This is a genomic window from Labrenzia sp. THAF35 (assembly GCF_009363595.1).
In the GTDB taxonomy this organism is placed as follows: Bacteria; Pseudomonadota; Alphaproteobacteria; order Rhizobiales; family Stappiaceae; genus Roseibium; species Roseibium algicola.
Window position 1 is genome coordinate 55,947 of record NZ_CP045380.1, and the last position, 913,226, is coordinate 969,172.

Genomic DNA, 913,226 nt, shown 5'->3' on the forward strand with positions numbered 1-913,226 from the left:
CAGCGTGACTTCGGTGACTGATTAAATCAGCCGCGACTGTCGTCCCCTGCTCACCCTCATCTGAGCGTGCGCGCAGCGCTGTTTCGAAGGATGGCAGACAGGGCAGAACACCGAACGGGTAGCCGGTAAAGAGATCTCAGCCGATCTCGATATCCAGACCCAGATCCAGAACCGGAGCCGAATGGGTGATCCAGCCTGAGGAGATCAGGTCAACCCCGGCTTCGGCGACGGCCTTGACCGTATCGAGCTCTATTCCACCGGATGCTTCCAGCAGAACCTTGCCTCCGGCCTTTGCAACGGCCTGCTTCAGGACTTCAGGCGGCATGTTGTCGAGCATGACCACGTCAGGACCGGCGGCAAGTGCCTCGTCCAGCTGTTCCAGCGTGTCGACTTCCACCTCGATCTTCACCAGATGACCGGCGAAAGCCTTGGCGGCTTCGATGGCTTGCGTCACACCGCCGGCGACCGCGATGTGGTTGTCCTTGATCAGGATCGCATCATCGAGACCGAAGCGATGGTTGGAACCGCCGCCACATTTGACCGCATATTTCTCGAACGCACGCAGACCAGGTGTCGTCTTGCGGGTGCAGACGATGTCCGCCTTGGTGTGTGCGATCAGATCGGCGAATTTCGACGTAGCCGTCGCAATGCCTGACAAGTGACCCAGGAAGTTCAGCGCCACCCGTTCAGCGGCCAGAAGCGCGCGGGCCGGACCTTCGATCCGGGCGACGACCGCCTTGGGCGACAACCGGTCACCATCTGCCAGAACGGCCTCGAAATGCAAACCGGCATCCGTCTGACGAAAGGCGCTTTCGGCGAAGGCTAATCCGGCGAGAACCCCCGGTTTGCGCGCGGCAATCACGGCGGAGGCTTTTGCATCGGGTGGCAGCGTTGCCTGGCTGGTGACGTCACCCGCCCGGCCCCAGTCTTCCAGAAGAGCGGCCTTGACGGCTTCATCCACCATCAGGCGTGGCAGCTCGGGCAAAAATCTACGGGTCATGCGCCTCTCCGGTCAGGCAGTTTCCAGGGCCTCGGCGGTGATGGCTTCGACTTCCTTCAAGGTGGTGTAGGAGCGGCTTGCCATGTCAGGGTTTTCCTGCGGGAAATCCTTGCGGAAATGCCCGCCACGGCTTTCCTCGCGCTTCAGCGCCGCCGCGGTGATGATACGCCCGGCGACCATCATGTTGAGGATCGACTGGCGCACGCAATTCTGTTCAACCTGCGCAATATCGGCCAGGGCCGTCTTGAGGCCGGCCGCGTCGCGCAGCACGCCGACATTGCGCGCCAGTGTCTTGCGCAGAACGGTAATCGCTTCCCGCTCCTCGACGTTGCGCTGGCTCGGCAAGCCCGGAGCATCGTCCATCTCGTTCCAGTAGGCACTGCGCGGGGTCGGCATCAGGCCCTGGATATCTTCCGCGATGCGCGCGGCAAAAACGACCGCCTCCAGCAGCGAATTGGATGCCAGGCGGTTGGCGCCGTGGGCACCGGTTGAAGCCACTTCACCCGCGGCCCACAGACCGTCAAGCGACGTCCGGCCGTTGGCATCGGTCAGGACCCCGCCCATGTGGTAATGCTCCGCGGGCGCCACGGGCAGCAGATCCTTTGCCGGATCGATGCCCGCTGCGGAGGCTGCCGCGAAGACGGTCGGAAAATCGTCCTTGAACCTTTCGCCGATCGCTGTCCGGCAGTCGAGGAATGCCCCCCGGCCTTCGGATACTTCCCGGTGAATGGCCCGGGCAACGATGTCGCGCGGCGCCAGTTCCAATTCCGGGTGAACACCTTCCATGAAGCGTTCGCCGGCCTTGTTGACGAGGGTAGCTCCCTCGCCGCGCAGGGCTTCGGTTGCCAGCGGTGCCGGATCCTTGCCGAGATCAAGCGCGGTCGGGTGAAACTGCACGAATTCGGCATCGGCAATCACCGCACCGGCGCGGGCCGCCATGGCAAGACCATGACCGTTGGCTTCGTGCGGGTTGGTCGTCAGTTCGTAGAGGTGGCCGATGCCGCCGGAAGCAAGCACCACAGCCTTTGCCGGGAAAATCAGCCGTTCCAGGCCGCCGCGCCGGCGCGCCAGGACCCCGGTTACATACCGTCCCTCGCCAATGAAGCTTTCGCCGATGTAGCCTTCCAGAATGCGGATCGACGGCGTCTTGCGAACAGCGGCGATCAGGGCATCCATGATCGCCCGGCCTGCCATGTCGCCGCGCACACGTACGACCCGGCTCTGGGAATGAGCGGCTTCGCGCGAAAACTTCAGCCGGCCTTCGAGATCCTGATCGAACGGAACGCCATAGGACAAGAGGTCATGAACCCGGGCACTGCCTTCGCGGGTCATCTCTTCGACGATCTTTTCCTCGCAGATGCCGCAGCCGGCGGCCAGCGTATCGTCGCGGTGTTTTTCCACCGAGTCCTGCTCGGAGATCGCAGCGGCAATACCGCCCTGCGCCCAGGCAGACGACGCCCCCTGCCCGATCGGTGCGTTGGTGATGACGGTGACCGGACGCGGGCTGAGCTTCAGCGCGCAGAAAAGGCCTGCCAGACCTCCCCCCAGAATGACGACATCATCCACATCCTTGCCTATATAGGCAGGTGCAAAATCCTCAACCGACACGGCCATGGGAAACTTCCTGGAACAGACGGGGCATGAGCCCCAAAGAAACTCCCGGGCCGGCAGGCCCGGAAGCAATCGCATAGATGCGGTTTAGACCGAAGCCGGTCAGATTTTCAAGTTGATCATCCGCTCGACCGCGGTGCGGGCCCTGTCGGCCACCGCCGGGTCGACGACCACTTCCTCTTTCATCTCCAGAAGAGTGTCGAGGATCTTGTTCAGCGTGATCCGCTTCATGTGCGGGCAAAGGTTGCAAGGGCGGATGTAGTCGACACCCGGCGTTTCGCTGGCAACATTGTCCGCCATGGAGCACTCGGTGATCATCATCACCTTTTCCGGACGCTTTGTCTTGACCCAGTCGATCATGTGCGCGGTGGAACCGGCGAAGTCGGCTTCCGCGACCACTTCGGGCGGGCACTCCGGATGGGCAATGATCTTCACATTCGGTTCGATCTTGCGATAGTCACGCAGCTCTTCCGCGGTGAAGCGCTCATGCACTTCGCAGGCACCGTCCCAGACCAGAACCTCGACGTCGGTCTTGTTGCCGACATTTGCAGCCAGATACTTGTCCGGGATCAGGAACACCTTGTCGACGCCGAAGCTTTCCACGACCTGCAGCGCGTTGGAAGACGTGCAGCAGATGTCGCATTCCGCCTTCACGTCGGCAGACGTGTTCACGTAGGTGATGATCGGGATGCCGGGGTTCCGCTCGCGCAGGGCCCGCACATCGGCACCGGTAATGGATTCAGCCAGCGAACAGCCTGCACGCATGTCCGGGATCAGCACGGTCTTTTCCGGGCTCAGGATCTTCGAGGTCTCGGCCATGAAGTGCACGCCGCACTGGACGATGACTTCCGCATCGGTGCGGGTCGCCTCGATGGCCAGCTGCAGGCTGTCGCCAACGATATCGGCAACACCATGGTAGATATCCGGCGTCATGTAGTTGTGCGCCAGGATAACCGCGTTGCGCTGCTTCTTCAGCTTGTTGATCGCATGGATGGTCGGCGCCAGAGCAGGCCATTCGATGGCCGGGATGATGTGCTTGACCTTCTCGTAGATCGGCGCAGTCGCCTCTGCGACCTCCGGCGTATAACGCAGGTCCGGGCGCTCCAGCTTGCCGAAACGCTCCAGTGCCGTCAGTCCGGCGGCAATCGGTGCTCCAACCGGTGCTTTGGTCTGGGCAATGGTCATGGCGACCTCCCTTTTTTGCGCGGCGCGAGGGGTATTTTGTGCCGCTATTTAATTATACTCAACTTGAGCATATCAGGGGCAAAAGAAAACGGGCGGTGATGCCCATACTTTTGCTCTTTCGGAGTTTATATAGTCATCAGCAAATCGAAAATCTACAAAAATCCGAAAAATTCTCGCGGGAAATCCGATTTGCCTTTGTTTTCCTGAGCTTAAGGCGCAACTTTTCCATTTCCGGAAAGCCGGCTAACAATTATCGCCTTCACACACGAGATGCAAACGGCAAAACCAACCGGGCTCTGACAGCATCTGTTGCTGCGTTTGCACCGCGAACGCGCGACGCACTGGCGTGATCCAAGTTTTGCCGTTCCATTTGCAACGTTGATCAATCCATCAAAATTACGCGTTTTGCGATTGGATGGCTTCAGACTATACCTATCGTAATTTCACGATCAGAGACTCATCCATGACAACAGCTTCTTCCACCGGCCGGGTCGGCCCGAATATACCGCTGGTGATTTCCTGCGGCTGTTTGATCGCCCTCATTTCGTTCGGGCCGCGTTCTGCCATGGGCCTGTTCTTTCAGCCCATGACCGAGGCCAGGGACTGGAGCCGCGAGATCTTCGCACTGGCACTGGCGATCCAGAACCTTATGTGGGGCATCGGACAGCCGATCGCCGGCATGATGGCCGACCGGTTCGGAACCTGGAAGACCATGACACTTGGCGCAGTCCTCTACTGTGCCGGCCTTTTGCTGATGATCGACGCGGAAAGCACCGTCGCCCTGCACATTTCCGCAGGTGTGCTCATCGGGCTCGGCATTGCGTGTTCGTCCTTCTCGCTGGTTCTGGCGGCTTTCGGCCGTGCCGTCTCGCCTTCACAAAGAACGCTGGCCTTTGGTATCGGCACAGCCTCCGGATCTCTCGGCCAGTTCCTGTTTGCCCCACTTGGCGGCACGCTGATTGCCAGCATCGGCTGGCAGCAGACCCTCATCGTCTTCGCCGGCCTTGTGGCAATTGTTCCGCTTCTGGCGATCGCGCTCAGGGGCAAGTCGGAGATGCCGAAAGACAGCAATCCGGCGAACGACCAGAAGCTGACCTCCGCCATTTCCGAAGCCTTCGGAACACGCGGATTTATCCTGCTCACCTTCGGCTTTTTCGTCTGCGGCTTTCACGTCGCCTTCATCACGGTGCACCTGCCGCCCTATATCGCCGACCTTGGCCTTGACCCCGCCTGGGGTGCTACGGCCATCGCCCTCATCGGTCTTTGCAACATCGCGGGTTCGCTGCTGTCAGGATATATTTCCGGCCGATATTCCAAGCCGATCTTCCTGTCGCTGATCTACCTTGGCCGCGCCGTCGCGATTTTCGCCTTCATCATGCTGCCGGTCACGCCTGCTTCGGTGCTCGTGTTCTCCGGAGTGATGGGTCTCCTGTGGCTGTCGACCGTGCCGCCGACATCGGGCCTCGTCGCCGTCATGTTCGGGCCGCGCTACATGGCAACCCTGTTCGGCTTCGTCTTCCTGTCGCACCAGGTTGGCTCGTTCCTGGGTGTGTGGCTCGGCGGCAAGATCTACGACGAAACAGGCTCCTATGACGCCATCTGGTGGCTGGGCATCGCCCTCGGCATCTTCGCCGCCATCGTGCACTGGCCGATCCAGGAAAGACCCGTTGACCGGCTCGCTGCTGCACCTGCCGAGTAAGAGACGCCGGATCTTCAAACTTGAACGTTGAGGCACAGAACGAAAAAGGCGGGCTCAAGGCCCGCCTTTTTGTTTGTCAGTTCTGTTTCGCTTAACCGGCCAATTCCGGTTACCCAGCCACTTTCGAGAAGTCCGCCACCACGTGGGTCGCATCGCGGATTTCAGCAAGGAGCTGCAGGCGGTTCATGCGCAGCGTGGCGTCCTCGGCATTGACCAGGATATCGTCGAAGAAACGGTCGACCGGAGCACGCAATTTCGACAGCGCTTCCATTGCCCCTTCGAAGTTCTCGCTTGCCACGGCGTCGGCCGCTTCAGCCCGGGCCACATCGATGGCAGCGGCCAGATCGATTTCGGCCTGCTCCTGGAAGTGGTCCGCGTGCGGCTTGCCGGAAACAGGGCTGCCGTCCTTCTTTTCCTCGGCCTTCAGAATATTGACCGCACGCTTGTAACCAGCCAGCAGGTTGGTGCCGTCGTCGGACGATACGAACTTGCCAAGCGCCTCGACACGGCGAACCACCATCAGGAGATCGTCCTGGCCTTCCAATGCAAAGACCGCGTCGATCAGATCGTGGCGCGCGCCTTCATCCTTCAGGTGGACTTTCAGGCGATCGCCGAAGAAGGACAGCAGATCGGCAACAAGAGCCGCGGGATCGCTCGCTTCAACACCTTGAAGGTCCAGAGAGGAACGAATGGCATCGCCCAGCCTGATCCTGAGGTTGTTTTCCAGGATGATCCGGATCACGCCCAGAGCCGCGCGGCGCAGCGCATAGGGGTCCTTGGAGCCGGTCGGCTTTTCGTCGATCGCCCAGAAACCTGCAAGAAGGTCCAGCTTTTCGGCAAGGGCCACGGCAACGGCGACCGGGTCGGTCGGCACGCTGTCACTTGGTCCCTGCGGCTTGTAATGCTCTTCGATAGCCGTTGCCACCGACGCATCCTCGCCCTGGGCTGTTGCGTAGTAGCGGCCCATCAGGCCCTGCAGTTCCGGGAATTCGAACACCATGTTGGAGACAAGGTCCGCCTTGGCGAGTTCCGCCGCGCGTTTGGCCCTGGTCTCGTCCGCCCCGGCGACCGTGGCCAGTTCGGCCGAAAGCGCGATCAGGCGCTTCACCCGTTCGCCAACGCTGCCGAGCTTTTCGTGAAACTTGACTTCATCCAGCTTGGGCAGGTTGTCCGACAGTTTCGACTTCAGGTCGGTTTCCCAGAAGAAGCGGGCATCGGACAGGCGTGCGCGGATAACCTTTTCGTTGCCGGCCACGATCAGCTTGCCGCCATCGTCGGCAATGATGTTGGAAATCAGCACGAACTTGTTGGCAAGGCGCCCGGTGACCGGGTTCTTCAGCACGAAGCACTTCTGGTTGACCTTGATGGTCAGCTGAATGCACTCGTCCGGGATCGTCAGGAAATCCTCGTCGAAGCTGCCCGTCAGCACCACAGGCCATTCAACCAGCCCGGCAACTTCTTCCAGAAGGCCCGGATCCTCCACCAGATCGAGGCCTAGCGCCAGCGCACAATCCTTGGCGTCATTCTGGATGATGTCTTTGCGGCGGTCGGCATCCAGCACGACCTTGTGCTTCTCAAGCGAAGGCGCATAGTCGTCGAAACGGCGCACGTCGAAGGCCTCGTCCGCCAGGAAGCGGTGCCCGCGTGTGGTCTTGCCGGCCTTTATGCCATCGAATTCGAACGGAACCACGTCCGGTTCTTCCGTTTCCGGACCGAAGGTCGCGACGATTGAGTGCAGCGGCCGCACCCAGCGTGTGGATCCGGTGCCCCAGCGCATGGCTTTCGGCCAGGGGAAGTTGCGCAGGATGCCCGGCATGAACTCGGCAATGACGTCGATCGCCGAACGGCCCGGCTTTTCGATCACCGCAACGTAGAAATCGCCCTTCTTCGGGTCCGTCTGGATGGTTGCCTGATCGATCGACGTCAGCCCGGCGCCTCTCAGGAAGCCTTCCAGTGCCTTTTCGGGAGACCCGACGCGCGGTCCCTTGCGTTCTTCACGCGTGGCGGCAGAGCCGGCGGGAACACCGGCAACATGCAGGGCCAGACGCCGCGGTGTCGCGAAGGCCTTGGCACCCTCATATGGCAAACCGGCATCCACCAGGGCATTGGTCACGAGAGATTTCAGGTCTTCGGCCGCCTTGCGCTGCATGCGGGCCGGAATCTCTTCGCTGAAAAGTTCAAGCAGAAGATCGGGCATGGATATCTGGACCTTTGGTCTGGTGGAATAACACCGGAAACGGTTTGCGCCGTCCGTTACCAAGACAACGGAGACTTGTCACCCCCTTTCGCGGAACCGGACAACGGGCGACCTGCCCATTTTGACGCCAGTCCGTCTGCTTTGTTTCACTCTTCTTCAAGGATTGCATGTGAAACTGCGCGACTTGTTAGCAGTTGTATGTATTGGGACCGACCTTGTGGCGAACCGGGAAGTTGCAGACAACAGATATATGACACGATCTATAGTTGCGTTACTTGCGATAGTTCTTGTCATTTTTACTGGGGTTAAGGTCCTTCCAGTACTTTTCCCGACCTACCAAATCCATAATTCGCAAATGACGTTCGACGTGGTCACCAGCCTCCTTCTGGGCATCGCCATCTTCAGTCTGGGATATGGCACGTGGGCAACGCGCCGTTTGCGCAAGGAGCTGAAGGCAAGATCCTCGGCTCATTCCGAAGCCCTGGCCCTTGCCCAGCACGACCCGCTGACCGGGTTGCCAAATCGCCGCCGGCTGCTGGAGGCCTTTGCCGATCTGACCCGTGAAGTGAAGCCCGACTGCTTTCGTGCCGTAATGATGCTCGACCTCGACGGGTTCAAACCGATCAACGACGTCTATGGTCATGCCTTTGGCGACAATCTGCTGCGAAGCTTTGCCGACCGTCTGGCCGAAACTCTCGGCAAGGAAGGCATTGTCGCCCGTCTCGGCGGGGACGAATTTGCCATCGTCTCCCCGGTGTTCAAGGACAAATCCGAGGCAGCCGGCTTCGCCAGGCGACTGTTGACGCGGATCAACGACCGTTTCGAGTTCGGCGACCGCCAGATTTCCATCGGCACCGGTATCGGCATCGCGCTTTATCCCCATGACGGCCACGCGGTCACCGAGCTATTGCGCCGGGCCGATATTGCCCTTTACCGGGCCAAATCCTCGGGGCGCTCGACCTACCGGTTCTTCGAGGTCGACATGGATGCCTCGATCCTGCACCGCACGCTACTTGAACAGCGTCTGCGCCGCGCAATTTCGGAACATGAGGTGAAGGCCTATTACCAGCCAATCCTGGACATGGACTCCGGTCGCATCGCAGGGTTCGAGGCCCTTGCGCGATGGACAGATGCCGATTTTGGCAAGGTGCCGCCGCTGCAGTTCATCCCGATTGCCGAAGACTGCGGCATCATCTCCGAGCTGACCCAGCATCTGCTGGAGGATGCCTGCAAGGTCGCCGCCACCTGGCCGGACGATCTCTACCTGTCCTTCAATCTGTCGCCGGTGCAGTTGCAGGATCCGGCTTTGCCGACCCAGATCAATGCCATCTTGAAGAAATTCGAATTTCCGCCCAGACGGCTGGTGCTGGAGATCACCGAAACGTCGCTGGTGAAGAACCCGGAATCGGCCAAACGCATCCTGACCGAGCTGACGGAAGCCGGCATTTCCATTGCGCTCGACGATTTCGGCGCGGGCCATTCCAGCCTGAGCTATCTGCGCGATTTCCCGATCAAGAAGGTCAAGATCGACAAGTCCTTCACCGAACGCATGCTGGAAGACAAGCAGTGCGCCGCCATCGTCGAGGCCATACTGGTCCTGTCCAAGGGTCTCGACATCGACGCTGTCGCGGAAGGGATCGAGGAAAGCGCGGTCCATGACGCGTTGAATTCCAACGGCTGTCACTACGGTCAGGGCTTCCTTTACGCCGCGGCCGTTACTTCAGACGAAGCCTGCAGCCTGCTGGAATCCCAGGTCGACGGACGGTTTCCCTTCAGCGAGAAGACTGACGCCGCCTGACCGCGCTCCCTCATCCTCCGAGGAACAGAAGGATGATGACCGCATTGGCCAGATCCACGAAGAACGCGGACACAAGCGGCAAGATCAGGAATGCCTGGGTTGCCGGGCCGAAGTGTTTGGTGATTGCGGTCATGTTGGCAATCGCCGTCGGTGTCGCGCCCAGTGCAAACCCCGCAAAGCCCGCCCCCAGCACCGCCGCGTTGTAGTTACGGCCCATCAGCGGATAAAGCGCCAGGATGATGAAGGCGGCCGCAACGACGACCTGCGTGAAAAGAATGAGCAGCATCGGCCCCGCCAGTCCCGCAATGGTCCAGAGCTGCAGGCTCATGAGTGACATCGTCAGAAAGATGCCAAGTGCAAGGTCCGACAAGACCGCCAGGGACTTGGACCGGGCCGGCCAGGTCATTTTCGGAAAGACCAGCGGCACGGTGTTCGACAGCACGATGCCACAGAAGAGACAGCAGACGAAGACCGGCAGATCGAGGCCTATTCCCGCGCTCAAGGCTTCCTGAAGCGCGACGCCGAGGCCAATGGCGATGTTGAGAACCAGCAGCGAGCGCATCAGCCCGGTGTGGGTCACGCTCGTGTCTGCCTCTCGTTCCATCTCAAGGCCGATCATGGGGGCTTCTTCCGGGCGGTTCGGATCCGGTTTGCCACCCCGTTTTTCGATCAGGAACTTGCCCACTGGACCGCCAAGAAGGCTGGCGGCGATCAAGCCGAGCGTTGCCGTTGCAGCACCGATCTCGATCGCCCCTGGGACGCCATAGTCGGTGGCCAGCTTCGGCCCCCACGCAATTGCCGTGCCGTGGCCGCCAACCAGCGAAATGGTGCCTCCAAGAAGGCCGAACCCTGTGGGCAGACCCAGCGCCACCGCAATGCCCGAGCCGACCGCATTCTGCAGCAGCATGTAACAGACGGTGAGCATCAGCAGGATCAGGAGCGGCTTGCCGCCCTTGGCCAGGTCCGTGAAGCGGGCGTTCAAGCCGATTGCCGTGAAGAAGCAATACAGCAGGTAATCACGCGACTGCAGGGAGAACCCGATTTCCGTTCCAAGGCCGAGATAGACCACGAGGGACAGGAACGCGACAAGCAGGCCGCCTGAGACCGGTTCCGGAATGTTGAACCTGTCCAGAACCAGTATCTTCTTGTTCAGCCGCACGCCCAGGAAGTAGACGAGGATTGCCAGATTGAAGCTGACAAATTCCGTTAGCGTGATCGTTTCGCCGGCCATCCGCACCCCCGCTCCTGCTTGATGCTTCCACTATGCCGTTCGAAGCAGCTTGCGCAAGGCGGAGCTGACGATCCTCAGCTCGTTACCAGCCGCCGCCACCGCCACCGCCGCCACCGCCGCCGGAAAAGCCACCGGAGGAACCCGACGAACCGGAGCTGGACGATTTGGGAGCTGGCAGAGACGACTGGAACGACCCGGCCATGGAACTTGCCGTCCGGCCGAGGCTGTCGGACACGTGCCGGGCATCGAAGTGATTGCCGGAGTACCAGCCCGGATGGTAGCTGGCGGCCGCGGCCGCCCCGGCAGCGGTTGTCAGCCAGGCCTCAAAGGCCTTGGCCCAGGGCTTTTCGACGCCAAGCGCAACGGCGTAGGGCAAAAGTTCCTCGAAATGATCCGTGCTCATATCCGGAAGCTTTTCCATGTTGAGCCGCTCCTTTTCCGCCACGCTCAGATACATCCGAAGACCCTCGATTTCATCGAGGGCCTGGCGGCCAATTGCCGTCGGCGCGCCGATCAGGAAGAAGAACAGGATGTTGAGGGCAACCAGCGCCACCGCGATGAACGGCAGAACAGGCAAGGAATCCACACCACCATTCACATGGAAGGCACCGAAGGCTGCCCCTGATATTGCGAGACCAAAGACTATAAAGATCAGCGCCATACGCAGTTTCATGCTGGCGAAGCGGAAGATGGCTCTCCCCAGATTGACCGAAATGACGGTCGCAAAAACGGAAAAGACCAGAAAGACAATGACGAACCCTTCCTGACCCGGCTGCAGTCCACCGAAAGCCAGCAGCGCGACAATGGTAACCAGGCTCAGTATGAACCCGGGAATGAGATAGCCCCTGTTCGCCCTGAAAAAGACGTTTCGGCTCTCCCGCTCGATAGCCGTCCGGAATTTTTTCCCCAGCGCCTGGATAGAAGTGCCGTTGTCCTTGTTGAGGGTCAATGGACTCCCCCGTCCGCTTAGCCAGTCCTCAAGCGCAGCTTCGCCCTTGGGCAGCCCGAAGCCCGGGATCTGACCTTCCCGTCCCTTCCGGTTCAGAAGCAGAGTTGTATCGCCATCCGTCTCTTCAAGTCGCAAGCGTTTCTTGACCGCGAGGTTGAGGCAGGCTGCAGACAGGGCCACCCAGCCACCATCCCCGAACCCTCGGTTGACAATGTATTTGGCAAGAGCAGGCGAGATGCCGGAAGGCGGTGAAAACCTCGGGAAAACAACACCTTCAGAAGGATCCCGGCCAACCATCCACCAGGCTGCGAAATAATAAAGCAGCACCAGCAGCACCCCGGCTCCGCCGATCAGCTCCGATCTGTAGTCCTCGACGAAATACTCCAGCTGTTCGGCTTCCGTAGGCGCTGCAATTGCGCCTTTCGGAAGGCTGACGTTGACTGACAAGCCTTCGTAGGCACCCAGAACCTCGGTTGTCCGGAAGATAATCTCAGAACCACCCTGGGCGCTTTGTGCCTCAAAGGCATTGCCGGTTTCGCCATAGCCGCCCGTATAGGCCGTCCATGCGCTGGCTTTCACCCCTTCCGGCAAAACAACCCGCGCGATGGCCTCATCAACGGGGAAGATCCATTCATTGCCTGTCACGTTCCAATAGACCTCGTCATGGCCTTCAAAGAAACGGATTTGCCGGTTGGTTTCATAGGTGAAGCTGTAGGTGTAATTGCCTGGAGACAGGAAGGTGTATTCATCCCCAACATAGATCCGCACACCCCGACTGTTCTCGTTGGTGTGGTAGGAGGCCGGGGCGCCGTCCTGCAGCACCGAGAGCAGCTTGAAGCCGGCCTTGTAGATGCGCCCGTTTGCACCTTCCACCGCAAGCGGAATATCGCGGAAAATGCCCCGCTTGATCTGATCGCCTTCCGCACGAACGGTAATCGTCTCCGTGACCGTCAGCGTGCCATTGCTCGCAACGTCAATGTCGGAAACGAACTTCAAGATGCGTTCGTCAGCTTGCGCGCAAAGTCCGGCAGTCAGCAGGACGAAGACGGCCAGGATGCCCGCGGAGATCCGGTTCAGCATCGCGCGCACCTCAGAACTGGACCTTGGGAACCGCGCGGTCAGCCTCGTCTTCGATTTCGAAGTACTCGGCCTTTTCGAACTTGAACTGGTTGGCAATCAGATTGGATGGGAAGCTCTCGACCGCAACATTCAGGTTCCGGACCGCGCCATTGTAATAACGACGCGCCATCTGGATGGCGTTTTCGATCTCGTCCAGCGAATTGTGAAGGTCGGAAAAGTTCTGACTTGCCTTCAGGTCTGGATAGGCTTCCGCAACTGCAAACAGGCGACCGAGAGCATGACTGAGTTCTCCTTCTGCCTTCGCACGGCCAGCAACGTCATCCTTCGGCACTGCCGAAACTTGCGCGCGCATGCTGGTCACGGCCTCGAGCGCTTCCTTTTCGTGCGAGGCGTAGCCTTTCACGGTCTCGACAAGGTTGGGAATGAGATTTGCCCGCCGCTTGAGCTGGACATCGATGCCGCTCCAGCCCTCCTCGACCATCTGCCGTTTCTTGACAAGTCCGTTGTAAAGAACGATCGCAAAAACAGATAGCGCAATCAGCGCTGCAAGAAAGAACCAGGACAAGACAATCACCTCCAGAAAATGTGTTCTGGAAGCTAACCGGGAGGTGCTGACTTGTCATCTTCTTCAAGCGACCGACGCCTGAATTGAGTCATTCTGTAATCTTCGACACAGGATTGCAGATAAGCTTGGGCGAGCTTGCCCGAAACGCCCGAACGAAAGGTCGGCCACCAATGTGCGTCTTGCAACTTTGCAGAATGATCCCGGCACTTGCGGTGCTGCCGTTGGTGCTGGCAACGCAAGAGGCCCATGCCTCGCTTGCTGACCAATATCGCTGTTCGAATGGCGATCTGGTCTTTCACGTCATCTTCTCCCCACAGGAACCAGGGCCCGCGACGCTTTCCGGACCTGTCGGCGGAAAGGCACATACGCAAGTCCTGCTTGACCCGGTTCCGGGCGCTTCGGGAGAAAGTTTCGAGCGGGGAAACACCCGGTTTTCCGGCAATCGACAGGCAAGCCACCTGGACATCGGCGACATGCGCCTCGCCTGTGAACTGGAGCCCGAGCCGGGCTCGGAACCCGAGTGAGCCTTCACAGGTTGCTGGTAGCGGGCAAATGAACCGCCTGGATATTGCCTGACGAAAACGGGGCCAACCTGGCCCCGCATTCGATTGATCAAGAAGATCCGCCTCAAGGCGGAATGCGTTATTCCGCAGCCTGGTTGTGATAGCCGACACCGCCGGCTTCCGTTTCCAGGAAGGCAGCGCCGCAGGCCTTGGCCAGTTCGCGGACACGCAGGATATAGCTCTGGCGCTCGGTCACGGAGATGACGCCGCGCGCGTCGAGCAGGTTGAAGGCATGGCTGGCTTTGATGCACTGGTCATAGGCCGGCAGCACCACCTGATGGACATTGGCACCGGCAGCTTCACGCGCTTTCGCACCGGCTTCCAGCAGTGAACGGCATTCGGCTTCGGCATCCTTGAAATGGCGGAACAGCATTTCGGTGTCCGCGTGCTCGAAATTGTGCCGCGAGTATTCCTGCTCGGCCTGCAGGAAAACATCGCCATAGGTGACCTTGGCATCGCCTTCCATGCCGTTGTAGTTGAGGTCATAGACGTTATCGACGCCCTGTATGTACATCGCCAGGCGCTCAAGGCCGTAGGTTAGCTCGCCGGAAACGGGCGAGCATTCAAAGCCTGCCACCTGCTGGAAATAGGTGAACTGCGAGACTTCCATGCCATCGCACCAGCATTCCCAGCCGAGGCCCCAGGCCCCCAGGGTCGGGCTTTCCCAGTCGTCTTCCACAAAGCGGATATCGTGCAGCTTCGGGTCAAGGCCGATCGCGTAGAGCGAATTCAGATAGAGCTCCTGAAGGTTTGCCGGTGACGGCTTCAGGATCACCTGGAACTGGTAGTAGTGCTGCAGACGGTTCGGGTTCTCACCATAACGGCCGTCGGTCGGGCGGCGCGACGGCTGCACATAGGCAGCCCGCCACGGACGCGGGCCGAGTGAACGCAGCGTGGTCGCCGGGTGGAACGTACCGGCGCCGACTTCCATGTCGTAAGGCTGAAGCACAACACAGCCCTGGTCGGCCCAGTAGCGCTGCAGGGTCAGAATCAGGCCTTGAAAGGAGTTTTCCGGCCGCATGTGCGCCGGCAGGGTTTCAGTCGACATGAAGATGTTCCGCGAATATGGCTGTGCCCGGCGTGCACGTATCGCCGGTTTGGGCGACAGGTGCCACGATGTCGGGGCAAGGTCAAGGCGAAGCGGGCGTGGCTGTTTCAGATTGACGGAGCGCCGGCACCAAGGTATCCCTCGCACCGGCTTCAGAATGCCTGCCGCTCGCGGACGACAGTCACGGTGAAATTCTGGTCTTCAAGACTTTCTGTTCCCCACGCATTTCGCGCTGGTGGCAATGCGAGCCCCTCCTTCCCGATCGAAATGCCCATAGATGGAGAACGGAATGTCTTCCGACATATCCCGGCCCAACGCCTATACGCATGGGCCAATCCTTCCGACCCTGGCCAGAACCGCCTTGCCCATCATCCTGGTGATGAGCATGAACGGGTTGCTGACCGTGGTCGATGCCATATTCCTCGGTCTTTACGTCGGGCCGGATGCCCTCAGCGCCGTCACGCTGATGTTTCCTGCCTATATGCTGCTTGCGGCGCTGGCGACACTTGTTGCCAGCGGCATGTCCAGCGTGCTTGCCCGCAAACTCGGAGCCGGCCTTCATGCCGATGCCGAAGCGGTTTTTGCCGGCGCCCACGGCCTGGCACTTGCCATCGCTGGCATCGTGATCGCCCTCTTCCTGGGTGTAGGTGACGGCCTCACCCGGGCCGCCGCTGACGGTTCGGTGGAGATTGCCGGTATGAGCCATACCTACATGGCCATCACGGTTGCCTTCACACCACTGATGTTCGTGCTGTCGGTAAATGCTGACGCGCTGCGCAACGAAGGCCTCGCGGTTGTAATGGCGGGCTTCAGCCTGCTTGTTTCGCTGGCCAACATCGCCTTCGATTATCTGCTGATCGCGGTCTACGATTACGGGGTTGCCGGAAGTGCGGCCGGAACCGTGCTGGCACAGGCGATGGCGCTTGCAATCATGCTGGGTCTGAGACTGAGCGGGAAAACGGAATTGTCACCGTCCGCGCTCCTGCGATATCCGCTGACATCTTTCTGGCGCGATATCCTGATGCTTGGTGCACCTCAGAGCCTGAGCTTCATCGGCATCGCCCTGGGGTCCGCTGCAACCATTGCCGCACTGCAGACGGCCGGTGCCAGCGGATATGAGGCAACGGTCGCCGCATTCGGGATCGTTACCCGGGTCATGACCTTCTGCTATCTGCCTCTCCTGGGCCTTGCCCAGGCGCTACAGTCCATGATCGGAAACAATTTCGGGGCAGGTCTGTGGCATCGCTCGGACAGCACCTTGCGGGCTGGCCTGGTTGTGGCCCTTGTCTACTGCGGCCTTGCGGAACTCGTGCTCACGCTGTTCTCACACCAGGTTGGCTTCGCATTTGTGAACGATCCAGACGTGGCGGCGGAAGTCGGCCGGATCCTTCCGGTGATAATGGCGCTCTACTTTGTCGCGGGGCCGCTGTTCATGGTTGCGACCTACTTTCAGGCGCTCGGAGATGCGGCTCGGGCAGCTCTGCTGAGCCTCGCCAAACCCTATGCGTTCTTTCTGCCGCTGGTGTTCCTGATGCCGGTCTATTTCGGAGAGGGCGGCATCTGGCTGTCCAGTCCGCTGGCGGAACTGATGCTGCTGGTGGTGACGCTGGTCCTGCTCGGGATTACCGCGCGCACCGGGACAGCGCGCTGGGGGCTTTTCCGGGCGGTACCGGCAAATTGAAGCCGCTGAAACAAAGCACCTGACGGCGGGCGGGCAAACTGCCCGCCGTTGCGTCAGGCTTGCGGACGGTACTTGCCGCTCACCGGGTCAAGCACAAGCTTGGCACCGCGGCCATTGGGATCGGCTTTTGCAGCTGCCCTGGAAATCTGGTTTTCAACTTCGGCCATCTTGCGCTTCACGCGCTGCACGATCCAGTAACCTCCCACGGCCAATGCGGCGACGCCTATCAATTCGGTCATGTTTTTTCCCCTTGCTCACCCGATTTTCACACAGGCATTGTGCCTTTTTAAAGGCCGTAGCGCATCCACATTGCCCGTTCCTCGACAGAAGAGATCAACTCCTCGCCGACCCCCTCCAGCAGTCGGCCCTTTGCCAGGCCGACACCAAGCCCGGCCTTGCGGCCGAAAAGGCCACGCGGTGCCGAAATCAATTTCGGCTCGGCCTTGTCACCGTACCGGTCCTTGATCACTTCGCGCAGGTCGCCGATCGCGTCGACCAACCCAAGCTGTACACCGGTGCGCCCGGTCCAGAACTTGCCTGTGAAAAGATCCGGATCATCTGCAAGCACGTCACCGCGACGCGATTTCACCATGTCGATGAAGGTCTCGTGGATCTCGAGCTGCAGGCTCTTGATGTATTCGATGTCTTCCGGCACTTCCGGCTGGAAGGGATCGAGCGTCACCTTCTTTTCACCTGCGGTATAAACGCGCCGGTCAACGCCGATTTTCTTGATCATCTCCGTGAAGCCGAACCCGGCTGCAACCACACCGATGGAGCCGACGATGGACGACGGATCGACAAAGATCTCGTCCCCTGCGAGCGCAATCATGTAACCGCCGCTGGCAGCCACATCCTCAACGAAAACCAGAACGTCCTTCTCGTTCTCCTTGGCCAGATCCCTGATCCGCTTGAAGATGAGCCTCGACTGAACAGGCGAGCCACCCGGCGAATTGACCACCAGGGCCACCGCCGGTGCTTTCTTCATCGAGAAGGCTTTTTCCAGGGGGATGGACGCGGTCGCCAGGGACAATCCGGACTTCAGCGGCCCACCGCCACCGATTGCCCCATGCAGGCGCACGACCGGAATGACAGGCTTATCGTTTCGAAAGGGTTTGGGAAGAAACCGGCGAAGGGATGAAATCACGCGCAATAGGCCCTGAAAGAGTTCACAAACTCCATCCGATATATGTACGCAAAGCCCGCTTGCAAAGACTCCAGGCCGTCAAAACCTTGTCGCACGGTTTAACGCGCCCAAGCGCTGTTCAACCACCGAAGGCGCTGATCTTCTTTTTGCGCTTGCGTTTCGGCTTTTCGTCTTCTTCTTTCATGCGCTCCAGAACGTCTTCCGGTTTGGGTTTGGGCGACGCTTCGAACGGCCAGGTGAGCCTGACACCGGCCTGGTTGTTCTTGCGCCAGACAATTTCTGCACTGATTGGCAGATCGAGACCGGGAATGGAGACCTCAATGTCATCGGGAAGTCGATCCAGCTTGTCGCCTTCCAGCCGGCATCCGGACCTGCTGGCATCAACGATTCGACATCTCATTGTTGCCGAATTGGTCTTGCCGCAAACGATTGCCGTGATCCAGACTTGCCGCCGGATCTCGCGGCGTTTTTCGCCTGACGCCTCTCGTTTGGTCTGAAAAGAAATTTGCGCTTGCTGATCGCCAAAGGCAATCACGGTCCCGCGGACCAGTTTGTCGAACCCGGCAAGGCGCAAGCCCACCTCCTCCTTCAGGAGGTCAACCCTGTCGGACGCAATCCAACAGCCGTTCTCTGTCAGATCATAGGCCGTTGCTTCGAAACAAGACATGTCCGCCAAGTCGACGACGAGCGCCGAAATGCATTTGTCTGCATCCATCGTCATGACCGGTTGTTAAAATCACCCAGAGCGTTACACACTCAATGTTACAACCTGTAGTCTGAAATCCAAGTTAACGCAAGGTCACTTTTGATCTGAAAAAGAAGGATTTCCCTGAACGTTTCGAACAACCTGCCCGGCGAGGTCGAGAAAACGAAGAAACGTCTGGATGATTGCAGGAAACCATGCAGTCCGAAGGCTATTGCGCTGCTTTTTCTTCCAGCTTCTGCTTGATCGCCAGAAAGTCGCGCCAGGACAACCGCTTCTCAAGCGGACTGCGCAAAAGATACGCCGGATGATAAGTGGCGATAGCCGAGATTTCCCTGCCCTTGCAGGGATAGGTCATCCAGCGCCCGCGCATCTTGCGGATGCCGTCCTGTACCCCGAGCAGGGTCTTGGCGGATGCTGCGCCGAGAAAGACGAGCACGTCCGGGTTGACCAGTTCGATCTGGCGCAGAATGAACGGCTTGCAGATCTCGGTTTCCTGCGGTGTCGGTGTCCGGTTGCCAGGTGGCCGCCAGGGAACCACGTTGGCGATATAGGCCGACGAGCGATCCAGATCGATCGCACCCAGCATTCTGTCCAGCAATTGGCCGGAACGGCCAACAAAAGGCAGGCCTTGAAGATCCTCATCGCGGCCCGGCGCCTCGCCGACAAACATCAGCTTTGCCTGCGGGTTGCCGTCGGCAAACACAAGCTTCTTGGCGGTCAGCTTGAGGTTACAGCCGTCGAAACCGCCCAGGCAATTGCGCAGTTCCTCGAGCGTCGGGGCAGATGCCGCCAGATCCCGGGCTGCGGCGATTATCTCCCTGTCGGGCAAGACCGGCGCTTGCCCCGCAACTGCGGGCGGCACGGAAATCGCCTGGGGAGCGACGGGAGCTGCTGGAACCGGAGAGCCTGTCTGCCCCTGGAAATTGCCTGCCGGGGCCTGTTGCCGGGACTGCTGAGTAGGCGTTGGGGCTGCTGCCTGCTGACCGGCCAGCGCACGCTGCGCTGCCTGCGCACGCGTCAGCGCCACCCAATCGACGGGTTCGTCCTGAAGAAAACAATCGACACCCGCACCGGCATAAAAATCCAGCAGGGCTTCAAGGTGTCTCGGGTCGTTCGGGATCTGTTGCAAGAGGCTGCCTCCGGCGCTGAGTTTAACCGCCCCGATCATTTCTACAAGCATGCAGCGCCAGACCACCTTCAATCCGGCCGGTTTTCCAAAGCCTGTGCACATTTTCGAAACTGTCGGGAATACACTCGAATTACGTTTACGTAAACGTTAACTAAGCACTTGACGCCCTGCGCCTGCTTTGGTCTATCTGATGCCCAACTGAAGGAATAGCGGCGAAATTTCGCAATTGCCGATGAAAAATGTCGTGTTTTGCGCTGCAAAATGGGGCAAATAGGCGGTAAGGGCTAATAGGCGCTGCTTCCGAACGGACGCAGGTAAGTTGCTCTAACAATTGGGCATCAGCCGTTATCCATACGCTGGTTCACTTGATTTGAGCACCTGGCGGCGCAGAAGTTGCCCTTTGGGCGGAGGGAGAGAAAGATGAGCGAACAAGAAGCGCTTGGCGAACGCGAAAGCATGGATGTGGATGTTGTGATCGTAGGCGCAGGGCCTGCCGGTCTTGCAGCTGCAATCCGGCTGAAACAGATCGCCAACGACAAGGGCGACGAGCTGAGCGTTGTCGTACTGGAAAAAGGATCCGAGGTCGGCGCGCATATTCTCTCCGGCGCCGTGATTGACCCGATCGCTCTCGACAAGCTGCTTCCGGAATGGCGCGAAGAAGACACCCCGATCAAGACGGCGGTTACCGACGACCACTTCCTCGTGCTGGGGCCGGCAGGTTCCATGCGTTTGCCGAACATGTTCATGCCGAAACTCATGAACAACCACGGCAATTACATCGTCTCGCTTGGCAATGTCTGCCGCTGGCTGGCCGAAAAGGCTGAAGCGCTCGGCGTCGAAATCTACCCGGGCTTTGCAGCTGCCGAGATCCTCTATGACGACAATGGCAACGTGGTTGGTGTTGCGACGGGCGACATGGGCATCGGCCGGGATGGCAAACCCAATGCCATGTTCACGCGCGGCATGGAGCTGCGCGGCAAATACACCCTGATCGGTGAAGGCGCACGCGGCTCTCTGGCCAAGCAGCTGATCGAGAAATTCGACCTCGACAAGGACAGCGACGTGCCGAAATTCGGCATCGGCATCAAGGAGCTGTGGCAGATCGACCCGGAGAAGCACCGGCTTGGCCTGGTACAGCATTCCTTCGGCTGGCCGCTTGACGGCACGACCGGTGGCGGCTCGTTCCTCTATCACCTGGAAGACAACCAGGTCGCTGTCGGCTTCGTGGTTCACCTCAACTACGAGAATCCCTGGCTGTCGCCCTTTGACGAGTTCCAGCGTTTCAAGACGCACCCGGCGATCCGTGACACCTTCGAAGGCGGCAAGCGCATTTCCTATGGAGCCCGTGCCATTACCGAAGGCGGTTTCCAGTCCGTGCCGAAACTCTCGTTTCCCGGCGGTCTGCTGATGGGTTGTTCCGCAGGCTTCGTCAACGTGCCGCGGATCAAGGGCTCCCACAATGCCATGCTGTCCGGCATGCTGGCGGCAGAAGAAGTGATGGCCGCAATCGGCCGTGGCGAAGCGCACAACGAGCTGGCCAATTACGACACAGCCTGGCGCGAAAGCCCGATCGGCAAGGATCTCTGGCGTGTGCGCAACGCAAAGCCGCTGTGGTCCAAATTCGGCACCGCTATCGGTGTTGCCCTCGGCGGTCTCGACATGTGGACCAACGAGCTGTTCGGCTTCTCCTTCTTCGGCACCATGAAACACGGCAAGAAGGACGCCGACACCCTGAAACCGGCCAAGGACTGCAAGAAGATCGACTATCCGAAGCCGGATGGTGTCGTTTCCTTCGACAAGCTGTCTTCGGTGTTCCTCTCCAACACCAACCATGAAGAGGATCAGCCGATCCATCTGAAGGTGAAGGACGAGGCACTGCAGAAGCGCTCGGAACACGATGTCTTCGCCGGTCCGTCCAACCGCTATTGCCCGGCTGGCGTATACGAGTGGATCGAGGAAGGCGAAGATGCGCCGCGGTTCCAGATCAATGCGCAGAACTGCGTCCACTGCAAGACCTGCGACATCAAGGACCCGAACGGCAACATCAACTGGACCGTTCCGGAAGGCTCCGGTGGACCGAACTATCCGAACATGTAAGGTTCGCTGCCAAACTGGAAAACATTGAAGGCCACGGGGAAACCCGTGGTTTTTTTGTGCCTTGAAAAAACGAACAGCACCGGAAAGAAAACCTTCCCGGTGCTGCAGTCTTGCGGCCGATGGGTCGTAATCAGGCTGGCGTATGTGGGGGTCCAGCCTGTTGCGGTTGTCAAACACACGGACAAGGCCGAGTGGACATGCCACTCCGCTTGCTGCCGCGTGGTTGCCCGCGCCACAAGTTCGTACCCGTATTAACAACGGGCAATTCTTATGAGGTCGTTGGTCCCGATGGAGCCAGCGTGCACATTTATCCCAGAGATGATCTGGATTTTTTTTCGGGTTTCGATTTGTTTAATTCTGTTAACCAAAACCGTGATGGCGCCGGAATAAACTCCCCCTACGGCAAGGTCAAATAAATAATGAGACGAATAAAAACTTGTTATGACTCCAAAAGACAAAATTATACCAACTGGTCAAAAAAATGCCAGGAACACGCCTCAACTGAAAACACGGAGCCTGGAAAATAAGGGTTGTCCGAAAATACCGATCAATACATCGCGATATTTGACAGTATAACTATTGCCGGTTTTTTCCGTTTACAAACAAGGCGATAAGGAACTTATCGACCTTCAGAGGGTCTATAAATTTTTTCTATATAACAATAAATTAAGAAAATGAATTGGCCAATTCTTTGAAATCTAAGCGTTTATTTCAACCACTCAACCATCAACTCCATCTGAGGTTGTTCGTCAAATCCATCGCTATTTCACCAAAAGCAAACTAACTAGCTGAAATTACTGATAAATCTATTTATCCACATACCAAATAGCGACCAGCTGGTTGTGATTGCAGTCTCTCGTTGGTTAATTTACTTTTACTTTCACGGGGCAAATTTGTAGCAAATCACCAAGATCTTGGTGACTTTCTACAAGTTCTTCGCGGAGTTCCCGCGGTTTTCCCGAAAGCTTAACGAGATCGAGCCGCGCAAGCGGTTGGATACCTTGTGGACAGGAAGACAGCAGGGTCATAACCAGCCGGCGGCGGTTCTGGTTCGGATCAGGCGGTTCATCCACCAAATTCATTCAGCACTGTTTCAACAGTTCTGAAACCCATCGACCACAAGGTTCGGCACCGGGAAGGCCACTTCCCGGTGCAATTTTTTCCACATCACAATGAACTGCGACGTAACCCGTCAGTCGTCAGGCTGCATCTCTGCGTGTGTTCTGACGACGGCGACGCGGAGGACGACGGTTTTCGGACGCGTTGTCGTTGGCGCCGGAGGACGACTGCTTGCGGAACGGCTTCTTGCCGCCCGGCTTGCTGTTGCCATTCCGGTTTCCGCCGCGCTTTGCGCGCCCGGCAGCCGCGGACATCGGCGGAATTTCACCACCGGCGACCGTGATGTCGATTCCGATCAGCTTCTCGATCTGGCGGAAGAGACCGATTTCCTCCGGAGCACACAGGGCAATCGCCTCACCTTCCGCACCGGCGCGGGCCGTACGGCCGATTCGGTGAACGTAGGCTTCTGCAACTTCCGGCAGCTCGAAGTTATAAACGTGGCTGACACCCGGAATATCAATGCCGCGAGCGGCAACATCGGTTGCCACAAGCACGTTGATGGTGCCTTCCCGCAGGTCCTTGATCGCGCGGTCACGTTGGTTCTGGCTCTTGTTGCCATGGATCGAGCCAGCGGAAATTCCGGAATGCGCCAGCTTGCGCATCAGCCGTTCCGCACCGTGCTTTGTGCGGCAGAACACCAGCGACAGCCCGTCCGGCTTGTCACGAAGCTGATCGACCAGGAAGTCGCCCTTGTCGTTCTTGTCCATGAAATGAACCGACTGGGTAACCTTGTCAGCGGTCTTGCCGGCCGGAGCAACTTCGACCCTCTCCGGGTTGCGCAGATAGGACTGTGCCAGCTCGTTGATCTGCTTCGGCATGGTCGCGGAAAACAGCAAGGTCTGGCGTTTGTCGGCCACCAGGCCTGCGATCCGACGCAGGGCATGAATGAAGCCCAGATCGAGCATCTGGTCGGCTTCGTCGAGCACCAGGTAGGAAGCGGTGCGCAGGTCGATCGCTTCACGATCTACCAGGTCCAGCAGCCGGCCCGGTGTTGCCACCAGAATGTCGGTGCCCTTTGAGAGCCGCTTGATCTGGCCGTTGATGGACACACCACCGACAACGGAGGAAACCCGCAGCGGTGTATGCTTCAGGAAGGAAATCAGGTTCTTAGCGATCTGGTTCACCAGTTCGCGGGTCGGGGCCAGAATAAGCGCCCGTGTGCCCTTGGGAACGGCTCTTTTCTTCTCCAGGAGAAGCCGGTCGATCAACGGCAGGCCGAAAGCAGCCGTCTTGCCCGTACCCGTCTGTGCCAGACCCATGAGGTCCCGGCCTTCCAGGATCAACGGGATGGCTTTTTGCTGGATCGGTGTCGGAGCGTCATAGCCGTTTTCGGTAACGGCAGTCACAAGGCCATTGGAGAGTCCCAGGCTTTGAAAGTCGGTCAATATAAAATCCTTGGTTCAAGCGAAACAAACGCTTGTTAAGCCGCACGTCATTGACGGTGCGACTTGAAGTTGGAATGCGGCACAGCCGGCAGCCATCGCTACCCGGTCTCTCTGCCGCCAGACCCTCGCGTGAAATGGGAACTGGTTGAACCCCTCATTGGGTTCTTGAAGTGGCAACCCTCTTGCGACTGCCCGCCAAGAAACTTCTCTTGTCCGGGGCGCACTCTCTGCTCACGCGGCAGCGGTTGCAGTGCGGTATATCGTCGGGAACGGCCCTAATGTCAAGCAGAGAAGCCGCAAAAGCGCTTACAGCTCAAAAAGTTCGGCCTGCCTCAGGGTTGCAGCCGCAGCAACCGGCCATCGTCGCTGTCTGTCAGAACATAGACGTAGCCATCGGGGCCCTGCCGGACATCGCGTATCCGCTCGCCCAGATCCGTCAGCAGCTTTTCCTCGCCGACAACCGTTCCGCCGTCGAGGTCAACACGGGCAAGGTGCTGTCCGGCCAGCGCACCGACCAGCATGTCGCCCTTCCAGTCGGGATATCGGTCGCTGGTTACAAAGGCCATGCCGGACGGCGCGATGGAGGGATCCCAATAGTGAACCGGCTGTTCCATGCCTTCCTTCGACGTGCCTTGACCGATGGTTGCCCCGGAGTAATGGCGTCCGTAGGAAATCACCGGCCAGCCATAGTTCTTTCCGGCTTCGGGAATATTGATTTCGTCGCCGCCACGTGCCCCGTGCTCAACTGTCCACAATACGCCGGTTTCAGGATGGATCGCAGCCGACTGCGGATTGCGATGACCATAGGACCAGATTTCCGGCTTGTAGCCTTCCTGCCCGATAAAGGGATTGTCCGGAGCAGGTTGACCGTCCCTCGTCAGACGCAACACGGACCCGGCGTGGTCCGAGGTATCCTGAGCTCGCTCACCGTCTCCCCGCTCACCGACGGTCATGAACAAGGTGCCATCGGGCGCAAAAACGAGGCGTGATCCGAAGTGGCGGCCTCCGTAGGCCTTGTTGTTGCCGGAAAAGATCGTCTCGCCATCTTCCAGCGCGAAGCCTCCCTCAAAGGCACCGGTAAGCTTCGCCCGGAACAGGGATGTGCCGGCGCCCTCCGCCGATCCCTGGGAATAGGACAGAAAGACCGTCCGGTCGGTGGCAAAGTCCGGGCTGAGCGCCACGTCCAGCAGACCACCTTGTCCTTGGGCAAAGACTTCCGGAACGCCGGTAACTTCGCTCTGCCTGCCGGATGCATCAATGTGCTTCACAGTCCCGTCGCGTTCCGTCACCAGGTAGCCCTCCTCCGGAAGGAAAGCGACGCTCCATGGGTAGGATAATCCCGCGGCAACGGTTTCCAGCTGAACCGCGGACTGGGCCATAGCGGCAGGGACAATCGGCAGGACGAGCGCTGCGGCCATTGCGGCCACGCCTGGAAGAAGATGCGAATTCAGGGTCATTGGGGCTCCACGGACGATCCATACTCCCTGATAGGTAGGAGCCCGAACGGTCTGGAAAACCCGGCACGGTGCTAAAAATCGGAGCCCGGTTTCGTCGGCTCGTCCTGCAGCCCCTCGAGCCGTGCGGCGATCGTTCGCTTCTCGAAGGCCACGTTCCAGTCGATCAGCGTCCGCCAGACCGCTTCCGCCTGCGCGCCTTCCAGCCCCAATTCTTCCGCCCGGTCTTTCAGAGCAGCCACCATTGTTTCAATCCTCTGGTGATCAAAGGCCTCATCAGGATGCTGTTTCAGGTCCGCCATCCGCCGGACGTAGCCCTGGCGACGGGCAAAGAGCTGCAGGAGTTCTTCGTCAAGCGCATCAATTGCGTTGCGGATATCCGTTTTGCTGACGCAGTCGGCTGGCTGTTTCACAAGGGTCATGGCAGGCCGTTTGAAAAATGGAAAAGCGGACCGGTTGTACCGGTCCGCCTTGTTCAACAGAAGGCGCGATTTGAAGCAGGACTAGCCGGCGGACCGGGTCTGTGCCTCGACGCTGGCAAGTGCCGACATGTTCACCACGCCGCGCGACGTGACAGACGGTGTCAGGATATGCGCGGGCTTGGCCGTGCCCAGAAGGATCGGTCCGACATGAAGCGCCTGGGTCGAAACTTTCAGAAGGTTATGGGCAATGTTGGCCGCATCCAGGTTCGGGAACAGAAGCAGGTTGGCCTCTCCCTTCAACTTGCTGCCCGGCATCACCCGTTCGCGCAGCTCCACGCTGAGCGCGCTGTCGCCGTGCATTTCGCCATCGACTTCCAGTTCCGGGTAACGCTTCCAGATCATCTCCAGCGCTTCGCGCATCTTGCGCGAGGACGCCGTGTCGCGAGAACCAAAGTTGGAAAGCGACAGCAGGGCGATCTTTGGTTCAATACCGAAGCGCCGGATTTCCTCAGCCGCGAGGTTTGCCATTTCGGAGATCTCTTCGGCGGTCGGGTCTTCCGTCACAAAGGTATCCGACAGGAATATCGCCCCTTGCGAGTTGATCAGCAGCGACATGGCCGAAAGGTCCCTGGCCGTCTCGCAAACGCCGATCACCTGCTTGATGTCCCGCAGATGGCGGATGAACCGGCCTTCCAGACCGCAAATGACCGCATCGGCATCGCCGCGGCGCACCGCAAGGGCGGAAATCACCGTGGTGTTGGTGCGCACGACCGTCCGCGCCGCGTTGGGCGGCATGCCCTTGCGGCCGACACACTCGAAATATTCGTCGACATATTCACGGTAGCGCGGATCGTCCTGCGGGTTGACGAACTCGAAATCGACATCGGGACGAATGCGCAGGCCAAAGCGTTCGCAGCGTTGCTGCAGGACGTCCGGACGGCCAACCAGGATCGGCTTGGCGATATTGTCTTCGATCAGCACCTGAGCGGCACGAAGAACACGTTCGTCCTCGCCTTCGGCATAAATGATCCGCTGCGGGTCCTTGCTGGCGTTCTGGATGATCGGCTTCATGATGAGGCCGGACCGGAAGACGAAACGGTTCAGCCGGTCCAGATAGGCCGTGAAATCCTCGATCGGGCGCGTGGCGACACCTGTTGCCATGGCCGCCTTGGCAACAGCCGGTGCAATGCGCAGGATCAGGCGCTGATCGAACGGCGAAGGGATCAGGTAGTTCGGGCCGAATGTTTCGGTCTTGCCGCCGTAGGCACGGGCGGCAACGTCGGACGGTTCCTCGCGCGCAAGGCCGGCAATTGCCTCCACGGCGGCCCGCTTCATTTCCTCATTGATGGTGGTCGCCCCAACATCGAGCGCGCCCCGGAAGATGTAGGGGAAGCACAGGACGTTGTTGACCTGGTTCGGGTAGTCGGACCGTCCGGTACACATGACCACGTCGTCACGGACAGCTTTGGCGTCCTCCGGCATGATTTCCGGGTTGGGGTTGGCGAGCGCCAGGATCAGCGGGCCCTTGCCCATCTTTTCCACCATGCCCGGCTTCAGCACGCCGGCAGCGGACAGCCCCAGGAAGACATCGGCGCCGTCGATTACCTGATCGAGCGACCTCAAATCCGTCTTCTGGGCAAAGACCGCCTTCCATTCGTCCATCAGCGCCTCGCGGCCTTCATAGACGACGCCTTCAATGTCGGTAACCCAGATGTTCTCCCGCTTCGCCCCCAGCGAGACGAGCATGTTGAGGCAGGCAAGCGCAGCCGCGCCCGCGCCGGACGCCACAATCTTGGCTTCCTCGATCTTCTTGCCGGCAAGGTCCAGACCGTTGCGAACCGCGGCACCGACGATGATCGCCGTGCCATGCTGATCGTCGTGAAAGACCGGGATCTTCATACGTTCCCGGAGCTTCGATTCAATCATGAAGCATTCGGGCGCCTTGATGTCTTCCAGGTTGATACCGCCAAAGGTCGGCTCCAGAACCGAAACCGCATCGACGAATTTTTCAACGTCGGTCTGGGCCACCTCGATATCGAAGACGTCGATGCCGGCGAACTTCTTGAAGAGAACCGCCTTGCCTTCCATCACCGGCTTGGATGCCAGCGGACCGATGTTGCCGAGGCCGAGCACTGCCGTGCCGTTTGAGATGACAGCGACCAGATTGCCGCGCGAGGTGTAATTGGCTGCCAGTGCCGGATTGTCGGCAATCGCAAGGCACGGCGCGGCCACGCCGGGTGAATAGGCCAGCGCCAGGTCGCGCTGGTTGCCCAGCGGCTTGATTGCCTGGATCTCCAGTTTTCCCGGGCGCGGATGCTCGTGATAGAACAGGGCCGCTTCGGTCAGATCACTTCCGGTCTTGCTGCTGTCGCTCATGACGGTCCCTGTCTCCTGCCTCTTCCCTAAGGTCATATTGTTTTTCTGCAAAGCTCTGCGGCCTGTCCGCGACGATGATCTGCAATTTTGTGAATACTCTGTGTGATTTAACCGGCGCGCTGCCTGATGAGAACCCGTAATAGCAAAAACAGTACGACCCCGTTCAGGATATGCCACAGGAAATGCGTGCCAATGGCAAGTTGATCGCAAACCGGGCCGTCCAGCGTCCGGAATGTCAGTGAAACGGCAAAGACGACACCTGTCAGCAACACCTCACGCCCGAGCCGCACATTCTTGCGAAGAAACAGTGCCCCCACCACGAAGATCGCCAGCAGCGCAGGCACATAGCCTGCAGATGAGCCGACCAGCGGTGCGACCGCGCGCCCGGCAAAGGGCGTGACTGCGAAAAACACGATAACGATGCCTAGCGCCGCCCACCAGAACAGACCCAGAAACCGGTTCAGCGCCGCAAAGAGATAGACATGGATAAACAGCGCGATCGGGATGACATCGGCAAGGCTCGCCCAACGTGTCGCGAAGGTGTGAAACAGGAACGATCCCAGGCCGGTCACGAAGACGATGCCGATCAGGACAAGGGCAAAGAGATCGTCCGGTGTCTTGCGGCGCCAGAGCATGTATCCGGCAATGGCCGCAATCAGGAAAGCCGCATTGGTGAGCGCATTGAGCGGCTCGGACCAGAACTCCGGCCCGATCCGCTCACAATAATTGTCCAGCTTGTCGGTCAGCGCCATCGGCTCCAACACCCGCCCCTGCTTCTTCCCTCGAAGGACTTACAACTTGGACGTGACAGTTTCGGTAATCAAGCGGCCAAGCCTTGAAATACCTTCTTCGATTTTCTGATAGTCGTTGCAGGAGAAGCTGAGCCGGAGGGTGTTCGCCCCGGTGCCATCCGGATGGAACGCACGGCCGGGAACGAAGGCGACGCGCACCGTTTCAATGGAGGTTTCCAGCAGAGTTGCCGCGTCCATCCCTTTGGGCAGGGTCATCCAAATGAACATGCCCCCTTCCGGGCGGGTCCAGCTGACGCCAGCCGGCATGTGCCGCTCAAGCGCGGCCAGCATTGCATCGCGCCGGGACTTGTAGACCGCATTCGTCTTTGCCGTATGCGCTTCAAAGACATTTTCGGCGACCCGGGCCATGGCTTCCTGGTTGAGCACCGGCGAATTCAGGTCACTCGCCTGCTTGATCAGAACCAGCCTGGAGATGACTTCAGCCGACGCACAGATCCAGCCGAGGCGCAATCCCGGTGAGAGCGACTTGGAAAAGCTGCCGCAGTAAAGTGTGCGGGCGTTGTTGATGCCTCCCGAGACTTCGCAATCAAGCGCCAGCATCGGTGGCAACGGTTCGCCGTCATAGCGCAGCGCCTCGTAGGGCGAATCCTCAATGACTGCACAGGAGAGTTCTCCGGCCAGTGCCAGCAGGCGTTGTCGCTCGGCCAGATCCACCGTCAGGCCCGTGGGGTTGGCGAAATCGGGGGAAAGGTAAGCGAACTTGATCCGTCCGCCCTTTTCGCGCGCGGTTGCCGCATAATCTTCCGCAGGGCGGTTGGCTCCAGGGTCAAGCCGGTCGTAACCGGGCTCATAGGCATTGAAAGCCTGCAACGCGCCCAGATAGGTCGGCCACTGCACCAGCGCGGTATCGCCTTCCGTCAGGAACAGTTTGCCGATGTAATCGAGCCCCTGTTGAGACCCGGAGGTGACGAGAATATTTTCTGGCCCGCACTCGACGCCAAGGCGGCGCATGTGGTTGACGATCCAGTTGCGCAGGCGGGCGCTGCCTTCGCTCATGCCGTATTGCAGTGCGCGGCCCGCGTCCGGACCTGCCAGAATTTCCTGATAGGCTGCCTTGAACGCTTCGGCGGGGAACAGAGCCTGGTCGGGAATACCGCCGGCGAAGTTGATCACATCCGGCTGATCCAGCAGTTTCAGGAGTTCACGGATTTCCGAGGCGCGCATGCGGCTGGCGCGTCGGGCGTATAGGCTTTCCCAGGTTGTCATTGTTGGCTCGTTGCATTTTTGGATTGGTTATTTAAGTCAATAATACTGACCTAACTTTTTTGCAAGTGTCTCAATCTTGTTATTTTTTGTAATTTTATTTCAATATCAAAATGCCGCGACAGTTTGCTTGCTGCCTCTGGAAGCCATTGCGGCTATTGCCTATGTCTGGAGAGCAAAGGAGTTCGCCATGTCCCGTCTCGATGAAACCCGTCCGTTCATTCCGCTCAACATTGCTGTGCTGACGGTATCGGATACGCGCAAGCTGGAAGAAGACCGCTCCGGCAATACGCTGGTGGACCGGATCGAAAAGGCAGGACATATGCTTGCGGACAGGCAGATCGTCACCGATGACGTTCCGGCCATTCAGGCGGTCGTCAAGAGCTGGATCAATGACAAGGGCGTGGATGTGATCGTCTCGACCGGCGGCACCGGCTTTACCGGCCGTGACGTGACGCCGGAGGCTATGGAGCCTCTGTTCGAAAAACGCATGGACGGCTTTTCAGAGGTCTTTCACCGAATCTCCTACGACAAGATCGGCACCTCCACGATCCAGTCCCGTGCGACCGGCGGCGTCGCCGGGGCGACTTATATTTTCGTACTGCCCGGTTCCCCGGGCGCCTGCAAGGACGCCTGGGACGGTATCCTGAAATGGCAGCTGGACTATCGTCACATGCCCTGCAATTTCGTGGAGATCATGCCCAGGCTGGACGAGCACCTGAAGCGCGGCAAGCTTCGGGAGGCCTGATCGCCACCATACCGAAGAAGAGCGTGTCCGCCCAGAACCGTGCAGTGCCTTGTTCAGCCGTGCAGCTTGACGGCAACACTCGCTGGAATGCGCAGGGTACCGACGCAAAAGCGTGCGAAAGCCTGGCGGAACCTGGAAAACAGCCCTTCCCGCTCGGGTTCACCCGAAGAGACCGCGGCAGCCCGCAGGAACACCATCCGCCCACGTCCGATACGCTTGGCGATATCGAGATCTTCCAGCTCCGGCAACGGCCGATGGCCGCCGAGCTTCTGATAAAACTGTCTGGAGATCAGCAGGCCCTGGTTGCCGTAAGGCATGCCAAGCAGTTGGGACCGCAAGGCTGCAAAAGACTCGCTTACCCGCGCACTGAGCCCGAAAGCCTCATAGCGAAGGCGGAAGCTTGCGGCGGTCCGTGGACCGTTGGAGGCACGGGCTGCCCGCTCAATGAAGGCCTGGGCCTCATGATGCCAGCCGCTTTCCAGAAGCGTTTCCGGCCGCAGGAACAATAGCCAGTCGCCCCGGCTCGCCATGGAGGCGCCATAGGCAAGGCGTTCGCTGCGGGAAGCATTGCCCCGGCTGATCCAGACACACCCGGCCGCGTCGGCAACCTTCTCGGTATTGTCCGACGAACCACCATCGACCACGATAACTTCGCGGATAACGCCCTCTGCAGCTGCCGGCACCAGGGCCGAAAGCGCGTGAACGAGCTCGGTTTCGGAATTTCTTGTCGCAATGATGACGCTGATCATGATCTCAAGTTTTACATGATTTTTTTCAAAGTGCGAGTGTCGGTGACGAAGCGGGAGCTGTTTTTTGTTGGGGTTCTTAACAAACTCCAATAATCGGTCACCAACCTTCGCGATATATATCGCCAGGTAATGTCTACTTTGGTTGCATGAAAAGAAAAGATCGGGCGAAAGCTGTAGCAGTACCTCTTTCACATTTGTCATAGGGCCGTGAAAAGTTGCTCCAGTGTGAAACCGATCGGTATCCATTTGACGGTTTTCAGGAAAATAGCCCCTCTCCGGCAAATGGAAGTGCCGGATTTCATGTTATCTTAAGAGTGCATACCAAAGCTGAAAGCTCTTACTTCGACCAGAACCCAAGCGATCGCGCCATGACGACACCCGATCAAAAGCCAACTTCAGGCGCAGGATACCTGACGCAGACGCTCGGCCGGATTTTCGTGGGGCTCGCCGGGTTTGTTCTGTCCCTGGCTTTGCTGGCCGGGACAGCATCGGCCCGAGACCTCGTGGTGCTGGCAACCCCGGAAGAGCCATACAAGTTTGTCGAAGACGGGGTCTACAAGGGTATCGACGTCGAAGTTCTCGATGAAGTCATGCGCCGTCTCGGCCTTTCCTATTCGCTGGAACTGATCGATTCCGGAACTCGCATCCAACAGGAAGCGCGCGCCGGACGGGCGGACATGCTGCTATTGTTTTCCAAGAAGCCGGACCGGATGGAGTACCTGAACTATCCGGACGAAAGCTACATCGACATCAGCTGGAGCTTCTTCATCCGCGCCGAAGATGCCGGAACAATCCGTTTCGAAGGCTACGACGACCTGAAGGGGTTGCAGATCGGTATCACGCAGGATTTCGCCTATACCCCGGAGTTCCTCAACGCCGGCCTCGATTTTCAGACGGTCGCCAGCAACAATCTCCAGATCGGCATGCTGCTGGCAAAGCGTGTGGATGCCGTTCCCATGAACACCATCAGCACGCTCTACGAGGAAAAGAAGGCCGGGAGGCTGGACCAGTTGGCGACGTTACCGCTGCCGCTGATAACGAAGCCCTACTACAACGTCTTTGCCAAAGCTTCGACCTACCCGGATATCGAAAGCCTTCCCGGACGCTACGACGAAACCATTCGCGAGATGCAGTCCGACGGGACGCTGGATGCGATCCTGATCAAATACCTTGGTCGCCGGCCAGGTCACGATGACCGTGGCGGTTCCTGAATTCCGGCCTGGTCTGCAGTCCACCATCTTTTGAAGGTCAAAACCCACAAGGTGTAAACAGCATCTTGCGTCGCGTTGGCGTCGTGATAATGTTCTTGTTATGTTCCATTTCATAACCTGGACGTTCTCGCGTGCCTTTCAGTCCCCCCGATGAGATTTCACTACCAGCCGACGCAGCCGGCCTTGTACCCGATGTCCGCTCCGTTTCCGAGCACAGGCGGCGGGGACGCGCGGCTGCGCTCAATGCCTCCGGCCGCTTCGAGAAATTAACTCGTGAATGTTTCGACGATGGCTGGGAAACGCTTGAAGACCTGCCGCCGCTGAAAACCCAGGTTCAGGAAGAGCGTGCGCGCACAATCATCACCCGAAACGAGTCGCCGGATATTTCCTTCGACCGCTCGATCAATCCCTACCGGGGCTGCGAACATGGATGCATCTACTGTTTCGCCAGACCGAGCCACGCGTTCATGGGGCTGTCTCCGGGCCTGGATTTCGAAACCAGGCTGTTTGCCAAACCCAATGCCGCACAGTTGCTTGAACGTGAACTTTCCCGCCCCGGTTATCAGCCGCGCGTGATCGCCATCGGCACGAACACTGATCCCTACCAGCCTATGGAACGCGGCTACAAGCTGATGCGTGAGATCCTGGAAGTGCTGGACAATTGCTCCCACCCGGTTGCGATCGTCACCAAGTCAGCCCTGGTCACGCGAGATATCGACATTCTGTCGAGGCTGGCAGAACGAAATCTGGTGAAGGTTGCCTTGTCGGTCACGACGCTCGACAAGAAACTCTGCCGGGCCATGGAGCCGCGTGCGTCTGCACCCCACAAAAGGCTTGAGGCCGTCCGGGCTCTCTCCGACGCGGGCATTCCCACGTCCGTAATGATGGCGCCTGTGATCCCAGCCCTGACAGACAGCGAAATTGAAAACGTTCTGGAAGCGGCAGCCGAGCATGGCGCGACGGAGGTTGCCTACATCCTTTTACGGCTTCCCCTGGAAGTGTCGGAACTCTTTCGGGACTGGCTGCTGCGAGAGCGTCCGGACCGTTACCGCCATGTGATGAACCTGATCCGCGCCATGCGCGGCGGCAAGGACTATGACGCCAAATGGGGCGAGCGCATGCGCGGGAGAGGTCCTTATGCCGACCAGATTGCCAAACGGTTCTCGCTGGGAGCGAAACGCCTTGGCCTCAATCTGCGTCGCCGAAAGCTCAACACCGAGGCCTTCGTCCAGCCGCAAAAAGGCGGTGTGCAATTGGACCTGTTTTGACGCAAGATCTTGAGAAACTTGCTGCCGGACGGCAGGGTGCTGTTCATGACGTTCAGCCCTTCCCTCTTTGACCTTGCCTTTCCCGATAGCCCGGACCTTGTGATTGAGCGCAAGCACGCGAAATCCCTTGACGGTCGGCTCTGCGGCGTAGACGAAGCCGGTCGTGGCCCCTGGGCCGGGCCCGTGGTCACGGCCGCGGTTATCCTAGATTACGACCGTGTGCCTGTTGGCCTCAATGATTCCAAGAAACTGACCGAAGCCCGGCGCGAAGAGCTTTTCGAGCAGATTGTAGCTACAGCCCATGTCTCGCTCGCCAGCGCTTCACCGGCAACGATCGATGCTGTCAATATTCGCACCGCAACCCTTTCGGCCATGGTGCGGGCCGTCAATCACCTGCCTCTGGTTCCCGACTACGTTCTTGTCGACGGCCGCGATGTGCCGCATGGACTGAAACAGGCCGGACAGGCATTGATCAAGGGAGATGGTCGCTGCCTGTGCGTTGCAGCCGCCTCTATCGTCGCGAAAGTAACAAGGGACCGGATGATGGTTCACCTCGACGCCCGTTTTCCGGACTACGGGTTTGCCCAGCACAAGGGGTATGGCGTGCCGCAACACCAGGCAGCCCTGGAACGCCATGGGCCGACCGTTCATCATCGCCTCAGCTTCAAGCCGGTCAGGCTGGCTGCAGGGTCTTGAGATTCCGGACATAACGAACTGGGTTTAGACGGCAGGAAATACGCTGCAAGTCAGCGACACTTCTCTGCTTTCAGGCATCTCAAGACCAACCGGCAATGGAGATCGCTGCCGATTAGTGCCAAGTAGCGTGCGAATTGCCTGCCGCAACAAAAAAGCGGCCCCGAAAGGCCGCTTCTTCAATTCGTCAGCAGAGTGGACCGAACTTAGTTCAGCCGCTCCTTCACCTGCTCAATGCTCTTGGCGAGGATGTCGTCGGCGACTTTATCCTTCACCTTCGCTGCAAGGATTTCCTCGGCAGCGGCAACGGCAATGTCAGCGGCCTTGGCACGGACTTCAGCGACTGCCTGGCTTTCGGCCTGTGCAATCTTGTCTTCCGCAGCCTTGGTACGGCGAGCAATCATTTCTTCCAGAGCCTGGCTGGTTTCGAGCGTCAGGCGCTCGGCTTCCGAGTTGGCTTCTGCGATGATGGCTTCCGCTTCGCTTTCGGCTTCATGACGCTTGCGCTGATACTCGGACAAGAGAGCCTGGGCTTCTTCACGCATCTTGCGTGCGTCTTCCAGTTCCTTGCGGATGGTTTCTGCGCGTTCGTCCAGTGAACCGTTGATCTTGGCCGGAACCTTGACGTAGAAAATCACGACGAAGAACAGGATAAGACCGATCAGGGCCCAAAATGTAGCATCCATGACGGTCTCCTCAGTTCATCGCCGACTTGAGCGCCTTGGTCAGGTCGGTCTTGGTCGGAGCTTTGCCCATCAGCTGCTCAACGAGCGCTGAAGCGGTTTCTCCGGCAATATCCCCGATCTGAGAAAGGGCATCGGTCTTGGTTGCAGCGATCTGTGCTTCAGCCGCCTTCAGCTTCCCGTTCAGCTCGGCTTCCGCCTTTTCGCGGCGAGCTTCATGATCTGCCTTGAGCTTAGTCCGCGTCTCGTGGGCAATGCCATGAGCCTTGTTGCGGGCCTCGGCCAGCGCCTGCTCGTAAGCTGCGATCGCAGCGTCGGTTTCTTCCTGCAGCCGGTTGGCTTCGGAAATGTCACCGGCAATACGGTCCCTGCGGTCTTCCAGAATGCCTGCGATCCGCGGAACGGCCACATTCTTCATGATCCAGTAGAACACGCCGAACGTGATCGCGAGCCACAAGAGCTGGGAGGCGAATGTGGTGCTGTCAAAAGGCGGGAAACCCGCGCCATGCTCTGCGGCCGGCACTTCTATGGCTTCGTGCATGCCTTCTGTGGTCGAGTGAGTTTGGCCTGCCATTTCCAGTCTCCTAAATCCGGCTGGGCGGCGCTAGAGAGCGCCGCCACCGGAGTCGCATCGATAGTCGCTAAGGTTTAGCGATTAAGCGAACAGGAGGATCAGAGCCACCAGCAGGGAGAAGATGCCCAGAGCTTCCGTCACGGCGAAGCCGAAGATCAGACGGCCGAACTGGCCATCAGCAGCGGACGGGTTGCGCAGAGCGCCTGCGAGGTAGTTACCGAAAATGTTGCCAAGGCCGATGCCTGCGCCGCCCATGCCCAGGCATGCGATACCGGCACCGATGTATTTTGCTGCTTCTGCTTCCATGACACGTGCTCCTAAATGGTGTTTGCAGATTGCTCACTCGCGGCGCAATGGCCGTGTGATTGGGTTACCCTCAGTGTGAAGGATGAATGGCGTCGTTCAGGTACATGCAGGTCAGAACGGTGAAGACGTATGCCTGCAGGAACGCGACCAGGAATTCCAGAGCCGTCAGGGCAACCGTCATTCCGAGAGGGAGAATGGATCCGAAGATACCGACCGCACCCATCGCGCTAAGGCTGACGATGAATCCGGAGAACACTTTCAGCGTGATGTGACCGGCGAGCATGTTCGCGAAAAGACGAACGGACAGGCTGATCGGGCGCGAAAGGAACGAGATCACCTCGATCAGCGTCACGAGCGGGATCAGTGCACCGGGCACGCCGCTGGGGACGAAGAGCTTGAGGAACTTCATGCCGTTTTTCATGAAGCCGTAAATGATCACGGTAAGGATCACCAGCATCGCCAGGGCGAAGGTCACGATGATGTGGCTGGTGATGGTAAAGAAGTACGGGAACATCCCGAACAGATTGGCAACCAGAACGAACATGAAGAGCGAGAACACGAGAGGGAAGAAACGCATCCCTTCCGTTCCTGCTGAACTTCGCAATGTTCCGGCAACAAACTCATACGCCATTTCCGAAATCGACTGCAGGCGGGTCGGAACGAGTCCGCGGCCGCTGGTCGAGAAAATCAGGAATGCAGACGTCGCCGCCACGGTCAAAACCATGAACAACGAAGAGTTGGTAAAAGAGAAATCCATGCCCCCGACTTCAATCGGGAATAGCGTCTGGATATGGAACTGATGGATCGGATCGTTCGCCACCGGCCAGCCTTCTTCGTTCGTTCATATCAATGCGCCAGAAGGCGCGACAAATTCTATTTCGATCTGTCGTTCTGAACGTCTTTTTCGCGCTGGACCTTGGCATCCGGCTGCTCGACGACACCGGCCGCGCGCAGAACGTTCAAGACCCCGGCCACGAAACCCAGCAACAGAAAGACAATCAGCCCGAAAGGCGACGTCCCAAGCCACTGGTCGGCAACCCAACCAATCCCGGCCCCCACCAGCACGCCGGCGATAAACTCCGAAGAGAGTTTCATTGCCTGCGCGTATCCGGATGAGCTGCTTTGAGACTTCCGAGCGGTCTTTTCTTCAACCACCCTTATGTCATCAAGCTTCCGGTTCAATTGAGCCCGCCGTTCCGACAGACCTGCTTCCGGGGAACCAACCGCCCGATCCTTGTTATCGCCGTTTTGCGAAGACATGTTCTTAAGTCCTCAGCTTGCGCCGACATGCTTGATCCGACAACTGGGGAGCCCCCTAAGCCGCGCGCACCATAGTCGGCACCTCATGCCGTGTCAAGAAGCCTGCACTAAACTCTATCCATTTGAAAAATAAAGATCTTTTCTGTTTTCACAGAATCAGCCAGACCTAAGTTGCATAAGGTTTTCGCGGCAGTGCCGCACCAGACGCAATCTTAGCCAGTTTCGCGGAATCGCTCTGCCGTCTCCAGATCGACCGAAACAAGCTGGGAAACCCCGCGCTCGGCCATCGTCACGCCGAAGAGACGGTTCATGCGCGCCATGGTGATCGGATTGTGCGTGATCACCACAAATCTGGTTTCCGTGCTCTTGGCCATCTCGTCCAGGAGATCGCAGTAACGCTCCACGTTCGCGTCATCCAGCGGCGCATCGACCTCGTCGAGCACGCAGATCGGCGCAGGGTTGGTCAGGAACACCGCGAAAATCAGGGACATGGCCGTGAGCGCCTGCTCACCACCCGACAGCAGAGTCATGGTCTGTGGCTTCTTGCCGGGAGGGCGCGCGATGATTTCCAGCCCCGCATCCAGCGGATCATCGGAATCGACCAGCTGGAGTTCGGCCGTGCCCCCGCCGAAAAGATGAGTGAACAAGCGCTGGAAATGACCGTTGACGATCTCGAAGGAGGCGAGCAGACGTTCGCGCGCCTCGCGGTTGAGATTCGAAATCCCTGTTCGCAGACGGCGAATCGCCTCGATCAGGTCATCACGCTCCGAGGTCAGCGTGGTCTTCTGATCGTCGATTTCGCGCAGCTCTTCTTCCGCGCGCAGGTTAACGCCGCCAAGCCGTTCGCGCTCCGCCTTCAGCCGTTCCAGCTTGCGCTCCATGGAATCGGGATCCGGCAGCGGTGCGCCTTCCTTAAGACCCGCCATTTCCGGCAATGCCGTCACCGGAACCTCCAGGTCCTCGTCGATCCGCCGTTCCAGGTTCTGCTTGCGGTCGCGGGCGGCTTCCAGGCGTTCCTCGGCGCGAATCTTCTCTTCTCGTGCGCCCGCCATCGCTTCCATCGCGGCCTTGGCTGCACGGTCGACGTCGGCAAGATCCAGTTCCGCCTGCTGAAGCTGATCGTCGCGCGCCTTCTTTTCTTCTTCTGCCTTGGCAATGGCGGAAAACACGTCGCGGCGCTTGATTTCGATGTCTTCGGGCGCCTCGATCAGCTCGGCCCGCTCTTCTTCAGCTTCTTCACGCCGTTCCTGCAAAATGGAAATCTGCTGGGCGGCATTGGCAGCACGGGTCTTCCAGCCGTCATATTCCCGGGCGATGGCTTCAAGCCGCCGGTCGCGCATCTGCTGTTCGCGGGCAAGCCCCTCTGCAACGGCCCTTGCTTCGGCCAGGGCGCCGCGTGCGGCCGCGACCTGCCCCTGCAATTCTTCGATGCTTTCGCGATAGCTGGTTCCGTCTGGCGCTTCTTCCAGGCGTTCTTCGGCCTCTGCCAGCTGTTCACGTGCCAGCTCGGCCTCTTCACCAAGACGCTGTGCCCGGTCCTGCGCAGCTTCCAGCTTGGCGGCGAACTGGGAAACGGCCCTTTCCGCCGCAGCCAGGGCTTCGCGCGCCGCGGCTGCCTGACGCTGGCCGTCACGAACCTTGCCTCTGGCCATCTGTTCAAGTTCGACGGCCTGCCGAACCCTCGTTGCGGCACCTTCCAGTGCCTGCTGACGATCCTCAAGCTCGCGCCGGGCCTGCTCGATTTCATCTCCGAGTTCAGCAAGGCGGTTCTTCTGCGCCAGGCGCTGTGCCGCCGGTGTCGGTGCATTGGCCGCGATTACGAATCCATCCCAGCGCCACAGGTCGCCTTCCACGGAAACCAGACATTGCCCCGGTTTCAGGGTCGTGCGCAGACCTGGCCCGTCGGTCTGGTCGACAAGGCCGATCTGGCGCAGGCGGCGGCTCAGCTCGACAGGGGCTTCAACCACCTCGGCCAGACTGCGGGTTCCTGCCGGCAAGGCTGGATCGCCATCATGAGAGAGGACACCCCCCCAGCGAACAGCAGCAGCTTCTTCAAGTGAGGCATCAAGGTCTTCACCAAGTGCCGCCCCCAGAGCCGTTTCGAAGCCTTGCTCCACCTGGATCTGCTCGACAACCGGCGTGTGATCCTGTTCGGAGTGAACATTCAGCACCTGCTCCAGCGTCCTTGCCTCTGTCTCGAGGCCCTGCAACATCTGGCGGGCATCACCAACGGGTCCACGTGCGGACTGTTCCTGTTCGCGCGCTTCGCGGGTCGCGGTTTCGGCTTCTTCCGCGGCAGCTTCCGCCTCCAGAAGAGATTCCTCGGCCATCTCCAGCGCTTCCCGGTTTTCGGAAACGCCGTCCTGTTCGGCCATGCGTTCGTTGATTTCCTGAAGAGCCTTCTGAGCGTCCTGAGCCTGAGCTAACAACCGGTCCGAGCGCTGGCGGCTTTCCGCGACTGCCCGCTCCAACTGGCGGCGTTCGGCGGTTGCACGCGCTTCGGCCGCGGTCAGGTCGGACAACTGGTTCTCCAGCGTTCCCACGGTCTCTTCGGCCTCGGCCACCTTTTCACGAGCGCTTTCGGTGCGCTCCTGCACCATCTCGTTTTCTTCCAGAAGCTCTGCGCGTTCTTCCGACAAGCGTTCCAGAACCTCGTCGTTCTCGGACACCATGGACTGTTCGCGCCGGATGTCTTCCGCCAGCTGCACCAGGCGGCGCTCCAGATCCTGAAGCTTTTCCTTTACCCGCCGTTCTTCCGCGTCCAGTTCGTTGCGGGCGATCACCAGCCGCTGCAAGGCGGCGCCCGCCCTGGCCGCATCCTCGCGCAGTTCCGGCAGCTTGTGGGCGGCGATCGCCTGGATGCGGGCGCTTTCCGCCTGCAAACCCGTGGCTTCGTTCACCTGCTTCTGGGCTTCGGCAAAATGGCTTTCGGCTGTTCCCAGCGCATCGCGCGCCTCGGTCCAGCGAATGTAAAGGATCGAGGCTTCAGCCCCGCGGATTTCAGACGACAGGTTACGATAGCGCGAGGCCTGGCGCGACTGGCGGCGCAGATTGTCGAGCTGGCTGTCGATCTGAACGAGGACATCCTCCAGTCGTTCCAGGTTCTGCTCTGCGGCGCGAAGGCGAATTTCCGCCTCATGCCGGCGCGAATGCAGACCGGAGATACCGGCGGCTTCTTCCAGGATCTGCCTGCGGGAGGTCGGTTTGGCGGCAATCAGCTCGCCAATCTGCCCCTGGCGCACCATGGCAGGTGACCTGGCGCCTGTGGATGCGTCGGCAAAAAGAAGCTGCACGTCACGCGCACGCACATCCTTGGCGTTGATCTTGTAGTTGGAGCCCTGCTCGCGTTCGATACGGCGGCTGACTTCAAGCGCATCGGCATCATTGAAAGCGGCAGGCGCCGTACGGTCCTGGTTTTCAAGGTAGAGCGTCACTTCCGCGGTGTTGCGCGCCGGGCGGTTCAGGCTGCCGGAAAAGATGACGTCGTCCATGCCGGACGCACGCATGTTCTTGTAGGAGTTTTCGCCCATCACCCAGCGAAGGGCCTCGACAAGATTGGACTTGCCGCAGCCATTCGGCCCGACCACACCGGTCAGGCCGTTGCCGATGATGAACTCCATCGGTTCGACGAAGGATTTGAAACCGACAATGCGGAGCTTGGAAAATTTCATTGGCGCCCGTGCCTCCTGGACACGGACACCTGAAGATCATGGGCTTGATCGGCGCATACCGAACAGACCGGCGGACAGACCGCCAGTCTAGAGGTTTGCGTCAATAAGTTTGCCCATCTCTTCAATCGAAAGCGCCCCCGAGTGCTTTTCGCCATTGATGAAGAACGTCGGGGTGGAGTTCACGCCAAACTCGTTTGCACCGCGGTTTTTCACCGCATCGATGGCGTCGAGCAGACCCTGGTTCCCCAAGCATTCCTCAAAGGACTCTTTTGTAAAACCTATCTGCTTGGAAAAGTCGAGCATGGATTGGTACGGATTGTCGGTAAACGCCCAGGTCCGCTGCTGTTCGAACATGATGTCCACAATCTCGAAATATTTGTCGGCAGGAGCGCAGCGGGCGAGCATGAACGCGCCGGCCGCAACCGGATCCAGCGGGAATTCCCGGAAAATGAAGCGAACCTTGCCGGTATCGATGTAGTCGGCCTTCAGGGCCGGATAGGTACGCTCATGGAAATTGGCGCAATGTCCGCAGGTCATGGATGCGTATTCCACAATCGTGACCGGCGCCTTTTCGTCGCCAAGGATCTTGTCGCCCAACGGGCCGGGTTTGACCAGCTCGTCCTGGTCGACGGCCTGCGCAAGAGCCAAGCTCGAACCGGCAAGGCAGAATGCGGCCGTCGCCAGGGCAGTGGTTTTGAGAAACTGTCTACGGGTCTGGGTCACGAAGATCGTCCTGTCACATTAATCAAGCGCTGCACCGGCCGGTGCGTGGATCGAAGCACATCCTGTCGGATATCCTGGCCGATCGGGTTAATTGATACCGGGCCACCCTATTTGCGTTCAGCTGAATGCAGGATGAACCAGCTTGCCGCTTTCTGTGCCCTCTCGGGCAGGCGGCGTCAACAAAGCTTATCAAATGTGGCAGGAGCGAGGACGGTCAAAGGCTATTAAATACTGGCATCTACCCTTGACCCGCCGACACCAACACAAGGGAAATCCTGAGTTCTTCGATATCATGCCAAAGTCGGCGGCACGTTTGCCAATGCCGGTTTCACAGAGTTGTTATTGGAATAAGTAATGTGGACCGTCAGGCCGCATCTTCTGCGCTGCGGGCGATAACCTGGGCGCCAAGCTTCCTGAGCGCCTGCCGCAGGCGGTCGTTCTCCACCCCCTCCAGTCGCGCTTCGAGCTGCTGTTCCTCGGTTTGCGTCAAGTCGCGCAAGGGCTTCTTGCGCACGGGCTGCTTCACCAGAACCGGCTTCTGCAGGATCTTGATGCGGCCGATGGCCCGCCAGCCATAGAAAGTATTGATACGCTCGATCACCTGGGCACTGTCATGAGACAGGATCAAGGCTGTCGCCCCGTCCGTGTGCACCACCAGTGTCGCCGGTTCCGGCGGGTTTTCCGGGTCGCCGCGTTCAGGCTGCCGCGGCCAGATCAGCCTGTCCGGCTGCACGCGCGTGCCGTAACGCTCGCCGACAATATCGGACCAGGAGGCAATGATATCGACGGACGCAAATCCACGCTTCCGGCAAACAGGCGTCATCGCCTTGCCGACAAGATCGGCCAGCGATTTCACCCCCTTCGAGGCGTGCACGGGATTTGCCTTTGTAGCGCTAATAGCCTACCTCCTCATCCAGATGTAAGGTGCGGCGATTTGCCGACCATTGTCCGGATTGGGGTGTTGTGTCTCAATAGAATACGACAAAATGACGACGAATACTTTCCCCAACCTCACCGCACTGCCTTTATCAGCCAAGTTGTCCCCAGGCTATCCAAGGCTTGCTGCTTCATATCAACACCACTTGTTCTGCTGATCTCATGGCGTCTGCTTCCCCTTCCCGACTGCTTCTCGACTGGTACGACCGTCATGCCCGGCGCCTGCCCTGGCGGGTTTCCCCGGAAGACCGCCTACTGGGCGAAGTCCCCGATCCCTACCGGATCTGGCTGTCCGAAGTCATGCTTCAGCAAACGACCGTTGCCGCCGTCAAAGACTATTTCACGAAGTTTACGCGAAGCTGGCCAACCGTAACCGATCTTGCCGCCGCGGCTGAAGAAGACGTCATGAAAGCCTGGGCGGGCCTTGGCTATTACTCGCGGGCGCGCAATTTGAAAAAATGCGCAGAAACCGTTGCCCGTGATCACGACGGCCGCTTTCCGGAAGACGAAGACGCATTGCTGAAGCTTCCGGGCATCGGCCCCTATACGGCTGCCGCCATCGCAACCATCGCGTTTGACCGGCACGCGGCAGTGGTCGACGGCAACGTGGAGCGGGTGCTGACACGACTTTTCCAGATCGAAACACCGCTTCCGGACGCCAAACAAGAAATAAAGGCGAAAATGGCTGGCCTGACACCGGACCAACGGCCCGGTGACTTCGCGCAGGCGGTCATGGACCTTGGCGCAACCATCTGTACGCCCAGACGTCCGGCCTGCGCGCTCTGCCCGTGGCGCTCTATCTGCAAGGTGCAATCCTCAAGCCTTGCCGAAACACTGCCGCGCAAAGCACCCAAGAAGGAAAAACCCACCCGTTTTGGAGCTGCATTCGTGGCTGTCGATACGGCGACGGGGGCCGTGCTGTTGCGCCGCCGCCCACCAAGAGGCCTTCTTGGCGGGATGAGCGAAGTGCCGGGGACCGAATGGGCAGAGGATTTCTCCCCAGAAGCAGCTCCAGACTTCGCACCGTTTCCAGCGGATTGGCGGCAGCGCCCGGTGGAAGTGAAACACACCTTCACCCATTTCCATTTGCGGCTCACCGTCTATCGGGCCGACCTCACGGCAGACACCACTCCACTGCTTGACGGTGGCTGGTGGTCGGCCCCGGAAGTCATTGAAACCGAAGCACTTCCCACGGTTATGAAGAAGGCTCTTGCCGCTGCGTTCGAAAGCCCCCGGAAATAGTTCTTTCCCGGCTCAAGAAAACAGTTGCAGTTTGTCCGGTTTGGATGTTGAACAGCGCACCCAATCCTTGGATCTGAGCCTCGATGTTCACCTATTCCTATGACGCACTCTTCTCTCAAAAGGACTGCGATGAAATCATCCGCCTGAGCCGGGCCGAAGCTCAGGATACGGGCGGCCTCGTCGGGGGCAAGCAGCAGGGTGACATCCGCCGGGCCAGAATCAGCTGGCTTGATGACGAAGGCGATGCGGGATGGGTTTTGAACCGCGTGATGACCGCCGTTGCAAAGGCCAACCGCGAGGCTTTCGATTTCGACATCACCGAGTTTCGCGAGAAACTGCAGGTCGCCATCTACGACGAAAGTGAAGAAGGCCATTACGACTGGCATTCCGATGTCGGCGAAGGCCCGATCGCGCAGTTCCGCAAGGCAACCATCGTCACCCAGCTTTCCCCTTCGCAGGACTATGAAGGTGGTGCGCTGGAAATCAGCCTTGGGCACAAGGTGATGGCCGCATCGCGTGAACAGGGCTGCGCAACTCTGTTTGCCAGTTTCATGCTGCACAGGGTCGTACCCGTGACCAAGGGCACCCGCTACTCCCTGACCTGCTGGAGCCACGGTCCCCGCTTTCGGTGAGATCTGAGCGAGGACAGGCGTCCACGGCTCCGAAGCTTGCTCTCCACTCCCGGAAAAACGTCAAAGCGCACGTGATCGGTTTCAATTCGCTGTTTCGGGGTGTAACCAGTGGAAGTTACACTTCCGTGCGCAATGGACCCTTGCGCCTGCCGTGAATTACTCTAGAATAATTCTAAACAAAGACCGGTTTGCAATAAGGAGGCTCTGCCGTGAAAGGGAATGAAAAAGTCATTGAGTGCCTGAACGAAGCTCTGTTTCTGGAGCTCGGCGCCATCAATCAGTACTGGCTTCACTACCGCCTCCTGAGCGACTGGGGCTTTGCGCGCCTTGCCAAGAAGGAACGTGAAGAATCCATCGAGGAAATGCAGCATGCTGACAAGCTGGTCGACCGCATCATCTTCCTGGAAGGCCATCCGAACATGCAGAAGGTCGCACCGCTGCGCATCGGCCAGAACATCAAGGAAGTGCTGGAATCAGACCTTGCCGGCGAATATGACGCCCGCACGGCCTATGCCAAGTCCCGCGATGTCTGCCGCGAAGAAGGCGACTATGTTTCCATGCAGCTTTTCGAAGAGCTGCTGTCCGACGAGGAAGGCCATATCGACTTCCTGGAAACCCAGATCGACCTTCTGGAAAAGATCGGTGTCGAGCGCTACGGCATGTTGAATGCCGCACCAGCCGACGAAGCCGAGTAGTCGCAAGCGGCCATTTCATTGGTTATGTTGAAGCCGGTGCAGGTCTGCACCGGCTTTTTCATTGCAATTGGAGGTGCGAAACCATGACGGAAATCCGGATCGGGCTGATCGGAACAGGCTACATGGGCAAGGCCCATGCTGTTGCCCTGAAATCAGTGGCATCGGTTTTCGACACAGGCCTGCGCCCGATTTGCGAGACGATTTGTGCAACGACGCTGGAAGGCGCCCGGGAAAAGGCCCGTGCTTTCGGGTTCAACCGGGCGACGGACGACTGGCGCACTGTCGTTGCCGATCCGGCGATCGATGCGGTTGTAATTGCCTCGCCCCAGTCGACCCACATGGATATCGCAATTGCCGCCTTTGAAAACGGCAAGGCTGTCTTTTGCGAAAAGCCGCTTGCCAGCCACGCCGAAGATTGTCGCAGGATGATGGCGACCGCAGAAGCCTCCGGCCTGCCGAACATGACCGGCTTCAATTACATTCGCACTCCTGCAAGCCAATTTGCCCATGACCTTGTCCAGTCAGGCCGGATTGGTCAGATCCACTATATTCGCGCTGAACACACCGAGGATTTTCTGTCAGATCCGCAAACGCCGTCGCACTGGCGTACAAATGACATAAGCAATGGATGCATGGGCGATCTCGCCCCTCACATCATCAACGCCGCCCTGCGCCTTGCCGGGCCTATCTCCAGCGTTAGTGCGGATATTCAGACCGTCCATTCCGAACGCCCCGGCGCAAACGGGCCGGAGGCGGTCACCAATGACGACCAGGCCCATCTCATGTGCCGCTTTCAAAACGGTGCGATGGGTCATCTCTTCATCAGCCGTGTCGCCACCGGCCGGAAGATGGGTTACGCCTACGAGATATACGGTGACAAAGGTTCGATCCGCTTCGACCAGGAAGACCAGAATGCACTCTGGCTTTACCTTGCCGAAGGGCCGGAGGCGGAACGCGGCTTCCGCAAGATCCTGACCGGTCCTGCACATCCCGATTACCTGCCCTTCTGTCAGGGCCCCGGTCACGGAACCGGTTATCAGGACCAGATCATTATCGAGATGCGGGACTTCCTGAAGGCCATCGAAACCGGAACACCTGTCTGGCCGAGCTTCCGGGACGGGCTGGAGGTGCAACTGGTCACGGAAGCTGCCTGGAAATCGTCGAAGACCGGTACGTGGGCAACGGTTTGACGGACGGGGCGGCTGGGGGCGAGCATTGTTCTCCAGGCTGTTTCCCCGGGCAAGCGCAGCCTAGATCCGGGGCCTACTCGCGAGTCAGCTTGCCAAAGCAGGAGGTTCTGCCAACCCCTCGCCACGCCAGGTCATTTCTCTGGAAATGACTTGGCCCCGGGTCTCGCTTTGCTCGCCCGGGGCGACAGTCATAAATCGGGAAACTTCCTGCCTGCACAGGAAACTTTACTGGAACGCCGTCTCGGCAAAGCTGCGGAGCTTGCGTGAATGCAGGCGTTCTGCCGTCATGTCTCGCATCTTCTCCATTGCCCTGATGCCGATCTGGAGATGCTGGGCGACCTGGCGCTTGTAGAAGTCGGTCGCCATGCCCGGCAGTTTCAATTCGCCATGGAGCGGCTTGTCCGAGATACACAGCAGCGTGCCGTAAGGCACCCGGAAGCGGAAGCCGTTGGCTGCGATGGTTGCCGATTCCATATCGAGCGCGATGGCACGGGACTGGGAGAACCGCTTGACCAGTTCCGGCTGGTCCCAGAGTTCCCAGTTTCGGTTGTCGAGCGATACGACGGTTCCCGTGCGCATGACACGTTTCAGTTCATACCCATCGATGCCGGTGATTTCGGCAACCGCGTCTTCCAGTGCAACCTGCACCTCGGCGAGCGGCGGGATCGGCACCCAGATCGGCAGGTCCTGGTCGAGCACATTGTCCTCTCGCACATACCCATGGGCCAGCACATAATCACCGAGCGTCTGGCTGTTCCTGAGGCCCGCGCAGTGACCGAGCATCAGCCAGACATGCGGGCGCAGCACCGCGATATGGTCGGTGATGGTTTTGGCGTTGGACGGCCCGACGCCGATGTTGACCATGGTGATGCCGCTGCCGTCAGCCCGCTTCAGGTGATACGCCGGCATCTGGGGCAGTTTTGTCAGCTCTTCGCCATCCGGCTGGGTCTGTCCTGCCTCCAGCACCACGTTGCCGGGGGAAACAAACGCCTCGTAACCACTGTCCGGCTGCAACAGCAGCGCCTTGGACATGCGGCAGAACTCGTCGATGTAGAACTGGTAGTTCGTGAAAAGCACGTAGTTCTGGAAATGCTCGGCCTTTGTCGCGGTATAGTGCTGCAGGCGGTGCAGGGAATAGTCCACGCGCGGCGCCGTGAAGGATGCCAGCGGCATCACACCGTCGGCCGGATCGTAGGTGCCGTTGGCGATGGAATCGTCCATCACCGTCAGGTCAGGAAGATCGAACATGTCAGCGAGGGGACGGTCGAGATTTGCAGCTGCAGCGCCGCCTTCCACATGCGTTCCGTCATAGAAAGCGAAGTGCAGCGGGATCGGCATGTCGCTGTCGCCGACCTGGATCGGCACGTCGTGGTTCTTCATCAGCAGCGAAAGCTGCGACACCAGATAGTTACGGAACAGATCCGGGCGGGTAATCGTGGAGGCGTGGGTGCCAGGGCGGGAGACGAACCCATAAGACAGGCGGCTGTCGAGGCGGACGTGGCTGTCGGTCACGATACGGACCTGCGGATAGAACGCGCGCACGCGGCCGTCGATTTCCTTGCCATCCAGAAGGTCCTGAAAATGCTGGCGCAGAAAGGCGGTGTTGGATTCAAAAATTTCGATCAAACGGTCGACTGCCTTGTTGGCGTCGGTAAAGACCTCAAGCGGATGCGATGGCGCATGCCGAACCCTGCGGGCGGCTTGATGAAAAACGTTTTTGGTTGAGTTGGACATAAACCGTCTCCTTATTGTTGTTATGGGCTCACAGTCCCGCTAACGCTTGCCTTGGTCAATAGATCTAGCATCGGATTTTGAATTTTTTTTCGCAGAGAGAAAATTTCTGCACAAGCGCCTCAACGATGCATTTGAGCAGGCTTTCCCAAACCGTGGCAAGCGGCTAAAGTCCGGCTAACTTTTGACCAGGAGTTTCCCATGAAAAAAACCGTTCTGACCCTCGCGGTCGCCGTTTCCTCCCTGATTGGCGCAGGCGTCTCAGCCCTTGCCGACAATCTGCCGGATCTCGGTGGCCGGGACATTGTCATTGCTTCGGAAAACACCTACCCACCGCTGCAGTTCGTGGACCCCAAGTCAGGCGAGGCAATCGGCTGGGAATATGATGCGGTTGCAGAAATCGCCAAGCGGCTGAACCTGAACGTCACCTTTCAGAACACCAGCTGGGATGCGATGATCCCTGCCATCTCCGCCGGCGAATACGACATGGCGATGAACGGCATCACCATTCGCGCCGACAGGGCCGAGCAGGTCGACTTTTCGGAGCCCTACATGCGGTCCGAAATGTTCATGCTGGTGCGCGCCGATGAAGACCGGTTTACCGATGCAAAGGGCTTTGCTTCCAACACGGACTTCCTGGCCGGTGCTCAACCGGGCACCACCCCCTTCTACGTCACTGTTTATGAAGTGCTGGATGGCGATGAAGCCAACCCGCGCATCAAGCTGTTCGAAACCTTTGGTGCCGCTGTCCAGGCGCTCAAGGCCGGCGACGTCGATCTGGTCCTGACAGACAGCACCGGCGGCCAGGGGTATGTCGCGACCAATCCGGACACCTTCAAGCTGATCGGCGATCCGATGGGCTCGGAAGACTTCGGCTTCATTTTCCCGAAAGGCTCCGACCTGATCGAACCGATCAATGCGGCTGTCGCCAGCATGCGCACAGACGGCACGCTGGATGCACTGAACAAGAAGTGGTTCTTCGACTATAAAGTCGCCCAGTAAGGCCATCCTCCGCCCCTGCGCGGCTGGACTTTCCACTCCATGGCCGGTATCCGGGCTTTTGGCCCCGATGCCGGCCATTTTCGTTTGAACTGCCGTTAACAAAGCTGGAGCCGAGACCAACCCATGTTCCGCAACAAGACACCGTCCGGCGCCCCCAAGGAAGACTTTCCCTATTGGCTTGTTGCTGCCGCCGGCATTGCGGTTTTCCTGTTGTTCCAGATTGCGACCGACGACATCTATTCGCAGGTCATGTCGACGGTCTCGCGTGGTATCGGACTGACGGTCTTCGTCACGCTTGTCGCCTTCTTCTGCGCGTCCCTGATCGGGCTCCTGCTGGCGCTTGCCTCCCTGTCCGGATCAATCGTCTTGCGGCAGATGGCCCGGTTCTACGTCGAGATCGTGCGCGGCATGCCGATCATCGTGCTTCTGCTCTATATCGCCTTCGTCGCGACGCCGCTGTTCATTGCCGGGGTCAACGCCATTGTGGAACCTCTGGGTCTGGATCCGTTGCGCACGCGGGATTTCCCTCTGCTCTGGCGCGCCGTTCTCGCGCTGACCATCGGCTATTCGGCCTTCATCGCCGAGGTGTTTCGGGCAGGCATCCAGGCGGTCGACCAGGGACAGATCGAGGCCGCCGAAGCACTCGGCATGAACGGTTGGCTTCGCTTCCGCCTGATCATCTTCCCGCAGGCCCTGAAGACCATCCTGCCGCCCCTCGGCAATGATTTCGTCGCCCTGATCAAGGACAGCTCGCTCGTCTCGGTTCTGGGTGTCGCGGATATCACCCAGCTGGGCAAGGTCTACGCTGCCGGCTCCTTCCGGTACTTCGAGACCTACAATGTCGTCGCGCTGATCTACCTGATGATGACGATCACGCTTTCGCTGGCCCTGCGCAAATTTGAACGGGCAAAGCAGATCCAGGAGCGCTAAGGTTTTCGCCTGACCACGCCTTTCCTCCTCCCTCATCCTGAGGAGGGGGGGCAGGGGGAACGGCGTCTGCAGCGAGACGGAGACCCGCATGCGTTCCTTTGAAGAAATAGAAGCACTGGCCGCGGAGAAGAAAGGCGGACCGGCAGCACTCAATGCTCTTTTGACAGAGCATAATGCGCCCAGGACTGCGGAAGAACTGGAGAAGGTCGGTGACGATCGCTGGCTGGCCATGTTCACCAAGTGCGTGTTCCAGGCCGGTTTCAGCTGGAAGGTGATCGACCAGAAGTGGCCGGGTTTCGAGGAAGCCTTCGAGGGGTTCGACGTTCCCCGCCTCGCCTTTCTCCCTGACGAGGCGTTTGAAGCGCTGCTCGGCGACAAACGCATCGTCCGCAATGGTGCCAAGATCCGATCTGTTCAGGAAAACGCGATTTTCCTCAAGGACCTAGCGACCGAACACGGCAGTGCAGCCGGTTTTTTCGCGCATTATCCCGTCGACGACCAGATCGGCCTGATGGAGCTGCTCAAGAAGCGCGGCAGCCGGCTTGGTGGCAACACAGGGCAAATCGCCTTGCGCTTCATGGGCAAGGAAAGTTTCGTCCTCTCCGGCGATGTGGTTAACGCCCTGATCCGCGAAAATGTCATCGAGAAGGACGCGATGTCGAAAAAAAATCTCACCGCGATTCAAGCCGCCTTTAACGAATGGAAAGCAACTTCCGGTCGTCCCCTGAACGAAATCAGCAGAATTCTGGCCTTTTCGGTCGGGACAAGTCATTAACTTCTCATTCAGCTTTTACGATTGTAAACAAAGCCTTGATTCAAAGGGAATTTTTGTTCCATCAGCTTAACTGCTGATTTACCAAACCCGGTAACCATGACACTCGAAATTGCGTGAGGTATTGCGTCGCAATGAGTGTACTGCGTACCGGGGTGTCCTTCGCGGCACCCCGCCTATCAAATGAACCGGAAGCTGGTGCTTCCTGGCTGAACACGATCCTGAAGGGCGACTGCGTTGCCGCCCTTGAGAAACTGCCGTCCCGGTCTGTTGACCTGGTCTTCGCGGATCCGCCCTACAACCTTCAGTTGGGTGGCGATCTGCACAGGCCGGATCAGTCAAAGGTGGATGCCTGTGACGACCATTGGGACCAGTTCGAAAGTTTCGAAGCCTATGACGCTTTCACCCGGGCCTGGCTTCTGGCCGTCCGGCGGGTGATGAAGGCGGATGGCTCGCTGTATGTGATCGGCTCCTATCACAACATCTTCCGGGTTGGCGCGATCCTGCAGGATCTCGGCTTCTGGATCATGAATGACATCGTCTGGCTGAAGTCCAACCCGATGCCGAACTTCCGCGGCAAAAGGTTCACCAATGCCCACGAGACCATGATCTGGGCGGTGAAGTCGAAAGATGCGAAGCCGACCTTCAACTACGATGCGCTGAAGACCTTTAACGAGGATCTTCAGATGCGCTCCGACTGGCACCTGCCGCTGTGTACCGGCACCGAGAGGCTGAAGGGCAAGGACGGGCAGAAGGTGCATCCGACCCAGAAACCGGAGGCCCTGCTCTACCGTGTTCTGACGGCCTCCTCCAAGCCGGGAGATGTCGTGCTCGACCCGTTCTTCGGGACCGGCACCACCGGGGCTGTCGCCAAGAAGCTTGGCCGCCACTATGTCGGTGTGGAGCGTGAGCAGGACTATATCGACGCGGCCACGGCTCGTATCGAGGCCATCGAGCCGGGCGATGCCGCATCGCTGGAAATGCAGCAGGGCAAGCGGGCGCTGAAGCGCATCCCGTTCGGCACACTTCTGGAAAGCGGTCTGCTACAGCCGGGAACGGAACTCAGCTGCCCGAAGGGCAAGCATCTTGCCATCGTGCGCGCCGACGGCTCGCTCAAGTCCGGCGATCATACCGGCTCGATCCACAAGGTCGGTGCTCTGGTACAAGGTCAGGAAGCCTGCAACGGCTGGACCTTCTGGCACATCAACGAGGGCGGCAAGACCTCGCCCATCGACGATCTCCGCAAGGAAATCAGATCCCGCCTGCAGGCATAAGCAGGCACTCCAAAGAGAGACTTCGCGTTCCCCGCGAGATCGACTTAGCCCCGTTTCCCAGAAAAGGAGACGGGGTTTTCTTTATGGAATACGGGAACGGTACCTCGATCAGGCGCTTTTGTATTTCACGTCCGGCGCCCAGACATCCAGCCATTGCAGGATCTCGTCGGCACCGATTGGCGGCGAAAAGTAGAAACCCTGGAATAGACGGCAGCCACAGTTTTTCAGAAACTCCAGCTCCTCGCGGGTTTCAACGCCTTCCGCCAGAACGTCCAGCCCCATGTTCTTGGCCATTGCCAGCATGGCGCCGGCAATTCTCTGCATCTTCGGGTTCCTGTCGAGCCCGGAAACGAACGAGCGGTCGATCTTCAGCGTCGCGACCGGTGTTTCGATCAAGGTTGCGATGGAGGAATGTCCGGTGCCGAAGTCATCAAGGGCCAGGGCGAAACCTGCCTGTTCCAGGTTACGGCACTGGGCAATCAGCTCCTGATCCGACTGGTCGAAGAGGATCGATTCCAGCAGCTCCAGCTGAATGTCCCCGGGCTTCAGGCCGGCCGCGGCAAGTTCGGCATGCAAGATCGCGACAAATTCCACCGACCTGAGGTTCGATGCCGTCACGTTCAACGAGAGCTTGCCTATGTCCCTGCCGGCGGATTTCCAGGCAGCAAAATGGGTGAACGCCTTACAACGCACCTGCCGGTCGATTTCGGACATGATGTTTGCCCTGGTCGCCGTTTCCAGGAAACGGGCCGGTGGCAAAACCCCTTGTTCTGCCGTCTCCCAGCGCGCGACCACCTCCAGGCCGCACACCCGACCCGTGACGATATCGATCTGCGGCTGAAAATAGGGAACGAACTGGCTGCGTTTCAGACCTTCTTCGATCTGTGAGACCAACCTGCTCGTCACCTCGTGCCGCCGGATCATCTCCTTTGACAGCAATTTGACGGACGACCGGGTGACCTTGGCATCGTAAAGCGCGATATCGGAATTCGCGATCAGCCTGTCGGCGTTCTGCACTTCGCCGGGATGAAACAGGACCACGCCTATACTCGCGCTGACCTGGCAGCTGTGCCCGTTGTAGCGGATTGGCATGGCGATCGCATTCAAGAGGCGCAGCGCCATGGCATAGAGGCTTTCCTTGTCCGGAGGCTCAGCCAGAAACAGGGCAAATTCATCACCGCCAAGCCGCGCAGGAAGATCGTTCGGACCGCATATTGCCGACAACGCCTCGGCCGTCTGCATCAGGATCATGTCGCCCGCGGTATGGCCGAAGTTGTCGTTGACCGACTTGAATTCGTCGAGGTCGATGTGAAGGAGCGCAAACACGTGCCCGGTGTCGGCCAGCTGCAACGCCTTTTCCAGACGTCGGTGCAGTGCCCCTCTGTTGGCAATCTCCGTCAGCGGATCCTGTGAGGCCTTCTTTTCCGCTTCGATCTTCGCCGCCTTCAATGCGGTTGCCATCTTCTGGCTGTCCTCCAGAAGCGTGCGCTGCGCTTCGAAGGAGTAGAAGAGATCGATGGAGAAGTCGTTCGGTTTGAAGTCGGTTTCCGTCAACCTGAAACGCTCGACGACCTGTGAAAGGTGAAGACCGAAGGACAGGTCCAGAAACACCGTGTCCTCGTCCGCAGCAGCAAGGGCGAAACCGCGAAACTGTATAGGCTCACCATCCTGCGGACATGCGGAAAGGACCAGTTTCGTGCCGAGCCTTTCGCGAACACAGGCCATGGATCTGACGTTACGCGGCCGCTCAACCGTGAAGATGTCGAACAAGTTTGCTCCCGACGCTTCCGGCCCGAGGATCCGTTCAAGGGTCGGGCCCAGTCCACTGATCCGGCCGCAATTGTCCAGAACAACATGCATGGGAAAAAGCATGTCGATGGCCTTGCAGGTCAGATCGAGTTTGGATGCTGTCAAATTCCGGCCTCGGTTCTCATGGGCTTGAGTGCAGTGTCGAGGATCCGGATTTCAAAGATGTCGTGATCCGCCTGTTCCGATTTCACCGCGACCTGGTTGACCTCGATGCTTTCACCGGTCTCCTTGGCGAGACCATGCAGAAGTCCGATGACCATCGGCGCCAGTCCGTCACGATCGGAATAGTAGTGCAGAATGCAGGATCCATCTTCCTTCTGGTCGACCTCGAAGGACGGCGGCTTCAGATGTGGCATCGACAGCAGGATCCGGTCGTGCATGTCATCGAGCCCCTTCAACTGCTCGATGAAGGAATTGCCGGCAAGGCGCATCAAATTGCCGAAATGCGAGGCGCCTGCGTATTCGACCCAGTATTTTCCGAAGATGCTCAGGACGTCCGATGCAGGCAGGCCGGTAAAGCTGCAGATGGCACCGACGAGCTTGTAGGTGATGGCATCGTCATAACTCGACATTCTTTCGAATTCGAGTTCCTCCAGGCCCGCGGTTTCGCAAATGCTTTGCCAGGCCTCGGGTCCGTGGTTGTCCAGAATGAACGTGCGAATGCCTTCGTTCACCATTCCATACATGCAGACTCCTCCAGAGTTAGCATTGTGAGTATAAGAATTTTCTTACGTCAGCATTAATCAGTTCCAGACATATGTCTGTTTTTAACTGCCATTACTGATAAACAATCACTACTTCCGCGCGAAATTTTCGAATTAATTACCCAACGTTTCTTTTTCTCCAAATAACCCATTGAGAAAAACAACAATGAATACCTGAAACTCTTGCCGGAAGAAGGCGCATCGTTTGAGGTACCGGAAAGGCGATGCAAACCTTCGTGTCCAGCCCGCCCGCGTCTTCGGTTCGGCCCCCTGCCGGACAGACGGCTTGCAATCGCCATGCAATCCCTCCATCCTCCGCGATCAATCGAGCGTTCATGGGAGGAACGATCCGACGGTTTGAAACCGGCGCAAACGGCTGGAGGACCCGAGGTCGGCGGTCGCATTTATGAAGGACCATGTCGAGACAGTTCTGCGAACCGTGCAATCGGGATCTGCGCCTGCGCTGTCCCGGATTGCCGCCTCGTGGCGCAGATCGATCGACAAGCACGGCCTAGACCCTGCCGCCCACAAGGCGCCCCAGCGCATGGGGGACGACCAGCTTTACCAGCGACGGGAAGAGACAGGTGCCTTCCTGAAAATCGCCACGCCGAAACTGGACCAATTATTCGGCCTGGTCGGTCAGTCCGGCTGCACGGTTCTGCTGACCGACGCGGAAGGCGTCGTGCTCGACCAGCGTTGCATGAGCGCCGATGCGGACATCTTTCAGGACTGGGGTCTCAGCCAGGGCACCGACTGGAGCGAAGCCGCCGTCGGCACAAACGGCATCGGCACCTGCCTTGCCGAGGAACGCAATCTGATCGTCCACCGGCAGGAACATTTCCTGGCTCGCAATGTCGGCATGAGCTGCATGGACGCGCCGATCTATGGTCCGGACGGCAGGCTGGCCGGTGCACTCGATGTGTCTTCTGCCCGTTCCGACCAGACGGAAACCTTCAACCGGCTGATCGCAGCGATGGTCTCGCAGACTGCAAGACAGATCGAGATCGAAACCTTCCGCGCCGCTTTTCCTGCCGCCCGTATCATCGTCGCCGACGGGGAAACTACCGATACTGCAATGCTGCTTGCCGTCGACGCCGACGACATCGTTCTCGGGGCGACGCGCGCCGCCAGGAAGGCCTTCGGGCTTGGTGCAAGCGGCCCTCTGAAGCCCCTGCCCGCTTCCGATCTGCTTGGCCGCGAGGATGGCCCGAGTGGCTTTGAGAAGGCCGAAAGGGCTGCCGTCATTCGTGCACTGGCGCGGGCCGGCGGCAACGTTTCCGAAGCCGCGCGCGCGCTCGGCATCGGCCGGGCAACCCTTTACCGGCGAATGAAACGGCTGAACATAGACTGATATCCCGGCTGACCTGTCTCAGAACTGAGACACATGCCGGGCACAGGCATCTGCCCCCTCCTACCACTGCGCAAGTTCCTCCGGCACAGTCCGCCCATTCCCGGTGGAGGACCGGGACCTTCGGCCCGTCGCAGCTTCGGTTGCCTGACCGCCGATCTTGTGGAGGAACCCAGATGAATCAGATGCCCAGTTTTTCCGTCGACACGACGTCTCCGTTCAAGTCCCGCTATGACAACTATATCGGCGGCAAATTCGTTGCGCCTGTGAACGGCCGGTATTTCAACAACATCACGCCGATTTCCGGCGCCACCGTTTGCGAAGTCGCCCGTTCCGATGCCGCAGACGTTGACCTGGCGCTTGATGCGGCCCATGCGGCCAAGGAAGCCTGGGGCCGAACCCCGGCAGCAGGGCGTGCCAATATTCTGCTGAAAATCGCCGATGTGATGGAGCAGAATCTCGACATTCTGGCCAAGGCAGAAACCTGGGACAACGGCAAGCCGATCCGCGAAACCACGGCAGCCGATATTCCGCTTTCCGTCGACCACTTCCGCTATTTCGCAGGCGTTCTGCGCGGCCAGGAAGGCTCCATGTCGGAGATCGATGCCGACACCATTGCTTACCACTTCCATGAGCCGCTCGGCGTTGTCGGGCAGATCATTCCCTGGAACTTCTCCATCCTGATGGCTGCCTGGAAACTGGCTCCGGCGCTTGCCGCCGGCAACTGCGTCGTTCTGAAACCGGCCGAGCAGACCCCGGCGGCAATCATGGTGCTGGCGGAGCTCATCGGCGGCCTGTTGCCGGATGGCGTTCTCAACATCGTCAATGGCTTTGGTGCAGAGGTTGGCGCCCCGCTCGCCAAGTCAAATCGCATCGCCAAGATCGCCTTTACCGGGTCGACCGAAACCGGCCGGATGATCATGCAGTACGCAACCGAGAACCTCATTCCGGTGACGCTGGAACTGGGCGGCAAGTCGCCGAACATCTTCTTTTCCGACGTCATGAGCGAAGACGATGCGTTCCTCGACAAGGCCATCGAGGGCTTTGTTCTGTTCGCCTTCAACCAGGGTGAAGTCTGCACCTGTCCGAGCCGGGCCCTGATCCAGGAAGACATCTACGAAGCCTTCATCGAACGGGCGATCGCCCGTGTGAAAGCTATCAAGCAGGGTGACCCGCGCGCCATCGAGACCATGGTCGGTGCCCAGGCCAGCCGCGAGCAGCAGGACAAGATCCTGTCCTATCTGACCATCGGGGTCGAGGAAGGTGCACAAGTGCTGTGCGGCGGCGCGGAAGCGAAGTTCGACGGCGACCTTTCCGGCGGCTTCTACGTTCAGCCGACCATCCTGAAAGGCCACAACAAGATGCGGGTCTTCCAGGAGGAAATCTTCGGCCCGGTGGTGTCCGTCACCACGTTCAAGACCGAAGAAGAAGCCCTGGCGATTGCAAACGACACCATGTACGGCCTCGGCGCCGGCGTGTGGTCGCGTGATGCCAACCGCTGCTACCGGTTCGGCCGCGCCATCGAGGCAGGCCGCGTATGGGTGAACAACTATCACGCCTACCCGGCCCATGCGGCCTTTGGTGGCTACAAGCAGTCCGGCATCGGCCGTGAGACCCACAAGATGATGCTGGATCACTATCAGCAGACCAAGAACATGCTGGTCAGCTACAACCCGAACAAACTCGGGTTCTTCTAAAGACTGCCGGCGTTACCCGATCTTGTCCTGGCAGTGATGCGGGGCAGTCTTCGAAAGAAGGCTGCCCCGTTTTCCGTTGAAGCTCCGGGAACGGCAGCCTGTTCATCGTCAAAGTTCTTCTGCAATCTCTTCCAGCAGATCCGCAAGCGCCTCAGGCTCGCTCACCATGGCATCGTGGCCTGTCGCGATCCGTGAGACCGGCCATCCCTTGGCCTGTGCCCGGGCCAGTGCGACTTTTGCCGGCGGATATGGCGGGTCAGTGCATTCGATGTAATGGGCTGGAAGACCGTTTCCGACCGGGTGCTTCAGGTCCAGTGCCGTGGTGAAGGTTCGGAACGGGTGCGGTGTCAGGCGCGGTTTCAAAAAGGCAACGTCGTCCGGCTTCGTGATGCCAAAACTTTCCGGCGGGGCTGGCGGCAGCGACAGGCCGCCGCTGCTGATTTCCGCCAGCTTCCTGCGGTCTTCGGCAAGATCTTGCGGCAGAAGATCGAACCAGGTCTCTCCGCTTTCCAGCATGATCGCGTCGAGATAGATCAGACCGGCAATCCGCTCCGGCACGAGGTCTGCAACCCCGGTGATCGGAATGCCGCCAAAGCTGTGGCCGACTAGAACGACGTCCGCCAGGTCCTCGAACTGAAGATGGCGCACGATATCTTCCACGAACGTCCGGATCGTGATGTCCGGTGAAAGCAGATGCGAGCGCTCGCCAAGGCCCGTCTGCGTTGGTGCGGTCACGCGATGCCCACGTGCCCGCAGGATGTTTGCCAGACGCGACCAGCACCAGCCGCCATGCCAGACACCATGGACGCAAACGAAAGTCTGCTGTTTCAAGAGCCCCTCCCCGCTTCAACGCCTATTCGGCGGCTTCGGCCGCCATCTGGAAATCGCGCCGTACCTTCAGTTTGTGCCCGACTTCGACAATGGCTTCCAGTGCCGGAATCAGATCCTGGCCCAGATCCGTCAGCTCATATTCAACGGAAGGTGGCGATGTCGGGCGGACATGGCGCAACAGCACACCGCGGCCTTCCAACTCTGAAAGGCGCTGTGACAGCACCTTGCCGGACACAGGGGGAATATCCGCCTTCAGCTCGTTGAAGCGGCGGGGACCTGCCCGCAGGCTCCAGATGACGTTGGGTGCCCAGGCTCCGGAAATCACCTGCATGCACTGGGTCAGACTGCAAGGGGTCGGCGGTTTCGGGCTCAGATTCTTGCGCATTTTCAAGGCCATGGGCACCACACGATCTTCAAGGGTCCAAGGTCACGCGGGAACCATCAGGTTTCTGCCCGGTAACTCGATAATGCAAGTTACCAATAGAAACCTACTTGTCAATGGTGACTTCAAAAGACACCTTCCGGGCATCGATACGAACCAAGGAGCCAATCGATGAAACTGTTCTACAAACCCGGTGCCTGTTCCATGGCTGCTCATCTCCTGCTCAACGAAGCCGGAGCCACCTACAGTCTCGAAAAAGTCGATACGACCGCGGGTCTGACGGAGACCGGCGCAGCATACGCGCTGACCAATCCGCGCGGCTACGTGCCGGCACTTCGGTTTGAGAACGGTGACGTTCTGACGGAAAACGTTGCCATCCTGCATTGGCTTGGCGAGCAGTACCCGGACTTTGCGACGGATACAGCTGGCAAGCCGCTCGACCGGTTCCGCGTGCTGGAATTGCTCAGCTTCCTGTCCTCAGAGCTGCACAAAGGCTTCAGTCCGTTCTTTTCCGGCAAGGAATTTTCTGAAGCAGAAGCAGCTGAAAACCAGGCAAAGCTGAATACCAAGCTCGGCCAGTTCGACGCCTTGCTGGCAAAGGGCGGCGATTATCTTTTGGGAGATACCTTCTCCGTTGCCGACGCCTATGCCTTTGTCATCTTGAACTGGACAAACTTCATCGGCGTGTCTCTTGGCGACTGGCCGAAGACGGCAGCCTATGTCGAGCGCATCCGTGCTCGCCCGGCCACCCTGAAGACCCTTCAGGAAGAAGGTCTGGCGGCATGAGCAGTGCCTTGGCTGCGCTGGAAAAGGTCATATCCAACTATTTCGACGCGCTTTATCACTGCGATACCGACCTGCTGCAGCAGGTGTTTCACGAGAAGGCAATCTACGCCACGGCGGACGAGACACCCCTGCTCTATCGCACGATGGCCGAATATGTACCGGTCGTCGCCGCCCGCCAGTCGCCGGCGTCCCGGGGTGAGGAGCGCCGCGATGTCATCGACGAGATCCAGTTCGCCGGTGAGAACACAGCCTTTGCCAGAGTTCGCTGTTCGATCGGCAACAACGATTTCACCGATTTCCTGACCTTCGTGCGGGACGAAGGCCGCTGGCAAATCATGGCGAAGATATTCGAAATCCGACCACGCAACGAAGGAGTGGCCTGACATGCCTTACGTGAATATCCAGGTGACCCGTGAAGGGGTGACGGCGGAGCAGAAAGCCAAGCTTATCAAAGGCGCGACGGACCTACTGGTTGACGTTCTCGACAAGAACCCTGCAACCACCTTCGTGGTGATCGAGGAAGTGGACCTTGAGAACTGGGGCGTCGGCGGCCTGCTGGTGGAAGAATACCGGGCAAGGCAGCTGGAAAAACAGAGCTGAACGGTCAAATGGAAGCCGGGGCAATCCCGGCTTCTTTCTTTGCCGCGTTGCGCTTCCCTCTTTCAGTTCCTCGCCACTGTCCGGAAAACCCTGGACTATTTCGTTCGTCCCAAACATTCGTCATCGCAGGGCTCGACCCTGCAATCCACGCCGTGACCGTGTTTCAACCAGTAGCCTCAATTGGCGGATGGGGAACGGCATGGATGCCATGGCCAGGCCATGGCATGACGGAGGAAGTGGAGAGGGATGATGAGGAGGCTGAATGGTGCTCACCTGGGCGTCACCAAACAAGTGCAAAGAGTTTTTGCTGTTGTCCAATCAACGCGAGAATGGTCTGTCTGAGAAGACACTTCGACATCAAAGCAGATCTCACATGCCCCGCACGCTTTATCAAACCATCCTCGGCCCCGAGTTCGACAAGGTACCGGCAGAAATCCGGCGGATGCACAGCTTTGCGCGGGTGGCGCGGGGCACCGCGGATGTCAGCCGGGGAAGCTCGTGGGGCGCAAAGCTGATCTGCAGGCTGGCGAAGTTGCCGGAAGCACGGATGGGTGTTCCGGTCGAGACCAGCTTTGAACCTATCGTGGGTGGAGAGCGCTGGACCCGGCGGTTTGACGGGCAGCCGTTCCAGACCGACATGATGGACGGTACTGGCGAAGCGTATCCCTGCATGCTCGAGCGCCTTGGACCTTTCCTGTTCAAGATGCGGGTAACGGCAAGTGACAAGGGCATCGACATTACCCCGGCAGAGGTTTCGCTTGGACCGCTTCCGCTGTCGCTGCGCCTTGCTCCGAGAGCGGTCGGGCGCGAGCGTGTTGTCGATGGAAGGTACAGTTTCACCGTAGAGGTGACCTTCCCGCTGATCGGGAAGGTCTTCGGCTACAACGGCCGGCTGGAGCCGGCCGTACTGATCGATGATGCAAAAGCCGTCTGACCGGCCTCACTCGAAGCCGACCAGGGCCTTGCGGCGTTTGCCGACAGAAATCGACAAACGGTCGTTGGCCTGAAGATCGCCGGTGGCAATGCGGCGGCGCGCGTCGTCGACGATCTGATTGTTGAGGCGAACGCCTCCACCTTCTACCAGCCGCCGTGCCTCGCCGTTGGATGCTGCGAAGCCGACCGCGACCACAAGCTCCAGAAGACCGAGACCGTCTGCCAGAATTTTCAGCGGCAGACTGTGGGTCGGTTCCAGGATCTCGCCTTCGCCCGAAAACAGGGCATCGCCTTGCTGCAAGGCGCCGCGCGCTTCTTCCGGGCCATGAACGATTGCCGTCACCTGGGTTGCCAGGATCTTCTTGGCTTCGTTCAGCTCCGCCCCTTCCAGCGCCGCAAGTCGTTCGATTTCGCTCATCGGCAGCTCGGTAAAAAGGCGCAGGCACTTGGCGACATCTGCATCGGCGGTGTTGCGCCAGAACTGCCAGAAGCCGAAGGGCGACAGGTGTTCGGGATGCAGCCACACGGCACCCGCAGCCGTCTTGCCCATCTTCGCACCGCTGGCGGTGGTCAGCAGAGGAACAGTGAGGCCGTGCAACTTGCGGCCATCACGGCGGCCGAGTTCCACACCATTGACGATGTTGCCCCATTGATCGGATCCACCGACCTGTAGCGCACAGTCATGACGCTTTGCCAACTCCAGAAAATCAACGGCCTGCAGCATCATGTAGCAGAACTCCAGAACCGTCAGCGGCATCTGAGCATCGAGGCGCGACTTGACGCTGTCGAAGGTCATCATGCGGTTAACGGTGAACTGGGAGCCATAGTCGCGGAGGAATTCCAGGAAGCGGAATTCATTGAGCCATTCCGCATTGTCGACCAGCAAAGCCCCATCTTCGCCGTTCATATCCACGAGACGCTCAACGGATCGTCGTATGCTCGCGATGTTGGCTGCGATCTGGCGTTCTTCCAGCATCGGCCGGGCATCCTTGCGGAAACTCGGATCGCCGATCTGACTTGTGCCACCGCCAAGCACGACGATGGGACGATGGCCGAGCTTCTGCAGCCAACGCATGGTCATCAACGGCATCAGGTGGCCGACATGAAGACTTGCCGCCGTGGCATCGAACCCGGCGTATGCGGTGATCGGCCCTTGTGACAGCGTCTGGTCGAGCGCCTCGATATCCGTGCATTGGTGCACAAGACCACGCTCCAGAAGCACGGCGAGTGCTTCCGATTTGAGTTTTGTCGCCGGTTTTCCGGCTTCGATCATATGTCTGGTCATTTTTCGCTTCCTGGTTCCCCCGCCAGGAAGCTCGGGTCTCTAGAAACCAAAAAGCCGCCTGACGCGGCGGCTTTTGAGGTGTCTATGGGGTGAACAAGATCCTACGCAGCCGCCGGTATGTCGGTGACGTAATAAAAATACACGAAGGATGCGCTCATCTTGGTCATGCCAGCTTAAATGCGTTAGGGCGGGAAAAGAGTCAAGCCTGTTGTGTTCGTGACGTTCCAGACCCCGGCAAGTGTAACCGGAATGCCTCAAGGCTGCGCGCGGTCAAGAAATCCCACCTAACCCAGGGCGACAGGCGTGCGCTTCCGCACATCTGGCCGCGTTACGACAACCCGAGTTTCCGTTCGCCGCGATCCAGGATAACCGGAACGATCAGGTCTTCCTCGTCATCCAGATGGCGCATCAGGCCGGAGATCAAGGTGTCGCTGACACCGGCGAAACTGTCGGCCGCGCGGCGGATGGCATCGCGGTCTTTCGTCTGCAATTGCCCGAACAGCTTGTTGGCGCTCTTGATCACCGCCTCAATGCGATGGTGGATCAGTTCGTGGTCGCCCTCCAGTAGCTCAAAGCCATCCACCAGGCGCTTTTCGGCTTCCATGAACACCGGGAAATAGTGCTCATCCTCGATCATGTGGTGGTGATGCAGCTCACTGAGAAACTGTTGCAGACGCGGGGCAAAGAGGTTGCCGAAACGGTTTACCGGGAGCCGTTGTTCGCGGAAGTCGGTCAGGATCGTATCCAGGTCAGCACCGAGCTGACGGAAGCCGTTATGCCGTGCGAGCCAGAATTCGGTCAGTGGGCCGAGGTTCCGGTGACCCGGCCAGTCTTCGCGCGGATGTTCTTTCAGAAGGAACAGCCACTCCTGCGGAAGTCCGGTCCGTTCATCCAGATTGGTGGTGTTGGTCATGGGTTTCAGGTCCGGTCAGAGAGAAGGTTTGCCGACCTTATACGCATGTTTTGGCCTGTCATGCGGAAACAGTGTGTTCACTCCCCGGGAACAGACGTCACTGCACCAGTTTGCCCAGCACCTTCCAGAGCGCTTCGGTGTCCCCCGGCTCCAGATGCCTTGTGAATTCGGTTTCCACCGCTGCCCGGTAACACGGCCACATGGCCTTCAAGAGCGTCTCCCCTTCCTGGGTCAGACGCACCGAGACACCTCTGCCGTCTTCCGGGCTCTTCAGCTTTTCGATGTAGCCCGCAGCGGCCAGCCGGTCGAGCAGGCGCGAAACATTGTACTGGGCCAGCAGCATCCGCTTTTCGATTTCGACCGGTCGCAAAGTTTTGTCCTCTGCCCGGCTTAATTCCAGCAGCACATCGTACCAGCCAAGAGGTGGGAATCCGGCCGCCTTCAGGCGTGCCTCGACCCGTGCCAGCACGTTGCCGCTTGCACGCTGCAGACGGGCCCAGGCGTCGATGGCCTGGGGGACGGTTTCGGCGGAATTGCTCATAGCCAAGAAATAGAAAATTTATGCAATTGCATCAATCTTGATTTTTCATGCATATGCATCCATCTTGATGCAGATGCATGAAAAGGAGTTTCCAGATGCCCGACACACTTACCCTGATCAGCCATGCGCTTTGCCCTTACGTGCAGCGCGCGGCGATCGTCCTTCATGAAAAGAATGTCCCGTTTGACCGGGTTACCATCGACCTTGCCGACAAACCGGACTGGTTCCGCGCGGCCTCACCACTCGGCAAGGTGCCGCTGCTGAAACTGGGTGGTGATCGCTATCTCTTCGAATCCGCCCCGATCGTCGAATTCCTGGACGAGACAGAAGGGAGCCGGCTGCACCCGGAGGACCCTGCCGAACGCGCGCGGCACCGGGCCTATATCGAATTCGCTTCGCAGATCCTGAACGGCATCGGCGCGCTCTACAACGCCAGGGACGACACCGGGTTTTATGCTGCGGGTGAAGCACTTCGTGCAAAGTTCAGTCATCTGGAAGGTGAACTTGATCCGGACGGTCCCTTCTTCGCCGGCAGAGCCTTTTCGCTCGTCGATGCGGCTTTCGCCCCGGTGTTCCGCTATTTCGATGTCTTTGAGACGTTCTTGACGCTTGAAATGTTTGACGACCTCGACCGGGTTCTTGCGTGGCGTAGCAAGCTTGCGGCCCGCACATCGGTTCAAGAAGCAGTTACTGCGGACTATCCAGCGCTTTTGACCGCCTTTCTGCAAAACCGAAATAGCTGGATCTCCCAACTTCTCGACTTGCGCAGCCGGGAGCGATCACTCCTGGTCGCACACTGAGGCCTTCAAGCGCAGCCGGACATGGCTCCGACTGCGCCCGCTTCAGGCGAAGGCTGCGCCGAGTTTGCCCAACTCGCCTTTGAGGTCCGTCCATCTGTCCGGCGTCGTGGTTAGTGTCGCAGGATCCCTGATTTCGACGTCATAGCCCCGGTTCAACGCACCTTTTGCGGTCAGCTGAACGCAGTGACAGGCATCAAGCCCAACCAGGACCAGCCGCCCGATCCGCTTTTCCTCAAGCCAGGCTTCCAATTGCGGACTGGAGAAACTGTCACCGATCGACTTCTCAAAGACCGGAGCATTGCCGACAGCAAGTGTTCGGTCGAGCTTCAAACCGTCTCGCCCCGGTGTGCCGATACCGCCCGCCGACATCTTCATGGCCACGATCACCGGCCAGTCGCGGAAGACATTCTTGACGAAAGCGACCTGGTGGCCTGCCATCCGGTGCGCTTCCACCTGACGCCCTATTTCGGCAAGCACAGCGTCTCTCTGGCCTGGGTCAAAAGCGTGTTTGCCGGTGTTCCTGGTGAAGTCCTCCTGCACGTCGATCACCACCAGAGCTGTGCCCGGCCGCATTGACCTGTCGATACTTGCGCCCTTTGTCGGCGTTCCCAGCCGCCGCAGGCAATAAACGATATAGGCGACAACGCCTGCGGCACAGAGCCCGGCCGCAATCCAGATACCGGTCATGTGACCTCTCCTGTTCGTGAAATTATTCCAGTGCCTTGGGCCGATCCGGGTCGTCCTCGAACGCGGCAAAATGATCAAGCATGGTGCAGAGCACCCGCTGCGTGGAACGCAGATCGTCGTCCGAGAAGAGCTCGCAGACTGTCTCGATTTCGTCAGTCTCCCGTGCCCGGATTTCGCCGAACCGGTCGTGCCCCGCTTCGTTCAAGGCAAACAGTGGTGATCGCTTGTGCGCCGGATTGGCCCGGCGCTCGACCAGTCCCTGCTCTTCCAGAGCGTTCATCACGAGCTGGATCTGCTGGCGGGCAAGAAACAGCGCCCGGCCGATCTCGGGTACCGCCATCGGCCCGGCTTCCTCCAGCACTTCCATGACCGCTCGCATACCGACGGTCACGCCGGTTCCCTCCAGCTTGGCCTCCACCGCCCGCGCAAGCCGGCGGTGCACGGGGCGTATCAGGCGGATGATTTCATAAAGCTCGACGGATTTCTTCATGGGCACCTCATTTGACAATTTATATGTCATTTTGACATTTATATTGTCAATAAGATTTTTGAACGTCCCTGTGTGTCATCACCCTGGAACCGAAGGCTCCAAGCCAGACGTTTCGATCCCGGTGAAAACCAGGTTCCGTGCCTTGGCGAGGGTTTGGAGCTATACTGCCGGTCCCGTTCGTAGTCTGGAGCGAACCATGAGCAATCAGGAAGGCGTCCCCCGAAACGGAACATTTGCCGAGCGATACGACAGTGTCATGGTGCCGGTGATCTTTCAGCCTTGGGCACAAGAGCTGCTCCAACGGCAACCACCCCAAAACGGAGACCGGATCCTGGACCTTGCGTGCGGCACCGGTGCGGTAATCCGTGAAGTCGCGAGCCTTGGGAACGGATTTGCGAGGCTGACCGGCGTGGACATGAGTGCGGGAATGCTGGCCGTTGCGGCCGAAAAGGCCAGCGTAAACGGGATAGACGCAGAATGGTTCGAGGCAACCGCAGGCGATCTGCCATTCCCTGATGGTGGCTTTGACCTCGCTTACTGTCAGCAGGCTTTGCAGTTCTTCCCCGATCGTGTCGGAGCCCTGCGCGAACTTCACCGCGTTCTGGCACGCGGGGGCCGCGTCGCCTTCTGCGTTTCCCGCGGTCTGTCCGAAAACCCTCTGCTGATGGCGCAGGCAATCGCATTGGAAAAACACGTCGACGCAGAGGCGGGGGCAGCCGTTCGTGCGATCTGCCAACTCTCCGACCCTGAAGAAATACGATCGAACTTTGAAGAAGCCGGGTTTCTGGATATCCAACTGGAGACAGTTTCACTGACGCTTCATCACCCGGATGGCCGTGCGTATGCCGCCGGAGCCATGGGCGGCATGCATACCGGAGACAAGCTCTCCAGGCTATCCGAAGACGACAGAAACGCCTGCTTCAATGATTTCCTGAAAGAACTGGGCCCCTGTTTTGACGGCAAGGCAATCCGGTTTCCTCACGTCTCCAACGTAGTGACAGCGCACACCTGAGCGACAGGAAACAAAAAACCCCGGCCGAAGCCGGGGTTTTCATCCTTGAAAATTCGTCCACGTGCTACTCGGCAGCAGCCGGGGTCACTTCGGCCGGAGCCGGCTCGGTCCATTTCAGGACCGGCTTGCGAGCTGCACCCGTTTCGTCCAGACGGCGTCGCGGGGCAAGGTACGGTGCACCGGAGAAGCGTTCCGTTTCGCCGCGCTTTGCGCTCATCACGAGATCGCGCATGGTGGCGACAAAAAGATCGAGCGCAGCCCGGCTTTCCGATTCCGTCGGCTCGATCAGCATCGCGCCATGGACAACCAACGGGAAGTACATGGTCATCGGATGATAGCCTTCGTCGATCATCGCCTTGGCGAAGTCGAGCGTGGTCACGCCGGTGTCCTTCAGGAAGCTGTCGTCGAACAGCACTTCGTGCATGCACGGACGCTCGCCAAATGGCAGGCTCATCAGGTCCTGCAGGCCGACGCGAATATAGTTCGCATTCAGCACCGCATCTTCAGACGCCTGCCGCAGACCGTCGGAGCCGTGGCTCATCATGTAGGACAGAGCCCGCACGTACATGCCCATCTGGCCGTGGAACGCGGTCATGCGGCCGAACGGCTGCTCGCCGTCCTTGGTGGCGGCTTCGGTTTCGACCAGTTCGACACCTTTTTCCGTCTTGCGGATGAACGGCAGCGGCGCGAAAGGAGCCAGTCTCTGGGACAGGACGACCGGACCGGAACCCGGGCCACCGCCGCCGTGAGGCGTCGAGAAGGTCTTGTGCAGGTTGATATGCATGGCGTCGACGCCAAGATCCCCCGGGCGGGCCTTGCCGACGATAGCGTTGAAGTTGGCGCCATCGCAGTAGAAATAGGCATCCGCCTTGTGAATCAGATCGGCGATCTGTTTCACTTCCCGTTCGAACAGCCCACAGGTGTTCGGGTTGGTCAGCATGATGCCGGCGATGTTGCCTTCGTGTTCGGCAATGGTCTTCTTCAGTGCCTCCAGATCGACGGTCCCGTCGTCCTTGGCATCGATGTTGACGACCTTGTAACCCAAGAGCGCTGCCGTTGCCGGGTTGGTGCCATGAGCGCTTTCCGGCACCAGAACGATCTTCGGATCACGGCCGGCAGCAGTGTGGGCTGCCTTGATCGCCATCATGCCGCACAATTCGCCATGGGCACCGGCTTTCGGGCTCATCGCGACAGCGGAGGTGTTGGTGGACACCATCAGCCAGTGGGCAAGCGCATCGATCAGTTCCAGTGCGCCGGGCACCGAGGACACCGGCTGAAGCGGATGGATGTCCGCGAAGCCCGGCAGACGGGCCATCTTCTCGTTGAGGCGCGGATTGTGCTTCATGGTGCACGAGCCGAGCGGATAGAGACCGCTGTCGATGGCATAGTTGTTCCGCGACAGGCGCACATAGTGACGCATGGCTTCCGGTTCGGCGAGGCCGGGCAGACCGATCTCGGCCTTGCGCTTGAAGCTGCCAAGCTCGAACTCGGCGCTTTCGTTCTCGTCGAGATCGACACCGGTGGTTTCCAGCGAGCCGAATTCGAAAATCAGCGGCTCTTCCATATCGAGACCACGGTTGCCGGTGAAAGTCTTCGGGCGGAAAGCATCCCCGGCATCACCTGCTGCGGTCGGGCGGCCTTGCGTGTTCATGCTCATGCCAGCACCTCCTTCAGCGCGTCCGCAAAGGCCGCGCGGTCTTCATCCGTATTGACTTCGGTCGACGCGACGACCAACAGGTTCGCGAGATCCTTGTTGCCCGGCTCCAGTCGAGAAACCGGCAGGCCTGCGAGAACGCCCCGTTCGGCCAGTTGCTCGACCACGTCCTCGGCCACCTTCGGCAGCGCAATCGTGAACTCGTTGAAATAGGCCGAGTTCAGAACCTCGACACCGGACACGCCGGCAAGAAGCTTCCTCAGCTTGACCGCGTTGCCGTGGTTGATGCGGGCGAGTTTGGTCAACCCGGCCTGCCCCAGCAGCGACATGTGAATGGTGAAGGCAAGGCAGCAGAGACCGGAGTTGGTGCAGATGTTGGACGTTGCCTTGTCGCGGCGGATATGCTGTTCGCGGGTGGACAGCGTCAGCACGAAACCGCGCTTGCCTTCCGCATCCACCGTCTCACCGCAGAGCCGGCCCGGCATCTGGCGGACATATTGCTGGCGGGTGGCGAAGAGACCGACATAAGGACCACCGAAGTTGAGGCCGTTGCCGATAGACTGGCCTTCACCGACCACGATATCCGCGCCTTGTGTTCCCGGCGGTTCGATCAGGCCGAGCGACACCACTTCGGTGAAGACCGCGATCAGCAGCGCCTTGTGCTGGTGCGCCTTTTCGGCAATCGGCTTCAGGTCGATCAGCTGGCCGTAGAACGACGGCGACTGGACGACAACGCAAGACGTCTCGTCATCGATCTGTGACAGGATGTCTTCGGTGCCCGTCGGGTCTGCCGGGAGGCTGACGACCCGATCGCCGGCCATGTTGGACAGGCCTTCGACGACTTCCCGGTACTGCGGATGCAGCCCGCCGGAAAGCACGGCCTTGTTGCGCTTGGTCACCCGGTGCGCCATCAGCACGGCTTCACCGGTGCCGGTGGAGCCGTCATACATGGACGCGTTGGCGACATCCATTGCGGTAAGGCGCGCTACCTGGGTCTGGAACTCGAACAGGTACTGAAGCGTACCTTGCGTGATTTCCGGCTGATAGGGCGTATAGGAGGTCAGGAACTCCGACCGCTGGATCAGGTGGTCGACCGTTGCCGGCACATGGTGCTTGTAGGCACCTGCGCCGACGAAGAACGGAACGGAGCCGGCCGCAGTGTTCTTCGATGCCATGGCCGAGAGCTTGCGCTCCACTTCCATTTCGCTGGCTCGTTTGGGAAGGTCGAGCAGACCCTTCATGCGAACGTCTTCAGGGATATCCGCAAAGAGTTCATCGACGGATTTGACGCCGACCCGCGCGAGCATGTCGCTGCGGTCGGTATCGTTCAAAGGCAGGTAGCGCATCAGGCAGCTCCCAAGGGTTTGATCAAAAATCGGACCGGCGAAAACCACGCTCTCGCTTCATCGGCCCGGAACCGGAGAACTGACAAGCTTCCGGATACGGGCTCCCCGTTTCCTGCTCGGCGCGGTGGCGCCGTGCAGACGCACAGAGAAGAGAACTGGTCACCATCCAGAACAGGGAACCGGCTGCGACTTCGTGCGGCCGGTTCCGGAAAGTCACGGTGCGACAAGGCGGAGCGGTTCGGGCTCCACAACGATCTCGCACTTCACGGAGTTGGCTATGAAACAGACGTCATGCGCCTTTTCATGCAGATCGGTCAGCCAGGTCGGATCCGGGTCCTCGGCCGCAACCAGCGTGATAACCGGCCGCAGCACCACTTTCGTGATTGCCATCTTGCCCCGCGCCACCCGGCTCATTTCGCCCTGGGCACGGTCGCTGTAACTGGCGACAACGAAATTCGCCCGCCGGGCAAGATCCAGGAAGGACATCATGTGGCAGGACGAGATAGCGGCGACGAAAGCCTCTTCCGGATCGACGGCGGCCTCAATGGAATATGGCAGGGGTACCACCGTGGGCGAAGCGCTTGCCGGGATCTCCAGACCACCGTCAAAACGCCAGATGTGCCCTCTGGAATAGGCGTTTGCGGCATAGTCGCCGTCGCATGCCCATTCCACCTGTGCCGTGTAGTAGTGCCCTGCCATGAATTACAACGTCTCCACGTATGCCTTGTAGGCTGCCGCGTCCATCAGGTCGGACAGCTGATCCGCATTGCCGACGGTCATCTTGATGAACCATGCAGCGCCTTCGGGATCTTCGTTCACCTTGGCCGGCTCGTCCACCAGCGCATCGTTGGCTTCAACGACTTCACCGTCGATCGGAGCGTAGACTTCACTGGCGGCCTTGACGGATTCAACGACGGCGGCTTCATCGCCCTGTGACAGCGCCTTGCCGGCTTCCGGCAGTTCGACGTAAACGACGTCGCCGAGCTGCTCCTGCGCGTAAGTCGTGATGCCGATAGTGGCTTTGTCGCCATCTACGGCGATCCACTCGTGGTCCTTGGAGTAATAGGTGGTCATATTGTGCGTCCGTTATCTGGAAAGATTTATGCTTTGGGTTTGCGGTAATACCGGTTCGGAACAAACGGCATGTCCGCGACGGTAGCGGGCAAGCGCTTGCCTCTGACGATCAATTCAAGTGGCGTGCCAGTTTCGGAGTGCTCCACCGGGACATAGCCCATGGCGATCGGGGCACCCACGGTCGGTGCGAAACCGCCGGATGTCACGGTGCCGATCACCGGCCCGTCGGGCAGTGCGATCTCGGCTCCTTCCCGCGCAGGTGCCTTGCCATCGAGGCGCAGGCCGACGCGGACACGGCCCGGTCCCTTTTCGAGTTCGCCCTGAATGCGTTCGGCGCCCGGAAAGCCGCCTTCTTCTCGGCGGCGCTTCTGCATGCAGAAGGTGATGGCGCCTTCGACGGGAGACGTCATCTCGTCAATGTCGTGTCCGTAGAGGCACAGCCCTGCCTCAAGACGCAGGCTGTCGCGGGCCCCGAGCCCAATCGGTTCGACCCTGTCGTCGGCGAGCAGTGCACGGGCAATCGCTTCAGCAGCACCGGCAGGCACGGACATCTCCACGCCGTCCTCGCCGGTATAGCCGGCACGGGCAACGTGGCAGTCGATCCCGTCAAACTCCATCGGTTCGGCGGCCATGAAGCCAAGTTCGGCTGCCCTGGGCGCATGTGCTGCGACCGCAGCCACGGCTTCCGGTCCCTGAACCGCGATCAGCGCACGATCGTCGATCACTTCAAGGGTCACGTTTTCAGGCAGTCTGTCGCGGAAATGGGCGTAGTCGACATCCTTGCGGGAGGCATTGACCACCAGCATCAGCTTGCCGTCTTCTGCTTCGGACAGCGGCCGGGTGACCATCAGATCGTCGATGATGCCGCCTTCGTCGTTGAGCAGCACCGTGTAGCGCTGACGGCCGTGGCCAAGTTCGACGAAATTGGACGGGGTCAGCGCTTCCAGAGCCCGGGCCGTCGTTTCGTGATCGGGACCGATCAACAGGGCCTGGCCCATGTGAGAGACGTCGAAAAGGCCGGCCTTCGTGCGGGTCTGCTGGTGCTCGGCCATGATGCCGGCCTTGTACTGCACGGGCATGGAATAGCCGGCAAACGGCACCATGCGTGCACCCAGTTCCACATGAAGGTCGTGAAGAGGCGTTTGTTTCAGATCTTCGTCTGCAACGGTTTCCGCCATGAACGGTCCTCGTATTCGGGGTTGCGCAGTCCCGAACCGGCCCACATGGGTCCTGATCCGTCTGCACCCCCTCTGTCCGAGTACCTGAGAGATTTCCCGACCGGCGCCGATGACGCCTTTCGGTTACTCCTTCGGTGAGCAGTCCGCAAACCCACTTGCGGAGCACTGCTTTCCAGAGCGTTGCAGTTCATGCGGTCCTTCTGCCTGAGAGTTTCCGGGGCGGTTGCTCCTTCGGCGCCAGGATCCTTTCACCCGGCCTCTCCCGCATAAACATTGACGTGTTTCCACGCCAACCGGGGGACGACCCCGATTGGGGCCGGATTGTGCGAGGCAGACATAGTCTTGTCAATATGCGACATGCAGCCCCCGCAATTTTGCCGGTGCACAATTTTAGGCATCGTCTTGCAGAGTGTGCACGATCAATGGCCGGCCGGTTTCCATCTTCCCGGCCAGGCCTCAAATCCAGTCGAACCTGATGTGCTACGTGCGTGGCCGGGCCTTAGCGGCGACGGCCTTCGTCAAAGCCGAAGACAACCTTGGCGTCCGCACCTGCCGGGATCGTGAATTTCTCTTCGATCAGCGTCCAGGTTTCGCTTGGCGAGTTCGCTCCAAGCGTGACCGGAATTTTCACGATCTCGGAGCTGAGCGGCTTGGCTCCGCTGCCCCCGGGCACAATGGCGACGCGCATCGGCAGAACCACTTCGCCGCCCTTCCAGGCAGGACCGGAGGTGACATCGCCGGACAGGCCCAGCTTCATGCGGCGGCTACCGTCCGGTTGCTGCGTGCAGGTGTTGGCCCAATCCTTGACGGTGGCCTGGTAAAGCAGACCCTGCGGGTCATCGTCCTTGCCGCGCACATACTTGCGGATCAGGAATGTGTTGGACTGAAGCTGCAGCGCGGGACAGGGAACCGGCGGCGCAAAGGTTTCGGGAGAAATCTCGATCGGCTGCTGGCCACCGGAAATAACCTTGCCCGCAACACCGTCAGCGGCACTCATACACCCCGCAAGAGCCGCGGCGGAAAGGCCCACGGCCATAATTGTCTTCAGGGTCTTGCCGGAGACGGCGGGAATCGCACTGATCATCTTCATTCCATAAAAATGCAACAATTGTCGGCGGAGCTTCATAGCAGGTGAAGAATTGCTTGGCGAGGCTTGTCAAACGCAAACCTTCAAGCAGCTCATTGTGGCTGAATTGGTTCAGCTTGCCGCACATCCCTTGACACAGCGTGGCTGCGAGCCCTTATTGCGCGCAGAAACGTTCCTCGAAAGAGCATGATGACCGAGAGCAAACAGGAAAAAACACCGCTTGCCATTCACCTTTGCGCGCCCCGAGGGTTCTGCGCCGGTGTCGATCGCGCGATCCAGATCGTGGAACTCGCCCTGGAAAAATACGGCAGTCCGGTCTACGTCCGTCACGAGATCGTGCACAACAAGTTCGTGGTGGACGGGCTGAAGGCCAAGGGCGCTGTGTTCGTGGAAGAGCTGGAAGAAATACCGGCCGGGCACACCGACAGACCGGTGATCTTCTCTGCGCACGGCGTACCGAAATCCGTGCCGGAAGACGCCCAGAGCCGCAAGATGTTCTATCTCGACGCCACCTGTCCCTTGGTCTCGAAGGTCCACAAGGAAGCGGAAATCCATTTTCGCCGGGACCGCGAGATTCTGCTGATCGGTCATGCGGGGCATCCTGAAGTGATCGGCACCATGGGCCAGTTGCCCGAGGGCACCGTCAGCCTGATCGAGACTGAAGACGACGCGCGCGCCTTCACGCCGAAGACCGACCGCCCCCTCGCCTATATTACCCAGACCACCTTGTCCGTGGACGACACGGCCGGGATCGTGGCTGTGCTGCAGGACCGGTTCCCGCAGATTGTCGCTCCGCACAAGGAGGACATCTGCTACGCAACCACCAACCGTCAGGAAGCGGTCAAGCATGTGGCGCCAAAGGTCGACGCAATGATCGTTGTCGGCGCCCCGAACTCCTCCAACTCGCAGCGCCTGCGTGAAGTTGCTGAACGGGCCGGGTGCAGGACTGCAGTGCTGATCCAGCGCGCAAGCGACATCGACTGGCACGATTTCGAAGGTATCACGTCGTTGGGTCTGACAGCAGGTGCATCGGCCCCCGAGACCCTGGTAGAGGAAATCATCGCGGCATTTGCCGATCGGTTCGACGTCAACGTCGAGACGGTGCGTACTGCCGAAGAAACGATTTCCTTCAACCTGCCGCGGGAGCTGCGCGAGATGATCGCCTCCTCCCAGGCCGCTGCCGGATAACCCCATGGCTGTTTATACCGAAGTAACCGATGAGGAACTGAACGACTTCATCGGCAGCTACGATGTCGGACGTCTGTTGTCATTCAAGGGCATTGCCGAAGGTGTCGAGAACAGCAACTTCCTGGTCCACACGGACAAGGCGTCCTACATCCTGACGCTATACGAAAAGCGCGTGAACCCGGACGATCTGCCTTATTTTCTGAACCTACTGCAGCATCTGGCCGCAAAGGGCCTGTCCTGTCCGACGCCGGTCCCTTCGAGGGACGGCAAACTTCTGGGCACACTCGCCGGCCGACCGGCCGCGCTGGTCACCTTTCTGGACGGCATGTGGGTCAAGCGGCCCAAAGTGGATCATTGCGCCGAGCTGGGCCGGGCCATGGCAGAGTTGCACCTGGACGGCGCCGATTACGACGGGTTCCGCAAGAACGCGCTCGACGTCAGCGGCTGGCGGCCCCTGTTCGATCAATGCGGGGAGCGCAGCGATACGGTTCATCCCGGTCTCGGTGCAGAGATCGCCAGCGAGCTGGACCACGTGGAAAAGGTCTGGCCCAGGGACCTTCCGGGTGGGGTGATCCATGCGGATCTGTTTCCCGACAACGTGTTCTTTCTGGGCAACGAGCTTTCCGGGCTGATCGATTTCTATTTTGCCTGCAACGACGCCTTTGCCTATGACATTGCCATCTGTCTCAACGCATGGTGCTTCGAGCAGGACATGTCGTTCAACGTGACCAAGGCAAAGGCCCTGCTCAAGGGCTATGCCGCCGTGCGACCGTTGAGCGAGGCTGAATACGATGCCTTGCCGACCCTTTGCCGGGGCGCGGCCCTGCGTTTCCTGCTGACACGGCTCTATGACTGGCTAAGCGTGCCGGAAGGTGCGCTGGTTACGCCGAAGGATCCGCTGGAATATCTAAAGAAGCTCCGCTTCCATCAGAGCATTTCCTCCACGCAGGCCTACGGGTTGGAGCGATGACGGAGAACAACAACCGGGTCACGATCTATACGGACGGCGCTTGTTCCGGCAATCCTGGCCCGGGCGGCTGGGGTGTCATCCTGCGGTTCGGGGAGCATGAGAAAGAGCTTTCCGGCGGCGAGTCGGAAACCACCAACAACCGTATGGAGCTGATGGCCGCCATTGAGGCGCTGAATGCCCTCAAGCGCCCTTGTGCGGTCGACCTTTATACCGACAGCACATACGTGCGCAGCGGCATCAAGGAATGGATGTATGGCTGGAAGCGCAAGAATTGGCGCACGGCTGCCAACAAGCCGGTAAAGAATGCGGATCTCTGGCAAGCTCTTGACGCCGCAAGGGAACGTCATGACGTTACCTGGCACTGGGTCAAGGGACATGCCGGCCATCCGGACAATGAACGTGCAGACGAACTGGCGCGCGGCGGAATGGCCCCGTATAAGAGCGGCGAAAAAACGAATCCTGTCTGATGAGCAGAGGATTTTGAGTGAGACTTTTCTGGTGGTCCGGCGCAGCAGCAGTGCGCACAATGGTTCCGGATATGGCCGGAAAGGTTCTGATCGTGGCCAACCCGACCTCGGGTGGCTATAGCGCCGAATTTCTGGATGACGTGCGCAATCGCCTGGAAGATCTCGGCTGCAAGACCGAGATCCGGTTGACGAGACGCGCAGGCGAGATCGGCGACATCTGCGCGGATCCCTCGCTGCCTGTGCAGACGCTGGTGGTTGCCGGCGGAGACGGCTCCGTCAACGAGGCCCTGACCGGATTTCAGAACCACCCCGCCCCGCCGCAACTGGGCATCATTCCCTTCGGCACCGCCAATGTGCTTGCCCTTGAACTTGGCCTCCCGCGCAATGCGAAGGCAATTGCCGAACTGATCCGACGCGGCAAGACCAGGCAGTTGCACTATGGCCTTGCCAACGGCAGGCCATTTGTACTGATGGCCTCTGCCGGGTTCGATGCCGAAGTCGTTCACGCCGTGCCGCTTTCCCTGAAGCGGCGCCTTGGCAAGCTCGCCTATGTCATCACGGCGCTGCGGACCGGTTTCAAACGCAAGAGCGCCTCGCTGAAGGTGATCCTGGACGGTGAAGAGCTGACCGGCAAACTCGCCGTAGCCAGCAACGCCCGCCACTATGGCGGCCCCTTTGTCATTTGCCCCGGCGGGGCGACCGATCCCGGCTTGCATATGCTGGTTCTGGAAAGGGACGACCCCTGGTCGTCCTTCTGCTACGGCGTCGCGCTCTTGATGGGCCGCATCCACAAGGCCAAGGGCGCTTTGGTGCGCCCGTTCAAAACGGCTTCCATTCTGGCAACAGGTGCCGTGGCTGCACAGGTGGACGGCGATCCCTTCGGTGCAACGCCGCTGGAAATCCGGCAAACGGACAAGACCGTGCCCATCCTGGCACCTTGACGCGGAAACGGCGCGGCATCTCCTCCTCGCCTTCCAACCCCAACTACATCAACTCCCTCTGTCATTGCAGGGCTTGCCCCTGCAATCCAATTCATGACCTCGACGACCCCGCAGCCCTTGCGGCTGGATGGCGCACGGCATGGATGCCATGGTCGAGCCATGGCATGACGGAGAGTGTGGGAAACTGCTGTCAGAGCCCCTGACGCAAGATCAGCCGGCACGATAGGTGCCGGCCAATATCAGGCCGTTTCGGCTTCCGCCGGCATCTTGCGCAGGATCTTGGTGGCTTCCGCTGCCGTGACGGCCTCGCCGAAGTAGAAGCCTTGAGCGTATTCGCAGCCGAGCTGGTAGAGCTCCAACGCATCGTTCTCGCTCTCCGCTCCTTCGGCAACGACCGACATGCCAAGGTCATGCCCCATGGCGACGATTGTCCTCAGCAGGACCGGCCGGGCGGAAGACCCGTTGGGTTTGACGAAGGACTGGTCGATCTTGATCGTGTCGAACGGAAACCGCTGAAGATAGGACAACGAGGAATGACCGGTGCCGAAGTCGTCGAGGGACAGGCCTGCCCCCAGCCCGCGAAGGCGCTCGAGCACCTTGGCGGAATATTCCGGGTTGGACATGACGAGTGATTCCGTCAGTTCCAGCTTCAGGGTTCCTGGTGCCAGCGATGTTCTCGACAGAACGGCCTTCACATCGTTGATCAGGTCCTGTTTCAACAGCTGACGCGACGAGAGATTCACCGAAGCGAACAGAGGCTGCTGCATCGGGAACTCGCGTTGCCAGAACGCCAGCTGCTGTGCGCCCTTGTCGAGCATATAGATGCCCAGTTCGTTGATGAGACCGGACTGCTCTGCGACGGGAATGAATTCCGAAGGTGAAATCTTGCCGCGCTTGGCGTGGTTCCAGCGTGCCAGCACTTCGAAGCCGGCAACCGCCTGGTCTTCCAACCGGATGATCGGCTGGAAGTAGACACCCAGCGTTTCTTTCTTGATCGCTTCGCGCAGGTCGGCTTCCAGGTCGACGATGTTCTTGTCGAGTGGACGCAAGATCGGACGGAACACTTCCTGGCGATCGCCACCCAGGCGCTTGGCGTGATTGAGGGCGATCTCCGCATTGGTGACCATGTCCTCGACCGCCTGTTTGCCACCTTCGAAGAAGGCAATGCCGACGGAGCAGGTCAGAAAGATCTCCCGGTCGCCGAAGGTGATCGGTGCGCGGACCGCCTTGCGCAGCGAATCCGCCAGCGCAACAATCCGGTCCGGCTCCTGTTCGGACAGGAGAACAAGGCCGTACTGGTCGCCGGAAAGACGTCCCAGCGTATCCTGCTGGCCGATCAGTCGACCGAGACGACGCGCCACCGTCAAGAGAATGCTGTCGCCGGCAGACAGACCAATGCTGTCGTTGACCTGTTTGAAACGGTCAAGATTGAGCACGAGCAAGGTCGGCTTGGAGGTTTCTTCCGCACGCGACCGGATGACGCTGGTGCGCAAGCGGTCGACGAAGAGTTCGCGGTTCGGCAGACCGGTCAGATTGTCGTGGACGGCATCGTGCAGAAGGCGTTCTTCCGCCGTGCGCTCCTCGGTCACGTCCAGGAGCGTGCCCACGCAGCGGATCACCTCGCCGTCCGATCCGATGATCGGCCGGGCCCGCAGGCGGAACCAGCGGAAGTGACCGTCTTCTGAGCGCAGACGGAAGGTCTGGGTTACCTTGCCGCGACGCTGATCGATGACCGCGTCGAGCGTCGCCCGGAACCGGTCACGGTCCTGGGGATGCAGGATGTCCAGCCAGTCGCGCGCAGGCCCTTCCAGGGTGCCACGCTTCAGGTTGAGCAGATCTTCAACCTCATTGCCCGTGTAGATGCGGTCGCGGTCGATGTCCCAGTCCCAGATGATGTCGCCGGCACCCGTCAGGGCCAGTGCCTTGCGTTCGACATCGGAGATAAGCCCCTGCGCGATCGCGCCGCCGGCAAAAGCGTGCTGCATCACCGTGAAGCCGATCAGCAGCACGATGAGAACCAGACCACCGCCGAGCGCGGGCTGGACGATGTCGTTGGACAGATAGCCGGTTACGGTCATCGCCGCCCCGACCAGCCAGGCCATCAGCAGGCACCAGGTCGGGATCAGCAGGATGGCGCGGTCATAGTGCTGGAAGGCCAGCACCGCGATGGTGACGAACCCGAGCAAGCCAATGATGGCCAGCGCAAGACGGGCGATGCCGGCTGCAATCGAGGGATCCCAAACGGCAACGCCAAGCAGACCCAGGATCAGGATCAGCGTCGTCAGCGCCAGATGGGAATAATGAATGTTCCAGCGGTTGAGGTTCAGGTAGGCGTACAGGAAGATGATCAAGCTGGCCGCGAGCATGACCTCGGCGCAGGCGCGCGCAAGCTGGCTGCCGCCACCCTCCAGATTGAACACCATGCCCCAGAAGCCGAAATCGATGCACAGATAGGCCAGCACCGACCAGGCAAGTGCCGCGGTGGCCGGAAACATGACCGTGCCCTTGACCACGAACAAGATGGTGAGGAACAGGGCCAGCAGGCCGGAGATGCCCAGAATGATGCCACGGTAGAGCGTGTAGGCGTTGACGGTTTCCTCGTAGACGTCCGGTTCCCAGATCCGGATTTCCGGCAGGTTCGGCGTCGTCATTTCCGCGACGAAGGTGACGATCGACCCCGGGTCGAGCGTGACCAGGAAGACGTCTGCCTCAAGGCTTTTCTGACGTTCGGGAGCGATGCCCTGGCTTGGTGTGATCGCCAGAATGCGCGAGGAACCGAGATCCGGCCAGAACAGGTCGGAGCCGACCAGCTTGTAATTTGGTGCAACGATCAGGCGGTCGATCTGTTCATCGCTGGTGTTGGCCAGCGCAAACACCGCCCAGTTGGTGTTGGTACCATCGCGGGAGGGAACCTCGATACGGCGCACGATGCCGTCCGCACCCGGTGCGGTCGACACCTGCAGCCGGGTTCCGGCTTCGCGATGCAGGTCGACGGAATTGGTGATGTCCAGAGCTTCGACGTCGATCGGAACCGGGATCGGCTCCAGCGCCCGCGCAGGCAGGGTGGCAAGCAACGTTGCAAACAACGTCAGAGCAATGACAAGGTTTCTGATCACGCTTGTTTTCGGATCCGGTATCACAATCGACATGGGGCGAAGAAGTACCGGGTTGTGGCGCATGTCACAAGAATTCTTTCAAGATTCCCTCGACGCTCGGTGCCACCTTTTCAGGTCGCGACGCATGGTCTTCCGCCAAACAGGCAAACAGAAGATGATCCTGCCAGGTCCCGTTAATTAACAGATAGTTGCGTGCGTAGCCTTCCCGGTGGAACCCGGCATTTTCGAGCAGACGGATGGACGGCATGTTCGTTGGCAGACATGCCGCTTCAATACGATGAAGGTTCAACACGTCGAAACAAAACGGCAAGATCATGGCGACAGCCGAGGACATATGTCCTTTTCCGGCGTGCCGCTCGCCCATCCAGTAGCCAAGTGTCGCAGTCTGGCTGACACCCCTGCGGATATTACTGAGTGTCAGTCCGCCGAGGATCTCGTTGCTGCGCGCGCGAAACAGCAGGAACGACAGGCTGCGCCCTTCCTTGCGGTCCTTCGAATAGCGGCGCAAGCGGCGGCGAAAGCCGGTTCGGGTGAGGTCATCGGAGGGCCAGAGCGGTTCCCAGGGCTTCAGGAAGGCCCGGCTTTCGCCGCGAAGTTCCGCCCAGGGCTTGAAGTCGTACATGATCGGCGGGCGAAGATAATAACCGCCGGCCTCGATCAGGAGTTCGGCGTCAGGTGTTGCTCCCGGCCGTAACAGCGCCATGCCCCACTCTCCGCCTTGTTCTGTCCGACTTACATGGATGCGGCCCGCAGGACCGGGCTTTGCTGAAGCCGTCCTGCGAGTTCGTCCGCAGTCATGATACCGTCAACCGGGCCGATCGCAGTCAGGGTCGGCACCGTGCCCACGAAAGTCTCGTGCGCGACCCTGCGGATGTCGGCAGCCGTCACCGCTTCGATCTTCGAGGAAATCTCGTCCGGATCGAGCACGCGGTTGTGCACGAGGATCTGACGGGCAATCTGTCCGGCGCGGGCTGCCGGGCTTTCCAGCGCCATCATCAGTCCCGCGCGGATCTGCGCCCTGGAGCGGGCGACTTCCTCGTCGGTGATCGTCTGGGTGGCGGCGATCAGTTCGTCCACGATCATCGGCATCAGCGCAGCCAGGTCTTCCTGGCTGGTGGCCGCATGCAGGCCGAACAGTCCGGTATCGGAAAACGCCCAGTGGAAGCTGTAGATGGCGTAGCAAAGGCCGTGCTTCTCGCGGATTTCCTGGAACAGGCGCGAGGACATGCCACCGCCCAGGACCGATGCCAGGATCTGGATGGCGTAATAGTCCTTGGACTTGTAGGGCCGGCCTTCGAAACCGATCAGAACCTGTGCTTCCATAAGTTCCTTCGGCCGAAGGGTTTCGCCGCCGCGGTAGCGTGCTTCGGATTCCGGAGCTGCAGGCTCGGAGTTGAAACCACCGAACTTCTCGCGGGCAAGAGCGACAAGCTCTTCATGATCAACCGCGCCGGCAGCGGCCAGCACCATGTCCGGTGCCCGGTAGCGATCAGCGAGATAGGCGTTGAGTGCGTCGCGGTTGAACCCCTGCACCGTTTCCGGCGTTCCGAGGATCGGCCGTCCGATGGCCTGGTCCGGCCAGGCGGTTTCCTGGAACAGGTCAAAGGCCTGATCGTCGGGGGAGTCGTTTGCCGCGCCGATTTCCTGAAGGATCACATGTTGTTCGCGCGTCAGCTCCTGAGCATCGAATGTGGAATTCTGCAGGATGTCAGCGAGAATATCGACCGCAAGCGGCGTGTCCTCAGCCAGGATACGCGCGTAGTAATTGGTGTGTTCGATGCTTGTGGAAGCGTTCAGCTCACCACCGACGGCCTCGATCTCTTCTGCGATGCCACGCGCCGTGCGGGTCTTGGTGCCCTTGAAGGCCATATGCTCCAGAAGATGGGTTATCCCGTTCTGGTGCACATTCTCCGCGCGGGATCCGGTTCGCACCCACACGCCAAGAGCCGCCGTTTTCAGATGAGGCATCTGGTCGGTGACGACCGTCATCCCGTTATCGAGGATTGTTGTTTGTACTTTCATATGCTCACACCCCAGCAGTAACGGCCCGGGCGTGATCTTCGATGTATCGCTCCACCACGCCCTGATCCGCCGCCAGAACCTGCTGGCGCTCCTCCGCAGTCATCATATCCTTCAGGTTTTCCGGCAGCTCCGGCCGGTTTCCTGAAGCCCTTTCCACCGCATCCGGGAATTTGGCCGGATGCGCCGTGCCCAACACCACCATCGGTGTCTCACCGTTATCATGGTCTTTCGCCACATGGACACCGATTGCCGTGTGCGGGTCCAGCAAATAGCCTGCCTCGTTCCACAGTTCGGCAATGGTCGATGCCGTTTCGTCCTCGTTGCAGCGGCCTGCTCCGAAGACCGCGCGCATGGCGCGGAGCGGACCTTCCTCGATCTCGAAACTGCCGGACTGGCTCAACTGGTTCATCATGCGCCGGACTGCCGCGCCATCGCGTCCGCAGACCTCCGCCAGAAGCCGCTCGAAATTGGAAGACACCTGGATGTCCATGGACGGAGAAATGGTCGGCGTCACGCCGCGCTTTTCATAACGCCCGGTCTTGAGTGTCCGCGCCAGGATGTCGTTGACATTGGTCGCCACCACCAGCTTCTCGACGGGAAGCCCCATCTGCATGGCGGCATAGCCGGCAAAAATATCACCGAAGTTGCCGGTCGGCACCGTGAAGGAGATCTTGCGATGCGGCGCGCCAAGGGCAGCGCCTGCGACGAAATAATAGACGATCTGCGCCAGGATCCGCGCCCAGTTGATCGAATTGACGCCGGAAAGGGCAACCCTGTCGCGGAAGGAGAAATGGTTGAACATGCCTTTGACGATGGCCTGGCAATCATCAAAGTCGCCGTTTAGTGCCAGGGCATGAACGTTCTTTTCCGCCGGGGTCGTCATCTGGCGGCGCTGCACGCTGGAAACGCGTCCGTCGGGAAACAATATGAAGATATCGGTGCGCTCGCGCCCGCGGAAGGCCTCAATGGCGGCGCCGCCTGTGTCTCCGGATGTTGCGCCGACAATGGTCGCGCGCAGGCCGCGCTCGGTCAGGACATAGTCCATCATCCGGCCAAGCAGCTGCATCGCGACGTCCTTGAACGCCAGCGTCGGGCCGTGGAAGAGTTCGAGGATGAAAGTATTCGGTCCGGTCTGGACAAGCGGCGTCACGGCCGGGTGGCGGAAGCCGTCATAGGCTTCTGCAATCATGGACTTCAGATCGTCTTCGGGAATGGCGCCGGCCACGAAGGGCGAAATAACCTCGAAGGCAACATCCTGATAGGGTTTACCGGCGAAAGACGCGATGGTGTCGGCATCAAATTGCGGCCAGGTTTCAGGTAAATAAAGTCCGCCGTCGCGTGCGAGCCCCTGTAGCAGGACATCGGAAAATTCCAGAACTGGTGCTTCACCACGCGTACTGATGTATTTCACCGCGCAACGTTCCTCTTGCTTTGTTTGTCGCGGGACGCCCGCGTCCCCTGCCTGTTTGCCAGACCTCTGATGCGAGAAGGATCAGCCTACTTGAATTCCGGCAGATTTGAAACAAACCATGCCATTGATGCGACTTACGCGCCATAACATTCAAGCGCAAGTCGCTTTTGGCTAAAATGATGACCGTGGAGAGACAAGTTTTGCGAAACCGGCCGTGACGTCAGCGCCGTCAGGCGTGCCCTGCATCGGCATAGAGCATGGCGGGGTCGATACCCATGCTGGCGAGCGCGCGATGCCATTTCTTGTCGGAGGCCTGATCGAACAGGATGTCCGGATCGGCCGGAGCCGTCAGCCACCCATTGGCCTGGATTTCGTTTTCAAGCTGCCCCGGAGCCCAGCCTGCATACCCGAGGGCCAGCATGGCCTGGGTGGGGCCGGTCCCTTGCGCAAGCGCCCGCAGGATCTCCAGTGTTGCCGTCAGGCAGATGCCGTTATCAATGGCAAGGGTCGACTGGTTCAGCATGAAATCGTCGCTATGCAGCACGAAGCCGCGCTCGACCTCCACTGGACCGCCCTTGTGGACGCTCATGTCGCGGACTTTCGACGGCAGGCGAATGGCACCATCGTCGTTGACGATATCGAGTTGGATCAGAAGCTCTTCCAGTGACAGATGGCGGGCCACCTGGTTCACGACGAGGCCCATTGCGCCCTGGTCCGAATGAGAGCACAGATAAATCACAGAATGTTCGAACCGGCTGTCTGACATGCCCGGCATCGCAATCAGAAACTGACCTTCAAGGGAATCTGTTGCTGCGGATCCGGCCATGCGTACCTCGTTTTCTGTTGACGCTCTCTGCCCAAGGGAAAGCATAGCCCCTTTGCCAGGCTTTGTTAATGTCTGTTTGTGCTCGCCGAATGGCAACCGGCTCACTTCAGCGTCACAAGGATATGACCTGGATTGCCCAGTCTGGCCGATGACGCTTGCCTGAAACTCGTGTAGCAAAGAAGGCATGAAACGCTCTGCCCTTGCCCTTGCGCTCACCCTTTTTGTTTTTGCTCCACCCGCCCATGCCGCCATGACCCGCTGGACGGAAGTTCAGGGAGGCGCCGTCAGGCTGATCGCCTCGGGCCCCATGAAGGACGGCCATTATGAAGCCGGTCTGGAGTTCCTTCTGGAACCGGGCTGGCACACCTATTGGCGCTATCCTGGCGAAGCCGGAATTCCGCCCCAGATCGATACGACCGGAAGCGCAAACATCAAGACCACCGAGGTGCTCTATCCTGCGCCGGAGCGCTATGACGACGGCTTTTCTGAATCAATCGTCTATCACAATGGCATTGTTCTGCCGCTGCGGGTCGAACCTGAAAATCCGGGTCAAGCCGTGACGCTTTCCCTGGACGTTTTCTTTGGTATCTGCAACGAGATCTGCGTTCCCGGAGAGGCCTCCCTGACGCTTGATCTGACCCCGGATGACCAGACCGACAGCCTTGCCCAGACACTGATCCTACGAGACCTCGAGGCCGTGCCTGCCAAGCAGCCGTCCGCGGATCTGAAGATAAGTGCGATAGCCCTGTCGGCAACGGGCGATGCAGTGGAGATCGGGGTCCAGGCGCCTGAAGACACCACGCCGGATCTTTTTGCAGCAGCTCCCGAAGGCTCCTATATAGGCCTGCCTAAACCTGCCGGCCAAGGCGGTGAAAAGACACTCTGGCGCTTGCCACTCAAAGGCATGAAAACAACTGAGACCGACGCCGATCTGCGCCTTGTGCTGACTGCGGGCGGTCGGGCGGTCGAGCGGCTGTTTCCCATTGATCCGGCCTGGGTGAAATAGAAACTGCCTCCTGCCGGTCTGTCTATCGAACCGCTTTTGCCTCAACTTCCCTCGACGGATGGCCAACAAAGCCCTATCTGTGACGCGGGGCTGCCGTTTCGCCGCAGCCGGTCAATCAAGGGATATTCACTATGACACTTTCTGTTGGGGATCGTCTTCCTGAGGCAACATTCAACACCATGACCGCGGACGGCCCCGGCGAAATATCGACCGGCGAGCTGACATCCGGCAAAACCGTTGTGCTGTTCGGCGTGCCGGGTGCCTTCACCCCGACCTGCCACATGAACCACCTGCCGGGCTTCATCGAGCATGCGGAAACGCTGAAGAACAAGGGTGTCGACACTATTGCTGTCCTGTCCGTGAACGATGTCTTCGTCATGGACGCCTGGAAGAAAGCCTCCAGCGCCGGCGACAGCATCACATTCCTGTCCGACACGGCTGCCGGATTTGTCGAAGCCGCAGGCCTCGGCCTCGGGCCGGCACCGATCTTCGGTCACCTGCGCTCACAGCGTTTCGCGCTGATTGCCAAGGATGGCGTGATCACCTTCCTGGCGATTGAAGACGCTCCGGGCGAAGCCGTAAAGTCCGGTGCCGCCGCAATTCTGGAAGCACTCGGCTAAGCTGTTTGCAAGCTTGCAAGAGAATTGAAGAAGGGCCCTGCGGGGCCCTTTTTTGATCGCCCCCTCTCAGCAGATTGTCCCGGACGCAGCAACGCGGAGATCGGTGACTGGAGAGCCGAGGGCTTTTCAACCAACCTGCCGACAAAAGTGAAGCAGTGGCTTCCCGATCGCGGCTCGCGCTTCGCTTGGCCGCGACGACGACCGAGAGCCTGGGTTCTCCTGCCCCTCCGGGGCCACGTTCCTTCGTGTCACGAGGCCACAAGCACTACCTACTTGGTCGACCTTTCACCCGCCTGCCGGTTGCGCGGCCAAAGGATACTTGCCGCGTAAGTCAGGTAGACACCGATCAGCGTTGCCGCCAGACCGAACCAGGTCAGCGCATAGCCGAGGTGGTCGTTCTTGAAATGAACGATGGTCTCCCCCGCCTGCGGCAGACCGGACGGCGGCGTGAAGGAAGCGTCAAGATCTATGCTGAAGGGAGCCAGCCTGGCGGGATCGAGACCCAGTTCTGCTGCCATGGCATCCGTATCACGTGCGAACCAGATACGATCATCCCGACCGGGTTCCGGCGTTGTCCAGTTCGGTTTTTCACTCAGCCGCAAAAGTCCGGTCAGCTCCCAGGCACCATCAGGCGGCATGATTGCCTTTTCGCGCGAAGCCTTGTCGAGCCCTTGTGGCAGGAAGCCGCGGTTGACCAGAACGACCCACTGCTGATCCGTTTCGAAAGGTGCATAAACCATCACCCCGGGCCCACTTACTGGCCCGACCGGATCAGTCAGCGCGGTGTAATAGAAGACCGCCCCTTCCAGGAAACGTCCGGTGAGCCTGACATGGCTATAATCGTCGGAAGGTCCAAGGTCGCCCCAGGCTGCTAGTTCGGGTGCTGTTTCCGGCGGGGTCGAAACACCGGCTTCCACCTGTTCGATGAGGTTTTCTTTCCAGGCCAGGCGGTCGAGTTGCCAGAAACCGAGATTGAGCAGAACCACCAGAGCCGCGATGGCGGCGAGTGTCGGAATAACGAGTTTACGCATGGGATTGTCTTCCCGGGACCCGCCCGGTCAATTGTCGTCCTTGCCGGTGTCCAGTTGGCCTTCGGCGGCCTTGTGCCGGAACTGAAGTGCGATCATGAGGCCTTTCAGCGGTCGAAGCACTCCACCGGCCAGCAGGATCGTCAGCGGCAGCCAGAGGACCAGGTGTACCCAGATCGGCGGCTGGTAGGAGAGTTCGACGAAGAGCACCAGACCGACCACGATAAACCCGACGATCATGATGACGAAAACCGCCGGGCCATCACCACTGTCGGCGAAGGAGTAGTCGAGCCCGCAGGCCATGCAGGATTTCTTGACGCTCAGGAAGCCGTCGAAGAGCTTCCCCTGGCCGCAGCGCGGACACTTGCCCGACAGGCCTGCGGAAACCGGATTGACCGGTGGAAAATGCGCCTTGTCTTCCATGATGTGCCTCAAGCCTCAACTGAAATGAAAACGCCCGATCCGGTGGCCGGATCGGGCGTTGCTCGTGCCGGTTTGGCGCGATCCTAGTGAGCGGCCGGTGTGCCTGCGCCCCAAATGTAGATGGAGACGAACAGGAACAGCCAGACGACGTCAACGAAGTGCCAGTACCATGCAGCGGCTTCGAAACCGAAGTGCTTCTCGACGGTGAACTGACCAGCCAGTGCCCGGAACAGACAGACGGCCAGGAAGATGGTGCCGACGATAACGTGGAAACCGTGGAAACCGGTCGCCATGAAGAAGGTCGCGCCGTAGATGTTGCCGCCGAAATCGAACGCAGCGTGCATGTATTCGTAGACCTGGCAGACGGTGAAGAGAACACCCAGCAGAACCGTAAGGGTCAGGCCCCACTTCAGGCCATCGCGGTCATTATGCAGCAGCGCATGGTGTGCCCAGGTGACCGTGGTGCCGGAGCACAGCAGGATCAGGGTGTTGAGCAGCGGCAGGTGCCAGGGATCGAATGTTTCGATGCCGGCAGGCGGCCAGTGACCGCCAGTTGCCTCGACACGGGCAAACTGGATGGCTTCGCTGGTGAACAGCGATGCATCGAAGTAGGCCCAGAACCATGCAACGAAGAACATCACTTCAGAAGCGATGAACAGCAGCATGCCGTAGCGAAGATGCAGCGAGACCACCCTGGTGTGGTGACCCTGAGCGGATTCGCGAACGGTGTCGCGCCACCAGCCGAACATCACATAAAGGACGATCAGCAGCCCGATAGCGAACAGGCCCCAGCCGGTGAGATCCAGGCCAAGCAGCACGAACTCCGTGCCCTGTGCATATTTCATGAAGCCGATGGCACCCAGTGCCATGACGAATGCACCGACGGATGCGATGAACGGCCACGGACTCGGATCGACCAAGTGGTAATCGTGGTTTTTGGTATGTGCCTCAGCCATCGGCAAGCTCCCCAAAGACAGTCATTTCAAGCGCGGATGCGCCAATCACTCGAATTTTGTTTCAGCTGCGGCCTTCTCGGCCTTTGCTGCAACAGGACGTTCCGGTTCTTCTACCGGGAAGAAGGTGTAGGACAAAGTGATTTCCTTCACGTGTTTCAGCTCAGGATCCTTGTCCATTTCCGGGTCGACGAAGAAAACGACCGGCATCTGAACAGTCTCGCCGCTTTCCAGCGCCTGCTCGGTGAAGCAGAAGCATTGCAGCTTGTTGAAATAGGCTCCGGCCGTCGGCGGCGACACGTTGAAGGTCGACGTGCCGACGGTCCTGGCGGAACCCGTGTTGGTTGCCACATATTCCAGTTGAGCGGTTTCGCCCATCTGGAGCGTGACCGAACGCTGCACCGGTTTGAATTTCCAGGGCAGTTCGTGATTGACGTTGCCGTCGAAGCGCACGGTGATCTTGCGGTCGATGATCACGTCGCTTTCAGCCGTGGCAACCTGCGTGGTGCCACCAAACCCGGTGACACGGCAGAAAAGATTGTAGAGCGGCACGGCGGCATAGGCCGCCCCGACCATGAACATGAACACGCCAGCGCAAACCACCGCGACCTTGCGGTTGCTGCGTGACAGGTTTGAAGTGTCTTGTCCGTTGCTCACACGATCTCCCTCAAAGCGCCCGGTCCAGGATACCGGGGCCCAGTTTGACGATGGTCACGACATAGAACAGCACGACGAGGCCGCCGAGCACGCAGGCGATTGCAATCGACCGCGACCGGCGCTTCTTCTTCTGCTCTTCGGTGAGCGCAATGCCCTGCTCTTCCTTGGCCATCACGTCACACTCCTGCAATCAGGCTCTCGCCCAGAAGCAGGGCAAACAGCATGAACAGGTAAAAGATCGAAAACTTGAACAGACGCCAGCACGCGGCCTTCGCCGGATCACCCTCGCGCTTGCGCCAGACGTCAAAGGAAAGGCCGACGAAAATGGCACTCAGAAGAGCGGATGCAATGCCGTAGACGGGGCTTGCAAAGCCAAGCAGGTAAGGCGCGACACCGATGGGTGCGAGCAGGATGGCATAAGCAAGAATATGATGCCGTGTCACGGTCTCGCCGGCAACAACTGGCAGCATCGGGATCTTGGCGGCCTGATAGTCGCCGTTCTTGACCAGTGCCAGCGCCCAGAAGTGCGGCGGTGTCCACATGAAGATGATCAGGAAGAGCACGAAGCTTTCCAGGCTGACGCTTCCGGTAACGGCTGCCCAGCCGATCATCGGAGGAAACGCCCCGGCTGCGCCGCCGATAACGATGTTCTGCGGCGTCGAACGCTTCAGCCACATCGTATAGACGATCACGTAAAAGAAGATGGTGAAGGCCAGGAACGCACCAGCAAACCAGTTGACCAGAAGGCCGAGCAGCACAACCGAACCGATGGACAGCGTCACACCGAAGGCAAGCGCTTCCTCACGCGTGACCTTGCCGGCCGGGATCGGCCGCTTGCGGGTGCGCGTCATGACTTCGTCGATGTCGGCGTCGTACCACATGTTGAGCGCGCCGGAAGCGCCCGCTCCGATGGCAATGCACAGGATCGCGACAACGCCCAGCACCGGGTGCACGGAGCCTGGTGCCAGCATCAGGCCGACAAAAGCGGTGAAGATGACCAGAGACATCACACGCGGCTTCAGGAGCGCCACATAGTCGCTCACCGATCCCATGCCGCCGTCCCAGACAGCGGTTTCCTGGCTCATCATATCCTGGCGCTCAACGAGCGACATAGGCGCGTCCTTTGAATTCTTGTTTTCTTCCGCGATCCAGGGATCGCGCATCCGGGTGCACATGGCCCGGCAGTTTTCTTGAAAGGGAGCACCGCGCCGGCAACCGGCGCGGTGCTGATCTTGACCGGGAGGCGAACCTCCCTCCGCGAATTACTTGATGCGCGGCAGGGTCTCGAACTGGTGGAACGGCGGAGGAGAAGACAGGGTCCACTCCAGGGTCGTTGCACCTTCGCCCCACGGGTTGTTGCCGACAACGCGCTTCTTGGAGAACGCTTCGACGATGCCGAAGAGGAACACCAGAACCGCGAAGGCCGAGATGTAGGAGCCGATGGAGGAAACGAAGTTCCAGCCGGCAAACGCATCCGGATAGTCGACGTAGCGGCGCGGCATGCCGTTCAGACCCAGGAAGTGCTGCGGGAAGAACACCAGGTTCACGCCCACGAAGGTGATCCAGAAATGGGCCTTGCCGATCGTCTCGTTGTACATGTAGCCGAACATTTTCGGGAACCAGTAGTACCAGGCCGCGAAGATTGCGAACACGGCACCCAGCGACAGCACGTAGTGGAAGTGAGCAACCACGTAGTAGGTGTCGTGGAACGAACGGTCGAGACCGGCGTTGGCGAGCTGCACACCCGTCACACCACCAACGGTGAACAGGAAGATGAAGCCGATTGCCCAGACCATTGGCGTGCGGAACTCGATGGAGCCGCCCCACATGGTGGCGATCCAGGAGAAGATCTTCACGCCGGTGGGAACCGCGATCACCATGGTGGCAGCCACGAAGTAGGCCTGCGTCTCGGAAGACATGCCGACGGTGTACATGTGGTGCGCCCACACGATGAAGCCGACGACGCCGATGGCGACCATGGCGTAGGCCATGCCCAGGTAACCGAAGATCGGCTTGCGCGAGAAGGTGGAAATGATGTGGCTGATGATGCCGAAGCCCGGCAGGATCAGGATATACACTTCCGGATGACCGAAGAACCAGAACAGGTGCTGGAACAGGATCGGGTCACCACCACCGGCAGGCGCAAAGAACGTGGTACCGAAGTTACGGTCGGTCAGCAGCATGGTGATGGCACCAGCCAGAACCGGCAGGGACAGCAGCAGCAGGAATGCGGTGATCAGCACGGACCAGGCAAACAGCGGCATCTTGTGCAGGGTCATGCCCGGCGCGCGCATGTTGAAGATGGTCGTGATGAAGTTGATGGCACCGAGGATCGAGGATGCACCTGCGATGTGCAGGGCCAGGATCGCCAGATCCATCGCCGGTCCGGGCTGACCGGACGTGGACAGCGGCGGATAGATGGTCCAGCCACCACCGACACCGTTGGAGCCCGGAGGACCTTCAACGAAGAGGGAGAGAAGCAGCAGCAGGAAGGCCGGCGGAAGCAGCCAGAAGGAGATGTTGTTCATCCGCGGGAACGCCATGTCCGGCGCACCGATCATGATCGGCACGAAGTAGTTGGCGTAGCCGCCGATCATGGCCGGCATCACCATGAAGAAGATCATGATCAGGCCGTGAGCGGTGGTGAACACGTTGAACAGGTGCGGATCGCCGAAGAACTGCATCCCCGGTTCCTGAAGCTCCATCCGCATGCCGACGCTGAGCGCGCCGCCAACGATACCTGCCATGATAGCGAACATCAGGTACATGATACCGATGTCCTTGTGGTTGGTCGAATAGACCCAGCGGCGCCATCCGGTCGGATGGCCATGTGCCGCATGTGCTTCGGTCGCAGCCATTTTGGGCTCCCTCTTTCAGACTTTCTCAGCGGCGCTGCATGACATCGCGCGCATCGCCAAACAGGATCGCCGCCGCATTATTTCGCGGCGACAGAGATCTCTTCCAGCTTGCCTGCGGCAGCCAGCTTCTTGGTATCGGCGATCGATGCCAGGAGCTGCTGGTTTGCAGTGTCCAGATCGTCCTGAGCGGCAGTTGCCCAGGTCTGGAACTGATCCTTGGAAACCACCCGGACCGCGATCGGCATGAAAGCGTGAGCCTTGCCGCACAGTTCTGAACACTGACCGTAGTAGACGCCTTCCTCGCGAGCGTGGAACCAGGTCTCGTTCAGACGGCCCGGAATGGCGTCGACCTTGACGCCGAAGGACGGCATCGCGAAGGAGTGGATCACATCCTCAGAGGTCACTTGCATACGGACCGTGGTGTCGACCGGAATGACAAGATCATAGTCAACGGACAGAAGGCGCGGAACTTCGTTCAAGGAGACACCGCGAGCGTCGGCAACTTCCTGGCGTGCCGCCAGATCTTTCGCAGGATCGCTAGGGTCACCGATCATAAGCGAATCGAACGCCAGTTCACCCATGTTTTCATCGGTGTACTCGTAACCCCAATACCACTGGTAGCCGATCGCCTTGACGGTCATCTCGTATTCGGGAATGTCGAGCTGCTTGTAGAGCAGGCGGAAAGACGGGATCGCGATCACGACCAGGATCAAGATCGGCGCAACCGTCCAGACCACTTCGATCATGGTGTTGTGCGATGTCCTGGACGGAACCGGGTTCTTTTTCGCGCTGAAGCGGGTCATGCAGACGATCAGCAGCGCCAGCACGAACAGGGTGATCACGGTAATGATCACCAGGGTGAACCCGTTGAACCAGGTAATGTCGTCCATCACATCGGTGACAGAGGCCTGAAAGCCCAGCTGCCATTCCTTGATGCCGGATTCCGCTGCCAGGGCCGCCGTCGACACTCCAGCAAAAGTTGCCGCCGCACCGGCCATAGTCATGAGACGCTTGAAGACTGCCTTCACGTCCGCGCTCCCTTCCCTCATCCGCCTGAAATGGCGGAAAATGCTAAATTTCCGGACTCAGATCCGGTCCAATCCGGTGCGGCAGTAGCGGGCTTGGCGGCGCTGCGCAAGCCAAATCTGCTGCGTCCTGGCGTTGGACAAGGTCATGAGTTTGACCGGACTATAACCACAAACTCATATAAAGGGCGATGGCTACCATCGGGCATAGCGGCGATGTGCCGCATCATTCCACCGACACCTTTGAGCCGCACAAAAACCACAAGAAACGCCGAGCTGCAACGGAATTTCCAACTTTTCACAGCCACCTGAAGCTCTCTGTCATTTGACACGGGTCAAGGACATGCGAATTTTCGACAAGAATTGCGGCTAATCCTTCGGTTCCTGAACTGCCGGACTGGAAACGTGCGCCGTCATGCGGCAATGTCTGGCCTAGAATTACACCTTGATTCGCCAAGCAGGCCGCATCTCTTTTGGCAGGCCGACCAAAAGCGAACCGGACAACGATTGACTGGAGGATTTCTTGTCAACCCAATTGCCGCAGTCACTGGCTGCCCGCCCTAATGGACGTTCCAGACTGTCTTTTTCCAAACTCGCGGCCGTTGCCGGGATCGTCTTCAGTTCGTTGACTTACGGAAATATGCCCGCCGCGGCACAAGGCGAGGTCCGCTCGACTCACGGCGACTGGCAAATGCGCTGCGACACGCCTCCCGGTTCCACCGGTGACCAGTGCGCGCTGATCCAGAACGTCACTGCGGCCGACCGGGAAAACGTCGGGCTTTCCGTGATCATTCTGAAAACCGCCGACAAGCAGGCCCGCATTCTCAGGGTTCTCGCACCGCTCGGCGTGTTGCTGCCGTCTGGTCTTGGCCTCAGGGTCGACAACGCCGATATCGGCCGGGCCGGTTTCGTCCGCTGTCTTCCGAACGGCTGCATTGCCGAGGTCATTCTCGAAGAAGATCTGCTGAGCAAATTGCAGGCCGGCTCTCAGGCGACCTTCATCATCTTCCAGACCCCGGAAGAAGGGATCGGCATCCCGATTTCGCTGAACGGGTTCTCCGCAGGCTTCGACGCCCTGCCCTGACACGGAAACGCAAGCAACCAAACGAAAGGCGCCCATTCGGCGCCTTTTTTGTTTCCGAAATCCTGGTGATGAGCCTTGCCGCCTATTCCGCGGCTGGTGCGTCAGGAGCGTTCGCCTCCATCGACCGGCGCGGCGTTACCTTGTGCAGCTTGTCGGCGCCGGCAAACATGCCCTCGCGCAACTGCTGGGCAAGCCGCTCCTCGTCCCGGTCGCGAACGTCTTCCTCGATCTGGTCGATCCGGTCGAGGGGAGTTCCCAGTGCCTCGAGTGCCGCCCGGCCGAAGACGACGCTTGATTCGAAGGTTTCACGAATCTGGAAATCGACGCCCCGTTTGGTGAGGTCCAGCATATGCGCGCGGTCCGTCGCCCGGCAGAAGATCAGCGCCTCGGGGAAGCCTTCTCGAACGAGGTCGATGGCCTTGCCCATCACCTTGTCGTTCTCGATACACATGGCAACCAATGTTGCCTTGCCCGCCCCAGCCGCCGCCAAAACGTCTGCCCGTGTCGCATCGCCGTAATAGACCTTGTAGCCCTGCTTGCGGGCGTAGGCGATACGGTCCGGCCGGTTGTCGATGGCGGTGATCTCAAGACCTTCGGATGTCAGGAACTGGGCCACCACCATGCCGAAGCGGCCGAAGCCGATCACCAGCACGGTCGGAGTTGCCTCCTCGAATGTTTCGATCGACGGGTTTTCAACACCCCGTGCCTTGACCCTGGCCGCCAGCCGGTCCAGCCCGAGGCAGGCAACCGGCGTCAGCAACATGGTCAAGACCACAATCGCGTTCAGCTGGTTGACGGCCTGATAGCTCAACAGGCGTTCGCCGACAGCGGCGGTGAACAGGACAAAGGCGAATTCACCACCTTGAGGCAGCGTGACGGCAATGCGCAATGCATCGGAATTCGGCGAGCCGGTGCCCCGTGACAGAGCCCAAAGGAATATGCCCTTCACGCCCATCACACAGATGACGCCGATTGCGAGGATTTCCCAGTGGGTCATCACCAGGTAGACATCCAGCGACATGCCGACGGCGACAAAGAACAGGCCCATGAGCAAAGACCGGAAGGGCTCGATGTCGGCTTCAAGCGTATGGCGGAAACTCGATTCGGCCAGCAGAACACCTGCCAGGAACGCCCCGAGCGCCATCGACAGGCCGACCGCATGCATGATGCCGGCACTGCCAAGAGCGACGAGGAGAGCAGCTGTCAGCATGACCTCGCGCGCGCGGCTTGCCGCCAGCAGCAGGAAAATCGGCGACACCAGATATCGACCAGTCAGGATAACGGCAGCCACCGCCGCCAGAACGATCAGGATCTCGCTCGCGATCTGGGTGTAGGTGGACGGGCCTTCCCCCGGCGCCAGGATGGCGACCATCGCAAGCAGTGGCACGATGGCGATATCCTGAAGCAACAGGATGCCGAACGCCCGCTGGCCGTAGGCTGAGGAAAGTTGTCCGCGTTCCTGCAGGATCTGCAGCGCGAACGCGGTGGAAGAAAGTGCCAGGCCGAAGCCAGCAACCAGAGAGGTGGTGAAGGAATAACCGAACAGCCGCCCTATGGCGTAGAAGGTCACACCGGTCAGAAGCACCTGGGCCGTTCCGAGGCCGAAGATGTCACGCTTCATCCGCCAGAGTTTTCGCGGGTCCAGCTCCAGACCGATGACAAACAGCAGCAGGACGACGCCAAGTTCGGCGACATGGAGCACGTCCTCGCCCGAGCCGAGAAGCTTTAGGCCGTGCGGGCCTATAACGGCTCCGGCAGCGAGATATCCGACCACCGATCCAAGCCCCAGCCTTTTGGCGATCGGTACGGCGACGACCGTCGCGGCCAGAAACACGATCGATTCGGCAAAAAACGGAGGGGCTCCTTCTGCTGCCATTCCTTCTCCTTAACCGCATGGTCCCGACGCGTCGCCTTCTTGTTTCAGGCGACTTCGGCTCACTTCAACGATATCAGAGAATACGCCCTATCCTTTAATCAAATCCAGCGACTGCAGCAAAAAAGTGCTTTATTTTCAATCAAAGGACAGCCCCACGCGCCGAGAACCGCACAAGCTGATTGCACGTTGGATATTTGCTGCGTAGCGTTGCAGATGTCCGGTGAAAAAGTCTGGCAGGCAACGTCCAGTCCAAAGGCTGGCTATCTATCCCTGTACTCCAAGACGGAGCTCTTGCACCGCATGTCCGATCTGTTTGCCTCAATCGATGCCGCACGCCTTGCCAGCGGGTTTCTGCCGCTGTCTCAGATGATGGAAATCCTGGACGGAAATCATGTTCTGGATCCCTTTTCCACGCTGGTTTCCGCAGGCGTATCGGCGGGCAGGAACAACATCTTTTATCCGGGCGTCACGCTGAAGGCCTCATCCGGAGCAAAGATCCGGCTGGGCGACGACAACATTGTGCACTCCGGCAGCCATTTCGAAGCGTCGAACGGCAATATTCTGATTGGTAGCAAGAACCAGTTCGGCGAAGGCGGATTTACCGCCAAGGCCAACAGGCCCGGCGCGGAAATCCGGATAGGAAGCCATGGCCGGTTCCTCAACAACCCGGCCCTGTTCGGCAAATGCATGCTGGGAGACGGCAGTCAGATCCTCGGCAATATCACGGTCGACAGCTGCATACTGTCGGACGGAGGCTCCTTTCAGGAAGATGATCCGGACATGAGAGGCGGTCTGCTGAAAGGAAGCGGCGTTGCCAGGAACCTGAGCGTGGCACGCGGCATGGTGATAGCCGGAAACGGGACTTTCAGTTCGGAAGACCTGCTGCCTCAAAGGCACTTTCACCCAAAGCCCTGACTGAAACACCCCGATCGCGCAAACCTGCGTTCCGGATCAGATCAGCCGACAAGCCCTCAGGAACGTTTCCAGGCCATCCGCAGTCACGTAGTGATGGCCCTTAAGCCCGACGCTCTGCGCCCCTTCTATGTTTTCCGCGCGGTCATCGACAAACGCACTTTCCTCGGGACCGTAGCCGTAGCGGCCGCAGATGCGCTCAAAGACCAGCGGATCAGGCTTGCGGGCTCCAAACTCAGCCGAGACATGGGCTTTCTCACCGAAAATTTCGACCGTTTCCGGCGCGCAGACGGGCAAGGCATCCTTCAAGAGCATGCCGTTGTTGGTCAGCAGCGCAATGTCTGCGGTCGTTTTCAGGCGGCGGACAAGCGACAAGACATTCCGGCGCGGGCGCATCATCTGCCGGCGCACATCCGCCCAGGTTTCGAAGTCGATCGGAAACTCGAGCAGTCTTGCAAATTGCTCCAGATAGGCTTCGGCCGTTGCAGGATCTCCCGCCTCGGCTGCATTCTCGTGAGGACCGCCCCAGACCGAGCGATCAATATCGGCCGCAGGCCTTCCTGTCAGCTCTTCAAGCAGCTTCAAGCGGATCTGGTGGTCATAGTCATAGAGCACCAGATCCATATCGAAGATGACGAATTTTATGTCCGGCATAGGTCCTTCCAGGCGGCTTTGTCAGACCGCCGTCCCGCCTATGGTCATGGCATTGATGCGCATGGACGGTTGGCCGACGCCAACCGGCACGCCCTGCCCCTGCTTGCCGCAGGTGCCCATTCCGGGATCGAGCTTCATGTCGTTCCCGATCATGGAAACGCGGGTCAGCGCGTCCGGTCCGTTACCGATCAGCATTGCGCCTTTCAGCGGCGCGCCAACCTTGCCGTTCTCCACGCGGTAGGCTTCGGTGCAGGAGAACACGAATTTGCCGGAGGTGATGTCGACCTGGCCACCACCGAAAGACACGGCGTAAATACCGTCCTTGACCGATGCCAGGATCTCGTCCGGATCCTTGTCACCGGCCATCATTACCGTATTGGTCATGCGCGGCATCGGGATGTGGGCGTAGGACTGCCTGCGGCCATTACCTGTCGGCTCCATGCCCATCAGGCGCGCATTCTGGCGGTCCTGCATGTAGCCCTTCAGGATACCGTCCTCAATCAGTACCGTTCGGCTGGAAGGCGTGCCTTCGTCGTCCACAGTCAGCGAGCCCCGACGATCGGCAATCGTTCCGTCGTCAACGATGGTCACGCCAGGCGAAGCGACGCGCTGGCCCATGAGACCGGCGAACGCGGACGTTTTCTTGCGGTTGAAGTCGCCTTCCAGTCCGTGGCCGACGGCTTCGTGCAGAAGAATGCCCGGCCAGCCCGGCCCCAGCACGACATCGAAGGTGCCGGCCGGTGCCGGAACCGCTTCCAGATTGACCAGAGCCTGACGCAGCGCCTCGTCGACACCGCCCTGCCAGTTTTCCGTGGTGATGAATCGCTCGAAGCCTTCCCGGCCACCGCAACCGAAAGAGCCGCTTTCCTGGCGTTCGTCATTGCCGGCGACGACGGAAATGCTGAGCCGCACCATCGGACGCACATCGCGCACCAGATGACCGTCCGCACGCAGGATCTCGACCACCTGCCAGGACCCCGCCAGAGACGCGGACACCTGCCGTACGCGTGGATCCTTTGCCCGCGCGTAGGCATCGATTTCCTGCAGCAGCTTGACCTTGTCCTCGAAGCTCGGCCCGCCAAGCGGGTTTGCATCGGTGTAAAGCGTCTGGTTGGTGCGCGCAGGTGCTGCCGCGTAGCTACCCGAATACCCCTTCTTGACGGCGCTGACCGCATCGGCCGCCCGTTTCAATGCACCTTCGGAGATATCTCCGGCATGGGCGTAACCGGCAGCTTCACCGGCAACGGCTCTCAGGCCGAAACCTTGTGCGGTGTCGTAATTGGCCCCTTTCAGGCGCCCGTTGTCGAAGACAAGGCCCTCGCTTTGCCGATATTCGACAAAAAGCTCGCCATCATCCGCTCCATCAAGTGCGTCCTGAGTGATCCGCCTTGCCGTTTCGAGGCCCAGGCCTGAAGATTCGATAAGATCGGTGGTGGAAAGGGTCATCTGTCTGTCCTGATTTCGCCCGGAGTGTCTGCCGATGCAGATTGCATTGCCAGACCGGGCAATTTGGTTGTTTCTCTCAACATAGGCGTTTTGGCGCGCAATTCATCCCATGAGCGGAGAATTCCACTTGCCAGTCATACGGTACCGCACGCCGGAATGCAGTCGGGGCCGGGTTACCCTGCGCGGTTTTGAAGCCGACTGTCCCACAACGGGGAAAAGGCCCGCTGGCAAAGCTTTAACTTGCCCTCTCCTGCCAGTCTGCCATAAATGCTATCAAGACTTCCCGATAGACCGACAGCCAAACTGCAGATCATGAACCGCTACGAAAATCCGCGCATCCCCAATGAAGCCCGCGTCCGCTACCTGGACGGCGACTATCAGGTGGAAACACCGGGGACATTCGTGCGCTGTGCGGTCACCGGAACGGCGATCCCGCTGGACGAGCTGAAATACTGGTCTGTCGAACGGCAGGAAGCCTATGTCGATGCCAATGCGTCCATGAAGCGGTATCTGGAAACGCGCTGAGCCGCATCAGGCGAACTCAAGCAGCCTCATTTTCCGAACTGACGCCGACGTAGCCGCTCCTTGATGAGTGACGCCAGCCTGTCTTCGTCATCGATCTCCATTCGCACTTCCAGGACGGCCGCACTGGATGCGATCCAGTGGAACAGTTCTCCCGTCGACGTTTCCAGCCTGGCCATGTCCTTGGACGTCGTCACCAGCTTGAACCCGGCTTCCTCGGCTTCGGTCAGCAGCGCACGCACGTCGGCTTGCGTGTATTGATGGTGATCGGGGAATTCCCGCGTTTTCTTCACGTCGTAGCCAAGCGTTTTCAGCGTATCGAAGAATTTCTGTGGTCTGCCGATGCCCGCAAATGCAAAGAGCCTGCTTCCCGCCAGTTCATCGTTCGGCTGTGGCCGCACATGCGCGTGAAGGATCGGCAGCCCCTTGCGTCCAGCCAGATGCACAGCTTCCTCTGCCGCATCCCCCTCGCCTACCAGGACCAGGCAATCGGCCTTCACGATCTGCTTGGCCGCAGGTGCCCGCAAGGGCCCGGCAGGCAGACACTTGCCATTGCCGAACCCCACGCTGCAATCGACCAGCACCAGGCTGAGATCCTTGGCCAGCGCCGGGTTCTGAAATCCGTCATCCATCAAAAGGACATCAATGGGTTGCTGTTCGGCAAGCCGTGCCCCCGACGGCCTGTCGGCCGCAATCACGGTTGGACCGTACCGGGCCAGCAACAAGGCCTCGTCACCGACAACATCGGCGTCATGCATGCCGGCATCGACGAGGAGCGGCCCTTTGGCCTTGCCGCCGTAACCGCGCAGCAGGAAACCGGGCCGCAAGCCTTCTTCCTGCAATCTGTAGGACAATTCGATGGCAAAGGGTGTCTTTCCGGTCCCGCCGACGACGAAATTGCCGACGCAGATTACAGGCAACCGGCTATTCGCTTTCGGCTTCTTCAACATGCGGCGGCCTGAGACCAGTCCGTAAATCCAGCCTGCCGGCGACAGCAGCCAACTTGCCAGTGTCTGTCCCGGCTTCCACCAGAAGTCGGGCGCCGACTTCATGCGCGGCCCCGCGGCAGCGGATCGTCAGTCGCCGGACCTGCTTTTCCCAATATGGGTTGCAACACTTTCAGGGTTTCGGCCAAGGCACCGCGCCCGGCCTCGACCAGGGCTCTTGCTCTTTCCGCCTGCGCCCGGGCAGCGTCAGCATCGCGCAAAAGACTGCCGACACAATCTGCCAGGTTCTCCGGCAACTCCGCTTTCAGTGAAGCCCGCCGGCTCCAGAAGTCCTTGTAGACGGCGCGGGCGTTCGCAACACGCGGGCCAGTTACCAGCGCGGAGCCCGACAATGCAGCTTCCACCGGGTTATGACCGCCTGCATCGTTGAATGAACCACCCAAAAACGTCACCGGTGCCAATCTGTAAAAAAGTCCCATCTCGCCCAGTGTATCACCGAGATAGACATCTGTGTCCGTTTCAATTGCCTGATCCAGACTTCGACGCGCCGCACGCAGGCCACGGCTATCGATCATGGCCGCAATATCATCTGTCCGAACGGGATGTCGCGGCACCAGGACCAGCAGGAGACCGGGAAATTCCTCGGTGAGACGGCCAAAGGCCTCGAGCACGATTTCGTCCTCGCCCGGATGCGTCAGGGCGGCCAGCCAGACCGGACGCGCTCCTGTCTGCGCCAGCAAGGCGGTTGCCTGGCCTTCGTCCACGGCCGGGTCCGGTGCATCGAATTTCAGATTGCCGGGCGTTGAAACATTGCGGCAGCCCAACAGGCGGAACCGCTCGCCATCGGCGGCGCTTTGCGCCAGAGCCATGTCCAGACACCGAAACAGATATCGGGAAATACGCGGAAAGCGCGCCCAGCTTCGATAGGATCGGTCCGACAGGCGGCCGTTGAGAAGCACGAAGGGCGTTTGCCGCGAACGCATTTCATCGAAAAGGCACGGCCAGATTTCGGATTCGACCACCATCGCCAGGTCCGGGGACCAGTGGTCGAGAAATCGGCTGATCGGTCCGGGTGCATCGAATGGCATGAACTGGTGGATCGCCCCTTCCGGCAAGCGGCCCTGTGCCAGCTGTGCCGCCGTCACGGTGACTGTGGTCAGGAGCACCTTGTTGCCAGACCCCGTCAGTTCATCAACCAGCGGCAGCACGGATACGGTTTCACCGACACTGGCCGCATGGATCCAGACAAGCTTGCCGGCAGGCCGGCTTGTTGCGCTCCGTCCGAAACGCTCCCCCTTGCGGGCCGGCAATTCCTTGCCGGAGCGGCTGCGCAGCCAGAAAAGCAGATTGAACAGAGGCGTCAGGGCCCGTGCAAGGCCCCTGTAGAGACTGAAGACAAGGGGTCGCCGGTCAGCCATCCGCCCTTCCGACGAGCTCGTAAGCACGTTTCGTTGCGGCGTTCAGCCCCTCTTCCACCTTGAGGCGGTATTCCTCAAGCGTGTCGTCGTCCGCATCGGCGGGAACCCAGATGAGATCACTCACCGCGATGCTGCCCCGACCGAATGGCAGGTTGACGCTGGCCTTGTCCCAACTGTTCAGCTCGATGCTGCGGCTGGTCGCCACCGCCACAGGCAGGACGGGACGGCCCGAATGCTTGGCAAGCTGAACGATACCAACGCCGGACTTGCGGGCCGGACCTTTGGGCACATCCGCCGTCATGGCGATGGAATAGCCTTCCTTGAGCGCACGAAGCGCCTCGATGAAACCACGCATACCGCCGCGCTTTTTTATCTGGCGTGCGTTCTTGCCGCCGGAGGCACGGATCAGGCCGAGGCCGAGCTTGCGGGCCGCGATCGCGTTGACCTCGCCATCGGCAGACCGGGAAATCATCACCTTGGCGGGCCAGTGAGCCGGCTTGGCGAAGGGCACCATGAAGTGCTGGCCGTGCCACATGGCCACGATAACCGGGAGATCCTGTTCGGAACGTTCGTGCACGCCCTCCGGATCGATCACGAACCGGTTGGTACAGTAGACCAGTTTCAGGTAAACGGCCATCAAAGTGCCGATGCTGGCCAGAACCCAGGGCTGACGGCCGAGGCGTTTTATCATTTGGTGTTGTCGCCTGAGAGAGCTGCGCTGCCTTAAGAAGCCGTTTCCGGATCGAGCAAGCGGTGCATGTGGACGATGAAGTAACGCATATGAGCGTTGTCGACCGTCGCCTGCGCCTTGGACTTCCAGGCTTTGTAGGCTTCGGCATAATTCGGGTAGATTCCGACGATATCCAGTTCGTCCAGATCGCGGAACGTCAGCCCTTCCGGTGATTCCAGCTCGCCGCCGAACACAAGATGAAGGAGCTGCTTCGGAGTATCGGTATTACTCATCAATATCCTCGCTTTCGTCGCTGCAACCGGTCTGTTACCTGATCAGGTCGTCGAGCGCGTCGCGCACAGGCCCGATCAGCGCAACAGGAGCTGCGATCAGGGCCGGGTGGCCGGTCTTGGCGCGGTTGTAGATCAGGTTCCGACCCGACAGGTCGGTCAATACACCGCCCGCTTCCTGCACCAAAAGATCCGCCGCCGCAAGATCCCAATCGCTCGGCCCGCCTCGTGCGGCCCCGACATCGACCCGTCCTGCTGCAACGATCGCCAGCCGATAAGCCAGGGAGCGCAGGATTTCCGTGCCGACAAAACCTGCAGCGACAACGTCCTGATTGGCAACAATGGAATGAGGCCCGGTCAAGGTTGCGCCGGAAAGGCCGGTGCGATCTGACACCGCCAGTCGTGCTCCATTGAGCCAGGCTCCGCCGCCTGTACGGGCCAGAAACATCTCGTCCCGGCGCGGGCAAAAGACCGAAGCTGCAACGGGCCGACCGGCCTCGACCACGGCAATCGCCACCGTCCATTCGTCCCCACCCGCCAGAAAAGCCCGCGTGCCGTCAATCGGATCGACAATGAAGACACGCTCGTGGTTGAGACGGCTGCGGTCGTCGGCGGTTTCCTCCGAAAGCCAGCCGTAGTCCGGCCGCGCAGACCGCAGGTAGTCCGCAAGAAAACGGTCTACCGCGAGATCTGCCTCGGAAACCGGCGACATGCCCGCCTTGCCCTTGTACCAGGTCTCCGGATCCTGACCGAAGAAACCCAGCGCAATATCGCCCGCCTGGCGCGCAGCCAACTCCAGCAGGCGCAGGTCCGCGTCCCTTCCGGCTTCATCCAGCCCGATTTCGCTTCGTCCGGTGTCGTTCAGGCCCTTGTCAGCTTCCGGCAAGGGCCATTCCTTCAATCATGACCGAGGGAGTGGCTGCCGAATAACGGTTGTCGAGGTCGCTGCCGGGCACGAGCCGTGCAAACATGTCCTTCAGATTGCCTGCAATGGTGATTTCACTGACGGCTTCTACGATCTGGCCGTTTTCGAACCAGAACCCGGCTGCCCCGCGCGAATAGTCACCGGTAAGGCCGTTTACGCCGTGACCGATCAGGTCGGTCACCAGCAGGCCCTGCCCGGCTTCCGCCATCAATTCTTCCAGCGATTTTTCGCCCGGCATCAATGTGACGTTCGTTGCGCCAGGCGACGTGCCGCTGCCACTGCGGTGCGCCCGGCCATTGGGCGTCAGACCCAGTTCGCGTGCGGAAGCACCGTCCAGAAACCAGTGTCGCAGGACACCGTCTTCAATGACATCGAGACGCTCCGCCCGGGTCCCTTCCCCGTCGAAGGGGCGTGTTGCGGCACCCCGGCGTTTGAACGGGTCGTCAACCACCTGGATGCCAGGTGCGAACACGGCCTCGCCCATCCGGTCTTTCAGGAAGCTGGTCTTGCGCGCAATTGCGGCCCCGTTGATCGCCCCGACAAGGTGCCCGAGAATGCTGCGGGCAGCGCGCGATTCATAAATGACGTTCGCGGTGCGGGTCGAAAGCTTGTTCGGGTTGAGACGGCGCACAGCTCTTTCACCGGCCCTGCGTCCGATCTCCGCCGGTGCTTCCAGGTCTTCGTAATAGGTACGACTGTCGAAATCGTAATCCCGCTCCATGCCGGTCCCTTCCCCTGCGACGGCTGTCATGGACATGCCATAGCGGGACGACATATAGGACCCCTGGAACCCATGGCTGGTCGCCAGAACGACACCGGCAAGACGCCAGGAGGCTCCCGCACCGCCGGATTTGGTGACGCCTTCGACTTCCAGACCGGCAGCTTCCGCTTCCAGCGCAATCTGCGTCAGATCCTCGGCAGTCATTTCCTTTGTGTCCAGAAGCTCGAGTTCCGGAAACTCCTTCACGAGAAGATCCTGATCGGCAAGACCGGCATAGGGATCTTCCGGCGCGACCTTGGCCATGGCGACGGCACGTTCAGCCAGGCTTGCCGGATCATCGAGACGGTTGGCTGAGACAGCAGCAGTGCGCTTGCCGACAAACACCCTCAAGGTGACGTCGTCGCCTTCGGCGCGCTCGGTCTCTTCCACCTTGCCTTCGCGAACATCGACCGAAAGCGAGACACCGGTAACCGCAATCGCGTCGCAGGCGTCAGCTCCGGCCTTGCGGGCTGCTTCCACCAGACGGGCTGCCCGGGATTGCAATTCGCTTTGATCAATCAGTTCCGACATCGTGTCCGCTCTTTCGTCTTCTGGTTCGGCAGTTGTTTACGCCCCGCACGGCTGCGCTGCAACTGTCGGGGCCTTTTGCGGGCAATCCGGTCGTGCCGGGCGCCTTCCAGAGCCATGGTTTTCCCCTGATAGGTGGGAAATGGGATTTTGAGCCGGTTCCGGCAAGAGGTTGCAATGCCGCAGCGCCTCATCCGATTTTCGTAATGATGACCGCAAGATAGGCGGGATCGGGACAGGGTGGAAAATTCATTCAAAGGTTGTACCAAGTCGAATCTGCCACATGACTGAACAAGGTGTTACCTGTCTGATTACATTCCAGTAACCCTCTTATAAATCAGACTTTTTTAACTCTGTATCTTAAGTGGTTCACGACTTTTCTTCAGTAGATTGAATGCATCGAGAGACCAAAAATGGTCCGACCTAAAGGTCCGGTGGAGAGTCATTTGAGACGTCAAACAGAAATACAGGAAATGGTAGCAACCGGGGTCGGCGCCCAAACGATGCCGCATCCCGGTTGCCTGCCGGCCCACTTCGAGCAACGCCTTGAAAACCGGCCGGGTACCCCTTCCCTGCCAGCCGAAATTTTCCTGGATCGCGACAGGGCGGTCATCAAGCGGCGGGTTGCCGGTGTTCCGGTGACGGTGGTGGTGCCCGCTCAAGGTTTCGATGGTGTCATGGTCCGGATCGTTCCGGGCGCGGTGCCGGGCGAAATCGTGGCAGCACTGATCCTGAAACATCCCGATAGCGCGCTGTCGATCACCCTGGCCGAAACCGAGAAATCCGACGACCTCGCGGTCCTGTGGAGCCGGTGGGCCCAGGTGTTCAACCTGCCTATGCTGGTGTGTGACCTCGGCGGCAAGGTAAAGCCGATCGAAGCCTACAGCGCCGTTCCGGCTTCAAAACCTGCGCCCCGGCGCAAGCTGCGCCTATTAACGGGCCGCCGTCCGCGCTTCCTGAACCGCCGTCTTCCCGGCCGGCAGGAACCTTCGGCAACCGTCCACGCCAATGAGCGTGAGATCATTGCCCGCACCTGAGCGTGCACACGACAGTTTTCAAAAAAAGCCCCGCTGAGCGGGGCTTTTTTCGTTAGAGCGCACCGATAAGGGCATCGGCGAAGAAACCGAAGAACAGGATCCAGCCATAGGTCCCGTTGGATCGGAACAGTTGCAGGCACTGATCGCCGTCATCGATATCCAGAACGACGATCTGCCACCCCAGGTGAATGACGCCCGCAAGGATGCCGACAAAAGCGGCCGGACCGGCATCGGCAAAGATCGCAGCCAGAAAGAACAGCGCGGTTGCGCAGCTGTAGAGCAGGATGAGAGCCGGCTTGGTGTGCTCATCGAAGAGGCGGGCCGTCGACTTCACACCGACAAGCGCATCGTCCTCCTTGTCCTGATGGGCGTAGATCGTGTCGTAGCCGATCGTCCAGCAGATGCCGCCGATATAGAGAAACACCGGTGACCAGGACAGGGACCCAAAGGCGGCCGCCCAGCCCATGAGCGCCCCCCAGGAAAAGGCGAACCCCAGAAACAGCTGCGGCCAGTTGGTGATGCGCTTCATGAACGGATAGACCGCAACCGGCAGCAGCGAGGCGATGCCCAGCCAGATCGTGTAGGTGTTGAACTGAAGCAGCACCGCAAGGCCGATGAGGGCCTGGACCACCAGAAAGACCTTTGCCTGAAGTCTGGACACCTGCCCCGCCGGGATGGGCCGGGAGCGGGTCCGCTCGACCTTGGAATCGATGTCGACGTCGACAAGGTCGTTGTAGGTGCAGCCGGCACCGCGCATGGCAACCGCGCCGATGAAAAACAGAACCATGTGCCAGGGGTCCGGCCAGGCCTTGCCACCGGCGACCGCCGCCAATGCCGCCGACCAGAAACAGGGCCACAGCAACAGCCACCAACCGATCGGACGTTCCCAGCGGGCAAGGCGCGCATAGGGGCGCAGGCCAGCCGGCAGCCGCGTGTCCACCCAGTGCTGCTTGACCGCATCTGCAACCGGCCCCGTGTCGTTCGTGGAAAACACTTTCGATCCGTCCATTTCTCGATTATCCGGCGGAAACGCTCCTGCTTTCCGCCCTTCTCAGGTTCTTTTAGCGATTTTCAGCAGGAAATTCATCCCGCAAGAGGTCACAGGGGCGCTATCGTGAAACTCAGAGTTGGGCAAGGTGTCATGGTCTGACGACCCAAACCCCGGTCAGCCCTTGGTTTCCTCTTCGCGCTTGCCACACTTGGCTGGCAAGCGTTCCGGCCTTTTGCTGGTCGCGGAAACCACCTCTCCCGCCGCGTCACAAGTTGGGCGGAGACCGGCAGAAATGCGCCGTTGCATGCGCCGCCAATTGCGGTATGCCGCCCTCCGTGTTAGGGGACGGCCCTCTTGCTTCAACCTTCACGAAGAGACTGCCCGTTTATGAAACTTCTCCTGATCGGATCCGGTGGCCGCGAACACGCGCTCGCCTGGGCGCTGGCAAAATCTCCCAAGCTGACCAAGCTCTATGCGGCGCCCGGCAATGCCGGGATTGCCGAGGTGGCCGAGCTTTGCAATCTGGACACCGCGGATCATCAGGCAGTCATCGGTTTCTGTCGCGAATATGCCATCGATCTTGTTGTCGTCGGCCCCGAGGCACCGCTTGTGGCCGGCATTGTCGATGATCTGGAAGCGGCCGGGATCAAGGCTTTCGGTCCGTCCAGAGCAGCGGCCCAACTGGAGGGCTCCAAGGCCTTCACCAAAGGCGTGTGCGACGAAGCAGATATTCCGACCGCCGGATACGGCCGCTTTGATACGGCAGATGCCGCGCTCGCCTATGTCCGGGAAAAAGGTGCACCGATTGTCGTGAAGGCGGACGGGCTTGCAGCCGGCAAGGGTGTCGTGGTCGCCATGACCCTGAAAGACGCCGAAGAGGCGGTAACGGCCTGTTTCGAAGGCTCGTTCGGGGCTGCAGGTGCGGAAGTCGTCATCGAGGAATTCCTGGAAGGCGAGGAAGCGAGCTTCTTCGTGTTGTCCGACGGCACCAACGCACTGCCGCTTGCCACCGCCCAGGACCACAAACGCGCCTATGATGGTGACGAAGGCCCGAATACCGGCGGCATGGGCGCTTACTCGCCCGCTCCCGTCCTTACAGATGCACTGATTGCCGAGGTGATGCGTACCATCATCGAGCCGACCATCGCGACACTGGCCAAACGTGGCACCCCTTTCAAGGGCGTTCTCTATGCGGGTCTGATGATCGGCAAGAACGGCCCGAAGCTGATCGAATACAATACCCGCTTCGGTGATCCGGAATGCCAGGTCCTGATGATGCGCCTCAAGAGCGACCTGCTGGAGCTGCTGCTTGCAAGCGTCGAAGGTCGGCTGGACCAGACAACGGCAGACTGGCGCGACGAAGCCGCACTGACGGTCGTCATGGCCGCCGAGGGTTACCCGGGCAGCTACGACAAGGGCACGGAAATCCGTGGTCTCGATACACCAGCAACGGATGACGTTGCCGTCTTTCACGCAGGCACCAAACGCGATGGCACGCAGATCCTGGCAAATGGCGGACGCGTTTTGAACGTGACGGCGGTCGGCACCACCGTTCGCGAGGCACAGCAACGGGCCTACGAGCGGATCCGCGACATCGACTGGCCGGAAGGCTTTTGCCGAACCGACATCGGCTGGCGGGCCATCGCCCGGGAAAGCTGAGGCCGAGCCAAGCGAAAAACCGGCAATCGTGGCATTTCCGGTTTCCGGGACTTGGCAGGCGCTTGAAAGCAAAGGTAATCTTCTCCCCGGTGCGGGCTGGGGAGACAGACGTGAAAAACGACCTGCCGGATCTGTTTCCGGGGTTTGACAGCATCACTGTGGAAGCCAACGACGTGCGGCTTTTCTGCCGGACCGGCGGGTCCGGCCCACCGTTGCTTTTGCTGCACGGCTACCCGCAATCTCATGTCTGCTGGCACAAGGTGGCCCCGCAGCTTGCCGAACACTTCACGCTCGTCCTGCCCGACCTGCCGGGGTATGGCCGTTCGTCCGTGCCGCCGCTATCACACGATCACGCGGCCTATTCCAAACGAAGCATGGCCTCGGCCATGGTCGAGCTCATGAAGGTGCTCGGCCACTCGACGTTCTTTCTGGCTGGCCATGACCGTGGCGGCAGGGTGGCTTACCGCCTTGCCCTCGATCACCCGCAAGCCCTTCTGAAGGTCGCCGTTCTCGACATCCTTCCGACATGTGACTACTGGGACCGGATGGACAGGCTGTTCGGCCTCAAGATCTATCACTGGATGTTTCTGGCCCAGGCTGCGCCTTTCCCGGAAAAAACTATTTCTGCCGCACCGATACGATTTCTCGATCACACGCTGGCCAGCTGGACTGCGGCCAAGACCCTGTCGTGCTTTTCCAAGGAAGCCATGGCGCATAACCGTGACTGGTTTTGCGAACCAGACCGGGTATCGGCAACCTGTGAGGACTACCGCGCAGGTGCAACGATCGACTACGACCACGACCGGGCGGATCTGGATGCGGGAAGAAAGATCCTTGTTCCCCTTCTTGCACTTTGGGGAAGCAAAGGTATCGCCACCAGCGTGGACGATCCGCTTGAAGTCTGGCGGGGCTGGTCAAGGACCGCTGTCGGCGCCGCGCTTCCCGGTGGGCACTTCCTGCCCGAAGAAGCCCCGGAAGAGACGGTCACTGCCCTCCTCGAGTTCTTCGCAAGCACGTCAGGCAGTTGATGGCACCGCGCCATACGACTTGTTTGCCAAGTCGAGGCTGGCTCGCGTCAATCGGCTGGGTCGAACACAGACGCTTGGGCGGCGACATCACCTCAACTGGTGACGCTCAAAGGTGATCGTCTGATTTAGATCAAACTATTTTGCTGCATCGCCAATCATCAGGCTCAGCGCAAATACATTTGATCTTGAGACTGGAAGATTTCCTCTCGGATGAATTCTATTCTTAATAAGCCTTAAGGAACACATTCAATACAATTTAACCAATACAGCCTATTGAGAAAATTGGCAGTGATGGTTTGCATAACTTCGCCGTGCCCGGTGACAATAACAAAAAGCGGACTGTCCTTGCCGATCAAAGAGGAGCTACGGCTGCTCGGGGGAACGGGTGCAACGCGTGGGCAAGCAAGAGTTTTGGCAAGACAAGGACTTGCGCGACGAGAAATCGCGCACAATTGCGCGCGCGCGAAGTCCGAGTGCCATTCTTGACCAGATCCTGGCGCGGTGGTGCAAGGACGAAACCCGTTTCGAAAAACCCCTTCGCGTCGTTTTTCTGTCGTTTCTCTGCCTGACAGTTGCCGTCCTGACGCTCCAGAACGTGGTGACGGAATATCGTACGCTGAGCGAGCCGCAGGACCTGATCGTCCGGACGACTGAACGTCTTTTGATGCATCAAAGAGCGTTGGGGGAACAAACGCTCGATCAGGCAGTCAGTGTCGTCAGCGCCGACACCGATCTGCAGACAGCCATCCGCAAGAAAGACACCGCCAACATCAAGGCCGTTGCCGACAGGGTCTTTGCCGGAAAAGCTGCCGATCTCAATATTGCGGAATTGACCATCTATTCCGCCGACCAGCAGATCGTCTATCGCGCGCAAAGCAATGCCACCCCGGCACAGGATTCCGCCAGCTTCGAGACCGAACTGAATTCCAATCGTTTTCGCGAAGTCGATGCTATCGAACTCGGCCGCAACAACGAATTCATCGTCAGCGTGCTGAAACCCTGGCTCGTTGAGGGAACCCGGATCGGGTATCTGAAACTCGCGATCAATATCGAACAATCGCTCGCGCTGGCCAGTTCCGCGGTCAATGCCCAGATCGTCAAGGCCTGCGAAGTCGCCAAAGCAGGTGATTCCAGCACGGTTCACTACAAGGTTCTGGGCAATCTGACGCCGACCGGCTTCGACTTCAGCAAGATCGCCTCCAACGGCCACTTCGCCGGCTTCAACAGCTTCTTCCTCCAGAACAGCAAGGTGTTCATGGTTCGCGATCTGCCAATTATGGTCGTAACCCCGAACAACGACGTGAAGCTTCTGCTGGTAAAGGACATCACGGACAACATCTGGGACTTTGCCAAGGGGACATTGCTTTCTCTGATGGCAGGCATCGGTCTGGCGCTGCTCGCCTGGACGGTGGTCTTTCGTCTCCTGTCCCGTCTTCAGTCCTCCGTGCAGCTGACGCGTTCGCGCCTCGAGGCAGAAGTTCTGGACAACACCCTGAAGCTGGAAAGCAGCACGCTTCAACTTATCGAAGCCCAGCGGATTGCGCATGTGGGCAGCTGGGAACGCGATATCGCTTCAAACGAAATCCTGGGCTCGGAAGAATACTACCGGGTCATGAAGATCCCGCCGGACCTTCCGGCAAACGAGATCCAAGCCTATCTCTTTGATCGTATTCCCGGTGACGACCGGAAGAAAACCCTGGACGCGGTCAACGCAGCAGTGAAATCCTGCGGTGAATTCGACACCGAACACCCGCTGGTGCATGACGACGGCACCATCCAGTACCTGCACGTTCGCGGGTATGTGCTTGCCGGTCGGGACGGTAAGGCATCCAAGGTGATCGGGACCGTTCACGACATCACCGACCGGTGCCTGGCAGAACGCAGGAACCATCTGCTGGCCAATATCCTGGAGTCCTCGCTAAACGAGATCTACATCCTCGACGCGGAAACCTTCCAGATCGAATATGCCAACCGCTGTGCCCTGGCCAATCTCGGCTACACGATCGAAGAGCTGAAATCCCAGAAAATCGGCGATATCGATCCCGTTTACGACCCGAACACGGTCCGGCGCCACGTCGCGCCCCTCCTGAAAGGACATCGGGACAACCTGTCGGTCGAAAGCGTTCACCGGCGCAAGGACGGCACGGAATATCCGGTCGATCTCAGGGTACAGCTTCTCCGCGATCAGGACCGCGACCTGTTCGTGGCCATTGCCAATGATGTTTCCGAACGGGTGCAGCGGGAAAACGAAACCCGCGAGGCCAAGGTCCGGGCGGAGCGCCTGGCCTATTTCGACCCCCTGACCAAACTGTCCAACCGCGCCGGCTGCCAGCGCGATGCCAAGGAGCGTTTCGCCCGGAGCGAGAAGCCGGCGTTCCTGGTTCACGTCGACATGGACGGTTTCAAGCGGGTCAACGATACGCTCGGCCATCTTGCCGGCGATCATTGCCTGGAAGAGACCGGCCGCCGGCTGCGCGAAGTCTGCCGTGGGCTGGGCACGGCCTATCGCTGGGGAGGCGACGAATTCGTCATTCTGGCGGAAAGCGGAACGTCGGATCCCAACGAGTTGTGCGAACGGGCGCGCCGGATCATGCGGATGCCGATGGAGTTCAACGGCAACAGGTTCTGGCCGACCGTCAGCATGGGACTGGCACTGTGCCCGGAGGACAGTGACAACTTCGACACGCTTCTGGTCAATGCCGATCTCGCGCTTTACCAGTCCAAGGAAAACGGCAAGGACCGCTATACTTTCTTCCGTCCGGACATGCGCACAGACAGCGAAACGGAAGCACAGATCGAGCTGGAACTGAAGGACGCGGTCAAGAACGACCAGTTCTTCCTCGTGTTCCAGCCGCAGGTCAACCTGCGCACTCAGGCCGTTACCGGCATCGAAGCGCTGGTACGCTGGCGACACCCCGAACGCGGCACGGTTTCGCCCGGAGACTTTCTGCCGGTCGTGGAAAAATCCGGTCTGGCGCCGATCCTGGGTGAGATTGTCATCGACAAGGCTTTTGCCGCTGCCCGGCACTGGATCGACCAGGGCCTCGATTTTGGCCGCATCTCCGTGAACATCTCGCCATCGCACCTGTCGTCCGGGTTGCTGCTCGAGCACTTCAAGGCCGCGATGGAAAAGCACAATGTCGGACCGGAGCGGATCACTGCCGAAGTTCTGGAATCGGTGTTCCTGAACGACAATCGGTCGGGTCACCTGGCTGCGCTGCGGCAACTCTTCGAGCTGGGCGTTCATATCGAGCTGGATGATTTCGGCACCGGCTATGCGTCCCTCTCCCATGTCTCGGACTTGCCGATAAACGGGCTCAAGATCGACCGCTCCTTCACGCGCCAGATGCTTCAGGACCCGAAAAAGGAAGTGATCGTCAACCAGCTCATCCATCTGGCCCGGTCGCTCAACATCGGCATCGTCTGCGAAGGCGTTGAAACCGAAGAACAATACGACCGGCTTCGGATGATGGGCGATTTCTCGATCCAGGGTTACCTGATTGCCCGGCCGATGCCGTTTGATCATGCAACGGACTGGATGTCGGAATCCGCGGACGATCTATACTTCGTGATCTGAGTTTTTCCGGCACTGAGAGGGTTTTCCTGTTCGCAACTGTCGTTGCAGGCAGTTGCAAGGTTGGCAAGGCGCGCGTCAGCCCCCATGTGCAGGGAGTAACGCTCTCAATGCCGGACCCGCGCCATGCCCTCTACCTCTTCCCCCAGAATCGGTCTTGCCCTTGGCGGCGGTGGTGCGCGCGGCCTCGCCCACATCCCCGTTCTGGAAGCGCTGGATGACCTGGGCATAAAACCTGTCCGGATCAACGGCACGTCCATCGGTGCCCTGATGGGGGCGGCCTATGCCAGTGGTCGCAGTGGCCAGGAAATCCGCGACATTGCGCTGGAGATTTTTGCCGATCGCAACAGTGTGTTGTCGCGCCTGTGGCAGTTGAGACCACGCAAGTTCGCAGATGTGTTCCGTGGCGGCCCGGTGCAGTTCGACCCGCTTCGCGTGCTGGAAGTGTTTGTCTCGGACTATCTGTCCGAAACGTTCGAAGACCTGGACATTCCGCTGCGTATGCTGGCAACGGACTTCTATCGCTGCGAGGAAGTGGATTTTGAAAGTGGCCCCTTGCTGCCTGCCCTGGCCGCCTCGATTGCGATTCCCGCGGTTTTCAGACCCGTGCGCTATGGCGACCGGTTTCTGATCGACGGCGGCGTCGTCAATCCACTGCCTTTCGACGGGCTCAGGGCGAGTTGCGACATCGTCATTGCCGTTGATGTCGTTGGCGCGCCGGTGCCGCGAGACAACAAGGATGACATCAGCATGCTGGATTCCCTGTTCGGCTCTTCCCAGATCCTGATGCAGACCATCACAAAGCAAAAACTGAAATCAGATCAACCGGATATCCTGGTCAGCCCGCCCCATGACTCCATCCGCGTTCTGGACTTCATGAAAGCCGAGAGCATACTGGATAACGCGGAATCCTTGCGTACAGTTACCAGGGCAAAACTGGAGGAACTGATAAAAGAAACAATGGAAGTTACTTGATGGCAACATCAGCAGATTTATCCGTATAATTCCTTTTTATTGGACCCGACTTTGCGTTTAACAAATCATTAATCTTACTCCTAAATACTTTTCTCAATCTATTAGGAGAAGGTCAATGCGGCCATCGGGATCAACAGATTTGGAAGCCTGTCCGGTATCGGACGATTTGCTGAAACGGTTGCTGGATGCAACGTTGAACGCGGTTACTGATGTCGGATGCCAGCTGCCGGAACAGCAGCGCGCGGCACTTGCCGTCTACTGCTATCGCCGTGCGCATTTCCGCCGTCTGGGCCTGTCGCTGGCCTCGCTTTGCAGCCAGCAGGCGCTGGTCATGGAGGCCGGGCACGCGGGCGATCTTATCTACCGCCAGGCAAGCAGCGCCGGATTCATGAGCGAAGGCGACGCGGCCAACCGGACGGCAAAGTCCGGGAAACCGCCGGTCAGTCTTTACGTGGTCTGAAAGTCAATTCCGGGGCTGGTTCTTCCTCCCACCCGCCCCCACCTCAGGCAACCGCCTTTGCAGCTACAAGCGCAGGCCGGTTGCCTTTTCTTTTGGCATCCCCTTCCAAAACGTCTGAAGTTTCAGGCAAACGGGCAGCGCACACCTCGACATGCCTTGCCCTTGGCGGTCTGCCCCCTAGTATTTTGCTCAGGTGTGGTTTTCGGGATGGACTGACATGGCGATGTGCTTTTTCCCAATTCACGGACGGCGACAGAAGGCCGGCGGATTGTACCGGCTGGTTCCGGTGATGCTCGGCCTTCTGGTTACAGCTGTTGTTGCAGGACCCGCATTCGCGGTCTGTCAACTGGTTGCAGACGCCCCCTACCGAGCGCCCGGGCCGGACGAAATGCGCATCTGGCGGGCGTCTCTTCAGGCAAATGAAGTCCAGATCCGCTACATCGGCCATTCCACCTTTGAACTTGAAACGCCCAAGGGCGTGCGGATCGCAACCGACTACAACGACAGTGTCCGCCCGCTTCTGCCGCCGGATGTAGCCACGATGAACGGGGCCCACAGCACGCATTACTCCATCAGCCCGGATCCGAACATCGAACATCTTCTGTATGGCTGGAATCCAAAGGGCGGGCCGCTGGACCATGACGTCACTGTTGAGGATGTCCGCATCCGCAATATCCAGACCAACATCCGCGGCTGGGACGGGGAAGAACGCCGGCTCGGCAATTCGATCTTCATCTTCGAGGTCGCCGACATGTGCATTGCGCATCTCGGCCACCTGCATCACCGGCTTACGCAGGAAGATCTCGTCCGCCTTGGTCAGATCGACGTCGTATTTGCGGCCATAGACAATTCCTCGACGCTTCGGCTGGACAGCCTGATGGACGTTCTGGAAAGCATCGGCCCTGCGATGGTCGTGCCGATGCACTTCCATTTTTCCGGAGCACTTCAGGCCTTTGTCGGGCGAGCACAGGAGGCAGGGTATGACATCGTGCGGGCGCAAACGCCGGCCCTGATCGTCAGCCGTTCCAGCCTGCCAACGCGGAAAACCGCCTACATCATGATGCCGGGCGGCGCCTGACGGACGAAGGAAATCCCATAGCGAGACGAGAGGGTTGATGGCGGGCCGAAAGAGACTTCAGCCGCCATATCGCAGGAACACGACCTGACTATCGCCTGCCTGGCGGCGGTCGAGTTCCTCGAAGCCTTCGGGAACATCGATGTGAGCTGAAGATCTCTCTTCAAGCACGCACAAGGCGCCCTGTTTCAGCCAGTCTCCGCCCGCTGCCGAAGCAAGGGCCTTTTCACCCAGCTTCTTGTCATAGGGAGGGTCGGCAAACACCAGATCGAAAGGCTCGATGGTGCCTGCACTGCCAAGGCGGGTGGCATCGCGCCGGAAGATCTTGGCAGCGCCATTGAGGCCCAGGGCCTCCATGTTCCGGCGAATGATGCCGCGCGCTTCCGTCCCTTCTTCGATGAAAGTGCAATGGCGGGCGCCCCGGCTGATCGCCTCGAAGCCCAGCGCGCCCGTGCCGGCAAAAAGATCCAGGACCCTTGCATCTTCAAGATCAACATCCAGGCCATGAGCCAGGATGTTGAAAATGGTTTCACGCAATCGGTCGCTGGTCGGCCGTGTGTCGTGCGATTTCGGCGCGGCCAGAGCCGCGCCCTTGAAACGCCCGGCGACTATTCTCACGAACGATCCCCGCGACGCGGCGGACGTCCACCTTTCGGAGGCCCGCGCCGGTCGTCCTTGTCACGGCTGGAACGGCGTTCCTGCTGCTTGTCTTCGACCACGCCTTCCTCGCCCCAGATGCGGCGCGGCGGCGGTGTGAAACGCTCTTCACCGAAATCCTTGCGCGGTTTCGGTTCGGACGTCAGGCGGAAACGGGAGCGCGGCGAGACTTTTACTTTTTCCTGGCGCGGCCCGGCATTCTTGCGCGGCCCCTGGCCGGATGCCTTCTTGCGATCTTCACGCTTTTCGTTGCGTTCAGTCTTGGCTGCGCGCTTGCGATCGGTCTCACTACGGCCTTCGCGCGCGGTCATCCAGCGACCCTGGCTGGCTTCACGCTTGCCGCCGTCCCTGCCGCTACTTTCCCGGCCGCCACCTTCCCGGCCACCGCCACGCTTGGCGCCTGCGGACTTCTTTTCCGCTTCCGGCTTGGGGGCATGAAAGATCGGAGCGTCAAAATCCGCACCGGCTTCCTCGGCCAGCGTATCGCCCAACTGGTCACGCAAAACGCGGCCCCGGATTTCACGGACGTCGCCTTCCGGCAGATCCATCAGCTGGAACGGGCCGTAGGACAGGCGGATCAGGCGGTTCACGGCAAGGCCGAGATGTTCCAGAACACGCTTGACCTCACGGTTCTTGCCTTCGCGCAGGCCGACCGTCATCCAGACGTTGTTGCCCTGTTCCTTGTCGAGCGTCGCCTCGATCGCGCCGTAGAGCACGCCATCGATCGCGATACCGTCCTTCAATGTGTCGAGATCCGCCTGGGTCACCTTGCCGAAGGCGCGCACGCGGTAGCGGCGCAACCAGCCGGTGGCCGGCAATTCCAGAACGCGCGCCAGGCCGCCATCATTGGTCAGGAGCAGCAAGCCTTCAGTGTTGATGTCCAGCCGGCCCACGGTCAAAACGCGCGGGAGATCATCGGGCAAGCGCTGGAACACCGTCGGACGGCCTTCCGGATCCTTGTTGGTCGTCACCAGACCCCGTGGCTTGTGGTAGAGCCAGAGCCGGGTGCGCTCGCGCATCGGCAACGGTTCCCCGTCCACCAGCACCTTGTCGTCTGCTGTCACTGTTACCGCAGGCGTGGTCAACAGCTTGCCGTTGAGCTCAACCCTGCCGTTTTCGATCCACACTTCCGCCTCTCGGCGAGAACACAGGCCGACGCGCGCCATGACCTTGGCAATGCGTTCGCCACGATCATTGGCTTCGTCTGCCAGCGGTGCAGTCGCCGGTCTCGGCGCCCGTTTTTCGAAGTCGCCCTTTTTGGGGCCGGCTTTCGATTTGTCGTTCGGTGCGGACCGGCGCTTTTCCGGTGCACGTTTATCGCGTCCCCGGCCTTTTGCGGGACCCGGGCGCTCGGAAGAGAATTTTCTTGTCGTCATGCGCGCGTCATAGCAGAGCTTGAGCCTTTCGGGAATCGCTTGTTTTCTGCATAAACCGCAGAGGCGCCGTGCTCCGGATGCATGGCAGCGGCCTGACGCCTCCGCGAAGCTCCTGTCCGGGGCTGACGACCGGCATAATAACGGGTAAACAGAACAAAGCCGACAGCCTCTCAAATCGAGGCTGAACCCTACACTTACACTCCGACTCACCCTGCTCGATGCTTACCACTTCCGCCAATCAGACATCGTTCATGGATCTTGCGCTCGAAGAGGCCGAGAAAGCGGCGGCACGCGGTGAAGTGCCGGTCGGTGCGGTGCTCGTTCGCGATGGTGAAGTGATCGCTCGAGACGGGAACCGGACGCTGGAGCTCAGCGATCCGACAGCTCACGCAGAAATTCTCGTGATCCGCTCCGCATGCGAACGGGCAGCTTCGCAACGCCTTCCGGACTGCGATCTCTACGTGACGCTCGAACCGTGTCCCATGTGTGCGGGAGCGATCTCCTTCGCGCGTGTCCGCCGGCTTTACTATGGCGCGGGAGATGAAAAAGGCGGCGCGGTCGATCATGGCACCCGCTTTTTCTGCCAGCCGACGTGTCATCACGCACCGGATGTCTATTCCGGCATAGGCGCGACACGCGCGGCGGGGTTGCTCAGATCGTTCTTTCAGGCAAAGCGCTAAACGGTTTTCAAGTTAAATTGACCGGATTGCCCGTTGCTCAAAAGCAACAACATCAACCAATCGCTCATATCTGCTGATTTCACCTCTCCGAGAGGCTGAAACTGACATCTACGAACGGCATAATGTGCGTGGGGGTATTTCCGCACTTCATCGGAGTATCAAATGACTCGTAATGTTGTTCTCGGGGCAATTGCCGGTTTCTTCGCGGCCGCAAGTCCGGCGCTTTCGGCCGACCTGCCAGTGGCTCCGGAACCTGTCGACTATGTCCGGATCTGTGACGCCTACGGCGCACGCTTCTATTACATTCCCGGCACAGAAACCTGCCTGCGCGTAGGTGGTCGTGTCCGGACCGAATTCCGCGTCCGCAACTTCGGCGAGGCCGAAAACGCCTGGGGCGACCGGGACACCGATGGTTACCAGTGGCGTTCGCGCGGGTATCTCTACCTCGATGCGCGTACCGCGACCGAATTCGGCACACTGCGTGCCTTTATCGAATCCTACATCACGCTGACCAACGCCTCGACTTCGACCACCCTGGACAAGGCCTATATCCAGTGGGGCGGCCTGCTGGCCGGTCACAACGGTTCGAACTTCGACTTCTTCACCGGATATGCCTTCAACGCGCAGATCGAAAGCTATTCCGATCGCAAGCTGAATCAGGTCGCCTATACGATGGCCTTCGGCAACGGCTTCAATGCGACTGTCGCGCTGGAAGACCGTTCGGGCCGCGAAGAGAATATCGCGTTCAACGGCACCAACCAGAGCTATGGCGGCACCCGCGCTCCGGACTTCGTCGCGGCTCTGGGCGTCAACCAGGGCTGGGGCCAGGCCCAGATCATGGGTGCTCTTCACCAGGTCTATCCGAGCGCTGCCTACAACGGTCTTGCAGGCCGGACGGAAGACGAACTCGGCTGGGCAGCTGGTGCCGGCGTGACCGTGAACTTCGGTGGCTTTGCCAAGGGCGGTGCGGTCTCCCTGCAGGCCGTCTACACCGATGGCGCCAGCGGATACGGGTCCACGGGCTGGAACAGCCGCATCACCGATGCGGTCTGGAATGGCAGCAGCACCGAGACCACCAAGACGCTGAACATCTTCGGCGGCGTGACGCTCGGCGTAACCGACACCGTTCAGGTGAATGTCGAAGGCGGCTACCATGATGTCGATGGCGGCACCAGCGCCTATGACTTCACCCAGTGGGACGCGACCGCAAACGTGGTCTGGGAACCGGTCTCCGGCTTCCTGATGGGCCCGGAATTCCAGTATCGTGATGTCGACTACAGCCGCTCCTCCGGCCTGAACGACACCTACGAGCTCTACGGGACCTTCCGCCTGCAGCGCACATTCTGATGCCGTAACCCCGGCAAAGGAAAACCCCGGGCACTTCGCCCGGGGTTTTCTGTTTCAGGCGTAACACGGCGGATGGTTCAAGAGCCTTTGTGCCATTTCACCCAGGCGGCGAGAACGAAGTCCCACATCCCGTTTGACCACAGATTGCTGTGACCGCCACCTTCGACGATCACAAGCTGCCTGGGGTCTCTCGCAAATTCATAAAGTCGCCTGCCGTGTTCCACCGGGATGACCCGGTCTTCCGTCCCATGCACGATCAGGACCGGCGCGGCGATCTTGCCGACGCGATCCCGTGTCGCCATCGGGTCGCTCATCATGAGGCCCACCGGCAACCAGGGATACCTGTCCCAGGCCATGTCGATCAGCGCGGTATAGGGCGCTTCCAGCACCACAAGGTCCGTTTGCGAACGCTCTGCCGCCACTGCGGCGGCAACACCCGAGCCAAGACTTTCTCCATGGACGATGACCGGCGTGCCCGAAGCTGCCATCCGGTCGAAATGTTCAAGGCCGTCCGAAATCAACGCCTCTTCCGACGGGCTCCCCTCACTTCCGGCATATCCCCGGTAGCTGGGCGCATAGAGACCGAAACCGCTGTCCAGGATCTGCTTGAACCGCTTCCAGCGGGAGGAGACATTGGCTGAATTGCCGTGAAAATAGAGTACCGTGGGAGCGCCTTCAGCAGCAGGTGGCGCGTGCCAGACGGTCACCTTTGTACCGTCAGCCATCGCCGCTGTTTCAACGGTGACATCTGAGAGCCCCTTTTCATCCGGCGTACTCAATTCTCCGGTTGGAACGAAGATGAAGCTGCGCTGGTTGAAATACATGTAACCGGCCGCCATGGCGTAGGCGATGCCGGCAATGACAGCCACACGCGAGACGGACTTCCAAAGCATGCGCCCAGGTCTGCCGGTCTTGTTCGATGCCTGTTCCGCGCTGCCGGAGCCGGTTTGTGTCATCTGACTGTCTCCCATTGCTCCGACGTCTACGATCCGCATCGGGAGGTCGATCAGATTGCCAGCTTATTTGCGGCCGAAGAGCTTCTCGATATCGCCGAGTTTCAGCTCCACCCAGGTTGGCCGGCCGTGATTGCACTGTCCGGATAGCGGCGTGGCTTCCATGTCGCGCAAGAGCGCATCCATTTCCTCGGGACGCATGCGCCTGCCTGCACGCACCGAACCGTGGCAGGCCATCGTGGCGGCAACATGGTCCAGCTTTTCCTTGAGACCTTCGGCAGTGTCCCATTCGGCAAGCTCGTCGGCCAGGTTCCGGACCATGCCCTGGATGTCCATGTCGCCGAGGATAGCGGGGGTCTCCCTGACGGCGATGGCACCCGGGCCGAAGGCTTCCAGGGACAGGCCGACCTTTTCGAGATCCTCCGCGCGATCAGCCAGCCGGATTGTATCTTCTTCCGGCAACTCGACGATCTCGGGGATGAGCAGCATCTGGCGGGCGACATCCTTCTTGGCCAGCGCTTCCTTCAGACGTTCGTAGACAAGGCGCTCGTGCGCGGCGTGCTGGTCAACGATGACGACACCGTCCTCGGTCTGGGCGATGATATAGGTTTCATGAACCTGCGCACGAGCGGCCCCCAGCGGAAGGCGGGTCTTTTCGGTTTCGACCGGGACGTCATTCGCGCGGGCATCCGCCGACGGTCTGGCAAAGTCGGCAAAACCGTTCTGCCGTTCGAAGGCCGGCTGTGCTGCTTCGGCAAAGCCTGTTGCGTGCGTTTCTTCCATCTGGAGCGGGCGAAACGCTTCCGGCGCCCAATGGGGCGCAGCAGACGTGCGGGTGTAGGAACCACCGCCATACCCCCCGGAACCTGTTGGAGAAGACGGTGTGTGACCCGGTTGAGAGAACCCCGCCGACTGTGCCCTGATGGCGTCCAGTGCAACGGCCGCGTTCGAGGTCGATGACCGGTGTCCGGACTGGACCAGTGCATGCTTGATGGCACCCACCAGAAGCCCGCGCACAAGCTGGCTGTCCCGGAAGCGCACATCGGCCTTGGCCGGGTGCACATTGACATCGACCAGTGTCGGGTCGAGATCGATGAACAGAACCACAACCGGATGCCGGTCACGGGCCAGCACATCGGCATAGGCTCCGCGTAATCCGGATAGCAGCAGCTTGTCCTTCACCGGGCGGCCGTTGACGAAGAAGAACTGGTTCTGCGCATTGCCACGGTGGTGTGTCGGCAAGCCTGCAAAACCGGTGAGACGCACGCCTTCCCGGGCTGCGTCGATTTCCATGGCGTTGTCGACAAAATCCTGGCCGAGAATCTGCGCGATCCGAGCAAGATGCGGTTCACTGCCGCGTGCTGCTGGCCAGCTCTGCGACTGCCGGTCGGCGCCGCCGAGGGAAAAGCCGATCTCCGGATAGGCGAGCGCGATCCGCTTGACGATTTCGGTGATGGCGGCCGCTTCCGCACGATCCGATTTCAGGAATTTCAGCCGGGCCGGTGTCGCGAAGAAAAGGTCTCGCACTTCAACCTGGGTGCCTTTTGTGCGGGCTGCGGGCACAAGCGGCTGCTCCCTGCCGCCCTCGACGGCGATGGCCCAGGCGTGGTCCTCGTCCTTGTGACGGGTCTGGATCGCCAGCCGGGCGACGGAGCCGATGGACGGCAGCGCTTCACCGCGAAACCCGAGCGTGCGAATGTCGAACAGGTCGTCGTCGGAAATCTTGGAGGTGCAGTGCCGGCGGATTGCCAGTTGCAGATCCTCCTGGCGCATGCCCTCGCCGTCGTCGGCAACGCGCATGAGCGTCTTGCCACCGGCGGCGGTAACGATCTCGACCTGTTTTGCCCCGGCGTCGACGGCGTTTTCCACCAACTCCTTGATCACGCTGGCGGGTCTTTCGATGACCTCGCCGGCCGCAATCTGGTTGATCACCTGCTCGCCAAGTTGCCTGACCTTCATGAAACTCCCTCTACTCGGTTTCGCACCGCGCCATGTTCCTATATGGTCCGCGCCGAGTTTGCGTCGATTCTTCAGCAAAGCTTATCAGACCTACCCAGATCCGAGTGACCCGCCATGACAGTTTCTGCACCGCTTCTTGTTGAGGGGCTCCGCACCCTCGCCCCGTCCTACAAGGGCATCCTGTGTGACGTGTGGGGCGTGCTGCACAACGGTGTATCGGCTTTTGAAGGCGCGCACAAAGCCCTCAAGGCCTTTCGCGAGGAAGCCGGTGGCAAGGTGGTCCTCATCACCAATGCCCCGCGCCCTGCAAAGCAGGTTGGCGAAATGCTGGCCGCTCTTGGTGTGCCGGAGGGAACCTACGACGACATCGTCACTTCCGGCGACGTGACCCGCGAGGTCCTTGTGGCTCAGGGCAAAAAGACGCTCCTGCACATCGGTCCACACCGGGACCAGCCGCTGTATCACGGCCTTGAAGCTACCTTCACCACCAATGACGAGGAAGCGGAAGGCATCAGCTGCACCGGGCTGGAAGACGACGAGGTCGAAACGCCCGACGATTACCGCGACCGGCTGCAGAAGCTGGCCGAACGCGGCCTGCCGATGATCTGCGCCAACCCCGACATCGTGGTGGAGCGCGGCGAACGCCTGATCTGGTGCGCCGGCGCCCTTGCCCGTCTTTATGAAGATCTCGGCGGCGAAGTGGCCATTCTCGGCAAACCGCATGCCCCCATCTACGACGCGGCGATGAAGCGCCTCGCGACGCTGGCGGGCGAAGAGGTCGCCAAGGAAGACGTCCTGGCCATAGGCGACGGTCTGCCGACCGATATCCGCGGTGCGGTGTCTCAGGATCTCGACGTTCTGTTCATCACCGCCGGCATCCATGCCTCCGACTTCGGTCCGAGCGACGCGCCGGACGAACATCTGATCCGCCGCCGTCTGGCCGAAGAAGGCCTGCGCGCACGTGCTGCCCTGCCGCGTCTTTGGTGGTAAGCGCGCGCAGTATTGCCAGCGGGCTCATTTAACGTCCCGTATCGGGACCATGCCCCTGCAAATAGGTCTGGACGTAATTTTCCACGTCCAGGCCTTCGTGGCCTGTCCCCAGGCCCATCTCCTTCATGAAGCCCATGACGGCCAGCGGCGCGATGAGCGCAACGGCGAAGCTGACCGGATCGCCCGGCTTGAGCCGCCCGCTGCTCTGATGCTTTGCCAATGTGCGGGCTACGCCCTGCAGGTTTTTCAGCAGAAAGGGCGTCACCGCTCGCAGTTCAGGATGCTGGGGCACCTGCGCAAACAGCGTCAGGGCAAGCCCGCTATGCTTGCGGTAGGTCTCCAGATAATTGCGCACGATTTCCAGAAGATCGGCCTTTACGTCTTCCCCCGGCAACATCTTGCCGAACGAGACGTCGGATAGCGTGTCGCCGATGGCGGCCTCGATCAAACCTGCCTTCGACCCGAAACGGCGAAACAGCGTGACTTCGTTCACCCCTGCCCTGTCCGCTATTTCCTTGGTCGTGGTTCCGCTGAACCCGCGCTCGCAAAACAGTGCGACTGTTGCGGAATAGATTTCTGAAACATCTACATTTCTAGGCACTTGGCCGCCAAACGCGCCGGGCGCGCCCTCAATTTTCCGGAAGACATTCCGTCGCACCTAATGCCAAACAGGATGCAAATGCAAGCAATCGCTTGCAATAAAATTGGATCATCACTATTTGCAAGTTTGGACTTGCATTAAAAGAATTGTGGTCGGCGGAGGTCTGCAGCCCGCCGAGCGAACTTTGCCAGGAGAGCCGCCGTGTCGCTGTTGCGAAAAGCCCTGATCCTTCCCCCCGTGATCGCCGGTGCGGCAGTGCTGGTTTATGCGGTGAGCGGGCGCGAAGCACCCAAGCGTACCGACATCGGGGAAACGACGACGCTCGTGCGTGTCGTCACGGTCGAGCCTCAGGACTTCGTGCCGCGCGTAACCGGGTACGGCACGGTCGATCCGGCCCATACACTTGATGCCATCGCGCAGGTGTCCGGCCGGGTCACCTACATCAATCCGGATTTCAAACGCGGTGAATTCATCCCGGAAGGCAAGATTCTGGTGACACTGGCACCGGAAGACTACGAGCTGGAGATTGCCGAGGCGCAGAGCGATATCGCCAGTGCCGAGGTGGATATTGAAGAGCTGGCCGTTACCCTGGATACACAGAAACAATCCCTGGCGATTGCCAAATCGGTCCTCGACCTGGAACAGCGTGAGCTGGCCCGGCTGAAAACGCTTCAGGAGCGCAAGGTCGCGTCCGATCAGCTGGTCGAAAACCAGGAAGGCACAGTGCTTCAGCAAAAGTCGCGGGTTCAGGACCTTGAGAACGAGATTGCGCTCAACCCGGTGAAGCGCAAGGCACTGGAGCAGGTAAAGGCCAAGAACGAGGTTCGTCTGGAAACCGCAAAGCTGAACCTTGCCCGCACCACGATCCGTGTTCCCTTCGATGCCAGGGTTTCGAAGGTCAATGTAGAGATCGACCAGTATGTCGGTGCCGGCAGCTCCATCGGTGAACTTGACGGCATAGACGCAGCCGACATCGACGTTCAGATCAGTCCTGGCAACATGGCCGGATTTGCCAATCTGGCCTTTCCCGGACAATTGGAAACGGAAGAAGGTGTCATCCGGGCACGACATTCGCTTGACCGGCTGAAGGCCAAGGTAAGGGTCGGATCCGTCGGAGAGACCGCCGTCTGGGATGCGCACGTCAAGCGGGTCAGCGACACGGTGGATCCGGACACCCGCTCCATCGGACTGATCGTAAGCGTGGACAAGCCCTATGACACTATCCGGCCGGGTATAAAGCCGCCATTGGTCAAAGGCATGTTTACCGAGGTTGAGCTGTCCGCACCGCCGGTGGCCGATCAGATCGTGTTGCCGCGCAACGCGGTCCACAGTGGCAGGATCATGACTGTCTCGCCCGACAGCCGACTGGTTACGGTGCCGGTCGAAATCGCCTTCCGCTTCGATGATATCGTCGTTCTGGGAACGGATCTGCCAGCTGGAAGCAAGGTCATCGTCAGCGATGTGTCCCCGGTGATCGAAGGCATGTTGCTGAAGCCTGTCGAAGACGAAGCCGTGAAGGCAGGTTTGAAGCGAATGGCGAGCACGGATGCTCTCAACGGTGAGGACCAGCCATGATCCGCTACTTCGCCCAGCACCCAACCGCCGCCAATCTGTTGATGGCCGGTTTCATCATTCTCGGACTGCTCAACCTTCCGGGTCTTCTGCTGGAAACCTTTCCGCAGATCCCGATAAAACGGATTACCGTGACAGTCGCCTATCCCGGAGCAACCTCAGCCGATGTCGAACGCACCGTTTGCCGGCGCATTGAGGACGCGCTCGACGGGATCGAGAACATCGACGAACTCAAATGCGATTCCCGGGAAAACCTCGCACTTGCGACTGTCAAGATCATGGAAGGCAAGGACATCGACCAGCTGATGCTGGATATCGACCGCGAGATCAACGCGATCGATGATTTTCCCGAGGGCGTTGAAGACCCGATCATCGAAGAGGCGGGCCGCCTGAGCGAGGCGACCTCCGTCGTCATCACCGGAATTGACGACAAGCCGCAGCTGAAGAACTACGCCGAAGCGGTGAAGGACCGCATGCTGAAGTTCGGCGGCATACCCCAGGTCGAGATTTCCGGCTTCTCTGACCGGCAGTTCCGCATCGAGGTGCGCGACGCCGCCGCGCGTGAAGTTGGGCTAACCCTCTCGGAAATCGCAAATACCCTCACCAGGCAGAATGTCAGTGCTCCCTCTGGAGAAATCACGACTGTAGGCGGCTCGATCCTGCTGCGTTTCGCCGACGAGCGCCTTGCGGCGGATGCCTATGCGTCGGTGATTGTCGCCTCTTCCCCGCAAGGCGGCCAGATCAAGCTGGGCGACATTGCCACGATCAGTGATCTCTTCGAGGACGAAGAGGTCGAAACCCGGCTGAACGGCAGGTTGGCCGCTGTTCTCGACATTTCCATGACCCGCAGTGACGACCTGATCAAGGTGGTGGAGCGGGTGCAGGAATTCGTCGACGAGGAACAGGCCCGTACTGCCCCAGGCATCGCCCTGACCATCATCAACGACGGCTCGATCATCCTGAAGGACCGCCTGTGGATGCTGGTCAACAATTCTCTCCAGGGACTGGCGCTTGTCGTTGCGGCCATGTGGATCTTCTTCGGCGGGAGACAGGCATTCTGGATCGGCATGGGCCTGCCGGTGTCCTTTCTGGGCGCGCTCGCCGCAATGTCCATTCTGGGGCTGACGATCAACATGCTGTCGATGGTGGCCATGCTGATCGTGGTCGGCATCATGATGGACGACGCCATCGTGATTTCAGAAAACATCGCGACACGGCGTCAGAAAGGGCTCGGTCCCCTGGAGGCCGCCGTGCAGGGAACGCGGCAGGTCGCCCCGGGTGTGCTGTCTTCGTTTGCCACGACCACCGCCATTTTCGGTGCACTTGCCTTTATCGAGGGCGACCTTGGCGACCTGTTGCGCGTGATCCCGATGGTCATGTTGCTGGTTCTGGCCGTGTCGCTGGTCGAAGCATTCCTGATCCTGCCCAACCACCTGTCCCATGGCGCTACGCGCGACACCCCGAACTGGGTAACCCGCAAGGCGGAAAGCGGTGTCGGATGGGCGCGGGAGCATGTGATCGGTCCTTGTGCCACATGGTCTGTGCGGAACCGCTATTTCGTCATCGGCGCCTGCTTCATGCTTTTCCTCGCTTCGGTCTCGCTGCTGGCCGGCGGCGTCGTTAAATTCCAGGCGTTTCCGAACGTGGAAGGCGACCAGATCGAAGCGCGGATCGAATTGCCGGCAAGTGCGACGCTCGCCGACACGCGCAAGGTCGTGACAGAGGCAATCAGTGCGCTGGAACGCACGGATGCGGCGCTGTCGCCGCGCAATCCGGATGGAACATCCCTCCTCAAGAACATACTGGTGCGGTTCAACGAAAACAGCGATGCCGGCACCAGCGGAGCACATCTGGCGACCATCGACATTGATTTGCTGGACGGGCCCCTTCGTGACGCAGGCAACCAGGAGATCCTGAAAGTCTGGCGACAGGAACTGCCAGAAACGCTCGACGTCCGGCGCATCATTCTCACCGAATCCAGCATCGGTCCGGCGGGACGCGCCATCGAATTGCGCCTGGCCCACAATGACCTGCAATTGCTCGATCAGGCTTCTGAAGAGCTTCAGGCCTGGCTCAAGGGCTATGACGGCGTCTACAACATTTCCGACGATCTCAGCCTCGGAAAACCGGAACTGGCCCTGTCTCTCAAGGACGGAGCCGGGGCGGTCGGCCTTGATGCCAAGGCGATCGCCGACCAGCTGAGAGGGGCCTACAACGGCATTACCGCCGATGAGGTGCAAGTCGGTTCGGAAAGCTTCGAGGTCGATGTCCGCCTTGCCGGCAGCGACCGCAACAGCCTTGGCGATTTCGAACTCTTCACCGTGGAGACCCCTTCTGGTCACCGGGTCCCGCTCGGCTCCGTCGCCGACATCCGATCCGACCGCAGCTTCACGCGGATCAATCGTATTGACCGGGTACCGACGGTGACGGTCACCGGCGACGTTCTTCTCGGTGTTGCCAATGCCAACGAAGTCGTCAAGGACACGGAAACGAGATACCTGCCGCAACTCCTGGAAAAATACCCCGGATTGAGCACTTCGACCGAGGGGCAGAATGCGGAAGGCGCCAAGACGCAGGCGTCCATGGTCAAGGCACTCGGCACCGGCCTGATCTTCGTGTTCATCCTGCTGAGTTTTCAGTTCCGCAGCTACAGCGAACCGGTCGTGGTGATGACGCTCATCCCCATGGCGTTGATTGGCGCGGTCTGGGGGCACTTCCTGATGGGCATCGACTTTGCGATGCCAAGCATGCTGGGCTTCATTTCGCTAGCCGGGATCGTGGTCAACGATTCAATCCTGCTGGTCCAGTTCATCAAGGACGAGCACGACCCATCGCTGGAAAGCGTTGCAGAGATCGCTCCACTGGGTGCCAAGGCCAGGTTCCGTGCGATCCTGCTGACGTCGGTGACCACAATCGTCGGTCTGCTGCCGCTGCTGTTCGAAACAAGCCCCCAGGCACAGGTATTGATCCCGCTGGTGACTTCGATCTCCTTCGGACTGATCGGCACGACACTCATGATCGTCTTCGTGGTTCCGGCGTTCTATACCATCCTCGACGATTTCGACCTGACCTCGCTCGCCCGGGAACGCAAGGCGCATCGGGAGAAGCTGGTGGCCGCCGAATAGATGCACCTCTCCGACTTCGTCCCTGCAGGGCTTGCCCTGCAGTCCAAGCCGTTGCCTTGTCCCGAACAAGGCCAATCCGACTGGAGACCAAACGGCATGGATCCCATGGTCAAGCCGTGGGATGACGATGGAGAGAAAGTTCAGAACCAAAAAAGGGCCCTCCGATGGAGAGCCCTTCGAAATCGTTTTTTTTCAGTCCGGATCAGTCGAACAGCTTGTCGATATCCGCCTGTGCGCCGCCCAGAAGAGCATCGATATCGTCCTGCGAAACACCTTCGCCTGAATGCTGCGGACCATGGAGGATCAGCTCGCGCTTGCGGCGCTCCGACTCTGTCTCGACGAGTGTCGCATCGAGATCTTCCGGAATACGCAGTTGTTCGATGAAGGAAGTCACACGCTCGTCGATGTAACGAAGCGTTGCGACCACCTTGGAAATTCTCTGGCCGGTAATGTCCTGGAAGGTGCAAGCCTCGAAGATGCTGATCATCTTGTTGCTGACCAGTTCCTGATAGGCTTCCTGGTCGCTGGCATCGGCGCCCATGATCTCTTCGGCCGCTTCCATGATGGTGTTGGTGGCTTCTTCCGTCGCCTCAACGATGGCGTCCAGTTCCCGTCCGGCGTCCGGGATCTTGCTGCCAGTCATGTCATTGGCGCGCAGTTGGGAGATTTCCTCCTTCATGCGCCTGATTTCCTTGGCGATGACGGTCAGTTCTTCCGTGACGGCCGGTTGTACGGTCGACAGAAAGTCGTGCATCGAACCCGACATGACTTCTGCAAGATGCATCACGTCGGTCAGGGAAACTTCACCTTGCCTGTTCTTGTTTTCCTGCAGGAAGTCTATGACTCGGGCAATGTTTTCCTGTTTCATACTGGCCACCAGGTCGAGCCTTTCCATTTTGAAAGCATCCTCCGAAGCGCGGATCCGGAAGTCTCAGGAACCGCTATAACTTTTCGGATGCAGCAAAGCTGACCCGGCCTGCCTGCCCAGCAAGACCGCGCCGATCCTGTACATCCGTCTGGCACTGGCGGAGGTGCGCCCCAACGCAGCTCCCCGCCAAGTGCAAGAAATCAATCGGAGAAGACCGCCTCGATCTTGCCTTTCAGCGTCTGAGCATTGAAAGGCTTCACGATGTAGTTGTTCACGCCGGCTTTCTTGGCGGCGATGACGTTTTCCGTCTTGGATTCAGCAGTCACCATGATGAAAGGCGTCTTGCTGAGGCTGCCGTCGGCACGAACCTGCTTCAGCAGCTCGTATCCGGTCATCGGCTCCATGTTCCAGTCGGAAATCACCAGGCCATAACGGCGCTGTTTCATTTTTTCCAAAGCTTCGGTGCCGTCCGCAGCATCGTCGATGTCTTCGAAACCGAGTTGCTTGAGCAGGTTCCGAATGATGCGAATCATCGTTTTGTAGTCATCGACCACGAGGACCGGCATCTGAAGATCAAGGGCCATTGTCTACTCCATACTGTCAATTTGCGCGGCCCCTGGCCGTGGGCCGGTGGAAACGCGTTATGACTTCGAAGGAGAGCGACACATTATTGTGTCCTCACCTCCCCACACTCAACGCAATCTACCCGCCGCCCCTGAAAAGACCGTTAATAACAGGCGCTTTTTTCTTCGCCCAAAGCACAATTGCCAGAAAACCTTGCACCGCCTAGCGTCCGCCTACTTCAAATCAAGACAAATCAGGGCGGAAACCGTAATGTTGGAACTGCAAAAACTCTGCTTCGAAGATCTTTCCGTGGGTATGAGCGAAGTACTCGTGAAGCATGTAAGTTCTTCCGACGTGGTCGGCTTTGCGGAAGTATCCGGTGACCGGAACCCGATTCATCTGTCCGAACATTTTGCCGCCCGCACGCCCTTCAAGACGAGAATCGCCCATGGCCTCTATACGGCCAGCCTGATCTCGGCCGTGCTCGGCACCCGCCTTCCCGGCCCCGGCGCGATCTATCTGTCGCAAACGCTCAATTTCAAGGCCCCGGTCAGGATCGGCGATGACGTCAAGGTGACTGTCACCGTCGAGGAACTGATGGAGCGCGGCAACCGTGCCCGCCTTTCCTGTATCTGCAGTGTCGACGACACCGTGGTTCTGGAAGGCGAGGCACTGGTGAAGGTTCCCGGCCGGGACGAGGATCAATCCGGTCTTTGACGGGCAGCGACCGCAAAGGCAAGTCTTCGGCACATCCCCATCTTGACCTTTGCTTTGCTTGACGGCAGGTTCCACGCCAAAGTCGGCAGGGCTGCTCCACCCGGAGCGCCTTGTTTGACGTGTTCCTGCAGGACGGGCCGGCACACCGGACCGTTGTGACGTATCGTTGCGCGAAGGTTTGCCGCATGAGCTCCACTGATCCCTCCAGCTTTCCGATCATCGAAAGCCTGGATGCCTTTCCGGCGGACCTGAAAGGCGGCATCGTTGCCATCGGCAACTTCGACGGCGTTCACAGGGGCCACCGTGCCGTGCTCGACGCCGCGCTCGGTCTTGGCCACGGCACGCATCATCCCGTCTATGCCATGAGCTTCGAGCCGCATCCGCGCACGGTCTTCAACCCGTCCAAACCCGTTTTCCGTCTGACCCCGCCACAGCAGAAGCTCGACCTGCTGCGCCTGTGCGGTCTCGATGGCGCGCTCATCCTTCCCTTCACCCGGGAGTTTGCCGGCATCGAGGCGAATGCCTTCGTTCAGGACATTCTCATCGACACGCTCGGCATCTCCCACGCGGTCACCGGTTATGACTTCCACTTCGGCCGGGCCAGACAGGGCACCCCAGACTATTTGCGTTCCGCCGGCGCCGACCACGGCTTCGGCGTGACCATCGTCCAGCGCGAGGAAGACGAAAGCGCCGAAGTCATTTCTTCCACTCGAATCCGCGACAGCCTCTCACGGGGGGATATCGCCCAGGCAAACGGTCTCCTTGGCTACCGCTGGTTCTTCGAGGCGGACGTGCGCCACGGAGACAAGCGCGGCCGCGACCTCGGCTATCCGACCGCCAACATGAGCCTTACCGAAGACTGCCCGCTGAAGCAGGGCATCTATGCGGTCAAGGTCCGTGTCGACGGGGCCTGGCATGACGGCGTCGCCAGCTATGGTCGCCGCCCGACCTTCGACAATGGCGCCGCACTGTTTGAAGTGTTCCTGTTCGACTTTGCTGGCGATCTCTACGGCAAGACGCTGCGCGTGCACCTGGTGTCCTATCTGCGCGGCGAGGAAAAATTCGACTCGGTCGAGTCACTGATCGCCCAGATGGACCGGGACAGCGAAGAAGCCCGCGCCGCGCTCGGCTCGCTACAGCCGCTTTCCGAACTCGACATGAAACTGCTCGATCTTTCCGCCTGAGCAGCCTTCGAAATATTTTCTCTTTTCTGACGAACTTGGCGTTTGCCGGCTTGCTCCGGGAGACGTTCAACTTCAAAAGGAATATGGATCGGCAATCCTGCTGCGGTCAGCGACCACAGAGATTTTTGCCCGGCCCTTTCCTTGTTGCCGGTCCTTCTCCCAAGCGATTGCCAATCGCCGGAAAGTCGGCGAAATCCCTGTTCGCGTGTGGTTTTCAGTGATGAAGACGCTCCGGAGGTTGCAGCACGATGAAGCGTCAGTCCATTTCCTCGCGTTCCGGGGATGTCGAGCAGAACCCGCTCATGGCAATTTTCCTGATGACGTCGGCCATGCTGCTGCTGCCAGTGATGGATATCACCGCAAAATATCTCTCCGCGGAGCTGCCGACGCTTGAGGTCACATTCGGCCGCTTTTTCTTTCAGCTTCTGATCAGCCTTGCCATTGCATTGGTCACCGGCCGCCTCATGCACCTGAGGGGCAAGCAACCGGTCGTGAACTACCTGCGCGGCATTCTTCTGGGCACGGCATCGCTCTGTTTCTTCACTGCGGTGAAGTATATGTCGGTGGCGACCGCGATCTCGATCTTCTTTGTTGAGCCCATGGTCCTTACCATCCTGGCGGCAGTGCTTTTGAAGGAACAGGTCGGCCCGCGGCGGATCGGCGCCATTCTCGTTGGCCTGCTGGGGGCCATAATCGTGTTGCGACCGACGCTGGCGGAAATTGGCCTCGTCAGCCTGCTGCCGGTCGCAACCGCCGTTCTGTTTTCCTTCTACCTGCTGCTCAACAGGCTCTACCCCGTTCGCGACGATCTTCTGACCATCCAGTTCAGCGCGGGCCTGTCCGGTTCACTGCTGCTCGGGACAGGTCTCGTAATCGGATATCTGACCGGAATCGAAGGCATGGAATTCGTCATGCCGGACGCACCCCAGTCCGGCTTGCTGGCCTTGATCGGGCTGATTTCCTTCGCCGGCCACGGTCTTGTCGTTTCCGCGTTTCAACGCGGCAGCGCCAGTATGCTGGCACCGCTGCAATATATCGAAATCGTCAGCGCCACCCTGTTCGGGTATCTGGTCTTTTCCAATTTTCCGGACGGCCCGACCTGGCTGGGGATTGCCCTGATCATCTCGAGCGGGCTCTACATCACCCATCGCGAGCGCAAGCTGCGGCAGGCGGCCTCAAACTGATCCGGCAACCGCGCCGTCGAGGTGCTCTCGTCCCGGATGTGCGGCGTGCAACTGCAGTCTGCGCAGCCCCAGCCAGACGAGCATCACCGGCAGGACGGGTGCGATCGGCATGCCGAGCCAGATCGCAAACGGGCTGGTGGATGCAGACAGGCCGATGATGATGAAGAGCGCTATTTTCTCGTAAGGCAAGAAGCCGTTTCTAAGGCCCTCGCGGATCAGGAAGGCGCAAGGGATGATGATCAGCGTCAGGTCGTAGGAAAGGGCAAAGGGCGTGACCAGCAAGGTGCCGCCGACCAGGACCGGAGCCCGTACCGACATGGCGTCCGTCCGCCGCCAGACACGCCACACGCAAACGGCAGCGGCAAGGGCAAAGACCGCCTGCACCATCATCGCCGGCAGATGACCTAGCCCCAGCACCCTGCCTGCACCGTAAACCGAAATCATCTTGACCCATTCCACGCCGCCCAGCTCCATCATGGCGGAGGCAACCGGCGCCTGGATCCAGAAGGCCTGCCAGGTGCCAAAGCCGAGTACCGCAACGCCGAGCGCAGCGAACACCAGCGTCGAGACGGATGCACTCAGGAAGGTCCGCCAATTGAAGCTGGCAACAAGGGCCAGAGGAACCAGGATGCCCAACTGCGGTTTGATGGTCAGAAGCCCCAGCGCGATGCCCGCCCACACCATCTGCCGCCGTTCGATCCCGACGAGAAAGAAACCGTAGAGCGCTGCGGTCAACGCTGCATTCTGGCCATGGAAAGCGTTGTTCGCGCAGGCCGGAACGAGGATCAGACAGGCGGCCAGCAGCCAGTTGCCCGCAATCAGGCGGCAGGCCAGACACAACAGACCCGTGGTGATCCCGATAAAGACGGCAAACGCGATCTTGTAGGGCAGAAGCGCAAACGGCATCTGCAACATCTGGAACGTGGGCGGATAGAAGAAACCGAAGACGGTGTCTGTTCCGGTGTACTGCTGCTGGAGGGCGGAAAACGCAGCGGGACTGTATGCCACTTCCGGCGTTCCGTTGAGAGCCTGGCCCCCTGCCATCCAGAAGCTGAGGTAATCCATCAGCAACGTGCCGTTGGGCGCGCCATAAGTGTTGGGCACCACCAGCATCCACAACAGGCCCAGCGTGAAACCGATCGCCGAGCACAGACATGCAAAGCCGATCCGGTCCCAGCTCAGCCATTCGCCTGTCACGACACCGCGAGACCAGAGACTTGCCTTGTCTACGCCCGCCTGCGACCCATTTGCCGCCTGTTTCACCTGATTGGCCATTTTCTGCCGGTCTGTCCGTCGCTCACCCGTCTCAATCCGGGCCTATCCATGACCGAAAGACATTCATATTCGGTTACCCGAAGCCGATTTTCGGAAGTTGTACGTTTGCCGGACAGACAAACAACACAGGATTTGCCGGAACATCTTTATTCATCGCCGAAGTGCTGCTATGTCCCTTGCCATGCAACACAAGGCTCTCATAGTCGTCGCCAGACCGACGATCGCGATTACGCGAATTACTTGCCCGGCCTTCGGCTGACGCGGCAATGCGGCGCCAGGGACCGGGACTTCCTGATTTCATGTTGCTGCCCGAAACGGGCCGGCAATCATCCTGACATATGACGCGGGCCCAGGGCCCGAACGACCGGATCGACGTGACGATGACCGAGACAGATAAACGCGACTATTCCGAAACGCTGAACCTGCCGCAGACCGAATTCCCGATGCGCGCCGGCCTTCCCAAGAAAGAGCCGGAAATCCTCGCTCGCTGGGAGCAGATGAACGTCTACAAAAAGCTGCGCGAACAGGGCAAGGGCCGCAACAAGTTCGTGCTGCATGACGGACCTCCCTATGCCAACGGCAACATCCATATCGGCCATGCCCTGAACAAGACACTGAAAGACATCGTCACGCGCTCCATGCAGATGACGGGCTTCGAGAGCAACTACGTTCCGGGCTGGGACTGCCACGGCCTGCCGATCGAATGGAAGATCGAGGAGCAGTACCGCGCCAATGGCAAGAACAAGGACGAGGTGCCGATCAACGAATTCCGCCGCGAGTGCCGCGAATTCGCCGAGCACTGGATCGACGTCCAGCGCAAGGAGTTCAAGCGCCTCGGCATCGAGGGCGACTGGGACAACCCTTACCTGACGATGCGCTTCGAGAGCGAAGCCGTGATTGCCCGGGAACTGATGAAGTTCGCAACCTCCGGCCAGCTTTACCGCGGATCCAAGCCGGTGATGTGGTCGGTGGTCGAAAAGACCGCGCTTGCCGAAGCCGAGATCGAGTATCAGGACTACCAGTCCGACATGATCTGGGTGAAGTTCCCGGTCGAAAGTGCCGGCGGACGCGATGAAGCGGCTGTCGAGGAATTGCTGGACGCTTCGGTCGTGATCTGGACGACCACGCCCTGGACCATCCCGGGCAACCGCGCCATCAGCTATTCCTCGCGCATCGACTACAGCCTCTACGAGGTTACGCAGGACGGACTGCCGGACGACAACTGGGTGCAGAAGGGCGACAAGCTGATCCTGGCGGATGCCCTTGCCGACGAAGTGTTCAAGAACGCCCGTATCACCAATTTTGCGCGTGTCCGGTCCGTCAGCAACGACGAGCTGGAAACACTGACCTGTGCTCATCCGCTGGCAGGGCTCGATCTCGGCGGTTACGAATTCGACGTGCCGCTGCTGGACGGTGACCATGTCACCGACGATGCCGGTACAGGCTTCGTGCACACGGCACCCGGCCACGGCACGGACGACTTTGAAATCTGGATGACCAAACGGGCCGATCTGGAAGCGCGCGGCATCAACACCGCGATCCCCTTCACTGTTGCCGATGACGGCTTCTATACCAAGGATGCCCCTGGCTTCGAAGGTTGCGAAGTCATCACGCACAAGGGCGAGAAGGGCAAGGCCAACAAGGCCGTGATCGAAAAGCTGAAGGAAAGCGGCAACCTGATCGGCCTCGGCCGGTTGAAGCATTCCTATCCGCATTCCTGGCGTTCCAAGAAGCCGGTGATCTTCCGCAACACGCCGCAGTGGTTCGTCTACATGGACAAGCAGCTGTCCGGCGAAGGCGACACGCTGCGTACGCGGGCACTGAACGCCATCGACGAGACACGCTTCGTGCCGGGTGCCGGCCAGAACCGTCTGCGCTCGATGATCGAGAACCGGCCGGACTGGGTCCTGTCGCGCCAGCGCGCCTGGGGTGTGCCGATCACCGTGTTCATCCACAAGGAAACTTCTGAAGTCCTGAAGGACGAAAACGTCAACAAGCGCATCTTCGATGCCTTCGTGGCGGAGGGTGCCGACGCCTGGTTTGCGGACGGCGCCAAGGAGCGTTTCCTGGGCAACGACTACAAGGCAGACGAGTGGGACATGGTCCGTGACATCCTGGATGTCTGGTTCGACAGTGGGTCCACACATGCCTTCGTTCTGGAACAGCGCGAAGATCTCGCCCCCAAGCGCAAGACCGACGGCGGCAAGGACTATGTCCTTTACCTTGAAGGCTCCGACCAGCATCGCGGCTGGTTCCATTCCTCGCTGCTGGAAAGCTGCGGTACACGCGGTCATGCACCTTACGACGCCGTTCTGACCCATGGCTTCACCATGGCAGAAGACGGCCGCAAGATGTCAAAGTCTCTCGGCAACCAGGTGTTCCCGCAGGACGTCATCAAGCAGTATGGCGCCGACATCCTGCGCCTGTGGGTGGCCTCCACCGACTATTGGGAAGACCAGCGCCTCGGGCCGGAGATCATCAAGACCAGCGTCGACAGCTACCGCAAGCTGCGCAACACGCTGCGCTGGATGCTGGGCTCGCTTGGCCATGCCACCGGTGAAGAAGTCGCGCTGGCCGACATGCCTGAGCTGGAGCGGCTGATGCTGCACAGGCTGGTCGAACTCGACAAGATGATCCGTGAAGCCTACTGGGAGTTCGACTACAAGAAGGTCTTCCACCAGCTGTTCACTTTCATGACAGTGGAACTGTCGGCCTTCTATTTCGACATCCGCAAGGACGCGCTTTATTGCGATGCGGCTTCGTCCGTGCGCCGCAAGTCGTCGCTTTTCGTGATCGAGAAGCTGTTCGATTGCCTGGTGACCTGGCTCGCACCGATGATGCCGTTCACCATGGACGAAACCTGGACCTCCCGTTACGGCGAGGATGCCTGCGTTCACCTGGAGCAGTTCCCGACCGTTCCGGCCGAATGGCGTGACGATGCACTGGCCGCCAAGTGGGCGAAGATCAAGACGGTTCGCCGCGTGATCACCGGCGCGCTGGAAATCGAGCGTCGTGAAAAGCGGATCGGTTCCTCGCTGGAAGCTCACCCGGTCGTGCATGTCACCGATGCGGAACTGATGGACGCGCTCAAGGGCAAGGACATGGCGGACATCGCCATCACCAGCCAGTTGACGCTCAGCAGCGAACCGGCACCGGAAGGCGCGTTCACGCTCGGCGACACCAAGGGTGTGGCTGTCGTGCCCGGCCTTGCCGAGGGTACCAAATGCGCCCGTTCCTGGAAGATCCTGCCGGAAGTAGGCTCCGATCCGGATTATCCGGATGTGACCCTGCGCGATGCTGCCGCCCTGCGTGAATGGGACGCTGCCCATGCCGCAGCCTGAGCGGCAGGGTTCCCGGACACGATGACGCAACAGGATTCATCTTCCAACAATACGAAACGGCCCCTTCTCTGGGGCCGTTTCAGCACCTTTGTGCTTCTGATCGCACTTGTCGGTGTTGTCATCGACCAGGGCAGCAAGCTCTGGCTGGTTTACGGCTTTGATCTTGCCCGCAACGGACCGGTCGACCTTTTGCCGGTTCTCGAGATCGTTCTGGTCTGGAACCGGGGTATTTCCTATGGCCTGTTCCAGCAGAACAGCGACCTGGGCCGCTGGCTTCTGGCCGGCGTGACGATTGCAGTCACGATTGGCCTGTGGGTCTGGTCGGCGCGTTGCCAGTCACGCCTGGTGGCCCTGGCCCTGGCGCTGGTCATTGGCGGGGCGATCGGAAACGGGATCGACAGACTGACCTATGGCGCCGTCGTCGACTTCGTCCATTTCCACGTCGGCACGTTCTCCTGGTACGTGTTCAACCTGGCAGATGTATGGATCGTTGCGGGCGTCGTCGGTCTCCTGTATGACAGTTTCCGAGATGGTCCTAATTCAGCCGCAAAATAATGGTTTAGGCTGGACAACGACTGATCGCGGGCGGAGTGCTGCCGGCTGTTTTTTATGAGAAATCGAGGGGTCTGCGCAGTGCGGACGTTAGTTGGGTTTGTAAAGAATTCTGCAGTGCTGGTGCTTTTGGCCGGTTTGGCCGCATGCCAGGCAGCGGATGGCACGAGCCAGGCACCGGATGTCGCCCTTGTCGACACCGTGATGAAAGGCCTTGGCGCCGTCGATCCGAATGAAAAGCAGATCGAGTACAAACCTCGCGGACCGCTGGCCATGCCCGCAGAGCCGACGAACCTTCCCGAACCGGAAACCAATGTTGCCGGTGTAAACGATCAGAACTGGCCGAAGCAGCGTGAAAACGAACAGCTGACCGAGCTGAAGCAACTTTATGCCAGCTCCGGCAAGACCGGCAGCATGAACAGCGAAGCGCTGACCCCGGAACAGATGCGCGGCTTCAAGATTACCGGTGTTACCGGTCAGAACCGCGATCTCGACGCAGAGCGCCGCTTCAACGAGATCACCGAAGGCGGCAAGCTGACCCGCGAAGAGCAGCGGGCCGAATGGGAGCGCCTGCAGCAGTTGCGGTCCCAGCAGGCAGGTATCGAGCAGAACGGCCTGTCCGCACGCCGCTACCTGACCGATCCGCCCACCGGCTACAGCACGCCTTCTCCGGATGCACCGATGCCGGAAGTGGTGAAGAAAAAGCGCAAGCCGACGAATTACGACGAGTACGACTCCAAGCCGCTCGATCCGCGCTGCCTGGAAGGCGACCAGAACTTCTGTAACTGATCTCTTCAGTGACCGGGCTTCAGGGTCCGAAAGACAGATGACAAAATTGTAACGGGACCTCCGGACCGCACCTCCTATATGGAGGATAGGTCCGGAGGTCTTTTTTGTTGGCCACCATGAAATTGCCCGGCTTTGCGCTTTTCCCGCAACTGGTTGAAGCGCATGCTGTTCGAACGACAAAGAACGGGAGTTGCACGTGAACCCATCGTCCTCGAAGCACGACAAGACATCCCCCGTGCGGCGGTTGAAGCGCTCCATCGGCCTTGTGCTGATGCCTGCGCTCCTGCTGGGCGGCGGCATGGCCCTTGTGCCGGGAAGTGCCTTTTCCGCGCCGGCAACGGCAGGAAACCTGATGATTGCGCCGAACCTTGAAAGCTTCACGCTGGATAACGGTTTGCAGGTAGTGGTCATCCCGGACCGCCGGGCACCGGTTGTCACCCACATGATCTGGTACAAGGTCGGTTCCGCCGATGAACCGGAAGGTCAGTCTGGTGTTGCGCATTTTCTCGAACATTTGATGTTCAAGGGTACTCACGACCATCCCAACGGAGAATTCTCCAAGATGGTTGCCGATCGTGGTGGCCAGGAGAACGCCTTCACCAGCACCGACTACACTGCCTATTTCCAGAAAGTCGCCAAGCAGCATCTGCCGCTCATGATGAAGCTGGAAGCCGACCGGATGGAGAACCTGGTTCTGAGCGACGAAGTCGTGACGCCAGAACGGGACGTGGTTCTGGAAGAGCGGCGCATGCGGGTCGACAGTGAACCCGGTTCCCGGCTGCAGGAGGCGCTGAATTCCATCACCTTCGTCAACCACCCCTACGGCTCACCCGTCATCGGCTGGCAGAGCGAAATCGAAGCGCTCAACAAGGAAGCAGCGATTGCCTTCTACGACCGGTTCTACACGCCCAACAACGCGGTGGTGGTAATTGCCGGAGATGTGGACGTTGATGCGGTTCGCAAGCTTGCGCAGGAAACCTACGGCAAGGTTGCCCGGCGCGCAGAGCCTGGAGAACGCCTCCGGCCGGCCGAACCGCCGCTTGCGGGTGAAAGACGCATTGCCGTTTCCGATCCGCGGGTGCGCCAGGAGTCCCTGTCGCAAATATGGATCGTGCCGAGCCAGACCACCGGGGAAGGCCGCACGCCCGAAGCGCTGGACATTCTATCGTATATTCTGGGCGAAGGGCCCTCCAGCCGCCTGCACAAGGCACTGGTTCTCGACCAGGAAGTCGCCCTCAGCGCCGGCGCCTATTATCAGGGCAGCGCCCTTGATAACGGCCGCTTCGGTCTCTACGCCGTGCCGCGCCCCGGTTACACGCTGGAAGACATGGAACGGCTGATAGCGACCGAACTTCAGAAACTGCTCGAGACCGGCGTCACGGAAGAAGAAGTCGAACGCGCCCGAAACAGCATGGTCGCCAGCGCGATCTACGCCCAGGACAGCCAATCCGGCCTGGCACGCCTTTTCGGCGGTGCCCTGACCACTGGGCAAACGATCGAAAACGTCCAGACCTGGCCTTCGCAGGTGCAGGCTGTCACCCCTGAAGATGTCCTGGATGCGGCCCGCACCTATCTCGCCGGCCTCCCCGTGGTCGGAGAGTTGCGCATGGAACCGCCCGTCGTGCCCGATGCCGCCCAATCCGATGCGCCCCAGACGAAGGACAAGTCCTGATCATGGCACACACCCTCTTCTCCCTGCGCGGTCCGGTCTCCGCCCTCGCTTTGTCGCTTGTCGCCCTGCTTGGCCTGATGAGGCTGGCGCAGGCCGTCGAGATCCAGGAAGTCACCAGCCCCAAAGGCATCACAGCCTGGCTGGTAGAAGACCATACCGTGCCTATCGTTGCGCTCGATTTTTCCTTCGACGGCGGCTCCGCGCAGGACCCTGTCGGAAAGGAAGGCCTGACGCGACTGCTCGCCGCAACGCTGGACGAAGGCGCGGGTGAAATGGATTCCGAAACCTTCCAGGCCAAGCTGGAAGAACTTGCCATCAGCATCAACTTCAGCACCGGCAAGGACCGGTTCTACGGCAGCTTGCGGACCCTGACGCCAACCCTTGACGACGCCAGTGACCTTCTGGCCCTCGCCGTGAACGAGCCGCGCTTCGACGAAGCCCCGGTGGAGCGGATGAAGGCCCAGCTGTCGCAAAGGGCGAGACGCAACGAAAGCGATCCGGATGCGATTGCCGGAAGAGCCCTTGCCGAAGCTATGTTCGGTGATCACCCCTACGCCCGGCCAACGCTTGGCACCGCCGAAACACTGGCCGGCCTGAACGCGGATGACCTTGCAAACCAGAAGGGCAAGCTTCTCGCCCGCAAGGGGCTGATCATCGGTGTCGTCGGTGCGGTCGATGCTGAAACCCTCGCCGGAATTCTCGACAAGGTCTTTGCCCCTCTGCAGGAGGAAGGACAGCTGGTGCAGATTGCCGATTTCGAACCGGAGTTCGGAACCGGAGTAAACCAGCAGCTGGCGGTACCGCAAACCACGATCCTGCTCGGTCTTCCCGGACTGACACGTGACGATCCGGACTATCAGGCCGCCTTTGTGATGAACCACATTCTGGGTGGCGGCACCTTCACCTCCTGGATGTATGAAGAAGTGCGGGAAAAGCGCGGGCTTTCCTACGGCGCCGGCACATCTCTTTCTCCTTACGCACACACGGGTCTTCTGATCGCCAATGCCGCGACCAAGGCGGACCGGGCGGACGAGACTGTGAAGATCATGTTGGAACAGATCAGTCGCATGGCCGAAACCGGACCGAGCGAAGACGAATTACAGTCTGCCAAACAGTATCTGACCGGCTCTTACCCTCTGCGCTTCGACAGTTCCGGCAAGATTGCCCGGCAGTTGGTCGCTCTGCAGAATGCAGAACTGGGGATCGATTATTTCGACCGCCGCAACAGCGAGATCGAGGCTATTTCACTGGACGACGTCAAACGGGTGGCCAAACGCCTGCTGGCCGACAAGGCTCCGACAGTGGTGACCGTAGGCCCGAAGCAGGGGTAGCCCCAAACCACCAACGACACTGCCTCAATGACAAACGCCCCGGCTCAAACCGGGGCGTTTTTGATTTTGCCTGCCAGACTGAAGTGCGACCATCACTGCTCGAACCTGGGAACAGCCTTCAAGGCAGAAAACGTGCATTCGAGATACGCATCGCGATCCGCTTGTCCGGGGTGACACAGGGGGCTCCAGGTCGGCACTTTAAAAAAGGCCGAGCGGAAAAAGCCCTCAAGCCGCCAGCTTTTGCCATATGGCGGCAGACCACTGTCATGGGCTGCTCCGTCGGTTAGGAGCAGCTGAAATGTCGAAGCAGATTATCGTTTCGGGAACGCGGAAGCGCCTTGCGCGGATCAACCGGCGGCGGAGCGTCTCGGGCCGGGTGCAGGTGCGCCCTGCAGCACTTCCGCACGCACCGGGCGCGGCGGCGAGAACAGGTTGCCTTGAGCAAGCTTGACGTCGTAGTCGAGCAACTCCAGCACCTGGGATTCCGTTTCCACATGATCAGTGATCAGCTGCATGCCATAGCGATGAAGCAGGTCGCCGAAATCGGACGGATGGATGTGGCCGTGTTTGGCTTCGCGGCGCCCGATGAGATAGTCGGCGTGCAGCTTGCCGTATTTGAAACCCCGGCCCGCCAGGGAGTTGAAGTCCATCTTCATGTCCGCGATCTGGTCGACGGAGAAGCGGAACCCGGCTTCGAACAGCGAACTCAGACTTTCCAGCTCCATCCCGCCCATCTGGGCGACATCGTCCTGGGAGAATTCGAACACAAGTACATCGGCCAGATCCTGGTTCGCCTTCACGAATTCCAGGAAGCCGGGGAAGAAAGTTTCGTCAACCAGCGACTGCGACGAGATATTGCAGAACAGGATGGCATTGCGATTGCGCGAGGTCAGGCGGCGCACGACCTGGATGGAGCGGAACAGCAGCAGATTGTCGATCCGGGCTATCTGGCCCGAGAGAACCGCTTCCGGAATGAAGGCCGATGCTTCGATCAGGTTGCCGCCGTTATCACGCAGGCGGGTGAAGGCTTCATAGTACTTCACCTGGCGCTGCGGCAGTGTCACGATCGGCTGCAGGTGGAGCTCCACCCTGTTGGCATTGAGTGCCGACGTGATCAGTTCACGCATGGCCATGTTCGGCTTCGGCTTTTCGGCCGGCATCGCGGTACGTGCGGCAAGGCGCTGGTCGGGTTCATTCGGCAGTTCGAATGCGTAATCCTGCTGCTGGTGGTTCGGCTGTTCCTTGACCGGAACATGACCCAGCTTATCCTCGAGACGCGGTGCGTGCACACCATAGCGTCGATCGAAATCGTTCATGTCCCGGCGCGGTGCAGCCGCTGGCGCATAGGGCTCCTGCATGCCGTTGTCCGCTTCATGAGAAAAGGACGCCGGGGCGTGCTGCTGGCGCTGCGGGGCCTGCGCAGGCTGCTGAACCGGAGGCCAGTTCTGCGGCGCCTGATAGGTGGACCGGCGTTCTTCCTGGTAGGTCTCCTGCGGCTGCTGATAACGTGGCAAGCTTGGCATCTGCGGCGGCGGTGCGATGGCCTGCTGGTCCTCGACCCTCGCTTCAAGGTCGGACATGGCCTCGGCCATCTGCTTGACCAAGGTGCCCAGTACTTCAACTTCAGCAAACAGAGGGTCGATTTCAGCGCGGGTACGGCGCGGCATGGTGTGTTCCATGCCCGTGAGCCTGCCTTCGAGATTGCCGACATCCTCGTCCAGATCCGCCATGCGCTCTTCAAGACGGTCGACCGCCTCACTCACCGCGCCGCGGTCGCGTGCACGACCGATCAGCAGGTGGATCAGGATCATGGTGCACATGAGCGCAAGCGACAGGGAAACAGCTTCGCCGAACGGCCGTCCGAACTGGAAGACCAGAACTGTCGCAGACGACAGCGCGATCACGGCCATGCAAATTGCTACGAATATGGTCCCTGTCCGCCCCATGGTATTCGAAAGTTCCAACGCGAATCAAAAGTTACTGGTTAATCATGCCTTAAGAACCATGCGTGGCCGAATCTACAACCGCCTTGCGGTATGGAATCCGTGACTTGTCCCCGACTATGGTTGATGCGTCACGGTATTTCGGCGTTTTTCGCTCCTCACGCAGCGTTCACAGTGTCTCAAACAGCTCACAACCACAAGTCTCCCACTCACCCGCTGGACGCACCGGGCAATGACGTCCCCATGACTTTTTGACCGTTGCATTCGGTAGTACTTCGTCTAAATTTACGTAAGGGAAGCTACTTCACGGCGGATCAGTCAACAGGTCTAGCAGGGGGCTGATATGCATGCAGCCGAACAAACGACATATCGGGCACCGCGCGACAATGCGCCGGATGCGAAGATAGACCAGCCTGCCAAGGACCGCCCCGCACCCGAGGCCTCAACTTCTCTCAAGTCAGGTGAAGCGACGGCCCCGAACACAGTGCAGGAGCAGCTTCCCTGCGAGGAGCAGATCAAGGCCGCGCTCATCAACACCCTGAAAAGCTCCGAATTCCAGTCCGCGCCCCAACTGCGTGCCTTCCTGGGGTTTGTCGTGCATGCCACGTTGAACAGACAACAGGAAAAGATCAAAGGCTATACGATCGCGGTTGAAGCGCTCGGGCGGCCGGAAGACTTCAATCCGGTGACGGACCCTATCGTACGTGTCGAGGCCGCCCGGCTGCGGCGCAGGTTAGAGAAGTACTATGCCGGGTCCGGTGCAAACGACCCGGTGCGCATCACCATTCCCAAAGGCAGCTACGCGCCGGAGTTTCAACCGGCGCACGCCGGGTCGTTTCCGGATTGTGCAGCAGACCTTGCCGCCAAAGATGCACCAGACGGGGACTCGGCCGGTAAACATTTCGCGCCGGGAACGAAGGCTCTTCCACACCTTGAAACAGGTGGGGTGTCGGGAACCGTGGACGAGCATGATGCCTTCCGGCCGCCCGCGCACGCCTTGCGCACCGGAACCAACGCACCGGGTGGAACCGGCCTTCCGGAAGTCTTCCGAAAGCTGCAACGCGCATTGGTACATCCTGTTGACCTTTGGCTGGTGTTCGCCCTCTGCCTTGCCAGTTTCCTGGCAGGATACCTGTCGGCCGGCCTTTGATTTCTCAGGTCTGACCGGTCTTCGGCATATCCACCACACCCCGCCTGAGCTGGAATATTTTGCTCACTTCGGCCCTTTTCTGTGCCGAAAGCGAAGATCGCCTGCAATTTGCGTCATCTGACAACGCTTTGTTTACCCTGTTCGGAGAATTATCAAATTGACGAATCTTTCGATATTCGAATGACCCGTATCCAGCGATGGGAGTTACCCAGCAATGGGGAGTAATGAGGGCAAAGAGCTGCCTGTTATAGTACGCGTACTTGACGCAACGGCCTCCGAGGCTGCCCGCACCTCTGCGGTCTGCGCCAAGCTGTCTCATGCCTGTACGGACCCCATCCTGTACACGGAATCCTCGTCCTGCCTGCAGGACCTTGCAGACAAGACCACCGACATTCTGATCATTGATCTGGAAACCATCGGTGGCGACGAAGCCCTGGAAGCCTATGCGGTCCGCTGTCCCAAGGCAGTCATCATCGCGGTTTCGGCCAAGGGGTCTGTCTCGCGGGCCGTCAGCGCGATGCGCGCCGGAGCCCATGATTTCCTGACCAAGCCCTTCTCGCTCGATGCGCTTGCGTCCAAGATTTCCTTCCAGCTGAAACAAAGAAGGCCCGTTCAACCGGTTGCTCCCGCAGCACCGCAGAGTGTCCAGCCTGTCGTTTCAATGCCGGAGCTTTCAGCACCTCCGCTTCGCGCGGCACACATCAGGACCGAAAGCTCCGGAACGAACCGCCTGGTGGGCACCTCCGCCCAGATGCGCGACATCCACGACCAGATCGGTCGCATGGCGCCGTCGCAGGCTCCGGTCTTCATTACCGGAGAGTCCGGAACGGGCAAGGAACTGTGCGCTGCTGCGGTTCACGAATTATCCGAGCGCCGGTCCAACCGTTTCGTCACCTTGAACTGCGCTGCCATTCCGCGAGACCTCATTGAAAGCGAGATCTTCGGATATGTGCGCGGCGCCTTTACCGGAGCTGCAGACAACCGTGCGGGCGCGGCCGAACAGGCCGATGGCGGCACGCTGTTCCTGGACGAGATCGGCGAGATGGACCTTCTCCTGCAGAGCAAGCTGTTGCGCTTCCTGCAGACAGGGACGTTCCAGCGCCTCGGCGACACACATACCCGCAAGGTGGACGCGCGCATCATCTGCGCCACAAACCGGAACCCGGTTCAGGAAATATCCGCCGGCCGCTTCCGCGAAGACCTTTACTACCGGCTGCACGTGCTGCCGATCCACATGCCGCCTCTCAGAGAGCGCCGCGACGATATCCTGCCGCTCGCCGAAACCTTCCTTGAACGCTATTCGGCGGAAGAACGGCGCGGGTTCAGAGGATTTGATGCGGACGCGGAAGCGCGGATCATTTCCTATCCCTGGCCGGGCAACGTCCGCCAGCTTGAGAACACCATCCGGCAGATCGTTGTCATGAATGACGGTGCCGCTGTCACATACGACATGCTGCCGCTGATCATTCGTGACCAGAGCAGCCGGCCGGGCACCTTGATCGACCTGTCCCGCGAGCGATCGCGCGTGGCACCGCCAAGCCGACCGTTCGGAACCATCGAGCCGCTTTGGGCCCAGGAGCGGCGCATCATCGAAGACGCTCTTGATGCCTTTGACGGCAACATCGCCATGGCGGCAGCAGCTCTTGAGATCAGCCCTTCCACTATCTACCGAAAGCGCCAGTCCTGGACAGCCCGCAGCATGTAAATGCCCGGACCGGAGACACGTTAACCGCAATCGGGTTTTCTACTTTCGCGGATAACGAGTAGAGTACAGCTAAATCCGGCGTTTACCGCGCCGCACACATTGCCTTGTTTAATCGGACAAGTCGGTTTATATCGGCAAAATCGCTGAAAACGACAAGATTTAAAGGCGTGCGGGGATATAGATGATGCTGGTGGGAAAATGTGCTTTTCGGCAGACGCTGTCTGCTGTTCTGATTGCAACCGGACTGTCTGCTGGACAGCTGTCCGCGCAGGCCCAATCCCCCGCCAGCCCTCCAGAAGCTTTCCAGAACGCACTTGCCGCATATGACCAGGCATGGGCGGCTGCCGGTCTTTCGTTCACGGCCGCAACCTTCGCTTCCAGCCCGAGCACCGGATATGGCGAGTACACGCCGCGCGCTGATGCGACGTTCGCCGATGGTGAAGCGCTGTCTGTCTACGCGGAACCGGTCGGTTACGACTTTCAGGAAACCGAAGGCGGTTATGCCTATGAGCTGACCGCGGACTACAGACTGCTGACCAAATCCGGCCAGGTTCTGGCCGAACAGGAGAACTTCGCGACCTTTTCCGGCAGCGGCCGGTCCAAGCAGCGTGAGCTTTCCGCGGCCCTCACGTTTCAGTTCAGCGGCCTGCCGGCCGGCGACTACCAGCTGGAAACGAGCTTCACCGACGAGATCGGCGGCAAAACGAGCGCCTTTACACTGCCTTTCAGCGTTTCCGGCGCGAATTGAGCCGGGCTCGCTGACGCAGTAGCAGCGACGCCATAATTCCGCCTCCCCGGTCTGTTGACTACCCCATAGGCGCAACGCGACCGATTGCGATTAAATTCTCGTCACAAAGCATTGACAAGCTGAGCACAGCTACATAAATCCATGGCGCTGTTAGCACTCGCTGTTAAGGAGTGCTAATTGGTGACGGGAGGCAATTTCCTTCCGTGCAACGCAACCCAATGTTCATGTCTCGCGCGCTGCCTATTGCGTGGGGCGCGCTCATGAGAGGAAACAGTGTTATGGCATTTCGTCCACTGCACGACCGTGTCGTCGTTCGCCGCGTAGATTCTGAAGCAAAGACTGCTGGCGGCATCATCATTCCGGACACCGCTAAGGAAAAGCCGCAGGAAGGCGAAATCATCGCCATCGGCACCGGCGCCCGCAAGGACAACGGCGAGATCGTTCCGCTCGACGTCAAGGCTGGTGACCGCGTTCTGTTCGGCAAGTGGTCCGGCACCGAAGTCAAGATCGACGGTGAAGACCTCCTGATCATGAAGGAATCCGACATCATGGGCGTGATCGCGTAACCAGCCGCGAACCGCTTCTGATTTCAACCTGTTCCAAAAGAGTGAGACGATCACATGTCTGCTAAAGAAGTAAAATTCTCCTCCGACGCACGTGAGCGCATGCTGCGTGGTGTCGACACCCTCGCAAACGCCGTCAAGGTGACCCTCGGCCCGAAAGGCCGTAACGTCGTTCTCGACAAGGCTTTCGGCGCACCGCGCATCACCAAGGACGGTGTGTCTGTTGCCAAGGAAATCGAACTGGAAGACAAGTTCGAAAACATGGGCGCCCAGATGGTGCGCGAAGTGGCTTCCAAGACCAACGACATCGCTGGCGACGGCACCACCACCGCGACCGTTCTGGCTCAGGCCATCGTCAAGGAAGGCGCCAAGGCTGTTGCAGCCGGCATGAACCCGATGGACCTGAAGCGCGGCGTTGATCTTGCTGCTGCTGAAGCCGTCAAGGCTCTGACCGCTGCTTCCAAGACCATCACCACCTCTGGTGAAGTTGCACAGGTCGGCACGATCTCCGCTAACGGCGACGAGCAGGTCGGCAAGGACATTGCCGAAGCCATGCAGAAAGTCGGCAACGAAGGCGTGATCACCGTCGAGGAAGCAAAGTCCCTCGAAACCGAACTCGAAGTCGTTGAAGGCATGCAGTTCGACCGCGGCTACCTGTCTCCTTACTTCGTCACCAACGCTGACAAGATGATGGCTGACCTGGAAAAGCCGTACATCCTGCTGCACGAGAAGAAGCTTTCCAACCTGCAGGCCATGCTGCCGATCCTGGAAGCTGTTGTTCAGTCTTCCCGTCCGCTGCTGATCATTGCTGAAGACGTTGAAGGCGAAGCACTTGCCACCCTCGTCGTCAACAAGCTGCGTGGCGGCCTGAAGATTGCTGCTGTCAAGGCTCCGGGCTTCGGCGACCGCCGCAAGGCCATGCTGGAAGACATCGCGATCCTGACCGGCGGCACCGTTATCTCCGAAGATCTCGGCATCAAGCTGGAAAACGTGACCCTCGACATGCTCGGCACCGCCGAGAAGGTGTCCATCACCAAGGAAAACACCACCATCGTTGACGGTGCTGGCTCCAAGGACGACATCAACGGCCGCGTTTCCCAGATCAAGGCTCAGATCGAAGAAACCACTTCCGATTACGACCGTGAGAAGCTCCAGGAGCGTCTTGCAAAGCTCGCAGGCGGCGTTGCCGTTATCCGCGTTGGCGGTGCGACCGAAATCGAAGTGAAAGAGAAAAAAGACCGCGTCGACGACGCTCTGAACGCAACCCGCGCTGCCGTTGAAGAAGGCATCGTCCCGGGTGGCGGTACCGCTCTGCTGCGCGCCAAGAAGGCAGTCGAAGGCCTGGCCTCCGACAACGCCGACATCGCAGCTGGTATCAAGATCGTCCTGCGCGCTCTGGAAGCTCCGATCCGTCAGATCGCTGAAAACGCTGGTGTCGAAGGCTCCATCGTTGTTGGCAAGATCCAGGAAAACGACGATCCGTCCTTCGGCTTCAACGCTCAGACCGAACAGTTCGTCAACATGATCGAAGCTGGCATCATCGACCCGACCAAGGTTGTCCGTACTGCTCTGCAGGACGCAGCTTCCGTCGCTGGTCTGCTGATCACCACCGAAGCCATGGTTGCTGAACTGCCGAAGAAAGACGCTCCGGCAATGCCGGGCGGCGACATGGGCGGCATGGGCGGCATGGGCTTCTAAGAAGCCCAAAGCTCACAAGCTTTACAGAAAGGGCGGTCTTCGGACCGCCCTTTTTCTTGGCCACCCATCATCTCGCGCTTGTGCCACCTTGCGGCACGGGAGGCGGCAGTGGTTTTCAGAAAACTGAACAGCAGCTCAACCAAGCGGCGCACTTGCCCTTCTTGCTACCTCTGTGTTTTCATATCGGTCCAAGATAACCCTGCTCTTCGCGCATCCTTCAAATGTCCAGCCCAGCCAATGTCTTTCGAGAACTGCACGAGACCGGGTGCTTTATCGTGCCCAATCCGTGGGATGCCGTATCCGCCAGGCTGTTGGCGCACTGCGGCTTCAAGGCTCTGGCCACCACGTCGTCGGGATATGCCTTCACGACAGGCCGGCGCGATAGTTCCCGGCAAATTTCCAGGCAGGAAGCGATCGACCACGCATCGGCATTGTCCCGTACGACTGGCCTTCCCGTAACGCTGGACGGCGAAGACTGTTTTGCAGACACACCGGAAGGTGTCGCGGAGACGGTCGCACGTGCCGCGAAAGCCGGGCTTGCCGGCATCTCGATAGAAGATCGCGACACGTCCAACCCTGGTCGTATAAGACCATATTCCGAAGCTCTCGAGCGCGTTGACGCCGCTGTCTTGGAGGCCCGGAAATCCGGGATCGTCCTGACGGCTCGCGCCGATGGTCTCGGCAAGGGAGCCTATGACCTCGATGAGGTTCTTCGCCGTCTGTCCGCTTTTGCCGAAGCAGGGGCAGACGTCGTCTACGCCCCGGGCCTACCTGATCTTGAAGCCATACGGACGGTCTGCGCGTCGGTACCTGTTCCGGTCAACCATGTCATCGGGCAAGGTGCATCGGGCCTGTCCTTCGACCAACTCGCAGACGCTGGCGTTCGGCGGATCAGTCTTGGCGGATCATTTACCCGCGCGGCTCTCAGTGCGATCAATACACTGGGTCAAACCATCGCCGCGGGAGATTTTACCAGCCTTGATGCTGCTCCCACCTGGTCAAGGCTTTGTTAGATGCCAAAGCCCAACACCCGCCTCGCCCGGCGACAGATCAGGGCCGCAAGATTGACAACATACCAACTGGTCGGTATCTTTTGATTGCCTGGTGGCCGATCGGCAAGACCACTGGCTATGGCCACAGGCAAATCAGCCACGGCTGCACCTGAAATCGGCCTGAACACACCGCTGTTTCCAACTTCCGGTCAATAGAGGAACCACTATGCCACTGTCCCCGGGACTTCGTTTTCTGTCTGTACTTTGCGGTGTCGCAGCGGTGCTGTTGCCATCACTTGCTGCAAATGCAGGTGACGCCGCGACGGCTCTACCGGCAGGCAGTTACAAGATCGACAAATTCCATTCGACGCTCATATTCCGGGCAAATCACCTCGGCTTTTCGTACTACAGCGCGTCCTTTGCTGACTTTGACGCCGCGCTGGAACTCGATCCCGCTGATCCGGCTAACGCCAGCTTGAGCGTCGACATAAACGTCGCATCCCTGCATCTGACCGCAACGCCACCCGATGGCTTTCGCGACATGCTGCTTGGCCCGGACTGGCTGAATGCAGGAGATCACCCGAAGATCACCTATCGCTCGACCAGCATTGAACTGACCGGCGCTGAAACTGCCGTCGTGACAGGCGACCTGTCATTCAGGGGAGAAACGCGACCAGTTGAGCTCGACGTGCGTTTCAACGGCGGTTATCCGGGCCTGGCGGTTTACGACCCACAGGCTCGGATCGGATTTTCCGCAACAGGTACGCTGAGAAGGTCCGATTTCGGCATGTCCTACGGACTTCCGCCAGAAGGCTCCAACCTCGGGGTGGGGGATGATGTTGAGTTCGTGATCGAAACGGAGTTCAGCGGCCCACCACTGAAAGAGGCTGAAGCGCAGTAGTCCGGTCAGCATCCGTTCTTCATGCGTGACCGTTTCACACGGTTTTCGGAACCTTAGCCGCCTCTGACGGTTTTCTTCCTAGAATTGAACCATGGAGAGACCGATGGCACAGAGTATGCGACAGACTGCGTCAGACCAGTATGAGAATGCCGATCAACTCAACAGGACGATCGCCCAGGATGCCCAGACCGATCAGGAACTGGAATCCCAGGTTCCCCCGGTTTCCAGATATGGCACCATCTGGCGGGTCGCAGCGGTGATCATCCTGCTACTGGCATTGCTGACTTCGGTCGTCTTCCTGGCCTGATCGACACCGTTTCACGTTAGTCGCGCGAGGGAATGTTGACCGCCTTCTGGCTTGCCGGACGGCTCATGCAGGTGTCGACCCAGCGAACCACATTGGTGTGGGACGCGAAGTCGGTCACCTCGCCGGCCTCGTAGAAGCCGTTGAGATTTCGCGCCCAGGGCCAGCAGGCCATGTCTGCGATGGTATAGTCGCTCCCCATGATGAAATCGCGCCCATCCAGCTGCCGATCCAGAACGCCAAGCAGGCGTTTCGTCTCGTCCCGGTATCGCTCGAAAGGCCGACGGTCTTCATAGTCCCGGCCCGCGAACTTGTGGAAGAAGCCCAACTGACCCGCCATCGGGCCAAAGCCACCCATCTGCCACATCAGCCACTGCAGCGTTTCGGCGCGCCTTGCCGGCTCCTGCGGCAGGAACTTGCCCGACTTTTCCGCCAGATAAATCAGGATCGCGCCGGATTCCCACAAGGGCAGCGGCTCGCCGCCTGGGCCGTGCGGATCGATGATTGCCGGGATCTTGTTGTTGGGATTGAGCGACAGGAATTCCGGGCTCACCTGGTCATTGCTGCCGAAATCGACCACATGCGGCTCATATGGCAGACCCGTTTCTTCCAGCATCGCCGAAACCTTGATGCCGTTGGGCGTCGGCAGCGAATAGAGCTGAATACGATCGGCGTGTTTGGCAGGCCATTTGCGGGAGATCTCGAAGTCAGACAGATCGGTCATGGAGCCCTCTTTAGGGATTGCAGGTCCCGACCCCTGTCAGGATTACGCATAGATATAACGCAGCATCGCCCGGCGCAAACTCACAGTCCGCCGACAATGAGAGTTGGTGTTTCGCCGCCGCCGCAATATACCTGCCTCGACAGACATCGGGCGGGTGCCGAAAGAAGCCACATTGCCCCAGGACGACGCAGGAGACACCCATGGCGGACGACAAAGAAGCCCGAATCGAGAAGCTCGAGATCGATCTCGCTCATGCGCTCAACACCATTGATGAACTGAATACGGTCGTCTTCGATCAGGGACGCCAGCTGGACAGGCTCAACCGGCTCGTCACCAACATGACGGATCAGGTCACGGAACTGATGGAGAACGTTCTGCCCGGCCACCAGATCGAAAAGCCGCCGCATTACTGATCTTCGACGAAGGGCGCTACCTGATCGCGCTCTTGAGGCACACGTCCAGCCAGCCTTTGCGCGCAGGCATCCTCATTTGATCCAGGCCATGGCGTTCCTCGCTCGAAACGTTATTGTGGCGGCAGATCCGGCAAGGGTGTGCCATGCGCTTTTTAAAACTTTTGATATTTGTTCTGCTGATCGCGGGAGCCATCGCGGGCTCACTTTGGTGGTTCAAGAAACCGCCGGAAGTGCAGACAGTGATGCCGACGACCGGGCGGGCGGCCGAAGTGGTCTATGCCACCGCAGTCGTTGAACCCGTCCGATGGGCGAAGGTTACCAGCATCATCCGCGAGCGGATCGTCTCGCTGTGCGGCTGCGAGGGTGACCAGGTACAGAAAGGCGACCAGCTGGCGGAACTGGACAGCGGCGATGCCCGTGCGACGCTTGCCGAACTGGAAGCCCGCCAGGAGCTGGCACAATCCGACAAGGAACGTGCGCTGCAACTGCTGGAACGCCGCGTCGTCAGCCAGCAGGTTTACGACAAGGCCCAGAACGAACTGATCCGCATCAACGCCATCACCGCGGCCCAGAAGGAACGGCTGCGCGACTATGTCATCGTGGCCCCCATGGACGGCATGGTTCTGAGGGCGGACGGGTCGGTGGGGGAAGTTGCCGAACCCGGTGAAATTCTCTTCTGGATCGGTCAGCCTTCTCCCCTTCAACTGGTGGCGGAAGTCAACGAGGAGGATATTCCCAAGGTCGCCAAGGGTCACAAGGCCCTGATCCGTGCAGATGCCTTTCCAGGCAAGGAACTGACAGCGGAAGTTGCCAGCATCACTCCGAAAGGCGATCCGGTGCTGAAGAACTACCGGGTCTATCTCGATCTCCCGGAGGACACTCCGTTGCGCATCGGCATGACAGCCGAGATCAATATCGTCACCTCGGAGAAGGACGACGCGCTGCTTCTGCCGACCGCTGCCTTCGACGGCTCGAAACTGCTGACGCTGGATGGGGATAACAAAATCGTTCTGCTGGAGGTCGAAACCGGGATCAAGGGCACCCGCGCCACGGAAGTGCTGAAGGGGATCACCGGAGATAACCGGATCGTTTTTCCCTATAACCCGGATCTGGCAGAAGGACAGAAGGTCAGGCCGGTTCCCGGAGACGGCACATAATGCTTCTCCTGCGCATCGCCTCCACCCACATTCGCAACCGCTTGCGCCAGACCATCGTCTCGACGCTTGGCGTCGCACTCGGTGTCGGATTTTCGGTGGCGATGGCGAGCCTCATGGAAGGGTCTCAGCGGGATTTTACCGCAACACTGATCGACGCCATTCCCCATGTGGAGATCCTGGACGAGCAACGCGCACCGGCGGAACAACCGGCCAGTGCAGTCTATGACGCTGTCACCTATCATGGTCTCAGACCAAAGGAAGACCTTCGCGGTATCCGCAACCCGACCGAAGCGCTTGCCTCGTTACGCGACTGGGTGAACGGATCGATGGCGCAGCGCCTGAGCGGACAGGCGGTGCTACGGTATGCCGGACAGGACATCGGCATGACCCTGGTCGGTGTGGAACCAAAGCGCGAACTGACCGTCTCCATGATCGGCGAGGATATGCGCCAGGGCTCCTTCGAGGACCTGGATACGACGTCAAATGGCCTCGTTATCGGCGACAAGGCCGCGGAACGGCTGGGGGCGGACCTTGGCGATACCGTGACCCTGACATCCGCAAACGGTGTCGCCAAGCGCTTCAAGATCGTCGGCCTGTTCCACAGCGGCATCACCACCAGCGACGAGGGGCTTGCCTATGCGCCGCTGAAGGCCGTGCAGATCCTCCTGGAAAAACCGGATGTCATCAATTCGATCGCAATCCACCTCAATTCCATCGCCGAAGCCAACGCGGTTGCCGCACGGGCCGAGCAGCAGCTCGGCTACAAGGCGGTTTCCTGGGAAGAGGCCAACGAGGGGCTGATGGAAGCCTTCTTCGTGCGCAACGTGATCATGTACACGGTTGTCGGGGCCATTCTGGTGGTAGCCGGCTTCGGCATCTTCAACATCGTCTCGACGATCGTGCACGAAAAGGCGCGTGATATCGCGATCCTGAAGTCACTCGGATTTCCGGAAGTCGATATTCAGCAGATCTTCGTGCTTGAAGGGCTGGTGATCGGCATCCTGGGCGCTATTGCAGGTTCAGCGCTCGGCTTCGGACTGTCGAGCTATCTCGCGTCTGTCAAATTCGAATTCACCCAGGACGTGGAGATGACCCACCTGCCGATCTATTTTTCCGCCCTGCACTACATCATAGCCTGCCTGTTGGCGCTGTTTTCATCCGGGATCGCCGGCTACATTCCCGCCAGGAAAGCCGCCCGGCTCAATCCTGTCGACATAATCCGAGGGGCGACATGACCCCTTCCGCGGAAAAACAGACGGCTCCCGGCCACGTTCTGCTGGAAGCGAGCAACCTCACCCGCATCTTGCCAGCCATCGTGCCGGTGACACTGGTACAGGACGTCAGCTTTCAGGTTGGCGAGGCGGAGTTCGTTGCGATTACCGGTCCGTCCGGTTCCGGGAAATCATCGCTTTTGTATCTGCTTGGCCTTCTGGACAGGCCGACGTCCGGCGAGGTCCGGATAGACGGCCTTCCCACCCATGCGCTGACATCTGCCGAAATGGCGCATCTTCGCCTGGAAAAACTCGGCTTCGTCTTCCAGTTTCATTTCCTGCTGCCGGAATTTACCGCGCTGGAAAACGTGATGATCCCGATGCAGCGGCTCGGCAAACGCAGCCCCAAGGCTCAACTCGACCATGCGACGGAGCTTCTGGCGGCGCTGGGTCTGGAAGAGTTTCTTCACCGCCGCCCGGAGCAATTGTCCGGCGGGCAGCGACAGCGCGTCGCTGTCGCCCGGGCACTTGCCAATTCACCGCAGTTGATCCTTGCTGATGAGCCGACCGGCAGTCTCGACAGTGTATCGACGGAACAGGTGTTCGAAAGTCTTCAGGCCATTGTGAAGACCGAAAGGACCACCGTCGTCGCCGTTACCCATGATATCGATCTCGCCGACAGGATGGACCGGCGTATCCACCTGGTCGACGGCCGCATCGATTACGACCGGCACCACCAAAGGGAAGAAGCACCCAGCTTGGGCTCATAATTTTCGGCATGAGTAGCTGGCACCGGTTTCAGGCGACTTGAGGCTCATGCACCGGCTGGACTATCGCCAGCAGCATCAGGAGCGCAACAGGTATCGCAAGCGCCCAGAACCCCATGACGGTCATCAGGAAACTCGCCAGGAGGCCTCCGGCCGCGAAGGCCATCAGGACGAAGGCCTGGTGACGGATCCGGGAGCGGCTGTCGGGCCGCGTTTCGGGATGCGTGAAATAGTCGGCGATGCCGAGCACAAGCTTCAGCGTATTGCCGGTCATGATGGTCGTGGGAACATGCCTGTTGAGCAGGGTCAGCATGATGACGTTCTGCAACGACATGGCCACGGTGGAGAAGCCGACAGCCGTCAGAGTGACGGCGGACAACGGCCCTCCGGCTGACGGATCTCCAAGACCGGCGACAAACATGAAGCCCGCCACCAGCAAAGCTTCGAGCGCGAACAGATGCCGGACGGCAATCCTGTTTTTGCGCACCAGCGCAGTGACCGAAACGAACCAGAAGAGAGTTGAACCGAAGAATACCGCGAGCACGAAGACCTTCAGGGCCGCGTTTTGCCCCTGGTGAAACACCTCCGTGCACAAGACGACAAGCGTTCCGGTAATGAATGCCGTGAAGGTGTGAAACAGGCCGAGAATACAGACCACATCGATGAAGCAGGCACAAAAGGCGAGCAGGATCGGCACCAACGGCCGACTGTGATGCAACATGGATCGGTCCAATTGTGGAGCTCCCGAGCTAGTCCTTTGAGGAAGATGTGCCATGCACTGACTGACTTGCCAAGCCGGATTGGACATGGCATAAGCGCGCCATCATCAAGAGAAGGGCTGGCGCCCTCGCCAACCTGCCATTCCGGGCAAGGTGGTTTCCGCAACAGGGATGCGGCTGGTCAGACCCTCAACCGAGGCTTTCCGGCAACTAAGCGGTTAATTTGCATGCGCCAGTCCTCCTCGGGCAACCGATGGAGGATTTTTTGTCTCAGGACCCTTTTGCCGGACGTGCGGCAGATCTGATCGAGAACCATGTGGCGGCGAGCTCCAAGCTTGCCGGAACGGATATCTGGTGCCAGGCCGCTGAAGACTGCGTGCTGGCGCGGATCAAATCCCTGCGCATCCTGGGTGGCCTACCGCGGCACAAGGCGCCGCTGAGCCAGACCGCCCGCACCGAGCGTTTGAAAACACTGCTTCAACTGTGGGCGAACGGCTGCACCTGCGCTGTCGATGAAGACCTCTTTGCCGATATTCTCAACCGGCACGGACCCGTCAGGCACTGACAGGGCGTGCCCCCGTGTGGTGCACAACGTCTGCACTCTGCCAATTTGTTTGATACAGGCGTGCTGCAACAACTCGCCTCATCCTGAGGAAGGTCGAAGGCCTTTCTGGAAGGATGGGCCGCTTGCTCATCAGTATACCGCCCATCCTTCGAGGCAGCGCTGACGCGCTTCCCCAGGATGAGGTTTGTTATGAGTTTTTTTGGGGAACCAAGCCGGATGAGATCGCGACGCTCAGTCTCGCTTGGGGACCGGGCGCGGCTTGCCGCCGTCATCGACGGCCACCATGGTGAAGACCGCTTCGGTCACCTTTTCACGGTGGCCGTAGCGATGGCGCAGGGCCCAGGATTCAAGCTTGATTTCCATCGACGAATTGCCGACACGAAGGACTTCGGCATAAACGCACAGCACGTCGCCCACATGCACAGGCCGGATGAATTTCATCTTGTCGACCGCGATGGTCACGACACGTCCCTCGGCCCGTTGACCGGCTGCGATACCGCCTGCCAGGTCCATCTGCGACAACACCCAGCCCCCGAAAATATCTCCCGAGGCATTGGTATCGGCAGGCATTGCCATGGTGCGCAATGTCAGATCGCCTGTCGGCTTTTCGTCGTACACGCCTGAGCCCCTCCGCTGATTCTCGCAAGAAGACTAGGTCATCACCTGCAAGAATAGAAGTGGTTGATCGGAGGGCCTCAGAAGGAACTGCGGATCAAGTCCACCGTCAAAGGACAAACATCAGGATTGCCATGATCCACAACGGCATGGGGGCAGCGACCCAGATCAGCAGGATCGGCAGGCCGCGATGCAGAAGGTTGGAGGTATTCATTTCGGTTGCTTTCTAGCTGAAGGCCTGGATTTCAAGGACTGTCATCGCCGAAAGGGCGACGATGCCGGTGATGAAGGCCAGTTTCGCACTGCCGATGAGTGTGCGGCCGGCGACATCCAGTTTCGGCAGCGGCATGCCGCGCGAATCCAGATACATGGACAGAAGCATCAGCGAAAAGACGGTGAACCAGACGAACACCAGCACTTCCGCTATCAGGACAATCGTTACCAGCATGATCCGCTCCATTCAGAGGGTTGCGATGTCAGTTCGGCAGGCGGATTGGCTCCGGGGGTTCCGAAGGTGGCCAGCCACAGGCTCTGTGCGATGCGTTCGGCAATGGCCACAATCTCGTCTGCAAGGTCCGGCACGAACAATTCACGGATCACGGGCCGGAAGACACTGAGCCATTCGCCATAATCCGTGCTTACCAGCTCCTTCTGCTTCAGGTGAGCCGGCACGGGCTTGCCCTTGTAGGCGCCGTTCTTCATCAGGACGGATTGCCAGAAGGCTTCCATTTTCGGCAGGTGCTCTTCCCACCGGCCAGCCAGACGGCGCTCGAAGATGCCTCCGAGCCGTGGATGCTGGCGAATGCAGCCATAGAAGGTATGCACCATCACATGGATCGCCTGTTCATCGACCTTCTCGTAACGGCGGAGCCGGTCGCCCTGGACCGGCGTTTCGCGTCTCTTCAGCTTGTATCTGTTGGTACTGGAGTTAGGGGCTTCCATAGCCGCCTCCATAACATTCATTTAAGATGCATCTTTTAAATGGCACAGCAACCCGCTAAAATCAACATATAAGATGAATGTTTAAAGAGACCCAGCCATGCGCCTCAGTCAGGCCAGCGATTTTGCCTTGAGAATTCTGATGGCGACCGGCCAATCCGACGACCCGCAGACCGTCGACAAGCTTTCGCGGCAGCTTGGCCTTGCCAAATCACATGTCATGAAAATTGTCGCTCATCTCGCCAAGGGTGGCTATCTGGAGACGACGCGCGGGCGTGGCGGCGGGATACGGCTGGCGAAAACGCCGGACATGATCCGCCTGGGGGATGTCGTGCGGCTGATCGAGCCGGACCTTGGCGTCGTCGCCTGCCTGAAGCCCGAGCCCACAGTCTGCGCCTTCCTGCCCCGGTGTGCCCTGAAAGGCGCAATGGCGCGAGCCTCGGAAGCCTTTCTGGAAAGCCTCAATACCGAAACGCTGGCATCCATTCTGGCCGGAACACAGATGGCATTGCCGGTCGAAACCAGCGCCTGAGGCAACCCCGGCTGCAACGAGGCAGACGGGGACCATCCGTTTCGATCCTGGTTTTCCTAGAGCGTCGAAGCCTTTTCCAGGAAGTCCATCTGCTCCAGGCAGTAGTAGCCGGAAATCCGGCTGATGGTGCCTGCCCTCTTCCAGTCGTTGAGGACACGGCTGACGTTTTCGCGCGCGGCACCCGCCATGTTGGCGATATCTGCCTGGCTGAGTTTGTAGTGGATCAGCAACCGGCCATCGTCGAGCGGCTTGCCGAAGGTTTCCGCCAACTGCAGGAGAGTCTGGGCTACCCTTCCCGGCAAGGGCAGGAACGAGCGTGCCGCCAGCACATCATTGGCATGGCGCAGCCGCTTGCCGACGATCGACAGCATATGCCGGTAGACGGCCGGGTTCTCGTCGGCAAACCGCTGGAAGGCGGCCTTGTCGATGAAGGCAAGCTGGGCTTCCTTCAGGGAGATGACCGTTGCCGACCGCGGACGGCCATCAAGCAGCGCCAGTTCGCCGACAAGATCGCCAGGGCCGAGCACTGCAAGCAGTTGCTCATCGCCTTCAACGGACAGAAGCGATACCTTGAGCGAGCCCTCCAGAACCGCGTAACAGCCGTTTCCGGGATCGCCATTTTCGAAGAGAATGGTGCCAGCCGATATTTTCATCGGCCTTGCAAGGCGCGACAGGCCGACAGCCAGTTCCGGGTCAAGCCCTTCAAGCGAAAAGCTATTTTTTAAAAAATCCTTGATTTCAGCCACACCTTACCCCTGCCAAAAGCGCTGCTGCCCGCGAAATTACAAGATCAAACGCCATCTTGTGATGCCCATCACGTGCATTCCAGCAAAATAACCCTATATCTAAGGACATGGAAGCGGGGCCGCCCCTCCCCTCTTCCGGACCTCCACGAAAAACGGCCCTGTACCCCGCAGGGCCGTTTTTTCGTTTCACCACTTCGTTAGACTCACCAGCCGATCCGAATTCGCAAGTCCGAAACAAACCTCACAAAAGCCTGACTGCCAGCACCTTAAGCGAAAGTTCGGTGTCAGTTCAGAAAAACGTCCTTCTTCTCCAGCGTCTGAAAGAACCTCTGGCTGGAAAGAACCTCAAACTGGCATTCGCGTATCGCAATCTTCCGGCGCGGTTCGTCCCGCCGCAGGCGATCATCCGAACGGCCGGGAATAGCAGCCACGAAACTGAGATCGCTCATGCCGTCAAAATGGTTATGCAAAAGAGCGTGCAGCGCTTCCTGATCCTCGGTCTCCGGCAAGGGATCCGCCTTGGGAAGCAGCTTCAGGCCGTGCGCCTTGGCAAGCCGTGCCAGGCGGACAGCCTTGAGACCTGATTGCACCGGCGAAATCAGCAGTGGCGGTTCGGGATAATCGGCATGCTCGATCGCCTTCAGAACGATCCGCGCAAGGGACGTGCGCTCCAACAGACCTTCACGCACCGCCACGAAATCCGGCTGACGTTTCATCAACACGCTGTAACGGGCAAGCTGAGCCTGGGCTTCCTCCTGCAGAAGCTGGTCCGGCAGTAGCCGCAGCAAGGCACGGCGCTGCAGTTGTTCGCGCGTGAACATCCGGTCGCCATAGATTTCCTGCATGCGGGCGCTGACAGGCGAAACACGATCACCGCTGAAGGCCAAGGTCACCCCGAAGAGTGCCCGTTTGCCGACCTTCTCCGCGGTTTCCTGCAACGGACGGAATTCGCGTGGCCACAGCTCGGTGGCAACCATGGCTCCAAGAGCGCTCAGGCGCCCCCGTTCCACAAGTTCACGCAATGCGCGATCGACCCCGAAGGCAAGGCCGTAGTCCAACGCTCCAAGTGTAATTCGCTTCATGAAATTCCGCAGGCGGACCGGACAATGTGAATATTAAGCCACATCCCTGCGTCATTCAGCCAAGCAAATCAAGTCGGATGTTGGGTGGAGCCGACATCTCCTGCCGGTTCAATTTGGGTCAACCGGCTCGAACACCGGGCCGATACGCCCCTCAACCTTGTAGACGACAAGCTTTTCCAGAGGCACATCTTTAACCTTGCGCGTCAGCTCGGCAACTTCCTCGACGTTGGCAAAGGACTGCCGCAGGTCGCCCTCCCGGTTCCGGCGCTTTTCAGCAACATAGAGCCCCGGCCTGTCGAACAGCGACATGTCAGGTGCAGGCTGCATGACATAGCGGATACGCTCGGTCAGCTGGAACACCGGCAGGTCGTCTTTCATCAGGAAATCGAGCTGGCCATTGAGGCCGTAGCTGGTCGTTGCCACGAAGCCGGCCCCCTCCCTTTCTGCCAGTTCCTTCACTTCCTGTCCGATCTCCGGCCAACCGCGTAACTGGAAGGTCGGGTCCTTGCGGGCAAAGGTACCCGTCAGCGGCCAGACTGCGTGCAATTGCACCACGACGGCAACTGCAAGGCCAAGGACGACACCGGCTTGCGCCAGACGCTGCCACAGGGCTGGGCTGGCAGGCCGGCTGGTGACAAAGACCGCAGCCATCATGGCAAAAGCGGGAAAAAGCGGTGCCGGCCAATTGGCCTGCACGCGCGAATGCAAGGAGTGATACCCGAGATAAAGCAGGAACGGCAAAACAGTCAGGAGCAGGAGAGAGGCCGCGTTTTCCCGCGCCCGAAGCCCCTTGAAAAGCCTGGCGGCACCAGCAAACGCCAAAACAGCGATCAGCGGGTTCATCAGCCCGACCAGCGCGCCCAAGAACTCTGGAATATATCTTGCCGTGTACCCGCCGGTGCCAGCCCGGCCGAACTGCTTGTAGAAGCTGACCCATTCGTGGACGTGGTTCCAGTAAAGCACCGGCGAAAAGCAGAGCAGCGCGATCAGTCCACCGGTCCAGAGTTGCCAGCAGCGCCACCAGCGGCGGGCATCCGGCACCCAGATCAGCCACAGGACGATGCCCGCGCCCAGAAACAGGACCGAATATTTGGCAACCAGGCCGCAACCGGCCATCAGCCCGACCACGAACCACCAGTTGGCGTTTCTGGACGTTGACAGTTCTGTCAGCGCCCACAGGCTGAGACCCCAGAACAGCACTGACGGTGCGTCGGGCGTTGCCAGAATGCCGCCGATGCCCACCAGCAGGCTGGCGTTGAGGAACAGGACGGACCAGGCCGCGGCAGTGCGTCCGAACAAAAGGGAGGCTGTGCGCCACAGGGCCAGGGAACCGATCACGCCTGAGGCGATGACAAGGGCGCGAACTGCGAAGACCGTGTCACCGAACAGTGACTGACCGATACCGATCCACCAGCCGATCATCGGCGGATGGTCGTAATAGCTGAGCGCCGGCGAAAGCCCCCAGAGGCGGTAATAGGCTTCGTCCTCGACAAAATGCGAGTGGCTGGCGGCAAAGATTTTCAATGCCGTCAACAGGCCGACAATCAGGATCAGGCCTGCGGGCCGCAGGTAGAAAGGCAAGGATCCGGTCTGAGCTTCAGCGGTCACAACGGGCCTTTACGACTTGCGCCAGGTCAGGGCGGAGCTGGCCGCATAGTTCCAGACAGCCCCCATGATCGCCCCCGCCGTACCGGCGAACCACCAGTAGGATGGATCGGCGTAGATCAGGTTGGCGACACCGACGTTGGCCAGCACGCCGACCGAACAGACCGCGTAGAAGGTCAGGAGGCCGACCAGCGCCCTCATGCCGTTCAAGCGGCGGTCGCGATAGGTCAGCTGGTTGTTGAGAAAGAAGTTCGAAGTCATTGCGACGAAGGACGCCGCCGTCTGGGCGAGGTTGAATTCCATGTCGCTCAGCAGGAACACGCGCAGCGCCGCCAGATGGACGAAGAGGCCGCTTGCCCCCACGAGGCCGAACATCAGGAAACGGACCGAAACGATGTTGCCGAAATATTTCGCGAGCAGCAGACCGAAATAGTCGAGCGTGACCAGCGTATCCAGCTTGCTTTCGCCGTGCTGGCGCTCGCGGAAGGTGAACGGCAGTTCCTTGATCTTCAAGGTACCACCCGCACTGGAGACCAGGTCGAGCAGGATCTTGAAGCCCTGGGGCGAGAGTTTCGGTGCGAGAGCTTCAGCCTTGTCCCGGCGGATCATGAAGAACCCGCTCATCGGATCCTTGAGGGTGACGTTCAGCAGCTTCTGAGCGAGGCCGTTGGCGAGATTGGAGCCCCAGGCGCGAAAGGACGACAGGCCTTCGCCAATGGTGCCGCCATCGACCTTGCGGCTGGCGACGACCAGGTCTGTCTCGTCTGCCTTCAGGGCGGCCAGCATCTTCGGCAGCATGGTCTCGTCGTGCTGCAGGTCCGCATCCATGACGGCGACAAAGGGGGCGGAGGACGCCAGGATGCCCTCAATACAGGCCCCCGACAGGCCCCGGCGGCCAATACGGCGGATGACCCGGACGCGCGCATCGGTCCGGGCAATCTCGCGGGCAACCTCGGTGGTTCCATCGGGCGAATTGTCGTCAACGACGATCGCTTCCCAGGCGATCCCGGCGAGCGCCTCGTCCAGGAGGCCGATCAGGATTGGAATGTTCGCAGCTTCGTTGAAACTCGGCAGGATGACACTGAGTTCAGCGGCCTTCGGCCCTTTCAGAGCCTCGGCCCCAACTTCGCCGGCATTCCCGTCCGCCATGCGCACCGCACTGTCCATACTGAGCCCTGTCCGCCGGTCCCGTGCCTTCCTTGCAGCACCGGGACGGCCCTTTTCACCCGATCCGCGCGGACCATAGCCCGGCAGAGATTAAATACAAGAAAAGACAATGGATGCCCGCACTGCTCGGCCGATTTACCGGCCCATTGTGCTTCACCTGTCTTTCGCAGCTGCACTTCCACTGTTCCTGAAGCGCCCTTTTACCGCGAACTGTGATGCAAACAAGGCACGGACTGCAGAATTGCTTCCCTGTCGCTGGTCCCGCACGACATTCATTGGTTCGCGGCCAGAACCACCAGCTTCGATCGAACGAACTGGCAGGATGTTGCACCGCCTTGCCCTTGCGCCTTGTTTCGTCTACGACAGCCGCAATATCAGACAGCCGGATGCGAGAGGTTTCCTTGGGCGCGTCCGGCCGGGAACTCGCCAGGATTCAAGACCTTTATGGCCAAAAAACCGAACAAGCTGAAAGCCCGCCTGCCGCGCGGCTTCGTTGACCGCTCTGCCGAGGACATCCGCGCCACCGACGAGATGCTGGCGAAGATCCGCGCTGTCTATGAGCGTTACGGTTTCGATCCCGTCGAAACCCCTGCCTTTGAATATACCGATTGCCTCGGCAAGTTCCTGCCGGACACCGACCGGCCCAATGCCGGCGTTTTTTCCGTACAGGACGAAGACGAGCAGTGGATGAGCCTGCGCTACGACCTGACCGCACCGCTGGCCCGCCATGTTTCGGAAAACATCAACGAGATCCAGCTGCCCTATCGCACCTACCGTGCCGGCTGGGTGTTCCGGAACGAAAAGCCCGGACCGGGCCGCTTCCGCCAGTTCATGCAGTTTGACGCCGACACCGTCGGCGCACCCGGTGTCCAGGCGGATGCCGAAATGTGCATGATGATGTCCGACACGATGGAAGCGCTCGGCATCGCGCGCGGGCAGTATGTGATCCGCGTCAACAACCGAAAGGTTCTGGACGGCGTGCTGGAAAGCATCGGCCTTGGCGGTGAAGAGCACGAAGAACGCCGGCTGACGGTTCTGCGAGCGATCGACAAGCTCGACAAGTTCGGGATTGAAGGCGTTCGCCTGCTGCTGGGCAACGGTCGCAAGGACGAGAGCGGCGACTTCACCAAGGGTGCGGAACTCGACCCGGCTGCCATCGACAGCATCGTTGCCTTCGTCTCCGGAACCGGCACGCTTGAGAATGAAGGCATCACCGAGCTCAACACCATGGCGGAAATCTTCTCGGCCTGTGGATATGGCGAAGACCGGATCAAGATCGACCCGTCCGTCGTGCGCGGTCTGGAATATTACACCGGTACGGTGTTCGAAGCCGAACTCCTGTTCGACGTGACCAACGAGAAGGGCGAAATCGTCCAGTTCGGGTCTGTCGGCGGTGGTGGCCGTTATGACGGGCTGGTCAAGCGCTTCACCGGACGTGACGTGCCCGCGACGGGTTTTTCCATCGGCGTTTCCCGCCTGATGACAGCGCTGAAGAACCTCGGCAAGCTCGGCACGTCCGACGTTGTCGCGCCGGTGCTGGTCACCGTGATGGACGGCGACGTTGCCGCGCTCGGACGCTACCAGAAGATGGTACAGGACCTGCGCGAGGCCGGTATTCGCGCAGAGATGTACCAGGGCAACTGGAAGAAGTTCGGCAACCAGCTGAAATATGCCGACCGGCGTAACTGCCCGATCGCCATCATCCAAGGCTCTGACGAGCGGGAAGCCGGCGAAATCCAGGTCAAGGACCTGATCGAGGGCAAGCGTCTTTCCGAAGAGATAACCGACAACATTACCTGGCGTGAAAGCCGTCCGGCGCAGGTCACCGTCAAGGAGACGGAACTCCTTGCGACCGTGCACGGCATCCTGGACGGGCAGGCGGAAGACCGCCAGCGCCAGAACGAGGGTTGATCATGAGTGGGGCGGCACAGGTGACCGGACTGGCTCCGGAGAAGATCGAAACGGTTCTTGGCCTCTTCAAGGCCGCGGGCCATGAGGAGGTCAGCCCGCCGATCCTGCAACCGGCGGACGTCTTTCTGGATCTCACCGGCGAGGACATCCGACGCCGGCTCTATCTGACCAGCGGTACCGACGGGCTGGACCTGTGCCTGCGCCCCGACTTCACCATTCCGGTCTGCCGTCATCATCTGGCGCAGGACGCCGTCAAGCTTCCGGCCGCCTATTGCTACAACGGCCCGGTGTTCCGCCAGCGACCGGACGGCCTGGGCGAAATCCCGCAGCTCGGCGCGGAAAGCCTCGGCCGTACGGACACGGCCGAAGCGGATGCGGACCTGCTTGCGCTTTCCGTAAAGGCCCTGGAGGAATTTGGCCTGTCGGACATCGTCATCCGAATTGGCGACGAGACCCTGTTTGCCGCCGTGCTGGAAGGGCTTGACCTGCCGACCGTCTGGCGCCGCCGGCTACGTGATCTCTTTGGCGAGACCGACCGTCTGACCGCCGCGATCACCCGCATGGCCGGAGCCTCCTCCTCCGACGATGACAGCCGCGACGTCCGCCTCGGTTTCCTGTCTGCGCTGGAAGGGGCTGATCCGGAGGCTGCCCATGCGGTCGTCGAGGATCTTCTGTCGATTGCCGGAATTTCCGCCGTGGGCGGACGCACGCCCAGCGAAATCGCAGACAGGTTCCTGGAACAGGCCGCCCTTGCCAGCGGTGCCCGCGGCCATGACAAGGCGGCGGAAACACTTTCCGCCTATCTGGCCCTGAAGGCGGATGGCGCCAGCGCCGCCGGAATGCTGCGCGATTTCTCCCGCGATTTCGGCCTTGGCCTGGATACGCCCATCGCCGCCTTCGAACAGCGCCTTGCGGCCCTTGAAGCCAAGGGCATCGATCCCGCCCGGCTGACATTCTCAGCCGAGTTCGGTCGGCGTCTTGATTACTATTCCGGCTTTGTCTTCGAGATCCACGCAGTCAGTCCACCAGTAGAAGGACCGCTGGTCGGCGGCGGGCGCTACGACAAGCTGGTGACCCTTCTTGGGGCCGAAGACGACGTACCGGCCATCGGCTTTTCCATGTGGCTCGACCGGATTGCAGCGAGTGTTAGGTCATGAGCAAACTGATTATCGCCATTCCCTCCAAGGGCCGTCTGCAGGAAAACACGCACGAATTCTTCGGCCGCGCAGGACTGAAGGTGGTGCAGCCCGGCGGCGCGCGGAACTATCGCGGCGCCATCAAGGGTCTGCCGAACGTCGAGATCGCGTTCCTGTCGGCTTCCGAAATCGCACGGGAACTTTCCGACGGCACGGTCCATTTCGGGATTACGGGTCTGGATCTGGTGCATGAAAACATCGCCAACCCGGAAAGCACCGTTCACATCGTCACGCCGCTTGGCTTTGGTCCGGCGGACGTGGTGGTTGCCGTGCCAAAAGCCTGGATCGACGTTGAAACGATGGCGGATCTTTCCGATGTCGCTTCCGATTTCCGCAATCGCCATGGCCGCCGCCTGCGCGTTGCGACCAAATACGTCAATCTCACGCGCTCGTTCTTCGCCGGTCACGGCATTGCCGACTACCGCATCGTGGAAAGCGCGGGGGCGACTGAGGGCGCTCCGGCAGCCGGATCCGCGGAACTTATCGTGGACATCACCACGACCGGCTCGACGCTGCAGGCCAACAACCTGAAAATCCTTTCAGATGGTGTGATGCTGAAAAGCCAGGCCAATCTGGTAGCCTCCCTCAACGCCGACTGGTCCGCCACCGCCCTTGGCGCTGCCCGGGCGATCCTCGACCGCGTGGCCGCGGAAGAAGCAGCCCGCAACGTCAAGCTGGTCAAGGCCGTGGTTGCCGACCGCACACAGGCCCTTCGATCTGTCAGCAAGGTTGGCGCTCTTCAGCGTTTTTCCGAAGTCGACGACCTGCACCACGTCAGCGTCTTGTGCCCCAGGGATGCGGTTGCCGACTGTGCCCAGCTGTTGATCGAAGAAGGCGCGGAAACGGTTACCGTCGAAACGCTCGACTATGTGTTCTCCAAGGAAAACCGCCTGTTTTCGCCGCTGAAGGCGAAGGTGAACGGGTAAGCACACAGCAGCGTTTCCGAGCCGCGTGACATGATTGCGGAGGTTGCTTGCGGACGTTGTTTTTCGGCTTCGCCGAATACCCCCTTCCCTAACCCTTCCCCACAAGGGGGAAGGGAATCCAGCCGAGTAACTCGTCAGGACCCAGTCACCTTCAGCGCCTCACAGGACGCTTGAATGCCGTGCGTGCGGCTTCAACGCTTTCCCGGCAGCAGCAGCCTTCCAGGTGGTCGTTGACCATGCCCATGGATTGCATGAAGGCATATACGGTGGTCGGGCCGACAAAGCTCCAGCCGCGTTTCTTGAGATCCTTGGAGAGTTCGGTGCTTTCGGCCGTCTTGCCCAGGGTCTTTGCCGTGGCGAAGTCCAGCTTCTCAGGCCGGTTTTCCGGTTTCGGCTCGAATGACCAGAAGTATGCGGCAAGCGTGCCGAACTCCTGCCTCAGCTCCAGTGCCCGCCGGGCGTTGTTGATGGTGGATTCGATCTTGCGGCGGTGACGGACAATGCCGCTGTCCTGCAGACAGCGTTCGACATCCGCCTCGGTAAACTCTGCCACCCGTTCAAATTCGAAATTGGCGAAAGCTGCCCGGAAGGCGTCGCGCTTGCGCAGGATGGTCAGCCAGGACAGACCCGACTGAAATCCTTCCAGGCAGATTTTCTCAAAAAGACGCCTGTCCTCGTCAACCGGCCAGCCCCACTCCGTATCGTGATAGCGCTGGTAGTCCTCCAGACCGCCATGCCACCAGCAGCGGTTCCTGTCGTCCTCGCCCAGCAGCAGACCTGTTACCGGATCGCGTTCCGTTTTTGCCGTTTCCGCCGGTTTCTGCTCTGCCATACGCCACCTTGATATTCACTGTTTGTTCCCATCTTGGTACCCTCCTCGATACCTTGAAGCAACCCGAAATGCGAGCCCGGCTTCAAAAACAAAAAACCCGGCCAGGCCGGCCGGGTTTCGAATTTTAAATGCTAGAGACTTTTCTCAGGCAAACAGGGCGTCGATATCGTCCTGGGTCGCCACATCGACGTCGCTTTCCAGCGCGGGACCGTTGAGAAGGGCAGCGTCGCCCTCCTTCAGTTCGCGCTGTTCGACTTCGATATCCTTGAAGGTTTCGATGCCACCCCAGATATCCATCATCTGCATGATGCGGTCTTCGACGAACCGCAGCGTCGATACCACCTTGGTGATGCGCTGGCCGGTCAGGTCCTGGAAGTTACAGGCTTCGAAGATCTGGATGACCTTGTCCTGGATATCGTTCGCCAGTTCGGCGTCTTCCTTGCCAAGGCGCGCGGACAGCGTGTTGGCGGTCTCGTCGATGAACTCGGCAGATGCCAGGATCGTTTCGGTCGCCCCTTCCGTTCCGATCACCACGGCGTCAAGCTCGTTGGTGACCCGAGTCATCTCCTCGCCCTTGGAACCGGTGGTGTGATGCAGCGTCGCGATCTCGCGCTTTGTCTGGGCGATTGCCTCGTAAATGGCGTCGAGTTCAACCTTCAGCTTGGCGGCCTCGGACAGTTCCTTGCGGAATTCGGCCATGAACTTTGCGCTCATGGCTTCCGGATCAAGCGGTGCCTGTTGGTCAGGTCCACTTTTCAGCATGGATTTGAGGCTGGCGATCTCTGCCAGGACTTCCTGGTGACGACGTTCTTCGGCATAGGCGGGGTTCTCGTTCGCCCCGGAATTCATGCGTATCAAGCTTTCCGCTCGAAAGGATCTTTTCACCGCGGCCATGCCTACTCCCGTTCCCCGCCCCTGCAGGCTTTCTTAAATCGCAATACCGCCCCTTATAGCGCGGGAAGTTTAAAGAATTGTTTTTTCAATGCTTGGCGCGCCTTACGGCATAATTTGGTGTTTGGTAACGGTTTCTTGGCTTTCCTCGCGGCGGCGCTTTGGTTATCCTCGCGCAGATTGACAACGAACTGCTGCGCGCATGATCAGGCATGATCCTCAGGCCAATGTGGCTGCAAACGGTGCTTTGACCTAGATGAATTTCATGCGCATCCTATTGACCTGCCTGCTCTTTCTTACGGGCTCCGTCACGCTGAGTTCCCCTTCGGCCGCAAACGATTCCTTTTCAACGGAAGAGCTGCTGGAAGGGTTCGAGAAGACCGTATTCGGGCTTGAGTACCGCAGCTGGAGCTGGCGTCCCTATCTGGTCAAGAAGTTCACCACCCCGGTCCTGTTCTACGTCCATAACCTGTCCGCGCGAGACAGGACACAGACGGTCTATCGCTTCATAAAGGAAATCGACAACCGCATCGGTGGATTGACGACCGGTGTTACGAACGATCCGGCCAAGGCGAATTTCGAGATCTATGTGGTCGACCGGGCTCAGTATGAACCGGTGGTGAAAAAGGACATCTACAAGAACGAACATGCCCGGGTTCCTGGCCGGTGTCTTGTACGTGTCGTTTCCGGCCGCAAGGGCATCAAGCGCTCGGCGGCAGTCATCGTTTCCGACGAAGGCGAATTTCTTTTCAAGCGTTGTCTTGTCGAGGAACTTCTGCAGGGGCTGGGGCCGATGAACGACGACGAGCAACTCACCCATTCGGTGTTTAACGATTCCTCGCGCCACAGCCGCTTTACGGTGTTCGACCAGATCATTTTGAACATGCTTTACGATCCGCGTATCAAACCGGGCATGTCGATGCAGCAGACCCGGCCGATCCTGCCGCTGGTAGCGCGCGATGCCAGAAGGCGCGTGCGTTAACCAAGGAATCGCGGAAAGCATTGTCTTTTCAAACCACCTTCAAAGGTTAATCCGGCGACGACCGAAGCGCCTAGGATTTTATTAAGCCTGTTCCTCAACCAACAACTAACCATAAGAAAAGATTACCTGATTTCCGTGCACCGGATTCATCTTTGCAACAGCCTGAGCTGCTTATCATCCTTGCCAATCCGTTAACCGGCGGCTGTAAAAGGCCGCTGAACGTGGTCGATGACAAGTTGATGAGTACTGCCATGTTCCTGATGCGAAATATGTTTCCCAAGGCTCTCGCGTTTGCCGGTGTCCTGGTTCTTTCCACCGGCCTTTCCGGCACTCCGGCAACCGCGGGCCAGGTCTCGCCACCGCCGCTCGTGCTCAGCCCGAACCTGACAGAGCCCTGGATGCTGCAACTGCAGCCCCAGGTCCAGCGGCGTTCGACGGCGCAGCGCTACCAGTTCAAGCAGCAACGTGTGCAACGGCCACGTGTCCAGCAGCAACAGCCGCAAGTGCGCCGCGCCAACTGGTGGTCACCCCGCCAGCAGCCGGTCCGTCAGCAGCCGCAACGCCAGGCACGAGCCCCGCAATCGCGGCAGATTGCACCGCAGTTCCTGCCGACCATCGTGAACTATGACGGCCCGCACAAGGCCGGTACGATCGTGATCGATACCAACGAACGCTTCCTCTACCTGGTTCAGAGCGACGGCACCGCGCGGCGCTATGGTGTCGGCGTCGGCAAGCCCGGTTTCGAATGGGCCGGCACCCACAAGGTCACCCGCAAGGCGGAGTGGCCGGACTGGCGCCCGCCGGCGGAAATGCGCAAGCGTCGTCCCGACCTGCCGACCTTCATGGCCGGCGGACCGGACAACCCGCTCGGCGCACGCGCCATGTATCTCGGGTCCACCCTTTACCGCATCCACGGCTCCAACCAGCCGTGGACCATCGGCCACGCGGTCTCCTCCGGCTGCATCCGCATGCGCAACGAAGACGTCATGGATCTCTACGAACGGGTCAAGGTCGGCACCACGGTGCACGTGATCTGACGAAGTTTTCCGCTTTCCGGCAAACGGAACACAGACGCGCGGCTCTGCCGCGCGTTTTTGTTGCCGGCACCTGCTTTTCTTTGCAGTCTGACGTCACGACAGGTCGAATCGCCGGCCTAGAGCAGTCTCCTTAAAGCCTCTTTCAGGACCGCGGCATGAAAGCCCCCCACATCTCCTTTTCGGTTCGATCGGATGCCGCCTATTTTCTCAAGGCGACGCTGGTCGGTATTCTGGTTGGCGGTCTGGCAACCGGATTTCACACCGGACTCGATTTCCTTTTCTCCCGTTATGCGGCACTGCGGCTGGCTCTTGGCCCGGGATACATGCCTTATGTCGTATCCATGGCCATTTCGGCAGCCTGCGTCACGGGAGCCTTTCTGCTCATCAGGCGAGTTGCCCCGGAAGCGGCAGGCAGCGGTATCCAGGAAATCGAAGGGGCCATGGAAGACAAGCGGCCGCTGCATTGGCCGCGCGTCCTGTTCGCCAAGTTTTTCGGCGGTCTGCTGGCGCTTGGGTCAGGGCTTGTGCTCGGCCGGGAAGGCCCCACCATCCACATGGGTGCGATGACCGCCGAGGCCCTGTCGCGGTCGCAGGACCTTTCGCCCGATGATCACAAGGGTCTGCTGGCGGCCGGCGCAGCCGCGGGACTGGCCGCCGCGTTCAATGCCCCCCTGGCCGCGATCCTGTTCATTGTCGAGGAAACCCGCCGACAGTTTCCCTTCGGCTATCGCACCTACATGGCCGTCATCATCGCATCGATCCTGAGTGCGGCCATCACCGAACAGCTGACCCATATCGGCCCGCCCCTGCAGGTGGATGTCGGCTATGTTCCGGTCTGGAGCTTCGCGCTGCTGGCGGTTCTGGGGGTTTTCCTCGGCGCGCTTGGCGTTTTCTTCAACCGGGCGCTGATCACGGTCATGGATCTCTTCCTGAAGATCCCCTCCGGCTTGCGCTGGGTCCCGGCGCTTGTCATCGGTGCGGTAACAGGCCTGCTGCTCAACGCCCTTCCCGCGGCGACCGGCGGCGGCGAAGAACTGGTCCACAACCTCATTCTGTCGAACTATGGCGTGATCACGTTGCTGGTGCTGACGCTCCTGCGTTTCGGCGGGGTGCTGTTTTCCTACGCGTCCGGTGTTCCCGGCGGCATCTTTGCGCCGATGCTGTCCATCGCGACCTGTGCCGGCCTCGCCTTCGGTGTCGCGTCGGCCGAATTCCTGCCGGTGGAAGACGATTTCCGCAGCGCCTGTGCCGTTGCCGCCATGGGCGGCTTCTTCGCAGCCTCCGTACGCGCACCACTTGTCGGTGTGGTGCTGGTCATGGAACTGACCGGCGCCTATTCGCTGATCATGCCGGTATTGATCACCTGTACGACGGCATCATTGACGGCACACCACATGGGTGGTCGACCCATCTACGAGGAATTGCTGGAACGCACGTTGCGGCTGGCCGGACAGCCTGTAGACGGCCCTCCGGACGGAGACAAGACACCGGTTCAGCTGGGCACACGGGAGAGCTGACGGGCTGCAAACAAGCCCGCGAGCCAAGTTGTCACGTTGTCCGGCTATTCCGCTGCCTGGCGCTGCTGAAGTACCGGCGTCAAGCTGTCGGGCTGAGGGCCGCCATAGACCCAGTCGAGCAGTTCCGCCGTGTGCAGGATCGGAATTTCCGTGCCAAGACCGATTTGCGTCATGCAACCGATGTTGCCGGTTGCGATCACGTCCGGCCGGGTCTTTTCGATATTGGCAACCTTGCGGTCTCGCAGGCGGCGCGCGATCTCCGGCTGGAGAATGTTGTAGGTGCCGGCAGAGCCGCAACAAAGGTGGCCTTCGGGAACGTCCTTGACGGCAAAGCCTGCAGCCTTCAGGAGATCCTTCGGCTGCCGGGTGATCTTCTGGCCGTGCTGCATGGAACAGGCGGAGTGATAGGCAACCGTCAGGCCGGGCTTCATCAGCGGCTCACCCAGATCGACACCGGTCAGGAACTCGGTCACGTCCTTTGCAAGGGCTGACACCCGGGCCGCCTTTTCGGCATAGGCCGGATCGTCCTTCAGCATGAAGCCGTAGTCCTTGATTGTGGTGCCGCAACCAGATGCCGTGATCAGGACAGCATCCAGCCCTTCGCCCTCGGCTTCCTCCATCCACACATCGACGTTGCGACGGGCGTTTTCCAGCGACGCTTCTTCCTTGCCCATGTGATGAACAAGCGCGCCGCAGCAGACCTCCCCTTTCGGCATCACGATCTCGTACCCGGCCCTGCGCAAGAGCCGGATGGTCGCATCGTTGATGCCTGGGTTGAGCACAGGCTGGGCGCAGCCGCTGAGGAGTGCAACACGCCCCTTGCGTTTGGGGCTTTCGGCCGCAAAGACCCCCGGTCCTTCCAGCTGGCCGCGACCCGGCGCCTTTGCCGGGGTCAGTTCCAGCATGGCGCCCATCCGGGCAAGCGGGCCGCCCATCATCTTCAGCAGCCCGGCGAAGGGTCGGCCGAAATAGGCGCCGATCAGCGCCAGCCGGAACCGTTTCGGATAGGGCAAGACAAACGCAAGGACCGAGCGCATCAGGCGGTCGGCGAACGGTCGCTTGTAGGTCTTCTCGATGTGGATGCGTGCGTGATCGACCAGATGCATGTAGTGCACGCCGGACGGACAGGTGGTCATGCAGGCAAGGCAGGACAGGCATCTGTCGATATGCTTGACGATGGTTTTGTCTGCTGGACGGTCGTTTTCCAGCATGTCCTTGATCAGGTAAATCCGGCCTCGAGGGCTGTCGAGCTCATCTCCAAGCAGTGTGAAGGTCGGGCACGTGGCCGTACAGAAACCGCAGTGCACGCATTTGCGCAGGATCTTCTCCGACGCTGCAACGTGACTGTCCTTGAGCTGCTCTGCGGTGAAATTTGTCTGCATTGCTCCCCGTATCCCTCAATGACCCGTCGTTTCGGGTTTCTCCTTCCGAGCGAGGCGGATCGTACGGTCAGAAGGAAAGCGGCACAAGGCACCTTTGTGGCACAACGGTTTTGCCGGCACGGACTTTCTGCTTCACCACCTCCCCCTTCCCTGAACGGATAGATGGAACATGAACCCGGGATAAACAGTGCACTCAGAACCGGTTCAACCAGGTCTGCCTAAGTTCCGAAGCGTGGGCGAAAGAAATGCCAACCAAGGAATTGATTTGATGATTAAGACGATTTCAAAAACTGCCGTTCTGACCGCTGTTCTCGCCAGTGTCGCAACCGGTGCCATGGCCAAGGACTGGATCGAGAAAGTGGAAGTCAAGCGCGACGGCATCGACGTCATTCCCGTCGAGGTGAAGGCCAACGCCTACAATTACACCAAGATCAAGTCCGGCAATCACCGGTTCCTGCTGCGCCTGTCGGCAAAGGCGACGAATGGCGAGCGGATTGTTGCCATGAAGGTGGGTTCCTTCAAGAACGTGCTTTACTTCGAAGGGGACGGCAACCTTTGGAGCAAGAGCTTCCAGAACCGCGACGTCGGCGCGGGCACGAAGCGCTCGGTTTCCATTTCCCACACGCCGGTTATCCCGATGGCCAAGGTCAAGTGGCAGGGCTGGGATCCGGTTCAGGCCTGCTCGCTCAACCTGGACAAGGTTCTTAAGAGCGGCATGAAGAAGTCGGTCGCGCTCAGCAAGACCTGGACGGTGTCCGCCAAGGCCTATTTCGAGCTGGACGCTGTGGCCGCGAAGAAGAACAAGGCCGAAAAGAACAAGTGGTCGTTCAAGAACACCACGCATCAGCGCGATGGTTATGGTTACGACGTGACGGTGAAGTGCCTGCCGGCGCATTGACGTTCGCCGCACCGGCAGCCTGGTAAAGGTTCATGGCCCGTGCCGCGCCTTGCGGACGGGCCTTGCCCTCTTGTCAGAACATCCAGGTTTCCGGGTTGGGCACAGGCTCGTTACGGCCTGCGAGCTGAAGCCCCTTGATGCAGCGGACGATCATCCAGATCAGTACGGCAATCAGCATCAGGAAGCCGATCAGGATCAGGGTCAAAAGACCACTGACGATGCCGAACAGCAGCCCGATCCAGAAAGTGCGGATCTGATAGGTGTAGTGACTATCAACCCAGGCCGAGCCCTTGCCCCGATTGAGATAGGCAAAAATGACACCGACAATGGCGGTGAACGGCACGATGATATTTGCCAGATAAAGAATATAGATGAGCGTGGCGTTCTTGCCGCCTGGCTCCATGTAGCCTGAAACGTCGGACTGTTGATCCATGAAGGCACTCCGTTGGAAATACGTGTGACAATTATGGCCTCACACTACACACCACTGACCATTTTTCCAGGATTTAGAATGCCTTTCGGGTCGAACTGTTCCTTCAGGCGGCGAGACAGTGCCGCGAGCGGAGCAGGCTGCGGGTGAAACACCGGCACATTGGACCGCTGGGACGCATCGGCCCGCACAAGTGTCGCGTGACCGCCGCCGACGGCATCGACCGCAGCCCTGATTTCCGCCTCATGCAGGCTGCCATCCAGACACGAGAGCCAGACAAGGCCGCCGCTCCAGTCGTAATAGGCCTGAAGCTCGAACGTCTCCCTCAGGCTGGCAACCAGTTGCGGCCCTGCGGTCGGGGCAACGGAAAGCCGCCAGACCGGGGTTTCACCACCGGCGTAGGGTTTGACATCCCGGATCGTCTGCCAGAGAGCGCCAGTTTCCGCCGCCTCCAGTCTCGACGGCGTGCCATAGGTGCCAAGCAACGCCTGCAGGGTCTTGAAGCGGTAATCCACCGAGGTCGAGAACCCCTCAAGACGCAATACGGTTGAGCTGCTGCCGCCATTCACCCCCGCAGGCAAATGGGCCGCACCGGACACTTCCGCCGACGATCCCATGGCCTGGCACAATGCCTTGATGCCATCGTCGTCATCGAGCCCGGAAAGCACGAATGTTGCAGAGGTCTCCGGCTTGGGATTGACCTTCAGCGTCACGGTCGTTGCAACGGCAAGCGTGCCATATGCGCCGCACAGAGCCCGCGGCAGGTCATATCCGGTGACGTTCTTGACCACCTTGCCGCCGGAATTGAAGATCTCGCCGCGCCCGGACACCGCCTCCATGCCAAGCACATGATCGCGAGCGGCCCCGGCCTTGATCCGGCGGGGGCCGGAAAGATTGGCTGCAAGCACGCCGCCGATTGTCCCCTGTGCCGGCGTGACGCCCAGGAGCGGGCCGAAGTCCATCGGCTCGAACGAAAGCTCCTGACCGTTGTCGTCGACCAGCTTTTCCACTTCGGCAATTGGCGTACCCGCCTTGACCGTCAGCACCAGTTCCGCAGGTTCATAGCTCTCGACCCCGGTCAAACCCGACAGGTCCAGCACATGAGCGGCCTGCACAGGGCGTCCGAGCGTCCGCTTCGAGCCTTGACCGATGATCTCCAGCGGCTGGTCTTCGGCAGCGGCCCAGGCCACCACCTTTTCCACGTCGCCCGTGTTTCGCGGTTTCATTGTCGCGTCCATGCCCCTACCCTCAGAACCGCGGAATATCTGGAAAGGGCAACTGGCCCTTGTGTACATGCATCTTGCCAAGCTCGGCGCAGCGGTGCAGCACCGGAAAAACCTTGCCCGGATTGAGAAGATGCTTCTGATCGAAAGCGCATTTGACCCGTTGCTGCTGCTTCAGGTCCGCTTCGGAGAACATGTCTGTCATCAGATCGCGTTTTTCGATGCCGACACCGTGTTCGCCGGTCAGAACGCCGCCGACCTCAACGCAAAGCCGAAGAATATCGGCTCCAAAGGCCTCCGCCGCATCGAGTTCACCCGGCTTGTTGGCGTCGTAAAGGATGAGCGGGTGCAGGTTGCCATCACCGGCGTGAAAGACATTGGCAACGCCCAACCCGTGTTTTTCGGCCAGCTCCCGCATGCGGGCCAGCACCTTCGGCAGTTCGCGGCGCGGGATGGTACCGTCCATGCACAGGTAATCCGGGGAAATGCGGCCCACCGCCGGGAACGCGGCCTTGCGGCCGGCCCAGAAGGTCATGCGCTCTTCCTCGCTTTCGGAAATGCGCACGTGGCTTGCCTGGTTGGCCCTGGCGATTTCCTCGACACGGCCGATCAGGTAATCGACCTCGCGCTCCGGCCCATCCAGTTCCACGATCAGCAAGGCCTCGACATCACGCGGATAACCTGCGTTGACGAAATCCTCCGCCGCGTGGATAGCGGGCTTGTCCATCATCTCCATTCCGCCTGGAATGATGCCGGCGGCGATAATATCGGCCACACAGCGCCCCCCGTCCTCGCTGGTCGGAAAGCCGATCAGGAGCGCCCGCGCCGTTTCAGGCTTTTGCAGGATCCGCACGGTGACTTCGGTGACGACGCCGAGCAGGCCTTCCGAACCGGTCATCAGCGCCAGCAGGTCATATCCCTCGCTGTCCAGATGCTTGCCGCCGAGGCGAATGATCTCGCCGGTGACAAGCACCATTTCAAGGCCGAGAACGTTGTTGGTGGTCAGGCCGTATTTCAGGCAGTGCACACCACCGGAGTTCTCCGCGATGTTGCCACCGATGGAACAGGCGATTTGCGACGAGGGATCCGGCGCGTAGTAGAAGCCCTCGTGCTCGACCGCACGTGTAATGCCCAGATTGGTGACACCCGGCTGAACGACCACGGCCCGGTTGTCATAGTCGATATCGAGCACGCGGTTGAACTTCATCATCGACAGCAGAACGCCGTCTTCCAGAGGCAGCGCGCCGCCGGAAAGCGACGTGCCCGCTCCGCGTGGCACGACCTTCACGTCATTGTCATGACAGTATTTCAGAACCTTCGATACCTGCTCGACCGTTTCCGGCAGGACGACGATCAGTGGCAACTGGCGATAAGCCGTCAGCGCATCGGTCTCATAGGCGCGCATCTCGCGTTCGTCATGGATTACCCCTTCTCCGGGCACAATCGCCTGAAGCGCGCTCAGGATTTCCTGGCGGCGGGCCAATACGGCCTGATCTGGCGCGGGCATCGCAATGGCGGTCACGAAATGAACTCCTTCTACTTTTTAATACGTTGATCCAGTTGAATTGGTCCTACGTAACATGAGATGGCAGTGAATTACCCTTGCTTAAGTGTGGCAAGGTTCGCGCCCGAGGAAAACGACCGGCAAATACTAATTGTCTTTCTGAGAGATTGAAAATGAGCAATCTGACCGACATGGAGATTTTCGCAAGGGTGGTAAGCGCCGGCAGCATGTCGGCAGCCGGCCGCGAAATGAGCCTGTCGCCCGCAGTCGTCTCCAAACGCATCCGGCGTCTGGAAGAAAAACTCGGTACCAGACTGCTGCAACGGACCACTCGCCAGATCGCCATGACCGAGGCCGGACAGGGCTTTTACGAGCGCGTTGTGGCCATTCTTGCCTCCGTGGAAGAAGCCGAATCATTTGTCTCGCGCGGCTCGGCCAAGGCACGCGGCAACCTGAAGGTGGCCGTTCCGACGTCCTTCGGCCGGCTTCATATTGCCCCGCACCTTGGCAAGTTCCTGGCTGAAAACACCGATCTTTCGGTCAATCTCGATCTTTCCGACGATTTTGTCGACATCGTCGGTGACGGCTATGACCTTGCCATCCGCATTGCGGAGCTCTCCGATTCCAGTCTCGTCGCGCGGCGCCTGGCGCCGGTGCACCGCGTCCTGTGTGCAAGCCCGACCTATCTCGAAAAATACGGCACTCCGCAAAGCATCGAGGATCTCGTCGCAAACCATGTGACCATTGCCGCAACCAACCAGGACCCGTGGCGGCTCGCCGGTCCGGACGGGATCGAGACCGTCCGCACGCAGGCGCCGGTCAAGACCAACTCAAACGAGGTCGTGCGCGAATGCCTGTTGGCCGGCGTCGGCGTTGCGCTTCGATCGACCTGGGACGTCGGTCCGGAGTTGCGTGAAGGCAAACTGCAAATTCTCCTGCCCGAGTACCGGGCCTCGAAGGATGTCGGACTTTATGCCGTTTACCCCAGCCGCCAGTTTCTGCCGGCCAAGGTGCGTGTTTTTATCGACTTCCTTGCCGGGCTCTATGGCTCGTCGCCCTATTGGGACCATGGGCTTGAGGACTGGTTACGCCTGCCGAGCAACGCCCGCGCGGGCTGACCTCCTACCCGGACGCCAAACGATCCCAGTCGGCGATCGCGGCTTGGCATGCGGGATGCGACGGTCCGTCACTTGCATCAAGGCCCGACATCCTGTTCTGTTGACGGGGGTTTTAAACACCCAAACCGAGGGAGATATACATGCAGCGACTGCTGATGATCGCCGGAACCGCGCTTCTGGCCCTGACCGTTCAGGCAAGCGCCGAAGGCGACCCTGCCAAGGGTGAGAAAGTATTCAAGAAATGCGCCGCTTGCCATGCGGTTGGACCCGAAGCCAAAAACAAGGTCGGTCCGGAACTGAACGGCATTGTCGGCCGGGCCTGGGGCGCGGTTGACGGCTACAAGTATTCCGCCAACCTGCTCGAATTGGCCGATGGCAAAGTGTGGGACGAGGAGACGCTTGACGTTTACCTGACCAAGCCGAAGGATCTGATCCCGAAAGGCAAGATGGCCTTCGCAGGTCTCAAGAAGGAAGACGACCGCGCCAACGTGATCGCCTATTTGAACCAGTACAACGAAGACGGTTCCAGCAAGTAAGCACTGCTTGCGCGTCACATTGACGGCCGCCACTGGCTGCCAGACCAACCAATTGGCCCGCCGGGGAACCCTGGCGGGCCAATTGGCTTTTCAGCATCTGTTGGCAATCGTTTCCAAGGTGGCGTCTGACAATCGGCCCGTGCTCAGAAGATGCGTTGTTGCAGCTCCGCAGGATCGGCGACATCCACGTGCCAGTACTCCCTAGCCGCAAGGGGCAAAGTTTCAAGAACCCGGTCGAGATCCCGTTGATCGACATGCCGCCTTAGAGCCCATGCGGTTGCTTCAATCGCATTGTCTGGCGTGAGGTTATGGTGCTTTCGAACCTGCTGCGCCTCCCTGGACATTACTTCTCTGCTTGAGAATGGCACAGGCTTTCGGGTCACGTCCCATTCCCTAATGAAGATCGCGCAAAGAACAGAAGGCAGAGCGCCGGCGAAAGCCAAACCTTGTTCAACCGTGAGCCGCCGCCTGAATACCTGAAAGACTGCATCGACCGCCGTGTAGGTGGAATTGTCGGATACAAGATCCATTCGCTGCTTTGCGTCCGACAAAAAGGAGCCGAAGTCTCTGGAAGCGTATCGATAAGTCCATGGGATCATTGTGTTGGGTCCTGAGAAAGTCTTTTCAGGGGAAAGCAAGCGTCCACTGGTCTTACGTCCTGCCGGCAGGCCTGAGCCAGAAAGACGTCAATACCGGTCCCGCTGCAAGCAAGATCAGTAGCGGGAAGGCCAGTGCACCGTTCTGTGTTGTTCCACCCAGTTCGATCACCAGCACCATGGCAGTCGCTCCCAAGGCGCCGCCAACGCGTTGCACCACGTTAACCAGCGTTGCGGCATCTCCGGTTTCCATTTCCTGCACCACGGTGAACGCCGCTGTCATCGCAGGCATTTGAGCTAATGCAAGACCGATACCTCGCAGGCACAACAAGGCCGCAATCGGACTTGCTGCCCCTATCGGCCAGACGCCGAAAGGCAACGTGCCAAGCAACAGGAGCACGGCCCCCGAACCGGAGACCGCGGCAGGTCCGTATCGGTCCGTCAGGTATCCGGCGAACGGCAGTGCAATCGCGGCTCCGAGCCCCATCACCAGCAACATCCCGCCTGTTTCGATATCTCCAAAGTTCAGCTCTACCTGCAGATAGATTGGAAACAGCAGGAGTCCGGAATACATTGCAGCTCCCGTAAGTCCTGCCGTGGCGGCGGCTCCGGCAAAACCGGGACGACTGAACAGTGCAAGATTGATGAGAGGCGCGTCCACATGGCGAAAGTGCCGTAGTGCCCAGTTCAGAAATACGCCGCCAAGAAAAACGTTGACCAGTGCCTGCCAATTGATATTGGCGGTGCTGATTTCGGCAAGCCCGAACAGCACCAGCGGAAAACCCACGGCACACAGAAGCAACCCCTTGGCGTCCAGCCTGCTTGACGGCTTTCCATCACCAGCCGGGACAAGATATCTACCGGCGACAATTGCCACGGCCCCGATCGGTACGTTCATCCAGAACAAACCGCGCCACGAAACCGTTTCGATCAGAACACCGCCTACCCCAGGCCCAAGGGCTGGTCCCAAGGCCACCGCAAATCCGACGGTCCCCATCAGACGGCCCAATTGCCGGCGCTCTGAAACACTTGCCAGCACCGCTTGGCCTGAAGGCACCATTATCCCGGCGGCAAGCCCTTGCAGTCCGCGCGCGAGGCTCAGCATCAAAGACGTTTCGGAAAGTGCGCACAGCGCAGATGCCGCAACAAATCCTGTCATGCTCATTTGCCAAACGCGGCCGTGCCCAAACCGCCTGCACAGCCAACCCGTCATCGGCATCGAAACGGCCAGAGCGATCAGATAGCCGGTCACCACCCACTGCACGTCCCCCAAAGACGTTCTGAAATTTTCCTGAAGCGGGAGAAGCGCAAGGTTTGCCACGGAGGTATCGAGCATGGCCATGAAAGCTCCAGCCCCGGTCACAGTTGCAACGGCCCAAAGTCTTGGTGGTATGCGCAATATTTCGGGTTTCATGACGATAACAATGGACCCTTCCGAATTTTTTATGGTACACTTGTATCATAAAAAATTTCATCGCTCCAGAGACAGCGCCCATGCCGCGAACCGTTGACCATGACGAACGCAAATCGATGATCTTGACGGCCTTTGTCGAAGTTGCTCTGGCGAAAGGACTGCATGCCGTCTCGCTTCGCGATGTCGCGTCAGCCGCAGGCGTTTCCTTGCGGCTGGTGCAGTATTATTTCGAAACCAAATCCGGCTTGATGCAGGCTGGGCTCAGCTTTCTGGAGGCGCAAAGCAATATTCGCTGGACTGCGCGGCTCGACGGCTGCTCGGACCAGACTTCGCCACGCGCGGCATTGCTGACACTGTTTGAAGAAGCGATGCCAACAGACCGGAAAAGCCGTGAATTCCATCTTCTATGGATGTCTTACACAGTCCTTGCGCTGACCAGTGACGAAATTTCCGGTCGTGCGTTCATCGACAGTCCGAACAAGCTGAAGGGGCGCATTTCAGAAATAGTGAAACAGGGGATTGGAACCGGTGACTTTCGTTCCGAATTGGATGCAGAAGCCGAAGCGGCAATCCTTATCGGGCTGTTACACGGCTTGGGAACAGCTGTCCTGATTGGCCAACAGTCCGGGGAGACAGCCTTGTCCCACTTGTCACACTATCTCGATCGGCTCGCCCAAATGGGAGATAGTCCAGGGAAACGGTCCTCGCCTCGAAATTAATCGGGTCGATCTTTCCGCACCGGCTTCCTGGTACATTGTCTTGACGGCTTCAATGCTCTCCGTGTTGCTGACGGATGCGCTTGACGGTCCACCAGATCACCAGCACGACCAGCGGCACGGATATGCCGGTCATCAGGTTGGAGTCAGGCAGAGGCAAGCCGGTTTCCTTGGCGGCTTTCGCCAGATAGGAAATCAGGCCGACGACGTAGTAGCTCACCGCGGCAACGGACAGGCCTTCGACGGTCTGCTGCAGGCGGAGTTGCAGATGGGCACGCCGGTTCATGGATTCCAGCAGCGAACGGTTCTGCTCTTCCAGTTCGACGTCGACCCGCGTGCGCAAGAGCGTGGTTGCCCGCGCCAGTTTGCGCGAGAGCATCGCCTGACGGTCTTCGATCGCCTGGCAGGTGCGCATGGCCGGGGCAAGCCGGCGGACGAGGAAGGACGCCATTGAAAGTTCGCCGGGGGCAGCCTCTTCACGCAAGGTTTCCAGCCGTGCCCGGACGATCTGGTCATATGCGCGGCTCGCGCCGAACCGGAACGTGCTGGCGGTTGCACCTGCTTCCAGAGCAGCGGCAAGGCCGCTCAGTTTGTCCAGAAGCTCCTGGTTGGCGCCGAGCGCGGAGGTCTCCTGCATCTGGCCGGTCAGTTCCGCAAGCTCGATCTCGAAACGCCTGATATCCGGCTGAAGTCTGGTTGCCTCGAACAGGCCCAGCATGGCCAGCGTTCGATAGGTTTCGACCTCGAGAAGCCGCTGGACAACGGCGCCGGACTGAACGTCGCTCAAGGTCCGGTTGCAGACCAGGAGCCGTGTAAGACCATCGCCATCCTGCCGGAAGTCGGTCGCGACCATGGCAGCGCCGTCTTCAAGGTTGGAAACCGTCAGGCTGGCTTCATCGAACTGGCTTCGCCATTCCTTGCCTTCATCACCGCCGCGCAATTCCAACCGGACGGCGACCAGCAGATCGCCGGGCGCCCGAAACGCAGCGCCAAAGGGGTGCTTGATCGGCACCTGCCCGAAAATCGTTTGTTCGTGGGCGCCACCATCCCAGGTGTAGGTGGTGAATTCCGCGTGCTGTTCCCAGCTCAAGGTGCCGCCGCCGAAATTGACGGTGTGATGACGGGCTCCGGGCGCAGGACCGTGGCCACCGCGGGAAATGCAGAACTCTGACAGCCAGGCATGATCTCTGGCGGCTTCCTCAGCATCTGTCAGGAAAGCGTAGTGGAGCACCGTCCGCGGACAGGGCAGCGGACGAAACGGCCGCGCATGAACCTCCCCCAACACCTTTTCCCGCAAGGGAGATGTGCGAAAGGCAGGAAAGGTGGACCCGTTTTCTGATCCCTGATCCAAGGAGCAACCCCGACTTTGGAAATGTTCTGTCAATTCTACATTCCGCTAAGGCACCGCCGAAACCAATCCGCATTTTTGCCGCAGCAGACAATTGGGTTTCCGGAGAGACATTTCAGCAACAAATAATTGGACAAAAAAATTGACCAATTTTGAAAGCGGCGCTATTTTCCGCGCCAACAATTGGAGCGGGAGCGGCATGTTTCAGCCGGTCGATCATCAGAAAACGGCAAATGCCGTGGTGGAGCAGATCGAAGATCTGATCCTGAAGGGCGTGCTGCAGTCCGGCGACAGGCTGCCAGCCGAGCGCGACCTTGCCGACCAGATGAATGTCTCCCGTCCTGTGCTTCGCGATGCCTTGAAGACGCTTGAGGACCGCGAGCTGATTTCGTCGCGCCGGGGTGGCGGCACCTATGTTGCCGAGCTGATCGGCCCGATCTTTTCCGAAGCAGTGGTGCAGCTGATTGCCCGGCACCCTGGCGCGGTAAACGACTATTTCGAATTCCGACGGGGCATCGAGAGCCAGGCGGCAGCCCTTGCAGCCGCACGGGCCGCCCCATCCGACCTTGCCCGGCTGCAGGACATTGTCCGCCAGATGCAGGAAGCGCATGACAGCGAGGACCTGCCTGCCGAAAGCCGGCTGGACGTTGCCTTTCATCACGCGGTCGGTGAAGCGGCCCACAATGTGGTGATGCTGCACACTCTCAGGTCCTGTTACCGGCTTCTGGAAAACGGCGTCTTCTACAATCGCGGGCGCCTTTACCACCACCCGTCGGCACGGATCGAGCTGCTGCAGCAGCACAAGGCCATTGCCGACGCCATTCAGACCGGGGATGCCGACCGCGCGAGGCAGGCCTCGGAAAACCATATCGACTATGTGCGCGGCACCCTTGCCGAAACGAAGGATCTGGACCGGCGCGAGCAGCTGGCCGGCCTGAGACGGACCCGAAAACCGGCTCGCGCGTGAGCCTCAGGAGGAATTCGATGACTGTTGTGACCGATGTTGCCGACATGCAGGCCCTGGCCCGGCGCCGGGTACCGAAGATGTTTTACGACTATGCAGATACCGGTTCCTGGACGCAGAGCACCTACCGCGAGAACGAAGCGGCGCTGCAGCGCCAGAAGCTGCGCCAGCGCGTGGCCTGCAACATAGACAACCGCTCGGTCAAGACCACCATGATCGGCCAGGACGTAACGATGCCGGTTGCCCTTGCCCCTGTCGGCCTGACCGGGATGCAGCGCGCCGACGGTGAAATTCTCGCGGCCCAGGCCGCAGAAGAATTCGGTGTCCCTTTCACCCTGTCCACCATGAGCGTCTGCTCGATCGAGGATGTCGCCGAGAACACCAAGAACCCGTTCTGGTTCCAGCTCTATGTCATGCGCGACAGGGGCTTTTCGGAAAACCTGATGCAGCGTGCAACGGCTGCCGGCTGTTCGGCACTCGTTCTGACGCTTGATCTTCAGGTTCTGGGCCAGCGGCACAAGGATCTGAAAAACGGCCTGTCCACGCCGCCGAAGCCCAAACCGCACGTTCTGCTGGATCTTGCGTTCAAGCCGCGCTGGTGCTGGCACATGCTGCAGACCAAGCGGCGCCAGTTCGGCAACATCCATGGCCACGTGTCCGGTGTTGGCGACATGACCTCGCTTGCCGAATGGACCAACAGCCAGTTCGACCCGACCCTCGACTGGTCCTCGGTGGAATGGGTGAAGTCCCACTGGAAGCGCAAACTCATTCTGAAGGGCATCAACGATGTGGAGGATGCGAAGATCGCGGCGGACGTTGGGGCCGATGCGATCGTCGTCTCCAACCATGGCGGCCGTCAGCTTGACGGAGCTCTTGCGTCCTATGAGGTGCTTCAGGACATCGTCGATGCGGTCGGCGACAAGATCGAAGTGCATTTCGACAGCGGCATCCGGTCCGGCCAGGATGTCTTCAAGGCCGTCGCAATGGGAGCCAAGAGCACCTACATCGGCCGCGCCTTCATCTATGGTCTCGGCGCCATGGGCAAGGAAGGGGTCTCGAAGGTGCTGCAAATGATGCACAAGGAACTGGACGTCACCATGGGCCTTTGCGGTGAAACCGACATCAAAAAGGTCGGCCGCCACAACCTGGTGCTCTGACGGGTCACCGATCCGGGCGCGCGAACTTGGAGGGACTGACCCCGAGGCGCGTCCGGAAACTCGCCGTCATGTGGCTTTGCGAGGAAAAGCCCGACCTGAGAGCGATTTCAGAAAGCGGCTTGCCGGTGGAAACGATGAGCGCCCGGGCGCGCTGCAGCCGCCGGCTGACGATATAGTCGTAGGGCGACTGCCCACAGTAAGCCGAGAAGGCACGGCTCAGGAAACTGGCCGAAACGCCGATTTCCTGCGCCAGAACGGCAACGGACAAATTTGACCCGAGATCGGCCTCGATCCTGTCCGCCACTTTCCGAAACCGATTGCCTGTCATCCATCGTGCAGCCTTGCCAGGGCGCTGCGGCTTCAGCCCCGCCTCTGCAAGTGCGTTGATGCAGGCTTCGGTTTCCAGATGATCCAGAGGCGTATCCGACAACAGCCACTTGCGCAGTCTGCCTGCGGCCATGGAAGCAGATTTCGACAGGATGTTGGTGCGGTAACACCCCTCAGTCAGACGGATTTCGCGACCGCTGACCAGAAGATATTCGCCGCCCATGTCTGACCGGGAGCGGATGTCGCAACCGCTGGGTGTCAAAGCCAGCGTGTTGGGCAAGCGAACGAAATCTTCCCGCCTGTCCGAAGCGATGGCATGGCTGCCCGATTGACAGTCAAACGCAAAGCCGATGGAGCCCATATCTGCCACGAAACCGACATCGTAACCGGCGGCCGGCAAAAGGCGGAGCCCATATCCGGCCATCTCCCGATGGATGGGCACAGATCCAGGCTGGGTATGAACAGTGTCCGTTTGCATGGCGCGCAAACCTGACGCAGGAACAGGGGCCGCGCAAGTCCGAATAGGTTCAGGATCCTGAAAGACAGTGCGGACCACGCGGATATACTCGCGGCCGACCAACACCAGAAACCGGACCTGACCACGCCCATAACCGCTCTCTTCACCCTGGACGACCTTGAAGCCGCTTTTCCGATCGTGCGCCAGCTTGTGCCGGAAACGCCAAGCTATGCCTGGCCACTCCTGAAGGAGCGGTTCGGCCTGGAAATCGCGGTCAAACACGAGAACCACACCCCGATCGGCGCCTTCAAGGCGCGCAGCTCCATCGTCTACATCCAGAAACATATCGAAGAACACGGCCGCCCCAGCGGCGTCGTTACGGCCACCCGCGGAAACCACGGCCAGTCCATGGCGCTGGCCGCCCGAACGCTTGGCCTGCCCGCCACCATCGTGGTGCCGGAAGGAAATGCGGAGGGCAAGAACCGGGCGATGAAGGCCTTTGGTGCTGATCTCGTGATCGACGGTCGCGACTTCGACATTTCCCGGCGCACTGCCGAGCGACTGGCCCGTGAAAGCGGTTTCCTGATGGTGCCGAGCTTTCACAGGAACATTGTCCTTGGCGTTGCGACCTACGCGCTGGAATTTTTCAGGGCGCATGACGATCTCGACGTGGTTTATGTCCCCGTTGGCATGGGTTCCGGCGCCTGCGGACTGATCACGGTGCGCAACCTTCTGGGGCTTAAAACCGAGATCGTTCCCGTCGTCACGGAAAACGCCCCCGCCTACCGCCTGTCCGTCGAGGCGGGAAAAATCGTGACCACGGAAACCGCAGCCACTTTCGCCGACGGCATGGCCTGCCGGGAGCCGGTACAGGCGGCGCTTGATATCCTGCAGAACGGCTCCAACCGGATCGCAACGGTTACGGATGACGAGATCGCTGCCGCCATCCGCGTCCTGTTTGCAGATACGCATAATCTCGCCGAAGGTGCCGGTGCTGCCGCCCTCGCCGCATTGATGCAGGATGCGCCGAAGCTTCAAGGCAGGAAGGCCGGTATCATTCTGTCAGGAGGCAACCTGGACGAAACGGCAATGCAGACAGTTCTGACCGGTGGAACACCGGTGGTCTGAATACCGGAATGATAAAACTCCGGAACCAGAAATGCGATAAGTCTCAAAGCAACGACAGCCAGGCCTTTGCAATTGCGGCTCCGGTCTCGTCGGCCTTTGCTGCATGGCGGGACGCTTCGGTGTCGAAACGGCTGTGCCAGTCCGGCGTATGCGCACGAATGTCGTCACTGAAGGCTTCGCTCCAGTTACGTACTTCCGGAAGGCCGGTTTCGAAATGAAACTGGATTGCGTAGGTCAAATCGCCCATGCGGAAGGCCTGGACCGGTGTCATGGCGCTGCTCGCCAGAAGCACCGCCCCATCCGGCAGCGTTACGGTGTCGGAATGCCAGTGGAACTGAGGAGCACCGGCCCCGAGCTTGCCGACCACGGGGTCTTCCAGCCCTGCGTCGGTCGGTGTCACGTCGCGCCAACCGAATTCAACCGGCAAGCCCAGAAGGTTCTCTCCACCAAAGGTGCGGGCGATCAGCTGCGAGCCCAGACAAATGCCGAGGACGGGCTTGCCGGCATCGTCAAAGGCGCGGATCAGGTCGCAGACCTTCGGCAGATGCGGATAGGCTTCGTCCGCCAGCGCATCCTGGGCTCCGCCCAGCACGACCAATCCGGCAAACGCATCGGTGGCTTGAGGAAGTGGCTCGCCTTCAAATGCCTTGACGGTGTGCCAGCTGTGACCTTCCTGCGTAGCGACACGGCCGAGAATGCCAAGTTCCGTATGCTGATAGTTCTCAACGACGAGAAAATGCATGTTGTCCTCTAACCTGCTCACGAGCCTTACCGCTTCAATTCCGGCAGGACTTTATCCATGCGCAACCTTGATGAAAACATCAAAAACAATCATTTGCATTGAAGTGTCCTGACCGCCAATCTTAGGAACGACATCCCCATAAAGATCGGTTCATTCATGAGCGTTGCATCCCCCAGCCTCCGGCCCGGCTCTGCCGGTTTCAGTGCAACCGACTATGGTCTTTACGCGGCGACGGTTCTTGCCTGGGGCTTCAGCTGGATTGCGATGAAGGGCCAGGTGGCAACGGTCGCGCCTGAAGTGTCTGTGTTCTGGCGCTTTGTGCTGGCAGCGTCGATCATGATGGCGTGGGCACGCTTTCGCGGACACCATCTTGCCTTTGGCCTTCAGGATCACCTGCGGTTTGCCGGACTTGGCGTGTTTCTGTTTTCCACCAACTTCACGCTGTTCTACTACGGCGCGGCCATTTTGCCGTCCGGTTTGCTGGCGGTGATCTTCTCGACCGCCTCGATCTTCAACCTGTTTCTGGGACTGATCCTGTTCGGACAACGACCAAGCCCGATCGCTCTCGGTGCCGGGCTGCTCGGCTTTCTGGGTATAGGCCTGATGTTCTGGCCGAAGCTGGCCGGGGCAGAGTTCAACGACGAAGCTGCCATTGGCCTCGCCATGTGCGTCGGCGGCACGTTGTCCTTCTGCCTGGGCAACATGCTGTCGGCTGACACCCAGCGGCGCGGCATCGGCGTTACACCGGCCACTGCCTGGGGCATGGTCTACGGCATGCTTTTCCTGGGGATCTTCTCGGCCCTGCGCGGCCAGAGCTTTTCCGTCGAATGGTCCGTGAACTATTTCGGAAGCCTGATCTATCTGGCTGTTGTTGCCTCGGTCATCGCCTTTGCTTCCTACCTGACCCTGCTCGGCCGCATCGGCTCAGCACGGGCAGGCTATGCCACCGTGATGTTCCCGGTGGTCGCTCTCACTCTGTCGACCATTTTCGAAGGCTATCAGTGGACGCCAGTGGCCGCCGCCGGTCTGGCCTGTGTCATCGGTGGCAACCTGATGATGCTGCGCGCCCGATAGGTCCATCCCTGACACGAGAAGAAACCGGACGGCGGAGGTTTATTCCGCCGCCAGTTGCGTTGTGCCGCTGCCAACGTTGCCGATCGCTGCCACCAGGTGGTTGCACAACGTATCGTGCATGGTTTCGCGTGCCGTATCCGAGCGCAGCAGGGCGATGTCGCAATAGGGCAGCGTCGGAAAGCCGTCCTTCTCGTCCAGAATACGCATGCCGTCTCGAATTGCGCTTTCAGGAAACACCGTCACGGCGAGTCCGGCCTGAACCGCACCGACGAGAGCCGCCGCGCTGGAGCTTGTGTAGGAGACCCGGTAGGGGCGTCCCGCCCGGTCGAGCGCATCCATCGAAATCCGGCGCCAACCACAGGTCACCGGTCCGAGTGCCAACCGGACAACGTCCTGTGTGTGGGCGCAATGTTGGTTAGACGTAACCCAGTAGAGCGGTTCACGGCGAATGATTTCACCGCGCAGGTCCATCGTATCCTGGGAGGTCGTGATGGCAACGTCGAGCGTTCCTTCCCGGATCGCATCCGTCAGCCGGGCACTGGACAGACATTCCACCTGCACTTCAATGGAAGGATTGAGCCGATTGAAGGCCGCCAGCACCTGCGGCAGCAGCCGGTCGGCATAATCGTCCGGCACGCCCAGCTTCACATGGCCGACTTCCTTCTGGCCATTGAAGGCAGACAGGGTCTCGTCGTTCAACATAATCATCCGGCGGGCGAACTCGACCAGCCGCAGGCCGTTTTCCGTCAGCCGGGACTGGCGCCCGTCCTTGATGAAGATCGGCTGACCAACACGCTCTTCCAGCCGCCGCATCTGCATGGAGACTGCCGACTGCGTCTTGTGCACAGCCTCACCAGCCTTGGTGAAGCTTCCCAACTCCGCGATCGCCAAAAACGTTCGAAGTTGGTCGATGTCCAGTGCGTGATGCATGCAAGGACCCTATGAAATGAGCCACAAACCGGTGGTGAAATTTGAGATTCGAATTGATTTACTAAAGATACATCACAACTTCTTACACTTCAAACGATATTTGGCCAGCAGGACAAATCAATACTCTAGGTAAGATTTTGAAATCGTTCCGGGAATTCCGTTCGCCTGCAACTATTCGGCCGCGAGTGGAACCGAAAGGTTGTCGAGCGATGAAACAATGTGCTCGACCAGGGCATCCGTGACCCGGGAATTGTTATGCCAGGACCGCATGATACCGATTTCGCAATCGGGCAATTTAGGGAAACCCTCGGCTTCCGTCAGGACCCGCATGCCGGACCGAAGCGCAGATTCCGGCAGAACGGAAATGGCAAGCCCGGCAAGGACCGCGGCGCCGACTGCCGTAGAGTTCCAGCTTGAATAAAGCAGGCGATGTTCGCGCATCTGATCGCTGAGCGCATTGATCGCAGCCCGGCGCCAGTCGCAGGTAGCGCGCCCCAGCGCCAGAGGCAGGGGGGACTCGTTTTCCACCGCGTGGCGGGCCGAGACAACCCAGAGCAAAGGTTCACGCCGTACCAGATCAACGTTCTTGCGACCACGCTTCTGTACGTGGGTGATGATGGCGACATCCAGCTCACCCTCGGCGATCATGTCGGCCAGATTGGGTGTCGGGGCGCAGACGACGCTAACCTCCGCCTTGGGGTTGGACCTGGAAAAGCGTGCCAGAATTTCCGGCAGGAACCGATCTGCGTAGTCGTCCGGTGTGCCCAGACGCACGAGCCCGGCAAGTTCCGTGTCATCGAAAGCGGCAAGCGTCTCGTCGTTCAATTGCACGAGCCGGCGCGCGTAGTGAAGCAGACGCTCGCCATGTTCGGTCAGGCGGGACTGCCGGCCAACCCGGACAAAGAGCGGTTTGCCGATCCGCTCCTCCAGACGGCGCATCTGCATCGACACCGCCGACTGTGTCTTGTGCACATTGTCCGCCGCCTTGGTGAAGCTGCCGCTTTCGGCAATGGCCACAAAGGTCCGGAGCTGATCCAGGTCGAGCATGAGCGCCTCACTGATAAAGGATGCTCATATTTAACATGGCATCCATTTAAAGGGGAAATGATTTCGCGAAGCGGCCGCCTTGCTTGAATCGAAGCGCTTTGGGGGTTTTGACTTCACAGAAAGTGATAATTTCAATCACAAACATTCGTTGGATTAATAGCAGAAAACAGTCCACATAGGAGATGTTCCACAACAAGCGACGCCAAATCAGGCTCGGAACAGGCAGTCGGAATCCCTCCGTCCGCCAACAGGAGAATTTTGCCATGACACATACAGCAAGCACCCCGTTCTTCGCTCTCTTCGGGCAGATGGTTGCCCGTGTATGGCGTGTGTCCAAAAACCGTCGTCAGTTCGCGGAACTGAATGACTGGTCCGACGAGCAGTTGAAGGACATCGGCCTGACGCGGAGCGACGTTCGACGCGCATTGGCCCAACCGTTCTATACCGATCCGACATCCCTGGTGAACGGATCTTCAGCGCTCCGCGAGACCATCGGCTATAGCGCCGCCAATTCGGCGCAGGACAAGCCGATGATGACACTCGTGACCGAAAGCAAGACCCGCCAGCTGGCGGCCTGACCTTTCGGCTGACCTCCCCTCATTTGCAGCCCCTGTCGGCAAGCCTTGCTGACGAACCTGACCCGCCTCACCGGCGGGTCTTTTTTTTGAAAAAAAGTGTTAAGGGCGGCCCAAACCTGAAGACGTCTCAAACGTCGCGGAAATCCTTGGCGGCCTTTTCGAAGAAACTGTCGAAAGCCTTGAACTGGTTGGACTGGAAATCACGGCCGGCGGACATCCAGCTCGACACCATTTCCTCAAACTCGGACGCATTGCCCTCAGGGCCTTCCGGCTCGTCGTCCGGGGGCAATTCTTCTTCCTGCGGCTCGGGCTCAGGCTCTGGCGAGGCGGATTTCGTAACGATGCTGGCCGGTTGCAGGAACGCGCCCCAGAAGGATTGCATCGCCTCGGCATAGCCTTGCAGGTAGTCGACCGGGGTCGGCTGCGGTTTCGGCCGGCCTCTGGCAAAGCCGCGCAGATAGGCGTCAAGCAGGTTACGAGCTTCACCGTGGACAAAGGGCCTGGCAATCTGCCCCATGGCAAGCGTCGCCGCCACGGGCATCATTTCCTGGATGGCATCGCGCTGAAGGCCTGTGAGGCCGGAAATCTGGCTGGCAAGCGCCTTTTGAACAGCTTCAGGCCCGAAAAAGGGTGTCAGGGCCGCATCGGACGGACTCTGGAACAGACCTGCGTAGCCGGCAAAGGGGTTTTGCGCGACTGAGCCAAGCGGCGACGTCTGCCCGAGGAACTCCGAAAAGCCCGGTACCGTGCTGCCGAAGTAGCGGAAACCGTTGAGCGCGGCAGGCAGGAGCTGCTCCATCACCCGGCTAAGGTCTTCATTCGACCAGCCGAAGCGGTTGCGCACATCTTCCGACAAGGAAAAGATGTCGAAGGGAGGAGCTCCCGTCTCGCTGCCAGTCATTTGCGTCGCTCCGCTCACGCTGTTGCAAGGCCTTGAGAAAAAAGACCGATCACAGACAGAGTGACGCTTCGCGGGCCTCAGGTCAATTCAGGCCTTTTGCGGACAGCGCCGGTCGCCCACAACTTGATGCTGCGGGCGAAGCTTGTTCAGTAGGCGTAGTCGCGGAAGACCTGGCTGATATCGCCCTTCCAGGAACCGTTATAGCGCTGCAGCAGAACGTCTGCCGGGCACATGCCGGAGGCGAGGCCTTCCTCGATCGGAGCCAGATGCACGCGCTCGTCCAGATCGCCATCGCTCAGGCGATTGCGACGCTTGAGACCGTCCTGGGACAGGGCAAGCACCTGTTTGGCGACATCCAGAACGGTGCCTGAGCGGAAAGGTGTCTGCAGGGCGGTTTTGGGAACGCCTGCACGAAGAGCCGCGCGTTCTTCCTGGGTCCAGTCCTTGACCAGTTCCCAGGCCTGATCGAGCACGCCCTTGTCGTAAAGCAGGCCGACCCAGAGTGCCGGCAGAGCGCAGATGCGCCGCCACGGGCCACCGTCAGCGCCGCGCATCTCGATGTATTTCTTCAACCGGACATCGGGGAAAAGCGTGGACAGGTGGTTGTTCCAGTCACCGATATTTGGCGTTGCGTCCGGAACCTTGCCTTCCAGCGCGCCGTTCATGAACTGGCGGAAAGTGGTGCCCGTAACGTCGTAGTAGGTCGAGCCGCGCTTGACGAAATACATCGGCACATCAATTGCCCATTCCACATAACGCTCGAAGCCGAAGCCTTCCTCGAAAGCGAAGGGCATGTCGCCGGTGCGGTCGTGGTCGGTGTCGGTCCAGATCTGGGCGCGGAAGGACTTGAAGCCGTTCGGCTTGCCTTCGGTGAAGGGCGAATTGGCGAAAATGGCGGTCGCGATCGGCTGCAGAGCCAGGCCGACGCGCATCTTGAGGGCCATATCCGCTTCGGACGAGAAATCGAGGTTCACCTGGATGGTGGAGGTCCGGTACATCATGTCGAGACCAAGCGAGCCGACCTTCGGCATGTAGTTGGTCATGATGTCATAGCGGGATTTGGGCATACGCGGCATGTCGGCACGAGACCATGTCGGGGTCATGCCGATGCCAAGGAAGCCGATGCCGAGCGGTTCGGCCACGCGGCGCACATCGGCAAGGTGCTGGTTGGCTTCGCGGCAGGTCAGGTGCAGGTTGTCGAGCGGCGCGCCAGAAAGTTCGAACTGACCGCCCGGCTCGATGGAAATCGCGCCGCCGCCGCGGTCGTCGGCCAGACCGATGATCTTGCCTGCGTCCTCGATCCGCTCCCAGTTGATCAGCTTTTCCATGCCGGTCAGGATGGCCTCGACGCCCTTTTCACCTCCATAGGGAATTGGCGTCAGTTCGTTCAGGCAGAAGCCGAATTTTTCGTGCTCGGTGCCGATGAGAAACTTCTCTTCCGGCTTACAGCCCTCCTCGAGCGTCGCGGCAAGGTCCGCAACCGTTTCAATCGGGGTGGAGTCGACCGTATCGCGGGCCATGAAAGCGTCCTAAAAACTGCGCGGCCCGTCAGGCTGCCCCCTACAAACCGCAGTGATCCGGCGCGTTCCGGGAGGAACGCTTTTGAGCCTCGGTGATTTAGGTTTCTTGAAACAAGAATGCAAGCAAGGAAACGACACCGAAGTGTGCGTGGTGATCATGCCGGTCCGTTTCAGGAACGCAAGCCGTTCGTCGGGGAATGTGCAACCGGCTTCTGCAACGGTGCCGATCCCAGCTTTGCCCTGACCTTGGAGAGGAGCAATACCAGATCAAGCAAGGTCCCCTCCCCCAACGCTGTCACGTGATCCTGAACATGAATAACGGTTCCGTGCAGCCGGACAGCCGCCTACCTCCAGTCGCCCACCGTTGCCTGCAGAACCGCCAGGGCTGCGACAGCTGCCGTGTCGGCGCGCAGGATACGTGGGCCCAGGGGAATTGGCGTGACAAAATCGAGACTGCGCAGAAGAGACCGCTCCTCATCGGAAAAACCGCCTTCCGGCCCGATCAGTATGGCGAGCGGCTTCGGACCGCTTTCCTTCATCTGGGCCAGGGTCAAAAGCGGATTGTTTGTCCCTTCCGCTTCATCGCAGAACAGCAACCTGCGGCCGGGCTGTGCTTCGTTCCAGACCGCAAGCACATCCGTCAGCGGCTGGGGCGCAAGAACTTCCGGCACGGCCAGCACACCGCATTGCTCGGCCGCTTCGATCACGTTTGCTTCCATCCGCTCAAGATTGATTCGGCTGGCCTGGGTATGCTGGGTCAGCACCGGCTTCAGGCTGCCAGCTCCCATCTCCACGGCCTTTTGCACCATATAGTCCAGCCGGGCGTGCTTGAGCGGCGCGAACATATACATCAGGTCATTTGCCGAGGTTTGCTCGCGAGTGCGTTCCATCAGCTGCAAAGTGCAGTCGCGCCGGCCATTGCTGACGATCTTCGCCAGCCATTCACCATCATTGCCGTTGAAGACAAGCACGTAGTCGCCATCCTTGAGGCGCAGAACGTTCAGCAGATAGTTCGCCTGGCTGCGGTCCGCATCTATGCGTGCGCCATCGGCAAGGATATGTCGCAGGAACAGTCGTTGCATATTGAACTCGTATTTGGCCATGGTGCTTAGGTATGCGCTCGATTGTGAGGGTTTCAAGGCGGTTCGGATGGCTGTGGAAGCTTCCACAGCCTATTCGATTCTTACGCGCCTGCTTAAGCCGTATCTTCTTTTCCCAAGCCTTGGGCAAAGGCGGTCCGCACGGTCCTTGACCCTGCCTCCCCGAACGGCCACTTTCGGGGCAGAAGAGGAATCACCTGCGTGAGCGAAACCCAGTCCAACGTCGCCGAATTCTCCGTCTCCGAAATTTCCTTCTCCATCAAGCGTACGATGGAGGATGCTTTCGGTTACGTGCGTGTGCGCGGCGAGCTGGGCCGGATCTCCCGGCCGGGGTCCGGTCACATTTATCTGGACCTGAAAGACGACCGCTCGGTCCTGTCCGGCGTTATCTGGCGCGGGGCAGCCTCCAAGCTGAAGATCCAGCCTGAACAGGGGTTGGAGGTGATCGCCACCGGCAAGATCACCACGTTCCCGGGCCAGTCGAAATACCAGATGGTGATCGACTCCCTGGAACCGGCGGGAGCTGGCGCCCTGATGGCGCTGCTGGAAGAGCGCAAGAAGAAACTTGCCGCGGAAGGCCTCTTTGCCGAGGAGCGCAAGCGCCCGCTGCCGCCCTTGCCGAGTGTCATCGGCGTGGTCACTTCGCCGACCGGTGCCGTCATCCGCGATATCCTGCACCGGATCGCCGACCGCTTTCCGCTGCATGTGCTGGTCTGGCCGGTCCGCGTCCAGGGCGAGACCTCGGGTGCGGAAGTCGCCAACGGCATTCGCGGCTTCAACGCCCTGCAACCCGGCGGACCGATCCCGCGGCCGGACGTCCTGATCGTAGCCCGCGGAGGCGGCAGTATCGAGGACCTGTGGGGCTTCAACGAGGAAGCCGTCGTCCGTGCAGCCGCAGACAGCCAGATCCCGCTGATCTCGGCCGTCGGCCATGAAACGGACTGGACGCTGATCGACCTTGCCGCCGACCTGCGTGCCCCGACGCCGACGGGCGCTGCCGAATTTGCCGTGCCGGTGAAGGCCGAGCTTATGGCCATGGTCGACGACCGTTCCCGCAGGCTCAATTCGGGCCTGGTGCGGTTCGTGACCTCCCGGCGAACAGAACTGCGTGCCGCCAGCGCCGCCCTGCCCGCGCCGCAAGACCTTCTCGCCCTGCCGCGCCAGAAATTCGACACACTGGCCAGCAGCCTGGAACGCGCACTGATCGTGAGCACCAGAACGCACCGGACCCATTACCAGAATTTTGCCGGGCGCCTGTCACCGTTGCTCCTGTCCCGCTTGAGCACGAAAGCCCGTCAGGATCTTGTCCAGGCGAGCGAGCGGAAGCAGCGCGCGCTGCAAGTCGCGGTCTCGCAAAAGCGGCATGCCTTCGAGGCCCTGGCCGTGCGACTGACACCGGCCCGGCTCGCCCAGCAGACGACGCTCGGGACCGAGCGCCTGTCCGGTCTGGGGGACCGGCTTGACCGGGCCTATCTTGCCCGCCTGTCGCAGGAAAAGGCGCGCCTTGACGGTTTGCAGAAACTGCTGAAGTCGCTTTCCTACAAGGATGTGCTTGCACGCGGGTATGCCGTGGTGCGCGACGACAGCGGCCAGCCGGTGCGCTCGGCGGCAGCGATCGCGTCTGGTGCAGCCCTTTCCATCGAACTGGCGGACGGTACGGTTGACGCCGTCGCGCTCAGCGACAGTGCCGGCCCGAAGCCTGCCAAAGTGAAAAAACCGGCGACCGGCAAGGGACCGGCAACCAGCCAGGGCAGCCTGTTCTGAACGGGTAGAAAACCCTCCGCAATTTCACCAAGATTTAACCACGTCCCTTACGTCAATCTTAAACCGGCTCGCGTAAGGTTACCTTCGTTCTGACAAGTAATTTTCGAACGGGGGATACTCATGCCTGTGCAGCGCAAGCAATTTGGAAAACGTGGACTGGACCCGCAAGGTCAGGGCCAGTGGGGCCCGAGCCAGAACGGCTATTCGGGCAACAATGCCTATGCTTCGAGCGCCGGCGGGTATGCGCGCGCCGGAGGCGCCGCCGTTCAGGTTGCCGGCGACAGCAGTCTTTCCATCATCGATGCGGTGATGCAGTTCCTCGGTTTCTTTTTCAGCTTCAACGGCCGCATCGGCAGGCTCGGTTACTGGGGCATCGGCACATTCAACCTGATCATGATGGTCGCGGTCATCTTTGCCTATTTCACCGCGATCGAGAACGAGATTCAATACTACGCAAACGCGGACGAACTACTGGCAAGCGGAAGTGGACTGACCATGTGGTTGCTGATCCTGCCGTTCTCCATTTCGAACCTCTCCGTTCAGGTTCGCCGGTTCCACGACAGGGATGTGTCGGGCTATTGGCTGCTCGTCTGGTTCATCCCGATTGTCGGCAGTCTCTTCGCCCTCTGTCAGGGGTTCGCCAACATGTTCTTCTCCGGCACACAGGGACCCAACCGGTTCGATACTCCGCAGAGCCAGGCTCACATCTTCGATTAACCCGAACCCGGGGCAATTCCCCGGCCAGCAACAAAAAACGCCGCCGGAAAAACCTTCCGGCGGCGTTTTGTTTTCTTCATCTCGGCTTTCCCGTCAGGCCATCAGCTCGGGCAGGATGGTGATGATCGAAGGGAATGCCAAAAGGCCTGCGATGGTCAGGACGTCTGCAACGAAGAACGGTACGCAGCCGCGGAAGACTTCCTGCACCGGAATATCCGGCCGCACTCCCGAGACAACGAAACAGTTCAACCCGATCGGTGGTGTGATCAGACAGAGTTCCGCCATCTTCACCACCAGAATGCCGAACCAGATCGAGCAGGCCTCACCCGACATGCCGAACGCACTGTCGGCAGCTGACACGCCTTCACCGCCGTTCAGCGCCATCACCGCAGGATAGACCACCGGCAGCGTGAGGATGAGCATGCCGATCGCATCCATGAACATGCCGAGAACGGCGTAAGCCAGGAGGATGCAGACCATCACCACCCAGGGCGAATAATCCAGGGCGACGATGAAGTCCTTGAAGGCGTCCGGCAGGCCGGCAAAACCCAGGAACCGCACGTAGACAAGCACGCCCCAGATCAGGGTGAAGATCATCACCGTCAGTTTCGCGGTCTCGTGCAAGGCCTGGCCGAGCTGCTTGGTGCGCATGCCTTTCATGAACGCAACGACCAGCACCACGAAGGCTCCGAGCGAACCGGCTTCGGTCGGGGTGGCCAGACCGAAGAAGAACGAACAGAAGATGATCGCGACGACGGCGATGATCGGCAGAGTTCCGGGCACGCTTTCGAAGCGCTCTTTCCACGTAAAGCCGCCGACCGGTGGTGCATCGCCACGCCAGGCGGCAACGGCCACGATGATGCCGACGTAGATCAATGCCGAGAACACGCCCGGCAGGAAACCGGCGATCAAGAGCTTGCCGACCGACTGTTCCACCAGAATGGCGTAGATCACCAGGATTGCGGACGGCGGGATGAGCGAGGCCAGCGTGCCACCGGCGGCAACGACGGCAGCCGACAGTCGTTTGGAATAACCGGCGGCCAGCATTTCGGGAATGGCGACACGCGCAAAGACCGCGGCTGTTGCCACCGATGCGCCTGATACAGCTGCGAAACCGGCAGTGGAGAACACCGTGCCTACGGCCATGCCGCCCGGCAGCCAGCCCAGCCAGCGCTTTGCCGCTTCGAAAAGCTGCTTGGTAAACCCGGCGTAGAAAGCCAGGAAGCCGATCAGAATGAATGTCGGCAGCACCGACAGGGCATAGGTGACCGACTTGGAATGCGGGATCGTGCCGGCCATCTGCAAGGCCACGAAGAAGCCTTTGGAGAACCCCATTTTCAGGGAGAACAGCACGATAAGGCCGACCAGTCCCGTAAAGGCCGCGGCAAAAGCCACACGCACACCCAGGACGACGAGGACCAGCAGGACGCCGGTCATCAGGAGGCCAACTTCAAACGGCGTCATCGCGCGCCTCCTTCTTCCACGTCATCGCCAAAGGCTTCTTCGATCTCGTGTTTGGCGTGTTCCTCGACACCCTCGATCATCGGCACGCAATAGGCTTCACGAGACGGGTTCACGACCAGACGGGCGTACCCGTAGATCTGCAAGCACAGGCGCAGGAACAGGAGACTGAGCGCGATCGGAACCATCAGCTTGGACGGCCAGGTCGGCAGGCGGATATCCATGGTGCTGTCGCCGATCGTCCAGGACCGGTCGAAATGGTACCAGGAGCCCCAGATCAGGAGCGCGACCGTGAAGGCGATCAGGATGACACCCAGCATTTCGCAGATGTAAAGCGTTCGGCCGCTTAGCCGGCCGAGCACGATTTCCATGCGGATATGGCCGCCGACGCGTTGGCAATAGGCAATACCGGCGAAGGCGAAGATAGCCATTGCCTGTTCGGTGATGTCGATGAAGCCGGGTACCGGGGTATTGAAGCCCAGGCGGCCGACAACCTGAAGGACGGCCAGCAGCATCAAGGCCAGGATGGCTCCTGCGGCAAACAGGTTGAAGGCATTCTCGACGTGAGCGAGCCAGCCGTCAAAGCGGATATAGGTGACCGGGCGCTCCGAAACGGAACGTCCTCCGGGATCGATTGTGTTCATGAGTTAAGCCCCGAGCATTGGCTTCCCGGCGCAGGTCGCGCCGGGAAGAGTGTGAAACAGTCCAGGCTTGCCGGGCTTATTCCGCGAGGGTCGACTTGACCATGTCCAGGATGTCCTGCGCCGGCAGACCGTTGGCGGACTGCTCTTCCACCCAGGCGGCCTGGATCGGACCGGCCTTTTCGGCAAAGGCAGCCAGTTCGGCATCGGAGAACTCAATCTGCGTCACACCACGGCTTTCCAGTTCCGGCCACCACTTTTCGTAGACCTTGTCATAGGTCTCCAGGTAATGCGCCAGGGCCGGCTCAACCGAGCTGTCGAGAGCTGCCTTGAAGTCGTCCGGAAGAGCGTTGTAAGCGTCGATGTTCACGATCACCGGGCACTGCACGGTTCCCGGGTTCAGGTTCTTGGTCCACCAGTTGGCGACTTCAACCACCTTGAACGACAGATGCGCATGCGGTGCGAAGCTGGCAGCCGCCACCGTGCCGGAATCAATCGCCTGATAGGTTTCCGAAGCGGTCACGGAGGTCGGCACCGCGCCGACAGATTCCATCAACTGGCCGATGCCGCCAAGGGCACGCACGCGCATGCCGTCAAAGTCGGAAATCGAGCTCGGCACATCGCCCTTGCCAGCAAAGTTGTACTGCGGCATCGGCGAAGGCATCAGAGCCTGAGCGTTCCAGCGGCCAAGGTCTTCCTTCACGGCGGGATGCTCATAGAGCTTCATCGATACCTTGATTTCCTGGTCAAGGTCCTTCACGCCCAGGAACGGCAGTTCCAGAACCGTCAAGCTCGGGTTCTTGTCCGGGTGATAGGAGGCGCAGATCTGCGCCATTTCGAACGCACCGAAGGAAATGCCGTCGAGATTCTCGCGAGACTTCGACAGGGCTTCACCGTACTGCAGTTTGATTTCGAACTTGCCGTCGGTCTTTGCGGCCACTTCTTCGGCCAGCTTTTCGACATGCTCGGTAAACGCGCGGCGCTTGCCCCAGAGCGACACGTTCCAGGTTACGTCGGCGGCGAAGGTTTCGGTGGCGAATACCAGAGACAGCGCAGCCGCGGATACAGCGGTTGCGGATTTCAGTGAAAAGAGCATGCAATCCTCCCAAGACGTTTGCTCATTTCCTTGACAGCTCGGCCTGAACACCTCCGCGCACAAGCCCGTGCCAAGTCGATGAGCCTGTAGCATGACCCGTGCCAGTTCTTGCTGGCAACACTTTCCGGCAGGAAATCGATGCTTCTTTCCGCCCCACCCTCCATTTGCTGCAGTGCACCTCGGCAAGATCTTGCCGATAGCCCGATACCCTCGGCGGATTTCCGCCGGTTCGGGTTGATGTGGGGAGCTTGTCTGCCAGCTTCGAACCGCCGTCTCATTTCCCGATTACCTCCATCCTGAGGCGGACCATCAGGTCCCTCTCATAGGATGCGCAGCACACTCGGGAGCCAGCGGCCCGTCCTTCGAAACAGCGCTCACGCGCTTCCTCAGGATTTGGCTTGATGTTGGGGCATCGCTCGGGTGAATGCTCTCAGGAATGCCTATCCCTCGACAGTCTCGGCATTCGCCTGATCGCGGCTGAGGCCGAGGCGGGTCATTTTTTCGTTGAGCGTTCGCCGCGGCAGGTTGAGTTCCTGCATCACGTCGGCCATCCGCCCACCATGACGACGCAAGGCACCTTCGATCAGGTTGCGCTCATAGGCGTCCATCAGCTCCTTCAGGCCACCTCCAACGGGAACCGGTCCCGTTTCCCGCTGCCCGGTCACCAGTTCTTCCAGCGGCTGCGGCGTGACCGGTGCGTTGAGCACGAAGCGCTCGGCGGCATTGCGCAGCTCCCGGACGTTTCCCGGCCAGCCATAGGTCTGCAGGAAAGCCTCGTCGCGGGCGCTTGTGGCCGGGGCATCCAGACCATACTGGGCGGCAAAGCGGTTCAGGAACGTGTCGAACAGCAGGAGCGCATCACGGCCTCGCTCGCGCAGTGGCGGCACCCGCAGTTCAATCGTATTCAGCCGAAAGAGCAGGTCCTCCCGCAGCCGTCCGCTGCGCACAGCTTCCCTGGGGTCGACATTGGCGGCGCTGACCAGACGGATATCGACATCGACGGGTCTTGTGCCGCCGATACGGTCTACCTTTTTCTCCTGCAGCACGCGCAACAGCTTCGGCTGCAACGCCAGCGGCATGGAGACGATCTCGTCCAGAAACAGGACGCCGCCACTTGCCGCCTCGATCCTTCCTGTCCTTTGCTTGTCTGCACCGGTGAAAGCGCCGACCTCATGGCCGAACAGTTCCGCTTCCACCATGGCCTCCGGCAGGGCTGCCGCGTTGATCGCCATGAAAGGCCCGTCCTTGCGCGGGCTGAAATCATGCAGAGCCTGGGCAATCACTTCCTTGCCTGTGCCGGTTTCACCGGTAATGAGAACCGCCGCATCCGTTGCAGCAAAATGCAGGATCTGCTGGCGCAGGGCCTGCATGGCGGGGCTATTGCCAATCAGGCGGCTTTCCAGCCCCGCGCTATCGAGCAATTGCGTGCGCAGCGAACGGTTCTCCAGAACAAGTGCACGCCTGTCGCATGCCCGGCGAACCACGTCGGCAATCAGATCTGGATCGAACGGCTTTTCGACAAAGTCATAAGCCCCGGCCCGCATCGCCTCGACCGCCATCGGCACATCGCCGTGACCGGTAATCAGCACCACTGGAAGATCCGCGTCGAGCGCCCCGATCTTGCGCAGAAGCGAGACGCCGTCTTCCCCGTCCAGCATCACATCCGAAACGACGCAACCCCGGAATTCGGCGGACAATCTGGCAAGCGCCTGACCTGCCGTTGCAACTTCATGGGTTTCAAAACCTGCAAGTCTTATCCATTGCCGCAGGGCCGCGCGCATGGACGGATCGTCGTCGACGATGAGAACTGGAATCTTCTGGGAAAGGTCGGTCATTCTGCGGCTTCTGGTTCCCGTTCGGTCCTGGTGCCGGAGGCGCTGTCACCGGCGCTGTTACTGGCTCTTTCACTGGCTTTCTCGCCGGACAAGGCAGGCAGACGCAATTCAAACACAGCACCCTTGGGGGTATTTGCGCGCACCGACAAGCTGCCGCCAAGGTCCTCCGCGAGCCGCATCGATATGGCAAGGCCGAGCCCCATACCCCCGCTGCTGGTCTTGGTGGAAAAGAACGGGTCGAAGATCCGTTCCTTCAGGTCCTCCGGGATGCCGGGGCCGTTATCGGAAATTGCCAGCACCAGCTCTGTCCCTTGTCGATCCGCGTGCAGTTTGACTTCACCGGCTTCTTCGCCCGCCGTTGCATCGGCACCGTTGCGCAAGAGATTGACCAGGATCTGCTCTATCCTGAGCGGAGCGGTTTCCGCCTCCAGCGGATCGGGCGGAAGGTCCAGTTTCAAAAGGCAGCCGGTCTCTTCAAACCGGGGCCGTACGATCTTTTCAGCGGTCCGGACACTTTCTGTCAGGTCAATCTTCTCGATACGGCTTTCACCGGGCCGCGCAAAGCGCTTCAGTTCCTGCGTGAGGCTGGCCATGCGCATCTGCAGGGAATCGATTTCGTCAAGGTTTTCCGAGGCGGTTTCCGTGTCGCCCTTTTCCAGAAACTTGCGTGTTCCGGCAACGAACATGCGCAAGGCCGCAAGCGGCTGGCTGAGTTCGTGGACCACTGCCGCAGACATCTCGCCCACAGCCGCCAGACGGCTCGAGCGGGCAAGGCCGCGCTGTGCTTCCAGAAGCTCTTTTTCAACGCGCCGCCGTTCCTGAATCTCCTCCACCAGACGGGTGTTCAGCTCTTTCAGTCCGGCCGATTCCTGACGCAGCAACGCAGAGGCCTTACGCAGACGCCGACCGCGCAGCACAAGGACAATGACCACATAGACAAGGCAGAGCGAAATGGTTGCCGCCCAGATCGGCAGCACGCTCTTGCGGGTCTCTTCCACCGGGACCAGGAAATGCAGGGTCCAGCCAAGCAGGCCGACATCCGCCGAATTGTGCCGGTAGTTCTTGCCGTCGATGACGAGCTGCTGTCTTTCCTGATCCAGACTATCGCTGACCGGGGACAATTCCCGACCGGCATACTGGCGCGTTGCCTCGATCATCTGACGCACCTCCTGCGGCAGCGTTGTCAACGTCCGGTAGCGCCAATCGGGCTGGCTCGACAGAAAAATCACGCCATTGTCGTCAGAGGCAAAGACGGTCTCACCGCCTTCGGCCCAGGCTTCTTCCAGGGGGCCCATGTCCACCTTGACGACAGCCACACCAACCGGCTTGCCGCTGACCGGCGTCGGCCGTGCCAGGAACAGGCCCGGCTCGTCCGAGGTCGCGCCGATTGCAAAGAACCGGCCTTCCTCGCCTTCAATGGCGGCTGAAAAATAAGGCCGGAAACCGTAGTTACGGCCGACCAGCGACAAGTCTTCCTGCCAGTTGCTTGACGCCAGGGTCGTGCCTTCGGCATTCATGACATAGAGCAGATCCACGCCTGAATTTTCGGCCATTTCCTGCAGGAACCGATTGGCGCTTTCCGATGGCTGGCCAAGGCCCAGCGCTGACGTTGCGCGGGGATCCCGTGCAATCATGTAAGGCAGATAGCGGTACTTCTGGTATTCGCCCAAAATCGTCTGGCGATAAAGCGTCAGCCGCTCGGCGGCCTTCCTGTCAACGCTGTCCTCATCCAGCTCCATGAAGAGCTGAACCAGCATGAAGGCGACAGCCACGAGCAGGAACGGTGGCAGCGCCAGATAGAACCAACGGTTTGACATGGCTCCATATTGCGCATTTTTTTCATTCCCGCCACCCGACCGGCTATCAGAACAAGTTGGTGACATTGATGCGCGTCAAGGACTCACCACATTCAGACCTATAGATTTTTAACGAGGCTGGTTCGATGACATGATACCGGCCGCAGGAGGGATATATGCCTATCAAAGATATTTTGACCGTTCTGGATCTCGCAGGTGACCAGCCGGCCGCCAAATACGCCCTGGAATTCGGCCGAAACTACGATGCCCATGTCACCGGACTGGCGGTGTCGTTCGAGCCGGTCGTTCCCGCATTCGCGGCCGCGCCGATGCCGGTCGACTATTTGCAGGCAGCGCACGAACAGGCAGTTGCCGCAGCCACCGAGGCCAAGAAGGAATTCGACGAGCTGGCCCGTCTGGCAGGTGTGAAGAGCGAAAGCAGGCTCGCGGAAATCCTCACCGGCGGCCCCCTGGAAAACGTGCTGGTTCATTGCCGCCCGACAGACCTGGTAGTCATCGGTCAGGCCAATCCGGACAAGCCGGAGCCGATGCGTGAGCTCTTGATCGAGACCGTCCTGTTTGAAAGCGGCGTACCGGTTCTGCTTGTACCCTATATCGGCAGCAAATCCTTCCAGCCGAAGAATGTGCTGGTTGGCTGGGACGGCAGCTCCACCGCGACACGGGCCATCCATGCGGCTCTGCCCGTTCTGGAAAAGGCGGAGAAAATCACGGTCCTGGTCGTCGAGAAGAAAGCCACGAAAGCAACCGGCCAACCGGGTGCCGACGTCGCCAACTATCTGGCGCGCCACAACATGGATGTCACCGTCGAGGTTGTCACCAACCCGCAAGCCGGCATTGCCGACACGGTGCTCAACCATGTCTCCGACAACAGCAACGATCTGGTCGTGATGGGCGGTTACGGCCACAGCCGCATGCGTGAATTCCTGTTCGGCGGGGCAACCCGGGAAATCCTGGAAGCCATGACCGTACCGGTTCTGATGGCCCATTAAGCCACCGGCGCACACTCGATCGCCGAGATTTTGCGATGCATGAAGCCCGCGAACCTGACACACTCCGGTCCGCGGGCTTTTTTTGACCGGAAAACATGATGAAACTGCAGGGTCGAAACACCGGCAAGGCCGGACGCTCGTCTGCAACCACCCTGTTGTTTTTCGCTTCTTGTTCGTGAATTTTATGACGCGCGACCTAGGTTCGTTTCAGACGCCTTGTTCCTTGCGGAGCTTTTCAAAGGATCGATCTCATGACCATTCGCAACCTCGACGGTTTCTTTGCGCCAGGATCGATAGCCATTATCGGCCCTTGCAGGCATCCGGGCGTCCTGACCAGCAAGTTGATTTCCTGCCTGCAGGATATTGAGGCCGGCCATCCGGTAACGCTCGTCGGGATCGATGAGGATGTCCCTTTCAAGGGACGAAAGGTCGCTCGGCTGGCCGATCTGGAGAAAATGCCGGATCTGGCAATTTATCTCGCCAAAGCGGAAGCGCTGCCGGAAAAGATCCGGATCCTTGCTGCTGGTGGGACGAAGGCCGTGCTTATCCCTTCGCCCGGCTTTGAAACCTGGCCTGAAGAGTTGCTTCAGGAGTGCCGCGAAGCCGCGCAGGCGACCAACTTGCGACTTATCGGACCAGGCACGCTTGGCCTTGCCGTTCCCGCCAGGGGACTTAACGCACTCCTCAGCGCGGAGCGCCCCGAAAAGGGGGAAGTCGCGTTTTTCGCTCGTTCCGGTGCCGTGCTCAATGCAACGCTTTCCTGGGCGAAGACCCACAATACCGGATTTTCCGCTGTCGTTTCTCTCGGCGCGCGGATGGATGTCGATATCAGCGACCTGATCGACTATTTCGCGCAGGACTATCATACCCGTGCGATCGTGCTTCACCTGGAAGGCATCGCGGTCCCGCGAAAATTCATTTCCGCCGCCAGGGCAGCAGCCCGCAGCAAGCCGGTGATCGTGATCCGCTCCGGCAAGAGCCGGGATACAGGCGGCTCAGGCAGAACCCACGCCGGGCGACTCGCACGGACTGACCGGGTCTATGAGACCGTGTTCCGCCGCACCGGCCTTTTGCGGGTGCATGATCTTGACGAGATGTTCGAGGCACTGGAAACCCTCTCCCACATTCGCGTTCCCCGCTGCGACAAGCTTGCCGTCATTGCGAACGGTCGCAGTCTTGCCAGTCTTGCCGTCGACAGGCTGATGGATCTGGGTGGATCCTTCGCCGAGCTTGGCACCGAAACTCGAACAGCTCTTGAAGACACCAGCCGGAGCCATGCCGGCCTGTCGGTGACACCTGCTGCCGATGGTTCGGTAATCCTGAAGGAGAACGTGACACCGGAACAGATTACCGAGGCAATCGTCACGGTGTTGAAAGACCCGAATGTGGATGGTGCCGTCGTGCTTCAGGCTGCCAGTGCCTTCCAGCCCTTGTCGGCCATCGCAAAGGCAATTGCCGATGCGGCGGCGCTGGACAGGCGGCGCACCGGGCGGCGCAAGGCCCTTGTCGCCGGTCTTATCGGTGGTGATGGGGCAACGCGGGCAGCCCTTTCCGAAGCGCGCATCCCGAACTATGCCAGCCCGGCCGAAGCTGCCCGCAGCCTGATGCATCTGGCGCATGATGCGCAGGCGCGCGAATTCCTTATGGCGGCCCCGGCCAGCCTGCCCAGCACGTTTTCACCCGATGTTGCGCGGGCACGCGGCATTGTCACAGCGGCGCTTCAGGAAGACCGCACCTGGCTCAGCCCGCCGGAAGTGGTCTCCGTTCTGGAAGCATATGATCTGCCGATCATGGCAACCGCCATGGCGACAACGCCAGAGGAAGCCGGCAAACTGTCGGAGCCTTTCTTCAAGACCGCGGCTCATTGCGTTGCCAAGCTGATTTCGCCGGATCTGCCGTTCAAGTCGCGCATCGATGGTGTGCGGCTGGGGCTGGAAAGCCCTGAAGCCGTCCGTCACGCGGCAGAAGAACTGATCGAAAAGACCAGACGGGACTACCCGGACGCCCGGATCGCCGGGCTCTCCATTCATCCGATGCTGGAAGACCGGCACGGGCTGGAACTTTATATGGGAGTTGCCGAAACACAGGACTTCGGCCCGGTCCTGGTGTTCGGTCATGGAGGTACCGCAATCGAGGAAAGCGAAGACGTCGCGCTGGAATTGCCGCCGCTGGATCTCAATCTGGCAGAAGCACTGATTTCCCGCACACGAATTGCCAGGCTTCTGGATGGCGGACCGGCGCGCCCGGCCCTCGACAAGGCAGCCCTTGCCCAGGCGCTGGTGAAACTCTCCCAGATCACCATCGATATTCCCGAAATACAGGAGCTCGACATCAATCCGCTGGTTGCCCTGCCGAGCGGGCTTATCGGGCTCGATGCCCGCATGACGTTGTGCCATCCGGAAAAGCGACCGGGCCGCGCCGGCAGTTCCCGCCTGGCCATCGCCCCCTATCCCCAGGAATGGGAGCAGACACTTGAGTTGAAGGATGGGCACGAGATCTTCATCCGGCCCGTGCGCCCGGAGGACGAGGACCTTTTCAAGACGTTTTTCGAGCAAGTGACGCCCGAAGACCTGCGCTTGCGGTTCTTTGCACCTGTGCGCGATTTCAGCCACAGGTTCCTGTCCCGGCTGACGCAGCTCGACTATGCCCGCGCAATCGCCTTTGCTGCCATCGAGCCCAAAGACGGCAGCTTGCTCGGCGTCGTCCGCCTGCACGCGGATCCCGACCATCAAACCGGCGAATACGCGATCATGGTCCGCTCCGACCTGAAGGGACAGGGCCTCGGCTGGACCTTGATGAAACTGCTCATTCGCTACGCCAGGGAAGACGGCATCGAGGTCATCAAGGGCGAGGTTCTGAAAGAAAACACCTCGATGATCTCCATGTGCCAGTCGCTCGGCTTTTCCGTCGGCACTTCTCCGGACGATCCCGGCATAGCCCTCGTGACGCTGCCTGTGGCGGAAGTGCCGGAACAGATCTGAACGCGTTGCGCAGTCCGCAACGCATCTGATTGCCGTTTGCCTGTCAGCACGCCCACATGGGCGTTGCCCCAAACAAAAAACGCTCCCCGCAAGGAGGAGCGTCCCGGGTGGTTCATCTGCAGATGCTCAGTGCGTTGCTGCCATACCGAAAGGCAGTTGTTCGCGGGCGTTCTTGTACCATTCGATGATCTTCTTGCGCTCGTCTTCTTCCATGAAGGAGACGTTGGCGGGCGGCATGGCGTTGGTAACGCCTGCCTGGAGGTAGATCTGCTTTGCGGCGCGCACGACGTCTGCCTTGGTTTCCAGATGCAGGCCCTTGGGTGCCCAGTGGATGCCTTCGTAGAAGGGTTCGCGGGCGTGGCACATGCCGCAGCGGCCGGGAATGATGTTCATGACATCATCGATGCCTTCCGCATTGGCGAATACCTGTTCGGTCTGCGTCAACGGACGGGCCTCCGACGCTTCCCAGGTATCCTGCTGGAGCGGTGCCATGGACAGCTGGATAATGGCGACGAACAGGATCGCCGTTGCCAGCCAGGTCCAGGTCGGCGCCGGAGCACCCGTGTGCTTGGTGTTGAAGTAATGCCGGATGGTGACCCCCATCAGGAAGACAAGGGCAGCAATCAGCCAGTTGTATTCCGAGGCGAACGCGAGCGGATAGTGGTTGCTCAGCATCAGGAACACGACCGGCAGGGTCAGGTAGTTGTTGTGGGTGGAGCGCAGCTTGGCGATCTTGCCGTATTTTGCGTCCGGGGTCCGCCCTGCCTTCAGGTCCGCCACCACGATCTTCTGGTTCGGAATGATGATGAAGAACACGTTCGCGGTCATGATCGTCGCGGTGAAGGCACCGAGATGCAGCATGGTGGCACGGCCGGTGAAGATCTCGTTGTACCCGTATCCCATGGCCACCAGCAGCGCGAACAGCAGCAGCATCAGCAGCGTCGGGCTTTCGCCGAGCTTCGACTTGCACAACCGGTCATAGACCAGCCAGCCGATGGTCAGAGACCCGGCGGAAATCAGGATACCCTGCCACAGGGCAAGATCGGCCTTTGCCGGATCGATCAGGTAAAGCTCGCCGCCGACCCAGTAGACGACCATCAGGAGAGCCGCGCCGGACAGCCATGTGGAATAGCTTTCCCATTTGAACCAGACCAGATGTTCCGGCATGTTTTCCGGGGCCACAAGGAACTTGCGGATATGATAGAAGCCGCCGCCGTGGACTTGCCACTCCTCGCCATGGGCCCCCTTGGGCAGGTCCGGGGCTTTCTTCAGGCCAAGGTCCAGCGCGACGAAATAGAACGACGAGCCGATCCAGGCCATCGCCGTAATCACGTGCAGCCAGCGAACCGCAAAGGCGATCCAGTCCCAAATGATGGCAATGTCCAGCATTGCTTCCCCTCCAAATTCGTTTGACCCAAGCTAGCTCATGCAAGAATTTTCTGGTATCTCGGGATAATTCCGAGCAGTTTCAAAAAAATCGGAACAATAAACCGGCCCGGTTGGACATCCTCATGGCGTATCTGGAAAACATCCGAACCTTTCTGCGCGTTTACGAGCTGGGCAACATGTCCGCCGCCGCACGCGATCTGCGGATTTCCTCCGCCGTCGCGTCGTCGCGGGTGTCCCAACTGGAAGAGCACCTGAACGTCCGCCTGTTCCAGCGAACCACCCGAGCCCTCAGCCCGACAGAGCATGGCAACTTGTTCTATCGCGGTGCAACAAAAATAATCGAGGCGGTGGAAGAAGCAGAAGCGGAGATCAGCAATGTCACCCGTTCACCGCGCGGCACGCTGTTTGTTGCCGCCCCCATCGGCATGGGCCAGCGGCTGATCGCCCCGGCGATCCCGAAATTCAAGGAAGCCAATCCGCTGATCGACATTCGCCTGCGCCTGTCCGACCGCAAGGTCGACCTGACGGGCGAAGGTCTCGATGCTGCTTTCTTCCTTGGGCTGCCGGAAGATTCCAATCTCAAGATCCGCAAGATCGCCGATTGCGACCGGCTGCTTTGCGCCTCTCCGGAGTATCTCGCCCGCAAGGGCAACCCGAAAACAAGCGACGAGCTTGCCGCCGGCCGCCATGACTGCCTCAACATGCGTTATCCTGGTGCACCGGAATTCCAGTGGCCGCTGCAGACGGAAAATGGCGTCAAGCGCGTCGCGGTGTCCGGCCCGTTCGAATCCGACCATGGCGATGTCCTGACCGGCTGGGCGCTGGAAGGCCACGGCATCGTGCTGAAACCGGCGTTTGAAGTTGCCGACTATCTGGCTTCGGGCAAACTGGTGCCGGTGCTGGAAAACGAACCGCCGATCCCGGTGCAGATGGCCTGCCTTTACACGCACCGCCGCCGCCAGGACCCGAAAGTACGCCTGTTCCTGGATTTCATGGTGGCGCATATCCAGAAGTCACTTGCGGAGTTGGCGAATGCCCACTGAGGGTTCACTCTCTCACCTCTTCACCAAGACCTCATGGAAGATCGCGGAGACCGGCGGCCCTCTCCAAGAGTGCCTTGATCTCGGCACGCAAAACCTCAGCAAAGCTTTCCACCAGAAGGGAAAGCGGCCGGTTGGCCGGAGTAAGCAGCGACATGTTGAGAAAGCACTCCGGCTTGAAAGGCCGGAAGATCAGGCTGTTCTGGTCGCCGCCCAGATGTGCCGGGCAGATACGCTATACTGGCTCTGTTGGAAACACAGACATTCGCCAACAGGCAGGCATCGCTGCGGCATTTGACCGGAGCGCTGCGCGGCGGGCGGCTGCTTGCCAAGAGGTTGGGACTACTCGCAGAAATCCGCAAGGCGGGCATTCCCCGCTACACCGGCGCATCGGCAATTGCCGTTGAGGGCAGGACGCAGGCCGAAACCATAAGCTTCACATTCGGAGGCAGAAGCCACAGGCTGGAGTGTGCAATGGTGCTGCTGCCGTCGCTTGGCGTTACTTGAGTGCTTGCCAGCAAGACCTCAGACGCAAACATACGCCGGTGTTAATCCCTTTGAAGTCCCCCCGGGCGAGCAACGCGAGACCCGGGGTCTGCTCATTTCCAGAATTCAGGCGTGGTTCTGAATGCGCCCGCTTCAGCGAGCCGCCTCTTCGAGTAGACCCCGGATCTGCGCTGCGCTTGTCCGGGGTGACGGCCTTGGGGGGCGGGGCTTGAACGAAAACGGCGCTGCCGGCTATGGCAAACGAAACGTCTGCACGGTTGGCAAGGTATCCTAAAACCTGTCCGGCAACAGAGACGATCTTCCAGCCCCCAGCCCCCTCATCCTGAGGAAGCGCGCAGCGCTGTCTCGAAGGATGGGCCGCTTGCTCCGGATTTGCCGCCAATAGTTCGAGGCATCGGCCAACCTCGGGATGAGCGATCCTCTCTGGCAAATTCACGGACAGAGTGTTGCTCGCCAGACACCCCTTGATCAAAATCCGTCGCAAGTTCAAGCCAATGTCCGGTGCAGTCCCCTCGCTTTGCTTCAGGTGTCTTGCACCTGTCACCGATCCTTGAAATGAACACCCCATGATCGGCTACTCGTCCTACATCCTGTGCACCTCCCCCCGTAGCGGCAGCACGCTGCTCTGCAAGCTTCTGGCGGCGACCGGTGTTTCCGGGCATCCGGGCTCCTATTTTCACAAGCCGTCCCAAGAGGATTGGCTTAAGGACCTGAATGTCGATGTTGTGCCGGGGGAAAACGAGCAGGCAACGCTGCGCCGCATCTTTGCGGCAGCTATCGAAAAGGGCACGCGGGGCAAAGGTCTTTTTGGCCTGCGGCTGCAGAGGCACAGCTTCGATTTCTTCATGAAACAGCTGGCCATCCTGCAACCGGCTCATGAAAGCGATTTAACGCGTCTTGAAGCAGCCTTCGGCAAGACGCTGTTCATTCACCTGACCCGTGCTGACAAGGTCGACCAGGCGGTTTCCTTCGTTCGCGCCGAGCAATCCGGCCTCTGGCACAGGGCTCCGGACGGCACCGAGCTCGAGCGTTTGTCGGAACCGCGCGATTTGCAATATGACGCCGCTGAAATCCGCGCCTGTCACGATCGCTTCACCCGGTTTGACCGCGACTGGCAAGCCTGGTTCGATATCCAGGGCATTTCCCCACTTCGGATTACCTATGACGCGCTTTCGGCAGATCCGCAGGCCACGCTGAGACTGGTACTTCAACGGCTCGGCCTGGAAGTGTCAGCAGCGGAGGGTGTCGTGCCCGGCGTTGCCAAACTGGCAGATGCCACCAATGCCGACTGGGTGTCCCGTTTCCGCGCTGAGCTTGAGATCGACAGCGCCAGCTAAAGCCGCCTGTGTGAACCACCTACGCGGCCGCGCCGTATCCTTCTCGAAGAAGCACGCGTTTTGCAGCCGCCTTGGCCGCGGGCCAGGAATGCTGTTAAGCTGTTGATGCTTCGACGGGAAACAGACGGACGGGTGGTTTGATGAACCTCGAAAGTTTCGTTGCCGAACTTCAATCCTGGGCCACGCTGGCTCTCAGCTACCTGACTGCGCCCTGGTTTGCCTATCAGCTCGCCATCATCGTAGTTCTGTTCGGCCTGGCCAAGCTGCTGAGCCTTCGCGTCGAGCCGAGGCTTGAAGCCCGTGCACGTGAAATCAGGGGCCATCCGGGCCTGCTTCGTGTGGTGGTGGCCCTGCTCCGGCGGATCGAGTGGATCTTCTTCAGCCTGTTCCTGTTCATTGCGCTTACGGTGATGCGCAGCGTCACCTGGCCGAGCCGGAGCCATTTCATTGCGATCGCCCTGTCGCTGTCGCTCGCCTGGCTGTTTGTCTCGGTTCTGTCGAGGGTTATCCGCAACCGGCTGGTGGCAAGAACGCTCAGCTGGCTCGCCTGGATCTATGTTGCGCTGGTCATTCTGGGCTTTGACGACGAGGCCGGCACCTTCCTCGACAGTCTGGCATTGCCACTCGGCGAGATGCGGTTGTCCTTGCTGCTGATCCTGAAGGCGGTTCTCTTGCTGTTTGCAACCGTCTGGGTCGCGGTGGTCCTCGGGCGCTATTTCGATGAGCAGGTACAAAAGTCGGATGAGCTGACCCCGTCGATCCGCGTGTTGATCGGCAAGGTCGCCAAGTTCGGGCTGATCCTGGTGGCCGGAACGGTTGCGCTTTCCTCGGTCGGTATCGATCTCTCCGCCTTCACCGTCTTTACCGGGGCGGTCGGCCTCGGTCTCGGGTTCGGCCTGCAGAAGGTCATTTCCAACTTCATTTCCGGCATCATCATCCTGCTCGACAAGTCGATCAAACCCGGCGACACCATCTCGCTCGAAGGCACCTTCGGCTGGATCCGCGAGTTGCGCGCCCGCTTCGTTTCCGTGGTAACGCGGGACGGACGCGAATATCTGATCCCGAACGAGGACTTCATCACCCACCGTGTGATCAACTGGTCCTTCAGCGACGAACTTGTCCGCCTTGACGTCAATTTCGGCGTCTCCTACGACGCCGACCCGCATGAAGTTTCGAAGCTTGCCATCGAAGCGGCGATGACGGTCGGCCGAGTGGAAGGCTCCCGCCGTCCGGTCTGCTGGCTTATGGGCTTCGGCGACAGTTCGCTCGACTTCGTCCTGCGTTTCTGGATCCGCGATCCGCAACAGGGCCTCACCAACGTGCGCGGCAAGGTGTTGCTGGCGCTTTGGGACACCTTCAAGGAAAACAACGTCGGCATCCCGTATCCGCATCGGGAAATCATCATGAAGAAGGAGACGGGCAATGGATTGCCTGCCGAGGCGTTCCAAGAAGTCCGCGGAAAGCAGAATGAAATCGATTAGGCGGTAGCGCTTCAACCTTGTCCGGACGGGTGATCACCGATCGAAGCTGTCGATACCCCAGCACAGCAAAAAACCTCATCCTGAGGAGGACCTTAGGTCCGTCTCGAAGGATGGGCCGCTTGTTTCGAGCAAGGGTCCCATCCTTCGAGACGCGAGCAGGCTCGCTCCTCAGGATGAGGCTGAAACTTTGGAAAGACACTCGAAACAGCGACTTTCCTCAACTCCCCCGATAGGTCGAATAGCTGAATGGCGAGACCAGAAGCGGCACGTGGTAGTGGGCTTCTTCCGACATGCCGAACCGCAGCGGCACCGTGTCGAGAAACTTCGGGTCCGGCAAAGCGATTCCTGCGGCGTCGAAATAGGCACCGACATGGAACACCAGCTCGTAGGTTCCGGTCTTGAATTCGTCTTTCGGCAGGATCGGGCTGTTGGTGCGGCCGTCGTCGTTGGTTTCCAGGCTGCGGACGTAGGTCCTGTTGTCTCCATCAATTGCATAAAGATCGATCTTGATGCCTTTTCCAGGGCAACCCTGGGCGGTGTCGAGCACGTGAGTCGTCAGGTAACCGGCCATCTTGGCCTCCTCCAAATGTCAGTTTGCGCGCATGATGCTGTGGGCCTCAATCGAAGGGCACCCGTGGTTCACAGGAAGCACTTTCTAAAAAGACGAGAAAGTCATGTCCATTATTCTGTTTTATAAGAAGACAACATGCCAGCCCTTGAATGAGGCATAGTCTTTGCTTGGTTCAAAACACGTTGGTATCACGAGGAGGTCCGTCTTGAATCGCTATTCCCGGAACATGCGTGGCTATGGTCAGAACCCGCCGGATCCAAAGTGGCCAGGCGGGGCCAGGGTCGCTGTCCAGTTCGTGTTGAATTACGAGGAAGGCGGCGAGAATTGCGTGCTGCATGGCGATGCGGCGTCCGAGGCGTTCCTGTCCGATATTCCGGGTGCCGCCCAATGGCAGGGCAAACGCCACTGGAACATGGAATCCATCTATGAATACGGCGCCCGCGCCGGTTTCTGGCGCCTGCACCGGCTGTTCACGCGGGCCGATATTCCGCTGACCATCTATGGTGTCGCTTCCGCTTTGGCCCGCAGCCCGGAACAGGTGCAGGCCATGAAGGACGCCGGTTGGGAAATCGCCAGCCATGGCCTGAAGTGGGTCGAACACAAGGATATGCCCGAGGCCGAGGAACGTGCGGCCATTGCCGAGGCGATCCGCCTGCACACGGAAGTGGTCGGCAGTCGCCCGCTCGGCTGGTACACGGGCCGCTGCTCGGAAAACACCGTTCGCCTCGTCGCCGAGGAAGGCGGTTTTGCCTATATTTCAGACACCTATGATGATGATCTGCCCTATTGGCTGGATGCCGATGGCCGTGATCAGCTGATCATTCCCTATACGCTGGAAGCCAACGACATGCGCTTCGCGACGGCACCGGGATGGACGGATGGAGAGGATTTCTTCCTCTATCTGAAGAACGCCTTCGACATGCTTTATGACGAAGGCACGACGGACACGCCGAAGATGATGTCCATCGGCCTGCATTGCCGCCTCGTCGGCCGTCCGGGCAAGATCATGGCACTGAAGAAGTTCATCGATCATATCCAGGCTCATGAAGGCGTCTGGTGCCCACGCCGCATCGAGATTGCGGACCATTGGGCCAAGACGCACCCGCCGCAGAAGGGTCTTCGCCCCAGCCGTATGGAAAAAGCCGAGTTCGTCAAAACCTTCGGCAGCATCTTCGAGCACTCCCCCTGGATCGCCGAACGTGCCTTCGAGCTGGAACTCGGCCCGGCTCATGACTGTGCCGCCGGTGTTCACAACGCGCTGTGCCGCATGTTCCGCTCCGCAAGCGAGGATGAGCGCCTCGGCGTTCTGACTGCCCACCCGGATCTGGCCGGAAAGCTGGCACAGGCAGGCCGCCTCACAGCGGAAAGCACCAACGAGCAGGCCAGCGCCGGTCTCGACATGCTGACCGACGAGGAACGCGAGACCTTTACCCGGCTGAACAATACCTACGTCGAAAAACACGGCTTCCCGTTCATCATCGCGGTGCGCGATCACGACAAGGCCTCGATCATGGCTGCCTTCCAGCGCCGGATCGACAACGACCGGGCGACTGAATTCGAGGAAGCCTGCCGCCAGGTGGAACGGATTGCCCAGTTCCGGCTCAAGGACCTGCTGCCGTGAGCCGTCTCATTGCCCCATCGATCCTGACCGCAGAGGCCTTCGCCCCCTATGGCGATGTTCTCGAGGTGGCGGGCGCACCCGACAAAATCATAAATCAGGGCATGTGCGGCCGCCATCATGACCGGGCGAAGCTCGACTTCGGCGAAGGCCGGGCAGGCATCAGCCTGTTCGATGCCAAGGCCCGGTCGTTTCCCTATGTCGTCGACATGGTCGAGCGACACCCGGAAGGCAGTCAGGCCTTCATACCGCTGGACGGTGTGCCGATGCTGGTTGTCGTCGCTGACGACGAGAATGGCCAGCCGGTCAACCTGAAGGCATTCATCAGCCAGCCCGGACAGGCGATCAACCTGTATCGCGGCACCTGGCACGGTGTTTTGGCCCCGCTTTGGCAAGCGGGCCGCTACGCGGTCGTGGACCGCATCGGGGAAGGAACCAACCTGGAGGAACACTGGTTTCCCGACCCTTGGACAGTGGAGGCCGACAACAAGGAATAAGCCTCCCTTTCAGAACGATCCCTGCCCGCTCAACGAGGCGGAGACGTTCACACGACCTTCAGAGGAGCAGAAATGTCTAATTCATCGATCGGATCTCCGGAGCAGCTCCGGGATCCCAATTACACGCCACCGCTTTACAAGGCGATCCCGCTCGGCATCCAGCATGTCCTGGCCATGTTCGTCTCCAACGTCACACCTGCCATCATCGTGGCCGGTGCAGCCGGGTTCGGCTTCGGGTCCAATTCTCCCGACTTTCCCGAACTGCTTTATCTCATCCAGATGTCGATGGTCTTTGCCGGGGTCGCGACCCTGTTGCAAACGATCACCCTCGGCCCGGTCGGTGCGGCATTGCCGATCGTTCAAGGCACATCCTTTGCCTTCCTGCCGATCATGATCCCGCTTGTTGCCGGCAAGGGGGTCGACGGTCTCGCGGCTCTGTTCGGGGGCGTGATCATCGGCGGTTTCTTCCATGCGTGCCTTGGCCTCGTCATCGGCAAGATCCGCTTCGCCCTGCCTCCCCTGGTGACAGGACTTGTGGTGACGATGATCGGTCTCGCGCTGGTTCAGGTGGGCATCCAGTATGCCGCCGGCGGTGTCCCCGCCATCGGCACGCCGGAATACGGCTCGCTGCTCAACTGGGCGGCCGCTCTGGTGGTGATCGTGGTGACACTCGGGCTGAAGTTCTTCGGCAGGGGCATGATGTCGGTCTCCGCGGTTCTGCTCGGTCTGATCGCCGGTTACATCTTCGCCCTTGCCACCGGCATGCTGACCTTTGAAGCCGTCTCCACGTCCTGGGACCGTGCGGCTGTCTTTGCCCTGCCGCAGCCGTTCAAATACGGCTTCGAATTCTCGTTCGCGGCCGTGCTCGGCTTCTGCCTGATGGCCTTCGTTTCCGCGGTGGAAACCGTGGGCGATGTATCCGGCATCACCAAGGGTGGCGCCGGCCGGGAAGCGACCGACAAGGAAATCGCCGGTGCGACCTTTGCCGACGGTCTCGGCACGGCTGTCGCCGGTTTCTTCGGCGGTTTCCCGAACACCTCGTTCAGCCAGAACGTCGGCCTCATCGCCATGACCGGCGTCATGAGCCGCCATGTGGTGACCATCGGCGCGATCTTCCTGATCGTCTGCGGCCTGATCCCGAAGGTTGGCGCGGTCATCCGCACCGTTCCGATCGAGGTTCTCGGCGGGGGTGTCATCGTGATGTTCGGCATGGTTGTTGCCGCCGGTATCTCGATGCTGTCGGATGTGAACTGGAACCGGCGCAACATGGTGATTTTCGCCATTTCGCTTTCCATCGGTCTCGGTCTGCAACTGGAACCGGGCGCCCTGCAGCACATGCCGGACACCGCACGTATCCTTCTGACCAGCGGCCTGCTGCCGGCAGCCCTGATCGCCATCGTCCTCAACCTGGTGCTGCCGGAAGAACTCTCCGACGAATCCACCGAAGAGGTTTCCGGCGGTCTCTCCGGCCACGGACGCGGCTCCCTGCCGAAGGAAGAAACCGCGTAAGGACAAGCCACACCTGTATGAGAAAGGGCCGCGTGAGCGGCCCTTTTTTATGACTTCTTGCACGTCGTCCCGGACGCAGCGCAGCGGAGATCCCGGGTTTGTCGATATGCAACGTAAAAGACCTCGGTCCTGTGGGGCCCCGATCCCGGCTCGCACTTCGTTCGGCCGGGATGACGATGGAGGAGAAACTGTGTCCCTACCGAGCCGCCATCAGCCGGGCCATGTCGATCATGCGGGCGGAGAAGCCCCATTCATTGTCATACCAGCCGAAGATGCGCACCTGATGGTCGTTGGCCTCGAGCGTTTCGGGCAGGTGTATGACGAGGGATTCAGGCCGCGCACGCATGTCCGTGGACACCACATGGTCCTGCACGAAGCCGATTACCGGATTGCCGGAAAAGATCTCGAGCAGCCTGGTGTTGAAGGGGGCCTTCACGGGCTGTGCCAGTGTCACCGTCAGGTCGACGGCGGACACGCTGATCGCGGGCACACGGACGGCGGCACCGCTGATCTTGCCCTCAAGCTGCGGCAGAACCTTGCCGACAAGCTTGGTGGCGCTGGTGGTGGTTGGCACCATGGAGACGCCGCCGGCACGACTGCGCTCCAGCGGCCCCCTCGGGGCGTCCACCATCGGCTGACTGCCGGTGTAGCAGTGGATGGTGGTCATGTGCCCGCTCTTGATGCCGATAGCATCATCAAGACCGCGTAGCAGCGGAGCGAGGGCATTGGTGGTGCAGGAACCGTTGGAGACGATGCGGTGGTCGCCGAGCTGGTCTTCGTTGGCACCAAGCACCAGGGTGATATCGGCTGCCCTGGAGGGGCCTGAAATCAACACGTTGGCAGCGCCGGCTTTCAGGCCACGTTCCGCAATCTCACGCGTGTCGGCCTTGCCGGTGCATTCCAGCACCACGTCCACCTGGGAAAGATCAAGGAAAGACAGATCGGGTTCGGCGGAGAAGACGATCTCACGTCCGTCCACCGTCAAGGTGCCCTCGCCCGCTGTTACTTCGCCCGGCCACGGACCGAAGACGCTGTCATACTTGAAGAGATAGGCACAGGTCTCAAGCGGTGCGATATCGTTGATCCGCACCACCTCGATGCGTTCCGTTTCCGGAAGCTTCAGCACTTGACGCAAGAGGGTCCGGCCGATCCGGCCGAACCCGTTGATCACAATCCGCATTTTCCACGGTCCGTCTAGAAATCCACTTCGATCGCGACGCCCTTCTGGATTGCCAGATCGACCGCGGCGGATGCCACGGCAAGGTCCTGAAGGCCGACGCCGGTCCCGTCGAAAAGCGTAATATCGCTCTGCGAGGTCCTGCCCGGATGATTACCATTAATGACGGCGCCGATCTCAATTATATTGTCCTCAGAGACAATTCCGCTGGCCACTGCATGCTGGCATTCACCGATCGTCGCTGACTGAGCGACTTCATCCGTGAAGAGCTTTGCCTTGGCAACAAGCGCAACATCGACTTCCTGTTTGCCCTTGGTATCGGTGCCCATGCACGCGATATGCGTGCCCGGCGAAACATGCTCTTCCATCAGGATCGGATCGAAGCTGGAAGTGATCGAGATGATCACGTCGGCTTCCGCACCCAGCCTGGCCAGATCGACAGATTCGTAGGGCAGACCGAGTTCGTTCGCCGTTTCCTCCAGACGCACCAGCATCTCCGGATGAAGGTTCCAGCCCAGGACCTTCTCGAAATCGCGCTGTTCGGCGGCGGCCCGCATCTGGAATGCGGACTGGTGGCCGGCTCCGATCATGCCAAGCACCTTCGCGTCCTTGCGTGCCAGATGCTTGATGGAAACCGCAGAAGCTGCCGCTGTTCTGAGGGCGGTCAGCAGGTTGCCGCCGACGACGGCCTTCGCCTTGCCGGTATCGGCATCGAACAGGAACACGGTCGACTGGTGGTTGGTCAGGCCCTTTGCCATGTTGCCCGGCCAGTAGCCACCGGATTTCAGGCCGAGTGCCAGCGAGGACCGGTCGAAGCCCGACTTGAACCCGTATAGCGCATCGGCATGGCCGATTGCCTCGCGAATAACCGGAAAATTATAGGCCGCCCCGCCCGCCATGGCGGCAAAGACGCTTTCGACAGCGTCAAAGGATTCCTGGCGGCCGATCAGGCCGGCGATTTCCTTTTCAGGAACGATGATCATGTGTGTCTCCAGCAAAACATCGTCTTCCCCCCCGACCTCATCCTGAGGAGTCGCAACGCACCATCTCGAAGGATGGGTGGCTCGCTCGGAGTGTTTGGCCCATCCTTCGAGACAGACCTGTGGTCTTCCTCAGGATGAGGGGGATGGTGGTTATTTACGTGGCAAACCCCACCGTCGTCATGCCATGGCTTCACCATGGCATCCATGCCGCTCCCCATCCGTTCGAAAAGCTTCGATGTGTGGAAAGGTCACGGCATGGATTGCCAGGACGAGCCCGGCAATGACGAACAGTTGGGAGCTCGTAGTATTCAGTAAGCCTTGCCGCGGGCCGAGACCGGCCAGACCGTCTCGACCTTGCCGCCCCGCACGCCGACATACCAGTCGTGGACGTTGGCGGTCGGGTCGCAGTGGCCGGGTACCAGCTTCAGCTTCTCGCCCACCTGCAGAACACCCTTCGGGTCGGCAATGACACCGTGCTCGTCCGAGCACTTGATGTATTCGACATCGTTGCGGCCGTAGATGAACGGCAGACCGCTGTCGACGGACTGGGCTTTGAGGCCCGCATCACAGATCGCCTTGTCGGCTTTCGCGTGGCTCATCACCTGGGTCAGGATGAAGAAGGCATTTTCCCATTCCCCCTGGTCGATGCGCTTGCCGTCCTTATCGAGAATGCGGCCGTAGTCTGCATCCATGAAGGCATAGGAACCGCATTGCAGCTCGTTGTAGACGCCCGAATTGGATTCAAAATAGTAGGAGCCCGTGCCGCCACCTGAAACGAGTTCCGGCTCCAGGCCTTCCTTCTTCAACGCCTCGACAGCGTCCTTGACCATCGCAATGGCAATGTCGAGCTTGTCCTTACGGGCTTCATAGCTGTCGATATGCTGCATGGCGCCCTGATAGGCCTGGATGCCGCTGAACTTCAGGTTCCTTGCCGCGTCCACTGCCTTGGCGATTTCGACGACTGCCTCGCTGGTGGTAACGCCGCAACGACCGGCACCGCAATCGATCTCGATGAAGACTTCCAGCGTGGTGCCGTGCTTGGCAGCGGATTCAGACAGATCGGCAACATTGGCAAGATCATCGACACAGACGATCGTGCGGCAGCCAAATTTGGGCAGCCGGGCCAGACGATCGATCTTGGCCTTGTCGCGAACCTGGTTCGACACCAGGATGTCCTTGATACCGCCACGGGCAAAGACCTCGGCTTCCGAAACCTTCTGGCAGCAGACCCCGACAGCACCGCCGAGCCGTTCCTGCAGTTTTGCGACATCGACCGACTTGTGCATCTTGCCATGCACCCGGTGACGCATGCCGTGGGCCTTGGCGTAGTCGCCCATCTTCTTGATGTTGCGCTCCAGTGCATCGAGATCGAGCACCAGGCAAGGCGTCTGGATATCGGCCTCGTCCATGCCCGGAAGGGCCGGAATGTCGAAGCCGACTTCGAGTTTTTCAAATCCGGTTTGTGCGTTCATTTTTCTTCTCCAAATGGCTCAGGCATTCCAGATCAACCAGCTTTCGGAATTCATCCGAAAGCTGAAAAGTTGATCGTTTTTAGAGCGATGGAGCATCTTAGCTGCGGTCCTCGGAACGCAGGATGCTCCAGGGCAGCTTGCCGAGATCGACATTGCCGCCGGTGATGATGATGCCGACACGTTTGCGGGCAAAGATGTCCCTGTTCTTCAGGATGGTTGCCAGCGGCACGGCGGAAGACGGTTCCATGACGATCTTCATCCGCGCCCAGATCAGGCGCATGGCGTCGACGATTTCCTGTTCCGACGCAGTCAGGATGTCGGTGACGTGGTTCGAGACGAAGTGCCAGGTCAGCTCCTTGAGCGGCACCTTCAGCCCGTCGGCAACAGTTTCCGGAGCGTCGTCGGCAATGATGTGACCCGCCTTGAAACTGCGGGCAGCATCATCTGCCTGCTCCGGTTCGGCAGCAAAGATCTTCACTTCGGGCGCCAGGTTCGACAGGGTCAGGCAGGTACCTGAGACCATGCCGCCACCGCCGATCGGTGCGACAACCGCATCAAGACCATCTGTCTGCTCCATCAATTCCTTGGAACAGGTGCCCTGACCGGCGATGACACGCGGGTCATTGTAGGGATGAACGAATTCCGCTCCGGTCCGGGCCTCGACCTCGGCAAAGACCGCTTCACGGCTGGAGGTGGACGGTTCACACTCGGTGATGATGCCGCCGTACCCACGAACGGCATCCTTCTTGGCCTGTGGCGCCGTTCTCGGCATGACCACGTGGCACGGAATGCCCCGCCGGCCTGCCGCATAGGACAGGCTGAGCGCGTGGTTGCCGGACGAATGGGTCGCCACACCGGCCTTGGCGGTTTCCTCGTCCAGACCGAAGACGGCGTTGGATGCACCGCGCACCTTGAAGGCACCTGCCTTCTGGAAGTTCTCGCATTTGAAGAACAGTTCCGCACCGGTCAGCTCGTTCAGGAACGAGGAGGTCAGAACCGGCGTCCGGTGGATATGCGGCTTGATGCGCTCATGAGCGACGAGCATGTCCTCGAGAGTCGGGATGTACTGGGTCAAGGCGTCGGTTTTCATGCGGCTTCCTTCGAGGCAATGGCGCTGTCACTGCGATAGACTTCCTGGGCGGCCGCAACACCGGAGCCCAGTTGGATGTCGAGGCCGAGATCGGCCATGACCATTTCGGCAGTCGCCAGCCCCGACAGCATCATGACGTCGGTCAGGCTACCCAGGTGGCCGATACGGAACACCTTGCCTGCGACCTCTCCGAGGCCGACACCGAAGGCGACGCCGTATTTCGCGGCGGCGTGGGTAACGATGCCGGTGGCGTTGAAACCTTCAGGCGTACGGATCGCGCTGACCGAATCCGAATAGACGTCCGGTGTCTGCGCGCAAAGCTCCAGGCCCCAGGCCCGGACCGCGGCGCGCACGCCTTCTGCAATGCGGTGGTGCCGGGCAAAGACATTGTCGAGGCCCTCTGCCAGCAGCATGTCGCAGCTCTGCTTCAACCCGTTCATCAGACCGACGGCCGGCGTATAGGGATAGGCGTTGTTGGCGTAGGCTTTCATCATGTCGCGAACATCGAAGAAGGTGCGCGGCAACCGGGCGCTTTCAACGGCGGCCTGTGCCTTTGGCGACAGGGCGATGATGGCGAGCCCCGGTGGCAACATGAAGCCTTTCTGGGAGCCCGTGACCGCTGCATCGACACCCCATTCATCCATGCGGAAATCCATCGAGGCAATCGAGCTGACGCCATCGACAAAGAGCAGCGCCGGGTGCTTCGCGGCATTCAGCGCGCGGCGCACCGCGGCAATGTCGGATTTGACGCCGGTCGCGGTTTCGTTGTGGGTTGCCAGCACCGCCTTGATCTCGTGGTTTGTGTCCGCGGCGAGTATTTCCTCGTAGCGGTCCGCCGGCAACCCCGTGCCCCAGGCTGCCTCGACAACCTCAACCTTCAGGCCGTGGCGCTGGCACATGTCGATCCAGCGATGGCTGAACATGCCGTTGCGGGCAGCCAGGATCTTGTCGCCGGGGCTCAAGCAGTTGGTGATCGCGGTTTCCCAGCCGCCGGTTCCGGTCGACGGAAACAGGAACACCTCGGCGGTTTCCGTCTTCAGCACCTTTTTGACGCCTGCAAGCGCGGGCTGCAGGATCTGTCCGAACAGCGGCGAGCGATGGTCCAGGGTCGGCATGTCGCACGCTCTGCGGAGCGCTTCCGGCATGTTGGTGGGGCCGGGAATGAAAACAGGATTTTGGAAGCTCATGGCCGTTTCCTCTTATGGATTTTGAGAAACGGTACCGTGCAGGGGCGGAGCTCCGCAATTTTTTTAAAATATTTTTTCAAAAATAGATTTTGTAGAAATTGCCAATCTTGTCAGTGTGTTATATTTTTCATATGGTGAATTGATTTTTCAAATTCCGAAAAAATGAGCTGATGACAGATCTCAAATCCGATAGTTCCGCCACCAGACGCGCCCGTGGGCGACCACGTGCCTGGGACGACAAGACCGAACAGAACACCATCAAGTCGCTCGACCGGGCGATGGCGGTGTTCGAGCATCTAAGCACCCAGTCCGGCGTCTCTCTTTCAGCCCTGTCGGATCAGCTTGGAGAATCCACGGCAACGCTCTATCGCATCCTGTTCACGCTGGAGACACGTGGCCTGGTGGAATTCGACCAGGCGCAGCAGCTCTGGCACATAGGTCCGGGCGCCTTCATCATCGGCGCACGATTTTTAAGGCGCACCAGTCTGGTGGAACGGGCGCGTCCTGTCCTGCGCTCCCTGATGGAGCAGACAGGGGAAACGGCCAATCTTGGTGTGGCACAGGCGGACCAGGTGCTGTTTGTCAGCCAGGTCGAAACCCACGAAAGCATTCGCGCCTTTTTCCCGCCCGGCACCTTGTCACCGCTGCATGCCTCCGGCATCGGCAAGGCGCTTCTGGCTTTCATGGACGAGGATCAATGCAAGCGTATCCTGAAGCAGACCGACCGGGAACGCTTCACCGAGCACACATTGTGTGACGCGGGCCTGCTGGCCGCGGACCTGGAAGCGATCCGTGCACGCGGGTTCTCGATCGACGGGGAAGAAAAGAACCTCGGAATGCGCTGCATCGCGGCACCCGTGTTCAATCACTATGGCGAAGCTGTCGCCGGTCTGTCCGTCTCGGGCCCGACCAGCCGGGTCAGCCCGGACAGGATCGCGCCCTTCGCAGAAGCGGTGAAGGCGGCGGCCGCAGCACTGACCGCCGCCCTCGGCGGCGAAATCGCTCCGCCGCAAACGAAGACCGTGGGATGAGGGCGCTTGCTTCACTCCCGACCCGATCCAGAGGAGTTCGTTACACCCACACCCTGAAGCGGCCAATCCCACCCTCTCCCTCATCCTGAGGAGAACCGTCAGGTCCGTCTCGAAGGATGGGCCGCTTATTCCGGAGTGTGCCGCCCATCCTTCGAGACGCCGCTGAAGCGGCTCCTCAGGATGAGGGTGCAAGGAGGAAGGGGCTTTTCTCTTTACTCCGCGGCGCTGCGGAAGCTCTGCCGGGCACCGGCCTCGAAACGGCCTGCCGCCTGTAGCTTCATGTGGCGGTTGACGTCCTTGTAAAGGAGGTAGCGGAACGGGCCCGGGCCACCGGCATAGCAGGCCTGCGGGCAGAAGGCGCGTAGCCACATGTAGTCGCCGGCTTCCACCTCGACCCAGTCCTGGTTGAGGCGATAGACCGCCTTGCCTTCCAGGACATAAAGCCCGTGCTCCATCACATGGGTTTCCGCAAACGGGATGACGGCACCCGGCTGGAAGGTGACGATGTTGACGTGCATGTCGTGGCGCACGTCTTCCGGATCGACGAAGCGGGTCGTCGCCCATTTACCGTCTGTGCCGGGCATTGCCCGCGGTTCGATGTCGTTTTCGTGGGTGACGAAAAGTGTCGGTCGCTCCAGGCCCTCAACAGGCTCGAACGCCTTGCGAACCCAGTGGAACCGCACCGGTTCACTGCCTGTGTTCTTCAGGCTCCAGTCGGTTTGCGGCGGCAGGAAGGCGTAGCTTCCGGGCCTCAGGTCGTATCGCTGTCCTTCAGCTGTCAGAACAGCTTCGCCTTCGACAACGAACAGCACGCCTTCGGCGGAAGGGTCTGTCTCCGGCCGGTCAGAGCCGCCACCCGGCGACACCTCAACGATGTATTGAGAGAAGGTTTCGGCAAAACCTGACAATGGGCGCGACAGCACCCACAGGCGGGTCTTGTCCCAGAACGGCAGATAGCTGGTGACGATGTCACGCATGGTGCCTTTCGGGATGACCGCATAGGCATCGGTAAAGACAGCCCGGTCTGTCAGGAGTGTTTCCTGACCGGGATGACCGCCGGTCGGCGCGTAATAGGATCTTGGGGGCATGGACTGGGACACGGCCAACCTTCTTCTTCAACAAAACCAGTTACCGGGAACTATGACCTGCCTTTCGAGGCCGGACCACGGGGCATGTCCGAAGAGCTCCTTTCGGAAAAACAAGATAATCGTCCCTTGATTTTCTTATTCTTCCGATCAATTGAACCCGCGCCTCAAGCCCGCGCGATGGCGATGTTGAGCAGAACTTGCCGCTTTTCCTCCGTCGCCACCTTGATGGCACGTTCCAGCGCTGCCGGCAGCGCGTCGCCTTCCGTCACCGTTTCGGTGTAGGCGCGGCTGGCCTCCGCGGTTCTGGTGAAATCCGGGCTTGGCCGAAGGGACGTCAGCGGCACATCGTTGGCCTTGCTGGCAAGACCATCCTTGTAAGTGCCCACCACCGAGTGACGCACCGCGCCCCACTCTTCGTTGTTCAGCACAAGCGTGATCACCGGCAACTCATGCGCCTCGGCAACCATGTGGCAGGCCGTCGGGTTGGCGAACATGTAGCTGCCGTCGCCGATGGTTGCGAAAACCAGACGGTCGCGGTCGGCAAGCTGTGCGCCAAGCGCCGCCGCGAGACCCCATCCTAGCCCCCCGGAATGCGGTTCCTGGAAGTAGCTGTTCGGCTGCTCCAGGTCGAGCGGCTCGAGCGGACAACCAAGCTCATGGAAGATCGTGGCCTTCCGCCCCTTGATGGCGCGGCCAAGGCAAAGACTGACCCAGTCCTTGCTCATCGGGCCGGCATTGCCGCGCTTGGCCCGGGCGACAACCTCCGCACGATTGGCGGACGACAGTTCGGCAATACGATGTCTGCGGGCGTTCAAAACGGCTTCGTCACGCGGACGGCTCTGCATTTCGGCAATCAGGGCCAGCAGCGTTTGCGCGGTTTCTCCTGCCAGGGTCACATCCGCCTGGAAGTTCCGGATCGGCGTGCGGGTGAACAGGGGATCCGGCCCCAGCTGGATCACGGTGACATCATCGCGAAGGGCGACCTTGTCCGGCCACCAGGGTGCCAGAGAGTTCATCACCAGCACCACGTCCGCCTCGGCAAGCAGGGCTTCCGGCGACGCACCGACCTGCATCGGATGCGACAGGGGCACGGAAAGCTGGTTTGCCCAATAATGCGACAGCGGCAGGGCCCAGTCCGTCAGGAACCGTCCGAGGGCCGCAAAGGCCTCTTCCGATCCGGCTCCTCGCTGACTGATGATCAGCGGGCTTTTGGCCTGCGCCAGCAGGTCTGCTGCCCGTTTCAGGGACGAGGGATCCGGCGCTGCGATGACCGGTGCCTGTTTCGACGGGGTATCAAGGCCGTCCGGCGGAGTTTGCTCGCACAGAACTTCACGCGGCAGGCTGAGATAGACGGGGCCCTTGGGCGTGGAATTGGCAATCGCCCAGCCCCGGTCGAAGAGATCCGCGATCTGCTCGGGAAAACGCAACTCGTAGTCCCACTTGGTGACTTCGCGGATCAGCGCGGTCTGGTCGAACATTTCCTGTCCCCAGCCGATCGGCACCGTGCGCGCGCCAAAGCGGCCGGCTTCCATCACCGGCGTGCGACCGGACATCATCAGTACGGGGATTTGATCGCACCAGGCGTTGATGGCGCCGGTAATGCCGTTGGAGAGCCCCACGTTGGTGTGCAGCATGACGGACTGGATCCTGCCGGAGATCTGGTAAAAGCCGTGCGCCATACCCACGGCAACATGTTCGTGCGGCACCGTGATCGGCACCGGAAGGTCGAGCCCGTTCTGCGTTGCCTCGATCAGTCCCTCGATGATCGGTGGAAAATCTGTGCCGGAATTTGCGAAGACATAGTCGACACCGAGCGCCTTCAACTTGCCGAACACCGCTCCACCCGCGGTAATCGCGGTGCTGTCCATCCTGTCGGCCATGCCGTCCTCCCATGTTCCTTTTGGATGCAGAATGCAGAAATTGCGAGGCAATTCAGGCTCTTGCGGGAGAGGAGCCCCTCCGCGAACCGCCGCCTTCGCATCTGCTTTGACGCGCACCCTAGACGATAAAAAACGGCTATGGGAACAAGGAATTTTCTTTCCAAAATTGGAAAGTATAATGGCTATTATCTCATTTTACATTACCAAACTAATTAGTGAAGATGATCGCGGAGCTACGTTCCCTGCTGGCCGCAAATCTGCAAGAGGTGTGCCCGAAAGGTCTTCCGACTTCGTTGAAGGGCGTTCCACGATCGCACACATTGAAGGTTGGCCAGCAAGTTACAGACCGGGAGTCGACAAGAGCTTCCGATGGGAGGAGACAACATGAGCATTCTCAAGAACGCGTTTCTGGCCGCTGCCATGATCGCCGCCGGCGCATCGTCCGCAGCCGCGGCCGATTACGAATTCAAGCTGCACCACTTTCTGGGCGAGAAAGCCCCTGCGCACACGCAGATGCTGGTGCCGTGGGCCAAGCAGGTGGAAGAAAATTCCGGTGGCAAGGTCCATATCGAAATCTATCCGGCCATGACGCTTGGCGGCCGTCCGCCCGAACTGATCAACCAGGTGCGTGACGGCGTGGTCGATCTGGTCTGGACCGTGAACGGCTATACGCCTGGCCTCTTCCCGCGCACCGAGGTGTTCGAACTTCCGGGCATTCACACCAACGATCCGGCGGCCACAAACCAGGCGCTGATGGATTTGTACGAAACGGACCTGAAGGACGAGTACAAGGGCGTTGAAGTAATGTTCCTGCATGTGCATGCCGGCCAGGCCATTCACATGCGCGACACAGAAGTTCACTCCCCGGCAGACCTCGCCGGCAAGAAGATCCGCATCCCGACCCGAACAGGTGCCTGGGTGATCGAGGCGCTCGGCGCTTCGCCGGTCGCCATGCCGGTTCCGGAACTGCCGCCTGCGCTGCAGAAGGGTGTTATCGACGGCGCGTTCATTCCGTGGGAAATCATTCCGCCGCTGAAGATCCAGGAGCAGACCGAATACCAGATCGAAGGCGTCGACAAGGAGCGTTTCGGCACCACCACCTTCCAGGTTTCCATGAACCAGGAACGCTGGAATGGTCTGCCGGAAGACATTCAGAAGGCCTTTCGTGATGCTTCCGGTCCCGAGTGGATCGTGAAGGTTGGCGAAATCTGGGCTGCATCGGATGATTTCGGGATCGGTCTGGCCACCAAGGCGGGCAACACGCACATCACCTTGACCGAGGAAGAGACCGAAGCTTTCCGTCAGGCGCTGGCCCCCGTCGCCGACCGCTGGGTCGAGGAAGTCTCCGCAAAGGGTATCGACGGTGCCGCGCTGGTTGAAAAGGCCCGCGCAGCGGTGGCCAGCCACTCGGCCAACTGATGTCGAACACTCTCAAAGCCAGCAGCTCCGGGTTCACCGGGGCTGCCAGCCGCCTGATAACGCTCTGGGCCCTCCTTGGCGGCGGCGTGCTGTTGCTGGTCGTCGCTGTCAACATGCTGTCGATCATCGGCTCGGTTTTCGGCACACCTTTTCCGGGCGATTTCGAGCTGACCGAAATGGGCGTGGCCATCGCGGTCTTCGCGTTCCTGCCCTATTGCCAGCTTGTCGGTGCAAACGTCTCGGCGGACATCTTCACCGCCGGCGCGTCCAGACGGGTGATTGCCTTCTTCACCCTGCTCGGGTCACTGGTTGCCCTTGTGTTCGCGCTGCTGCTGATCTGGCGCATGTATTACGGCATGCTGGACCAGAAGGACTACGACTACACAACCACCATCCTGCAGATCCCGCACTGGATGGCCTTCGTGCCGATCCTGATATCGCTTGCGCTGCTGGCACTGGCCGCGCTGGTCACGCTGCTGCAGGACATGACCGCGCTGTCGAGAGGACACCACTAGAATGACGGACGCACTTGTCCTCGGGCTTGGCGCTCTCGTGGTGCTGATCGCCCTGATCGCGATCCGCATGCCCATTGCCTATGCGATGATCCTTGTAGGCGGTGTCGGCACCATGATGCTGAACGGCCCCGCCCTTGTCCTCAGCCAGCTGAAGACCCTCGCCTACGGCCAGTTCTCCATCTACGACCTTTCCGTCGTGCCGATGTTCGTCCTGATGGGGGCGATCGCCTCGAAGACCGGCCTGAGCCAGGCTCTGTTCCGGGGGGCGAATGCCTGGCTCGGCTGGCTGCGCGGCGGCACGGCCATGGCGGCCATCGCCGGCTGCGCCGGGTTCGGTGCGGTCTGCGGCTCGTCGCTTGCAACCGCTTCCACCATGGGCAAGGTCGCCCTGCCGGAACTCAAGCGCTACAATTATTCCGGTGCGCTGGCGACGGGAACGCTCGCCGCGGGCGGCGTGCTCGGCATCCTGATCCCGCCCTCGGTCGTCCTGATCATCTATGCCATCATCGTGGAAGCAAACATCGTCACCATGTTCATGGCAGCATTTCTGCCAGGCCTGCTGGCAGTGGTTCTCTTCCTTCTGACCATCGCCCTCTATGTCACCATCAAGCCGGAAGCCGGGCCCAAGGGAGGTGTTGCCGACCGCAAGGAATTCCTGGAGGCGACTGCCGGCATGATCCCGGTGCTGATCATCTTCGGGCTGGTCATCGGCGGCATCTACTTCGGGTTCTTCAACCCGACACCGGCAGCCGCCGTCGGCGTTTTTCTGGTCCTGCTGTTCGGGCTGTTGCAGCGCAAGCTGTCCGGCCACGACTTCATTCAGGCGCTCAAGGAAACCGCGTCCACTTCAGGCATGATCTATCTGATCATCCTTGGGGCGGAACTCCTCAAGATCTTCATGTCCCGCGTTGGCCTGCCTCAGGAAACCGCTTCCTGGATCGCCAATTCCGGACTCGAACCGATGACGGTGCTGATCCTGCTGCTGATCGCGCTCATCCTGCTCGGCTGCCTGATGGACAGCCTGTCGATGATCCTTCTGGTGATCCCGTTCTTCTGGCCGGTTCTGGTCGAGATCAACGGCGGCATCTACCAGGGAGCGGAAGGGGCAGGCTTCGGCATGAGCACGGAGGACCTGAAGATCTGGTTCGGCGTACTCGCCCTGATCGTGGTCGAACTCGGCCTGATCACGCCACCGGTCGGCATGAATGTCTTCGTCATCTCCTCGCTCGACCGGGAAACGCCGATGATCGAGACCTTCAAGGGCGTTGCGCCGTTCTTCTGTGCCGAGATCCTGCGCGTAATCCTGCTGGTCTGTTTTCCGATCATCACCCTGTGGCTGCCGCAGGTGCTGAGGTAGGCATCGAAAACACCCTATAAATGAAAAAGCACGCCCGGGTAACGGGCGTGCTTTTTTCGTTCAAGGCTGAGCTGTTACTTTCCCTGCGCCGCCGCGCGGATCTGGCTGAGGCTTGCGGCCGGGGTGATGGCCTCCGGGTCCAGCTTCAGATGCAGGATTGCGGGTGTGCCGGCGGCACGGGCACGTTCGTATGCAGGACCGAAAGCGTCTGTCGTCTCGACCGTCTCACCGAAGGCACCATAGCTGCGGGCAAGCGCTGCGAAATCCGGATTGACCAGCTTGGTTGCCGACGGGCGGCCGGGATAGGTGCGTTCCTGATGCATGCGGATGGTGCCGTACATGCCGTTGTCGATCACAAGCACGATGATGTTGGCGCCGTCCTGACAGGCGGTGCCAAACTCCTGCATGGTCATCTGCAGGCAGCCATCGCCTGCAAAACAGACCACTTCGCGCTCCGGAAAGGCAAGCTTGGCGGCAACGGCTGCCGGCAGGCCATACCCCATGGAGCCGCTCGTCGGCGCTGCCTGGGTGGCGTAGCGACGGAACCGGTGGAAGCGGTGCAGCCAGGTGGCGTAGTTGCCGGCCCCATTGGTGCAGACCGCATCTTCCGGCAGGTTGGCTTCCAGCCATTCCATGACGCCGGCCATCTGGAGGTTGCCGGGCACCTGTGGCCGGGCACCGGACCAGTCCAGATAATCCTGATGGGCCTTGGCCGCTTCGCCTGCGCCCTTCAGTTCGGACGGCGGCTGAAGGCCTTCGGCCGCCTTGCAGAAGGCAGTCGGGCTGGCATGAATTGCCTGCGCCGGCCGGTAGACCCGGCCGAGTTCCTCGGCGTCCGGATGGACATGAACCAGTTGCTGCGTGGGAGAGGGAATGTCGAGCAGCGAATAGGACTGGCTCGGCATTTCCGACAAGCGGCCACCGACAAGCAGGATCAGATCGGAGGACTTGACCCGTGCCAACAGCTTCGGATTGATGCCGATGCCGACATCGCCGGCATAGTTCGGATGCAGGTTGTCGAACAGCATCTGGCGGCGGAACGAGCAGGCAACCGGCAGGTCGAAACGCTCGGCAAAGCGGGTAAAGCCGGCGACGGCCTCTTCCGACCAGCGGCTGCCGCCCAGAATGGCGATCGGCCGCTCAGCCGCCCAAAGGCGCTTCTGCAGGTCCGCCATCTGGGTGAGGCCCGGATGCGTTTCGACCTGGGTCCACGCAGGCGGCTGCGGGGCATCCGCCTTTTCGACCAGCATGTCTTCCGGTAGCGCCAGAACCACCGGTCCCGGACGGCCGGACGTGGCAACATGGTAGGCGCGCGAAATGAACTCCGGTACGCGATCCGCGTGATCGATCTCCGCAACCCATTTGGCGATGCCACCGAACATTTGGCGGTAGTCGATTTCCTGGAACGCTTCACGCTCGCGCATGCCACGCTCGATCTGTCCGATGAACAGGATCATCGGCGTGGAATCCTGCGCAGCCACGTGAACACCGGCAGAAGCGTTGGTGGCCCCCGGACCGCGGGTCACCATGCAGATGCCCGGCTTGCCGGTGAGCTTGCCCCAGGCATCGGCCATCATTGCAGCCCCGCCTTCCTGGCGGCAGACCGTGACCGGGATCGACGCATCGTAAAGCGCATCAAGCACGGCAAGGTAACTTTCGCCGGGCACACAGAACACGCGCTCTGCCCCGTTGCGCTCCAGCGCCTCCACCAACAATTCACCGCCGGTCTTCTGGTCCATGTTCCGGGTCCTTACGAGAAAGATGATCTGTTCATTCTATAGCGTATGAAAATCCCGCCTGTTAGAGGCGAAAATCAGATTAATTGGCAATAGGGTCATTCCGATTTAGAATAATATATCTCCGACAACGGACTTGCAGCCCATCCTTCGAGACACGCACAAACGCGCTCCTCAGGATGAGGTTGAATGTGTTGTAAGGCCGCCTGATTGTGCCACACACAGTCCTCATCCTGAGGAAGCGCGAAGTGCTGTCTCGAAGGATGGGCCTCATGTCATGGCCAGCCTTGCCGGTAAGCATCGGCGCTGCAAACAAAAAGGGGCACCGGTTTCCCGGCACCCCTGCCCCCATTCGTTGTTATGTCTTGTTATGGGAAGCTGATCTCAGATCGACTGAACCGTCACCACCTGGAAGGTGTGCATCTCGCCATCCTCGTCCTTGATGGAGACGTATTCACCCGGGTTGAAGGCATGAGCGCCGAAACGGTAGCCCGCCTCGTCGTCGTCCTCGCCGTCGATATCGTAATGGAAAGCCCAGGAGCCACCCGGACGGTGGATGAGGTGGCCGACTTCCTCTTCCTCGGCGCCCCAGAATCGCCGCACACGGCAATGGTCGCGCTGCTTCTTCCAAAGACCGGCGTCGATATGGCCGGTTTCGTCAAGCGGAGCGGTGAATTCATAACCGTGGTTCGCCGAACCTTGCGGGAAATCCTTGGTTCTGGCCAGGTTCAACCTGATCTTCTTCAAAGCCGGATAGTCGCTCATGGGGCCCTCCTTTACTGACAATCCGGTTTATTTGTGCCACATCCGGGGCACCTCACATTGAGAAGGATCAAACCGGGTGGTTTGCATGTGAGGCATGTATTGCCATGTGTCAGCAAAAGGGACGGAAGATGGATCAGGCCGAAACCCAGAACCAGGCGCTCGAGTTCCTCGGCAGCCTGCCGTCCGACGATCCGGCGCGGCCCGAGGTGAAGCGGATCGACACCCATGCCAATATCGTCTTTCTGGTGGGCAGCAAGGCCTACAAGGTCAAACGGTCGGTCAAGTTTCCCTTTCTCGACTATTCGACGTTGCCCTTGCGCGAAGAAGCCTGCAAGGCGGAAATAACCTACAACCAGCCGAACGCACCTCAGATCTACCGGCAGGCCTTGCCTGTGACGCGGGAGGCAGATGGCACGCTGGATCTTGGCGGCACTGGAGAGCCCATCGAATGGGCAGTTGAAATGAACCGGTTCGAGCGACAGCACGAACTGGACTCCGTCGCAGGAACCAGCCCGCTTCCGGACACTCTGACGGACAGGCTGGCGGACATGATGGTGACTGCTCATGACGTCGCGCCTCTGCGGCAGGGCAACGGCTTCTACGCGGAGCTTGCAAGCTATGTGGAGCAGAACGACGCCGCCTTTCGCGAGCACCCCGATCTGTTCGAAGCCGAGGTGGTCCGGCATCTGACCGAGACTTCCCGCACTGTCTTGTCTGCTCTGCACGAGCTGATCCTGCGCCGGGGCGAACAGGGCCTTGTCCGTCGTTGCCACGGAGACGCCCACCTTCGCAACATCGTCATGGTTGATGACACCCCGGTCCTGTTCGATGCGGTTGAATTTTCAGATGCGATTGCTACCGGCGATGTTCTCTACGATCTCGCCTTCCTGCTGATGGACCTGTGGGACCGGGGTCAACAGCGTGCGGCCAACCGGGTGTTCAACCGCTACATGGACAAGAGCCGCCTGGACACGCATTCGGAGGGCCTGGCAGCCCTGCCCTTCTACCTGATGATGCGCGCGGCGATCCGCTCCAAGATCGCGGCCAGCTCCGCTCTCAACCAATCGGACCCGAACCAGAAACAACGTGAGCGCGACCAGGCCCAGGCCTATTTCCGCCACGCAGTGGACTTTCTGGATCCCTCACGCCCACAACTGGTTGCCATCGGCGGCCTTTCCGGCACCGGCAAGACCACGCTTGCCTACGAAATTGCCCCCGGCATCGGCCGGGCACCCGGCGCGCGCGTGCTGCGCACGGACGTGATGCGAAAGCGCCTGCTGGGCATTGAAGAAACGGAAAAGGCGCCGGCGGAAGCCTATACGCTGGAGGCGTCCCAGAAGGTCTACCACGCGCTGGACGACACCATTCAGACCGTCCTCGCAGCGGGTCACTCGGCAATCTTCGATGCCGTTTTTGCCGCCGAGAGCGAACGGGACCGTATCGAGGCCATCGCGAATAATGTTGAATGCGGTTTCTGCGGCCTGTGGCTGACTGCGCCGGCAAACATCCTGAAAGCCCGGGTCTCCGCGCGCGGGGACGATGCCTCGGACGCAAACGCTGACGTTGTCGATACCCAGCTTGGCTACGACCTCGGCCAGATGAACTGGGTGGAAATCGACGCGGGCAGCAATGTCGACGAAACCGCCGGACAGGTTCGGAAAATCCTGAACCGCCAGTAGACTACAGTCCGGCAGCCCTGAGGGCTGCCGCGGCTCCGGCTGCACAGAAGACGGCGACATATTCCTTGCGCAGGGTCACCTGAGCCGCTGCAGCAACGACAAGGCACAGCGCCACGGCCAGCCCGCCCTTCAACACGATAGGCAGGATGGTGGAAACGATGATCGCGCCCGGCAAGGCTTCCAGCCCCCGGCGCACCCGCGGCGTGATGGGCAGCCGGCCCATGACCCAGTATCCACCCGCCCTCAGGGCATAAGTGACCGCCGTCATGCCAAGCACGGCCAGGACGAAGATCGGGTCGGCGGTGAATGCTCCCTCAGTCATCGAGATAGGCCCCCGCGAAAGCACCGGCGATGGCACCGGTGAAAATGCTCCAGTAGCCACCGACCAGATACCAGGTCAGCGCGGCGATACCGCCGGCGAACAGCCAGCTGACTGTCTGGCGCTTGCCCTTCCAGAGCGGCACCAGAAGTGCGGCGAAGAAAGCCGGCAGAACCACATCGAGGCCATAGACCTTCGGGTCCGACACGAGACTGCCTGCGAAATAGCCCGGAACGACGGAAAGCGACCAGACCGACCAGGTGAAAAGACCGCTGCCGAGATAGATCCCCCAGTCGCGCGTGCCCTTGTCGTATTCCGACAAGGCCAGCAACCAGTTGAGGTCCGTCAGCAGAAACAGGGAAGGATAGGTCTGCCAGGCCGGCACCTGGCCAAGCCAGGGCCGCAGGCTCGCGCCGATCAGCAGCATGCGCATGTTGACGGCAGCGGTAACCCCGATCATGGCCACGACGAGAGCATAATTGAGCGGATCGCTGTAGACTTCCATCGCGACGAACTGGCTGGCGCCGGCGAAAACCAGCGAGTTGATCATGATCGTTTCGAGGAAGGTCAGCCCCTTTTGCGCGGCGACCGTTCCGAAGACCAGTCCAAGCGCGATGATGCCCGGGGATACCGGAATGCACATCGTGGCGCCCCGCACGCAGCCTTGCAGGCTGAGGGTCACATTTTTGTTCAACATGTCTGTCCAAGAGTGTCAGGCGGCGGGCACCCCCCGCAAAGAAAGGTCAGTATTGCTGATAAATCGACTCAGAACCAATGAAACCTTTTGATTTACCCATCAGCGATCCTGTAGCCGGGACCAGGCCACCGGTCAGAACACGACGCCGTAGATCATGCGCAGGCCGGTAAAACCGAGGAACAGCGCGAACACGAGCTTCAGCTTCGATGGATCGATGGCATGGGCGATCTTCGCGCCCCAGGGTGCAGCAAGGGTGCTGGCCGGAATGATCAGGAAGAAGCCGATCAGGTTGACATACCCGAGCGAGAACGGCGGGCGCCCCTCCTCGCCCCAGCCGAAGAAGATCGACAGCAGGGTGCCCGGAACGGCAATGATGAGGCCGATGGCCGCCGCGGTGCCAACCGCCTTGCGGATCGGATAATTGAAAAGGGTCAATGTCGGAACGCCGAGCGTTCCACCGCCAATGCCCATCATCACCGAGATCCCGCCAATCAGGAAACCCAGTGTTTCCTTGATCGGAGACCCGGGAAGCTTGTCGGCCAGATGAGAGCCATCCTTGCGGAACATCATGTTGGCCGACACGGCCAGAGCGACAATCCCGAAGACCAGCGTCAGCGCGCCACCCGAAATGTTCCCCGCGAGCGTTCCCCCGGCGATGACGCCAAGAGCAATCGCCCACCACCAGCGTTTCAGGAGATCCATGTCGACGCTGCCACGATTGTAGTGGGCGCGCGCCGACGACGTGCCGGTCGCCAGAATGGTAGCGAGCGACGTTCCCACGGCCACATGCATCAGAACCGACGGGTCGATCTTCAGGGCGGTGAACATGTAATAGAGCACCGGCACGATGACGATGCCGCCACCGACACCGAGCAGGCCTGCAATGATCCCGGCCACAAGCCCGGTTGCCAGCAGCGCAACAGCCAGAAGGCCAAGGGAGAAAAGGCTGAGATCTTCCACGCGATTATCCTCGTTGCCGGTGCCGGGCTCATGCCGGCCACCAAAGTCTTCTTCCAGCGCTTAGACCAGCTGCGCGAATTTTTCCAGCTGCATGCGTGGACTATCTGTTTTGCGACGCTTGCAACCACTTGCGACACGGGTGAATTGCAGCCAGTCTCTGCCGGGTGTCATTCAGCGGCGAGGAAGCATGAACGGTCACTGGCTTGCGCTCTATACATTCGGCCAATTCCGTACGCGGGCGGACCACCCGGTTGTGGAACCCTTTCACCAGGCCGAGCCGCTTGTTTGGGCTGCGATGGAGCGAGCCGAGGGTTTCGTCGCCCGCTCCGGCTATGAAGACGAACCGGGACCGGACTGCTGGGGCGAGCAGGTTTTTCCCAGGTACTGGCAGGACAATGGCGACGGCTGGGCACCCTCCACCATCTCGCTTTGGCAAGACCTGGAATCAGCGCTTGCCGCCGTCTACCGAGGGCCGCACGCCGAGATCCTGAAAAAGGGCCCGGACTTCATGCGCGAAGACCATGCCTACCCCGCCTATGCCCTGTGGTGGGTGCCGGAAGGCCACCAACCGGATTGGGTGGAAGCGATCGACCGTTTCGAACGCCTGGGCGACGCGGGCCCCACGCCCGCGGCCTTCACATTCAAGTCCGCTTTCGATCCTTCCGGAAAGCCCACAACAGTGAACGGCGGCGTATCGAAACAGATCGCGGAACGAAACCGGACCCGGACCGAAGTTCCCAAGGCTGTTCAATAGGGATTGTTCAAAAATCGATGACTAATTGTCCAGATTTGGCAGAATTGTAAAACAATCCCCCAATGGCAATCTTAGGTCCAACAGCGCACGGACATTCCCGTGCCAGAGATTGGGAAAGGATTGAACCATGAACCAGATACTCCGTCCTTCGGATGCTCGCGGCGATGCCGATTTCGGCTGGTTGAAGAGCAAGCACACGTTCTCCTTCGGGTCCTATTTTGACCCGAACCACATCGGTTTCGGTGCCCTGCGGGTGATTAACGAGGACCGTGTCGCCCCCAGCGCCGGCTTCCCGACCCACCCGCACCAGAACATGGAGATCATCTCCTATGTCGTTTCCGGTGGTCTGGAACACAAGGATTCGCTCGGTACGGGCTCAGTCATCCGGCCGGGAGAACTGCAGCGCATGAGCGCCGGCACCGGTGTCCGTCACAGCGAGTACAATCACTCGGACACGGATCCGGTCCACTTCCTGCAGATCTGGATCGTTCCGGAAGCTGACGGAATCTCGCCAAGCTACGAGCAGAAGGCCTTTCCGGAAGACGGCCGCCGCGATGCGCTGCGCCTGATCGGATCGCGCGACGGGCGGGACGGATCCGTTACCATTCATCAGGATGTCGATCTCTACGCGTCGCTTCTGTCCGCGGATCGCAGCCTGGCCTTCGACATCCGTCCCGGCAGGAAGGTCTGGCTGCAACTGGTGAAAGGCAAGATCAGCGTCAACGACCAGCCGCTTTCCGCAGGCGACGGTCTTGGCCTGCTTCAGACAGGCGCGATCTCGCTGACAGCCAGTGAGAATGCCGAATTCCTGCTGTTCGACCTGGCAGCCTGACACGAATTGGGGCGGGATTGTTCCCGCCCCATCCCCATGTACTTCCCTGGAAACGAACAGCCAGATTGAACACAGGATCAGAGCAATTGCTTTCATCCACATCAGGAGAGCGACAATGGTAGAGACAACTTCCCCCGACATCACCCTGGAACAGGATGGCAGCAAAGGCCGCTATTTGGCGAAGGTAGGCGGGATCACCGAGCCGGCCGAACTGACCTTCTCCATTGTCAACGAACACCTGATCATTGCCGATCACACCGGCGTGCCGGACAGCATGCGTGGCATGGGGGTTGGCAAGGCACTGGTGGAAAGGCTTGTTGATGACGCCCGTCGCAAGCAGGTGAAGATCGTGCCGCTGTGTCCTTATGTGAATGCGCAGCGGCGCAAGCACCCCGAATGGGCGGACGTGTTTCAGGCCTAGGCGAAAAGAAACATGCTCAGCTCGAAGGCTCGTTGTCCTCTACGGCCATCTCGCACCCCCGCAATGTGTAGAGCGCACCGGTCAGCATGTCGCCGGCCTGTTCGAAAGCGGTGTCGGTGATTTCCGGACCGGCTGCGCTCAGACCAACTGCCGCCAGCCTGATGTCGGCAAGGTTCCGATTGAGCTCCTTCAGTTGCTGCGCCACTTCCCAATGATCCTTGAGATCGGGATCAGAGAGTTGCGCAGCAAGCGTGGTGATCTTGCCGTCGAGCGCTTCTATCCGGGCCTTGAATTCACCCGGAGAGACCTGCAACCGGGCGAGCGCGGCTTCTGTCAGATTGCCGGCGATACGTTCGCCCGCTGTATCGACCCTGTTCAACACAAGGAGCGACAGCACGCAGGCTACAATGACAAGCAGCGCCGTCGCATTCACGAGCGCCAGAAGCAACTGGCCGGGCAAACGGACCAGACGGCGGCCAAGGCCGGGGGCATCGTGATAGGACATTGCATGCTCCTTAGAGATCAGGTGCTCTCATTCAGACAGAGTCCCGCATGACACACAACGGCCCCCCGGGCCGTGAACCGTCAGAAAAACCTGATTTCTTGGGAGAACCAAACGACCTTCCGTTCACCGTATCAGAGCTCCTGGCATCTTCTGCCTGTAGCCCAGCCTACACTTAATCCGAGAAACGACACTTACCTTTAACGGAAAAAGGGTTACTCCGTTCCCATTCAAAACACCGATAGGGCACGGATGAACTACGGCCGCCTGATCACAGCAATACTGTTCCTCTGGATGACGTCCGCCCTCTTCAAGTACGGCAACCAGAATTACGAGGCGCTCAAGGCGGACTTTGGCCTGCTGGCTCCATTGATGTGTTTCATCGCCGGCGTCCTTCTCGGCTGCAGCGCCATTATCCTGCTCATCAAGTCTTTCAGGAAGTCATGATCGCACTTCGGCAGCTATCAACCTGCTGCCAGGTACCATCAAACTTCAAGACGGCTCGCCAAGCACGGAGCAGGTGTCTATTTCGCGTCGTGGAAGATGATCCCTGCGGTGTGTCTCGTGCCGGAGCGCACGCGGCTTACGCCGTGGCGCAGGTTCACGCGGTAATTACCTCTCGTTCCCTGGACAGGCCGGTTGTGAACGGCAAAGGCCACGGCATCCCCCTGGCGCAGGCTGACAACCTCAATGCGGCTCTGCATGCGCGGGCGTTGTTCGGTCATGCAGAATTCGCCACCCGAGAAATCCTTGCCCGGTTCCGATAGCAAAATCGCGACCTGAATCGGAAACACCAGATCGCCGTAAAGATCCTGATGAAGGCAGTTGAAGTCGCCTGCGCCATACTGCAGCAACAAAGGGGTCGGCCGGACCTGGTCCGCTTTGTGGCATTGCTCCAGATACGCGTCATGGGTGACCGGAAATCGTTGATCGAAGCCCATGGCCTCGTTCCACGTGTTGGCAAGACCGGCGAAGCGGGGATAAAGGGCGGTCCGCAATCCACCCAGAATATCCGGCAGCGGATATTTGAAATAACGGTATTCCCCCTTGCCGAAGCCGTGCCGCGCCATGACGACATGGCTTCGGAAATGCTCTTCCTCGGCATAAAGCGACGAAAGGGCACGACATTCCCCGGGCGACAAGAGCTGAGGCAGCGTGGCACAGCCGAAACCGTTCAGCTCTTGGTGGATAGCAGCCCAATCATAACCGGCAACCCGAGCCTCTAAAGAGGTCGCCAAAGCATCCGGACGATCCTCGTTGGCGGTAAGCTTTCTCATGCCCGTTTCTCCCTCTCGATGAGATCGCGCTTGCGCTCCACACCCCATGCGTAGCCGGAAAGTGCACCGCTGGTTCGAACCACACGGTGGCAGGGAATTGCCACTGCGAGCTTGTTGGCAGCACAAGCCCGGGCAACAGCCCGTGATGCCTTGGGTGCCTTGATACGCCGGGCAATCTCGGCATAGGAGACCGTTTCTCCGGCAGGGATTTCCTGAAGAGCTTGCCATACCCGTTGTTGAAAGACGGTTCCGCGGACATCCAAAGGCAGGTCCAGACCGATCTTTGGACATTCGACGTAGCCCACCACCCGGGCCACCAGACCTTCATAGTCGCGATCCGCCCCAAGCAGTGTTGCCTTCGGAAACCGGTCCTGCAGATCTCGGACCAAATCCCCCGGGTCACTTCCGAGAAGAATCGATACAACGCCTTTCTTGCTGGACGCGACCAGAATGGCACCAAGCGTCGTCTGGCCAACAGCGAACCTGATCTCCTCGTCGGCTCCGCCGGCACGGTATTGCGTGGGTGTCATACCCAGCATCCCGGTGGATTTTTCATAGAACCGTCCGCTGGAATTGAAGCCTGCGTCATAGATTGCCTCGGTCACCGTTATGCCGGAACCAAGTCCATCACGGACCTTGTTGGCCCGATGCGCTGACGCATAGTCTTTTGGCGTAAGCCCGGTCGCCGCCTTGAACACCCGGTGAAAGTAGCTGGGGCTACGACCGACGGAGCGAGCAAGATCATCCAGTGACGGCTCTTCTTCGCTGCCTTCAATGATGCGGCAGGCCTTTGCGACAATTGCTGCATTCTCGGCACCGGCAGGCAAGCCTTCCGGCTTGCAGCGCTTGCACGCCCTGAAACCGGTCGCCCGGGCACTTTCGAGCGTGGTGTGAAGCTGTACGTTTTTCGGATTGGCCAGGCGCGAAGGGCACGACGGGCGACAATAGACACCGGTCGTCGACACCGAATACCAGAACTGGCCGTCTGCGGTCTTGTCACGGGCTGCTATGCGCGCCCATCGAGGGTCCTCTGCCAGGGGCAGCTTGGTCAGATTGTCGTTCAAGGCTTCCATTGGTGCGTCTTCCCGAAATTGTTGTCGTCAACTTCGCCAATCCTGTCACCGGCTTCACGACAGTGCACTCCGGTCCTTACCTTCAAATCGGGACCTTCAGCGACCCGTTTTCCGAGCTGCTGGCATATTTGAATTTCAAGGCAAGGGACGGAGCGGAGGCTTCGTTCAAGTCTGTTGAAAAGGCGCTATTGCCTGAAACAGGCGGTCCGGGATTTGCCACAAGGCGGCGCTCCGCCTTGTGGCAAATCGTCCGGTCAGGTCAGCCGAATGGACATGCCGCCATCGACAATCGTCGGGCTGCCCGTCATGAAACTTGCGCGGTCGGACAGCAGGAAAAGCGCTGCCTGTGCGATCTCCCTTGCGTCGGCCATGCGTTTCATGGGGTGCAAACCTGCAATGAACGCCAAGACGTCCGGATTCCCTTCGCCGCCGGCCGGTGTAATTGTGCCACCCGGCATCAAGGCATGAGCCCGAATACCCTCAGCGGCGTGGTCGGAGGCAAGTGATTGCACCAAGCCGTTGAGACCGGCCTTGGAAGCCGCGTAAGCGCCCATGCCGGGCATGCCCGCGTTGCTGAAACCAACAAATGACGATGTGAAGACGATCGAGCCACCGCCGGTTTCCTTCATGACCGGTATCTGCGCTTTTGCTGCCAGAAACGCCGCTGTCAAATTGACAGTCAGGACCTCGTTCCAGTTGCCGATACCCATGTCCGGGACCGGCTCCATGGCCCCGACAATGCCTGCATTGTTGAAGGCACCGTCCAGTCGCCCGAACTCCTTCAGGGCGAGGTCGACCAGTGCCGCGGCATAACCTTCGTCCTTGACGTCGCCCTCCAGAAAAACGGCCGTGCCGCCGGCTTCACGGATTTTGGACGCAACAGCCTCAAGTTCCGCGGAGCGCCTGGCACCGAGGATGACATTCGCTCCTTCGGCCGCAAAAAGGGTCGCTGCGGCAGCCCCGATCCCGCTGCTTGCCCCGGTAATGATGATCGACTTGTTTTCGAGTTCCATGACGTTTTCTCCTGTCTGTCATTGGACCCGGCATAAGCCAGGGTTCGAGCGACAGGTGTCATGATCGGGCCGAGCCGAACTATCCGTTTCTTGTTGTCAAATCCGAGAACCCGTCCCTGTAGGTCAAGGACAGCCTGTGTGCTCCATTGGAGATCGGCTTGCAGACAACAGAGATTGCTGCCCGGTTACAGTCTACCTGCCGGCGGTTCTGAATTTGATGGTGAAGGATTAGGTCTCAACAGCTTCGGACAATCCGGCTGCAGCATACCCAATACAGAAAATCATGTCGCCGGCCGCAAGAGAGCCCTGCGCGGGACCAAATTCTGTTTCAAAACGAATGAAGAGGGAAATGGTACAGACGAGTGGATTCACCTAGTCAGAATATATTTTTCTTGAATTTCAACACCTTACATCACCAACTGCAAACGCAATGTAGCACTTCTCTGTAGCAGTTTTCAAGCTCGCCTCACCTCGAAACTAACGATGGATCTGGATGTTGTCGTAGATGATCGCAGCCCCGAGGTTCATCCTAGTGCCCCACGTAGGGTTCTTGATCAGGAACTCAGCAGCTTCCGCCACGGTGTCGAATGTCAATGCATCGGCAGCTAGATTTGAGCCGGAGGGAAAGCATTTGTAGGCAGAACCACCGACTGGGTAAGCCACCCGCATCACACCATTGGTCAGAGCGCAGATCTTCATAGGTTGTTTCCTGATACAGATGGTCTGGGAAGTTCGTTATTTGGTTGCGAGGCACCCAGGCACTGCTCTATCGGCACCCATCGCGGGAAGCCAGAGAATGGCTCAAGCAGTACTTCGGCTCCCTCAACTGACACCACTCCCTTGATGAACACGCAACCGGGTGCTGTCGCTAGAGGATCTGGCTCAACAGCGTGATCCCCCCTGAGAAGTCGCAGGATGACCGGTTTCCTTGACCAACTGTTCTTAGGGCCGCGAGATCTGCTTGATGCGATATAGGCCCAACTCGTCGCGCCTCGCCAAGTGGTATCAAAGAATACTCCTTCACCAACGGTGCTCCTATCTACATCTGTGTCCCGCCAGACACGCTTGGCTTCTGGATCTAATCCAGTGTTGAAGATCTTCGCGAGGCGACCACGCACAGTGCCGTGATATAAGCACCCGGACCCCGTCATGTGTGCACGAAGGCTTTGTACGAGCTGAAGTCGAAGGTCTCGATTTTCATCAATCGCAAACCACATGGGATCACGTTGACTGTCTTCGATCAGTTGCTTGCGTACCGTCAACAACAGGCCGTGAAGGTTTGAAGAGGTAGAGCTCAACACTGAGTCAATCTGGTCTATATGCTCAAACCGATCACAATTGTCCAAGGACGGCACCAGGAGTGCGTCACTTAGTTCAGCTAGCAGTTCATCCAACTCGGAAAGTTCACTCATTCAGCAGCACCTCAGCCATCCCATCGAGCCGCCGCTTGTATTCCTGCCAGCGGGGCATGTGGCGGTCTAGAAGGGTGTAGAAGCGGGGGCTGTGGTTGTGTTCGGCGTGGTGGACCAGTTCGTGCAGGACCACATAGTCGATGCATTCACGCGGGGCCTTGATGAGGAAAGGGTTCAGGCGAACGGTGCCATCGGTGGAACAGCTGCCCCAGCGCTTGTCGGTCTCGATCAGGTGGAACGGGGGGCTGCTTTCTATCCATTGCAGGGCCTCAGAGACAGCGCTGAGGCGGGTCTTGAGGTAGGCCTGGGCCCTGACCTTGTACCAGCCTCTCAGACGCCCCCTGATGGCCTGCGGGTCCGTGTTCTCGGTCTTGACCTCCATGGTGCCACGATAGAGCCTGACGGACCTCTCGGGCTTCGCGACGGGGATGACCTTCAGGACATGCCGGCGGCCGAGATAGTGCACCTGCTCGCCGCTGACATAGGACCGGGGGAGGACATGGGTGAACCGCTCACGGGCTTCCTGAACGTTCCGATAGATCCAACCGGCCCGCTTGCCGACCGCTTCCCGAATGCGCTGGGCTTCGGTTCCCTCGGGGGCATCAACGACGACCGATCCGTCCTGTTCGACATGGATGGCGACCTTGCCCGAGCGCCCGGCCTTGGGTCGCACTTCATAGGGGATGCGCTCGTCCCCATAGGCAAGAACCCAGTCGCTCACGTCAGCTGTCTTCCCGCCCAGCGCCGCGTCTGACGATTTCGAGGACACGCGAGAGTATTCCTTCTGCCAGCTCCATGCCGCCGCCATAGGCGCTGAAATAGCGCGGCAGCAGCTTCTGCCGTATCTCCTTCATGGCATTCTCCGGGTCAAGGGAGTGGGACGCAATCGCCGACTGGACGATGCTATCGATGTGGACAGCCTCGTCGATCAGATGGTCCTCACCCTTCTCCTTGGCCGTTCCCTCAGGCAGAGCCTGTAGGAGAGCCCCATAGTAAGCCCTGTGGTGGCGGTTGTCGGCGATTCTGTCGGGAATGCCCGGAGCCTGCCCCGTCTTGACCTGCTCCTCCAGATCCTTCAGCAGGACATACTGCTTGTGCGGATGGTCGAAGAGATCTGCCGCTTCCCGAATGGCCTTCTTGAGCAATTCGGAGAAGGCTGCCTGCGCATAGGGGTCCTCTGCGAGATCCTGCTCAATCGTCCGGGTCAGTCGGGACTTGATGAGATCGGCTTCCGTCCGGGTCTTCTCGTCGCTCCAGCTTTCCGGATCGTCGAGCGAGTAGCTTGCCTGCCCCTCTTCAGCGAACCCCGTGATATCGATGACACCCTCGCAGCCTTTGACGCCGATGCCGATCACCTGCTTGTCGATCAGGTCGCGGATCTGCTTCTCATAGGCCGAGAAGTCTACCGTCTCCTGGCTTGCCTGCTTGGCCCAGATGCGCAGCTCGGTGAACCACCTGAGGTCGCTCTTGTAGGTTGCGATCTTCTTCTCGCCGACGGCGTTATCCTCAAAGAAGCTGCGGGTGGAAAGAGCCAGCTTCAGGCACATGCCGAACTCAGAAAGGGCCGCGTAGAACTCGTCACGGACCTTCTGGTGCCTGTCGAAGCTCTCTCCCGCCTCGTCGATCTCGACCTTGGGCACGAGGACACGGCGGAACTGCTCCATGTCCTGCCTGTTCTTCACATCCTTGAAGATCGCCCAGAGATCGCGATAGAGCACGGGCAAGCGTTTATACTCGCTGGAGACGTTCTCGTAGAGGCCGACAAGGTCGTCGATCTCGTAGCCGCCCTGGGTGCGCTCGGCGAGGTCCTGATAGGCGGTCAGGGACGTGTCAAGCTCCTTCAGGATGCCGCGATAGTCGATCAGGTAGCCGTATTTCTTGTCCTCGTGCAGGCGGTTCACACGGGCAATGGCTTGCAGCAGATTGTGTTCCCTCAGGTACTTGTCGATATAGAGGACCGTGTTGCGTGGCTCGTCGAAGCCCGTCAACAGCTTGTCGACCACAATTAGAATGTGCGGCCCACCATCGGTTCCGAAGTCCCTCAGGACGTCCTTCTCGTAACCTTCGGCACCTGCCGGATGCTTGGCCACCGTCTCGGCCCACCACTTCTGGACTTCCGGCGAGTTGGCCGCGCTGGTGTCCTCATGGCCTTCCCGCGTGTCGGGCGGGGAGATGATAACGGCACTCTCGACAAGGCCCAGCGCATCGAGAGCCGCCTTGTAGCGGATCGCCGAGAGCTTGCTGTCGGTGGCGAGCTGCGCCTTGAGGCCAAGGTCTTTCCAGTTGCGGGAGAAGTCTTCTGCGATGTCGAGCGCGATGCAGGTGATGCGCTGGTCGGCCCCATAGATCGTACCCTTGGTGGAAAACTTCTTCTTGAGGTCCGCTCGCTGGTCGTCACTGAGATTGGTGGTCCTTGCGTCGAACCACGCATCGACGGCCCTGTCGTTGATCTCCAGCTCCGGCTGCCGCTCCTCGTAGAGTAGAGGCGTCACCGTCTTGTCTTCGACCGCTCGCTGCATGGTGTAGGCGTGGAGGATCGGGCCGAACTTGTTCTGGGTCTTGTCGTCCTTCAGAAGCGGCGTACCTGTGAAGGCGATGAAGGCGGCATTGGGCAGGGCATTGCGCATCCGTTCATGGCTTTCCCCGCCATGGCTCCTGTGGCCCTCGTCCACCAGCACGATCAGGTCGGAGGAAACGTTGTGGCACTCCGGATAGGACGCCGCAGAGGTGAACTTCTGCAGCAGGGTGAACATGATACGTTCGGTGCCGGAACCGATCCGCTTGGCGAGATCCCGCCCGGACTGCGCCTTTGCCTTCGCGCCTTCCTTCTTGGTGGCCATGGCCGACCCGAAGGCTCCCCCGGACATGAAGGTGTTGGCGAGTTGCCGCTCGAGGTCCGTCCTGTCGGTGATGACGATGGTGCGGCAGTTGGCAAGCTCGGAGCGGAGCAGCAGGGCCTTCAGCAGGAAGACCATGGTGTAGGACTTGCCGGAGCCTGTCGTGTGCCAGATGACACCGCCTTCACGGCCACCGGTCTTGTTCCGCCGTTCTACCTGGCTGAGCATCGATTTGACGCCGAACACCTGTTGGTACCGGGCTGCGATCTTGCCGACCTTCTGGTCGAACAGCAGGAAGTAGCGGATGAACTCCAGCAGCCTGTCGGGCCGAAGCAGACTGTTGATCAGCGTGTCCTGTTCCGTTGCCAGGATCGGCCGCGACCAGAGCTGCTCGAAGTAGTCTCGAATGTACTTGGGGCGCTGGGCGAAGAGCGTGTCCTTGGCTGCAGGAGAGAGAGGCGTATTGACGAGACCAGTCACGTCCTTCTCCGGGATCTCTTCCTCCCGCCACGCCGCCCAGAATTTCTTCGGGGTTCCTGTCGTGGCATAGCGCCCGGTTTCTCCCGAGATGGAGACCAGCAGCTGGGCATAGGCATAGAGCAGGGGGATGCCGCCGGTCTTCTGGTTGCGCAGGTGCTGGGAGATGCCTTCGTCGACCGTGGGCTTGCCGGTCTTGCTGCTGACAGGCCGCTTGGCTTCGATGACCACCAGAGGAAGGCCATTGACGTAGAGCACGATGTCGGGCCGATAGGTGCCCTGGGCTCCGTCCCGTTCGACACTCAGTTCTTCTGTCACCTCCAGCCGGTTGGCGGATGGGGTGTCGAAGTCGAGCAGGGGAATGGTGAAGGACTGGCGCTGGCCATCCGGCATATGCTCGGTGACCGTGACACCATAGACCAGCAGCTTGTACAGCTTCTCGTTGGCAGCCCTCAGGCCCTCGTTCAGGCCGGTATTGGAGATAGCCTTCAGGACCTGCTGAATGCCGCCTGAGGAGAGACTATGGCTCGTGCCACGGTAGCTGTAGCGATAGGCCTCCAGCCAGCTCCTGAGGGCATTCTCAAGCAGGACCGAGCGCTCACCACCGCGCCGCTGAAGGCAGACTTCTGGAGAGACGTAGGACCAGCCGAGCTTCATCAGCAGTGCCAGAGCCGGGATCTTGGCTTGTGCCTCTTCGCTGGAGTTTGGGCGGTTGTGCTTGTTCATGGATTGGCATCGCACAATGATGTCTACTTGTTCAGTAGTAGAAGTGATTGAATAGCAATTCATCTTCGGCTGCTGTTCTCACGAGGACTTTAGCCGCGGCTTCGACGAGCCGAATATCACGGTCCTGCTCTCCTTCTAAAAGGATGCGGAATTTGTTCCCGTGAAGCAGATTGTTGCGTATTTGTTTGACTGCTTTGAACAGGCTCCGCTTATCAGTAATTGGTTGCGCATCGACCCAACCGTTTTCCACTGTCCGCCGTCTCGGAGGTTCTTGTATCAAGTACCCTACGTCGGGAAGGTCTTTCACTCTGTCGAAGAAGTCGTCCGCGACAATTTCATTCACGTAATCCCCGTAGAGAATTACCAGTTGGTTTCCTTGATCTTTGGAAAACGTCGGACTTTGTCCATTCGGACGTTCACGTTTCATCAAGGCATACTCAAGCCGGGCGTAGATCGCCATGAGGCGCGAGGCCTCAGTAGGCAGGCCCAACAAGATGTCATCGACTGATTGCGCCAGTTCCTGATATCGCTGCTCAGCATAGGCGACAGTATCTGCCTCGCTCATAAGTCTCCCTCCCTGAATAAGCGCTTTCGGAAGGTACCATTAGGAGTTGAACAAACAAACGCATTCCTTCAAGCCACGCGAACCCGCCGCTTGCCTGTCAGCAGTTGCTGCATCAAGCCTCGTTTCTCAGATCTCAGCTTCTCGCATGTTCTTCTAGCGTTTCGTATTTCAAAATCGCAATGATCCAAGACTTCAGCGATTGCTTCTTGCTCTGAGAAAGTTGGGATCAACGCGGGTACTTCTGCGAACTGTCGATACTTTAGGTTCCACGTGTCTGATGTGAGGCCCTGAGAAAACCGCCGAAACTTGTGAACCTGTGAGGGAAGTCTGAAAAGGTGTGCGGCAAACCGCGCATGTATAGATGCACTTGGCACAACAATTGTGTAGGCAGGGCTTACCAGACCATCGAGTCTGGAAAGAGCAGAAACCCCCTGCCACATGCGCATAGTATTGTAGCCGATATCACCCTCACGAATTCTCTTGTAGCTTGATTTGTCTTCTCTCGAAGTGTCTCTGCGATCAGTTTCCGACTGGTAGATCACCCCGCGTCCGGACGTGATTGAGAGGAGCGGTAAGTCATCACCGCCTCGTTCAGCTCGCTCAGAAAAGACTTGACCTAGTCGAAACTCTCGCCACTCCCCTTGGAACCCCTTCAGTCGACGTTTGCCGGTCAGCAGTTGCTGCATGAGGGCTTTCTTTTGGGCTTCGGCGTTGGCGAGCAGCTTCTCGGTCGTCTCGATGGCCTTGTCCCATGTCGAGAGGATCTCGGAGATCTTCTTCTGTTCGGGGAGTGGGGGAAGGTTCACCGGATAAGGATTGATGTGCTTGTTGTTGATCTGCGGTATAGTAGACGTGTCGGCTATACGGTATAGACCTTCATCTAATATCTTGTAGTAGAGGAATTCATAGTCCGCTTTGTCGCCGTCGACTTCCAGAGCCATCATGTTGGAGTCGATGATGTTTGGAACTTCGGCTATTCGAACTTTGTTTCCTGAAATAGCCGCTCCACGTTTCGGGAAAAGGATGGCATTGGCTGCTACTGGCTTAGACGCTTGTTCAACATAGTTTCTGCTTCGAGACTGGTATTTGGTCGAGTTGTTGAGGTCTTCGACTTTCAAGTATGGAATTGGCCCGTAATCCCGTGTGTCGAGACTCGCAGGAGCTTTCCCGCCGCGAATGCGCACAAGCTCGCCAAGTGTCGTCGCTACCCATCCCTCAGGAACCATATCCAAGCTCCTTCAGGTAACCGTCCATCTTGGCTTCCAGATCCGCCATCTCGGACTTCAAGGCTTCCCGCTCCTGACGAACGGCCATGAGGTCGATCTCGTCCTCCTCCTCGAAGGTGTCCACGTAGCGCGGGATATTGAGATTGAAGTCGTTCTCCTTGATCTCCTCAAGGCTGGCGAGCTTGGCGTACTTGTTGAGACTCTCCCGGTCATCGAAGGCGGAGAAGATCCTGTCGAGCTGCTCGTCCCCCAGCCGGTTCTGGTTGGTGCCCTCGATATACTCTCGTGAGGCATCGATGAAGAGCACCTTGTCGTCGGCCTTCTTCTTCCTGAGAACGAGGATCGCAGCCGGAATGCCGGTGCCGAAGAACAGCTTCTCGGGCAGGCCGATCACGGTATCCAGCAAGTTCTCCTCAACAAGCTGCTGACGGATCTTGCCCTCGGAGGAGCCCCGGAACAGCACCCCGTGGGGTACGACGACAGCCATGCGCCCACTAGTCGGCTTCAGCGTCTCCACCATGTGGGAAATGAAGGCATAGTCCCCCTTGGTCTTGGGCGGCAGGCCTCGGTCGAACCTGCCGAAGGGATCGTTCGCCGCCTTGTCGTAGCCCCACTTGTCGAGACTGAAGGGCGGATTGGCGACGACCACGTCGAACAGCCTCAGCGTATCATCCTGCGTTCTGAGCTTCGGGTTGGAGATCGTGTCGCCCCATTCGATCTGATGGTTGGTCTCGCCATGCAGGAACATGTTCATCTTGGCGAGCGCCCAGGTGGACCCGATGGCTTCCTGACCGAAGAGCGCATAGGGGGCCTTACCGTTGGTCGACTTGATCTCACGGGCACACTTCAAGAGCAGCGAGCCGGAGCCGCAGGTCGGATCACAGATCTCGTCGCCTTCCTGAGGTTCCACCAGCCGCGCCATGAGCATGGAGACCTCCGCAGGGGTATAGAACTCCCCGGCCTTCTTGCCAGCCGTTGCGGCAAAGCGGGAGATCAGGAACTCGTAGGCCCCGCCGATGATATCCAGGGTGCCCACCCGCGAGGGCCGCATGTCCAGCGTCGGCTTGGCGAAGTCCTCCATCAGGTGGCGCAGGATGTCGTTCTTCTGCTCCTCGTCGCCCAGCTTATTGGCGTTGAAGGAGATGTCCTGAAAGACATCCCTCAGTTTCGCCCCGTTGGCTTCCTCAATGGCATGAAGAGCCCGGTCGATCCGCTCCCCGTTCCCGGCCTTGTGGCGCTGGGCATGAAGGGCATCGAAGCTGGCCCCTTCAGGCAGCACGAACTGCTCGTCCTTCATCATCGCCGCGATCAGCTCGGGGTGGTCGCCATGCTCCCGCTTGTAGCTCTCATAATGGTCCTTCCAGACATCCGAGATGTACTTCAGGAAGAGCATGGTCAGGACATAGTCCTTGTAGATCGACGGATCGACCACGCCCCGAAAGGTGTCACACGCCGCCCAAGCGGCCTTGTTGATCTGATCCTGAGAAACTCTTTCGGCGGACATATGATTCCCGGTGGTTGTCAGAAATTGGGGTGACGTTAGCCGGGGGGGAGCACGAGGGGAAGAGGCAGGCGGATTACTTAACAAGGCTGATGATGCCCAGTACCAGGCCGATCACACCAAGACCAAGCGATACCATTGCCAAAACCGCACTGACACGAACCTGAGGGTCTCTGACGGTTGCATACCAGATGAGAGTTCCCAGAATGCCCACCCTGTCAATTTCCAATGTGAGGTTTTCTGATGGCACGACACCGAGTAGTGCTCTGAGATCGTAGTCCAATTGAATGACATTGTCGGCTTTGTAGTGGCCAATAACTGTTGCTAGTACAGACCGGCCATCACTTCTTGAAATGCGGACAATATCGAACCTGTCTGCATTATCACGACGTTCATGGTTGATCGCAGCTCGTCCTTGCCCAGTATGCTTCAAAGGGAGTTCCGCGATTTCAAATTCTCCTCGATATCCCATGCCACTGCCCCCTGAGTGTGTGCTTTTAATCAAACCCGAACGGCAACACTAGATTGTATGCGTGTGATCTTCTAGCTTTCCTTTGCTAAGGGCGTAGGGACGAAAGCAGGTGCGTACCCCGGGAATGAGTGACAATCTGCGAGTGGTGTCAAAGGAGAAAAGGGGGGAAGAATATGAAGCAGCCAGGCTCCGTGCCAGCGCTTGAAGAACTCGGACGTATGCACTTGTCGGAGAACTTCTTCATGCGTGACTTTCTGTATTCGGAGATCTCCAACTTCTTCGGCATACCCAACATCCCGCATTATCCCGACATCGCCATCGAAGCAGGGACGCAGCTCTGTGAGCAGCTTTTGGAACCGCTCAGATCGGCTTTCGGACATGTTGCTATACGCTCGGCCTACCGCTCGCCGGAGGTCAACGCTTACGGCAACAAACACGGCCACAATTGCGCGAGCAACGAGGCCAACTTTGCCGATCACATCTGGGATTATCGGGACACGGAGGGACGTCTGGGGGCAACGGCCTGTATCGTGATTCCGTGGTTCTGGGACCGCTATAAGGACAAAGGCGACTGGCAAAGGCTCGCCTGGTGGATCCACGACCACCTGCCTTACAACACGCTCTGCTTCTTTCCCAAACGCTGGGCGGTAAATGTCAATTGGCGAGAGCACCCCGAACGCCGGATCGACAGCTACGCCGCACCCAGGGGTGTGCTGACGAAGCCCGGTATGGCCAATCACGGTGGACTGCATCGAGAATTTTTCGAAGGACTACCAGCAGCGCCAAGCGGCAACTCGGGAGGAACCCGGTGAAATCGTTAGATGAGTGGACCGACTTCGAGCTGCAGACCCTCATCGGCAACTACCGTCGACTTGAGAAAACCGATGATCCAGTCTTTCCCGACCTGCTCGAGGAATGGAGCCGCAGAAAGGGGCAGGGTCTCGATTTCAAGAAGACAATGAAAGCGGTAACTAAGGTCGCCAAAGAGGGCCGGTTCCTTGCGTACAAGCAGCTTGCTGACGAAAGCGGCGCTGACTGGGCGAAGGTACACTATGCGATGAATACGCATCTGAGAGATCTTATTGAATTTGCCCACCATCGAGGATGGCCCTTGTTGAGTGCCATCGTCGTCAACCAGAAGAACTTAATGACTGGAGACATGGAACCTCAAACCTTGAAAGGCTTCGTGTCTGCCGCAAAGGAGCTGGGATACGTCGTGACGGATGAGAAGGTCTTCCTGCGGGAACAGCAGGAGCAGGTTTTTCTCTGGGCTAAAGGGCAGGTGGCAGCTGATGACCAGTCTCTTTGAAGTCACTGCAGGCAGGCTCAAGCCTGTCTCAAGGGCGTCACTCGCCACCGAGGAGCAGATCGAAACCTGGGTCGCCGAAAACCCCGCTATTCTCGGATTGGATGTCTTGATCATCGGTCGACAAGTCATTGTCGAGAACCGTGGCCGCCTCGATCTGCTTGGGCTCGATGCTTCGGGCAATCTTGCGATCCTGGAGCTGAAGCGAGACCGGACGCCGCGAGAGATTGTTGCGCAGGTCCTGGACTACGCCAGCTGGGCAGTAGGGTTGACCACGCGGGATGTGCACGACCTCGCCAATAGGTATCTGAGCAAGCCGCTTCCTGCAGCCTTTCAGGAACGTTTCGACAGGGGGCTTCCGGAGACGCTCAACGGGGACCACCGAATGGTGATCATCGCGAGTGAGCTTGACGCCACCACCAACCGGATCGTGGAGTATCTCGCCGAGAGGCATGACCTTTCCATCAACGTTGCCCTGTTCCGCATATTTCAGGACGGCGACCGGCAGCTTCTTGCTACAGACTGGCAGATGGACCCGGATGAGGTCGAGGAGCGATCAGCCTCGAAAGTCCGAGCTCCGTGGACGGGCTACTGGTACATCAATGTCGGCGAGAGCGAGGACAGGTCCTGGGAAGACATGCGCCGTTATGGATTCATTTCAGCAGGCAACGGCCGCTTCTACTCAGGGCGTCTTGAGCAACTATCTATCGGAGACAAGATATTCGCCTACCAGAAGGGACGAGGCTATGTCGGCTACGGTGAAGTGACGGCTCCGGCAGTCATGGTGAGGGACTTCGCCACTGCGTCCGGGAACCTTCTTTCCGTTCAACTGGTCCAACCCAATCTCGCTCACGATAGGGACGACGAGGAGCTGGCCGAATACGCCGTCGGCGTAAACTGGATCAGGACTTATCCAATGGCTGAAGCGAAGACATTCCGGGGGGTCTTTGCCAATCAGAACGTTGTCTGCAAGCTTCGGGACGCCGCCACGCTGGAATTCTTGTCGAGCGCCTTCGGTGTGTCTGCAGGGATAACCTAGACGGGCGCTGAAGCCGGAATGTTTGGTGCAAATTTCTGAGCGGCCAATCGGAGTACTGGCTGAGCTGGCTTCCCCCTGTGGGGTGTTCAAGCCTCCCCGCGAGCCTTCAACGTCTTGATGATGTCGGCACCCAGTTGTCGCGTGTTCTTCTTGCCGCCGCTGCCATTCAGGATGTCCACGCCAAGAACAGCTGCGATCTTCCTGAGGTGGGGCTTGGCAACAGACTGAACTTCCCCGCCAATCAGCACAACGATAGTGCCGTTTTCGTATTGCCGGAGAGTGTAACCTTCGAAGGTGATTTCGTTGTCCACCTTCAGATGGTCGAGTGGTTTCGCGGGTTTCTGAATCAGCAAAGTCGAGAGCCTGAAGGTGTCAGCATAGGGAGCGACTTTTTGCTTCAGTTCATTGATGGAGCAATCGAGAAGTTCTTCAACTGAGACGCCTTCTTCCGGGTCCACATTCACGCGGAGGATCATCACCCGATCACACAGTTCAAGGGTATTTGGATTGAAGGACACATGGTTGGCCGTGGTTACGGTCTTGACGGAGATCCGTTCATTCTCGGCACTGATGACGTCATAGCCACGCTGGTTGGTGTCCAGAGCCATCTGACCCCGTGTGATCATTGCGGCATAGAGTTCACCGATCCGCCCTGTCAGGTGTCTTAGCTCACCCGGTGCAACACCCCAGTCCAGCTCCCGCTCGTACCATGTCAGTGCTTCACCGAGCGACTGGATAACCTGAACCTGCGTAAGCGCCACGATACATCCTCCATTTGGGAAGCTGATAGCCTGATAGATCGCCACTCACAATCTAAAGGTTCTCAGGTTGACCCTGACACGATCCGCTCCATGCGGACGGTGCGCGAGCAGGAGGGCTTTACCGTGCCTCAGATCATATCCGAGACGGGATTGTCGAAGGCAATTGTCTGCAACGTACTTCCCCTCTCGGCCTTCAGTCGAATTAGGTGACACCATCGACGAGCAAAACCGCCAGCGGGCTAGATACGTCGCTCGTCGAGCAGCTTTTCGCGGTTTAGAAATTCGAGTTCAATCCAAAGGGCGGCGCTACGCTAGAGTTCTTTTCCAGCGCCAATCAAGTGCCACCATTCCTAGATGCGCCAGTCGCGACTTTGTCAGCCGGATTTCTCGATGTTTTCTCGAGATCAAAGCTCCCGAGAACAAATAAAGTTGCACCATCGCCCCCTCCAAAAAACCTCGCAGGGCTCGCCTGCATAATTCTCTGCAATCCGGAGGATCGTATCCATGCATCTCTCCGCCTAGCTGTTCTGCCGGTTGCCAAAGCAATCATGGCATCTCCAAACACAAGGAAAACCAATGACCATCTCAAATCAGACCGACCAATCCTGGGATCCTGCACCAACCCTCTCAATGGTGAGCTACTGTAAAGAAATGGCACCCAACATGGACTTGGCTAAGGTTGCGGTGCTGCTTCATCTCGCAAATGAACCCGGCTGTACGAGCCGCTACCTCACCGAAAAAATGGACGTTAACCAGAGCACTATTTCCAGAATAGTTGGCTATCTCGGAAGGGGGGACGCACGAAGCAAATATGGCGGTCTAGGCTGGGTCAGTTCTCACCCGGACCCCGAAGACCCACGTAAGCATCGCCATGATCTAACGTCTGCAGGCAAGGCTGTTGTTATCCAGTTGTTAGCACAGCCCCACCTCTGAGTTCGAGAGCTCCGGGGTCTCCAGCCGCTCCCTCGAGACCTCCGGTAACTTGATACTGAGAAGAGCCCTATTCGCTCCTACATAGAAATAAGTAGCACCATCAGGAGCACACCGACCGATGGAAGGCCCGTAGCTCTCCTCGTCGCTTTTCGTTTCCACCTCCCACCCTTCAAGAAAACCATGAAACACCAACCAACACTGGCTGGGGTATCGTCCCAGGCTATCGACTGCTGCCTGCCCGCTCCCGTATCGGGGGGCAATTTTTCCCATAGCTATAATGAAGTTTTGACCCCACCCACCTCGTTAACGTCGGAGATCAAAGACCGCGTTCTCGCTAAGCTGAAGCTTCAACTGCAGAGTTATGGTCAGTCTCCTTCCCCTTCTCAGTGGGCGGGTCTGTCCGACGTCGTCGACACCCTAACCGCCATGCTCAGCGGAACCTGTCCACCGAAGGTTCACCTCTCCAGTCTTGATCCCGGCATGGGGAAGACCACTGCCTTGACTCAATTCCTGAAGGAAGTTGTACGCTCTTCCGATCATGCAGATGTTGGCGTTGTCGTCTTCCTGTCCCGCAAGGCAGAGATCGAACGACTGGTCGAGGAGGCCAATCTTCGTCCGGATGACTTTGCAGTCTACACCGCTGATGATGAGTGCAACGCCATATCCCCCACACCGGTCAATGATGCCCAAGTCCTCTTCACGACACAGCAGATGCTAACGAGCAGGTGCAAAGGCGGGAGCTTTGAACAGTGTTCGGCTTTCTATTATCTACATCGTGTCCGTGATGTCCGTGTCTGGGATGAGACGCTGGAGCCCGGCGAAGTCGTGACGCTCAGCAGCGACGACTTGGGCGAGCTTCTCCCCTATCTGCGTCGAATGGCTGTCACCACTGCGGATCAAGTCCAGGACCTTCTCGGGAAAACGGTGAGCGCACCATCGGGCTCGGTCATCACCATACCTGCCTTCGAAGGACTGACGGGCCTCCGTGTCTCGTCAGATCATGGCGGGTCTCTGCGTCGCAATCTGGACGCGCTGGCCGCGATGTCAGGACGACCAGTCCGGATCTTGCCGGGTCAAGGCAAGCAGAAGGTTGCGCTCTACACCCGAGACGCATTACCGACAGACATGGCCCCGCTTCTGGTCCTCGACGCTTCCGGACGTGTCCGCGAGACCTACAACTGTTGGAATCGTCACCGCACAGGCCTAGTGCGCCTGAGGTCTGCCCCTAAGGACTATTCTGCCCTGACCGTGCATGTTCTCGACCAGGGCTCAGGCAAAGACAGCTGGACGAAGAACGATGACCGACTGGCGGTTGAGATCGCGACGGTGATCGACAGCAAACCGGATGAACCTTGGCTTGTGGTCTGTCACAAGGACTTCGTCTCCATCTCAATTCCGAAGCTGATCCTTGAGCAAGTAACGACCGCCAGAGACCGGGTCCAGTTCGTCACCTGGGGCCAACACACCGCGACCAACGCCTTCGCTGACATACCCAATGTAGTCATAGCCAGCACATATTGCTTGCCCGATTGGCAGTACTCCGGTCTTGCATATGCCTGCAGCGGGAGACCGGTAAACCAGGAGCTGGCACACTCGGCGGTGGGTGCAATCCGTCTCGGAGAACATGGCCATAACATCTACCAGGCTCTGTGTCGGGCTTCGGTTCGAGGCAATGATGGGGGACGGTGCAAACCCTGTAAGGCCTACTTCATCGCAGCCAAGGCAAGCGGAATACGTGACAAGCTGGCTGACTGGTTCTCTGGCTGTCAGGTCACCACATGGTCGCCGTCGCGTCGGAGGCTTCAAGGACAGAAGAAGAGAGCGGTCCTCGACTACATCGCAACTCGTCGGGCTGAAGACCCGGATGCGGTTATCCTCTTCAAAGAAGTGCAGGAGGCTGTTGGTATCTCGGATCGAAAACAACTGACCAAGATACGCAAGTGCGAGCACTTTCGTGCTGAGTTGACCGAATTAGGGCTTCAGGAGCACATGATCGGCAACCGTAAAGGAGCGAATGCGTTCATCCGCTTCTTCCATCCCATCCTGGGCGGTGACTGACCCAGAAATGTTGTGTGGGTCAAAAATCTGAGCGACTTATCAATAGTGGGGGGAGATGCGTTTCCCCCCATACCTCACCTTGCGATCAATAACCCCTGTTGCTTCTATCCAAATTTGGGGTGTCTTCATTTTTGTAACAGTCACAACGTTCCTTGACGTTTGATACAACACTTCGTTAGACTCCCATTCAACGTTGAGATGGGGTGGCTAAGGCTATGAAGAAATACGTGATCTACAAACGTGTGAGTACAGCTGAACAGGGACGCAGCGGGTTGGGACTGGAGGCGCAGGAGCGCGACATCCAACTCTTTCTCGATGGGTTTTCTGATGTTCCCTTCGAGATTGTGTCTTCATTTGTTGATATTCTGAGCGGCGGCAACAACGACCGCCCCGAGCTTAAGAAGGCTATAGAGCTGGCCAAGAAGGAGGATGCCGAGCTACTGGTTGCCAAGCTCGACAGGCTGTCGCGCAAGGTCTCCTTCATCGCCAGCCTAATGGATGATCCGAAGCTCTCCATCCGTGTGGCCCAGATGCCCTATGCGGACAAATTCCAGCTGCACATCTACGCGGCCCTGGCTGAGCAGGAGCGGGATTTCATCAGTGCCCGCACCAAGGCAGCTCTTGCAGAGGCCAAACGCCGTGGCAAGCAACTCGGCGGTCTCCGCGACAAGACGATGAAGAGGAATAAGGTCGTCAAAGCGGATGCCCAGCGCCGCGCCGAGAAACTCAAAGGTGCCATCTTGCCGATGAAAAAGGCGGGCATGTCATTGAGAGCTATAGCTGGTGAGCTGAACACACTCGACATTCCGACTGCACGGAATGGGAAGTGGACCGCCATGCAGGTCAAGCGGACGCTCGATCGGCTTGGCAACTCTTAACTGCACCGTTAAAACAATGCACCGGCTCTAAAGTGATAGCTATTAGCAGCCGAAAGCCACTGCACCTTCAGCCAATATAACGCATGGCTGACTTAGCCTAGTTTCGTTTGGAACACGACAGGTAGACTAATTTGCAGACACTTCTAATTCGATATAGAGAAACTAGGAAAGTATGGGGTTAAACGTTGAAGGTACAAGAGCTAAGGGGGGCAACCGCCCACCTTATTGGACTAAATAACATCAACGTTATTATGGGTCGTAACGGCGCTGGTAAGAGCCGATTGCTTCGAGACATCGAGGAAAGTTCAAGCCGGCAAGAACAAGATTTTTATGCTCATTACGTAAGTCCTGAACGGGCTGGAACTTTCAAACGCGACGGCAATGTCCTCACACAAATAAATAACAGCCCAGGTTGGCTGCGACAAGTTCGATCAGCCAATCAGGCAAATAACTTCAAAGCTGCCTCAGCAACGCTGTTTCGCGAAGCCGAAACCCTTTATCTGCGTCGACTTGCCGGAACTCCTGAAATTCGAATGGATCCTACGAGAAACTTTGAAGCAGATCGGCTGAGTAAAATTAATCGACTACTTACAAATATTTCTCTGGAGATGGGAAGCACAGATTTCGAGTTTCGCTCACTTTTTGATGGAAAAATACTAAATTCAGACCAGATTAGCAGCGGAGAATCAGAAGCAGTCGCACTAGCCTCAGAGATTCTTTATTTCTTTGACACGATTGACCCTGCGAAATTTAATGTCCTACTTCTTGATGAACCTGACGTTCATCTTCACCCTGACCTCCAGGGGCGACTAGGAAAACTGATCATTTCTATGCTTGATGAGTTCAAGGAGCACGCAGATAGCATTGCGATTTGTATCGCTACGCATAGCAGCCCCTTGATATGTTCACTTGCGGACTCAAAATACGTATCAATCGGCACGAAGAATTTCACTGTCGATTCCATCAAGCTCGCACCGGCCAGTGAGGAACTGCGCAAGGTTGCACCGTTTTTCGGCCACCCCTTGTCACTTTCGTTGAACCAAGATGCCGCGCTTATCCTTGAAGGCGAGGACGACGAACGAGTCTGGCAGCAAGCTGCACGTACTTCGCGGGGGAGAATTAAGGTATTTCCAGTATTAGCGTGTAGCGTCGATCAGCAGACCGAGCTTGAAAAGTTCTGCCTCGGCATTCTCAATACGCTTTACGATGAACCTGTCGCATTCTCGTTGCGCGACGGCGACGGCGTAGTTAATGAACCGCTTGAACACAATCTACCGCTCAAGCGATACCGACTACACTGCTATGCTATCGAGAACACGCTACTAAGCGACCCATGCCTCTCAGTTATGAAAACGACCTGGGATGAGTTTGTAGCAGCAGCCAAGGTTTGGGCCAAAAACGATCCAAATCATCGAGATGTTGACCTCATAAAAGAACTAATTGTCGACAAAGATCGATTTCGCCACAAGAAGATCAAAAAAATACGCCAACTTGTCTGCTCAATCTCCAACTGCAAAAAGCCTTGGGAAGTTGTTGTCGGTCAAGCGATTGGAAACCTGAATAAAGAAGACCTTTCCAATAACAACATGCTAGTATATTTCCTCGGAAATGATATGGTTGAAGATATAATCTTCAGAAATTCAGAATAATAATTCATTTCAATTATACGGAAACTTAACGTGCATACATGGTTACGCGCCGGTTAGCGACAAGCCTATGGATTAGGTCGGTTGACAAACTATCAATCCGGTCAAAACCTACAGTCGAGAAACTCTGCATCAGATTACAGCTGATTCGTCCTCCGTTTTCGCTCGTCTTCAATCCAGTCCCGCCACGGAAGTAAATCACCCATTCTCTCCTTAAATGGGAACGCCTTGGATGCAACGTTTTCAGGTCGAACTTCATCGAGACTACTTGAGAGCTTCCAACCCTGGCGTTCTTCCGCGACAGCCAGATCAATTGCAGCTTCAAAGGTTTCGGCGTCAGCGGTTGCAAGCGTTTCCTCTAGATCAGTCATAGCGCAAAAGAGTATCGGCTTACGATCTTCCGGAGTGATGTCCGGATCCTTGTCCGCAGCCATTGCGATAGCTTTTTCCATTAAGTCATCGATAAGGCTACTACCCATAAGCAACCAACTATCGAGCGTTAAGACAACTCCTGTGGCCTTTTCATGAGCCTCGTAACCGGTCAACCCACGCCTGCAGTGCGAAAAATAGCGCCAGAGTTGGAAAACGGCCTTTACGATATCATTATAGCCACGCTCACTCAGCGGATCATCAGCGAAACGTGCATCAATCGACATTCGCGTCGCCTTACATTCAAACGCAATTCTGGCTTGCTGTCCCGCTATCCAAAGAATGTCCGGGCTTTTCGTTTCAGCTTTACGCCACCGATAGCCGTACTCCTCCCGCCACGGAATACTTGGCAGCATCGCGCACAGATAATGGAACGCATATTGCTCAAAGCGGCGGCCATATTCGTCACGCACGTCTCCAGGGCCATCTACAATATCGTAAAAAATCCCTGAGGTTACGCGCTCCAAAATAAGCTGAGGTAAAGGGGATCGAATACGAAAACTCTCGCCTCCGAATATGAGGCAAGGAAAACGCCTTAAGACGCTTGGTTGGTATGCTATAGGCCAGTGCCGTCGTCTAATGCTCCTCGCCAGCAATTGCGCTTCGCTCTTTGGAAGGGCAAGAAGGCGAAGCGCTGCATGGTATTTCTCTTGACTAAGCGGCAGATTGCCAAAGTCCATTGTGCGATTGGCAACCGGCTGTTTGTTCAATAGTGCGTATAGAGCAAAGCCGATCAACGAGAATTCATTCACCGTCAATCCATGTGTCGACTCAAAGTATTCAGCAGAGCGCCCCTGCCCGTAAATGAAAGTCGAGCGGTAGAATTGCGGAATATTGGCCCAGCCACGCTGCCAATCGAACTGTCGAGCAGCAATACGCGGCATTTCTTTGAAAACATCCATATGTCGAAGTTTTATCCCGGCCTCTGAATTTTCGAGATCGCGCAACGTATTCAGAATATCAATAAGCGCGTTGTATTTCCGGCAGTCCAAATGACGCCACTGACCGCGAATAGGCTTCGTTCTTTTCGGGACGACCAATAGCTCGTTAACAAGCGTCTCTAATTCCCATTTATGAATATGATGTGGGCTTGCTAGATCCTCTGTAATCGCATTGGTGTGAACGTTCAGTAGAAAGCGTAATCCAACAGTAGAATGTCCGGACTGCAAGAGGTTAGCGGCCCAAACTAGTTGGACAAACGCCTCATCTGACGCGAGTTCTAGGTAGCGCCGTAATCTTTTTCGATATCTATCGCGCAATCCCGCTCCTACTTTACCATTGGGTAATCGCATTTCCAGGCTTTGCCAGTACAGAAACCTGCTCACTCAAACTTCACGGCTGAATTCATTCGAATCGCGGACAAATCCACCCCATCAAACTTCAGCGACTGCATAGCGTTATTCAACTCGCGATAGAAGACCTCGCCGTAACCATAGCGGCTGCGCATTCCGACCTGCATGTGGCCTTGGAGGAAGTCGGCGAAGTCCATGTTCATCCCGGCAGCTCGGCAGAAGTCCTCGAAGTTGTGCCGGAAGCTATGGAAGCTGACGCCCTTACGCTCGATACCTGCCTCCAGCATGAAACGCTTGAAGTGCTTTGAGAAAGGCCCGGAGTAGCTCCCATTGGGGCCGACCTGGGTCTCGGGGAACAGGCGCTTCGAACCCTCGTCTTTCCGATTCTGGACGAACTTGAGGAAGTCCAGCGACTCGAGTTCGGCATGGACCGGGATGTCGCGCTTGGAGGACTTGGTCTTCAGCTTCTTGTCCTCCCCGTCATCATTGATCGAGATGCAGGTCACGCCGTGCTTTTCCACCACGTCGGCGACGTAAAGCTGCAGGATCTCGTTCAACCTGGCTCCTGTGAACAGGCTGATCACCGGCACCCAGTATTTCGCATCCGTCATGAGGACGACATCTCCAGGCTTCTTCCACTCCCGCGCCGACTTGCAGCCAGTGTAGATCGTCGAGGTGAAGAGGCTGGAGAGTTCGGCAAGAGTGAAAGGATGCCGCTCTTCCTTCGCCTGAACGCGTCGCGTCGACAGGCTGAGACCATCAAACAGGTTGCCGGGTATGTCGTCGTAGTGACTCTGTGCCCAGCGCCAGAAGGAACCGACGAAGCGCAGGATCTTGTTGACGCTGGTTGTCGACATGGATGGTATATCGAGCGACACAGCCGTCTCTGCAGCCCGCTCAATAGACATCTCCCGGAGCACCGCCTTCTTCTTCCAGTTGGACGGCAGACGCAGCAGCACCTGCTTGAAACGGCGGGCATCGTCTTTGCCGTATTCGTTGATAGGCCGATCTCCACACAACAGCATGAACTGCTCGGCCCAGACCCTATGCTCCTTGGCTGTCGCCTCTGTCCAATCCTCTTTTGACTTCTCCTTGATCCAGTCTTCCAAAACGACAGAAAGCTTGGGGCATACTCGCGTCAATTCGATCTTGGGATCAGGAGTCGCCACATAGTTCCCCTCATTCCGGCTCTGCATGTCCGCGAAAGCCTGGAGGGTCGCGTCCTGCAGCGCTGCAGCAAACTGCTTGAACGCCTTGGTGCCAGGAGACACCTTCAGGTTCACCTCCGGCCATTCCGACACCTCGTTGACTTCAAACTCGTAGTGTGGCTCTACCCTGAACCGACCCCGTAGCTGTCGAACATGTTTCTCAAGCTCATCAGTGGTCGCTTCCCAGTCGTTAAACGACGGTGTCGGCAGTTCGGGCTGGACTTCATGGTCTTCCCGGAAACCGTCCAATCGGACAGCTTCGTCCTCTTCCAGCAGATGCGCATGATAGATGGCCTTGATGGCCTGGATCTGGTCAGGAGAAAGCTCATCAACAATAGGCACCGTGTCACGTGCTCGTAGCGAGCGCCGATGCTCGTCGAACCGGTTGTCGATCTCCACGGCCTTGATACGTACCTTGCGGAGAGCCTCGGCGCGGTCCTTGGTCCGAAGAGAGATCAGCTCCTCTCGTTTGCCATAGGTATCCACGATGTCGGCAGGCACGACGGCACGGTGATAATAGACCGCTCCACGGCGGTACAAACGGGTATGGCCAGACACCTTTTTTAGACCCTCGCTGTAGCAGTTTCCTGTAGCAGTGGTCGCAAGAGTGTCTTGCATATCAATAAGTTATTGAATCCAAGAAGATAGAAAGAGAAATGGTACAGACGAGTGGATTCGAACCACCGACCTTCGGAGCCACAATCCGACGCTCTAACCAACTGAGCTACGTCTGCTTAAAGGCGTGAGGTGACGCGGACCATACTGACCCGTGCCGCCATTTGCAAGGGCGTCTTCTAAACTCGTTTTTTCCAACCCGCAAGCGGGAATTTGCGGAAATTTTCGAGCTGTTGAAAAGCAAATGCCCGGAGCGTTGCCCCGGGCATAACAACCGTTTGCCGATGTCATCGGCATGGCTCTGCCGAACCGCAATCAGGTGACTGCGGACGGCAGGATGCCGGATTAGTTGACCTTGATGTCCTTGAAGGACTTCTCGAACGCTTCCTTGACCGGTGCGGAAACGTCGGTACCGAGCTTGGTAGCCAGTTCGTGCATTTCCTTGGACTGGGCGCTCAGAGCGTCAAACTGCTGGCGAGCAAACGTGGACTGCAGCTCGATAGCTTCAGCCAGGCTCTTCGCAGACATGATGTCCTTCACGAAAGTGAAAGTTGCGTCGGCGTTGGCTTTGGCAGCATCAACGGCCTTGTGGTTGAATTCGACAACGCCCTGGCGGGAAGTCTCGAAAGTGTCTTCCATCAGGTCGGTTGCGTCTTCAGCAGCGTTTTTCACTTTTGCATAGGCTTCGCGAGCGTTCTCGATGCCTTTTTCGGTTGCTTCACGGAACATGGCCGGAACTTCCATTTTCGGCATAGCAAAAGCCTCGAAGTCAGGGAAAGCTACACCAGCAGCAGCGGTTTTGGCTTTGGTGGTGCGAGCTTTCGGCGCCGGCTTTGCCGGAGCAGTGGTTGTGGTGTCAGTCATGATCTCATCTCCTTGAGTCCGGATGCGATCATTGGTGCAAGTTCATTCCGCCGATACGTGTGCCGGCGGACCCTGTCGTCATCCGCAAACACTACATAGTGCATGCCGTGCTGCATTGCAACATTTTTTTGCACTGCACAACAAACTTGCCGTCGGGGATTTCTGGTGTTTCGTCTGTTCCGTTCTGCAAAAAGCGGAGCGGACTGCAGCCCTTTGTCGGTAAGCCATTGGCTGGACAAGGGAAGACGAAAACAGGCAATCAGGACCGGAAAAACATTACAACCAAAGCAGGAAATATTCAATGAAACACTTGTGACACCTTGCGCGGGGCTCTGGCGCCCTGCGCAAGGAAAAATGCCGGCCGGATTATTTTTTCTGGGTGGCCTTGGCCGCGTCCTGAACGGCCTTCGTTGCCGAGTTGGAAAACTCGCGCGCCTGTTCGCCGAGGGATTCCATCTGCCGGCGCAGATAGTCCTGCTGCAGCTTCATCATGTCCTCGACATTTTGCGCCTTGACCAGTTCCTGCGCAAACTTGAAAGCCGCGTCGACATGCTCTTCGGCATAGTTCAGCGCCTTCTTGTTCACATCCGCAGCACCGGCCTGAACCGCATTCGCGCTGTCTTCCGCATTGCTGACAGCCTTGTGGGTCGCGCCCATGAAGTCGTCAAAGGCCTTGCGGGCCTGGTCGACGCTCTTTTCCGCGAAATCGCGCATCTGGTCGGGAATTTCAAAACCGGTCTTGTCTGTGCTCATGTCGGCGCTCCTCAGGTCGACGAAAGATGTCAGGCGGGTATCCTGAAATCCTTCCATGCCAAAAATTCGTAACACGACGATGGCATTCCGGCAAACTTGTCCGGTCGGATTAACCACGCCTTCATGTAACCCCTTTAGCAACCTTGCTTTACGTGGACTGTGTTGGAGATTGCTTGTATTAACGGAGTGTTTACCACTTTGGGCAAATCCGGCCGCCACGCACCCGTCAACCGGTGTTGCAGACCAGTTTGGAGCAGAGCCATGGACGAACAAACCCTATCATTCCTGGAACTGACTGCCATGGATGATCTGGTTCAGCTTGTCGCCGACAAAAGGGCAGCCTGGCTCTGGTCGGCCGACGGGGCACGTATTCTATGGGCGAATGCTGCCGGTGCTTCCTTTTTCTCCGCACAGTCCGTAGCCGACCTGGCCAACCTGACGTCGCTCGAGCGCTCACCCGCCCGTCCGCATATCGCCCGCATTGCCGAATCCGGCCCTACAGACAAGTTCAGCATCGACCGGCTGCGGTTTTACCGGGGTCTCAGGGTCATGCTGCTGACCTGTCAGTGCATGCGTATCGAGCTGGAAAACGGTGAAGCCGCTGCCCTGATTGTGTGCGGTGACAAGGGGCTTTCCATGACGAAGGACCCGGTGCCGGCTTTTGCACAGATGTTGCGTGCCGATGATGCCACCGTGTTCGTGACGGATGCCGGTGCGGTGGAAGGCTGCTTTGGCGAACTGAAGGGAACGCCGGAAGACCTTGACCTGCCGGACGGGCAGACGGCGCTTTTCGGTCCTCTGGAACTCGATGGTGACTTCCATGAGGGCGTTGTACTGAAGGTGACGGACCGCCAGAAGCTGGTGGTCCTGGAAAACCTGCCTCTGGCGGATCCCGGCACTGAAGCCGGGGAAGACAGCTCTGAAAGCGCGCAAGAAGCGGACGCCTCAGCAATTGAAGCCGGGCTGCTGGCCGCAGGCGTTGCCGCCGGAGCTGCAGTTGCCGCTGACACTTCGTCCGCGGACGAGGAAACAGTTTCCCAGACCGGTGAGGACGACGCCGGTTGGGTACGGGCCGACGAAGACGAGTTTGAAACCGCTGACGATATGGCCGCAACGCAGGCCGCCCCTGCCCCACCCGTTGAAGCAACTGTTGAGGAAGACCTCGACGACCTGGATGCCAGTGAGCAATCCATTGCCGCTGGTGTTGTCACCTCAGACGACATCTCCCCGATGGATGCCGGAGAGGCAGACCTTGAAGCCGCGTTGTCCGACCTGGAAGAGATTGAAGACGACGATGGCGAGACGGCAGAAGACGTCTCGGCCGATGCTGAAGAGGACGACGGCCTCGAAGAACTCGACCTCGAGGAAAGTGTCCTTGAGGAGACGACCGCCAAAGTCGTGGCCGAAGACACCTCTGACGACGCTGCGACGGAAGGTGGGGACGGCTTTGTCTTTCAGCCACGGCGCAGACCTGTGCGCTTTGCCTGGAAGATGGACATCGACCAGCGCTTCACCTTTCTGTCCGACGAGTTTGCCGAAGTTCTTGGCCCTTCCTCGACCGACATTATCGGTCTGACCTGGAAGGAAGTGTCCGACGCCTTCGATCTCGATCCCCGTGGCCATATTGCGCGGGCACTCGACCGACGCGACACCTGGAGCGGAAAGACAATCGACTGGCCGGTTTCCGGTGCGGACTTGCGCGTACCTGTCGACATGGCCGCCCTGCCCGCCTTTGACCGGAACCGGAAATTCGAAGGCTATCGCGGCTTCGGAGTTTGCCGGACCGCGGATGCCGTGCCGGAGCATGGCAGCCAGCCCTCCGGCCCGACGCTGGCCGTTGTCGGGGCATCCGACACTGACATTGACACTGACAGAGACGAAACCGGACGCGACACACTTGCGGAAGACGAAGCCACCCACGCCGCAAAAACGCTGCAGGAAGACGCACCCGGTGCCAAAGCTGCCGACGTGCCCGTGGCGCCAGAGGTGGAAGACGACATTGTCACCGTGGGCGATGACAACGGACATGAAAATGTCCTCTCTGAAACAGGTGATAAAACGACAGATACATCGACTGGTGAGGTTGGTACCGATGAAGCTGGTTCACCAGACGCAGCAGAGCAGCAGGCAACCGCGGAGGCAGCAGCCAAGCTTGCGGAATTGAAGCCGGCAAAACCGGATTCTTTCGCGGGCAAGACCTTTCTTGGCGCAAGTGCGGCTGCTCTCGTCGGCTCCCTGGCAAAGTTCACCGGCAAGGCCCCGCAGCGCCCGGCAGACCCACCAGTAAAGGCAGACGAGCCCGCCAAGGCGGATACCCGACACCTTGAAACCGACACGTCTCCGGAGGACGTTGCCCCGGATGCCGACAAGGATTTCGACGATCTGCCCGGCGCAGCTCTCGACAGCAAGTTCAAGGCCCTGGAATCCGGTCTGCAAGATGCACCGGAAGACGAAGCTCTTCCAGAGGAAAGCGACGTCCCGGAGACTGCCGAAGACCAGCCCGTCTCCGGCAGTGATGAAACCGTTCCTGAAGACGGCGCAAGCACTGAGGACACCGGAACTGCAACCGACGAAACGGGCGATGCGCCGGAAACAGTCGTCGATGACGCCGATGCAGTAGCTGATGACGAAGACCCTGAAGACGAGGTCAGCGACACGTCGAGCGAAGACACCGCTATCGATGATGACGACACTGAGCTGGCAGAAGAAAACGAAGCGGACGCCGACAGCGAAACCGATGCTGCGAGCGACGAGCTGACCGGTGAAGAGACAGGGGACACCACCACAGCCGTTGCAGTGCCCACTCCAGCGAGTGCCGAACCAACCGGTATCTCCGGGCCAGCGGCGCTGAAACCGGCTGAAATCGAAAGCGCGGTCAAGTCGCTCGCCAAGGCTTACAAAGAAGCGGAAAAGAAGTCTCGCGACCTCTTTGAGGAAGAAGAAGACCCCACGGCCCCGGAAGACGACGACATGTCGTCCACAGCCGTCGCAACTGCCGAAAGTGACGAGGACCAGCAAACGGGAACCGATGAGGCTTCGGCTGGCGACGAAGATCTGTTCGAGCCCGAGCCTGCCTTTGAAGACACCCATTTCGATCTTGTTGAGGAGGAAGACCGCGAGATCGAAGCCGTGGCTGCGTCATTGGAAACGGACGATGCGGCTGAAGAGCGCGAGTTCTTCGAAGAAACCGCTGCCTTCGAGAGCGAGGACAAGGCTGCCGAAACCGCCGACGCCGACGAGCCGGCCGAACCGAAACCGACAGGCCAGGTCATCCCGCTCGCAACGGTGAAACCGCGCGTTGTTCCGGTGGATACCTCCGGTCTTTCCCGGCCCGAACGTCAGGCCTTCCGCAAGATCGCCGAAGCCCTTGGAGCACGGCTGGAGGGCGACCTTGAAGATTTCGATGCGCCCGATCCGGTGGAACCGGTCGAAGAGCTGCCGCCCGAAGTTCCGGAAGCCGGCCCTATCGACCCGAGCCTCCTGGACCGCCTGCCCATCGGCATCGCCATTGCCCATGACCGGGAAGTTCTCTATGCCAACAAGGCGCTGCTGAGCATGCTTGGCTACAAGTCGATCACCGCGCTCTCCGAGGCTGGCGGCCTGGAAGCACTCTTCATCGACGATGCGGAAGAGCTGCCGGACGCCGAAGGCATGGATGGTGAAGTCGACGAGACCATGAAGATGCGCCTGTCGGATGGCGGTGTCCTCAACGTCGATGCTCATATGCATTCCGTTCCGTGGAACGGCACGCGCGGTCTGATGATTTCCATCACCGAACGCAAGGCCAAGCCGACACCTGCGACCGCTGCTCCGTCTTCGCCGAACTTCTTTGCGGAAGTCCGCTCGGAACTTGATAGCGCGCGAAACCAGATCGCCGAGATGGACACCATTCTGGAAACGGCGACCGACGGCGTTCTCGTGCTTGATCAGAACGGCACGATCCTGAAAGTGAACGGCTCCGCGGAGGCGCTTTTCAGCGCCAACCGGTCCGACATGATCGGAGCGCCCTTCACGGATTTCCTGGCACCCGAAAGCCACCGGGCGGCGGCCGACTACCTGGACGGATTGTCGCGCAACGGCGTTGCCTCGATCCTGAACGATGGCCGCGAAGTGCTCGGCAAGGTTCCGACCGGCGGGCTCATCCCGCTGTTCATGACCATCGGCCGGATCAGCGGCAACAAGGACGACGTCAAATACTGTGCGGTGCTGCGCGACATCACCCAATGGAAGACGGCAGAAGAAGAGCTGACCCAGGCCAAGCGCCAGGCTGAAAACGCCAGCTCTCAGAAGTCCGATTTCCTGGCGAAGATCAGCCACGAAATCCGCACCCCGCTGAACGCGATCATCGGCTTTTCGGAAGTCATGATGGAAGAGCGCTTCGGCCCGATCGGCAATGACCGCTACAAGGACTATCTCAAGGATATCCGCACATCCGGCTCGCACATCATGAGCCTGATCAACGATCTCCTGGACCTGTCCAAGATCGAGGCGGGCAAGCTGGATTTGAAGTTCTCCGCCGTCTCGACCAACGACGTCATCAACGAATGCGTTGCCCTGATGCAGCCACAGGCCAACCGGGAGCGTGTCATCATCCGTGCCAGCCTGCCGGAATCCGTGCCGGATGTCGTGGCAGATCCGCGCTCGCTGCGCCAGATCGTGCTGAACCTTCTGTCCAATGCGATCAAATACAACAAGTCCGGTGGGCAGGTGATCCTGTCGACAGCGCTGGAAAGCAACGGCGAAGTCGCGCTGCGGGTTCGCGATACCGGCACCGGCATGACAGCCAAGCAGCTGGCAGCGGCGCTTGAACCGTTCCGGCAGCTGCATACCTCCAGCCGCGGCGGTGGAACCGGGCTTGGCCTGCCGCTGACCAAGGCACTGGTGGAAGCCAACCGGGCCAGCTTCCATATCGATTCCACGCCGGATCAGGGCACCCTGGTGGAAATCATCTTCCCGACACAGCGGGTGCTTTCGGAGTAATGCCGGGCTCCGGACAGGAGAGCGCCTTGGTTGAAGTCGACAGCAATATCTGGATCCTTGAAGGGGACACTGTCTCCTTCTACGGATTTTGTTACCCGACCCGATGTGTGATCATTCGCCTGCCGTCCGGCAAGCTGTGGGTCTGGTCACCCATCGCCTTGACGCCGGCGGTCCGGCAGCAGATCGATGCCCTGGGAACCCCGACACATCTCGTCAGTCCCAACAAGATCCACCATCTCTTTCTGCAGGACTGGAAGGCGGCCTGGCCGGAGGCCAGGCTCTGGGGACCTCAGAGCACCATTGCCAAGCGTACGGACCTCGCCTTCGAACCGGCGCTGGACGAGGCGGTGCCAGATGCATTCGAAGGCGTCATCGACATGGTGCGCTTTTCCGGTTCTCCGGTGATGGACGAGTTGGTGTTTCTGCACCGGCCCTCGGCAACCGTCATCCTGGCAGATCTCAGCGAGCATTTCTCGGAAGGTTTTTTGCACCGGCACTGGAAACCCTGGCAGCGCTGGATTGCCGGTCTATGGGGTATTGTCGAAGGCAAGGGCTATGCGCCCCTGGAATGGCGGCTGAGCTTTTTCGACCGCCGAAAGGCTCGAAGCTGCCGGGACAGGATCCTTGCCTGGTCACCGGAAAGGGTGATCATGGCGCATGGCGTCTGGCAGCCAGGCAATGGCACAGCCTTCCTGCGGCAGGCGCTTGCCTGGGTGTGACAGTTTTTCACGCCAGCCGATAACGCGTTCGTGATCAGCCTTTCAAAGCAAGCTTCAATGACCATCAGACCTAAAGTCGAGTCTTAAACTCCTGTATTCTCACCGGTTTTCGGCAAAATAGTGGAATGCAATCCTCCAGTTAGTTTTGAACCATTCTAAAGTATTGATTTTGCTAGATTTATTGACTTGAAGCCCTGCTAACGACATATTCCCGGCAAGCTTCGGACCCTGCGTCCGAGCAACAAGAACCATATCAACGGGAGAGTTACATGAATTCCACTTTCCGCATCCTGGCAGGCGCTGCCCTGCTGTCTTCGGCAACCCTTACCGCTGTACCCGCATTTGCCGACGGGGAAGTGAACATCTACTCCTATCGTCAGCCTTACCTCATCGAGCCGCTGCTCGACGCATTCACCAAGGAAACCGGCATCAAGACCAACGTGGTCTTTGCGGCTGAAGGCCTGGGCGAGCGTATTGCGGCTGAAGGCGCCAACTCTCCGGCCGACGTTCTCTTGACCGTCGACATCGGGCGCCTGGACGGTGCCAAGCAGCTCGGCATTTCACAGCCGGTTGTTTCTGAAATCGTCAATGCAAACGTTCCGGCAGAATTCCGCGACCCGGAAGGCCACTGGATCGGCCTGACCAACCGTGCCCGCGTGATCTACGCTTCCAAGGAACGCGTCGACCAGGACAGCATCACCTATGAGGAACTTGCCGATCCGAAGTGGAAGGGCCGCCTGTGCACCCGCTCCGGTCAGCATGTGTACACCGTCGGACTGGTTGCCTCGATGGTCGCCCACCATGGTGCGGAAGAAACCGAAAAGTGGCTTGAAGGCGTTCGCGACAACCTTGCCCGCAAGCCTGCCGGCAACGACCGCGCCCAGGTCAAGGCCATCTTCGCCGGCGAATGCGACATCGCACTCGGCAACACCTATTACATGGGCCTGATGCAGACCAACGAGAAGGAACCGGAACAGCAGACCTGGGCCGACAGCGTCCGCATCCTGTTCCCGAACACCGACGACCGTGGCAGCCACGTGAACGTTGCCGGCGTCATCCTGACGAAGAACGCACCGAACCAGGACAATGCGGTCAAGCTGATCGAGTTCCTGTCTTCCGATGAAGCGCAGCAGATCTACGCCGAAACCAACCATGAATATCCGGTCAAGCCGGGCGTCGCGGTTTCCGAGCGCGTTGCAAGCTGGGGCGAGTTCAAGAAAGACACCCTGTCACTTGCCGACATTGCCAAGAACCGCAAGACCGCCAGCGAGCTGATCGACGAAGTCGGCTTTGATGACGGCCCGGCCTCCTGAGGTCATATCGACAAAAAAGACGGGCGCCGCATTTTGCGGCGCTTTTCTGTTGAGAGCAAGGAAGGCGGACTTTCAAACTATTCTGGGGCCCGTCATTGCCGGACTTGATCCGGCAATCCAAGCCGTTCCCTGTCGACGAAATTCAGAGGTGACGTCGATCCGATCCTCAACGGCATGGATGCCATGGTCGGGCCATGGCATGACGAAAAGAAAACCACCGCAAAAATTCAGGTCACGCCTCGGGATCTCTTGGCTTTTGCATTTTCCGGGTTTTGCCTATAGAGCTTCCTGCGAACCATTCTCAAAGAAATGACAGGCCTTGCTGCGCACGCCCACCCTCACTTTTGCTGACCGTTTCTGGCAAATTGCATCGCTGGCGATTGCCACGCTGGTGCTGTTGCCACTGGCGGCGATCGTGTGGATCGCGCTGACGCCGACGGGCGAAGTCTGGGGCCATCTTCTGACAACGGTTCTGCCCGGCTCCCTGCAGACGACGGTTTTGCTGATGCTCGGGGTCGGCCTGACCACAGGCATCACCGGCGTTGCCACGGCCTGGCTCGTGACGATGTGCAATTTCCCGGGAAGAAAGGTCCTCGACTGGGCTCTTCTGGTGCCCCTTGCGGTGCCGACCTATATCGTCGCCTTCGCCTATGTCGAAGTGCTCGATTATACCGGGCCGGTCCAGAGCCTGATCCGCACGCTTTTCGGTTTCAAGACGTCCAGAGACTACTGGTTTCCCGAAATTCGCTCACTGGGCGGCGCCATATTCGTCATGGGGGCGGTGCTTTACCCTTATGTCTATCTGACGACCCGGGCGAGCTTTCTGATCCAGTCCGCCTCGACGCTGGATGTCTCGCGTACCCTTGGCGCTTCGCCTTACGGGCTGTTCTTTCGTGTCGCCCTGCCATTGGCACGCCCTGCCATCGTCATCGGCATTTCGCTTGCCTTGATGGAGTGCCTCAACGATATCGGCGCGGTGACATTCTTCGGCGTGAAGACCCTGACCTTTTCCGTCTATGACACCTGGCTGCACCGTTCCAGCCTCGGTGGCGCAGCCCAGCTCGCGCTTGCCATGCTGGTTATGGTGTTCCTGCTATTGTGGCTGGAACGGTTCGGGCGGCGCAAACAGCGCTTCGACAGCGGCGGTGGCTCCAAGCACCGGCCACCGACACGCTTCGAACTTGGACGCTGGCAGGCTGCGCTTGCGTTGCTGTTATGCCTGACGCCGGTCTTTGTCGGCTTTGTGGTTCCTGGCCTGCTGCTTGCAGACCTGGCCAGCCGGCGCCTGGAAGGTTTTTGGGACAGCGGTTTTCTGGATGCTGTCTGGAACAGCCTCAGCCTCGCTGCCATTGCAGCGCTGATCACCGTGCTCATTTCCGTTGCCCTGGCCTATGCTCTGCGTCTCAACCCCAGGGGTCCATTGAAGTTTGCCGTCCGGCTTGCCTCGATCGGTTACGCCATTCCGGGCACCGTTCTCGCCATCGGCATTCTGGTGCCGTTGGCCGGCTTCGACAATTTCCTGGATGCCCGCATGGAAGCCTGGTTCGGTATCAACACCGGCCTGCTATTGCTGGGGAGCGGCACCGGCCTGGTGTTTGCCTATGTGGTTCGCTTCCTTGCAGTTTCTTACGGCCAGGTCGAAGGTGGCTTCGGCCGGATCACACCTCATCTCGACATGGCGGCGCGCACGCTTGGCCGCAACAGCGGTCAGACCCTGACGCAGATCCACCTGCCGATCCTGAAGCCGGTGCTGTTGTCCGCAGCCCTGCTCAGCTTCGTCGATTGCATGAAAGAGCTGCCGGCAACGGTTCTCCTGCGTCCGTTCAATTTCGAAACCCTGGCAACGACCGTGTTCGAGGCCGCCTCGCGCGAAGCCTTTGGCGAAGCGGCCCTGCCCTCGCTTGCCATCGTTCTGGTCGGCCTCATCCCGGTCATCTACCTCGCCCGTTCCAGCGCCTCGTCCTTCCGCACGCAAACGTCCAAGCGGCAACTCGAGCCGGTCGTCTGAACCAGGGCAGCCATGCCACCTCGTGCCTTGACAGCCTCCGGGCGAACCGCGTCAATGGCGGCATAGTTCAGACGATTGCCGGGACAGTTTCACGATGGAAAAGAAACACCAGATAAACCTTTGGTACGCCTTCATTGCCATGATGCTGGTGCTGATGTTCCAAAGCTGGTGGACCACCTACAAGACCGTCGAGCAGATCCCCTACAGCCAGTTCGAGCAGTACCTCAAGGACGGAAAGATCGAGGAGATCGCCGTCAAGGAGAACTTCATCGAAGGCAAGTTCAAGGCGGAACTGAAGGACGGCAAGCAGTATTTCGTCACTACGCGCGTCGAGGTTCCGCTCGCCGACGAACTCAGCAAGTACGACGTCAAATACACCGGCGTCGTCCAGAACACCTTCATTCGCGACATCCTCTCCTGGGTGCTGCCGGTCCTGCTGCTGTTCGGCCTCTGGATGTTCTTCATCCGCCGGTTTGCCGAAAAACAGGGTCTTGGCGGCATGATGACGGTCGGCAAGTCAAAGGCGAAGGTATTTGTCGAAAAGGACGTGAAAGTCACTTTTCAGAATGTCGCCGGAGTGGATGAAGCCAAACGGGAACTGAAGGAGATTGTCGATTTCCTGAAGGAACCAGCTTCCTATGGCCGTCTGGGGGCGCATGTGCCCAAGGGCATCCTGCTGGTTGGCCCTCCGGGCACAGGCAAGACGCTTCTGGCGCGCGCCGTGGCCGGTGAAGCCGGTGTGCCGTTCTTCTCGATCTCCGGCTCCGAATTCGTGGAGATGTTCGTCGGCGTCGGCGCCGCGCGGGTTCGAGACCTCTTCGAGCAGGCCCGAAAGGCCGCTCCTGCCATCATCTTCATCGACGAGCTGGACGCACTGGGCCGGGCGCGTGCAGCCGGCCCGATGGGCACCAACGACGAGAAAGAACAGACGCTCAACCAGCTTTTGACCGAGCTCGACGGGTTTGATCCGTCCAGCGGCATCATCCTGCTGGCAGCGACGAACCGGCCGGAGATCCTCGATCCAGCCCTCCTGCGCGCCGGGCGCTTCGACCGGCAGGTTCTGGTCGACCGGCCGGACAAGATCGGCCGGCGGGCGATCCTCGATGTCCACGTGAAGAAGATCAAGCTGGCCGCAGATATCGACCTCGATCAGGTGGCCCAGCTGACAGCAGGGTTTTCCGGCGCCGACCTTGCGACGCTGGTCAACGAGGCGGCCCTCCTGGCAACACGTCGGCAGGCGGATGCCGTTACCCTGCTGGACTTCAACGAGGCAGTGGAGAGGGTGATTGCGGGACTGGAAAAGCGCAGCCGGATCCTGTCGGACAAGGAACGAAAAACCGTCGCTTTCCACGAAATGGGCCATGCCCTGGTTGCCGCCAACCTAGAAGGCTGTGATCCGGTGCACAAGATCTCGATCATCCCGCGCGGCATCGGCGCGCTCGGCTACACGATGCAGCGGCCGACCGAGGATCGTTTCCTGTTGTCCTCTCTCGACCTGGAAAACCGCATGGCTGTCCTGATGGGCGGCCGGGCGGCTGAGGAGATTGTCTTCAACGAGATCTCTACCGGCGCTTCCGACGACCTGCAGAAAGTGACCGAAGTCGCCCGCGACATGGTCATGCGATACGGCATGGATCCCGACCTTGGCAATCGCGCCTATTCCACCCAGCGCCAGAACTTTCTCGGCCAGCCTGCCGGAGACGTTGCCGAGGTTTCAGAACAGACCCAGCGGGAGATCGACCTTGCCATCAAGCAAAGGGTGGAAACTGCCTTCCAGCGTGCCAAGGCGCTCCTGAACAGCCATCGCGGCGAACTGGACGAAGGGGCTTCATTGCTGCTTGCAAAGGAAACGCTGACCGATCAGGACTTCCCCGCAATCCGCCCCCTTGCCGAACGCCGGAAGACCGAGGCGGCGGAGTAAGGCCGATTCGTGTCAACGTCGAATTGCCTCACGCGGCGAACGTGCTGCCATCTTTCGGCTGTGCTCCGGCGGCCAGGCGCGGATGGTTGCCATCCATCAGAAATGCCTTCGACCAGGCTTCGAAATGTTCTACCGGCATCGGCCGCGCGAACAGGAAGCCTTGCGCAGTCGTGCAGCCGTTCTCAGCCAGGAAAACGTGTTGTTCTTCCGTTTCGACGCCTTCGGCGACAACCTCATAATTGAGGCTTTTCGCCATTGCCAGAATGGTCTGAACGATCGAGCGGCTGTGATGGTCATCGGCGAGACCACTGATGAAGCTTCGGTCGATCTTGAAGGTGTTGAACGGCAGACGCTGAAGATGCGCCAGACTTGAATAGCCAGTGCCGAAATCGTCTATCGCAAAGGTAATGCCGGCTTCCAGAAGCGGCATTGCCGCCTCCGAGATTCGCTCCGGATCCCCCATGGCAACAGTCTCCGTCACCTCGAGTTGCAGCAGCTCGGCCGGAAAGCCCGTGATTTCCAGAATATCGAGGACGCGGGCGGTGAAACCCGGCTTTTCAAGCTGGCGAATGGAAACATTCACCGCCAGCGGCAGACGTTGGCCATGATCGAGCCAGACCCGCCCCTGTCGGCAGGCCAGTTCCAGCACCCTGTCACCCAGGCGCGTGATCAGATCGCTTTCTTCTGCAACATCGATGAAACATCCCGGTGCCAACAGGCCACGTTCGGGATGGTCCCACCTGGCCAGCACTTCGGCACCAACCACCCTCAACGTGGCGCAGTCGATCTTGGGCTGAAAGGCGATGGTGATCTCGTCCGCCAGAAGGGCCCGTTTCAGTTCCGCTTCCAGACGGATGCGTTCGTGAGAGCGGGAATCGCGCTCGATCTCGTTGAAGAAGCATGCACGGTTGCCGCCGGTTCGCTTGGCCGCATACATGGCAATGTCCGCGTTCTTCAGGATAGCGGTGTAGTCCTCGCCGTCATCCGGATAGGTCGAGACGCCGATGCTGGCCCCAACGGCCATTGTCAGACCGTTGATTTCCAGCGGTTGCTCGACGCATTGCACCAGTTGATCCGCGAGTGTGTAGACGTTGGACATGGGCTTTTCAGCCGGCAGGACGATGGCAAACTCATCGCCGCCAAGCCTGGCGACAAGTGGTGAAAAAGCCGCCTTGCCTGCCGCTACCTTGTCCGAGGTGCTCAGCAAGCGCTGCAGCCGCGCCGCCACTTCCTTCAACAGTGCGTCGCCATGATCGTGTCCGTAGCTGTCATTCACCCGTTTGAAGCGATCAAGGTCAATAAACAGAACGGCCATCCGGACCGGCGTGCCGTCCGCAAGCTGCATGTTTGAATTGAAATGCTGACGGAAGCTTTCCCGGTTCGGCAACCGCGTGACCGGATCCACATAGGCAAGCTCGTGAATGCGGGCCATGTTGTTCCGAATGGTTCCGACCATATCGCGATAGGCGCGGGCGAGAACACCGATCTCATCGGTTCGTTCGACTGGGAAAGGCGCGTCGAAATTGCCGGCACTGACCGTGTGGGCAGTCTGGGTCAGCGCCTTGATCGGCCGGACGAAATTTTCCGCAAAATGAAACGTCACCGGAACACAGAATATCAGGAGCACCAGGGTAATGACGATGTTCCGTCCCCAGATGGCGAACAGCATGCCGTTGGCCTGAAGCCGTTTGACCGACACCAGCGCGACCCCGAGAACCGGACTGTCCGCCGTCTCGCGCACCGGCAAGGCTATTTCGATCCTGTCTCCGGTCTGGCGGATCTGATCGAGCCCGGTTTGCAGCGAAAGCGTGATCAGCGGATGCAGGTCCATTTCGTCGAAGTAGCTCGTGTCCGGATCGCTGTCGATAGTGACCGCACGCGCGGGATCGTGAACTTGCGCCAGGTCGACCACGCCGCTGCCTGCAATGCTTTCCAGTTCCTGTTCAAGGATCAGATAGTGGTGGTTGGTCAGATGCGGTACGGCCAGTCGGCTGACGGTCGCCCCGATGGCTCGCGCGTCCGAGACCACCCTTTGCTCCTCGTCCCGCAGGTCCAGGTAGCTCGCCACCATGATCATCACGACCGAGAGCGCCAGAAACAGGCCGGCCACCAGCAAGACAAAGCGGGTGCGCAGGCTGGGCAGCCAGGTCGACAGGACTTTTATCAGCTTTGAGACAGCCCCATGCGTTCCAGGCACGCCAAACACCCCTTGCGAATACCTGAACACCATACAGAACAAGTCTTGAAGGTGGATTGAAGAAGGTAAATGCGGGTGACCAGATCGCGTAAACACTGATCTGTTCTTTAGCCGGGAAATCGACTTTCCCGGCTTTTAAAGGATAACGGGTTATCTATGCTTGATTTATGCGGGTTATTCGCAATTCGATCTATTAACGAATTTGGAAATTTCCTCGGCAATTCTACGAATTGGTTCCAATTCGGGACAAATTGCGCCTGCGACACGTTCAAACAGTCTGTTTTTATTGAAAAAATCGACGAGCTGGCTGGATCGACCACGAAAAAAGGTGCCTGCGGGACCGCAGGCACCTTGATTTAAAACGACGCCGAAGCGCGCATCTTGCCTTATGACTGAAGCGTTGCCTGGGTCTTTTCCTTGACCTCATCCAGCGTTACGCCGTCAGCGAGTTCAACCACCTTCAGGCCGCCTTCGACAACATCGAAGACACCGAAATTGGTGATCACGCGATCAACGCATTTCACGCCGGTAAGCGGTAGCGAGCATTCTTTCAGAAGCTTGGGATCGCCAGCCTTGGAGGTGTGATCCATGATCACCACCACGCGCTTGACGCCGGCGACGAGATCCATCGCGCCGCCCATGCCCTTGACCATCTTGCCAGGGATCATCCAGTTGGCGAGATCGCCGCCCTCGGACACTTCCATAGCGCCCAGGATCGACAGGTCGATATGACCGCCGCGGATCATGCCGAAGCTGTCGGCAGACGAGAAGTAGCTGGTCTGCGGCAATTCGGTGATGGTCTGCTTGCCTGCGTTGATGAGGTCTGCATCAACCTCGTCGTCAGTCGGGAACGGGCCCATGCCGAGCATGCCGTTTTCCGACTGGAGGGTCACATGGACACCTTCCGGAATGTAGTTGGATACCAGCGTCGGAATGCCGATGCCCAGGTTCACATAGAAGCCGTCTTCCAGTTCCTGCGCGGCACGCTTTGCCATGTCATCACGAGTCCAGGCCATGATGTTTTCTCCCTCAGGCTGCGCGCGTGGTGCGCTTTTCGATACGTTTTTCGTGGCTGCCGACGATGATACGGTCGACGAAGATACCGGCGGTGTGGATGTTGTCCGGATCGAGTTCACCGATCTCGACAATCTCCTCGACTTCCACGACACAGGTCTTGCCGGCGGTTGCCATCATCGGATTGAAGTTACGCGCGGTCTTGCGGTAGATCAGGTTGCCTTCCTTGTCGGCCTTCCAGGCCTTGACCAGCGACACATCGGCCACGAGGCCGGTTTCCATGATGTATGTCTCGCCGTTGAAGTCCTTGTGCTCCTTGCCTTCGGCAATCAGCGTACCGACTCCGGTCTTGGTGTAGAAGCCCGGAATGCCCGCGCCACCTGCGCGAATGCGTTCGGCCAGCGTGCCCTGAGGGTTGAATTCAAGCTCAAGCTCGCCGTTCAGGTACTGCTTTTCAAAGGTCGCGTTTTCACCCACGTAGGACGAAACCATCTTCTTGATCTGGCGGGTCTGCAGCAGAAGACCGAGGCCAAAGTCATCGACACCGGCATTGTTGGAAATGGCCGTAATGTCCTTGGCTCCGGAATCCCGGAGCGCCACGATCAGATTTTCCGGAATGCCGCAGAGGCCGAACCCGCCGGCCATCACCGTCATGCCGTCAAAGGTCAGCCCCTCGAGGGCGGCCTTTGCGTCCGGATAAATTTTGTTCATGTTTCACTCCCGTTTAAGACCGCTACATGCGTGAGGCGCACATTCGCCGCTTGGTTCGACCGGGTCAAGAGCTCTTTCCCGCGTTGCAGCGAAAAACATGAATGGCCCGTCACTTAATCGATTTGCGTCGCGTTGCCCGACGCCAAACTGCCGTTGCAGCGCGGTTTTGGGCGGTTTCCGGCAAGTTGTTTATGGTTTGTAAATCCTTAATGGCAAGAATTGGGCACCGTTCGCGGAGCGTTACCGCCACTCTCCAGCGCACCGGATACCTTGAGCCTACTGAGAGACACTACGCACCGTGTTCCCGTTTCTGTCGACATTCTTCAAGATCGCGGTCATCTCGCTGCTCGTCGGCGCGGGTCTTTCCTTCGTGAACATCACCGCGCAGGACATTCTGGGCTCCGTCGGCATGAGTCCTCTGGAGCTCTGGATCTATCTGCTGGAGTTTCGGGACTGGGCCATTCCCAACATGATCCTGGGCGCCTTCATCGTCGTGCCGATCTGGCTGGTCATCTACCTGATCCGGCCACCGCGAGCGGGATAACATTTCCCGATCAGGCTGTCTGAGCGGTTTTCCGATGTTTCCAGCGATCAACGGTTTCCTGGAAACTCCGTTTTGCCTTCAGGGCAGTGATCGCCGCGTGGCCTTTGACCGTAAGCGGCAAAAGCATGCGTCGTGTCGGCTGTTCCGTGGCGCCGAACCTGCTTTTGTAACCCTGGTGACCCGTACCGAAACCATAGACCCGAATGTTATTGTCCCGCGCCCAGTAGATCGATTGGACCAGTGCCACCATGCCAGGTGAAAACCGGTGCCATTGCTCCGCCCCGATCGAAATCAGAATAAGGGTGGCGTAGCCATTTTCCACCAACATCGCTACCACGGCGATGGCGTCGTGACCGGACCTCAACGCCAGAACCTTCAGGGGATTTTCCTGCCCCGCTTGGGCCGCCAGGGCGCGATAGAAGTTTTCCCGGTTGTCCTGTTTCATGGAATTGGCGCGGCCGAGAGCTTTGAAACGCTCCTCCTTGGAGACGATCAGAGCTTCGAGAATTTTCACACGCTCTTCAGGGGTCGTTGCTTCGACCAACTGAACGTCTTCGCTTTGGAGCTTGCGAAAGTTGACCCTTGCCTTCTTGTAAATACTTATCCCGGATTTGGCCCCGGCGGCGAGCAGGGCGTCAGTTTCCAGAAAGAGGCTGCTGCTTTCCGGGCTCGCATTTGGATGCACAAAGAAGGGATTATCAGCGCTGCCTATCGATACGTGCAATTTCTTGATGTCCACCACATCGGCACCCGGGATGGCCTCGATCATGACGGACATGACCGCCTGCACCGTTTCAGCGCCTTCGCTTGCGAGCGCTTCGCTCAATACCGGGCCGTTCTGGTCTGCCACGCCAAGGTCGGGAGTGGATGCGATGCGAACCGGACCTTTCCTGAAACGGATCAACGGCAGCAATGCAAGCGGGTCATGCAAACCGGCGCGATAAGCGGCAAGCACTCCGAAAGTGTCGCAGGCAGCAGGTGCCATTTCCTGAAAAAAGCACTCGACGAACCGCGGTGCCTGAAACGCCGAACATATGGCTCCGCCGGGTAGTGACGCCCAAAGCGAGCGCAAAAGGTCCGCGCCGGGCTTCTCATGCCAGACAACATGAAGGTTCTGCCCAGCCACCTGCCCGCGGAAGGTCTCCTTTCCTGCCACGTCCGACATCTCCGTCACGTATCCACCCCATTCCTGCGCAACGCGATCTGAAGCATATCCTGAGCGGCACGATGCGCTTCACGGGCACCGACAAAGAGCCGTCCACGCGTGCTGAGTGGCATAAGAAGACGTCGGGAAGGTTGCTCAACCCCACCGAACCGTTGCTTGTATTCCTGTTGTCCTGTGCCGAAGCTGAACCAGCGAACACCGGTTTGCCCAGCGTGCTGTATCGCCTTGGCGAACAACACCATGCCCGGCGAAAAGGCGTGCCACCGCCGATCCCCGATGGACACCAGCACGGCGGTCGCCTGGGAACCAGACATCATCAACACCATGGCCGCGACGGTCTCTTCTCCGCACTTCAGCGCGATGGCCCTGAAAGGCGAGGATGAAGCTTCCATCTGCGCAAGGCGGATGTAGAAGTCAGCACGGTCTTCACGTTCCAGACTGTCTTTCCGCCCGAGCTGTCGGAACCTGTCGCTGCGCTGCGCCGCAAGTGTCTTGAACAATTCAGTTCGCTCTTCAGGCGTTTCAGCCTCAACCAGGCTGACACCTTCCTTCACGAGCCTGCGAAATTTGGATCTGGTCTTCTTGTAGATGGACTTGCCGCACCAATTGTCCGATCCCTCTCCATCGCGAAGATCGAGGAGAAGGGAACTGTTCTGGGAAATGGTTTCCGGCATGAAGTTCAATGGGTTTTCCCGGGCGTCGATCCGGCCATGCAGTTTATGTATGTCGACGATATCCGCATCGTGGAGACGCTCAAAAAATGCCCGGATCATTGCAACCCGGCACTCTCTGGAGGCCGGGCATCCTGCACCAAGAACCGGCGCATTCTGATCGGCGAGACCAAAATCCGGCATGCCAACGACCCGGATTGGGCCACGCTGGAACCGCACCAGCGGCAACAGCATACAGGGAGAGGCTTCCTCGCCTTGCTCCGCGAAAACGCCCACTGAAAATCGATAATCACCTGTCTTCAGTTTGGTTTCCTGCAAAGCTGCAAGAAACTCCGGCGTCTGAAACGGCGTCGATACAACGCCGCCCTTCAACGAAGACCAAAGACCGCTTATATCCGAAAGCGTTGGAGCTTCGAGTTCACGAACCTTTATCCGGGAAATAGCGCTGCTTTCCAGAGCCAGTAGATGCTCTGTTTCCCGCAATGCCATCACTCGCAATACCCCAATAAAAACCATCGGCCCGGACACACCAATGAAGTGTACCGCCTGGCCGTAAAATAGGCATGGTTTTGTTAAAATTCAGTATTGTCTACAGAATATCACCGACTTCTGGAAGCTTCGGAAATCATCACCCTTCCGCGCCAAAGGCCGCCCTTTCGTCTCGTTCTTTTTGCGCCTGTTGCCGCTTGGTCGCAATGGAGGCGGCAATCACGCCCATGGTGACCAGAGCAACGAGAATGGTACAGACCGCATTGATTTCCGGTGTCACGCCAAGACGCACCTGTGAGTAGATCTTCATTGGCAGCGTGGTGGCGCCTGGTCCCGTGGTGAAGCTGGCGATCACCAGATCGTCCAGAGACAAGGTGAAGGCCAGCATCCAGCCGGCGATGACCCCTGGAAGGATGATCGGCAAGGTGATCAGGAAGAAGGTTTTCACCGGCGGGCAGCCAAGGTCTTCTGCGGCTTCCTCGATCGACTTGTCGAAGCCGACCAGACGCGACTGGACGACAACGGCCACATAACAGCTGGCGAAGGTGGTATGCGCCAGCATCACGGTCCAGAATCCGCGCGTATAGTCCATGGCCACGAACAGCAGCAGCAGCGACAGGCCGAGGATCACTTCCGGCATCACAAGCGGCGCGAAGATCATGCCGGAAAACAGAGACCGGCCGACGAAGCGTCCGGACCGCACCAGCACAAGTGCAGCAATGGTGCCGATGATCGTTGCCAAGGTGGCCGACGCAAAGGCAACCCGCAGGGTCACCCAGGCCGCATCGAGCAACTGATCATTCTGCAGCAGCGACGCGTACCACTTGGTGGAGAAGCCGCCCCAGACCGTCACCAGACGGCTCTCGTTGAAAGAGTAGATCACCAGCAGCACGATGGGCAGGTAAAGGAACGAAAAGCCTACCACCAGCGAGGTGATGTTGAACCAGGTCGGGCCGCGCGTCATCCGTCTCTCTCCGACATTTTCTGCTGCTGGTTCTGGAAGAGCACGATCGGAACCACCAGGATCATCAGAAGGATCACGGCAACCGCAGAAGACACCGGCCAGTCGCGGTTGTTGAAGAACTCGACCCAGAGCGTCTTGCCGATCATCAGGGTGTTGGACCCGCCAAGAAGATCGGGGATGACGAATTCACCGACGGCGGGAATGAACACCAGGAAACACCCCGCGATAACGCCGGGCAGCGACAACGGCACGGTGATTTTCCAGAAGGCCTTCCAGGGTGGACATCCAAGGTCTTCAGCGGCTTCCAAAAGGCTGCCGTCCAGCCGCTCCAGGCTGGCATAGAGCGGCAGAACCAGGAACGGCAGGTAGGAATAGACGATGCCGATAAAGACCGCGATGTTGGTATTCATGATCACCAGCGGTTCGTCGATGATGCCGAGCATCAGGAGAAGCTGGTTGAGCAGGCCTTCGTTTTTCAGGATGCCGATCCAGGCGTAGACGCGGATCAGGAAGCTGGTCCAGAACGGCAGGATCACCAGCATCAGCAGCGTCGGACGCAAGGATTGCGGACTACGTGCCATGCCATAGGCAATCGGGTAGCCAATGATGAGCGTCAGAAGCGTTGAAATAGCCGCGATGACAACCGACGACAGATAGGATTTCCAGTAGAGATCGTCTTCCGTCAGCCAGACATAATTCTCGAAGGAGAATTCCGAGACGCTTTCCCAGATACCGTTCCAGCCTTCTGCCAGATCGAAGGTCGGCACATAGGGCGGAATGGCGACGGCCACCTGCGAAAGGGAAATCTTGAAGACGATCAGGAACGGCGCCAGAAAAAAGATCAGCAGCCAGATGTATGGCACCGAAATCAGCAGCCAGCCGCCGAGCGTCCGTTTGGGTTGAGCGGGAACGTGTACGTCGGACATCGTTTCCTCCTACCCTTTTAGAATGACGCCGGCGTCCCGGTCGAAGGACATGACGACCTCGTCATCCCAGGTGATCGGGTTTTCGACCATGCGCGAGACATTGGCGAAGGTCGCCCGCAACGTATCGCCGTCGTCGTCGCCGACTTTCGAATGGATGATCGACATGTCCCCCAGGTAGGCGATGTCCCAGACAACGCCGTCAATCCTGTTGGGGACGCCCTTTTCGCGGCGCCCCTGGGCAATGCGGACCTTTTCCGGACGAATGGCATACCAGACCCGGTCGCCGACGGCGGCATCGGTCACCTGATCACTTTCGATGGAGAAGTTGTCCGCGACCGAACGCAGCTTCGTACCGGCGTCCGATTTCTCGACGACGTTGGCTTCGATCAGGTTGATGTCGCCGATGAAGTCGGCAACGAATTTGGAATTGGGCGCTTCGTAGATTTCGGCCGGGGTCGCAACCTGCACAAGTTCGCCCTTGTCCATGACGGCAATACGATCGGCCACTGTCATGGCTTCTTCCTGGTCGTGGGTCACGATCAGGAAGGTCATTTTCAGTTCTTCCTGAATGTTCATCAGCTCGAACTGGGTTTCCTCACGCAGCTTGCGGTCAAGCGCGCCGAGCGGTTCATCCAGCAGCAGCACCTTGGGGCGCTTGGCGAGCGAGCGAGCCAACGCGACGCGCTGGCGTTGACCGCCGGAAAGCTGGTGCGGACGACGTTTGGCGAATTGTTCCAGCTTGGTCAGCCGCAGCATTTCGGACACGCGCGCTTCAACTTCCGAGGCCGGCAACTTGTCCTGCTTCAGACCGAAGGCAATGTTCTTCTCGACGCTCATGTGCGGAAACAGCGCGTAGGACTGGAACATCATGTTGGAGGGACGCTTGAAGGGCGGAATTCCGGCCAGGTCCTGGCCATCCAGAAAGATCTGCCCTGAAGTCGGCGTCTCGAAACCCGCCAGCATGCGCATCAAGGTGGTCTTGCCACAGCCCGAGCCACCAAGCAGCGCGAAAAACTCGCGCTCGTAGATTTTCAGGGACAGGTCTTTGACCGCGGTGAAATCACCGAACTTCTTTGTGACATTCCGGAATTCGATAAACGGTGTCTTGTCCGGATCGTCCCACGGGCTGTAGGCCCGACGCACCGGTCCAATCGATTTCTTCGCCAAAACAATCTCCCACCCCTAAGAGACCTTCCCAAGACTAAATCGCCGGACCCTTGGAAAGGGCCCGGCGGTGTTCGTGTTCGCTTACTGGCCGCTCTTGACCGAGGTCCAGGTGCGGGTCACGACCCGGTTCACCTTCGGAGGATAGGGGGTGACGGTGTAGAGGTTCTTCACCGCTTCCTCGGTCGGGTAGATCGCCGGATCCCCGATCACGTCCTCGTTGAGGAATTCCTGCGACGCCTTGTTGCCGTTGGCGTAGTAGACGACGTTGGAAGCCTTCGCCATCACTTCAGGACGCATGATGTAGTTCAGGAACTCGTGCGCCTCTTCCTTGTGCGGAGCATCGGCCGGGATCGCCATCTGGTCGAACCACATCAGCGCGCCCTCTTTCGGGATCGAATATTCGACGGTCACACCGTTGTCGGCTTCCGCCGCACGGTCGCGCGCCTGCAGAACGTCACCGGACCAGCCGACCGCAAGGCAGATATCGCCATTGGCAAGAGCGTTGATGTATTCGGAAGAATGGAACTTCTGGATGTACGGGCGAACCGACATCAGGAGCTCACCGGCCTTTTCGATTTCCGCCGGATCCTTGCTGTCCGGATCGAGACCCAGATAGTTGAGGGCAGCCGGGATCAGTTCGGTCGGAGCGTCCAGGATGAACACGCCACAATCCTTCAGCTTCTCGATGTTCTCCTTCTTGAACAGGAGATCCCAGCTGTCCACCGGCGGGTTGTCGCCGAGCGCGGCCTTCACCTTGTCGACATTGTAGCCGAAGCCGGTGGTGCCCCACATGTAGTTTATCGAGTGCTTGTTGCCCGGATCATACTTGTCGACGCGTGCCTCGATGTCCTTCCACATGTTGGACAGGTTGGTCAGCTTGGACTTGTCGAGTTCAGAGAAAACACCGGCTTGAATCTGGCGGGCCAGGAAGGTTCCGGTCGGGACGACGACATCGTAGCCGGTACCGCCTGCCAGCAGCTTGGTTTCCAGCACTTCGTTGCTGTCGAACACGTCGTAGACAACCTTGATGCCGGTTTCCTTGGTGAAGTCTTCCAGGATGGTCTCGTCGATGTAGTCGGACCAGTTGTAGACATTCACGACCTTGTCCTGGGCGAATGCAGCACCGCTCATCAGGCTGAGAACGGCGACCCCGGTCAACATGGATTTAAACGTCATTTGAGAACTCCCCTCAGAGTTTTGTCAGTGGCCCTTTGATGGCCTAGTGCCTGAATGCAAATGGACATTTGCGCTGTTTGCGTCTTGTCTGTCCCGCAGATTGGCTATGGCGCCGGTTTTTGTCCAGCGTCGATTTTGGGCAGCAGCCGATCACAAATACGTCTGTCGCTCAAGCGACGAGATCTCCCGCCCAAATTCGTTCAGTTCCTCCCGTTTGATCTCGGTAAGTACCTTGTGCATTTCCTTTCCGACCGCCTGTTTCATCAGCTTGGAGGCTTCAAAAGCGTCAATGGCTTCGTCCATCCAGGGGGTCAGTCGCTTCTTGCGTTTCTCATACGCATTGCCGGTCACGGGCGCAGGCGGATCCTTTTTCAGCCTGAGGCCTTCCATCATGCCGGCGAGAATGCCCGTCAGCACAAGATAGGGGTTGGCGTCGGCGCCTGCGATCCGGTGTTCGACACGGGCAGCTTCCGGTGTAGAGGCAGGAACGCGCAACGCCACGGAGCGGTTGTCGTAGCCCCAGCAGATAGAGGCCGGGGCATAGGAGCCAGGCTGCATCCGGCGGAAACCGTTGAAGGTTGAGATGAACAGCAACAGAGCTTCCGGCATGGTCTTCAAAAGACCGTTGATGGCATATCCCAGCCGGTCTGCGCCGGTTTCCGGATCCGCGAACAAATTGCCGTTATCGTCTTCCATGGACACGTGCACATGCATGCCGTTGCCGGGCCATTCCACGAAAGGCTTGGCCATGAAGGACGCCTTGAGTTCGTGCTTGCGGGCGACACCTGCCACCAGGCGGCGCAGCATGACAACGTCATCGGCCGCCAGGAGCGGGTTGCGACGATGGTGCAGATTGAGTTCGAACTGGCCGGGCGCGGCTTCGGAAACCGCAGCGTCCGCCGGAATGCCCTGAACCTCGCAGGCCTTCCGCAGATCGTCCACCACCGGCAGCAAGGCCTCGAGGTCGGACAGCGCGTACATGTTCTGGCGGGCAGGGCCGAGATGGGTGGAGAACAACGGCTTGGGCTGCTCCGTCCAGTCGCCGTCACTTTCCTCGAACAGATAGAATTCCAACTCGAAGGCGCAGGTGGCGGTCACGCCGAATTCGTCCTTCAGCCGGTCGACCATGTTTTCCAGAACGTGACGCGGGTCTGCCAGGAACGGATCGCCGTCCCGATCGTACATGGACAAAAGCACCTGGGCGGTCTTGCGGTCGGTCCAGGGAACAAGCTTCAGCGTTTCGGGGATCGGCCAGCAGACACCGTCCTTGTCACCCGTTTCCAGATGCATGCCGGTGGCCTCGACCTCACGCCCCCAGACATCAAGCCCGTAAAGCGAATAGGGAAAGGCCACGCCGCCCTCGAATACCTTTTCGAGCGCCTTGCCCGGCAACCACTTGCCGCGCAGCACGCCGTTGGTATCGGGCAGAATGACCTCGAGCGTATCAAGATCGGGATGGGCGGCCATGAAGGCCTCGAAGTCCGTCTTCCAGCCGGGCAGCGCCGGATGCTCGAGGATCTGGTGGGGAAGCTCGTTCATTTAGAGTTTTTACGCCCCTGCGTCTTGCTGGACTAAGCCGTCCGCACTCCTGCGGCAGCCGGCAGCTTTTGTTTGCGTCCTTTTCAAAAATGTGATCACTTTCGGAAAACCCTGTCAAGCGGGATCGCATAAATTGACTGTTTGACTTTTTCGGGAGGACGTCTTTGGCCCTTCGGCAATCCGCTTTGCAATCCGGCCCCGTGAAGGAGGCCAGCGGCCCTTCCACGTCCCGTGGTGCAACCCGTGGGCAGGTCGACAATGCCGTCCGGTCCGGGCTGCTTACAGGCCGGTTCATACCTGGAAAAGCCGTGACAATCCGGGGGCTTGCCGCAGAACTTGGCGTCAGCCCGATGCCAGTGCGCGAAGTGTTGCAACGGCTTGCGGCAGAAAACGCTCTCGAGGTGAAACCGAACGGCCGGGTACAGATACCCGACATGACCCCGGCCCGCTTCGACGAGGTGCTGAAAGCAAGACTTCTTCTGGAACCGGAATTGGCCGAATTGGCCCTGCCGCACCTGACATCCAAGGATGCAAAGGACCTTCAATCGATCGATGACGACATCGACGAGCGGCTCACAAGTGGCGATGCAGAAGCCTACATGCGGCTCAACCACGCCTTTCACTTCCGCATTTACAGGGCGTCCGGATCCAAGGTTCTGCTGCCGCTGATCGACAGTCTCTGGCTGCAGTTCGCGCCATTCATGCGTACGGTTTACGGACGGGTCGGCACTGCCAGTCTTGAGGACCGTCACAAGGAAGCCATCCGCGCGATCGAAGATCAGGACGGCGCTGCACTGCGGGCTGCGATCGCGGCCGATATTGCCGACGGCATGGGGCTTCTCGGCAAGGAAATCCTGTCAAATGCATCAGGCGGTTGATCCTTTTTGAAAGCCATGTCATTTTGTGATCACAAAATGATTTCTCCGACCCGGGACAGCCCCATGCAGACAGGCACTTGATAACGCCCCTGTTTGCCGTCCAAATGGCCTTCCCTGCCCCGGCCAAAGTGCCAAAACCATTGGAGCTTCTTGTGACTGCTGAAACGCCTGCCAGCGAAAGCGAAAATCCGATCGACAGCCTGCGCGGTGTTCCCGATGTCGATGCGGCCCGTGACTGGCTCAACGCGCGCAACATCCAGGATATCGAATGCATCGTTCCGGACCTTGCCGGTGTTGCCCGCGGCAAGATGATGCCGACTGGCAAGTTTTTCTCCGGCCCGGTGATGACGATGCCTGCTTCGATCTTCGCGCAGACGATCTCGGGCGATTATCCGGACGACGACGACTGGTTTCAGCACAACCCCATCGACGGCGATCTCTATTTCAAGCCCGACTACAGCACCCTTACCACCGTGCCCTGGGAAAGCGACCCGACCGCGCAGCTGATCCACGACGCCGTCACCCGGCAGGGTGCACCGGTCGAGACCGCCCCGCGCAATGTCTTGAAGCGTGTTCTCAAACTCTACGAGGACAAGGGCTGGGAGCCTGTCGTGGCGCCGGAAATCGAGTTTTACCTCGTCCGTCCGAACACGGATCCTGACTATCCGCTTGAGCCGCCGCGGGGCCGGTCCGGCCGTCCGGAAGTCGGCCGACAGTCCTATTCGATTTCCGCGCTGAACGAATTCGACGACCTGATCGACGACATCTACGACCTGTCGGAACAGCAGGGCCTCGAGATCGACACGATGATCCACGAGGAAGGCGCAGCGCAGATGGAAATCAACCTGCGCCATGGCCAACCGCTGGCCCTGGCCGACCAGGTGTTCCTGTTCAAGCGCACCATCCGTGAGGCCGCGCTGCGTCACGAAATGTATGCCACCTTCATGTCGAAGCCGATGTCGAACCAGCCCGGTTCGGCGATGCATATTCACCAGTCGGTGGTCGACAAGGAAACCGGCCTCAACATCTTCGCGGATGAAAACGGCGAGGAAACACAGGCGTTCCTGTCATTCATCGCCGGGCACCAGCGGTTCCTTCCGCGGGTCACCTGCATCATGGCGCCTTTCGTCAATTCCTATCGCCGGTTCTCCAAGACCTCGACCGCACCGGTGAATGTCTACTGGGGCTACGACAACCGCACGGTGGGTCTGCGTGTGCCTTATTCCAACGCCCAGGCACGTCGTCTGGAAAACCGGGTACCGGGGTCCGACGTCAACCCGTATCTCGCGATCGCCGCAAGCCTTGCCTGCGGGTACCTGGGAATGGTCCACGGGCTCAAGCCAGATTCGCCGAAATCCGACGACTGCTCGGAACGGTCCAAGTCCCTGCCGCGAGGTCTGCCAGAGGCGCTGGCCAAGTTCGAAAAATCCGACGAGATGATCGAGGTATTCGGCGAACAGTTCGTCGCCACCTACCGCGCGATCAAATACGAGGAATTTGAAACCTTCATGTCCGTGATCAGCCCCTGGGAGCGGGAATACCTGCTGCTCAACGTCTGATCCCGTCTGTCACTATCCGGAGCGTTCGCCAATGACGGCCCATTCCAACATCTATCCGACCAAGGCCCTTCAGGAACTCGATGCCGCCCATCACTGGCATCCTTTTTCCGACATGAAGTCGCTGAACCAGGAAGGCAGCCGGGTGATCACCCATGCCGACGGTATCTGGCTGACGGATTCGGAAGGCAACCGGATCCTCGACGGCATGGCCGGTCTGTGGTGCGTGCAGGTTGGCCATGGCCGCAAGGAGATTGCGGATGCGGTCTACAAGCAGATGAACGAACTGTCCTATTACAACACGTTCTTCAAGACGACCCATCCGCCCGCAATTGCCTTGTCTGAAAAGCTGGCGAAACTGGCACCCGATCACATCAACAGGGTGTTCTACTGTTCGTCCGGGTCCGAGGCCAACGACACCGTGTTCCGCATGGTCCGCACCTATTGGGACAAGATGGGCAAGCCGGACAAGAAGGTGATTATCGGCCGCTGGAACGGCTATCACGGCTCTACGCTCGCCGGCACCAGCCTCGGCGGCATGAAGGGCATGCACCAGCAGGGCGGCCTTCCGGTTCCGGGCGTGCATCACATCGACCAGCCCTACTGGTTCGGTGAAGGCCATGAAATGAGCCCGGAAGAGTTCGGCGTCTTTGCCGCGCGCAAACTGGAAGAAGCCATTGACGAGATCGGCGAGGACAAGGTTGCGGCCTTCATCGCCGAACCGATCCAGGGCGCTGGTGGTGTCATCATTCCGCCGGAGACCTATTGGCCGGAAATCCGCCGTATCCTCGACGAACGGGATATCCTCTTTGTTTCCGACGAGGTCATCTGCGGTTTCGGCCGTCTCGGCGAATGGTTCGGTTCGACCCACTACGGCATGAAGCCGGACCTGATGCCCATCGCCAAGGGCCTGACGTCCGGCTATCTGCCGATGGGCGGTGTCATGGTGTCCGATCGCGTGGCCGAAGGCCTGATGCTTTCGGGTGAAGAGTTCTACCACGGCTACACCTATTCCGGTCACCCTGCCTGCGCCGCGGCTGCACTCGCCAACCTGGAAATCATCGAGCGCGAAGGCCTGGTCGAGCGCGTCAAGACCGATATCGGTCCCTATCTCAAGGAACGCTGGCTGAAGCTGGGCGATCACCCTCTGATCGGCGAAGCCCGCATGACCGGCCTTGTCGGTGCGCTGGAACTGGTGCCGGACAAGAAAAACCCGCATCGACCGTTCAAGGATGTCGGCACGGCCGGCACCATCTGCCGCGACATTTCCTTCGGCAACGGCATGGTCATGCGCGCGGTGCGCGACAGCCTGATCATTTCGCCGCCGCTGGTCCTGACCCACGAGGAGGCAGATATTCTGGTGAAGACCGCCGAGAAAACCCTCGATGAGACCTATCAGGTCCTGAAGCGTGACGGCTGGATAGGCTGACACCGACAGCCGAACCGGTTGCGGGGACGATGAAACATGCGTCATCTTGGCATCGGTTCGGCTTCTCTTAATTTGCTAACATCCGAATATAACCTGATCGGTGATTGAACCGGCTCGGGGCCGGCGTGCTGCCTGCCTGACGGCGGTCCACCTGCAAAATGGTAATCCTGGGTGAGAGACATTGATGTTCGGACGTGTTTTCAGACTGGGAAAGCGGGATTTCTCATCCCTTTCCGAACAGGAAATCCTGGCGCTTGCGATTTCCTCCGAGGAGGACGATGCCCGCATCTACAAGGCTTATGCCGATGGTCTGCGTGACCAGTATCCGCAATCGGCCAAGGTCTTCGACGACATGGCCGCAGAGGAAAACCAGCACCGGCGGAGACTGATCGAACAGCACCGGGCTCGGTTCGGCGAAACGATCCCTCTCATACGCCGGGAACATGTGCGCGGCTATTACGACCGCAAGCCCGACTGGCTGGTGCGCCCTCTCGGACTGGAGAAGGTCCGTGCCATGGCCGAGGAAATGGAGGCGCAGGCCTATCGCTTCTACACCGAAGCTGCCAAGCGCACCTCGGATGCAGGAACCCGCAAGCTTCTGGGCGATCTTGCGATTGCCGAGAAAGGCCACGAGAGTCTCGCCCAGCGCCTTGGAGCCAAACACACGCCCGACGACGTGCAGGAACAGGAGCGCCAGACCGAACGCCGGCAATTCATCCTGACCTACGTCCAGCCGGGCCTTGCGGGTTTGATGGACGGCTCGGTATCAACGCTGGCTCCGATCTTTGCTGCCGCCTTCGCGACGCAGGATACCTGGCAGACCTTCCTGGTCGGCCTGTCGGCCTCCGTCGGGGCGGGCATTTCCATGGGCTTTACCGAAGCGGCCCATGACGACGGCGTGCTCTCGGGACGCGGATCACCACTGAAGCGCGGCCTCGCTTCGGGCATCATGACCGCCCTCGGCGGCCTTGGTCACGCGCTCCCCTATCTCATTCCCGAATTCTGGACAGCGACAACTGTCGCCGCATTCATCGTTTTCATCGAATTGTGGGCGATCGCATGGATCCAGAACCGCTACATGGAAACACCGTTTCTGCGGGCGGCCTTCCAGGTTGTCCTCGGTGGTTCGCTGGTCTTTGCGGCAGGCGTTCTCATCGGCAACGCCTAGAAGATCACACGGATCGGAGTTGCCCGGCTTAACGGCCGGCAACTCTCCCTTTCGGCCAGGTCATGCCCTGATCGCAGGCAAGTTTTCACTTTTTTTCGGTCGGCTGTCGGATAAGCTCGCGCCTGCACGTTCCTTGGGTATCAATCCAAGCAACCGGAGGGACCCACATGCTTTTTTCCGTTTTGATTTACGCCAGCGAAGATTTCATTGACGCTCTGCCACCGGAAGAGCTCGCCACCGTTTATCAGAAACACGGCGCCTTTCACGAACACACAAAGACAAACAACTCCTTCGCCGTTGCAACCAAGTTGATGTCGACGGGAACGTCGGTCACGATCAACAAGGACAAGGACGACTTTATTGTCACCGACGGGCCTTTTGCCGAAACGAAAGAGCAGTTCATGGGCTTCTACGTGATCGACTGCCCGACACTGGAGGACGCCATCGAGGCGGTGAAGATCCTGCCGCTGGATCATGGTCGCATCGAAATTCGTCCGGTGGAATTCTTCGAGGGAGCCGATTTCAAGAATGCCGAGCGCCTGGTTATCAGCGCATCTTAGGGCTGCCCGCCCGCGCGTCCTGGCAGCGCTCAACCGCGTCTTCGGCGACATTGACCTTGCCGAGGATGCGTTTCAGGACGCCTCGTTGAAGGCGCTCAAGGCGTGGTCGCCCGACCGGATGCCGGCGGATCCGGTTGCCTGGCTGATCATAGCCGGACGCAATGCCGGCATCGATACGCTGCGGAAACGAAAAAAGGAAACCCTCACCGCACCGGATGATCTCGAGCCTCTTCCCGAAGGCCCGCACCCGGAAGACGAGCTGACCCAATCGCTGGATCATGCCGTCTACCGGGACGACATCCTGCGTCTTCTGTTTACCTGCTGCCACCCGGTGCTGCGCCGGGACCAGCAGATTGCCCTTTCCCTGAAAATTGTCGCTGGTCTTGCTGTGGAGGAGATTGCCCGTGCATTTCTGGTACAGGCGAAGACCATGGAACAGCGCATCACGCGTGCGAAGAAACGGCTGCAGGCGGCCAAACTGAGCTATGAGGAACCGGACAGAACCGCCCGTGCCGAGCGACTTTCCGCTGTAGCCAATGCCATCTATCTGATCTTCAACGAAGGCTATGCGGCTTCGCAGGGTGAAGAACTGATCCGCGAGCCCCTGTGTGAGGAAGCGATCCGCCTGGCCCGCCTGATCGTTCGGCTGTTTCCCGAAGAACCGGAACTGCGCGGCTTTCTGGCCCTTTGCCTGATCCAGCATTCCCGCCGCAAGGCCCGGCTGAGCCGGAGCGGCGCTGCCGTAACGCTGGAAGACCAGGACCGTTCGCTTTGGGACCGGAAACTGATCGCCGAAGGCAACATTCTGCTTGAGGCCGCCTTGCGCAAGGCGCGGCCCGGCCCCTTTCAGATCGAGGCAGCCATTGCCTCGACACACACCCAGGCTGCGACCTACGCGACCACCGACTGGGTCGAGATCGACCGGCTCTACCGTGCTCTGGAACATATCCGGCCTTCACCGGTTGTGGCGCTCAACCGCGCCGTGGTCCAGGCAAAGCTGAACGGGGCCCAGGCCGGCTTGTGCCGCCTGGAGCAACTGGCTGGCTCTCTGGAGCGCTACCCGAACTTTCACGTTGTCCGCGCTACCTTTATGGAAGAACTGGGCCTGATCGAAGAGGCTCAAGCTGCTTACCGCAAAGCGCTGGAATTTGCGGGAACCGATGTCGACCGCGACCATATCCGCCGGAAGATGAAGGTTTCTGGCGGACAATAAGCCTGTTTCGAACCTCGTTTTGTTCAGATCCTGCCAGACCAAAATATTTTTGGTCCCCCCTGTCGGTTCTGCCTGTCGCCTGCCGTCCTCTGATCACCTGGTACTGCCAGGCAATTGTTTTCAACACAGAGGATAAAAGACATGAGCACTCCGTCGCAAACACATGGCGCGTTCAGCTGGATGGAACTTCATTGCGCTGACGGTGCCAAGGCGCAGGCCTTCTATTCCGACCTGCTCGGCTGGGGCACAAAAACCGTGGATGTGGGCGTAGGCCCCTACACCATGATCATGAACAATGAAAACATGATCGGCGGCTTCCCATCCATGGAAACTGAAAGTCCCCGTTGGCTGCCCTATGTGACTGTCGACAGTGTCGATGCGCGTGTCGAAAAGGCCCGTGCGCTTGGCGCGACGATTGCGATGGAACCGATGAGCATTCCAAACGTCGGCCGCATGGCAACGATTGTCGACCCGCTCGGAGGCGTGATCGCGATGATCACATACGAAGAGCCGACAGACGCGTGATTGCGCCTGCCGCTTGAACCTTCAGCAGCCCCGGCCTTGTGCCGGGGCACGCTTGGTGGAATGCGGCCCGCGATAATCTTTCAAGAATTCTGGCTGACGGAGCCACTGATGCAACCGATGACCGTTCTGGCGCTGGTGCGCTGCGTGGTTTTCCCGGGAAAGGTTCCGGCACAGTTTTTCCGCGTCAGAACAGCTTTTCGTGCAGACCGCCGATCAGAACTTGTACCAGAGAAACAGACCGCCATGGCCGTTGAGCGCCTCTCCCCGGTCTTCAACGATCGGGCTATCTGCCATGCCGCCCAGAAGCACCGACCCGCCGACGAGGCCACCGACGCCCCAGTTTTCGGTTACGGCAAATCTTGACGAAACATCCACGCTCACGTCCCTGAAGCCTGCGTCGGCCTTGTATTCCTTGAGACCGCTTGCGGCCGCGCCTTTTGCGGTCACGGAATAGTAGGCGTCAGCATAGCTGCCGTCCACAAAGGTCGTGGAGACATCAAGGCCGAAAGCCAGACGCTGGGTCGCGTTGATTTCGTAACCCAGGCTGAATGTGGCCGTTGTGCCGCTTTCGCCGATGACGTCATGGGCAATCTCGACACTGGCACCAAGCGAATCGCGATCAAGCAGCAAACCGGCGTAGCCACCGCCTGCCGTGGCACCAACCCAGAGCTCCTCGTCAACATCGGGAAGCTTGTCGACAACATTGTCGGACACATCCTTGCGGCCCGTGCCGTAGCCAATAAGCGGCCCGGCGTAAAAGCTGTCGAAAGGCAGCACGTTGGCGGTCGCCGTCAATCCGTTGAACTTGACGAAATAAGGCCCCTTCTGCACAGACGCGATGATGCCGGGAACGAAACCGTAGTCCTTGGAGCCCAGATATTCCGGACCGAAGAAGGGACCAGCGCCAACCAGTACGCTCCAGTCCTTCTGTTCCTCCCCCATGGCAGGACATGCGACAAGCGCGAGACTTGCAAGGACGCTAGCCCGCACATAACACTTAGACGACATAAGACAACCCTTCTGCATTGCGACCCCAGCAATGTTGTCACTGTCTATATGCGGAATTTTCGGCCGTCAACGAAAATGTTGACAGTGTCTACTTATGGAGGAAACAGGCCTGAGCGACCTGAAATATCACCACGGCAATCTGAAAGAGGCCCTGATCCAGGCAGGGCTGGACATTCTGCGCGAAGATGGACTTGAGGCCCTGTCGCTGCGGGCGTGCGCCGCCCGTGCCGGCGTTTCCCATGGAGCGCCGAAGAACCACTTTGCCAATCTTGCCGTCCTGCAGGCAGCCATCGCGACGGAAGGCTTCCGGCAGTTTGCGGGCACGATGCGCCGGCATATGGCGGATGCGTCCAACGACGCCCGTGAACAGATACTCGCAAGCGCCCGCGGTTACATCGCCTTCGTTGAAGAGAACCCGCATCTGTTCCGGCTGATGTTCTCCATGGAACGACAGATCGACATCTATCCGGAGCTTCAGCCGGCCAGCCGCGAAGCCTATGCGGTTCTAAGGGAGGTCTCCGAAGGACTTTCACCGGAGAATTGCGAGAACCCCGTTCACCGGACTTCCGTTGAAACCATGCTGTGGGCGTTCATTCACGGGTATGCCAATCTGAAGGCAAATCGGCAGTTTTATACGGCCAATGCGGAAACCGGACGAGACCCGGCGCTGGAGGAAATATTCCCGCAACTGCTTTACCTGACCAGAAATAAGGAAGTCTGACGGCCGCCTGTCCGAAAACCCTATGCCGCTCCGCAATGCTCCACGCGGTTCCGGCCGCGTTCCTTCGCCTGGTAGCAAAGCCGGTCGGCTTCGGCCAACAGGGTATCAAGACAGGCTGCATTGTCGTGTTCGACAGCGACGACGCCAAGGCTTGCCGTCACGCGAACCAGTTTTCCGTCTCCTGCGGCAACCGGCTCACTGCAGACGCTTTGCCGAATTTTCTCGGCTTCCGCCACTGCGTCCATGATCTGGCTGTTCGGAATCATGATGGCGAATTCCTCGCCGCCCATACGACCCAGAAGACTGCCTGGCCGCAACGTGCCTTGCACACGCCGCACGAAGCTGACCAGTACGGTATCACCGGCGGCGTGTCCGTAGGTGTCGTTGACCGACTTGAAATGATCGAGGTCGACCATCAGCAGGGCAAAGCCGTTCATGCCAAGGGAGAGACTGCGGGAGACCTCCTCGCGGAAGGCGTTGCGGTTGAGAACGTCAGTCAGCTGGTCGTGCGTGGCAAGATATTGCAGACGGACCAGCAATGCATTCCGGCTCTGCGTGACGCAGGACAACATGATAGGCGCCAGTGCAACAAGGGAAATGCCGAGCCGGATGGAAATGAGCGTCATCACGTCGAGTTGCAGGGAGCTGCTGTCGCCAAGCCCGTTTGACAGGATGACGAGACCCCACACGCCAATGCACAGCGTCAGTATCGCTGTCGGAAAGACCGGATAGACGACACCACACCACAAGAGCGCCGGAACCGGAAACGCAATGGCGCCAGGCCCTCCGACGACTGCTCCAGCAATACAGGAGATCAGCAGCAGGATCAGCGGTGCGCGTTTTTCCTGCCTCAACCGGGCCAGCAGACCGGAAAAGTCCGGCAACGTTCCTTCCAGCTTCGGTGCCGACAGGATAACCGGCAGAAAGGAGATGTAGTTGACCAGCTCGGTCGTCGACCAGAATATCCAGCCGGGAATGACACCCCCGCCGAAGAGGATCGGATTTGCGATGCCCCCGACAACCCCTGCCAGGGAAGCGGCGATAGCCGAAGCCACCGCGAGATGGAGAAGGGCCAAGGGTTGTTGCAGCCGAACAGAGGAAGCAGGCAAGTACTTATAGACCTGATACCCGGCAGCCACCCCAACCATGTTGGCCGCATTCAGCAGCACGGCCTTTTCGAGTGTCGCTCCTGTCAGAAAATCCGCTGCCAGATAGCCTACGGCAGCAGCAACCCAGCTCTGCCAACAAGCCGACTTCGGCACACGGACCAGCAGTCCGAGGAGAATTGCGTTGGCCGGCCAGACTGCTGCCAGGAACCCAGTCGGCCGGGTAAGAATGCCGAAGATGCAAGCCAGGAACACCACCAGACCCAGCAAGAACGGTACGCGCATTTCAGGCCTTGCGACCCGGTCCAGGACACCACCCTTTCCGTATAAATTTGCGACCAATTTTCTCTCCATCTGCGACAGCTCGAATTAAGATAATTCAGGCATTCGCCGTCGGACGTTCCGCAATTTCCCGAAGTGCGTCCCTGGTTTCGGAAGGTTTCGGCAACTGAATCCGTTGATCCCTCTGAGGCATGGTGAGGGTGTTTATCTAACGAACCAATAAAAACACAAGCACAAAGTATGCATTAACTTCCGGAGCACGGATGTTTTGCATTAAGTTCACGTGGAGCGTTGACTTGGATTAGGCTGAACGACGTGCGGCATCACGAAAAGACCACGACGCCGAACCAGCCACCGGCTTAGAGAACCGTGTGCCGCAGACCGCCGTTGACTTGCAGGATCTCACCCGTCATTCCGCCGGAAAGATCACTGAGCAAATAGGCAGCAGCTCCAGCAACTTCCTCTGCAGTGACACCGCGGCGCAGGAACGACTGCCGCGAGAGAACTTCATGAACCTTGCGGAAGTCGGGCAGGACGCGCGATGACGTGGTCGGGACCGCGCCGGCGGAAACACCGTTCACACGGACATTCTCATGGCCAAGTTCCGCCGCAAGCGCCCGCACGGAGTGTTCCAGGGCAGCCTTTGCGACACCCAGGACCTCGTAGCCGGGCACCACGCGCTCACCGCCCAGAAAAGTCAGGGCAACAACGGATCTGAGGTTCGGGTTGCGCCGCTGCACCTCCCGCACCAGGGCTATGAAGGCATAACAGCTGGTGCTGATCGTCTTCAGAAAGTTCTCTTCGCTCGTCCCCAGCAGACCGTTCTGTCCGGCTTCGCCGATGTCGGTCTTGGCCAGGCAGAACACCATGCCGGTCAAGTCGGTCAGATCGTCAATCGCGTCGATGGACTGCGGATAGTCCAGGAAGCGGATGTCGTGATGTGGCGTTTTGGCAGACAGCTTTTCCGGCCGGCGCGACGTCAGCACGGTTTCCCAACCGTTCTGATACATGTGCTCGCCGATTGCCAGGCCGAGCGATCGCTTTGAACTGACCCCGACCACAAGCACCTTGTTGGTCTTTACTGCGGGCTTCCTCAGATCGAAGAGCGTTTCGAGGGTGCGAGTGACGGCCATTGAGCGACATTCCTACTGAGGACCGGAACCGGCCTGCGGTATTGGATTTCGGGAAACAATTGGCAATGCCCCGGTATCCCCGTTTCGACGCCACATTGCCTCGTGCGCCAGTGCCGGTTCGCCGGCAAATCACTTTGCCGCCAGACCATATGACGTATAATAAGTCAGTCTTGTGACAATGCGATTCACAGCCTGTAACCGGATGTTTCAATCCACTGACGAACTGCATTCCGGTTGCTGACACAAACTGGACGGGCAAAACACTTGCCGTGGTTCGGTTTCACCTTTTCCTTCGACAGCAAATGACCTTGGACGAGCACCTGTAGTCTTCGGCGATGCCGACGGCCTCTTGCAAGGATCGACGCTCGCAAACAAATAGGGACCCCGCCTTGCGAGGCCCCCTGAAACGCTCGTTCGAATTTTGTGCCGCCCGTCCTATGACCATTGTCGCAAGACGGGCAGACCTGTTCGGCTTACTCCGCGGCGACCGCCAGGTCCCGGTGGGAGCGGCGCGCCCACGGGCGTGTTCCTTCCGGGATTTCATCGACCGTGCCGACCGGCTGCAGATATTTGGTTACTTCGGGCCATTCACCGGCCTTCAGAGCTTTCAGCACTTCCGGCTTGGAGATCTCGAACGTCGACACACCGCAGCGGCGTGCCAGCGGCACCTGGTCGAGAATGTATTTCCCGAGCGCGCGGATATCACCCTTGTAGCCGATCTGCTCACGCAGGATGCGGGCTGCGGAAAAGCCGCGGCCATCGGAAAAGCTCGGAAAGTCGACGGCAACCAGTGCCAGCCGGTCGAGATAATTTTCGATCAGCTCGACATCGTCACCAGCCTCGACGATGACGGCGGTTTTGCCGTCTCGTGCCAGATATGCATCCGGGTCGATGAGAAACACGGTCATCGGTACAAGCGCATCGCCTTCGACAGCAGTGCCGGTTTCGGCATCTGTCCGCGCCCAGCTTTCCTCGACGAAATCGCCGTCCTTGAAAATCGTTGCCATTCTTTGCGTCCTCAAAATCCTCTATCGACAGCGGTCAGATACCGCTGCCGTCAACTTCCTTGCCATGGGTCGGCCAGTGAATGCCGCATTCCGTCTTGTCCTGGCCACGCCAACGTCCAGCCCGGGGGTCCTCGCCGGGGGCAACCTTGCTGGTGCAGGGCAGGCAGCCGATGGAGGGGTAGCCTTGCGCCACCAGCGGATGCGGCGGCAGATCATGGGTCTTGGCATAATCCAGAATTTCGGCAGCCGTCCAGTCCGCCAGCGGATTGACCTTCACCCGGCCTTCGTCGATTTCGAAGAACTCCAGGCTGGAGCGACTTGCGCTCTGGAACCGCTTGCGGCCGGAAATCCAGGCTTCGAAACCGTTCAAGGCCTCGGCCAGCGGCACCACCTTGCGGATATGACAGCAGGCGTCGGTATCGCTCATCCAGAGCATGCCCGCGGGATCTTCCCTGGAGAGATCGTCCTTGTTCGGCTTCTGGGTGCGGACATCGGTCAGGCCGAGCTTCTCGATCAGCTCATCACGATAGAGCAGCGTGGCCGGAAACAGTTTGACCGTGTCCACGAAAACGACCGGCGTCGACGGGTCGATCTGGGCAACCATATGCAGGAGCACTGCGGAATCGGCCCCGAAGCTGGAGACCATGGCAATGCCACCGGCGAACTGGTGGCGGATGGCCGCCCTCAGGACGTCGTCCGCGGTTGCATCCTCGAACTGGGCGTTGAGTGCGGCGACTTCCGCCTGCAAGCCCAGCTCCGGATCAACACCTAGGCTGAATGTCTCATGCAGCGCCATAAAGGGCCTCCTTGAAGGGATCCTCCCCAACCCGGCGATAGGCTTCCAGGAAGGTCTCTTCTTTGCCGTTCCGCAGGCCGAGATAGGTATCGACCAGCTTCTCGATGGCATCGACCACTTCTTCAGACGAGAAGCCGCGGCCGACGATTTCACCAATGGACGCGTTTTCGTTGGCGGAGCCGCCAAGCGTCACCTGATAGAATTCCTCGCCCTTCTTCTCCAGGCCGAGAATGCCGATGTGGCCGACATGGTGGTGACCACAGGCGTTGATGCAGCCGGAGATCTTGATCTTCAGCTCACCGATCTCGGCCTGCCGTTCCGCAGCACCGAAGCGTTCGGAGATCCGCTGCGCAACCGGAATGGAGCGGGCGGTTGCCAGGGCGCAATAGTCCATGCCCGGGCAGGCGATGATATCGGTGATCAGACCGGCATTGCCTTCCGCGATACGCGCGGCCACCAACTCGTCGAACAGCGCCGGCAGGTCGTCCAGCTTCACATGCGGCAGGATCACGTTCTGCTCGTGACTGATGCGGATCTCGTCATGACCGTATTTCTCGGCAAGGTTCGCGATCACGTCCATCTGCTCATCCGACGCATCACCCGGGATGCCGCCGATCGGCTTCATGGACAATGTGACGGAGGTATAGCCAGGGACCCGGTGCGGGTTGAGGTTATGCGCCGTGAACTGGGCAAAGGCTGCATCCGCCGCCTTGCGTGTTTCAACGGCAGCCGAGGTCGCATTGCCCACTTCCAGTGGAGGCGGAGCAAAATAAGCTTCGATGCGGCGCACTTCCTCGTCCGGCAGGCGCAGGACCCCGAAGCGGATCTTTTCGAATTCGGCCTCGATATCCGCCTTCAGTTCGTCCAGCCCGGTTTCATGAACCAGGATCTTGATGCGGGCCTTGTACTTGTTGTCGCGGCGGCCGTAGCGGTTATAGACGCGCAGGATCGCTTCCGAGTAGGCAAGCAGATCTTCCTCGGGAAGGAAGTCGCGCACTTTGCGGCCGATCATCGGCGTACGGCCAAGTCCGCCACCAACGAAGACCACGAACCCGATCTCACCGGCATCGTTGCGTGCGAGCTGCAGCCCGATATCGTGAACCTGGACGGCAGCACGGTCGTTCGGTGCGCCTGTGATGGCGATCTTGAACTTGCGCGGCAGGAACGAGAATTCCGGATGCAGCGATGACCACTGGCGCAGGATTTCCGCATAGGGGCGCGGGTCGGCGATCTCGTCGGCGGCAGCACCGGCGAAGTGATCCGCGGTCACGTTTCGAATGCAGTTGCCCGACGTCTGGATGGCATGCATCTCGACTTCTGCCAGCTCTTCCAGGATCTTCGGCGTATCTTCCAGTTTCGGCCAGTTGAACTGGATGTTCTGGCGCGTGGTGAAGTGGCCGTAGCTCTGGTCGTACGTGCGGGCGATATGGGCAAGCTTGCGCATCTGCCGGCCGTTGAGCGTGCCATAGGGAATGGCAACGCGCAGCATGTAGGCATGGAGCTGCAGATAGAGACCGTTCATCAGGCGCAGCGGCTTGAACTCGTCCTCGGAAAGTTCGCCAGCCAGACGGCGGCGGACTTGGTCCTTGAACTGCTCGGTACGCTGGTTCACGAAGCTCGCGTCAAATTCGTCGTAACGGTACATGTCTCAATCTCTCCTCAGCGGGCGCTGCCATGGAAGGCGCTGCCCTGCCCTTCATTGTTGTTTCAGGCGGAAACCGCCTGGGCCTGCTTGCCCAGTTCCGGGTGGGTGGTCGGGCCGGCTGCCCGGATCTTTTCGCGCAGGCGCACCGGTACGATGACGCCCTCTTCCACGGTCACGTCCATCTCGTAGACACCAACGACTTTCTGGTTCTTCTCGGCCTCAAGACCTTCGGCCAGGGCTGCCGCGACCGCTTCCTTGCCGTCATAAACCTTAGCCAGCGTAATGCGCTCGACCCAGGAACCGTTTTCCGCGAGCCAGACAACATCGCCGTTCAAAAGGCGGTTGGCGGTGATGACTTTCATGTGCGTCCACTCTCTTCAAGTTCAGGCGGCTACAACCCGGGCGGCGAGCTGCGGCGCCAGGGGTTCGGCCTTGTCCATTGCGGCATGGCCCACGGCCTCGCCGATCACGATCAGAACCGGTCCGTCGATCTCAGCGCGGTTCGACAGCACCGCGAGTTCGGACAGGGTTCCGGCAAATTGGCGTTCGTCCGGGTGTGCCGCATTCTCGATAACGGCAACCGGTGTTTCAGGTTTCAGGCCCGCGCCGATCATCTTCTCGGCAACCGCAGCCGCCACGGTTCGGCCCATGTAGACAGCCACCGTCGCGCCCTTGAGTGCCAGCCCAGCCCAATCCGGCAGGGTTTCGGACTTGGCATTGTGGCCGGTAGCGAAAACCAGGTTGGAGGCGACACCGCGCAACGTGAGCGGGATCTGGGCTGACGCTGCCGCGGCGAAGGCTGCCGTGACGCCTGGAACAATTTCAAAGCCGATACCACCTTCGCGAAGCGCTTCCATTTCTTCTGCCGCACGGCCAAAGATCATCGGATCTCCAGCTTTCAGACGCACGACTTTCAAGCCCTTGCGGCCAAGCTCGACCAGGAGCTCGGAAATTTCGGACTGCGGCACGGAATGAGCGCCCTTGCGCTTGCCCACTGAAATGCGCTCCGCATCGCGGCGGCCCATGGCAACGACATTTGCCGGCACCAGCGCATCGTGAACGATGACGTCGGCTTCCTGCAGCAGGCGCTGCGCGCGCAGGGTCAACAGGTCTTCCGCGCCCGGCCCGGCACCGACAAGCCAGACAAAACCGGGCTCGTCCGCCATCGAATTCAACAACCGCTGTGCCTCTGAACGGGCGACATCAGCCTTGCCTGCATAGAGATTGGTTGCGACCGAACCGGAGAAGAAGCGCGCCCAGAAACTGCGGCGCAGCCCACCGTCGCGGATCACCTTGGTTGCGGCATCGCGGAAACTTTCGGCAAGACGCGCCAGCTCGCCGGTCGAACGCGGCAGCATGGCTTCAATGCGCGCGCGGATGTGGCGCGACAGGACAGGACCGACACCGGTCGAGGTTATCGCAACGGCGATCGGTGCGCGATTGACCAGGGCTCCGGTGTAGAAGTCGCACAGTTCCGGCTTGTCGACCGCATTGACCGGAACGCCCTGCGCCCGTGCCGCATCGACAACAGCCTTGTCGAGGTCCCAGTCTTCGCGCGCGGAAAAGACCAGAGCGGCGTCCTTCAGATGACCAGGCTGGAAATCCTCGGCAAGATGCTCGGTCTCGAAGAGGTCAATAGCCTCCTGCAGATCCGGTTCGACAATTTTGGATACGACGACGATCCGGGCGTTGGTTTCCCCCAGGAGACGAACCTTTGCAGCAGCTTCACCGCCGTGCCCGACAACGAGCACACGCCGGCCGGCAACCTTCATGAAGGCCGGAAACACGTCGAGCCGGTCTTCCGGCTTTTTCAGTGTTTTCAGAGTGTCGCCACCACGGCTAGTCATCGTCAGGGTCTCCAGTCCCAGTTTGATGGGTCTAATGTAATCGGCAGCCCATGCCTGCGCCGGGCACCGGATTTCAAAGCTGGAAACAGAAGCGGAATAGTTTTTTGCAATCCTCTGATTTGGCCAATTTCAATTCCCGGCGGCCGGTCAGAGTGATTTTTGCGAGGAAAAACTTCCAACGGGCCCGGTCCGATTGAAAGAGTTTTTCTCCTGTTCCAACGGGCAGTGAACACCCCGTTCAGCCGTCGTTTGCGACGGCATTCAAGCTTCCGGGCAAGCGTGCGTCATTCTTGATGCCGCAAAGGAAATCACTTAGCCTTTCCAGACGGCTGGGACACGGCCGCAGTGGCATCTGAGGGGGTATGATGCGTCTTGTTTATTCATTGGTTGCCGCCGGGGTTTCCGCAGGTCTTTTGCTCTTCGGTAGCTTCGGAACTAGCCATGCAGCCGTTGTTGAAAACTTCCAAAGCGGCGGCTGGAACGGCAGTGCCTTCACTGATGATCAGACCGGCGCATTTTCGACCTGTGTCGCGTCCGTGAGCTACCACAGCGGCATCACGCTATATGTCCAGCTCGACACCAACTACAACTGGGCCATCGGCTTTTCGGCGCTTCAGTGGAACATGAAGGTCGGCGCGGATATTGCGCTTCAGTATCGCATCGACCGGGGCGCCTGGCAGAGCGGCGTTGCCAAGGCGACGTCGAAGAATCTGGCGCGCATGCAAATGCCCAGAGGCGGCTACATCATCACCCGATTTCGCCGCGGACGGACACTTTACGTTCGAGATGGCACGTACAATTACGAATTCCGCCTCACAGGCACCTCTCGCCTGATGGCACGTCTTGCCAAATGCGTGGAGCAGAACATCGCACGGTACGGTGCGGCACCCGTTGCCGGCGCTGCAGGCGCCAGCTCTCAAGGTGGCCTCGGACATTCCGCCCCGACCAAGGACGAAGCGGCGGCGTCCAGTTCGGCGACCGACCCGCAACTTGCCATCGAAGCGACCCAGGCCCTGTTCAACCTGATGGGCAGCGCTGGCCTGTCCGGGCTAAAGCTTGTTCCCGACGGACAGCGCGAAGAAGATCTGAACGGCCTTCATGCCGTTGCCACCAACGACGCACGCACGATTGTGGCGCACATTTTTCCGGCGGGTAGCTACCAGTCGGAAGAAGAACTGATGTCGCTTATTGTTGCCGACAGCCAGAAGAAATGCGCGGAAGGCAAATTCACCTCAGGTTCCGAACGGATCAACGAGAACGGCAAACCGATCTATACAAGTTACGCCAACTGCGAAACGGGCGACTTCCAGTTGATCGAGCGGGTCGCCATCGCAAAGCGCAAGGCGGGCGGGGTCTTCATTTACGGCGTGGCGGATACTTACGTCGGCGAAGGCGGTGGCGCACCGGTTTCTCCGCCTGAACTGACGGATCCGGATCTCTACTCGGCAATCGCAAACGCTGCGGAGTAAGGCAAAACGAGCAGCCCAGATCACTGACCACAAGTCGGCTGTTCACCTGAGGCGCAGGTCGGCGTTTTTCCGTTCGCCGCCTCATCGTCACTTGGAGGATTGTCAAAACCGGGAAACAAAAAAGCCGGCGGAAACCGCCGGCTTTTCGTAACTGGTCTCGGTTGACATCAGGCCGCAAAGGACTTGATGAAGTCCTCGATCTGGTGGGTCAGCGTCTGGGTGCGTTCTGCAACCAGGTTGACCGCCTGGCGGACTTCACCTGCCGCATCCTTGGAGCGGACCGCGTTTTCCTTCATGCCGGACACGCTGTCGCTTGCCGTCTGGGTGCTGGTGGAGGCCTCGTTGACGCCACGGGCAATTTCGCCAGTCGCTGCGCTCTGTTCAGTAACCGCCGATGCGATTGCCGTTGTTTCCGCCGTTACATTGCCCATGATGTCGGTGATCTGCTGGATCGAGTGGGCTGCATCGGTGGTCGCTTCCTGAATGGCGATGATCTGCTGGGTGATGCTTTCCGTGGCTTTCGCTGTCTGATTGGCCAACTCCTTGACTTCCGCAGCAACGACAGCAAATCCCTTGCCGGCTTCACCAGCACGAGCAGCCTCGATAGTTGCGTTGAGTGCCAGAAGATTGGTCTGTTCGGCGATGGTCTGGATCAGCTGGACGACTTCACCGATTTCCTGGGCCGCAGACGAAAGGGTTGCGACCTTTTCATTGGTCAGGCTGGTGGTTTCGGCAGCTTCCGAGACAACTGCGGAGGTGGAAGCCACACGCTGGTTGATTTCCTCGATGGAAACCGAAAGCTCTTCAGCGGCAGAAGCGACGGCCTCGACATTACCCAGAGCCGAATTGGATGAATAGGCCGCTCCTTCAGCGTGTGTCGTGGTGTCGTCTGCAACACCGATCAGCACAGTTGCTGTGTCTTCCAGCTGCGACATGGTGCCGGTCACATCCACGATGAGGGACGATACGCTGCTGCGGAACGAAGCAGTCAGCTCTTCGCGCTGCCGCATGCGCCGAATACGCGCCTCGTCTTCGGCCTTTTGCGCCTTGACCAACTCCTCTCGCTCCGAAGCGCCGTCGCGCAGGACATTGATCGCATTTGCAAGCTGTCCGATTTCGTCAGCCCGTTCACATTCGGCAAGGTGAATGCCATAGTCGCCCTTCGAAAGCCGGGCGACTGCCTCGGCAAAGGACCCGAGCGGCAGAATGACCGCACGCATGATGAAGAAACCGGCCATTGCCAGGGCAAGGACGACGAGCCCGAGGTTAGCGTAGGTCATGACGTCAGCGTTCCGGGCAGCACTCTGATAGCTCGCCACCTCAACGGCCAACTCGGCGCGTTCCGTTTCCAGATGCTGGTGATGAAGATCAAGGGCTGCTTCCAGCGCCGTCGTCAGGCTTTCAGCTTCGCCGTCGAATGCCCCCATGAGCTTGTTGCCCTGCTCCGGTCCACCGGCAACATAGGCCTCCGCCATGGCTTTTCCCGTGTCGTAGTATGACGGGAATTTCGCCTGAACGTTCCTGATCTTGTCAACAAGATCCGCATAACCGAGCTTTTCGGCGAGATCGATTGCCGCGGTGCTCTCGCTCTTGAAATTGTCGGAGAAGGAAACCGCAAGATCAAAACCGTCGTTCAGTCCATCAAGACCTCTTGTTGCGGAAATGTCTGTCAGCCATTGCTGCACCTGAACGATGTCGAACTGCATTTTCTGCAGTGAAATGGCCAGGCTCACGCCGTCGGTGGCAAAGGTTTCCGCCCCTTCGCGGAGATGCCCCGCGTTTTCTTCGAGCACGCCAAGATTGCGTATCGTGCCAAGGCTCAGCGCTGTCGCAACAACGAACAGTACAGCCAGCATGGCGATCATTTTGGATTTCAGACTTTGAAAGACGGACATGGTTAACCCAGCTTATGTCGCACCTGCCCCCTGCCGATGCGTTACTCTGGGCAACAATCTGATTTCATAAGATTTTTAAAAAATTAATTTAGGTGAACACTTAGGAACTTTTCACTAGTATGTATTTAGACAAAAACTACTTTTATCTTCAACAAAAACGAAAAGAGGACGATTTCTCGTCCTCCTTTAAATCTTACTTAAAGGCAGTTGTTGCCGATTACTTCATCGCCTGCATCACGGACACGAAGTTGGCCACCGCGGCACCACCCATGTTGAAGATGCCGCCGATCTCGGCGTTCTTCACCTGGATTTCACCCGCAGTGCCTGTCAGTTGCATGGCGGTGAGCACGTGCATGGAAACACCGGTGGCGCCAATCGGATGGCCTTTGGCCTTCAGGCCGCCAGACGGGTTCACCGGAAGTTTGCCGCCCATTTCCGTCCAGCCTTCCAACACGGCGCGGGCACCTTCGCCTTCCTTGGTCAGGCCCATGGCTTCATATTCGATCAGCTCGGCAATGGTGAAACAGTCGTGGGTCTCGACGAAGGAGAGGTCGTCCAGCGCCAGATTGGCATCGCCGAGTGCCTGACCCCAGGCCTTGGAACAACCTTCAAACTTCAGGATGTCGCGCTTCGACATCGGCAGGAAATCCTGCACATGGGCAAGCGCGCGGAAGGCAACCGCCTTCTTCATGCCGAGCGCCGTTGCAGGATCGGTCAGGACGAGTGCAGCAGCACCGTCGGACACCAGCGAACAGTCGGTGCGCTTCAGCGGACCGGCGACAAACGGGTTCTTTTCCGATTCCGCGCGGCAGAAGTCGAAACCGAGGTCCTTGCGCATCTGGGCGTAGGGGTTGCCGACACCGTTCTTGTGGTTCTTCGACGCAATCTTGGCCAGGGCATCGGACTGGTCGCCGTATTTCTGGAAGTAGGCGTCGGCGATCTTGCCGAAGACGCCGGCGAAGCCTGCCGGGATATCGCCTTCTTCCTTCAGGTAGGAGGCCTTGAGCAGGTTCTTGCCGATTTCCGGACCGAGCGTCGTGGTCATCTGCTCGACGCCGACAACAAGCACGAAGCGGGCGTCGCCCGAAGCAATGGCGCGCACACCCTGATGCACGGCGGCAGAGCCGGTGGCGCAGGCGTTTTCGACACGGGTTGCCGGTTTGAAACGCAGCGCCGGATCGGCCTGCAGCACCAGCGAAGCGGTGAAGTCCTGTGCCGAGAAACCGGCATTGAAATGACCGAGCAGGATCTCGTCGACATCTCCCGGCTCGATACCCGCGTCCTTGATGGCATTGACCGCCACCTTGACGATCATGCTTTCAACCGTCTCTTCCGAATGCTTGCCGAAGGGCATGTGTGCCCAACCCACCATGGCTGCCGTCATGACACTTCCTCCAGGTTTTTTGCCCGCAAGATGAAACCCGATTTCCGCCGGATCTCTTGTCCGTGCGGGGGGCTCCATCTTACGTAAGTTCTGTGTGCGGGGACAGTTCCAGCTTCCATGTTGCTTTGCAAGAAGAAACTGACCTAAACGTCATAACAATATTTTTCCATGTTTTATTTCAGTTACTTAAATAAGATAATCCAAAGAGATAACACGCATTGGCCACGCAGGCGCAGCATGTCGGAGGCTTCCGTCTTCGGCGAGGTCCGCGGCAGGCAAACCGATTGAGATGGTCACACCCCTGTCACTTAAGCCATGTAGGAAAAGCGCGTTCCGGACAAAATCGTGTTTCGTTCCTTTTCAGTAGCTCCACCGGTCCTGCCTCGCAGGGCCGGTTTTTGCATGTGCTCATCCTCCCCGTTCCACATGTGCGACGCAATTCACACATCGCTTACCGAAAGCAATTGCCGAACGACTTTTTCAACACTGTTCACTTGACCTGACAAGGCGCTGGATATAGCCATTCAAAGCGCTTTGAAACCCATTAAGACCGCCTCAGAAGCGGAACGGAGACAACCGGCAATGTTCGAAGAAGCCGAAACGGGCCTGGAGGCTGATGTGCCGTCAGACATGAAGAATGACCCGGATTGGTGGCGTGGAGCGGTGATCTACCAGATCTATCCGCGCTCCTTCAACGACACCAATGGTGATGGCATAGGCGACCTCAACGGCGTCAGCGAACGCATGGACTACATTGCCTCGCTGGGCGTCGATGCCATCTGGCTGTCGCCCTTCTTCACCTCGCCGATGGATGATTTCGGTTACGATGTCTCCGACTATGAAGATGTCGACCCGATGTTCGGCACGCTTGCCGATTTCGACCGCATGCTGGCTGCCGCTCATGCGCGCGGCCTGAAGGTGATCATCGACCTGGTGATTTCGCACACCTCCGACCAACATCCCTGGTTTGTCGAAAGCCGTTCGTCACGCGACAATGCCAAGGCCGACTGGTTCGTTTGGGCCGACGCCAAGCCGGACGGCACGGTGCCGACCAACTGGCTTTCGATCTTCGGCGGCCCGGCCTGGGAATGGGACAGCCGCCGGCGCCAGTATTACATGCACAATTTCCTGACCAGCCAGCCGGATCTGAACTTCCATAACCCGGAGGTTCAGGACGCGGTTCTGGGTGCCGCCAGGTTCTGGCTCGACCGCGGTGTCGACGGGTTCCGTCTCGACACGGTGAATTTCTATTTCCACGACAAGCAGCTCCGGGACAACCCCCCTCTGAGCGCGACTGAAATGCCGTCCACCGTCGATCCGACCAACCCCTACGGCTATCAGGATCACCTTTACGACAAGACCCAGCCGGAAAACCTGTTGTTTCTTGAGAAGCTGCGCGCGCTCCTGGACAAATATCCGGGCACGACGTCCGTCGGTGAAATCGGCGCGGACGGACAGGCTGTGGAACTGACGGCGTCCTATACGGAAGCCGGCAAGCGCATTCACATGGCCTACAGCTTCGACCTGCTGACGCCTCAACATTCGGCGCCCTACATCCGAAAGATCGTGGAAGAGATGAACGCCGGCATCGGCTCCGGCTGGGCCTCCTGGGCGCTGTCGAACCACGATGTGAAGCGGGTCGCAAGCCGCTGGGGCGAGGATCTGGACATTGCCCGCTTTGCACCGCTTGAAACCGCCCTCTGCGCCTCGCTTCGCGGCACCCCTTGCCTTTACCAGGGCGAAGAACTCGGCCTGCCGCAGGCTGAAGTTCCTTTTGAAAAGCTGCAGGATCCCTATGGCATTCGCTTCTGGCCGGAATACAAGGGCCGCGACGGCTGCCGGACACCAATGCCGTGGGTGAAAGACAACAGCAACGCCGGTTTCTCCGAAGCCGAGCCCTGGCTTCCGGTCGCGCAGGATCATCTGGCGCTTGCCGCCTTCGAACAGGACAAGGACGAAAGCTCCATCCTGAACCAGAACCGGGCCTTCTATGCCTGGCGGCAGGCTCAGGAGCCCCTGAAGAAGGGCGACATGGTGTTTCTGGACAGCCAGGACAACACGTTGGTCTTCACCCGCAGCCATCAGGGTGAGACCGTGCTGTGCGCCTTCAACCTCGGCACCGAACCAGCCACCGTCACCTTGAACGGACTTGAGCTGGAAAACCTCAATGCACCCGGCTTCAACGGCACGCTGGAGGGCGCCACGATTGCGCTTCATGGCCTCGATGCTCTGTTTGCACGCGTGAAATCCTGATTTCGCGCCTTCAATTCGGGCTCCGGCACGGCTAAATAGTCGCGCCGGAGCATTTCCGGCCTAGCAAACCAACGCCGGACCTTTCATGACCGACCGCCTGCCCCTTTCCGTTTTCATCATCGCCCGTGACGAGGCCGACCGGATCGCCCGACCGATCGAAAGTGTCATTGGCTGGGTGGACGAGGTCATCGTCATCGACAGCGGATCAACGGACGAGACTGTCGCCGTGGCCGAACAACTTGGCGCGCGGGTCATCCGCAACGACTGGCCTGGCTACGGTCCGCAAAAGCGTTTCGGCGAAGACCAGTGCCGCAACGACTGGCTGCTCAATCTGGATGCCGACGAAGAGGTGACGCCGGGCCTCGCCGCGGAAATCAAAGCCAAATTCGCAGACGGCAGTTACGCGGATGCTGATGGCTGGCGCATCATGATCCGCGATCTTTATGCCCATGAAACCGCCCCTGCCCCCTGGGCCTACGGGTATCATCAGATCCGCCTCTATGACCGGCGCAAGGGCCGGTTCTCTGCCTCGACGGTTCATGACACGGTCCGGCCCGAGGAAGGCGCGCGCATCTCGAACCTTTCCGGCATCATGGCGCACCGGTCCATCCGGTCACTGGATTTTCAGGTTGGCAAATACAATCGCTACTCGGGCATGCAGGTGGACGACATGCGCGCCCGCGGCCGCAAGCTGCCGAAAAGCCGCCTTCTGACCGAATTCCCGGTGAGCTTCTTCAAGGCCTATTTCGTGCGCAAGTACCGCAAGTACGGCTGGTGGGGCTTTATCCTGGCCATGAATTACGCCCACGCCCGCTTCCTGCGCGTCGCGAAGGCCTATGAGGCCGAGTTGCTGGACAGGACCAAAACGGACTGAGGCACGAGCTGCGCGTTACTGTTGTCGCAGCCCCCTCACCGGACCTGCACCGGTTTTGCTGAGCCGTTCCATACTAGGCCGCAAAAATGGCAACCGGTTTGCCGACGCCGCGCAGGGCATGTTCGCCCATGGCATTGAGACCGGTCTGGAGGTCGCCGGAAAGAGCAGCGCGTACCGGTTCTGTCAGGAGCAAGGCGCGGCCGAGAGGTTTGCACAGGGATTCCACCCGGCTGGTCTCATTGACGGCGCGTCCGATCACCGTGAAGTCGAGCCGTTCCTCACCACCGACATTGCCGAAGAAGACTTCACCCCGGTGAAGGCCGATACCGATCTTCAGGGGGTGCCAGTGGATCGGGTCGGGAAGATCCTCGGGCGGATTGCGGTTCAGCTCGTCAATGGCCTCCAGCGCAGCCTTGGCGGCCTTCACGGCGGCGTTCGCCGCCGCTGTTTCACCAAATGTCTTCTGATCGAACACGGCCAGAATGCCGTCGCCCATGAACTTCAGGATATCGCCGCCGTGGTTGAGCACAGCGTCCGAGATCCTGTCGAAATAGGCGTTGAGGATAGCCGTCACTTCCGGTCCGCTCAACCGGTCGGCGAGTTGAGTGAAGCCGCGCATGTCGGCCATGAAGACCACTGCCTTGATGGCCTCGCCATCACCGCGCTTGATCTCGCCGTCCAGCACGCGCTGTCCGGCGATCGGCCCGAGATAGGTGTCGGCAACGTTGCGGGCAATCCGCTGAACGATGTGGCGCTCGATGTGCAGCGCCAAAAGGTCGATCAGATTGCGGATCAGGTCTTTTTCCGCCGGAGGGAACCCACCGGGTTTGCGGGTTGCCAAGGTCATGGCATTCCGCTTTTCGTGCGAGGAACTGAGCGGCAGGGCGACGTAGGTCGTGTATCCCTGATCGGCAAGTTCGCGCATCAGCGGAGCGGAATTGGCTCCTTCCTCGCTTTCCAGATCGACCTTGATGGTCTGGCCTTCGTTGATGACGTGGAAAAGCGGATTGCGGGTAAAGGCTTCCGATTTGGTCGCGTTGGCATCTGCGGCAACCTCGTCGCAGAAATAGTCCTGACTGTTCCAGACCCAGGAAAAACCGATGACGCGCGGATGCAGGGTACCGATATGCAGCGTTGCCCGGTCGATGGCGAGGCCGGCAGCCTTGCAGCGCCACATGAACTCCTCGAACATCAGCATGACATCATCGATCCGCGTCGCTTCATGCAAGAGCCACGAATTCAGCTGGTCGATACTGAGTGACTCCGGCGCACAGGAAGGGCCTCTGCTGGAACGGGCAAGCAGATAGACATGAGGCGCGTATGTGCGCGGGGCTGGGTCAAGAAAGGCTTTGTTCATCGGGGCTCCGTGAAACGCTCTGGCTAATATCTCGGGCGCCGGAGATCAAACTTCAATCGGGAAAAAACCGAATGGCGGGAAATGCTCTCGATTGGTCCAAGGAAATATCGACCCAAGGGCAACTGGGCATCGAGGACAACCGGCCCAACCCTCGAGACGCCGCTTGCGCGGCTTCTCAGGATAAAGACGCATGGAGTGACAGGCAGCTTGAACGTACCACACACGCCAGCCTGTCCTGAAGAAGCAGGAAACGCCGCTTCGAAGGTTGGTCAACCTGTTCTAGGTGGAACGAGAAGCAGCGCCTTAAAACGCCGCCTCTACACCGCCCATTTCCACGTAAACGCTTTTGGTCTGGCTATAATACTCGATCGCGGCATGGCCGTTCTCGCGGCCGATACCCGACTTCTTGTAGCCGCCGAAAGGCATTTCGATCGGAGTCAGATTGTAGGTGTTGATCCAGCAGGTGCCTGCCTGCAACTGGTCGATCACCCGGTGCGCCCGCTGAATGTCCCTGGTGAAAACGCCCGCGGCAAGGCCGAAGTCGGTGTCGTTGGCTCGGGCGATGACGTCGTCCTCATCGGTGAAGTCGAGCACGCTCAGCACCGGGCCGAAGATTTCCTCGCGGGCAATGCGCATGTCGTCCTTCACGTCGGCAAAGACGGTCGGCTGCACGAAATAGCCGTCCGGGAAGCTGGCGACAGAGGCTGAACCACCGCCGCACACCAGCCGGGCGCCCTCCTCCTGACCGATCTGCATGTAGTGGAGCACCTTGTCGAGCTGCTGTTTGGACACAAGCGGACCAATATTGGTTGCCTCGTCCAGCGGATCGCCGAGAACGGCCTTGGCGGTGCGTTCGGCGAGCCTTGCCACAAAGGCTTCCTTGATCGCTTCATGAACGAACACGCGCGTCCCGTTGGAGCAGATCTGCCCGGTGGAATAGAAGTTGGCGTTGATCGCGGCGGACACCGCGTTTTCAATGTCAGCGTCCTCGAACACGATCAGCGGGGACTTGCCGCCGAGTTCCAGCGTTGTCTTCTTCAGATGCTCACCCGCAAGGGCCGCCACTTTGGCGCCGGTCGGGACAGAGCCGGTCAGCGAAACCTTGGCAATGGCCGGATGAGCGACCAGCTTTGCACCGACATCACCAAAGCCCTGAAGCACGTTGAAGACACCAGCGGGTAGACCGGCCTCGGTAAAGGCCTCCGCCAGTTTCAAGGCGCTCAGCGGGGTGACTTCCGAGGGTTTGAAGATCATGGCATTGCCGCAAACGAGTGCGGGAGCAGACTTCCAGCAGGCGATCTGGATCGGATAGTTCCAGGCGCCGATGCCGAAACAGATGCCGAGCGGTTCGCGCTTGGTGTAGGCGAAGGAGCCGCCCAGATCGATATGTTCGCCGGTAAGCGTTGCGGCCAGACCACCGAAGTATTCCAGGCAGTCGGCGCCGGACGCAGCATCGGCAATCAGGGTTTCCTGCAAGGGCTTGCCGGTGTCGAGCGTTTCCAGAATGGAGAGTTCCCGGTTCTTTTCACGCAGGATCTCGGCCGCCCGGCGCAGCACGCGGCCGCGTTCGGCTGCTGGTGTTGCCGCCCAGACCTTCTGGCCTTCCTGGGCAGAGCGGATTGCCGCCTCGATCACGGCATCGTCGGCCGCGCGGATCTGCGCGATGACTTCACCGGTTGCGGGATACAGCGAGTCAAAGGGAGTGCCGCTCTGGCTCTCGACATATGAGCCGCCGACATAGTGGGACGCTTGCGGTTGGGCGCGCATGGGTTGGCTCCTTGGTCTGTGTGTCTGCCGTTGGTCTGCCGGGGATCATCGCTGGCTGGATTGCCAGTCCGGGTGGATCCACGGTTCCTGGTTGGCCGCGGGCAGCGGGGTCTTGCCGAGAATATGGTCCGATGCCTTCTCCCCGACCATAATCGAGGGCGCATTCAGATTGCCATTGGTGATTTGCGGAAAGATGGAACTGTCGGCAACACGAAGCCCGTCAACGCCGATTACCCGGCATTCAGGGTCGACCACGGCCATGGCATCATCCTTCGCCCCCATCCGGCAAGTGCCGCATGGGTGATAGGCGCTTTCCACGTGTTCGCGGATGAAGCCGTTCAGGTCCTCGTCGCTCTGCACACTGTCTCCCGGCTGGATCTCCTTGCCGCGATAGGGGGCAAACGCCTCCTGGCCGAAGATCTCGCGGGTCAGGCGGATACAGGTGCGGAAGTCTTCCCAGTCGTCTTCGTGGGACATGTAGTTGAACAGGATCGACGGCTTGGCCTTCGGGTCGCTGGAGGTCAGCTTGATACGGCCGCGCGATTTGGAGCGCATCGGTCCGACATGGGCCTGGAAGCCATGGCCTTCGGCTGCTGCCTGTCCGTCGTAACGCACGGCGAAGGGCAGGAAGTGATACTGGATATCAGGATATTTCACGCCCGCCCTGGAGCGAATGAAAGCGCAGCTTTCGAACTGGTTCGATGCACCGAGACCCTGCTTCAGGAACAGCCACTGGGCCCCGATCACCGCCTTGGAGAACAGGTTCCAGTGCTTGTAGAGCGTGATCGGCTGGGTGCAGGCCTGCTGAAGATAAAGCTCCAGATGATCCTGCAGGTTGGCACCGACGCCCGGCCGGTCGGCCACGACGTCGATCCCCATTTCGGCAAGATGCGCCGCCGGGCCGATGCCGGACTGCATCAGGATCTTCGGCGAATTGATGGAAGACGCCGACAGGATCACTTCGCGGGCAGCTTTTGCCTCGCGGACCTCGCCGCCGGTTTCGAATTCCACACCGACCGCGCGCTTGTCCTCGATCAGAATCCGGCGCACGAGAGCCCCCTTGATCAGGGTCAGGTTACCGCGCTTCAGTGCCGGCTTCAGATAGGCGTTTGCGGCAGACCAGCGCCGGCCCCGATGGACCGTCATTTCCATGTCGCCGAAGCCTTCCTGACGCTCGCCATTGTAGTCGGCGGTCACGCCATAGCCCGCCTGCTCGCCGGCTGTCTTGAAGGCGTCGAACAGCGGGTTCCACTTTGTTCCGCGCTGGACATGCAGCGGACCGTTGGTGCCGCGCCAGCCGTCCTGGCCGCCATGGCTGTGCTCCTGGCGCTTGTAGTACGGCAGCACATGGCGATACCCCCAGCCGCTCGCACCCATCTCTTCCCAGGTGTCGAAATCACAGGCATGGCCACGCACATAAACCATGCCGTTGATGGAGGACGACCCACCGATCACCTTGCCACGCGGTGTGGCCAGGCGCCGGCCCTCCAGATGTGGTTCCGGTTCGCTGGTGTACCCCCAGTCATACAGCGGCATGTTCATTGGGTAGGACAGGGCAGCCGGCATCTGGATCAGCGGACCGACATCGGTGCCGCCGAATTCCAGCACAAGCACCCTGTTGCTCGGGTCTTCCGACAGGCGGTAGGCCATCGCACAGCCGGCGGATCCGGCTCCGACGATGATGAAGTCGAACTGGTCGCTCATGTTGATCCTAGCTGCTCAATTCTTGGTGTTGCGCGCCAGGTGGACGGCAATCTGGGTTTCCACATAGTCCTCGACCAGCTCGATCGCGGCCGGCCGGTCGGTCTTGCCGTCGCGCAGGGCTTGCCGGATCCAGACGCCGTCAATCATCGACGCCGTGCCTTCGGCAATCCGGCGTGCTTCGTCCTGAGGCATGAAGGCCCTCAGATTGTGGGTCAGGTTCGAGGCAAGCCTTGCCGAATAGATATTCAGAAGACGATTGTTGCTGTCGGTGGTACGCGACTGAACGTAGAAGGCGAGCCAGGCCGCGATCACGGCGGGCTGAAACTGGTCGACCGCAAAGTTGCCGGCAATGATTGCCGAAATACGCTCGCGCGGGGTCTCCGCCTTTTCCAGGCTCTCGCGGATCGCCCGGCCGAGTTCGGTCAGGAGATGGCGCATGGTTGCGGCAAGCAATTGGTCCTTGGAGCCGAAATAGTGATGCACGAGACCGCCGGAAACGCCTGCGCGCTTTGCGATCTGCGCCATGGTCACGTCGCTGTAGCCGCGTTCGTGTATGGCATCGACCGTTGCGTCAATCAGACTGCGCCGCCGTTCCGCTTCCATTCCGACCTTGGGCATTTCAACCTCCGACACAGGGCGAGAGAAGAATTCGGTTCAGCGTTTCTGGCGATGATCAGACGGCGGCACAGCCGGACAAGAACAAGTCCGGTTACCGATCGTCACGATCATGGTGCAGTAGCGTCAAGGAGAAGGAAAAGCCTTCCCAAGAGCCTCTGAATGCGCCTTGCCGCGTTCGTCTCACATCCAAGTTTTATTTTTAATTGATCAGTCAATCAATGAAAACTTGCAATTTTTTCCCGTGGATGTTTGGATCTAGGTTAGGCAGGCTGTGGGCAGAGGAAACTGAGGGCGTTAGAACCACACTGACACCCCATGCCCTGCAGAAAAACAAGAAAACAGACTTTCCATAGGAGGTATACATATGAAAGTAGCAGCGAAACTCGCTGGAGGCCTGGCGCTCGGGCTGATGCTCACGGGAACCGCCCTGGCAAACGATCCGGAAAGCTGCCAGACGGTTCGCTTCTCCGACGTCGGCTGGACTGACATCACGGCAACCACCGCCGCAACCTCGGTCGTCCTGGAAGCGCTCGGCTACAAGCCGGAAGTTAAAATCCTGTCCGTTCCGGTGACCTATGCGTCGCTGAAGAACAAGGACATCGACATCTTCCTCGGCAACTGGATGCCGACCATGGAAGGTGACATCAAGGCCTATCGCGAAGACGGCTCCGTGGAAACGGTCCGGGCCAATCTGGAAGGCGCGAAGTACACGCTTGCCGTTCCGGAATACACCTACGAAAAAGGCCTGAAGAGCTTCCAGGACATCGCCAAGTTCAAGGACGATCTCGACGGCAAGATCTACGGCATCGAGCCGGGCAATGACGGCAACCGCCTGATCATCGGCATGATCGATGAAAACCTCTTCGAACTGGAAGGCTTCGAAGTGGTGGAATCCTCCGAGCAGGGCATGCTTGCGCAGGTCGCCCGTGCAAACCGCCGCGAGGCGGACATCGTCTTCCTCGGCTGGGAACCGCACCCGATGAACGCCAATTTCAAGATGAAGTATCTTGAAGGCGGCGACGACATTTTCGGCCCGAACTATGGCGGAGCCACCGTCTACACCAACGTGCGTGCCGGCTATGTCAAGGAATGCCCGAACGTCGGCAAGCTGCTTGAAAACCTGGAATTCTCGCTGCCCATGGAAAACGAGATCATGGGTGCCATCCTGATCGAGGGTGAGGATCCCAACAAGGCGGCAGCCGCCTGGTTGAAGGAGCATCCGGCAACCTTCGAAAACTGGCTCGTCGGCGTGAAGACTTTTGATGGCGGCGACAGTTTCGCGGCCGTCAAAGGGGCTCTCGGTCTCTGATCGCTGACCAAAATCTGGCGCCGGTGCGGGTCTCCTGCCCGGCGCCACTGGTTTTCCAAGAACAATAATACCGGAGCAGTGGCGTGGACTGGCTCACAGAACACAAGCTGCCGATCGGGCCGTGGGCGCGCACCTTGGTCGATTGGCTCACCGACAACGCCTATTGGGTGTTTGACGGAATCTCGGCAATTCTCGAAACGCTGATAGACGGAATCCTCTGGTTGCTGCAGACGCCGCATCCATTGGTCATCGTTGTTGTCGCCGTCGCCATCGGCTACCTGGTCCACAGGACCATATCCTTTGCGGCTTTCGTGGCAATTTCCCTGCTGCTGATTATCAACCAGGGCTACTGGGAAGAAACGACGGAAACCCTGGCGCTGGTGGTTGCCGCGTCCGTGGTCTGTATGGTGGTCGGCGTGCCTGTCGGCGTGCTGGCCGCGCATCGCCCCCGCTTTTACGCCGCACTTCGTCCCGTGCTGGATCTGATGCAAACCATCCCGACCTTCGTTTACCTGATCCCGGCACTGATCCTATTCGGTCTCGGTATGGTGCCCGGTCTCATCGCGACCGTCATCTTTGCCATTCCCGCACCGATCCGCCTGACGCAGCTCGGCGTCTCCTCGACGCCGACCGCGCTGATCGAAGCCGGAAAGGCCTTTGGAGCCACCAAATCGCAGCTGCTCTGGAAAATCGAGCTGCCCTACGCCCTGCCGCAGATCATGGCTGGCCTGACGCAGACGATCATGCTGTCGCTATCGATGGTCGTGATTGCCGCCCTTGTCGGTGCGGACGGCCTCGGCGTGCCGACGTTGCGCGCCCTGAACACGGTGAATATCGCCCAAGGTTTCGAAGTTGGTGTCTGTATCGTCCTGATCGCCATCGTGCTTGACCGCTTCTTCCGCGCCGAAGAGGGAGGCAAACGATGAGCGAGACCAACAAATCGGCCGTCGTTTCCTTCAAGGACGTCGACATCGTTTTCGGCGAAAAGCCTCACACGGCTCTGCCCATGATCGATGCCGGCAAGACCCGGCAGGAAATCCAGGCAGAAACCGGCCAGATCCTCGGCGTTGCCGGTGCGACCTTCGACATCTACGAAGGCGAAGTCATCGTGCTGATGGGGCTGTCCGGCTCCGGCAAGTCGACGCTGCTCCGGGCCGTCAACGGTCTTAACCCGGTCATCCGGGGTGAAGTGCAGGTTCATGACGGCAAGCGTTACGTCAATCCGGAAACCTGCTCTGAAAACGATCTGATGGAATTGCGCCGGCACCGGATCGGCATGGTGTTCCAGCAGTTCGGTCTTCTGCCCTGGCGTACGGTGGCCGAAAACGTCGGCTTTGGCCTGGAGCTTGCCGGCATGCCCGCAAAGGAGCGAGCCGCAAAGGTCGAGGCGCAGCTCAAGCTGGTTGGCCTGAACGGCTGGGGCGAAAAGCACGTACACGAGCTATCGGGCGGCATGCAGCAGCGCGTTGGCCTCGCTCGCGCCTTTGCGACCGACGCGCCGCTACTGCTGATGGACGAACCGTTCTCGGCTCTCGACCCGCTCATCCGCGACAAGCTGCAGGACGAGTTGCTCGACCTGCAGAAGGAACTCAACCGGACCATCATCTTCGTCAGCCACGATCTCGATGAAGCCGCCAAGATCGGCTCGCGCATCGCAATCATGGAAGGAGGACGGGTGATCCAGCTGGGTACGTCGCAGGAAATCGTCAAGTCGCCGGCAACCGACTATGTGGCTGAATTCGTCAGCCACATGAACCCGCTGAACGTGCTGCGCGCGCGCGACATCATGGTGCCTCCGGGCAGCTTGCCGGGCTCGCTCGCCAGCGGCCTGACCTGCGATGCCGACGCTTCGGTGCGTGAAGTCGCCCAGCTGAAAAAATCCAGCAAGGATCCGGTCGTCGTGAAAGCAAGCGGCTCAATCGTCGGTGTCATTGGCGAGAAGGAACTGCTGGACTGCATGGCGTAAGGCGTGCGGTGTTTTGGAGTTTTTCTGCACATTGAGCCTCATCCTGAGGAGGACCGCCAGGTCCGTTTCGAAGGATGGGCCACTTGTTCAGGAGGTTGCCGCCCATCCCTCGAGACAGCGCTCTCGCGCTTCCTCAGGACGAGGATGAACAAATCGGCCGCGCTGAGTGGGTGAAGATACGAGGCTTGGTTTCATCCTCAAAAACAAACAAAAAACGGGACCTTTCGGTCCCGTTTTTCGTTGTTCAATTCGCGCCAGCCGTCCCCGGACGGAGGCTGCAGCCTGAAACCTTAGAGCAGCTCGAGCTGAGCAGCCTGCTTGCCGCGGCCGCGACGGTCGTCTTCAGCAACGAAGGAGATCTTCGCGCCTTCGACGGGCGTTCCGATACCGGCCTGCTCGAATGCGGTGATGTGGACGAAAACGTCCTTGGAACCGTTTTCCGGAGTGATGAAGCCAAAGCCACGGTCATGGTTGAAGAATTTAATGGTGCCGTTCTCGCGCATGGAGAAACCTTTCCGCTGGTTGGATGCGCCATCCCGTTTCCGGCAGGCGCGGATAAACGAGAAGTCAACAAGAAACGGAAAGCTTGGAAATTCAGAGCAGCGCTTGATGGAGCCCTGCCGAAGTCAGTCTCACCGGGTCTTTCGTCAGTCCCGTACGGCACAACGCGTACCGATGGAGAATAATGTAGGTCCAGGTGGCGCTTACGGCAAGCGAAAGATTTTTGCAGTGGTCAAACCGAGGCCACAAAGCCGATAAATCCTGTTCCGGTGACAAAGTGACAGCTTGTGACACCAGTCACAGAGCCCGACCGGGGGGCGGGTTAGTTTCGTCTCATGAGTTGAGGCGGACAGCAGGGCCTCACGACACTGGAAGGGACACCGTCATGTTCAAGAAGTTTGCAGTTACCGCCTCTGCGCTGGCTCTTGTTGCCGGCGTCACACTGACCTCTCAGGCCACACCCGCACATGCCGCCAAGGGCTGGCAGGTCGGTGTCGGCGTCGCCAGCGGCCTTGCCGCCGGCGCGATCCTCGGGTCAGCACTTTCCCAGCCGCGTTATGTCGCTCCGCCCCCGGCCTACTATCCGGCCCCGCCGGCCTACTATCCGGCACCGGCTCCGGCCCCGGTCATCTACCGTCCGGCTCCGTGGAGCCCGGCCTGGTACAATTACTGCAGCCGCAAGTATCGTTCGTTCAATCCGAACACCGGCTACTTCCTGTCCTATTCCGGACAGTACCGCTTCTGCCAGTAAGGCAGTTTCCAACTTCGCCGGGCCATAACCGGCCTGAAAAGGCCACCGGCCACTCCCTGCAAGGGTTTCCTCCCCTCCTTGCAGGGAGTTTTTTGTTGGAACACCGATGTCGCCAGGAAGGATTTAAGTGTCTGCCCCTAGGGGGATATACGTTTCGCCGCGCGCATGGTGGTCTCAAGCTGGTTGAGAAAGCGCGATCTGTCGGCCTTCGTGAAGCCAGGCCCGCTTTCGCGGATCTCCCCGATTTCACGAAGATGCGTGTTAAGATCCCGCATGGCAAGGCGCATGCCGATGGCATCCTCGCGAAACGGCTTGCCTGTCGGACCGATGACAAGAGCGCCCGCCTTCACACAGCGTGCCGCAAGCGGCACATCGGCCGTCACGACCACATCACCCGCCACCGCACGTTCCGCGATCCAGTTGTCGGCTTCGTCCGGCCCTTCAGGAACGACAACCCGCTCGATCAGATCGCCTTCGGGAAGCCGCATCCAGCTGTTGGAAACGAACTTGATCTCAACATTGTGGCGCTCGCCCACGCGAACGGCTTCGTCCTTGACCGGACAGGCATCGGCGTCGATGTAGAGCACGGTCATGTTGTTTGCTCTCCTTTCGAGCTTTGGAGAAAGGCCGCGATGCCGGTTGCTGCCCGGGCACCTGTCGCAAAACACGCCTGCAGCAAATAGCCGCCTGTCGGCGCTTCCCAGTCCAGCATTTCACCCGCGGCAAAGATGCCCGGCATCTTCTTGAGCATCATGCCTTCGTCCAGTTCGTCCAGCGCGATGCCTCCGGCGGAAGAGATCGCCCGGTCGATGGAATAGGGCGCGTCCAGAACAACGGGAACGGCCTTGATGCAGCGCGCGAGGCTTTCCGGATCGGAAGGGACATCGCCGGCTTCGCGCAGCAGCGCCATTTCAACGGGGCTCAGCCGAAGGACCTTCTTGAGAAACGTGGCTGCAGACTGCTTGCCTCGGGGTCTTGAGAGTTTCGCTGCCAGCTCGTCAACTCCGGCCTGCGGCCGCAGATCGATGTGCAGTGTCGCCGAACCGGTTTCGTTGATTGTTTCGCGCAGTTCGGCGGACAAGGCGTAGACGGCACCACCTTCAAGGCCCTGAGCCGTCAAGACCGCCTCCCCCTGCACCCTTTTCCCGCCATGGGACAGGGCTATACGTTTGAGCGGCGTACCGGCAAACCGCTCTTTCAGGAAATCGCTCCAGCCGGTCTGAAAGCCGCAATTTGCCGGCTGGAACCGGTTGATGCGAACACCGCGTTCTTCCAGCATCGGCACCCACGCGGCGTTGGAACCGAGCTTCGGCCAGCTTGCACCACCCATGGTCAGAAGGCAGGCACGTGCAGTGAGGGATTGCAGGGCGCCTTCACCTGCAGTGTCTTCGGCGGCAGTTTCATCCCGTGTCCTGAGTTGAAGCGGTCCGTCTCCTTCAATGGCACAAAGTGCATGCCGGGTCAGCAGGCGGACGCCATTGGCATCCAGCCGGCGCAGCCAGGCGCGCAGCAAGGGGGAGGCCTTCATGGATTTCGGGAAGACCCGTCCGCTACTGCCGACAAAAGTTTCTTCGCCAAGGTCTTCGCACCAGCGCCGCAGCGTTTCGGGCGGAAATTCCTGGATCAAAGGCGCCAAAAAAGGTTCGGCCTGCCGGTAGCGCGCGAGGAACGCGGTCAGGTCTTCGCTGTGGGTCAGGTTCAGGCCGCCGCGGCCAGCCATCAGGAACTTGCGCGCGGGCGAGGGCATGCGGTCGATAACCACAACGCTATACCCGTTTTCGGACAGGCGCTCCGCAGCAAAGAGACCGGCCGGACCGGCACCGGCAATCAGGACGTCGAACATGCGGCCTTATAGTTCATGGCGGGCTGCAAAGACCACCATCGATTTTCATCAGAGCCGGTGTTGGTATGTCGAGAATTATTGCAAGTATTTGTTATCAGTCTCATGAGAATATCATCCAGGGGGTGTACCTGCGGAAGTTTTCCCGGCGGGTCTGCTTCCTGTGAAAGGAGCCGTGAATGGAAAAAGGCACGGACCTGGTAGTCGTTGCCGATCCGGACAAGGACGTTCAGGCAGGCTTTGAACGCCTGTTCGGCAGTCACATGAGGGTTGCCTGCTTTTCCGAAACGGAAGCTGCATTGCAGTTTCTGAAGCAGAACCATGGCACAGCCGTCATTTTTTCCTGTTTCAATCTGCCGGGCCGCGGCGGAACGGCCTTTCTGCGAGCAGCGGAGACCATTGCGCCTCAATCCGCGCGGGTCATGCTGACCCGGGAAACCTCGGCAGATGCGATCAAGAAGACGCTCAATGAGGCCCATGCCTTCATGTATCTGGAAAAGCCCTGTCAATCGACAGATCTGGCCAGCGCCATGGAAACAGCTCTTTCCCATCATTTTCAGCTCGCCAAGGACAGGGCGCTGCTGGAGCGGACACTTGCCGGATCCGTCAAGTTGTTGATCGACATGCTGGCGCTCTTCCACCCGGAAGCGTTCCGGCGCACGAGCACGGTTCGCAAACAGGCCCTGCGGCTGGCCAAACGCCTGGGGATGAAGAAAACCTGGGAACTGGAAATGTCGGTGATGTTGTCACCGCTTGGCGAGGCGTTGCTGCCGAAACAGATCCTTGCCCGCTACCGGGCCGCACGCGGCCTGACCGAGCAGGAGCGTAATATTCTGGATCGGGCACCGGACCAGACCCGGGATCTTTTGAAGAACATACCGCAACTGGAGAAAGTCTCCGAATACCTGTTTCTATCCGGCCGCGGTTTCGACGGCTCGGGTTTCCCAAAGGACGGGCCGACGGGCAAGGAAATCCCGATGATTGCCCGCATCCTCAAGCTCTTGACGGATCTGTGGTACGCAAGCCCGGAAAGCGGACCGGATGCAGCGGCCTTCGAGGCGCTTACCATCAACAAGCGCAAATATGATCCGATGCTGCTGGAGCTGGCCAAGGAAACGCTGATGGACGACGTGCCGGAGGAGCGCAAAAGACTCGTTGCCGAATGCTACATCCGCTCTCTGCGGCCGGGTGATGTGCTGATCGACGACGCCTTGACCGAAACCGGTCACGAACTGGTTCTGTCCCGCGGCCATATGCTGACGCCCACCACCATCCGCCGGCTGGAACATTTCCACCAGGCCGCAGGCGTGCGCCAACCCATCCGCGTCGAACGCCATTCGGCACCCGAAGAAGCTCTGATCGATACGGCTTGAAGGTGGAGAACGAAAGGCTGTGGTGAGAGCGCCGGGCATATCGCAGTCTATAGAGAGGGCGCTCCCTCTGCCGCACCCCTTCCCCGCAAAAGGGAAGGGATATCAGCCCGGCAAAATCATTTCGTCAGGATCAGCTTGCCCTGCTTGGTGATCGACAGACGGTAGGTTTCGTCGTTGTGGCGGATCTGGATCTGGCGCTGGCCGCTGAAAAGGTCGCGCGTGTCGAGTTCCGATTTCTGCTCACGCGGCGGTGTTGCCGCAAAGGCGCGCGTGGCGCGGCTGCTGGAACCCAGGGAGAGGCGGTGCTTCTGGCTGTTGGCGGTCGGTGTCATTGCGCGCAATCGGTCCTTGGCCTTTGTGTTGCTCCTGAAACTGTTCAAAAAATCAGCTTCTTAGCGGAGCGGTGGGACATCGGAATCAAAAGATGAGTTTCAAACTCAACTTTATACTTGACACTCATACTCAAGTTTTCCTATCAAGGCAATGCCTGATCGAAACGGAACCGGAAATCGCGTCCTCTGGTTTCGGATTAGACAGGACCTCCGGGCAACCGGAGTGACAAATGCCAGGCCAGCCAACCGCCCTCTCCTCTCCCTCAGCGGCAAGCCAGCCCGGCCTTTTCTTTGAGAGCGCCCGCGCAAGACGCGTGGCATGCCTTTCCTTTTCCCGACCAATCGTCACATGTTCGAGACATACGAAACGAAAAAGGCGCCGACCGGATGGTGGCGCCTTCGAAACTTTTTACGTCGATAAAACCTTACGCGTTGGCCGCGATCGGAGCCTTGGTCATTTCGATCTTCAGGAGATCCCGCATGCCGAAGCGGTCTTCCGAAAGGTCGGCAATCGACTTGCCGTCCAGAACTTCCATGAATGCTTCCAGCGCTTCATGCAGCAGGCCATTGAAGCCGCAGGACATGATGAGCGGGCAATCCTTGCGGCCACTGTCGAAACATTCGGCAAGAAGGAAGCTTTCCTCGGCGGCGCGGACAACTTCGCCAACCGAAATATTCTCTGCCGGACGAGCCAGCATGACCCCGCCGTTCCGGCCACGAATGGTCTTGATCAGATTTGCATCGACCAGAACCTTCATGATCTTGAACAGATGGGTTTCGGACATGTCGAAGCTGGCCGCGATATCAGCGACCTTGCTTGGTTTGTCCGGGTTGACGGCGCAGTACATCAGCGCGCGCACGGCATAGTTTGTCTGTTGTGTCAAACGCATGCCATAGATATGAGGTGCGCGATCTGAAAGGTCAATTCAAAATTTGAGTGTGAGAGGCGACTTTTTGGCAGGAATGCCGGAAAGACGCCCAGTTGCCGGGATCAGACAGGTCGTTCGGCGGTGTCTGATGGCTCCAGATCCCCGGGCAGATTGTCCTTCAGGAATACATCGATGCCGATACGCTCCTGCCCTTCGATGATCGGCACACCATCACAAAGCGCTTTCAGGACGCGGATGGCGCTGCGGATCTCGTGACCCGGGTCCTGCGCGATCACCGCATCCAGCACGTCGTCCTGAAGCGCTTCGCGCGTGTAGGGCGTCAGTTCGTGTCCGACAAAGACGATGCCCTGGCTGCGGCCGCTTTCCTTCAAGGCCGCAATCGTGCCGCGGTTGCCCGCGCCGATATTGTAGAGCCCGGCAAGATCGGGATGTTCCGCAAGAAGCTTTCGCATCAGGTCCGCATTGCGGGCGTTGTCGTCCCTCCCCTCACGCACCTTCAGTAAGTCCAGATGGGGATAGTCCTGCTCGATGACCGCCCGGCAGCCCTGATAGCGCTCCGCATGATCGCGAAGGCCGAGCGATCCGGCAATGATGGCGACTTTGGCCGGGGATCTGGGCAGGAAGCGACCGAGCAACCGTCCGGCGGTGCGCCCGGCGGCGACGTTGTCGATGCCGACAAAATGCTGGCGGCTGGAGGAAGGATGATCGGAGACCAGCGTCACGACGGGCACTCCCCTGTCCTGCAGCCGGTCGATGGCTGCCTGAACCTCCGGGAACGCGGGCGCGACCACCGCGACACCGTCGCACTGCGAGCGGTCGAGGATCGCAAGCGTACCGGCCACCCTGTGCCCGTCGAAGGCGTCGATGGGCTCGACATGCACATGCATGCGGTCACCGCTCATGGTTTCGGCGTGGGACAGAGCTTCGCGGGTCAGGTCTTCCATGAAGGCGTTCGGGCCATTTGGAATGAGGAAGTGCAGGCGGTAGACCCGTTTCTTGGCAAGGCCGGCGGCAAAGACATCCGGTTTGTAGTTCAGCGCCTCGACGGCCTGCTTGACCTTTTCGATGGTGACCTTCCGGACACCCGGCCGCCCGTTGAGGACACGATCAACCGTTGCCAGGCTGACACCCGCTGTTTCGGCCACATCGTGGATCGTTACGCGCTTCATTCATCCCCCCGGACGTCAGCCATTTGCCGTTACTTCGCACCGGCACAGACCTTTTCCGCGGGAAGAGGACACTCAAGGCAACGGTGAAAGAGCGGCTTGGTTCCAAGCCTTCTTTCAAGCCACTATAACCAGCTTTGAGGGGCGATCATCAAAAAATGCTGCGCCGCGCAAAGTCTTCTACCAATTGATGATTACGAAACTCAGGCCACCTGCCCGGCGGCATGACCGGACGACCAGGCCCACTGGAAATTGAAGCCGCCGAGATGGCCGGTGACATCGACCACCTCACCGATGAAATAGAGGCCCGGCACCTTCGTGCTTTCCATGGTCTTGGAGGAGAGTTCCTTCGTGTCCACGCCACCAAGCGTGACTTCCGCCGTGCGGTAGCCTTCGGTGCCAACCGGCGTCAGCTGCCAGCGGTTCAACTGTTCTGCCGCCCGGCGCAGGACCTTGTCCGACTGGTCGGCCAGACGGCCTTTCAGGGCAAACGCCTGCGAAAGTTCGTCAGCCAGCCGGTTGGGCAGCAGTCCCCCCAGCGCGGTCTTCAGGTCCTGTTTCGGGTTGTCCTGGCGGGCTTGCCGCAGGGCTTCGAAGACGTCGGCCTCGGGAGACAGGTTCACCGAGATGGGCTTGCCTTCCTGCCAGTAGGACGAAATCTGCAGCACCGACGGACCGGACAGACCCCTATGCGTGAAGAGCAGGCCTTCGCGAAACGACGTCTTCTGGAACGAAACGATCGCATCCACCGAGACACCGGCAAGCCGGCCGCACAGTTCCTTGTTGGTATCGGAAAAGGTCAGCGGCACCAGCGCCGCGCGCGGGGCAATCACGTTGTGGCCGAAGCGCTTGGCCAGATCATAGCCGAAGCCGGTCGCGCCCATCTTGGGGATCGAAGGCCCGCCTGTCGCCACAACAAGCGATACCGCCCGCAACGGCCCCTTTGACGTTGACACGGAAAACCGGTCGTCGGGTTTTTCAATCGCCTTGATGTCCGTTTCCAGCTGCAACGTGCCGCCGGCCGCTTCCAGCTCGGACAGCAGCATCCGGATGATGTCCTTGGCGCTGTTGTCGCAAAAGAGCTGGCCGAGTGTCTTCTCGTGCCAAGAAATGCGGTGCTTTTCGACCAGTTTCAGGAAGTCCTGCTGGGTATAGCGCTTCAGCGCCGACACGCGGAACCTCGGGTTCTGCGAGAGAAAATTAGCCGGCGAACAATGAATATTCGTGAAGTTGCAGCGCCCCCCACCGGAAATGCGAATTTTCTCCGCCGGGTTTCTGGCATGGTCGATCACGAGCACCTTGCGCCCGCGCTTTGCCGCCTCAATCGCACACATCAGCCCCGCGGCACCGCCACCAAGCACAAGAACATCCAGATCACGCATGGCGGGGTGTATAGCGGGAATTTCGGGAGGGGGTAAGGGAGATGTGAGCTTGTTTTCTCTGCCCCTCTGTCTTTCCGGACAAGCGCAGCCAATGCTGCGCGCCGATCCGGAACCCAGTGCGTAAGCGTGAACATGAGCGAACACTTGTTTGACAGAAAAGGAAGCAGCCGCGCGTGCGCGCGAAATAAGTCTGGTTTCCGGATCTGCGTTCGGCTTTGCCTCACTTGTCCGGAATGACGGGGAACCGAAGCGATCGAAACAGAAAAACCGGCGGCCCTTTCAGGTCGCCGGTCTCTTAATAACGCTTCTTGCGAAGTCGCTTATTTCATTTCGGTCAGGACTTCGAAGCCATTCGCACCGACTTCCCAAAGGGCGTAGGTGCCCGGAACGTCGCCCTTTTCATCGAAGTTGTGGTCGCCGGCAGCGCCCTTGTAATCGATGGCCGTGCCGGCTGCGATCAGTTCCTTGGCCTTCTTCCACTCGCCCGGACGGATTGCTTCACCTTCGCCGTTGGAGACTTCGGCCATTGCCGCTGCAACGTCTTCCTTCTTGCCGCCGGCCTTTTCGACCGCCAGTGCCAGCAGGAACGCCGCGTCGTAGGACGTGGTGGCAAAGATCGCATCCGGATCGCCGCCGATGCCCTTGAAGGCTTCGTTGAAGATGTCGAGGGATTCGGACTGTTCGCCAACCGGCGAGGACGAAACAAAGGTGGCCAGGTTTTCGGCACCCAGCTCGTTGATGACTGCTTCGGACTTCATGCCGTCGCCGCCGACGAACTTGTCGAAGAAGCCGTTTTCGAGAGCCTGACGCAGGATGGTGAGGCCGGTGCCGTCGCCGTAGTCGAAGATCACCAGCGTGTCCGCGCCGCCCTTGGCGAGTTCGGCAAGGTTGGAACGGTAGGAGGCCTTGCCTTCCTCATGCGCTGCGAACTGGGTGATTTCACCGCTGAGTTCATCGACGAATTCCGCCTTGAACGCATTGGCAAGACCGGTGCCGTAGTCGTTGTTGAGGTAAGCGACGGCGACCTTCTCGTAACCCTGCTCCTTCAGGGTACGTGCCAGTGCACGGCCCTGATAGTCGTCGGACGGCACGGTGCGGAACACGGTGCCCTTGTCGTCGAGGGTGGAGATTTCCGGCGAGGTGCCGGACGGCGTGATCATGGTGATACCAGCCGGAATGGTGACGGAACCGGCTGCAGCCAGAACCGCACCCGAGCAATGCGGACCGACGACGCCGATGACGCCTTCGATGTTCACGGCCTTGGTTGCGGCGTCAGTGCCGTTCTGCGGATTGCAGGCGCTGTCGCCGACAACACCGACCAGCTTTTCGCCGTCGCCGATACCGCCCTGCTCGTTGACCTGCTGAAAGGCCAGCTGCGCGGCGTCGATCATGGCCGGAGCCATGGCTGCGATCGGGCCGGAGATGCCACCGAGCAAGCCGATCTTGACATCGGCCTTTGCCGGCACGGATGCCAGCGCGGTTGCGGTCATCAGACCGGCTGCAAGCGCGAGAATCTTGGTTTTCATCAAAGTACCTCCTCATTATTCCGGTCTTCGCCGGGACTTTGGATTTTCGAGGCTCCGCCTCCCGATACCGGGAAGCTAGCCTGAGGAACGGACCTAAGTGTGATCCGCACCGGATCTTGTTGCACGCCGGTCGCCTCTCAACGGTTCCGGCAGCAGGCCTTCCGGCCGGAAGCGCAGCACCAGCTGCAGCATCAGGCCGATCAGGAACAGGCGAATATATTTGGCCTGGATCGCATATTCCGTCGGCAGGCGGTCAGTTGCAATTTCCGACATCGACCAGATGATCCAGACCACCGCAGCTCCCAGAATGGCGCCGCGGTTGTTGCCGGAGCCTCCAAGGATCAGCATGATCCAGACCAGGAAGGTCGCGACCATCGGGTCGATGGCTTCCGGGGTGATCGAGCGGTTGAAATGCGCGAACAGCGCGCCGCCCAACCCCATCAGGGCCGAGCCGAAAATGAAGGCCTGCAGGCGGCGGAACTCGACATCCTTGCCCATGGCCTTGGCGGCGCCTTCATTGTCGCGGATGGCGCGCATCATGCGACCCCAGGGCGCGTTGAACTGCCTCTCGACCAGCAGGTAAGCCGCAATCAGAACGACAATGACAATGGCAAGATAGGCAGCCTGAGACGCCATGTAGGCGCTTTCCTGCGCCAGTGACGGAAACTCCGCCGCCGGGCGCGGAATACCGGAAATGCCGCGGGCACCATTGGTCAGCACCGGTTCGGACTTGACCACAAGGCGAATGATTTCCGCAATCCCGATGGAGGCAATCGCCAGATAGTCGGAGCGGAACCGCAGACAGATCTTGCCGATAGGCCAGGCCACCAGAGCTGCGGCAAGCATTGCCCCGATCCAGCCGACGAAGAACGGCATGTCAAAGCCGCCGATACGGCCGTCGGCATGTTCTGTCGTCAGGATCGCGGAGGTATAGGCGCCAACTGCGAAGAACCCGGCAATGCCGGCGTTGAACAGACCGGCAAAGCCCCACTGAATGTTGAGCCCCAGCGCCAGCAGTGCGTAGATGCCAATGAAGATCGCCATGAAGAGGGCGTAGTTGAGAAGACCGAGATATTCCATTTTCTCTCCCTCCCCTTATAGCACTTTGCCCTTGAGCAGCCCGGTCGGGCGCACAAGCAGCATGACCAACAGGATGGCGAAGGCCATTGCGGCCTTGTATTCGCTCGGGATCACCAGAACCGACAACTCCTCGGCAATGCCGACGATCAACCCGCCAAGCACGGCCCCCTCGATCCGGCCGACCCCACCCAGGATGGCGGCAGCGAACATCGGCAGCAGCATCTGCCAGCCCATCAGCGACTTCAGTTCCGTGTTGAGGCCGAGGAAGACACCGGAAGCGGCACACAGACCACCTGCGATCACCCAGGTCAGCATCACGACCTTCTTGTTGTCGATGCCAGAGAGCAAAGCCAGATTGGGGTTGTCCGACATGGCGCGCATGGCCTTGCCCCACTTGGAGCGGGTCAGGAACAGCTGCAGTCCGCCGACAAGCGCTAACATGGCAATGACCGTCAGGATTTCGCGGTCACGGATGCGCAGGCCGAAATAATTTTCCGGACGGACGATGCCGCGGGAATAGGTTTCCGTATCGACACCCCAGACCACCTGCACCACGGCGCGGATCATAAGCGCTATGCCGAGCGAGGCCATCACGGTGACGATCTTCGGCCGCTCGCGCAGATGTTCATAGAACACCTTGTCGATGCCGACGGCAACGGCGGCGGTCGCGATGATGGCGATCGGCAGGGCCAGCAGTGGCGAGACGCCAAGACCGGTGACAACCGCCAGCGCAATGAAGGCACCAAGCGTCGCCAGATCACCATGCGCCAGATGCGCGTAGCGCAGGATGGCGAAGATCAGCGTGATGCCAACGGCGCCAAGTGCATAGATCGAGCCGAGCACGATGCCCGGAATGACGTAGAAATTGATGAGCTCAAGAAAATCCATACCGCTCAGCCCCCCAGGAACATTTCAGCGACTTCACGGTCGGCCAAGAGGTCGGCACCGCTGCCTTCGTGGCGGTTCTTGCCGGCGGCCAGGACATAGCCCCGGTCGGCAAAGGCAAGCGCCTGCTTGGCGTGCTGCTCCACCAGGAGAATGGCGACACCGGTGTCGCGCACGTCCCGGCAGATCTGGAAGATCTGTTCCATGTATTTGGGCGAAAGCCCGGCGGTCGGTTCGTCGAGAAGCAGAAGCTTCGGATCGAGCATCAGCGCCCGGCCCATCGCCACCATCTGCCGCTGCCCGCCCGACAGGGACCCTGCAAGCGTCTTGCGGCGTTCCTTCAGGTCCGGGAACAGGGTGTAGACCCGGTCATAGGCAGCGCTGAGGTCACCCTTCTTCAGGAAGCCGCCCATCTCCAGGTTCTCGTGGATCGACATCTCGCGGAAAATGTTGTCGACCTGCGGGACATAGCAGATGCCGCGCTGGACGATGCGGTTGGGAGCCCAACTGGTGATGTCGTCGCCGTCGAACAGCATGCGACCGCCGCGGATGGTCAGGAGACCGAAAACGGATTTCATGGCTGTGGACTTGCCGGCACCATTCGGGCCGACGATGACGACGATCTCGTCCGCATTCACATGCATGGAGACGTCCTGAAGGATGTCGGCGTCACCATAGCCTCCGGTGATGCCGTCCATGGAAAGAAGCGCTGTCATGCGGCATCTCCCGTGGTTTCGCCCAAATAGGCTTCCAGCACCTGAGGATTGGACCGCACGGTCTGGAAATCGCCCTGGATCAACACCCTGCCCTCGGCCATGCACACAACGGGATCGCAGAGTTTCTCGATCATTTCCATGTCATGCTCGATCAGGATGAACGTGTAGCCGCGCTCCTTGTTCAGGATCTCGATCTTGGTCTCGAGCTTGCGAAGCAGGGTGCGATTGACGCCTGCCGCCGGTTCGTCGAGCAGCACAAGTCTGGCATCGGTCATCATGGTGCGGCCCAGTTCCAGAAGCTTCTTCTGGCCACCGGAAAGGTTGCCGGCCGGCTCGTGCGCCACGTGGGTCAGCTCCAGGAACGCCAGGGTCTCATAGGCCTTTTTCTCGACCTCGGCCTCGGCAGCCTTCACCCGCCCCCAGGCGAGCCAATTGGAAAACAGGCTTTCGCCCGGCTGAGACGGCGGCACCATCATCAGGTTTTCCAGCGCCGTCAGCTTGTGAAATTCATGCGGGATCTGGAATGTCCGCACCAGTCCCTTGTGAAACAGCTCATGGCTGGCCAGGCTGGTGACGTCCTCGCCCAGAAACCGGATGCGTCCGCTTGTCGGTTGCAGTGCCCCTGCGATCAGGTTGAAAAGCGTCGTCTTGCCAGCCCCGTTCGGGCCGATCAATCCGGTGATACTGCCTTCCTCGACGCGGAACGAGCAGCCATTCACCGCCCGGAATCCGCTGAAATCCATAACGAGCTGATCAAGCTCCAGCATTCACGCTCCTTGCCGCTCCCAACGGTCAGTCTTTTTCTTATTCCGGCCGCGCTTTCCCGTTTCCCGGAATTAGCGGAGCGGGCGCAAAATGGCCCGAACCGGCGCGGCGTCCAGCCCTTCTAACTTCATTGGCAGCGCAATCAACTCATAATCACCGGGTTCCACCGCAGAAAGAGCAAGATTTTCCAGAATCAGCATGTCACGGGAACGGGCGATCCCGTGACTGGGCAGGGTTTCGGAAGGATCCGGGTCGACGGAGGGTACATCCACGCCGATCAACTTGACACCGGCGTCCGCCAGCAGGCTCATGGTTTCCGGTGCCAGAGCCCTGTAGCCTGCCGGCCAGACCGTAACGTCTCGTTCTTCGGCAAGCCGCACAAGCACTCGGGGCGGGCAGCCTTCAAGGAACGCTTCCAGCTCTTCGGGCTGGCAAAGCGGACCGGTACCGCGTGCATCGATCAGCCGGGCCGGTCCGACGAAATCATGCAGATCAAGCTGATCGATCGTCAGACCGTCCGGGTCGTAGTGCAGGGGTGCATCGGCATGGGCTCCGCAATGGCTCGACATGGAAAACTCGCCGACATTCACCGGGCAGTCCTCTGAGATCGTCGCCGTCCAGGAGCTGCGATAAGGCGCGTCGCCGGGATAGACCGCTATACCTGGTCGAACGGGCGGCGTGATGTCGAACAGATCCGTCATCTTGAAATATCCTGCTGAAGGGCAATTGCCGCGTTTCAGACAGTTTGAAACAACCATGGCTGGCAAGTGTTGTAAAGCTGAGCGGACACGCCGGCGACAGGCAGTCAGTTGGCGCAAAACCAGCGCGATACGGCCTTTTGCAATCGGGGAAAGCTCAAATCCGGCATCCAAGGTGTCGCACAACAATCTGTTGGCGTTTGATGCAAGTTTTATCTAACGGCTCTATTCTAAATTCAGAAACTGAAAGTATCACCAGATCTCGTTAAGTTTGTCAGCGGTTTTCCCGATTTTAAATTGAATGATATATTCACGTTCCTTACACTTCTGCAAAGTTGCAAATTTGCGTTGCCAGACACGAACTGGCGGCTTCGTCCGTCATGATTTTTGATTTCGAATGCGTTCATCCCGGAGAACGACCCTGTCACACATGTCCGATCTTTCCCAGACGCAGCGGGCAACCGAAAAAAGGAAAGCGTCCCTGCCTTTTACACTCGATGACGGCAGGGTGGATCAGGAGCTGATCTTTTCGATTTACGATCGTCTCGACACCGGTATCTGGATTTTCGATTTCGACGAAAAATGTATTGTGTGGGCCAATCGCAAGGCGCTTGAGATTACCGATGCCGAATCGCTGGAAGAGCTGCGGGCACGCGACATGGGCTCGGACATGTCCCATTCGGTGGAACAGCGCCTGCGGCAGTACCAGCAGGATTTCACCAAGCATGACGTGAGCTTTTCGGAGATCTGGACACTCTATCCGAATGGCAAGGCTCAGGTCCTGCAGGTTGTCATGAGCGGCATCCGGCTGAATGACGGTCGTATGGCGCTGCTGTGCGAAGGCCGTCCGCATCACGAGCAACAGCCGGAAACGCTTCGAAGCGCCGAAGCGCTGATGCACACCACGGTGATGATCTCGCTGTTCTCCGAAGACGGGCAACCTCTTTACCGCAACACGGCCGCGAGGGCAGCCTGCACCGATCTTGCGTGCACCTTGTGGGATCATTTCATCGATCAGGTGCTCGCCAAGAACGTGATGGGCGTCCTCACGGAAAAAGCCACGACCAAGTTCGTGGCGGAGGTCCGGACGAGCGACGGCCTGCGCTGGCACGAAATCACCATCCGCCGCTGCCATGACGCCGTAACAGGAAAGCCTGCCTTTCTGCTGAGCGAGATCGATGTCACGGAGCTTCACCAGACCAAGGAACGCGCCCAGTATCTTGCGAGCCATGATGCGCTGACAGGGCTCTCGAACCGGACCTATCTGAAGGAACGCCTGTCGCATGTGAGGCAGACTGCGAAGGACAACAACCTGATCGCAACGCTTTATCTCGTGGATCTGGACGACTTCAAGATGGTCAACGACACGCTTGGCCATGCTGCAGGCGACCATCTTCTGCAGCTTGTTGCATCCAAACTGAAAGATCTGGCCGGAAACAACGACATTGTCGCGCGTCTTGGCGGCGACGAATTTCTGATCTGCCACCTGTCCTCGCCCGAAAGCCCGCGACCGGACTGGTTCGGACAGGCGCTGCTGCAGGCCTTTACCAGCCCGCATCTGATTGAGGGCAAGCCTCGTCATGTCGGGCTGAGCATCGGTTATGCCCATTATCCGGCCGACGGTACGGACATCGACCAGCTCATGCGTCATGCGGACCTTGCGCTTTACCAGGCCAAGTCGGAGCGGAAGAACAAATGCGTCCGCTACAAGGAATTCATGCGCAAACTCCGGGACAAGCACATGTCCCTGAAGAAGGATCTCGAACGGGCAATCCGCGAGAATGAATTCCTGCTGTATTACCAGCCGATTGCCTGCACCCGCACCCAACGTGTTGTCGGCGCCGAGGCCCTGTTGCGCTGGCAGCACCCCGAAAAAGGCCTGGTCAGTCCCGATGACTTCGTGCCGGTTGCCGAGGAAACGGGCCTCATCAACGAGATCGGCACCTGGGTCAGCCGGAATGTTGCCTACATGCAGTCCGGGCTCAAGTTGCTGAACGTTTCCGTACCGCTGTCGATGAACGTCTCACCCAAGCAGCTTTCGGACCCCACCTTTGTTGCACGCATGCAGAGCCTGCCGAAGGAAACCGGCTGCAATGCGAACGACATCTCGCTGGAAATCACCGAAAGCGTTCTGCTTGGCGATATTCCGCATGCCTACGAATCCCTGACGAAGCTGAAAGCCGCCGGCTACCGGATCGTTATCGACGATTTCGGCACCGGCTATTCCAACCTGGCCTATCTGCACAACTATCCGATCGACGGTATCAAGATCGACCGGATGTTCATGAACGACATTGCCACCGGCGGCGCCATCGTGAAGCTGATCCTGTCGCTGGCATCAGCGCTTGATGCCAGCGTTGTCGCCGAAGGGGTGGAAACCGTTGAACAGCGGGCCTGGCTGTCTGAAAACGGCTGCAACCGTTTCCAGGGCTTCCTCTATTCCAAACCGGTGCCCGAACAGCAATTTATCGACATGCTGCAGGCTCAGGTTCGCGTCGCGGCTATGTGACCTTTGCGCGGGTCTTGAACTCCGGCCGGTTCCAGCTTTCCGTATCCAGAATATCCTTCAGGATCTCAACCGCATCGACAATGTCCTGATGCGACAGGTACAGCGGCGTGAAGCCGAAGCGCATCACGTCGGGTGCCCGGAAATCACCGATCACGCCGCGGTCGATCAGCGCCTGCATGACGGCGTAACCTTCCTTGAAACGGAACGAGACCTGGCTGCCCCGGGCATTCGGATCCCGCGGGCTGGCCAGTTCCAGTTGCGGGCACTTGGCCTCGACTTCAGCGATGAACAACTCGCTGAGTGAAACGGACTTGCGGCGGATGTCCGCCATGTCGACATCCTCGAAGACATCAAGGGCCGCATGAAGGCTCGAAAGCGCAAGAATGGCGGGCGTGCCGACCGTCATCCGGCTGATGCCGGAAACCGGCCTGTAGTCGAGATCGAACGCGAAGGGGGCCTCATGCCCCATCCAGCCGGTCAGCGGCGAGGTGACCTTGTCCTGGTGCTCGGGGGCGACATACAGAAATGCCGGAGCACCCGGGCCTCCATTCAGATACTTGTATCCGCAACCAACGGCAAAATCCGCTCCAGCCCCGTGAAGATCGACCGGGATCGCACCGGCAGAGTGGGCAAGGTCCCACATCGCCAGGGCACCTGCTTCATGGGCCGCGCGGGTGATATCCGCCATGTCATGAACCCGGCCGGTGCGGTAGTCGACCTGCGTCAGCATCACCACCGCCACGTCTTCATCAATGGCGTCCTTCACCGCTTCCGGATCGACAACCTTCAGTTCATGTCCCTTGTCGAGCAATTGCTTCAGGCCGGAGGCGACATAAAGATCGGTCGGGAAATTGCCGTTGTCGGAAAGAATGACCTTGCGCTCCGGCCGCAGCGCCAGGGCTGCGGAAAGGACCTTGAACACATTGACAGAAGTGCTGTCGCAGGCGACGACCGTCCCGGCCGGTGCGCCGATCAACTTGCCGATGCGGTCACCTGTGCGGGCTGGAAGGTCGATCCAGCTGTGGGTGTTCCAGGCCCGGATCAGGCTGTTGCCCCATTCCTCGTTGATTACCTGCGCAATGCGGGCGGGCACGTGTTTCGGCAGCACACCAAGCGAATTGCCATCCAGATAGATGACCCCGTCCGGGATCTGAAACGCCTGTTTTTTGGAAGCCAGAACATCTGCCGTGTCGGCCGGGTGCTGCGAGGTCATGAGTAGCTCTTGTGTCGGATAGTTGCATTTGAAAGGAAGCGGCACGCTATCAAAGGGGCATTTCGCAAACAACTGTTTCCGCGAACCGTTTGATCCGGTTCCAACCCGCACGGGAAAACGTCTGTTTCAGCCGCATGTCGCAAATAACACAAAAATGCCCGTTTGAATGGAGGACATCCGGGCGCTATCTGTTAGCGTGACCTCAAAGCGCCGGCAGGGCCGGTGCATCTGACATATGCGGTTCAAGAGATGTTCATCAGCGTCTTCGACATTTTCAAAATCGGCATCGGGCCGTCCAGTTCTCATACGGTTGGCCCGATGGTTGCCGTTCACCGTTACCTTGACCGGGTGCGGGGCCTGTCCGGCGCGGAAAACCGTGCGACACGGCTGACCGTCACCCTGCATGGCTCACTTGCCTTCACCGGCAAGGGCCACGCCACGGACAAGGCCGTGTGTCTCGGCCTGCTGGGAGCCAGGCCCGATTCCATCGATCCGGACAAGGTCGACCCGATGCTGGAAGAGCTGGAGCAGACCAAGACGCTGAAAATAGAAGGCCTGCCGGAGCTGCATTTCGAACCGTCCCGGGATGTCATCTTCGACTATGGCCCTCCACTGGCGCTGCACGCCAATGGCATGACCTTCCATCTGCTGGATGCTGCCGGCGCCGTCATCGACACCTTTGTCTATTATTCCATCGGCGGCGGTTTCGTGGTCAGCGAATCCGAATTGCGCAAGACCAGCAACGAACCGGTCAACGAGCTTGCCAAGCAGGATGTGCCATTTCCCTTTGCCAACGCCAAACAGATGCTGGAGATGGGCCGGGAAGCCGAGCTTTCCATTGCCGAGATGAAGCTGCGCAACGAATGCAGCGACAAGCCTCAGGCTGAAGTGGAAGAAGGCATCGACCGTCTTTGGTCGGCCATGGATTCGTGCATCAACCGCGGCATTTCCCAGACCGGCATTCTGCCCGGCGGCCTGAAAGTGAAACGCCGCGCCGCAGATATCTACCAAAAGCTCATTCGCGAAGGCCGCACGAACCCGCCTTTCGAGCACAACGTGGTCGACTGGCTCGGCGTTTACGCCATGGCCGTCAACGAGGAAAACGCTGCCGGAGGCCGTGTCGTGACGGCCCCGACCAATGGTGCTGCCGGGGTCATTCCGGCCGTGACCCGCTATTACCTCGATCACTGCCCCGGCGCGGACCAGGCCGGCATCAGGACATTCCTGCTGACGGCCGCAGCCGTCGGCGGCATCATCAAGGCAAACGCCTCGATCTCAGGTGCCGAAGTTGGCTGTCAGGGCGAAGTCGGCTCGGCCTCTGCCATGGCGGCTGCCGGTTTGTGCGCAGCGCTTGGCGGCACCAACGAGCAGATCGAGAATGCGGCGGAAATCGCCCTGGAACACCATCTCGGCATGACCTGCGATCCGATTGCAGGCCTGGTGCAGGTCCCTTGCATCGAGCGTAATGCTCTTGGTGCGGTCAAGGCTGTTACTGCTGCCTCTCTGGCGCTTCGTGGCGACGGTTCGCATTTCGTGCCGCTGGACGGCTGCATCGAGACCATGCGCCAGACCGGAATGGACATGATGGAGCAGTACAAGGAAACCTCGAAGGGCGGGCTGGCCGTCAATATCGTGGAATGCTGATCCGCCTTTTCCCGCCCGTCGTAAGCTGATCATCCCCGGCGGCCAGAACCTGCGCCGCCGGCTCTCTCTTTCAAGGGGCCGACATGGCGCTTTACATCACCCCGCTTTTCGCGGGCCTGCTGACGCTGCTTTACATTTTCCTGAGTGTTCGGGTGATCGGCGTGCGCAAGAGCGAACGCATCGGCCTCGGCGATGGCGGCCATGGCGGTTTGCAAAGACGCATGCGCGCCCACGGCAACTTTGCAGAATACACCCCGCTGGGGCTGATACTCATGCTGCTTCTGGAGCTGACGGGCGCCACACCCTGGCTGCTCTGGGCTCTTGGGGTGGGTCTTTTCACCGGCAGGGCCCTGCACGCCTACAGCGTCAGCCAGGAACCGGAGCCGCTCAGGTTCCGGATTGCAGGCATGGCTCTCACATTCACCGTTCTGGTTGTCGCGGCACTGATGTTGTTAACGCGCTCGGCAAACGGTCTGCTGACCGGCTGATCAGATCTGCTGCAGCCGGGTCTTGTGCGCATGCGCAATGTGAAGCCGGGCAGCGGCTTCTGCTGCGGCACAGTCGCCCCGTGAAATAGCGTCAACGATTGCGGCATGTTCCTCGACCGCCGTTTCGCGCCTTTCCGGCGTATCCAGCGTCGTGCCCGCCATCAGGATGAGCGACAGGCGCAGGTGGTCGATCTGGTCGACCAGATAGCGATTGTGCGAGGCCAGGCACAGGCGACGGTGAAACTCCCGGTTCGAGCGCACCAGGCTGTCCTTGTCGGCAATGCGCTTGCGATCGGCGCTGACCAGATCCTGCAGGATCTCCACTTCCGGCTTTGACGCATGCTTGGCGGCAAGTCCGGCGGCCGTTCCTTCCAGAACTTCCCGCATGAAGTAGACTTCGTTGATCTGGCCATGATCAAGGGTCGGCACCACCATGCCACGGTTGGGCTCGTGCACGGCGAGGCCCTGGGCCTCAAGCCGTTTCAGGCCTTCGCGGATCGGCGTTCTGGAGACGCCGAATTCTTCCGCCAGGTCTGCCTCGCGCAATCGGTCGCCGGGTTTCAAGACCCGCTCTTCAATGAGGCCGATCAGCCGGTGGTAGATTTCAGATCCGTTCATGATGTCTGGTTAGCGGCAAGCTGGGGTTCGCGCAAGCAATTGCAGCTTTCGCGTCGCTTGACCTTCCGAACCACTGACTTCCGGAAGAGAAGCGTTTTTGCGATTACCGGGAGAAGCACCTGTCCACGCACGCTCAGGTGCCGGGCGTAAACAGTTTGCCGCCGACAACCGGCTTGCTGACACCAGTCGTGCCTGGAAAGGTGGTAGGCAGACCGGCCTTCAAACGCGCGCCCAGGAAAGCCATTGCCTGGGCTTCCAGGGCATCGCCGTCGATCCGGTAGTCGTCCGCCGACACGACATCTCCCGCAAGAAGCTTCGCCAAGGCTTTCATCAGAACCGGATTGTGCCGACCGCCGCCGCAGACCAGCCAAAGCCGAGGAACGCGCGGCAAAAGCTTTTCCGCGCTGGCAATGGCGGCTGCCGTGAAAGCGAGCAAGGTGGCAGCGCCATCCTCCAGGCCAAGACCTTCAGCAAATTCGCCGGAGAAACTGTAGCGGTCGAGGGACTTCGGACCCGGCTCGGTCAGGAACGGATGGGTGAGCGCTGCCTGAAGACGACCTTCATCGACCGTGCCCTTTGCCGCTATCGCCCCGCCCGCGTCATAGTCGCCGGCACCGTGCTTGCGGACCCAGTCGTCCAGGAAGGCATTGCCCGGTCCGATATCGAACGCCAGCAGCTTGTCGCCTTCAATATAGGTAAGATTGGAAACCCCACCGATATTGAGGAAACACAAGGGCTCCTTGTCTTCGCCAACCAGTGTCTTGGCGAGCGCCTGATGATAGACAGGCACCAAAGGGGCTCCCTGCCCGCCTGCCACCATATCTGCCAGGCGAACGTCGCCGATCACCGGAACATTGAGATCCGTTGCAAGAGACTGCGGATCACCCAGCTGAACCGTTTCGCCCTTGGCCGGATCGTGCCAGACCGTTTGGCCGTGAAAAACCACGGCATCCGGCGCAAGACCGTGCGTTGCCAGAAACCCCAGGATCGCCTCGGCATGGTCGCGCGTTACCGCAGCGGCGATTTCCGGCCAGTCGTCGCGTCCGGTTCCCTTGCGCGCAGCAGCTTCCAGCACCCGGCGCTTTGTCTCTGGCCGGTAGCTCGCCGTTTCCGCAGGGCCGAACCGGGCAACCGTCCGGCCGTCGGTTTCGATCCACGCCAGATCGATACCGTCGGCCGAGGTGCCCGAGATTGTTCCAAGGATGGAGTAGAGATCGCTCACAGGCTTTCCTGAACTGCCTTGAGACCGGCTTCTGCGATGTCGAACAACTCGTTCACCTGGGCTTCGGTAATGATCAGCGGCGGACAGAAGGCCATTGCGTCCAGCATGTTGCGCGAAATCAGGCCCTTTTCATGGAACATTGCATTGGTTTTCGCGCCGAGCGCACCGGGCGTTGCCGCAAGCGCCTCATGCGACAGTTCCGCGGCACCGATCAGCCCGATGCCGCGCGTCTCGATTACCAACGGATTTTCCGCAAGGCCGGCAAGTCGTTTCTGGAAGGTCGGTGCGATGGCTCTGACATGGCCAACCAGATCGCGCTCCTCGATGATCTTCAGGTTTTCAAGCGCAACAGCTGCTGCAACCGGGTGCCCGCTGCCGGTGTAACCATGACCAAGCACGCCGATCTTGTGGCTTTCGTCCGCGATCGGCTGATAGACCGTGTCGTTGATCAGCAGCGCGGAAATCGGCTGGTAGGACGACGACAAAGCCTTGGAGAGCGTCATCATGTCCGGCTGCAGATTGTAGGTTTCCGTGCCGAACATGTTGCCGGTCCGGCCAAATCCGCAGATCACCTCATCGGCGACGAAGAGAATGTCATATTTCTTCAGAACCGGCTGAACTGCTTCCCAGTATCCGTCCGGCGGCACGACCACGCCGCCGGCGCCCATCACCGGCTCGGCAAAGAAGGCCGCGATCGTTTCCGGGCCTTCGGCCAGGATCAGCTCTTCCAGGTCCTGCGCACAGCGCTTGGCGAAATCCGCCTCGCTTTCACCGTCCTTTTTCATGGTCCGGTAGTGCGGGCAGGTGGTGTGCAGGATCTGCGGCAGCGGCAGGTCGAACGAGCGGTGGTTGTTGGGCAGGCCCGTGAGACTGGCCGAGGCGATGGTGACACCGTGGTAGCCGCGCACGCGCGAAATGATCTTCTTGCGCTCCGGCTGGCCAAGCGCATTCGACCGGTACCAGATCAGCTTGATTGCCGTGTCGTTGGCCTCAGACCCGGAGTTGGTGAAATAGGCCTTCGACATCGGCACGGGTGCCATCTCGACCAGCTTTTCCGCCAGCTCGATCGACGGTCCATGGCTCTTGTAGGTGAATGTGTGGTAGTAGGGCAGCTTCTCCATTTGCCGGGCGGCCGCATCGACCAGGCGCTTTTCACCGAAGCCGACAGCAACGCTCCAGAGACCGGCCATGCCTTCGATGTAACGCTTGCCGTTGATATCCTCCACATAGATGCCCTCGCCCTTCTCGATCACCAATGCGCCTGTCTCTTCCTGACGGCGGGCGTCGGCGTAGGAATGGAGCTGGAATGCCGTGTCGCGGGCTTCAAGGGAATTCGGCAGCTGTGCCATGAAGGGTCTCGTCTCAAATGCGGTTGGAAAGATCCGGCCGCAGGCGACTCAAAGGTTCCTGCGCGCTGGAGCACACGGTAGGCCATAGCCTGACAAAATTGAAGAGATTGCTTGGGACGATTTTTCCTGCAAACGAACCTCGAAAGGCCGGAGCCACGTGCGAGGTATCGCAAGTCACGATCTTTGTCTGAAGACCGTTTGCCTGTGAGGGCCGTCACATGTCTCCGGGGCTCAGTCGGGCTACTTACATCTTGTCCGCAGAAACGGACACACCACTGGCAGGAGCAACCCTCAAGCAGATGGCCGGTGGAGCAAACGGGCGGAGGCAGAAAGCTTCCGCCCGTCCGCTTTTCGGCCAACCCGGGATCGCCTACCGCACATTCAATTTGTCGCAGAAAGCGCGCGCCGCTCCGGCATGGCTTCGTCCGCTGTCCAGAGCGCAACTTCGAGCTCCTGCACGCGCCCCCTGATTGCGACGGCTTCCCTGCGTGGCGGCATTCCCAACATCTCACCACCTGCCTCGGCGGCTTTCGTCAGGGCGGTGGAAAGGACGATCGAAGCGCCACGTGACTTGCCGACTTCCATCAGCCTGCTGGCCACATTCACGCAGTCGCCGGTTGCCGCGATCTGCTGCTGGTTCTCATGCCCCAGACGCGACAGCACCACCGGTCCGAAATGGCCGCCAAGGCGTACGTCGCGAATTTCGGCGTCGAGCCCGGAGGCAAGGATCCAGCCACGCACGGCAACGACGAGATCAAAGGCACAGCGACAGGCGTCAGCAGCATCCTTTGGTCCGGCGTCCGGAATGCCGAATCCGATCATCGCCCCGTCTCCCATGAAATCCAGTACCAGCCCCTTGTTGCGCGCGGCCTCATTGACGACCAGCGTATGAAAGGCCTTCAGAACATCCCGGGTTCGCGCAGGACCCAGTTTTTCCGAAAGGGCGGTGTATCCGGCCAGATCAATGAACAGGATCGCAACCGGCTGCTCCCGCGGGACCAGCAGAAAGCCGGGATCATCGGCAATACGCCGGGCAAGATCCGGCGCCTGAAACCGGCTGAGAGCCTCACGGGCCGCCACCAGCCGGCGTACCCGGAACCACTCGAAACCTTCCCTCAGCACAGCAAGCGAGACAACAGGCGGCACGCTTGCCGCAATCGGCAATGCCGCGTTGAGCCAGATGCCCTGGTTGAAGCAGATGACGACGACGGTCAGCCAGCCCAGCAAAAGCAGCAGATAAACGATGGTTGCGCTGGCCAGCGGCAGAAACACCACAACGGCCATGCCCAGTAGCGTAATGGAAACGGCAGCGAGTGCATCGAAACTGCGGACCCGGCTGTCGCGTAGCAGAACCGATCCGTCCAGCAGGTTGGCAATCCCCGTCGACAGGACTTCCACCCCAGGCAGGATAGGGTCGAACGGAGACGAAAACCGGTCGCCGACAGCCGAAGCGGTGACACCAAGAAGCACCAGACGACCGCCAAGAGCTGCCTTGGCGGCTGCGGCGTCCTGAAGAAGCGATTGCGCGCTGACGGTTCTGATGGTGCCGCCCTTGCCATAATAGTTCAGCGGTTGCTGCCACTGCAGATCCAACGACTGCACTCGCCCGGAAATCCGGATACCTTCTGCGGTCACCGATGGAGGTGCACCCAGGAACCCGGCAACAGCCAGCATGCCAAACGAGGGAGCCAGTCCCTGGTCGGTCTTGAAAATGAGAGGGATATGGCGCGGTGTGCCGCCGGCATCGGTCGAGACATTGACGAGGCCGACGCTGGCTGCTTCCGCGAAGGCTTCAAACGGGCGCAACTCGGTTTCGGGAGCCGGCACCAGTACCGCCGCAGCCCTTTCAAGCGGGAACTGGCCACCGGCCGCAATCACCGTAGGCAGAGAAGCAAGCGCCGTCGCAAGGCCGGTGTCTGCTGCCTCGTTCGATTTTCCCATCAGCAGAATATCGATGGCCAGGGCCTTGGCGCCTGCGTCCCGGATCCGGTCAACCAGCTCGGTCAGAAACACCCTGTCGACCGGATAGTGACCGGCTGCGGCCACCGTCTGATCGTCAATGGCCACGATCACCACATCCTGCGGCGCTTCGCGCGGTCCCTTGATATGGATACGAAGATCGAGAAGCACCGTTTCCAGCCGGTCAAGCACGCTTGCCCGTCCGGCAACATGGCCCAACGCCAGGGTGCCTGCCCAGACGGCCCCGAAGATCATCGCCAGGACCACGAGACAGACGTAGAGTTTCAGTTTCATTGACCGAAACGGGACATAAGCCCTGCGGCCCTTTCCGCTGACCATGTGGCCGGTGCGAAGGGAAGACCCGGGGCGACGTCCGCTCCTTCACCGGCTGCGAGGAGCACCGTATCGCTACCGTCCGGCCGGGACACCGACACGTGACCGCGCAAAACGAAGACAGACGTGCGCTCCGGTCCGACATCGACCGCATAGATCGTGCCGCGAACGGCGGCAATGGCGTGAGGGGTTCGCACCTGGAACGGGCCACTGCCCGGCTCGACCTCGATCAGCATCGCATCGGTTTCGAGATCGACGTCTTCCGGGCGCGTGGCGCCTGCGGCGGTGTCGATGTTGAAAGCACTGGCTGCTTCTGCTTCGATCACGAGACCGTTCGCGCACTGAAACACAGTCCTGGGTGGATCCTGGACCTGTGTGCGTTCGCAGCCGTTCACATTTTGCGCCATGGCCGTGGAGGAAGCTGCGAGCATCAACCCGATCAGGGTTCCGGCCAATTTCAATCGTCTTGTTGACATTGCAATCCCGATAGGCTTGTCAATTTTAGGTAAGGCATCGCCGTGAGATACCACCATGGTATGACACAACAACCGTTGTAACCACCGTTGTACTGGTGCTCGCATCACACGAGAAAGAGAGAATATGGCTACCGAAGAGAGTTTGAATAAGGAAAAGCTCCTGGGACAGAGCTTTATTTTCGAAGCGCTGGATGACGAGAGCCGCAAGGATCTGGCCGCTTTCGCACATGTCAAACGCTACACCGCAGGCGATATCATTTTCGACATGGGAACGCCGGGGCAAAGCATGATGGCAATCGCGGAAGGCTCGGTGCGCGTCAGTATGCCGACGCCCAGCGCCCGCGATGTCACCTTGTCGGAACTGCATCCCGGCGACATCTTCGGCGAAATTGCCCTGCTCGATGGCGGCGAGAGGTCAGCAAACGTGCGCGCCTTGACCAACTGCAAGCTGGTCGTGGTCGAACGGAGGTCTCTGCTTGAAGTGCTCAATCGCGATCCGGCTCTTTCCATCCGGCTGATCGAACTGCTTTGCCAGCGCGTTCGCCGGTCGGACGAACGGATGATGGAAATCGGTTTTCTCGGTCTGCCGGAACGTCTCGCCCGCCTGCTGCTCCGCATCACCGTGACCGCTCCCGGCACTGAAGAGAAGCCACTGACCAAACTGTCGCTCTCCCAGTCGGAAATCGCAGAGATGATCGGCAATACGCGAGAGACAGTGAACCGGTGCCTGCGCAAGTTCCAGAAAGCAGACCTGATCGACCTCAAGGAAGGCTGGCTGATCATCCGGAACCGGGAAGGCCTGGAGGACGTCGCGGACTTCGTGTGAGGAACACGAGAGCCGTTTTGGCCAGAACTCGGGACGCGCTGGCTGTCATCAGACAGCCGATGTCGGGGCAGTGTCGCGCGTCACAGGCCCCGGCGAATGATCTCTCCTAGGTAAGAGGGACAGGCGAACACCATTTCGCCTTCACCAAGCCAAAGGAAGATCCAGATGTTCAGGAAAACCATCTTCACCGCCGTTGCCGCCGCAGCCCTGGCAACCACGACCTTCGCCCCTGCCGCCTTTGCCGGGGGCTATGGAAAAAGCAACCACAAGGGCTATCAGCACCAATGGGCTTTTGGCGCTCGTGATGCGGTTGTGACACGGCATATCGACTGGTGCTTTGGCCGCTACAACTCCTATCGTGTTTCCGACAACACGTTCCAGTCCGGGCAAGGCTCGCGCCTGCAGTGCTCCTCTCCGTTCATTAGCCGCTGACCATTCGCCTGACGGGAGACATTTGCCGGCAAAGCGGGCAGAGCACGGAGATCATATCCCGGTTCTGCCCCGCCGGAATGCGCTTCCGACAAGAGCCAAAATCAGATGCCGTTCTCTTCAAGAAAGCGATGGATGGCACCAAGGCACACCTGCCAGGCAGGTTCCTGATCGACCAGAATGTGATTTCGGCTTTCCAGCGCCACGAATTGCGCGCCCGGGATGCCTGCCGCAACAGCCTGGCCGAGTTCCAGCGGAATGCGCTGATCGTATCTGGAGTGCAAAACGATTGTCGGCGCCTTTACCTGACCAAGACGGTGGCGGACATCGATACGGCCGAAGGCTTCCTGAAACCGCGCCGCGTTTTTCGGCGAGGTTGTCTGACGCTGAAAATCATCGAACCAGTCCAGGGTTTCCGCGCTGGCATCCGGCATGAAGGTTTGCGTGAAAATATGCCGGTAGGCCGGATTATCCGTTCCCCAGCCAAGTTCCGTCAGCGTGATCACCGCTTCGCGCCGGGCCTGTTCTTCCGGTGAGGCGAGATATCGCCAGCCGGCAGCGTACCCACTGATCAGGATCAGTCCGGAAACGCGCTCGGGATGACGCACGGCGTATTCAACCGACACGGCACAGCCCTGAGAAATACCCACCAGCGGAAACCGCTCCAGCCCCAGGGTATCGGCAACGACCTCAAGATCCTCGACAAAGGCGTCGAACCCGAGATCGTCCACGTCCCAATCTGACAGACCGCAGCCTCTCTCGTCGTAGCGGATCAACGTGCGGCCGCGGGAGAGCTCTGCAAAGCTTCTGCCCCAGATCGGGCTCGACCAGTCGAACTCCAGGTGGTTCAGCCAATTGGCCGCCTTCAGAATAGGTGGGCCGGACCCGATGCTGGCATAGGCGATCCTGGTGCCGTCTGCCACGTCGCAAAATCCGATATTCTGCGCCCTGAGCGCATGGGCACGGGCCTTGCGAACCCTGTCTGCCGGGTCGGCCGAACTCGTCTCGGCAAGCACGACGTGGTCAGACAAAAGACCTGGGGATGATGTGCCCCGCTGAAGGCCTGCCGGTGACGGATCACTTCGCATCCGCTGGTGCGTCTCTGCGCCTTCCGGGTCGGCTTCCAGCCACAGTCGCTGCCACTTCCGACTGGCAGCCGGGCCAATATCCCTGTGAGTCGCCAGACGCCTGTAAACTTCCACCTGTGCCAGATGGACGTCTTCACGTTCAGCCGTCAGCCAGGCATCGAAAGCCTCGTCCCCGGCACCGTCCAGGCCGTCCAGCAACATGTTCCCGAGCCGCGTGGCCATGTCCTCAAGCTCGATGACACCAAGCATCCCTGCCTGGTTCCGAAGCCTTGCGTGAATATCGAGAATGTCGATACCGATGCCTTCAGCATCGAACTGGACGCGTTCGCGGTCGGCGATGATGCGCAACCGGTCCGGCGTATCGACCGCCCGCCGCAGCTTGCTGAGTGCCCAGCGCAGCGCCGCTTTCGGATCGTCCGGAAGGTCCCAGAACAGCTCACACAACCGCTCACGCCGATGCGGCCGCCCCGTCGCAACCAGAAACGCCAGAAGCGCCCGTGCCTTCTTGGAGGCCGGCAGAACAATTTCCTGCCCCATGGCCCTGACGCGCAGTTCCCCAAGGAGCGAAATTTCCAGCGCCTGGGACATGTATGTCTCTGAACTCACTTTGGAAAAACACTTCGCGTCTTTGTAGCACCTAAAAGAAGGCTGGTAAAACGAACCTGTCAGAATTACCGCCTGCGCCTTCGCCCATTGCCAGACGCCATGACCATTAACCGGAATTCTGTTATTACCCCACGGGGTGCACCCAGCCGAGATGCCCGACCATCGGCCAAAACGATCCTGAAATCGGATCAAAACGAATTATTATTGCTAAGTTTCATCGCCGCAAAAATTCTTTTCAAAGAAACAGGAAATGCGCCTTGTTTTGGACACGGTTTCAACTTAGGTAACGGGCATCGATATTGTTTGTCGAACTTTGTGACTGCGCGGTTTTCCGTGTTCTGAACGATCTTCCCATCAACGTCGACCTAACCGCGCCGCCCCGCATACCGTGAGGCGCGCAAACTACCATGACCGATTGAAAGGAAATCGTTATGCCAGTAGGTACCGTAAAATTCTTCAACACCACCAAAGGCTTTGGCTTCATTCAGCCGGAAGATGGCGCTGCCGACGTGTTCGTGCACATCTCCGCTGTAGAGCGCGCAGGCATGCGCAGCCTGGTCGAAGGCCAGAAGGTCAGCTTTGAAGTTGTGCAGGACCGCCGTTCCGGCAAGTCCGCTGCTGACAACCTTCAGGAAGTCTAATTCTGCATCCAACTCTGTTCGGTGACCACGGATGTACTGGCACCGGGCAGCAGGATGAATGGAAAAGGCCGGGGTAACTCCCGGCCTTTTTTGCAATTACCACCAGTGAACGGTTGGAGACGTGCAGATGACTTCGTCCAAGGATAATGAAAGCCCGCTTCGCACACGACGGGAAACTGCGGAAAGCAAGGCGGAAACAACCCGTCGGGTCGCGCGTGAAATCAATGAGGCCGAGACATCTGCCCGCGATGCCAAGACGGCCCGGCTGAAAGCTGCAAGACTGGCGAACCAGGACAAGCAGGCAGCCGCCGCCACGAATACCGCCAAAGGCAAGTCAGCCCCGGCAAAACCCCGCAAACGCATTTTGCCCAAGGCCTGACGCCAGGTTTCATTTCTCTTTTTCCCAGGGCTTCTTGCGGGCACTGTCGGCAAGGCGAGTGAAACGGGCATTCAATATGGACCGCCCCTAATTGCCGTTCGGCGATCGCTTCTGCTTCTCCGGCCAAAGCTTCGGAACCATGGCACACCGTCAGGCAGTCGCCAGTTCCATGACCTGCGCCGGCTCCCTGCAACCAGGAAAGAGCTCGTATTCTACGCGTTCCACAACTGCAAATCCCAAAGATCCGTAAAAGGCGACTGCACCCGCGCTGGCGCATAGCACCGTGACCTGAAGCCGCCTTGCGCTCGAACCTTGACGCTGAACATGCTGGATCAATCTGCGTCCGGTCCCCGATCTCTGGAACGCCTGGCTGATGTAACAGCCCCAGACATAGACAGTTTCCCCGCGAGCTGCGTAGACGCAGCTTCCGACGATCCGATCGTCATGAAACGCGAGGATCACCCGCTCATCCGTCGCAGGCAGAATGCCACCCAGATCGTCTCCCGCAAGGGATTCGACCATCGCAGTGGCAGTGTCGCTACCCAATTGCTCCTGGTAGGTTTCGCGCCAGCACGTTACAAGAAAAGCCCTGAGACGGGATCTGGGCAGGCCGTCTGATAGATCGCCATCAGACGCAAATTCGACCAGTTCCACCACGTTTCCTGTTCCTGGTTCATCAGGCAATCACAGATGAGGAACACCTCTTCTCACTGACGGGCGGAACAGGTTCTCCAGCAACCTAACGGTGGCTTGAACCGAATGTTTTTTCAAGCAGCGTCGAGTTGGAACCAGAAGCAGCTTCGCCAACCGCTTCAAGTTGATCCTGCGTGGTCATGCGCTCGTACGCTTCCCCATCGGACTGTATGCGATACTGCGGCATGCCATCGCGAGCAGGCAACCTGCCTGTCACGCGGTACGTCAGACCTGACGTGCTCTTGCCGCCGAATACATTTTTCAGACGTACGGCCTGACCTATCCTGAAACTGTGGTCCGAAGAGCCGCCCGAGGCTCTGCCCTGGCTGGTATTTGTGACCGTTTTCCTGGTCATGATAACTGGGTATCCTTTGATTTGAAGAATTCGCCGGCTGAGATCCGCCAAGTGACGCTATGCTATCGACAGATACGTGTATCGGCCTGTTCAACCGGCATACGGTGGCCGCTTCCGTGAACTGCTCTTGATCCAACGAGGCAAAATGCATGACGGAAAGCGGTAAACCTCTGCGCCGCCGAACGTGTCATGACCGGTTTCGCGGGCACACTTATCCAGGGAGGGCGCAGGCTTAAGCAGCACCCTGACAAGGAAAAAATACTCTTATGTACTTTGAATTTTCATGACAAAACAGGCGGTAAGATTAATTTTTATTTTGTTTCGCGCTTATTTTTCTAATTTTCAGCATACACATTTTACAATAATAATCAAACATCAAAATATTTTGAGATTTTATTTCTTCCAATTCTTTTGGAATGACCCGAAACGCCCCCTTCTTATAGGGAAGATCCAAGCCGGGCGACCGTAATCACCTGCCCAAGAGAACATGCGGCATGTGTCTTCGGAAACAAGATCCGATTTCCCGGATCAGGCACGTTGGGATTCGGCAAATCACCCGCTGACAACCTGGCCTTCAAACGAGATTGGCGCCCCCGATAACCTGTCCGGTCCATCGCATGGAAAGCAGGAATCCAAAGCAAGAATGTAGCTATTGCGGAAACGGCAAATGCTGAAGTTGCTTCTTAGAAACTGTCCGGACAGGCCGACAACGCTTCAGCGCAATGCACACAGGTGCAAACGGATCAAATACTGATGGTGCAGGAAAAGTGGCGCACCGGGGAGGATTCGAACCCCCGACCCCCAGATTCGTAGTCTGGTGCTCTATCCAGCTGAGCTACCGGTGCGTATTTGCGAAGATCTTGTCATCTCGGTTGAACCTGCCGATGACCGGTCTTGGCGATGCGGGGCGTGTCGTGTGCCCCGGACAGGGCGCTTACCTACTGCGGTCCGATGGGGATTGCAAGAACCTTTTTGAACTTTTTTTCAAAGAACTGTCACACAGTTCGGAAAGCCGCAGAACTCCTCGAGACTTAGCGGTGAATAAGATCGCCCTTCCCGCTCATGGCTTGCGGTCGGGAACCTCGAAACAGAAACACGTGCCGGTCCGGTTGTCTTCCAGCCGCACCGATCCGCCATGCGCCTTGAGCAATTCGGCGACAATCGCCAGCCCGAGACCGACGCCGCCGTTTTTTGAGCCGCTGTGGAAAGCCCTGAACAGTGCCTTGCGGATATTCTCCGGAATGCCCGGCCCCGTGTCGGAAACCCGGACGCGGACGCAAGTGCCCTCACGCTCGGCCTCGATGGTGATCCGGCGGACCAGCGTTTCGTCCTTTTCCGCCTCCAGTGCCTGAAAGGCATTGCGGACGAGATTGAGCATCACACGGAAGATCTGTTCCGGATCGGCGTCGATCTCGATTTCCACCGGGACCTTATTGTCGAAACGCACCGTGGCATGATCCACGAGACCCAGCACGTCCGCCACGTCGTCACCGACACGCTTCAGCGCCAACAGACGGCGTTGTGGTGCCCGTTCCTGGGCCTTGCCGTAGGACATCACCGCCTGCGTGTAACCAACCGCCCTGTCGAGCGTTGCCAGGATCTTGGGGGCAAGGCGCTTGACCGTCGGGTCCGGCACATGCTCCAGGCGCTCCAGAAACAGCTGTGCAGAGGCCAGCAGGTTGCGGAGGTCGTGATTGATCTTGGAAACGGCCAGACCGAGGTCAGCAAGCCTCTGCTTTTGATGAAGCGCCCTTGATAGAGCCTCCTCCATGCCTGCCAGACGGATTTCGGCGTCGCCGAGCTCGTCGCGGCGGCCGGAAATCGACATGATACGCGAGGTATCTTCCGGGCTTTCGGCAAACCGCTCCATGGAGCGGGTCAGGCGGCGCAGCGGCCGGATGAACAATGCCCTGAGGGTGATGTAGACAAGGCTGGCGGTGATGATCGAGATCACCAGCGACAGTGCAAGAATGCGACCGGAGAAGGCCAGCATGTCCTGTTGCAGAAGGCGTACGGGCAGGACGACATCGACATGCTCGGTATGGCCCATCTGGCCGACACCGATGATGCGCATGGCGCCGTCGCCGCGATAGGTGAGGATCTCGAAACTGTGCAGGATGGCCGACCAGGGGGTGACTTCGGCCATGTCGACAACGAAATCCATCTCGCCAGGCACATTGCTCATGGCGATCAGGCTGCGCCGCGAGCCTTCGTCGAGGGAAATCGCGAGCGCACCAGTCGTGCGCAGCAATTCTTCCTGAAGACGCGGGGCGATGGTGTTGGTTTCCGCAAGCACAGAAGCCGCGACACCTGCCGTGGTCAGCCGGTCGGTAAGCCAGGTGTTTCGAAAGTTGGCGATCGAGGGCACATAGATGAGGATTTCCGCGAGCATCACGAAAAGCACCGTCATCAACAGCAGTTTGCCAGACAGGCCGCCAAATCGATAATGCCCGAAGCCATCGCCGGGAGAAGCGGGCGTGGCGGCGGGTTCTTGCGGGACAGCCGATCCTTGCGGCGCGCCCTCATGTTTCATGTCACGTCTTTCCAAATCCCAAGGCCCCGGCCCCGCATCAGCGATGGTACCACAGCTTCTCTAAAACAGACGGCACCAGCGGTCACCCGAACAGACGCAGGAAACCGATCACTTTGCGCAGCCAAGCATTTTTGGGCGCTTCCGCATAGTAAGAAATTGCCGCACGACGCACGAGTTCACCCAGTGTCGGATAGGGCGCGATGAACCCGGCAAGGTCCTTCATGGTCATCTTCTTCGACAGGGCGAGCGACAGAAGATTGATGACCTCCCCGGCCTGGGCACCCGCGATATCCGCGCCAAGCAGCCTGCCGCGCGGCCCGGCAATCAGCTTCAGGCGGCCCTTCGTGAGGCCTTCTGCCTGCGCCCTGTCATTGCCGGAATAGTCCGCCGTCAGCACCTTGACCTTGTGGCCATAGCGCGAGCGGGCCTCGGCTTCGCTCAGGCCGACATGACCAAGTTCCGGCGATGTGTAGGTAACCCAGGGCACAATGTCGCTGGTCATGGAGACCGGCAGCCGGAACAGGATGGAGCGAATCGCAAGACCTGCCTGATAGCCGGCGACATGCGTAAACTGCAGACCGCCGGCAACGTCGCCAATGGCATAGACGCGCCGGTTGCTCGTTCGCAAACCCTTGTCGACCGCAATGCCTTTGCGGTCATGATCGATGCCGGCTTCTTTCAGGTCGAGCCCGTCGACGTTGGGCGCACGGCCGGTCGCCACCAGTAGATGAGAGGCCTCCACCGTGACCGGCTTTCCGTTCGCCCCCTTCGCACTGATCACAAGCCCCGCACCGGATCGCCCGACCTTTTCGACCGCCGTCTGTTCCAGAATGTCTATGCCTTCGGCACGCAGGGTATCCAGCACCAAAGCCGCCAGTTCCGGATCGTCCTTGCCAAGAGCCTTCTGGGCTTCGAACACGGTGACTTTCGAACCGAGACGCCGGTGGGCCTGCGCCATTTCAAGACCGATTGGTCCGCCGCCGATAATCGCCAGATGCTCCGGTCGATCGCGTAGCTGGAACAGGGTTTCGTTGGTCAGATAGGGAACGTCCTCGAGGCCCGGAATAGGCGGAACGAAAGCGGAGGACCCCGTTGCGATGACAAAACGCCGGGCCTTGATACGGACTGCACCGGCCAACACCTCATCGGGTCCGGTGAACTTTGCCGTCTCGCGCAGGACGGTGACGCCGAGGCCTTCGAAGCGTTCCTGGGAATCATGTGGCTCGATGGCGGCGATGACCTTGCGGACATGATCGTTCGCTTCGGCAAAATCGACTTTCGGCTTGTCGCCATGCACTCCGAACCGGCTCGCAGCTTCCTGCGTATGCGCGGCCTTGGCGGCAGCCAGAAGCGCCTTGGAGGGCACACAGCCGTAGTTGAGGCAATCGCCGCCCATAAGCCCCTTTTCGATCAGCACCACCTCGACGCCAAAGGCCGCCGCGGCCGCGGCAACGGACAGGCCGGCGGAGCCGGCGCCAATCACGCAAATGTCCGGGGTCAGCAAATTGGCCATGACGGGCTCCGATTCGGCAGGAAACTGGCGGAAAGTTTAACGATTGCGGACTTTTTTCAAGATCACCGGAATGAGGCTGGCGATTCCGAGCGCAAAAAACGCTGCCAGCAGCTGTGGTGTTACCAGGGCAGCAACGTCGATCTGGCAGGTTCCGGACGCCGCGCAGCCGGGGTTGGCGGCTTCCTGTGCCGCGATGACACTGTCGAGGCCGGAACCGATGAAGGTGAAGGCAAAGGTGCCCGGAATGATGCCGACAAACGTTGCAAGCGTGTAGGAGGGCAACGGCATCTTGAAGATTGCCGGGGCGATGTTGACCAGCCAGAAAGGGAATACCGGCGTCAGCCGCAGAAACAGGAGGTAGTGAAACGCATCCTTGCGAAACCCTTCGGCCAGACGGGCAAGGAAGGGGCCGGCCCGATTGGTGAGCACCTCACCGAAGGAGGATCTTGCGACAAGAAAGACGGCGCAGGCGCCGATCGTCGCGCCCAGAACCGTTGCGACACCGCCAATTACCCAGCCAAACAGAAAACCGCCCGCGATGGTCAGCAAGGATGCCCCGGGAAACGACAGAGCGACCGCCACGGTATAGATGGCCACATAGGCGAGAATGGCGAGCACCAGGTTCTGCTCGACATAACCGGCAAGGTCCTGCCGCTGCATGATGAGGTTCGACAAGGTCAGCTGCTTGTGCAGGCCAAGCGCGAATCCGAGCACCATCAGTCCTGCGAGAACCGCCAGTGGAAGCCACTTTCTGAGCCTTTCGGCTGCCGTGCGTTCCTGCGTCTTTCCGCCGGTCTGCCCCGTGTCCTTCGGCGGCGTCATCCTGTTGGCCTCGTCACCCAGCATCCACTCTTCCATCAGCTCGCTTCTTGTCGCAGGGGCGCCCTGCTTTTTTGTTCTGATAGGCAGATGTACCTTAAACCTCGTAAAAAGAACTGTGCTTCACTGATAAGTGACGCTTGCCCGTTTCAGGTTCACCTGTGCGTGATCGAAAGGAAAACGCAGAATCTTAGGCGTGCAAAGTTGACTTGAGGCGGCATGGCCCTTATAAGCGCGCTCGACCGGGACATGCATTCGGACCCAAGGCTGGAAAAGCCGCGCTCTTCATGGCGCTTCGGGTGCTTCCTCCAAAGAATTTAAAAAATGAACAAGGGCCGCGCTCTTAGCCGCGCGGGGAAGAACAATGAAGCGTACGTATCAACCGAGCCGTCTTGTCCGCAAGCGTCGCCACGGCTTCCGCGCACGTATGGCCACCAAGAATGGCCGTCAGGTGCTTGCTCGTCGCCGCGCGAAGGGTCGCAAGAGCCTCAGCGCCTAATCGGCGACCAGCCCGCAGTGCGCCGGGTTGGCGGCGACTGCCAACACCAATCCGCCGCTATGGACACTTTGAAAAAGCGCTCCGAATTCCTGGCGGTCGCCAAAGGCGGCCGGCTGGGCCGGCGCGCTTTTGTCGTTCAGGGCTTGAACCGCGACAGCGACGACGCGTCGCGGGTTGGCTACACGGTTACCAAGAAAACCGGCAATTCGGTTATGCGCAGCCGCATAAAGCGGAGGCTTCGAGCCGCCGTGGCCGAACTTGCGCCCGAAGATATCCCGCAAAAGGCGGATTTCGTGCTTGTCGCTCGCGACAGCGCACTCACTCTTCCCTTTGAAAAAATCGTTGCAGACCTTAAGTCTGGCCTGAGCCAGGTGCTGGATCCGCAAACGCCGCGCGGACGGGGAAAACCGCGCCGGCAGGGCTCGCAGCCCAATCGAAACAGCGCAGGAAACAGGGGTAAATCCAGTTGATTTCTGAAAACCGCAACACGATTCTCGCGATCGTTCTGTCCCTGATTGTTCTGCTCGGCTGGCAATATTTCGTTGCCGCGCCTCAGTTGGAACGCCAGCAGGCCGAACTTCAGGCCCAGCAGGAGGCCGCTCAAAAGGCCGCGACCGGCACAACAAACCCGGATGCACCGCAACCAACCGGTTCGCAGGGCGCCAACACCGCGGCACCGGCGGCCGGGCAACAGGCCGCCTTTGCCAACCGGGATACTGCGCTTGCCGCTTCCCAGCGCGTGACCATCGATACGCCCAGCCTTGAAGGGTCGCTCAATCTGAAAGGCGGCCGCCTCGACGATATCCGGCTGAAGGACTATCACGAGACCGTCGACAAGAGCAGCCCGACCATCGTGCTGTTCTCACCGTCCGGCAGCCCCAAGCCCTACTACGCTGATTACGGCTGGGTCGGCGATCCGGGTTCGAACATCGCGCTGCCCGGCCCGGATACCATCTGGTCCATCGACGGCGAGACGACACTGACCCCGTCGACACCCGTGACACTGTCCTGGGACAATGGTGCGGGCCTCACTTTCAAGCGCACCTTCTCTGTCGACGACAACTACATGTTCACCGTCAATCAGGCGGTCGAAAACACTGGCGCCGACGCGGTAACGCTCTATCCCTACGGCCTGATCGCTCGAAAGGGCATGCCGGAAACCAAGGGTATCTACATTCTCCATGAAGGTCTGCTCGGCGTCTTCGGCGCGGAAGGCCTCAAGGAAGTCGATTACGACGATCTGATGGAAGAAAGCTCCATCCGGCCGGCCAAGGTCGACCAGGGCTGGCTCGGCATCACCGACAAGTACTGGGCCGCGACGCTCATCCCGACCCCGGGTCAGGAATTCCAGCCGGGCTTCAGCCACTCCGCCACCACCGACGTCTTCCAGGCCGACTATCTCGGCAACGGTGTGACCATTGCAGGCGGTTCGACCGGCGAAAGCAGCTCGTATCTGTTTGCCGGCGCCAAGGAAACCAAGGTTCTCGACGGTTACGAGGAAGCGCTCGGCATCGAACGGTTCGAACTTCTCATCGACTGGGGCTGGTTCTACTTCCTCACCAAACCGATGTTCTTCGCGATCGACTGGTTCTTCCACCTGTTCGGCAACTTCGGTGTCGCCATCCTGGTCGTCACCGTTATCGTCAAGCTGATCTTCTTCCCGCTGGCCAACAAGTCCTACGTCTCCATGAGCAAGATGAAGCTCGTGCAGCCGCAAATGACGGAAATTCGGGAGAAATATTCCGACGACCGGCAGAAGCAGCAACAGGCGTTGATGGAGCTCTACAAGAAAGAGAAGATCAACCCCCTGGCCGGCTGTCTGCCGATCCTGGTGCAGATCCCGGTGTTCTTCGCACTCTACAAAGTGCTGTACGTCACCATCGAAATGCGCCACGCACCGTTCTTCGGCTGGATCCAGGATCTTTCGGCACCGGACCCGACCACCATCTTCAACCTGTTCGGCCTGATCCCCTGGGATCCGCCGCAGATGCTGATGCTGGGCGTCTGGCCGCTGATCATGGGGATCACCATGTTCATCCAGATGAAGATGAACCCGGCTCCGCCCGATCCGACCCAGCAGATGATCTTCACCTGGATGCCCGTGATCTTCACCTTCATGCTGGCCTCTTTCCCGGCCGGTCTGGTGATCTACTGGGCATGGAACAACACCCTGTCCGTGACGCAGCAGTATGTGATCATGCGCCGTCAGGGAGCCAAGGTGGAGCTCTGGGACAATCTGGGGGCGCTCTTCAAACGCAAGAAGCCAGCTCCCGACGACAAGAGTTAGTCCTCTGGCAGTTGCCTGAAAACAATAAGCCCCGCCAACCGGTGGGGCTTATTCATTGAGAGGCCGGTCATCGAACCTTTTGATGTTCTTATGACGCCCCCTGGCTTCCGTCGGCAGGACATTGCCGACTTTGTCCCGCTCCGCCTGTCGAGTGAATGTTCGGTATGGAAATGACCGGCAAGAGTTCGCCATTTCTCGACAAGACCCAGCGTTGACCACTTCAAGGCCCATGCGAGCGCAGTGACGGGCGTCACTGGCCATTTGGCCCTTCTTTCATCAAATTGTCTGCCAGAGACGCAACAGCTTGTGCGGCCGGGTGCTCGCAGCCGAAAGCGCCTGCTCAATACCCGGTGACACAAGCAAGCCAGCCAACACCTGAAACAGAAACCGGCACACAGCAAAGCGTGCGCCTGATCCCTTTTGTGCGGCCGCAAGCATGGCCACATCGTGGAGAACGTTAACATGTACGCAGACTACGACGCCTTCAAAGCAGCGGTTGAACCTCACTGGCAGCGTTACTGGGACGACAACGCGTGGGTTCAAAACTGGTCCAACTGGCAGGATCGGGACAAAATGGACCAGTTTTGCCGGGCTGCTTACAATCTGTACAGGGCTGCCGCAAATAACCGAATGCCATATACCTTGCTTGGCGGCACCGGTATCCGGATGTGCAAAAACCTGATCGCAAACTTCGGTGTGACGGCTGCCAGCGGCATCCAGGAAGACGTAACCAGGAAGCATGTCCGGACGGAACAAAGAGCCCGCAACGATGGCAAAGGCACGCACACGGACGCGGACAACAATATCATCCCTCCCGTGCCCGTCACAGGAGGCGCCATCCTGAGTGAAAAGAAGTGGACGCCTCTTCTCAACGATGCACTCATCATCGGTGCGATCACTGCCCACAAGACCTTCAGTCTGACGCTGGAAACCGCTGAGGCCGGCCTTTTTCGCCAATGCGGCGAGGATTTGCTGGACGAAGAGGTCCCGAAACTGCAGAAGATTCTGCCGCATGTGACCAACCGGAGAAATGCAGAGCACCTTGTGAAGGGAACCGTGGACTATCAAAAGAACCACTGGAAGGAGTTCATGAACCGGAACGCCGGCATGTTCTGGACCTTCGGACAGTACACGGACAGACAAACCAACAGGAAAGCATCATTCCAGAACCCGCGTGTGCTGGCGCGCGAACTGCTTGGCCTGGCGTTTTTCGGCTATCAGCCTGCGTTCGGACAAGGTGAGCTCTATTTCAAGCCACCGCAGGACAACGCCCCGGACCCGACATTCCAAGCCTATGTGAGAGGGCTTAATGATATCGGATTTCACGAAGGCAACAGACACACACGTATCAGGTTGATGTCGAGAATCTCCGAATTCCTGTTCAACGACCCGAGGGCAGTCCAAATGCCGCAGGACAGGGCTTATGGTGAAAGGCGTGTCGAAGCCCGGGTTCGCATTCCCACCTGAACACGACTCCAGAAACCAGCACCACCTGTCCGGTCCACTTTCGACGGGGTTCTTGACCGACCCGAAGAACCCCACTCACGCAGGTTTTTTCGAGTCTTCGCCTACCACACATCTCCGCAGCCCTCGATGTGAAAAACGCAGGCAAGTGCCGTCTTTAGGCCTCGTTTCCATCATGACAGTGCCCGCTTTGCCCGACACGGTTCGAGATATATTTCCGGAGGTGTCCCTTGCGCGTGCTCAAAATCCTTTCCGCCCTCGTCCTGCTTCTGACTGCCGCCGCCTTTGTTTACGGATTTGCCGGTTATCTCGATGCCCGAGCCGATGCCTTTCGCCTGTCCGCGCGCGCCGACAGGCTGATTGCCGGCGGCCGAGGCGGTGTCGATCTTGGGCCAAGGCAACTTGCGAAATTGCTGCAGGTCGAGGATCCCGGCTTTGTGGACCATTCCGGTGTTGATCTATCCAGTGCCGGAGGTGGTCTCACCACAATTACCCAATCGCTTGCCAAACGCGTCGGTTTCGAAACATTCCAGCCCGGTATCGCCAAGATCCGGCAGACTGGTTATGCAATCGGGCTGGAACATGAGCTTACCAAGCAGGAAATTCTGGCTCTCTGGCTCGACACCCTGGAAATGGGCCATGGGCCCGACGGTTGGATGACCGGTTTCTTCAGGGCAAGCAATGCCATTTACGGGAAAGCTCCGGCAGAGCTTTCCGAGAGGGAATTTCTCTTCCTTGTCGCGGTCCTTATCGCTCCGTCCACATACCATCTTGGAAAAGACGATCCGAAACTTGAAGACCGAGTTGCGCGGATCGAACGCCTGGTTGCCGGCAGTTGCACACCGCTGGACAATGGCGACGTCTGGCTGGAAGGCTGCAGGGACAAATAGACAAGCCCTAAAAGGTTCCACCTTGACCGGCGCCGGAACCTCGTGTTTTTATCCGGCACCTTGACGCGAGGCTCTCGCGTCTTTCAACCGATCCCGTTTGGAGTGCCTGGACCAATGATCCGATAAAGCAAGACCTGATCCGCAAGGCGAAGCCGCTCACCGGCAGGTCAACCGCGTCCAACACGCGTTTTCCAATTTCCCTTGTTTTCTTGCTTTTAAGGAGGCCCCATGCACGGCCCGTCCCCCGACACGCTCTATCCCTTCAATGGCGAACCGCACACGGTTTACCTGAAAAACGTGATCACCCGCCCTACCATCGAAGTGGGCGACTTCACCTATTACAACGATGAAAACCACGCGGCGGAGTTTGAAAGCCGCAATGTGCGCTATCACTTCGACTTTGTCGGCGACCGGCTGAAGATCGGGAAGTTCTGCGCGCTGGCGCAAGGAACGACGTTCATCATGAGTGGTGCCAACCATGCCATGACGGGTTTTTCGACCTACCCTTTCAACATCTTCCAAAACGGTTGGGAACAGGGCTTCGATCCTGCGACCATTTTCGACCACCTGAAGGGAGATACCGTTGTCGGTCATGATGTCTGGTTCGGAACCAATGCAACGGTGATGCCCGGTGTCACCATCTGCTCCGGGGCAATCATCGGCGCGCACGCGGTGGTCGCGTCCGACGTCCCGCCCTATGCGGTGGTGGTCGGCAATCCTGCCCGGGTGGTAAAACTCCGGTTTGATGAAGCCACTATCGAACGGCTGCTTGAAATCGCCTGGTGGGATTGGCCGGCCGAGACGATCTCCCGGAACCTCGATGCGATCCGCGGCGCGGATATCGAGGCCCTTGAGGCCGTCGCGACAGGGTTGGGCGGTGAGTGTGATGCCAAACGAAACCGCGCCTGATCCGAACGGACCGGCCGTGCGGACCAAAAGACCTGCAAGGCATCCCTTTCAAGAGGGTGCGCCTTGCGGGGTTGCAGGCTTGAACCGGCACGCCAAAACTAGTGACGGTTGCTTTCAGGCAGGGTAGAAGGCGCTTATGAGCGAAGAACAAAAATATTCCGATGAAGACCTCGAAGCCGGCCGGCTGATGTTCTGCCGTCCGTGGGATTTTCTCACCAGCGTCACCGACATGGCCAACCTGCCGGAAGCGGCCGGAGCGGAGATCGCCTTTGCGGGGCGGTCGAACGTCGGCAAGTCCAGCCTGATCAACGCGCTGACCGGACGCAAGGACCTTGCCCGGACTTCGGCAACCCCGGGCCGGACACAGATGCTGAACTTCTTCATTGCTCCCGAGACGCCGCTGACGATCGTTGACATGCCGGGATATGGCTATGCGCAGGCGCCCAAGGAACTGGTGGAAGCCTGGACCCAGCTGGTGTTTTCCTATCTGCGCGGTCGGCCGAACCTGCGCCGCGTGATCCTTCTGATCGACAGCCGTCACGGCATCAAGAAGAACGATCTCGAAGCGATGGAACTGCTCGACAAGGCAGCCGTCGTCTATCAGGTCGTGCTGACCAAAGCCGACAAGATCAAACCGCCGCAACTCGTTCGCCTCATCGAGGACACCAAGGCAATCCTGCGCAAACGGGTCGCCGCCCATCCGGAGATTCTGGCCACGTCCTCGGAAAAGAACCGCGGTGTCGACGAACTGCGGGCGGAGCTGTTTCTTCTGGCCACCCAGTGACCCGTCACTCCTGCGCCGATTGTGAAGCCACTTCAAACCGGCTATAGCAGGGGACTTTCGCGAGACGTTTTCCCAGCCACGGTGAGTATTTCCGTTCCATGACCACGCCTGACACCGCCACACGCGCCAACATCATTGCCCATGCCCTGCCTTACATGCAGCGCTACGACAACAAGACCGTTGTCGTGAAATACGGCGGCCATGCCATGGGTGATCCGGAACTCGGCCAGGCCTTCGCGCGCGACATCACGCTGCTGCGCCAGTCCGGGGTCAATCCGGTGGTGGTTCATGGCGGTGGGCCGCAGATCGGCAAGATGCTGCAGCGGCTGAACATCGTCAGCGAGTTCAAGGGCGGTCTGCGCGTGACCGACAGGGCCACCGTCGAGGTGGTCGAGATGGTTCTTGCCGGTTCGATCAACAAGGAAATCGTCCAGCTGATCAATGCCGAAGGCGGCCGCGCGGTCGGACTGTGCGGCAAGGACGGCAACCTGGTGACCGCCCGCAAGCTGACCCGGACCGTGGTTGATCCGGACAGCAACATCGAAAGCGTTCTCGATCTCGGCTTCGTCGGCGAACCGGACAAGGTCGACCCGACCGTTTTGAAGCTGGTGCTCAAGGAAGACATCATTCCGGTTGTCGCCCCGGTCGCCCCGGGCGAAGACGGCGAGACCTACAACATCAACGCCGACACCGCTGCCGGCGCCATTGCAGGCTCGCTCAACGCCAAACGGCTGCTGTTCCTGACGGACGTGCCCGGCGTTCTGGACAAGGACGGCAACCTGATCAAGCAGCTCACCGTTGCCAAGGCGCATGAGCTGATTGCCGACGGCACCATTTCCGGCGGCATGATCCCCAAGGTCGAAACCTGTATCGAAGCTTTGGACCGCGGCGTTGAAGGCGTTGTCATCCTGAACGGCAAGGTACCGCACGCGGTGCTGCTGGAACTGTTCACCGACGGCGGCGCAGGGACGTTGATCCGCCCGTGACAGGAAAACGCCCCCTGCCCCACGAGGGCCCGCAGGCTCATCGCCGCGACCTGAGGATCTTCAAAGGCGTCGAAGCCTGGGTCTTCGATCTGGACAATACGCTCTACCCGCACGAGAGTGACCTGTTCCCGCAAATCAACGAGCAGATCTCGCGCTATGTGCAGAAGATCCTGAACCTGCCGCCCGATGAGGCGATGGCGCATCAGAAGGAACTCTATCACGAGTTCGGCACGACCCTGCGCGGGCTGATGACCAACCACGCCATCGACCCGGACGATTACCTGCGTTTCGTCCATGATATCGACTACTCGACCCTGAAACCCGATCCGGACCTTGCAGCCGCGATCGAGGCCTTGCCGGGCCGGAAGTTCATCTTCACCAACGGCGACCGCCCACATGCGGAACGCACGGCGGCTGCGCTCGGCATCGCGGATCATTTCGAGGATATCTTCGACATCGTCTCGGCGGATCTTGTGCCCAAGCCCAACAAGGTCACCTACGAACGTTTCCTGGCACATACCGGCGTCGCGCCGGCACGTGCTGCCATGTTTGAAGACCTGGCCAAGAACCTGAGCGTGCCGCATGCGCTTGGCATGTGCACGACGTTGATCCTGCCGACCGGCACCCGGGACGTGTTCCAGGAAACCTGGGACATGGAAGGCGAACCCTATCCGCATGTGGATTTCGTCACCGACGAACTGACCGGGTTCCTGAAGGCGGTTCTTGGCGCCATCAGCTAGCGCCCGACCGCAGGTCAGCCCGCAATATTGCAGAAAACTGTGAAGGCACTGCACAGTTCCTGCACATCGCCAGATGCATAGAAGACCTGCCGGCCGCTTGCGGACCGGCCGGTATCTTCAGCTGAGGCGTTACATGTTACCCACCGGGATCGTCCAACCGCTACAAGCCCCCTCCCGTCCAGGCTCCGGAACGGAAAGGCTCATAAATCAACTCCTGCACAGGCTGCGTCCGGTCTTCGGCAAGGGCCTGTTCGGTCTGGCGGCGACGGAGTTTCTCGCCTTCGGCCTGAAGCAGGCCTATGCCTGTATCTTTGGCGGACTACTGCTCGCAATCATCCTTCTGACGCGGTTCGTCTATCCGGAAGACGCCGCACTCAGTCGCTACGACTTCCTGTTTCTCGCGGCCCTCGGTCTTCAGATAGCAATGCTGGCCACGCGTCTGGAAACGCTGGACGAAGCCAGGATCATCCTGATCTTTCACGTGGTTGGCACGGTCATGGAGATTTTCAAGACCTCCGCCGGGTCCTGGGTCTATCCGGAGGAAAGTCTGTTCCGCATCGGTGACGTGCCCCTGTTCACCGGGTTCATGTATGCCTCCGTCGGCAGCTATCTCGCCCGCGTTTCCCGGATCTTCCACTTCGCCTATAGCGGTTATCCGCCGTTGTGGACCACATGGCTGTTCGCGCTCGCGATCTATGTGAATTTCTTCAGCCACCATTTCATCATCGACCTGCGGCTTGGCCTTTTCGTCTTCTTGTTTTTGCTCTTTGGACGAACCTGGGTCCATTATTCGGTGTTCCGCTACAGGCACAAGATGCCGCTGGTGCTGGGCTTTTTTCTGGTCGCCCTGTTCATCTGGATTGCGGAGAATATCGGCACTTTCGCCCGCGCCTGGCAGTATCCGGACCAGGCCGATGCTTGGACACTGGTTTCAATCGCAAAGTTGAATGCATGGGTGCTTCTGATGATCATTTCCTTTGTACTGGTCACCCTTGTGAACAGGCCGAAAAGGGAAAGTTCCGCCGAAAAAGCCTGACCGATCTCGACAGGGTCTCCGGGGTTCATTATTGAAGTATATTCAACTTTCCGGAGATCGACCATGGCGTCCCTGCGTGCGCTACATGCCTTTTCCCTGCTGGCCCGCCACGGGCGTGCGTCGCTTGCGGCCGAAAAGCTCGGGGTTTCGCCTTCGGCGCTGTCCCACCTGATGCGCAAGCTGGAAAACGAGCTTGGTGCGACGCTGGTCAACCGGGATGGTCGCGGGCTCACCCTGACAGAAGAAGGACAGCGCCTGGCCCTGAGTATGGGCGATGCCTTCGACCGCATCGAAGAGGCTGTCGACAGCTTCCGCCGGCGCGGCCGGACGGAGCTGAGGATCAGCACCGTCTCGACCTTTGCCACCCGCTGGCTGATCCCCCGCTTGCCGGATTTCCAGGCGAGCCAGCCGGATGTGGAACTGCTGTTGTCCGCCTCCACTCGCATGGTTGATCTCGATCGCGAAAACTACGATTGCGCCATACGGCTGGGCACCGGCAACTGGCCGAGTGTCGAGAGCCACCTCTTGTGGAAGGAACACTTGGCGGTGGCCATGGCACCCGGCCTGCTGCGTGGCAAGGATGCCACCGTCACATCCGTTCTGAGCGGCCTCAGGCTTCTGCACAGCGCCTCGCGGCGTGGCGACTGGGTGCGCTGGCTGGAGGAGGCCGGGCTCAGCCATTCCGACACGAAATCGGGAACCGTGCTGCAGAGCCGGGACCTTGCCATCCAGGCTGCCATAGCAGGGATGGGCGCGATCGTGATCGACAGACGCTTCGTCTCCCAGGAACTGGAGGCAGGGCACCTGATCATGCCGGACTGGAAACTGGTTGAACTGGAGACCGGATACTGGTTTGTGCGCTCGCCCGCCCGCACCTTGACCCGCCCCGTGGCCGCCTTTCGGGACTGGCTGCAAACCACTGTCTGAACACTGCAATTGGCAACACCTGCTTGCCATCTTCTTCAAAAAGGCCCCATTATTTGCGCGAGCTGCCAGATATCCATTCAGCACAATGGTCTGACGCAGCTTTTCATGGGGATACTTTGGGGGAAGTATTATGCGTAAGGGGCTTTTGAGCACCGTTTTGTTGGCGTTCTCATTTGTTTATTTTGCCGCCGCCGCCTTGCCGGCATCAGCGGAAACACTGCACTGGCGGTTCGAAAGCAAACATCCGAACATTGTCGATGTAGAACTCTATTCCGATACCCGCCGCGGACACGTCTGGCCGGGCAACAAGAAGATCTACGTACTCGACGACTTTTCGACGAAGACGATCAACATATCCTGCCAGCGCGGCGAAAAGGTCTGCTATGGCGCCTGGGTGCGAAATCGCAACAATCTCTACTGGGGCGTGGGCTACAAGAACCGCAATCGCTGTTCCAACTGCTGCTACACCTGCAATGGCGGTCAGACCAAGGTGATTGTCCTCAATCCTTGAGGAGCAGATAGCAAAAGGCCGGGCGTGATGCCCGGCCGTTCCACCTGACAGTTGCCGACCGACGATCAGACGCCTTCGAGCGCGATCGCGATACCCTGTCCGACACCGATGCACATCGTTGCAAGGGCGCGCTTTGCGCCATGCTGCTGCAGCTCCAGAGCAGCCGTGCCTGCAATGCGTGCGCCCGACATGCCGAGCGGGTGCCCGAGTGCGATGGCACCGCCATTCGGATTGACGTGGGGTGCATCCTCGGCAATTCCAAGCTGGCGCAGGACGGCAATACCCTGGCTTGCGAAGGCTTCGTTGAGTTCGACAACATCGAAATCAGTCGGCTTGATGCCAAGCCGTTCGCACAGCTTTTTGGTTGCCGGTGCCGGGCCGATTCCCATGATGCGCGGTTCGACACCTGCAGTCGCACCGCCGGAAATGCGGGCGATCGGCGTCAGACCGTACTTGCGGATCGCTGCCTCGGACGCAACGATCAGGGCTGCCGCACCGTCGTTGACGCCGGACGCGTTGCCCGCGGTGACGCTGCCGCCTTCGCGGAAGGGTGCCCGCAGCTTCGCCAGAGCCTCCAGCGAGGTTGCGCGCGGATGTTCGTCCCTGTCGACGACAATCGGATCGCCCTTGCGCTGGGGAATGGTCACCGGCGTGATTTCCCGTGCCAGACGTCCGTTTTCCTGTGCTGCCGCCGCCTTTTCTTGCGAGCGCAGGGCAAAGGCGTCCTGGTCTTCGCGGGAGACGGCATAATCTTCGGCAACATTCTCGCCGGTTTCAGGCATGGAATCGATGCCGTATTGCTTCTTCATCAGCGGGTTGACGAAACGCCAGCCGATGGTGGTGTCGAAAATCTCGTTCTGACGTGAAAACGCTGTTTCCGCCTTGGGCATGACGAAGGGAGCGCGGGACATGGATTCCACGCCGCCGGCAATCGCCAGCTCCATTTCACCCGCCTTGATGGCCCGAGCCGCACTGATGACCGCATCCATGCCCGAACCGCACAGGCGGTTCAACGTGGTGCCCGGCACGGTTTCCGGCAGCCCGGCAAGCAGCAGGCTCATGCGCGCCACGTTGCGGTTGTCTTCACCTGCCTGGTTGGCGCAGCCGAAAAAGACTTCCTCGACCGCCGCCCAGTCCATGTCCTGATTACGCTCCATCAGCGCTTTCAGCGGAATGGCGCCAAGGTCATCGGCGCGGACGGAGGACAGCGCCCCGCCGAAGCGGCCGATGGGCGTACGGATATAGTCGCAGATAAAGGCTTCAGCCATTTCACACCTCGGGAACAACAAGATCGGCGACAGCGCCGGGAACAAGAAGCTCAGCACCGGTCACCGCCTGAAGATCTTCAAGCGACAGGCCGGGCAGTTTTTCACGCAGCACGAAGCGGCCGTTCTCGATATCGATCACCGCAAGGCTGGTATAGACGCGTGTCACGCAGCCGACACCGGTGAGCGGCAGCGAACAGCGCTTGACCAGTTTTGGCTGGCCGTTCTTGGTGACGTGGTCGGTGATGACGGCAACCCGCTTGGCACCATGCACGAGATCCATCGCCCCGCCGACGGCAGGCACGCCCTTGGGGCCGGTCGACCAGTTGGCGAGGTCGCCGTTTTCGGCAATTTCATAAGCGCCCAGAATGGCCACATCCAGATGACCGCCGCGCACCATCGCGAAGCTGTCTGCATGGTGGAAAAAGGCCGCGCCTGGCTTCAACGTGACGGCTTTCTTGCCGGCGTTGATCAGGTCCCAGTCCTCCGAACCCGGCTCCGGGGCCTGGCCGAAGCCCAGAAGTCCGTTCTCGGTGTGAAAGATCGCCTCGCGTCCCTCTGGCTGAAACTGGGCGACCTTTTCCGGGAAGCCGATGCCGAGGTTCACATAGGCGCCGTCGGCAATATCCTGTGCCGCGCGCCAGGCAATCTGGTTGTTTGAAAGCTTTTCCATCTCAGGCCTCCAGCGGATAGGCGGCATTGGCGCGGTTGAGGTCTTCTTCCTGCAGCGGATTGGCCACCTCAACGATCTTTTGTACGAAGATACCCGGCGTGACGACGACCTCGGGGTCGATCCCGCCCGCTTCGACGATCCGGCTTGCCTGCACGATGGCCTCCGCGGCAGCCATACACATCAGCGGATTGAAGTTACGGGCTGCCATACGGTAGGTCAGGTTGCCGAAGGTATCCGCTGTTTCGGCCTTCACCAGCGCAACATCCGCTTTCAGCCAGCGTTCCTGCACGTACATGCGGCCGTCGAATTCGCCGACGGGCTTGTCCTTTGCCAGATCCGTTCCGTAGGACGACGGTGTGTAGAAGGCGGGAATACCCGCACCGCCCGCACGGATCCGCTCCGCGAGCGTGCCCTGGGGCACCAGCTCCAGCTCGATGCCGCCCGCAAGATACATCTCGGTAAAGACCACCGGATCGGCAGAGCGCGGGAAAGAGCAGATCAACTTGCGGACCATGCCCGCCTCGATGAGCGCAGCCAGGCCGACATGGCCGTTGCCGGCATTGTTGTTGATGATGACGAGGCCCTTCGGATGCCCCGTTTCGCGATAGCGGTCGATCAGCGCGTGGATCAGCTCGATGGGAGATCCGGAACCGCCGAAGCCGCCGATCATCACCGTCATGCCGTCCTCGATCCCCGCCACGGCGGTGGCAAGGTCGGAAACCGTCTTGTCCATCTTTGTCTCCTTTTCGGGCAACGCCCGGAGCTTCCTGCGTGCGCCTTGAGTGAGCAAGGTTCCAACACCTCAAGGCCGACCAGATTTCGCCCCTTGTCGTGTCCATGGAGATAGCGACGGCGGGTGTCTTTCGTCCAATTGATTTGTGCGATATGCTTCATTTGTTTACATATCGCACAAATCAAAATCAGCAAGAGACCGGCGAATGATTGCAGAGCGGGACATCATGGGGGGCCTGGCCAAGGGCTTGCAGGTTATCGAAACCTTCACCGCAGACCGTCCTCGCCAGTCGATCTCCGAAGTCTCGAACGCATCCGGTCTCGACCGGGCAACCTCCCGCCGGTGCCTACTGACATTGGCCCATCTCGGGTATGCAAACTGGGACGGCAAGTATTTCACCCTGACGCCGCAGGTGCTGCGGCTGGGAACTGCCTGCCTTGCCACCATGCCCTTGCCACGTGTTGTGCAACCCCTGCTCGACCGCCTGTCGGAACAGATCGGGGAAAGCTCGTCGGTGTCGATCCTCGACGGTGACGAGATCGTCTATGTGGCACGGGCCGCCCGAACGAAAGTCATGTCGATCGCGCTGATGCCGGGCTCGCGGTTGCCGGCTCATTGCTCCTCCATGGGCCGCGTCATGCTGGCCGCCCTGCCGGAGAGCGAGGCGCGGGCAAGGCTGGAAGCCATGACCCTGACAGCACTGACGCCAAAGACCCTCACCCGGGTGGACGCCATTCTGGCCGAACTTGCCAGTATCCGCAGCCAGGGGTTCGCGACGATCGATCAGGAAGTCGAACCAGGACTGTGTTCCATCGCGGTTCCGGTTCAAAATTCCCACGGCCACACGATTGCCGCGCTCAATGTCGGTTACGCCAGCACGTCAGCCGCACCGGAAACGGCAAAAACAAAGTTCCTCCCTGCCCTGCGGAACATCCAGTCGGAATTGCGTCCGCTTCTGACGTGAGGTGTATTTGAGTGCAGGACATGGGAGTGTGTCTGCGAAACCTCTCCCTTCCTGTCGGACTGTCCCCGAGCTTGGCACTTACCCCTCACCCTCTCCGTCGTCATCCCGGCCAAGTGAAGCGCGAGCCGGGATGACGACGGAGAGGGAATCCTGAGCTGAGGAAGCCGACGTCTGCCGGCACCCCCTTTTTGATCGCAGCGCATGACCACTTTGTCATTTCAGCCCCATTCAAGCCAATGACCGGGCCTCTTGTTCTTCTCCCCGCGCTGCGCCTTCCCTTGCACCCGTGATCTTCTGCAGCATCGGGGTAAGTTCCGGGTGGCGAAACCTGAAACCTGCGGCGACCAGTTTCGCCGGCACCACACGCTGGCCAGCCAGCATCGTCTCCCGGCCCATGTCGCCGAGCGCCGTCGACAATAACCAGGCAGGCAGGCGCAGGAATGCGGGGCGGTGAAGCGCCCTGGCCAGAGCGTCGGTGAATTCCGCATTCCGGACCGGCACGGGTGCAGTGGCGTTAACGGGGCCGGACAGGGTTTCATCTGTCACCGTGCGGGCAATGATACGGATAAGATCGTCCCGTTCGATCCAGGACATCCACTGGCGGCCGGAGCCCATCGCGCCACCGCCACCGAATTCGAACGGCGTCAGCAGCTTTGCCAGAATGCCGCCCTCAACACCGAGAACGAGACCGATCCGCAAGAGCACGACACGCACTCGGTCCCGCTCCAGCTTTTGTGCCGCCCGTTCCCAGCGCTCGCAGACTTCGTGGACGAAGGCAGGTTCGAAGGATGCCTCTTCGGTCAGCGTTTCATCGCCGCGCAGACCGTACCAGCCGATGGCAGACCCGTTGATCAGGCAGGCTGGTTTCGTGTCGAGGCGCTCGATCAGCGCCCGCAATGCTTCGGTCATTTCAACGCGGGAGCCGATGATCCTTGCGCGCTTGCGGCTCGTCCACAAGCCACTCGCGATCGGGTCTCCTGCCAGGTTGACGATGGCATCGAAGCGCTCGGCATTGTGGATCCGGTCAAGACTGGTGATCACACGGACAGGGTGTTCCAGGTCATCCGCCTTGCGCAGGTCTCGCGTGAGAACCGTGACGAAATGGCCGCCTCTCACCAGCGCTTCCACCAGTCGCCGACCTATGAACCCGGTGCCGCCCGTCACAAGGATATGCCGGCGCGGTGGCAGGGCTGCAACCAGTCCCGCCGGATCTGGACCACCAAGCCTGTCGCTGCGCGCGGCCGCAAGCAGATCCCGCGCGCTGAAGAGCCCGACACCAAGTGCCGAAACCGTGGAAAGCACACTCCACCAGCCGTAGCTGACGGGCACCAGCGCGCTGGGGAGAAACGACCATTGCCACAGAACCGGTGCGGCCAGGACCAGGATCGCACCATAGTTCAAGGCCAGCAGCGTGTGGTTGATCCTCTCGGTCCATGGCAGCTTTCGGGTCATGTCTTCCTCGACAAAATCCCAAAGCGTGATCAGCACCTCGGCGACAAGAATTGCCGTCAACAGCATGGTGAAGGCCCCATGCGGTTCCAGCCAGCCGAAGCAGAGAAAGATCACCGCGTAGAAGAAATTGCGCACACCGTGCAACCGCAGTTCGGTTTTCTGCGACGGACGCCAAGCCAGGCGCTCGCTGCCTTCATGGTGCACAAGCGTATCGAATGCGCCCATGAAAATCTGGATGGAGATCAACGTCCAGAGAACGGGATTATCCATGATCAAGTCTCCATGTCATGAAAGAGTGCGTCCTGGTGAACCAGTTCACCGAAGACGCGGCTCTTGAGGGAAAGGGTGAACAGGAAACGGTCCTTGCCGAGATCCCGGTGTGTGATCGTCAAAGCTCCGGGCCGGAGCCAGGCGGGCAGCCGCAACCGCCACTGTCCGGCCTGCAGAAAATAGTGGTCGCTTTCGAAACTGAGGCCGTCTGTCAGGGCATTCACCCGCAGTGCCATGCCAATCCCCGCACCGATATATTCCTCAATGCCGGTTGGGCCTTCGAACCGCTTGGAACTGTGGATCACCTGAGGAAAGCCAGAGCTACGCCCGTATTGGCGGATCCAGAACTGGCCATCGCTCGCAATATCTTCTGTGACGGTGACAACGGCAGGCTGGTTGAAAGAGGATCTGTCAAAGGGGAGTGGACCGCCGACAAGCCGCGCGAGCTGCGCCAGAATGCTTCCGGCAAAGTTCATCCGCATGGTCACGACCAGGCCTTGATAGACGACACTTGCCCCGCCGCTCAGACGTTTGCCGAACCGGCGGCGGACGGCCGCTGGCAGGCCATGCCAGGCGGCTTCTCCCAGAAGATCGCGAAAACGGCGATCGCCAGCTTCGGGCCGCTCCAGAGTGGCGCTTGCGTTTCGCATTTCCAATCCCTCCTGTTATGTCGGTTATTTCTGTATAAAGAGAAATTACTTGGCAAAAAATTTTGAGCCTGAAATCGGGTGGCAAGTCTACTGGCCTCTCACCCGATCTTATCTCGCTGTCCGGCACTTCCATGGGAGCTTCCAGGTAAGGCGAAGACCTGACTCGCCCCAGCTGTCAGCCCTTCTTGCCGCCGATCTTGAGCAGCGAGAGAACCTTGTCGCCCATCTTCATCAAGCTGGCGAGTTTCGACTTCGGCACGCTCAGCATCTGCTCCGACCAGCGATCGGCAGTGGTCAGAAACTGGTGCATCTCCTGCATCCGCTCCAGAGCAACGGGGTCAAGCGTCTTTTCCTTTTCCGCCTGGCGCACACAGACATCGATGGCGCGGATCGCCGGATCGATCTCCCGTTCCTTGCGGCCTTTCGCAATCAGCAGTGCCATTTCCCAGACGTCGGTCTCGGCCACGAAGTGCTCCCGGCGATCCCCCGCGACAGGCACTCTCTGGATCAGCCGCCATCCGACAAGTTCCTTCAGGGAGTTGGAGACATTGGACCGGGCAATGCCCAGTTCCTCGGAAATCTGCTCCGCATTCATCGGCACCGGGCTCAGGAACAGCAATGCATGGATCTGCGCTACCGAACGGTTGACGCTCCACTGGCTGCCCATGTCCCCCCAATAAAGGATGAACTTCTCTTTTGCCGAAGGATCGGCTTTGTCGGTAATTTCTGTCATGACAGAAATCTGTGACGAAAATCGATTGATGTCAATGGCGAAGTTCGCCAGGGGATGCGGCGCGTGTCAAAAACTCAGCAAGACTGCCCGTCAGCGCCCGCTTGCGTGAGGCTCCAGATCGACACGGGCTCTGCCGGGCGTGCCAGAACCCCGGCCTGGAACAGGGGTGGTCATCCCGGATCCGGTGCCATCTTTCTCGTCTGCGCTCACCGAGAGAGCTTCTTCCAACACGGCCAGGCGGTCGAGAATGGCTTCGCGTTTCGCTTCAAGATCGGCGCTGAGCCGGTCGATGTGCTCAAGCTTTTTCAGAAGCTGCGGAATACCGCCTTCGCAAGGCCCGGACCCTTCGTCCGACAGGCAGGCGGCCATCGCACGAACTTCGCGCGTCGAAAAACCCGTGGCAATGAAATCGCGGATCCGGGCGGCACGGCGCAAGTCCGCGGCACTATAGCTGCGATAGCCGTTTTCCGAACGGCGAGCTTCCATCAGGCCCGACTTTTCATAGTGGCGCAGCATCCGTTCCGTAATGCCAAGCCGTTCGGCTGCTTCCTTGATCTGCATGTCGACCCCTTTCAACACCGGCCTAGGGTGTGGACCCTAGCACCTTGACACTAGTGTCAGGGTCAAGCCCTGTTTTCCCGGAAGTGCTCGCTTCAGGCCTTCAAGTGGCGAGGGGCCCCCTCCCCATCAAGGGGAGGATGCCCATATTTGCCCTTGGTCGCAAATGCTCAGCCTGCCTAGCTCCGAAGCGACCAGCCACCGTCAATCGTGATCACCTGTGCGGTGAGCCACTCGTTGGCGGAACTGCCGAGCTGCAAGATCCACGGCACAAGATCGGAGGTCAGTCCGCGCCGTCCCATCGGAACCTGAGCTGCTTCAGTTTCTTCGATGGTTTGCGCGACTTCCGGCGGCAGGCCCATCATGCCTGTGAGAGCACCGCTCTTGACGGGACCGGGAGAGACGGCGTTCACCCGTACTCCGTCGCCTGCAAGCTCGATGGCCCAGGACCGTGTCAGATGCTCAAGCGCCGCCTTTGTGGCCGCGTAATGCGCCAGGCCCGGCGCCGCATTCTGGGAGACGGCCGTACCGATGTTGACGACAGCCCCCTTGCTGTCCCGCAAGGCCGACTGGGCCTCCTTCAACAGAAGGGACGGCGCAACGATATTCACCGCACAGATTTCCGAAAGCGTTTCGGCATCATAGGCCTCGATGGGCAGCGGTTTGCCCGCGCCCGCATTGTTGACGACAAGATCCAGGCGGCCCCATCGCCCCAGTGCCGCCTCGACAGCACGCCGGCTGCCTGCCGGGTCGGCACTGTCGGCTTGCACGGCCTCGATTGCCTCGCTCTTGCCAGCAACACCGGCAAGCTTTGACGCATCACGTCCGGTGATGACAACATTCGCCCCCTGCCCGGTCAACGCCAGCGCGGTGGCCTCTCCAATTCCGGAGCTTCCGCCTGTTACGATGGCAACCTTGCCCTGCCAGTTTGTCCGTTCATTCATCTTGGCTTGCTTTCCTGAATTAACACCTGCGCATTGCGCGCCAAGCCGGTGTTAGCCGGTTGACGTTAGTGTCAGGGTCAAGCCCGATTTATTGAAAAAATACTCGCGTCAGGCTGGGTGTTGCTGGACGCTGAGGCCGCCATCGACAGTCAGGCAGGCGGCGTTCATGAAGGGGCATTCGTCGGAAATCATGAAGACAGCCGCCCTGGCGATTTCTTCCGGCGTGGCGATACGCCCACCCGGATGCAGTCGCAAGGTCTCCTGCCGGGCCGCCTCGGGATCGGGAAAACTGTTCCAGTACTCGACCACCTTCTGGGTCTGGACATAGCCCGGCGCCAAGGCATTCACCCGGACATTCTGTGCGGCATATTCCAGCGCAAGGGACTTGGTAAGCCCCAGCAGGGCGTGTTTGGCAAGCGGGTATGGAAAGGTGTGCGGGATGATCGTGAAAGCGTGCGTGGAGGCAATGTTGAGAATGACGCCGCCCCCCTGCTCAAGCAGACCCGGCAACACGGCACGCGCACAGTTCCACGCCCCCTTCAGGTTGACGTCGAAGCAGCGGTTCCAGTCTTCATCGCTCAGGGACAAAGGCTCGTCGAAGACATTTATCCCGGCATTGTTGATGAGCGCGTTCAACGGACCGATGGTCTGCTGCGCGCGAGCGACCACAGCGGCAACGTCATCCGTGTTCGTGATGTCCCCGGCGAGAGCCGTCAGATACTCTCCTTCCCCACCCAGATCCGCGACACTGCGGGCAAGAAATGCTGCGTCCAGGTCCATCAGAACCACGGCAGCGCCCTCGCCGAGACAGGCTCGGACGATGGCAAGACCAATGCCCTGTGCGGCACCAGTGATCAGGATACGCTTTCCTGAAAGCCGATCAGCCATCGTTTTTCTCCCTGGTCTCCGACACATGCAGAAATGTCATCTTTATCGTTCCCGCCAGTTCCTCCCCCGGCTCCAGAACGCTCAACCCACCGAGATCCGGCAGATTGTGACCGTTCGGCAGATGGCTCATGGGTTCCAGACAGACAAAGTCTGCAGGTGCCTGCGGGGCAAAGATCATCATCACGTCGAACATCGGATCGCAGCTGAGATCAAGAGCGAGCTCAATATCCGGCCAGTGTAGCCGGGCCTTGCCGGAAAAACCGCCGAAGGCATTGTTGATCCAGCGTGGCGGCACGATACGCGGCATCGAAAAATCGAGTTCGGAAGAAATGTGCTGCAGACCGTCCGGAAGATGTCCCTCGCCTTCACGCCACATGTCTTGCACCCTCGTCTGCAGGGTCATGTCTGGCGTTCGGCGGAAAAACGGATGAAACCCGATGCCGAACGGCAGGGCCTTATTGCCAAGGTTCGTCACGCGAAGGCTCAGGGACAGGCAGTCCTCATCCAGATGAACCTTCTGGTGCGCCTTGAAGGCGTAGGGACTATGGGAGGGTTGCTCCCTGACCAGGTCCAGCTCAAGCGAATTGCCGGTCTTTTCCCTGAGGTTCCAGGTATCCAGCCAGCCGTCACCATGCAGAACAAGCGGTTCGTCGGTGTTGGGCTGAAGTGTGAAGCTCTCCCTCCGGAAGGTGAAGCGATTGCCGGCGATCCGATTTCCGAAGGGCACCAGGGGAAAACAGGCTGCCTTCCCCTCCGGTCCACCGGCAGCTTGCAGGATCGGCGTGCCTCGCCACGCGGCCTGGACAATTGAACCTCCCTCCGGGCTGGCGGTGACCACCAGATCCCCTTGCGCGAGCGTCCAGTCCTGCCCGGCCCCGACGGACATCAGCGGCTTGCTGTAGAGCGCAGGTTGTCGAGAAGAACCGCGATGAGCAGGATCAGGCCACGCACGACATACTGGTAGAAGGCCTGAATGTTCAGGAGGTTCATGACATTTTCGGCAATGCCCATGATCATGACGCCGACAATGACACCCGTCATGGCGGCGCGGCCACCGGCCAGGGAGACTCCGCCGAGGACACAGGCGGAAATCACCGAGAGTTCAAGGCCGGTGGCTGCATTCGGTTGGCCGGATGTGATGCGCGAGGCAAGCATGATGCCTGCGACAGCGCAGATCAGGCCCTGCAAGGCAAAGATCCAGATCCGCATGGACACCACATTCACCCCGGCAAGACGGGCCGCTTCCGGATTGCCGCCAATCGCCAGCGTGTTCTTGCCGAAGACCGTGCGGTTCAGCAGAAAACCGAAAGCGATGAAAAGCGCCCCCATGACCCAGATCGGCGTGGGGATGCCCAGGAAGCGGGACAGGGCGAGCTGGTAGAACCCGGGGTCGTTGATGCCGACGGCCCGGCCGTCGGACACAATCAGCGCCAGTCCCCGGACGATCTGCATGGTGGCCAGGGTCGTGATCAGCGCGTTGATGCGGAAACAGGCGATGACGAAGCCGTTGACCGCACCCACCAATGCGCCGCTAAGCAAAGCTATGATGAGCCCCATAACGATGGAGCCGGTCATGTTGGAAGCAATGACGGCGATCATGCCGGTGAATGCGACCGTCGATCCGACCGAAAGGTCGAAATCGCGCGAAGCGAGGCAGAACATCATGGTGCAGGCGACAATGCCGATTGTCACCACCGACTGCAGCAGGCCGAGGATGTTGCGCTCGGTGAGAAAGTTGGGAACGGTCAGGGAAACGATTGCGAAGGCCACCGCGAAGATGACGACAAGGCCCTGGTCTCCGAGCAATATTTTCTTGAGAGAATTCATCTGAAACGGCCCCGTTCACACCGTGTGGGCAGCATTTCTGTCCGGCAAGGCCAGGGTCAGAATGTTGCGCTCTTCAAAGGTTTCCCGCGCGAATTGGCCGACCATGCGGCCTTCGCACATGACGATGATGCGGTCGGAAATACCCATCACTTCGGGCAGCTCGCTGGAAACGACCACGATGGCCATACCGCCTTCCGCAAGCTCGTAGAGGATGTCGTAGATCTCCGACTTGGCACCGACGTCGATGCCGCGTGTCGGCTCGTCGACAATCAGCACCTTCACACCCTGTTCCGACAGCCAGCGGCCCAGAATGACCTTCTGCTGATTGCCGCCGGAGAGATTGACGATGTCCTGCTTCCGCGATGGCGTGCGCACCTTGAGCCGGGCGATGAAGCGATCCGCAAGAGCTGCTTCCTTGCCAAGCTGGAGAATGCCGAAGGAGGACATGTGCCTGCGTGAGGAAATGGCTATGTTTTCCTCGATCGACCGCCCCTGGATAATGCCGTCGTGTTTCCGGTCTTCCGGACACAACACGAGTCCTGCATTGATGGCACCGCGCGGATTGTCCGCAGGCACTTCCTTGCCGTCGATGGAGACCGTGCCGCCGCGCCGCGTGTCCGCACCATAGACAAGGCGCATCAACTCGCTGCGTCCGGCGCCAATCAGGCCGAAGAAGCCCAGGATTTCTCCTTGCCGAACCGAGAATTCGGCCGGTCCGGGAAGCTTTTCGCCGCACATGCCGGACACTTCCAGCCGCACCGGCCCGAACGACCGCTCACGCCAGCCCCAGATGTTGCCGATTTCACGCCCGACCATCTCGGCGATGATCTGGTCGCGGGTCACATTGGCAATGTCGGGGTGATGGGCTGCAAGACGGCCATCCCGCAAAACCGTCAGGCTGTCGCAGAGGTGGAAGATTTCCTCCAGCCGGTGAGACACGTAGAGGATCACCGTGCCCTTGGCCTTCAACCGGGCGATCAGCTTGAACAGGATCTCGCTTTCCCTGGAGGACAGGGATGACGTCGGCTCGTCCAGTGCGATGACCCGGGCCTCCATCATCACGGCCTTGGCGATTTCCACCATCTGGCGCGCACCGATGGACAGCGAAGCGACCTTGGCATTGGGATCGACATCGACGCCGATCTCCTCAAGCCGGTTGCGCACGGTCTCGACCAATCGCCGGCCTTCGAGGACGCCACCCCGGTTGGGAAACCGGCCCAGCCAGAGATTTTCCGCCACCGTCAGCTCCGGCACCAGCTGAAGTTCCTGGTGGATCACGATCACTCCGGCCTCGAAGGCATCGCGCACAGACCCGTAGTTCTGCTCGATCCCGTCGATGGAGATGGATCCGCTGTCCGCAGACTGGTCGCCCGAAAGCACCCGGATCAGGGTGGACTTGCCGGCACCGTTCTCGCCCATCAACCCATGTACGGCTCCCTTCTCCACCGAGAAGGAGATGTCCGACAGGGCCTGAACGCCCGGGTAGCTCTTGGATATGTTTTGTACTGACAGATAAGACATGACGCTCGCGCAACAGTTCCCCGGCGACCGCAAGACCGGTCGCCGGATCAGGTGTCAGTCGGGACGGATCACTCGATGCCCAGGTCCTTGCGCACGTCCACATAGGTGTCGCGCAGGGCCAGCGAGCCGGACGTCAGGATGAGTGGCTCCGGTGCCTTGTTGTTGGCAATCCACTCGTACATGTTGAGTGCGGTTTCATAACCGTGGCGCTTCGGCGAGATAATGACCGTACCGTAGAAACCGGTCGCGCTCGGTTTCTTGAACTCGTTGATGGCCGATTCAGCACCGCCGATGCCAACGCCAATGACGTTCTCAGCCGGAATGCCGACCGATTCCGTGGCCCGGACCGCGCCGAGAACCGCTTCGTCGTTCAGGCCGAAGGCAATCCACTTCTTCACGTCCGCGTGCTGGTTGAGCACGGTGGTGGCAGCGTTCAGGGCCGCTTCGGTATCGGTCTTGGCCTGGGGCGCGTCATAGATGTTTTCCGCGGGGAAGCCGGCAGCCGTCAGAGCTGCGATAGCACCTTCGACCCGATCGACGGCCGTCGGAAGCTGGTCGTAGGAAACGCGGATCGCGCCCACTTCGGACATGTCCCAGCCGCGCGCCTCGATCTCGGCCGCAATGGACTGACCAACGGTCTCGCCGATCTTTACCGCGGAAATGCCCATGTGCGGCACGCTTTCGATGGGTTCGCCATCGGCGCCGACAAGTCGGTCATCCACGGTCATCAGCTTCAGGTCGTTGGCGGCTGCCTTGGCCACGATCCCCGGTCCGAGCTTCACATCCGGCACGCAGATGATGAAGCCCTGCGCGCCCTGCGCACCCAGGTTATCGATCGCTGCCTGAACCTTCTCTCCATCCGGTGCACCGATTTCAACAAGGGTAAACCCTTTTTCCTCGGCAGCCTTCTGGGCGAACTTCCACTCGTCCTGGAACCAGGGCTCCTCCGGCTGCTTGACGACGAAACCGATTTTCACGTCAGCGGCATGGGCAGAACCGACGAGGGCAAGGGCCATCACTCCGGTCAGAACGGCTTTCTTCAACACACGCATTGCAGAACCTCCCAATTCATTTCGAGGCGCCCAGCCTCCCGGGGCGCTTCAACAGACCTACTGTGAATCATCATACCAGTCAATTGCCTTTGTATGATGTATCGGATAAGGTTGCCCGACATTCGAAGACGGACAGTGAAACGCGCAGTTCGCGCAGAGCAAAAAATCCGCTAAAAATGCGGGATCTCATTCCGCCACAAACAGGGAGCAGGCCATTGGAAACGTTGAGGGAGGAGACGGCGACCGCTGATCAGAACAGTGGCAAGCGCCCTCGCGTGCGAAAGAATGTGACGGCTGCTCTGGCGGAAGACATCTGCTCTGAAAAATATCCGGTCGGCGCTCAGCTCCCGCGGGAAAACGACCTGTGCGAAATCTATGGCGTCAGCCGCACGGTCATTCGCGAATCCATCAAGGTTCTGGAATCCAAAGGCATGCTGCGGGTGAAGCCTCGCGTGGGAACCGTGGTGACCGACCGGGAGGACTGGAACATACTGGATGGGGAAGTGCTCGATTGGATCGGCCCCTTCATCCATGAGTTCGACTTGCTTGGATGCATACTGGAAGCCCGGCGCACGATTGAGCCGGCAGCAGCAGAATTTGCGGCCAAACGCGCCACCTTGCAGGAAATTGCGGCGCTGGAAGCGGCCTGGATGCGGATGCGCGACTCAAATTCCGACCCTGAAGCCTTCACCGAGGCGGACGTCGATTTCCATAGCGTGCTTATGGCCGCCAGCCACAATCAGGTGTTTCGGCGTCTTTCCAGTGCCATTCATACGGCCCTGCATTATACGCTGCATGCGTCCAACACCGCGGTGGAGAGCCGGGACCTTGCCATCGAACTGCATGGCGAACTTGTGGATGCCCTGCGTCTGCGCGATGCGCCGCGAGCCCGGGAAGCCTCGAACCGGATGCTTGACCTGGCCGAGCATGACCTGACTGCGGCCCAGGCTGCTGCAGGGCGTGTCGATCTCTGACCACCCCTTCGCCTGCCGCCCGATGACGTCGCCTTTGCCGGAAACTTAAAGAATGAAGATCACCAAACTCACGACCTATATCGTGCCGCCGCGCTGGCTTTTCCTGAAGATCGAAACCGATGAAGGCGTCACCGGCTGGGGTGAACCCGTGGTCGAAGGCCGTGCCCTGACCACGGAAGCGGCAGTCCATGAACTTGCCGACTATCTCATCGGCAAGGATCCCTTTTTGATCGAAGACCATTGGACGGTGCTTTATCGAGGCGGATTTTACCGGGGCGGCGCGATACACATGAGCGCCCTTGCGGGCATCGACCAGGCCTTGTGGGACATCAAGGGGAAGGCTCTCGGCCAGCCGGTTCACTCGCTGCTTGGCGGCCAGGTACGGGACAGGATCAAGGTGTATTCCTGGATCGGTGGCGACAGGCCATCGGAGCTAGCAGACAACGCCAGGCAGGTGGTCGAGCGCGGCTTCAAGGCGCTCAAAATGAACGGTTGCGCCGAACTCCAGATCGTCGACAGCAACTCACGGCTGGACAAGGCTGTGGAGGCGATCGCGAGTGTGCGCGAGGCCGTTGGTCCGGACATCGGCATTGCTGTGGACTTCCACGGGCGGGTGCACAAGCCCATGGCCAAGGTCCTGGCGCGGGAACTTGATCCCTACAAGCTGATGTTCATTGAAGAACCGGTGCTTTCAGAAAACAAGGAAGCCCTGCGCGATATCGTCAATCACACCTCGACGCCGATTGCCCTTGGCGAAAGGCTTTATTCCCGCTGGGACTTCAAGTCTGTTTTGTCCGACGGCTATGTGGACATCATCCAGCCGGATCTGTCACACGCGGGCGGGATCACGGAATGCCGGAAGATCGCCGCGATGGCCGAAGCTTACGATGTTGCGCTCGCGCCTCATTGCCCGCTTGGCCCCATCGCCCTTGCCGCCTGCCTCCAGGTCGATGCGGTGTCCTACAATGCCTTTATTCAGGAACAGAGCCTCGGCATCCATTACAACAAGTCCAACGACCTGCTGGACTACATCACCAATGCCGGTGTCTTCGCCTATGCGGACGGCTTTGCCGCCATCCCGCAGGGACCAGGCCTCGGCATCGAGGTGAACGAGGATTATGTCGTCGAGCGCGCCAAGGAAGGTCACCGCTGGCGCAATCCCATTTGGCGTCATGAAGACGGCAGTCTCGCCGAGTGGTGACTTGAACGGATGTGAATAAACCTGACGGGCGTCTCAGGACGCCTCGCGCCAGCGCTCCTCGCGAACGAATTCGATCAGCCTGTCCGAGGGCATCGCCGGTGCAAAGGCATAGCCCTGCAGAGCATCGCAGCCAAGGTCGCGCAGGATCCTGGCATGCTCCATGGTTTCCACGCCTTCGGCGACAACCTTGATGCCGAGCGACTGCCCGATTTCGATGATCGATGCCACCAGGCGGCGCTGGCCTTCCGAATGGGTGATCGGGATGACCAGCTGACGATCGATCTTCAGCCGTTTCGGACGCAGGTGAATGAGGCTGACGATGGAGGCATAGCCCGTGCCGAAATCATCGATCTCGATGTCGATGCCCATGTCCCGCAGGTGTTCGAAATTGGCGGCGATAAGATCGTTCTTGTCGTCCAAAAAGATGGATTCCAGAAGTTCGAAGGACAGTGACCCGGGTTCGAAGGCAAGACCGTCGAGGCTCTGCATCAGGTTTGCGTCGTTGAGCCTGCCAGCCGACACGTTGACCGACATTTTCGGAATATGGATCCCGGCTGCCTTCCAGCGCGCGGACTGCCACAGGGTCTGTTCCAGAATAATCCGGTCGATCAGCGGCACCACATTGAGCTCGTCGGCCGTTTTCAGGAATACGTCCGGTGTCAGAATGCCTTCGGTGGGATGGTTCCAGCGCGCCAGTGCCTCGACACCGGTGATCGCCAGCGTTCTCGCATCGAACTGCGGCTGGAAGTACGGCAGGAATTCCTGACGCTCCAATGCACACAGGATGTCGTCGGCAACCTGCTTGTTGCGGACGATTTCCGACTTCAGCGTGTCGGAGAAGAATTCGAACCGGTTGCGGCCGTTGCTCTTGGCCCGGTAGAGGGCGATGTCGGCATCGACCAGCAGGTGCCGGCCGTAGTCGCTCAAGGTCGTGTCGGCCATGGCAATGCCGATGGACACGCCGAAGCGGCATTGATGATTTTCGAAAGTCACCGGCTGACGCATCTGCTCGATGATCTTTTCAGCAAGGGCGGCCAGGCTTTTCTCGTCGGTCGGCTCGGTGATGGCAATGACGAACTCGTCACCGCCGATGCGGGCGACGAACTCGCTGGAACTGACGTTTTCCATCAGCACCGACGCGGCATGGGTAAGCATTGAGTCGCCGGCAGCGTGGCCAAGTGTGTCGTTGATATGCTTGAAGCGATCGAGATCGATATGCAGCAGCGCCGTCGGCTTGTGCGGGGCCTGCTCGTCCAACAGCTGCCGGTCCAGGAACCGGCGGTTCGGGAGACCGGTCAGACTATCGTGCAGCGAATGATGCTCCATCAGCGCACGGGCATCCTCCAGTTCGCGGTTCCGGTCTTCGGCATTCTGCTTGGCGTTGAGCAAACGGGTCTTGAGCTGGAAGTCCCGGGAAACATCCCAGTTGACGCCCAGAATGTAACGTTGGCCGCGAGTGTTGGTGTGAACTGCGCCGATGGCCCGGATCCAGCGGGTGGAACCGTCCTGAAGGATCACACGGAAGTCGGAATGATAAGTTCCGCCGGTGTCGATCGCGTCCCAATATTCCTTTTCGGCGCGCTTCAGATCCTCCGGGTGCAGGCACTCGGACCAGACATCGTATTGCGACGTGTCGCGCCACTCCGGGATATCGTAAAGCTCCCGCATCCGGCTGTCCCAGGTCAACACACCAGTGTCCAGGTTCAGTTCCCAGATGCCTATCTTGGAGGTATCGAGGGCCAGCTTCAGGCGCTGAGACAGACCTTCCATCTGCACCTGGCGGCGTCTCAGTTCGCGGATATGCCCGCGCCGCTGATCGTACAGCTGTCCGGCGATGAAGATCGGCAACAGGACCAGCAGCCCTCCGGCCAGCATCAACAGCCGGACTTTCCAGGCGTTGTCCGGCATTGCCGACCAACCGCCACGCGGGATCGCCGCAATCCGCCAACGCCCGGTCGGCAGAACCACCTCGGACAACACCGGGTTCTGGGACAGAATGTTCTCGTCCCCGAAGAAAACCGACTTGTCCGCCATGGTCGCATCTCGGCCCATGATCGCGATTTCCACCGGGAGCGCGGCGTCCAGCAAGCCGCTGTCCGCATAAAGCCTGTCGGCGTCGACGACGGCAGCAACCAGCCCCCAAAGGCGCCTTGTGCCATCATCATTTTCGGTAAAGACAGGGAAGCGTCCGACGAACCCCTTGCCCCCCTGCAAGAGATCGACGGGACCGGCGAGCACCATCTCGCCCGAATTCACCGCCCGAAGGGCCGCATCACGCTGCTGCTCGTTTTTCCGGTAATCGAGCCCGATGGCCTTTTCGTTGCCGGTCATGGGATACATCAGCCTGACGACAAGATCCGGTGCGCCGGCGACATTGCGAAGCTGCGAGTGATTGCCGATGAGACCGCTGGATATCCGGCCGAACTGGTCCTGATCAATATCAGGCTGTGTCGCAATCAGCGCAACAAGCCCCCGGACAAGCTGCAGGTTGCTGTTGATGTTGCCTTCCAGCCGGGCACGGACAATGCCGAGTTGCTCGGCGACATTCGCGCGCGCACTTTGCAGATGCACGGACCGGTTCTGAACTTCCGCGAATATTCCGGCAGCAATTGTCACGGCAAGGGCAATGCCGATCGCCGCAACGCTGGCCAGGCTGGGCCGTGTCAGAATATGACTGGCTCCAATTCGGGAAAAAAATGTCTTCGGCATCTCATCTCGTTAGGTCGAGAAATCTCCAATGGCCAACGATCAGGACACCGCAGTCTTGGAGCTTATCTCAGAATAACCTTAAAAACGAAACAAATGCCTAAAGGTCACTTTACAGTTTGACTGAAGGGATTGAGCGATATTGCTTCAGAGCTTTTGTGCTGTTCTAACGCAGCAGGATAACCCCCACGACCGCCGCAACGATGAGCATGCAGCCGAAAATCTCGGACCGGGCGATCGCTTCCTTGAACACCAGCCATGACACCAGAAAGGTGAACACGAGTTCGACCTGGGCAAGTGCGCGCACATAGGCAACGTTTTGCAGCGTCATTGCCGTGAACCAGCCGACAGACCCGGCCACGCCGGAAGCGCCAACCCAGACGGCTGCTCGCCAGGCGCGAAGGCTGGCGCGCAACTGGTCGGGTTCACGCAGCACCATCCAGCTTGCCATGACGATTGTCTGAAAAGCCGTTGCATAAACCAGCGCGTAGGCGGCCTGCATCGGTACCCCGGTGCCTTCCAGCGACAGTGAAGCCGTGCGGTAGGCGACGGCGGACGCTCCGAAAAAGGCAGCCGAGGCAAGGCCGATCAATGCAGGACGTCCGACCAGTGAGGTGCGGATGGCAGCCAGTGTCAACGGAACCCGTGCCAGGGAGATGACGACCACACCGATGACGCCGACCAGAATGCACAGTCCAGCCGCCAGGGAAATGTGTTCGCCGAGAACGACGAAGCCGAAGAGCGCCGCCTGGATCGGTTCTGTCTTGGAATAGGCGGTCCCGACGGCAAAGTTGCGGAAGGAGAACAGGTGGATCAGCAGAAACGTGCCGAGGATCTGCGCCAGACCGCCCAGCGCCCCGGCAATCAAAAGCGTTGGTGTCGGTTCCGGCAGCGGGAACTTGAACACGACGTGCAGCACGGCAGCATAGGCGATCGCGAAAGGCACGCCGTAGCCGAACCGCACAAATGTCGCCCCGGTGGTACCAAGCTGACCTTTCAGGTGTTTCTGGAGGGCCGTGCGCAGGTTCTGGCAGAATGCTGCTGCAATGGTGATCGGGATCCATAATTCCACGGAAAGTACTCTTGTCGATTTTGTTGAATTGATTTCACCCTAACGATTTGGCCGCCGCTTTAAACTGCCGTGATCGCAACCAACATTTTATTTTTTCTCAACTCATCGAACTGGACGACGGGTGTAATCCAGCCAGCATTCCCCCGAGAATGGCGGCTTGTTTGACGGCTACAGGACATCTGCCGACCCTCCCGTGCTTGACAGCACCTTGCCGGGCGGCTTAGGTCCGCGCCAGAAATATTAACGCCCGGAGACCATCTGCCTGATGACCCACGATCTCGCTTCCCTGTCCAAGATCATCGACGCCGCCTTCGAAGACCGTGCCGCCATCGACACCACGACCACCGGTGAAGTCCGGGACGCGGTCGAGGAAACTTTGAACCTGCTCGACCGTGGCAAGCTGCGCGTTGCGGAGAAGAAGGATGGCGACTGGGCGGTCAACCAGTGGGCCAAGAAGGCTGTTCTGCTGTCGTTCCGCCTGAACCCGATGGACATCATCAAGGGCGGCCCCGGCGACGCCACCTGGTGGGACAAGGTGCCGTCCAAGTTCGACGGCTGGCGCGGCATGGATTTTGAAAACGCCGGTTTCCGCGCCGTGCCGAACTGCATCGTTCGCCGCTCTGCCTTTATCGGCAAGGGTGTGGTCCTGATGCCGTCCTTCGTCAATCTCGGTGCTTTTGTCGACGAAGGCACAATGGTCGACACATGGGCGACCGTCGGCTCCTGCGCCCAGATCGGCAAGAACGTCCACCTGTCCGGCGGCGTCGGCATCGGCGGCGTTCTGGAACCGCTCCAGGCCGGTCCGGTGATCATCGAAGACAATTGCTTTATCGGCGCACGCTCCGAAGTGGTCGAAGGCTGCATCGTGCGTGAAGGTTCCGTGCTCGGCATGGGTGTCTTCATTGGCCAGTCCACCCGCATCGTCAACCGCATGACCGGCGAGATCACCTACGGCGAAGTACCGCCCTACTCCGTGGTTGTCGCAGGTTCCATGCCGACGTCCAGCGTGATGGGCAACGGCGAAGCCGCTCCGAACCTTTACTGCGCCGTAATCGTGAAGACGGTTGACGAAAAGACCCGCTCCAAGACCGGCATCAACGAACTTCTGCGCGACTGACGCAGACCAGGGAGCGCAACGAGCGCCTTGATATCTGGAAATCCGGAAAGCCCCGCCCTAACCCGGCGGGGTTTTTCATGCGCCCCACAAAAGCCCGACCACCTGGGAAATCACGAGCGTGAGCAACACATCCAGGACGACGACGCCGATGGTCAGGCTCACGGTTGTCTGAAGCGCGATGCGGGCGACCTGGTAGCGATACCAGATCACGACAAAGAGGCAGGTCAGCGACAACAAGACAACGATGCCAGGCGAGATAACGTCCAGAAGAAACAGGATGTAGGTAAAGAGATACGGCACCGACGCGAGCAGGCTTGTCCAGTTGCGTACGACAATGAAAGACACGTAGCGGTTCGAAATGCCTATCGGCGCTGCCAGCAACGCCAGCAACAACGGTAGTGCCAGCCAGTCGACGCCCATTCCCAGGAACTGGGCAAACCAGTAGCTACCGTTCGGAAAGGCATCGGGATGGTAGAGGTTCTCGGCGAAAAAGAGCCGCTTTTCCGCAAGGCAACTGACCACATAAACCGGCACCAGCAGAAAGATGACGGAGAACGAACGCCAGAACCCCTGAATGGACTGGTCGAAAAACGCCATTCCTTCCGGACGGTTGCGCAGAAGCAACCAGGACCCGTCCAATGCCGCGCGAATTTCGACCTTGCTGATCAATTCCCGTCTGCTCCGGAAAAATAGCTGAAGAGGAATTTTTTGTAGATTGCTGCCAGCCGGTCAAGGTCCCCAACCGCGACACATTCGTCCACCTTGTGCATCGTCTGGCCGACAAGGCCAAATTCCACGACAGGGCAGTAGTTCTTTATGAAGCGGGCGTCTGATGTTCCTCCGCCCGTTGAAAGCTCCGGAACCCGGCCGGTTTCCGCTTCCACAGCCTTGCTCAGGGCTTCGATCAGGACTTCGTCCCGCGTCAGGAAGGATTCGCTGGCATCGCGCTTGAACTCCAGCCCAAGCGCTAGTTTTCCAAGGTCTACCGCTTCAAGCGTCTCGGTGATGCGGGCCTTGAGGCTCTCCAGCGTCCATTCGTCATTGTAGCGAATGTTGAAACGGGCTTCTGCCCGCGCCGGAATGACGTTGAAGGCCGGATTACCGACATCGGCGGAGACAATCTCCAGATTGGACGGCTGAAAGCGTTCGTTGCCCTTGTCCAGTTCCAGCGCGTCAAGCGCGGCCAGAAGGCGAACCAGGCCCGGGATCGGGTTGTCAGCCAGATGCGGATAGGCGGCATGGCCCTGGACACCCCGGACCGTGATGGTGCCGGACAGCGATCCGCGCCGCCCGACCTTGATGGCATCGCCGAGCACATCCGGATTGGTCGGCTCACCGACGATGCAGGCATCGAACACATGCCCTTGTTCCCTGGCCCACTGAAGCAGCTTGACGGTGCCGTTGACTGCCGGGCCTTCCTCGTCGCCGGTGATGAGAAAGGAAATCGTGCCGCCAAAATCCGGGCCCTTTTCGGCAACGTAAGCAAGCGCCGCTGCTGCAAAGGCCGCGATGCCGCCTTTCATGTCGACTGCGCCCCGGCCAAACAGCATGCCGTTGTCGATGGTCCCCTCAAACGGGCCGTGCCGCCAGTCGCTCTCGGCACCGGCCGGAACCACATCCGTGTGGCCTGCAAAGACGAAATGCGGTGCACCGCTGCCGATGGAGGCAAACAGGTTCTCCACGTCCGGCGTGTCCTCGTCCTGGAACGTGACGCGGGACACGGCAAACCCGGCCTTGCCGAGCAACGCTTCCAGCGATGCCAGCGCGCCGCCTTCGGCAGGGGTCACGGACGGGCAACGGATCAGGTCCTGTGCGATTGCGACGGCGGAAGTGGGCATGAAACAGTCTCTTTGGTTAGTCGTATGCAAGGTTCACGCGCGTTCAGCGCTTGCGCCAGTAGCTGTTTGGCATCGGGCCATGGCGGTTCGGCTGGCCCTGGCTCGGCACAACGCCGAGAAAGATCAGCATGATCACATTCAGGATCGGAACGAAGATCAAAAGTGCGAGGAACCCGCTCTGACCGATGTCCTGCAACCGCTTGACGACCAGTGCCAGTTCCACCCACTGCAGAACGAAAAACAGAACCGGAAACAGCGGATTCGTGCCGATGTAGTCGCCGGAAATCATGGATTCAGGCGTCGGCGTTTCAGCGGAGGAAAGCCACCATATCCGCAGCGCAATGCCGAAGATGATCCAGCTGACAAGGAAACACAGCCAATAGGGTTCCCGGCCCATACGACCGATAGGGCTCAAAAGGGCCCAGATCGGCCCCGGGGCAGTATTCGCGCTCTGTGGGGGCGTTGTCATTCCATCCAGCTCAGGTTCGATTGATCTGGCAAGGAGGTAGACGCATACGCGGGCCGGATCAAGGTCTGTTACACAGTCGCACCGGCCTTGGCCAGTGCGTAATCATGCGAATTGTGCCAGTCGTATAGTTTGCACCCCTATTACCTTGGGTAATTTTAATGGATTTTGCACGTTCGGCGTGCCAATCCTAATTTTGAAGGTTCACTGCCGACGAGGGGGCTCGCTGATGACCGGTGCCTGGAAGACTAGACTAACTGCCTGTGCATTCTCAGTATTTCTGGCGTTCTTGTCCACTATGGCACTGCCGGCCAACGCACAGGACACCGGAAAAAACCTTCCGTCGCAACTTCAGCCCGAAGCCATGGAAAAGCTTGTCTCCGATCTCGATCCGGAACAGGTGAAGGCGCTGACCGACCTGATGACCCTGCTGCAGCAAGGTGCCGCAGCCAAGGGCGCGCAGACCCCGCCTCCGTCAGAAGAAGTTGAACTGATCGAGAAGGTACAGACCGCAGCCGATCAGTTCGGCGCGCTGATTGCCAACAATTTCAGAACTTTGCCGGAGCTCTTCAGCAGCCTTTTCTCCAGTATCGGCGCACTGTTTGCGGGAACGGTCGCAGGACCGGTGCATATCTTCATTGGTGCCATCGCCCTCATCCTGGCAGCCGGGTTTGCCGCCGAATTCCTGGTCAACCGGCTTTTCGCTTCCCGCCGGGAAAAGATCCAGAGCCATGCGCCCCACAGCCTCTTTGAGACTGTCAAACTGGTCTCCACACGTGCCGCGCTTGATCTTGGCGGGCTGATTGTTTTTGCAATCGTCGCCTTCGCTGTCGGCAAGATCGCGATCTTCGATCCTGTCGCCAGAGCCTTTGCCTTTCAGGCGGTATACTGGATCGTTTTCCTGCCACGCATCGTCGCAGCCCTGCTGCGCTTTGCCCTGGCCCCGCATCGGAGCGAGCTGCGCCTCGTCACCGCGGACGACACCACCGCCAAGTCGCTTTACCGCAGCTTCACGAGCCTCTTCGCCTTTGTTGGCGTCACGTTCTTCCTGCGTAACATCATGATCGAGGCCGGCGACGGAGATGTTGCCGAAACCTTCCGCTTCTTCATCGGCTTTGGCGTCAATCTCTGGATCGCCATGGTCATCTGGAACGCCCGTCATGGCCTGACGAGCATCATTCTGGGTGATGAGCACCAGCCAACCAGCGGCCTGGAACGCATGGCCCGGTTCTGGCCCTATTTCTCGATTGCCTTCATCGCCTTCAACTGGCTGCTGGTTCAGATAACAACCAGCATGGGCATCGAAGCGCTGACCGCGGGACGCTCTCTCGCCGTGATCGCGTTGGTCGTGTTCGCGCCGTTTCTCGACACGATGGTACGCGGCATCGTCTCCCACATCGTTCCGCCCATGCGCGGGGAAGGTCCGGTTGCGGAAGCTGCCCATATGCAGACCCGGCACAGCTACGTGCGCATTGCCCGCGTGGCCCTGCTTGCCTTCCTGGTGCTGATGGTCGGCAGGATCTATGGTCTCAATCTGCTCGCGCTCGGCGCGGAAGACGGGTCCTCGGTCGCCCGGCATACGGTTATCTTCCTGCTTATTCTGGCCGCCGGTTACCTTGCCTGGGAAATCACCAATCTCTGGGTTGCCCACCAGCTCGCCAAGGATTCGCCGCCGCCTTCCAACGAAGATGAAGACGCGGAGATGGGTGGGGCCGGCAAGTCGCGCCTGGCAACGATCCTGCCGCTGATCCGCGTCGTCGTGCAGATCACGATCCTGACCCTGACCACGCTGCTCGCCCTCAGCCAGCTGGGCATCAACATCACGCCGCTTCTGGCCGGTGCCGGTGTCGTTGGCCTGGCAGTCGGCTTCGGGGCGCAGACCCTGGTGCGCGACGTGGTCTCAGGCATCTTCTTCCTGATGGACGACGCCTTCCGTCTGGGTGAATTCATCGATGCGGGCGGTACACAGGGCACTATCGAGAAAATCTCGATAAGGTCCTTGCAGCTGCGCGGCACGCGTGGTGCCGTTCATATCGTCCCCTATGGCGAAATCCCGAAGCTCACCAACCTGTCCCGAGACTGGGTGATCATGAAGCTGAAGTTCACCGTTCCATTCGACACGGATGTCGAGAAGGTTCGCAAGCTCTTCAAGCGGATCGGCCAGGAAATCATGGAGATGGAAGAGTTCAAGGACGACATTCTGGCCCCGTTCAAGGGACAGGGCGTTGCCGATGTCGACGACGTCGGCATCGTGGTGCGCGGCAAGTATACCACCAAACCCGGCAAGCAGTTCGGCATCCGCAAGGAAATCTACAAGCGCGTTCAACAGGCGTTCGAGGAAAACGGCATCCAGTTCGCGCGCAAGGAGGTGCGGGTCAACATTCCCGACACCGCGAAGCTGGACGACAAGCAAAAGGAAGCCGTCACAGCAGCTGCGGCTGCCGCAGCCGCCGACATGGACAAGAAGCCGGCGACCGAGTGAGGCCCGCCTTGCTTCGCCTGCAACAGACCTGCCTGCCGCTTTGCCTGTGTGAGCGGTGGGAACAGCGTTTTTTGCCCATCCTTCGAGACGCCGCTATCACGGCTCCTCAGAATGAGGCGATACGGGGAGGAAAGGCTTCAGCAAACCGCAGCCTCATGCTGAGGAGGCCGCCAGGCCGTCTCGAAGGATGGGCCCAAAGCCCTGCTCCCCATTTTCACGACTGGATAACATGGCACGCAGGTCTGCCCGCGCTTCACGTCGGATTTAACCGGCGCATAAGCCCTTCTCCCGATTGAGCCGGACACCGTTCCGTGCCTAAGATTGCCTGTCCGCGGGAGGCGGGCAGGCAATATGCTTTTGGGAGGAAGCCGCCTGATGAGTGACAACACGTCAACCCCGCACGGTACCGGGGCATCCGCAACAACTGGATTGCGGCCCATGCCAAAGGTCAACAAGATTACCGTCAACGACGTGATCGACGCGTTCGCTGCGGGTCTGGCCGATTTCCGCAGGGCGCCGGTCTACGGCCTGGCGATCGGCGCGTTTTTCGCTCTTGGGGGCCTGTTCGTTGTTTTGAGCGCGGCCGCCCTCAACATGAGTTACCTGTCCTATCCGGCAGCGGCCGGTTTCGTCTTGATCGGGCCGTTCGCTGCGGTTGGTCTCTACGAGGTCAGCCGGCGCCTCCAAAATGGCGAGGAGCTTTCCTGGTCACGCATCTTCGGCACCATGTGGGCCCAAAAGGGGCGGGAACTTTCCTGGATGGCCTTCGTGGTTCTGTTCATCCAGATCATGTGGATGTATCAGGTGCGCCTGCTACTCGCGCTGTTCCTCGGCTTCCGGTCGTTTGCTTCCTTCGACGAGTTTCTGACCCAGGTCATCTCCACCCCGGAAGGCCTGATGTTCCTGGCTGTCGGTCACGTGGTGGGTGCAATCCTGTCACTGATCCTGTTCTCGCTGACCGTGGTGTCCTTCCCGTTGCTGATGGAGGAGGACCGGGACTTCATCACAGCCATGATCACCAGCGTGCGGGCCGTGTTCACATCGCCCGTCCCGATGATCGGCTGGGCCTTTGTCGTAACCGCGGTTCTGATCGTCTCGATGGCACCGGCGTTCCTGGGTCTGGTCGTGTCCCTGCCGATCCTCGGTCATACGACCTGGCATCTCTACAAGAAGTGCGTGGAGATACCCGAGGAGACGTTGTGACGGGCTAACGGGGGTCCTCTCACGCGTCGCCGTCTTCTCCGCCTTCTCCGGCAGCCAACACGGCTCTGCGGGACTGCCAGTCCTTCTTGAGTTCGATGTCCATTTCCGCGGAACGGTAGTCGACACGGGTCAGGTAAAGGCCGTCTGCCGGCGCCACCGGGCCGCAGGCGTTCCGGTCGCGGGCTTGCAGGGCCCTGGTGACATCACCCGGGCCCCATTTGCCCTCACCGACCAGGCGCAGGGAGCCGACCATCGAGCGCACCTGATTGTGGAGGAAGGACCGTGAGGCGCATTCGGCAATGAGAAACTCGCCCTCGCGGTAGACCCGGAATTCCTCCAGTGTCTTTTCCGGGCTTTTTGCCTGGCAGCGCGTGTGACGGAAGGTGGTGAAGTCGTGATGACCGACGAATTCCTGCGCAGCCGCGTGCATGGCGTCCGCATCGAGATGCACCTTCACATGCCAGGCAAGACCAAGTTGGTGGGTGAGTGGCGGCAGTCGGTTTTGAATGCGATAGCGGTAGGAGCGGCGGATCGCGGAAAAGCGCGCGTCGAAGCCCTCGTGCATTTCCGCGGCATCCAGGATCACCACCGGATGGGGCTGGCAATGGAAATTCAACGCCCCCATGACCGTTCTTGCGTCCCAGTCCTTCGAAAGATCCACATGGCAGACCTGCCCGGTGGCGTGGACGCCGGTGTCTGTGCGACCGGCGCCGCCGATGGTCACCTCCTCACCGGAGAATGCCTTGACGGCACGTTCGATCACCGCCTGGACGGACGGCGCGTTCGCCTGGCGCTGCCAGCCGCTGAACGGCCTGCCGTCATATTCCACCGTCAGTTTGTAGCGGGGCATTACTCGAATTCTTCAAAGGGTGTGGCGAAGGCCACCTCGATTGGCAGGTCCCGCGATCCGGCTTCCGTCAGCGCAAGCGCCATGAAGGCATCGCCCGCATAAGGTCCCTGCACCTTGCGTGCCAGCACGGGATCAAAACCGAAGCGCGGATAATAGGACGGCGGGCCGAGCACCAGAACAAGGTCCTCTCCCAGATCCTTCAGGCTTTCCAGAGAGGCCTTGATCAGCGCCGAACCGATGCCGGTCTTCTGCAGGTCCGGCCAGACGGAAACAGGCGCAAGGCAGACAACCTGCATGCCCTGCCCCGGACCGATGGCAGCCGGGGTGACACGGCTGTAGGCGATATGTCCGACGATCCGGCCGTCGGCATCGACCGCGACCTGTTCCAGCACCAGAGCGCCGCAATGACGCAGCGTGTGCACGAGGCGGGCTTCCATGTCGGATGGAAAGGCAGCGGTGACCAGCTCTCTGACGGAAGCTTCATCGTCAGAAGTCACGTTTCTGATGGCAAGGCCGGCAGCTTCGGCAGCTTGGGTCATGTCGGTCTCCTCGAACCTCAGATTAGTCCAGAACCGTGCCGTCAGAAAGCGATGCGCCGCGCAGGAATTCCGCGCCGCTCATCGGCTTCTTGCCGGCCCGCTGAACCTGTTCCAGACGTACGGCACCCGCACCGCAGGAAATCACCGGCACATCCCCGCCGGTCTGGAAGGCTCCCGGCGTGCCGGAGCCTTCGCCAAGCGTGCTGCGCAGAACCTTGACCCGTTCCATCTTGCCGCCGAGCGGCATTTCGCACCAGGCACCGGGAAAGGGTGACAGGCCGCGAATGTGGTTGTGAACCTCCGCAGCCGGTTTCGACCAGTCGATCCGGGTTTCCTGCTTGGAGAGCTTGGCCGCGTAGGTGACACCTTCCTCGGCCTGGGTCTGGTCTCCAAGCGCCCCGCGCGACAAGGCCGCCAGCGCCCGAACCATCAGATCCCCGCCGAGCGAAGACAGCTTGTCGTGAAGGTCACCGGCCGTCATGTTCTCGCCGATGGCAACGGTTTCCGACATGCAGACGGGGCCGGTATCGAGCCCCTCTTCCATGCGCATCACCTGAACGGCTGTTTCCGTGTCACCGGCCATGATCGCCCTGTTGATGGGCGCCGCGCCGCGCCAGCGCGGCAACATGGAAGCATGAAGGTTGAGACAACCGTATTCCGGCGCTTCCAGGATCGGTTTCGGCAGGAGAAGGCCGTAGGCAACCACCACCGCGACATCTGCATTCAAGGCCGCAAAGGCCTCCTGCTCTTCTGCCCCTTTGAGGCTCTGCGGCGTGAACACCGGAATACCGAAAGATTCAGCTGCCTCATGAACCGGCGATTTCTTCAGGTCCATGCCCCGGCCCGCAGGACGCGGCGGCTGCGAATAGCAGGCGACCACGTCGTGGCCCTGGCCGACGATTTCCATAAGGGTCGGCACCGAGAAATCCGGGGTGCCCATGAAGATGACGCGTAAGGACATGAGGCTCCTGAGGGGTTTAGAAGAACTGCGCCCTTATTGCGTCTCGCGGCGGGTGTTGCAAGGGGGCAGCGTGCGTTGTTTGGCGCCCCTGCACCCAGGGCTACTCCTTCCTGGAAGTGCGAAATCGATCAGGCCTGCCGCGTGGCGTCAGCTCGCTTCAAGCCAGGCCAGGTAGCAGGACCTTTAGGCTTCCGACCATCATTTCCATCGCAATGGCCGCCAGGATCATCCCCATCAGGCGGCTCATGACGCTGGTTGCGGTCTGGCCGAGGAACTTCGACAGGAACGGAGCGGCGAAGAACGTGCCTACGAGAACGGCGATGGAGGCGGCGATGGCAGCGATATACGCAATTTCGTGGGAAAGATCCGTGACCTGGCCACGGTAGATAATCATGGTCGAGATCGTTCCCGGTCCGAGCAGGATCGGTACGGTCAGCGGATAGATTGCAGGATTGTCCTGTTCGGAATGATGTTCCTGTTCCTCGTCCGTCCCATGATGCGCCTTGCTCTTCTCACCGGAGATGAGGTTGAGCGCGATCAGGAGAATGAGGAAACCACCGGCAAGCCGAAACGCATCCAGACTGATGCCGAAGACCTTGAGAATGGCATCGCCCGTGAGGCCGATGAATGCGGAGCCAAGGGCAAGGCCAATCAGCACCGTCAGGGCAACCTTGCGCTCAAACCCCGGCCCTTTGTCGGCGGTGAGCGACAAGAACACCGGCAGGTTTGCAATCGGGTTCATGATTGCAAAGAGCGCAGCGAAGAGTTTCAGGAACAGGACCTGATCCATTTATGCCGCCCCCCGGTTTCAGCCAGGCAGCAGCGGATCAGAGTTTTCCGGCCAGCTTTGCCTGCTTGGTGAATTTCTTGACAACGCGTTCGCGCTTCAGCTTCGACAGGTAGTCAATGAACAGCTTCCCGTTGAGATGGTCAAGCTCGTGCTGAATACAGGTTGCCAGTAGCCCGTCGGCCTTGATCTCCTGTTCGGCGCCTTCCCGGTTGAGAAACTGGACCGTTACTTCGGCAGGCCGCTCGACCTCCTCGTAGTAATCGGGGATCGACAGGCAACCTTCCTGATAGACGGACAGGTCCTCGCTCGACCAGACGATCTTCGGATTGATGAACACCATCGGCTCTTTCGGCGCGTCTTCCTTGGCGACGTCCAGCACGAAGATGCGTTGCAGCAGCCCGATCTGGCTGGCGGCAAGTCCGATACCGGGGGCATCGTACATGGTTTCCAGCATATCGTCGGCCAGTTTGCGGACGTCGTCGTCGACGGTCACGATAGGTGCACACACCTCGCGCAGGACCGGATCGGGAATGGTGATGATCGGGCGTATTGTCATGCGCCTGACATAAGAAATCGGAGCGCTCCGGTCAACGCGGAAATAGCGCGGCAGCCTCCCGTTTTCAACGCCTTCGGCCGGACCGGCTACCTGGTAGAAGACCACAGCTCTCTCCTGCCGCGCGGATGGGCCTTCGCCCCGAATCGTTCTATGTTTGTTTCATGAATGAGATCCTGTTCGATTTGAGTGGCCGTCCGGTGACGGTTCTGGAAGCTGCCATCGCCGGCGGCCTGTTTCTTCTGGCGCTGATTGTCTGGCTGGTCCTGAAGACCATGCGGGAGATCCGTTTGCGTGCCGAATCGGACGCAGTGGCCGGCGAGCGCATTCACGAGCTGGAAAGCCATCTCTCGCAACTTCTGAAATCTCAGGGGGAAATGACCGGCCGCATGCAGACCATGGCGGAAGTGTTCGGCTCGCGGCAGTCCGACATGATGCGCGCCGTCAACGAGCGTCTGGACGGCATGGGTCACAAGCTGAACCTTTCGATGGCCGATACCAGCAAGCGCACGCAGGACGGCCTCCGGCACCTGCACGAGCGGCTGGCGGTGATCGACCGGGCGCAGCGCACGATTACCGATCTCTCCGGCCAGGTTGGCCAGTTGCAGGCTATCCTGTCCAACAAGCAGACCCGCGGCGCTTTCGGTCAGGGCCGGATGGAAGCGATTGTCCAGGACCAGATGGCGCCCAGCACCTATTCCTTCCAGGCAACGCTGTCGAACAACAGCCGCCCGGACTGCCTGATCCACATGCCGAACGGTGCGCCGCCCCTGGCCATCGACGCCAAGTTTCCGCTGGAAGCCTTCAACCTGCTGCGCAATGCGGAAACCGACGACCAGCTGAAATATGCCCAGGCCCAGTTTCGCCGCGACTTCACCAAACACATTCAGGACATCGGCGAGAAATACCTTCTGCCCGGCGAGACGCAGGATACCGCGTTCCTGTTCGTGCCATCGGAAAGCGTGTTTGCAGAACTCAACGAGAGCTTCGAGGACCTTATCCAGAAGGCGCACCGCACTCGGGTGGTGATCGTCTCGCCCTCGCTGCTGATGTTGTCGATCCAGGTGATCCAGTCGGTGCTGCGCGATGCCAAGATGCGCGAGCAGGCCCATCTGATCCAGGCGGAAGTCGGCCACCTGGTTGCCGATGTCAGCCGGTTGAACGACCGCGTCGGCAAGCTTCAGGCCCATTTCGCCCAGGCGAACAAGGATATCGACCAGATCCTGATTTCCTCCGACAAGATCTCCAAGCGCAGCCGCCGGATCGAGGATCTCGAGCTGGGAGAACTCGAAAGCGTGGCAAAGGACACTTCCAGTGCCGAACCCCAGCTGGCGATGACACCGAAGGGGTGACGCAGCAAATCTGTTGCTGCTGTTCTACCTCGGGTCTACAGTCCGGCCGGCTCGATCCGAGTCGATTTGGAGGCAGGTATGTCGTTCCGGAATTTCCTTTTTTCCAAGACACTTAACATCGCGATCACCGGCGTGGTGCTTGGGGGGCTCGCGCTCCCGCTGAGCCAGAATGCAGCGGCGGAAGAATGCTCGCAGTCCGTCGAAGCGGTCTGGCTGGACACCTATTCGGTTGAAGCCGATGCACAGGGCGAATGCGGGTCTGCGGAAGTCTCGCTCGCGGTCTTCAATCAGTCCGGTGGCATTGAATATCAGGCTACCTTTGATCAGAACGACCTGTTCGGTTTTTACGGCATCGAAACCCTCACCGACATGCAGGCAGCCCTGCTGGACTGGATCAGCGGCTATACCGATGTCGCGACATCCGCCAAGCTGCCGGTCTGGCCGGAAGGCGCTGAAGGCCCGCAGGCCGGCGAATTTCCGTTTTATGCAGAAGAAGGCGTGACACGGGAGATCTATGAGCGGGCCCGCCAGGAAGAGCGTCCCATGGTCTGCTTCATTCAGGGAACTGAAAGCCAGCTTTGCCTGGTCAAGAACCCGAAGTCCGGCGCACTTGAATCCATTGGCGTCCAGACGTTCCCCGGCTGAGAAATTCGCGTAGATTAGACAAACACAAGACCACAGCCGACAAGACCCCGGGCGAGCACTTGAATGCCCGGGGCCCTGCTACTTCTTGTCCACTTACAACTCCGGCAGGCGCCGCGCCTTCGTGATCGCGCCCCATTCCGTTGCCGCGATGCGATCAATTGCCTTGTCCAGTGGCTCATAGGCGACGGTCATCGTGAAGCCGTTGGCGTGCAAAAGGCGGTTCTCGCCCGCGATGATGCCGACATGGCCTTTCCAGAACAGCAGATCACCCCGTTTCAATGCGGCCGGATCATCATGCGGAACGGCTTCGCCGGCTTCCGCTTCCTGCATGTCGCTGTCGCGCGGCAGGTCGTGTCCGCCTGTCTGCGCCGCAAGTTGCACCAACGCTGAGCAATCGAGACCCAGGCTCGAGCGTCCACCCCAGCGGTAGGGCGTGCCGATCAGCTCTTCGGCGACAGCCACCCAGTCATCCTCAACGGCGTCCAGCGGCACAAGATGTTTGGCAACAACCGCCGAACCATCGCTGAGGAGCGCATAGGCCAGCCCACGCGTTTCGGTTTCACCGATAACCGTGACCAGCGAGCCAATGGACAGGAGCCCGAGTGGCGGAAACTTGAGGTCGGCAACCGGGTAACGGTAGGTCCGAAGGGCGCGCACCCGGTGGGTTGCCGGCTTCACAGGCCCAAGGTCGTCGAAGGAGAACCAGCCGACGTAGCCGTCCGTGTCGAGCTGTCCCCAGGCCCAGCCTTCCGGTGTCTGTTCGTAAACGGTCACCCACTCGCCGCTGAGGGCTTCGGTGTCGATCGGCCGGTCCGGACGCGGTTCAGGCCGGATCGGCAGCTGGTCGGCAATGACCTGAAACACTTCGCCCTCGGCGAAACGGCTAGCGGCTACCCGGCCTTCATAGTCGATGGCGGCAAGGTCGGCACGGACCGGATGGCGGCGGCGGTCGAAGGTCTCGGTCATGGTCGATAGTCGATCCCGAATTGGATTGGACTGTCAGCGCGGTAATTCCCGGGCCTTTTCCACCACGAGATCGCCAAGCTGCTCCAGATAAAGCGCGCCCTCCACCGTGCGAGTGATGATCACATTGCGTTTGTCGGCTTCGTCGCGCTTGCGCGACAAAAGCCGCATACCGCCCAGAGTGTCAAGCGCCCGGGTGATGGCAGGTTTGGTGACATTCAACTTGGCAGCCAACCCGCGCACCGTATGCGGCGGTGGCTCCAGATAGACTGTCATCAGGATCGTCAACTGGCGCGCGGAAAGATCCTGTTCGCTATCGCGAACAAGCGCCAGATTGACCTCGTGCATCAGTTTCAGCGCCTGCGAGGCGCGCAATTCGACGGCCATGAGTTACAGGGTCCCATCCTTTTCCCCCATCCATCTCCATGACCATCGAAGCACGAAAACGTTTCGGAGCCGTTATTGTGCGCCCGCAAAACGCTCCGAGAGGACATCGAACAGACCACGAATGCCCTGGGCTTCCCCACCCATCGGTTTTCCGGGCTTTTCCATCGGGGTCCAGCCGAAAATATCGAAGTGAACCCAGCTGCTGGTGTTCTCGACAAAGCGGGACAGGAACAGCGCCGCCGTGATCGACCCAGCGAATCCGGCACCGGATGTATTGATGTGATTGATATCGGCAACCTTGCTGTCGAGATATTTCAGATAGGGCTGCCACAGCGGCATGCGCCACAGCGGGTCGGCGGCAGCCTCGGCCATGACCGCGATATCCTCGGCAAGTTCCTCGTCGTCCGTATAGTAAGGCGGCAGATCCGGTCCCAGAGCAACGCGGGCAGCACCGGTGAGCGTTGCCATATCGATCAGGATTTCCGGGCTCTCCTCGTCTGCAAGCGCCAGGGCATCGGCCAGGATCAACCGGCCTTCGGCATCTGTGTTGCCGATTTCGACGGTCAGCCCCTTGCGGCTCGGCAGGATGTCTCCCGGCCGGAAGGCGTTTCCGGCAACAGCGTTTTCGACACAGGGAACGATGACCCGCAGGCGAACAGGAAGCTTTGACGCCATGATCATGGACGCAAGGCCCAGCACATTGGCCGCCCCACCCATGTCCTTTTTCATCAGCGCCATGGAGGAGCCCGGTTTCAGGTTGAGACCGCCGGTATCGAAGATGACGCCCTTGCCCACCAAAGTGACCTTGGGCGCGGCTTCGTCACCCCAGGTGAAGTCTGCCAGGCGCGGCGCCCGGCTGCTGGCCTTGCCGACTGCGTGCACCATTGGGAAGTTTTCTTCCAGAAGGTCTTCCCCGATGACGATACGCCCGGTGCCGCCATGCTGCTTGAACAGGGCGACAACGGCCTGGGACAGTTCCCCCGGTCCAAGATCGTTCGCGGGCGTATTGATGAGATCACGCGCCAGCTGAACCCCGTCGAGAATCGTTCCGAGTCGATCCAGGTCGACGGTCTCGTCAACGGCAAGACGGCGGGTCTTGCCTTCGTTTTTCAGGTAGCGGGTAAAGGAATAGGTGGAGAGGGCAAAGCCGAGCGCTGCCTGTTCGGGATCCGGAAACCCCTCGGCAAGATGGTAATCGCCTTCCGGCAGTCCCGCGACCAGGCCGCCTAGTGCCAGCGGATGCGACAGACCGCCATCCTCTACGCCGAACAGCACCGCGGCACCGTCTGCTCCCGGGACAAGCAGGGATGTTGCGGGCTTGCCTGCAAAATCGTTGACCTTGCACCAGTTCAATGCTGCTGATCCGAGCCCGTCCAGAACTTGGGGCAGGCTTGCCTCGGTGACGGCGTGGATGGGCGTGGAGCTGGAAACATCGCTCTTGCGGACTAGGCTTTCGCGCACGGGAGGACCTCCGTTGGAGATTGGATTCGATCTTCAAGACCTAGGATGCCCGGCGTTCGGACGCAATATGGTGCGCGTCGATGCGCACCGCTTCTCGCATTTCGCAACGGTGCTTAACCAAGCATTAGGGTTAATTATCTATTTCTCATAAGGAAACCTGAAAGCCGCCGACAACAAGGATGTTGGAAATGCAATCGCCCAGAACCGGTTCCGTTCGCCGTCGCACTCGTCTCGCTACGACGCTGCTGGCCATGTCGGCGCTTGTCGTTGTCACTGGCTGTGCTTCCAACCGCGCCAACACCGGCACGCACTCCCCTGCCTCCGGCTACACTTCGCCGGGCTCCTCGCAGGCACTGGCACAGGTGTCCAAATGGTCCAAGGCCTATGAGCGTGATCGCAAGGACCGCAGTGCCATTCTTGGCTATTCCAGCGCTCTCAGCCAGAACGGACAAATACCGCAGGCCATGGCCGTTCTTCGGTCCGGCGTGATCGCACATCCCAAGGACCGGGAAATCTCTTCCGCCTATGGCAAGGTTCTGGCGATGAACGGTCGTTTCGACGAAGCGCTGAACGTCATTCGTGGTGCCCAGAGGCCGGACACGCCGGACTGGAGGCTGATGTCCGCTGAAGCGGCGATTTACGATCAGACCGGCAACCACGACAAGGCCCGCAGCCTCTACAAGCAGGCACTGATCATCGCGCCAAACGATCCCAGTCTTCTGAACAACCTGGGCCTGTCATATCTGCTGTCCAATGATCTGCCCGACGCGGAATATACCCTGCGCAAGGCAGCCACCCTGCCCGGCGCAGACAGCCGCGTTCGCCAGAACCTGGCCCTGGTGCTTGGCATCCAGGGCAAGTTTGACGAAGCCATCCAGGTGGCCCAGTCCGAGATCGATCCGCAGCAGGCCCAGGCCAACATCGCCTATCTGCGCACCATGATGCAGAAGCGCCAACAGGGCTGAGGCGAATTTCTCAAGCCCAGGCTAAAGCTCGCGCAATGTATGCGGGCCCAATATAGTATCGAACGAAAGGCGGTATCCGGACAGCATCCGGATACCGCCTTTTCCCATTGCACAGTTCTGCTTCACAAGCTCATTTTGACCGGATTGTAGACGAGAACCCTCAGAGAATTCCTGACTTTATAGCTGTGCCATTACCTGAATGACAGCTGGTCCCATGATGATAAAAAACAGAACCGGCAGAAAGAACAGAATCATCGGCACCGTCAGCTTCGGCGGCAGAGATGCCGCCTTCTGTTCGGCCATCTGCATGCGCTGTTCGCGGGTGTCGTCCGCCATCGTGCGCAAGGCCGTGCCGACAGGCGTACCGTAACGCTCGGCCTGGATAAGCGCCATCATCACGTTCTTCACACCTTCGACACCAGTGCGTTTCGACAGGTTTTCATAGGCGATACGGCGGTCACTCAGGTAAGAAAGTTCGGCCGTCGTGAGCGATAATTCTTCTGCCAGTTCAACCGACTGAACACCGACTTCTTCCGCAACGCGCTTGAAGCCTTCTTCGATGGACATGCCCGATTCCACGCAGATCAGCATGAGATCCAGTGCATCCGGCCAGGCCCGTTGGATGGTCAGCTTGCGCTTGGCTATCTTGTTCTTCAGATAGAGGTTCGGCATGAAAGCGCCGAGGCCGGCAAGACCCAGACAGAAACAGAGCTTAGACAATGCCGGGAGGTCATCGGGCAACACGAGAAACGCGTAAGCCACCGTGAAGGCGAAGACACCGCCAGGTAACGCTATGCGCGCGACCAGGAAGTAGTAAAGCGGTGCGGAGCCGCGGTAGCCGGCCATTCTGAGATTTTCGACGGTGCTCTCATCGGAAAGCGCTTCCTTCAGATTCAGCCGGTCGACGAGGCTTTTCATCTGCGCCTTGGGCTGGTTGCGCAGGGATGCCTTGGCGTCTGCCTGGGCTGCCTGAAGACGGGCCCTCTCCTTGGCACGCAGCTTGTTGCGCTCGATCGCGACCGATTTCATCCGCGATTTCAACGTGTCACGGGACAGAAGTGGCATCACCAGGGAAAAGATAGTTCCCGTGACCGCCACCATGGCCAGAACAGCTGCCAGAAACTGACTGGATGCGATGGTATCGATATCCATGTCGTCTCCTAGAAATCGAAGTTGATCATCGCGCGCATCACCATGATGCCGCAGAACATCCAGAACAGGCAGCCTGCGATGATGATGTTTCCGGCTGTGGTCTCGAACAGTGTCAGAATGTAGTTTGGAGCGATCACATACATGATGCCGCCAACGAAGAACGGCAGTGAACCGATAATGGCTGCTGAAGATTTCGCCTCTGCACTAAGAGCCTTGATCTTGCGTTTCATGGCCTTGCGGCCGCGCAGCACCTTGGACAGGTTGTTCAATGCCTCGGCCAGGCCCCCACCTGCCTTCTGCTGAATGGCAACCACGATGGCAAAGAAGTTGGCTTCGGCCAGAGGAACACGTTCGGGCAACTTGCCAACCGCTTCGGCAAGCGAAATCCCCATAATCTGGGTCTCGGTGATCTTGCGAAACTCGGTCGCGACAGGTTCGCGGGATTCACGGGCAACCACCTTGATGCAGTCGCTGAGTGGCAGACCGGACTTGACGCCGCGCACGATGATGTCGACGCCGTTCGGCAACTCCTCGAGAAATGCGTTGAAGCGGCGCTTGCGCTTGCTGGAAACGTACCAGCGGGGGAAGCCCAGAGTGCCAGCAAAACCGAAGGCTGCCGCAATGAGCAGATTTCCGCTGAAGATCAATCCAAGGATCAGAAAGACCAGACCGGCAACGATACTGAAGATGACGAAATGACGGGTCTCCCAGTCCAGACCGGCCTGCTCGATCTTGACCTTCAGCGAGACCTTCTGCTGCTTGTCCTGCTTGGCTTTCTGCCGTACCTCGAATTCCTTCAGCTGATCCTGGATCGACCGCTTGCGCCGATCGACATCGCGAAGGGCCTTGCGCTGATTTTCGCTCTGGGGCCGCGCTGCGACCGCGTTCACGCGCTGATCACGCCGCTTCGAGCCGGACAGAGCAGGCTGAAACAGGCTGAAGATGATGCCGCCAACGGCAAGCATCACCAGGGCGGCGACGGCCAGGCCGGTGATTTCAGGCGTGAGAAACTCTTCAAGTCCGGACATGGGGTCCTCAATCAGCTACATATTCAGGCATCTCGGCAGCATCCAATGCCTGTGCCAGACGGGCTTCTTCGCCGAAGTATCTCGCCCGCTCCCAGAATTTCGGACGACCGATTCCGGTGGAGCGGTGGCGGCCGATGATCTTGCCGTTCGGGTCTTCGCCGACAATGTCGTAGAGGAAGACATCCTGGGTGGTGATGATGTCGCCTTCCATGCCCATTACTTCCGTCACATGGGTGATGCGGCGGGAACCGTCGCGAAGACGCGCCGCCTGAACCACCACGTCGATGGACGAAACGATCATCTCGCGCAGGGTTCTGGACGGAAGGGAGAAACCGCCCATGGTGATCATGGATTCCAGACGGGACAGGGCTTCACGCGGGGAGTTGGCGTGCAGGGTTCCCATGGAGCCGTCGTGACCTGTGTTCATGGCCTGCAGGAGGTCGAATGCCTCCGGGCCACGCACTTCGCCCACGATGATCCGCTCAGGACGCATACGCAGACAGTTCTTGACGAGATCGCGCATGGTGATCTCGCCTTCCCCTTCCAGGTTGGGCGGACGCGTCTCCAGGCGCACCACATGCGGCTGCTGCAGCTGCAGTTCGGCCGAATCTTCGCAGGTAATGATGCGTTCGGTGCTCTCGATATAGGCAGTCAGACAGTTGAGCAGTGTCGTCTTGCCCGAACCGGTACCGCCGGAAATCAGCACGTTACAGCGTGAACGGCCGATGATCTGCAGGATCGTCGCCCCTTCCGGCGTGATCGAGCCGAACTTGGTCAACTGGTCAAGAGTCAGCTTGTCGCGTTTGAACTTACGAATGGTGAGGGCCGGGCCATCGATGGCGAGCGGTGGCGCGATAACGTTGACACGGGAACCGTCGGGAAGACGGGCGTCACAGATCGGGCTGCTGTCATCAACGCGGCGGCCGACCTGGCTCACGATGCGCTGGCAGATGTTCATCAACTGCGCGTTGTCGCGGAATGTCACACCGGTCTGCTCAACCTTGCCGGAGGTTTCGATATAGACCGTGTGCGCGCCATTGACCATGATGTCGGCGATGTCGTCACGAGCCAGCAGAGGCTCAAGCGGACCATAACCAAGTACGTCGTTGCAGATGTCTTCCAGCAGGTCTTCCTGCTCTGAAATGGACATCACCACGTTCTTAAGCGCGATGATGTCATTCACGACATCGCGGATCTCGTCACGAGCATCTTCGGCATCGAGACGAGCCAGCTGTGACAGGTCGATCGCCTCGACCAGCGCATTGAAGATCTGGGCCTTGGTCTCGTAATATTCGCTGTTTTTCTTGCGCGCTACAGGGGCAGCCGGCTGGGGCTCGGACGGCGGAGGCGGTGGCGGAGGTGTCGGTGCGGTCGCCGGCTGGGAAGGCTCGGTCTGGATCTTCTGCGGCGCCGGTTGTTCCGGCTGTTTAGCCTGTTCCGCCGGCGCAGGTGTGTCCTGCAACCCGGGTATGCCACCTGGCCGAAGGGTCTGGGGTCCAGACGATGAGCTGCCACGTCTACCAAACATAACGAACTATCTGCTCCGCTCTCAGGCCGGCCTAGCCGGCCTTCCGCTTCAGTTTCGAAAGCAAACCACCGAGGCTCGACCTGGACGCCCTGACGGGCTGGGCCTTACCGGAGACGGCGTGTGCCAGATCATCAAACGCGCGCGCAATTGCGTGTTTGCCGTCAATCTCACCAATCATCTGTCCGTTGTTGGCTGCCGTTCCAAACAGTTGCGGCTCAAACGGGATTATCGCGTGAACCGACAGGCCGAGTGCTCCGGCAAATTCTTCCGGCTTGATTTCGGGGCGTTTGGGAACGTTGACCTTGTTCATGATGAGATGCGGCGGGCGGTCGTTCGGCCGCAGCTGCTTCAACATGTCTACAACGTTCTTGGCATTGCGCAGGTTGGCAAGGTCCGGCTCCGCGACAAGCACGATCTCGTCGACGCCAAGCAACGTGTTCTTGACCCAGGCATTCCAGGAATGCGGCACGTCCAGAACAACACTTGGGACCCCAGCGCGCAATGTGTCAACCAGCAGGTCGAAGGACTTCTCGCTGTAGTCGTAGGTGCGTTCGAGCGTTGCCGGTGCGGCCAGCAAACTCAGATGCTCATTGCACTTGGACAGGATGCGATCGAGATACGTTTCGTCCAGCCGCTCCGGAGAAGACACGGCCTCGAAAACGCCCTGGAGTGGATCCTGATTGTAATCCAGCCCGGCAGTGCCGAATGGCAGATCCAGATCTGCCACCACGACCTCACTTTGGAACACGCGGCCAAGTGCCCAGGCCCCGTTGTGAGCGATTGTCGAAGCACCGCAGCCCCCCTTTACGCCAAAGAACGCGATGGTCCGGCCAAGCGGCTCAGCCTCGGGATCGGCATAAAGGTTGGCAATTGAGCCGATCAGCTGGAACACGCTGACAGGCGTGATCAAATACTCGCTGACGCCGCGGGAAATCAGATCGCGATACAGCATGACATCGTTGACATCGCCGATGACGATCACCTTTGTACCGGCGTCGCAATATTCGGCCAAATGATCGAGGCTCGACAGAAGGTCTTCCCGCCTGCCGGACGTCTCAACGATGATCAGGTTCGGTGTCGGAGCCTGTTCGAAGGTTTCGATCGCCGCCGGGATACCGCCCATATCCAGCTTCAGGTGGGCCTTTGCCATGCGCCGGTCTTCCATGGCTGCCTCCGCCACCCGCATGGTGGCGTCGGTCAGGCAGAAGCCGTGCACCGTGATGCGTGGGATGGAGCCGATATGGAGACCATCATCGCTGCCCGCATAGTTGTGATCCGCAGGCTCGGAAATGGGATCCATGTAGCCGGACATATCTTTCAAGTCTGGGTTGGCACTCATAGCTATCCCCTAGTCCTCGGCAACTTCGGCGCCGACACCTTCGGTGAAGTCACCCGCGGTGACTTCACCCTTCCGGTATTTTTCTATGACCACAGCTCGCCGGCCCTGATCAGACGGGTCGGATGCTCTCGGCGTGATCAGGTCGGACGGATTGTCGACCATTGCCGCCAGGTTCGCCTGGCTGGCACATCCGAAGTTCTCGTAGTTGAAGTTTTCGCCGAAGCCGCCGCCGATGTTTTTCGGCCAGGCCCCACACTCGCCCGCAGTTGCCTGCATGCGCGCATAGGACAGGCGGATCGGTGCATCCGCGCCGGGATCACCCACCGAGTAGGTTCTGGTGCTGATCCTGTTCCTTGAAACGCCCCCGCGCTGCAATGCCTGACGGATCTTCGGCGTGATGGAATGAACCGCAGCCTCGTTGGCCCCACCAGACGGCACCAGGATCTCGACGGATCCGTCGCCCTTTTGCCGGGACTGCTGGCCAAAGGCGGCAATGGTGCTTTCGATCGGCCCGTTGATGTTACGCGTGTTGCGTCCAACAGGGAGATCCAGCGTTTCCGGCTCTTCGGTGATCACGATCGGGTGCATCAGCCTGTAGTCGTGAGATGCCAGAAGCTGGCTCTGCGATTGGTTCTGGCAGCCAGCTGCGATCAGGCACCCAAAGACCACAAGTGCGGTTTGCGAGAGCGTCTTGCTGCGGACCGTGTTTGACATGTTCATCCGTCCGTTCTCACTTGTAGATAAAGCCAACCTGACCGTGATAGATGCCTTCGGCGGCGGCTCCGGTCGGGTTGTAGATCTTGTTAAGCCGGTTCAGGAAAATCGTCTCGGCATCCGACGGCGCCATCAGGTTCTTGTCCGGGCGCTGCAGCTTGCTGACTGCAACCGGTTGAACCACGTAGGGCGTCACGAAGACCGCCAGTTCCGTCTGCTCACGCAGGAAGTCGCGGCTCTTGAACAGCGCGCCCAGGATCGGGATCTGCATCAGCCCCGGAACACCTTCGATCGCCTGCTGATAGGATTCCTGCAGAAGGCCGGCCATCACCAGCGTGCCGCCGGACGGCAGTTCCATGGTTGATTCCGCACGGCGTACTTTCAGGGCGGAAATGGTGATCCCACCTGCGGAGACCGCGCCATCGTTGCTCAGTTCGCTGACTTCGGTCTTCACGCGCAGACTGATCCGACCTTCGGACAGAACCACGGGCGTAAAGTCGAGACCGACACCGAACTTCTTGAACTCGACGCTGATCTCGCCGTCCTGCTGGGAAATCGGGATCGGGAATTCGCCACCTGCGAGGAAACTTGCGTTTTCGCCGGAAATCGCGGTCAGGGTCGGCTCAGCCAGTGTGCGGATGACCCCCTCACGCTGCAGGGCCTCCACCTGTGCGGTGATGCTCGTCGCTCCCGCAGACAGCTGCGTACCGCCAACTGCCTGGTTCACGATGGAAGGGTTCACGGTGAAGTTCGGCAGGCTGGACATGAAGGGCGTGAAATTGCCAACGCCGATGGTGCCCTGGAACTGGACGCCGAGCTGCTTGATGATCGAGCGCTCGACTTCCGCGACCGTGACCTTCAGGTGAACCTGATCCTTGCCGGCGACGGAAATCAGGTTGATGACTTCGCTTGCGCCCTTGGCACCTTGAAACTTCGCCGCGATATCCGCTGCCTGCTGGGCTTCCAGCGTGCTTTTGGTCGTCCCGCTGAGCACAACACTGCCGTTGATCGATTCTGCGGAAATGTTGGAACCGGGAATAAGCTTCCGGATGATCCGGGTAATATCGGATGTATCCTTTTCGACACGGACGTCGAAGCTGGCCAGCTCCCGGCCGCTGCGACTGAAAAGAACCAGTCGAGACTGACCCGCGGTATTGCCGATCACGAAGATGCGGCGCGGTGTTCTGAGGACGGCATCAGCGATTTCCGGGTTGGACACCAGCACATCGGCTGCGTCTTCCGCGAGATTGACCACCACCGACCGGCCGACGCCGACGTTCAGGATGCGGCCCGTTGCCCGTTCACCGGCGGCGATATGGACCTGGCTCGGGAAGTTGCCTTCCGCCTGCGCTGCCGGAGCCGACACTCCCATCAGTCCTCCGAGCAAAACAGCCGTGGCAGCCAGCTTGTGAAGATAGTTTTTCATCGCGCCCCTCTTGCTGGACGTTCTGTTTTCAACCGGGCTCATTGCGCACCTGCCTGGCTTGTCACGCCATATTTCACGTAGCTGACACCTCGGCGGCGACCGCCCTCATCGTCCGCGTCATCGGCGGAATCCTGGGCACTGCGCAAGGCAAGCGCGATCGTGCCGATCTGCTGCGACTGAGCGACCACCTCGGACTGAGGCAGGGTCAGTTCCAGCGTGGCCGTGCGCTTTGGTGACAGGTTCTTCTGGTCCTGCTCGCCTGCGGTCGTGCTGTCGATTGCCAGGACGCGGATGTTTTCCAGGATCGTTTCGCTGAGAGCGCCCGTATCCGACTTGCGGGTCAGTATCAGGTCGACCTTGTCGCCCGGCAGAATGAAACCGCCTGCCGTTGTTTCTGCTTCCACGCTGACGGCGATTGCGCGTTTGCCTTTGGGCAGGATCGCCGCCATGAATCCCTTGTCGGTATTAATAAGACGCTCGGGGCGAACGGGCTCACCTGCAAAAATCGGTGCCCGGGCGATTCGGCCTTCATATTCCTCGTTGGCCAGAGGCGAGGCTTCTTTCGTCACGGCTCCGAAGGGAACGGCATCTTCAGGCCATTTCGCCCAGCTCATGTCGTCCGCCGTGAGTTTGGCACCGAGCGGAATATCCCTTTGGGCAACCAAAACCTGCGTTTTGGTCTGCTCGGCGGCAGGTGCCTGTACGATCTGAGGCTCTGCTGGCTTGTTGCCCGACATCATGACCATACGGAAAGCGATGATGCCTGCCGCTACAGCAATTGCCAGGACGAAAATTCGCGCGATTTTCATGACCAAAACCCAATATTCCAATGCGCACATGCGCTGTTCCCGACTAGGATGAGGGGTAATTGGTCAAAACATGGTTAATCAGATATGGATGTTTTCGGTTAATATTCGTTAACTTTACTGAACACTTTCTTAAATTGATGCATTCTGCAACGAATACTGGGCCACAACACCGTCTCACAGCTTCAAAGACCGTGTTTTTGCTTGTCTGAAACACCTGCAGACAAATTGGATTGCGGCGGCCTGAAGCAGAAAAATCCGTTCGCCGGCTAGCGTTTGCCAACCAGGGGCAAATGGCTCACTTCAAAGTGATGACCCATAACGGTAGTCGAAGACCAACAGGTCTTCGGCCAGGCGCGATTCGACCCGGCAGCCAAAGCCCATCAGGACCAGACCTCAACGAATGAGGTCGAACCAATAAGTAGAGGAATAGACCTGAAGACCGGCAATCGCGATTGCGATGCCATAGGGAATGCCGCTTTTGCTGTCGTGCAGACGAGCGAACCATTCCTGGCGATAGAGCACGGACGGCACCACCGCATTCTGCCGTAAGGCCAAAAGCCCCAGTGTCAGAAACATGCCGTAGACAGCAACAAAGAGAACGAACATCAGCAGTTCTTGCGAAAAACCAATCCAGAGCGCGATGGCACTGATGAACTTGACATCGCCTCCGCCCATCCATCCGAAGGCGAAGAACAGGAAACAGGGGGCAAAAACGACCGCAAAGGCGAGTGCATGCATTCCCCAGGCTTGCAATGGCAAGCCTGTCGCGACTGCCAGGATGGCAAACCCTGCGATCAGCAGCAGGGAAACCCGGTTCTGGATAGTCATTGTCAGCAGATCAGATGCGCCGCCAAAGGCGACCAGCATCGGAAAAATGACAAGAATTGCGGCCTCTATCATTGGACCCTCAATCAAACTCAAACACAGAGCATTTCATTACCAGTAGAGAGTTAACACTTCGCAGCTAACTGACGAAAAACGAAAAAACGGGCAGTAAACTGCCCGTTTTCTCATTCAGGTCATCAACCTGGCGAATTGCTTAAGCGCGTTAGATTAGCTGCCAGCAGCAGAAGTCAGGCGCGTCTGAATGTTGGTGAACACCGCAGTCAACGAAGTACCGGTTGCAGCGAGTGCGCCGATGATGACGATGGACAGCAGGCCAGCGATGAGGCCGTATTCGATTGCAGTTGCGCCAGATTCGTCTTTTACGAAACGGTTGATAAGAGATTTCATGTCTTTTGCTCCAAGTACCACTGAATTGACAGCTTCAAGTCCGTCGGATCTTTTGTGTCCGATTGGACATAGGCTCACCCTAGGACAGAGAGCTTTCCAAGCAGTTAAATTTACCATCCCAACCAAAAAGAATGCTGGCAATTATTACTATAGTTAACAAGACGTATAGATAAAAATCCGTTAATACGATCAAAAAACTTTAATATAAACGCGCATAATTCAATAAAATACAGAATTATATATATACTCACGCGATTTATCCAGTTTGTTTCTTAGATTTTATTTTGGGACTGATCGGCCTTATACGCTAATTCCCCGAACTTCTATTTTTCTTCCCGCCTCTGAAATTTTACCGAGGGAGAAGAATATCCACGCATCCACGAATAAAGACAAAACAAACGTAGAATCGTTCCTGAAAAAGCAAAAGAACATCCATTTACACTTCCTTCGCCGGGTCGTTAGCAGATCGTTCACCACGTTTGACGCATGATCTTCTATGGAAATGCACAATTGGAGTATCCATAGGCATGTTTGCGCAGCTAATCAGATGGACAAGCCTTTTCGCCGTTGCCTTTGGCGCGACCGTTGCGGTCGCACAGGATGGTCCTGTGCTTGTTACGGTCGATCGCGCCAAGGTCTTTCGGATCGAGGACGGCGCCGCAGCGGTTATTGTCGGCAATCCCTTTATCGCGGATGTCGCAATGTTCGATCAGAACACCGTTGTCATTACCGGCAAGAGCTACGGCACAACGAACCTCGTGATCCTTGATGGCGACAACAAGCCGATCGTTGATGAAGTCATCACGGTGAAGGCTTCGGATGATGACGTCGTCTCCGTTTACAGGAAGGCCTCGCGGGAATCGCTGTCCTGCAATCCGGCATGCGAACCGGTATTGCGACTCGGAGACTCGATTGAAGCCTTCAAGGAAACCGCAGATCAGGCAAGCGCACGCAACGATTTGGCGACTAAAGCAGCCGGCGGGCTGTAGTATCGCATTCCCAACGGAGTAATCACCGAATGCGCTTGTTGAAACGGCTGGTCGTCTCGCGACGGAGAAGAGGTTTTACCTCGTTTGGCAAGGACAACAGCGGGGCGACAGCCGTCGAATTCGCAATGATTGCATTGCCATTCTTTACCGTTATTTTCGGGATCATTGAAGTCGGACTGTCCCATTTCGCGAACCGAATGGTTGACAATGCTGTAATCACGGCTGCACGTGAAATCCGTACGGGTCAGGCCCACGAAGGCGGATATGACTCAAATACGTTCAAGACGCGAATCTGCAGCAACCTGCCAGACTTTCTCTGTTCACTAGATCGTCTGGTAGTCGACGTCGACAAGGTAGAAAGCTTTGCCTTGGCCAAATCCGCCGGCGAAAGTCTCTACGATGAAGACGGCAACCTGAAGGAAGAGTCCAACTACGAAGACGCCGGTGCGGGCGAGATCGTCGTGGTCAACGTCATCTACAGGTGGCCGATGATCACGTCGCTTCTGTCGCTCAACCTCGCCGATCATGGCAGCGAACGCTATCTCACCTCTACATTGGTGTTTCGAAATGAACCCTGGAGCTAAGATGCGTCTTCATTTCAAAAAGGTCAGGCACCGGCTAGGCAGATTCAGAGCTTTCAGCGCTGACAAACGGGCCATCTCCACCATAGAATTTGCTATGATCCTCCCGTTCTTGCTGGTGCTTTTGATCGGCATGGAGGAAGTCTCTGGCACCCTGAACCATGACCGTAAGGTCAGCCGTATTGCCAACTCGGTCGCCGATCTTGTGGCCCAGGCGCAGACAATTACCCCTGCCGACCTGAGCGCCATGATGGCTCTGGGCGGCAAGATCCTGGATCCTTATCCGGACACCAACCTGGAAACGATCGTCGCCAGTGTAACCTTTGACGAAGACGGTGATCCTGCTGTCGACTGGAGCTACTCGTCCAAAGGCGGCAGCCCGTGGGCGGAAGGGTCCACACCACCGATTGAACTACCAGAAACAGTGGCCGTCCCGAACTCCTCCATCGTCGTGACGCAGACCAACCTAAACTATGTGCCGACGTTCTCCGGTCTTTTTACCGAGTATTTTTCCCGGGCATCCTCGATCGACCTGAGCGATACCTATTATCTGCGCCCGCGATTGACCGATACCGTCAAGTGTCCGGCCTGCTGAAGATAAACGCCGAACGTCTTGGAAACGGGCATTGCAGCGCCAGAACGTGTCTGTTTCGCGTTACGTGATCCCGTTTCAATCGGCCGGACACGCGCCTACGCTAACTCCCGTATTTGTAACGTCGCACATTCCGGCTAATCTGCTCCGGAATGCTGCGTCGCAATATGCACTTTTAAGTATGGGATTTTTGAACCGATGGCGACAAACAAGACTTACGATCAGATCAAGGTCGGCGATACCGCAGAAATCGTCCGCGAATGCTCCTCCAACGACCTTCTGGTTTTCGCGCACGCTTCCGGCAATCACAATCCGATACATCTTCCCGACACGGACTGGACCGGCGATGGCCTGGTCGACAAACCGGTAGCACCGGCCATGTGGGTCGGGGGGCTTGCCTCCGCGGTGCTCGGCAACATTCTTCCCGGACCCGGCACGATCTACAAGGCGCAGTCGTTCCGCTTTCTGAGCGGAGCTGCGGTCGGCGACAAACTGCATGTCAGGGTCACGGCAACCGAAAAACGTCCGGACAACATTGTCCTGTTCGACATGTCGGTAACACGGGGAGACGGTACCCGCCTTGTTGAAGGCGTTGCCGAAGTCGCCGCGCCGACAGAGCTTATCGAATTCGATTCCAGCGACATTCCGGCGATCCTGGTGCAGCGCCACCGGCACTTCAACCGGATGATCGAACTGGCAAAGACACTGCCTGCCTTGCCGACCGCGGTGGCAGCGCCAGACGATCCCAACTCGCTGGAAGGTGCCTTGATGGCCGCCCGCGAGGGGTTGATCATGCCGATTCTGATTGGCGCGAAGAGCCGGATTGAAGCTGCAGCCAAAGAACTCGACGAAGATCTCGGTCCGTATGAGCTGATCGATATCGAAGATGAAATGGAAGCGGCCGGCCGTGCCGTTGCGCTGGTCCATGAAGGCCGGGTCAAGGCCGTGATGAAGGGCCACCTTCACACCGACCATCTTCTGCACCACGTGGTCAAACGCGATGGCGGGCTCAGAACCAAACGGCGTATCAGCCATGTCTTCGTGATGGACATCCCGGGCCGCAAGACCCCGGTCCTGATTTCGGATGCTGCAATCAACATCACGCCCGACCTCAACACCAAGGTCGACATCACCCAGAACGCCATTGATGCCGCCCTGTCTCTCGGCCTGGAAATGCCGCGCGTCGGGGTCCTGTCCGCCATCGAAACCGTAAACCCGGCGATCCCGTCCAGTCTCGATGCGGCGGTTCTTTCCAAGATGGCCGAACGTGGACAGATCACCGGTGCGATCGTCGACGGTCCCCTGGCAATGGACAATGCGGTCGATGTGCAGGCAGCCCGGACCAAGGGCATCACCTCGCTGGTTGCCGGACATGCAGAGGTCCTGATCGTACCGAACCTGGAATCGGGCAACATGCTCGCGAAGGAATTGACCTTTATCGCCCACGCGGAAGCGGCCGGGCTTGTGATCGGAGCGAAGGTCCCCATCATGCTGACGAGCAGAGCCGACGACAGCCGCGCCCGCCTCGCCTCCTGTGCCCTCGCCCTGCTCTACATGCACTGGCAGGCAACCGGCAATCCGGCAGGTATCCTCGACCGGGACGGCGAGTAACCATGGATCCGGTCATTCTTGTCCTCAATTCGGGCTCATCCTCGATCAAGTTCACCCTTTATTCGGGTGACACCGTTCAACTCAAGGGGCAGATTTCCGGACTGGGTGCCCAGCCGCATATCTCCCTTGCCTCACGGGTTTCCGACACAAGGGTGGACCGGCAACTGTCCGCGGACGAAGGCAGAAGCCACGGGGCTTCGCTCGCAGCGCTCCTGCCGGTTCTGGAACAGGAACTTGGTGGACGCAGTGTCGATGCAGTAGGTCATCGGGTCGTCCACGGCGGTGTCACCCACACCGAACCGGTTCGCCTGACGGCTGAGATCCTTGAGGACCTAAAGGCGCTCGAACCGCTTGCGCCCCTGCATCAGCCGCATAATCTGGCAGGGATTACCGCAGCCAGGGAAGCCTTTCCTGAGGCCATGCAGGTCGCCTGTTTCGATACCGCCTTCCATCGCAGCCACCCTTGGGTCAACGATACCTTCGCCCTGCCCCGGCCTCTCTATGACGAAGGTGTACGCCGCTACGGCTTTCACGGCCTGTCCTACGAGTACATATGCTCCTATCTGAAGCAGGCTCATCCTGAAATCTATAAAGGCCGGTTAGTCGTCGCCCACCTCGGCAACGGCGCCTCCATGTGCGCTATTCGAGAAGGCCAGAGCATCGGGTCGACGATGGGCTTCACCGCGCTTGATGGCTTGCCGATGGGCACGCGCTGCGGCCAGCTCGATCCGGGCGTGGTGCTGTATCTGCTGACGACAAAGGGCATGAGCCCAGATGCGGTCTCCGACCTGCTGTACAAGCAGTCCGGGCTCAAGGGGCTTTCCGGCATCAGCCAGGACATGCGCACCTTGACGCAGAGCGACGATCCGAAAGCCGCCGAAGCCATCGATTATTTCGTCTTCCGCATCCGGCGGGAACTCGGAGGCATGGCCGCCGTTCTGAGCGGTCTCGACACAGTGGTCTTTACCGGTGGGATCGGCGAGAACGCTGCCCTGGTCCGTGAGAAGGTCTGTGCCGGTCAGGAATGGCTCGGTCTTGAAATCGACCCGGTCCAGAACGAGGCTGGAGCGGAGATGATCTCCACCGACACCTCCAGCATCAATGTACTGGTCATTCCGACCGACGAAGAAGCAATGATCCGGCGCCACACCGAACGGCTTCTGGGCAGCGCCGCCGCTGGTGCCTGACGATCGTTCAACCGCTGCAGGGTTCCTTCAGCGGCCTGCTGGATCCAGCAGCGTGGCGTAATCGTCCTCGTAAGTGCGCAGCACCGGCCGGTAGTCGGCATGCACCACAGGCTCGAAACCGCCCGGCAGGTCTGGTTCGATAGCCAGATAGGCGTCGGGTGCTTCCCGGCGCATGTCCATCAACCCGGCCCTGAGACGCCGTTTCAACGCGTCAGGCAAATCCTTGCGCACACTGTGAGCGGAATAGGGGATCGGCGGCGAGCGCCAGACGATTTCCAGATCCTTGAAACCGCGCTCTCCCGAAACATAAAAATCATTGAGTGTTCCGGCCGTATAGCCATTCTTTGCCTCCCCCGCCAATGACGACCAGCCAAGGGTCGCATCGACACGGCCGTCCAGAACGGCGCGGAGGCCCTCAACAGGGTCCTTCACCTCAACAAGCGCGGTGAAATGCGCGCGCGCGTCAACACCGTCAGCCGCCAGATTGGCGAGCGGAACACGATAACCGGTCACGGAGTCGGTACCACCGACAGCAAGGCGCTTCCCCTTGAGGTCTGCCAGGGTTCCCTGCTCTGCGCCGCGCTTCGCGATCAGAATGGCGTAAAAGCGCGCTGGAAAATCATCCGGAGCGGCGGTGACCAACGGCTCTACGCAACTGCAGAGCTGATGCACGGCAGCATAAGCAGATGGTGAAAGGCGAGCATAGTCGATCTTTCCGGAAGCAAGCGCCTCAACAGCATCGGCCATGGTATCCATCAGAAAGAGGTCAACCGGCAGGTCGGCAATTTCCTCAAGCGCGAGGCGGAAAGGCTCCACCCGGTCCCGGGCCCCTTCATCTGCCGCCACGACAACACCGAGGCGCAGCCGATCGGGCATGGTCTCCGGATCCTGTGCACTGGCGGTGGCAGCGGTGAGAAAGACTGCCGCGAGAATGGGGGCCAGCCAGCGGAACAGGAGATTTACAAGTGCCATATTGCCGACATAACCTTCTGATGAAACTTGCAAAATTTTATCTCGCCTTTTGAACAACTTCCGCCAGAAAACCGGATCGACCACATGAACGATGCTATCACGACCGTCGTCTTCGATATAGGGAATGTCCTGATCGAATGGAATCCCGAATATCTCTATCGCGAGCTCATTCCCGATGACGATGTACGCGAAGACTTCCTGACGACAGTCTGCACAATGGAGTGGAACCTGCAGCAGGATCTTGGCCGACCCTGGGCGGAAGCCGTCGATGTTCTGTCCCGCCAGCATCCGGACAAGGCCGAGCTTATTGCCGCCTACAGCGATCGTTGGCACGACATGGTGCCCGGCGAAATTCCCGGCACGCCTGACATGCTTGCAGAGCTCAAGGCCCAGGGGACGCCCCTTTATGCAATTACCAATTTTTCAGAAGACAAGTTTGTCCAGGCCCAGGAACGGTTTCCGTTTCTGAAGACCAGCTTCCGCGACATCGTCGTCTCCGGCGCTGAAAAGGAGATCAAGCCCGGCCTTCGCATCTACGAAATCCTGCTGGAGCGAAACGGACTGACCGCCGCGCAATGCCTTTTCATCGATGACAGCGAGCGCAATGTCGAGGCTGCCAGAGAAGCCGGCATGTCAGCCCATCACTTCAAGGGGGCTGAGGGTCTGCGCGCGGAACTGAAACAGCTTGGTCTGCTGAACGGGTAATTGCCACGAGGAAGAGACCAATATTAGGGAGGCGGCAAGGCCGCCTCTCAGAATTCGTCGCACTCAAGTCCCGGCGAAGAGGTCTTATCCCTCGAAGCCTTCAAGCACATTGACGCAATTGGTCCCCAGTGCGTCGACCGCATAGCCGCCCTCCATCAGGAAGATGGTCGGAACGCCGACCTTGGCGAGCCTCTGGCCAAGCCGGATGTAGTCTTCACTCTTGAACTTGAAGCCCGAGATCGGATCGTTCTCGTAGCAATCCATGCCAAGCGAGACGATCAACGCTTCTGGCTTGTAAACCAGCAGCCAACGGCAGGCTTCCTCGAGTGCCGGTATGTAGCTGTCCCAATCGGTGCCGAGCGGCAAAGGCCAGTTACGGGTGAACCCGGTACCGGCATGTTCACCGGTCTCGTCGGCAAACCCGAGAAAATAGGGATATTCGTGTTTAGGGTCGGCATGGATCGACAGGAACAGGATGTCCGGCCGGTCATAGAACAGCGCCTGGGTGCCATTGCCATGATGGTAGTCGACATCCAGGATTGCGATGCGATGCAGTCCGTAGTCCCGAAGATACTGCGCCGCGACAGCAGCGTTGTTGAAAAAGCAGTATCCACCGAAGAAGTCATAGCCCGCGTGGTGTCCCGGTGGCCGGCAAAGCGCGAAAGCCGATTTCTCGCCATCGAGAAGCAGGCGGGCCGCAGTCAGGGCCGTGTCGGCTGACGCCCGAGCCGCCTTGTAGGTGTTTTCGCCGAGCGGCGTACCGGCATCCATCGAGTACCGTCCGAGCAGGCCGTCGATATGTTCGACCTGAACATCCTGACGCAGGCTGCGGATAGGCCAGACGAAGGGAAAGGCTTCCCGCGACCGCCCTGCGGCTGTCCATTTTTCCCAAAAGCTCTCCAGAAACGAAACGTATTCGGGGGCGTGCACCCGGTGCAGAGGACGGACGGGAAATTCCTCCGGCGCAACGATTTCACCGACATTGCGCTCCCGCACGGTCTTGAGCACGATTTCAGCGCGGCTCGGGATCTCGACAGCAGGCTTCAGTTCGCCGTCTGATATTTCCTGCGCCGGTGCATGCGCGAGCTGGGTGTTTGAAAAAACCGTCTTCACGAGTTGCCCCCAAGTCCCCTGTTGTCTCACACAGCAGCGCTAATGTAACCCATTTCAGGAAAAACGGAATTCCGTAACATGAGTATAAGTCTCTGAGGGCTGTAACAAAACCGGTGTGAACCCGTCGTGATTGACGCTGTCCGGCCATCGCTGCGCTTCAAGGCAAAGCCCGGCATGGGCCCCATAGTGCCTGCCGTCCAGCCCGGGAACCGTCACCGAGATCCGCTGCGCATCATAAAGCTGCAGGCCGGGTTCACTCGTCCAGACTTCCATGCGGCGATTGCCGGAACTGTCTTCAAGGGCAGCAGCGAATTCCACGCCCTCGCGTGGTGCATCCGCAAGGCAGAAGTTGTGATCGAAGACCACGTTCTCCTCACCCGCCTTGCGCCGCAGTTTGCGCCCGTCGCGGAAGTCGTATGGCGTCCAGGCCACGTTGCGGATCTCGCCGGTCGGGATCAGCGCCTCGTCCACGGGCAGATAGGTCTCGGCAGCGATTTCCAACGTATGGTCCAGAATATTGCTGCTGCCATCCAGATTGAAATAGGCGTGCTGGGTGAGATTGACCGGCGTCGTCTTGTCGGTGGTTGCGGTGATTTTCAGACGCAGCGCACCGGTGCCGGTCAACGTATAGCGGGCAAGCACTTCCACCCGGCCCGGATACCCCATGTCGCCGTCTTCGGAGACAAGCTTCAGCAGGACACTGGCCTTGTCGTGCTGCTCTACCTGCCAGACCCTGCTGGAGAAGCCGAGCGAGCCACCGTGAAGGTGGTTGATACCGCGTTCGTTCTGGTCGAGTTGATAGGTGACCCCGTCTATCGTCATCCGGCCACCGCCGATCCGGTTGGCGCAGCGCCCGGCAATCACGCCGAAATAGGGCGAATGATCCAGATAGCTCTGGAGATCGTCAAAGCCCAGCACCACCGTCTCACCATCGACCTTGAGGTCGCGGATGATGCCTCCCAGGGTGAGAATGGAGGCAGCCAGAGACCCTTTTGCCAGCGTAATTTCCTGGACAACGGTCCCGTCTGGCAGAACCCCAAATTCCTTGATCATGAAAGTCTCCGGCGAGAAGGCGGCAGGATGCGCAAAAGGCGGCGGAACTATCCGCCGCCTTTCGTCAATCGGTCAAGTGGTCAGAGCGTCTGGTTGTAGTCGCCCACTTCCGAGTTTTCGCGCAGAACGCCGTCGACAGCCTTGAACATGGCGTGGAGCCGGTCTTCCGAAACCGGGCTCTCGACCACGACCACCAGCTCCGGCTTGTTGGAGGAGGCACGCACAAGACCCCAGGTTCCGTCTTCACTGACGACGCGAACGCCGTTGACGGTGATCAGGTCGGTGATCGACTGTCCGGCAACCGTTTCGCCCTTGGCTTTCATATCCTGGAAACGGGCGACAACCCGGTCGACGACGTCGTACTTGATTTCGTCGTCGCACTTGGGAGCCATGGTTGGCGACCCCCAGGTCTTGGGAAGATCCCGGCGCAGGTCTGCCATCGTCTTGTCCGGGTTACGGTCAAGCATGTCGAGGATGGCAATGGCCGAAACGAGCCCGTCATCATAACCGCGGCCAATCGGTTTGTTGAAGAAATAGTGGCCGGATTTCTCGAACCCGACCATGGCATTCAGCTCGGTGACACGGCGCTTGATGTAGGAGTGGCCGGTCTTGAAGTAGTCGGTCTTGGCACCGTTGGCTTTCAGCACCGGATCCGTGTGGAAGAGACCGGTGGATTTCACATCGACCACGAACTGGGCACCGGGATGAAGCGCGGAGATATCGCGCGCCAGCATCACGCCGACCTTGTCGGCGAAGATCTCTTCACCTTCGTTGTCGACGACACCGCAACGGTCGCCGTCGCCATCGAAACCAAGTCCGACGTCCGCACCGACTTCCAGAACCTTGTCACGAAGCGCGTGGAGCATCTTCATGTCTTCCGGGTTCGGATTATAGCGCGGGAAGGTGTGGTCCAGCTCGGCGTCGAGCGGAATGACTTCGGCGCCGAGCGCTTCCAGGATCTTCGGCGCGAAGGCACCGGCAGTGCCGTTGCCGCATGCCGCAACCACCTTGATCGGGCGCTTCAGCTTGGCTCGGTCGGTGAGATCCTTGAAATAGACATCCGGGAAACCGTCGACGAAGCGGTAGCTGCCGCCGCCCTTCAGGTCGAAGGCCGCTTCCAGAACGATGTCCTTCAGCCGGCCCATTTCATCGGGACCAAAGGTCAGCGGACGGTCGATGCCCATCTTGACGCCGGTCCAGCCGTTGTCGTTGTGCGACGCCGTAATCATGGCGACCGCCGGAACATCGAGCGCGAACTGCGCGAAATAGGCCATCGGCGACAAGGCCAGGCCAATGTCGTGCACGTTGATGCCGGCTGCCAGAAGGCCGTTGATCACCGCCATCTTGATGGAGGAGGAATAACCCCGGAAATCATGACCCACCACGATGTCCGGGCGCACGCCACGTTCGTGAATGAGCGTGCCGATGCCCATACCGAGCGCCTGCATGCCCATCAGATTGATTTCCTTTTCGAAAAGCCAACGCGCATCGTATTCACGGAAACCCGTGGGCTTCACCATTGGAAAGGATTCATATTCAAAAGTGTTCGGAACCAATTTCGGACGCGGTTTCGGAAACATCAATGCCTCTCAAAGCAAGGAAGAAGAACGGAACTGGGTAATTACCTAAACACGGTATGACAATTCACTGCACCAGTACAAGCGTGCCATCGGAGATGTCAAACCGCTTCATTTGGTTGAGAACGGACATGCCGAGCAGGGGTTCCCCGAGGCTTTGATCTTTCAACACAAGTGTGTCGACATTGCGTAGCCGGATCTTTCCAATGCGCAAATTGTCAATGGTCGCCCTGGCGCCACGAACTGTGCCGTTTGCCGTCTGGATTGCGTATTTGTAGTCGGCCGAATTCAGGAAGATGCCGATGCTCTCGGCAAGCGATTCCGGCAAAACGGTGACGGTTGCACCGGTGTCGACCAGCATGTCCACCGCACGGCCGTTCAGATAGGCATCCGCCACGAAATGCCCCTGCCTGTTGGCTGATATTCGGTGGCTTCGCTCGCCGGCCTCGTCCACGTCCTGATCTTCGGCAACCGGGTCGTTGCTCACCAGCACCTCAAGCCTGCTTTCCAGCAGATACGCCGCAAGCGGGACGATTGCCATGCAGGCCAGAAAGATGATGACAAAGCGCGACATGCAGGGTCTCGACGTTGCGTGAGCCCCCTGATTATCACGGTTTCCTTAGCGGCCTGTAAAACAGCATCAGGCAATCGTGTCGGCCAGCCGGGCAATATCCTCCAGATGCGGTGCACTGGACTGGGCCCCTGTCACGGTGCAGGCAAGCGCACCGGCGGCGGCACCTTCCTTCAAGGCACGTTCGAAGGACGTTTTGCGATCGAGAGCGGCAGCCAGGGCGCCGCAAAAGGCATCGCCCGCACCGGTCGTATCCACCGCGTTGACAGCAGGAGAAGCGAAGCGATAGCGCGCAGTTGGCGTGCGTGCGAGAACACCGTCCGCACCAAGGGTGACGATGACGTTCCGGCCACCTTCCGCCAACTTCAGCGCGAATGTTTCCGTGTCACCGGCAATGCCGAGACGCCCCCCGATCTCTGCCGCCTCGCTCACGTTGACCACAATCGTACCGGCAACATCCAGACAGGCACTCAGGTCGCCCTCAGGCACAGGAGCCGGGTTCCAGATGACCGTGCCTGCCGCACCCCGGGCAAGCCTGGCACCTTCGATCACCTCAACCAGAGGCACCTCTCCCTGAACGAGCAGTGTCTGACCAGGTTCAAAACCGCCTTCCAGCCAGGAGGCTTCGACACGCGCATTGGTGCCGCTGGCAACGATGATCTGGTTTTCCCCTGCCGGATCGATACCGATCAGGGCAAGGCCAGTCGACCCGGCCATGGTGCGAACGCCTGAAAGATCGACGCCGGCTTCGCGCAGATTAAGCAGCGCGAGTTCGGCAAAGCTGTCCTGTCCAACCGCGCCGATGAAACGAACGTCGGCCCCTGCCCGCCTGGCAGCCAATGCCTGGTTGGCGCCTTTCCCACCTGGAAATGTCTGGTGATCGCGACCGCTCACCGTTTCGCCGGCAGTCGGCAAGCGGGGCACGGCAACGACCAGATCCAGATTGATGGAACCAAAGACCGTAATCATGTCGCCTCCCCTTTTTTTACAAAAGGTTAGACACCGCACGCCCAAGCGCAACAAAAAAGCGCGGAAGTTTCCCTCCGCGCTTTCAGCCGTCTGTTCCGTCGGCCAGTTACTTCGTGCCGTACATGCGGTCGCCGGCGTCGCCAAGGCCCGGAACGATATAGCCCTTCTCGTTCAGCTTCTCGTCGATGGAAGCGGTGTAGACCGGCACGTCCGGGTGGTTCTCGGTGAAATTCTTGACGCCCTCAGGTGCCGCGAGCAGGCAGAGGAAGCGGATGTTGTTGGCTCCGCGCTCCTTGAGCTTCTGAACCGCTGCAATCGCCGAGTTGGCGGTGGCCAGCATCGGATCGACCACGATCACCAGACGCTCGTTCAGGTCTTCCGGAGCTTTGAAGTAATACTCAACCGGCTGCAGCGTCTGCGGATCGCGGTAAAGGCCGATGTGCGCCACGCGCGCCGACGGAACCAGATCCAGCATGCCTTCCAGAAGTCCGTTGCCCGCACGCAGAACGGAAGCGAATACCAGCTTCTTGCCGGCCAGGGTCGGCGCCTGCATTTCGGCAAGCGGCGTCTCGATGGTCTGGTAGACGAGCGGCAGGTCGCGGGTGACCTCATAGCAGAGCAGCGTGGAGATTTCCCGCAGCAGACGCCGGAACCCCTGGGTGGACGTTCCCTTGTCGCGCATGATGCTCAGTTTGTGCTGAACCAGCGGGTGGCTGATGACAGTGGCTCCGGACATATCTGCCTCTCTTCTCAATGGGGCCATAACACCGGCCCGGTCTCATGATTTTTTATGTTCGGGACCTATGCCCCGAACGGCAACCAAAAAACAGACCCCGGGTTCATGAAGTGCCCGAGTTTTTTCGCTTCCTGCGGGTGTCCTTGCAAATAAATGCCGCCAGCCCGGCTGGTTCCACCTTCCAGGATGCAGGTGAGCGGCAACTGATCCTGATGAACCTTGAGCTCGTGCCGCAGCAGTTCGGCCAGCCTGTCGGTCAGGGCAAGCGCCACAGCGCGGATTTCGATCATCCGGTCGCGTTCGGCCTCTGCCGACAGCACCGTGTCCGGTTCAACAATTTTCAGGACACCGGCGTCGAGGAACAGGGCCGCGTGGGCAGGATCGGCCGGTGGCGTCAGTGCCTCCAGTCCGGAGACTTCAAACCCGGCCCAGGCAAGAGGTTCGATCAGTGAATAGACCATCTCCTGGGCAGCCAGATGGAACGGCACAACAGTTCTCTCGGAAACCGCACCCCGCTGGTAATGCTCGAAGCTGTCGCCATAGACCATGTTGCCGTCGCCAGCGCCGCCGTCCCAGAGCGGACAAAGCGATTCCAGCACGCGGTCGAGCAGATCCCTTGCCGAAACCACGCCATCACTTTCCTTTGCCATCCGGACTGCAAGACGGCCGGGACGGGTCTCGTCCCCTTCCCCGAAAAGATCCGGCCGCAGGGCAAGCGCTTCACCGAAGCGTTTCAGATGGCGCTGCATCGCCTCGAGCAGGTCGTCATCTTCCCTTGCGTCCCACTGCAGGCCTTCTGCGAGTTCCATCCGGTCCATCTGCACGAGCGTCTGCGCATCGACGCGATAGGGATCGGTCATTTCACCGGAAAAGGAACCTGCCGCGAACATGTGAAAGGCGGCCAGTGCCGAAGCCTCCTGACCGGTCGCCTTGGTGTCCGTCATCCGGTCTTCAAAGACCCAGCCCTCGGGGTGACGGGTTTTCATGTAGGTACCCAGGATGGCAAGGTCGGCTGCAGCGGCAAGCATTTCTTCGGCGGTTTCAAATTCGCGCGCATTTGCCAGCGCACCCCAGCGGTCGATGCCGCCGGCCTCGTAATTCCGCCAGATGCCATAGGGTGGAATGTGAAAATCCGGATAGTTTTCCCGAGTTGTTTCAAGCACCTTGGCCAGGGCTGTCTCAAGCAGGTCCGGAACCGCTTCGACATGGGCGAGTTTGCCATCTGTGGCGAGCTTCAAAAGCTCATAGGCCTTTTCCCGAACATGTTGCGGCCGGAACAGGGACAAGGCTGGTTGGGTATCGGTCATGGAGATCGCCGGATCTGGAAAGGATTGTGTGAAAAGACGCTGCCCTCGCCTATCTGCCCACCATAACCTTGTCAAACCGGTTCGTCATTGGTCATCATCTGTGTGATTTGAACCCAAGCCTTTCAACCACTCCACACCGGAAGTTTCATGTCTGCCGTTGTCTCAATCGCCGCCCTTCTCGTCGGATCCGGACTGCTTTTGCTCGCCGGCGGCCTTCACGGCCTCCTGTTGCCGCTCGCCGGTCTCGCCAACGGCTTTTCCGATGCCTCGCTCGGTCTGCTCGGCACCGGCTGGGCAGTCGGATATGTCAGCGGCTGTCTGGCCGTGCCGGTCATCGTGAAGCGTGTGGGCCATGTGCGGGCCTTCGGGGCGCTTGCCTCGCTGGCGGGCATCTCGGTTCTCCTGAACCTCCTGTTCATGGATGCCGCTGTCTGGATCGTGCTGCGGGCGATCACCGGCTTCTGCTTTTCCGGCGCTGCCATGATCGTGGAAAGCTGGCTGAACGAACGTTCGACCAGCGAAACGCGCGGGCGGATCTTCGGCATCTACACGATGATCAACCTGGGGGCGACGACCGCCGGACAGATGTTGCTGACGCTTGGCGATCCGACCGGCTTCTTCTTCTTCGTTCTCGGTTCGATCATCTACTCGCTGTCGCTGCTGCCGACAGCGTTGTCCACCGCCGCATCGCCCCAGCCCCTGACACAGGCGCGGCTGGATCCGAAAAAACTCTGGCGCAATTCACCGATCGCAGTGGTCGCGGTTTTCATGGTCGGCATTTCAAACGGGTCCTTCGGCACCTTGGGTGCGGTATATGGACTTCGCATCGGACTGGACGTACCGGAGATTGCCATCATGATGAGTTTGGCGCTTTTGGCCGGCGCAGTGGTGCAGATCCCGGTCGGCATGCTGTCCGACAGGCTTGACCGGCGCCTCGTGCTGGTCGGTCTCGCCGTAACCGCCATGAGTTTCGGGTCCAGCCTGTCGTTCTTCGGCGGCACCGATCCGACCCTCACGGTTCTTCTGATCGCAGGTTTCGGCGGCGTGGTCTATTCAATGTATCCGGTGATCGTCGCCCACGCGAGCGACCACGCAGAGCCGGGTGACTTTCTCAGGATCAGCGGCGGTCTTCTGCTTATCTTCGGGGCTGGTACAATGCTTGGACCGTTGCTCGCTTCGGGCTTGATGACCTTCACTTATCCGGGAGCACTCTTCCAGGTGACGGCGGCAGCGCATCTTTCCATGATGCTTTTTGCCCTCTGGCGCATGCGTCAGCGTGCTTCGCTGCCACAGGAAGACAAGTCCGATTTCGTGATGGCAGTCTCGACCGCGCAGATTACGACCCCGGAAACGGTAAGCCTCGATCCGCGCACGGAAGTGGACGAGACCGGCGGGGAAATCTGAGGGGGCTTGACGCCATTACCTTCGGCATTCATCGCTCTTCTCCCCTCATCCTGAGGAGCCGCTTCAGCGGCATCTCAGGATGAGGTTTTGGGGAGGAGAGCGCGAGAGGCGAGAAAGCTCACTAGAATTCTCGCTGAACCAAGCCAATGCGAAGCGACCTCGCCTGAAAAAAATCTGGCGTGCATTCAGCGTGCGGCGCATCCGGCATGTTGCAGAAGACCTGCCTTAACCCGTCGGCGCCTGCTTTGCGCTTTCCAGTCGTACAAGGAGCCTTTTGCGTGTGGGCTCATCACAGAAGGCGGCTTCGATGGCCGTGCGGGTGACTTCCATCTGATCATCGAAACTCCATCCGAAGGTTTCGGTGACCGATGAATATTCCTTGCCGAGCGTGGTGCCGAAAAAGGGCGGGTCGTCGGAGTTGAGCGTGATCTTCACGCCCTCCTTGCGCAGCATGTTGACCGGGTGGAAGCGCAGGTGAGTGTAGACGCCCAGAGCGATGTTCGACCCGGGGCAGACCTCCAGCACGATCTCCTCGTCGACAAGGCGCTTGACCAGATCCTTGTCCTCGATCGCCCGCACGCCGTGGCCGAGACGTTTCACACGCAGGAATTCGAGTGCCGCGGTCACACTGTCCGGACCGCCGAACTCGCCCGCATGGGCCGTCGTGCCCAGTCCGGCATCCGCCGCCATGCGGAAGGCCTTCGCGAAATTGGCCGGGTGGCCGGAGCGTTCATCCCCGGCCAGACCGAAGCCCGTGACCAGAGGATGCGGATTGCCGATCACTTCCTTGATGACCCGTTCGACGGAGGCCGAACCGAAATGGCGGACGCCGATCGCGATCATCCGGCCTTCGATGGCAGTGTCTGTCTTGGCGCGCTCGATCCCGGCGGCCAGTCCCTCGACATAGGAGCGGTAGGACAGGCCGGCGGCCTGAGCGTGGTCTGGCGAGATGAAAATCTCGCCGTAAATTGCCCCTTCCGCCGCCAGCATGCGGAAATAGGTTTCTGCAAGCAGGGCATAGTCCGCCGGTGTCCTGAACACCGAACTTGCAACGTCATAGGCTTTCAGGAAGGTGGTGAAGTCGGACCAGATGTATTTGCCGTTACCGTCGAGGACGGCCGAAACATCCTCGCCGCGCTTGTCGGCAAGGCGCTTGACCAGGGTCGGTGGCGCGGCGCCTTCGATATGACAATGCAATTCCGCCTTCGGTACCGTGATGGCGTCGCTCATGTCCCGCGGGTCCTCATTCGAGTGTGTGGCGGGCCGGTTTTCCGTCTTTCCGCAGAAAGGACGGACGAATGGCCCGCGGTTATTGTGCCCGATTCACCGGATTGCCGGAATGCGGATGCGGTTACAGAAAACTCGTGCCGTTCGGCCCCACCGCAATGCCCAGATGATCGGCGATACTTTCACCGATATCGGCATAGGTCTTGCGACCACCGACGCTTCTGCCTTCGAGACCCGGACCGGTTGCGATCACCGGAACATGTTCGCGGGTGTGGTCCGTGCCACGCCAGGTCGGATCGCAGCCGTGATCGGCCGTCAGGATCAGGAGATCACCGTCCTTCATCCTGGCAATCATTTCCGGCAAGCGGCGGTCGAAATGCTCCAGTGCGGCTGCATATCCCGGAACATCCCGGCGGTGACCGTAGAGGGAGTCGAAATCGATGAAATTGGCGAAGATCAGGTCGCCATCGGCAGCCTGGTCCATGGCCTCCAGCGTCTTGTCGAACAGCTGGTCATTGCCTGCGCCCTTCAGCACCCTGGCAACGCCCTGATGCGCGAAGATGTCGGATATCTTGCCGACGCCATAGACCGTGCGTCCTGCCTCTGTCAGCCGGTCGAGCAAGGTCGGTTCCGGCGGCAGTACCGAATAGTCACGCCGGTTGGCGGTGCGCTGGAAAGTGTCCGAAGTTTCGCCGACGAAGGGCCGCGCGATCACCCGGCCGATGTTGTAGGGATCGGCAAATTCACGCGCGATCTCGCAAAGTTCGTACAGCTTCTCCAAACCATAGTGTTCTTCGTGGGCGGCGATCTGGATGACGGAATCCGCCGACGTATAGAAAATCGGCTTGCCCGTGCGAATGTGCTCTTCGCCAAGTTCGGCAATGATCACCGTGCCGGAAGCGTGTTTGTCACCCAGGATGCCGTTGAGGCCTGCCTTCTCGCTGATCTTTGCAATCAGCTCTTCCGGGAAGGTCGGGATCGTTTCCGGAAAATAGCCCCAGTCGAAGCGCACGGGCACACCGGCGATTTCCCAATGGCCGGACGGCGTGTCCTTGCCGTTGGAAACTTCAGCAGCATAGCCCCACAGGCCTTCCGGCTCGCCATCGAAATCCAGGCCCGGCACGTCCTGGCCGGTGGACAGGCGCCCTGCCGCGCCCAAGCCGAGCCGGTCCATGTTGGGAACGTTCAAGGGGCCGGAGCGCAGACCGTCCTTGTCGCCCTCACCGACTGCACAACGCGCCGCGATGTGGCCCAAAGTGTCGGCCCCGGCATCGCCAAAGGCTTCCGCATCCGCGGCACCGCCGATACCGAAACTGTCCAGAACGCACAGAATTGCACGAGGCATGGACATCTCCTCAAATTTATCATTGCCGGCCGGTTCGGCCGGAGAGGTTCCGGGCGACCATTCGCCCGGCACGCATTTTCCCGGTCAGGGCGCGATGCGCTCGACGACGCTTGGCCTGTCGATGACATCGGCTGCGGAGCCGATGGTGTAGGCTTTGCGCACCGCGACGGCTGCTTCTTCGGCCTCTGCCTCGGTTCTGGCATGGACAATCGCCAAGGGCGCATCCGCGTCGACCGTGTTGCCGACACCGGCAAGGCTGGTCAGGCCGACGGACGGATCGATCACGTCTGCCGCCGCCCGGCGTCCACCGCCAAGCGCGACGACCGCAACGCCCAGTGCCCGGGCATCCACACCCGTAACGACGCCGTCATGTTCGGCATAGACCGGCGCTTCCACCGGCGCCTTGGCGAGATAAAGTTCCGCCTTTTCCATGAAGTCGGCAGGTCCGCCAAGCGCATGAACCATCTGGGCGAACTTCTCAGCCGCCTTGCCGCTCTGAAACGCTTCACGCATCATGCCGGCACCGGCCTCTGCATCAGCGGCAATGCCACCCGAGGCAAGCAGTTCGCCGCCTTGTGCCACGGTGACATCCCAAAGGCGGTTGTCGATTGCCGTGCCTTTCAGGAAGTCGACAGCGTTCTGCATTTCAACCGCGTTGCCGGCGGCAGACGCAAGCGGCTCGTTCATGTCGGTCAGGAGAGCCGTCGTTTTCAAACCCGCCCCGTTCGCGACCAGCACCAGGCTTTCGGCAAGCGCACGAGCATCTTCAAGTGTTGCCATGAAAGCGCCCGTGCCCCACTTCACGTCCAGCACCAGTCCCTGCAGACCGGCTGCCAGCTTCTTGGACAGGATCGACGCGGTAATCAGGTCGATGCTCTCCACCGTGCCGGTCACATCGCGGATGGCATAAAAGCGCTTGTCGGCCGGAGCAAGGTTGCCGGTCTGGCCGATGACGGCACACCCGATTTCCTTGACCACCTTCTTGAACAGCAGATTGTCTGGTTGCGTCTGATAGCCCGGGATGCTGTCGAACTTGTCCAGCGTGCCGCCCGTATGACCCAGGCCACGACCGGAGATCATCGGTACTGCAGCGCCACAGGCGGCAAGCGCCGGCGCCAGCATCAAGGAGACGTTGTCGCCAACGCCGCCGGTGGAATGCTTGTCCAGGATCGGCGCGTCGATGCCCGACCAGTCCATGACATCGCCACTGTCGCGCATGGCGAGCGTCAGAGCCACACGTTCGTCGACGGTCAGCCCCTTGAAGAAGACAGCCATGGCGAGCGCAGCCACTTGGCCTTCCGTGACCGAGCCGTCTGCCAGGCCCTTGACGAAGAACTGGATCTCCGCCGCGTCCAGCGTTCCACCGTCGCGCTTCTTTCTGATGAGTTCTTGCGGCAGCATTTGTTGTCCTTCTTGAAGCCGTCTCAATAGCCGTGGTGGGAGTGGTCCACGATTTCCTGGCCCTCAATCGTCGAGATCAGGGCATCCAGAAGACCACTGGCACCAAAGCGGAACGTGTGTGCCGATACCCAGTTCTGGCCCATGATCTTGTCGGCAAGCGCCAGGTAGGCAGCCGCGTCCTCGGCGGTGCGGATACCACCGGCCGGCTTGAAGCCGATCACACGCTCGGCGTTGTCGCGCCGGGCCTCCTCGATCGCGGTCAGCATGATTTCGGCTGCTTCCAGCGTTGCGTTGACGGCAACTTTGCCGGTCGAAGTCTTGATGAAATCCGCACCTGCCCCAATGGCAATGTTGGAGGCTGCGTGGATCAGCAACGGATCCTTGATTTCACCCGTTTCCAGGATGACCTTGAGCAGTGCCGGTTCCGGAATGGCAGCCTTCACGCGGATGATCTGCTCTTCCGCAAAACCCTTGCGGCCGGCGCAGAAAGCCTTGTAGGGCATCACCAGATCGATCTCGTCGGCTCCATCGGCAAGTGCCTGCTTCGTCTCGGCCAGGACAGCTTCCGTATCTTCGCCACCTTCAGGGAAGTTGACCACGGTCGCCACCTTCACGCCCGTGCCGGTCAGTTCCTGCGCGGCCTGCGCCACGAACCGCGGCCAGACACAGACAGCCGCAACCGACCCGTGATCCGTCACGGTCCGTCCGGTCAGCTTGGAAATATCCGCCGCCGTGCAGTCATCGTTGAGGTTGGTCAGGTCGACGAGCCCGAGGGCCCGTTTGGCGTGTTCGATCATGTCAGTCATTGGCCGATCTCCTTCACGAATGCCCGCACCAGCTGTTTCATGCGTTCCATGCCCTGCAAGGCGACGGACTTGGTTTCGTCGTGAGACAGCGCGTGCGTCTGCATGCCTGCGCCGTAATTGGTGATAATCGACATGGCCGCGACGCGCATACCCAGGAACCTGGCCATGATGACTTCCGGCACGGTTGACATGCCAACCGCATCCGCACCCAGTGTCTTGGCCATGCGGATTTCGGCAGGCGTCTCGAAAGACGGGCCGGAGAACCACATGTAAACGCCCTCGGCGACCGGATCGCCGGTTTCCTCGGCGACTTTCTTCATCGCCGCACGCAAATCCGCATCGTAGGCGGTGCTCATGTCGAGGAAGCGCTTTTCGTCCTCTTCACCGATCAGCGGGTTCATGCCCGACCAGTTGATGTGGTCGGAAATCAGCATGGGCGAGCCGGGAGCAACTTCCTGGCGCAGGGAACCAGCCGCATTGGTTGCCAGCAGGATCTCGCAGCCGAGCTCCTTCAGCGTTTCCACCGGCGTGCGCATGACCGTCGGATCGCCGCCCTCGTAATAATGGGCCCGGCCCGACAGGATCACCACCGGCACCCCGGACAGCGTGCCGGCAACCAGCTCGCTGGAATGGGACGTGACGGTGGAGACCGGAAATTCGGTCAGGTGCGAATAGGGAATGCGAACAGCGTCCTCGACTTCCTCGGCGAGCGCGCCGAGGCCGGAGCCGAGGATCATGCCAATCTTGTACGAGCCCTCCCGGGCTGCGCGGACGATCTCCGCGCATTCACGGCCGAAACCACTCATTGTGGGTCAGTCCTTCTTATTTTGACGTGTATTCCAGTTCGAAGGCGGCAGGCAGCAGCTCATCCATCGTGAAGCTGCGCCGGATACCGTCGAGATCCGCGACATGGACAACCAGATCGTCCGTGCCGAATTCCTTCAGACGCTGGCGGCACATGCCGCACGGCGTGCACAGGGCCGCATCGCCAATGACGACGGCTTCCGCAATTTCGCGGTAACCGGCGGCAATCATGGCGCTGACCGCCCCACCTTCTGCACAAACGCTCACCGGGTAGGAAGCGTTCTCCACATTGCAGCCGATGAAAACAGTGCCGTCCGGTGCACGCAAGGCCGCGCCGACCAGGAAGTTTGAATAGGGTGCATATGCGTTTTCACGAACCGCTTTTGCGGCCTCGAACAACGCGTCCAGATCGCTCATGAACGCTCCTTGAGATACGGAATGCCAGCCGCCTTTGGCGGGATTGCCTTGCCGATGAAACCTGCAAGCAGGATCACGGTCAGAATATAGGGCAGTGCCTGGAAGAACTGCACCGGAATTTCGCCGATACCGGGTAATTTCTGACCCTGCATCCGGATGGCGACAGCATCGAGGAAGCCGAACAACAGGCAGGCCAACATGGCGTTGGCCGGTTTCCACTTGGCGAAAATCAGGGCCGCCAGCGCGATGAAGCCCTTGCCCGCCGTCATGTCCTTGATGAAGCCGGAGGACTGGGCGATGGAAAGATATGCTCCGGCCACACCGCACAGGGCACCGCAGGCGATAACCGCCCGGTAGCGCAGCCAGGTGACAGAGATGCCGGCCGTATCAACGGCCGCCGGGTTTTCCCCGACCGCACGCAGGCGCAGCCCGAAACGGGTGCGGAACAGCACCCACCAGGTCAGCGGCACGGCCACGAAAGCCGCGTAGACCAGGATGTTGTGGCCTGACAGCAGTTCGCTGTAGATGCCGCCAATGATCGGAACATCGCGCAGTTCTTCCGCGTAGGGCCAGACGATGTCCCTAAACCGTCCGCCTTCCGGCAGTGAGGGCGTACGACCGCCCTGGCGGAACCATGTCTGCCCGAGGAGCGCGGTCAGGCCCGCTGCCAGGAAATTGATGGCGACGCCGGAAACGATCTGGTTGCCACGGTTGGTAATGGAGGCAAAGCCGTGGATCAGCGCCAGGCCGATCGAAACCGCCATGCCCGCCAGAAGGCCGATCCAGGCGTTTCCGGTCATATAGGCGACCGCACCCGCCCCAAAGGCTGCGCCGAGCATCTTTCCTTCCAGGCCGATATCGACCACGCCGGAGCGTTCAGAGTAAAGCCCCGCCAGACAGGCCAGCAGAAGCGGTGTCGACAGGCGGACTGTGGAATCAAGTGTCAGGATCACGATCTCGAACATGATCACGCCTCCTTCTCGGCAAGAGCCCGGGAGGGCGTGAACAGCTTGATGATGGTCGGGCGGAACATGTGCTCAAGCGCACCGGCAAACAGGATCACAAGGCCCTGGATGACGATGATCATGTCTCGCGTGATGTTGGGCATTTCGAACGAAAGTTCCGCGCCACCCTGATAGAGCATGCCGAACAGGATCGATGCCAGAACGATGCCGACCGGATGCGCCCGCCCCATGAGGGCAACCGCGATACCGACGAAGCCGTAGCCGGTCACGAAATCGATCAGCAGACGGTGCTGTGACCCCATGATCTCGTTGATCGCCATCATGCCTGCAAGACCACCGGATATGAGCATGGTGATGACGATGGTGCGCACCGGCGAGATGCCGGCATAGACCGCGGCTGTGGCGTTGGCACCGAAGGACCGGATCTCGAAACCGAGCTTTGTGCGCCAGATCAGGACCCAGACCAGGACACAAGCCGCCAGCGCCACGAAGAGCGACAGGTTGACCGGCGCATAGCCGAAGCCGAAGGACGGGAATATATCGTTCAGGAACGGCAGACGGCCGCCGTCCTCGAAGGTTCGCGTTTCCGGCTGCATCGACCCTGGCTTCTTCAACGCGTTGTTGAGCAGATAGACCATCAGCGACGAGGCGATGAAGTTGAACATGATCGTGGTGATCACCACGTGGCTGCCGCGGGTGGCCTGCAGCCAGGCCGGAATGAACGCCCAGGCGGCCCCCATCAGCGCCGAGCCGATGATGGCAAACGGCAAGGTGATGTACCACGGCACGATGTGGTCCAGCGCCAGACAGGCTATGGCGACCCCGAGACCACCGATATAGGCCTGGCCCTCACCGCCGATGTTGAACAACCCGGCATGAAAGGCAACGGCCACGGCCAGGCCGGTGAAGATGAAGTTGGTGGCATAGAACAGCGTGAAGCCGATGCCTTCGCCATAGCCAATGGAGCCCCAGACCAGGAGCTGCACCGCGTCCAGCGGGTTTTCCCCGATCAGGACAACGACGAGGCCGGACACCAGGAAGGCGGCGGCCAGGTTCAGGAACGGGATCAGGCCGTAATCGACCCAGCGCGGGAGCTGACCGGCACTCATCGGGCGCCTCCTTCAACAGCCATCTTGTTGTTATCTTCCACACCGGCCATCAGCAGGCCAAGTTCGCCTTCTTCCGCATCGCCGCCGCGTTCACCGACGATCTTGCCGTCGAACATCACCAGCACCCGGTCGGACAGCGCCCGGATTTCGTCGAGTTCCACCGACACCAGCAAAATGCCCTTGCCGGCATCGCGCATTTCCACGATCCGGCGGTGGATGAACTCGATGGCGCCGATATCGACGCCGCGCGTCGGCTGACCGACCAGAAGCACTTCCGGATCGCGCTCGATCTCGCGCGCCAGCACGATCTTCTGCTGGTTGCCGCCCGAGAAATTGGCGGTCTTCAGCATCGGGTTGGGCGGGCGGATGTCGTATTTCTCGATTTCGGCCACGGCGTTCTTCTTGATGGCGGCAAGATCCATCAGAAGGCCCCGGGAGTAGGCCGGGTCGCGGTGGTAGCCAAGGATCGAATTCTCGTATTCGGAGAAGGAATTGATCAGGCCCATCCGGTGCCGGTCTTCCGGCACGTGGCCCATGTTCTTGGCGCGCATGTCGGCAGCGTCGAGCGTGCTCGTTCCCAGATCGATCGTCTCGCCGTTGATCTTCAGCGTACCTCTGGTGGCGCGGCGAATGCCCGCAAGCGTTTCCAGCAGTTCCGACTGGCCGTTGCCGGAGACACCGGCGATGCCGACAATCTCTCCCGCACGCACATTGAAGGAAACGTCCTTGACCACCTGCACGCCGCGGCTGTCTGTCACCGTGAGGTTCTCGACCTCCATCACCGGAGCCTTGGGTTGCGCCGGTTTCTTGTCGACACGCAGCAGCACGCTGCGGCCGACCATAAGCTCGGCGAGTTCTTCCATCGAGGTGTTCGCGGTTTCGCGCGTCGCCACCATCTCGCCGCGGCGCATCACGGAAACAGTATCGGTCGCGGCCATGATCTCGCGCAGCTTGTGCGTGATCAGGAGAACCGTCTTGCCTTCGTTCTTCAGAACTTCGAGGATCTTGAACAGGTGATCGGCTTCGGCCGGCGTCAGGACACCGGTCGGTTCGTCAAGGATCAGAACCTCCGCGCTGCGGTAGAGCGCCTTCAGGATCTCCACCCGCTGCTGCAGACCAACCGGCAGATCCTGGATCAGGGCGTCCGGATCGACCCGCAGTTCGTATTCTTCTTCCAGCCGCTTGAGTTCTGTCTTGGCGCGATTGATGCCGCCGGAAAGGAGCGCGCTGTCCTCGGCCCCCAGAACCACGTTTTCCAGGACCGAGAAATTGTCGACCAGCATGAAATGCTGATGCACCATGCCGATGCCCATGCCGATGGCGGTTTTCGAGTCCGAAATCGTGACCTTCTTGCCGTCCACCAGGATGTCGCCGTCATCGGCCTGGTAGAAACCGTAGAGAATGGACATGAGCGTCGACTTGCCCGCCCCGTTCTCTCCGATGATACCGTGGATGGATCCCTTCTTCACCACAAGGTCAATGTCCTTGTTGGCGTGAACCGGGCCAAAGCGCTTGTTGATCTTGCGCAGTTCGATTGCCGGCGTATCGCTCATGCGTTCCCCCAGGCCTGACTGTTTTTCTTTGTCATTGTTATTGCCCCTCGCCGCTGCCTCGCGGTGTCCCGATCAGAAAAGACATGCTCCGTCGGTGACGACGTCATGAACCTTGACGGTGCCGTCGGAGATGGCCGCAACGGCGGCATCCGCCGCCGCTTTCATGTCCGGCGTGATCAGGTCCTTGTTGTTTTCGTCCAGCACCCAGTCCATGCCGCCATCCGCGACGCCCAGCACCTTGATGCCGGGTTCGAAGGTGCCGTCCTTCGCCGCCTGAAAGCTGTCGTAGACGGCGTTGTCCACGCGCTTGCGGATGGACGTCAGGACCTTGCCCGGATGCAGGCCGTTCTGGTTGCTGTCGGTGCCCATGCCGAGAACGCCCTTGTCGGCAGCTGCCTGCAGCACACCAATGCCGGTTCCGCCCGCTGCCTGAATGATCACATCGGCGCCCTGATTGATCTGGCCGATGGCAAGTTCTCCGCCGCGAACAGGATCCGCGAAAGCGGCCGGCGTATCGCCCGTCATGTTGGACAGAACCCTGATATCCGCCCTTGCGGCCTGGCCGCCCTGCTTGTAGCCGCACAGAAACCGCTGGATGATCGGGATATCCATGCCGCCGACAAAACCGATGGTGCCGCTCTTGGAGGCCATGCCGGCCAGCAGACCGCCGATATAGGCACCCTCATGTTCCTTGAACACATAGGAGCGCACGTTCGGCTGATCGACCACCATGTCGACGATGGCAAAATCCGTCTTGGGAAAATTGGGAGCCACCTGGCCAAGCGCGTTGGCCTGGTTGAAACCGATTGCGACAACGGGGGACGCGCCCCGGCTGGCAAAGTTCCGCAGTGCCTGCAGGCTTTGCGCATCACGCTCCAACTCGAATTCTCTGACGTCGCCGCCCTGGTCCTGAAACCGTTTCACGCCGGCAAAGGCGCTTTCGTTGAAAGACCCGTCGAACTTGCCGCCGACGGAATAAACGATGGCCGGTTCGGCCAGAGTTGCGGTTGTTGTCATGAAGACAGCGCAGGCCGCAGCAATGACGCCTGATGTGAGACGGAGCATCCTGTCCTCCGAAAAAACGGGTTGGGCACGCTAGAAATACAGGTAGACCTCCGCACGCTATCGCGCGGAGGTCCAAAACGACTGCCTTACATCGGGCAGGACTGATCGGCCATGTAGTCGTGAACTTCGATCTCGCCGGAGATGATCTTCTGGGTCGCTTCTTCGACCTTTGCTTTCATCTCGTCGTTGACGAGTTCGGCGTTGTTGTCGTCCAGCGCCCAGTCGACGCCACCTTCCTTGAGGCCGAGGACTTCGAAGCCGGAGGACCAGCTGTCGTTGGCCGCATCTTCGAACGCCTGGTAGACGGCAATGTCGACGCGCTTCAGCATGGAGGTCAGGACGGAACCCGGATGCAGGTTGTTCTGGTTGCTGTCGACGCCGATGCCGAGCTTGCCGGCGTCAGCAGCGGCCTGCAGAACACCGATGCCGGTGCCGCCGGCAGCGTGATAGACAACGTCAGCGCCACGGTCGAACTGGGACTTGGCGAGTTCGCCACCCTTGACCGGATCGTTCCAGGCCGCACCGGTGGTGCCGGTCATGTTCTCGAAGACTTCCGCCTTCGGGTTTGCAGCCATTACGCCCTGCTTGTAACCACAGGAGAACTTGCGGATAAGCGGAATGTCCATGCCGCCGACAAAGCCGACCTTGCCGGTTTCGGACGCCATCGCAGCCAGCATGCCGACGATGTAGGAGCCTTCCTGCTCCTTGAACAGGATGGAACGCACGTTCGGCAGGTCGACGACCATGTCAACGATCGCGAACTGCGTATCCGGGAATTCCTTGGCAACCTTTTCCACGGCGTTTGCCTGGGAGAAGCCGATGGCAACGATCGGGTTCATGCCGCGCTTGGCAAAGTTGCGCAGAGCCTGCTCGCGCTGGCTGTCGTTCTGGATTTCGAAATCGCGGTATTCGACGCCGGTGTCTTCCTTGAACTTTTCAGCACCGTTGTATGCGCCTTCGTTGAACGACTTGTCGAAACGGCCGCCCAGATCGTAAAGCACTGCCGGCTTGATATCGGCTGCCAATGCGCCCACGGCGGTAAAGGCCAGGCCGGCAAGCGCGGTGCCGATGGTAAGAAGCTTTTTCACTTATATGTCCTCCGACATGCGGGGGCCTGCCTTTTGGCCGGCCCGTTTCCCCTCGTGACCCAGCCGCATCATGCGGACTGTGCCAGCTGCAATCCGGCCCGTGCCGTCAGAGCCCTCGCAAGGGTCTCGTCTGCCACAAGGTCGGTAATGACACCGGTACGCAGGGCCGCGAGCGTGGCATCCACCTTGCTCTCCCCACCTACCAGCGCAATCACGCGGCGCCCGCGCACTTCGTCGAAATGCAGACCCACGGCACAATCGCCGAGCGGATCCGGGGCCAATTTTCCCTCGATCGTCAGAAAGCGCCCCATCAAATCACAGACGGCGCCGCCCGACAGCAAATCTTCCTGTTCTTTTTTGGAAATCATGCCGCGCTGGACAAGATGGCCCTCGTTCTCGACCGAACCGATGCCGATGAGAAAGGCATCCGACTGGCGCGCGCGATCCATCAGGTCCTGCACGCTGCGCTGGGTCAGGAACATCGCCTTTTCGTCCTGGTTTTCGGCAAAATAGGGAACCGGCAGATAATAGCCGATGCCGCCTGTGCGTTCCTGCATCTTCTGGACGATGTCGTAGGGGTTGGCAGCAAGCGTGCGCGTCAGCGATCCGCAGATCGACATGATTTCGAGATCGGTTCTCGCCACTTTCGGCAACGCTTCAACAGCCGCGGTCAGCGTGCGGCCCATGCCAACGCCCAGACGCGTGACGTTGGACCCACCGAGCATTCCAGACAGGAACTGTGCCGCGGACACGGCGACGGCCCTGAGGGCGCTGTCGTCGTCGCCGCCACCAAGATCGGGAGCAATGATGCAGTTCGTCAGGCCGAAATGCTCCGTCAGCTCCTTTTCAAGCTGGAGGCATTCCATCGGGCGACCATCGACCTGGAATTTGACGAAACCGGCTTTCTGCGCATGAGCGATCAGGCGATGCACCTTGGCAGGCGAAACGCCGAGCTGCGAGGCGATTTCACCCTGCGTACGGCCTCCAACAAAGGACAGCCAGGCCGCCCGGATGGCCATATATGATGTCCAGTCGTCGTCGCGTGTCTGCATTCCGCGTCGAAACCTTCCCCTCCAGAGCCCTTGCGCACGCCTTCCGGCGGACAGGATACTCAACCACTCTCAAAACGCCCGGCTTGATGGAATTGCATCCCGCAAGATGAAACACCCGCCTGTCCAGCCATGCGAAGCGGTTGACCGCAACGGTCCGGCTATGCCCTGCTCTCTTCGGAGCTTTTGTTTTCCGGGGCCGCGAGGGCCGCCCGAAAAATTCTTCACCAAGTGAGAATTTCTTCAGATCATGACCAGCCTTGCCTTTGCCGTCAACAAAAAAAACTGCCAATTTTCTGGCTGATTGCTGCATTTCTGGGCAGCAATCAGCACCGAGTACCACTTCTGAACGGCGGCAAATTCTGCCCAAAGCTGCCGATTTTCAGAAACAACCCGGCAAAATTTGCCTAGCTGCACGGCAATAATTGCCGGTGGATTTGTCCCCCACTTTGAAAACCTGCGTCTTTCCGACCGAAAAACAGCTAATCGGAACGCGCATGTCAGGCGCTTCAGAAGTTGCTGAAACGTCGGCTGTTTTGGGTCTCAACCAGGTTCTCTCGCCCGAGTTTCTCACAGTTTCGCGCAAAAATGTGACCGACAAGGCGGATTGAAATAACTCAAGAAATACCCACCTTACCTATACGTAAATCTTAACGCGTATCCACGGATGAAAAATTTGCCTAGCAAATCCGGAAGATATCCCGCGCCTGTGGATAGAACATGCACTCCGTGCACATTACTTTTGCCAGCCAAGGAATATTACGCTACGTTTGGCATGTAGCTTGCTAAGTAAATTTCCAAGCTCATCCAAGGCATTCAGCCAATGCCTTGTTAGGAATCACGAGAAACGGAAAGATAAGGAATTCAACGACAAAATAAACAGGGGAGACGTGGCCACCCAGCCGCAAGGCTGAAGTAAGGAGAAAAACCATGCGTCTCGACATAACCAAAACAGACTGTGCACTGACGGTTACAAGTTTACTGTCACTTATTTGTGCGGCACTTCTTTTCGCCGCCCCAGCCGCAGCCCGAGACTACCGTCCGGCTCTGATGGCTTCTTCACAATACAGCTATGATCCGGCCAACGAAGTGGACGTCGAACTTGTCCTGGCCGTCGACATCTCCCAATCCATGGATACAGAAGAACAGGAAGTGCAGCGCGCCGGGTATGTTGCCGCTCTCACCTCCAGGGAATTTCTTGACGCCATTCAGGTCGGTCCGATCGGCCGCGTTGCCGTGACCTACATGGAATGGGGCGGGGTTGATGAGCATTTCATCGTCGCCGACTGGACGGTGATCCAGGATGCAAGCTCGGCAGCACACTTCGCTTCCAAGATTGCCGAGGCCCCGCTTCGGCAGGTCCAGCGCACCTCCATCGCCTCGGCGCTCGAAAAGTCCGTCTTTCTGGTTCAGAACAACCAGTATGAAGGCCTGCGCCGCGTAATCGACATTTCCGGTGACGGCCCGAACAACCAGGGTGGCTCCGTAACTGCCATGCGTGATCGCATGGTTGCCTCTGGCGTGACCATCAACGGCTTGCCTCTGATGATGAAGTCGAACAAGAACACCTGGCAGGCGATGCTCAACCTCGACCACTATTACGAGGATTGTGTGATCGGCGGCCCGGGCTCGTTCGCCATCCCCGTTCGCAGTCAGGAAGGCTTTGCAGACGCGATCCGGATGAAGCTGGTGATGGAGATCGCCGGGCTGCATCTGCCGGAACCCGATCCCTACTTCCAGCGCGTTGCCGGCCGCGAACCGATCCGCTGCAATCTGTTCGACTGACCGCCACGTCTCCATTCTCCTTATTGCCTGCCGCGTTCCGGGCCGGGACGCGGCATTTTCTTTTGCTCCCTGCCAATGATCTGCCCACGGCGAACAGGTTCTGCGCCCGCCCGTTCATCTTCCTTTGCCTAAAGCGCTTTGAACGGCTAAACACTTCCCCGCCGCTGTCGCTTCCTGCCAGGGTGCCTTTTCGTCCGGTTTCCTCCGGGGACGAACTGGTCTCCCGGGACTTTGGTTTCGATCAGCTTTCGGCTATTCAATCGATCCGGATTGCATAGACCCCAGAGGACCGCTGATGCCTGCCACGCCCACTCTTGCGCTTGTCGCGCATGACGCCAAAAAAGACGCCATGGTCGAGTTCGCCAGACGGCACCAGGACAAACTCGCGGTTTTCGAACTTGTCAGCACAGGCACCACGGGCGGCCGCATTCTGGAAGCCTGTCCGGATCTCAAGGTCACAAGGCTGAAAAGCGGCCCGCTGGGCGGCGACCAGCAGATCGGCGCGATGATTGCCGAAGGCAAGCTCCAGGGCCTGTTCTTCTTCGTCGATCCGCTGTCGCCCATGCCGCATGATGTTGATGTGAAAGCCCTGATGCGCCTTGCAGTGGTCTATGACATGCCGATGGCGCTCAATCCGTCGACTGCGGATATCCTGCTGCGCTCCGCCCGCCTGCAGGGCCTCAAGACCACATCCGCGACACCTGAAGTTGGCTCCTTGTCCTCATGAGTTTTTCCAAGAACACCAAATCCTTTGCCTATCCGGTTCTGGTTGCCGATATCGGCGGCACCAACGCCCGTTTCGCTCTGGTTGACGACGCTGAGGCGCCCACCCGCATGTGCGGCAAGACGGCGACCGCGGATCATCCCGACATTTCTTCCGCGATCCGCGAAGTGGTGCTGCCGGAAACCGATCCGAAACCGCGCACGGCAATCATCGCGGTTGCCGGTCCCGTCACCGGTGACAGGATCCCCCTCACCAACGCGGCCTGGGTAATCGAGCCGCTGAAGATGATCGCCGACCTCGGTCTGGACGAAGTCATCGTGCTCAACGATTTCGAAGCGCAGGCCCTGGCCTTGCCAGGATATAGCGGCAGCGATATCGAACAGGTCGGCTCCGGCACGATCCGCGAAGAGAGCGCCAAGTTCGTCCTCGGTCCGGGCACGGGCCTCGGCGCCGCCGCGATGATCTATGCCGCCCAGACCTGGGTTCCCGTTCCGGGCGAAGGTGGCCATGTGGAACTCGGGCCGGTAACCCCGGAAGACGTTGCCATCTGGCCGCATATCGAACTCGTCGGTGGACGGCTTGGCGCCGAACAGATCCTTAGCGGCACCGGCTTGCCCCGCCTTGCCCGCGGTGTTGCCGCCTATATGGGCGCGGACCGCGACTTCACAACGGCGGCAAGCATCACAACGGCCGCAGAGGAAAACGATCCGGTAGCGGTGAAGACGCTGGAGGTCTTTGCCAGGGCCCTTGGCCGTGTGGCCGGTGATTTTGCCCTCGCGGTTCTGGCACGGGGCGGCGTCTATCTGACTGGCGGTGTCACATCGCGGATCACACGCTTCCTCACGGACGGCGGCTTCCGCGCCGCCTTTGAGGCCAAGGCGCCCCACGAGGCCCTGATGGCCAAGATACCGACCTTCATCGTCCGGCATCCCGATCCGGCCCTGGAAGGCCTTGCCTCCTTCGCACGCGCGCCGGAAGCCTTTGCCGTCGACATGCAAGGACGGCAATGGACTGCAGGCGCCGCATCGGGCGCGAGCTGACCCGGGCCCGTCATGTCCTCTGCCCCAGCCTTCGCGGCACCACTGCCGATCGACGGTGTCCTGCCGGAGCTTCTGGCAACGCTTGATACAGGGCTGAACGCGGTTCTCGTTGCCGAACCGGGCGCGGGCAAGACGACCCGCGTGCCGCTGGCTCTTCTGAACGCGACCTGGCGCGGCGACGGCAAGATCCTGGTGCTGGAACCGAGGCGTCTAGCTGCCCGTGCCGCTGCACGCCGGATGGCAGCCGAACTGGGCGAAAAGCCAGGCGAGACCGTCGGCTACCGTGTGCGCATGGAAACGAAAGTCAGCGCCCGTACCCGGATAGAGGTCATCACGGAAGGTGTATTCACCCGGCTGATCCTGGACGATCCGGAACTGACGGGCGTTGCCGCCATTCTCTTTGACGAATTTCACGAACGCTCGCTTGACGGCGATTTCGGGCTGGCGCTGGCGCTGGATGTGCAGGCTGCACTGCGCGACGACCTGCGTCTGCTGCCCATGTCCGCAACGCTCGATGCTGCCGGCATTTCACGCCTGCTTGGCGACGCGCCGGTCATCGAAAGCACGGGGCGCAGCTACCCGGTCGAAACGCGTTACCTGGGGCGAACACCCAACGAGCGCGTGGAGCCGCAGATGGTGAGGGCGATCCGGCAAGCCCTCGTGGAAGAAACAGGTTCCATTCTGGTGTTTCTGCCAGGCCAGGGCGAAATCCGCCGCACCGCTGAGATGCTGGAGGGCAAGCTCCCGGCAGGCTGCCAGGTGGCACCACTTTACGGCGGACTGGACGCCAAAGCGCAGGACGCAGCCATCCGGCCGGCCGATGCCGGTTGCCGCAAGATCGTGCTGGCCAGTGCCATCGCCCAGACCTCGCTGACCATCGAAGGTGTGCGTGTCGTTATCGACAGCGGTCTGGCACGGGTGCCGAAATATGAACCGCAGACCGGACTGACCCGGCTGGAAACCGTGCGCGTCTCCCGCGCTTCCGCTGATCAACGGCGAGGCCGCGCCGGACGTACCGAGCCCGGTGTCTGCTACAGGCTCTGGGACGAAGCCCAGACCGTGGCCCTGCCACAGGCAGAGGCTCCGGAAATCCTGGAAGCGGATCTCACCGGCCTGGTGCTGGACCTGGCGGCCTGGGGGACACTCGATCCGGCAGCCCTCGCCTTTGCCGACCAGCCCCCACTTGCGGCCTGGAGCGAAGCGAAGGTTCTGCTTCAGGATCTGCACGCTCTGGATGACCACGGACGTCTGACCAATGACGGCAAGGCACTGGCGAAGCTCCCGCTGCATCCGCGCCTCGCGCATATGGTGATCGAAGGCGTTGCCCGCGATCTCGGCTTTACCGCCGCGATGATCGCGCTGGTGCTGTCCGAACCGGGTCTTGGCGGCCGGGATCCCGACCTGCGTGCGCGTTTGCAGGCTTTGCGCCACGACAAGAGCCAACGTGTAAAAGACGGCCGCCAACTTGCCGAGCGCTGGCTGAAGCAGGCAGGCGGCACAGGCAGGGAGATAGATCCGGAAAGCGCCGGACTTCTGCTCGCCCTTGCCTATCCTGACCGGGTGGCCCAGCAGCGCGGGCAGACAGGACGCTTCCGCCTTGCGAACGGCCGTGGCGCTGAACTGGAGGCGGAACATGCCCTTTCCCGGCAAGCCTTCCTGACTGTTGCCGATATTCAGGGCAAGGCGGCAAGCGGGCGTATCCAGCTCTGCGCGCCAATTTCCAAATCCGATATCGAAGACCTGTTTGCTGCAGACATCGTCGAGCAGGATGAAGTCCAGTTGACAGGAGATGGTGCGCTGAAGGCGCGGCGTGTCACCCGCTACAAGGCGGTTGAACTGAAGTCCGTCCAGATCCAGTCAGCAGATCCGGCAGCTGTCGAACGGGCCCTGATTGCCGAGATCCGCCGGCGCGGCGTCTCCCGCCTGCCCTGGAGCAAGGAACAGGAACGGCTGAAGAAACGTGTCGCCTATGCCCGGGAGAACGGCGCGCAGGATCTGCCGGACCTTTCCGATGGCACCTTGACGGAAACCCTGGAAACCTGGCTGCAGCCCTATCTTGCCGGCTGCACGAGCCTGGGGGTAATCGACACCGCGCTTCTCGGCAATGCGCTTGCAGTGCTCCTGCCCTATGATGCGGCTGCGCGGCTGGACAGCCTTGCCCCCTCGCACTTCACCGCCCCGACAGGCAGCAAGGTGCCGATCGACTATGGTGCGGCCGCAGGTCCGACGCTTTCCATTCGCGTGCAGGAACTCTTCGGCCTCAAGGATCATCCGAGCGTCTGCGACGGCAGATTGCCGCTGATCCTGGAACTTCTTTCCCCTGCCCAGCGCCCGATCCAGATCACAAAGGACCTCCCCGGCTTCTGGCAAGGCTCCTGGGCGGATGTGAAAGCCGACATGAAAGGCCGCTACCCCAGGCACCCCTGGCCGGACGACCCGACCGCAGCCGAGGCAACGCGCAGGGCGAAGCCGCGGGGAACCTAGCTCCGCATTTCAGCCTCGCACGGCCTTCCCTTCAGGAGAGAAAACGGCATGAATCCCGTGGTCGAACTATGGGAAGACACAGGAGGGACTGACGCTTCAGAAGTCCCCTGTCCCGCGACCTGCCGCAGCCGAGTCCTCCTCCCCCTTGTGGGGAGGGGTTAGGGGTGGGGGTATGAAGCCCCGGCCCTAACCCCTCCCCACAAGGGGGAAGGGAACCGGTCCGTATATGGGCGAAATCCAGGTTGCAAATCGGACTATGCTTAGCTCCGAGAAGGCCTTGGCCCTCAATCGTCCGAGGCTGCCACCAGGCTGGCGTTACCGCCAGCGGCGGCCGTGTTGATGGAGACCACCTGTTCCAGTGCAAACCGGTAGAGGTAGGCCGGGCCGCCTGCCTTGGGGCCGGTGCCGGAGAGGCCGGAGCCGCCGAAGGGCTGGGTGCCGACGACTGCACCGATGGTGTTGCGGTTGACATAGACGTTGCCGACGGACAACCGGTCGACAACCTTCTTCACCGTTGCATCGATACGGCTGTGAACACCGAGCGTCAGGCCGTAGCCGGTGCCTGCGATCTGGTCCAGCACCTTGTCGAGGTCGCCAGCCTTGTAGCGGACCACGTGCAGCACCGGTCCGAAGACTTCCCGCGTCAGGGCCTCAGCCTTGTCCAACTCGATGATGTGCGGGGCCACCCAGGAGCCGTTGGCCAGCTTGCCGTGCGGTGTCTTGCCGGCATAGCGCAGTTTCTGACTCTCCTCCATGTCATCGACATGGGAGAGAATGTTGTCGCGCGCTTCCTCATCGATAACCGGCCCGATATCGGTGGACGGCAGGCGCGGGTCGCCCAAACTGAGTTCTTTCGCTGCGCCTTCCAGCATGTCCAGCAGATGATCGGCGACATCCTCCTGCACATAAAGCAAACGCAGTGCCGAGCAGCGCTGACCGGCGGAGCGGAAGGCGGACATCATGACGTCATCGCAGACCTGTTCCGGCAGGGCCGTCGCATCTACGATCATCGCGTTGATCCCGCCCGTTTCGGCAACGAGCGGAACGATCGGGCCGCGTTTTGCGGCCAGCGTGCCGTTGATCAGCCAGGCGGTTTCGGTCGATCCGGTAAAGGCCACCCCGGCAACAGCCGGATGGGAGGTCAGTGCGGCACCTACATCACCTTCGCCCGGGAGCAGGTAGAAGACATCTTCCGGGACACCGGCCTGATACATCAGCTTGGCCGTTTCATAAGCGATCAGCGGTGTCTGTTCCGCGGGCTTGGCGACGACGGCGTTGCCCGCCATCAAAGCTGCGCTGACCTGACCGAGGAAGATCGCCAGCGGGAAGTTCCAGGGAGAAATGCAGACGAAGACGCCGCGACCACGATAGCGGTAGCGGTTTTCCTCGCCTGTCGGTCCGGGCATCAGCTTGCCTTCACCGAAAAGGTTTCTGGCTTCGGCCGCGTAGTATCGGCAGAAGTCGACTGCCTCGCGGATTTCGGCAATGCCATCGGTCAGGCACTTGCCGGCTTCCAATGAGAGGATCGTCATCAGACGGTCCCGGTTGGCCTCCAGCAGATCGCCAACCTTGTCGATGGCAGCCGCCCGCTCTTCAACCGGTCTGCGCGACCATTTCTCGAACCCCTTCTGGGCATTTTCGACAGCAAGGCGTGCCGTTTCGCTGTCCGCGAAGCGCACCGTACCGACCTTGGTCGTGCCGTCCATCGGGGCAAACACCGGATTGGCGTCGCCCGACGGTTTCAGCCCCGCTCCAAGCGGGGCGGCTTCGGTGAACGGTGCTGTGGTTTTCGCCATGCCGGACGTCAGCAAATTGCGCTCCGCCGCACAGCCGAATTCCACGCCCTCGGAATTTTGCCGGCTGTCGCCGTAAAGGTCCTTCGGCAGCGGGATCGACCGGTTGATGGAATGGTGACCGCTATCCAGCAGTTCCTTCGGCCGCTTGAGCATCTTTTCAACCGGCACGGAGGCATCGCCCACGATGGTGACGAAGGAGGAGTTGGCACCGTTTTCCAGAAGGCGGCGGACGAGATAGGCCAAGAGGTCCTTGTGACCACCGACCGGGGCATAGATCCGGCACGGGAAGCCGTCGCGTTCGACAACGGATTTGTAAAGGCTTTCGCCCATGCCGTGCAGGCGCTGGAACTCGTACCCTTCCGCCTTGCCACCGGAGAGTTCGATGATCTGGGCAACTGTCAGTGCGTTGTGGGTGGCGAATTGCGGGTAAAGCACATCCCGTGCCGCCAGCATCCGCTTGGCGCAGCACAGATAGGACAGATCCGTCGCCGCCTTGCGCGAGAACACCGGATAGCCTTCCGCACCGCCTTCCTGGGCGTGCTTGATTTCCGTATCCCAATAGGCACCCTTTACGAGGCGGACCATCAGTTTGCGATTGGTCTTGCGGGCCGCGTTGACCAGCCAGTCGATCACGTGAATGCCGCGCTTCTGATAGGCCTGAACCGCCAGTCCAAAGCCATCCCAGCCCTCGGTGACCGGATCGGTTAGCATGGCCGCGATGATATCCAGAGAGATCTCCAGCCGGTCGGCTTCTTCAGCGTCGACGGTGAAGTTGAGGTTGTGGTCCTTGGCCATCTGCGCCAGTTCGCGCAACTTCGGCAGGAGTTCGTCGCGCACACGTTCGCCGTTGACGGCCTGATAGCGCGGATGCAGCGCGGAAAGCTTCACCGAAATACCCGGACGGTCCGGCAGCTTCTTGTCACCGGCGGCCTTGCCGATGGCGGCAATCGCCTTGGCATAGGACTGGAAGTAACGCTCCGCATCCTTCTGGGTGCGCGCGCCCTCGCCCAGCATGTCATAGGAATAGCGATAGCCCTTCGCTTCCTGGGTCCTGGCGCGTTCCAGAGCCTTCTGGATGGTTTCACCAAGCACGAACTGATGACCGAGCAGGCGCATTGCCTTGCGGGTTGCCATGCGCACGGTCGGCATGCCCATGCGCTTGACGAGGCTCGACAGGATCGACTGGGGCGTGTCGCCCGGATGCAGCAGACGAGAGGTGACGCCCAGCGCCCAGGAAGAGGCGGAGACAAGCCATGTGTCGGATTTCGGGCCTGAGGGATCGTCGAAGCGGGCTGCCGCCAGCTTGTCCTCTATCAGCTTGTCCGCGGTCTTTGCGTCCGGAACGCGCAGCAGAGCTTCCGCCAGCACCATCATGGCCAGGCCTTCACGGGTGGTCAGACCAAATTCGCGCATGAAGTCTTCCACGCCGCCGAGACCGACCTGGACCGAGCGCATGTCCTGAATATAACCGCGGGCGCGCTGGTCGATCAGTTTCTCCACCACGGGGTCGGTGTTGGCTTCCTTCAGAAGCGCTTCGACAAGCGTCTTGTCATCGGGGGCGTACGCCGGGCGAAACGGCTCGAGTTCGGTCGAATTGATTGTCTTCATGGCTGCAACAGTTGCGGTCATGAGAACCTCCCAAAGGGGCCCCGCGGGGCCAGGTCACTAGATGTCTCCAAAATATCTTGAATCGAAGTCCGCTTTTCGCTGTTTTTGAAGCCAATCTCCGTGTATTTCTTTGCAAATTTCTTTTTTCTAGGGAAATTCGCCATGCTTGATGCAACAGACCGGAGGATTCTGAAGGTTCTCCAACAGGACGGCCGCATTACCAATACGGACCTTGCCGAACGGGTGCATCTTTCGGCAACCGCGACCGCCGAACGCATGAAGCGGCTGGTGCGCGAAGGGTACATCGAGCACTTTTCCGCCAGCCTCAATCCGAAGATGGTGGACCGGGGTTTGCTGGTCTTCGTCGAAATCCGGCTTGACCGCACCTCACCGGAAATTTTCGACGCCTTCAAGATTGCCGTCGAACGCTCGACCGACATCATGGAATGTCACATGGTGGCAGGCGGCTTCGACTACCTCATGAAAAGCCGCGTCAAGGACATGGAAGCCTATCGGGCCTTCCTGTCTGATGTGGTTTTGGCGCTGCCGGGCGTGCGTGAAACACATACTTACGCCGTCATGGAAGAGATCAAGGACACCCATATCCTGCCGGTCTGATTTGCGCTGAAATCAAACGAGCACGAACACTCATCGTTCACAAAGCCTTGTCTTGACCGTGCCATGCGCCTTGCGCGAGGGAACGAGGAACGGACACGATCCGCAACAGGGGAAATTCTGATGAAACGCATGCTTGCCGCAACGCTTGGTCTTCTCGGATCACTGATGGCACCGGTGGCTGCTTCTGCACAGGAAGCGGCCAATGATCCGGCGTGGCAGGCAGTGCTGGATGAGGCCAGAGGCGAGACCGTTTATTTCCACGCCTGGGGCGGCGAGCCGCGCATCAACGCCTATATCGCTTGGGCTGCCCGGGAAGTGGCAAATGAATTTGACGTTCGCGTCCTTCAGGTGAAGGTCAGTGACACCGCATCTGTGGTCTCACAGGTGCTTGCCGAAAAATCGGTTGGCAAGGTCTCTGGCGGCGCGGTCGATCTGGTCTGGATCAACGGCGAAAATTTCGCGGCCATGAAGGAACAGGGCCTGCTGGCAGCACCTGGATGGGCGCAGACGTTGCCGAACTGGGAATATGTCGACGTGGAAAACAAGCCGACGGTCGCCCAGGATTTCACCGTGCCTACGGATGGCCAGGAAAGCCCGTGGGGGATGGCCAAGCTCGTGTTCATGTATGACAGTGCCCGCCTGGACACCCCACCCGCGACGCTCGATGCGCTGCTGAGCTACGCCAAGGCGAACCCGGGCCGATTTGCCTATCCGCAACCGCCCAATTTCTATGGCACGACCTTTCTGAAACAGGTTCTCGTCAGCACGGTTCCGGACAAGGCCGCTCTGACGAAACCGGTGGATGAAGCCCGCTTCGAAGAAATGACCGCACCGTTGTTTGCCTATCTGGACGCATTGAACGGCTCGCTCTGGCGCCAGGGCCGCGCTTTCCCGAAGGATGCAGCGCATATGCGCCAGCTGCTTGCCGACGGAGAACTGGATATTGCATTTTCCTTCAATCCGTCCGATGCCTCGAGCGCAATTGCCAACGGCGAACTGCCGCCCAGCGTGCGCACCTTCGTTCTGGATGGCGGCACCATCGGCAACACCCACTTCGTTGCAATTCCGTTCAACAGTTCCAGCCAGGCAGGCGCCAAGGTCTTCGCCAACTTCCTGTTGTCACCCGCTGCACAGGCTCGCAAGCAGGATCCCGGTATCTGGGGCGACCCGACGGTTCTGAACGTTGCCGGACTGCCTGAAACCGAAAAGGTTCTCTTCGATACGCTCGACCTTGGGCCTGCGACCTTGACGCCCGAACAGCTCGGCCCGGTCCTGCCGGAACCGCATCCGAGCTGGGTCAGTGCGCTTGAAGAGGCCTGGACCACCCGCTACGGCGCCGAGTGAGCCGGAGTACGTGGCAAACCAGCCGAAAGCCGTCCCGGCCATACCGATCATCCTTGTGTCGGTTCTTCTGGCCGGGCCGGTTCTTGCCGGCCTGGCGGGTACGATCCTGCCTGCCTTCGGTTATCTGCCCGCGCTGGGCCACAACAGCTTCTCCCTTGAACCTGTCCGGCACCTGTTCCAACAACCCGGTCTGCTGACTTCCGTTTGGCTCAGTATTGCCACCGGCCTGACGGCCTCGGTCGCGTCGCTGGCGATCGTGCTCCTGTTCGTGGCAGGCTGGTCCGGAACGGCGGCGTTCCGGCGCCTGACCCGGTTTCTGTCGCCACTGCTTTCGGTACCACACGCGGCGGCGGCCATCGGTCTTGCTTTTCTGATTGCGCCATCGGGCTTTCTGGTTCGCCTCGTTTCGCCCTGGGCGACTGGCTGGACCAGGCCACCCGACGTTCTGATCCTCAACGATCCGTTCGGCATCGCCATGACGGTTGGTCTTGTCGCCAAGGAAGTGCCTTTTCTGTTCCTGATGACGCTCGCCGCGCTAAACCGCCCTCACGTTCAGGAGTATTTCAAGGCAGGTGCCAGCCTTGGCTATGGCCGTGTCGCAACCTTCTTCAAGATCGTTCTGCCGCAGATCTACCCGCTCATCCGCCTACCGGTGCTGGCAGTGGTCGCCTATGCCACATCCGTCGTTGATGTCGCCGCTATCCTTGGGCCGACGACACCGGCTCCCCTCGCCCCGCGTCTCGTCAGCTGGATGAACGACCCGGATCTGACCAAACGTCTGATGGCATCTGCCGGGGCGTTGCTGCAACTTGCCGTCAGCACGACTGCTCTTGCCACCTATCTGGCAGGCGAACGGCTGGTCGCCTCGGCCTCCAGGCGCCGTCTCGTCACCGGGCATCGTCACTTGCGCGAGCGTGCGGCAAGATATGGCGGACTTCTGGTGATGGTAATCATCATCGTGGCCATGATCCTCTCGCTGCTTCTGCTCGGGATCTGGTCTGCCGCCCGCTCGTGGTGGTTTCCCTCTGTTTTGCCGCAGGCCTGGAATGTCATGCAAATGACCGACACCCTCGGCATGAGCCTCGGGCTTCTCGGTACGACTGTCGCTCTGGCCTGTGCCTCCGCGTTTGTTGCAACAGCACTGACACTTTGGGTTCTGGAAGCGCGCGATCACCGCAAGTCAACCTCTTCGCGCCGTCTCAAGACACTCGTCTTCCTGCCGCTGCTGCTGCCGCAGATCAGCTTTCTGTTCGGTCTGCAGCTGCTTTTCCTGTCAGCGGATGTCAGCGGCACATTCTCCGCTGTTTTGCTGGCCCATCTGGTTTTCGTCCTGCCCTACGCCTTCCTGGCCTTGAGCGATCCCTGGGCCCGGCTCGATCCGCGCTTTGTCAAGGCCGCAGCCTCCATCGGCGCGTCGCGTGCCCGCATCTTCTGGCAGATCCGTTTGCCATTGCTGCTGCGGCCAGTTCTGGTAACGCTTGCCGTGGCAGCCGCGGTTTCCGTCGGCCAGTATCTGCCGACCTTGATGATCGGTGCCGGACGGATCGCCACGGTCACGACCGAGAGTGTCGCCTTGGCCAGCGGAGGCAGCCGGCAGGCAACTGCGCTGTTGGCCCTGTTGCAACTTGGCATACCACTGGCCGGATTTACGCTGGCCGCACTGTTACCGGCGTTGCTTCATCGCAACCGGGCCGCCATGCGGCTGGAAAGGTGAGGCAAGCAATGCAAATCCCAAACGAGCCATTGGGCCTGGTTCTTCAGGACGTCACCCTCCACCTGGACGGAGTGCCCCTGCTTGGGATCGACTGCCGGATAGAACCGGGAACAGTACTCACCGTGATGGGCGAAAGCGGCAGCGGCAAATCCAGCCTGCTCGACTTCATTGCCGGTTTCCTCCGGCCGGATTTCAAGGCGAGCGGCACGGTGATGCTTGATGGCAAGGATCTCACACCTCTGCCCGCACAGGAGCGCCATATCGGCCTGATGTTCCAGACGCCGCTGTTGTTCCCGCATATGTCCGTGCTGCAGAACCTGATGTTCGCCATTCCCGCTGCAATCCGCAAAAGATCCCTCCGGCGGGACATGGCTCAACAGGCCCTCGCCGATGTCGGGCTTTCCGGCTTCGGCAGCCGGGACCCTGCGACGCTGTCCGGTGGTCAGCAGACCCGCGTCGCCTTGATGCGAACGCTTCTTGCCGAGCCGCATGCGCTGCTACTGGACGAACCTTTCTCAAGTCTCGACAAGGCCCGGCGAGCTGACATCCGGGCATTGGTCTTCGACGCAGCCAGACAAAAGGGCTTGCCCGTCCTGCTTGTCACGCACGACGAGGAAGACGCTGACGCAGCCGGTGGCAAGGTACATTTTCTTGATGAAAGCGGATCAGGCAACGGCTGCGCCTGAGAAGGAGGTCACATAGGTGCGTTCGTCGGCGAACAGGACGCACGGCCAAAACGCGCGGAAGAACTGAGCCGCCTAAATAGTCTTCTGATGGCAGACAGAAGATGTCTGCCGTTGCCAGGATCGCTCCGACGACGGCAGACGGAAATCAGGTTTGTGAACCCTGGTGCTTATTCGGCGGTGTCCGCAGACTTGGCCTGCAGCAGGGAGTAGTTGTCGATGCCGATCCGTTCGATCAGTTCAAGCTGCGTTTCGAGGAAATCGATGTGGCTTTCCTCGTCGCTCAGAAGCTGTTCAAACAGCGCCATGGAAACATAGTCGCCGAGTTCGCGGCAGACTTCGCGGGCTTCGTGGTAAAGGGCCCGCGCGACGTATTCCGCTGCAAGGTCGCCTTCCAGGCATTCCTTGACCGACTGGCCGATCCGCAGCGGGTCCAGGGTCTGAAGATTGGGCAGACCTTCCAGGAAGATGATCCGGTCCATCAGATCCTGTGCGTGCTGACGCTCTTCTTCAGCTTCCGCCAGTTCCTTGTCGGCCAGCTTGCCGAAGCCCCAGTCGGCCAGCAGCCGGGCATGGACCCAATATTGGTTCACTGCCGTCAACTCGTGCCGCAGGGCCTTGTTGAGATACTCGATTACGCGCGCTTCGCCCTTCATGACCCTCTCCCTGCGAGATCCCCCCGGGGTGCTCTGTCACTTGGACATGTGCCCGGAAGTTGATCGAAATCCATGTTCCGGACCAAGCCATTTCTCTGGCAGGGGCCGGTAAGTCCTAGCGGTTTGAAGCCTGCTTCAATTCTGCAGGCGACTCTTCCGACTTTGGTTGCTCTTCAGAACTTTTTTCGTGAATGATGTCAATGACCGACGGAAAACAGCTTCCGCAACGCGGCCTGCACCCCAGATGACGGAACACCGCTCCGGGCGTTGGCACCTTGCCATTCGGGTCTGCACGCATTTCTTCCGCGGCTTCGCGAAGTTGCTTGTCAGACAGTACGTTACAGGAGCAAATGATCATTGTAGGATCCGGCGCGCGTCCTCATATGCGAACATATTGGCATTGACGAATTCCAGCGCAATAACGAAACTCGACTGCAAGAGTCAACTTTTTCCACGACTTTTGCACGCCAGCAGGGAAATAACATGACCGGCCAGGGTATCCCCGACGAGCGTCCGACACTCGTGCTGACAGGCGCGAGCCGCGGCATCGGACATGCCACCGTCAAGCGGTTTTCCGCGGAAGGCTGGCGGGTGATCACCTGCTCCCGGCAGGCGTTTTCGGACAAGTGTCCATGGCCGATGGGGCCTGAGGACCATATCCAGGTGGATCTTTCCGATCCGGAAAACCTCGGGTTTGCTACCCAGGAAATCCGCAAGCGTCTGGAGCCCAACGGTTCGCGCCTTCATGCGCTGGTCAACAATGCGGGGATCAGCCCCAAGGGCCCCGACGGAGAACGACTGGATTCGCTGACAACGGCCATGCACGAATGGCGAACCGTTTTTCAGGTCAACTTCTTTGCCCCCATCCTTCTTGGCCGGGGCCTTTTCAAAGAACTGAAGAATGCCAAGGGGTCGGTCGTCAACGTGACGTCGATCGCCGGCATGAAGGTGCATCCCTTCGCCGGCACCGCCTATTCCACCTCGAAGGCGGCCCTCGCATCGCTTACGCGGGAGATGGCGGCCGACTTCGGTCCGCACGGCATTCGCGTCAATGCAATCGCACCGGGCGAAATCGATACATCCATCCTGTCACCTGGCACCGAAAAGATGATCGAAGACATTCCGCTCCGCCGCCTTGGCCTGCCGAATGAAGTTGCCGACACGATCTATTACTTGTGCTCCGAGAAGTCTTCCTACGTCAGTGGAGCAGAAATTCACATCAACGGCGGTCAGCATGTATAAATCCTTTATACAACCCGACCCTCTTCTAGCTTGCCGATATATTTGCGGCACCTGAACCTGACTTTAAAAATGACGCATTTATTCTTCAGCTAAATATTACCTGAAGCTAAAAATGCGTGATTTACCTAATGTTCATTGCGCTCCGCAATACTGACAGAACGACAATGCAGTTGTTCCGGCTGTGCGGGGATAAAATGAAACGAATATTGAAAGTTCTGACCGACTTGAAATTTGGCTTCAAGGTCGGCGGCGGTTTTCTGGCTGTCTTGCTGCTGACGGCAGTCGTAGGTGGCGTGGGATTTCTGGCCATCCATGGTCTGTCCGCGCGGTTCGTCGTTGCCGATCAGGCGGCCAAGGTTGCCGGACAGGTCCAGGCAACGTCCCTGCTTCGTGAAGACTATCTCAACAATCCTTCGGCAGACCTTCGCAATTCCGTGCTTGAAGGTGTGGCGACGCTGCAAGGCGAACTGGACCTCCTGACCAACGAGATTGCGGGCGACACCGCCTCTGAAGCTCAGGTCGCCGGGGCCAAGGACGCGGTCTCCAGTTTCTCGACCACTTTCGATCAGGTCGCCGAGCAGACGGTGCAGCAGGCCGAGCGTATCGCGACACTTCAGAAAAGCACCAATGATCTGGAAGCACTGGCGACCAACATCAGTGACGCCGTTCTGACGGAAGAAAAACGCATCAGCGCCGAAGCTTTCGCGGCGAACAGCCAGCTTGACGATGCCAACCAGCTTCAGAGAACCGTGTTCGAACTGAAAGACGAAGTCGTCAAGGTTCACATGCTTTACCTGAAAGGCAGCGGCAACATTGACGGTGAAGATCTTACCTCAGCCATCGACACCGCACGCAACCTCGTCTCTTCCACGAAGCAGATGAAGTACAAGCAGATCGACGGTATCGACCGCAAGACCGTGAGCAAGCTGGCCTCGCAGGCGAACAAGCTCAACGCGGCTCTGGAGAACCTCACCAAGGATCTCGGCTTTTCCGAAGCCTATGAAGCACGCCAGGCCGTCGGCAATGCAATCGACGGGATGAACGGCTTTACAGAAGAAATTCTCGGGCAAGTCCACCCGGTCGTTTCCAAGGCAAAGACCGACGCGCTGACCGCCTCCACCCGCCTTGCAACGGTACGCTCCATTGCCGAGAAAGCTACCAGCCTGAATGAGATGGCACTGGCCGCCCGCGCGGAAACACTCTACCTCTTCGGCGCCTTTGGTGTCAGCGACCAGTCGGCCGTGGAAGAACAGATCGCCAATCTGCAGGGCCTGGAAAAGGACATGGTCAAATACGCCATGATCCTTCCCTCCGCCGCAGACGCAATCAACGCCATCCCTGAATCCGTTGCAACGCTCGACAAGTCTTTCCGCGAGATGCTTGTCACCAAGGCTGATCTGGCCGCCAAACGAGTGGAACTTGACGACCTGACCCGAAAGGTCAGCGCCGACATCACGTCCATCTCCGCTGCCCAGTCGCAGGCCGCCAATTCCGCCGCCACGGCTGCAAAGGTTCAGATTGCCGTCACGATCCTGCTCGCCATCCTGGGCGGCATCGGTCTTGCCTTCATTCTCAACCTGGCCATCACGCGTCCGATCCGCACGATCACCGGCGTCATGGACCGCCTGGCAAACGGCAACAATGAAGTTGTGATCCCGGGCATCGATCGTGGCGACGAGATCGGCGACATGAGCCGCACGGTGCAGGTGTTCCGCGACAACGCTGTCGAACGCGCTCAGCTGCAGGAGCAGAATGCCCGCGAGGAAGCCTCCCGCCAGGAACGCCAGGCCCGTATCGACAGTCTGATCCATTCATTCCGCACCAAGGCGGAAGAAGCGCTCGGCTCCGTGGAAACCACCGCGGGCGGCCTCGACAACACCGCACAGGCCCTGACGGAAATCGCCCGGGACAGCGCCGGTTACGCCAGCGAAACCCAGGCATCGTCCAACGAGACCACCAACAACGTTCAGACCGTGGCAAGCGCCGCCGAAGAACTGGCGGCTTCGATCGGCGAGATCTCCCGCCAGGTTGCCCAGACGACAGAAATCGTCGACCGGGCCACCACCGGAACACGGATCACCAACCAGAAGGTCGAAGGGCTGGCGGAAGCCGCCACAAAGATCGGCGAAGTGGTGACCCTCATCCAGGCGATTGCCGAACAGACCAACCTTCTGGCCCTCAACGCCACCATCGAAGCGGCACGCGCCGGTGAAGCCGGAAGAGGTTTCGCGGTTGTTGCTGCCGAGGTGAAGGAGCTGGCCACCCAGACCTCCAAGGCAACGGAGGAGATCTCCAGCCAGATCACCGAGATCCAGAACGCGACCAAGGAATCCGTCGTTGCCATTGGCGAGATCGCGGAGACCATGACCGAGGTGAACACCTACACCACGGCCATCGCATCGGCTGTCGAACAGCAGGGCGCCGCCACCGCGGAAATTTCGCAGAACGTGCAGCGCGCGGCGGAAGGAACCGGTGCCGTGTCCTCTTCCATGTCGCAGCTTTCGCAGGCCGTTGACCAGACCTCCTCGTCTGCGGACATGGTGCTGTCGGCTTCCGGAGAACTGACCCAGAAGACCCACGAACTGAAGCGAGAAGTCGAGCAGTTCCTCTCCGAGGTTGCCGCAGCCTGATCGCACACATCTGACCGAAGAGGGCGGGTGAGCTTCGGCTCCCCGCCCTTTTCTTTTGCGCTCGACAGGATCGCCGACGGCAGCGGGAAATTGCCTTTGCGGTGCTGTTGTGGCCGGTCACGAAACCTTTGGACCGGACGGGTTCAAAAGCCGGCCAGGAAACCTTTTCGACCACACAGGAACGTCTAATCTACTTTCAAATGAAGGCAGGATGTTCTATGGCGGAACAACTTCAAACCTGACAGAAAACGAGTGAGACCCGTGGCGGATCAGACCAGTGCCTCCACCTATGCCCCGTCCGGCGAGCCTGCACACCAGAGCTGGCCGGTGATCCTGGAAACCAAGGGCTGGAAGGACTATCGGCTTCTGGACATGGGCCAGGGCGAGAAGCTGGAGCGTTATGGCCGTTTCACCATCGTGCGTCCGGAACCGCAGGCCATGGGGGCCCGGCGGCAGAAGGAAAGTGTCTGGAACCGTGCCGATGCCGTCTTTTCCGGCGACACGGAAGAAGAAGGCCCGGGCCGCTGGAAGTTTTCCGGAAGCGTGCCGGAAACCTGGCCGATGTCATACGGTCCTGTTCGCTACAACGGTCGCTTCATGTCGTTCCGCCACGTCGGCGTCTTCCCCGAACAGGCCGCCCATTGGGACTGGGTCAACGGCAAGATCCGCGCTGAACGCGAGCGCGCACCGGAAAAGCCGCTGAAGATCCTGAACCTTTTCGGCTACACCGGCCTTGCCTCGTTGCTGCCGGCGACGGAAGGGGCGCAGGTGACCCATGTGGACGCCTCCAAGAAGGCGATCGGTTTTGCCCGCGAGAACCAGGAGATGTCAGGTCTCGAAGATCTGCCGATCCGATGGATCTGCGAGGACGCTTCGAAATTTGTTGCCCGCGAAGTGCGGCGCGGCAACACCTATGACGGCATCATTCTCGACCCACCGAAATACGGCCGCGGCCCGAAGGGGGAGGTCTGGGACATCTACACCAGCCTGCCCGGCATGCTCGCGGATCTGAAGCAGCTTCTGGACAAGGACGCATTGTTCATGATCCTGACCGCCTATGCGATCCGCTCCAGTTTCGTGTCCATTCACGAACTCATGGCCGAAACCCTGGACACCGAAGGCGGCCTGCTGGAATCCGGCGAACTGGTCATCCGCGAGGAGGACGGCAAGCGCGCGCTGTCCACGTCGCTCTTTTCGCGCTGGAGCAGCAGATGATCGAAAAACGCCAGGGGGCGGTGAAACAGATCACCAGCCATTCCAACCCAATCGTCAAGGAAATCAAGGGGCTCGTCGCGCAGCGCAAGCACCGCAGCCAGTCGGGCCTGTTCGTGGCCGAAGGCCTGAAGCTGGCCACCGATGCGCTGGAAGCCGGCTGGGGCGTGCGTTATCTCGCGCTCGGGCCTGAAGCGCGGGACAATCCTGTCGCGCAGAAGGCTGCTGCTGCCGCGAAGGCGCGCGGCGCCCTGATCCTGGAAGCATCGACCGCCGTCATGTCCGCGATGACGCGCAAGGACAATCCGCAGATGGTTGTCGGTGTTTACGAGCAGAAGCTTCTGGGAGCCCGCGACATTGATCCCGCCGGTACCACGCTCTGGGTCGCTCTCGACCGGGTGCGCGATCCGGGCAACCTTGGCACGATCATCCGCACGGTCGATGCGGTCGGTGGTGCGGGTGTCATGCTGGTCGGTGATTGCACGGATCCCTTCGCGGTTGAAGCGGTGCGCGCCACCATGGGCTCGCTGTTTCATGTGCCGCTGGCCAAACTCGGCAAGGACGAATTCAAGTCACTGGCCGAAAAGTGGCCCGGCACCGTCGCGGCCACCCACCTGAAGGGATCGGTCGACTATCGCACGCCCGACTATGCCGAGCCGGTTCTGCTGGTCATGGGCAACGAGCAGAAGGGCCTGGAAGACGACATGGCAGCCGCCTGCCGTACCTTGATCCGCATTCCGCAAGTCGGACAGGCCGACAGCCTGAACCTGGCCGTTGCCACGGGCGTTGCGCTTTATGAAATCCGCCGCAAGCATCTGGAGCTTTAGAACCTATGCGTCTGTTTATCTTTGGCACCGGGTTTTCCTCCAAGGCGTTCGTGGAAGAAGTGCGTGACCAGTTCGACTGGATCGGCGGCACAACGCGTTCTTCGGACAAAATGGAGGCGCTCCGGACACTGGGTGTCGAACCGTTTCTCTTCGACGGCAATTCTCAAGGCGACGGCGTTGCCGAAGCACTGAAGCAAGCGACGCATATACTGGTCTCGATTGCTCCGAATGAGGCCGGCGACCCGGTGCTGAACCAGTACGCCAATGAGATTGTCGGTGCGAAACCGCGCTGGATAGGATACCTCTCCACAGTCGGTGTCTACGGCAATCACGACGGTGCCTGGGTCGATGAGGAAACTCCGCTCAACCCCGTTTCCAAACGCTCCGTCCAGCGTGTCGCAGCAGAAGAGGCCTGGTTGGCATTTGCCGAACAGAATGACCTGCCGGTGCAGATTTTCCGCCTTTCGGGCATTTATGGCCCGGGCCGGAATGCATTCGAGAATTTCAGGAAGGGCACGGCGCGGCGGCTGGTGAAGCCGGGTCAGGTCTTCAACCGCATTCACGTTGCCGATATTGCGGGCGCATTGAAGGCTGCCATGGCAAAGCCGTCGACGCGGGTTTTCAACGTCACGGACGATGAACCGGCCCCGCCGCAGGATGTGGTGGCCTTTGCCGCAGAGCTGCTCGGCGTCGAAGCCCCGCCCGAGATCCCGTTCGAAACCGCGGATCTCACACCGATGGCCAGGTCCTTCTACGGCGAAAACAAGCGGGTTTCCAACCAGCGCGTCAAGGACGAGCTTGGGTTTACATTCCGCTATCCGGACTACCGTGTTGCCCTGAAGGCCTTGTTGGAGACGGTGTGATCCCGTCGCAGGTCCCTGCCCTGACCAGCCCCTGACACGGCGGCGCCTTTTTTCATGCGCCGCCAGCCGTTTCATCCATTCATTTCAGCCGTTATTTGGGCTGCGGCACGACGCGCAGATAAGGCTTCAGGGTCTTCCAGCCTTCAGGGAATTTCTCCTTCGCCTCTTCATCACTCACCGCCGGGACGATGATGACATCCTCACCGGACACCCAGTTGGCCGGGGTGGCGACCTTGTGGGCGGAGGTGAGCTGCAGACTGTCGATCACGCGGATGACTTCATCGAAGTTTCTGCCCGTGGAGGCCGGGTATTCGATCTTGAGCTTGATCTTCTTGTCCGGGCCGATAACGAACAGCGACCGCACGGTCAGCGTATCGTTGGCATTGGGATGGATCATGCCGTATGCGGTGGCCACTTTACGATCCGGATCGGCAATCAGCGGGAAGTTCAGGGCAACGCCTTGCGTATCGGCGATGTCACCAACCCAGGCATGGTGATCCTCGATGGGATCGACCGAAATGCCGAAAACCTTGACGCCACGGGCTGCGAACTTGTCCTTGAGCTTGGCGGTCATTCCCAGTTCCGTGGTGCAGACCGGCGTGAAATCCTTGGGGTGGGAAAACAGAACCGCCCAGGACCCTTCGATCGCCTCATGAAAACGGATCGGACCATCCGTGCTGTCGGCTTCGAAATCCGGTGCCTCGTCTCCGAGCAAAAGTGCAGACATGAATGAGCTCCTTAAAATTACGGACCGCAATCTCAGTTTTGCGGCGGTTTACCCTTCAGTTTTTGCGCAGACTTGTCGAGTCTCCCGGCCCATTCCACCGAGGGGCAAATGAACGCAGGGGTTGACGTTGCCTGGTTCAGCCCCCAGTTTCGGGTCACAACAAGGCGGGGATTTTCGCCACATAATTCAAAAGCTTGCATGGGAGAACCTTATGACCACCTGGCGCGTCTACTTATCCGGCGAAATCCATACCGACTGGCGTGACAGGATCATGGAAGGCACATCCGCACTCAAGCTTCCGGTGGAATTTTCCTCTCCCGTAACGGATCACGATGCCAGTGACGATTGCGGCGCGACCATCCTGGGTGGTGAGGACAACAAGTTCTGGTACGACCACAAGGGCGCAAAGGTGAACGCGATCCGCACGCGGACGCTGCTGGAAAAAGCCGACATCGTCGTGGTCCGCTTCGGCGATAAATACAAGCAATGGAACGCAGCCTTCGATGCCGGCTATGCCGCTGCGCTCGGAAAGTCACTGATTGTCGTTCACGACCCGTCGCTGACCCACCCGCTCAAGGAAGTTGACGCAGCTGCTCTTGCGGTCGCCGAGACCTCCGAACAAGTCGTCGATATCCTCAAATATGTTATACTTGGGAAGCTCGATCGGTGAGCAGGTCTTGAAATTAACAATTTCATTACCATACTAAAAGACACTATGGAAAAGCCCGGGTGTTTTTACCGGGCAACCAGACCTCCGCCAAATGGAACGGCTTCTTGAAGTGAGGCAGTCGCGAAAAGACTGCGCACGTCGATGTCCAGTTCCGAGCAGGGTCTGAAAAGTACTTTAGTATTATCATCAACACTGTCATCAAGGCGTTGAAAAAGGCAGCTATGGAAGCCGTCGTATGCCAAGATGCCAAGAATTGGAAAGAAGACTCCATGCTACATGGAAACGTGAAATGGTTTGATCAGCGCCGAGGTATCGGCACGATCGAACCGCAGGACGGCGAGGACATCCTTGTCGACATCTCGGCCCTGCGCCGGTCCGGTATTGACACTCTGAAGGAAGGCCAGCTTGTGGCATTCGACCTGGAGTGGCGCCGCGGTCAAATGGTGGCTGAAGACCTGAAAGTCCTGTAAGGTCACTTACAGGTCATTACCGGGTACAAGGGCGGTTCGACCGCCCTTTTTTATTGGATTTTTTTCAGATGCAAATTGACGAGAGATTACAACAGGGCATCTCCGCCCACCGCAGCGGCAATCTGGAAGCCGCCCTCAGCGCCTACAAGGATGTGCTATCGGAAGATCCCGACCATGCGGACGGCCTGCATTTCCTGGGGCTGCTCCATTTCGATGCCGGCAAGGCGGACAATGCGGTTGCGCTTATCCATGCCTCCCTGGAAAGGAACCCGCGCAATTTCTCCGCCTGGAACAACCTCGGCAACATCCTGAAGCTTTCGGGCGACAAGGACGAAGCCTTGAAGGCCTATTTGCGCGCAGTAGAAATTGAAGTTCGCCACGAGGAAGCCTGGAAGAACATCTCGATGATGCTGCAGGAAGCCAGCAACAACGACGAGCTTCTGCCCATGCTGCGAGAAGTCGTGCGCCTCGACCCGAACAATCACAGCGGCTGGCACAACTTCGGCATATCGCTGATGCTTGCCGGCAAAAGAGAGGAAGCGGCAGACGCTTTCGAACGGTGTCTGCAGTTCCCGCCAGACGTCTGGAGCGACAAGGGCTGGCATCCGCGCGTACTGTGCGCGCTTGGACGGGCCGAAGTCGCCACACGGCATATGGAGATGCTTGTCGCAACCTTCCCGGACGACCCGGTCATCCGCTATCAGTTTGCTGCGATCCGCGGAGAAGACCTGTCGCTTGCCCCTGCGGACTATGTCCGGGATCATTTCGACAGCTTTTCGGAAAGCTTTGACGACGTCCTGAACGGGCTCGGCTACCAGGCGCCGAAGCTTGTTGCCGAGGAAGTCGCGGAGCTGGCCAGGGAGCGCGACTTGCCGTTTGCCCATGTGGTCGACCTTGGCTGCGGCACCGGCCTTTGCGGACCACTGATCCGCGACCACTGTGCCCGGCTCACCGGCATCGACCTGTCACCGGGCATGCTGCGCAAGGCCGCTGCGCTGAAGGTCTACGACTTCCTGGTCGAGGGAGAGCTCGTTGGATTTCTTTCCTCCGACCTGCCGGCCCAATTCGATCTGGCAGTCTGTGTCGACACGCTGTGTTATCTCGGCGATCTGGAGCCTTTCATGCGGGCGCTTGCAGAAGCCCTTGCCCCGGGCGGTATGCTCGTCGCGAGCGTCGAGCATCTCGATACGTCGGACGGGCCGGACTACCGCGTGGATGCTACGGGGCGCTACGCCCACCGGCCAGAATATCTGAGGCGCTGCGCGGAGGCCGCGGGCCTTCTCTATGCGCGGGAGAAACGGGATATTCTGCGCAAGGAACTCGGCAAGGATGTGCAAGGGCTCGTTTTTCACATCCGCAAGCCAGGCGCCAGCCAGACGTGACAGTCTGTCCGCGCGGACGGCAAGTGAATTCGTGCAAGGACATTCAAAGCGGTTGTGCCGGGGCGTAAAGTTGTTACGGTGTCGCCGTTGGGAACGAGTGTCCGTTTGGAGGGACCGTTAATGTCGGAATGCAATGTTCTGCTGGTGTATCCGCGCTTCAATGCCGGGTCATTCTGGAACTATGGTGCGACCTGCGAAATGGTCGGCGCCAAATATCCCGCTCCTCCTCTCGGCCTGATCACAGTTGCGGCAATGCTGCCGGAGAACTGGAATGTCCGCCTGATCGACCGCAACACCGGCGCCCTGACGAACGACGATCTCGCCTGGGCCGACATGGTGATGACCGGCGGCATGCTGCCCCAGCAGGCCGATTGCCTCGCCGTCATCCGCCGTTCGCAGGAAAAGAATGTTCCCGTCGTGGTCGGCGGTCCGGACGCAACCTCTTCTCCGGAAGTTTATGAAGCGGCCGACTTCCTGGTCCTTGGGGAAGCCGAAGGCATTCTCACCACCTTTGTCGACGCCTGGAAGGAAGGGGTCCGCAACGGCCGTTTTTCGGCCGAGAAATTCAAGGCAGACGTTTCCTCCAGTCCCGTACCGCGCTTTGACCTTCTGAGATTCGACGATTATGTCCAGATCGGCGTGCAATATTCGCGCGGCTGCCCGTTTACTTGCGAATTCTGCGACATCATCGAGCTGTATGGCCGCGTGCCGCGCACCAAGACCAACGACCAGATGCTGGCCGAACTCGACCGGCTGTACGAACTTGGCTACCGGGGTCACGTCGACTTCGTCGATGACAACCTCATCGGCAACAAGAAGGCCGTGAAGGGCTTCCTTCCCGAACTGGCGAAATGGCAGAAGGAACGCAGCTACCCGTTCGAAATGTCGACCGAGGCTTCCCTCAACCTGGCGGACGACGAAGCCTTGTTGAAGATGATGCAGCAGGCCGGATATTTCTCGGTCTTCATCGGCATCGAAAGCCCGGACCCGGACGTTCTGGTCGCGACACGCAAGAAACAGAACACACGCCGCGACATCGCCAAGAGCGTGCACAAGATCTACGATGCCGGCATCTTCGTGCTGGCCGGCTTCATTGTCGGCTTCGACGAGGAAAGCGACAAGGTGGCGGACGAGATCTCGGCACTGATCGAGGAAGCCGCGATCCCTGTCGCGATGACCGGGCTGCTCTATGCCCTGCCGAACACTCAGCTGACGCGCCGGCTCGCCAAGGAAGGCCGTCTGCATGCGGATTTCGCCACCGATGATCCGGATACGGAACATGGCGATCAGTGCACCGCCGGGCTCAACTTCACCACAGTGCGCCCGCGGGCGCAGATTCTGGAAGACTTCAAGCAGGTCATCGACCGGGTCTATGGTCCGGAAGCCTACTTCGGCCGCGTTCAGAAGGTGGCTTCCATGCTCGACATGAGCGGCGCAAACGGCTCAATCTTCGGCGCCGGGTTCTTCCACGACATCAAGCTGTTCGGCCGTCTTATCCTGGCGATGACCTTCAAGGAAACCACCTATCGCGGGCCCTTCTGGAAAACCCTGATCAAGACCGCCTTCACCAATTTCAGGGCGATCAAGCCGGTCATGATGATGCTTGCGCTCTATGTGCACCTGGGGCCGTTCTCCCGGTTCGTGGTTGCCCAGATCGACAAGCAGATTGCCGATATCGAAAAGGGCAACTGGGAACAGCCGGCGCTGGTGGCCGCCGAGTAATCGGGTAAGGTCTCCTTCCTTCAGCTGACGGGATTGGCGGGAAAAGAGTTGCGGTCCGGTATCTCCAAACGCAGCGCGCTGGGGTTCATCCTGGTCACGCTGGTTCTCAATTCCATGGGCATCGGCCTGATGATGCCGGTCATGCCCTCGCTCCTGACCGAACTCACCTCGCTGCCTGTGAGCGAAGCCGCCCGCTGGGGCGGTGCACTGAGCGTCGTCTACGCCTTGATGCAGTTCGCCTTCGGTCCGACGCTCGGCAATCTGTCCGACCGCTTTGGCCGCCGTCCGGTGCTGCTGGTGTCCATGTTCGCCATGGCCGTCGACTACCTGATCATGGCCTTCTCCTGGCATCTGGCCGTGCTGTTCATCGGCAGAACCCTGTCGGGTGTTGCCGGAGCAACCTTCTCGGCCGCATCAGCCTTCATTGCCGACGTGTCGTCCAAGGAGGAAAGGGCGAAGAACTTCGGCCTTGTCGGGGCCGGATTTGGTGTCGGCTTCGTACTCGGGCCGATGATCGGCGGTTATCTCGGCGAATACGGACCGCGTGCGCCCTTTTATGCCGCCGCAGGCCTTTCCTTCGTCAATTTCCTCTTCGGCTATTTCATGCTGCCGGAAACGCTGAAGGACGAAAACAGAAGAGATTTTGACTGGAAACGGGCCAATCCATTCGGGGCCTTCAAGCAGATCGCCGCCTATCCGGCGGTGCGCACGCTGCTTCTGGCCATCTTCCTGTTCGACATCGCCCATTACGTCTACCCGTCCGTCTGGAGCTACTATGCGGAGGAGGTCTTCGCCTGGAGCCCTGGAGACATCGGTCTGTCACTTGCGGCCGTCGGTGTCGGGTTTGCCTTCGTTCAGGGATACCTGATCCGTGTCCTGGAACCGAAGCTCGGGCCCGGCCGGACCCTCTTCATCGGGCTGGCCGCCAATCTCGTGGCCTTTGCCGGCCTCGCCGTCGCCGATACCGGCTGGATGGCCTATCTGCTGATCTCGTTCGCGGCGCTTGGTGCGATGGCGACGCCTGCCTTCACCGGTCTGATGTCGGTCCGTGTCCCTGACAATGCGCAAGGCGAATTGCAGGGTCTGATTGCCAGTGCCGCCGGCCTTTCCATGGTGGTGAGCCCGCTGGTGATGACCCAGGTCTTTGCCACGTTTTCAGGTCCTGAGGCGGCGATTTCCTTTCCCGGCGCGCCGTTTGCCCTGGCAGGCGTGCTGATCCTCGCCGCCATGCTGATCGCCCTTCCCTTCATGCGTCTTCAGGAAAGACTGCCGTCACCTTCCGATGCGGCAGACCGGAAGACACCAGCCGAATAATCAGGTTCCCCCAAAAGTGACAGGCACCTTTCCTCCCCTTCTCGACGGTCCACGTCTTGCACCGGCCTCCGGCAAACCCGCTCGTCAGCTGGTTGTGATCCTGCATGGCTACGGCGCGGATGGTCTTGACCTGATCGACCTCGGGCGCGCCTGGCAGGGACAGCTTCCCGATGCGGCTTTCGTTGCGCCGAACGCTCCTGAACACCTTCCCATCGAAGCGCTCGGCGGACGGCAATGGTTTGCGCTCGAAGAGCGCGATCCCAATGAATACCGCCTCGGCGCGCAGGCCGCCCAACCGGTGCTCGACCGGTTTCTGGACGACGAACTGGCCCGCCATTCGCTGGACGGCAGCGCGTTGGCATTGGTCGGCTTCAGTCAGGGAGCCATGATGACCTTTCAATGCGGCCTGCGCCGCCCGTCTCCGCCAGCGGCCCTGATCGGTTTTTCCGGACTGTTGCCGGGAGCCGGCCAGCTGGGTCCGGTCAACACGCAAAGCCCGGTGCTGATTGTTCATGGCGAGGAAGACGATGTCGTTGCCAGCTATCATGCCCAGGCAGCACAAAAGGCGCTTGACGATGCCGGGGTTTCCTCAAGCCTGCACCTTTTGGCCGGCCTCGGCCATTCGATTGACGAGCGCGGCATGGTGCTGGGCGGGCGGTTTCTGGAAAAGGCATTTGGCCCGGCAATGCCGGTCTGAAGACGGCCTTGCATTGGTTAATAGCCTGTTAACGGTTTTGCAGGATGCTTTCTGCAACTGTGCCGGACCAGAAAGGGCCGGACAAGCCGGGATCCGAAGCCATGCAGATTTCCATCGAAACCACCACGCAAAGCGCGAGCCTTTTTACGGCTTCCTTTTCGAATGGCGGCGCTGAAGGCCAGAAGAACGATCCCAAGGGCAACGCCTACGGCCACGAGATCGGCCAGCGGAATGGCCACGACAAGTCCCCCGCCGTCAATGCTCTGGAAGCAGCCAGCAAACAGGCCGAGGAAGACGCGGTCGTGATCGCCGCCCTTCAGGATGCGGTCGAAAAAGGCAAAGGCAAGGACGACGACAAGGAAAAGGACGGCGCGCTGGCGACCGTCGAGGACTATCAGAAGACCGCCGGCAAACTGAAGGTGGCTCTTGGTGAAGAGGAAAGCGGCGCTTCGGCGAATGTCGCCTATGAAAGCGCGACGATTTCAACGACCACTATTGAAGCCGAAATCGGTGGTGAAACCGTTTCCGCGCAGTTCGTATCCTTCGAGCGGGTGTCCTACGACAGCGAAACCGGGCTGTCCGTCCGCTCCGCAAACGCCTCTTCCATCGAAGGCAACTTCGACAACGGCTCCTTCAGCTACCAGAGCGCTGCCGTCAGCGAGCTTTATGCAGGCACCGGCGACCAGGTTTCGAACCTCCTCGGCCTGGTAGCCTGAGCAGGAAGCCCTTCCGCGTACGCTCCGGTTGGGACGTGGGCTGGACCGGACTGCCGGATCAAGTCCGGCAATGAAGCAGGTAGAAAAAGCCAGATCTGACACCTGACTTAAAAAAGGGGAGCCGAAGCTCCCCTTTTCCATGCCTTACGCCTTTTTCAGGTAGGCGACGATGATGTCCAGAGCCGCCTGAAGGTCACCCTTGTCGATCATTTCAGTGACCGTGTGGATGTAGCGGGTGCCGACGACGATGCCGATTGCCTTGGCACCGGCAGCCGCCTGCTGGGCAGCCGCGCCGTCCTGGCCACCAGCCGCCAGCATGGTGCGCTGGAACGGGATCTTTTCCTTGACCGCAATGGCTTCGATTTCCTTCACCAGATCGCGGTCCGCGATGAAGCTGGAATCCTTGACGTGCAGACCGAAGCCTTCGCCCTGCACCGTGGTGCGGTCCTGCTCGGGAACGCCCGGCGTGTCGCAGGCAAGCGTGGTATCGATGCCAAGCCCGATGTCCGGCGCAATGGCGAAGGACGCGGTGCGCGCGCCGCGCAGGCCGACTTCTTCCTGGCAGGTGAAGGCGACATGAATTTCGCAATCATGCTTGGCCTTGCCCAGACCTCTGATCGCCTCGATGCCGAGCCAGCAGGCGATGCGGTTGTCGAGCGCCTTGGAGACGACCTTGTCGCCGACCTCGATCAGCGGCTCGTCCATGGTCACCATGTCGCCGACCTTCACGATCTCCTTGGTCTTTTCGCCAAGGCCCATGTCGATGACGAATTCCTTGGGCTCCGGCACCTTCTTGCGCTCTTCCGGAGAAGAGATGTGGATCGGCTTGCCGCCCGGGTTCATCACCCCCTTGAAGTCGCCTTCATCGGTAGACACCAGCACGCGGCGGGAGAACAGGTTGCGGGCATCGAAGCCACCAACGGGCTGCACGTGAACGAAGCCCTTGTCCGTGACATGTGAGACCAGAAAGCCGATCTCATCCATGTGGCACAGAAGCATGACCTTCTTCGGGGTTCCCTTCTTGGAAGCCTTGCGGCTGTCGCGGCGGCAAAGCAGCGAACCCATCGGGTCGACGGTAACCTCGTCGAACAAGCCCTTGATTTCCGCCTGAATCAGGTCGCGGACCCGGTGTTCGTGACCCGGTACACCCGGCGTTTCGCAAAGTCGGCGAAGCAGATCGATATTCATGGAACTTCCTGTGAAGGTTGGAAAATCGGCACGATCCTAGTCCGAAAGACCGCGCGGGATAAAGAGCCAAGACAGATTAGTTCGAAAAGAGAGGCTTGTTGCAGGTGCATGGCCTGCGATAAGCCTCGGCAGGAAACCGCATCCCCCATGCGAATCCTGACAGACCGTTCCGCCGTTTCCCGGCACAGCCCTTCAATGCGAATGGAAAGGTTTTCTTCTTTGACCACTCTTTTGTCCGGCACCGTCCATGTCGAAACGCGCGCCGTCACGGTCGGCAACTCCACCGTTCACGTTCGCTGCTGGACACCTGAAGATCGTTTGCCCGGCAAGGTGCCGGTGCTTCTGTTTCACGATTCTCTTGGCTGTATCGCCCTCTGGCGTGATTTTCCCGAACGCCTTGCCGTGGCCAGCGGACGGGTCGTGATTGCCTATGACAGGCCCGGCTTCGGCCAGTCGTCGGTGCGCGAAGACATCCTGCCCGCAAGCTTCATTGCGGATGAAGGCAGAACGGTTGTGCCCGCGCTGTGCGAGCAGCTGGACCTCACGCGATTTGTTGCCTGTGGGCACAGCGTCGGTGGTGGCATGGCGGTGCATACGGCCGCACAGCATCCCGAGAAGGTCACGGCCCTGGTCACGATTGCCGCTCAGGCGCTTATCGAGGACCGCACCCTGGAAGGTGTGCGCGAAGCACGCACCGCATTTGCCGATCCCGGCGCGTTCGACAGACTTGCGCTCTATCACGGCGACAAGGCGCGCTGGGTGCTGGATGCCTGGACGGAGTCATGGCTTTCGCCCGCCTTCGCCCATTGGTCCCTTGACGATGCGCTTGCCGGTGTCCGCTGCAGCACCCTTGCGATCCACGGCGCACTGGACGAATACGGATCAACCTGCCACCCGGAACACATCGCCAATAGCACCGGCGGACAGAAGGTCATCCTGGAAGGAAGAGGGCACACGCCTCACAGGGAATGCCCGGACCTGCTGGTTGAAACCATTTCCAGTTTCCTGGTGAATATTTCGTGATCCAGCACCCGGGCAGGCAGCTTGCCGTCGCAAGAAAAGGAAAACTGCGGTCGGTCTTCGCAGATTAGCGAAGTCGGTTTAACTTCTTGCTCGCCAATTTCAAAAAATCGTCCGCCTGTTTTTCGCTTTGCCATTGCAGTGTCGCAATTGATGACAACATTCTAAAGGTAAGCAAAAAGCGTCTCCCGTCTTCTCGGAGAGATGTAGCGCCTTCCATTGCGACGATCCCGGGGAATCCCATGACCCAGAAAAAACGTTTTATTCTTTCCATTGACGGCGGCGGCATTCGTGGCCTCATTCCGCTTCGGCTGCTTGAGACACTTGAAAGCCGATTGAGCCAGCGCGGCGTTAGCGAGCCGCTGCACCAGGTTTTCGATCTGATGGCCGGTTCTTCTACCGGCGGCCTGATTGCTGCAGGCCTATCCGCCCCGCGCCCAGGCGGCACCGCTGGCGCACCTGCCGCGACCATTGATGAGCTGCGCAGCTTCTTCGAACGCGACGCGCGGGAAATCTTCAAATCATCAATCTCGGCACGACTGGCCAGAACCGTCACCAGTTCGCTTGGCCTGTTCGACGAGACCTACGATCCGCGGCCGCTGGAAAAGCTGCTGAAGGAACGCTTCGGCTGGACCTCCATGGCCAGTGGCCTGACCCATCTTGTCCTGACCGCCTACGATCTGGAACAGCGCAAACCCGTATTCCTGACAAACGGCCTTGAAGCCAGCAGCGGCCGGCCGGATGACTATTACTTCTGGCAAGCTGTGCGTGCGACCACCGCCACCCCCTCGTATTTCGAACCGGCACGCGTTGAAAATCTCAGCCGCCGGCGCGAGGAAGCCCTGATCGATGGAACGGTCTTCATGAAAGACCCGACAGTGGCAGCGTATCTGGAAGCCCGCAATCTTGGCTGGGGCGACGACGAGATCGTCATCCTGTCGCTTGGCACCGGCCGGGCACCGGCACGGTCGTTCCTTTACAAGGACGCCGTTGGCTGGGGTGCCCTCGGCTGGCTGCAGCCCTCCAAGGGCGCGCCGCTGATGTCGATCCTGGCCGACGCGCAAAGCCAGACGACCTCCGATCAGGCACGGCAGCTCTTTGCAGAACTGCCGAACGTGACCTATCACAGGCTCGACGCCGATCTTCCACCGGAAGCCGAAGACATCGACAATGCCCGTCCCGGCAACATCATCACGCTGAATGGTGCTGCAGACAGGGTGATCCGCGACAACACGGTATTCCTCGACGCGTTCGCCGACATGATCGCGGCGCATGTGGATAATAGCGAATCGGATGCGGAAGCACCCGATTTGGTGCATGCTGCCTGACGAGTGAGGTGATCGTCGCGGCGGGAGCAACGACGGCGGAACACCCAGACTGACGCACGAGGTTTCGACGTGAGAACGGGGAAAACAGGCAAGCGAAATCGCTGGGCACCTTCGGTGTCCGGCTTCATGGCATTTGCAGCCGCGTTCCAGGTATCCTGTCTCGTTGCGTCAGCCGCGCCGGTACCGACAGCCAAACCGGCCGATCCTTTCTCCGAGGACTATTCGCCGACCGTCGAACTGGTGGCCGGTGTGCCTGTCCCGGTAAAGAAACGCGATGTGCCGGAAGGCTATGTCGCGAACAAGCCCAAGCTGGTGCTTTATGGGGACCAGCCAGCACGAGACTATTTCGGCGCCGCCACCGGACCAGCTCAACTGAAGGCCCGCTCGATCGGATCCTATGCCAAGGGTTGCCTTGCAGGCGGAGCGGAACTGCCGACGGATGGCCCGACCTGGCAGGCAATGCGCCTGTCGCGCAATCGCAATTGGGGCCACCCTGTCCTGATCGATTATCTCAAGGATCTGGCGAGCGATGCCCCCAAGGTCGGCTGGAACGGTTTGCTTGTCGGCGATATCGCGCAGCCGCGCGGCGGGCCGATGACATCCGGCCATGCCAGCCACCAGATTGGCCTCGACGCCGATATCTGGCTGACGGAAATGCCGAACCGGCGCCTGACCGCTCAGGAACGCGAAGACATCTCCGCTATTTCGATGCTGATCGGTCCGATGGACGTCAAGGGTGCAGACCGGCGTGTCGACCCCAGGAAATGGTCAGATGACCATGCTCGGCTGATCCGGCGCGCCGCATCCGACCAGCGTGTTGCACGCATCTTCGTCAGCCCGACGATCAAGAAGGCTCTGTGCGATTTCGAGAAGGGCGGCAACCGCGCCTGGTTGCGCAAGGTACGACCGTGGTGGGGACATCACTATCACTTCCACGTACGCCTTTCCTGCCCTGCAGGCAGTGCCGGCTGCAAGAACCAGAACCCGCCGCCCCCGGGCGATGGCTGTGGCGCGGACCTTGCCTATTGGCTGTCCGACGAACCCTGGGTTCCCAAAAATCCCCCCAAGCCTGGAGAACCTCCGAAGGTGGTCAAGAAACGGCCCATGGCCCTGGCAGCCCTGCCGAATGACTGCCGGTCGGTGCTGACGGCCAATTGAGACCGGCTGGGTGACGCCTAGGCGTTCGGCGATTGCATCGGCCCCAGAACCCTGGCAACGAAGACCAGATCCAGCCAGCGGCCGAACTTGGTGCCGGCTTCCGGCAGACGGCCGGCAACATGAAAACCAAGTTTCTCGTGAAGGGCGATGGAGGCAGAATTGTCCCCGTCGATGACGCCGACCAGCACATGTAATTTCATGTCGGCGGCAATGTCGACCAACCGCTCCAGAAGCGCCTTCCCAATGCCGCGCCGCTGTGCCGCCGGGTCGACATAGACGGAATGTTCCGCCGTCAGACGGTACCCTTCGCGAGGCCGGAACGGCCCGAAGCTGGCGAACCCGAGAACGGTATCTGCATCGTCCACGGCCACCAGAACCGGCAGGCCCTGCTTCACCCTTCCTTCGTACCAGGTCAGCCTGTCGTCCAGCGTTTCCTCACGATTTGTCCAGGCAGCCGTCGTCTCGCGCACAGCCTGGTTATAAAGCGCCAGGATCGACGGGACATCCTTCGGTTCTGCATTGCGGATCAACATCATGCTCTCTTGTCAGGCTGCTCGACACATCAGTGCCGATGCAATCTAGATCACACTTTGAGGTTGATTTGCCACGACAAATGTCACCTGCGGGCTACGTCATTTGCCGGAGGCGCCATATCCCTGCCGGAGCGGCGAAACCCGGCATTCGCCCGAGGGTGCAAAAAAGCACCGGAATTCAACGCCCGAAGGCTTCAATCTACTAGGCGAAATCGAATTGCAATGGTAAAGGGGCGGCCATGACGACGAAGAAGCTTTCCAACATCCGCAACTTTTCCATCGTGGCTCATATCGATCACGGCAAGTCGACGCTGGCCGACCGCCTGATCCAGATGACCGGCACGCTGACCGACCGCGAAATGACCGAGCAGGTGCTCGATTCGATGGACATCGAACGCGAGCGCGGCATCACGATCAAGGCGCAAACAGTGCGACTGATCTACAATGCCAAGGACGGCGAACAATATACGCTGAACCTGATCGACACGCCGGGCCACGTGGACTTTGCCTATGAAGTGTCCCGCTCGCTGGCAGCCTGTGAAGGCTCACTGCTGGTGGTCGACGCCTCTCAGGGTGTGGAAGCCCAGACGCTCGCCAACGTCTATCAGGCCATCGACAACGATCATGAGATCGTCACCGTTCTCAACAAGATCGACCTGCCTGCGGCCGAACCGGACCGCATCAAGGAACAGATCGAGGACGTGATCGGCATCGATGCATCCGAAGCCTGCATGATCTCCGCCAAGACCGGTCTTGGTGTCGACGACGTGCTGGAAGCGATCGTTTCCAAGCTGCCGCCTCCGGAAGGTGACCCGGAAGCGACACTGAAGGCGATGCTGGTCGACAGCTGGTACGACACCTATCTCGGCGTGATGGTGCTCGTCCGTGTCATCGACGGCTCCCTGAAGCGGGGCCAGAAGATCAAGATGATGGGTACGGGCGCTGCCTATGATGTCGACCGCGTCGGCGTCATGACCCCGAAATTTCTGCAAGTGGACGAGCTGAAGGCCGGCGAGATCGGCGTCATCACCGGGTCCATCAAGGAAGTGGCCGACACCCGTGTCGGTGATACCATCACCCTGGAAAAGAAACCCTGCACGGAAGCCCTTCCGGGCTTCAAGCCGGCTCAGCCGGTCGTGTTCTGCGGTCTCTTCCCGGTCGACGCGAACGACTTCGAGGATCTGCGCGCTGCCATGGGCAAGCTGCGCCTCAACGATGCCTCGTTCTCGTTTGAAATGGAAACATCCGCAGCTCTCGGCTTCGGCTTCCGCTGCGGCTTCCTCGGCCTGCTGCACCTGGAAATCATCCAGGAACGTCTCTACCGCGAATTCGACCTCGACCTGATCGCGACCGCGCCGTCGGTGGTCTACCAGATGTCCCTGACGGACGGTGCGGAAGTCGAACTTCACAACCCGGCCGACATGCCGGATGTGGTGAAGATTTCCGAAATCCGCGAGCCCTGGATCCGCGCAACCATCATGACGCCGGACGAATATCTGGGCGGTATCCTGAAACTGTGCCAGGAACGGCGCGGTCTTCAGATCGACCTGTCCTATGTCGGCTCCCGCGCGATGGTAACCTACGACCTGCCGCTCAACGAAGTCGTGTTCGACTTCTACGATCGCCTGAAGTCGATCTCCAAGGGCTACGCGTCGTTCGACTATCAGATTTCGGACTACCGGGCCGGCGATCTGGTCAGGATGTCGATCCTGGTCAACGAAGAGCCGGTGGATGCGCTTTCCGTGCTCGTGCACCGCAGCCAGGCGGAACGCCGTGGCCGTGCCATGTGCGAAAAGCTGAAAGAGCTAATCCCGCGGCACATGTTCAAGATTCCGATCCAGGCAGCCATCGGCGGCCGCGTGATCGCCCGCGAGACCATCTCCGCCCTGCGCAAGGACGTGACCGCCAAGTGTTATGGCGGCGACGCCACCCGTAAGCGCAAGCTGCTTGAGAAGCAGAAGGCCGGCAAGAAGAAGATGCGTCAGTTCGGCAAGGTCGAGATCCCGCAGGAAGCCTTTATCCAGGCTCTGAAGATGGACGAGTGAGAAACCGATTGGCGCGCCGCGCCAATCCCAGCAAGGCCTTGCCATGAGTATTGAACAGACCCTTTCCGACCGCGCCGGCAACGTTTGCGAGTTCTGCGGCGCTACCGAGGCGCTGCGGCCGCTGGATGTCGGCCCCGATACGGATGGCACGGCCGAAATGGCGGTTCTGGCTTGCAACACATGTGCCGACCAGATTTCAGGTGCCGCCGATATCGACCCGAAGCATTGGCTCTGTCTCAACGAAGCCGCCTGGAGCCAGGTTCCCCCGGTTCAGGTTGTCGCCTACCGCATGCTTTCCAGAATGCGGGACGAGAGCTGGGCGCGTGATCTTCTGGACATGCTGTATCTGGACGACGAAACGCTTGCCTGGGCCAAGGCCGGCCTTGGCGGCAGCGCGGGCGAAGGTGACGACGGCGTGGTCCACAAGGATACGCACGGCGCTGTTCTTGCCGCGGGCGACACGGTGACATTGATCAAGGATCTCAAGGTCAAGGGCGCCAACTTCACCGCCAAGCGCGGCACTGCAGTGCGCAACATCTCCCTTGTTGCGGACAATGCCTCCCAGATCGAAGGCCGCGTAAACGACCAGCGGATCGTCATCCTGACAGAGTTCGTGAAGAAGGCCTGATCAGCTCGTTTCTGAGCTGATCAACGCGCCCGGAAGAGCGCTTACGCCGCATCCCGGAAGACCTGAAGGATAGCCGAAACAATTGTCGGGTCTTCCCGGCAGAAGAGCGTCATCCTTGTTTTCGGCAATTCTGGCAGCCGATAGAGTTCCCCGACTTCGCGGCATCCCTCCGGAATATTTCGCCGGTCGAGACAGGCAATGCCGAGCCCTGCGCTGACCGCCCCCTGTATGGCGCCGACACCGGTGCCGGTGAAGGCGTCTTCAAATGCGATCCCCGCATCCTTGAGCGTGCCAGTTGCCAGGCGACGGAGGGCGCAGGTTTCCGAAAGCGCCACCAAGGGGAACGGGGTACCGGTTTCCCAGGTGAAATCCCTGGCGGCTGTCCAGACGAGATTTTCCTCGAAAGCCACGTGACCCGTGCCCTCGACGTCCTCGGAGCGCACCATGATCGCGCTGAACAGACCTGCCTTGAAGTCGTTGTACAGCGTATCGGAATAACCGACCGCAACATGGAGACGATGTTCCGGCAAGGCCTTGCTGAGGGAGGCGATAATCTCCGGGAGGCGGCCACCCGCTGCGTGATCGCTGATACCGCACCGCAGCCGCTTTTGAACGGAAGGACCTGAAACGCGGGCAGTTACCCTGTCATGCAGGTCGATCAGACTGCGGGCGTCACTTAAAAAACGAGCACCGAAGCTCGTCAACCGGACGGACCGGGGCGATCGGCTGAGCAAGGTGCTGCCGAGACGGTCTTCCAGTTTCTTGATCTTGACGCTGACAGCAGACTGGCTTGCCCCCGTCATCTGCCCTGCCCGGGTAAAGCTGCCTGTTTCGGCAACTCGAACAAAAGCGCGCAAGAGATCCATGTCGAGATCGGTCATGCAATCATTCTAATTTATCATTTTTGAAATATCAAAGATTTGTTTCTGTTATCTTTGATGCGGCAATAAGGTTGGCAGCATCATCGAATGACGGAGGAAAAGATGCCGCTTACCAATGTTTCCCTGCTGAAAGGCTCCAGGACCGCTGCGCAGAAATCAGCAATCCTGGACGAGATCTATCAGGCAATGCGCGAGACCTTCGGCGTGCCGCAGGACGACAAGTTCATGATGATCACCGAACATCCACGCGAAGATTTCCTGTTCGGCCGCCACTTCATGAATATCGACCGGTCGGATGATCTGATCATCATCCAGCTGACCGTCAGCGATACGCGCAGCGTCGACCAGAAGAAAGCGCTGTTTGCCCGGATCGCAAAGGGCCTGGCCCGCGAAGTCGGCATCCGTTCCGAAGACATCTTCATCAACCTGGTCGAGACAAGGCTTGAGAACTGGTCGTTCGGCCATGGTGTCGCGCAATATGCCGACAGGCAACCGGTCGCCGTTTGATCCGAACCGGACAGGAAGCCAGTCGACCTGATCACCAGGCAAGATAGCGAACGCACTAAAATGCGGGATTGCCTCCCAAAGACAGAAACGGCGCCGGGCTTGCCGCCCAGGCGCCGTTTTCTGGTTTGGAAGTCTTGTCCAACCGGCCTGTCCTTGCGGAGGGTCGATCGGAAGGTTTGGGGACCGGCCTTTCAGCCGGTCTTCAGCCTTAGCGCCGGTTGAGCGGAAGGTCGGCCAGTTCACGCTGGGACATGCGCACGATTGCCGGATGGGACATCGGGTCGGTGCGGTCATATGCGGAAGCCGGACGAGCCGTCAGGTGTCGGCGCATAAACAGTTTCATCATGAGTTTCATTCTCCTTATTATTGTTTTTTGCATGGCCAAATTCCTTCTTTGAATTTAGCTATGCTCCTTATATAGACGCCACTACTCGCTAAAAAAATCGACTTATTCTGATTTTCAGTTTAGCTTTTCTAAAATGAAAAACCTCAATCGCATTCACCTCTCCGGTCTTCGCGCCGTGGAAGCCGTCGCCCGGTTGGGCTCTGTCAAGGCGGCCGCGGACGAACTTGGCGTTACCGTGGGCGCCGTCAGCCAGCAGGTTCACAAGACCGAGGCCCAGCTTGGCGTGCAGCTGTTCGAGCGGCAGAACCGTATGCTGTTGCCAACCGCTCATGTGCTTGCAATGCAGCCACATCTGACCAGCGCCATGTCCTCGCTCTCGACCGCGATCGCCACCACCCAGCGCGGGCGGGAAGATGCGCTGACGATTTCGGTTGCCCCGGTCTTCGCCGGAAAATGGCTGGTTTGGCATCTCAAGAACTTCAACAAGATGCATCCGGGGATCCGGGTTCGGGTGGAAGCGACGGTGGACCTGGTCGATCCGGACATGAGCGATGTCGATCTGTGTATCCGTGTCGGCAAGGGACCCTATCCGGGCGTCAAGGCAGAGCAGTTGCTGCACCAGCGGGTGTTTCCCGTCTGCAGCCCGGCGCTAGCCAGACAGATCAAGGAGCCGAAGGACATCGGCAAGCTGCCGATCATCCGTGACCCCGGACAAATGTTTACCTGGAAAACCTGGCTTGATCTCTTCGGCCTCGATGAGAGCATCCTGCAGGACGGACCGACCTTTTCAGACGGTTCACTGTGCCTGGATGCGGCAATCGCCGGCCACGGGGTGTTTCTGGCCTGGGAAACGCTTGCGGTTTATGCAGTGAAGTCCGGCCAGGTGATTGCCCCCTTCCCCGAGCGCCCCGCCACGGGCAGCGCCTACTGGCTGGTCAGCGGTAAAAACGCCCCTCAGACAAAGGCCAAGAAGGCTTTCGGCGACTGGCTGCGGGAAGAGCTGCAAGGCTCCATCGGCAGACCGAAAGGAGCCGATATGGTAGAGGCGTGAGCGTTTTTCGCTCATAGCGCACCTCTACTCGGCACCTGCAATGGATTTGCCCAGTATGTCGGCCTTCACGGCACCACGTGTGCCCATTGGCCGGTCCGGACCAACGGTGCTGTCGCGGCGGGTCTGCGCTTCCATCTCGCCATTCAATTCGGCCCCGAGCAAGATGATATACGCCGAAATCCAGAGCCACATCAGCAGGATGATGACGCCGGCAAGGCTGCCGAACGTTTTGTTGTAGCTGGCAAAGTTCGCCACATAGACCGAGAACCCGTAGGACGCGGCAAGCCACAAGAGGCAGGCGATGACTGCCCCGGGCGTGATCCATTTCCATTTGGCATCGGTTCGAGACGGCCCGAACCTGTAAACGAAGGAAAGACCGGTGACGGTCAGAAATCCCAGAATGATCCAGCGGGCCGATGACAGGACCTTCTCCAACCAGTCCGGCAAGGCGAGATAACTGAAGACAACCGGCAGGAGAAGGGCGGACACCAACCCCAGCACCAGAGCGAAAACAAGCAGGATCGTCATCACGAAGGTTCGGGCTTTCAGCGCAATGAAACCCCGCTTCTCAACCTCGTCATAGGCGATGTTAAGCCCTTCCATGAGGCTGGCCATGCCCTTGGAGGTGGAATAGAGCGCGATGCCCAGACCGATGACGAAGGCGAAGCCGAGCCCCGCATTCTCGCTGCCTGCTACATCTGCGGCCTGCGCCAGAATGATTTGCGACGCCTCCTTCGGCAGAAAGTTCTCGATCATTTCAAGCTGACGGCTGACCTCGACAGGTTCAACCACAAGCCCTGACAGCGCCGTGAACGCAGTTATGGTCGGGAAGATCGCAAGAAGACCGTAGAAGGCAACGCCGGCGGCAATCAGGTCGATGTGGTCGCGCTGGACCGCGTTCCACACCCGGTAGCTGATATCCAGCCAGCCCATTGGCGGGATCTTTTCCGGACTGCCCGCATCTCTTCCACGTGCCATGTTACCCCCTCAGTTGCCTGCCCACGCCCTTCTGTCCACGGACGTTGGCAAACAGCAGGGAGTTCAAAGGTAAACGCCCGGGAGGGGATTGAGTTCCGGTGCCTGGGGCTCGCCGCTACGCATTGGCCAGATTGAGGCGCAAGGCTGCCTCTCCTTTTCCGCTTGCCAACTCCTCGCCTTTCGCTACATTGACGCCCCATGAGCGACCTTACCGCACATATCCGCCGTTCCGGCCTTTGCAGTGGCTCTCAGCCTCTTTCCGGGATCGACGTGCGCCTCATCGAGCTGCAGGGCCCCGCCTGCGGTCGATTTACGCGCTAACGCGCTTTAATTCCGGCGCTTTTCTTCTCTTCGGGAACTCACGCAATAATGCGCATGAGGCCGTGGCAATCACCGCCATTATTCGCTAAAAGACCCCGACTTTCTGTTTCGACACCTCCGCGCGCACCGCGCGAACCGACGACCGAGTACGCATGTCCAACCTCGACACACTTGAATCCGATCTTCTGGCCGCCATCGAAGGCGCCGGGACCGAAGCCGCCCTGGAAGACATCCGCGTTGCCGCCCTTGGCAAGAAGGGCTCAATTTCCGAGCAGATGAAAACGCTCGGCAAGATGACGCCTGAAGAGCGCCAGGTGATGGGCCCTGCCCTCAACGGCCTCAAGGCGAAGGTCACCGACGCCATCGCCGCCCGCAAGGATGTGCTGTCGGAAGCGGCCCTGGAAGCACGGCTGGCCAGCGAGAAGGTCGATATCACCCTGCCGCTGCGCGCAACACCGGCGGAGACCGGCCGTATTCACCCGGTCAGCCAGGTCATCGACGAACTGACGGCGATTTTCGCCGACATGGGCTTTTCCATTGCGGAAGGCCCGGACATCGAGACCGACGAGCTGAACTTCACCGCGCTGAACTTTCCAGAAGGCCACCCGGCGCGCGAGATGCACGACACGTTCTTCTTCAATCCGAAGGAAGACGGCGAACGGCTGCTGCTGCGCACGCACACCTCGCCGGTGCAGATCCGGACCATGCGCAATCAGGAACCACCGATCCGCGTCATCATTCCGGGCCGGACCTATCGCTGCGACAGTGACCAGACCCACACGCCGATGTTCCACCAGGTGGAAGGCCTCGTGATCGACAAGGATAGCCATTTCGGTCATCTGAAATGGGTGCTGCGGGAATTCTGCAAGGCCTTCTTCGAAGTCGACGACATCAAGATGCGCTTCCGTCCGAGCTTCTTCCCGTTCACCGAACCGTCCATGGAAGTCGACATCCAGTGTGACCGGTCCGGCGGCGAAGTGAAGATCGGCCAGGGCGAAGACTGGCTGGAAATTCTCGGCTGCGGCATGGTTCATCCGAACGTCATCCGCAACTGCGGCCTCGACCCGGATGTCTACCAGGGTTTTGCCTGGGGCATGGGGATCGATCGCATCGCGATGCTGAAATACGGCATGCCGGACCTGCGCGCCTTCTTCGACGCCGACGTCCGCTGGATCCAGCATTACGGCTTCCGCCCACTCGACCTGCCGACACTGTTCGGCGGTCTGTCCAGTTAACCGCCTGAATTTGGGGGCGCCATCATGTCATTGCTGATCCGCATCGTTCTTGCCGCCATGCTGACCGTTGCCGCCCTGTTGCCGGCAGCCGCGCAGACCAGCGACCAGGAAACACGCGTCGCGACACCGACCTCGTTCCTCGAGGCCTGCGCGGACAAGATCGAGAACCGGGGCCGGCTGCGGTTCTGCGACACCTACTTCCGGGAGAAGCTGGGCACCGAAGCCGATGCGCTGCTTTATCTCCGTGACCGGATCACGCGTCTACGTGCCGGCCACGAGGCAAGCTCGGCCGAAAAGTACCAGAGCTTCCTGCAGGCAATCTATATCGTGGCGTTCCTGACCATTGCTTCGATCGTTCTGATCGCCAGCGACCGGCGGATCGGCGGTACCGCCAAGTGGGCCGGCCTGACCAGCACCGCGGCCCTCCTGGTGATGGTGTTGATTGTCGCCATGGGCTGGCTCGGCAAGTACCGGGCCGAATATGCGGCCCAGGTCGAACTCGGCATCCTGCGGGACCGGATCGAGACGGAAGCTGCCCAGGCGATTGCCACCAAACAGCAGATCACGCCGGAGATCGTGCGCGGCTGGACCCGCGACTTTTCCGACATCGGCCGCCGCTTTGCCGAAAACTACGGCGCTGCGACCATCATTCCCGAAGTGGACCGGCTCGGCAACTGAGGCCTCCACGTCCCGTTTCGCGGTCCTGAGACCGCACCAAGTTTGAAGAGATCGAAAGATGAAATTCACCCTTTCCTGGCTCAAGGAGCATCTGGAAACCGACGCCAGCCTGGAAGAGATCGTTGAACGTCTCACCCTGATCGGACTGGAAGTCGAGGAAGTCACCAACCGCGCCGACCGCCTGAAGCCGTTCAGAATCGCAAAGGTTCTGGAAGCCGAACAGCACCCGAATGCCGACCGGCTGCGCGTCCTGAAGGTTGACACCGGCGAGGGCGACCCGGTGCAGGTTGTGTGCGGTGCGCCGAATGCCCGCGCCGGCCTTGTCGGCGTGCTCGGCAAGCCGGGCGACTATGTTCCCGGCCTTGATGTCACGCTTTCCGTCGGCAAGATCCGCGACGTGGAAAGCTTCGGCATGATGTGCTCGGAGCGCGAGCTGGAACTTTCCAACGAACATGACGGCATCATTGACCTGCCGGCGGATGCGCCGGTCGGCATGGCCTATGCCGAATGGGCCGGCCTGGATGAGCCGGTCATCGAAATCGGCCTGACGCCGAACCGCCCGGACTGTACCGGCGTATATGGCATTGCTCGTGATCTTGCCGCAGCCGGCCTCGGCAAGCTGAAGGAACGCAGCAACGAACAGGTTCGCGGCAGTTTCCCCTGCCCGGTCAACGTGACGCTCGATTTCGGCGACACCAAGCCGATGTGCAAGGCCTTCGGCCTGCGCCTGGTCAAGGGTGTGAAGAACGGTCCCTCGCCGAAATGGCTGCAAGACCGCCTGACCGCCATCGGCTTGCGCCCGATCAACGCCCTCGTCGATATGACCAACTACATCACCTTCGATCAGGGCCGGCCGCTGCACGTGTTCGACGCCGACAAGGTTCACGGAAATCTGGTTGTCCGCCGCGGCAAGCAGGGCGAGAAGATCGACGGCCTCAACGGCAAGAGCTACGAGCTCGATGACACGATCTGCGTCATTTCCGACGACAACGGCGTTGAAAGTCTCGGTGGCATCCTGGGTGGCGAGCCTTCCGGCTGCACGGAAGAGACTGTCAACGTGCTGATCGAATCCGCCCTTTGGGACGAGGACGACATTGCCGCCACCGGGCGCAAGCTCGGCGTCAATACGGACGCACGCTATCGCTTCGAACGTGGTGTCGATCCCAACTACATGATGCCGGGTCTGGAATATGCCACGCGCATGGTCATGGACCTGTGCGGCGGCGAGCCGTCCGAAACGGTGCAGGCCGGTTCCGTGCCGGATACCAGCAACATCATCGATTTCCCCTATTCGGAAATCAGGCGCCTGTCCGGCGTCGATGTTCTGCCTGCTGAAGCAAACGTCACCCTGAAGTCGCTCGGATTCTGGATCTCAGGCGCCGGTGACACGGTCAAGGTGGCCGCGCCCAGCTGGCGACCGGACATTGAAGGCAAGACCGACCTCGTGGAAGAGGTTGTGCGCATCATCGGTCTGGAGCGTGTTCCGTTCACACCACTGCCGCGCACCGGTACCGTCGGCCAGAAGGTGCTGACCACCGGACAGATCCGCCGCAACAAGGCGCGCCGGGCACTGGCCGCCCGTGGCTTCAATGAAGCGGTTACCTGGTCGTTCATTGCCAAGGATCACGCTGAACTCTTCGGTGGCGGCAGCGCTGCGCTTGCGCTGGCCAATCCGATTTCCAGCGAGATGTCCGACATGCGCCCGAGCCTGCTTCCGGGCCTTTTGTTGGCGGCACAGCGCAATGCCGACCGGGGCTATGGAAACGTCGCCCTGTTCGAAGTCGGTCAGGTGTTCGAGAACGATACTCCGGAAGGCCAGAAGATGGTCGCAACCGGCGTGCGCCGCGGGTCTGCCAAGCTTCAGGGTTCCGGCCGGCACTGGTCGGGTGTTTCCCAGGCCGTCGACGTGTTCGACGCCAAGGCGGACGCCGAAGCAGCGCTGGCGGCCATTGGCGCACCGGTAGACAAACTGATGGTGTCTGCAGATGCCCCGGCAACGTTCCACCCGGGCCGGTCCGGCTGTCTCAAGCTTGGCCCGAAAAACGTTCTGGCGGTGTTCGGTGAAGTTCATCCGCGCACGCTGCAGCTGCTCGACATCGAAGGACCGCTGGTCGCATTCGAGATCTTCCTTGATGCGCTGCCCGAACCCAAGGGCAAGGGTGGCCGTTCCAAGGGTGCCCTCAATGTCAGTGGCCTCATGCCGGTTCAACGCGACTTCGCGTTCCTTGTCGGCAAGGACATTTCGGCCGAGGCATTGCTCAAAGCGGCTCGTGGCGCGGAAAAGACGCTGATCAGCGATGTCACGCTATTCGACATTTACGAAGGTCAGGGTGTGCCGGAAGGCCAGAAGTCAGTCGCCATCGACGTGACACTGCAGCCGCGTCAGAAGACCCTTACGGACGAGGAAATCGACGCCGTGGCAAAGAAGATCATTGCCAATGTCGAGAAGGCAACCGGTGGCACGCTGAGAGGCTGAGCCGGCGTTTCACAAGACGGGAAAAAAAGGCTGCGCGAACACCATCGCGCGGCCTTTTTACTGGCGGGCCTGCCCCATCTCTGCACAGACAAGGACGGAACATTTCGGGTTGTCCTTGGTCGGCACGAATGTCGGGCGCACCGTCTGGCCCGAGAAACACTGGTTCCGGCCGACGACGAACCGGTCGAACTTGTAAGGGCCTGATTTCAGATTGATGCCCCCGAATCTCTTGATCAGGTCCTGCGTCTGGTCACAGGTCAGTTGCGTGGTATCGGGCTGACGCCGGGTTTGCGCTTCCGCCTGCAGCACAGGGACAAGAGCCGCACACATAAACAGGCCTGCCTGAAGTGCGGACTTCGCAATTAACAGTTGTTTTCTTGTATTATTCTCGTTCATCGCAAGGCCTTTCCTGAGTATTCAGGCGAAGTCATGTATTAAATGGCTATGATTTCCAGCAGTAGGTAATCCGTATTTCATATTTGTGAAACGGTTTCCAAATGCAACACAGCGCTGCCCCGTCCGCGCATGAAATAGCAAGAAAAGCCTGCAAGGCGGTTAAGACTTGTGCCTCTTTATCCTGTTTTTGCAGAAGGATCCCGTTTACCGCTGCGTCCGGTTCTGGAAACACCTGTAGCCGACGGAGCACTGCGGGTTGTCTCGCGTGGGAGCAAATTTCGCACGGACCTGCCCCGTTTGCGGCCGGCAATAACTACCGTTTGCAACGAAGCGGTCAAAGGTCGACTGGCCGGTCGTCAGGACGATGCTGCCGCTTTTCCTGACCAGTTCCTGAGCCTGGGCACATGTCATTGAACGCGTGTCCGGACGCCCGGCCTGGGCCATGGCCGGTTCTACGGCGGCAGTGCCCCCGAGCCAGGTAAACGCCAGGAAGCCGAAACATGCGTTTCTGGAAAGTCGGGTCACATGACGTCTCCTGTTGAGGTCCGGGAGGGCAACCGCCCCGGATACGGCTCAGTCATACCGCCAGGGTTGGGGATTGATACAGCGAAGCACGTAGCATTTCGCATTGTCCCTCGTTGGAATGTAGTCCCGGCGCGTGACCTCGCCATGCTGGCAGTAGCTCCGGTTGGCCACATACCGGTCGAACGTATAGCGCCCGGTGCTGAGCACGACGGCCCCACGCTGATTGATCATGGACTGGACCTGCCCGCAGGACATGGCGGTGGAATTCGGCCGTCCGGATTGGGCCGCGGATGGCAGAGCGGTGACAAGCACCGCCCCGCAAGCGGCCAGTGCGGCGATCATTTGTGTGCGTGGCAAGAGGTACATCGGCAATTCCTGAAAAAACCAAACGTCTCCGAAGGAGATGGCGCCTACCTGCTTCATGTCAAGTCGGTGCCCCTCATCCGGTAGCGCGCGTATCTGCGGAGGACACATTCGCATGCATGGTCCTCATCATGCACGGCGCGCGATACCTTGAGAATCGGATAGGTTGCCCCTTCGCGAAAAGAGGATCCGGAAATGACCGCCGATTTGCAGATGGATGTACGCGACGCAAGGCTGGGCGATCCCTATGCGGCCAGCGAGGAGACGCGGTTGGCAGGTCTTGAGCAGATCCTCAGGACCGTGCCTCATGTGATGGAAATCCTGACCACCGTCCGCAACCTTGCCCTTCCTGATGCCTGGCTGGTGTCGGGCGGTATCTACCAGACTGTCTGGAACGTCCTCACCAACCGCCCCCTGGTGCACGGCATCAAGGATTTCGACATCATCTATTTCGACGGAACCGATCTATCCTATGAGGCTGAGGACGCTGTTATCGGCAAGGTCAACCAGGCCCTGCCCGACTTGGCGAGCCTTCTGGAAGTGAGAAATCAGGCTCGTGTCCACCTGTGGTACGAGAGCCGTTTCGGCAGGCCATACCGCCCTCTCGACTGTGCCATGGATTCGCTGACGACCTATGCCTCGCGCACCCATTCGGTGGCGGCACGGCTCGAAGAGGACGGGCGCATGGTGTTGCATGCGCCTTTCGGCCTTGCCAACCTGTTCGGCATGCGGCTGGTGCCCAATTACACACAGCCGAACCCGGAAACCTATGTGGAAAAGGCGGCCCGGATGAAGGCCCTCTGGCCGGAGCTGACAGTCATTCCCTGGGACAATGCCTGAGATGTCAGCGCTGCTCTCTTAGCGTACCGGTTATCACCCTGCCTTGCGGGTGGCTTCATTGTGTTGCCCGGCTTCCATGTGCCACGAACCACTCGCTTGTTCCGAAAGCAGGCGAGCGCGTATCAGACCGCGCACGGAATTGCCGACGTAGACTTCCTCGGCCTCTTGCAGATCCTGAAGCGTAAGGTCTGCCTCGCTTGCCAGACCACGTTCCAGAAGCCCCGCCCGGAAGGTGCCGGGGAGAAGCCCGTGACGAAGCGCAGGCGTCAGCAAGCTGCCGTTCCGCTTCAAGAAAAGAGTGGTGTAGCTGCCCTCGGTGAGATAGCCGTTCTCGTTCAGGAACAGCACCTCCTGGCAACCGGTTTCCGCCTGATACCGCTGGCGCGTGTCATCGTAGAAGGCCCGGTTGGTGGTCTTGTGGAACAGGAACCTGTCGGTTGACCAAGTGGTTTCTTGCGCAATCACCAGATTGAAAACGGCGTCCTGAGCGGCCGGCGGAAGATCCGTCGACGTGACCGAAATGCCGCCATCCGCCGACAGCAACAGCCGCACACGCCTGGAACCGGCAAAGGTGCGAACATGCTGCAGAAGCTCCTCACGCACGTCTTCTTCGCGGTAAGGAAAGCCGAAATAGGCCGCTGAGGCCTGCAGGCGCTGCATGTGCCGTTCCAGAAGCAAATAGCCGTCGCCCGGGTGATAAGCCAGCGTCTCGATCAGATCGAAGCCGGGCGTATCTTCACTCATGAACCTCAGTTTCAAGACGCATTCGTCGTATTCGGGAGACGCGCCACTGTCGAAGATCACACCGGACCCGCTTCCGGCTTCTCCGCTGCCGTCGTTTCGCAGCACCAGCGTCCGGATGGCGACATTCAGCCGGAAATCGCCTCCAGGCGCGAGATAGCCGATCGAACCGGTGTAGACGCCACGCGGGCCGGTTTCCAGATCCTGGGCAATCTGCATGGCGCTGAGTTTCGGCGCTCCCGTGATCGAACCGCAGGGGAAGAGATGTTCGGCGATGCGTGCAAAGCCGACGTCATCGGGAACTTCAGCTTCGACCGTCGAGGTCATCTGGTGAAGGCTTTGGTAGCGCTCCACCTCGCACAGTTTGGTCACCTTGACCGTGCCAGTGTCGGCGATGCGTGAAAGGTCGTTGCGCATCAGGTCGACGATCATGGTGTTTTCGGACCGCTGCTTGGGATCGCTTGAGAGCGTGCGCGCAATCGTGGCGTCCTCGGAAGCGTAACGCCCTCGGGGCGCGGTGCCCTTCATGGGTTTAGTCCGCAGGCAGGTGCCCCGGCGCTCCAGGAAGAGTTCCGGCGAGAGAGACAGGATCGTCCGGTCTTCAAGACGCAGGAAAGCGGCAAATTCCACCGGCTGGCGACGCAGAAGGGTCTGGAAGATCCGTTCCGGAGCCCCCTGGTGCCGGAACCGTGCGCGCATGGTCAGGTTGACCTGATAGATGTCGCCCTTCGCCAGATGGTCGCGGACGCGGGCAAAGGCCGTATCGTAAGCGGCCCTGTCCATATCGAACTCCAGCTTGCCGATGGCAGCCTCGCCGTCGCCAGCCACGCTTTCCAGCATAGCTTTGGCTTCGTTCAGACCCAGTTCCGCCGGCGCACCATACAGCCCGAACCAGAGCAACGGCTCTTCTGTTTGATGAAACCGTTGCCGCAGCTTTTCCTCGAAGGCAAAACCCAGTTCATAGGCAAGGTAGCCTGCCGCATGGCGCCCGTCCGTCTGGGCGGCCTCAAGCTGTTCGAGGCAGCCCTGAACCTCCTCAAGCCGGGAGCAAGTGATCACCTCATCCGGCGCCTGAAACAACAGCGCAGACCGCTGCTTCAACAGGTCCAGCAGCAGGACCGTTCCGGGCGCGAAGGAGGATGCAGGCATCGTTTGGCGTCAGTGTCCGCAAGGGTGAAGAATGCTGCCAGCGTGGCACGTTTTCATTCGCTACGCTGGTTCGTTAGGGGCGGCTCATGGCATTCAAGCGACATCAGGTCAAGCATGCAGGACAGGAGAGCACCCCAAGAACGAAAAAACCGGCGGACTGGCCGCCGGTTTCAGAAGATCACGATCTGTTGCGGCCGTACTCTCAGGCCGCGACATCCTTCAGGAAGGCGGTGATTGCCCGGCGCATGTCCTGGGTCTCCAGATCGAGGGTTTCGGCCGCCTCGACCATGGAGCCGACCGAGTGGCTGGTGCGTTCGACAGATTCCCGCACACCGTCGATGTTGTTGGCAACCCGGCCCGTGCCGTCCGCGGCTTCCGCCACATTGCGCGAGATTTCCTGGGTCGCCGCGCCTTGTTCACCAACGGCGGCAGCAATGGCGGCCGTATAGCTGTTGACCTCGTCCATCGTCGTCGCAATCACTCCGATGGATTCCACCGCGTCCTTGGTTTCCGCCTGGATCGCCGCGATCTGGGCGCCAATTTCTTCCGTTGCCTTGGACGTCTGTGTCGCCAGATCCTTCACTTCGGCAGCAACAACCGCAAAGCCCCTGCCAGCTTCGCCCGCGCGGGCCGCCTCTATGGTGGCGTTGAGAGCCAGAAGGTTGGTCTGTTCGGCAATCGCCTGGATCAGCGTGACGACCTCGCCGATCCGATTGGCCGCATTCGCAAGGCCCGCGACCTTGCTGTTGCTGGTTTGCGCATTTTCCGTCGCCCGGTTGACGATGCCGGTGGTCTGTTCGACCTGGCGCGAAATCTCCGCGATCGAGGACGACAGCTCTTCTGCGGCGGAAGCAACCATCTGCACGTTTGAGGACGCCGTTTCGGACGCATCCGATACGGAGCCTGCACGCGACGAGGTGTTTTCGGCAACGGTGCCCAGCTCGGTTGCGGCATCCCGCATTTCGCGCACCTTCAGGCCGACACCGTCCAGCTTGGCAGCGATGTCACTTTCAAACGCCATGATGCGTTCGTTGATGACCTTCTGCTTGGCGCGCTCCATTTCGTCATTTTCAGCGGTCCGGTGCTGCAGCACCATTGCCTGGGCGCGAGCGGCCTCGGCCTCCTCGCGTGCCTTGTCGGAAGCGGCAAACGCTCGTGCCAGGCTGTCGGTCATCCACCAGAGTGCACCGACTTCCGCAACCACGACAAGCGCATGAAAGACCACGCGGCTGAAATCCGCCCCACCAGGAAACACGGCCCAGGGCATGGCAAAATTCAGGACAAGGTGGTGCACGGCGACGACGGCTGCATAGGCAACCAGCGCCCGCCAGTCGACCCAGCTGGCCAGGATCGCCAGAACGGCGAAGAAATACATATGTGCGTCGAGCTGATAGGTGATCTGACCATCCGGTGTCGCCAGAGCGGCCACGAACAGGGCAACCAGCCCGGCAAGGGACATGGAGGTGGCAAGGCGCGTTTCGACGCCGGCTCCGAACTTGATCCATGTACCGGTGGCCGCAACGCCCAGGAGCAAGGCTGCCCCGCAAACCGCCACGAGCGAAACATAGCCAACCCACCAGGCCGTTCCCATGACCAGGAAGACATTCACCCAGATAAAATGGATCAGCATCCGCGCAAACTTCTGCCGAAACTGGTCCAGACCGGAAAGCTGACCCGACATCTGATCCGCTTGAGACATTTCCACACCGTTCATTTCAACTGCTCCAGGGAGACACCGCTCAATCGCGCACAGGCTTGCGCGATGAAGGAAGACGCCACAAAACCGGCGCCTGACCGGTAAAGATTTGCGATGGACTGTTGTTCACCGGCTTCGGTGAGCGCCACCCAGCTTCTGTCCCCGACGAACAGTACCGGGCCACCCGATCTGGCGATGACACTGACCGCGCTTTCACCCCAGGGCCATGCGAATACCGCGACCGGCCCTTCGCGCGCTGGCATCAACGAGCCGACGAGCATCAACAGGCAGCTGGCCAGGAAGTATCCGGTTGCAAAAATTTTTGCCGAACGGCTCACGAAGTCGATCCTTAAACGCCCATGCGTCAGGTCAATCCTCGCAGCGCAAATTTAAAAAAGCCTGAAACTTCCCTAGAGTATTGAAAGATATAAGCTATCTACGAAATTGTACTTATATAGATTCTGACTTTTTTGACCCGCGACAGCTGGCTTTCAATATGGGCGACCCTGGCAAGGAAACGACTGAGACACTGCCGGCCTCAAGAGCCGAAGAATTCAAAAAGACGGGGCAGCGCCGTCACTGGCACTGCCCCGTCTTGAACTCAACCGGAACCAAGCTCGCGATCGGACAGCCGTCAGGCGGTCTGGCCCAGCCCGACCGGGCACGAAATGCCCGTGCCGCCGATCCCGCAATAGCCGGCCGGGTTCTTGGCCAGATACTGCTGATGGTAATCCTCGGCGAAATAGAAGGTATCCAGCTCCCGGATTTCCGTCGTGATGGTGCTTGCCACGCCACCGGCCTTCAGGGCGGCCTGATAGGCTTGCCTCGACTGTTCGGCTCCGGCAAGGTCGTCGCCTTCGCTCACGTAGACGGCCGAGCGATACTGGGTACCGGTATCATTGCCCTGGCGCATGCCCTGGGTCGGATCGTGATTTTCCCAGAAGACCTTCAGAAGATCTCCGAGGGAAATCTCCGCCGGGTCATAAACGACCAGGACCACTTCCGTGTGGCCCGTGCGCCCGGTGCAGGTTTCATGGTAGGTCGGGTTGGGCGTATATCCGCCCGCGTAGCCGACCGCGGTGACATAGACACCGGGCAGCTGCCAAAACAGGCGTTCAGCGCCCCAGAAGCAGCCCATTCCGACCACAAGGGTTTTCATGTTGTCCGGATAGGGGCCTGCGAGCGGTCGCCCGTTGACGAAATGCGGCTCAGCCGGCCGGATCGCCTCGGAACGCCCCGGCAGGGCCTCGTCCTTGGCCGGCAGCGAAAATTTCTTGGTCAGCATCGTCATGAACGACATGGCTTTCTCCCACACATGCCGACATGGCCTCTCGAGGATCCCGGGAAGCAGTCGGCTTATTTCAGGAGCTAATGTGGCGCAGCTGCGCCCGCTTTCCAAGAGGCCCGTCACGCAACGGTGTTCGCGTGTGAGCGGAAACTGCCGTTTTGCGACACCTCGTCTGATGCTGCAAGAAGCCGCGTCAGGCGTAAAGCGCACGCTGGCTGCGGCGCTTGGCTCCCAGCCAAAGCAGCGCCAGGCCGATCGGAGCGAAGACCGCCCAGACCGGCCAGGTCAGGACAGTCTCTTTCAGGGTCTGCCAGACCGTCGGGTCAAAAGACGCCACGATGTGGGCTTCCGCCATTTCGAGAGAGGCAGGCGACAGGTTCTGCCAGACCTGGCCAAGCTGGGCCAGGCGGATTTCGGACAGGGCAATGGAAGAACTTGCATCGGAAATGCCGGCAATAATGGCGACGGCGACAAAGCCGTAGCCGAGGATGCGGAATAAAAACTTCAAAACACTGATCATCGCTTTGCTTTCAGCTTTGCCAAAATATTAAACGGAGCGCTCGCACCAGTCAGGCCTTCAAATAGTAGCCGCCGGATGTTGAGCATTCCTTTAGGGTAATATCACCCCGCGCAGGAACAAGATTTGATATTCAACACATTCTTGTGACTTTGGTTCCCTGCTTTCGCAAGTGCTTTCGTTTCAAATGCTTCGAAATAAATTCAGGTAGCGCGTTAGTTGCAGTGCAGCATTTCCCCAATACGCAGGCACAAAGCCGCCTGCTCAGACCTGTGTCACACTGTGGCCGCCTCGTTTCCCCGACCTATCGCAACGCCGAACCCCAAGCGAGGTTATCTTCCCGCACAGAGACTAAGCCGTGCCATGATCTTGCCGGCGAGACGTCTCTCGACCCTCGAAAACACCAGACGCTGATTCTGCGCGGCCACACATGCGCCCGGCCAGCCTCCAGCCGCAGACAAACCGCCTTGGTACTGCCACGACAGGAAAGATTTTTTCGGCCCAGGCATTGCCGGCTGCATGGCACGTTACAGCCGTTTTTTGCAGCTCGCCCGAGCCCCGCAACCCCTCGACAATCCACAGCGGCGAGGCACCGAAAAAAAAACTTGTTCAAGTGCTTGCACTTGATCGCGCCATGGGTATATTGCGCCCCACTCAAGCGGGTGACGCTTGCGACGGACAGGTGGCCGAGTGGTTGAAGGCGCACGCCTGGAACGCGTGTATACGGGCAACCGTATCGAGGGTTCGAATCCCTCTCTGTCCGCCATTTCTCTTTCCAAGACATTGAAATTTTTTGTTTTTAAGGTTGGCCTATCGCTCAACCCATCATTCTGGCCATGGCAGGCCCGGTCATTCCACAATCTGTCCAAATTATGCTCATGCCTCGCTATTTCCGCTGCAACCTGAAGCATCGCTGCTTATCGCCTGAGGCGTAGGTGGCAACCAAGACGCACGCAGCGTGCCGGAGGCCAGGCCCGCGTTGTATGTCAGCGTCTGGCGAGCGAAGAGAACGTCGACTGGAATAAACGTGCTGGCAGCAATCGAGCTCGCCAAAGAACTCGGACCGACCGCGACCGTCGTTACAGTCGCTTGTGACAGCGGCCTCAAATACACGAACGGCGTATTGTTCAATGGTTCGAGGTACAACACTTCCTAAGTGGCTTACCTCTTAAAAGACATCGAATGTTAGCTGCTGGAATTCAAATCAATTCCCGACAGGAGTTGCGCTGCCTATGTCTGCTTCAGGGAAACTTGCATACGGAACTAAACGACCTATGTGGGGCCGCGAAGCCGCCATTGAACCAATCGAAGGTGAATGTCCGGATTCGGCCGTTTGTGTCGACCAGCACCACGAGGTAGGGATAGGCGCGTCACGACGGCGAAAGGCTGCCTGGAGCCCGCTTTGACCAATGCTGCATTTTGCAGCAAAGTCAGCTTTGTAAGAGACTTTTCTTAAACGCACCCATCCAAAATTCGCGTTGGAGAACCCGTGCCCACCATCACCGCATTCAAATCATCTCCCGACAAAGGTGTCGGCCTTGCGCGTGATATGCGTGTCCGTTGGGCGCTTGAGGAAGCCGGCCAGTCCTATGATGTGCGACTGGTGACTTTCAAAGAATTGAAGCAGCCAGCGCACCTCGCCCTCCAGCCCTTCGGTCAGATACCAACCTATGAAGACGGTGACGTGGCTTTGTTCGAATCTGGGGCCATCGTGTTCCACATCGCGGAGCGTCACGCTGGCCTGCTGCCCGGCGATGGAGCAGGACGCGCACGGGCGATAAGCTGGATGTTCGCTGCCCTGAACACGGTTGAGCCTCCGATCATCGAGCGCGACTACGTCAAGTATTTCGAGGCCGATAAGAGTTGGCAAGCGGAACGGTTCGCCATGGTCGATGACCGCATCCGAACACGGCTGGATCAACTCGCCGCCGCCTTGGGAGAGCCGACCTGGTTGGCCGGACCTTTCAGCGCAGCCGATATCCTTATGGTTCACGCGATCCGCAGGTTAGAGGGATCGGGCATACTGGAAGAGTATCCAATCTTTATGGATTACATCGCGCGTGCGGCAGAGCGACCCGCCTACAAGCGAGCATTCGACGCGCAGTACGAGGTGTTCCAGCAAGCCTCGTCGAAGTGAGAAAGCAGACGTTGCCCGCGACAATGTAGATGGCAGCCAAGTCCCCTAAGTGGGCCTTGGAAGTGAGGTAGATAACGCAGCAGTGGATGGGTGGTGTGGCGGGCCGGCGCGCAGCATGCAGTTCCACCGATGAACGGCAGCGGACCGTCGGGTAATGGCCGCAGCGATAAGCGAAGCGGACATTGGTGCGCCACGCAGCCAAGGTCCGGATCGTGTCAGAGAATAGGTTGTCGGGAATTGCGCGCCTTCTCACTGCAACAGAGATGACCCCAGCCAACGGAAAGTCAATTCAGTCCGCTCAAATAACCTGACGCAGAACCGCTTCCGGACATGGAGAAAAAGACGCCATTATCACGCTCAGCGCTGTTTGGCTTCTGCCGAACCCTGTTCCTCAGGGCTTCCGCTGTAATGGATACCCCAACCTCAAGATTTGAATGGTGTTCACCAAGGCTCGGATCAATGAGGCCGTGCTGGTACCGGTCGACAAGCGTTTCTGGGAGGTCAACCAGCCAGAAGTTTTCGTCAGAATGGAAGGACAGAAGGATCGTATAAGGGGCAATCCCATGTTCTTTGATCATCGCCTCAATCAGAAGCATGCCGCCATCAAGCGATAGGCCCACCTCCTCGCGAATGGCCTGGGGTGCTTCTGTGTATCTGTAGGCGGGTGCTGCCCTGCGCGGCATTCGAAAAAACAATGGTGGCTTTTCAAGCAGGCTGGGGCAGAAAGTGCCAATTTTTTCGATGAAGACCTTTCCTATGCCGAACTCATCGCCATGAAAGGCAATCATGTGTTCAACCGACTTGTAGGCAATGTGTTCGTGCCCAACGAATTCGGCTGAATTCGCATCACCAACCAAAACGTCGTTCTGGTAATCGACGTCCAAAAGCGTGAATTCACATCCGGTGATCCCAATACTGAAATTCCATTGGTGCTCAAAAAGACGATTTACGTCTCCGGGATTGCGCACCAGGATCTTGATCCCAATGACACCAAATGGCGCTTCGCGTGAGATCATCTTTTGAACGGCGCCGTCTTGAATATCAAAGACTGTGGAGGTGTTCCGCAAGTCGATGAGATGAGACTGAAATTCAGCGCCTATCCTGTCAATCAGTCTTTCAACGCGGCCCTTACTTGGTGACACATCAGTCTCCGGTCTCTTTCTGGTCGCTCATGCTTCAGACCAATATATGTGATCCGCGCATTGTCGGTAACTCCCTGCCTTTGAAAATAGCGCACCTGGTAAGGTTTAGAAGGTCCTACCCATAGCACCTTCACCCGACGCGAAATGAACGGTCAATCCGTATGCGATGAATGATGGCTTTTGGGAGCAAACGGAAAGCCGACGAACGACCAAAATGGGGACGCATTCCGGACCACCAGCTTCCATAAATACCGACACCGCGTTTCTGGGCGATTCTGGGCGGTGCTGTGGTCCGGAGAGCGCTCAAGGGAGTTTCAGAGACGGTCCCAACACCCGCTGTTAGTAAGAGGCTTGCAGCATCCTGAGATAGTCGTCGGCGGTTGCGTCAATGGGGTTGGTCTTGTGGCTGTGGTCGGCCAACGCCCCCTGAATGATGCGGTCGAAGAGATCTTCGGAAACACCCAGCTCCGACAGGCTGACGGGCAACCCGATGGCCGCCGTCATCTCCTTGATTGCCGCGCCGATATCCGTTCCGGTAGCCAGCCCCATGGCATCGGCCAACCGGGCATACTTGTTCTCGCTGACGGATGTCGGGGCCGCCTTGTTGAATTCCAGAACCGCAGGCATGAACACCGCGTTCAAGGTCCCGTGGTGCAGTTTCGGATTGAGCCCGCCGAGCGCATGACTGAGGCTGTGCACACAGCCCAGCCCTTTTTGGAAGGCCATCGCGCCCATGGTTGCGGCGATTGCCATGTTGGCGCGGGCGTTCTTGTCATCCGGTGTTTCCGTCGCCTTGCGGATATTCGCCCAGGCGCGGCGCAGTCCTTCAAGTGCGATGCCGTCTGCCGGCGGATTGAAGGGCGGGGCAAGATAGGTCTCGATGCAGTGCGAGATCGCGTCCATTCCAGTGGCTGCAGTCAAAACGGGCGGCTGCGTCATGGTCAATTCCGGATCGACAATCGCGGCTTTCGGAACAAGGAATGGAGACAGCAAGCCGACTTTTCGGCCATCATCCAGTATCACAATCGCCCCGCGTCCAACTTCGCTACCGGTGCCTGACGTTGTCGGAATGGCGATGGTCGGCCAGGTTTTGGCCGTGATTTTTTGCAGGCCCCCCTCGATGACCGCATAGGTCTTCAGGGCGCCACCATGTGCGGCGAGGATGGCAACCGCCTTTGCAAGATCGATCGCCGATCCGCCACCAATGGCGATAATTCCGTCGGCTTCAACCTCTTTGAACAAGTCAGTCGCGACACGAACGGCCGCCTCATTCGGGTTGCCGGGGGTCTCGTCGTAAACGCCTGCCAGCTCCTTGCCGAGGACGGCTTCAATCTTGTCGAGAAATCCGAGCCCGCGCACGCCCTTGTCCGTCACTACGAGCGGGCGAGAAATTCCGGCGAGCGCCAGTTCCTCCTTCAACGTGGCAAGCTCGCCAAAACCGAACTGGACCCGGGTTACGTAATTGATCAGAGGCATGCCGCTCCCTTTGCTGATATGCCCAATGGAAACCGATCCGGATTGAAGGCTAGCCATTTGGGCGAATATTTTTGGTTCGCCGCAAGATAAACTCTAAATGTGACCTGTAAATCCACTCTCTTTCAATTCGGGTATAACGAGAAGAGAATTGACGCTTCCCGCAATGCCGTTTCTCTCGAGAGAGACAGACTTGGTTTGCTTACTGTCATTTCGGCGATCGATGGCAACGGATGACTGGCAACGGACGACTGGCAACGGCTCATCCGCCAAGGGTCAGCAGCGAACTGGCGGCTTGCGTGCTTCCATCGGGTTTAACTGCGCCCACAAGCGCTTTCCATTCCACCGACCTTCATCTGCCAGTCTTCTGACGAGTGCTCTGAAAGGTACTTCAGGACGGCAAGTCTGCGGCCTGCGGGCTCGCCTGGCAGGCGCTGAAACGGTCTGTGTCCCGGCATCGCCTGCGACCCGTTTAAATTCTGAACTAAAAATTCAACTTTTTTAATCCGGACCGGTTCCCTCACCCGCTGCTTTCGGTGTAAAGATCGATTAGCCAGGGCAGCGACGGTCTTGATGATGATCGCGCAGACCGCCTCAGCCTTCAAAAATCTCCAGCAGTTCTGAAAGCCAATCGTGCGTTTCGTGCGTCCCGACGGGACAGCCCTTTTCGCGGATTGATACCCCCATCCGGCTTCGCCGATGCCACCCACGTGCTGCCCTGGAGACAAGTCTTTAACTCGAATGGCGCGCGGTCGGAGTTCTTTTCCGGAGCCAGGCCGCGAGCCGCAACGGGAGAGCGAAGGGATGAAGAGATCTTTGGTTTCGGCGCCGGTTCGGGCGGTTGCGCTCGCCTTGATGCTGAGCAGTCAGTTTGCTGCCGCAGCCAACGCGCAATCGGCGTCTCAAGCAGCGTCCCAAACCGCCTCCAAGACAAGCGAAGCGATCTCCGTCCAGTTGAACGATGCGGAGACGGTCAACGGGTCCTGCCGGTTGACCTTCGTCATCCGCAACACCTTGCCAACACCCGTAGACGCCCTTGGCCTCGACCTGGTGATGTTCGACACGTCTGACGGCGTTTCCGGCTATGCGGCGATCGACTTCGGCGATCTCCCCACCGGCAAGACGCGTGTCCGGCAATATGACGTTGCCAAGGGAGACTGTACCGGCATCTCTCGCGTCCTTGTGAACGAGGTGCGCGCCTGTGACCTTCAGGACACCGCCCAACAGGACTGCCTGCCGCTGCTGCGGATCGACTCGCGGTCGGAAATCGACCTGATCCTCTGATAAAAACCCAAGCGTGATCAAAATGCCTGATGTCCCTACCGCGGCCCTGCCGCACTTCCTGTCTCCGTTGACCGGCCTCGTCGATCAGGGCGGCCCGGTGGTGTTGTTCCTGCTTGCCCTTTCCCTGGTGGCGGCAGCGCTGATTGCCGCCAAGCTGCTGCAGTTCTTGTATCTGGGTGTCGGCCGTTTCGGTATCGCCCGCAAGGCGCTGGACCTTTGGCTGGACGGCCGGCCTCAGGAAGCGAAAACGATGGCGGCCGGTGGAAAATCAGTCGTTGCCGACATCATGCTGAAGCTCGTGCAGGGCAGCGCTCGCGGCAACATCAGGACCGAGATTCTGAAAGAGGACGTCGAGCGGATCTGCATTCAACGGATCAACACGCTGAGGGCATACCTTCGCCCGCTCGACATGATCGCGCAGACAGCACCGCTGATCGGCCTTCTGGGGACCGTACTCGGCATGATCGAGGCCTTTCAGGCCATGCAGGGCGCCGGCGCGGCGGTGGACCCTTCCGTTCTCGCCGGTGGAATCTGGGTAGCCTTGCTGACGACCGCCGTCGGTCTTTCGGTCGCAATACCCGTGTCGGCCATTGTCGGCTGGTTTGACAGCCGTATCGAGGCGGAGCAATCCGAGATGGAAGCGCTGGTCACGGCGTTCTTCACCGGGGCGATCGCCGAACGCGGTGCGGCCCGGATCGTGGCCCTGGAGGCTTCGGAGACGAGGCATGCAGTTTAAAGCAAGAGTGCGGCGCAAGCCCGTCGGCCTGACCTCGCTGATCGACGTCATCTTCCTGCTGCTGCTGTTCTTCATGCTGGCGTCCAGCTTCACACGGTACCAGTCGCTGGACATTTCCAGCGGTGCTGAAGGTGGCGGCGCGGCGCAAAGGCCCGCCTACCTGCGTATTCACACCTCGGAAAAGCTGGACCTGAATGGCCGCCCCCTGATGAAGGCGGACATGGCGGAACTGTTTTCCGCGCTCAAGGAAAACAGTGTCGTCGCGATCTGGTCCGGCCCGGATGCAAACGTCCAGGACGTGGTTGATGTCATGTCCGAGGTTCGCAGAAGCGGGCTGAAGAGCGTTCTGGTGACGGGACAATAGGTGACCTCATGCGCATGAAATCCCCACAGCGCCGCGAACCGCCGGAAAACACCATTCCGCTGATCAACGTCGTTTTCCTGATGCTGATCTTCTTCCTGTTTGCAGGGTCGGTTGCCCGGGACGATGCCAGGAAAATCGAACCGCCGCTGAACATACTGGAAGACGAGACCATCCGGTCCACCGGCGCACTCATTGTTGACCCGCAAGGCCGCACCTTTGCCGGAGAGGCCGAAGTCGGCGTTGCCGACTGGCTTGCGCAGCAAGAAGAGCCAGGCGGTACAGACGGCCCGATCAAGGTGGCTGCGGACGGCACGCTGAAGGCGGACGCCCTGGAAAAGGTGTTGCGCGAGCTGAAGGATGCCGGACGCACCGACATCGTGCTCATAACAAGAAGAGGCTCGAAGTGAGTTTCGCGCGTTTCCTGGCTGCCGGGGCCATCCTTTCTCTGGTGCTGCACGGCACCGGCGCCGCCTTTTTCGCGAAAGATCCGAATGAGATCTCCATTGCAGCTTCTGAAGGCGGCAGCGTTTCGGTGATCGGGTCCATCGAGGATCTTGTAGCCGGAGCACAAGTGGATGCCGTAGCCGATCCTCAGCCTGTCGAGGACGTGAAGCCGGACGTAGAGCCAATCGAAGAAGTACAGGTGGACACCGCAAAGCCCGAGGTGCGGTCCGGCACACCGGTAAAACCGGTAGAGGTCCAGCCAAGCCCGGCCGTTGCCGAGGCAGTGCCTGACACGCCAGCTTCAGAACCTGTTCCGTCCGTTCCGATGGTCGCAGGCGTTACTTCATTGGCACCGGTGAAAGCGCCGGCGACAACGCCGGAGGTGGCGACGGTGTCCGAAACGTTGCAGGGCAGTGTCACACCGGAACCGGTCAAGCCGGTCGACCCAGTCGAGCCGGCACCGGAGCAAAAACCTGTCGAAGTTGCACGGATGGAGCCAGCCGCACCGGTTGAGACAGTTCAGCCGGTGGACCCGCAAACCGAAGTGCAACAGCCAGTTGCCGATCCGCTGGCCGAGGTCACGCAGACACCGAACCGCAAGCCCAAGCCGCCAGTGCGAAATGCGGAAGCCCCCAAGACCGAAAAGCGGGAAAAACCCAAGAAGGTTGTGAAAGCGCAGAGGAAGGGTGCGGAAACCAGCGCCCGAAAGGGTGGTGAACGCGTCACCAGCCAGAGCGCGAAATCCAACACCAATGGCCGGGCGGATGCCCGCACCAAGGATGGCGGCACCAAAGCAACGTCCAATTATCAGGGCAAGGTGGTGGCCAAACTGCGCCGCGCAAAACGTTATCCCCGTGAAGCGAAACGTCAGAGACTGGAGGGAACGGTGAGTGTCGGCTTCACGATTTCATCCAACGGCGCTGTTTCCGGCATTCGCGTGACCCGGTCCTCCGGGCACCCGGTGCTGGACCAGGCCGCGCTCGACATGGTGCGCAGGGCTTCGCCCATGCCCAAGTTTCCGGGTGATATTCGTGTTGCGCGCATGAACATGCAGGTGCCAGTCCGCTTCGATCGCTAACACGCCGAACCAAAACGAGGGCAAGGCAAGCACCGTCAAGCAGCAGGGGTCTGCCGGTAGCTCTGCTCCAGTTCGATCAGGCGTTGCTTGCGCCAGAGCCCCCCACCATACCCGGTGAGGGAGCCGTCCGCGCCGATGACCCGGTGGCACGGCACGACGAGAGCCAGTTGGTTGGCGCCATTGGCCCGGGCAACCGCCCGCACGGCTTCCGGCCTCCCCAGCGCCCTTGCCAGTTCGGAATAGCTGCGTGTCTCGCCAGGCGGAATGGTCAGCAGTTCGCGCCAGACATCCCGCGTGAAGGCAGAACCGTGTAGAGCAAGCCTTGTCTGGAATTGACCGCCGGTTCCGGCAAAGAAACGATCGAGTTCTCCCTGGATCTGGTCGGTGACCTCCGTTCGCCCAAAGCCGATCTCACCCTTGGCGTAGGTCTGCAGCTTCCTGAATTCTGTCGGAAAGGCCTTTCGGTCGAGAAATTCCAACAGATGCAACTGGGTCCTGTCGGTGACGGCAATCAGCGGACCGAGCGGCGATGCCACCCAGTCGGCGAAAAGCAGGGGCTTGGCGGAAAAGACCCCGGGAGACTGGCCAAGAATCCTGGCGAAGGCTTCGCGAAACGCGCTCGGCGAGTCGAACCCGGCGGTGATCTGCGCATCGATCACCTTGCCGCCGTCGGCAAGTGTCGAGAACCCTTCCTGCAGGCGCCGCTGGCGTGCCATTTCCAGAAAGGTCATGCCGAAATGCCGCTTGAAGGCCCGGCGCACCGTTGAAGGGTCGAACCCCATGCGCACGAGATCCGGTTCGCCCCAGCGGTAGGATGGACGCTTTTCCAGTGCCTCGATCAACGGCTTCACCACCGGGTCGGCAGTGGCCTCCGGCGTGGTCGGACGGCAGCGCTTGCAAGGGCGGAAGCCGGCGTCAAAACATTCGGACACGGTGTCATGGAAGGTGCAGTTCTCCCGCTTCGGCTTGCGCGCCGGACAGGTCAGCCGGCAGAAAATTCCGGTAGAAGCTACACAGACAAAAACGCGTCCGTCGTACGAGGGATCACGGTTCAGAAGCGCTTCGTAGAGCGTGTCGAAACTGGGTCGGGTCATAAGCATGACCCGACCTTACGCCTGGCGAGAATTCATTGCAGCCGGAAATCGGGCGTTAATTTCATTCCATCGGTTAGCGCCGGAAAACCAACCTTTCCGTCGTCATCCCGGCCAAGCGCAGCGCGAGCCGGGATCGGAGAGCCACCGGAGAACGACGCGGGCACGCGTTCAAAAGGCAAAGCACGGGCGCACCGATCCCGGATCTCCGTTTCACTGCGTCCGGGATGACCAACCGAGAGGTGAGAAACTGGCCTCTACCGGTAAACCTCGCTCTCACCGGGGAAGCTGCGGTCCTTGACCTCTTCCGAATAGGCTTTCACCGCTGCCTCGATCTGGCCGCCAAGATTGCCATAGACCTTGACGAATTTCGGCGGCGTCGGATTAAGGCCGAGCATGTCCTCCAGCACCAGGATCTGACCGTCGCACTCCGCGGACGCTCCGATGCCGATGGTCGGTATCGCGATCTGTTTGGTGATCCTCGCCGCCAGCGGCTCGACCATGCCTTCCAGAACCAGCGCGAAAGCACCGGCCTCGGCAACGGCTCTTGCGTCTTCTTCGTGGCTGGCCCAGCTGTCCTCGTCGCGCCCTTGTGTCTTGAAACCGCCCATGACGTTGACCGATTGCGGTGTCAGGCCGATGTGGGCCATCACCGGAATGCCTCGCTCGCTCAGGAAGCGGATGGTTTCGGCCATGCGGGCGCCACCTTCAAGCTTTACGGCCCCGCACTGGGTTTCCTTCATCACGCGGGCAGCGTTGCGGAAGGCGACCGAAGGGCTTTCCTCATAGGTGCCGAAGGGCATGTCGACCACCACCAGCGCCCGGCTGGTGCCGCGTACCACGGCCTTGCCGTGCATGATCATCAGTTCCAGCGAGACACCGACGGTGGATTCCATGCCGTGCATGACCATGCCGAGGCTGTCACCCACCAGGATGAAATCAGCGTATTTGTCGACGATGGCCGCCGTATGCGCGTGATAGGAGGTCAGCGAGACGATGGGGTCTCCGCCCTTGCGGCGGGTGATCTGCGGGGCCGTGATGCGGCGAACGGATTTCTGGGTGCTCATGCGGCGTCCTTTCGATAAGGGGCTTGAGACGGATTATCAGGTGGCGGGTGCAATCACCCGCTGGTCGATCAGGAGAACAGTGCCGAAGCGCACGGCCAGCAGCACCACGGCCGGGCGGTCAAGCATGCCGGAAAGCTCTTCAAGGGTTTCCGCATCGCGAATGTCGACGCTTTCCACCTTTCCCGAGGGCGCTTCGGCAAGGCTTTTTCGGACAGCAGCCTCCAGAGCCGAAATTGCCGGGGCCGATTTCGCGAGTTCTTCCGCAGCGCTGAGCGACCGGCTGAGCTGGACAGCCGCGGCCCGGTGCGCCGCAGTCAGGCGAACGTTGCGTGACGACATCGCGAGCCCGTCTGCCTCACGCACCGTCTTGTGCGGCACGATTTCCAGCGGCATATCGAGATCGCGAACCATCTGCCGGATCAAGGTGAGCTGCTGATAATCCTTCTCGCCGAAGACAGCGAAATCCGGCGTGACAATGTTGAAGAGCTTGGTAACGACCGTAGAGACACCCCGGAAATGACCGGGCCTGAGAGCGCCCTGCAAAATGGCGGAGAGGCCCGGAACCTCGACGTAGGTATCTCCGCCAGCGCCGTACATTTCCTCAACGCTCGGCAGAAACACGGCGTCGGTGCCTTCCGCCTCCAGAAGCGCCAGATCACGCGCTTCATCACGCGGATAGGTCGACAGATCCTCATTGGCGCCAAACTGGGTGGGGTTGACGAAAATGGTGGCAACCACGCGGTCTGCCTTTTGCCGCGCCATGCGCACAAGGCCGAGATGGCCCTCATGCAAATAGCCCATTGTCGGCACCACCCCGACGGTTTCACCCGCGCGTTTCCAGCCTCGCACGGCTTCGCGCATCTCCGCCTTCGTCCGGCAGATGATCATCTGTTTCATCCTCCCGCGACCCCGTTTCCCGCCCGGGGTTTCTTTTCGCAGGTGCAGCATAGTGACGGCGAAACGAAAGTCCAGTGGGCAAAGAGGGGAACAGACCTTGCCAGGTGCCGCCTCCATGTCGTTTGGTGCATGCTGGACCCGCAGGCTGGGGAAGTCGATGGAGCCTGTCCGAACAAGAATAATAGCCGGCTCGCAAAGACCGGCTAAACGAGCAGTATTGTCAGGAGAGAAAAATAAAGAACCGCCTGAACCGACTGGTGATCTATTTTCCTGGCTATGATTTGCGTCCGGCCCGTTACTGCTTCCCGTTGCTCCGCAAGGAGTTCGACACCTTCCTGAAGATTCGGAAGGTGAACGGTGCCCTTTCCCAGCTCAGCGAAGGTCTTGATCCTGGCGGCACCACGACCAGTTGGAGCGGGCATGTCGACTGGCCGGACAGCCGTGTCGAGACAACGTTTGTGCAGCTTGGCTGGCGGGACGTCATCAAGGCCGATTTTCGGCGCTCCTGGCCGCGCACGATTGCGGATGCCATCCGGTCCTTCATGATGATCGCCCAAGCGGGCGGATATCGGGCTGCACTGAAAAGCAACTGGGCGCATGGGGTCTTCTGTCTTTATCCCCCCGTAGGACTGCTTCTCTATTTCCTGGCCAGCCTGCTGCCACCCATTCTTCTGGCACCGGTCATTCTGCGCAATGTGGGCGCGGCGGTACGCCAAGGCCATGCCGAAGAAATCGCCTGGTCCGTGTTGCTGGGAGGCAGCGCGGCGTGGATGCTCGCGGTTTACCTCCTCATGACCTGGCTGGAACCCAAGTCCTACTTCCGGTACCTGGTCAACAGTTGGCACTTCATGGCCCGGCTTGCCCGGAACAACCACCCCGAAATGCTCGCCCGTATCGAAGAAAGCGCCGACCTCATCGTTGCCGCGGCCGCGGAAGCGGACGAAGATACCGACCTGGTGTTCGTGTCGCACAGCTGCGGCACGTTCGTGGCGATCTACATTCTTGCAGCTGTCCTGCGCCGGCAGCCGGACATCGTACGGCGCCCAGGCGGCTTCTCTTTTGTCACGATGGGACCGGCGTTCGATTGCCTCGGCGGGTTCGGGGCGCAAGACGGCTTTGGCGATGCCATGACGGCGGTGGCACGGTCCGGTGTCGACTGGACGGATCTTTACGGTCCGCATGACCCGCTCTGCGGTGGCCGCACCACGCCCGTGGCGCGTTATGCGCACCAGAACAAATCGGGCGAGACGTTGCCGGAACCCAGACGGTACAGCGTGTGCATTCCGGACCGAATGACCGCAAAGAGGTTCCGCTACCTGCGCTTTCGCTTCTTTGCGCTTCACTTCAATTACTTTTTCGCCTCGGTGCGTCCGGGTCTTTTCGACTTCTACCGCCTGACCCTTGGCCCCAAACAGGCCGTAGACCAGCTCAAGGCCTGGGACAAGGGGCGGGATTAACGGGCCTCGACGCGCGCTCCTAGCCCGGGACCCAGGTTCCGTGCAGGCCCTGCGGCACCCGTTGCGGCAGACGCAGTCGGACGACCGGTTCATCGCCGACCCCTTCAGCGTCCAGGAGCACGAATTCGCTCGTCTGCGTTTCGGGATCATAGAGATATGTTGCCAGCCAGCCGGCGGTTTCGGCCTCACCACGCGGAATGAACACAGCTTCACCGGCGATGCGGTTGCCGAAGTCATGAGCGCTGACATCCCCGGTTTCCGTATCGATCCGCAACAGGCAGTTGAATGTCGCCGATGCGCCGTTTCCACCGGTCAACGTGTCGGTCAGGGTCGGGGAATAGACATAGCGTGCCGCAAGCGCATTCCTGCGGTCATCGATCCTCGGGAACTCCGCCACCTTGTCGAACCAGGCCTGCTCACGCACCCGGCCCGTTCCCGTGTCCAGCAACAGGCGCTGAAGTGTCGGCGGCTGGGTGTTGGGTTCGCCATACCCAAGATAGAGTTTCTGGTGACGCACATAGTCGATGACGATGTCGCTGCCGCGCTCGAAACCGTTGGCAAAGTGGAAGACGAAAAACGGCTCGGCCTCGTACCAGGTCACAGCACCGCTATCCAGCGGCTGCACGGCAATGCGCGTTCCCATCTCCGGCTTCCATTGCAGCATGGATCCGCCGGACATCATCGCTTCCATGTCGAAAACCAGCGGGCCGATCAGCAGCACCAGGTGGCGCTCGGTCAGCACGAAGTCGTGGATCATGCTCGGCGCTGCCAGGGTGATATCGAAGCTTCGGCGCAGCTTGCCGTCGCGGCCAACGTGATGAAGCGTGACCGTGGGCGAGGCGAAGTCGTAACTGAGGGCATAGAGATCGCCGGTAACCGGATGAACCCTGTTGTGTGCCCCCATCAGGATCGGCGCATTGGTGCCTGCCGTCCAGGGGCCGCGCGTTTCCAGATCCGGGCCGATCTCCCAGGCCGGTTCGCACTCGCCAAGGGCGAGCAACTGGCCGCCGTGCTGCATCACGCCAATGAAGGCGGACGCCTTGAAAGGATTGTCCGGATCGTCCTCCGGCCCCAGCAAGGCAGGATCAACAGGGCGCGGCGTCATCACGCCGCCGAAGACCGCGTGACCTGCCTGATGCTCGATCTCGAAACCGCGGGTGCGCACATAGCGATTGCGGTAGCTCGCCTTTCCGCCTTCAAAGCGGATCGCGTGCAACATGCCGTCGCCTTCCAGCGGATAATTGTAGGAGACGGGCTCATAGCGAGGGTTGGGGCCGTTGCGGATATATGTTCCCAGCAGATCTTCTGGAATGCGCCCGGAGATCACTTCCAGTCCCTCCGCATCGATCTCGCTGCCGATTGGCGCAAAATTGCCGGTCAGATGCGGATCGGCCGACTGCCAGGCGATTGTTTCCGTGATGCGTTCCCGGCTCATGCACATCTCCCCCTCACCGCAGCGAAAATCCCCGCGTCAGGATGAAGGATTGCCGGAACCATCATGGGGGTCAACTGCGGCGGACCCGCTGTCCACACGCGTGGGGCAAAATGCTGTCGTTGAAATTTCTGATTTTCCCTAGGCCGGCTGGTCGCCAGGGAAGCGGACCGGCTGCAAGAGTTCGATGATCTCGCCGGCCGGCCCTTCAAAGATTGCGTTGCGAACCCGCACTTCGGGTTGGCCTAGTGTCAGTGCTTCCGGGCCGTGCAGATGCCTTGCACCGGCTTCGACAATCCGCACGCAAGCCTGATCAAGATCCGTCACGCTCAAGCAGAGGTGTGCGAGCGCACCTGTCGAAACCTTTTGCCCCTGCTGCGCACCAACACCTTGCATCGGGATCTCGGCCCTCAGGTCGAACAATTCGATCCAGCTTTTCCTGTCGGGTGCCTGCATCATTATCGCGCGATCGATGCCATAGCTCGGCAGTCTCCAGTCGTGCACCTGGTGGAAACCGATTTCCTCATAAAAGGAAACGGAACGCTGAAGGTCCGGGGAGCGGATCGCAGAGTGATGAAATCCGGTGAAAACTTGTACTGACATCGCGTGGTCTCCATGTTCCGGGAGACACCTATCGGAGTTTCCCGCGCATGGACCAGTCTGACAATTTTGACACAGCCCGCCGGACCTGGTCGACGATCCAGGAGCGAAACCGAGGGAACCTCCACGGATGGTGTGATCTTGCAGCCGGCCTCCAGACCGTGAGCGGACAGTGGAAAGCGTCGATCCTGATTGTGCTGTCCGAGAAGGATAGCGGCCTACCGGACATTCAGCGCCGCCTAGAATTTGCAAGCCGTCGAGTGCTCGTTCGAGCAATGCGCGAACTTGAAAAAGATGGGTTGGTGTCCCGATCGGCACATGTTGCAACCGGTTATTCATTGACACGCGATGGCCTCGCCCTGGTGCCAATCCTGCGGCACCTTGCGGATTGGAACGCCGCACGGGCGGGCTGATTACAAGAAGTCGATACTCAATGAATTGACGCTTGAATTGCCTTGCGTCTTAAACCGCTGCAATTGCCAGAAAACCTGTGAAGTCAGGTCGGCTTGAAGGATCTGCAAAACTGTCCTTCGGGATCAGGACGTGCCTCGCTCATGCGCCACGGGATGCAGGAATGCTTCGATTTCCCTCCCTCTACAACCTTTGATCGAATTCGCCGAAGCCTCCTTGTCGCTTGAATAGATTGGTATTCTTTCCACAGGCCCGGGATATTAACTAATGCAAAGAAGCTCCCTTTACACGCTTCACGCGATGCGGGAGTTTGCGCTGGGGGCATTCATTCTCGACAGACTCATTTGAGAGGTCAGATGCGGATTCTGAGATTGTTGCTTGCAGGCCTGGTCATCGTCGCCGCGGGGTTTGTGATTGCAGGGGAGCAGTTGTCAGGCACCAGCGCAGATGCGGTTATCAATGCAAGGCTCACAACGGTACGGGCGCCGACAGCCGGACAACTGACGCTGGAGCACCGGCTGCTCGGATCGTCTGTAGCAGAGGGTGAACAACTGGGGTCGATCGATGATCCCCTTGTCGACAACATCTACCTCAACGACATGATCCGCGAAAAGGCGTTTGCGACAGCCGAGGTTGACCGGCTGTCGACCGTGATAGCCGCGATTGAACAGTCCGTCAGTGATTTGCAGGCGAGATCGGAGCGCTATCAGCAGCAGCGGATCCTGCAGCTTCAAGCGGAGCTGCGTGCCTTGACCTTCGAAATCGGTGCCGCCGAAGCCAGGGGGGATGAGGCGGAGGCAGCTTTCCAGCGCTCTAAACAGCTGACAGATCGCGGCCTGGAGGCTTCAGCCTCCTTCGAGCGGATCAGAGCGACGCAAAGGGTTGCAGCGCAGGATCTGGAAAGTGCACGCCAACGGGCGGCCGTTGTCGAGATCGAACTGCAGGCGGCTCAAGACGGAACGTTTCTGGGCGATGGTTACAATGATGCTCCCTACTCCGAACAACGCATTTCGGAACTGACACTGGACCAGTCCGAAAACCAGGCCTTGCTCAATGCGGAAATGGAAAAGGCAAAGGCCTTGGACAATCGCATCAATGTCGAGCGGCTGAGAGTGAACCGGCTGGCCTCCTCGAAACTCATTTCGAACGTCGACGGAACCGTTTGGGAAGTGCTGACGGCAAACGGCGAGACGGTTGAACGAGGCGAACCATTGATGCGCCTTGTGAATTGCACCTCCACGATCATCACCTTGAGTGTCGCTGAATCCGTCTATAACCGCCTCAAGATCGGAGACCTTGCCAAGTTTCGCGTGAGCAACGACCAGAAGGTTCTGGAGGGTACAATCACGCGTCTGGCAGGTTCCGGGGCAGAGACGATTTACCGAAACCTTGCCGTTGCGCCCAGCGAAAGACACCTGCAGCGCTTCGACGTGACGCTTGTCGTACCCGCAATCCGCGAAGATCCGGCACTCGCCTGTGCGATCGGAAGGACGGGCCGGGTTTTCTTCGAAGCAAGACCTCTCGATTTCCTGCGCACCCTCTGGCTCTGAGATGTTCCCGGTCCTTTACCTAAGCGACACCGTTTCCAGCATCGTGCAGCTCAACCTTGTGCTGGCGCTTGGAATGCTTGTTCCTTTGCTTCTGTCCCGGGAAAAAACCTGGCACAGGGCCCTGCTCTTTGCAGTCTGCGCCGTGCTGACAGCGCGATATCTGTATTGGCGCGCCGCCTACACGCTCGCACCGCTGGACCTGACCTTCGACTGCCTCGCAAGCTGGTCCTTCTTCGCGATCGAATGCGCAGCGTGCCTGTCCTCGCTCAGTGCATTTCTTATCCTGTCGAGGCACCGCGACCGCAAGCAGGAGGCAGACCGGCAGCAAGACTGGTGGGAACCGGAGCCCGCTCCAAAGGTGGCCGTTCTCATTCCCACCTACAACGAAGAGCGGGACGTTCTGGAACGGACGATCGTTGGAGCACTTGCCCTCGATTATCCGGATTTCAGCGTCCATGTGCTTGATGACAGCAGGCGTGACTGGCTGAAGGACTATTGTGTTGCGCAAGGGGTTACCTACGTCAGCCGGCCTGAAAACACAGGGGCCAAGGCAGGCAACATGAACCATGCGCTTCGCCAAATGGCCGAAGAAGATACAGCGCCCAGTTACATTGCCGTCCTCGATGCAGACTTCGTTCCACACAGCAATTTTCTGAAAAGAACGGTCGCTCTTCTCAAGGATGAAAAGGTTGGACTGGTTCAAACGCCGCAACATTTCTTCAACTCGGATCCGATCCAGCACAATCTCGGCCTCAGCCGGTCCTATCCGGACGAACAGCGCTTTTTCTTCGACTACCTGCAGCCGTCGCGTGATGCCTGGGGCATTGCCTTTTGTTGCGGAACTTCTTCCGTCATCCGCTGGAACGCGCTTCAGAAGATCGGATGGTTTTCGACGGAAAGCATTACAGAGGATTTCCTTCTGACGCTTTGCCTGAAGGACGCCGGTTACAACACGGTCTACCTGAATGAAGCCCTTTCCGAGGGCCTCGCACCGGAAGGTCTCAAGGAATACATCAGCCAGCGCGCCAGATGGTGTCTCGGCATGATGCAGATCGCCCGCAGCCGGTTCGGCCCCTTTTCCGACAATCGCTTGGGGCTTGCCGACCGATGGAGCGTGATCGACAGCGTGCTTTACTGGACGACGAACTTTCCGTTCCGGATCGCAATCCTCGTCTACCCGCTGCTCTACTGGTACTTCAACATCATGGTCGTCGATGCGACCTTGCAGGAAGTGCTGCGCTATTTCGGCACCTATTACCTCTGGATCCTGATCACCTTGAACTTTGTGTCCGGAGGCCTGGTCGTTCCGATCGTCAACGACATCAGCCAGCTGCTCGGCGCAGTGCCGATTACCAGGGCCGCCTTTACGGGACTGTTCTTTCCGAAGGGACATCCCTTCTCGGTGACCGCAAAAGGCGGCGACAGAAGCCGGGTGGTCGTTCAGTGGCGCTTGATTGGCCTCTTCGGCACGTTCTTCCTGCTGACCATTATCGGCTTGCTGCTCGGCATCATCTCCGACCACTTTGCGTATAATGACGCAGGCGATGGCAAGCTCGTGATCATGTTCTGGACGTTCTACAACCTAATTGTCCTTGGCGTGACGATGATTGTCTGCGTGGAGCTTCCCAGGCGCGAGATCCATTTCCAGGACAAACCCGAACGGGCCATTCTTCATTCAGACACTGGCAGAACCCGGGTCTGGATCGTGGGATTGACGCAGAACTCCGTCAGGATCCGAGGTGCGGCCATACACGACGATACCCCGGTCCGGATCGAAATCGACGGCGTTGGCATCGTCAATGCCATCGTGACGATGCCGGACGACGACGGCGCCCGCCTTCTGCTGGAGCCGCAACCGGAACAGCATGAAGCCCTGCTACGCCGCTTCTACACAACGGGAGAAGCCCCTGGCGTAACCAAAACCCGTTACCGCGCGTTGCTTGGCGACCTTGCGCAAAGACTGTCAGCGCCACAACGCTGACAGCACAAGATCTTACGGCTGCATCTTGTTTTGTAACCGCGCGACAGCAGCACTCAGCACGCTCGCTTCCGCCGTGGTCCTTGCTTCATAGGGGTAGATGTCCTCACCGCGCATGACAGCCCTGGCGGTTTTTGCAAGTTTGCGAAAAGGCCGAACGAAAATCAGGATGAACAAGGCCGTAAGAGCGGCAAGGACGATGCCGAGGGTCACGAAGTAGACGATGAAAAGGCTCGTAAATTCGCCGATGGGGTGCGCAGTGTTATTGATGCGCGCGATCATGCTCCAGCCGAATGCGGGCAGATCCGCATAGCCGAGCACCGGGATCACTGTCGTGAAGTAAGTTGCACCGTCCGGCCATTTCTCCACCCCGGTTTGCCGGGCACCGGTCATTGCGGACCGAAAACTCTGCAGCTTGTCGATCGGTTCGGATAGGCCATCTGTTCGTGCAACAATGTTCCCTGTCCGGTCGATCACATAGACATCCAGCCCCATGGAATGGGCGGTTTCAGTCAGATACTGCTCGACCCAGTGGTGATTGATATGGAAGGCCAACACCCCTTCGACCGACCCGAATTCATCCGTTACAGGCGTTGCCATATCGAGAAAGCGGCGAGGCTCGTTTCCAATGGGTGGCAGCAGCTCCGCCAGAAGAACGGCCGGATGAACATCCCCGGCGAAATCTCCTCCAAGTCCATTCGTGAACCACGGACGAGAAGAAACATCGGCGCCTTCCAGCATGCCGGACGAGGCCGTCAGGACCTTTCCATCGACCGACGCAAGACCGGCCCAGGAGATACGCTCCTTTTCGGCGACGATCAGATCCAATGCTGTTCTGACGGCAGGCTCGCCGCGCCCTGTCATCTCAACCGCAACAAGCCGAAGATTGCGCCAATCCTGGTGGAGTTCCCGGGCAAAATCCAGCCCTACACCCCTGGCCCTGACCGAGACGGCTTCCGCAAGTGCAGCGTCGCGGCTTTCCTTCAGCCGCTGGCCGACGAACGACCAGGCACTGAGCACCGCGATCACACCTCCAAGTGCAACAAAACCACATATGGCCACCACCAAAGAGGGGTAGCCAGTTCTGGCACGCTTCTCCGTCATCAATCACTCCTCATCCCGCAGAAAGTGAATCAGACACAGCGAATAGGGGAAATTGTGTGACACCCACGACCACCGATAGTGGGTAACAATGCTTGGGAGGCGGTTTCAGGCTCGATGGTTAAGGGTTTCTTACCAGGCTGATTAAAATTCGCCCCGTCGTGGAGGCTGGCGAACTAGGTAATAATGGCAGCGTCGCTACACATGGATGCATCAGGCAGTCACTCCGCCAATGCCCTCCACCACAAGACGCACAATCTTGCGAATGTCTGCCTCTGGAACCACGCCAGCCTGCAAACCGTTCAGCATGGCCTGTCCATAGACACCCAGTACGATCAGGGCCATGAATTCCGGTCCTTCATCCTTGCGGATCAGCCCCTGGGCCTGGCCGAGAGCCAGGATGTCCCGCACGAGCCCCTGAAACGAGGGGCGGTCTGACGGTGGCTCGAGGGAAGGTCTTTGAACCGGCACCAGTGCAAGCCGCGCCACTGCGGGGTTGGCCATGCACCAATGGGCACTGTCTATCAGCACCGCTTCGAGCAACGTTACCGCATGCTGCCCCTCGGCCATGCGGTCACGATAGTCTGTGTCCCGGGCTTCCACCCGCGCTATGAGGCTGAGAGCAATGTCTTCCTTCGACCCGAAGAGATTATAGACGGTCTTGCGCGTCAGCCCTGCGCGCTCGGCAATCACATGAACCGTAGCCCCTTCGAACCCAAGTTCGCGAAACGCGATTTCCGCAGCATCGAGGATGAGTGCGCGCGAGCGCTCGGTGCGTTTCAGACTTGTCATTTTTATACTCTAGTGTAATTTTATACTCGTGTAAATAATGGAGCCAGGCGATGCTCAAGGAATTCGGACCGGAAATCTGGATTGCGGAAGGCCCGACAGTGAGGGCCGCTGCCGGATTTCACTATCCCACGCGCATGGCGATCATCCGCCTTTCCAACGAAGGGTTAGTCGTCTGGTCGCCCGTTGCCTTTTCTCCGGAGTTCGGTTCTGCCGTCGATGCGCTCGGCACGGTCCGCTATATCGTTCCGCCGAACAGTCTGCATGACACCTTCCTTGCCGAATGGCAGCAGGCCTATCCCGACGCCGAAATTCTCGCACCACCGGGTCTTCGAAAAAAGCGACCTGACCTTGTCTTCGCTGGCGAACTCGCTGGCATCACGGTGCCCGGCTGGCAGGCAGAGATTGATGTCGTGGTGGTTCAAGGAAACCGGATTACCAGCGAAGCCGTATTGTTCCACCGGGCCAGCGGCACGGCTATCTTCGCGGATCTGCTGCAACAGTTTTCACCGGGCTGGTTCAAGGGATGGCGTGCCCTGGTTGCCCGCCTCGACCTGATGACAAGGCAAACGCCTTCCGTTCCACGGAAATTCCGGCTCGCTTTCACGAACCGGGATGCCGCCCGGTTTGCCGTGCGGCAAATCTTGGACTGGCCCAGCAAGAGGGTTCTGATCGCGCACGGCACCCCGGTGTCCGAAAACGGCCAGGCCTTTCTCAAGGATGCCTTCCGCTGGCTGATCAAATCGTGACGTCCAGAGACATTGCGCAAAACTCAGCTGGGTCTAGCCCTCTCTAAAACGTCCCATCATATGCCCGCCGCTCAATCCGGCAGGCCAGCAGGGTGAAACCTTCGCGGGCGAGCGCGTCCTCGGCCTCACGGTGCAAGGTCTTTGCGTCCTCCACCCACACACCGTGGCCGCCATAGGCTCTGGCGACGGCCGGGAAATCCGTTTCGCCGAAATCCACACCCACATTCGGGCGCTGGCTGGAGCGCTGTTTCAACTCGATCAGCGACAGGCTTGTGTCGACCAGCACACAGATGATGACGGGGATCTTGAGGTCACGCAGGGTGGAAAGTTCACCGAGGCACATTTCCAGACCTGCGTCGCCAACAAAGGCAATCACAGGGGACGCCCCTTCAACCACGCGATGGCCCATGGCCAGCGGCACGGCGCAGCCCATGGTGCAGAGCGCGGAAGACTGCAGCATCTGACGAGGCATCGGACAGCGCCAGATCTGGCTGACAAGAATGCGGTGAGCACCGCTGTCGGCAGTTGCCACCGTGTCGGCCGGCAAGGCCGCGCGCAGCGTGTGGAAGACCGTGCCCGGGCCCCAGCCGGACGCTTCTGGTGCGAAGGCCTTGTCCAGCTCGGCCCGGACGGCGGCGGGTTCGCCTTCCGGCCAGGAGGACTTTGCCGGCTGGCGCGCGGCGCCCAATAGATCAAGCGCCGGCTGCACTGCGCTGCGCAGCGTTGACCGTACACTGTGCATGCCATGGGTGCGCAGCACCGGGGTGATGTCGACCACAGGCGCGTCGGCATCCCACGGATTGCGCCAGTTGATGCGCATCTCGATGGGATCGTAACCGAGCAGCAGAATGCAATCGCTCTTGTTGATGAGCGGCAGCAGCAGGCCATCGGCCTTGGGTGAGAGGCCGGCTCCGCCAAGGGCAAGCGGATTGTTTTCGTCAAGCAGGCCCTTGCCCTTGTAGCTGGTGACAAGGGGGATTTGAAACGCTTCGCAGAATTCGGAAATTGCAGCCGAAGCTGCCTCGTTGACGGCATCGACACCGGCGATCGCAATCGGCCGTTCGGCCTTTCTGAAAAGGTCCAGTGCAGTGTCGAGATCCGGGCCGGGCACCGGCGCGGTTGCGGCCGGTGAAGACTGGAACACACGGCTCCAGGCTTCCTGTGTGTCCCCCTCGGCAACACGGATCGGTACGTCGATGTGCACCGGGCCAGGCTGGCCGTCGAGCGCAATGGCCAGCGCCTTTTCCATCATCACGTCCAGAGCGCCCAGGCGAGCAGAGAAGCTGGCCTTGACGATGGGCCGCAGCAACTGTTGATGATCGAACACCTGGTGGGTGTAGCTTTCGGCCTCTCCCTGGTCGACACACCCGGTGAGGAAGATCAGCGGTACCCGGTCCTGCCAGGCATTGGCAACCACGTTGACCGCATTGGCCGCTCCCGGCCCAAGCGTTGCCAGAAGCACGCCTGGCGCGCCGTCGGCATGCCAGCCGCCTTCGGCCATGAAGCCACCCGCATTCTCGTGCTTCACCAGCACGAAGTTGAGGCCCGCCTCGTCCAGCGCCTGCATGAGGGCTAGCACCTCGCCGCCCGGAATGCCGAAGGCGTGACGGCAGCCTGCCGCGTGAAGTTTGCCTGCGATGATATCCGCACCGGTGGTCATTTGCTGCTGTGTCCTTCAGTCGCCGTGTCTGGCGGGGTTGGGCCGAGGTCGAGAATGCCTCTGCCGGCAAGATCGGAAAGGGCGTCTGCACCAAGTCCGAGCAGACGGGTCAGAACATCCGCAGTATCCGCTCCCACAAGCGGTGGCGCGCTGCGGTAGGCAACCGGCGTCTTTTCCAGGTTGATGGGCGAGCCTATCAGGTCGACTTCGCCGCCAAGCGGATGCGGCAGGGTGATCCGCATCTGGCGCGCCAGCACCTGCGGATCGGCAAAAACCTGTTCCAGATCGTTCACCGGGCCGCAGGGAACGCCTTCAGCTTCAAGCTCGGCAATCCACTCTGCCGCGGCCTTCTCGATTGTCAGACGGCGGATCTTCGGGACCAGCTCCGCACGGTTGCGCACCCGGTCGGCATTTTTGGCATAACGCGGATCTTCGGCCAGTTCCGGCGCACCGGCAACCTTGCAGAACTTGCCGAACTGGCTGTCATTGCCAACCGCCAGAATGAAGGACTGGTCGCTTGCCGGAAACGTCTCGTAGGGCACGATGGTGGGATGGCCGTTGCCGAGGCGGCCCGGCACCTTGCCGGAGGTAAGATAGGCCACACCCTGGTTGATCAGCCAGGAGACCTGGGCATCCAGCAGCGAGATGTCGATGGACTGACCTTCTCCGGTGCTGTTGCGGTGGTTGAGTGCAGCGAGGATGGAGACGGTCGCATACATCCCGCACATGACGTCGGCGATGCCGACGCCGCATTTGGTTTCCGTACCGCCGTCCTCATCCGCAAAGCCCGTCAGCGACATGATCCCGCCCATGCCCTGGATCAGGAAATCATATCCTGCCCGCTGCGCGTAGGGGCCGGTTTGTCCGAAGCCGGTTATGGAACAGTATATCAGGCGCGGGTTGCGGACCTTCAGCGTGTCATAGTCAAGCCCACGTCGCTTCAGGTCACCGACCTTGAAGTTCTCCACCAGGATGTCGGCCTTTGCCGCCAGATCGGCAATCAACCGCTGCCCTTCGGGGCTGGCGAGATCAATGGCGACGGACGCCTTGTTGCGATTGGAGGAAAGGTAGTAGGCGCTTTCGCCGGTCTCCCTGCCCTCACCATCTTTCAGGAAGGGCGGTCCCCAACCGCGCGTGTCGTCCCCCCGGCCCGGCCGTTCGATCTTGATCACCTCCGCACCGAGATCGCCCAGGATCTGGGTGCAGGTCGGTCCGGCGAGAATGCGGGAAAGGTCGAGGACAACAAGGCCGGACAAGGCGCCGGATGCGGCAGGAGGGGGCTGGGACAAGGCTCACCTTCAAAATGACGTTTCCCGGTAAAGGCCACAGGCTGATGGGCGCCGTCAACAAGCCAGCATCAGCCCCCCGGACAAGCCGGCTCACTTTCTCGTTAGAAAACGGGAAGGAAGGGCGTTCGGAAAAGAACGTCTGGCAGGCAGAGGAATGGCCCAGACCGGGCAAAGGGAGTGTCAGGATCAACACACCTAAGTGCCAGGAGAAGCGGTTGCGAGACAATTGATGCACTGGAAACGAGCAGACCCCGGGTCTCGCGGTGCTCGCCCGGGAGGACGACGGAGAGGGTTTTCTTGCGGCAGGTCAGTTTCCAACCCTATGAATATCCAACCATCTTTGGTGCCCCCATCCAGATCGTCATGCCTTGAAATCCAACTGGGCTCAGCGCACGCCTCGTTCTTGCCTAGGTCGTCCAGCCCTTCATCTCGGCAAGCTCGTTCCAGGCGCGTTTGATCCAGCTGGCGCTCACGCTGTGGCCACCGTCGTGGAGGCAAAGCTCCAGGAAGCCGTGTTTCGGCTGCCAGGTTTCACAGGTGAGGTTGCCTTCGGTATGGGTCTTCGGCGCGGTTTCAGAGAGACCGTCCTTGCGGCGCCAGACGTCGAAACTCTTGAATACGTCCCCCTGTTTCCACTTGCCCCCGCCAAGCCAGCGTCCCTCGAGCGGCACAACCGTGTCCGACGTGCCATGCACGTGGAAGAGATAGGGGGTCTCCGTCACGCAGGACTGCGGCAAAGGTTCCCAGAAGGCGCCCGCGATCGGTGCATATCCTGCAAACATGCCGGAATCCTCGCAGGCCATGTACCAGGTCATGAAACCGCCGGAGGAAAAGCCGGACAGCATGGTGCGGCTTCGGTCGATGCCGAAGCGGTCGGACAGATCCTGAAGGACGCTGTCGAAGAACGCCGGTTCGTTCCGTAGGTTGCGCGGCGCTGTCGGGAAAGACCAGGTGCCGTTCATGCCCTGAACCGCAACGAAGGCAACACCCAGATCGTCCGCCATCTTGCGGAAGCTCTGGTTGCGGATCTCGTTGATCGCCTTGCCGCGATGGCCATGCAGGAAGAAGATTGCACCCAGAGGCTTGTCGACCGGCCGGTTCTCCGGCAGGTGGATGAAATATTCGCCGTTCGTGACGTCGCAGGGTTTTTCCTCGCCGCAGGCTGCGGTGCCTGCCGCGTGCGATGGTGCGCCGAATGCGCCCAGAGCCAGAACCACGGCGCCCGCCAGCAGGCCGAGGCGTCTGGAAAAACCGGTAACTGTCGCCAATGACATGAAGTGCTCCTTGCACGGTAAAAACCATTGCCCCGCTCCGCCGGTAAGGATGGCTCCCGGACGGCGTTTGTCCAGCGGTTCGTCTTCACAAATCGGCGAGAGGGCTTAAAGCCTGCAAGGTGGCTAGTCCCACGTGCCTTCAGTCGGAATATTGAGAATTCGGCCACAATGCTTGCAGTGCACCGCATCCGGATCGTGCCTGTTGAGACCGCAATCGGGGCACGACAGATTGACCTTTGCCGGGCGGAAGATCGTCTGCACCAGTCGCAGGAACAGGGCGACGCCGAAGATCATGATCACCACCGTCATCAGCCGGCCGACGCTGTCGGTCATGGTGATGTCGCCGAAACCGGTTGTCGTCAGCGTGGTTACGGTGAAATAGAGCGCGTCGAGATAGTTGTTGATGTTGGCGTTGCGGTCGTTCTCGACCACGAAGACGAGGGCCGTGACGACAAAAATGAAGACGATCAGGTTGATGCCCGACTGAAAAATCTCCTCGTTGCGGCGGAACCACTTCGACGCCTGGCGCAGCTCCTTCAGCAGGTGATAGGAGCGCATCAGCCGCAACATGCGCACAACGCGCAAGAAGGCGAAATTCTCGAAGAAGGCCGGAGCGACCAGAGAGACGATCACCACAAGATCAGCAAGCGATGTGAAGCTGAAGACGTATTTGGTCCGCCGTCTTTCGGCGATCAGACGTGCAACATAGTCGAGCGCAAGAACCGCGGCGATCGCATAATCCAGCTCATGATGGATGCGGTCCTTGTCGATCATCGACGAGACGATGAAATAGCCGATGGTGACCAGGTCGAACAGCAAAAGCGCATACCGGAAGGCCCGCGACCCGACCGTGTCGCCAAAATAGAGCTGGCGCAGGATCGTCTGCAAACTCCGCTTCGTGTCCGCCATCGGCTTCCCCTGTTTCCTTGCGAACTGACCGGCATACGCTGTGTGCGCTGGCTGGATCATTCGTGCAGATGCCGCACGATGCTGTTGCAAACAAGCTGTTTATTCTCACGGCCGACCGCACTAATGTCCGCTGTCGATCAACCAGAGCCTCCTGAATTCCGCTGAATGCAGGACGCTCGAACCTTTGTCAGAACCCGCCCGCATTCCGGCGTTTGTGCAAACGTCCGCGAATACCGGCAGGTCCAGAGGCCGTAAAGGCCCATCCAGAACGGGAACGTTACATGTTTGATTTGTCGGGACAAGTTGCCCTGGTGACAGGCGCGAGCCGAGGCATTGGAGAAGCTGCCGCCCGCAGCTTGGCGAAATATGGTGCCAAGGTCCTTCTGGCGGCACGCTCCGGCACGGATATCGAACGCATCGCCGGCGAAATCCGCGCGGAAGGCCGCGATGCGACGGCAGTCGTTTGCGACGTCGCGGATTATGACGAGGTGGTCAAGGCAGTACAGACGGCCATCGACACCTATGGTGGCCTCGACATCCTGGTGAACAATGCCGGCGTGATCGAACCGATCTCCCGGATCGAGGACAGTGATCCGGCGGAGTGGGGCAAGGTCATCGATATCAATGTGAAGGGCGTCTACTACGGCCTGCGTGCCGTGGCGCCGCATATGCTGGCCAAGGGCGCCGGTACCGTTGTCAACATCAGCTCGGGAGCTGCGGTCAGTGCGCTGGAAGGCTGGAGCCATTACTGTGCTTCCAAGGCGGCTGCGCTTTCCCTCACCCGCTGTGCGGACAAGGAATTCGGTGACAAGGGCCTGCGTATCGTCGGCCTCAGCCCGGGCACGGTCGCAACGCAGATGCAGGTCGATATCAAGGCCTCCGGACTGAACCCGGTCAGCCAGCTGGATCCGTCGGTGCATATTCCGGCCAGTTGGGTCGGTGAAGCCATCTGCTGGCTATGCACGCCCGCGGGCGATGCCTACCGTGGTGTGGATTGCTCGCTGCGCGACGAGGATGTACGCAAGTCTGTCGGCCTGATCTGAGTTCCGTCAGCACTCTGGTCGGCTGTCCAGCCCCCAAGATCCCGGATCTCCGCTGCGCTGCGTCCGGGATGACCGTCTGAAATATGGAACGAGGTAGGCCCTCAACAGGCCAACGAGGCTTCAAAAACAAAAGAGGGCCGCGCTAGCGGCCCTCCCATGAGATCGACGTGACACAAGTCCCGGATCAGATCCCAGCGAAATCTCTCACTACCAGAGGCTGCTCCAGCACCGTTCGATTCCGCCCAGACACTTGGGCCACGCACCGATACTCATTAGACATGGGCACACCTCCTTTCAGTTGTTGAACACACTAAGAGTGTGGGGTCGCCCAGACAGTTTCACAAGCCCAAAAACAAGGCGTGGTTGCCAATCGATTACGCAATTCACAGGACTGTCACTGTGCGGCAACAGCCTTGTCGGCGATAGAGGTGAAGACCTGATCGAGTTCCCTTGCAAGTTCTTGCAGGGCCGGGCCGCCCTCGTCCATGTAGGGTGCGAAGACAAAACCGGGCGTTTTCCAGGAAAGCGTTGCGGTGCCATCGGTGTTTTCGGTGACATAGAACCGGATCGGTGCTTCGATACCCGCGGCAACGGAGGCTTCCAGCATCCGGACGGCATAATCATTGCGATAGACGCCAATGATGCGGTTGCCGGGAATGGTAATTCCCCTGCCCTTCGCACCGTCCGAGGCACTGGCCTGGGTTACCAGCAACATGCCTTCTCCCTCGATCGCGCTTTTGAGATCATCAAACAGCGCAGGGTAACTTTTGGTCGTGGGCAGGACCTGCCAGCCTTCGCGATCGGTCAGGCTGTCCGCTCTGGCCAATCCGACGGCAAACAGGCTTGTGACGACAACCAGGGCAAACAGACGCATCTTCTTTCTCCCGCAGGCGATGTTGCAATGCCGCGCACTCTAGCGGGGCCTGCCTCACGAACGCGTCACAATGCGGTGTGCTTCAGGACGTCTTCAGTCCATGCCAAGCCGCAAGCGCACGCGGGTTCCGGCAAGACTGCCGAGGAAGCCAAAGACCAGCCACAGCCAGCCGTGCAGCGAGCCCGACGCCAGACCGCCCAGGTAAGCACCGATATTGCAGCCATACGCCAGGCGGGCGCCGTAGCCCATCATCAACCCGCCCACGATTGCCGTCAGCACGTCGCGGCGGTTCAGACGCCAGACCGGAGCAAAGCGTCCGGCGAGGCCCGCTGCCGCCATTGCACCCAGAATGATGCCGAAGTCCATGACGGAGGTCGTGTCGCGCAGCACGGGGTTTTCCAAAGCTCCGCGCTGCCAGGTCCAGTAGGGCCAGCTGTCCACCGGCACGCCTGCCGCGTGAAAGAGCTTGCCGCCCCAAAGCGCAAAGGCAGAGGTGATGCCCCAGGGGCGTCCAATCACCACGAATGTGGCAATGCCGACGATCGCCAGCATCACTGCACCCAGCATGGGGGACCAGGGACCGCTGAGAAACGAAACTGTCGGCTTCGGTTGGGCAATCGAGCCATGAGCGCGCCGCTCTATGATGATGGTTGCAATTGCCAACAGGCCGAGGATGAGCGCGGTCAGAAGAAAAGCGCCATGCGGACCGAATTCCCGGATGAGGGACATCGGCGGCAATTTGGGCAAGCGGCCCCAGAGATGCAGATGCGCGGTGGCAGCCACTGACCCGAGGACAAAGCACGCCAGGGTGATCATCATGCGGGTGGAACCGCCACCGGCGGTAAACAGCGTGCCGGATCCACAGCCGCCGCCGAGTTGCATGCCGAGACCGAACAGGAAGGCACCGAAGGCAGCCGCCACCCCGAAGGGAAAGACGAAGCCGCCCGTGGGCCAGCCAAGCACATGCCCCCAGGCAATCAGGGGAAAGGAAACCGCACTGGTCAGAAGAATGAGAACGAATTGCGCCCTGAGCCCCCCGCCGCGTTTTTCGGTCACGATCCGTCGCCATGCGGCCGTGAAGCCAAAGCTTGCATGATAGAGCGACAGGCCTGCGAGACCGCCGATCAGGACCGCCACTGCCTGGCGCGGACCCGCTTCGCCATAGGCCCCCAGTGCGACCATGGCCAGAAGGCCGCCCGCAATGGCGACAACGGCTGCTTGAGTTTTCCCGATGGCCAAGGCCATGTGTTCCTGCTCCCGCGCAGATCCGACTTCAAAACCCCGATACGAAGACTTGCACTTCCCGCCTTAATTTCGCAACGAAGGTATCTTTTCTTCACCTACACATTGCCAACACCTTTTTGTGTTTTGCAGTTCAAGTGCCGCCTGCGGATTTTGGATAGGAATATTCAGCCATCCGGCCATTTACAGCCGCAGTTGGCGGGACCCGGTTTCAGAGGACCGGAATGAGAAACAAAAAGGCCTGTTATGCGTCTAACTGATCAATTCGGATATGAGCTTACCCTGTCGGACAAGGAAGCCTTGACCGCCTGGAACGAGACCGTGAAAGCCTTTCTGGCGCATGGCAGGACTACTCCCCAACATCTCGAGACATGCCTCGCCCTGGCGCCGGACTTCGCGCTTGGGCATGCAGCACGCGGGATTTTCTGCCTGCTGCTTGGGCGAAAGGAACTGACCGCGACGGCACAGGAATGCCTGGCGATTGCCAGAACCTCGGTCCAGCATACGCCGGTCACGGCACGCGAACTTGCCGTTGTCGACGCCCTCGGGTCCTGGTTGCAGGGATATCCCACAAGATCTGCCGACCTTCTGGATACCGTGCTGGTAACGGTTCCCGAAGATGCCCTGATCATGAAACTGGTTCACGCGATCCGCTTCGTGCTGGGCGATGCCACGGGCATGCGCCAGTCGATCGAGCGGGTGCATGCGGCCTATGGCGAAACCCACCCGGCCTATGGCTACATGCTTGGCTGCCGGGCGTTTTCTCTGGAAGAAACCGGCGACTACCGCCTGGCAGAAGCTGCCGGCCGCAAGGGACTGGAATTTGCCCGCGATGATGCCTGGGGCCTTCACGCCGTCGCCCATGTGCACGACATGACCGGTCGCTCCGAAGAAGGGGCCGGCTGGCTGGAAACACAGCCGGAAGGCTGGGCCCACTGCAACAACTTCGGCTATCACGTTTGGTGGCACCTGGCGTTGATGTATCTGGACCAGGGCCAGGCCGACAAGGCACTTGCGCTCTATGACACCGACATCCGCAAGGACAAGACCGACGACTACCGGGACATTTCCAATGCGGCCTCGCTGCTTGTTCGCCTGGAGCTTGAAGGGGTCGATACCGGCCCTCGCTGGGACGAGCTGGCGCTTTTGTCCGACAAGCGCGCCGAAGACGGCTGCAATGTCTTCGCCGACCTGCATTACCTGCTGGCCCTATTGAACGGTGGCCGCCGCATGGGTGCCGAGCGGTTGCTGACCGGACTGAAAGAACGGGCGCAAACCGAAACGGATCTTGGCCGGATCACCGCGGAAACCGGACTGCCGACCGGCCTCGGCCTGGAACAGTACCGGAAAGGCAATTATGCCTCCGCCTTTGCCCTGCTGGACTCGGCGAGAGACAATCTATACATGGTCGGCGGCTCGCACGCTCAGCGCGATGTCTTCGAGCGAATCACAATCGATGCAGCCCTGCGGGCAGGCATGCCGGAAGATGCGGAACGTCTGCTCAACAGCCGGACGCACAAACGCGGTGCACTGGACAGATTCGCCGAACAACGTCTTGAAATATGCGACAAAATGCACCGCGCCCACCGAGTGATGGAAGACCAAAAACTCAGGGCTACCGGCTCGGTCTGACCCACTGCCGGCTCTCGACTGACCAATTATCTCTGGACCCAACGTGAACGCTCACACACAAACGAAACGCCCACGCGATCCGAGGCTAGATTTCTTCCGCGGCCTTGGAATGTTCATTATCTACGTTGCCCACCTGCCCTGGAACTGGTGGACGCTCTGGATTCCCGCCCGGTTCGGGTTTTCCGATGCCACCGAAATCTTCGTCTTCTGTTCGGGCATGGCCTCCGCGCTCGCCTTCGGCAAGATCTTCGACGTTCATGGCTGGGGCATGGGGGCAGCACGCATCCTGCACCGCATGTGGCAGGTATACTGGGCGCATATCGGCCAGTTCCTGGTCCTCGCCGTCGGCCTTGTCATGCTTCAGAACAGCGGTTACCTGGCTGAGTGCTGCGGCCTGGAAGAAAATTATGTCGCCTCGCTCAACCTCCTGCATCTCTATGACAACGCCGAAATGGCCCTGCCCGGCTTGCTGACGATGACCTGGGTGCCAAACTACTTCGACATTCTGCCGATGTATGTGGTGATCCTGTCGCTGATCCCGGCGATCATGCTTGTCGCCCGCTATTCCGTGCCGGGCGCTTTCGCATTGTCGATCGGCCTGTGGCTGGCTGCCCAGTTCGACCTTCTGAGCCTGCCGGCCGAGCCCTGGTCGGACCGGGAATGGTTCTTCAATCCCTTCGCCTGGCAAATGCTGTTCTTCACCGGCTTTGCGTTCATGCGCGGTTGGATACCGGCACCTCCCGTCAGCAAGACGTTGATCGTGCTTTGCGCGGTGGTGCTTGTCGCCACGGTTCCCTTCGCCTACTTCCGCGCCTATCAGGAAAATCACCTGAACCTGGTCTGGGCCCGCGAAATCCGCGAGATCATCAAGCCGCTCTGGATCAAGACGGAATTCGGCCTGTTCCGCTACCTGCACTTCCTTGCCCTTGCCTATCTGGCCTGGGTTGCCGCAGGTGAGCACGGCAGACGCCTGCTCGGCCATGGCGAGATCTGGGGCCGCTTCGTGCGTGTTGTCCAGAAGGTCGGACAGCAGTCACTGCCCGTGTTCATGGCAAGCCTGGTCATTGCCCAGGCTGCGGGCATCCTGCGCGACATGGTCTGGGGCCGCGGCGAATGGCTTCCGCAGATCCTGTCGAACCTGCTCGGTTTCCTGGCGCTGATTGCCGTTGCCTATGTGGCTGGCTGGTACAAGAGCCAGCCCTGGCGCAAACCGCCTGCGACCACCTCCACCGGACCGTCCGAACGACCGAAGACACCTCCGGCAGATGGCGGTGAACCTGCTGCCAAGGCAAAGGCCGAAACCCGGGAACCGGCCCTCACCTGATCTGGCGCCGGCCTCCTGCCCGACACAAGAGCGCCCGCAGAAGTCCTGCTTCTGCGGGCGTTTCGTTTGTGGGGAATACCTTCATTCGATAACCAAAGGCCCCGAGCTTCACCATTTGGAAGCACTCACCTGTGAAGCAATGAGACCCGGCCCAGCTCAATACAGGGCCGCAAAAACAAAAACACCGGCCAGATGGCCGGTGTCGCATTCGTTTTGCAGTCTTGTCAGTTGACGTCAGTGCAGTGACGCCATTTCCAGTTCTGCTTCAAAGGCATTGGCAACGGCAGCTTCGCGGCTGTCTGCCAGCAGGATCGGCGTACCGTCCGCATTGAGAAGCGCGTAAAGCGTCATGTTGTCGTGCAGCGGCGGGACATCCGGAAACATTTCCTTCAGATCCCGAGCCTTGATCGGCTTGATATAGGCGACATCTCCGGTGCCCAGTTCGGTCAGTTCATCGACCGACATGAATTCGGAAAGTAGCGTGCGGTCTGCCCATGACGGGCTATTGGGGTTTTGCATCAGTCATTCTCCATATGTTGGCCGACGAGCGTTCATTCGCCGCTGGAGATTTCTATTTTTCTGATGACACGCTCCGGTTCCGGGCGTGCCAGGTCGATGGACAGGAGCCCATCTTTCAAGTCGGCTCCGAGGATCTCGATCCCCTCGGCCAGGACAAAGGCCCGCTGGAACTGACGGGCGGCAATGCCGCGATGCAGATACTGCCGGGTCTTGTCGTCTACCTGACGACCCCGGATGACCAGCTGACTCTCTTCTACCGAGACTTCAAGCTGCTCTCGTGTGAACCCTGCCACCGCCAGGGTGATCCGAATGACATCGCCTTGATCTTCTGTTTTCGGAAGTCTCTCGATGTTATAGGGCGGATAACCGTCGTTGGCGGCCTTGGAGACGCGATCGAGCACACGCTCGATATCGTCGAACCCGAGCATGAACGGGCTAGAAAACGCTGACATGCGTGACATCCTCAAAGTCCTTGTCGAAGCGACCTTGCGCCCGGACCCTTTCAAGGCATCCGGACCGGAACCAACCGGTTCCTTTCATGATTAAATATGGAGCTTCGTTAAAATTGATTCAAGGAGCCAGGCTTTCACCCATTTTTGCTTTCACTGTTCTGTGAATTATTCAGGAGAACGAAGACAAAATCGGGTTCTGTTTCAAGAACTTCGTCAGAGCGGATACGGCCTGGCGAACTGTTGGTTCATGACGCTCGTCCTGATGCATGACCAGCCACCGCTCGGTTTCCATGGTGTCGAACGGGCCTTCGATGCGCATCAGATCGGGATAGGCATCGCCGACAAAGGTCGGCAACAGCATGCTGGCATTGCCCTTGCGAACGAGTGAAAGAGCAAGCGAGGCCTTGTTGACGGTGATTACCGCATCAGTGCCATGGTTCTCCTTCAACCAGAGGCCCGTCGGCGAATGGGCATCGTCTTCCACCAGCCCGACCCAACCAAGCTCTGCACCCTTTGCAACCTTTGCAGCCTGATAGGCGGCATATTGGACCTTTCCAACCTTCTGTCCTGCCAACCAGGCCTGTTTGGGCCGGCTGTTGCGGATACCGATATCGATCTGCCGGCGGGCTATGTCCCGGTTTCTGAGATCCGCAAGGATTTCCGGCAGCCAGCCGGCGTCAGGGGTCCAGAAGGACGACAGGTTGTCGATGAGCAGCCGCGCGGTCCAGTCACCCGCCGATATCCGGATCCTCCGGCGCAGGCCTTCTCCTTCTTTCCACGCATCGATGCTGCGGGCAGTCTGGTCCATGTCTTCCAGGTAGCGCAGGAGATCATGTGCGGCAGCGGTCAGCTGGTAACCTCGCGCCTCGCGCTCCACAAGTCGAACGTCGAGGCTTTTCTCCAGAGCGGCAACCCGGCGACCGAGCGTTGCGGAACTGACGCCGGTCTTGTCAGCCGCTCCGGCAAGGCCGCCTGCTTTCGCGACAGCCAGGAACAGTCGAAGATCTTCCCAATCGATATTTCGTTTCATTTTTGAAATCTCGTTTTCAATTAGAAAACATGGGAATAGGCGCGTCTCGTGAGACTATCTGCAAATACCTCTTCAACAAAATCAAAATTGAAGGGAGCAGCATATGCTCATTCCCTATTCCTTGCCATTGCGAAAAAAACACTGTGTCAGCCGCCTGCCCGCCTGGGACGATCCTGTCAGATCGCTCTATCCGCATCATGCGGAATTCTGGCCGCAGCAGATCCCGGAACATGTCCGGCTGCTCAAACTCGGAAAGAGGCTGGCCCGTAAACGTCGTCGGCTGGCCGTGATGAGATTCCTGAGGATGTGCTTTGGTCACCCCCACAGACGGAAGAGGCCCCGGAGTATCTCCGAGGCCCCTTGCGGCGACCCGCCTGGCAAGCGCGCAACAGATCGCGGTTGCGCCGGCCAGGCCCGTGTCACCGTTTCTCCGGCAGTACCGGCTACCTGACGCGGCTCAGTTCGCGACCGGGATCAGGCGGCTGCCATAAGGATTGTCGATCACCATCTTCCAGCTGCCATCGGGCTGCCGCCGCAACACGGCGATGGAAAGGCCTTCGCCGGCCACCGGTTTTCCTTCCGGATCGGTGCCGGTCATCGTCCAGGGTGCGATGTGGACAGCAAGATCGCCTTCCACGATCACTTCGTGGCCGGAATAGGTGAATTTCGGCGAAACGGAGCGGAACTGGTGAAACAGTTCGCGCGCCAGGGTGCTGTCGGACACCGGGTTTCCGGGTTCGAACGAAATGCTCTGGCTTGGTTCATAGGTCTGCATCACCGTATCGATGTCTCCCTTTTCAAAGGAGGTCGTCATTTTTTCGATAAGGGTGATGACGTTCTGTTGTTCCGGGCTCATGTCTTTCGTTCCTTCTGCGAGGCTGGGTTGGGAAAAGGTGACGACGGCAACGGTGGCCGCCATGGCTGCGAGGTGTTTCAACTGGGTCACGAAGGTCTTCCTTTCGATCGGCAAGGCGGTGCCAGTCCCGCCCGTTGCCGGGCTGGTTGATGCATTGTGCGATTACTGGCGGGTCTGGTTGCGTCAGTGACCGGGGGACAGGATCTCGGTCAGCTGAACGCGGATGTCTTCAGGGCAACGTTGCCGGGGAACCGCATTCTGAAGTTCAAAGGCCTTCAGACCGTCGATCACCGATGCGACCTGCCGCCGGGCGTCGTGATAGGTTTGCGCCCCTCCGGCGGAATTGGGATAGGATCCGGGTTGAATTCTGCCGGAAGCGACGGCTGCAGGAAGCCGCTTCGGACAAATGCATTTCGCCTTTGCCGAAACGATGCCGCAGTGGCGCGAGGTAAACGCCATCACTTCTTCCCGTGCCCGCGACAACCGCTTGCGGTAGGCCGCAGGAGCAATTTCCAGAATGCTGGAAGCTTCGCCGTGTTCCAGTTCCAGGATATCGCCCAGCACATAGGCCAGTCTCAGGTCCATGGTCAGACAAAGCAGCATGGCCATGGTGCAGGAAATCCTGAGTTCATTCAGCAGAAGCACATCGTCCGGCGCCTTGGGCGGTTCCGACACCAGGCCGTCTTCCAGATCGGCGGCAAAGGCATCGAATGTCAGTCCGAGATCCCGGTCGCGAACCTTCTTGGCGCTCACCAGATAGCGAACGGCCACGCGGTAAACCCAGGTCGAAAACCGGCTCTCGCCCTTGAAGGTTGAAAGTTTGGTCAGGATCAGGATGAGAATTTCCTGCGTCGCCTCGCGTGCATCTTCCGGATTGACCAGAATGCGGCGGGCCAGATGATGGATCTGGTCCTGTACGCCCTCCAGAACCCGTTCCAGAGCAATCCTGTCACCTTCCTGGGCTGCCTGGACCGTTTCCGTTTTTACGCTGATTGCCGTCATGTCGTGTTCCGTCTCTTGGTGACTCGTAATGTTAGAGAGCGCGGGGCTGGAATGTGTGACACGTTTTTTTCATTGCGATGCAGCTTGCGTGATTCAGCTGGAAAAGCCACTCTGCCGCTCCTGCCGACGGACCCCGTTTCCGGTCCCACGACTTTACGAGCACGCCAATGACCCGCGACGAGTTTGACGCCTTCTGCAAAAAGCTTCCGGCAACCACGCATGTGATCCAATGGGGCAATGCATCGGTCTGGAAGGTTGGCGGCAAGATCTTCGCCATCTGTTCTGGTTGGGGCGAAGGCGATTTTCCGCGGTTCAGCTTCAAATGCTCCGATATTTCCTATTCCCTGCTCACCCAGCAGGAAGGAATGATCCCCGCGCCTTATCTTGCCCGTGCCAAATGGGTGCAGATGGAAGAAGAAGGCGCGCTGTCCGATGCGGACCTGAAGGCCTATATCGAAGCCGCGCACAAGATCATCGCGGCCAAGCTGACCAGGAAGCAGCAGAAGGAACTGGGTCTTGCCGGGTGAGATGGCGGGCAAATGGCGATCACTCGGCCTGCTGATGCTGGCCGAGATCGCCGCCATGAGCCTGTGGTTCATGTCCGCAGCGATCCTGCCCGATCTGACCCGTGAATTTCCCATATCCGACTTTGCCCAGGCCGCTCTCTCCAGCGCCGTCCAGATCGGCTTCGTGTTCGGCGCCGTCGCGTCGGCCTTTCTTGGCCTCGCCGACAGGATCGACCCTCGGCGGTTCTTCGCCTTCAGCGCGATCACCGCTGCCCTGTTCAACGCAAGCCTGCTGGTGGTCGAGCCGGGTGGCCTGGCCTCTATCCTTGCGCGTTTTGCAACCGGCGTCCTGCTGGCTGGCGTCTATCCGGTCGGCATGAAGATCGCCGTCGGCTGGGGCCAGAAGGATCGCGGGTTTCTGGTCGGCACGCTTGTCGGCGCGCTCACCTTCGGGTCCGCCGCCCCTCATCTTCTGGCCTTGCTTGGAGGCACCGACTGGCGCTGGAGCCTGAGCGTTGCCTCTCTTGCGTCAGCTGCAGGAGGCGTGCTGTGCCTTTTTGCCGGCCTCGGGCCGTTCCATGCCAAGGCGCCCCGCATGAAGATGAAGGCCATTTTCACCGCGTGGACAAACCCAAAGATCCGCTACGCCTATGCAGGCTATCTCGGCCACATGTGGGAGCTTTACGCCATGTGGGCCTGGATCGGCGTTGCCCTTGCCGTTTCCTTCTCCGCCCATATGCCCGCAGAAACCGCGATCCCGCTGTCTCGCCTGATCGCGTTTCTGACCATTGCAGCGGGTGGTGCTGCCTGCGTTGTCGCGGGGATCATGGCCGACCGCATCGGCAAGGCGAACATCGCGATTGCCGCCATGGTCATCAGTGGCACCGCCGCGCTCGCCTCGGCCCTCACCTTCGGCGGTCCCGTCTGGCTGACAATCCTGTGCGTCCTCATCTGGGGCGCCTCCATCCTGCCGGATTCGGCCCAGTTTTCGGCCCTTGTCGCCGACTACGCTCCGCCCGACCAGGCCGGCAGCCTGATGAGCTTCCAGACCGCCCTCGGCTTCGCGCTGACCTTCTTTACGGTCCAACTGACGCCGCTTGGCGCTGAGCTGATCGGCTGGCCCGGCGTGTTTGTGCTGATGGCCATAGGCCCTGCATTCGGGATTTTGGGGATGCTTAGGCTTAAGCGGCTTTCCTGAACCGCGATCAGTTCATTGCCGTCGGCATTTCCAGCTCAAACTCTGAAAATCCGAAATCCTTCCCGTTAATCCGGAGGCTGACCGCCTGCGTGCCACCGTAGTAGACACGTGTTGTGATCGGCCGGATGGCGTGGCTGCGGGACAAGGTCAGCCGTTCCCCCGGAGCCAGTGTCAGCTTGGTCCATTTGAACACCTTGGGCGCCAGCGTGCCGTTGGCCTTCTTGAAATGGATCAGGTAGTCGATCACCAGATCCTGCGTTTTACTACTGGTCGAAACCAGCTCGATGTTGAAGCCGACGGCGTCTCCATAAGCAACCTCGGCCGTCAGGACCTGCGGGCCTTCGACCCGGATCTCCGGCGGATTGAGCCCGAAGGCTTCCAGCGTTGCCGTGTGGCCCTGCTTGATCAGCGACCGGCAGGCGTGACGTACGAATTTTTCACGGTTCCTGTCCGCCCCCTTCAGCCAACGTTTCGCGATATCGGCCACCAGTTCAGGATGGTCCTTGGCAATATCGTTGAGGTGATTGGCGACCGACCGGCGAACATAGTCCTCCGGGTCGTCCTTCAGGGCTTCCAGAAGCGGCAGAGTGGGTGCGGGGTCTGCCACCAGAGCCTGGAGCCGCATGCCCCACGGCAGGCGCGGCCGGGTTCCTTCGGAAACCAGCCGGCGGACATGGACGCTCTCGTCCTTCACCCAGGGCGCCATGATGGCGAGTGCCTGGTCCTGGTCCCTTGCCAGGAAGTGGCGCACGTCGAATTCGGCCGTCGCCCGCTTGGTCATTTCCTTCAACAGCACGAACGAAGCCTCGAAATCCTCCAGGCCACTTGCCGCGACGACCATGCCGAGCGGCATCATGCCCCATCCTCGGATACCCTGCTCGTCGCTGCCCCTGTCGAAGGCGACTTCCGTCATCGGATGCAGCATGGCCTGCATGATGGCAAAGCGGGCAGACAGTTCCCGTGGCAGATGATGATCCAGATGCCTTGCGATCAGGGCGGCACGCTGCTTGAGTTCCAGGCTGTCCAGCTCTTCCAGGATGTCCGCTTCAAAGCCCAACCGGTCGAAGCCGGCATGATGTTGCGCGACATGGCTGCCGATGCAGCGCACCAGATCCGGTGAGATGTTGTTCTTGAAGGGTTCCAAAGGTTTCTCCCTGAAGCGGTTTCGAGGTGTTTGCCAGAGCTTCGGAAGGAGTTCCAGACACCTCCTGCCGCTCTCCTGACAAGCACCGTCAGGAGGATGTTCGAATGGCCAAAAACAAAAAGCCACCCCGGTTGCCCGGGGTGGCTCTGTCCTGGTCCGGCGGCCCTCGTTAAACCGCCTCGCCTGACGTTTCCTGATCAGTCGATCCGTCGTCCGGTTTCAGCGTCGAAGTAGTGAACGTTTTCCGGAGCCGCCCGCAGATAAAGCTTCTCGCCCGGCTCATGACGGGCATGGCTCGACACGCGAACCAGGATCTCGTCGCCGCCATCGGCAAAGCTGGAATAGAGATAGCTTTCCGCGCCGACCGGCTCGAGCACGTTGACGCTGGCTTCCAGATGAAGGCCTTCGCCTTCACCGGGTGCGGTCACCACTTCGAGATGCTCCGGCCGAATACCGATGGTGTAGGCATCACGCCCCTTTGCATTGGCGCCCTTGAGGCCGGTGCCGGTTGCAAGAGCAAGACCGTTCCCATCCGCATTGACCTTCAGCAAATTCATGGCCGGCGAACCGATGAAGCTGGCCACAAAGGTGGAGGCCGGCTTGTCGTAGACATCGATCGGCGCGCCGATCTGCTCGATGTTGCCGCCGTTCAGAACCACGAGACGGTCTGCCAGTGTCATCGCTTCCAGCTGGTCGTGGGTGACGTAGACGCTGGTGGTGCCGAGCGAGCGTTGCAGGCGCTTGATTTCGACACGCATCTGCACACGCAGCTTGGCATCAAGGTTGGACAGCGGTTCGTCGAAGAGAAAGGCCGCCGGTTCGCGCACGATGGCGCGGCCCATGGCAACGCGCTGGCGCTGGCCGCCGGAAAGTGCCCGCGGCTTGCGCTCCAGGTAGTCGCCGATTTCCAGGATGCGCGCGGCTTCCTTGACCCGGCGGTCGATCTCGTCCTTGGCCATGCCGCGGTTTTTGAGGCCGTAGGCAAGGTTGTTGTAGACCGACATGTGCGGATAGAGCGCGTAGTTCTGGAACACCATCGCGATATCGCGATCCGCCGGATCGACGTTGTTGACGACGCGGTCGCCGATCTTGATGTCGCCGGTGGTGATTTCCTCAAGGCCTGCCATCATGCGCAGCAGTGTGGACTTGCCGCAGCCGGACGGACCGACCAGGACGATGAATTCACCGTCCGCGATATCGATGGAAACGCCTTTGACCGCTTCCACACTGCCGCCGTAGACCTTGCGGACCTTGTCGAGAGTTATCGTTGCCATTTATCTAAAAACCTCACTTGTCGCTCTCGACGAGCCCTTTGACGAACCAGCTCTGGAAAATCACCACGATGAGCACCGGCGGCACGATGGCGAGGATCGCCAATGCCATGGCCTCGTTGAAGTCCGGGATCTGGGCTCCGACCCAGACCTGCAGGATCTGCTTGATGCCGCGAACCAGGGTAAACAGGCTCTCGTCGGTGGTGATCAGCGTCGGCCAGAGGTACTGGTTCCAGCCATAGACGAACATGATGATGAAGATTGCCGCGATCATGGTCTGCGACAGCGGTACCAGGATGTCCTTGAAGAACTTCCAGGGACCGGCCCCGTCGATGCGGGCGGCTTCCAGCAGTTCGTCCGGTACCGACATGAAGAACTGCCGGAAGAAGAAGGTGCCGGTTGCCGAAGCGATGAGCGGCACGATCAAGCCGGAATAGGTGTTCACCATGCCGAGGGACTGGACGATTTCGTAAGACGGCAAAATGCGCACTTCCAGCGGCAGCAGGAGCGTTGCGAAGATCACCCAGAAGCAGAGGGTTGCCATCGGAAAGCGGAAATAGACGATGGCATAGGCCGCAAGCATGGAGATGACGATCTTGCCGATGGCAAAGCCAAGGCCGAGGATCATCGAGTTCTTGAGCATGACGAAGCCATCGACTTCCTTGGTGAAGCCACCGGCCTCGAACAGGACCGTCTGATAGTTCTCGAAGAACTTGCCACCCGGCGTGAACTGGATGCCTTCCTTGTAGATGGTGATCGCATCGTGCGTGCTGGTCAGAAACGCCAGCACGACCGGAGTGACCATGAAGAAGACGCCGAGAAGAAGAATGACGTGATCCGAGATCTGCAGTTTTTTCATCGTCGCCTCCCTTACGTGTAGTGCACGCGCCGCTCGATCAGGCGGAACTGGATGATTGTCAGGATGAACACCATCAGCATCAGGATCACGGACTGGGCCGAGGACCCGCCGAGGTCGTTGCCGCGGAAGCCGTCCAGGTAGACCTTGTAAACCAGGGTCACCGGGTTGTTGCCGGGCTCGTTCTTCACGATGACGTCGATGATGCCGAACGTGTCGAAGAAGGCGTAGGTGATGTTGATGATCAGCAGGAAGAAGCCGGTGGGAGCCAGCAGCGGGAAGGTAACGGTCCAGAAACGCCGGAAGCCGGACCGGCAGTCGATGCTGGCGGCTTCCTGAACGGATTTGGAAATGCCCTGCAGACCGGACAGGAAGAAGATGAAGTTCACCGGGATCTGCTTCCAGACGGCGGTGACGATCATGGCAAAGCTGGTGTCGAAATAGCTTACGCCGATCTGCATCTTCCAGCCGAACAGGGCGAACAAGTCAACGATGGGGCCGACATGCTGGTCGAACAGAAGCACGCCGATCAGGCCGGCGACGGGCGGCGCAACCGCATAGACCCACATCAGCAGGGTCTTGTAGGAAGACGCACCGCGCAGAACCTTGTCTGCCTTGACTGCCAGCAGAAGGGCAAGCCCGAGCGACAGGAACGTCACGAAGAAGGTGAAGACCGCCGTGAACCGCGCCACCCGGCCGTAGTCGGTCGAGGTGATCATGTCCTTGAAATTATCGAGCCCGACGTAGGTCGAGCCGAAACCGAACGGATCTTCGAGATAGAAGGAGGACTGGATCGCTTGCGCGGCCGGCCACAGGAAGAAAACCGTCACGATGCCGAGCTGCGGCAGAAGCAGCAGGTAAGGCAGCCACGGAGACTGAAACTGGACTTTTTTCATTATTTCGTTTCTCGACCACCGGGAACGATTGGCGCCGGCCTCCCCTTGTGGGACGACCTGCCCGAAACATCAGGCATTGGATCTAATGCCGGAGGCTTCATTCATTTCGCTGCGGATCGACATCCGACCACCCAGACCCCTCTGGCTGAATGTCGGTCGATCCGGGCCATAAACGCATGATATTCGACTGAATTGGTATGCGTATACAGCCACGCTCAAAGGTCGATAGGGGCGCAAGGCGCCCCTATCGGTCTGGCGACTAAGTCGAGCTTAGTTGCTGGTGGTCTTGGCGAAACGCTCAAGGAGCTTGTCGCCGTCCGCCTTGATGGTCGCGAATGCGTCGTCAACGCTGGTCTCACCGGAGAAGACCTTGCCGAGTTCGCGGTTCATGACGTCGCGGATCTGGACGTAGAAGCCCATGCGGTAGCCCTTGGTCCACTCGCCGCCTTCCAGGGAAAGCTGCTGGATGCCGACTTCAGCTGCCGGAGTGCGCTCGTAGTGGCCGTCCTTCTTGGCCAGCTCATAGGCAGCTTCGGTGACCGGCACGTAACCGGTTTCCTTGTGCCACATGTACTGGACTTCCGGAGAGGTCAGATATTCGAAGAACGATGCAACGCAGTTGTTTTCTTCAGCCGGCTTGCCGGACATTGCAAACAGAGCCGCGCCACCGATGAAGGAAGCCTTGTTGGCGCCTTCAACTGCTTCCCAGTAAGGCAGGTAGGTTGCGGAGAACGGGAAGTCGACCGTGTCGGCGATGCCGCCGAAGGACCCGGAAGAACCGATCCACAGAGCCACTTTGCCTTCGTTGAACGGGGTCTGGTTGTCACCCCAGCCGGTGCCGTAGTAGCCGAACAGACCTTCGTCGAGCCACTTCTTGGCAGCCTTGAAGTGGTTCTTGATCGGCTCGCCGAAGACCAGCTCGGTGCCTTCTGCGCCGTCGTAACCGTTGTTGTTGGTTGCGAACTGCAGGTTATGACGGGACTTGAAGTTCTCGACGAATTCCCACGGCAGGTGCGACTGAACGAGCGGCACGTAACCGGCTTCCTTCAGCTTCGGAGCGATTGCTTCGAACTCTTCGTAGGTCTTCGGAGCTTCGACACCGGCCTTCTTCATCGCATCGTCGTTGATGTAGAGGATCGGAGCGGAGGAGTTGAACGGCATGCCGATCATCTTGCCGTTGCTGTCGGCATAGAAATAACGGACACCGGCGATGTAATCTTCGATGTTGAACTCAGCACCGCTCTCGTTGAGCAGGTCTTCAACCGGAACGACAGCACCCTTGGCACCGATGATGGTGGCGGCGCCAGCGTCGAACACCTGCAGGATGTTCGGCTGTTCGCCAGCGCGGAACGCTGCGATGCCGGCGGTCAGGGTTTCTTCGTAGGTGCCCTTGAATACCGGCGTGATCTGGCAGGCGTCCTGGGATCCGTTGTAGCCGTTGGAAATTTCGACAACCACTTCGCCGAGCTTGCCGCCCATGGCGTGCCACCAGGTGATGTCAGTGGCCGCATAAGAAGCGGAGGACGTGCCCAGGAGGGCGGCCGCAGCCACGAGGCTGGCGACGGTCTTGCGATAAGCCATGTTCATTTGCTCCCATCTAGCAGGGCGTCTTTGCCCCGGTCAGCAGTTGGTTCTCTCTCGGTGCCGAAATGGCTTCATCGGCACCCGAAACGATAACGCCTGCGTTTCGTATTGTTTTCATATGAACGTTATATGACGCTCATATGAACATTAAAAGACGCCTTGACCGCGTCCGCAAGAGGGAACGCAGGAAATTTGAAGAATCCCGACCCTTGATGGGATCCAGGGCTGCATTTCCGGCGGAAGCCAAGTTCTCGTCCGACGGTAAAAGCGGGCCCCCGGACACGGCTCCACCCTTGCCGCAATCCCGGCTAATGCTGGACTTTTTGCAGAATTTAGTTGGCTCATATGAAACTGTTCAGTCGTTCATATGAACTCTTGGTGACATTCACCGGCCTGTGGAAAGTGCAGATTTTTTCAATCGCTTGCAGGCCCGAAGCAGGAACTGCGGACACGGCAAGGCACTTTGCGGGTGCTTGTCAGATACCTTGATGATGCTTTTGGCGCCTCAGGCGTCCTGTCCGAAGATCCGGCGTTTCGTGCTTTCGGAAGAATGCAGGATCTTGTTGTGGAGATAATGCTTGGCCCGCTTCTCCAGAAACCGGAAGGCGTATTCCAGCTTGCCCTTGAGGCTCCGCCGGGGCTTCGGCCCTGGCGTCAGGTGTTTGTGGATCCGCCCCTCGTCGCAGAGCTGCTGGACCCACTGCTTTTCCGCATCCCAGTCGTGGGTGTGCTGCTTGCCCTGATGGGTGAAGCCGAAGAGGTGAATTTCGGCGTCCGGCAGAACATCCAGGAATTCGGCGATGATGGACGCGCCCGATGTCGGGTTGCTGCGGTCGAACGGATCGAATCTCTTCAGGTGTTCCCGCGCCTTGTTCGTCGGGCCGAAGCCGAGATAGTGCGGCTTGCATTCGCGCGCGAACAGCCAGTCGACCTCGCCGTTCTCCTTTATGTCGTTCACCCAGACTTCCGGCGCGCGTTCCAGGGCAAGCGGGTTGATCCGTTTCGACATATAGACCCTGGCCCGGTTGAGCATCAGAACGTCGACCCGCTGGCCCGCAACCCCGAGGGCCGGCGCACTGTTGAAGCGCAGCACCAGGTCCGCCTTGTCGATTTCCGGCGCATCGGCCTCGGAAATCGGTCCGTTGCCGACGATGGAAATCGTCCTGATCTTCCGGCCGTCAAGAAGGCTGCTGGTCATTGGTGCTTTCCTGCCTGTTGTGCCGGGCGTATAGCAACCCGGCTCGTGCCCGGCAACGGCTGTTTGGAATGGATACTGACCGTATCCGGTTCCGCAAACAGCTTCCATGAGTTAGGCTTTGCTCAACCGATTGCTACAGACGATCCTTGCATGTCCTTGAAATTTTCTTCCGTCTTTCCGTTGAAACACGCCCGCGCGCACGAAGTGTGCGGCGACAGCGCGTTGAGCTTTGCCGCGATCACCGCCGGAATGGCCAAGGGGGCCGTCGTGTGGATTTCGGAAGACTGGCGCCCGACGGTGAACCCGGAAGGCCTTGCCGCCTACTGCGATCCGGGCCGGCTGCTTCTGACCCGCGCCGGCAACCAGCTGACTGCTCTGGCAAGTGCGGAAACCGCGCTCAGGTCCGGCGCCGCCGGGCTGGTGGTGGCTGAACTTTCCGGCACCGTCGGACTGACGGAGGGCCGCCGGCTGCAGCTGGCGGCCGAGGCCGGACGCACCACGGCCATCCTGCTGATCCCGGAAGGCGCGGGCAGCAATGCCGCCGAAACCCGCTGGCGCAGCACCTGTCTTCCGGCCCAATCCGCCCCCTCTTCCGGTCTTGCACCGGAGCCTCGTCAAAATGGTCACGACTCGACTCATTGGCGCTGGTCGCTTATAAAGAACAAAATAGGAACATTGTCGGAATGGGTAGTACGTTGGGATGCAGCGGCGCATCGTGTCATTGTGGTTTCCGAGGCTGGCGGCTGAGCGCTCCCTGCGTGCCCGGCCCGTCGACGCCCCCTTTGCGCTGAGCCTCTTCGACCGCAATTCCGAACGCCTTTACGACCTGTGCCCGCGTGCCGAAAGTTTCGGTCTCAACCGCGGCATGACGCTGGTTCACGCGCGCAGCTTCTGCCCCGGTCTGCTGACCCGCCCGGCGGACCCGGCCGCCGACCAGCGTTTCCTGAGGCTGCTGGCCCGGTGGGCAACCCGCTACTGCCCATGGGTGGGCCTTGACGGGCGCAACGGCCTCTTTCTCGACATCACCGGCTCGGCCCATCTGCTTGGCGGCGAGGAACCGCTGCTGGACGATATCCGCGCCCGGCTGGCCCGGGCGGGGCTGACCGCCCGGCTCGGCCTTGCCGATACCCCGGGAACGGCCTGGGCGCTGTCCCGGTTTGCGGAAGGCATTGCCGGGACCGGCGAAACCCTTGCCCGCATCGGCCCGCTGCCCTTGTCGGCCCTGCGGCTGTCCGACCAGACCTGCACCAGTCTGGAACGGCTCGGCATCGCCACGGTTTCGCAGCTCTACAATCTGCCGCGCGCCACTGTTGCCCGGCGATACGAGCCCGATGTCCTGCGCCGCCTCGACCAGGCGCTGGGGGCGCTGCCCGAACAGATTTCTCCCCTTGGCGAGGAGCCGGGCTTTGCCGTGCGCATGACCCTGCCCGACCCGATCGGCCTTCTGGACGATGTCATGGCCGCCGCGCGCCGGCTGACCGCGCATCTGTGCCAACGGCTCGACACCGCGCAGAAGGGCGCACGCAGCCTGAAGCTGACCTTTCGCCGGGTCGATCAGGAAAACCAGGCGGTGGAACTGAAACTCGCCCGGCCGATGCGCGACCCGGAACGGATCCTGGCCCTTTTCGAGCGCGGGGTCAGCGCGGTTGATGCGGGCTATGGCATCGACATGATCCGCCTGGAGGCAACCGAGGTGGAACCTCTCGGCATGCGCCAGCTGGACCGCACCGAGGGCCTCGAGAAGGACGGGTTAGATGATCTCATCACCCAGCTCGGCAACCGGGTGGGCCTCGACAACATCCTGCGGTTCCAGCCGGTCGACAGCCACATTCCCGAGCGCAGCTTCAAGCTGGTGCCCGCCGCCTACAGCCGCCCGGCGCAAGCCTGGCCCGCCAACCGGCCGCGGCCGATCCGCCTGTTCGCGCCCGAGCCGATTTCCGGCACCGGCTTCGAACCGCCCCGGCGCTTCCGCTGGCGCGGCCGGGCCCTGACCGTGTTCGAGGCCGAGGGGCCGGAACGGATCACACCCGCCTGGTGGGACCTGGACGACAGCTGGGCCAAGGGCCTGCGCGACTACTGGCGCATCGCCACCCATCAGGGCCAGCGCCTGTGGCTGTTCCACACGCCCCAGCACCCGGCCTGGTTCGTGCAAGGGGAGTTCGGCTGATGGGCTTCCGCAGTTTGCGCCTTGCCTCTATCGCCTTTCCGGTCCTGGGCTCCCCGATCCTGGGCTCGCAGATCCTGGGCTCCCCGGTCCCGGATCTCCGCTGCGCTGCGTCCGGGATGACGATGGAGAGGACGGTTGTTGTTGCTACCCTCCCCGCCCCTTGCTCGGTGTCACCCCGGACGAGCATCGCGAGATCCGGGGCCTACTCGTTTGCAGAGCCGTGCCGTCAGGGTGTTTCGGTGCCTGAAGGGCAAGCGGACCGGCGGTTGGGACCGGGCTTTGCGTTTTTGCTTTGCCAGGACGGCACGCGGGGACACGGGGATCCCGCGCATCTGTCCTGCAAGGACAGCACTGGAAAGAACAGGGAGGTCTGCCGGTGAGCGTGCTTCCGTCGCCTGACGATTTCCGGCCCGAGCCGGTCCGCTATGCGGAGCTGGCCGTGACGTCGAATTTTTCGTTCCTGCGGGGCGCCTCCCATCCGGAGGAGCTGGTGACCCGTGCCGCCATGCTCAATCTCGATGCGGTTGCCATTACCGACCGCAACTCGCTGGCCGGGGTTGTCCGGGCTTATTCGGCGCTGAAGGAGATCAAGCGGGCGGCGGCCGAGGAAGGCGTTCAGATCCGCTCGCATTCGCAGATCGACACCTCCTCCCGCAAGGAGACGAACACGAGCCCGCCCCTGCCTGCCCCGCAGACGCTGAAGCTGCCGCGGCTGATCGTCGGCGCGCGGCTTTGCCTGCAGGACAGCCCGCTGCACTGGGTGGCGCTGCCGACCGACCGCGCCGCCTATGAGCGGCTGAGCCAGTTGCTTACCCTTGGCAAGCGGCGTGCGGAAAAGGGCGAGTGTCACCTGAATTTCTCCGACCTGATGAACGCCTGCAAGGGCATGATCCTGATTGCCCTGCCGCAGCCGGAGATGGCGCGCGAGACAATTTGTGAGACGGCTAAGGATCACATTCGCCGCCTGCGCCAGGAAGCGCCGGGGCATGTGTTTCTGGGCGCGGCGCCCCGCTATGACGGCACCGACCAGGCCTGGTTCCGCACCTGCGCCCGCGCGGCGCATTCGCTTGCCGCGCCGATGGTCGCCGTCGGCGACGTGATGATGCACCATGCCGGCCGGCGCCGCCTGGCCGATGTGCTGACGTGCCTGCGCGAAGGCTGCACCATCGACGATATCGGCACACGGGCCCTGCCCAATGGCGAACGCCGGCTGAAGGCGCCGGAGGACATGGCCAGGCTGTTCCGCCACCATCCGGCAGCCCTGCGCCGGACGCTTGAGATCGCCACCCGCTGCAGCTTCGATCTGTCCGAACTTTCCTACCAATATCCGGACGAGATCACGGGCAACGAACCGCCCCAGGAGCGACTGGAACGGCTGACCTACGAGGGGCTGGAGAGGCGGTATCCCGCAGGCGTGCCGGACCATGCGCTGGCGCTGGCGGAAAAGGAACTGAAACTGATCCGCAAACTTGCCTTCGCCGCCTATTTCCTGACCGTGCATGACATCATCCGCTTTGCCCGCAGCAAGAACATCCTGTGCCAGGGGCGCGGCTCGGCGGCCAATTCCATCATCTGCTATGCGCTCGGCATCACCGATGTGGGGCCGGAAACCATCACCATGGTGTCGGAACGCTTCATCTCCGAGCACCGGGGCGAGCCGCCGGACATCGACGTCGATTTCGAGCATGAGCGCCGCGAGGAGGTGATCCAGTATGTCTATGAAAAATACGGCCGCCACCGCGCCGGGCTCTGCGCCACGGTGATCCACTTCCGCACCCGCGCGGCGATCCGCGAGGTCGGCAAGGTGATGGGGCTGAATGCGGATGTGACCGCCGCGCTGGCCGGACAGATCTGGGGCAGTTCCAGCAAGGGGCCGGAAGAAACGCGGATGAAGGAGATCGGGCTCGATCTCGACAATCCGCGCGTTCGCCAGACCATCGAGCTGATCCGCGAAATCATCGGCTTCCCGCGTCATCTCAGCCAGCATGTGGGCGGCTTCGTGATCACCCAGGGGCGGCTTGATGCCCTCTGTCCGATCGAGAACGCGGCCATGGAAAACCGCACGGTGATCGAATGGGACAAGGACGATATCGACGCGCTCGGCATCCTGAAGGTGGATCTGCTGAGCCTCGGCATGCTGACCTGCATCCGCAAGTGCTTCGAGCTGATCGACACCCACCATGGCCAGGAACTGACCCTCGGCACCGTGCCCCAGGCCGACAAAAAAACCTATGACATGCTGTGCGTGGCCGATGCCATCGGCGTCTTCCAGGTGGAAAGCCGGGCGCAGATGAACTTCCTGCCGCGCATGCGCCCGCGCCAGTTCTACGACCTTGTCATCGAGGTGGCGATCGTGCGCCCCGGCCCGATCCAGGGCGGCATGGTGCACCCTTACATCAACCGCCGCCAGGGCCGGGAGAAGGTCACCTTCCCCTCCAAGGCGCTGGAGGAGGTGCTGGGCAAGACGCTTGGCGTGCCGCTGTTCCAGGAACAGGCGATGCAGATTGCCGTGGTCGCCGCCGGGTTCACACCGTCGGAAGCCGACAAGCTGCGCCGCTCCATGGCCACCTTCCGGCGCATGGGCACCATCGGGCAGCTGAAGGACAAGTTCATCTCCGGCATGCTGGAGCGCGGCTACGAGCTGGAATTCGCGCAGAACTGCTTCGGCCAGATCGAGGGGTTCGGCGAATACGGCTTTCCGGAAAGCCATGCCGCCGCCTTTGCCATGCTGGCCTATGTCTCGGCCTATCTGAAATGCCACTTCCCGGCCGAATTCGCCTGCGCGCTGCTGAACGCCCAGCCGATGGGCTTTTATGCCCCGGCGCAGATCGTGCGCGATGCCCGCGAGCACCAGGTGGAGGTGCGCCCCGTGTGCGTCAACACCAGCCTGTGGGACAACACCCTGGAGCGGCGCAGCGACGGCGCGCTGGCGCTGCGCCTGGGGTTTCGCCAGATCAAGGGCCTGCGCGAGGAGGACGCGGCCTGGATCGTCGCGGCCCGTGGCAACGGCTATCCGGATACGGAAACCCTGTGGCTGCGCACCGGCGTCATGCCGGCCACGCTGGAGAGGCTGGCCGAAGCCGATGCCTTTGCCGGCATGGGGCTCAGCCGCCGGGCCGCGCTCTGGCAGGTGAAGACCATCCGCAGCCCCAAACCGCTGCCGCTCTTCAACGACCCCATCGACGGCGAGGCGATCTTCGAGCCGGATGTCCTCCTGCCCACCATGCATCTGGGGCAGGAAGTGGTGGAGGATTACCTGTCCACCCGGCTGACCTTGCGCGCCCACCCGATGGAGCTGCTGCGCCCGCATATCCCGCACCTGACCCCGCATGACCGGCTGGCGGCGCTGACCCCGCGCGAGGCGCGCCGCGTTTCCGTCTGCGGGCTGGTGATCACCCGCCAGCGCCCGGGCACGGCCTCGGGCGTGATCTTCCTGACGCTGGAGGACGAGACCGGCGTTTCCAACGTGGTCGTCTGGCCGAAGATGTACGAGAAGTTCCGGCCCGCCGTTCTCGGCGGACGGCTCCTCAAGGTCACCGGCCGGCTGGAGCGCGAAGGCATGGTCGTTCACCTGATCGCCGACCACATCGAGGACCGCTCCCGCGACCTGTCTCTTCTGGGCCACCCCAACGACGACGTTCTGGGGCAGACGACCACCAAGACCGACGACGTGCCGGTGCATCTGAAATCGGACGCACAACGCACCCGCGCCATGCACCCGCGCGAACAGGCCAAACGGCTGTTCCCGAGCCGGGATTTTCATTGAGGGGTGGTGCGTGAAAGGGGGGGAAGGTGGAAGATCGCTGCGAGCGTGAATAGACAACCTGACATTCCAGACGGTTGGCTAACACAGACCTCCAGCGAGAGTACCCCACTGCTCTTAGGGTGGTTTCAACTAACTCGAAGATAGCTTTGGACTTTGAGGTCTAAACATGGATAGGTTGCAATGAATAAAACTACGAGTTTATTTATGCCTATCCCAGAATTTGCTGATCACGGTGGTTTGCCGCCGTTCGTAAACGGTCACCCTACATTGCCCGACGCTCGCTCGCCCTTTTTAGCGACCATGCAGGAAGTCGTGGAACGATTTTGCACAACTGAACATCGCGCTAAGCTATTAAAGGGATTAAACGAATACAGAAAGCACCTCTACTCTGGCGGCTTTGTGAGCGGATCCCAGTGGATTGATGGCAGCTTCGTCGAAAATGTCGAGAAAACGCAAGATCGAAGCCCTAACGATATAGATCTAGTGACTCTATACCATAGGCCCATCCAGTATCAGACTAACCCGCAGTCATGGATTGTGGACTACGCAAGTCACATTCGTAACCTTTTTTTTGATACAATCATTATCAAACCAGTCTATCTCTGTGACACGTACGATATCGACCTCGACGCCGGATCGAGGGCGATTGTGAGAAACACAACGTACTGGTTTGGGCTGTTTACCGATATGCGTGGAAACGGCTCGAAGAAAGGAATTATCGAAGTGCCGCTTGCGGTTGATCCAATGGAGTTTGCAGCGGTCGACCAAGCAATAGGGAGTCGGTTCAGTGTCTGATTTCCAGTCCATGGCATCGTTGGAGAGGCAAAAAGCCGAACTGGAGGCTTTGGTAAGCGAGGCCGACGCCGATGGCGATGTGGTTGGGCGCATGAACTTCCAAACGCGGCTTAGTGTTGTCTCTAAAGAAATGGAGGCGCTCAGAAGTGTGGATGATCAAGTCGCTGAGGTTGCGTTGCTATTCGATGGTGCGCCAGTAGATGGCACACGAACAATTGATGCAAATTTCGCCGCTCAGGCGCTGCGCTATTTTCAGTCGATAGTCACAACCTTATTTGCTTCAAATCTTAGGGGAGAACTCGCTCAGCGGGGTAAGATCAAAGGCTCGGAATTGGCTGCCCTGAATATTCGCAGCATTGCCACCGGCTCCTTTGGGTTTGTCTTGGAGGAAAAGAATGCGCGCCAGTCGAGCGCGGTAAAAACGACGGTTAGAGAATCTTTAGAAGAGGCCACCTCGTTATTCGAGGAACTTACGCAGCTTGAAGAAGACGATTTTCTCATTGATGTTGATGATATGAATCCGCGTGTATTCAACGCGTTGGGCAAGTTCTTCAGTCATTTGGAAAAAAATGGGGCGTCTCTTAAGGCGAATTTACCAGACCGGCAAATGGTGTTTGATCGGGCTGGGATCGAACGTGCCTATCGGCGAATATCTGAGACCAATGTCAAAATTGACCCCGTCGAATGGATCGGGACTCTGGTTGGGCTTTCACCGATAAAGCGAACTTTCGATTTCAAACGTGATGGCACCGACGAAATCATAACAGGAAAGTTCAGCTATCAAGTCAGCCAAGACTATTTGGAACGAATTGAAAGCCAAGAGGGAATCAAGTTAGGCGCTCAGTTCCGTGCTAGCATTGAGATCGGTACGATCCGAAAGCCAGACGGAACCATTAGTGTCAGCTACACGGTTACAGACTTGCAAGAAGTGCCGTCGGATTAAGCTACTAGCATTCTTCACTTCCGCTTAAAATCTGTTCGTTAGTGTGCCATTCCTCCGTTTTGCGCGCGCAACCAATGTCTCCTTTGACGCGCTGAGCGGCCGCATCCGAAAACTTCGATGCCTTCATCAATTCCGCTCTTTTCCAGCCAGGGAAATCGTCGCGGAAAACTCTAACTCAAAACGGGGGCATTTCGCGGGGGCACATCAATCGTCGTGAGAAGCACTGAATCGAGATTGGGTGCTGGCCTCTAGTCTTATGCGCTGCAACACTACAGCAGCTCATTTTTGGAGCTTGCCTTTGTTTTCGATAATCCGGCGTGCCTTTTCTGCCAGCTTGGCGCGGCGTTCTTCAAGCAATTCAATCATCGCATCTTCTAATAACTCGAAACAATCCAGCAACTCTTCTAACTCCATGTGGCCCTCATGGCTGCCAACGTTACCGACATACCGCAAGGCGTTTAGTGAATCCTCATGACCCGGCCTTGCCTCTTCTAGCAACGCAATGCGGTCTGCAAGGTCAAGTCGGGTGTTCGTTCGGCTGCCTTTGGGGCCTTTTCGGGGAATATCGAGCTGATCTAGCAAATATTCCGCTACGATGCGCAGACGATTGGCGCAGGAAGCATTATCTACCCAAAATAGGTCGTACGCGCGTTCGATATGCTTTTTAGCCTCTTTACAGAGTGTTTTTGGCACCTCGATCATAAAGGGCGCAGGGCGCATAAAAAAGGGCGTGAACTGAGTATCCTCGAAAAGGGTATCCTCTCCGGTATCATAGTCAAATTGGTGTTGATAGTACTCTTGATAGTCTCCGGCGACTGCCACGGCTTCACCGCAAAATGTATTCGAGCACACCAGAAACCCGCTAAATCGCCCCGAAGACACTTCCCCTAGGATGCCATCAGCCACAAGTTGATTATGGATGTATCTTGGTTCTTTCTGGTGAAAGCTGTCTTGTTGCTTTCTGAGCGTTCCCTTGCCACACCGCGGACAGGTAAAGTGCGGAAATGAACGGTACTGTTTCTTCCAAAGCTTCCTGTCCACTTTGCCTCCTAATAATCAAGCTCTCGACGTCATCAAAATATTCAAGGTGCAGTGTTGGAAGCGCCCATCGGCTTTTCCCCTTTCGAAGGTAGGCCAATTATCCTCTATCAGCTACTCCATCCGCAACGCGAGATTGCTTAAAAGAGTAATGCATATGTTCGCCGTGGATCAGAACCGGACATCTAATTTAGTGCAGGTGAACGACAGTTCTGGCCCACATCCACCAATCCGCATCCACACTCAACCGAAGTTCCGGTTGATTTGTACCCTCGGAGCGGCTCACATGGTCTCCCCGGCAAACCCCAAGGTCACCAGCCGCAGGAACAGCGGCTGACTGGAGCCACCATGCGCCTGCTTGCTCTCATCCTTGCCCTGTTTCTGCTTTGCGGGCCGGCACTGGCCGGTGTGGAAGACAAGGTCGCGGCCGCGGCGCCGTCGGGTGTCGTGCTTGTGCTGGATGAAAAGGGCAAGGAACTGGTGGCGCAAAACGCCGGCCGGTCCTTTGTTCCGGCGTCCGTCGCCAAACTCGTCACCGCATGGCTGGCCATGGAGGTTCTGGGGGGCGATTACCGGTTCAAGACAAGCTTTTACCTGGACAGGAACAGGGTGCTCTATGTGCGCGGCGGCGGTGATCCCTTCCTCGTCTCCGAGGAACTCGCGCTGCTCGCACCCGAGCTTCTTGCCGTGACCGGCAAGGCGCCGTTCGTGGGCCTCGTTCTTGACGCAAGCTATTACCCGGCAAGTCTTCGTATCCCGGGTATCGAAGACACCGGCGAGGCCTATGACGCCCTGAACGCCGCCCTTGCGGTCAACTTCAACACGATCCATGCCGTCAGAAAGGGAAACACCGTCAACTCCGCGGAGGAGCAGACCCCGATCACCCCATTGGCGGTGAGCCAGTTCCGTGCGCGCGGCCCCAAGGGACGCGGCCGCATCAGCCTGGCCCAGGAAGACCCTTCTGTGGGCGTGCGTTATGCCGGCGAGCTTCTCGCCGCCTTTATCGAGCGGGCCGGAGGAAGCGTTGAGGGCGACACATCAACTGGATCCGTGCCCGCGGACCTGCAGCCTGTCCATGTGCACGAGCAGTCCCGCCCCCTATCGGAGATCCTGACCCAGTTGCTGCTGGGGTCGAACAACTATATCGCCAACCAGATCTTTCTGGAGATCGGCGCACACCGTCTCGGCGGGCCGGTCAGCCTTGAAAAGTCGCAGCAGATCGCCAGGGAGATCCTGGCAGCACACGGCATCACCGAGGGCATAGAGCTCAAGGAAGGCTCGGGCATCAGCCCCGACAACCGGTTCTCCCCCCAAAGCCTTGCCAGGGTGCTGCAGCAGTTTGCGCCGCATGCCGACCTGCTCCCCAAGACCCGGGCGGGATCGCGTTACAAGACAGGCACGATCCCGGGCGTGAAGACACTGGCGGGATACGTGAACACCTCAAAACACGGCCTGGTGCCCTTCGTGATCTCGCTGCCAGGCAACACGGGAAAGACCCGGTTCCGCCTGCTCCGGACGCTTGAGCTCGGTCTTTAACAGCAGTCGGGCGTTGCCACGTCCAGCCAACCAGCCGACGCAGCCAGTGCTGCCACTTCCGCCCTTTCAGCGCCCGGGACAATGGCTTAAGAAAAGAACTCTTCAGCTTTTCCATCGCATAGAGGGGACACATGGAACAACGCAGATTGGGCGCCAACGGGCCGGAAGTGGGTGCCATCGGCTATGGGGCGATGTCCTTCTCCGACATGTACGGACCGACGAACGAAGCGGAAAGCCACGCCATTTTGAATGCCTGCCGCGATCTGGGTGTCACGCATCTGGATACGGCCAATGTCTATGGCATGGGCAAATCGGAAAGCGCCCTCGGCACCTATCTGAAAGCCAATCCGGGTGCGCGGGACGAATTCGTGATCGCGACCAAGGCGACGATCACCACCGATGCGGACGGCAACCGCAGCTTCGACAATTCGGCGGAGCACCTTGAAGCCGAGCTGGACAAGTCTTTGCAGCGGCTTGGCGTGGAGTGCGTGGACCTGTTCTACGCCCATCGGCGCGACCCGCGCTTCACGCCCGAAGAAACGGCGGCCAATCTCGGCCGGCTCGTTGAAAAGGGCAAGACCCGCGCCATCGGCCTGTCGGAAATCGCGCCGTCTACCCTGCGGCGCGCCATGAAGGTGTTTCCTGTCGCGGCCGTTCAATCGGAATATTCGCTTTCCACGCGCGCGCCCGATCTCGGGCTGGTGCAGGCCTGCGCCGAGCTTGGTGTTGCCATGGTGGCGTTCTCGCCCGTGGGCCGCTCGCTGCTGACGGACCATCCGATCCCGCGCGAGCGGATCGCCGAGCTGCCGTTCCTCAGCACCAACCCGCGGTTCATGGAGCCGAACCTGACGGAGAACCTGCGCATCATGGAAGGCTTCCGCAAGCTTGCAGCGGAGATGGGGACGACGGCGGCGGGGCTGGCGAATGCCTGGCTGCTGACCCGCGGGCCGCATGTGATCCCGATCCCCGGAACGCGCTCCGTGGAGCACCTGCGGGAATGCATCTCGGGCGCGGCGCTGAACCTGACGGCGACGGATCTGGAGCGTATCGAGGCCGTGCTGCCCGTCGGCTGGGCCCACGGCGACCGCTACTCGGACGTGCAAAGCATCGGGCCGGAGCGCTATTGCTGAGATGAGCAAGCTGTTTGAAGAACTGGACTACGCGCCGACACCGATCGGCGCGATTTCCCTGCGCCGCCGGCATATCCTGGCGCTGAAGACCGACGTCTTCGAAATCCTCCTTGGCGAGGAACACCTGATGTCGAGCCTTTTTACCGCGTCGGAAATCGCGCTGGCGGACAAGGGGCTTGCGGCCCTCAGCGGCGACACGCTGGACGTGCTGGTGGGCGGACTTGGGCTTGGTTATACCGCGCAGGCCGTTCTGGCCCATGAGAGCGTTGCCGACCTTACCGTGGTCGACCTGCTGGAGCCTGTCATCCGCTGGCATGAGGAAGGTCTCGTGCCGATGAAAACCGAACTTGCCGACAGCCCGCGCTGCCGGCTGGTGAAGGGCGATTTCTTCGCCATGGCAGCCTCGGAAGACGGTTTTGATAGAGACCAGCCCGGCCGCCAGTATGACGCTCTGCTGATCGATATCGACCACACGCCGGAACGGCTGTTGCATGGCGGGTCAAAAGGCTTTTACACGCCCGAGGGCCTGCGCGCCGTGCAACGTTTCGTGAAGCCGGGCGGGATCGTCGGGCTGTGGTCGGATGAAGCCCCGGACGAGGCCATCACGGCCTTGCTTGGCCAGGCGTTTGACGCGGCCTGGGCCGAGCCGGTGGTGTTTCCAAATCCCCTGCAGGACGGGCGCGAGGTGACACAGGCTGTCTATCTGGGGCGCAAGGGGTGAGTGGCTTGCGCGAACTTGGAACACAGAAACGCTGCACAACCGCGATAACAAGATATCGATGATCGCCAACACCGGGCAAAAGATCTGTCGCTTGAACCTCAACTGCCCAATAAGCTCAATGAAATGCTACAGAGAATTTTTATCGCACTGTTTTTTCTAACGAGCCTGCCTGCCTTCGCTCAGCCTGAGGATGCCCTTAGCTATTGCCGCGAAAAAATCCACCTGGAACAAGAGGCTGTTCACACGGCGCTGGAGAAACACCAGCAGGCCCTGGATCGCTACCTCGCATTCGTCAAAAAGCAGGAAGACAGTGGATGGGCGGGATCCAGCTCCCAGCGCAAGCAGCAGATCCTGGGCGACATCGCCTTTTTTCGGCAGCCGATCGAAGACCTCAAAAAGACGGAATTCACCCAGGAGGCCGGTTGCCTTGAATCAGTCTTAGCCCAACGGTGGGCGACACGAGTCTTTATCGTCAATCAGGCCGGCTACTCACTAGGACACGTTTCTTTGCAGCAAGTCATGTCCAACTGGGAAAGCGACGCCTTTGCCGAGCTCCGGTCCGCTGTCGAAGCAACGGAGAAGCATACCGAAAACAGCTGCGTCTACGTCACCTTCGACCGCCAGGCAGTTGCGGCCTCATGTTCATCGCGTCTCTATGTTTTTTCGCAATCAAAAGAAGGAAGAGATCTCTCGAAATCGATCGTTCGGGAATTAAGTCATCTTTTCCCAAAGGGCACCCTGACCGAACAAAAACTATCGACGTGCCATGGCATGGTAGAGTGCTATCTCCCTGCCGAATACATTTTATATCAATCAAAGTTTCGACCCGAGAACTGAACGACATCGTCTTTTTCCGGCAGCCGATCGAAGACCTGAAAAAGACGAAGTTTACGCGTCAGGAAGGGAGCAATCAGGAGCGCGGGATATAGCTTTCCCGCTCGGCATCCATGGCTTTCCGCCAGCGGTCCTTTAAAGAGCCGCGGCTTTCCGGATAGCGTTGATCCAGCGCCTCGGCAAAGGTCATGCGGTCGGTGCGGAAATAGCGGAAGCCCTGGCGCAGCTCGCACCAGGCCGCAAGGATGCGGCCTTCGTCCCGGTAGCCCAGCAACACGGGCCAGACCACGCGCTTACTCTCCTTGCCATCACCGTCGCGGTACCCCAGCGACACCTTCCTGCCTTCCAGAATGGCCTGCCGCAGCATGGCCGCATCGACCTTGTCCTCTGATGCCGGGCTGACAGGCCGCACGCTCATCGCGGCTGCCGCGATGTGGCGGCGCAAGGGCCCGGGCGTGATGGCCTCTATCTTGGCGATCAGGTTTTCCGCTGCCCTGGCGAGCTCCGGCTCGGCGCGGGTGGAAACCCACAAGGCCCCCAGAACCGCCGCATCGATTTCCTCGGCCGTCAGCATCAGGGGCGGCATGTCGAAGCCCTCTTCCAGAACATAGCCGATACCGGCCTCCCCCCGGATCGGCACGCGCTGCGCGGTCAAGGTGGCGATGTCGCGATAGACCGAGCGCTTGGAAACCTCCAGTTCGTCCGCGATCGCCTGCGCCGACACCGGCTGGCGCACCCGGCGCAGGATCTGGATGATTTCAAACAGTCTGTCCGCGCGCCGCATGGCCCGTCTCCCCGGCACGATGCTGCCAACACGGTGTCAGCAGGGGGCCTTTATAGGACCCGGACACCAGAGTTGAAAAGCGTCCGGAAGACCATGACCCGAAACCTGACAAAACACCTTTTGTGGATCCTCGCGATCCTTTTTCTGACCAGCGGAACCACGCTTCACGCGCAGGAGACAGACATGACAAATTCACAAGCAGCAGCCGTTCAAAGACTTGGCGTCTATGTGCTGTCCAGCGATTTGAGCCGTTCACGTGAGTTCTACCAGGACCTCTTCAGTGCCCCCCCCACGGTGGAGACGGACGTCTTCATCGGCTTCGATGTGGCCGGTGGGCTGTTTGCCGTCATTTCAAAACAGGCCTTCGCGCCGGATGCGAAGCTCGGCGGCAACACAGTGCCCTATCTGAAGGTCGACGATATTCAGGCGGCCTTGCAGCATGTCGAGACAATCGCCCCCGATGCGCTGAGGGCCCCCGGCCTGATCAGCGAAGGGCCGATCAGCCTGTTCAAGGTCACCGATCCGGATGGCAACATCCTCGAATATTATGCGCTCAACATGCTGATCGACGGGCTTTAGAACAGCTATCCGGCAGCTTCATCCGGCGTGCCCAGAGACGCCAGTCCCTTGGGCGTCAGGGCATAGATGCCTCTTTCCACCCGCTCGAACCAGCCGTAGTGATCGTCGGCCATCATGCGGGTTGCGGTGGCAACGCCGGTTGCCCTGGCCACATCCGCGCCGCGGCTGGGGCCGTTGGTGGAAAGATGTTCCGCGCAGCGGATCGCGTCCTGGCGATAGGCTGTCACGAGCGTGGTGCGCGTCGAACCGCCGGTGTTCGGGTCACCGACCCGGCGGGCAAACTCCCGCAGGAGCCGATCCTTGCGCGCCTTGGACTTGCGCGGGGTGAAAGGTGCCGGGTCCAGGTGCACCTCGACAACGCCATCCGGCAGCCTGACGGTGATCACGCCAAGGCCCAGCCTTCGGGCAAGCTGCAGGTTCTTCTTCAGGGACTGGAGAAACTGCCGCCCCTTGCCCCGGACGACCGCGACATAGACTGCGTCGGTCACCGACTGGCGCACGACCGCCTGATGAAACAGGCTCAAGGTGAACCCGGTCTTGAGTTCGACAATCACCGGATCCGCACCCTCGCGGCACGCGACGATATCGGCCGAACCGACTTCGGCCTTCACCTCGTATCCCTGCTCAACAAGAAAAGCTTTGACCGGCGGATAGAGCTCGGTTTCCAGAATGCGCCCCATGGCGGCATCCTACGTGCGAAGCCATGGGCGGGCAATCTTCCGGCCGGGGCAGCCGCGCGAAATCCAACGAAAGGATCCGCCGTGGCGCTTCAGGGACGGAGCCGGAAGCTGACACTTTCAAAAAAGACCGGACCACATTGCGTGACCCGGTCCGATCCGTCCTTGCGCGTTCCAGATGAGAACGCAGGCGGCCATGGTTACTGCGCCGTCTGAGGTTCCCCCACTGCGGGGGCATTCAGCTGCTCGGCCTCCTGCCGTGCCTTTGCAGCTTCTTCCGCCTGGCGTATCTGCAGAGACGTCAGAAACGCAGGAGCTGCATCAACCTCGTCCAGAGAGGCCTTGATCACCAGCTTCTGGTCACCCGGCTCCACCTTGCTGTGCTCGACCGCATCATAGGGAACGCCGATCAGCTTGGTGCCGAGACCCAGAAAGCCTCCTGCCTCGATCACGACACCAACGACCTTGCCTTCGCCATCGATTTCAAGCGCGGCCACCTCGCCAATCGTGTCACCAGCCGGATTGGTGACTTCCTGCCCGATCAGGTTGCTGGAAAGCCAATGGCCGGATTCCTGCTGGGCAAGAAACGGGGTCACACCTTCGAACGTGATCTCAGGCGCATCGCCCTCGGGCATTGTTTCCTGGATCATCGGGTCTGCTTCGCGGGGCTGAGAGGTCTCCTGCGCCAGCGCGGGACTGAGCGACAGCGCCAGGGCGGCGATTGTGGCCGGAACGATGTTGCGTTTCATGATTCACTCCCTTGTTGCCGCGCCGGCAGAGCAGACAACCCGTTCGCCCTCACCGATGCGTAGACAAACAGATAGGAAGCAAAATTGGCCTTTTCGGGCAAAGGCCTGATAAAATTAGCTATTAAATATCAGCAGGTTACCCATTGACGCGTGACGGGACATACCCGCAAAACGTGTCAATTTGATGATCGATTCAATCTATACGGGCACCGTACAGCCACCGCACTCCCTCGATATCGCTCGGCTGCAGACCCTCGAAGGTTTCCCGGTACTTGAAGTGCATGATCGAGCTCTTGCGAAGGTAATGATCGAGGCCGATCGCATGACCGATTTCATGGGCAAAGGTGTACTGCAAATCGTAGGTCTTCAAATCGCCGTCGAAGCCGATTTTCCATTTGTGAACCGGATTGAGACAAACGGCAGACCGGGTGATGCGGGCAAGCTTGGCCGCCGCCGTGGCACCTGACCGTGCTTCCGGTTGCCGGCCGGGTTTTCCGAGACCCCGGTCCGAAACGTCGGTCACATTCGACTTCGGACGATCTGCAAAGTCGGACTGGAACCTGACGTTGGTGAACGCAAATCCCCTTGGAATGGACTGCACGCCCAGCAGAATATCTGCCGCGTTCACGTCCGCGATCTCTTCGAAGGTGAGCCCGCTGACGTTTTGCCAAAGCTGGAAAGCAAGCGACGCCTGGCGCCGCACGTCCTCAAGGCCCAGGGAACTCAAGCGCGCAAGGCGCGCCAGACTGTCCATCGCCCCGCAATTTCGTGCTTTCTCCTGCACGATGGGCTGCTGCACGAAGGCATAGGTGACGTGAGCCGGCGTGCCGAGCTCCGCCTTTCCCCATTTCACGAGATGTCCTTCCAGCTTGAGCGGGGCAAAACCTGCGGCGTTGCCTGCCAGCGAAGGAACCAATGAACAAAAAGTCACAATTGCAGCGATGAGGAAAATGAAGCCGGTCTTCAATGTCTCACTCTTTGGTCGTTCAAGGGTCGGGTAAGACTGCTGACCGTAACGCCAAGGCCGCGTCCTGGATCAGTTTACAATGCGGCAGCTTTACCGCGCCTTGCGAAGGCCCTCAGGCCTGCATCCAAGAGCCAACACCAAGGCAACTCCCGGCTTCTTGCATCTGCGCCGAACGTTACGTCACATTGCCGGCGAAGAAAATCCGGAAAAATCCCATGCAGACGCGAAATCCCGAGAAAATTTCAAGCGATTGAAAAATTGCAACAGTCCAACCACCCGAAAGCGATGCTGTTTGCTCACGCAGGTGTGAGCACGATCCGCTGAATGAAACGCCCCGATGCCTCGGAAATGCCCGGAAACACCCTATACTTGAACATCGGACGCGCCCGGTGCCCGCAAGGAGCCGGGCCCAAACGCCCGACAGGAGATTACTCATGACATCCGGTCTCATTACCCGCCGAAACCTGCTTGTCACCGGAACCGCCCTGCTGGTGTCGGGTGCATCCGGGTTGAGTGTTCCCGCACAGGCCAAAGGCGTGGCGCCGACAGCGTCGATGCGGGGCGGGTCCAACAACTATCGGCCCGGTGCGCCCATTGTCGACAGGATCGGCGGGGGCGGTTTCTGGATGAGCGGAACCGTGCGGCGCGCAGGTGACGGTGCCCCTCTGGCAGGCCAGCGCATTCAGATCTGGGCACATACGACCGAAGGGAACGAACGCGACCAGCGCAGCCATGGCGCGACGCTCACCGATGCCAATGGCGTCTTCCGCCTGGAAATGCCGCAGATCGTTCCGGCCTTCGGCCAGCCCCACGGGCATCTGGCCTATGACAGCGGAGAGTTCGAAACCGTCTTTCTGCGGCCGGTGATGAGAAGCTCGGCCGATACCAGCCTGGAAGCACATTTCGTGCTGCAGCCTGCTTGACCCGGACTTGCCCGACGGCATGAACCGCCTTCGTGCTCTTCTGATATGGGCCATCCTGGCAACGATCCTTGCTGTGCCCCTGCTCGCGGCGGCGGCAAGCCCGCTGCTGCAATGGCGCCAGCCGGTCTATATCGCGGCAGGCTTTGCAGGCATCACATCGATGGCACTGCTCTTGTTGCAGCCCTTGCTGGCTGGAGGTTATCTCCCTGGTGCTGAAGGCCTGAAGGGCAGGCGCCTGCACCGCTGGACCGGCTCGTTGCTGGTGCTGGCAATCATCCTGCATGTCGGCGGGCTCTGGATCACCAGTCCGCCGGATGTCATCGACGCCCTTCTCTTCAGATCACCGACACCCTTTTCCGTCTGGGGTGTCATCGCCATGTGGGCGGTCTTTGCCGCAGCCTTTCTTGCCGCGTTCCGGCGAAGCCTTGCTCTTTCTCCCCGCCTCTGGCGCCGGCTGCACACCCTACTGGCCATGGTGATCGTCGCCGGCAGCGTGGTTCATGCGCTGTTGATCGAAGGCACCATGGAGACTTACTCCAAAGCCGCACTTTGCGCGCTGGCCGTGGCCGCGACGGTGAAGGTGATTGTTGACCTGAAGATCTGGGCGAGGCGTTCACGCGGGGAAAGCTGAAACTCCCTCGCGCAGCGGGCCAGGCATCAATTCATCAGCTCATGAACCCTAGAACTGGGATGCCCAGTAGCCGAAGGTTATGTTTTTCGGATCCTGTGGCAATTTCTTAATCAACGCTGTTTGCGGGTTCTTCAAGGGCCCGCTGTTCTTTCCGTCGATGTAATGGCGCCGAAAATTCTGCCTGCACGCACCGAATTCCGCCGTGCGGATAATCTGTTCGCAAAGATACAGAACCGTTCTGGTGCTTGGAGTTTTTAAATCCACGTTTTCCATCAGGAGCGGATAGATTTTTAAATAGTCTTCACGCGCTAGTACGCGACCGCAAATGACATCAACGGCATACTCCGCAAAGGGAACTTCGGAGATAGCAGCTCCGAGGCCTTTGCACGACAAATCAAACAAAGACACGCTGTTTGGGTCGTCAACTGAATTCAGGTTACCGGCCATTTTACCCCCCAACAAAAAGTATCAAATACAACCATCGAAAAAACTTCTCGTTGAAGAAAATAGTCCCGAAGTCTTTCGCAAATCAACACGTAAAAGTTCGTTGACGACCACACCGGAAGGGCCTCTGGCGAAGAGAGGATACGTCGAGGTTCATCATTTCACGTTGCGTAAGTACTCAGTTCGAAATGGCAGCGCCGCACGTCGCTTGTCTGCCTTTTTCCGCGATTTCTAATGTAAATTTTGCGCCGGAGCGCCGCGTCTCAAGCTGTGTGTGAACGGCCGTTCCCGTGCTATGTTTTTGCGGAATTCTGTTGCAAATGAAAGAGCAGCCCACCTGTTGTCTCGCCTGAGGAATTTCGTCCTGAGAAACAGTGCAGCTGCTGCGCCCTTTTCGAAAGCCTGATTTGCCATGCCCTTCCGTTTTCCTGCCCGCACCTTTTTCTTTCTTGCCACGCTACTGCTGTGCGCCCAGAGCGCCTCATCCGCTGAGTTGACGCTTGTCTCCTTCCGATACAGCGACGATGCACCGGTGGTGCATCTGCGGCTGGAAGGGGAAATACGGGCGGAGGATGGCGAGCGCGTGGAGGTGGCCTTCGCGCAACTGGCGCGCTGCTCAGGTGCGGCCTGCAACAACGATTTTGGCGGGCCGCGTGCCGTCGTCTCGCTGTCGAGCCCCGGTGGTTCCTATTCAGCCGGCGTAAAGCTGGCGGACTTCTTCAGAAACAACACCATCGCAACAGTGGTCGAAGCCGGAGACAGCTGCGTTTCGGCCTGTGCCATGGCGTTTCTGGGCGGCTCGTCCTTCTGGCCGACCGGCGGCATCGGCACCTTCATCGACCGCACCATCGAACCGGGTGCGAGGGTCGGTTTCCACTCGCCCTATTTTACCGAAGAGACTGCGGTTGCCGCCGTCCGCAGCGGTCAATTGGGTCAGTTGCTCGAGCTTACCCGGCTTGCCATTGCCGACATCGTCAAGAACCTGACGCGATACTCGGTCAGTCAGCATGTGCTGGACCGGATCATCAGCATGGGCCCGGAAGGATTTTATGAAGTCGATACGCCCGCCGCGCTCTTTGCGATCAGGGCGCAACTGCCCAGCTTCGACCCGGCCCTACTGAACATCCCGTTCGAGAACCAGATCCTGAACGTGTGCAGCCGCCTGGCCGCGCTGCACTACGAGCAACCCCTGGGCCTGCTCGATGCGTCGCTGCTGGAAGATACCAACGACGGCCGCACACCGGAGGGCGACAGGATCAGGCTCTACGACCTTGCCGACCGGCCGCTCAACGTTGCTGGCTGCGGCGTTCCGCGTAACAAGCAGTCCGGCACCATCGATACCATGTCTCTCTACCGGCTGGTCAGCGACGGCGAAATCTTCGAGCCGCTATTGTCGTTTCACAATTCGAAGGACGGCGGCTGGTCGTCGCTTGGTTATCGGGGAGGACGGGCAACGGACGCTTTCATCAAGCTGGGGCCGCTCAACCATGTGCTGATGGCTCCGGACGAAAAGCTGGACGACCTGCCACGCGCGGTTTGGGAAGAAATAGAAGCCGCCAAAGGCCGGGTCGCCAACCCGCACCTGCCGAGCCACAGCCGCCCCTGGCCCGTGGAAACCCTGGCTGCCACACAATGGTCGCGCAGCTACCTTGGCGAAGGACTGACGATTGTCGAACAGACCGGCCCGGCAAGGCTCTTTGAAGAGCTGGCCGAGCAGGCGGAAGGAACCAGCATTCTCTATAGCCAGGACAAGCCGGACACTCTGGTACGGTCCGGCGAGGACACCGAAACCGGCACCTCCTACTACTGGCTCGCCCTTCGCGCCGGCAACCGGGCCGCCACCATTCGCGTTGAAGCGCCCGTTCCGGCAGCAGGCCTCACCAACGCCCAGAAATCCCTCATGAGCCTGGTGGCCTGCTCAAGCGATTTCGAAGGCGTTCATCTGGGGTGTTTCAAGTGAGGAACTAATTGGCGTGACGGGTTTAACAGGTTCATTGATCCGTTCTGGTTTCTACAGTCCAAGCAAAGCCAAAATCATTTGACAACTCGCCATTACTGTCCGCTTCACTCACCCGAAACTGGCCTGAAAACTCGTGGCGGTCAGCGCCACGTGCGCCTCTAAAGGCGGCCGGATCTCAAAAGCTTTGGGAGCCCTTGCAAAATCATAGAGGCGGAAAAGGTACCAGTCATCGCGACGGGCATTGGCAACCTCCAACTCGTTCCGGGAAATATGAAACGGCGTGCGTTCCCAGCCATTTGTGGTTTTTACCTCAATGAGGCGCTCTCCTCCATCTGGCAAAAAACTGAGGATGTCGTATCCTGCGCCGTCTCCGTCTTCTTGCGATGTCCAGCGGACTCGTCTTGCCAAGTCGTGAAGGCCAAGTTCTTTCAGCTGAGCACGCTCTCGGTGAAAAACAACCTCTTCACCGGCACGACCCAGTTTCCGGTTACGTTCGTCGCGCCCAGCGATATCAAAGCGCATAGCGACTGCACGCAATTTTTCCGTTTCTTCTGGAGGCGGAGTGTTTCTAAGCGTGGGCGCCACTTCGACAAACAGTGTTGTTGCTTCAGCGAATTCAGAGTGAAGAGGATTATGAAGCGCTGTTTCCCACTCTGGATGTTTTGCCAACCATCGTGAAATCGCCTCGGCCAGCGTCATCTGAAAATTGAAGCGTGGTTGGTATCCCTTGATGATTGGGAGCCCGAATCCCTTGGCTGCCGCTGACACGTTGCAATACTTAAACTCGATCGAACCGCGAGTACGGCCAATTTGCTCTTGCAGCAGGCGATTGTGGGAAGCTTTGACATAAGATTGGCCAGCAAGCTCATCGCTAAGCATTGCAAAATACGACGCCACAACGGCGTCATTCTCCGTGTCTGACCAGTCATCGAAACTCATATTTGGCAGATTAGTCTACCAGGGCAGTTGTGTCATTCTTGAAACTTCAAGGACTTACGGGCTGCCTCCCATAGGTGTTTCATCTTGCTGACTTTCGCGAAAACGCACCTCAGTATCGTCGCCGTTTCTCAATCACGGCCGCACAAATGCAATTGTGACCACTAGGACACGGCGCCATGTTCAGCGAGAAAATTCAGCAGCACGCGGACACGTGCCGGCAAAGGGCCGCCCTGGCCGGTGTAGACCGCGTGGAAGGCTTCGCTGTCGTCTGCATAACACTTTTCAAGAACCGGCTTCAGACGTCCCGCGGCGATGTCAGCACGTACGGTAAAGGCGGCCAGACGCGCCAGCCCAAGGCCGTTGATCGCCAACCGGCGGATGGCCTCGCCGTCGCTGGCGTGAACGCGCCCGGGCGGGCAGACTGCTATCGGTTCGTCGTCGCGCAGAAAGCGCCAGGTATCGACGTCCCGCGGATAGTTGAACCCGATTTTTCTGTGCCCCTCCAGATCCGCGACGCAGGCAGGTTCCCCGACACGTTGAAGATAGTCAGGCGAGGTGACGATCAGCATCGGTGTTTCGCCGAGCTTGCGTGCTACCAGGCTGGAGTCCTTGAGCGGTCCTGCCCGCACCACAACATCCGTCCGCTCCGCGAGAAGGTCGATCAGGGCGTCGGTCAGAACGATTTCGAGAGAGATGTCGGGGTACTGCTCGAGGAACACAGGCAGGACAGGCTCAAGAATGTGGGTCGCATAGGAGGCGCTGGTGTTCAGCCGGATGCGGCCGACCGGCTGCTCGCCCAACCCTGCCTGCCGTTCCGCTTCATCGATGCTTGAGAGAATTTCTCGCGCACGCTCGTAAAAGACGCATCCTTCGGCCGTCAGATCCAGACGCCGGGTGGATCGGTTGAAGAGCCGTGCACCAAGCCGTGTCTCGAGCCGGGAAATAAGCTTGCTGACTGCAGACTGGGTCATCCCCAGGTGCCTGGCTGCGTGGGAAAAGCCGCCCAGTTCAACAACCTGAACAAAGACCTCCATCTCACCGCTGCGGTTTATGCTGGCGCGCGACATATGACTTCAATTCACTTATTATATTCATTTCGGGCGTATAGTTCATGATATGAGCACTGCCTAGGTTCCGTCCATCGAAATTTCATGGACCGGATCCAAAATGCCCCTTGCTCTTTATGCACTGGCGGCCGGAGCCTTTGGCATCGGCGTCACAGAATTCGTCATCATGGGCCTTCTGCTAGAGGTCAGCCGCGATCTTGGTGTCTCGGTCGCTGCAGCAGGAATGCTCATCTCCGGCTACGCCCTCGGGGTCGTGGTCGGTGCGCCCATCCTGACCGTCTTCACCGCGACATGGAACAAGAAGCGCGTGTTGATCGGCCTGATGGTGATCTTCATCATCGGGAACGCCGCCTGCGCGCTTGCGCCCAGCTACGACCTGCTGATGGCAGCCCGTATCCTCACGGCCCTCGCCCACGGAACCTACTTCGGTGTCGGCTCGGTCTTTGCCGCCTCCATGGTCGGCAAGGACAAGCAGGCGTCCGCAATTGCCATCATGTTCACAGGGCTGACGCTTGCCAACATCCTCGGCGTGCCTGCCGGAACCTGGCTTGGCCAGCAATTCAGCTGGCGCATGACCTTCTGGGCCGTGACGCTGATCGGCCTGGCCGCACTGGCCGTGCTCATTCTGCTCGTGCCGACGGATCGTTCGCGCGCCGCACAATCCGGCTGGCGGGCCGATCTGAAGGCCGTGTCGCGCGCCTCCGTCCTTCTCGGTTTCCTGACGACGGTCCTGGGGTTTGCAGGCGTCTTCACCCTGTTCACCTACATCGCCCCGTTGCTGACGCAGGTCAGTGGATTTGCCGACACGGCGGTATCCCCGATCCTGTTGATCTTCGGTGGGGGGCTGGTCGCCGGAAATCTCCTGGGCGGAAAACTTGCCGACATCAGACTGAAGACCGCGCTCATCGGCAGCATGGCAGCCCTTGCACTCGTGCTGGCGGTCATGTCCGCCGCCTTTGGAAACCAGACCGCCGCCGTGGTGCTGACGGGACTGCTCGGCGTGGCGGGTTTCGCAACGGTTCCGCCGCTTCAGTCCTGGGTTCTGTCGAAGGCCGTTGGCGCCGGAGAAAGCCTTGCGTCCAGCCTGAACATTGCCGCCTTCAATCTCGGCAACGCACTTGGGGCCTGGGCCGGCGGCCTGGCCATCTCCCGTGGGCCAGGACTTGAAAACCTGCCTCTGGTCGCCGCGGGTTTCCCCTTCCTCGCAATCGTGGTCGCGCTTGCCTCCTTCGCGATTGAGCGGCGGCGCGTGCCCTCCCCGATCTCCACTCACCAGACTGCCAGCTAGAAAGGATATCACCGACATGGACTATCGCTATCTTGGAAACTCCGGGCTCAAGGTTCCCGCCCTCAGCTTCGGCGCCGGCACATTCGGCGGCTCCGGCCCACTCTTCAGTCATTGGGGCACAACGGACGTCGCAGAAGCGCGCCGCCTTGTCGACATCTGCCTCGAGGCCGGCGTCAACCTGTTCGACACCGCGGATAACTACTCCGAAGGCGCTTCGGAAGAAGTGCTCGGTGAAGCAATCAAGGGCCGCCGTGACGCGGTGCTGCTCTCCACGAAAATGAGCCTTCCGCTGGGGGATGGCCCCAATGAGGCAGGGTCTTCACGCTTCAGGCTGATCAGGGGTGTCGAGGCTGCACTCAAGCGCCTTGGAACGGACTATATCGATCTTCTGCAACTGCACGCATTCGACGCCTTCACCCCGGTGGAAGAGGTGCTGTCGACGCTCGACCAGCTCGTCCGCGACGGGAAAATCCGCTATATCGGCGTTTCCAACTTCTCCGGATGGCAGATCATGAAATCACTGGCCGTTGCGGAGAAACACGGCTGGCCGCGCTATGTCGCAAACCAGGTCTATTATTCTCTCGTCGGACGGGACTACGAGTGGGACCTGATGCCTCTCGGCGCAGACCAGGGCCTGGGCGCCATGGTATGGAGCCCGCTTGGCTGGGGTCGGCTGACCGGCAAGATCCGCAGGAACAATCCGATCCCCGAGGGCAGCCGACTGCATGAGACCGCAAGTTTCGGACCTCCCGTGGAGGACGATCTGCTCTATTCGGTCGTCGACGTTCTGGATGCGATTGCAGAAGAAACCGGCAAGACGGTCCCGCAAGTGGCGATCAAATGGCTGCTTCAACGCCCCACTGTCGCGTCGGTCATCATCGGGGCGCGCAACGAAGCGCAACTTCGCGACAATCTGGGAGCAACGGGTTGGGCACTGACGGACGAGCAGATTGCCCGTCTTGATGCTTCGAGCGCGCGGACTGCTCCCTATCCGCATTTTCCCTATCAGAGGCAGGAGGCTTTCGCACAGCTCAACCCATCCCTGGTCTGACGGGCAAGCCTGAACGGCGCGGCAGGTGACAGCATTAACCTGTCGCGCCAATGGACCTTGGTGCTCAATACCAGAACCCTTCCCGCCGCCAGATGGTGAAATGGCCACGCACAGGTGGGGCCGGGGTGCCGCCGTCGATCGTGAATTCGCAACCGCCCTTGAGACCCTTGCCACCGGTACGGCGCAGGATCACGTATTCGTTGCATTGCGGACCACCGCTGGAGCTCTGGCACATGTCGATGCGCGCGCGTTTCTCGTCCAGAACTTCCCAGACCCAGTCGATCATCGCCACATGTCCGTTCCAGACCATGAAATCGAGTGGCTTGACCTCGTTGATGTCGTCGATGTTGGTCTTGGCAACATGATCCGGATACCGCCGGGGTGAAACACCGTAATACTTGTCCCACTCACCAGTGAATATGAGGAAATTGGCGATAAAGCCTATGCAGTCCATACCGAAAAAGCGGTCTTGCACCATCTGTTGCAGTGCCGCCTGATCGGACATCTTGTCGAAGTAGAGTTTCTTGATCTTGCCGGTCTGCTCGACATCCTTGGAGCCGTCCTTGTTCGCACGGCCGCAGACCTCAACCTTGTACTTGTCCAAAAGATCCTTGTTCTTCAGCATGAAGTTCCAGATCTTGACGAATGTCTTGTCGTTTCCCTGGCCTTTCAGCGCCAGGTCGATCTCGCGGCCGCCGACATGCTGGTTCAGCGTGATGCCGTGGGGATCCTTGATCCAACGGAAATTCTTGAAAAAACTGGTTGCGCTGTCGTTGCCGCCGTTACCACGGTCCTTGCAAAGATACTGCGTAAGCTTGACCCGGCCGGCGCTGGTCTGCAGGCCAGGATTTGTCAGAACGTCGACGTATTCGTAAGGCAGAAAAAAAGACTCGGCCACATTCACTCTCCCTTGGTTAGGCCCCCTCAATGGCCCCTGAAGCTGTATGCGTAATCGGCGTCTTTCGTAGGCTTGCCGGTGCAGCCAAATAGCCACGTCCCCGGCGAATGCGTCTGTCTTCCACGTCACATTATTTGTCATTGTTGCAATGCGCGGCATCACACCTTTTGAGGGATCTCGGCCAGCAAGATGCGATCAAGGCGATGCGCCCTGTGCGAGGCGACTGAAGCCCCGCCATCCCCGAGACCCCGCACATGAGCTGTTCGACAGGGACAACACCTGAAAAGGCGTCTTTCCCTCACGCGATTTCGTCGATAGACAAGCCGCGTCATCACCCTTATGATCAAGTCATCTGATGATTTGGTGACTTCAAATGCAATCTCTGGCAAAAACGAGCCTGGTTGACAGCGCAGCCGCGGCGATCCGGGCGGAAATCGTGGGCAATCGCTGGTCCGTGGGGGAAAAGCTACCCAACGAGGCTCAGCTATCGGCGCAGCTTTCCATCAGCCGTGGCACCGTGCGCGAAGCCGTGCGCGTGCTTGTTTCGCAAGGTTACCTGGAAACCCGGCAAGGCTCGGGCACCTATGTGCTGTCCGTCGTTGATGCCATCGGGCCATTGACCATGGCGCGTCGCGCTACCCTGCGTGACCAGTTCGAGGCCAGACTGGCGCTGGATGCGGAGGCCGCCAGGCTGGCTGCTCATCGCCAGACACCAGAGGTGATTTCGGAGCTGCGCCGCTTGCTCACGGAGCGCGGAAACTACGATGGTCACGACAAGACCGGTTTCGTGGAGCGCGACCTTGCCTTTCACCGGGCTGTTGTCGCGGCCTCGCAAAACTCCGTTCTGGTCAACATGTACGAATTCTTCTCCAGTCTGATCGGCGAGACCATCGAGGCTACGCTTGGAAAAGACCTGCAGGAACCCGATATGGCGGCCCACGCGGCCATTGTCGACGCCATCGAGACAGGCGACCCGGAACTGGCCGAGGCCGCTGTCCGCCGGTTCATGGCCCCTGTCCTGAGAGACCTGGAGCGACTGCTCGGCTCATGACACAGGCATCTGAAATCGATCCCGGCTCGATCGAACTGATCGATGCCGAAGACATTGACGTTTCCGCTGAGCAATCCCAGCCGGCGACGCAGAGCGGACTGGTACGGTTTCTGCTGGGCGCAAGTCTGGTACTGATCGCCTTCAACCTGCGTCCGGTCTTTTCCAGCGCGTCGGCGCTGCTTCTGGAAATCCGCGAAAATTTTGGCCTGTCGCCAACGGGCGCAAGCCTTCTGACGACACTGCCCGTTGTGTGTCTCGGCCTGTTCTCGCCGCTGGCTCCACGCCTTGCCCGCCGCATCGGCACGGAACGCACATTGCTTGCAGTCGTGGTTTTGCTGGCCATTGGAACGGCAGCACGAGGAACGTCCTCCGTGCCGTTGCTGTTTCTTGGAACAGCGTTGGCGGGTGCCTGTATCGCGGTTGGCAACGTACTGCTGCCCGGGCTCGTCAAGCGCGATTTCCCCGACAAGGCCGCACTGGTGACCGGGTGGTACACCATGGCACTTTGCGCGGGCGCTGCCGCCGGTGCAGGATTGACCATTCCGTTTGAAGCGGCCCTCGGTGGTTCGATCGAGGGCGCACTTGCGATCTGGGCCGTGCCGGCTCTTGTGGTGGCCGTCCTGTGGTTTCCGCAAGTCATGGCGACGCGCAAGCGCCCCAAGGGCCCGACTTATGTGGTGAAGGGCATGTGGGGTGACAGGCTGGCCTGGCACGTGACCCTGTTCATGGGTCTGCAATCCGCACTTGCCTATTGCGTCTTCGGCTGGCTGGTACCGATCCTCCGCGCCCGCGGGCTGGACGGTGTCACTGCCGGCGCAATCGTGTCGGTGTCGGTGATGGTGCAGGCTGCCGCCTGCCTGATAGCGCCGCATCTTGCCGTTCGCGGCAAGGACCAGCGGCTGATCAACGTCGCACTTTGCGCCATAGCGGTTATAGCCCTGCTCGGCCTGCAATTCGCGCCACTGTCCACCGTCTGGATCTGGGCGGTGCTGCAGGGCATCGGCCAGGGCGGACTGATTGCGGTGGCGCTTACGGTCATCGTGTTGCGGACACAGGATTCCCATTCCGCTGCGCAGCTTTCGGGCATGGCCCAATGCGTCGGCTATACGCTTGCCGCCATCGGCCCACTGATCGTCGGGCTCATCCGAAGCTGGACGGGAAGCTTTGCCTGGAGTGCGGTGCTGTTCGTGGCGCTTGGCCTTGGCGCCGCCATCAACGGCTGGTTCGCCGGAAAGGCAAGTCACGTCAATGTGGAGACGGTCAAGCTGTCCGGCTGACCGCGCCAACGGGGCCTGATGTTTCCAGGCGGTATTTCAGGAAACGCGTGCCGTCATAATCGGTCTCGCCGATGAAACGCGCCCCCATCCGACGCAGTGCACCGAGGTTCCGTCGGGACGGCGGCAGCAGGAAGGTGACGAATGGAATGCGCGGGTCTTCACTGGCAAAGGCCAGCGCCTTTCTGGTGATCGGCATGCCGAGGCCAAAGGCTGCCGGGTGCAGCACCAGCCCGAAATCCCACTCCTCGCCTTCTTTCTGAAAACCACCCCAGCCGACATAGCGGCCGTCTGCCAGAAAGGCCCAGTGACCAAGTCCGTCGCGTTGCCAGCAGGCTTCCTTGGCCGCTACGAACTTCGCAGCCATCTCGAGATCCCATGAGAAGGTCAGAAGCGGCATATGCGTGCCGACACGCGGGTCGGACATATGCGCGACAAGCTCTTCCAGCGGGATGTCCGGCAGGCGCACAAACTCGATTATCGGCTGACTTGATCTGGGCATGGGCTGGCATCTCCTGAAACTGGCCAGCGCTTCTTGCACCCAAAATGGCCGGCCCGATCAAGACAACTCCTTTGCCCGATGATCAACACTGCGTGTTCAGGCGGTGGTGCCGTTTTCCAGGCTGACGGAGACATTCAGCTTGTTACCGTCGAGATCACGCACATAAGCGCCGAAATAATCCGGGTGATAGGAACGAGGGCCGGGTGCGCCTTCATCACGTCCACCACACCGCAGTGCGGCAGCATGAAACGCCCTGACGGCCTCGGCATCCGGCGCATAGAACATGACCTGCGTACCATTGCCCGATGTGGCTGCCCGCCCGTCAAACGGCAACAAGACAAACAACGATATTCGGCCATCGGCACCTGCATAGCCAAGCTCGCGGGGCTCGGAAAAAACCCGCTTCATGCCAATTGTCGCAAGCACTTCGTCGTAAAACCGGCCGGCAGCCGAAAGATCGTTGGCGCCGATACAAACCCCTGACAACATTTTTGAAAATTAACCCGCGCTGAAGGTGTGGCCCGTCTCGACCAGGCCGTCTGGCCCGCTCATATCACAGTTCCTCCCTCTTGCCAGAGCCGCAACGCAACAGGCGACCCGAAAGCCGCCTGTACGTATGTCATCACCTGGTTAGGGCTCAAGCTGGGGCGGAGGCCTCATCCTTCGGATTCATCCTCTTGTACAGGAAAAAATAGAGCCGGATGTATTGACCAACGAAGATCGCGTTGAGGATCGTTCCCTCGCGGATGAACTTGACTTCCCCCAGGAACGCCAATCCGACGAGCGCGGAAGTCAGCAGTAATGTCAGGTCAAAAGCGGTCTTGATGTTACCCCACTTCCATCCAGTGCGCTGGAAGATCGTGTTGACGAACATATCGACCGGCATCAGCACCAGATTGGCGCGGATCATCAGAAATAGTCCGAAGGCAAGAGCGGCATCGCCGAACGCCAGCAGAGCGACCTTCAGGGCATAGTCATCAAGCTGAATGAAGCCGGTCAGCTTTAGATTGAGATCCAGGCACACAGCCAACACGAAGGCAGGAATGAGCGACGCGAAGTTCCTGAGCTTGAATTCCTTGGGCAACACCAGAAACGTCAAGAAAAGCATGACCAGTTCGAGAATGAAGTTGTAGGTGCCCTGGCTGAGTGGTGGAAACACCAAGGTCATCGTGCGTGTCAGGCTGCTCTGCGGTGAGATCCCGATGCCCGCCCGAATTGCCAGGCTGACCCCGAAGGTCAGGATGTAAATTCCGGCTATGTACATGATCCAGCGCCGGACAAGGCTACCGGTATCGATGATCTCCGCTTCGGCTGCGTTATGCGCCATGCTTTCCTCCAGAAGTGTCGCGCGGGGCCTGGCCTTAACCGGCCTTGCAGCCAACCGCGCTGTCGCATGTGTTCTGCATGGATGTAAAGCCGCTTCCCAACGTCTCTGGTCCATGCCCTCCCCTTGCCGGCAGACATTCACGCCTGCCGGGTCGTCTTCGTCGTGAAGCTTCAGGCCATGAAGCGGAAGCGGTGCAGCGAGATGAACAGGCTCAGCAGCTTGTTCACCACCGGCTCACCTTCGTTGCGGTTGCCAAGATCCTCCAGCGCGGCATCGATTGCACCGGCTGCAGCCGTCAACTCAGCAACGCTCATGTTCGCCATAACGCCATAGATCTCGAGCGGCATTGCAGCCTTTTCCGCACCATTCTCCGTAACGATACAGGCCCCGGCATGGGCATCGACCCGTTTGAGGCAGCCACACATTTCGACGCTGTCCTGGCCGACAGCGACGAAATAGGGTTTTGGTGCTGGCCAGAAGGTCGCAACCGCGCCTCTTTCCAAGTGAACGCCAGTGAACAGGCCGTTGACGATGTGCCGCTCGCCGTTGGCGTAGCGCTGCACAACCGAAAGCCGGCTAAGCCTCTCGCCATCCAGCTCCGGAACAACCTTGCCGTCTTTCAACGGTACCCAGACCTCGCGGTAGAATTTCGCGTGACCCCGGCCGTAAACGTCGAACAGATAGACCTTGGCTTTGGTACCATCTTCGGACACTTCCAGCGGTTCGATGTCGAGTTGATCCGCCGTCAGGTCGTCCAGGCCCGGAACGCCTTTCTTGCACATGAGCGAATAGTCGTTGTCCGCGTTGGTCAGCAACTTGCCTCGCTCGGCCACCAGCGCGCCGTCCTTGAAAACGTAAAGTGGTTCGATGGCTGACAGGCTTGGTGTCAGAACGATGTCGGCAAACCGCCCCGGAGCAAGAGAACCGATGCGATCTTCCATATGAAAGGAACGCGCGGTGTTGAGCGTCGCCATCTTGATTGCATGGATCGGGTTGATGCCCATCTCCGCACACAGCGAGATGATCCAGTCCATATGGCCCTGGTGCAGCAGACGCTCCACCGAGATGTTGTCGGTACACAGCATGAAATTGTCCGTCGGCCATTTCCGGTCGACGATGGCGCGCAGAAGCACCTTGATGACCTCGGCGCTGCCGACACCGAACTTGATATGGGTCGGAAAGCCGTAGCGGATGCTTTTTTCGATATCCTGTTCGTTCCAGACATCGTGGTTGTTCGACACTCCAATTGCCGGAAGATAGTTCAGGATCATGTCTGAAAGAGCGGTCACGCCCCAATGGCCGTTCATGAAACCACCACGAGCACGCACCCAGGCAGCCTTTCGGAAATCGTCGTCGTTGCCGGAGCTGTAGGTGAAATGTTCGAACTCACCGAGGCCGATGACGGGATCCATTTTCAGAACCGCTTCGGTGACACGCGCATCCGTCTTCTTGCCTGGCGCGAAAGCGAACAGACGGTAAGGCAACTTGTCGTGGCCTCGGAAAAGGTTCTCCGCCGCCTCGACACCTTCCGCACCGGCCGCACTCAGCAGATCGAGACATTCGGAAAAAATCGTCGTGGTGCCGCAAGGAACCATTGCCTCGCCAAGGGCAACGGGATGTGCGAGCTGGGATTCGAAATGGATGTGGGCATCAATGAGGCCGGGAATCGCATAAAGCCCCTGGCCGTCAAACACCTCCCGGACCTTCAGCACCTCCTCGTCCGGATTGAGTGCGACGATGCGCTTGTCATAGACGAGAATGGAACCCTGGTAGACGGTCTCGCCATGCACATCGAGGATGTTGAGGTTCTTCAGAAGAAGATCGGCCTCGCGCCGGCCTTCCAGAATATCAAATATCGCACGCACCTTGTCATAATGCGCTGCTTCCGAAGCGTTCAAGTCGTTCCTCCTCATCATGATTGGCATTTCGCTGGCGGTCCGCGATGGGGCCTGCGCCAGTGCCGTGGAAGATAAAAAGGGATTGAACCGCTTCCGAAAAGCAGTATTTTCTGCGCGGAGCGTGCACTTTTCGAGAACGCAAAAAGGGGTATTGATGCTGCATTCGCGGGTCTTGCGGTATATCGACGAGGTCGCCCGTCGCGGTTCGATCCGTGCCGCCGGCGACCGGCTGAACGTTGCCCCGTCCGCCATCAACAAGCACATCCTGCAACTCGAGGAAGACATCGGCGAACCTTTGTTCGAACGCCTACCACGAGGCCTTCGGCTGACGCCGGCTGGAGAGGTGCTGGTTGCGCATGTGCGAAAGACGATCCGCGAATACAGCCAGGTCGAGGCAGACATTCGCGGCATGAAGGCCCTGCAGAGCGGCGAGGTCATCATTGCGACCATGAGCGGCCTTGCCGGGGGTATCGTTCCCAAAACAGCCGCAAGCCTCGGCGCCCGTCACCCGCGCCTCAAGATCACAGTCCGGGTGATGTTTGCCCATGACATCGCCAACGCCGTGCTGGACGGTCAGGCAGACATCGGACTTGCCTTCAACCTGCCGCCGGTGGCGCAACTTGAAACGCTTTGGACGATGAACACGCGTCTGGGAGCCGTGCTCTCACCGGAGCACCCCCTGGCCCGGCAGGACAGCATTTCATTGACCGCTTGCCAGCCCTATCCGCTGATCTTCGCAGACCGCTCGATGCTCATTCACGGGATTGTTGCGGATGCCTTCGTCGCAGCAGGCCTGGAAGTGGAACCTGCCTACCTCGCCAATTCCATAGAGGCCATGAAATGCCTGGCCGGATCCGGTGACGGCATCGCGTTTCTGAGCCGGTTCGACATTGCCGAGGAGCAGCGCAATGGGTCACTGACCTTCGTGCCCATTCGTGAGCAGACCTTCGGCAAGAACGTGCTGTCGCTGGTTCAGCGCGACAAACCCAGCCACAGCCTGGCAGCAACGATGCTCGCCGAAGACCTGGTGCGAGCGTTGCAGGCATGCAGCAAAAGCGGCTGACAAACGAACGCTACTTGACGTCGCGCAAGGAACGCCGTTACCGGCGGTAGGTCGCGGCGATGCGGGATATCTCTTCGTAGATGCCCGCCAGGATATTGAGGCTTTGCCCTGCCTCTTTCAGGCGCTTGTCAAATTCCGGCAGACTTGAGATCTGCTCAATCAGCAGCCGTTTGCGCACAGCGCCGTAATCATCGGTGATCTTCTTGCCTTCCGGTGTCGCCTGATAGGTCACGCCTGTGCGGCCCGAGCCCTGCTTTTCAATCAGCCCCGCCGCCACGAGTTTTCGCATCGAATACTGGATGTTCGGAATGTCGTCGCGGTTGGTAAGCCGGGCCAGTTCCTTGATGCTTTTTGCCCGGTCGTTCATGCGCACGATATGCAGCAGTGCGTTTTCCGGGCCGGTCGCCCCAACGTCGCTGACAGACGCCAGGCATTCTGTCTGCCATCGCCCGAACGCCTCGAAACAGCGCATCAACGCGAATTCCAGCTCGGTGCAGACGACCTCCGCATCGTTCTCCGAAAGGTGCCAGTGATAGTTGAGCTTCTGATCGTCCGACTTGCCGGTCATCGGTCCCTCTTTGTTTTTTCAGATCGAATATAGCTGCGATTCAGTTTGACGTAAGGGCGTTTTTGCACATAGTTTTAAATAAAAAATACAATTGAAAATCTATCCTAAATGGAGGGGATCCATGCCTACCAACATGATGAAAGACAAGAACGGCTTCAAACTCGGGACGTTTTCGTCCAATTGCTCGTCCGGGATGACGGTCACCAAATCGCCGTCCAGATGGGTCAATAGCTGGGAAAACAACCTGAAACTCGGCCAGATGCTGGACGATGCCGGCATCGACTTCATGCTGCCGATCGCCCGCTGGATCGGTTACGGCGGCGAGACCGACTTTCACGGCAGCGTGCTGGAAACGGTCACCTGGGCAACCGCGCTGCTGGCCTCAACGAAAAACATCTCTGTGTTCGCCACGGTGCATACTGCTGCAAACAATCCGGTGGTCGTGGCCAAGCAGATTGCCACGATGGATCAGGTGGGCAATGGCCGCGCGGGTCTGAACATTGTCGCGGGCTGGAACAAGCCGGAATACGAAGCCCTGGGCCTGACCCTGCCCGACGATCATGAAACCCGTTACGGCTACGCCCAGGAATGGTTCGATGTGGTCGAGAAGCTCTGGACCTCGAAGGAGTATTTCGACTGGGAGGGCAAATACTTCAACCTGAAGCACGTTGCTGGCGACCCCAAGCCCGTCAATGGCCGGCCACCGATCCTGAACGCGGCAGGTTCGGCAACCGGACGGACCTTTGCCACCGACAACGCGGACTACCTGTTCACGCCGGCCATCGATCTCAACCGGTCCGTCGACGAAATCAAGGAACTGAAAGCACAGGCGGCGGAGAAGGGGCGCGATGTGGGTGTTCTGACCTTCAGCCACGTCATCTGCCGGGAAACTGAGGAAGAGGCGACCGCCCTCCGAGACCGGCTGATGGGCGATCTGGCAGACTGGGAAGCGGTGGACAATCTGGTCAATCTGCAGTTCGCGCATGCGCAGTCGTTTCCGCACGACCTGCTGGCCCAGATCAAGAACCTGTTCGCCATGGGCCACGGCGGGTTCCCGCTGGTTGGAACTCCGCGGCAGGTGGCCGACGGCATCCTCAAACTGCACGAAACAGGCTTTGCCGGAACGACGCTCTCCTTTGTCGACTATGTCGAGGAGTTCCCGTATTTCCGTGACAATGTTCTGCCGCTGCTTGCGGAAGCCGGTATCCGTTGATGGACCCCGTGCCGTCCAGAGAATTCACCAACGCCATGCGGGCGTTGGTGGGCAATTGTTCCATCATCACGGTCGGTGAGGGAGAGGACATTTCAGGCCTCCTCGTCACATCGGCAATGTCTCTCAGCGCCGATCCGCCGCTGGTGCTTGCCTGCGTCAACAAGGCTTCCTCCAGTTGGCCCTTGCTGAAGAAGTATCCGAAATTCGGCTGGTCTTCGCTTGGGCCCGAGCACCGCAAGGTTGCCGAAAACTTTTCGGGGTTCGGCGGCGTCAAGGGAGCGGAACGTTATGCCGGAGCCACATGGCGCACGGCGGAAACCGGGGCTCTTCTGCTGGAAGATGCTCCGGCCGCTTTCGATTGCGAGGTCGAGGAGATGATCGACCGGGCGACCCATTCGATTGTCATCGGCAAGGTGCGTGCAATCCGCCAAAGCCAGTCATCGGGCGCGCTGGTTTACTGGAACGGAGCGTTCCAACCGTTGTAAACGGCCTCTTACCGAGAGACGCAGCTTCTTGAGGAGCTGCGTCTCTCCATCCCGCGACTTAAATTTTCCGCAAAAAAATTGCCTGGAACATGAACCGTCCAGACAGCCCGCTTTTTCGCGATTTACAGAGTTTCTGTACGTCCAGAAATCCGTTCCGCCGCTCCCCTCTCCGGGCTGGAGAAGGAACCATCCTGTGTGCGCTCCGTTTATTCCATGGACCCATAACCAACACAGGAGGACCAGATGGACCTTTCCATGAACGACCTCAGCCCGAAGCTTCGCAAGGAAGCCGAACAGGAGGCAGAAAAGATCAAGCGGGTCGCTGACAAGTCCAACGCCGGCGGACAGCTTGGTGGAACGTTTTTCGGACAGGAACAGGATGACGGCATGGCACCGCCGAGATCAGTTGCCGCCGGCCGGTCCTGATACCGGGTTTCACTTCAGGGCGGGCTGACACAGCCTGCCTGTGAACCGACCGGCGGCCGTGAGGCGCACGAAAACAAGAACGACCCATAAAAAACGGTCGCGCCCGGCCGCCAGGTCGGTTTCACATCCAACCATACCCCGTCCACCAGCGCGTTTTCGGCAATCAGCTTTCCAGAATGACATGCGGCACAAACCGCGACAGGTCTTGCGTCACCGGTGCCTTGTCCTCGCGCAGGCAGATGCCCGATGCCTGGCCGCCAATAATCCATGAACCGATCATGACGTAGTCGTCGCCAAATTTCGGCGGTTCCGCATAGGCCTGCAGGATGTGGCCTTCCGCGCCATACCCGCCGGGTGTGCTGAGTTCTTCAGATCCGAGACCGCGCACCGTGATGTTGGCACCCTCCCGACTGAAGAAAGGTTTGCGCACATGCGGGCCCTTCAGGAATGCCTCATCCGCCTCCCCCTCGAAGTAGGACGGCAGCAGGTTCGGATGGTCCGGAAACATCTGCCAGAGCAGCGGCAGGATTGCCTTGTTCGACAGCACGGCCTTCCAGGGTGGCTCAAGCAACTGTATCGGCGCATCGGGTAGATAGGGGCCGTAATCCTCGCGCAGCATGTCTTCGTAGGGATACAGCTTGAACAGGGCGTCGATCACGAAACTGTCGGCGTCGGCAAACCGGCCCTCGCCGTCGAACCCGATCTCTTCCACAGCAACAAAATGCGGTATCAGCCCCGCCTGTCGCGCGCAGTCTTCCAGATAGCGCACGGTTGCACGATCTTCGTCGTGATCCTTCGATGAGGCGAAGTGAATGTGATAGCCGGGCGCGAACATGGCAGCGAACCGCTCGATCAGGCGATCCTGAACGGAGTTGAACTGATCGCTGTCGGTCGGCAGAACGCCAGCCGCCATCTGCTGCTCCAGCCAGATCCACTGAAAGAAGCCGGTTTCGAAAAGCGCCGTTGGCGTGTCGGCATTGAATTCGAGAAGCTTCGCAGGCCCGCTGCCGTCGTAGAAGAAATCGAAGCGACCATAAAGCGACGGCTGTTGCTGCTCCCAGGAATTGCGGATCCAGGAGCGGTACTTTTCCGGGATCGCCATCTGGTCCATGAGACTGTCGTCACGGACAGCCCGATCAACCAGATCGAGGCACATGCCGTAGAGCTCCTGCGAGGGATCCTCGAGGTCGTCCTCGATCTCGCGCAGAGTGAACTGATAGGCGTGGGTCTCGTCCCAGTACGGTGCGCCGTACATGGTGTGAAAGCCGAAGCCGAGGCGCTCGGCTTCTTCCTTCCACCCCGGTCTTTCAGGAACTGCGATCCGCTTCATGGTGCAGGCGGGGCGTCAGAGTTTCGCCAGAAGAGCCTGCACGTCGTTGCGGGCCGGATTTTCCAGGGCCTTGATCTTGGCTTCCAGATCGGCGCCGCTTTCCAGGCGAGCGTCTTCTTCAGCCGCTTCCAGCATGGCCTGCTGTTCCGCCTGGCGCTGTTCCAGACGTGCGAGGCTGTCGACCGCACTGGCCAGCCGGCCGTCGGAAGCCGTGGTGTTGGTGGACGCCGCCTTCTGGGCCTTGATCAACGCTTCGTTGGCCTTTGCGCTTTCCATCTTGCGCTGCAGGGTCTCGATCTTGTTCATCGACTGGCGAATGGTGCTGTCCATGCGCTCTTCGGTGGACTTGTACTGATCGAACAGAGCCTGGTCGGCTTCCGCCTTGTCCCGCAGTTTCAGCACGCTCTCGATGATCTCGATGGCCAGCGGTTCGTCGCCCTGTGCCTTGGCACTGCGGGCTGCTTCCGTGCGCCGCTCGATTTCGGTCATCAGTTCGGCGACGGATTTTTCCTTCAGCTTGCGGTTGGCCGCCATGCGCGCCTTTTCGTCCTTGGCTGCACCGATCGCCTGTTTTGCTTCGCGGATTTCCTGTTCCAGGATCGTCATCAGGTTGGCGTCCTGAACGGATTCCGCGGCATTGTGGGCGTGGCCCTTGAACGCCGTAATCAATTTGCCCCAAACACTCATTTTCAAATGTCCTTCTTCAAATTGGCGGCGGGATCAGGCAGCGGCCTTGGGACCGACGTCGGCGGCCAGCTCCAGAGCGCTGTTGGCGATGGTGCGCAATTCCGTCTCGACCGAATCCAGTGTCGAGCGCACGGACATGGCGCCGAAGAGCTCGTAATATTCGCGTCCGTCGATCATATCGATGGACAGGGCGCAGAGCGGCAGCAGCTTCTTGTGATTGCGCAGCATCATCGCCTCGAAGGAGGCCGGGTCCTCCTGGGCATCGCAAGGCCACAGAACCGTGGACGTCAGGATCTGGGTTTCGCCGACAACCATGAACAGGGTGATTTCACCGGCCGAGTGAAGCTGGACTTCCAGCACGCCGGCCTGATCGGAACTCACCGTGCAGCTGATTTCACCTGCCGCGAAGGAATCCGATTGCTCCAGAGCTTCCTTCAGCTCCGCAAGTGTCCAGGGAGATTGCCGCGTACTCATCCAAAGCCCTCCATTTCAAATCCGGTGCCGGGATCCGGCCTCGAACAAGTAGAAGCCCCGTCTAGCCGTTTCAAGCGATTATTCGGAAAGCTATGCCGAATTGACAATAGGGCGGGCTCTGGTCAGAGTAGCCGGCGACCGAAACAGGGGGCAAATTTCAGCGGTGCCAATCCTGCAACTCATCATTTCTCGGCTCTACCAACACGTCCTCGAGCTCAAGCTCTGGCTGCTTGCGACGCTGATATGCGCCTATATGGTGATCTCGTGGATCCTGTTTTTCCTGGCTGGTGAAACAGGCCTGACGGGCAATCCGCTGACCTTCATCTATTTTGCCGCGACAACCGCCTCGACGGTCGGTTACGGCGACCTGTCTCCGTCGACGGAAGCAGGCCGGATGGTGGCCGCCTTCTGGTTCTTTCCGGGTGCGTTGCTGATTTTCTCGGCCGTCCTGGGCCGGTTGACGGGTGTCCTTGTGGAAGGAGTGAGGCGTATGGCTGACGGCAACGGAAACTATGAGCGCGTGCAGAACGCCACGGTGATTGTCGGCTATCACCGGGACAAGACACCCTTGATGGTGGAGAACCTGGTTGCCGGCCAGGACGGAGACGACAAGATCATTCTGCTTGCGGACTCCAAGAACGTGGAAGTGCCGGAGGGCGTGCGGCTGATCCGGGCCGAACGCATGGACGCCCTGCAGTCGCTGCGCCGTGCGGCCATTCCAGGCGCGCAGAAAGTGCTGGTCTACGCCGGCTCGGATGCAGAAACCTTCAACACCTGCCTTGCCATTCGCGAACTTAACGAGACCGTTCACATTGCGGCCTATTTCGAGGACCGCGACACCGCCCGGCGCGCAGGCAACCTTGCGCGAATCGAACCGGTGGTGTCGAACGCCTGCGAAGCACTGGTACGCGCTGCGCAGGACCCCGGCGCGGGTCAGATCCTGATGGCCCTGTCCACAGCGGGCCTCGGCGCGACCATTTATTCGGCCATCGTCCAAAGCGGTGGCGGCACCGAAACCGACAAACTGGAACAGGCCCTTTCAGGCGCCGAAGGTACGCTGATTGCGGTTTCCCAGCCGGACGATCCGGATTTCCTGTTCAGACCTTTCCCCAAGACGTTGAAGACTGGCGGCTCGATCTATTATCTCGCCAACAAACGTCTCGCGGCGGGCGAGATCACGGCCGGTCTGGGGGGAGCTGATGTTCGGATCACTGTTTAACAAGAAGGACAAAGGCTGGCAGCCGCCGGAAGTTCTCGGTCTGACCATCGGCAGAGGCATTTCCTTCGATCCGATCGCGCTTCGCCTGCTGCCTGCCGACAGTCTGATCGAACGTCCCGACACCACGCTGATGATCACCGCCCAGGGGCATTGCGACCTTGGCGAACAATCGCACATGCATCGTTTCTATCCTGACGACGACCGCTTCCTGATCCAGTTTCAGGGCGGCGACGGCAAGAACGACGAGCGGGTCGACGAGATCATGCTGTGGTACTTCTATGACGTGCAGTACCCGACCGGCGACACCGAGTGGAACCGGGTGAAATCCGCGATCCGTCAGACGAGCTTTTCACTGCCGGGCGAAGATCGCGACTACCGTTTCGAGCGGGCCTGGTTCGATACGTCGACTGCGCCGGAAGATCCGATGACCTACTGGGAGGAAGTGTGCGACGACCGCGAAGGCCGCGGAAGGCGCAAGATCTTCCAGACCGCCATGCTTTTTGCCCGCCCCCTGCAGGACGGCCGGGACGAAATGCTGCTCGTCAACATGGAAGAGCCGGAAAATGCGGAACGCAGCGTCGCGTTCATGCTAGGCTTCCCGCTTGAGCGGCACAATTTTTCTGTCTGAACTGAATAGTGGAGACCAATATGGCAGACCTTCAGGCGTCCCTTTCAGGCATCGTTCCTTTTATTGCCTATTTCATTACAGCCATCGTCATGCTGCTGATTTTCATGAAAATCTATACCGTCATGACCCCGCATGACGAAATGGCGTTGATCAAGGAAAACAACGTTGCCGCTTCGGTGGTCTTCAGCGCAGCCTTCCTCGGCTTTTCGCTGCCTCTGGCCAGCGCCGCGGCGAATTCCGTGAGCATCATCGACTTCATCATCTGGGGCATCATCGCCTGTGCCGCACAGCTTGTGGTCTACCAGGTCTTCCGCCGGTTCTTCCCGAAGGTCACGGACCGGATCAAGGGTGGTGAAATGGCGATCAGCACCAATCTTGCTGCCATTTCGCTGACAGTCGGCCTGCTGAACGCCGCCTGCATCACCTACTGACCGAGGCGGTACGGGCCGCCCTGCGCTGATGCCCCGAACCGTATCACGCAAAGCATTTCATCAGACCGTTTGAAGGTCGGGAGAAAATTCATGAAACGCTCCAAGTCGATCAAGCTGGTGGTCATGGCAACGACGACCGTGACCATTGCAGGCTGCTCGGACGAACCGACGCTGGATGGCCGGGTCTACAAGACCGAGGCGGAATGTGTCGCCGACAGCTACGTCCCGGACGAGGTTTGTGTCGAGGCAATTACCGCCGGCAAGTCAATCCACAAGGCCTCCGGACCACGCTATGACACCGTCAACCTGTGTAACGAGCAACACGGCAACAACGTTTGCGCCTACGACAGTGCCACCGACGGATCTTCCTACTACACGCCGTTTCCGGCAGGTTATTTCCTGGCAGGGGCATTGACCGGCGCCGTTACCAACCAACTGATCCAGAGCAACGTGCGCCCGGTCTATCCGGAACGCGGCAGCAAACGCTACTACACATCCGGCGGCTATTACGTCGGCAGTTATGGCGGCGGCAGCTGGCGTACCTATGACGATGCGGTGAAGACACCGCCCAAGCCGGCAAAAGTCCAGACAAGGACTTCCGTCGCTTCACGTGGCGGGTTCGGCAGCCGGTCGAGTTCCGGGTTCCGCGGCGGGTAACGGCCGACAGAAGGTAACCGGCATTCAGGTACTGCGGCACACACGCGGTGATCTGTTGCCAGCCCCGGCGCGTATCATTGCCAAAGCGTGAGGGTGTTGAAATGTACCGGCTTCTTTCTTTCGTCTGGTGTCTGGCGGCAACGTGCCTTTGTGCCGTTGCTCAAGCCAAGGATCTCGAGGGCGAAAGCGAAGCAGCTCAGTTGGCCCATGCCTTCACCTTCGAAATGCCCTATGGCGAACCGATTGCGCTCAAGGATTATGCCGGCAAGGCCATTCTGATCGTCAACACGGCAACAGAATGCGGCTTCAGTGGGCAACTGGCCGGCTTGCAGAAGCTGCATGAAACCTATTCGGACCGCGGCTTGCTTGTGCTCGGGGTTCCGTCCAACGATTTCGGCGGCCAGGAACCACGCGCCGACGGCGACATCGCAAAATTCTGCGAAGCCAAGTACGGTGCCGAATTTCCACTTGCCGCCAAGACGGTCGTGAAAGGCGAAAAGGCCCATCCTTTTTATCGATGGGCCGCAAGCGAGCTTGGCCCCACGGCACGCCCCTACTGGAACTTCCACAAGTATCTCGTCGGGCCAGACGGCAGCATCCTTGCCTGGTTCCCGACGCCTGTGCCGCCGACTTCATCGGACGTGACCGCCGCGATCGAGAAGGCCCTGCCCGGATCCTGATCCCCGGAAGCGATCTACAGCCCCTTTTCAAACGAAGCGAACAACTCGCTATCAGGCGTGTACGCCCTGTTGCGGACGGCTGTCCTTCAGAAGGCGCGTCTTCCCAAGAAGAACACCCCGCTCTTTCCCCCTTCTGATTATCTCACACTCCGCGGCGTGGCTGCTTGTCTGGCTGGCTGGCTGGCTGGAAATTGTAACTTTGACATTGCCTGGCCACGTGGGTTGCGTTAGGCAGTTTTAGTAATGTAATAACATTACGAATCAATTTGATACTTTCCCTCCCCCAATCAGCAGAGGATCAGATCCATGCAATCTCGGTTTGGCAGACTGGCGGGCGCATGTGCGCTCATAGCGTCGTTTCTCGTGGCCGCTCCCATCCAGGCGCAGGAAGCCAAGGACAACTCGGCTAAACACGACCATTCGCACAAGCATTCACACGATCACTCGAGTGATGCCGAGCGGCAGATTTACAAGGGTTACTTCGAGGACAGCCAGATTCAGCCGCGTCAGCTCACCGATTGGCAAGGCGAATGGCAATCCGTTTATCCATACCTTCAGGATGGAACACTCGATCCTGTCATGGCGCACAAGGCCGAACATGGCAGCAAGTCGGCTGAAGAGTACAAAGCCTACTACGAGACGGGCTATCGCACCGATGTCGACCGGATCGTGATCGGCGCGGACAGCGTGACCTTCCAGACCGAAGCCGGCGCCTTCGAAGGGCAGTACATTGCCGATGGCTTCGAGATCCTGAACTACAAAAAAGGCAATCGCGGCGTCCGCTTCATTTTCAGGAAAACCGCAGGTGATGACAGTGCCCCGGCCTTCATCCAGTTCAGCGATCACCGGATCGCACCGTCGAAGTCCGATCACTATCATCTTTACTGGGGTGAAGACCGGCAGGAAATCCTCAAGGAACTGACCAACTGGCCGACCTATTACCCGGCGGCGTTGAACGGAGAGGAGATCGTCCATGAAATGACGGCTCACTGAGACTGCGCATGAGCTGAAATTGACGATGGGCGCCGTCTGGTCACCAACATCGGCTCCGCGCCCATTGCTTTGTCCCGGTTTCAGGCGGCGTTTGCTGCCCGGGCTCAAAAGTCATCCTCTCCCAACCAAAGCTTGAGCCACATCAACGCCTGTATTGCGGTCCGCGCCTAGGCTGCCTGACGTGATTTCCGGCAACATGGAGATGATGTATGGCCGTTTCCGACTGGAACGAATTCGTTGCACAAACCGATGAACGCATGGCCGCCGTGCGCAAAGGCATTCCGGAGGTTGCAAAAGGCTTCGGATCCCTGGCGAAAGCCGCGACTGCTCCCGGCGCGCTCGACGCAAAAACCAAGGAACTGATCGCGCTGGCCATCGGCATTACCGCGCGCTGCGACGGCTGCCTTGCCTACCACGCTCGTGCCGCAGCACGCCTCGGCGCGAACAGGGACGAGATCCTCGAAGTAATCGGCGTCTCTGTCTATATGGGCGGAGGTCCGTCCATGATCTACGGCGCTGAAGCGTTGGCAGCTTTTGACGGGCTGAAGGACGACGATTGATCGATGCCTGTCCTGTACTTTCAGGACATCCGTTCATCTCGTTTTCACCTCCCCTTCCAGGAGGGCTGTTGCCAGGGCTTCACATGCTCTGGATTCAGCCCGTTTGCTGCGTACCAGGATGATGTCCAGAGGCTCCAGTGGCGGCAGACCTCGGTCCTGATCGACATGTTCCACTGTTGGGGGAACCGCCATCTGCACGACGGCGGCAACGGCAAGGCCCGCCTCGACAAGCGTGACCAGCGCGGAATGGCTGAAACTGGAATAGGCGGAGCGGTATCGCAGGCCGCTGCGGCCCAGCGCCGCCAGGGTCACTGTCCGAGCCTGGCTGCCAGGCTCGTAAAGGGCTACGGGAAGCGGGTCTCGCTCCAGCGCCTGACCATCGCGAGAGCTGATCCAGACCATCGGCTCCCGGCGGATCAGACGCCCTTCCGTGCCGCCCGTACGCGTAACGATCGCCAGGTCGATCTTGCCGTCATCGACCTGCGGCAGCAGTGCCGTCGACTGGGCACAGACGACATTCAGCTCTACACGTGGAAACAAGCTTGCGAACCGTCGCAAAACATCCGGCAGCATGGCGGCAATGTAATCGTCCGGCGCACCGATGGTGACCGTGCCTTCCATGTCGGGCCTGCGAAAGGCTTCCACCGCCTCATCATGCAGGCGCAGGATCCGTCTGGCGTAACCTTCCAGCTCCTCTCCAGCACGCGTGAGCGCTAGGTTGCGTGTATCGCGCACAAACAGCAGCTTGCCGATACGGTCTTCCAGTCGCTGGATCTGCATGGACACGGTCGCAGGTGACTTGTGCACGCGCGTTGCCGCGCGAGAGAAGCTCATCGCGTCGACACAGGCGAGAAAGGTTCGCAGAAGAGCGTGATCGAGCTGCATTATTCTTCAATATTTTCAACAAGTATATTCAGATTATATCGTTTGACCAAACAATGAAAGAGGCCTCAATTTACAGACCAGCGGCGGAAATGCGTCGATGTTGTATCAGTTTGCGGTGTGCAATCGCCGCCAGTCAGGACACGTCCCATGACCAGACAGATGGAAGGCATGATCGGTCTTATCGCGGCGCAGACCCTGCTTGGTACAATCGGATTGTGTGTTCTGGAAAGTGGTGCGGCCCCCGTTACCGTTGCCTTCTATCGATGTGCGATCGGAGGCCTGGCCCTGGCTTTCTACTGCTGGTATCGGGGTGATCTTGCCCGGCTTGCCAGACTATCGCCACGCATCCTGGCCATGGCTGTTGCCAGCGGCGTTCTGATGGCAGGCAATTGGGTGTTGTTCTTCGAAGGTATTCAGAGAACCGGCATTGCCGTTGCCACCATCACGTTCCACATCCAGCCGTTTCTCGTGGTGGTTCTGGGCGCCTTCGTCTTTCGGGAAAGGCTACAGGCGGTCACTCTCCTGTGGATCGGTCTCGCTCTGGTCGGCCTTGCACTGGCCACCGGGCTGAGCGGAATGGAACTGACGGCAGACCGGTCCTATTTCCTTGGCCTCGCCGCGACACTGGCGGCCGCATTTCTTTATGCCGGCGTGACAATCATCGCCAAGGGACTGACGGGAATTTCCGCTCCACAACTTGCCACCGTTCAGTTTGCCACCGGCACCTTGATGCTGGCAGCCTTCAGCCCGGCCGGTCCACTGACCCTATCGGCAGACCAATGGGGATGGCTGGCGATCATCGGCCTCGTTCATACAGGCGGTGTTTATGTCGTACTCTACAAGGCCTTGCCGAAACTGACGACGCCTGTCATTGCCGTGCTGCTGTTCCTTTATCCGGCCAGTGCGGTGCTGGTGGATGCTCTTGCCTACGGCCATCTGATCAGCGCACTGCAACTTGTCGGCCTGGGGCTCATCATCCTGTCCAGCCTTGCGGTTACGCTGCGGTGGGGCGTCCGGAGACTGACCACAGCCGCCGATGCACAGCTTGTGCCGCCCGCCTCCCGCTAGCGCTCGCGCATCTGTCCCGTCACGGCTCGTATTTCACATAGGCAAAGCGCCTGCTGTCCGGGGCCCAGGAGGGAACATTGAGCGTTCCCTGCCCGCCGAAGAGTGACCGCAGGATACGCGGAGTACCACCGTCGGCAGACATCAGGCGAAGTTCAACCGGCCGATTGGCCGGGTGTCCCGTCGTGCCAGCCTCATAGGCAAGATAGGCAACAAACCTGCCGTCGGGCGAAGGATGCGGAAACCAGTTGACCCGCTCGTCGCTTGTCATCTGCTGCAAGTCGCTGCCGTCCGGCCTGATGCGCCAGAGCTGAACAGATCCCGATCTTTCACCGTTGAACCAGATCCAATTGCCGTCAGGTGTATAGTCCGGTCCGTCACAATGGCCGAAGTCACGGGTGACCTGTTTTTCCGCGCCACCGTCCAGGCCAATGGTGAAAACCTGGAAGGTGTCGCCGGTTTCCGGCCTTTTGCCGACGTAAGCAAGTGTCGCTCCGTCCGGTGACCAGCCATGCCAGTAGGATGGTGTCTGCGAAGTAATCCGCCGTGGCACGCCACCCGTTACAGGTAACGTGTAGATGCAGCTTTCCCCTGTCTCTGTCCCGTCACTGACCGCCAGCATCGTTCCATCCAGTGATAGGCCGTGGTCATTGTTGAGGGCTTTGGCAAAGCCTGTGTCGATCTCGATCAACGCCGGATTGTCGAGCGGGAAGCGGTAGAGCCGGCCACCACCGTTCACAATCAGTGCGGCCCCGTCAGGCGTCCAGTTGGGCGCTTCCAGATGGCGATCCGTTTCGTACAAAACGGTTTCCGTCCCGGTTTCAATATCGATCGTTGCAAGAATGCTTTTCATCATCTGCTCCAGATTTCTCCGGAGCTTGGCACGGGACAGCCCTTCGGAGAAAGGCCGGATATGGTGCCCAACAGCTGACCGGCGCTGCTAATCCAACATGCTGTTGAGCAGCAGCAGTTCGATTGGTGCCCCTGCACCAGCACCTCGCTCAATCGCCGGCTAGCCCCCGGGTGGTTGCCCGCTGAACGAGATGTACGTCGCATACCCTGACCTGCTGCGGCAGATCCGGGTTTTCCAGACGTTGCATCAGCAGATCGAGCGTCGCCTCACACAGGTCATGACGGCTCTGGGAGAAGGTGGTCAGGTCGTAAGCCTTCCACGCGGCTTGGGGAATGTCGTCGTAGCCGACCACCTGAATGTCCTGTGGCACGCGCAGCCCGTGGATGTGGCGCAGGCCATCAAGTACCCCAAGCGCCAGGTAGTCAGCTGTACAAAAGACGCCGTCGACCTCGCTGCGCACCCGGTGAACGAATTCCGCGGCCGCCAGTCCGCCGTCATAGGTCTGTGCGCCCCAGGCGATCCGTATCACCGGCACACCACCGTCATTGGCCGCCTGTTCGAATGCGAGCGCGCGGCCGTTGATGGAGAAGGACGAGCGTTCCGGCGTGACGACCGCCAGCTTTCGGCACCCGCTTGCGATCAGGTGTTCATACGCTTTCCGGCCACCGTCCTCGAAGGCGGTCACGACCCGGTCGACCGGGGCTCCCGGGTCACGCTTGTTGACCACCACCAGAGGCACACCGTTTTCAAGACATTCGATGCAGATCTCTTCCGGCGGGGTATCGGACGTGACGATGACCCCGGCGACACTGTATTGCAGCAGGGACCCGATCAGGTCGGCAACATCCGTCGATTTTTCTCCCCGCAGCAGGATCGGCCTGAACCCGCATTCCAGCAGCCCCTTGGACAGAAGGTCTATCTGCTCCGAGCGGAACGGATTGTCGAGATCGGCCGCGACGACGCCCACCAGGTCGGACTTCTGCTTGTGCAGCGAGCGGGCCAGCACGTTGACCCGATAACCGAGTTGACGCGCGGCTGCGATCACCTTGTCCCGGGTTTCCTTGGAGACGCTGGCACCGTCGGTGAAGGTTCTGGAAACAGCCGAACGTGACACGCCCGCCAGGCGAGCGACGTCGAAGGAATTGACTGTTTTCTTGTGACCAGGAACGTCAGGCATGTTTCTTCCGTTTATATGCTTTTACCGAGCATCCGGGCGACGAGAAAGGGCTCATTCACGTTGAAGAGATCCGGCTTCAAGGCCAGCAGGCGTTTGATCTCGGAAGGGTCGTTGCCCATGTAGGCGATCATCGCCTTGCGCCCGGCCGCCCTCACCGCGTCAAAGGCTGCCGGACCGGCATTCGTCGCATTGAATTCGACAATCCCGGAACGGAAGGTGGAGAGGCACGTGTCGAGGGACTCGAAATCCTCCGCCCGCACCATCAGTTTCGCTTGCGGAAAGGCATCGTGAATGGCCCGCAGTCTCCCGACATCATGAGCCCAGAAGAACACGTCCTCGGCCGCCATCATTCGCAGTACCTTGGACACTGTTTGATGCGGATCCGCCTGTTTCAGCTCGACATAGAGCTTGCCGCCCATTCGCAGTGCCGTTTCCAGAACCGCACACACGGGCGGGATGCTTTCTCCTTCGAAAAACGGATCGAACTTGCGGCCGGCATCCAGCAATGCCAACTCCGCACCCGTCTTTTCCGTGATTGCACCACTGCCACTGGTGGTTCGGTCCAGCGTGGCGTCATGATGGACGACAAGCTGTCCGTCCGCCGTTTCCTGGACATCGATCTCGACATAGTCGAAACCTGCTGCCCAGGCAGCCTTTGCCGAAGCCAGCGTGTTTTCCGGAGCCACCTTGCAGGCCCCGCGGTGGCAGACAATTTCCGGGCTTGTGACAGTCGAGCGGGCGAACCTTGCGACCATTTCCGGCTGATCCGAACAGATACCGAGGATCGGCATCTTCACCAGAGCTTCGACCACATCGACACGCTCTTCATGCCAGGTCACGACCGGCAGGCCGCGGTCTCTTGCCCTGGCAAAGAACGCTTCATCCAGCAAACGGTCCGGCCGTTGCCCCGCACGCTCCCAGCAGGGATGGACGATTTCGGCGCCGCACTGATCGGCAATCGGAAAAGGATCCTTGCCCACCCCGACCAGGATGGACACGGGATAGGGACAGCCGCCAGCGATCAGTTCGGATGCATAGTCAGACGTGTTTGCGCCAACGATCACCCGCTCGATCCGGTGGGCCAGAAGCTCCGCGATGGCCAGCGAGGCCGCTTCGCCTTCCTTGGCATCCAGATAGATGCCCGCGCCAAGACGGGCTGCAAGCCCGGCAATCTGCGAGAACAGGGGGGCTTCACGGCCAGACTCGGCGGTCAGAGCCTGCAGCCGGGCGGCGGTCACGTCGGCAACCTTGAGGTCAAGTCCGCAGATTGCCTTGAGGTCTTCATCGTGAAAGGCAACCGGGACCCTGTCCACGGTCAGCCGAACATCGACCTCCCACATGTCCGCCCCAAGCTCATGGGCGATTTCATATGCCCGCAAGGTGTTGTCGAAGGCATAGGCGCTGGCACCACGGTGGGCGATGGAAAGCGGAACGGATCTCGGTTCGCCGAGCCAGGCGCGGCCCGGCCTGAAAGCTTGCAATGCCGTTTCCATCAGAGCCTGCCGCCGTCCGGACCAAAGGCAAGAATGCGGTCTTCCGCAATGCCCCAGGTGACCTCGTCACCCAGCTTGTAATTGCCGCCATGCGGCTGGATCGACCGCAGCACGGCACCGTTTTCCAGGGTGACGTCGTAAAGCTCTTCCCGGCCCTGGATCTCGACGAAGCTGACCTTTCCGGTCACCTTCAGCGGGTGGTCCGGCTGAAAGAACTCCGGACGAATGCCGAGACGCATCGGTGCGCCGTGACCGGGGGCTGCAATGCCGGACGGGATCGGCAGTTTGACCTTCGAGTTTGCCAGGCGGAAACCACCATCTTCCGTGGCTCCGTCCAGAAACGCGATCGGCGGATTGCCGAGGAAGCCTGCGACGAAGTCCGACGAGGGGTTGTCATACATTTCCGAGGGGCTGGACAGTTGGACGATCTCGCCCTTCTTCATGATCGCGATCCGGTCGCACATGGACATGGCTTCGACCTGATCGTGGGTAACAAGCACCGCGGTAATGCCGGTTTCCTGCTGAATGCGCCGGATCTCCGAGCGCATTTCCAGACGCAGTTTCGCATCGAGGTTTGCCAGAGGCTCGTCGAGCAACAGAATGTCGGGCTCACGGACCAGTGCCCGTGCCAGGGCCACGCGCTGCTGCTGTCCACCGGACAGCTGCACGGGGCGGCGCGCCATCAACTCTCCGATCTGGACGAGACTGGCGATCTCCTGGACCTTGCGGTCAATATCGGCCTTGTTCTCCCGGCGCACCTTCAGCGGAAACGCGATATTCTCGTGGACGGTCATGTGCGGGTAGAGCGCATAGTTCTGGAATACGACGCCGACGTTGCGTTGCTGCGAGGGAACGGTCGTGACCTCCCTTTCGCCAAACAGAAGACGGCCACTGTCCATGCGGTGAATGCCGCACACGGCAAACAGCGTCGTGGATTTGCCGCAGCCGGAAGGCCCGAGCAGGGCCAGCATCTCACCGCTGTCGATCGTCAGGGACATGTTGTCGATGACGGTGGTCTCACCAAATTTCTTGGTGAAGTTTTCAAGTGCGATACGCATCAGCCTTTCGTGCCTCCGCCGTAGATGTTCATGAGTTTGCGGTTGAAAACCACGTAGATGAAAATGACCGGAAGGGCGTAGAACAGCCCGATGGACTTGAAGAGGTTGAAGTCCGGCTTGCGGTCGTCCGCGATGATGTTCTGGAGATAGGTCGCCAGCACCTGCGACGCACCACTGGGGGCGAGAACCTGCGGCAGGATGAATTCCTTCCAGGCTTCCAGGAAGGAGAACAGCGCCAGAGCAGCGATGCCGGGCTGCACCTGGGGCAGAACCAGTTTCCACCACACGGTGAAGCGGCTGGCGCCGTCGGTGATGCCCGCCATTTCGATTTCCCATGGCACGGTGTCGTAAAAGCCCTTCATGATCCAGATGCCAAGCGGCAGCTCCAGAGCCGTCTTCACCAGGATCACGCCGATCAGCGTGTTGTAGAGGCCGCTCATCTGCAGCATCAGGAAGATGGCGATGATCAGGGTTACTGTCGGGAAGGCGTGCAGGGTCAGGACGCCGCCAAGGAAGAACTTGCGGAACGGCATGTTCAATCGGGACAGAGCGTAGCCTGCCGTCAGCGACACCATCACCACGATCAGGCTGGTGGAACCGGCAAACAGGAAGGTGTTGGCCGTGACCGGCCAGATGCTTGCCCGTCCGGTTTCAGGCGTTTCGAACAGGAATTTCCAGTGTTCGAGGGTGAAGCTGTCCGGCAGGAGTGAACCTGCCGTGGTGTCGGTGAATGTGTCCACCACCAGGTAGAAATACATTAGCACCAGTGGCAGCGACAGGATGCTGAGCAGCACCAGGACAGGCCAGACGCGGAAGTTGGGTCTCATGTCCGTCTCTCCCCTATTGCTCGATACGCGGCTTGGCCACGAGTTCGTTGAAATTGAAGAGGCGCAGATAGATCAGCGATGCGGCAATGCCGATGACCACCAGGACCATCGCCAGCGCAGCCCCGAGACCGTATTGCAGAACGCCGCCATAGTTGTTCAGCGCGGTGTGGAAGGTGTAGAGCGCCCACACTTCGGTTGCCTTGCCCGGTCCTCCGTCCGTCGACAGGTAGATGTAGTCGAAGGACGTCAGCAAGGAGAGCGTCTGATAGGCGGTGGTGAACAGGATCGGCCATCTGAGCTGCGGCAGGATGATGTAGCGGATCTGCTGGAGGCGATTGGCGCCATCCACCTCGCTTGCATGCAGCATGGTTTCGGGGATCGCCTTGATGGCACTGGAAAACAGGATCATGCCGAGCGACGCCCCGACGAAACCGTTGATGAGGATGACAACCACCCAGGCATTGATGTCCGAATGCAGCATCCAGTTTCGCGGCGGCACGCCGAAATTGGCCAGAAAGCTGGACAGGAAACCGGTGTCCCAGGCCATCCATTTCCACATCATCACGTAGATGACGGGCGGCAGGATGCGCGGTAGGAACCAGATCGTCCGGAATGTGGTTGCGGCCGCGGCCGGCAGATAGAAGGTCGTCACAGCCAGGAAGAGACCAAATCCGATGTTGAAGGACAGCGTCAGCGAAACGTAGATCAGCGTGTTGCCGGCCGCCCGGAGCGAAGACGGCAGCGAGGCGATCAGGCTGTAGTTTTCCGTCGTCCAGACCCAGCCGGTGTAGGCGGTCCTGGCAAGCTGGTCGGTTTCGCTTTCCGGAAGGCCGAGCCCCAGCTCGCCAATGCCCGTCATAAAAGCTTCTTCCGTTTCAAAGCGCGTGTTGAGGATCGAGCGCTTGAAGAGATCGGCGGCTTTCTTCAGATCGCGTGTCGAGCGCGGGCGTTCCTTCAGGCGCTTCAGTTCGCGCTCCAGGTCACGCCGGCCGGCAAAACTCTTGCCGGACAAACTGGCTTCGATCTCCTGCGCGAAGGCCTTGCCGTATTCGGCTTCGACGGCTGCGATACCGGCCGCGTCGATCTTGTAGGTGTCCTCGGCCAGACGATCTGCCGTGGCTTCCGGAAACCCCTGGTCCTTGAGCATCCGGATCGTGCGTTCCGTAACCTCATAGGCACCGCCGGAGGAAATGCCGGTACCGGAACTCATGCTGGTGAAGGAAAACATCATTGTCAGCGCCACCGGCGCCAGAAACAGAAACACAATGATGAAGAGCGCAGGGGCCATGAACCCCAGCCCGAGCAGGTGCGCGCGTCGCATCTTGTCCCCTTGAAATGTGAGCCGGGCGGCGGACCGCCCGGCAAGGCAGATGGAGGATGGATGGCTTAGCGGACGATCAGGTCGTCGCCGAGCACGGCGGTCATTTCCGCTTCCACTTCGGCAACTGCGTCAGCCGGAGACTTCGTGCCGGTCCAGGCTGTTTCCAGCCCCTTGAACATGATCTCCGAGAACTTGCCGTAGTTCGGGTTGTTCGGCTGTGCATTGGCGTGCGGCAGCAGGCGGCGGGTCGCTTCGGCCGCCCAACGGTCGTTGGCGTAAAGCTCGATGTTGGACTGCTCCCGGGCAATGCCCAGGTGTGCAGACTTGATCGCGTGCAGCGTGTTGATGCGCGGTTCGGACGCGATCTTGATCAGCTGTGCGGCGATCTCGATATCGTCTTCGTCATCCTGCTTGGTGAGCAGATAGGCCAGCGGATGGGTGATGGTGTTGGCCTGGCCGTTTTCATTGCCTGCCGGAATGAGCGAGAACTGGATGTTGCCGAAGAAATCGTCCAGGCCTTCCTTACCGGTATAGCGGGCATAGTGCCAGGTGCCGCCGTGCCACAGGGCCGCCTTGCCGGACGCCACTTCCGCATACCACTGGTCCCACTCGGTGCCGATGTGGTTCTTGCGGGTCACCTTCGCTTCGACAGCATCCACGAAGAACTGGTAGAAATCGGTCATCGCCTGTTTGTCGAGGATCAGTTTACCGGTTTCGCTGTCCATCAGTTCGCCGCCGAAGGACTGGTAGAACTGGGCATAATCCGGCCCGTTGGAAACGCGCGGATAAAAGCCGTAGCCTTCTTCGACGATTTCCATGTCGACGGCTTTCTTGGCGTCTTCCAGTACGTTCTGGAGCGTATATTCGCCGGCTTCGACCTTGGCCGGAAGCGCGTCGATCTCTTCATCCGTGTAACCGATCTTCTTCATGGTTTCGCGCCAGAAGAAGAACGGGCGGCTTTCGGCATCCTGCGGCAGACCGTAGACGACGCCATTGTAGGTCGTGATATCGAGCAGGTTTTCGTAGATGTTGTTGATCGGCCAGGTGTCCATGTCGACATAATCCTCGACAGGAACGATCAGGCCGGACTGGCTCCAGGGAGCGATATCCAGGTGGCTGGTCACAACAATATTCGGGGCGCTGCCGGCTTCAGCGGCCAGGGTCACGGCCTGCTTGAATTCCTCCCAACCGGCAAAGTCACGCTTCTTTTCGACAGTGATGTTCAGGTCTTCACCGGCAATCGCATATTCGCGGGACAGGATGTCTGCCGCCATCTCGATAGCATCGAGACGGTAGACGTCGCTGTCATTGGAACCGCCTGCCCAGACGGTGATGGTGAGGTCTTTTGCCAGGGCGTCTCCGGCAAAAGCCGCGGTGGTGAGAGCCAGGACGGCAGCCGCTGTGGACTGGCGCAGTTTGGAAACGAGAATGCTCATCGTATTTCGCCTGCTGTCTGTGTTGCGACACCTCCCTCCCGGAAGTGCCATGTGGAAAGAATAAACATGTTTTGCACACGTGTGCAAAGCGGGTTCTAACGGGCGGGTATTACGGGCATGTGACAGCGTTGCGAATTTCAGGTGCCGGACAATGCGACGACCCTGGCTTCATCTTGATCATAAAAGCCGATCACGACGGCGAGACGACAGACGGAGGGGCGCTTTACTCGGCCTTGATGATTTTTGGATATAGCAACACCCCGAACAACAATTTTCATGACCTTCCGGCTTCTGAGAAGCCGGACCAGCGGGGAGTTGAACCCATAAAGCGCCTTGTTATCGATTTGGACGGAACCCTGACCCTGGCAGACACGTCCGACTACAGGAACGTCTCACCGAACCTGCCCCTCATCGAGAAGCTGCGGGAGTACAAGGAACAGGGCTTCGAGATCGTGATCCAGACCGCACGCAACATGCGAACTCATGAGAACAATGTCGGCAAGATCACGGCGCACACGGTGCCGATCATCATCGAGTGGCTGCAAAAGCACGACATTCCCTATGACGAGATCTTCGTCGGCAAGCCCTGGTGCGGACATGAAGGATTTTATGTAGACGACCGCGCCATCCGGCCGGACGAGTTCGTCCGCATGTCAAAATCGGAGATCGACACCCTGCTCGACAACGCACCGAAAAACTGACGTCAAAACAGGCTTCGCAGCCGGCTGACCGCGAAGCCTGTCTAGCTGTGAGCCGGCCGATTTATCGGTGTTACAGGTTCTGACCGTCCTGACCTTTCTTTCGGTAGACGGTCCAGGAAGGGCTGCTGGCAGCTTCTTCGTAGTGCTCCTGCACATACGGCCGGTAGATTTCCCAAAGCGCTTCTCCGGACGGGTCGCCATGACCCAGGATCACGAATTCCGCATCGGAGAAGAACTCTTCTTCCGGCTGGTGGATCTCATTGGAGAAGGTTCTGCCATTGTGGAACCAGATCGGCACCCTGGCGGGTGAAGGCTTGTTGAGAAGGGCCGGAAACGGATTGGCGAAGTTGAGTGCCAGTACCGGCCCGGCATCCGGATCTGCAGCCCCGACTTCCTGCAGCAGGCTGAAACCATCCAGCATCCTGTTGTAGTCGACGGTTACTTCCTCATCAGGCTGTTCCAGCCAGCGCGGATGCAGCACGAAGCCTGCCTGCCCGGTGTTGGCCAGCCGTTCGTCTGCCGGATACTGCCGGCTTTGCAGGAATTGCGCGACCATGGCACCGCCATCACGGGCCGGATAGATGAGGGCGATCGCAATGGTGAGGACCGACAGGATCTTCAGCGTCAGGGCCTTCGACTGCCTTTCGACGGAGACCGCCGCTGTATCCCCCTTGCGGAAAAGACCGGCCCACTGTGCGGCGATGATCGGAAGCATGGCATAGACCGGGCTTTCCGACAGCCAATGGTTCTGCATGAGAATGACGCAGGCCATGGCAGCGGCGACCAGGATCAGGACGACGGGTGTGAAGCGTTTGGGTTCAGCACTGTTTTCGCACAGCAGGAGATAAAGCACAGCGCTGCCGATGGCCCAGACCGCAGCCTCCCCAAGCTGGGTAATCAGCTTGATGATGCGCCAGGTTTCCTTGGCAAATCCGGAGACGGTCTTGATGTCCGCGAGGTTAGCGGTGACCTGGCCCGTCACCAGCTCTGCGGCCGCAAGCGACGCCGCAAGGCCGATCAAGACCACAACAGCATGCTTGATCGAGACGTTCCGGAACACCGTTGCCGCGACCAGCAAGCCTACGAGGGCAGCGCCGAATGTAACCTTGATCAGAAAGACGACGGCAATTGAAAAGCCCAGCAGAAAAGCCTCCGGCACGCCCCTGCGTCCCGAAGGACAGCAAAACGCCACTGTTACAACAGCTGCAAGGGCCGCCGCCCAACGGTTATAGGGAGCAAGCCAGCTCATGCTGGTCTGGGCAAAGATCATGTCCGGTTCGCGCGGTGTCACGACTGTCGCGACCGCCACCAGCAGAACGAGGCCAAGCGTGCCGAAACTCACCTGTCGCGTCAGAGTGAGAACCGCCAGAACGAAGGTTCCCAGCCCGAATATGGCACTTGCCAGGGGAACCGAAGTCGCATCCTGCGGGCGCAGCTCGACCGCTATCCGGAAAACCCAGTCATAGACCGGTCCGATCGGACTGAAATAATCGACGCTGGAGGCCTGACCATAGGCAGATTTGTTTGCCGTATCGAAGGCGGTCCAAAGGTCGTGCAGGTAACGCTCGTGATCAAAGAACAGGTGCGGCAGCGTCGCGCTGACGGCAATCAGCACACCCGCGGCCAACAGGCCAAGCAAGCCGATAAAGCCGGAGGCATAGTCCTTTCGCAAATACCAGACTGCGACAAGTACCGGAAACAGCAAGATGGCAAAGGCATAAGTCGAAAGGGCAATCATTTGGCAATCGTCCACTTTGCTGCGGAAGGCGGCGGAGAGGCGATGAACGCCTCCAGTTGCTCCGGCGTACCGAGCATTCCGACATCCTCGAACGCCAGCTGACTGATGGAGACAGCCGCCCCGTCCGCGATGATCTGGTTGTACATCGGCGCGATGTAGCGCTCGCCCTTCTCCTCGCCGCTGTTGCGGAAGAAGCGGGCATAGACGTCCCGGTAGCGGGCGACGCTGTCGAACCAGTAGAGGCCGACGGTCGCATGATCGGAAATGCGTTCCTTTTCGCGAAGCTCCACCACACGTCCATCCGCATCGGTGCGTGCGAAGGACCAGCCGTTACCCGGTCCGGGAAAACACGGCACATGCCCGGCACAAACCGCCGGGTCTGCCGGCTTCATCGCACCCGGCGCCACATAAGTGTCGATGTTGAAGATGGCGAGTGGCTGGTTTTCCGAAGCCGTGGCAACAAGTTCCAGAGCTGTTGTCGCCTGGCCGTCGGTGAGTTCGTCAAGCTCGACGATGCCGTCAACCTGAATGCCGAGCGCCTTGCAGCGGGCTATCAGGAAATCGGGTGCGTTCAATCCGCTGCGCACGGCAAAGCAGAACGACCAGCCCGCCTCGCGGTAGGCCTCCATCGAGAGCATGGACCAGTCGAACAGGGGTCGGCCGAGCGCCTCGATTTCATACTTCGGACGGTCGTAGCCCGCCTTGGTGAAACGGCTGCCCATCCCGGCCATCGTAATCGCTACTACGCCGCTCATCAGCTGGCCTTTCTCTGCCGTTTCTGTCCGCTTTCAAGCTGATCGAGGATCGAGGCCGCGATCAGCGCAAAGCCGACAAGTTTGTCGGGGTGGTCGGTGTGAAGCGGCAGCATCGACAGGAACAGTGACAGTTCGACCGCACGCACATGGGCGCTGTCGAAGCCTTCCGCCTCCAGCCTGTCGCAGAAGTGCCGCTCGGCCCAATCCGCGGGAGGCGCGATCGTCCAGTCGAGTTCCAACCGCAGTTCCTTGTTCAGATAGACGCGGAACAAGCCGTTGTTGACGTAGTCATAGCAGCCCAGAATGGAGTGACTGATCTTGGCGACATCATAAAGCGGATGCATCATCGCATCATCCGCGGACAACGCTCCACGCGGATCGATCAGCCGCATCAACCCGATCCGCCTGTCGAACAGGACGTTGGAAAAGCACGGATCGCCATGGGAAAACACCAGCTGATCCGTCGTGCCGACCGCCTTTCGAATGAAGGGGCGTGCCTGCTCCAGCATGTCGGGCAAACCACCGCGCGGGCCGGCTTTTTCCAGAATCTGGTTGGTCTGTCTGCCGCGCTCCGTCTCCAGGAACCCCGCTAGCCGCTTGTCCAGTTTTTCCAGGATCTGGGTTTCGGCCCGCGCCCGGTCTTTCTTTCCCGGCGTTCTTGCGTTCAGGTAGGTGAAGATCTGATCGAGCAGGACCTTGAAATCACCTTCCGTGAACGAGTGATGCACCCATTGCAACGCCGCATCCGGGATCGCCAGATGCTCCATCTGGTAGCCGGCCGTCTTGCCGTCTTCCCAGAACCCGAACGTGGGCAGCAGGAAACGTTGCAGTTCAGGCGGTGCGGCATGGAAGAAGCCGTGCTCGGCACGCATTTTTGCAATGTCGGTGGACTGCTTGTGAAAGACGCTGTCTTCCGAACGGGCGGAATTAAAATGCCGAAGTTCCGTCGCACCGGACAGAAACAGCATCAGGTTGCGCGGCTCGCGGATATCGATGAAGCGGGCGTGGTCCGTGATGATCTCGGTACGATCGCGCAACGACAGCAGCAGGAGACGGCGGGCCTCAGGCGTTTCCGCACATAGAAGCGACGCGGCTTCGGCGTGGAACAGAACGGCGACGGCCTCATCATCGATGACCGGGCTGGCGAGCATGGTCTTCAAGGCGTATCCGGCCTTGCGCACCAGCACCGAAAAGCCTTCCGGATCGAGCGGCGGCAGACAGAGCGGCACGCGCAGATAGATTGCGGCGTCGCCCCGGTCGCGGATGCGGTCTGCAAGCTCGACACCGCTTTCAGGCGACATCAGGTGTTCCACCGTTTCCGCACCGGCCTCCAGGGACATGGCCGTCAGTTCTTTCGCCAGTGTCTGGCGGCGGCGCATGATGTCGGAGAACCGGACTTCGCCAAGCGCGGCCCGCACGCTTTCTGCCGGCGGATCCCGGTCGTCTAGGATTACGGAAAGTGCTTTCGTCATAAGGCACCGGTCCTGTTCTGGGCACGTAGCGGTTCGTTGCGCACTCGCGGAAGGTAGATCCACATGGCGAGCGGCCAGACCAGCGCAAGGGACAGAAGACACAGGCTGCTCCAGGCGCCGATGGCGCCCTGGAAACTGGCAACTGGCCCCTCGAACACCCGCTCGGCCAGAAGCACGATCCCGCTGGTTTCGACAAAATTGGCGGAGGTGTATGCCAGCACAGTCGCCGCCAGGGCTTCCAGGCCCCAGATGACCATGGACATGACCAGCAGCACCGGTCCCTGTACGCGGAAAAGATCGGCCCCACGTGTCGTGATCTGACGCAATCCGTCCAGCTGACCCAGGTGCCGCAGGGAATTCGGGTTCCGGTGGTTCAGAACCACATAATGTTGCACGGCCCGCAGGATGCCGGGGCCAAGCACGAAGACGACAAGGCCCGCCAGCACTGCAAGGCCGGTGACGGCCAGAAGGACCATAGGCCCGGTGGCCAGCGGACCGTGGTAGGCATAAACGACGACGAGCAGGACGAGGATCATCAATCCGTCGAAAAACCGCTCCAGAAGGATGATGATCAGCGCACCGGGAAAGCTTTTGCCCAGATACCAGAGCTGGTGCAGCCTCAGGATCTCGCCAAGCTTGAAGGGAATGACGAGGGCACCCGGGCTGGTCACCAGATGCAGCAGCGCGCTGGAGCGCCCGGAAATGCCGAGCAGCCGCGAGGCCATGATTGCAAGACGAACAGCCCGCACACAATGCGAGCCGAGATAGATGCCGCCTGCAACAAAGAGCGCCTGCCACGGCTTGCCCGCAAGCTCACCCAGCCCCTGCTCGGCCAGCCACCAGACCGCGAGACCAAACGGCAGGAACAGGACCGCGTAATGCAGGGCAAGGCCGGCCGGCAACCTGGCCTGCCGCAAGTGTGAGGATGTCCGCACAGACCTCACCTCAGGCAATCCGTGTCGAGGGATAGGCGGCGCGCGGTGTCTGCCGGTGATCGGTCGCAAAGAAAGCGGCCGGCTTGAACAAACGGAAGCTGACAATGCGCAGAAGCTGAAAGCCCATCTTGCTCAGCTTGGCATTGGATATCTGGTCGTCTTCACGCCAGGTGAGCGGAAAGAACCCCAGCCGGAACCGGTTCCGGACAACACCCAGGATCAGGTAATAGTTGAACGTCAGGTCGTCGGCGTATTTCAGGTGAAAGCCGGACTTGAAGGCCTCAACCTTGAACAAGTTCAGTCCGGAGCCGAGGTCGAAAAGGCGCTGGCCGCTGATTGCCGAAAAGATCAGGTTGAAGGTGTGGTTGGCCGCCGTGCGCAGCAAGGAATAACCCTCCAGCTTGGAGCCTTTCATGAAGCGCGCGCCCATCAGGAAATCGAGATCCTTGTGACGGCCGGCCGCGATATGCGGCACGAGATCGGCAATCGCGCCCTGATCGTCACCATGCAGCACCACAAGATAGTCGTAGCCGTTCACCATCGCGAAATTGATCGCGACCTTGTGCGAACCGCCGAGACCGTAATTGTCGTCGTTGTGCAGCAGGGCCGTTTCGGCATATCCGAGTTTCGCCAACCCAGCCTGCGCCGCCTCGCGCGTGCCGTCCGTCGACCGGTTGTCGACACACAGGACACCATCAACGACAGCCTGAACTTCCGGTGCCTCCAGTTGCTTCAGCACACGCGGGATCTGCGCTTCGCAATTGTAGCAGGGAATGAAAACGAGAACCCGGCCGGTCATGAAGGCCACCTCAATCTGACTTGCGGTGTTCGAGCAGAAACCGCATGAAAAAGAAATTCGCGACAAGGGTGAAAGGCGTGACCAGCATCTTGGCCGTGACCCCGCACAAGGTCACTGGCTTCAGTCCCAAACCGGTAACGAAGGCAGTGCCGTCAACTGTGACCAGCAACGACATCAAAGCCCAGCTCAACCCGGCCGTCAGAGCCGAGGCAGCGGTTACCGCGACAACCTGCCAGATCCAGTAGAGCGCCAGGAGCACTGTCGTCGACCTGTTGCCCGCCTTCTCGAAGATGTGCTTGCCGGCAACGAAGAAAACGAAGGTCACGCCGCAGAAGGCACCGATGAAGTTTGCCCAGAACACGGGCAGGCCACTTTGCGTGAGCGTTGCCATGGTCAGGAAATCCAGGCACCAGCCTATGCCGGAGATCAGGGCAAATCCCGAGAAGCGCTTTGCGATCGCATTGAAACGGTTCAAGGAAGACGACCCTGACTTTTGTTTGCCGTCGCGTTCCACGACAGTAGATGCGCTCCCGGCGTCCTTCATGAAACCACCGTCAGCAACCGCTGGAAAGACGGTCGATCCATATGCTGAAATTGCGCTCGGCCGGCATCGGGAAAACCTGTTCACATCCTGAAAACAAAGAAGCCGTTTCCGTCGAACTGTCTGACCGAAACGACCTTATCTCATGCCGGGAAACACTAGCGGTGAATTGTTTCAATGCCGTTAATCGGCGAATCTGACAATGGGTCTGGATATGTGGAAGGTGTCCGTGCCAACGCCCGCTGGGACGCGATGCAAGGATTCAGGAACAGCTTCCCGGTGGCGGCAGAACAGTCAATCGGCGATCGCTCGCGGCAAAGACAAACCGCACACGGCCCACTGCCTGGTCGGCTCAAAATGCAAATTTTTCGAAGAAAGACTGGAATGGTGGAGCCAAGGGGAATCGAACCCCTGACCTCTACAATGCCATTGTAGCGCTCTCCCAACTGAGCTATGGCCCCATGTTCCATATGAGAGCCGGTTTGGGTGCCGGCGTCGATGGAGGCGGGTTATAGTCACACCTCCACACAAGATCAAGCAGAAAATATCAGGATCTTTTCTGCCGCTTGTGGAAAAGCCCGGACAGACTGAAAAGCCTGTCCGGACAATAGCTTAGCGATCCGTATCTTCGTCGATTTCGACGCGGATGCCCGGGACGGATTCTTCGTCTTCATCTTCATCGTCGATAAAGACGTCGTCGTCGTCACTATTTTCGTCGTCGTCGAGATCGACGTCCGTATCTTCCAGATCCGGCACATCGTCGTCGCCGCCTTCCGCTTCCGCATCGGCCTCTTCCAAGGTCACGATTTCCGGAGCTGCGACGTCGTCTTCTTCTTCATCGTCTTCCGGCGTCTCTTCGACCTTCGCAGCCTTCGCGGCACGGGAGGTCATGACCGCCTCGAACACCGTGCCGCATTTCGGGCAGGTGACCGGGTTCCGGTTGAGATCGTAGTATTTGGCGCCGCAGCTCGGGCAGAGCCGCTTTGTGCCAAGTTCAGGTTTTGCCACTGTGCTCACCCTTCTTCGTTATGCAATCGACTTGAATTCGTGGGCCGCCCCATAGCCTCAAGCCGTTCCGGTGTCAAAGGCAAATCAATCGAAAAACATTCTTCGGATTATTGTTCTGCACGTTGTGACTCAAATTTCAAGCGCCTGACCGCGTTACCCACACGCCCTGCAGACCGGCACACGTTTGAATCTGCTTGTCGTTCTGCCAATGCCGGGAAATTTTGCGAAGTTCGGATTCGGGTGGTCTGAACGGATGACGCAGGCGCATCCACATGATAGGACGTGTCACCTTTTGACAACCGATCCAATTTGCGGACATTGAAAATGTCACACGATTCTGCGCCCAAGCCTCTGACTTCCAGCCTGGGCAGCCCCTTGACCGGCACGATCCGCGTGCCCGGCGACAAGTCCATCTCCCACAGATCCCTGATGTTCGGCGCGCTTGCCGTTGGACGCACCACCGTGAAGGGACTGCTTGAATCGGAAGACGTGCTGGCCACGGCTGACGCCATGCGTGCTGTCGGCGCAACCATCACCAAGCTCGAGGACGGCAGCTATACCGTCGACGGGATCGGCCTCGGCAGCCTGCTTGAGCCGGAGCATGTCATCGACTTCGGCAACGCCGGCACCGGCGTGCGCCTGACGATGGGCATCTTCGGAAGCCACAACATCGCCGCTACATTTGTCGGCGACGCTTCCCTGTCCAAACGACCGATGGGCCGTGTGCTCAATCCGCTGCGCGACATGGGTACCAACGTGATTGCCCGCGACGGCGACCGTCTGCCGGCGTCCATCCGCGGCCCGGAGCAGGCACTGCCGATCACCTATCGGGTGCCCATGCCTTCGGCGCAGGTCAAATCGGCCGTTCTGCTGGCCGGCCTCAATGCCGCTGGCGAAACCACCGTCATCGAACCGATCCCGACACGCGACCACACGGAAAAGATGCTGAAGGGTTTCGGCGCCGACATTTCCGTAACCGTAAACGAGGCCGGCGAGCGCGTGATCAAGCTGCAGGGCCAGCCTGAACTGAAGCCGCAGGATATTGACGTGCCTGGTGATCCCTCCTCGGCGGGCTTCCCCCTGGTGGCGGCATTGATCGTGCCGGGTTCCGACGTCGTCATCGAAAACGTTCTCCTGAACGAGCACCGCACCGGTCTCATCACCACCCTGATTGAAATGGGCGGCGATATTTCCATCGTCAATCGCCGCGAGACGGGCGGCGAGGAAGTGGGCGATCTGCACGTGAAGGCCAGCAAGCTGAAGGGCATCACTGTTCCGGCCGACCGGGCGCCGTCGATGATCGACGAATATCCGGTGCTGGCCATTGCTGCCGCATTTGCCGAAGGCGATACGTTCATGCCGGGGCTCGAGGAGCTGCGCGTGAAGGAATCCGACCGCCTGGCCGCTGTTGCCCGCGGGCTGGAAGCCAACGGCATCCCTTGTGTTGAAACCGACGACACGCTGACCGTGACCGGTGGTGCCGATGCGATCGGTGGCGGCACGGTGGTGACCCATCTCGACCACCGCATCGCCATGTCCTTCCTGGTGCTGGGCATGGCTGCCCACAAGCCGGTGACGGTTGACGACGGCGCTGTGATCGCGACCAGCTTTCCGACCTTCACCGGTCTCTTCGACGGCCTTGGCGCTAAGATTTCCGCAAACACCAGCGAGGCCGCATGATCATCGCAATCGACGGACCGGCGGCTTCCGGCAAGGGGACCCTCTCCCGCCGGCTGGCAGATCATTTCGGACTGCGGCACCTGGACACCGGGCTGACCTATCGCGCGGTTGCGGCCGCGCTTCTGGCCAATGGCCTGCCGCTTGGCGACGAAGGTGTTGCCATCGAGATTGCCCATAACCTCGATCTGGCCCAGATGGACAAGTCCGTCCTGTCGGCTCACGAGATCGGCGAAGCGGCGTCACGCATCGCGGTTCTCGGCGGCCTTCGCGACGAATTGGTGAAGCTGCAGCGGCGTTTCGCCCAGACGCCTCCCGGCGCCGTTCTCGACGGTCGCGACATCGGCACGGTGGTGTGCCCCGATGCAACAGTGAAGCTGTTCGTAACCGCCTCTCCCGAGGCCCGCGCAAAGCGCCGGACGGACGAGATGGTCTCCAAGGGGCAGGACGCGCAATATGCCGCCGTTCTGGAGGATCTCAAGCGCCGGGACGAGCGCGATTCCAAGCGAACCGTGGCTCCAATGCGCCAGGCGGACGATGCGGTCTTGCTTGATACGACAGAAATGGATATAGAGACCGCGTTCCAGGCGGCTGTGGATATCATCTCCCGCGCCAGGGGTGCCTGATAAGGACAAGGGGTTCACCACCGGTGCGCCCCTGTTTGTGCATCCGGAACGCATGTGGCCTCAGGCCATCAGTTCTTTACGGAACGACCAGAGAATTTCGGCAGGGCGCCTTTTCCGGCGACCTGTGACGAGACCGGATTTTCCGCCTCTCGCCCCGCCGGCCCGCTTTCGATAGCGGCAGGATCAGCGGAAACCGCGATCCCGGGAGAAGGACAGATCCGGAGTGCAACACCAACCCGCCGGCGGCGCGCCTGAAGGCGCCAGGAGCATATATGTCTGATTACAATCCCTCCATGGAGGATTTCTCCGCTCTTCTCGAAGAGTCCTTCGTTCAGAACGACCTGTATGAAGGTGCCGTCGTAAAGGGCACCGTCGTCGCGATCGAAAAAGACCTGGCAGTCATCGACGTCGGTCTGAAGGTCGAAGGCCGCGTGCCGCTGAAGGAATTCGGCGCAAAAGGCCGTGACGGCGAAATGAAGGTCGGCGACGAAGTCGAGGTTTACCTGGAGCGCGTTGAAAACGCTCTTGGCGAAGCTGTTCTGTCGCGCGAAAAAGCTCGCCGCGAAGAAAGCTGGGTCCGCCTGGAAGTTGCTTTCGAAGCAAACGAAAAGGTCAACGGCCAGATCTTCAACCAGGTCAAGGGTGGTTTCACCGTCGATCTGGATGGCGCAGTTGCCTTCCTGCCGCGTTCGCAGGTCGATATCCGTCCGGTTCGCGACGTGACCCCGCTGATGCACACCCCACAGCCGTTCCAGATCCTGAAGATGGACAAGCGCCGCGGCAACATCGTCGTGTCTCGCCGTGTCGTTCTGGAAGAAACCCGCGCCGAACAGCGTTCGGAACTGGTCCAGAGCCTGGAAGAAGGTCATACCGTGGAAGGTGTGGTCAAGAACATCACCGATTACGGTGCGTTCGTCGACCTCGGCGGTATCGATGGCCTGCTGCACGTCACCGACATCGCGTGGCGCCGCATCAATCATCCGTCGGAAGTTCTCACCATCGGCCAGACCGTCAAGGTGCAGATCATCCGCGTCAACCAGGACACGCATCGCATCAGCCTCGGCATGAAGCAGCTTGAAACCGATCCGTGGGATGGCATCGAAGCCAAGTACCCGATCGAAGCCAAGTTCACTGGCCGCGTGACCAACATCACCGACTACGGCGCATTCGTGGAACTGGAACCGGGCATCGAAGGCCTGATCCACGTTTCCGAAATGTCCTGGACCAAGAAGAACGTCCATCCGGGCAAGATCGTTTCCACTTCTCAGGAAGTCGAAGTGATGATCCTGGAAGTCGACCCGGTCAAGCGCCGCATCTCCCTGGGCCTCAAGCAGACCCTGCAGAACCCGTGGGATGCATTTGCCGAGCAGTTCCCGATCGGCACCGAAGTCGAAGGCGAAGTCAAGAACAAGACCGAATTCGGCCTGTTCATCGGCCTCGACGGCGACGTGGACGGCATGGTTCACCTCTCCGACCTCGACTGGAACCGCCCGGGCGAGCAGGTTATCGAAGAGTTCAAGAAGGGCGACATGGTCAAGGCCGTCGTTCTGGATGTTGACGTCGACAAGGAGCGTATCTCCCTCGGCATCAAGCAGCTTTCCGGCGATCCGATGGAATCGGGTGCAGCTGGCGAACTGCGCAAGAACTCCGTCGTGACCTGTGAAGTCATCGAAATCAAAGACGGCGGCCTGGACGTCAAGATCGCAGACAGCGACCTGACTGCCTTCATCCGTCGCGCCGACCTGTCCCGCGATCGCGAGGAACAGCGTCCGGAGCGTTACTCCGTTGGCGACAAGTTCGATGCCCGCATCACCCAGTTCGACAAGAAGACCCGTCGGGTCACCGTGTCGATCAAGGCTCTCGAGATCGCAGAAGAGAAGGAAGCTGTCGCTCAGTACGGCTCTTCCGACAGCGGTGCGTCCCTCGGCGACATCCTCGGTGCAGCTCTGAAGCAGCAGTCCGAAGACTAAGATTTTCGTCTCTCTCACGAGAGTTGAAAGCGAAAAGCCCGGCAGCAATGCCGGGCTTTTTGTTTCTGCGTTGCGAGGGGTTTGAAGCAAGGAGCGAGCCCTCCAACTTACGCCCCAAATGGGGAATGCGGCCAGCTCCACCGTGCACTAGCTTCCGGTCATGCCATCACCTGGAGCAAGAGCATGTTCGACTGGTATGACCTGCGTAATTTCCTGGAAGACAATCTGATCGTCAGCATATTCGTCGGCATTGCCTTCGCAATTGCCATTGTCTGGGCGGTGGTCGTGTTCGTCCAGGCCCGCGGCGGCGGGTTCAAGGCTGTTTCAGCCAGCCTCTTTGCGACAATCGTTTCCCTGTTCTATCTCGTGATGGCCTTCGCACTGGGCTCGTTTGCCGAGCCTCTGGTCATCATGCCCTATTTCGCAGTTCTCGCCGCGCTCAAGTCCATGGCCGTCGCCTGGCGTATCGGCGCACGTTGATACCAGGTTCCCAGGCGGATGACGTCAAACCGGCCTGGCGCGTTACGCCTGTGCTGGGAAACGCAGACTTAGCGCCGCTCTTTCAGAATGCCCTGGAAATAGCCCGACAATGCTTCATGGGCATCCAGCGGCAATACCTCGGCGACATATTGATCGGGCCGGACGATGACCAAACAGCCTTTATCCCGGTCAATGCCGCGCATTTCGAAAATGTCGTTGCCGCTTTTGAGATCCGGGCAGAACATCTTTTCATAGTCCCTCAGCCCGTAGCGGCCTTTTGCCGGTAGCAGCAGTGACGGCATGCGCCCAAGGGCCAGATCGCGATGGTTTTGCTGGAAGACTGCGCGAAGATCCATAACCGCATCGATATCTTCACCCGCCGCCGTATGACGCAAAACCGGTGAGGCCAGATCGTCTTGCAGAAAGTTGCATAGACGACGGATGGCCGACGTTTCCGCTGCCGGGTCGCCTTTATCGGCAAAGGCGAAGATCCGCCAGCGACCGTCCGCCTTTACGACATGGCCCAGCTGTACCGGCTTGGCGTCGGCAAGACGAACGACAGGGGCGGAATGAAACCGCATGCCGATCTGGAAACCTTCCGCCAATTGCTGATGCGCACCGTCACCCGTCAACAGGGACGGGAGATAGCGCGAGGCTGTGCCGGCGGTATAACGGCCATGCTGCACAAAGTATTTCTGAACTTCAGCCGGTTCGACGCCATCGGGATTGCTTTCCGATCTCACCGGCGCGCTGACAAGCTTTGCCCATTCCCGGTCGAAATCGATCAGGTTCTGCGCAATCGCCTGGCGTTCGGCCGAATAGCTGGCAAGCAGCTGCGGTTCGCTCAGTCCCTTCAGTACGTGTGCGAGTTTCCAGCCAAGATTGAACGTGTCCTGCATGGAGACGTTCATGCCCTGCCCTGCCTTCGGGCTGTGCGTGTGGCAGGCATCGCCTGCAATAAAAACGTGAGGCAAGCGACCAGGAGCGCCTCCTGCCGGAACATCGTCGAACTTGTCGCAAAGCCGCTGACCGATTTCGTAGACCGACCACCAGGCGACTTCCTTCACGTCGAGAGAATAGGGATGAAGGATGCGTCCGGCTGCGGCGATCAGATGATCGACCGTAATGTTCCGGTTTGCGACCCTTTCGTCCGGCCGCAGCTTGTCAAGTTCGACATAGATGCGGACCAGATATCCGCCTTCACGCGGAATGATCAGGATGCTGCCTTCACTGGCCGACTGCACCAACGCCTTGAAGCGAATATCCGGGAAGTCCGTCACGGCAAGAACGTCCATCACGCCCCAGGCCTGATTGGCACTGTCGCCCTTCAACTCGCGGCCCAGCGCCCTGCGCACGGAACTGCGGGCGCCGTCGCAACCGACCACGTATCTTGCGCGTACGGTTTCCGTTTCACCTTCGTGTCCGGGGTCCATGCGTTCCAGCTGAACCGTAACCGGCCACTCCCGCCCTGCTTCGGCCGCCATATCCAGATCGACCAGCCGGCGGGAGTAGTTGGGCTCCAACCTGTTTGGCGAATTGCGCATGATCTCGAGATAAAAGTCGTGAACGCGCGCCTGGTTCAAAATGACATGCGGAAACTCGGACAGACCGTCCTCGACATCCTGAACTCTGCCGCTGCGGGCGATCGTGTCCGGAGACGCCGGGTCCGGTTTCCAGAAAGTGGTCTCGTTGACCCAGTAAGCTTCCTTTTCCAGTCGCTCGGCAAAGCCGAACGCCTCGAACATTTCCATTGTCCGGCAGGCGACACCATCCGCCTGGCCAAGCTGCAGGGGGCCGGCTTTCTGCTCCACGATACGGGTTCGGATGTCCGGGAAAGCCGCAAGTTGAGCGGCAAGCGTCAGGCCCGCGGGACCGCAACCGACAATGAGGACATCGACTTCTTCCGGCAGGCTGTCTGTGTTGGCCAGGGCAGTGGCGTCGGAATTAGGTTCATGAATGACCGGATCACCGGTCTTGAAGCCGTCGAGATGAAATTGCATGAAACCGTCTCCTCCGCCACTTTCCGGCAGTTTGGCAACCGGCCCTCCTTCTTGGGAGAGGCCGGCGCCAGCATGATGGGGCCACGCGAAAGCTGCCGGTGTTCAAGCCCGGACTTCCTTGCCGCATTGCGGGTCTTTCGCGTTTGACAATTCCGCCGCGATGTCCAAACAAACATCGACAACGGATTAATTAGAAAGCATACTGATTATCAGCATGCTGTCAAATATAATCAGCATACTTCCTTTTTTGAGCTCCCTGGAGGCGGCGATGCGAAACCTTGAACAGATGCCCGGACACCTGATCCGCCGTTTGCAGCAGATCGCAGTGGCGGTGTTTCATACGGAAGTGGATGCCGTCGGATTCGACATGACGCCGGTGCAATTCGCGGCGCTGGTCCGGGTGGCGGAAAACCCGGGCATCGACCAGATAACGCTGGCAGGCCTGATTGCCTATGACCGGACCACGATAGCCGGCGTAGTCGACCGGCTGGTGCAGAAGGGCTTCCTGTCACGCGCCGTGAGCGAAAAGGACAGGCGCGCGAAGGTGCTTCACATGACGGACGCCGGAACCGATGCGCTGTCGCGGCTTGGCCCTGCGGTGGAAAAGGCGCAACAGGTGATGCTCAGCGGGCTCGATCGCCAAGAGGCTGACGATTTCATGCGTCTCTTGCAAAAGGCAACAGAGGCGGTCAACGACCTCAGCCGCGCGCCACTGCGTTCCGGTTCCAAGGCCGCGGAAAAAGACTGACTGGCCTGCGAAGGTTCAGCATCAAGACCGCAACAAGCGGTGACTATTTCCCTGCCCAGAAATCCGCCTGCAGGCCGGCCGCTTCTTCTTCCAGAAGCGGACCGACAACCTCCACCTTGCGTTGCCCCGCCGCAAACACAGTCCTGCAGGGCAAATCGAGTGTCGGATTTTCCTCGTGATCACCCGTCTGTTCCTTCAGGGACTTTTCGGTCTGGCCAAAGACGACCCGACCAATGCCCGCCCAGTAGACAGCGCCGGAGCACATGGCGCACGGCTCTGCCGACGTGTACATCGTGCAGCTTTCCAGAAAATCCGGGCGCCAGCGCTTGCTTGCCCGTGTCGCCAGCAGCCTTTCTGCATGGGCGGTCATGTCCTGCCCTTCGGCGGAATAACCGTTACCCTGCTCCATCAGAACCTCTCCGTCCGGGCCTGCCAGCAGGCAGCCAAATGGGTGATCGCCCGTTTCCCGCGCCTGCCGCGCGATTTCAAATGCCCGGCGCAACAGCGCGATATCTTTGTCGTCATGAGTATCAGTCACGCAAGGCTCCTTTGATTTCTTCCCCCTGAAGGGAGCATGAACACGCTCACCCCGCAAGACTTTGCAATCAGTCAGTCACGTTGAACAGAAACACATCAAAAGACTGGCGATTTAAAAGGCAACTGCTGAAATATTGGCCTCTTGATCACTATTCTCGCGGTTTCATCTTGAGGCTTTCTTGACAAAAATCGCACACCGGTTTCCCGTAGAGGTCGAGTAGAAGCGGTGGAGCCCAACGGTTCCGACATTGCTCATCTTTCAGTTGATCGACGATGCCCGGCACGAACGCGCCCGCATCCAAGACCAGGAGATGAGAATGCCGGCCGAAGACAACAAAACGCTCCCGCCACTCGAAAACCTTCCAGAGAAAGTACAGCGAAAGGATGTGCCGATGCGCATGTTTGACGGTAAGTCGTTGGTTGTTGCCATGGCGGCAATGGTTGGGTCGTTTCCGGCGGCTGCGGCCGATCTCGTGACCTATCAGCTCGACTGGTTGCCCGGCGGTGACAAGGCGCCGATCTATGTCTGCATTCAGGAAGGCTTCTGCGAAGAAGCCGGTCTCGAGATCAAGATCGAACCGGGGCGCGGGTCTTCCGAGGCCATCACAAAGATCGCCACGGGGGCATCGGACATCGGTTCCGCGGGCATGGGCGCCCTGATGGCAGCCAAGGCGACCGAAGGCGTGCCGGTGACCGCCGTCATGACCATCTTCAACATGGGACCGCACGCCTTCTACACCACCAAGGACAGCGGCATTGCCTCGATAAAGGATGTCAAAGGCAAGAAGATCGCGACTTCGCCTTTCACCTCCTCCAACGTGTTCCTGCCGCTGGTTCTGGCCGACAACGGATTGTCGGAAGAAGATATCACCCTGACCAAATCCGACCCTGGCGCGTTGGGGCCGCTGCTGATGACCGGCCAGTCGGACGCGATCATCGCCTGGCTGACCGATGTCTCGCGCTATTCCGGCCAGGCGGCGGAGGCCGGCAAGGAACTGGTCGTGCTGCCCTGGGCTGACGCAGGTCTTGAGCTTTATTCCGCATCGCTAGTTGCGGGCGACAAATTCCTGGAGGAGCGCCCGGACGTCGCCAAGCGCTTCGTTGCGGCCTTCAAGAAGTCCCTCGAATTTGCCTATGAAAACCCGGACAAGGCAGCTGCAGCTGTTTCCGCACAAGTGCCGGAACTTTCGGCGGAAGACGTCAAGGGATCCTGGCTGGATGCGTCCAAGCTCGCATTCAACGATGTCACTGAAAAATTCCCGCTCGGCACAATCGATGCCGATAGGCTGGCGGCGACATGGACCCGCGTTGCCGCGGCTCAGGATCTGGACCTGGCATCCCTGAAACCTGAAGACGCTGTCAACCGCTCTTTCCTGCCGGCAGCGGAGTAACCCTCAAGTGGCACTCACCAACAACGCGATCAGCTTTTCCTCGGTCGGTCAGACATTTCTGACCGGCTCGGGATCCGTCACCGCCCTGGACGGGGTCACCGTGACCATTGCGCAGCATGAGTTTGTAGCAGTGCTCGGTCCATCCGGATGCGGAAAATCGACCTTGCTGAGGCTGACCGCCGGACTGATGAAACCTTCAAAGGGAACGGTGAGTGTCTTCGGCAAAGAGGTGACGATGCCGAGGGACGATGTCGGCATCGTCTTCCAGAAACCGACATTGCTTCCCTGGGCGAACGTAGAGGACAACGTCGTCTTTCCGGTTCGCCACAAATACGGACGGGTGACCACGGAGGACCGCGAACAGGCCCGCACCATCATCGAGACCGTCGGCCTGAAAGGATTTGAAAAGCGGCTGCCGTCGGAGCTTTCCGGCGGCATGCAGCAACGGGTCGGCATTGCCCGGGCTCTGTTTCTCAATCCGGACATTCTTCTGATGGACGAACCGTTTTCAGCGCTTGATGCACTGACCCGCGATGCCATGGGCTTTGAACTTCTTCGGTTGTGGCAAGCAAGTCCGAAGACAGTTCTTTTCATCACCCACTCGATTCCGGAAGCCGCGCTGCTGGCCGACAGGATCCTTGTGCTCAGCGAGCGCCCCGGCCGCATCATCGCGGACCTGCAGGTGCCTACCGCCCGTCCGAGAGACGAAAGCGCGCTGAGAACGCCGGAGATGCAGGATTTCTCGGCCGAACTCCGCTCGCTGCTGATCAGAAAGGAGGCCGCCTGATGACTGTCAGCGAAACACAGGACACCGCCGCGGCGAAGACCACCCCAAAGCCCGAGCGTCTGGAGCGGCCGTTGCCGGTTTCCGAAAAGCTGCTCCGGATGCCTGTCGTACTTCCCCTGATCACCTTTCTCCTGATCCTGGTCATCTGGGAAGCCGGGACACGGCTGTTTTCCGTTCCCTCTTTCGTGCTGCCCGCCCCTTCCCGCATTCTGGGCGGATTTGAGAGCGTTACAGCCGGACGCTGGATGGAGCATATCTGGGCAACGCTTCGGGTCGCCCTCATCGGCTATGCCGTATCGTTTGTCATCTCGCTTCCGATTGCCGTCGGCCTTGCAAAATCACGGCTGCTTTCGGGTGCATTCTATCCCTTGCTCGTGGTCATCCAGTCTGTCCCGGTCGTCGCCGTTGCCCCGATCATCATCGTGGTGCTGGGCACCGGTGATGCACCACGCGTCGTGATCACCTTCATGATCTCGTTCTTTCCACTGGTCGTTTCCATGACGACAGGTCTGGCCGCCACGCCACCGGAGCTGATCGAATTGTCCAGGTCGCTGCGCGCGCCGTCCTTCCGGGAGATCACGCAGATCCGCCTGCCCTATGCGACGCCTTACATCTTCTCGGGCATGAAGATTTCGATCACGCTTTCGGTCATCGGCGCTGTCGTGTCCGAATTCGTCGCCGCCGAAAAAGGCATCGGCTACTTCATCCAGTTCTCCACGTCGATGTTCAAACTGCCCCAGGCCTGGGCTGGACTGGTCATCCTCGTGATCATGTCGCTGGTCCTGTTCCAGCTTGTCAGCCTCGCACAGCGGATCTTCTTTCCCTGGTCACTACCGAAGGGACAGAAATGACGAGCTTCCTGATCAACAACATTGACTACGGCCTCACCGGAACCCGGGAGGGAGACCGCGTCAGCGGTGCAATCCGCGTTCACGACGGCAGGATTGCGGAAATCGGCCACCTGCAACCCCGCCAAGGCGAACGGATTGTCGATGCAAGTGGATGCGTGGTCACACCGGGTCTGGTGAACACCCATCACCATCTATTCCAGTCTGTCCTGAAAGCCGTGCCGGAAGGCATGAATGCGCCACTTGACGACTGGCTCATGAACGTTCCCTACAGCTACTGGCCGCTGATCGACGAGGAAACCCTTCGCGTTTCGGCCAGGATCGGACTGGCAGAACTGCTTCTCACCGGAACGACGACGGTCTGCGATCATCACTACGTCTATTCCGACCACTATGACTACGATCCGGCGGACGTGCTTTTTGAAGAGGCGGAAGCGCTTGGCATCCGTTTCGTCCTGGCCCGGGGTGGTGGAACGAAAGGCCGGTCTTTTCCCGATCCGAGCCTGCCACCGTCACCAAGCGAGCCACTGGACAAATTTCTGGCAAGCATCGAGCGGACTGCAAACCGCTGGCACAACCCGTCCCCAGGTTCCAGCAGGCGGGTTGCCGTCGCACCGACCACGCCGACGTTCAATGTCGATGCGGGAGAGCTTGCCGACATCGCCCGCTTTGCCCGCGGCAAGGGCCTGCGCCTTCATTCGCATCTTTCGGAAAACCGGACCTACGTGGACTTCACCCTGGCGAAATACGGCAAGCGACCGGTTGATTGGCTTGCCGAGCAGCAGTGGCTCGGGCCGGACGTCTGGTTTGCCCATCTGGTGGAATGCGACCGGGACGAGGTGCGCATGCTCGCAGAAACCGGCACCGGGATGGCGCACTGTCCGCAAGCAAATGCAAGGCTTGGCTCAGGCATTGCTCCAGCTGACGCCCTGCACGACCTCGGCGGCCGAGTTTCGCTGGCGGTAGATGGCGCAGGCGCGAACGAGGCCGCCGACATGGGCGCAGCCCTCTACAGCGCCTTCGCGCTGCACCGAGCGACAAAGGGCGTGCAGGCATTGCAAGCCGAAAGCCTGCTCAACTGGGCAACCGAAGGCGGCGCCAAGGTGCTCGGCTTTGAGGAGATCGGCGTGCTGCGTCCCGGCATGATCGCCGACATTGCCGTTTTCGACATTTCCGCCCCTCGCAACATGGGACTTCACGATCCGGCCCTTGCTCCCGTGCTGACGGGTGCCGCAAGCCTGCGTCACAGCTTTGTCGGCGGGCGGCAGATCGTCCGGGACGGTTCCATCCCCGGACTGGACCTGGCCGGGCTCGGTTCGGACGCAAGGCGTGTTACCCGGCAACTGATTGAACGCAGAAAGGAAATGACGGCGCTTTCACGGGCCCGCGCCGCCCAGGCCTGATGGCAAATCGCCTGCGTCGGGCAGGCACATTCTTATGTGGAGTAGAAGCTGTCAGTGCCCATGAGCACGGGTCATTGCTCCCGGACCTCTTTCTCAAGGAGAACGGAAATATGAGCACCTCTGCATCTTATGGTCTCGTTGAACTGGAAAAGGAAAAAGGCTTCGGCGGCGTCGGTGAGACGGTCGACCGGTCAATTCCCCAGGTCGACATGTCGGATTTCTTTTCGCGCAAGGCAGAGATCACCGAGGATCTGTGGGCAGCGGCTACGGACATCGGCTTTTTCCAGCTGAGCAACCACGGCATCCCGCAGGAACTGATCGACGAGGCTTTTCGCTTGTCGGCCGGCTTCTTCGACCTGCCGACCGAGACGAAAGAACAATATCCGCTTCGGCCCGGCACCAATGCAGGCTGGGAATTCAAGGCACAGGTCCGCCCTTCAACCGGTACTGCCGACCAGAAGGAAAGCTACCAGATCACCCTGCCGCGCATGACGGGTCTCTGGCCGACCGGCGAAGAACTGTCCGGCTTCAAGGCGACCATGCTGGCATTCGAGCGGCACAACTGGGCGCTGGCGATGAAGGTTCTGTCCTGCTTCGCCGACAAGCTGCAGTTTCCGCCGGACTTCTTCACCGACGGGCACGACCCGCTGACACCGGAATACCAGTCGACCCTCCGGCTGATCCATTATCTGGGCATGGAAGATGCCAAGCCAGAGGACTTCAAGTTCTGGCGCGCCGGAGCCCACACCGACTTCGACTGCCTGACACTGCTGCACCAGAAGGCAGGCCAGGGCGGGCTACAGCTTTGCCCGGGCAAGGACAGCCAGGGCCGGGCGATTGCCTGGACCGACGTACCCCCGCTGGAAGGCGTTATCACCTGCAACATCGGCGACATGCTGATGCGCTGGTCGGACGACAAGCTTCTGTCAAACCTTCACCGGGTGCGCATGCCCAAGCCGCAGGAATATCTCGGCCCTCGCTACTCGATGGCCTATTTCGCCCAGGCCAACATGGATACGGTGCTTGCAGGGCCGGAAGGCAAGTATGAGCCGATGACGGCGCATGACTATATCCAGATGCGGCTAGGTGCGAATTTCGGCAAGAAATAGCGGCGCAATCGCCATCGGACGAAGTAGAACCACGGCACCGGGGCCATCGTTTGAAACGATCGGCGCCGGGGCTGCACCATTTCAGTCATGATTTGTCCGCGAAACTATCCAGAAGCTGACGATCCGGCAGACTTTACTTTTGCTGCCCGTCCTTTAGGCTTGGTTTCACGACGAGCACCCGCCAACGAAACGCGGCCTCAAAACTCACCCAACAGACAGAATTGCGAAACGCTCCATGACCGAAGCCAAAAGCGGCGACACGGTTCGTCTTCATTATAAGGGCACGCTGGACGACGGCTCCGTCTTCGACAGCTCCGAAGGACGCGACCCGCTGGAATTCACCGTTGGATCCGGCCAGATCATTCCGGGTCTCGACCAGGCCATTCCCGGCATGAAGGTTGGCGACGAGAAGACGGTCCGCATCGAACCCGACAGCGCCTACGGTCCCCACAATCCGGCCGCACGCCAGGCTGTTCCGCGGACCAACATTCCGGCCAACATCCCGCTGGAAGTCGGCATGCAGCTGCAGGCGCAGACAGAGAACGGCCAGATGATGACCGTGACCGTGATCGAGATTTCCGAAAACGAAGTCATTCTGGACGCCAACCACCCGTTGGCCGGCAAGGTGCTGACGTTCGAGATCCAGCTGACGGGGATCAACTGAGGCCCACCGGTTCCGGTTTAGCTGGCGGTGGCAAAGTCAGAAGCCGATTTCGGCTCTCTGATGAGGTCTGAACACTGAAAAGACAAAAGCCCCGCGGTTCGCCGCGGGGCTTCTTTTTTCACGCACCGGCGCTGCAAGCCGGCGCGCGAAAATATCAGACCATGCTTCAGTCCATATAGACGCTGTCGTTGGCTTTCTGGACCTCGGTCTTGAACAGGCCAAGCAGTTCGTTGGCTTTCGGGTCGAGGTTTTCAGCCACGTGCGTTTCGAAAGCCGGCTGGGCCGCTGCAGCCATGGACGCGCGCTGGTCGGCGGTGAGAGCGGTCACTTCCATCTTGTCCATCAGGCCTGCCAATCCCCTGTCGGAGGCTTCGATGATGCGCGACAGGCCACGGCTGGCGGTTACACAGCTTTCCGCGGCATAGCGCATGGTCTTCTGCTGCTCTTCGCTCAATCCTTCGAAGAAGTCCCGGTTGACCATGAACGTGTAGGGCGAGAACAGGTGGTTGGTCAGCGTCATGTACTTCTGAACTTCAGAGAAGTTCGCGAAGGAAATGATCGGCACCGGGTTCATCTGACCGTCGATGACGCCGGTCTGCAGGCCGGAATAGACCTCGCCCCAGGATAGCGGATAGGCCTGCGCGCCAAGCGCCTGAATGATGGTCTGGTGAGACGGCAGCGTCATGGTGCGGATGCGGATGCCGTCAAAATCATCGAGCGACGCGATCGGGTGCTTGGAATTGGTAACAGCGAAGAACCCGCCCGTGTCCGGGAAACCGAGCACCACAACATCTCCAAGGGCTTCCTCGATGTCGGCAGCCAGAGCCTTGCCGAAATCACCGTCGAAAACCGCGTAGGTGGCGGCGTTGTCGGCGAAAGCGAACGGCAGGTTCAAAACGTCGATGCGTGGGTAGTAGCTTGCCAGCGCGCCGGTGGACGTCAGTGTTGCCTGGATGATGCCGTCGCGCACATGCTGCACATGCTCGGCAGCCGAACCGAGCTGGTTGGAACCGAAGACCTCCACTTCGACGGCACCGTTGGTGTCTGCGTTGACGATGTTGGAGAACACCGCGGTGCAGGCATGAGCCGGATTTTCAAATGGATCGGTCTTGTTGTCGTGTCCGAACTTCAACACCTTTCCATCTGCCAGCGCGCTGCCGGCCATAAGCGCAGCGGTCAGCCCGACCGCCAGTCCCTTTGCGAACTTCTTCATGATTTTCTCCATTCCTCTGTCAGGTTGTTTTTTTGTTATTGGGCAAACCCGAGAGCACGCGGCAGCATCATCGCCGCGCTTTCCCAGAAGGCGAACAGGAACAGGACCGCCACTTCTGCGACCAGGAACGGCCCCAGCTTGATGGCAATCCGTTCCAGTTTCTCACCGGTGACCGATGAGAGAACGAACAGGCACGCGCCGACAGGCGGCGTCATCAGCGAGATGTTGAGTGCCAGAACGAAGATGATCCCCGCATGGATCGGCTCCAGACCCACCTGAGCGGTGAGCGGAACAAGAACCGGTGCCAGGATGATCAGTATGGCGGTGATATCCATGACCATGCCGACGATCAGCAGAAGTCCGATGATGATGGCGATGACCGCATAGCGGTTGTCGGCCAGACCCAGGATGGTCTCGGCCAGCATCTGGGGGATTTTTTCAAAGCTCATCCACCAGCCGAGGATGCCGGCAAAGGCGATGATGACGAAGATCACGCCGGTGATGCGCGCTGTGCGCACGAGCATCTGGTAAAGCGCGGGCAAGGTCAGCGTCCGGTAGACGAATGCACCGATGAAGAGTGCATAGGCGACTGCAATGGAAGCAGCTTCCGTCGGCGTGACGACACCGCCGAGAATACCTCCCAGGATGATCACCGGCATCAGCAGTGCGGTAATTGAGGAAACGAAGACCTGCCAGATTTCCTTCAGGTTGGCCCGGCGCTCCGCCTTGGGCAGGCTGTTGCGGGCCGCACCAAGGGTAATGACGGCCATGCAGACACCGCAGATGACGAGACCCGGCAGAATGCCTGCGGCGAACAACCCACCAATGGAAACGCCCATGAGCGAGCCGTAGACAACCATCAGACCGGACGGCGGGATGGTCGGTCCGATGATCGAACCGGCCGCCGTTACGGCGCACGCGTAATCGCGCTTGTAGCCTTCCTTGACCATGGCGGGCACCAATGTGCGCCCGAAGGCCGCCGCATCCGCCGTTGCCGAACCCGTTAGCCCCGCAAAGAACACGGAGGCGAGCATATTTGTGTGGGCCAGCCCACCCCGGAAATGGCCGACCAGCACCTGGGCCAGCTTCACCAACCGGTCGGTAATACCCGTCTGGTTCATGATTTCGCCGGCCAGAATGAAGAACGGCATCGCCAGAAAGGGGAAGATGTTCAACCCGTTGAAGATACGGCTCGGCCCGATGGCCAGGAACTGGTCACCGCCCATATGAATGAGGCCGATGACGCCGGCCGCGCCAATGGCAAAGCCGATAGGCATGCCGAGCAGGACAAATCCGATGAAGACAGCGGCAACGATCATGCTGCGGCCTCCGCAAACGGAGGATTGTCGAGATGGGTGCCGTTGTCCCGGATCATCGCCAGAACGGTCTGGATCGAGGCAAGGGCTGCGGCAGCCGGGATTGCCGCATAGAACGGCTGCAGACTGATACCGAAGATCATGGCCTGCCGCTTGGCGCCGCTTTGCGCGAAACCGAGCCCGTACCACAGCACGTAGAGAAACAGTGCCAGAACGCAGAGATCAATCGCCATCAGCACAATGCGGCGCAACGACACCGGCACGCGCATGATGGCAGCCGTCAGTCCGATATGGTCCCGTCTGGCGATGCCGGATGAGACGGCCAGCATGGCTGCCCAGATCATCAGGTAGCGCGCCAGGATCTCCGGCCAGGGCAACTGCCAATGAAAGAAGTAGCGATCAACCACGCCAAGCCAGACATCAAGCACAAGCAGTGCCATCAGCAAGGCTATTACAGCCTCGACGCCCGTATTCAGCCTGGCACTGGTTCTGGCAGCCCACTCGCGCATAATCCCTCCACCGAAATGTACCTTAATTACATTTTCAGAGCAGAAATTGCGTTTCGTCAAGCGTATTTTGTTTTTAAATTACATTTCTCGCGTAAATGAGGCTATGATCAGGCGCTGATTGACGATTTTGTGTAATCAAATTACAAATCCCGCAACCAGGGAGACATGTGTGCAGGCAAAGATCCGAACCCCGACCGGCGACAATACAAACGGCCATGCCGCTATCGATCTCATTTCCGCACTCCGCGATCACGCCGGCCAGTTTCCGGCGCGGGAACAAAAGGTTGCGGACTACGTGCAAAAGCATCTGTCCGCGATTTCGGACATGACGATCGCCGAACTGGCAAAAGCCTGCGGCGTCAGTACACCGACCGTCGTTCGCTTTTGCAGGACACTCGGCTGTGACGGTTTCCGGGAATTCAAGCTGCGTCTGGCGCAAAACCTGGCCGTCAGCCTGCAGTATATTTCCGCGCCATCGACCACCGAGCAGGTTGCCAGCGAAACGGCGATCGACCGCGTTCTGGGCGCGCTTTATGCGACCGCCAATGTCATGCGGCAGCAGGTCGATCCGGCCGTTATCGAGCGGGCCGTCGAAAAGATCGCCAAATGCCGGCAGCTTCTCACCGCCGGGATCGGCGGTGGGTCGACGATGGTGGCCGGTGAAGCGGCAAGCCGCTTTTTCCGCCTTGGCATCCCGTCCGTCGCCCTGCACGACAGCTATCTCCTGCAGATGCGCGCGGCGACGCTCGGGCCTGAAGACGTTCTGCTGTGTGTCTCCGCCAGCGGCGAAGCGGATGAACTGGTCAGTGCGGCCGAAATTGCCGGCGGCTATGGGGCCACCACGATCGCGATCGCACCGAAAGGCTCCCGCCTTGCAATGATTTCCAAGATCCCCATCCTGGTCGATCTTCCCGAGGACCCGGACATCTTCAAGCCCACCGCCTCGCGATACGCGCACCTGGTGATTGTCGACGCCATCGCCATGACGGTCGCGCAAGTCCGGGCCGCCACCACAAGCGAAAACCTGCGCCGGATCCGCTCTTCCCTGACCGCCTTCCATGGCCGCACCGGACCTCAACCTCTGGGCGATTAAGCCTCATGAACACACGAAACTGCGCCGGCTTGCCAGAAACTGCCGCAATCTGATGTGAAACTGAGAGAAGCCGATTGCATTTCTTACAACGGTCACCCTATGTATGTTATTGGTTTTCATAAGCTCTTGTCGGGGACATCGTATTCATGTCGGTAGATGTTGACGCGCTGGTAGACAGACGGCGCCTCAGACGCAAAGTGACCTTCTGGCGGATCGCGACTTTTGTCGTCATCGCCGCGGCACTGATCGGGGGGCTTATCTACGTCTCCGGGGCTTCGGAATTGTCCAAGCGGACGGCGCATATCGCGCGCATCCCGATCGAAGGCGTCATCCTCGAAAGCCGCAAGACCCTGCAGATGATCGAGAAGATCGGCAAGTCCGATGCGGTCAAGGGCGTGGTGATCTCCATCAACTCTCCAGGTGGCAGCACAACCGGCGGCGAAGCGCTATATGAAGCGCTGCGCAAGCTTTCCGAAAAGAAGCCGGTGGTTGCCGAAATCCGCACCATCGGAACCTCGGCGGGCTACATGATCGCCCTTGCCTCCGATCACATCGTCGCGAGATACAATTCCATCACCGGCTCCATCGGCGTGCTGTTCCAGTTCGGCAATATCAGCAAACTGATGGAAACGGTCGGCGTGGAAATGGATGCGGTCAAGAGCGCACCGCTGAAGGCCGAGCCCGACTTCTATTCCCAGACGAGCCCCGAGGCACGCGCCATGCTGCAAAAGCTCGTCGACAATTCCTATGACTGGTTCGTTTCACTGGTCGCCGAGCGGCGATCTCTCGACATGCCCAGGGCCAAGGAACTTGCAGACGGCCGCATTCTGACGGGCCACGATGCCCAGACGGAAAAGCTGATCGATGCCATTGGCGGCGAAGATGTCGCAATCGACTGGCTAGTTAGCGAGAAGGGCGTTCCGAAAGATCTTCCAGTCGTCACCTGGAGCGCCAACGAAAATCTGGAAGAGCTGCCGTTTTCCTCCCGGGTCTCGCGAGAGTTCGGAAAAGGCATCGGATCGGCCCTTCTGGAGCCGGTTAGTGAAGCTAAGGGGCTGATTCCACGAGGGCTTACGCTTGACGGGCTCGTATCCGTTTGGCAGGCTTCTGACGCGGCAGACAATAATCCGTAAGCGAGGGGGCACTTCATGATCAAATCTGAGCTGGTTCAGCATATCGCCGAACAAAATCCGCATCTCTATCAGCGGGACGTTGAGAACATCGTCAACGCCATCTTGGATGAGGTTACCGAAGCGCTCATGCGCGGCGACCGGGTGGAGTTGCGCGGCTTCGGCGCGTTTTCCGTCAAGAACCGCCCTGCGCGCGTCGGCCGCAATCCGCGAACCGGTCAAAAGGTGGAAGTGGACGAAAAGTTCGTGCCCTTCTTCAAAACCGGCAAGGAAATGCGTATACGGTTGAACGATGGTGTGGACCACGGCGACGACTGATTGCGTTTGCCACGGCACGCCATTTAAAATCGACTTCTGATCTGGCCAAAACCGGGAGAACCCAGTGACCCGTTTCCTCAAGAACGTGATCTTGTTCGTTATCGCGGTTGTCCTGATCCCGTTGTCGGTGGCGAACCGGCACACGGTCTCCCTGTCGCTCAATCCCCTCGACCCGCAGGACCCGCGCCTGACAATCCCGGACATTCCGCTGTTCTGGATCATCTTCGCAAGTCTGGGTGTCGGCATCATCGTCGGTGGACTTGGCGCATGGGCCAAACAGGGCCGCTGGCGCAAGGAAGCACGCGTGAAGCGCCGGGAAGCCGCGAAATGGCACAAGGAAGCCGACCAGCTGCGGGAAATGAACACCGCAGGTCAGCCGGCATCCAATCTCAAGGGACTGGCAGGACCGGGCAACCGCAACGCCGCCTGACCGGCCGACATTACCATGCGTATTATCTCCAGCGACGAGATCGATGCCTGCCTGGAAGACAGGGCCGTTCTTGAAACGCTGCGCCGGGCCTATCGCTCCAGCACAGTCGCCCCCAAGGCATCCCCCTTGCCCATCGGCCGGCTGAACCAGCAGCAAGGCGCGCTTACCGTACAGCCGGCCTGGACTGACTTTACCCAACAAGGCGACGTCAAGCGCGGCTATATCGGCTGCTCCCTGGCGCTGGATCTACCCGAACAAACGGGCCTGTCCTCAAGTCTCTACCTATTGTTTTCCGGTTCCGGCGGACAACCGATCGCCCTTCTGGATGGCATGCGCCTTACAGTCTGGCGCACGGCCGGTCTGCATGCGCTCGGCGCAAGTTACCTGTCCCGCGAAGACACGTCCCGCCTGCTGGTCATCGGCGACGACCCGAGGTTGCCCCGGCTTGTGTGCGGTTATGCGGCCGTGCGCAACCTGACGTCGATCCTTCTGGCCGGCGTGTCGCCGGAAATCCAGAAAAGGATCGCCGCCTTGCCCGCGCTCAAGGGGGTCAATGTCGGCATCACGAACGAGATCTATGCCGCGCAGGAAGGCGCGGACATGATCTGCATTGCCGGTCCGGAAAACGAAACAGGCACCCATCACGCCCTCACCTACCTGGATCCTCCTGCGGGCTGTCACGTAGATGTGCTGGATCCGGAAGCACAATTGCCGACAGAACTGCTGCAGGAAGCACGGCTGTTCACCACCGACCTGAGCGAACCGCCGCGGCCGGATCTTGAATGGGCTGCCGACCTGAAAGACCTCACACAGGGCACGAAAGCCGGCCGGCGTTACTACGGCCAGCGCACGCTGTTTTTGCCTGCCCCGCGCACCGGGCTCGCAGACTACGCACTGGCTGCACACGTTTTTTTGAGGACGTGACCTCTGGAACTCGTGCCTGCGCACACCATATCCCGGAACAGCAGGGGGAATCCATGAAAGCGAGCGCCCGAAAAGGGTCGCCCGGATGACGGCTTGGCCGCCATGGGTTTCTCATTGGTATCTTGAAGGAGCAAATCATGCTGACGACGCTTGCCTATTCGGCAAGCCTTCCGGCAATCGCAATTGGGCTGATGTACTATGTGTCGGCCTGCTCGGGGCTTGTCTACTAGTGCCTTGATGGCACCCTGGCCGTTCGACCCTACGGGCGAGACCGGCTGCCTCCAAGGGTTTGGCACGTTCGGCTGATCGCGCCAAACCCGTTATAAGATAATCGTGAAGCCGGTTCCCCGTGGGCCGGCTTTTGTCGTTCCTGGACTGTCCGCTGAGGCCAAGGGACGGAAAGCCATCCCGGCTTAGCCGGGATCTGAACCTGTTCCAAAACGGTGTCCGGGCAAGGTCCAGCCACGCAGGATCGCTCCGCCGCGCAAGATCAGCGCACAGCTTGCGGCAAGGATCGCGGCAAGGATTTGCGGCGCGCCCAATTGCACCAGCACAACAAATCCACCCGCACCGGCAAAGGCCGCACCGACATAGATTTCCGGCTTCACGATGGAGGAAGGTTCACGGGCGATGGTGTCCCGCAGGATGCCGCCGAAAGTTGCCGTGGAGACACCCATCAGGATCGCCACCAGGATCGTGTCACCGACAGTCAGGGCCTTGGCAGCTCCCATGACAGAATAGGCCGCAATACCGATGGCATCGGCCCATCTCAAGGGTTTGCTGAGCTTTTCGATCCACTCGGCAAAATACCAGACCAGCGCGCTGACGACGAAGCACACCAGCAGATACCATTCGTTCTCCACCCAGAAGACCGGTACACCCAGCAAAAGGTCACGCAGGGTACCACCACCGATCCCCGTCAGCGTGGCAAAGAACAGCAGGGCAACGATATCCAGCTGCTTGCGCGAAGCGACGATGCCGCCGGTAATGGCGAATACCGCCACCCCGAGATAGTCCAGCATTTGCAGCAGCATTCCGTCCCCCATGGCCACTTTCTTTCCGAAGGCAGTACCTGAGGTCCGGGTCTTTGTCATCCCGTAGCATGCCATGACGGCGCTCGGCCCTACGTCTGAGGACCTGCATATCTCGCTCAAGGGATTAGGGAAGTCCGACCAGACCGCTTTCTGGAAAAACACCGATCGTTCCAGACTGTCGTCCTCTCGCGTCGCATCGACGGCAGGACTGGCTCCCGTCAGCTGTGTTGACGAAAGGGTTGCCCCAAAGAAAAGGGGCCACTCCGCTGGATGCGGAGCAGCCCCTTCGAAGCTCTAGGGTCGGTTGAACTCAGGCGTTCTTGTCGACTGTCTGTCCGGCTTCAGCCGACGCCGCAACATCCTTCGGGCCCCCCTTGGAAACGCCGACCATGGCCGGGCGCAGCACGCGGTCGCCAATGACGTAGCCGGCCTGCATGACCTGTACAACCGTGTTGTTCGGCACTGCGGTGTTCGGCACCTCGAACATGGCCTGGTGGAAGTTCGGGTCGAACTTCTGGCCTTCCGGGTCCAGTTTCTTGACGCCATTCTTTTCAAGCTGGTTGAGCAGATCACGCTCGATCATCTCGACGCCTTCGATCAGCGAAGCAACACCCGCATCGGCGTTCTTGCGGTCATCTTCCGGCAACGCCTCAAGTGCGCGGCGCAGGTTGTCGGAAACCGTCAGCATGTCACGGGCAAAACCTGACACGGCGTACTGGCGGGCGTCCTTGACTTCCTTTTCCGTGCGGCGGCGCAGGTTTTCCATTTCCGCCATCACGCGAAGCGCGCGATCCTTCAGATCCGCGTTTTCGGCTTTCAGAACTTCGATCGGATCGACACCGGCCGCCTCGACAGCTTCCGGCTGTTCCGCTGCTGCGGTTTCCGGCGTTGCTTCTGCCGGCTGCTCTTCCGGGGTTTTGTTTTCGTCGCTCATGAATGATCCGTTTTCTCAGACTGTTTGCGGGTGCTTATACGACCGGTTGGCGTTTTTTCAAAGAGCATCGGCGGATAGGCTTTCGCTTACCCGCCGGATGCGCTCATATGAACCGCAGCCGGTCAGCCGCAGATATATTTCGGAATTAAAGGGCGCTCTTGATCCAGTCGGAGAGTTTGCCCTTCGGCGCTGCACCGATCTGGGTTGCCATCGGCTCGCCGTCCTTGAACAGGATCAGCATCGGAATGGACCGAACGCCGTATTTCATCGCCATGTCCTGGTTCTCGTCGATGTTGAGCTTGGTGATCTTCACCTGGCCGTTCATCTCTTCGGAGATTTCTTCAAGAGCCGGAGCGATCATCTTACACGGACCGCACCATTCGGCCCAGAAGTCGACCACGACCGGGCCGTCGGATTTCAGGACTTCGGCTTCAAACGAAGAGTCGGTAACTTGTGTGGTAGCCATAACTAGATCTCGTAGGTCTCAGGATCGCGCCTACCCGATGTAAGCGCGTCAGTTGGCAAGAACGTAGGAAGCCGAGGGCCTGCCGTCAAGCCGATGTGCCGTCAGGACGCAGTCCGGCGAAGGTTTCTTCCAGCACCTTTTCGGGGATTTCCATCAGGCTCGGCACCGCGGTCCACAGAAGCTGGGCGGAAATCTCCCTGTCCGGATAAATCTGCTTCAGCATTTCCCTGTAAACACAAAGCTGTGCGCGGTACTCGAGCGGGATTTCGGCAACTGATGCCGGCGGATGGAAATTGGTCTTGTAATCCACAATCACCACCCGGTTATCCTCAACCACCAGCCGGTCGATCTGTCCGGATATCTCGACTTCCGTGCCGTCGCTTGCCCGAATCGTCCCGACCAGCGGAACTTCGGCGCGGGCATGACCGCAAAACAACGTCTCGAATTCCGGCATCTCGAGAATCGCAGCCACCTCGCGCAGAAGGTGAGGCATGCGCTCGGCAAATTCCGGCTTGAGGGCCTGCTTGAGGTAGGCTTCCGACGCTGCCATGCGGGCGTCTTCAGCCAAGTCCGGCAACAGCTCCAGAAGCCGGTGGATCAGTCGACCGCGCTCCAGGGGCCAGGACGCAAGATCCCTGCCCGCCTGCAAGCGAGACACCGCAGGCACCGGTTCGATGCCTTCCTTTTCCTCCATCGCCTCGAATGCCCGTGAGGGCTGAAGGCGTTTCTTCCTGGCAAGCGGACGGACGGGACTGGAGAGCCAGTCCGGCAACGGCGGTTCTTCGCTGCGCGGCTCTGCGGAGGTATGCGGCGCCGCGCCTGCCTCGGGCTCGGCGATGACGCCGTCCTTCTGCCAGCGCCAGGCGGAGACGGATCCATCCGTCGCTGTCAGTTCACGCGCCTCAGGCTTCAACGCCCGCGAGACCATCGAATACCAGCAGTTCTCGTGGGCACCGCGTTTCGGTTCCCAGCCGCAGACGATCAGCCGGTCTTCGGCGCGGGTTAGAGCCACGTACAACAGGCGCCGGTATTCTTCCTCCTGCGCGTCCCGCAGGGCTTCCACCGCCGCGTCGTGCCAGGGCGTCCGGTCCGCCTTGGGCGGCAGCCAGACCAGCGCCGGTGGCAGAAGATCGTTTTCCAGACGCTTGCGCGGCAGGAAGGCCGGATCGTGGATTGCGCTGACAGGTGCTGCCCCCGGATCGACCAGAACGACGATCCGCGCTTCCAGCCCCTTGGAACCATGCACGGTCATGATGCGGACCATGCCCTTGGTATTGGTCAACTCACGCTTGATCTCGGTCGGTGCCGCTGCCATCCAGGCAAGGAACCCTTCCAGGCCCGGCGTGCCGGATTGCTCATAGGCAATGGTGAGCGCCAGGAACTCGTCCAGAACGTCATCGACTTCCACGCCGAGGCGAGCGCGAAAAGCTTTCCGGCCACCATCAGCCCCCAGCAGCCGGGCATAGAATTCGTAAGGCGGCACGAAGTCGGCGCGTGCGCGCCAGTCTTCCAGCCTTGCGCGCACGGCCTTCCATTTGTCCGAACTGTCCGACCGTTTCACCAGCATCTGCCACAGCGTTCCGGGGCGCACCTTTTCCGGCGTTTCCCGGGCAACCTCCAGCAGGTCGTCGTCCGTCAGGTCGAACAGCGGGCTCTTCAGCACGCAGGCAAGCGACAGGTCGTCTTCCGGCAGCAACAGGAACCTGCCGAGAGCGGCAAGATCCTGAACAGCGATATGGTCCGTCAGAACAAGGCGGTCACTGCCGGCAGCCGGGATGTCCAGCTCCTTCAGTTCCCGGTTGAGCGCTTCGACAAAAGGCCCGCGCTTGCGCACGAGGATCATCACGTCGCCGGGATTTGCCGTGCCATCGCGCATCCACTGGGCAATTTCGGCAGCAATACGCCTGGCCACCTTCAGCATCGGGCTGCCCGAACCGACGTGGTCGATCGGCTGGCGCCAGTCGTCCGGCTCCTCGATCTCCGCCTCGGCTTCCAGTGGCCACAGATCAACGATCCCCGGATCGCGCCGGATGGCTTCATGGACCGGCGCTTTCACGTCCTGCGACAGGCCCTTGTGGGCACTTTCGTCGTGAAACACCTTGTCGACCGCTCCAAGAACATCCGGCGTGGAGCGGAAGGAGAGCTGCAGATTGACGGAATGAAACTCAAGCTCGGCCGCCTCGGCCTTTCCGGAAAAGGCCCGGCGCATGGCATCGAAATAGGCCGGAACAGCGCCCTGGAACGAGTAGATCGACTGTTTTTCATCGCCCACCGCAAACAGCGTGCGCACCCGGTCCCTTGCTCCGGTCCCGGCGAAAAATTCAGAGGCTAGCGAAGTCACCACTTCCCATTGGCGCGGGCTGGTGTCCTGGGCCTCGTCAACGAGGATATGGTCGAGCCCCTGGTCGAGCTTGTATTGCACCCAGAGCGCGGCGTCCGACTTCTGCAGCAATGTTGCCGTCTTGACCACCAGATCCTCGAAATCGAGATACCCGCGGGCGGTCTTGGCGCGCTCATAATGACCGATCACCGCGTCGGCGAGACGCAGCAGGGCTGTGGTTCCCTCATAGGTCGCTACCTTCCGGCGCTGGTCCAGCAATTCCAACAGGCGTTGTTGTTCCGCCTCCAGTGCCTCGAGCATCTGGGGAAACGTTTCAGCGACCTTCTTGGTGGCGAGCGACTTTCGCGGCTCGAGCTTGGCTGTCAGGAAAATCGCCTGCCAGGCCTCGCGGAAAGCGGTTATGTCCGTGAGCCTCGCGGCGGTAACCAGATCGTCCGCACGCGCCTGATCGGTCTTGGTGCCGGTTCGCAGTGCCTCGGCATAGGCAAGACAGGTGTTCAGATCAAACGGGCATGCGGACCGAAACTGCTCGTCGAAATCCGCCAGCCTCAGAACCGGGTCGGTTTCCAGAAGACCGGCAAGCTCGGCAAGCGTGGTTTCCAGATCGCCGGCATCAACCGTCCAGCGGCGGAAAGCGTCACGGCTCTGGATCAACTCGTCCAGCGCCTTCTGGGCGCCGCCATCGCTCATCAGATCAATGACAGATGCCAGCGCCCTGCCAAAGGCGCTTTCCGGCTCGGTTTCGGCAACATGAAGCACGGTCGCGCGCGAGGCCGCCATGAGTTCCGCTGCCACCCGGTCGTCGAGTACGGCAAAATGGCCCGCGACGTTTGCTTCCAGCGGAAACTGGTGCAGCAGGGATTCGCAGAAACCGTGAATGGTCTGGATCTTCAACCCGCCCGGTGTTTCCAGTGCCCGGGCAAAGAGGCGACGCGCCATCGCCAGGCGCGCGGCATCTGGTTTGCGGCCTTCAATATCCTGCAATTCGGCCGCGAGTGCTGCATCATCCTTGGTGACCCATTCGCCGAGGATCTTGAAAACGCGGGTCGCCATTTCGGCAGCGGCGGCCTTGGTGAAGGTCAGCGCAAGAATACGAGAGGGATCGGTGCCATCCAGCAGCAGCCGCACCACCCTGCGGGACAGAACGAAGGTCTTGCCCGATCCGGCATTGGCACTCACCCAGGCCGAGGCCCGTGGGCGGGAGGCAAGGTCCTGCCGTTGCCTGGTCACTTCAGGGATCTGAAAGCTCATGAAGGCTCCTCCGATCCAAGTGCCCATTCCTGCGTTCTGGCAAGATGATCATAGTCACCGCCCATCTGCCGCTCGCGCATGACGCGGGCACGGGACAGGTAACCAATGTCTTCTCTGACATAGTGGGCGATCAACTGTTCCAGCCGCGTCCAGGCGTCTTCCACCAGATCTTCCAGCGGCGTGTCCTTCGGGTTTCGCGGCGCTTCGATCACAGGTTCGCTGCCGCCCTTCAGCTGCAGATACAATAGCTCGGATATGGGCGCGTCAGCCGGCACATCCTTGAACCCGAACCGCCGGACCATCGCGGCCTCCAGCGGCAATTGCGGCGACAGGAGCGCGTCGACCTGCTTTTGCGAGGGCACCTGCCCTGTCTTGTAATCGACCACGGACAGCCCGCCGCCACTCAGAAGGTCGATCCGGTCTGCCCGGCCGCGCAGGCGGAAATCGAAGCCGGGCAACTTCAGTTCCACACCGCCCCCAATTTCAAGGAACCGCTGACTGACGTGTTGTGACCGCCTCGCTTCGTAGGCAACGAAGCCAGCCGCGATTTTCTGGAAACGCGGCCACCAGAGCGCCCGGATCGCCGGAAACGCATCAAGAGGCTCAAACAGCTCCTCGCCGATCTCTGTCAGGGCCTTTACGGCACTGTCGTCGAATGCACCGGTCCAGGTCAGCAGGAAATCGGCCAGTGCATCGTGAATGAGGTTGCCCTTGTCGGCAGCACCGGGTTCGCCGCCGATCGGGTCGACCGGCTGCAGTTCAAGCACGTGACGGGCAAAGATCGCGTAGGGATCGCGGATCAGGCGTTCGATTTCGGTGATGGAGAGCGATTTCGGGCGCGCTGCCAAGGGCGGACGAGGGTGAGGTCGGGACGCGGGCCGCACTGCGCCTTCCGGCCGGTCGAGCTGTGCTGCAAGGGCGGAATATACCGCCCCTTGCGCTTCCAGTTTCTTTGTCAGGTCAGGCCCGGCAAGCGTGGTCAGGCGCTGCAGCCAGCGCGATGCGACAGTAGGAGCGCCGTCGGAGCGTGCGGCTCGCGACAGAAGGACCCGCCGTGCGCCCATGCCTTGCGCGAAGTCATGTGCGGCCGCACCGAGCCGGCGTTCCGGGGGTTCCAGCCCCATGTCGCGCTTCATCGGCCGGTTCAGCCACGGATCATTGCGCGTGCGTTGAGGCCAGACGCCCTCATTGAGGCCACCCAGGATCGCGAAATCAAAGGCCTGAAGCCGTGCTTCCATGGGGCCGAGGATCTGCACCCGCTGGTCGCCCGGCAGCCTACGCCGTACGGCCTGACCGGACATCAGAGCGGGCAGTACCGACGGCCATTCACCGGGCGGAATTTCCAGTCCGCTGGAGCTTGCTTCCAGAAGACCGGTCAGGAACTGGGCCAGCGCCTCGCCCGCCTCACCGGCGTAAAGTTCGGCCACCGAACCTTCGTGATCGATCGAGATCGCCTCGATCACATCGACATGCCGCCGTGCGAGGTCGGTCAGAAGGATCGTGCCGCCTTCTGCGGCAAGTTCTTCCAGCGGTTTCAGTGCGTTCGCCAGCCGGTCGACAAGGTTCGCGATCACGTCCCAGTCTTCGTCGTGGATCTTTTTCCAGCGTGGCGTATGTGCCTTGCCCGCATCTTCCCGGCTCGCCTCGACAGCCAGCTGCAAACCTGCCGTTCCCGGCCGAGCACGCGGTCCGCGAACCACGCCACGCTCCAGCGCGCGGGCGGCAGACCGGATGTCCTTCACCGGCAGGCCCAACCGTGTCAGCGGATGCTTCAGAAGCGCCAGAAGATCGATAGGCTCGCAGCCACCAAGGGCGAGTTTCGCAGCCAGGATCGCCAGAATGGCCGGTGCGGTCTGGTCGAGCGGGCGGCCGGCACTGTCGTCCACCTGGATGTTCCAGCGGGCAAGCTCTGCCGCAACCCGGCGCGTCAACATGCGGTCCGGCGAAATGAGGGCCGCACTTTCCTGCCGCTCGATCGCTTCGCGCAAGGCAATCGCCACGCTCAAGGCTTCATCGGCCTCGTTGCGGGCAGTCATGATCGAGACACCATCGAGGGCTTCTGCCCTGTCCGTCTCTGGACGGGCGTCCAGATAGGCTGTCCAGCCATCGGAGGTATCGGCGGGACGCAGAGCTTCGGAGACCAGTTCCTCACGCAGCAGGAGCCCACGGTCCGGGTCCGGCCCGAGTGTTGCAACCTCTTCCCGCCCGGCACCCAGCCGATCAAGCAACTGCTTCAGAGAATACTGCGGATGTGAAGGCAGGGTTGCCGCGTCTTTCTGCATCACACCCTTGCGGGTCGAGGCCTTGCCCGTCTTTTCTCCCAATACGGCCCAGGAGCGGCTGTCCAGATAGCGGTCCAGCCCAGGCAGCACGACGACACCGGATTCAAGCCGGGAGACAACCTTCAGCAATTCGGCGGTGGCCGGAACCGAGCCGGTGACACCCGCAACAATGACCGGGCCACGAGGAGGTGTCCGTTCCAGGCGCTCGGCCTCGCGCCGGATAAGGGCCGAGCGGCGTGCCTTCGGGTCCATCATTTTCAGTTCGGCCAGATGCGCGGGCCAGGCCTCCCGCACGATCTGCAGGAAATCGAGCGTGATCTGCCAGTACCGGGCGTGGTCCTCCGGCACCAGACCGGACAGTTCCGTCCAGTCGGCTTCTTCCGTTTCAACCTCGTCCATCAGCGTCAGCAGGTCTGCCGCCAACCAGGCTGCATCGGCCGTCGACGCCGGAAGGCCGAGAGGTTCGTCGGACCTGAGACTGAGCGCTTCCCGGCGCAGCATGCCCTTCCAGGCCTTCACCAGCCGCGTCATCGCAAGATGACGTTCCAGAAGGGGCATTGCCGGCGGCAGAGGTTCCAGATCCGCATTGGCGGTCAGGCTCTGCGCATCCTCGTCGGCATCGCCCACCGGGCGGATGGCAGGCAGGAGAACCGGCCGGCCACCAAACCGCTGCTGGAAAAGCTCCGGCAGCAGGCGCGCGGCGCGGCGCGTCGGCAGATACAGCGTGACCGACGGCAGCAGCAGTGGATCGTCCAGCGGGCGAAAGCCGGGGATCAGGCTGCCATCGACCAGTGTGTCGACCAGCGTTTTCAGGAAAGGGACGGACGGCGGGACAGACCAGAGGCGCGCGCTGCGGGCCATCCTCAGGCGGCACTCTCGCGAACGGCATATTCGGCGGCACGAATGGCCTCCGGGGTTCCGATATGCAGCCACAGGCCTTCCATCTGAACGCCGTAGAGACGCCCGGCTTCAATCGCCCTGTCGAAAAGCCTGTTCATGGAGAACGGCCCGTCCGGGGCATCTTCGAACAGGCGCGGGTGCAAAATGGTTGCACCTGCATAGGCAAAGGGCGTCACGCCCTTTTCCTGCCGCCGGGTCAACGCGCCGTCCTTTGCCATGTCGAAATCACCACGGCCGGAATAGCCGACCGCTTTCACGGTTTCGGCAACCAGAAGCAGGGCGTCCATGCGGCTCTCGTCCCAGGCTTCGATCATGTGTTCCAGGTTGGGTTTGACGCCTTCGATCCAGTAGCAGGTGTCGGCATTGAGCTGAAAGAACGGCTCTTCGCCCAATAGCGGCAGCGCTTTCTTGATACCGCCCCCGGTTTCCAGAAGCTGATCGCGTTCGTCGGAAATCAGGATTTCCATATCAGGGCGGCGACGGACATGAACCTCCACCAGATCGGCAAGGTAGTGCACGTTGACCACACAGGTCTTCACGCCGGCTGCTGCCAGCCGGTCCATGCCATGGTCGATCAGGGCCTGACCGTTGACCTCGATCAGGGGCTTGGGCGTCGTTGCCGTCAGCGGGCGCATGCGCTTGCCGAGGCCTGCGGCCAGGATCATGGCTTTGGAAGGGCGAAAACGCTTGTCTGTCATCATCTGTCTCAAATGTGCGACCGGTTGAACGCGGCGCGTTCAGTGCCGGTAGCGTGCGTACCAGTCTTTCAAATCCGACAGGAACGGCCTGTCAAGCACCCGGTCGAGATAGCCTAGCATGCGCGGCAAATGGCTCAAGTAAGCCGGCTTACCATCGCGCTCGGCCAGACGGACGAAGATGCCGAGGATCTTGGAGATCCGCTGCGCCGCCATGACCGAATAGGCTTTCGAAAAACCGACTTCATCGAACTCTGCGGACTGCATTTTTCTTGCCGAGAGATAAGCATCGTAGAGCGCCGATTCCAGAGCTTCGTCCATGTCCGTGCGGGCGTCCAGCAGCAGCGAAGCAACATCATAGGCAACCGGGCCATAGACCGTGTCCTGGAAATCGATCAGGCCGATCCTGTCGGTTCCCTCAGCACCCGCCTGCCAAAGGAGGTTCGGCGAATGAAAATCGCGCAGCACCCAACCTGTCTGGGCCTCGCTAATGTCTTCAAGTGCTTCGCGCCACAGCCGTTCGAATTCCGAGCGCGTGCTCTCGTCGGCCGGATTTCCGGACACCTTCGGGACATACCAATCCAGAAACAGCGCCGCTTCGGCAACAAGCGCGTCCGCTGAATAGTCGGGGACCTGATACAGCCCACCATCAGCGAGCGAGACCGTTTTTGGCCAGGCCTCACCATGCATCTTCGCCAGGACATCGACGGCGGCAAAATATCTTTCGCGCACCGGTTTGCCGTCTACCACGATGGTATCCCGGCCAAGATCGGACGAGAGGATCAGCCCGTTTTCCAGGTCACTCGCCAAAAGATCGGGCGCGCGAAGACCATGGTTCCTGAGTTCCGTTCCCACCGCGACAATCGCCCGGCAGTCGCGCGCCAGATGCACCTTCTCCATGTAGGCGCGGACAGCTTCCGGCACCGCGTCCCCCTGGAAAGGCCAGCGCATCAGAACAGCTGTCGAAGACCCTGTTGCAACCGTCTCGAACGTTCGCAGGGAGGCATCGCCTGCCAGGAAGTGGCGCTCTGCGTCCGGCAGACCAGCGGTCCCCAGAAAGGACCGCGTTGCCAGCGATTGCTCGATCCGGTTCTGCCAGTGCGGGGCGTCCGAATAGAGGCTGAACCGGCGATGGTCATCGCTGTCAGTCGGCTGGGTGATCTGGATCCAGAGGGCATTGCCGGGCAGCAGCTCGTTCGCCTTCTCCGACCATTCGATCAGCGCGGCTCCCGTTTCCAGAAGGTCATCCAGCCCGAGCTCTTCCAGTTCTTCGGGCTCTTCAAGCCGGTAAAGATCGAAGTGGGACAGGTCGAAACGCGGCAAATCGTAGGTCTGCACGAGCGTGAAGGTCGGGCTTGGCACTTCCAGCTCCGGCTCACCGGCAAAGGCCCGGATCAGCGCCCTGGTGAACGTGGACTTCCCGGCGCCCAGATCGCCCGACAGGCAAATGACATCGCCGGGCTTCAGGACCATCGCGATGTCGTTGGCAAGTCGCCGCGTGCCCTGTTCGTCGGCAATTTCGATTGTCTGAAAGGCGCCCGACAGGGCTTGCAGCTGGTGGTCTGCCATCCGGCGTCCTACTCGGCCGCCGCCTGGTCCGCCAGTTCGGGCCGTGCGGGGAAAACGCAGGTCACCGTCGTGCCCTTGCCTTCGGCGGACTGAATGTCGACCGTGCCGCCATGCAGTTCGACAAAGCTCTTGACGATGGCAAGGCCGAGACCTGCGCCCTGACGGCGCGATCCTGTGTCATGCCCGACAAAGCGGTTGAAGACCTGGGTGAGGATTTCAGCGGGAATGCCATAGCCATGATCCTGAACGACGAAGGTCACCTTGTCGTCTTCGCGGCTGCAGCTGACATCGACCACGCCGTCGGGCTCGGAATAGCGCACGGCATTGGAGATGAGGTTGAACAGGACCTGGCGCAGGCGTTTTTCGTCGGCAACCATCATGCCGACATCACCCGGCACATGGGTCCGCAGGTTGATGCGTGCTTCGGCGATCCGGTCCTTCAGCCCTTCGACGGCGGCCGCAACGGTCGGCGCGACGTCGACCTCGCCGAGGTCCAGTTCCATGATGCCGGCATCCAACGTTGCCAGATCCAGAATGTCGTTGATGATGGCAAGCAACGCCGAGGAGGACGACTGGATGTAGTCCGCATATTCGCTCTGCTTGTCGGAGAGCTCCCCGAATTTCGGATCTGCCAGCAACTGGGCGAAGCCGATGATGTTGGTCAGCGGCGAGCGCAGCTCATAGGAAACATGCTGGATGAAGGCGTTCTTGATCTGGTCGGCCTGTTCCAGTGCCTCGTTCTTTTCCAGAAGCGCCCGCTCGACGTTGACGCTGTCCGTTACGTCGACAAAGGTCACCAGCGTACCGCCGTCGGGCAGCGGAACAGTGGCATAGTCGACGACATCGCCGTTGTGGCGTTCCAGACGGCTGACCTTCTGGGTGCGGTTGTCGAGAAGTCCCGTTACATTGCCGGCAAGCTGTTCCCAGGCATCGCGCTCGGTTTCATTGAGCGTGCAGGCGGAGACGACTTCCTTGACGTGCGGCAGTTCGGAAAGCTGATCCTCTTCCAGGCCCCAGATACGACCGAAAGCGGGGTTCCAAAGGCGCAGACGCCCGTCGGACCCGAACACGGCAACGGCTTCCGACAGATTGTCGAGGGTTTCCCCCTGGACGCGGGTCAGCGCGTTGTAGCGGCTTTCCAGATCGAGCTGTTCGGTGACGTTTTCATAGATATAGGTGACGCCGCCTTGCGGGTGCGGATTGGCAATGACGCGCAGTGTGCGGCCATCGGGAAGATGCCACCAGCTTTCGCGAGCTTCCAGAGACTGGTAGCTCTCCATCATCTTGTTGCGCCAGACGCGATAGTCCGCCTGTTCCGGGATCTTGCGCGCCGCGCGCAAGGCATCCAGAACCGCGCTGTCTTCCGGCCGGCTTTCCAGGAAAGCGGGATCGAGATCCCACAACTGGCGGAAGGCCGCGTTGTAGAATTGTAGCTTGCGATCGGCGCTGTAGATGGCAACCGCAGCTGCCAGCTGGTCCAGCGTGCGGCCGTGGAAGTCCTCGGCGCGGCCGAGTTCCTTCTGGGCCTGTTCCAGTTCGCTGATGTCCACGGCAATGCCGGCTCCGCCGACATTGGCATTGACATCGGTCACTTCGAACACCCGGCGTTCACCGGAGGCCACGATGGGAATACGTGCGTTGAAACAGCCGTCTTCGTTCCGCTGGACGGCCATGGCGGTGCGCGCAGCAGCGTCGAGGAAGGTTGCCCCTTCCTTGATCGCAAGATCGGCGTCGGTCATGTCGACCGCTTCCGCATAGGCCTGGTTGGCCCAGATGAGATTTCCTTCCGCATCGCGCTGCCAGGCCGGTGCCGGCATCGCATCCAGCAGCGCGTGCAGCATATGCAGTTCGCCCGAGATCTTGGCATTGCGGGCAGCAAGTTCCGCCTGCATCTGACGTTCGCCGGTCAGATCGCGCAGACGCAGGACCACAGCACCGCCGGTGGTGCGCCCCAGCGCTTCCACGTAGGTTCCGGTGCGGGTCTTCAAGGTGGTGGTGAAGGCTTCGCCGGTACGGAACAGCATGTCCAGATGACGTTCCAGGTCGCCGGCGCATTTCGCCGTCAGCCAGCTACCGAACGCAAGCAGTTGCGCCGGGGGCCGCGGCACGCCAGATTTTTCGGGAAGAATGCCCCAGATCTGGGGCATGGCGCCGTTGCCGGTCCAGACGATGACGCGTTGCTCGTCGGTATTGAGCATCGCCTCCAGGCGGTCGACCCGGAATTTGAGATCGCTCTTTTCCTTTTCCAGCGCGTCGGTCAGCAATCCGGATTGTTTGCGATGACGCACGAGAGCGACAGATGCAGTGACGGCAAAGGCGCACATTCCGCCTAACGCACCAAAAAGAATCATGTTATCGGGGGAAATGGCAGCAGTCGTGTCGGCGAGCATGTCGGCTGCCGCTGAACCGCAAGACAGGCTCCAGCCTGCCAGCGCCGTTCCGCCGAGCTTCACCGATTTCAGACTCCAATCTCGCCACGCCGCGCGTGGCCGCGCGTCGTTCCTGCCGCTTATCGGCATATTGTGATCCCCTTGTGCCGCCTTGCCCTGTTCTTGCGGGCCGCAGCTCCCGGTTTCTGGGAGCAAATCAAAGACATCCGCCTCGTGGCCTTTGATTCGCCTAAACCATAACCTTTTTGAGAATCACGCAGAAGAGTCCGTTATTGAAAAGTTAACAGGACCCTTAAAATTAAAGGGTCCTGCATTTTTTTGTTCACAGACCCGAATCGAGGCGATCACCACATCTAGTGGGCCGCCTCGCCGGAATCAGTATTTGTAGTGTTCCGACTTGAACGGACCAGCCTTATTAATCCCCAGATATTGAGATTGCTCGTCCGACAATTCGGTTAACGTGACGCCCAGCTTCTCCAGGTGAAGGCGCGCAACCTTCTCGTCCAGATGCTTCGGCAGCACGTAGACTTCGTTCTTGTACTGATCGCCCTTGGTGAAGAGTTCGATCTGCGCCAGAACCTGGTTGGTAAAGCTTGCGGACATGACGAAGCTCGGGTGGCCGGTCGCATTGCCGAGGTTCACCAGACGGCCCTGCGAAAGCAGGATCATGCGCTTGCCATCCGGGAACACATACATGTCGACCTGGTCCTTGACCGGGCGGCACTTGGTGTTCTTGAGGGCAGCAACCTGGATCTCGTTGTCGAAGTGGCCGATGTTACAGACGATCGCCATGTCCTTCATGCCACGCATGTGGTCGAAGGTGATGATGTCCTTGTTGCCGGTCGCGGTGACGTAGATATCGCCTTCCGGAAGAGCCTGCTCGATGGTCTTGACCTCGAAACCGTCCATGGAAGCCTGCAGGGCGCAGATCGGGTCGATTTCGGTGACGATCACGCGGGCACCGGCACCAGCCAGGGACTGTGCGGAGCCTTTGCCGACGTCGCCGTAACCGCAGACAACGGCAACCTTGCCGGACATCATCACGTCGGTGCCGCGGCGGATACCGTCGACCAGGGACTCACGGCAGCCATAACGGTTGTCGAACTTGGACTTGGTGACGCTGTCGTTGACGTTGATCGCCGGGAACGGCAGGTCGCCCTTCTTCTGCATTTCATAAAGACGCAGAACGCCAGTGGTGGTTTCTTCCGAAACGCCCTGGATCAGCTCTTTCTGCTTGGTGAACCAGCCCGGGTTGGCGGCCATGCGCTTCTTGATCTGCGCGAACAGGCACACTTCCTCGTCCGACTTCGGGTTATCGATCAGACCGGTTTCACCGGCTTCGACCCGTGCACCGAGCAGGATGTAGAGCGTGGCGTCGCCGCCATCGTCCAGGATCATGTTCGCACCTTCGGGGAAGTCGAAGATCTTGTCGGCATAATCCCAGTATTCTTCCAGGGTTTCGCCCTTGGTTGCGAAAACCGGAATGCCTGCAGCTGCAATCGCAGCGGCTGCCTGATCCTGCGTGGAATAGATGTTGCAGGACGCCCAACGGACTTCCGCACCCAGTGCAACCAGCGTTTCGATCAGAACGGCGGTCTGAATGGTCATGTGCAGGGAACCGGCAATGCGGGCACCCTTGAGCGGCTTGGAGTCACCGAATTCGGCGCGGCAGGCCATCAGGCCCGGCATTTCGTGCTCGGCGATCTCGATTTCGGTGCGGCCCCAGTCTGCGAGCCCGATGTCTTTAACGATGTAGTCGGTCATGAATAAGTCCTGCTGTTTTGAGCCAGCTTCAGGCGCAAGGCCCCTTGAGTGTCGCCGCCATCTCGTGAACCAGTGCCAAAACGGCACCAGGGGCGGGCGACAGCCGAAATCCGGAAGGCTCCGGAAATCGTTGGAAGGGGTTATAGCGTCAGCAGGGTCATCACGCAATAAAGATATAAAGAATTCTTTATATCATATGTCCCAATCACGTCCGGTAGAGATCCGCCCGTGATGGCGGCATGCCTGACGGACCCTTGGTGCGACGCGTCGCGACCGTCTGGAAGATGCCGATGGAGCCGCGTTCGAAGCCGAGCGAGACGCCAATGAGATAGGCCAGCCAAAGACGATATTTGTGCTCGCCTATTTCCGCGACAGCCGCGTCCTTTACCTTCATCAGGTTTTCCGCCCACAGCCGTGTCGTGCGGGCATAGTGCTCGCGCCAGGCTTCGACGTCGTGAACCTCGAAGCCGTGCGCTTCCAGATTGGTCAGCGTCCAGCCAATGTGGTCGACCTCCCCTCCCGGGAAGATATAGCGTACCAGCGCCTGGTATTCCGGCTTCTTGCGGCGGAACGCCTTCAGATCCTTTTTTCCGCGGCGGGTGATCGCATGGTGCAGGTAGACACCCCGCGGTTTCAGCAGGCGGTGCACGCTCTGGAAATAATTGTCGTAATTGTCCAGCCCGACCGCCTCGAACATGCCGATGGAAGAGATCTTGTCGAACTTCCCGTCCATGTCGCGATAGTCGATCAGCTTGACCGAGACCTTGTCTTCAAGGCCACGCGCCTTGATCCGCTCCTCGGCAAGCTTCAGCTGTTCTTCCGCCAGTGTGACCCCAACGGCTGTCACGCCATAATGTTCGGCGGCGTGGCAAATCAGGGCGCCCCAGCCGCAACCGATATCGAGCATCCGGTCGCCCGGCTTCAGCCGCAGCTTGCGGCAGATCATGTCGAGCTTGTCTTCCTGCGCCGTCGCCAGATCGTTCGACCAGTCGGAGAAATAGGCGCAGGTGTAGACCATCTCCGGGTCGAGAAAGAGCCGATAGAAGTCATTGGAAACGTCGTAATGGAACGCGATGTCGTCCTTGCGGCTGCCGGAGCTTCGGTCCGCTGACTGACCGGCATCAAGCCCGTCCGGGTTGGCTTCAGCCTCGCGACCAGAGCCGCGCCAGAGCGAAAATCCGGTTTTCAGAAGCAGGGTCTTGTTGAGGCGTTTGCGAATTTCCCGGCTTTTGAGTGTCGGCCGCTTTTCGGCAAAGTCGAAAATGCTGCCACCGCGCGGGTCGACGTCGCCATTTGCATAGAGATCGATCAGCGTCTTGATGCCGGGACGGCGAAGAAGACGCGTCAGCGCCGTTTCGGAAAGAGCAAGCCGCAGACCGTCCGCCGGCGCATCGGCAGGTACCCGGGATCCGTCCCAGAGTTCGAACGCGAATTCAAGTTCCAACGCCTCATGGACATGGGTAAGTGCAGTGCGTGCGGCGGAAATCAGTCGGTCCTGAGTGTGGCTCGCCATGTCGGCCCCCGGTTCGGTTTGGAAGGGTGTGGCCGATGCCCGGAATTCACTCGATCGACCGCAGCAGGAATGTGCACCGCAGGGTGGCGGCACGAAATGTCAAAATCAATCTTCTTCGCCAAAGCCGCTTTCGACGAGTTCGGCAATCGCCGCCATGGCGTCTCCTGCATCAGAGCCGGTGACGCTGACAGTGATAAAGCAACCCGGGCTGGCAGCGAGCATCATGAGACCCATGATCGACGTTCCGCCGACGGTCTGGCCGTCCTTGGAAACCTGGACGTCTGCGTCAAACGTCTCCACCAGCTTCACCAGCTTTGCGGAAGCCCTGGCATGCAGGCCACGGCGGTTGACGATTGTCAGGTCTTTTTCCAACACGGTCTGCGCTGTCATTGTTGTTTTAGTTCTGTCCCGACAGCACCTGGCTGGCAACCGAGATGTATTTCTGGCCGGCCTGACGGGCTTCGTCGACAGCATCGGCCAGTTCGCGATCTGCGCGCACACTGGCAAGCTTGATCAGCATCGGCAGATTGACACCGGCCACCACTTCAACGGATTTGCTGTCCATCACGGAAATTGCGAGGTTGGAAGGTGTGCCACCGAACATGTCCGTCAGAAGCACCACACCCTTGCCGGAATTGGCAGCTTCAACAGCGGCCAGAATGTCCTGGCGCCGCTGCTCCATGTCGTCATCCGGACCAATGGAGATGGTTTCAACCTGTTCCTGTGGACCGACAACATGTTCCAGCGCCGCTTTGAATTCCTCAGCAAGGCGCCCGTGCGTAACAAGTACAAGTCCGATCATGCGTCAGTTAGCCTGATTATCGAGTGCGTTAAGCTCAGGATCCCAAAAGAGATCCGGAAAGAGCCGGGCGTTTATCAGTCTGATGCACTCTCTTCAACCGCTTCGTCAGTTGCAAGCAAAAAACGCCCCTGCTGCCTCAAATATAATCCGGTCCTTTGGGGAAAAGGTGCCGTAACGCCCAACGGATCAGGCGCAGGCTGTGCTCAGGGTCGTTTTGCGGGCACATAACCACCGGTAAATGCACGCCTTCAAGGCAGGTTGTCGCAAGAGCCTGCTCCGGCATCCTCTCGATGGCGTCGGCCTGCTTCAGTTCGACCAACAGATGCACTTGCGCGTGCGGCAGAAAGCGCGTTTCGACAACACCGAAACCGCGGACTTCCATGCGGCCTTCGATCGTCCGCGGCGCATGCGCCTCGAGCCGTCCATCGGCTGCAGCAACATGCGTGTAGTCGTCAGCCACCAGAAGGCCGAGATTGCCTTTGGCCCGTGCCGCCTCGATGAGAATATCCGAAAGGGTTGTCTTGCCGCTTCCGGCACCACCCCGGATCAGAAGGCCGGCTGTGCCCACCACCACGCAGTTGGCATGAACCGCCGGAGGCGTCACTTGCTCCGCCCTGCCGGCAGATAGATGGTGAAACGAGCACCTGCAATCTTCTGCTTGCCGTCCCGACTGGGCACCAGCCGGTTGGTGGCAACTATGGTCCCGCCATGGGCTTCGATGATCTGCCGGGAGATCGACAGACCCAGACCGGAATTGTTGCCGAAGCCTTCGCCTTCGGGCCTGTCGGTATAGAAGCGTTCAAAAATTCGCTCGGTGTTTTCAGCACGGATGCCGGGACCGTCATCATCCACGATGATCTTGATCATCCGGCCGTCCCGGCTGAGATCCACCCGAACCGTTCCGCCGGCGGGCGAGAAGGACCTGGCGTTGTCCAGAAGGTTGCTGACGACCTGTCCGAGGCGAATATCATGGCCTTGCATCTGATAAGGCTTGCTGCCCTGAGCATCTGCAACGGCCAGCTTGACACTTGCCTCATCCGCTCCGGATCGCTGGTTGGCGGCATCGGCCATGTTGCGCAGCAGCTCGGCCAGGTCGATCGGCTCGGCCTGGATCCGGGCCAGTTCCGCATCAAGGCGGGAAGCATCGGAGATGTCGCTGATCAGACGATCGAGGCGGCGCACGTCATGCTGGATCACTTCCATCAACCGGTCCTGCGAATTCTTGGACTTGGCCAGCGGCAGGGTTTCCACGGCGCTGCGCAGCGATGTCAGCGGGTTCTTCAATTCGTGCGCGACATCGGCGGCAAACTGCTCGATCGCATCGATCTTGTTGTAGAGCGCGTGGGTCATTTCCCGGAACGAACGCGCCAGATGGCCGATCTCGTCCTGCCGATCCGAAAAGTCCGGTATCTCCTCGCGAGAAGTCGAGCCTCGCCGCACGCGGTCCGCGGCAGCCGCAAGGCGCCTGACCGGGCCGGCAATCGTCCCGGCCAGCAGGATCGACAGAAGGATGGTCACTGTGGCGGCAAACAGGAACACGCGAATGATGGCGATACGTTCGGCCCGCACGATGGCGTCGATGTCACCGCCCTGTGTCGACAGGAGCAAGGCCCCAAGGACCGCGCGGAACCGCTGGATCGGCACGGCAACGGAAACGATCAGCTCGCCCCGTTGCGAGATCCGCGTCACGCTGGCCGGGGATCCGGCAAGCGCCGCCTCCACTTCCGGATAGGCACGGCCATCGCCACCGCCTACGTCCTGATAGATCGGCAGGTCACCCTGGCGCAGCCAGCGCTTGACCCATTGCCAGGTCGAATCCCAGAAGCCTTCCTCCTCCGCCGTCGGAGGCGGCAGATCGAAGCGCAGGATCTGGGCGCTGGTATAAAGGTGGCGGCTGTCGAGGATGAGAATGCCTTCCGGATCATAGATACGCGCCCGGGTCTTGGTCGGCGAAATCAGGCGGCGCAGCACGGGACCGACCCGTTCCGGGTTGATCGGAAAGTCGAGACTGTCGAGATCTTCCTGGGTCGGGGTAATGCTTTCGCCCGCCTGCAACTGCAACAGGCGTTCGGGGTCGACGGTGATCGTGCCCGTATCGACGGTGGCGGACGCGGCAATGGCGCCGGCAATGATTTCGCCCTGGGTCAGAAGGCTCTGCACCCGTGCATCGATCAGCCCCGCGCGAAACTGGTTGAGGTACAGGATACCGATCACCAGTGCCAGCAGACCCACGAGGTTGATGGCGATGATCCGCCGCGTCAGCGACGAGAGAACATACGTTCCGAAGATACGGCCCAACTGGCTGAGCAGACGGCGACGGATGCGCTTGTTGCCAAGCCGGCGCAGACGGGAGCGATCCGAACCGTTCTGAGGTTCAGAGGCACCAATCTCTTCCGCGCTCTCGCTTTCCACCGCCATTCAGGCTCACATTAGATCAAAGGCTGTTCAATCGAAACCGACTGAACAGCCAAAAGCAGATCGTTTCCAGGTTTTACCGGGACAGTCGCTCTACCGGTCCGTTTCAGACTTCCCGGAAACGATACCCGACACCGTAGAGGGTTTCGATCATGTCGAAGTCGTCATCAACAACCTTGAACTTCTTGCGCAGCCGCTTGATGTGGCTATCGATGGTGCGGTCATCCACATAGACCTGATCGTCATAGGCCGCGTCCATGAGCGCGTTACGGCTCTTGACGACACCGGGCCGCTGCGCGAGCGCGGACAGGATCAGGAATTCGGTCACGGTCAGCGTGACAGGTTTGCCGTTCCAGGTGCAGGTGTGACGCTCCTGGTCCATCACAAGCTGGCCACGTTCCAGCAGTTTGTCGGCATCGTCGCGCGGCGTGGATGCGTCACGCGGTTGCGCCCGGCGCAGCACCGCGCGCACACGCTCGACCAGAAGCCGCTGCGAAAAGGGTTTGCGGATGAAATCGTCGGCGCCCATCTTCAGGCCGAAGAGTTCGTCGATCTCGTCATCCTTGGAGGTCAGGAAGATTACCGGCAGATCGGAGTTCTGGCGCAGGCGGCGCAGCAGTTCCATGCCGTCCATACGTGGCATCTTGATATCGAAAATCGCGAGTTCCGGCGGGTCGCTCTGCAGGCCGTCGAGCGCCGATGTACCGTCGGTGTAGGTTTGAACGCGATAGCCTTCCGCTTCCAATGCGATAGAGACCGAAGTCAAAATGTTGCGGTCGTCATCGACCAGGGCAATTGTCGGCATGCTTTGTTTTTCCATTTCCGGCAACGCACCGATGGCGCGCATCGGCATTAATGTAACACACAGCCTTTGGCCTGCTAAATGCGCATAAATTAAGGCAATCCGCCTCCGGATATGCTTGCATGACACAAAGACCGCCCAGCCGGCTGCATTGGTGGGGATCACTGTAAAAGATTTCAAGAGACCAACTTAACGTCAAGTCTCGTACATTGGTGGCGGGGCTCAGTCGAGTCTCTACTACAAGTGCGAAATGAACGCACTTTCTTTCGATTCAATCAACATTTCGAACATTCCGAAAGTTTCGAATTTTAGTTCGACGTCCAAATTAATCATTGGCAATTTAATGGTGATTTTTAATCGATTAAACAATTACATAGCACCTTTGGTAGTCTTGCTGCCGTTTAGTCATTCCACTACGTTCGCAGCCCTCACAGCCAGATTTAGCTTTTCTTAACTTTCTCCGGCCGTGACAAAACTAGCCCCCATCACGAGGACTGCGGGAACATGCAAGAAGTAGGTGTCAGGAATCCCTCAATTGGTTGCGAAACTTTCGGCTTCAAAGGCCTGAAAGCGCTCTATTGGAACCAGAACGAGCCTGCTCTTTATGAATATTCCCTCTCCCGCGGCGAAGCGCAGCTAGCTGCCGGCGGCGCGATTGTTGCCGAAACCGGTGTTCACACCGGCCGCTCGCCGAAAGACAAGTTCGTGGTTCTGGACGACGAGACCCGCGACACAGTGTGGTGGGACAATAACGCCCAGATGTCGAAAGCCAATTTCGACCTGCTGCTGTCCGATTTCCTTGCCCACGCCGAGGGCATGGAGCTATTCGCACAGGACCTTTACGGCGGCGCTGACAAGACCCATCGCCTGCCGGTGCGCGTCTATACGGAATATGCCTGGCATTCGCTGTTCATCCGCAACCTCCTTCTAAGGCCCGAGACTTCCGAGCTGGAAGGCTTTGCGCCGGACATGACAATCATCGATCTGCCAAGCTTCAAGGCGGGTCCGGAACGCTACGGCTGCCGGACAGAAACCGTGATCGCCTGCGACCTGACCCGCAAGATCGTCCTGATCGGCGGAACCTCCTATGCAGGCGAAATGAAGAAGTCCGTCTTCACCATGCTGAACCACCTGCTGCCGGCAAAGGGCGTCATGTCCATGCACTGCTCGGCGAACTTGGGTGATGCAGGCGATACCGCAGTGTTCTTTGGCCTGTCCGGCACCGGCAAGACCACGCTCTCCGCCGACCCGTCCCGCACGCTGATCGGCGACGACGAGCACGGCTGGGGTGAAAGCGGCGTCTTCAACTTCGAAGGCGGCTGCTACGCCAAGACCATCAAGCTTTCCGCGGAAGCCGAGCCGGAGATCTACTCCACCACCCAGCGCTTCGGCACGGTTCTGGAAAACGTGGTTCTGGACGAGAACCGGGTTCCGGATTTCGACGACGGTTCGAAAACCGAAAACACCCGCGCCGCCTACCCGATCCACTTCATTTCCAATGCCAGCGACACTGGCTGCGCGCCGATGCCGAAGACCATCATCATGCTGACGGCCGATGCCTTCGGCGTCATGCCGCCGATCGCGCGTCTGACACCGGCGCAGGCGATGTATCACTTCCTGTCCGGGTACACCGCCAAGGTGGCCGGCACGGAAAAGGGTGTTACCGAGCCGCAGGCGACCTTCTCGACCTGCTTCGGCGCGCCGTTCCTGCCGAGGCATCCGTCCGAATACGGCAACCTGTTGAAGGACCTCATTGCCAAGCACAATGTGGATTGCTGGCTGGTCAACACCGGCTGGACCGGCGGTGCATATGGCACCGGGCAGCGCATGCCGATCAAGGCAACCCGCACGCTGCTCACTTCCGCACTGAACGGAAGCCTGAAGGACGCCGAGTTCCGCACCGATGCGAACTTCGGCTTCGATGTGCCGGTTTCCGTCGAAGGTGTCGACGATACGATCCTGACCCCGCGCGAAACCTGGACGGACAAGGATGCCTATGACGTTCAGGCCGCCAAGCTGGTGCAAATGTTCGTCAAGAACTTCGCGACCTTTGAAGCCCATGTCGACGGTGCCGTGCTGAATGCCGCTCCCGCCGTGCGTATGGCTGCCGAATAAGCCCGAAAATAATACCCCGCAAAACCTGAACGGCTCCTCCCCCTCGAGGAGCCGTTTTTTCGTGGGTAGACAACGCTCTTGCGCTTCCCGATCACGACGTCCCGCCGGATGGATGATCGCTGAGAAAGTCCGCAGTTGGCGCGAGGAGCACAGGGTGACGCTGCCCTTGCTTTCCCTCGCCTGCTCTCTTTCATCAAATTCAGAAAGATCTATATTGAAGGTCCTACCTTGAAGGGGCGACCTCATGACGGCCACAGAGACGACTTCCATTCCCGACGTTTTGAAGACCGCCGAAAGCTGGCGCGGTGCAGGACGTTCCGTTGCACTGGCGACCGTGGTCGAGACCTGGGGTTCCGCGCCACGACCGGTCGGGTCCCATCTTGTCATTGATGCCGAAGGCAACTTCGAAGGCTCCGTCTCCGGCGGTTGTGTCGAAGGGGCGGTGGTGTCCGAGGCACTCGACGTCATCGAGACCGGCAAGCCGACCACGCTGGAATTTGGCGTTGCCGATGAGACAGCCTGGCGTGTCGGCCTTTCGTGCGGCGGCCGCATTCGCGTCTACGTCGAACCCGTCACCTGATCCCGGATCTGATTTCGATGACTACGGAAACCCTGTTTGCCTTCGTCGCCGCTACGGCTCTTTTTGCTTATATGCCTGGCCCGGCCCTGCTTTATACCGCCGCACAGACGATCGCCCGCGGACAGCGGGCCGGTTTCATGGCTGCCGCGGGTATTCACCTGGGCTGTTATGTGCATGTCTTTGCCGCAGCCTTTGGCCTGTCGGCGATATTCAGTGTCGTGCCGACACTCTATTTTGCGCTGAAGCTGGTTGGCGGGCTTTACCTGATCTTTCTCGGCATCCAGATGATCCGGACCCGCGTAGTGGCCGGACCGACACCCAATCTGCCCCAAAAATCCGAAAAGCGAGCCTTTGCAGACAGCGTGCTGGTGGAGGTTCTCAATCCCAAGGTCGCCATCTTCTTCATCGCCTTCCTGCCCCAGTTCGTCACCCCTGACGCAGGCCTGCCGATCTGGGCGCAGTTCCTGATCCTGGGAACGTTCGTCAACTTCGCTTTCACCTCGGCAGATATCGTCACCGTTCTTTTTGCAAGCCAAGTGAAAAAGCGGCTGACCAGGACATCGAAGTTCCAGAGCCTCACGCGCTGGCTTGGAGGATCGCTTCTGGTGGGACTTGGACTGAAACTGGCAACGGACCGCGCATAGACCATGGACTTTTCCCTGCTAAGTGACCTCAACAAGGACCGTGCCGCGCGCCGTGCGGCGATCCTGGTGACCGACATGGTGGACGGGCAGCAACGCCTCGTCCGCAAATCCGACGATTTTTCCGGCGATCCCCTGGCTGAGGAACTTGCAAGGCGTTTCCGCTCAGGTAAATCCGGCATGATCACCGCAGAAAGTGGCGAAGTCTTCCTGAACGTATCCTTGCCTGCGCCGCGCCTGGTCATCATCGGCGCAGTGCACATCAGCCAGGCGCTTGTTCCGATGGCGGAGATTGCGGGGCTTGATGTGACCGTCATTGATCCGCGCACGGCCTTTGCCACCGAAGACCGCTTTCCCGGAAGCACACTCAAGGCGGACTGGCCCGAAGAGGTCTTGAAGGATGCGCCCCTTGATGCCTTCACGGCCGTTGCCGCTGTCACTCATGATCCGAAGATCGACGACTACCCCCTGATGGAAGCGCTGAAGACGGGATGTTTCTATGTCGGGGCGCTCGGCAGCCGCAAGACCCACGGCAAGCGTCTGGAACGCTTTACCGAAGCCGGCCTGGCACCTGAACTGTTTGACCGGATCGATGCTCCGATCGGTCTCGATATCGGAGCAGCTTCGCCGGAGGAAATTGCGGTGGCCGTGCTGGGCGCCATCATCAAGGCGTTACGGACTGCTCCGGGAGCTGCCGCATGATATTCGGCCCTTGTCCGCCGGAAGATGCCGAAGGCTGTATTCTCGCGCACCAGACAGCCCTGCCGAACCGTGTGCTGAAAAAAGGCCGCCGCCTGACGGGACAAGACTGCGCCGAGATTGCCGCCGCCGGTATCGACGGCCTCATGGTTGCCCGGATAGAACCCGGCGACACCGGAGAGGATGCCGCGGCCGAGCAGCTTGCCACGGCTGCTGCAGGTGCGGGTCTTGAGACCGACACCGCCTTTACGGGGCGCATGAACCTCTATGCCGCCACCAACGGCGTTCTGGTGGTCGATGCGGATGCGGTTACCGCGGCCAACCGGATTGATCCGGCCATCACCTTTGCGACCCTGCCGAACTACAGCAAGGTTCTGGCTGGCCGAATGGTTGCAACCGCGAAGATCATTTCCTTTGCCGTTCCAGAAGAACAACTGGGAGCCGCCGAAAACGCTCTCAGGGGCGCAGTCCGCGTTGCCGGCTTCAGTCCGCGCAAGGTTGGCCTTGTCGCAACGCAACTGCCGCATCTCAAGCCCTCGACCATGGACAAGACCCGCCGCGTGCTGGAAGACAGGCTGTTGCCGAGCGGATCAATCGTCCTGAGCGAGCACAGGGTCCCCCACAGCAGGGAAGCCGTTGCCGAAGCCTTGCGCTCGCTGAAGGAAGAAGGCGCTGATTTTCTGATCCTGTTCGGGGCTTCTGCCGTTGTCGACAGGCAGGACGTGCTGCCTGCGGGTCTGGATCTTGCCGGCGGGACGGTGCACCACCTGGGCATGCCGGTGGACCCCGGCAACCTGCTGATGCTCGGAAGTCTCGACGGCATTCCCGTGCTGGGCGCACCGGGCTGCGCCCGAAGCCCGAAGGAGAACGGTTTCGACTGGGTTCTGGACCGCCTGCTTGCCGGACTGGAAGTCCACCCCGACGACATTACCGCAATGGGTGTTGGAGGCCTTTTGATGGAAATCGGGACACGGCCGCAGCCCCGCGAAGGCAAACGCAAGGGCGAAGCTGCCAGGATCGCGGCACTGATCCTTGGCGCAGGCAAGTCATCCCGCATGGGCGGTCCGAACAAGCTGCTTGCGACGCTGGACGGCAAGACCCTGATCCGGCATGCCGCAGAAGCTGCCGCCGGCGCCGGTCTGTCACAGACCGTTCTTGTAACCGGGCATCTGGCTGAAGAAGTCGGCGCACAGGTGGAAGATCTGGACGTTACGCTGGTGCACAACCCGGATTTTGCAGACGGCATGGCCGGGTCTATCCGCACAGGCATGAATGCTCTCGCCGCAGATACCGATGCGGTGATCGTTCTTCTGGGCGACATGCCACGCATCGGCAGCGATGTTCTGAAGAGGCTGATCGGCACTTACCGCGAAAACGACAACAGTCTGATCGTCACCGCAACGGCGGATGGGAAACGGGGCAATCCGGTCTTGTGGGACCGACGCTTCTTCGAAGCCCTGAGATCCTTGAGCGGCGACGTTGGAGCGCGTCACATCATTGGCGAAAACCCCGGGTTCGTGGCCGAAGTCGAGATCGGATCCGCCGCAAGACTGGATCTTGATACACCCGATGCGCTTCGGCAGGCTGGAGGCAAGTTGCCTGAGCCAAAAGGCTAAACCTTTGGCCTGGTAAAGTAAGCCGAAGCAATAAAACCAAACGATAACATTACATTAACCCGGTATGCACTGAGTGCAGGCCGGAATTGCCAGCTATTCTATTGCAATTTTGTGACATGCCGCTTATGTAATGCCTGCGCTTGCTGAAGGGCACCCAATTGGGTTGGACAACGGATGACGTCCCGGGCGCCGCTTACATCCGATTCCTGTCGAAAGCTGTTCGGATCCTCCCTCCCGAGGATGCTCGAGCGCTTTTGTCGCTTGGTTAAAAGAAGAACGAAGGAAAACGTCATGGCTGACTTGTCTCTCCCGCGCCCGGGCTGCTGCAAATGGGCAGAAGGTGATTCTGGTAACTACATCTTCCCGTGCAGCACGCGCGTCGAAGCAGGGGTCTCCTATTGCACCGAACATAGCGCCATCGTCTACATCCCGCCGGAAGAGCGCCGCCGCAACCGTTCCGGTGGTGGCATGAGCCTGTCCTTCCGCCGCGCGGCATAAGAATACAAGCTGCTTGAACTAAAAAAGCAGACATTCCGTGGAACACCACGTACCTCGAAACCCGGCCCTCAGGCCGGGTTTTTTATTGCCCGGATTTTCCCGTGCTGAATTTCAAGGCTGCAAGGCTGCAAGGCTGCAAGGCTGCAAGGCTGCAAGGCTGCACGAAAAGCATATCAACATCGAGCAACCTCTGCGTGAATTGAAGATTTCATGCGATTTTTTCGATCTAAGCAAATATTCTTACTGAATATTACCTAGAGGCGATTCTTCGTTAAAATACAATCACCCTCACCGCGCAAAACAACCCTGCCTTTATGGACAATTTAATTCAATCTCGCAAAGTTAATACTTTGTTTTAGTTCTATACCTAAGAGTAAACAAACTAAAACCGAGATAGTGACGCGTTCGGCAGAGAGGCACAGTGCATCATGACCCCTGTGCAGGGAGACAGCGAACAGGACCGCCTGGACGCACTGGCGACCCTTCAGATTCTCAATTCTGAACGCCTGCCGGAATATGACGATCTCGTAGAGACCCTTGCCACGATCTTCGATGCCCCGATGGCCTTCATTTCCATCGTCGGGAAGGATGACCTCTGGTTCAAGGCCAAGATCGGCATAGACGTCGACGGCACTCCAAGAAAAGGCACTTTTTGCGATCAGGCGATCCTCTCGCGCGAGTTGATGGTCGTTCCCAACGCCCTCGAAGACCCCCGCTTCCGCGATACGAGCCTCGTTGCCGGTCCACCCTACACACGCTTTTATGCAGGTTTGCCGTTGTGCCTGGATGGCACGCACATCCTTGGGACACTCTGCGTCGTCGACACCAAACCACGGCAGCCAAGCGAAACACAGCTCCGCCAATTACAGCGTATGGGATCGATCGTCCTCGGTCTGATGAAGTCTCATCGCGCCCAGAGTGAAACGCAATCTGCCCTTCGGGCGACCGAAGAACAGCAACGGCTTGCGATGCGCAAGAGCGATCTGCTGGAAGAGATCACGGCCGTTTCCGGTGTTGGCGGCTGGGAAGTGGATATTGATACCGACACGGTAACCTGGACGGAAAAAACCTGCGAAATCCATGAAGTGGATGACGACTTCGTTCCGACTGTCGATATGGCGCTTTCCTTCTACGCACCGGATTGCCGTCGCCAGATCTCGGATGCCGTCATCAAGAGTATCAAGGAAGGTGTTGCCTGGGATCTTGAACTCCCGTTCGTGACCGCCAGGGGGCGTGAGATCTGGGTCCGCACAGCAGGCAGGCCCATCATCGAAGATGGTCGCACGACCCGTTTGATTGGTGCCTTCCAGGACATTACCGAACGCAAGCAATCCGAACAGGCCGTGCTTCATTCCGAAGCGGTCCATCGCACCACCCTGGAATCCCTGAGTGAAGGGATTCTCCTCGTCAACAGAGCCGGACAGATCCAGTCCTTCAATCCTGCAGCAGCTGCATTGCTTGGCTACACCGTCGGGGAAATGAAAGGTCAAAAGCTTCAGGATCTCGACCTCGATATCGAATGCGAAGAAGACGGCCACGTTTCCGGCTGCAATCCCCTGCAACAGGCAGCGGTCAATCCGGACAAGGTTTGTAACGTCGTTGCAAACGTGACCCGTCGCGGGACCGACCAATCCGTCTGGCTGCGGCTGAATGCGAAATCGATTGGCGACGACAATGCGTATGGCCTCGACGGCGTTGTCCTTTCCCTGACCGACGTCACCGCGACCAAGCGGCAGCTCATCGCTCTGCAAGCCATTTTCGACAACCTGCCGGGTGGCCTCGTCTATTATGACCCCGACAGACGGCTTGCGGTCTGCAACAAGGATTTTCAGCGCCTTCTGCAACTGCCGCAGGAATTTATTGATCGCAAGGCGCCATTGCTGGAAGTGGCGACATATCTGGCAAAGCGGGGAGACTACGGTCCGGGAGACCCGGACAAGCTTCTGGAAGAACGGTTCAGGTATTTCAATGATCCCAAACCGCATATTTACGAGCGCGTCAGCCCCGATGGGACACATCTGGAAGTCCGTGGTATCCCTCTGCCGAGCGGCGGCCTTATCACCAGTTTCTTTGATATTTCGGAGCGCAAACGGGCAGAGAACATCTTGCGGTATTCCGAGGCCGTCCAAAGGACAACGCTCGCGTCTCTCAGCGAAGGTATTCTTCTGCTGACACATACCGGCGAGATCCAGTCAGCCAATCCTGCTGCGATCGACCTCTTGGGCGTGACCGGCAGGGAGCTGGTCGGGTTGAACGTAACCGACATTGATTTTGGCCTTCGCTGTGACCTTGAAGGCAAGGGTCCGTGCCATGCTCCGCTGGAGCTTGCTGCGCGTGACCCGGGATCACTGAGGGACGTCATCGCCCGTCTCTCCCCCACCAACGGGCGTCCGAGGAAGTGGCTTCGCCTGAGCGCCATGCCAATCGACGACGATCAGGAGTTCGATCTGGACGGTGTCGTCGTCTCCCTGACGGACATTACCGAGACCAAGCAGCAGGCCGACACGCTGCAAAGCATCTTCGACAACTTTCCGGGCGGGATCGTTCACTACGATGAAACGCTCCGGCTCGCATCGAGCAATCAGCAGTTCCGCGACCTTCTCGAATATTCTGATGAGTTGATTGAAGATCGGCCTTATCTTTACGACTTCTTTCTCTTCAACGCTCGAAGAGGTGACTACGGCCCTGGCGACCCAGAGGCTCTCGCTCTGGAGCGGTATCGGAAGTACGACCTGAAAAAATCGCAGGTCTTCGAACGGCGTGCCGCGAACGGCACCTACATCGAAACCCGGAGCACGCCACTGCCGTCAGGTGGTCTGATCCATAATTTTTACGACATCACCGAACGGAAGAACCTGGAAGAACAACTTGCGGCGAACGAACGGCTGGCACGGCATCGCTCGCAGGAACTCGAAGCCATTCTCGCCAATATGCGCCAGGGTGTCAGCGTCTTCGATGCGCGTGGCCGACTGTCATTGTGGAACCGGCAGTACATCGAAATCTTCAACAAACCTGAGGGCGATGTTTACGAGGGTGTCAGCCTCATCGAATTGATCCAGGCCGAGAAGGATCGCGGCGAATTCGAGGGCGATGTTCAGGAACACGTCATGGATCTGATGATCCGTCTATCGGCAGGCGAAGTGGTCCGTTCCAAGTTCAAACATCCCAACGGCAGGATTGTCAGCGCGGTCCATGCGCCCTTGCCGGCGGGCGGCTGGATCGGTACGCATGAAGATGTCACGTCCCGTGAACTGGCGGCTGAAAAGATCCAGTTTGCCGCTCACCATGACACCTTGACCGGGCTCGCCAACCGAACGCTATTCAATGCAAAGCTGGACGAAGCCCTGAATGCGGCATCGGCCAATGGCATTGCAGGCGACCTGATGCTGCTGGATCTCGACAAGTTCAAACCGGTGAATGACAGCTTCGGTCATGATGTCGGTGACGAACTTCTTAAAACAGTCGCACAGCGACTGCGCGAGTGTGTCCGGTCCTCAGATCTGGTCGCTCGTCTCGGCGGCGACGAATTCGGGATCATCCTGACCGGAACAGGTTCCGGCAACGCCAGTACGGCCGAGATCGCCGATCGTATCGTCCGCAAGATCGGGGCACCGTTCGCTGTTCAGGATCACATTATTTCGGTTGGCGTCAGCGTCGGAATTTCTCCGATAACGGGCACGGAACTGGATCCTCGTCCAGTGATAAAGCGCGCCGATATGGCGCTATACGAGGTCAAGCATAACGGACGTAACGGGTTCAAGTTCTTCGAAGAAGAAGACGTCGCGCGGTTTGCTCGCGCCTGACGTTCGGCCTTCTGATCGAGAGCCGACTGTTTGAGAGGTAGCCTGCCAGGCACGTCAGAACCGTGCCTCTTGCATACTTGACCGATCGCTTCCCCCAAGAACAAAAAACGCGGCCCGTTGCCGGACCGCGTCATTGAATGAAGCTTGAGGGGGTCGTATCAGGCCTTGGTGAGGGCTTCTGCGACGTCCTTGAGCTGAGCCAGTGTCATTTCGGCTTTCTGCCGCGAGGCATCGTCCTTGGCGTCGGAAACATCTTCCTGCGCATCCTGGATTGCCTGGTCGAGCTGCTCACGGCTGATCTCGCCAACCGGAACGGCCTGTTCGGCCAGAACGGTGAGACCGCCTGCTGCAACATCGGCAAAACCACCGCGGACGAAATATTCGTCCCAGCCACCATTTTCGCTGCTGCGCACCTTCAGGATGCCCGGCAGGATGGTGGAGATGAACGGGGCATGGTTCTTCAGAACGCCAAACTCGCCTTCGGCGCCCGGTACAACGACCTCTGCGACCTGTTCGGAGAGGAGCTGGCGCTCCGGCGAGACCAACTCAAACTGGAAAAGTTCAGCCATTTGGCGTCTTCCTTGTCAGTCTAATTCTGATGGCAAGCCATCAAGCATGAAGAAGACGGACGCCCGATAACGGGCGTCCGGTCAATTCGCCGATCAAGCGGCTTCAGCAGCCAGGCGCTGTGCTTTCTCGATGGCTTCATCGATGGAGCCAACCATGTAGAAAGCAGCTTCCGGCAGGTGGTCGTATTCACCTTCGACCAGACCCTTGAAGCCCTTGATGGTGTCTTCGAGTGCAACCAGCTTGCCCGGAGAACCGGTGAAGACTTCAGCCACGAAGAACGGCTGGGACAGGAAGCGCTCGATCTTACGTGCGCGGGCAACGGTGAGTTTGTCTTCTTCAGACAGTTCGTCCATGCCCAGGATGGCGATGATGTCCTGCAGAGCCTTGTAGCGCTGCAGAGTAACCTGAACCGCACGAGCCGTTTCGTAGTGCTCTTCACCGATGATGCGGGCATCAAGCATACGGGACGTGGAGTCCAGCGGATCCACAGCCGGGTAGATGCCTTTTTCAGCGATCGAGCGGTTAAGAACCGTCGTTGCGTCCAAGTGAGCAAAGGTCGAAGCCGGTGCCGGGTCGGTCAAGTCATCGGCCGGAACGTACACGGCCTGCACGGACGTGATCGAGCCCTTGTTCGTGGTGGTGATGCGCTCCTGCATGCCGCCCATGTCGGTGGCCAGCGTCGGCTGGTAGCCCACAGCGGACGGGATACGGCCGAGAAGTGCGGACACTTCGGAACCTGCCTGGGTAAAGCGGAAGATGTTGTCCACGAAGAACAGCACGTCCTGGCCCTGGTCACGGAAGTGTTCTGCAACGGTCAGACCGGTCAGAGCAACACGTGCACGGGCTCCCGGGGGCTCGTTCATCTGGCCGTAAACCAGCGCAGCCTTGGAGCCTTCTCCGCCGCCTTCCTTGTTCACGCCGGATTCGATCATTTCCCAGTAAAGGTCGTTACCTTCACGAGTACGCTCGCCAACACCTGCGAACACGGAGTAACCGCCGTGCGCCTTGGCGACGTTGTTGATCAGTTCCATGATGAGAACGGTCTTGCCCACGCCGGCGCCGCCGAACAGGCCGATCTTACCGCCCTTTGCGTACGGAGCCAGAAGGTCAACGACCTTGATGCCCGTCACAAGGATTTCAGCTTCGGTGGACTGTTCGATGAACTCCGGAGCGTCCTGGTGGATCGCACGCTTGCTTTCGTGCGGGATCTCACCGGCTTCGTCGACCGGCTCGCCAATCACGTTCATGATACGGCCCAGGGTGCCGTCGCCAACCGGCACCACGATCGGTGCATCGGTGTCGACCACTTCCTGACCGCGCACCAGACCCTCGGTGGAGTCCATCGCGATGGTACGTACCGTGTTTTCGCCAAGGTGCTGAGCAACTTCAAGCACAAGACGCGTGCCCTGGTTGTCAACTTCAAGAGCGTTCAGGATCAGCGGCAGGTGGTCATCGAACTTGACGTCGACAACGGCGCCGATGACCTGGGTGATCCGTCCGACCTTTTTGTCAGCCATATCCCTAATCCTCGTCTCGATCCCGTTAGAGCGCTTCCGCGCCCGAGATAATTTCAATCAGTTCCGTCGTAATCTGAGCCTGGCGCTGGCGGTTGTAGTTGATCGTCAGTTTGTCGATCATCTCGCCGGCGTTGCGGGTCGCGTTGTCCATTGCGGACATACGTGCACCCTGTTCAGACGCAGCATTTTCCAGAAGTGCCCGGAAAATCTGAACGGAGATGTTGCGCGGCAGCAGATCCGCAAGGATCTCTGTCTCTTCCGGTTCATATTCGTAAACCGCGTTGGCACCTGCGCCTGCATCAGTGCTGCCAGCCTCGAAATGGGCCGGGATCAGCTGAGTTGCAGTCGGTTCCTGCGCGATCACGGATTTGAAAGTCGAATAGAACAGCGTGCAAACGTCGAACTCGCCATTGTCGTACATGGAGAGCACTTCGCGGCCGATGTCGTCCGCGTTGTTGAAGCCAACGTTCTTAACACTGCGCAGGTCGATGGTCTTGATGATGTGCTGGCCGAGCTCGCGCTTCAGAGCGTCGTAGCCCTTCTTGCCGACACAGATGATCTTGACCGTCTTGCCCTGCTTCAGCAGGCTGCGCGCTTTTTCACGCGCAAGCTTGGCAATGTTGGTGTTGAAGCCCCCACACAGCCCACGTTCGGCCGTGGCAACGAGCAGGAGATGAACCTGGTCATTGCCGGTGCCGGACATGAGCTTCGGAGCGTCGTCGCGCCCCTCGAAGGCCACCGCGAGGTTGGCCAGCACCGCACCCATGCGTTCCGCATAGGGGCGAGCGGCCTCCGCAGCTTCCTGAGCACGACGCAGCTTCGCCGCGGCCACCATTTGCATGGCCTTGGTGATTTTCTGCGTCGCCTTAACGGAAGCGATGCGGTTTCGTAAGTCCTTCAGGCTCGGCATGGCCGCCCCTGCTCCTTATCCCGGCGTGGTCTTAAGCGAAGTTCTTGGCGAACGCGTCGATGGCAGCTTTCAGCTTGCCAGTCAGCTCGTCGTCGAGTGCCTTCTTCTCCCAGATGGCGTCGAGCAGCGCTTTGTGCTCGCCACGAAGGAACAGAAGCAGGCCTTCTTCGAAGTCCTTCACGCGGTTCACCGGGATTGCATCCAGGTAGCCGTTCACGCCGGCATAGATGACTGCAACCTGTTCTTCGGTCTTCAGCGGCGAGAACTGCGGCTGCTTCAGAAGTTCGGTCAGACGTGCACCACGGTTCAGGAGGCGCTGGGTCGTGGCGTCGAGGTCGGAGCCGAACTGAGCAAAGGCCGCCATTTCGCGGTACTGAGCCAGTTCACCCTTAATCGGGCCGGCAACCTGTTTCATCGCCTTGATCTGAGCGGAGGAACCCACGCGGGACACCGACAGACCAACGTTCACGGCCGGGCGGATACCCTGGTAGAACAGATCCGTTTCCAGGAAGATCTGACCGTCGGTGATCGAGATCACGTTGGTCGGAATAAACGCGGACACGTCGTTGCCCTGGGTTTCAATAACCGGCAGTGCGGTCAGAGAGCCCTTGCCATGGTCTTCGTTCAGCTTCGCAGCACGTTCCAGCAGACGGGAGTGCAGGTAGAAAACGTCACCCGGGAAAGCTTCACGTCCCGGCGGACGACGGAGCAGCAGGGACATCTGACGGTAGGCCACAGCCTGCTTGGTCAGATCGTCGTAGCCGATCACTGCGTGCATGGAGTTGTCACGGAAGAACTCGCCCATCGCGCAGCCGGCAAACGGTGCCAGGAACTGCAGCGGAGCAGCGTCGGAAGCGGTAGCGGCGACGACGATGGAGTATTCCAGCGCGCCGGCGTCTTCCAGGGTCTTCACGAACTGAGCGACGGTGGAGCGCTTCTGGCCGACAGCAACGTAGATGCAGTACAGCTTGGCGTCTTCGTCGTCAGAAGCATGCAGCGGCTTCTGGTTCAGGAAGGTGTCGAGAATGATCGCGGTCTTGCCGGTCTGACGGTCACCGATGACCAGCTCGCGCTGACCACGGCCAACCGGGATCAGGGCGTCGATGGCTTTCAGGCCGGTAGACATCGGCTCATGCACGGACTTGCGCGGCAGAATGCCCGGCGCCTTGACGTCCACGCGGCGCTTTTCGGTTGCCTCGATCGGGCCTTTGCCGTCGATCGGGTTGCCGAGCGGGTCAACAACGCGGCCCAGGAGGCCCTTGCCGACCGGCACTTCCACGATGGCGCCGGTCCGCTTGACGGTGTCGCCTTCTTTAATATCACGGTCGGAGCCGAAGATAACGACACCAACGTTGTCGGTTTCCAGGTTCAGGGCCATGCCCTTGATACCACCCGGGAATTCGACCATTTCACCAGCCTGGACTTTGTCCAGACCATAAACACGGGCGATACCGTCACCGACGGAGAGCACCTGACCGACTTCAGAAACTTCGGCTTCCTGGCCAAAGCTCTTGATCTGGTCCTTGAGGATTGCGGAGATTTCCGCGGCCCGAATATCCATCAGCCGACCTCTTTCATCGCGAACTTGAGTGAATTGAGCTTGGTACGCAGCGATGTGTCGATCATGCGGGAGCCGACCTTGACCACGAGGCCACCGATCAGGGCAGGATCAACCTTTGCCACGATGTTTACAGATTTGCCCGTGGAAGCCGAGAGAGCTTCTTTCAGGGCAGCGACATGATCGTCGGAAAGGGCAGCTGCGGAGGTTACCTCAGCCGTTTCCTCACCACGCTTTTGCGCAAGCAGGGTGCGGAATGCCTTGATCATGCCGGGAAGAACGAAGAGGCGCCGGTTACGGGCTGCCAGCTTCACGAAATTAGCAGCCAGGCCTTTGATGCCTGCCTTGTCGAGAAGTGCGGTAAGCGCTGCAAGCTGCTCCTCCACACTGAATACCGGGCTTTTCACGAGACGGACGAGATCTTCGCTTTCGGCAAGCATGCCTTCGAAAGCTGTCAGATCCCGCTCCACGTCAGCCGTTACACCTTCGCCTTCGGCGAGGTCGAGAAGGGCGGACGCATAACGCTGTGCCACGCCGGATACGAGAGATACGTTGTCAGTCACCAGGTCCGTGCTCTCTGACGTTTTTCATGCCCACGAAACGGCTAGCGCTCGCAAAGCATTGAAAAAATGAATGATTTCAAGGTCAGAAGGTATGACGGTTAAACCGCTGCCCCCAAAGCCGCGCCTCAATTAGCACAGGGTTTCTCAGTGTGCAACTTCGCCTAAAGACTGTTATTGCCGATTCCTCGGTGTTTTTTGTCAAAGGTCGATAAAAAACGTTTCAGATCAACGTCTCCGCACCGTCATAAACCTTTAGACGGTTTTCTGCAGAGCAGGCGAAAAGGCCTTTGCACAGGGCTGAAAGGGGCAAGCCAGGAGGGCGTTTTTGCCGCAGCTGCGCGGAAGGCGGGATTATTGCCGTCAGCAGCGTTGCCACAATTGCAAACAATGCCCCTGCGGTTCCACCCGATTCTCCCACGCCGAACTCGTATGAACGGCAGGCGCTTTTCCCGATGAACGCAAAAACCACCTAAAGAAAATGCTGCGGGTCGATGTCCACTTGCAGGCGCAGCCCCTTTGTGGGCTTCGGGCCGATGCTCAGCCAATGCCGCAGATAGGCCTGCAGATCGTACTGGCGGGGGGCCATTGCCAGCAGGCGGAAACGATAGCGTCCGCGCACCATGGCAAGGGCGGCTTCCGCAGGCCCAAGGAGCGTAACGGCCTGATCCGGCGGTGCGGCACGGGCAAGGGCCCTTGAGAAGCCTTCCGCATATCCTCTGTCTGGTCCGGAGACGATGACGGCGGCAAGACGCCCGAACGGCGGCAGACCTGCTGCCCGCCTTGCCTCGATCTCGGCCTGGTAGAACGCCTTCTTGTCGCTTGAAAGCAGCGCCTTGATGACGGGGTGATCGGCATTGTAAGTCTGCAGGAAACCCTTGCCGCCGCCGGTGACGCGGCCCGCACGGCCCGTCACCTGGGCAAGCAGCTGGAAGGTTTTTTCCGCAGCTCTCGGATCGCCATGGGCAAGGCCAAGGTCCGCATCCACCACGCCAACCAGTTTCATGAGCGGGAAGTTATGCCCCTTGGCGACCAGCTGCGTGCCGATGACGATGTCGGCCCCGCCTTCCTCGACAATCTTCATTTCGCGCTTCAGCCGATCCGGCCCGCCGGCAATATCCGACGAAAGCACGAGCACACGCGCCTGCGGAAAGAGCTCGGTCACTTCCTCGGCGATTCTTTCCACGCCGGGACCGCAGGCAACCAGACTGTCTACCGACTGGCAGGACGGACAGGCCTTGGGAACCGGCTCCTGATGGCCGCAGTGGTGGCAGACGAGTTTTTTCTGAAAACGATGCTCCACCAGCCAGGCGCTGCAATGAGCGCATTGGAACCTGTGGCCGCAGGTACGGCAAAGGGTCAGCGGTGCATAACCGCGCCGATTGAGAAACAGTAGCGACTGCCCCCCTTCGGCGAAGGTGCCGGCGATGCCGTGGACCAGGCCAGGTGCCAGCCAGCGTCCGCGTTCCGGCCCGTCCTGGCGCATATCGATGGCCATGAGGTCCGGCAGGGCAGCACCGGATGCCCGTTCGGGCAGCTCGAACAGCTTGTAGCGGCCGACCTCTGCGTTGACGATGCTTTCCACGGATGGCGTGGCCGACGCCAGAACAACGGGGAAGCCGGAGAGATGGCCGCGGACAACAGCCATGTCGCGTGCGCTGTAAGGCACCCGGTCGTCCTGCTTGAAGGCTGCATCGTGTTCTTCGTCCACAATGATCAGGCCCAGTTCCTTGAACGGCAGAAACAGCGAGGAGCGGGCCCCTATCACCACCCGCACATCACCGGAGGCCACCCCGCGCCAGACCCGCGACCGGTTCTTGACCGTGATCTGGGAATGCCACTCGGCCGGATAGACCCCGAAGCGTTGTTCGAAGCGCCGCAGGAACTGTTCGGTGAGTGCGATTTCAGGCAGCAGCACCAGCGCCTGCTTTCCCCGGCGCAAGGCTTCGGCAATCGCCTCGAAATAGACTTCCGTCTTGCCCGAGCCGGTGACACCGTCGATCAGGGCAACGGCCCCACCCTTGCCGAAACAGGCCGTCAGGCCGTCTGCCGCGGCCTGCTGCGCCGGGGTCAGCGGTTTTTGCGCGTAGTCCAGTTGCGGTTTCGGCGGCGGAGGAGCCGCCGGCATCAGGACGGTTTCCAGGACATCTTGCTGAAGCAGGCCGTCGATGACGGAAGCGGACACGCCGGCAGCATGGGCAAGGCCGCTTTTCGTCCAGGCAAAGCCGTCTTCCATGGTCGCCAGAACGCGCCCGCGTGCCGGCGTCAGACGATCCGGCTCGGCACCTTCGATACGGCGGACACCGGGAACGGGTGCCTCCGGCTCCAGCGCTTCTTCGGACCGCAACACCATGCGCAGCACCATCCCCGGAGCGCCAAGTGTCCAGTTCGCTACCCAGTCGACGAACCGGCGCAGATCATCATCAAGCGGCGGCGTCTTGTCGTAGACATGGGAAATGGTCTTCAGTTTCTTTGGATTGATGGCCGCGTCCGGCTGGATATCCCAGACAGCGCCGATCACCTCGCGCGGGCCGAGCGGTACCTTGACGATGGTGCCCGGAACCACGGACTGGCCGGGGGGAACCTTGTAGGTATAGGCCCCCGCAACCGCGACCGGCACCAGCACGCTGGCAATGGTTTCCTGGAAATCTGGATCGTCGAACAGCACTGGGTGTCAGGTCCTCATCGCTCCGGGAACGGCCGCGAAACCATGCGCCAGGCACAGCCCGAACCCTGGCGTGACATTGCCCGTCCGGTCGCCGGGATCAAGCCTCGCCATTCTTGAGGTACGTACCGCAAAAATTTCGTCCACCAGAGAATCAGGGGTTCTTCTTGTCATCATCCTAGGGTAAAGAGAGCCCAGCTGACCACGCAATCGTTTTGTCCCGCTAGCCGGGACCAGGTTTCCGGCGACGCTCCGGTAGCCCTACAGGGAGTAAAGACAGATGAAATTCTTCGTCGATACGGCCGACACGGCTGAAATCAAGGAACTGGAAGCAACCGGCCTCCTTGACGGTGTCACCACCAACCCCTCGCTGATCGCAAAGTCCGGTCGGGACTTCAAGGAAGTCATCGCAGAAATCTGCGCCATCACCGAAGGCGATGTTTCCGCCGAAGTGGCCGCAACCGATTTCGACACGATCATGAAGGAAGCACACGTCCTTGGCGCGATCGCAAACAACGTGGTCATCAAGCTGCCGCTGACGTTCGATGGCCTGAAGGCGTGCAAGCAGCTGACCGAAGAAGGCACCAAGACCAACGTCACCCTGTGCTTCTCGGCCAACCAGGCCCTGCTCGCAGCCAAGGCCGGTGCAACCTACATTTCGCCATTCATCGGCCGTCTGGATGATATTCATGCCGACGGGCTTGAGCTGATCCGCGAAATCCGCGTGATCTACGACAACTACGGCTTCGACACGGAAATTCTGGCTGCGTCGATCCGCACGCCGAACCACGTGAAGGATTGCGCCATCATCGGCGCCGACGTCGCGACCGTACCGCCGGCAACGCTGAAGGCACTGGTCAAGCATCCGCTGACCGACAAGGGCCTTGAAGCTTTCCTGGCCGATTGGGCCAAGACCGGCCAGAGCATTCTCTGATCACCGACCTTTAAGACAAACGAACGGCCCGGATTTCCGGGCCGTTTTTGTTTGCCGTTTCCAGTGCCTGCCAAGGGCAACAGGACGCTCCAATTCCTTTTGCCTGGTGTTGGGGGACAAGTCGGTCAGGCTCGGAGATCTCGACGGTCCTGTTCACCTCCTGGTGGGGGGAGGACCATCTGTCGGCCGGTTTGACGAAAAATAGCCGCCATGTGGCGCGATGTTAACGGAACCGTTGGAGATCCGGCATCACATTGGCACCATGTGTGCCGCATCCTCCAAATCCGAATCGCTGCTCGTCACCGCCCGGCCGGAACTCAACCGCCGCATCGACCAGTGGCTTGACCACCTGTCCGATGAGCGACGCCTTTCCGACAAGACCCTGCTTGCCTACGAACGCGACCTGCGCCAGTTCCTGCGGTTCCTGACCAACCATCTGGGCGGGGCACCGGACCTCAAGGAAATTGCAGCGCTCCGCCCGGCCGACTTTCGAGGTTTTCTGGCAAGCCGCCGCCGTGACGGTGCCCAGAGCCGATCGCTCGCCCGCGGCCTTGCCGGGATCCGGTCGTTCCTCAGGTACCTGGAGCGGCGGGGCGAAGTGAACGCTGCGGCGTCTTCCGCCGTACGGCCACCACGGCAGGCCCGATCCCTGCCGAAACCCGTCTCCTCCAAGGACGCCATCAACGTGACCAGCGGTGACCTGGCGATGGAACGCGAGCCGTGGCTGGAAGCCCGCAACGCCGCCGTCCTGACCCTGCTCTACGGCTGCGGCCTGCGGATTTCGGAAGCGTTGTCGCTGACCGGTGCCATGGCCCCCAAAAACGGAACGAAGACACTTCGTGTCGTCGGCAAAGGCGGCAAGGAGCGGATTGTCCCGATCCTGCCGGCGGTCTGCCAGGCGGTGGAGCACTATCTGAAACTTTGCCCTTATGCGATTTCGCCCGATGGCCCCCTGTTTCTCGGTGCCCGCGGCGGTCCGCTGAACCCGCGCATGATCCAACTGGCCATGGCACGCCTGCGCGGTGCATTGGGCCTGCCGGACAGCGCGACCCCGCATGCCCTGCGCCATTCCTTTGCCACACATCTGCTGGCTGGCGGCGGTGATCTCAGGACTATCCAGGAACTGCTCGGCCACGCCAGTCTTGCCTCAACGCAGATCTATACGGAAATCGACAGCGCCCATCTCCTGTCTGCCTACGACAAGGCTCATCCGCGCCGTTAGGATCCGTCAGGTTTCGGAAATCCGTAGACTGTCCGTTCCTTGCCATCAGGAAACATCTCGCGCGCAATCGGCTCGCCGCCAAGTTTGCGCACCAATCCCCTTGCTGCCTCGTTGTCATCCTTCATATGCGTTTCAACCAGAGGCCAGCCATAGACTTCGTAAGCATGGCGGATTGCCGCCTGCGAAACTTCCACGGCTGCACCGGTGCCGCGTGCCTGGGGCATCAGCCACCAGGTCAGCTCCCGTCTTGGCCAGCCTTCGGGCCAAACGAAGCCGCAACCACCGATGATATCTGCCCCCGTTTTCGGTTCAATAACCCACATGCCATAGCCGCGCAGTTGCCAGTGGCCGAGGTGGCTTGCCAACACGCGCCAGGCAGAGTCCGCGCGCAACGGACCACCATAGAAGTGTGAGGCCTCGCCGTTCTCGTAGAACGCCTTGTAGACTGGAAAGTCCGGTTCTTCCGGCAAGCGCAGACGAAACCGCGACGTTTCGAGTGATTGCATGATAAGTCTCTGTTGTTTGCGGGGAATTTCGTTCGATTCCCATGTTAGTTCCAACTCCGTTGTAGCCGCTTCCGCCACAAACGGTTAGGTTGCTGAAACAGCCTGTTTCGCCGGGAGATAACGCATGCGTCTGATACTACTCGCAGCCGGTCTTCTTCTACTGTCGGCAGCGCCCTCGCTGGCGCAGCGCGTCTACTGCCCACTTCCCGAAGACGGCGTCTGGGTCAATGCGAATGCCAAGCCGAAGGAGATCTCGCGCGTCGAGGTGGAAAGCCGCTGCGAGAATGAAGCGGTGCATGTGCGCGTACGCGCATTCACCTCCTGCATCCCGCGTGACTGCAAGTGGGGCTGGACCAAAGGGGAAATGCGCTCAGATGGTGCCATCCAGGTGCTGCTGATCGGTTTCTTGAGCAGCAAGCAACTGACATTGCGGGCCTTTGGCGAGCTTCTGGATGTTCACGTGATCAACGTCGTCAACGATCTGTCCGAACCGCGAACCGAGACCACCTACAATCTCCAGCGCGAGTAACCGGTCAGGGCAGTGCGACGACAATCGCCTTTCGCTTTTTCCTTGTCAGACCTCCGTTTTTCCTTACCTTACGTAAGACTGCGCAAGTGTAGCGCAGGCCAACGGACGGAGATGTAACATGCGCCTATTGAGCACCGGCATTGCGGCCCTTGCCGTAACCGCGTTTGCAATTGCACCGGCCGCTGCATGCAGCTGGAACAAGACAGCCCAGTCCAAACAGATGACAGTGGCGGAAACGCCCGTCCTCCCGGACACCGACTCGGATGTGGCCATCGCCACCAACGATCTCAGCGATGCAATCGTAAGCGAGACCGTAATTCAGCCGACCACCGGCGAAGCCGTGTCGGAGTGACCCCCACCGGTAAAGAAGCTCCAGACCAAGACCCGCTGCTCCGCAGCGGGCTTTTTTTCGGCTGAATACCGTCTGCACGAAATCTGCTGAAACCTGCCTTCATCGGGCCGTATCGACGCCTCAATAGCCCGGTTCACTCGGGATTATCCTGAAGAACCGGTTGATACAGTCTCATGATTTCCAGACGCCGTTTCCTGCAAACCTGTGGCATTGCAATGCTGGGTGCCGTTTCCGCTCCTGCCTATGCGATTGGCGTTGAGCCTTTTCGGCTCAGCCTGAAGCATTATCACCTGACGCCTCCACGATGGCCCAGAGGGCTGAAACTGAAAGCCGCGCTGATAGCCGACCCGCATGTCTGCGATCCCTGGATGGGGTTGGAGCGGGTTCGCTCCATCGTCCGGCAGACCAACGCTCTGAAGCCCGACATCATCCTGATGCTGGGCGACTATGTGGCCAGCCACAAATGGCAATACGACCCGATCCCGCCACAGGCGTGGGCTGATCTCTTCGGTGATCTGTCGGCCCCGCTCGGGACCCACGCCATTCTCGGCAATCACGACTGGTGGGACGACGCGGACGCGCAGCTGACTGGCGGTGGGCCGACCAGATATGGTCAGGCGCTGCTGAACGCCGGCATTCCCCTTTACCAAAACCGGGCTCAACGGTTCGAGAAGGACGGCCAGGCTTTCTGGCTTGCCGGCGTCGACGACCAGTTGGCGCTGAGACCGCACCGCAAGATCAAACGGCACCGCTGGAAAGGTTTGGATGACCTGACCGGCACGCTTGCCCAGGTGACGGACGATGCGCCCGTGCTGCTGATGGCACATGAACCCGACATCATCCGCGAAGTGCCGGGCCGCGTCAGCCTGACGCTCAGCGGTCACACCCATGGCGGGCAGGTCAACTGTTTCGGCTACAAACCGGCCTTTCCCAAACGCAGCGTCAAAAGCTACGCCTATGGCCACATCGTTGAAACGGAAGGGACGAGGCTGGCAAGGCACCTGGGCCTTGAAACGGACCCCCGCCACCTCATCGTTTCCGGAGGTCTTGGCTGCTCGATCCTGCCGGTCCGATTCGGTGTTCCTCCGGAAATAACGGTGGTGCATCTGGGAAGCACCACCGCTTGAGTCATGTTCCGGAAAGGGCGAATTATTCAGCCGCCACTTCGTGCTCCGTCTTGTGCCGGTATTCCTTTATGGCCTGGCTCAGGATCTGGACCGAGGAACTGACGAAGAGAGCTGCCATGAGACCGGCGACAATCAGGTCCGGCCAAGCGCTTGCCGTTCCCCAGACACCGGCGGCCGCCAGCATGACGGCGACGTTGCCTATGGCATCGTTGCGCGAACACAGCCAGACGGAGCGCACATTGGCATCACCATCCTTGTATCGGACCAGCAGCAGGACACTGGCAAGGTTTACGGCCAGCGCCAGAAAGCCGATGGAGCCCATCACCGCGGCCTGCGGTACGCCAAGCACGAACACCTGATAGAGCGTGGTGGCAGCCACCCAGACGCCCATCAGAAACAGGCTTGTGCCCTTTGCAAGCGCGGCCAGGGCCCGGGTCTTCAGCGATGCGCCAATGACAGCCAATGATATGCCGTAGGTGACCGCGTCGCCGAAGAAATCGAGGGCGTCGGCCTGCAGCGCCTTTGAGCCGGCTGCCTGGCCGGCAATCATCTCGACGATGAACATGCCACCGTTCAACGCGATCACCAGCCAGAGCCGGCGGCGATAGTCCTTCGACATTCCGTCAAATGTTCCGTGGGAATGTCCGCAACAGGCACCCATGATGCACTCCTTGTTCGAGTCGCTTGATTTTCGGTTCCTGTCCCTTGTAATTGCTATAGTGACTAGAGCTTCAAGAGGCTTTTTATGGATTTTTCAATTGGTGACCTTTCAAGACGAACCGGCGTGAAGGTTCCGACGATTCGTTATTACGAAAATGAAGGCCTGCTGGAAGCGCCGATCCGCAGCGAGGGCAACCAGAGGCGCTACCGGTCCAGCGACCTGGAAAGGCTTGGCTTCATCAAGCATTGCCGCGACCTCGGCCTGCCAATGCCGGCCATCCGTGATTTGATAGACCTCAGCCAGCATCCGGACAAACCGTGCGAAACCGCCAACCGGATTGCCGAAGATCAGTTGAAGGCAGTGCGCCAGCGGATTGCCCACCTGCGCAAACTGGAGGCGGAGTTGAAGCGCATCGCAACAAGCTGCGAAGGCGACCACACGGTGACCGAATGCAACGTTCTGAAGGCTTTCGGCGACCATGGCCTCTGCCTGAAGGAGCACTGACAAGCCTTTTTGCCCGGCTTCAGGCAAGCCTTGTCCAGTCCCGTGTCTCCCCTACGGCACGCATGTTCGTTCCGGTGGCAGCCGCCAGGGAGCGTGCTGCTAGCTTTCGTCTATCGGTCTTGGTTCGGCGCCTGAGCCGAGTTCCGTTGCCATCACCGTTCCCCCTAGCCTTTCCAGACGCATCATTGTCCAGCGTTTGGCAGGCAGATTACAGGAATGACGGCCCAGAATGCAGGAGAACTGGAGAACGTGGGGATAGTCGTTCTTCGGCCAAACCCTTTCAGCAACGTCATGCCTGCCCTTCAGGTAGCCGAGCAGGGTATATTCGCTGACATACCAGACGTCGCCTTCCTTCAGGTCTGCCATACTGGTCGGCCGCCCCTTGGGAAATGTGCCTCCCCAGGTCCAGGACAGGGCACCGGACGTTTTCTGATCCAGAAAATGGTGGGCCATCGTTTCGTCGATAAAGACCCGCTTTCCGTCCGCCAGATCCTGCCGGTAAGCCTCGACCACAGCTTGCCTGTTCGGCAACGGTTCCGACAGCACATAGAAAACGATGAAGTTGGAGGAAAGCGCCAGCACCAATGCGGCGCAAAGGCCAAGCTTCACCCTGTACCAGCGGTCTTTCAACAGCACGTCGACCGCCAGCAGAAACAACATTGCGGCCGCAAGATTCCGGATCAGCGGCCGGTCATGCACGAAGGCGCCGAAGAATTGTCCAGCGGCAAGGCAAAAGCCGATTATCCCGGCAGTGCGGGACTTGCGGAAAACAACCCAAGATACGCCTGCAAACATGGCAGCCCGGAAGATCGCTTCCACATTGAACTTGCCGGAGCCATGTGACCGGCTGGAGTGATAGGCGATCTGCCGGAAGAACTCGGCGAACTCGAAGTTCACCGAGACCGCAAACAGGGCAACGGCAATCGCGAGGGCGACAAGGCCTTCACTCAGCACACGAACGAGGCTTGCCTGCCGCGTCCTGAGCCTCCAGATCTGAAGAACGGCAATGACGCCAACACTCCAGGCAAGCATGGACAGTGCAGTCAGCGGAGCAATTCCCAAAAGCGCGGTGCCCGCAACGCCGGCAACGGTTTCCGGACCGGTCTGCCGTGTGTCACCCGTACCTGCCCTGACTGCAACCGGCAGGACCAGCAGCAGCCCGAGCATCCAGATGAATGAACCCGTCAGTTCCAGCCGGAAGCCGGAAACGACATACATGGGCGCAAAGATCAACGGTGTGAAAAGCGCAGCGGTGCGAAGGTTCAATCTGAGGCAGAACACCACGAAGACCAGGCTGGTCGCCACGTAACAGAGGAATTCGTACAGGACGATTGTCGCGGTGCTGATCCCCGCGGCTTTCAAAAACCATCCGGACAGAATGAAATGAAGCCTTGGCTGGAGATGATAGGATTCCAGCCCCGGGAACTGGACCGCAAGAAGCGGATTCAAGTGACGGCCCGTTTGCGCAAATTCGGATGCCCAGGGAATAAAGAAGAGGTCATCCACGTAGGGAATGGTTCGCTCCGGCCAGAAAAACACCAGGCCGCAAACCAACGGCAATACGCCCCCTGCAACGACTGGCAGCCAGTCGCGGGTGAGATTCAGATTTTGATTGTTGCCCCGTTGCCTTTCAAGCAAAGCATCTCCTGCCTTTTGTTGAAATGCACCACCCCTGACAGGACAACACTCTAGCGCATTAGTTGCAGATGCGCGGCATTTTTTACGTTTACTTGCAGAACTTCAAACTTGAATGGCGTCTGCCGGTCCGCAGGACGGCCGATCCAACAAAAATGTTACGGGGCACCCGGTGACCGGATGCCCCGACCGATATCGAAAAGACATCGTTCAAGCGTTGATTACGCGTGGATCGACTTCGCAAATGCGCCGAGGGCTGCTTCCTTGACCGCTTCCGACATGGTCGGGTGGGCGTGGCAGGTGCGTGCAAGGTCTTCGGAAGATCCACCGAACTCCATCAGGACAGCAGCTTCGTGGATCATCTCACCGGCACCGAAGCCGACGATGTGAACACCAAGCACGCGGTCGGTCTTTGCGTCCGCCAGAACCTTGGCAAAGCCGTCGGTCTTGTTCATGGCGCGCGCGCGGCCGTTGGCGGAGAAGACAAATTTGCCGGTCTTGTACTCGACGCCGGCCGCCTTCAGTTCTTCCTCGGTCTTGCCGACGGAAGCGACTTCCGGCTGGGTGTAGACAACACCCGGGATGACATCATAGTTCACGTGACCAGCCTGGCCTGCCAGCATTTCGGCAACGGCAACGCCTTCGTCCTCGGCCTTGTGGGCCAGCATCGGACCGACGACCACATCGCCGATGGCGTAGATGCCGTCGACATTGGTCTTGTAGTGGGTGTCGATCTTGACGCGGCCGCGCTCGTCCAGGGCAACACCTGCCCCATCAAGGCCCAGGCCTTCCGTGTATGGACGGCGACCGATGGCAACCAGAACGATGTCGGCCTCGAGAACCTGCGCATCGCCACCCTTTGCCGGCTCTACGGTCACGGCAAGGCCCTTGCCTTTCTTTTCGACGCCCGTGACCTTGGAGGACAGCTTGAATTCCATGCCCTGCTTTTTCAGCATGCGCTGGAAGTTCTTGGAAACGTCACCGTCCATCGGGCCGAGGATCTTGTCCATGAACTCCACCACGGTCACTTCCGACCCGAGACGGTTCCAGACGGAGCCGAGCTCAAGGCCGATGACACCACCACCGACGACGAGCAGCTTGCCGGGCACCTTGTCCAGTTCCAGAGCGCCGGTGGAAGAGACCACCTGCTTCTCGTCGATCTCGACACCCGGCAGCGGCATGACGTCGGAACCGGTGGCAATCACGATGTTCTTCGTTTCCAGTACGCTTGCCTTGCCGTCTGCATCGGTAACTTCGACCTTGCCTTTGGCCAGGATCTTGCCGGTACCGGTGTGAACGTCGATCTTGTTCTTCTTCATCAGGAAGGCAACGCCGTTCACATTGGCATCGACCACACCGGTCTTGTGTTCCATCATCGCCGGCAGATCGAGCTTGGGCTTTGCGACCTTGATGCCGAGTTTTTCGAAACCGTGGCCGGCTTCCTCGAACATTTCCGAGGCATGCAGCAGCGCCTTGGACGGAATGCAGCCGATGTTGAGGCAGGTGCCGCCAAGCGTTGCGCGTTTTTCGACGACAGCCGTTTTCAGGCCGAGCTGCGCAGCCTTGATCGCGCAGACGTAGCCGCCAGGACCGGTTCCGATGACGACGAGATCATATTGGGACATTTTGGTCGCCTTTGCCTCTTTCATTTCTGGTTTGAATGGGGGTTAGGGAAGGATTGCCCGGCCGCCGGAGACATCGAGGATGGCACCGGTCGTATAGCTGGACTGGTCGGAGAGAAGCCACAGAATCGCTTCGGCCACCTCGTCGGCGGTTCCGGCACGTTTCATCGGCAGTTTGGACCTGAGCTGGGCCACCCGGTCAGGATGGCCGCCCGAGGCGTGGATATCGGTGTCGATAATGCCGGGGCGAATACCGTTGACGCGAACATCTTCGTCGGCAACTTCCAGCGCCAATCCGACAGTCATGGTGTCGATCGCCCCCTTGGAGGCAGCATAGTCGACATATTGGGAAGGTGACCCCAGCTTGGAGGCTGCAGACCCGAGATTGACGATCACGCCGCCGGTGCCGCCATGCTTGGTCGACATGCGTCTGACCGCTTCGCGGGCACACAGGAAGGCGCCGATCACGTTGATGGAGAACATTCGTGTCAGACGTTCCAGGGTCATTTCATCGACGCGCTGGGAATAGTCGACAACACCGGCATTGTTGACCAGGCCCTTGAGAGTGCCGAGCTTGTCGGCTTCGGCGAAAAGATGCAGCACGTCGGCTTCATTCTGGACGTCACCCTGAACTGCCACGGCCTCGCCGCCGGCCGCCTTGATTTCCTCGACGAGAGCATCAGCGGCAGCCTGGTTGTGCGTGTAGTTGACGATCACCTTGTGACCGAGCGCCGCAACCTTGCGGCTGACGGCAGCGCCGATCCCCCGGCTCCCGCCCGTTACCAATACAACCGTGTCAGTCATGAATTCCCACCGGCTCCCGTTCCTATTGCCCTTGAATGCGCGTCAGTTCTTCAGCGCCGCGGCCCGCGGCCCAGAGGCCTTTCAAATGCCCGTCCGCCATGACCGCGTAAACCACCGGCGTCTTGTCGCCCCAGTCCACCGTCAGCACGTTGCCATCCAGTTCGCCCACGCCGCGATAGCTGTCGGTGCCGACTGTCCAGATCAGCGTGAATGTCCGGCCCTGCTGCGTCAACACGACCGTACCGTCATATGTCGTGCCGTCCGGATTTCGGCCGGCAACCGAATAGTTGCCAGTCAGCCCTTCCGCCTCGACCGGTGCAGTGCGCGAATAGAGCGTCAGCTTTTCGCTGGCCGAGCCGTCCGCCCATTCACCATCCAGCGTTTCCGCGCCAGTGAAGGAATAGACGACAGGGTGCTTGTCTCCCCAGTTGACCACCAGCATGCGGCCGGCGAACTCGCCGACGCCGGTGAAGACGTCGGTCCCGATCCACCAGGTGAGCCGCACATTCCGGTCTTCCGGCGTGATTGCCAGCATGCCGTCGTAGGTCGTTCCGTTCGGGTTGGTTCCCTCAACCCGGTAAACACCCGAGATCTGGCGGGCCGGACCGGTGCGCGCGGTGCTCTCCTTGAGCGCGGTTCCGATGGCCGCAAGAGCGGCCATCTTGGGCACCGATCCTGCCGGATTATCCGTGCCGCCGTCAACGAAGGTGAAATCTCCGAAGAAGGACGAGGAAATCCAGGGCGTCTGCTGGCCGTTCGTTTCCTGGAAGACACCCTTCAGCGTGCGCTTGAAGGTTTCTTCCAGATTGAGCGCCGGGGTCGCGATGGCGCTGGCAAGATGCTTGGTGAAGGGGCTGTTGCTGCCCTGCCCGTCCAGAGCCACGGAGCCAGGTGACGTCGAATACGAGACGAACAGGCGCGCATTGCTGTCGATCCGCGACAGGCCGGACGATGCCCCACCGAGGGGATTGTTGCGGCAAGCGTCCAGCACGACGATGTTGAGCCCGTCATGGGACGACGTCATTACTTCCACGGCCTCGCTGACCGCGACCGACTGCTGCTGCAGGACCTCGTCCGCCGGCGCATCCCCTGCCACAGGCAGCAGGTAGTTTTCGCCCTTAATCTGGATACCGTGGCCGGCGTAATAGAACAGGCCGACGCCACCCTCCTTTTTCAGCCGATCACCGAAAGCCCGGATCGCCTGCTCCATGGCATCGCGGTTGGCGTCAGTCTGAAGGATGACCTCGAAGCCGGCCTTGTCGAGGGCGCGGGCGATGGCCAGAGCATCATTGACCGGATTGGCGAGCGGGCCATAGCCATATTGCGCGTTTCCGATCACAAGCGCAGTGCGTTGTTCGCTTGCGTGCGAAGCGACTATCAGTCCGAGGACGGTCCAGACGACAAGAACAACCGAAAGGGCATAACGCTTTATGGCGTTCATATTCCTGTTCCTCCTGACCGTCTCACACCGTGTCGGCGATGATCCGATTATTGCTCCGCCAGAGCCAGTCGCAAGCCGAACCCGGCGAAGGTTGCAGCCACGGTCCGGCGCATCCAGACCATCACGCGATCGCTCTTCAACACCTTCTCGCCGACCAGTGAAGCAAACGCGCCATAGATGACAAAGACAACGAAGGTCATTGCCATGAAGACGCCGCCCATCAGCAGCATGTCGAGCGTTGGATTGACGGCATCATGGCTGACGAATTGCGGCAGGAAGGCGAGGAAGAATACCGTCAGCTTGGGATTGAGGATGTTGATCAGGAAGCCGGTGCGCGCCGTTGCAAGGAAACTCTTGCGCGATCCCCTGTCGGCTTTCAGTTCCATCGGTCCGCTGTCTTTCAGCGTCTGCCAGGCAAGGTAGAGAAGATAGGCGACACCGGCGTATTTCACGCCCTGGAATACCAGGGCACTGGTGTGCATCAGCGCCGCCAGGCCCACGACGGACGCCAGAATTGCGGGAATGATACCGAGGGTGCAGCCGAAGGCCGCGGCAACGGATGCCTGACGGCCTCTGCCAAGTCCGACGGCAACCGTATAAACAACACCGGTGCCCGGAACGAGCACCACGACAAGAGCAGTAATCAGAAATTCCAGGCTCACAATGCGGCTCCTCCTGGGCCAGACCGACGGGCATTCAACCGCGAGAGCTGGAACGCCGCTGGCCAGGCAACCTTAAAATGTCCGGGCACCCTGCCGGGGCGTTCCCGGCAAGGCACTCGCAAGGCACTGAACCGGATCAGAGATCCAGAACCAGACGCTGCGGATCTTCCAGGCTTTCCTTGACGCGAACCAGGAAGGTCACGGCTTCCTTGCCGTCGACAATCCGGTGGTCATAGGAGAGCGCCAGATACATCATCGGGCGGATCACCACCTGGCCGTTCACAGCCATCGGACGTTCCTGGATCTTGTGCATGCCCAGGATACCGGACTGCGGCGCGTTGAGGATCGGCGAAGACATCAGCGAACCATACACCCCGCCATTGGAGATGGTGAAGGTGCCGCCGGACATATCAGCCATGCCCAGCTTGCCGTCGCGCGCCTTGCGGCCGAGATTGCCGATTTCCTGCTCGATCTCTGCAATGGACATCTGGTCCGCGTCGCGCACAACCGGGACCACAAGGCCCTTGTCCGTGCCGACGGCGACGCCGATGTGGCAGAAGTTCTTGTAGATGATGTCGGTGCCGTCGATCTCGGCATTGACCGCCGGGATCTCTTTCAGCGCATGGGTCACCGCCTTGGTGAAGAAGCCCATGAAGCCGAGCTTGACGCCGTGTTTCTTCTCAAACAGGTCCTTGTACTGCTTGCGCAGTTCCATGACCGGGCCCATATCCACTTCGTTGTAGGTGGTAAGCATGGCCGCGGAGTTCTGTGCGTCCTTCAGGCGGCGCGCAATGGTCTGGCGCAGCTTGGTCATGCGAACGCGTTCTTCGCGAATTTCGTCCTGGGCGGCAACCGGGCCACGGGCAACGGGAGCAGCCGACGGGGCTGACGACGAAGAGGTTGCACCGGAGGCAATCGCGTTGATGACGTCTTCCTTCAGCACCTGACCACGCTTGCCGGACCCGGCAACCTGGTCGGCAGAAAGGTTGTTTTCAGCCATCATCTTCTGAGCAGACGGAGCCGGCGGCATGGAAGACCCACCGCTTGCGGCCGGAGCGGACGCAGCCGGTGCCGGTGCAGCGGCTGCCGGAGCAGCAGCAGCACCTTCGCCTGACGGATCGATCTGGCAGAGCAGAACGCCGGGCTCAACGGTCGTACCGGTTTCGACTGCGATCTTGACGATGGTGCCGGCAACGGGGGCCGGAACTTCCTGGGCTGCCTTGTCGGTTTCCAGTTCCACCAGCGTGTCGTCGGCCTTGACGACGTCACCGACCTTCACGCTCCATTCGCCGACTTCCGCCTCGGTGACGGATTCGCCCGCGCTCGGTGTGACGACATCGACCAGCTGGGCCTTTTCGGATTTGGTTTCGGCCTTGGCGTCAGCCTTTGCCGGAGCCGCTTCAGCCTTCGCGGCCGGAGCACCGGCGCCTTCTGCGATCTGACCGAGCAGGGCGCCGACCTCAACGGTGTCGCCTTCCTTGACCACGATGCTTTCCAGCGTGCCCGCGGCCGGTGCCGGAACTTCGACGGTTACCTTGTCGGTTTCCAGTTCCACAAGGGGCTCGTCCTGGCTGACGGCGTCGCCCGGTTTCTTGAACCACTGCGCAATAGTCGCTTCGGAAACGGATTCACCCAGCGTGGGGACGCGAATTTCGGTTGCCATGGTCGCCTTCTCTTAAAATTACCTGGCCAAATTTTTGAAAGAGGGCCCGAAGGCCCTCTTGTGACTAACTTCCCAGAGCCTCTTCGAGGAACGCCTGCAACTGCGCCAGATGCGAGGACATCAGGCCGGTTGCGGTCGATGCCATCGCATTGCGGCCAGCATAGCGCGGGCGCTTGTGCTTGGCGTCGATCTGCTCCAGGACCCATTCGATGTAGGACTCGACGAAGAACCAGCTGCCCATGTTCTTGGGCTCTTCCTGACACCAGACCATTTCGGCCTGCGGGAAGCGCGCCAGTTCCAGCATCAGCGCCTTTTTCGGGAACGGATAGAGCTGTTCGACGCGGAGCAGGTAGACGTCGTTGACGCCGCGCTTTTCACGCTCTTCGAACAGATCGTAGTAGACCTTGCCCGAGCACATCACGACGCGCCGGATCTTGTCGTCTGAAACCAGCTTGCCTTCCGAATTCAGGTTCGGCCCCCAGTCGTCCCACAATAGACGGTGGAAGGAGGACTCCGGACCCAGTTCCTGCAGCGTGGATACCGCCTTCTTGTGACGCAGCAAGGATTTCGGCGTCATGAGGATAAGCGGCTTGCGGATATCACGGCGCAGCTGACGACGCAGGATGTGGAAGTAGTTCGACGGCGTCGAACAGTTCGCAACCTGCATGTTGTCTTCGGCGCAAAGCTGGAGGTAACGCTCCAGACGGGCGGAAGAGTGCTCAGGTCCCTGACCTTCGTAGCCATGCGGCAGCAGGCAGACGAGGCCGGACATGCGCAGCCACTTGCGCTCACCTGAAGAGATGAACTGGTCGAACACCACCTGGGCGCCGTTGGCGAAATCGCCGAACTGCGCTTCCCAAAGGGTTAGAGCACGCGGCTCTGCCAGCGAATAGCCATATTCGAAGCCGAGCACGGCTTCTTCCGAGAGCATCGAGTTGATGACCTCGTAGCGCTGCTGATCGGGAGAGACGTTGTTGAGCGGAATGTAACGGCTCTCGTCTTCCTGATCGTACAGGACCGAATGGCGCTGCGAGAACGTGCCGCGTTCGCAATCCTGACCGGACAGGCGCACCGGGTGGCCTTCCTTCAGCAGCGAACCGAAGGCAAGCGCTTCAGCGGTTGCCCAGTCGATGCCTTCGCCGGTCTCGATCATGCGCTCACGCTGGTTCATGAAGCGCGCGATCGTGCGGTGGATGTTGAAACCGTCCGGCACGTGGGTCAGAGCCCGGCCGATCGACTTCAGTTCATCCATTGGCAGACCGGTTTCACCGCGACGCGGATCGTCCTCGTCGTCGGCCCGTTTCATGCCTGCCCACTTGCCGTCCAGCCAGTCGGCCTTGTTCGGCTTGAAGGCCTGACCGGCATCGAACTCGTCGTCCAGATGCTTGCGCCAGTCGGCTTTCATGTGCTCGACTTCGTCCTGTGTCAGAACACCTTCCTTGATCAGGCGTTCCGAGTAGAGCTGCAGCGTCGTCGCATGCTTGCGGATCTTGCGGTACATGATCGGCTGCGTGAACGCCGGCTCGTCGCCCTCGTTGTGGCCGAAGCGGCGATAGCAGATCATGTCGATGACCACCGGACGATGGAACGTCTGGCGATATTCAATCGCGATCTTGGCCGCAAAGACGACGGCTTCCGGATCATCCGCGTTGACGTGGAAGATCGGCGCCTCGATCACCTTCGCCATATCCGACGGATAGGGCGAAGACCGCGAGAAGCGCGGGTTGGTGGTGAAGCCGATCTGGTTGTTGATGATCACATGGACCGAACCGCCGGTGCGGTGGCCACGCAGCGCGGACAGGCCAAAGCATTCCGCAACAACACCCTGGCCGGCGAATGCGGCGTCGCCGTGCAGCAGCAGCGGCAGAACCGTGCCGCGGTCGATTTCGGTCGTGTCGACGAAGTTGCCGTTCTCGTCGGCAGCCAGCTGATCCTGCTTGGCGCGCGCCTTGCCCAGAACCACCGGGTTGACGATTTCCAGGTGCGAGGGGTTTGCCGTCAGCGACAGGTGCACGTCGTTGCCGTCGAACGTCCGGTCGGAAGACGCGCCGAGGTGATACTTCACATCGCCGGAGCCTTCCACATCGTCCGGCGCGTAGGAGCCGCCCTTGAACTCGTGGAAGATTGCCCGGTGCGGCTTGGCCATCACCTGGGAAAGCACGTTCAGGCGGCCACGGTGGGCCATGCCGAACACGATTTCCTTAAGGCCCATCGAGCCGCCGCGTTTGATGATCTGTTCCAGCGCCGGGATCAGCGCTTCACCACCATCCAGGCCGAAGCGCTTGGTGCCGGTGTATTTTACGTCCAGAAACTTTTCGAAACCTTCGGCTTCGACCAGCTTGTTCAGGATCGCCTTCTTGCCTTCCGTAGTGAAGGCAACCTGCTTGTCCGGACCTTCAATGCGCTCCTGGATCCAGGCCTTGGCCGCCGGATCGGAGATATGCATGAACTCGACACCCAGCGTCGAGCAATAGGTCCGCTTCAGGATGTCCATCATCTCGCGGATGGTGGCGTATTCCAGACCCAGAACATGGTCGATGAAGATCTTGTGGTCCCAGTCGGCTTCGGTAAAGCCGTAGGACGAGGGATGCAGTTCCTCGTGGTCGCCCTTGCCGGCCAGGCCGAGGGGGTCGAGATCTGCATGAAGATGGCCGCGCATGCGATAGGCGCGGATCATCATCAGGGCGCGAACGGAATCGCGGGTCGCCTGATGAACTTCCTGATCCGAAACCGGCTCGCCCTTGGCTTCAGCCTTCTTCTTCAGTTTGTCGCCGAGCTTCTGCTCAATCGGGCCCCAGTTGCCGTCGAATGCATTGACGAGGTCGCCATTGGCCTCGATCGGCCAGTCCTTGCGTTTCCAGGTCGCCCCGCGAGCCTCTTTCAGCACGGCTTCCTTCTCGTCCTGGAAGGCCGCAAAGAAGTCCTGCCACTCGGCGTCGACCGAGCTCGGATCTGTCTTGTACTGTGCGTAGAGGTCTTCGATATAGGCTGCGTTGGCGCCGTAAAGCAACGACGTCAGTGCGAATACGTTGTTCGCTTCCTGCCGTGCCATGTCCTTTAGCGGAGGTATCCTCCGCCCTTTTGTTTAGGCGGGCCCGAAAAATTGACCCGCGGCCGGTTTCCCTACAATGGCCGATGGTTTCCACCGACCCCTCGAAAAATGGTTACGGCACGTCAACCGCGCCGGAACCCATCCTTTCATCATGCGACAGGAAACGTAAACAGTTTCCGTCCCCATCGCTAAAGATTCTTGCAGAATCAGCCCTTCAAGACTTCGAGAAGGGTCTCGCCGAGCTTCGCAGGAGACGGTGACACCTTGATGCCAGCAGCTTCCATCGCAGCGATCTTGTCTTCTGCACCGCCCTTGCCGCCTGAAATAACGGCACCGGCGTGGCCCATGGTGCGGCCCGGAGGCGCTGTCCGTCCGGCGATGAAACCAGCCATCGGCTTGGACCGGCCGCGCTTGGCTTCGTCCTTCAGGAACTGCGCCGCGTCTTCTTCCGCGGAGCCACCGATTTCGCCGATCATGATGATCGACTGGGTTTCGTCGTCGGCCAGGAACATTTCCAGGACGTCGATGAACTCGGTGCCCTTGACCGGGTCGCCACCGATGCCGACAGCCGTCGTCTGGCCGAGGCCGGCATTGGTGGTCTGGAAGACAGCTTCATAAGTAAGGGTGCCGGAGCGGGAAACAACACCGACGGAGCCTTTCTTGAAGATGGAGCCCGGCATGATGCCGATCTTGCATTCTTCCGGGGTCAGGATACCGGGGCAGTTCGGGCCGAGGAGGCGAGACTTGGATTTCTCCAGCTTGGCCTTGACCTTGACCATGTCGGCAACCGGGATGCCTTCGGTGATGCAGACGATGAACGGAACTTCCGCTTCGATGGCCTCGATGATCGCTGCGCCCGCGCCTGCCGGCGGAACGTAGATCACGGAGGCGTCGGCACCGGTTGCTTCCCTGGCTTCGCCAACGCTCGCAAAGATCGGCAGAGAGGCCGCGCTGTCGACACCGGAAGACCAGGTCTCGCCACCCTTTTTCGGGTGCACACCGGCGACCATCTTGGTGCCGTAATACTCAAGCGCCTGTTCGGTGTGGAACGTGCCGGTCTTGCCGGTCAGGCCCTGAACGATGATTTTCGTGTCTTTATTGACGAGGATAGACATCTATCATGTTTCCTTCGTATTGGCGGCACGCTGTCTAGACCGAGGTCCTGCAATGTAAATAACCAGAGATACAATGCAGGCAGCAGTCAGATTATATGCAACGGTAATGTAGGCTGCTCGAGCAATATCAAAGTCCTCCAGAAAATAGCTCATCCATACGACAAGGCACAAAACTGTTGAAACGGCGATAATCACTTTAGAAACCAAGACTTCCTTTCGAACCGTCCATTTTCTACGCCCAACAATGGCAACCCATAAAGTCATCAATGCCGGGCTATAGAGGAGCAGTAGGACCAAAAGCCCAAATACCATCTATATTGCGCGCCTCCGGGCTTAACCTTTAACCGCTTTCACGATTTTCTGGGCGGCGTCGTCGAGATCGTCAGCGGCGATCACGTTCAGACCGCTTTCGTTGATGATCTTCTTGCCGAGTTCCACGTTGGTGCCTTCCAGGCGAACAACGAGCGGAACCTGCAGGCCGACTTCCTTGACGGCTGCAACCACGCCTTCCGCGATCACGTCGCAGCGCATGATGCCACCGAAGATGTTGACGAGGATGCCCTTCACGTTCGGATCGGACGTGATGATCTTGAACGCGGCCGTCACCTTCTCCTTGGAAGCGCCACCGCCAACATCGAGGAAGTTGGCCGGCTCGGCGCCGTAGAGCTTGATGATGTCCATGGTCGCCATGGCAAGGCCGGCACCGTTGACCATGCAGCCGATGTCACCGTCGAGAGCGACATAGGCGAGGTCGTACTTGGAGGCCTCGATTTCCTTGTCGTCTTCCTCGGTGACGTCGCGCAGCTCCATGATGTCCGGATGACGGAACAGGGCGTTGCCGTCGAAGGAAACCTTGGCGTCCAGTACGCGCAGGCGGCCGTCCTTCATGACGATCAGCGGGTTGACTTCCAGAAGGCTCATGTCCTTCTCGACGAAAGCCGTGTGCAGGATCGGGAACAGCTTCATGCCGTCTTCGCGTGCCGCACCGGTCAGTTCCAGCGCGTCGCACAGCTTGGCGGCATCGGCTTCGGTCACACCGGTTTCCGGATCGATCGGCAGGGTGACGATCTTTTCGGGGGTTTCTTCGGCCACTGCTTCAATGTCCATGCCACCTTCGGTGGAGACAACGAAAGCCGGGCGGCCAACGGTCCGGTCGACCAGAATGGAGAGGTAAAGCTCACGCTCGATGTCGGCGCCGTCTTCGATGTAGAGACGGTTGACCACCTTGCCAGCGGCACCGGTCTGTTTGGTGACCAGCGTGTTGCCAAGCATTTCCTTGGCGTTGGACGTGACTTCGTCCAGCGAGAAAGCCAGACGGACACCGCCCTTGGCATCAGCGGACAGTTCCTTGAACTTGCCCTTGCCGCGGCCACCAGCGTGGATCTGCGACTTCACGACCCAGAGCGGGCCCGGAAGGCTCTTGGCGGCTGCTTCGGCTTCGTCGGCGGAGAAGATGGCAACGCCTTCGGCCACCGGTGCACCGTATTCCTTCAGAACGGCCTTGGCCTGGTATTCATGAATGTTCATGTGTTTCCCCCGTTGTCGGAGGACCGTTCTTCCCGGCAGGAAGAACGGCCGCAAATTCCCTTAGGCGGGCCCGGTTCAGGCGAGCGCCGGCTGAATTTTCTTGCAGGCCTCGACCAGACCGTCGACGGAAGCGACAGACTTGTCGAAGTTGGCCTTTTCGTCGCCCTGCAGGTCGATCTCGATGATGCGCTCGACGCCATCGGCGCCGATCACGACCGGAACGCCCACATAGGTGTCCTTCAGGCCGTACTGACCGTCGAGAGCAGCTGCACACGGCAGAACGCGCTTCTTGTCCTTCAGGTAGCTTTCGGCCATTGCGATGGCGGAAGCAGCAGGTGCGTAGAAAGCGGAGCCGGTCTTCAGGAGGCCGACGATCTCCGCGCCGCCGTCACGGGTGCGCTGGACGATTTCTTCCAGACGCTCGGCGGTGCACCAGCCCATCTTGACCAGATCGGTGAGCGGGATGCCGGCAACGGTGGAGTAGCGGGTCAGCGGCACCATGGTGTCGCCGTGGCCGCCGAGAACGAATGCGGTCACATCTTCGATGGAGACGTTGAACTCGTCTGCCAGGAAGTAACGGAAACGGGCGCTATCCAATACGCCTGCCATGCCGACGACCTTGTTCTTCGGCAGACCGGAGAACTTCTGCAGGGCCCAGACCATCGCGTCGAGCGGGTTGGTGATGCAGATGACGAATGCGTTCGGGGCATACTTTGCGATGCCGGCGCCAACCTGCTCCATAACCTTCAGGTTGATTTCCAGAAGGTCGTCGCGGCTCATGCCGGGTTTACGCGGAACACCGGCGGTCACGATGACAACGTCCGAGCCTTCGATGGCTTCGTAGCTGTTGGCACCCGCCATTTTGGCATCGAAGCCATCGACCGGGGAGGACTCGGCCAGATCGAGCGCCTTACCCTGCGGAACACCTTCCGCGATGTCGAAGAGCACGATGTCTCCCAGTTCCTTCAAACCTGCCAGATGTGCGAGCGTGCCGCCGATCTGACCAGAGCCGATCAAGGCAATCTTGTTCCGCGCCATTTCGAAAGTTTCCCTTTACGTAAGATGGAACTCCATGCCATCCTCTGATGACTGAGGATGGCACTACTCCCTTTGATCCGCCCGCGCAACCTCGCCAAAAGAATATTGCGCGATGCCGGACAAATTTTCTCAGATCTTCCCGTCTGCATAATTCACCTATAGGGAATGCAGACCTATGCGTGCACTTGTCGTCTTTCTCCCGCAAGGTACGCCTCGGACCGCATCTCGATCAACCGGGAGGCTGTCCGGTCGAATTCGAACGCTTCCGTGCCGTCCTCGCCGACGTATAGATCCTGCGGCTCGGCCTCAGCCGAGACCACCAGCTTGATTCCGTTATCGTAAAGCGTATCGATCAGATTGATGAAGCGCTTGGCTTCGTTGCGCCGCGCCTTGGACAGCACGGGCACGTTGTCCAGAAACACCGTGCCGAAGGCATGAGCGATGCGCAGATAATCACTCGCCCCCAACGGCTGCATGCACAGGTCGTCGAAGGTGAACCTGGCCGCTCCGGCCGCGACACAGGGAACGGCGATCTTGCGGCCCTTGTTCTCCAGCTCTTCGGAATGCGGTGTCATGCCGTGCGTCAGCTTGGCAAAGAGCTCATCCATCTGGGCGTTTGCACTCTCGCCCAGAGGCGTGACATAGACCGGCGCACCAGCAAGCTTCTCCAGCCGGTAATCCGTCGGACTGTCCAGATGCAGCACTTCCACCTTGGAGGTCAGCATCTTGATGAAGGGCAGGAACAGCTGGCGGTTGAGCCCGTCCTTGTAGAGGACAGACGGCTCGACGTTGGACGTGGCGACAACGATGACGCCGCGCTCGAAAAGCTGGGTGAACAGGCGGCCGAGGATCATGGCATCGGCAATGTCGGTCACCGAGAACTCATCAAACAGCAGCAGCCGCGTTTCTTCGGCAATCTGGCTCGCCACGGGCGGGATCGGATCATCACCCTTGACCTCGCCGCGCTTGTGCGCCTGGCGGTGGGCATGAATGCGCTCGTGCACATCGGTCATGAATTCGTGGAAATGCACACGCCTTTTGCGGCGGATGACCGTGACCTCGTAAAAGAGGTCCATCAGCATCGTCTTGCCGCGCCCGACACCGCCCCACATGTACAGCCCCTGTACGGAGGCCCAGAGCTGGTTCTTCTTGTTGGCGAACAGCCAGCCAAGTGAACTTTTCTTGGAGGCCAGGCGGGTTTCGGCAAGACGGGTGTTCAGGAGATCGAGCTGGCGCACCGCCTCCCGTTGCACGGGGTCTTCCTTGATCTCACCCGACGCGATGAGCGCGTCGTAGCGGGCGCTCAGGGCGCGGTTGACCGGCAGTTCCATCTTCAAGGGTGCTGCTCCCTCCATGAGAATTCATGGGGTCTTGGACGTATCTATTTGCACGGCGGAATAAGGTCAAAACGTCGCAGATGCAAGTCATGATATGGTTGCATACGATCACACATTCTTACGGATTTGTTTTTCAACCGTTTGAAATTTAAGGATTTCAGACCTCATGTCCATTCCGTTGCTCCCACATAATCCGGACTGGTTTCGCCAGGCTGACCTGCTGATCGACGACCTCGGACATCTCCTGGGAGCTAAGTCCCTGCGCCTGGACCATGTCGGGTCCACGGCCGTCCCTGGGCTGATTGCCAAACCCAAACTTCATGTCGATGTAACGCTTGCTCCCGGATTTTCACCGGCTGCACTCAGCAACGATCTCCTGCTGTATGGCTACCATGATCTCGGCGCCCGCTTTCGGGAAGACGAAGTGCAAATGACCCGGCCAGCCGAACCAGGCCCCCGGTCGAAGGAGAGGGAAAATCACGAGCTGATTATCGCGCATCGGCTGTGTCTGTGTGCATCCGATTGCCCCTCACCTGATCAGCGGCGCAAGTTTCGAGACCCCTTGCGCGGCGATGCCAGCCTTGCCGGGCGCTACGCCGCCCTGAAACGGAACCTTGCCCTCAAGGCCGGTTCGCCCCCCGACTGGGAAACATACAATTCCGGCAAGACATCCTTCATCGAAGGCGTGCTCTCAGGGGAAGGTATGCGACTGATCCAGCGATGATACTCCTTCCGGCGCCAGCATCACTGCCCCCCCTTAACGGAACACTGCACCCAGCCCGGTTCGCAATTCACTGATAATGGGTAGAAAAACACAGACCGAAGCTTGAGGAACTCGAAACAGGAAGGCAGCACGCCCTCTGAACAAACAGCGCCCGCAACCGGTGGGAGGGTTACGGGCGCAGGGCACAGGGAGGGGTCCTGTGCGGGAGGAACGCAATCATGAACGCCCAAACGGCTCGGCCTGACTGGACCCGGCCATCATGCCTGTGCCCGGCTGAGCGCAAAAGGCACTCAGACAACGCTTAGCGCAGGTAAAGGGCCGTCTTGCGACCGTTCTGGACTTCCTGAAGATAGAGCAGCTGGGCAACCAGATAACACTCGGACTGATCGTCCAGATTGGCCTTGCGGCCACGACCGTCGGTCAGCAGCCAGGCATTGCCGGACTTGACCACATCGCATTCGATCGGTGCGGCGGCATCAAAACCGGCCTTCTTGAACAGCTCCGTACCGACACGGCTGCCGGTATCGTCGTCCAGACCCTTCATCGCCATGCGCAGGCTGCGATAGGCCTTGTGAACCGATAAGGTTGCGACGATGGCAGTGACGACTTCGTCGCCTTCCATGGCCGCGAAGCGCACAACGCCGCCTTCCTGCGGAATGATGGAATTGGAACAGGGCGTGCGCTGGACATCGCCAAGCGTGGTCCATTCGGAGCGCAACGTCACGGTTGCAGGCTGACGAAGGGCTGCCATTTCCTTGGTGAGCCGCTTTTCTGCAGTTTTTTGCGGATTCTTGGCGGTCCGATCCATACGGGCGGACACCCCGGCCACGGTGCCGCCGATGCGCAACCGGCGGAAGACGATGACATCGCGCATGAGATCGGTTCGCTCTACCCGCCAGCCGGCATCAAGCCAGGCGTTCTGGTGAACGAGACTGCCGCCGGAATTTGCCCACCATGTCCGGTGTTCCCGGGCGCTCTTGGGCAGCGACGAGCCTATGATATCTTCGACTTCGTTCAGCTTGGCCGCCCAGACAACATCTTCCAGTCGTGCCAAGTGTTCCCGCAGTGGTTCATATTTTGACATTTGCACAGCCTTTCCGGTAGCTATGCAAATATACACCTATAGCGCGAGCTGTCCAGCATAAATACGGAGGGGCCTTAACGGTACAGCGAGATCGGCGATCCGGTAGAGGTCTGACCGTTGAACTGGCCGGAAGCGCTGGAGTAAAGCTGTGCAACGATCAGGCCGGTGCCGTCCTTCAGAACCACCTGATTGCCGCTCAGGTCCCATGCAGAGATCCCGGACAGTACAGGCGAAGCACAACCTCTGGTATTTGCACGGTAGCCGCCGGACCATGTTGTCAGCGTCATGAAGGCCATGCAGTTGTCGCCAGCGGAGGTGATTTTCCAGCCACCCAGAAGGTCTGTCCGGCCAACTTCCTTGGCATCGGCAGGCGCTGCAACCGGGTTGCTGGCCAGGTCGGTCGGCTGAGCCGACGGATCGTTGAGACCGCCGTCCGGCGCGTTGGGATCAAGCGGTGCAAGCTGTCCCGAGCCTACGGGTGTAGTCGGGGTCGCCGGCAGCGGTTCGGCATAATTCCGGCCTCCGGACAATCTCTGGCAACCAGCTGCCAGGACCACCAGGCCGACGATCAAAACAAACTTTCCCGCGCGCATCATGACGAATCAATCCCTCACCTTCGTCCCAATATGGGAGCAACTCTTAGCCCACAATTTGTCGAAAATCCAAAATCCTGAGAATCGACCGTTTTCAGATCACTCAGGCAACCCGGTTCGAGACGGCCTTGCCTGCTGTTTTTGGCGGCTCCACAAGCCTGTCGATCGCCTCCGCAATCTTCTCGAAATAAGTGGCGCAGGCACCAAAACCATCCGGAAAAGGCGGTTTTGCGGCAATGTTCCACCAATGGCTCGATGTCGTGGTCTTCCACTGCGGCGGCAGGGCTACCGGCGCCTGGTCAGCGAGATAGACGACCCTGTCGGGAATTTCAGCATGCGGCATCAGGAAAATGTCGATCGGCTTGGGCGCAAGCCCTTTGGCATCAATTCCCCGTGCCGACAGTATCCGGCGCACATGCCGGCTCAGTTCCTGGGAAGGAGCCACACCTGCGGAGAACGCCCGCATCAGACCACCTGCCCGAAAATTCAGATAGGCTTCGGCCAGGGGCGACAGCAGGCTGTTGTCCGGACAGACGAACAGAACAGTTGTTTTCGACAAGGGGCATTCCTTCGCGGCTGCAGCCCATGCCAATCACGCCATGGGCGGCCTCCCCCTAGCGCCGGGACGGGAAGACTTTATGACAAACCCGGGGCAACATCGAAAATCATGAGGATATCTTCCACGAGCCTGATAGATATGCGCACAAACGCTCGCGTGCAGCCCGGCGCTCTGCTGCAGCCACATTCGGGGTATTCGCGCGCAAGACCTGCAACACGTTCCTAAGGAGCCCACATGCCCGTCGCCTTCTGGTGTGTCCTTGCCGCCGCCATCCTGCCGCTGCTTTCCGTCTTTCCGGCAAAACTGGACAAGTCCTTCGACAACGCCCGCCCACGTGACCCGGACTATTGGCGAGACGGTTTTCGCGCCCGCGCACAGGGGGCACAGGCGAATGGCTTCGAGGCATTTCCCCTGTTTGCAGTTGCCGTTTTCGTTGGCCTCAACCAGGGCGGCGACCCGCACTGGATCGACAGGCTCGCCGTGCTTTTCGTGTTACTGAGGATCATTTATATCGGCTGCTACTGGGCGGACCGCGCCTCGCCGCGCTCGCTTGCCTGGGCAGCCTCCTTCTTGACATCGCTGGCAATTTTCACCAGTTCCCTATGGAGCTGAGCCGCCGATGGGCGGATTCCGATCCTGAAATTCGTACAACGATCATTTGCACCAAGAGGCTGATTTCGTTAACGATGCATCGGAGTGAGGCAGTAATCTCGTGGGCAGAGGTGCATTGTGCGGACGACCGACCAGACGACAGACACCTTGCCGACGCGCCGTCAGGCCGCGGCACAGAGGCAGATTTCTGAGCAGCATATCGTCGACCTTCTGATTGCCGAACGGGGCAAGCTGGTGATGGCCAGCCCGTGGTGGCCCTTCATCAGACCCTTCGCTCACAAGATCCTTCGCTACAAGTCCGCCGTCGAAATGGCCGACACCATTGCGCAGATGGAAGCGCTGGAGGTTTTTGCCCATTTGAGCGGATTGCTGTCGCTTGACGTCACCACGCTTGGCCTTGAACGGGTTCCGCAGGAAGGCCCCGTCGTTCTGGTGTCCAACCACCCGACCGGCATTGCCGACGGCATCGTCCTTTATGATGCGATCAAGTCCCGCCGGAACGATCTAGCGATCTTTGCTAACCGCGATGCCATCCGCATCAACCCGCGCCTTGCCGACATGATCATTCCAGTCGAATGGCGTGCTGACTTCAAGACCCGCGAAAAATCCAAGGAAACGATCAAGCTCGCCTCCTCCGCCTTTGCCAAGGAGCGGGTGGTGGTGCTGTTTCCCTCCGGGCGCCTGGCCTATTGGCACGACGGCAAGCTGACAGAACGGCCCTGGATGACGTCAGCCCTGGCGCTGGCACGCAAGAACAAGGCCCCGATCATTCCCATGCACATGGGCGGGCGCAATTCCGGCCTGTTCTATTTCCTTGCAAGAGTGTCGACCGAATTGCGCGACATGACGGTCTTCAACGAATTGCTCAACAAGGAACATGCCAAGTTCAACGTGCATTTCGGCAAGCCGATCCGGCCGGAAAAACTTGAAGGCGACCTTGGCGATCTTACTGAACAGATGCGCATTCACTGCGCCGAAACGCTGGCGACGGATCCGGACGCCGAGTTCTAGGTGCCAACGCACCGCCTCCACGCGTCTCCTAAGCATCTGATTTTTTGATGCTCTGACCAGGGCCTGCACGTCATCCACAGGCGCGGTTCCGCCTTCATTGCCCTTCGTCCGCGAATAAGACATTGTGCGGGAGAATCAAAGGACCCGTCTCACCCATGCCCGTTTCGCCCGCTGTTGCCGCGGAGGAAGTCATTCCAGTGCAGCATGCCGTTGCTCCGACCGTGCGTCCGGAGCCGAAGCCGCTTGCGGTTCTGCAGAAGGTTTTCGGCTACAGCAGCTTCAGGGGCAAGCAGCAGGCGGTGATCGAAACGCTTGTGGACGGCAACGACGCTGTCGTTCTGTTTCCCACCGGCGCAGGCAAGTCGCTCTGTTACCAGATCCCGGCGCTGTGCCGGCGTGGGGTCGGCATTGTCGTCTCGCCGCTGATCGCGCTGATGAAAGACCAGGTCGGTGCGCTTCGCGCCGCTGGCGTTCAGGCCGCGGCCCTCAATTCCACGCTGTCACCTGAAGAACAGGACGGCATTCGCAGTGCCCTGCGCCGCGGTGAAATCGACCTGCTCTACGTGACACCGGAGCGGCTGGGCACCGAGAGCTTCCGCAAGTTCCTGGACACGCTGCAGATTGCCCTTTTTGCCATCGATGAAGCGCATTGCGTCAGCCAGTGGGGACATGACTTCCGTCCGGAGTACATGTCGCTGTCCTGTCTGCGCGACCGCTATCCGGGCGTGCCGCGTGTGGCGTTGACCGCGACTGCCGACCCGCACACCCAAAAAGACATTCTGGCCCGCCTGCAGCTGGAAGACGCCGCCGTCTTTTCCACCAGCTTCGACCGGCCCAACATCCGCTACGAGATTGTCGAGCGCACCAACCAGCGCCAGCAGCTGCTGGATTTCCTGAAGAAGCACTCCGGCGAGAGCGGCATCGTCTATTGCCTGTCGCGGGCAAAGGTCGAGGACATCGCCGAATGGCTGACCTCTAAGGGCATCAGGGCCCTGCCCTATCACGCCGGATTGCCCGCGGAACAGCGCTCCGCCAACCAGGATGCGTTTCTGCTGGAAGAAGGGCTGTGCCTGGTGGCGACGGTTGCCTTCGGCATGGGTATCGACAAGCCGGATGTGCGCTATGTCGCGCATCTGGATCTGCCCTCTTCGGTCGAGGCCTATTACCAGGAAACCGGCCGTGCAGGCCGCGACGGCGCTCCCTCCGAAGCCTTCATGGCTTACGGCATGGCCGATCTGGTGCAGCGCCGGCGCATGATTGCCGAGGGCGATGCTCCCGAGGAGGTCAAGCGCGCGGAAAATGCCAAGCTGAACGCGCTTCTCGGCATCTGCGAAACGGCCGGTTGCCGTCGCCAGGCCCTGCTGGCCCATTTCGGCGAGACCTACCCCAAACCCTGTGGCAACTGCGACACCTGCCTGTCCCCGGTAGAGACCTGGGACGGCACGGAAGCTGCCCAAAAGCTGATGTCGGCGATCTATCGTACTGGTCAACGTTTCGGCACGGCGCATGTCATAGATGTGCTTCTGGGCAAGACCAACGAGAAAAGCACCCGCTTCGGCCACGACACGCTGTCGGTTTTCGGAATTGGCCAGGACGTGCCGCAGAAGACCTGGCAGTCGATTGCCCGTCAGCTTGTCGCCGCAGGCTACGTCGATGTAGACCATGCCCAGTTCGGTGCTCTGGTTCTGACGGAAAAGGCGCGGAGCGTCCTGCGCGGTGACGAGAAGCTCGCCTTGCGCAAGGACCGGAGCGCGGCTGGCCTGAAACGGACGAGTTCTTCACGTACGGCCTCCATCGCCGATGAACTGGACCATGAAGACAGGCTGCTGTTTGAACGCTTGCGCAGGCTGCGGACCCAGATTGCCCGAGATCAGGGCGTACCGCCCTATGTGGTGTTCACGGACGCGACGCTGGCCGGGATTTCCGCTGCGCGCCCGGTGACCGAAGATGCGCTGCTGGCCGTTTCCGGTGTCGGGCAGTCCAAACTTGAAAAATACGGCGAGGCGTTCCTCGAGCTGGTCGAGGCATTTGAAGCCGGCGTATGACCGCCACGATGGTTGCCGATGAAATCTGGTCAACCGTCCTGCTGCAGGCAGAGCTGATAAACCCCGGCAAGATCCGACAAGGTTTCTTCATCAGGATGCGACAGGAAACTGTCGATGATGTCCCTGAGCGCCAGATGCATGTTCCGGTGCTGGCGCAGACGCCTGTAGGACGAGCCGAGCTTGTAGATCTGTTCGATTTCCTCATGCGAGAAGAGGTCCAGACCCGCAATACCCAGCACGACACCAAGATCAGCATTGGTGCGCCGCGTCAGGTTGTGGGCAATCAGGAACCCGAACAGGCCGGTGACAAATCGGTTTTCGAAGCACAGTTCGTCAAAGTCGCGCTCGACCACTTTCAGCACAAGCTTCATGATCGACACGGTGGCAGCTGCCGCAAATTCGGTCGGTGTGTTGGTGTCACAGATCTCCAACCCTGCTGCTTCCAGCATGGCGGCGGTGGATCTTCGAAGGCGGTCTTCCGTCTCGACGGCTCTCAATTCAGAAATAAATTCCGGCTCTGCTGTAACGCGACTTCCAAACAAGCTCAGCATGTTAGCGTCCTTTCAGACGTAAGCCCACTGAAAGTATGTAGTGCACACCTTACCCTACGGCAAATTGATGCCTGAAAATTCGACGAAAATGCTGTTCTTTTGGGCCGTTCCCAGCGGAAACGGCCCCTTTTCGAATGTTATGATCCTGCCTTGGGCAGCCCCTTGAAGGCTTCGCTGCCCCACACGGCCTTGACCTGTGCATCCCTGCCGCACCCTTTCCTGTAGCCTTTGTAGGCGTCGGCGCGGGTGACGTAGCCGAAGCGGGTGAGCGTACGAACCTGGCTCTTGTAATAGGCCTGGTGGTAGTCCTCGGCGGGCCAGAAAACGGCCGGAGCCTCGACCGGCGTTACGATCTTTCCGCCGAGTGCCTTTTCCGCCTTCGCGATTTCCGCCCTGGCCTGTTTCGCCTGGGTTTCGTCCAGAGGATAGATGGCGGTGGAATAGGCATGTCCCCGGTCGCAGAATTGACCGCCGGCGTCCGTCACATCGACGGTGCGCAGGAAGATCCCGACAAGTTCGGCGTAACTGATCTTGTTCTCGTCGAAATCGACCTTGACGACCTCCCGGTGACCGCCACGATCATAATCCTTGTAGGTAGGATTCTGAGTCTCCCCACCGGCATAGCCGGAAACGACATCGCGCACGCCGGGAAGTTTCTCAAGATCGGATTCAACGCACCAGAAGCATCCTCCGGCAAGCACCGCGGTTTCGGCCTGTGCGGTTCCCGGTGGCATCGACGCCACGAGCGCGGCAAAGAAAGTGAGCGGGAGCAGGCGTTTCATGTCAGGTCCTCCAGGGAGCTGGTTGTGGTCGACCTTTCCCGGGGGATCACCAACCTGGTGATGATTGCGAAACCCCGACCGGAAAGACGACCAGCGCGCTTGGGTTTCAAGCTGTGGTCTTCGACTTTGAAATGCGCTTCATGGGTTGGAAGACCCGTGAAGACATTTCGAATTCTACCCGAAAGAGGTAACGCGCCCGGCGGCTGAGACAAACTCAACTCCGCTCCCCAAACCAGCACATGCCCGTGAGCCTGGCGTGAGGCCCCTCGTTTCGCGCAGCCAAAGCCATGTCCGATCAGGCCGTTGTCAGGCCTCCCAGGCCTTGGCAGCCTCCTCAAAACCGGCGAGTTGCGGTTTGACGACGCAGAACCGGTGACCACTGGTTGCCTGCATCACTGTCCAGCCGTCCAGTTTCTGAACGATGGTCGCGCCCAGACCTTCAAGCCGGGCAACTTCCTTTTCCGGATCGTCGGTTTCGATATCCAGGTGCACGCGGGAGGGATGCTCGACCGACTGGAGCAGGATGCCGATTTCATCTTCCGTGCCGATCAGGCGGCGATAGCGTGGGTTTTTCGGCTCAGCTTCAACAGTGCGCCCGAGCGCACCGGCCCAGAATTCCGCATGGCGGTCGATATCGCCACCTTCACAGTCGATCACCAGATCTCCCAGCCGGCTCTTGTGCATTTTTTTCTCCAAATTGAAATCAGGAAACAAAGACTTATTCAGGCAGGTGACAGACCGCCTCGATATTCAGACCATCCGGGTCGAGTACGAAAGCACCGTAGTAATTTTCGTGATACTGCGGCCGCAGGCCCGGTGCGCCGTTATCCTTGCCGCCGGCTGCGATCGCAGCCTCGTAGAAGGCATCGACGAGCGCCCGGTTCGAAGCAGCAAAGGCGACATGCACCGGTGTTCCGGGGGCTTTGCCTTCACCAATCCAGAAGTCCGGCTTGTCCTTGCCGAAACCGCAATAGGCGGGTCCACTCGTCATTTCAGCGGTGACTTCCATCAACACCTTGATGCCAAGTGGCACCAGGGCCTTTTCGTAGAACGTACGAGACGCCGGAAAATCGCTGACCGCAAAACCGATATGATCAAGAATGGACATCACGTCCTCCCACTCACCTCAATAGAACAAAATAAGAACATTCAAGGGGAAATTGCAAGCCTCGTTTTAGAGCTGCGATGCGCTCAACCGGCAAATGCCAAGCAAAATCGGCGGCGCAGCGAAGCCACACCGCCGACCGGATTGGCGACATACCGGAATGACAGAATGACCGTCAGACCGCTTCGGCTTGCGGCCTCATGCCGACCTGTTGTTGCCCGGACCAGTCGATCCGCTGGGTGGCAAACATGGTAACGGCAAGTGACAGGAACCCGATCATCGAACCGATCAGGAGCGCGTAGTCCTGCTCCTGCATGAGCGCATAAAGCACGCCGAATATCGCAGCCAGGACCGCAAGCATCACGCTTCCGGCAAGACGGCTCTTGAGCGAAGTCCCGATATAAAGCGCATTCAGCAGCGTCGCGGCGGCAGCGGCCACAAGATAGGCCAGACCGTAGCCAACATGCTCTGCAAAGGCGAGCAGCATGACGTAGAAGACGATCAGGGACAGTCCGACCAGACCATACTGGATCCAATGGACCCGCCATCCGGAGCGCATTTCCAAAACGAAAACCGCCAGGAAGGTCAGACTGATGAAGCAGACTGCGTATTTCAACGACCTGGAAATGGTCTGATAGAAATTGACGGGTTCAACGAATTGCACTCCCAGAACCTTGTTTTGCAACGGCATTTGCGGGCCGAGCACCAGTTTGGGAATGCCGCGGGCAAGATAGGGGATGGTCCAGGATGCGTTGAAACCGGCATCGCCGATTTCTCGTGCTTCCGGTAGGAATGCGCCGGTGAAGCCGGGGTGCGGCCAGTCGGATCGAAGGGATACGCTGGTCGTCTGACCGGCCGGGGCAACGTAGAAGGCGGTGGAGCCGTTCAGCTGCATGGGGATGTCGAAAGAAAACCCGTTTCGCCACAAACCCGCAGCGACAGGTGCATTGATACCGGACGCGTTGATCGTGGCAACAGACCGCCGTATCGGCTCCATGGTAAGCGGCCCGAGCCCAGGCTCGAACGGCACGGAACCACTGTCGTTCAGGACCAGTGCGACCTCGCTTTTCAGTGCTGCGATGTCGCCGATGCCGACCACAAGAACCGCCTTGTCCCCGGCAATGTCGATTTGCCCACCGAACTGCGGCTGAAAGTTTTCGGACGACGTTGCCGCGAACCGGCCCTTCAATGTCACGCTGCCATGATAGACGGGCAGCGAATAGATCGATTTCCTGCGCTCCTGAACGGAAATGTCGCCACGCACATCCAGCTTTTCCGGAAACAGGATGGCAGTGTGCCAGCGAATTTCGGTCTTGGCGTTTTCTCCGGTGGAAACAGTGAAGGTCTCGCTGAACGGAACAACCAGGTAGGGTCCGTTGATCTCCTGAATGCCACCCCAGGACCGGGCGATGTCCTGAGCGACATCCCGGGCCCTTTCGGCACGTTCTTCCACCAGCACCCAGACGAACAGGCTCGGCACCAGCAGCATCACGGTCAACACCCCGATGATCACAAACTTGACTGCCGGAGACCCAAGAAAAGACGTTCGGCGGACCGGCTGTTCACGGGGTGAGCGGGGCTGCGAAAATTGAGGTCGCTCCTGCGGTTGTTCAATGGTGTCGTTTTCAGTATCGCTTGTCATGCAAATCAACCCTCTGCCAGAAGGATGTCCCGTCAGGCGGACACCCGGTCAACAGGGCGATCATTGAAGACAGAACAGGACACAAAAGGGCGTGGCCGAGCGGCTTTTCAGTATTGTTTGTGCAGTTCCTGTGCAGTGGCTCAAAAGTTGTTGGATTGCTGCCTCATTTTTCCTGTCTATTTCACAACTCGCACTTGTGCGTACCGGCGGCGCAGTGCCAGAATGGCAGAACCCTCGGAATAACCAACAATGCATCCATTAAGCGACATATCTACCGCGGCCGCGCCCGCCTATGCCCGACGTGCGGACTATCTGCCGGCGCTGGTCAAGCGGCTCGATCTCTTCAAGAGTGAAGCGCACCGGTATCTGCTGGTGGCGCATCTGTTTGACGACACAAGGCGCATGATCGATGCGCTGGGAGGGGTCATGGATTTCGATGCAATCATCGGCATCCCGTATTCCTCCGGCAGTGATGTGACACGGCTGAAATGGCAGGCCGTATACGGCGACAAGGTCCAGTGCCCGAAGACCGAGCCAGAATTCAAAGAGGTCCTGGCCAACGCCTTGCAGAAGAGCCTGGATGCCTGCCTGGCCTCCGACCAGAAGCTCGTCATTCAGGAAGTCGGCGGTTATGCCGTCGAATTGCTGCACGAGCGGTTTCAAGATCAGCTGCACCTTGTCGAAGGCGTGGTGGAGATCACCAAGCAAGGCGTGTGGCGGGCCGGGCAGACGCGGCTGCGGGTGCCTGTGCTCCACTGTGCCGACAGCGAGCTGAAGCGCCTGGAAGCGGTACGTTGCGGCGAGACCATTGCCCGGTGCCTAGATGGGCTCATGCGCGATCTCGGCAACTCCCTGGCCGGCCGGCGCGCTGCTGTCTTCGGAGCAGGCTGGATCGGTTTCGGCGTGGCCAAGGCCCTGCGCCGGCTGGATGTCATCGTCTCGCTGATCGATGTCGACCCGCTGAAAATCGCAGAAGCAAGGTTGTCAGGTTATCCGGCGACCCTTCATCCCACGGATCTCGAGCAATGCGACCTGGTTGTCGGGGCGGCAGGGCGCTTGTCGATAACCCGGGACGTGTTGCAGCAGCTTCGCAACGGCTGCCTAGTGGCGAGCGCCAGTTCCCGGCGTATCGAAATCGACGTCGATTTTCTGGAACAGTCGCCAGCCTGCGACATTCATCCGTCGATCAAGGCTTTCCAGCTTCCCGGCCAACAGGGGGCGGACAAGCAGATCTGCCTCGTCAACGACGGCTACCCGGCCAATTTCATTCCCGGCTCCGGCAGCGTTGCCGATGAAGTGGTCGAGCTGATCCTCGGCGAACTGATCGTGCTGATGGCCGACCTGACCACCTACACCTACGAACCCGGCATTCACCGCTTGGCGACAGAAGGAGAGGCAGTGTGCACCAAACTCTGGATCGAACAGAGAGACCAGACCTAGCGGATGATGAGCAATCCGAAGTTACGGTCCATTCGCACTATCTGGTCAAGAAGCTCGCGAACGCCCAGAGGAACCTGTACGGAACGGTGAAGTTCGACATTGTCGCCCGCACCATCCGGGACTGGGCGCAAGACCTTGGTCGGCCGCCGCGCATTCTCGATATCGGTTGCTCAACCTCGATTTCGAAAGAATACCTCGCCGACACCGGCCTGGATTTCGACTATTGCGGTGCCGATTATGAAGCGGCGTTCGAACCGGACATCGTGCTGGATGCCACCCGTCTTTCCGAACACCGCGACGACCTGCCCTGGCAACCGGATGTGATCGCCCTTCTGGACGTGCTGGAGCATCTGCCAGGCCGTGGCCCGGCGATCGAATCCGTGATGCGTCAATGTGGTGAGGTCATTGCACCGGGTGGACTGATCCTTGCCGTGGTCCCGCAGCTCTACCGTCTCGACCGGCTGAAGCTGAGCCACCTGCACTACGCCGAGCACCAGGTCCGCATGACCTTGAACGAATGGTCGGAGATCATCGGCCGGGCGGTCACGATCGAGTCGGTGCACGGCATCGGCTATCTCTCGTGCCTGCCCTATCTGCCGATGCTCAGCCCCTGGTACGAGGAAACCAACCGCCACGGGAAACTGTTCCACCACCTGCGCGGAAAGACCTTCGAATGGGGCCCGCTGAAACCCGCCGAAATCGCCCTCACCCGCACGCTTGGTCGTGTTCCCGGGTTCAGGGGCTGGTGCAACAGCTCGCTTCTGGTGTGCCGGGCGAAGGTGTGATGCCGGTGGAGCTTTTCTTGAGAACGCGGTAATCCCGGCTCAGCTTCGGTCCTACCAGAACAGGGCACCGTGAAACGCAAAAGCGTTTTCCCGCGTCATTCCGGACAAGGAAGGCGCGCAGCCGACCGCAGATCCGGAATCCAGAAATATGCTGCGCGAATAGCGCTGCCTTATCTTTCCAGAGTGTTCGCTCCGCTCACGCTGATATCTGGATTCCGGATCGGTGCGCAGCTTCACTGCGCGTGTCCGGAATGACGGTGGCAAGGTCGTTCGGAACCAATACAAAAAAGGCCGCCCCCATGGGACGGCCTTTCGATTTTCTGGCGACGCGCAACTTACACCCGGCGTTCGACCATCATCTTCTTGATCTCGGCAATGGCCTTCGCCGGGTTCAGGCCCTTCGGGCAGGCTTGCGAGCAGTTCATGATGGTGTGGCAGCGATAGAGGCGGAACGGATCTTCCAGATTGTCCAGACGCTCGCCGGTGGCCTCGTCACGGCTGTCGATCAGCCAGCGATAGGCCTGCAGAAGGACGGCCGGGCCGAGATAGCGGTCGCCGTTCCACCAGTAACTCGGGCAGGAGGTGGAGCAGCAGGCGCACAGAATGCACTCATACAGGCCATCAAGCTTCACCCGGTCTTCATGCGACTGGCGCCATTCCTTTTCCGGCGCTGGCGATACTGTCTTCAACCACGGCTCGATCGAGCGGTGCTGGGCATAGAAATTGGTCAGATCCGGCACAAGGTCCTTGACCACCGGCATGTGCGGCAGCGGGTAGATCTTGACGACGTCGCCGGCAATCTCATCCATGCCCTTGGTGCAGGCCAGAGTATTGGTGCCGTCGATGTTCATCGCGCAGGACCCGCAGATACCTTCGCGGCAGGACCGGCGGAAGGTCAGTGTCGGATCGATCTTGTTCTTGATGTAGATGAGGCCGTCGAGCACCATCGGCCCACAATCGTCCGCATTGATGAAATAGGTATCGACGCGCGGGTTGCGGCCATCGTCCGGGTTCCAGCGATAGATGCGGTATTCACGCAGGTTGGTGGCGCCTTCCGGCTTGTCCCACACCTTGCCTTCCGTCACCTGGGAGTTCCGGGGAAGCGTCAGCTGAACCATCTCGTTACTGCTCCGCGTTGGGCCCTTGGTTTCGCGTCCAGGGCCAAATCGTCTTTCGCTCAGGCAGAGAGCTCAAAGACCATGTTGTCATTCGTCTGGCCGGTTACCCCGTAGCCGCGGTTTGCCAGTTCACTCAGGCAATCCTCGGTCCAGTAGGGCCGGCAATTGGTTTCAAGCAGGATCACGCGGGGCCAGAGGCTCCGGTCCGCGTGCCTCAGGAAAGGCAGGACCACACGGTCCTCGAAGCCTTCCACATCAACTTTCAAAACATCGATCCGGGTGAGGCCCTGATCGTCGGCTATGGCAGTCAGCGGACGAACCTTGACGAAGGTCGGTGTCCAGTCGCCAGCCCATTCGCCGGTGGTCAGGTCCTTCACGAAGGTGGCAAAGCCGCAGTTGCTCGGTTCCTGCCACAGCGGCAGCGTATCGTCGCGCGGGCCAACGGCTGAATTGACCACCGTAACGGTGTCCAGGTCGTTTGCACGTACGTTGAAACCGAGCTTCGTTGCCGTCTGCGGGTTGGCCTCGATCGCAACAACCTCCGCGCCGAGACCGGCGGCAAAGATCGAATAGGAGCCGATGTTGGCGCCGATATCGACAAACACCTTGCCCTTGCCCAGATGCGGTTCGATCAGCTTGTGCTCTTCGCGCTCCGGCAGGCGGCCCTTGGCCAGGATCTTGCGATCGTCATAGTTTTCACCCGGATAGATCCGGAACTTCAGACCGTCGGCTTCCAGGTCGTAAGGGCCCTTGAAGAACCGCGCCACCAGGGAGCGGATACGCTTGCGCAGGCCCTTGGAAAGGTCGTGCCGGTCGGCAAGACGCCAGGCAGCCCGGACCATCCGCTCGGCGGGATATGTGCCGAACGGACTTCTCGTGTCCAAAAGGGTTGCCACCTGGCTCACCGTGCCGTCTCCTTAGTAGACGCGCGCTTTCGGCGCGATCTTCTTCGGATCGATGCCACCCTCTTCAAGGGTGGTCAGCGGATCGAGCACCACCGGACGGTAGTCCAGCTTGACGTTGCCGGCTTCGTCGACCCACGAGAGCGTGTGCTTGCGCCAGTTCTCGTCGTCGCGGCCGGCGAACGGACCGTCCTTGTAGTCCTCGCGGGCATGGGCGCCGCGGCTTTCCTTGCGGGCTTCCGCGCCGTAGACCGTGGTGATGGCGTTGGCCATCAGATTCTCCAGCTCCAGTGTTTCCACCAGATCGGAGTTCCAGATCAGCGAACGGTCGGAGACCTTGAGGTCCTTCATTTCGCCCCAGATCTCGGTCAGACGCTTGCAGCCCTGCTCCAGGCTTTCCTGGGTCCGGAAGACGGCGGCGTCTTCCTGCATGGCACGCTGCATCTTGTCGCGAAGATCGGCGGTCGGGATGGAACCGGAAGCGTTCCGCAGCTTGTCGAAGCGGTCCATGATCTTTTCACAGGAAGCTTCGCTCGGCGCCGGAACGGCCGATTTCGGATCGACGACCTCACCAGCCTTGATCGCCGCCGCGCGGCCGAAGACCACAAGGTCGATCAGCGAGTTGGAGCCGAGACGGTTGGCACCGTGAACCGATGCACAGCCGGCTTCACCGACGGCCATCAGGCCTTCCTGGATGCGGTTCGGGTTGTTGCCGTCCGCGTTCAGCACTTCGCCCCAGTAGTTGGTCGGAATGCCGCCCATGTTGTAGTGAACGGTCGGCAGGACCGGGATCGGATCCTTGGTCACATCCACGCCGGCGAAGATGCGGGCGCTTTCGGAAATGCCCGGCAGACGTTCGGCCAGCAGAGCCGGATCGAGGTGATCCAGGTGCAGGAAGATGTGGTCCTTGTCCTTGCCGACGCCGCGGCCTTCGCGGATTTCCATGGTCATGCAGCGCGAGACCACGTCACGGGACGCAAGGTCCTTGGCCGACGGTGCGTAGCGCTCCATGAAGCGTTCGCCCTCGGAGTTGACCAGATAACCGCCTTCGCCGCGTGCCCCTTCGGTGATCAGGCAGCCGGAGCCGTAGATACCGGTCGGGTGGAACTGGACGAATTCCATGTCCTGAAGCGGCAGGCCCGCACGGGCCACCATGCCGCCGCCGTCACCGGTGCAGGTGTGGGCGGAGGTTGCCGAGAAGAAGGCGCGGCCGTAACCGCCGGTCGCCAGAACCACCATCTTGGCGGCAAAGCGGTGCATGGTGCCGTCATCGAGGTTCCACGCGATCACGCCCTGGCACACGCCGTCTTCGGACATGATCAGGTCGAGCGCGAAATACTCGATGTAGAATTCGGCATTGTTGCGCAGGGACTGGCCGTACAGCGTGTGCAGGATGGCGTGTCCGGTCCGGTCGGCTGCAGCGCAAGTGCGCTGCACGGGGGGGCCTTCGCCGTAGTTCTGCATGTGACCGCCGAACGGGCGCTGATAGATGCGGCCGTCTTCGGTCCGGGAGAACGGCACACCGTAGTGTTCCAGTTCGTAGACCGCCTTCGGCGCTTCACGGGCCAGGTATTCCATGGCGTCGGTGTCACCGAGCCAGTCGGACCCCTTTACCGTGTCGTACATGTGCCATTCCCAGCAGTCCGGCGTCATGTTCTTGAGCGACGCGGCGATGCCGCCCTGGGCAGCAACGGTGTGGGAGCGGGTCGGAAACACCTTGGTGATGCAAGCCGTTCTCAGGCCCTGCTCGGCCATGCCGAGCGTGGCCCGCAGGCCTGCGCCACCGGCGCCGACGACCACCACATCATAGGTGTGGTCGACAAATTCATAGGTCTTGGCCATTCGGGTCAGCCTCCAAAGCCAATCTTGAGCACTGCGAAGACGCAGCCGAAACCGATAAAGGCGCAGAAGAAGGTGTTCGCCATCAACGTGAGGAACTTGATGCCTTCGCCATGCACATAGTCTTCGATGATCACCTGCATGCCGAGCTTCATGTGATAGACGCCGGAGAGGATAACCAGGAGCAGGATGATCGAAACGAGCGGGTTCTTGAGGGTCTCGACCACGTCACCGTGGGAGGAGCCCTGCATCGCGATCACCAGGATCACGAAGAACGAGATCAGGAACACGTTGGCGACAGCGGTCAGACGCTGCTTCCAGAAGTGATCGGTGCCTTCCTTGGCAGATCCAAGGCCGCGTACCTTATTCAGGGGTGTGCGCATATCTGTCATGACACTCTCCTTAGCGAACCGCGTAGCCGATGATCCAGAGGATCAGCGTGACGGCAACGGACCCGATGATGGTCGCCTTGGCGAGCCACTCGCGCGCTTCCTTGCCGAAGCCCGCACCCATGTCCCAGATGAAATGGCGCAGGCCGCCGAGCATGTGATGCACAAGCGCCCAGGTGAAGCCGAACAGGATCAGACGGCCGATGATCGAGCCGTAGATGCCGTTGACGAAATCGAAGTAGCTGGGGCCCGCCGCAGCGGCGATCAGCCACCAGGCCAGCAGGACAGTGCCGAAATAGAGCGCCGCGCCAGTGATGCGGTGCAGAATCGACATGACCATCGTCAGAATGGGCTTGTAAATCTGAAGATGGGGCGACAGCGGGCGGTTGCCCCGCAGATCGGCGTTCGACATGGAATTCCTCTCCCGTACGACGCTAGAGCGAAATGCGCTTAAGATGACCCGTTTGAACCTGGTTCCGACCCCGGACGAACCGGCGCAGCCTCCTGGCCAAACGACCCAACCTCAACTCACCTCACCCCAGTTTACGTTTACGCAAACGTAAGCAAATCAAAGCGTTGTCTAGGTGCGTAATAGCGCCAACGCTTCAAAAGGTCAAAATATCCTATAGGCCTAATTGCAAGGAAACTACTTCTATATCGTTTAAATTCATCCGGTGACAGAAAGTGACCTAAACGTGAGCCCCTTCGCCCCCGTGGGGAACGCCGAACACCGACCAGCCGGTTTTGTGAGCAAAATGCTCCATTGCTTCCGTGCCCAGCTTGGAATTGCCGTACTTGTTGAGACCCGGCGACCAGACGGCGATCGACGCCCGGCTTGGTGAAATCACGAGAATGCCGCCGCCGACACCACTTTTGCCCGGCATGCCGACACGAAAGGCGAAATCGCCCGAACCGTCGTAATGGCCACAAGTCATCATGAGGGCATTGATCCGCCTCCGGCGCTCGATCGAAACAAGGCCCGGCATCCGGGGCGCATCCACCAGAAAGCGGCCGGCAAGCGCAAGCTGCCGGCAGGACATCTCAATGGCGCATTGATGGCAGTAGGTGCCAAGCACCTTGTCGACGGAAGCCCGCAGATTGCCGTAGGACGCCAGATAATGGGCAAGGGAGAAATTGCGGTGTCCGGTGGCGAGTTCCGACTTCGCGACCTTCTCGTTCATGTGGATGCTGTCGTCGTCGCAGGCGGCGCGAATAAAGCGCAGCAGTTCGCCCAGAGCTTCCCGTGGCGTTGATCCGGCCAGATAGGTATCCGTCGTCACCAGCGCCCCGGCATTGATGAACGGATTGCGGGGAATGCCGTCTTCCCGCTCCAGAAGCAGGATCGAATCGAAGGACAGCCCGGAGGGTTCGCGCCCAACCCTGTACCAGAGCTGATCTCCGACCCGGCCGAGCGCCAGAGCAAGGGCAAAAATCTTGGAGACGGACTGGATGGAGAACGGCACATCGGCATTGCCGGCTGTGAATACCCTGCCATCGGCCAGGGCGACGGCTATGCCGAACTGGTTGGGATCGATGCCTGCCAGTTCGGGAATATAGGTCGCGACATTGCCTTTGTCGGGATTGGCCGCAGCGGCTTCCGCGATTTCCGTCAGCAATTCCTGCATGTGCTCCTCCGGTTCGGAGGGGCACTTGGTCAGATTGCCATGGGATATGCAAGTGTCGGGTGACGTCACGCCATCCTGGCGGCCTCAATTGCAGGGTGCCGTCTCCCGCCCCGCAAGAGCGAGACAATCTTCAGGCGCGCGCCACATTCTGTCGCTGCGCTGCCAGCAGCTTGAAAAGGTGCAGCATGAAGATGGTCGCAAAGATCGGTGTCACCAGGTTGAGAATCGGCACGGCAAGCAAGCCGGCGATGATGAGACCACCGAGAAAAACGGTTCCGCCCCGTGCCTTGCGGAATGCCTTCGCCTCGGCCGCCGGAAGAAACCGCATGGCGGCGAATTCGAAGAATTCCCGGCCGAGCAGGTAACCGTTCACGATGAAGAAGGCGACCAGATTGACACCGGGCACAAGCAGCAGCACCAGGGCAAACAGGTTGCCCAAAATCACGACGCCGGTGAACTTGATTGTCTGCACGATCGACTGCGACAGCGGCAGTGCGCGGCCCGGCTGGTCGTGCGGATAGTCCTTCTTGTCGACGATATCCGCGATTTCGTCCTGAAAGAGGCCGGCGAAAAGCGCTGAAATAGGCGCAATCAGGAAACCGAGTACGAATATTGCGCCAATGCCCGTCAGAACGGATATTGCCGTGTCCATCCAGGCATAGGGCAGCGCGACGAAGGCCGCGATCACGCCCTGAAGGGCGATCCAGATGACAACCAGCACGCCAAGTGTAAAGCCAAGCATCTTCCAGAAAATTGCCCGGAACGGCGGTTCGAACACCTCGGACATGGCGCGGGAAGCAGCTTGGAACATGACACCTTCAAATTTCTCGTGAACGACCGCCTCGACATAAGTGCAGCGCCGATCATGTGCAAGCCCGCAGACGATAGCTGCCCGAAAACTAAACTTAATGTTGTGAACACCTGCTTCTGAAACTAGAGTTTGTCAAACGGTTGTTCGTTGCCGGTACTTTACACCCCAGGTTCGGACCGCACGATGCTGCATCTTCATTTCGCCCCCGACACCGACATCACCAAGGGGCTGGCACCCGAAGCCCTGAAAATGTTCCAGTTCGAGTGGAACATCTATCACAAGCTGGTGCGTGCCAACGAAATGCACCACCGGGAAATCGGCCAGCTCTTGCGCGACGAGATCGGCAGACGTTTTGACAGGCCTTTCGCTTTTCTGGATCTGGCCTGCGGCGACGCCAGTCTTGCGCAGACGGTGCTTCAGGACAGCAAGGTTGCGACCTACGAGGGCCTCGACTTGTCACGCCCGGCGCTGCAATGCGCCGCCCGGGTGATGAAGGACGTGCCGTATGATGTGGAACTTGCCGAAGAGGACATGGTGGAAGGCATCGTGAGCCGTCCGGCCAGCGCCAACTTCATCTGGTGTGGTTATTCCATCCATCATCTTCAGCGCGCGCAAAAACAGGAAATGCTGTCAGCGATCCGCAACGCGCTCAAGCCGGGCGGCGTCTTCGTCTGCGCGGAGCCTGTGTGCCTACCCGGCGAAACACGAGCCGATTATACACGCCGCTGGCAGAAAGAACTGCGCCACCGGTTTCGTTCACTTACCGACGCCGAATACGACCACCTCTGGGAGCACATCAGCACGCACGACTTTCCCGAGACCCCGGAAGACTGGTTGGCGATGGGCGAGACAGCTGGTTTTACATCAAGCCGGGAGATCTTCCGGTTTCCCGGCGATCTGTTTTGCGCCGCGTTTTTGTATGAGAAGTGAGGCTGTCGGTTTCGGCAGTGTGCCAGGTGCCTGGTTTCCAGCGTGTTTCTAGAACCGCGTCCGAGCGCGCAGCGCCTGCGCCAGCGTGCCTTCGTCCAGATAGTCCAGTTCGCCGCCGACGGGCACCCCATGGGCGAGGCGGGTGACATTGACCTCAAGATGGGACAGCTGGTCCATGATGTAGTGGGCCGTTGTCTGCCCCTCGACGGTGGCGTTGATCGCCAGAATGACTTCCGAAAAGCCTTCCGACCCGCAACGGTCGATCAGCGAGGCGAGATTGAGATCCTCCGGGCCGATGCCGTCGAGAGGCGACAGGGTACCGCCCAGGACGTGATACCGGGCATTGACCGCGCCGGCACGTTCCAGCGCCCACAGATCGGCAACATCCTCGACCACCACCAGAACACTCTGGTCGCGTTTCGGATCTGAACAGATGGTGCAGGGATCGGACGTATCGACAGTGCCACAAGTCGAGCAGATGCCGATTTCCCGAACAGCAATGCCCATGGCGTCCGCCAGCGGCACCAGCAGCTGATCCTTTTTCTTGATCAGATGCAGCGCGGCACGGCGCGCCGAACGCGGGCCAAGCCCCGGCAATTTCGCCAGGAGCTGGATCAGCCGTTCGATTTCCGGTCCTGCCACACTTTTCTGTGCCATGGTTTTCTCTTCAGCGCGCGTTGACGACCACCTGAAAGACCTGCCGCGTCAAACCGGCCGGATCGCTCCACTGATTTCCAGGAAGCAACCAAGAGGCCGGCTTACGAGGCATGGCGCGAAGCCCTTACGGCCGCCACGCACTTCAGTTGGTATCAGAACGGCAGTTTCATGCCGGCGGGCAGGCCCAGACCACCCATCAGTTCCTGGGTCTTTTCCTGAATTGCCTGCTCGACCTTGGCACGGGCTTCGGTGTGGGCGGCAATCAGCAGATCCTCGAGGATCTCCTTTTCCTCTTCCTTCAGAAGAGACGGATCGATCGACAGCGACTTCAGATCGCTCTTGCCGTTGAGACGCACGGTGACCAGGCCGCCACCAGCCGAGCCTTCGGCCTCTATCTCAACGATCTGCTCCTGCAGCGAGCCCATCTGCTCCTGCATTTGCTTGGCCTGTTTCATCATCTTGAGGAAATCCATGGAACGACTCCTTCCAAACCCTCACATGGCGCGGATTTCCGCGACCTTACCTATCTGGGAACTGCATTTAGAAGAACAAGAAGCGCGGATCAATCGTCTTCGTCATCCCCGAGCGCTTCGCTCAGGAGCGGATCGCTGACCATCGGGTCAGCCAGAGCAGCGTCGTCTTCTTCGGTGACCTGAACCTTCACGTCGACAACACGGGCACCCGGGAACTGCGCCAGCAGGGCAGCAACGGTTGGGTGCGACTTCGCGTCGGACAGGAGTTGCTGCTGGTTGGCCTCCTGCTCCTCGTGGATGGTCGGGCGTCCCTGAGTGCGGGAAACCACGACAAACCAGCGCTGTCCGGTCCATTCGGTCAGTTTGCGGCCGAACTCGCCGGCGATATCGGCCGGGGCGTCGTCCGTCGGCTGGATCTCGATCTTGCCGGGTTCGAATTTCACCAGACGCATCAGTCGCTGGATCTTGACCTTGAACGGAATGTCGCCCTTCTCGGAGGCAAGGGCGGCGCAATCGTAGAGGCTCTTGAGATTATAGGCCGGCTGAGCCTGCGGTTCGGGCGCGGCTTGCGGCACTCCCTGAGGCGCGGGCCTGCCGCCCTGGATGGCCGAGAGCTGAGGACGGGCGCTTGCCTGCATGGTCGGGCCACTGCCCGAACTGCCGGGCGCGTAGTTCATGCCGACAGCCATGGCGGATGTACCACCGCCACCACCGGCAGGTGCTCCGCCACCACCAGATGGTGCCGCACCGCCAAACGGGTTCTGGCCATTCTTGATCTGTGCCATCAGGTCGCCCGGATCCGGCAGGTCCGCGGCATAGGCAAGGCGCACCAACACCATGTCCGCAGCGGCCAGTGGCTTGGACGCGGCCTGAACTTCCTGAACACCCTTCAAGAGGATCTGCCAGGCGCGGGACAGAAGCCGAACGGAAATCTGCTCTGCAAACTCCCGGCCGCGCGCCCGTTCAGCTTCGGTCACCGACGCTTCGTCAGCCGATTTCGGCGCAACCTTCATGCGCGTGACAAGATGCGTGAAATCCGCCAGGTCCGTCAGCACGATGGCCGGATCCGCACCGACCTCATATTGCGCCTGCAGTTCGCCCAGGGCGTCCTCGATCCGGCCGGCCATGATGTGGCCGAAGAGGTCAATCACCCGGGCACGGTCCGCAAGACCCAGCATCTGGCGCAGGTCTTCCGCCTCGATGGCGCCGGCGCCATGGGCCATGGCCTGATCGAGCAGGGACAGGGAATCGCGCGCCGACCCCTCCCCCGCACGGGCAATCAGCATCAGGGCTTCGTCGGAAATCTGGATGCCCTCGGCATCGGAGATCCGGCGCAGCAGACCGATCAGCTTGGATTGTTCGATCCGGCGCAGGTCGAAACGCTGGCAGCGCGACAGGACCGTGATCGGCACCTTGCGGATCTCCGTCGTCGCGAAGATGAACTTCACGTGCTCCGGCGGCTCTTCAAGGGTCTTCAGCAGACCGTTGAAGGCGGCGTTCGAAAGCATGTGCACTTCGTCGATGATGTAGACCTTGTAGCGCGCCGTTGCCGGGCGGTAGCGGGCCGCATCGATGATCTCGCGAATATCGTTGATGCCGGTGTGGGAGGCGGCGTCCATCTCGATGACGTCGACATGGCGGCCTTCCATGATGGCCTTGCAGTGCGTGCCTTCCTGCGTGAGTTTCACCGTCGGCTTGTCGGCAACGCCCGGCACTTCGTAATTGAGGCCCCGCGCGAGGATGCGGGCGGTGGTGGTCTTGCCGACACCGCGCACCCCGGTCAGCATCCAGGCCTGCGCAATCCGCCCGGTTTCAAACGCATTTTCCAGCGTCTGCACCATCGGCTCCTGGCCGACCAGATCCTCAAACGTCTTCGGCCGGTACTTGCGCGCAAGAACGCGGTAAGCACCATCGTCGGTCGCCGGTTTCACCGCGCCCTGATCCGCCATCAACCCCGGCGTCTGCCCGCCGTCACTTTCGGAAAAGCCTGTCTCGTCCATGAGCCGCACCATAACCATTTTTTCGGAAAGTGGGACGGGCTTTTGAAAGTTTTTGTGCGTCGGACTGCCCCGGGCCGCAATACCTTCAGGGAACCCTTTGCCCAAGCCACGCATTGAGTAACTGCCGGCCGTTATTTTCAGCCGGTTTTCATCAGGGAGACGATATGTCTGGAAAACTCTCGTACGACCTGTTCAGCCTCTGGTTCCAGGCGCCTGTCGTCATCGCCCTGCGCTGCCAGAACTGGACCGCAAACCTTGCGGCGGGCACGGCCTGGACCAATCCGGAGCTTCATCGGATGATAAGTGAAAAGGCTGCAGCTGCGACGGAAAGCGCGCTTGCCATGAACAGGGCGCTGCTACGTGATGGAATGACGTCGTTTCAGCGGTACTGGCTGGGTGGGCAATCAATCGCGGCAAAGGGCACGCGGCCCTATGCGAAGCGTGTCCGCGCAAACGCCAAGCGCCTGAGCAGGAAACCGCGGTAGTTATCCGATTTCCTCAGCCCTGATATCTGTCCGGCAACAAAAACCGTTGCCTTGCGCCTGGCGACCCAAGCCGCGCGTCCGAATACCACGTTGCCATCAACGCCCTTGAGCTGAGATCCGGGTTCTTGGCAAGAAATTCGCCGAAGGTTTCATGCGGCGTCTCGGCCATCCGCTCCGACAGGATGCCCAGGAAGGCCAGGGTGATGGTGGTGTTGTACTTCTCCGGCACGCCTGCTCTGGAGGCGAGGCCACGCAAGGCGTTGCCATATCGGCAAGCCGCTTCCAGAAACTCGTACTTCTGCAGCATCTGGCAGGCAACGCCGATATGGTCCACATGGCTGAAGCCTTTTGCATCCAGCTGGCGAGCTTCGAAGCGATCGGAAAGCTGCGCGTAATCCCTAAGCTCCGGCATTTGTTTCATCCTTCAGTTTGTGGCTGTCGGCCGCGCTCAGATCGAGGTCGTAAACGCTCTTGAGTTGCCGGATCTTGTCCTGCGTCTCCTTCGAAAACGGCGGCTTGTTCTCAAAAGCATGCAGCGCCATGCCCTCGATCAGGTCGCCAAGACTGATGTCCAGATGTTCGGCGAGCCCTTTCAGGACCTTCAGCAACCGTTTTTCCAGGCGCACACCGGTTTGAACGCGCTCAACTGATTTTTCCATCTTGTTATCATGGTACCAATGTACCAGATAAGTCAACTTGTCGATTTGAGATGCGGAGAGCTCGAGCCCGAAAAACAAAAAAGCACCGCGGAGAACCGGCGGTGCTTTTTGGTAAAGCTGATGCTTTGGATAGGGTGGGAGGCTGGCACGGCGACCCGTGCCGAGGCTCGTTAGGGCTGCTTCCTTCCGGACCTGACCCGGTTGGCGAGTGGCTCGTCCACCACCAACCTCCCGAGGGCCTTATATCAGAAGAAGGATGGGGTTTGGCAAGAGGGCAACACGGTTTTTTGTTCGCCGGGAAATCACACTCCCAAACCCGCCACGAAGCGTGTAGCCTTCGGGAAATTCTGCCCGGAGTGTTTCATGTCATCCTTTGCCCTCAATGCCCGTCTCGAAGGCGACAGCTACTTCGTCAGCGATCTGACGCTGTGCACCGTCCGTCTGCTGAAAGATGCCAACTATCCCTGGCTGCTGCTCATTCCGCGCCAGTCGGACCTCGTCGAGATCATCGATCTGGAGGAGGCCGACCAGATGCAGTTGATGCGAGAAATCGCCCTGGCCAGCCGGGTGCTGCGCGAAGTGACCGACTGCGAGAAGCTGAATGTCGGCGCTCTCGGCAATCAGGTGTCCCAACTGCATGTCCATGTGATCGCCCGTTACCGGGACGATCCGGCCTGGCCCGGGCCGGTCTGGGGTGCGGTTCCGGCGCAGGAGTATTCCCACGACAGGGTAGAAACCCTGATCGAGAAGTTGCGGGATACCCTTGCCGGTGACGACGACTGATTGCCGGACCGGTCCAACATCCTGCCTCGTACCTGTTTCAATCTGCATTCAGATGTGATCGGCGGCACCGGCAGGAAGCGGTTTCTCCGAACTGGAAAATGCACTACGTGAAGAACCAGCACCTATTGACCTCCCGCCCCTTTCTCTTCCAAGGACTTTGACATGAACGCCAACCCCGCCGGTTCCCTGGCCATGGAAATGAGTTTCCTCGGCAACACCCTTGACCGGCAATCGACACGGCGTGGCGATACCGCCTATCTGGCAAGTCTTCTGGAAAAGCCCGATACGCGCATCGTGCTTTCAACGGACCGGACATTGGTCTTTGCCGCGGGCGAAAACCTTGCCGCCGGGCATCGTCTGGAGGTCGCGCTTTCGCTCGGAGCCGTGCGGGAGGAGATGATTTTCCTGGGACTGCGCCCGGAAAACGGCGAAGCCCTGTTCGCAACGGCCTTGCCCGCGACAGACGAAGACCTTGCGGATCGCACGGACCTTCAGCTTATCGACTTGCGCACCCTTGCCCTGCAGAACGCATTTGCACCGCAGGACATGGGCGCACTTGCCCAGGCCCGCGCCCTGATCCACTGGCATCGCACGCATCAGTTCTGCTCGCGCTGCGGCGAGAAAAGCCATCTGTCCGAAGCCGGATACCGTCGTGATTGCCCGTCCTGTGGCGGCCAGCATTTTCCGCGCACAGACCCCTGTGTGATCATGCTGATTACCGACGAGAGCGGAGACAAGGCCCTGCTGGGCCGCCCGGCCCGACTTCCGGAGGGCATTTACACCACCCTCGCCGGTTTCATGGAACCGGGAGAAACAATCGAACAGGCCGTGCGGCGCGAAACGCTGGAGGAAAGCGGGATCATTGTTGGCGACGTTCGTCTGATTGCCAACCAGCCCTGGCCGTTTCCGGCGAACCTGATGCTCGGCTGTATCGGCAAGGCAACCTCCTTCGACATCGCCATCGAGGACGACGAGCTTGAAGCCTGCAAGTGGTGCGACCGGGACGAAGTGCGGCAAATGCTGGCCGATACGCATCCCGAGGGCCACAAGATACCACCTTCGATTTCCATCGCCTTTGAACTGATCAAGGGCTGGCTCGACGGAACGCTCTGATGACCTGGTGCGCGTACCTGACCCATCCGGAAGTCCTGATCGATCCGGACGTTCCCGTTCCCGAGTGGGGCCTGTCGGATACGGGCCGGGAGCGTGCGGCGAAAGCCACCGTCCTGCCGTTTGCCAAGGACATCCGACAGGTAATCTCCAGTGCCGAAAAGAAGGCGCTTGATACCGCGCAGGTCTTCTCCGGCCGCCTCCGCGTCTTTCAGCGGTCGCTTCCGTTCCTGCACGAGAACGACCGGAGTGCGACCGGCTTTCTGCCACCAGAAGAGTTCGAGCAGACCGCAGATCTTTTCTTTGCCGATCCCCATCATTCCGTTCGCGGCTGGGAACGTGCGATCGACGCCCAGGACCGGATCGTCAATGGTGTCAAAAGCGCCCTGCGCCACATTCCCGAGGAAGACCCGGTCCTTTTCGTCGGTCATGGCGCCGTCGGCACCTTGCTGATGTGCCATCTGATGGCCGCACCGATTTCCCGCCATCATGACCAGAGACGCGGCGGCAGCTGGTACCGCTTCGAGAAATCCTGGCTGATGAGCCAGGCCGGGCGCAATTTGGCTTGGACAGAGCTTTAAGCACGGTCGGACGAAGACCCGGAACATGTTAGGCTGCCCCGACCTGTCGTGATCCGGGAGCCCGATGTGATCTGCCGTTTGCCGAAGCTTGTTCTTGCGACCCTGAGCTGCCTCGCCGTTACATTCCTGCCCGCCAACGCGGGCCAGTATGATGCCCAATTCCGGCAGTTCCTGTCTTCAGAAGTTGCTCCGGCGGCGCGCCAGCAAGGCATCTCCCAGGCAACTCTCGACCGGGAACTGAAAGGTCTGACACCCGACACCTCCCTGCCGGGGCTGGTCGGGCCGGGCGGCAAGGGCACGCCGCCCAAGATCAACTTTCAGGCCGAGTTCGGTTCCCCAAGCCGCTACTTCCGGGACAGCCAATTCAACGCCCTGGTGCCACGCGGGCGATCGCTGATGCAGAAACACGCGGCCGTGCTGTCGCGGATCGAAGCGAAATACGGTGTGCCCAGCCGGATCATCCTGGCCATCTGGGCAAGGGAATCGGGCTATGGCGGGGCCAAGATCCCCTATGACGCGATCCGCGTACTGGCGACGCAGGCCTTCATGGGCCAGAGGCCGGACTTCTTCAAAGGCGAATTGATCGCCGGATTGAAGATCCTGCAAAATGGCGATGTATCCAGGCAGGGCATGAAAAGTTCCTGGGGAGGCGCCATGGGTCAACCACAGTTCCTGCCGTCTTCCTTCTGGAAGTATGCGGTCGATTTCGACGGTGACGGCAAGCGCAACATCTGGACCTCCGACATCGACACGATGGCCTCCATTGCCCATTATCTCTCGGCACATGGCTGGGTAGCTGACCGCGACTGGGGATATGAAGTCCATCTTCCCGACAACGTCTCATGTACGCGGGAAGGTCCGGACAACCGCCAGAAGATTTCCGACTTCGTGCGTGAAGGCGTCAAGCGCGTCAGCGGCAAGCCTTTTCCGGCCAACGAGGTCAACCGGCCGGGGAACATCCTGCTGCCTGCCGGCCGCTACGGCCCAGCCTTCATTGCCACGGAAAACTTCTACGTCATCAAGGACTACAACGAGAGCGACACCTATGCGCTCTTCGTCGGTCACCTGGCGGACAGGTATGGCAACAACAGCGGTTTTGTCGGCGACTGGAAACCGATGAAGGAAACAACCAGAGGCGCGGTACGGAACCTTCAGCAGAGGCTTGAGGGACTGGGGCATGACGTTGGCGGCGCCGATGGCCTGATCGGCTTCAAGACCCGTCGTTCCATCGGCAAGGACCAGGAGAAGAACGGCTTCTTCGCGACTTGCTGGGTCGGATAATTAAGACCTTTTCGGAAGGCAATACTATGAACACTGTTAGAATAATTGTCGGTGGAATAATCACGCTCGTAATAACAATCGCCGGAACATTTGCTGCAGTTTATGCATCAAAAATACTTTTGGAGAGCGCGCCTGAAGATATAAACTACCGAGTTCTTGAAGAATCCAGTATTAGTGTTGATGATACTTCATTTGCGATCGCAAATATTTCTGTACTCAACACAGGAGGCGAAGTATCAAAGGATGTTGTATTCACCCTCAGATACGGAGACGGCGCAAAAATTGAAAGACACTCTATTTCAGCTCAAGACTACCTAGTTTCTGAAATCTCAACAGAAGTTAATACGAATTCTATAACAGTAACCGCAAAACAGCTTAGACCCGATGACAAATTTTATTTATCTTTGGTTGCCAGCGGCACAACTGTTGAGAACCCAAAAATATCGTTAGTTAGTTCAAACTCCATTGGACATGAGTACTCCTCTGAAACAAACTTTCGGAACATAGAATATGAAAATTTATTTCCCATCATCAGTTCAATATTTGCTATAATATTTGCTTCACTTTCTTTGCTCGCGCTTAGGAAGACTCCTTTCTTCAGAAGGGTTACACCAGCTTCCCCTAATAGAACTAGCACCGCCTTCATATTGACAATGATAGATGAAGTTCAATTAGCTTCAGATTTGCTCAAAGCCGAAATAGCGCAAAGAGGTGCGGAGCCAACGGCCTTGCTAAACTGGGGACTGATAGAGGGCCTACAAGGAAACGAAAGACTCTCGAAAAAACTATTGAACTCTGGTCTTTGGTGGAAGAATAACAATCACTTGAAAGCATTATATTTTTTTAATAAATCGCTTGTCGAACTAAGCAAAAATAATATTTCTGAATCTGCCAATCTATTGAAATCAGCATTCTCATACAAAAAACATGAAATTAGCTGGTACTGCACGATTTCTTCGCAAATAGAGATAGGAGCTGAGAAACATGAACAAATTAAAAAAGTAACTGAGCAAAACGGAGTTGTTTTTGAAAAAACATTGCCAATTGAATAACTATTACTGGATCGAAGTTTTTATCTCCAAGACCCGCCGGTCGATTGACAAGGACCAGAAGAAGAACGGCTTTTTTGGAACGTGCTGGGTCTGCTAGAACACACGCGCCGCACCCTTAAGGGCTGTATTTAAAAACCCCCGTTAACTCAGTCCTTTGCGGGAGACCTACGCCGTGACCAAGCGCCGCGGGATGCCCGTTTCAACAAACAGTTGATTTTGGGCGTGCAGTGCGGAAGACTGTGTCCACATCCTTCCTTACTGCTTCTCCGGTGCCTTCATGCGGCTCCCCAAGATCGTTACCACATTGCAGGATTATTCCCTGCCGCTCTTCCGTGCCGACCTCGTCGCCGGGATCACCGTTGCCATGGTTGCCTTGCCGCTCAGCCTGGCGATCGCCATTGCTTCGGGGGCCGATCCTGCGAAAGGGCTGGTGACGGCGATTGTCGGCGGGTTCTTCATCTCCCTACTTGGCGGCAGCCGGGTGCAGATTGGCGGGCCAACCGGCGCTTTCATCGTGGTGGTTTACGGCGTCATTGCCGATCACGGGTACGACGGGCTGGTGCTGGCAACCTTCATGGCAGGCATACTGCTATTGATCGGCGGGTATTTCCGGATCGGCAGGCTGATCCGCTATGTGCCGGAAGCCGTGGTCAACGGGTTCACCATCGGCATCGCGATCATCATCGCCTCCAGCCAGATCAAGGATTTCTTTGGCCTTCAGATCTCCGAGGTACCGGCGGACTTTCTGGAAAAACTTCCCGTTCTCTGGGAGGCACGTGACACTGCTTCGCTGGCGGCCAGCGGACTTGCCCTGGTCACGCTGGTAATGATCGTCACTCTGCGCCGGATGGCTCCGGCCTTTCCGGGGCTGATCGTTGCCGTCTCACTGGCCTCGCTGGCTGTCGTTCTGGCCACCCTGCCGGTAGAGACCATAGCCTCGCGCTTCGGTGCCCTGCCCAACACGCTGCCACTTCCGGCGCTGCCGAGCGTCACTGTCGAGCGGGTCGTGGAGCTGTTTCCCTCCGCCATCGTGATCGCGTTCCTTGCCGGCGTGGAATCACTTCTGTCCGCGATGGTGGCTGACAGGATGATCGAAGGAAGCCACCGCCCCAACGCCGAGATGCTGGCACAGGGAACCGCCAATATCGCGTCTGCCCTTTTTGGCGGCCTTCCGGCCACCGGTGCCATTGCCCGCACGGCCACAAACGTCCGTGCCGGTGGCAAGACGCCGGTATCCGGGCTGGTGCATGCGCTTGCCATATTGCTGATCATGCTGGTTGCCGCCCCCCTGGCCGGATACCTTGCCTTGCCCGCCATGGCGGCCTTGCTGGTTCTCACAGCCTGGAGCATGAGCGAACCGCACAAGTGGAAGTCCTATCTGAGCGCCCCGATGGCCGACCGCATGTTGCTATTGACCACGCTGATCCTGACGGTCCTGATCGATCTGACCGTCGCCATCGGCGTTGGCGTTTCAATCGGTCTTGCCCTCAGGCTGCGCGAACGCAAGAAACAGCCGGACGACTGGTCGATGCCGGAACGCTGACACGGCCGGTCACCGCCTGCAGGACATTCAAAACACAAAGTTTTCAGCTGGAATTCCCAGTTTCCCCTTTGGTTACGACCAGCCAAAGGCCTGATGCCGTGTGCGCGGCATATATATTCTGCTTTTATTTTTTATCGTTTTACGATAATTAATCGCTGCAACTTAAATTGGAGCCACTCCACATGTCTGTTTTGTCGTCTTGCGGCGCGAACCCTCGGGTGCGCGCGAGAACCCTTCTTATTGCTCTTTTTCTGACGGCCTTTGGCACCGCATCGTCCTTTGCGGACCCACTCGACCGGTTCAATCCCGCCACGACCGACCCGGACTTCTTCCGGCTCGCGGTCCGTCATCCCGACAGAATGAAGGTTCCGGATGGAGCCGCAACGGTTCATGTTGTCCTGTCCGACAAGGAAACCGGGCGCGTTGTCCAGGAAAAGCGGATCGAGCTGCAAAGGACCACAACCGGCGAACAGGCAGCTGAAGTGCGTGCGGAGGCACCGGAAAACGTGGTGACTGTGTATCGGATCCCGGCAAAACAGGTGGCTGAATTGCGAGCACTGCAGGCCAAGTATCTGGCCATGCCCCAGTCTCGTCAGCAATCGATTGGCGGATCCCTGTCGATCGACGTCACCGGCTGCAAGCTCGATGCGGCCGACACTGGCGAAATGCTGATTTCGACTTATCTTAAGACATCGGAACTGGAGACCTTCGTGGCTCTGGCGGAGAATTTCGACCTGCGAAACACGCAGGCTTCAAGCCGCAACGACCTTGAGAGCTCGATCCCGCCCTGTTCATGACCGGGGAAGCGGGCACGGTCTCCCCAGACCTTGCCCGCCCCTGCGATGGACAATCACACTCTCCTGTCTTCGGATCGAAACGCACTTCCCATGTCGCCCCCCTTTTCAAGCCGCTCGCTGCTTGCGGTTATGCTTTGCCTGCCCCTGTTTCTTTTGGCTGCATGCAGTCATGTTCCAGTTGCCACCATGGTCAAACTGGCAAACTTCGACATTCTGAAAACCAACCCGGCAGGCTTGCGGGTTGCCGTCAGATATCCGGCCAGCATCCGTATCCCGGAAGGCGGAGCACGCATGATGCTGACGGTGAAGGACAAGAAGACCGGCAAGCTGGTTATGGAGGAGAAACTTGCTTTCGTCCGCGTATCGTCCAAAGCCGAGCGGGCGGAGCTGAGCGCCGAACTGCAGGAAGGCCGGCGGATTGTGATCTACCGGCTACCGGGCGACAGGATCCCTGCCTTCAAGGCCTTTCAGACGTACCTTCTGACAATGGACAAGGCGGAACGGGACAAGATCGAAGGCAATATGGAAGTCGGCGTCGACGGCTGCCTTGCTTTCGAGCACCGGCCCGCGCGTATCCTCGTCAGCACCTATCTGAAAGCGGATGAGCTGGGCGGCTACATACCACTGCTGCGCGACGTCGATCTTGAAGAACAGATGGCCGAAGGCAAGAACGGCGTCGATGGTGGCCTGCCGCGCTGTACGGACGCCCGCGCCGCTACTGAAGAATAACGGCTCAAGCGAGTGCACTGTCCGTCCGTCGAGACCGGCAGACGGCACACCTTTGGACGAGGCAGCGCATGTGCCCTGCCCGGTCCAACAGGATTACGCGCTCACCACACCTTCCGGTGCGGCTTCCAGGCGGAAGGCGGCAGCCATCAGGGCCTTGGTGTAATCAGTCCGGGGCGCATCGAAGATCTGTTCGGAGGCGCCCTGTTCCACCACCTTGCCCTGCCGCATGACGATAACCTCGTTGGCCAGGGCGCGGACAACCTTCAGGTCGTGGGAAATGAACAGATAGGCAAGACCGTGCGCCTTCTGCAGATCTCGCAACAGATCGACCACCTGGGCCTGGACACTCATGTCGAGGGCTGAAGTCGGCTCGTCCAGCATGACGAACTTCGGCTCAAGAACCATGGCCCGTGCGATGGAGATGCGCTGACGCTGGCCGCCTGAGAATTCATGCGGATAGCGATGCCGGGTGGACGCATCGAGCCCGACTTCCTCTAGGGCCTTGGCGACCTTGCGGTCGCGCTCATCGGCCGAAATACCGGGGAAATGCACCTGCAGGCCCTCACCGACGATTTCAGCCACCGACATGCGCGGACTCAGCGCACCAAAGGGATCCTGAAACACGATCTGCATGTCCCGGCGCAGCGGGCGCATTTCCTTCCAGGAATTCTTCTGGATTTCGGCACCGTTGAAGGCAATCCGCCCGGTGGAGGAAATCATGCGCAGGATCGCAAGCCCGAGTGTTGTCTTGCCCGATCCGCTTTCGCCGACGATCCCGAGCGTCTGGCCCTGCCGCACTTCCACATCGATTCCGTCCACCGCCTTGATGTGGTCGACGGTCTTGCGCAGGAAGCCCCGCTTGACCGGAAACCACACCTTCAGATCGTCTGCCTGAACGACAATCGGCTTGCTCTTGTCCGTCGCCGGTGGTTCGCCCTTGGGCTCCGCAGTGAGAAGGTGCTTGGTGTAGGCGTGCTGCGGCCGGTCGAAGATATCGGCAACCGGTCCCTGCTCGACGATCTTGCCCTTGGTCATCACGCAGACCCGGTCGGCGAACTTGCGCACGATCCCGAGATCGTGGGTAATGAACAGCATTGCCATGCCGTGGCGACGCTGAAGGTCCTTCAGCAACTCCAGTATCTGCGCCTGAACCGTGACGTCGAGCGCCGTGGTCGGTTCGTCGGCGATCAGCAGATCCGGTTCGTTGGCCAGCGACATGGCAATCATCACGCGCTGGCGCTGGCCGCCGGAAAGCTGGTGGGGATAGGAGTTGAGACGTTTTTCAGGATCGCGGATGCCCACCTGGTTGAGCAGTTCCAGCACGCGCTCACGTGCCTTTGTATCGCTCATGCCCCGGTGGATCTTCAGAATTTCCGAAACCTGCTTTTCCACCGAGTGCAGCGGATTGAGCGAGGTCATCGGTTCCTGGAAAATCATCGAGATGCCGTTGCCGCGCACCTTGCGCAGTTCGGCTTCCTCAACCGCCAGAAGATCCTGACCATTCATCAGGATCCTGCCGGAGGGGTGCGAGGCTGCGGGATAAGGCAGAAGCCGCAGGACCGACTGAGCGGTTACGGACTTACCCGAGCCGCTTTCCCCCACCAGTGCGACGGTCTCGCCTTTCTTGATGTCGAAGGTGATCCGGTCGACGGCAAGGTTCTTGCTGCCGCCTTGGGAAAAGGCGACGGACAGGTCTTCTACGGAGAGGAGCGTTTCTTTTGTCATCTTGTGTTCCTCACCCCAGACTCTTGCGCGGGTCGAACGCATCACGCACTGCCTCGCCGATAAAGATCAACAGGCTCAACATCAGTGAAATGACCATGAAGCCGGTGATCCCGAGCCAGGGCGCCTGAAGGTTGTTCTTGCCCTGCGCCAGCAGTTCGCCAAGTGATGCCGACCCTGGCGGCAGGCCGAAGCCAAGGAAATCCAGCGCCGTCAGGGTGGAAATCGAACCGTTGAGAATGAACGGCATGAAGGTAAGCGTCGCCACCATGGCGTTGGGAAGCAGGTGCCGCCACATGATCACCGGATTGGAAACGCCGAGTGCCCGGGCTGCGGATATGTATTCCAAGTTCCGGCCGCGCAGGAATTCCGCGCGCACGACACCCACAAGCGCCACCCAGGAAAATGCCAGCAGAATGGTGAAAAGCGTCCAGAAGCCGGGCACCAGAAACGACGACACGATCAGGATGAGGTAAAGCGTCGGCACCGCTGTCCAGATCTCGATGAAACGCTGGAACAGGAGATCGGTCCAGCCGCCATAATAGCCCTGCACGGCCCCTGCCGCGATGCCGATGACGGAGGATGCCAGCGTCAGCGCCAGGCCGAACAGCACGGAAATCCGGAAGCCGTAGACGAGACGCGCAAGCACATCCCGGCCCTGGTCGTCCGTACCGAGCCAGTTCCAGTTGCCCATGACGCAATTGGGGTCTTCCGCGCCAAGCGGATAGCGCGAGCAACGCTTTTCCTTGTCCATCGTCCAGGAGGGAGGTGCAGGTGCCGGGACCGGAATGTCATTGTTGACCGATCGGTAGGAATAACGCACCGGCGGCCACAGCATCCAGCCGTTGGCGCTGATCTCTTCCTGGATGAACGGATCGCGGTAGTCGGTCACCGCCAGGAAGCCGCCGAACTTTTCTTCCGGGTAATCGACGAAGACCGGCGCCAGCAATTCGCCGTTGTAGGAAACAAGGATCGGCCGGTCGTTGGTCAGGAATTCTGCCAGCATGGCCATGACGAACAGCACCAGGAAGATCCAAAGCGACCAATATCCGCGCCTGTTGGCCTTGAAGTTCACCAGTCGCCGCTGGTTTATCGGCGAGAGGCGTGCCTTGGAACCCTTTGCCGGGACGACAAACGCTTCGCGATCATCCGTTACAGCTGCCTCGAAGTAGGCCGCCCTGGACCGCTCGCGGCTTTCGGCTTCATATCCGCCAGCCTCATGTCCGCCACTGCCGGTCTCGTATTTTGCACTTCCTGCATCACTGTCTGAATCGGTCGCCATCGATCAGACCTCCCTGCTTTCGAAGTCGATCCGCGGATCGATCCAGGTGTAGGTCAGGTCGGAAATGAGGTTCACCAGAAGGCCCATGAGCGAGAAGATGTAGAGGGTTGCGAAAACAACCGCATAGTCGCGGTTGATCACCGATTCAAAACTGAGCAATCCCAGACCATCGAGCGAGAAGATCGTCTCGATGAGGAGCGAGCCGGCAAAGAAGGACGAGATGAAGGCCCCCGGGAAACCGGCCACCACGATCAGCATGGCGTTGCGGAACACATGTCCGTAAAGCACCTGGCTTTCCGTCAGTCCCTTTGCCCTTGCGGTGATCACGTATTGCTTGCGAATTTCATCCAGGAACGAGTTCTTGGTCAGCAAGGTGGTGGTGGCAAAGGCCGACAGAGCCATGGCCGTCAAGGGCAGGGCAAGGTGCCAGAAATAGTCGGCGATCCGGGCAGGCCACGAGAGCTGTTCCCAATTGTCAGACACCAGCCCCCGCAAGGGAAAGATATCCCAGAAGGACCCGCCGGCGAAAAGCACGATCAAGAGAACCGCAAAGAGAAAGCCCGGTATGGCGTAAGCCACGACGATGACACCGGAGGTCCAGACGTCGAACCGCGAACCGTCGGAAACGGCCTTGCGGATCCCGAGCGGTATCGACACCGCATAGGATATCAGCGTCATCCAGAGGCCGAGCGAGATTGAAACCGGCAGTTTTTCGGCAATCAGATCGATGATCTTGATGTCGCGGAAATAGCTTTCGCCGAAATCGAAGCGGGCATAGTCGCCCAGCATCTTCAGGAAGCGTTCCAGCGGCGGCTTGTCGAAACCGAACTGCGCTTCCAGTTCCTTGATGAATTCCGGGTCAAGCCCCTGGGCACCGCGATATTTCGAACTGGCCGAGTCTGCAGTTGCGCCACCACTGCCACCGGAGGCGTCGTTGCCGCCCCCCAGCATGTCGCTGCCACCACCGCTGATGCGTGATGTCGCCGAAACGTCCGTTCCCTGCAACTGGGCAATAACCCGCTCGACCGGACCACCTGGCGCAAACTGGATGATGACGAAGTTGATTGCCATGATCCCGACCAGCGTCGGTATCATCAGCAGCAAGCGGCGGAGGATGTAGGCGCCCATGGAGTGTGTGCAGTCCCTTTTGTCTTGGCCTTCTGGAGCGGGCCCGAGGTTTCGCTGGAAATATTACCCGGCTTTGCCGAGTTTTTCCGCCTTTTCCTTGTCTATCCACCACAGTTCTTCAACCGGGAAGAAGTAGCGCGGAGTTTCTTCGGGAAAGCCGTAGACATCCCACATGGCAACAGTGTGGACGTTCTTGAACCATTGCGGGATCCAGTAATGACCGGCCCGCAACACGCGGTCGAGGGCCCGCGCCGCGTTGGTCATCTCATCGCGCGTTGTCGCCGCGATGGCCTTGTCGATCAGCGCATCGACAACCGGGCTGGATATGCCGGATGTGTTGTAGGTGCCCGGAATTGTCGCCGCCTTGGAGCCCCACATCTCGCGAATGGTGTCCGACAGTGTCGGCGAAAGGCTGAGCCTGCGGCTGGCGATATCAAAGTCGTAGTCGTTGAGCCTGGCCTCATATTGCGCCGGGTCCACGATCCGCAGGCTCGCCTTGATGCCGAGCCGTTCCAGGTTCTTGATCATCGGATTGACGATCCGTTCGTAGGCGGCGGTGTTGTTCAGGAACTCGATCGTCAGCTGATTTCCGTCCGGGCCGATCAGGTCGGTCCCCTTCCGGGTAAACCCGGCTTCGGCCAGAAGTTCGCTCGCCCGTTTCAGCAGCTTGCGGTCATTGCCGGATCCATCGCTGACGGGCTGCATCACCGCTTCGCCGAACACAGCCTCCGGCAACTGGTCCCGGAAGGGCTCCAGCAAAGCAAGTTCCGCGGCCGAGGGCATCCCCTCGGCCTTCATGTCGGAGTTTTCGAAGAAGGACTGGGTTCTCGTATAAAGCCCGTAGAACAGGTTCTGGTTCGACCATTCGAAATCGAAGGCGTATCCAAGAGCCTCGCGCACGCGCGGGTCCTTGAACTTGTCGAGCCGGGTGTTGATGAACCAACCCTGCGCCCCTGACGGCCGGCCATCGGGAAACTCGCGGCGGATGACCTTGCCTTCTTCCACAGCCGGAAAATTGTACTCCGTTGCCCAGTTCTTGGACGTGAATTCCTCGCGGTAGAACGTCCCGCCCTTCTTGAAGGCTTCGAATGCCGTCTGGCGTTCGCGGTAAAACTCCACCCGTATAACCGCGAAATTGCAGTGCCCTACCCTGACCGGGAGATCCTTTGCCCAGTAGTTTTCGACCTGGTGATATTCGACATAGTGACCGACGGCATGTTTTCCGACCTTGTAGGGACCGGAGGACAGGGGCGGTGTCAGGGTCGATTGCTTGAAATCGTAGGCGGTGTAATACCGCTTGGAGAAGATCGGATAATCGGCCGCAACGACGAGCGGCAGGTTGCGCGACTGCGAGCCGTCGAACTGCAGCGCGACCTTGTGGTCGTCCAGAATGACCGCGTCCTTCAATGACGACAACGGCTGGCTGAGCATGGGGTGACCGTCGGCCTTCAGAAGCAGAAGCGAAAAGGCGACGTCCTCTGCAGTCAGTTTGGAGCCGTCGTGAAATCTGGCTTCAGGCCTCAGACTGAACGTGAAGACGTTGCCGTCCTCCGACACCTTTACCGTTTCCGCCAGCAGGCCGTAGACCGCGTCCGGCTCATCGTAAGCGCGCACCATCAAGGTGTCGAAACACAGCTCCATGCGGGGCGGGGCATCGCCTTTCAGGATGAAGGCATTGAAAGTGTTGTAGGTCAGGACATTCTGGTTGAAGTACCAGTAAGGCGCCTGAAACGAGAAGGTCCCGCCTTTCGGAGCCAGCCGGTTGACATAGTCGAACTGGGTGAAGTCCGGTCCGTATTTCAGGTCGCCGAACACGGACAGGCCGTGAACGGGGCCGTCCGGATAGGCGGTTTGTGACGCGAAGGCCGTGGACACCGGCCAGGGCGCTGCCGACGCAAACGCCGCGGCGCTGCTCATTTGCAGGAAACGGCGCCGGGAAGTCGTCAGAGCCCCACTCATCGCGCGGCTCCCGTCTTGGCGGCCAGGGCCTCGTCGTACCACCAGATGGTCGGGAACCCGGTGCTGTATTCCGGCATCTGTTGCGGATGGCCGAAGCGGTTCCAGCGTGCCGTGCGAGTTTCGTCGGAATAGAACTGCGGCACCACATAATGGTTCCACAGCAACACGCGGTCGAGCGCGCGGGTGGCAGCCACCAGCGTTTCCCGGTCTTCGGCAAAGATGACCTTGTCGATCAGCTTGTCGATCGCGGGGTTCTTGATGCCGGCATAGTTGGCCGAACTTTCGTTATCAGCAGATTCAGACCCCCAGTACTCCCGCTGCTCGTTTCCGGGCGACAGGGACTGACCGATCGCCAGGACCACGGTGTCGAAATCACGGCTGCGGACACGATTGACGAACTGCGACGTATCGACCAGACGCAGGATCGGCTTGATGCCGATGGCTTCCAGGTTCTGCGAATACGGCAGAAGAGTGCGTTCGCTGGCCTTGTCACGGTAGAGGAATTCGATGCTGAGCTGTTCGCCGGTTTTCGGATCGACCATCTTGCGGTCTTTCAACTCATAGCCGGCCTTGCGGAGCAACTTGACGGCTTCACGCAGGTTCGCGCGCACGTTCTGCGGATTGCCGCCAACCGGGTTCTTGAATTCTTCCGTGAAGACTTCGGGCGGCACCATGTCCCGCACTTCCTCCAGGATCTCCAACTCCTTGCCCTGCGGCAGACCGCTGGATGCCAGCTCCGTGCCGGCGAAATAGGAATTGACCCTCTTGAGAAGATTGGCGGAAACGATCTCGTTGGTGGTTTCGAAATCGTAGGCATAGTTCAATGCCTGACGGACATCAGGGTTCTGGAATTTTTCACGGCGTTGGTTCAGGAAGAACCCCTGCATGACGCCCCTGGACTTGTCCGGGAAGATTTCCTTCACCACCCGGCCATCCTTGATGGCTGGGAAGTCGTAGCGCTTGGCCCACTGGCTCGAGCTGCGCTCGGTATGGAAGTCGTACTGGTCACCCTTGAAGGCTTCGAACTGCACGGAATCATCGAGGAAGGAGATGTAACGGATCTCCTCGAAATTATCGGTTCCGACGCGGATCGGCAGGTCCTTTCCCCAATAGTCCGGCACGCGCTCGTAGATCACCTGACGGTTGGGCGAGAACTCTTTCATCTTGTAGGCACCGGAACCGAGTGGCGGCTCCAGAGTGGTGCGGGAGATGTCACGCTGTTCTCCCTTGCTGTTCGTGCCTTCCCACCAGTGTCTGGGCAGGACAGTCAGCTGGCCCATGATCTTGGGAAGCTCGCGGTTTCCGCTGACATCAAAGGTGAAACGCACGGTGCCATCGCCGACAATCTCGGACTTCTGGACATTCTGGAAGTAGTACTTGCGCTGCGGGTCCAGCTCGATGGACTTTTCAAACGACCAGATGACATCGTCGGCGGTTACCGGCTCGCCGTCATGCCACCTTGCATCCGGGTTGAGCCTATATTCGACCCAGGAATAGTCGTCGGGAAAGCGGACCGCTTCGGCCAGGACACCGTATTGGGCACTGATGTCCTCTTCGTCCAGAGAGGGCTCCATCAGGCTTTCGTAGATATTCAGGATGCCAGGGGCGATATTGCCCTTCTGCGCCAGAATGTTGAACGTATCGAAACCGCCGCTGGCGGCTAGCCGAACCGTGCCGCCTTTGGGGGCATCGGGATTGACGTAGTCGAAATGCTTGGCATCGGCGCCGTATTTGGGTGTTCCGTTGAGGGCGGCCGCGTGATGCCATTCCGGTTCAGCCGCGACAGCCGGTACGGATCCGATCCCCGACATCACCACCACACTTGCCAGTGCAAGCCCAGCTGCGGCCCGCTTCCCTACATGCCATTTGAACACCATCGGCTTCTCCGTCCCCTTCCGGTTCCTGAACCCAAATCACGGGTTTAGAGAATCAGTGTAGGGACCTGTTGGCCCTGCGTCACCTGCTGGCTGCCGAGATGACAGAAATTTAACCTGTCTGGGGGAGGCCGTTTCCGGGAATATCCTGTGAATTTCTCTTGGACTTTGCCTTTTGCGCGTACATTCTACCGTCAGCAACCCTAAGTAAATCCTCCACCGTAGCGGCATCGCCGGGATAGCTTGCAGAACCAATACTGGCCTTCACGTCGATACGGGCACCCGAATACTCGAAAGCCTCGGTCACACGCTCACCAAGTCGATTGAGAAAGGTGTCCTTCTCCTGGCGCCGCATGTTGCCTGGCGTCAACACGATGAACTCGTCGCCACCGACCCTGGCGACGGTATCCGTCTGCCGGATCTGGTTCTGCAGCCGCTGCCCGACCTCGATCAGAAGCTGATCGCCAACTGCGTGACCATAGTTGTCGTTGACCGGCTTGAAGGCATCCAGATCGACGTAAAAAATCTCGAAGCCCGCGCCACTGCGCTCGCACATGGCGGCAAGCTGGTGCATGCGGTCTTCCAGCAGGCGCCGGTTCGCCAGTCCTGTCAGCGGGTCATGCAGCGCCATGGAGCGAACCTTGTAGACCTCGCTGATCAACAGAAACGCCATGGCGCCAAAGACGAGCGAGATCAGGCTGCCGACTAGTTGCGTGATCCAGACCTGGTTGCCCGTGCTCGACCAGCCGGCCTCCGGAAGGCCGACAAGCTCCCAGTTCAGACCGCCGGGAAGATGCAGAGGCAGGGACACATGGTCCTTTTCAAGGAGAGACTGGCTGCCGAAAATCATGTTGTTGGAGGCAACCGCGCTCCGGTTCACAAGGCCGATGCGGATGCCGTTGATGACATCCGTGATGCCGGCAGTCTTCATCATGCCCTCTTCGTCCAGCACCAGGGTGGCGACACCCCAGTAACTGCGCTCCTTCAGCGCTTGCCCAAGGAAGCTGGCTGGAAAGATGGGAATTCGGATCAGGAGGGCCCTGCCCCCCTGCACAAGTTCCAGTGGGCCTGCAATAACGACTTCACGCGTCACCATCGCCTGCTGGATTGCGGGCCACTGCGCCGTGTTCATGCGGTAGTTCAGACCGAGCGCCGCCTGGTTTGGCTCCAGCGGAAACACCGCGCGAAGAATGTTGTTGGGTGCCAGGCCGATAGAGCGGATGGACGGATTTTCCTCGATCAGTTCGACCGCGATTTCTCGGTAGTCTTCCATATCGAATGGCTGTTCGACGAACTGGGACACATAGGCCCGGATCCCGAGACCGTGGGCCACTGTCCGGTTGATTTCGCCTTCAAGGCGCGCCCGCGCTTCGGAGAGCGAGGCGACGGCCTGACGTTTGTGCTGGGAAACAAGTTCGTTGCGGACCAGTTGACCGACGTGCGCAGTGACGGCGATACCAGCGAGAAAACAGACGGCAGCAACGATGGAAGCGATCCACGTTCCATTCGACTTAGAAAATACATTCCTCGTCAAGTTGATGCCCATAGGGTCCTTGCCCGACCTTAGCCCACTTTCAACAGAACTACGTAACGTAAGATTTGTTAATTTTTCTTATAAATCAAATAAAAAAGCCGGGTAGCTAACCCGGCTTCTCTACAATTCAAGTCACGTCTGCGATGTCGACGAGATTTTACTCGGTCGGCAGCGGTGCAGGCGAATCGGCCTGTTCACGAAGGTAGGCAATCAGGTCTGCCCGGTCTTCCGGTTTACGCAGACCGGCAAAACCCATCGTGGTGCCGGAGATGAAGTTCTTCGGGGACTCCAGGAAGTGATCCAGCTCTTCGTAGGTCCACTCCGGATTTTCTTCACCGAATGCGGTCATTGCGGAAGAATAGCCGAAACCTTCGTGGGAACCCGGCTTGCGGCCGACGACATCCCAAAGACCCGGGCCAACCTTGTTGGCACCGCCCTGCGTGAAGTCGTGGCAGGCGGCGCATTTCTTGGCCACCTTCGCGCCGTCTTCAGCAGATGCTTCGACCAGACGCTCGGAGATCGGCACCACTTCCGGAACCGCGCCGACTTCCGAGGTGCTATCCTCTGCAGACGCCACGACGATTTCATAACCCGGTTTACCCGGGATCGTCGGATGGAAGATGATGTCGGAGACAATGCCGACACCCATAGTCAGAATCAGAACCATCAGTACCGCACCAGCGGCCTTGTTCAGCGTGAAGGAATCCATTCTCTCCGGCTCCAAGCTCATACGCGTCCGGGCCCGCAGCGTCGCTGCGACCCCTATCAGCTTTTCGAATTTTGCCGGAACCTACAAATTTTTTGACCTTGCTGTCCATAGCTTTAAAAGGGCATCTGATACGACAAACGGACGCGGCACGTGTTTTTTTGCATTTCTTCCGCCCGTCCGGCTCCATGGAGACCCGATTGACCGCTGCTCTTGTGATAATCCCGGCCCGCCTCGCTGCCACCCGACTGCCGCGCAAACCGCTTGCCGACATCTGCGGAAAACCCATGATCGTGCGTGTTCTGGAACAGGCTCGCAACGCGGATATCGGTCCGGTGGCCGTTGCCTGTGACGACAAGGACATTTTCGAAGCGGTGCAGGATCACAGCGGCAAGGCGGTCATGACGCGTGCCGACCACGCCTCCGGATCCGATCGCATTCACGAGGCAGCGGGACTGATCGATCCGGACGGAAAGCACGATGTCATCCTGAACGTGCAGGGCGATGTACCGCTGATCGCACCGGAAGCCATCCGGGCGGCCTTTGCACCGCTCGCCATTGCCGATGTCGACCTGGGCACCATCATGACCGAGTTCACCAATACCGCCTTCCGGGACGATCCGAATTTCGTCAAGGCAGTCACCACGCCCAACGGCCACGGCCATCATCGCGCGCTTTACTTTACCAGGGCCGTCGCCCCGCACGGTGACGGCCCGTACTACCACCACATCGGCATCTATGCCTACCGCAGGGCAGCCCTGGCGAAATTCGTCCAGCTGCCGCCTTCGCCGCTGGAACAGCGTGAAAAGCTGGAGCAGTTGCGGGCCCTGGAAGCGGGCATGCGGATTGATGCCTCCGTCATCGACAGCGCGCCGATGGACGTGAACACGCCCGAAGATCTGGAACGAGCCCGGGCGGCCTATCAGACAAACTGACGAAAGACTGCCGAAAGGCGGAAAGACATATGACCGACAGAAAAAGAATCGTGTTCCAGGGAGAAACCGGTGCCAACTCGCACATGGCCTGCCGGAGCGTTTATCCCGATTACGAAGCCATCCCCTGCGCCACCTTCGAGGACTGCTTTTCGGCCATGGCCGACGGGTCGGCAGACCTTGCCATGATCCCGATCGAGAACTCCGTTGCCGGCCGCGTCGCGGACATTCATCATCTGCTGCCCAAATCGGACCTGCACATCATCGGCGAATATTTCATGCCGATCCGGTTTCAGCTCATGGCGGTCAAGGGCGCAAAGATCGAAGACCTGAAAAAGGTGCAAAGCCATGTGCATGCCCTTGGCCAGTGCCGGAACGTGATCCGTGAACTCGGCCTGACGGCCGTCGTCGGCGGCGATACTGCGGGCTCCGCCCGGCAGATCGCCGAGCTGGGTGATCCGAGCGTCGGCGCCCTTGCGCCGGAAATGGCCGCCGAAATCTACGGTCTGGACATTCTGCGCCGGGATGTGGAGGATGAGGCGCACAACACGACCCGCTTCGTCATTCTCTCGCGCGACAAGATGGAGGCCGCGCACAACGGCCAGCCGGTCATCACGACCTTCATCTTCCGGGTTCGCAACGTCCCGGCAGCGCTCTACAAGGCCCTGGGAGGATTTGCCACCAACGGGGTCAACATGACCAAGCTGGAATCCTATCAGCTTGAAGGGCAGTTTTTCGCGTCGATGTTCTATGCGGACGTCGAAGGCCATCCGGAAGATCCGAAGGTGGCCCTGGCGCTCGAGGAGCTGGCCTTCTTCTGTGCCGAGCTGAACATGCTCGGCGTCTACCGGGCAAGCCCGTTCAGGGACAAGATCAGGGAGCCGGAATCCAACCGTGCTCTCCGGCCCAATCCCTACTCGTAACGGCGGCTACCCGACACCACCAGAGGAACTCTATGACTGAAACAAGATTTGATGCCCTGTGCATCGGCAATGCCATTTGCGACGTCTTCGCCCATGTCGAAGAGGATTTCCTGCTTCAGGAAAACCTCGTCAAAGGCTCCATGCGCCTGATCGACACCGACGAGGCAGTACGCCTGTTCGACAAAATGGGACAGACCGTCCGCATTTCCGGCGGCAGCGCCGGCAACACGGCGGCTGGCATTGCCTCGCTCGGCGGACGCCCTGCCTATTTCGGCAAGGTTGCCGAGGACGAACTGGGCGATAGCTATTATCACGACATGAACGGCACCGGCGTCTATTTCAACACGCCCCGCCTCAAGGAAGGCAAGCCGACCGCCCGGTCGATGATCCTGATCACGCCGGACGGCGAACGCACGATGAACACCTATCTGGGTGCATGCACCGAATTCGGCATCGCCGATGTTGACGAGGAAGTCGTTGCCGCCGCAGCCGTCACCTACATGGAAGGCTATCTGTGGGACCCGGCAGACGCCAAGAAGGCGTTCCTGAAAGCTGCGGAAATCGCGCATGCAAACGGGCGTCAAGTGGCGATCACCCTGTCCGACTCGTTCTGTGTCGACCGCTACCGCAGCGAATTTCAAGCCCTTCTGACCGATGGTGTCGTCGACCTGATGTTCGCCAACGAGCACGAGCTGAAGGCCCTTTACGAAACATCGGATCTGGAGAGTGCGGTAAATGCGGCCCGGGACTCCGGTGCCCTGACCGCCCTGACCCTCGGCGAGAACGGTGCGATGGCAATCAGCCGCGAGGAAACCGTCAAGGTTCCTGCGCAGACTGTCGACAACGTGGTTGACCTGACCGGTGCCGGCGACCTGTTCGCCTCCGGTTTCCTGTTCGGCCTTGCCCGCGACTACAAGCTCGCGGAAGCCACCGAACTTGGCTGCCTGTGCGCCGCGAGCGTCATCAGCCACGTCGGCGCCCGGCCGGAACGGGCCTTGAAAAACATCGCCGGCCAGAGCGGCTTCGAGATCTGAACCTTTTCAGGGGCGGCCTTCGGGCCGCCCTTTTCGGAACCGGCAACTACTACCGACGCATGCCGTTTTCCTTCGATTGCATTGCTTCAATCGCCGCCGCGATTGCCAGCACCTTTCGATCTGCCCCCGGTAGCCCATCGATTTCCAGGCCTGCGGGTACTCCGCGAACACTTCGTGCCATTGGCAAACTCACGCCAGGGACACCAAAGAATGTCGCCGGCACCGTGTTGCGCATGGTCTTCCAGACAGACACTTCCTTGCCGTCAACGACGACACGCCCTTCTTCACCCAGTGCCGTTGCCGCAATCGGTGTCGTTGGAAAAATGATCGCGTCAAGTTTGTACTGCTCCAAATGCGCGCAGTATTGCTTGCGACACCGGGGGAGCGACACGGAAATCACATGCTTGTATCGTGCTGCCAGGTCCTTGGCGTCCGCACCACGCAAAGCCTCGTCGAATTCCTCACGAACGTATTGCCCGGCTATGCCGGCAACGAGCGACCGAACATCGACGGCAGCGCCAGAAACCGACAAGTACTCTTCCAGCGATCTTTCCAGCTCCCACGCACGGATTGGCTCTGACATTTCGCCAAGCCAGCTTGAAACCTCCGGCATCTCTGCCTCAACGACCGTGACACCCCAAGAGACAAGCTGGTCAACGGTTTCCTCAAACGCCTGGGCGACGCCGCTTTCCAGGCCGGACAGGAAATACTTTCCGGGAAGGCCAAGCCGCAGGCTTCGAAGGTCGATGGCAGGCCGCTCACTCTGCTCACACAAAACGGCATCCAGAAGCAGCAGATCTTCTGCAGATCGCGCAAATGAACCAGGCACATCGCGCGTTGGAAACAAGGGCATGACACCGTCAGTCTTGTAGCGGCCACTTGTGGGGCGAAAGCCGAAAACCCCGCAAAATGATGCCGGAATTCGCACCGAACCTGCCGTGTCCGTGCCAAGAGCAGCCGGAACCAGACCCGCGGCTACGGCAGCGGCAGAACCACTGCTGCTTCCCCCCGCTGAACGAGAAGGATCGTGTGGGTTTCGAACGGGGCCAGTGTGATCGTTGTTGCTGGTGATGCCGAAGGCGAGCTCGTACATGTTGGTCTTGCCGAAGACCAGTGCCCCGGCTTTTTCCAGTTTCGTGACCACCGATGCGGTCCTGTTGACCACGTGATCTTTCAGGCTTGGCGTTGCAGCAGTCGTCGCCATACCGGCAATGTCGATGCAGTCCTTGATGGCGACGGGAATGCCATGCAACGGCCCCAAAAACCCACCATTCGCCTGGTGCTCATCGGCCTTGCGCGCTGCGCTGCGGATATTTTCCGGGGCAAACTGGGTGAAGGCATTCAGGTCAACGAACCGTTCCGATCTTTCAATCAACGCCTCGACATAGTCTCGGCAAGACATTCTGCGGCCTCGAAACATCTCCACTGCTTCAACAACTGTCAGCCGCCAAAAATCCATGTCGGTTTCACCCCAAGCATCGGAACCTTCGTATCATCGCTGGTTTGCAGCCCTTGTCACTTGCTGTTCTCAAAAATAATGAAGTTGGCCTACCCGGTTAGGCGGCAACTTCAATCGCGTCTGTAACGCGCAAAATTTCCCTGACAAGCAACTCGAGGTCTTCGCTTCGTGTACGGTGGTTGCAAATGGCGACGCGAAGGCTATGGCGACCCCTGACAGTGGTATCCGAGAGCGCTGCAATGCCTTCCTCCTGAAGGCGAAGCATGATTTCCGTATTCAGAGCTTTCAGCGAAGCTTCGTCCATTCCGCCCGGGTCGTACCGAAAATTCACGATATTGATCACGGTCGGGGCCATGAGCTGCAGCCGCGGTTCGTTTTCGATCCTTGCCGAGAGCTCTTTTGCCTGAGAGATGTTCTGATCGATCAGGCGTCCGAATTTTTCGACGCCGTTTTCCTTCAACGCCATCCAGATCTTCAGTGCTGCAAATCCCGCGGATGTGCCCATGTTGAAATCGTGCAGAAACGGCGCTCCGGCGATCCCGCGAGGTTTCTCCTCCAGGTATTCCGGCGACAGGGTAAAGGCCTTTCGGTGAGCCTGGGCATCGCGCACCAGCGCGCACCCTGCAGTGAACGGAACATGCAGCCATTTGTGCGGATCGAGCGCCAATGAATCCGCGGTCTCCAGTCCGGCAACAAGCCCGCGATTTTCCGGAGCAATCGCGATCAGCGCCCCGATGCAGCCGTCGACATGAAACCAGAGCCCCTCGCGTTTGCACAAGGCACCGATTGCGTTCAGGTCATCAATGGCACCCGTGTTTACGGTGCCTGCAGTCGCGATCACGCAAGCAGGCTTCTTCCCGCTGGAACGATCGCGCGCTATCGCTTTTTCCAGTGCTGAAAGATCAATGTTTCCATCAGGTCCGGTTGCGACACGAACCAGCGCCTTGTTGCCAAGCCCCAAGGCTTCAAGCGACTTCTGGTGGCAAGAGTGGACCTGATCGGATGCGTAGAAACGCAACTGCGAGGGGATTGCCGCCACCCCTTCGCTTCGAACATCCACGCCCGCCATCTGGTTGCGGGCAATGGTCAGGCCGATCATGTTCGCCATGGATCCACCGCTGACGATCGTGCCACTTGCACCCTCGGGAAACCCGACCATCTGCTTGAGCCAACCGACGACCTGTCTGTCGACGAGGGCAGCCGCCGTGTCGCCGCCACCAAGATTAGATCCGTCGATAGCAGCCAGGAAGTCCGCGAGTGCACCTGTAAAGCTGCCCGATCCCATGAACCACATCCAGAAGCGCGGATGCAGGTTCCCCATCGAGAAGGGAAGCAGGTCTTCCTTGAGTTCTTCCAGGACGTTGTCGAGCGACGTGGGTGCTTGGGGCACACCTCCGGTAAATCTGGCGCGCACCTCGGGCGGCATCTGGCGCCAGAGTGGTCTGGAGCGAACGTTGCGGATATGCGCGAGCGAATACGCAAGCACGTTTTGCGCCGTGGCTTCCATCCGGTCCCAATCATCGGGATCAAGCGTTTCCTCGGCCTTGCGGGATACGGCTCCAGCCTCGTTTATCATTACTTCTCTCCCTCGATTGGAACGAACGCACGGAATGCGAATTGCGACCGCGATGATCATCGGCCCAGCTGATGCCTGCGTCTTTCAACGCGGGCGGCGCTGCTCGTTTGACCTTCTGCCTTTCGTGGCCTGGAAGCTTGGAGAGAACCTTCAGAAAAACTTTAGAACCCCCGTTTTTTTGATAATCTCGAGGGATGCTATTCCGTTTTGACACTTTCGAACTGGATACGGATCGGGTTGAGTTGAGAAGATCCGACGGCACGGCTGTGCCTCTGGAACGGCAAGTCTACCAATTGCTTCTGTTGCTGGTGTCCAACGGCGATCGGTTGACGACACGTGACGAGATCGTCGAAAGCATATGGGATGGTCGGCCCATCTCCGACGCCGCGATCGACAGCCGCATCAGCGCCGTGCGTGCCGCTGTCGGTGATGCAGGGCGCGAACAACGGCTGGTGCGCACCGTTCACGGAAAAGGTTTTCGCTTTCTGGGACGTGTCACTTTCGGGCAGGCAGGCCCCGCGCGCACTGAGCGAGGCCCGCCCTCGATCGGCATCCTGCCGCTTCAGACCTACGAACCGGATCCGGACCTTCAGCTTCTGGCCGAAGCCTTGCCGCACGAACTCATCCTGCAGCTGTCGCGCTTGCGCTGGCTGACCGTCATTTCACGTGGCACGACATTTCGCTTCCGGTCCCTGCCGGAGGCAAAGGCGGAGACGATCGGCGCAGCCCTGGATGCCCGCTACCTTCTGTTCGGTCAGCTTGAAAGAGACGGTACACACTTTGCGGCAACGGTTCAGTTGCTCGACACGGACTGCGACACCGTCGTCTGGGCGGAACGGTACCTGCTTGCGAAAGACGATCTTCTTCATGCGCGGGCTGTCATCGCGAGTGCGATCACTGCGGAAATTGATCTCAGAATTCATGCGCTCGAAGCTGCCCACGCCCAGAAAACGGGGACGGATCAGCTCGACGCCTGGTCGTCCTATCACCTCGGCCTGCAGCAGATGTACCGCTTCAACGCGAATGCCAATGCGGTTGCCGCAACGCATTTCCGCAGGGCCGTCGAACTCGACCCCAAGTTCGCCCGTGCGCATGCAGGCCTGTCGTTCACCCGGTTCCAGGACGCATTTGCACACTACGACGGCGACCGAGAGGCGGCCCTCACACAGGCCAAGGCCCATGCGGCAAAGGCGATGGAAGCGGATTCCTTCGATCCGTTTTCGAATTATGTCTGGGGACGGACATTCTGGCTGGATGGTGAGCTGGATACCGGCATCGTGCACATCGAGCGTGCCGTATCCCTCAACCCGAATTACGCGCAAGGACACTATGCGCTCGGCTTTCTTCAGGGGTTGTCGGGAAACGCGGAAGAGGCGATTTCGCGCGGCCGTCTTTCCTACCGCCTGAGCCCTCTTGACCCGCTGGCCTACGGAACATTCGGTACGCAGGCCATGGGTTTCCTGCATCAGCACAGGCTTGCCGAGGCTGCCGAAATGGCCGAACGCAGTGCGCTGACACCAGGAGCCCACTACCTTGTCAGCATGATCGTCGTTTCATTTGCAACCCTGGCCGGACAAACCGAACGGGCCGAGCGTTGGGCGAAAGATGTGCGGTCCCGACGTGCCGACGCGACCAGGCAAATGTTTCTGGAGGCTTTTCCCTTCAAAGACCCGCAATGGCGTGGCCGTATCGATGCCTCATTGGATGCGCATGGTTTTTAACCGCGTGTGAGACCGGTGACGGCAGCGTAAATTTGCCGCCGCCACCGGTCATTTCACCGGGTCTTACCAGGGCTGATTGGCCGGACCGACGGTGAATTCGTTGACCGTCGTGTCCTCCGGCAGCGACACTGCAAACTCGACGACCGCCGCGATCCGGTCGGCGGAGATGCCGTACTGGTCGTAAAGGGCCTGGAACGCTTCGGAACTGCCCTTGTCGCTGATCGTGTTCAGAAGTTCGGTGTTGATTGCCGCCGGGTAGATGGTTGCCGTGCGGATGTTGGTGCCTTCCATGGCAGATTCCATCCGCAGGACTTCCATGAACGAGCGCACGAACCACTTGGTGCCGCAATAGACTGCGCCGCCAGGATAAGCTTTCAGACCTGCAACGGAAGAGGTCGCGATGACATGGCCGGACTTCTGTTCGGCAAAGGTGGGCATGACGGCTGCAACACCGTTCAGCACGCCCTTGACGTTGACGTCGACCATCTGCTCCCACTCGTTCGTCTTGAGTGCGGAAATCGGCGAAGACGGCATGAGCCCCGCGTTCAGGAAAATGACGTCGAGTTTTCCGTAAGTGTCCTTCGCCAGTTTGACGATAGCCTCGTTTTCAGCCGGTACGGTGACGTCCAGCTCCTGATAGATGGCTTCGCCGCCAGCAGCCTTGATCTCGTTTGCGATGGTTTCGAGCTTTTCGGTGCGCCGTGCACCAAGCACGATCTTCGCCCCCTTGCTGGCCAGTAGCTTTGCGGTTGCTTCGCCGATGCCGGAGGAGGCTCCGGTAATGATGACGACTTTTCCCTTGATGTTGTCGGACATGATAGTCTCCTTGGGTTCTGAGTGTTCTTGTTCAGGCAGAGGAATGGCCCGGTTCACCGGGTCCAGACAGATCCGTTCTGCCGAAGCGAAAGCGTTTTCGAAGGTGTCGAAAATGAAGACACCTGCAGTCAGGCAATCCAGACGGGTGGACAGCCCGTTCCAGAATTTGCCGATCTTTGGCCGTATCAGTCGGCCGCTTCGATGCGGACCGAAAGCGGTCCATCACCCAGAAGGGCATCGATCGACCCGTCGAATGCGCCGAGCCTCACGAGGCCCCGGGAATTCTGAAACGGCTTGTAGAAGATCGCGATGTTTCCCCAGGGCGCGTAGTGCGTGATGTCGCCCTTTCGCGGCGTGTAGCTTGCCGGGGCCTCGGAGATATCGAGCTTGCGTGGCAGGTCCGCGACCTTTTCTGTCCCGTGATAGTCGGTCAGGGTCAGTTCGAGTGGCAACAGGGCCGCGAAGTCCCTGCCGGCGAGCGTATCGTCAAGCGTCGCCGGAAGCACAACGTCTTCTACGATCACCTTGATGCGGATCATGCGAGCCTCGTTCGATGGTTCGGTTGCGTTTCCGGAAGCCCCCGCCCCGGCGCAAAACAGTGTCATTGCCAACGAGAGCAATCTTGACCTGAAAGCGGGCATTGCGGGGTTCCTCCGTTCTGTTGCTTCCAATCTAGGCGTCAGACCGACAAGGATTAAGCCCCCTCCAGGTACTGCCTCTCATGAGCAGCACTCATTAATCCGCACCCAGGTCACACCGGAAGGAGCGGAGCTCGTGGACAGACGGACAGCTCCCCCGGGTTCATGAGTGATCCTCATGACTGCTTCCGACAGAGCCACCATTATCCACGCGTGCGTCGTGCCTACGTTCTTGAGGAAGGCCGAACGGCCGCCTCACGACTGATGGAGACGACCTGAGATGAAACGCACCCTTGCAACGCTCGCACTCGTTCTTGCGGCTCCGGCTGCATTTGCACAATCCATGGAAATAACCCGCTCCGAAACCCTGGCGGGCCAATTGGGAAGCGGCGACTATTTTACCGGTACAGCCTATGTCGCCCCTGTTTTCCCGCCCGTCATGAACGATGTCAGCGCCGGTCACGTCACGTTTCTGCCCGGAGCCCGCTCCGCCTGGCACACGCATCCTGCGGGCCAGATGCTGGTCGTGACATCGGGGACCGGCTGGGTGCAGGAGCGCGGCCAGGATAAGCAGATCATGCAGGCCGGTGATGTGGTCTGGTGCCCGCCTGATGTCGAGCATTGGCACGGCGCAACCGACACCACGGCCGTTTCCCACTACGCAATTCAGGCGACGGTTGACGGGTCCGCCGTTGCCTGGGGCGATCATGTGACGGACGAAGAATATGGCCAGTAAGCTTGCCGTCCACTTTTGTGGCGTCTTGTTTGCGATGCTGGTACCGGTGTCCGCCTCTGCAGCGGACACCGTGCTGAACGGCCTCGACTATCCCTGGGATATCGAAGCCCATGGCGGCAAGATCTATGTGACAGAGAAGAGCGGAACAGTCGGCATTCTTGCCGAAGGTTCCTTCACGCGCCTTCCCGTCGAGACCAGTCAGCCGATCCTGGATGACCGCGGCGGCGGCCTGCTTGGTCTGGCCATCAGCCCGGACTTCCCGGACACCGGCCGCATCGTGCTCTACCAGCACTACGGCACCCCGGACGCCCGGATGAACCGTGTCATCGAGGCCGAACGCCTCGGGGATCGATGGAAAGAGACACGTGTTCTTATCGACGCCATTCCGGGCCACCCGCTTTACAACGGCGGACGCGTGGCCTTCGGTCCCGACGGCATGCTTTATGTCACCACCGGTTGGACCGAAAACAGGGAGCGTCCGCAAGACCTCGGCAGCCTTGCCGGGAAGATATTGCGCGTGACGCCGGACGGCGAAATCCCTTCGGACAATCCGTTCGCGGGTTCACCGGTCTGGTCGCTCGGCCATCGCAATCCCCAGGGCCTTGCCTGGGACGCCTCCGGGCAGCTCTTCGCAGCCGAGCACGGCCAGTCCGGCCATGACGAGGTGAACCGGATTGAGCGGGGCGGCAACTACGGCTGGCCGCTGATCCAGGGCGATGAAACCCGCGACGGCCTGCTCGCACCGCTGGCGCATTCGGGCCAGAGCACCTGGGCGCCTTCCGGCCTGACCTCGGACGGTGACCGGCTGCTTCTTGCGGGCTTGAGAGTGAACGGCATTCTGGAAGTGACCACCGATGGCCGGGTATCCGAAGCCTACCAGGCCGGAGAACGTATCCGGGACGTGCTTGTGTCGGATGGCGTGATCTATGCAATTACCACAAACCGGTCTCCCCGGCGGAAAGGGGCTTCTGAAGACAGGCTGATCCGGCTTGATCCCTGATTGCATAATCGATGGACCTCATGAGCCCGGCACATATATGTGGGAGAGACAGTGATGATTCTGGATGATCAGAACGGGACCTCCCACATGCTCCGAGAAAATATCAATGATCTCATCGCGCTTGCGGCTGTTGCGGAGGAACGCAGTTTCACGCGGGCCGCAGCGCGGTTGAACGTGTCTCAGTCCGCCCTGAGCCACACGATCAAGGGACTGGAGCAACGCCTGGGCCTGAGGCTTTTGACGCGGACGACCCGCTCCGTCGCTCCCACGATCGAAGGCGAAGACCTTCTGGCTACCTTGACACCATGCCTCGAAAAGATCGAAGCCCGGCTTCAGGCACTCAACGATGCACGTGACCAGCCCACCGGAACAGTGAGGATCGTCGCCACGGAATACGCCATAGAAAGCCTCCTCTGGCCGAAGCTGTCTCCGGTTCTCAAGGCCCATCCGCTGGTCAATGTCGAATTCGTCATGGACTACGGTTACACGGACCTTGCCGATTCCCAATGTGACGCAGGTGTGCGGTATGGCGAACAGGTCAGCGAGGGCATGATCTCGATGCGTATCGGTCCGGACGAGCGCATGGTCTGTGTCGGATCACCCGACTATCTGGACAGGGTTGGCGAGCCGGAAACACCCCAGGATCTCGCGGACCATAGTTGCATCAACCTGCGGCTTTCCACCCATGGCGCACTCTATGCCTGGGAGTTCGAAGACAAGGACGGCAACGAAATCCGGGTGAAGGTAAAGGGACAAGCCTGCTTCAATACGATCAACCCGGTCATGCGTGCGGCCGTGGACGGTCATGGACTGGCACTGGTTCCCGAAAGGTTGGCGCAGGAACATCTTGCGGCCGGAACCTTGCGCACATGTCTTTATGACTTCAGCCCGTCGTTTCCAGGTTTTCACCTTTATTACCCCAGCCGGCAAAAGCCCTCGTTCGCCTTCCAGGTCGTCCTGGATGCCCTGCGGGACCGTGGTTGAGCCCACTCATGAGGTGACGTCATGAGTGGCTTGAAAGACCCGGTTATTAAGATACGTTTTTTGCGCTCCAGATTAGCAGGGTAATTGCCCACTTGCCGAAAGGGAGCTCCAGATGAAATCCATTCTCACCGCAGCCGGTCTGGCATTGATGGCCACGACTGCAGCCGCTCAGGACGCGGCAGGAACCTTGCCTGCAGCCGTTGGCCGCGTAGCCCCGGCACTTGAAGCCTATGCGAAGGACGATCTATTCGGTGCGGAATGGAACGGGGCAGGCCTTTCCAAGAGAGACCGGGCACTGGTCACCTTTGCCGCCCTCATGACGCGGCACGAGACCGGAAATCTTGCAAGCCATGTGTCGTTGGCTCTCGATTCAGGCGTTACCCCGGCAGAGATCTCCGAAACCATCACCCACCTCGCCTTCTATACAGGCTGGGGCAATGCCACCGCGGCCGCCGAAGCAGCCGCGCCGGTGTTTGAGGAAAGGAAGATCACCATTGAAGACCTGCCGGCCTCCGACCCGGACCTGCTGCCGCTCAACGAAGAGGCCGAAGCTGCCCGTGAAAACCTCGTACGCGGCAACTATGCGGATGTGAGCATGGGTGTCGTGGACAACACGCGTGAGCTGCTGTTCCGCGATCTCTGGCTGCGTCCCGATCTCGCACCCCGCGACCGGAGCCTCGTGACGGTTGCCGCCTTGATTGCAGCCGGTCAGCCCGAACAGATGACATTTCACCTCAATCGCGCCATGGACAATGGCCTGACACAGGAAGAAGCCGGTGCCATGCTTTCTCACCTGGCATTCTATGCCGGTTGGCCGAAAGTGTTTTCGGCATTGCCGGTTGCCAAGGCCGTGTTCGAAAAACGCGCGCAGTAAACGGTTCCCGCCGGAGCCGGCCTTGCCGCACGAAAGATCGGAACTGAGACATGAAGATAGGCATTCTGGGGTCGGGTCTGATGGGCGCCAAGCTCGGACAGCTCTGGGCGCGTTGCGGCCATGATGTGACCTTCGCCTATTCCCGCAGCCGCTCGAAGCTCGAGCGTCTCGCCGAGGCGGCAGGCGCCTCGCACGGGTCGGTGGCGGATGCAGTCGAGAACGCGGACGCGCTGCTGCTGGCCGTTCACTGGTCGCGGGTGAACGACGTCCTCGCGCAAGCCGGGGATCTATCCGGAGCCGTGGTCCTGAACTGCTGTGTGCCCCTTGATCCGACGAACACGGATCTGGTGGTCGGTATCCAGTCGTCCGGGGCCGAAGAGCTGGACGCCATGCGGCCGCAGGCCCGCTGGGTTTCCTGTTTCAACACGGTTCCCTCCGAGGCTTTCATGCCGGTTTTTTCGCAAAAGGAGCGGACACCAAGGCCGCAAGTCCTGGTTTATGGGGATGATGCCGGTGCGAAGGAAGTCGCCGGTCTCCTGATCCGGGATATCGGTTTCGATCCTCTTGAAGCCGGCCCACTTCGCACGGCCCGCTTCGCAGAACCCTTTGCCATGGTCACCGCCGAGTTGGCCTACAGCCAACCCGGGGGGCCTGCCCTAACCTACCGTTTTGAAAAGCTGCGCGGCTGACCGCGCAACAAGCATCAGGGAGTTGAAAATGAAAATCATCCGTTCCGGGACTGCTTCGTCCGTCAAGGGGCCAGACGACTGGTTCACTGGCACTGTGCGCATCGACCCGCTTTTCCAGGCCGAAGAACCCGGCCGGACCGGCGGTGCCCATGTCACCTTCGAGCCCGGCGCACGCACGGCCTGGCACACCCATCCGGCCGGACAGACGCTGATCGTGACCTTCGGCCGTGGCCGGGTTCAGCGCGAAGGCGGCCCCGTGGAAGAGATTTCCCAGGGTGACGTCGTCTGGTTTCCGGCCGGAGAAAAGCATTGGCACGGTGCCGCACCCGACACAGCCATGAGTCACATCGCCATTCAGGAAAGCATCGACGGCTCCCCCGTCACCTGGATGGAGAAGGTTTCGGACGAAGACTACACCGGCTGACCAACCGCCAGCCGGGCCCAAAGGCCCGGCTGCCATGCCTCGGAGAATGTCCGTTTTCCGACACCTGCGACTGACGTCCCCTGTGCTGTTCACCAACGGTTGGAGGACGTTCACGTATTCACGCCGATTGCCGGCTGTTCCCGTCAGGCAATTCCTCGTCTTCGGCACTCCGGGGAGTGGCATCGGCGACCTTGGACCTGCGGCCGAAGAGCTTCGAAACGACGACGTAGAATGTCGGCACCAGAAGCACTGCAAGCACCGTTGCCGATATCATTCCTCCAAGAACACCCGTACCGATTGCTCGCTGGCTGGCCGAACTGGCGCCCGTCGCAAAAGCAAGCGGAACCACGCCGAGTATGAAGGCGAATGACGTCATCAGGATCGGCCGGAAGCGCAGTTTCGACGCTTCGACCGTTGCTTCCAGCAGGGAACGCCCCTCGTTCCTGAGATCCCGGGCAAACTCGATGATCAGGATGGCGTTCTTGGCAGACAGTCCGATGATCGTGATCAGCCCCACCGTGAAATAGATGTCGTTGGGCAGGTTTCGCATGGTGACCGCAACGATGGCCCCGACTGCGCCAAGCGGAACGACAAGCATCACGGCGATTGGAACCGACCAGCTTTCGTAGAGCGCGGCAAGGCACAGGAACACGAAGACGAGCGACAGGCCGAGCAGGAAGGGAGCTGCGTTGCCTGAAGCCTTTTCCTGGTACGACAAGCCCGTCCATTCGTAGCCGAAACCATGCGGCAAAGACTGGAAAAGCCGTTCCATTTCTGCCATCGCCTCGCCACTGGTGTGGCCGGGCGCAGGGCTGCCGCTGATCTTGATCGCCTGGAGACCGTTGTACCCGACCACTTGCGTCGGCCCCAGTTCCCAGCGCGCACTCGCGAAGGCGGAGAGCGGCACCATCTCGCCGCGGCTGTTGCGGGCGTTCAGGTCAAGCAGGCTCGCAACGTCCATCCGCTCGGCCGCTTCGGCCTGAACGATGACACGCTGCATCCGACCAGCGTTCGGAAAGTCCGCGACATAGCTCGATCCGATCGACGTGGACAATACCGCATTGATTTCATCGAAGGCGACCCCGTAGGCGTTCGCCTGCCGGCGATCGATATCGAGCATGATCTGTGGAGCAGGCGGCAGACCTTCGATGTAAGGGTATTGCAGGATCGGGCTTTGCCAGGCCATGCCCAACAGGGCATTGGCAGCCTGCACAAGCGCGTCATTTCCGTGATTGGCACGGTCCTGCAAACGGAAACTGAACCCGCTGGCATTGCCGAGCGCTGCAATGGGCGGCGGCGTCAGGGTGAACACGGAGCCTTCCGGAATGCCGGCAAGTGCTCCCAGGGCCGAACCGACGATGGCTTCGGAAGAATCGCCCGGTCCTCTTTCCGACCAGTCCTCGTAGGTTGCGAAGGAGATCCCCGCATTCTGGCCGTTGCCGTTGAACCCGAAGCCAAGGATCGAGACGATTTTCCTGACGCCTGACCTGTTCATGAAGAAGTCATCGACCTGATCAAGAACACCGGCAGTCCGCTGCGCAGTAGACCCGGCCGGCAATTGCGTTGCGGCGATAGCATATCCCTGGTCTTCCACCGGCAGAAAGCCGGAAGGCAGGCGAGCATAGGTGTAACCCAGGCCCGCCAGGATCGCCATGTAGATCACCATCATGCGGTAATTGCGTTTCACGGCCCCGCCGACGACGCGGCCGTAGCCATTTGTCGTCTTGCCGATCAGCCAGTCGAACCCACGGAAGAACCAGTTCTTGTGATGGGCATGGCCTTCGGGGATTGGTTTCAGGATCGTCGCGCACAGCGCCGGCGTAAGGGTCAGAGCCATGAAAGCCGAAAACACCATCGACATGACGATCGTCACGGAGAACTGCTTGTAGATGATCCCGATGGCCCCGGGAAAGAATGCCATCGGCACAAACACCGCAATCAGGACGACCGTGATGCCGATGACGGCACCCGTGATTTGCTTCATAGCCTTGACGGTGGCCTCTTTCGGCGGAAGACCTTCCTCGGCCATGATGCGCTCGACGTTTTCGACAACCACGATCGCATCATCGACCAGGATACCGATCGCAAGCACCATCGCGAACATGGTCAGCACGTTGATCGAGAACCCGAATAGCTGCAGCGCGGCACATGTTCCCAGCAAGGCGATCGGCACGACAAGCGACGGGATCAGCGTGTAGCGGAGGTTCTGCAGGAACAGAAACATGATGACGAAGACCAGCACCACCGCCTCGATCAGCGTGTGAATGACCTTCTCGATGGAAATCGAAACAAAGGGCGTGGTGTCATAAGGGATCTCGAAACTGACACCCTGGGGAAAGTTTGCCGCCAGTTCCGCCATCCTCGACTTGACAGCGTCGGCGGTCACCAGCGCGTTTCCACTCGCATTCAGCTGGATGCCGATCATCGCGGCTTCCTGACCATTGATACTCGAGGAGATCGCATAACTTTGCGCGCCGAATTCCACGCGCGCCACGTCTCCGAGGCGCACCACGGATCCGTCGGGGTTGGCCCGCAGTACGATTTCCGCAAATTCCTCGGTGGTCGACAACTGACCCGTGGTCGAGACGGTGGCCGTAATTTCCTGGCCAGCCGCACTCGGCTGGGCTCCAATGCTGCCGGACGACACCTGGGCGTTCTGTCCAGCAATCGCGCCAGTCACGTCCCTGGCTGTCAGGTTGAGGCCGACGAGCTTTTTCGTGTCGATCCAGACGCGCATCGCCCGTTCTGTTGCGAACAGTTGCGCCTTGCCGACACCAGGCAAACGCCGCAATTCATCAATGACATTCCTGGCTGCGAACTCGCCCAGGTCGACAGCGTTCAACCGGCCATCCGTCGAGACAAGGCCGACAAAGAGAAGAAAGGAGCTGCTCGTTTCCTCGACCCGCACCCCTTGCTGGCGAACCGAAGGCGGCAGGCGCGCCTCCACACGGCTGATCCGGTTCTGCACATCCACGGTCGCGACCTGCGGATCGGTGCCCGCTTCGAACGTGATGTTGATGGTCACGCTGCCTTGCGCATCGCTGACGGAATCGAAATAGAGCATCCCCGTCGCGCCGTTCATCTCCTGTTCGATGAGCTTGGTGACACTGTCATAGAGATTTTCCGGCGTCGCGCCGGGATAGCTGGTTGTCACCGCAATCGTGGTTGGTGCCACGTTCGGATATTGGGAGATGGGCAGGAACGGAATTGCGATCGCACCTGCCAGGGCAATGGCAAGTGCGATGACCCAGGCAAAAACGGGCCGTTCGATGAAATACTGCGGCATTTGGAAGGACCTGTTCTAGCTCGGGATATCGCACGGTTCTGCGGCACTGCAGTCTGATACGGTGCCGCGTTCGGCGGCCTTTTCTGCAGCCGCCTCTGCCGGAGCGGCCGAGACGGGCTGACCGGGCATCGCACGATCGAGGCCGTCGACGATCACCTGATCGCCTGACTTCAGTCCCTGGGTGACGAGCCAACGGTTGCCGACGGAACGACTTGTCAGGATAGGCTGTGCGGCCGCCTTGCCGTCCCTGACTGTCATCACGCTCGCCTGGCCCAGCGTGTCCCACTGAACGGCCCTTTGCGGAACGAGCACCGCCTGGTGAGCGACGCCTTCCGTCACACGGACGCGGACATAGGTGCCGGGCAACAGTTTGCCCTGCGGATTTTCGAACTCGGCGCGGAGCAGAACCTGACCCGTGGTTTCATCGACCACGGCGGATGAAAACAGCAGTCGGCCCGGATGTTCATAGGTGCTGCCGTCGACAAGGATCAGCTCGATCGCATTGCTGCTTTCAACCGGCTGCATGTCGCCAGAATCGATTTCGCGGCGGACCCTGGACAATTCCGCGAGCGGCGCGATGAAGTCCACATAGAGTGAACTGATATCCCGCACGATCGCCATTTGCGTTCCGTCCTCCTGGCGAACCAGAGCGCCTTCGGACACCAGCGCAGCGCCAATATGACCGTCAATTGGTGAGCGGACCGAGGCATAGCTGAGTTCAAGTTCCGCGGTCTGGAGATTGGCCTTGGCAACGGCAACTTCCGCCTGGGCCTGCTTGCGGTCCGCCAGCGCAACATCGTGCTGTTCCGTGCTGGCGACATTTCGCGCGAGCAGACGCTTCACCCGGTCTGCCCGCTGGTTCGCCAGGCTGAGCGCTGCTTCCGCCCGCGAAAGCTGCGCCTTTGCGGAAGCGACGGCGGCCGCGAATTTGGCCGGATCGATTTCAAACAGCACGTCGCCCTTGTGGACGTCGCTACCCTGTTCGAATTGCCGTTCCAGTACGATGCCGGAAACCCGCGCCCTGACTTCGGCCAGACGAACGGGCACCAGTCGACCCGGATAATCTTTCTTGAGCGGCATGTCCTCGCCGGCCACCGTGATCGTCTTCACGGCCGGCGGCGGGAAACTGGCATGCGAAGTTTCTTCGGAAGGGCTGCAGCCACTGAGTATTATCAGAACCGCAAGGAGCGGGAGTAAGTCGGGAAAGAGCCTGACGTGCATTGGATATCCGGTAATGAGTACGAGGTACCGGCGGCAGGTTTGGGCACGCCGATGAGCCTGTAGACGCAGACCCGGACGCCTTCTTAAGACCTCAACCTAAGTTGAGGTCAAGGACAAATTTCGGCTTCTTCAAATCGGTCACGTTCCGCGTGCCACATCACCGTGAAAAGGCTGGACTTCGCCAAGTTCCGGGTCACTCATCGATTGACAAGTACGATCCCGGCGACGACGAATGCCGCTCCTGCAAGGAGTGAAAAAGTCAGCTGCTCCCCCAGCAGGAGCACTGCAAGGATGCTGCCGAAGATTGGCATCAGGTGGACAAACTGCCCGCCGCGTTCCGGGCCGATGATGCCAATGCCGTAGGACCACAGCAGAAACCCGATCGCCGACGCAAAAACCGCAATATAGGCGACAGCCAGCAGGGACTCTTCGGTGAAATCAGGCCGTTCCACCCCGCGTACGAGGAGAAAAGCCGCCATCACGCAAAGCGCCACCAGAATGCTTGCCACCAGTGTCACGCTCTGCGGCACGGCGGACGGCTTGTGGCGCAGCAACAGCGTATACCAGGCCCAGATCAAAATCGCGCCGAACATCCAGATCTTGCCGGTATCAACCTGAAGAACGGAGACGCCGACGTTCCCGCCAGCTAGGACCAGAACCGAGGCACCCAGCAGCGACACAAGCAGCCCGGCGATCTGGAACAAGGTCGGCCGGAACCCGCTCCAGATCATTCCACCGGCAACTGTCGCGACCGGAGCCAGCGCCAGGATCAGGAGACAGTTCACCGCGGCAGTCTGCGAGAGCGCCTGGTAGACCATCGTGTGAAACGCGGCGATGCCGGTGATCCCAAGCAATGCGACCACGCGCCATGAGGCAACAAGCTCCCGGCGATAGGAGACCAGGCCTCGCAACGTGAAAGGCAGCATCATCGCCAGGCAAAGGCCCCATCGGATCGTGTTGAGTTCCAGCGGCGTGATCTCACCGCGGATCGCACGCCCGGCGATAAAGTTTCCCGACCAGAACAGGGTCGCAAAAACGAGCGCGGCAATTGCCGCCGTGGTGTCTTTTTGGATTGCTTGTCTCATCTTTCGGTCATCCTTCGGCTTGATCTGTGGAGATCAGACGCCAAAACCGACCGGCGCACATGAGATCGATGTCCCGCTGCGCTTGAAAAAGTGACGTATTGCCTAGGGTGTTTGTCCCGTCTGTGCCGCCAGAACGCGCACGATCAACTCGGAACGGGTGTGCACCCCGACCTTGTCGAAGAGCGAGGAGACCTGATTTCTCACGGTCTTTTCGCTCTTGTCCAGAAGCTCCGCAATTTCTGAATTGCTCAGCCCCTTCGCCACCAAAGTCAGCACCTGTTCCTCCGCGGTGGTGAGACCGAAGTCCGTGTCGGATACCGCGAGGTCGGCGCTGGTTCCGAGGAAATCCTGCAAGGATGAAAGAAGAACGTTCCACGCAGGTTCCGTGTCCAGCAATACGTGATTGTTGCTGTCCAGGGGCACGAATTTGGCATCCGGGATGGTCATGGCAAGCTCGCGTCCCTGAGCGAAGGGAACGCGTGCGTCGCCATTTGCATGCAGCACCAGCGTCGGCACTTTCAATTGCGCAGCCAGATTCAGGACGTCGATACGATGCAGCGTTTCCATGGTGCGGGCTGCAATGTCTGCCGACGCGGTGTCTTGCTCAAGAGACCGCCACCATTTGTGCTGCGCAAGCGTTCCGTCCGGAATGAAGAGATGCGTAAAAACCTGATTGAAAGCAGTATCGTCCCTGCCCCACCCCAGCCGCATCAGGTTGGTCAGCGTGGCCGCTTCCAGTCTCGCCCTGTCGCTGGTGTCGCGAGCCAACAGTCCGCGCGCGTAACCGCCGATCAAGACCAGTCGTTCCACCTTGTCCGGATGGCGAAGCGCGTAAGCGATGGAAAGCGCGGCACCTTGAGACATGCCGAGCAGGGTAAAGGGTTCGTCGATTGCTTCGGTCACGGCTTCCAGGTCCGACAGCCAGGCCTCGAAGCTGATCTCGGAGATGTTTCGCGACGAAAGACCACAGCCGCGAAGGTCGTATCGCACGAAGCGTCCAAAGCCAGTCAACTCGGCAAGCCAGTGTTGCCAGACGGGACTGTCAAGATCGCGGGAGATATGGGTCAGCCAGTGCGCGGCTCGAACGATGGTCGGCCCACGCCCTGACGAGGCGCAGGCAATGCGCGCACCATCTTTGGCGGTGACAAAGAAGATGTCTTGTTTTGGAACTCCACGCCGCATCATGGGCAGGAGTATGACATCACTTCGCATGGGGGCACAGTATTGCCTTGGCGCGATTGCGGTTCATTTCACGCCCCATTGCACCCGGCACAAACGCGCACGGCCTCCGGGATGGGCGGAGGCCGTGAAGCGTTTTTCAGTTTTTACAGGGACGCGATTACTGCAGTCGAGTGCCGATCCGGGCATCGACGCTAAAGCGGCCGGCGCCATAGGCTACGATCTGCAACAGTCCACCGGCGATCGATATGTTCTTGAAGAAGTGGATGAACTGGTTCTGATCACCGAGTTGATTGTGGAAGGCCAGAGCTGCTGCAACAGTAAAGAGCGCCATGACTGCGGCAACGAGACGGGTCTGATAACCCGCGATCAGCGCCAGACTGCCGATGATTTCAACTGCAACTGCGCCAATATAGGCAAGCGTTGCGAAAGGCAGGCCTGCCGCATCGATCCAGGCGATGGTAGCTTCTGCAGACCCAAGTTTGGAAATGCCGGAAAGCAGAAACAGAGGGGCGATCAGCAGGCGTACGGCCAGCGGCACGGCGCCGTCCAGACTGCGGGTGAGTGCGGAGCCGCCTTCAGGTGCGGCCGATACATCGAGATTTGCCATTTTCAGTACTCCTGTTTTGCCGGACCTTTCCTTATTCGTCCGGGCTTGGTTAAAAGATTTCGTCTACTTTTCTGATTATAAGTCACCAAAATCGGATCACATTGTAATCGATTATTGAACAATCCAATCCGACCTGCCGTGAGCGGCAGGATGAGATCTGTGCGCCCGGGAGATTCAGCGACGGCAATTTCGAACCGAAATCTGCCGGCGCCGAAGTTTCAACCTTCATCAGGCGTTGCGGACAAAACTGGCGATGATGTCCGCCGTCAGTTCAGGATGCTGATGCTGGGGCCCATGGCCTGCGCTGGGGTAAGTCACCAGTGTGACTGTCGGCAGGCCCCCGTTCAGCGCGTACCAGTTCTCGACCGGGAAGATGATGTCGTGATCTCCGCCGATATGCAGGATCGGCACGCTGGTCGTCTTCAGCATCTCCATCACCGGCGGAGCGGGGAAAGCCGGATTGGCCGGACCACCGGCAATGCGAGCCCGCGCAAAATCTATCGGAACCGCCGGGCTGGTATCGCCCTCACGCGCTTCGATGCGTGCCTGGGACCGGCTTGCGGCCGCGCGGCTTGAAGCCGATTTCGGTTCGAAGAAAAGGGCAACCACGTCTTCGAAGTCGTTCACGTCCTTGCCGGCAAGATCGTAAAAAGCTGCTCTGCCGGTTTCACCAGATCGCCGGGAGGTGTCGAGCCCAAGAGCACAAGGTGGCTGATCTCCTGCGGATAAAGCGTCAGCGCCACCTGGGCCGCCATGCCGCCGATCGACCAACCGAGCAGGATCACGTCCTTCAGGCCCAGCGCCTGGATAAGATCACGCGGATCTGCGGCCATCTCCAGGGGATTGTAACTGGGTGTGCCGGTGGACAGGCCAAGGCGCGGTCATCTGGCTTGTTCCCCTGATTTCTTCCGCCGTGGCGGGGGTCGGTTGCATAACGATGGATACGGCCCCGCCGATCGCGGGGGCCGATGCCAGTCCTTCAAGAACGAAGCGTCGCGTGACAGATTTCATGGACATGTTGTTCCCCGTAGCTGATGCAGGCGGTGCCTGCGGTGACGTCATCAGCCTGCGGGAAAGGGCACCGTGGAACCATTGTACGGCAGGTCTTACCGCTCATACATCGGTATGGTTGTATTTAACCTCGTGTTTGATTGAAGCTGGTGCTGAGCCAATTTCGTCAACGAAAGCCGGCTTGTTTCATGAGTCCTTCTCATCAGTGCAAGCTGGGCTCAGGGCATATTTTCCATCCGGTCTGCGGGGTAATGTGTCAGCTCCAAATTCGACTTGCCTCCCAAGCGCCTTGAAACCGGAAGCAACGCATCAAATGCTACGCCCCTTCATCATCTGCCACATGATCACCTCTCTCGACGGCCGCCTCCTTCCCGGTCGCTGGCCGGCCAGCGAGGAAGAAGTCATGACAGCCTATGAAAGCGCTGCCGAACGTCTGGACAATGACGGCTGGATTGTCGGTCGGCGCACAATGGAAGATTTCATTGCCTCAGCTGAACCCTGCATCTCTACAGGTCCGGTTCCGCGTCCGGATTTCATAGCCGGCTCTTCTGGAAACAAGGTCGCAATCTGCTTTGACCGCTCCGGACGTCTACGCCCCGAAACCGGAGACCTCGACGGCGATCATCTCGTGATCGTGCTCTCGGAAAGAGTTGCGGACGACCATGTCCAGGACCTGTACGCCCGCGGCATTTCCGTTTTCTTTGCCGGTGCGGAGGGAACCGACCTGTCCGGTGCGCTGACAAGGATTTCGGAAGCCTTCAATTGCCGTCGTCTGTTGCTGGAAGGCGGCGGTACTCTCAACGGCGCGTTTCTGGCAGCCGACATGATCGATGAAACCAGCACACTCGTCTTCCCGGTTATTGATGGACAGAGCGGCATTCCAGCCATTTACGAGCATACGCAACCGTGTGATGCCCGCAGGCTCGAACTCATCTCCTCCAGCACATTCGACGACGGAACCATCTGGATCCGCCACAAGGTGATCCGGGAGACATCCCATCGAGACCGGAATGACAGTGACATCTGAATCTCATCCCCCTGCCGGGGCCCTGATCATCATAGCCTTCGCGACGTTCCTTGCACTCGTCGTCTTCACCGCGCCGCTGACGACGCTGGAAGCGATGACACGTGAACTGCACCTGTCGTCGGCCGGTCAGGCGTGGGTCATGGGCGGCATGCCACTTGGGGCGGCCTGCGGCTTGCTGACCGCAGGCGCCCTCGGCGATACACTCGGCCGGCGAATGACGTTCACCGGCGGATTGTGGCTCACGGTTCTGTCGTCGGTTGCCGCAGCGCTTGCCACCAGCGGCCTGTTTTTGATCCTCATGCGCATCGTACAGGGCCTTGGAAGTGCCGGTATCATGGCCTGTGGCCTCGGGTTGCTCGGACAGATCTACCAGGGCGAAGCTCGCCGGCACGCAGCGGCGATCTGGGCGGCGGCACTTGGCGGCGGTGTGGCCGCAGGTCCGATCATCGCATCGCTCCTGCTCGGGGTTTCGGGCTGGGCTGCGATACACTGGCTGGTAGCGGTGACCTCGGCCCTGCTCGCCCTCGCGGCCCGGGCACGCCTTCCGGAAAGCCAACCCAGCGGTCAGAAGGTCGATCTGGTGGGAAGCGTCGTCCTGATGGCCGGGCTCGGGTGCCTTCTTTCGGCATTGACCGAGGCGCGGGTCGGGTCCGCGATGACGGTCGTAACCCTTTCGGCTTCCGGTCTTCTGCTCGTCGCGATTTTCGTGGCGATCGAAAAGCGGGTCAGAAATCCGATCCTGACACTGGATCTTTTCGGTGATGCCAATTTCGCGGGAGCCACAATTGCGGCCTTCGCCTCGGGCGCGGGTGTGCTTGCCCTTATGTCCATGGTTCCGACTGTTCTGGTCCGCGGCCTTGGAATGGAACCGCTGTTTGCTGCCGTTGTTCTTGTCGCCTGGTCCGGGGTCACCGTTATCGCCGCTCTTGCGGCACGCCTGCTGCCGGACCGGTTCACTTCTAGACAAAGGGTTATCTGGGCCATTCTCGGTTGTGCACTTGCCCAGTTCCTACTGATTGCCGCTGATGCCGATACGACCTGGGCAGCCGTTCTTCCCGGTCTGTTCATCGCCGGGCTGGCCAATGGCGTCCTGAACGCTTCCCTGGGCCACGAAGCTGTGCAGACGGTCCCCCCAGAACGCAGTGCCATGGGGTCCGCCGCCAACAACACGGCCCGCTACCTCGGTTCGGCCATCGGCATTGCACTTATCTCCCTTCTGATTGCAGAACCGACGGTCGAGGGCTTTTTTGCCGGCTGGCATGGGGCGGTCATTGTCAGCACCGTCAGCAGCCTGATCGGCGTTGCTGCCATGCTGTTTGTCAGTCGTCGTGGTACCCGACCGACAGTGTGACGCCGGCGGCAGAAGCGCGCTCGACATCGCTCAATGACCAGACCTTGCCTGCTTTGTCAGTGGGCTGTCGCTGTGTGCAGGCCAGGGACATCGACTTGGTTCGCCCGGTTCGTTTCATGAGGTCAGATCATAACTCGTTTCAAGAGACGCGCCTTAATCCCCCGGCCTGATGACTTCATATTACCCGTGACGCGCCGGGCATGACGCTGCCTGAAGCGATACGGACGCAAGTATGTTGCCGCGTTGCGCAATCAGCCGTCGGCACGCCTTCATGAAAGCTCGAGGAGAGGCACCATGGAACTGAACATCAATGGATCCCGGCACGAGGTTGACGTTGAACCCGACACCCCGTTGCTGTGGGTATTGCGGGACACGCTTGGAATGACCGGCACCAAATACGGATGTGGCCTTGCTCAATGCGGAGCCTGCACGGTGCTTGTCGACGGTTACGCGACCCGTACCTGTGTCACCCCGGTAGAAAGTGTCGCCGGTTCCGAGATCACGACCATCGAAGCAATTGAACAAGATCCGATCGGCAGGAAAGTGGTCGACGCCTGGGTGGAAAACCAGGTGCCGCAATGCGGCTATTGCCAGTCTGGCCAGGTCATGGCTGCCACGTCCCTTCTCAAGGAAAACGCCAGCCCATCGGAAGACGACATTGCCGCAGCAATGACCAATCTGTGCCGATGCGGCACTTACAATGCGATTTCGAAAGCCGTGCGTCAGGCTGCTGAAGCTTAAGGAGGCGCTCCCATGAAAATTGATGAAAATTCCGGTTTCACGCGCGCCGATATAAACACAGCGCGCCCGCTGAACGTCTCACGCCGTGGCTTTCTCGCCGGTTCTATCAGCGCGCTGGTTCTGACCGTATCTCTTCCTGCTGGAACCGGGCGGGCGATTGCGCAGGCCGGCCAGACCACGCCGGGTACCCGGATCGATGCCTACCTGGAAATTCTGGCCGACAGCACGGTGAAATTCCGCAGCGCTTTTGTGGAAGGTGGGCAGGGTATCTACACCGCAATGGCCCAGATCGTCGGTGAGGAACTGGATGTCGAGCCGGGCAACTTTCAAGTTGAAACGGCGCCCCCGGGACCGGACTACCTGCTGATCGGCGGGCAAATTCGCTTTACCGGCGGCAGCATGTCCGTGCGCATGAGCTATGACGCCATGCGCAAGCTTGGTGCGACTGCCCGTCAGATGCTGCTGCAAGTCGCCTCTGAGCGCCTTGGCGTGCCGATTGAAACCCTCACGACCGAACCCGGGAAAGTGGTTCATCCGGCCTCCGGGCAATCGATCCCCTATGGAGACCTTGCGACAGCTGCGGCGGACCTTCCGGTGCCGGAAACTGTCGAATTGCGGTCGAAGGATGAATTCCGCTGGATCGGAAAGCCGCACGACAGGCTGGACGTTCTCGACAAGTCCACGGGACAGGCGCAGTACGCGATCGATCTTTCTGTCGATGGCATGCTCTACGGTGCGGTACAACATGCGCCGCGTCTTGGCCAGCAACCTGGCGCATTCGCCAATGAGGCAGACGTCGCGGCGATGCCCGGCGTGCATTCCCTTCACAAATTGCCCGGTGCCGTTGCGGTTCTGGCCGACAGCTGGTGGCGCGCCCGGATGGCCGTTGAGAAGCTGGAAGTCGAGTGGAGAGAAGCTCCAGCAGGTACCGCTCGCGCCATGCCGGACACCTTCTCCTCCGAAGCGCACAAGGAAATGCTCAAGGCGACGGCTGGTCAAGGGATCGCGTTTGAAGCCGAAGGCGATGCCGATGCCGCGCTATCATCCTCCGCCAAGGTGATCGAAGCCGCCTATGACGCCCCCTATCTGGCACACGGTCAGCTTGAGCCGCCCTCTGCACTTGTGCGCTGGAACGATGACGGCACGCTGGAAATGTGGGTCCCGAACCAGGCTCCCGAGATGTTCCAGGCCGATGCCGCGAAGGTGGCCGGGATATCTGCGGACAAGGTCATTGTTCATTCCCCGATGCTCGGGGGCTTCTTCGGCCGTCATTTCCTCTATCAGACGGCAAATCCCTATCCGCAGGCGATCCTGCTGTCCAAGGCGGCTGGCCGCCCGGTAAAACTCCTTTGGAGCCGAGAGGAAGAATTCCTGCGCGACGCTCTTCGGCCAATTGGCACGGTGCGGTTCAGGGCTGCGATCGGCCCGGATGGCCATCCCCTGGCTTTCGACGCGGTTGCCGTCGGCGAAGGCCCCACCGGACGATGGTACGGTCGTCAGCCGGACCAGGTCGACAGCTCATCGGTCGAGGGAATTGCCGGCAAGCCCTACGCGATCGCAAACAAGCGCGTGGGTCAGATCCATGTCGACGATCCGGCCATTATCGGGTTCTGGCGTTCCGTCGGTCATTCGATGAATGATTTCTTCTATGAATCCTTTTTCGACGAAATGGCTGATGCCGGCGAGCAGGACCCCTTTGAACTGCGTCTCAAGTTGCTGGACCACAGCCCACGCCACAAGACACTGCTGCAGACGGTTGGTGACTTGTCCGGGGGTTGGAAAAGAGGGCCGTTTGAGGCGGAAGACGGAACGCGGCGCGCCCGCGGCGTTGCAATGGCCTCTCCTTTCGGCAGCGAGGTGGCAACGATTGCAGAAGTCTCCCTGGATGGCGGCGAAGTGGTCGTTCACGATGTCTGGGTCGCGATCGATCCGGGCAGCATCGTCAATCCAGCGATTATCGAAGCCCAGGTAAACTCCGCGGTGGCACTCGGTCTTTCTTCCGCATTGCTGGAAGAGGTCGTCTACACCGATGGTATGCCCGAAGCCCGCAATTACGACATGTATCCGATCCTGCCTCCTGAGCGCATGCCGCGCGTTCATGTCCGTATCGTGGAGAGTGGTGCGCCGATGGGAGGTGTCGGTGAACCCGGACTTCCAGGCGTGCCGCCGGCAGTCGCAAATGCCGTAGCAGTTCTCACCGGCGAACGGATCCGGAGCCTGCCGCTTTCCAGGTTTGATTTTTCGGGAGCAAACGGATGATCAGCAAGATTATTGCAGCCATCGGCATTTCGCTGATGATTTATGGTGCTCCCTGCGCTTTTGCGCAGGGAGGTGACCTTTCGGGACAACAAGCGCTCCTTGAAAAACAGGACCTTGGCCTTCAAGCTGGCAGGAGCTGATTGCGACGAACCATGAACGCTCGTCAGCACCCTTCAGACGACGCCTTGAAGGACAATGTGCTGGTTCTCGCCTTGCCGTTTTTCCCGACATATTTGACCTTCGCCCGCATGAAGGCGGGGTAGCCGGCCCCAATCGTCTTGGTCGAGAACCCGTAACTGTTCGTCACGGTGACCGCTCCATTGATCCGGCTTGAATAGAATTCTCCCGTCGCTGTGTTCAGGCTCAGTTTCTCCGTGCGCGTGAAGCACTTGCGCCCCTCCGGGCAAACCTGCGTATGAACCCCGCACCGGTTTTGCTTGTAGTCGTTGAAGAAGTAAACGGACTTCACCGGCCCCTTGGAACCGGTCTTGATGAAGCAACCAACAGGATGGTTGAACGGACAGGCCTGTGGTTGACCTGTCACTCCCTCATTGGAGCGCGACTGTGCTGTCGCAATTTCTGCCGGCAGACCCAGCAGAAGGCCAGCTGCAAGAGCGTAGGCGTATTTCATCAGATTGTCTCCTTTGAGCCGAAACTCTGGAAGGAGTAGGCGATCCTTGCAGACTGCAAATGTCCCATATGGGAGAGCTTGAGCGGAAACCGAAGATACTTAGGCGGCGAAGCATCAAGCTTTCGCGTCTCTTTCAGCAACCTTTCGAAGCGCCAGGGACTGGCCCGGGGCAAAGCGTGACACTGCCTCATACAGCAACCAGGACAGAAGACAGCCGACCAACGCCGCGGAATTCAGGTCCACCGTTGTCAGCAGCACGGTGACCGCGATCCCGACGTTCAGGGACACGATTGCCGCCGGCGCGCTTACGCGCCGGCCGCGAACCGACGCCCAGACAACCGGCAAGAACACCGCCAGCGAACTGAAGGCGGAAATGATCGAGTTCAGGACATCCGCGAACAAGGCCGCTGAAAGACCGAGCAACGTGAACAGCGCGGCAACGATCAGCTGCAATCTCCCCAGCGACAGGTCTGTCCGCTCCAGACCGGCCATCAGCGGCATCACGAACGTGTCCATCGTCGACATCACCACGGCGATGAGCATCAGGTCGACAAGCCATATCCAGGTCTGCGGCACCGACGTGTGCAGGATCTGCATCACGTCCCCGCCAGGCATGCTGTGCAGCCCGAGCCAGACGATAATGAGGTATCCCGCAAGGCATATCGGGGCTCCGAGCAGGAATGCGCGCCGGGCGACCAACGGCTCCCGTGCGGTCGCCATCCGCTGCCAGTTGTCGACGGCCAGAACAGCGCTTGCCGGTATGAACAGCCAGATGCCGATCAGGATCGGAAAGCGGTAGGGACCGAGGTCGAAAAACACGAGCTCCCGCGTTGGCGCTTCCATGTTCCACATCCCGAGGATCGCAATGCCGACGAGAATGACCACGGCCTGCGGAATGTCGGTTTCCGTTGCCACCCTGTAGCCGCCAATCGCCGTATAGGCCCCTGCAACGAATGTTGCGAGCACGACTGCCGCAAGCGGCGGAATTGGAAGGACAGCCGTCAGGACAACGGCCAGGGCAATCAATTGTACCGAGGCCCGCAGAAGAAAGACAAAGGCAACCGGCACCCATATCAGGATCGGGTGCCGCACCTTGTGAGTGACCACGATGAGGTCGATCAGTCCCCTCACCCCGTATTTTTGCGACAGTCTGTGCACACCCGGAGCGACAAGGGCACACATCAGCAACCCGGTGCCATAGGCCAGCGCGAGCGACAGGCCAATGACCGGGCTTGCCGCGGAAAACAGCACCAGGGCAACGAATGTACCGATGCCGATATTGCCGCAGATGATACCGGCAACGGTAGCCAGCAACCCCGTGCGACCCGAGTTGAAAATGTAGTCGGCTCGCGTCCCCTTGCGGCTGCGCCAGAAGGCGTAAACCAGCGGTCCCAACAGAAGCGTTCCAAGGACGATTGTCTGTGATCCCGTACCTGTCACGTCAGAAGCGGCCCCTCAAAAACGTTTTCCGTCCGACGGGCCCTGGTCAGGTAAAAATCCCCGTGAACTCTAACCGTTGTCCGATGTAACCCGGCACCCTATGATCTCCAATATATGGAAAACCATAGTTTATGCTTGGACAGACGCAGTGCCGCCCAGTTTGATCGAGAAATTGCCTGAAGGAATTTCTTCCGACAGTGCCTGGACAGCCAGTGCGCAATTCTTCGAATCCTTTGGCTTCGACAAGCTCATTTACATCGACCGCACGATGGCCGGTCTGTCGATGTTCACCACCTTTCCGGAAAGCTGGACCTCTCATTACCGCGCCGCCGCCTATGAGCGGATCGACCCCTTCTTTGCCTATTGCTGCACCTCGACTACTCCTATGGGGACAGGCATCGACTATCTTTCGGACTACCCGTATCTGTGCAATGCCCAGCGCCAACTCATTCAGGAAGCTGGAGAAACCGGCATGCGTGCCGGCATGTCCTGTATCGTGCGGCAAGCGGGCCCTGGTGGAGCTGGTGGCTGGAACCTCGGATCAAGCCTGCCGCGCCACGAAATCGAGAAGATATTTTCAGAACATGCCGACCTGCTCCGCCTGACAGCCTTCTTTGCGCACCAGCGCCTGCAGGCCGCGCTGGAAAACGAGCACAGGGACATCGCGCTGAGCCCGAGGGAAAAGGAATGCCTCCTTTGGGTCGCGCAAGGCCTGCGCAGCAAGCAGATTGCAGACAAGCTCGGCCTCAGGCCGGTTACCGTCGAACTTCATCTCAAGAACGCCCGCACAAAACTTCGCGCCGCGACCCGCGAACAGGCAATTGCCATCGCGCTGCTCAACGGGCTGATTTCCCCTTAGTCAGGAGTGTGGGAAAGGTGTCCTGTGCCTTTCACGTGTTCAAGCTCCCTTAAATGGGAGAGGGCGCGTACCACCCCAACTGTTCTGTTGTCTTCCGGACATGGGTTTTCCGGAGACATGCATGACGACGCTTTTCATCCTACTGATCATGAGCCTTGGCGGGTTCGTCTACCTGCAGAATCGCCTGGCAGCGGCCAGAAATGCCGTTACGAACGGGCGTTCGGGCATTCAGGTTCAACTCAAGCGGCGGCATGACCTTGTTCCCGGGCTGGTGAGTGCGGTCCGCTCCGCCATCCGTCAGGAAAACCATGTCTTCGACCGTCTTCTGGACGTGCGGGAGAAGGCGATTGCGGTCCGGCAGGGCAGCCTGGAAGACATCGAACGGGCCGAAGGCGACCTGACCGCGGGGCTGAGTACCTTCCTTGGATACACGGAACATCATCCTGATGTGACTTCGACGGAAAACATCCTTCAACTGCAAAAACAGCTGGAGGAAACCGAGGACCAGATCAGTGCCGCGCGCCGGCTCTATAACGGCAATGTGGATCGCTACAACACGCTGCTTGATGCCATCCCTTCGTGTTGGGTCGGCTCGCTCCTCGGCTTCGAGCGGGCAGCGTTTTTCGCACTCGATGCAGACCAGTTGAAATCCGCTGAAGCCGCACCGCCAATCGACCTGACAAGAGCGCCGTCATGAGTGGGCGCGTCACGCACTGGGACCCGATCAAGGGTGAAATCTCCGTGGAGACTCCCGACGTCTCCGACATCCGATCAGGTGTTGTTCTGCCGGCTCCGTTCCGGCGCATGCTGCCGATAGGGGCGATCCTTGCCCTTTTGTGGACCATGGTGCAGGGCTTCTGGACGGACGGCTTTCCGTTTGTGCCTGTTGCGGTCACGACCGTGATGTTCGCGCTCATGTTTCTGGCGGGGGAGCTTGAAAACAGGGACGGTCGACAGCTGAAGCGCCGGGTCGAACTCGCACACAGGAAAGGCTGGAGCTACACCGGCAAGCTCATGGAGCGCGTGCGCGAATTCGGCACCGTCATGACATCGGACGGCGCGGATCGCCGAACGCGCCTGGTCAAATCCGAAAGGGCGCTTGCCGTGGAAGACCGCGTCCCGGAACTGACCAGGCTTCAGGTCGGATCCTTTGTCGGTGCCCAATTCGATGGCGAATTCTGGGGCACAAGCAGCAACGACGGATTGCCGTTCTGGGTCGCAATCGGTGCCATGGAAATGGAAGCCGGCCTTGCGGCGAATCCTGCCCTGAGGCGTGACGCCCGTGGCGGCAGAGGGGGCTTCGGCGTGTTCTACTCCCTCCTGGGAGCTTATAAACTTGGCCGCAAGACAGGCGTCCGGGCCGCAGTGCGACCGGAGAACCTCTTCCACAAGGGCCCTCTGGATCGGGACATCAAGACGGAGTCCATCGCCTTCAACGAGGCATTCCATGTTTCCTGTTCAAACGATGCCGGAGCGGATGCAGACCTTGCCGTTCTCAGCATCCTGACACCTGCTACTCAGACCACCCTGCTCGATCTGCTTGAGCGGTATCATACCGTCGGCTTCGTGGTTGATGACGATGTCCTGTTCTTTCTGGCACAGGACAAGCTTGTCGGTGCCAACGCGCATCCGGACCGGGTCGATGCACATCTCGTCGACCTGCTGACCGAGTTCGAGGCCGCAAAGTTCTCTCTCAAGAATACCGTCGAATAGGGGCACTCGGCATGAAACGCCGCTTTTGCAGCCAGACCCTATGGATTTTCATAGATTTGCAACGGCGGCTTTCTGCTGCAGTCTCGCGGCGGGCGTCTGCAAGGGGACTTTTGACACATTGGGCAGATGTGGTTCTGAGACGAGATCTGCGCATGGAAGCAAAATACCTACCGAGACCTGACGGGCCTTCTCTTTATTACCGTCATTGGCCCGTCAACGTGACGCGCCGTCTCTATTCGGGAAAAAGAACCGTTTTCCTGGGCCACAGCCAACCAACGCATTCAGGAATGCTGCAGCCATTCGCGGCCGGGTTCCGCGCCTCCGGCTGGGACGTCCACTCCGGTGATATCCGGGGACACGGCAAGAGTTTCGACAAGACCTCGGTTGCCGGGCATCTGGATCCGCGAGACGGCTGGAAATCGGCTGTAGAAGACATGCGGCACCTGCTGGAGAGAAGCTTTGAGGACACGCCCTGGCAGGACCGGTTGATCGTCGTTCCCAATATCACCGCCCTGCTGACGCTGGAAGTCATGAAGACCTGGCCGGACCTTGCCCGGCACATCGTGTTCATCTCGCCGCCGCCCAACCAGAAGACGCTGGCCCTTTTCGGCAAGACTTTTGCCGAGGTTCGAATCCGCCTGAAAGGGGCGGATACCCCCGACGAACAGACCCTGCACCATCTCTATTCCTTCCTTGGCGCACACCTGAAGGATCGCAGGCACCTTGCCGATGTCATGAGTACGGATCACCGCGTCATTCAGCAGGTCCTGGAAGACCCGCATGGTTGGCCGACACCGACACCCGCATATTGGAAGCAGATTTTCGAAGGCATGCTCAGTGCGTGGTCGTGGCCGCGTGACGCTCAGATGAAACCGGGCACGCGGTGCCTTGTCGTCTTCGGCGGCGAAGATGCAATGCTCCGCGACGGCGGTTTCCTGCCGCCCATCCAGCGCTTCCTGTCGCGGATAGGCATCGAGGACGTTGCCTCCGAACGTGTCGACGGAGCCCGGTCGGCGCTGTTCCTGGAAGAGGACAAATTCTCGATCAGCCGACGGATCCTGGACTGGGTCCAGAAAAACAGACGCCCTGAGGCCGATATCAGGGAAGTCGGCGTGGAAGAGCTTGCCTCGGACATCCTCAACCGGATCAGCGAAACCGGCGCACGGCAGCTGGAGCCGGATGAACTTGTCGAGCTCTGTTACAACGCCATCGACGACGACAGCCGATGGACGGAAATCATCTACCGGATGATCCATGAGGCAGAACTCTCCGGGAACGTAAACGAGGAGGAACTGCACGAGCGCATCAGCCGGCTGATGCCGCACTGGGAACGGGCGTTCAACCTGAACAAGCAGGTCATGATGAGCGCGACGCTCGGCGTTCTCCTGGAAAGCGTGATCGAGCGGCTGCAGATCGGTGTTGCCCTGCTGGACAGGCAAAACGACCTCCTGCATTGCAACGGCGCCTTCGAAACATCGCTCTCGGGCCTGTTGCCGCAGGACGACGCTTGTCAAATTCAAGAAACCGCGAAGGCGCGGGTAAAGTCGCTGCTGGCAGAAAACGAAGCGGCAGTCATTTCTCGCCAGAACGGGGAAAGACTGATTGTCCATGAGGGCAAGCCTGTCGGCTTTCAGTTTTTTCCTGCCGCCCTCAAACAGACCAGCCTTCAAAGGCACGGGCCTGCCAGCTTGTTATTGTTGAGGGTGCAGACCGGCGAAGACACCTCCGAAACCCGAAAGACCCTGATCGAACTGGCCTATGGCCTGACCGGCAAGGAAGCGGAGATTGCCCTAGAAATCGCCGAAGGACGATCGCTGGACCAGATTGCCGACAACCAGGGAATTCTGGTCAGCACGGCACGCGGGCATCTCAAAAAGAGTTTCCAGAAGATCGGCGTGCACAGTCAGTCGGAGCTTGTGGCCCGGCTGATGGCCGGGCCTGTCGGCTGGTTGAAATAGACCGTCCGCACGCATTCCATTCGGGAAGTTTTCGTACCGCCTGTCACCTGCCAGCAGCGTAGACGGAACATCCCTGCTTCAAGGCGGCGCGACGGTCGCTCTGGCACTCGCACGAAGGGGTGATCCCCGTGCCGGTGAGGCAGGAAACGCCTTTGACGTAGCAACCCTGAGCGCGAACCACCACCCTGTGGTTAAACCGGGTGCCATCAAACTTGGGATATCCTTTTGTCACCCGGGCCATGGAAACGGCAAACCGGCGGCCATGGCTGTTCCTCATCTTGCCTTGCCAGTTTACCCAGGCTCTTGCCTCGGCACCGGCACGGGTCTTGTGACCCTTGCTGAAAGCGCTCTCCGCCTGGATCGTGCAGATCGTCTTGGCTTGCGCCGAAAAGGTTGGCAGCAGGAAACTCGTCCCCAGTGCCAGAAAAAGTATCATCCAAATCTTCCGCATTTTCAGTCTCCGGTCTTGTTGGCGAGACATGTCGATGACACAAGACTGACGTTGCGATCCGGCTGGAGCCTCTCCCATTTGGGTGAGCATCGATGCGGTTCCGGCACCGGATGACGCTTATTTGCAGACAATGAAACCAAAAGCGGGACACTCGCCGGTTTCGCAATAGGCGTCGACAGTGGCGGCCTTGCCAACGAGCTTGATGTCGCCGAAACAGGCAACGTCCGGCTGACCGAATTTCAGACAATAGGCACGGGCGGGTGCCTTGCCGCATTCGCTATAGCGATTGTCCGCTCCCTTGAAACAGGCGAGCACCCGGATGTCCGGTTGCCCCTGCACGAAGATCGGATCGAGAGACACATTGCCCGGGCAAGGTGATACGGAAAACCCGTCGAGACTTGCGAAGTCGGGCAAGGCTTGCGCACCGCTGCCATTCGGCGATGCGCCGGTGCCTATACCGGAACCGGCAGCCTGCAGGCATTCGGACGGTGGCAAGTCTGCGTTTCTTGCCACCTGCGTAAACCGTGCGGGATATGCCTGGGCGAACAGGTCCCGGGCCTCTCCCGTCGTCATCAAGCCCAGCATCGCCAGGACGTCGCATTGCGAAGATGAAACACCTTGGCAGCCATACCCCGCCGCACAAGCGAGGTCTTCGACACCTGGAGCCTGGACGCCTGGACCCTGCGCGAAGACAGCTTCCGACAGGAACCAGGGGATTACGAAGGCCAGACAAGCACGGCGAGGACGAATCCTCATTGAGAAACCAGTTCGATTGCAAACCTGTCGAATTCGAAATGGCTCTCTTGCGACTTTGCCTTGTTCCATTGACCGGCGAGCACGCTCGGCTTGCCGGCAAGGCGCAGTACGGTAACCGGATCTGTCTCGAGGACGTAAGGACCGCCCTCCTGACCGTCAGCAGCGGGCAGTTCCAGTTCGATGGCAGCGGAGAGCGCACGTCCTCGCCGTTTCAGGCGCAGCAGTGCACCATCGGTCGCAAGCGATTCCAGAACCTTGTTGCCATAAGCTCTGCCCGCCTTGTCGCACACGGTCTTGACGATCTGCTTGCTGAACAGATTGACATCGAAACGCGATACTTCAGGCTTGCCTTCGGGATCTCCGGAGAGGCGGGTCAAGGACAGGTTCAGATAAGAACCGCAACCTTTCGTCCAGATCCAGGCCATTGCGCCGATCTGGTTGTTCGTATCCTCCAGCAGCGACAACGATACGCTTTCATGACCGCTTTGTTCATGCAGCTTGAACTTGAGACTCAGGTCGAAATCACCGTCAGGCAGCGGCTCGTCAAGAACGAGGCGGTTCAGCGCGTTCTTGTTGTCGTAGATCGTGTCGCCCCCCAGTGCGGAGACAAACAGGGTGCCGCTTCCCGTAAACCTGGTCAGCCTGTCGGTTCCATTCAGTGTCTGCCAGCTGGCTGCCAGCTCCGGGCCGTCAAATGTTTCCTCAAACACAAGGGTGCTGGCCGGAACGACCTCTTCAGCCTCCGGCGCCGGTGCGGGAGGTTCCGCTGCCTTGCCTGCGTCCGCGACAGCCTGCTTGACGGCCTCGGTGAAGCTTTCGGCATTGTTGGCGGCGTAATAGTTGCCGCCGCCATTTTCGGCGATGCACTGAAGGGCCTGGTTCTCCTCCTGCGTCAGGTCAAACCCGACCACATGGACGCGGGTGTTGATACCGCGCTCGGCCAATGCCTTCGCCGCGGCGCATGGGTCACCACCGCAGGTTTCCAGCCCGTCTGAAATCAGAAGCACGTTTGCCGGCCTATTGGAGGCGGGCATGGCGGAAGCCGCCTGTTGCAGGGCGGCTGCGATGGGGGTTTTTCCACGAGGCGTAATCGCGTCGATAACCGGCTTCAGACGTTCGATATCGAAGTTGGAAACCGGATACAGGATCTCGGTGTCTCCGCAATCCCCCTCCCGGCGGTGTCCGTAGGCCATGAGGCCGACGTTGGTCTGAACCGGCAGGTCACCGACAAGACCTGTCAGCGCCTGTTTCGCGGTGGTGATCTTGGCAACACCGTCGACCTGCCCCCACATGGAGCCTGAACCGTCCAGAACGAACAGAAGGTCGCTCCCTTCAGAGGACAGGCCGTTTCCGGGAAGGTCTCCTTCCTCCATGCCGGGTACCACGGCGTCTCCGCCATTTGCAGCCTGTGTCTGCCCCGATCCAACAGTGGACCCGGCCGCTGAACTGCCCTTGAGCGTGATCTCGGAACCTGGATCCGATCTGATGTCCACACCGGCGGACTGCAGGAGATCAGACAACGACCAGTCGTTTGTTTCGGAATAGATGTCGTTGATCTGCCAGGATCCGTCCGGCACGGTTATCAGCGTGTAGATGTGCCGAATCGGCATTCCGAAGTTGGTAAAAGTCACCTTTATCCGGGCAGCGCCCTGCAAGAGGGGTGCGTCCGGATCGGGCTGAATGCTGAGATCGGAAATGCTCGCGTCCTGTGCATCATAGACCGGGTCGAATTGCAAAATCCCCTGAAGCTCCCCTTGCACGAGGCCGTCGACGAGGAACTCCTTTGCGGCCGGAGCGTCGTTCAGGAGCGGCGTATCGCCGTCGTTGAACCGCTTGGAATGTTCGGCATAAAACAGCCGCACGAGGTTCTCTGCGGCGGCGACATCACCTTGCTGAGCATGAGAAGGTAAAGCTGCACAAAGGGCGAGCGAGAAAGGAACCACGAGCCGCAGTACGCGCGCCCGAGAGGGAAGAGTAGTCATGGGAAACTCCGGGCTCATTGTTGCGGACGGCGGATGCTGAAGTGGTCGAACTCGGCCAGCGTTTCACCGCTGCCAGCGCGGCTGCCCTGGCCAAGCAGGAAAACCGGTTTGCCGAAAGGCGCCATGCGGGCAATCCAGTTGGTGTGAACGGTCTCGAGACCGGCGGGCTTTTGCGCCCCTCTGTCCGGAACGGTCAATGTCAGGGAGGTCCGGTAGCGCAACCCTCTTCTGGAAAGGGTCAGCTCAAAACCTTCTGCAAACAGGTTCGACAGGATCTGATCCCCGAGGGGCCGGCCGGCCTTGTCGCAAACGGACTTGATGATGGGACCGTCAAACAGGCTGTGGTTGGCGGCGGTCAAAACCGGCTCGCCTTCCGGCATTACCGGCTGATTGGCGACAGTCCGCAGGAACAGTGCAGGACCGCACCCCTTGGTGAGCACATAAAGATGGGCTGCAATAAAATTGTCCGGACTTTCCCGAAGTCCCAGCCAGACTTCGTCGTAACCGGTTTTCGGATCGAGCTTGCCCTTGATATCAAGATCGAAGTCTCCCTCAGGCGGCACGCCTTGCAGCTCGAAGATGTTGCTCGTATCCGCATTTCGCAGACTGTTCTTGCCGCCACTCGTAAGCGCAAGCAAGATGCCGTTCTCTACAACGAAGGAGTCCTTGTCAGCATTCAGGAGCTGCCAGTGCCCGGCCAGATCCTTGCCGTCAAACGGCTCCTCGAAGGGAAGTTCGATCGCGGTGGCAGTCGGTGCCTGGCCGCTGTCGGCTGCGGCCAGCCTGGCCTGTTCTTCAGCTGTCAGGTTTGTCTGGGCCTGCGCCGAAACCGCGCCGAGCAGAAAAACTGCAGTTGCCTGAAATAGCGAACGTTCCGATTTTCCTGATCTGCGCACCAGCTTCTGCAAGCGGGAAGAAACTTTCGTGCATTCGGCCATCGAAAAATGCTCCAACCGTGATCGACGGCTGGAAGCCTATAGAGGCGTGGCAGATCGGCCCTCCCTCAAATGGGAGAGACACTGAATGCAAATCATTATTCAGGACTGTTTTTGCAAAGAAATTGCCGGGGGATTGCAGACGGTACATGCCCGCTTCAAAGGCCCATTCGATAACGCCCCGGGCAACGCAGGCACCTGGTGCGCTGCCTTTCAAAAACAAGTCCCGCTGCCTCCTGGAAGCAGCGGGACATGAATTTCGGCAATGCGGACTGGCCTCAGTCGGCGAGATCCTGGACGCTGACCACGCCGCCGTTTTCATCGAGGCGATAGATGATCGGCGTTCCGGTGCCCAGTTCGCGCTTCAGGATTTCTTCCGGTGAAAGGTCTTCCAGATCCATGATCAGCGACCGCAGCGAGTTGCCGTGCGCGGCGACGATCGTGCGGCTGCCAGCCAGGACGCGCGGCAGAATTTCCGACTTGTAGTAAGGCAGAACGCGCTCTGCGGTCATCTTCAGGCTTTCACCGCCCGGAGGCGGAATGTCGTAGGAGCGGCGCCAGATATGGACCTGCTCTTCGCCGAATTTCTCGCGCGCTTCGTCCTTGTTCATGCCGGTGATGTCACCGTAGTCACGCTCGTTGAGAGCCTGATCCTTGAAGGTTTCAAGGCCGGTCTGGCCCAGTTCTTCCAGGATGATGTCCAGCGTCTTCTGTGCACGCGACAGATCGGAGGTGAAAGCAACGTCGAAGGACAGCTTCAGATCCCTGAGCTGCTCACCGGCCTTGTGAGCCTCCGCCACACCCTGCTCGGTCAGGTCCGGGTTTTTCCAGCCGGTGAACAGGTTCTTCAAATTCCAGTCGCTCTGTCCGTGACGGACAAGCACAAGAAGGCGGTCCATGCCATTCTCCTCAAGCTAAATGCGTATCTTCAAGAATCCAGGCCGAGGACATCGGCCATCGAATAAAACCCGGGCTTCTGGTCAAATCCCCACAGTGCCGCCTTGACGGCCCCGCGGGCAAACAGTTGCCGGTCTTCCGCTCGGTGAGTGAGTTCGATGCGCTCGCCTTCACCTGCAAAAATCACTGAATGCTCCCCGATGACCGACCCGCCCCGCAGGGTTGCAAAGCCTATGTCGCCGGTCTTGCGAGGGTCCATGATACCGTCGCGCGAACGGACCGAATGGGCGGCCAGATCAAGGCCCCGGCCCTGTGCAGCCGCTTCGCCAAGCAACAGCGCCGTGCCCGAGGGGGCATCCACCTTGTGCTTGTGATGCATTTCCAGAACCTCGATGTCGAAATCCGCATCAAGCGCGGCGGCAGCCTTGCGCACCAGGCTCGCCAGCAGATTGACACCCAGGCTCATGTTTCCGGATTTGACGATCCGGGCATGGCGGGCAGCCGCCTTCAGAGGTTCGTCCTGCCCTTCAGCCCAACCGGTGGTGCCGATGACATGGACGATGCGAGCCTGCGCGGCCAGCTCGGCAAACCAGAGACTTGCCGCCGGCGCCGTGAAATCCAGGACACCGTCCGAGGCGGCAAAGGCGGTCAAGGGATCGTCGGTGACAGGAACGCCCAAGGAACCTGTTCCAGCCAGGTCGCCCACATCCTTGCCAAGAAACTCGGAGCCCTCGCGTTCGATCGCCGCGACGACGGTAGCACCTGTTGTTTCCGTGACCGCCCGCGTCAATGCCCGGCCCATTCGGCCACCGGCTCCAACGACTACCAAGCGCATCTGCCCCATCAAGTGGCTCCGTCTTCCTCAATAGGCCAATCGACCCCAATTCACTTCACGATGGGGGTATACCAGTTTCGCCGGGGGAGGCAAACGCCCGATCATGCAAGGGGACTGCTGCACTCAATAGAAATGGCTCTTGTCAAATATTACTATATTCAACCACGACATTATTAATGAATAGCAAGTTAAATTGACAATAAAGTCGCAACATCTTCACCATTCCAATTCACTAAAGGTAAACCTCGAGCAGTTACGTTTGAGTCTGCAAGTGTTTTTTCTTACAATTGCAAAACGAGGACCAGGTTTCATGATACTGTGCTTATGGACGCATCGGTTCGTCACAAGCTGTCTTTTCCCGAAGCTGTCCACACCCGCCGCCGGGTGCCTTGTACTTGCAAGACCAGCAACAACCTGTTGTTCCAACCGAGAAGGACCCCGCCCCGCCTTGCTTCCCGTCACGTCCCATTATCCTGTCAGATGATGCCCGCCGGTTCAGGAGCGCTTCGTTGAAGGTCAGTTTTTCCATTCCCTTCAGCCGCCTTGTCATGGCTCTGTTTGCGTTTGGCCTCATGGGAACGGCGATCGCACTCTTCTGGATTACCTACCTTGGCAGCCTGTCGATTGCCGAACATGAAATTGCCCGCAGCGCGAAATCCAAGGCAACGCTCGCAAGGCTCGTCTTCACCCAGCATCTGGACAAACTCGAAACGCAGATCCGCGCGGTCGCGGCCAATCCGGATATCCGGCAGGCACTGGTGGACAACGACAGGGAGACCGCCAAGGTCATCATAGAACGCGCTTCCGAAGGGATGACCAGCGCGGTTCTGGACATTCTCCTGATCGATCGTCCGGGTGAAGACGGCTGGGTAAACGGCAGTCTCGGCCTGATCGACCTGAGCCACCAATTGCCGGTGAAGATACGTGCGGCCATGCCGCCCGACATCTGGGTAACTTACGCGGACCATGATTCCGATCCCATACAGATCACCGCAGCGCTCTCTGTTCTGGTTCTCGATCCCGATACCGGCCGAGTCCTCGGCAGGATTTATGGCGGGACGACTATCACCGATTCCTTCTCCCTGCCGGGTGTCCTCGCCAAGGCGCTACGGGTGGAAGATATCGCCTTCTATCACCATGAGGATGTTGTGGCGGGCATGGGTGACCTGACCACGGAAATGCTTCCCGAACGGCTCTACGCCACACCCGACGACGTCAATTACGCGCTGAACGGAGAGAACCTTTTCGTTTTTGCTCCGCTGATGCAGGGCCTGGACGGCCACATGCTTGCGACCGTGATCAAGCAGCCCGTGGACACCCTGCAAAAGGTCGAGGAAACCTACAGCCAGCTGTTCACGCCTTTCCTGCTTTATACCGCGATACTGGCAATCGGTGCCGCGCTTCTGGTCAATCGCATCACCACGGCCGGCCTGGGCAGGCTGCTGAACTACGCGATGAGCCTCCGTCAGGACAGGGTGGTGTCGCCACCGCCACCCGGGCTGATCTTCGAATTCAACAAACTGGCGACCATGTTCCAGGCAGCGTTCGAATCCGTTCGTGACCGCGATGCCCAGTTCAAGGACATGATCGACGGCTCGATGCACGGCGTGCTGGTTCATGCCAATCATCGCATCCTTTATGTGAACGACGCCCTGCTGAAAATGTGCGGTTACACCCCCGGTGAACCCGAGCAGCTTGTCGAGTCCCCCACATTGGTGATCTATGCACCGGAAGAGCACAGCCGGCTGCGCAGCTACTACAACATGCGTGAAAACGGCGAAGGTGCTCCGCGCACCTATGAGGTCAAGGGCATCCGCAAGGATGGCGAGACCATCTGGCTGGAGCAGCATGTCCGGTTGACGGAATGGCGCGGGGAACGCGCCTATTACGCCACCATCACAGATATCAGCGAGCGCAAGCGGCAGGAGGAACTGGCAACCAAGAATGCCAACTTCGACATTCTGACCGGTCTGCCGAACCGGCGCCTGTTCATGGACCGTTTGCGCCAGGCCATCCAGCGCGGCAAACATATGGGCGACCTGACGGCGCTGATGATCCTCGACCTCGACAGGTTCAAGACCGTCAACGAAACCTATGGCCCCAAGGCAGGGGACAAGGTCATCGAAACCGTAGCCGCGCGTCTGACCAGGACCCTTGGCCCGGACCAGACCGTGGCCCGCATGGGCGGCGACGAATTCGCCATTATCCTGTCGAACCCGGAAGATCGCTGGCAGATCGAACAGACCGCCCGTGACATTCTGAAGGCGATCGGTGACCCGATCGAACTGGAAGACGGCAATGAAGCCGTGCTTGCCGGCAGTCTCGGCATTACCGTCTGCCCGCACGACGGCACACACGAGGAAGCGCTGCTGATGCAGGCCGACACCAGCATGCTGCAGGCCAAGGCCGATAGCGGTGCCAGTTACCGGTTCTTTGCCACGCGCATGAATGAACAGGCCGCCCGCGCAAGCCAGATCGAGATCTGCCTCCGGCAAGCCATCGACAAGGGTGAGCTGCACCTGAATTTTCAGCCGATCGTGGACTATGAAAAGAACCGCGTGGTGAGCTGCGAAACCCTGGCCCGCTGGACCGATCCCAAGTTGGGCGTCGTCCCGCCGACCGAATTCATCAAGGTGGCCGAAGACTGTGGGCTCATCGTGCCGCTTGGCGAACAGGTGCTGCGCGAGGCCTGCGAATTCTTCCAGTCCTGCAACCGTAACGGCCTGCAGCTCGACGGGATCAGCGTCAACATCTCGCCGCGCCAGTGCAGGGATGCAGATTTCCTGCCTCGGCTGAGAGAAATCCTCGACGAGACCGGCATGGACCCGGCCCGCCTGCAGCTGGAAGTCACCGAAAGCGTGATGTTCGACGACCAGCGCGTCAACCCGGTCGAAATTCTGGAAGCCATCAGCAACCTCGGCATCAAGATCTCCCTGGACGATTTCGGCACCGGCTATTCGTCGCTCAGCTACCTGAAGCGCCTGCCGATCGACACGCTCAAGATCGACCGGACCTTCATCATGGGCCTGGAGCGGGATGTGGACGGCCAGGCACTGGTTCAGGCGATCATTTCAATGGCCGGCTCGCTGCATATCGAAGTCGTGTGCGAGGGAGCCGAAACGCACGAACAATGTGAGCTGATCCATTCCTTCGGCTGCTCGCTCATCCAGGGGTACAGCTTCTCGCGCCCGCTTTCCGGCGTCGACTTCCACCGCTATCTCGCCAAGATGAACGGCGTCGATTCAGTTGCCGCCCGAGCCGGCTGACCAGTCTTTCGCGCTTCAAGACAAACAAAAACGGGGACCTTTCGGTCCCCGTTTCATATCTTGCGTCAGTCGGACGGAAGCTTATTCAGCTTCTTCCTTCTTTTCGATTTCCTTGCCGGTTTCCTGGTCGACAACCTTCATGGACAGACGGACCTTGCCGCGCTCGTCGAAGCCCATGAGCTTGACCCAGACCTTGTCGCCTTCCTTGATCACGTCGGTGACCTTGGCAACTTTCTTCGGAGCCAGCTGGGAGATGTGGACCAGACCGTCCTTCGCACCGAAGAAGTTCACGAATGCGCCGAAATCAACACATTTGACGACGGTGCCTTCGTAGATCATGCCCACTTCCGGCTCAGCGGCGATGGAGTTGATCCAGTTGACGGCGGCCTTGATCGCCTTGCCGTCGGCAGATGCGATCTTGACGGTGCCGTCGTCTTCGATGTTGACCTTCGCGCCGGTCTTTTCCACGATTTCGCGGATGACCTTGCCGCCCGAACCGATGACTTCACGGATCTTGTCGACCGGGATCTTCATCACTTCGATGCGCGGAGCATGTTCGCCGAGCTCGGCACGAGCCTCGGTGATGGCCTTGGACATTTCGCCGAGGATGTGGATACGGCCGTCCTTGGCCTGACCCAGAGCGACCTTCATGATCTCTTCGGTGATACCGTCGATCTTGATGTCCATCTGCAGCGAGGTGATACCGTCCTGGGTACCGGCGACCTTGAAGTCCATGTCGCCGAGGTGATCTTCATCGCCCAGGATGTCGGACAGAACCGCAAAACGGTCGCCGTCCTTGATCAGGCCCATGGCGATACCGGCAACCGGTGCCTTCAGCGGAACACCGGCATCCATAAGCGACAGCGAAGTGCCGCAGACGGTTGCCATGGAAGACGACCCGTTGGATTCGGTGACTTCGGAAACGACGCGGACGGTGTACGGGAACTCGTGATGCGGAGGCATCATCGGGTTGATTGCACGCCATGCCAGCTTGCCGTGACCGATTTCGCGGCGTCCCGGGGAGCCCATGCGGCCGGTTTCACCGACGGAGTAAGGCGGGAAGTTGTAGTGCAGCATGAAGTGAGACTTCACGGTGCCTTCCAGAAGATCGATGAACTGCTCGTCTTCGCCGGTGCCGAGGGTGGCAACGACCAGGCCCTGGGTTTCACCACGGGTGAAGAGTGCGGAACCGTGCGCACGCGGCAGAATGCCGACTTCTGAAGAGATCGCACGGACGGTCGACAGGTCACGTCCGTCGATACGGGTGCCGGTGTCGAGGATCGCGCCACGAACGATTTCAGCTTCCAGTTTCTTGAACTGCTCGCCCAGAACGGTGCTTTCGACGGCTTCGCCTTCGGCAGCGTTGGTGATCAGCGCTTCAACGACCTTCGCCTTGGCAGCGTCGACTGCGTTCTTGCGGTCGGTCTTGGACGTGATCTTGTAAGCGGCAACAAGCTCGGCTTCGGCCAGAGCCTTGACCTTGCCGAACAGCTCGGAATGATCCGGCAGGACCAGCTCGCGCGGTTCCTTGGCAGCGGTTTCAGCCAGTTTGATGATCGCGTCGATCACCGGCTGGAAGCCCTTGTGGCCGAACATCACAGCGCCGAGCATGATGTCTTCGTTCAGTTCCTTGGCTTCGGATTCAACCATCAGAACGGCGTCGTTGGTACCGGCAACAACCAGATCCAGCGAGGATTCCGGCATGTCGTCGACCAGCGGGTTCAGCACGTATTCGCCGTTGATGTAGCCAACGCGCGCGCCGCCGATCGGACCCATGAAGGGAACGCCCGACAGGGTCAGAGCAGCGGAAGAAGCCACCATCGCCAGGATGTCCGGAGCGTTTTCCAGATCGTGCGACAGAACGGTGATGACCACCTGGGTGTCGTTCTTGTAGCCGTCTGCGAACAGCGGGCGGATCGGACGGTCGATCAGGCGGGACGTCAGCGTCTCGTGCTCCGACGGACGGCCTTCACGCTTGAAGTAGCCACCCGGGATCTTACCAGCGGCAAATGCCTTTTCCTGGTAGTTCACGGTGAGCGGGAAAAAATCCTGGCCCGGCTTCGGAGACTTGGCGGAAACAACCGTCGCCAGAACCTTCGTTTCGCCATAGGTCGCCATGACGGCGCCGTCGGCCTGACGGGCAACCTTGCCCGTTTCGAGGACGAGCGGGCGTCCGCCCCACTCGACTTCTACACGATGAATATCAAACATCATCTGTCCTTACAGCTTTGCCTGCCTTTGGCTGCTTTCGGTACAGCACGGTCATGGCAGACACATTCCCGGTCGGCCCCGTATGGGCCGGTTACCGGCGGACAGGTCACGGGCAAGACGACGAGCTGCTTTCGGCTCAAGACGGAAAGAAGCCGGCAATCCTGCCCCATGACGTGTCACGAGGTCTCTATAGAGCGTTCCACTCGAATTTGAAACACTCAAAGCTCTTTCGCGGAACAAAGACCCGAAGTGGATCAGTGTTTTGCCCGCAAGAGCTGCGTCCGGCAAATGCCGTCACGCAATACAAAAACGCGGCGGGTTCTCACCCACCGCGCTTTCAGGTTCTGAGTTCTTAGCGGCGAATACCAAGACGCGTGATCAGCGACTTGTAGCGTTCTTCGCTCTTGCCGCGCGTGTAGTCCAGAAGGGACCGGCGCTGCGCAACCATTTTCAGAAGACCGCGGCGGGAGTGGTTATCCTTGCCATGACCCTTGAAGTGTTCGGTCAGGTTGTTGATCCGCTCGGTGAGGATCGCGACCTGTACTTCCGGGGAACCGGTGTCGCCTTCTTTGATGGCGTATTCCTTGATGAGCTCAGCTTTGCGCTCTGCAGTAATCGACATCGCTCTTTCCTTTCAAAGAGTGGGGTCCGTTGACCGGACACGTTGAAATGCCGGAGACCGGCCTGATCCGGATGTTTCCAGAGCCGAGATGTCGTTCAGCAAAGGATCCGTCCGGACGAATTGGGCATCAGTGCCCAATGGCGGCGGAATATGGCGGAAAACCCTTCGAAAATCCAGAGGTTTCTCAGGTTTTTTCGCCACACCAGAATTTACAGGTGAAACACCCTGGTCGGCTGGAACCGGCCCTTGTCAATTGAGCCGATGGCGACCGGCACGCTGGCGTGGCTGGCAAAGGCGACTTCCGTGTTGAGCGGAGCATCCCGGCCGCGTAGCAGCACGGCCATGCCCTTGCGGATCCTGGCCGCGTCATCGAGCGAAACGGGTACCTCGATCAGATTGTCCATCGCCTCACGAACCGGCAGGACGAACTCCTCGACCAGAGCCTCGACGCCGGCGCCTTCCTCAAGCGCCTCGGCTGCTTCCTGGATTTCGTCCAGCCCGATCAGGTCCTCTTCGGCGAACGGACCGACCAGCAAACGGCGCAACTCGGTCACGTGACCGCGGCTGCCGAGCCGGCGGCCGAGATCGCGTGCGATGGCCCGCACATAGGTGCCCTTGCCGCATTCAGCCTCGAAGACGGCGCGGTTCTCATCCGGACGTTCAACCAGATCCAGCCGGTGCACGTCGATCGGACGGGCTTCCAGTTCGACTTCCTCACCGTCACGCGCCAGATCATACGCCCGTTCACCGGCGACCTTGATGGCGGAGAATTTCGGCGGGACCTGCATGATCGTGCCGACAAACTCGCCAAGGACTGCCGAGATTTCATCCGCACTCGGCCGCACGTCGGACGTTGCAACCGCCTCGCCTTCGGTGTCGTCGGTATTGGTTTCCACGCCCCAGGTCACCTCGAAACGGTAGACCTTGCGGCCATCCATGACGAAGGGCACGGTTTTCGTGGCTTCGCCGAAGGCAACCGGCAGGAGGCCGGACGCGCGCGGATCAAGCGTTCCGGCATGGCCGACCTTTTCCGGCGAGAAGATCCGCTTGATCTTGCCAAGCGCCTCGTTGGAGGAGATGCCATATGGCTTGTCCAGCACGAGCCATCCGTTGATTGCGTTCTTTTTTCTTTTGAATTGTTTTTGGCGTGCCATGAGTGCGTTTCAATACGTTTGCAATTGTTTTACGGCGACAAAAGAAACACTGACGGTCAGCCCCACCATCCATGCGCAACAGCGAGACCCTGAAGACATCAGCTTTCGTCAGCGATCATTCTTGAGTTTTTCAAGTCTGTTGTGGTCACAGTAAGTCACCTGGTTTCCAACTTTATGCGCCTTCGCCAAGTCGCATGCCCCACTTTGAATTTGCCATCTGCATCCGTTCTGGTGACTGCATGCCTTGACCCTGGCGGGTTATCTTTTGATGCGTCTGATGGAGCCAATGCTGCCACCAACTCAATCTCTGCATTTGCAACCGGCATACCATCGTTTAACAGCACACCCGAAACCTCAGGCGCGAGGACGCGTGGAACGGAAAACACGACACATGCAGAGGTCGCTGCACCAAGTGCGATTGCTGCGATAGTTCTGAAGAGCGCCATCTTCTTTCACATCAAGTGACTTGCAGACACGGCACATATTTTCCCATTTCCCGGCGAGGCTACAATTACCGAGGGCTAAGAACTCGAATTCACGCAATTTCAAATTGAACCGTGAATTGTGGTTTCAGCGCGGCAATCAATCCTTGGCTGGGTCGCCGTCCTCTTCGTCCGCGTCGAGATCGCGGGAGACTTCCGGGGAATGCAGCAGCGTGCCGATGCGGTCGTCGTCGTCGAACCGTGTGTCGAGAACGAAGCGCAGGTCCGGCATGTATTTCATGGTCAGCCGGCGGGACACCTGGCCGCGCAGATATTTGGCGCTGCGGTTCAGGGCCTTTTCGACATTTTCGGCGTTGACGCCACCAAGCGGCATCACCAGGCAGGTGGCCAGGCGCAGGTCCGGCGTCATGCGCACTTCGGGGATCGTGACGATCACCCCGTCGAGATCAGGGTCGGAGAACCGTCCCCGGGTCAGAATATCGGACAGCTCCTTGCGAACCGTCTCGCCAACGCGCAACTGGCGCTGGGAGGGGCCGCGGCTGTCCTGTCCGTGTTGTCTTGCCATTTTGTTGTTCCTGCATCTCTGGCAGCGCATTCCGTCCCGACGTATTCGGGCGCCGTTGGCGGACCTTCTCAGGCTATCCACGCCTTTGCCGTGCCCCAAGCACAGACATTGGCCAGACTGCCCGGATGGCGTGGCTGCCACGGCGAAGCCTTGGCATGACGGCGTTACCTGCAACCAGATACGACGTCAGCGGCTTAATTGAATAAGCCGCTGACATCAGTTTCAAGTAGATTTCTGACTTCGATCAGAGTGTCCGTGCGATCTGCTCGACGCGGAAGCACTCGATGACGTCGCCCGGACGCATGTCCTGGTACTTGACGAAGTTCATGCCGCATTCCTGACCGGATTCGACAGACTTGACCTCGTCCTTGAAGCGCTTGAGCGTGCCCAGTTCGCCTTCGTGGATGACCACGTCGTCGCGAATGAGGCGAACGTTGGCGCCACGTTCCACGACACCTTCGGTGACCAGACAGCCTGCAACCTTGCCGACCTTGGAGATGTGGAAGATTTCCTTGATCTCCGCATTGCCGAGGAAGGTCTCGCGGCGCTCCGGCGACAGCATGCCCGACAGGGCCGCCTTGATGTCGTCGACCAGGTCGTAGATCACGTTGTAGTAACGGATCTCGATGCCTTCGCGGCTTGCCGCTTCACGGGCCTGCTTGTTGGCACGCACGTTGAAGCCGATGATCGGAGCCTTGGAAGCGAGCGCCAGCGTGACGTCGCTTTCGGTGATGCCACCGACACCGGACAGCAGGATGCGTGCGCCGACTTCCTCGTTGCCGAGTTCGTTGAGCGCATGGGCAATCGCTTCCGCGGAGCCCTGCACGTCGGCCTTGAGCACCAGCGGGAACTCTTTTTTGCCGGTTTCCTGCAGACGGTTCATCATCTGCTCGAGCGAACCACGCGTACCGGAGGCGACCACGGAGGCCTTCTCGCGGATCTGGCGCTGACGGTAGTCGGTAATTTCACGGGCGCGGGCTTCGTTGTCGACGACCGCAACCATGTCACCGGCTTCCGGAGTGCCCTGGAAGCCCAGAACCTCGACCGGTTTGGCCGGACCGGCTTCCTTCACCTGGTTGCCATTCTCGTCGAGCATGGCGCGGACGCGGCCCCACTCGGCACCGGCAACAAGAATGTCGCCCGGCTTGAGAGTGCCCTTCTGCACCAGAACGGTGGCAACCGGACCGCGGCCCTTGTCGAGCTGCGCTTCGATGACGATACCTTCCGCCTTGCGGTCCGGATTTGCCTGGAGTTCCAGAACTTCGGACTGCAGCAGAATCATTTCCAGAAGCTTGTCGAGGCCCTGGCCACTCTTGGCCGAGACTTCCACATCGATCACGTCACCGCCCATGGATTCCACAACGAGGCTCTCGCTGAGAAGTTCGGTACGGACGCGGTTCGGATCGGCTTCCGGCTTGTCCATCTTGTTGATGGCCACGATGATCGGCACGTCGGCAGCCTTGGCGTGCGCAACGGCTTCCTTGGTCTGCGGCATGACGCCATCATCGGCAGCAACAACAAGGATCACGATATCGGTCGACTTTGCACCGCGAGCACGCATCTGCGAGAACGCAGCGTGGCCCGGGGTATCGATGAAGGTGATCTTGTTGCCGTCCTGATCGACCTGATAGGCGCCGATGTGCTGGGTAATGCCGCCGGCTTCGCCGGTGACAACCTTCGACTTGCGGATCGCATCGAGCAGCGAGGTCTTGCCGTGATCGACGTGACCCATGATGGTCACGACCGGAGGACGCGGCAGCAGGGTGGACGGTTCGTCTTCCGTGGTGAACAGACCTTCTTCGACGTCTGCTTCAGACACGCGCTTGACCGTGTGGCCCATTTCCTCGGCGATCAGTTCGGCGGTATCGGCGTCGATAACATCGTTGATCTTGAGCATCTGGCCCTGCTTCATGAGAAGCTTGATCACGTCCACGGCGCGCTCTGCCATACGGTTGGCGAGTTCCTGGATCGTGATGGCTTCCGGCAGAACGACTTCACGCATGATCTTCTCACGCACGACCTGCTGCTGCCCGCGCTTCGCCTTTTCCTGGCGACGGCGCATGGAGGCCAGAGACCGCGCACGCTGGCCGTCGTCGCCACCGGTGGCGGCGGAGATGGTCAGCTTGGAGCGGCGGCGGTCGTCGCCGGTGCGCGGACGCGCGGCGGGAGCCGGAGCCTGCTTCGGGCGCTTGACCGCACGAACGCTCTTGTTGTTGCGATCGTCTTCTTCGGATTCTCCGCGCTCGGGTTTCGCACGTGCGGCCGGAGCTTCCGGCGCCTTGCGCTTGCCCATGTCGTCAAGGCTGGGCGGCTTGCCGCCGTCGGCGTGAGCCGGCTTGCGAACCACGGTGCGACCGGTTGCTTCCTTGCGCACAGGCGCAGCAGCTTCCGTTGCCGCTTCGGCGACAGGTTCGCTCTTCGGTTCGGCCTTGGCCTGTTCCGCAGCCTGGAGAGCTTCTTCGGCTTCACGCTTTGCGCGCTCTTCCGCTTCCACCTTGGCGCGGGCCTCTTCTTCGGCCTGACGCTGCGCGGCTTCAACAGCCCGGCGCTTGTCTTCTTCTTCGCGGCGCTTGCGGTCTTCCTCGTCGCGCACCTTCGCCATCTGAAGGGCTGCCGCACGGGCTGCCGCTTCTTCCTTGGTCAGGGTGCGCAGAACGTTGCCGTTGCCCTTCTGGCGTTGGCCGGAGGCAGACCGGCGGGCCTGCTTGGTCGCCTGTGGATCTGGCTGTGGCGGCGTACGCGGCGCTTCAGCCGGCCGCTCGAGGCGCTGTGTTGTCGGCGCAGGAGCTTCTGCTTTCGCTTCCTGCCCCGGGAGTACAACACGACGCTTCTTCTTTTCCACGACGACGGCTTTGGTCCGGCCATGCGAGAAGGACTGCCGAACAGTTCCCTGATCGCCACCGCCGCGCTTTAGGCCAAGCGTTTTGCCACGCTCAACGCTGATTGTCTTGTCGCCTGGATTTTTCGTATCGCTCATATTGCCTTCAGTCCTGCGCAACCGCCTTTTCAAGCGTTGCCATTATCGCTGCTTGCCCCGGAGGAGTTGCGAAAACGCTCCAGGTCACGCACCCGCGACAGGAAGTTTTCGCTCGCCTGCCCCGCAAGCAGTGCAGCATGTATCACATTTGACCGGCCCAATGCCAAATCCAATTGGTCCGAATCGAACAAACGGACGATTTGGCATCCGTTTGCGTGTTCCTGAGTGCCGGCAGCCAGTGCCGCCAGCTTCCTTACCCCGTCTTCTGCAGCGTCCGAGGCATGGACCAGCCCGGCGACATCTTCCTGCCGCAGAGCTGCTTCAACTTTCGCATATCCCGTCACCAGCTCGCCGGCCTTGCGCGTCATGGAGAGCGCTTGCAGCGCCGATCGTTCCATGAGCGCATCAACCCGATCCGCCAGTCCCGGCTCGACAGAGGCTTCCCCTTTAAAACCCCTGCCGAAGACCTTTTTCCGGTCCTTTTCGGCAACAGCCACGACTTCTTTCGTGGCGGTTATCCAAACACCACGCCCTGGAAGAACCCGCTTCAGATCCGGAACCACCTCGCCTTGCGGGTCGAGGACGAACCGGATCAGCGCACTGACGGGCTGAACCTCCCGGGTCACGGCACATTGCCGTTCGGTCGGCTCACTCTTCCTGGGCACGCTGCCACTCCTTTAGATCAACCTGCTTTCCGGTGCGAACACCTTCGGCGCAGAAAAGTTGATCGAACTTGCGAATTCGAAGCTGCCGATCGGCCGGGGCCAGACCGGAAGCTTCATACAGGAGGCTTTTGCCTCTCTCGTTACCCGTTCAGGATCGCGCCGCCCTGCGGCTCTTCTCCAACGGTCTCGGCCATTTCGGCCTCGTCTTCTTCTTCGGCTTCTTCTGCCTCAGCTTGAGCTGCGAGTTCTTCCTCGGTGATCCAGCCGGCGGCCAGACGGGCAGCCATCACGACGTTTTCCGCTTCAGCGCGGGACATGTCGAATTCCGAAAGAGCACCTTCGAAGCGCTTGGTTTCGCCGTCCTTGCGTTCGGTCCAGCCGACGAGATCGTCAGCAGCGCAACCGGCGAGGTCTTCCATCGTCTTGATGTCGTCCTTGCCCAAGGCAACCAGCATAGCCGTTGTCAGGCCATCAATCGACCTCAAGTCGTCGGCAACACCGAGCGAAATACGCTCTTCGTCGAGTTTTGCTTCCAGTTCGGCCAGGTAATCCCGGGCACGTGCCTGGATTTCGACGGCGGTGTCGTCGTCGAAGCCTTCGATCATGGAGATCTCGTCGAGCTCCACATAGGCAACTTCCTCAACCGAGGTAAAGCCTTCGGTCGCCAGCAACTGTCCGACCATCTCGTCCACGTTGAGGGCTTCCATGAACAGCTGCGAGCGCTCCAGGAATTCCTTCTGGCGGCGGTCGCTTTCTTCCTGCTCGGTCATGATGTCGATGGCCCAGCCGGTCAGCTGTGAGGCCAGACGCACGTTCTGGCCGCGGCGGCCGATCGCCAGTGATAGTTGGTCATCGGGAACGACAACTTCAATACGTTCGGCGTCTTCGTCCAGAACAACCTTGGCAACTTCGGCCGGCTGCAGGGCGTTGACGATGAAGGTTGCCGCTTCTTCGTTCCACGGGATGATGTCGATCTTTTCGCCCTGGAGCTCGCCAACAACGGCCTGGACGCGGCTGCCGCGCATACCCACGCAGGCGCCGACCGGGTCGATGGAGCTGTCCTTGGAGATCACGGCGATTTTCGCGCGCGAACCCGGGTCACGGGCAACGGACTTGATCTCGATGACGCCGTCGTAGATTTCCGGAACTTCCTGGGCAAACAGCTTCGCCATGAACTGCGGATGCGTGCGCGACAGGAAGATCTGCGGGCCGCGCTGTTCGCGACGAACGTCGTAAATGATGGCGCGGATGCGGTCGCCCGTGCGGAAGATTTCACGCGGGATCAGCTCGTCGCGGCGGACGATGCCTTCGCCGCGGCCAAGATCGACGATGACGTTGCCGTATTCGGCGCGCTTGACGACACCGTTGACGACTTCGCCGACACGGTCCTTGAATTCTTCGTACTGACGGTCACGCTCGGCTTCGCGCACTTTCTGCACGATAACCTGCTTGGCGGACTGGGCGGCGATACGGCCGAAATCGAGCGGCGGCAGCGGCTCGGCAATGAAGTCGCCGATGCTGGCTTCCGGATTGCGGGCCTGCGCGTCATCAAGAGAGATGTCGGTGGAAACGTTCTCTACAGTGTCTACGACCTGAAGCAGGCGCTGCAAACGGATCTCGCCGGTCTTCGGATTGATTTCGGCGCGGACTTCCGTTTCCGTACCATAGCGGGAGCGGGCTGCCTTCTGGATCGCGTCTTCCATTGCATTGATGACGATCATCCGGTCGATGGATTTTTCCCGTGCGACCGCGTCAGCGATTTGCAGCAGTTCCAGCCGGTTCGCGCTGATTGCCATATTCCACTCCTCTTGCGCCAAGGATCGGTTCGGGCGCGTTCTTCTTCTTTCCCTTAGAGCCTCTGGCTCAGTTGGGCATGTTGTCCTGCGACAGCTCGTCATCCTGGCCACGGGCGGCAAGCGCCGCCTTTTCCGCCTGAAGAGCTGCGGTAATCAAGTCATCGGTCAGAACCAGCTTGGCTTCGCCGATGTTCTCCAGCGGCAGCGCCACGGTGTCCTCTTCGCCTTCCCGCACATCGGGCCGCCGAAGTTTGGCCTTGCCGTCTTCCGCGCCGAGGAGCTTGCCCCGGAACCGCTTGCGGCCATCCAGCATGACGGCCATCTCGACCTTCAGCTCATGGCCGGCCCAGCGATTGAAATCGCCGGCCCGCACGAGCGGACGATCGATACCTGGAGATGAAACTTCTAGATGATATGCCCGGTTAATCGGGTCTTCGACGTCGAGCGCAGGCGACACGGCCCGGCTGATGGTTTCGCAGTCCTCGACCGTCATAGTGCCGTCCGGGCGCTCCGCCATGATCTGCAGGGTGCAGCCGTTCTGAGCACTGATCTTCGTACGCACCAGTCGGTAGCCGAGGTCCTCGATGACCGGCTCCACAATTGCGGCAACACGGGCATCAAGACCCTGTTCCGTCACAATTCTCGGTTCGTGTGCGCTCACACTTGGCTCCTGTTGGCGGCCGTTACCGGCTCTTGAGCATCAGATGCACCTGATTGTCGATTTACATAGGGCAGTCCTGCTCGAACTCGTTGGTTTCCGGTTATGTAAGCAAAAAAGAGCGGGTCCCCGGCGGGCCCACTCTCAAAGTGCTCAGATAAGCCGTTTGAGGTGAAACACGGGCTGTATAACGCCAAAGGGGGCAAAAAGGCAAGAGGCCGGGCCAAATTCCTCAAAGAAGTTGGCGCCAGTCCGGAATCCCCCGATAAACGGCAGCAAACGCGCCGTTCTCCGCGATGCGCCGCTACACCCTGCGGAAAGTCAGGTAGCGTCCGATACGCCCCTCGCGGATGGCCTTCGCCTCGTAGCGTGTACTCGGCCAGCCTTCCCAGGGTGTTTTCCAGTCGGACGCTGTTTCCGCCGCCCATTCGAACGCCGCATGGTCGCGGCAATGGCGCAGTGTCCAGTCGACGTAGGTATCGATGTCGCTGGCAAAACGGAATTCGTGGCCGGGCTTGATGGCACGGGCATAGCGATCGAGATTCTGTTCGTTGATGAACCGGCGCTTCCAGTGGCGCTTTTTCGGCCAGGGATCCGGATAGAGCTGATAGGCCAGGTCGAGACTTGCCTCGGGCAACCAGTCCAGAACATTGACGGCATCATCATCGTAAAGGCGGATATTGCGGAACCCCTCCCCCACGACGGCATTCACGGCCTTGGCCATGCTGCCGACGAAAGGTTCGACGCCGATGAAGCCGACACGCGGATTGGTTCTGGCCCGGTGAAGCAGATGCTCACCGCCACCAAAGCCGACCTCCAGACACACCTCATCGACATCCGCATCAAAGAGGGTCTTCAGATCCTCCGGAGCGGGTGTTGCCAGGTCCAGCGCCAGGCGCGGCAGTTCGTTTTCCATCAGCGCCTCACGGCGCGGGCTCAACGGCTTGCCCTTGCGGCGGCCGTAAAAGGAACCTTCGTAGCGGTCAGTCATAATTCAACTTCAAAACGACAGATCGCCGGCACTGAACCGGCGATCTGCTTCACTTCTTCCATGTTCAGCGTAGGCGCAGCTTATCCCGCAAGCGGGCGCAGCGCGTCAACCAGATCCGTCTTTTCCCAGCTGAAGCCGCCATCGGCCTCAGGTTCGCGGCCGAAGTGGCCGTAAGCGGCGGTGCGCTCATAGATCGGGTTGTTCAGCTTCAGGTGCTGGCGGATGCCGCGCGGGCTGAGGCCCATGACATCGCGCAACGCTTTTTCCAGCTTGGCTTCATCGCAACGGCCGGTGCCATGCAGGTCGACGTAGACCGACAGCGGCTCCGGAACGCCGATGGCGTAGGAAAGCTGAATGGTGCAGCGGTCGGACAGATCGGCTGCAACAACGTTCTTGGCAAGATAGCGCGCCGCATAGGCTGCCGAACGGTCCACCTTGGTCGGGTCCTTGCCGGAGAATGCGCCGCCGCCATGCGGAGCCGCACCACCGTAGGTGTCGACAATGATCTTGCGGCCGGTCAGGCCGGCATCGCCGTCAGGGCCGCCGATGACGAAGGCACCGGTCGGGTTGACGTGCCAGACGGTGTCGCCGGTGATGAAGCCTTCCGGCAGTGCAGTGCGGATGTAAGGCTCGACAATGGCGCGCACGTCGGAGGAGGTCAGGGCCGGATCCAGATGCTGGGTCGACAGAACGATCGAGGTTGCCTCGACCGGCTTGCCGTCGACGTAGCGGACGGTTACCTGGCTCTTCGCGTCCGGGCCGAGCGCAGGCTCCTGACCGGATTTGCGGACGTCGGCCAGAAGACGCAGGATCTTGTGCGAAAACAGGATCGGAGCCGGCATCAATTCTTCGGTTTCACGGCAGGCGTAACCGAACATGATGCCCTGATCGCCAGCACCTTCGTCCTTGTTGTCGGCAGCATCAACGCCCTGGGCGATGTGCGCGGACTGCGCGTGAAGGTGAACGGCGATATCGCAGTTTTCCCAATGGAAACCGTCTTGCTCGTAGCCGATATCCTTGACGGCCATGCGGGCAAGATGAGCGATGTAATCGTTGGTGATGGTTGACGGACCGCGGGTTTCGCCGGCGATCACGATGCGGTTGGTAGTTGCCAGTGTTTCACAGGCAACGCGCGCTTCCGGCATTTCCTTGAGGTAGGCATCTACAACCGCATCGGAAATACGGTCGCATACTTTATCCGGATGCCCTTCGGAGACGGACTCGGAGGTAAACAGGTAATTCTGACGTGCCATTGGCGATCGTCCTTCTGGGAATGAATATGACAGGAGCGGCGATTGTCATCGCCGCTCCGTCTGCATCAATCTTAGAAGTTCTTCGCCGCGTCAAGCGCGCGCGTGAATTTTGTCAGTCGTCGCCAGCCAGGGACCGGACCAGATCGACGATCCGGCGGCGTACTTTCGGGTCTTCAATCCGCACGAATGCCTTGTTCAGGGACAGGCCTTCGGAAGAAGACAGGAAGTCGACGACATAAGAGGTCGGCTGCGTTTCGCCGAAGCCTTCCGCCTCTTCAGGCGTACCGGGCGCATCTTCGAAGAAAAAGGAAACCGGGACTTTCAAAACGGTTGCGATGTGTTGCAACCGGCTGGCACCGATACGGTTGGTGCCTTTTTCGTATTTCTGGATCTGCTGGAAGGTGATGCCCAGACTTTCGCCAAGCTTTTCCTGACTCATGCCTAGCATCATGCGGCGAAGCCGGACGCGGCTGCCAACATGAATATCGATCGGATTCGGAGACTTTTTACTGGGCATCTGTGTCGCTCTTTCTTTTTCTCGCGGAAAAAGCCCGCTCGTTTTCGTTTGCACAAGCTCTCCTGACATCCCCCCACAGGCTCAAGAGACCGAAGTTTGCCCGCAACCTTTCACTTGTACATGAAGCAGCCTTCAATCGGCTATTTCACGGTTGTATCACAGTTTCTTCACTCAACTCAAACAAAAAATATCAATTTACACGCGAATCGCGGTTGTATTGGTAAAACCCGGCAAATACTACGATAAGAAACGAGATAACGAGCACGGGCAGATCGCCAAAAATGCCGTAGAGAGTATTGTCTAGTCTCTGCGGAAGCTTGGAATCGATCAGACCTTTTTCGAATATCGCGAGTTTCGCGACCACCTGACCTTTGGCATCAATCACCGCTGAAATGCCTGTATTTGCAGCTCTAATCAGCGGCAGGCCAGTTTCGATGGCACGTAAACGAGCCTGTGCGAGATGCTGATAAGGGCCGGGCGTCCGGCCAAACCAGGCGTCGTTGGTAACGTTCAGCAGAAAGTCCGGCCTTCTGGAAACACCGTCCAGAGATCCCGGAAAAATTGCCTCATAGCAAATCATGGGTAGAAAACTAAAACTTTCGGAGGTGGTCAGTACACGCGGTTGATACCCGGCCTCGAACCCATCCATGGGGCCCGCAAGGTTAGAAATTCCCAGTGATTCAAGCAGAGGTTTAAACGGAACGTATTCACCGAAAGGCACGAGCCGAACCTTGTCGTAGATGCCCTGAACGGTGCCCTCGGTGCCGATAACGAAGACGCTGTTGAAGTAATCAGCCCCTCTCATGCCGGGCTCGGCCCGGATGGCACCGGTCACCAGTTCGGTCTTGTCACCGAGCGACTGACCGATCCGGAACAAGGCTCCCGGCTCCTGTGTCAGCAGGAAGGGAACGGCCGATTCCGGCCAGACCACCATGCGCGGCTGTCCGACGCGCGCGGCACCGCCAAGCGGCGCTTCGGTCATGTCGAGGAAGGTCTGAAAGATCTCGTCGCGCAGCTCCGGCCGCCATTTGTCTTTCTGATCGATCGATGGCTGTACGATTCGGATGTCGAGATCGGCAACGGGCAATGCCGTCTGCCAGAGCCTGACGGCGCCATAACCTGCAACCGCGGCCAAGGCAACCGCCGCAACGACAACGGCCGTCGCACGCTGGCGAAACGGGCGAGCGTCGGCCAGAACGGCCGGCGTCGAAAAGACCGCAACCACGAAGAAGGTGAGACCATAGAGCCCGACGAGACTTGCCGCCTGCGACACGCTCAGCGATCCGGACACGCCATAACCGAAGGCATTCCAGGGAAACCCGGTCAGGACATGGCCGCGCAACCAGTCCGTCAGGGTCAGGCCGGCAGCAAGCACCAGGATGCGGCGAAACTGGTCACTCCAGAATATCGCGGCCAGTCCTACCCCAAGACCCGTGAACAGCGCCAGTCCGACAGGCATTGCCAGCACGGCAAAGGGCATCAGCCAGGCAAAGCGCTCCGCTTCCACCAGAAACGCCGCACCGATCCACCAAAGGCCCGAGAGAAAATAGCCGAAGCCGAACAACCAGCCGAGCACGAAGCCCGTGCGAAACCGCTGAACCCGCTTGCCGGGTGCGGGATCGACCGCTCCGTCCAGCATCCAGACCAGACAGGGAAACGTGACCAGAAGCACGAAAGTGAAGTCATAAGGGGGAAGCGCAAAGGCCGTCAGCGCACCGCAGGCGACGCACAAGAGACGGCGCTGCCAGCCCCATGCCAGAAGAAAGGTATTTGGCAGGGCCGACAGGCGGTGTGACAACCATTGCATCAAAGAGCTTCCCCATACTTGCGGTCAGGAGATTTGTCGGCTCGCCGCAGTGGGGTCAAGGGTTAATACCAACGGCGCGCGAAGAAGTCGCTTCGAGACGACGGGCCATCGGCACCGTTGGCAAGCATCCTTTTGGCTGGTTTCGGCGTCCGGCCGCTCATCCGTTTCCGCTGGACGCAGCAACCTTGGTCTTGGTGCTTTCGCTGTCCTGGCTGCTCTCGCCGGAAACGGAATCGGTCCGCTTTGGACGGCGGCGAAGGTCCGGCGGGCGCGCGTCGGCGCGGCGGCGGCGGATCTTCAGGCGCTTGATGCGGCGCGGATCCGCATCCATTATCTCGAATTCGAACCCGGGCACTTCATCCGGCACCAGCAGCAGCTCGCCGCGGACCGGTACGCGGCCAACGGAGACATAGAGCAGACCACCGAGCGTATCGACGTCCTCGGAAATCTCGCCGTCGTTCAGCTGCGTGCCGAGCGCTTCGTCGAGTTCCTCCAGCGGCAGACGCGGATCTGCGATCCACACGCCCTCGCCGGCGGCAGCCAGCATGGCTTCCTCGTCCTCGTCGTGTTCGTCTTCGATATCACCGACAACTTCCTCGACAAGATCTTCCAGCGACACAAGTCCGTCGGTTCCGCCGTATTCGTCGATCACCAGCGCCATCTGGATACGATCGGCCTGCATTTTCGCCATCAGGTCCGTCGCCGGCATGGACGGCGGCACGAACAAGAGATTGCGCAGCAGATCCGTGTCCTTCAGCGAGACCGACAGGTCGACACAGGACAGATCCAGGTCGGGCATGTTGTGACCGTTCCGCGCAGGCGCATTCGAATTGGACGGTTGAAAGCCGGTTGTATCGTTTTCATTGTCCACAGAAGTTGCAGGACGGTTCGAAGCGCCACGTTCCGCGATATAGGCCATCAAATCCTTGATGTGGACCATGCCGCGCGGATCGTCGAGCGTCTCTTCGTAAACCGGCATGCGCGAATGCCCGCTCGTCTGGAACAGTTCCATGACGCGGCTCAGGCTGGTTTCCAGATCGACCGCGTCGATATCCGCACGCGGGATCATGACGTCGTCGACGCGCAATTCACGCAGTCTCAGAATGTTTCCGAGGAGCATTCGCTCCTCCGGCGAGAAGGCAGCATCACCGCCCTCGCGAGCAAGCTCGTCCTCCAGGTTCTCGCGCAAGCTCGAAGACTGGCGGCCCAAGCGCAGGAAGCGTTTGAGAAGATCGAGAAAGGCCGCAGGTTTCTGCGGCTTCAGCTGTTGCGGGTCTTCCCCGTCCTGGTCCTGTCCGGTGCTGGCAGGCTTCTGCCCGGTTGCCGGACTTTGCGGTTCAATTGAGTTCATCATCCATCAATCAAGAACATCACATCCCATGATGCCACTTAACCGCCGTCGGCCACAAGTGGCCTGTCCGCGTAAGGGTCATCGATGCCAAGAGACGCCAGAATGGACTTCTCAAGGCTTTCCATCAGTTCCGCCTCTTCACTTTCCTGATGATCATAATCGAAAAGGTGAAGCAAACCGTGAACAGTCAGATGGGTAAGGTGATCGGAAAATTCAATTCCAAGGTCTGCAGCTTCCGCTGCGACGGTTTCATAGGCGAAAACGATGTCCCCCAGAAGGGGGCCATAAACGTCGCCTTGCGGATCGCTGCCGGGAAAGGACAGGACGTTCGTTGCCTTGTCCTTGTCGCGCCATTTCGCGTTCAGCTGCCGGATCGACGCGTCGTCGGTAAACAGCAGCGAGACTTCCGTTCCCTCCAGCACTTCCAGATCCGCCCCCGCAAACGCAGCGGTGATGGCCTTTGCAGTTATCGCTTCCAACTGGCTTTCCGCCGGCCAATCACCCGCTTCTATCGACAGGTCTATCTGAAAACTATCAGGCAATCGGTCTGGCATCGTCGGCAAGGGCTTTTCAGGAATTTGCGGCTTCACGAGGGCGCGCAGAGGCACCGTCGCGGTCCGCACCACGTTGTCGCTCGGCAAAGCGGCGCTCGCGCGCTTCCGATTCTTCGCGAGAGGCGTTGTCGTAAGCGGTCACGATCCGTCCGACCAGCTCGTGACGGACAACGTCCTTCTCGTTGAAGCGGATATGGGCAACTTCCGGAATGTCCGTCAAAAGCCCCAGCGCTTCGCGCAGACCGGACATCTGCCCTGACGGCAGGTCGATCTGGCTCGGATCGCCGGTGACGATCATCTTCGAACCTTCCCCAAGACGCGTCAGGAACATCTTCATCTGCATGGAGGTCGTGTTCTGTGCCTCGTCGAGCAGCACCACCGCGTTGGAGAGCGTGCGGCCGCGCATGAAGGCGAGCGGCGCCACTTCGATCATGCCGGACTGCAAGCCACGATCGACCTTCTCGGCCGGCATCATCTCGTAAAGCGCATCGTAGATCGGCCGCAGGTACGGATCGACCTTGTCCTTCATTTCACCCGGCAGGAAGCCGAGGCGCTCACCGGCTTCCACGGCAGGACGGGACAGGATCAGACGGGCCACATCGCCGCGCTCCAGAAGAGCTGCTGCATAGGCAACCGCCAGAAAGGTCTTGCCGGTACCGGCCGGGCCGGTTCCGAAAATCAGGTCGGCCCGATCCATCGACCGGATATATGCATCCTGGGTCGGTGTGCGGGCGACGATCGTTTTCCGGCGGGTCGCGATTTGGGCGAAGGCCAGCCGGGACTTCGGCTCCAGCGTCGGCAACGGCAGCTGCGCTTCCGCAGCCGCTGCCATGCGCAGCGCGCCGTCGACATCACCCGGGTGGATTTCCTGCCCCTGCAGCAGGCGCTGATACATGGCTTCCAGAGCCGTGCGCGCCTGGGCGCAGCCAACCTGGTTGCCTTTCAGTGTCACCTGGTTGCCCCGGGCAATCGCGTCGATGCCGAGACGCTGCTCGATCAGCGCAAGGTTCTGGTCGAATTGCCCAAACAGATCTCCGATCAGCCGGTTATCTTCAAAGGCAAGAACAATATGGGTCATGTCGGAGGCCGAACCGGCCGCAGAGGATTGTACCGAAGACTTGCGGGATGAAGAGTGGCTGTCGCGCGTCAAATGACGTCTCCTTTAGGCCGCCGGAGCCGGGATGCGTCCGGACCTTCCAAGATCATCTTGCCCCGCAATCAGCCGCCCGAACAGGGAATTGGACCCGATGTCGACGATTTCCACCGCTTGTATCGACCCGATGAGGTCTTCAGGTGCATCCAGTTGCACCGGCTGCAACCACGGCGACTTGCCGACCAGCTGTCCGGGATTGCGGCCGGTCTTCTCCAGAAGCACATCGCAGGTCATGCCCAGACGCGAGGCGTTGAACGCCTTCTGCTGCTCGGCAACCAGCGCCTGAAGCGCGGCCAGCCGTGCGGACTTGACGTCCTCCGGCACCTGTTCGTCCATGGTCGCGCCGGGCGTACCGGGCCTGGAACTGTATTTGAACGAAAAGGCCGAGCCGTAGCCGACCTGTCGAATCAGATCCATCGTGTCTTCGAAATCCTGGTCGCTCTCGCCCGGGAAACCGACGATGAAATCGCCTGAGAGCGCAATGTCGGGAGAGACCTCGCGAATGCGGTCGATCAGGCGGAAATACTCATCGCGCGTGTGCCGGCGGTTCATCGCCTTCAGGATCTTGTCGGACCCGGACTGCACCGGCAGGTGCAGATACGGCATCAGGCTTTTCAGGTCCCGATGCGCCTCGATCAGGTCATCATCCATGTCGCGCGGATGGCTGGTGGTGTAGCGCAGCCGGTCCAGACCGTCGATTTCCGCCAGACGACGCAGCAACCGGCCAAGACCCCAGACAGCACCGTCCGGCGAAGTGCCGTGATACGCGTTGACGTTCTGGCCCAGCAGCGTGACCTCGCGTACCCCGGCCGCGGCCATGCGTTCGGCTTCGCTGACGATCTGTTCGACAGAGCGGGAGACTTCGGCGCCGCGCGTGTAGGGAACGACGCAGAAGGTGCAGAACTTGTCGCAGCCTTCCTGCACGGTCAGGAAGGCGGATGGCGGGCGTTTGAGAACCTGCTTTTCGGCACGTTCCGACAGGTGATTGAACTTTGCGTCGATGTCGAACTCGGTCTCGACAACCTTGGAGCCTGCGCGGGCCTTTTCCAGAAGAGACGGCAGTTGATGATAGCTCTGCGGGCCCACCACAAGATCAACAATCGGAGCCCGGCGAGAAATTTCCTCGCCCTCCGCCTGCGCAACGCAGCCGGCGACACCCACCATCATGTCCTTGCCGGATTTTGCCCGCTCTTCCTTGACCTTGCGGATGCGGCCAAGCTCCGAATAGACTTTCTCGGCTGCCTTTTCACGAATATGGCAGGTGTTCAGAATGACAAGATCCGCGTCTTCCAGATCGTCCGTCGCCTCGAATCCTTCCGGTGCCAGCACATCGGTCATGCGCTCGCTGTCGTAGACGTTCATCTGGCAGCCATAGGTACGCACGAACACCTTGCGGGTGTTTCCGCCCTTGCGGGCGTCTGTCATATCGGCGGCGGAAACGGCGGTGACGTTCGTTTCCATGTCTTGTTCAGGGCGGCTTGTCATTCGCTCCTCGTGGGGCTCCTCATGGCCTTGATACGCTGGCCTTTTTCAGGCGGCCGGATGTCGTGAATGTCGGTACCTTCATCGGGCAGTTCACCCGGCACAGGCACAGGATCGATCCGTCCTTCATGCCCGGGACCCGCGCCTGAGACCGGCGGCGGACGGCACCTTGCAAATTCAGGCGCCAGCTTTAGCGGTTTTTTCCGCGTTTGAGAAGAACTCGAGTGTCTCGATTTCGCTGAAATCTTCGGTGTCGACCGGCTTTTGCAGCAGCGAGGCTATCGTCATGGCCCGAACCTCCGTTTCCAGACGGCGGGTCAGGGCTTTCCGGTCCGTTGTCCGGTCAACCAGAACCGGCTCGCCCCAGCGCACCACCACGTCGAGTGCACCGCGCGAAAAGATGCCCCACAGATGGCCGGCGAGTTCCATATCGCCATACCAGGCGACATGCGGCCGATGGGCCCGGCCCATCGGCAGGCCGTAGAAGCCCTGATAGGCGACCGAAAGCGGCTGCACCCAGACTTTCGAGGTTTCGTCCTCGCCGACCGCACGGGTGGCGGCGCCCAGTAGAGCCGAGCGAAACGGCAGGACGCAATTGCCGTCGTTGGAGGTACCTTCGGCAAACAGGACCATCGCGTCCCCGGCAGCCATGCGAACGGCGATGGCATCGGCAACCTGGGCGGTTTCCGTGCGCCGGGTGCGATTGACGAACACCGTGCGCTGAAGCTTGGCGAACAGGCCGAAAATGGGCCAGCCGGAAACCTCGGACTTGGCGATGAAGGAGAGAGGCATCAGCGAGCCGACCACGGTGATATCGACCCAGGATGCGTGGTTGGAGGCGATCAGCAACGGCCGGTCCACTGCCGGGGCCCCGATCTGCTCGATCTTGATACCCACAAGCCGGGTGGCGATCCGGTGCCAGAGCTGAGGCAGTTTTCGCTGCATCTTAAGCCCGAGCTTCACCGCCAGCCACTGAAGCGGGATCAGCACCAGCGAGACCAGCGTCAGAAGGAAGATGATAACCCCGGCCTTGAGCTCAGCCATCGCCCTGATTATCCTTCGGGACATCGAGTGGGACGCCATAAAGTTCCAGCCGGTGATCGACCAGACGGTAACCCAGCTTCTTGGCGATGAATTCCTGCAAGGCCTCGATTTCCTCGTTGCGGAACTCGATGACCTGGCCGGAGCGCAGATCGATCAGATGGTCGTGGTGCTCGTCCGGAACGGTTTCATAACGCGACCGGCCGTCACGAAAATCGTGCCGTTCGATCATGCCGGCGTCCTCGAACAGCTTCACCGTGCGATAGACCGTCGAAATGGAAATGCCGGGATCGATCGCCACGGAGCGGCGGTAGAGTTCCTCGACGTCCGGGTGCTCGTCGGACGCGGCTTCGATGACGGAGGCAATGACGCGACGCTGTTCGGTCATGCGCATACCTTCTTCGATGCACAAGTCCGCTAGCGTTGATTGCCGCTCTTCCGCCATTGCGATGCCGTCCGCTGTCTGTTTCCGATACCGTATCCGTTTCCGCTACAGCGCTTAACCAAGATCGACGCGCATGACAAGCGCGGTGCCGTCTCCTCCACTATCGCTGTAATAGCCTTTGCGGCTGCCGACTTCCTTGAAGCCGAGCGCCCGATACAGCAGCAGAGCCGGTTCGTTGGCTGCGTCCACTTCCAGAAAAAGGTGTTTGCAACGTTCACCGTATAGCCGGAACAGGCCGGCTTCCATCAGCTTCTTGCCGATGCCACGGCCGCGCTGGCGCGGGTGAACCGCAATGGTGATGACCTCGGCTTCGTCGGCAACGGTGCGCACGATCAGGAAACCAAGCGGTGCGCGCGTGCCATAGGGGCTCGCCCGGCGTGCCACCAGAAACATCGTCCCCGCATGCGCTTTCATCCGCGCAAGCTCGTCCGTATTCCATTTGTGCTTGAAACAAAGCGCGTGGATGTCGGCAATCTTCGGTAGATCCTCGTCCAGCGCCTCTTCTATCACCGGCGGCTGGGTCCAGAACCACCAAAAACTCATTGCCGTTCTATCCTTCCCTTCGTTTGCGGCGTCGCATCGGGCGGCCGCAAATAGAGTGGCGAAGGGGATGACCTCGAAGGATCGGCGGAGATCCCCAGTTCCGCGACATCCCGAATACCCGGGAAAGTGCTGCGGGACAATATCGCGCTTTCCGGAAGCCCAAGCTCCCTCGCGATTTTTTCCGATGCCGATCCTGCCAATCTTATGTCCTTGGGCAGGTTCGCCGCAAGATCTGCAATGGTACGGACACCGGCTTCATCGGCAGCGATGCCGGACGCATGGTAAAGCTGGCAGTAGACCTCGTCTGCCTTTCCTGTCAGCGCCACCAGCACGGGACCGCCGTCATCTCCCGGCACGGCGGAACGGGCAATGGCTGCCAGGGTCGTTACGCCGACAACCGGCTTCCCGAGCACGAGACCAAAGCCGCGGGCAACCGCCAGTCCGACGCGAAGGCCGGTAAAGCTGCCGGGTCCGATGGTCACGGCAACGCGGTCGAGCTCGGAAAAGGTGGTGGACGACTCGGCCATGACCTCACCGATCATGTCCATCAGCTTCTCGGCATGGCCGCGGCCGATCTCCTCGCCGCACGCCTCGAAACACGCGGTTTCGACACCGTCGTCGAGAACGGCGGCGGCGCAATTGGCAAGGGCTGTATCGATGGCGAGGACGCGCATTCCGGTTTGGCTCATGGTTTTCGTGTCCCACATGCCACTACCCCGCCCCGGCCCGCGAGTCGAGCGGGGCTTTGGACCTAAGTCCAAAGGGGGGCTTGCCTTCCACAAAGAATGGGAGTCGAAAATATTAAAGGCCCGGACAAGAGGCCGGGCCTTTGAAATTCTTCAGGAATGCTCCGATCAGATCGGGCGGACTTCCTCGACTTCCGGAACGAAGTGACGCAGCAGGTTCTGGATGCCGTGCTGCAGTGTTGCCGTGGATGACGGGCAGCCGGCGCAGGCACCGCGCATGGACAGATAGACCACGCCTTCCTTGAAGCCCTTGAAGGTGATGTCGCCACCATCCTGCGCCACAGCCGGACGCACCCGCGTTTCCAGGAGTTCCTTGATGGTGCTGACGGTGTCCGCGTCACCTGCCTCGAAGAATTCGCCTTCCTCGATATTTTCCGCTTCGCTGGTGGCCATGACCGGCTGACCGGACATGAACTGCTCCATGATCACGCCCAGGATGGCGGGTTTCATGTGCTGCCAGTCGGTTTCGTCCTTGGTCACGGTCACGAAGTCGTGGCCGAAGAAGACCGCGACCACGCCCGGCACGTCGAACAGTTTCTGTGCAAGAGGCGACACCCCGGCGTCGGTCCTGGAGCGGAAATCGTAGGTTCCCTCCGGCAGGACAACCCGTCCCGGCAGGAATTTCAGTGTCGCCGGATTGGGAGTGGCTTCGGTTTGAATGAACATCTTGTCTCGTCCTTGCGCTTCAGGTCGCGCCCATGTTGCCGGCTTCGTTTTGCGCCTCACCTCCATCGCAAAACGCCGATGAATGTTTCTAACGTATCTCTCGGCAGTTTGGAACCGTTAAAAACTAGATAGGTGCAGATCCTGCCTGGTCAAGCCGTCTTCTTGAATCCGGCCGCCCTGCGATCGCTCGTCAAGCCAGCGCGGCGATGGAATCATCATCCAGGTTACCCGGCACGATCGTCACTGGAATGGGGAAGGTTCCCGCGGATTTTCCGGCAATCGACGACACCAGCGGTCCCGGCCCTTCAGAGCCCGTGCTGGCGGCCAGGATCAGGATCGCGATGTCGGCATCCGCCTCGATCAGCTCCATGATCTCCTCGGCCTTTGTCCCTTCCCGCACCACCGATTCCGGTTCGGTACGGGCAACGGACCGCACGCGCTCTGCGGCTTTCGCAAGCGCTGCCTCGGCTTCTTCCTGGGCTTCCGCCCGCATGATGTCTTCAACCCCCAGCCAATGCTGGAAGTCGCCAGGCGCAATGATGAAGACCAGCGTCACGACGCCGCCGGTCCGGGCCGCCCGTTTCGCGGCATATACGATCGCCCGGTCACATTCGGGCGTCTCGTCGACCACGACCAGAAACTTCCGGCGGTGGCCTTCCTCGTTGCTTTTTCTGATAGCTACCATGGGCCGCATGCTGCCACCGGTCCGCGCACTCCGCAAGCGGCGAAATCGCCGCGCACGAAGCGCTCAACCGGTGTCTTTCCGCATGCCTCCTAGAGGATGAACTTCGACAGGTCGACGTTCTTGGCAAGGTCGCCGATGTTGTCGCGAACGAATTTGCCAGTGATCTCCACCTCTTCACCCGGACGGTCCGGCGCCGTGAAGGAAATCTCGTCGAGAATGCGCTCCATCACCGTCTGCAGACGGCGGGCACCGATGTTCTCGACAGAGGCATTGAGATCAACCGCAATCGAGGCGATCTCGTCGATGGCGTCCTCTGTGAAGTTCAGCGTGACCTTTTCCGTTTCCATCAGCGCCACATACTGCTTGATGAGGCTGGCTTCCGGTTCGGTCAGGATCGCGCGGAAATCGTCCTTGTCGAGCGCACGCAGCTCGACCCGGATCGGCAGGCGGCCCTGCAGCTCCGGCAAAAGGTCCGAAGGCTTGGCGACGTGGAATGCACCGGAAGCGATGAACAGGATGTGGTCGGTCTTGACCGGTCCGTGCTTGGTGGAGACCACCGTTCCTTCGATCAGCGGCAGCAGGTCACGCTGTACGCCTTCACGAGAGACATCGGCTCCCGCACGGCCTTCACGGGCACAGATCTTGTCGATCTCGTCCAGAAAGACGATGCCGGAATTCTCGACAAGTGAAATTGCCTCTTCCACTACCTTGTCGTCGTCGAGCAGTTTGTCGGATTCCTCGTTGATCAGGAGTTGGTAGCTGTCGCGAACGGTGGTGCGTTTGGTCTTGGTCTGGCCGCCGAACGCCTTGCCCAAGAGGTCGGAGACATTCATCACCCCGACGCTGGCACCCGGCATGCCCGGCAGATCAAAGCTCGGCATCTGTGCCTGGGCCCGGACCTCGACCTCGATTTCCTTCTCGTCCATCTCGCCATTGCGCAGCTTGGTGCGGAAACTGTCCCGGGTTGCCGGGCTTGCGTTCTTGCCGACCAGCGCATCCAGCACGCGTTCCTCGGCCAGCATGTGTGCCTTTGCCTTCACCGCTTCGCGCTTCTGGTCGCGCACCAGCGTGATGCCGGCTTCCACCAGATCACGGACGATCTGCTCCACGTCGCGGCCGACATAGCCGACCTCTGTGAACTTGGTGGCTTCCACCTTGGTGAAGGGGGCATTTGCGAGCTTTGCCAGACGGCGGGAAATCTCGGTCTTGCCGACGCCGGTCGGGCCGATCATCAGGATGTTCTTCGGCAGAACTTCCTCGCGCATCTGGCCTTGCAGCTGCTGGCGGCGCCAGCGGTTGCGCAATGCAATTGCGACCGCGCGCTTGGCATCTTTCTGGCCGACGATGTAGCGGTCGAGTTCGGAAACGATCTCACGCGGAGAAAAATCGGACATTGTTTAAGACACGCCTTCTTTACTTACGAGTTCCATCAGCAGGCAGTCGCCGGTGCGTCCCAGAAGCGCTTCGATCTCCTGAAAGCCTGCCTTGCGATAGGCCTTCAGGGCCCTGAGATTGGCCGGATCCGGATCAATGATGATCCGCTCGTGACCTTCCTCGTGCAACTGGCGGACAAACGCCTGCAAAGTTCTTGTTCCAAGTCCCCGGGACAGATCTTCCTCGAATGCAATCGAGAGGTCGACACCGACGGCCTCGGCCGGCAGCCGTTCCAGCCAGGGATAATCCGCCGCAAATGCGCTTCCCTGCTGATCGCCGACAAACCAGACCTGGATATAGCCCTTGTCGATGCCGTCTTCCTGGAAGATGAAGGGCCGGGTCGTATCCCTGCCTTCGACCATGTCCCGGATGTTGCTCAACTCTTCGTCCGGATCGCCCCACCATTGCCGCCAGTGCGGCCGCGCCAACCAACTCGCCAGCATGGGCAAATCCTCGGTGGTGACGGGGCGAAACGAAATCATCGGCCGTTACTCGGCCGTATCCAGCGACTCGACCGTCACGCTGGCGTTCGTGTAAACGCAGATTTCGGCTGCAACCGCCATCGCCTTGCGGGCTATGGTTTCTGCGTCATAGTCGGTATCTGCCAGGGCACGTCCGGCCGCAAGTGCATAGTTGCCGCCTGAACCGATACCCATGACGCCCCCTTCGGGCTCCAGGACATCGCCGGTACCGGTCAGCACCAGCGACACGTTCTTGTCGGCCACCAGCATCATCGCTTCCAGTCGGCGCAGATAGCGGTCGGTCCGCCAGTCCTTGGCAAGTTCTACGCAGGCGCGCATCAACTGGCCAGGATACTGTTCCAGCTTCGCTTCAAGGCGCTCGAACAGGGTGAAGGCATCGGCGGTTGCACCGGCGAAACCGGCAATAACCTCGCCCTTGGCCAGCAGGCGTACCTTGCGGGCGGTGTGCTTGATCACGGTCTGGCCGAGGGAGACCTGGCCGTCACCGGCGATCACCACCTTGCCACCCTTGCGCACCATCATGATCGTCGTACCGTGCCACTGGGCCGGTTCGCGCGTTTCGCTCATTCAATCCTCTTGGCAATCTTCATGGTCATCTTGTCTGCCGCCCTATGTAGGCGGCAAATCCGGTATTTCCAAGCAGTCAATGGGATGCGGCCCTGTTAAGCCCGGCTATGAAGCCGGCCGAAATCGGTTCAAGACACACATTTTCAAGGCGATTTCTGCCGGCAATTCGAAGCCTCAGTGCGACATCTCGATCCGGGTTGCCCGCAAAAGTGCGTCCACCAGCTTGTCGAGCTGGCCGCCTGCCCGTTCATCGGAAAGTTCGCCCTTGTCGTCGAACGCGCCCGCCGCTTTCGGTACGGCCACCATCTGCGGCAGGACCATTGCTCCAAGGCCGACTTCCAGAATGGTGCGCATGCCGATCAGACCGCGCATGCCGCCGAACGCGCCGGTCGAAGCTGCACCGAGTGCAAAGACCTTGGTCTTGTAGGGATCGCCCGGTTCCTTCACGCGGCTGATCCAGTCCAGGGTGTTTTTCAGCAGCGGCGAGATGCCGGCGTTATATTCCGGACAGGACAGAAAAATACCATCCTGCGCCAGGAACAAGCGTTTGAGTTTCCTGGCATTTTCCGGAACGCCATTCGTGTCCTCCAGATCGCCGTCGTAGATCGGCAACGGATAGTCCTTCAGCGACAGATGCGTCACCTGAGCATCCAGGATCGCAAGTTTCTTGGCGGCCAGCGCCGTCAGTCTGCCGTTGAAGGAACCGCTTCGGACCGAGCCCGAGCAAACGAGGATCTTCGGATTGCGCATCAGAACCTACCCTACAAATGTCCGGCTCGCGCGTAGCACCGCGGTGAACCGCCTGAGGGCAAGTTTAGGGCGCTTTTCGGGAAATGGGAGTGCTTCCTGCCCGCTGTCCCCTGCCGTCTGCGCCCTCAATGGGCCTTGCGGTAAACCCAGACGCGTGCCGGAGGCAGGTTTTTCCAGACCCAGTCCGAACTGAAGACGGAGACAGAGCGGTTGTCCGGCTTCACCGGAGCGACCAGCCCGTAGGAAAACTGGATGAAGGGCGCGCCCGGTTTCAGAATTTCCAGAGCTTCCGCCAGCAGCGCCTTGCGGACCGTTTCCGGTCGCGTCAGCAGCGGCAGGGACGAGACGATGCCGTCAAGCGAATGGCGCTGGTCTTCCGCTGCCGACAGCGTATCGCCGGCGCGCGAAAGGGTGGCGCCAAGGGCGTAGGCATCACCCTGGACAATTTTCAGGCCGGGGTATCTGCGGGTCAGCAGTTCGCAAAATTCCGGGCAATACTCGATGAGCCTGAGCTGCTGGGAGGAAAATCCACGGTCCAGAATCGCCTTCGTGACGACGCCGGTTCCCGGTCCGAGTTCCACAACTCTTGAATGGGGACGCGGTGTCAGAAAGGACGCCATCTTGGCGGCGAGCTCTGGCCCGGAAGGGGCAACGGCACCGGTTCGAAGCGGGTTCTGAGCCCAGGAACGGATGAATTTGACTTCATCGAGCACCTTCGCCCGAACGGCACTTGCCTTCTCAAGCTTTTCCCGAAAAGCTTCCCGGCGCGAGCTATTGCGTTTCAGCATCTTTCCTCACTCACATCCCCCACGCGGGGAATATAGGAGTGATTGCAATAAGATGCCATGGGCAAGCGCACATATTGCACGCATACGTCACCCTTTGCAGACTGCTTATGCACCGAGATTATCGATGAAATCCTTCACCTTGGAGAAAAACCCAGCCGATTCTGGGTGGTTTTCACCGGAGGATTCCTTCTCGAATTCCGCCAGAAGCTCACGTTGGCGCCGGGTCAGATTGGTCGGTGTTTCGACCGTGACCTGAATATACATGTCGCCGTGCTGGCTGGAACGCATGATCGGCATGCCCTTGCCGCGCAAACGGAACTGCTTTCCGGTCTGGGTGCCTTCGGGCACCTTCACGCGGCTGGTCGACCCTTCGACCGTCGGCACGTCGAACTGACCGCCCAGGGTCGCGGTCGACATGGAAATCGGCACGCGGCAGTAAAGATCGGCGCCATCGCGCTGGAAAAGCTCGTGCGGCCTTATGGAGAGGAAGATATAGAGATCGCCCGCGGGGCCACCGCGCACGCCTGCTTCACCTTCACCTGCCAGCCGAATACGGGTTCCGTCCTCGATACCGGCCGGAATGTTGACCGACAGCGTGCGCTCCTGGGTCTTGCGTCCGGAGCCGCTACAGCTTTCGCACGGATCGGTAATCACCTGGCCGCGTCCCTGACAGCTCGGACAGGTTCGTTCCAGCGTGAAGAAGCCCTGCGCGGCACGCACGCGGCCTGCCCCGCCACAGGTGCGGCAGGTCGTCGGGCTGGTTCCGGGCTTTGCGCCCGAACCGGAGCAGTCGTCGCAGGTAACGCTGGTGGGAACCTCTATCTCCACCGTCTTTCCGGTGAAGGCATCCTCCAGCGTGATATCCAGATTGTAGCGCAGGTCCGCACCGCGCTCGCGTCCGCCCGACCGGCGGCCACCGCCGCCACCCATGCCGAAGAATTCCTCGAAGATATCGGACATGGTGGAGGAAAAGTCGTGAGCGCCGGCACCGCCGCCGCCAAAACCACCGTTTTCGAAGGCCGCATGGCCGAAACGGTCATAGGCTGCACGCTTCTGGTTGTCCTTCAGCGTGTCATAGGCCTCGTTGACTTCCTTGAACTTGGCTTCGGCGGCCTCGTCGCCCGGATTGCGGTCCGGGTGAAATTGCATGGCCATCTTGCGGTAGGCGCTTTTCAGCGCTTTTTCGTCCGCCTCACGCGAAACACCCAGCACCTCATAGAAATCACGTTTCGACATCAAGATCTTCCGGTCTTGTTGTTGCACCGCCGGCGGCCTGGCAAATGCCGGCGCCAATTACGGCGAAGGCGCCGCGCACAAGTGCCCTTTCATCAGGCAGTCGAGCGACCGGCGCCAGGATTGGACCAGCCAGCCGGTAACCGGCTGGCTGGTATTTTTCGGTTATGCGGATTTTTTGTCGTCGTCTTCTTTGACTTCTTCAAAATCCGCATCAACGACATCGTCTTCGGCCTTGGCTTTCGGATCGGCTTCCTCGCCGTCTTCTGCCTGGGCGTCAGCCTGAGCTGCCTGATACATGGCTTCGCCAAGTTTCATGGAAGCTTCTGCCAGAGCCTGGGTCTTGGCCTTGATGTCTTCCAGGTCTTCACCTTCAAGAGCAGACTTCAGGGAGGCGAGCGCGGTCTCGATCGCGGACTTGTCGTCCTCGGAAACCTTGTCGCCGTAGTCCTTCAGGGACTTGTCGGTGGAATGGACCAGGGATTCGCCCTGGTTCTTGGCTTCCACCAGTTCCTTCCGCTTCTTGTCCTCATCGGCGTGGGATTCAGCGTCCTTGATCATCTGGTCGATGTCGCTGTCGCTGAGGCCGCCGGAGGCCTGGATGCGGATCTGCTGTTCCTTGCCGGTGCCCTTGTCCTTCGCGGACACGTTGACGATACCGTTGGCGTCGATGTCGAAGGTGACTTCGATCTGCGGAACGCCGCGCGGTGCCGGCGGCAGGCCGACCAGGTCGAACTGACCGAGGATCTTGTTGTCCGCAGCCATTTCGCGCTCACCCTGGAAGACGCGGATGGTCACGGCCGTCTGATTGTCTTCAGCGGTCGAGAACACCTGGCTCTTCTTGGTCGGGATCGTCGTGTTGCGGTCGATCAGACGGGTGAAGACACCGCCAAGCGTTTCGATGCCGAGCGACAGCGGGGTCACGTCGAGCAGCAGAACGTCCTTGACGTCGCCCTGCAGAACGCCGGCCTGGATCGCAGCGCCCATGGCCACGACTTCGTCCGGGTTCACACCCTTGTGCGGGTCCTTGCCGAAGAAGGTCTTCACGGTTTCCTGGATCTTCGGCATGCGGGTCATGCCGCCGACCAGAACCACTTCGTCGATTTCACCGGGAGCAAGACCTGCGTCCTTCAGAGCGGCTTTCATCGGCTCGATGGTGCGCTTGACCAGATCCTCAACCAGCGACTCGAACTTGGCGCGGGTGAGTTTCAGCGTCAGGTGCTTCGGACCGGAAGCGTCCGCCGTGATGAACGGCAGGTTGATTTCGGTCTGGGAAGAGGACGACAGTTCGATCTTCGCCTTTTCCGCAGCTTCCTTCAGGCGCTGCAGGGCCAGCTTGTCGTTCTTCAGGTCGATGCCCTGGTCCTTCTTGAACTCGGACGCGAGGTAGTCGACGAGAACCATGTCGAAGTCTTCACCGCCGAGGAAGGTGTCGCCGTTGGTGGACTTCACTTCGAAGACACCGTCGCCGATTTCCAGGACGGAGACGTCGAACGTACCGCCACCAAGGTCATAGACCGCGATGGTTTTACCGTCGTTCTTGTCGAGACCGTAGGCAAGCGCTGCTGCCGTCGGCTCGTTGATGATGCGCAGGACTTCAAGACCCGCGATCTTGCCGGCATCCTTGGTTGCCTGGCGCTGCGCGTCGTTGAAGTATGCCGGAACGGTGATGACCGCCTGGGTCACTTTTTCGCCGAGATAGCTCTCTGCGGTTTCCTTCATCTTCTGAAGGATGAAAGCGGACACCTGGGACGGGGAGTATTTGTCGCCGTTGGCTTCCACCCATGCGTCGCCATTGTCGGCCTTGACGATCTCGAACGGGACAAGCTTCTTGTCCTTGTCGACGGTCGGATCGCTGTACCGGCGACCGATCAGGCGCTTGACTGCAAAAAGGGTGTTGGTCGGGTTCGTGACCGCCTGGCGTTTTGCCGGCTGGCCGACGAGACGCTCGCCATCGTCGGAGAAGGCCACCATCGACGGGGTGGTGCGGGCGCCTTCTGCGTTTTCAATTACCTTGGAATCCTTGCCGTCCATTACGGCGACGCACGAGTTCGTCGTGCCGAGGTCGATACCAATGACCTTTGCCATATCTGCCTCTCTTTCTAGCAAACCGGATAGACCCAAAAAGGCGTCATTCCGGCTCCTCTCAGTTGGGTTCCGGGTTCCCCCGGACATCGCGCCTGAACGCTAGGCTCATGATTTGGCGCGAAGCTTGACCGCTATATAGGTGGATGAAACTTTGCCTGCAAGACATCTGTCCACTGACATTTCACAGACCTTCCGTTCTTCGCCGATATTTCTTCCCAGATCGTTACCAGCATTGTCAGCTTTGCGAATTCCACATGCAATCGGCACATGGAGGCGAGGTTTTGCTCAAACCTTGCGGACAATACGGCTAACATCGCCCCGTCACCGCGATACCAACGCGGAAAGGAGACCAGAATTGCAAGATCCCAGCCTCTGGAATCGGCTTCAAGCCTGCCACCCGGACGATGTGGAAGCGGATTTCCCGTTCTCCGCGCGCCTTGCCCGAGACAATGGCTGGAGCAAAAGTTTTGCGGGACGGGTCGTTGTCGAATATCTGCGGTTTGCCTATCTCAGCCGGCTTGGTGAAGGCATCGTGACGCCGAGCGACGAAGTGGACCAGGCCTGGCATCTGCACCTGACCTACACCAGACATTACTGGGGCCCCTTCAAGGAAGCGCTCGAAGGTCCGCTGCATCACATGCCGACAAAGGGCGGCCCGGAACAGGAAGTCCGGTTCCGGCAGGCCTATGCAAGAACACTCCGGCTTTACCGGTCGGAATTCGGCGAACCGCCTGTGGACATCTGGCCACCGGAGGAAATCCGGTTCGGCAAGGCGCCGGGCTTTGTCCGCGTGAATGCGCAGGATGTGTGGATCATCCGCAAGCCGGACTGGCCGAACCAGCTCACAAGACTTGCCGGGAAGGTTGCGAATGCGCCCACCGCAGTTCACTGCGCCCTGCTGGCCGCCATATCTCTGCTTCTGGGCACCAGGCTGGCCTTTGCCCATGGCGAGGCGCAAGGCGATACCCTCATCGAGAGACTGCGCAACATGGTCTGGCACTGGGCCACCATGCACACGGCCGAATTCCTGATTTCCCTGTTCATCATCGCCGTGGTGCTGATCATCCTCTTCAAGAAATCGACCGGTGGAAATTCTTCCGGATGCAGCTCAGGCTGCGGCACCAGCGGCAGTGGTGACGGAGGCGGCGGTGGCAGCTCCGGCTGCAGCGGTTGCGGCGGGGGCGACTGACGACCGGCGACAATTGACCATGCAGGAAATTTCCATAAACGGCCTGAGCGGACTTTATTATCTGCCGGGTTATTTCGACCGCGAGGGCCAGGAACAGCTCCTGGCACATATTCGCGCGATCGTCGCCGAAGCGCCCTTGTTCCAGCCGGTAATGCCGAAAACCGGAAAGCCATTTTCGGTGCGCATGAGCAACTGCGGGCCGCTCGGATGGGTGTCGGATATCCGAGGCTATCGCTACCAGCCGGCACACCCCGAAACCTGCCGGCCATGGCCAGCCATGCCGGATGCCTTGACGCATCTGTGGAAGGAAGTTGCCGGCACGGCGCCACCACCCGAAGCCTGCCTGATCAATTTCTATGATCCCAGCGCCCGCATGGGCCTGCACCAGGACAGGGATGAACAGATGTTCGAAGCCCCGGTCGTCTCGGTTTCCCTGGGAGACACTGCGACCTTCCGTGTTGGCGGCGTGAACAGGAAGGATCCGACCAAATCCTTCCGCCTTCAATCCGGTGACGTCGTCGTACTCGGCGGCGAGGCTCGACTGGCCTTTCACGGTATCGATCGCGTGTTGAAGGGAACTTCGACGCTTCTGAAAAACGGCGGCCGGATCAACCTGACCCTTCGGCGCGTCACGCCGCCCTGAATTCTTACGTTTCCACGTAGGTTGCCTCGAAGCTCACCGGAAAATTCACCGAGCGGGCGATGAAGCAGACCTTGTGGATCTCGTGGTGGATCGCATCGGCCGTTGCCAGATCCGTGCCCTTGGGCACGGTGATGACCGGCTTCAGCACAGCGCGCAGAAAACGGCCAGCACCGGAAGGCTCGGTTTCCCCCGTCGCTTCCGGCACGTCCTCATATCCCATGACGGCAATGCCTGCATCGCTTGCCAGATGCAGATACCAGAGCATGTGGCAGCTCGCCAGGGAGGACAGGAGCAAGTCCTCCGGATTATGGAGCGCGGGATTTCCGCCCAGTAGCGGGTCGTTCGAACAGGAAACCGGAGGCTTTCCAGGTGTTCGTATCTCCCAGGTTCGGTCATAGGACCTGTAACTCTTCGTCCCCTCGCCCCGGTTTCCCGTCCAGTGGATGAGGGATGTGTAGACGTGCTCTTTGCTCATGCTTCCTCCAAAATGTATACATTTATACATTTTTGATTTACAGGCTGCTGTCAAGGCTCTATTGAAAATTTCGGGAGGTGCCATGTCCGCAGAAAAAATCGCAGCCACGCTCGAAACCGATATCGTCTCCGGGATCTTCCGGCCGGGTGAGGAACTGAAACAGGGAGAGCTTGCTGCCCGCTTTTCGGTCAGCCGCATTCCCGTGCGCGACGCCCTGCAGCTGATGGCTGCACGGGGCCTGATCGACCTTGAGCGCAATCGACGGGCTCGAGTGATCAGTCTTACCCCCGCGGAGATTGATGAGGTCTACCATCTGCGCGTGCTTCTGGAGACCGATTGCCTGCGGCAATCAATCCGGCGGCTGGAAGCAGACGATCTTGTGAAGATCGAAGCGGCCCTTGCCCACTCCAGCATAGACGCGGCAACCGACCGTTGGGCCGACGGCGACTGGGTCTTTCACAAGAGCCTTTATATGCCTGCAAGACGCCCAAGAGAGCTGGCAATGATCGAGGATCTTCGGCGGACCTGCCGCATTCACATTGCCGGCTACGGCGTCCTGCCGACGCTCACCGACAGGTGGCTGAAGGACCATGAAGAGCTGGTGGCAGCGATGAAATCACGCGCGGAAGACCAGGCGGCAGACATTCTGGCCCGCCATATCGCGGACGCGCGGCAGACATTGCTGGACGCAATGCCCGGCCGAACCTTCAAAGTGCCAACCGAGCCTCAGAAAAGCATGTAGGTCGCCACGACCGCACAGGCTGCAATGACCCACAAGGCAGCCCGCCCCGAGCGGGTGTGACGTGCCTCTGCACGGCCAATTGCTTCGGCGGTCTCGTCGTCGAACCTGAGGCCGCCCTGTGTCATCCTTTCCAACTCTTCCGACATCCGACCGATCCTGTCGGCAAAGAGCGGCATGTCGTTGGCAATGCGCGCCAGTGCCGACAGCGCATCACCGGCATCACGCAGTTTGCCGACCGGACCAAGGTTGTCCTTGATCCAGGTGCCGACAACGGGTTCCGCCGTCCGCCACATGTCGAGATTGGGATTGAGCGAACGCGCCACGCCTTCGACGACGACCATCGTCTTCTGCAACATGATCAGCTGGGTCTGGGTGCTCATCTCGAAGAGTTCCGTCACTTCGAACAGCTGGGTCAGCAGGCGGGCCATGGAGATTTCGCTGGCATCGTGACCGTGGATCGGCTCGCCGATGGCACGGATCGCCTGGGCGAACATGTCAACATCCTGATGCGCGGGCACATAGCCGGCCTCGAAATGCACCTCCGCCACCCGTCGGTAGTTGCGGGTGATGAAGCCGAACAGGATTTCTGCCAGAAACCGGCGTTCGCGCTTGTTGAGACGGCCGATGATGCCGAAGTCGACGGCAACCAGGGTGCCGTCGGGCTCAACGAAGAGATTGCCCTGGTGCATGTCTGCATGAAAGAAGCCGTCGCGCAGTGTGTGGCGCAGGAAGCTCTGGATGACGGCAGCCCCCAGCGCTTCCAGGTCATGGCCATCTTCCTTGAGGCCCTCGACGTCCGACATCTTGCGGCCGTCGATCCATTCCATTGTCAACACGCCCTTGGCGGTGCGCAGCCACTCGACAGCCGGAACGCGGAACCCCGGATCGTCAGCTGTATTCTCGGCCATTTCCGACAGGGCCGCGGCCTCCAGACGGAAGTCCATTTCCATCGCGACCGACTGGGCCAGCGTGTCCACGACCGCGACCGGCCGAAGGCGCCGCGAGGGCGGATGGAACCGTTCGGCCAGGCGGGCGACGAGGTAGTAGCTTTCGAGATCGCGCTGGAAGCGGCGGGAAACGCCCGGCCGCAGCACCTTGACCGCAACCTTTCGCTCCGTGCCGTCCTGATCGAGGATCACGGCGGGATGAACCTGGGCAATCGAGGCGGCGGCAACGGCTTCGCCGAACGACACGAAGACCTCATCGAGCGGCTTGCCGAGCTGCTCGGCTACCGCGGCGCAGGCCGCATCATGATCGAACGCCGGCAACCGGTCCTGAAGGGCTGATAGTTCGCGTGCGGCTTCCTTGCCGACCACATCGGCCCGGGTCGCCAGGAACTGGCCAAGCTTCACATAGGACGGTCCAAGCTTGTTCAGCGCGTCGGACAGACGAAGGTCTGCCCGCTTGTTGCGAACCGACCGGCGCTCCAGAAGCCGCGCCATGGCAATGGCGAACCGAGGCCCGGCCGGCAGGTCCGGAAGCGAAACGAGGCCGAAAACGCCCTCGCGCGCCATCACGAAACCCGCCCGCGCCAGGCGGAGAAAAGGCATCACGGGAAGGGCCATGTATCAGAGTTTCCAGCCGTAATGCAGGGCGGCGATACCGCCGGAGTAGTTGCGGTAGCCGACACGCTCGAACCCGGCTTCGCGGATCATGTCCGCAAAGCGTTCCTGGTTCGGGAAATTGCGGATCGATTCCACCAGATACTTGTAAGGGTCACCGTCCCCTGTCACCCAGCGGCCCATGGCCGGGATCGCGTTGAAGGAAAAGGTGTCATAGACCTTGTCGAGCATCGGCACGTCGACTTCGGAAAATTCCAGACAGAAGAACCTGCCGCCCCGTTTCAGAACCCTGCGCGCTTCCCGCAGCGCCTTGGGAATGTCCGGCACGTTGCGGATGCCGAATGCGATCGTATAGGCATCGAAACTCTTGTCGGGAAACGGCAGTTCCTCGGCATTGCCCTGGCTGAAAGTAATGAGATCCGACAGACCGGCCTTTTCGGCCCGGTCGCAGCCGACGCCGAGCATGCTTTCGTTGATGTCGCACACCACGGCACGGGCGGTGTCATTGGACCGGCGAACCACACGGGTGGCGATGTCGCCGGTTCCGCCGGCCACATCCAGCAGCCGCCAGTTGGAGGAAGCTGTCTTGGGCGGTGCCAGGAACGAGACCATGGCATCCTTCCAGACCCGGTGAAGGCCGCCGGACATGAGGTCGTTCATGAGGTCGTAGCGCTCGGCAACCTTGTGAAACACATCGTCCACCAGCGCCTGTTTTTGCCCTTCGGCAACCTTGGTAAAGCCGAAACTGGTCGGCATTTCTTCCGGTGCGCGGTTCGACCTGGCCGAATGCCCCTGTGCCTGTTGCGTCATGAAAGCGCCTCCAAGATCACCCCGCGCCGCGACAAGACTGCCGGGCGGCGGCGGGTTCGATCACTTCTTACCCGTTGGACAAGCCACCTGTTGAAAGAGCTGGCGGATTGCCGTTTCGAAACTATCTTCAAAGTGCGCCGGACCATAGTACAAGCCATTGGCAAGCGCCATCTGTGCCGGCCACCAAAAACCATATGCCGCAGGCCTATAGCCTGCCATGACAGCGGATACCAGACCTCTCATGCCCGAACTCCCGGAAGTCGAAACCGTCAAGCGCGGCCTTGCCCCCACTTTCGAAGGGGCTCTGATTGCCAAGGTCGACCAGAACCGGCCCGATCTGCGCTTTCCTTTTCCGGACGGTTTCGCCGACCGCTTGACCGGACGACGGCTGACCGTGCTGTCGCGCCGGTCGAAATACCTGTTGGGCGATGTCGACAGCGGCGATGTGCTGGTCATGCACCTTGGCATGTCTGGATCGTTCCGGATCGAAAACGATCTTTCCGCGGATACGCCGGGCGCCTTTGCCCATGCGCGCAGCAAGGACCCCAAACACGACCATGTCGTCTTCCATCTGGAGACAATTGACGGCGGGCGAACCCGGATCGTCTACAACGACCCGCGCCGGTTCGGCTTCATGGATCTCATTGCCCGTCCCGTGCTCGCAGACCATCCCTTTTTCCGTGAACTCGGCCTGGAGCCACTCGGCAACGACCTTGGCGGCGAAACACTGGCGCGGCTTTTCAACGGCCGGAAGACGCCGCTGAAGGCGGCCCTGCTCAACCAGAAACTGATTGCGGGCCTTGGCAACATATATGTGTGCGAAGCGCTCTGGCGCACCGGGCTCAGCCCGGAACGGGCTGCCGGCACGCTGGTGACGAAAACAGGCAAGCCGACAAAAAAGGCGGAAGAACTGGCCGCCAATATCCGCGCCACCCTGGAAGATGCCATCAGGGCGGGCGGGTCTTCGCTGCGCGATCACACCCAGGCAGACGGCACGCTTGGCTACTTTCAGCACTCGTTTGCCGTCTACGACCGCGAAGGCCAGGCCTGCCGGACACCGGGCTGCAAGGGCACCGTCGCCCGGCTGGTCCAGTCCAACCGGTCAACCTTCCACTGCCCGACCTGCCAGAGCTGACTTGTCCTATCGGTCAAGCTTGCCAGACCCGCCCGACCTCGGGTAGGCATTGCCGGTGAAGTACACGTCCAGGAAACCGCAGGCACCAGAAGCCGGGCTCAAGAAAGACCTGGTCATCCGGCCCGCCGCGGTTTCCAGCACTGGGAGCGGGCAACATGGGATATGAGAACATCCGCGTCGAAAAACGCGGAAAAGTCGGTCTGATCACTCTGGATCGGCCGAAAGCCTTGAATGCACTCAATTCGGCCCTGGTTGCCGAACTCGGCACGGCGCTTGACGGGTTCGATGCGGACGAGCGGATCGGCTGTATCGTCATCACCGGCTCGGAAAAGGCCTTTGCCGCCGGTGCCGACATCAAGGAAATGCAGCCGCACAATTTTTCGTCCGCCTATCAGACGGACCTGATCACGCCCTTCGACCGGGTTTCGCGCAACCGCAAGCCGATCATCGCCGCCGTGGCGGGCTATGCGCTTGGCGGCGGCTGCGAGCTGGCCATGCTGTGCGACTTCATCATCGCCGCGGACACGGCCAAGTTCGGCCAGCCGGAAATCACGCTCGGCGTTATTCCAGGTGCCGGTGGCACCCAGCGTCTGACACGGTTCGTCGGCAAGTCCAAAGCCATGGAAATGGTCCTGACCGGCCGCATGATGGACGCGGAAGAAGCCGAGCGAAGCGGTCTCGTCAGCCGCATCGTGCCGGCGGACGACCTGCTTGAAGAAGCGCTGAAGGCCGCTGAAAAGATCGCCGATTTCTCTCTGCCGGTCGTCATGATGGCCAAGGAAAGTGTCGACCGCGCCTATGAAACCACCCTTTCGGAAGGCGTTCGCTTCGAACGGCGCGTGTTCCAGGCCCTGTTTGCCCTGGAAGACCAGAACGAAGGCATGAGCGCCTTCACCGAGAAACGTACGCCGCAGTTCCGGAACAAATAAACTACGGCGTTCAACGATAAAGCCGTTGACGGCGTCCGAAAGCGCGATTATAAGCAGCGCCCAATCGGTGGCGGTTTTCCGCCGCCGTTGTTTTTTGATCGGGTCTTGCAGCTTTGGCTCCCTTGTCCCGATCGCCACCGGACACTAGTCCCAATTACCGATCAGGATAGAGCCCATGGCCAACACACCATCGGCCAAGAAGGCGGCCCGCAAGATTGCCCGCCGGACGGCCACGAACAAAGACCGTCGCAGCCGCGTGCGCACGTTCCTGCGCAAGGTTGAGGAAGCAATTGCTTCCGGCGATCAGGCCGCTGCAAACGAAGCCTTCAAGGTTGCGCAGCCGGAAATCATGCGCGCTGCCGGCAAAGGCACGATGCATGCCAACACGGCCTCCCGGAAGGTTTCCCGCCTCAATGCCCGTATCAAGGCACTCAGCGCGTAACCGACCCGTCATACGACCGTTAAAAAGACCCGGCCACAGTGCCGGGTTTTTTTTAGCCACGCAATTTTGTGGATGACGAAATTTGACAACTCATACGCGCAATATTGCAATTTCTACCGAGTATAATAGTGTCAGGAAAAACGTTTATTTTTCAGATATTTACGCACATGTACCATTGAGAGAAGGCGATCAATCCGGATTCGATACGAGTCAAGCTATCAGTTCCGAAATTTTTTTTGAAATTGTTGTTTTTGAAATGTGACAGGGCGCTTCAGAGCGAAAAGTCATTGCGGTAAAACACATTTGCTCGCTCGCCAGCAGGGGCCAAAAACACAGTGACGCGGGGGGAGAAACCGGCACTTTCCGCCATTCGCAAAAACCCGCTGTTGCCCCTTCGGTCGCGGTCTGTATATTAACAATACGGCTGGCGGGTAAGACCAGCGACCAACTTAAAGACGGTGCTTGGAAAACAATGAAAAAGTTAAACCGGACCATCGCTGAGCACATCAAATCCAGTTCACGGAATGAATACGTTAGCGTATTCGAACACTCGGGCATTTAGCCTGAAGTAACCTACTTCTTTCTCAAGAAAATCTTGAAGAATACTTTTGATCAATAGCATCACGCTATTGAAGGGGGCGGCTTTGCAATTTCAGGGTGGATATGCAGGAAATGTGACTGCGCAGGAGGCCTTTGACGGTCTTGCCGAGCAGCAGGAAGCAACTCTTGTCGACGTGCGCACACAGGCTGAATGGTCCTTTGTCGGGGTGCCGGACCTTCGTCCGCTCGGCAAGGAGCCGATCCTGGCCGAATGGCAGAGCTTTCCGTCGACCGGACCCAATCCGGCATTCGCGGAATCGGTTTCTGATGTTCTCGTCAAAAAAGGACTTGACCGGAACGCGCCAATCTATTTCTTGTGCCGCTCCGGAGCACGGAGCCAGGCAGCTGCGATCGCCCTGACGCAGGCCGGCTTTACGCAGTGCTTCAATATCTCCGATGGTTTCGAGGGCCCACTCGGCCCGGATGGCCACCGTGGGACCCAGTCCGGCTGGAAGGCCGCCGGATTGCCCTGGATTCAAAGTTAGTTACCCTGCCCATCGACAGGGTCAGGTGAAGGGAGATCTTCCTTCGCCATATAAATAACCGTCCCAAAAGGGACATTATAATGCTGCAAAAGCAGCAAGGCGTCGAAGAACGGCTGTGGCGGACTGTTCTTCACATTTACAGGAGGCAGATAACATGCAGGTTCAGGAGGCAGGCGGCTCCGAACAGTGGAAACGGGTGAAGAAGCAGCTTCGCGCAGAATTGGGCGATGATGTTTTTACCAGCTGGTTTGCACGTGTAGACCTCGAGGAACATCAGGACGGCACCGTTCGTCTGTCTGTTCCGACCCGGTTTTTGAAGCAGTGGATTCAGAACAATTACAACGATCAGCTGATGGGTCTCTGGCAGCGTGAATGTGACAACGTTCACCGCATCGAACTGACGGTACGCGGCGCAATCCGCCCACGTCAGACCCCGATTGCCAAGCCGAGCCTCGCAGCACCCCAGGGCAGCAAGCCGGCGGCTGCAGAAACCCGTTCCGACGCACTTTCCGACGCGGCACAGGTAACCCGGGCCCAGGCGGCAACCGCGGCTCTCGGCCGAGGTGAGACCAGCTCGGACAACGCTCGTGACGTACTGCAAGGTGCGGCGCTCGATCCGAAATACACATTCGAGACCTTTGTCGAAGGCGAGTCCAACAATCTGGCCCTGGCTGCGGCCCGGCAGGTTGCTGCCGGCGGCGCGGTCACATTCAATCCGCTTTACCTGCATGCCTCCGTCGGTCTGGGCAAGACCCACCTGATGCAGGCCGTGGCCGCAAAGGCCCGGGCGTCCGGTCGCAAGGTGCTCTACCTGACGGCCGAGCACTTCATGTACAAATTCGTTGCCGCCCTGAAGTCCCAGTCCGCACTGGCCTTCAAGGAGAACCTGCGCACGATCGATCTTCTGCTGATCGACGACATGCAGTTCCTGCACGGCAAACAGGTGCAGCAGGAGTTCTGCCACACCCTCAATGCCCTCATCGACGGGGCCCGCCAGGTGATCGTGGCCGCAGACCGCGCGCCGTCCGAACTTGATACTCTCGACGACCGTGTCCGCTCACGCCTGTCCGGCGGTCTGGTGGTCGGTATTCAGGAACCGGATTTCGCACTGCGCCGGAACATCCTGGCCACGCGCGTCGATACGGCCCGCAAGACCTACCCGCAATTCGACGTTCCGGAAGGTGTGCTGGATTATGTCGCGCGTCATGTTGCCTCCTCGGGCCGCGACCTTGAAGGCGCGCTCAACCGGCTGATCGCGCACAACCAGCTGACCAACCAGCCGATCACGCAGGAAATGGCCGAGATGACCCTGCGCGACCTGGTTCGCTCCAGCGAGCCGCGCCGGGTGAAGATCGAGGACATCCAGCGGGTGGTCTCCAAGCATTACAATGTCACCAAGGCGGATCTGCTGTCGGCCCGGCGTACCCGGACCATCGTTCGCCCGCGCCAGATCGCCATGTATCTTGCCAAGGTGATGACCCCGCGCTCGCTGCCGGAAATCGGTCGCCGGTTCGGCAACCGGGACCACACAACGGTTCTGCACGCTGTCCGCAAGATCGAGGAAATGGCGCGTGCCGACTATGCCCTGGCGCAGGAGCTGGAACTGCTCAAGCGCATGCTTGACGCCTGAGGCGGCAAGCTTCGGAAACGGGCCTTTTGCGGATGCCTGCCTGAATTCAAACGGGCATCCGCCAGGCTGATCCCGGATCGCGCTAAACCAAGGTTAAAATACACGATATTCTACCAAAATTGGGGGCGTTCGGGCAGAACGCCCCCTTGCTTTTGGAGCCGGTTAAGGGCAGTGTCGTCCACCCCGCTCCACACCGGAGCCAAGAATATTCAATCAGCCCGGCAGTTCAGCCAGGCGCTTCATGAGTACGGAACGAGAGTATGAAAGCGACCCTCGAGCGGACCGACCTCCTCAAGTCCTTGACCCATGTTCACCGCGTGGTCGAACGCCGGAATACCATTCCGATCCTGTCGAACGTTCTTCTGCGCGCCGATGGCGGTGCGATCAACCTGAAGGCAACGGACCTCGATCTGGAAATCGTCGAAAGCGTTCCGGCCATGATTGAATTGCCGGGCGCGACCACCGTTCCGGCACACATGTTCTACGACATCGTTCGCAAGCTGCCGGAAGGCTCGCAGGTGGTTCTGGAAACCACCAGCGACAACGCCACGCTGGAAATCCGCGCCGGCCGCTCGAAGTTCACCCTGCAGATGCTGCCGGAAACCGACTTCCCCGACCTGACCGCGGGCGACTTCAGCCACGGCTTTGCGCTGACAGGCGCCGATATCCGCAAGCTGATCGACGCGACCCAGTTCGCGATTTCGACCGAAGAGACCCGTTACTATCTGAACGGTATCTACCTGCACACGGTAGACGCGGGCTCCTGTCTCCAGTTCCGCGCTGTTGCCACAGATGGCCACCGTCTGGCCCAGGCAGAGGTACCGGCGCCTTCCGGTTCAGCCGGCATGCCGGGCATCATCGTGCCGCGCAAGACCGTCGGCGAGATCCAGAAACTGCTCGAGAACCCGGAAGCCAATGTCCAGGTCGAGCTTTCCGATACCAAGATCCGCCTCACGACCGGCTCCGTCATCCTGACGTCCAAGCTGATCGACGGCACCTTCCCCGACTACGGCCGGGTGATCCCGCAGAACAACGACAAGGAAATGCGCGTCGACCGGGACGAGTTCAAGGAAGCTGTCGACCGCGTGTCGACGATCTCTTCCGAACGCGGCCGTGCCGTCAAGCTGTCGCTGACCGAAGGTCGCCTGGTGCTGACCGTGAACAACCCGGATTCGGGCAGCGCGACGGAAGAACTTGCCGTCGAATATGATGCCGATCCGTTGGAAATCGGCTTCAACTCCCGCTACCTGCTCGACATTGCCAACCAGCTGTCGAGCGATACGGCCCTGTTCCGTCTGGCGGACAGCGGCTCGCCGACCCTCATTCAGGACAACACGGTTGACGACTGCCTGTTCGTTCTCATGCCGATGCGGGTCTGATCTAGCCGGCACGCCCAAACAGTAGCGGAAGTGGGGTCATGACAGATTACCGGACGGCACGGCTGACCCGTCTGTCGCTGACCGGCTTCCGCAACTACAGCACGCTGACATTGCCGATGGCGGCCAGGATGGTCGCCTTCGTCGGCCCCAATGGCGCCGGCAAGACCAATATTCTGGAAGCCATTTCCTTTCTGACTGCCGGCCGCGGCCTGCGCCGGGCGGCCCTTGCCGACATAGCGCGCAAGGACGGCGATGGCAGCTGGAGTGTTGCCGCAACAGTTCTATTGGATGGGTTCGAAACCAAAATCGGTACAGGTTTGGTGGCCGGCACTGCCGGGCGCAAGGTGCGTATCGACGGCGAGGAAGTTCGCGGCTCGGAAAGTCTTCTGGACTACATGCGGGTGCTCTGGCTCGTGCCGTCGATGGACGGGCTGTTCACCGGCCCCGGCTCCGACCGCCGCCGTTTTCTTGACCGGCTGACGCTGGCGATCGACCCGACCCACGGCCGCCGGGTCAGCGACTTCGAAAACGCCCTTCGTCAGCGCAATCGCCTTCTCGATCAGGGTGGCTCCGATGCCTTTCTCAGCGCGCTGGAACAGCAGGTAGCCGAGCTCGGCACCGCCGTCTCCATCGCCAGGGCAGAGACCGTTGATCTGCTCAGCCGGATGATCGCCGGCCAGGCAGCACAGGACCTGCCGTTTCCCCATGCTTCGGTTTCCCTTGAAGGTGCCTTCGAGGCGGAAACCGCCGGTTTGAGCGCCTCCGACCGGGAGGATCGCTACCGCCAGATGCTGCAGGACGGCCGACACCGCGACCGGGCCGCCGGGCGCACGCTCAACGGACCGCATCTGAGCGATCTCACCGTTCATCACGCGGCCAAGGCGATGCCGGCTTCGCAATCCTCGACCGGGGAACAGAAAGCGCTGCTGATAGGCCTTATCCTCGCGCATGCCGAACTGACGGCAAAGGTGTCGGGAATGACGCCTGTCCTGCTGCTTGATGAAGTTGCCGCGCATCTCGATCCCGACCGTCGTTCGGCCCTGTTTTCGAAGCTGGATTCCCTTGGCGGACAGGTCTTCATGACCGGTACGGACGAGGCCCTTTTCGAGGCTTTGCCGGCGGAAGCCGAAGTGTTTGAGATCCGGGAGCACCAGGGCCGCCTGCTGAAGCGAGGCGAGGCCCCTTAAATCCGCCGGAATCTTATGGTTTTCCACCAGAATCCCTTCGCTGGCTTGGCTATGGCCGGCACGTGGTTGAACCCCCGCTGGAACCCCGTATAACGGGGGTGGAAAAGATAAATCGATTGGTGATTGATTCGCATGAGCGACACGTCCACGCCTGAGAGCAGCCCGACCCCCGAAACCAATGGCGGTGCCGAATATGGCGCCGACAGCATCAAGGTCCTCAAGGGCCTCGATGCCGTGCGCAAGCGGCCCGGCATGTATATCGGCGACACCGATGACGGCTCCGGTCTGCACCACATGGTCTACGAGGTGGTCGACAACGCCATCGACGAAGCGCTGGCCGGCCATGCCGACCACGTGACCGTGACGCTCAATCCGGACGGATCGGTTACGGTATCCGATAACGGCCGCGGAATTCCGACGGACCTGCACCCGGAAGAAGGCGTGTCGGCTGCCGAGGTCATCATGACCCAGCTGCACGCGGGCGGCAAGTTCGACCAGAACTCCTACAAGGTCTCCGGCGGCTTGCACGGCGTGGGCGTTTCCGTGGTCAATGCGCTGTCGACAAAGCTGGAACTGCGCATCTGGCGCAACGGCGAAGAACACTCCATGACCTTCGCCCATGGCGATGCCCAGGCACCGCTCAAGGTGGTTGGTCCAGCTAACGGCAGAAAAGGAACCGAGGTGACCTTCCTGCCGTCACCGGAAACCTTCACCAAGACCGAGTTCGATTTCAGCACCCTGGAACACCGGCTGCGCGAGCTGGCCTTCCTGAACTCCGGCGTCCGCATCATCCTGACGGACAAGCGCGGCGTTGAGGACAAGGTCGAGGAGCTGTTCTACGAAGGTGGCCTGGAAGCGTTCGTGCGCTATCTGGACCGTGCCAAACATCCGTTGATCGAGGAGCCGATCAACATGCGGGCCGAGCGTGACGGCATCACGGTCGAAGCCGCCATGTGGTGGAACGACAGCTATCATGAGCATGTGCTGTGCTTCACCAACAACATTCCGCAGCGCGATGGCGGTACTCACCTTGCCGGTTTCCGGGCTGCGCTGACCAGGCAGGTGACCGGCTATGCGGAAGCAACCGGCCTGATGAAAAAGGAAAAGGTGAACCTTTCCGGCGATGACTGCCGCGAAGGCCTGACCTGCGTTCTTTCCGTCAAGGTGCCGGATCCGAAATTCTCGTCCCAGACCAAGGACAAGCTGGTTTCCTCCGAAGTGCGTCCGGTGGTCGAAAACCTGATCTCGCAGATCCTGAGCGAATGGCTTGAGGAAAACCCCGCGCCGGCCAAGACGATCGTCTCCAAGGTGGTGGAAGCGGCCTCCGCGCGTGAAGCCGCTCGCAAGGCACGCGAGCTGACACGCCGCAAGGGCGCCCTCGACATCGCCTCCCTGCCCGGCAAGCTTGCCGATTGCCAGGAGCGCGACGCCTCCAAGGCCGAACTCTTCCTGGTGGAGGGTGATTCCGCAGGTGGCTCGGCCAAACAGGGCCGTCACCGTGAAAACCAGGCCGTGCTGCCTCTGCGCGGCAAGATCCTCAACGTGGAGCGGGCACGCTTCGACAAGATGCTGTCCTCGAACGAAATCGGCACGCTGATCACGGCGCTTGGAACCGGCATCGGCAAGGAAGAATTCAACGTCGAGAAGCTGCGCTATCACAAGATCATCATCATGACCGATGCTGACGTGGACGGCGCGCACATTCGCACACTGCTGCTGACGTTCTTCTTCCGCCAGATGCCGCAGCTGATCGAAAACGGCTACATCTATATTGCGCAGCCACCGCTCTACAAGGTCAAGCGCGGCCAGTCCGAGCAGTACCTGAAAGACCAGAAGGCGCTGGAAGACTATCTGATCGGACAGGGTCTGGACGAAGCTTCGCTGACGCTTGCCAATGGCGAGGTTCGCACCGGCCAGGACCTTCGTGCCGTCGCCGAAACCGCACGGACCATTTCCGACATCTTCGACGGGTTGCATTCACGCTACAACCGCGATGTTGTCGAACAGGCTGCGATTGCGGGTGCGCTGACACCGGAAATCCTGGACGATCAGGGCAAGGCTGAGGAAGCTGCGGCCTATATCGCCCGCCGGATGGACATTCTGGCCGACGAATTCGAACGGGGCTGGACCGGCGAAGCGCGGGACGACGGCAGCCTTGTGTTCAAACGGATGGTTCGCGGCGTGCAGGAAGCCGCAACGATTGACGCTGCCCTGCTTGGCTCCACGGACGCACGCCGTCTTGCAGCACACGCAGCCCATCTGAACGAGATCTACGGCAAGGCCGCCGTCTTGCGGCGCAAGGATATCTCGACGGAAATTCGGGGGCCTCGCGCCTTGCTGAACCAGATCTACGCCGCCGGCCAGAAGGGTATCTCGCTGCAGCGCTACAAGGGTCTCGGCGAGATGAACCCGGAACAGCTCTGGGAAACGACGCTCGACCCGAATGTCCGCTCCCTGCTGCAGGTTAAGGTGCGCGAGGCGGACGACGCCGACGACATCTTCACCAAACTGATGGGAGACGAGGTCGATCCGCGGCGCGAATTCATCCAGGAAAATGCCCTGGCCGTGGCCAACCTCGACATCTAAGGCCTTGGCAAACAAACAAAAAAGCGGCGCTTTGCGCCGCTTTTTTTTACGACTTCAGATTTCGCTCAACCGCCGGGCCAGGGTTCGGGCCGACCGAAGAAGAAGCCCTGTGCCGCCTCGATATCGAGCTCCCTCAGCAGACTGGCCTCTTCCGCCGTTTCAACATGTTTGGCGATCACCTTGATCCCGAGCTCATGGGCGGCCCGAACCAGCCCGTTCAGGATGGCCGCCTTGGCGGGCTCTTCAACAACCTGCTGAGTGAGGCTCGATTCAAGCTTCAGCCATTCGACACGCAGGTTGGTCAACCGCGACAGGACCGGCCAGTGTCCGGCAAAATCGTCAATGGCGGTCTGGCACCCCAGTTCGTTCACGAACTTGAAAAACGCCTGAACGCTCGCCGGCTCTCGCAGAAAATCCTTTTCCGCGATTTCGAGGCACAGCTTGGATGCCAGCAGCGGATTGACCGACAAACGATGATAGAGACCGTCACGGAAGACCGGATCGCGGGCGGATTCAGCCGAGACGTTCATCGTCAGGATGGTACGGTCGGGATTGCGCTCTGCCGCGTCCAGCACCTTGTCCAGCGTCCAGGCATCCACCTGTGCAATGAAACCGGAGCGTTCGGCGGCCGAGATCCAGGCACGTGACGACAGGCCCCGGGCACGATCCCCCTGCAGGCGCAGAAGGATTTCAGAACCGCAGGCCCTGTTCCGCTTCAGGCAGACGATGGGCATCGCATAGAGCGTCAGCTCGTTGCCGCGGAAACTTCCCGGCTCGGGTAGATCCGCCAGCTCACCCCCCGCCCCTTCGCAGTCCTGCGGCTGCACCGAATGAACCTGCACGGAACGGCCGCCAAATCGCTTGCCGCGCAAACATGCCCGGTCGGCCAGCCCCAGAAGAGCTGCCGCATCGCTTTCACGCAGCTTCACATTGCTGTCGAGGAACGCCACACCGATGGACCCGCCAATGGTGAACACCCGGTCCCCCACCTCCAGGCGGATACGGTCAAAACCGGCCAAAATTTCCTCGGCGATATCGAGAGCGGCTTCCTCGTTGACCACCGGCACCATGCCGGCGAATTCATCGCCGCCGATCCTGGCGGCTGTACCGAATTCACCCAAGGTCAGGCGCAAGCAAGCCGCGACACGCTGGAGCATGTCGTCACCCGCGTCGTGGCCACCAAGATCATTGACCTTCTTGAACTCGTCGAGATCGATATAAAGAACGGCAAGGCCGATTTCATCTTCTGCGGCAAGCCGGGTCAGCTCGCGCTTCAAGGCCTTTGTGAAGGCTCGGCGGTTCTCCAGGCCCGTCAGCGGATCGAGATACGCCAGGCGCCTGTTTTCGGCGGTTTCCTGGGGGCAGTCGACATTGCGCCGGATAACCGCCATGGAGGCACCGATGCCCGGCTTACTTTTCACCGCACCGGGAATGGGAACGAGCCGTACTTCGCACATCTGGCGATCAGCCACGTAACCTGCTGCCTGGAAGCTTCGGTTTTCCGGAATATAGAAGGTCTGCGGCAGTTCGCCTTCCAGATTTTCCAGGGCTTCGGCCAAGAGGTCCACTTCATAGTCGCTGTTGATCAGCTTCAGCAGCTTTCCCGCCATTTCGTCGGGGCTTTCGGAACCGTCGAACACAAGAACGTCGTCTGGAAAATGCTCCAGAAGATCGAGATCCCTTGCGGACTTCGCGGAGCGGATTTCATTTCGCGCCGGCTCTGGCAGGGTAACGATCTCGTCCTGGCCGTGTTCTTCCAGATCGAACTGCACCAGGACGGCCTGGCGCTCGCCCGAGAGGGAGACAAAGGATGTGCAAATCATGTGGTGGCAGAAGGTTTCGCCCGACTGCAGCACGATGGCCCCGCTCGCCTGCGCGGGAACGCCGCTGAAGGCCGCCGACAGAACCGCCTCGCACCGCCGCCAACTGGTTTCCGACAAAAGCGACGGCAGGCTGACCGGCACCGGAAAGACACCTTTTGCGGCGCAAAGCGCCTTCATCTGCTTGTTGTGAACAAGGACGCTGCCATCCTGCGCGACGTAGGCCGCAGCATGGGGAAGAACCTCCAGCAGGGACGTGTGGAAGCCTGTAAGATTATTATTTTCCGCACGACCGGATTGTTCCAGCCGGTCGCTTAAGAACCGATGGCTGACTTGCACCAGACCGCCCTTTCAAATTGCCGTTAAAATGGCGCTAATCAATACACACATGCGCCGCTCCTATGTAAAAATTACTAACACAGTTCAGTTGGCAAAACCGAAACAGAAAAACTACCCACAACTCTTAGAATTTTTATAGTAAATCAAAAATTAATGCGACTCTTGCAAATGTATTTAAAATTTTATGTTTATTTTATACTAACGCCTCATTTACCCCGAAAACTGCCACATTTTGATCACCCTCACGACGTAAAGGCGCCGCTACGGAATGTTACGAGCGTCGTCACGAAACTGTGTTCAAGATCGATCGGGGCGGGCTCACTTGCCCCAGGGGGACTATCATGAAGAGAATTGTTCTCGCGCGGCATTTATCGCGCGTTGCCTTGGCGGGTGCCTTGCTTGCAGCAGCAGGTGTCGTCAGCGGTGCTCAGGCGGGCGTCTATCAACAATGTGGGAAAGCGTCCTGGTACAAGCTCGGCGGCACCACCGCCAGTGGTGAACGTGCAAATCCCAATCGGCTGACCGCAGCCCACAGGAGCCTGCCCTTCGGTACGCTGGTGGATGTGACCAATCTTGCCAACGGAAAGACCGTCACGGTGCGTATCAACGACCGGGGCCCCTTTGCCAAGGGCCGTGTTATAGATGTGACCTGGGCGGCAGCAAAAGAGCTCGGTTTTGTCCGCAGAGGCATCACGCGCGTAAAACTTTCCAGCAAAGCCGGGAAAATTTCTTCCGAATATAAGCAAATTTGCCAATAAATTTGCGGCAGGAAAGACAACATTTCCTTGCCGCAACGGCGCTTCCAAATTGTATGACAAATTTAAAGCGCTGAATTTAATGAATTAATTTGTACGACACATTATTTCATATATGACTCAGTATGAATAACGATCAGTCGCATTACAGTGAATCAAAAAATAAAATATTTTACGGTAATGACAATCGAGAAAGATGCCGCTAGAGTTGCCGCCGTGGTCGATGGGGCCACGTGCACAGTAACTTTATTCGCGCAGTCTAACGGCTGCGCGTTTTTTTTGTAACATTCCTCATCCCGCCGTAACCGGCTCGAAACTGCCCTCGATAGCCTCTGCTTTTGCTTACGCGGACGCGCCAGTTTCAGACCTCCTCCCCCTCAAACAGACGTTTCAGGAAGTCCGCAGCACTTTCCTTGAGTAACTGCTGTTTTTCCGGCCCCATCCTGTGCCAGGACGCGTAAGGCTGACCGAGCCGCGGATTGCCCTTGAGCACCTCCTTGTTGCGGTCCAGAAAGTCCCAGTAAAGCGCATTGAACGGACAGGCCTTTGGCCCCGTCTTCTGCTTCACGTCATAAGAGCATGCGCCGCAATAGTCCGACATCCGGTCGATATAGTTGCCGCTCGATACATAGGGTTTGGAGCCGAGGAGCCCGCCGTCGGCGAACTGGCTCATGCCAATGGTGTTGGGCGCTTCCACCCATTCATAGGCGTCGGCATAGACCATCAGATACCATTCATGCACTTCCTTCGGCCTGACGCCCGCCAGCAGGGCGAAATTGCCTGTCACCATCAGTCTTTGAATGTGGTGGGCATAGGCTTCTTCCAAGGTCTGTCCGATCACTTCCGACAGGCAGCGCATGCGTGTTTGTCCGGTCCAGTAGAAATCGGGCAACGGACGGTCGGCGCCAAGTGCGTTGCTGTCGACATAGTCCGGCATCTTCAGCCAGTAGATGCCGCGCACATATTCCCGCCAGCCAAGGATCTGCCGGATGAACCCTTCGGCGGCATTGAGCGGAACCTTGTCCGCTTTCCATGCCTCTTCCACCTTCCGGCACAACACCTTGGCATCCAGCAGGCCGGCATTCAGATAGGCCGACAGCACCGAGTGGAACAGAAACTTCCGGCCACTCAGCATGGCATCCTGATATGTTCCGAAATCGGCCAGCATGTCGGCCAGGAAGTGCTCACAGGCCTCTTCCGCGTCCTTGCGGGTCACTGCGAACCAGAATGGCTCAAGATCGCCTATGTGCCCGGAAAATCGACTGGCGACCAGGTCCAGCACCTCTCGCGTGATTGCGTCCGGCTTAAAGCGTTTCGGCTCTGGCATGAACAGGTCCGGCTGCGCGGGCTTGCGATTGTCCGCATCATAGTTCCATTTGCCCCCCGCAGGCTTGTCACCCTCCATCAGCAGGCCGGTGGAACGGCGCATCTCGCGGTAGAAATATTCCATGCGCAATTGCTTGCGTCCGTTCGCCCATGCCCGAAAATCCGCCACCGTTGAGAAGAACCGCGTGTCGGTAAGGATCTCCACCGGCAGGCTGAAAGCGTCGGACCAGGAGCGCATGTCCTCCAAGACCCGCCACTCGCCGGGTTCGGTAACCACCAGCCGCTGTGGCCGCAGACGTTCGCAGGCCCGCCTCACCTCGCCCTTGAAGCTGCCGCTGTTGGCAGGGTCATCCAGCTTGACGTAATCCACCGTCCAGCCGGCTTCCTTCAGCTCTTCGGCGAAGTGGCGCATGGCGGAAAACAGGAAGGCAATCTTCTTCTTGTGATGGCGCACATAAGTGGCCTCCACCATCACCTCGACCATCAGCACCCTGTCGTGAGCCGGATCGGCCCGCTTCAGGCTGGACAGGTCAAGGCTCAGCTGGTCTCCCAGCACAAGTACAAGCGAACGGCAGTGGTTGGTCTCGGTCATGGGGCTCTGTTTTATCCGGTCCTGGCCTTCCTACGCACAAACCCCGCCGCCCTATCACCTCTACGGCCATTTTTTCCTCGCGCTCCCGGATCAAACGCTACCCGCCCTACTCTGTCCGGCCAGTTTCTCCCTGACCAGCCAGGCTCGAGCACCCAAAAACCACCGGCAGCTGCGCAGATAACCAAGCGTTCATCCAGCCCCGACAACCCCGCCGATATCTTGTCCAAAATTTCAGAAAGCGATTGCCCCGGATCGCCGGATCTTGTATCAGACCCCTCTATCCGCCGCGCAGCCCTTGCGCGCACGAAGAGCACCCGTAGCTCAGCTGGATAGAGCGCTGCCCTCCGAAGGCAGAGGTCACAGGTTCGAATCCTGTCGGGTGCGCCAAAAATCCCCACAATTTCAGTAAGTTACAGAAATCACTCAAAAGGCGATGCTCAGACACTGCAAATTTTTGCAGGTGTTTTCCGGCGATTTTCGAGTTGTGCTCGTACAAATCCCGTACAGCTCTTCTCTGAGGTTCGCAGTGGCATGCGCACGCTCAATGCCAGCCTTCCGGCAAGGAGGCACGCATGAGCGAGCGCCGTCCGTTCCGGGAAGTGAAGCTTCAGTGGCTGCGTCTGCTGAGCTGTGATGCCAATATCAACGACAATGCCAAGTGCGTTGCACTCTATATCGTGACCGCACATGTGAACGGCCACACCGAGAAGGCGTGGCCGTCCTACAAGACCATTGCCGAAGCAACCGGCAAGAGTGTCAAATCCATCCAGCGTGCCATCCGCGATCTGGAAGAAGGAGGCTGGCTTGGCGTTCAACGCGGGAATGGCGTCGGGCACAATACGGAGTATTGCCCTACCGACGCCTCGATCTTAAAGGCCTCTGAGCTCAGAGAAAAGACGGACAAATCTGTCCCCCTTACCCCGCCTGAAGGCGGACAGATCTGTCCCGAAAGGCGGTCAGATATGTCCGGCAAAGGCGGTCAAATCTGTCCACCAAACTTAGAGAAAGAAATAAATAAAAAACCTAACGCGCGCGAGGCGCACGCGAAGGCGGCTCCGCGCCGTTCCATTCCAGTCGTCGTTCTTCCAACAGCCCAGACCAGACAACTCGATGAATGGAACGCCTGGCTCGCCGAGAAGACCCTGCCCGACCTAGCGCGGTTCAATCTCGCAACCAGCGTGAACGGCTCGTCCGGATACCAGCTTCCCGGTCGTTGGCCACCGGAAGATGGCTCGGACAAAGAGCAGGACTGCCTGTCGTATTTCCTGAACAGACTGCCCGCGATTTCGCACCAAGCAGCTTCTCAGACGGCCTATAGGCAAGCGGCATGAGTGCGGCGGATCTGACAAGAGCAAGGCGACCCGTGTCATACGACACAGGACCTTGCGAGGGGCGGCAGGCCTCCCCTTCGAACCCCTCCGGACCGCAAACGGCCCGTCTCGCCGAGACGGTTGTTATGCGCTGTACGACGGAGGAAAAGAGACATCTCAAGCGCCGCGCCGCCGCGGACAAAATCTCCGTCTCGGAGCTGTTGCGCGGAGCGTTAGGGCAGATCAAGGCCCCTCGCCGCCGCGCCACGCCGCAGGTCGATCCGCAGCTTGTGACGGCGCTCAGCCGCATCGGCACGAACCTGAACCAGATCGCCCGCGCCGTGAACTCCGCCCAGGCCGCTGGCGACATGCGTCAGCTCGACGGCCTGCAACTGCTCGCTGAGCTGATCGGCATCGAACGCCAGATATCGGCCCTCCTTGCCAGCCACACACGGCAGGACGCAGATCATGCTGATTAAGCTGTTCCGCAGTGGCAAGGGCGGCGGCGCGGCACCGGTCGATTATCTGATCGCCTCTCATGTGCTCGCCTACGACGGCAATCGCGATCTCATCCGCGACGATGCTGGCGTCCCGCTGATGAAGAGCCGCGATCCGTTGCCGGAGGTCTTGGCGGGCGACCCGGATCACACCCGTGCCCTGATCGATGCTTGCCCACACACCTGGACGTACCGGGCGGGTGTGATCAGCTTCGACAAAGACGACGATCCGACGGAAGAGCAGCAGCAGGCCGTCATGGACACCTTCGACGAGCTTGCCTTTGCCGGTCTGGACCGCGACCAGGTCGACATGCTCTGGGTCCGGCACAGCCATGAGGGCCGCGTCGAACTGCATTTCTGCACCCCTCGCATGGAGCTCACGTCAGGCAAAAGCCTGAACATCGCCCCGCCGGGCTACCAGAAGGCGATGGATAGCCTGCGTGACATGCTCAACAAGGAGCATGGCTGGGCGGACCCGCAAGATCCAGCCAGGTCACAGGACATCAAGCAGCTTCCGGAAAAGAAGCTTCGGGCCCAGGGCCGCGAGGACATCCAGAACTGGCTGGAAGACCTGATCGTCGCCGGCCGAATCTCATCCCGGCCGGACATAGTTGCCGCGCTCGAGGGCGCCGGCTTCGAACTGCCCCGCCAGGGCAAAACCTATCTCACAGTCAAAGACCCGGACAGCGACACCCGCTGGCGGCTCAAGGGAGACATTTTCCATGCAGATTGGACCAGAGAGAAGACCGCTCAGAGAGCGGCTGAGCGAGAACATCGAGCAGATGCACCAGGATCAGAACGCCTCGCTGCTCGAAGCCTTTCAGACTTCCGAGACGAATATCGAGCGCATGTTGAAAAGCGCAGGCTCTACAATCAGCAACGATATCCGCTCGTCGCAGGAGAAGCTGAGCGAGACCTTAGAAAGGCACTTGAAAGCGAGCGAGGAACAGCTCTTTCAGCTGACAACGAGCTTGGAGCAGAACGCGAGGTTGGCCGACAAGAACCGCCTCTTGAAACTGTCGGCGGCGGTCCTGATCTCGGCCGCGTTGACGCTCGGCGGAGTACTATTCCTGGAGAACTACTTGAGAGGGGCACTGATCGCCTCAGCATTCAATCAAGCAACCTACTCGGAATTTCCGGTCCTGATCTTCAACACCAAAACCGGCACCTATCAACGCTGCCAGCGCACACCGGAACAGTTCGTCTGCCAGGAAACGAAGTAGAGCCCCATGACAGACACCAATCTCCCGTCACCGAACCCGCCATCCCACCAACCCCTGACGCCGCTCGAGCGCGGGTTGCTGAGCTTGGTCGAACGCTTGACCAACGCCTTCGAACATTCGACCGCTCAGCTGGAGCACTTGGAAAGGCGCTCGACCGGCTTGCTGGAAGAACGGCTGACCGAGCTCGAGGCGTTGCTCGACAAGTCCATCAGTTCGCAACGGGCCTTCAACGAGGCCTTGCTCGAGTTGCTCAGTGCGCCGGAGTCGTCATGACCGCCAGTGGAAGAACTAATGGCCCTATAGAGAAATCGACTCAATTCCCAGACAAAAAAACCTTCCGGCAGGCCTCTAAGAAACTCTCGTTAGATCGATAGTTCTTTTCACATAAACGTTTTTCATCAAAATTATTTCGTATAGCCCTCTTCACCTCACCATTAATATACGCCCTTTCTTCCATCATCCCCGATATTACTTTACTCTAATCTTGAGATATTTCAGAAAAATCATGTGAAAGTTTCAAAAAAGTTACATTCTCTAATGACATTTATGCAAACAATGCTGTAAATGTTCATTGTGAACTGTCTTAGGAAACGGACTTAAAGCGAGCGTTGGGAAATTTGCTAGACGATTTACAGAGTGTCGATTTGGATCAGTATCCAAGGATTCGAACCGTAGATTACCTATCTCCGTTTCGGTATCCCGGCGGGAAAAGCTTTTTGACTGGCTACCTAGCCTCAATTGCAAAGCAACTTCCAACGACAAGAGATACTCATTATCTGGAACCATACTGCGGTGGGGCTGGGGCTGCTCTTGGCCTTTTGGCGCAAAATGCCGTATCAAAAATCCATTTGAACGATCGGGACATTCGTGTTTACAGCGCCTGGAAGGCAATAATAGATGAGACACAGCGATTTATCGAAACACTCGATAGTGTACCAGTAACAATCGAAACTTGGAGAAAATGCCGCGATTTGGTCGAGGCTTCCTCGGAGAAGTATTCGTTTGAACTTGGTTTCGCGACTTTCTTCATCAATCGAACAAGTCGAGCAGGAATTGTTTTAGGATCGGGCCCAATTGGTGGCTATAAACAGCAGGGTCACTGGAAAATTGACGCACGATATTATGGCCAGACAATTAAGAAACGTCTCAATTGGATAGGTCAACACTCCAATCGCATTGAACTTTCAAATGATGACGGCATTGATTTCCTGAACAGAAAGTCTAAAGAATTAGAAAATCTCTCTACACTGTATTTTATTGATCCTCCTTATGTAAAAGCTGGAGGCCGCTTATACCTAAATACAATGACGGACAGCGAGCATCGTAAACTTTCAGATATACTGAAGACAAACAAGTGTAGAAACTGGATATTAACATACGACGATCACCCGTTGATACGAGAGCTTTACCAAGACCGCAGAATGAGAAAATTACATGTAAATTACAGCCTTCGGAAAACCCGGAAAGAAGCTGAACTCATTGTCGACGCCCTCTAATCAATCAAGATACGGAAATCGATATTCCCTTCCATTCACTGTTATTGCGAGCTCCTTCACAATTTTTCTAGTTCTAGATACTAGCTGTCGCCTAAGTGTCGTTAGAAAGGGCACAGCTTCAGCAACTGGTTGCCTGCTGGCGATAATTGCGAGATTTCTATAAATGGCGTCTATTGGCAGGTAGCGGCACTGCGCATCTCTGCAGTCTTGAGCTTCTGCTTCTTGAGACTTGAAAGGTATTGCTAGAATTCCAGCAAACGTAAGATGCGGCACATTAATGAAAAAACCTAGGAGGCGATTAACTTGCGCAGGCCCGACAATTTTGTTACGTCGTGCTGACCGTTGCAGCGTGGCTCCAAGTAGAGAACATGTCGCATCTGGTCCAACTTGACCGTTTACAGTCGAAATCCCGAATGCATCGACACCACCATCGTTAACGCCAACCTGATTTGCTTGTAATTGCTCCGCCGTTCTGACGAGTCCTGTGCCTATAAAATCTCGAACGCGCACTAACTGCTTCAAGAAAGTTCTTTGGCTTCTGGATCTACCATTCCACCAAACAACGCCTTCGTTGTCAGCAGCCAACGCAAGCGTACATACTAACTCGAATATTGGCTCAAATAATCTAGAGAATTTTGCCTTATCTTCCTTCGTAATTTGAGCCACATTGTTGTCCTGGAGTACAGAAAATACTGCCATCGCAACCACAGCCACACAAGAAATAGAAATGTCTTCGACAGGCTTTAACTCAACTATGGGACCGTCGGCATATTTTAAACTAAATGGGTATGCCTGCCCTAACGATTGGGCACGCCTCTCAAGAAAACTGGATACGAGTGCCGAAAATTTCTCTTTTGCTAAATTGTGTGCCGCAAATTCTTCATTTTCTAAAAACTCCTGCTCCTCTTCTAAATCGAAGCGTCCTGGGTTGGCGATGAGTTCACCCGAAAGTAAATCTAGGTCTAGTTGCGCGTCATCGATCAAACCAATGCCGTTTACAGCTGCAGTTAATTCAATCACTAACGCTGCAATTTCAACTTGATCGAAACTAGATATGGGTGATAGTTCAATATTCATCTGAAGACTTCAACAAAATTGAAATATGATTGTATGTTCTCTTAAGATTGTCGGCGCGCTCTACGGAATCTTGAACATCCCTTTCCAACAACCTTGATTGGATATCTGAGAGATCATTCATAAGAGACTTGGCCTGGGTTTCGGCCTTGATCAATCTGTCTCGCCAAGCATCCACATCGAGACCAGCTTTGGTTGATGCGTGCTCAAGACTACCAGTTGCGATCAGCGTTTCAGTAGCGGCTCTATGAGCCAATACTTTTTGAAGCTTGGGTCTATCGGTGCCCTGAGCCTGTATCACCCTCTCGACGTCCTTTGTGCCGAATAGCCACCCGATTAAGTATTTTAGTTGAGATCTATTTTCTGCACTTACCGGATTCGGCTTAATATTATCGGCACGTAGCGGATTTGGCCCCCAACCTAGAAACTCTCTGGTCGCGGGGTTCGGCATCATTGTGTATAGATGCGAGAAGTCAAATGACTTACCTTCGATTTGTTCAGTTTCTATAATGTTTTCATTTATTGCCTGCTCGAGAACCTCAAAACCAACAAGCATTCTTAACATCGAAGTCGTTGTATCACCCAGTGCATCCGTAACCGATTTTAGAGCTGCGTCTGGGTCCTTGGATTGCTTAACTAGACGCTCGAACATATCAGATGCGAATTTCGCCTTTGGCAATGAACCCCAACTTGTTGGACCATTAACGTGCTTGAAGCCAATAAACGCATCCGCATCTCTGCGGTCGTCAACTACGACAATCTCTATTTCATTTAATTCATCACGGATCTCTTTATCGAGAGTAGGCACCCTTGATCTTAGCCTGGCCTCTAGAATCTCAGGGTCTCTGAGAGTTTGGATAGCTGCAAGTCTTCGATTACCTTCGATGACAGTGTAAGTGTCTTCCGCCTCGCCTTTAATGCACACCATTGGCTCGAGCTCCAGCCAACCTTGAGAGCTAATCGAATCCCATAGCTCTCTCAAATTTGCTCTTTCTACCAGCATCGAAAGAGCTTCATTCGGGTCATCGACTTCTTTCAATCCAAATCGTGGATTTTCTAAGTCTAGAAACAGATTCTCGACCTTTACAGGGAGACGTTTGTAAGAGAGCTTCTTAGTTGGTTTAGCTTTGGTGTCGGCCATTCTGCCCTCGATTAATCAATACGGCTTCTTCTGAAACCAGCAAATCATTGCCGGTACAAGTATCGAGCTAGCTCTGAAAGGTCTAGGGAGAGCTACCTATTAAGGAATTGGTATAAAGCTTTATATTGCGTTTCCGTTCGAGACTTGCGCCACGTTTCCTCCTAAAATCTCGTCACGCTCATTGCGTAAATCGTCATTCATATCGAGAATGCGATACACCCTTTTGCATAGCTCTTGATAGCCAGCCCAATAACCGTAGTCATTTGCCTGGTTTTCAAAGCTGGACGGTTGCCACCAATCTGAGAACCAAGAAGATGCACGAGCCTGCTTGACTGCAAGAAGCGGATTTAGGTCGCCATGAATTAGCTGAACAAACGGTTCCGGCTCCAAGAGATATCCTGCAAAGTCTATTTGCTTATGATCCAAACTCAGCTTTCTGCACGTGTTAGAAAAACTGGCTTGATCATATTCGCCCGAGCCGCCCACCACTTCGCTGAGATTCAACGTCGTTTTGAAAATTTTGCAGTCGAACCCATCATGCATCGTAACAATCGCTACGTTGCCTTCCCTGGCCGTACTTCTGATAAATGCAATTTTCTTCGGGCTTAGCTTCGCCAGTGTCTCCGCCAATTCCGCACCATAAGAGCCCAAGGCATGCACTTCAAAAGGATGCCCCTCGCCGTGCTTGAGCCAATCTGTCCGAACATTCAGATATTTGGCGACTCGGTCGGAAAGCTCAAAAGGTGGATAGGCGCTCCCTCCAAAGACTCGTTCTAATTGCTCCGCCGTCTCTTCCGAAACAGCCTCAGCGACTTTCGAAACCGATATTTTCGCGTCGCCTGCGTCATTGATCTGCGCAAGGGCCCATTTGTACCTAGCAGAAACGCTGGACAAAAACGTCTCTTCTAACCGGGCAACGATTTCGGCGTTCATGGAACGGTTGCTGAGTTTCGCTGCCTCGGCGATCTGATCGCGCATGCCATTCGGCAGGCGAACGACAAATTGATCTTTATCCTTGGCTTTGGTCTGGCTCGTCATGGCCTGTTGATACTCACAAAGTGCTATGCAGAAAATACTAGCATAATGGTATTATCTTAGCATATGGTGCGCCTACTGATAGCATAATGGTACTATTTCGGAGCGTATCAAATGAGTAAACAAAACTGGCCAAGGGTCCTCGTGCGCCTGCCTGTTGAGACCAAGCAATTTTTGGAGATTGAAACCCAGAAGAACGCTTCCTCGTTGAACAGCGAAATCGTGCGATGCATCAGGCATCGAATGGAGGAGCTGGCCTGCGCATCCCGTCATGCGCCTAGTTCGCCTCAGGCTGGTCGATAGACGGTCGTCCTTGTGATTGAATCGACAACTCTTCCCAAGGCTTTGACCGAGGCAAAAACGGCCGTGGAATGGGTGTCCATCTTCGCTGAGAAGGGCATTCGGATTTCCGCTCGCCAGTTGACGGCCAAGGCCCGCAGATTGGGCGCATTTTACACATGCACTCGCCCCATGCTGCTTCACCCCGATCACATCGAACTTATTCTCAGTCAGATAGAGCAATGCCCCTCGAACTCATCAAGCGCAAAGACTCCGATGTATGGCACATCCGCGGACGTATCGACGAGATCCCGGACTGTAAGTACATCCGTAAGAGCACGGGAAAGACTCGAAAAGCTGATGCAGAAACGTACCTAGCCTGGTTCAAGCAACAGCAATTCAGAGCCTATTTCGCGTCGGACCTACCCGAAGAAGAAAGGCCATTTCTCTTTTCCGACGCCGTTGAGCTCTACACCCCGACGCCGGAATACGCCGGCTACCTTCTGAAGCTCATGCCCTACCTGGAGAACAAACCGGTCAATGAAATCACACCCAAAATGGTGCGCGACCTGGGACCTACAATCTCGCCAGGTAACTCGACGAGCACATGGCGCAAGCAGGTTATTGGGCCGGTTCGCGCGGTAATCAATAACGCGCATGACCTTGGGAAGTGCCAGCCTATAAAGATCACGGGTTACTCGAACATCGAAAGCGACAAACAGGACATTCTGCGCGGTAAACAAAGCAATGTCGAAAAGGTGCCCGGAGATTGGCTCTGGATATTTTTATTCAAAGAGCACAGCGATTTGCGTTTTGGCCTGATGGCGCAGTTCATGTTCGAGACTGCAGCGAGGATTAGCCAAACACTGGCACTCACACCAGATCATTTGAACCTCGAGAACCATCGCGTAAAAATACCGTCTGCGAAGGGCTATGGCGAAACTCAGGTTACGTTGTCTGAAGAGCTGACGAAAGAGTTGGCCAAGCTGAAGCCGCGCCGTCCGAGAAAATCTGGTGACCCAAACCAGAAGCGCCCACTGCTCGTGTTTGGCTACGCCTCGCGTAGCAGCATCTACAAGCCTTGGAAACGCATTTGCGATGCTGCGGGAATAGACCGCCGCATGCCTCATGCGGCGGGCCGACACGGTTTTGCTACGGAAATGCTTAATCGACGCGGGATCGACCCTCACACAGTGGCAAAGCTGGGCCGTTGGAAAGACGTGAAGTTGCTCTTCGATACATACGGTCACTCGGAGGACGAAGAGCAGAAGATTATGGAAGCTCTTCGTACAGGACGCGTACAGGCCTTGCAGCAGATGCTTGATAATGCATTGATTTTAAAGAAAGAATCTTAAAATGATGACTACCCTCCGAAGGCAGAGGTCACAGGTTCGAATCCTGTCGGGTGCGCCAATTTTCCTGACTTTCAGTATCGTAATCTGCCATTGGGCATTGGCTCGCTGCGATGGGCGTTTTTGCGTTTCTGTGAACACCCTTCCCGACCAGATTTTCAAAGCGACCAAATCGGGCGCTCAGATGATCGGCTTGGGCAGGCAGGCTGGCTGGCTGAAGGTTATTTGCGAAAGAACGGATTACTGTTCGTGGGCGAAGCCTGAGGGCACTATGCAGCCCGTTTGCGGTTGACTGAAACGCAAACAGCCCCGGTGGTAACCGGGGCTGCGCAGGTTGATCAGTTGGAAAAGGCCTGGACCTAGAACTCCAGGGCGCGGTCGCCGTTGGCGTCCTTGATGCGGGTCGGCAGGCCGATGCGGTTGAGGATGCCGAGGAAGGGATGCGGCGGCAGTTCTTCCACGTTGGCCATCTTCTTCACGTCCCATTCGCCGGTGGCGATCAGCATGGCGGCCGCGACCGGCGGAACGCCGGCAGTGTAGGAAATGCCCTGGCTGCCGACTTCCTCATAGGCTTCCTTGTGGTCGGCCACATTGTAGATGAACACCTCGTGCTCCTTGCCGTCCTTGGTGCCTTTCACGAAATCACCGATGCAGGTCTTGCCGGTGTATTCAGGCGCCAGCGAAGACGGATCCGGCAGACACGCCTTGACCACCTTCAGCGGTACGACTTCCAGTCCTTCCGCCGTCTTGACCGGTTGCTCGGACAGGAGGCCGATGTTCTTCAGAACGGTGAAGACGTTGATGTAGTGCTCGCCGAAGCCCATCCAGAACCGGACGTCCGCACCGTCCATGTTCTTTGCCAGGGAATGCACTTCGTCGTGGCCGCACAGATAGGCCATGCGCTTGCCGACCACCGGCAGGTCATATTCCTTGCCGATCTCGAACATCTTGTTTTCCTGCCACTTGCCCTGCTGCCAGGAATAGACCGTGCCGGTGAACTCCCGGAAGTTGATCTCCGGATCAAAGTTTGTGGCGAAATAGCGCTGGTGGCTGCCGGCGTTGATGTCGACGATATCGACCTCGGTCACCTTGTCGAGATAGTCGTCCTTGGCAAGGCGGGCATAGGCGTTGACGACGCCCGGGTCGAAACCGGCGCCCAGAATGGCGGTGACGCCCTTGGCCGCGCACTCCTCGGCCCGTTTCCATTCGTAGTTGCCATACCAGGGCGGGGTCTCGCAGATCTTGCCCGGCTCTTCGTGAATGGCCGTGTCGATATAGGCCGCTCCCGTCTCCAGACAGGCGCTGAGGACGGACATGTTCAGGAAGGCGGTGCCGACATTGATGACGATCTGCGCACCGGTTTTGCGGATCAGCGCGCTGGTGGCGGCAATGTCCAGAGCGTTGAGTTCGTGTCCTTCCAGAACACCCGGCTGCTTCAGCGCCTTCTTGGCATGCACGGTTGCGATGATGTCGTCGCATTTGGATTTGGTGCGCGAGGCGATATGTATATCGCCGAGAACATCATTGTTCTGAGCGCACTTATGCGCCACCACCTGAGCGACACCTCCGGCGCCGATGATGAGAACAGTCTTTTTCATTTGATAAAGATACCTTCCTTGGACCTTGGGGGTGTTCGGGGTTCAAGTCTCAAGACAGACTTTGCTCGTAGTCCTGGTACGAAAACTCACGAGCAACGTGGACTGTTCCGTCCACTTCCTTGACCGCAATCGCGGGCATTTTCACGCCATTAAACCAGTTTTTCTTGACCATCGTGTAACCCGCCGCATCCTGAATGGAAACCCGGTCACCGGTCTTGAGTTCGGCAGGGAAGTTGAACTCGCCGAATATGTCGCCGGCAAGGCAGGACTTGCCACAGATCATGTAGCTGTGCGGCCCTTCGTTGGGGGTCACCTTCGCGGTCTCGCGGTAAATCAGCAGATCGAGCATATGAGCTTCGATGGACGCATCGACGATTGCCAGGTTCTTGCCGTTGAAGAGCGTGTCCAGCACCGTTGTCTCCAGTGTGGTCGACCGGGTGATCGAGGCTTCGCCCGGTTCCAGGTAGACCTGAACGCCGTATTTTTCGGCGAAGGTCTTGAGGCGGTCGGCGAAGAGGTCGAGTGGGTAGTCGTCTCCCGTGAAATGGATACCGCCCCCAAGGCTCACCCATTGCGCTCGGCTCAAAAGCCCGCCGAACTTTTCCTCGATATCGCCAAGCATGCGGTCGAACAGCGCAAAATCGGCATTTTCGCAGTTGTTGTGGATCATGAAACCGCTGATCCGGTCCATGACCTTTTCAATCTTGGCGACGTCCCATTCTCCGAGGCGGGAGAAAGGCCGGGCCGGGTCGGCAAGGTCGAAACTGGAGGAGCTGACCATCGGGTTGAGGCGCAGCCCGCGCACGATGCCTGCGGATTTGTCCGCGAACCGTTCCAGCTGGCTGATGGAATTGAAGATGATCTTGTCGGCATGGGAGATCACTTCATCGATCTCGTAGTCGGCATAGGCCACGGAATAGGCGTGGGTTTCCTTGCCGAAGCGCTCATGCCCCAGCCGGACTTCGTTCAGCGAAGACGAAGTGGTGCCGTCCATGTACTCGCGCATGAAGTCGAATACACACCAGGTCGCAAAGCACTTGAGCGCCAGCAGGGCCTTTGCGCCAGACCGCTCTCGAACGTAGGCGATCTTCTCCATGTTGCGGAGCAGCTTCGCCTTGTCGATCAGATAGTAGGGTGTCTCGATCATCTGGTTCCGTCGCCATCGTTGCCTGCGACCGGTTCGGGCCGCGCGGACAGGTGATTGGGAGCGATTTCCGGTTGCCCGGTTGTCCGGACCGGCCGGTTCGCCACAAGGCGTTCCAGCTTCGCTGTCGGCGTGACGGATACCGTCTCCATGCAGGACCTTGCAAGGGCCCGAGGCGTCTTTCTTGCTACAGCCGGTCAGCCGGCTGAACCGCAATCTCCCGGTTTATCCGAACTGCTATGCTTTACGTGAATGGAACGCAGAACAGTTATGCAAAAATAGGAGGGAGATTCGTGCTTTCACTCATTGAAATCTTAACTTTCCTCCCGTATTTGTCCGGCAGATCAAATATTCACCAGCCCGCTCAAGAGTTGGGCAAATTCTGGAGGTCGGCATGACCCGGGACGATCTCATTCGCGAATACAAGGCACAGAGCGGCTCCTGGCCGGCGCTTGTCGGCGTTTACGCCGTTATCGTGGGTGCGATGGCTCTTTCCGGCTACCTGATGGTCGGCTGATCCCGCACGCCTGACGAAAAGTCGGCAGAGTTTCAATCACCCCCGGAGCGATCTCCGGGGGTGATTGCATTTTGAGGCAGGCAAACCGCCTGCGATCAAACGTCGGCGGCTTCGCCAATGGCATCGGTGCCGCGCTCTTCCAGAAGCGTCGTCAGCCAGTTCGGGTCCATTTCGGGAACCGAAGACAGAAGCAGATCCGTGTAGGGATGATGCGGCGGCGTGAACATCTCGTCCTTCGGCCCCTGCTCCACCACCTTGCCACGCTGCATCACCACAACCTCGTCCGCGATGGAGCGCACCGTCGCCAGGTCATGGGTAATGAACATGTAGGCCAGGTTGAACTCCTGCTGCAGCCGATCGAGCAGCTTCAGGATACCTTCCGCCACGAGCTGGTCGAGCGCGCTCGTCACCTCGTCGCAGATGATGAAGGCCGGATCGGCCGCCAGGGCCCTGGCAATGCCCACACGCTGTTTCTGGCCGCCGGAAAGCTCCGGCGGATAACGATTGTAGAATTTTGACGGGTCCAGCTCGATCAGGTCCAAAAGCTCGTCGACACGGTTTTTCAGTTTCGCACCGTGCAGCCCGCCATAGAACTGGGCAGGCCGGCCGATGATCTCGCTGATCCTGATCTTCGGGTTCAGTGCGGTATCGGCCATCTGGTAGATCATCTGCGCCTGGCGAAGCTGATCCTTGCTGCGGTCCTGATAGCGCGGCGGCAACGGCTCGCCCTTGAACAGGATCTGCCCCTTGGTAGGTGGCAAAAGACCGGTGATACAGCGCGCAGTCGTTGACTTGCCGGAACCGGATTCGCCGACAACCGCAACCGTCATGCCCGGATAGATGTCGAAGGAGACATCGTCCAGCACCTTGGTCTTGCCGTAGGCCGCATCAATTCCCTGCACGGAAACGATCGGAATGGCACCTGCCTCGGTCGGCCGCTGCTTCTGCGGCCGCTGGAAGCTGCGGACGGCCCAAAGGCTCTTGGTGTAATCCTCCTTGGGAGACCCGAGCATCTGCTCGGTCGGCGCCTCTTCGACTTCCTCGCCCTTGAGCAGCACCTTGATGGTGTCGGCCATCTGCGCCACCACCGCCAGGTCGTGCGTGATGTAGATCGCCGCGGTGTTGAACTGATCGACAATGTCCCGGATTGCCGCCAGAACCTCGATCTGCGTGGTCACGTCCAGCGCGGTGGTCGGCTCATCGAAGATGATGAGATCCGGCCGGCACGCCATGGCCATGGCGGTCATCGCACGCTGCAGCTGGCCGCCAGAGACCTGGTGGGGATAGCGGAAGCCGATTTCGTTCGGGTTGGGAAGGCGCAGCCGTTCGTAAAGCTCCATGGCGTCTTCCTGCGCCTCGACCCGCTTTTGAATGCGGTACTGGATCGGCGCTTCCGTGTGCTGGTCGATAATCCGGTGTGCCGGATTGAACGAGGCAGCAGCCGACTGGGCGACATAGGCGATGCGCGATCCGCGCAATGCCCGGAGATCGCTCTCCGGCGTCGTCGTCAGTTCCATGCCGTCGAACTCGATCGAGCCGCCGGAAATCCGGCAGCCGTCGCGGGCAAAGCCCATGGAGGCGAGGCCGATGGTCGATTTGCCGGCACCCGATTCTCCGATCAGCCCCAACACTTCCCCCTTGTGCAGGGTAAGATTGACGCCGTGAACGATCTCGACCCATTTTTCGTCCGAGTACCCCTCGATCCGGAGATCGGTGACCCGAAGCAGTACGTCTTTTTTCGGCACCATTCTCAAACCTCCTTCAGGCCGGAAGACCGGAACAGCATCCAGTCGACGACGAAATTCACCGCGACAGTCAGAAGCGCAATGGCGGCCGCCGGGATCAGCGGCGTCATTTCGCCAAAGGAAATCAGTGTCGCGTTCTCACGCACCATGGAGCCCCAGTCGGCGGTCGGCGGCTGAATGCCGAGACCAAGGAACGACAGGCCTGCGATGAGCAGGAACACGAAGCAGAATTCGAGACCGAATTCGGCGATCAGTGGTGCTGTCGAGTTTGGCAGGATTTCCCGGCGGATCAGGTACCAGGTGCCCTCGCCGCGCAGCTTGGCCGCTTCGATGTAGTCCATCACCACCACGTTGCCGGCAACCGCCCGGGTAAGGCGGAAAACGCGTGGCGAATAGATGACGGCAACGACGATCACGATCACCACAAGGTTGGTGCCGAAGATACTGAGCATCAGCAGGGCGAAGATCAGTGACGGTACCGACATGATGACGTCTGCGACACGGCCGATGAGCTGATCGAACCAACCGCCCTTGGTGGCGGCAAGCAGGCCTGCAAATGCCCCCATGAAGAAGGCCAGCATGGTTGCCAGCAGCGCGAGGCCGACAGAGTTGCGCGCGCCGTAGATGATGCGGCTGAACATGTCGCGGCCGAGCTGGTCGGCCCCCAGAAGCATGGTTTCATCCGGCGGTGCAAAGGCCGACGAAATGACCTGCGCTTCACCAAAAGGTGCAATCACGGGGGCAAAGACCCCGGCGATGGCGTAGGTGAAGATCACGAACATGCCGAAGGCGGCCGTGAGAGGTGCGGTTCGCAACTCCTTGGAGACACCGGCGGGCGTGATGATGATCAGGAACTCCCGGAACGCGAAGGATGTTCCGGCGGCCAGTGCCAGAAGACCGGCAGCCGTGGTGATGAACCGGAGCGCCGGAGCGCCGCCGATGATCCCCGCGATGAAGGAGATCATCGTCAGGGAAAAGACAAGAATGAAGATCTTGCGCTTGTTGAAATAGGCCGCCAGGCAGGAAGCCCCGATCAGCAGCGCATAGTAGCCAATAACGAATGTGCTCATGTCGCTGCCCTTACTTCGGATGCCGCAAACGCGGATTGGTCAGGATCGCGCCCACATCGGCTGCCAGGTTCAGCAGGATGAAGGTTGCCGCGAAGATCAGACAGCAGGCCTGCACGATCGGGAAATCGCGTTTGGCAACCGCGTCCACCAGAAGCTGGCCCACGCCCGGATAGACGAAGACCACTTCGACCAGAACCACGCCGGTAATGAGGTAGGCGAGATTGAGTGCGACGACGTTGATGATCGGCGCCCAGGCGTTGGGCAGAGCATGTTTGACGATCACCTTCCAGGGCGGAACGCCTTTCAGCCGCGCCATCTCGATGTAGGGCGAGGCCAGTAGGTTGATGATCGCCGCGCGTGTCATGCGCATCATGTGGGCCGTCACCACCAGCACCAGGGTCAGCGCCGGCAGGAAGGTTCGATGCAACAGATCTCCGAAGCTCATGTCCGCGCTGAGGCTGGCAATGGCGGGGAAGTAGTTGGTCTTGACCGCCAGGTAGAGAATCAGGATGTAGCCGAGAAAGAATTCCGGAGAGGAAATCGATGTCAGCGTGACCACGTTGGCGACCCTGTCGAACAGGGTATTGCGCAGGAGAGCGACAATCACGCCGAGAACGATGGAAACCGGCACCGCGATGACAGCCGCGTAGGTCGCCAGGAAAAGCGTGTTGACGAACCGGTCGCTGATGGCAGCACTGACCCGCTCGCCAGAGACGAGCGAGACGCCGAAGTCACCGGTGAGCGCACCGCCGAGCCATTGGAAATATCGCAGGATCGCGGGCTGGTCGAGGCCGAGCTTCTCTCGCAGGGCGGCGACGGTTTCAGGCGTTGCTCCCTGTCCAAGAACGGCCTGAGCAATGTCGCCGGGCAGCAGTTCAACTGCAAAAAAGATCAGGATAGAGACCACTAGTAGCGTGATCGCACCTAAGCCAAGTCTCTTAAGGACCAGCTGTAGGATGTCCCCCATTTGTCCCTCCAGAATAGGAAAGCCCGGCACGGCACATAGCGCCGCCGGACACATATCGGGCAGGTTCCTGTCAGCTCTTTTTGCTTTGCGTTGGCAGGAGCCCTGTCCGTCCAGGTCGGCCCGTCCCGCGTCCGGGGCAGGGCCAAATTGCAGGCGGCGGCCTTAGCCGCCGCCTAACCCCTCAATCAGGACTCGAACCACCAGCGGCTGGCGGCGCGCGCGCCGTCATTTTCCCAGCTGGCAGCCAGTTTCTCGGGCGTGCCTACCTTCGCGCTGTTGGCGTAAACGAAGTTGTTGAAGAACGGGATGATGGTGCCGCCATCGTCCCGGGCCAGCATCGCCATCTCGCGGTACATTTCCGCGCGCCGGGTGTCGTCCAACTCGGCCTTGGCCTGAAGCAGAAGCTCGTTGAAGCGCGGGTTTTTCCAGTGAGACTCGTTCCAGGCCGCGTCGTTCTTGTAGGCCAGCGTGTACATGACATCAGGTGTCGGACGCGCGCCCCAGGACACGAGACAGAACGGCTTCTTCAGCCAGACGTCGGAATAATAACCGTCGTTCGGTTCACGCACGACATTGATGTTGATACCCGCCGCCTTGGCGTGTTCGGCATAAAGCACCGCCATGTCGACTGCACCCGCATAGACGCTGTCCGCGGTGCTGAGGCTGACCGTGAGACCTTCCGCGCCCGCTTTCTTGAGCAGGGACTTGGCCTGGTCCGGATCGTAATCACGCTGCGGGATGTCGTCCGGCCAGTAAGGCTGGGCCGGCGAATGGTGGAAGTCATTGCCCTTGGTGGCTGCACCGAAGGTGATCTTCTCGATGATGTCATCCCGGTTCATGGCCAGCTTAAGCGCGTTGCGCACGTCCGGATTGTCGAACGGTGCCGTGTCGCAGAACATCGGCAGCGTGATCGCGCCCGCGGACGGGATGTTGTGGATCTTGATGTTCGGATTGCGCTGCAGCAGACCCATGGTCTTCAGCTCGATCAGCGAGACCGCATCCACATCGCCGGTCACAAGTGCCGTCTGACGAGCGTTCGGATCGTTCAGGGTGATCAGCTCGACCTTGTCGAAATAGGCGCCCTCACGGTGCCAGCCGTCATGCCGGCTGAGGCTGAACTGGACGCCGAACTCGCCGTTGTCGATCTTGTAGGGACCGGTGCCGTCACCGGACTGCCAGTCGATCGTGCCGTCGTCGTTGGCCGGGCAGATCGCCATGTGATAGTCGGTCATCAGCCATGGGAAGTCGGCGTTGCCACCGGACAGCTTCACGACAACGGTGTAGTCGCCGTCCTTGGTGATGTCGGTGACATCCGTCAGCAGCGCCTTGGCTGCGGAGGTTGTCTTGTCGCCGCGGTGGTGGTTCAGCGATGCGATGACATCGTCAGCCGTCAGTTTCCTGCCGCTGTGGAACTCGGCGTTTTCAGTGATCTTGAAGGTCCATTCGGACGCATCCTCGCTGGCTTCCCAGCTGTCGGCCAGATCCGGCCCAAGCGACCCGTCGCCCATGATCATCGTCAGGTAGCTGCGGTGCGTGTGGGCGAGGAAAATCATCACGCGGGTCAGATAGGTACCCGGATCGTGAGAATCTGAGGTGTTGCCGTCGTGGATCCCCCAGCGGAACGTCCCACCCTGCTTGGGCTGGGCTTTCGCCTCGGTCGACCACAGGCCTGTTGCGGTGCTTGCTGTCAATCCGGCCAGCACGGAATAGCGAAGGAAATCACGCTTACTGATTCCTCCCGTGCGGGCCGCTGCTTCAAGCCTTTCGAGCATCTCGGCATCTTTGGACTTCGTCATCTGTCTCCCCTTCCGGTTCTTCTTAAACAGTCACTTGCCAATTTCCCAAACGTAGCATCCGTTGTTTTTTTGTAACCATGATGCTCATTTGCGACATTTACATAGCAAAACACGAACTGCCCCTGCTCGGCCACCCCCATGGATAAATTCCTCATTTAAAATGTTTAATGTTGACTGGCTGCCCAGATATTGTGCACAGCAACATTATTATGAATGATTTTTGATTTTCAGACAGGCACGGAAAATGCTACGCGCGTATATTCTGGTCTACTGATACAGATCTCAGATAATTCTTTTAGATGAAAAACGATTATTCTCCAACAATGTCGGAAAATGCAGTGCCAGTTCGTATTTCGGCACTGTCGGGCGGTAAATCAGGCGCATTCTTCTTGTCAAAATAATCGATTACCGGAGAACAAGATGAGTGTTGCCCAACGCAGCCGCAGCGGCGGCCGTGCCGGCCGCCGGGCTATTCGCACCGCTCCCGACCATACCATGCTGCCCGGTCTGCGGCGCACCCTTCCCCTGTGCGAACCCATGGACGAAGAGCAGATCCGAAAGCTGGACGATGCCTCCATGGCAATCCTGGAAGAGGTTGGTATCGTCTTTCGCGATCCGATTGCCCTTGCCGACTGGAAGCGGGCCGGTGCCAAGGTCGAGGGTGAGAGGGTCTACCTGGACCGGGGACTGGTGCGTGAGCTCATCAGTTCGATCCCATCCAGCTTCACCTATCATGCCCGCAATCCGGCAAAGAATGTCCCGCTCGGAGGAGATCGTTCGATCTTCGTGCCGATGACCGGGGCACCATTTCTGCGTGACCTCGACAATGAGCGGCGCAATCCAACGCTTGCGGACCTGGCCATGTTCCACAAGCTCAGCCACATGCTGCCGGCCCTGCATTCCAGCGCCCACCACATCGTGGAGCCCTACGACCACCCCATCAGCCACCGGCACCTGCGCATCACCTATTCTTCGATCAAGTATTCGGACAAGACCTTCATGGGCATGACGACAAGCCCGAAGAACGCCGAAGATGTCATGGAAATCTGCGCGATCCTGTTCGGTGAGGACTATCTGGAGACCCATCCGGTCACGACAGGAAACTGCAACGGAAATTCTCCGCTGGTTTGGGACGAGACCATGCTGGGCGCAATGCGGGCCTTTTCGAAACGGAATCAGCCCGTGCTCTGCTCCCCCTTCGTGCTTGGCGGAGCCAATACCCCGGCAAGCGTCGTCCCCGCCGTTGCCCAGCTCAACGCGGAAGCCCTGAGCGCCCTTGCCTACACCCAGGTGATCCGGAAGGGCGCACCTGCGATTTACGGGCATTATCTGTCGACGGTCTCGATGAAATCCGGTGCGCCGATGGCCGGCACCCCCGAGATCAGCCTGATGAACTTCATGATCGGGCAGATGGCGCGGTTCTACGATGTGCCCTGGCGGACCTCCGGATCGCTCGGCGGTGCCAAGACCTTTGACGCGCAAGCCGGGTATGAGAGCGCAGCAACGCTGAGCGCCGTTATCCATTCAGGTGCCAACTACATCTGGCACGCGGCCGGCTGGAACGAGGCCGGGATGCATTGCTCCGTTGCCAAGTTCATCGTCGACGCAGAGCAGTGCGCAATGGCCTACCGCATGGCGGAGGGCCCGCGCTGGGACGATTTCGACGAAGGCCTTGCCGCCATTCGCGACGTCGGCCCTGGCGGGCATTACCTGGGGCACCCGCACACCCAGGAGAATTTCCAGCGGGCGTTCTTCATGCCGGAGACCTTCGACAACAATTCCATCGAGCAATGGAAGGCCGAGGGAGAAGTGGAGATCACCGAACGGGCGCTTGGCATCGCCCGCAAGCTTCTGTCCGAGTATCAGGAGCCTGCTCTCGACCCCGCCAAAAACGAGGCCCTTCTCGACTACATCGCGCGGCGCGAGCGTGAAATCCCGGCGGCAGATGCGCTGAACCAGGACTATTGAACCGCGGTACCGGCCTAAAAACCGGGCTGCCCGTGCATTCTCTTCTGCCCTACGAGGCGGTTCATGAAAATCAAGTCTGTCGAGCTCTTCCGCCATGACCTGCCGGTCAGGGGCGGCCCCTACAAGATGGCAAACGCCGAGGTCTGGTCTCTCCAGACCACCCTGGTCAAGCTGACTGCGGACAACGGGCATACCGGCTGGGGGGAAACCTGCCCCGTCGGCCCGACTTACGCCGAAGCGCATTCCGGTGGAGCGCAGGCGGCGCTGCAGCAGATCGCCCCTGCGCTGATTGGCCAGGATGTTCGCCCCCTGACGATCGGTCGCCTCATGAACGGCCAGCTCAACGGGCACAACTACGCAAAGGCGGCAATCGACATTGCCGTTCATGACCTGCTCGGCAAACATCTGGGACTTAGGGTTGCCGATCTTCTCGGGGGTGTCGCCGCGGAACGCGTTCCCTCTTATTACGCAACCGGTGTCGGTGCTCCCGAAGAGATCGCCAGCATTGCCGCGGAGAAACGGGACGAAGGCTACCCGCGCCTGCAGATCAAGATGAGCGGTAAGGACGTCGAGCGCGATATCGAGACGATCCGCAGGGTCTGGGACAAGATCGCCGGATCCGGCATGCGTCTTGCGGTCGACGGCAACCGAGGCTGGACCACACGAGACGCGCTGCGCGTCAGTCGCGAATGCCCGGATATTCCGTTCATTCTGGAACAGCCCTGCAACCGGATCGAGGACCTGGAGAAGATCAGGCCGCAGATCCACCACGGACTTTACATGGACGAGAACGGTGTCGACCTGGCAACGGTCATCCGGGCCGCCGGGCGCGGACTGGTCGATGGATTCGGCATGAAAGTGACCCGGATCGGCGGACTGCAGCAGATGGCTGCGTTCCGGGATATCTGCGAAGCCGTCTCGCTGCCGCATACCTGTGACGATGCCTGGGGCGGCGACATCATCGCCGCCGCCTGTACCCATGTAGCTGCGACGGTGAAGCCGTCTCTGCTGGAAGGGGTCTGGCTTGCGGAGCCCATGATCGAGGGCAGTTATTCCATCGGCGAAGGCGTGCGCATCCGGGACGGTCACATTGCCCTGCCACAAGGCCCGGGCCTTGGTGTCGAACCGGACGAGACCCTGTTCGGCACCGCCATGGCTTCTTTCTGAACTGGAAACCGATATGCGCTTTAAAGGCAAACGCGCCCTTGTGACGGGTGCCGCCGGTGGGATCGGCAAAGTCATCTCCCAGATGCTGCGGACAGAAGGGGCACGCGTGGCCGCAGCCGACCGGAATTGCGATGCCGTTGATGCGGAAGTCCGGATTTCGGGAAACCTGCTGGACCCGGCTTATGCAGACGCACTGCCCCGCACGGCGGCCAAGGCACTTGGCGGCCTCGACATCATCATCAACAACGCCGGCGTCATTACCCGCGGTCCCGTGACCGAGACCAGCGATCAGGACTGGGCGCTGTCGATCGGGGTCAATGTCGAAGCTCCCTTCCGCATCTGCCGGGCGGGTATCCCGTTGCTGGCGGAGGCCGGAGGTGGGGCCATCGTCAACATCGCCTCTTGCTGGGGTGTTCACCCGGGCCCGAACCACGCTGTCTATTGCATGACCAAGGCGGCGATCGCTTCGCTGACCCAGTGCATGGGCCGGGACCATGCCCACCAGGGCATCCACATCAATGCCGTCTGCCCGAACGAGGTCGACACACCGATGCTGCGGACCGGGTTCGAAAAGCGCGGCTTTGACCCCGCAACGGCGATTGCCGAACTCGGCAGGACCGTTCCGCTTGGCCGGGTGGCGCGGCCGGATGATATCGCGGACGTCGTTCTGTTTCTTGCCTCCGATGCCGCGCGCTACATGTGCGGTTCGCTGGTTGAGGTCAACGGCGGAAAACCGGTGTCATGATGCGGTTCGAAGGGAAGATTGCCCTCGTCACGGGCGGGCGAAGCGGCATTGGTCGTGCGATTGCCCGGCGCTTGCAAAATGAAGGTGCCAGGGTCTTCACGGCCCAGCGCGGCGAGGATCCTGAGTTTGAGCATGTCCAGGCGGATTTTGCCGACATGGAAGCCCCTGCCCGCATTATCGAAGGCGTGGTAACGAAAGGCGGCAGGCTGGATGTGCTCGTCAACAATGCCGGCCTGATGCAGGAAGCGGCGATCGAAGACATGTCGCTCGCCGACTGGCAGCACTCGTTGGCGGTCAATCTGACCGCGCCTTTCCTGATGATCAAACATGCCTTGCCGCATTTGCGCCAGACACACGGAAGCATCGTCAATGTCGGCTCCATCGAAGGCATCGGCTGCAATCCGCTACACGCTGCCTATTCCGCCTCCAAGGCCGGGCTTCACGGCCTGACGCGCGCCGTTGCGGTCGATCACGGCAAGGACGGCGTTCGCTGCAACGCGGTTGCGCCAGGCTGGATCGATACGGAACTCAATCTCGAATTCATCAAGGCGACCCCGGATCCAGATGCCTTCCGGCGCGATATTGGCAAGATCCACCCGGCTGGCCGGACGGGCAAGCCGGAGGAAGTTGCCGCCTTGGTCGCTTTCCTGGCAGCGGAGGAAAGCGGTTTTGTCACCGGTCAGGTCTACACGGTCGACGGTGGCAGAATGACCCGGTTGAGCTTGCCCTGAAGGACTTGGAGCGGTTCAAAATGCCTGCCGAATAGCGGACTTCATTGTCCTGACGAGATCCTGATTGGCGCTGGCTGCAACGCCGATGACAAGTTTCGACATGGGTGTCGAGGCAAACCCATGCTCGTTGCCAAGCACCTTGAGGTGGCCCGCGAGAGTAGACCGCCCCAGAAGCCCAATCGCAATACCCGCTTCCACGGCAGCCGTTACGCCCGCCACGCTCTGGCTTGAAAAGGCAATCCGGTAAGGCCTCCCTCCTGCCTCAAGCGACTTGAGGGCCGCCTCACGCCACCAGCAGGCGCGGTCGAAAAGGGCGACCGGAACCGGCTCTTCGGCCAGAAGATCCCGGTAACGCGACATTACCCAGCAGGTCGGGTCCTCAAAAACCACCTCTTCGTTTCTGCCGATCGTTTCAACCTCGTAGACGGCAAGATCCAGCTTTCCCCTGGACAGCAGCTCCGGGAAATCGGTGCTGATCGTACAGGTTACCTCAAGCTCCACCTGCGGGTGCGATTGTGCGAAGGCAGACAGGATCTTCGCAAGCTTTGCCTGGCCATGGTCGTCAGGAATGCCAAGGCGAAGCTTTCCGCGCAAACCATCGGCGGTGATTTCCCTCAGGACGGCATCCAGCCGTTCTTTCACATCCCTTGCGACCGGCATCAGGCGCTGCCCGGTCTCCGTCAGCGTCACACCGCGGCCGGTCCGCTCGAACAGATCCCGCCCGATCACCTCTTCAAGGCGCATGATCTGAAGACTGGTTGCCGATTGTGACCGGCCGATCAGGCGGGCACCTTCAGTGACGCTGCCCGTCCCGGCGACCGCCAGAAAAGTTCGGAGGAGTTCACTGTCGAGGTTATTCATCCAATTTTTCAATATCTGACATTTAAGATATTCGTTTCACCAATGTTTAGATCACGCCTAGTCTGAAGCCGTCAATCACTGGAGGCCTTCATGGAAGGACAGACGGCAACAGCCACGTTTTCTGGATCCCGAAGAATTGCCGCCGGAGCCGGAGCTGGCCTCCTCGCCGGACTTGTCTGGCTGTGGCCGCAGTTCTTCAAACAGGGAATCCTATTCACCGGACAGGGTCTCCTTCAGGTTGCCCCGCTCGTCGTGTCGGGCATAGCCCTCACGGCCTGGATCATGGCCAGCGGTGCCGACAGGATCATCGGCCGCGCGTTTGAAGGACGGCTCATGCGCGCGGTCCTCGTGGCGTCTGCCATGGGGGCGATTACGCCGGTCTGCGGGGTGACGATCCTGCCTCTGATGGCCGGGTTGCTGGCAGCCGGGGTTCCCCTTGCCCCGGTCATGGCGTTTTGGCTGTCCTCGCCGATTACCGATCCGGCTATGCTGGCGACTACGGCGGCGACCCTCGGTATTACCTTTGCAGTCGGCAAGACCGTGGCGGCCTTCGCTCTGGGTGTATTTGGCGGATCCGTCACAGCAGCGCTCACGCGTGAGCGAAGCGGTGAAGCGGCGCTGCGGTCTGGTGGGCTAGCCGCGAAATTGACGGCGCGGTGCTGTGACGGCGCGACATCGTTTGAACCGCGTGTCTGGCGCAACAGCAGCCGGCGCAAGGCCTTCGCGCGGCAGGCAGCAGCGACCACACGGCTGATCCTGATCTGCCTGATCCCGGCCTTCTTCGCCGAATATGCGCTGAATGCAGCTCTGACCCCGGGATCGCTGGCAGCCTATCTTGGCTCGAACACCTGGTGGGCCATACCCGCCGCCGTCTTCGTCGGCGCTCCGGCCTATATCGACGGTTATGCGGCCTTGCCGCTGACCCGCGGTCTCATCGACAACGGCATGTCGCCCGGCGCGGCGATGGCGTTTCTGGTCTCCGGAGGTGTTGTCAGCATCTGGGGAGCGCTTGCGATATTTCCCGTGCTGAAACTGCGACCGTTTCTGCTTTACCTGGCGCTTGCCGTTACCGGGTCACTGATCTCGGGCTATGTGTTCGAATGGGTCTACTGACGCCCGGTCGGACTCTGGCCGGGATCATTCCTCGGCCGCGCGCCATTCCTTCCAGCGCAGCACGGCATTGGCACCGATTTCCCGGAATGGCTGTGGCGGCAGTTTTTTCGGCCGGGCTTCAGCACCGAAATGACGGGTGATGCTGCTGGTCTGTCCCAGCGCGAGATCAGCAGCGCCCATTCCGGTCAGGGTTCCGCGTGCGGTGCCGAGACCGTTTTGTACGCAACCGGAAAACACGTCCTGCTCCAGCTCTCGCATGACCGCGACACCATTCAGCGACAGGCAAAGGTGTCCTGCCCACTTGTATTCCATCTTCAACCCTGCCAACTGCGGAAACCGCCGGTCGAACTTGCGTTGCATGACACGGGCCGCACGTTCCACGCTTGCCGGTGTCAGCCGCATGTCGGGTTTCAAGACGGCGCAGGTTCTCGTAACGATCCTGTTTCCACCCTGACCGGCGTCGATCCGGCGCAAGGTCGTCCCCATCGGATCAGATGGCGTGATGCCCCAGCGGCTTTGGCCGCCAAGTTTCTTCAACGCCGCACCGTCCAGCTCGGGCGTCATGACGGCAAACAGGAACAGCTGCATCAGCCGGTTTCGTTCGAAACCGAAACTCTCCAGATGACCATTGACCGTGAGGATGACTTTTGCCGTTGAAACGGATCCGGATTGCGTTTCCACCTTCCAGCTTTCACCTTCCCTGGTGAAAGACAGGACCGGGCTTTGCTCGAAAACCCGCACGCCTTCCCGCCGAAGTCCGGCGGCAAGTCCGCGGATATATCCGGCGGGCTGCAGCATGACCGTACCGGGGGTATAAAGTCCGCCAACGTAGTGTCTGCTTCCGGTCAGGTCCGCCATCTGTTGGCGGTCGAGCAGCTCATATTTTTCACCGAGGCTCGTCAGATGGTCGGCATAACTGCGGTTATGATGATCGGCCTTGATGCTAGCCGCACCGTTGATCTTGCCTGCAGGATCAAAATAGTGCCTGTCGATCCCGTAGTCCTCGACCGCGCCACGCGCAAAGCCGATTGCCTCTCGATTGAGGGCGATCAGAGACTTGTCGTCACCGTTACCGGCATAATCCTCCGATGTCAGCTCATGCGGCAGGTCGATCATGAATCCGGAATTGCGTCCGGCCGATCCTTCCGCTACCCGGCAAGCGTCGAGCACGACAACCTTGAGATTTCGGTCTGACTGGAGAAGGCGCCGCGCCGCCGACAGACCGGCAAAACCGGCACCGATGATCGTGACATCCGCGCTGATCTGTTCGCTCAGCACCTGCGCGGGCTGTTGTCTCGGCAGGATGGTGTTCCAGGCCGCCGGGCCTTGCAGGTTCGGCAGAGTGTCGGCGGCCCGTTTCGTCATCCGACGGCCTCGTCCTCGTCGTCGGACAGATCCAGCCAGATGGTCTTCAGCTGGGTGTACTGGTCGTGTGCCGCCAAACTGTTGTCCCGCCCACCGAAACCGGACTGCTTGAACCCTCCGAACGGCGTAGTGATGTCGCCTTCGCCAAAGCAATTGACGGTCACGGTGCCGGCCCGGATCGCCCGGGCACCACGCAGCGCCTTTCTGGCGTTGCCGGTGAAGATCGAGGCGGCAAGGCCGTACTGTGTATCATTGGCCAGCGCGATGGCCTCATCGAAGCTTCTTACGGTCAGAACGCTCAAGACCGGACCGAAAATTTCCTCCCGCGCAATGATGGACCCCGGATCGGTTTCCAGAACGGTTGGTACGACGAAAGCGCCATCGCGGCTGTCGCCGCCCATCAACACCTTTGCGCCCTTGTCCAGATAGGAACTGACCTTGGCGAAATGATCGCTAGAGACGAGCGCACCGACACGATGCTCCGGATCAAGGGGATCTCCCATCGTCCATTCCCGTGCATGGGCCAGAATGCGTTCCAGCAGCGCTTCCTTGATGTCTTCTTCCACGATCAGGCGGGAACTTGCCGAACAGTTCTCGCCCATGTTCCAGAACGCGCCATTGACGACATGAGCAGCCACCCGGTCGAGATTTTCCGCGTCCTTAAGGACAACGCTCGGGTTCTTGCCGCCCATTTCCAGAACGACCTCCTTCAGGTTGCTGTCGGCGGCATAGCGCAGGAACCGGCGGCCGGTATCCGTCGAACCGGTGAAGGAGATCATGTCGACGTCCATGTGCCGGCCAAGCGGTTCACCGACGCCCGGACCGGAGCCGGGAACGACATTGAAGACACCCCGCGGAATGCCGGCTTCCATGGCAAGTTCCGCAATGCGCAGGGCGGTGAGCGATGTTTCTTCGGCCGGCTTGACGATGACCGAACATCCTGCCGCCAGCGCCGGACCGATTTTCCAGGCGAGCATCAGCAGCGGAAAGTTCCAGGGCAGAACCAGCCCGACGACGCCAACCGGTTCGCGCACGATCATGGCGATGTGATCATCGGAGGCGGGCGAGACCTGATCGTAGATCTTGTCGATCGCCTCTGCGTGCCATTTCAGGCAATGGATCGTCTCCGGCACATCCACGGTTTCGCAATCGTAGATCGTCTTGCCGCTGTCGAGGCTCTCCATCACGGCCAGCTCCCGCCGGTTGCGGGTGATGAGCTTGGCAAAGCGGATCAGCGTGTCCTTGCGTTCCGACGGATGCAGCTTCGACCACCGGCCGTCCTCAAAGGCTTCCCGGGCCTTCAGCACGGCGAAATCGACATCCTCTGCACCACAGGCTGCCACGGAGGCAAGTGTCTCGCCGGTGGCGGGATTGACCGTCTCGAAGGTCTTGCCCGATGCCGCCGGGCGGTAAGAGCCGTCGATGAAAGCATTTGTCGGCAAGGTCAGGCCGGCAGCGAGCGCCTTGTATTCCTCGCGCGTCAGAAGGTCGGTCATGATCATTCTCCCGCCGTGATGTCTTGAATGGTGGATTTCAGAACCCGGACGACCTGGTCGAGCTGGCGCTTGTCGTCCTTGTTGAGTGCCTTCAACGGCGGGCGCGGCGGACCGGCATAGAGCCCGCTCATTTCCACCCCGTGCTTGACGCATTGAATGAACTTGCCGCCCTGTTCCAGCACGCGCATCAGCGGCATCATTGCCGACATGATCCGCCGCCCCTTGCTGAAATTCCCTTCAACGGCGCAGGCCCGGTAAAGGGCAACATGTTCTTCGGGCAGGAAATTCGAGCCGGCGCACACCCAGCTGCGTGCCCCCCAGGCGAAGAATTCCAGCGCTTGATCGTCCATGCCGCAGGACATCTGGATGTGCGGGTAGTCGCGTGCCAGAAGGTGGACGCGGTTGATGTCGCCAGAGCTTTCCTTGATGGCGCAGACATTGCGCGAACGGCCAACCCGGTCGAGGAATTCCTCGCCCATGTTCACCCCCATCCGGCCCGGATAGTTATAGAGCATGATCGGAAGATCGGCGGCCCGGTCGATGGTCAGGACATTGAGCGCGTTTTCCCTCTCGGTCGGCACCGAATAGGGCGGTGTTGCCACCAGAATGGCATCGGCACCGATCTCCGCGGCACCTTCCGCAAGCGCGATGGAATCCGGTGTCCTCATGGTTCCCGTTCCCACGATCAGAGGCAGGCGGCCTGCAAGCTTTTGCGCGGTAAAGCGCGCCAGTTCGAGACGTTCCTCGACGGTCTGGGCATAGTTTTCGCCCGTCGATCCACCGGAAATCAGGCCGTGCACACCACTGTCGACAAGATGGTCGACAACAGCGGCCAGGGCATCCCAGACCACGTTGCCTTCGCCGTCATAGGGCGTGACCACGGGCGTGTAGATGCCTTCGAACTTCATGATTGGGGTCATCGTGGTGTCTGCCTCATGCGGATTTGAGTTTGGGTGGGATGCCGAGCGGAGCTTCCAGGCCTTCAGGCATGACAAACAGTTCGATCTGGTCACGCGAGAGAGCCCAGTGCTCCAGCGCCAGTTCCGCGGCACGGTTGTCGTCGCCCTGCTCGATCGCCTCGATCATCTCGTCATGCTGGCGGCCGGCCAGCTCGAGGCGATCTTCCTTCGCACCGGACTTGGGGCGGAAGAAGGTCATGCCGATCCGGGTATGGTCGATCAGCAACCGGTCAAGGCTCGCCAGCAGGTAGCTGTTGCCCGCCATGTGGCCGGTGATGCGGTGGAAACGGTCGTTTGTGAGTGCCCGTTCAATCACGTCGCCCCTTGCCATGGCGGCCCGGAATTCTTTCTGAGCCTGACGCAGTTCCTCGATCTGTGCCGGCGTCGCGTTCTGCGCGGCGAGCCGAAGCACGGCGCTGTAGATCAGCGGTGCGGCAAGGAAAAAGTCCCGCAGCGTGTAGTGGGTCATGTCGGAAACGCGCGCACCCCGATTGAGCTGCAGCGTGACATAGCCTTCACCCGCCAGCTGCTGCAGCACCTCGCGCAAAGGGGTCCGGGAGAGGCCGTAGAGATCACACAGATCGGTTTCTTCCAGCGGGCTGCCGGGCTTGCGCTCCAACGTCAGGATCGCGCGTTTCAGATCCTCATAGGCATTCGACTTTGCCGTGCCGCGTACAGGGGGCATGTGACGCTCCATTCCGAATTCAGTTGACTCGTTTGTATACATGATGTGTACAATATCAACACAATAATAATACATGCGCCCGAAAGGCCCTGATCGGCCAGAGGCGACAGAGGCCGGAGAAAAGCGACATGTCCCGAACCACTGACGTCACCTTCCTGTTGCTTGAAGATTTTTCGCATATCGCCTTCGCCTGCGCGGTGGAGCCGCTGCGTATCGCCAACCTGCTTCAGGGAGAGGAAATCTACCGGTGGCGACTGGCCTCACCCGATGGTCAAAGGGCGGTCTGCTCCAACGGAACCGTGACGCTGGTGGAGCAGGGCCTCGGTCCTTTGCCCGCGCGCTCCAGCCTGTTCCTGATCTCCGGTCAGAATGTCGGCGACCGGGCGGCGCCGGAGGTGCTGAGCTTCCTGCGGCGGGAGCGTGCCCGGGGCACCCAGATCGGTGCTATCTGTTCGGGCGCCTATATTCTTGCCAAGGCTGGCCTGTTGAACGACCGCCGCGCAGCCATTCACTGGTCGTTCCACGACAGTTTCGAGGAAACCTTTCCGGACGTGCAGTTGTGCAAGAATGTCTTCGTCACGGACGAGGCCTTCGTCACCGCATCCGGCGGCACCGCGGCGACCGACATGATGCTGCACCTGATCGGCGAAGCCCACGGTACGGACCTGGCGGTCGCGATTGCGGACATGATGGTCTATTCCGGTGTTCGGCCTGCCAACGCTGCCCAGCAGATTTCACTACAGGCGCGGCACGGAATCCGGAACCCGCATATTGCAGAGGCAATTCGTCTGCTGAACGAAAGCGCGCCCTATTACCTGCCGACATCCGAGATCGCCCGCAAGATCGGCATTTCCACCCGGCAGCTCGAGCGGTTGTTCCAGAAACACCTGAAGGTGTCGCCGAAACGATTTGCCATAGACCAGAAGCTCACGCGTGCCCGCAATCTTCTGCTGCAGACCGAACGGTCCGTGTCCGAGATCGCCCTGGCCTGCGGCTACGAATCCGCTTCGCATTTCATCCGCACCTATCAAAACAGGTTCGGCGTGACACCGCATAATCAACGTCTTTGCTCCGCGGGTACACAGGCTGCGTTTCAAAGGGCATGACCGGGTCCTGGGGCTGCGATCTGCCCGCGTTCTGAAATGCGGCCCCCATTTCTGGCATGCGGGTTCCGGCTTCTCCGCCTGGTCCAATGCCCCATCCTCCTTGCGTGTCTTCGGCCCGTGACTTAGATCCTTGTCTGAAGCCGGTCCGGACCGGAGCGCAAACGGAGGCCGCATCCATTCTTCCCGTCAGAATTGCAGGCACTGGACATGCCTTGCCTGCAAAGTCCGTCACCTCGGAAACCCTCGATCTTCAGCTGGGCTTTCCTGCCGGACATCTTCAAAAACTGTCCGGCGTTTCAAGCCGGTTTGTCGCAGCAGAGGAAAGCCAGATAGATCTGGCGGTTGCGGCTTGCCAAGCCGCGCTTGAAAAGGCAGGCCAAACGCCTCGGGACGTCGACCTCGTCCTCGGTGCGTGCGGAATTCCCTACCAGACCCTGCCGGCAACCGCGCCACTGGTGATGCAGAGACTGGGTTTTGCCGATGGCACGGCGGCGGCCTACGATGTCAATGCGACTTGTCTTTCCTTCCTGACCGCTTTCGAACTTGCCGCCAACAAACTTGCGCTGGGGCAAGCAACGTCGGTGCTGGTGTTTGCCGCGGACATCGCCTCGCGCGCACTGCCCTGGGTAGACCAGCCCGATGTTGCCGCCCTGTTCGGCGACGGCGCGGCTGCAGCAGTCCTGACGACAGGAGGCGAGAATGGCCCGGGCATTGCGGCCGCGCTGCTGCGAACCTACCCCTCCGCCTATGCAGCATGCGAGATCGGGGCCGGAGGCACTCGGTTCGATTTTCACAAGGACCGCGAGGCCTTCGCCCGGCATGCCGTGTTTCACATGGACGGCAAGGACCTCTTCCGTGTCACGCACAAGCACTTTCCGCAGTTCGTCGACCAGTTGCTGTCGAAAGCCGGATGGGCCCGGCAGGATATCGACTTCGTCGTACCGCACCAGGCAAGCCCGCTCGCGCTGGAGCACATGATCCGGGAAACCGGCATGGAGCGCAGCCGGGTGGTCGACATCGGCTGCACCCACGGCAACCAGATTGCAGCATCGCTGCCAACCGCGCTCGACATTGCCTGGCGCCAGGGCCGGATCGAGCCCGGCATGCGCGTGCTGTTGCTCGGGACATCGGCCGGTGTGACCTTCGGCGGCATGGCCCTTGAGGTTTGACCATGGGGCGCTTGCTGATCACTGGAGCAACGGGATTTCTGGGCGGAGCCCTGATCCGTCATTTGCGCGCCAAAGGCTCCAACCCGATCGCTCTCGGCCGCAGCGAGTTGCAGTGTCAGCACCTTGAGGCCGAGGGCTTTGACGTCGTTCGCATGGATCTTTCCAACCCCTGCGACAAGGATCAGATCGCGCCTTTTGGTCCGGTCGGCGCCATAGTGCATTGCGCGGCGCTCTCCGCGCCCTGGGGACCACGAAGCGCCTTCGTGGCGGCGAATGTCACCGGGACAAAACACCTGCTTGATCTTGCGGAAAAGCTTGGCGTGCGGCGGTTCGTCAACATTTCCTCGCCCACCGTCTATTTCGAGATGAAGGACAAGGAGAACGTCCGGGAAGATGCGCTGTTGCCGCCGCCCATCAACGCTTATGCGGCGACAAAGGCCGAGGCCGAACGGCTGGTGCTAACCCGCGCCGACCTTGGCCCGATCAACCTGCGTCCACGCGGCCTTTATGGTGCGGGGGACACGACACTCCTGCCGCGTTTGCTCGCCGCAGCCCAGAAGCGACCCTTGCCGGTTTTCCGGAATGGAGCTGCCTCCATCGACCTGACCCATGTCGATGATCTGCTCTCAGCCGTCGAGACGGCCCTTGAAGCCTCTCCGGAATGCGAAGGCGAGACGTTCAACATTTCCGGCGGCGAACCTTTGCCGGTGCGTTTCATTGTCGAGCGTGTCTGTGCCGCCAAGGGCATTCCGGTTCGCTGGCAGAACCGCTCCCTGGCCCCGGCTGTCCTGGTGGCCAGGCTTCTGGAGACGGCAAGTCTGCTTGTGCCTGGCGCCGGCGAACCTCTGGCGACACCCTATACGCTAGGCCTCTTCGCCTTCCGGCAGAGCCTCGACATTTCCAAGGCGGAGCGGTTGCTGGACTGGCGACCGCAGATCGACTTCGAAAGCGGTCTTGCAAAAACACTCGGCGAAGGGAAAGCCCATTGACCCCGGTGTTTGCAAACAGCGCGTTTGTTTCCGCGCCGGAGCGGTTGGTGCTCCGTAGTGGTGGGCGTCACCCGCTTCGCTTCAAGGTACGCTATGGGGTTTACCAGCACCCGACCGCCGGACTGGTGCTGATCGATACAGGTTACGGCCCCCGGGTCACGGAAGGTGCCGGGCGCAGTCTGCCGCTTCGGATCTATGCCAGTCTGCTCCGGCCGACGCTGATCGAAGAGCACCAGCCAGCCCGTGTGCTTGATCGCCTGGGCGCAAGCACAGCAGATGTTGCAGCCATCGTGCTGACCCATTTTCACGCCGATCATGTTGCCGCGCTTCACCTATTCCCGAAGGCGAGGATCTATGCGAAGGCAGCAGTGCACGCCAGTGTCGAGGCGCGCTCAAGGTTTTCCAATCTGCGCCACGGCGTCTTTGACGAGTTGCTGCCGCAGGATCTCTCCAGCCGGATCGTCGATATCGACCAACTGCCGGTCAAGCCAGCTCCCCATGGGTTCGGCGAAGGGGCTGATCTCTTTGGGGATGGTGAGACGCTGGCCGTCAATCTGCCCGGTCATGCGGAAGGCCATTTCGGCATCTGCTTTGCCGCTCAGCCGGTGCCATTGCTTTATGCGGTCGATACCCAGTGGTGTGCGGCAGCGCTTGATCCAGGCAAGGCCCCCGGACTGCCCGCGGCTCTTGTCGCTTCGGATCGCCGGGCACTTGCCGCAAGCAGCCGCCGGGTTACCGCCTTCCGGGAGCAAGGCGGCGATGTTCTGCTGTGCCACGATCCGTCCGACAGTCCATACGATTTGCCGGAGGTCCCGCAATGAACGGGCGTTTTCAGACTGGCATTGCCTTTGCCGAAACGCTCTGGACCGGCCGCAGTGGCCGATCTCGAAAGGCTTTCGAGGACTGGCAGAAACGTCGACTGGATGGCTGGTTGCGCCAGTCGCTTCCCAAGGTCGATTTCTACCGCGACGCGCCTCCACGCCTCGACCAACTGCCGGTGATCGACAAAGCCATCGTGATGAGCCGGTTCGAAGCCTTCAACAGGGCCCGGATCACCGCCGAGGCCGGATGGCAGGCCTTGGAGGCGGGCGGCGAGATCGACGGGATCAACATCGGAGCCAGTACGGGCACCAGCGGCAACCGCGGCCTCTATGCCATTACCGCACCAGAGCGGTTCCGTTGGCTCGGCACTATTCTGGCCAAGACCTTACCCCGCTTTCTCTGGCATCCGGAACGGGTTGCGATCATCCTGCCGCAGTCCTCCTCGCTTTACGAAAGCCCGGCCAGACTGCGGCAACTGCAATTGCGGTTCTTCGATCTCCGCCATGGCATCGCTTCCTGGCTGGACGAACTGGAAACCTTCAATCCGACGACCATCGTCGCGCCGCCGAGGGTGTTGCGGCACCTGGCGGAAACGTCGGACCGACTTGCCCCTCGCAAGCTTTATGCAGGTGCGGAAACGCTCGACCCGATCGACCGGGTCGTTGTCGAGAAGAGGTTCGGCATTCCCCTCGGGCAGATCTACATGGCAACCGAAGGCCTTTTCGCCGTGACGTGTGCCCATGGCCGCCTGCATCTTGCCGAGGACGCCAATTTTTTCGAGTTCGAGCCGGTCGCAAACGATCTCGTCACTCCGTTGGTGACAGGCTTTCGCCGCGATTTCCAGATCATGGCGCGATACCGGATGAACGATCTCCTGCGCCTGTCGTCGACACCATGCTCCTGTGGCTCGCCGCTTCAGACGGTTGATGAAGTGATCGGACGGATGGACGATATCTTTCTCTTCACCAGCGAAGCGGGAACGGACGTGCCGGTTACACCCGACATCCTGCGCAATTCGGTTCTGGATGCCTCGCGCGAGATATCCGATTTTCGCCTTGTGCAGGAAGAAGATGGATCGGTGACCCTGCAGCTCCCGCCGGAGGTGGCGGAGACGAGCGCTGAAGCGGCCCTGGCGGCACTTGGCAAAACCCTGAGCTCACAGGGCCTCGTACCTGCAATTTCGCTCCGCCGGGACAGGCTGCCCCTGGAAAACACCCGCAAGCTGCGGCGGGTGGAAAGCCGGTTTAGGCGGCAGGCTCAATCATGACCACAGCGAAGGATACGGTCATGCGGGACACGTCGGCCAATGGAGGTGTGAGCAACGCCCCCGAGACAGTTCATGCCTTCGTGCGTTTGTGCAACGACTTTGCCATGCCTGATCTTGTTGCCAACCTCACGACGCGTGTCAGCTCGCTGGAGATTGCAGGGCGGTGTTTTCCGGTGACGATCAACGAACCGAGCCGTCCGCCGACGTGTTACATCTGTTCACCCAGCGCTGCCTATATCGACTATGCAGTCGAGGAAACGCGCAATTTCCTGAAGTCGCCACTGACCTACCATCTGGTGCGACCGCTGATCCGGGCCTGTGCGCCGCTGATCGCGGCCAGCGGGCTTGATCGACAGGTGCAGGTGAACAACTGGCTGCTATCAACCAATCCGGTGCCGGAAATCGATGCAGCCGCAGCCCGCGAGATCGCCAGAACCCTGTCTCAGCGCCATCCGGAGCATGCCATTGTCATCCGGTCGCTCAATGGCCGGGCGGACCGGTCATCGATGAACGCCCTCAAGCAAGCTGGGTTCAGGCTTCTGGCGGCACGGCGGATCTATCTCTACTCCGGTGACCAAACGCCAGGACGGCCGACGCAAAACCGCAGTTACGACACAAGGCTGATGCAACAGACGCCCTATCGGCTCGCGGAAAACGACAGCTTCGAGGGTTCGGATTTTGACCGTGCCGCGGAGCTCTACAAGATGCTCTATCTCGACAAGTACACACCGCTCAATCCGCAGTACACCGCAACCTACATCCGGGAATGCCACCGCAGAGGCCTGTTCCAACTGCTTGGTTATCGCGATGACAGCGGCCAGTTGGTGGCGGTAGCCGGTTTCTTTGCCAACGGCCGCACATTGACGCAGCCGCTGGTTGGATACGACACCCGCCTGCCGCTGAAGGAGGGTCTCTATCGGCTGGTCATGGCGGCAGGCCAGGACATTGCAGACCGGCACACTCTCTTTTTCAACATGAGCGCGGGCGCCGGCCACTTCAAACGGCTGCGCGGGGCAGAACCGGAAATCGAGTTCAACGCCGTCTATGCGGGCCATCTGTCCCGGCGCAGGCAACTGGCAGTGCGAAGCCTCGAAAAGCTTCTGTCGCGCATCGGCATTCCCCTTCTGGAGGCCTTCGACCTATGACTTCATCAAAGGATTTCTGGCAGGCCGCGGCGCTCGTGAAGGATTTGAAGCGCCGACCGGCCCGTGTCGAATTCGGCGGCGAACCTGTGGTGCTGTTCAAGAGCGCGTCGGGCATTTCGGCTCTGGCCGACCGTTGTCCGCACCGGCTGATGGAACTGTCGAAAGGAAAGGTCGTCCGAGGCGAGATCGAATGCCCCTATCATGGCTGGCGTTTTGACGGCGGCGGACGCTGCACCGCCATTCCGGGACACATGGGCGACGTGCCGGGGTACCGGATTCCCGGCCTCAAGACCTTCGTGAAGGACGGCGTGGTTTTTCTTTCCAAAGGAGACCCCGCAGGTGAACCCTACCTGCACCCGATGGAAGGCAGAAAGACAGTGGTGCGCCTCGTGCGCAGCAGCACCAACTCGACATTGATCGATGCTGCCGAAAACATCCTCGATGCGACCCACACCCATTTCACCCACAAGGGCCTGCTGCGCGGCCTCAGCAGCAAGCGGCATCGGGTTCGGGTCGATATCACCGGTGGGCCTGGCTGGGTCGAGGCCGTCTACACCGGGGAGGACCGGCAGCATGGCCTGATCAGCAGGCTGCTGGAAGCCGGGCGGGTGCGGACTGTCGGGCGGTATCGCTTTCCCGGTATCGCCGAGCTGGAATATTGGGGCGAAAACGGCCTTGCACTGGCAACCACCTTCCATTTGCGGCAGGCGGCCGACGGACTTGTTGAAGGTATCGGTTGCCTGATCGGACCGAACGAGGGTCTGCTCGACCAGGTCAAGTCCTGGATGTTCCAGCCGATGTTCCGCATCGCTCTGGAACAAGACCGCCGCGTGTTGAAATCCTCGCTTGAAAACGCGGCGCGCTTTCCGGACGCAAGGCCTCTGATCGGACCGCTCGACTATTTACGAAGGGATATCGAGGCAATTGAAGAGGGCGAGCTGCCAGGTGCGGCAGCGTCCCCCAGAAGTGCCTATATCGAACTTTGATCCGGCCCGTTCCACTCGATGTCCCTCGTGGTGGCGCTTTGAAGACTGATGCGGTTGCGCATGGCTATGGTCGCGATTTCCAGCAAGGCAGGTATTTGAGCACGTCCGGGCGCAGGATCGTCCGCGGTTCCGAGGATCTCCTCGGCCGCACCGAGGACCTCCCGGAAGCGGGCAAAATCTCGTGAGCGGAGCGCTGAAGGCAGACCGTAGCCCCACATGGCCAGCCGCACGGCCTGAATGCCTGCTACGTCCGGCAAGACTTCGTCACCACCTTGCAAAAGCGTGCGGACGAACCGGTCCGCGTCCTTGAAAAAATGCAGGCCGCTGGTCGCGCGCGGATTGCATTCCAGCGGGCGCACAGAGCCGTCTTCAAGGCGCATCAGGTCAAACGAAACCTGCCCGGTCCAACCGGTGTTCCCGACGAATGTTTCGATTAAAGCCCGTGTTGCCGGGTCCGTTACCGGTTCAAAACAGATCCCCGCGCCAGCACCGGCCCGGTATAGCGAACGGTACATCGACACTGCCAGCACCTTGCCGTCGCGCGCCAGGACGTAGGCACTGATCTCGTCTCCTTCCAACCGTTCCTGGGCAACCCAGGGCATTGCAGCGCTCGGCACCACTTGCCTCAACTTGCGGCACGCTGGAGAGACAAGGACCTGACCGGCGAAGCGCGACCAGACGGGCTTGAACACAAGGCTTTCGGCATGCTTGCCAAGGTCGGTGACATCTTGCCGAGACGTCAGCAGCCGTGTTTCAGGCACGGCAATCCCGAACCCTTCACACAGCTTGATGAAGTCATGCTTGTTATGGGACGTCTGAAGCAGGTCGAGACCTGGCGCGAACAGCTCTGCCCCAAGGCCACGCCTCTCCCGGATTGCCGCCAGGTAGAAGACCTCCTCGCAGGTCGGGACAATCAGGGACGGCTTTTCGCGTTCGATCAGCGCCTCGAGCGCATCAGTGAAATCTTCCGGATGAAACCTTGGCGATGGCAGACGCTGATAGAGTGCGCAGGCACGACTTGCCCGGGAGACTGGGCGCGCGGGCATATCGGCCAGAACAACACGCCAACCAGCGGCATGAAACAGCCGGGCGTGATGCAGGGCAACAGGCGCGCGAGCACCCGTTATCAGAACAGTCTGGCCGGAAGAGACATGGCAGCCGCGCTGCATCGTCGTCAGATTCCCTTATCGAATGCAGATCCCGGCATCCGACGCCCCTCAGCGTTCGGCTTCGTAGCGCGCTTTGGTTTCCTCGTTCATCGGGTAAAGGCCCGGCAGCTTCGCACCTGCGTCGACCTGCTCGACGATCCAGGCCTCCATGCGTTCCTGTTCCGGGGCTTCCTTCAGCACGTCATCAAGCGTGGCTGCAGGGATCACGACCGCACCATCGCCGTCTGCCACGATGATATCGCCCGGAATGATCGCAACACCGCCGCAACCGATGGTTTCCTGCCAGCCGACGAAGGTTAGACCGGCTACCGAAGGCGGGGCCGAGACACCGCTGCACCAGACCGGCAGATCCGACGCCAGCACGCCGGCCAGATCGCGCACTGTGCCGTCTGTGACCATGCCAGCGACATTGCGTTTGCGCATACGGGCACACAGGATATCGCCGAAGACACCGGCGTCGCGGATGCCCATCGCATCGATGACCGCGACGCATCCTTCCGGCATCTCCTCGATGGCCGCACGTGTTGAAATGGGAGAGCCCCAGGAAGCAGGCGTTGCCAGGTCTTCACGCGCAGGCACGAAACGAAGGGTAAATGCCGGCCCGACGATCCGGGGCCTGGAGCGATCGAGCGGCATTGCCCCGCGGATCCAGACGTTGCGCAGTCCCTTTTTCAGAAGGATCGTGGTGAGTGTCGCCGTGCTGACGGATTTCAGGATTTCGACGGCTTCAGCGGACAGGGTCATTAAGGCCTCCGGAAGATGGCGCTGACAAGAAGCAGCAGGTCAGAAACGGTATCCAAAAAAAGCGATACCGCCAGTCCTGCCAAGGGTGGGCTGCCCGCGGCACGGGAGCCGGCGGATCAACCGGCATATTCCGCCGGATCGCATTGCCGGCCAAGGGATTTTTGAAACGGGAAAGTCAGGAACCGGCCTGGCGGATTACGAGCGGTGGAAAGCCCTTCACCGCCGCGACAGGAACTTCATAGCCTGAGGCTCCGAGCAGGATTGCAAACCCTGCCCGATCATTTGACCGGCGCTTTGCAGGCAACTTTCACGACGCTGATAGCGCCAGCTGCGACCTGCGCCGTGATCAGGATTGCCTTGCCGAGATTTTCACTATCATGTCCGGGAGACTGGCGGGACGACTGAAAGCCTGTTGCAACGAGGACGGATATTAGGCCTGCGACATGCGCAATTCATCCGGCCTTCTTGAAACCGAGGCCGGAAGTCTGCGGGCATTTCCGTTGCGCTTGCATCAGCACGTCCTCACGCGCTCGAGTGCGGGATCAGGAAATCGTCAGTTCAAGCGCCGGGTGCAGACGCTGCAGGTTGCGGAGTGATTTCGACTGCCAGGGAATGGACTTGGAGCCCAGAACCCGAACGCCGACTTCCGGCTGCTTTCTGATTTCGATCGTGAACTTTGCGAGCAGGTTGATGCCGGAGCTGTTCAGGAATTCCAGGCTTGTCAGGTCCATGGTGATGAGTTCCGGCTTGGCCGCCAGAACGGAATTCATGATGTCCAGAATAGGTGCGTAGGCATCTGTTCCTGAAAGCCGCATCGTTCCTTCGTAGTGGATGGCGGAGCCTTCAGTCCAAACGCGGTAATCGTTCGTGCTGATTTCCATTGTGATTTCTTCCTTTGGAATATGTCAGCGATCAGGAAAGTCGCAAAGAAGCATATGTCGTCAACTCAACGCCTTCACTTACACGCTCAGACGCGAAAGACCAGCCCAATTTGGCCTCGTAGTCGCTCATAAGTGTGAGCAAACCCAGGCCGGAGCCGGAGGAGTCAGGGTTGAGGGCGTTCTCCTCGATGCGTTCCAGGAGCAGCTCTCCCGGTTCGCGGTCGAGCAGGGCTTTCAGGTGCCCCTGAAACTTGACGGCCGTTTCCTGGTCGATCCGGTTCACGATCCGGATTTCAAACGTCTGTTCTTCCAGCGAGCTGTGAATCGCGATGTCGCCGCCGTGACGGAACTTGATCGCATTTTCCAGAATCTCGTTGATCATGTAACTGATGCTGTGGCGGGCATCGACAGGATCGATGCCTTTGCCGCAAGCCCTGCTGAAATATTCACCGATAAAATCCGATGTCAGGCCGCAATGATGCCAGCTCAGCTCCAGCGGCTCTGCCATCAGCGTGAGACAAAATTGTCTCGCGTCTCCGCCGTTCAAAGCAGCCGTCTCTCCAAAATCCTCGACCATGCCTTACCTATGCTTCAAGACAACAAGAGTGATGTCATCAAATACCTTGTAGTCGCCGATATGCGACTTCACATCATTAATGACCGCCGCGGCAATACCTTTAGCGGATTTTTCGCGATTTTCATGGGCGCTCTGGGCAAGCCGGTCGAGGCCATACATCTCGCCCTTCGCATTTTCCGCTTCCGTGATCCCGTCCGTATGCAGGATCAGGATGTCGTCGGGTCCGAACGCAAGATCCAGTGTGGCCACGAAGGGTGAAATATCGGCCTCGAGCCCAACCGGGAAACCGAGATCCATCGTGTCGATCCGCTCGGTTTCGCCATTGGCACGAATGATCAGCACTTCCTCGTGCTGGCCGGACAAGGTGACCTGTCCGTCCTCGTAGTCGACGAAGGCAAGAGTCAGGTGCTTGTCGGAATTGGTACGGGTGATGTTCTTGTAGACAGCACGGTTGAGCACATCCAGGAAGGCAATCGGATCCTTGTCCCCCTTCTCCTGAAGCGCACGGGCAACCGACTGCACCATGAGCATCAACACGCCGCTTTCCAGGCCGTGGCCGGTCACGTCGCCAATACCGACCTTGATGCGGCTGCCGTCGAACAGGACATCGTAGTAATCGCCGCCGACTTCGTCTGCCGGTTCCATGAAGGCGGCAATCTCGATCTGCGGGATGACTTCCAGTTCGCTCAACCGTGGCAGAACCATTTCCTGAATGCGCTTGGCGACATCCAGCTCGGCTCCGAGGCGCAGGTTTTCCGATTTCAGCCGCTTGTTGAGCTCGCCGATCTCGTGGTTCGCGGTTTCCAGCTTCCTGGTCCGCTCCTCGACGAGATTTTCAAGGTTCTCCGTGTGATAGCTGATCTCTTCCGCCATCCGGTTAAACGCAAGCCCCACGGCCGCAACCTCGTCGCGGGTCGGAATAGCAACGCGAACCGAATAATCCTTGTTCTGCAGCGCACGCGCCGCGGCGGCCAATTGCGACAAGCCCTTGGTGATACGGCCGGAAATGGCATAGACCGCGACGAACACCACGAAGATACTGACGCAGAAGGCAATCAGCTGGTAGTTCAGGATGCGGGCCGTCGCCTCGGAGATGTTGTTGGTGGCATCAATCAGCGACTGGTAGATCTCGCGTTCGGAAACGACAAAGCCCAGCGTCATCGTTTCCGAGGTGATGCCGGTTCCATCCCACAGGTTGGTCGGGTTGAGCTGCTTGAGGACCAGAAGATAGGGGACCTCTTCACCATCATTTTCAAGGAAGATGTGCTTGATGACGGTCTCGTCCTTGGCACTGAGTTCAAGGGAAGAAATGGCGGGCTGGCTGCTTTCCTTGAGGTTCCGGTTCACGCCGGTAACACCCTGGCCGCTGACGTCGCTCGAAACCAGACCCAGTGTGGCCTCGCCGGCTTTCGGCGTTGCCACCACGTTGCCGTCGGACATCGTCAGGAAGCCGAAGCCGCTTTCCGAAATCTCAAGGCTTTCGACGAGCGAAGTCAGCTGTTCGAGCGTGATGTCGACCGCGACCATGCCCGCAACATCCTTGCGATCCTGCGTCCACAGGGGATGGAAGAAGCTGACGATCAGCTTGCCCGTGATCGCGTCGATGTAGGGAGCAGTGGTGACGATATTGGATTCAACCGGCTTGGAAGACGGATCCTTGATCCAGCCTTGCCAACCTTCGTAGACCCCGGGAAAGAAGAAATCCCAGAAGTTCGCGCCCTCGTTATGACCGGGGTAAAGCAGGTCGAATGTCTGCGCCTGTTCCGAATAAGGGGTCGCGCGCATGATCGACGCGTCCTTGGGGCCGACATAATAGATCTGCAGCTTGGGAGCGCCTGTCGACATCATCGAAGGCCCGACAAGGCTGAGGAAGGAGCTGTTCTTCAGCTCATCCGCGGCCTTGGGAAGCGGGTTCTTGTCTTCATCGAGCAAGTAGCCCCAGACGCTGACTGCGGAAGGAACACCCTCGGTGTTCTGCGACCAGCCGCCTTTTTCGTCGTAGACCAGACCGGAGGAAAACTCCGAACTGCCTTCGATCGTGTTGCCGACCGCTTCCTGGATATCCGGGTGGTCGATCAGTGTCTGCATCGACGAGGCAAGCGTCGCAAGTTCCGAATGAACACGCTCGATCAGAAGGTCGGCGCGGAACGCAGTCGTATCGATGTAGGTTTCCAGATAGTCTTCGGTCGCGGTGGTCAGGCCTTCACCGACCTGTTCCGTTGCATCCCTCGACAGTTTCTGCACGTTCCAGATGCCGATGCCACCGGCAAGCGCCAGATCGAACAGCACCGCCACGCCCACGACAAGAATGAACTTGGCGCGAAAACTTCGCAGGGAAAAGCGACCTATCTGCTTTTCACTCTGAGGGCTCTTTACCGGTGCATTCATAGCGGCTTACGCCCCGAGGCAACCCAGATCGGCCAGCCCGCATACCCCTTGGGGTGGAGCGCTGCGAAAATATGATCATCAAAACCCTTGGCGAAGCGTTCGATGAACTCGGGGCTGTCGCCGCGTTCCTGCGCCATTTTGCCGGCAAAGAGATTTTTCCACGAGGCGATGACGTCTGCGAAATCCTGCGGGTCGCCGTCGGTGTTGGTGACCATGAAGGAGCCTATGGTGACGTTTTCAAAACCACCGTCGATCAGGAGGCGCCGGCATTTCGGGCCGATTTCGATATCCATATCGAAATGGTGCCAGAGTTTGGCGACCTCGTTATAGGTCCACTGGATGGACTCCGATCTCGGTTCGCCGAGGCAATGGGAATTCTTTTCGTTGGTCACGTAAATGCGGCCACCCGGCTTGCAGATACGGTAGAGCTCCTTGAGGATCAGTTCCGGCTGATCGAACACCTGCAGGGAATGTCGGCAGGTCACGAAGTCGAACTGATTGTCCTCCAGCAGCATGTCCGCAGCATCGCCAAAGACATAGTCAATGCCCTTGATGCCGAAGTCGGCGGCGACACGGCGTGCGTAGTCGAGGCTGGATCTGGAATGGTCCAGCGCGACAAGACGGTCGGGCTCGAACTCCTTTTGCAGGAGCACGGCGAAATCGCCGATGCCGCAGCAAATGTCGGCCACCTGCATCCCCGGCTTCAGGCCGTGGCGGCGAAGAAGTTCCTTCTCATGGCGCCAGGTAAGCTTGGTCTGTGTCCGCAGGACATGAATGAATTCACTGTCCTCGACGAAGGACTGTCCCGGGTAGAACTCGTTGTCGTATTCGCTGACGGTGATCTTGTCGGACATCGTCTCCAGCACGGCGAACTTGCGCGTTGCCCAGCCGACGACACTCGACGTCGTCACATGAACGCTCAGATCGCTGCGGTTGCGCACAAGATCCAGGATCTTGCCGGCAAATGCGTGGAAGGCGACGTTGTTCATGCGCACCAGGCGCCTGACGTTGACGTAGAATTTTCCGCTCACCTTGGCGACGGACTGTTCCATCGCGGAAAAGCAGCCATGCAGTTCCTCGGCCCGCTGGGGGCGCAAGCTGCCATGGAGCGAGAACTCCTGATCGTTCTCGTTGAAGGTCCATTGAAAGGCCTGTGTCATATTATCAGCGATCATTCTGTGTCGTCCTCAAGCACGAGCTCTGCAACCAGGCTCATGCGGCCGTCTTCGCTCCGTCCGATGGCAAGCCGGGCGCCATAGTCGACGCCGAGTTCCAGGAGCCCGAGGCTCGCATCCGGTTCGGCGTCGGCAAACAGCGCTTCCAGATAAAGCGTTTCGGCGTCCTCGCCGTTGACCTTCGCAATGGTGGTCTCATAGATCTTGTAGGTTTCTTCGTCCGCAGGGAAAGTCAGTTCGATCCTGTCGACATTGCCGTCGCGCTGAACCGCGCATTGCAGTTTGCCGCCGGAGCCGTGGGTGCGGTACACCGCTTCCAGCAGCTCGTTCAAAGCCGACGAATAGAGATTGGAAAACAGGAGCGAATCCAGCCGGTTGTGGCTGACCATCCGGGCAATGTATCCCGACATGAGATCGCAATGGGTCCAGTCGGTGCAAAAATCCTTGATGTCCAAATCCAGGTGAATCATCTGCGGCAGACCGGAATTTGATGATATGCCTTCAGAAGGTGCCTGCATTTTTATTCCCCCGCTGGCGTGGTCAATTGCACCTCAAAGCGATGCACTTCTGTTATACGAGAAAGCTGGAAATTTTGGCCGATTGGACTCGTGTCATCGATAATTCATGTATTTAACAATACGGTGTCGCTCATTGCCAAGGATATATCAACCGCGATTGCTCCAATGTTTTCTGCTTCATTAACATAGCAGCACAACTCTAAACTTTGGGTTTCCACCGCGCGTCCGTAAAGGCATCATATTTACAACATGACAAGCACCAGTAATTTTGGCGCCGCTGCCCAACCAGACACTTCCGCTGGCGAACTCGCGCGAGTGCGCAGAGAACTTGAGGAATTGCGCGCTGAACATGACGACCTCAAGCTGCTTTACGAGGCAACCATCGAACATGGCGAAGCCGTGGAAGACCAGTTGGCCGAATACAACATCCTGCTGACCCGCACCCAGGAACGCCTGGAAGCGGAGCTTCGTGATGCCGGCAATTATGTTTATTCCATCCTGCCGGAAAGGCGTCCCGAAGCCCCGAAAGCGGACTGGCTTCTGGTGCCGTCGACCGAACTGGGCGGTGATTCGTTCGGATATCACGACCTCGACGACGATCATTTCGCAATTTACCTGATCGACGTCTGCGGCCATGGTGTCGGGGCCGCATTGCTGTCTGTCGCGATTATCAACGTGCTGCGCTCGAATGCGCTTGGGGGCACCGATTTTCGTGACCCGGCAAACGTTCTTGCCAAACTGAACAATGCCTTTCCGATGGAACGGCAGAACAACATGTTCTTCACCATCTGGTATGGCGTCTACCGGCGCTCGACCCGGCAACTGGCCTATGCCTCCGGCGGCCACCCTGCTGCCATTCTCATGCGGCCTTCGGCATCGGGGCTGGACGTCATCGGCCTCGGAACGCCGGAGGGCATGGTTATCGGCGCCATCCCAGATATGGAATTCGATGGCGGTACATTCGACATTCGCCCGGGCGACCGATTGCTCGTCATCAGCGACGGTACCTACGAAATCGAGGATGCGGATGGCCGGACGCTGACCTGGGCCGAGCTCGCGGACAAATCGAAATCCGTGGACGGAACCGTCCCTCAAGCCATCTACGACTGGCTGGCCACATTCCACGACAATGCGCCCCTGCCGGACGATTTCTCCATGATGGAATTTGCCTTCTGAGGGAAGCGCCTTGCAGCAAGGTGCCCGTCAATCCTTGGCGCGAGGCACCAGAACCGTGGTGTGGTTGACGTTTCCGATCCGTTGGGTCGCCACGTCATCGGCCAGCTGGTGCACCAGATAAAGGCCCAGACCGCCAATGCCCATGTCCTCGACTGTGTCCGCTTCCGGTGGACCGGACGGCATGCCGCTGTTGTCGAATGGTCTCGCCCTGTCGGACAGAACGAGCTTGACGTGTGTCGGCCCAAGCGCCGCCGTGACCGCGATCTGGTCCTTGCCGCCATCCGGATAGCCGTAGGCAACGGTATTGGCGAACAGCTCTTCAACGACCAGGCACAGGGTACGTCGGACCGCGTCGGACAGGCCCGCTCCTGTGCAGAACCGATCCAGCACGGTATAGACCGCCGGCAGGTCCTCCAGGTCGTTTCGAACTGTCACCGTCTCGAGATCCACCATCCCGTTCCCTGCCGGACGTTGTTCAATTCAAGCTGCCGGGTGTGAGCTTCGGTCAACCCGCCAGCGCCTTTGCGTCTTCCCGGCTTTCCGCCACCTGCATGATCTTCAGAAAGCCGGAGATCTTGAGGACGTCGACCACCGACTGGTTCACCTGGAACAGCACCAGCTTGTCTCCGGAAGGAGCCAGAAGCTTGGCAACGATCAACAGTGATCTCAGCCCGAAACTGGTGACGTAGTCCACTTGCTCCATGTCGATCAGCAAGGTTGCCGGCTTTTCCGAGATCAGATTCTTCAGGTAGGTTTCGAAGGTTTTTGCGCTGAGCGTGTCCAGCTTGCCGACAGGACGAACAACGATCAGGTCGCCGTCCGTCTCGTGGCCGATGGTGATTTCTGCGACGTCTGCGGTCATTGCCATTTCCCAAATCTGCATCGGTGCCCGGACTGCAAAAAGCCGACAGCCTCCGGTTTCAACCGATGAAAGCATCTGCCACGCAATTTCGGCGTGAAACTTGTACATTTTATAAAGGCGCACCACGCGAAAGGCTACGAGACCAGGGATAAGCAAATTTTGCATGCTTCCCAGCCACTCTCGATCCGGCTCTCGTTCGGTCTGCTTGCCGGGGACAGCTATCCGGGCCCTGCGACGGATCACCTCATCCAGAGGAACATAACCAACGCCTGGCTGGAAACCGGAGACTTCTTTTCCGGAGAATGGCTGCGCGTTAAGATCGAACCCGGACTGGTCCTGCGGCCCTTACTCGGGAGAACGTGCGTTTGAATACGGTCGACACTTCTGCCGCTGTTGCGTTGCTACGATCCGAAGCAGCGACCCGGCGCGGACGCCGACACAAGGTCAATCAGGACAGCCACTTTGCGGCCCCGTCGCATGGGCTCTTCACGATTGCCGATGGCATGGGCGGTCACAGAGAGGGTGACGTCGCCAGCCGTGCGACGGTTCACGCCATCTCGCAACTGATCAACATGCCGCCGAGCAGCCACGAAGCCCGGCAGATTGACCTGGAAGCCAAGCTCAACCACGTCAATCACGGTCTTTACGCCGGTTTTCTCGCTCTCCCCGAACAAGACATTTCAGGCACGACAAGTCTCAGCCTGATCATCAGCGGGACACAAGCCAGTTGCATCTGGGCCGGAGATTCGCGTCTTTACCTTTTGCGCCAGCAGCAACTGTTCCTCATCTCGGAGGACCATGCCGACAAAGCCGGACGGCTGACTGCCGCTGTCGGCATCCAAAACACGCTTCAGCTTGACCGCCGAACGCTGGAGATGTTGCCCGACGATGTTTTCGTACTTTGCACCGACGGGCTGTTGAAAGGCATGGACGAAACCACGCTGGCCAGGATGGCCACCGAGGGAACCTCCGGTCTTGCTGACCGGCTTGTTTCGCGCGCTGTGGCCGGCGGATCCTCGGACGACATCACGGTGATAACCGTTTGGACGGAAACAGATGCTCAGCCGCCGGAAGCCGGCAGATAGAAGGAATGCTGCTGGCCTGAGGCCCAACCATCCTGCACGAATGCCGTTACGCCGATCAGATCCTGATCTTCCACCGCCATTCGTTCCACTTCGAAAGTGACCTTGTCTGAGAGGGATCTGCTCAGGACTTCCAGGCTCGTTGCGACGGCAGCCTCGCGCTCGTCAGCATCCTGCCCTGCAAACACCGCCTCGCCGAGAGCTTCCTGGAACAGGGAAAACAGGCGGGACACCAGAAGGGCCTGATCCAGTGCCCCCCGACCGTCCTCGCCGGGCTGGACCGTCACGGCCCGACGGAATACGAGGCTGGTTCTGTTGGCGACGCCCTCCAGCACGTTGATGCCGGCAAGTGCGAGCGACGGTGCCGTGTCCGAACCGACGGCAAACCGTGTTGCCATGGCAACTTCACCGCCCATCGACCGGCTTTCGACAAGCTCCAGCGCATCGTAATCCTTCGGCATGCCGACGGGGAGCCGCGGAAACACTTCAGTTTCAAGCTGGACCAGTATTTCGGAAAGGGCGACAAAAGCACCCGACACAAACAGCGCCGGCGCACCGTCCTCTTCGGCGGTCAACCGGGCATCGTTCCAGAACAGTGCCAGGTGAGAGGCGGCATCGCTGGCCCTCAGGCCTGCAAAACCTTCGAAGCCCGGCTTGTCGAGCAACTGGTGTGGCGTTTCGATGTCGGCAACTTCCTCACCCGGAACTCCGGCAAAGTGCCCGGCAAGCGCGGCAAGCCCGACCGTGTCACTTTCGGCGCATTCCCGCGCAAGCACCTTCAGCCGTTCCGTGTCGCGTGGGCCCAGGCCGATTTCGTTCGCAAACAGGGCGATATCGTAGAGTTCGGCCTGCAGGGCCTCGCCGGTTTCGCCCAGAACCTCCTGCAGATCGACGGCATCAAGATCGTGATCGAGCTGAAGGAGATGAAGTTCCAGCGGCAGGTCGAGCGGAACTTCACTCAGGAGCAGGTTCAATCCATGCCAGTTCAGCAGCACCTTGCTCAGTTTCGGGCTTTCGAAGAAGAGACGCGCCTGTGCCTGCTGCAGCGTATCGGCTGGCGCATCCTTCTTTTTCACCTCGACGGGTGCACTTGAAACCTGGCCTGTTTCCTGGAGGGTCTTTTGAATGAAGGCATCCACGGCGGTTTTCGCGGCACTGCCGCTTTCGCCAGGAGCAGCCTTTTCCTCCGGACTGCGGATCATCGACAGGAGAGCGTCGAGCCCCTCGGTTCCCTTGCTGCTGCTCGAAGCATCGTTTTCCTTACGCTTGCCTTGCTCTGAAGCCGGCAATTCGTCGTCTTTCAGCAGTCTTTCCAGCAATGACTTCTGCTCTTCCAGTGCCGACTTGCCGATCTTGTCGTAACGCTGGTCATGAACGGCAAGCTGTTCCTGGTCACCGGCAGCCGCCTCAAGATCCCGCACAAAGCGAAATCCGCGCAGCAGTTTTGTCGGAGCCAGATCTTTCAGGCGAGCGAAGGAGACCTGTTCTTCCAGCTCGGGTGGATGCGAACCGAGCATATTGGCCGCCGAGACGGAAAAGGATGGTGTTTTCTGTTCCAGGATTTCCTCGACGTCCTGGCCGGTGATGTTGAAAGCCACGCCGGTTGCCACAAGGCCGAAGTCTCCTGCGATCAGCACCCTGAAAGGCGGTGCCGGCTTGATCTGGACTGCACTGTGACCCTTGTTTCCGAGGCCAATCGAGAAGCTGGCGATACCGCCTTTGATGTCGTCTTCCCCGGTCATTTCGATCAACCCCTATTGATGATTGTAAGTTTCACTCAAATTGACATGAAGGCGAATACGGCTTGCGCGATCACGATATTGCCGTCGGTCTCATACCCCTGGTCCCAACACACCGTTGCAGCGGGTCAGGGTGTAGCAGAGCCGGTTTCAAGGTTGCGCGCAGTCAATTCCTCTTCCATCCCTTGCCAATAAATCACCTGCCGTCAGGGTAATCTATCAGGGGTGGATAGGCGTTTCAAAAATTGCCCCCGGATCGTGCGACGATCCGATCAACGCCCAGGTCATCCAAGCAAAAATGCGCGAAGCCAACTGGAACAAAACGACTGCAGCGCGCATACTGAGCGTCGGCTGGCAAACCATAACCCACGCGTTTTCCCAGCTCTACCTTTGTCGCCCCAACGGCTTGCGCTGCTCCTGTTCCGGGGCCAAGAGAAGCTTCGGGCCGAATTGTCGCCAGGGATCCTGCAGATTTGACGTCATACACGACCTCCGACACGCACACGCTGATAACCGCCTTCGTGTCCGGCAAGCTGTCTTATGACGCCTTGTCGAAGCAGCTGCGGACCGGTGCACAGCAATCAGCGAACGCCCTTGATGAAACGCGGCAGGCAATCCGGGATTTTGTCGAAGCGGGCCACCTTCCGAACGAGCTCGGCCAGAGACTGCAGAACCAGTTGCCGGCGGGCGATGCCAAACCTTCCGGTTACGACGTAAAAGACAATCCGCCACGTCCACATGCTGTTCACGGCACACAGCAGGAACCGGCATCGGCTCCCGCACCTGAGCAGGCAGCAATGCCCCCTGCAAACCTGCCGCCATTGCCATTGTTGAACGAGCCAGCCGGGGCAACGGGTGGCGAGACAGCAAATGACGAAACACGGGGCAAGATGGACGAGGCCATTTTGACCTCACTCGTTGCGGGCTACGCCGGCTTTCGCAGTCGACGTGCGAATGCCGGTGAAGAACCACCACCTCCAGCCGACAGCGGTAAACTGGACAAATATCTGACCGAATTCAAAAGTGCCCGGTTTCGTTCCGACGCGCGCCGCGTTTCCGGCGGCGGACAAAGAGACAGTCTCGACGTCAACAAGCTGGCGACACCCCAGGTGAAACGCGCCGGTGTCGGCTCCATTTTGCGTGACCGGTTCATTCTGGACACCGAGATCGGGAGCGGCGGCATGGGGCACGTTTATTCAGCCGTTGATCGCCGGCGCCTGGAGGCAGCTCACGACCAGCCTTATGTCGCCATCAAGCTTCTGAACGAGAACTATCGCAACGACACCGAAGCCGTGCGGCTTCTGGAGGTCGAGGCGCGCAAGTCTCAGGCACTCGCACATCCGAATATCACCACCGTCTACGACTTCGATCGCGACAAGGCCGATGTGTTTATCGTCATGGAGCAGCTAAACGGCTTGGGACTGGACCGTCGGATCGGCCGGGCTCTTGGCAAACCCCTGCCTCTGGGCGAATGCGCCCGGGTCCTGCGCGGCTCCTGTGCAGGTCTGTCCCATGCGCACAGCCGGGGCGTCGTTCATTCCGATCTGAAGCCTGGCAACATCTTTCTGCTGACGGACGGCACGATCAAGCTCCTTGATTTCGGCTTGGCGGCAGCGGCAAGCGCCAGTGCGGACCATCCGATCCGGGATAGCCTGACCTCGGCCTACGCAAGCCCCGAGCAATTCCGGCGCGCGGACCGTGACCCCCGCGACGATGTCTTTGCGCTTGGCTGCATCGCGTACCAGATCCTGACCGGCGGCCATCCGTTCCAGTTTCGACCGATAGACGAGGTCGCGCGGGAAGGTCTCGTGCCGGCGCCTGTCGAGGGGCTCTCCCCGCAAGCCTGGAACACCTTGCGCCAGGCGCTCGCGTTCGACCGCAACAAACGCCTTGGAGACGTCGACAGTTTCTTGAAGGGCCTGTTTGAAATGCAGGACTGAGCCGAGACCACCCGGCAACCTGGCCTGCAACTGTAATCACTCGATGGAATCGACGATCGTTTCGATTGCCCGCGTAAAACCGTGATCCGGCTGCTGGGTGCTGATCAGGCCGGTGCTGCCGATCTGGATGAGATCCGTCGACAGCGGCAGGACAGCTGCCACCGGCGTGCGGTAGTTGGAAAAGATCCGCTGTGCCAACTCGTTGAAATCGAAGGTTTCCAGAGCCTTGTTGACCACCAGAAACAGCTGCGGCACCTCAAGCTTGCGCGCCAGTTCCAATGTGACTGCGGTGCCCTGATAGTCCTGGATGTCAGGACGAAGGATCAAAAGCAGCGCGTCGGAGATAGCGATGGAAAGCAGTGTTTCCTCGTTGACACCCGGGTGGGTATCGATCAGCAGATAATCGAGTTCCAGGCCTCGGCAGAGGTCCACAAAACCCCGGTTCAGATCCTCGACATCATATTTTTCCTTCAGGATCCGTGCGATCTCACCGGTCTTGATCGATGAAGGCACCAGAAAGACCTTGCCACCGTCCGGCACCGTTGGGTTGCCGTCGCCATCGACCACGTTTTCCGTGACATCGACCGCCGTATCAGTCACCGAACAATGCCCCCACAGGTAGTTGTTCAGCGTGTTGTTGACCGTGTTGAGATCGACCTTGAAGAGGGTGTGGATGCCTGGGGACTGGATATCCGTATCGACAATGCCGACCCTGTGACCACGCAGGGCAAGCACCGCGGCCAGGTTGGCCGTGACGTTGGATTTGCCCGTGCCGCCGCGATAGGAATGAGTGGAAATGATTTTGGTCACGGATCAATCTCGAAGGATGTTTTGAAAGTTCAGGACTTGTACCGGGATCGAAGATCCTTGGCGCGGGACTGCAGGGAGCGGAAATAGTCGGAATCGCTCACCTGTTCGATTTCAGCCTGGGCCTGTTCCTTGTCGTAGGTGACTTCGAACTTGTCCAGCCGGGTTTTCAGCTCGGCATTTTCCTTGCGCAGCTTCGCTTCGGCCGCTTCCAGCTGGCGCTTGGTTTCCGTCAGTTCCGCAATGAGCTGGCTGGAATGGAATTCGCGTGCCTCTACCTGCACGACCATGCCTGAAAAGGTTTCCGCCAAAGCGCGGATATCGTGTTCGACACCCTCGTCCGTGATCACCTGATAAAGCTCCTCGACCTCGTCGAAGCGCCCGTTGGCGATCGCTTCGCAGGTCCGGGCCAGACTGGCCAGAGCAGGTTTCATGGTGTCGGATGAGGTCATTCAGCCCTCCGCAGGCGCTCGAAGATAGCCCGGTTAAATCACGCCTTGCCGGGTAACCCAAGATGTTTGTTGAAGGGTCCTGCGATCGCCCCGGAGCATTTGCTGCATTGCGACGGGTTCCTTTCGAGACCGTCACTGGCGGCAAGATGCCCGCACCTTGCCGCCAGTGTTCTTCCCAACACCAGAAAGTTTGCCGCCTTATCGTTTCGGCAGGATATTGTGCTCCGGTCCAAACGGGAAACCGGTAATGTTCTCAGCCCCGGTTTCCGAAACGATCAGAATGTCGTGTTCCCGATAACCGCCTGCTCCGGCTTCGCCTTCCGGGATCATGATCATCGGCTCCATGGAGACGACCATGCCCGGTTGAAGCACCGTGTCGACATCCTCACGCAACTCCACTGAAGCTTCACGGCCGTAGTAGTGGCTGAGCACACCGAAGGAATGGCCGTAGCCGAAGCTGCGGTACTTCAGGAGATCGTGGCTACGGTAGATGTCATTCAGCTCGCTTGCGATATCGCTGCAGCGGGCACCCGGCTTGATCAGCTTCAGTCCCTCGCGGTGGACATGGCAGTTGATCTCCCAAAGCCGCAGGTGCTCGTCGGAGGCATATTCGCAGAACAGGGTCCTCTCCAGCGCCGTGTAATAGCCGAAGATCATCGGAAAACAGTTGAGGCTGAGGATATCGCCGGCTTCCACCTTCTTGTTGGTGACCGGGTTGTGCGCTCCGTCGGTGTTGATGCCGGACTGAAACCAGGTCCAGGTGTCCATCAGCTCGACGAACGGGAAGGACTTCGCGATTTCTCGGATCATGGCATTGGTCGAGGCCATGGCGACTTCGTGCTCGGGAACGCCGGCCTGAACCGCCGCCACCAGAGCCGCGCCGCCAACGTCGCAGATGCGCGTGCCTTCGCGGATCAGCACGTGCTCCTCGGCGCTCTTGATCGTGCGCTGCGCCATTGCGTCGGCGGCAATGTCGACCAGCTCCACGCCCGGAAGCGCGGCTTCCAGAAGCTTCAGCATGTCGAGGGAGACGTGGTCGAACTCGATGCCGATGCGCTTGACCCCAGGATTGGGCATCCCAAGCAGCGACTGGATGGCGTGGAAGTAATTGTCCCGACGCCAGTCGGTGTAGATCACGGTGTCGCCGTGGGTCCTGCGCCAGGGCTGACCACCGTCAATACCGGCCGCAATCGTGGTTGCCTTGTCCTGTGTGACCAGAAATCCGTATTTGCGGCCGAAGTAACAATAGAGGAAGCCGGAGTAGTAGCAGATGTTGTGATAGGAGGTGAACAGGGCGGCATCGATCTGCCGGTCCGCCATCAGCTTGCGGAGTTTTGCCTGGCGGCTGTCCATTTCGGCAGCCGAGAAGGGCGAAAACGCCTTCTCGCCGTTGTTCATTTCATAAATTCGGATCATGTCGTTGCTCATTGAAGGCTCCTTCCGTTCGTTCGAGCTTCGGTTTCCGGGGGCCTGAAACGCAAAACGGGCCGGCTTCCGCGAAGAAGCCGGCCCGCCAGGCCCAAATTCAAAATGTCTTGCTACCGGGAGACCCTGTCTCCACCCGGTGACTGGCGTTCCGCCACCGGCTCACCTTGAAAGCAGCGGGGCGCTCCTCGCGCCCGTCCGGGATCAGCCCGGGGACAGACCTCTCAGGCGTTCGGACCTGCGGCGCAGCAGCTCCAGTACGGTCAACAGGCAGATGGAAATGGCCACCATCAGGGATGCCACCGCCAGAATGGTCGGCGAGATCTGTTCGCGAAGGCCGGTGAACATCTGCCAGGGCAACGTCTTCTGCCCGGCGGATCCCAGGAACAGCACCACCACCACTTCATCGAAGGAGGTGATGAAGGCAAACAGCGCTCCGGAGACGACACCTGGAATGATCAGGGGCATCTGCACCTTGAAGAAGGTGGTAACCGGGTTGGCACCCAGGCTGGCCGACGCCCGCACGAGACTGCGGTCGAAACCGACCAGTGTCGCCGTCACCGTGATGATGACGAAGGGCGTTCCAAGCGCGGCATGGGCCAGAACAACCCCCCAATAGGTGCCCTGCAGGCCGATGCGCGAATAGAAGAAGTACATGCCTGCCGCCGAGATGATCAGCGGTACGATCATCGGCGAAATCAGCACTGCCATGATCGCGGACTTGTAGGGAACATGGGACTGGGACAGGCCGATGGCCGCCAGGGTGCCGAAGCCCGTTGCCAAGATGGTGGCGACCGGTGCGATCAGCACCGAATTGGTCAGCGCCTGCTGCCAGTCCGGATTGGTGAAGAAGTCCTGGTAGTGCTTGAAGGAATAGCCTGCCGGGTCGAGCGCCAGCATCGCCTTGGTGAAGGTGAAGAAGTTCTCCGCGTTGAAGCTGAGCGGCAGGATTACCAGGATCGGGAAGATCAGGAAGAAGAAGATCAGCCCGCAGATCACCCGGAACGTATAGTACCAGGTCCGCTGGAGAGGAGACGCGTAGGGAGGAAGTGCACTCATGCCGCCACCTATCCGAGTTTCACGTTATCGATGCCGACGATCTTGTCGTAGACAACAAAGAGCACCAGAACCGCGACGAGCAGCAACGTGCCGAGCGCTGCGCCCAGACCCCAGTTGAGCGACGACGAGATGTGGTAGGCAATCCGGTTGGAAATGAAGATGCCCGACGTTCCGCCCACCAGTTCCGGTGTGATGTAGTAACCGATCGACAGAATGAAGACGAGCACGGCACCCGCGCCGATGCCCGGCACGGTCTGCGGGAAATACACCCGCCAGAACGCGGTCCAGTCGTTGGCGCCAAGGCTCTTGGCCGCGCGCACATAGGACGGCGAAATGGTTTTCATGACCGAATACAGCGGCAGGATCATGAACGGCAGCAGGATATGCGTCATGGCGATGATGGTGCCGGTCTGGTTGTTGATCATGACCAGGCGTCCGGCGTCGCTGATGATGCCTGTCCAGACAAGGAAGTCGTTGATCACCCCCTGTTGCTGCAACAGCACCTTCCAGGCCGACGTCCGCACCAGAAGCGATGTCCAGAACGGCAGAAGCACGAGGATCATCAGCAGGTTGGAGGAGCGCAACGGCAAGGCCGACAAGAGGAACGCGATCGGATAGCCAAGAAGCAGGCACGACACGGTGATCGCGATAGACAGGAACAGGGTGCGGCCGAACAGGAACATGTAGATCCGTTCGTCTTCCGGCTTCAATTCGATTCCGTCCGCGGTCTGCTGCGCGTCGAAGGCATTCAGGAAATAGCCGGCCGTATAGCGCGGCGAGAACCGTTTGAGGACCTGCCAAGTCTCGACATTGCCCCAGTCCTTGTCCAGGTCAATGAACTGTTCCTTGTAGGGACCGGCTTCGTCCATGCGCTTGACGCCGCGCCCTGTCTTGCGGAACAGGCTGGAAACGCCGGTTTCCTCGTAGTTGAGGCGTGAGCCGAGGCGGGTATGGGTCTTTTCTTCGACGGCGACGACCAGGTCGTCGTAAAGCGCCGCGAAGACAACCTCATCGGGCACGTTGCCGGAGGTTGGATCCCACTCCTGAAGAGCGATGACGGTCTTGGGAAGCGTGTCTTCCACGATCCCGTTTTCGACCGAGCGGAACAGCATGTCCACGATCGGGGCAACGAAGGTGAGCAGGACAAAAATCAGCAGGGGCGCAATCAGCGCCAGGGCGCGCAGCTTCTCGCGGCGCAGCGCCTTGGCAAGGGCCGCCTTCAGCGGCTTGCCGTCTTGCGTCGTCAGAACCTCGCCCGCGTGGGTATCGCTCATGAAACAGTCTTCCGCAAATCCGTTGGAAGATCCGGGTGAGGCATCGCCTCACCCGGACCGGTTTCTCATCTGTTCGCGTTCATCCGAACGCGAACAGCATCAGTTGATTACTGGGCCAGCCACGCCTGGAACTTGGCGTCGATGTCGTCCCGGTAATCCGCCCACCACTCGTAGTTATAGAGGAAGGTGTTCTTGGCGTTGTTCGGGTCGGTCGGCATGTGCGGAGCCATTTCGATGCCGAGGTCGGCGTGCTTGCCAACCAGCGGTGCCGAGGACTTGCGAGCCGGGCCGTAGGAGATGTACTTCGCCTGATCCGCCAGACGCTGGGTGTCGGTGGCGTATTTGACGAAGTCCTTCACCATGGCGAGGCGGTCTTCCGGAAGACCGGCCGGGATGATCCAGCCGTCAAGGTCGAACACCTGAGCGTCCCACAGCATCTTGACCGGCTGCTTCTGCTCTTCGATCAGGGAGAACAGACGGCCGTTGTAGGTGGAGCCGATCACGACTTCCTTGTCGGCCAGAAGCTGCGGGGTTTCCGCACCAGCAGACCACCACACGACGTTGTCCTTGATGGTGTCGAGCTTCTTGAATGCCTGCTCCTGACCTTCTTCGGTCTCAAGAACGTTGTAGACTTCTTCCTTCGGCACGCCGTCGCACAGCAGAGCCCATTCCATGTTGTTGATCGGGCGCTTTTCCAGCGAGCGCTTGCCCGGGAATGTTTCCAGATCGAACACGTCACAGATGTCGTCCGGCTCCTTGCCGTTCCATTCCGCGATGTCGGAACGATAACCGAAGGTGGTGGAGTAGACGATCTGCGGAATGAAACACTCGGAGACCAGCAGGTCGCCGAAGTCTTCAGAAGCCTTGGTACCGTCCGGTGCATCGGCAAGATCGGTGTCCGGATCGATTTCCAGTGCCAGGCCTTCGTCGCACAGACGGATCGCGTCGGAAGCAACCACGTCGACCAGATCCCACGTGATGTTGCCGGCTTCGTTCATGGCGCGCAGCTTGGCGACAGCCTCGTTCGAAGACTCGTCCCAGATCACGTTGATGTCGGAGTTTTCCGCGACATACGGATCGGCGTAGGCGTTTTTCTGGGAGGCCTGATAGGCGCCGCCCCAGGAAACGATGGTCATGTCCTTCGCCATGGCCGCGCTGCCGGCAAATGCCAGAGCGGTGCCTGCGAGAATTACAGTTTTGAGCTTCATGTGAGTTAGCTCCCTCTTTTAGGATTTAACGGATTTTTCCGTTGTGGTCGCTGGCGGCCGGTTGCCGGCCGCCGGGCGATTTCAGACAACCGCATCGAGCGCTTTACAGTCGTTCAGCGCCCAGCCGACGCGGACTGTCTCGCCGACGGCGAGTTTGCGCTTTTCTCCGCGGTTGCGAACCTTGACGATGAACTCGTCGTTGCCGCCCACGTTCATGCGAACGCGGATATGGTCACCGAGGTAGATGAGTTCCTCGATCCGGCCGTTGACCAGATTGTCCATCGTGTCGTGGGTGTCGAACTCCACCCGTTCCGGCCGCAGGGACAGGGTCGTCCTGTCGCCGACGGCGGACACGTTGACCTTGTCAGCCTTAAGCTTAGTGCCGTCATCGAGTTCAACAAGGCACTCAGAGCCGTTGATCTCGATGACCTTGCCGTTCAACTTGTTGTTTTCACCGATGAACTGGGCGACGAAGGAATTCTTCGGATCTTCATAGAGATCGTCCGGCGTCGACAATTGCTGGATGACACCATCGTTGAACACAGCCACGCGGTCCGACATGGTCAGCGCTTCGGTCTGGTCGTGGGTCACGTAGACGACGGTGACGCCCAGGTTCTCGTGAATGTGCTTGATCTCGTACTGCATCTGCTCGCGCAGCTGCTTGTCGAGCGCACCGAGCGGCTCGTCCATCAGCACCAGCTCCGGATCGAACACCAGGGCACGGGCCACTGCGACGCGCTGCTGCTGACCCCCGGAGAGCTGTGCCGGACGGCGGTTGCCGAACGAACCGAGCTCGACCATCTCGAGAGCCCGCTTGACCTTTTCCTGCTGGTCAGCCTTGCCGACACCGCGCACCTGAAGCGGAAAGGCGAGGTTCTCGGCCACCGTCATGTGCGGAAACAGGGCGTAGTTCTGGAACACCATGCCGATGCCGCGCTTGTGCGGGGGCACGTTGTTGATCGGACGGTCGTTCAGGTAGATTTCGCCATGCGTTGCCGGTTCGAAACCGGCCAGCATCATCAGGCAGGTGGTTTTGCCGGAACCGGACGGGCCGAGCATTGTCAGGAATTCGCCCGGCGGAATATCGAGATTGAGGTTCTTTACGACCAGGGTTTCCCCGTCATAGCTCTTTTGAACGCTGTCATACTTAACAGCAGCGCCCCGTGTGTTCGCCATTGTGTCCCCAAGTCAGCTTCTATCATTATTATTAGACGCACGACCAATAACCTCCAGGTAACCTCTGTTCCTGATGAGCTATCGATGTGTGCGAACGCGCATAGAAAAACAAAATTACTGCCTTTTGGAAAGGGGTTATGAAAAAAATTTGGATATTTTTTAGTCAGGCGCCGACTTAATATTTTGCAGCGCGGTATGAAGCCGTATTTTTTACTCAAGAAGAAGCGCCCGAAGAAAGAAATATCTTTCTCCGGGTTCGGCAATCTTTACTACACAACGATGTTCTTTGTTGTGCCTCTAGAAGAGTTTCGCGCAAGCCAACTTGCACCAATAGCCGTAGAACGTCACGGAATGCTCTGGCTGCGTCATGCGGAAAATAGCGCGACAAGGGAGCCGCGGGCACCGTGCGGGCAACAAAAAACCCCGCCCGGCAACTGCCGGACGGGGCCTGACGCTAAGCATCAACCTTGCAGCGTATACGACTTATTTGTAGTCGTACTGGCCGTCTTTCCACTCGTACCAGACGTAGCCCGGCAGGGTGACGTCGCCCTTGTCGTCAAAGGAGAGGTCGCCGAGAACGGTCTTGAAGTCGCCGTCGTTCAGGGCGCCGACAACGTCGTCATACTCGGTGGAGCCGGCAGCTGCGGCAGCTGCTGCCCAAGCCTGGATGGCGGCGTAGGTGTAGAGCGCGTAGCCTTCAGCGGTCTTGCCGGCGTCTTCAAGTGCCTTCACGACCGGAGCAGCTTCCGGGTTCTTGCGCGGGTCCGGAGAGAAGGTCATCAGAGTGCCTTCGCCAGCCGGGCCGGTGATCGACCAATATTCGTCGGTCACGAGTGCATCGCCGGAAACGAGAACGGTGCTCATGCCCTGGTCGACCATCTGACGCTTCATCAGGCCGGCTTCGGTGTGGTAACCGCCGACGTAGAGAACGTCGATGTTTTCCGACTTCAGCTTGGAAACCAGCGCGGTGTAGTCCTTTTCACCGGCAGTGTAGGCTTCGTAGAGGGTTTCGTTCTTGCCGGCAGCGTTCATGACTTCCTTGGTGGCATCGGCGAGGCCTTTGCCATAGGCAGTCTTGTCGTGAACGATGGCGATGTTCTTGTCGCCGAATTCCTCTGCCAGATAGGTACCGGCAACCTGACCCTGCTGGTCGTCACGACCGCAAACGCGGAAGGTGCCCGGGCCCGGACGTTCGTCGGTGAACTTCGGGTTGGTGGAAGCCGGAGAAATCTGGACGATACCTTCTTCCGCGTAAACGGCGGATGCCGGGATGGAAGAGCCCGAGCAGAAGTGACCGGCCATGAAGACCACGCCCTTACCGACCATCTGGTTGGCAACGGCAACAGCCTGTTTCGGGTCGCAGGCATCGTCGCCCACTTCCAGCACCAGCTGTTCACCATTGACGCCGCCAGCTGCGTTGATGTCCGCCACGGCCTGCTCGGCACCGGCTTTCATCTGCGCGCCGAAGGAGGCGTACTGGCCGGTCATCGGGCCTGCAGTTGCGATCACGATGTCTGCAAAAGCGGCGGTGGACATGGCCACACCGGCAACTGCAGCAACGCTAGCCAAAAGATACTTTTTCATCATCAACTCCCCTGGTTCCAGTTATCTGGACCACTTGGAATGGAAGCCCGTGCTTCCGTTTTGGCCGGGCCAGGGACGATTCTTGTTGTTTTTCGTCCATTCCCAGCCGGTTCCCCATCGGTGCGGAAAACGCACCTCCGGAATTCTCAATCCTTGGCGTATTTGTCCGTCTGGCCGGTCTTCAACCGCCAACTGAAGGGACTCGTCTTTTCGTAAAGCCAGACATATTGCGTCGTCATCTGGTTGGTGCGTGTATACCGCCATCCCGCCAGGCCGATTGCAAGCAGAATGAGATAGTCTACAACCAGATAGTGCACCGACAGTAGCGTTCCGTCGAACAGGGCGAAGGTCAGGAACCTGATCGCCAGGCTCAACAGGAACACGAACCAGAACAGCACATAAAGCGGCCGCCAGGTGTTGGCACAGGCACGTCCCGTCATCCAGGCCGCGCCGCCGCCAAGGCAGCACAGCAGGACGAGAAACACGCCGAAACTGGTCTGATAAAGAATACCCATAGCGCGCTCCTAGTGTCTTCCGCCTTCGAGGTAGGCTGCCTGCACGTCCTCGCGGGCGAGCAGTTCCTTTCCGGAACCGGACATGGTGATCTTGCCGTTCACCATCACATAGGCCCGGTGTGCCAGTTTCAGCGCATGGTAGGCGTTCTGCTCCACCAGGAAGACGGTGAGACCGTCGCTCTGGTTGAGGTCCCGGATAGCATCGAAGATCTGTTTCACGATCAGCGGTGCAAGGCCGAGAGACGGTTCGTCCAGAAGCAGAAGACGCGGGTTGGACATCAGGGCCCGGGCGATCGCCAGCATCTGCTGCTCACCGCCCGAAAGCGTGCCGCCGCGCTGGTTCCGGCGCTCCTTGAGGCGCGGAAACAGGTCGAAGGCGCGCTGAAGTCCGGCTTCCAGATCGTGGTTGCCGGCCATTTCCGCACCCATGATCAGATTTTCCATCACGCTCATGCGCGGGAAGATCCGCCGGCCTTCCGGAGACTGCGCAATCGACTTGCGCATGATCTGGTGGGTGGGCATGCGGGTGATGTCTTCGCCGTCGTAGATAACCTGGCCGGAGCTGGCCTGCGGCGTACCGCAGATGGTCATCATCAGCGTCGACTTGCCGGCGCCGTTGGCCCCGATCAGGGAGACGATCTCGCCCCGGTCGACGGTCAGATCGACACCGCGCAGCGCGATGATCTTGCCATAGTGGGTCTCGACGTTCCTGACTTCCAGGAGGTGGTTGGAGGTTGTCATATGCCGACCTCCTCTTCCACGGCGTCGACTTCCTCGTCCGGTACGCCCAGATAGGCGGCGATCACCTTCGGATCGTCCTTCACTGCGGCCGCCGTGCCGTCGGAGATCTTCTCGCCATAGTCCAGAACCACGACGTGATCCGAAATTTCCATCACAACGCTCATGTCGTGTTCAATCAGAAGGATAGAGGTGCCGTGCTCCTTGCGGATGTACTGCAGGAGCGCGTTCAGTTCGCCACTTTCCTTGGGGTTCAGGCCTGCAGCCGGTTCGTCCAGACACAGCAGCTCCGGACCGGAGCACATGGCCCGGGCAATTTCCAGACGGCGCTGGTCGCCGTAAGGCAGGTCAGCGGCCGGGGCGTCCGCCCGGTCGATGAGCGCTGTCTTTTCCAGCCAGTAACGTGCCTTTTCGACTGCCTGACGCTCCGCCTTGCGGAAGGTTGCCAGACCGAAGATACCCGCAAGCGAATAACCCGAAGCCAGCATCAGCGGATTGTGCTGCGCGACCATCAGGTTCTCCAGAAGGGTCATGCCGCCGAACAGGCGGATGTTCTGGAAGGTACGGGCGACCTTGGCTTTCGCAGAGATCTGGAAATCCGCCATGCGCTCGAGCAGGTAATGCTCGCCGTTGGTGCGGTTCATCACGACCCGCCCTTCGGTCGGCTTGTAGAAGCCGGTAACGCAGTTGAAGACGGTGGTCTTGCCGGCCCCGTTCGGGCCGATCAGGGCGGTAATGTCGCCGCGCCCGACATTGAACGACAGATCGTCGATGGCGACCAGGCCGCCAAAGCGCATGGTCAGATGCTCGATCGTCAGGACGGGGTTTGTATCCCAGGAGCTCATCCGTGGCCCTCCTGAACGAGGTCGGCACTGATGCCCTTGGCCTTCTTGCCGCTGAGGGTTATCGACGGCATGCGGGTGGAGATGAGGCCGCGCGGTTTCCAGACCATGATGACGACCATCAGAAGCCCGAACACCAGCATGCGGTATTCTTCCAGTCCGCGGAAGAACTCGAAACCACCGATCATCACGACTGCGGCGATGACGACACCGATCTGGCTGCCGAGACCGCCGAGAACGACGATCGCCAGGATGACCGCGGATTCGATGAAGGTGAAGCTTTCCGGCGAGATGAAACCTTGCCGGGTGGCGAAGAACGAGCCTGCGAAACCGCCGAACATCGCACCAAGCGCAAAAGCGGTCAGCTTGGTGTTGGTGGTGTTGATGCCGAGCGAGCGGCAGGCGATTTCATCTTCGCGCAGGGCTTCCCAAGCCCGCCCGACCGGCAGCTTGCGCAGACGCATGGTCACGAAGTTGGTGACCAGAGCCATGATCAGGATCAGGTAGTAGAGGAAGATGATGCGGTGAATGGAATTGTATTCCAGACCGAAGGTGTCGGCGAAGCCGCCCGGGCCGCGCTCGAATTCGATACCGAAGAAGCTCGGCCGCGGAATGCCGGAGATACCGTCCGGGCCACCGGTGAAGTCATACCAGTTGAGCAGGACCACCCGGATGATTTCCCCGAAGGCCAGCGTCACGATGGCAAGATAGTCCCCCCTGAGACGCAGCACCGGGAAGCCCAGGATGATACCCCAGAAAGCGGCCAGGATGCCGGCGAGCGGCAGACAGATCCAGAAGGAGAAGCCGAAATACTGGGCCAGCAGCGCGTAGGAATAGGCACCGACCGCGTAGAAGGCGACGTATCCCAGATCAAGCAGGCCGGCGAGACCGACCACGATGTTCAGGCCCCAGCCGAGCATCACGTAGGTGGTCACCAGAATGGCAAGGTCGAGATACTGGCGCGACCCGCGCGATCCATAGGCCGACATCAGCAGGAACGGCAGGACCACAGCCAGGATCAGAAACACCGGCATCGCGAACTTGCCGAGTTTGGCCAGGGGCTTGGCGCTCGGCAGGAAGCCTTTCGCTGTTTCGGTGACCGGCTTGTCGGCCTTCCAGACGAACAGGTTGAGGAGCAGCCGCCCACCGAAGACGATGGCGACTGCAATGGCAACGGCTGCCCAGCGGTATTCAATGCCGAGCTGACCGCCAAGGCCGCTTGCGACCTCGGCTTTCATGCCGATCAGGACACCGAACAGGGCAAGCGCGATCGCACCCCCGGCCGCCGCATCCTTGAGCGACACCATGAAGAGGTTCTCAGATTTTGCTGACATGGATCAGACCTTCTCCACTTCCGGCTTGCCGAGCAGGCCTTCGGGCATGAAGATCAGCACGATCGCCAGGATCGAGAAGGCGGCAACGTCCTTGTACTCGACCGAGAAATAGCCGGACCAGAAGGTCTCGATGAGCCCGATCAGCAACCCGCCGAGCATGGCACCAGGCAGCGAGCCGATACCGCCAAGAACCGCAGCGGTGAAGGCTTTCACGCCGGCCAGGAAGCCGATGTAGAAGTCGATCACGCCGTAGTAGAGCAGGAACATCAGGCCGGCGACGGACGCAAGGCCTGCACCCATGACGAAGGTCAGCGAGATCGTCCGATCGACGTTGACACCGACGAGCGACGCCATCTTGCGATCCTGCTCGCAGGCGCGCTGCGCACGGCCCAGAGAGGTCTTGTTTATCAGGAAGGTGAAGCCGACCATCAGAACGACGGTCACCACGATGATCAGGATCTGCGTGTAGGACAGCTGCACGATGAAGCCGGTTCCGTCCGGTCCGCCGTCGCTCAGCGTGAAGCCGCCGGAGATCAGGGGCTGCAGAGGCTTGTTGCGCGCGCCCTGCGAGATCTGAACGAAGTTCTGAAGCGTGATGGAAGCGCCGATCGCGGTGATCAGCGGTGCCAGGCGGAAGGAGCCGCGCAGAGGGCGGTAGGCGATCCGCTCGACCGTCCATCCCCAGGCCGCCGTCAGGGCCATCGAAATGACCAGGACACCGATCAGCGCCAGAATGAGGAGCGCCACTGGCAGGCCTGCCGTGATGCCGAAAGCGACGATGAAGATCAGCGCGATGAAGGCGCCGACCATGAAGATGTCACCATGGGCGAAGTTGATCATCCCGATGATGCCGTACACCATCGTGTAGCCAATGGCGATCAGGCCGTAGATCGACCCTAGCGTCACGCCGTTGATCAGCTGCTGTAGAAAGTAATCCATATTCTTTTTGTTACCCCCGGAAGCCATTGCTGCTTCTTTGAACGAGGCATTTTTGCCTTCATTAAAGCTTCATTAGCAAGTCACGCGAGGTGAGACAATTCCTCTCGTATCCGGCAAAAGATAAAAATAAAAGATTTCCTCTTTTCGAACTTTGAGGAAATTTATTCCACTTTTTAAAAAATCAGGTCAGAAAAATCCGGCCCGGGCGGTACGGTTTCCTTTATCCGTCAAACCGACCAGGCGAAGTCTTTCCGGACAGTCTTGTCTCTCCGGAAGTTCCTCCGATAATGTCCCTTGAATCAATCATGGGCAACACCTTGCACGACACCGGCACACAGCAGCTTCAGTTCCTGACCACGAAGGAAGTGGCCGACCTTTTGCGGGTCAAGGAACGCAAGGTTTACGACCTTGCCGCCGCCAACGAGATCCCGCATCGGCGAATCACGGGCAAACTCCTGTTTCCCGCAGCCGAACTGCGGTCCTGGATCGAAGGTCCGACTGCCGCCGCGACACCGGAACGCCCGGGCGTTCTGGCCGGATCACACGACCCCCTGCTGGACTGGGCGGTTCATGCTTCCGGTTGCGGACTGGCCATGCTGTGCAACGGCAGCGCGGACGGTCTGAACCGCTTTGCCGCCGGAGACGCCGCCCTTGCCGGCCTGCATCTGCCGGAAGAAAACGGCTGGAATGTCGCGTCAGTCAGCGAGCTGGGCCTGAAGGACGCTGTCTTGATCAGCTGGGCATCCCGCAAACGCGGCCTTCTGGTTTCCCGGGAGGCTGCACCGACTGTTCGATCCGTTGCCGATCTGAAAGGCAAGCGCGTTGCCATGCGCCAGCCGGGCACCGGCACTGCCCTCCTGTTTTCCAGGCTGCTTGCCGATGCCGGCCTGAGCGAAGCAGATCTGATCACCGGCCCTGCCACCGCCCACACGGAAAACGATGCGGCGTCGGCCGTTGCCGCCGGTGAAGCCGATGCCGCGCTCGGCATCGAAACCGCGGCAAGACCTTTCAAGCTGGCCTTCGTGCCGCTGGCCGAGGAATGCTTCGACCTGCTTATCGACCGGCGCTCCTTTTTCACCCCGCCTGTTCAGATGCTGTTCGAATTTGCACGAACGTCAGAGTTCCGGGACAAGGCCGCGGCGCTCGGCGGTTATGACCTGGCCGGCCACGGCGCCGTCCGCTGGTTGTCCGCTTGACCCGCGCCGCCTTCAGTGTTCCGGCATATATTCAGGAAAGACAACGATGAGCGATATCCGCCCGCATGAAATTTCGGTTCCGATCCAGGAACCGGACGATGCAAGGCTCTTCTTCATCGGCAGGATCCACACTCCTTGGAAAGACCGCAAGGATTGCCCGCGTCAGGGCAAGGTGGACGGACCAGAGTGCCGGATCGAGATTTTCGAGCCCTGGGTCCCGGCACTGAAGGGCATCGAAGAATACGACAAGATTGAACTGCTTTACTGGCTCGACAAGGCCCGGCGGGATCTCATCGTCCAGAACCCGGCACATAGCGACAACATTTTCGGCACGTTTGCCCTGCGCTCGCCCGTCCGGCCGAACCCGATCGGCACCGTTCTGGCAAAACTCGTTTCCGTCGATGGTCCGAACCTGATCGTGCGCGGGCTTGACTGCCTCGACGGCACCCCGCTTATCGACCTGAAACCTGACCGCTGTGCTTTCACACCGAAAGCACCGCCGAAGGACTGAACACTTCACTTGCCCTCTTCGGTCACCTTGACAAGCTCTGCCCGGACCTGACAATCCGGCCCAAAATTCGCGCCTCGACTGGCGCCCTGGGAGGAATTCATGCCTACGGAAACCCCTGCCGGCGAAACCGGTATCAACGACGTCGTCTCGATCGAGATCAACGGCTCTGTCGGCCTCATCGCTCTCGACAATCCGCCGGTGAATGCTGCCTCCCACGCGATCCGCTCTGGCTTGTGGCAGGCAGTGGAAACCCTGCAGCAGACCGATGGCGTTGAGGTGATCGCGCTTTATGCGAAGGGACGGACCTTCATTGCCGGTGCCGACATTCGCGAATTCGGCAAACCGCCGCTCGACCCGTGGCTGCCCGAACTGTGCAACTTCATCGAAAGCGCCTCCAGGCCGATCGTCTGCGTCCTGCACGGCACCACCCTTGGCGGCGGCCTGGAAGTTGCCATGTCGTGCCACGCGCGCGTCGCCTTGACGGGATCCAAGGTTGGCTTGCCGGAAGTGACGCTCGGCATTCTGCCGGGCGCCGGCGGCACCCAGCGTGCCCCCCGGCTTGCGGGCATCGCGACGGCTCTCGACATGATTACCAGCGGCAAGCCTATGGGTGCCGACGAGGCCCTGGCCAACGGCCTGATCGACCGGATCGTTGAAGGCGATCCGCGTGACGTTGCCCTCTCCTCCGCCAAGGATCTTCTGGCCGGTGATCTGCCGAACCGCAAGACGGGCGATCTGACCGCCGAACCGGATCCCGCCGCCATCGAGGCGATGCGGGCAAAGCTCGCCAAGAGCCAGCCGCTGCTGTTCTCGCCGCACAAATGCGTCGATGCTGTCGAAGCCTGCCACCTGCAGATCCGCGACGGCATGAAGGAAGAGCGCCGGCTCTACGAGGAATGCATGGCAAGCCCCCAGCGGGCCGGCCTGATCCACGCCTTCTTTTCCGAACGCGCCGTCACCAAGATCCCCGAAGCCACCGCGACCGCGCGCGAGATCAACTCTGTCGGTGTCATCGGCGGCGGCACCATGGGCTCCGGCATCGCAACTGCCATCTTGCTGGCCGGCCTGCCCGTAACCTTGACCGAACGCGACCAGGACGGACTTGACCGCGGTGTTGCGACGATCACCAGGAACCTTGACGGTGCGGTCAAACGCGGCAAGCTTTCGGAAGCTGGACGCGACGACATTCTGGCCGCAAAACTCAGCACCTCGACGGATCTTGGCGCGTTATCGGATGCAGATCTCGTCATCGAGGCCGTTTTTGAGGACATGGGCGTCAAGCGCGACATCTTCCAGACGCTGGACAAGGTCTGCAAGGCAGGCACCGTGCTTGCCTCGAACACGTCCTATCTCGACATCAACGAGATCGCTGCGACGACCTCCCGCCCGCAGGATGTCATCGGCCTTCACTTCTTCTCGCCCGCCCACGTAATGCGGCTTCTGGAAGTGGTGGTTGCCGACAAGACCGGCGACGACGTGGTTGCGACCGGCTTCGCACTGGCCAGGAAACTGAAGAAGATCGCCGTGCGCTCGGGCGTCTGCGATGGCTTCATCGGCAACCGCATCATGACCTTCTACAAGAAGGCCGCCGATTACATGATGATGGATGGCGCCTCGCCGGAACAGATCGACACGGCCATGCGCGGCTTCGGCTTTGCCATGGGGCCTTACCAGGTGGCCGACCTTGCCGGGCTCGACATCAGCTGGGCAGCCAACAAGCGCCGCGCCGCCACCAGACCCGCCGAGGAACGCTACATTCCGATTGCAGACCGTCTTTGCGAGAACGGCTGGTTCGGACGCAAGACCGGTCAGGGTTTCTACATCTACGATGATCAGGGTTCCCGGCCGAACCCGGAAGCGCTCGCGATCATCGACGCGGAACGGGAGAAGGCCGGTGTCACGCCGCGCAGCTTCACGGAAGATGAAATCGTCAGCCGCTTCATGACCGCGATGATTTCCGAAGCCGTGCGCGTTCTGGAGGAAGGCATCGCGCTTCGCCCCATCGACATCGACGCCGTCTTCCTCAACGGCTACGGCTTCCCGCGTTTCCGCGGCGGCCCGCTGCACACGGCAGATGTCATCGGCGCGGGTGAACTGGTTCGCCGGATCGAAGAGTATGCCAGGGAAGACGCCTACTACTGGAAAGTTCCGGCTCTCCTGCGGCAGATCGCCGAAACTGGTGGAACCTTTGCGGAGATGAACACGAAGGGGTGACTAAGGGCAGCAAGCCGCGCCGCTGCGCGCGGTGTTGATGGGGAAAAGCATACGCCACCACACAAGATGTCACCCCGGACGAGCCTCTTGCGGCTTTCTGGAGGGAGTCTAGCCTTGTCGGGCCGCCTTCAAGCCGCCAGCGGCGTAGTGCGGAACGCTCTCGCCCAGCTTCAGACCGAGCTCCGGATTGGAGGCATTTCCGTCGAGGGCGCGTTTCTTGACGCCCTGCAGGATCGCCCCCATGCGGAAGAAGGCGAAGGCCAGGTAGAAACCGAAACCCGGAATGCCGGTGAGCCCCATGCGGGCGCAGTATGCGTCGATGAAGTCCTGGTCTTCCGGAATGCCCAGCGACTTCCGGTCAACGCCGGCCAGCCCCCGGCCTTCGGTCCCGGGCGGGTGCTGCCACTGCATGATCAAGGCTGCCAGATCGGCAAACGGATGGCCGATGGTCGACAGTTCCCAATCGAGCACGGCAACGCAGGCTGGCCCATCTACCGCGAACAAGAGGTTGTCGATGCGATAGTCGCCATGCACCAGCGTGCGCCGTCCGTCGTCTTCGGGCACATTGGCGTCTAGCCAGGCAATGAGTTCGTCCATCGCGGGAATAGGGCCGGTTTCACTTGCCCGGTATTGCTTGGTCCAGCGGTCGATCTGGCGGCGGTAGTAATTCCCGCCGGGGCCGTAATCGGCAAGCTCGCGCGCTTCCAGATCAATGCCATGGATGGCCGCCAGGACGCGGTTCAGCTCGTCATAGATGCCGCGCCGTGTTTGCGGATCCAGATCCGGCAATCGCGGCTCATCAAAATTGCGGCCCCGGACGAGATCCATGACGTAGAACGCAGACCCGATCACGCTGTCGTCCTCGCACAGGACATGCATGCGTGCGACCGGCACATCCGACCCGGCCAGCGCCTTTTGCACACGGAACTCACGCTCGACCGCGTGCGCTGATTTCAGCAGCACGCCGGGTGGTTTGCGGCGAAGGACATAGTCACCAGACGCTGCGCTGAGCCGGAACGTGGGGTTGGACTGCCCCCGGTTGAACTTCTCGGCCTTGAGCGGGCCCTTGAAGCCGGGAAGAGCCCCTTCCAGCCAGCTACTGAGGGCCGTGAGGTCGAGGTCCGTGCCCGGGGTCATGAGCGGGACGCCCATGTGGTAAAACCCATTCCTTGAACCAGTCCATCGGCCGCTTTCCTCCCCACCTCCTCATCCTGAGGAAGCGCGCAGCGCTGTCTCGAAGGATGGGCGGCAAAATCTGGAGCAAGGGGCCCATCCTTCGAGACGCCGCAAGGGCGGCTCCTCAGGATGAGGAGGTGGAGAGGTAAGGCGTCGTGGCAGTCGCTCCTGATAGAAACCTGAAGAAAGTCCATCCTCAAAGCTTCCCGTTGGAATATTTCCGCAGCTCCGTGCGCGCAACCTGGCGACGGTGGACGGCGTCGGGACCGTCGGCAAAGCGAAGAGTGCGCAGGTGTGTCCACATGGCCGCCAACGGAAAGTCCTGGCTGATACCGGCGGCGCCATGCACCTGCATGGCCTCGTCGACCACCTTCAGGGCGGTGAGGGGCGCCACCACCTTGATCTGGCTGATCCACGGCTGCGCGGCACGGGTGCCCTGTGTGTCCATCACCCAGGCTGCCTTGAGGCAGAGCAGACGGGCCATTTCAATTTCCATCCGCGCATTGGCGATGATGTCGTAATTGGCGCCAAGATCCATCAGCTTCTTGCCAAAGGCCTCCCGACCCATGGCTCGCTTGCACAGAAGTTCCAGCGCCTTTTCCGCCTGGCCGATGGCCCGCATGCAATGGTGAATGCGGCCCGGACCGAGGCGTCCTTGTGCAACCTCGAAACCCCGACCTTCACCCAGCACGAGGTCTTCCTGCGGCACCCGCACATTGGTGAAGCGGATATGCATGTGGCCGTGCGGCGCATCGTCGGCGCCGAAGACATGCATCGGCCGCAGCACTTCGATGCCCTCGGCATCCGCCGGGATCAGGAACATGGAATGGCGGCTGTGCTTGTGGGCGTCCGGATCGGTTGCGGCCATGACTATGTAGAGCGCGCAGCGCGGATCGCCCGCACCCGTTGCCCACCACTTGTCGCCGTTCAGCACCCAGGCATCGCCATCGCGCACAGCCGTCAGCGCGATGTTGGTGGCATCCGAGGAGGCAACATCGGGCTCCGTCATCAGATAGGCCGAGCGGATATCGCCCCGAAGCAGAGGCTTCAGCCACTTTTCCTTGTGAGCCTCGGTGCCGTAGCGCTCCAGCACTTCCATATTGCCCGTGTCGGGGGCATTGCAGTTGAAGACTTCCGCGGCAATGCCGACCTTGCCCATTTCCTCGGCCAGATAGGCGTATTCCACGGTCGTCAGGCCGAAGCCCTTTTCGCTGTCCGTCAGCCAGAAATTCCAGAGCCCGCGTTCCTTGGCCGTGGCCTTGAGGCTGTTCAGAATTTCAAGCTGGCGCTCCGTCATCCGGAACCGGTCACCGGACGGGTGACGGCCGACTTCCTCGTGATATTCCCGGTCGAGAGGAGCGATTTCGGTTTCCACCATCTGGCGCACCTGCTCGATCAGCGGCCGCACCCGGTCGGTCATTCCAAGATCCATCACTTCCCCCTAACAGATATCGGCGCGCAGCCGCTCGATGGCGGCGCAGTATTCGGTTTCCAGGCGCTCGACCACGGCGGCTGCCGGCCCGACGGACTTGATCGCGCCGATGCCCTGGCCAGCGCCCCAGATTTCCCGCCAGGCCTTCGGCTTGGGGCTGTCGTCCGGCATGACGCTGACATCCCACTCGTCCGGCAAATGATCCGGGTCGAGACCGACCTTGCGAATGGAGCCTTTCAGGTAGTTGGCCGGATGCCCGGTAAAGAGCGAGGACGTCAGCACGTCCTCGGCCCCGCCTGCGACCATCATGTCCTTGTAGGTCCGGTCCGCGTTGGCTTCCTCCGTCGCAACGAAAGGCGAACCAACGTAGCCGAGGTCGGCGCCCAGAGCGCGGGCCGCCAGCAGCGCTTCGCCGGTGGAGATGGCCCCGCCCAGAAGCAACGGACCGTCGAACCATTCCCGGATCTCGCGCACCAGCGCGAAAGGCGACTGCGGGCCACCGTGACCACCTGCCCCTGCCGCGACCGCAATCAGCCCGTCGGCGCCTTTTTCGACGGCCTTTTTTGCGTAGGTGTTGTTGATGACATCATGCAGGGCGATGCCGCCGCAGGAATGGGCCGCCTCGTTCACCTCGACCCGCGCGCCCATGGACGTGATCCAGACTGGCACCTTCCATCGCGTGCAGATTTCGACATCCCGCTCCAGCCGCTCATTGGACCGGTGGACGATCTGGTTGACCGCGAAAGGCGCGGCAGGCCGATCCGGATTTTCCTGGTTGTGCCGGTCCAGCGCTTCGGTGATCTCCTTCAGCCAGGCTTCCAGAACTACCGGACCGCCAGGCTCGTCCCTTGCGTTGAGCGCCGGAAAACTGCCGACAATGCCGGCCTTGCACTGGGCGATCACCAGCTTAGGACAGGAGACGATAAAGAGTGGTGCCGCAACAGCCGGAAGCCTCAAGCCCTGCAGAGCCTTGGGAAGGGATCTTGCCTTCAACATGTTTTGTCCGCCTCTCCTTCCAGGTAGAACCTGTTGAGCCATTCGGCGACCAGCGCAGGCCGCTTGCCGTTTTCGATCTCCACCGTCGACTGCCAGACGATATCAACCTCTTGCGGTTTCGGCCTTGAAAGACGGGCGAGGACAAACCGCCCGCGGACCCGGCTGCCCACCTTTACGGGTGCAAGAAAACGCACCTTGTCGAAACCGTAATTGATACCCATCGTTGCGCCCTTGATCTTCGGCTGGGCTTCAACCCCCATCGCGGAGAGGAGCGACAGCGTCAGAAACCCGTGCGCGATCGTACCTTCGAAAGGTGTTTCCGCCGCCCTTTCAGGATCAACATGGATGAACTGGTGGTCCTGCGTCACCTCGGCAAAAGCGTCTATCCTGGCCTGGTCGATCAGGTACCAGGAAGACACGCCAACCTCCGTTCCGACAAGCGTTTCCAGCTCGCTTGCGGCAAGGGTGCGTGACAGCGTATCAGCGCTCACTCAATAGGCCTCCTGGAAGAGGTCTGGCCCGGTTTCCACATTGATGCCGCCGCTGATGGGCAGGATGGCGCCGGTGATATAGGCCCCGCCTCGCCCGCACAGATATTGCATGGCGGCTGCGATATCCTCCGGCCGGCCGACACGGCCGAGTGGCACCTGGGCTCCCACACGCGAGCGGACATCCTCGTCCGCCGTTGCAAAGGCCGTCATGTTGCTGACGAAAGGTCCCGGGGCCAGCGCATTGACTGTGATGCGCCGTGCCGCCAGCTCTTTGGCAAGGATCCGCGTCAGATGATGAACAGCAGCCTTGGATGCCGCATAGCTGTAGGCCCTGTCGCCATGGGCCGTTTCCCCCATGACCGAGCCGACGTTGACGACCCGTGCAGGATCGTCGTCGCTCGCGCCAGCTTCCAGAAGCGGCAAAAGGCCTTGCGTCAGCTGGAACAACCCGGTGACATTCACCCGCATCACCCGTTCCCAGGCGTGATAGGGAAAGTCGCCAAGCGGCTGGCCCCAGCTTGTGCCGGCATTGTTCATCAGAATTTCCAGGCTGCCGGTGCGCTTGCCGATTTCGCCCACCAGCGCCGCAACACCTTCTTCCGTTCCAACGTCCCCGGCAAAGCCTTCGGCCTTTCCCGAATAGCCGAGCGCGTTCAGCTCTTCGGCAGCCGCCTGGCAGGCTTCCAACTTGCGGCTGGCGATCATCACCCGCGCACCCGCGGCCATTAGCCCCTCGGCGGCCATTCGGCCGACCCCGGTCGCGCCACCTGTAACCAGTGCCGTTTTGCCGCCAAGGCCGAACAAGTGATCAGGCGTCATGCGGTGCCTCCGGAAACTGTTTTCTTAAAGTGAGTTTCGACACCTTGCCCGTTGCCGTCATCGGCAACGCATCGACGAAGACGACGTCATCCGGCACCTGCCACTTGGCGACCCGTTCCGCCAGATGGCAGAGGATCTCCTCCTTCTGCGGCTGCGCTTCCTCCGACGGCTGAACGATGAGCAGCGGACGCTCGTCCCACTTGGCGTCGGGTACCGCGATCACCGCGCAATTCGCCACGCCCGGATGAGACATGACGATGTTTTCCAGATCGAGCGAGCTGATCCATTCGCCGCCCGACTTGATGAGGTCCTTGGAACGGTCCGTAATCGTCAGGAAGCCTTCAGGACTGATGGCGGCGATATCGCCGGTGCAGAACCAGCCTTCCTTGTCGAACACGGGTTTCGAGGCTTCCGGATCCTCGTAATAGCCGGAAGTGATCGTGTTGCCGCGCACATAGAGATGGCCCGGGGTCGTTCCGTCATGCGGCAGGCGATTGCCGGCATCATCGACGATCTTCATGTCGACACCGAAGATCCGCCGCCCCTGGCTCTGCTTCCTGTCGATGCGCTGGTCGAACGGCAGATCCGCCATCTCCGGCGGCAGGTTGCACTGGGTGCCGAGCGGGCTCATTTCCGTCATGCCCCAGGCATGGCAGACATTGATGCCCTGTTTTTCGAAGGCCTCGATCAGAGAGCGCGAGGCAGCCGATCCGCCAACGACGATATCGCCGAAGCCTTCGGGAATGCGGCCGCGCTGGCGGATCTCGTTCATGAGACCTATCCAGACAGTCGGCACACCCCAGGCGGAGAAGACCTTTTCGCGGTCCATCAGGTCGAACAGGCTTTTGCCGTCCAGTGCGCCGCCTGGAAAAATCAGGCTGGAACCGGAAAGCGGCGCGCCATAAGGCAGGCCCCAGGCATTGACGTGAAACAGCGGCACCACCGGCAGGATGCGCGAGCCCTCGTTGAGGACCCGGGGAATGGTGACACACATGTCGTAAGCATGCAGCACCGTGGAGCGATGCGAATAGAGCGTGCCCTTCGGATTGCCTGTCGTGCCGGAAGTGTAACAAAGCCCGGCGGCCTGGTCCTCGTCGAAATCCGGCCAGTCGATTTCACCCGGCTGTCCGTCAAGGATTTCCTCGTAACAGAGCACACCTTCCAGTGTCGTTTCGGGCATATGCGCACGATCCGTCATGATGACGATCCGCAGATCTGCCGGAAAATGCGGCCGAAGTTTTTCAACGATCGGCACGAAGGTGAGATCAACGAACAGCACCCGGTCCTGGGCGTGATTGACGATATAGATCATCTGTTCCGCTGAAAGCCGCGGATTGATGGTGTGGCAGATGGCGCCGATGCCGGAAATTGCATAATAGAGCTCGAAATGGCGGTAGCCATTCCAGGCAAGTGTCGCCACCCGGTCGCTTTCAGTGATGCCGAGTGCCTTCAGGCCATGTGCCAGCCGGGCGATCCGGCCGGCGGTTTCCTTGTAGGTGGTGCGGTGAATATCGCCTTCCGTCCTCACGGACACGATCTCACCGGCCGGATAGGTATCCGCTGCAAAGGTGATGAGGTCCGCGATTTTCAGCGGACGGTGCATCATCATTCCCTTCATGTGTTTCCTCCCAGAACACGGCCGCTTCATACGGTCCCTCAAAGGGTTGAAGGAGAAGCCTAGCGCGCGGCTGACGCGCTGGAAAGGTCAATTTCCTCGGATGGCTTTTCCCGAAACCCTTTGACAGCGGCAGGCACATGCGCCAAACCCTGCCCAACCCAAGAGGAATGGTTGAGACCCCTTCATGACCCAGAAACTGGTCATTGCCGTTTGCACCGCGCAGCGGCCGAAAATGCTGCAGGCGTGCCTGGATAGCCTCGACAATCTGATCGCGCCCGCGAACACGCAGATGGCGATCGTCGTTGTGGAAAACGATCCCGTGCCGCATTTCACAGGTGCTGCAGCAGAAGACGTGAAGAAGAGGCTGTCTCTGCCGGTTTTCTTCCATCATGAAAAACGCAAGGGCATCCCCTTTGCCCGCAACACGGCCTTGGACGCGGCACTGGAACACGCCCCGGACTGGGTGGCGCTGATCGATGACGACGAACGCGCGGAACCGGACTGGATCGAGAAACTTCTGGCCGCCTGCCTGGAACACAAGGCCGAAGTCGCCAACGGCCCCGTGCGCCGGATTTATGAAAAGCCGGCCCCGCACTGGTGGAAATCGCAGCTTCTGAAGCCGCGGCCGACCGGCTCGATCATCACCGAAGCACCGACCAACAACGTGTTGCTGAGCGGACGTATCATCGCGCGGAACGGTCTTGGCCTGCGGTTCGACGAACGCCTGACCTTCGGCAGCGAGGATATCGACTTCTTCCGCCGCACCCACGCGGCGGGCGCAAAGATGATCTGGGTGGATGATGCCTTCGTCGAGGAGGACATTCCGGCCTCACGCGTCACCACCGGCCGCCTGCTGAGCCGCATGCACATGGCGGCAACCTCCGGCGCGTTCAACATCGTGCTGCGCGAAGGCCGGCTGAAAGCTGCCCTGCATTTCATTCCCAAAAGCCTGCGGCGCATGTTCTTCGGCCTCTTGGCGACAATCGTCGGTTTCGTGCTGAAACCCTTCGCCAGAAAGCGTGGCGAGAAACTCTTCTACTATGGTCTGATCCGTCTCATGAAAGGCTCCGGCAACCTGCGCGGACTTCTGGGCCGGGCGCATAACTACTACGATGTGATCGATGGTCACTGACACGCAGATGCAGCCGAAAAAACTCGCCCACATTCATCTTGGCGTTGATGGCGGGGCAGAACGGTTCTTCGTGCGCCTGACAGGCGCCCTTGCCCGGCGGGGCGTGGAGCAGATCGCTTTCATCCGAAAAGACCGGCCCTGGCGCGATGACCTTGCCAGACACTGCGATGTGCGCGAGATGACCTTCAGCCGCTCGCACCTGAAACGCCATGTCATCCGCTGGGACATCGCCCGCCAGATCAAGGCATTCGGCGCGCGTTCCACCATGGGCTGGATGAGCCCGGCCAGCAAATGGATGCCGAAACCCGGCCCCAGCATGCGCACCTTCCTGCGCCTTGGCGACTGGCCGGACGGCTTTCACACCTATGGCAATGTCGAGGACTTGATCGGCAACACGCCGGAGATCATTCGCCAGGCCATCGAAATGGGCTGGCCTGCGGAACGTGCCCATGTGATCAGCAACTTTGTCGATCCGTTGCCCACGGATCTGAAGCCGGTCGACCGGGCAGACTACAACACGCCCGAAGACGCCACGGTGCTGATCCACCTTGGCCGCTTCGTCGAACGCAAGCGCTTCGACCTTGCCATTCAAACGGTCGCCGGCCTGCCGGAGACCGTTCATGCCTGGCTGATCGGCGACGGTGAGCTGATGTCCGACATGAAGGCCCTGGCATCAAACCTCGGCGTTCAGGACCGTGTCCACTTTCTCGGCTGGCAACGCGACCCCTCGCCTTTCCTGAAGGCTGCCGATATCCTGCTGTGCCCGACCGACGAAGAACCGCTCGGCAACGTTGTCCTGGAAGGCTGGACCGGCGGGCTGCCCGTTGTCGCAACCGCCTCGCCCGGCCCAAGCTGGCTGATCGACCACGGCAAGACCGGGCTGCTGTCGCCCTGCGGGGATGTCGACGGGCTGGTGGGGTCTATTGCTGAGGTAATTCGCAGCAGCAAATTAAGAGAAAGTCTTGTAAGAGGCGCAACCGAAGAAATTCTAAAGCGGTGGTCTGAGGACTCTATTTGTCAAAATTACCTCTCGACACTTTTTGAGCCGCGCAATTAAAAAGGCAAAAGATGACACTCGACGGCCAAGATAAAAAGAATTCCTTTGATGTTCTAATTGTTTCTGGCGCACGACCAGAACTACTCAAGGCTACATTGGATAGCTTTGAGAAAAATCTATTCTCCAATATCGAAATCAATGACTGCTACATAAATATAGATCCGTTCGAAGGAGGCATCGAACAGATTAACGCGTGCGAAATTCTTTGCAAGAATTACTTTAAGAAAGTACACGCAAACAAGCCAACATCGCCACAATTTACCAAGGCTGTACAATGGCTTTGGTCCAAACCTCAAACTGAATGGGCCTTAAGCATTGAAGATGACTGGCTCCTAAGCCGCAAAGTCGAAAAAGATGAGATATTTTCTGCGATGAAATCCAAAGTAATGCAGATTTCATTCATGACGAAAGAGAAAATGTGGAAGTTTCGATCAAACTATCACTATAAGCCAAATAGACGCAAAATATTCGGAATTGATATTGGGCGTGGACTTGATAAAAGTCGTCCCATTTTTACGACAAGTCCATCATTTGTCAAATCTACATTTGCTAATAGATGCTCGCAGTTAATGACTCCAAGCCTCGACCCTGAAAAACAACTCAACAAAATTAACGAGCCTCTTAGCGAATATACTTCTCAGTACCGAAATCATTTTATTGGTTCGCGTAAAGACCATGTAGCGATCGATATTGGACGTGATCACCGCAGTAAAAAAGGTATTACCAAGCAAGTTATTGATGGGCAGAGCTTTTGGGAAACAAGCAATTCATAGCCAAACTCTCTGAAACGAAACTCCCAATATCGTGTCACAATAAATCACTCTCCTTGGAAAGTAAGGAATTTTTGCATCTCTTGGATCTTAATTCTCGTAATATTGAAATAATTCAGCTAAATTACACAGGCAAATGATTACCTTTGTGACAGATGGGAAATCTCGTTGCCTTGCGGTTGAGCGGGTTTGAGGCACGAAGGCGACCCGTCAATTGGACGGTATCGACACTAAGAATACATCAAACTCGCAAAAAAGGTCCAGTTCACTGCGCGGCGCACTTGAGGCTGATCGTAATGACATCGATTATCTAACGGTGGCGCGACCAGACATGACTGTATTGGAAATCATGGAGAACATACATGATACCTTTTTGGCCTGGATGCCTACCAGGTCATTTCAGCTGTTTATTGCCCCGTCACACCAAAAAATTGAAAAAGTTAGCTTGGCCAACATACTAAACACGGTTCTACAAAGCACACACGAGAGGGTTTGTTTGAAACCGAGCCTAGCTTGAGCCAATATGTTTTGTATTCATGGACAACAACAATAGATAAGCTTTGCGTAGAGAGTATCTTTGCGTGCTGGACATTATCTGGCGCCGGCTACGCTTGAAGATTGAAAACACAGCAAAACTTTCGTGCAGTTTGCAACTATCGGCCCCGCCACGATAGCTTGTGGCGTTGTAAATGGTACAGGATATTTTGCTAAAGTCGAGCAAGTAGCGTCGGCAACTCTAGCGCCAAGGCAGGTTGATGCCATAGACTATCTGCCCGAGCACAAGCCTCCTGCGATTTGCCAAGTAATCGAAATCGGCTGAGCACAATTGTAGTTAGCGACCTCCTATATTCAATAGAAACTCGATCGTACTGACCTTTCCAGTCACCTTGGCTCGATTAGAAACTGGTGAGAGGGACGTAGGGGACATACATGCGAAAATCGCGAAAGCGATACAGGCGGGCCTTCAGAGGCTATTAATAATTCAACTTAGAAAGAAATGACCTCAAGCAATGCAAAATTACGTTAAACCCTAAATTACCAGCAATCTTCTGGAACGCTATTTTCTCATAAATCGTTGACGATGAACGAGTCACCATCTAGTAAGGTTGGATCGTACTCGAGCGATCTTTCATCCCGTTAAAAAATAACTTCTGTAGACATACAAACGTATTCAAATGCCAAATCTTTTGTTATTGGGTGGTCGTGGGATAGTTGGAAGACATTTTGTTCGAAAACTGAACTTGCTTTCGCCATCTGTCACTTGCCAGGTTTTTTTAGGTGACATTCGTTCCAATACTGATATCAGCACTACTATAAAGGACTTGGGTCAGGTAGATCTCGTTGTGAACTTAGCAGCTGTTGTTGAAGTGTTAAAAGTCCAAAGTCATCCAGAAGAAGCGTATACCGTCAATGCGTTTGGCGTACTAAATGTGCTAAAAGCACTAATAGAATTCCAGCAGAAACCATATTTTTTTCAATGCTCTACCTCACATGTTTACGCTCCAAGCTCAGAGCCTGTATCCGAAACCAGCAAAACTGATCCGCATACTGTTTATGGCAGAACTAAACTCATGGGCGAAATTCTTGCACGTGACGTATGCTCTGCAACCGACATTCCATTGTGCATTGGAAGGCTCTTTTCAATTCATGACGCGGAGCAAACTGGCAGTTACCTTCGCCCGAACATAGAACGACGCTTGCGTGAGGAGGATCTAACCAAACCGTTTGAGTTGATGGGGGCCAATAGCGTTAGGGACTTTCTTGCTGCCGAGGATGCAGCCGAGTTGATCGCCCGATTGATCATAAAGCGCGCTGAAGGCATTATAAACGTTGCCTCCGGCAAGGCTACGAAAATACGCGATTTTGTTCAATCACTGAGCTACCGGGAGCTTGAAATTGTTCCCAAGGGGGTGTCAAACACCCTCGTAGCTGACACAACACTGCTGACTTCTATTTTGGGTTCTGGCACGGCGCAAGACTGATATGAAACAAGCCAAAGCTTCCATCGTTATCCCGACATATAATCGGGCTCATTTGTTGCCGAAAGCCATTCAGACCTCTCTGAACCAGACAGTAGAATGCGAAGTGATTGTCGTTGATCACGGGTCAAGCGATGATACCCCCAAAGTCGCAGGTTCATTTGGGGAAGCCATCACCTATGTCCGGCGAGAACGAGATTTCGGTCCGCATTTTTGCTGGCTGGAAGGAGTGCTGCACGCAAGTTCCGAATTCGTGCACCTTCAATTTGATGACGACTGGATTGAGGAGACATTTATAGAAGAATGCCTACAGCGATTTGATCCAGAAACTGGATTCGTCTTCTCCGCAGCGAGGATCGTCCTGGAAAACACCAAACAAGTCATCGACATTCAGTTTGATGACTGGCTGCCGGAAACCGGATCGTATCCCGTTGGCATGCTTGAAAAAAAGATTCTCTCCTCTCTGATTTCTCCGGGTGCCGCAGTCTATCGGAAACAGATTTTGATTGATGCCCTTTACCAGGGGCGATTGCCAATGTCCGAGGCCGAATATCACGGCGTCGGACCCGATTGTTTGGTCACACTCCTATCTCTCTTGAGATATCAGAAGTTGGGTTTTGTAAAAGATGCACTTGCCACATTTCAGGCACATCCACGATCGATTACAATTGATGCCAAATCGGACCCTGAAAAAAAAATTAAAATCAATGATGCGTACAAAGAAGTTAAACGCTATTACAAAGAACTCAAACTCCTAAAAAAGATCCGGAAACTGAAGGGCTTAATACAAAGGTGACGGACGCAATAAAATCGATCATGCTCGCTGAAGACACGATCTCTCGGCAAGAACTCATCACCCTATGCGACTGGATACTCGAAGGAAACAGACTGACAAAATCAACTCAAACGGTTGATTTTGAACAGGAATTCAGTGATTGGATAGGAAGCAAATACGCGGTATTCACAAATTCAGGTTCCTCGTCCAATCTTTTAATGATCGCTGCGCTTAAAGAGGCAAGCCGGCTTAGAAATAACAAAGTCATCGCTGCGTCTGTTAGCTGGGTTACAACCGTCGCCCCACTATTGCAACTAGGCTTAGAAGTGTTCTTATGCGATTGTGACCCGGCTAATCTTGGGCTTGATCTTTTGCATCTGGAAGAGATTTGCGAGAAAGAAAAACCATCTGCTCTAATGCTGTGTCATGTCCTAGGACACGCTAATCATATGGACGAAATCCTCGCTATCTGTAAGCGCCATGATGTTATTTTGCTGGAAGATAGCTGCGAGGCACTTGGTAGTGTATTCAAGGATAAGAAGCTCGGTACAATTGGGGTGGCCGGTTCATTTTCCTTTTATTACGGGCACCACATTTCAACGATTGAAGGCGGCATGGTGGTAACGGACGATTCCGACCTACATCAGGTAATGCTGTCTTTAAGATCACACGGTTGGTCTCGCGATTTGTCCCCAGAAAGACGAGATGTTCTGACATATCAGTATCAGGTCGATGAATTCCGGAACTTATATACGTTTTATTATCCTGGTTACAATCTTAGATCGACGGACTTACAGGCATTCATTGGAAGATCGCAACTAAAGAAGCTCGACGAGATAACAAAAATTCGGAGCAGAAACTTTGAGCATTACTCAGAATTGCTAGATGGTTACTTTACACAAGCAAGTAATACCAAAATATTGTCTTCTTTTGCATATGGAACATTCGTAAAGAACCGAATGGAAGTTTTTGAGGTACTCAAGGCAGCGTCAATTGAGTGTCGCCCTCTCATCTGTGGGAACATCGCGCGCCATCCCTTTTGGCTAAAAACGCAGGGTGCATTGGCTCTACCAAATGCCGACAAAGTCCATGACTTCGGCATATACTTGCCGAATCATCACAATCTAACGCGCACGGATATTGAGCGTGTTGCGGAGACATTTACCCAGATAGCCATTCCAACATGAGTTAAATAAAATAAATCTAACTTGAATACAGTAATGGATGATTAATCAAGAGATCTCTGAAATAACTCTTGGCGGTTATACACCCGTTTTTGTACTTAGATTGGTTTATTGCCACTTCAAGGATAGCCTCTGAAAATTCGCGGTTACTAACCACAGCACATGCATTTCCATGCGAGAGAAAATCTTGCATGGAAATGCCTTTCGAATGCACGATGATCTTTTGTGCGGCTACAGCATCCTGAACAAGGCCTGATCCCTGAAGCCCATAGATGCTTATATCGTAAGGTAAAACGATCACATCCGTTGACAGGAACAACTCTTCAAAATCCACAGGCTCGAGGCGATTTGAAATGCACGTGATGCGCAGATTTTCAGCCTTTGAGGGAGAGTTTTTTGCAAAGGCGTAAACGCCACCATCGGCGTAGTCTTCGTCCGCCCCTTGGAGCAAGATTTCAACCGGCAGACCCAGGCAGCATCCAGCAAGCATCGAAGACAGTTCTTGTATTATAGCTTCTGCTCGCTCGTAACCCTTGCCTGGTCGAGATGCACCGAGGAAACCTACGCGAAAAGTGTCATATCGATCCAATGCTTTGGGAGTTGGCTCCAGTGGATTGACGCTGCATGTCAGGTAAAAGCCACTGGTAACAGACAGGCCGAATTGATTCCTCATGTAATCCGCAAGTTCATAAGTTTCGCTGAACAAGCGAATTTTAGAAGAGGTTCGGATCCCTTCTTGAAGCACATTCATTCGCCGAACTCGGCGGCGCCCCTTTGGGTCGCCAAGAGTCGGATCCAAAAAGCGCATAATAATCTGCGGCGATTCTTCGCCAAGTTTTGAAACTAAATCGGCAATCGACTCCAACGCGTCCAGATTTGCGGACGGAACGATCACCATGTCATCCGCGTTAAATTCAAATCGCTCGCACACTTGCTCAATTGTACGTCCGAAGGGAGATGACGGATAAAACGCGATATTTCCCCGAAAGACAGATCGCAAGAACACATCCACTTTTTGTCGCAGACTACCGTGCCTGAAGCGCCATCGAAGTTTCGCCTTCGCAAGCTCAGCCGCAGATAACGTGGCTGCGGCTTCTCCGACAAATCCATCGTAACCTTCGCCAGCTATCAGGTGCAATTGATGATCGGGAAACAAAGCCTTTAGCGCGGCGATTTGAGTGTGATGATGGCCACGGTTTCTGATCAGTTTCGGCTCAACGACTAGAAGTTTTGAACTCTTGGGATAACGCTGCTCGGCACTCATGACTTTCGGACACCAAAATTTTCTTCAACAAAGGTATCCAGGTAGGTCTCGCGCAAGCCGTCGGCTAGCGGCCGTACATTGTTCCAACCCAATTCATTTAGCCGCGAGGAATCTGTCAGTTTTCGTGGTGTACCGTTTGGCTTGCTCTCATCAAATGACAACCCTCCTTTAAAACCAACAACTTCACAGATCAATTCTGCGAGTCGCCTAATGCTGATTTCCTTCCCAGTGCCGATATTCACGGACAAAGGGTCAGAGTAGTACTTGGCCAGAAAAACAACAGCGTCCGCCAAATCATCTACGTGAAGGAACTCCCGCAAAGGGGAACCGTCTCCCCAGACCTCCAGAGTTTCCTTGCCAGTCGTTTTGGCTTCATGCGCTTTTCGCAAAAGCGCTGGCAACACATGGCTTGACTTAAGATCATAGTTATCACCTGGCCCATAGAGATTGGTCGGCTGTGCAGAAATGAAATCGCAGCCATATTGCAAACGGTATGCTTCACAGAGCTTAATGCCCGAAATCTTCGCGAGCGCGTACCATTGATTTGTCGGCTCTAGTGGACCCGAAAGAAGGCTGTCTTCTCGGATCGGTTGCGGCGCCATCTTGGGGTAGATGCACGTAGACCCAAGAAACACGAGCTTATCGACTGAACACTGATAAGCCGAGTGAATCACGTTGGCCTCAATCATCAAATTGTCGAACAGGAATTCGGCCGGTCTAGTACTGTTTGCTAGGATACCGCCGACCCTTGCCGCCGCCAGAAATACCACCTCCGGGCGGATCTGCGACATCCATTTTTCGACGTCCGCCTGCCTGCGCAGATCCAAGTCCCTGCTGGAAATCGTCACGATTTCACAGCCTTCGGACTTCAAGCGCCGTACGATCGCGCTACCAACCATCCCTGTATGGCCTGCGACGAACACACTTTTACCCGCTAGGGCAAACGGAGTCGGCAGCGTTTGTCCGGATTCCGCTGTGCCACCCATGGTACTCAACCAGTTTTTATCCAAGACGCTTGAGACCCTTTCTTCGAGTCTTCCGACACGGAGTTGAGATCGCTTCGAACCATTTGCTTAATCATGTCGCGAAATGGTGTCGTAGGGGCCCAGCCAAGTGCCTTTTTCGCTTTTTTTGGATTACCGAGCAGCAGATCGACTTCCGTTGGTCGAAAGTAGCGTCGATCGACCGCGACCACCGCTTTTTCGGTTTTCGTGTCGAAGCCTTGCTCGTCGACACCGCGTCCTTCCCAGCGAATATTGATCTCTAGTTCAGCAAAGGCCTGCTCGACAAATTCGCGAACCGAGTGTTTTTCCCCAGTCGCCAGAACATAATCATCCGCCTTGTCCTGCTGCAGCATCAGCCACATGCCGCGGACGTAGTCTTTTGCATGCCCCCAATCACGTTCGGCGTCTAGGTTACCAAGGTAGAGCTTGTCCTGAAGGCCCAGTTTGATCGCGGCGGCGGCCCGGGTGATCTTGCGGGTCACGAAGGTTTCGCCGCGGATCGGGCTTTCGTGGTTGAAGAGGATGCCGTTGCTGGCGTGCATGCCGTAGGCTTCACGGTAGTTGACGACGATCCAATAGGCGTAGAGCTTTGCCGCGGCATAGGGGCTTCTTGGATAGAAAGGAGTGGTTTCCGACTGCGGAACTTCCTGAACCTTTCCGTAGAGCTCAGACGTGGAGGCCTGGTAGAAGCGCGTTTTCTCGCTCAATCCAAGAAGCCGGATGGCCTCGAGCAGGCGCAGAGTACCGAGGGCGTCCGCGTTTCCCGTATATTCCGGGGTCTCAAAGGATACCTGAACGTGGCTCTGCGCGGCGAGGTTATATACTTCGTCCGGCTGCGTTTCCTGCATGATGCGGATGAGGTTCGTGGAATCCGTCATGTCACCATAGTGCAGGTGCAGCTTCACATCACGGTCGTGCGGATCCTGATAGAGATGATCGATCCGTCCTGTGTTGAACGATGATGACCGTCTTTTGATGCCGTGAACCGTATAGCCTTTCTCTAGCAGCAGTTCTGCGAGATAGGCGCCGTCCTGGCCAGTGATCCCCGTGATGAGAGCTGTTTTTTGCATCGTACCCTTTTGTCTCAATCCAGTTCCGTGAGTGCTTCTTCAAGAAGCAATGCGGACGTGAGTTTCATTTTCGCGGCGCTGGTGTTTGACAGAGTTCGCAAACGGTGGGGCAATCGCAGTGGTCTGACCGCCCCAATGTGCGCCGAATAATCCGGGCGTTATAGTCGGTTCCAAAATCAAAAGAAAGAGAACCCTGACCTCCGAGTGCGTTGAACATGCACTGGCAACAGCAAAAGTCATAATGATATGGCAGCGCGCAGGTCAAAGATCGCTGGCGTTCGAGCTGATGGCTTGGCATAACCGCGACGGCAACGAACCGCCGGACCCATTCAGGCGATTTCAAGTACGGGTGGATTAAAGGTGGTCACTTCCGGCTTCATTTGCAGACAGGTTTGATGACAGACGCAGTGAAAATCGACGTACTCCTCGTTTCGGGGGCAAGGCCTGAGCTGTTGGAGAAAACTCTGGCAAGCTTTTCACAGCGGTTGTTCAGGCATTTCGAGATCGGAACGCTTTACGTCAACATCGATCCCTTTGAAGGCGGGCCTGTGGAGGTTGATGCCTGCGAGGAGATCTGCAAACAGCATTTTGCCAATGTCGTCACCCGCAAGCCTGACAAGCCTCACTTTACAAAAGCAATCCGCTGGCTCTGGCGACAGCCGGTTGCGGACTGGTGCTTCCACCTGGAAGACGACTGGGTGCTGAACCGGGATGTCCGTCCCGAAGAAGTCAGAAAGGCAATGACACGCGACGTTCGCCAGATCAGCCTGATGACCCGGGAAAAGAACTGGGGCTACCGGTACTTCTATCATTATGAACCCGGCCGCAGGACATTCCTCGGAATGGATCTCGGCAAGGGTCTCAACAAGAAGCGGCCGATCTTCGGAACCAGCCCCTCCTTCCTGCGCAGCGATTTCGCTGCAAGATGTGCCGAGCTGATGGATGAGACACTCGATCCGGAAAAACAGCTGAACTACATGAACCCAGATCTGAATGCCTTTACCGCACAATTCAGGAACAGGTTCATCGGCGCGCGGCGAGACTATGTGGCGATCGACATCGGCCGGGAACACCGCGATGCACTTGGGATAACCAAGGAAGTTATCGATGGAAACAGCGTCTGGAGCCGGACAGAGTAAGGCGCATCTTCAAGCGCACAAAATACTGTCGCACTTGAGGTCAGCTGAAAAAGACGTTCCGTGTTGCCGGCGTATCGAAATCGAAGCCGAACAGTTCGATTTCGGTTTTGTACCAGTCGGCGACGATCCCGATATTCCTGTCGGTGTAGAATTTTCGCTGGTCGGCACGGGCATTGCGGGAGATGTTGCGCTGTTCGAGCGTGTCATCTGCCCCAAGATATCTTGCCAGTTCCGGACCCAGTTTTTCCTGACGCAGGATATTGACCGCCACCTGCCCCCTCTCGTCGATCACATAGTCGCTTTGCGGGTACCAGCCGAGCGAGGCGCGGTGCCAGAAAAAATCAACCTTGCCCCACTCGTGGCGTGTCTCCAGAAATTCCTCGAACCCCTTCACTGTCAGATCGAATTCCGCCTCGTGGGATCCGCTTGTCTGCAGGTAGAACTTGAATCTGGAAAAAGTCCGTGCCCAGGGATTGCGCACGACCGCAAAAGGCACCGTGCCAGCACGCACCGAAATGTCGATATCCCGCAGCCGGGCATGTTCGTAGCCCGGATGAAGCCCGCGATCCTTCATGAAGGTCATCAGCGCGTTTGCATAAGCCTTGCTTTTCAGGCGGCGCCGGTTGGCGAGAACCAGATTGCCTTCCAGCGCCTTGGCATGGCGCACCGACATGCCGCCGTTCTTGGGAATGTGGACGAGCAGGTGTTTTTTCGGCACCAGCCCCAGCCTGGCAGGCGCGAACTTGAGGAAAT

Annotated in this window: 836 protein-coding genes, 5 tRNA genes, 1 other RNA gene and 2 riboswitches (2 of these 844 cut by a window edge); of the genes, 354 read left to right on the forward strand and 488 right to left on the reverse strand. The window is 59.6% G+C overall.

All coding sequences use genetic code 11. The features are described 5' to 3' along the window. A protein-coding gene (locus FIU93_RS00290; protein ID WP_152504545.1) for a HupE/UreJ family protein crosses the window boundary here: on the forward strand, positions 1-8 show its final stretch. It extends 586 nt beyond the left edge of the window; the window shows 8 of its 594 coding nt (coding positions 587-594); its start codon lies beyond the left edge, outside the window; the stop codon is at positions 6-8. A gap of 128 nt (positions 9-136) precedes the next feature. Here the strand turns inward: FIU93_RS00290 and nadC are convergent, their stop codons facing one another. The 3 genes from nadC to nadA all read right to left on the reverse strand — a co-directional run bounded on the left by nadC (position 137) and on the right by nadA (position 3,796). Further along, positions 137-1,000: a carboxylating nicotinate-nucleotide diphosphorylase gene (gene nadC / locus FIU93_RS00295; RefSeq protein ID WP_031269705.1), complete on the reverse strand. Its 864-nt coding sequence runs from the start codon at positions 998-1,000 to the stop codon at positions 137-139. A gap of 12 nt (positions 1,001-1,012) precedes the next feature. Further along, entirely contained in the window at positions 1,013-2,614 is a 1,602-nt protein-coding gene (locus FIU93_RS00300; protein ID WP_023001938.1) for an L-aspartate oxidase, read from the reverse strand. Between the two features lie 99 nt (positions 2,615-2,713). Continuing rightward, positions 2,714-3,796 (reverse strand): quinolinate synthase NadA, encoded by a 1,083-nt coding sequence (gene nadA / locus FIU93_RS00305; RefSeq protein WP_055657911.1) that lies wholly within the window; start codon positions 3,794-3,796, stop codon positions 2,714-2,716. A gap of 463 nt (positions 3,797-4,259) precedes the next feature. On the opposite strand from nadA, the gene FIU93_RS00310 reads away from it, so the two are divergent. Continuing rightward, positions 4,260-5,495 carry an MFS transporter gene (locus tag FIU93_RS00310; RefSeq protein ID WP_023001940.1) on the forward strand — a complete coding sequence of 412 codons (1,236 nt, stop codon included), beginning with the start codon at positions 4,260-4,262 and terminating at the stop codon, positions 5,493-5,495. 109 nt (positions 5,496-5,604) lie between these two features. Here FIU93_RS00310 and glyS read toward each other — a convergent pair whose 3' ends face one another. Next, on the reverse strand, positions 5,605-7,692 hold the full coding sequence (glyS, locus tag FIU93_RS00315; RefSeq protein WP_152504546.1) for a glycine--tRNA ligase subunit beta: 2,088 nt from the start codon (positions 7,690-7,692) through the stop codon (positions 5,605-5,607). Positions 7,693-8,047: 355 nt separating this feature from the next. Between glyS and FIU93_RS00320 the strand changes: the two genes are divergently transcribed. Beyond that, positions 8,048-9,490: an EAL domain-containing protein gene (locus tag FIU93_RS00320; protein WP_023001942.1), complete on the forward strand. Its 1,443-nt coding sequence runs from the start codon at positions 8,048-8,050 to the stop codon at positions 9,488-9,490. A gap of 10 nt (positions 9,491-9,500) precedes the next feature. On the opposite strand, the gene gltS is transcribed toward FIU93_RS00320, so the two are convergent. From gltS to FIU93_RS00335, 3 genes are all read right to left on the reverse strand, one after another. Next, positions 9,501-10,721 carry a sodium/glutamate symporter gene (gene gltS / locus FIU93_RS00325; protein ID WP_152504547.1) on the reverse strand — a complete coding sequence of 407 codons (1,221 nt, stop codon included), beginning with the start codon at positions 10,719-10,721 and terminating at the stop codon, positions 9,501-9,503. 82 nt (positions 10,722-10,803) lie between these two features. Beyond that, positions 10,804-12,750 (reverse strand): DUF2207 domain-containing protein, encoded by a 1,947-nt coding sequence (locus tag FIU93_RS00330; protein WP_152504548.1) that lies wholly within the window; start codon positions 12,748-12,750, stop codon positions 10,804-10,806. A gap of 10 nt (positions 12,751-12,760) precedes the next feature. After that, complete coding sequence (locus tag FIU93_RS00335) at positions 12,761-13,321, reverse strand: LemA family protein (RefSeq protein WP_082444678.1); 561 nt, start codon at positions 13,319-13,321, stop codon at positions 12,761-12,763. A gap of 188 nt (positions 13,322-13,509) precedes the next feature. Here FIU93_RS00335 and FIU93_RS00340 point away from each other — a divergent pair, with 188 nt between their 5' ends. Further along, on the forward strand, positions 13,510-13,839 hold the full coding sequence (locus FIU93_RS00340; RefSeq protein ID WP_152504549.1) for a hypothetical protein: 330 nt from the start codon (positions 13,510-13,512) through the stop codon (positions 13,837-13,839). Between the two features lie 118 nt (positions 13,840-13,957). Here FIU93_RS00340 and FIU93_RS00345 read toward each other — a convergent pair whose 3' ends face one another. Continuing rightward, a complete protein-coding gene (locus tag FIU93_RS00345) occupies positions 13,958-14,926 on the reverse strand; it encodes a glycine--tRNA ligase subunit alpha (protein ID WP_055657898.1) in 969 nt (322 codons plus the stop codon). A 289-nt stretch (positions 14,927-15,215) separates the two neighbouring features. On the opposite strand from FIU93_RS00345, the gene FIU93_RS00350 reads away from it, so the two are divergent. Beyond that, on the forward strand, positions 15,216-16,607 hold the full coding sequence (locus tag FIU93_RS00350; protein WP_173017233.1) for an MATE family efflux transporter: 1,392 nt from the start codon (positions 15,216-15,218) through the stop codon (positions 16,605-16,607). Between the two features lie 53 nt (positions 16,608-16,660). Here the strand turns inward: FIU93_RS00350 and FIU93_RS00355 are convergent, their stop codons facing one another. The 4 genes from FIU93_RS00355 to FIU93_RS00370 all read right to left on the reverse strand — a co-directional run bounded on the left by FIU93_RS00355 (position 16,661) and on the right by FIU93_RS00370 (position 19,637). Then, on the reverse strand, positions 16,661-16,846 hold the full coding sequence (locus tag FIU93_RS00355) for a hypothetical protein (protein WP_023001949.1): 186 nt from the start codon (positions 16,844-16,846) through the stop codon (positions 16,661-16,663). 47 nt (positions 16,847-16,893) lie between these two features. Then, positions 16,894-17,751, reverse strand: coding sequence for a S49 family peptidase (locus FIU93_RS00360; protein WP_152504551.1), 858 nt, complete (start codon positions 17,749-17,751; stop codon positions 16,894-16,896). 118 nt (positions 17,752-17,869) lie between these two features. Further along, positions 17,870-18,466, reverse strand: a complete 597-nt coding sequence (locus FIU93_RS00365) for a PilZ domain-containing protein (protein ID WP_173017234.1) — start codon at positions 18,464-18,466, stop codon at positions 17,870-17,872. Between the two features lie 199 nt (positions 18,467-18,665). After that, positions 18,666-19,637: a uracil-DNA glycosylase gene (locus FIU93_RS00370; RefSeq protein ID WP_286202391.1), complete on the reverse strand. Its 972-nt coding sequence runs from the start codon at positions 19,635-19,637 to the stop codon at positions 18,666-18,668. A 369-nt stretch (positions 19,638-20,006) separates the two neighbouring features. Between FIU93_RS00370 and FIU93_RS00375 the strand changes: the two genes are divergently transcribed. Beyond that, complete coding sequence (locus FIU93_RS00375) at positions 20,007-21,683, forward strand: electron transfer flavoprotein-ubiquinone oxidoreductase (protein ID WP_152504553.1); 1,677 nt, start codon at positions 20,007-20,009, stop codon at positions 21,681-21,683. Between the two features lie 863 nt (positions 21,684-22,546). Here FIU93_RS00375 and FIU93_RS00380 read toward each other — a convergent pair. The 7 genes from FIU93_RS00380 to FIU93_RS00410 all read right to left on the reverse strand — a co-directional run bounded on the left by FIU93_RS00380 (position 22,547) and on the right by FIU93_RS00410 (position 30,457). Then, the gene (locus FIU93_RS00380) at positions 22,547-22,765 is read right to left on the reverse strand and encodes a hypothetical protein (protein ID WP_139314097.1); all 219 of its coding nucleotides are present in this window, start codon (positions 22,763-22,765) and stop codon (positions 22,547-22,549) included. 117 nt (positions 22,766-22,882) lie between these two features. Further along, complete coding sequence (locus tag FIU93_RS00385; protein WP_023001956.1) at positions 22,883-24,187, reverse strand: DEAD/DEAH box helicase; 1,305 nt, start codon at positions 24,185-24,187, stop codon at positions 22,883-22,885. A gap of 332 nt (positions 24,188-24,519) precedes the next feature. Then, positions 24,520-25,644, reverse strand: a complete 1,125-nt coding sequence (locus FIU93_RS00390; RefSeq protein ID WP_209010258.1) for a PQQ-dependent sugar dehydrogenase — start codon at positions 25,642-25,644, stop codon at positions 24,520-24,522. A 71-nt stretch (positions 25,645-25,715) separates the two neighbouring features. Beyond that, entirely contained in the window at positions 25,716-26,063 is a 348-nt protein-coding gene (locus FIU93_RS00395; protein WP_152504554.1) for a chorismate mutase, read from the reverse strand. Positions 26,064-26,144: 81 nt separating this feature from the next. After that, positions 26,145-28,439, reverse strand: a complete 2,295-nt coding sequence (locus tag FIU93_RS00400) for an NADP-dependent malic enzyme (protein WP_023001959.1) — start codon at positions 28,437-28,439, stop codon at positions 26,145-26,147. Positions 28,440-28,546: 107 nt separating this feature from the next. Further along, complete coding sequence (locus FIU93_RS00405; protein WP_152507460.1) at positions 28,547-29,191, reverse strand: ceramidase domain-containing protein; 645 nt, start codon at positions 29,189-29,191, stop codon at positions 28,547-28,549. Between the two features lie 39 nt (positions 29,192-29,230). Further along, positions 29,231-30,457 carry a PLP-dependent aminotransferase family protein gene (locus tag FIU93_RS00410; protein ID WP_152504555.1) on the reverse strand — a complete coding sequence of 409 codons (1,227 nt, stop codon included), beginning with the start codon at positions 30,455-30,457 and terminating at the stop codon, positions 29,231-29,233. A gap of 187 nt (positions 30,458-30,644) precedes the next feature. Here FIU93_RS00410 and moaB point away from each other — a divergent pair, with 187 nt between their 5' ends. After that, complete coding sequence (gene moaB, locus FIU93_RS00415; RefSeq protein ID WP_152504556.1) at positions 30,645-31,202, forward strand: molybdenum cofactor biosynthesis protein B; 558 nt, start codon at positions 30,645-30,647, stop codon at positions 31,200-31,202. Positions 31,203-31,255: 53 nt separating this feature from the next. Here the strand turns inward: moaB and FIU93_RS00420 are convergent, their stop codons facing one another. Next, entirely contained in the window at positions 31,256-31,951 is a 696-nt protein-coding gene (locus FIU93_RS00420) for a glycosyltransferase (RefSeq protein ID WP_055657887.1), read from the reverse strand. 368 nt (positions 31,952-32,319) lie between these two features. Between FIU93_RS00420 and FIU93_RS00425 the strand changes: the two genes are divergently transcribed. The 3 genes from FIU93_RS00425 (at position 32,320) to FIU93_RS00435 (ending at position 35,126) form a co-directional block, all read left to right on the forward strand. Then, entirely contained in the window at positions 32,320-33,162 is an 843-nt protein-coding gene (locus tag FIU93_RS00425; RefSeq protein ID WP_152504557.1) for a transporter substrate-binding domain-containing protein, read from the forward strand. Positions 33,163-33,317: 155 nt separating this feature from the next. Then, entirely contained in the window at positions 33,318-34,430 is a 1,113-nt protein-coding gene (locus FIU93_RS00430) for a PA0069 family radical SAM protein (RefSeq protein WP_228872851.1), read from the forward strand. 45 nt (positions 34,431-34,475) lie between these two features. Next, positions 34,476-35,126 (forward strand): ribonuclease HII, encoded by a 651-nt coding sequence (locus tag FIU93_RS00435; RefSeq protein ID WP_152504559.1) that lies wholly within the window; start codon positions 34,476-34,478, stop codon positions 35,124-35,126. A 203-nt stretch (positions 35,127-35,329) separates the two neighbouring features. Here FIU93_RS00435 and FIU93_RS00440 read toward each other — a convergent pair whose 3' ends face one another. From FIU93_RS00440 to FIU93_RS00475, 8 genes are all read right to left on the reverse strand, one after another. Then, positions 35,330-35,809, reverse strand: coding sequence for a F0F1 ATP synthase subunit B (locus FIU93_RS00440; protein ID WP_023001967.1), 480 nt, complete (start codon positions 35,807-35,809; stop codon positions 35,330-35,332). Between the two features lie 10 nt (positions 35,810-35,819). Further along, a complete protein-coding gene (locus FIU93_RS00445; RefSeq protein WP_023001968.1) occupies positions 35,820-36,380 on the reverse strand; it encodes a F0F1 ATP synthase subunit B in 561 nt (186 codons plus the stop codon). An 81-nt stretch (positions 36,381-36,461) separates the two neighbouring features. Beyond that, complete coding sequence (locus FIU93_RS00450) at positions 36,462-36,686, reverse strand: F0F1 ATP synthase subunit C (protein ID WP_006935776.1); 225 nt, start codon at positions 36,684-36,686, stop codon at positions 36,462-36,464. Between the two features lie 70 nt (positions 36,687-36,756). Then, complete coding sequence (locus tag FIU93_RS00455; RefSeq protein WP_023001969.1) at positions 36,757-37,506, reverse strand: F0F1 ATP synthase subunit A; 750 nt, start codon at positions 37,504-37,506, stop codon at positions 36,757-36,759. A 53-nt stretch (positions 37,507-37,559) separates the two neighbouring features. Further along, the gene (locus tag FIU93_RS00460; RefSeq protein ID WP_023001970.1) at positions 37,560-37,946 is read right to left on the reverse strand and encodes an AtpZ/AtpI family protein; all 387 of its coding nucleotides are present in this window, start codon (positions 37,944-37,946) and stop codon (positions 37,560-37,562) included. A gap of 212 nt (positions 37,947-38,158) precedes the next feature. Beyond that, a complete protein-coding gene (gene smc / locus FIU93_RS00465; protein WP_152504560.1) occupies positions 38,159-41,617 on the reverse strand; it encodes a chromosome segregation protein SMC in 3,459 nt (1,152 codons plus the stop codon). A gap of 87 nt (positions 41,618-41,704) precedes the next feature. After that, the gene (locus tag FIU93_RS00470; protein WP_152504561.1) at positions 41,705-42,340 is read right to left on the reverse strand and encodes a thioredoxin domain-containing protein; all 636 of its coding nucleotides are present in this window, start codon (positions 42,338-42,340) and stop codon (positions 41,705-41,707) included. Between the two features lie 364 nt (positions 42,341-42,704). Next, a complete protein-coding gene (locus FIU93_RS00475) occupies positions 42,705-43,214 on the reverse strand; it encodes a DciA family protein (RefSeq protein WP_152504562.1) in 510 nt (169 codons plus the stop codon). Between the two features lie 224 nt (positions 43,215-43,438). On the opposite strand from FIU93_RS00475, the gene mutY reads away from it, so the two are divergent. From mutY to FIU93_RS00495, 4 genes are all read left to right on the forward strand, one after another. Continuing rightward, positions 43,439-44,518: an A/G-specific adenine glycosylase gene (gene mutY / locus FIU93_RS00480; protein WP_152504563.1), complete on the forward strand. Its 1,080-nt coding sequence runs from the start codon at positions 43,439-43,441 to the stop codon at positions 44,516-44,518. An 83-nt stretch (positions 44,519-44,601) separates the two neighbouring features. Next, complete coding sequence (locus FIU93_RS00485; RefSeq protein ID WP_023001975.1) at positions 44,602-45,150, forward strand: 2OG-Fe(II) oxygenase; 549 nt, start codon at positions 44,602-44,604, stop codon at positions 45,148-45,150. A gap of 209 nt (positions 45,151-45,359) precedes the next feature. Further along, entirely contained in the window at positions 45,360-45,845 is a 486-nt protein-coding gene (gene bfr, locus FIU93_RS00490; RefSeq protein ID WP_023001976.1) for a bacterioferritin, read from the forward strand. An 83-nt stretch (positions 45,846-45,928) separates the two neighbouring features. Then, the gene (locus FIU93_RS00495; protein WP_152504564.1) at positions 45,929-47,035 is read left to right on the forward strand and encodes a Gfo/Idh/MocA family oxidoreductase; all 1,107 of its coding nucleotides are present in this window, start codon (positions 45,929-45,931) and stop codon (positions 47,033-47,035) included. A gap of 225 nt (positions 47,036-47,260) precedes the next feature. On the opposite strand, the gene FIU93_RS00500 is transcribed toward FIU93_RS00495, so the two are convergent. Continuing rightward, on the reverse strand, positions 47,261-48,769 hold the full coding sequence (locus tag FIU93_RS00500) for an AMP nucleosidase (protein ID WP_062490216.1): 1,509 nt from the start codon (positions 48,767-48,769) through the stop codon (positions 47,261-47,263). A gap of 198 nt (positions 48,770-48,967) precedes the next feature. On the opposite strand from FIU93_RS00500, the gene FIU93_RS00505 reads away from it, so the two are divergent. The 4 genes from FIU93_RS00505 (at position 48,968) to FIU93_RS00520 (ending at position 52,744) form a co-directional block, all read left to right on the forward strand. Then, on the forward strand, positions 48,968-49,768 hold the full coding sequence (locus FIU93_RS00505; RefSeq protein WP_023001979.1) for a transporter substrate-binding domain-containing protein: 801 nt from the start codon (positions 48,968-48,970) through the stop codon (positions 49,766-49,768). A 123-nt stretch (positions 49,769-49,891) separates the two neighbouring features. After that, on the forward strand, positions 49,892-50,698 hold the full coding sequence (locus FIU93_RS00510) for an amino acid ABC transporter permease (RefSeq protein ID WP_152504565.1): 807 nt from the start codon (positions 49,892-49,894) through the stop codon (positions 50,696-50,698). An 88-nt stretch (positions 50,699-50,786) separates the two neighbouring features. Further along, on the forward strand, positions 50,787-51,473 hold the full coding sequence (locus tag FIU93_RS00515; protein WP_152504566.1) for a DNA-3-methyladenine glycosylase I: 687 nt from the start codon (positions 50,787-50,789) through the stop codon (positions 51,471-51,473). A gap of 131 nt (positions 51,474-51,604) precedes the next feature. Continuing rightward, entirely contained in the window at positions 51,605-52,744 is a 1,140-nt protein-coding gene (locus tag FIU93_RS00520) for a site-specific DNA-methyltransferase (RefSeq protein WP_023001982.1), read from the forward strand. A gap of 108 nt (positions 52,745-52,852) precedes the next feature. Here FIU93_RS00520 and FIU93_RS00525 read toward each other — a convergent pair whose 3' ends face one another. Genes FIU93_RS00525 through FIU93_RS00535 form a run of 3 tightly spaced genes read right to left on the reverse strand, consistent with a single transcriptional unit; the run spans position 52,853 to position 55,556 of the window. Further along, positions 52,853-54,658: an EAL domain-containing protein gene (locus tag FIU93_RS00525; RefSeq protein WP_152504567.1), complete on the reverse strand. Its 1,806-nt coding sequence runs from the start codon at positions 54,656-54,658 to the stop codon at positions 52,853-52,855. Then, positions 54,655-55,239, reverse strand: a complete 585-nt coding sequence (locus FIU93_RS00530; protein ID WP_062490227.1) for a heme NO-binding domain-containing protein — start codon at positions 55,237-55,239, stop codon at positions 54,655-54,657. The genes FIU93_RS00525 and FIU93_RS00530 overlap by 4 nt, the downstream gene beginning before the upstream one ends. Before the next feature lie 53 nt (positions 55,240-55,292). Further along, positions 55,293-55,556, reverse strand: coding sequence for a hypothetical protein (locus FIU93_RS00535; RefSeq protein WP_152504568.1), 264 nt, complete (start codon positions 55,554-55,556; stop codon positions 55,293-55,295). Positions 55,557-55,663: 107 nt separating this feature from the next. Here FIU93_RS00535 and FIU93_RS00540 point away from each other — a divergent pair, with 107 nt between their 5' ends. Both FIU93_RS00540 and adh read left to right on the forward strand, forming a co-directional pair. After that, the gene (locus FIU93_RS00540; RefSeq protein ID WP_209010259.1) at positions 55,664-56,608 is read left to right on the forward strand and encodes a helix-turn-helix domain-containing protein; all 945 of its coding nucleotides are present in this window, start codon (positions 55,664-55,666) and stop codon (positions 56,606-56,608) included. A gap of 173 nt (positions 56,609-56,781) precedes the next feature. After that, positions 56,782-58,302 carry an aldehyde dehydrogenase gene (gene adh, locus FIU93_RS00545; protein ID WP_152504569.1) on the forward strand — a complete coding sequence of 507 codons (1,521 nt, stop codon included), beginning with the start codon at positions 56,782-56,784 and terminating at the stop codon, positions 58,300-58,302. Positions 58,303-58,410: 108 nt separating this feature from the next. Here adh and FIU93_RS00550 read toward each other — a convergent pair whose 3' ends face one another. After that, the gene (locus FIU93_RS00550) at positions 58,411-59,133 is read right to left on the reverse strand and encodes an alpha/beta fold hydrolase (protein WP_152504570.1); all 723 of its coding nucleotides are present in this window, start codon (positions 59,131-59,133) and stop codon (positions 58,411-58,413) included. A 22-nt stretch (positions 59,134-59,155) separates the two neighbouring features. After that, a complete protein-coding gene (locus FIU93_RS00555) occupies positions 59,156-59,518 on the reverse strand; it encodes a helix-turn-helix domain-containing protein (RefSeq protein WP_228148064.1) in 363 nt (120 codons plus the stop codon). Between the two features lie 168 nt (positions 59,519-59,686). On the opposite strand from FIU93_RS00555, the gene FIU93_RS00560 reads away from it, so the two are divergent. The 4 genes from FIU93_RS00560 (at position 59,687) to FIU93_RS00575 (ending at position 61,835) form a co-directional block, all read left to right on the forward strand. Then, positions 59,687-60,301 (forward strand): glutathione binding-like protein, encoded by a 615-nt coding sequence (locus FIU93_RS00560; protein ID WP_152504571.1) that lies wholly within the window; start codon positions 59,687-59,689, stop codon positions 60,299-60,301. Beyond that, entirely contained in the window at positions 60,298-60,684 is a 387-nt protein-coding gene (locus FIU93_RS00565; RefSeq protein ID WP_077290719.1) for a nuclear transport factor 2 family protein, read from the forward strand. Before FIU93_RS00560 ends, FIU93_RS00565 begins: the two co-directional genes overlap by 4 nt. A gap of 1 nt (position 60,685) precedes the next feature. Continuing rightward, positions 60,686-60,901: a 4-oxalocrotonate tautomerase family protein gene (locus FIU93_RS00570; RefSeq protein WP_152504572.1), complete on the forward strand. Its 216-nt coding sequence runs from the start codon at positions 60,686-60,688 to the stop codon at positions 60,899-60,901. Between the two features lie 373 nt (positions 60,902-61,274). Then, positions 61,275-61,835: a DUF4166 domain-containing protein gene (locus tag FIU93_RS00575; protein ID WP_173017235.1), complete on the forward strand. Its 561-nt coding sequence runs from the start codon at positions 61,275-61,277 to the stop codon at positions 61,833-61,835. Between the two features lie 6 nt (positions 61,836-61,841). On the opposite strand, the gene tyrS is transcribed toward FIU93_RS00575, so the two are convergent. From tyrS to FIU93_RS00590, 3 genes are all read right to left on the reverse strand, one after another. After that, positions 61,842-63,119 (reverse strand): tyrosine--tRNA ligase, encoded by a 1,278-nt coding sequence (tyrS, locus tag FIU93_RS00580; RefSeq protein ID WP_023001993.1) that lies wholly within the window; start codon positions 63,117-63,119, stop codon positions 61,842-61,844. Positions 63,120-63,447: 328 nt separating this feature from the next. Further along, the gene (locus FIU93_RS00585) at positions 63,448-64,032 is read right to left on the reverse strand and encodes a hemerythrin domain-containing protein (RefSeq protein ID WP_075282278.1); all 585 of its coding nucleotides are present in this window, start codon (positions 64,030-64,032) and stop codon (positions 63,448-63,450) included. 97 nt (positions 64,033-64,129) lie between these two features. Then, entirely contained in the window at positions 64,130-64,573 is a 444-nt protein-coding gene (locus tag FIU93_RS00590) for a MarR family winged helix-turn-helix transcriptional regulator (protein ID WP_062490240.1), read from the reverse strand. Positions 64,574-64,668: 95 nt separating this feature from the next. Here FIU93_RS00590 and FIU93_RS00595 point away from each other — a divergent pair, with 95 nt between their 5' ends. Beyond that, the gene (locus tag FIU93_RS00595) at positions 64,669-65,373 is read left to right on the forward strand and encodes a glutathione S-transferase family protein (RefSeq protein ID WP_152504574.1); all 705 of its coding nucleotides are present in this window, start codon (positions 64,669-64,671) and stop codon (positions 65,371-65,373) included. 42 nt (positions 65,374-65,415) lie between these two features. Here the strand turns inward: FIU93_RS00595 and FIU93_RS00600 are convergent, their stop codons facing one another. After that, positions 65,416-66,060, reverse strand: coding sequence for a cysteine hydrolase (locus tag FIU93_RS00600; protein WP_152504575.1), 645 nt, complete (start codon positions 66,058-66,060; stop codon positions 65,416-65,418). 22 nt (positions 66,061-66,082) lie between these two features. Then, a complete protein-coding gene (locus FIU93_RS00605) occupies positions 66,083-66,550 on the reverse strand; it encodes a MarR family winged helix-turn-helix transcriptional regulator (protein ID WP_023001998.1) in 468 nt (155 codons plus the stop codon). Between the two features lie 196 nt (positions 66,551-66,746). Between FIU93_RS00605 and FIU93_RS00610 the strand changes: the two genes are divergently transcribed. Further along, positions 66,747-67,562 carry a methyltransferase domain-containing protein gene (locus FIU93_RS00610; protein WP_173017236.1) on the forward strand — a complete coding sequence of 272 codons (816 nt, stop codon included), beginning with the start codon at positions 66,747-66,749 and terminating at the stop codon, positions 67,560-67,562. Positions 67,563-67,626: 64 nt separating this feature from the next. Here the strand turns inward: FIU93_RS00610 and gcvPB are convergent, their stop codons facing one another. From gcvPB to FIU93_RS00640, 6 genes are all read right to left on the reverse strand, one after another. After that, complete coding sequence (gene gcvPB / locus FIU93_RS00615) at positions 67,627-69,219, reverse strand: aminomethyl-transferring glycine dehydrogenase subunit GcvPB (protein WP_152504577.1); 1,593 nt, start codon at positions 69,217-69,219, stop codon at positions 67,627-67,629. Then, the gene (gcvPA, locus tag FIU93_RS00620) at positions 69,216-70,562 is read right to left on the reverse strand and encodes an aminomethyl-transferring glycine dehydrogenase subunit GcvPA (RefSeq protein ID WP_152504578.1); all 1,347 of its coding nucleotides are present in this window, start codon (positions 70,560-70,562) and stop codon (positions 69,216-69,218) included. Before gcvPA ends, gcvPB begins: the two co-directional genes overlap by 4 nt. Positions 70,563-70,775: 213 nt before the next feature. Then, on the reverse strand, positions 70,776-71,261 hold the full coding sequence (locus FIU93_RS00625; protein ID WP_023002002.1) for an OsmC family protein: 486 nt from the start codon (positions 71,259-71,261) through the stop codon (positions 70,776-70,778). Between the two features lie 3 nt (positions 71,262-71,264). Next, complete coding sequence (gcvH, locus tag FIU93_RS00630; RefSeq protein WP_023002003.1) at positions 71,265-71,636, reverse strand: glycine cleavage system protein GcvH; 372 nt, start codon at positions 71,634-71,636, stop codon at positions 71,265-71,267. A gap of 26 nt (positions 71,637-71,662) precedes the next feature. Next, a complete protein-coding gene (gcvT, locus tag FIU93_RS00635) occupies positions 71,663-72,814 on the reverse strand; it encodes a glycine cleavage system aminomethyltransferase GcvT (RefSeq protein ID WP_055657837.1) in 1,152 nt (383 codons plus the stop codon). A gap of 182 nt (positions 72,815-72,996) precedes the next feature. Beyond that, positions 72,997-73,089: riboswitch (glycine riboswitch) on the reverse strand. A gap of 224 nt (positions 73,090-73,313) precedes the next feature. After that, a complete protein-coding gene (locus FIU93_RS00640) occupies positions 73,314-73,898 on the reverse strand; it encodes a hypothetical protein (RefSeq protein WP_031269728.1) in 585 nt (194 codons plus the stop codon). 189 nt (positions 73,899-74,087) lie between these two features. On the opposite strand from FIU93_RS00640, the gene ispH reads away from it, so the two are divergent. The 4 genes from ispH to FIU93_RS00660 are packed head-to-tail and all read left to right on the forward strand — an operon-like array spanning position 74,088 to position 77,467. Continuing rightward, positions 74,088-75,089 carry a 4-hydroxy-3-methylbut-2-enyl diphosphate reductase gene (gene ispH / locus FIU93_RS00645; RefSeq protein WP_023002006.1) on the forward strand — a complete coding sequence of 334 codons (1,002 nt, stop codon included), beginning with the start codon at positions 74,088-74,090 and terminating at the stop codon, positions 75,087-75,089. A 4-nt stretch (positions 75,090-75,093) separates the two neighbouring features. Further along, positions 75,094-76,059: a homoserine kinase gene (gene thrB, locus FIU93_RS00650; RefSeq protein WP_023002007.1), complete on the forward strand. Its 966-nt coding sequence runs from the start codon at positions 75,094-75,096 to the stop codon at positions 76,057-76,059. After that, complete coding sequence (rnhA, locus tag FIU93_RS00655; RefSeq protein WP_055657829.1) at positions 76,056-76,526, forward strand: ribonuclease HI; 471 nt, start codon at positions 76,056-76,058, stop codon at positions 76,524-76,526. The genes thrB and rnhA overlap by 4 nt, the downstream gene beginning before the upstream one ends. Positions 76,527-76,543: 17 nt before the next feature. After that, complete coding sequence (locus FIU93_RS00660) at positions 76,544-77,467, forward strand: diacylglycerol kinase family protein (RefSeq protein WP_208984429.1); 924 nt, start codon at positions 76,544-76,546, stop codon at positions 77,465-77,467. Between the two features lie 239 nt (positions 77,468-77,706). On the opposite strand, the gene FIU93_RS00665 is transcribed toward FIU93_RS00660, so the two are convergent. From FIU93_RS00665 to FIU93_RS00685, 5 genes are all read right to left on the reverse strand, one after another. Beyond that, the gene (locus tag FIU93_RS00665; protein ID WP_023002010.1) at positions 77,707-80,616 is read right to left on the reverse strand and encodes an EAL domain-containing protein; all 2,910 of its coding nucleotides are present in this window, start codon (positions 80,614-80,616) and stop codon (positions 77,707-77,709) included. Positions 80,617-80,647: 31 nt separating this feature from the next. Further along, positions 80,648-81,286 (reverse strand): GNAT family protein, encoded by a 639-nt coding sequence (locus tag FIU93_RS00670; RefSeq protein WP_023002011.1) that lies wholly within the window; start codon positions 81,284-81,286, stop codon positions 80,648-80,650. A gap of 29 nt (positions 81,287-81,315) precedes the next feature. Further along, a complete protein-coding gene (locus FIU93_RS00675) occupies positions 81,316-82,605 on the reverse strand; it encodes a pitrilysin family protein (RefSeq protein WP_031269731.1) in 1,290 nt (429 codons plus the stop codon). Between the two features lie 4 nt (positions 82,606-82,609). Further along, the gene (gene thrC / locus FIU93_RS00680) at positions 82,610-84,016 is read right to left on the reverse strand and encodes a threonine synthase (RefSeq protein WP_077290726.1); all 1,407 of its coding nucleotides are present in this window, start codon (positions 84,014-84,016) and stop codon (positions 82,610-82,612) included. A 229-nt stretch (positions 84,017-84,245) separates the two neighbouring features. Further along, entirely contained in the window at positions 84,246-84,842 is a 597-nt protein-coding gene (locus FIU93_RS00685; RefSeq protein ID WP_023002014.1) for a YqgE/AlgH family protein, read from the reverse strand. Positions 84,843-85,026: 184 nt separating this feature from the next. On the opposite strand from FIU93_RS00685, the gene FIU93_RS00690 reads away from it, so the two are divergent. Next, complete coding sequence (locus tag FIU93_RS00690; RefSeq protein ID WP_152504579.1) at positions 85,027-85,848, forward strand: protein-disulfide reductase DsbD domain-containing protein; 822 nt, start codon at positions 85,027-85,029, stop codon at positions 85,846-85,848. Positions 85,849-85,979: 131 nt separating this feature from the next. Next, positions 85,980-86,468 carry a peroxiredoxin gene (locus FIU93_RS00695; RefSeq protein WP_055657820.1) on the forward strand — a complete coding sequence of 163 codons (489 nt, stop codon included), beginning with the start codon at positions 85,980-85,982 and terminating at the stop codon, positions 86,466-86,468. 269 nt (positions 86,469-86,737) lie between these two features. On the opposite strand, the gene FIU93_RS00700 is transcribed toward FIU93_RS00695, so the two are convergent. The 8 genes from FIU93_RS00700 to coxB all read right to left on the reverse strand — a co-directional run bounded on the left by FIU93_RS00700 (position 86,738) and on the right by coxB (position 93,391). Further along, entirely contained in the window at positions 86,738-87,499 is a 762-nt protein-coding gene (locus FIU93_RS00700) for an SURF1 family protein (RefSeq protein WP_152504580.1), read from the reverse strand. Between the two features lie 27 nt (positions 87,500-87,526). Continuing rightward, entirely contained in the window at positions 87,527-87,922 is a 396-nt protein-coding gene (locus FIU93_RS00705) for a DUF983 domain-containing protein (RefSeq protein WP_031269732.1), read from the reverse strand. An 80-nt stretch (positions 87,923-88,002) separates the two neighbouring features. Beyond that, entirely contained in the window at positions 88,003-88,875 is an 873-nt protein-coding gene (locus tag FIU93_RS00710; protein WP_023002019.1) for a cytochrome c oxidase subunit 3, read from the reverse strand. 45 nt (positions 88,876-88,920) lie between these two features. Then, positions 88,921-89,529 (reverse strand): cytochrome c oxidase assembly protein, encoded by a 609-nt coding sequence (locus FIU93_RS00715; protein ID WP_152504581.1) that lies wholly within the window; start codon positions 89,527-89,529, stop codon positions 88,921-88,923. A 10-nt stretch (positions 89,530-89,539) separates the two neighbouring features. Beyond that, positions 89,540-89,701 carry a hypothetical protein gene (locus tag FIU93_RS31295; RefSeq protein ID WP_023002021.1) on the reverse strand — a complete coding sequence of 54 codons (162 nt, stop codon included), beginning with the start codon at positions 89,699-89,701 and terminating at the stop codon, positions 89,540-89,542. A gap of 4 nt (positions 89,702-89,705) precedes the next feature. After that, positions 89,706-90,641: a heme o synthase gene (locus FIU93_RS00720; protein ID WP_031269734.1), complete on the reverse strand. Its 936-nt coding sequence runs from the start codon at positions 90,639-90,641 to the stop codon at positions 89,706-89,708. 150 nt (positions 90,642-90,791) lie between these two features. Continuing rightward, a complete protein-coding gene (gene ctaD, locus FIU93_RS00725; RefSeq protein ID WP_023002023.1) occupies positions 90,792-92,387 on the reverse strand; it encodes a cytochrome c oxidase subunit I in 1,596 nt (531 codons plus the stop codon). A 77-nt stretch (positions 92,388-92,464) separates the two neighbouring features. Then, positions 92,465-93,391 carry a cytochrome c oxidase subunit II gene (gene coxB / locus FIU93_RS00730; protein WP_075282270.1) on the reverse strand — a complete coding sequence of 309 codons (927 nt, stop codon included), beginning with the start codon at positions 93,389-93,391 and terminating at the stop codon, positions 92,465-92,467. A gap of 661 nt (positions 93,392-94,052) precedes the next feature. On the opposite strand from coxB, the gene FIU93_RS00735 reads away from it, so the two are divergent. Further along, complete coding sequence (locus tag FIU93_RS00735; protein ID WP_208992238.1) at positions 94,053-94,496, forward strand: invasion associated locus B family protein; 444 nt, start codon at positions 94,053-94,055, stop codon at positions 94,494-94,496. An 82-nt stretch (positions 94,497-94,578) separates the two neighbouring features. Here FIU93_RS00735 and FIU93_RS00740 read toward each other — a convergent pair whose 3' ends face one another. Next, positions 94,579-96,372: a monovalent cation:proton antiporter-2 (CPA2) family protein gene (locus tag FIU93_RS00740; RefSeq protein ID WP_023002027.1), complete on the reverse strand. Its 1,794-nt coding sequence runs from the start codon at positions 96,370-96,372 to the stop codon at positions 94,579-94,581. Between the two features lie 300 nt (positions 96,373-96,672). On the opposite strand from FIU93_RS00740, the gene FIU93_RS00745 reads away from it, so the two are divergent. Beyond that, positions 96,673-97,287, forward strand: coding sequence for an AraC family transcriptional regulator (locus tag FIU93_RS00745; RefSeq protein ID WP_152504582.1), 615 nt, complete (start codon positions 96,673-96,675; stop codon positions 97,285-97,287). 36 nt (positions 97,288-97,323) lie between these two features. Here FIU93_RS00745 and FIU93_RS00750 read toward each other — a convergent pair whose 3' ends face one another. Together FIU93_RS00750 and tldD are read right to left on the reverse strand one after the other, a co-directional pair. Continuing rightward, positions 97,324-97,938 carry an HAD-IA family hydrolase gene (locus FIU93_RS00750; protein WP_152504583.1) on the reverse strand — a complete coding sequence of 205 codons (615 nt, stop codon included), beginning with the start codon at positions 97,936-97,938 and terminating at the stop codon, positions 97,324-97,326. Between the two features lie 21 nt (positions 97,939-97,959). Continuing rightward, entirely contained in the window at positions 97,960-99,384 is a 1,425-nt protein-coding gene (gene tldD / locus FIU93_RS00755) for a metalloprotease TldD (RefSeq protein ID WP_023002030.1), read from the reverse strand. A 312-nt stretch (positions 99,385-99,696) separates the two neighbouring features. On the opposite strand from tldD, the gene FIU93_RS00760 reads away from it, so the two are divergent. Beyond that, positions 99,697-99,909, forward strand: coding sequence for a DUF2093 domain-containing protein (locus tag FIU93_RS00760; protein WP_023002031.1), 213 nt, complete (start codon positions 99,697-99,699; stop codon positions 99,907-99,909). A 26-nt stretch (positions 99,910-99,935) separates the two neighbouring features. Here the strand turns inward: FIU93_RS00760 and lpxK are convergent, their stop codons facing one another. Genes lpxK through FIU93_RS00790 form a run of 6 tightly spaced genes read right to left on the reverse strand, consistent with a single transcriptional unit; the run spans position 99,936 to position 105,447 of the window. After that, positions 99,936-100,958 carry a tetraacyldisaccharide 4'-kinase gene (gene lpxK, locus FIU93_RS00765; RefSeq protein WP_152504584.1) on the reverse strand — a complete coding sequence of 341 codons (1,023 nt, stop codon included), beginning with the start codon at positions 100,956-100,958 and terminating at the stop codon, positions 99,936-99,938. Continuing rightward, positions 100,955-102,271 carry a 3-deoxy-D-manno-octulosonic acid transferase gene (locus FIU93_RS00770; protein ID WP_152504585.1) on the reverse strand — a complete coding sequence of 439 codons (1,317 nt, stop codon included), beginning with the start codon at positions 102,269-102,271 and terminating at the stop codon, positions 100,955-100,957. Before FIU93_RS00770 ends, lpxK begins: the two co-directional genes overlap by 4 nt. Continuing rightward, entirely contained in the window at positions 102,264-102,962 is a 699-nt protein-coding gene (locus FIU93_RS00775; protein ID WP_152504586.1) for a lysophospholipid acyltransferase family protein, read from the reverse strand. The genes FIU93_RS00770 and FIU93_RS00775 overlap by 8 nt, the downstream gene beginning before the upstream one ends. Positions 102,963-102,994: 32 nt before the next feature. Beyond that, positions 102,995-103,234, reverse strand: a complete 240-nt coding sequence (locus FIU93_RS00780) for a DUF4170 domain-containing protein (RefSeq protein ID WP_023002035.1) — start codon at positions 103,232-103,234, stop codon at positions 102,995-102,997. 34 nt (positions 103,235-103,268) lie between these two features. Next, the gene (locus FIU93_RS00785) at positions 103,269-104,117 is read right to left on the reverse strand and encodes a 3'(2'),5'-bisphosphate nucleotidase CysQ (protein ID WP_197923128.1); all 849 of its coding nucleotides are present in this window, start codon (positions 104,115-104,117) and stop codon (positions 103,269-103,271) included. Then, the gene (locus tag FIU93_RS00790) at positions 104,104-105,447 is read right to left on the reverse strand and encodes a TldD/PmbA family protein (RefSeq protein WP_023002037.1); all 1,344 of its coding nucleotides are present in this window, start codon (positions 105,445-105,447) and stop codon (positions 104,104-104,106) included. Before FIU93_RS00790 ends, FIU93_RS00785 begins: the two co-directional genes overlap by 14 nt. Before the next feature lie 443 nt (positions 105,448-105,890). On the opposite strand from FIU93_RS00790, the gene FIU93_RS00795 reads away from it, so the two are divergent. Further along, entirely contained in the window at positions 105,891-106,481 is a 591-nt protein-coding gene (locus FIU93_RS00795; RefSeq protein WP_208984425.1) for a DUF6101 family protein, read from the forward strand. Between the two features lie 52 nt (positions 106,482-106,533). Here the strand turns inward: FIU93_RS00795 and ubiA are convergent, their stop codons facing one another. Then, a complete protein-coding gene (gene ubiA / locus FIU93_RS00800; RefSeq protein ID WP_152504587.1) occupies positions 106,534-107,490 on the reverse strand; it encodes a 4-hydroxybenzoate octaprenyltransferase in 957 nt (318 codons plus the stop codon). Positions 107,491-107,859: 369 nt separating this feature from the next. Here ubiA and purD point away from each other — a divergent pair, with 369 nt between their 5' ends. From purD to FIU93_RS00830, 6 genes are all read left to right on the forward strand, one after another. Further along, positions 107,860-109,131, forward strand: coding sequence for a phosphoribosylamine--glycine ligase (gene purD, locus FIU93_RS00805; RefSeq protein WP_152504588.1), 1,272 nt, complete (start codon positions 107,860-107,862; stop codon positions 109,129-109,131). A 110-nt stretch (positions 109,132-109,241) separates the two neighbouring features. Continuing rightward, on the forward strand, positions 109,242-110,159 hold the full coding sequence (locus FIU93_RS00810; RefSeq protein WP_152504589.1) for an alpha/beta hydrolase: 918 nt from the start codon (positions 109,242-109,244) through the stop codon (positions 110,157-110,159). Between the two features lie 427 nt (positions 110,160-110,586). Further along, positions 110,587-113,736 carry an EAL domain-containing protein gene (locus FIU93_RS00815; protein WP_152504590.1) on the forward strand — a complete coding sequence of 1,050 codons (3,150 nt, stop codon included), beginning with the start codon at positions 110,587-110,589 and terminating at the stop codon, positions 113,734-113,736. A gap of 123 nt (positions 113,737-113,859) precedes the next feature. Continuing rightward, positions 113,860-114,708 carry a patatin-like phospholipase family protein gene (locus tag FIU93_RS00820; protein ID WP_152504591.1) on the forward strand — a complete coding sequence of 283 codons (849 nt, stop codon included), beginning with the start codon at positions 113,860-113,862 and terminating at the stop codon, positions 114,706-114,708. A 115-nt stretch (positions 114,709-114,823) separates the two neighbouring features. Beyond that, positions 114,824-115,168 (forward strand): hypothetical protein, encoded by a 345-nt coding sequence (locus FIU93_RS00825; protein ID WP_023002044.1) that lies wholly within the window; start codon positions 114,824-114,826, stop codon positions 115,166-115,168. A gap of 268 nt (positions 115,169-115,436) precedes the next feature. Then, positions 115,437-116,246 (forward strand): MBL fold metallo-hydrolase, encoded by an 810-nt coding sequence (locus FIU93_RS00830; RefSeq protein ID WP_208993950.1) that lies wholly within the window; start codon positions 115,437-115,439, stop codon positions 116,244-116,246. Between the two features lie 57 nt (positions 116,247-116,303). On the opposite strand, the gene rsmD is transcribed toward FIU93_RS00830, so the two are convergent. Further along, positions 116,304-116,861 (reverse strand): 16S rRNA (guanine(966)-N(2))-methyltransferase RsmD, encoded by a 558-nt coding sequence (rsmD, locus tag FIU93_RS00835; protein WP_023002046.1) that lies wholly within the window; start codon positions 116,859-116,861, stop codon positions 116,304-116,306. Then, the gene (locus FIU93_RS00840) at positions 116,858-118,276 is read right to left on the reverse strand and encodes a pseudouridine synthase (RefSeq protein WP_208997775.1); all 1,419 of its coding nucleotides are present in this window, start codon (positions 118,274-118,276) and stop codon (positions 116,858-116,860) included. Before FIU93_RS00840 ends, rsmD begins: the two co-directional genes overlap by 4 nt. 251 nt (positions 118,277-118,527) lie before the next feature. Between FIU93_RS00840 and FIU93_RS00845 the strand changes: the two genes are divergently transcribed. Together FIU93_RS00845 and FIU93_RS00850 are read left to right on the forward strand one after the other, a co-directional pair. Further along, on the forward strand, positions 118,528-118,956 hold the full coding sequence (locus FIU93_RS00845; RefSeq protein ID WP_055657794.1) for a nucleoside deaminase: 429 nt from the start codon (positions 118,528-118,530) through the stop codon (positions 118,954-118,956). A gap of 162 nt (positions 118,957-119,118) precedes the next feature. Further along, complete coding sequence (locus tag FIU93_RS00850) at positions 119,119-120,303, forward strand: porin (RefSeq protein WP_055657792.1); 1,185 nt, start codon at positions 119,119-119,121, stop codon at positions 120,301-120,303. 77 nt (positions 120,304-120,380) lie between these two features. Here the strand turns inward: FIU93_RS00850 and FIU93_RS00855 are convergent, their stop codons facing one another. Both FIU93_RS00855 and mutL read right to left on the reverse strand, forming a co-directional pair. Beyond that, entirely contained in the window at positions 120,381-121,259 is an 879-nt protein-coding gene (locus tag FIU93_RS00855) for an alpha/beta hydrolase (RefSeq protein WP_209010260.1), read from the reverse strand. A gap of 63 nt (positions 121,260-121,322) precedes the next feature. Continuing rightward, positions 121,323-123,215: a DNA mismatch repair endonuclease MutL gene (gene mutL, locus FIU93_RS00860; protein ID WP_152504592.1), complete on the reverse strand. Its 1,893-nt coding sequence runs from the start codon at positions 123,213-123,215 to the stop codon at positions 121,323-121,325. A gap of 114 nt (positions 123,216-123,329) precedes the next feature. On the opposite strand from mutL, the gene FIU93_RS00865 reads away from it, so the two are divergent. Then, complete coding sequence (locus FIU93_RS00865; protein WP_152504593.1) at positions 123,330-124,205, forward strand: TIGR01459 family HAD-type hydrolase; 876 nt, start codon at positions 123,330-123,332, stop codon at positions 124,203-124,205. A 28-nt stretch (positions 124,206-124,233) separates the two neighbouring features. Here the strand turns inward: FIU93_RS00865 and FIU93_RS00870 are convergent, their stop codons facing one another. Next, positions 124,234-124,806, reverse strand: a complete 573-nt coding sequence (locus FIU93_RS00870) for a TetR/AcrR family transcriptional regulator (RefSeq protein ID WP_158514211.1) — start codon at positions 124,804-124,806, stop codon at positions 124,234-124,236. A 201-nt stretch (positions 124,807-125,007) separates the two neighbouring features. On the opposite strand from FIU93_RS00870, the gene FIU93_RS00875 reads away from it, so the two are divergent. Together FIU93_RS00875 and FIU93_RS00880 are read left to right on the forward strand one after the other, a co-directional pair. Continuing rightward, positions 125,008-126,381, forward strand: coding sequence for a hemolysin D (locus tag FIU93_RS00875; protein WP_077290745.1), 1,374 nt, complete (start codon positions 125,008-125,010; stop codon positions 126,379-126,381). Continuing rightward, a complete protein-coding gene (locus tag FIU93_RS00880; protein ID WP_152504595.1) occupies positions 126,378-129,503 on the forward strand; it encodes an efflux RND transporter permease subunit in 3,126 nt (1,041 codons plus the stop codon). Before FIU93_RS00875 ends, FIU93_RS00880 begins: the two co-directional genes overlap by 4 nt. 202 nt (positions 129,504-129,705) lie before the next feature. Here the strand turns inward: FIU93_RS00880 and FIU93_RS00885 are convergent, their stop codons facing one another. After that, positions 129,706-130,398 carry a protein phosphatase CheZ gene (locus FIU93_RS00885; protein ID WP_023002056.1) on the reverse strand — a complete coding sequence of 231 codons (693 nt, stop codon included), beginning with the start codon at positions 130,396-130,398 and terminating at the stop codon, positions 129,706-129,708. A gap of 173 nt (positions 130,399-130,571) precedes the next feature. After that, complete coding sequence (locus tag FIU93_RS00890) at positions 130,572-130,955, reverse strand: response regulator (RefSeq protein WP_006935666.1); 384 nt, start codon at positions 130,953-130,955, stop codon at positions 130,572-130,574. 250 nt (positions 130,956-131,205) lie between these two features. On the opposite strand from FIU93_RS00890, the gene FIU93_RS00895 reads away from it, so the two are divergent. The 3 genes from FIU93_RS00895 (at position 131,206) to FIU93_RS00905 (ending at position 134,020) form a co-directional block, all read left to right on the forward strand. Then, positions 131,206-131,652: a MaoC family dehydratase gene (locus FIU93_RS00895; protein ID WP_023002057.1), complete on the forward strand. Its 447-nt coding sequence runs from the start codon at positions 131,206-131,208 to the stop codon at positions 131,650-131,652. A gap of 185 nt (positions 131,653-131,837) precedes the next feature. Next, positions 131,838-132,836: a bifunctional riboflavin kinase/FAD synthetase gene (locus FIU93_RS00900; RefSeq protein WP_152504596.1), complete on the forward strand. Its 999-nt coding sequence runs from the start codon at positions 131,838-131,840 to the stop codon at positions 132,834-132,836. A 248-nt stretch (positions 132,837-133,084) separates the two neighbouring features. After that, entirely contained in the window at positions 133,085-134,020 is a 936-nt protein-coding gene (locus FIU93_RS00905) for a DMT family transporter (RefSeq protein ID WP_075284472.1), read from the forward strand. On the opposite strand, the gene FIU93_RS00910 is transcribed toward FIU93_RS00905, so the two are convergent. Further along, complete coding sequence (locus FIU93_RS00910) at positions 134,012-135,295, reverse strand: glycosyltransferase family 87 protein (RefSeq protein ID WP_152504597.1); 1,284 nt, start codon at positions 135,293-135,295, stop codon at positions 134,012-134,014. The two genes, FIU93_RS00905 and FIU93_RS00910, sit on opposite strands and share 9 nt — an antisense overlap. A 380-nt stretch (positions 135,296-135,675) precedes the next feature. On the opposite strand from FIU93_RS00910, the gene ileS reads away from it, so the two are divergent. The 5 genes from ileS to FIU93_RS00935 all read left to right on the forward strand — a co-directional run bounded on the left by ileS (position 135,676) and on the right by FIU93_RS00935 (position 142,980). After that, positions 135,676-138,636, forward strand: a complete 2,961-nt coding sequence (gene ileS / locus FIU93_RS00915) for an isoleucine--tRNA ligase (protein WP_152507463.1) — start codon at positions 135,676-135,678, stop codon at positions 138,634-138,636. A 21-nt stretch (positions 138,637-138,657) separates the two neighbouring features. After that, positions 138,658-139,191 carry a signal peptidase II gene (gene lspA, locus FIU93_RS00920; protein ID WP_206904440.1) on the forward strand — a complete coding sequence of 178 codons (534 nt, stop codon included), beginning with the start codon at positions 138,658-138,660 and terminating at the stop codon, positions 139,189-139,191. 114 nt (positions 139,192-139,305) lie between these two features. Beyond that, on the forward strand, positions 139,306-139,977 hold the full coding sequence (locus tag FIU93_RS00925) for a hypothetical protein (RefSeq protein WP_023002063.1): 672 nt from the start codon (positions 139,306-139,308) through the stop codon (positions 139,975-139,977). A 196-nt stretch (positions 139,978-140,173) separates the two neighbouring features. Beyond that, the gene (locus tag FIU93_RS00930) at positions 140,174-141,649 is read left to right on the forward strand and encodes a pitrilysin family protein (RefSeq protein ID WP_286202392.1); all 1,476 of its coding nucleotides are present in this window, start codon (positions 140,174-140,176) and stop codon (positions 141,647-141,649) included. A 2-nt stretch (positions 141,650-141,651) separates the two neighbouring features. Continuing rightward, complete coding sequence (locus FIU93_RS00935) at positions 141,652-142,980, forward strand: pitrilysin family protein (RefSeq protein WP_173017237.1); 1,329 nt, start codon at positions 141,652-141,654, stop codon at positions 142,978-142,980. 347 nt (positions 142,981-143,327) lie between these two features. Here FIU93_RS00935 and FIU93_RS00940 read toward each other — a convergent pair whose 3' ends face one another. Continuing rightward, positions 143,328-144,890, reverse strand: coding sequence for an EAL domain-containing protein (locus tag FIU93_RS00940; RefSeq protein ID WP_152504598.1), 1,563 nt, complete (start codon positions 144,888-144,890; stop codon positions 143,328-143,330). 376 nt (positions 144,891-145,266) lie between these two features. Here FIU93_RS00940 and FIU93_RS00945 point away from each other — a divergent pair, with 376 nt between their 5' ends. The 8 genes from FIU93_RS00945 to FIU93_RS00980 all read left to right on the forward strand — a co-directional run bounded on the left by FIU93_RS00945 (position 145,267) and on the right by FIU93_RS00980 (position 152,987). Next, positions 145,267-146,073, forward strand: a complete 807-nt coding sequence (locus tag FIU93_RS00945; protein ID WP_152504599.1) for a hypothetical protein — start codon at positions 145,267-145,269, stop codon at positions 146,071-146,073. 214 nt (positions 146,074-146,287) lie between these two features. Further along, positions 146,288-147,778, forward strand: a complete 1,491-nt coding sequence (locus FIU93_RS00950; RefSeq protein ID WP_055657767.1) for a sigma-54 dependent transcriptional regulator — start codon at positions 146,288-146,290, stop codon at positions 147,776-147,778. A 181-nt stretch (positions 147,779-147,959) separates the two neighbouring features. Further along, on the forward strand, positions 147,960-148,526 hold the full coding sequence (locus FIU93_RS00955; RefSeq protein WP_152504600.1) for a hypothetical protein: 567 nt from the start codon (positions 147,960-147,962) through the stop codon (positions 148,524-148,526). Positions 148,527-148,804: 278 nt separating this feature from the next. Next, positions 148,805-149,092, forward strand: coding sequence for a co-chaperone GroES (gene groES, locus FIU93_RS00960; protein ID WP_006935644.1), 288 nt, complete (start codon positions 148,805-148,807; stop codon positions 149,090-149,092). Positions 149,093-149,146: 54 nt separating this feature from the next. Beyond that, positions 149,147-150,787: a chaperonin GroEL gene (gene groL, locus FIU93_RS00965; protein ID WP_031269757.1), complete on the forward strand. Its 1,641-nt coding sequence runs from the start codon at positions 149,147-149,149 to the stop codon at positions 150,785-150,787. Between the two features lie 221 nt (positions 150,788-151,008). Continuing rightward, positions 151,009-151,800: an isocitrate lyase/phosphoenolpyruvate mutase family protein gene (locus FIU93_RS00970; protein WP_152504601.1), complete on the forward strand. Its 792-nt coding sequence runs from the start codon at positions 151,009-151,011 to the stop codon at positions 151,798-151,800. A 205-nt stretch (positions 151,801-152,005) separates the two neighbouring features. Then, positions 152,006-152,680 carry a YceI family protein gene (locus FIU93_RS00975; RefSeq protein ID WP_055657754.1) on the forward strand — a complete coding sequence of 225 codons (675 nt, stop codon included), beginning with the start codon at positions 152,006-152,008 and terminating at the stop codon, positions 152,678-152,680. A 103-nt stretch (positions 152,681-152,783) separates the two neighbouring features. Then, positions 152,784-152,987, forward strand: coding sequence for a hypothetical protein (locus FIU93_RS00980; protein WP_023002073.1), 204 nt, complete (start codon positions 152,784-152,786; stop codon positions 152,985-152,987). Between the two features lie 16 nt (positions 152,988-153,003). Here FIU93_RS00980 and FIU93_RS00985 read toward each other — a convergent pair whose 3' ends face one another. After that, positions 153,004-153,708, reverse strand: a complete 705-nt coding sequence (locus FIU93_RS00985) for a glutathione S-transferase N-terminal domain-containing protein (RefSeq protein WP_152504602.1) — start codon at positions 153,706-153,708, stop codon at positions 153,004-153,006. A gap of 200 nt (positions 153,709-153,908) precedes the next feature. Between FIU93_RS00985 and FIU93_RS00990 the strand changes: the two genes are divergently transcribed. From FIU93_RS00990 to FIU93_RS01005, 4 genes are all read left to right on the forward strand, one after another. Beyond that, on the forward strand, positions 153,909-154,121 hold the full coding sequence (locus FIU93_RS00990; protein ID WP_023002075.1) for a SlyX family protein: 213 nt from the start codon (positions 153,909-153,911) through the stop codon (positions 154,119-154,121). A gap of 143 nt (positions 154,122-154,264) precedes the next feature. Further along, positions 154,265-155,278 (forward strand): efflux RND transporter periplasmic adaptor subunit, encoded by a 1,014-nt coding sequence (locus FIU93_RS00995; protein ID WP_152504603.1) that lies wholly within the window; start codon positions 154,265-154,267, stop codon positions 155,276-155,278. Then, positions 155,275-156,513 (forward strand): ABC transporter permease, encoded by a 1,239-nt coding sequence (locus FIU93_RS01000; RefSeq protein WP_173017425.1) that lies wholly within the window; start codon positions 155,275-155,277, stop codon positions 156,511-156,513. The genes FIU93_RS00995 and FIU93_RS01000 overlap by 4 nt, the downstream gene beginning before the upstream one ends. Continuing rightward, positions 156,510-157,259 (forward strand): ABC transporter ATP-binding protein, encoded by a 750-nt coding sequence (locus tag FIU93_RS01005; RefSeq protein WP_152504605.1) that lies wholly within the window; start codon positions 156,510-156,512, stop codon positions 157,257-157,259. Before FIU93_RS01000 ends, FIU93_RS01005 begins: the two co-directional genes overlap by 4 nt. Positions 157,260-157,287: 28 nt before the next feature. On the opposite strand, the gene FIU93_RS01010 is transcribed toward FIU93_RS01005, so the two are convergent. Next, positions 157,288-157,977, reverse strand: a complete 690-nt coding sequence (locus FIU93_RS01010; RefSeq protein ID WP_158514212.1) for a YoaK family protein — start codon at positions 157,975-157,977, stop codon at positions 157,288-157,290. A gap of 97 nt (positions 157,978-158,074) precedes the next feature. Further along, positions 158,075-158,199, forward strand: a riboswitch (SAM-I-IV-variant riboswitch). Positions 158,200-158,240: 41 nt separating this feature from the next. Here FIU93_RS01010 and FIU93_RS01015 point away from each other — a divergent pair. After that, positions 158,241-158,540: a hypothetical protein gene (locus tag FIU93_RS01015; protein WP_139314296.1), complete on the forward strand. Its 300-nt coding sequence runs from the start codon at positions 158,241-158,243 to the stop codon at positions 158,538-158,540. A 231-nt stretch (positions 158,541-158,771) separates the two neighbouring features. On the opposite strand, the gene FIU93_RS01020 is transcribed toward FIU93_RS01015, so the two are convergent. The 3 genes from FIU93_RS01020 to FIU93_RS01030 all read right to left on the reverse strand — a co-directional run bounded on the left by FIU93_RS01020 (position 158,772) and on the right by FIU93_RS01030 (position 160,097). Next, entirely contained in the window at positions 158,772-159,116 is a 345-nt protein-coding gene (locus FIU93_RS01020; RefSeq protein ID WP_051990218.1) for an acyl-CoA thioesterase, read from the reverse strand. A 265-nt stretch (positions 159,117-159,381) separates the two neighbouring features. Continuing rightward, positions 159,382-159,603, reverse strand: coding sequence for a hypothetical protein (locus tag FIU93_RS01025; RefSeq protein WP_031269763.1), 222 nt, complete (start codon positions 159,601-159,603; stop codon positions 159,382-159,384). Further along, entirely contained in the window at positions 159,594-160,097 is a 504-nt protein-coding gene (locus FIU93_RS01030) for a group III truncated hemoglobin (RefSeq protein ID WP_209010261.1), read from the reverse strand. The genes FIU93_RS01025 and FIU93_RS01030 overlap by 10 nt, the downstream gene beginning before the upstream one ends. Positions 160,098-160,194: 97 nt before the next feature. Here FIU93_RS01030 and FIU93_RS01035 point away from each other — a divergent pair, with 97 nt between their 5' ends. After that, positions 160,195-160,626 (forward strand): Rrf2 family transcriptional regulator, encoded by a 432-nt coding sequence (locus tag FIU93_RS01035; RefSeq protein WP_075284384.1) that lies wholly within the window; start codon positions 160,195-160,197, stop codon positions 160,624-160,626. Between the two features lie 56 nt (positions 160,627-160,682). Here FIU93_RS01035 and FIU93_RS01040 read toward each other — a convergent pair whose 3' ends face one another. The 4 genes from FIU93_RS01040 to FIU93_RS01055 all read right to left on the reverse strand — a co-directional run bounded on the left by FIU93_RS01040 (position 160,683) and on the right by FIU93_RS01055 (position 165,208). Then, entirely contained in the window at positions 160,683-161,372 is a 690-nt protein-coding gene (locus tag FIU93_RS01040) for a Crp/Fnr family transcriptional regulator (RefSeq protein ID WP_023002086.1), read from the reverse strand. Positions 161,373-161,656: 284 nt separating this feature from the next. Beyond that, positions 161,657-162,454: a ChbG/HpnK family deacetylase gene (locus tag FIU93_RS01045; RefSeq protein WP_055657736.1), complete on the reverse strand. Its 798-nt coding sequence runs from the start codon at positions 162,452-162,454 to the stop codon at positions 161,657-161,659. A 108-nt stretch (positions 162,455-162,562) separates the two neighbouring features. Beyond that, complete coding sequence (locus FIU93_RS01050; protein WP_209010262.1) at positions 162,563-164,062, reverse strand: glycosyltransferase family 39 protein; 1,500 nt, start codon at positions 164,060-164,062, stop codon at positions 162,563-162,565. Positions 164,063-164,071: 9 nt separating this feature from the next. Further along, positions 164,072-165,208 carry a glycosyltransferase family 2 protein gene (locus tag FIU93_RS01055; RefSeq protein ID WP_051990217.1) on the reverse strand — a complete coding sequence of 379 codons (1,137 nt, stop codon included), beginning with the start codon at positions 165,206-165,208 and terminating at the stop codon, positions 164,072-164,074. A gap of 462 nt (positions 165,209-165,670) precedes the next feature. Between FIU93_RS01055 and hisS the strand changes: the two genes are divergently transcribed. The 3 genes from hisS to hisG are packed head-to-tail and all read left to right on the forward strand — an operon-like array spanning position 165,671 to position 169,259. Beyond that, complete coding sequence (hisS, locus tag FIU93_RS01060) at positions 165,671-167,137, forward strand: histidine--tRNA ligase (RefSeq protein ID WP_152504607.1); 1,467 nt, start codon at positions 165,671-165,673, stop codon at positions 167,135-167,137. Positions 167,138-167,139: 2 nt separating this feature from the next. Continuing rightward, a complete protein-coding gene (locus tag FIU93_RS01065; RefSeq protein WP_152504608.1) occupies positions 167,140-168,294 on the forward strand; it encodes an ATP phosphoribosyltransferase regulatory subunit in 1,155 nt (384 codons plus the stop codon). Then, a complete protein-coding gene (gene hisG, locus FIU93_RS01070) occupies positions 168,291-169,259 on the forward strand; it encodes an ATP phosphoribosyltransferase (protein WP_055657728.1) in 969 nt (322 codons plus the stop codon). The genes FIU93_RS01065 and hisG overlap by 4 nt, the downstream gene beginning before the upstream one ends. Before the next feature lie 151 nt (positions 169,260-169,410). Here the strand turns inward: hisG and FIU93_RS01075 are convergent, their stop codons facing one another. Then, a complete protein-coding gene (locus FIU93_RS01075) occupies positions 169,411-170,091 on the reverse strand; it encodes a DNA-3-methyladenine glycosylase I (protein ID WP_152504609.1) in 681 nt (226 codons plus the stop codon). A 144-nt stretch (positions 170,092-170,235) separates the two neighbouring features. Next, entirely contained in the window at positions 170,236-170,985 is a 750-nt protein-coding gene (locus FIU93_RS01080) for a protein phosphatase CheZ (protein WP_055657724.1), read from the reverse strand. Between the two features lie 262 nt (positions 170,986-171,247). On the opposite strand from FIU93_RS01080, the gene FIU93_RS01085 reads away from it, so the two are divergent. The 3 genes from FIU93_RS01085 (at position 171,248) to clcA (ending at position 174,518) form a co-directional block, all read left to right on the forward strand. Continuing rightward, positions 171,248-171,964: a DUF2927 domain-containing protein gene (locus FIU93_RS01085; protein WP_209009825.1), complete on the forward strand. Its 717-nt coding sequence runs from the start codon at positions 171,248-171,250 to the stop codon at positions 171,962-171,964. Positions 171,965-172,203: 239 nt separating this feature from the next. Further along, positions 172,204-173,001 (forward strand): L,D-transpeptidase, encoded by a 798-nt coding sequence (locus FIU93_RS01090; RefSeq protein ID WP_229005754.1) that lies wholly within the window; start codon positions 172,204-172,206, stop codon positions 172,999-173,001. A 155-nt stretch (positions 173,002-173,156) separates the two neighbouring features. Next, positions 173,157-174,518: a H(+)/Cl(-) exchange transporter ClcA gene (gene clcA, locus FIU93_RS01095; protein WP_023002097.1), complete on the forward strand. Its 1,362-nt coding sequence runs from the start codon at positions 173,157-173,159 to the stop codon at positions 174,516-174,518. A gap of 44 nt (positions 174,519-174,562) precedes the next feature. Here the strand turns inward: clcA and glcF are convergent, their stop codons facing one another. Beyond that, positions 174,563-175,900 carry a glycolate oxidase subunit GlcF gene (glcF, locus tag FIU93_RS01100; protein WP_152504612.1) on the reverse strand — a complete coding sequence of 446 codons (1,338 nt, stop codon included), beginning with the start codon at positions 175,898-175,900 and terminating at the stop codon, positions 174,563-174,565. 268 nt (positions 175,901-176,168) lie between these two features. Here glcF and FIU93_RS01105 point away from each other — a divergent pair, with 268 nt between their 5' ends. Next, complete coding sequence (locus tag FIU93_RS01105) at positions 176,169-176,798, forward strand: hypothetical protein (RefSeq protein WP_152504613.1); 630 nt, start codon at positions 176,169-176,171, stop codon at positions 176,796-176,798. A gap of 73 nt (positions 176,799-176,871) precedes the next feature. Here the strand turns inward: FIU93_RS01105 and FIU93_RS01110 are convergent, their stop codons facing one another. Genes FIU93_RS01110 through FIU93_RS01120 form a run of 3 tightly spaced genes read right to left on the reverse strand, consistent with a single transcriptional unit; the run spans position 176,872 to position 179,973 of the window. Then, positions 176,872-177,231 carry a DUF4870 domain-containing protein gene (locus FIU93_RS01110; RefSeq protein ID WP_023002100.1) on the reverse strand — a complete coding sequence of 120 codons (360 nt, stop codon included), beginning with the start codon at positions 177,229-177,231 and terminating at the stop codon, positions 176,872-176,874. A 44-nt stretch (positions 177,232-177,275) separates the two neighbouring features. Then, positions 177,276-178,454: a glycolate oxidase subunit GlcE gene (gene glcE, locus FIU93_RS01115; protein ID WP_209010263.1), complete on the reverse strand. Its 1,179-nt coding sequence runs from the start codon at positions 178,452-178,454 to the stop codon at positions 177,276-177,278. A 22-nt stretch (positions 178,455-178,476) separates the two neighbouring features. Next, positions 178,477-179,973: an FAD-linked oxidase C-terminal domain-containing protein gene (locus FIU93_RS01120; protein ID WP_152504615.1), complete on the reverse strand. Its 1,497-nt coding sequence runs from the start codon at positions 179,971-179,973 to the stop codon at positions 178,477-178,479. A 155-nt stretch (positions 179,974-180,128) separates the two neighbouring features. Between FIU93_RS01120 and FIU93_RS01125 the strand changes: the two genes are divergently transcribed. Both FIU93_RS01125 and FIU93_RS01130 read left to right on the forward strand, forming a co-directional pair. Further along, positions 180,129-181,073, forward strand: coding sequence for a LysR family transcriptional regulator (locus tag FIU93_RS01125; protein ID WP_077290764.1), 945 nt, complete (start codon positions 180,129-180,131; stop codon positions 181,071-181,073). A gap of 140 nt (positions 181,074-181,213) precedes the next feature. After that, positions 181,214-181,609: a cytochrome c family protein gene (locus tag FIU93_RS01130; RefSeq protein WP_055657706.1), complete on the forward strand. Its 396-nt coding sequence runs from the start codon at positions 181,214-181,216 to the stop codon at positions 181,607-181,609. Positions 181,610-181,752: 143 nt separating this feature from the next. On the opposite strand, the gene FIU93_RS01135 is transcribed toward FIU93_RS01130, so the two are convergent. Beyond that, on the reverse strand, positions 181,753-182,139 hold the full coding sequence (locus FIU93_RS01135; protein WP_235814918.1) for a DUF2267 domain-containing protein: 387 nt from the start codon (positions 182,137-182,139) through the stop codon (positions 181,753-181,755). A gap of 121 nt (positions 182,140-182,260) precedes the next feature. After that, positions 182,261-183,547, reverse strand: a complete 1,287-nt coding sequence (locus tag FIU93_RS01140) for an MFS transporter (protein WP_286202393.1) — start codon at positions 183,545-183,547, stop codon at positions 182,261-182,263. A gap of 152 nt (positions 183,548-183,699) precedes the next feature. Here FIU93_RS01140 and FIU93_RS01145 point away from each other — a divergent pair, with 152 nt between their 5' ends. After that, complete coding sequence (locus FIU93_RS01145; RefSeq protein WP_235814916.1) at positions 183,700-184,338, forward strand: TetR family transcriptional regulator C-terminal domain-containing protein; 639 nt, start codon at positions 183,700-183,702, stop codon at positions 184,336-184,338. 49 nt (positions 184,339-184,387) lie between these two features. Here FIU93_RS01145 and FIU93_RS01150 read toward each other — a convergent pair whose 3' ends face one another. After that, positions 184,388-185,620 (reverse strand): DUF3422 domain-containing protein, encoded by a 1,233-nt coding sequence (locus FIU93_RS01150; protein ID WP_353621965.1) that lies wholly within the window; start codon positions 185,618-185,620, stop codon positions 184,388-184,390. Positions 185,621-185,825: 205 nt separating this feature from the next. Between FIU93_RS01150 and FIU93_RS01155 the strand changes: the two genes are divergently transcribed. Together FIU93_RS01155 and FIU93_RS01160 are read left to right on the forward strand one after the other, a co-directional pair. Further along, positions 185,826-186,650, forward strand: a complete 825-nt coding sequence (locus FIU93_RS01155) for a FadR/GntR family transcriptional regulator (protein ID WP_023014628.1) — start codon at positions 185,826-185,828, stop codon at positions 186,648-186,650. A 17-nt stretch (positions 186,651-186,667) separates the two neighbouring features. Then, positions 186,668-187,804 carry an alpha-hydroxy acid oxidase gene (locus FIU93_RS01160; protein ID WP_023002107.1) on the forward strand — a complete coding sequence of 379 codons (1,137 nt, stop codon included), beginning with the start codon at positions 186,668-186,670 and terminating at the stop codon, positions 187,802-187,804. Between the two features lie 4 nt (positions 187,805-187,808). Here FIU93_RS01160 and FIU93_RS01165 read toward each other — a convergent pair whose 3' ends face one another. Further along, a complete protein-coding gene (locus tag FIU93_RS01165) occupies positions 187,809-188,609 on the reverse strand; it encodes a helix-turn-helix transcriptional regulator (protein ID WP_152504618.1) in 801 nt (266 codons plus the stop codon). A 177-nt stretch (positions 188,610-188,786) separates the two neighbouring features. Between FIU93_RS01165 and FIU93_RS01170 the strand changes: the two genes are divergently transcribed. After that, positions 188,787-189,716, forward strand: coding sequence for a threonine dehydratase (locus FIU93_RS01170; RefSeq protein WP_286202394.1), 930 nt, complete (start codon positions 188,787-188,789; stop codon positions 189,714-189,716). A gap of 43 nt (positions 189,717-189,759) precedes the next feature. On the opposite strand, the gene FIU93_RS01175 is transcribed toward FIU93_RS01170, so the two are convergent. Then, positions 189,760-190,458: a type 1 glutamine amidotransferase gene (locus FIU93_RS01175; protein ID WP_152504620.1), complete on the reverse strand. Its 699-nt coding sequence runs from the start codon at positions 190,456-190,458 to the stop codon at positions 189,760-189,762. 156 nt (positions 190,459-190,614) lie between these two features. On the opposite strand from FIU93_RS01175, the gene FIU93_RS01180 reads away from it, so the two are divergent. Further along, entirely contained in the window at positions 190,615-191,532 is a 918-nt protein-coding gene (locus FIU93_RS01180) for a DMT family transporter (protein ID WP_152504621.1), read from the forward strand. 39 nt (positions 191,533-191,571) lie between these two features. On the opposite strand, the gene FIU93_RS01185 is transcribed toward FIU93_RS01180, so the two are convergent. Both FIU93_RS01185 and FIU93_RS01190 read right to left on the reverse strand, forming a co-directional pair. Then, on the reverse strand, positions 191,572-192,462 hold the full coding sequence (locus FIU93_RS01185; RefSeq protein WP_055657693.1) for a LysR substrate-binding domain-containing protein: 891 nt from the start codon (positions 192,460-192,462) through the stop codon (positions 191,572-191,574). Positions 192,463-192,633: 171 nt separating this feature from the next. After that, the gene (locus tag FIU93_RS01190) at positions 192,634-193,509 is read right to left on the reverse strand and encodes a LysR substrate-binding domain-containing protein (protein ID WP_006935582.1); all 876 of its coding nucleotides are present in this window, start codon (positions 193,507-193,509) and stop codon (positions 192,634-192,636) included. Positions 193,510-193,772: 263 nt separating this feature from the next. On the opposite strand from FIU93_RS01190, the gene FIU93_RS01195 reads away from it, so the two are divergent. Continuing rightward, a complete protein-coding gene (locus FIU93_RS01195; protein WP_023002113.1) occupies positions 193,773-194,087 on the forward strand; it encodes a DUF1127 domain-containing protein in 315 nt (104 codons plus the stop codon). Positions 194,088-194,214: 127 nt separating this feature from the next. On the opposite strand, the gene FIU93_RS01200 is transcribed toward FIU93_RS01195, so the two are convergent. The 3 genes from FIU93_RS01200 to FIU93_RS01210 all read right to left on the reverse strand — a co-directional run bounded on the left by FIU93_RS01200 (position 194,215) and on the right by FIU93_RS01210 (position 197,611). After that, positions 194,215-194,988 (reverse strand): DUF937 domain-containing protein, encoded by a 774-nt coding sequence (locus FIU93_RS01200; RefSeq protein ID WP_055657690.1) that lies wholly within the window; start codon positions 194,986-194,988, stop codon positions 194,215-194,217. A gap of 146 nt (positions 194,989-195,134) precedes the next feature. Continuing rightward, positions 195,135-196,508, reverse strand: coding sequence for a glutamate--cysteine ligase (locus FIU93_RS01205; protein ID WP_152504622.1), 1,374 nt, complete (start codon positions 196,506-196,508; stop codon positions 195,135-195,137). A gap of 344 nt (positions 196,509-196,852) precedes the next feature. Next, positions 196,853-197,611, reverse strand: coding sequence for a 16S rRNA (uracil(1498)-N(3))-methyltransferase (locus FIU93_RS01210; RefSeq protein ID WP_075284587.1), 759 nt, complete (start codon positions 197,609-197,611; stop codon positions 196,853-196,855). A 198-nt stretch (positions 197,612-197,809) separates the two neighbouring features. Between FIU93_RS01210 and xseA the strand changes: the two genes are divergently transcribed. Together xseA and FIU93_RS01220 are read left to right on the forward strand one after the other, a co-directional pair. After that, complete coding sequence (xseA, locus tag FIU93_RS01215; RefSeq protein WP_077290771.1) at positions 197,810-199,372, forward strand: exodeoxyribonuclease VII large subunit; 1,563 nt, start codon at positions 197,810-197,812, stop codon at positions 199,370-199,372. Between the two features lie 120 nt (positions 199,373-199,492). Then, complete coding sequence (locus FIU93_RS01220; protein ID WP_023002119.1) at positions 199,493-200,089, forward strand: DUF805 domain-containing protein; 597 nt, start codon at positions 199,493-199,495, stop codon at positions 200,087-200,089. A gap of 93 nt (positions 200,090-200,182) precedes the next feature. Here FIU93_RS01220 and FIU93_RS01225 read toward each other — a convergent pair whose 3' ends face one another. The 5 genes from FIU93_RS01225 to FIU93_RS01245 form a co-directional block, all read right to left on the reverse strand. Beyond that, on the reverse strand, positions 200,183-201,553 hold the full coding sequence (locus FIU93_RS01225) for a TRAP transporter large permease (protein WP_023002120.1): 1,371 nt from the start codon (positions 201,551-201,553) through the stop codon (positions 200,183-200,185). Continuing rightward, positions 201,550-202,194, reverse strand: coding sequence for a TRAP transporter small permease (locus tag FIU93_RS01230; RefSeq protein ID WP_152504623.1), 645 nt, complete (start codon positions 202,192-202,194; stop codon positions 201,550-201,552). Before FIU93_RS01230 ends, FIU93_RS01225 begins: the two co-directional genes overlap by 4 nt. 76 nt (positions 202,195-202,270) lie before the next feature. Then, a complete protein-coding gene (locus FIU93_RS01235) occupies positions 202,271-203,287 on the reverse strand; it encodes a C4-dicarboxylate TRAP transporter substrate-binding protein (protein ID WP_075284590.1) in 1,017 nt (338 codons plus the stop codon). Between the two features lie 440 nt (positions 203,288-203,727). Further along, complete coding sequence (locus FIU93_RS01240; protein ID WP_152504624.1) at positions 203,728-205,122, reverse strand: sigma-54 dependent transcriptional regulator; 1,395 nt, start codon at positions 205,120-205,122, stop codon at positions 203,728-203,730. Next, positions 205,119-206,939: an ATP-binding protein gene (locus tag FIU93_RS01245; protein WP_152504625.1), complete on the reverse strand. Its 1,821-nt coding sequence runs from the start codon at positions 206,937-206,939 to the stop codon at positions 205,119-205,121. The genes FIU93_RS01240 and FIU93_RS01245 overlap by 4 nt, the downstream gene beginning before the upstream one ends. 155 nt (positions 206,940-207,094) lie before the next feature. Here FIU93_RS01245 and FIU93_RS01250 point away from each other — a divergent pair, with 155 nt between their 5' ends. Beyond that, complete coding sequence (locus FIU93_RS01250; RefSeq protein WP_055657672.1) at positions 207,095-207,928, forward strand: universal stress protein; 834 nt, start codon at positions 207,095-207,097, stop codon at positions 207,926-207,928. A gap of 251 nt (positions 207,929-208,179) precedes the next feature. Continuing rightward, the gene (locus tag FIU93_RS01255; RefSeq protein WP_152504626.1) at positions 208,180-210,909 is read left to right on the forward strand and encodes a GNAT family N-acetyltransferase; all 2,730 of its coding nucleotides are present in this window, start codon (positions 208,180-208,182) and stop codon (positions 210,907-210,909) included. A gap of 126 nt (positions 210,910-211,035) precedes the next feature. Here the strand turns inward: FIU93_RS01255 and FIU93_RS01260 are convergent, their stop codons facing one another. Beyond that, entirely contained in the window at positions 211,036-212,298 is a 1,263-nt protein-coding gene (locus FIU93_RS01260) for a urate hydroxylase PuuD (protein WP_077290776.1), read from the reverse strand. 122 nt (positions 212,299-212,420) lie between these two features. On the opposite strand from FIU93_RS01260, the gene FIU93_RS01265 reads away from it, so the two are divergent. The 4 genes from FIU93_RS01265 to FIU93_RS01280 all read left to right on the forward strand — a co-directional run bounded on the left by FIU93_RS01265 (position 212,421) and on the right by FIU93_RS01280 (position 216,663). Further along, the gene (locus FIU93_RS01265; protein ID WP_031269774.1) at positions 212,421-213,341 is read left to right on the forward strand and encodes a LysR family transcriptional regulator; all 921 of its coding nucleotides are present in this window, start codon (positions 212,421-212,423) and stop codon (positions 213,339-213,341) included. Positions 213,342-213,587: 246 nt separating this feature from the next. Next, complete coding sequence (locus FIU93_RS01270; RefSeq protein WP_152504627.1) at positions 213,588-213,845, forward strand: hypothetical protein; 258 nt, start codon at positions 213,588-213,590, stop codon at positions 213,843-213,845. Between the two features lie 566 nt (positions 213,846-214,411). Next, positions 214,412-215,182 (forward strand): Stf0 family sulfotransferase, encoded by a 771-nt coding sequence (locus tag FIU93_RS01275; RefSeq protein ID WP_152504628.1) that lies wholly within the window; start codon positions 214,412-214,414, stop codon positions 215,180-215,182. Between the two features lie 140 nt (positions 215,183-215,322). Further along, entirely contained in the window at positions 215,323-216,663 is a 1,341-nt protein-coding gene (locus tag FIU93_RS01280; protein ID WP_152504629.1) for a mechanosensitive ion channel domain-containing protein, read from the forward strand. A 217-nt stretch (positions 216,664-216,880) separates the two neighbouring features. Here FIU93_RS01280 and uraH read toward each other — a convergent pair whose 3' ends face one another. Next, positions 216,881-217,234, reverse strand: a complete 354-nt coding sequence (gene uraH, locus FIU93_RS01285; RefSeq protein ID WP_062490355.1) for a hydroxyisourate hydrolase — start codon at positions 217,232-217,234, stop codon at positions 216,881-216,883. A gap of 226 nt (positions 217,235-217,460) precedes the next feature. Here uraH and puuE point away from each other — a divergent pair, with 226 nt between their 5' ends. From puuE to FIU93_RS01300, 3 genes are all read left to right on the forward strand, one after another. After that, a complete protein-coding gene (gene puuE / locus FIU93_RS01290; protein WP_209010366.1) occupies positions 217,461-218,855 on the forward strand; it encodes an allantoinase PuuE in 1,395 nt (464 codons plus the stop codon). Continuing rightward, positions 218,852-219,349 (forward strand): ureidoglycolate lyase, encoded by a 498-nt coding sequence (locus FIU93_RS01295; protein WP_023002142.1) that lies wholly within the window; start codon positions 218,852-218,854, stop codon positions 219,347-219,349. Before puuE ends, FIU93_RS01295 begins: the two co-directional genes overlap by 4 nt. Positions 219,350-219,421: 72 nt before the next feature. After that, entirely contained in the window at positions 219,422-220,858 is a 1,437-nt protein-coding gene (locus FIU93_RS01300; RefSeq protein WP_023002143.1) for a nucleobase:cation symporter-2 family protein, read from the forward strand. 196 nt (positions 220,859-221,054) lie between these two features. Here FIU93_RS01300 and FIU93_RS01305 read toward each other — a convergent pair whose 3' ends face one another. From FIU93_RS01305 to bhcA, 5 genes are all read right to left on the reverse strand, one after another. Further along, the gene (locus FIU93_RS01305; protein WP_152504631.1) at positions 221,055-222,038 is read right to left on the reverse strand and encodes a glyceraldehyde 3-phosphate dehydrogenase NAD-binding domain-containing protein; all 984 of its coding nucleotides are present in this window, start codon (positions 222,036-222,038) and stop codon (positions 221,055-221,057) included. Between the two features lie 14 nt (positions 222,039-222,052). Beyond that, on the reverse strand, positions 222,053-223,018 hold the full coding sequence (gene bhcD, locus FIU93_RS01310) for an iminosuccinate reductase BhcD (RefSeq protein WP_023002146.1): 966 nt from the start codon (positions 223,016-223,018) through the stop codon (positions 222,053-222,055). 308 nt (positions 223,019-223,326) lie between these two features. After that, positions 223,327-224,490 carry a 3-hydroxy-D-aspartate aldolase BhcC gene (gene bhcC, locus FIU93_RS01315; RefSeq protein ID WP_152504632.1) on the reverse strand — a complete coding sequence of 388 codons (1,164 nt, stop codon included), beginning with the start codon at positions 224,488-224,490 and terminating at the stop codon, positions 223,327-223,329. A 97-nt stretch (positions 224,491-224,587) separates the two neighbouring features. After that, positions 224,588-225,580, reverse strand: a complete 993-nt coding sequence (gene bhcB / locus FIU93_RS01320; protein WP_173017238.1) for a beta-hydroxyaspartate dehydratase BhcB — start codon at positions 225,578-225,580, stop codon at positions 224,588-224,590. After that, the gene (gene bhcA / locus FIU93_RS01325) at positions 225,577-226,767 is read right to left on the reverse strand and encodes an L-aspartate--glyoxylate aminotransferase BhcA (protein ID WP_152504633.1); all 1,191 of its coding nucleotides are present in this window, start codon (positions 226,765-226,767) and stop codon (positions 225,577-225,579) included. Before bhcA ends, bhcB begins: the two co-directional genes overlap by 4 nt. Positions 226,768-226,937: 170 nt before the next feature. Here bhcA and bhcR point away from each other — a divergent pair, with 170 nt between their 5' ends. Beyond that, positions 226,938-227,798 carry an HTH-type transcriptional regulator BhcR gene (gene bhcR, locus FIU93_RS01330; RefSeq protein WP_152504634.1) on the forward strand — a complete coding sequence of 287 codons (861 nt, stop codon included), beginning with the start codon at positions 226,938-226,940 and terminating at the stop codon, positions 227,796-227,798. A gap of 212 nt (positions 227,799-228,010) precedes the next feature. On the opposite strand, the gene FIU93_RS01335 is transcribed toward bhcR, so the two are convergent. Then, positions 228,011-228,886, reverse strand: a complete 876-nt coding sequence (locus tag FIU93_RS01335) for a bifunctional allantoicase/(S)-ureidoglycine aminohydrolase (RefSeq protein ID WP_152507469.1) — start codon at positions 228,884-228,886, stop codon at positions 228,011-228,013. A 164-nt stretch (positions 228,887-229,050) separates the two neighbouring features. Beyond that, on the reverse strand, positions 229,051-230,766 hold the full coding sequence (locus FIU93_RS01340) for a thiamine pyrophosphate-requiring protein (protein ID WP_286202395.1): 1,716 nt from the start codon (positions 230,764-230,766) through the stop codon (positions 229,051-229,053). Positions 230,767-231,150: 384 nt separating this feature from the next. Between FIU93_RS01340 and FIU93_RS01345 the strand changes: the two genes are divergently transcribed. From FIU93_RS01345 to FIU93_RS01355, 3 genes are read left to right on the forward strand one after another with little or no spacing between them, the layout of a single operon-like run. After that, positions 231,151-232,185: a TRAP transporter substrate-binding protein gene (locus tag FIU93_RS01345; protein WP_031269788.1), complete on the forward strand. Its 1,035-nt coding sequence runs from the start codon at positions 231,151-231,153 to the stop codon at positions 232,183-232,185. Next, on the forward strand, positions 232,185-232,700 hold the full coding sequence (locus FIU93_RS01350) for a TRAP transporter small permease subunit (protein ID WP_023002154.1): 516 nt from the start codon (positions 232,185-232,187) through the stop codon (positions 232,698-232,700). The genes FIU93_RS01345 and FIU93_RS01350 overlap by 1 nt, the downstream gene beginning before the upstream one ends. Position 232,701: 1 nt before the next feature. Continuing rightward, positions 232,702-234,057: a TRAP transporter large permease subunit gene (locus FIU93_RS01355; protein WP_023002155.1), complete on the forward strand. Its 1,356-nt coding sequence runs from the start codon at positions 232,702-232,704 to the stop codon at positions 234,055-234,057. Between the two features lie 74 nt (positions 234,058-234,131). On the opposite strand, the gene FIU93_RS01360 is transcribed toward FIU93_RS01355, so the two are convergent. Together FIU93_RS01360 and FIU93_RS01365 are read right to left on the reverse strand one after the other, a co-directional pair. After that, positions 234,132-235,796 carry a thiamine pyrophosphate-binding protein gene (locus tag FIU93_RS01360; RefSeq protein WP_152504635.1) on the reverse strand — a complete coding sequence of 555 codons (1,665 nt, stop codon included), beginning with the start codon at positions 235,794-235,796 and terminating at the stop codon, positions 234,132-234,134. A gap of 381 nt (positions 235,797-236,177) precedes the next feature. Then, positions 236,178-236,558, reverse strand: coding sequence for a hypothetical protein (locus FIU93_RS01365; RefSeq protein WP_055657628.1), 381 nt, complete (start codon positions 236,556-236,558; stop codon positions 236,178-236,180). Between the two features lie 128 nt (positions 236,559-236,686). Here FIU93_RS01365 and FIU93_RS01370 point away from each other — a divergent pair, with 128 nt between their 5' ends. Continuing rightward, positions 236,687-238,237: a bifunctional aminoglycoside phosphotransferase/ATP-binding protein gene (locus FIU93_RS01370; protein ID WP_152504636.1), complete on the forward strand. Its 1,551-nt coding sequence runs from the start codon at positions 236,687-236,689 to the stop codon at positions 238,235-238,237. A 1-nt stretch (position 238,238) separates the two neighbouring features. Here FIU93_RS01370 and FIU93_RS01375 read toward each other — a convergent pair whose 3' ends face one another. The 3 genes from FIU93_RS01375 to FIU93_RS01385 form a co-directional block, all read right to left on the reverse strand. Further along, positions 238,239-238,559 carry an AzlD domain-containing protein gene (locus tag FIU93_RS01375; protein ID WP_023002159.1) on the reverse strand — a complete coding sequence of 107 codons (321 nt, stop codon included), beginning with the start codon at positions 238,557-238,559 and terminating at the stop codon, positions 238,239-238,241. Then, positions 238,552-239,253 carry an AzlC family ABC transporter permease gene (locus FIU93_RS01380; protein ID WP_023002160.1) on the reverse strand — a complete coding sequence of 234 codons (702 nt, stop codon included), beginning with the start codon at positions 239,251-239,253 and terminating at the stop codon, positions 238,552-238,554. Before FIU93_RS01380 ends, FIU93_RS01375 begins: the two co-directional genes overlap by 8 nt. A 132-nt stretch (positions 239,254-239,385) precedes the next feature. Beyond that, the gene (locus FIU93_RS01385; protein ID WP_023002161.1) at positions 239,386-240,213 is read right to left on the reverse strand and encodes a sulfite exporter TauE/SafE family protein; all 828 of its coding nucleotides are present in this window, start codon (positions 240,211-240,213) and stop codon (positions 239,386-239,388) included. A 187-nt stretch (positions 240,214-240,400) separates the two neighbouring features. Here FIU93_RS01385 and FIU93_RS01390 point away from each other — a divergent pair, with 187 nt between their 5' ends. From FIU93_RS01390 to FIU93_RS01400, 3 genes are all read left to right on the forward strand, one after another. Then, entirely contained in the window at positions 240,401-240,967 is a 567-nt protein-coding gene (locus FIU93_RS01390; RefSeq protein WP_173017239.1) for a DUF3291 domain-containing protein, read from the forward strand. A gap of 127 nt (positions 240,968-241,094) precedes the next feature. Continuing rightward, the gene (locus FIU93_RS01395; protein WP_023002163.1) at positions 241,095-241,799 is read left to right on the forward strand and encodes a pirin family protein; all 705 of its coding nucleotides are present in this window, start codon (positions 241,095-241,097) and stop codon (positions 241,797-241,799) included. Between the two features lie 115 nt (positions 241,800-241,914). Beyond that, positions 241,915-242,220 carry a GNAT family N-acetyltransferase gene (locus FIU93_RS01400; RefSeq protein WP_152504638.1) on the forward strand — a complete coding sequence of 102 codons (306 nt, stop codon included), beginning with the start codon at positions 241,915-241,917 and terminating at the stop codon, positions 242,218-242,220. A gap of 16 nt (positions 242,221-242,236) precedes the next feature. Here the strand turns inward: FIU93_RS01400 and FIU93_RS01405 are convergent, their stop codons facing one another. Next, on the reverse strand, positions 242,237-242,725 hold the full coding sequence (locus FIU93_RS01405; protein WP_152504639.1) for a hypothetical protein: 489 nt from the start codon (positions 242,723-242,725) through the stop codon (positions 242,237-242,239). A 249-nt stretch (positions 242,726-242,974) separates the two neighbouring features. Between FIU93_RS01405 and FIU93_RS01410 the strand changes: the two genes are divergently transcribed. Then, positions 242,975-243,169, forward strand: a complete 195-nt coding sequence (locus FIU93_RS01410) for a hypothetical protein (RefSeq protein ID WP_152504640.1) — start codon at positions 242,975-242,977, stop codon at positions 243,167-243,169. A gap of 77 nt (positions 243,170-243,246) precedes the next feature. Here the strand turns inward: FIU93_RS01410 and FIU93_RS01415 are convergent, their stop codons facing one another. From FIU93_RS01415 to FIU93_RS01460, 10 genes are all read right to left on the reverse strand, one after another. Further along, positions 243,247-243,999, reverse strand: a complete 753-nt coding sequence (locus FIU93_RS01415; protein ID WP_152504641.1) for a 2OG-Fe(II) oxygenase — start codon at positions 243,997-243,999, stop codon at positions 243,247-243,249. Next, complete coding sequence (gene ada / locus FIU93_RS01420) at positions 243,996-245,072, reverse strand: bifunctional DNA-binding transcriptional regulator/O6-methylguanine-DNA methyltransferase Ada (protein WP_152504642.1); 1,077 nt, start codon at positions 245,070-245,072, stop codon at positions 243,996-243,998. Before ada ends, FIU93_RS01415 begins: the two co-directional genes overlap by 4 nt. Positions 245,073-245,326: 254 nt before the next feature. Continuing rightward, the gene (locus tag FIU93_RS01425) at positions 245,327-246,085 is read right to left on the reverse strand and encodes an SDR family oxidoreductase (protein WP_152504643.1); all 759 of its coding nucleotides are present in this window, start codon (positions 246,083-246,085) and stop codon (positions 245,327-245,329) included. A gap of 477 nt (positions 246,086-246,562) precedes the next feature. Next, positions 246,563-246,784, reverse strand: a complete 222-nt coding sequence (locus tag FIU93_RS01430; RefSeq protein ID WP_152504644.1) for a hypothetical protein — start codon at positions 246,782-246,784, stop codon at positions 246,563-246,565. Positions 246,785-247,489: 705 nt separating this feature from the next. Beyond that, entirely contained in the window at positions 247,490-248,218 is a 729-nt protein-coding gene (locus FIU93_RS01435) for a SprT family zinc-dependent metalloprotease (RefSeq protein ID WP_286202396.1), read from the reverse strand. Between the two features lies 1 nt (position 248,219). Next, on the reverse strand, positions 248,220-251,537 hold the full coding sequence (locus FIU93_RS01440) for an HsdR family type I site-specific deoxyribonuclease (RefSeq protein ID WP_152504646.1): 3,318 nt from the start codon (positions 251,535-251,537) through the stop codon (positions 248,220-248,222). Between the two features lie 31 nt (positions 251,538-251,568). After that, the gene (locus FIU93_RS01445; RefSeq protein ID WP_152504647.1) at positions 251,569-252,102 is read right to left on the reverse strand and encodes a hypothetical protein; all 534 of its coding nucleotides are present in this window, start codon (positions 252,100-252,102) and stop codon (positions 251,569-251,571) included. A gap of 68 nt (positions 252,103-252,170) precedes the next feature. Continuing rightward, complete coding sequence (locus FIU93_RS01450) at positions 252,171-253,328, reverse strand: restriction endonuclease subunit S (RefSeq protein ID WP_152504648.1); 1,158 nt, start codon at positions 253,326-253,328, stop codon at positions 252,171-252,173. Continuing rightward, positions 253,318-254,832, reverse strand: a complete 1,515-nt coding sequence (locus FIU93_RS01455; protein ID WP_152504649.1) for a type I restriction-modification system subunit M — start codon at positions 254,830-254,832, stop codon at positions 253,318-253,320. The genes FIU93_RS01450 and FIU93_RS01455 overlap by 11 nt, the downstream gene beginning before the upstream one ends. A gap of 73 nt (positions 254,833-254,905) precedes the next feature. Continuing rightward, the gene (locus tag FIU93_RS01460; RefSeq protein WP_152504650.1) at positions 254,906-255,301 is read right to left on the reverse strand and encodes a hypothetical protein; all 396 of its coding nucleotides are present in this window, start codon (positions 255,299-255,301) and stop codon (positions 254,906-254,908) included. A gap of 173 nt (positions 255,302-255,474) precedes the next feature. Here FIU93_RS01460 and FIU93_RS01465 point away from each other — a divergent pair, with 173 nt between their 5' ends. The 3 genes from FIU93_RS01465 to FIU93_RS01475 are packed head-to-tail and all read left to right on the forward strand — an operon-like array spanning position 255,475 to position 257,646. Then, a complete protein-coding gene (locus FIU93_RS01465) occupies positions 255,475-256,113 on the forward strand; it encodes a hypothetical protein (protein ID WP_152504651.1) in 639 nt (212 codons plus the stop codon). After that, positions 256,110-256,610, forward strand: coding sequence for a hypothetical protein (locus FIU93_RS01470; protein WP_152504652.1), 501 nt, complete (start codon positions 256,110-256,112; stop codon positions 256,608-256,610). The genes FIU93_RS01465 and FIU93_RS01470 overlap by 4 nt, the downstream gene beginning before the upstream one ends. Then, positions 256,594-257,646, forward strand: a complete 1,053-nt coding sequence (locus tag FIU93_RS01475; protein WP_152504653.1) for a hypothetical protein — start codon at positions 256,594-256,596, stop codon at positions 257,644-257,646. Before FIU93_RS01470 ends, FIU93_RS01475 begins: the two co-directional genes overlap by 17 nt. 86 nt (positions 257,647-257,732) lie before the next feature. On the opposite strand, the gene FIU93_RS01480 is transcribed toward FIU93_RS01475, so the two are convergent. Continuing rightward, a complete protein-coding gene (locus FIU93_RS01480) occupies positions 257,733-258,407 on the reverse strand; it encodes a hypothetical protein (protein WP_152504654.1) in 675 nt (224 codons plus the stop codon). Between the two features lie 576 nt (positions 258,408-258,983). Between FIU93_RS01480 and FIU93_RS01485 the strand changes: the two genes are divergently transcribed. The 4 genes from FIU93_RS01485 (at position 258,984) to FIU93_RS01500 (ending at position 263,925) form a co-directional block, all read left to right on the forward strand. Then, positions 258,984-259,340, forward strand: a complete 357-nt coding sequence (locus tag FIU93_RS01485) for a MarR family winged helix-turn-helix transcriptional regulator (protein ID WP_145903665.1) — start codon at positions 258,984-258,986, stop codon at positions 259,338-259,340. Between the two features lie 180 nt (positions 259,341-259,520). Beyond that, positions 259,521-261,398, forward strand: coding sequence for a hypothetical protein (locus FIU93_RS01490; RefSeq protein ID WP_152504655.1), 1,878 nt, complete (start codon positions 259,521-259,523; stop codon positions 261,396-261,398). A 215-nt stretch (positions 261,399-261,613) separates the two neighbouring features. After that, on the forward strand, positions 261,614-262,276 hold the full coding sequence (locus FIU93_RS01495; protein WP_152504656.1) for a recombinase family protein: 663 nt from the start codon (positions 261,614-261,616) through the stop codon (positions 262,274-262,276). 185 nt (positions 262,277-262,461) lie between these two features. After that, positions 262,462-263,925 (forward strand): AAA family ATPase, encoded by a 1,464-nt coding sequence (locus FIU93_RS01500; RefSeq protein ID WP_209010265.1) that lies wholly within the window; start codon positions 262,462-262,464, stop codon positions 263,923-263,925. A gap of 134 nt (positions 263,926-264,059) precedes the next feature. On the opposite strand, the gene FIU93_RS01505 is transcribed toward FIU93_RS01500, so the two are convergent. The 5 genes from FIU93_RS01505 to FIU93_RS01525 all read right to left on the reverse strand — a co-directional run bounded on the left by FIU93_RS01505 (position 264,060) and on the right by FIU93_RS01525 (position 269,083). Further along, the gene (locus FIU93_RS01505) at positions 264,060-265,676 is read right to left on the reverse strand and encodes a hypothetical protein (RefSeq protein ID WP_152504657.1); all 1,617 of its coding nucleotides are present in this window, start codon (positions 265,674-265,676) and stop codon (positions 264,060-264,062) included. Next, positions 265,673-267,409, reverse strand: coding sequence for a site-specific integrase (locus FIU93_RS01510; protein WP_173017240.1), 1,737 nt, complete (start codon positions 267,407-267,409; stop codon positions 265,673-265,675). Before FIU93_RS01510 ends, FIU93_RS01505 begins: the two co-directional genes overlap by 4 nt. Positions 267,410-267,508: 99 nt before the next feature. Beyond that, positions 267,509-267,585 (reverse strand) — tRNA-His (locus FIU93_RS01515). A gap of 226 nt (positions 267,586-267,811) precedes the next feature. Then, the gene (locus tag FIU93_RS01520; RefSeq protein ID WP_023002171.1) at positions 267,812-268,330 is read right to left on the reverse strand and encodes a phasin; all 519 of its coding nucleotides are present in this window, start codon (positions 268,328-268,330) and stop codon (positions 267,812-267,814) included. Between the two features lie 366 nt (positions 268,331-268,696). Next, positions 268,697-269,083, reverse strand: coding sequence for a phasin (locus tag FIU93_RS01525; protein WP_031269792.1), 387 nt, complete (start codon positions 269,081-269,083; stop codon positions 268,697-268,699). A 261-nt stretch (positions 269,084-269,344) separates the two neighbouring features. Between FIU93_RS01525 and FIU93_RS01530 the strand changes: the two genes are divergently transcribed. From FIU93_RS01530 to ftsH, 5 genes are all read left to right on the forward strand, one after another. Beyond that, positions 269,345-274,063 carry an ATP-binding protein gene (locus tag FIU93_RS01530; RefSeq protein WP_152504659.1) on the forward strand — a complete coding sequence of 1,573 codons (4,719 nt, stop codon included), beginning with the start codon at positions 269,345-269,347 and terminating at the stop codon, positions 274,061-274,063. A 26-nt stretch (positions 274,064-274,089) separates the two neighbouring features. Next, on the forward strand, positions 274,090-274,782 hold the full coding sequence (locus tag FIU93_RS01535; RefSeq protein ID WP_152504660.1) for a DUF4336 domain-containing protein: 693 nt from the start codon (positions 274,090-274,092) through the stop codon (positions 274,780-274,782). A gap of 269 nt (positions 274,783-275,051) precedes the next feature. Next, complete coding sequence (locus FIU93_RS01540) at positions 275,052-276,095, forward strand: Fe(3+) ABC transporter substrate-binding protein (protein ID WP_023002175.1); 1,044 nt, start codon at positions 275,052-275,054, stop codon at positions 276,093-276,095. A 319-nt stretch (positions 276,096-276,414) separates the two neighbouring features. Then, entirely contained in the window at positions 276,415-278,103 is a 1,689-nt protein-coding gene (locus tag FIU93_RS01545) for an iron ABC transporter permease (protein ID WP_152504661.1), read from the forward strand. A gap of 94 nt (positions 278,104-278,197) precedes the next feature. Then, a complete protein-coding gene (ftsH, locus tag FIU93_RS01550; protein WP_152504662.1) occupies positions 278,198-280,024 on the forward strand; it encodes an ATP-dependent zinc metalloprotease FtsH in 1,827 nt (608 codons plus the stop codon). A 28-nt stretch (positions 280,025-280,052) separates the two neighbouring features. Here the strand turns inward: ftsH and FIU93_RS01555 are convergent, their stop codons facing one another. The 3 genes from FIU93_RS01555 to FIU93_RS01565 all read right to left on the reverse strand — a co-directional run bounded on the left by FIU93_RS01555 (position 280,053) and on the right by FIU93_RS01565 (position 283,946). After that, on the reverse strand, positions 280,053-282,221 hold the full coding sequence (locus FIU93_RS01555) for an EAL domain-containing protein (protein ID WP_152504663.1): 2,169 nt from the start codon (positions 282,219-282,221) through the stop codon (positions 280,053-280,055). 386 nt (positions 282,222-282,607) lie between these two features. Continuing rightward, the gene (locus FIU93_RS01560; RefSeq protein WP_023002181.1) at positions 282,608-283,237 is read right to left on the reverse strand and encodes a CoA transferase subunit B; all 630 of its coding nucleotides are present in this window, start codon (positions 283,235-283,237) and stop codon (positions 282,608-282,610) included. 13 nt (positions 283,238-283,250) lie between these two features. Continuing rightward, positions 283,251-283,946 carry a CoA transferase subunit A gene (locus tag FIU93_RS01565; protein ID WP_023002182.1) on the reverse strand — a complete coding sequence of 232 codons (696 nt, stop codon included), beginning with the start codon at positions 283,944-283,946 and terminating at the stop codon, positions 283,251-283,253. A 298-nt stretch (positions 283,947-284,244) separates the two neighbouring features. On the opposite strand from FIU93_RS01565, the gene FIU93_RS01570 reads away from it, so the two are divergent. Beyond that, the gene (locus tag FIU93_RS01570; RefSeq protein ID WP_006940008.1) at positions 284,245-284,490 is read left to right on the forward strand and encodes a DUF6460 domain-containing protein; all 246 of its coding nucleotides are present in this window, start codon (positions 284,245-284,247) and stop codon (positions 284,488-284,490) included. Between the two features lie 10 nt (positions 284,491-284,500). Here FIU93_RS01570 and FIU93_RS01575 read toward each other — a convergent pair whose 3' ends face one another. The 7 genes from FIU93_RS01575 to FIU93_RS01605 form a co-directional block, all read right to left on the reverse strand. Further along, a complete protein-coding gene (locus tag FIU93_RS01575) occupies positions 284,501-285,646 on the reverse strand; it encodes a GNAT family N-acetyltransferase (RefSeq protein WP_173017242.1) in 1,146 nt (381 codons plus the stop codon). A 14-nt stretch (positions 285,647-285,660) separates the two neighbouring features. After that, on the reverse strand, positions 285,661-286,815 hold the full coding sequence (locus FIU93_RS01580) for a GNAT family N-acetyltransferase (RefSeq protein WP_173017243.1): 1,155 nt from the start codon (positions 286,813-286,815) through the stop codon (positions 285,661-285,663). A 139-nt stretch (positions 286,816-286,954) separates the two neighbouring features. Then, positions 286,955-287,779 (reverse strand): ABC transporter permease subunit, encoded by an 825-nt coding sequence (locus tag FIU93_RS01585; protein WP_023002185.1) that lies wholly within the window; start codon positions 287,777-287,779, stop codon positions 286,955-286,957. Next, entirely contained in the window at positions 287,776-288,705 is a 930-nt protein-coding gene (locus tag FIU93_RS01590; protein WP_055657590.1) for an ABC transporter permease subunit, read from the reverse strand. Before FIU93_RS01590 ends, FIU93_RS01585 begins: the two co-directional genes overlap by 4 nt. Before the next feature lie 9 nt (positions 288,706-288,714). Further along, positions 288,715-289,872: an ABC transporter ATP-binding protein gene (locus FIU93_RS01595; protein WP_062490395.1), complete on the reverse strand. Its 1,158-nt coding sequence runs from the start codon at positions 289,870-289,872 to the stop codon at positions 288,715-288,717. 81 nt (positions 289,873-289,953) lie between these two features. Then, positions 289,954-291,048, reverse strand: a complete 1,095-nt coding sequence (locus tag FIU93_RS01600; protein WP_031269801.1) for a polyamine ABC transporter substrate-binding protein — start codon at positions 291,046-291,048, stop codon at positions 289,954-289,956. 150 nt (positions 291,049-291,198) lie between these two features. After that, positions 291,199-292,587: a glutamine synthetase family protein gene (locus tag FIU93_RS01605; protein ID WP_023002189.1), complete on the reverse strand. Its 1,389-nt coding sequence runs from the start codon at positions 292,585-292,587 to the stop codon at positions 291,199-291,201. A 200-nt stretch (positions 292,588-292,787) separates the two neighbouring features. Here FIU93_RS01605 and FIU93_RS01610 point away from each other — a divergent pair, with 200 nt between their 5' ends. The 7 genes from FIU93_RS01610 to FIU93_RS01640 all read left to right on the forward strand — a co-directional run bounded on the left by FIU93_RS01610 (position 292,788) and on the right by FIU93_RS01640 (position 299,916). Further along, the gene (locus FIU93_RS01610; RefSeq protein WP_055657586.1) at positions 292,788-293,465 is read left to right on the forward strand and encodes a GntR family transcriptional regulator; all 678 of its coding nucleotides are present in this window, start codon (positions 292,788-292,790) and stop codon (positions 293,463-293,465) included. Between the two features lie 152 nt (positions 293,466-293,617). Next, positions 293,618-295,024 carry a glutamine synthetase family protein gene (locus FIU93_RS01615; protein WP_031269805.1) on the forward strand — a complete coding sequence of 469 codons (1,407 nt, stop codon included), beginning with the start codon at positions 293,618-293,620 and terminating at the stop codon, positions 295,022-295,024. A gap of 31 nt (positions 295,025-295,055) precedes the next feature. Further along, entirely contained in the window at positions 295,056-296,450 is a 1,395-nt protein-coding gene (locus tag FIU93_RS01620; RefSeq protein ID WP_023002192.1) for an aspartate aminotransferase family protein, read from the forward strand. Positions 296,451-296,634: 184 nt separating this feature from the next. Then, positions 296,635-297,618, forward strand: coding sequence for an iron exporter MbfA (gene mbfA / locus FIU93_RS01625; protein WP_023002193.1), 984 nt, complete (start codon positions 296,635-296,637; stop codon positions 297,616-297,618). Between the two features lie 167 nt (positions 297,619-297,785). Beyond that, a complete protein-coding gene (locus FIU93_RS01630; protein WP_023002194.1) occupies positions 297,786-298,178 on the forward strand; it encodes a YciI family protein in 393 nt (130 codons plus the stop codon). Continuing rightward, positions 298,147-299,391, forward strand: coding sequence for an RNA polymerase sigma factor (locus tag FIU93_RS01635; protein ID WP_152504666.1), 1,245 nt, complete (start codon positions 298,147-298,149; stop codon positions 299,389-299,391). Before FIU93_RS01630 ends, FIU93_RS01635 begins: the two co-directional genes overlap by 32 nt. 141 nt (positions 299,392-299,532) lie before the next feature. Continuing rightward, entirely contained in the window at positions 299,533-299,916 is a 384-nt protein-coding gene (locus FIU93_RS01640) for a VOC family protein (RefSeq protein WP_031269808.1), read from the forward strand. A gap of 213 nt (positions 299,917-300,129) precedes the next feature. On the opposite strand, the gene FIU93_RS01645 is transcribed toward FIU93_RS01640, so the two are convergent. Continuing rightward, complete coding sequence (locus FIU93_RS01645; protein ID WP_173017244.1) at positions 300,130-300,924, reverse strand: MipA/OmpV family protein; 795 nt, start codon at positions 300,922-300,924, stop codon at positions 300,130-300,132. Between the two features lie 94 nt (positions 300,925-301,018). Here FIU93_RS01645 and FIU93_RS01650 point away from each other — a divergent pair, with 94 nt between their 5' ends. Then, positions 301,019-301,645 (forward strand): TetR/AcrR family transcriptional regulator, encoded by a 627-nt coding sequence (locus FIU93_RS01650; RefSeq protein WP_023002198.1) that lies wholly within the window; start codon positions 301,019-301,021, stop codon positions 301,643-301,645. A 20-nt stretch (positions 301,646-301,665) separates the two neighbouring features. Here FIU93_RS01650 and FIU93_RS01655 read toward each other — a convergent pair whose 3' ends face one another. From FIU93_RS01655 to cysG, 7 genes are all read right to left on the reverse strand, one after another. Then, positions 301,666-303,093, reverse strand: coding sequence for a sensor domain-containing diguanylate cyclase (locus FIU93_RS01655; RefSeq protein WP_173017245.1), 1,428 nt, complete (start codon positions 303,091-303,093; stop codon positions 301,666-301,668). Positions 303,094-303,392: 299 nt separating this feature from the next. Continuing rightward, on the reverse strand, positions 303,393-304,166 hold the full coding sequence (locus tag FIU93_RS01660) for an SDR family oxidoreductase (protein ID WP_023002200.1): 774 nt from the start codon (positions 304,164-304,166) through the stop codon (positions 303,393-303,395). Positions 304,167-304,639: 473 nt separating this feature from the next. After that, the gene (locus FIU93_RS01665; RefSeq protein WP_023002201.1) at positions 304,640-305,173 is read right to left on the reverse strand and encodes a DUF934 domain-containing protein; all 534 of its coding nucleotides are present in this window, start codon (positions 305,171-305,173) and stop codon (positions 304,640-304,642) included. 34 nt (positions 305,174-305,207) lie between these two features. Further along, complete coding sequence (locus tag FIU93_RS01670) at positions 305,208-305,969, reverse strand: phosphoadenylyl-sulfate reductase (protein WP_023002202.1); 762 nt, start codon at positions 305,967-305,969, stop codon at positions 305,208-305,210. After that, a complete protein-coding gene (locus FIU93_RS01675) occupies positions 305,956-307,614 on the reverse strand; it encodes a nitrite/sulfite reductase (protein WP_023002203.1) in 1,659 nt (552 codons plus the stop codon). The genes FIU93_RS01670 and FIU93_RS01675 overlap by 14 nt, the downstream gene beginning before the upstream one ends. A 62-nt stretch (positions 307,615-307,676) precedes the next feature. Beyond that, complete coding sequence (locus FIU93_RS01680; RefSeq protein ID WP_152504669.1) at positions 307,677-307,976, reverse strand: DUF2849 domain-containing protein; 300 nt, start codon at positions 307,974-307,976, stop codon at positions 307,677-307,679. A 21-nt stretch (positions 307,977-307,997) separates the two neighbouring features. Beyond that, positions 307,998-309,461 (reverse strand): siroheme synthase CysG, encoded by a 1,464-nt coding sequence (gene cysG, locus FIU93_RS01685; RefSeq protein ID WP_152504670.1) that lies wholly within the window; start codon positions 309,459-309,461, stop codon positions 307,998-308,000. Positions 309,462-309,823: 362 nt separating this feature from the next. Here cysG and FIU93_RS01690 point away from each other — a divergent pair, with 362 nt between their 5' ends. Continuing rightward, positions 309,824-310,930: a hypothetical protein gene (locus FIU93_RS01690; RefSeq protein WP_152504671.1), complete on the forward strand. Its 1,107-nt coding sequence runs from the start codon at positions 309,824-309,826 to the stop codon at positions 310,928-310,930. A gap of 167 nt (positions 310,931-311,097) precedes the next feature. Here FIU93_RS01690 and FIU93_RS01695 read toward each other — a convergent pair whose 3' ends face one another. Beyond that, a complete protein-coding gene (locus FIU93_RS01695; RefSeq protein ID WP_152504672.1) occupies positions 311,098-312,825 on the reverse strand; it encodes a HAMP domain-containing methyl-accepting chemotaxis protein in 1,728 nt (575 codons plus the stop codon). A 217-nt stretch (positions 312,826-313,042) separates the two neighbouring features. Continuing rightward, on the reverse strand, positions 313,043-314,209 hold the full coding sequence (locus tag FIU93_RS01700; RefSeq protein WP_152504673.1) for an acetyl-CoA acetyltransferase: 1,167 nt from the start codon (positions 314,207-314,209) through the stop codon (positions 313,043-313,045). Positions 314,210-314,791: 582 nt separating this feature from the next. Between FIU93_RS01700 and FIU93_RS01705 the strand changes: the two genes are divergently transcribed. Together FIU93_RS01705 and FIU93_RS01710 are read left to right on the forward strand one after the other, a co-directional pair. Beyond that, on the forward strand, positions 314,792-316,462 hold the full coding sequence (locus FIU93_RS01705) for an alpha-glucosidase family protein (protein ID WP_152504674.1): 1,671 nt from the start codon (positions 314,792-314,794) through the stop codon (positions 316,460-316,462). A gap of 85 nt (positions 316,463-316,547) precedes the next feature. Continuing rightward, positions 316,548-317,336 carry a glycosyltransferase family 2 protein gene (locus FIU93_RS01710; RefSeq protein ID WP_077290820.1) on the forward strand — a complete coding sequence of 263 codons (789 nt, stop codon included), beginning with the start codon at positions 316,548-316,550 and terminating at the stop codon, positions 317,334-317,336. A gap of 73 nt (positions 317,337-317,409) precedes the next feature. Here FIU93_RS01710 and FIU93_RS01715 read toward each other — a convergent pair whose 3' ends face one another. The 4 genes from FIU93_RS01715 to betI form a co-directional block, all read right to left on the reverse strand. After that, positions 317,410-318,693, reverse strand: coding sequence for an adenylate/guanylate cyclase domain-containing protein (locus FIU93_RS01715; protein ID WP_152504675.1), 1,284 nt, complete (start codon positions 318,691-318,693; stop codon positions 317,410-317,412). A 303-nt stretch (positions 318,694-318,996) separates the two neighbouring features. After that, on the reverse strand, positions 318,997-320,460 hold the full coding sequence (betB, locus tag FIU93_RS01720; protein WP_152504676.1) for a betaine-aldehyde dehydrogenase: 1,464 nt from the start codon (positions 320,458-320,460) through the stop codon (positions 318,997-318,999). A gap of 45 nt (positions 320,461-320,505) precedes the next feature. Then, entirely contained in the window at positions 320,506-322,164 is a 1,659-nt protein-coding gene (gene betA / locus FIU93_RS01725; RefSeq protein WP_152504677.1) for a choline dehydrogenase, read from the reverse strand. Between the two features lie 15 nt (positions 322,165-322,179). Continuing rightward, positions 322,180-322,782 (reverse strand): transcriptional regulator BetI, encoded by a 603-nt coding sequence (gene betI, locus FIU93_RS01730; protein ID WP_023002215.1) that lies wholly within the window; start codon positions 322,780-322,782, stop codon positions 322,180-322,182. Positions 322,783-323,146: 364 nt separating this feature from the next. On the opposite strand from betI, the gene FIU93_RS01735 reads away from it, so the two are divergent. From FIU93_RS01735 to choV, 3 genes are all read left to right on the forward strand, one after another. After that, positions 323,147-324,091, forward strand: a complete 945-nt coding sequence (locus tag FIU93_RS01735; protein WP_023002216.1) for a choline ABC transporter substrate-binding protein — start codon at positions 323,147-323,149, stop codon at positions 324,089-324,091. An 83-nt stretch (positions 324,092-324,174) separates the two neighbouring features. After that, positions 324,175-325,017, forward strand: coding sequence for a choline ABC transporter permease subunit (gene choW / locus FIU93_RS01740; RefSeq protein WP_055657561.1), 843 nt, complete (start codon positions 324,175-324,177; stop codon positions 325,015-325,017). Continuing rightward, complete coding sequence (gene choV / locus FIU93_RS01745; RefSeq protein ID WP_152504678.1) at positions 325,014-326,057, forward strand: choline ABC transporter ATP-binding protein; 1,044 nt, start codon at positions 325,014-325,016, stop codon at positions 326,055-326,057. Before choW ends, choV begins: the two co-directional genes overlap by 4 nt. 290 nt (positions 326,058-326,347) lie before the next feature. On the opposite strand, the gene FIU93_RS01750 is transcribed toward choV, so the two are convergent. After that, positions 326,348-326,560, reverse strand: a complete 213-nt coding sequence (locus tag FIU93_RS01750) for a cold-shock protein (protein ID WP_006934329.1) — start codon at positions 326,558-326,560, stop codon at positions 326,348-326,350. 383 nt (positions 326,561-326,943) lie between these two features. Between FIU93_RS01750 and FIU93_RS01755 the strand changes: the two genes are divergently transcribed. Next, on the forward strand, positions 326,944-327,309 hold the full coding sequence (locus tag FIU93_RS01755) for a BA14K family protein (protein ID WP_023002219.1): 366 nt from the start codon (positions 326,944-326,946) through the stop codon (positions 327,307-327,309). Between the two features lie 137 nt (positions 327,310-327,446). Here FIU93_RS01755 and FIU93_RS01760 read toward each other — a convergent pair whose 3' ends face one another. Both FIU93_RS01760 and FIU93_RS01765 read right to left on the reverse strand, forming a co-directional pair. After that, positions 327,447-327,902: a YaiI/YqxD family protein gene (locus FIU93_RS01760; RefSeq protein WP_062490424.1), complete on the reverse strand. Its 456-nt coding sequence runs from the start codon at positions 327,900-327,902 to the stop codon at positions 327,447-327,449. Continuing rightward, on the reverse strand, positions 327,899-329,152 hold the full coding sequence (locus tag FIU93_RS01765; RefSeq protein WP_023002222.1) for a TIGR03862 family flavoprotein: 1,254 nt from the start codon (positions 329,150-329,152) through the stop codon (positions 327,899-327,901). The genes FIU93_RS01760 and FIU93_RS01765 overlap by 4 nt, the downstream gene beginning before the upstream one ends. 176 nt (positions 329,153-329,328) lie before the next feature. Between FIU93_RS01765 and FIU93_RS01770 the strand changes: the two genes are divergently transcribed. Continuing rightward, entirely contained in the window at positions 329,329-330,522 is a 1,194-nt protein-coding gene (locus FIU93_RS01770) for an HD domain-containing phosphohydrolase (protein WP_152504679.1), read from the forward strand. A gap of 116 nt (positions 330,523-330,638) precedes the next feature. On the opposite strand, the gene FIU93_RS01775 is transcribed toward FIU93_RS01770, so the two are convergent. The 10 genes from FIU93_RS01775 to kynB form a co-directional block, all read right to left on the reverse strand. After that, positions 330,639-330,854: a hemin uptake protein HemP gene (locus FIU93_RS01775; RefSeq protein ID WP_062491931.1), complete on the reverse strand. Its 216-nt coding sequence runs from the start codon at positions 330,852-330,854 to the stop codon at positions 330,639-330,641. Between the two features lie 425 nt (positions 330,855-331,279). Beyond that, the gene (locus tag FIU93_RS01780) at positions 331,280-331,744 is read right to left on the reverse strand and encodes an Rrf2 family transcriptional regulator (protein ID WP_075283567.1); all 465 of its coding nucleotides are present in this window, start codon (positions 331,742-331,744) and stop codon (positions 331,280-331,282) included. 101 nt (positions 331,745-331,845) lie between these two features. Next, complete coding sequence (locus FIU93_RS01785) at positions 331,846-332,913, reverse strand: LacI family DNA-binding transcriptional regulator (protein WP_152504680.1); 1,068 nt, start codon at positions 332,911-332,913, stop codon at positions 331,846-331,848. 200 nt (positions 332,914-333,113) lie between these two features. Then, positions 333,114-334,292, reverse strand: a complete 1,179-nt coding sequence (locus FIU93_RS01790) for an NAD(P)/FAD-dependent oxidoreductase (RefSeq protein ID WP_152504681.1) — start codon at positions 334,290-334,292, stop codon at positions 333,114-333,116. 320 nt (positions 334,293-334,612) lie between these two features. Next, positions 334,613-335,818 carry an ABC transporter substrate-binding protein gene (locus FIU93_RS01795; protein WP_055657548.1) on the reverse strand — a complete coding sequence of 402 codons (1,206 nt, stop codon included), beginning with the start codon at positions 335,816-335,818 and terminating at the stop codon, positions 334,613-334,615. Between the two features lie 93 nt (positions 335,819-335,911). Beyond that, positions 335,912-336,898, reverse strand: a complete 987-nt coding sequence (locus FIU93_RS01800) for a branched-chain amino acid ABC transporter permease (RefSeq protein WP_023002229.1) — start codon at positions 336,896-336,898, stop codon at positions 335,912-335,914. Between the two features lie 15 nt (positions 336,899-336,913). After that, positions 336,914-337,786: a branched-chain amino acid ABC transporter permease gene (locus tag FIU93_RS01805; RefSeq protein WP_152504682.1), complete on the reverse strand. Its 873-nt coding sequence runs from the start codon at positions 337,784-337,786 to the stop codon at positions 336,914-336,916. 5 nt (positions 337,787-337,791) lie between these two features. Continuing rightward, entirely contained in the window at positions 337,792-338,499 is a 708-nt protein-coding gene (locus FIU93_RS01810) for an ABC transporter ATP-binding protein (RefSeq protein WP_152504683.1), read from the reverse strand. Continuing rightward, positions 338,496-339,266: an ABC transporter ATP-binding protein gene (locus FIU93_RS01815; RefSeq protein WP_023002232.1), complete on the reverse strand. Its 771-nt coding sequence runs from the start codon at positions 339,264-339,266 to the stop codon at positions 338,496-338,498. Before FIU93_RS01815 ends, FIU93_RS01810 begins: the two co-directional genes overlap by 4 nt. A gap of 69 nt (positions 339,267-339,335) precedes the next feature. After that, positions 339,336-339,965: an arylformamidase gene (kynB, locus tag FIU93_RS01820; protein ID WP_077290831.1), complete on the reverse strand. Its 630-nt coding sequence runs from the start codon at positions 339,963-339,965 to the stop codon at positions 339,336-339,338. A 427-nt stretch (positions 339,966-340,392) separates the two neighbouring features. Here kynB and FIU93_RS01825 point away from each other — a divergent pair, with 427 nt between their 5' ends. After that, positions 340,393-342,471 (forward strand): bifunctional diguanylate cyclase/phosphodiesterase, encoded by a 2,079-nt coding sequence (locus FIU93_RS01825; RefSeq protein ID WP_055657546.1) that lies wholly within the window; start codon positions 340,393-340,395, stop codon positions 342,469-342,471. Here FIU93_RS01825 and kynU read toward each other — a convergent pair. Continuing rightward, positions 342,464-343,684: a kynureninase gene (kynU, locus tag FIU93_RS01830; RefSeq protein ID WP_152504684.1), complete on the reverse strand. Its 1,221-nt coding sequence runs from the start codon at positions 343,682-343,684 to the stop codon at positions 342,464-342,466. The two genes, FIU93_RS01825 and kynU, sit on opposite strands and share 8 nt — an antisense overlap. Positions 343,685-343,933: 249 nt before the next feature. Here kynU and FIU93_RS01835 point away from each other — a divergent pair, with 249 nt between their 5' ends. Then, positions 343,934-345,328 (forward strand): L-serine ammonia-lyase, encoded by a 1,395-nt coding sequence (locus FIU93_RS01835; RefSeq protein WP_152504685.1) that lies wholly within the window; start codon positions 343,934-343,936, stop codon positions 345,326-345,328. A gap of 83 nt (positions 345,329-345,411) precedes the next feature. After that, positions 345,412-345,816, forward strand: coding sequence for an MAPEG family protein (locus tag FIU93_RS01840; protein ID WP_023002237.1), 405 nt, complete (start codon positions 345,412-345,414; stop codon positions 345,814-345,816). On the opposite strand, the gene FIU93_RS01845 is transcribed toward FIU93_RS01840, so the two are convergent. The 5 genes from FIU93_RS01845 to FIU93_RS01865 form a co-directional block, all read right to left on the reverse strand. Further along, on the reverse strand, positions 345,817-346,434 hold the full coding sequence (locus tag FIU93_RS01845; protein WP_023002238.1) for a GntR family transcriptional regulator: 618 nt from the start codon (positions 346,432-346,434) through the stop codon (positions 345,817-345,819). 133 nt (positions 346,435-346,567) lie between these two features. Continuing rightward, a complete protein-coding gene (locus FIU93_RS01850) occupies positions 346,568-347,656 on the reverse strand; it encodes an anhydro-N-acetylmuramic acid kinase (RefSeq protein WP_152504686.1) in 1,089 nt (362 codons plus the stop codon). Further along, on the reverse strand, positions 347,653-349,005 hold the full coding sequence (locus FIU93_RS01855; RefSeq protein ID WP_152504687.1) for an aspartate aminotransferase family protein: 1,353 nt from the start codon (positions 349,003-349,005) through the stop codon (positions 347,653-347,655). Before FIU93_RS01855 ends, FIU93_RS01850 begins: the two co-directional genes overlap by 4 nt. A 381-nt stretch (positions 349,006-349,386) precedes the next feature. Beyond that, complete coding sequence (locus tag FIU93_RS01860) at positions 349,387-351,258, reverse strand: adenylate/guanylate cyclase domain-containing protein (protein WP_152504688.1); 1,872 nt, start codon at positions 351,256-351,258, stop codon at positions 349,387-349,389. Further along, complete coding sequence (locus tag FIU93_RS01865) at positions 351,255-351,752, reverse strand: FecR family protein (RefSeq protein ID WP_055657536.1); 498 nt, start codon at positions 351,750-351,752, stop codon at positions 351,255-351,257. The genes FIU93_RS01860 and FIU93_RS01865 overlap by 4 nt, the downstream gene beginning before the upstream one ends. A 145-nt stretch (positions 351,753-351,897) precedes the next feature. On the opposite strand from FIU93_RS01865, the gene FIU93_RS01870 reads away from it, so the two are divergent. Together FIU93_RS01870 and FIU93_RS31855 are read left to right on the forward strand one after the other, a co-directional pair. Then, entirely contained in the window at positions 351,898-352,599 is a 702-nt protein-coding gene (locus FIU93_RS01870) for a Crp/Fnr family transcriptional regulator (RefSeq protein WP_023002243.1), read from the forward strand. Between the two features lie 165 nt (positions 352,600-352,764). Beyond that, positions 352,765-353,031, forward strand: coding sequence for a BA14K family protein (locus tag FIU93_RS31855; RefSeq protein ID WP_023002244.1), 267 nt, complete (start codon positions 352,765-352,767; stop codon positions 353,029-353,031). 101 nt (positions 353,032-353,132) lie between these two features. Here the strand turns inward: FIU93_RS31855 and FIU93_RS01880 are convergent, their stop codons facing one another. Beyond that, on the reverse strand, positions 353,133-354,704 hold the full coding sequence (locus tag FIU93_RS01880; RefSeq protein WP_152504689.1) for an alpha/beta hydrolase: 1,572 nt from the start codon (positions 354,702-354,704) through the stop codon (positions 353,133-353,135). A gap of 449 nt (positions 354,705-355,153) precedes the next feature. Between FIU93_RS01880 and FIU93_RS01885 the strand changes: the two genes are divergently transcribed. Beyond that, entirely contained in the window at positions 355,154-355,363 is a 210-nt protein-coding gene (locus FIU93_RS01885) for a cold-shock protein (RefSeq protein WP_023002246.1), read from the forward strand. Positions 355,364-355,490: 127 nt separating this feature from the next. Beyond that, positions 355,491-355,742: a hypothetical protein gene (locus tag FIU93_RS01890; RefSeq protein WP_152504690.1), complete on the forward strand. Its 252-nt coding sequence runs from the start codon at positions 355,491-355,493 to the stop codon at positions 355,740-355,742. 150 nt (positions 355,743-355,892) lie between these two features. On the opposite strand, the gene FIU93_RS01895 is transcribed toward FIU93_RS01890, so the two are convergent. The 6 genes from FIU93_RS01895 to FIU93_RS01920 all read right to left on the reverse strand — a co-directional run bounded on the left by FIU93_RS01895 (position 355,893) and on the right by FIU93_RS01920 (position 361,694). Beyond that, complete coding sequence (locus FIU93_RS01895; protein ID WP_152504691.1) at positions 355,893-356,396, reverse strand: GNAT family N-acetyltransferase; 504 nt, start codon at positions 356,394-356,396, stop codon at positions 355,893-355,895. 85 nt (positions 356,397-356,481) lie between these two features. Next, complete coding sequence (locus FIU93_RS01900; RefSeq protein WP_152504692.1) at positions 356,482-356,790, reverse strand: hypothetical protein; 309 nt, start codon at positions 356,788-356,790, stop codon at positions 356,482-356,484. Between the two features lie 768 nt (positions 356,791-357,558). Next, a tRNA-Arg gene (locus tag FIU93_RS01905) sits at positions 357,559-357,635 on the reverse strand. Positions 357,636-357,850: 215 nt separating this feature from the next. After that, positions 357,851-359,323 (reverse strand): HAMP domain-containing sensor histidine kinase, encoded by a 1,473-nt coding sequence (locus FIU93_RS01910; RefSeq protein ID WP_023002251.1) that lies wholly within the window; start codon positions 359,321-359,323, stop codon positions 357,851-357,853. Positions 359,324-359,405: 82 nt separating this feature from the next. After that, the gene (locus tag FIU93_RS01915) at positions 359,406-360,836 is read right to left on the reverse strand and encodes an FAD-dependent oxidoreductase (RefSeq protein WP_152504693.1); all 1,431 of its coding nucleotides are present in this window, start codon (positions 360,834-360,836) and stop codon (positions 359,406-359,408) included. A 36-nt stretch (positions 360,837-360,872) separates the two neighbouring features. Beyond that, positions 360,873-361,694 carry a TVP38/TMEM64 family protein gene (locus FIU93_RS01920; protein WP_023002253.1) on the reverse strand — a complete coding sequence of 274 codons (822 nt, stop codon included), beginning with the start codon at positions 361,692-361,694 and terminating at the stop codon, positions 360,873-360,875. A 325-nt stretch (positions 361,695-362,019) separates the two neighbouring features. On the opposite strand from FIU93_RS01920, the gene rpmH reads away from it, so the two are divergent. The 12 genes from rpmH (at position 362,020) to FIU93_RS01980 (ending at position 372,688) form a co-directional block, all read left to right on the forward strand. Further along, positions 362,020-362,154, forward strand: coding sequence for a 50S ribosomal protein L34 (gene rpmH / locus FIU93_RS01925; RefSeq protein WP_006934271.1), 135 nt, complete (start codon positions 362,020-362,022; stop codon positions 362,152-362,154). 59 nt (positions 362,155-362,213) lie between these two features. Then, positions 362,214-362,624, forward strand: a complete 411-nt coding sequence (gene rnpA / locus FIU93_RS01930) for a ribonuclease P protein component (RefSeq protein ID WP_023002254.1) — start codon at positions 362,214-362,216, stop codon at positions 362,622-362,624. Further along, positions 362,621-364,441, forward strand: a complete 1,821-nt coding sequence (yidC, locus tag FIU93_RS01935) for a membrane protein insertase YidC (protein ID WP_197923138.1) — start codon at positions 362,621-362,623, stop codon at positions 364,439-364,441. Before rnpA ends, yidC begins: the two co-directional genes overlap by 4 nt. Before the next feature lie 462 nt (positions 364,442-364,903). After that, complete coding sequence (locus tag FIU93_RS01940) at positions 364,904-365,908, forward strand: hypothetical protein (protein ID WP_139314273.1); 1,005 nt, start codon at positions 364,904-364,906, stop codon at positions 365,906-365,908. 233 nt (positions 365,909-366,141) lie between these two features. Next, positions 366,142-366,795 carry a transglycosylase domain-containing protein gene (locus FIU93_RS01945; RefSeq protein WP_286202434.1) on the forward strand — a complete coding sequence of 218 codons (654 nt, stop codon included), beginning with the start codon at positions 366,142-366,144 and terminating at the stop codon, positions 366,793-366,795. Between the two features lie 228 nt (positions 366,796-367,023). Beyond that, complete coding sequence (locus FIU93_RS01950; protein ID WP_023002259.1) at positions 367,024-367,704, forward strand: CatB-related O-acetyltransferase; 681 nt, start codon at positions 367,024-367,026, stop codon at positions 367,702-367,704. Between the two features lie 136 nt (positions 367,705-367,840). Beyond that, on the forward strand, positions 367,841-368,488 hold the full coding sequence (gene yihA, locus FIU93_RS01955; protein ID WP_023002260.1) for a ribosome biogenesis GTP-binding protein YihA/YsxC: 648 nt from the start codon (positions 367,841-367,843) through the stop codon (positions 368,486-368,488). 98 nt (positions 368,489-368,586) lie between these two features. Then, positions 368,587-369,474: an acetylglutamate kinase gene (argB, locus tag FIU93_RS01960; RefSeq protein WP_023002261.1), complete on the forward strand. Its 888-nt coding sequence runs from the start codon at positions 368,587-368,589 to the stop codon at positions 369,472-369,474. Then, on the forward strand, positions 369,471-370,214 hold the full coding sequence (locus tag FIU93_RS01965; RefSeq protein ID WP_023002262.1) for a pyrimidine 5'-nucleotidase: 744 nt from the start codon (positions 369,471-369,473) through the stop codon (positions 370,212-370,214). The genes argB and FIU93_RS01965 overlap by 4 nt, the downstream gene beginning before the upstream one ends. A 133-nt stretch (positions 370,215-370,347) precedes the next feature. Continuing rightward, entirely contained in the window at positions 370,348-371,250 is a 903-nt protein-coding gene (locus FIU93_RS01970) for a DUF817 domain-containing protein (RefSeq protein WP_152504695.1), read from the forward strand. Between the two features lie 63 nt (positions 371,251-371,313). Beyond that, positions 371,314-372,177, forward strand: a complete 864-nt coding sequence (locus FIU93_RS01975) for a LysR substrate-binding domain-containing protein (protein ID WP_152504696.1) — start codon at positions 371,314-371,316, stop codon at positions 372,175-372,177. 160 nt (positions 372,178-372,337) lie between these two features. Continuing rightward, positions 372,338-372,688: a hypothetical protein gene (locus FIU93_RS01980; RefSeq protein ID WP_031269847.1), complete on the forward strand. Its 351-nt coding sequence runs from the start codon at positions 372,338-372,340 to the stop codon at positions 372,686-372,688. 65 nt (positions 372,689-372,753) lie between these two features. Here the strand turns inward: FIU93_RS01980 and pcaF are convergent, their stop codons facing one another. From pcaF to FIU93_RS01995, 3 genes are read right to left on the reverse strand one after another with little or no spacing between them, the layout of a single operon-like run. Beyond that, positions 372,754-373,956, reverse strand: coding sequence for a 3-oxoadipyl-CoA thiolase (gene pcaF / locus FIU93_RS01985; RefSeq protein ID WP_152504697.1), 1,203 nt, complete (start codon positions 373,954-373,956; stop codon positions 372,754-372,756). 1 nt (position 373,957) lies between these two features. After that, positions 373,958-374,626 carry a 3-oxoacid CoA-transferase subunit B gene (locus FIU93_RS01990; RefSeq protein WP_023002267.1) on the reverse strand — a complete coding sequence of 223 codons (669 nt, stop codon included), beginning with the start codon at positions 374,624-374,626 and terminating at the stop codon, positions 373,958-373,960. Position 374,627: 1 nt separating this feature from the next. After that, the gene (locus FIU93_RS01995) at positions 374,628-375,359 is read right to left on the reverse strand and encodes a 3-oxoacid CoA-transferase subunit A (RefSeq protein ID WP_055659337.1); all 732 of its coding nucleotides are present in this window, start codon (positions 375,357-375,359) and stop codon (positions 374,628-374,630) included. 205 nt (positions 375,360-375,564) lie between these two features. On the opposite strand from FIU93_RS01995, the gene FIU93_RS02000 reads away from it, so the two are divergent. Further along, positions 375,565-376,323 carry an IclR family transcriptional regulator C-terminal domain-containing protein gene (locus FIU93_RS02000; protein WP_152504698.1) on the forward strand — a complete coding sequence of 253 codons (759 nt, stop codon included), beginning with the start codon at positions 375,565-375,567 and terminating at the stop codon, positions 376,321-376,323. A 228-nt stretch (positions 376,324-376,551) separates the two neighbouring features. Here the strand turns inward: FIU93_RS02000 and FIU93_RS02005 are convergent, their stop codons facing one another. The 10 genes from FIU93_RS02005 to FIU93_RS02050 all read right to left on the reverse strand — a co-directional run bounded on the left by FIU93_RS02005 (position 376,552) and on the right by FIU93_RS02050 (position 386,218). Then, positions 376,552-378,045, reverse strand: a complete 1,494-nt coding sequence (locus FIU93_RS02005; RefSeq protein WP_173017246.1) for a TIGR01777 family oxidoreductase — start codon at positions 378,043-378,045, stop codon at positions 376,552-376,554. Positions 378,046-378,047: 2 nt separating this feature from the next. Continuing rightward, positions 378,048-378,695, reverse strand: a complete 648-nt coding sequence (locus tag FIU93_RS02010; RefSeq protein ID WP_152504700.1) for a DUF4166 domain-containing protein — start codon at positions 378,693-378,695, stop codon at positions 378,048-378,050. Between the two features lie 175 nt (positions 378,696-378,870). Further along, positions 378,871-379,428: a MarR family transcriptional regulator gene (locus FIU93_RS02015; protein ID WP_022999787.1), complete on the reverse strand. Its 558-nt coding sequence runs from the start codon at positions 379,426-379,428 to the stop codon at positions 378,871-378,873. 90 nt (positions 379,429-379,518) lie between these two features. Beyond that, the gene (locus FIU93_RS02020) at positions 379,519-379,989 is read right to left on the reverse strand and encodes a MerR family transcriptional regulator (protein WP_152504701.1); all 471 of its coding nucleotides are present in this window, start codon (positions 379,987-379,989) and stop codon (positions 379,519-379,521) included. A 176-nt stretch (positions 379,990-380,165) separates the two neighbouring features. Beyond that, positions 380,166-380,930 (reverse strand): SDR family oxidoreductase, encoded by a 765-nt coding sequence (locus FIU93_RS02025; RefSeq protein WP_152504702.1) that lies wholly within the window; start codon positions 380,928-380,930, stop codon positions 380,166-380,168. A 108-nt stretch (positions 380,931-381,038) separates the two neighbouring features. Beyond that, positions 381,039-381,818 (reverse strand): SDR family oxidoreductase, encoded by a 780-nt coding sequence (locus FIU93_RS02030; RefSeq protein ID WP_152504703.1) that lies wholly within the window; start codon positions 381,816-381,818, stop codon positions 381,039-381,041. Continuing rightward, the gene (locus tag FIU93_RS02035) at positions 381,811-382,704 is read right to left on the reverse strand and encodes an aldose 1-epimerase (protein WP_152504704.1); all 894 of its coding nucleotides are present in this window, start codon (positions 382,702-382,704) and stop codon (positions 381,811-381,813) included. The genes FIU93_RS02030 and FIU93_RS02035 overlap by 8 nt, the downstream gene beginning before the upstream one ends. After that, a complete protein-coding gene (gene araH, locus FIU93_RS02040; RefSeq protein WP_022999782.1) occupies positions 382,704-383,645 on the reverse strand; it encodes an L-arabinose ABC transporter permease AraH in 942 nt (313 codons plus the stop codon). The genes FIU93_RS02035 and araH overlap by 1 nt, the downstream gene beginning before the upstream one ends. A 15-nt stretch (positions 383,646-383,660) precedes the next feature. After that, positions 383,661-385,166 carry an L-arabinose ABC transporter ATP-binding protein AraG gene (gene araG / locus FIU93_RS02045; protein WP_062490485.1) on the reverse strand — a complete coding sequence of 502 codons (1,506 nt, stop codon included), beginning with the start codon at positions 385,164-385,166 and terminating at the stop codon, positions 383,661-383,663. A gap of 68 nt (positions 385,167-385,234) precedes the next feature. Then, entirely contained in the window at positions 385,235-386,218 is a 984-nt protein-coding gene (locus FIU93_RS02050; protein ID WP_055657489.1) for an arabinose ABC transporter substrate-binding protein, read from the reverse strand. Positions 386,219-386,442: 224 nt separating this feature from the next. On the opposite strand from FIU93_RS02050, the gene FIU93_RS02055 reads away from it, so the two are divergent. After that, complete coding sequence (locus FIU93_RS02055) at positions 386,443-387,192, forward strand: FadR/GntR family transcriptional regulator (RefSeq protein WP_088665178.1); 750 nt, start codon at positions 386,443-386,445, stop codon at positions 387,190-387,192. A gap of 52 nt (positions 387,193-387,244) precedes the next feature. Further along, positions 387,245-388,393: a galactonate dehydratase gene (gene dgoD, locus FIU93_RS02060; protein ID WP_152504705.1), complete on the forward strand. Its 1,149-nt coding sequence runs from the start codon at positions 387,245-387,247 to the stop codon at positions 388,391-388,393. 33 nt (positions 388,394-388,426) lie between these two features. On the opposite strand, the gene FIU93_RS02065 is transcribed toward dgoD, so the two are convergent. Together FIU93_RS02065 and FIU93_RS02070 are read right to left on the reverse strand one after the other, a co-directional pair. After that, on the reverse strand, positions 388,427-391,102 hold the full coding sequence (locus tag FIU93_RS02065; RefSeq protein WP_075283123.1) for an EAL domain-containing protein: 2,676 nt from the start codon (positions 391,100-391,102) through the stop codon (positions 388,427-388,429). 163 nt (positions 391,103-391,265) lie between these two features. Continuing rightward, the gene (locus FIU93_RS02070) at positions 391,266-392,171 is read right to left on the reverse strand and encodes an EamA family transporter (protein WP_022999776.1); all 906 of its coding nucleotides are present in this window, start codon (positions 392,169-392,171) and stop codon (positions 391,266-391,268) included. A gap of 262 nt (positions 392,172-392,433) precedes the next feature. On the opposite strand from FIU93_RS02070, the gene dapD reads away from it, so the two are divergent. Then, positions 392,434-393,288, forward strand: a complete 855-nt coding sequence (gene dapD, locus FIU93_RS02075) for a 2,3,4,5-tetrahydropyridine-2,6-dicarboxylate N-succinyltransferase (protein ID WP_088665171.1) — start codon at positions 392,434-392,436, stop codon at positions 393,286-393,288. Between the two features lie 75 nt (positions 393,289-393,363). Here dapD and FIU93_RS02080 read toward each other — a convergent pair whose 3' ends face one another. From FIU93_RS02080 to FIU93_RS02090, 3 genes are read right to left on the reverse strand one after another with little or no spacing between them, the layout of a single operon-like run. Next, positions 393,364-393,957 (reverse strand): hypothetical protein, encoded by a 594-nt coding sequence (locus tag FIU93_RS02080; protein ID WP_022999774.1) that lies wholly within the window; start codon positions 393,955-393,957, stop codon positions 393,364-393,366. Further along, positions 393,954-395,126: a succinyl-diaminopimelate desuccinylase gene (dapE, locus tag FIU93_RS02085; RefSeq protein WP_152504706.1), complete on the reverse strand. Its 1,173-nt coding sequence runs from the start codon at positions 395,124-395,126 to the stop codon at positions 393,954-393,956. Before dapE ends, FIU93_RS02080 begins: the two co-directional genes overlap by 4 nt. A 43-nt stretch (positions 395,127-395,169) precedes the next feature. Beyond that, on the reverse strand, positions 395,170-395,595 hold the full coding sequence (locus tag FIU93_RS02090) for a DUF805 domain-containing protein (RefSeq protein ID WP_031268909.1): 426 nt from the start codon (positions 395,593-395,595) through the stop codon (positions 395,170-395,172). A gap of 295 nt (positions 395,596-395,890) precedes the next feature. On the opposite strand from FIU93_RS02090, the gene FIU93_RS02095 reads away from it, so the two are divergent. Together FIU93_RS02095 and FIU93_RS02100 are read left to right on the forward strand one after the other, a co-directional pair. After that, positions 395,891-398,074: a mechanosensitive ion channel family protein gene (locus FIU93_RS02095; protein ID WP_022999771.1), complete on the forward strand. Its 2,184-nt coding sequence runs from the start codon at positions 395,891-395,893 to the stop codon at positions 398,072-398,074. Positions 398,075-398,449: 375 nt separating this feature from the next. Then, complete coding sequence (locus FIU93_RS02100; RefSeq protein WP_173017247.1) at positions 398,450-399,277, forward strand: DUF2189 domain-containing protein; 828 nt, start codon at positions 398,450-398,452, stop codon at positions 399,275-399,277. Positions 399,278-399,296: 19 nt separating this feature from the next. Here FIU93_RS02100 and truA read toward each other — a convergent pair whose 3' ends face one another. The 5 genes from truA to def form a co-directional block, all read right to left on the reverse strand. Then, positions 399,297-400,127, reverse strand: a complete 831-nt coding sequence (truA, locus tag FIU93_RS02105) for a tRNA pseudouridine(38-40) synthase TruA (protein WP_152504707.1) — start codon at positions 400,125-400,127, stop codon at positions 399,297-399,299. Then, positions 400,127-400,666 (reverse strand): N-acetyltransferase, encoded by a 540-nt coding sequence (locus FIU93_RS02110; RefSeq protein WP_152504708.1) that lies wholly within the window; start codon positions 400,664-400,666, stop codon positions 400,127-400,129. The genes truA and FIU93_RS02110 overlap by 1 nt, the downstream gene beginning before the upstream one ends. Positions 400,667-400,688: 22 nt before the next feature. Next, entirely contained in the window at positions 400,689-401,627 is a 939-nt protein-coding gene (fmt, locus tag FIU93_RS02115; protein ID WP_152504709.1) for a methionyl-tRNA formyltransferase, read from the reverse strand. 157 nt (positions 401,628-401,784) lie between these two features. Then, a complete protein-coding gene (locus FIU93_RS02120; protein ID WP_055657472.1) occupies positions 401,785-402,417 on the reverse strand; it encodes an NAAT family transporter in 633 nt (210 codons plus the stop codon). A 37-nt stretch (positions 402,418-402,454) separates the two neighbouring features. Beyond that, positions 402,455-402,973 (reverse strand): peptide deformylase, encoded by a 519-nt coding sequence (gene def / locus FIU93_RS02125; protein ID WP_031268905.1) that lies wholly within the window; start codon positions 402,971-402,973, stop codon positions 402,455-402,457. Between the two features lie 161 nt (positions 402,974-403,134). On the opposite strand from def, the gene rmuC reads away from it, so the two are divergent. Together rmuC and FIU93_RS02135 are read left to right on the forward strand one after the other, a co-directional pair. Further along, positions 403,135-404,322, forward strand: a complete 1,188-nt coding sequence (gene rmuC / locus FIU93_RS02130) for a DNA recombination protein RmuC (protein WP_035908085.1) — start codon at positions 403,135-403,137, stop codon at positions 404,320-404,322. A 78-nt stretch (positions 404,323-404,400) separates the two neighbouring features. After that, positions 404,401-404,967, forward strand: a complete 567-nt coding sequence (locus FIU93_RS02135; protein ID WP_152504710.1) for a hypothetical protein — start codon at positions 404,401-404,403, stop codon at positions 404,965-404,967. A 93-nt stretch (positions 404,968-405,060) separates the two neighbouring features. On the opposite strand, the gene FIU93_RS02140 is transcribed toward FIU93_RS02135, so the two are convergent. The 3 genes from FIU93_RS02140 to FIU93_RS02150 all read right to left on the reverse strand — a co-directional run bounded on the left by FIU93_RS02140 (position 405,061) and on the right by FIU93_RS02150 (position 407,778). Further along, positions 405,061-405,933: an NlpC/P60 family protein gene (locus tag FIU93_RS02140; protein ID WP_152504711.1), complete on the reverse strand. Its 873-nt coding sequence runs from the start codon at positions 405,931-405,933 to the stop codon at positions 405,061-405,063. A 33-nt stretch (positions 405,934-405,966) separates the two neighbouring features. Then, complete coding sequence (locus tag FIU93_RS02145) at positions 405,967-406,317, reverse strand: MarR family transcriptional regulator (protein ID WP_006934185.1); 351 nt, start codon at positions 406,315-406,317, stop codon at positions 405,967-405,969. Between the two features lie 72 nt (positions 406,318-406,389). After that, positions 406,390-407,778, reverse strand: a complete 1,389-nt coding sequence (locus tag FIU93_RS02150) for a leucyl aminopeptidase family protein (RefSeq protein ID WP_075283133.1) — start codon at positions 407,776-407,778, stop codon at positions 406,390-406,392. A gap of 188 nt (positions 407,779-407,966) precedes the next feature. Between FIU93_RS02150 and FIU93_RS02155 the strand changes: the two genes are divergently transcribed. Beyond that, entirely contained in the window at positions 407,967-408,743 is a 777-nt protein-coding gene (locus FIU93_RS02155) for a tetratricopeptide repeat protein (RefSeq protein WP_051990112.1), read from the forward strand. Positions 408,744-408,920: 177 nt separating this feature from the next. Here FIU93_RS02155 and FIU93_RS02160 read toward each other — a convergent pair whose 3' ends face one another. The 9 genes from FIU93_RS02160 to FIU93_RS02200 all read right to left on the reverse strand — a co-directional run bounded on the left by FIU93_RS02160 (position 408,921) and on the right by FIU93_RS02200 (position 417,972). Then, positions 408,921-409,895 carry a type II secretion system F family protein gene (locus FIU93_RS02160; RefSeq protein ID WP_152504712.1) on the reverse strand — a complete coding sequence of 325 codons (975 nt, stop codon included), beginning with the start codon at positions 409,893-409,895 and terminating at the stop codon, positions 408,921-408,923. A gap of 8 nt (positions 409,896-409,903) precedes the next feature. Next, positions 409,904-410,923 (reverse strand): type II secretion system F family protein, encoded by a 1,020-nt coding sequence (locus tag FIU93_RS02165; protein WP_152504713.1) that lies wholly within the window; start codon positions 410,921-410,923, stop codon positions 409,904-409,906. 7 nt (positions 410,924-410,930) lie between these two features. Next, positions 410,931-412,451, reverse strand: coding sequence for a CpaF family protein (locus FIU93_RS02170; RefSeq protein ID WP_173017248.1), 1,521 nt, complete (start codon positions 412,449-412,451; stop codon positions 410,931-410,933). Between the two features lie 31 nt (positions 412,452-412,482). Next, complete coding sequence (locus FIU93_RS02175) at positions 412,483-413,790, reverse strand: CpaE family protein (RefSeq protein ID WP_152504715.1); 1,308 nt, start codon at positions 413,788-413,790, stop codon at positions 412,483-412,485. A gap of 9 nt (positions 413,791-413,799) precedes the next feature. Further along, complete coding sequence (locus FIU93_RS02180; RefSeq protein ID WP_208993399.1) at positions 413,800-414,504, reverse strand: CpaD family pilus assembly protein; 705 nt, start codon at positions 414,502-414,504, stop codon at positions 413,800-413,802. 16 nt (positions 414,505-414,520) lie between these two features. Continuing rightward, complete coding sequence (locus tag FIU93_RS02185; RefSeq protein ID WP_077290872.1) at positions 414,521-415,930, reverse strand: type II and III secretion system protein family protein; 1,410 nt, start codon at positions 415,928-415,930, stop codon at positions 414,521-414,523. A 38-nt stretch (positions 415,931-415,968) separates the two neighbouring features. Continuing rightward, on the reverse strand, positions 415,969-416,739 hold the full coding sequence (gene cpaB, locus FIU93_RS02190; protein WP_031268903.1) for a Flp pilus assembly protein CpaB: 771 nt from the start codon (positions 416,737-416,739) through the stop codon (positions 415,969-415,971). A 393-nt stretch (positions 416,740-417,132) separates the two neighbouring features. Next, a complete protein-coding gene (locus tag FIU93_RS02195) occupies positions 417,133-417,639 on the reverse strand; it encodes a prepilin peptidase (RefSeq protein WP_152504716.1) in 507 nt (168 codons plus the stop codon). A gap of 153 nt (positions 417,640-417,792) precedes the next feature. Then, positions 417,793-417,972, reverse strand: a complete 180-nt coding sequence (locus tag FIU93_RS02200; RefSeq protein WP_152504717.1) for a Flp family type IVb pilin — start codon at positions 417,970-417,972, stop codon at positions 417,793-417,795. 527 nt (positions 417,973-418,499) lie between these two features. Here FIU93_RS02200 and FIU93_RS02205 point away from each other — a divergent pair. The 5 genes from FIU93_RS02205 to FIU93_RS02225 all read left to right on the forward strand — a co-directional run bounded on the left by FIU93_RS02205 (position 418,500) and on the right by FIU93_RS02225 (position 422,932). Continuing rightward, positions 418,500-418,961 (forward strand): pilus assembly protein N-terminal domain-containing protein, encoded by a 462-nt coding sequence (locus FIU93_RS02205; RefSeq protein ID WP_152504718.1) that lies wholly within the window; start codon positions 418,500-418,502, stop codon positions 418,959-418,961. Positions 418,962-418,990: 29 nt separating this feature from the next. Continuing rightward, complete coding sequence (locus FIU93_RS02210; RefSeq protein WP_152504719.1) at positions 418,991-419,545, forward strand: TadE/TadG family type IV pilus assembly protein; 555 nt, start codon at positions 418,991-418,993, stop codon at positions 419,543-419,545. Between the two features lie 94 nt (positions 419,546-419,639). Next, entirely contained in the window at positions 419,640-420,137 is a 498-nt protein-coding gene (locus FIU93_RS02215) for a pilus assembly protein (protein ID WP_152504720.1), read from the forward strand. A 195-nt stretch (positions 420,138-420,332) separates the two neighbouring features. Then, positions 420,333-421,745 (forward strand): bifunctional enoyl-CoA hydratase/phosphate acetyltransferase, encoded by a 1,413-nt coding sequence (locus tag FIU93_RS02220; protein WP_022999747.1) that lies wholly within the window; start codon positions 420,333-420,335, stop codon positions 421,743-421,745. Positions 421,746-421,747: 2 nt separating this feature from the next. Continuing rightward, a complete protein-coding gene (locus tag FIU93_RS02225; protein WP_152504721.1) occupies positions 421,748-422,932 on the forward strand; it encodes an acetate/propionate family kinase in 1,185 nt (394 codons plus the stop codon). Between the two features lie 27 nt (positions 422,933-422,959). Here the strand turns inward: FIU93_RS02225 and phnD are convergent, their stop codons facing one another. Beyond that, the gene (phnD, locus tag FIU93_RS02230; RefSeq protein ID WP_209010266.1) at positions 422,960-423,904 is read right to left on the reverse strand and encodes a phosphate/phosphite/phosphonate ABC transporter substrate-binding protein; all 945 of its coding nucleotides are present in this window, start codon (positions 423,902-423,904) and stop codon (positions 422,960-422,962) included. A gap of 84 nt (positions 423,905-423,988) precedes the next feature. On the opposite strand from phnD, the gene FIU93_RS02235 reads away from it, so the two are divergent. Continuing rightward, positions 423,989-424,609 (forward strand): HAD family phosphatase, encoded by a 621-nt coding sequence (locus FIU93_RS02235; RefSeq protein WP_062490522.1) that lies wholly within the window; start codon positions 423,989-423,991, stop codon positions 424,607-424,609. Positions 424,610-424,693: 84 nt separating this feature from the next. On the opposite strand, the gene FIU93_RS02240 is transcribed toward FIU93_RS02235, so the two are convergent. The 7 genes from FIU93_RS02240 to FIU93_RS02270 form a co-directional block, all read right to left on the reverse strand. Further along, positions 424,694-425,722, reverse strand: coding sequence for a histone deacetylase family protein (locus FIU93_RS02240; RefSeq protein ID WP_152504723.1), 1,029 nt, complete (start codon positions 425,720-425,722; stop codon positions 424,694-424,696). 54 nt (positions 425,723-425,776) lie between these two features. After that, entirely contained in the window at positions 425,777-426,775 is a 999-nt protein-coding gene (locus tag FIU93_RS02245; protein WP_152504724.1) for an aldose epimerase family protein, read from the reverse strand. An 80-nt stretch (positions 426,776-426,855) separates the two neighbouring features. Then, positions 426,856-428,355, reverse strand: a complete 1,500-nt coding sequence (locus FIU93_RS02250; protein ID WP_152504725.1) for a phosphomannomutase/phosphoglucomutase — start codon at positions 428,353-428,355, stop codon at positions 426,856-426,858. Positions 428,356-428,419: 64 nt separating this feature from the next. Beyond that, a complete protein-coding gene (locus tag FIU93_RS02255; protein ID WP_152504726.1) occupies positions 428,420-428,926 on the reverse strand; it encodes a TIGR02281 family clan AA aspartic protease in 507 nt (168 codons plus the stop codon). 66 nt (positions 428,927-428,992) lie between these two features. Beyond that, positions 428,993-429,892, reverse strand: a complete 900-nt coding sequence (locus tag FIU93_RS02260; RefSeq protein WP_152504727.1) for a ribokinase — start codon at positions 429,890-429,892, stop codon at positions 428,993-428,995. A 106-nt stretch (positions 429,893-429,998) separates the two neighbouring features. Continuing rightward, entirely contained in the window at positions 429,999-430,628 is a 630-nt protein-coding gene (upp, locus tag FIU93_RS02265; RefSeq protein ID WP_022999737.1) for a uracil phosphoribosyltransferase, read from the reverse strand. Positions 430,629-430,693: 65 nt separating this feature from the next. Beyond that, on the reverse strand, positions 430,694-431,935 hold the full coding sequence (locus tag FIU93_RS02270; protein WP_152504728.1) for a DUF1688 family protein: 1,242 nt from the start codon (positions 431,933-431,935) through the stop codon (positions 430,694-430,696). Between the two features lie 147 nt (positions 431,936-432,082). Between FIU93_RS02270 and FIU93_RS02275 the strand changes: the two genes are divergently transcribed. After that, on the forward strand, positions 432,083-433,339 hold the full coding sequence (locus FIU93_RS02275) for an MFS transporter (protein WP_022999735.1): 1,257 nt from the start codon (positions 432,083-432,085) through the stop codon (positions 433,337-433,339). A gap of 225 nt (positions 433,340-433,564) precedes the next feature. Here the strand turns inward: FIU93_RS02275 and FIU93_RS02280 are convergent, their stop codons facing one another. From FIU93_RS02280 to FIU93_RS02335, 12 genes are all read right to left on the reverse strand, one after another. Next, complete coding sequence (locus tag FIU93_RS02280) at positions 433,565-434,569, reverse strand: adenosine deaminase (RefSeq protein WP_022999734.1); 1,005 nt, start codon at positions 434,567-434,569, stop codon at positions 433,565-433,567. A gap of 121 nt (positions 434,570-434,690) precedes the next feature. Next, positions 434,691-435,911 (reverse strand): phosphopentomutase, encoded by a 1,221-nt coding sequence (locus FIU93_RS02285; protein WP_152504729.1) that lies wholly within the window; start codon positions 435,909-435,911, stop codon positions 434,691-434,693. Between the two features lie 84 nt (positions 435,912-435,995). Further along, positions 435,996-437,312 (reverse strand): thymidine phosphorylase, encoded by a 1,317-nt coding sequence (gene deoA / locus FIU93_RS02290; RefSeq protein ID WP_152504730.1) that lies wholly within the window; start codon positions 437,310-437,312, stop codon positions 435,996-435,998. 23 nt (positions 437,313-437,335) lie between these two features. Continuing rightward, entirely contained in the window at positions 437,336-438,118 is a 783-nt protein-coding gene (gene deoC, locus FIU93_RS02295; RefSeq protein ID WP_088665174.1) for a deoxyribose-phosphate aldolase, read from the reverse strand. Further along, positions 438,115-438,924, reverse strand: a complete 810-nt coding sequence (locus FIU93_RS02300) for a purine-nucleoside phosphorylase (RefSeq protein ID WP_022999730.1) — start codon at positions 438,922-438,924, stop codon at positions 438,115-438,117. Before FIU93_RS02300 ends, deoC begins: the two co-directional genes overlap by 4 nt. Positions 438,925-438,940: 16 nt before the next feature. Next, positions 438,941-439,339, reverse strand: a complete 399-nt coding sequence (gene cdd, locus FIU93_RS02305; protein ID WP_022999729.1) for a cytidine deaminase — start codon at positions 439,337-439,339, stop codon at positions 438,941-438,943. Beyond that, positions 439,336-440,304, reverse strand: coding sequence for an ABC transporter permease (locus FIU93_RS02310; protein ID WP_031268896.1), 969 nt, complete (start codon positions 440,302-440,304; stop codon positions 439,336-439,338). The genes cdd and FIU93_RS02310 overlap by 4 nt, the downstream gene beginning before the upstream one ends. Positions 440,305-440,306: 2 nt before the next feature. Next, complete coding sequence (locus FIU93_RS02315; RefSeq protein ID WP_022999727.1) at positions 440,307-441,413, reverse strand: ABC transporter permease; 1,107 nt, start codon at positions 441,411-441,413, stop codon at positions 440,307-440,309. After that, the gene (locus tag FIU93_RS02320; protein WP_055657442.1) at positions 441,410-442,966 is read right to left on the reverse strand and encodes an ABC transporter ATP-binding protein; all 1,557 of its coding nucleotides are present in this window, start codon (positions 442,964-442,966) and stop codon (positions 441,410-441,412) included. Before FIU93_RS02320 ends, FIU93_RS02315 begins: the two co-directional genes overlap by 4 nt. A gap of 72 nt (positions 442,967-443,038) precedes the next feature. Next, positions 443,039-444,031, reverse strand: a complete 993-nt coding sequence (locus FIU93_RS02325; RefSeq protein WP_152504731.1) for a BMP family ABC transporter substrate-binding protein — start codon at positions 444,029-444,031, stop codon at positions 443,039-443,041. Between the two features lie 86 nt (positions 444,032-444,117). Further along, entirely contained in the window at positions 444,118-445,119 is a 1,002-nt protein-coding gene (locus FIU93_RS02330; RefSeq protein ID WP_022999724.1) for a BMP family ABC transporter substrate-binding protein, read from the reverse strand. 68 nt (positions 445,120-445,187) lie between these two features. Beyond that, positions 445,188-446,171, reverse strand: a complete 984-nt coding sequence (locus FIU93_RS02335; protein ID WP_022999723.1) for a sugar-binding transcriptional regulator — start codon at positions 446,169-446,171, stop codon at positions 445,188-445,190. A 1,047-nt stretch (positions 446,172-447,218) separates the two neighbouring features. Here FIU93_RS02335 and FIU93_RS02340 point away from each other — a divergent pair. The 4 genes from FIU93_RS02340 (at position 447,219) to hrpB (ending at position 452,201) form a co-directional block, all read left to right on the forward strand. Further along, entirely contained in the window at positions 447,219-447,953 is a 735-nt protein-coding gene (locus tag FIU93_RS02340) for a DUF1194 domain-containing protein (protein ID WP_022999721.1), read from the forward strand. Positions 447,954-448,248: 295 nt separating this feature from the next. Continuing rightward, positions 448,249-448,680, forward strand: a complete 432-nt coding sequence (locus FIU93_RS02345) for a methylglyoxal synthase (protein WP_022999719.1) — start codon at positions 448,249-448,251, stop codon at positions 448,678-448,680. Then, positions 448,677-449,717, forward strand: coding sequence for an ROK family protein (locus FIU93_RS02350; RefSeq protein WP_152504732.1), 1,041 nt, complete (start codon positions 448,677-448,679; stop codon positions 449,715-449,717). Before FIU93_RS02345 ends, FIU93_RS02350 begins: the two co-directional genes overlap by 4 nt. Before the next feature lie 12 nt (positions 449,718-449,729). Next, complete coding sequence (gene hrpB / locus FIU93_RS02355; RefSeq protein WP_152504733.1) at positions 449,730-452,201, forward strand: ATP-dependent helicase HrpB; 2,472 nt, start codon at positions 449,730-449,732, stop codon at positions 452,199-452,201. A 284-nt stretch (positions 452,202-452,485) separates the two neighbouring features. On the opposite strand, the gene putA is transcribed toward hrpB, so the two are convergent. After that, complete coding sequence (gene putA / locus FIU93_RS02360) at positions 452,486-455,626, reverse strand: bifunctional proline dehydrogenase/L-glutamate gamma-semialdehyde dehydrogenase PutA (RefSeq protein ID WP_152504734.1); 3,141 nt, start codon at positions 455,624-455,626, stop codon at positions 452,486-452,488. Between the two features lie 141 nt (positions 455,627-455,767). Between putA and FIU93_RS02365 the strand changes: the two genes are divergently transcribed. From FIU93_RS02365 to FIU93_RS02380, 4 genes are all read left to right on the forward strand, one after another. Then, positions 455,768-456,223, forward strand: a complete 456-nt coding sequence (locus FIU93_RS02365; RefSeq protein ID WP_022999714.1) for a winged helix-turn-helix transcriptional regulator — start codon at positions 455,768-455,770, stop codon at positions 456,221-456,223. A gap of 120 nt (positions 456,224-456,343) precedes the next feature. Further along, the gene (locus FIU93_RS02370; RefSeq protein ID WP_152504735.1) at positions 456,344-457,567 is read left to right on the forward strand and encodes an ABC transporter substrate-binding protein; all 1,224 of its coding nucleotides are present in this window, start codon (positions 456,344-456,346) and stop codon (positions 457,565-457,567) included. Between the two features lie 10 nt (positions 457,568-457,577). After that, positions 457,578-459,281: an ABC transporter permease subunit gene (locus FIU93_RS02375; RefSeq protein WP_152504736.1), complete on the forward strand. Its 1,704-nt coding sequence runs from the start codon at positions 457,578-457,580 to the stop codon at positions 459,279-459,281. A gap of 8 nt (positions 459,282-459,289) precedes the next feature. Next, positions 459,290-459,967, forward strand: a complete 678-nt coding sequence (locus FIU93_RS02380) for an ATP-binding cassette domain-containing protein (RefSeq protein ID WP_152504737.1) — start codon at positions 459,290-459,292, stop codon at positions 459,965-459,967. Positions 459,968-460,134: 167 nt separating this feature from the next. On the opposite strand, the gene bfr (FIU93_RS02385) is transcribed toward FIU93_RS02380, so the two are convergent. Beyond that, complete coding sequence (gene bfr, locus FIU93_RS02385; protein ID WP_022999710.1) at positions 460,135-460,620, reverse strand: bacterioferritin; 486 nt, start codon at positions 460,618-460,620, stop codon at positions 460,135-460,137. 115 nt (positions 460,621-460,735) lie between these two features. Further along, positions 460,736-460,978, reverse strand: coding sequence for a (2Fe-2S)-binding protein (locus tag FIU93_RS02390; protein WP_062490562.1), 243 nt, complete (start codon positions 460,976-460,978; stop codon positions 460,736-460,738). A gap of 125 nt (positions 460,979-461,103) precedes the next feature. On the opposite strand from FIU93_RS02390, the gene FIU93_RS02395 reads away from it, so the two are divergent. The 5 genes from FIU93_RS02395 to FIU93_RS02415 all read left to right on the forward strand — a co-directional run bounded on the left by FIU93_RS02395 (position 461,104) and on the right by FIU93_RS02415 (position 467,394). Further along, positions 461,104-461,862, forward strand: a complete 759-nt coding sequence (locus tag FIU93_RS02395; protein ID WP_022999708.1) for an SDR family oxidoreductase — start codon at positions 461,104-461,106, stop codon at positions 461,860-461,862. A gap of 194 nt (positions 461,863-462,056) precedes the next feature. Beyond that, positions 462,057-464,492, forward strand: a complete 2,436-nt coding sequence (locus FIU93_RS02400; RefSeq protein ID WP_208984398.1) for a HAMP domain-containing methyl-accepting chemotaxis protein — start codon at positions 462,057-462,059, stop codon at positions 464,490-464,492. Between the two features lie 261 nt (positions 464,493-464,753). After that, positions 464,754-465,707 (forward strand): class I SAM-dependent methyltransferase, encoded by a 954-nt coding sequence (locus tag FIU93_RS02405; protein WP_152504738.1) that lies wholly within the window; start codon positions 464,754-464,756, stop codon positions 465,705-465,707. Next, the gene (locus FIU93_RS02410; protein ID WP_022999705.1) at positions 465,704-466,531 is read left to right on the forward strand and encodes an RNA methyltransferase; all 828 of its coding nucleotides are present in this window, start codon (positions 465,704-465,706) and stop codon (positions 466,529-466,531) included. Before FIU93_RS02405 ends, FIU93_RS02410 begins: the two co-directional genes overlap by 4 nt. 5 nt (positions 466,532-466,536) lie before the next feature. Next, complete coding sequence (locus FIU93_RS02415) at positions 466,537-467,394, forward strand: SDR family oxidoreductase (RefSeq protein ID WP_055657427.1); 858 nt, start codon at positions 466,537-466,539, stop codon at positions 467,392-467,394. 91 nt (positions 467,395-467,485) lie between these two features. Here the strand turns inward: FIU93_RS02415 and FIU93_RS02420 are convergent, their stop codons facing one another. After that, positions 467,486-468,121 carry a peroxiredoxin gene (locus FIU93_RS02420; protein ID WP_152504739.1) on the reverse strand — a complete coding sequence of 212 codons (636 nt, stop codon included), beginning with the start codon at positions 468,119-468,121 and terminating at the stop codon, positions 467,486-467,488. 211 nt (positions 468,122-468,332) lie between these two features. Between FIU93_RS02420 and FIU93_RS02425 the strand changes: the two genes are divergently transcribed. The 7 genes from FIU93_RS02425 (at position 468,333) to FIU93_RS02455 (ending at position 475,092) form a co-directional block, all read left to right on the forward strand. Then, the gene (locus FIU93_RS02425) at positions 468,333-468,791 is read left to right on the forward strand and encodes a YtoQ family protein (protein ID WP_022999702.1); all 459 of its coding nucleotides are present in this window, start codon (positions 468,333-468,335) and stop codon (positions 468,789-468,791) included. 269 nt (positions 468,792-469,060) lie between these two features. Continuing rightward, complete coding sequence (locus FIU93_RS02430) at positions 469,061-469,261, forward strand: cold shock domain-containing protein (protein ID WP_031268890.1); 201 nt, start codon at positions 469,061-469,063, stop codon at positions 469,259-469,261. A 68-nt stretch (positions 469,262-469,329) separates the two neighbouring features. After that, positions 469,330-470,643, forward strand: coding sequence for a tetratricopeptide repeat protein (locus FIU93_RS02435; protein WP_152504740.1), 1,314 nt, complete (start codon positions 469,330-469,332; stop codon positions 470,641-470,643). A gap of 120 nt (positions 470,644-470,763) precedes the next feature. Next, positions 470,764-472,365, forward strand: a complete 1,602-nt coding sequence (locus FIU93_RS02440) for a B12-binding domain-containing radical SAM protein (protein WP_055657417.1) — start codon at positions 470,764-470,766, stop codon at positions 472,363-472,365. 48 nt (positions 472,366-472,413) lie between these two features. Continuing rightward, positions 472,414-473,679: a TCR/Tet family MFS transporter gene (locus FIU93_RS02445; protein ID WP_152504741.1), complete on the forward strand. Its 1,266-nt coding sequence runs from the start codon at positions 472,414-472,416 to the stop codon at positions 473,677-473,679. 16 nt (positions 473,680-473,695) lie between these two features. After that, positions 473,696-474,376, forward strand: coding sequence for a dienelactone hydrolase family protein (locus FIU93_RS02450; RefSeq protein ID WP_152504742.1), 681 nt, complete (start codon positions 473,696-473,698; stop codon positions 474,374-474,376). Between the two features lie 44 nt (positions 474,377-474,420). Then, the gene (locus FIU93_RS02455) at positions 474,421-475,092 is read left to right on the forward strand and encodes a hypothetical protein (RefSeq protein WP_022999696.1); all 672 of its coding nucleotides are present in this window, start codon (positions 474,421-474,423) and stop codon (positions 475,090-475,092) included. Positions 475,093-475,236: 144 nt separating this feature from the next. Here FIU93_RS02455 and FIU93_RS02460 read toward each other — a convergent pair whose 3' ends face one another. Continuing rightward, a complete protein-coding gene (locus FIU93_RS02460) occupies positions 475,237-476,280 on the reverse strand; it encodes a M20/M25/M40 family metallo-hydrolase (protein ID WP_062490583.1) in 1,044 nt (347 codons plus the stop codon). 219 nt (positions 476,281-476,499) lie between these two features. On the opposite strand from FIU93_RS02460, the gene FIU93_RS02465 reads away from it, so the two are divergent. From FIU93_RS02465 to mepA, 3 genes are all read left to right on the forward strand, one after another. Continuing rightward, entirely contained in the window at positions 476,500-477,303 is an 804-nt protein-coding gene (locus FIU93_RS02465) for an alpha/beta hydrolase (protein WP_152504743.1), read from the forward strand. A 239-nt stretch (positions 477,304-477,542) separates the two neighbouring features. After that, on the forward strand, positions 477,543-478,628 hold the full coding sequence (locus FIU93_RS02470; protein WP_022999692.1) for a patatin-like phospholipase family protein: 1,086 nt from the start codon (positions 477,543-477,545) through the stop codon (positions 478,626-478,628). Positions 478,629-478,754: 126 nt separating this feature from the next. Then, positions 478,755-479,786, forward strand: a complete 1,032-nt coding sequence (mepA, locus tag FIU93_RS02475; protein ID WP_209010267.1) for a penicillin-insensitive murein endopeptidase — start codon at positions 478,755-478,757, stop codon at positions 479,784-479,786. A 17-nt stretch (positions 479,787-479,803) separates the two neighbouring features. Here the strand turns inward: mepA and FIU93_RS02480 are convergent, their stop codons facing one another. Beyond that, complete coding sequence (locus FIU93_RS02480; RefSeq protein WP_286202397.1) at positions 479,804-480,322, reverse strand: GNAT family N-acetyltransferase; 519 nt, start codon at positions 480,320-480,322, stop codon at positions 479,804-479,806. A gap of 236 nt (positions 480,323-480,558) precedes the next feature. Here FIU93_RS02480 and lepA point away from each other — a divergent pair, with 236 nt between their 5' ends. Beyond that, positions 480,559-482,364: a translation elongation factor 4 gene (gene lepA, locus FIU93_RS02485; protein ID WP_022999689.1), complete on the forward strand. Its 1,806-nt coding sequence runs from the start codon at positions 480,559-480,561 to the stop codon at positions 482,362-482,364. 43 nt (positions 482,365-482,407) lie between these two features. Continuing rightward, the gene (locus FIU93_RS31655) at positions 482,408-482,992 is read left to right on the forward strand and encodes an alkylphosphonate utilization protein (RefSeq protein ID WP_152504745.1); all 585 of its coding nucleotides are present in this window, start codon (positions 482,408-482,410) and stop codon (positions 482,990-482,992) included. Between the two features lie 41 nt (positions 482,993-483,033). Here FIU93_RS31655 and FIU93_RS02495 read toward each other — a convergent pair whose 3' ends face one another. Next, the gene (locus tag FIU93_RS02495) at positions 483,034-483,873 is read right to left on the reverse strand and encodes a LysR family transcriptional regulator (protein WP_152504746.1); all 840 of its coding nucleotides are present in this window, start codon (positions 483,871-483,873) and stop codon (positions 483,034-483,036) included. 102 nt (positions 483,874-483,975) lie between these two features. Between FIU93_RS02495 and FIU93_RS02500 the strand changes: the two genes are divergently transcribed. Continuing rightward, a complete protein-coding gene (locus tag FIU93_RS02500) occupies positions 483,976-484,380 on the forward strand; it encodes a tautomerase family protein (RefSeq protein WP_031268883.1) in 405 nt (134 codons plus the stop codon). Between the two features lie 208 nt (positions 484,381-484,588). On the opposite strand, the gene FIU93_RS31300 is transcribed toward FIU93_RS02500, so the two are convergent. Beyond that, the gene (locus tag FIU93_RS31300) at positions 484,589-484,726 is read right to left on the reverse strand and encodes a hypothetical protein (protein WP_167579506.1); all 138 of its coding nucleotides are present in this window, start codon (positions 484,724-484,726) and stop codon (positions 484,589-484,591) included. A 133-nt stretch (positions 484,727-484,859) separates the two neighbouring features. On the opposite strand from FIU93_RS31300, the gene FIU93_RS02505 reads away from it, so the two are divergent. Further along, complete coding sequence (locus FIU93_RS02505) at positions 484,860-485,777, forward strand: LysR substrate-binding domain-containing protein (protein ID WP_152504747.1); 918 nt, start codon at positions 484,860-484,862, stop codon at positions 485,775-485,777. Positions 485,778-485,801: 24 nt separating this feature from the next. On the opposite strand, the gene FIU93_RS02510 is transcribed toward FIU93_RS02505, so the two are convergent. Next, positions 485,802-486,755, reverse strand: coding sequence for a YihY/virulence factor BrkB family protein (locus FIU93_RS02510; protein WP_031268882.1), 954 nt, complete (start codon positions 486,753-486,755; stop codon positions 485,802-485,804). Positions 486,756-487,228: 473 nt separating this feature from the next. On the opposite strand from FIU93_RS02510, the gene pheS reads away from it, so the two are divergent. From pheS to pheT, 3 genes are read left to right on the forward strand one after another with little or no spacing between them, the layout of a single operon-like run. Then, a complete protein-coding gene (gene pheS / locus FIU93_RS02515) occupies positions 487,229-488,311 on the forward strand; it encodes a phenylalanine--tRNA ligase subunit alpha (RefSeq protein WP_152504748.1) in 1,083 nt (360 codons plus the stop codon). 24 nt (positions 488,312-488,335) lie between these two features. After that, positions 488,336-488,989 carry a hypothetical protein gene (locus FIU93_RS02520; RefSeq protein WP_022999681.1) on the forward strand — a complete coding sequence of 218 codons (654 nt, stop codon included), beginning with the start codon at positions 488,336-488,338 and terminating at the stop codon, positions 488,987-488,989. A 58-nt stretch (positions 488,990-489,047) separates the two neighbouring features. Continuing rightward, positions 489,048-491,465 (forward strand): phenylalanine--tRNA ligase subunit beta, encoded by a 2,418-nt coding sequence (gene pheT, locus FIU93_RS02525; RefSeq protein ID WP_152504749.1) that lies wholly within the window; start codon positions 489,048-489,050, stop codon positions 491,463-491,465. A 57-nt stretch (positions 491,466-491,522) separates the two neighbouring features. On the opposite strand, the gene FIU93_RS02530 is transcribed toward pheT, so the two are convergent. From FIU93_RS02530 to FIU93_RS02540, 3 genes are all read right to left on the reverse strand, one after another. Next, positions 491,523-491,861 (reverse strand): hypothetical protein, encoded by a 339-nt coding sequence (locus tag FIU93_RS02530; RefSeq protein ID WP_145915833.1) that lies wholly within the window; start codon positions 491,859-491,861, stop codon positions 491,523-491,525. Positions 491,862-492,065: 204 nt separating this feature from the next. After that, positions 492,066-492,386, reverse strand: a complete 321-nt coding sequence (locus FIU93_RS02535; protein ID WP_022999678.1) for a hypothetical protein — start codon at positions 492,384-492,386, stop codon at positions 492,066-492,068. Positions 492,387-492,434: 48 nt separating this feature from the next. Then, a complete protein-coding gene (locus FIU93_RS02540; RefSeq protein ID WP_035908077.1) occupies positions 492,435-492,752 on the reverse strand; it encodes a hypothetical protein in 318 nt (105 codons plus the stop codon). A gap of 192 nt (positions 492,753-492,944) precedes the next feature. On the opposite strand from FIU93_RS02540, the gene FIU93_RS02545 reads away from it, so the two are divergent. Continuing rightward, on the forward strand, positions 492,945-493,589 hold the full coding sequence (locus tag FIU93_RS02545; protein WP_152504750.1) for a nucleotidyltransferase family protein: 645 nt from the start codon (positions 492,945-492,947) through the stop codon (positions 493,587-493,589). 33 nt (positions 493,590-493,622) lie between these two features. Here FIU93_RS02545 and pabB read toward each other — a convergent pair whose 3' ends face one another. From pabB to FIU93_RS02570, 5 genes are all read right to left on the reverse strand, one after another. After that, positions 493,623-495,479: an aminodeoxychorismate synthase component I gene (gene pabB / locus FIU93_RS02550; RefSeq protein WP_152504751.1), complete on the reverse strand. Its 1,857-nt coding sequence runs from the start codon at positions 495,477-495,479 to the stop codon at positions 493,623-493,625. 202 nt (positions 495,480-495,681) lie between these two features. Beyond that, on the reverse strand, positions 495,682-497,193 hold the full coding sequence (locus FIU93_RS02555; RefSeq protein ID WP_152504752.1) for a methyl-accepting chemotaxis protein: 1,512 nt from the start codon (positions 497,191-497,193) through the stop codon (positions 495,682-495,684). Further along, a complete protein-coding gene (locus FIU93_RS02560) occupies positions 497,190-497,513 on the reverse strand; it encodes a hypothetical protein (RefSeq protein ID WP_022999673.1) in 324 nt (107 codons plus the stop codon). Before FIU93_RS02560 ends, FIU93_RS02555 begins: the two co-directional genes overlap by 4 nt. Positions 497,514-497,809: 296 nt before the next feature. Further along, complete coding sequence (gene msrA, locus FIU93_RS02565; RefSeq protein ID WP_162493105.1) at positions 497,810-498,475, reverse strand: peptide-methionine (S)-S-oxide reductase MsrA; 666 nt, start codon at positions 498,473-498,475, stop codon at positions 497,810-497,812. 181 nt (positions 498,476-498,656) lie between these two features. Further along, a complete protein-coding gene (locus FIU93_RS02570; RefSeq protein WP_145903647.1) occupies positions 498,657-498,971 on the reverse strand; it encodes a hypothetical protein in 315 nt (104 codons plus the stop codon). A 685-nt stretch (positions 498,972-499,656) separates the two neighbouring features. Here FIU93_RS02570 and FIU93_RS02575 point away from each other — a divergent pair. Both FIU93_RS02575 and FIU93_RS02580 read left to right on the forward strand, forming a co-directional pair. Continuing rightward, positions 499,657-499,746, forward strand: a tRNA-Ser gene (locus FIU93_RS02575). A gap of 783 nt (positions 499,747-500,529) precedes the next feature. Next, complete coding sequence (locus FIU93_RS02580) at positions 500,530-501,117, forward strand: glutathione S-transferase family protein (protein ID WP_152507473.1); 588 nt, start codon at positions 500,530-500,532, stop codon at positions 501,115-501,117. A gap of 284 nt (positions 501,118-501,401) precedes the next feature. On the opposite strand, the gene FIU93_RS02585 is transcribed toward FIU93_RS02580, so the two are convergent. Both FIU93_RS02585 and FIU93_RS02590 read right to left on the reverse strand, forming a co-directional pair. Next, positions 501,402-502,259, reverse strand: coding sequence for a hypothetical protein (locus FIU93_RS02585; protein ID WP_145903644.1), 858 nt, complete (start codon positions 502,257-502,259; stop codon positions 501,402-501,404). A gap of 339 nt (positions 502,260-502,598) precedes the next feature. After that, positions 502,599-503,735 (reverse strand): iron-containing alcohol dehydrogenase, encoded by a 1,137-nt coding sequence (locus FIU93_RS02590; RefSeq protein WP_152504753.1) that lies wholly within the window; start codon positions 503,733-503,735, stop codon positions 502,599-502,601. Positions 503,736-504,536: 801 nt separating this feature from the next. Here FIU93_RS02590 and FIU93_RS02595 point away from each other — a divergent pair. Genes FIU93_RS02595 through FIU93_RS02615 form a run of 5 tightly spaced genes read left to right on the forward strand, consistent with a single transcriptional unit; the run spans position 504,537 to position 507,638 of the window. After that, on the forward strand, positions 504,537-505,016 hold the full coding sequence (locus FIU93_RS02595) for a hypothetical protein (protein ID WP_152504754.1): 480 nt from the start codon (positions 504,537-504,539) through the stop codon (positions 505,014-505,016). A gap of 22 nt (positions 505,017-505,038) precedes the next feature. Beyond that, positions 505,039-505,752: a MotA/TolQ/ExbB proton channel family protein gene (locus FIU93_RS02600; RefSeq protein ID WP_209010268.1), complete on the forward strand. Its 714-nt coding sequence runs from the start codon at positions 505,039-505,041 to the stop codon at positions 505,750-505,752. Then, positions 505,742-506,116: a biopolymer transporter ExbD gene (locus FIU93_RS02605; protein ID WP_062490614.1), complete on the forward strand. Its 375-nt coding sequence runs from the start codon at positions 505,742-505,744 to the stop codon at positions 506,114-506,116. The genes FIU93_RS02600 and FIU93_RS02605 overlap by 11 nt, the downstream gene beginning before the upstream one ends. A gap of 8 nt (positions 506,117-506,124) precedes the next feature. After that, positions 506,125-506,523 (forward strand): biopolymer transporter ExbD, encoded by a 399-nt coding sequence (locus FIU93_RS02610; protein ID WP_075284450.1) that lies wholly within the window; start codon positions 506,125-506,127, stop codon positions 506,521-506,523. Beyond that, positions 506,520-507,638: a TonB family protein gene (locus tag FIU93_RS02615; RefSeq protein WP_286202398.1), complete on the forward strand. Its 1,119-nt coding sequence runs from the start codon at positions 506,520-506,522 to the stop codon at positions 507,636-507,638. The genes FIU93_RS02610 and FIU93_RS02615 overlap by 4 nt, the downstream gene beginning before the upstream one ends. A 35-nt stretch (positions 507,639-507,673) precedes the next feature. Here FIU93_RS02615 and FIU93_RS02620 read toward each other — a convergent pair whose 3' ends face one another. The 3 genes from FIU93_RS02620 to panC all read right to left on the reverse strand — a co-directional run bounded on the left by FIU93_RS02620 (position 507,674) and on the right by panC (position 510,684). After that, positions 507,674-508,738 (reverse strand): trifunctional transcriptional activator/DNA repair protein Ada/methylated-DNA--[protein]-cysteine S-methyltransferase, encoded by a 1,065-nt coding sequence (locus tag FIU93_RS02620; RefSeq protein ID WP_152504756.1) that lies wholly within the window; start codon positions 508,736-508,738, stop codon positions 507,674-507,676. Positions 508,739-508,986: 248 nt separating this feature from the next. Further along, entirely contained in the window at positions 508,987-509,796 is an 810-nt protein-coding gene (gene panB, locus FIU93_RS02625; protein ID WP_152504757.1) for a 3-methyl-2-oxobutanoate hydroxymethyltransferase, read from the reverse strand. A 36-nt stretch (positions 509,797-509,832) separates the two neighbouring features. Further along, a complete protein-coding gene (gene panC, locus FIU93_RS02630; protein ID WP_173017426.1) occupies positions 509,833-510,684 on the reverse strand; it encodes a pantoate--beta-alanine ligase in 852 nt (283 codons plus the stop codon). 266 nt (positions 510,685-510,950) lie between these two features. Between panC and FIU93_RS02635 the strand changes: the two genes are divergently transcribed. Continuing rightward, positions 510,951-512,150: a hypothetical protein gene (locus FIU93_RS02635; protein WP_152504759.1), complete on the forward strand. Its 1,200-nt coding sequence runs from the start codon at positions 510,951-510,953 to the stop codon at positions 512,148-512,150. A 19-nt stretch (positions 512,151-512,169) separates the two neighbouring features. Here the strand turns inward: FIU93_RS02635 and FIU93_RS02640 are convergent, their stop codons facing one another. Continuing rightward, a complete protein-coding gene (locus FIU93_RS02640; RefSeq protein WP_173017250.1) occupies positions 512,170-513,585 on the reverse strand; it encodes a carotenoid oxygenase family protein in 1,416 nt (471 codons plus the stop codon). Between the two features lie 138 nt (positions 513,586-513,723). Beyond that, on the reverse strand, positions 513,724-514,185 hold the full coding sequence (locus tag FIU93_RS02645) for a VOC family protein (protein WP_022999657.1): 462 nt from the start codon (positions 514,183-514,185) through the stop codon (positions 513,724-513,726). A 47-nt stretch (positions 514,186-514,232) separates the two neighbouring features. Between FIU93_RS02645 and FIU93_RS31860 the strand changes: the two genes are divergently transcribed. From FIU93_RS31860 to FIU93_RS02660, 3 genes are all read left to right on the forward strand, one after another. Further along, complete coding sequence (locus tag FIU93_RS31860; RefSeq protein WP_152504761.1) at positions 514,233-514,595, forward strand: helix-turn-helix domain-containing protein; 363 nt, start codon at positions 514,233-514,235, stop codon at positions 514,593-514,595. Positions 514,596-514,949: 354 nt separating this feature from the next. Then, positions 514,950-516,143 carry an HlyD family efflux transporter periplasmic adaptor subunit gene (locus FIU93_RS02655; RefSeq protein WP_152504762.1) on the forward strand — a complete coding sequence of 398 codons (1,194 nt, stop codon included), beginning with the start codon at positions 514,950-514,952 and terminating at the stop codon, positions 516,141-516,143. A gap of 1 nt (position 516,144) precedes the next feature. After that, positions 516,145-518,124 (forward strand): cellulose synthase catalytic subunit, encoded by a 1,980-nt coding sequence (locus FIU93_RS02660; RefSeq protein WP_152504763.1) that lies wholly within the window; start codon positions 516,145-516,147, stop codon positions 518,122-518,124. A 12-nt stretch (positions 518,125-518,136) separates the two neighbouring features. Here FIU93_RS02660 and FIU93_RS02665 read toward each other — a convergent pair whose 3' ends face one another. Continuing rightward, positions 518,137-519,225 (reverse strand): cache domain-containing protein, encoded by a 1,089-nt coding sequence (locus tag FIU93_RS02665; protein ID WP_022999653.1) that lies wholly within the window; start codon positions 519,223-519,225, stop codon positions 518,137-518,139. A 210-nt stretch (positions 519,226-519,435) separates the two neighbouring features. After that, the gene (locus FIU93_RS02670; RefSeq protein WP_077290921.1) at positions 519,436-520,014 is read right to left on the reverse strand and encodes a TetR/AcrR family transcriptional regulator; all 579 of its coding nucleotides are present in this window, start codon (positions 520,012-520,014) and stop codon (positions 519,436-519,438) included. Between the two features lie 50 nt (positions 520,015-520,064). Between FIU93_RS02670 and FIU93_RS02675 the strand changes: the two genes are divergently transcribed. Next, on the forward strand, positions 520,065-520,760 hold the full coding sequence (locus tag FIU93_RS02675; RefSeq protein ID WP_152504764.1) for a DUF4336 domain-containing protein: 696 nt from the start codon (positions 520,065-520,067) through the stop codon (positions 520,758-520,760). A 43-nt stretch (positions 520,761-520,803) separates the two neighbouring features. On the opposite strand, the gene FIU93_RS02680 is transcribed toward FIU93_RS02675, so the two are convergent. The 4 genes from FIU93_RS02680 to FIU93_RS02695 form a co-directional block, all read right to left on the reverse strand. Beyond that, positions 520,804-522,420 (reverse strand): thiamine pyrophosphate-binding protein, encoded by a 1,617-nt coding sequence (locus FIU93_RS02680; protein ID WP_152504765.1) that lies wholly within the window; start codon positions 522,418-522,420, stop codon positions 520,804-520,806. Further along, positions 522,417-523,709: a CoA transferase gene (locus FIU93_RS02685; RefSeq protein WP_152504766.1), complete on the reverse strand. Its 1,293-nt coding sequence runs from the start codon at positions 523,707-523,709 to the stop codon at positions 522,417-522,419. The genes FIU93_RS02680 and FIU93_RS02685 overlap by 4 nt, the downstream gene beginning before the upstream one ends. A 407-nt stretch (positions 523,710-524,116) precedes the next feature. Then, positions 524,117-524,983 (reverse strand): poly(3-hydroxybutyrate) depolymerase, encoded by an 867-nt coding sequence (locus FIU93_RS02690; protein WP_208984392.1) that lies wholly within the window; start codon positions 524,981-524,983, stop codon positions 524,117-524,119. A 123-nt stretch (positions 524,984-525,106) separates the two neighbouring features. Continuing rightward, positions 525,107-525,892, reverse strand: coding sequence for an ion channel (locus tag FIU93_RS02695; protein ID WP_055659316.1), 786 nt, complete (start codon positions 525,890-525,892; stop codon positions 525,107-525,109). Between the two features lie 281 nt (positions 525,893-526,173). Between FIU93_RS02695 and FIU93_RS02700 the strand changes: the two genes are divergently transcribed. Then, positions 526,174-526,935, forward strand: coding sequence for an SDR family oxidoreductase (locus FIU93_RS02700; protein ID WP_022999646.1), 762 nt, complete (start codon positions 526,174-526,176; stop codon positions 526,933-526,935). A gap of 394 nt (positions 526,936-527,329) precedes the next feature. Here FIU93_RS02700 and FIU93_RS02705 read toward each other — a convergent pair whose 3' ends face one another. Beyond that, complete coding sequence (locus FIU93_RS02705) at positions 527,330-527,809, reverse strand: DUF302 domain-containing protein (RefSeq protein WP_152504767.1); 480 nt, start codon at positions 527,807-527,809, stop codon at positions 527,330-527,332. A gap of 93 nt (positions 527,810-527,902) precedes the next feature. Then, entirely contained in the window at positions 527,903-529,054 is a 1,152-nt protein-coding gene (locus FIU93_RS02710; protein ID WP_152504768.1) for a YeeE/YedE family protein, read from the reverse strand. A gap of 243 nt (positions 529,055-529,297) precedes the next feature. Between FIU93_RS02710 and FIU93_RS02715 the strand changes: the two genes are divergently transcribed. Together FIU93_RS02715 and FIU93_RS02720 are read left to right on the forward strand one after the other, a co-directional pair. Beyond that, entirely contained in the window at positions 529,298-530,683 is a 1,386-nt protein-coding gene (locus tag FIU93_RS02715; RefSeq protein WP_055657352.1) for a tetratricopeptide repeat protein, read from the forward strand. Between the two features lie 109 nt (positions 530,684-530,792). Further along, complete coding sequence (locus tag FIU93_RS02720; RefSeq protein WP_152504769.1) at positions 530,793-532,007, forward strand: OpgC domain-containing protein; 1,215 nt, start codon at positions 530,793-530,795, stop codon at positions 532,005-532,007. Positions 532,008-532,241: 234 nt separating this feature from the next. On the opposite strand, the gene FIU93_RS02725 is transcribed toward FIU93_RS02720, so the two are convergent. From FIU93_RS02725 to FIU93_RS02745, 5 genes are all read right to left on the reverse strand, one after another. Further along, entirely contained in the window at positions 532,242-532,526 is a 285-nt protein-coding gene (locus FIU93_RS02725) for a DUF1150 domain-containing protein (RefSeq protein ID WP_031268868.1), read from the reverse strand. 32 nt (positions 532,527-532,558) lie between these two features. Then, positions 532,559-532,987, reverse strand: coding sequence for an Hsp20 family protein (locus FIU93_RS02730; RefSeq protein ID WP_006934007.1), 429 nt, complete (start codon positions 532,985-532,987; stop codon positions 532,559-532,561). Between the two features lie 160 nt (positions 532,988-533,147). Next, a complete protein-coding gene (locus tag FIU93_RS02735) occupies positions 533,148-534,008 on the reverse strand; it encodes a LysR family transcriptional regulator (RefSeq protein ID WP_152504770.1) in 861 nt (286 codons plus the stop codon). Positions 534,009-534,465: 457 nt separating this feature from the next. Then, a complete protein-coding gene (locus tag FIU93_RS02740; protein WP_152504771.1) occupies positions 534,466-534,954 on the reverse strand; it encodes a DUF4440 domain-containing protein in 489 nt (162 codons plus the stop codon). A gap of 93 nt (positions 534,955-535,047) precedes the next feature. Further along, on the reverse strand, positions 535,048-535,866 hold the full coding sequence (locus FIU93_RS02745) for an RNA polymerase sigma factor (protein ID WP_077290932.1): 819 nt from the start codon (positions 535,864-535,866) through the stop codon (positions 535,048-535,050). 167 nt (positions 535,867-536,033) lie between these two features. Between FIU93_RS02745 and FIU93_RS02750 the strand changes: the two genes are divergently transcribed. Both FIU93_RS02750 and FIU93_RS02755 read left to right on the forward strand, forming a co-directional pair. Next, the gene (locus FIU93_RS02750) at positions 536,034-536,393 is read left to right on the forward strand and encodes an MmcQ/YjbR family DNA-binding protein (protein ID WP_055657337.1); all 360 of its coding nucleotides are present in this window, start codon (positions 536,034-536,036) and stop codon (positions 536,391-536,393) included. Continuing rightward, positions 536,383-537,570: an MFS transporter gene (locus tag FIU93_RS02755; protein ID WP_209010271.1), complete on the forward strand. Its 1,188-nt coding sequence runs from the start codon at positions 536,383-536,385 to the stop codon at positions 537,568-537,570. The genes FIU93_RS02750 and FIU93_RS02755 overlap by 11 nt, the downstream gene beginning before the upstream one ends. Positions 537,571-537,577: 7 nt before the next feature. On the opposite strand, the gene FIU93_RS02760 is transcribed toward FIU93_RS02755, so the two are convergent. The 6 genes from FIU93_RS02760 to FIU93_RS02785 form a co-directional block, all read right to left on the reverse strand. Continuing rightward, a complete protein-coding gene (locus tag FIU93_RS02760) occupies positions 537,578-538,714 on the reverse strand; it encodes a DNA alkylation repair protein (protein WP_152504772.1) in 1,137 nt (378 codons plus the stop codon). A 197-nt stretch (positions 538,715-538,911) separates the two neighbouring features. Beyond that, positions 538,912-539,988: a sn-glycerol-3-phosphate import ATP-binding protein UgpC gene (locus FIU93_RS02765; RefSeq protein WP_152504773.1), complete on the reverse strand. Its 1,077-nt coding sequence runs from the start codon at positions 539,986-539,988 to the stop codon at positions 538,912-538,914. Between the two features lie 13 nt (positions 539,989-540,001). Beyond that, positions 540,002-540,844 (reverse strand): sn-glycerol-3-phosphate ABC transporter permease UgpE, encoded by an 843-nt coding sequence (gene ugpE, locus FIU93_RS02770; protein WP_022999630.1) that lies wholly within the window; start codon positions 540,842-540,844, stop codon positions 540,002-540,004. A gap of 11 nt (positions 540,845-540,855) precedes the next feature. Continuing rightward, the gene (locus FIU93_RS02775) at positions 540,856-541,737 is read right to left on the reverse strand and encodes an ABC transporter permease subunit (protein WP_055657334.1); all 882 of its coding nucleotides are present in this window, start codon (positions 541,735-541,737) and stop codon (positions 540,856-540,858) included. Between the two features lie 270 nt (positions 541,738-542,007). Next, on the reverse strand, positions 542,008-543,318 hold the full coding sequence (locus tag FIU93_RS02780) for an extracellular solute-binding protein (protein ID WP_031268865.1): 1,311 nt from the start codon (positions 543,316-543,318) through the stop codon (positions 542,008-542,010). A 508-nt stretch (positions 543,319-543,826) separates the two neighbouring features. Then, on the reverse strand, positions 543,827-544,519 hold the full coding sequence (locus FIU93_RS02785) for a hypothetical protein (protein WP_152504774.1): 693 nt from the start codon (positions 544,517-544,519) through the stop codon (positions 543,827-543,829). 150 nt (positions 544,520-544,669) lie between these two features. Here FIU93_RS02785 and FIU93_RS02790 point away from each other — a divergent pair, with 150 nt between their 5' ends. The 5 genes from FIU93_RS02790 (at position 544,670) to FIU93_RS02810 (ending at position 552,190) form a co-directional block, all read left to right on the forward strand. Then, a complete protein-coding gene (locus tag FIU93_RS02790; protein ID WP_152504775.1) occupies positions 544,670-545,266 on the forward strand; it encodes a hypothetical protein in 597 nt (198 codons plus the stop codon). Then, a complete protein-coding gene (locus tag FIU93_RS02795) occupies positions 545,220-546,686 on the forward strand; it encodes a DNA polymerase Y family protein (protein WP_022999625.1) in 1,467 nt (488 codons plus the stop codon). Before FIU93_RS02790 ends, FIU93_RS02795 begins: the two co-directional genes overlap by 47 nt. A 376-nt stretch (positions 546,687-547,062) precedes the next feature. Then, positions 547,063-550,452 (forward strand): error-prone DNA polymerase, encoded by a 3,390-nt coding sequence (locus tag FIU93_RS02800; RefSeq protein ID WP_152504776.1) that lies wholly within the window; start codon positions 547,063-547,065, stop codon positions 550,450-550,452. 180 nt (positions 550,453-550,632) lie between these two features. Continuing rightward, the gene (locus tag FIU93_RS02805) at positions 550,633-551,247 is read left to right on the forward strand and encodes a hypothetical protein (protein ID WP_152504777.1); all 615 of its coding nucleotides are present in this window, start codon (positions 550,633-550,635) and stop codon (positions 551,245-551,247) included. Next, on the forward strand, positions 551,240-552,190 hold the full coding sequence (locus FIU93_RS02810; protein WP_152504778.1) for a hypothetical protein: 951 nt from the start codon (positions 551,240-551,242) through the stop codon (positions 552,188-552,190). The genes FIU93_RS02805 and FIU93_RS02810 overlap by 8 nt, the downstream gene beginning before the upstream one ends. 279 nt (positions 552,191-552,469) lie before the next feature. Here the strand turns inward: FIU93_RS02810 and FIU93_RS02815 are convergent, their stop codons facing one another. Continuing rightward, positions 552,470-553,231, reverse strand: coding sequence for a DUF4145 domain-containing protein (locus FIU93_RS02815; RefSeq protein WP_152504779.1), 762 nt, complete (start codon positions 553,229-553,231; stop codon positions 552,470-552,472). Positions 553,232-553,576: 345 nt separating this feature from the next. Here FIU93_RS02815 and FIU93_RS02820 point away from each other — a divergent pair, with 345 nt between their 5' ends. The 4 genes from FIU93_RS02820 (at position 553,577) to FIU93_RS02835 (ending at position 557,452) form a co-directional block, all read left to right on the forward strand. Beyond that, positions 553,577-554,764: a D-alanyl-D-alanine carboxypeptidase gene (locus FIU93_RS02820; RefSeq protein ID WP_152504780.1), complete on the forward strand. Its 1,188-nt coding sequence runs from the start codon at positions 553,577-553,579 to the stop codon at positions 554,762-554,764. A 131-nt stretch (positions 554,765-554,895) separates the two neighbouring features. Beyond that, positions 554,896-555,894 carry an aldo/keto reductase gene (locus tag FIU93_RS02825; protein ID WP_152504781.1) on the forward strand — a complete coding sequence of 333 codons (999 nt, stop codon included), beginning with the start codon at positions 554,896-554,898 and terminating at the stop codon, positions 555,892-555,894. 1 nt (position 555,895) lies between these two features. Then, positions 555,896-556,615 carry a spermidine synthase gene (locus tag FIU93_RS02830; RefSeq protein WP_173017251.1) on the forward strand — a complete coding sequence of 240 codons (720 nt, stop codon included), beginning with the start codon at positions 555,896-555,898 and terminating at the stop codon, positions 556,613-556,615. Between the two features lie 123 nt (positions 556,616-556,738). Beyond that, the gene (locus FIU93_RS02835) at positions 556,739-557,452 is read left to right on the forward strand and encodes a hypothetical protein (protein WP_152504782.1); all 714 of its coding nucleotides are present in this window, start codon (positions 556,739-556,741) and stop codon (positions 557,450-557,452) included. A 73-nt stretch (positions 557,453-557,525) separates the two neighbouring features. Here the strand turns inward: FIU93_RS02835 and FIU93_RS02840 are convergent, their stop codons facing one another. Continuing rightward, on the reverse strand, positions 557,526-558,233 hold the full coding sequence (locus tag FIU93_RS02840; protein ID WP_152504783.1) for a YafY family protein: 708 nt from the start codon (positions 558,231-558,233) through the stop codon (positions 557,526-557,528). 183 nt (positions 558,234-558,416) lie between these two features. Here FIU93_RS02840 and FIU93_RS02845 point away from each other — a divergent pair, with 183 nt between their 5' ends. Beyond that, positions 558,417-558,812 (forward strand): VOC family protein, encoded by a 396-nt coding sequence (locus FIU93_RS02845; RefSeq protein ID WP_152504784.1) that lies wholly within the window; start codon positions 558,417-558,419, stop codon positions 558,810-558,812. Between the two features lie 5 nt (positions 558,813-558,817). Here FIU93_RS02845 and FIU93_RS02850 read toward each other — a convergent pair whose 3' ends face one another. The 3 genes from FIU93_RS02850 to FIU93_RS02860 all read right to left on the reverse strand — a co-directional run bounded on the left by FIU93_RS02850 (position 558,818) and on the right by FIU93_RS02860 (position 561,091). After that, a complete protein-coding gene (locus tag FIU93_RS02850) occupies positions 558,818-559,492 on the reverse strand; it encodes a DUF2161 family putative PD-(D/E)XK-type phosphodiesterase (protein ID WP_173017252.1) in 675 nt (224 codons plus the stop codon). Positions 559,493-559,689: 197 nt separating this feature from the next. Next, complete coding sequence (locus FIU93_RS02855; protein WP_152504785.1) at positions 559,690-560,238, reverse strand: PRC-barrel domain-containing protein; 549 nt, start codon at positions 560,236-560,238, stop codon at positions 559,690-559,692. A 193-nt stretch (positions 560,239-560,431) separates the two neighbouring features. Next, complete coding sequence (locus tag FIU93_RS02860; RefSeq protein ID WP_145915840.1) at positions 560,432-561,091, reverse strand: matrixin family metalloprotease; 660 nt, start codon at positions 561,089-561,091, stop codon at positions 560,432-560,434. A gap of 548 nt (positions 561,092-561,639) precedes the next feature. Here FIU93_RS02860 and FIU93_RS02865 point away from each other — a divergent pair. After that, positions 561,640-562,128, forward strand: a complete 489-nt coding sequence (locus FIU93_RS02865) for a hypothetical protein (RefSeq protein ID WP_055657313.1) — start codon at positions 561,640-561,642, stop codon at positions 562,126-562,128. Between the two features lie 19 nt (positions 562,129-562,147). Beyond that, positions 562,148-562,759, forward strand: coding sequence for a ferric reductase-like transmembrane domain-containing protein (locus tag FIU93_RS02870; RefSeq protein WP_152504786.1), 612 nt, complete (start codon positions 562,148-562,150; stop codon positions 562,757-562,759). 48 nt (positions 562,760-562,807) lie between these two features. Here the strand turns inward: FIU93_RS02870 and FIU93_RS02875 are convergent, their stop codons facing one another. Then, positions 562,808-563,206, reverse strand: coding sequence for a hypothetical protein (locus FIU93_RS02875; protein ID WP_075284369.1), 399 nt, complete (start codon positions 563,204-563,206; stop codon positions 562,808-562,810). Between the two features lie 409 nt (positions 563,207-563,615). Between FIU93_RS02875 and FIU93_RS02880 the strand changes: the two genes are divergently transcribed. Beyond that, positions 563,616-565,163 (forward strand): hypothetical protein, encoded by a 1,548-nt coding sequence (locus FIU93_RS02880; protein ID WP_152504787.1) that lies wholly within the window; start codon positions 563,616-563,618, stop codon positions 565,161-565,163. A gap of 108 nt (positions 565,164-565,271) precedes the next feature. Here FIU93_RS02880 and FIU93_RS02885 read toward each other — a convergent pair whose 3' ends face one another. Both FIU93_RS02885 and FIU93_RS02890 read right to left on the reverse strand, forming a co-directional pair. Continuing rightward, positions 565,272-566,102 (reverse strand): DUF3883 domain-containing protein, encoded by an 831-nt coding sequence (locus FIU93_RS02885; RefSeq protein ID WP_152504788.1) that lies wholly within the window; start codon positions 566,100-566,102, stop codon positions 565,272-565,274. 161 nt (positions 566,103-566,263) lie between these two features. Then, positions 566,264-567,169, reverse strand: a complete 906-nt coding sequence (locus tag FIU93_RS02890) for a LysR family transcriptional regulator (protein ID WP_173017253.1) — start codon at positions 567,167-567,169, stop codon at positions 566,264-566,266. A 100-nt stretch (positions 567,170-567,269) separates the two neighbouring features. Here FIU93_RS02890 and FIU93_RS02895 point away from each other — a divergent pair, with 100 nt between their 5' ends. Together FIU93_RS02895 and FIU93_RS02900 are read left to right on the forward strand one after the other, a co-directional pair. Beyond that, complete coding sequence (locus tag FIU93_RS02895) at positions 567,270-568,457, forward strand: MFS transporter (RefSeq protein ID WP_152504789.1); 1,188 nt, start codon at positions 567,270-567,272, stop codon at positions 568,455-568,457. 16 nt (positions 568,458-568,473) lie between these two features. After that, positions 568,474-569,508, forward strand: a complete 1,035-nt coding sequence (locus tag FIU93_RS02900; protein ID WP_152504790.1) for an aldo/keto reductase — start codon at positions 568,474-568,476, stop codon at positions 569,506-569,508. 64 nt (positions 569,509-569,572) lie between these two features. Here FIU93_RS02900 and FIU93_RS02905 read toward each other — a convergent pair whose 3' ends face one another. Then, positions 569,573-570,406 (reverse strand): hypothetical protein, encoded by an 834-nt coding sequence (locus tag FIU93_RS02905; protein ID WP_077290953.1) that lies wholly within the window; start codon positions 570,404-570,406, stop codon positions 569,573-569,575. Between the two features lie 373 nt (positions 570,407-570,779). On the opposite strand from FIU93_RS02905, the gene FIU93_RS02910 reads away from it, so the two are divergent. After that, the gene (locus tag FIU93_RS02910) at positions 570,780-571,457 is read left to right on the forward strand and encodes a FadR/GntR family transcriptional regulator (RefSeq protein WP_152504791.1); all 678 of its coding nucleotides are present in this window, start codon (positions 570,780-570,782) and stop codon (positions 571,455-571,457) included. Beyond that, positions 571,454-572,734 carry an MFS transporter gene (locus FIU93_RS02915; protein ID WP_077290955.1) on the forward strand — a complete coding sequence of 427 codons (1,281 nt, stop codon included), beginning with the start codon at positions 571,454-571,456 and terminating at the stop codon, positions 572,732-572,734. Before FIU93_RS02910 ends, FIU93_RS02915 begins: the two co-directional genes overlap by 4 nt. Here the strand turns inward: FIU93_RS02915 and FIU93_RS02920 are convergent. The 4 genes from FIU93_RS02920 to FIU93_RS02935 form a co-directional block, all read right to left on the reverse strand. Continuing rightward, a complete protein-coding gene (locus FIU93_RS02920; protein ID WP_152504792.1) occupies positions 572,718-573,233 on the reverse strand; it encodes a GNAT family N-acetyltransferase in 516 nt (171 codons plus the stop codon). The genes FIU93_RS02915 and FIU93_RS02920 overlap by 17 nt on opposite strands. A gap of 96 nt (positions 573,234-573,329) precedes the next feature. Then, a complete protein-coding gene (locus FIU93_RS02925; RefSeq protein ID WP_152504793.1) occupies positions 573,330-573,722 on the reverse strand; it encodes a VOC family protein in 393 nt (130 codons plus the stop codon). A gap of 148 nt (positions 573,723-573,870) precedes the next feature. Further along, positions 573,871-574,560 carry a DUF6198 family protein gene (locus FIU93_RS02930; protein WP_152504794.1) on the reverse strand — a complete coding sequence of 230 codons (690 nt, stop codon included), beginning with the start codon at positions 574,558-574,560 and terminating at the stop codon, positions 573,871-573,873. Between the two features lie 170 nt (positions 574,561-574,730). After that, positions 574,731-576,458, reverse strand: coding sequence for an adenine deaminase C-terminal domain-containing protein (locus FIU93_RS02935; RefSeq protein ID WP_209010272.1), 1,728 nt, complete (start codon positions 576,456-576,458; stop codon positions 574,731-574,733). Between the two features lie 154 nt (positions 576,459-576,612). Between FIU93_RS02935 and FIU93_RS02940 the strand changes: the two genes are divergently transcribed. Next, entirely contained in the window at positions 576,613-577,521 is a 909-nt protein-coding gene (locus FIU93_RS02940) for a LysR family transcriptional regulator (RefSeq protein ID WP_055659304.1), read from the forward strand. Positions 577,522-577,558: 37 nt separating this feature from the next. On the opposite strand, the gene FIU93_RS02945 is transcribed toward FIU93_RS02940, so the two are convergent. After that, positions 577,559-578,089 (reverse strand): winged helix DNA-binding protein, encoded by a 531-nt coding sequence (locus FIU93_RS02945; RefSeq protein WP_022998917.1) that lies wholly within the window; start codon positions 578,087-578,089, stop codon positions 577,559-577,561. Positions 578,090-578,210: 121 nt separating this feature from the next. Here FIU93_RS02945 and FIU93_RS02950 point away from each other — a divergent pair, with 121 nt between their 5' ends. From FIU93_RS02950 to FIU93_RS02960, 3 genes are all read left to right on the forward strand, one after another. Next, complete coding sequence (locus tag FIU93_RS02950) at positions 578,211-579,302, forward strand: LLM class flavin-dependent oxidoreductase (protein ID WP_209010273.1); 1,092 nt, start codon at positions 578,211-578,213, stop codon at positions 579,300-579,302. Beyond that, positions 579,302-579,787 (forward strand): flavin reductase family protein, encoded by a 486-nt coding sequence (locus tag FIU93_RS02955; RefSeq protein ID WP_077290958.1) that lies wholly within the window; start codon positions 579,302-579,304, stop codon positions 579,785-579,787. Before FIU93_RS02950 ends, FIU93_RS02955 begins: the two co-directional genes overlap by 1 nt. Before the next feature lie 243 nt (positions 579,788-580,030). Beyond that, positions 580,031-580,213, forward strand: a complete 183-nt coding sequence (locus FIU93_RS02960) for a hypothetical protein (RefSeq protein ID WP_022998920.1) — start codon at positions 580,031-580,033, stop codon at positions 580,211-580,213. A gap of 163 nt (positions 580,214-580,376) precedes the next feature. Here FIU93_RS02960 and FIU93_RS02965 read toward each other — a convergent pair whose 3' ends face one another. Genes FIU93_RS02965 through FIU93_RS02975 form a run of 3 tightly spaced genes read right to left on the reverse strand, consistent with a single transcriptional unit; the run spans position 580,377 to position 582,704 of the window. Next, positions 580,377-581,543 (reverse strand): glutathionylspermidine synthase family protein, encoded by a 1,167-nt coding sequence (locus tag FIU93_RS02965; RefSeq protein ID WP_152504796.1) that lies wholly within the window; start codon positions 581,541-581,543, stop codon positions 580,377-580,379. A 15-nt stretch (positions 581,544-581,558) separates the two neighbouring features. Then, on the reverse strand, positions 581,559-582,230 hold the full coding sequence (locus FIU93_RS02970) for a PspA/IM30 family protein (RefSeq protein ID WP_022998922.1): 672 nt from the start codon (positions 582,228-582,230) through the stop codon (positions 581,559-581,561). Between the two features lie 33 nt (positions 582,231-582,263). Next, positions 582,264-582,704: a DUF2170 family protein gene (locus FIU93_RS02975; protein ID WP_022998923.1), complete on the reverse strand. Its 441-nt coding sequence runs from the start codon at positions 582,702-582,704 to the stop codon at positions 582,264-582,266. A 163-nt stretch (positions 582,705-582,867) separates the two neighbouring features. Between FIU93_RS02975 and FIU93_RS02980 the strand changes: the two genes are divergently transcribed. The 7 genes from FIU93_RS02980 to FIU93_RS03010 all read left to right on the forward strand — a co-directional run bounded on the left by FIU93_RS02980 (position 582,868) and on the right by FIU93_RS03010 (position 587,872). Beyond that, the gene (locus FIU93_RS02980) at positions 582,868-583,923 is read left to right on the forward strand and encodes an ion channel (protein ID WP_022998924.1); all 1,056 of its coding nucleotides are present in this window, start codon (positions 582,868-582,870) and stop codon (positions 583,921-583,923) included. Next, positions 583,904-584,551 carry a DUF2491 family protein gene (locus tag FIU93_RS02985; protein ID WP_022998925.1) on the forward strand — a complete coding sequence of 216 codons (648 nt, stop codon included), beginning with the start codon at positions 583,904-583,906 and terminating at the stop codon, positions 584,549-584,551. The genes FIU93_RS02980 and FIU93_RS02985 overlap by 20 nt, the downstream gene beginning before the upstream one ends. Positions 584,552-584,571: 20 nt before the next feature. After that, entirely contained in the window at positions 584,572-584,982 is a 411-nt protein-coding gene (locus FIU93_RS02990; protein WP_022998926.1) for a DUF350 domain-containing protein, read from the forward strand. A 90-nt stretch (positions 584,983-585,072) separates the two neighbouring features. Then, complete coding sequence (locus tag FIU93_RS02995) at positions 585,073-585,639, forward strand: DUF1190 domain-containing protein (protein ID WP_022998927.1); 567 nt, start codon at positions 585,073-585,075, stop codon at positions 585,637-585,639. A 101-nt stretch (positions 585,640-585,740) separates the two neighbouring features. Continuing rightward, the gene (locus FIU93_RS03000; RefSeq protein WP_152504797.1) at positions 585,741-586,319 is read left to right on the forward strand and encodes a glutathione peroxidase; all 579 of its coding nucleotides are present in this window, start codon (positions 585,741-585,743) and stop codon (positions 586,317-586,319) included. A 306-nt stretch (positions 586,320-586,625) separates the two neighbouring features. Next, positions 586,626-587,312 (forward strand): metal-binding protein ZinT, encoded by a 687-nt coding sequence (locus tag FIU93_RS03005; protein WP_152504798.1) that lies wholly within the window; start codon positions 586,626-586,628, stop codon positions 587,310-587,312. A 209-nt stretch (positions 587,313-587,521) separates the two neighbouring features. Then, the gene (locus FIU93_RS03010) at positions 587,522-587,872 is read left to right on the forward strand and encodes a carboxymuconolactone decarboxylase family protein (RefSeq protein WP_022998930.1); all 351 of its coding nucleotides are present in this window, start codon (positions 587,522-587,524) and stop codon (positions 587,870-587,872) included. Between the two features lie 33 nt (positions 587,873-587,905). Here FIU93_RS03010 and FIU93_RS03015 read toward each other — a convergent pair whose 3' ends face one another. Further along, positions 587,906-588,757, reverse strand: a complete 852-nt coding sequence (locus FIU93_RS03015; RefSeq protein ID WP_152504799.1) for a LysR substrate-binding domain-containing protein — start codon at positions 588,755-588,757, stop codon at positions 587,906-587,908. Between the two features lie 147 nt (positions 588,758-588,904). Here FIU93_RS03015 and FIU93_RS03020 point away from each other — a divergent pair, with 147 nt between their 5' ends. After that, positions 588,905-589,825, forward strand: coding sequence for a DMT family transporter (locus FIU93_RS03020; protein ID WP_152504800.1), 921 nt, complete (start codon positions 588,905-588,907; stop codon positions 589,823-589,825). A gap of 19 nt (positions 589,826-589,844) precedes the next feature. On the opposite strand, the gene FIU93_RS03025 is transcribed toward FIU93_RS03020, so the two are convergent. The 7 genes from FIU93_RS03025 to FIU93_RS03055 form a co-directional block, all read right to left on the reverse strand. After that, the gene (locus FIU93_RS03025; protein WP_152507480.1) at positions 589,845-590,675 is read right to left on the reverse strand and encodes a TolB family protein; all 831 of its coding nucleotides are present in this window, start codon (positions 590,673-590,675) and stop codon (positions 589,845-589,847) included. Between the two features lie 148 nt (positions 590,676-590,823). Beyond that, positions 590,824-591,852 carry a LacI family DNA-binding transcriptional regulator gene (locus FIU93_RS03030; RefSeq protein WP_152504801.1) on the reverse strand — a complete coding sequence of 343 codons (1,029 nt, stop codon included), beginning with the start codon at positions 591,850-591,852 and terminating at the stop codon, positions 590,824-590,826. Between the two features lie 11 nt (positions 591,853-591,863). Continuing rightward, entirely contained in the window at positions 591,864-593,345 is a 1,482-nt protein-coding gene (locus tag FIU93_RS03035; protein ID WP_152504802.1) for a glycerophosphodiester phosphodiesterase family protein, read from the reverse strand. Then, positions 593,345-594,403, reverse strand: a complete 1,059-nt coding sequence (locus FIU93_RS03040) for an ABC transporter ATP-binding protein (RefSeq protein ID WP_152504803.1) — start codon at positions 594,401-594,403, stop codon at positions 593,345-593,347. Before FIU93_RS03040 ends, FIU93_RS03035 begins: the two co-directional genes overlap by 1 nt. Further along, complete coding sequence (locus tag FIU93_RS03045; RefSeq protein ID WP_022998937.1) at positions 594,403-595,230, reverse strand: carbohydrate ABC transporter permease; 828 nt, start codon at positions 595,228-595,230, stop codon at positions 594,403-594,405. Before FIU93_RS03045 ends, FIU93_RS03040 begins: the two co-directional genes overlap by 1 nt. 13 nt (positions 595,231-595,243) lie before the next feature. Next, positions 595,244-596,551, reverse strand: coding sequence for a sugar ABC transporter permease (locus tag FIU93_RS03050; protein ID WP_075284627.1), 1,308 nt, complete (start codon positions 596,549-596,551; stop codon positions 595,244-595,246). A gap of 65 nt (positions 596,552-596,616) precedes the next feature. Continuing rightward, complete coding sequence (locus FIU93_RS03055) at positions 596,617-597,987, reverse strand: extracellular solute-binding protein (RefSeq protein WP_022998939.1); 1,371 nt, start codon at positions 597,985-597,987, stop codon at positions 596,617-596,619. A gap of 173 nt (positions 597,988-598,160) precedes the next feature. Between FIU93_RS03055 and FIU93_RS03060 the strand changes: the two genes are divergently transcribed. Further along, on the forward strand, positions 598,161-598,688 hold the full coding sequence (locus FIU93_RS03060; protein WP_230057641.1) for an HAD hydrolase family protein: 528 nt from the start codon (positions 598,161-598,163) through the stop codon (positions 598,686-598,688). Between the two features lie 70 nt (positions 598,689-598,758). Here the strand turns inward: FIU93_RS03060 and FIU93_RS03065 are convergent, their stop codons facing one another. From FIU93_RS03065 to FIU93_RS03100, 8 genes are all read right to left on the reverse strand, one after another. Then, on the reverse strand, positions 598,759-600,426 hold the full coding sequence (locus tag FIU93_RS03065) for a hypothetical protein (RefSeq protein ID WP_152504804.1): 1,668 nt from the start codon (positions 600,424-600,426) through the stop codon (positions 598,759-598,761). Next, positions 600,423-601,181, reverse strand: a complete 759-nt coding sequence (locus tag FIU93_RS03070; RefSeq protein WP_077290970.1) for a glycosyltransferase family 2 protein — start codon at positions 601,179-601,181, stop codon at positions 600,423-600,425. The genes FIU93_RS03065 and FIU93_RS03070 overlap by 4 nt, the downstream gene beginning before the upstream one ends. Further along, positions 601,181-602,653: a hypothetical protein gene (locus FIU93_RS03075; protein WP_152504805.1), complete on the reverse strand. Its 1,473-nt coding sequence runs from the start codon at positions 602,651-602,653 to the stop codon at positions 601,181-601,183. The genes FIU93_RS03070 and FIU93_RS03075 overlap by 1 nt, the downstream gene beginning before the upstream one ends. Further along, positions 602,650-603,588, reverse strand: coding sequence for a lysylphosphatidylglycerol synthase domain-containing protein (locus tag FIU93_RS03080; RefSeq protein WP_173017254.1), 939 nt, complete (start codon positions 603,586-603,588; stop codon positions 602,650-602,652). Before FIU93_RS03080 ends, FIU93_RS03075 begins: the two co-directional genes overlap by 4 nt. Before the next feature lie 10 nt (positions 603,589-603,598). Then, positions 603,599-604,387, reverse strand: a complete 789-nt coding sequence (locus FIU93_RS03085; RefSeq protein WP_022998945.1) for a glycosyltransferase family 2 protein — start codon at positions 604,385-604,387, stop codon at positions 603,599-603,601. A gap of 10 nt (positions 604,388-604,397) precedes the next feature. Beyond that, entirely contained in the window at positions 604,398-604,931 is a 534-nt protein-coding gene (locus FIU93_RS03090; protein ID WP_152504807.1) for a GtrA family protein, read from the reverse strand. Positions 604,932-605,313: 382 nt separating this feature from the next. Continuing rightward, positions 605,314-605,389: transfer RNA gene (locus FIU93_RS03095), tRNA-Ala, on the reverse strand. A 151-nt stretch (positions 605,390-605,540) separates the two neighbouring features. Beyond that, a complete protein-coding gene (locus FIU93_RS03100; protein ID WP_022998947.1) occupies positions 605,541-605,936 on the reverse strand; it encodes a TIGR02300 family protein in 396 nt (131 codons plus the stop codon). Between the two features lie 324 nt (positions 605,937-606,260). On the opposite strand from FIU93_RS03100, the gene aroA reads away from it, so the two are divergent. The 4 genes from aroA (at position 606,261) to FIU93_RS03120 (ending at position 610,689) form a co-directional block, all read left to right on the forward strand. Next, the gene (aroA, locus tag FIU93_RS03105; RefSeq protein WP_173017255.1) at positions 606,261-607,616 is read left to right on the forward strand and encodes a 3-phosphoshikimate 1-carboxyvinyltransferase; all 1,356 of its coding nucleotides are present in this window, start codon (positions 606,261-606,263) and stop codon (positions 607,614-607,616) included. After that, positions 607,613-608,239 carry a (d)CMP kinase gene (cmk, locus tag FIU93_RS03110; RefSeq protein ID WP_022998949.1) on the forward strand — a complete coding sequence of 209 codons (627 nt, stop codon included), beginning with the start codon at positions 607,613-607,615 and terminating at the stop codon, positions 608,237-608,239. The genes aroA and cmk overlap by 4 nt, the downstream gene beginning before the upstream one ends. Before the next feature lie 272 nt (positions 608,240-608,511). Beyond that, positions 608,512-610,209 carry a 30S ribosomal protein S1 gene (gene rpsA / locus FIU93_RS03115; protein ID WP_031268654.1) on the forward strand — a complete coding sequence of 566 codons (1,698 nt, stop codon included), beginning with the start codon at positions 608,512-608,514 and terminating at the stop codon, positions 610,207-610,209. A gap of 183 nt (positions 610,210-610,392) precedes the next feature. After that, positions 610,393-610,689, forward strand: coding sequence for a hypothetical protein (locus FIU93_RS03120; RefSeq protein WP_022998951.1), 297 nt, complete (start codon positions 610,393-610,395; stop codon positions 610,687-610,689). Positions 610,690-610,757: 68 nt separating this feature from the next. Here the strand turns inward: FIU93_RS03120 and FIU93_RS03125 are convergent, their stop codons facing one another. Then, positions 610,758-612,689, reverse strand: a complete 1,932-nt coding sequence (locus FIU93_RS03125) for an FAD-binding monooxygenase (protein ID WP_152504808.1) — start codon at positions 612,687-612,689, stop codon at positions 610,758-610,760. Positions 612,690-612,957: 268 nt separating this feature from the next. Here FIU93_RS03125 and FIU93_RS03130 point away from each other — a divergent pair, with 268 nt between their 5' ends. After that, a complete protein-coding gene (locus FIU93_RS03130; protein WP_023014439.1) occupies positions 612,958-613,437 on the forward strand; it encodes a MarR family transcriptional regulator in 480 nt (159 codons plus the stop codon). Between the two features lie 43 nt (positions 613,438-613,480). Here FIU93_RS03130 and FIU93_RS03135 read toward each other — a convergent pair whose 3' ends face one another. Beyond that, on the reverse strand, positions 613,481-613,975 hold the full coding sequence (locus tag FIU93_RS03135; protein ID WP_022998954.1) for a nucleoside deaminase: 495 nt from the start codon (positions 613,973-613,975) through the stop codon (positions 613,481-613,483). 397 nt (positions 613,976-614,372) lie between these two features. Between FIU93_RS03135 and FIU93_RS03140 the strand changes: the two genes are divergently transcribed. From FIU93_RS03140 to FIU93_RS03165, 6 genes are all read left to right on the forward strand, one after another. Further along, the gene (locus tag FIU93_RS03140; protein ID WP_152507481.1) at positions 614,373-615,365 is read left to right on the forward strand and encodes an ABC transporter substrate-binding protein; all 993 of its coding nucleotides are present in this window, start codon (positions 614,373-614,375) and stop codon (positions 615,363-615,365) included. Between the two features lie 7 nt (positions 615,366-615,372). Further along, positions 615,373-616,152: an ABC transporter ATP-binding protein gene (locus FIU93_RS03145; RefSeq protein WP_062490764.1), complete on the forward strand. Its 780-nt coding sequence runs from the start codon at positions 615,373-615,375 to the stop codon at positions 616,150-616,152. Further along, positions 616,152-617,003, forward strand: a complete 852-nt coding sequence (locus tag FIU93_RS03150; RefSeq protein ID WP_286202399.1) for an ABC transporter permease — start codon at positions 616,152-616,154, stop codon at positions 617,001-617,003. The genes FIU93_RS03145 and FIU93_RS03150 overlap by 1 nt, the downstream gene beginning before the upstream one ends. Then, positions 617,000-618,403: an amidohydrolase family protein gene (locus FIU93_RS03155; RefSeq protein ID WP_152504809.1), complete on the forward strand. Its 1,404-nt coding sequence runs from the start codon at positions 617,000-617,002 to the stop codon at positions 618,401-618,403. Before FIU93_RS03150 ends, FIU93_RS03155 begins: the two co-directional genes overlap by 4 nt. Positions 618,404-618,513: 110 nt before the next feature. Further along, entirely contained in the window at positions 618,514-619,512 is a 999-nt protein-coding gene (locus FIU93_RS03160; protein WP_152504810.1) for a 2-oxoglutarate and iron-dependent oxygenase domain-containing protein, read from the forward strand. A 235-nt stretch (positions 619,513-619,747) separates the two neighbouring features. Further along, complete coding sequence (locus tag FIU93_RS03165) at positions 619,748-620,176, forward strand: peptidylprolyl isomerase (RefSeq protein ID WP_022998960.1); 429 nt, start codon at positions 619,748-619,750, stop codon at positions 620,174-620,176. A 166-nt stretch (positions 620,177-620,342) separates the two neighbouring features. Here the strand turns inward: FIU93_RS03165 and FIU93_RS03170 are convergent, their stop codons facing one another. From FIU93_RS03170 to FIU93_RS03180, 3 genes are read right to left on the reverse strand one after another with little or no spacing between them, the layout of a single operon-like run. After that, positions 620,343-621,389, reverse strand: coding sequence for a DctP family TRAP transporter solute-binding subunit (locus FIU93_RS03170; RefSeq protein ID WP_152504811.1), 1,047 nt, complete (start codon positions 621,387-621,389; stop codon positions 620,343-620,345). A 35-nt stretch (positions 621,390-621,424) separates the two neighbouring features. Continuing rightward, the gene (locus tag FIU93_RS03175; RefSeq protein ID WP_022998962.1) at positions 621,425-622,708 is read right to left on the reverse strand and encodes a TRAP transporter large permease; all 1,284 of its coding nucleotides are present in this window, start codon (positions 622,706-622,708) and stop codon (positions 621,425-621,427) included. After that, the gene (locus FIU93_RS03180) at positions 622,705-623,214 is read right to left on the reverse strand and encodes a TRAP transporter small permease subunit (protein ID WP_022998963.1); all 510 of its coding nucleotides are present in this window, start codon (positions 623,212-623,214) and stop codon (positions 622,705-622,707) included. Before FIU93_RS03180 ends, FIU93_RS03175 begins: the two co-directional genes overlap by 4 nt. 169 nt (positions 623,215-623,383) lie before the next feature. Between FIU93_RS03180 and FIU93_RS03185 the strand changes: the two genes are divergently transcribed. From FIU93_RS03185 to FIU93_RS03205, 5 genes are all read left to right on the forward strand, one after another. After that, the gene (locus FIU93_RS03185; RefSeq protein ID WP_055657235.1) at positions 623,384-624,307 is read left to right on the forward strand and encodes a MurR/RpiR family transcriptional regulator; all 924 of its coding nucleotides are present in this window, start codon (positions 623,384-623,386) and stop codon (positions 624,305-624,307) included. A gap of 146 nt (positions 624,308-624,453) precedes the next feature. Continuing rightward, positions 624,454-625,440, forward strand: coding sequence for a signal peptide peptidase SppA (gene sppA / locus FIU93_RS03190; RefSeq protein WP_062490767.1), 987 nt, complete (start codon positions 624,454-624,456; stop codon positions 625,438-625,440). 15 nt (positions 625,441-625,455) lie between these two features. Then, positions 625,456-625,755: an integration host factor subunit beta gene (ihfB, locus tag FIU93_RS03195; RefSeq protein WP_006940254.1), complete on the forward strand. Its 300-nt coding sequence runs from the start codon at positions 625,456-625,458 to the stop codon at positions 625,753-625,755. Positions 625,756-625,819: 64 nt separating this feature from the next. Further along, entirely contained in the window at positions 625,820-626,185 is a 366-nt protein-coding gene (locus FIU93_RS03200; RefSeq protein ID WP_022998966.1) for a lipopolysaccharide assembly protein LapA domain-containing protein, read from the forward strand. A gap of 15 nt (positions 626,186-626,200) precedes the next feature. Continuing rightward, positions 626,201-627,109: an ornithine cyclodeaminase gene (locus FIU93_RS03205; RefSeq protein WP_055657231.1), complete on the forward strand. Its 909-nt coding sequence runs from the start codon at positions 626,201-626,203 to the stop codon at positions 627,107-627,109. A 413-nt stretch (positions 627,110-627,522) separates the two neighbouring features. Here the strand turns inward: FIU93_RS03205 and FIU93_RS03210 are convergent, their stop codons facing one another. The 15 genes from FIU93_RS03210 to FIU93_RS03280 form a co-directional block, all read right to left on the reverse strand. Then, entirely contained in the window at positions 627,523-628,143 is a 621-nt protein-coding gene (locus tag FIU93_RS03210; protein ID WP_152507482.1) for a trimeric intracellular cation channel family protein, read from the reverse strand. Positions 628,144-628,453: 310 nt separating this feature from the next. Beyond that, complete coding sequence (gene grpE, locus FIU93_RS03215; protein WP_022998970.1) at positions 628,454-629,077, reverse strand: nucleotide exchange factor GrpE; 624 nt, start codon at positions 629,075-629,077, stop codon at positions 628,454-628,456. A gap of 145 nt (positions 629,078-629,222) precedes the next feature. Beyond that, on the reverse strand, positions 629,223-629,543 hold the full coding sequence (gene trxA / locus FIU93_RS03220; RefSeq protein ID WP_022998971.1) for a thioredoxin: 321 nt from the start codon (positions 629,541-629,543) through the stop codon (positions 629,223-629,225). 85 nt (positions 629,544-629,628) lie between these two features. Next, entirely contained in the window at positions 629,629-633,135 is a 3,507-nt protein-coding gene (gene addA, locus FIU93_RS03225) for a double-strand break repair helicase AddA (RefSeq protein ID WP_209010274.1), read from the reverse strand. Further along, complete coding sequence (addB, locus tag FIU93_RS03230; protein ID WP_152504812.1) at positions 633,132-636,278, reverse strand: double-strand break repair protein AddB; 3,147 nt, start codon at positions 636,276-636,278, stop codon at positions 633,132-633,134. The genes addA and addB overlap by 4 nt, the downstream gene beginning before the upstream one ends. Positions 636,279-636,280: 2 nt before the next feature. Next, a complete protein-coding gene (locus FIU93_RS03235) occupies positions 636,281-637,015 on the reverse strand; it encodes a nucleotidyltransferase family protein (protein WP_031268670.1) in 735 nt (244 codons plus the stop codon). A 39-nt stretch (positions 637,016-637,054) separates the two neighbouring features. Continuing rightward, positions 637,055-638,581: a tRNA (adenosine(37)-N6)-threonylcarbamoyltransferase complex ATPase subunit type 1 TsaE gene (gene tsaE / locus FIU93_RS03240; protein WP_152504813.1), complete on the reverse strand. Its 1,527-nt coding sequence runs from the start codon at positions 638,579-638,581 to the stop codon at positions 637,055-637,057. An 8-nt stretch (positions 638,582-638,589) separates the two neighbouring features. After that, complete coding sequence (locus FIU93_RS03245; protein WP_022998976.1) at positions 638,590-641,034, reverse strand: PAS domain-containing sensor histidine kinase; 2,445 nt, start codon at positions 641,032-641,034, stop codon at positions 638,590-638,592. A gap of 312 nt (positions 641,035-641,346) precedes the next feature. Then, complete coding sequence (gene ahcY / locus FIU93_RS03250) at positions 641,347-642,735, reverse strand: adenosylhomocysteinase (RefSeq protein WP_022998977.1); 1,389 nt, start codon at positions 642,733-642,735, stop codon at positions 641,347-641,349. 205 nt (positions 642,736-642,940) lie between these two features. Then, complete coding sequence (locus FIU93_RS03255) at positions 642,941-644,248, reverse strand: cyclopropane-fatty-acyl-phospholipid synthase family protein (protein WP_152504814.1); 1,308 nt, start codon at positions 644,246-644,248, stop codon at positions 642,941-642,943. A 105-nt stretch (positions 644,249-644,353) separates the two neighbouring features. Next, on the reverse strand, positions 644,354-644,638 hold the full coding sequence (locus FIU93_RS03260) for an HPr family phosphocarrier protein (RefSeq protein WP_022998979.1): 285 nt from the start codon (positions 644,636-644,638) through the stop codon (positions 644,354-644,356). A gap of 7 nt (positions 644,639-644,645) precedes the next feature. Next, the gene (locus FIU93_RS03265) at positions 644,646-645,050 is read right to left on the reverse strand and encodes a PTS sugar transporter subunit IIA (RefSeq protein WP_022998980.1); all 405 of its coding nucleotides are present in this window, start codon (positions 645,048-645,050) and stop codon (positions 644,646-644,648) included. Positions 645,051-645,186: 136 nt separating this feature from the next. Further along, the gene (locus FIU93_RS03270; RefSeq protein WP_075281671.1) at positions 645,187-645,654 is read right to left on the reverse strand and encodes an aldolase; all 468 of its coding nucleotides are present in this window, start codon (positions 645,652-645,654) and stop codon (positions 645,187-645,189) included. After that, a complete protein-coding gene (locus FIU93_RS03275; RefSeq protein ID WP_152504815.1) occupies positions 645,651-647,468 on the reverse strand; it encodes a sensor histidine kinase in 1,818 nt (605 codons plus the stop codon). The genes FIU93_RS03270 and FIU93_RS03275 overlap by 4 nt, the downstream gene beginning before the upstream one ends. A 103-nt stretch (positions 647,469-647,571) precedes the next feature. Then, positions 647,572-648,270: a response regulator transcription factor gene (locus tag FIU93_RS03280; protein ID WP_031268674.1), complete on the reverse strand. Its 699-nt coding sequence runs from the start codon at positions 648,268-648,270 to the stop codon at positions 647,572-647,574. Positions 648,271-648,771: 501 nt separating this feature from the next. Between FIU93_RS03280 and FIU93_RS03285 the strand changes: the two genes are divergently transcribed. From FIU93_RS03285 to FIU93_RS03315, 7 genes are all read left to right on the forward strand, one after another. Beyond that, a complete protein-coding gene (locus tag FIU93_RS03285; protein WP_152504816.1) occupies positions 648,772-650,382 on the forward strand; it encodes a phosphoenolpyruvate carboxykinase in 1,611 nt (536 codons plus the stop codon). A gap of 244 nt (positions 650,383-650,626) precedes the next feature. After that, complete coding sequence (locus FIU93_RS03290; RefSeq protein ID WP_152504817.1) at positions 650,627-650,962, forward strand: XdhC family protein; 336 nt, start codon at positions 650,627-650,629, stop codon at positions 650,960-650,962. A gap of 17 nt (positions 650,963-650,979) precedes the next feature. Then, on the forward strand, positions 650,980-651,606 hold the full coding sequence (locus FIU93_RS03295) for a LysE family translocator (RefSeq protein ID WP_152504818.1): 627 nt from the start codon (positions 650,980-650,982) through the stop codon (positions 651,604-651,606). Positions 651,607-651,609: 3 nt separating this feature from the next. Next, positions 651,610-652,305 (forward strand): XdhC family protein, encoded by a 696-nt coding sequence (locus FIU93_RS03300; protein ID WP_077290987.1) that lies wholly within the window; start codon positions 651,610-651,612, stop codon positions 652,303-652,305. Next, positions 652,302-653,918 carry a molybdopterin-binding/glycosyltransferase family 2 protein gene (locus FIU93_RS03305; RefSeq protein WP_152504819.1) on the forward strand — a complete coding sequence of 539 codons (1,617 nt, stop codon included), beginning with the start codon at positions 652,302-652,304 and terminating at the stop codon, positions 653,916-653,918. Before FIU93_RS03300 ends, FIU93_RS03305 begins: the two co-directional genes overlap by 4 nt. Positions 653,919-654,209: 291 nt before the next feature. After that, positions 654,210-654,416, forward strand: a complete 207-nt coding sequence (locus tag FIU93_RS03310; protein WP_022998990.1) for a hypothetical protein — start codon at positions 654,210-654,212, stop codon at positions 654,414-654,416. A 428-nt stretch (positions 654,417-654,844) separates the two neighbouring features. Continuing rightward, positions 654,845-658,219 (forward strand): PAS-domain containing protein, encoded by a 3,375-nt coding sequence (locus FIU93_RS03315; RefSeq protein ID WP_152504820.1) that lies wholly within the window; start codon positions 654,845-654,847, stop codon positions 658,217-658,219. A 158-nt stretch (positions 658,220-658,377) separates the two neighbouring features. Here the strand turns inward: FIU93_RS03315 and FIU93_RS03320 are convergent, their stop codons facing one another. The 6 genes from FIU93_RS03320 to FIU93_RS03345 form a co-directional block, all read right to left on the reverse strand. Beyond that, a complete protein-coding gene (locus FIU93_RS03320) occupies positions 658,378-658,788 on the reverse strand; it encodes a F0F1 ATP synthase subunit epsilon (protein ID WP_022998993.1) in 411 nt (136 codons plus the stop codon). Between the two features lie 93 nt (positions 658,789-658,881). After that, on the reverse strand, positions 658,882-660,315 hold the full coding sequence (gene atpD, locus FIU93_RS03325) for a F0F1 ATP synthase subunit beta (protein WP_173013971.1): 1,434 nt from the start codon (positions 660,313-660,315) through the stop codon (positions 658,882-658,884). 16 nt (positions 660,316-660,331) lie between these two features. Then, positions 660,332-661,216: a F0F1 ATP synthase subunit gamma gene (locus FIU93_RS03330; protein WP_023014438.1), complete on the reverse strand. Its 885-nt coding sequence runs from the start codon at positions 661,214-661,216 to the stop codon at positions 660,332-660,334. A gap of 31 nt (positions 661,217-661,247) precedes the next feature. Further along, positions 661,248-662,777 (reverse strand): F0F1 ATP synthase subunit alpha, encoded by a 1,530-nt coding sequence (gene atpA, locus FIU93_RS03335; protein ID WP_022998996.1) that lies wholly within the window; start codon positions 662,775-662,777, stop codon positions 661,248-661,250. Further along, positions 662,777-663,337: a F0F1 ATP synthase subunit delta gene (locus FIU93_RS03340; RefSeq protein ID WP_022998997.1), complete on the reverse strand. Its 561-nt coding sequence runs from the start codon at positions 663,335-663,337 to the stop codon at positions 662,777-662,779. Before FIU93_RS03340 ends, atpA begins: the two co-directional genes overlap by 1 nt. A gap of 469 nt (positions 663,338-663,806) precedes the next feature. Beyond that, positions 663,807-666,002: a primosomal protein N' gene (locus FIU93_RS03345; protein ID WP_152504821.1), complete on the reverse strand. Its 2,196-nt coding sequence runs from the start codon at positions 666,000-666,002 to the stop codon at positions 663,807-663,809. Between the two features lie 277 nt (positions 666,003-666,279). On the opposite strand from FIU93_RS03345, the gene fsa reads away from it, so the two are divergent. Together fsa and FIU93_RS03355 are read left to right on the forward strand one after the other, a co-directional pair. Further along, a complete protein-coding gene (fsa, locus tag FIU93_RS03350) occupies positions 666,280-666,933 on the forward strand; it encodes a fructose-6-phosphate aldolase (protein WP_022999000.1) in 654 nt (217 codons plus the stop codon). A 262-nt stretch (positions 666,934-667,195) separates the two neighbouring features. Next, a complete protein-coding gene (locus tag FIU93_RS03355; protein WP_152507484.1) occupies positions 667,196-668,155 on the forward strand; it encodes a tyrosine recombinase XerC in 960 nt (319 codons plus the stop codon). Here the strand turns inward: FIU93_RS03355 and FIU93_RS03360 are convergent. Next, entirely contained in the window at positions 668,152-668,661 is a 510-nt protein-coding gene (locus tag FIU93_RS03360) for a GNAT family N-acetyltransferase (protein WP_152504822.1), read from the reverse strand. The two genes, FIU93_RS03355 and FIU93_RS03360, sit on opposite strands and share 4 nt — an antisense overlap. 124 nt (positions 668,662-668,785) lie before the next feature. On the opposite strand from FIU93_RS03360, the gene FIU93_RS03365 reads away from it, so the two are divergent. From FIU93_RS03365 to FIU93_RS03375, 3 genes are all read left to right on the forward strand, one after another. Then, positions 668,786-669,190 (forward strand): hypothetical protein, encoded by a 405-nt coding sequence (locus FIU93_RS03365; RefSeq protein ID WP_055657199.1) that lies wholly within the window; start codon positions 668,786-668,788, stop codon positions 669,188-669,190. A gap of 118 nt (positions 669,191-669,308) precedes the next feature. Continuing rightward, positions 669,309-669,542 carry a hypothetical protein gene (locus tag FIU93_RS03370; protein WP_139314047.1) on the forward strand — a complete coding sequence of 78 codons (234 nt, stop codon included), beginning with the start codon at positions 669,309-669,311 and terminating at the stop codon, positions 669,540-669,542. 173 nt (positions 669,543-669,715) lie between these two features. Next, entirely contained in the window at positions 669,716-670,669 is a 954-nt protein-coding gene (locus tag FIU93_RS03375) for a metallophosphoesterase (RefSeq protein ID WP_152504823.1), read from the forward strand. Between the two features lie 22 nt (positions 670,670-670,691). On the opposite strand, the gene FIU93_RS03380 is transcribed toward FIU93_RS03375, so the two are convergent. Beyond that, positions 670,692-671,330 carry a cation transporter gene (locus tag FIU93_RS03380; protein ID WP_031268677.1) on the reverse strand — a complete coding sequence of 213 codons (639 nt, stop codon included), beginning with the start codon at positions 671,328-671,330 and terminating at the stop codon, positions 670,692-670,694. An 84-nt stretch (positions 671,331-671,414) separates the two neighbouring features. Between FIU93_RS03380 and FIU93_RS03385 the strand changes: the two genes are divergently transcribed. Then, positions 671,415-671,834: a helix-turn-helix domain-containing protein gene (locus FIU93_RS03385; RefSeq protein ID WP_152504824.1), complete on the forward strand. Its 420-nt coding sequence runs from the start codon at positions 671,415-671,417 to the stop codon at positions 671,832-671,834. Positions 671,835-671,933: 99 nt separating this feature from the next. On the opposite strand, the gene FIU93_RS03390 is transcribed toward FIU93_RS03385, so the two are convergent. The 11 genes from FIU93_RS03390 to zapE all read right to left on the reverse strand — a co-directional run bounded on the left by FIU93_RS03390 (position 671,934) and on the right by zapE (position 687,724). Beyond that, the gene (locus FIU93_RS03390; protein WP_152504825.1) at positions 671,934-673,394 is read right to left on the reverse strand and encodes a hypothetical protein; all 1,461 of its coding nucleotides are present in this window, start codon (positions 673,392-673,394) and stop codon (positions 671,934-671,936) included. A gap of 296 nt (positions 673,395-673,690) precedes the next feature. Continuing rightward, positions 673,691-675,094, reverse strand: coding sequence for a dihydrolipoyl dehydrogenase (gene lpdA / locus FIU93_RS03395; protein WP_031268678.1), 1,404 nt, complete (start codon positions 675,092-675,094; stop codon positions 673,691-673,693). Positions 675,095-675,136: 42 nt separating this feature from the next. After that, positions 675,137-675,895, reverse strand: a complete 759-nt coding sequence (locus FIU93_RS03400; RefSeq protein ID WP_152504826.1) for an SDR family oxidoreductase — start codon at positions 675,893-675,895, stop codon at positions 675,137-675,139. A gap of 22 nt (positions 675,896-675,917) precedes the next feature. Further along, positions 675,918-677,336, reverse strand: a complete 1,419-nt coding sequence (locus FIU93_RS03405; RefSeq protein ID WP_022999011.1) for a caspase family protein — start codon at positions 677,334-677,336, stop codon at positions 675,918-675,920. A 47-nt stretch (positions 677,337-677,383) separates the two neighbouring features. Next, positions 677,384-677,998, reverse strand: coding sequence for a LysE family translocator (locus tag FIU93_RS03410; RefSeq protein WP_022999012.1), 615 nt, complete (start codon positions 677,996-677,998; stop codon positions 677,384-677,386). A 136-nt stretch (positions 677,999-678,134) separates the two neighbouring features. Further along, complete coding sequence (gene odhB / locus FIU93_RS03415; protein WP_055657191.1) at positions 678,135-679,661, reverse strand: 2-oxoglutarate dehydrogenase complex dihydrolipoyllysine-residue succinyltransferase; 1,527 nt, start codon at positions 679,659-679,661, stop codon at positions 678,135-678,137. Positions 679,662-679,725: 64 nt separating this feature from the next. Beyond that, entirely contained in the window at positions 679,726-682,713 is a 2,988-nt protein-coding gene (locus FIU93_RS03420) for a 2-oxoglutarate dehydrogenase E1 component (RefSeq protein ID WP_022999014.1), read from the reverse strand. A gap of 206 nt (positions 682,714-682,919) precedes the next feature. Then, complete coding sequence (gene sucD / locus FIU93_RS03425; RefSeq protein WP_022999015.1) at positions 682,920-683,828, reverse strand: succinate--CoA ligase subunit alpha; 909 nt, start codon at positions 683,826-683,828, stop codon at positions 682,920-682,922. A gap of 333 nt (positions 683,829-684,161) precedes the next feature. Continuing rightward, entirely contained in the window at positions 684,162-685,355 is a 1,194-nt protein-coding gene (sucC, locus tag FIU93_RS03430) for an ADP-forming succinate--CoA ligase subunit beta (RefSeq protein ID WP_022999017.1), read from the reverse strand. A gap of 75 nt (positions 685,356-685,430) precedes the next feature. After that, positions 685,431-686,393, reverse strand: coding sequence for a malate dehydrogenase (gene mdh, locus FIU93_RS03435; protein ID WP_022999018.1), 963 nt, complete (start codon positions 686,391-686,393; stop codon positions 685,431-685,433). 173 nt (positions 686,394-686,566) lie between these two features. Continuing rightward, on the reverse strand, positions 686,567-687,724 hold the full coding sequence (zapE, locus tag FIU93_RS03440; protein ID WP_152507485.1) for a cell division protein ZapE: 1,158 nt from the start codon (positions 687,722-687,724) through the stop codon (positions 686,567-686,569). Positions 687,725-687,896: 172 nt separating this feature from the next. Between zapE and FIU93_RS03445 the strand changes: the two genes are divergently transcribed. Beyond that, the gene (locus FIU93_RS03445) at positions 687,897-688,454 is read left to right on the forward strand and encodes a GrpB family protein (protein WP_152504827.1); all 558 of its coding nucleotides are present in this window, start codon (positions 687,897-687,899) and stop codon (positions 688,452-688,454) included. Positions 688,455-688,755: 301 nt separating this feature from the next. Here FIU93_RS03445 and FIU93_RS03450 read toward each other — a convergent pair whose 3' ends face one another. The 3 genes from FIU93_RS03450 to FIU93_RS03460 form a co-directional block, all read right to left on the reverse strand. Next, positions 688,756-689,538: a hypothetical protein gene (locus FIU93_RS03450; protein ID WP_022999021.1), complete on the reverse strand. Its 783-nt coding sequence runs from the start codon at positions 689,536-689,538 to the stop codon at positions 688,756-688,758. Positions 689,539-689,612: 74 nt separating this feature from the next. Further along, a complete protein-coding gene (locus FIU93_RS03455) occupies positions 689,613-690,134 on the reverse strand; it encodes a protease inhibitor Inh/omp19 family protein (RefSeq protein WP_152504828.1) in 522 nt (173 codons plus the stop codon). A 100-nt stretch (positions 690,135-690,234) separates the two neighbouring features. Next, the gene (locus FIU93_RS03460; RefSeq protein ID WP_022999023.1) at positions 690,235-690,690 is read right to left on the reverse strand and encodes a hypothetical protein; all 456 of its coding nucleotides are present in this window, start codon (positions 690,688-690,690) and stop codon (positions 690,235-690,237) included. Between the two features lie 234 nt (positions 690,691-690,924). Here FIU93_RS03460 and FIU93_RS03465 point away from each other — a divergent pair, with 234 nt between their 5' ends. The 3 genes from FIU93_RS03465 (at position 690,925) to recQ (ending at position 694,358) form a co-directional block, all read left to right on the forward strand. After that, complete coding sequence (locus FIU93_RS03465) at positions 690,925-691,302, forward strand: MAPEG family protein (protein WP_022999024.1); 378 nt, start codon at positions 690,925-690,927, stop codon at positions 691,300-691,302. A 117-nt stretch (positions 691,303-691,419) separates the two neighbouring features. Further along, the gene (locus tag FIU93_RS03470) at positions 691,420-692,313 is read left to right on the forward strand and encodes a 1-acyl-sn-glycerol-3-phosphate acyltransferase (protein WP_022999025.1); all 894 of its coding nucleotides are present in this window, start codon (positions 691,420-691,422) and stop codon (positions 692,311-692,313) included. 155 nt (positions 692,314-692,468) lie between these two features. Then, positions 692,469-694,358: a DNA helicase RecQ gene (gene recQ / locus FIU93_RS03475; RefSeq protein ID WP_022999026.1), complete on the forward strand. Its 1,890-nt coding sequence runs from the start codon at positions 692,469-692,471 to the stop codon at positions 694,356-694,358. Positions 694,359-694,387: 29 nt separating this feature from the next. Here the strand turns inward: recQ and FIU93_RS03480 are convergent, their stop codons facing one another. From FIU93_RS03480 to creD, 5 genes are all read right to left on the reverse strand, one after another. Then, on the reverse strand, positions 694,388-694,909 hold the full coding sequence (locus FIU93_RS03480; protein WP_022999027.1) for a hypothetical protein: 522 nt from the start codon (positions 694,907-694,909) through the stop codon (positions 694,388-694,390). Positions 694,910-695,046: 137 nt separating this feature from the next. Beyond that, positions 695,047-695,643: a peptide-methionine (S)-S-oxide reductase MsrA gene (msrA, locus tag FIU93_RS03485; RefSeq protein WP_152507486.1), complete on the reverse strand. Its 597-nt coding sequence runs from the start codon at positions 695,641-695,643 to the stop codon at positions 695,047-695,049. A 354-nt stretch (positions 695,644-695,997) separates the two neighbouring features. Then, positions 695,998-696,375, reverse strand: a complete 378-nt coding sequence (locus FIU93_RS03490) for a VOC family protein (protein ID WP_075281688.1) — start codon at positions 696,373-696,375, stop codon at positions 695,998-696,000. A gap of 34 nt (positions 696,376-696,409) precedes the next feature. Continuing rightward, the gene (locus tag FIU93_RS03495) at positions 696,410-696,793 is read right to left on the reverse strand and encodes a VOC family protein (protein ID WP_173017427.1); all 384 of its coding nucleotides are present in this window, start codon (positions 696,791-696,793) and stop codon (positions 696,410-696,412) included. A gap of 178 nt (positions 696,794-696,971) precedes the next feature. Then, positions 696,972-698,438: a cell envelope integrity protein CreD gene (gene creD / locus FIU93_RS03500; protein ID WP_152504830.1), complete on the reverse strand. Its 1,467-nt coding sequence runs from the start codon at positions 698,436-698,438 to the stop codon at positions 696,972-696,974. Between the two features lie 249 nt (positions 698,439-698,687). On the opposite strand from creD, the gene FIU93_RS03505 reads away from it, so the two are divergent. Further along, positions 698,688-699,878 (forward strand): S-adenosylhomocysteine hydrolase, encoded by a 1,191-nt coding sequence (locus FIU93_RS03505; RefSeq protein WP_152504831.1) that lies wholly within the window; start codon positions 698,688-698,690, stop codon positions 699,876-699,878. Next, a complete protein-coding gene (locus FIU93_RS03510) occupies positions 699,839-700,663 on the forward strand; it encodes a methyltransferase domain-containing protein (RefSeq protein ID WP_209010275.1) in 825 nt (274 codons plus the stop codon). Before FIU93_RS03505 ends, FIU93_RS03510 begins: the two co-directional genes overlap by 40 nt. A gap of 335 nt (positions 700,664-700,998) precedes the next feature. Here the strand turns inward: FIU93_RS03510 and FIU93_RS03515 are convergent, their stop codons facing one another. The 7 genes from FIU93_RS03515 to FIU93_RS03545 form a co-directional block, all read right to left on the reverse strand. Next, positions 700,999-701,781 carry a succinate dehydrogenase iron-sulfur subunit gene (locus FIU93_RS03515; RefSeq protein ID WP_031268685.1) on the reverse strand — a complete coding sequence of 261 codons (783 nt, stop codon included), beginning with the start codon at positions 701,779-701,781 and terminating at the stop codon, positions 700,999-701,001. Positions 701,782-701,840: 59 nt separating this feature from the next. Continuing rightward, the gene (locus FIU93_RS03520) at positions 701,841-702,686 is read right to left on the reverse strand and encodes an FkbM family methyltransferase (RefSeq protein ID WP_031268686.1); all 846 of its coding nucleotides are present in this window, start codon (positions 702,684-702,686) and stop codon (positions 701,841-701,843) included. A 12-nt stretch (positions 702,687-702,698) separates the two neighbouring features. After that, the gene (gene sdhA / locus FIU93_RS03525) at positions 702,699-704,525 is read right to left on the reverse strand and encodes a succinate dehydrogenase flavoprotein subunit (RefSeq protein WP_055657173.1); all 1,827 of its coding nucleotides are present in this window, start codon (positions 704,523-704,525) and stop codon (positions 702,699-702,701) included. Positions 704,526-704,530: 5 nt separating this feature from the next. Continuing rightward, entirely contained in the window at positions 704,531-704,914 is a 384-nt protein-coding gene (sdhD, locus tag FIU93_RS03530; protein WP_022999038.1) for a succinate dehydrogenase, hydrophobic membrane anchor protein, read from the reverse strand. 10 nt (positions 704,915-704,924) lie between these two features. Beyond that, on the reverse strand, positions 704,925-705,323 hold the full coding sequence (sdhC, locus tag FIU93_RS03535; RefSeq protein WP_055657171.1) for a succinate dehydrogenase, cytochrome b556 subunit: 399 nt from the start codon (positions 705,321-705,323) through the stop codon (positions 704,925-704,927). Between the two features lie 277 nt (positions 705,324-705,600). After that, complete coding sequence (locus tag FIU93_RS03540; protein ID WP_022999040.1) at positions 705,601-706,536, reverse strand: glutaminase; 936 nt, start codon at positions 706,534-706,536, stop codon at positions 705,601-705,603. A 130-nt stretch (positions 706,537-706,666) separates the two neighbouring features. Then, on the reverse strand, positions 706,667-707,347 hold the full coding sequence (locus tag FIU93_RS03545; protein ID WP_022999041.1) for a sulfate transporter family protein: 681 nt from the start codon (positions 707,345-707,347) through the stop codon (positions 706,667-706,669). Positions 707,348-707,530: 183 nt separating this feature from the next. Between FIU93_RS03545 and FIU93_RS03550 the strand changes: the two genes are divergently transcribed. After that, positions 707,531-708,277: a class I SAM-dependent methyltransferase gene (locus FIU93_RS03550; protein ID WP_152504832.1), complete on the forward strand. Its 747-nt coding sequence runs from the start codon at positions 707,531-707,533 to the stop codon at positions 708,275-708,277. A 48-nt stretch (positions 708,278-708,325) separates the two neighbouring features. Here the strand turns inward: FIU93_RS03550 and recR are convergent, their stop codons facing one another. From recR to FIU93_RS03565, 3 genes are all read right to left on the reverse strand, one after another. Further along, positions 708,326-708,934 carry a recombination mediator RecR gene (gene recR, locus FIU93_RS03555; protein ID WP_022999043.1) on the reverse strand — a complete coding sequence of 203 codons (609 nt, stop codon included), beginning with the start codon at positions 708,932-708,934 and terminating at the stop codon, positions 708,326-708,328. 152 nt (positions 708,935-709,086) lie between these two features. After that, entirely contained in the window at positions 709,087-709,407 is a 321-nt protein-coding gene (locus FIU93_RS03560; protein WP_006935456.1) for a YbaB/EbfC family nucleoid-associated protein, read from the reverse strand. An 89-nt stretch (positions 709,408-709,496) separates the two neighbouring features. After that, on the reverse strand, positions 709,497-711,356 hold the full coding sequence (locus FIU93_RS03565; protein ID WP_208997855.1) for a DNA polymerase III subunit gamma/tau: 1,860 nt from the start codon (positions 711,354-711,356) through the stop codon (positions 709,497-709,499). A gap of 215 nt (positions 711,357-711,571) precedes the next feature. On the opposite strand from FIU93_RS03565, the gene FIU93_RS03570 reads away from it, so the two are divergent. Then, positions 711,572-711,892, forward strand: a complete 321-nt coding sequence (locus tag FIU93_RS03570; protein ID WP_152504833.1) for a hypothetical protein — start codon at positions 711,572-711,574, stop codon at positions 711,890-711,892. A 13-nt stretch (positions 711,893-711,905) separates the two neighbouring features. Here the strand turns inward: FIU93_RS03570 and FIU93_RS03575 are convergent, their stop codons facing one another. From FIU93_RS03575 to ffs, 3 genes are all read right to left on the reverse strand, one after another. Next, positions 711,906-712,304, reverse strand: coding sequence for a hypothetical protein (locus FIU93_RS03575; RefSeq protein ID WP_152504834.1), 399 nt, complete (start codon positions 712,302-712,304; stop codon positions 711,906-711,908). Next, positions 712,291-712,551: a hypothetical protein gene (locus tag FIU93_RS03580; protein ID WP_152504835.1), complete on the reverse strand. Its 261-nt coding sequence runs from the start codon at positions 712,549-712,551 to the stop codon at positions 712,291-712,293. Before FIU93_RS03580 ends, FIU93_RS03575 begins: the two co-directional genes overlap by 14 nt. 134 nt (positions 712,552-712,685) lie before the next feature. Next, an RNA gene (ffs, locus tag FIU93_RS03585) (signal recognition particle sRNA small type) lies at positions 712,686-712,783 on the reverse strand. 131 nt (positions 712,784-712,914) lie between these two features. Here ffs and FIU93_RS03590 point away from each other — a divergent pair. From FIU93_RS03590 to FIU93_RS03625, 8 genes are all read left to right on the forward strand, one after another. Next, positions 712,915-713,334, forward strand: a complete 420-nt coding sequence (locus tag FIU93_RS03590) for an HIT family protein (RefSeq protein ID WP_022999048.1) — start codon at positions 712,915-712,917, stop codon at positions 713,332-713,334. 162 nt (positions 713,335-713,496) lie between these two features. After that, positions 713,497-714,447: an NAD(+) diphosphatase gene (gene nudC, locus FIU93_RS03595; RefSeq protein WP_062490841.1), complete on the forward strand. Its 951-nt coding sequence runs from the start codon at positions 713,497-713,499 to the stop codon at positions 714,445-714,447. Continuing rightward, positions 714,447-715,025: a histidine phosphatase family protein gene (locus FIU93_RS03600; protein ID WP_152504836.1), complete on the forward strand. Its 579-nt coding sequence runs from the start codon at positions 714,447-714,449 to the stop codon at positions 715,023-715,025. The genes nudC and FIU93_RS03600 overlap by 1 nt, the downstream gene beginning before the upstream one ends. A gap of 66 nt (positions 715,026-715,091) precedes the next feature. Beyond that, positions 715,092-716,306, forward strand: coding sequence for a lytic murein transglycosylase (locus FIU93_RS03605; protein ID WP_031268687.1), 1,215 nt, complete (start codon positions 715,092-715,094; stop codon positions 716,304-716,306). A 26-nt stretch (positions 716,307-716,332) separates the two neighbouring features. Next, a complete protein-coding gene (locus FIU93_RS03610; RefSeq protein WP_152504837.1) occupies positions 716,333-717,358 on the forward strand; it encodes a hypothetical protein in 1,026 nt (341 codons plus the stop codon). Positions 717,359-717,635: 277 nt separating this feature from the next. Further along, positions 717,636-718,901 carry a SulP family inorganic anion transporter gene (locus tag FIU93_RS03615; RefSeq protein ID WP_022999052.1) on the forward strand — a complete coding sequence of 422 codons (1,266 nt, stop codon included), beginning with the start codon at positions 717,636-717,638 and terminating at the stop codon, positions 718,899-718,901. Positions 718,902-719,083: 182 nt separating this feature from the next. Then, positions 719,084-719,698, forward strand: coding sequence for a hypothetical protein (locus FIU93_RS03620; protein ID WP_152504838.1), 615 nt, complete (start codon positions 719,084-719,086; stop codon positions 719,696-719,698). A 186-nt stretch (positions 719,699-719,884) separates the two neighbouring features. After that, positions 719,885-720,427: a hypothetical protein gene (locus tag FIU93_RS03625; RefSeq protein ID WP_152504839.1), complete on the forward strand. Its 543-nt coding sequence runs from the start codon at positions 719,885-719,887 to the stop codon at positions 720,425-720,427. A 93-nt stretch (positions 720,428-720,520) separates the two neighbouring features. Here FIU93_RS03625 and FIU93_RS03630 read toward each other — a convergent pair whose 3' ends face one another. From FIU93_RS03630 to FIU93_RS03660, 7 genes are all read right to left on the reverse strand, one after another. Continuing rightward, a complete protein-coding gene (locus tag FIU93_RS03630; protein WP_055659277.1) occupies positions 720,521-722,152 on the reverse strand; it encodes an ABC transporter ATP-binding protein in 1,632 nt (543 codons plus the stop codon). A 10-nt stretch (positions 722,153-722,162) separates the two neighbouring features. After that, a complete protein-coding gene (locus FIU93_RS03635) occupies positions 722,163-723,431 on the reverse strand; it encodes an ABC transporter permease (RefSeq protein ID WP_209010276.1) in 1,269 nt (422 codons plus the stop codon). Positions 723,432-723,434: 3 nt separating this feature from the next. Continuing rightward, on the reverse strand, positions 723,435-724,559 hold the full coding sequence (locus FIU93_RS03640; protein ID WP_022999057.1) for a microcin C ABC transporter permease YejB: 1,125 nt from the start codon (positions 724,557-724,559) through the stop codon (positions 723,435-723,437). Positions 724,560-724,622: 63 nt separating this feature from the next. Continuing rightward, entirely contained in the window at positions 724,623-726,518 is a 1,896-nt protein-coding gene (locus FIU93_RS03645) for an extracellular solute-binding protein (RefSeq protein WP_152504840.1), read from the reverse strand. Continuing rightward, on the reverse strand, positions 726,515-728,395 hold the full coding sequence (locus tag FIU93_RS03650) for an extracellular solute-binding protein (protein ID WP_152504841.1): 1,881 nt from the start codon (positions 728,393-728,395) through the stop codon (positions 726,515-726,517). Before FIU93_RS03650 ends, FIU93_RS03645 begins: the two co-directional genes overlap by 4 nt. A 109-nt stretch (positions 728,396-728,504) precedes the next feature. Then, positions 728,505-729,926 carry a diguanylate cyclase gene (locus FIU93_RS03655; RefSeq protein WP_209010277.1) on the reverse strand — a complete coding sequence of 474 codons (1,422 nt, stop codon included), beginning with the start codon at positions 729,924-729,926 and terminating at the stop codon, positions 728,505-728,507. Positions 729,927-730,083: 157 nt separating this feature from the next. After that, positions 730,084-730,635: a cytochrome c family protein gene (locus tag FIU93_RS03660; protein ID WP_022999061.1), complete on the reverse strand. Its 552-nt coding sequence runs from the start codon at positions 730,633-730,635 to the stop codon at positions 730,084-730,086. 185 nt (positions 730,636-730,820) lie between these two features. On the opposite strand from FIU93_RS03660, the gene FIU93_RS03665 reads away from it, so the two are divergent. From FIU93_RS03665 to FIU93_RS03675, 3 genes are read left to right on the forward strand one after another with little or no spacing between them, the layout of a single operon-like run. After that, positions 730,821-731,567 carry a 3-deoxy-manno-octulosonate cytidylyltransferase gene (locus FIU93_RS03665; RefSeq protein WP_152504843.1) on the forward strand — a complete coding sequence of 249 codons (747 nt, stop codon included), beginning with the start codon at positions 730,821-730,823 and terminating at the stop codon, positions 731,565-731,567. 29 nt (positions 731,568-731,596) lie between these two features. Beyond that, positions 731,597-732,487 carry a prephenate dehydratase gene (locus tag FIU93_RS03670; RefSeq protein WP_022999063.1) on the forward strand — a complete coding sequence of 297 codons (891 nt, stop codon included), beginning with the start codon at positions 731,597-731,599 and terminating at the stop codon, positions 732,485-732,487. A 32-nt stretch (positions 732,488-732,519) separates the two neighbouring features. Continuing rightward, positions 732,520-733,521, forward strand: a complete 1,002-nt coding sequence (locus tag FIU93_RS03675; RefSeq protein WP_152504844.1) for an adenosine kinase — start codon at positions 732,520-732,522, stop codon at positions 733,519-733,521. Between the two features lie 49 nt (positions 733,522-733,570). On the opposite strand, the gene FIU93_RS03680 is transcribed toward FIU93_RS03675, so the two are convergent. Together FIU93_RS03680 and FIU93_RS03685 are read right to left on the reverse strand one after the other, a co-directional pair. Then, positions 733,571-734,923 (reverse strand): amidase family protein, encoded by a 1,353-nt coding sequence (locus FIU93_RS03680; RefSeq protein ID WP_173017258.1) that lies wholly within the window; start codon positions 734,921-734,923, stop codon positions 733,571-733,573. Between the two features lie 154 nt (positions 734,924-735,077). Beyond that, positions 735,078-736,556 (reverse strand): aminotransferase class V-fold PLP-dependent enzyme, encoded by a 1,479-nt coding sequence (locus FIU93_RS03685; RefSeq protein ID WP_152504846.1) that lies wholly within the window; start codon positions 736,554-736,556, stop codon positions 735,078-735,080. A gap of 242 nt (positions 736,557-736,798) precedes the next feature. On the opposite strand from FIU93_RS03685, the gene FIU93_RS03690 reads away from it, so the two are divergent. Continuing rightward, a complete protein-coding gene (locus FIU93_RS03690; protein WP_173017259.1) occupies positions 736,799-738,277 on the forward strand; it encodes a winged helix-turn-helix domain-containing protein in 1,479 nt (492 codons plus the stop codon). 63 nt (positions 738,278-738,340) lie between these two features. On the opposite strand, the gene FIU93_RS03695 is transcribed toward FIU93_RS03690, so the two are convergent. Continuing rightward, the gene (locus FIU93_RS03695) at positions 738,341-739,093 is read right to left on the reverse strand and encodes an SDR family oxidoreductase (protein WP_152504848.1); all 753 of its coding nucleotides are present in this window, start codon (positions 739,091-739,093) and stop codon (positions 738,341-738,343) included. Between the two features lie 185 nt (positions 739,094-739,278). Further along, complete coding sequence (locus FIU93_RS03700; RefSeq protein WP_173017260.1) at positions 739,279-739,632, reverse strand: cyclophilin-like fold protein; 354 nt, start codon at positions 739,630-739,632, stop codon at positions 739,279-739,281. A 379-nt stretch (positions 739,633-740,011) separates the two neighbouring features. Between FIU93_RS03700 and FIU93_RS03705 the strand changes: the two genes are divergently transcribed. The 6 genes from FIU93_RS03705 (at position 740,012) to FIU93_RS03730 (ending at position 744,438) form a co-directional block, all read left to right on the forward strand. Further along, positions 740,012-740,467, forward strand: coding sequence for a cupin domain-containing protein (locus FIU93_RS03705; protein ID WP_152504849.1), 456 nt, complete (start codon positions 740,012-740,014; stop codon positions 740,465-740,467). Further along, a complete protein-coding gene (locus FIU93_RS03710) occupies positions 740,457-741,467 on the forward strand; it encodes a PQQ-dependent sugar dehydrogenase (protein ID WP_152504850.1) in 1,011 nt (336 codons plus the stop codon). The genes FIU93_RS03705 and FIU93_RS03710 overlap by 11 nt, the downstream gene beginning before the upstream one ends. An 87-nt stretch (positions 741,468-741,554) precedes the next feature. Further along, positions 741,555-742,451, forward strand: coding sequence for a LysR family transcriptional regulator (locus FIU93_RS03715; RefSeq protein WP_075281755.1), 897 nt, complete (start codon positions 741,555-741,557; stop codon positions 742,449-742,451). 112 nt (positions 742,452-742,563) lie between these two features. After that, on the forward strand, positions 742,564-743,325 hold the full coding sequence (locus FIU93_RS03720; RefSeq protein WP_152504851.1) for a carboxymuconolactone decarboxylase family protein: 762 nt from the start codon (positions 742,564-742,566) through the stop codon (positions 743,323-743,325). A gap of 50 nt (positions 743,326-743,375) precedes the next feature. Continuing rightward, entirely contained in the window at positions 743,376-744,014 is a 639-nt protein-coding gene (locus FIU93_RS03725) for an NAD(P)-binding domain-containing protein (RefSeq protein WP_152504852.1), read from the forward strand. Between the two features lie 28 nt (positions 744,015-744,042). Further along, complete coding sequence (locus tag FIU93_RS03730) at positions 744,043-744,438, forward strand: cupin domain-containing protein (protein ID WP_022999075.1); 396 nt, start codon at positions 744,043-744,045, stop codon at positions 744,436-744,438. 118 nt (positions 744,439-744,556) lie between these two features. Here the strand turns inward: FIU93_RS03730 and FIU93_RS03735 are convergent, their stop codons facing one another. From FIU93_RS03735 to FIU93_RS31565, 7 genes are all read right to left on the reverse strand, one after another. After that, positions 744,557-747,724, reverse strand: a complete 3,168-nt coding sequence (locus FIU93_RS03735) for an efflux RND transporter permease subunit (RefSeq protein WP_152504853.1) — start codon at positions 747,722-747,724, stop codon at positions 744,557-744,559. A 15-nt stretch (positions 747,725-747,739) separates the two neighbouring features. Then, complete coding sequence (locus FIU93_RS03740; RefSeq protein ID WP_173017261.1) at positions 747,740-748,834, reverse strand: efflux RND transporter periplasmic adaptor subunit; 1,095 nt, start codon at positions 748,832-748,834, stop codon at positions 747,740-747,742. A 308-nt stretch (positions 748,835-749,142) separates the two neighbouring features. Continuing rightward, positions 749,143-750,030, reverse strand: a complete 888-nt coding sequence (locus tag FIU93_RS03745; RefSeq protein ID WP_152504855.1) for a DMT family transporter — start codon at positions 750,028-750,030, stop codon at positions 749,143-749,145. Positions 750,031-750,132: 102 nt separating this feature from the next. Continuing rightward, on the reverse strand, positions 750,133-751,242 hold the full coding sequence (locus tag FIU93_RS03750; RefSeq protein ID WP_286202400.1) for an alpha/beta fold hydrolase: 1,110 nt from the start codon (positions 751,240-751,242) through the stop codon (positions 750,133-750,135). Positions 751,243-751,369: 127 nt separating this feature from the next. Next, entirely contained in the window at positions 751,370-751,819 is a 450-nt protein-coding gene (locus tag FIU93_RS03755) for a DoxX family protein (protein WP_152504856.1), read from the reverse strand. Positions 751,820-752,047: 228 nt separating this feature from the next. Next, positions 752,048-752,446: an alpha/beta hydrolase gene (locus FIU93_RS03760; protein ID WP_209010278.1), complete on the reverse strand. Its 399-nt coding sequence runs from the start codon at positions 752,444-752,446 to the stop codon at positions 752,048-752,050. Continuing rightward, complete coding sequence (locus tag FIU93_RS31565; protein ID WP_075281714.1) at positions 752,443-752,652, reverse strand: alpha/beta hydrolase; 210 nt, start codon at positions 752,650-752,652, stop codon at positions 752,443-752,445. Before FIU93_RS31565 ends, FIU93_RS03760 begins: the two co-directional genes overlap by 4 nt. A 491-nt stretch (positions 752,653-753,143) precedes the next feature. Here FIU93_RS31565 and FIU93_RS03765 point away from each other — a divergent pair, with 491 nt between their 5' ends. The 4 genes from FIU93_RS03765 (at position 753,144) to FIU93_RS03780 (ending at position 758,208) form a co-directional block, all read left to right on the forward strand. Beyond that, positions 753,144-753,857: a dihydrofolate reductase family protein gene (locus FIU93_RS03765; RefSeq protein ID WP_152504857.1), complete on the forward strand. Its 714-nt coding sequence runs from the start codon at positions 753,144-753,146 to the stop codon at positions 753,855-753,857. Then, positions 753,841-755,208 (forward strand): MFS transporter, encoded by a 1,368-nt coding sequence (locus tag FIU93_RS03770; RefSeq protein WP_152504858.1) that lies wholly within the window; start codon positions 753,841-753,843, stop codon positions 755,206-755,208. The genes FIU93_RS03765 and FIU93_RS03770 overlap by 17 nt, the downstream gene beginning before the upstream one ends. Positions 755,209-755,502: 294 nt before the next feature. Next, positions 755,503-755,949, forward strand: a complete 447-nt coding sequence (locus FIU93_RS03775; protein WP_152504859.1) for a (2Fe-2S)-binding protein — start codon at positions 755,503-755,505, stop codon at positions 755,947-755,949. A 12-nt stretch (positions 755,950-755,961) separates the two neighbouring features. Beyond that, the gene (locus tag FIU93_RS03780) at positions 755,962-758,208 is read left to right on the forward strand and encodes a xanthine dehydrogenase family protein molybdopterin-binding subunit (protein ID WP_152504860.1); all 2,247 of its coding nucleotides are present in this window, start codon (positions 755,962-755,964) and stop codon (positions 758,206-758,208) included. Positions 758,209-758,371: 163 nt separating this feature from the next. Here FIU93_RS03780 and FIU93_RS03785 read toward each other — a convergent pair whose 3' ends face one another. Beyond that, entirely contained in the window at positions 758,372-758,839 is a 468-nt protein-coding gene (locus tag FIU93_RS03785) for a hypothetical protein (RefSeq protein WP_152504861.1), read from the reverse strand. 114 nt (positions 758,840-758,953) lie between these two features. Next, complete coding sequence (locus FIU93_RS03790) at positions 758,954-760,279, reverse strand: hypothetical protein (RefSeq protein WP_152504862.1); 1,326 nt, start codon at positions 760,277-760,279, stop codon at positions 758,954-758,956. Between the two features lie 148 nt (positions 760,280-760,427). On the opposite strand from FIU93_RS03790, the gene FIU93_RS03795 reads away from it, so the two are divergent. From FIU93_RS03795 to FIU93_RS03810, 4 genes are all read left to right on the forward strand, one after another. After that, positions 760,428-761,138 (forward strand): LuxR family transcriptional regulator, encoded by a 711-nt coding sequence (locus FIU93_RS03795; RefSeq protein WP_173017262.1) that lies wholly within the window; start codon positions 760,428-760,430, stop codon positions 761,136-761,138. Between the two features lie 121 nt (positions 761,139-761,259). Next, a complete protein-coding gene (locus FIU93_RS03800) occupies positions 761,260-761,835 on the forward strand; it encodes a LemA family protein (RefSeq protein ID WP_173017263.1) in 576 nt (191 codons plus the stop codon). Further along, positions 761,832-762,851 (forward strand): hypothetical protein, encoded by a 1,020-nt coding sequence (locus FIU93_RS03805; RefSeq protein WP_152504865.1) that lies wholly within the window; start codon positions 761,832-761,834, stop codon positions 762,849-762,851. The genes FIU93_RS03800 and FIU93_RS03805 overlap by 4 nt, the downstream gene beginning before the upstream one ends. 152 nt (positions 762,852-763,003) lie before the next feature. Continuing rightward, positions 763,004-764,809 carry an alpha/beta hydrolase gene (locus FIU93_RS03810; protein WP_173017264.1) on the forward strand — a complete coding sequence of 602 codons (1,806 nt, stop codon included), beginning with the start codon at positions 763,004-763,006 and terminating at the stop codon, positions 764,807-764,809. A 43-nt stretch (positions 764,810-764,852) separates the two neighbouring features. Here the strand turns inward: FIU93_RS03810 and FIU93_RS03815 are convergent, their stop codons facing one another. From FIU93_RS03815 to dapB, 7 genes are all read right to left on the reverse strand, one after another. After that, positions 764,853-765,245: a hypothetical protein gene (locus tag FIU93_RS03815; protein WP_022999097.1), complete on the reverse strand. Its 393-nt coding sequence runs from the start codon at positions 765,243-765,245 to the stop codon at positions 764,853-764,855. A 132-nt stretch (positions 765,246-765,377) separates the two neighbouring features. Continuing rightward, on the reverse strand, positions 765,378-766,016 hold the full coding sequence (locus FIU93_RS03820; protein WP_152504867.1) for a hypothetical protein: 639 nt from the start codon (positions 766,014-766,016) through the stop codon (positions 765,378-765,380). After that, on the reverse strand, positions 766,013-767,998 hold the full coding sequence (locus FIU93_RS03825; RefSeq protein ID WP_173017265.1) for a VWA domain-containing protein: 1,986 nt from the start codon (positions 767,996-767,998) through the stop codon (positions 766,013-766,015). The genes FIU93_RS03820 and FIU93_RS03825 overlap by 4 nt, the downstream gene beginning before the upstream one ends. Positions 767,999-768,012: 14 nt before the next feature. Next, positions 768,013-768,894 carry a hypothetical protein gene (locus FIU93_RS03830; protein ID WP_173017266.1) on the reverse strand — a complete coding sequence of 294 codons (882 nt, stop codon included), beginning with the start codon at positions 768,892-768,894 and terminating at the stop codon, positions 768,013-768,015. Then, complete coding sequence (locus FIU93_RS31305; protein ID WP_173017267.1) at positions 768,794-769,156, reverse strand: hypothetical protein; 363 nt, start codon at positions 769,154-769,156, stop codon at positions 768,794-768,796. The genes FIU93_RS03830 and FIU93_RS31305 overlap by 101 nt, the downstream gene beginning before the upstream one ends. Before the next feature lie 55 nt (positions 769,157-769,211). Further along, the gene (locus FIU93_RS03835) at positions 769,212-769,832 is read right to left on the reverse strand and encodes a 2,3-bisphosphoglycerate-dependent phosphoglycerate mutase (protein ID WP_022999102.1); all 621 of its coding nucleotides are present in this window, start codon (positions 769,830-769,832) and stop codon (positions 769,212-769,214) included. Between the two features lie 29 nt (positions 769,833-769,861). Then, complete coding sequence (dapB, locus tag FIU93_RS03840) at positions 769,862-770,674, reverse strand: 4-hydroxy-tetrahydrodipicolinate reductase (protein ID WP_200863749.1); 813 nt, start codon at positions 770,672-770,674, stop codon at positions 769,862-769,864. A 500-nt stretch (positions 770,675-771,174) separates the two neighbouring features. On the opposite strand from dapB, the gene FIU93_RS03845 reads away from it, so the two are divergent. Further along, entirely contained in the window at positions 771,175-773,931 is a 2,757-nt protein-coding gene (locus tag FIU93_RS03845; RefSeq protein ID WP_152504870.1) for an EAL domain-containing protein, read from the forward strand. A gap of 81 nt (positions 773,932-774,012) precedes the next feature. On the opposite strand, the gene pnp is transcribed toward FIU93_RS03845, so the two are convergent. The 29 genes from pnp to dnaK form a co-directional block, all read right to left on the reverse strand. After that, a complete protein-coding gene (pnp, locus tag FIU93_RS03850) occupies positions 774,013-776,142 on the reverse strand; it encodes a polyribonucleotide nucleotidyltransferase (RefSeq protein ID WP_031268705.1) in 2,130 nt (709 codons plus the stop codon). Between the two features lie 352 nt (positions 776,143-776,494). Further along, the gene (gene rpsO / locus FIU93_RS03855; protein ID WP_022999106.1) at positions 776,495-776,764 is read right to left on the reverse strand and encodes a 30S ribosomal protein S15; all 270 of its coding nucleotides are present in this window, start codon (positions 776,762-776,764) and stop codon (positions 776,495-776,497) included. A 209-nt stretch (positions 776,765-776,973) separates the two neighbouring features. Next, positions 776,974-777,918 carry a tRNA pseudouridine(55) synthase TruB gene (gene truB / locus FIU93_RS03860; protein WP_022999107.1) on the reverse strand — a complete coding sequence of 315 codons (945 nt, stop codon included), beginning with the start codon at positions 777,916-777,918 and terminating at the stop codon, positions 776,974-776,976. A gap of 582 nt (positions 777,919-778,500) precedes the next feature. Continuing rightward, positions 778,501-778,926: a 30S ribosome-binding factor RbfA gene (gene rbfA / locus FIU93_RS03865; protein ID WP_055657070.1), complete on the reverse strand. Its 426-nt coding sequence runs from the start codon at positions 778,924-778,926 to the stop codon at positions 778,501-778,503. Between the two features lie 244 nt (positions 778,927-779,170). Further along, a complete protein-coding gene (infB, locus tag FIU93_RS03870) occupies positions 779,171-781,903 on the reverse strand; it encodes a translation initiation factor IF-2 (RefSeq protein WP_022999109.1) in 2,733 nt (910 codons plus the stop codon). A 29-nt stretch (positions 781,904-781,932) separates the two neighbouring features. Then, complete coding sequence (locus tag FIU93_RS03875) at positions 781,933-782,568, reverse strand: RNA-binding protein (RefSeq protein ID WP_031268706.1); 636 nt, start codon at positions 782,566-782,568, stop codon at positions 781,933-781,935. A gap of 140 nt (positions 782,569-782,708) precedes the next feature. Continuing rightward, a complete protein-coding gene (nusA, locus tag FIU93_RS03880; protein WP_022999112.1) occupies positions 782,709-784,364 on the reverse strand; it encodes a transcription termination factor NusA in 1,656 nt (551 codons plus the stop codon). Positions 784,365-784,431: 67 nt separating this feature from the next. Then, on the reverse strand, positions 784,432-785,025 hold the full coding sequence (gene rimP, locus FIU93_RS03885) for a ribosome maturation factor RimP (RefSeq protein WP_152504871.1): 594 nt from the start codon (positions 785,023-785,025) through the stop codon (positions 784,432-784,434). A 301-nt stretch (positions 785,026-785,326) separates the two neighbouring features. Further along, positions 785,327-786,013, reverse strand: a complete 687-nt coding sequence (locus tag FIU93_RS03890) for a tRNA (guanine(46)-N(7))-methyltransferase TrmB (RefSeq protein WP_022999114.1) — start codon at positions 786,011-786,013, stop codon at positions 785,327-785,329. Between the two features lie 80 nt (positions 786,014-786,093). After that, a complete protein-coding gene (gene metK, locus FIU93_RS03895) occupies positions 786,094-787,266 on the reverse strand; it encodes a methionine adenosyltransferase (protein WP_022999115.1) in 1,173 nt (390 codons plus the stop codon). Positions 787,267-787,378: 112 nt separating this feature from the next. After that, the gene (locus tag FIU93_RS03900; protein ID WP_023014432.1) at positions 787,379-787,783 is read right to left on the reverse strand and encodes a helix-turn-helix transcriptional regulator; all 405 of its coding nucleotides are present in this window, start codon (positions 787,781-787,783) and stop codon (positions 787,379-787,381) included. A 190-nt stretch (positions 787,784-787,973) separates the two neighbouring features. Continuing rightward, a complete protein-coding gene (lnt, locus tag FIU93_RS03905; RefSeq protein ID WP_209010279.1) occupies positions 787,974-789,590 on the reverse strand; it encodes an apolipoprotein N-acyltransferase in 1,617 nt (538 codons plus the stop codon). Positions 789,591-789,747: 157 nt separating this feature from the next. Then, positions 789,748-790,944 (reverse strand): hemolysin family protein, encoded by a 1,197-nt coding sequence (locus tag FIU93_RS03910; RefSeq protein ID WP_022999118.1) that lies wholly within the window; start codon positions 790,942-790,944, stop codon positions 789,748-789,750. Positions 790,945-790,979: 35 nt separating this feature from the next. Continuing rightward, complete coding sequence (gene ybeY, locus FIU93_RS03915; RefSeq protein WP_075281731.1) at positions 790,980-791,495, reverse strand: rRNA maturation RNase YbeY; 516 nt, start codon at positions 791,493-791,495, stop codon at positions 790,980-790,982. Positions 791,496-791,511: 16 nt separating this feature from the next. After that, positions 791,512-792,573, reverse strand: a complete 1,062-nt coding sequence (locus FIU93_RS03920) for a PhoH family protein (protein WP_152504872.1) — start codon at positions 792,571-792,573, stop codon at positions 791,512-791,514. An 84-nt stretch (positions 792,574-792,657) separates the two neighbouring features. Beyond that, entirely contained in the window at positions 792,658-794,073 is a 1,416-nt protein-coding gene (gene miaB, locus FIU93_RS03925) for a tRNA (N6-isopentenyl adenosine(37)-C2)-methylthiotransferase MiaB (RefSeq protein ID WP_286202435.1), read from the reverse strand. A gap of 234 nt (positions 794,074-794,307) precedes the next feature. Continuing rightward, the gene (locus FIU93_RS03930; RefSeq protein ID WP_077291048.1) at positions 794,308-795,174 is read right to left on the reverse strand and encodes a lysophospholipid acyltransferase family protein; all 867 of its coding nucleotides are present in this window, start codon (positions 795,172-795,174) and stop codon (positions 794,308-794,310) included. Beyond that, a complete protein-coding gene (locus tag FIU93_RS03935; protein WP_152504873.1) occupies positions 795,167-795,616 on the reverse strand; it encodes a Fur family transcriptional regulator in 450 nt (149 codons plus the stop codon). The genes FIU93_RS03930 and FIU93_RS03935 overlap by 8 nt, the downstream gene beginning before the upstream one ends. Positions 795,617-795,670: 54 nt before the next feature. Further along, positions 795,671-796,159, reverse strand: a complete 489-nt coding sequence (rimI, locus tag FIU93_RS03940; RefSeq protein WP_022999124.1) for a ribosomal protein S18-alanine N-acetyltransferase — start codon at positions 796,157-796,159, stop codon at positions 795,671-795,673. Next, positions 796,156-796,833 carry a tRNA (adenosine(37)-N6)-threonylcarbamoyltransferase complex dimerization subunit type 1 TsaB gene (gene tsaB / locus FIU93_RS03945; protein WP_152507492.1) on the reverse strand — a complete coding sequence of 226 codons (678 nt, stop codon included), beginning with the start codon at positions 796,831-796,833 and terminating at the stop codon, positions 796,156-796,158. The genes rimI and tsaB overlap by 4 nt, the downstream gene beginning before the upstream one ends. Positions 796,834-797,013: 180 nt before the next feature. After that, the gene (locus tag FIU93_RS03950; protein WP_031268711.1) at positions 797,014-797,571 is read right to left on the reverse strand and encodes a NifU family protein; all 558 of its coding nucleotides are present in this window, start codon (positions 797,569-797,571) and stop codon (positions 797,014-797,016) included. A gap of 190 nt (positions 797,572-797,761) precedes the next feature. Further along, entirely contained in the window at positions 797,762-798,256 is a 495-nt protein-coding gene (locus FIU93_RS03955) for a universal stress protein (RefSeq protein WP_031268712.1), read from the reverse strand. A gap of 89 nt (positions 798,257-798,345) precedes the next feature. After that, positions 798,346-799,650, reverse strand: a complete 1,305-nt coding sequence (gene hslU, locus FIU93_RS03960; RefSeq protein WP_022999128.1) for an ATP-dependent protease ATPase subunit HslU — start codon at positions 799,648-799,650, stop codon at positions 798,346-798,348. A gap of 3 nt (positions 799,651-799,653) precedes the next feature. Beyond that, positions 799,654-800,133: a GNAT family N-acetyltransferase gene (locus tag FIU93_RS03965; protein WP_286202401.1), complete on the reverse strand. Its 480-nt coding sequence runs from the start codon at positions 800,131-800,133 to the stop codon at positions 799,654-799,656. Between the two features lie 45 nt (positions 800,134-800,178). Continuing rightward, positions 800,179-800,739, reverse strand: coding sequence for an ATP-dependent protease subunit HslV (hslV, locus tag FIU93_RS03970; RefSeq protein ID WP_006935406.1), 561 nt, complete (start codon positions 800,737-800,739; stop codon positions 800,179-800,181). Between the two features lie 174 nt (positions 800,740-800,913). Then, the gene (locus FIU93_RS03975) at positions 800,914-801,489 is read right to left on the reverse strand and encodes an NAD(P)H-dependent oxidoreductase (RefSeq protein WP_055657064.1); all 576 of its coding nucleotides are present in this window, start codon (positions 801,487-801,489) and stop codon (positions 800,914-800,916) included. 125 nt (positions 801,490-801,614) lie between these two features. Then, a complete protein-coding gene (locus FIU93_RS03980; protein WP_083660359.1) occupies positions 801,615-802,277 on the reverse strand; it encodes an rRNA adenine N-6-methyltransferase family protein in 663 nt (220 codons plus the stop codon). Positions 802,278-802,382: 105 nt separating this feature from the next. Then, positions 802,383-803,513 (reverse strand): molecular chaperone DnaJ, encoded by a 1,131-nt coding sequence (gene dnaJ, locus FIU93_RS03985; RefSeq protein ID WP_152504875.1) that lies wholly within the window; start codon positions 803,511-803,513, stop codon positions 802,383-802,385. Positions 803,514-803,675: 162 nt separating this feature from the next. Beyond that, positions 803,676-805,598, reverse strand: a complete 1,923-nt coding sequence (gene dnaK / locus FIU93_RS03990) for a molecular chaperone DnaK (RefSeq protein WP_022999135.1) — start codon at positions 805,596-805,598, stop codon at positions 803,676-803,678. Positions 805,599-805,953: 355 nt separating this feature from the next. Here dnaK and FIU93_RS03995 point away from each other — a divergent pair, with 355 nt between their 5' ends. Together FIU93_RS03995 and FIU93_RS04000 are read left to right on the forward strand one after the other, a co-directional pair. Continuing rightward, positions 805,954-806,787, forward strand: coding sequence for a hypothetical protein (locus FIU93_RS03995; protein WP_152504876.1), 834 nt, complete (start codon positions 805,954-805,956; stop codon positions 806,785-806,787). Positions 806,788-806,806: 19 nt separating this feature from the next. Beyond that, on the forward strand, positions 806,807-807,430 hold the full coding sequence (locus FIU93_RS04000) for an alpha-ketoglutarate-dependent dioxygenase AlkB (RefSeq protein ID WP_152507493.1): 624 nt from the start codon (positions 806,807-806,809) through the stop codon (positions 807,428-807,430). A gap of 4 nt (positions 807,431-807,434) precedes the next feature. Here the strand turns inward: FIU93_RS04000 and FIU93_RS04005 are convergent, their stop codons facing one another. Further along, positions 807,435-807,905 (reverse strand): OsmC family protein, encoded by a 471-nt coding sequence (locus FIU93_RS04005; RefSeq protein ID WP_152504877.1) that lies wholly within the window; start codon positions 807,903-807,905, stop codon positions 807,435-807,437. A gap of 82 nt (positions 807,906-807,987) precedes the next feature. On the opposite strand from FIU93_RS04005, the gene FIU93_RS04010 reads away from it, so the two are divergent. Next, positions 807,988-808,647: a GntR family transcriptional regulator gene (locus tag FIU93_RS04010; protein ID WP_152504878.1), complete on the forward strand. Its 660-nt coding sequence runs from the start codon at positions 807,988-807,990 to the stop codon at positions 808,645-808,647. On the opposite strand, the gene ubiB is transcribed toward FIU93_RS04010, so the two are convergent. Both ubiB and ubiE read right to left on the reverse strand, forming a co-directional pair. Continuing rightward, positions 808,632-810,212: a 2-polyprenylphenol 6-hydroxylase gene (gene ubiB / locus FIU93_RS04015; RefSeq protein WP_022999141.1), complete on the reverse strand. Its 1,581-nt coding sequence runs from the start codon at positions 810,210-810,212 to the stop codon at positions 808,632-808,634. The genes FIU93_RS04010 and ubiB overlap by 16 nt on opposite strands. Before the next feature lie 3 nt (positions 810,213-810,215). Continuing rightward, positions 810,216-810,965: a bifunctional demethylmenaquinone methyltransferase/2-methoxy-6-polyprenyl-1,4-benzoquinol methylase UbiE gene (ubiE, locus tag FIU93_RS04020; RefSeq protein ID WP_173017428.1), complete on the reverse strand. Its 750-nt coding sequence runs from the start codon at positions 810,963-810,965 to the stop codon at positions 810,216-810,218. Positions 810,966-811,260: 295 nt separating this feature from the next. Here ubiE and mutM point away from each other — a divergent pair, with 295 nt between their 5' ends. The 8 genes from mutM (at position 811,261) to gyrB (ending at position 821,392) form a co-directional block, all read left to right on the forward strand. Beyond that, the gene (gene mutM, locus FIU93_RS04025; RefSeq protein ID WP_152504880.1) at positions 811,261-812,154 is read left to right on the forward strand and encodes a bifunctional DNA-formamidopyrimidine glycosylase/DNA-(apurinic or apyrimidinic site) lyase; all 894 of its coding nucleotides are present in this window, start codon (positions 811,261-811,263) and stop codon (positions 812,152-812,154) included. A 155-nt stretch (positions 812,155-812,309) separates the two neighbouring features. Next, positions 812,310-813,083 (forward strand): enoyl-CoA hydratase, encoded by a 774-nt coding sequence (locus tag FIU93_RS04030; protein WP_022999145.1) that lies wholly within the window; start codon positions 812,310-812,312, stop codon positions 813,081-813,083. 175 nt (positions 813,084-813,258) lie between these two features. Beyond that, positions 813,259-813,525, forward strand: a complete 267-nt coding sequence (gene rpsT, locus FIU93_RS04035) for a 30S ribosomal protein S20 (protein ID WP_022999146.1) — start codon at positions 813,259-813,261, stop codon at positions 813,523-813,525. A 674-nt stretch (positions 813,526-814,199) separates the two neighbouring features. After that, on the forward strand, positions 814,200-814,610 hold the full coding sequence (locus FIU93_RS04040) for a rhodanese-like domain-containing protein (protein WP_152504881.1): 411 nt from the start codon (positions 814,200-814,202) through the stop codon (positions 814,608-814,610). Positions 814,611-814,764: 154 nt separating this feature from the next. Further along, entirely contained in the window at positions 814,765-816,240 is a 1,476-nt protein-coding gene (gene dnaA / locus FIU93_RS04045) for a chromosomal replication initiator protein DnaA (RefSeq protein ID WP_022999148.1), read from the forward strand. A gap of 260 nt (positions 816,241-816,500) precedes the next feature. Then, positions 816,501-817,619: a DNA polymerase III subunit beta gene (gene dnaN, locus FIU93_RS04050; protein ID WP_152504882.1), complete on the forward strand. Its 1,119-nt coding sequence runs from the start codon at positions 816,501-816,503 to the stop codon at positions 817,617-817,619. Positions 817,620-817,657: 38 nt separating this feature from the next. After that, positions 817,658-818,806, forward strand: a complete 1,149-nt coding sequence (recF, locus tag FIU93_RS04055) for a DNA replication/repair protein RecF (protein ID WP_152504883.1) — start codon at positions 817,658-817,660, stop codon at positions 818,804-818,806. Positions 818,807-818,938: 132 nt separating this feature from the next. Then, entirely contained in the window at positions 818,939-821,392 is a 2,454-nt protein-coding gene (gene gyrB / locus FIU93_RS04060) for a DNA topoisomerase (ATP-hydrolyzing) subunit B (protein WP_152504884.1), read from the forward strand. A gap of 65 nt (positions 821,393-821,457) precedes the next feature. Here gyrB and FIU93_RS04065 read toward each other — a convergent pair whose 3' ends face one another. Beyond that, entirely contained in the window at positions 821,458-823,551 is a 2,094-nt protein-coding gene (locus FIU93_RS04065; protein ID WP_152504885.1) for a GGDEF and EAL domain-containing protein, read from the reverse strand. 341 nt (positions 823,552-823,892) lie between these two features. Here FIU93_RS04065 and FIU93_RS04070 point away from each other — a divergent pair, with 341 nt between their 5' ends. Next, on the forward strand, positions 823,893-824,309 hold the full coding sequence (locus FIU93_RS04070) for a septal ring lytic transglycosylase RlpA family protein (RefSeq protein WP_152504886.1): 417 nt from the start codon (positions 823,893-823,895) through the stop codon (positions 824,307-824,309). Positions 824,310-824,667: 358 nt separating this feature from the next. On the opposite strand, the gene FIU93_RS04075 is transcribed toward FIU93_RS04070, so the two are convergent. After that, positions 824,668-826,224 (reverse strand): cryptochrome/photolyase family protein, encoded by a 1,557-nt coding sequence (locus tag FIU93_RS04075; protein WP_152504887.1) that lies wholly within the window; start codon positions 826,222-826,224, stop codon positions 824,668-824,670. A 310-nt stretch (positions 826,225-826,534) separates the two neighbouring features. On the opposite strand from FIU93_RS04075, the gene FIU93_RS04080 reads away from it, so the two are divergent. The 5 genes from FIU93_RS04080 (at position 826,535) to FIU93_RS04100 (ending at position 830,750) form a co-directional block, all read left to right on the forward strand. Beyond that, a tRNA-Arg gene (locus FIU93_RS04080) sits at positions 826,535-826,611 on the forward strand. 185 nt (positions 826,612-826,796) lie between these two features. Then, a complete protein-coding gene (locus tag FIU93_RS04085) occupies positions 826,797-827,555 on the forward strand; it encodes a helix-turn-helix domain-containing protein (RefSeq protein ID WP_152504888.1) in 759 nt (252 codons plus the stop codon). Positions 827,556-827,680: 125 nt separating this feature from the next. Beyond that, positions 827,681-828,013, forward strand: a complete 333-nt coding sequence (gene mobC, locus FIU93_RS04090) for a plasmid mobilization relaxosome protein MobC (protein WP_152504889.1) — start codon at positions 827,681-827,683, stop codon at positions 828,011-828,013. Then, positions 828,003-829,628 carry a relaxase/mobilization nuclease domain-containing protein gene (locus FIU93_RS04095; RefSeq protein ID WP_152504890.1) on the forward strand — a complete coding sequence of 542 codons (1,626 nt, stop codon included), beginning with the start codon at positions 828,003-828,005 and terminating at the stop codon, positions 829,626-829,628. Before mobC ends, FIU93_RS04095 begins: the two co-directional genes overlap by 11 nt. Positions 829,629-829,970: 342 nt before the next feature. Next, positions 829,971-830,750, forward strand: coding sequence for a DNA adenine methylase (locus tag FIU93_RS04100; protein ID WP_286202402.1), 780 nt, complete (start codon positions 829,971-829,973; stop codon positions 830,748-830,750). Here FIU93_RS04100 and FIU93_RS04105 read toward each other — a convergent pair whose 3' ends face one another. The 3 genes from FIU93_RS04105 to FIU93_RS04115 form a co-directional block, all read right to left on the reverse strand. Beyond that, positions 830,751-831,827, reverse strand: a complete 1,077-nt coding sequence (locus FIU93_RS04105; RefSeq protein WP_152504892.1) for a hypothetical protein — start codon at positions 831,825-831,827, stop codon at positions 830,751-830,753. Continuing rightward, positions 831,817-832,965, reverse strand: a complete 1,149-nt coding sequence (locus tag FIU93_RS04110) for a ParB N-terminal domain-containing protein (protein WP_152504893.1) — start codon at positions 832,963-832,965, stop codon at positions 831,817-831,819. Before FIU93_RS04110 ends, FIU93_RS04105 begins: the two co-directional genes overlap by 11 nt. Before the next feature lie 120 nt (positions 832,966-833,085). Next, positions 833,086-834,003 carry an Arc family DNA-binding protein gene (locus tag FIU93_RS04115; RefSeq protein WP_152504894.1) on the reverse strand — a complete coding sequence of 306 codons (918 nt, stop codon included), beginning with the start codon at positions 834,001-834,003 and terminating at the stop codon, positions 833,086-833,088. Positions 834,004-834,521: 518 nt separating this feature from the next. Here FIU93_RS04115 and FIU93_RS04120 point away from each other — a divergent pair. After that, positions 834,522-835,634 carry a tyrosine-type recombinase/integrase gene (locus tag FIU93_RS04120; protein ID WP_152504895.1) on the forward strand — a complete coding sequence of 371 codons (1,113 nt, stop codon included), beginning with the start codon at positions 834,522-834,524 and terminating at the stop codon, positions 835,632-835,634. A 356-nt stretch (positions 835,635-835,990) separates the two neighbouring features. On the opposite strand, the gene FIU93_RS04125 is transcribed toward FIU93_RS04120, so the two are convergent. The 3 genes from FIU93_RS04125 to FIU93_RS31310 are packed head-to-tail and all read right to left on the reverse strand — an operon-like array spanning position 835,991 to position 838,525. Then, positions 835,991-837,229, reverse strand: coding sequence for a saccharopine dehydrogenase family protein (locus FIU93_RS04125; protein WP_075283753.1), 1,239 nt, complete (start codon positions 837,227-837,229; stop codon positions 835,991-835,993). A 49-nt stretch (positions 837,230-837,278) separates the two neighbouring features. Further along, positions 837,279-838,376 (reverse strand): carboxynorspermidine decarboxylase, encoded by a 1,098-nt coding sequence (locus FIU93_RS04130; protein ID WP_152504896.1) that lies wholly within the window; start codon positions 838,374-838,376, stop codon positions 837,279-837,281. Further along, on the reverse strand, positions 838,373-838,525 hold the full coding sequence (locus FIU93_RS31310; RefSeq protein WP_158514224.1) for a hypothetical protein: 153 nt from the start codon (positions 838,523-838,525) through the stop codon (positions 838,373-838,375). The genes FIU93_RS04130 and FIU93_RS31310 overlap by 4 nt, the downstream gene beginning before the upstream one ends. Positions 838,526-838,767: 242 nt before the next feature. Between FIU93_RS31310 and FIU93_RS31660 the strand changes: the two genes are divergently transcribed. Next, on the forward strand, positions 838,768-838,890 hold the full coding sequence (locus FIU93_RS31660; RefSeq protein WP_022999159.1) for a hypothetical protein: 123 nt from the start codon (positions 838,768-838,770) through the stop codon (positions 838,888-838,890). A 95-nt stretch (positions 838,891-838,985) separates the two neighbouring features. On the opposite strand, the gene FIU93_RS04135 is transcribed toward FIU93_RS31660, so the two are convergent. The 4 genes from FIU93_RS04135 to FIU93_RS04150 all read right to left on the reverse strand — a co-directional run bounded on the left by FIU93_RS04135 (position 838,986) and on the right by FIU93_RS04150 (position 844,468). Then, complete coding sequence (locus tag FIU93_RS04135; RefSeq protein ID WP_022999160.1) at positions 838,986-840,638, reverse strand: ABC transporter ATP-binding protein; 1,653 nt, start codon at positions 840,636-840,638, stop codon at positions 838,986-838,988. 2 nt (positions 840,639-840,640) lie between these two features. Then, positions 840,641-841,705 (reverse strand): ABC transporter permease, encoded by a 1,065-nt coding sequence (locus FIU93_RS04140; RefSeq protein WP_022999161.1) that lies wholly within the window; start codon positions 841,703-841,705, stop codon positions 840,641-840,643. Between the two features lie 10 nt (positions 841,706-841,715). Continuing rightward, positions 841,716-842,672, reverse strand: coding sequence for an ABC transporter permease (locus FIU93_RS04145; protein ID WP_031268720.1), 957 nt, complete (start codon positions 842,670-842,672; stop codon positions 841,716-841,718). Positions 842,673-842,857: 185 nt separating this feature from the next. Beyond that, positions 842,858-844,468 (reverse strand): ABC transporter substrate-binding protein, encoded by a 1,611-nt coding sequence (locus FIU93_RS04150; RefSeq protein WP_022999163.1) that lies wholly within the window; start codon positions 844,466-844,468, stop codon positions 842,858-842,860. Positions 844,469-844,888: 420 nt separating this feature from the next. On the opposite strand from FIU93_RS04150, the gene FIU93_RS04155 reads away from it, so the two are divergent. From FIU93_RS04155 to FIU93_RS04170, 4 genes are all read left to right on the forward strand, one after another. Beyond that, a complete protein-coding gene (locus tag FIU93_RS04155) occupies positions 844,889-846,436 on the forward strand; it encodes a trimethylamine methyltransferase family protein (RefSeq protein WP_152504897.1) in 1,548 nt (515 codons plus the stop codon). A gap of 63 nt (positions 846,437-846,499) precedes the next feature. Beyond that, positions 846,500-847,603, forward strand: coding sequence for a mandelate racemase/muconate lactonizing enzyme family protein (locus FIU93_RS04160; RefSeq protein WP_152504898.1), 1,104 nt, complete (start codon positions 846,500-846,502; stop codon positions 847,601-847,603). 13 nt (positions 847,604-847,616) lie between these two features. Next, complete coding sequence (locus FIU93_RS04165) at positions 847,617-848,348, forward strand: SDR family oxidoreductase (protein WP_152504899.1); 732 nt, start codon at positions 847,617-847,619, stop codon at positions 848,346-848,348. Continuing rightward, on the forward strand, positions 848,345-849,079 hold the full coding sequence (locus FIU93_RS04170) for an SDR family oxidoreductase (protein WP_152504900.1): 735 nt from the start codon (positions 848,345-848,347) through the stop codon (positions 849,077-849,079). The genes FIU93_RS04165 and FIU93_RS04170 overlap by 4 nt, the downstream gene beginning before the upstream one ends. A 15-nt stretch (positions 849,080-849,094) precedes the next feature. Here the strand turns inward: FIU93_RS04170 and FIU93_RS04175 are convergent, their stop codons facing one another. Next, positions 849,095-849,940 carry a LysR substrate-binding domain-containing protein gene (locus tag FIU93_RS04175; RefSeq protein WP_152504901.1) on the reverse strand — a complete coding sequence of 282 codons (846 nt, stop codon included), beginning with the start codon at positions 849,938-849,940 and terminating at the stop codon, positions 849,095-849,097. 90 nt (positions 849,941-850,030) lie between these two features. Between FIU93_RS04175 and FIU93_RS04180 the strand changes: the two genes are divergently transcribed. Further along, positions 850,031-851,053, forward strand: a complete 1,023-nt coding sequence (locus FIU93_RS04180) for a permease (RefSeq protein WP_152504902.1) — start codon at positions 850,031-850,033, stop codon at positions 851,051-851,053. Positions 851,054-851,077: 24 nt separating this feature from the next. Here the strand turns inward: FIU93_RS04180 and FIU93_RS04185 are convergent, their stop codons facing one another. From FIU93_RS04185 to FIU93_RS04200, 4 genes are read right to left on the reverse strand one after another with little or no spacing between them, the layout of a single operon-like run. Then, positions 851,078-852,418 carry an FAD-binding oxidoreductase gene (locus FIU93_RS04185; RefSeq protein WP_152504903.1) on the reverse strand — a complete coding sequence of 447 codons (1,341 nt, stop codon included), beginning with the start codon at positions 852,416-852,418 and terminating at the stop codon, positions 851,078-851,080. After that, positions 852,415-853,914 carry an aldehyde dehydrogenase gene (locus tag FIU93_RS04190; RefSeq protein WP_152504904.1) on the reverse strand — a complete coding sequence of 500 codons (1,500 nt, stop codon included), beginning with the start codon at positions 853,912-853,914 and terminating at the stop codon, positions 852,415-852,417. Before FIU93_RS04190 ends, FIU93_RS04185 begins: the two co-directional genes overlap by 4 nt. A 2-nt stretch (positions 853,915-853,916) precedes the next feature. Continuing rightward, the gene (locus FIU93_RS04195) at positions 853,917-854,822 is read right to left on the reverse strand and encodes a dihydrodipicolinate synthase family protein (RefSeq protein WP_152507494.1); all 906 of its coding nucleotides are present in this window, start codon (positions 854,820-854,822) and stop codon (positions 853,917-853,919) included. Positions 854,823-854,847: 25 nt separating this feature from the next. Further along, entirely contained in the window at positions 854,848-855,558 is a 711-nt protein-coding gene (locus FIU93_RS04200) for a GntR family transcriptional regulator (RefSeq protein WP_152504905.1), read from the reverse strand. A gap of 128 nt (positions 855,559-855,686) precedes the next feature. Here FIU93_RS04200 and FIU93_RS04205 point away from each other — a divergent pair, with 128 nt between their 5' ends. From FIU93_RS04205 to FIU93_RS04235, 7 genes are all read left to right on the forward strand, one after another. Beyond that, on the forward strand, positions 855,687-856,664 hold the full coding sequence (locus tag FIU93_RS04205; protein WP_152504906.1) for a GlxA family transcriptional regulator: 978 nt from the start codon (positions 855,687-855,689) through the stop codon (positions 856,662-856,664). Positions 856,665-856,876: 212 nt separating this feature from the next. Then, positions 856,877-857,833 carry a 3-oxoacyl-[acyl-carrier-protein] synthase III C-terminal domain-containing protein gene (locus FIU93_RS04210; protein ID WP_286202403.1) on the forward strand — a complete coding sequence of 319 codons (957 nt, stop codon included), beginning with the start codon at positions 856,877-856,879 and terminating at the stop codon, positions 857,831-857,833. Between the two features lie 2 nt (positions 857,834-857,835). Continuing rightward, a complete protein-coding gene (locus FIU93_RS04215; RefSeq protein ID WP_152504907.1) occupies positions 857,836-858,822 on the forward strand; it encodes an NAD(P)-dependent oxidoreductase in 987 nt (328 codons plus the stop codon). 5 nt (positions 858,823-858,827) lie between these two features. Next, the gene (locus FIU93_RS04220) at positions 858,828-859,643 is read left to right on the forward strand and encodes an MBL fold metallo-hydrolase (protein WP_286202436.1); all 816 of its coding nucleotides are present in this window, start codon (positions 858,828-858,830) and stop codon (positions 859,641-859,643) included. After that, positions 859,640-860,911 carry a F390 synthetase-related protein gene (locus tag FIU93_RS04225; RefSeq protein ID WP_152504909.1) on the forward strand — a complete coding sequence of 424 codons (1,272 nt, stop codon included), beginning with the start codon at positions 859,640-859,642 and terminating at the stop codon, positions 860,909-860,911. Before FIU93_RS04220 ends, FIU93_RS04225 begins: the two co-directional genes overlap by 4 nt. Beyond that, positions 860,908-862,056 (forward strand): GNAT family N-acetyltransferase, encoded by a 1,149-nt coding sequence (locus FIU93_RS04230; RefSeq protein ID WP_152504910.1) that lies wholly within the window; start codon positions 860,908-860,910, stop codon positions 862,054-862,056. Before FIU93_RS04225 ends, FIU93_RS04230 begins: the two co-directional genes overlap by 4 nt. Next, on the forward strand, positions 862,053-863,042 hold the full coding sequence (locus FIU93_RS04235) for a Rieske 2Fe-2S domain-containing protein (protein ID WP_152504911.1): 990 nt from the start codon (positions 862,053-862,055) through the stop codon (positions 863,040-863,042). The genes FIU93_RS04230 and FIU93_RS04235 overlap by 4 nt, the downstream gene beginning before the upstream one ends. Here the strand turns inward: FIU93_RS04235 and FIU93_RS04240 are convergent. The 7 genes from FIU93_RS04240 to FIU93_RS04270 form a co-directional block, all read right to left on the reverse strand. After that, a complete protein-coding gene (locus tag FIU93_RS04240) occupies positions 863,027-864,211 on the reverse strand; it encodes an ATP-grasp domain-containing protein (protein ID WP_152504912.1) in 1,185 nt (394 codons plus the stop codon). The genes FIU93_RS04235 and FIU93_RS04240 overlap by 16 nt on opposite strands. Before the next feature lie 48 nt (positions 864,212-864,259). Continuing rightward, complete coding sequence (locus FIU93_RS04245) at positions 864,260-864,955, reverse strand: ribonuclease activity regulator RraA (RefSeq protein WP_022999182.1); 696 nt, start codon at positions 864,953-864,955, stop codon at positions 864,260-864,262. Between the two features lie 542 nt (positions 864,956-865,497). Then, positions 865,498-865,836: a hypothetical protein gene (locus FIU93_RS04250; protein WP_022999184.1), complete on the reverse strand. Its 339-nt coding sequence runs from the start codon at positions 865,834-865,836 to the stop codon at positions 865,498-865,500. Between the two features lie 31 nt (positions 865,837-865,867). Continuing rightward, on the reverse strand, positions 865,868-866,344 hold the full coding sequence (locus FIU93_RS04255; protein ID WP_022999185.1) for an ATP-binding protein: 477 nt from the start codon (positions 866,342-866,344) through the stop codon (positions 865,868-865,870). Positions 866,345-866,416: 72 nt separating this feature from the next. Further along, positions 866,417-868,801, reverse strand: coding sequence for a SpoIIE family protein phosphatase (locus FIU93_RS04260; protein ID WP_055657017.1), 2,385 nt, complete (start codon positions 868,799-868,801; stop codon positions 866,417-866,419). Next, on the reverse strand, positions 868,798-869,976 hold the full coding sequence (locus FIU93_RS04265; protein ID WP_022999187.1) for a class I SAM-dependent methyltransferase: 1,179 nt from the start codon (positions 869,974-869,976) through the stop codon (positions 868,798-868,800). The genes FIU93_RS04260 and FIU93_RS04265 overlap by 4 nt, the downstream gene beginning before the upstream one ends. Continuing rightward, positions 869,973-870,494: a ubiquinone biosynthesis methyltransferase UbiE gene (locus FIU93_RS04270; RefSeq protein ID WP_152504913.1), complete on the reverse strand. Its 522-nt coding sequence runs from the start codon at positions 870,492-870,494 to the stop codon at positions 869,973-869,975. Before FIU93_RS04270 ends, FIU93_RS04265 begins: the two co-directional genes overlap by 4 nt. A 315-nt stretch (positions 870,495-870,809) precedes the next feature. On the opposite strand from FIU93_RS04270, the gene FIU93_RS04275 reads away from it, so the two are divergent. After that, complete coding sequence (locus tag FIU93_RS04275; RefSeq protein WP_062491026.1) at positions 870,810-871,670, forward strand: SpoIIE family protein phosphatase; 861 nt, start codon at positions 870,810-870,812, stop codon at positions 871,668-871,670. 27 nt (positions 871,671-871,697) lie between these two features. Here FIU93_RS04275 and FIU93_RS04280 read toward each other — a convergent pair whose 3' ends face one another. Together FIU93_RS04280 and FIU93_RS04285 are read right to left on the reverse strand one after the other, a co-directional pair. Then, positions 871,698-872,123, reverse strand: a complete 426-nt coding sequence (locus FIU93_RS04280; RefSeq protein WP_152504914.1) for an ATP-binding protein — start codon at positions 872,121-872,123, stop codon at positions 871,698-871,700. 52 nt (positions 872,124-872,175) lie between these two features. Continuing rightward, a complete protein-coding gene (locus tag FIU93_RS04285; RefSeq protein ID WP_158514225.1) occupies positions 872,176-872,532 on the reverse strand; it encodes an STAS domain-containing protein in 357 nt (118 codons plus the stop codon). Positions 872,533-872,891: 359 nt separating this feature from the next. Between FIU93_RS04285 and FIU93_RS04290 the strand changes: the two genes are divergently transcribed. Beyond that, positions 872,892-873,617, forward strand: a complete 726-nt coding sequence (locus tag FIU93_RS04290) for a protein phosphatase 2C domain-containing protein (protein ID WP_152504915.1) — start codon at positions 872,892-872,894, stop codon at positions 873,615-873,617. On the opposite strand, the gene FIU93_RS04295 is transcribed toward FIU93_RS04290, so the two are convergent. Then, positions 873,593-875,356: a hypothetical protein gene (locus FIU93_RS04295; RefSeq protein WP_152504916.1), complete on the reverse strand. Its 1,764-nt coding sequence runs from the start codon at positions 875,354-875,356 to the stop codon at positions 873,593-873,595. The two genes, FIU93_RS04290 and FIU93_RS04295, sit on opposite strands and share 25 nt — an antisense overlap. Positions 875,357-875,826: 470 nt before the next feature. Here FIU93_RS04295 and FIU93_RS04300 point away from each other — a divergent pair, with 470 nt between their 5' ends. After that, positions 875,827-877,293, forward strand: coding sequence for a serine/threonine-protein kinase (locus FIU93_RS04300; protein ID WP_152504917.1), 1,467 nt, complete (start codon positions 875,827-875,829; stop codon positions 877,291-877,293). Positions 877,294-877,329: 36 nt separating this feature from the next. Here FIU93_RS04300 and FIU93_RS04305 read toward each other — a convergent pair whose 3' ends face one another. From FIU93_RS04305 to FIU93_RS04365, 13 genes are all read right to left on the reverse strand, one after another. Continuing rightward, the gene (locus tag FIU93_RS04305; protein ID WP_055657002.1) at positions 877,330-878,103 is read right to left on the reverse strand and encodes a MinD/ParA family protein; all 774 of its coding nucleotides are present in this window, start codon (positions 878,101-878,103) and stop codon (positions 877,330-877,332) included. A 29-nt stretch (positions 878,104-878,132) separates the two neighbouring features. Next, positions 878,133-878,552 carry a hypothetical protein gene (locus FIU93_RS04310; protein WP_077291208.1) on the reverse strand — a complete coding sequence of 140 codons (420 nt, stop codon included), beginning with the start codon at positions 878,550-878,552 and terminating at the stop codon, positions 878,133-878,135. Positions 878,553-878,750: 198 nt separating this feature from the next. Beyond that, positions 878,751-879,980 carry a M24 family metallopeptidase gene (locus FIU93_RS04315; RefSeq protein WP_152504918.1) on the reverse strand — a complete coding sequence of 410 codons (1,230 nt, stop codon included), beginning with the start codon at positions 879,978-879,980 and terminating at the stop codon, positions 878,751-878,753. Between the two features lie 201 nt (positions 879,981-880,181). Then, positions 880,182-881,036 carry an ABC transporter permease gene (locus FIU93_RS04320; protein ID WP_031268731.1) on the reverse strand — a complete coding sequence of 285 codons (855 nt, stop codon included), beginning with the start codon at positions 881,034-881,036 and terminating at the stop codon, positions 880,182-880,184. Positions 881,037-881,044: 8 nt separating this feature from the next. Beyond that, on the reverse strand, positions 881,045-882,310 hold the full coding sequence (locus FIU93_RS04325; RefSeq protein WP_152504919.1) for an ABC transporter permease: 1,266 nt from the start codon (positions 882,308-882,310) through the stop codon (positions 881,045-881,047). Between the two features lie 107 nt (positions 882,311-882,417). After that, entirely contained in the window at positions 882,418-883,518 is a 1,101-nt protein-coding gene (locus FIU93_RS04330; RefSeq protein WP_022999202.1) for an extracellular solute-binding protein, read from the reverse strand. An 81-nt stretch (positions 883,519-883,599) separates the two neighbouring features. After that, positions 883,600-884,694, reverse strand: a complete 1,095-nt coding sequence (locus tag FIU93_RS04335; RefSeq protein WP_152504920.1) for an ABC transporter ATP-binding protein — start codon at positions 884,692-884,694, stop codon at positions 883,600-883,602. A 483-nt stretch (positions 884,695-885,177) separates the two neighbouring features. Continuing rightward, complete coding sequence (locus FIU93_RS04340) at positions 885,178-886,278, reverse strand: branched-chain amino acid ABC transporter substrate-binding protein (RefSeq protein ID WP_031268732.1); 1,101 nt, start codon at positions 886,276-886,278, stop codon at positions 885,178-885,180. A 146-nt stretch (positions 886,279-886,424) separates the two neighbouring features. Next, positions 886,425-886,793, reverse strand: coding sequence for a DUF6867 family protein (locus tag FIU93_RS04345; RefSeq protein ID WP_022999205.1), 369 nt, complete (start codon positions 886,791-886,793; stop codon positions 886,425-886,427). Between the two features lie 9 nt (positions 886,794-886,802). Beyond that, on the reverse strand, positions 886,803-887,534 hold the full coding sequence (locus FIU93_RS04350) for an ABC transporter ATP-binding protein (protein WP_022999206.1): 732 nt from the start codon (positions 887,532-887,534) through the stop codon (positions 886,803-886,805). Further along, entirely contained in the window at positions 887,531-888,376 is an 846-nt protein-coding gene (locus tag FIU93_RS04355) for an ABC transporter ATP-binding protein (protein ID WP_022999207.1), read from the reverse strand. The genes FIU93_RS04350 and FIU93_RS04355 overlap by 4 nt, the downstream gene beginning before the upstream one ends. Then, positions 888,373-889,707, reverse strand: coding sequence for a high-affinity branched-chain amino acid ABC transporter permease LivM (livM, locus tag FIU93_RS04360; RefSeq protein WP_031268733.1), 1,335 nt, complete (start codon positions 889,705-889,707; stop codon positions 888,373-888,375). Before livM ends, FIU93_RS04355 begins: the two co-directional genes overlap by 4 nt. Before the next feature lie 3 nt (positions 889,708-889,710). Beyond that, positions 889,711-890,646, reverse strand: coding sequence for a branched-chain amino acid ABC transporter permease (locus tag FIU93_RS04365; protein ID WP_022999209.1), 936 nt, complete (start codon positions 890,644-890,646; stop codon positions 889,711-889,713). A 287-nt stretch (positions 890,647-890,933) separates the two neighbouring features. Between FIU93_RS04365 and FIU93_RS04370 the strand changes: the two genes are divergently transcribed. The 3 genes from FIU93_RS04370 (at position 890,934) to FIU93_RS04380 (ending at position 894,567) form a co-directional block, all read left to right on the forward strand. Beyond that, complete coding sequence (locus FIU93_RS04370) at positions 890,934-891,842, forward strand: helix-turn-helix transcriptional regulator (protein ID WP_235814906.1); 909 nt, start codon at positions 890,934-890,936, stop codon at positions 891,840-891,842. A 46-nt stretch (positions 891,843-891,888) separates the two neighbouring features. Next, on the forward strand, positions 891,889-892,353 hold the full coding sequence (gene tsaA, locus FIU93_RS04375) for a tRNA (N6-threonylcarbamoyladenosine(37)-N6)-methyltransferase TrmO (protein ID WP_152504921.1): 465 nt from the start codon (positions 891,889-891,891) through the stop codon (positions 892,351-892,353). A 99-nt stretch (positions 892,354-892,452) separates the two neighbouring features. Next, the gene (locus FIU93_RS04380; protein ID WP_152504922.1) at positions 892,453-894,567 is read left to right on the forward strand and encodes a 3-hydroxyacyl-CoA dehydrogenase NAD-binding domain-containing protein; all 2,115 of its coding nucleotides are present in this window, start codon (positions 892,453-892,455) and stop codon (positions 894,565-894,567) included. Between the two features lie 108 nt (positions 894,568-894,675). Here FIU93_RS04380 and FIU93_RS04385 read toward each other — a convergent pair whose 3' ends face one another. The 6 genes from FIU93_RS04385 to FIU93_RS04410 form a co-directional block, all read right to left on the reverse strand. Continuing rightward, positions 894,676-895,719, reverse strand: coding sequence for a phosphotransferase family protein (locus FIU93_RS04385; protein ID WP_022999213.1), 1,044 nt, complete (start codon positions 895,717-895,719; stop codon positions 894,676-894,678). A 220-nt stretch (positions 895,720-895,939) separates the two neighbouring features. After that, complete coding sequence (locus FIU93_RS04390) at positions 895,940-897,175, reverse strand: acyl-CoA dehydrogenase family protein (protein ID WP_152504923.1); 1,236 nt, start codon at positions 897,173-897,175, stop codon at positions 895,940-895,942. A gap of 9 nt (positions 897,176-897,184) precedes the next feature. Further along, positions 897,185-898,171: a nitronate monooxygenase family protein gene (locus FIU93_RS04395; protein WP_152504924.1), complete on the reverse strand. Its 987-nt coding sequence runs from the start codon at positions 898,169-898,171 to the stop codon at positions 897,185-897,187. Then, complete coding sequence (locus FIU93_RS04400) at positions 898,165-898,662, reverse strand: MaoC family dehydratase (RefSeq protein ID WP_022999217.1); 498 nt, start codon at positions 898,660-898,662, stop codon at positions 898,165-898,167. Before FIU93_RS04400 ends, FIU93_RS04395 begins: the two co-directional genes overlap by 7 nt. Beyond that, positions 898,663-899,481, reverse strand: coding sequence for an SDR family NAD(P)-dependent oxidoreductase (locus FIU93_RS04405; protein WP_152504925.1), 819 nt, complete (start codon positions 899,479-899,481; stop codon positions 898,663-898,665). Beyond that, positions 899,471-901,099, reverse strand: coding sequence for a long-chain fatty acid--CoA ligase (locus tag FIU93_RS04410; protein ID WP_152504926.1), 1,629 nt, complete (start codon positions 901,097-901,099; stop codon positions 899,471-899,473). Before FIU93_RS04410 ends, FIU93_RS04405 begins: the two co-directional genes overlap by 11 nt. Before the next feature lie 184 nt (positions 901,100-901,283). Between FIU93_RS04410 and FIU93_RS04415 the strand changes: the two genes are divergently transcribed. The 6 genes from FIU93_RS04415 to FIU93_RS04440 all read left to right on the forward strand — a co-directional run bounded on the left by FIU93_RS04415 (position 901,284) and on the right by FIU93_RS04440 (position 907,999). Next, the gene (locus FIU93_RS04415; RefSeq protein WP_152504927.1) at positions 901,284-902,231 is read left to right on the forward strand and encodes a glycosyltransferase; all 948 of its coding nucleotides are present in this window, start codon (positions 901,284-901,286) and stop codon (positions 902,229-902,231) included. Then, entirely contained in the window at positions 902,221-903,288 is a 1,068-nt protein-coding gene (locus FIU93_RS04420) for a glycosyltransferase (protein ID WP_152504928.1), read from the forward strand. The genes FIU93_RS04415 and FIU93_RS04420 overlap by 11 nt, the downstream gene beginning before the upstream one ends. A gap of 11 nt (positions 903,289-903,299) precedes the next feature. After that, positions 903,300-904,061, forward strand: a complete 762-nt coding sequence (locus FIU93_RS04425; protein ID WP_152504929.1) for a hypothetical protein — start codon at positions 903,300-903,302, stop codon at positions 904,059-904,061. 1,172 nt (positions 904,062-905,233) lie between these two features. Further along, entirely contained in the window at positions 905,234-906,040 is an 807-nt protein-coding gene (locus FIU93_RS04430) for an NAD-dependent epimerase/dehydratase family protein (RefSeq protein WP_082444582.1), read from the forward strand. Position 906,041: 1 nt separating this feature from the next. Beyond that, positions 906,042-906,833 carry a glycosyltransferase family 2 protein gene (locus FIU93_RS04435; RefSeq protein ID WP_152504930.1) on the forward strand — a complete coding sequence of 264 codons (792 nt, stop codon included), beginning with the start codon at positions 906,042-906,044 and terminating at the stop codon, positions 906,831-906,833. Positions 906,834-906,853: 20 nt separating this feature from the next. Beyond that, positions 906,854-907,999 (forward strand): DegT/DnrJ/EryC1/StrS family aminotransferase, encoded by a 1,146-nt coding sequence (locus FIU93_RS04440; RefSeq protein WP_055659238.1) that lies wholly within the window; start codon positions 906,854-906,856, stop codon positions 907,997-907,999. Between the two features lie 16 nt (positions 908,000-908,015). Here FIU93_RS04440 and FIU93_RS04445 read toward each other — a convergent pair whose 3' ends face one another. Genes FIU93_RS04445 through gmd form a run of 3 tightly spaced genes read right to left on the reverse strand, consistent with a single transcriptional unit; the run spans position 908,016 to position 911,334 of the window. Then, the gene (locus tag FIU93_RS04445; protein ID WP_152504931.1) at positions 908,016-909,260 is read right to left on the reverse strand and encodes a hypothetical protein; all 1,245 of its coding nucleotides are present in this window, start codon (positions 909,258-909,260) and stop codon (positions 908,016-908,018) included. After that, positions 909,257-910,246, reverse strand: a complete 990-nt coding sequence (locus tag FIU93_RS04450) for a GDP-L-fucose synthase (protein WP_055656974.1) — start codon at positions 910,244-910,246, stop codon at positions 909,257-909,259. The genes FIU93_RS04445 and FIU93_RS04450 overlap by 4 nt, the downstream gene beginning before the upstream one ends. A 5-nt stretch (positions 910,247-910,251) precedes the next feature. Further along, positions 910,252-911,334, reverse strand: coding sequence for a GDP-mannose 4,6-dehydratase (gmd, locus tag FIU93_RS04455; protein WP_055656972.1), 1,083 nt, complete (start codon positions 911,332-911,334; stop codon positions 910,252-910,254). Positions 911,335-911,729: 395 nt separating this feature from the next. Here gmd and FIU93_RS04460 point away from each other — a divergent pair, with 395 nt between their 5' ends. Beyond that, a complete protein-coding gene (locus tag FIU93_RS04460; protein ID WP_152504932.1) occupies positions 911,730-912,473 on the forward strand; it encodes a hypothetical protein in 744 nt (247 codons plus the stop codon). A 40-nt stretch (positions 912,474-912,513) separates the two neighbouring features. Here the strand turns inward: FIU93_RS04460 and FIU93_RS04465 are convergent, their stop codons facing one another. After that, positions 912,514-913,226, reverse strand: partial view of a hypothetical protein gene (locus FIU93_RS04465; RefSeq protein WP_055656968.1) — the 3' portion only. The gene runs 22 nt beyond the window's last position; only the last 713 of its 735 coding nucleotides appear in the window; the start codon falls outside the window, past its right edge; it ends in the stop codon at positions 912,514-912,516.

What these genes read in the sequence shown, in the direction of transcription:
- FIU93_RS02185 (WP_077290872.1), bottom strand. Translation starts at nt 415,930, where the DNA reads ATGAAAAACTATCTTCACAAGCTGGCTGCCACGGCTGTTTTGCTCGGA.
- tsaB (WP_152507492.1), bottom strand. Translation starts at nt 796,833, where the DNA reads ATGCGCGTCCTCGCCATCGATACAGCCCTTGCCAATTGCGCCGCCGCC.
- FIU93_RS04250 (WP_022999184.1), bottom strand. Translation starts at nt 865,836, where the DNA reads ATGGAAATCAGCACGAACGATTACCGCGTTTGGACTGAAGGCTCCGCC.
- FIU93_RS01080 (WP_055657724.1), bottom strand. Translation starts at nt 170,985, where the DNA reads ATGGCCGCGGTGAAAAGATCCTTTCGAGCGGAAAGCTTGATACGCATG.
- FIU93_RS03975 (WP_055657064.1), bottom strand. Translation starts at nt 801,489, where the DNA reads ATGCGCAATCCGAAGATCCTCGTTTGCTCGGGCTCGGTCCGAAGCGGT.
- uraH (WP_062490355.1), bottom strand. Translation starts at nt 217,234, where the DNA reads ATGGCCGGTTACCTGACGACTCACGTGCTCGACACCGCCCAGGGTTGC.
- FIU93_RS03575 (WP_152504834.1), bottom strand. Translation starts at nt 712,304, where the DNA reads ATGCCGGAGCTTAGGGATTACGCGCAGCTTTCCGATCGCTTCGAAGCT.
- tldD (WP_023002030.1), bottom strand. Translation starts at nt 99,384, where the DNA reads ATGACCCTTTCCACCACCGATCTTATCGAATCTTCAGGCCTGGGCCTC.
- yihA (WP_023002260.1), top strand. Translation starts at nt 367,841, where the DNA reads ATGAGCGAAGAACAAAAATATTCCGATGAAGACCTCGAAGCCGGCCGG.
- sucD (WP_022999015.1), bottom strand. Translation starts at nt 683,828, where the DNA reads ATGTCTATCCTCGTCAATAAAGACACGAAAATCATCGTTCAGGGCCTG.
- FIU93_RS01110 (WP_023002100.1), bottom strand. Translation starts at nt 177,231, where the DNA reads ATGGATCAACAGTCCGACGTTTCAGGCTACATGGAGCCAGGCGGCAAG.
- FIU93_RS03785 (WP_152504861.1), bottom strand. Translation starts at nt 758,839, where the DNA reads ATGAAATACGCCTACGCTCTTGCAGCTGGCCTTCTGCTGGGTCTGCCG.
- FIU93_RS02590 (WP_152504753.1), bottom strand. Translation starts at nt 503,735, where the DNA reads ATGCCTCTGATCAATTACGTAACCCGGGTCCAGTTCGGTTTTGGCGAG.
- FIU93_RS00855 (WP_209010260.1), bottom strand. Translation starts at nt 121,259, where the DNA reads ATGACACAAACCGGCTCCGGCAGCGCGGAACAGGCATCGAACAAGACC.
- FIU93_RS02940 (WP_055659304.1), top strand. Translation starts at nt 576,613, where the DNA reads ATGCTGCATTCGCGGGTCTTGCGGTATATCGACGAGGTCGCCCGTCGC.
- FIU93_RS31300 (WP_167579506.1), bottom strand. Translation starts at nt 484,726, where the DNA reads ATGATGAAACTGTTTATGCGCCGACACCTGACGGCTCGTCCGGCTTCC.
- metK (WP_022999115.1), bottom strand. Translation starts at nt 787,266, where the DNA reads ATGGCACGTCAGAATTACCTGTTTACCTCCGAGTCCGTCTCCGAAGGG.
- FIU93_RS02915 (WP_077290955.1), top strand. Translation starts at nt 571,454, where the DNA reads ATGACACAGGCATCTGAAATCGATCCCGGCTCGATCGAACTGATCGAT.
- addB (WP_152504812.1), bottom strand. Translation starts at nt 636,278, where the DNA reads ATGGCCCGCAGCGCGCGCCTCTGGTCTGTCCCGCCGTCCGTCCCTTTC.
- FIU93_RS03800 (WP_173017263.1), top strand. Translation starts at nt 761,260, where the DNA reads ATGACGACGCTTTTCATCCTACTGATCATGAGCCTTGGCGGGTTCGTC.
- FIU93_RS02315 (WP_022999727.1), bottom strand. Translation starts at nt 441,413, where the DNA reads ATGAGTGCCGGTCAGCTCCCGCGCTGGGTCGATTACGGCCTGATCCCG.
- FIU93_RS03955 (WP_031268712.1), bottom strand. Translation starts at nt 798,256, where the DNA reads ATGGTAGCTATCAGAAAAAGCAACGAGGAAGGCCACCGCCGGAAGTTT.
- FIU93_RS04340 (WP_031268732.1), bottom strand. Translation starts at nt 886,278, where the DNA reads ATGAAAAAGTATCTTTTGGCTAGCGTTGCTGCAGTTGCCGGTGTGGCC.
- FIU93_RS00850 (WP_055657792.1), top strand. Translation starts at nt 119,119, where the DNA reads ATGACTCGTAATGTTGTTCTCGGGGCAATTGCCGGTTTCTTCGCGGCC.
- FIU93_RS03980 (WP_083660359.1), bottom strand. Translation starts at nt 802,277, where the DNA reads ATGCTGAAACGCAATAGCTCGCGCCGGGAAGCTTTTCGGGAAAAGCTT.
- FIU93_RS03900 (WP_023014432.1), bottom strand. Translation starts at nt 787,783, where the DNA reads ATGCCCAGTAAAAAGTCTCCGAATCCGATCGATATTCATGTTGGCAGC.
- FIU93_RS01185 (WP_055657693.1), bottom strand. Translation starts at nt 192,462, where the DNA reads ATGCATCACGCACTGGACATCGACCAACTTCGAACGTTTTTGGCGATC.
- FIU93_RS04260 (WP_055657017.1), bottom strand. Translation starts at nt 868,801, where the DNA reads ATGAATGCACCGGTAAAGAGCCCTCAGAGTGAAAAGCAGATAGGTCGC.
- infB (WP_022999109.1), bottom strand. Translation starts at nt 781,903, where the DNA reads ATGAGCGATACGAAAAATCCAGGCGACAAGACAATCAGCGTTGAGCGT.
- FIU93_RS01475 (WP_152504653.1), top strand. Translation starts at nt 256,594, where the DNA reads ATGACCAGTCTCTTTGAAGTCACTGCAGGCAGGCTCAAGCCTGTCTCA.
- FIU93_RS01490 (WP_152504655.1), top strand. Translation starts at nt 259,521, where the DNA reads ATGAAACACCAACCAACACTGGCTGGGGTATCGTCCCAGGCTATCGAC.
- FIU93_RS03600 (WP_152504836.1), top strand. Translation starts at nt 714,447, where the DNA reads ATGACCTGGTGCGCGTACCTGACCCATCCGGAAGTCCTGATCGATCCG.
- FIU93_RS01915 (WP_152504693.1), bottom strand. Translation starts at nt 360,836, where the DNA reads ATGGCCAATTTGCTGACCCCGGACATTTGCGTGATTGGCGCCGGCTCC.
- dapE (WP_152504706.1), bottom strand. Translation starts at nt 395,126, where the DNA reads ATGCCCACTTCCGCCGTCGCAATCGCACAGGACCTGATCCGTTGCCCG.
- deoA (WP_152504730.1), bottom strand. Translation starts at nt 437,312, where the DNA reads ATGCTGCCGCAAGAACTCATCAGAAAGAAGCGCGACGGTGGAACGCTG.
- FIU93_RS00900 (WP_152504596.1), top strand. Translation starts at nt 131,838, where the DNA reads ATGAGCTCCACTGATCCCTCCAGCTTTCCGATCATCGAAAGCCTGGAT.
- puuE (WP_209010366.1), top strand. Translation starts at nt 217,461, where the DNA reads ATGCGTGGCTATGGTCAGAACCCGCCGGATCCAAAGTGGCCAGGCGGG.
- FIU93_RS31295 (WP_023002021.1), bottom strand. Translation starts at nt 89,701, where the DNA reads ATGGCCAAGGAAGAGCAGGGCATTGCGCTCACCGAAGAGCAGAAGAAG.
- FIU93_RS04395 (WP_152504924.1), bottom strand. Translation starts at nt 898,171, where the DNA reads ATGTTGAAGGCAAGATCCCTTCCCAAGGCTCTGCAGGGCTTGAGGCTT.
- FIU93_RS02495 (WP_152504746.1), bottom strand. Translation starts at nt 483,873, where the DNA reads ATGACCGATCTCGACATGGATCTCTTGCGCGCTTTTGTTCGAGTTGCC.
- FIU93_RS00515 (WP_152504566.1), top strand. Translation starts at nt 50,787, where the DNA reads ATGCGTTCCTTTGAAGAAATAGAAGCACTGGCCGCGGAGAAGAAAGGC.
- FIU93_RS01200 (WP_055657690.1), bottom strand. Translation starts at nt 194,988, where the DNA reads ATGACTGGCAGCGAGACGGGAGCTCCTCCCTTCGACATCTTTTCCTTG.
- FIU93_RS03640 (WP_022999057.1), bottom strand. Translation starts at nt 724,559, where the DNA reads ATGGGCGCCTACATCCTCCGCCGCTTGCTGCTGATGATACCGACGCTG.
- FIU93_RS02325 (WP_152504731.1), bottom strand. Translation starts at nt 444,031, where the DNA reads ATGCTCCGTCTCACATCAGGCGTCATTGCTGCGGCCTGCGCTGTCTTC.
- FIU93_RS04255 (WP_022999185.1), bottom strand. Translation starts at nt 866,344, where the DNA reads ATGGCAGAGCCGCTGGAGCTGAGCTGGCATCATTGCGGCCTGACATCG.
- FIU93_RS04320 (WP_031268731.1), bottom strand. Translation starts at nt 881,036, where the DNA reads ATGAGTGCACTTCCTCCCTACGCGTCTCCTCTCCAGCGGACCTGGTAC.
- sdhA (WP_055657173.1), bottom strand. Translation starts at nt 704,525, where the DNA reads ATGGCCAAGACCTATGAATTTGTCGACCACACCTATGATGTGGTGGTC.
- tsaE (WP_152504813.1), bottom strand. Translation starts at nt 638,581, where the DNA reads ATGGCAGACCACCAGCTGCAAGCCCTGTCGGGCGCCTTTCAGACAATC.
- FIU93_RS02210 (WP_152504719.1), top strand. Translation starts at nt 418,991, where the DNA reads ATGCGCTTGTTGAAACGGCTGGTCGTCTCGCGACGGAGAAGAGGTTTT.
- FIU93_RS04095 (WP_152504890.1), top strand. Translation starts at nt 828,003, where the DNA reads ATGCTGATTAAGCTGTTCCGCAGTGGCAAGGGCGGCGGCGCGGCACCG.
- FIU93_RS04190 (WP_152504904.1), bottom strand. Translation starts at nt 853,914, where the DNA reads ATGACCGACCTTCTGACGCGCGAGGAATACAAGGCGCTCGCTGCCGGC.
- pcaF (WP_152504697.1), bottom strand. Translation starts at nt 373,956, where the DNA reads ATGGCTGAAGCCTTTATCTGCGACTATATCCGTACGCCCATCGGCCGC.
- miaB (WP_286202435.1), bottom strand. Translation starts at nt 794,073, where the DNA reads ATGACAGACGCCCGCAAGGGCGGAAACACCCGCAAGGTGTTCGTGCGT.
- FIU93_RS01465 (WP_152504651.1), top strand. Translation starts at nt 255,475, where the DNA reads ATGAAGCAGCCAGGCTCCGTGCCAGCGCTTGAAGAACTCGGACGTATG.
- msrA (WP_162493105.1), bottom strand. Translation starts at nt 498,475, where the DNA reads ATGTCGTTCATGACGATGCTGACCAAGAAATTTTCGCTGCCGGCCAAG.
- FIU93_RS03710 (WP_152504850.1), top strand. Translation starts at nt 740,457, where the DNA reads ATGGCCAGTAAGCTTGCCGTCCACTTTTGTGGCGTCTTGTTTGCGATG.
- FIU93_RS01250 (WP_055657672.1), top strand. Translation starts at nt 207,095, where the DNA reads ATGCCTATCAAAGATATTTTGACCGTTCTGGATCTCGCAGGTGACCAG.
- FIU93_RS01750 (WP_006934329.1), bottom strand. Translation starts at nt 326,560, where the DNA reads ATGCGCGAGAACGGCACCATTAAATTCTTCAACCATGACCGTGGCTTT.
- FIU93_RS03665 (WP_152504843.1), top strand. Translation starts at nt 730,821, where the DNA reads ATGGAGACCCGATTGACCGCTGCTCTTGTGATAATCCCGGCCCGCCTC.
- FIU93_RS01640 (WP_031269808.1), top strand. Translation starts at nt 299,533, where the DNA reads ATGAGCACTCCGTCGCAAACACATGGCGCGTTCAGCTGGATGGAACTT.
- FIU93_RS02430 (WP_031268890.1), top strand. Translation starts at nt 469,061, where the DNA reads ATGCTACATGGAAACGTGAAATGGTTTGATCAGCGCCGAGGTATCGGC.
- FIU93_RS03720 (WP_152504851.1), top strand. Translation starts at nt 742,564, where the DNA reads ATGAAATCCATTCTCACCGCAGCCGGTCTGGCATTGATGGCCACGACT.
- FIU93_RS04310 (WP_077291208.1), bottom strand. Translation starts at nt 878,552, where the DNA reads ATGACCTCATCCGACACCATGAAACCTGCTCTGGCCAGTCTGGCCCGG.
- FIU93_RS01395 (WP_023002163.1), top strand. Translation starts at nt 241,095, where the DNA reads ATGAACCAGATACTCCGTCCTTCGGATGCTCGCGGCGATGCCGATTTC.
- FIU93_RS00505 (WP_023001979.1), top strand. Translation starts at nt 48,968, where the DNA reads ATGAAAAAAACCGTTCTGACCCTCGCGGTCGCCGTTTCCTCCCTGATT.
- addA (WP_209010274.1), bottom strand. Translation starts at nt 633,135, where the DNA reads ATGAGCTTTCAGATCCCTGAAGTGACCAGGCAACGGCAGGACCTTGCC.
- gcvPB (WP_152504577.1), bottom strand. Translation starts at nt 69,219, where the DNA reads ATGAGCATGAACACGCAAGGCCGCCCGACCGCAGCAGGTGATGCCGGG.
- FIU93_RS00825 (WP_023002044.1), top strand. Translation starts at nt 114,824, where the DNA reads ATGCGGCCATCGGGATCAACAGATTTGGAAGCCTGTCCGGTATCGGAC.
- FIU93_RS03465 (WP_022999024.1), top strand. Translation starts at nt 690,925, where the DNA reads ATGCCCGTCGCCTTCTGGTGTGTCCTTGCCGCCGCCATCCTGCCGCTG.
- FIU93_RS31565 (WP_075281714.1), bottom strand. Translation starts at nt 752,652, where the DNA reads ATGGCCGCAGATCCGCGTGATCTTATCCAGGCGCTGGGCCTGAAGGAC.
- FIU93_RS01005 (WP_152504605.1), top strand. Translation starts at nt 156,510, where the DNA reads ATGACCCCTTCCGCGGAAAAACAGACGGCTCCCGGCCACGTTCTGCTG.
- FIU93_RS01800 (WP_023002229.1), bottom strand. Translation starts at nt 336,898, where the DNA reads ATGGAATATCTCGGTCTTCTCAACTACGCCCTCTTCATGGCGATCTTC.
- FIU93_RS04440 (WP_055659238.1), top strand. Translation starts at nt 906,854, where the DNA reads ATGCTCGCTGAAGACACGATCTCTCGGCAAGAACTCATCACCCTATGC.
- hslU (WP_022999128.1), bottom strand. Translation starts at nt 799,650, where the DNA reads ATGTCCGATTTTTCTCCGCGTGAGATCGTTTCCGAACTCGACCGCTAC.
- FIU93_RS01525 (WP_031269792.1), bottom strand. Translation starts at nt 269,083, where the DNA reads ATGAGCACAGACAAGACCGGTTTTGAAATTCCCGACCAGATGCGCGAT.
- FIU93_RS01235 (WP_075284590.1), bottom strand. Translation starts at nt 203,287, where the DNA reads ATGCTCTTTTCACTGAAATCCGCAACCGCTGTATCCGCGGCTGCGCTG.
- FIU93_RS02310 (WP_031268896.1), bottom strand. Translation starts at nt 440,304, where the DNA reads ATGTTCGAGATCGTGATCCTGACACTTGATTCCACAGTCCGCCTGTCG.
- FIU93_RS04355 (WP_022999207.1), bottom strand. Translation starts at nt 888,376, where the DNA reads ATGAGCTCCTGGGATACAAACCCCGTCCTGACGATCGAGCATCTGACC.
- FIU93_RS31310 (WP_158514224.1), bottom strand. Translation starts at nt 838,525, where the DNA reads ATGGAGACGGTATCCGTCACGCCGACAGCGAAGCTGGAACGCCTTGTG.
- FIU93_RS04180 (WP_152504902.1), top strand. Translation starts at nt 850,031, where the DNA reads ATGGAAGGACAGACGGCAACAGCCACGTTTTCTGGATCCCGAAGAATT.
- FIU93_RS00400 (WP_023001959.1), bottom strand. Translation starts at nt 28,439, where the DNA reads ATGAGCGACAGCAGCAAGACCGGAAGTGATCTGACCGAAGCGGCCCTG.
- FIU93_RS02655 (WP_152504762.1), top strand. Translation starts at nt 514,950, where the DNA reads ATGCGGATTCTGAGATTGTTGCTTGCAGGCCTGGTCATCGTCGCCGCG.
- FIU93_RS03705 (WP_152504849.1), top strand. Translation starts at nt 740,012, where the DNA reads ATGAAACGCACCCTTGCAACGCTCGCACTCGTTCTTGCGGCTCCGGCT.
- FIU93_RS02350 (WP_152504732.1), top strand. Translation starts at nt 448,677, where the DNA reads ATGAGTTTTTCCAAGAACACCAAATCCTTTGCCTATCCGGTTCTGGTT.
- FIU93_RS02025 (WP_152504702.1), bottom strand. Translation starts at nt 380,930, where the DNA reads ATGAATGAACGGACAAACTGGCAGGGCAAGGTTGCCATCGTAACAGGC.
- lpxK (WP_152504584.1), bottom strand. Translation starts at nt 100,958, where the DNA reads ATGAAGTCGGCGCCCGACTTCTGGTGGAAGCCGGGACAGACACTGGCA.
- FIU93_RS03155 (WP_152504809.1), top strand. Translation starts at nt 617,000, where the DNA reads ATGACGAGCTTCCTGATCAACAACATTGACTACGGCCTCACCGGAACC.
- FIU93_RS01635 (WP_152504666.1), top strand. Translation starts at nt 298,147, where the DNA reads ATGCCGAGCGCCTGGTTATCAGCGCATCTTAGGGCTGCCCGCCCGCGC.
- FIU93_RS01190 (WP_006935582.1), bottom strand. Translation starts at nt 193,509, where the DNA reads ATGCTCGACCTGGATCAGCTCCGGACCTTTGTGGCCATTGCCGAAAGC.
- FIU93_RS01350 (WP_023002154.1), top strand. Translation starts at nt 232,185, where the DNA reads ATGTCGAACACTCTCAAAGCCAGCAGCTCCGGGTTCACCGGGGCTGCC.
- FIU93_RS02895 (WP_152504789.1), top strand. Translation starts at nt 567,270, where the DNA reads ATGCCCCTTGCTCTTTATGCACTGGCGGCCGGAGCCTTTGGCATCGGC.
- groL (WP_031269757.1), top strand. Translation starts at nt 149,147, where the DNA reads ATGTCTGCTAAAGAAGTAAAATTCTCCTCCGACGCACGTGAGCGCATG.
- FIU93_RS01620 (WP_023002192.1), top strand. Translation starts at nt 295,056, where the DNA reads ATGACGGCCCATTCCAACATCTATCCGACCAAGGCCCTTCAGGAACTC.
- FIU93_RS01240 (WP_152504624.1), bottom strand. Translation starts at nt 205,122, where the DNA reads ATGACCGACCTTTCCCAGAAGATTCCAGTTCTCATCGTCGACGACGAT.
- FIU93_RS02245 (WP_152504724.1), bottom strand. Translation starts at nt 426,775, where the DNA reads ATGATCAAGGAATTTGGGGTTCTGCCAGACGGGACCGTTGTCCAGGAA.
- FIU93_RS02795 (WP_022999625.1), top strand. Translation starts at nt 545,220, where the DNA reads ATGCAGCGGCGCATCGTGTCATTGTGGTTTCCGAGGCTGGCGGCTGAG.
- FIU93_RS03490 (WP_075281688.1), bottom strand. Translation starts at nt 696,375, where the DNA reads ATGCACAAGAGCCGGCTGGGAGATCTGGTGATCGACTGTGAAGGTGGC.
- FIU93_RS02985 (WP_022998925.1), top strand. Translation starts at nt 583,904, where the DNA reads ATGTTCGGATCACTGTTTAACAAGAAGGACAAAGGCTGGCAGCCGCCG.
- FIU93_RS02850 (WP_173017252.1), bottom strand. Translation starts at nt 559,492, where the DNA reads ATGGGGCGCATTCTGGAAACCGAGCTCTATCCGCCGGTCAAAGCTTTT.
- FIU93_RS03295 (WP_152504818.1), top strand. Translation starts at nt 650,980, where the DNA reads ATGACTACGGAAACCCTGTTTGCCTTCGTCGCCGCTACGGCTCTTTTT.
- FIU93_RS04410 (WP_152504926.1), bottom strand. Translation starts at nt 901,099, where the DNA reads ATGAAGGGAATGATGATGCACCGTCCGCTGAAAATCGCGGACCTCATC.
- FIU93_RS01920 (WP_023002253.1), bottom strand. Translation starts at nt 361,694, where the DNA reads ATGGAAGAGTGGATGCTGGGTGACGAGGCCAACAGGATGACGCCGCCG.
- ctaD (WP_023002023.1), bottom strand. Translation starts at nt 92,387, where the DNA reads ATGGCTGCGACCGAAGCACATGCGGCACATGGCCATCCGACCGGATGG.
- FIU93_RS02665 (WP_022999653.1), bottom strand. Translation starts at nt 519,225, where the DNA reads ATGACGGAGAAGCGTGCCAGAACTGGCTACCCCTCTTTGGTGGTGGCC.
- FIU93_RS02110 (WP_152504708.1), bottom strand. Translation starts at nt 400,666, where the DNA reads ATGACCCAAGCTGCCGAAGCTGCCGGCCTTGCCATCAGAAACGTGACT.
- FIU93_RS01485 (WP_145903665.1), top strand. Translation starts at nt 258,984, where the DNA reads ATGACCATCTCAAATCAGACCGACCAATCCTGGGATCCTGCACCAACC.
- FIU93_RS01785 (WP_152504680.1), bottom strand. Translation starts at nt 332,913, where the DNA reads ATGAAGCGCGTAACGATCCACGATGTGGCCGAAACAGCGGGTGTCAGC.
- FIU93_RS03715 (WP_075281755.1), top strand. Translation starts at nt 741,555, where the DNA reads ATGCTCCGAGAAAATATCAATGATCTCATCGCGCTTGCGGCTGTTGCG.
- FIU93_RS03280 (WP_031268674.1), bottom strand. Translation starts at nt 648,270, where the DNA reads ATGCCGACAATTGCCCTGGTCGATGACGACCGCAACATTTTGACTTCG.
- FIU93_RS03085 (WP_022998945.1), bottom strand. Translation starts at nt 604,387, where the DNA reads ATGACCGGCCGGGTTCTCGTTTTCATTCCCTGCTACAATTGCGAAGCG.
- FIU93_RS01650 (WP_023002198.1), top strand. Translation starts at nt 301,019, where the DNA reads ATGGAGGAAACAGGCCTGAGCGACCTGAAATATCACCACGGCAATCTG.
- FIU93_RS03300 (WP_077290987.1), top strand. Translation starts at nt 651,610, where the DNA reads ATGGACTTTTCCCTGCTAAGTGACCTCAACAAGGACCGTGCCGCGCGC.
- FIU93_RS04175 (WP_152504901.1), bottom strand. Translation starts at nt 849,940, where the DNA reads ATGAATAACCTCGACAGTGAACTCCTCCGAACTTTTCTGGCGGTCGCC.
- FIU93_RS04270 (WP_152504913.1), bottom strand. Translation starts at nt 870,494, where the DNA reads ATGCAGGCACCTTCTGAAGGCATATCATCAAATTCCGGTCTGCCGCAG.
- FIU93_RS01090 (WP_229005754.1), top strand. Translation starts at nt 172,204, where the DNA reads ATGAGTACTGCCATGTTCCTGATGCGAAATATGTTTCCCAAGGCTCTC.
- FIU93_RS01665 (WP_023002201.1), bottom strand. Translation starts at nt 305,173, where the DNA reads ATGGCAACGATTTTCAAGGACGGCGATTTCGTCGAGGAAAGCTGGGCG.
- betI (WP_023002215.1), bottom strand. Translation starts at nt 322,782, where the DNA reads ATGCCCAAGGTCGGAATGGAAGCGGAACGGCGGCGCAGTCTGATTGAC.
- cysG (WP_152504670.1), bottom strand. Translation starts at nt 309,461, where the DNA reads ATGACTAGCCGTGGTGGCGACACTCTGAAAACACTGAAAAAGCCGGAA.
- FIU93_RS04430 (WP_082444582.1), top strand. Translation starts at nt 905,234, where the DNA reads ATGCCAAATCTTTTGTTATTGGGTGGTCGTGGGATAGTTGGAAGACAT.
- FIU93_RS01900 (WP_152504692.1), bottom strand. Translation starts at nt 356,790, where the DNA reads ATGACCAGGAAAACGGTCACAAATACCAGCCAGGGCAGAGCCTCGGGC.
- FIU93_RS02335 (WP_022999723.1), bottom strand. Translation starts at nt 446,171, where the DNA reads ATGCAGACACGCGACGACGACTGGACATCATATATGGCCATCCGGGCG.
- FIU93_RS04140 (WP_022999161.1), bottom strand. Translation starts at nt 841,705, where the DNA reads ATGAGCACATTCGTTATTGGCTACTATGCGCTGCTGATCGGGGCTTCC.
- FIU93_RS02780 (WP_031268865.1), bottom strand. Translation starts at nt 543,318, where the DNA reads ATGGCTTATCGCAAGACCGTCGCCAGCCTCGTGGCTGCGGCCGCCCTC.
- FIU93_RS01345 (WP_031269788.1), top strand. Translation starts at nt 231,151, where the DNA reads ATGAGCATTCTCAAGAACGCGTTTCTGGCCGCTGCCATGATCGCCGCC.
- FIU93_RS01755 (WP_023002219.1), top strand. Translation starts at nt 326,944, where the DNA reads ATGTTCAAGAAGTTTGCAGTTACCGCCTCTGCGCTGGCTCTTGTTGCC.
- FIU93_RS01795 (WP_055657548.1), bottom strand. Translation starts at nt 335,818, where the DNA reads ATGAAAACCAAGATTCTCGCGCTTGCAGCCGGTCTGATGACCGCAACC.
- FIU93_RS03755 (WP_152504856.1), bottom strand. Translation starts at nt 751,819, where the DNA reads ATGGCAAATCTCGATGTATCGGCCGCACCTGAAGGCGGCTCCGCACTC.
- ispH (WP_023002006.1), top strand. Translation starts at nt 74,088, where the DNA reads ATGATGACCGAGAGCAAACAGGAAAAAACACCGCTTGCCATTCACCTT.
- FIU93_RS02505 (WP_152504747.1), top strand. Translation starts at nt 484,860, where the DNA reads ATGAAAAACCTCAATCGCATTCACCTCTCCGGTCTTCGCGCCGTGGAA.
- FIU93_RS02470 (WP_022999692.1), top strand. Translation starts at nt 477,543, where the DNA reads ATGACCCAGAAAAAACGTTTTATTCTTTCCATTGACGGCGGCGGCATT.
- FIU93_RS01245 (WP_152504625.1), bottom strand. Translation starts at nt 206,939, where the DNA reads ATGTCAAACCGTTGGTTCTATCTGGCGCTGCCACCGTTCCTGCTCGTG.
- FIU93_RS03445 (WP_152504827.1), top strand. Translation starts at nt 687,897, where the DNA reads ATGTCCATTCCGTTGCTCCCACATAATCCGGACTGGTTTCGCCAGGCT.
- FIU93_RS01700 (WP_152504673.1), bottom strand. Translation starts at nt 314,209, where the DNA reads ATGACGGCAGCCATGGTGGGTTGGGCACACATGCCCTTCGGCAAGCAT.
- rimI (WP_022999124.1), bottom strand. Translation starts at nt 796,159, where the DNA reads ATGAGTTTTTGGTGGTTCTGGACCCAGCCGCCGGTGATAGAAGAGGCG.
- FIU93_RS04245 (WP_022999182.1), bottom strand. Translation starts at nt 864,955, where the DNA reads ATGACCCTGTCCGCTGAAGCCGTCGAAATCCTGAAATCCGTCAGCACG.
- ahcY (WP_022998977.1), bottom strand. Translation starts at nt 642,735, where the DNA reads ATGACCGACTACATCGTTAAAGACATCGGGCTCGCAGACTGGGGCCGC.
- msrA (WP_152507486.1), bottom strand. Translation starts at nt 695,643, where the DNA reads ATGCCACCGGGAACCGCACAGGCCGAAACCGCGGTGCTTGCCGGAGGA.
- FIU93_RS02735 (WP_152504770.1), bottom strand. Translation starts at nt 534,008, where the DNA reads ATGAAACGAAATATCGATTGGGAAGATCTTCGACTGTTCCTGGCTGTC.
- FIU93_RS00690 (WP_152504579.1), top strand. Translation starts at nt 85,027, where the DNA reads ATGAAACGCTCTGCCCTTGCCCTTGCGCTCACCCTTTTTGTTTTTGCT.
- glcF (WP_152504612.1), bottom strand. Translation starts at nt 175,900, where the DNA reads ATGCAGACAAATTTCACCGCAGAGCAGCTCAAGGACAGTCACGTTGCA.
- FIU93_RS01075 (WP_152504609.1), bottom strand. Translation starts at nt 170,091, where the DNA reads ATGGCAGAGCAGAAACCGGCGGAAACGGCAAAAACGGAACGCGATCCG.
- FIU93_RS01360 (WP_152504635.1), bottom strand. Translation starts at nt 235,796, where the DNA reads ATGGACCAGAAGACCGGCGGTGAATTGTTGGTGGAGGCGCTGGAGCGC.
- kynU (WP_152504684.1), bottom strand. Translation starts at nt 343,684, where the DNA reads ATGACCTCGCAGCACCCGGCCGACACGGCAGATGTTCTGGCTTCCAAA.
- FIU93_RS01810 (WP_152504683.1), bottom strand. Translation starts at nt 338,499, where the DNA reads ATGACAGCGCTTCTTTCCATGGACGGCATCACCGGAGGCTATGGTGAC.
- FIU93_RS01225 (WP_023002120.1), bottom strand. Translation starts at nt 201,553, where the DNA reads ATGACGCCGTTTGAAGTTGGCCTCCTGATGACCGGCGTCCTGCTGGTC.
- FIU93_RS02020 (WP_152504701.1), bottom strand. Translation starts at nt 379,989, where the DNA reads ATGCAGATCAAGGAAGCAGCCGAACGGCTTGGCATTACGGAACGGATG.
- FIU93_RS01410 (WP_152504640.1), top strand. Translation starts at nt 242,975, where the DNA reads ATGAACTACGGCCGCCTGATCACAGCAATACTGTTCCTCTGGATGACG.
- FIU93_RS00510 (WP_152504565.1), top strand. Translation starts at nt 49,892, where the DNA reads ATGTTCCGCAACAAGACACCGTCCGGCGCCCCCAAGGAAGACTTTCCC.
- FIU93_RS04390 (WP_152504923.1), bottom strand. Translation starts at nt 897,175, where the DNA reads ATGGATCTTGGAATGACCGACCGGGTGCGGCCGCTGATCGAGCAGGTG.
- panB (WP_152504757.1), bottom strand. Translation starts at nt 509,796, where the DNA reads ATGAGCACCCAGAAATCCGTTCGCCGCATCACGGCCCCGCAGATCACC.
- FIU93_RS04420 (WP_152504928.1), top strand. Translation starts at nt 902,221, where the DNA reads ATGGTCACTGACACGCAGATGCAGCCGAAAAAACTCGCCCACATTCAT.
- FIU93_RS03385 (WP_152504824.1), top strand. Translation starts at nt 671,415, where the DNA reads ATGGATTTTTCAATTGGTGACCTTTCAAGACGAACCGGCGTGAAGGTT.
- FIU93_RS03150 (WP_286202399.1), top strand. Translation starts at nt 616,152, where the DNA reads ATGACTGTCAGCGAAACACAGGACACCGCCGCGGCGAAGACCACCCCA.
- FIU93_RS03370 (WP_139314047.1), top strand. Translation starts at nt 669,309, where the DNA reads ATGCGCCTATTGAGCACCGGCATTGCGGCCCTTGCCGTAACCGCGTTT.
- FIU93_RS02420 (WP_152504739.1), bottom strand. Translation starts at nt 468,121, where the DNA reads ATGTCTGCACTTTTGCTCGGAGACGAGGCACCGGATTTCGAAGCCGAC.
- FIU93_RS00420 (WP_055657887.1), bottom strand. Translation starts at nt 31,951, where the DNA reads ATGATCAGCGTCATCATTGCGACAAGAAATTCCGAAACCGAGCTCGTT.
- FIU93_RS03610 (WP_152504837.1), top strand. Translation starts at nt 716,333, where the DNA reads ATGAACACTGTTAGAATAATTGTCGGTGGAATAATCACGCTCGTAATA.
- FIU93_RS02530 (WP_145915833.1), bottom strand. Translation starts at nt 491,861, where the DNA reads ATGAACGAGAATAATACAAGAAAACAACTGTTAATTGCGAAGTCCGCA.
- FIU93_RS01880 (WP_152504689.1), bottom strand. Translation starts at nt 354,704, where the DNA reads ATGTCCCAGGCGCTGGAAATTTCGCTCCTTGGGGAACTGCGCGTCAGG.
- FIU93_RS03560 (WP_006935456.1), bottom strand. Translation starts at nt 709,407, where the DNA reads ATGGATTTCCTCAAGATGATGAAACAGGCCAAGCAAATGCAGGAGCAG.
- FIU93_RS02285 (WP_152504729.1), bottom strand. Translation starts at nt 435,911, where the DNA reads ATGCCTCGTGCAATTCTGTGCGTTCTGGACAGTTTCGGTATCGGCGGT.
- FIU93_RS01585 (WP_023002185.1), bottom strand. Translation starts at nt 287,779, where the DNA reads ATGACGCGCGGCCCGACCTGGTTCAACATCACCTCGCTGGTGGTAGGC.
- FIU93_RS02820 (WP_152504780.1), top strand. Translation starts at nt 553,577, where the DNA reads ATGCGCCTGCTTGCTCTCATCCTTGCCCTGTTTCTGCTTTGCGGGCCG.
- coxB (WP_075282270.1), bottom strand. Translation starts at nt 93,391, where the DNA reads ATGACTATGGCCGGTGCGGCGGCAACTTTTGCTGGAGTGTCGACGGCG.
- ftsH (WP_152504662.1), top strand. Translation starts at nt 278,198, where the DNA reads ATGGAAAAGAAACACCAGATAAACCTTTGGTACGCCTTCATTGCCATG.
- FIU93_RS01265 (WP_031269774.1), top strand. Translation starts at nt 212,421, where the DNA reads ATGGCGTATCTGGAAAACATCCGAACCTTTCTGCGCGTTTACGAGCTG.
- FIU93_RS00440 (WP_023001967.1), bottom strand. Translation starts at nt 35,809, where the DNA reads ATGGATGCTACATTTTGGGCCCTGATCGGTCTTATCCTGTTCTTCGTC.
- FIU93_RS03205 (WP_055657231.1), top strand. Translation starts at nt 626,201, where the DNA reads ATGCGTATTATCTCCAGCGACGAGATCGATGCCTGCCTGGAAGACAGG.
- FIU93_RS02340 (WP_022999721.1), top strand. Translation starts at nt 447,219, where the DNA reads ATGGCTTCTTCACAATACAGCTATGATCCGGCCAACGAAGTGGACGTC.
- cmk (WP_022998949.1), top strand. Translation starts at nt 607,613, where the DNA reads ATGATCATCGCAATCGACGGACCGGCGGCTTCCGGCAAGGGGACCCTC.
- bfr (WP_022999710.1), bottom strand. Translation starts at nt 460,620, where the DNA reads ATGAAGGGCGAAGCGCGCGTAATCGAGTATCTCAACAAGGCCCTGCGG.
- creD (WP_152504830.1), bottom strand. Translation starts at nt 698,438, where the DNA reads ATGACAAGCGATACTGAAAACGACACCATTGAACAACCGCAGGAGCGA.
- FIU93_RS03480 (WP_022999027.1), bottom strand. Translation starts at nt 694,909, where the DNA reads ATGCTGAGCTTGTTTGGAAGTCGCGTTACAGCAGAGCCGGAATTTATT.
- FIU93_RS02840 (WP_152504783.1), bottom strand. Translation starts at nt 558,233, where the DNA reads ATGCGGCGCGCGGACAGACTGTTTGAAATCATCCAGATCCTGCGCCGG.
- FIU93_RS03695 (WP_152504848.1), bottom strand. Translation starts at nt 739,093, where the DNA reads ATGTCCGACAACATCAAGGGAAAAGTCGTCATCATTACCGGAGCCTCC.
- FIU93_RS04285 (WP_158514225.1), bottom strand. Translation starts at nt 872,532, where the DNA reads ATGACCGCAGACGTCGCAGAAATCACCATCGGCCACGAGACGGACGGC.
- FIU93_RS00625 (WP_023002002.1), bottom strand. Translation starts at nt 71,261, where the DNA reads ATGGCAGGGCACTACTACACGGCACAGGTGGAATGGGCATGCGACGGC.
- FIU93_RS03725 (WP_152504852.1), top strand. Translation starts at nt 743,376, where the DNA reads ATGAAGATAGGCATTCTGGGGTCGGGTCTGATGGGCGCCAAGCTCGGA.
- FIU93_RS04325 (WP_152504919.1), bottom strand. Translation starts at nt 882,310, where the DNA reads ATGAGCGATACCCACGCGGGCGAGGTTCTGACGACGCAAGACGGCAAG.
- mepA (WP_209010267.1), top strand. Translation starts at nt 478,755, where the DNA reads ATGGCATTTGCAGCCGCGTTCCAGGTATCCTGTCTCGTTGCGTCAGCC.
- FIU93_RS03165 (WP_022998960.1), top strand. Translation starts at nt 619,748, where the DNA reads ATGACCGAAGCCAAAAGCGGCGACACGGTTCGTCTTCATTATAAGGGC.
- FIU93_RS02645 (WP_022999657.1), bottom strand. Translation starts at nt 514,185, where the DNA reads ATGTCAGTACAAGTTTTCACCGGATTTCATCACTCTGCGATCCGCTCC.
- FIU93_RS02660 (WP_152504763.1), top strand. Translation starts at nt 516,145, where the DNA reads ATGTTCCCGGTCCTTTACCTAAGCGACACCGTTTCCAGCATCGTGCAG.
- ubiB (WP_022999141.1), bottom strand. Translation starts at nt 810,212, where the DNA reads ATGGCCCTTCCCGTGATGCCTTTTCTCCGCCTGGCGCGGGCGGGTTTC.
- FIU93_RS03130 (WP_023014439.1), top strand. Translation starts at nt 612,958, where the DNA reads ATGCGAAACCTTGAACAGATGCCCGGACACCTGATCCGCCGTTTGCAG.
- rpmH (WP_006934271.1), top strand. Translation starts at nt 362,020, where the DNA reads ATGAAGCGTACGTATCAACCGAGCCGTCTTGTCCGCAAGCGTCGCCAC.
- ubiE (WP_173017428.1), bottom strand. Translation starts at nt 810,965, where the DNA reads ATGCCGACCAGTTTCGGCTTTACCAAGGTTGCCGAAGGGCAAAAACAG.
- FIU93_RS03570 (WP_152504833.1), top strand. Translation starts at nt 711,572, where the DNA reads ATGTCTGGAAAACTCTCGTACGACCTGTTCAGCCTCTGGTTCCAGGCG.
- FIU93_RS02830 (WP_173017251.1), top strand. Translation starts at nt 555,896, where the DNA reads ATGAGCAAGCTGTTTGAAGAACTGGACTACGCGCCGACACCGATCGGC.
- FIU93_RS00970 (WP_152504601.1), top strand. Translation starts at nt 151,009, where the DNA reads ATGTCCAGCCCAGCCAATGTCTTTCGAGAACTGCACGAGACCGGGTGC.
- FIU93_RS00935 (WP_173017237.1), top strand. Translation starts at nt 141,652, where the DNA reads ATGGCACACACCCTCTTCTCCCTGCGCGGTCCGGTCTCCGCCCTCGCT.
- FIU93_RS04135 (WP_022999160.1), bottom strand. Translation starts at nt 840,638, where the DNA reads ATGGTGCCGAAAAAAGACGTACTGCTTCGGGTCACCGATCTCCGGATC.
- FIU93_RS31655 (WP_152504745.1), top strand. Translation starts at nt 482,408, where the DNA reads ATGAGTATTGAACAGACCCTTTCCGACCGCGCCGGCAACGTTTGCGAG.
- FIU93_RS03630 (WP_055659277.1), bottom strand. Translation starts at nt 722,152, where the DNA reads ATGACAAAAGAAACGCTCCTCTCCGTAGAAGACCTGTCCGTCGCCTTT.
- FIU93_RS00665 (WP_023002010.1), bottom strand. Translation starts at nt 80,616, where the DNA reads ATGTCGATTGTGATACCGGATCCGAAAACAAGCGTGATCAGAAACCTT.
- FIU93_RS03330 (WP_023014438.1), bottom strand. Translation starts at nt 661,216, where the DNA reads ATGCCGAGCCTGAAGGACTTACGAAACCGCATCGCTTCCGTTAAGGCG.
- FIU93_RS03930 (WP_077291048.1), bottom strand. Translation starts at nt 795,174, where the DNA reads ATGGCTGAGCTCAAGGCCGGGGTTATCATCTTCCTTCTGACGCTGGTC.
- FIU93_RS02540 (WP_035908077.1), bottom strand. Translation starts at nt 492,752, where the DNA reads ATGTACCTCTTGCCACGCACACAAATGATCGCCGCACTGGCCGCTTGC.
- FIU93_RS01975 (WP_152504696.1), top strand. Translation starts at nt 371,314, where the DNA reads ATGGCGTCCCTGCGTGCGCTACATGCCTTTTCCCTGCTGGCCCGCCAC.
- FIU93_RS00885 (WP_023002056.1), bottom strand. Translation starts at nt 130,398, where the DNA reads ATGGAAAGGCTCGACCTGGTGGCCAGTATGAAACAGGAAAACATTGCC.
- FIU93_RS03805 (WP_152504865.1), top strand. Translation starts at nt 761,832, where the DNA reads ATGAGTGGGCGCGTCACGCACTGGGACCCGATCAAGGGTGAAATCTCC.
- FIU93_RS04105 (WP_152504892.1), bottom strand. Translation starts at nt 831,827, where the DNA reads ATGAATATTGAACTATCACCCATATCTAGTTTCGATCAAGTTGAAATT.
- FIU93_RS00700 (WP_152504580.1), bottom strand. Translation starts at nt 87,499, where the DNA reads ATGCGTAAACTCGTTATTCCGACACTCGCCGCCATCGCGGCTCTGGTG.
- FIU93_RS02610 (WP_075284450.1), top strand. Translation starts at nt 506,125, where the DNA reads ATGCGCATGAAATCCCCACAGCGCCGCGAACCGCCGGAAAACACCATT.
- kynB (WP_077290831.1), bottom strand. Translation starts at nt 339,965, where the DNA reads ATGACGGATCTGTTCGACATCACGCCGCCCGTTCGACCAGGTATAGCG.
- FIU93_RS02705 (WP_152504767.1), bottom strand. Translation starts at nt 527,809, where the DNA reads ATGCGTCTGTTTGCCCTGGTTGTCGTCACAAGCCTGTTTGCCGTCGGA.
- FIU93_RS02700 (WP_022999646.1), top strand. Translation starts at nt 526,174, where the DNA reads ATGTTTGATTTGTCGGGACAAGTTGCCCTGGTGACAGGCGCGAGCCGA.
- FIU93_RS00880 (WP_152504595.1), top strand. Translation starts at nt 126,378, where the DNA reads ATGATCCGCTACTTCGCCCAGCACCCAACCGCCGCCAATCTGTTGATG.
- mobC (WP_152504889.1), top strand. Translation starts at nt 827,681, where the DNA reads ATGCGCTGTACGACGGAGGAAAAGAGACATCTCAAGCGCCGCGCCGCC.
- FIU93_RS04170 (WP_152504900.1), top strand. Translation starts at nt 848,345, where the DNA reads ATGATGCGGTTCGAAGGGAAGATTGCCCTCGTCACGGGCGGGCGAAGC.
- FIU93_RS02155 (WP_051990112.1), top strand. Translation starts at nt 407,967, where the DNA reads ATGCAATCGCCCAGAACCGGTTCCGTTCGCCGTCGCACTCGTCTCGCT.
- araG (WP_062490485.1), bottom strand. Translation starts at nt 385,166, where the DNA reads ATGTCTTATCTGTCAGTACAAAACATATCCAAGAGCTACCCGGGCGTT.
- hslV (WP_006935406.1), bottom strand. Translation starts at nt 800,739, where the DNA reads ATGAGCGAAACGCGCGAACCGGCCCAGTGGCACGGTACGACGATCATG.
- FIU93_RS02620 (WP_152504756.1), bottom strand. Translation starts at nt 508,738, where the DNA reads ATGCTTATGACCCGACCCAGTTTCGACACGCTCTACGAAGCGCTTCTG.
- FIU93_RS02300 (WP_022999730.1), bottom strand. Translation starts at nt 438,924, where the DNA reads ATGAGTGGTTTCGGCCGTGAATGCGCGGAGATCGTCCGCGCAGCCCGG.
- FIU93_RS00500 (WP_062490216.1), bottom strand. Translation starts at nt 48,769, where the DNA reads ATGTCCAACTCAACCAAAAACGTTTTTCATCAAGCCGCCCGCAGGGTT.
- tsaA (WP_152504921.1), top strand. Translation starts at nt 891,889, where the DNA reads ATGAGCGATATCCGCCCGCATGAAATTTCGGTTCCGATCCAGGAACCG.
- FIU93_RS00590 (WP_062490240.1), bottom strand. Translation starts at nt 64,573, where the DNA reads ATGAGCAATTCCGCCGAAACCGTCCCCCAGGCCATCGACGCCTGGGCC.
- FIU93_RS04000 (WP_152507493.1), top strand. Translation starts at nt 806,807, where the DNA reads ATGCAGGAAATTTCCATAAACGGCCTGAGCGGACTTTATTATCTGCCG.
- FIU93_RS03545 (WP_022999041.1), bottom strand. Translation starts at nt 707,347, where the DNA reads ATGTTCCAAGCTGCTTCCCGCGCCATGTCCGAGGTGTTCGAACCGCCG.
- pheS (WP_152504748.1), top strand. Translation starts at nt 487,229, where the DNA reads ATGTCCAACCTCGACACACTTGAATCCGATCTTCTGGCCGCCATCGAA.
- FIU93_RS03310 (WP_022998990.1), top strand. Translation starts at nt 654,210, where the DNA reads ATGGCTGACTTGTCTCTCCCGCGCCCGGGCTGCTGCAAATGGGCAGAA.
- FIU93_RS01590 (WP_055657590.1), bottom strand. Translation starts at nt 288,705, where the DNA reads ATGTCCGACGTACACGTTCCCGCTCAACCCAAACGGACGCTCGGCGGC.
- FIU93_RS01445 (WP_152504647.1), bottom strand. Translation starts at nt 252,102, where the DNA reads ATGAGCGAGGCAGATACTGTCGCCTATGCTGAGCAGCGATATCAGGAA.
- dgoD (WP_152504705.1), top strand. Translation starts at nt 387,245, where the DNA reads ATGAAGATCACCAAACTCACGACCTATATCGTGCCGCCGCGCTGGCTT.
- FIU93_RS02750 (WP_055657337.1), top strand. Translation starts at nt 536,034, where the DNA reads ATGACCCGCGACGAGTTTGACGCCTTCTGCAAAAAGCTTCCGGCAACC.
- FIU93_RS01630 (WP_023002194.1), top strand. Translation starts at nt 297,786, where the DNA reads ATGCTTTTTTCCGTTTTGATTTACGCCAGCGAAGATTTCATTGACGCT.
- FIU93_RS02220 (WP_022999747.1), top strand. Translation starts at nt 420,333, where the DNA reads ATGGCGACAAACAAGACTTACGATCAGATCAAGGTCGGCGATACCGCA.
- FIU93_RS01275 (WP_152504628.1), top strand. Translation starts at nt 214,412, where the DNA reads ATGATCGGCTACTCGTCCTACATCCTGTGCACCTCCCCCCGTAGCGGC.
- FIU93_RS02365 (WP_022999714.1), top strand. Translation starts at nt 455,768, where the DNA reads ATGCTTGATGCAACAGACCGGAGGATTCTGAAGGTTCTCCAACAGGAC.
- FIU93_RS04130 (WP_152504896.1), bottom strand. Translation starts at nt 838,376, where the DNA reads ATGATCGAGACACCCTACTATCTGATCGACAAGGCGAAGCTGCTCCGC.
- ihfB (WP_006940254.1), top strand. Translation starts at nt 625,456, where the DNA reads ATGATCAAATCTGAGCTGGTTCAGCATATCGCCGAACAAAATCCGCAT.
- FIU93_RS02195 (WP_152504716.1), bottom strand. Translation starts at nt 417,639, where the DNA reads ATGATAGAGGCCGCAATTCTTGTCATTTTTCCGATGCTGGTCGCCTTT.
- argB (WP_023002261.1), top strand. Translation starts at nt 368,587, where the DNA reads ATGACCACGCCTGACACCGCCACACGCGCCAACATCATTGCCCATGCC.
- lepA (WP_022999689.1), top strand. Translation starts at nt 480,559, where the DNA reads ATGACGACGAAGAAGCTTTCCAACATCCGCAACTTTTCCATCGTGGCT.
- betB (WP_152504676.1), bottom strand. Translation starts at nt 320,460, where the DNA reads ATGCGCGCCCAACCGCAAGCGTCCCACTATGTCGGCGGCTCATATGTC.
- pheT (WP_152504749.1), top strand. Translation starts at nt 489,048, where the DNA reads ATGAAATTCACCCTTTCCTGGCTCAAGGAGCATCTGGAAACCGACGCC.
- FIU93_RS00945 (WP_152504599.1), top strand. Translation starts at nt 145,267, where the DNA reads ATGCATGCAGCCGAACAAACGACATATCGGGCACCGCGCGACAATGCG.
- FIU93_RS01405 (WP_152504639.1), bottom strand. Translation starts at nt 242,725, where the DNA reads ATGTCCTATCACGATGCCCCCGGCCTTGGCCGCCGTCTGGTCCGTTTG.
- FIU93_RS02275 (WP_022999735.1), top strand. Translation starts at nt 432,083, where the DNA reads ATGTCTGCCGTTGTCTCAATCGCCGCCCTTCTCGTCGGATCCGGACTG.
- bhcR (WP_152504634.1), top strand. Translation starts at nt 226,938, where the DNA reads ATGACAGATCTCAAATCCGATAGTTCCGCCACCAGACGCGCCCGTGGG.
- FIU93_RS02015 (WP_022999787.1), bottom strand. Translation starts at nt 379,428, where the DNA reads ATGACAGAAATTACCGACAAAGCCGATCCTTCGGCAAAAGAGAAGTTC.
- FIU93_RS03650 (WP_152504841.1), bottom strand. Translation starts at nt 728,395, where the DNA reads ATGGTGTTCAAATGGCATGTAGGGAAGCGGGCCGCAGCTGGGCTTGCA.
- FIU93_RS02460 (WP_062490583.1), bottom strand. Translation starts at nt 476,280, where the DNA reads ATGAATATCGATCTGCTTCGCCGACTTTGCGAAACGCCGGGTGTACCG.
- truB (WP_022999107.1), bottom strand. Translation starts at nt 777,918, where the DNA reads ATGGCACGCCAAAAACAATTCAAAAGAAAAAAGAACGCAATCAACGGA.
- FIU93_RS01885 (WP_023002246.1), top strand. Translation starts at nt 355,154, where the DNA reads ATGCCAGTAGGTACCGTAAAATTCTTCAACACCACCAAAGGCTTTGGC.
- FIU93_RS01540 (WP_023002175.1), top strand. Translation starts at nt 275,052, where the DNA reads ATGAATTCCACTTTCCGCATCCTGGCAGGCGCTGCCCTGCTGTCTTCG.
- FIU93_RS02865 (WP_055657313.1), top strand. Translation starts at nt 561,640, where the DNA reads ATGACATCCGGTCTCATTACCCGCCGAAACCTGCTTGTCACCGGAACC.
- FIU93_RS02035 (WP_152504704.1), bottom strand. Translation starts at nt 382,704, where the DNA reads ATGTCCGTCGGGGCCGGGCAGGACTGGACGCTCGCGCAAGGGGATCTG.
- odhB (WP_055657191.1), bottom strand. Translation starts at nt 679,661, where the DNA reads ATGGCAACCGAAATTCGCGTCCCCACGCTGGGTGAATCCGTTTCCGAA.
- fsa (WP_022999000.1), top strand. Translation starts at nt 666,280, where the DNA reads ATGAAATTCTTCGTCGATACGGCCGACACGGCTGAAATCAAGGAACTG.
- FIU93_RS04450 (WP_055656974.1), bottom strand. Translation starts at nt 910,246, where the DNA reads ATGGGTGGCACAGCGGAATCCGGACAAACGCTGCCGACTCCGTTTGCC.
- FIU93_RS00595 (WP_152504574.1), top strand. Translation starts at nt 64,669, where the DNA reads ATGCCCGACACACTTACCCTGATCAGCCATGCGCTTTGCCCTTACGTG.
- FIU93_RS00340 (WP_152504549.1), top strand. Translation starts at nt 13,510, where the DNA reads ATGATCCCGGCACTTGCGGTGCTGCCGTTGGTGCTGGCAACGCAAGAG.
- dnaA (WP_022999148.1), top strand. Translation starts at nt 814,765, where the DNA reads ATGCAGGTTCAGGAGGCAGGCGGCTCCGAACAGTGGAAACGGGTGAAG.
- FIU93_RS00955 (WP_152504600.1), top strand. Translation starts at nt 147,960, where the DNA reads ATGATGCTGGTGGGAAAATGTGCTTTTCGGCAGACGCTGTCTGCTGTT.
- FIU93_RS00940 (WP_152504598.1), bottom strand. Translation starts at nt 144,890, where the DNA reads ATGGCCGTGATCGCGCTGTCGTCTGCGACAGTTCTGGTCTTCCAGTTC.
- FIU93_RS01135 (WP_235814918.1), bottom strand. Translation starts at nt 182,139, where the DNA reads ATGGATCTTGTATCCGACAATTCCACCTACACGGCGGTCGATGCAGTC.
- FIU93_RS01370 (WP_152504636.1), top strand. Translation starts at nt 236,687, where the DNA reads ATGGATCAGGCCGAAACCCAGAACCAGGCGCTCGAGTTCCTCGGCAGC.
- FIU93_RS02005 (WP_173017246.1), bottom strand. Translation starts at nt 378,045, where the DNA reads ATGGATAATCCCGTTCTCTGGACGTTGATCTCCATCCAGATTTTCATG.
- dnaJ (WP_152504875.1), bottom strand. Translation starts at nt 803,513, where the DNA reads ATGTCGAAACGTGATTTCTATGAGGTGCTGGGTGTTTCGCGTGAGGCG.
- FIU93_RS03305 (WP_152504819.1), top strand. Translation starts at nt 652,302, where the DNA reads ATGATATTCGGCCCTTGTCCGCCGGAAGATGCCGAAGGCTGTATTCTC.
- zapE (WP_152507485.1), bottom strand. Translation starts at nt 687,724, where the DNA reads ATGGAACTGCCGGTCAACCGCGCCCTGAGCGCCCGCTACGACGCGCTC.
- FIU93_RS02970 (WP_022998922.1), bottom strand. Translation starts at nt 582,230, where the DNA reads ATGAGTGTTTGGGGCAAATTGATTACGGCGTTCAAGGGCCACGCCCAC.
- FIU93_RS01125 (WP_077290764.1), top strand. Translation starts at nt 180,129, where the DNA reads ATGAGCAATCTGACCGACATGGAGATTTTCGCAAGGGTGGTAAGCGCC.
- FIU93_RS01305 (WP_152504631.1), bottom strand. Translation starts at nt 222,038, where the DNA reads ATGCGGATTGTGATCAACGGGTTCGGCCGGATCGGCCGGACCCTCTTG.
- FIU93_RS04160 (WP_152504898.1), top strand. Translation starts at nt 846,500, where the DNA reads ATGAAAATCAAGTCTGTCGAGCTCTTCCGCCATGACCTGCCGGTCAGG.
- FIU93_RS02555 (WP_152504752.1), bottom strand. Translation starts at nt 497,193, where the DNA reads ATGAACGGTGTGGAAATGTCTCAAGCGGATCAGATGTCGGGTCAGCTT.
- FIU93_RS02500 (WP_031268883.1), top strand. Translation starts at nt 483,976, where the DNA reads ATGCCGCTTACCAATGTTTCCCTGCTGAAAGGCTCCAGGACCGCTGCG.
- FIU93_RS00745 (WP_152504582.1), top strand. Translation starts at nt 96,673, where the DNA reads ATGTCCGATCTGTTTGCCTCAATCGATGCCGCACGCCTTGCCAGCGGG.
- rpsO (WP_022999106.1), bottom strand. Translation starts at nt 776,764, where the DNA reads ATGTCGATTACTGCAGAGCGCAAAGCTGAGCTCATCAAGGAATACGCC.
- FIU93_RS03825 (WP_173017265.1), bottom strand. Translation starts at nt 767,998, where the DNA reads ATGACTACTCTTCCCTCTCGGGCGCGCGTACTGCGGCTCGTGGTTCCT.
- FIU93_RS00610 (WP_173017236.1), top strand. Translation starts at nt 66,747, where the DNA reads ATGAGCAATCAGGAAGGCGTCCCCCGAAACGGAACATTTGCCGAGCGA.
- FIU93_RS02180 (WP_208993399.1), bottom strand. Translation starts at nt 414,504, where the DNA reads ATGTCAAACACGGTCCGCAGCAAGACGCTCTCGCAAACCGCACTTGTG.
- FIU93_RS03290 (WP_152504817.1), top strand. Translation starts at nt 650,627, where the DNA reads ATGACGGCCACAGAGACGACTTCCATTCCCGACGTTTTGAAGACCGCC.
- FIU93_RS01790 (WP_152504681.1), bottom strand. Translation starts at nt 334,292, where the DNA reads ATGCGTGATCTGGATGTTCTTGTGCTTGGTGGCGGTGCCGCGGGGCTG.
- ada (WP_152504642.1), bottom strand. Translation starts at nt 245,072, where the DNA reads ATGGAAGCCTTGAACGACAATCTGACCAAGCTGCCCCTGGCAGAGGAC.
- FIU93_RS04335 (WP_152504920.1), bottom strand. Translation starts at nt 884,694, where the DNA reads ATGGCGAACACACGGGGCGCTGCTGTTAAGTATGACAGCGTTCAAAAG.
- bhcD (WP_023002146.1), bottom strand. Translation starts at nt 223,018, where the DNA reads ATGATCATCGTTCCTGAAAAGGAAATCGCCGGCCTGATCGGCCGCCAG.
- mutY (WP_152504563.1), top strand. Translation starts at nt 43,439, where the DNA reads ATGGCGTCTGCTTCCCCTTCCCGACTGCTTCTCGACTGGTACGACCGT.
- FIU93_RS03775 (WP_152504859.1), top strand. Translation starts at nt 755,503, where the DNA reads ATGGAACTGAACATCAATGGATCCCGGCACGAGGTTGACGTTGAACCC.
- upp (WP_022999737.1), bottom strand. Translation starts at nt 430,628, where the DNA reads ATGTCCGGAGCCACTGTCATCAGCCACCCGCTGGTTCAGCACAAACTG.
- recR (WP_022999043.1), bottom strand. Translation starts at nt 708,934, where the DNA reads ATGGCACAGAAAAGTGTGGCAGGACCGGAAATCGAACGGCTGATCCAG.
- truA (WP_152504707.1), bottom strand. Translation starts at nt 400,127, where the DNA reads ATGCCCCGCTACAAACTGACGGTGGAATATGACGGCAGGCCGTTCAGC.
- rbfA (WP_055657070.1), bottom strand. Translation starts at nt 778,926, where the DNA reads ATGGCAAGACAACACGGACAGGACAGCCGCGGCCCCTCCCAGCGCCAG.
- FIU93_RS00675 (WP_031269731.1), bottom strand. Translation starts at nt 82,605, where the DNA reads ATGAAAGTACAAACAACAATCCTCGATAACGGGATGACGGTCGTCACC.
- FIU93_RS04280 (WP_152504914.1), bottom strand. Translation starts at nt 872,123, where the DNA reads ATGGTGGATCTCGAGACGGTGACAGTTCGAAACGACCTGGAGGACCTG.
- FIU93_RS04010 (WP_152504878.1), top strand. Translation starts at nt 807,988, where the DNA reads ATGTCCGCAGAAAAAATCGCAGCCACGCTCGAAACCGATATCGTCTCC.
- FIU93_RS01400 (WP_152504638.1), top strand. Translation starts at nt 241,915, where the DNA reads ATGGTAGAGACAACTTCCCCCGACATCACCCTGGAACAGGATGGCAGC.
- FIU93_RS02145 (WP_006934185.1), bottom strand. Translation starts at nt 406,317, where the DNA reads ATGGCCGTCGAATTGCGCGCCTCGCAGGCGCTGAAACTGATGCACGAG.
- FIU93_RS02595 (WP_152504754.1), top strand. Translation starts at nt 504,537, where the DNA reads ATGAAGAGATCTTTGGTTTCGGCGCCGGTTCGGGCGGTTGCGCTCGCC.
- FIU93_RS01430 (WP_152504644.1), bottom strand. Translation starts at nt 246,784, where the DNA reads ATGAAGATCTGCGCTCTGACCAATGGTGTGATGCGGGTGGCTTACCCA.
- lspA (WP_206904440.1), top strand. Translation starts at nt 138,658, where the DNA reads ATGACGCAACAGGATTCATCTTCCAACAATACGAAACGGCCCCTTCTC.
- rnhA (WP_055657829.1), top strand. Translation starts at nt 76,056, where the DNA reads ATGACGGAGAACAACAACCGGGTCACGATCTATACGGACGGCGCTTGT.
- FIU93_RS03550 (WP_152504832.1), top strand. Translation starts at nt 707,531, where the DNA reads ATGCTGCATCTTCATTTCGCCCCCGACACCGACATCACCAAGGGGCTG.
- FIU93_RS01165 (WP_152504618.1), bottom strand. Translation starts at nt 188,609, where the DNA reads ATGCAAACGGACACTGTTCATACCCAGCCTGGATCTGTGCCCATCCAT.
- FIU93_RS03670 (WP_022999063.1), top strand. Translation starts at nt 731,597, where the DNA reads ATGACCGACAGAAAAAGAATCGTGTTCCAGGGAGAAACCGGTGCCAAC.
- FIU93_RS00740 (WP_023002027.1), bottom strand. Translation starts at nt 96,372, where the DNA reads ATGGCAGCAGAAGGAGCCCCTCCGTTTTTTGCCGAATCGATCGTGTTT.
- FIU93_RS04085 (WP_152504888.1), top strand. Translation starts at nt 826,797, where the DNA reads ATGAGCGAGCGCCGTCCGTTCCGGGAAGTGAAGCTTCAGTGGCTGCGT.
- sdhD (WP_022999038.1), bottom strand. Translation starts at nt 704,914, where the DNA reads ATGACAGATATGCGCACACCCCTGAATAAGGTACGCGGCCTTGGATCT.
- FIU93_RS03265 (WP_022998980.1), bottom strand. Translation starts at nt 645,050, where the DNA reads ATGATCGGACTTGTACTTGTTACGCACGGGCGCCTTGCTGAGGAATTC.
- FIU93_RS01560 (WP_023002181.1), bottom strand. Translation starts at nt 283,237, where the DNA reads ATGGCCTGGACTCGTGATGACATGGCAAAGCGTGCCGCGCAGGAACTG.
- FIU93_RS00720 (WP_031269734.1), bottom strand. Translation starts at nt 90,641, where the DNA reads ATGTCGCTCGTTGAGCGCCAGGATATGATGAGCCAGGAAACCGCTGTC.
- FIU93_RS03030 (WP_152504801.1), bottom strand. Translation starts at nt 591,852, where the DNA reads ATGCCTGACGTTCCTGGTCACAAGAAAACAGTCAATTCCTTCGACGTC.
- FIU93_RS01205 (WP_152504622.1), bottom strand. Translation starts at nt 196,508, where the DNA reads ATGGCCCGCGATACGGTCGACTCCACCCCGATTGAAACGGTTGCGGAC.
- FIU93_RS02205 (WP_152504718.1), top strand. Translation starts at nt 418,500, where the DNA reads ATGTTTGCGCAGCTAATCAGATGGACAAGCCTTTTCGCCGTTGCCTTT.
- FIU93_RS03040 (WP_152504803.1), bottom strand. Translation starts at nt 594,403, where the DNA reads ATGCGTATCGCACTTGAAAACTTCACCAAGAAATTTGGTGAGACCACC.
- FIU93_RS04070 (WP_152504886.1), top strand. Translation starts at nt 823,893, where the DNA reads ATGAAGAGAATTGTTCTCGCGCGGCATTTATCGCGCGTTGCCTTGGCG.
- FIU93_RS03675 (WP_152504844.1), top strand. Translation starts at nt 732,520, where the DNA reads ATGACTGAAACAAGATTTGATGCCCTGTGCATCGGCAATGCCATTTGC.
- FIU93_RS02260 (WP_152504727.1), bottom strand. Translation starts at nt 429,892, where the DNA reads ATGATTACGGTCTTTGGTTCCATCAATCTGGATCTGGTCGTTGCCGTG.
- FIU93_RS04030 (WP_022999145.1), top strand. Translation starts at nt 812,310, where the DNA reads ATGGGATATGAGAACATCCGCGTCGAAAAACGCGGAAAAGTCGGTCTG.
- FIU93_RS01105 (WP_152504613.1), top strand. Translation starts at nt 176,169, where the DNA reads ATGATTAAGACGATTTCAAAAACTGCCGTTCTGACCGCTGTTCTCGCC.
- FIU93_RS01815 (WP_023002232.1), bottom strand. Translation starts at nt 339,266, where the DNA reads ATGCTGGAGCTTGATCAGCTCGTTATGGATTTCAGCGGATTCCGGGCG.
- FIU93_RS02480 (WP_286202397.1), bottom strand. Translation starts at nt 480,322, where the DNA reads ATGATGTTGATCCGCAATGCAGAACCGAAGGATGTCCCGTCGATCCTG.
- FIU93_RS03260 (WP_022998979.1), bottom strand. Translation starts at nt 644,638, where the DNA reads ATGACAGCGCAGACCGTGTTGGAAAAAGACCTGACAATCGTCAACCGC.
- FIU93_RS02640 (WP_173017250.1), bottom strand. Translation starts at nt 513,585, where the DNA reads ATGAGCCGGGAACGCATCACGGAAACAATCGCCTGGCAGTCGGCCGAT.
- FIU93_RS02425 (WP_022999702.1), top strand. Translation starts at nt 468,333, where the DNA reads ATGACCACCTGGCGCGTCTACTTATCCGGCGAAATCCATACCGACTGG.
- bhcC (WP_152504632.1), bottom strand. Translation starts at nt 224,490, where the DNA reads ATGAACGCACAAACCGGATTTGAAAAACTCGAAGTCGGCTTCGACATT.
- FIU93_RS31660 (WP_022999159.1), top strand. Translation starts at nt 838,768, where the DNA reads ATGACCCGGGACGATCTCATTCGCGAATACAAGGCACAGAGCGGCTCC.
- FIU93_RS01415 (WP_152504641.1), bottom strand. Translation starts at nt 243,999, where the DNA reads ATGAGAAAGCTTACCGCCAACGAGGATCGTCCGGATGCTTTGGCGACC.
- FIU93_RS00905 (WP_075284472.1), top strand. Translation starts at nt 133,085, where the DNA reads ATGAAGCGTCAGTCCATTTCCTCGCGTTCCGGGGATGTCGAGCAGAAC.
- FIU93_RS04195 (WP_152507494.1), bottom strand. Translation starts at nt 854,822, where the DNA reads ATGAAGTTCGAAGGCATCTACACGCCCGTGGTCACGCCCTATGACGGC.
- FIU93_RS01990 (WP_023002267.1), bottom strand. Translation starts at nt 374,626, where the DNA reads ATGGAAAAGCTTTCAAACAACCAGATTGCCTGGCGCGCGGCACAGGAT.
- FIU93_RS03020 (WP_152504800.1), top strand. Translation starts at nt 588,905, where the DNA reads ATGACCAGACAGATGGAAGGCATGATCGGTCTTATCGCGGCGCAGACC.
- FIU93_RS01530 (WP_152504659.1), top strand. Translation starts at nt 269,345, where the DNA reads ATGGACGAACAAACCCTATCATTCCTGGAACTGACTGCCATGGATGAT.
- FIU93_RS04215 (WP_152504907.1), top strand. Translation starts at nt 857,836, where the DNA reads ATGGGGCGCTTGCTGATCACTGGAGCAACGGGATTTCTGGGCGGAGCC.
- FIU93_RS00450 (WP_006935776.1), bottom strand. Translation starts at nt 36,686, where the DNA reads ATGGAAGCAGAAGCAGCAAAATACATCGGTGCCGGTATCGCATGCCTG.
- FIU93_RS03750 (WP_286202400.1), bottom strand. Translation starts at nt 751,242, where the DNA reads ATGCGAAGTGATGTCATACTCCTGCCCATGATGCGGCGTGGAGTTCCA.
- adh (WP_152504569.1), top strand. Translation starts at nt 56,782, where the DNA reads ATGAATCAGATGCCCAGTTTTTCCGTCGACACGACGTCTCCGTTCAAG.
- FIU93_RS04235 (WP_152504911.1), top strand. Translation starts at nt 862,053, where the DNA reads ATGACTTCATCAAAGGATTTCTGGCAGGCCGCGGCGCTCGTGAAGGAT.
- FIU93_RS00600 (WP_152504575.1), bottom strand. Translation starts at nt 66,060, where the DNA reads ATGACCGGTATCTGGATTGCGGCCGGGCTCTGTGCCGCAGGCGTTGTC.
- FIU93_RS01035 (WP_075284384.1), top strand. Translation starts at nt 160,195, where the DNA reads ATGCGCCTCAGTCAGGCCAGCGATTTTGCCTTGAGAATTCTGATGGCG.
- FIU93_RS00395 (WP_152504554.1), bottom strand. Translation starts at nt 26,063, where the DNA reads ATGACCCTTGTGAAACAGCCAGCCGACTGCGTCAGCAAAACGGATATC.
- FIU93_RS00845 (WP_055657794.1), top strand. Translation starts at nt 118,528, where the DNA reads ATGGATCTTGCGCTCGAAGAGGCCGAGAAAGCGGCGGCACGCGGTGAA.
- FIU93_RS02835 (WP_152504782.1), top strand. Translation starts at nt 556,739, where the DNA reads ATGCTACAGAGAATTTTTATCGCACTGTTTTTTCTAACGAGCCTGCCT.
- FIU93_RS02775 (WP_055657334.1), bottom strand. Translation starts at nt 541,737, where the DNA reads ATGAAAAAAGTCCAGTTTCAGTCTCCGTGGCTGCCTTACCTGCTGCTT.
- FIU93_RS03320 (WP_022998993.1), bottom strand. Translation starts at nt 658,788, where the DNA reads ATGGCTGAACTTTTCCAGTTTGAGTTGGTCTCGCCGGAGCGCCAGCTC.
- FIU93_RS01175 (WP_152504620.1), bottom strand. Translation starts at nt 190,458, where the DNA reads ATGCATTTTCTCGTCGTTGAGAACTATCAGCATACGGAACTTGGCATT.
- FIU93_RS03010 (WP_022998930.1), top strand. Translation starts at nt 587,522, where the DNA reads ATGGCCGTTTCCGACTGGAACGAATTCGTTGCACAAACCGATGAACGC.
- betA (WP_152504677.1), bottom strand. Translation starts at nt 322,164, where the DNA reads ATGAGCGACCAGTTCGACTTCATCATCGTCGGAGCCGGATCCGCCGGC.
- araH (WP_022999782.1), bottom strand. Translation starts at nt 383,645, where the DNA reads ATGAATTCTCTCAAGAAAATATTGCTCGGAGACCAGGGCCTTGTCGTC.
- FIU93_RS01030 (WP_209010261.1), bottom strand. Translation starts at nt 160,097, where the DNA reads ATGGAAGCCCCTAACTCCAGTACCAACAGATACAAGCTGAAGAGACGC.
- FIU93_RS03620 (WP_152504838.1), top strand. Translation starts at nt 719,084, where the DNA reads ATGTCTGTTTTGTCGTCTTGCGGCGCGAACCCTCGGGTGCGCGCGAGA.
- FIU93_RS01440 (WP_152504646.1), bottom strand. Translation starts at nt 251,537, where the DNA reads ATGAACAAGCACAACCGCCCAAACTCCAGCGAAGAGGCACAAGCCAAG.
- phnD (WP_209010266.1), bottom strand. Translation starts at nt 423,904, where the DNA reads ATGGCACTTGTAAATCTCCTGTTCCGCTGGCTGGCCCCCATTCTCGCG.
- FIU93_RS02255 (WP_152504726.1), bottom strand. Translation starts at nt 428,926, where the DNA reads ATGTCGCGCTTTGTCATCATCTTTCTGGCCTGCATGGCAATCGTCCCG.
- FIU93_RS02455 (WP_022999696.1), top strand. Translation starts at nt 474,421, where the DNA reads ATGCTTTCTGCAACTGTGCCGGACCAGAAAGGGCCGGACAAGCCGGGA.
- rnpA (WP_023002254.1), top strand. Translation starts at nt 362,214, where the DNA reads ATGGACACTTTGAAAAAGCGCTCCGAATTCCTGGCGGTCGCCAAAGGC.
- FIU93_RS03255 (WP_152504814.1), bottom strand. Translation starts at nt 644,248, where the DNA reads ATGGCGAGCCACACTCAGGACCGACTGATTTCCGCCGCACGCACTGCA.
- FIU93_RS01195 (WP_023002113.1), top strand. Translation starts at nt 193,773, where the DNA reads ATGACACATACAGCAAGCACCCCGTTCTTCGCTCTCTTCGGGCAGATG.
- FIU93_RS01380 (WP_023002160.1), bottom strand. Translation starts at nt 239,253, where the DNA reads ATGTTGAACAAAAATGTGACCCTCAGCCTGCAAGGCTGCGTGCGGGGC.
- cpaB (WP_031268903.1), bottom strand. Translation starts at nt 416,739, where the DNA reads ATGAAAATCGCGCGAATTTTCGTCCTGGCAATTGCTGTAGCGGCAGGC.
- FIU93_RS01940 (WP_139314273.1), top strand. Translation starts at nt 364,904, where the DNA reads ATGTACGCAGACTACGACGCCTTCAAAGCAGCGGTTGAACCTCACTGG.
- FIU93_RS01645 (WP_173017244.1), bottom strand. Translation starts at nt 300,924, where the DNA reads ATGTCGTCTAAGTGTTATGTGCGGGCTAGCGTCCTTGCAAGTCTCGCG.
- FIU93_RS01855 (WP_152504687.1), bottom strand. Translation starts at nt 349,005, where the DNA reads ATGGCACAGCTGCCGAATTCCCTTGAAGCCCGCGACACGGCATTCCAG.
- putA (WP_152504734.1), bottom strand. Translation starts at nt 455,626, where the DNA reads ATGACCGCAACTGTTGCAGCCATGAAGACAATCAATTCGACCGAACTC.
- gcvPA (WP_152504578.1), bottom strand. Translation starts at nt 70,562, where the DNA reads ATGCGCTACCTGCCTTTGAACGATACCGACCGCAGCGACATGCTCGCG.
- FIU93_RS02215 (WP_152504720.1), top strand. Translation starts at nt 419,640, where the DNA reads ATGATCCTCCCGTTCTTGCTGGTGCTTTTGATCGGCATGGAGGAAGTC.
- mutL (WP_152504592.1), bottom strand. Translation starts at nt 123,215, where the DNA reads ATGAAGGTCAGGCAACTTGGCGAGCAGGTGATCAACCAGATTGCGGCC.
- FIU93_RS02670 (WP_077290921.1), bottom strand. Translation starts at nt 520,014, where the DNA reads ATGACAAGTCTGAAACGCACCGAGCGCTCGCGCGCACTCATCCTCGAT.
- FIU93_RS02100 (WP_173017247.1), top strand. Translation starts at nt 398,450, where the DNA reads ATGAGTGACAACACGTCAACCCCGCACGGTACCGGGGCATCCGCAACA.
- def (WP_031268905.1), bottom strand. Translation starts at nt 402,973, where the DNA reads ATGACAATACGCCCGATCATCACCATTCCCGATCCGGTCCTGCGCGAG.
- gcvH (WP_023002003.1), bottom strand. Translation starts at nt 71,636, where the DNA reads ATGACCACCTATTACTCCAAGGACCACGAGTGGATCGCCGTAGATGGC.
- FIU93_RS01805 (WP_152504682.1), bottom strand. Translation starts at nt 337,786, where the DNA reads ATGGATTTTCTTGAGCTCATCAATTTCTACGTCATTCCGGGCATCGTG.
- FIU93_RS01825 (WP_055657546.1), top strand. Translation starts at nt 340,393, where the DNA reads ATGTCCGATCTTTCCCAGACGCAGCGGGCAACCGAAAAAAGGAAAGCG.
- FIU93_RS00585 (WP_075282278.1), bottom strand. Translation starts at nt 64,032, where the DNA reads ATGACCAACACCACCAATCTGGATGAACGGACCGGACTTCCGCAGGAG.
- FIU93_RS03565 (WP_208997855.1), bottom strand. Translation starts at nt 711,356, where the DNA reads ATGGCGGATCAGGGCGCGGTGAAACCGGCGACCGACGATGGTGCTTAC.
- FIU93_RS04405 (WP_152504925.1), bottom strand. Translation starts at nt 899,481, where the DNA reads ATGACGCCTGATCACTTGTTCGGCCTTGGCGGCAAAACGGCACTGGTT.
- FIU93_RS00370 (WP_286202391.1), bottom strand. Translation starts at nt 19,637, where the DNA reads ATGCTTGTAGAAATGATCGGGGCGGTTAAACTCAGCGCCGGAGGCAGC.
- FIU93_RS03075 (WP_152504805.1), bottom strand. Translation starts at nt 602,653, where the DNA reads ATGACGAAAGCACTTTCCGTAATCCTAGACGACCGGGATCCGCCGGCA.
- FIU93_RS02875 (WP_075284369.1), bottom strand. Translation starts at nt 563,206, where the DNA reads ATGGCCGGTAACCTGAATTCAGTTGACGACCCAAACAGCGTGTCTTTG.
- FIU93_RS01995 (WP_055659337.1), bottom strand. Translation starts at nt 375,359, where the DNA reads ATGGACAAGACGGTTTCCGACCTTGCCACCGCCGTGGCGGGGATCGAG.
- FIU93_RS03285 (WP_152504816.1), top strand. Translation starts at nt 648,772, where the DNA reads ATGCAAGAAGTAGGTGTCAGGAATCCCTCAATTGGTTGCGAAACTTTC.
- FIU93_RS02990 (WP_022998926.1), top strand. Translation starts at nt 584,572, where the DNA reads ATGGCAGACCTTCAGGCGTCCCTTTCAGGCATCGTTCCTTTTATTGCC.
- FIU93_RS03045 (WP_022998937.1), bottom strand. Translation starts at nt 595,230, where the DNA reads ATGAGACCCAACTTCCGCGTCTGGCCTGTCCTGGTGCTGCTCAGCATC.
- FIU93_RS02695 (WP_055659316.1), bottom strand. Translation starts at nt 525,892, where the DNA reads ATGGCGGACACGAAGCGGAGTTTGCAGACGATCCTGCGCCAGCTCTAT.
- FIU93_RS01425 (WP_152504643.1), bottom strand. Translation starts at nt 246,085, where the DNA reads ATGGAACTCGAAAACAAGTCGATCATCATTACCGGGGCAAGCAGCGGG.
- sppA (WP_062490767.1), top strand. Translation starts at nt 624,454, where the DNA reads ATGTCGGTAGATGTTGACGCGCTGGTAGACAGACGGCGCCTCAGACGC.
- FIU93_RS01065 (WP_152504608.1), top strand. Translation starts at nt 167,140, where the DNA reads ATGAGTGGGGCGGCACAGGTGACCGGACTGGCTCCGGAGAAGATCGAA.
- FIU93_RS00425 (WP_152504557.1), top strand. Translation starts at nt 32,320, where the DNA reads ATGACGACACCCGATCAAAAGCCAACTTCAGGCGCAGGATACCTGACG.
- FIU93_RS01660 (WP_023002200.1), bottom strand. Translation starts at nt 304,166, where the DNA reads ATGGCCGTCACTCGCACCCTCGAAACGCTCTTCGATCTGAGGAAGCCC.
- FIU93_RS02995 (WP_022998927.1), top strand. Translation starts at nt 585,073, where the DNA reads ATGAAACGCTCCAAGTCGATCAAGCTGGTGGTCATGGCAACGACGACC.
- FIU93_RS02725 (WP_031268868.1), bottom strand. Translation starts at nt 532,526, where the DNA reads ATGCAAAACCCCAATAGCCCGTCATGGGCAGACCGCACGCTACTTTCC.
- sdhC (WP_055657171.1), bottom strand. Translation starts at nt 705,323, where the DNA reads ATGTCGAACGCCGATCTGCGGGGCAACCGCCCGCTGTCGCCCCATCTT.
- FIU93_RS00410 (WP_152504555.1), bottom strand. Translation starts at nt 30,457, where the DNA reads ATGACAACCTGGGAAAGCCTATACGCCCGACGCGCCAGCCGCATGCGC.
- nudC (WP_062490841.1), top strand. Translation starts at nt 713,497, where the DNA reads ATGAACGCCAACCCCGCCGGTTCCCTGGCCATGGAAATGAGTTTCCTC.
- FIU93_RS02225 (WP_152504721.1), top strand. Translation starts at nt 421,748, where the DNA reads ATGGATCCGGTCATTCTTGTCCTCAATTCGGGCTCATCCTCGATCAAG.
- FIU93_RS00355 (WP_023001949.1), bottom strand. Translation starts at nt 16,846, where the DNA reads ATGACCGAATTGATAGGCGTCGCCGCATTGGCCGTGGGAGGTTACTGG.
- FIU93_RS00435 (WP_152504559.1), top strand. Translation starts at nt 34,476, where the DNA reads ATGACGTTCAGCCCTTCCCTCTTTGACCTTGCCTTTCCCGATAGCCCG.
- FIU93_RS01860 (WP_152504688.1), bottom strand. Translation starts at nt 351,258, where the DNA reads ATGAAACTGAAACTCTACGTCTGTCTCGTGGTCCTGGCGATGATCTTC.
- FIU93_RS03815 (WP_022999097.1), bottom strand. Translation starts at nt 765,245, where the DNA reads ATGATACTTTTTCTGGCACTGGGGACGAGTTTCCTGCTGCCAACCTTT.
- FIU93_RS00365 (WP_173017234.1), bottom strand. Translation starts at nt 18,466, where the DNA reads ATGGATGCAGACAAATGCATTTCGGCGCTCGTCGTCGACTTGGCGGAC.
- FIU93_RS03400 (WP_152504826.1), bottom strand. Translation starts at nt 675,895, where the DNA reads ATGACTGACACGGTTGTATTGGTAACGGGCGGGAGCCGGGGGATCGGC.
- FIU93_RS03000 (WP_152504797.1), top strand. Translation starts at nt 585,741, where the DNA reads ATGTACCGGCTTCTTTCTTTCGTCTGGTGTCTGGCGGCAACGTGCCTT.
- FIU93_RS00840 (WP_208997775.1), bottom strand. Translation starts at nt 118,276, where the DNA reads ATGACGACAAGAAAATTCTCTTCCGAGCGCCCGGGTCCCGCAAAAGGC.
- FIU93_RS02955 (WP_077290958.1), top strand. Translation starts at nt 579,302, where the DNA reads ATGGACCCCGTGCCGTCCAGAGAATTCACCAACGCCATGCGGGCGTTG.
- FIU93_RS02065 (WP_075283123.1), bottom strand. Translation starts at nt 391,102, where the DNA reads ATGCCGAAGACATTTTTTTCCCGAATTGGAGCCAGTCATATTCTGACA.
- FIU93_RS00605 (WP_023001998.1), bottom strand. Translation starts at nt 66,550, where the DNA reads ATGAAGAAATCCGTCGAGCTTTATGAAATCATCCGCCTGATACGCCCC.
- FIU93_RS02930 (WP_152504794.1), bottom strand. Translation starts at nt 574,560, where the DNA reads ATGGCGCATAACGCAGCCGAAGCGGAGATCATCGATACCGGTAGCCTT.
- FIU93_RS00375 (WP_152504553.1), top strand. Translation starts at nt 20,007, where the DNA reads ATGAGCGAACAAGAAGCGCTTGGCGAACGCGAAAGCATGGATGTGGAT.
- FIU93_RS04295 (WP_152504916.1), bottom strand. Translation starts at nt 875,356, where the DNA reads ATGACCGGGGAAGACGACATCAAAGGCGGTATCGCCAGCTTCTCGATT.
- clcA (WP_023002097.1), top strand. Translation starts at nt 173,157, where the DNA reads ATGAAAGCCCCCCACATCTCCTTTTCGGTTCGATCGGATGCCGCCTAT.
- FIU93_RS03365 (WP_055657199.1), top strand. Translation starts at nt 668,786, where the DNA reads ATGCGTCTGATACTACTCGCAGCCGGTCTTCTTCTACTGTCGGCAGCG.
- FIU93_RS04150 (WP_022999163.1), bottom strand. Translation starts at nt 844,468, where the DNA reads ATGACGAAGTCCAAAGATGCCGAGATGCTCGAAAGGCTTGAAGCAGCG.
- tyrS (WP_023001993.1), bottom strand. Translation starts at nt 63,119, where the DNA reads ATGACCAGACATATGATCGAAGCCGGAAAACCGGCGACAAAACTCAAA.
- FIU93_RS04365 (WP_022999209.1), bottom strand. Translation starts at nt 890,646, where the DNA reads ATGGATTACTTTCTACAGCAGCTGATCAACGGCGTGACGCTAGGGTCG.
- rmuC (WP_035908085.1), top strand. Translation starts at nt 403,135, where the DNA reads ATGAATGAGATCCTGTTCGATTTGAGTGGCCGTCCGGTGACGGTTCTG.
- FIU93_RS02435 (WP_152504740.1), top strand. Translation starts at nt 469,330, where the DNA reads ATGCAAATTGACGAGAGATTACAACAGGGCATCTCCGCCCACCGCAGC.
- FIU93_RS02030 (WP_152504703.1), bottom strand. Translation starts at nt 381,818, where the DNA reads ATGGCTGATCGGCTTTCAGGAAAGCGTATCCTGATCACTGGTGCCGCA.
- FIU93_RS02600 (WP_209010268.1), top strand. Translation starts at nt 505,039, where the DNA reads ATGCCTGATGTCCCTACCGCGGCCCTGCCGCACTTCCTGTCTCCGTTG.
- FIU93_RS03810 (WP_173017264.1), top strand. Translation starts at nt 763,004, where the DNA reads ATGGAAGCAAAATACCTACCGAGACCTGACGGGCCTTCTCTTTATTAC.
- FIU93_RS02845 (WP_152504784.1), top strand. Translation starts at nt 558,417, where the DNA reads ATGACAAATTCACAAGCAGCAGCCGTTCAAAGACTTGGCGTCTATGTG.
- ileS (WP_152507463.1), top strand. Translation starts at nt 135,676, where the DNA reads ATGACCGAGACAGATAAACGCGACTATTCCGAAACGCTGAACCTGCCG.
- FIU93_RS03770 (WP_152504858.1), top strand. Translation starts at nt 753,841, where the DNA reads ATGACAGTGACATCTGAATCTCATCCCCCTGCCGGGGCCCTGATCATC.
- lnt (WP_209010279.1), bottom strand. Translation starts at nt 789,590, where the DNA reads ATGCAATGGTTGTCACACCGCCTGTCGGCCCTGCCAAATACCTTTCTT.
- FIU93_RS00380 (WP_139314097.1), bottom strand. Translation starts at nt 22,765, where the DNA reads ATGAATTTGGTGGATGAACCGCCTGATCCGAACCAGAACCGCCGCCGG.
- FIU93_RS03580 (WP_152504835.1), bottom strand. Translation starts at nt 712,551, where the DNA reads ATGGAAAAATCAGTTGAGCGCGTTCAAACCGGTGTGCGCCTGGAAAAA.
- FIU93_RS00640 (WP_031269728.1), bottom strand. Translation starts at nt 73,898, where the DNA reads ATGATCAGTGCGATTCCCGCCGTCTCCGGCAAGACCCTGAAGACAATT.
- glyS (WP_152504546.1), bottom strand. Translation starts at nt 7,692, where the DNA reads ATGCCCGATCTTCTGCTTGAACTTTTCAGCGAAGAGATTCCGGCCCGC.
- FIU93_RS00980 (WP_023002073.1), top strand. Translation starts at nt 152,784, where the DNA reads ATGGCACAGAGTATGCGACAGACTGCGTCAGACCAGTATGAGAATGCC.
- FIU93_RS00995 (WP_152504603.1), top strand. Translation starts at nt 154,265, where the DNA reads ATGCGCTTTTTAAAACTTTTGATATTTGTTCTGCTGATCGCGGGAGCC.
- FIU93_RS01675 (WP_023002203.1), bottom strand. Translation starts at nt 307,614, where the DNA reads ATGTACCGTTACGACGAATTTGACGCGAGCTTCGTGAACCAGCGTACC.
- FIU93_RS02200 (WP_152504717.1), bottom strand. Translation starts at nt 417,972, where the DNA reads ATGAAATCTCTTATCAACCGTTTCGTAAAAGACGAATCTGGCGCAACT.
- FIU93_RS02510 (WP_031268882.1), bottom strand. Translation starts at nt 486,755, where the DNA reads ATGGCACGTGGAAGAGATGCGGGCAGTCCGGAAAAGATCCCGCCAATG.
- FIU93_RS01760 (WP_062490424.1), bottom strand. Translation starts at nt 327,902, where the DNA reads ATGACCGTGCTCTACATCGACGCCGATGCCTGTCCGGTCAAGGACGAA.
- FIU93_RS00910 (WP_152504597.1), bottom strand. Translation starts at nt 135,295, where the DNA reads ATGGCCAATCAGGTGAAACAGGCGGCAAATGGGTCGCAGGCGGGCGTA.
- FIU93_RS01840 (WP_023002237.1), top strand. Translation starts at nt 345,412, where the DNA reads ATGGCGCTTTACATCACCCCGCTTTTCGCGGGCCTGCTGACGCTGCTT.
- FIU93_RS02675 (WP_152504764.1), top strand. Translation starts at nt 520,065, where the DNA reads ATGCTCAAGGAATTCGGACCGGAAATCTGGATTGCGGAAGGCCCGACA.
- FIU93_RS02855 (WP_152504785.1), bottom strand. Translation starts at nt 560,238, where the DNA reads ATGAAACGCAACATCGTTCCGGCCACAATCGCCGCCCTGGCGCTGTCG.
- FIU93_RS02805 (WP_152504777.1), top strand. Translation starts at nt 550,633, where the DNA reads ATGAATAAAACTACGAGTTTATTTATGCCTATCCCAGAATTTGCTGAT.
- glcE (WP_209010263.1), bottom strand. Translation starts at nt 178,454, where the DNA reads ATGAAACCGCGAAACACGGGCGACGTGGAAAAGGTGGTGGCCTGGGCC.
- FIU93_RS01340 (WP_286202395.1), bottom strand. Translation starts at nt 230,766, where the DNA reads ATGGCCGACAGGATGGACAGCACCGCGATTACCGCGGGTGGAGCGGTG.
- FIU93_RS04165 (WP_152504899.1), top strand. Translation starts at nt 847,617, where the DNA reads ATGCGCTTTAAAGGCAAACGCGCCCTTGTGACGGGTGCCGCCGGTGGG.
- grpE (WP_022998970.1), bottom strand. Translation starts at nt 629,077, where the DNA reads ATGAGCGACGAAAACAAAACCCCGGAAGAGCAGCCGGCAGAAGCAACG.
- FIU93_RS00570 (WP_152504572.1), top strand. Translation starts at nt 60,686, where the DNA reads ATGCCTTACGTGAATATCCAGGTGACCCGTGAAGGGGTGACGGCGGAG.
- FIU93_RS00975 (WP_055657754.1), top strand. Translation starts at nt 152,006, where the DNA reads ATGCCACTGTCCCCGGGACTTCGTTTTCTGTCTGTACTTTGCGGTGTC.
- dnaK (WP_022999135.1), bottom strand. Translation starts at nt 805,598, where the DNA reads ATGGCAAAGGTCATTGGTATCGACCTCGGCACGACGAACTCGTGCGTC.
- FIU93_RS00735 (WP_208992238.1), top strand. Translation starts at nt 94,053, where the DNA reads ATGCCCGCCGCGGCACAAGGCGAGGTCCGCTCGACTCACGGCGACTGG.
- FIU93_RS03015 (WP_152504799.1), bottom strand. Translation starts at nt 588,757, where the DNA reads ATGCAGCTCGATCACGCTCTTCTGCGAACCTTTCTCGCCTGTGTCGAC.
- FIU93_RS02900 (WP_152504790.1), top strand. Translation starts at nt 568,474, where the DNA reads ATGGACTATCGCTATCTTGGAAACTCCGGGCTCAAGGTTCCCGCCCTC.
- FIU93_RS02885 (WP_152504788.1), bottom strand. Translation starts at nt 566,102, where the DNA reads ATGAGTTTCGATGACTGGTCAGACACGGAGAATGACGCCGTTGTGGCG.
- FIU93_RS01280 (WP_152504629.1), top strand. Translation starts at nt 215,323, where the DNA reads ATGAACCTCGAAAGTTTCGTTGCCGAACTTCAATCCTGGGCCACGCTG.
- FIU93_RS02545 (WP_152504750.1), top strand. Translation starts at nt 492,945, where the DNA reads ATGACCGCCGATTTGCAGATGGATGTACGCGACGCAAGGCTGGGCGAT.
- FIU93_RS02415 (WP_055657427.1), top strand. Translation starts at nt 466,537, where the DNA reads ATGCGTCTGTTTATCTTTGGCACCGGGTTTTCCTCCAAGGCGTTCGTG.
- FIU93_RS00350 (WP_173017233.1), top strand. Translation starts at nt 15,216, where the DNA reads ATGTCTTCCGACATATCCCGGCCCAACGCCTATACGCATGGGCCAATC.
- FIU93_RS00670 (WP_023002011.1), bottom strand. Translation starts at nt 81,286, where the DNA reads ATGGCGCTGTTACGGCCGGGAGCAACACCTGACGCCGAACTCCTGATC.
- FIU93_RS04370 (WP_235814906.1), top strand. Translation starts at nt 890,934, where the DNA reads ATGTCCCTTGAATCAATCATGGGCAACACCTTGCACGACACCGGCACA.
- FIU93_RS02950 (WP_209010273.1), top strand. Translation starts at nt 578,211, where the DNA reads ATGCCTACCAACATGATGAAAGACAAGAACGGCTTCAAACTCGGGACG.
- FIU93_RS04120 (WP_152504895.1), top strand. Translation starts at nt 834,522, where the DNA reads ATGCCCCTCGAACTCATCAAGCGCAAAGACTCCGATGTATGGCACATC.
- FIU93_RS03965 (WP_286202401.1), bottom strand. Translation starts at nt 800,133, where the DNA reads ATGCTGGCGAGTTGGTTGGCGCGGCCGCACTGGCGGCAATGGTGGGGC.
- FIU93_RS03890 (WP_022999114.1), bottom strand. Translation starts at nt 786,013, where the DNA reads ATGACTGACCGCTACGAAGGTTCCTTTTACGGCCGCCGCAAGGGCAAG.
- FIU93_RS04005 (WP_152504877.1), bottom strand. Translation starts at nt 807,905, where the DNA reads ATGAGCAAAGAGCACGTCTACACATCCCTCATCCACTGGACGGGAAAC.
- FIU93_RS00460 (WP_023001970.1), bottom strand. Translation starts at nt 37,946, where the DNA reads ATGTCTTCGCAAAACGGCGATAACAAGGATCGGGCGGTTGGTTCCCCG.
- FIU93_RS03235 (WP_031268670.1), bottom strand. Translation starts at nt 637,015, where the DNA reads ATGACAGACAAGCGTTTTCGCCCTTCCAAAGCCATGATCCTGGCCGCA.
- FIU93_RS02440 (WP_055657417.1), top strand. Translation starts at nt 470,764, where the DNA reads ATGTCGGAATGCAATGTTCTGCTGGTGTATCCGCGCTTCAATGCCGGG.
- FIU93_RS00760 (WP_023002031.1), top strand. Translation starts at nt 99,697, where the DNA reads ATGAACCGCTACGAAAATCCGCGCATCCCCAATGAAGCCCGCGTCCGC.
- FIU93_RS04460 (WP_152504932.1), top strand. Translation starts at nt 911,730, where the DNA reads ATGACAGACGCAGTGAAAATCGACGTACTCCTCGTTTCGGGGGCAAGG.
- purD (WP_152504588.1), top strand. Translation starts at nt 107,860, where the DNA reads ATGAAACTTCTCCTGATCGGATCCGGTGGCCGCGAACACGCGCTCGCC.
- FIU93_RS00985 (WP_152504602.1), bottom strand. Translation starts at nt 153,708, where the DNA reads ATGACCGATCTGTCTGACTTCGAGATCTCCCGCAAATGGCCTGCCAAA.
- FIU93_RS00560 (WP_152504571.1), top strand. Translation starts at nt 59,687, where the DNA reads ATGAAACTGTTCTACAAACCCGGTGCCTGTTCCATGGCTGCTCATCTC.
- FIU93_RS02095 (WP_022999771.1), top strand. Translation starts at nt 395,891, where the DNA reads ATGGCACTGCCGGCCAACGCACAGGACACCGGAAAAAACCTTCCGTCG.
- FIU93_RS04330 (WP_022999202.1), bottom strand. Translation starts at nt 883,518, where the DNA reads ATGAAGCTCAAAACTGTAATTCTCGCAGGCACCGCTCTGGCATTTGCC.
- rpsA (WP_031268654.1), top strand. Translation starts at nt 608,512, where the DNA reads ATGTCTGATTACAATCCCTCCATGGAGGATTTCTCCGCTCTTCTCGAA.
- smc (WP_152504560.1), bottom strand. Translation starts at nt 41,617, where the DNA reads ATGAAATTTTCCAAGCTCCGCATTGTCGGTTTCAAATCCTTCGTCGAA.
- FIU93_RS03765 (WP_152504857.1), top strand. Translation starts at nt 753,144, where the DNA reads ATGCTACGCCCCTTCATCATCTGCCACATGATCACCTCTCTCGACGGC.
- FIU93_RS00445 (WP_023001968.1), bottom strand. Translation starts at nt 36,380, where the DNA reads ATGGCAGGCCAAACTCACTCGACCACAGAAGGCATGCACGAAGCCATA.
- FIU93_RS02050 (WP_055657489.1), bottom strand. Translation starts at nt 386,218, where the DNA reads ATGCGTGTGTTGAAGAAAGCCGTTCTGACCGGAGTGATGGCCCTTGCC.
- FIU93_RS01045 (WP_055657736.1), bottom strand. Translation starts at nt 162,454, where the DNA reads ATGAAGCGAATTACACTTGGAGCGTTGGACTACGGCCTTGCCTTCGGG.
- nadA (WP_055657911.1), bottom strand. Translation starts at nt 3,796, where the DNA reads ATGACCATTGCCCAGACCAAAGCACCGGTTGGAGCACCGATTGCCGCC.
- FIU93_RS04185 (WP_152504903.1), bottom strand. Translation starts at nt 852,418, where the DNA reads ATGACGAAACGGGCCGCCGACACTCTGCCGAACCTGCAAGGCCCGGCG.
- FIU93_RS04345 (WP_022999205.1), bottom strand. Translation starts at nt 886,793, where the DNA reads ATGGGTATTCTTTATCAGACCAGTTTCGGCGTGTTTCTCGTCCTGCTG.
- FIU93_RS03035 (WP_152504802.1), bottom strand. Translation starts at nt 593,345, where the DNA reads ATGGAAACGGCATTGCAAGCTTTCAGGCCGGGCCGCGCCTGGCTCGGC.
- FIU93_RS03090 (WP_152504807.1), bottom strand. Translation starts at nt 604,931, where the DNA reads ATGAAGGACGCCGGGAGCGCATCTACTGTCGTGGAACGCGACGGCAAA.
- FIU93_RS02890 (WP_173017253.1), bottom strand. Translation starts at nt 567,169, where the DNA reads ATGTCGCGCGCCAGCATAAACCGCAGCGGTGAGATGGAGGTCTTTGTT.
- FIU93_RS00300 (WP_023001938.1), bottom strand. Translation starts at nt 2,614, where the DNA reads ATGGCCGTGTCGGTTGAGGATTTTGCACCTGCCTATATAGGCAAGGAT.
- FIU93_RS03360 (WP_152504822.1), bottom strand. Translation starts at nt 668,661, where the DNA reads ATGCAATCACTCGAAACGTCGCGGTTTCGTCTGCGCTTGCCGGAAGAA.
- nadC (WP_031269705.1), bottom strand. Translation starts at nt 1,000, where the DNA reads ATGACCCGTAGATTTTTGCCCGAGCTGCCACGCCTGATGGTGGATGAA.
- FIU93_RS02320 (WP_055657442.1), bottom strand. Translation starts at nt 442,966, where the DNA reads ATGAGCGATACGCCGGCAATCGAACTGCGCAAGATCAACAAGCGCTTT.
- FIU93_RS00890 (WP_006935666.1), bottom strand. Translation starts at nt 130,955, where the DNA reads ATGGCCCTTGATCTTCAGATGCCGGTCCTCGTGGTCGATGACTACAAA.
- FIU93_RS02765 (WP_152504773.1), bottom strand. Translation starts at nt 539,988, where the DNA reads ATGGCAACGATAACTCTCGACAAGGTCCGCAAGGTCTACGGCGGCAGT.
- FIU93_RS03730 (WP_022999075.1), top strand. Translation starts at nt 744,043, where the DNA reads ATGAAAATCATCCGTTCCGGGACTGCTTCGTCCGTCAAGGGGCCAGAC.
- bhcB (WP_173017238.1), bottom strand. Translation starts at nt 225,580, where the DNA reads ATGAAAACCGACGCCTTGACCCAGTACATCCCGACTCTCGAGGACATG.
- FIU93_RS00710 (WP_023002019.1), bottom strand. Translation starts at nt 88,875, where the DNA reads ATGGCTGAGGCACATACCAAAAACCACGATTACCACTTGGTCGATCCG.
- FIU93_RS03025 (WP_152507480.1), bottom strand. Translation starts at nt 590,675, where the DNA reads ATGAAAAGCATTCTTGCAACGATCGATATTGAAACCGGGACGGAAACC.
- FIU93_RS01450 (WP_152504648.1), bottom strand. Translation starts at nt 253,328, where the DNA reads ATGGTTCCTGAGGGATGGGTAGCGACGACACTTGGCGAGCTTGTGCGC.
- FIU93_RS03125 (WP_152504808.1), bottom strand. Translation starts at nt 612,689, where the DNA reads ATGCAATTTCATCTCGACGGCTTCAAGACCGGTGATCCGGTCATTCAT.
- choV (WP_152504678.1), top strand. Translation starts at nt 325,014, where the DNA reads ATGAGCGAGACCAACAAATCGGCCGTCGTTTCCTTCAAGGACGTCGAC.
- FIU93_RS02400 (WP_208984398.1), top strand. Translation starts at nt 462,057, where the DNA reads ATGAAACGAATATTGAAAGTTCTGACCGACTTGAAATTTGGCTTCAAG.
- atpA (WP_022998996.1), bottom strand. Translation starts at nt 662,777, where the DNA reads ATGGATATTCGGGCCGCGGAAATCTCCGCAATCCTCAAGGACCAGATC.
- FIU93_RS01145 (WP_235814916.1), top strand. Translation starts at nt 183,700, where the DNA reads ATGCCGCGAACCGTTGACCATGACGAACGCAAATCGATGATCTTGACG.
- gyrB (WP_152504884.1), top strand. Translation starts at nt 818,939, where the DNA reads ATGAGCGACACGTCCACGCCTGAGAGCAGCCCGACCCCCGAAACCAAT.
- FIU93_RS03450 (WP_022999021.1), bottom strand. Translation starts at nt 689,538, where the DNA reads ATGTCAAAATATGAACCACTGCGGGAACACTTGGCACGACTGGAAGAT.
- FIU93_RS03635 (WP_209010276.1), bottom strand. Translation starts at nt 723,431, where the DNA reads ATGGCGACCGATTCAGACAGTGATGCAGGAAGTGCAAAATACGAGACC.
- FIU93_RS00685 (WP_023002014.1), bottom strand. Translation starts at nt 84,842, where the DNA reads ATGGCCGGATCCGCAGCAACAGATTCCCTTGAAGGTCAGTTTCTGATT.
- FIU93_RS01565 (WP_023002182.1), bottom strand. Translation starts at nt 283,946, where the DNA reads ATGAACAAAATTTATCCGGACGCAAAGGCCGCCCTCGAGGGGCTGACC.
- pnp (WP_031268705.1), bottom strand. Translation starts at nt 776,142, where the DNA reads ATGTTTGATATTCATCGTGTAGAAGTCGAGTGGGGCGGACGCCCGCTC.
- FIU93_RS01220 (WP_023002119.1), top strand. Translation starts at nt 199,493, where the DNA reads ATGCCTGTGCAGCGCAAGCAATTTGGAAAACGTGGACTGGACCCGCAA.
- FIU93_RS04125 (WP_075283753.1), bottom strand. Translation starts at nt 837,229, where the DNA reads ATGAAAAAGACTGTTCTCATCATCGGCGCCGGAGGTGTCGCTCAGGTG.
- FIU93_RS02975 (WP_022998923.1), bottom strand. Translation starts at nt 582,704, where the DNA reads ATGAGTACGCGGCAATCTCCCTGGACACTTGCGGAGCTGAAGGAAGCT.
- recF (WP_152504883.1), top strand. Translation starts at nt 817,658, where the DNA reads ATGACAGATTACCGGACGGCACGGCTGACCCGTCTGTCGCTGACCGGC.
- FIU93_RS01870 (WP_023002243.1), top strand. Translation starts at nt 351,898, where the DNA reads ATGGCTACCGAAGAGAGTTTGAATAAGGAAAAGCTCCTGGGACAGAGC.
- sucC (WP_022999017.1), bottom strand. Translation starts at nt 685,355, where the DNA reads ATGAACATTCATGAATACCAGGCCAAGGCCGTTCTGAAGGAATACGGT.
- FIU93_RS02135 (WP_152504710.1), top strand. Translation starts at nt 404,401, where the DNA reads ATGTCGTTCCGGAATTTCCTTTTTTCCAAGACACTTAACATCGCGATC.
- FIU93_RS03140 (WP_152507481.1), top strand. Translation starts at nt 614,373, where the DNA reads ATGTTTGACGGTAAGTCGTTGGTTGTTGCCATGGCGGCAATGGTTGGG.
- pabB (WP_152504751.1), bottom strand. Translation starts at nt 495,479, where the DNA reads ATGCCTGCATCCTCCTTCGCGCCCGGAACGGTCCTGCTGCTGGACCTG.
- FIU93_RS04380 (WP_152504922.1), top strand. Translation starts at nt 892,453, where the DNA reads ATGCCTACGGAAACCCCTGCCGGCGAAACCGGTATCAACGACGTCGTC.
- FIU93_RS00485 (WP_023001975.1), top strand. Translation starts at nt 44,602, where the DNA reads ATGTTCACCTATTCCTATGACGCACTCTTCTCTCAAAAGGACTGCGAT.
- FIU93_RS00535 (WP_152504568.1), bottom strand. Translation starts at nt 55,556, where the DNA reads ATGGCGATTGCAAGCCGTCTGTCCGGCAGGGGGCCGAACCGAAGACGC.
- FIU93_RS04385 (WP_022999213.1), bottom strand. Translation starts at nt 895,719, where the DNA reads ATGGGCGTCCCGCTCATGACCCCGGGCACGGACCTCGACCTCACGGCC.
- FIU93_RS01495 (WP_152504656.1), top strand. Translation starts at nt 261,614, where the DNA reads ATGAAGAAATACGTGATCTACAAACGTGTGAGTACAGCTGAACAGGGA.
- FIU93_RS02680 (WP_152504765.1), bottom strand. Translation starts at nt 522,420, where the DNA reads ATGACCACCGGTGCGGATATCATCGCAGGCAAACTTCACGCGGCAGGC.
- FIU93_RS00405 (WP_152507460.1), bottom strand. Translation starts at nt 29,191, where the DNA reads ATGGCGCTGACCGACAAGCTGGACAATTATTGTGAGCGGATCGGGCCG.
- FIU93_RS03315 (WP_152504820.1), top strand. Translation starts at nt 654,845, where the DNA reads ATGACCCCTGTGCAGGGAGACAGCGAACAGGACCGCCTGGACGCACTG.
- FIU93_RS03590 (WP_022999048.1), top strand. Translation starts at nt 712,915, where the DNA reads ATGTCATCCTTTGCCCTCAATGCCCGTCTCGAAGGCGACAGCTACTTC.
- FIU93_RS04200 (WP_152504905.1), bottom strand. Translation starts at nt 855,558, where the DNA reads ATGCCCCCTGTACGCGGCACGGCAAAGTCGAATGCCTATGAGGATCTG.
- FIU93_RS02160 (WP_152504712.1), bottom strand. Translation starts at nt 409,895, where the DNA reads ATGGATATCGATACCATCGCATCCAGTCAGTTTCTGGCAGCTGTTCTG.
- FIU93_RS02945 (WP_022998917.1), bottom strand. Translation starts at nt 578,089, where the DNA reads ATGACCGGCAAGTCGGACGATCAGAAGCTCAACTATCACTGGCACCTT.
- FIU93_RS02925 (WP_152504793.1), bottom strand. Translation starts at nt 573,722, where the DNA reads ATGTTGTCAGGGGTTTGTATCGGCGCCAACGATCTTTCGGCTGCCGGC.
- FIU93_RS00895 (WP_023002057.1), top strand. Translation starts at nt 131,206, where the DNA reads ATGTTGGAACTGCAAAAACTCTGCTTCGAAGATCTTTCCGTGGGTATG.
- FIU93_RS04445 (WP_152504931.1), bottom strand. Translation starts at nt 909,260, where the DNA reads ATGAGTGCCGAGCAGCGTTATCCCAAGAGTTCAAAACTTCTAGTCGTT.
- FIU93_RS02280 (WP_022999734.1), bottom strand. Translation starts at nt 434,569, where the DNA reads ATGAGCGACGCCATCACGGTACCGAAGGCGGAATTGCATTGTCATATC.
- FIU93_RS01055 (WP_051990217.1), bottom strand. Translation starts at nt 165,208, where the DNA reads ATGGCGGACGGGAATGCCGGCGAAGTTGGGGCCGAGGCTCTGAAAGGG.
- FIU93_RS02250 (WP_152504725.1), bottom strand. Translation starts at nt 428,355, where the DNA reads ATGTTTCCGAAACCGCGTCCGAAATTGGTTCCGAACACTTTTGAATAT.
- FIU93_RS01765 (WP_023002222.1), bottom strand. Translation starts at nt 329,152, where the DNA reads ATGTTCGACGTCCTGATTGCCGGTGCCGGTCCGGCCGGTCTCTTTGCT.
- thrB (WP_023002007.1), top strand. Translation starts at nt 75,094, where the DNA reads ATGGCTGTTTATACCGAAGTAACCGATGAGGAACTGAACGACTTCATC.
- bhcA (WP_152504633.1), bottom strand. Translation starts at nt 226,767, where the DNA reads ATGAGCTTCCAAAATCCTGTTTTCATTCCCGGCCCCACCAACATGCCG.
- FIU93_RS03355 (WP_152507484.1), top strand. Translation starts at nt 667,196, where the DNA reads ATGTGTGCCGCATCCTCCAAATCCGAATCGCTGCTCGTCACCGCCCGG.
- FIU93_RS01970 (WP_152504695.1), top strand. Translation starts at nt 370,348, where the DNA reads ATGTTACCCACCGGGATCGTCCAACCGCTACAAGCCCCCTCCCGTCCA.
- aroA (WP_173017255.1), top strand. Translation starts at nt 606,261, where the DNA reads ATGTCACACGATTCTGCGCCCAAGCCTCTGACTTCCAGCCTGGGCAGC.
- FIU93_RS03065 (WP_152504804.1), bottom strand. Translation starts at nt 600,426, where the DNA reads ATGATTGCCCTTTCGACTTATGCCTTTGCCATCTTGCTGTTTCCGGTA.
- FIU93_RS04415 (WP_152504927.1), top strand. Translation starts at nt 901,284, where the DNA reads ATGACCCAGAAACTGGTCATTGCCGTTTGCACCGCGCAGCGGCCGAAA.
- FIU93_RS03455 (WP_152504828.1), bottom strand. Translation starts at nt 690,134, where the DNA reads ATGATGCGCGCGGGAAAGTTTGTTTTGATCGTCGGCCTGGTGGTCCTG.
- FIU93_RS01780 (WP_075283567.1), bottom strand. Translation starts at nt 331,744, where the DNA reads ATGCGTTTGACACAACAGACAAACTATGCCGTGCGCGCGCTGATGTAC.
- nusA (WP_022999112.1), bottom strand. Translation starts at nt 784,364, where the DNA reads ATGGCAATCAGCGCGAACCGGCTGGAACTGCTGCAAATCGCTGACGCG.
- FIU93_RS02785 (WP_152504774.1), bottom strand. Translation starts at nt 544,519, where the DNA reads ATGACCAGCAGCCTTCTTGACGGCCGGAAGATCAGGACGATTTCCATC.
- FIU93_RS01950 (WP_023002259.1), top strand. Translation starts at nt 367,024, where the DNA reads ATGCACGGCCCGTCCCCCGACACGCTCTATCCCTTCAATGGCGAACCG.
- FIU93_RS02965 (WP_152504796.1), bottom strand. Translation starts at nt 581,543, where the DNA reads ATGAAGCGGATCGCAGTTCCTGAAAGACCGGGGTGGAAGGAAGAAGCC.
- FIU93_RS01520 (WP_023002171.1), bottom strand. Translation starts at nt 268,330, where the DNA reads ATGACTGACACCACAACCACTGCTCCGGCAAAGCCGGCGCCGAAAGCT.
- FIU93_RS03050 (WP_075284627.1), bottom strand. Translation starts at nt 596,551, where the DNA reads ATGCGACGCGCGCACCTGCTCGGGCTGGGGTTCATGGCCCCTGCGCTC.
- FIU93_RS03405 (WP_022999011.1), bottom strand. Translation starts at nt 677,336, where the DNA reads ATGAACGCCATAAAGCGTTATGCCCTTTCGGTTGTTCTTGTCGTCTGG.
- FIU93_RS03935 (WP_152504873.1), bottom strand. Translation starts at nt 795,616, where the DNA reads ATGGCGGAAGAGCGGCAATCAACGCTAGCGGACTTGTGCATCGAAGAA.
- hrpB (WP_152504733.1), top strand. Translation starts at nt 449,730, where the DNA reads ATGTCCTCTGCCCCAGCCTTCGCGGCACCACTGCCGATCGACGGTGTC.
- FIU93_RS01680 (WP_152504669.1), bottom strand. Translation starts at nt 307,976, where the DNA reads ATGAAAGTCATCACCGCCAACCGCCTTTTGAACGGCGATGTTGTCTGG.
- FIU93_RS31855 (WP_023002244.1), top strand. Translation starts at nt 352,765, where the DNA reads ATGTTCAGGAAAACCATCTTCACCGCCGTTGCCGCCGCAGCCCTGGCA.
- FIU93_RS01210 (WP_075284587.1), bottom strand. Translation starts at nt 197,611, where the DNA reads ATGGCCAAATACGAGTTCAATATGCAACGACTGTTCCTGCGACATATC.
- FIU93_RS02910 (WP_152504791.1), top strand. Translation starts at nt 570,780, where the DNA reads ATGCAATCTCTGGCAAAAACGAGCCTGGTTGACAGCGCAGCCGCGGCG.
- FIU93_RS02745 (WP_077290932.1), bottom strand. Translation starts at nt 535,866, where the DNA reads ATGACGGCAATCAGCGTAAAAACGGAAACGGTCCAGGCAGCCCAGGAA.
- FIU93_RS02580 (WP_152507473.1), top strand. Translation starts at nt 500,530, where the DNA reads ATGCGTGTCCGTTGGGCGCTTGAGGAAGCCGGCCAGTCCTATGATGTG.
- FIU93_RS01910 (WP_023002251.1), bottom strand. Translation starts at nt 359,323, where the DNA reads ATGAAACATGAGGGCGCGCCGCAAGGATCGGCTGTCCCGCAAGAACCC.
- FIU93_RS01260 (WP_077290776.1), bottom strand. Translation starts at nt 212,298, where the DNA reads ATGCTGGACATTGCCATCATTTGGGACTGGATCGCCTTTGCGGTTCGC.
- FIU93_RS03160 (WP_152504810.1), top strand. Translation starts at nt 618,514, where the DNA reads ATGAGCACCTCTGCATCTTATGGTCTCGTTGAACTGGAAAAGGAAAAA.
- FIU93_RS02165 (WP_152504713.1), bottom strand. Translation starts at nt 410,923, where the DNA reads ATGTCCGGACTTGAAGAGTTTCTCACGCCTGAAATCACCGGCCTGGCC.
- FIU93_RS00750 (WP_152504583.1), bottom strand. Translation starts at nt 97,938, where the DNA reads ATGCCGGACATAAAATTCGTCATCTTCGATATGGATCTGGTGCTCTAT.
- FIU93_RS01230 (WP_152504623.1), bottom strand. Translation starts at nt 202,194, where the DNA reads ATGAACACAATCGATCCCGGAGGACGTTCCGTTTCGGAGCGCCCGGTC.
- FIU93_RS03055 (WP_022998939.1), bottom strand. Translation starts at nt 597,987, where the DNA reads ATGAGCATTCTCGTTTCCAAACTGCGCCAGTCCACAGCGGCTGCCGTC.
- FIU93_RS02410 (WP_022999705.1), top strand. Translation starts at nt 465,704, where the DNA reads ATGATCGAAAAACGCCAGGGGGCGGTGAAACAGATCACCAGCCATTCC.
- FIU93_RS00695 (WP_055657820.1), top strand. Translation starts at nt 85,980, where the DNA reads ATGACACTTTCTGTTGGGGATCGTCTTCCTGAGGCAACATTCAACACC.
- FIU93_RS04145 (WP_031268720.1), bottom strand. Translation starts at nt 842,672, where the DNA reads ATGGGGGACATCCTACAGCTGGTCCTTAAGAGACTTGGCTTAGGTGCG.
- FIU93_RS03380 (WP_031268677.1), bottom strand. Translation starts at nt 671,330, where the DNA reads ATGGGTGCCTGTTGCGGACATTCCCACGGAACATTTGACGGAATGTCG.
- gltS (WP_152504547.1), bottom strand. Translation starts at nt 10,721, where the DNA reads ATGGCCGGCGAAACGATCACGCTAACGGAATTTGTCAGCTTCAATCTG.
- FIU93_RS03505 (WP_152504831.1), top strand. Translation starts at nt 698,688, where the DNA reads ATGCATCCATTAAGCGACATATCTACCGCGGCCGCGCCCGCCTATGCC.
- FIU93_RS02370 (WP_152504735.1), top strand. Translation starts at nt 456,344, where the DNA reads ATGAAACGCATGCTTGCCGCAACGCTTGGTCTTCTCGGATCACTGATG.
- FIU93_RS00820 (WP_152504591.1), top strand. Translation starts at nt 113,860, where the DNA reads ATGCCCTCTACCTCTTCCCCCAGAATCGGTCTTGCCCTTGGCGGCGGT.
- FIU93_RS02880 (WP_152504787.1), top strand. Translation starts at nt 563,616, where the DNA reads ATGCCCTTCCGTTTTCCTGCCCGCACCTTTTTCTTTCTTGCCACGCTA.
- FIU93_RS03910 (WP_022999118.1), bottom strand. Translation starts at nt 790,944, where the DNA reads ATGATGAACTCAATTGAACCGCAAAGTCCGGCAACCGGGCAGAAGCCT.
- FIU93_RS00320 (WP_023001942.1), top strand. Translation starts at nt 8,048, where the DNA reads ATGACGTTCGACGTGGTCACCAGCCTCCTTCTGGGCATCGCCATCTTC.
- FIU93_RS01605 (WP_023002189.1), bottom strand. Translation starts at nt 292,587, where the DNA reads ATGAACGAGCTTCCCCACCAGATCCTCGAGCATCCGGCGCTGCCCGGC.
- FIU93_RS02520 (WP_022999681.1), top strand. Translation starts at nt 488,336, where the DNA reads ATGTCATTGCTGATCCGCATCGTTCTTGCCGCCATGCTGACCGTTGCC.
- hisS (WP_152504607.1), top strand. Translation starts at nt 165,671, where the DNA reads ATGGCCAAAAAACCGAACAAGCTGAAAGCCCGCCTGCCGCGCGGCTTC.
- FIU93_RS00780 (WP_023002035.1), bottom strand. Translation starts at nt 103,234, where the DNA reads ATGAGTAATACCGATACTCCGAAGCAGCTCCTTCATCTTGTGTTCGGC.
- FIU93_RS01670 (WP_023002202.1), bottom strand. Translation starts at nt 305,969, where the DNA reads ATGGCGCTGCATGAGACATTCAGCCTAGGTGTTGATCCGGAGCTGGGC.
- FIU93_RS00990 (WP_023002075.1), top strand. Translation starts at nt 153,909, where the DNA reads ATGGCGGACGACAAAGAAGCCCGAATCGAGAAGCTCGAGATCGATCTC.
- FIU93_RS02920 (WP_152504792.1), bottom strand. Translation starts at nt 573,233, where the DNA reads ATGCCCAGATCAAGTCAGCCGATAATCGAGTTTGTGCGCCTGCCGGAC.
- FIU93_RS00495 (WP_152504564.1), top strand. Translation starts at nt 45,929, where the DNA reads ATGACGGAAATCCGGATCGGGCTGATCGGAACAGGCTACATGGGCAAG.
- cdd (WP_022999729.1), bottom strand. Translation starts at nt 439,339, where the DNA reads ATGAGCGATCTGGACGCGTTGTTCGAGGCCGCAAAAGCGGTTCGTGAA.
- FIU93_RS01455 (WP_152504649.1), bottom strand. Translation starts at nt 254,832, where the DNA reads ATGTCCGCCGAAAGAGTTTCTCAGGATCAGATCAACAAGGCCGCTTGG.
- FIU93_RS03660 (WP_022999061.1), bottom strand. Translation starts at nt 730,635, where the DNA reads ATGGATTCCTTCACGCTGAACAAGGCCGCTGGTGCGGTACTGATGGTT.
- FIU93_RS03515 (WP_031268685.1), bottom strand. Translation starts at nt 701,781, where the DNA reads ATGGTTCAGCTGACGCTTCCCCGGAACTCCCAGGTGACGGAAGGCAAG.
- FIU93_RS03175 (WP_022998962.1), bottom strand. Translation starts at nt 622,708, where the DNA reads ATGATCGTTGCCGCTGTCTTCATCGGATTTGTCCTGCTCGGCATGCCT.
- FIU93_RS02090 (WP_031268909.1), bottom strand. Translation starts at nt 395,595, where the DNA reads ATGACAACGCCCCCACAGAGCGCGAATACTGCCCCGGGGCCGATCTGG.
- gcvT (WP_055657837.1), bottom strand. Translation starts at nt 72,814, where the DNA reads ATGGCGGAAACCGTTGCAGACGAAGATCTGAAACAAACGCCTCTTCAC.
- FIU93_RS04115 (WP_152504894.1), bottom strand. Translation starts at nt 834,003, where the DNA reads ATGACGAGCCAGACCAAAGCCAAGGATAAAGATCAATTTGTCGTTCGC.
- ugpE (WP_022999630.1), bottom strand. Translation starts at nt 540,844, where the DNA reads ATGAAAAAACTGCAGATCTCGGATCACGTCATTCTTCTTCTCGGCGTC.
- FIU93_RS01690 (WP_152504671.1), top strand. Translation starts at nt 309,824, where the DNA reads ATGATGCGTCTTGTTTATTCATTGGTTGCCGCCGGGGTTTCCGCAGGT.
- FIU93_RS04225 (WP_152504909.1), top strand. Translation starts at nt 859,640, where the DNA reads ATGAACGGGCGTTTTCAGACTGGCATTGCCTTTGCCGAAACGCTCTGG.
- FIU93_RS03375 (WP_152504823.1), top strand. Translation starts at nt 669,716, where the DNA reads ATGATTTCCAGACGCCGTTTCCTGCAAACCTGTGGCATTGCAATGCTG.
- moaB (WP_152504556.1), top strand. Translation starts at nt 30,645, where the DNA reads ATGTCCCGTCTCGATGAAACCCGTCCGTTCATTCCGCTCAACATTGCT.
- FIU93_RS01695 (WP_152504672.1), bottom strand. Translation starts at nt 312,825, where the DNA reads ATGTCCGTCTTTCAAAGTCTGAAATCCAAAATGATCGCCATGCTGGCT.
- gmd (WP_055656972.1), bottom strand. Translation starts at nt 911,334, where the DNA reads ATGCAAAAAACAGCTCTCATCACGGGGATCACTGGCCAGGACGGCGCC.
- FIU93_RS03820 (WP_152504867.1), bottom strand. Translation starts at nt 766,016, where the DNA reads ATGAGGATTCGTCCTCGCCGTGCTTGTCTGGCCTTCGTAATCCCCTGG.
- FIU93_RS03780 (WP_152504860.1), top strand. Translation starts at nt 755,962, where the DNA reads ATGAAAATTGATGAAAATTCCGGTTTCACGCGCGCCGATATAAACACA.
- FIU93_RS01890 (WP_152504690.1), top strand. Translation starts at nt 355,491, where the DNA reads ATGACTTCGTCCAAGGATAATGAAAGCCCGCTTCGCACACGACGGGAA.
- FIU93_RS01375 (WP_023002159.1), bottom strand. Translation starts at nt 238,559, where the DNA reads ATGACTGAGGGAGCATTCACCGCCGACCCGATCTTCGTCCTGGCCGTG.
- FIU93_RS00775 (WP_152504586.1), bottom strand. Translation starts at nt 102,962, where the DNA reads ATGATAAAACGCCTCGGCCGTCAGCCCTGGGTTCTGGCCAGCATCGGC.
- FIU93_RS01580 (WP_173017243.1), bottom strand. Translation starts at nt 286,815, where the DNA reads ATGGCATTGCGGGAAACAGAGCATCTACTGGCTCTGGAAAGCAGCGCT.
- FIU93_RS01140 (WP_286202393.1), bottom strand. Translation starts at nt 183,547, where the DNA reads ATGGCCATGCTCGATACCTCCGTGGCAAACCTTGCGCTTCTCCCGCTT.
- FIU93_RS01735 (WP_023002216.1), top strand. Translation starts at nt 323,147, where the DNA reads ATGAAAGTAGCAGCGAAACTCGCTGGAGGCCTGGCGCTCGGGCTGATG.
- FIU93_RS01085 (WP_209009825.1), top strand. Translation starts at nt 171,248, where the DNA reads ATGCGCATCCTATTGACCTGCCTGCTCTTTCTTACGGGCTCCGTCACG.
- FIU93_RS02825 (WP_152504781.1), top strand. Translation starts at nt 554,896, where the DNA reads ATGGAACAACGCAGATTGGGCGCCAACGGGCCGGAAGTGGGTGCCATC.
- FIU93_RS01180 (WP_152504621.1), top strand. Translation starts at nt 190,615, where the DNA reads ATGAGCGTTGCATCCCCCAGCCTCCGGCCCGGCTCTGCCGGTTTCAGT.
- dnaN (WP_152504882.1), top strand. Translation starts at nt 816,501, where the DNA reads ATGAAAGCGACCCTCGAGCGGACCGACCTCCTCAAGTCCTTGACCCAT.
- FIU93_RS01710 (WP_077290820.1), top strand. Translation starts at nt 316,548, where the DNA reads ATGACCGACCGCCTGCCCCTTTCCGTTTTCATCATCGCCCGTGACGAG.
- FIU93_RS02690 (WP_208984392.1), bottom strand. Translation starts at nt 524,983, where the DNA reads ATGTCATTGGCGACAGTTACCGGTTTTTCCAGACGCCTCGGCCTGCTG.
- FIU93_RS02345 (WP_022999719.1), top strand. Translation starts at nt 448,249, where the DNA reads ATGCCTGCCACGCCCACTCTTGCGCTTGTCGCGCATGACGCCAAAAAA.
- trxA (WP_022998971.1), bottom strand. Translation starts at nt 629,543, where the DNA reads ATGGCTACCACACAAGTTACCGACTCTTCGTTTGAAGCCGAAGTCCTG.
- FIU93_RS03700 (WP_173017260.1), bottom strand. Translation starts at nt 739,632, where the DNA reads ATGATCCGCATCAAGGTGATCGTAGAAGACGTTGTGCTTCCGGCGACG.
- FIU93_RS03645 (WP_152504840.1), bottom strand. Translation starts at nt 726,518, where the DNA reads ATGAGTGGGGCTCTGACGACTTCCCGGCGCCGTTTCCTGCAAATGAGC.
- FIU93_RS02120 (WP_055657472.1), bottom strand. Translation starts at nt 402,417, where the DNA reads ATGGATCAGGTCCTGTTCCTGAAACTCTTCGCTGCGCTCTTTGCAATC.
- FIU93_RS02960 (WP_022998920.1), top strand. Translation starts at nt 580,031, where the DNA reads ATGGACCTTTCCATGAACGACCTCAGCCCGAAGCTTCGCAAGGAAGCC.
- FIU93_RS02715 (WP_055657352.1), top strand. Translation starts at nt 529,298, where the DNA reads ATGCGTCTAACTGATCAATTCGGATATGAGCTTACCCTGTCGGACAAG.
- FIU93_RS03275 (WP_152504815.1), bottom strand. Translation starts at nt 647,468, where the DNA reads ATGGCGGTGGAAAGCGAGAGCGCGGAAGAGATTGGTGCCTCTGAACCT.
- groES (WP_006935644.1), top strand. Translation starts at nt 148,805, where the DNA reads ATGGCATTTCGTCCACTGCACGACCGTGTCGTCGTTCGCCGCGTAGAT.
- FIU93_RS03615 (WP_022999052.1), top strand. Translation starts at nt 717,636, where the DNA reads ATGCGGCTCCCCAAGATCGTTACCACATTGCAGGATTATTCCCTGCCG.
- FIU93_RS01365 (WP_055657628.1), bottom strand. Translation starts at nt 236,558, where the DNA reads ATGAGCGACTATCCGGCTTTGAAGAAGATCAGGTTGAACCTGGCCAGA.
- FIU93_RS01010 (WP_158514212.1), bottom strand. Translation starts at nt 157,977, where the DNA reads ATGTTGCATCACAGTCGGCCGTTGGTGCCGATCCTGCTCGCCTTTTGT.
- FIU93_RS00540 (WP_209010259.1), top strand. Translation starts at nt 55,664, where the DNA reads ATGAAGGACCATGTCGAGACAGTTCTGCGAACCGTGCAATCGGGATCT.
- FIU93_RS00520 (WP_023001982.1), top strand. Translation starts at nt 51,605, where the DNA reads ATGAGTGTACTGCGTACCGGGGTGTCCTTCGCGGCACCCCGCCTATCA.
- FIU93_RS00565 (WP_077290719.1), top strand. Translation starts at nt 60,298, where the DNA reads ATGAGCAGTGCCTTGGCTGCGCTGGAAAAGGTCATATCCAACTATTTC.
- FIU93_RS02235 (WP_062490522.1), top strand. Translation starts at nt 423,989, where the DNA reads ATGAACGATGCTATCACGACCGTCGTCTTCGATATAGGGAATGTCCTG.
- FIU93_RS01600 (WP_031269801.1), bottom strand. Translation starts at nt 291,048, where the DNA reads ATGACGTTTAAATCCATGTTGACCGGGGTCGCCGTTCTCAGCCTGATG.
- FIU93_RS00310 (WP_023001940.1), top strand. Translation starts at nt 4,260, where the DNA reads ATGACAACAGCTTCTTCCACCGGCCGGGTCGGCCCGAATATACCGCTG.
- FIU93_RS03745 (WP_152504855.1), bottom strand. Translation starts at nt 750,030, where the DNA reads ATGAGACAAGCAATCCAAAAAGACACCACGGCGGCAATTGCCGCGCTC.
- FIU93_RS00950 (WP_055657767.1), top strand. Translation starts at nt 146,288, where the DNA reads ATGGGGAGTAATGAGGGCAAAGAGCTGCCTGTTATAGTACGCGTACTT.
- FIU93_RS00390 (WP_209010258.1), bottom strand. Translation starts at nt 25,644, where the DNA reads ATGACCCTGAATTCGCATCTTCTTCCAGGCGTGGCCGCAATGGCCGCA.
- FIU93_RS03210 (WP_152507482.1), bottom strand. Translation starts at nt 628,143, where the DNA reads ATGCTGCTGCAAATGCTGGACTATCTCGGGGTGGCGGTATTCGCCATT.
- FIU93_RS02010 (WP_152504700.1), bottom strand. Translation starts at nt 378,695, where the DNA reads ATGCGAAACGCAAGCGCCACTCTGGAGCGGCCCGAAGCTGGCGATCGC.
- FIU93_RS02270 (WP_152504728.1), bottom strand. Translation starts at nt 431,935, where the DNA reads ATGACCGATACCCAACCAGCCTTGTCCCTGTTCCGGCCGCAACATGTT.
- FIU93_RS01020 (WP_051990218.1), bottom strand. Translation starts at nt 159,116, where the DNA reads ATGGCAATGCCTGCCGATACCAATGCCTCGGGAGATATTTTCGGGGGC.
- FIU93_RS04205 (WP_152504906.1), top strand. Translation starts at nt 855,687, where the DNA reads ATGTCCCGAACCACTGACGTCACCTTCCTGTTGCTTGAAGATTTTTCG.
- FIU93_RS01770 (WP_152504679.1), top strand. Translation starts at nt 329,329, where the DNA reads ATGGAAAAAGGCACGGACCTGGTAGTCGTTGCCGATCCGGACAAGGAC.
- FIU93_RS01390 (WP_173017239.1), top strand. Translation starts at nt 240,401, where the DNA reads ATGAACGGTCACTGGCTTGCGCTCTATACATTCGGCCAATTCCGTACG.
- FIU93_RS04425 (WP_152504929.1), top strand. Translation starts at nt 903,300, where the DNA reads ATGACACTCGACGGCCAAGATAAAAAGAATTCCTTTGATGTTCTAATT.
- FIU93_RS04075 (WP_152504887.1), bottom strand. Translation starts at nt 826,224, where the DNA reads ATGACCGAGACCAACCACTGCCGTTCGCTTGTACTTGTGCTGGGAGAC.
- FIU93_RS01255 (WP_152504626.1), top strand. Translation starts at nt 208,180, where the DNA reads ATGACCATTCGCAACCTCGACGGTTTCTTTGCGCCAGGATCGATAGCC.
- FIU93_RS02395 (WP_022999708.1), top strand. Translation starts at nt 461,104, where the DNA reads ATGACCGGCCAGGGTATCCCCGACGAGCGTCCGACACTCGTGCTGACA.
- FIU93_RS03420 (WP_022999014.1), bottom strand. Translation starts at nt 682,713, where the DNA reads ATGGCACGGCAGGAAGCGAACAACGTATTCGCACTGACGTCGTTGCTT.
- FIU93_RS02790 (WP_152504775.1), top strand. Translation starts at nt 544,670, where the DNA reads ATGTCCTTGAAATTTTCTTCCGTCTTTCCGTTGAAACACGCCCGCGCG.
- lpdA (WP_031268678.1), bottom strand. Translation starts at nt 675,094, where the DNA reads ATGTCCCAATATGATCTCGTCGTCATCGGAACCGGTCCTGGCGGCTAC.
- FIU93_RS01300 (WP_023002143.1), top strand. Translation starts at nt 219,422, where the DNA reads ATGTCTAATTCATCGATCGGATCTCCGGAGCAGCTCCGGGATCCCAAT.
- FIU93_RS03005 (WP_152504798.1), top strand. Translation starts at nt 586,626, where the DNA reads ATGCAATCTCGGTTTGGCAGACTGGCGGGCGCATGTGCGCTCATAGCG.
- FIU93_RS03120 (WP_022998951.1), top strand. Translation starts at nt 610,393, where the DNA reads ATGTTCGACTGGTATGACCTGCGTAATTTCCTGGAAGACAATCTGATC.
- FIU93_RS04230 (WP_152504910.1), top strand. Translation starts at nt 860,908, where the DNA reads ATGACCACAGCGAAGGATACGGTCATGCGGGACACGTCGGCCAATGGA.
- deoC (WP_088665174.1), bottom strand. Translation starts at nt 438,118, where the DNA reads ATGACTGACATGATCGAACACGCCAAACGGGCCCTCGGGCTCGTCGAC.
- FIU93_RS01335 (WP_152507469.1), bottom strand. Translation starts at nt 228,886, where the DNA reads ATGCCCCCAAGATCCTATTACGCGCCGACCGGCGGTCATCCCGGTCAG.
- FIU93_RS00530 (WP_062490227.1), bottom strand. Translation starts at nt 55,239, where the DNA reads ATGTATGGAATGGTGAACGAAGGCATTCGCACGTTCATTCTGGACAAC.
- FIU93_RS01715 (WP_152504675.1), bottom strand. Translation starts at nt 318,693, where the DNA reads ATGAACAAAGCCTTTCTTGACCCAGCCCCGCGCACATACGCGCCTCAT.
- FIU93_RS02175 (WP_152504715.1), bottom strand. Translation starts at nt 413,790, where the DNA reads ATGAGTGCCAACCCAGACTTGAAAGATATGTCCGGCTACATGGATCCC.
- FIU93_RS03540 (WP_022999040.1), bottom strand. Translation starts at nt 706,536, where the DNA reads ATGCAGGAATTGCTGACGGAAATCGCGGAAGCCGCTGCGGCCAATCCC.
- FIU93_RS00790 (WP_023002037.1), bottom strand. Translation starts at nt 105,447, where the DNA reads ATGTCGGAACTGATTGATCAAAGCGAATTGCAATCCCGGGCAGCCCGT.
- FIU93_RS00575 (WP_173017235.1), top strand. Translation starts at nt 61,275, where the DNA reads ATGCCCCGCACGCTTTATCAAACCATCCTCGGCCCCGAGTTCGACAAG.
- FIU93_RS00330 (WP_152504548.1), bottom strand. Translation starts at nt 12,750, where the DNA reads ATGCTGAACCGGATCTCCGCGGGCATCCTGGCCGTCTTCGTCCTGCTG.
- FIU93_RS03950 (WP_031268711.1), bottom strand. Translation starts at nt 797,571, where the DNA reads ATGTTCATTCAAACCGAAGCCACTCCCAATCCGGCGACACTGAAATTC.
- hisG (WP_055657728.1), top strand. Translation starts at nt 168,291, where the DNA reads ATGAGCAAACTGATTATCGCCATTCCCTCCAAGGGCCGTCTGCAGGAA.
- FIU93_RS00345 (WP_055657898.1), bottom strand. Translation starts at nt 14,926, where the DNA reads ATGTCGACTGAAACCCTGCCGGCGCACATGCGGCCGGAAAACTCCTTT.
- FIU93_RS01460 (WP_152504650.1), bottom strand. Translation starts at nt 255,301, where the DNA reads ATGGGATATCGAGGAGAATTTGAAATCGCGGAACTCCCTTTGAAGCAT.
- FIU93_RS31860 (WP_152504761.1), top strand. Translation starts at nt 514,233, where the DNA reads ATGGACCAGTCTGACAATTTTGACACAGCCCGCCGGACCTGGTCGACG.
- FIU93_RS02870 (WP_152504786.1), top strand. Translation starts at nt 562,148, where the DNA reads ATGAACCGCCTTCGTGCTCTTCTGATATGGGCCATCCTGGCAACGATC.
- FIU93_RS04435 (WP_152504930.1), top strand. Translation starts at nt 906,042, where the DNA reads ATGAAACAAGCCAAAGCTTCCATCGTTATCCCGACATATAATCGGGCT.
- FIU93_RS02140 (WP_152504711.1), bottom strand. Translation starts at nt 405,933, where the DNA reads ATGACCGAGACCTTCGACCGCCGCCGCCATCCGGTCCGTGCCGACCTT.
- FIU93_RS01130 (WP_055657706.1), top strand. Translation starts at nt 181,214, where the DNA reads ATGCAGCGACTGCTGATGATCGCCGGAACCGCGCTTCTGGCCCTGACC.
- rpsT (WP_022999146.1), top strand. Translation starts at nt 813,259, where the DNA reads ATGGCCAACACACCATCGGCCAAGAAGGCGGCCCGCAAGATTGCCCGC.
- FIU93_RS00865 (WP_152504593.1), top strand. Translation starts at nt 123,330, where the DNA reads ATGACAGTTTCTGCACCGCTTCTTGTTGAGGGGCTCCGCACCCTCGCC.
- mbfA (WP_023002193.1), top strand. Translation starts at nt 296,635, where the DNA reads ATGTTCGGACGTGTTTTCAGACTGGGAAAGCGGGATTTCTCATCCCTT.
- FIU93_RS04315 (WP_152504918.1), bottom strand. Translation starts at nt 879,980, where the DNA reads ATGAGCAACGACATGATCCGAATTTATGAAATGAACAACGGCGAGAAG.
- ybeY (WP_075281731.1), bottom strand. Translation starts at nt 791,495, where the DNA reads ATGCCAGACCGATTGCCTGATAGTTTTCAGATAGACCTGTCGATAGAA.
- panC (WP_173017426.1), bottom strand. Translation starts at nt 510,684, where the DNA reads ATGATCATCTGCCGGACGAAGGCGGAGATGCGCGAAGCCGTGCGAGGC.
- mutM (WP_152504880.1), top strand. Translation starts at nt 811,261, where the DNA reads ATGCCCGAACTCCCGGAAGTCGAAACCGTCAAGCGCGGCCTTGCCCCC.
- FIU93_RS02605 (WP_062490614.1), top strand. Translation starts at nt 505,742, where the DNA reads ATGCAGTTTAAAGCAAGAGTGCGGCGCAAGCCCGTCGGCCTGACCTCG.
- FIU93_RS02720 (WP_152504769.1), top strand. Translation starts at nt 530,793, where the DNA reads ATGTTCATTATCTACGTTGCCCACCTGCCCTGGAACTGGTGGACGCTC.
- FIU93_RS01355 (WP_023002155.1), top strand. Translation starts at nt 232,702, where the DNA reads ATGACGGACGCACTTGTCCTCGGGCTTGGCGCTCTCGTGGTGCTGATC.
- FIU93_RS02390 (WP_062490562.1), bottom strand. Translation starts at nt 460,978, where the DNA reads ATGATCATTTGCTCCTGTAACGTACTGTCTGACAAGCAACTTCGCGAA.
- FIU93_RS00770 (WP_152504585.1), bottom strand. Translation starts at nt 102,271, where the DNA reads ATGGCTGACCGGCGACCCCTTGTCTTCAGTCTCTACAGGGGCCTTGCA.
- FIU93_RS04350 (WP_022999206.1), bottom strand. Translation starts at nt 887,534, where the DNA reads ATGACAACCTCCAACCACCTCCTGGAAGTCAGGAACGTCGAGACCCAC.
- FIU93_RS03070 (WP_077290970.1), bottom strand. Translation starts at nt 601,181, where the DNA reads ATGAGCGGCGTAGTAGCGATTACGATGGCCGGGATGGGCAGCCGTTTC.
- FIU93_RS01705 (WP_152504674.1), top strand. Translation starts at nt 314,792, where the DNA reads ATGTTCGAAGAAGCCGAAACGGGCCTGGAGGCTGATGTGCCGTCAGAC.
- FIU93_RS02170 (WP_173017248.1), bottom strand. Translation starts at nt 412,451, where the DNA reads ATGTTTGGTAGACGTGGCAGCTCATCGTCTGGACCCCAGACCCTTCGG.
- FIU93_RS03180 (WP_022998963.1), bottom strand. Translation starts at nt 623,214, where the DNA reads ATGCGCGAGTGGGCTGCCAGAACCAGTGCCAGGCTGAATACGGGCGTC.
- FIU93_RS02000 (WP_152504698.1), top strand. Translation starts at nt 375,565, where the DNA reads ATGATTGCAGAGCGGGACATCATGGGGGGCCTGGCCAAGGGCTTGCAG.
- FIU93_RS03680 (WP_173017258.1), bottom strand. Translation starts at nt 734,923, where the DNA reads ATGTCTTGCCGAGACTATGTCGAGGCGTTGATTGAAAGATCGGAACGG.
- FIU93_RS00555 (WP_228148064.1), bottom strand. Translation starts at nt 59,518, where the DNA reads ATGCGCAAGAATCTGAGCCCGAAACCGCCGACCCCTTGCAGTCTGACC.
- FIU93_RS04155 (WP_152504897.1), top strand. Translation starts at nt 844,889, where the DNA reads ATGAGTGTTGCCCAACGCAGCCGCAGCGGCGGCCGTGCCGGCCGCCGG.
- FIU93_RS03685 (WP_152504846.1), bottom strand. Translation starts at nt 736,556, where the DNA reads ATGATAAACGAGGCTGGAGCCGTATCCCGCAAGGCCGAGGAAACGCTT.
- FIU93_RS04110 (WP_152504893.1), bottom strand. Translation starts at nt 832,965, where the DNA reads ATGGCCGACACCAAAGCTAAACCAACTAAGAAGCTCTCTTACAAACGT.
- FIU93_RS01160 (WP_023002107.1), top strand. Translation starts at nt 186,668, where the DNA reads ATGACTGTTGTGACCGATGTTGCCGACATGCAGGCCCTGGCCCGGCGC.
- FIU93_RS01775 (WP_062491931.1), bottom strand. Translation starts at nt 330,854, where the DNA reads ATGACACCGACCGCCAACAGCCAGAAGCACCGCCTCTCCCTGGGTTCC.
- recQ (WP_022999026.1), top strand. Translation starts at nt 692,469, where the DNA reads ATGCCCGTTTCGCCCGCTGTTGCCGCGGAGGAAGTCATTCCAGTGCAG.
- mdh (WP_022999018.1), bottom strand. Translation starts at nt 686,393, where the DNA reads ATGGCGCGGAACAAGATTGCCTTGATCGGCTCTGGTCAGATCGGCGGC.
- FIU93_RS03170 (WP_152504811.1), bottom strand. Translation starts at nt 621,389, where the DNA reads ATGAAGAAGTTCGCAAAGGGACTGGCGGTCGGGCTGACCGCTGCGCTT.
- FIU93_RS01835 (WP_152504685.1), top strand. Translation starts at nt 343,934, where the DNA reads ATGTTCATCAGCGTCTTCGACATTTTCAAAATCGGCATCGGGCCGTCC.
- fmt (WP_152504709.1), bottom strand. Translation starts at nt 401,627, where the DNA reads ATGTCCTTACGCGTCATCTTCATGGGCACCCCGGATTTCTCGGTGCCG.
- FIU93_RS02710 (WP_152504768.1), bottom strand. Translation starts at nt 529,054, where the DNA reads ATGGCCTTGGCCATCGGGAAAACTCAAGCAGCCGTTGTCGCCATTGCG.
- FIU93_RS04240 (WP_152504912.1), bottom strand. Translation starts at nt 864,211, where the DNA reads ATGCAGCGCGGCTGCCATGTCTCTTCCGGCCAGACTGTTCTGATAACG.
- FIU93_RS03625 (WP_152504839.1), top strand. Translation starts at nt 719,885, where the DNA reads ATGGTCAAACTGGCAAACTTCGACATTCTGAAAACCAACCCGGCAGGC.
- FIU93_RS01845 (WP_023002238.1), bottom strand. Translation starts at nt 346,434, where the DNA reads ATGAACGGATCTGAAATCTACCACCGGCTGATCGGCCTCATTGAAGAG.
- FIU93_RS01025 (WP_031269763.1), bottom strand. Translation starts at nt 159,603, where the DNA reads ATGCTGGTAACGATTGTCCTGATAGCGGAAGTGCTGGTGTTCGTCTGG.
- livM (WP_031268733.1), bottom strand. Translation starts at nt 889,707, where the DNA reads ATGTCAGCAAAATCTGAGAACCTCTTCATGGTGTCGCTCAAGGATGCG.
- dapB (WP_200863749.1), bottom strand. Translation starts at nt 770,674, where the DNA reads ATGGGGCAGATGCGCTTGGTAGTCGTTGGAGCCGGTGGCCGAATGGGC.
- FIU93_RS02730 (WP_006934007.1), bottom strand. Translation starts at nt 532,987, where the DNA reads ATGTCACGCATGTCAGCGTTTTCTAGCCCGTTCATGCTCGGGTTCGAC.
- FIU93_RS02380 (WP_152504737.1), top strand. Translation starts at nt 459,290, where the DNA reads ATGCAAATCCCAAACGAGCCATTGGGCCTGGTTCTTCAGGACGTCACC.
- ubiA (WP_152504587.1), bottom strand. Translation starts at nt 107,490, where the DNA reads ATGGACGGATCGAAAGTGTTTTCCACGAACGACACGGGGCCGGTTGCA.
- FIU93_RS03920 (WP_152504872.1), bottom strand. Translation starts at nt 792,573, where the DNA reads ATGACCCATATTGTTCTTGCCTTTGAAGATAACCGGCTGATCGGAGAT.
- FIU93_RS03735 (WP_152504853.1), bottom strand. Translation starts at nt 747,724, where the DNA reads ATGCCGCAGTATTTCATCGAACGGCCCGTTTTTGCCTGGGTCATCGCA.
- FIU93_RS04265 (WP_022999187.1), bottom strand. Translation starts at nt 869,976, where the DNA reads ATGATCGCTGATAATATGACACAGGCCTTTCAATGGACCTTCAACGAG.
- FIU93_RS03835 (WP_022999102.1), bottom strand. Translation starts at nt 769,832, where the DNA reads ATGGACCGCCTTCTTGTGCTTGTCCGTCACGGACAGAGCGACTGGAAT.